The organism is Maricaulis sp. MIT060901 (assembly GCF_047123815.1).
Taxonomy (GTDB): domain Bacteria; phylum Pseudomonadota; class Alphaproteobacteria; order Caulobacterales; family Maricaulaceae; genus Maricaulis.
Genome location: NZ_CP138920.1, coordinates 848,888 through 1,766,760 on the forward strand (window position 1 = coordinate 848,888; position 917,873 = coordinate 1,766,760).

Sequence of the window (917,873 nt, forward strand, 5' to 3'; positions counted from 1 at the left end):
GTCCTGATAACCGGTCTCAGTGTTACGAAAAGGCCCGGGCAAACGCCCGGGCTTTTTTGTGTCTAGCATGCTGGTTGCTGAACCCCGGCACCCAGATCCAAATGAAAACGGCCCCGCTTTCGCAGGGCCGCTGTCAGGGTAAGATCACTTGGCAGTCTACGCGGCGCGTGTCGTGCGTCCGGAACCGGCTTCTGCACGCCCGTAGAGGCCGCGCTTGCCCTCAACCGGGACAAAGTCCTTGGACAGACCGACAACAGTTTCTGCGGCCCCCATGACGAGATAACCGTCATTTGGCGTCTGGCGGGCGATGCGCGAGAGAACCTGTTTCTTGGTTACCGGATCGAAATAGATCAGCACATTGCGGCAGAAGACGACGTCGAAATTGCCCAGGCTGGCGATCGGCTCCAGCAGATTGTGCTTCTGGAAATTCACCATCTGCCGGATATTCGGCTTGATGCGCCACTGGTCACCGTTCTGCTCGAAATGCTGGACGAGACGCTGAATGGCCAAGCCACGCTGGACCTCAAACTGGGAATAGACACCGGCCTTGGCCTTTTCCAGGACTCGCGGCGCCATGTCGGTGGCGACAATCTCGAAACGCTTGCCGCCGAGACGCGCGCGTTCTTCCTCGAGCAGCATGGCCAGGGAATACGGTTCCTGACCAGAGGAACAGGCTGCACACCAGATGCGGATCGTGGATCCGGCACCGCGGGCGCGGGTCAGCACCGGCAGGATATCGTTCTTGAACAGGTCAAACGGCGTGTTGTCACGGAAGAAAAAGGTCTCGTGCGTCGCCAGGGCTTCAGTGATCGCCCACAGCAAGCGGTCGCTCTGATCGCGACGGGCTGCGGATAAAAGCGCATCAATCGACGGGAAGCCTTCAGCCCGGGCAAGCGGCGCAAGCCGGCTTTCGAGGAGGTAGCCCTTGTCAGCCGACAATACGAGGCCAGAGCGTTTGAACGCTTCTGCGGCGACGAATGTGATGTCGTCTTGTTTGATCATTTTACAGCCCACCTTTCGCGCGTTGTACAATGGCAGATCCCATGTCCTTCAGGGGGAGGATCTCATCCGCCAGACCGGCCTCGGCAACGGCGCCGGGCATGCCCCATACAACACTGGTTTTTTCGTCTTGAGCCAGGACCGTGCCGCCTGCATTTCGCAGTGCTCGCGCGCCTTCCCGGCCATCATGTCCCATTCCGGTCAGCACCACGCCCAGGGCCACGCCCGAGGTCGCTTCGGCAACAGACTGGAACAGCGGATCAACGGCCGGCCGACAGAAATTGATCGGTGGCGTTTGATCCAGGCAGGCATAATACCCGCCGGCATCCTTGCGGATCGTCAGGTGAAAATCACCTGGTGCAATGTAAAGGGTCGCCGGTTTCAGGCGCTCCTTGTCCACTGCTTCCTTGCAGGTCAGCTTGCCTGCCTTGGTGAGATGTTCACCCAGAATTTTCGTGAACAGCGCCGGCATATGCTGTGCCAATACGATCGGCGCCTTGATATCAGCGGGTACAGCCTCGATCACCTCGCGCAGGGCCTGCGGACCACCGGTCGAAGAACCGATGGCGATAATCTGGGGCATGCCCTTGGCTTTGGGCGTATTTCCACGCGCGATCGGCGACCTGGCAACCGGGGCAAACGCGCGTTTGGCGGGAGCCTTCTCCTTGGCCGTCGGCGCACGGAAGGTCCGGCCTGTCGGTTGTCCCGGCTGGGCAACCTTGCCCGCAGGCAATTCCATACGCTTGCGCGGCGCAAGCGCCTTCAGCTTGGAAATCAACGTGTCGCGGAACTCATCCGCACCAGCCAGACGGCCGGCCTGTGGTTTTGGCGTGTAGTCTGCGGCGCCCATGGAGAGGGCGCGGATCGTCACCTCACCGCCGCGTCGGGTCAGGGTGGATGCCATCACGACCTTGCAGGTCGGAACCGCCTTGAGCAGCAGGGGAAGTGCTGCGAGGCCGTCCATTTTCGGCATTTCGACATCAAGAACGATCAGGTCCGGCTGCAACTCCTTGGCGCGCTCGAGACCCTGCTCACCGTCGACAGCGGAGCCGATCAGTTCGAGATCTCGGTCTTCCTCGATCCAACGGGTCATCAGCCCCCGCGCTACCGCGGAGTCGTCGATGACCAGCACCCGCGCTATGGACTGGGATGCTGCAGATTGTGACGGATTGGCAGACATTCAGTGCCCCTTCAGGACGCGCGCAACAAACCGGTTTGCTGAAATTTCGATTCGATGATGTCGCCATCAAACGGCTTCATGACGTATTCGTCGGCACCGGCACGAAGTGCCTCGGTGATGTGCGCCATGTCGTTTTCAGTCGTACAGAACACGACCACCGGCTGATCACCGGCTTCCTCTCGGCGAAGCGCCTTGACGAAGTCCAGGCCGTTCATGACCGGCATGTTCCAGTCGAGCAGAACCGCATCCGGCATCTGCTTGCGGCACGCTTCCAGGGCTTCGGAGCCATCTGCGGCTTCGACGCACTCGAAATCGAGCTCTTCGATGATTTTGCGGGCGACTTTGCGAATTACGCGGCTGTCGTCCACTACGAGACAAGTTTTCATCCACTTTCCCCTTACGCGGCTTCAGCTCCGGCTGCCGAACCGATCACGGCAGATACATCCAGAACCGCCAAAAGTTCTTTTTCCAGTTTGTGCACACCCTTGACCATCGAACGGAAAGTTGCGTCGACATGAGCGGGCACTGGTTCGAGTTCAGCGCTTGGTCTGCGAAGAACCTCACCAACACTGTCCACGATTAATCCAAAGATTTCGCTACCACGCTCCACACCGAGTGCCATTCCAGCATCTCCGGCCTCGCGCGGCGGCAGTCCAAGGCGGCGGCGTGCGTCAATTGCGGTGACGATACGACCGCGGAGATTGAGCAGTCCGGCGACTTCTGACGGTGCCAGCGGTACTTCGGTGACGGATTGGGGAGTGAATACCTCGCGGATCGCATTGACCGGGGCGCCAAAGAGCTGGTCGCCGATACGAACGGATACGTATTCGTTGACGGCTTCTGCACTCAGCTCATTCACATCGTTCTGGTGACCGGTCATGCCGCATTCTCCTGGTGGGAAACTTGGTCAAGGGTTGCGATAAGCGCGCTGCGATCGGAACGCGGCAGTACAGCCGTGAGGCCCTCGCCGCTACCGTCATCGGGCCAGTCCGTGACAGCGACAGTCGGCAGGTCTGCCCACATGCCAGACGCCTGGATACGCGCCAGCGCTGCCGGATCACCGACAAGAACATCAAACTGCTCCTCGGCTTCGGCGATGGAGTTGACTTCATGCATGCCGCCCGTCGGGGTGACGTCGTAGCCAGCGGCAGCCAGCAGCGGTGCGATCATGCGGCGCGCAAAGGCGTCCGCGTCAACCAGCAGCACGCGGCGGCGGCGCTTGGAGGTGCGACGCTGGATATCGCCAGCCCGGGACTGGTCGAGATACCAGGCGATGTCGACGACATCCGTGGCCTTGCCCTTGATGATGGCGGAACCGATAACACCCTCGCGGTCGGAACCCATCTGCAGGTCGACACGCTCTTCGACCACATCGACGATCTCGTCGACAGCCAGGCCGATGGAAGTGTGGTTCTCGGCGAAGACCAGAACCGGCTGGCGCTGCCCTTCGGTGCACTGGATCTGATCGCCCAGCGGTACGATCGGCATCAGGCGGCCACGATACTGGACCACATTGTGGCCGTTCGTGTGCTCGATGTTGTCCGGATCGAATTCCTCGAGACGTGTGACGAGAGAGAGTGGAACCGCTTTCGGCTCCTCGCCGCCAGCGCGAACCAGCAGCAGGCGTTGGGTTTGAGGCATGTCACTGTTGGCTGCTGCAAGTGCCTCTGCAGAGCTTTCCTCTTCCATGGCGGAGACGATATCGCCTGCCAGTCCGTTCGGGTCGAGGATCATGATAACGGATCCATCACCCAGGATGGTCGCGCCGGAGTAGGCGGAGACGCCGCGCAGGCTTTCCGACAGCGGCTTCACAACGATTTCCTCGGTGTCGAGAACATTGTCGACGACCACGCCGACATTGCGGCCGCCCGCATCGAGAACAACAACAAATCCGGCTTCATCTTCCCCCGGATCGCCACTGTCCAGGCGCAGGACGCCTTGCAAATCGACTATAGGCATCAGACGGTCACGCAGTCGCATGACGCTGGCGCCGTTGAGCTTCTCAACCGTATGCTCGGAACCCATGCCGACACGCACCAGCTCGCGAACCGCCAGCTGCGGAATGGCAAAACGCTGTTCCTGGCAGCCCACGATGAGCGCGGAAACGATCGCAAGTGTCAGCGGGATCTTGATGGTGAAGTGGGAACCACGACCAGTCGTGGACGATACATCCACGACGCCGCCGATCTGTTCGATATTCGTGCGCACCACGTCCATGCCGACACCGCGGCCGGAAAGGTTTGTGACCTTGGCTGCCGTCGAGAAGCCCGGCGCAAAGATGAAGCGATGGATCTGCGCCTCGGTCATACGCGACAGTTCTTCGTGCGTAGTCAGGCCTTTTTCCAGGGCCTTGTCGCCGATGCGCTTGGTGTCCAGGCCCTTGCCGTCATCGGCAATGGCAATGATGATGTGACCGCCTTCGTGATAGGCAGAGAGTTTGATGATGCCCTTCTCGGTCTTGCCCGCCTTCACACGGTCTTCCGGCATCTCCAGGCCGTGGTCGGCCGAGTTGCGGACCATATGGGTCAGCGGATCCTTGATCAGTTCGAGAACCTGACGGTCCAGCTCGGTATCCTGGCCTTCCATAACCAGTTCGATCTTCTTGCCCAGATCCGTGGAAACATCGCGGATGATGCGCGGAAGCTTGCGCCAGGCATCTCCGATCGGCTGCATCCGGGTCTTCATGACACCGTCCTGCAGCTCGCCGGTTACGGCAGACAGGCGCTGTAGCGGGCCTTTTAGGTCATCGTCTTCCAGACCACGCACAGTCTGCATCAACTGGTTACGTGTCAGTACAAGCTCGGAAACCGTCGTCATCAGCGCTTCAAGCACGTCAACGCCGACACGTACTGTCTGCTGGACACGCGGCCCGCCTTCGGCGGAAGCAGCATCACCGCCGCCCTTGAGCTCCGCCATGGCTGTGGCCAGAGCTTCTTCGGTGCTCATATCCTTGGTGATCAGATCCGGCGTGCCCGGCTCCATGCCCGGATCCGGCTCGGCAGCTGCGAAGGCCGCTTCCAGCTCGGCAGCGGAAACTTCGCCCGGACGCAGTTCGCGGCCCAGATCGGGATCAAAATCACCGGTCTTGAGGTGGCCTTCGCTTTCAGCAGCGGCAGTATCGGCCGGATTTTCGACAGGCACATCTGATTCCGCATTCTGGAACGCGGCTTCCAGATCGGCGAGAGAGACTTCACCCGGGCGCAGTTCGCGGCCCAGATCCTGGTCGTAGTCATCAGGCACTTCCGGTTCGGCCGGAGCGGCGTCCTCGGCAGAGGCGCCCGTATTCAGCTTGCCCATGGCTGCGTCTTCGAGACGCTTGATCAGGGCGCCGTCATCGCCGGCCGGTTCGGCACCGGTTGCTTCCAGCGATTCCAACAGCACCTTGATCTGATCGATCGACTCCAGAACCAGGGTCACCATGGGTGGCGAAACCTGCAATTCTCCGTCACGGAACTTGCCCAGCAGGGTTTCACCTGCGTGTGCAACCGCTTCCAGGCGCGGCAGCCCAAGGAAGCCGCAAGTACCTTTAACGGTGTGAAGAAGACGGAAGATATTATCGAGGATCGCCCGATCGTCCGGGTTATTCTCGAAACGCACCAGTTCGGAGTCGATGACGTCAAGACTTTCCGCGGTCTCGGTCAAAAACTCGCTGATGAGATCATCCATGACAGGCCTCGTATCTTAGGAGTGGACGCACGACTGCGTCTGATTCCCTCGAAACGTGCCATGTGCATGGTTAACGGACTGTTGGCCCGCACCAAGCAAAGTTACGAACAGTGGTTATAGGATATTAATTACGCCGCGCGCTCTGCAGATTCTTCAAGTAGAGCAACAAACTCCACTCGATCTTCATCTGCACGCGCACTTACACGGCCACCGGCATTGCGTGCGATGAGGCCTGCGTAAAACGGCTGGATGGAACGACCGTCCAGGCCATTCTCGGGAATCTGGCCGTCCAGGGCCTGTCCCGCCGCCTCCTCAATCCGGGCGCGACGCCCTTCAGACACGATACGAATACGTGTGCTACCAGCCGTTTCCGTGGCCTCGACGGTCACCGTGCCACCACGTGGCGCAGCGTCGACGCCCATGATGCACAGATTCAGCAGCAGGCGCGACGGGGACTTTTCCAGGCCCGGCGCTTCAACTTTCCAGACAATCTCCGGCTTGACCGCCGAGAACATCGCCTCGGTGAGGCGCTGCAGCTCACGCGTATCCAGCGTCGCCGGGGCAGAACCTCCCGCGCCAAACGCGAGGCGCGCAAATTCCAGCTTGGCCTGGGCCTGGCGTGAACTTTCACGAACCAGCTCCATAGCGTCGTCATGCATGTCAGAGCTGTCCGGATCGTCCAGGACGCTCAGCGCAGCACCCAGTGCAGAGACGGGGCTGACTAGATCATGGCAGAGACGCGCGCACAGCAGCGCGGCCAGTTGGTCGGAGGCCAGTTCGGCAGGCAGTTCTTGTGTCATGGCGATACGGATACATGATTCTTCGTGAATCTGACCCTTTTTGACACTTTGTAGCAATTCAAGGCGTGGAAAGGACTTGGCAACCAGATCAGGGCAGGACATGATTCGGACAGCTGGGGAGCTGTCTTTGCAATTCGTGTTTGGCACTGCATATCGGTGCGGAACTTGCTAGAAAGAATTCGCCTGGACATCGAGACGGTGCCAGGCCGAGGTGAGACCGAGCGGAGTTATAGCAAAGTCATGTCCGGATTTGATGTTACCCGAGCCGACAAGAACCGGGCCCGCGGCCTTGTGGCGCTGGCATCCCTGAGTGTTTCTGCAGCCCTGGCCATCGCGCTGTGGACCAGTCGCGATGCAGCGGTTCAAGCTGACAGCTTCATCGCCGAGACGGATATCACCGAACCTGAGTTCGCCGCACTTGCCCCGGTCCCGCCATCCAGCGTCCGCGACCTTGTCCAGCGCGCCACGGCCCCGTCAAAATATGTTGAACCGTCGCGCCTTTACGCCGAGCCCTTCATCTTTGCGCCGCGCACGGATCCGATCGCCTTTGACGCCGATGCTTTTGCCGAATGCGATAGCTGCGCACCGGTTGCCCTGATCGAGCGCTCCGTACCGCGCGGAGGCACGCTTGCGGGCGTGCTGGATGATGCCGGTGTCGACCGTGTTGAAGCGGCCCGGGCGATCGCCGCACTCGGGGACGTTTTCAATCTGCGCCAGCTTCGTGTGGGCGAGGAAATCAGCATCTATCTGGAAAACACGGACACTGGAAATGCCTCTCTGCGTGGCCTCTCCTTCCGCCCGGATATCGAGCGCTCCATCACGGTCGCTCGAACCTATGACAACGGCTATCGCGCCCGCGAGACCACGGCTGAGTTCCGCAGCGAAATGGTTCGCGCGACCGGCTCCATCACCACATCGCTTTATGTTGATGCCCTGAATTCCGGCGCCACCGACCGGGTTGTGGTCGAGCTGGCAACCGTTCTGGGTTACGCCATCGACTTCCAGCGCTCCATCCATCCGGGCGACGAGTTCGACATCCTGTTCGAGCGTTTCGTCGACGAGGAAGGTGACACGGCGCGTACGGGCGACATTCTCTATGCCCGATATGATGGGCGCGGCGAACCGATGGATTTCTTCCGCTTCCAGACCGATGACGGCCTGGTTGGCTATTATAGCGCCGAGGGCGAAAGTGCCCAGCGTCTGTTGATGCTGACCCCGATCAATGGTGCGCGCCTGTCCTCGCATTTCTCACGCGCCCGCCGTCACCCCATCCTCGGCTATACACGACGCCATAACGGCACCGACTTCGCCGCTCCGCGTGGCACACCGATCATGGCAGCCGGCAATGGTGTCGTGGAACGTGCCAACCGCTTCGGCAGTTTCGGCAATTACATTCGTATCCGTCACGCCAACGGTTTCCAGACTGCCTATGCGCACCTCAACGGTTTTGCGCGCGGCATTCGCTCCGGCACACGGGTCACCCAGGGCCAGATCATCGGCTATGTCGGCACGACGGGGCGCTCCACCGGTCCACACCTGCACTATGAAGTGCACCTCAACGGCAATCCGGTGAATCCGATGACGCTGGACCTGCCGACAGGTCGCCAGCTGGATGATGACGAGATGCCGGCCTTCTTCGCCGAACGGGATCGTATTATCGCGGTCCGTGATGCGGCGGCGAGTGCGGCTTCCAGCAATCGCCCCGTGTTGGCCGAGGCTGGCGAAGGCGGCGCGCAGTAACAAGGTCTGACTTGACCCGGCGCGCTGGGCTTCCTATCTGACAGCCTGGCCCCGGATTGCCCGCCGCTCGCAGACCTCTGGTCATGGTGAAAATCCGGATCACATCGATCCCATTCCGCACTGCGCGGCATGCGACGCGGTGGCAAGGCGAGCCCCATCACGCTTTACGCATGCTTGCAACGCATGAGGAAAGACGATGTCTGATACCCTGAACCTGCCTGATCGTTCGACGATCAAGACCCAGGCCAAACGCCTGCGCCAATCCCTGGTCGCGGAGGGCAATTTTGTGTCCCACTCCGAGGCCCTCGAACTTGTCTCGAAACAGTATGGCTTCCGGGACTGGAACACGATGAGCGCAGCGCTGGACAAGCCTGGCAAGACCCGGCTGCAAGTCGGTCACCGCGTCACCGGCCGTTATCTGGGCCACGCCTTCACCGGTACGCTGCTGGGATTGCAGAACCTGGCCGGCGACCGCCGCCAGGTCGACCTGCACCTCGACGAACCCATCGATGTGGTGAAATCCAGCTGGTTCTCATCCTTCCGCCAGCGCATCACAGGCACACTGGAAAAAACTGGCGAGACCTATGCGCGGACGTCGGACGGAGAGCCGGTATTGGCGCTCGATTGCTGACGCCGGACCGCTGACAAAGGAAAAGGGGCTGGAAATCCAGCCCCTTTTTTTTGTTCCGGGTCTAGTTGACGGTCTCGCTGACCGGCCTGGCTTCGCTGACAGCGACACCATTGATGACCAGCACACCGGCCTCCGCACTTACACGGATCTCGTCGCCATCCTTGATATCGCCCTGCAGCAACAGGCGGGCGAGCGGGTCCTGGACTTCTTTCTGGATCACGCGCTTGAGGGGTCGTGCGCCGTAAGCCGGGTCGAACCCCTTCACCGCCAACCAGTCGCGGGCAGCGGCGTCCAGCTCGATGCTCATGCGACGATCTTCCAGCAACCGGGCCAGGCCCCGCAGCTGGATGTCGACAATCGCACCCATATCCTCCGGCTTGAGCTTGGAGAAAAGGATGGTCTCGTCGATCCGATTGAGAAATTCCGGCCGGAAATGTCCGCGCACCACCGCCATCACACCATCGCGCGCTTCGGTGACATCATCGACCAGTTGCAGGTGCTCGGCACCCAGATTGGACGTCATGATGATGATTGTGTTGCGGAAATCGACGGTACGCCCCTGACCATCGGTCAGCCGGCCATCATCGAGCACCTGCAGGAGCACGTTGAAGACATCCGTGTGCGCCTTCTCGACCTCGTCCAGCAGCACGACCTGATAGGGCCGGCGACGGACGCTTTCGGTCAGGGCACCGCCCTCCTCGTAACCGACATAACCCGGAGGCGCGCCGATCATGCGGGCAACGGAGTGTTTCTCCATGTATTCCGACATGTCCATGCGGGTCACCGCAGTCTCGTTATCGAAGAGGAATTCGGCCAATGCCTTGGTCAGCTCGGTCTTGCCGACACCGGTCGGGCCCAGGAACAGGAAGGAACCGATCGGACGGCTTGGATCCTTCAGACCCGCACGCGCACGGCGCACGGCGTCGGACACGGCGACCAGCGCTTCTTCCTGACCGATCACGCGGCCGCGCAATCCGTCTTCCATGCGCAAAAGCTTGTCGCGTTCGCCTTCCAGCATCTTGTCCACCGGAACACCGGTCCAGCGCGAGACGACATGGGCGATTTGCTCGTCATCGACGACTTCCTGCACCATCTGGTCTTCATCGCCCTGCTGCTCGGCTTCTGCGAGCTTGCGCTCCAGATCCGGCAAACGGCCGTATTTGATCTCGGAGGCCTTGGCCAAGTCGCCCCGACGCTCGGCATCAAGAAGTTCCTGGCGCGCGCGCTCAAGACCTTCCTTCAGCGTGGTCGCCGAGGCCAGCTTGTCCTTCTCGGCGCGCCAGGCGGCGGTCAGTTCGGCTGAGCGCGCTTCGAGCTCGGCGATTTCCTTGCCCAGATTGGCAAGACGCTCACGGGAGGCATCATCGCTCTCCTTCTTCAGCGCTTCCGCCTCGATTTTCAGCTGGATGGCCCGGCGGTCGATCTCGTCGAGTTCCTCCGGCTTGCTGTCGACCTGCATGCGCAGGCGCGAGGCGGCCTCGTCCATCAGGTCGATGGCCTTGTCCGGCAGGAAACGGTCGGTGATGTAGCGATTGGACAGATTGGCCGCGGAGACGATGGCACTATCAGCGATACGAACGCCGTGATGCACCTCGTATTTTTCCTTGAGGCCACGCAGGATCGAGACGGTGTCCTCGACCGTCGGCTCCTCGACCATGACCGGCTGGAACCGCCGGGCCAGGGCCGCATCCTTTTCAACATGCTTGCGGTATTCATCCAGTGTCGTGGCACCCACACAGTGCAGTTCACCACGGGCCAGGGCAGGCTTGAGCAGATTGGACGCATCCATGGCGCCATCCGTCTTGCCTGCACCCACAAGCGTATGCATCTCGTCGATGAAGAGCACGATCTCGCCATTGGCGCTTTCGACTTCTGACAGCACGGCCTTGAGGCGCTCCTCGAACTCGCCGCGATATTTCGCACCGGCGATCAGCGCGCCCATATCAAGCGCCAGAAGGCGTTTTTCCTTGAGGCTTTCCGGCACATCGCCATTGACGATGCGTAGCGCCAGGCCTTCCGCGATGGCAGTTTTGCCGACACCCGGCTCACCGATGAGGACGGGATTGTTCTTGGTGCGGCGAGAGAGCACCTGGATAGCGCGGCGGATTTCCTCGTCGCGGCCGATCACCGGGTCGAGCTTGCCCTCGCGCGCCACTTCCGTCAGGTCGCGGGCGTATTTCTTGAGCGCTTCATAGCTGTCCTCGGCCGACTGGCTGTCCGCCGTGCGGCCTGCGCGCAGATCATTGATGGCCGTGTTCAGCGCCTGCGGGGTCACACCCGCCGCCTTGAGCGCGTCATGGGCCTTGTTGTCGGGATTGAGGGAAATCGCCTGCAGGATACGTTCGGCGGAGACGAATTGATCGCCGGCTCGCTTGGCGGCGTCATCTGCAGCGCCGAACACCTTGGCCGTCTGCGGTGCGAGGTAGAGCTTGCCCTGCCCGCCTTCCACTTTCGGCATGGCGTCGAGGGCCTGGTCGACGGCGTCCTGCACCTGGCGCAAACGCCCGCCTGCAGCCTGGATGAGGTTTCCGGCCAGGCCGGTTTCATCGTCCAGCAGGGCTTTCAGAATGTGTTCGGGCGCAAATTGCTGGTGGCTGGATTTGAGGGCCAGCCCCTGTGCGGCCTGGATTATGGACCGGGCCCGGTCCGTGTAGTTTTCAAAGTCCATGTCTATCTCCCGTTAGAGGCGAGATGGGTGCGAAGGACCGCCCTGATAAGGCACGGCAAATTCGCTTTTCGTATGGCATGTAGGTGTGGCACAACCATCACACAAGAGGTGGTCGCGCGACGTTCTGACCACCCAGCGGAGATTCCACCGTCATGCCCAAGCTTAGCGCCATTCACCGGTTTCCCGTCAAAGGGTTCAGCCCGCAAGTCCTGGACCAGATCGAGCTGACACAGGGAAAAGGCCTGCCATTTGACCGCCACTGGGCGATCGAGAACGGTCCGGGACAGTATGATGTGACCGCACCGGGACATGTCTCCAAAAAGAATTTCCTCATGCTCGCCGCCCAGTCTGATCTGGCGGGCTGGAGCACGCGTTTCAACGCTGAACACCAGGTCTGGACCGTCATCGCGCCGGACGGCGCCTGCCTCCAGGTCGATCTCAATGATGCGGAAACCCACGCGGCACTGTTCGACCATCTCAGCCAGGCGCTGTCGGACCAGGTCCGCGGACGCCTGCGCCTGGTGCAGGCGGGCAGCCAGGCCATGACCGATATCCCCGATCCCTACCCGTCCATCATCAATCTCGCCTCGGTGCGCGATCTGGCGGAACGCACCGGCCAGGAACTCGATCCCGTCCGCTTTCGCGGCAATCTTCTGATCGATGACCTGGAACCCTGGGCCGAGCTGGACATGGTGGGCGAACGCCTGGTGATTGGCGAAGCCGAGGTCGAGATCCGCGCCCGCATCCGCCGCTGTGTCGCGACCAGCATCAATCCTGTCACCGCGGCGAGGGACGCCGACATCCCCAAGGCCCTGTTCGACAATTTCGGGCACATGGATTGCGGTGTGTATGTATCGGTGGAACGCGGCGGCAGCGTCGCGGCAGGGGACAGAGTTTCAGGCAAATAAAAACCCGCGATCGCCAGGCAATCGCGGGTTCAAATCTTGAAACCTACAGCGTTTAAGCAGCTTCGCTTTCGCTGTCCTCGGAGGATTTTTCGCCGGCTTCGGCAGACGCTTCAGCGCCGTCGGAACCTTCAGATGCGCGCGGACGACGCGGGCGGCGGGTGCGGCGGCGCGGAGCCTCCTCATCACCTTCCGGAGCCGCAGCGGCTTCCTCGGACGACTCTTCGCCATCAGCCTTGGCCGCTTCGGACTGCTCGCCTTCCGGCGTTGCATTATCCTCTTGCTGGCGGCGGCCACGTCCGCGACCACGGCCACGACCGCGACGGTCATTGCCCTCGCCCTGGGACTGGTCCTCGCCCTCGGCGTTCTCGCCATTGGCTTCCGCGTTCTCGGCACCTTCCTCAGCAGCGGGATCGCGCTTGGGCTGGTTGGCCTGGATGATGCGGTAATAGTGTTCGGCGTGCTGATACAGGTTCTCGGCCCGGACGCGGTCGCCCGAGGAGGACGCATCGCGCGCCAGCTGGAGATACTTGTCGTGGATCTGGGTCGCATTGCCCCGGATCTTCACCTCAGGACCATTGCTCTCAAAGGTCCGGTTCGCAGGATTGCCTGGTTTCCGACCTCGACCGCGCTGACGCTTCATATCGTCGTTCCCTGTGTAAACAGCGGTAATAACCTCTGGCCTAACCGTGCAGCTGCAATGATAAGCCTGTCGCCTGTTCGGGGTTGTTCAATTAGCCGGATCTGTCAGGTGGTTCATCCGGCCGCGCACGGCCCCCAAGGCGCGTCCACCTGATGAACGGAACCTAGACCGCCCTTTGCAGCTTTCCAAGCCCTTTTAGCCGTTTCTTTATGACAAAGACCCGAGCACGACACGATCATGCCCGGCCAGATCCTTGATTATGGCGATTCCCGACAGGCCTTGAGCGCCCAGCAGCCCGCTCACCGCCTCGCCCTGGTCATAACCGATCTCGAAAGCCACCAGCCCGCCGGGTTTGACCAGGCCCTGCGCCTCCTCGAGGATGGCGCGATAGGCATCCAGCCCGTCCAAGCCACCGTCCAGCGCCAGGTGCGGTTCGTAATCACGTACTTCCGGATCCAGCGTCTCCATGACATCAGAGCGGATATAGGGCGGGTTGGACACCAGGATGTCGAACGTCGCGGCCGGCAGTCCCCGCCCCCAGCTCGCCTGCAGGAATTCAGCCCGCTCATCCAGACCACAACGGCGTGCATTCCTCGCCGCGACATCCAGGGCCGCCTCGGACACATCCACGCCGACGCCCTGCCAGGCTTGGCGCTCGCTGAGCAGGGCCAAAAGGATCGCACCGGAACCGGTGCCGATATCCAGCACACGCGCGGTCTCGTCTGCCCGTTCCTTCAGCACCGCCTCGACCAGGGTTTCGGTATCCGCGCGCGGGGTCAGCACATCGCCTGTGACCTCCAGCTCGAGCGTCCAGAAGGGCTGGGTGCCCAGAACCTGTGACATCGGCTTGCGGTGGATACGCTCCCAGGCCAGCTCGGCCAGATGGCTGATCTGTTGCCAGGAACACAGCGCCGGGTCTGCCACGGCCTCCGCAAAACCGGCGGGCGCCAGCACATGCGCCAGCAGAAAACGTGTATCCGTCTCGGCCTCGCCAATGCCGGCCTCGCCGAGGCGTCTGACCAGGTCCGCACGCACCTCCACCAGGCCCAGCTCAGCCCAGGCATCGCGCAGGGGCTTGCTGGCGCTGGCGTCAAAGACGGTGCGGGCATCCACAACCATTTTATCAAAATCGGAGTTCACGGTGGCTCAGCCTGTCTAGCTCCTCGCCCTTGATGGGCGAGGTCCCCGGACCCGTCCGGGGGGAGTGGGTGCGCGGCGCAGCCGCAAAAACGACCGTTGGCTTCGTGCCTTCGGCACGTCACCCTATCCGAACCCGATTTCATCGGGTCCACCTTCCCCATCAAGGGGAAGGAAAACTACCCGTCCTGCTCCATCGCGGCCAGACGCGCAGCCTGGTCCTCGGAGATCAGAGCGGTGACAACCTCGTCCAGCCCGTCTCCGGCGACAATCTGATCCAGCTTGTAGAGCGTCAGATTGATGCGGTGATCGGAAACACGGCCCTGCGGATAATTATAGGTGCGGATACGTTCGGAACGGTCGCCGGAACCGATCTGGTCCTTGCGCTCGGCGGCCCGTTCAGCAGCCGCGGCTTCGCGCTTCATGTCATAGAGCTTGGCCGCAAGCAGCTCGGCGGCCTTGGCGCGGTTCTGGTGCTGGGACTTCTCGGCGCAGACCACCATGATGCCCGTCGGCAAGTGGGTCATGCGAACCGCGGACTCGGTCTTGTTGACGTGCTGGCCACCGGCACCGGACGCGCGCATCGTGTCGACACGAACCTCGCTCATATCCAGCCCGCTCTCGATATCGTCCGGCTTGGGCATGATCGCCACCGTCGCCGCAGACGTGTGGATACGGCCCTGGCTTTCCGTCGCCGGCACACGCTGGACACGGTGCACGCCGCTTTCAAACTTCAGACGCCCGAACACGCCGGCACCGGAAACAGAAGCGATGACTTCCTTGTAGCCGCCATGCTCGCCTTCCGACGCACTATCCAGCTCCCAGGTCCAGCCCTGCAGCTGGGCGTAACGCTCATACATGCGATAGAGATCGCCGGCGAACAGCGCCGCCTCGTCACCACCGGTTCCGGCCCGGATCTCGACCAGGGCGTTGGCGCTGTCATCCTTGTCCTTGGGCAGAAGCAGGAGATTCATCCCGTGCTCCAGCTCGGGCAGGCGCTCCTTCAGCTCGTAGAACTCGTCCTTGGCCATTTCCGCCATCTCGGCATCGTCGGAATTCATCATCTCCTCGAGATCGATGAGTTCCTGACGCGCCGCTTTCAGCTCGGCAGCCTTTTCGGCCACCGGGCGAAGCTCGGCGTGTTCCTTGGAGAGTTTGACGATCTCCTCCGCATCGGCGGCAGCGCCAAGACGGGCTTCGACCTGGTCAAATCGGTCGATGACTTGTTCGAGTCGGGCTTCAGGTGCGTGCATGGGCGTGAGGTATCATTGCGCGCGACAATTGGAAATGCCTTGACGCTGTTATCCCAGCGCCAGCGCTGCCCGCACACCGATGACCATCATGACGATGGTGCTGGCGGCGAAGATGAAGAAGCGCACAGGTATGAAATTCCACAGGGCCTGCACCAGGCTGTGTGAAACACGCAGGCCGACATAGGCCCAGGCCAGGGCGATGTTCAGACCGTCCGCGACGCCGGCCAGGTGGCAATAGATGACCAGCGCGAAAAAGATGGTGGGCTGTTCGTGCAGGTGATTGAAATTGTCCGCGATGCGCTTCACCTCGATGGGCAGCACATCCATCTCGGACTTGGCTTTCATCTTGGCGGCATTGATGCCTGCCTTCTGCATGGCGGGGATTCGGGTCGCATACATCCAGAACCACATGACAAAGGTCCAGATGATCAATGCCAACATAGGTGTGAGAATGGAATTCATCGAATTGCCCCCTGAAAAACCAACCAGTCGGGTCGGAGATTAGAGCGCTTCGCCGGAAAAAAGCGAGCGAAATTCCGGTTGTCAGGTCTGCAATGTTTTCAGGCGCACATCCGCGGCCGGCGCCTCATAGCTATCAAACTGTTCCAGCAGGCCTTCCACCCGGTCATCCACCTTCAGTGCGCCACGATGTTCAGGCGCCAGGAAACCCTGTTCCGTCATCGTGTCGAGGAAGCCGACCAGGTCATCATAATAGCCGTCCACATTCAAAAGACCGACCGGGTGGCGGTGTTGGCCGAGCTGTCCCCAGGTCCAGATCTCGAACATCTCCTCCATCGTGCCGATCCCGCCCGGCAGGGCAATGAAAGCGTCTGAAAGCTTGACCATCTTGGCCTTCCGCGCGTGCATGGACTGCACGACGTGCAGCTCGGAAAGATCCATGTGGGCGATTTCCTTGAGCGCCATGAATTCGGGGATGACACCGACGACACGCCCGCCGGCGTCCAGTGCCGCGTCGGCGACCTCGCCCATCAGGCCAACCTGGCCCCCGCCATAGACGACTTCGATCCCGCGCCGCGCCAACACCTGGCCGACCTTGCGCGCAGCGGTGACATAGACCGGCTTCTTACCAGGATTGGAACCACAGTAGACGCAAATGGATTTCATCGAGATCAATCCCTGTTGGAACCCCACCCAACTCCTCTATCCTGCTTCCGGCGGAGGAGGAATATGCAAATGAAGTTCGCACTGCTTGCGCTCGCCCTTACGAACCAGCCCGTCGCGGAAACCGTGTCCGGCAATGAGCCCGAATTCCCGATCACCGTGCCCAGCGAGATGTGTCGCGGTTATTTCTTTGTCCCGGTGACCCTGCGCCCCGGCGAAGATGGCGCGGAAGACCGGACGCTCTGGTTCATCTATGACACCGGCGCCTCAACCACCTATGTCGATCCGGACAGTGTGGCGCGCATTTCCTCCACCCGTGTGCGCGAGGGCCAGCGCGCGAACTTTCCGGAAATGTCGATGGGCCCGCTGCGGGTGACCAGCCTGCGCGCCCGTGTACAGGATCTCGATCATCTCTCCCTGGCCCTGGGCCGGGAGGTCGATGGCATTCTCGCCTTTGATGCCTTTGATGATTATCTGCTGACGCTGGATTATGCCCGCGATGAAATGCGTATCGAGCCGGGGGAACTGCCGCGACCGGACCGCCAGACCGTGTTCAATGCCAGCGGACCGGATGACCGCCCCTGGCTGCGGATCGAGTTTTCCAACCGTACCCGGCGCATGCTGATCGATAGCGGCGCGGCGCTCTCCGGCTTTTCGGTCAATCATATCGACCGCTTCGAGACGACCGCCGATCCCGTCGCGTCCGGCGCCTCCTTCCGGCTCAATCATATCGAGCGCCGCTCTTCGGCCCGGCTCAGCGAGAATGCGCGGTTTGGCCCCAACGAGCTGGTCACCCCGACCATCCAGTCCACTCCCGGCACCGAGCTGATCGGTGGCGAGATCATGCAACATTTCATCTGGACCTTTGACCAGCGCCGCGAACGTGTGCGTATCGAACGCATCGATCCGGACGCACCGATCACGTTTGAACCGGTCGTCAGCCACGGCATGGTCTTTCAGCCCGAGCCGAACGGCTTCCGCGTCGCCGACATCCTGCCGAACACGCCGGCCTCACGGGTCGATATTCGCGCAGGCGATCTGATCACCCATTTCCACGGCATACCGATCGGTGAACGCGGCTGTAATCCGCCCGAGGCAAACACCCTGCCCCTGATCATTGAACGCGACGGCGCAGTGATCGAACGCGTGCTGGAGATGTTTGCGATCGTCGACTAGGCCAGCCGCCTGGCCAGCCCGGCAAACGCCTCGATCACACGTTCCGGCGGCATGTCGTAGAGCTTGGCACCCACCGTAACCTCGATGGCCGGACGCTCCTGTTGTGGCAAGTCCCAGCAGCGTGAAAACAGCCAGACGCAATGGTCACGCGCGACCGCATCACGCGCGGCATCAATAGCGTCGACCGAGGCATCAGCCTCGACGTGAAAGAGATTGGTCTGCACTGGGGAGGGCGTCACCGACAGACCGTCCAGCCGGTCAATCGCGTCGCCCAGCATCCTCGCCCGCGCCACCAGTTCCGGCATCAATTCAACCTGTTCGTCCAGCAGGCGCAGCGCATCGGCCGTGTTCGGCCAGGCCATGGGAAACATGCCGCCCAGCCGGGCGCGCCAGGTGCGCATCTGTTCGATAAAGGCCTCTTCCCCGGCCAGGACCGCCCCGCCAATCGCGCCAATATCCTTGTAGAGCGAGACATAGACCGAGGCGAAACCCTCGCAGATCTCGGCATAGGAACGATCGTCGAAATGCGGCCGGGTTGACCACAGGCGGGCGCCGTCCATGTGCAGGGGCAGGTCCAGCTCGGCAGCCCGCGCCTTGAGCGCTTCCAGCACACCCCAGCGCGGCAGGAGACCACCATTATGGCGCTGGCCCAGCTCAACGATCGCGCAACCGGCATTGTCGGGCAGATCACTTGCGGTGAGCACCTTGGCCCACTCCCCCATCTCGACCGGGTCGAGCCCGTGCACATAACGCGCGCCCTCCTGCTCGTGCAGCAGGAGGTGGGAATTTGGGTGCAGGGCGAGGCGGTAATTGCCCCGGCTTTCACAATGCAGCCGCGCCGCCAACGCCTGGCCCATCGTTCCGGTGGGCATCCAGACCGCAGCCGGCTTTCCGGTCAGTTCGGCGATGCGCTGTTCCAGCGCCTGGGCGGTCTCGCCGGTGACATAGAGTTCCCAGCCCTTGCCGTCCGCCTCCATCCAGTCCGCAATCGCGCGCAGGCGCTGCGCCGGTGTTTCCGGTCGGTGAAAGGGGAAACCCAGATCCAGCTCGCAGCCCGCTTTCAGCGCCTTGTCCATCTCAGACCAGCCCCGCCTGGCTCGCCGCCGTCCAGCCGACACGCACCTCGCCCGCATGTTCAATCACCGGGCGTTTGACCAGGGTCGGGTTTTCCGCCAGCAAGCCCGCCGCATCCGTCTCGACACGCGCCCGCTGGGCCTCGTCCAGACCGCGCCACGTGGTCGAGCGGGTATTCACCAGCGCCTTGGCACCCACAGCCTCCAGCCAGAGCGGTGCCTTCGCCGCCAGGTCAGCCTCGGCGCGGATGTCGACAAATGTGTAGGCCGTGCCCGCCGCATCCATCGCCTTCATGGCTTTCTTGCAGGTGTCGCAATTCTTCAACCCGTACAGCGTGGTCATGATGTCTCCCGGAATCAAAAAGGGAGCAGAACTAGGCCCGCTCCCTCTTTTCATTTCAAGCGTGAAACGCTGATCGGTTTTACTCGATCGTCACGCGCGACAGGTTGTCGTCGGAATTACGATCGACCAGCTTGTTGTACGGATCGATACCGACATAAAGCGGCTCCTCGTCAACAATCAGCTCGAACCGCATCGTGTTCTCGTTCACACGGTGCTTCTCCATGTAGAGCACGTGGTCGGAACCCTCGATAGCTCCCTCGAGATCACGGGTGAACACCCCGATATCGATCAGATAGTCGATCGCCTCCTCGGTCTGCTGGCCTTCGCCATCAGCCTCGAACTTGCGGGCCTCGACATCGATCACGACATCCCAGCGGCCATCTTCCCGCTGCGTCGCCGTCGCGTCGGTGACCTGCAGATCAAACAGGATGATCCGCTCGAAGAAGTCGGTGATCACACTATCCCACTCCGGACCGGCTTCCTCGCGTAGTATACGCAGGAAATCGAGCGTGGTGGCATAGGGTTCGGACGAGAAGGCCCGCTCCTCGATCAGACGCTGCAGGGCACGGTTCACGGTGTCTTCACCGATATAGTCCTGCAGGGCGTACATGATCACAGAGCCCTTGCGATAGTGGATGTATTGCTGGTTCTCGACCCGATAGAGCGGCTGCTCCTCGATGGCTTCTGAACCACGCGATCCCAGATAGCTGTCCAGCTCGTATTTGAGGAAGCGACGCATCGCGTCCTCGCCATACTCCTGGCGCATGACCATCAGCGCAGAATATTGAGCGAAGGATTCGATCAGCATCGTGCCACCCTGGACATTGGCTGCCATCACCTGGTGCGCCCACCACTGGTGCGCCGCTTCGTGCGCGGTGACGTAGTAGACATAGTCAATGGCGTCCGGATCCGTCAGATCACCGATGAAACCAATGCCTTCCGAATACGGGATCGTGTTCGGGAAGGATTGGGCAAAGGTCTGATAGGACGGGAATTCCAGAATACGGAACTGGCTGTACTGGAACGGGCTGTGCACCTGGGAGAAGTAACGCAGGGAGTCAGCCGAAGCCTCAATCATGCGCTCGACATTCCAGTCATGCGGCTGGTGATAGAAGACCTGCAGATTGATGCCGTCAAACTCCTGTTCGGCAACTTCATAATCGGCAGACAGCCACGAGTAGAAGTTCAGGATCGGGCGATCCATGATGTACTCGTAACAGGCACGGTCACGACCGGATGCGTCCTGTTCGGACCATTCCCGCTCAAGATAACCCGGTGCCACCGCGATTTCGCCCGCCACGGTGCAGACCTCCGTGCGGAAATCGACAAAGTGGGCAGACTGGCCAAAGCCACTTTCAAACCAGCGATGCTCGTCCTCAAGCGGATAGGCCCGCGGCAGAGGCTCCAGACCTTCACGACGACGCTGCTGCCGATCCTGCAGGAACCATCCCTGGTTCACACCGATCTGCGGCATGGACTCGCCGTTGCTAAAGAAGGTGCCGTTGTAGTTGACCGTCGTCACATTGCCGCTGTTACGGAAACCGGGATTGTTGCGATGGACCTCAAAGTCCAGCGTCCGCACTTCGCCCGGCTGCATCGGCGGTTCCAGCGTGAAGGAATAGATGTACATGCCTTCGTCAGTCGTGTCGGGCGTTGCGCCTTCCATCTCTTGACGGACCACAGTCGTGCCCGCGCCATAGGACAGCCAGAGCGTATCCAGCGGCGCCTCGGTCTGGTTTTCCATCACATACTGACCCACCGCTTCATACCGGCGGTCTTCCGGATAAATCTCGACTTCATAGGATGTCGCCGTGATCGTCGGCTGAGGCAGATCTACGAGATGGTCGTAGGTCCGCTCATACTCCGCACGCATGGTGCGCGCCTGCGGTCCGGAGACATACTGGTTGATGACATTGGTGTTGTAGAAGATCCAACCACCGGTCACCCCGGCACCGATCAGCGAAATCATCGCCAGACCTGCCGTTGCGGGGGTAAAGCCGACAAACAGGTTCTTCAGACGAGTACCGATCGGGGTGAGCGCGCCACGGCTCCAGAGCTGATAGGCCAGTACCATGAGGAACAGGGCCCAGAAGCTCCAATACAGCGTGAACCAGAGTGAGATGCCCAGGAAGTGGCCATACCCGTTCATATCCGAATACGGAGCTCCGGGTGAACCGCCATACTGATAGAGATTATGGTCAAAACCGATCTGGCTCATGATCAACGAAGCCACGAAGAAGACCAGCATGGCCGCCATGCCCAGCCAGCGATTATTCAGCAGAACCTGCAGGAAAATCGCCAGCGCGGACAGCAAGGCCGCCGGCACAATGATCTCCATCACCGACCGGATGAAGTACTGATCCATCTCGATGGCCGTATAACCCATCGCCAGCTGAGACAGTGCCGCAGCAACAACGGCCACTACGGCTAGCGAAAGGATGACGACCATCATCGCCAGGAATTTCGAGGTGATAAATACCCAGCTCGGTGTCGGCGTCGCATCCGTGATTTCGTTGAAACGGAAACGACGTTCGCGCCACATCAGTTCAGCCGCGTAATAGATCACGATGATGATCGGGATGATCGAATAAGCACCATTGATGGTGTTCATCATGACCCGAGTGACCGGATAATTATCTGTGCCGTAAATGCCATTGGCGAAGAAGAATCCGGGCACGGTATTGAACAAACCGAACGCCAGGATCACCCAGAAGGCGACGTTCAGGACAACACCTTTCACCTCGAATCCGAGGCGCGCGACGAACTGCTGACGCGTTGTCGTCCCGTTCAGGACCGGCTGCATGCGCGGCAGTTCAAGATCAGAGATCGCGCTCTTCGGTCCAACAGCCGCCTGCGCCTTGCTCTTCTTGGACGCGCTCGCCGAACCGCCCTTGCGGAAGCGGAAAGTGAACACGCTGAGCAGCAACAAGGCCAGACCGATACCGATCCAGATCAGGCGGTTCATCAGGAACAGCCCCTCGAACGGAATGACCTGGGTATTGGCCTCGAATGCGGTCCAATAGCGTGTCACTTCGCCGAATGTGTTGAAGGCAAACGGATCGATCAGCGCGAACTCGTCACGCAATTCCGGCTCCTGGCCGGCGATTGCGCTGCCGACAAAATAGAGCACCAACAGGCCGAGGAAGGCGACCCAGACGAAGATCTGGGAGCGGGTGAAATTGGCGACGGCGAACAAGACCGTGCCCACGACCCACATATTGACCAGGCCGATGGAGGCATAGACGTAGAGATACCAGCCCAGATTGGTCGGTCCGATCAGCTCCTGGTCCAGCCAGGGCATCATGGAACCGATCAGGAAGGCGAGCGGTACGGATGCGAAACACAATGCCGTCGCGATGAAACCGCCTGTGAACCGTCCCAAGACAAAGTCGAACTCCTTCACCGGACGGGAGAAGAAGAGCTCTTCCGACTTGAAACTTCGGTCACGAATTACGCCGGACGACAGAAACGCCGCCGGGATCAGCCCCCCGAAGAGGGAGAAAATCATGATGTTGATGGTCAGGGCGTTGGGCGAATTGATATTCGTCGCACCGCCGCCGCCCACCTGGATGTTGTCAATGGTGACACCGCCAAACACCAGCAGGAAGAAGATGGCGAAGACGGCAATGAATACGGGAGAGAAGAGCTGATAGCGAACCTCAAACCCGGCGATCTTGGAGAGCATGACGTGCTCCTTTCAGACAGGGTTTGAAATCAGGCCGCAGCCGCTTCGGATTGACCACCACGGATGGTGGCGAAATAGACGTCTTCCAGATCCGGCTGGATGGATTCAAAGCCATCACCCGGGTCGCTGTCCGCCAATACGTGGATACGCACCTTACCGACCGTCAGACGCTCGGAGATGATCTGGTACTTGCCACGCAGGCCCGCCAACTCGGATTTCTCGATTGTCTTTGCCCAGACCTTGCCGTTCAGATCTGCAATGAGGTCATTCGGCGCTCCAGCAGAAACAATCTGGCCGCGGTTCATGATGGCCATTTGCGGACACAGGTCAGCCACGTCTTCAACGATGTGCGTGGACAGGATAACCACGACATTCTCACCGATTTCAGACAGCAGGTTGTGGAAGCGGTTACGCTCTTCCGGGTCGAGGCCGGCAGTCGGCTCGTCGACGATGATCAGCTGCGGGTCACCCAGCAAGGCCTGGGCGATGCCGAAACGCTGGCGCATGCCGCCGGAATAACTGGCAACGGCCTTGTTGGCGTGCTGGGACAGGTTGGTCTGTTCGAGCAGTGTATCCACCACAGTCTTGCGCTCCTTGGCGTTCGACAGGCCCTTGAGCACAGCCAGGTGGTCCAGCATGGCGCGCGCCGACATGCGCGGATAGACGCCGAAATCCTGGGGCAGATAACCCAGCGTGGCGCGCAGGGCCTGCGGGTCCTTGAGAATATCGATATCACCAAAGGTCAGGCTGCCCTGATCCGGTGATTGCAGCGTGGCGATCGTGCGCATCAGCGACGACTTGCCCGCGCCATTCGGGCCCAGCAGCCCGAACATCCCCTTGGGGATGGAAAGCGACACGCCATCGAGCGCGCGCACCTTGTTGCCATAGGTTTTCGTAAGTCCGGATAGTTCCAGCATAACAGCTCCCACGGGCCCTGTCGGCCCGGTCCCTCGCAATGTAACTCCTAGCATAAGCCTATTCTGGCTCAGCCGTGCCGAACAAATGAGCTTTTGTTTAGTCTTGGCGAAAGGGGGATGGTTTGCGGGGGCGTCCCGCTAGGTTGTGACTTCCGTCGCAGCGCGTTCAAGAGCTGCTGGATCTGCCAGTCCAAGCCAAGGCATTTATGGAGACGGGCGCTCCAACTTGGGCCACGTTTTCACGCTTCGCATACTTGTTCATCTGCTCACGAACCCAATGCCAATGAATCCGTCTGGTGATGTATTGCACCGCTGTCGCACCAGCGAACATCACCGCCATGACCGTCAGCTCGGACTGCACAGCATCCGGCGAAAACCCTGGGAAACCGACAGAAGCCAACAATGACGGAGCGAAAGCCACCAAGCCGCCCAATAAGGCACTATGGGTGAGGACGAGCCAGCGGGACCGCCCGTCGAAAAAGTACAGCGGATTGTATTTTCGCACCCCGGCTCCGCTCAATCGCTTGGCCCGGAAATATGACCGTGTAAGCTGCCTTGCCAGCCGAAAGCGGACGCGTTCCACAGTTGTTGGAGCAAAGGCTTTCCACCCAAGCTGAACTGTGAACCGGGCTGCAACGACGGCTGCGACAAAAATCGGCAGCAGCGCTATGACCTTGAATGGCCAATCCGGAAGGCTGAGTTCGTTCAGGATAAGATTCAAAACCACAACCAGCATAACGGACAGGCCAGCAACCATGACCACAAATGCATACTCTCGACTCTGCAAAAGCCAGTATTCGCGTGGTATCCTGATTGATCTGTCTTGAGCCCGAAGCATCACTTTACCGTGACGATTGGTGCGCCCGTCTGCAAGCGAAAATCGCGAAAATCGCGTCAAACGTTCTCGGTTTCAGCACGCATTTCCTCAGCGCGTTTCTCAACCATTTCAACGATATGTTCGACCATCTCCTCGTTGGAGACATTGTGGTCGGGTCGGCCGGAGACATACATCTTGCCACGGCCAGCACCACCGCCGGTAAATCCAAGATCGGTCATCAGCGCTTCACCCGGACCATTGACGACACAGCCGATGATGGACAGCGAAATGGGTTCGGAAATGTGCGCCAGACGCTCTTCCAGCGTCTGCACCGTGCGGATCACGTCAAACCCCTGACGCGCGCAGGACGGACAGGCGATGATATTGACGCCTCGCGTGCGCAGGCCCAGCGATTTGAGGATATCAAAACCGACACGGACCTCTTCCTCCGGCTCGGCCGACAGGGACACACGGATGGTGTCACCGATGCCCGCCCACAGGAGGGAGCCGATACCGATGGAGGATTTCACCGTGCCGATGCGCTGCCCACCGGCCTCGGTGACACCAAGATGCAGCGGCGCATCAGTCGCTTCCGACAAAGCCTGATAAGCGGCCACGGTCAGGAAGGCGTCGGACGCCTTCACCGAGATCTTGTAATCGCGGAAATCGAGATCCTCGAGGATGCGGGCGTGGTCCAGCGCGCTTTCCACCATCGCCTCGGGACAGGGCTCGCCGTATTTTTCCAGCAGGTGTTTTTCCAGCGAACCGGCATTCACACCGATGCGGATGGCACAGCCATGATCGCGCGCGGCCTGGACGACATCCTTTACCCGGTCCATCGAACCGATATTGCCCGGATTGATGCGCAGGCAGGCTGCGCCCGCCTCTGCCGCCTCGATACCGCGCTTGTAGTGAAAATGGATATCGGCAATCAGCGGCACGGTCGCTGCGCGGGCGATTTCCCGGAACGCGGCAGTCGACGCCTCGTCCGGACAGGACACACGCACCAGATCGACGCCGGCCTCTTCACAACGACGGATCTGGTCGATCGTCGCGCCGGCATCAGCAGTCACGGTATTGGTCATGGTCTGGACGGTAATCGGCGCATCACCGCCGACCTGCAGATCACCGACCTTGATCTTGCGGCTCTTGCGACGCTCGATCATGCGCCACGGACGAACGCTGCGCGGATCTTTGCTGAGGTCGGACATGCGAAAACGCTCCAATCAGGTTTCAGACCCGATATAGCGGCTTCATGTGGCGCTTTCGAGAGGATGAACGCGCTTAGCGCTCGCCTTGTGCAGTTTCCGCCTGTGCCAGAACCGGCTGGTTCTCTACGGATAGGCCTTCCTCGCCCAGCGAACCGACAAGCTCGCCGTCTACCTCCAGCTGGATGGCACCGGCATTGCGGGCGGAAACGGTCAGACCGTCTTCCTGGGCCCGATAGGCTTCACCTGCCGCCAGCTCACGCGCAAAAAGCACACGGCCAGAGGCGTCGCGCACTTCAAACCAGGTCGGCGCTGTGGCCCGCATGATCACGTCCTGTGCCACGGTGGCCGTTCCCAGCGGCAGGTCCGACCAGATATCGGCGACCGTCACCGGCTGGCGATTGGCGGCGAAATCCTCGCGCGCCCAGGCCGGAGCAGCGTCCGGCGGCGATGGCATATTGGTCAGGCCGGTGTCATTGCCTGCCTGCTCGGCATACCAGAAGGCAACAGCCGCAACGCTGGCCAGGATCATGGCAGCGCCAAAAACACCGCGTGGCAGCTTGATTTCGCGACGGGTCTGGGCCGCAGCCGTCGGCTGGGCACGACCTGTTTCGGTATCCACTTCACGTTTGAACTGGTCAACGATGGCGATGCTGTCCAGGGACAGGAAACCGGCATAGGTCCGCAGATAACCAATAGCATAGGCACGCGCCGGAAGGCCGCGCGGATCCATGGTTTCAATCGCTTCAAGATAATCCTTGCGGATACGGGTCTGGGTGGCGGCCTCATCCAGGCTCAGCCCGGCTTTTTCACGCGCCTCACGCAGGCGTTCACCTGCAGAAAGCTGGAGAATATCTACGCCTTCATCTGCAAACACAGCATCAACTGGGACAAAGCCCGTGCTCATAGCTTGACTCGACATTACCACCCATCGCTCATTTCAAGAGCGACCTCACCCAAATGCGCAATCTGAATAGCCCCCTCAGCTCGCGCACCTCGATTAGATCAAATCTTAACCACATTATCAACTGCCGCACCTGGCAGCCCGGCCTCTTCACCTGCTTCGAGCATCATCGAACGCAAGCTATTGACCGGTTCATTCATGTGATCAGCAATCCAGGTGCCAAGCTTGTTCGCATCCATTTGCGAAATCATGCTTTTGACCGGACCGATATTTGAGGCGGACATGGAAAGGCTTTGGAAACCAAGAGCAATCAGCACCGCAGCTTCGAGCGGACGGGAGGCGGTTTCACCGCAAACAGAGACCGGAATCTCGTATTTCTGACAGGTCTGGCTGATCTGCTGGAACAGTCCCAGGGCGGGCGGGCTCAACACATCGTACCGATCCGAGACACGGGCATTGTCCCGGTCCGCCGCGAAGAAGTACTGCATCAGATCATTGGCGCCGACGGACACGAAATCGATGATGTCAACGACTTGCTCCATGGCCCAGGCGATGGCGGGAGTTTCCAGCATCATGCCGACCTGGACTTCGCTGGGCAGTTCGTGTCCCCGCTTTTCCGCCTGACGCAGTTCGCGATCGAGCATGTCACGCGCCGCGCGCATTTCCCACGGCGCGGCTATCATCGGGAACATGACTCTCAGCGACCGGCCGGCCGCAGCCCCGATCAGCGCCCGCAGCTGGTAACGCAGCAGGCCGGGCCGATCGAGCCCCATGCGGATGGCCCGCCAGCCCAGCGCCGGATTCGGTTCAACAGCTGATGGCGCAAAAGGCGCTACCTTGTCGCCGCCCAGATCCAGCGTGCGGAACACCACCGGCTTGTCCCCGGCAGCTTCCAGAACAGATCGATAGACTGTGGCCTGCTCGTCCAGGCGCGGCAGGGTATCGGAGACCATGAACTGGAATTCGGTGCGGAACAGCCCCACACCATCGGCGCCCAGTTCTTCCAGCTGTGTCATTTCGATCAGCAGGCCGGCATTCATCTGAACCGTGACCTCACGTCCATCCAGGGTCCGGGCCGGACCGCGCAGCTGGGCGTAACGTTCCTGACGGGCCGAACGAGCCTCGATGCGTTCGTCATAGGTCGCGACAACATCATCGGTGGGTCGAATGTGCAGCAGGCCAAACTCGCCATCCAGGATCAGCGGGTCGCCATCCTCGGCGCGGTCGAGCGCGCCCTCCAGATTGCCGACCAGCGGGATGCCGAGCGCCTTGGCGACGATGGCGGCGTGCGAGGAGGCAGACCCCTCCTCCAAGGCTATGCCCTTGAGCTTGTCACGATCGAAATCGAGCACTTCCGCGGGGCCCAGATTGCGGGCCACGATGATCGCATTGTCCGGCAGTTTGATGCTGGCGCCCGTATAGGCCTCGTCCAGATGCCGCAGCAGGCGGTTGGCAAGGTCTTCCAGATCATGCAGGCGATCGCGGAAATACGGATCCGGCGACTTCATCAGGCGGGCACGGTTCTCGTTTCGCACCCGCTCGACCGCAGCCTCGGCAGTCAGACCAAGACGGACGGCCTCGCGCAGACGTTCCAGCCAGCCCCGGTCCTGGGCAAACATGCGATACGCCTGCAGGACTTCGCGGGTTGGGCCACCAAAGGCACCGCGGCCACCCTCGAGCATCTCGTCCACGGCGGCCCGCAAGGCGGTCAGCGCCAGTTCGAGCCGTAGCTCCTCGCGCTCCATGTCGTCGGCGATCAGATGGTCCGTGCCGACATGCGGCTCGAACAGGACAGCAACGCCCTTGGCCAGACCGCTGGCGAAGGCCCCGCCCTGGAAACGCTCCGGCTTGGACTGGCGAACATCCAGTTCCGCCATTTCCTCGGCTTCGGCGATATCGCCACTGGCGACGATCTCGGCCAGGACCATGGCGACGGTCTGCAGCGTCTCGACTTCCTCCTCGGAAATCTCCCGCTTGGCCGCCGCCTGGGCCGTCAGGACCCCCACCAGGCGACCACCGCGCAGAATTGGAACACCGACAAAGGTGTCGAAGGGTTCCTCACCGGTTTCCGGCTTGTAGGAGAAGGCCGGATGCTGGCTGGCGCTTGATGTCGTCAACGGACGGGCATTGCGGGCGACCAGGCCGACAAGGCCCTCGCCCGGCTTGAGACGAACCTTGTGAACGGACTCGGTTTTCAGACCGTGCGTCGCGCACAGCTCAAGCGAGCTGGATTTTCGCGACAGGTAGATCGAGCACACATCCCAGCCCGCCTCCTCCGAAATCATGTCGGTGAGGTGGTCCAGTCGCTCCTGCGCATTTTCCTGCACGGCCATAAGCTCGCGCATGCGCGTCAGCAGCCTGCGGGGATCCCTGACGGCCGGTTGGGTCGTTTCGGTCATGCGTTGATATGGTCCAGTCCGTAAGCTGCATGCAAGGCCCGCACAGCCTGCTCCACAGCATCATTCTCGATCAGTGCAGAAATCTTGATCTCCGAAGTTGCAAGGACCTTTACGGCGATTCCTGCCTGGCCGAGAACTCCAAAGAGGGAACGGGCGATGTCGGCGCGCTGGCGCAGGCCTGCACCGACAACGGAAACCTTTGCCAGACCGGTCTCATGCGAAAGCACGGATCCGTCCGCGGCCTCTTCAACCGCCGCCAGCGCGCCCCTGAGATCACGCTGGGAAACCGAAAACTCCAGATTATGGCGGCCGTCATCGCGGCCATGCGCCTGGACGATCATGTCCACGCCAATGCCTGCATTCGCGAGCGCTTCGAACACGGTTTCCGCAAGACGGCTCGGCTCCGTCGCGCCCAACAGCGCAATACGCGCCTGGTCACGGGCATAGGCCACACCACTGACCAGTCGGCGCTCGCCCAGCGCTCGCTCAGGCACAACATGGGTCCCCCGACTTTCTCCCGGCGCGGCAAAGCTGGAGACGACTTTCATCTCGACGCCCTGGGCCTTGGCATACTCGACAGATCGCGGCTGCAGGACTTTCGCGCCCTGGCTGGCGAGCTCCAGCATTTCGTCATGACTGACGGCGTCCAGGCGCGTCGCCTGCGGCTCGACACGCGGATCGGTCGTGTAGACACCATCCACATCGGTATAGATGTCACAACGTGCTTTCAGCGCTGCGGCCAGCGCCGCTGCGGACAGATCGGTTCCACCTCGCCCCAGCGTCCGCAATTCGGCCTCACGCGTAATGCCCTGATATCCGGCCAGCACAGGCACTTCGCCTGCCGCCAGCGCGTCCTCGAAAATCTGCACATCCATGTCGGCGATGGAGGCAGCGCCACAGGGGCCCGTCGTCACGACCGGCGCCTGCCAGCCCATGATGGAGCGCGATTTCAGTCCCAGTTCACGCAGAGCCAGGGCCATAAGCGAGGCAGAGACCTGTTCGCCAGCGGCCAGGGCGACATCGGTTTCACGATCGCCCAATCCACCACCCAGTTCGCTGGACAGGCCCAGCAGGCGGTCGGTTTCACCGGACATGGCGGAAACAACGACGATCGGCGTTTCGCCTTGCTCGACAGCGTGTTGGATCAGGCGGGCGGAGTGCCGAATTCTCTCGATAGAGCCCACAGAAGTTCCGCCAAACTTGGCGACAACACGTGTCATTCAGGCCGTCCCTCGCTGCCCCGACTGCTCTATGGCTGCATATAATTGCGCGCGGGCCTCGATTACACCCCGGCCTGCGGCCATATTAAGGCGCGACGCGCCAATCCGTCGCCTGTCCTAATGCGCTGACAGCCGCTATGCAATGTCACAACGCAAGGGACGACGACTCGTGACCGTCCAGAACCGTGGGAATATCAAAGGACAAGCCATGGGCAGCCAAGCCGCACCGGACACTCTCAACCGCCCCTCGATCGACCCGGAAGAGGTCGAGAAATTCTCGCGCATTGCCGCGGAATGGTGGGATCCGGACAGCAAGTTCAAACCCCTGCACAAGTTCAACCCGGTCCGCCTGGACTTCATCCGCGACACCGTCAGCCTGCACTTCAACCGCTCCGGCGACAAACCCTTTGCAGGACTACGCGTGCTGGACATTGGCTGTGGCGGCGGACTGGTTTCCGAACCCATGGCTCGCCTCGGCGCTGAGATGGTGTCGGTCGATGCCTCGGAAGCCAATATCAAGACTGCCAGCGTGCATGCACAGGAAGTCGGGCTGGAGATCGACTATCGCCACGGTGTCGCCGAGCAATTGCTCGAGGCCGGCGAACAATTCGATGTCGTGCTCAATCTGGAAGTGATGGAACATGTCGCCAATCCGCACACTTTCCTGATTGATTGCGCGCACCTGGTCAAACCGGGTGGTCTGATGATCTGTGCCACCATCAACCGCACGCCCAAGGCCTTTGCACTGGCCATTGTCGGGGCGGAATGGATCATGGGATGGCTGCCGCGCGGCACGCATCGTTTCGGCAAGCTTGTACGCCCCTCGGAAATCCGCACAGCCCTGTCCCAGGGCGGCATGGAAACCGAACCACCGGTTGGCGTGACCTATAACCCGCTCAATGACCAGTTCTCGATCGGCAGCGACGTCTCGGTGAATTACATGATGGTCGCACGCAAGCCGGACTAGGCCTGGTCGCGCCAGTCCCGATAAGGGTTCAGCGCCAGATTGATATTCTTGAAACGCGGATCGGTGCTGACCTCGGCGCCGCACCAGTCGGGCAGATCAACGACCTGGTCTTCTTTGTCCAGCTCGATCTCGGCCATCACCAGTCCCGCATTGGCGCCGGCGAAGACATCCAGCTCCCAGACCAAACTGCCCTGCGGCAGCAGGTAGCGCGTCTTCTCCACCACCACGCTCGCCCTGAGCACCTGTGCCATTTCGCGGGCATCGGCGAGCGGGATCTCGTATTCGAATTCCGGAGCACTGAGCCCGGTGGACCGGCCCTTGATGGTCAACCAGGCCTGTGTCTCGTCGACGATGCGCACACGAAAGGCCGGATCAAATCCCTCGCCCAGATAGAACTGGCTGAGTCGCTTCGCCTGCAAACCCGACAGCGGCGGCAATCGCTCCGGCAGGACACGGAATTTCCGCTCGATCTCGACATTCGCGCCCATGCGCTCAGTTTGCTTTCTTGGGCGGTGTCGGGGCAAAGGCATCCGGCAGCGGGGTGACCGGTACGCCATCATCCTTCAGGGCCTTGCTCTCCTCGGCAGAGGTCTCGCCATAGATCAGCCGTTCCGGCTTCTCGCCCTCATGCATGGCCCTGGCTTCCGAGGCGAATTCATCGCCGACATAGTCGTAATTGTCCCGGATATGCGCGCGGACTTTCGAGGCCATCTGCTTGACCTGTTCCTCCGGCGAGGCCTCGCGTTCGCGCGAGGTGCGCACTGCAGGCGCCATCAGCGCCTTGCGCACGTCCAGCGAGCCGCAATGCGGGCATTCGACCAGATTGCGAGCGACCTGGTCGTCATAGGATGCCGAATTGGAGAACCAGGCCTCGAATTCATGGTCCTGGTCGCAAAGCAGGGCGTATTTGATCATTGCTCCAGTCTCTCGCGAAACGCTGCCTGGAGGGTTAACGCACGATCATGCTCCAGCGCAGGGATCCGCCGGCGTGCCTCGGCCACTTTTCGCAGATCCAGATCGGCGTGCAAGATACCAGGTTCCGCATGCTCCAGCTGGGCGACGATCTCGCCCCACGGGCCAACGATCATCGAATGCCCCCAGGTCTTGCGCCCATCCTCGTGCAGCCCGCCCTGGGCGGGTGCGATGACATAGCTGCCGGTCTCTATCGCCCGGGCGCGCAACAGGACCTCCCAGTGCGCCCGCCCGGTCGGACGGGTAAAGGCCGCCGGCACGGAGATGATCTCCGCCCCCGCCCTTGCCAGCGCCCGGTAAAGATAGGCAAAGCGCACATCATAACAGATGGACAGCCCCAGCCGGGCCCCGCCCAGATCGGTCACGCTGAGCGTCTCACCGGCCTGATAGTTTGCGCTCTCGCGATAAGTCTCGCCCTGGCCCAGGCCGACATCGAACATGTGCGCCTTGTCATATCGCGCCAGGACCTCGCCCTCGGGCCCAAACAGGAAAGAGCGATTGGCGGCCTTGCGCTCGCCCAGCCATATGGCCAGCGAACCGATCAACAGCGTGATACCCAGCTCTTTCGCCAGCGCCGAGAAAGCCGGGATGGCAGGCTCATCTGCCTCGGGCTTCATGACGGCAAAGGCCTGATCGGCATCCTTCTGCACCAGATGAGTTGTCTCCGGCGTCGCGATAAACTCCGCGCCCTCCGCGGCAGCCCGACGGATCATCTCGCAGGCCGTCTCGATATTGGCCTGCGGGTCGATACCCGAACGCATCTGGATAAGGGCGCAGCGCATGGATCAGAGATCCGCAGCGAGCATGGCGTCGAGCTTGCCGGCACGTTCCAGCGCCATCATGTCGTCGCATCCACCAATGTGAGTATCGCCGACAAAGATCTGCGGGAAGGTACGGCTGCCATTGGACTTCTCGAACATTTCCCGGCGCGCCGCGGCATTCATGCCGGCGTCGATCTCGGTGAAATCAGCCTTCTTCTCTTTCAACAGCGCGACAGCGCGGGCGCAGTAACCGCACATCGAGCGCGTATAGATCGTGACTTGGGACATAGAATTCTCCTTTGCTCCCTAAATAGTCAGATCTGTTTCTCTTACAACTCGGCAAAGTGTCACGACGTCCACACGCCCCGATCCAGATCGCTTGAGCAGACTGGCGCAGGCATTCACCGTTGCCCCAGTGGTGAGCACATCATCGACCAGCAGGATATCCTGGCCCTCAAGCTTACCGGTCAGTTCAAACGCGCCTGACACATTGCGCTTGCGCGAGCGGGCGCCCTGACCCGCCTGGCTGGGCGTCGCCTTCCGGCGCAGGAGAAGATCCGGCTCGAAACCCAACCCCGCCTGCCGCGCCATCGCCCGGGCCAGAAGTCCCGCCTGGTTGTAACGACGCTTCATCAGGCGTTTCCAGTGCAGCGGCACGGGCAAAATCAAGGCCCCATCCTGGACCTGTCGGCCGATACTCATCCACATCCAGCGCGCGAAACGCTCCACACTCTCGCGCCGGTCAGCATGTTTGAGCGGCAGAACAAGATCCCGCGACACCTCGTCATAAACCAGTGGCGCACGGGCCCGGTCATAATATGGTGGTCTGGCGATGCAGCTGGCACAAAACCTACCCGTGACATCGGCTCCGCCAAACGGGTAGTCAAAAGGCAGCCCGCAGGTCCTGCACAGCGGGTCGGCGACAAATCGCAGGCGGGACCAGGCCTCTGCCGCCAGCTCGCCATGTGCCCGCACCGGCTGGTGAGACACGGGGCATAGCGGTGGCCAGATCAGATTCTGGGCTTCACTCAATACTGCACGCCACGGCGCCGACATCTTCATATCGCCGGCAAAGAGGGTATATGCACAGGCATGACCGATCTTCCTCCCCAGCTGTTCGACCGCGCATTGCTGAAACACCGCCGCAACCGCGCAGCGGGCAATCTATCGCATTACAGCTTCCTCGCGAAGCGGGCTTTTGACGACATGCTGGATCGGGTGGAGAGCATTACCCGCGATTTCGACCGTGCCCTCATCCTGGGGGGTGGGCCGGATCTGCGCGAGGAGCTCGCCCAGCGCTCGGCAGCCGGAAAGATTGGCTGGCTGGCCCAGAGCGATCTGGCACCTGCAGTGGCTGCGCGGCTTGGCCACCCGGCCCTCGCCATCGATGAGGAATACCTGCCGGTCGCCGAACATTCGCTGGACCTGGTCCTGGCGCCGATGAACCTGCACTGGACCAACGACCTGCCCGGCGTGCTGGTCCAGATCAACCGCGCCTTGAAACCGGACGGATTTTTCGCCGGAGCCCTGTTCGGTGGCGCCTCGCTGACCGAGCTTCGCCAGTCACTGATGACCGCCGAGAGCGAACTGACCGGCGGTGCCAGCGCCCGCGTCTCTCCCCTCGCTGGGACCTTCGACATGGCGGCTCTGCTACAGCGCGCAGGCTTTGCCATGCCCGTCGCAGACATCGATCGTGTCACCGTGCGTTATGACAATGTTTTCAAGTTGATGCACGATCTCCGTGGAATGGGCGAAACGAATATTCTCGCCGAGCGCAGCCGCAAGCCGGCGACACGCGCCCTGATGATGCGAACAGCCGAAATCTACGCAGACCGTTTTGCGGACGCGGATGGGCGGATTCGGGCAAGTTTCGAGATCGTGCATTTTGGCGGCTGGGCGCCGCACCCCGACCAGCCCCGGGCCAAGCGTCCGGGCTCGGCCACGACACGACTGGCGGACGCGCTGGGCGTCAAGGAACATTCGGCCGGTGAAAAGGCGGGTGGTTAGAAAGCGCCGCCAGCGTCCGTGAACATGGTCATCACCGCCGGTCCGATCAGCATGAGCGCTGCCACTCCGGCAATGGAAATCAGCACTGCGATCAGTGAATACTCGATCGCCGAACCACCGTGTTCGCAAGCCAGGAATTTGCGCATCAACTGTCTCATAACCGGTCCCTTATTTCCGCTGCCAGCGGCATGTCAGCAGCCGGCATGGGGTATTTGCGGAGGTTTTCCTTGCGGACCCAGGCCAGTTCCTGGCCTTCATTGGGTTGCGGGAAACCATCCCAAGTACGGCACAGGAAGAGCGGCATGACGATGTGGAAATCGTCATAAGGGTGCGAAACGAATGCGAAGGGATGCAGGCATCTCTCACAGGGCTCAACACTCAATTCCTCTCTCAGCTCGCGGATCGCGGCCTGTTCCGGCGTTTCTCCGGGCTCGATCTTGCCGCCCGGAAACTCCCACAGCCCCGCCATGGGTTTGCCCTCGGGACGTCGTGTGAGCAGGATGCGGCCATCCGCATCGAGCAAGGCACACGCAACAACGTAGAGGACCTTTTTGGGGCCTTGGTCATTCATTATGGGCAATCTCCCTTAAAGACCGGTGCAGAAACACGGTTAATCAAGCCTTATTCAGGCGTCTCGGCAGGGTTGGGATCGGATACATCCCCGCCCTCAACCTCCGCCGGAGCGGGTTGGATGATCGTGATTTCGGCCCCGTCCCGCAGCTCGACCAGCAATTCATTGATGCGCTCGAACATCCGGATCTCGACGATACGCTGCTGCAGCGTCTCGAACGAAGGCGCGGGTTGGCGACGACGATCGACAACGGTCAGCAAATGCCAGCCGAATTCCGTCTCGAAGGGACGCGAAACCTCGCCGACCGGGGTGGCAAAAGCCACCTCGCCAAAAACACTGGAAACACCCGAGCGCGTGAAATAGCCCAGACTGCCACCATCCAGTCGCGTGGCGTGATCCAGGCTGATCCGAACAGCCAGATCAGCGAAATCCTCACCCGCATCGAGCAGCGCCCGGGCTGCGTCGGCCTGCTCCCGGGTCTCCACGAGAATGTGGCGCGCCATGATTTCGTCGTCACGCGGGACCATGCGCACCTGTTCCTGGTAGATACGCTCGATCATTTCCGGCGAAGTCGCTTCGTCGATCTCGCTCTCCAGCAGGACATTGCCCAGGATCTGCTCCTCGGCCTGGGCCATGCGGCGGCGCGCTTCCGGGCTGCGGTGCAGGCCGCGGCTGCGCGCTTCGAGTGCCAGCAGTTTCTGGTCCACCAGTTCGCCAACCACCGCGTCAAAAACTTCCGTACCGCGCTCCGGCATGGCGGCCAGATCGTAATCACGCGCCTGGAATTCTCGATGTACATCGGACAGCCGGATCATGCTGTCATTGACCCGGGCGATCACCGGATCGATCTCGTCGGGCTGGACGATCTCGCTCTCGCTGACAATTTCCTCGGTCGTTTGCCGGGGCTCAGGACCGCACGCGCTCAGCGACGCAACCAGTAGCAGTGCGGCTGAAACCGAAGAAAAGGTCGAAATTTTCATCACTTACCGCCCCGTAACAAAGACTGATAGCCGCGCCGATTGATTGACACACACTCGCCCCATCCTTAAGTCAGCTCAAGGTTTCAAAGCAATGCTAGTGTCAGTGCCACTTCTTGCAGATCCGTGGTAGGGAGCGCTGGCCCTTTTATATAGTTCGCAAAGCACAAACTCATGCTGTCCATCGTCCGCAAACTTTTCGGCACCGCAAATGATCGTCTCATCCGTCGCATGAAACCGACGGTAGAGAAAATCAATGCTCTAGAGCCGGACTTTCAATCTCTGTCCGACGACGAGCTCAAGGCCAAGACCCAGGAGTTCCGGGACCGTCTGGAAAAGGGCGAAAAGCTCGACGACCTGTTGCCGGAAGCGTTCGCAACGGTTCGGGAAGGCGCCAAGCGCGCACTCGGCCTGCGTCACTATGATGTCCAGATGATGGGCGGCATGGTCCTCAATCAGGGCTCGATCGCCGAGATGAAGACCGGTGAGGGCAAGACCCTCGTCGCGACCCTCGCCTGTTACCTCAACGCCTTGCCAGGCAAGGGTGTGCATGTCGTCACGGTCAACGACTACCTGGCCCAGCGCGATGCCGAATGGATGGGCAAGGTCTACGCCCAGCTGGGCATGACAACCGGCGTGATCACCAATGGCATGCAGAAGGATGAGCGTCGCGACGCCTATGCCTGTGACATCACCTACGGCACCAATAACGAGCTCGGCTTCGACTATCTGCGCGACAACATGGAACATTCCACGGAAAACATGGTGCAGCGCGGTCACGCCTACGCCATCGTGGACGAGGTCGATTCAATCCTGGTCGACGAGGCGCGTACGCCGCTGATCATCTCCGGCCCGACCGAGGACAAGACCGAGTTCTACCTCAAGATCAACGAACTCATTCCGCTTCTGGGCGATGAGTGTTTCGAGATCGACGAGAAGGCCCGCTCCATCCTGCTGACGGAAGAGGGTAATGAAGAGATCGAGCGCATCCTGAAAGAGCGCGAGATGATCGCCGAGGATGCGGACCTCTATGACGTCGACAACGTCATGGTCGTGCACCACGTCAACCAGGCGATGAAGGCCCACAAGCTGTTCAATCGCGACAAGGATTACATCATCAAGGACAATGCCGTTGTCCTGATTGATGAGTTCACCGGCCGCATGATGCCGGGCCGCCGCCTGTCCGAAGGCCTGCACCAGGCCATCGAGGCCAAGGAAGGCGCCCAGATCCAGCCGGAAAACCAGACCCTGGCCTCGATCACCTTCCAGAACTATTTCCGCCTCTACGGCAAGCTGTCCGGCATGACCGGTACAGCGGCGACCGAGGCCGAGGAATTTCACGACATCTACAAGCTTGGTGTTGTTGAAATCCCGACCAATCGTCCGATTGCCCGTATCGACAATGAGGACGAGGTCTACCGGACCTATGAGGAAAAATACGCCTCCATCATCGACGATATCGTCGATTGCCAGGAGCGCGGCCAGCCCGTCCTCGTCGGTACGGTCTCCATCGAGAAGTCGGAACAGCTCTCCATGCTGCTGAGCGACAAGGCGAGCTTCCGCAAGGCGCTGGGCCATCTCTACCCGAAGGACGAAAAATCCGTCGAGGAATTCAGGAAGACCGGTCGTCCGGATGCCCGTCCGCTGCCGGAAATGCTCAAGCTTATCCCGATTGATCACCAGGTCCTCAACGCCCGCTACCACGAGCAGGAAGCCCTGATCGTCGCGGAAGCCGGTGTTCCCGGGGCAGTGACCATCGCCACCAACATGGCTGGCCGCGGTACCGATATCCAGCTCGGCGGCAATGTCGAGATGCGCCTGTCCGGCTGGCAGACCGAAATGGAAAAGGCCGGCAAGGCTCTCACCGAGGCCGAAATTGCCGAACAGCGCGAGAAGATCGTGGCTGACATTGCGTCCAAGAAGGAAACCGCGCTCAATGCCGGCGGTCTTTATGTTCTCGCGACCGAACGCCACGAGAGCCGCCGTATCGATAACCAGCTGCGTGGTCGTACCGGCCGCCAGGGTGATCCGGGTCGCTCAAAATTCTTCATTTCCGTCCAGGACGACCTGCTGCGCATCTTCGCGCCGGAACGTCTTGACGGTATCATGCGCACGCTGGGCATGAAGGAAGGCGAGGCCATCCAGCACCCGTGGATGTCCAAGGCCCTGGAAACCTCGCAGCGCAAGGTCGAACAACGCAATTTCGACATCCGCAAGAACGTCCTCAAATACGACGACGTGATGAATGACCAGCGCAAGGCGATCTTTGAACAACGCATTGAATTCATGACAGCGGACGATGTCTCTGACGTTATCAGCGACATGCGCCACCAGACGCTTGAGGACATGGTGGAGCGCCACATCCCGCCGAAAGCCTATGCGGACTCCTGGGACATCCAGGGCCTGAACGAGGAGTTCAGCAAGACGTTCGGCTTTGAACAGCCGATCAAGGAGTGGGCGCAGGAAGACGGTATTGCCGACGAGGAGATCCTGGAGCGTCTGAGCGCGGAAGCCGATAAGGTCTACGCTTCAAAAGCGGAAGAGGCCGGGCCGGATCTGATGCGTACAATCGAGAAACGCTTCCTTCTGAGCGCGATCGATCTCAACTGGCGCGAACACCTTCAGGGCCTCGACGCAATGCGTTCCATGATTGGCCTGCGTTCGTATGCCCAGCGCAACCCGCTGAACGAGTTCAAGACTGAAGCCTTCACCATGTTCGAACGCATGATGGATGGACTTCGTTCCGAAGTAACTGCGCGTCTGATGATGGTCCGTTTCGAGCGTGCACCGGCACCGCCACAACCGCCGCAGGGTCTGACCGAGACGCATATCGATCCACGCACCGGCCGCAACGAGATGGATGGTCCCGGTGGAGCACCCGTCGCTCCGCGCGTCGCGCCGACGCATCGTCGTGCCCCGACGGCACTGGATCCGAACAAGCCGGAGACCTGGGGCCGTGTCGCCCGCAACGCCCCCTGCCCGTGTGGCTCCGGCAAGAAGTACAAACACTGCCATGGCGCCCTCAACAACTAGGTCCGCACCGGCATAGACAATCACAACAGCCGCTCCTTCCGGGGCGGCTGTTTTGTTTGTTCCGTCATCTCCAGCCGGAGAAAGTTCGCGCGCAAACGGCGCAAGTGTTGATTCACCGTTTCCTTTGCCCCACAACACCTTCTGCAAGGTTTCGGGGGGGGGGGACCCAAGGAAGAATGCATCAGGGTCGATCGCATACGCAATTTTGGCCCCTGCCACGGGGCCGGTTCTGGGATCGAGTCTTCGCCTTCGCCAAATTCATCAAGAATAATGGGCGCTTGCCATCTCGCCAGATGCGCTTGAACGACGTGCTCTACCGGATGAAGACTGACAGGGCCTTTCCGACGCCCCAGCAGGTGCTGACCGCAGACAAGGAATTGGCCAAGGCGTATGTCGCCGAGCGTGTGGGCCGCGAGCACACTGTGCCGACCCTGGCTATCCTGCGAACGCCGGAAGAGGTCCACAACTTTGACTATCCCGAGGTCTGTGTGATCAAGGCGACGCATTCGAGTGGCAAATTCTATATCCGCTACAAGGGTGACCCCATCGATCCGGCGATGATCGCTTCCTGGCTGGATGATGATTTCTATATGCGCAGCCGCGAGGCCCAGTACCGCCCGTTGGAGCGCAAGATCATCGTCGAACCCCTGGTTTTCAACCGGGAGGACCCGGAAGATTTCCGATTTTTCTGTTTCAAGGGGAAAGTGCGGGCGATCCTGCATGAACCGAACCACTCCAAGGACCTCGCGCGCTTTTACACCAGACGGTGGGAACCGCTGGATTGCTCACTGGGCATGCCGGTTCTCAACTCAACCCGACCCGCTCCCGACTGCCTGGAGCCGCTTCTGCGCGATGTCGAACGCCTGGCGAGGGATTTCTATTTCGTCCGCATCGATGTGTTCTGCAGGAGAGACGAATACGTGTTCGGGGAGTTGACCCATATTCACGGCAACGCGTCCGAACAATTCCACCCCGCAGAGGCAGAACAGGAAATGTCACGGCTGATGTTTCAGGGGGCTTCAGCGGAGAATCTGACGCATGCATCGAGGCCCGCACATGCCCCACGATCCAGCCGTCCGGGCTTCAAGACGCGTCTCCGGAACGTGCTGTTCCACCTTCTGCCGGCTTCCGGTTTCGGGGACTGGCTGGCTGGGACGCTCAAATTCGTGTGGACCCAGGGCCGCCTGCCGCGCGACCAGATGCTGTTCAACGATGTGCTCTACCGTATCAAGACCGATGGCACCCTGCGCGATGCCTTGCGCAAGCGCACGACGGACAAGGTCGAGGCCAAGTCCTATATCGCCCAGCTGGCAGGACAGCAGCATGTCGTGCCAACTCTGGCGGTGCTGAACACGGCAGACGAGATCCGCAGTTTCGACTTCCCGCCGATCTGCGTGGTCAAGCCGGCACATTCCAGCCAGCACGTGATCCTGCGCACAGGCGGCGAAGAGATCGACCGCGAGGAGATCGTGGGCTGGCTCGACGAGGACTATTACCGGATCAGCCGGGAAGCGAACTATCAGGGACTGCCGCCGCGCATTATTGTCGAGACCCTGATCTTTGGTCAGACCGAGCCTACCGATTACAAGATCTTCTGCCATCGCGGCGAGCCTCGCATGATCCAGTGTGATCTGGATCGCCAGACCCGGCACACACGCCAGCTGTTCGACACGGCGTGGAATCGCCTGCCGTTCTCGCTGTGTTACGAGGGCACCGACCAGGATCATCCTTGCCCGGCCAATCTGGACGCGCTGCTTGATCTGGCAGGGCGACTGGCCCAGCCGTTCGAATTCGTGCGCGTTGACCTCTATACTGACGGGACCGCCATTCTTGTCGGCGAGATCACGCACTGCCACGGCAGTGCCAGTGAAGCCTTCATCCCCCGCTCGGCCGAGCAGCAAGCCTCGCGCCTGATTTTTGGAGCCAAACGCCCGTGACCGCCCCCAAACTCCGCCCGGCCCGTACCGGCGAGGAAGACCAGCTCTCCGAACTCTGCCTCAAGTCCAAGGCGGTCTGGGGATATGATGCCGAATTCATGGACGCCGTCGCGCCGCATCTGCGTGTCACCGCCGAGGCCATCCGCGAAGGCCGTGCCACGGTTGCCGAGAGCGAGGATGGCGAAGTTCTGGGCGTCTGCCAGATCGAGCCGGGCAGTGATCACGGCTCGCTGGACCTGCTTTTCATCTCGCCCACCGCGATCGGCCAGGGTGTTGGCCAGCTCCTGTTCGAACACGCCAAGGATCTGCTGCGTGCCCGCGGCGAGACGGTCATGACGATCCTGTCCGATCCCTATGCCGAACCGGCCTATCTTCACATGGGCGCCAAACGGGTCGCCATGCGCCCGTCCGACGTGTTCAAGGGGCGGGAATTGCCCTGGCTTGAAATCACGCTGTAGCGCCTTGCGGACAGGCAGTAGCCGGCTCTGTGGGAACAGAACCGGCTACCTGTGATGCAATGGAGTTTGAGGGCTGTCATCGCATCCGTCCCTGGAATGCGCTTGGACTAGAAGTCGGTGATGGAACTCACCGATACAGAGTTGCCGATGGCGGCTGCGGTTGCCGAGACATCACCGCTCACATCCGCAATCGTCGCGTTCGCAACAGCGCCGGTATAAGCATTGTTCAGCTGCGTGGAATTGATGTTCACATCAGCCGTATTCGGCAGTGTGGAAACGCTGAGCGAGTTGGAGATCGCCGCCGTCGTCGAAGTGACATCGCCCGCAACATCCTCAACACCAACGTTGGAATAGGCGCGCGGGTCGATATTCGTGGTCTGGTAGTTATTGACATTCGCCCAGTCGGTGGACTCGATCTGGAACGAGGCGGAGTTTGCAATTGCCGCCGACGTCAGGGCGACCTCGCCCGTCACGTTCTCGACATGACCATTCAGTTCGGATACGGCATCACCACGGAAAAACTGGCGATTGTTCAGGTTGGCGCCCGAACCGGCGACTTCAACAGACAGCGAGTTACCGATCGCAGCGGCCGTACCGCTTACATCTCCGGCGACACCGTCAACACCGATATTGAGGTCCGCATCGAAATTGCCAATGGCGGCCTGGTAGTTGTTGACGGATGCATAATCACCTTCGGCAGCAATGCTGGCGGAGTTTCCAATGGCAGCCGCCGTCGTTGAGACATTGCCAGTCACACCGTCGATGTCAGCGTTCAGTTCCGCCGCCGCACCGCGGATCGTGTACTGCGCATTGCGGATCTGGGCGTCACCGGCCACATCCGCGGAGAAGGAATTGTTGATCGCCGCAGCGGTCAACGAGACCTCACCATTGATGTTCTCGATGTCGGAGTTGAGCTGCGCACGCGCCTGTGCCCAGTTTGACTGAACATTGTTGATCGTGCGGTCCTGGGCGATCGCTGTTCCGGCGAAAGCAGCAAGGGCGAGTGCGGACGCGGCGTACTTATAAAGAGTCTTGGTTGTCATGTGTGGATCCTTCCAACTTGATGTTCGCCGAACCCCCGTCCGGCAGCACCTGGAAAGTCGCAATTGACGGCCCACCCAATTCGTAACCGATACGTTAAGCTTTACAGGGGGTTAAAATACTTCATCGTATTAAAAACAAATACGAATTTTGCCCGCAATCATCGGCCGTCGAGGAAATGGTTAAAAAGATCAAGTTTTCGCGGCAAAATTAACTCAAATTTCGGCACACAATATTTTAATTTGTTTCATCCGGGCACATCGTTTGGTTGATCAAGTCTTAAGATTTCGATCGTGCCAATTTGAACTGTTTCATATTTTTCCCACTCAATTCATAGCCGTAATAAGAATATTCAACTCGCGCACCAGGCGACAAAATCTGTAGAATTTTATCTATCTCGGCTTATTCTCAGGTGAATATTTACGAAGACTTAACCTTAACGAAATATCGCGAAATCACTCAACTGGTTGTTTTTATTAAAAATTGAATCAAATTACAGTGCGGACGCTCTCCTGCTGGCCCCCTCGTTGCAGCGTGGTGGTCAAGTTTTTATTTTGGAGCGCAAAATGAGTTACCCACTATATTATATAGCTCTTGTGGGCGCCCTGGCCGCCAGCATGCCTGCGAACGCCCAGTCGAACGCGCAACAGGGCACACCGCAGACCCAGCCCTATGGCATGAATGCCGGCGACGCCTCGCGCCCCTACACGCCACCGGCCCGGGACGAGAACGGCAATCGCATTGTCATAAACGGCCAGGTGATCGGGTCCGGTACATCCAATCCGGCGCGCCGCTCCGGCAGCATCGCCAGCCCGGGCGGATCCACCCTGCCGAACTCCACGCTGGGTGCAGCCGGTGTCACGGCCGTCAGCATCGGTAACAGCGTCTCGATCAACGGCACGTTTGGCAGCACGATCATCATCAACCAGACCAATAACGCATCGCAGACGGTCAATGTGAATGGTACCGAACAGGACGGGGGGAACTGAGATGTCGCGATTGATCGCCCCGCTGCTCAGCGCGCTCACCCTTTCGGCCTGCGCCACAAGCATTGACCCGAACGAGCCGGTCGCCCATGTCCAGCCCTTGTCGGGGAGCCCGGTGATGGAAGTCACCAGCGACTACAGCGCCGCCCTGCAATGCCTGTCAGATTATGCACGCGCTCAGCCCTATCCGGCACCGCGTGTTGCGGTAGGTCACATCTCTGACCTTACCGGAGCAGAAGACTATCTATCGGGTCGTCGCCTGACGCAGGGTGCAACGCTGATGGCAATTACAGCGACGTCGGAAGCCGGCATGCGTCTGGTTGAGCGTTTCGACATGGGCGTGGTCCAGGTCGAGCTGGACTATGCCCAGAGCGGTCTGCTGCGCGATGCGCCAAATGTCCTGCGCACGGTTCAACAGGGACAAATGGAGGGCGCCGATCTTTATCTCGTAGGCGGTATCACCGAGTTCAATCCGAATATCCGCTCCAGCGGCACCAATGCCTTCGCCAATACCAGCGGAGAAACCGGTGGCGCCCTGGCTGTCGGTGGCAGCGACTATGTCGTCGATGTCGGCATCGACCTGCGCCTGATTGATGTCCGCTCTACCGAAGTCCTCGCCGTCCGCTCCCTGCGCAAGCAGATCCGCGGCCGAGAGGTTGAGGCCGGTATTTACGCCTTCCTTGATGGCACCGTGCTGGATATCGGCGGCGGCGAACGGGCACTGGAACCGGTTCAGACCGCTGTACGCAGCATGATCGACCGCGCAGTCTTCGAGTTCATGGGCATGCTCTATGATCTGGAATCGGGATCCTGCGTGGGGGGCCAGCCCGCCATCGCGATCCAGCGCCAGACCGCGGCGGCTGCGCCTGCCGCGCAGCCCGCTCCACAACAGCAACAAATGGCCAACACCGCAGCGCCGGTGCAGACCCAATTGCCTGAGGCACAATTGCCGCCCGCCAACGGGTATGGCCTGCACATCGCATCGCAGCACACCGTCTGGCAGGCCAACCAGGACTGGCGTGAGCTGCGGGTCATGTATGCCGATGTCCTGGCCGGACGCGACGCACGGATCACCCGTCTGCAAACGCCGGATCGCGGTGTCGTCTTCCGACTGCTCGCTGGCAGCTGGCAAAACGAGACCGAGGCTTCCGGCGCCTGCGAACAGATCCGCGCGCGCGGCGGGGATTGCCGTGTCACCGCCTATCAGGGATTGCCGGTCATGCGATCCTAGGCAGTAGCGACCTCAGGTTTGCGATCGATGGCGAGCCCTAGAAGCCGTCAGTCGCTATGGTGAGCGAGTTGCCAATCGCAGCCGCCGTGGCTGCCACATCATCACCGATCGCCCCGACACGTATGTCGGCAACCGCGCCGACATAAGCCGTATTGCCCTGTGCCAGGCTGGCATCCATTTGGGACAACCTGGGCAGCGAGTTGGCGGAGAACGAGTTGCCGATGGCCGCTGCGGTTACATCTACGTCATCTTCAACCTTGCGAACGATAGAGCTGAGCTCCGCGAAACGCGCACCTGTATTGGTTTGTTCCGCATCTATACCAACCCGGCGCACTCGTTCGAGATCCAAACTCGCCGAATTACCAATGGCCGCCGTCGTAAGGCTAACATCCTCTCCGACCCGCGATATCCGGGCATACATCTCGGCAGTCGAAGGCGCGCGAGCGACCTGTTCAATCCCCAGCTCAGCACGCCGAATCCGGTTCACCGAGACTGATGCGGAATTGCTCAGTGCCGCACTGGTGCCGGCAACATCGCCGCCAACACGCTGCAGCTGATACAGGTTCAGATCGGCCAGCGTCGCACCGTCAGCAACCTGGTTGACCTCAACGTCCGACCGACGACGCCTTGCGGCGCGGACCGCGCCATCCAGGTCGACTGAAAGCGAGTTGCCGATCGCTGCGGCCGTCGAGGAAACACTCTCCCCCACACCAACGACAGAGATATCGCTGATCGCAGAAGCACCCTGTCGCGCAATCTGGGAGACATCGAGCCCCACACTTCGGTTGAGCGAGACTGAGGCCGAGTTGTTGATGGCCGCAGTCGTCAAATCGACATTTTCGCCTATCCGCCGTATGCCGGCATTCAACTCGGCACGCGTGTAAGCCCAACTATCCTGTGTGGCATCGACATTGCGCGATTGCGCGTGCGCACCGCCAGCATCCAACAAAAAAAACTCCAGCCAGTACCAAGAGCGCGACTTTTCGGGCGTTCCGCATTTCGCTTTCCCCTTTTTTCAAGTTTAACGACGCTCGACAGACCTCAAAATTGAGCCCAGTCTCGGGGGAGGGTGGCGAGCTGAACAAAATCGATTAAATTCAACGCCTTGAAGTATATGTTTGGCGCCCCTTCCACTCCCCAGAATGGCCGCCAACTCATATCGCATCGGTTCGCTTGCAAATTGCGAGGCGGCCATTTGGCGAAATGCGAACAACACTCCAGCACTCAACGTTATCGTAGCGCACCCACACAAACCAAGCCATTGTTTTAAATGTATTTTTATGAATCAAAAGCACTGGAGCAACGATCGGACCTGCTCATGCACCCTCCTGATTGAAGGTCTTAGGAGGAAACATGTTCGCAACCAATGCTCTGTTACTATCCGCGTGCTTGGCGCTCGGGTCCTCGGCCGCCGCTCAGGTTTCTGCTGGCCATCCGCAGACCGAGCCCTGGGCTCAAATGATGCGAGTCTATGAAGCGCCCTTCCATCCCTACGCAAGAGACGCATCCAACAATCGCATCATCATCAACGGCGAGGCGGTCACGCTCCGCTCGCCGGGGGGACTATCGCACCATTCCCATCGCCTGCCCTCACCGGGGGAGCATATCGCGCTTCGGGGTCCCCGGGCGATCGCCGTAGGCAATTCCGTCAACATCACCGGAGCTGTGTTCAGCACAATCGTCATCCACCAGATCAATTCCGGAGACCAAAACGCCACCGTTGTGAACCACCACCAAGGACGCTCCGATGACGATCAACCCAATCCGTAATATCCTGGCCAGCGCCTTTGGAGCAGGGCTGATTGCAGGCTGTGCATCGACCATCGACCCCAATCGCCCTGTTGCCCATGTTACGCCGCTTCAAGGGAGCGAAATCGTCGGCGCGGACACCGAATACACACAGCGCCTGGCCTGTTTGGCTGGTTTTGTAGGTCAACAGACTTTTGAAGCGCCGCGCGTTTCGGTAGGCCATATCAACGACCTCACCGGAACGAACGACTATTTTAATGGCCGCCGGCTGACACAAGGCGCGACGCTGATGGCCATGACCGCGATCGGGCAGTCCGGACTAAGATTGGTCGAGCGCTATGACATGGGCATTCCCCAGGTCGAACTTGAACTGTCCCAGTCCGGGCTGGTGCGAGACGCTCCGGACCAGCTGCGCCGGATCGAGCAGGGCCAGATCCAGGGGTCTGACCTTTACCTCGTCGGCGGCATTACCGAATACAATCCCAACATCAGATCCGGCGGCAATAATGCGTTCGCCAATACGGCAGACCGTGATGGCATCGGCGTGACCTTGCGCAACAGCGATTACATCATCGATGTGGGCATTGATCTGAGATTGATTGATGTGCGCTCGACTGAAGTCGTCAGCATCCGGGCATTTCGCAAGCAGATCCGCGGTCGAGAAGTCGAGGCCGGCGTTTTTGCTTTCCTCGATGGCTCAATCATCGATATTGGCGGCGGGGAAAGAGCACTTGAACCCGTACAGACCGCGGTGCGCTCGATGATCGATCGTGCCGTCTGGGAATTTGTTCTGGAGCTCTACAATCTGCCCGAAACCTATTGTGATCGACAGTACGCTTCCTACGCTGAAACCCGTTCTGTCCCGACCTCCGCCGGCTCATATTCCCCAGGCCCAAGGTCGGCCGCGTCGTATGATCTGGATGTCGCTCCACACCCGCACTTCGCGATACACCTGGCGTCGTATGGTTCTCAAACAGCGGCGCGCTACGGATGGCTTGAATTCAGATATCGATATCCCGAGCTGCTCGGGCAACGTTCAGCACGCCTCACAACAATCTCTCGAGACGCCATTGAGCCCTTTCATCGGCTGCAAGCGGGGGCATGGCCAACACGCGGCGCAGCCGAACGGGCATGCAGAATACTACATAGGGACGGTTCATATTGTGAAGTGACCGAGCTGGCGGGCGAGCCGCTAGGCTAGCCCGCCTCGGCTTCCAGACGACCGATGGCCAGGAAGCGCTCGCGGCGTTTCTGGCGCAGGGCTGCGGCGTCCAGACCGTCCATCTTGGCCAGGTTGGACTCGATCGCATCACCCACGGCGCGCATGGTCGCGGTCACGTGGCGGTGCGCTCCACCGATGGGTTCGGGGATGATCTGGTCGACGATCTTCAGGCCCAGAAGGTCCGGGCCGGTGATCTTCATGGCGACAGCCGCATCCTTGGCACGAGCGCTGTCCTTCCACAGGATCGAGGCACAGCCTTCCGGCGAAATCACCGAATAGATGGAGTGTTCCAGCATCATGACGACGTTGGCACTGGCCAGGGCCACAGCACCACCAGAACCACCCTCACCCGTAATGACCGAGATCAGCGGCGTACCCAGCGACAGGCAGCGCTCGGTGGAGCGGGCAATGGCTTCCGCCTGGCCACGCTCTTCAGCGCCCAGGCCCGGATAGGCACCGGCCGTATCGACAAATGTCAGAACAGGCAGGTTGAACTTCTCGGCCATGTCCATCAGGCGGATCGCCTTGCGATAACCTTCCGGACGCGCCATGCCGAAATTGTGCTTCAGACGGCTCTCGGTGTCGTGACCCTTTTCATGGCCCATGACGACAACGGAACGCCCGCGGAAACGGCCCAGACCACCGACAATGGCATTGTCCTCGGAGAAACGGCGGTCACCGCACAGCTCCTCGAAATCCTCGATCAGCGCGGCGCGGTAGTCACGGAAATGCGGACGCTCAGGATGGCGCGCGACCTGGGTCTTGCGCCACGGGTCCAGCTTTCCATAAATCGCTGCGAGCTGTTCTTCCGCCTTCTGACGAAGCCTTGCGGTCTCTTCAGCCGTATCCGGCGCATCATCACCGGAAGCGCGCGAAATACTCTCCAGCTCTTCGATCTTGGCTTCAAGCTCGGCGAGCGGACGTTCGAAATCGAGATAGGTACGGGTCGGATCAGACATTTAGTGCCACTGTCCTGAACACTGCAAAAGAGCCCGCAAACTAACCAGACCCGACGGGTGTCACAAGAGCGCAATACGGCTGGGGTGCAGGGGAAGCGAACAGGGTTTGCGGAGTGGACGGGTGTTTACGGAATTTCGCTCGGGCGGCGAGACGACAATCCTTCCCACCGGAAAGGTGTCCTTCTTAGCCTTGGCGAAGAAGGACGGAGGTTCGCTCGCTGCGCTCGCACCCTTCGACCTCGCCTACGCCAAGGCTTCGGCGAGCCCACTTCCCCATGAATGGGGAAGATCACCTCACCCCCTTTTTGCCAGCGGGTGGGCCGAGTTGACGAGTTGTTTCAGACGTTCGTCCAGCACATGGGTATAGATCTGGGTGGTCGAGACATCGGCATGGCCCAGCAGCACCTGTACACTGCGCAGATCCGCGCCGCGACTGAGCAGGTGGGTGGCAAAGGCGTGGCGCAGGACGTGCGGCGAGATCCCGGACGGATCCAGCCCCGCTGCGATGGCGAGCTCACGCAGGATCTGGGCGAAACGCTCGCGGGTCATGTGCCCCTGCCTGGACGTCGCCGAGGGAAAGAGAAACTTCCCGGCCCGGCTCCTGTTCTCTTCCGCCTTGGGCAGGTGTGCGGCGCGCACGGCCTTGTAGGCCTCGACCGCCTCCAGTGCGGACGGGGTCATCGGCACCAGCCTCTCCTTGTTGCCCTTGCCCTTCACAAAGATCATGCGCTCGCCCGTGGCGAACGCCTGGAGGGGCAGGCTGACCAGTTCGGTCACACGCAATCCGCCCGCATAAAGCACTTCCATCAGCGCCCGGGTGCGCAATCCTGCCGCGTCGGTTTTGGCAGAACAGGCGGCAAACAGGCGATCAACATCGGCCTCGGCGAGAACTTTGGGCAGGCTGCGACCCTGTTTGGGTCCGCTCAGCGCGTGGCAGGGATCATCCGCGCGAATGCCTTCGGAGAGCAGGAAACGGTAGAAGCGTTTCAGGGCGGACAGTCGCCGCGCCGCTGTGGCGGGTGACAGGCCGTCTGCGCGCAGGTCCGCGAGCACACGCTCGATATCCGCTGTTGCGGCCTTGTCCAGATCCACACCTCGCGCGGCCATGCGCGCGGCAGCATCGTCCAGATCGCGGCGATAGGCATCCAGCGTGTTCTGCGCCGCTCCACGTTCGGCGGCCATCATGTCGAGGAACAAACCTATCGAGGTCTGGCTCATGAGGATCGCTGGATCAATCTTTCAAGCACCAGCTCAAGCATGGCCCGGCGCAGTCCCAGCTCGTTGAGAACCGGTGCCGTGCGCGCCATGGTGTCGACATCCTGCGAAGCGTTGAGCGCAGCAACGGCAAACAGGCCGGCCTCGGCTCGGGCACCAACAGCAGCCGCCTCTTCCATCGCCAGCACATAGGGCGAGACCGTTTCCGGCTCGCGACCGGCAAGGCGTCCGCGCAGGTTTTCAACCGCCGGAGCACCGAGGCGCTGCAGGGCAATGACATCGGCCAGCACCGTATCGCCATGACGTTCCAGATAGGCAGCCAGCAGGGCTTCCATGGACGGCGTTTCGACCCGGTCTTCCGCCAGCGCCATCGCCAGTTGAACGGCCACGATCTGGTCCGCGGATGCCGGTGTCCATTCCGACGCCACCTCTGCGCCCTCGAGTACCTCACCCGCCACATCGGGTTTGCCCGGGAGCTCGCCCGGCATCATGTCCGGGGCCGGCGGGCCATCGACCATACCGTTGAGCCAGCGACGTGCCGTGCGGATATCTCCGGCCAGGACAGCGGCCATGGCGAAACGTTCGGCATGGACCAGCGTGTCAGCATCGACTTGGATGCTGGACACATCGGAGCCATAGAGGCGCAGCCCGTCGAGCGGGTCCGCCTCGTCCGTCATCAGCAGGTTCAGCGCTGTTGCGGCGGCGGCATTGTCGCCGGGTGTCGCAAGCACGGAGATCAGCGCGATCCGGCGCTGATGCCCGTCCAGTGTCTCGGCACGGGCGAGTTCAGCTTGCGGATCATCTGTCTGCAGGAAATTGGGCAGGCGCGGCTCGCCGACCGCATTGACCAGCCAGACCGGTGTACCTTCCGCAAACGGAACGCCCGCGCTCTGATCAGCCGCCGTGACACGATAGAGCGCCATGTCGACAGCACTGTCGACGGCCGGCATCTCGTCCTCGATCATCTGCCCCAGCGTGAAGGCAAAGAACATCCGGTTATAGTCCGGATCGGGCTCGATCGTATCGGCCAGTTCCGCCGTCAGCTCGGCAGCCGAGTTCTGGCCTTCCGCGGCCATGCACAGGGCGCGAACCCGCACCCAATAGGCGCTGTCGCGTTCATCCAGCAGGGCGCGCGCGGTGTAACAAGCCCGCTCCACATTATCGGTGGCGAAACCCAGATCTGTGTGCAGGCGCGCCAGTTCCGGACTGCGATTGAGATTGGGGGTACGCTCGAGCAGGTCGAACCCGTCATAGGCCCCGCCCGCAGCCAGCAGACGGTCGGCGCGCAGGGCCGCCAGGCTGGTCTCTCCGCGGGCACCAGATGGCGGATAACCACCCGAGACCAGGATCGCCCGCGACATTTCGGCCAGCGCACGGGAAGCATATCCCTCGCTGTCGGCTGCAGGCAGCTGGCTGAGCGCGGTCCGGGCCAGCATGGCCGTCGTGCCGTCCCACAGCGTCATATCGAAAATGGCGCCGGGAAGTCCGACTTCCATCGGGTCCAGGGCGTCCAGGCTCTGAACCTCGATATCATCCTGCGCAAAGGCATTGGAGCCCAGCGCGAGGACCAGCAGGCTAGCGCGGAAAATCATCATCCAACTCTACTCTGACTTCTTCACGAGTGGGCTCCATGCCGTTGGCGATCAGAACCAGCGCGCCGAAACCTGTCATGACAAGCACCGCAACGACCGCAAAACCGATCAGAAAACCCCGCATGAATATCCCCTCGTGTCCTGGCGTGACCGGCATGGTCACTGCAAACTCTTCGGCGCAAGAGCCTAACCGCGATTGCGGCGATTTCCAGACGCTTTATACCAAAGATATGAGTTTGCAGTGCGCGCCGGATAAAACCATCACCCTCATTGGCCTTATGGGTGTGGGAAAAACAACCGTTGGCCGCCGCCTGGCACAGGCGCTGGATCTGCCGTTCCGCGATGCCGATGAAGAGATCGAACGCGCCGCTGGCCGTTCAGTCAGCGAGATTTTTGCCGATTTCGGCGAGGCCGGCTTTCGCGAGGGCGAACGCAAGGTCATCGCCCGTCTGCTGCAGGAACCGCCCATGGTGCTGGCGCTGGGTGGCGGTGCCTTTGTCGATCCCGATACGCGCGCGCTGATCAAGGCCCATGCGACCTCGATCTGGCTGACAGCTGATGTCGACACGCTGGTCGCACGTGTGAAACGCCGGGATACCCGCCCACTGCTGCGGGGCAAGAACCCCAGAACCGTGTTGGGCGAGCTGCTCGGCAAGCGCACGCCGGCCTATGCCGAGGCCGATCTGCACGTCGATGCGGGCGGGAGCTCCCACCAGGGAACCCTTGACCGTATCGTCGAAGCGCTCAAAACCTTGAATCAGAACAATGTCTGATCTGATCACCGTCGAGATTCCCCTCGGGGAGCGCAGCTATAATGTCGTCATCGGCCCGGAAGCGCTGATGACGGTGTCTCCGCTGGTCGCCGAGATGATGCAGCGTGGCCGGGCGATCATCGTGACGGACGAGATTGTCGCCCAGCACCACCTGGCCGGTGTCAAAACCCTCCTGACGGCCCAGGGACTCACCGTGGAAACCATCACCATGCCACCGGGTGAAACGAGCAAGAGTTTCGCCGGCCTGGAAGGTGTGGTGAGCCGCCTGCTCGATCTCAATGTTGACCGCAACGAGACCATCATCGCCCTGGGCGGCGGGGTCATTGGCGACCTGGCGGGATTTGCAGCGGCCGTGACCAAGCGCGGGGTAAATTTCATCCAGATCCCGACGACGCTGCTGTCGCAAGTCGACAGCTCGGTGGGCGGAAAGACCGGTATCAATACCGGTCACGGCAAGAATTTTGTGGGCGCCTTCCACCAACCCCGGATGGTCGTCGCTGATCTCGGCCTGCTAACCACCCTGCCTGACCGCGAACTGCTGTCGGGATATGCGGAGATCGTGAAAGCAGCGCTGATCGATGACGCCAGGCTCTTTGACTCGCTGGAAAAGATCGGCGTGCAGGTGTTTGACAGCCGCGCGCTATCACAGGCCATCGCTGCCGCCGTCGCCTTCAAGGCCCGCATTGTCGCCGAGGACGAACAGGAACGCGGTCGCCGAGCCCTGCTCAATCTGGGCCACACCTTCGGACACGCGTTCGAGGCCGAGGCGCCCAAGGATGTTATCCGTCATGGCGAGGCCGTGGCAGCCGGCATGGCGCTGGCGTTTGAATACTCGGTGCAGCTGGGCGTCTGCCCGGCAGAGGATGCCGCGCGGGTTATCGCGCACCTGGACGATATCGGCCTGCCCAGCGAGGCAGGAAAGCTCGCTCACACACAGTGGGATGCCCGACGCCTGGTGGCCCGTATGCGCGATGACAAGAAGAACCAGGACGGGCGTATCACACTCATCCTCGCGCGCGGCATCGGAAACGCTTACATTGAGACCAATGTAGACGAGGAAGACCTCGTCGCCTTTCTGGAGACAAAGCTCAAATGAGCATTGACTGGAGTCTGGTCGGACCAGCACTCATGATCGTCGGACTGCTGTGCCTGTCCGCTTTCTTTTCGGGATCAGAGACCTCTCTCACCGCGACGTCGCGTGCGCGAATGCTGCAGCTGGAGAAGGATGGAACACCCGCCGCCGGCCGGGTCAACCGGTTGATATCAGACGGGGAAAGCCTGCTCGGATCGATCCTGCTTGGCAATAATCTGGTCAATATCGCCGCCTCGATGATCGTCGGACAATTGTTCGAACGCATGCTGGGCGGCAATGCCATTCTCTGGGCCACCCTGGTGATGACCTTCCTGGTTCTGATCTTTGCCGAGGTCCTGCCGAAAACCTATGCCCTGTCCAATCCGGACCGGTTCGCGCTGGCGGTCTCGCGCCCCATCCTGCTGGCCGTACGCGTGTTCGCACCAATCGTGGCGGGCGTTCAGTTCATCGTGCGCGGCGTGCTGACCCTGTTTGGCGCCAAGGTTGAAGGCCCGGTCCTGTCGGCCCATGACGAGCTGCGCGGCACCATCGAGCTGCACCACGAGGAAGGCGGCGTGGTCAAGGATGACCGCGACATGCTGGGTGGCGTGCTGGACCTGCGTGACCTGACCGTCGACGACATCATGGTGCACCGCAAATCCATCCTCATGATTGATGCGGATCGCCCGGCCGAGGAGATCGTCTCCACCGCCCTGCACAGCCCGCATACCCGCCTGCCGCTCTACAAGGACGAGCTGGAGAACATCACCGGCGTGCTGCATGTGCGCGATCTTGCCCGGGCCCTGCACGAAGCCGAGGGTGACGCGTCCCAGGTCGATATCAACGCCATTCGCCGCGATCCCTGGTTTGTACCGGAAACCACCGAAGTGCTCGACCAGCTCAACGCCTTCCGCGAAAAGCGCGAGCATTTTGCCCTGGTCGTCGATGAATACGGTGCCCTGATGGGGCTGGTAACACTCGAAGACATTCTCGAGGAGATTGTCGGCACGATCGAGGATGAACACGATATCCAGGTCGAGGGTATTCAAGCGGAAGAAGACGGCACCTGGGTCGTTGATGGCGTCGTCCCAATCCGCGATCTCAACCGTGCGCTCGACTGGGACCTGCCGGACGAGGAAGCTGTGACGGTGGCCGGACTTGTGATCCACGAGGCCCAGACCATCCCGGAACGCGGCCAGGTTTTCCGCTTCCACGGCGTGCGTTTCGAAGTCATCGAACGCCGCCGCAACCAGCTCACCATGCTGCGCGTCTGCCCGAGCCCGGACTAGTCCTGCGACACGTCTTCGGTCTCGAAGCCCTCACCCTCGAAGTATTCCGGACAGGTTCCGCGCGGCGTATCCCCGCGCGGGCCGCCGGCCTCGTCGCGGGTATTGACCAGCAGGTCGCCGAACGCGTCCGCAAAGGACTGGGCGAGATCCTCGCCATCGGATGTGGAGCCGATATCACCGCGCAACAGGGTCAGGGTGCCGCCGCCCGAGGCCAGGTGATTGCGCGCATCATACTGCATCGCCGCGATCTGCTGACCGCTCTCGTCGAGGAGCTCGCCCTCGGCGGCGAGAGCGCCGATACCAATCGGCACACGCGGGTTAAGCGGACCGGGCACAAAAACGCCGATAATCCCGGAAGCGCCGGCAGCGACCGGATTGGTCGCGTCAAAGCCGGTAATCGTCAGCTCAACCGAGTGGCTGGCGCCTTCTGCATCACTGCGCACCTCGAAACCGCCCCGCGCGAGCCGGCGACACATCGTGCGTGACAGCACCCCAGCGACCCGGTCCAGCCGCTCGGCATCCACGCCCGAGGCCTCGGCCACACCTGCGGCCACGCTTGCACGCTGGAGATAGATGCTGACCACGCCCGCCATGGCCGCGCTGTCAGCATATTCCCGCACCGGCACCAGACCGCGCTCGGCGTCCTGCAGGCGCTCATAGCTGGACAGGGTCTGCACCTGGGCGACATTGCTCGCGCAGGCACCCAGGGTGAGGCAGCCACCGGCCGCAGCAAGCAGGAATTTCAATCGCATATCACCCTCGCAACTCAACAGTTGCGAGCGAAACTAGGCCCTGCCCGCTCAAGGTCAATGAATAAGCACGACCCCAGAAGATAGGGCGGGCCCGGAAAGCCCGCCCTCGCACCAGGAGACAATTGGCGCGGATCTAGTGATGTGCGCGGGAGCCCTCACCGAACTCGGCCTCGATGCGCTGAAAGAGCGGTCGGCCGGAGAGCTGGGACAGTACATGGCCACCGTTTTCGATGATCTCGATTTCCGCATCCGTACCCATGCGTTCGAAACGGCGATGGGCGGCCTCGCTCTCACGCAGCCAGTAACCTTCATTCTCGCCGACGATGAAACGGATCTGCATGTCGGACAGCGGCTCGTATTCGGAACGCTGGCGTGGATGCCCGGGCATGGCCAGCACGCCGCGGAAACGATCCGGCAGCGCGGCTGCGATACGGAAGACACCGGCACTGCTGGCGGAATAGCCAAAGATGTGGAAACTGTCCGAAGCCACATTCACAGGTGAGGCGATATAGTCCAGCGCCTCGGCAGACTGCTCGACAGAATACTGCCGCTCCTCGACACCGGCACGCACCACAACCCAGCCGAACTCCGCCGGATCGTCGTGCAGGAAAAACGTCCCGACCGATATCATCACCGGATATTCGCGGTCGGGATCAAAATCATCCGGGAAGTAAAAGCCCATGGGCATGCTCGCCCCGCCAGACGGCTCGACCTCGACATATTCGTCCGCCGGGGTTGCCTCATCCGTCTGGGCGAAGGCCGCACCGGTGATCACAAACTGGGACACAGCCCAGCTCAGGAGAGTTTTCATACCGCTTGCTCCAATAAAATTCGAAGCCAGCCATACCCAACCACCTGGCAGGTGCCAGCGGATCAGGGATCAGTGGTGTGAAAAACGAGATGAGCGGTCAGTGTTCGGGATGACGGTCGATTTCACGCGCTACATCATTGGGAACATCCACCGGACGCGACGTCGTCGCCTTTCGGATCATGCCGACAAATCCGACCAGGATCACCAGCGCCAGCCATCCGCCTGCGACCATGCCCAGGACAACCGGACGGAATTCCAGCGTGCCGAAATTCATGAAGTCACGCGCCAACAGGCCACCATAGACCAGGACAGCGAGGACGCCGGACCAGAGGGCGAAAGGAATACGCATCGAACAGGATCTCCCTTGAGTGGGTCCAGTTTAAGACCAAGCGGCAGTTACAGCCAGCCCCTTTCTCGCGCCAAGCGTGCAGCTTCCACCCGGTTCGTTGCGCCCAGCTTGCTGCTGGCCTTGTGCAGATAATTGCGCACCGTGCCCCGCGCCAGCCCGCTTGCCTCCGCGATCTGGATACTGTCCAGCCCTGTCTCGGCAAGGCGAAGCAGGCGGCGTTCGGTGTCATTGAGCGGATCGGTTTCACCCCAGGCCTCCCGGATCAGCCCCTCCTGGATGACCTGTTCGCCCGCCACGACACGGCGGATAGCCTGCGCCAATTCCTGTGAGGGTGTGTCCTTGAGGACATATCCGGCGACACCGGCATCCAGCGCCCGCCGCAGATATCCCGGCCGGTCGAACGTCGTCACGATCAACACCCGGGTGCGGATCGTCTCGCGCCGGATTGTGGCCGCCAGCTCCAGCCCGGTCATGCCCGGCATCTCGATATCGCTGAGCAGAACATCCGGTGCATCCGCGCGCACATGGCGCAGCGCCTCGTCACCGGTCGCAGCGGCGCCGACGATCTCGATATCACTCTCCAGCGCCAGCAATGTTGCCAGGGCGTCGCGCAACATCACCTGGTCCTCGGCAATCAGCACCTTGATCATGACAGCTGCTCCGGCAAGGACACCCGAACAGCAAACCCGCCCTCAACACAGAGTTCGAAAAGACCGTCCACCGCCTCGACGCGCTCGCGCATGCCGCTCAGGCCATTCCCTTCAGCAGGTCTGCCACCACGGCCATTGTCCCGGACGGAAATCCGGTGACGGCCGGCTTCCCTCACAAAAGCAATCTCGACACGGCTGGCCTGTGCATGGCGCAGGATATTGGTCGATGCCTCGCGCAGAACCATCACCAGCGCCGCTTCCGGCTCCCCGCTCAAGGCTGGCAGTTCCCCCTGCACGAGCACCTCGATCCCGGCGCTTTCCAGGGCCGCGATCACGCTTTTCAGCTCGGACTGGAGCGAACGGTCGCGCAGGCCGCTGACCGCATCACGGACCTCGCTGAGCGCGTCCCGGGAAATCGTCTGGATGGCCTCAATTTCCTGGCGCGCCATGTCCGGCTTTTGCTCGAACAGGCGGGCGGCCAGATCCGCCTTGAGCGAAATCACCGACAGCGAGTGCCCCAGCAGGTCGTGCAGATCCTTGGAAATGCGCGAACGCTCCGCTTCCACGGCAGCAGCAGCGGCGCGAGCCTGGCGATCCTCCGCTTCCAGCTCGCTCTCGGCCCTCCGGGCGGCAGAGGATGCTGTCAGGCCCGACAGCGCTGAGAGAACCACCACGGCCAGGGTGAAATACCAGGGCGCACCAATCAGTACACACCCCAGCACCCCCGCCGGCCCCAGCACGATTAGAGCGGGCACACGCAACCGCGTATCCGGCAGGCGCGCGATCATGGGAGCTGCAAAGACGATGAACACGGCGGAGCCGAAATTCATGGCAGCCATCGCCAATCCCAGACACACCGCCAGTCCCGATGCCACCAGCACCGTCCAGTCCATGCGCCGCATGGTGAAGACGTAAAGCGCGACAAACCCAACCAGCGCGCCCAGCGAGAGTGCGATCTCTGTCGTGTTAGGCGGGTCGACAAACCAGGCGAGGAAGAAACACCCCAGATAGACCAGGTCCAGCCAGGGTTTCTTCGTGGTGAAAAGGGTTTTCAGGGAAGCCATCATTCGCGTTCAGAATCACCTATTGCGCTTGTCTCTTGCGTACCATGGAAACCTCGAAAGCAATGCCGCCTGCCGCGAGCAAATAGAGAATGGCGATGGCAAAGGGCAGCAGGGTCAGGCGTGCCTCCGGCATGGCGTAGAACATCACCGTAACCACGATCATGCGGGCGAAGGCGTGGATGAAACAGGCTTTGGAAGCATAACCCCAGCCGATCACCACCCAGTGGATGGTCATGCCGATGGCCAGCGTCAGCACGGTCAACTCCGGCTGCACGCCGATCACCGCGAAATGCATGGGCCAGAGGAAGTTGATGCCCATCACCGCCCAGATGGCGGCACCGCCGACCGGCGATTTGGCCTTCATGAAGTTGGCCCGCAGCGGCTTTTGCAGCAACAGGCCCAGCGGGAAGATCATGCCGGACCCGGCAGCCGCAAACAGCGCCCAGTCCGCCAGCGGCAGGCGGGAGCCAAGAATCCCCAGCACGATCCAGTAGATCGCCCCGGCAACCGGGAGCGAAATTCCACCTCCTGCTGCGACAAAATAGCGATGGCGCTCGGCCAGAAGGGCTTGGGAAGTGATCAGAGGAGTATCAGTCATGTCAGGCCTTTTCTTGTGTCTGGCCTCAACATGACCGCCCGCTGGACGATGGAATATTCACACCTGTCACCGAAGTAGAGTGACAGCTGTCATCATTTGCGACAGTTAGACACCTTGGCGCGGTGAGCAACGCATGGTATCCGCTGGCCAAATCCTAATTCGATCCTGGGGAATTCGACATGGCGTCTGACCACGTACGCGGCGAAATGGACATCACCGAGCACAAGTCCACCTTTGACGGCTTCATGACGATGACGGTCTGGTCCTGTCTTCTGACCATCGTCATCCTGCTCTTCTTCATCCTGGTTTTTGCCATCGGCATGAACTGGATGGGTGCATTGATCGCAACGGGTGTTGTCGGCGTCGTTCTCGGCCTGGCCCTGTCGATGAAGACCTCCTGGCATGTCACGGTTGCAGGCCTGTTCGTGTCCGGCCTGATCGGCGGCGGCATCGTCAGCCTCTTCGGTGCCTTCCTTGCTGGCTAACAGCGGAAAGTATTGAACTTTCAAACATCATGACCATTTGCGCCGGGAAGGAATCTTCCTGGCGGGTCTTCCCCTGACGCACGAAATCGCGCAATCTGCCCGCCATACGAGCCAAACGGCGGGACGACATGCGAATAGCCATTCTTAAAGAACGGGATGCGGGCGAAACCCGCGTCGCGGCCACCCCCGAAACCATCAAGAAATTCGTCAAGGCAGGCCATGTGCTTGCGGTCGAGAAAGGCGCCGGTATCGACGCCTCGATCCGGGACGAGGATTTCACCGAGGCCGGTGCCGAGATCGGCACGCTGGCCGCGACCCTGAAGGGCGCGGATGCGGTCTTCGCCGTGCGCAAGCCGGACGAGGCCACGCTCAAGAAAATCGCCAGGGGCACGCTGCTGGTCTCGCATCTCGATCCGAGTGCAGAAGTTGCCGATGCCATGGCCGCTTCCGGTCTCGACGCCCTGTCGATGGAATTCGTGCCGCGCATCACCCGGGCCCAGGCCATGGATGCGCTGTCCTCCCAGTCCAACCTCGCCGGCTATCGCGCCGTCATCGAGGCCAGCCAGCTTTATGGCCGTGCCTTTCCGATGATGATGACCGCTGCGGGCACCGTGGCCCCGGCCAAGGCCTTTGTCATGGGCGTCGGCGTTGCCGGCCTGCAGGCGATCGCCACGGCGCGCCGCCTGGGCGCTGTCGTCACGGCTACAGATGTACGTCCGGCCGTGAAGGAACAGGTCGCCTCGCTCGGCGCAAAATTCATCGCTGTCGAGGACGAGGAATTCAAACAGGCCGAGACGGCGGGCGGTTACGCCAAGCAGATGTCAGCGGAATACCAGGCCAAACAGGCCGAGCTGGTCGCCAGCCATATCGCCAAACAGGATGTGGTGGTCACCACCGCCCTCATCCCGGGCCGGCCGGCACCGAAACTGATCACCAAGGCCATGGTGGAGAGCATGAAACCCGGCTCGGTCATCGTCGACCTGGCGGCCCCGACGGGCGGCAATTGCGAGCTGACCAAGGCCGACGAGGTCGTCGATCATAACGGCGTGAAAATCGCCGGTTACAACAATCTTCCCGGCCGTCTCGCCGCCGACGCCTCGGCGCTCTACGCGAAGAACCTGGCCAACCTCCTGCCCCTGCTGGTGAATGAGGACGGCAATCGCGCCCCGCACTGGGATGACGAGATCATCCAGGGCATGGCGCTGAGCCGTGATGGCGCAGTTGTGCACCCGAATTTTGCGAAGGCCGATGCCTGATGCGACTGGCGCTGGCGATCATACTCACTCTTCTGGCAGGCTATCTCGTCGCTAACTACGCCGGGCCGATCGCCAATGCTTTGGGCCTATTCGGTGAGAGACCGCTCTATATCCCTGTGCCTGCAATTATCGTGAATCTCGCCCTGCCAGGGCTATATGCTCTATTGCTACTGGCGTCCGGTGCTGTGCTGTTACGAGACCACCTGCTTGTCGGGAGGTCGACCCATGCGCACTAGCCTGGCCTTCATCAACTGCGCGATCGGCGCTGTGATATTGATCTGGATCGCCTTTCACTTCGCCTATCTGGACGGCTGGTTCGGCGGTAGTGAGATGTACCGCCCGATTGGTCCTGATTTCGGCGAGAACACGGCCGGCCTGCTCGCCCTGAGCGCCTTCCACCTGCTCACAGGCGCCTACCTCCTGCGAGGCGGGCACCTCGAACCGGAGGAAGCGTGATGCGAACGCTCTCCCGCCCGCTTCTGGCCTCTACCGGGTTTGTTCTGGTCCTTGCCGGCGTTTTACTGGTGACGTCCGGCGTTGTCACGGACTTGTTCGGACGTACTGAGCCCCCAGACAATTTCGGACGCATCGGTTGGCGACCTGCGTCCAGCTATCTGCTGACCTATTTGTTTGGACCAGTTCTGGTCCTTCTCGGCGGCTGCTTTGCAAGCGCCTATGTGAGAATCGGAGATCAAAATGGAAGCCGTTGATCCAACCATCTATCGCCTGGCGATTTTCGTGCTGGCGGTGTTTGTCGGTTACTACGTGGTCTGGTCGGTAACGCCGGCCCTGCACACGCCACTGATGGCTGTCACAAACGCCATTTCATCGGTGATCATCGTGGGTGCCCTGCTCGCGGCGACCGCCGGTGTAGGCGCTCCTCCGCCAGTGGATGGTGAAGGCGGGGAAGGCTTCTCGCGCATTGTCGGTACAATCGCCATCATCCTGGCCAGTGTGAACATATTCGGCGGCTTCCTTGTCACCCAGCGCATGCTGGCGATGTACAAGAAGAAGGAGCGCTAGATCATGTCAGCCAATCTTGCCGCCCTTCTCTACCTCGCCTCCGGCATCCTGTTCATTCTCGCCCTCCGCGGTCTGTCCAGCCCGGAAACGGCTCGCCAAGGCAATCTGTTTGGCATGGTCGGCATGGCAATCGCCATCGTGACGACCCTCTTCGCCGTCAATCTGGACGGTGCGGGTATCGCACTGATTGTGGGCGGGGTTGCGATTGGCGGCGGTATCGGCGCGATCATCGCGCGCCGTATCCCGATGACGGCCATGCCGCAGCTCGTCGCCGCGTTCCACTCCCTGGTCGGCATGGCCGCCGTGCTGGTGGCTGCGGCCGCGCTCTACGCGCCGGAAGCCTTTGGTATTGCCAATGCCGTCGGCGATCTTAAAGGCCTCTCCCTGTTCGAGCTCTCCCTGGGCACGGCCATCGGCGCGATCACCTTCTCGGGCTCCGTCATCGCCTTTGCCAAGCTGAACGGAAACATGTCCGGCGCACCGATCCTGCTGCCGGCCCGGCACATGATCAATATCGCCATCGGTGCCTTCATCGCCGTGATGATCGCCTTCCTGATGGCCTCCGGCGGGGATGCCAAGACCGCATTCTGGCTAGTCACGATCGCCGCCTTTATCCTGGGTGTGACCCTGATCATTCCGATCGGCGGCGCGGACATGCCCGTCGTGGTGTCGATGCTGAACTCCTATTCCGGCTGGGCTGCTGCGGCGCTGGGCTTCACCCTGGAGAACACGGCCCTGTTGGTCACCGGTGCGCTGGTCGGTTCGTCCGGTGCGATCCTCTCCTACATCATGTGCAAGGGCATGAACCGCAGCTTCATCTCGGTCATCCTGGGCGGGTTTGGTGAGGACGGCGCTGCTTCTGCGTCTGCCGGCCCGCAAGGCAATGCCAAACAGGGCTCGGCAGAAGACGCTGCCTTCGTGATGAAGAACGCCGGCAAGGTCATCATCGTCCCGGGTTACGGCATGGCCGTCGCCCAGGCCCAGCACGCGCTGAAGGAAATGGGTGATCTCCTGAAGGCCGAAGGCGTCGATGTCGCCTATGCCATCCACCCGGTCGCGGGCCGCATGCCCGGCCACATGAATGTCCTGCTGGCCGAAGCCAATGTACCCTATGACGAGGTCTTCGAACTGGAGGATATCAATTCCGATTTCTCCAATGCGGACGTGGCCTTCGTGATCGGTGCCAATGACGTCACCAACCCGGCCGCCGAGGATGATCCGGGCTCGCCGATCTATGGCATGCCGGTCCTTCAGGTCTGGAAAGCCGGCACGGTCTTCTTCGTCAAGCGCTCGCTCGGTTCCGGTTATGCCGGCGTCGAAAACCCGCTCTTCTTCCGCGACAACACCATGATGTTGCTGGGCGATGCCAAGAAGATGACGGAAGAGATCAACAAGGCGATGGGATAGGCTATCCACCTCACCGCGAAATTGGTCCCGCCGAAGCCTCGCCTTCGCCTCTGGCTTCGGCGAGCCCACTTCCCCATGAATGGGGAAGATTGCCAGCTCCGGTTCATCTTGGCTCGTCTAGCCTGACCTGATGTTATTCGAACTCGCCCTGGCAGACGCCGTCACCGATGACTGCACTTTCAATTCCATCCCTCTCTATGGTGAGGTGGAGGTCGTTGAAAGTTTTGCCGATATCCGTGTGCAGGTCGTTACCAGCTTCCCGGACCTGAAAGTCAAACAGGTCACCAGCTTTCCCGATGATTGCGGCGAGTGGGAGTTTGTCGAAAGCTTTCCCGACTTCACCATCGAATTTGTCGACAGCTTCCCGGACATCAAGATCGAATATGTCTCAAGCTTCCCGGGCCTACCCTGAGGCGCATTGACAGCCCCGCTGGTGCAGCGCAAAACCGCGCCATGCACACAACTATACGCACAGTTGCAGACGTTCGGGAGATTCTGGACCGCGCTGATGTGTTTGGACGGCTGACGGATTTCGACCCGCGCTGGGTCGGTTCCATTCCCCTGGATATTCACGGCCCCGAAGCCGACGCGGATATCTGCTGTTCGGCGGGCGATGATCTCGACGGTTTTGCCGCTCACCTCGAGGCCTGTTTTGGTAACCAGCCCGGTTTCAGGGTCCATCCCAATACCCACGCCGACGAAGCCTCCATCATCGCCTATTTCAGTCTCGATGGTCTGCCGGTTGAGGTCTATGGGCGCAAACGGCCCGTGGAAACCCATGAGAGTTATATCCACTGGCTGGCCGAACATCGTCTGCTGGGCCTGGCCGAAGACCGCCTGCGCCTGGATGTGCGTGAGGCAAAGGCAACGGGCCTGAAAACGGAACCGGCATTTGGCAAATGCCTGCAGCTGGGCAGTGATCCCTATATCGAGCTCTTGAAGCTCGCCTCACCCGGCGATGAAGCCCTGGGCCAGATCATTCGTGCTGCCGGATACCAGACGCGCTAGCGTGCCTTTGCGCCAAGCCGTGCAACCGTTTTCAGCCAGCCTTCGATTTGCCTGGGTTTGGGATGACTCGCTCCTGCAAAGCGCGTGATCCGCGCGGGCTTGAAGCCAACGAAGTTTAGGATCTGCCCCTTGATCTGCCAGGCCAGCGCATCCTTGTAGAAAAGCCTGAACACCCAGCCCGGGGTGTCCGATGTCAGGAAGACCCGGGCGGTCCGACCATCCAGCATGGGCAAGGGCATCGTACCCGGCTTCACACGCGTGTCGAACACGCGTCCAGGCAGAAACGAGCGGTCGATCAGCCCTTTCAGCTTCGCCGGCAGTCCGCCCCACCACATCGGCGCGGCGAAAACAAAATGCTCACTCCATTCCAGCGCCTCGAGGAAGTCTTCAAGCTCGGGTTCAAGCGGTTTCTGGTTCTTGTAACCGCCAAAGCCATAGTCCATGTCGAAATCCATATCATGGATGTTCAACACCCGAACCTCATGCCCCTCACCGCGCGCGGCCTGTGCATAGGTCTCGATGATCTGTTTGGAGATCGAGCTTTCCGCCGGATGTCCGTTGAGCAGAGTGATGCGTTTCGATGTCATGATGCGTCCCTTTATTTTGACCATGGTCAATTTAATAGGCGAAATAATTGACCGCGGTCAATAACAAATTTGACCGAAGTCAGTTTTTGTGGGAGCTAGGGGTATGGGAAGAGCACCTCAAAAACGCACGCTGGAAACCCGCGCCAAACTGGTCGCGGCGGCACAAGCCATTGTTTCCGAAAGCAGTTACATCGAGCTACGCACCGAGGAAGTGGTCCAGCGCGCCGGCGTCGCCAAGGGTACGTTTTTTGCCCATTTCAAGGACAAGGATGCGCTGATGGACCAGCTCATCGGCGCCCGCATCAATGACTGTCTGGACCAAATCGAGGCGCATCCGGCGCCCGGTACGATCGACGAACTGATCAAGGAGCTGATGCCGCTGGTCAATCTGATGCGCTGCGAGCGATACGTGTTTGACGTCATCCTGCGCCTGTCCGGTGCGGCGGCGATCGAGGAGATCGGTCCCATCGCCCAGACGTTCGAGCGCCAGATCATCGTGATGGCGGGTTGGCTGGCCAGGGGCCCGTTTCGGACCGACATCTCGCCCCAGCTGATGGCCGAGGGTGTGCAGGCCTTCTACATCCAGGCCATGGCCCTGAATTTCTGTGCGATCAACCAGGTGGTTCCCGTCGAAGACAGAATGCGTGAATACCTGACGGCCTGGCTGTCGCCGGTGAAAGCCTAGGCACAGCCCGAACAGCGTGGCGCCGCCGGGTCAATCTCCAATCGTTTGATCTCGATCGCCTCACCGCACTCCACGCACCAGCCGTAATCGCCCTCCTCCAGCCGCTGGAGCGCCGCATCAATGCGGCGGATCTCCTGGGCGCGGCGGGCATCGGCCGCCTTGGCCATGGCCTGGACCTGCAGGGAATCCATGCGCGACAAGCGGCCGACCGATTGCTGGTCCAGCTCCACGGGTTTGCGATCATCATCCGCGCCCTCCGACAGCGCCACCAGCTCTGCCTTCAGCGCTGTCAGGGTCTCACGGATCCGGGCATCACTCATTCAATCGTCGCGATCTCTTCACCGAGCTCGGCAGACAGCAGCTCGCTGTCAACAAGACGCGGAATGATATCGCGCCATTGCGGCCAGGCGGCAAATGCGCGGCTGAACAGCGGGCGTGCACCATCCATGTCACCGGCGGTCGCCAGGCCGAAAGCATGCCAGAAGGTGACCTCGTGATTGTCCGGCGCCAGCTCGCCCGCCTGCGCGTAGGCGCGACCGGCATGTTCCATATCGCCCTCGGCCATGGCGTCATCGCCTTCGGTCATCAGGGCGTAGACACGGGAAATCGTCAGAAGGCGGCGCATCTCGGCCAGCGGGTCCGGCGCGTCTTCCACACGCAGATCCACGATACGACCGCCCCAGGCCGGCTGGCTGGCGTCCCCGGAGACGACCAGCATGGCGGCGGACTGCTTGCCGCGAATATCCCCGCCCTCGGCCTCGGCGGCTTCCAGCGCCACCATCAGGCGTTCGGCCAGATCACCCTCGGCGCCCAGATAGGCGTCATACATGGCCTGGCAGACCGTATCATTGAGCATCATGTTGGCCTGGACGCTGAAACCGTCACCCTCGATGTGACAGGCGGCAGCGATGGCATTCTCGCCCGTATGCGCCGCAACATTGCCCTGGGCGTCGACCATGCCGACCTGGCGCACGGCGGTCGCGTCATCGGTCGCCAGCGCGGCATCCAGCGCTTCACGTGCACTCATCCCCGCCCGCATGGAGGCGAGACCGTTGGGACCATAATCGGGAAGGACAAAGGACTGTGTCGCCACAGCGCCGACACCCGGCTCGGCCCAGACCACAATCGATCCGACCGAGAACCAGTGCGACTGCACAGCCGCCCCCATCTGCCCTGTTTCCGCATCACGCGCGACGATGGAATAGGTGTTGACCGGGCGCATGGGCACCGGCGTCTCGGCCAGGGCTGCGGATCCGACCGCCAGCAGGGCGCCGGCGCCGATCAGGCTCTTCGTGACAGACATGGTCTCTCCCCTCAAATCTGTGTTCGAGGGGAGTATAGACGGCTGGAACGGGCTGTCAGCTTGCTTACTTGACGTTGGACGCCATCAGGCAGAGCTGTTCGAACATCACGTCGACGGCGGCCAGGGCCGTGATTTCGGTCGGGTCATAGGGCGGCGAGACTTCCATGATGTCGGCCGCGACCAGATTGTCGATCTCGAAGGCACGCAGGATGCGCTGGGCTTCATACGTGGTCAGGCCACCGGGGACCGGCGTGCCGGTGCCGGGCGCATAGGCCGGATCCAGCGCGTCGATATCGAAGGACATATAGGTCGGCCCCTCGAATTTCGGCAGACGCTTGATAAAGGCGTCCAGGCCATTCATGCGCACATCATCCACCGTCGTGACATTGACGCCGAATTTCTCGACCACGCCGAGATCATCATTGGCCGCCAGCGGACCACGAATGCCGAACTGCCAGGTGTTCTGCGGCTTCACCAGGCCCTCTTCCAGCGCATGACGCAGGAAGGCTCCGTGGTGATACTCACAGCCCCACGCGGCGGGGTAGGTGTCGAGGTGGGCATCGAAATGGATGAAGTTCACCGGGCCGTATTTCTTGGCGACGGCGCGCAGCAACGGCAGGGTGTTGGAGTGATCGCCGCCAACGGCGATGAATTTCTTGTCGCGCGCGAGGATGTCACCGAAGAATTTTTCGACCCGCTCACCGGTCTGCGCCATGTCGATCGGCACAGTCGGGCAATCACCGATATCGGCGCATTTCAGCTTCTCCACGAAGTTGATTTCACGCGTCATGTGATAGCCGCGCCCCATGGAGGACAGCTCGCGCACCTTTGTCGGCGCAAAACGCGCGCCCGGGCGATAGCTCAGCGCGCCGTCATAAGGCAGGCCCGCCAGGGCAACATCATAACCGGCATCAATGCCGACATGCGGCAGGCGGAAAAAGGTCTTGATGGCCGCAAAACGCGGTTGTTCGCGACCCGGGATCGGTGTGAAATCTATCTCGCTCATTCCCCCGTCCTATCACGCAAAACGGGCATGGCAAGTTGCGATAACGCTCCCACGCTGCAGCATGTTTGCAGGCCCAGCCCGATTGGAGACACGACCATGCGCGAGCACCTGCTCTACCTCGCCGGATATAATCGCTGGGCCAATGCCCGCATTTTCGACATGGCCTGGTCGCTCAGTGAAGCGGACCGCCGCCGCGACTGTCAGGGCTTTTTCAGAAACCTGCATGCAACGCTGGATCATATCATCGTGGCCGAACGCATCTGGCTGGCCCGCTGGAATGGCGAACCCCAGCCCTTCGATGACCTTGCGACCCCGCTGCACGACGATTTCGAGGCGCTGGAAAAGGCTCGGATCGCCCAGGACCACGTTCTCAGCACCATGGTGGACCGGCATGATGATGCTGCCCTGGCGCAAGAGCTCAGCTATCACAACATGGCCGGAGAGCCGCTGAAACTGCAGAAAGGCCTGATCCTGCTGCACCTGTTCAATCACGCCACGCATCATCGTGGCCAGTGCCATCACATGCTGAGCCAGCTGGGCGCCGACGCGCCCGTGCTGGACATGCCGTTCTACCTGCTTGATTTGTAAGGCCAGGTGTAACGGGGGATTGTACATGCTCACAATTCCACTGGCCGAAAGCCCGCAATGCGACTAGCAAACCCGCTGTAACCATGGGGGATGTATGCCCGAAACAATTCTAGAGCTCGCCAACGTCACCAAGACGTTCAAGGGCAAGACCGCGGTCAACGACGTCAGTTTTTCCGTCGAACGCGGTCAGATTACCGGTTTCCTCGGCCCGAACGGTGCCGGCAAGACAACCAGCCTGCGCATGTCGCTGGGTATTCTCACGCCGGATCGCGGCAAGGTCACGCTGTTCGGCAAAAAGCCCGGACCCAAGGCGCTGGATCGTGTCGGCTTCCTGCCGGAAGAGCGCGGCATCTATCGCCGCATGAAGGTGATTGATGTCATCGTCTTCTTTGCCCGCCTCAAGGGTGTTGAAGCCGGTGAGGCCAAGAAACGCGGGCTGAAAATGCTCGACGAGTTCGAGCTTCTGCACGCCGCGGAACAGCCGGTCAAAACCCTCTCCAAGGGCATGGCCCAGAAGGTCCAGATCATCTCGACCCTGGTGCACCAGCCGGAATTCATCATCCTGGACGAGCCGTTTTCCGGTCTCGACCCGGTCAACCAGAAATCCCTCGAGCGCATCGTCCGCGCCCAGGCCGATGCCGGTCGCACAATCCTGTTCTCCACCCACGTGATGGAGCATGCAGAGCGCCTGTGCGACAAGATCCTGCTGATTGCCAATGGCACCAAGATCTTTGACGGTTCCGTCAAACAGGCACTGGGCGAAGTCCCGCGCCGGATCTTCCTGGAAACCGTTTCCGAACACGATCTTCTCGCCCTGCTGGACGCCTATGGCGATGTCCGCCGCGATGAAGGTGGTGATGACGCCGTGCGCTGCTGGTCTCTGGACCTGGCCGCCGGCGCTGATGCCCAGGACGTGCTCAAGGCCTGTGTGGATGCAGGCGTGAAACTCACCCGTTTCGAACCGGTGCGCGCGCACCTGCATGATGCTTTTGTCCACCTCGTCGAAAGCGCTGGCGGCAAACTGACGGAGACGACTGATGCGTAATATCTATCTGATCGCCCGCCGCGAATTTCTCTCCTACGTCGCCACCTGGGGCTTCTGGCTCTCGCTGGCATCCGTCCCGCTGTTCATGGGCCTGGGTTTCGGCCTGCCCATGCTGATCGAGAACTCCCAGCCGACACGCCACTATGTGATTGTGGATGAAAGCGGGGGGCAGTTGGAACAGGCGTTAGTCGACGGCTTTACGCGTGCCCAAGAACAACAGATCGCGGAAATACAGGAAGCCGTCACAGAGATGGTCGGCGACAATCCCCAGGTCCAGCAGGCTATGGCCAGCGGCATGATGCAACAGATCGGCGATGGACGATATCAGCGCATCGACCTTGGATTGACCGATCTGGAGGCACTGCGTCCCTATTTGCTGGAAGAACAAGCCATTGAAATCGACGGCGAAGAAGCCTCGCTTTTCGCGGCTGTCTTTCTCCGTGGCAGTGTCGAAAACGGGATCGAAGTCGACTATTGGAGCAAGAACCGCACGGATAGCGGATTGCGATCGTCGATCAGCCGGGCCCTGGAAGATTACATGCAGGAGGCCCACTTGCTGTCCGGCGGGGTCTCTCCTGGTTTGCTGCAAGCGGCCGAGGCGCTTGAACCGGAAGTTCGTGAACTGAACCCGGAACGCAGCGGCGCAGATGCCACTGTCACCGATGCCGAACGCATTCCGTTCATCATGGGTGTAGCCGTCGCCTTCGCTTTGTGGATCATCATCTTCTCAGTGGTGAACATGCTGCTGACAGCGATGATCGAGGAGAAGGGCAACAAGGTTCTCGAAATGATGATGTCCGCGACACGTCATTACGAAATCCTGACCGGCAAGCTGCTTGGCGTGGCCTGTGTGTCCGCTACACTGCTCGTCTTCTGGATGGGCCTTGCGCTGGGTGGGGCAACCCTGGTCCAGCAAGCCGCTGCAAGCGCCGACATCCCGGTTGCCGAAATCTTCTCGGCCTTGCTTGACCCGGGTCTTCTGTTGCCGGCGCTGGGCTATTTCGTCATCGGCTATCTGATGTATGGCGCGGTTTTCCTGGCCGTCGGTTCGCTCTGCGACACGATCCAGGATGCCCAGACCCTGATGAGCCCGATCATGCTGATCATGATGGTGCCCCTCTTCCTGGTGATGATCTCGGCAGATTCACCGGACAGCCCGATCGTGGCAATCGCCAGCTGGGTTCCGGTGTGGACGCCCTTCATCATGCTGGCCCGCCTGCCGCACGACCCGGCCATGATCGAGCTTGTCGGTACGACGCTGGTGATGCTGGTCACGGCGATTGGCGTGATCTGGGGCGCCGGAGCGGTCTTCCGCCTCGGCTCGCTCAACCAGGCCAATCAGGAGACCATCAAGGGCTGGTTCAGCTTCGGCAAGAAAGCCTAGCTGGCGATCTTCCCCATTCATGGGGAAGTGGGCTCGCCGGAGCCTTGGCGAAGGCGAGGTCGAAGGGGGCGAGCGCAGCGAGCTGACCTCCGGGCTTCGCCCTCCGGCCCCTCCGTCCTTCTTCGCCAAGGCTACGAAGGACACCTCCCCGGTGGGGAGGATAAGGGAGCCTAGCTGGCGATATTGGGCCGGACCCGCACGGCACGCGGGTCCACCACCTCGCCACACTCCGAACAGGTCGTGACGGTGTGGAAATCATGCCCGCAGCTTGTATGGGTGTGAACGACAGGTGGTCCGGCCGGATCGGCGTAATGCCGGTCGCCCCAGTTCACCATCGCCATGAGGGCTGGATAGAGATCCAGCCCTTTTTGCGTTAGGCGATACTCATGACGCACCGGACGTTCCTGATAGGCGTGTTTTTCCAGCACCCCCTCCTCGACCAGATGCGCCAGGCGCTCGGTCAGGACGCGGCGGGCAATGCCCAGGTTTTTCTGGAAGTCCTCGAAGCGGCGAACCCGCAAGAACGCTTCACGCAGGACCAGCAAGGTCCAGCGATCCCCGATCACGGACAGGGTCCGGGCGAGCGAGCATTTCTCGGATCGAAGTTCATTCCAGCGCATGTCAATCTTCTGGCATTGACTCCGTTCCATTTCAAGACTTAGCTGGTCTTAAATTAAGATGGAGTGAGAGATGAGCTCACGAAATGCCTCATGCGCCATCGTCGGGGCCGGCGATTTCATCGGCTCCGCCATAGCCCGCAAGTTCGCCAGCGAGGGCTATACGGTCTTTGCCGGCCGCCGCAATGGCGACAAGCTGGAACCGCTGCGGGCCGAGATCGAGGCGGCAGGCGGCAGGCTGGTTCACGTCTCCATGGATGCGCGCGAGGAAAAAAGCGTGACCGACTTCCTCAACGCCGCCAATGACGCTGCACCGCTGGAGGTCGTCATCTCCAATCCCGGCGCCAATGTGAACTATCCGCTGCTGGACACGACGGAACGGCTTTTCTTCAAGGTCTGGGAAATGGCCTGCAAATCCGGCTTCCTGACGGGCCGTGAGGCCGCGCGCATCATGCTGGAGCATGGGCGCGGCTCGATCTTCTTCACGGGCGCCACGGCCAGCATGCGCGGCGGCAAGGGCTATGCAGCCTTTGCCAGTGCCAAGGGCGGGCTGCGCCTGATGGCCCAGGCCATGGCGCGCGAGCTGGGACCCCAGAATATCCATGTCGCCCACCTGGTCATCGATGCCGGGGTCGACACGGCATTTGTCCGCGAACGCATCGAGGAAGCCGTCGGCAAGGAGGCGCTGGAGAACATGCCTGCCGACCGCTTGATGGACCCGACGTCCATCGCAAACGCTTATTGGGCCCTGCACCAGCAGAGCCGCGACGCCTGGACCTTTGAAATGGACCTGCGCCCCTATGGAGAGACCTGGTAATGTCTGACTTGGAATTCCTGTTCGATTTTGGCAGCCCCAACGCCTATCTGGCCTGGAAGGCCATGCAGACGATGGAGGCGTTCAAGACGGCGGAGATCAAGACGACGCCTGTCCTGCTGGGGGGCATTTTCAAATCAACGGGCAATACGCCGCCCATGCTGGCCTTTGGCGGTGTACCTGCAAAGATGAAGTATCTGGGCACCGAGATGGAGCGCTTCCAGAAGCGCCACGGTATCACCGACTTCCAGTTCAACCCGAATTTCCCGGTCAACACGCTGATGCTGATGCGCGGGTGTTTCGTGGCCATCGATGAAGGTTATCTGGACAAGTATCTCGCTGCAGGATTCCACTACATGTGGGAGGCCGGCTCGAAAATGGACGACAAGACCGTCTTCGCCCGGGCCTTCACCGAAGCCGGCCTGGATGGCGATCACATCCTCGCCCGCTCCCAGGAACCCGCCATCAAGAAAGCCCTCATGGACACCACCCAGTCCGCCGTCGACCGCGACGTCTTCGGCATCCCCAGCTTCTTCGTCGGCGATGACCTCTATTTCGGCAAGGACACGCTGTGGGAGATCGCCGAGCGGGTGGGATAGCCTTATCCTCCCCTCGGGGAGGTGTCCCGAAGGGACGGAGGGGCCGGAGCGCGAAGCGCGGAGATTTAGTGCTCACTGGCGTTCGCACCCCCTTCGACCTCGCCTTCGCCTCTGGCTTCGGCGACCCCACTTCCCCGCGTACGGGGAAGATATCCCTACCGCTCAAACCTCGGGCATACTCTCCCGTGGTCCATGTCGTGGGAGGCGAGAGCTCAGTCTTTTCGGGCGTGGATGTACGGGAAGCGTCTGTCGACCTATCAAGGTCATCTGGCATGGCAGACAGCAAACCCGTGTGCGGGAGGCCTTTAACCCCTGCTCTAGACTAAATTCCGGTTTAACCGGTCTCCCGCATGCCTCTCACTCCAGATCGCGAGATCGTGGGGATTTTGGTGCTCCCCCCCTCATCGCCCTTCTTCGCCAAGGCTACGAAGGACACTTCTCCCCCAAGGGAGAAGGATAAGAACGAGGCTCCACCCGGGGCCAAAGGCCTCGCAAGCGCGATCGCGCGTCGGCGCCCATGCGCCGCCTTCGCGTCGTGGAAGCTGGACAGGGCAATGATCCTCGGAGTCTGCTACTTCACCATATGGAAATCATCATGTTCCATCCAGTTCCGCGCGAACTCCGGATCACAGACGTGCGAAACCCAATGCTCTCCCGACGCCGTTAGATACGGAAGACTGAACACCCGTCCCCCAATCTTGTCGAGGTAAGCATTAGCCGCGTCGGTGGCAATTTCTCCTCCCGGCCCCAGAGGTTCGATACTCACTGGCAGAATACTGCCACCAAAATCGATCCATCCGTCAAACTCTTGAGCGATCCAGGCGATCAGCTCAGCGAGAATGTGATGATCTGCGGGTTGATTCGAGAGTGCGCTGAGCGAAACAATCGCGCGTGGCCGAAAGCCGATCACTCTTTCAATCTGGTCGAGTTCATCGGCCGGATATTAGAAAGACTCAGTCTCCAGGAAAAACCCAGCCGTGAGGCTATCAGCTTGTTCTGCCTTTTTAGAAGACGGACAGAACCAGAATTCATCCTCGCGCCAGTGACTGGCGCGGGATTTTAGAAGCGCCACTAAACGGGCTTTCTGCTCTCGCGAAAGTGCCTGCCTTATAAGCGCCGAAGCAACCGGTCCCATTTCTCACCTTCTTTGACAGTCATCATACGATTTATCGCTGAGAAAAAGAAAAAGCCGCTCCCTTTCGGGAACGGCCTTTTCTTGACTTACTACAGGTCCTGGCGACCCTAGCGACGTCCGCCACGGCGGCCTACGAGACCTTCGCGCTGGGCGCGTTTGCGAGCGAGCTTGCGCGCACGGCGAATAGCTTCAGCCTTCTGGCGAGCTTTTTTCTCCGACGGCTTCTCGAAATGATTCCGGCGCTTCATCTCACGGAAGGTACCCTCCCGCTGCATTTTCTTTTTCAGCGCGCGGAGCGCTTGCTCCACATTATTGTCGCGCACAACGATCTGTACGATGGCTCTCTCTCCATTAATTAGGATGCGAGGACCCTCCCCACATCGCTGGTTCGCCAGAGGCGCGGCAGATAGCAGAGCTGCGACGCTGTGTCCACAGTGCTGTGACATCTCGGACGGATGACCTTGCAGCAAAGATGACGTAGACAGGGCGCATGACACGTTCTTCCGACACCGCTTCAGACCTTCACCATATCACAAGAGACGCGATTTTGCAGTCTGCACTGGGGATTGCAGCTTTTGACGGCTGGACCGCCGACAGTTTTGCGGCCGCTGTAAAAGAATCGGGTGTCGATGCAGGATTGGCACACCTGGCCTGCCCGCGCGAGGAGCTGGATCTGATCATTCACTGGTCCAACCAGATGGATGCGCAGGCGGAAAAGGCGATTCTCGACAAGGACATCGCGGACATGAAAGTGCGCGACCGGGTGACGTTCTGCGTGCTGGCCCGCCTGGAAGCCATCGGCCCGAACGAGGAAGCCGCTCGTCGCGCGCGTGCGCGGCTGTTGCTGCCCGACGCTGTCACCGAGAGCGCCAGCCTGGTCTGGAACAGTTGTGACACGGTCTGGCGGGCGATCGGCGACCAGTCGACCGATTTCAACTTCTATTCCAAACGCGCCATCCTCTCCGGCGTTTATGGCTCGACGCTCAGCGTCTGGCTGGGTGAGAGCGATCCGGAAAAACCGCGTGCGCGGGAATTCCTCGATCACCGGATCGAGAATGTGATGCAGTTCGAGAAGGCCAAGTGGCAGTTCCGCAAGGCCACCGCCAACCTGCCCGATCTCGGCTCCATCCTCGGCAAGATGCGTTACGGTTTCGGCCCGCGGGTCTGACCGGAAACAACCCCACAAAATGTGTGCGCTTAGCCGCCGCGCGACGGCGTGACATAGCGATTCCGGCGCGCTGATTTCCTAGATTGTCAGCATGACATTGCCCGACAAGGAGGGCCAGATGCAGACCGGAAACCAGGGTCGGATCCACGACCTGGACTATCACCTCAATCCGCAGGGCCTGGGCGACCATATCGCCCTGGGTTTTGTGAAGATGCTGCGCTTTTTCGCCGACACGTTTTTCGCCAAGCGTTACGGGCACCGGGCCGTGGTGCTGGAGACGGTCGCGGCCGTGCCCGGCATGGTGGGTGGCCTGCTGCAGCATCTAAAGGCACTGCGCCGGATCCGAGATGATGAGGGCTGGATCCGCACCTTGCTGGACGAGGCCGAGAACGAGCGCATGCACCTGATGACCTTCATCGAGATCGCCAAGCCGACCCTGTTCGAGCGACTGGTCATCATGATCACGCAGGCGATTTTCTATAACGCCTATTTCTTCCTCTACCTCTTCGCCCCGCGCACCGCCCACCGCGTGGTCGGCTATTTCGAGGAAGAGGCCGTGATCAGCTACACCGCCTATCTAAACGAGATTGATGCAGGCCGCCACGACAATGTTCCGGCACCGGATATCGCCATCAAGTACTGGAACCTGCCGGCGGATGCCCGCCTGCGCGATGTCGTCATCGCTGTGCGCGCCGACGAGGCCGAGCACCGCGATGTCAATCACGGCTTTGCCGACGCGCTGGGCCGCAAGGCGCGAACCGCCGCGGCTTGATCCCGGCCCGGCTTGAACCCGGAGCTGGCAATCCCGATATCTCCCCTGTCAGCCAGGGGAGATATCCATGCAGCTTGTCGCCACACCCGCCTCACACTTCGCCCGCAAGGTGCGTCTCCTGCTCGACCATTACGGGCTGGCCTATGACATGGTGGATGCCGGCAATGTTGCCGAGTTCAGCGAGGACAAGTTTGCCGGTAATCCGCTGATGCTGGTGCCGGTGCTTAATGACGGTGATCTGACGGTCTATGACAGCGACCACATCGCCGCCTATCTGGTGCGCAAACATGACCCGGCCGACCGCTATGGTGTGTTGACCACTGATGTGCGGGAGCTGAATACCCGTACGGTCCTGAACGGGATGATGTCGGCGGAAACGCGCCTGGTACTGGGCGCCCGGACGGGGCTGAACACCGAGAACCAGCCATTTTTCGACAAGGCCCGGGCGGTTTTCACCAAGGGCTTCGACTGGCTGGACGCCAATATCGATCTCTTCAATGCCGAGACGCCGCGTTATCTCGACTTCCACCTGATCTCGTCCTTTGACCACATGGAGTGTTATGGCCTCGCCACGCCGGACCAGCCAGCGCTCAGGGCGCTCAGGGACAGGCTGCGGGCCCATGCGCGCATCGCGGCCTCAAACCCGCCGGCACCGGTCGTCTATGCCTGAGCCCAGCGGGGTGAGTGGAAATAGGCCTCTCTCGCCCGGACCTGGACCAGATCTCGCTCCGGCCAGCGCATGGCCGTCAGATGCCCCCCGAAACAACAGCCGGTATCGATGCAATAGACATTGTTGAGCTCGCGCACGCCGGGCTCGGCGACATGGCCATGCACGACAGCCCGCTTGCCAGAATACTTCGCTGCCCAGTTCAGACGCACCGGCAGGCCGTACTGGTCGCGCTGTTTGGCAACATCGCCGAACATGGCAAAAGACCGCTCCTCGCCGCTGAAGCGCCCGTGGAACTTCTCGGCCAGGCCGGCATGGGCCACCAGCAGATCACCCTTGTCCAGGATGAGATGGGTCGGCAGCCCCCTGATAAAGTCGCTGCACTCTGCCTTGAAGGCGGCGTCTTCCTGTTCGAACTGCTCCGCTGTCTCCTCGATGCCGTGGGTCATGCGCACAGTCTTGCCATCGAGCCAGCGGCGGAATTTGTCATCGTGGTTGCCCACCACCGCCAGCGCATCGCCGCGTTTGACCATGCCCATGACCAGACGCATCACATCCGGCGAACGCGGCCCGCGGTCGACCATATCGCCCAGGAAGACCGGCTTGCGCCCATGCGGGTGCGAGATGTCATAGAACCGACGACCCTCCGGCCCCTGGAACCCGACGCGATAGCCCAGTTTTTCCAGCAGGATCTCGGTTTCCCCGGCACAGCCGTGAATATCCCCGATCAGGTCGAAGGGGCCGCAATCATTTCGAAACCGGTTGGGAGATATGTCTGCCATCACTTTCTTATACGCCGAGTGGCGCGGGAATGCGCGGTTCATCCGCGGCCCGGACGGCTTAACAAATCCTTGCCGGAAGTAGTCATACTAAATTACCAGACACCGTGAGTTGCATCACGTGAATATTCACGAATTCGGGCCATATCTGTCCCGCGTAACGTGAAAGGTCCAGAAAACATGGCGATCAGTGAATCGACACAGCCATCAGAACGTCGCGGTAGAGCCCGCATCCAGATGCAAATCCTGGGCAGCTTCATGACCGATACGATCGGGGCAACGGCCTGCGAGATTTGTGACCTGGCGCCAGGAGGGGTTCGTCTCTCGGCCACACGTCAACCTTCCCAGGATGACCGTATCGGCCTCAACATCCCGGCACTGGGCCGTTTTGTCGGCAAGGTGGTCTGGGTTGATGGCAATGAATTCGGTGTCCAGTTCACCGCGTCTGCAGGTGCACGGGCACTCGCCAACGAGCTGTCCACCCGCCGCAGCCTGGAACGCATGAACATCACCCTGCGCGCGGATGGTGAAGCACCGACGCTGACACTCAGCCGGGAAAATGGCGAAAGCTCGGAAGTCACCCTGCAAAAGCTTACTGTGGAAGGTGCCAGCTTCACCGCCGACACGCTTCCCGAAGTGGACGAGACCGTCAGCATTTGCGACATGCCGGCCACAGTCATGAAGGTCGTGGATGATCGTTTCGCAGTTCGTTTCCACCCACCCCGCGACGTCGCGCTGGACTAGACCCTACAGCCGCCCCAGACGATTGATGTGGCCCATCTTGCGGCCCGGCTTGGTGGTGCGCTTGCCGTAAAGATGCAGGCGGACTTCAGGATCTGCGGACAGGGCCTGCCAGGCATCCGCGTCATGACCGATGAGATTGGTCATCACGGCAGAGGAGTGCGGCCGGGCATCGCCCAGGGGCCAGCCGGCCACCGCGCGCATATGCTGTTCGAACTGCGAACAGGCACAGGCGTCCTGGGTCCAGTGACCGGTATTGTGTACGCGCGGCGCGATTTCATTGACCAGCAGCTCGCCGTTTTCCAGCTCGAACAGCTCGACCGCGAACACACCGACATGATCCAAACCGCCGCCAATGGCACTGGCGATTTCCCCGGCCCGGGCCAGTGTTGTGGCGGGCAGGTTCGGAGCCGGTGCTGTCGTCGTCTTCAGGATACCATCGCCATGCACGTTCTCGCCCAGCGGATAAGCCCGGACCTCACCGTCCAGGCTGCGGGCGGCCACAACGGATAGCTCGCGCACAAAGGCGGCCGCGCCTTCCAGAATGGCTGGCTGCTCACCGATCGCCTTCCAGGCGTGTTCGATATCATCGTGAGAGCGGATCCAGGCCTGGCCCTTGCCGTCATAGCCAAAGCGCCGCGTCTTCAGCACGGACGGCGTCCCGATCAGGGCAACCGCTTCCATCAGCTCGGTCAAATCAGCCACCGGCGCAAACGGCACGGTCGCGACACCGGCCTCATTGATGAAGCTCTTCTCGATCACCCGGTCCTGGGTCAGCTCCAGTGACCGCGCGCCAGGGCGCAATTGCGATACACGCGCGGCGATCTCGACGGCCGAGACCGGAACGTTCTCGAATTCATAGGTGATGGCATCGCAGCGATCAGCGAACCCCTGAACCGCGCCCTCATCCGACCACGGCGCGGCCCAGGCACGGGCGGCAACCCGCGAGGCGGGACATTCCGGCTCGGGATCGAAAATATGGATGTCGAATCCCAGCTCTGCGCCGGCGACAGCGAGCATACGGCCCAGCTGCCCCCCGCCAAGAATTCCAATGACCGATCCGGGTGCAAGAGGCGCGTGGCTCATGCGTGTCTAGTCCTTGACGCTTTCAACGACACTGTCGGTCTGGGCCTGGCGCCAGGCGTCCAGGCGTGCGGCGAGATCCGCATCCGACAGGGAGAGAATAGAGGCGGCGAGCAGGCCGGCATTCTTGGCGCCGGCGTCACCGATGGCCAGCGTACCGACGGGAATCCCGCCCGGCATCTGTACGATGGACAGCAGGCTGTCCTGGCCGCTCAGGGCACGGGACTTCACCGGCACGCCCAGCACCGGCAGCGAGGTCATCGAAGCGACCATGCCGGGCAGGTGAGCCGCGCCTCCGGCTCCGGCGATAATGACCTTGATGCCTTCATCGCGGGCAGACTTGGAAAACTCCACCAGGCGATCCGGCGTGCGGTGTGCAGAGACAACCTTGGACGCATAGGCCACGCCCAGCGTGTCGAGCACGGCAGCGGCATGTTCCATGGTCGGCCAGTCAGAGCGCGAGCCCATGACAATGGCTACATCGGGTTGCTGGGAATTGGCGGGCGAAACATCGCTCATCTTGCTTCCTGCCTTGAAAAGGAAGCGCGCGACCATAGCTACACGGGCGACAAGGTCAAGAGTCGAGATTGAGTCGTCTTTGACTCGGGGATTCCTGCCCTGCTTGAGGTTTTCTTAACCTCGAATGTCGAGCCTGAGGGTGGAAAAGAATCACCAGGAGCGCGAGATGCGCATTGGACCGGTAAATACGCCCCAGTCGGTGACGCGAACAAGCAAGACGAAGAGCGCCTCTTCCACCTCATCCTCGACGGGTGGTGCGGCGGCTCCGCGGGACGCTGCGTCAATCATGGGTGTGCCGGAAGCCGAGCTGACACCGAATGTCCAGCGCGCCCTGCTCTCGCTGATGGGCGAGGTCGACCAGCTGCGCAAGGAGACCGAGCGTCTGCGTGGTCGTGTGCGCGAACTGGAGAGCCTGGCCGATCACGACGTCATGCTGCCGGTCCTCAACCGCCGCGCTTTCCTGCGCGAGGTTAGCCGGGCCCTGGCCCTGGCCGAGCGACACAATGCGCCGTCTGCCCTCGTCTTTATTGATCTCAACGGCTTCAAGGCCATCAATGATACCTATGGCCATGCCGCCGGCGATGCCGCACTCCACCATGTCTCCGCCCTGTTGAGCGCCCATGTTCGCGAAACCGACGCTGTCGGTCGTCTGGGCGGTGATGAATTTGGTGTGGTCCTGACCCTCACCGGTCCGGAAGGAGCCGAAGCAAAGGCTTGTGAACTCGTCGATCTGATCGACAATACGCCTTTCGAATACGCCGGACGCCAGCTGAGCGTCGGTGCAGCCTGGGGTACACAACCCCTCGTCGCCGGTCGGGATGCCGACGAAGCGCTGGCCGAGGCAGACGCGGCCATGTACGCCCGAAAACAATCGCAAAAGTCCGACGACGACCAACAGCGGACAGGCTGATCAGGCGATAATGTCCGGAGTAATCTGGTCAACGACCTTGCTGATCTCGTCCTTGAGTCTCAGCTTTTCCTTTTTCATGCGCGCAAACTTCAACTGATCGATGACGCCGTTTTCGGCGAGGGCATCGACCTCGGCATTCAGGGCTTCATGCTCTTCCTTCAGCGTTTCCAGCTGGACCAGCAAATCTGCCTGGTCGAGGGATTCTCCGTCCATTCGAGACCGGTCTCTTCAGTTGAATTGGTTCCATGATGGCGAGCGCAGACTCAAACCCTAATGCACTCGGCGGAAGCTATTAATCTAACCCGTTTCCCGGCGCAAATAAATGCTTTGCAATCAAGTTTCGAGTATTTCTATATCCAGCGCTCCGGATCAGCTGCGGCGGCCCTTTTCCAGGTCCTCACCCCAGCGCCGGGTCTCCTGCCAGTCCAGTCCGAACAGGTCCAGGGCTCTCCCCACGGACTGGTCGATCAGATCCTCCATACTCTTCGGGTTGGTATAGAAGGCTGGCAGGGGAGGACAGATGATGGCGCCCATCTCTGTCAGCTTCTCCATCGTCCGGATATGGCCGAGATGATAGGGCGTTTCGCGCACCATCAGGACCAGAGGGCGGCGTTCCTTGAGCACGACATCTGCCGCCCGCGTCAGCAGGCTGGACGTCACCCCGGTGGCGATTTCCGACATGGTCCGCACCGAACACGGGGCGATCAGCATGCCCATAGTGCGAAAGGAGCCGGACGCGATCGGCGCGCCGACATCGGGCATTTTATAGACATGGTCCGCTTCACCCCGAAATGCTGCGATGCTGGAATCAGTCTCGTAATTCAGCGTCATCTCTGCCGCTTTTGAGGCGACGAGATGGGTCTCGATATTCAGTTCACGGAGAATCTGAAGGGCGCGAATTCCGTAAACAATGCCGGACGCGCCAGAAACTCCTACGATAAGCCTTTGAGTTTTCATTCTTCTTCAACCGCGAAACGTTTCGTGAATAGACAGATTGTCAGAGTGTGTTTTCAATATTCGAGTTCCACTTCAGTAGAGGGAGACACACCCATGCCAATCGACGCCCGCATCCGTGAGCTCGACGCTCGACATTCGCGTCTTGATGCCCAGATCGACGAGGTGAAACGACACCCGTCCGCGGACTCGCTTGAAGTGGCCAATCTAAAGAAGGAAAAACTCCGAATAAAGGAACAGATAGAGTCACTTCGACGAACAGAACACACCAGCATGGCGAATTAGTGAGGATCGGGCGGCTTTCGGGTCGCCCTTTTTCTTGGTTAGATAGTGGCATCAGCCGGAGCCATACATGAAACAAATCGTCGCCCTTGCCACCCTTTTCCTGCTTTTCGCCGCACAGGCCCTTGCCCAGGAGGATGACCAGATCTGTGTCACGGCCCTCCAGCAATCCGACCTCGGTGAATTCAACGAGGCGGCCGAGGGGCTGGAGAATTGCCTGGCCAGTGTCGAACTCACCCCCGAACAGGAAGTGATGATCTATGCCGAGCTGGGCTCGGTCCGCATGGCGATGGAGGACTATGCGGGTGCACTGCAGGCGTTTGCCTTCACCTTCGCCATCGCCGAGACCCAGGGCGCACAGATCTCCCATCCGATGATCTATCGCAATCGCGGCATCTCGCTGGGTCAGACCGGCGAGCTGGAACGAGCCCTGGGCGACCTGCTGCAGGCCTATTCCATGCTGGGCGATGACCCGCTCACCCTCGTTAATCTGGGCTGGACCTATGGTCAGCTTGAACGGCATGAGGACGCGGTTGTCATCTATGACCGGCTGGTACGGACCGAACCGGAATGGTCCGGCGCCTGGCTGAACCGCTCCGCCGCCTTCCTCGATCTGGGCATGATTTCCGAAGCCGTATCCGATGCCCGCCGGGCAGTCGAGATCGATCCGGAGGACGGCTCCACACTGAACATGTTGTGCTGGACGCTGATCCAGGACGGGCGTGCTGAAACCGCCCTGCCCCTGTGCCGCCAGGCCGCGGAGCTGGAACCGGAAAGCGGTCATGTCATCCACTCCCTGGCAACCGCGCTGGAGGCCACAGGCTCGAACCGTCGCGCCCGCCGCCTGTTCGCGCAGGCCTATGAAATGGAACCTGAAGATCCGGAAATCATCGCGGATTACGAACGTACCCATCGCCCCTGAGCAGGGAATCAATTGAGATTGCGCTCACGGGCCCGGTGTGCCAGTTCATCGCGTTCGGCGAATTTGACCCTTCAAGAGGACTTCAGACATGGCAGCCACGGATCGCGTCGCGATTATCACCGGCGGAGCGAATGGTATCGGCAAGGCCTGCGCCCGCCGCCTCAGTGAGGACGGCTGCAATGTCGTCATTGCCGACACGGACAGCGCATCTGGCCAGGCCCTGGCGGAAGAACTGGGCGCCGACAAGGGCAAGGCCCTGTTTGTCCAGTGTGATGTCTCCGACCGCCTGGCGGTGAACAATCTCCTCTCGGAAACGCGCTCCAGCTTCGAACGCCTGGACATCCTGGTGAACAATGCCGGTGTCGTCGCCAGCGGCGATATCCTCAGCCTGTCCGAGGCCGATTTCGACAAGGTAATGGGCGTGAACCTCAAGGGCGCCTTCCTGGTAGCCCGCGAAGCGGCGCGCCAGATGGTGGACCAGATCGAGGCTGACGAGGAACGTGCGGACGATGTGCGCCGTCGGTATGCGATCATCAACATGACGTCGGTCAATGCTGTCATGGCGATCCCGGACCAGCTAGCCTATTGCGCAACCAAGGGCGCGCTGACCCAGATGACAAAGTCGATGGCCCTGGCACTCGCCAAATATGGCATCCGGGTCAATGCAATCGGACCGGGCAGCATCAATACCGATGTGCTCAAGGCGGTGAACGACAATCCGGAAGCAATGGACAAGATCATGTCCCGCACTCCGCTGGGCCGGATCGGGGATCCGGTTGAGATCGCCTCGATCGCCTCTTTCCTGGCGTCAAAGGATGCCAGCTACATGACCGGCACCACGCTCTATGCCGATGGTGGCCGCATGGCGATGAACTATACCGTGCCCAAGGACTAGGCAGACATCTCCACCGACTGAACATCACCGGCACAAAAAAGGCCGCCCATCGGGCGGCCTTCTTGTTTGTATCAAGCACGATCTAGTCGTCGCTCGAACCGGAACCGCCAAACAGCGTTTCCAGATTGATCTCGCCCGTGGCCAGATCGTCGTTTTCCGGCGTTTCCAGATCCTCGGTCGGCTTGAGCGTGTCAGCCAGGAGCTCCGGATTTTCCTCTTCGATCTTCTTGCGGCGACCGGAGGCTTTCTTCACCTGCTCGTCCAGATCGATCTGCGTACACAGGCCGAGGGAAACCGGGTCGGTCGGCTTGATATTGGCGGCATTCCAGTGCGTGCGCTCGCGCACGGCCTGGATGGTCGTCTTGGTCGTGCCGATCAGTTTGGAGATCTGGGCATCGGCCAGCTCCGGGTGATTGCGCACGAGCCAGGCAATGGCGTCCGGACGGTTCTGACGGCGCGAGAGCGGCGTGTAGCGCGGCCCGCGACGCTTGGACGGCTGGTGCAGATCAGCATATTTCGGCTTCACTACCGACATGCGGTAATCAGAGTTTTCTTCTGCCTTGGCAATCTCTTCGCGCGTCAGCTGGCCATTGGAGATCGGGTCAGCGCCACGAACACCAGCCGCGACGTCGCCGTCTGCAATACCTTTGACCTCCAGCGGGTGCAGGCCGCAGAAGTCGGCGATCTGATCAAAGGTCAGGGACGTATTGTCGACGAGCCATACCGCGGTGGCTTTCGGCATCAGAATTTCAGTCATGCCAGTTTTGCTCCCTGGAAAATAAAAAAAGCCCGACACGGCGGCCGGGCTTGGGCTTCCGACGCTTCACCAGGAGCAAGCTCCAGTGACGCGATTTGCACCCCGTATAACTCAGCTCGAACAGGCTGCAAAGCACTTCGCTGAATACATTATCACGGAATCAGCAGGATCTTGCCGGAATGCTGGCCGCCATCGAGCCGTTCGTGTGCGGAACGAACATCATCAAGTTCAAACCGGCTATCGATCACGGTTCGAACCTTGCCGGCCTCGATCCACGGCAGGACATGGTCGCGCACGGCGGCGGCAATGCGCGCTTTCTCGGTGTCAGGACGTGCGCGCAGGGTGGAGCCCGTCAGGGTAAGCCGCTTGAGCATGACCAGCATCAAATCCAGCTCGCACCGGCTGCCTTGCAGAAACGCAATCGACACCAATCGCCCACCCGGGTTCATGATGTTGATATTCTTCTGAACATAACTCCCGCCGACCATGTCCAGGATGACATCGACACCACCCGCCTCGCGGCAGATCTCCTCATAGTCTTCCTCGCGGTAATTGATCGCGATATCCGCGCCAAGGTCGCGACAGAGGGCGCATTTCTCCGCCGTACCGGCCGTGGCGATGACCCGCGCGCCATGCGCCTTGGCCATCTGGATAGCCGTTGTCCCAATACCGCTTGTGCCGCCATGAACCAGAAAAGTCTCGCCGGGCTGAAGTGCGCCGCTTTCGAACACATTCGTCCACACTGTGAACACCGTCTCCGGCAAACCGGCAGCCTCTTCCAGGGTTAATCCATCCGGCCGGGGCAAAGTCGCGCCGGCCTTGGCGATCACGAAATCGGAATAGCCGCCGCCGGACACCAGGGCACAGACCTCGTCGCCCACGGCGAACCCGCTCACATCGGCCCCCGTCTCGATGACCTCCCCGGCGACTTCCAGCCCCAGCCCGGGTCGCGCGCCCTTTGGGGCAGGATAGAAACCGAGACGTTCGATCTGGTCCGGACGATTGACGCCACACGCCGCCGCACGAATAAGGATTTCATCGGCTTTTGGCGCCGGCAAAGCCTGTTCCTCAATCCGCAAAACCTCAGGCCCGCCAGCAGGTTGGGCCAGGACAATACGGTGTGTGCGGTTCTGTGCCATGGGACTTTTCTCCGGAAAGCGCTATGGTTGATACGAGACTGAAAAGGAGGCGTCAGATGTTCCACGATGATGAAGCCAGTACAAGCACCAAGGATGACGACACCATCCGGCCCGGCGAAGACTTGAGCGGTTTCTCACTGGACGGGCTGGCTGAACGGCGTCGATTGCTGGAAGAGGAAATCAAGCGGATCGACGAAATCACTGACAAAAAGAAGGCCGGAATGAACGCCGCAGAGGCGGTTTTCAAGATTTAGTCAACGTTTTGGGGGAATCTGGCCCTGGCCTTGCATCGATTCGTTCAAGGCACGACGGACAGATGGACGCGTAATGACGGATGCACCAACACTTTTCCCCGCTGGAGGGGGCGCAGCGAGCCGGACCCGCGATTTTGCGGCTTCGGAGATGTTCCAGAAACTCTTCACCGAGGGCATGGACCTCGTAGAGGAAACTGCAAGCTATCTCGACGGGCCTGGACGTGATGATTCCAAGACGCTCGACCGCGCGGGTGCATTGTCCTACGCCACCGAAAGCATGAAGCTGACGACGCGCCTCATGCAGGCCGCCTCCTGGCTGCTCGCCCAGCGCGCTGTTGCTGAAGGTGAAATGAAGCCGGACGATGTCATGGACAATAAATACCGTCTCGGCTTCGACCGTCCGACAGATGATCTCTGGCCGGAAGGCGAAACTCCGCCTCAGGTGCTGGCTGCGCTCGTCTCCCGCTCACGCGCGCTCTATGCACGTCTGAAGCGCCTGGACGACAATCTCTATTCCGAGGAAGCTCCGGAAGCAGACGCCAACCCGGTCGCAGACCAGATGGCCATGCTGCGCGGCGCCTTCAGCGAGAACTAGAAAAGTTCGACATCGAGGCCGCCGTCATCGGCCTCGCCCTCTTCCCACAAATCCACATCCTCATCCGCATCCGCTTCGGCGGATGTGTTTGACGTGTCGCGCGCGACATCTTGCGGGAAGGTGTCGATAGCCAGCTGCAACGCCTCGACAAAACTGCCCAGCTCGTCTGACAGCTTGTCTGTCTGCACGGCCACGTCACTGGACGAGGCCACGGCATTGGACAGGTTGGACATGTGCTCGCGTGCGTCCCGGGCCCCCGAGGCCACCGAGCTGGAATTGCTCTCGATGGAATCGCTCGCACGCGCCTGGTCCGCCACGGCTTCCGACACAGCGGCAACAAACTCGCTCGACGTCGCACTCAGCGTCTCGATCCGCTCCATCGCGCCGGCGACATGACTGACAGCATCTGTGAGGTGAGAGATCTGGTCATGGATCGATGTCGTGGCCTGGGCGGTCTACTCTGACAGGGCCTTGACCTCACCTGCGACTACGGCAAAACCGCGTCCGCTCTCACCGGCGCGCGCCGCCTCGATGGTCGCGTTGAGTGCCAGCAGGTTCGTCCGTCCGGAAATCTCTGCAATCAGATGGGCGCTTTCGCTGATCTGTGTCGCCGCGGAACGCAGAGCCTGGACCTGGGACCCCGCCTGCTGGACCTGTCCGGTCACTGATGCCGATGCCTGTTCGGATTCCCGTGTCTGGCCACGCACCCGCTCGATCGTAGCGGCCAAGTCTCCGACCGCCTGTTGCAGGGTGTGAATGTCCTCAGCTGCTGAGACAAAGCTGTTATTGACCTCGCCTGCGCGCTCACTCGCCGTGGCGGTCTGACCGGAGAGGTCCACCGAGGCATCGCGCATGGCGGTGGCGACCGACGTCACTTCGGACAGCTGGCTGGCAATATCATGGCGGAACTGTTCGATCCGACTTTCCAGCTGACGGTGACGTTCGATCTGGGCATCCCGCTTCACGCGTTCCTTTTCGATGAAGCTCTCTTTCTGTTTCTCTCCGAGGTGGAAGTCGATGGCCGCCCGGGCCATCTCGCCGAGCTCCTCGCTCACTTCCATATCCTTCAGGCGTTCAATGCCCTCGGCATTGTTGATGTCCTTGATCGCGACCGAGATCTCCTTGACCGGGTTGGAAATGGAGCGCGACACGTAAATTCCGGACAAGACGACACCCAGCAGGGTCATGCACGACATCAGGATGACAAAACGGGTCTGTTCTTCACGTGCAAGGTCATACGCGAGACGACCGGATGCGACACTCTCAGCCTGAGCGGCACTCCTTTCCGCCATGACCTGCTGGATATCCGCGAGTTCATTTCTGAAGCCGATGAGGGTTTCCTGCCGGATCGCGTTCTGGGAAGACCAGGCTCGGAACGCGTTACGATATCCCGCAAGCAATTGCGCCCATTCCATTCGCTCGACGGGCGCCAGATCCAAATCATCCATCATCGCACCGAGATTTGATGCATGCTGGTTCACCTGAACGAAGTACCGGGAATCCCCCCGCAGCATGAAATCCTTCTCGCGACGTCGCATCTGCAAGAGCTCAACCAGGAGCGCCGAGGCCAACTCGGGGCTCTGCGAACTGAACCCCGCCTCCAGTTCGTGCGCTGCGGCGCGCATCTCGCCGCGCAACCCGGCATTTTCGTTTACCCCGGCCAGTTCCTGAGCCAGCGCGAGACGTTCCAGAAGGAAATGAAGCAGTCGCATGTCCTGCAGGATGGTATCCCTGAGATCATCATGCCGTGAGACGCCGCCCAGGATTGAGGCTTCCACAACGTCGAGCTGCTGGAAGACACTCGCATCATCGTCGCGCACGAAGCGCTCAGCCAATCGACCAATTTCCAGGAACTCTGCCCTGAGGGTTTCGGTGACATGGAGCACATCGTCCTGTCTTTCGAATTCCACCCGCCATCGCTCGGCAGTCGAGAGCGATTGCAGGAAAAGACCGAGCCCGGCCAGCGTGCCGACAGCGGCAACAGTAACAAGAATGGCCAGCCTGATATGGACTGACAGCTTCATCCATCGCAGTGCGGGAATTTCAGCATCGCGAGGACCGCCCAAGAGTAGTTGCCTTGAAAAACTACGCCTCGACACCTTGCGATTGTTTAACCGCAATTCGTGTACGACTAATATTATATGACAAAGAAAAAGCGCCCCGGAAACCGGAGCGCTTTTCTCTCTGCCAGCAGCAGGAATATCGCTTAGACGAAGCCCTTGAACTTGTCCTTGAAGCGAGACACGCGGCCGCCGCGGTCCATCAGCTGCTGGTTGCCACCGGTCCAGGCCGGGTGGGAGGTCGGGTCGATGTCGAGGTTCAGCGTGTCGCCTTCCTTGCCCCAGGTGGACTTGGTCTGGAAGGTGGTGCCGTCCGTCATCACGACATTGATGATGTGGTACTCGGGATGGATATCGCTTTTCATCGATCCGGCTTTCTTTCTTCGCCGCGCCACACGATTACGTTGCCGTGCACGCAGCTCAATAAACTCAGGAGCGGGGCTATTACCCGAAGAGTCGGTTCAGGGCAAGCAGGCAAGGCGGTTCGGCGGAAAAGTCCGGTCTTTCATTGCTCGCAACCGACTGGGTGTGTATGTTTATACACATCGATGGAGCCCGCCATGACCGGACCTGCCTATCCGCCCGCAGAGCGTCGCAAGCGCGTCAACCTGACCGTCCGCGAGGACGTCATGAAAGAGGCGCGCGCACTCGGCCTCAACACCTCACGCGCCGCCGAAGCCGGCATCGAGGCGGCCATCCGCGAGGAAAAGGGCCGACGCTGGAAGGAAGAAAACCGCGACGCCATCCGGGCCCACAACGAGCGGGTGGAGCGCGAAGGCGTCTATCTGCCGCCGCCGTGGCTCGACGAGATCTGATGGCACGTTTCGATCTCTATGAAACCCGGTCCAGCCGTACGCCCTACCTGCTTGATGTGCAATCTGGCCTTCTGGACAGTCTTACGACCCGCGTCGTCCTGCCCGTGTTGCCAAGGAACACGATCCAGGGCGCTGTCATCCCGCGACTGAACCCGACCATCATGATTGCGCAACAGCCCTGCATAGTAATGACCCAGAACATGGCTACCGTCCCGGCCGAAAAACTGCGCAAACGCCTCACCAACGTCGAAGCTGAACACCGCGACCAGATCACCGCCGCGATCGACTTCCTGTTCCAGGGTTTTTGACCTCAGGATCGGTTCTGTTTGCCTCCTAGGCCTGCGGTCTATATCCCTATCAACACAATAATTTGGACAGCGAGGGGAGACGCATGGCCAAGGTCGATAATGCGAATGAACAGGCCGCACAGTCTGACGCACCGGCGGGGATCGAACCGCTGGCGGAAGGTCCGCGCAAATATGCGCTGGGACTCTTGCTGCTCATCTACGTGCTCAACTTCCTCGACCGGCAGGTCGTCAACATCCTCGCCGAACCGATCAAGGTTGAGCTGGGTCTGGCCGACTGGCAGCTGGGCGCACTGACGGGCCTTGCCTTCGCGCTCTTCTACACCGTCCTTGGCCTACCCATCGCCCGCCTCGCCGAGCGCGCGGACCGGGTCAAGATCATCTCCATCGCCGTTGGTGTGTGGAGTGCGTTTACCGTCGCCTGCGGCATGGCCGGCAACTTTGTCCAGCTCCTGCTCGCCCGCATCGGCGTGGGCGTGGGTGAAGCCGGTTGTACGCCCCCCGCCCACTCGCTGATCTCCGATTACACGCCGGCGGAAAAACGCACCTCCGCCATCGCCTTCTACTCCATGGGCATCCCGCTGGGATCCCTGGCCGGCATGGCATTGGGCGGCATGATCGCCGACAGCTATGGCTGGCGCGTCGCCTTCTTCGTCGCCGGGGCACCCGGTATCCTGCTCGCCCTCGCCGCCTGGTTCACCCTGCCGGAACCCCGCCGCAATGCGGCGCCGGTCGAGACCAAGAACCACCCGTCGCTGACGGATGCGGTGCGGGAGCTGTCGACCAAGCCAGCTTTCATCTGGATCTCGCTGGCCGCGGCGATCAACGCCATGGTCTCCTACGGCCACATCGCGTTTTACGGCTCTTTCTACGCCCGCAATCACACCGAGGGCCTCGCGGCGATGGCCGACGGCGTCAACAACATGCTGGGCACGCAGATGGGTGTGCTGGGCTTTCTCGGCCTTGCCCTGGGTATCCTGATCGGCATTTTCGGCGCCATCGGCACTTTTGCCGGCGGCCAGATCGCCGACCGCTGGGTGGCCAAGGACAAACGCGCCTATGCCTATCTGCCCGCCATTGCGGGCGCGGCAAGCTTCCTGCCCTTCCTGCTGGCCATGATGAGTGGATCGACACTCCTGTCACTCATCGGCCTCGCCATCGTCACCCTGCTGGGTTCGGTTTGGTACGGCCCGATTTTCGCCTGCGCGCAGAGCCTGGTCCAGCCGCGCACCCGCGCCACGGCCTCGGCGGTGATCCTGTTCGTGATCAATCTGATCGGCCTCGGCCTCGGCCCGCTGGCCGCCGGCATTATCAGCGACAGTTTCGCCACCCAGCACGGTGTCGCCGAAGGCCTGCGCTATTCCCTCATCACCGTCGGCGCCATCGGCCTCCTGGCCCTGCCCTGCTTCTGGCTCGCCTCTCGGACGCTTGCTGACGATATCGAGGGGTAGGAGCGGCTCTGGATGCGCAGCCAACGCGGCATGCCACACCAACCACTTGTCATCCCGGACGGAAGCCCAGCCTTGAGCCGGGCGCAGATCCGGGACCCATGGCGCGAGCGTGTGGATCCCCGCTCTGCGCCCCGCTTTCGGCGGGGCAGAAGTTTACCCCTGCGAAGGCAGGAGGCGGGGATGACAAGGAGTGATACTTCGATCTCTCTCACATGCGTCATCCCACGGCTTGTCCGGGTGGTGACGGAAAAGTAGGGGCGGCGGGGCAGCTCCATCCTCGCCCTTGATGGGCGAGGTGGATCCGCCGAAGCTTTAGCGTAGGTGGAGACGGAGTGGGTGCGCGCCGAAGGCGCGACTCTAATAAGGCCCTTTCGGGCCGCACCCTATCCACCCGCTTCGCGGGCACCTTTCCCATCAAGGGAAAGGAAAGAGAAATTGAACAGTCCGAGGACAGCGGGCGACGCTCACCAGCCATCCTAGGCTATTTCTTCAAACACCAAGTTTCCTGTCGTGATTACCCGACCGCCCCTGGACCTGAAATCCTCGAAAGTGGCGCCTGGCTGTTTGAGCATGTATCCGGTGCATAACGGGCACTCATAGAGGACCTCCGGATCGCTGCGCGTCCGTCTCTCTTCTCGGCTCAGGGAATTTCGCCACCGGAGAAGATTATAGGAGTTCGCGCCCCGGGCACGGGCATAAGCCAGACCAGGCAAGCCTGTTTCGGTGTGGAGCCGATCAAGAAGCGCTTCATAATCTCCATCCAGAATGCCGTTAAGCTCCTCACCGGACAGCCTTGAGAGAACCACGGTGGGCTGAAGCGTGGAGCACACTGTTTCATACCCCAGGGTCATGTCATCGCGCTCGGCCGATAGTGAAACTTTCCACAACTCAGCCTCGCACTTGCTGCACCGCAATTCGACTATCCGGCCGCATAGCGTCGTCATTTTAAACCTCGGCTCTAAGCGCCAACACCTACCGAGACGTCAGCTTCAACTCAATCCGGCGGTTCTGTGCATTCGCGGCCGCGCTGCGGCCTTCCACCAGCGGGTGGTGTTCGCCGAAAGCGCGACTGAAAGTGGGGCCCTGTCGGGCCGCACCCTATCCGCCCGCTTCGCGGCCACCTTTCCCATCAAGGGAAAGGATGAGTGACCCAGACAATCTGATCATTGAGCGTTCCCACTCAACACGTCGCTACACCCGGCCTCATTGTAAAACCGAAGAGCTATCTCCGGACCAGCTTGGTCAAAACGAAGATCTGTCTCCGGATCGATTTCATCAAATTCAAGCTCAAGGCTTTCTTCTCGGAGGGATTGAAACTCATTCTGCACGAGCCACTGCGCGTGCCCATGTGCTGCGCCCACAAAAAAGCCGGATTGTGCCTCATAAGAAAGGTCCAGCCCCGGTGAGATGTTCAACCCTGGACTACCTTCCAGCTGTTCGGCAAGAGCCGAAAGCTCCCTTGAAAGAGGCCCGACTCTTTCAACGTGAGCTCCAAACGCCCCTTCCATCGGCGCATAGCCAGCGAAGCCAGCGCAAGCAGCGTGTTTCACCATGATTGAAAGCGTGGACACGTAATCCCGCATCTCGGGACTTTGGACTTGAAGTGCCATTGCCAAAGTTAGAAGCCCGAACATCAATCATGTCCCCTATCTTCACGTCCCATTCGGACCGTTGCCAGAGATCACCCACCCCTACCGAGACGTCAGCTTCAGCTCGATCCGGCGGTTCTGGGCGTTGGCGGCGGCAGAGCGGCCTTCCACCAGCGGATGGTGTTCGCCGAAACCGGCCGCGACCAGGCGTTCAGACGGGACGCCGAGATCTTCCATCCAGTTGACCACCGAGATGGCGCGAGCAGCCGAGAGGTGCCAGTTGGATTGATAGGTCGTGCGGATCGGGACCGGGTCGGTGTGGCCGTCAATGCGGATCACCCATTCCAGATCGTCCGGGATTTCATCGGTCAGCTGCAGGATGGCATCGGCGATCGGACGCAGGCTTTCCCGGCCCTCGGTCGACAGCGCGGCCGAGCCTGAGGCGAACAGGACATCGGTCTCGAAGACAAAGCGATCGCCGACAATGCGCACACCGGTGCGATTGCCCAGAATGGCGCGCAGACGACCAAAGAAGTCGGAGCGATAGACCGCCAGTTCGGCCGCGCGTTCCGCCAGGGCCGCATTGAGCCGTTCACCCAGATTGATCACCTGGGCCTCGGCATCCTCGGCACGTTGCTCTGCAGCATCCAGCGCCGCATTGAGGGTCGCGATCTGGTCACGCAGGACGGAGATCTGCTGGTTCAGAAGCGCCAGCGCACGCATGCTTTCTTCCGACAGCTCACGTTCCGCATCCAGCTCGTCCTGCAGGATCTGGCTCTGAGTCTGGGCGAGGCCCAGCGCACCGGTCAGGGCATCGCGCTCGTCCTCAAGGCCGGCAATCTCGGTTTCCAGTCCGGTGATGCGCAGGTTGAGATCGGCATTCTCGTCACGCGCCAGGGCCAGTTCGTCGGCCAGCACGGCCAGCTGCGCATTGAGCGCAGCGAGCTGTTCGTCACGCCCGGTCAGGGCCTGGCTCAGCGAGACCTGGCTGACGACAAACACGGCCAGGAGGAAGACGATGACCAGCAACAAGGTTGCCAGCGCATCGACAAATCCCGGCCAGTGATCGCCGTTATCGGCCTCCTGGAAGCGTCCGAAACGCGGAGCGGACATGGCTTATTCGCCCCCCCGGTCACGCGCATCGAGCGCGCGGATGAGAACCCGGATCTCGTCGCGGATCGCGCGGGCGGTTTCTTCCTGGCCGACACGGGCATCCTCGGCGAAACGCTGCAGCGTGGTGTCCATCTGGCGGGTATGGCGTTCCATGGTGTGGGCCAGACGATCGAGCGTCTCTGCGGTCTGTTCCAGCAGTGCACCAACATAGGCCGAGGACATCTCGCCCTCGCCCGCCGAGGCCGGACCTGCGGCCGCGACACGCGACATGGAGGACAGCCATTCCTCGATCTCGTTGTAGAAACGGTTCTGGGCGCGGCTGGCCTGGAGGTCCAGAAAGCCGATGATCAGCGATCCCGCCAGACCAAAGAGCGAGGAGGCAAAGGCCGTGCCCATGCCCTGGATCGGCCCCTGGATGGCACCGATCAGCGCCGCTGCGTCGACATCGCCTGTGGTATTGGCCGAGACCGTGGCGACGGCATCGCCAACATCCTGGACCACTTCCAGCAAACCCCAGAACGTACCCAGCAGGCCGAGGAAGATCAGCAGGCGGCCGAAATAGCGGGTAAAGGCACCGGCTTCCGACATGCGCGCGCCAACCGAGTCCAGTACGGTGCGGACCGAACCGGCGGAAATGCGAACCCGTCCATCGGCCGAACCGATCATCGAGGCCATCGGCGCGATCATGGCGGGCGGTGGCGGCAGGCTGCCAGGGTGTTCGGATGAGCGGAAACGCACCAGCCAGCGCGCGGCGGGGCCAATGCCCAGCGCCTGGGCAAACGTGTACAGGACACCGATCACCAGCACGGCGAGGATCAGGCCATTGATGGCCATATTGGCGCGGAAGGCCTCGGTAAGCGGCTCCAGCAATGACACGGCGATCGCCAGAACGGCGGCCGTGAACAGGGCCATCCAGATGATATAGCGCCACGGGCCCGTGAATTTGACCTGCGGTGTTTCCGCTTCCACCTGGTCGTCGTGCAGTACCGGCATTGAGTCCCCTCGTCGCTCGCGAGCCTCTTTGATTGCCACGCATTGGGACAATTTGGAGGCGAGGTCAAAACTTGCCTGCGAATTTTGGCTATCAAATCCTGATTGTTGCTAATTTGGAATGAATGAGTTTCATGCAGAGCGGATTATCTCCACCGGAAAATGAGCCATCTATGGCCTCACAACACCACGCCTGATGCGCACCGACCGGAGTAGAACCATGTCCGTTACCGCCAAAACCATCCTGCGCATTGATGCCAGCATGCGCCGCGAAGGCTCTGTCAGCCGCGAACTCGCCGACAAGGTTATCGAAAGGATTTCCGAGGGCGAGACGCACGTCATCACACGCGACCTGCTCGCCAATCCGCCGGCCTTCATCGACGAGAGCTGGATTGGCGCCAACTTCACCGACCCCGCCGAACGCACGGACGCTCAAGCGCAAGCCCTGGCGGCCTCCGATGCCCTGATCGCTGAGGTCCGCGCCGCCGATACGCTGGTGATCGGTGTGCCGCTCTACAATTTTTCGATCCCCGGTGCACTGAAGACCTGGATCGACATGATCGCCCGCGCCCGCGAGACCTTCCGCTATACCGAAAATGGTCCGGTTGGCCTGCTGGAAGGCAAGAAAGCCTATCTGGTGGTTACCTCCGGCGGTGTTCCGGTAGACAGCGAGATGGATTTCGCAACCGGATACATGCGCCACGTGATGGGCTTTATCGGCATCACCGACGTGACGGTGATCGAGGCCGGACAGCTGAATTTCGCTGCCGAGGAAAAACTCGCGGCCGCCAATGAAAGCATCGCCGCGCTCAACGCGGCCTGACACCTCTGCCCCCTCCCCGCAGACCCGACCACCCTGCCATCCCCGGCAGGGTGGTTTTCTGTCTGGTGCTCTACTTCTGATCGCGTTACCCCTATCCACCGGCGGGGGCCGATTGGGAGGAAGTATGGGCGAGGTGTTGTCACCGCCCCTGGTAGAGCCTGTTCCGCGCCGCATCATCGCGGCTGCGACGGCGCTGCTGGCCAATCTCCTGCTGTTTGCCCTGATCTTTGCCCTGCCGCGCCAGGACTTCCCGGCCCCGGACCGTCCGCCCTTCGAAATAACACTTCTGACCCTGCCCGAAGCACCGCCGGAGGTGCCTGCAGAGGAAATCACCACGGATGTCGCCGAACCGGACATCCCGATCGAACAACAGGCTGAACCGGAGCCCCGCGACGCCAGCGAGCCTGATGCTCCGGTCCTGATCGCCGCGCCGGCCGAACCAGCCCTTGCCGAAGATGATGAGGACGAACCCGCCGCCGCGGCCAGCGCCGGTACAGGACTGCAAAGTTTCAACGGCGCGCCGCTCGCCCTGCCCGCCGGTCCCGGCTCAACCCAGATGTTTGTCCGCAACGTGTTCTGTTCATCCACTTCGCAGGCCAATCGCGAAGCCGGGGCCTGTCCTGACCGCCCCGATGAAAACACGTTTCAGTTCGCCCGGTTCGGCTCCGAAGAAGAACTCGCCCGGATCCGCGCCGCCATGGGGCTCGACCTGTCCCCCGCCGAAATTCACGCACTCTTCAATTCCCGGCTCACGCGCGACCTCACGGGCCAGCCAGCGATGAGCAATCAACATTCCCAGCACACCAGCTCGGCGGATTCCATGCGCGACAGCCTGCCGGCACAGGTGCCGGACCCCGCCTTTGGGGATTGACCACACGAGTGGTTCACGGTCCAAAGGACGCATGAATTTCCTTTCGGACACCACTGCCCCCGCCCACCCGAAACTGCTTGAAGCCCTGACCGCGGCCAATGCCGGCTTTGCCATGAGTTATGGCGCGGATGAGACCAGCGCCCGTGTGGAAACACGGCTACGGGAAATTTTCGAGACGGACCTCAAAGTGTTGTTCACCGTGTCTGGCACCGCAGCCAATGCGCTGACCCTGGCGACGCTGTGCCCCGGCCACGCTGCGATCCTCTGCCATGACGAGGCGCATATCCACCGGGATGAACGCGGGGCTCCGGAATTCTATACCGGCGGCGCCAAACTGATCCCGCTGCGCGGGGCGCATGCCAAGATCTCGCTGGACGAGCTGGATCGCGCCCTTGGCGAGATCCCGGAAGGCTTTGTCCATACCAGCCCGGTCCGCACCCTCTCCCTCTCCAACCTGACGGAGAGCGGAACCGCATACACCGTCTCCGAGGTGACGGAACGCGCGGGGCGGCTCAAGGAACGCCCGGCCTTCGTTCACATGGACGGCGCGCGTTTTACCAACGCCCTCGTTTCGCTCCGCTGCTCGCCGGCGGAGCTGACCTGGAAGGCCGGTGTCGACGCGCTGTGTTTCGGTGCGACCAAGAATGCGGCCATGGGATCGGAGGCGATCATTCTCTTCCCGTCCGTGATGGACCGGTTTGAAGAGCTGCAAATGCGCCAGAAGCGCGGCGGGCACATGGCGCCGAAAATGCGCTATCTCGCTGCCCAGTTCGAGGCCTGGCTGGCGGATGATCTCTGGCTTGATCTGGCCGCTAGCGCCAATCGCCAGGCCCGCCGGCTCGCCGTTGGCCTGGCCGGGGTCGAGGGCGTAGAGATCCTGCATGATGTCGACGGCAATGAGGTATTCGCCACCCTGCCCACGGCGACGGCGGAAAAGATGCGGACGGCCGGCGTGCAATTCTATCAATGGCCCGATGGCTCCGCGCGCCTGGTCACCAGCTGGTGCACCACGGATGCGGAGATCGCCGGAGCGCTCGCGGCGGCGCGATAGCACTTGTGGCTGCGGAACAAAAGGGGTACACTTTCTGCGTGCAATGGAGAAGGCAATGACTTCAGCGCGTGGAATTCGTTTTGATTTAGCCCTGGTCCGGTTTGACGATTACGGGCGCACACTCATCCTCGACAGGAAAACAGCCGAAGCCCTGCATGGCATGCTCGGCGAAGCAGATGCCATCGCCTGCCAGTCCGGTTGCGGATTGCCGCTCGCATGCGACAGTGCGCTGATCCAGCGACACGAGCTGACGCAGATCGGCACGGAACTTCTGATCAACAATGCGGATTTCGCGGCGATTATCCGCAAGCGAAAGGCCGTGGATGCCAGGACTGTGGTGATTGCGTTCGACGCCTATCGACGCATCGAGCCCGCCTAGCTCGCTTCGGCGTGCTCTTCGTCGGTGGAACGGCGCCAGGGGCCATTGTAACGCGGGTCCTGACGGCGACGGCGATCGGGGCCGAAATAGGTCGTGGCTTTCACAAACCGACGCGGACGCTCGATCAGGGCCGAGATGCGGTGAAACAGGTCGACCGGACGCACCGGCTTGGCCAGGTATTCATTGACGCCGGCATTGATCGCCTCGAGCACCTTGGACTTGTCCGTGTGACCCGTGACCATAATGATCGGCAGATACTTGTTGGCACTGTCCGAAGCCGTTCGGACCAGGCGGGTGAACTCCAGCCCGTTAAGATCGCCCAGCATATAATCGACCAGGGCAAAATCCGGGTTCACATCCCGCATTGTCTCGAAAGCGTCGGCCGCGTCACGCACCTCGACGATCGTGCGTACACCAAAACCCTGAAGAATAGTCCGCAGGATCGTGGACATGTGCGCATTGTCCTCGACGATCAGAACTCGAATTCGGTCAAAACTTCCAGACATGGATCCCGCTGACGCGATGAAAGAATCAGAACGCTTCCCCGAATACTGCCCCAGCGGTCTTAACCAAGTCTTGACCATAGGAGATTGGCTGCGCAGGGGGTGAAGCTTGATGCTCCCCCGCGCAATTCCCCGGCACGTCCGGGTGAAGACGCTTGGTTGAATTGGTCCACGCTTGTCCACCCCCTCCAACGTCATCCCGGCGAAGGCCGGGACCCAGTTCACAAGGCTCGTTCTGGCTCCAGAAAGCACCATCACCTCAAACATCTGCGCCCTTCGAACTGGGCCCTGATCTTCATCGGGGTGACGGTGTTGAGGGGCGTTTGTCACGTCTCAGTCTCGCCGACGCATTTTCCCCTGCGACGCGCCGTCGCGCGGCGGCGGGTCACAGCGCATCGAAATCGTGTTAGTATTCCAATCGTGCCTGAGTTTGACGCGTGTAAACGGAAGGCGAAGCCATGAATATTGCGGAGAAAGCCGTGCGGGACCTGATTGTCCGGGCTCGCGGATATGACGGCAAGGAACAGATCGACGATCTCGAACGCGATCAGGACACCGCAGAAACCGATGCGGTGGAAACCCTGCAGACAGGCCAGACCGATGAAGGGCGCGATGAAATCGAAGCCTGGATTGATGGACTTGACGAGGAGGCCCAGGCCGAACTCGTGGCGCTGTACTGGATCGGTCGGGGCGATTTTGAGGGCCGGGACTTTCCGCGTGTCGTCAATGCCGCTCGCGAGCGACGGACAACGCCGACAGCAGACTATCTGCTCGGTGCGCCGCTGATGGGTGATTATATCGAGATCGGGCTGGACGCAGTGATCGAGGCGGACGTCTACGACGACGCCTGATCTCTCCCGCCACGGACCAACGCCTCCCGACACAGGCCGGGAGGCGCGGGTGTCGTTTACGCCGGCTGCGCCTTGCGGCTGGCCAGGACGGGCCACAACATCAGGGCCAGGAAACCCAGATTGAAGACGCCATTCATCGGCGCGCCCGCGATCGCGGAACCGGTTGAATCAACGACAAACCAGGTCAGCGCGCCCAGAAGCAGGGCCTTGGACAGGTCGCAGTCCTTTGACAGGGCCAGCATGAACACACCCCAGCCCGTCATCAGGCCACCGGCCACGGCAGCAACCAGCAGGTGAACACTGTCCAGCGCCCCTGGTGACCCATCCAGCGGCCAGAAGGCCAGATCGCCAAACGTTACAAGGACAGGCCGCAGCGGCGGCAGCACGGCCAGCGCAGTCAGAAGACCGGAAATGATCAGCGTCAAGGCCGGCAGGGTGAGTTGTTTCGCTTGCATATTGCTCTCCATCACGATGGCCGGATAGAAGCCCGCTCCGCATCACGGCATCAATTACCCGCGAGGTAATGGATCTCCCTCACCTCCTGCGCTCTACTGGCGTCATGACCCAGACCAGCACGGCGCTCGCCACCAATTCAACCTTCGGCAAACTCCTCAAGGACTGGCGCCAGCGCCGCCGCATGAGCCAGCTCTCGCTGGCCCTGGAGGCCGAGGTCTCGGCCCGCCATATCAGCTTTCTGGAAACCGGCCGGTCCGCGCCCAGCCGCGACATGATCCACCGTCTCGCGGAAGGGCTGGAATTGCCGCTGGAGATCCGCAACAGCTTTCTGGGCAGCGCCGGTTTCAGCCCGGCCTTTCGCGCTTCCGGCTGGGAGAGTGCCGAGCTCGCGCCGCTTCGGACCAGTCTCACCCGCCTGATGGATGCGCACGCCCCCTTCCCGGCCCTCTTGCTGGACAAGCATTTCAACGTGCTTGATGCCAATGCAACGGGAGCGCTGTTCCTGCAGGGCCGCGAACCGGGCGCCGAGACCAATCTGATCGACATCATGCTGTCCGATCCGGCGGCGCGCGCGCCCATCCTCAACTGGGACGAGATGGCTCCGGCCATGCTAACCCGGCTGCAGGCCGAGTCCCGGCATGCAGGGGGAGATCCCGTGCTGGACGAATTTGCCGAACGCCTGGCAGCGCTGATCGAACCGGGCGCGCCCCATCACGTCCCCAACACGCCCTGCCTGACCGTACGTTACGGGCTGGGTGAAGGCGTGGAACTGACCCTGTTCTCGACCGTAATGGAAGTCAGCTCGGCCTTTGACGTGACGATCAGTGATCTGCGGCTGGAACTCTTTTTTCCCGCCGATGACCAGAGCCGCGCCCTTCTCAGCCAGTAGGACTTGATCCCGTGCCAGTTTGCGCAATCTCAGTGACCAAACGGAGACCTGAAATGCTGCGAACCCTCGGCCTTATCCTTGTCGCCCTCAGCCTGGCAGGCTGTACACCCCCCCCGACGGCGCGGCTGGCGGCCGGCACCCCGCTGGAGACCGTCCCTGCCGTTGATGCGGACCGCTATCTCGGCCTGTGGTTCGAGGTCGTACGGGCCGACCATGGGTTCGAGCGCGATTGTGATGGTGTCACCGCCTATTACGAACGGCGCGAAGACGGCGATATCCGCGTCATCAATCGCTGCTGGAAAAACGGTCTTGAAGGTGAATTCGACCTGGCGGAAGGCCGGGCGCGTATCGTCAACACGAACAGCAATGCGGAACTGGAAGTCAGTTTTTTCGGCCCGTTTTTCGGTGATTACTGGATCATCGACCTGGCGGAGGATTATTCCTGGGCTGTCGTGTCTGAGCCGAAAGGTCGCTATCTCTGGATCCTGACCCGTGATCCGCAACCGGGTGATGCCTTCATCGAGGCCAGACTCGCTGAACTGCGTGCACGCGGTTTCAACACGGACGGGCTTATCCGGCCGCAACAATGGAATTCAATTGAAGACATGCCCCGGTCAGGTCTTCCGGGTTAGATCGTACGACGCCAGACGACTTCGGTCGCCGGGTTACCCCCCAGCGTCTCTTCATGTGCTGCGATGACCTTGCGCAAACGCTGGCCGAGCACTTCAGGCATGACCGGTTTGACCAGATAGCCGTTGGCGCCCGCCATTACGGCTTCCTTGACCACATGGCTCTCCGCATGGCCGGTCAGCAGGACGACAGGAGTCTTGTGATTGGGGTGCGCACGGTTATTACGAATGGCTGTAAGGATCTCGATCCCATCACGACCACCCAGCTCGTAATCCAGCAGAACCGCGTCAAACACCTGGGACTTCAAGGCCGTCAATGCGGTGTCGACATCCATGGCAGAACAGACATTGTCGGCGCCCAGTCCCTCGACAAGACGGACGATCAGGCTGCGGATTGAATCGACATCCTCAACCACCAAAATGTTCAATCCTTGAAGCATTTGCGTCGGCATGGCTTTGCTCACAGGCGTTTGCTACCCGGCCTGTTTACCAAAGGGCATTGAACAATCGCTTAATGAAACGCTAGAATTGCACGAACCTCGCTAACGCGTCTGGCGTTAATCACGGTTTCCAGGCTGGCGCCCAACTTAGAGGCGTTGATGGGCTTGGGCAGGATCGCATTGGCCCCGGCCTCCGCCGCGCCATCCACCAGATAGGGCAAATCCACGGGTGCAAGCAGCAATACCGGCAGATCGGGCGCGTGCGTCAGGCTGTGGTCCCGCAATCCGCGCACCACATCCAGCCCCGAAGCGTGCCCGAGATCATAGTCGATCAACGCCACATCTGGACGGCAGGTATTGGCAAGGACCACGGCTTCTTCGCCATCACCGCTGTCGAATACATCCGCCACGCCAAGCCCGTGCAACAAGGTCTTGATCACACTCCGTACGGCGCGACTATCATCGATCAGCAGGACACTCAGACCTTCCAGGGGGGCGGGCATGCGGGCAATCTCCAGATACGCTCCCACATGGTTAAGCGGGCGAATTAACACCGGCCTACTGTCGGCTCATCGATTATGAGCCTCGGCCGATACAACTCTCCAACCGCGCTCTCCTGACACAGCCTTGGCAGCAGCCCCCTAGCCGCTCCCGGCGCGCGTGCGTATATCTCGTGACATGGCCAAGCTTACCGTTGATGACACCCTGACCGCGCCGGAAGACTTCGTGCTCGACACGCTGCCGACCGAGACGCCGGACACCTGGAGCCCGCATCGTCCGGAACGCCCGGAAAAGGCCGAAGGCGGCCTGCGTTTCCAGTGTGTCTCCGAGTTCGAGCCGATGGGCGACCAGCCCGCCGCCATCAAGGAACTCGTGGAAGGCCTCAAGGATGGCGAGCGTGACCAGGTCCTCCTGGGCGCCACCGGCACCGGCAAGACCTTCACCATGGCCAAGATCATCGAGGCCGTGCAGCGCCCGGCCCTCATCCTCGCCCCCAACAAGACCCTCGCCGCCCAGCTGTATGGCGAGTTCAAATCCTTCTTCCCGAACAATGCTGTCGAATATTTCGTTTCGTACTATGACTACTATATGCCCGAGGCCTATGTGCCGCGGACTGATACCTATATCGAGAAGGAATCCAGCATCAACGAGGCCATCGACCGGATGCGCCACGCCGCCACCCGCTCCATCCTCGAGCGTGATGATGTGATCATCGTCGCCTCGGTCTCCTGCATCTACGGCATCGGCTCGGTGGAGACCTATACGGCGATGACGTTCGACGTGAAGCCGGGCGACACGGTGGACCCGCGCGCCGTCATGCGCCAGCTCGTCGACCTGCAATACACGCGCAATGACGCCGCCTTCATCCGCGGCACCTTCCGTCTCAAGGGCGATAATCTGGAAGTCTTCCCCGCCCACTATGACGACCGCGCCTGGCGCATCAATTTCTTCGGCGACGAGGTCGAGGACATCACCGAGTTCGACCCGCTCACCGGCAAGACCCACACCCAGCTGAAAAGCGTGCGTTTCTACGCCAATTCCCACTACGTCACGCCGCGCCCGACGCTCAACCAGGCCATCGTCCAGATCAAGGCCGAGCTGAAGGAACGCCTCGCCTGGATGGAAAAGGAAGGCCAGCTGCTCGAGGCCCAGCGCCTGCAACAGCGCACCGAGTTCGACCTGGAAATGCTCGAGGCCACCGGCTCCTGCGCCGGCATCGAGAATTATTCGCGCTATCTCACCGGCCGCAAGCCGGGCGAGCCACCGCCCACCATGTTCGAATACCTGCCGGAAAACGCCCTCGTCTTCGCCGATGAGAGCCATGTCTCCATTCCCCAGCTCGGGGCGATGTATCGCGGCGACTATAACCGCAAGAAAACCCTGGCCGATCACGGCTTCCGCCTGCCCTCCTGCCTGGACAATCGCCCGCTCAAATTCGAGGAGTGGGAGGCCATGCGCCCGCAGACCGTCGAGGTCTCGGCCACGCCCGGCCCGTGGGAGCTCAACCAGACCGGCGGCGTGTTCACCGAACAGGTCATCCGCCCGACCGGCCTCATCGACCCGCCGGTGGAAGTCCGCCCGGTCGCCAAGGACGGCGCCAGCCAGGTCGATGACGTCATCGACGAGGTCCGCAAGACCACCGAACAGGGCTATCGCACCCTGATCACCACGCTGACCAAGCGCATGGCCGAGGACCTCACCGAATACATGCATGAGCAGGGGCTGAAAGTCCGCTACATGCACTCCGATGTCGACACGGTGGAACGCATCGAGCTGATCCGCGACCTGCGCCTGGGCGCCTATGACGTACTGATCGGCATCAACCTCCTTCGCGAGGGTCTCGACATCCCCGAATGCGGCCTCGTCGCCATTCTCGACGCCGACAAGGAAGGTTTCCTGCGTTCCGAAACCTCACTGGTGCAGACCATCGGCCGCGCCGCCCGCAACGCGGACAGCAAGGTCATCCTCTACGCCGACACCATCACCGGCTCCATGCAACGCGCCATGGACGAAACCAGCCGCCGCCGCACCAAACAGATCGCCTATAATGAGGAACACGGCATCACGCCGAAAACGATCACGCGTGGGATCAGCGATATTCTTGAAGAGGTTATGGAAAGCCAGGCCAAGGGCCGGAACGTGGCTGCGAAGGGACGCGGGAAGCGCGCCACGGGTCGTCCGGAGGGTGTGTCCGATGGCGGCCAGGCAGAGCTGGTGGGTGAAAACCTGGCAGCTGTGGTGGCGGACCTGGAGAAACGCATGCGGGAAGCTGCGGCGGATCTGGAGTTTGAGGAGGCCGCCAGGTTGCGGGATGAGATTAAGGCGCTGACGGGGGAGTAGGATGCTCGCCCTCCGAAGCATTTTGCGAAAGAGGGAGATCCAGAAGCTGACGGGGAGTAGGATGCGAGCGCTCTGCTCAAGGCAACGCAACTTTTCTAAAAAACTCCACCCCACTCATCGTCCATCGCGTGCGAAGCATCCAATTCGTCATCGTCAATTTCATCGTCATCATAGCCATATCTAGTTTTGCTAATGGCGCGAACGTCTTCTCCGCTCACTTTCTCCAGGTGGGCACCAAAATCGATCAGTCTAATATTCCTCTGGGCAAGATGATCAAATTCGCTCGTTAGCGCGCCCGAAAAAGGCGCCTTGGAAAACCCTTGCGATTTCGCGACCAAGTTTGGCAGCCAGCGCTCATCATCTGTCGCGAGCTTCTGCCCGAGTTGAAGCTTTGGTTTTCTATTTATTATTCCGTCGACATAGGCCTGCGCTAGCAGCGCACGGATATGTCCGTTCGGCGACCTAGAAAGGCCTTCACAGAGTGCCGTCGAGATTGGAATTCCACAGGCTATGAGCAACCAGCTCATCCAAAGGATCTCATGGTGATGATTCAGACTGATGCTGCTGGCGATCACGATTTCAGCAACGGCCGTCCACCCTTCTTCATCAATTCTGAAGCCAAGCGCTTTTCTTTTGGCTACTAGCAGGCAAGCATAATCAATAACATGAGGGTGCTTCTGAACAATCCGCATTAGATTTTCTTCGACGAACTGCCAGTCGCCCGAAGAATATACTTCTGCGTCGTCCAACTCCCGCAGAAGGATTTTGATCGGGCTATCAGAATTTAGCTCTTGAGCGCTGGTAACCGCCTCAGCTATCGCCCTTTCCACCATCTGATGATCCGAAACCTGCGCACCGTGGAGCGCAGATTTCAAAGGTTGCAGACTGTTCCTCAGTCGTTGTGCCCAGAGGTCGTTGATCGGCTCTAAACTGGACGATATTTTGGTTTTTTGATCGTTGAGATTGAGCTCGTAATTCGCAAGCACTTCGCGGAGTTGAGAAAGAACTGAGAGCGCGTCGTGTTCAGACCTTAGCCCAATGTAGTAGTCATCTACGTGTCTAACGGCGCCAATTATCTTCTCCCCAACCGTTTTTTTGAGCCCATCATCGACTTTCGCCAGCACGAACTCGGCTATCAGGCGAAACGCATCCGGACCGACTAAGACTCCTCGGGTATTTCCGCGCTGGCAATTACGCACATGAAAGTCTAATTCGTTGAATACGTTTGTTTTCGATGATTCTGCGGTATCAGCCTTGGACGCTTCGATTCCGTGAGCTGCCCAAGCGATCGAGTGCGTGTAAATGCTTGGAAAACACTGCGCGATGTCCGCTTTTAATACGTAAGGAGCGTATCGAAGTTGTTCAGAAGTGCGTCTCGACAGCTCCGACAACGATGGGACCTTGACCGCCCGCTCGGCACTTTCGTCCAGAATTCGAGGAGCACTAATTGCGAAACTCGGATCGGAGAAAACTTTCTGAAATTGTTTCCAGCGCCTCCATACGAATGAAGACACATAAAAATAGGAGATTATATTCGGAGTGCCGAAATACCTACGACTGCCATCATGCTTCGTACCATTGTATCGCACGTAGGCAGTTTTTCTATTGTGGAACTTCTTGCCTTCGAGCTCCCCGACTAATCCATAAAATGCGCGCTTAGAGTCTCTGGAAACGAAGCAAGGAGGCAGGGTCTCAGGATAAAGCCCAGCATTCATCAAACTAAATCGTGACTTCATGACGTACACCGAATGGTCTTGATCTGGATGATCATTTCAACAAAAGCATGCTTAGCGACCCGCTCGGAGACACAAGAGCGAGAGATCACAAAGGATGCGACCACCGCGTTAGGGCTTCCGACAAGCGCGTCACCCCTCGGCATCAACAAAGTCAGACTCACCCTCATCAACCGCTGCCCTGAGTTTCGGTGCTGGCGCCCGCCAGGCAGTGAGACACTGGGCGACACTCCCATAGAAGTCATTCACCACCAGGTCCTCCAACGCCTCAACGAATGTCTTGCGTCCGGCAAAGCGCCGCCCCTCAGCCACCATTTTCATGACCACAAAAGAAGTCGGCACCACGGACCGATCCGGATGCACATGCACGGTATCGTCGTCTCGCGCCTCGGCCAGCGTCGAACTCGTCTGAGCCACCCGGCCAGGCCAATTGGTCTTGATATGCACATCAGCGCCATCGACATCTTTCAGCTGTCGCGTCAGCCAGTTCAGGCGTGACCGCTGCTGGGCCTTGTCCTGGGGCGCATCGACTTTCATGGACACGCGGATGGTTCGGGTATTCAGATCGGCTTCGACATCAATCGGCGCAGCGGCATCCGGCACCAGGATCGTTCCCGTCAGGTGACACTTGTCTGCCAGATGTTTGATGTCCTGCTGGATACGCTCCCGCGGATCAGAACGATGTTTGGGCGAAAGTTTGAGTTCGGCGGTCGCCCCGGTCTTGCGGGAAAGCAGCAGGCACAGGTCCCGCAACTCGCTATGCCAGTTGGAAACAACGGCAAGCGCTTCCGGTGAGTTCTTGGAAATCGTTCCGCCGGTACGAAGGTGGTCCAGCAGCGCGGTCCATTCCGCACCCATATTGTCGAAACGCTTCAAGCCGGCACTCGGATGAAGAAGGAAGCGTTCCAGCTCTCGCAACAAGAAGACATGGTCCTCGTCTGCGATCTCGTCATTGATCGCGAGCAGATTGATCGTCGTCAAAATGGAGAACCAGGAAAAATGGAGAAGGTCGACACTGCGGGTTAGACGTCGATCGACTTGAACCGGGTGGTGTTCCGGCAAAGGCGCGAACTCATTTGAAAAGGTCAGGACGGCATCAACACCGACGTCTTTGGCCAGCCGTAGATAGGCCTCGATCTGGTCCTGTTTGAGCGGTGCGGACCCCACCTTGGCTTCGACAAACGCGGACCACTTTGAGCGTCCCGTGCTCACGACGATCAAGCCATCCGGACGAAGGTTGTCGCCCTTGCGCTTGGGGAAAGTCACTTCGGTGAACGCTTCAACCTTGGTGCGCGTTCCAGACCGTCGACCGATTGCACTTAGAATGCTGCCGCTGAATTCAGGCACCTGAGCCAGGGTCGCCAGGACGATAGAGAGCGTCCGCCCCTCCTTGGAACTATCAGCCAGAACAGGAAACAACCTCGCGCGCTCACCTCGCGCACCAAACGCTTCGATATCTTCCATCTCATCGCCCCGAGTTTAGCTAGCTTCGAAAAGATGTAATCGCTTAAATTGAGTGACGCAACTTTGCGGCGATGAATGAAAATATGCTATTTATGGCAATACGCGCCTCATCAGCATATGCAACGCTGTACCGCTCGGAAGAGAACCGATGCCGAACACCAACAACGACGAAAACTACATCATCGATCTATGCGACGAGATCTTGGGTCATACAGCGTCAAGACAGCACCGGTTTGATTTTTTGTTGGGCGATCCGGGAAAGTCCGGCAGGCGCACGAGACTGCCGGTCGACGCGTATTATCAGCAGCTGGAACTTGTTATCGAATACCATGAACGCCAACACACGGAGGCGGTGCCCATCTTCGACCGCCGTCAGACGATCAGTGGAGTAAGCCGCGGCGAACAGCGAAAAATCTATGACCAGCGCCGCCAAAAGGTTCTGCCCATGCACGGCATCACCTGTCTGATTCTTGATGTCGGCGAGTTCGCTCACACGCGTCGGCGACGGCTAACGCGCGACCGAAGCGCGGATTGCGAAATCATAAAAAAGCGGCTCTCTCGATTTCTGCCTGCCAGCTAGTCTATGAAGCTGCACCGGTGCCTACGCGGTAAACCCACGCGACCTACCAGCGCCCCAAACTTATCCCCCACCCCACCACCGCGCATAAACTCCCCGCATGCCTGGTTTGAAACATTCAGCGGAAGAGCGGGCGCGGCTTGAGGCGATTGCGATCGAGATGCGCAAGCGGGGTGAGGACATGCAGTCCGTGGTCGAGGCGACGGGGGTGTCGATTGCGACGCTCTATCGCTGGGCGCGGGAGCATCGCTGGCGGGCCGAGGACATGCCGCATGCGCGCAATGGCGGCGGACCGCTGACGGACACGCCGACCGGCCCGACACAGCCCAATGACATGGCCCAGCCGCCCGGCACTGCGCCCCTGCCATCTGTAACCGACCCGCCTTCCGGCACGGACACATCTCCGACTGCACCACCCGCTGGGTTGCCGACTGGTGATCCACCCTCGCGCGATGCCGTCGCCTCTGCACGCCAGGCCATGCAGATGACCGCCAATGCCCTGGCTGCGAATAATCTGGCCGAGGCGGAACGCGCCGCCCGGCTGGCACAGCGGCTGATGCGTATTGCCGAACAGGCGCCGGAAGGACTGGGCGCGGATCCCGAGGATGACGACTATCCGCTGGCAGATCCGGTGCTACCGCCCGACATGGGGGCCGAGGAAGCGCTGGAGACGCTGTCGTTCGAGAAATTGCCCATGGCGCTCAAACGGGTCCGCCTTCAAAGGCTCTATCTGATGCAGGGCATGAAACGCCGGGACCCGATCACCGCGTTCACCGCCTGGCAGCTCTACCCACCCAACTGGACCCTTATGCTCGCGGACCGCGTTCTGACGGAGTATTACAATGGCGAGGACAAGAATATCGACCGCATCTTTCAACCGGGTCCTCGCCCGGGCAGAAAGCCCGGAGCAATACGAAGCACGCGTCCATGGCATCGTCTACGATCCGGCAGAGATCGGACGCGAGGACGCGGACGCCTATCCGGACGTCTATCACCCACCCAGTCGCGAGATGGTACTCAATCGATCAGGTCAGGCAGAGAATTGAGAGTGTGAGAAACCTATTGGAACATGACCTCGATGGCGACCGAGGCGATAATCGAGAGTACGAAAAACACAACCGTCATTCGAGCGCCAATTCGCACCTCAAAATTCGGGTGATCCCAAAGCCCGTTGTCCGCCTTCAGGTTTATATTTGCCGTTTGCCGTCGATCATCCCCTTCATGATCAGGGAAGAGCTTTGCGAACGTATCTTGGTCGACCAGTAACTCGTTTTTGTCGACCTGGTTTCCGTAACGCAGCAAGATCGTCACCTTGGCCTTGCGGGCGAACGGGCCCTCACTCACTTGGATCCGGACCGGATCTTTGTTCTTGAAAGACACTAGGGTGCCGTGAACGATCGCAGTGTCATCCTTGGCGTTACTCTTCTCTACAACCGTCAGAGGCAAACTCGCCTTCGCCAAAGGCCTGAACCAGCGATATAATTTGTGCAGGATCCACACTGCGATCAATGCCACTAAAGCGATGACCACAACACCAATGGCCGCCTGCCCATCTGAATTCAGAGTCGCGCGAACGGCGCTATCCAGAAATCGGAAGACATCAACAGCGAAACTCGCCAACCGCGATAGATACTCCCCCATACCCTCCCCCAAGGGTTGCTTGTGTTAACCTTTAGCAGGTGGAACCGGTCGGGCGCAATCTGTGGATTTTGGATATGCGTGGGGTGCCCATCCTCTCCACCGGGGAGGTGGATCCGCCCTAGCCTTGGCGAAGGCGGAGACGGAGGGGCCGTCGGGCGAAGCCCGGAGGTCTGCTCGCTGCGCTCGCCCCCTTCGCCTTCACTGCGTTACGGCACTTCCCCGGAGGGGAAGATAGGCGCGCGATCTAGCCGCCGCCGACTGACCTGATTAAGCTTCCCCCGACCACCAAGGGGAGAGTCCATGACCGACACCACCGCAGCGCCCTGCGCCTATATTGTTGCCAATCTCGTCATCGAGGATCGCGAGCGGTATCGCGAGTACGAAAAGGGGTTTTTCGCCATATTCAAGAAACATGGCGGGGAATTCCTGACCTTTGACGATGCGCCTTTCACCTTTGAGGGGGCGGCGCCGCGCGAGGGGCGGATGATCGTGGCACGGTTTCCCTCCGAAGCGGCTGCGCGGGCCTGGTATGCGGATGCGGACTACCAGGCCATTTCCGAACATCGCCGGGCGGCGACGCGGCTGGAATTCCTCACCCTGGTGCGGGGGCTGGGCTAGGCATGAGCGAGACGGCGTCGCATCGCGCCATCTATGACAAGATCGGTCTTGATTACGCGCAATTGCGCAGGCCCGATCCGCGTATCGAGGCGGCGATCCACGCGGCGCTGGGCGAGGCGCGGACAGTGCTCAATGTCGGTGCGGGTGCCGGGTCGTATGAGCCGACGGACCGACAGGTGACGGCGCTGGAACCCTCGCGCGAGATGATTGCCCAGCGCCCGCCGGGTTCTGCCGAGGTGGTGCAGGGCGTAGCGGAAGACCTGCCCTTTGACGACAACAGTTTTGATGCGGTGATGGCGGTGATGGCGGTGCTGACGGTGCATCACTGGCGCGACCAGGCGAAGGGGCTGGCCGAACTGCGCCGGGTCAGTCGGGGGCCAGTGGTGATCCTGACCTTTGATGTCGCGCGCACGGATTTCTGGCTGGCCGACTATATCCCCGAACTGGTGAGCCTGGATGAGGACCAGATGCCGGCCATGTCGCTTTATGCCGAGGTGCTGGGTCCGGTGGATATCCATCCGGTCGAAATCCCGGGCGATTGTGTGGACGGTTTCCTGTGCGCCTACTGGAAACGCCCCGCCGCCTATCTGGACGAACGCGTGCGCGGCGGCATCTCCTCCTTCTGGAAAATCGGCGACATCACCCCCGCCCTCACCCGGCTTGCGTCTGATCTGGAGAGTGGCGCCTGGGAGAAGCGGTATGGTGGCCTGCTGGCTCTGGACAGCCTGGACTGTGGCTATCGCCTGGTGGTGACCCGCTAGCCCGGGAAGAGCTGATAGCCCAGCTCGACAATCTCGCCCTCGACCAGGGCGACACAATTCATGCTTTCCATGCCCTGGACATAACACTGCATCGGATAGTCCCCGCTGCGCCAGGCCTCGTGCTGGTTGGGGCCATCCGCGCCGGACATGAAGGGGAATTCTGCCGTGTCCTGGTAGGGCGGCAGCTCGCTGGTGCGGCTGCGGCCCGGTCCGGCGGTGAGCCAGTCCTCGATGGCGGCCGGCAACTCGGCCGGCTCGGTGACAAAGCCGCTGTCGAAGGAGAGCGTCATGATGTGGTCGGTCACATAATCCGCGCGATAGAGCTCCTGCCCGCCGGCATCATAGATGGTGCGGGTGATCAGGATCTCGCCCTGCTGGGCACAGCGCGTGGTGCCACGCTGGATCAGCGGCTCGACCCCGTCCGGTTCCCAGCTGGTCGTGATATCCAGGGCGCAAAAGTCCACATCCTCCGCCGAAGCCGGTTCAGCCGTTTCCTCGGCCTCGGCCTCGGGCTCTGCAGCGGCTGTCTCGACGGGTTCGGCCGCCGGCTCGGCAACGGGCTCAGGCGTCGGCTCGGCCTCTTCTGCCGCCTGCGGCGTACAGGCCATGAGTGCGAGCGCGGATACTGACAGCAATACGGACCGGATCATCACATCCCCCTTCGACCTGTGGTTAGATCACCACGGATCCACTCGCCTGTCACGCAAGTTTCGAAACGACGCGGCGCAAGGGCGGGACGCATGCCCTGTCATTCCCTGATTTTCCGCAAGTTGAGGACCGCTAGGGTCAGCCTAGCCCGGCACAGGTTCGGGCAGGGACGACTTTCGAGAACGACATGAAACTCCGGATTTTGACATCATTGGCTGCCGTCGCAGTGCTGGCCGCCTGCCAGAGTGAGCCAACAGTGGAATACGAGATCCAGTCCGTGGACGCGCATCGTTTTGCCGCGATTTTCGAAGCCACCGAAGGCACGCCGACCGCTGATGACTTGCGCGCGGGATATCTTGATGGTGCGGGACGCGGCGTGGAAATTTTCACCCCTCATCGCATTCGCGATGCCCGGCACCTGGCCAGCGTGATCGCGGCCCGGCCGGAGCTTTATCGGCGCGGCATCGATGTCTGCCTGCCGCTGGCCGATGATTCCAATGACGAGCTGAACCGGATCTATGCAGGCCTCAAGGAGATCTTCCCGGAAGAGACGCTGCCGGACATTCATGTGGTCTTTGGCGCCGGCAATTCCGGCGGCACGGCCGATGCGGACGCCCAGGTGCTGGGACTGGAAGTGATCTGCGCGATCGAGGACGACGAGACTGACATCCGCGCCCGCTATCGCCACATGTTTGCGCACGAGACCGTGCATGCCTTCCAGGTCCACAGTTCCGCCGCCACCGAAATCGACCCGCTGATTGCCTACTCCATCCGCGAGGGTTTCCCGGACTATATCGCCTGGCGGGTGACCGGCGTCGCCCCCGATGCCGAGCGGGACAGCTGGGCCCAGGAGAACGCGGACATGCTGTGGCGCCGCTTCAGCGAGGACCGTGCCACGCTCAACGCCGCAATCGCCAATGGCACTCCCTACGCCCAGGCGTCAGACGAGATGCAGATAACGATGCGCAACTGGTACGCCAACTATCGCGCTGCGCCCGAAGGCTGGCCCTATGAAATGGGCTATTGGATGGGGCGCCAGATCGTCACAGCTTACATGGACAACGCGGAAGACGAGGCCGAGGCCATCGCAACCCTGCTCACCTTTGAAGACCCGCTGGAGATCCTGGAACAGAGCGGTCTTGCCGAACTGGCCAGCCAGTCGCCGGAGTAGGCCGGAACCGGATTGGCCTTGCTGCGCGCCCCGCTCTAGATTCGTCTCAAGCGAATCTGGAGGCGGGCATGGAAAACTTCACTCCCTGGAGTGCACTGGCAGGCGGTGCGCTGATTGGCCTGGCGGCGGTGATCCTGATGGGCGCCAATGGCCGCATCGCGGGGATCAGCGGCATTGTCGGCGGGCTGCTGACACGCAGCCAGGGCGATACGGCCTGGCGGCTGTGGTTTGTCGGCGGCATGGTCATCGCCCCCCTACTGGTCACCCTGTCCACCGGCAATGCACCGCCCTTCCTGATGCAGGCCGACTGGTGGGCGGTCATCCTGGGCGGCCTGCTCGTCGGGGTCGGCACGCGGCTTGGCTCCGGCTGCACCTCCGGGCACGGCGTGTGCGGACTGTCGCGCCTGTCCCTGCGTTCCCTCGCAGCCGTGGCCATGTTCATGGGGGCGGGCATGGTGACCGTCACCGTGTTGCGGCTGGCGATGGGAGGCTGAAATGGAACGCAATATTGCAGCCGGCCTCGCCGGTCTCGTCTTTGGTCTCGGCCTGACGGTCTCGCAAATGGTCAACCCGGCCAAGGTGCTGGCCTTTCTCGACATTCTCGGAAACTGGGATCCCAGCCTGGTGTTCGTGATGGGCGGCGCCCTGCTGGTCACCGCCGGCGGCTATCGTCTGGCCTGGATGCGGCCCGCACCACTGTTCGAACAGAACTACCAGATCCCGTGTGACAACAGTATCGACCGCAAGCTGGCAGTCGGGGCGGTCATGTTCGGCATGGGATGGGGGCTTGTCGGACTGTGTCCGGGACCGGCCATCGCCGCCCTGACGCTCGGCGGCCCCAAGATCTGGGTCTTCTTCCTCGCCATGCTGGGCGGGATGCTGATCCACCTGAAAACCCTGATCGGGAAATGGGTGGAGGCCTGAGCTTTCAGGCCTCCACAAGCCTCTACTCCGAGCCCGCCATGGTCGCGGTCCGGGTACCCGGGATCGCCATATAGACATCATATCCGGCAATCATGTTGCGCTCGCCCTGGCTCAGGAACCGCCACTCGCGCAAGCGCTCGCGCACGGGACGGAAGTCAATGAGGACGATTTCCTCAACCCCCTGCAGATGGCGCGAGAAGGTCTGATCATCTGCACCCGCCGTGGCGTTCTGACCACCGCCTGCGGACAGGAACCAGCTCACACAGGCCTGCGGAACGTGCTCCATGCCACCGGTGGACAGGCTTTCCCCGGCATTGCAATCCATCCCGAGATTGAACGAGGTGACACCATGCACGGTCGCCCAGTCCTCGATGAAGGTGCCCAGCGAGATGCGCGCGTGACTGTCGATACTGGGACCAGAATGCAAACCACCCCACTTGAACGTCATGCGCGGCCCTGGCTCGCCCGGCGCCGCCAACTCCTGGTTCATCCAGTACCAGTTCGTCTTGACGTAGTTCTCTCGCTCGACATTTGACCAGCTTGTCGGTCCGCCGACCAGGAAGGGGCGATAGATCGCATTGGTGATGCGCAGCGCCTCGGCCGTATCTGCCAGTCCTGAATCTGCGTGACCGGCAAAAGCCGCCTCGAGTGCCTCGTAGAGCGCGGGATCGGCGGCGCCCACGAAATACTGTTCGCCCTCGGCCACCGTTCGCAGCGCATTGACCGCGTCAAGCTGGGCATCTGTCTGCACCCCGGCCTCAAGGCGTCTCAGATGGTATTCCCCGGATAAGATGAATTCCTGGTCCAGACCGGCAATCTGCAATCCGGCCCGATAGGCATCTGCAACGAATTCCTGCTCTTCCTCCATGCTGAGAAGGGCCATCGCGTCACGGAAGACAGGATCCTGCAGCGCGCCCGCCAGGGCATCCGCCCCGTTTGCCTCAAGAAAACTGTTGAGCTCCGCACCCATGATCGGGCCCATTTCCAGCACGGCGTGACTATAACCGTCCGCGGCGGCGAGCTCGAACAGATGTGCGGCTATCTCCGGCACGTCGGCGGTCGCATGGCGCTCACCGATCATGAAGTAATGCGCCACCTCGATTTCCGAGGCGAGCCATTCGGCCCCCGCCCCGGTGAGTTGTTCGCCATCCCAGGCGATACGGTGGGTATTGGCCTCGATCAGGGCATGAAATTCGGCTTCGCGGTCCTGTGCAGCCACACTTGCCGTCAATCCTGTCGCAGCCGCAATGGCGATGATTGATGTCAGGGTTCTCACGATTTTCTCCAGCTCCACCCAAGCAATAACGAGCTTGGGAGAGTCAGAAATATCCGTCACCGGGGAATGACTTAGCGCCTGCCCCGAGGGACGCGAACGTTTAGCGTCAAATTTTCCTTATTAATTTCATTAATTTACCGGGAGGGGTTTAGCGGCTGGGCAAGACATGTCGGCTTTCATTGTCGACACGGGGCGAATTCACGCTCCGGCTTGCAGAGGGAAACAACATGAACCCAAAGGCACTCCTCCCCCAGGCCCAGGTGGTTGTGTTTGCATCCCAGAAAGGCGGGTCCGGCAAGACGACTGTTTCTGCCCACGTCGCAGTCGAAGCCGAATTGTCCGGCGCCGGACCCGTCGCAATCATCGATACAGACCCCCAGGGCTCGATGGCCAAGTGGTGGAATGCGCGAGAGGCGCATGAACCGGCCTTTGCCCATGTCTCGGTGCCGGACCTGTCGCGCGACATCCAGGCGCTGTCGGATGCCGGCTACAGGCTGATCATCATCGACACACCGCCGGCCGTGACCTCCATGATTTCCGAAGTTGTGACCCATGCTGACCTGGTCATCCTGCCCACGCGCCCAAGCCCGCATGACCTGCGCGCGGTTGGTCCGACCGTGGACATTGTCCAGCACCAGAACAAACCACTGATCTTTGTCGTCAATTCGGCCACGGCCCGGGCGCGGATCACCGGCGAGACTGCCATAGCGCTTTCCCAGCACGGAACCGTAGCGCCCGTCACGCTTCATCATCGTGTTGATTTCGCAGCCTCCATGATTGATGGGCGCACCGTGGGTGAAGCCAACCCGTCCGGTCGCTCGGCCAGCGAAGTTGCCCAGCTGTGGGCCTATCTGGACGAACGCCTGACCCGCATGCGGGGCGATCCAAGCGAGTTGATCGATCACCCGAGCAAGACTTTCGAGGACAGCATTCTTTCCCCTGTGCCCAAGGCGTTGTCCAACCTGCAACGTGCCGGGCAGGAAGCTGCAGAGGCGGCGCTGACGCAGAGTGCCGAGCCCCCGAGCGCAAGCGAAGACACCGCGCCGCCTCCAACCAGTCACCGTTTCGGCGATGTCAGCGGGGATTGGGATGGTGATGAACGCCGGACCGAGGACCGTGGCCCACCGCCGGGCCGGCCCGAACGCCGCCTGGTTGCCCGCCAACCCTTTGGTCGCCGTCTGAACGCATCGGGATAGGATACATGCCGAAATACGCCAGCCTGCATGCGGGATTGCTTGCCCGCAAAGGAGAAGCCCAACCTGCCCCGGTCACCCAGATCGGCGCCGTCCTCCCCGAACATGCCGAAGTGCCCAGGCCGCCGCAGTGCGAGCCTGCCTCCACCGTTCAGTCGCCTCCCCCGCCAGAACGGCAGGCGGCCCCGCAGGTGAGCGAACTGAAATCCCATCCGCGACAGGCGCGCCACAAGACGACGGTTCGCCTGACCGATGAACAGCGACGCCGGGTCCGCCTGGCCTCGGTGCAGCTGGAACGATCGCAGCAAAGTCTTGTCAGCGAGGCCATCGACGATTTCCTCGACCAGCTGTGTGCCCGTGAGCTGCCCAATTGCGCCTGCCTGCGACGGCGGTGACCGGGAACACTCAACCGGACATTCCCCCTCGGCCTTTATACTGCCCTTGTGTTAGTTCAACCTCGAATGCCTCGCGGGGTGCGAGGTTTATTGGGAGACATCAAGAATGAAAAAACTTGTGCTCGGGCTGGCGGCTTCGCTTGCCCTGTCGAGTGCCGCGCTTGCGGATCCGGCCATGTGGCGCGTCAGCGATGCGGACAGCGAGATCTACCTGTTCGGCTCGGTCCATGTGCTCAAACCGACCACCCAGTGGCGTACCGACGCGCTGGACAGCGCGCTCTCCAGTGCCGACGAGATTTATTTCGAACTTCCGATGACCACCGAGGCCCAGGCCGCCAGTCAGGCGCTGATCCCGCAATATGGCCTCAACCAGCCGGGTCAGCCGCTGCGTGGCATGCTGAGCACCGAGGAAAACGAGCAACTCGCCCGCATCGCCACTCAATACGGCCTGCCGCCGGCGCAGCTGGATCCGCTCCAGCCCTGGCTGGTCAGCATCTCGCTGTCGATGATGGCGCTACAGGGCCAGGGATATGACCCGATGTCCGGTGTTGAGCCGACGCTGGCCGGCGAGACCGATGACAGCCGCGAGCGCTATTTCGAGACCTATGCCGATCAGTTTGGCTTCTTTGCAGGTCTGTCCCAGGACATCCAGGTCGACTTCCTGCGCGTCACGATGGAACAGATGGAAGAAAACCCCACCGCCCTGGACGAGCTGGTTGATGCCTGGGAAGCCGGTGATGTCAGTGCCCTGGACCAGATCTTCCATGACGGCATGCGCGAGACGGACCAGGAGGTCTATGACGTCCTCATCCTCAACCGCAATGTGAACTGGGCAGACCAGATCGAGACCCTGATGGCCGGCTCCGGCAGTGCGGTCATCGTCGTGGGCGCCGGTCACCTGGTCGGTGAGAATGGCGTGCCGAACATGCTGACCCAGCGCGGCTATTCGGTCGAACGCGTCCAGTAGTACACAGCTGAATGAAAAAGAGCCCGGGTGCTAAAGCGTCCGGGCTTTTTTGTGTCTGAAATCCCGGGATCAGTGCAGGGGACCGGATGCCGAAGCCGCAAGCCTCGCCGCGATAATGTCCTCGATCAGTTCCAGACGGGACTCGATTGTCTGGGCCGTCAACAGGACCTGGCGTTCCCCGCCAGAGAACGGCCCTTTCATTGTCAGCTGATTGACCAGGGTCGAGATGGGCGCAGCCTCCAGGCTGGTCCGATCGATGGACAGGCCCTCGGTCTGTAACCAGGTCAGCAGAAGGTGCAGGAAGGCCTCCCGATCGACATGCGGTTCATGATGATCACGCAAATCTTCCTTGAAACCGGCATAGTCTGCGCTGGCCACGCGATAAGGCTTGATCGCGCCCAGCTCTGCACCGAGCGCGAACCGGGTCAGACCGTGCAGTGCAATCAGGTAACGCCCGTCGGCCGTCTCCTCGAAGGCGGTAATCTCGCCGACACAGCCAATCGGCGCCAGGCCCGGACGTTCGAAACTCCCGCCGGGACGTGTCTGGATAATGCCCAGGAAACCTCCCGAACGGCGCACATCATCAATCATGTTGAGATAGCGCGGCTCAAACACGTTCAGATGCAGCGTTTCTCCCGGAAGGAGAACAACCCCGGCCAGAGGGAAGAGCGGCAGATCCGCTGGTATTAGGCGCGTTTCAGTCACGGCGGAACCATAGGGATCTGATTTCGACCCGCCAAGCACACCCATCAAATTCAATGTATTATAAAGTATGTTGCCCGGAATGGTTGCATTCGCAGATCCGCATCACGCGGCATGCGTGTCTTGGCGGATATCGGCGCAGGCCGGCGTTACGAAATCGCAGTGCCACTCAGCCACAACAGGCGAATCACCCGTGCAACACCCGGACATCGCGCGACTGGTAGCCAGCGTTCGGACCCCCGTCGACAATGCTGACCTCGGCCCGAGCCAACCATCGATCATAGTCCAGCCGGAAGGGTGTGTAGGAGGTCTAAGCCACGACAGTGACACCGTTGCGACTGACTGTGGCACGCGTGATCGCACCGACAGCCTCGCCGGCAAAAACACCCCTTCGTTTCATTTCCTGGAAATTCAGGTCGGCGTCCCGGCCGAGCTTGCCATCAACAGCTTGATCGAGGTCGACCAGACCCAGCAGGGGATAGGTCATCGTCGCCGCTGAACTCATGGCTCGCAACACAAGCGTGTCGTTGACCAGCTCCAGCAATCCGCACGGAAAGGGACTGTTGCGGACACTAAACGTCAGCGCGCGGTTGATCTGGAAGCTGGGTGCGCGGTGCGAGCGCTCCCGGATCTCATCCTGGACATGCCTGGGCGGTTCCGCCACCCCGCGTTCCCAGTGTCACAAGATCATCACATTGGGTCGCAGGACGCGGTTAAAAACACGCTAAATATTCCAATTATTATATTATTTTCAACTATTTAGAAATGGCATACTATTAGCACCACTAGTTTTGCCGCAATCCCATAATGTCCGCCTTGCCCAGTTCGATACCCACGCTGCGCAAGATCGCATAGGCGGTCGAGGCGTAGAAAAGCGCATTGGTCAGGATGAAGTTCTGAAGATAGGCCTGACGCGACAGGGTCATTGTCCGATCCTTGCCGGCGGGAAAGGTGATGTCCGCGGACGGATCAGCCGAGATGGCACCCTCATCCAGCGCCCACACGGCGGCGCGCGCCTTGTCGATGCGCGCCCGCAAATCGGACAGGCTCGTCTCCTCATCCGGCAGGGATACCGGGTCCACACCGGCCAGGCGCGACAGGCCGCGGACGGTGAAATCACTGACCAGCTGCACCTGACGGATCAAGGGCAGCATGTCCGGCGACAATCGCCAATTGACCAGCACAGCCTCATCCACACCCGCCGTCTCGGCATATGTTGTGGCCTTTTCAAGGATGATATCCAGCGCCCGGTAAACCTGGTCGAGCTGGGTGCGGGCGATGGCTGAAAGCGTGATGGACATTCGGGTCTCCTCCGGGAATGTCACCCACAAGTGGTCACGCCGCGCTCGAAGCGCAACTCATCTCACTGCATCAAGGATCTGAAAACTGTCAGCGTGCGCCGGCGACCGCGGCCTGTTTGGCGGCAGCGGCCGCATCCGGGAGGACCATGGTGGCTTCAACGGTATTGCCGATGCCGACATAGTTCACATTGGCGAACCCGAGCGCCTTGGACAGTTTGATCAGCTTGCCACGGATACCGCCGCGGGTCGGATTGGCCATTTCCGCGGTATCCGCGTCAATGCCCTCGCCATCATCCTGGATCAGCAGGGACATCAGGCGGCGGCCGCGCTGATAGCGGATCTTCACCATGCGGCCCTCGTAAAGACGTTCACTCATGCGCTTGGCCAGTTTCTGGTACCACTTGCCCTCGGCCAGCCCCTGGGCCTTTTCCTCGGCGGTGAATTCCAGGTTCCCGTGCTCGATCGCGGCCGCAAAAATACAATACAGGCCAACCGCCGTCTGGCAGGGTTTCGGTGTTACGCTGGAGAGAAACACAGCCAGTTCCTGGGCTTCAGCCAGGGTCTGGATCTGGAACTCCGCATCACCGATCACACGCGCAGCGCCTGTGGTCTCGATCTTGGCCCGCGCCATGGCGAGCTGCTGGTCGCGGAACGCGCTGAGCCCGGCAATGGCATTGGACAGCGAGCCGGCATCAATATCAGCGGGCAGATAGATATCCGCACGGGCCGTCTGCTTGCCACCGGCAGTGACCAGGATCGATCGCTGGCCGGGCGCCGCATTGGACTTGGCCTGGGCAATATAGGCGGAGTGGGCGTCATCGGCGACGATGATTGCAACCGGACCATCCTGGTCCATGGTCGGACCCATATACACCGTCATGTCCAGGCCCTTGGCGAGGGCGCGGGACAGGATGCGCGTACGATTACTGTCAGCCGTGCAAAGCCAGAGACGTTCTGGAACCTTACCGATCGGGGCGACTGCCATGTTATCTCCACAGGCGAGCTATCGGAACGTCCGATACCAGTACGCGAATATCCACGGAACACATTAACAATAACTATCCTGTCGTCATGCTGTCAGGGGGGCTGTCGTATTCAAGCTGCGTTTCCCGGGCGACCTTCTGGAGTTTGACAGCATGTGCACGCTTTACACCCATCCGTTTTCCCAACACGGCCGACGCGTCGTAGCGCTGATGGACATGGCCGATATCCCGTATGAACAGCGAATTGTCGCGCTGGATGAGGCCGAACACCTCTCCCCGCAATTCCTCAAGCTGAACCCGAACCACCAGGTGCCGGTACTCAGGGACGGTGACATGGTGATGTGGGAAAGCGGGGCGATCCTGCGCTGGCTGTGTTTCCGGCACCGGCTGGACAATTTCTATCCGACCGATTTCGTTCAGCGCGCCGCCACCGACCAGTGGCTCGACTGGACCACTGCGCTTTTCGGACCGGCGGTATCGGCAGTCGTGTTCAACACGGTTTTTGCCGGTGACATGAAAGACGAGACGGCACTGGCCGGCGGCAGGAAATCGCTCAGGGAATTGCTGCCCATCCTGGCCGAACGCCTGGAAGACAATGACTGGCTGTCCGGTGGTTCACACCCGAGCATTGCGGATCTGGCTGCGGGCACGAATATCGCTCACCTGGCGCTGGCCGATGCCGAGCCGGAACAATCCTCCATCCGCGGCTGGCATGCCCGGCTATGCGGGTTTGACGGTTTCCGCAAATGCCTGCCGCCGCAAATGGCTCACGCCTGATCGCCAGCAACCCAGTCGGCCATGCGATCGATCGCCTCGATGACATTCGGGGCGATTTTTCGCAGGCCGTCCCGGTCCAGCGCCAATCCGCTGGCCGCCGCCTCCAGGGCCGGGCCGCCATCAAAATCGACAAAGGCGAGGCGCAGGGAGAGCTCGCTTTCCGGACGCCCGAAGGCAATGCCGGGCAGTGTCGCCACGCCGGTATCATCGAGCATGCGGGCGCACAGGGTGCGGCTGTCGGTGATGCCACGCGCGGCAAGCTTGTCGCGCAGGCGTTCGAAATTGGGGAAGGCGTAAAACCCGCCGCGAATGGCATTGAGCTCGGCCCCGGCACCGGTCAGGCGCGTGCTGACATAATCGGCCAGCGCCGCCAGCACGGTTCGCGAGCCCGCCAGATAGGCCTCGATATCCTCGCCACCGTCAAACGCAACACAGGCCGCGTGCTGGATGGGTGCGGAGACGGAGGTGTAAGTCTCGCTCGCTGCACTCGACATCGCCTCGCGCAACCAGGCCAGTGATTTCGGGAAGGCGAAGAAACCCAGCCGCCAGCCCCCTGCCCCGGCCCATTTGGACAGGCCGTCGGAAATGATCGTGCCACCGCGATAATGTCGCGCCATCGAGGCGTGTTGCCCGTCAAACTGGACGCCACCATAAATCTCGTCCGACAGCACCAGGACCCGGTGATCCCGCGCCACGCCGGCAATCTCGTCGAGCGCTTCCGGCGCATAGGCCGTCCCGGTGGGATTTCCCGGCGAGTTGATGATCATCAGGCGCGGCCGTGCAGGATCGTCACCACAGAGCTCACGCAAGGCTCCCCCGGTCACACCCAGTCCGTTCTCGATCTCGGTCGCCAGCCAGGTGATCGGCCGGCCGAGAATATGCGCCTGCGGGGCGTAGGACACCCAGCTGGGTGTCGGAATGACCAGATCACCGTAATAGGCCATCTGGACCAGGAACATCAGCTCCTTGGTGCCCGGCCCGACAAGAATGTCCTCGGGGTCGAAATTGAGGTCCTGGGTGCGTTTGAGATAGCCGCAGATCGAGGCCCGCAGCTTGTGCAGGCCCTGGACCGGCAGATAGTCCTTCTGGTGGGCATTGTCTGCCAGCGCCTGGCGCAGGCGTTCCGGCACCGGAAAGGGCGATTGCCCCAGCCCCAGCCGAAAGACCTCCCGCCCCTCGGCCTGGAGCGCTGCAGATCGTTCATTGATCTCCAGCGTTGCAGACAAGGGAAGCCCGCGCAGATTGATGTTCAGCTGGACAGCGGGTGAGAGCTCTAGCGGTTCGGGAGGTGTCTGGGTCATTCCAGCATATTTACCGGGAATCACGGGTCCGACCAGATGAATTCGAACGGTGACTTAGGCGTCGCGATCCTGGACCGCACCGGCCAGACGCTCACGCGTGGTCGGGTTGCGGTAGAAGATGTGCGTCCCGATCGTGCGGGTGCGGATCAGCGTGTCATTCCAGATCGGGTCAACGGCGACCGTGTGATAGTGCGTCGCGCGACGCGTATTGTCCGGGCGGAAGCCCATATAGACATGCAGGGCCACTTCCTGGGAGCGCGTCCAGGCACGACCGCGCGGCGCGCGATCCATGGAACCGTCACAGGTGAAGGAGAACTGGCAACCGGTGCGGCGCTCGGAACCCTGGTAGACAACACCGCAGATCGAACCGGGATAATAGCGGCTCGCCTGGCGGTTCATCACAACCTGGGCCACAGCCACCTGGCCATCACGCGGCTCGCTGCGCGCCTCGTAATAGATCGCTTCGGACAGGCAGTTCAGCTCATTGGCCTGCAGGCGGGCATCATCGAAATGCGCAAAATCGAAGGTCCGCAGCGCGGCGAGTGAACGCGAATCGATGCGCACACCATTGTCGCGGTCGGCAACCAGCTGCAGGGCGCCCATGGCGATCAGACCCGCTTGCTCGGTGTCGTTGACTTCTGTGGCCTCGAGGTAGCGAGACGCCAGCGCCATGACGGCCAGGTTCTCGTCCTGGACGCGAGCGCGGGTCGAGGCGACATTCATGGCCAGGACCATGGCGGCGCACAACAGCAGCATCGCCAGCAAGTGAATTGCTGTCGCGACCTGCTTTTGCTGGCTGCGTGCCGTGTCCATATCCATGCGCTCTATCGAACTCATCTCGTTAACTTAGCCGCATCGTGTCTCGACGCGCCTATCATGAAAAATTGCAATGAATCTTCCATGAATTTAGCGCGCCTTCCTATTGGGCCGGACCATAATGGTCAAGCACCACGTAGGCTTACAAATATGAAATGAATCGCTTCCCGAAAGAAGCGATCCGTTTCTTTACTTTTTATCAACCACTTAAGACTGGCGGCGAAGGCGTGCCTGAGCGGCCGCCAGACGCGCAATTGGCACGCGGTATGGCGAACAGGACACATAATCCAGGCCCGTTTCCTCACAGAAATCAATGGAGGACGGGTCGCCGCCATGCTCGCCGCAGATACCCAGCTTGAGGCCTTCACGGGTGGCCCGACCCCGTTCCGCAGCGATTCGCACGAGGTCTCCGACCCCGTCCTTGTCGAGCGAGACAAACGGGTCTTTCTCGAAAATACCCGCTTCCAGGTAATCGCCCAGGAACTTGCCGGCATCATCGCGCGACAGGCCGAAGGTCGTCTGGGTCAGATCATTCGTGCCGAAGGAGAAGAATTCCGCATCATGGGCGATATCCCCCGCACGCAGGGCCGCACGCGGAAGCTCGATCATGGTGCCGATCAGGTATTGCGGCTGACCGCCGGTTTCCTCGGCCACGGCCTGGGCCACGCCCGCGACACGCGCCTTGAGGATGGCCAGCTCGGCAGAGGTCGCGACCAGCGGGATCATCACCTCGGCCACCGGCTTCACACCGGTTTCCTTTTCGACAGCCACCTGGGCTTCGAAAATGGCGCGGGCCTGCATCTCGTAGATTTCCGGATAGGTGATACCCAGTCGACAGCCGCGATGGCCCAGCATCGGATTGCTTTCCGCCAGGTCCCGCGCGCGCTGCATCAGCAGATCCGCCGGCAGGCCGGTCGCCGCAGCAACATCGGCCACATCCTCTTCGGTGTGCGGCAGGAATTCGTGCAGCGGCGGATCCAGCAGGCGGATCGTGGCCGGACGGGTTTCCATGATTCGGAAGATGGCTTTGAAGTCATCGCGCTGCATTGGCAGGATCTTGTCCAGCGCCGTCACGCGGCCGTCCTGGCCATCGGAAAGGATCATCTCGCGCACCGCCGCGATGCGGTCGGCATCAAAGAACATGTGCTCAGTCCGGCAAAGGCCGATGCCCTCGGCACCGAACTCGACCGCCGTCTGACAATCCGCCGGGGTTTCCGCATTGGTACGGACCTTCATGCGGCGCGACGCGTCTGCCCAGCTCATCAGCTTGGCAAAATCACCGGTCAATTCCGGCTTGATCATCTTGGCTTCGCCAAACAGCACCTGGCCGGAGGCGCCATCAATGGTGATGATCTCGCCATCGGTGATGGTGCGGCGCCCAACCGTGAACTGCTTGCTAGCATAATCGATCTTGATTTGGCCGGCGCCGGAGACACAGGGACGCCCCATGCCACGCGCCACGACAGCGGCGTGCGAGGTCATGCCGCCGCGCGCGGTGACAATGCCTTCAGCGGCATGCATGCCGTGAATGTCTTCCGGCGAGGTCTCGATGCGCACGAGAATGACTTTCTCACCATCCTTGGCACGCGCTTCTGCCTCGTCACTGTCGAACACGACGGCGCCGCAAGCCGCGCCCGGCGAGGCGGGCAGACCGGCGGTCAGCACGTCACGCGTGGCTTCCGGATCGAGTGTCGGGTGCAGCAGCTGGTCCAGCTGGGCCGGGTCTACACGCATCACCGCGTCAGTCTCGGAGATAAGGCCTTCGCTGGCCATGTCGACAGCGATTTTCAGCGCGGCCTTGGCGGTGCGCTTGCCGTTCCGGGTCTGCAGCATCCACAGGCGACCGCGTTCGACCGTGAACTCGATATCCTGCATGTCGCGATAATGGCGCTCGAGCTTGTCGAACACCGCGGCCAGCTCGGCATAACTCTCCGGCAGGGCCTGTTCCATGGACGGTGACGGATCTCCCATCTTCTCGCGCATCGCCTCGGTCAGGCATTGCGGCGTACGGATGCCGGCCACGACGTCCTCGCCCTGGGCGTTGATCAGGAATTCGCCGTAATAGCCGGTGTCGCCGGTAGACGGGTCACGCGTGAAGGCCACGCCGGTCGCAGACGTCTCGCCCATATTGCCAAACACCATAGCCTGGACATTGACGGCGGTGCCCCAGCTGGCCGGGATATCGTGCAGCTTGCGATAGGTCTTGGCGCGATCGGTCATCCACGAACCGAAGACAGCGCCAATGGCGCCCCACAGCTGTTCGCGCGGGTCGGACGGGAAGTCCCGGCCCAGCTCGCTGGCCGCAGCCTGCTTGTATTCGCGAACAATGGTTTCCCAGTCTTCCGCCGTCAGCTCGGTATCCAGGGAGTAGTCATTCTCTTCCTTGAAGCTCTCCAGGATGTCTTCGAAAATGCCGTGATCCACGCCCATGACGACGTCGGAATACATCTGGATGAAACGGCGATAGCTGTCATAGGCGAACCGACGATCACCGGAGAGCTGGGCCAGCCCTTCCGCGGTTTCGTCATTGAGGCCCAGATTGAGCACCGTATCCATCATGCCCGGCATGGAGGCGCGGGCACCCGAGCGGACCGAGACCAGCAGCGGATTGGCCGGATCGCCGAACTTCTTGTCGACGGCGGCTTCCAGCTGCGCCAGCGCAGCCTCGACCTGGCCGTTCAGTTCGCCGGGATACTGGCGGTCATTTTCATAGAACGCGGTACACACACCGGTGGTGATGGTGAAACCCGGCGGGACCGGCAGGCCCAGCTTGGCCATCTCGGCGAGGTTGGCACCCTTGCCACCGAGCAGCTCGCGCATGCCGGCTTCACCTTCGGAATTGCCACCGCCAAAGGCGTAGACCCATTTCGTGTCAGCGTTCATTTGCTTTTGTCCCCAGCTAACCCTCAATCCGGCTGAAATCGGCGACGGAAGAGATCGCCTCGCGGATATCGGAAAGAAGTAGAAGTCGGTTGCGACGCAGGCCTGCGTCATCGGCATTTACAGTGACCGTGTCAAAGAAAGCGTCAATCGGCGCGCGCAACATGGCCAGGGCTGCCATCGCGGCCGTGAAGTCTTCAGCCTCGAGCGCGGCCTTGGCTTTCGGGCCGGCGTCGGCCAGCGCTGCCATCAACGCGGTCTCGGCATCCTCGACAGCGGCATCGGCATCATGATGGCCTTCCGGCATGTCCTCGGTCTTGTTGAGAATATTCGACGCCCGCTTGAACCCGGCCAGCAGCGCGGTGCCATCTTCGGTATCGAGGAAAGCCTGCAGCGCCCGCGACCGCGCGGTCACACGGACGAGGTCGTCATCACCAAGTGCGAACACAGCGTCGATGACATCATGGCGGATGCCCTCATCGCGCAGGTGGACTTTCAGGCGGTCTGCGAAGAAGGCGAGGAGCGATGCAATAGTCTCATCACCAAAACCAAACTGGTATGGAACATGATACAGGTCACAACCAGCCATCTCTCCATTTCGGATGTTCTCCAGCTCGTGCTCTGCGCCCGCTGCCTTCGCCAGTTTCAAAGCTAGCGCTTCATCACCGCGCTTTGAGGCAAAATGGATCGCATCGAAGAATACTCGACCTGTCGCCATCTGAAGAGAGTAGCTGCCATTATTCGGACCGTTGAAGCTGGTCAAAGGCAGACGGAAGCCGCCCTCCAGCAGAATACGGATCACACCCAGCGCCGCTCGGCGCAGGGCGAACGGGTCCTTGGAACCGGTGGGCTTTTCGTCGATGGCCCAGAAACCGACCAGCGTGTCGAGCTTGTCGGCGAGTGCCACGGCCGCGGAAACCGGCTCGACCGGGACTTCGTCAGACGGGCCTTGCGGTTTGTAGTGGGCCTTGATGGCGTCAGCGACCGCTGCTTCCACGCCCTGTTCGAGCGCGTAATACCGGCCCATCGCCCCTGAAGCTCGGGGAATTCATAGACCATCTCGGAGACAAGGTCCGCTTTGGCCAGACGAGACGCAGACGCGGCTTGATGAGCTTCAGCTCCCACGACCGGAGCCAGCTCGCGGGCCAGCGCGGCGACGCGGTCGACCTTGTCCGCCACCGTGCCCAGTTTTTCATGGAAGGTGATCTTGGAGAGCTGATCCGCCATCTCGGAGAGCGGCGTCTTGCGGTCATTGTCCCAGAAGTGACGGGCATCAGACAGGCGCGCGGAAAGCACGCGGGAATTTCCCGCGGCGATGGCCTTACCACCATCGGGGGCCTGCTGGTTGGCCACCGTCACGAAATGCGCAGACAGCGCACCGGTCTTTGGATCACGCACGGCGAAATATTTCTGGTGCGTCTTCATGGTCAGGGTGATGACTTCCGGCGGCAGGTCCAGGAAGTCCGGATCCATCTCGCCCAGCACCGGCACCGGCCATTCGACCAGACCGCACACCTCGTTCAAGAGCCCCTGGTCCTCGACCAGTTCCAGACCGGCATCACCGCAAGCCTTCGTCGCGCCATCCATGATCAGGCGCTTGCGCTCCTCCGCATCAATGGTGACATGGCCTTCGCCTTCCAGCTGCGCCTTGTAGTCATCCCAGCCCGTGACCGTGAACGGACCACGACCGGCGACACGGTGGCCCTCGGTTTCATTGCCGGCCTCCAGGCCGAACACCTTGACCGGCACGACGGCGCCATCAAACACGCACAGGATCCGCTGGATCGGGCGCACCCAGCGCTGGGCCTTTTCGCCCTCACCGATCTTCATGGATTTCGGCCAGTGGAAGTTCGACAGGATGGCCGGAATGACATCGGCCAGCACGTCCGTCGTCTGGCGCCCCGGCTTGTCGATCAGGGCGACCCAGAACGCGCCCTTCTTGTCTTCACGCTGTTCGCAGGCGTCCAGGCTGTCCAGACCCGCGCCGCGCAGGAAACCCTCAACCGCCTTGTCCGGCGCGCCCACACGCGGGCCCTTTCGCTCCTCGCGCACATCCTCGGCCTTGGCCGGCAGGCCGGACATGGTCACGACCAGGCGACGCGCACCTACATAGGATGCGGTTTCAGCGGCCTTGAGACCGGCCTCGCCCAGCGCCTTGACCATGGCAGCTTCCAGGTCTTTGCCAGCCTTGGCCTGCATGCCAGCGGGAATTTCCTCGCAGAAAATTTCGAAAAGGAGATCGGACATTGTTACCCTGCCAGAGACGCTTGCTGGTGCGCCCATTTTTCTTTCAGCGCCGTATAACCGTCTTCCGGCGCCTTTTCATAGATCAGATCGGTCTCGTCGAATTTCATCCAGGCCTGGGCGCTGCGCGTCCAGATATGACCGACCGGCCGCAATTCGCCTGCACCATCCAGCGTGCCCGCACGCACGGTGATGCTGTCGCGGCCTTCGGTATCGTGCATCAGGCGGACCCCGCAATCGGGACAGCACCAGCCGATTTTTCCATTGCCGCTGTCAGCGACAAAATCAAAGCGTTTCGGCTCGCCCTTGATGAAGGCAAACCCGTCGCGCGGGACCAGCATGGACATGGCAAAGGCGCTACCGCCCTGGGCCTGGCAATTGGTACAGTGACAACAATACAGCGCCGTCGGCTCACACGTCACGGCGTAACGCACGCCGCCGCACTGGCACCCGCCTTCCCGGGGAAAGCTCATCGCTGGCATGGCCTGCTCCGGCATCAGGCGTGCTCCTGTGCGGCCCAGCGCTCCATGAGGGCGTAATAGCCATCATCGGGGGCTTCTTCGTAGATCAGGTCATCTTCGTGCAGGACCACCCAGTCCTGGGCCGACTTCACCCAGATATGCCCGACCGGACGCAGCTGGGCACGATCATCCAGACAGCTGGCGCGCACGGACAGGGATGGATTGCCCTGGGTATCATTGGCGATGCGCGTTCCGCATTTGTCGCAGAACAGGCCCATCTTGGGCTTTTTCGCCGTGCTTTCCTTCTTGATCTCAAACGCGGTCGGTCCGCCCTTGAGAAACTTGAAGCCTTCACGCGGCACCAGCAGCGACATGGAAAACGCCGACGACGTCTCCTGCTGGCTGGCCTCGCTGTGATTGCAATACAGCGTCAGCGGCCGCTCGGTAATCTCGAACCGGATCGCACCACACTGACAACCGCCGCGCATGGGGAGTTTCATGAGGATTTCTCCAGCGCCGCGCGTTCGCTGGCGACCCAGGCTTCGGCACAGCCCTTGGCGAGTTCGCGCACACGGGCGATCCAGCTGGCACGTTCAGCCACGGAAATAGCGCCGCGCGCATCGACCAGGTTGAACAGGTGCGAGGCCTTGAGTGCAAAGTCATAGGCCGGCAGCGGCAAAGGCTTGTCCAGCGCCAGCAGTGCCTTGCACTGATCGGCCGCCTCTTCGAACCAGCGGGTCAGGATCTCGACATCGGCGTGGTTGAAGTTGAAATCGGAATACTGGCGCTCGGCCTCCTGGAAGACGTCGCCGTATTTCATGCCGGCGCCGTTGAAATCGAGGTCGTAGACATTCTCCACGCCCTGCACATACATCGCCAGGCGTTCCAGGCCATAGGTCAACTCGCCGGAGACGAGATCGACATCCAGCCCGCCAACCTGCTGGAAATAGGTGAACTGGCTGACTTCCATACCGTCACACCAGACTTCCCAGCCCAGACCCCAGGCGCCCACGGTCGGGTTTTCCCAGTCATCCTCGACAAAGCGCACATCATGCAGCTTGCGGTCGACACCGATGGCATCGAGCGAGCCGAGATAGAGATCCTGGATATTGGCCGGGCACGGCTTCAGCAGCACCTGGAATTGATAATAGTGCTGCAGGCGGTTCGGGTTCTCGCCGAAACGACCATCTGCCGGACGGCGCGAGGGCTGCACATACGCCGCTTTCCACGGGCGCGGCCCCAGCGAGCGCAGGGTCGTGGCCGGATGCAGCGTGCCCGCGCCCACCTCGACATCATAAGGCTGCAGGATGGCGCAGCCATGCGAGGCCCAATAAGCCTGTAGACGGAGGATCAGGTCCTGGAAGGAGGGTGCGGATTGGTCAGCCATGTAAGGATATCCCGGCGGGAAAGGCGTTACTCGAGTTCGTCGCGACACTAGGCGTGCCCGCCTTTGTAATCAAGCACTCAGACCTTGTTTCGCTGCACTGCGGAAGATGTGTGGCCTTGCCCCCTCACCCCGTTTGAAATCCTCCCCACCGGGGAGGGGGACCGCGAAGCGGTGGAGGGGCCGAAGCGCGCCAGCGCTGAGGCAGGCTCGCTGCGCTCGCCCCCTTCGCCTCCACAGCGTTCCGGCACTTCCCCAGAGGGGAAGATATCGGCTCAGGGCGATGAAGGGGCTAATCCAGGACCAGCGGCGCGCCGGCCATGACGGCCTGTGCCTCTTCGCTGTATTGGCGGCCGGTCTCGTCGTGCAGGATCAAGGGCGGCAAGAGCACGGCGGGACCACGACCTCCGCGGCGTGCGCGTACGATCACCCGTTTGGCCGGACGGTCCGGTCGCGGCTGGATCGGCTTGATCAGCACCGAGCCAAAGGCCCGTTCGGTCGCCGACAGGATCGCGGGCAAGGCATCGGCGCGATGGATAATGGTCAGATAGCCCTGCCCCTTGATGATGCGTGCCGCCATCTTCACCCACAGCGGCAGGGGCGTGTCGCCGGACAGCCAGGCGCGCTGTTTTTCCGGTTCGGGATGGCGAAGGGCATCCGGGTCATCGAAAAAGGGTGGATTGAAAAAGACCTGGCTGGCAAAGGGCTCGGCCGGCAGATCAGCGATGTCACCGCAATGAACCTCGGCTCGGTCAGCCAGCCCGTTTTCGGCAAGGTTACGGCGCGCCAGCTCCGCCGCCCATTCCTCGACCTCCCAGGCGGTGAAACGCACACCCTCCAGCCGCCGTGCCGCGCATAGCAACGCTGCACCGGGACCACAGCCGAACTCCACCACATGCTCGCCCGGCCTGGCCGACAGGCTGGCGGCCAGCATCACCGCGTCCATGCCGGCGCGATAGCCCCTGACCGGCTGGTGCATCAGCACCTGCCCGCCCAGCAGCGTGTTGGTGTTGGTCTCTCGCATAGAGATCTCAGTCCTTCATGGACTGACCGGCATCCTCGAACGCGGCCTGCAGGGCCGCCAGGGCCGCGCGCTCATCCTCGTCCACCACCATGATCCGACGCTGGATAAAGGGAAGTCCGCCGCCATAGAGGCTGGATGTATTCTCATCGAGCACCGCGGGCTCGATCCCGGCATCGCGCAAAACCGACTCCGCAAAGGAGAGTTTCACCGGATCATTGGTTTTAAACACCTGTTTCACGAGAGAGTTGTCCTCCTGCGCTGAATTGCCACCGCCTTCATTACTTGCGGCGATTGCCCGGGATTTCTATTGTCACTGTGTTTCTTCCAGTCGCAAGGGGTGCACCGGCGTGGACAGCATGGTCAGCGTAAAAACTTCGGTGCCGGAATCTGTGCCCACTCTCAATGCCGCGGAACGCCTGGCCAAGCTGGCCTATGATGACATGCGTCGTGTCGATGCGCTTATCCTCGAGCGCCTGGACAGCCATGTCGAACTGATCCCGGAACTGGCCAAATACCTGATCGAAGCCGGTGGCAAGCGGGTTCGCCCGATGATCACCGTCGCGGCCGGCAATCTGCTGGGCTACACCGAAGACTGCGTGATGAAGCTGGCCGCCGCCGTGGAATTCATCCACACCGCGACCCTGCTGCATGACGATGTGGTCGACGAGAGCGGCATGCGCCGCGGCAAGACGGCCGCCAACCTGATCTGGGGCAATGCCTCCAGCGTGCTGGTCGGCGACTTCCTGTTTGCCCGCTCCTTCTCGCTGATGGTCGAAGCCGGTTCGATGAAGGCCCTGGGTGTTCTGTCTGCCGCCGCCTCCACCATCGCCGAGGGCGAGGTCCGCCAGCTCTCTGCCGTCAAGGACACCTCGGTCTCCGTCGACACCTACATGCAGATCATCGACGCCAAGACGGCCGCGCTCTTCGCCGCGGCCGCCCAGGTCTCCGGCATTGTCGCCGGTCGCAACGCCGCGGATGAAGAGGCGCTGGAAACCTATGGCCGCGAGCTCGGCCTGGCCTTCCAGCTGGTCGATGACGCGCTGGACTATGGCGGCCGCGCCTCCAAGCTGGGCAAATCGGTCGGCGATGATTTCCGCGAAGGCAAGGTGACGCTTCCGGTCGCGCTGTGCATCGCCAAGGCCGAAGGCGAGGAAGCCAGCTTCTGGCAGCGTGTGATTGCCGAGACGGACCAGCGCGATGGCGATTTCGAGCAGGCGCTCGACTATATGAAAAAACACGGGTCGATCGACGCCACCGTCAAACAGGCCAAGGACCACGCCAGGGCCGCGCGTGTCGCACTGCAGCGCTTCCCGGCCAATGAATGGCGCACCGCCCTGGAAGACCTGGCCGATTTCGTGGTCGAACGCGCCTACTGATTTTTCAGCCCGATAACAGGATGTGTTGATGTTTCTCGCTCTCGCCTCTGCGTTCGCAATCACCCAGGCGCTCGAGGGCGATGCGCCGTTGAGCGCCCTCCAGCAGGATGTCGAACAGGTCTGTGCGCTGGTGCCGGAACACTATGCCTATTTCGAGAGCCGCGCGGCGCATTGGGACGCGGCCTGCGACCTGGCCCGCGCCGAAGCCGCGCAGAGCGAAGGGGCTTATGTGCTGGCCGTGCTCGAGGGGCTGATCGACGCGCTCTACGACACGCATATCAACCTCAATACCAACAACCAGACCTCGCCCTGGCTGATACCGTCCGGATCACAGATCCGGGTTGCCGAACAAGCCGATGGCCAGGTTGTTGTCACGGACGTCAGAACCGGAAGCCGGGCCGAAGGCCTGGACATCCGGCCAGGCGATCTCGTGCTCACGATCAATGGCCAGGCACCTGTCGACGCGGCGCTGCGCCGGATGCGCACCGGAGACACCGATCTGCCAGCCCGGCGGGACTGGGCCCTCAACGCAGCCGTGACCGGCTTTCGTCATGAAGAGCGCCGCTTGCAGCTCGAACGCGATGGCGAGGTTTTCGAGGCCACGCTGAGCGGTTTTCCCGCGCGCCGGACCGGAACGCCGGTCAGCTACCGCATGCACGCGCCGGGCGTGGGTCTGATCCGCATCAATAACAGCCTCGGCCGGGATGAAACCGTCGCCGCCTTCAACGCCGCACTCGCTGAACTTGGCGATATCAACTCCCTGATCCTGGATCTGCGCGATACGCCTGGCGGCGGCAATACCTCGGTGGCCGAGCCGATCCTCGGTCGCTTCGTGCAGACGCGAACCGCTTACCAGCGGATCGAGCCCACTGACGCCCCCGCCTGGATCCGTCATGTCGATCCCGCCGCGCCCTATTCGGACGTCGCGCTGACCGTGCGGGTGGGCGGCTGGACGGGGTCCATGGGAGAAGGTATGGCGATCGGGCTGGATGCGATGGGACGCGCCGAAGTCGTCGGCCCGCCAATGGCGGGGCTGGCCGGGGGCACTGAAGGCTTTCACCTTCCCGGCGGGGATCTGATGCTGTGGATGCCGACCTATAATCTCGCGCATTTGGATGGAACCCCGCGCCATGAATGGGTTCCGCCAGCACTCGGGGATTGATCGGAACTACTGCGTCGTATCCAGACCGCGGGCCCGGACATGACGACGCACGGTCTGGTGGAAGGTCGTGAACGCGATCACGCCGCCGGCGAAAGTCACGAATTTCACCAGCGCTGACTGCTCGTGCACCAGCCAGGCCAGCAACGCGGCAATCGTCGACAGGGCCATCCAGATCAGCGCGACACGGCCGTGGCTCCAGCCCAGCCGGATCAACAACTGATAGGCATGCGCGCGGTGTGGCGAGAACAGGCGGCGACCAGCCCTGGCCCGCGATGCCATGGTCAGCAATACATCCCCGAGCAGCGGCAACAGGATCAGCGGAACCAGCCAGACCGAACCTGCAGAACCGGTTGATGCCCACCACAGCGCCAGTCCGCACACCAGCACGGCCACACCCAGAGAACCCGCATCGCCACTGAACAGGGAGCCCCGACTGTCAAAGATCGGTGCGTTGAGCAACGCAAAACCCAGCTGGGCCAACGCGAGAAGGATGCAGATCGCAGCAAAGTCACCATCGCCCATCCCGGCCAGGGCCAGCGTTGCGGGCACCAGGGCGGCGACCATCAACCCGTCAGAACCGTCCATGAAGTTGATGGCATTGACGGTCGTAAAAACGAACAGCGCCGAGCCCAGAAGACCGATGATCCAGGGCAATTGCCAGCCCAGTTCGGTGACCGGCCCTGCACTAAAGGCCACAGCCAGCGAAATCGAGACCAGCGCCAGGAATTTGAGCTTCTCCGACAGGGTGAAAAGGTCATCCAGCAAGCCAATCGCGCCAGCAAGCGTGGACAGAACAAGGACCGCAACAAGAACCGCCGACAGGTGAGGCAGGTCGACAGGCTGCACCGCCAGCGCGGCAGCAAAACCGGTCAGCACACCCACCCCTCCGCCGCGCGGTGTCGGATTAGAATGGCTGGAGCGTGCATTGGGATGATCCAGTACGCCCGCCTCCCGCACGACCAGCGAGAACAGCGCGCTGAGGACGAAGGCAAACCCCATGGGCAGCCAGGGCTGCAACAGGTCTAGCACCAGATCAGCTCGCCATCCCTGAACCCGGCCAGACCGACCTCCACCGAGAATTTCTCGTAGGCGTCTGCAGCCTTTTCCGCGTCAGCATCATCCTCGAAAATGGCGAAACAGCTGGCGCCGGAACCAGACATCCGGACCAGTTCAACTCCGTCCTGCCTGTCCAGCCAGCCCAGGGCTTTCTTGATCTTGGGCTGGACTTTCATGGCCGGGCGTTCCAGCGAATTGGGCTCGCGCGACAGCCAGTCCAGCACATTGGGCCCGCGCCCCTTGGCCTCTTTCAATTCTGCCGGTTCGGTCTCGTCAAAGGCCTCGAAGACCTTGCCCGTCGACACTTTGACGCCCGGATTGACCAGGACGGCATTAAAGGCCGGGAAATTGTCGATCAGCTCGATCCACTCCCCGATCCCGCGCATGCGCAGCGGTCGGGAATAGACACAGGCGGGCACATCCGCACCGATGGAAAGACCAATGCGGGCCAGCTCGTCGAGATCAAGATCCAGCTCCCAGAGCTGGTTCAGCGCCCGCAGGGTCGCAGCCGCGTCCGCCGACCCGCCACCCAGCCCGGCAGCTACCGGAATTTCCTTGTGCAGGTGGATAATCGCGCCCTTGTCGATACCGGCATGATCCTGCAGGGCACGGGCGGCCTGGAGGACGAGATTATTCTCTTCCTCGATCAGGTCCTCGGACGCCTCGCCGGACATCGACATCATCAGCGCGATCTCGTCGCGCACGGTGATGGTGTCGCCCCAGTCGGCAAACGTTACCAGGCTGTCCAGCGGATGATAGCCATCCTCACGCGCACGGCCGACACGAAGAGACAGATTGATCTTCGCCGGCGCAAATTCGGTTATTACCCCACTCACGGGTTGGAATTCTCCGTCGCCAGGTCTTCCGCGGCATTGTTCTCCGCAGTGATGGTTTCAGCTTCGGGAAGGCCGTTTTCCAACCGCTCCCGCGCGCCCTCGATTTCAGCCGGGTCGGCCTCGAGGTCAAGCGTGCGGCGCCACTGGAAACGCGCCTCCAGCTCCCGCCCGACACGCCAATAGGCATCGCCGAGATGATAATTCGCCGTCGCATTGCCCGGATCCAGCGCCGTGGCGCGCTCCAGTTCCAGCACGGCTGCTTCGTAATTGCCCAGGCGGTAATGCGCCCAGCCGAGACTGTCGATGATATGCCCCAGCGAGGGTTCCAGATTGGCAGCCTGCTGGACCATGTCGAAGGCCCGGTCGAGATGGCGGCCATTGTCCAGCCAGAGATAACCCAGATCATTGAGCACCTGGGCCTGGTTCGGATCGATATCCAGAGCGACCAGATACTGCGCTTCAGCCGCATCCAGCTCGTCCAGCAGATAGTGACAGGACGCCGCGAAATAGTGATAGCGCCAGTCCGGCAATTCACCGGCGGCTTCGCGGTTGGCAATCACCTCCTGGTAAAGACCGATGGCCTCACCGCAGCGATCCGTTACGCGATAGATGTCCGCGAGGATCAGGCGTGCCTCATTATCACCGGTCTCCTCCAGCAGACGCTGGGACATGGCGGCGGCCCGGTCCAGCTGGTCCAGCCGCGCCGTCAGCCAGATCAGGTCGATCTGGGCAGAAAGGCGAAACGGACCGCTTCGCACCGATGCATATTCTGCCAGGGCCACCTCCGGCAGGTTGATCCGCTGCAGGGTCTCGCCCAGCAGGATGCGATTGGGCGCGTAGTCCGGATCAAGCCGCTGGATCATGCGCAAGTAGAGCACAGTCAGATCCATATCCGCCTGGGCCGCCAGCGACGCTGCCGGACCGAAAAGGCTGAGCCCCGCAAATTCGGAGATGGTCGGGCGTGAAGGCGCTCGACCACCCGATTGCGCGCGCTCCAGCGCCTCGATAATGCTTGTCTCGTAAGGCGCACCGTTGAGATATGTCTGGTACAGCTGAACCGCTTCATCGGAGCGACGCTGCCGCTCCAGGAAGCCGCCATAAACCTCGACTGCCATGCGCCGGAACGGCGTCACGAAAACAGTTGCTGCATACAGCTCACGGGCCTGGTCATACCGGCCGGCCGCCTCCAGCAGCATGGCCCGGTGAAGCGAGATAAACGGACCCAGATACCCCGGCGCCGCCATTGCCCGCGCGCTGTCCAGCGCATCGGCCTCGTCGCCAACGCCCACCAGCGCCCAGTGATGCATCAGCTGCGCAACAAAATCGTTGAACGGTCCGTAGTCCGGCGCTGCGGAAATGATGCGGCGGGCCTGGGAGTAATTGCGCGAAGCAATCTCGTCAGCAGCGACATAAAGACTGGCCAGACGGCTGGGATCGCCAGCAGCCACAGACTGCTCCGCATAACGCGAGGCTTCGTCCATGCGCCCGGACAGAAGCGCGGTGATATAGGCACGATCCGCCAGAGTGGCATCACCCGGCGCCCGGTTCAGCGCTTCTGCATAATAGGATGCAGCGCCCTCCGCATCGCGGTTCACGCCCGCGTAACGCGCTGCCAGAAAGGCGCCATAGGCAGACGGCTCGTCTTCCGGCGGCAGGATAGTCGCGCAGGAATTGAGGATCAGGGATCCGGCGAGAACCGGCAGGAGGCGAAGAAACGCGTTTTTCATGCGCACAGGTTCGCCTCCCGGGCCCGGAAGTGCAAGCGGGAAGGTCCGCTTGGTTTACATATTGGAGTACATCGGCCCACCACCGCCTTCCGGCGTGGTCCAGTTGATGTTCTGGTTGGGATCCTTGATGTCGCAGGTCTTGCAGTGCACGCAGTTCTGCGCATTGATTTGGAAGCGCTGCTCGCCGGTATTTTCATCCTCGATCCACTCGTAAACGCCCGCCGGGCAGTAGCGCGTGGACGGACCCGCGAATTTCTCCAACTCGGAGCCCTTCTGAAGGGCCTCGTCAGCCAGCTGCAGGTGGATCGGCTGGTCTTCCTCGTGGTTCGTGTTCGAGATGAAAACAGACGACAGACGATCAAAAGTCAGGACACCATCCGGCTTGGGATAATCAATCGGCTTGAACTTGGAGGCCGGCTCCAGGCTCTCGGCGTCGGACTTGCCGTGCTTGAGGGTGCCGAAGGGTGACCAACCGCCGAACAGCGTCGTCATCCACATGTCCAGACCGCCCAGGGCGATACCGATGACGGTACCGAACTTGGACCAGAGCGGCTTGGCATTACGGACTTTCTTGAGATCGTCGACGACCCAGGACTTTTCGTAGGCAGCCTGGTATTCCGCCAGCGTATCGCCCTCGCGCCCCTCGCCAAGCGCTGCGAACACGCTCTCGGCCGCCAGCATGCCGGTTTTCATTGCATTGTGGCTGCCCTTGATGCGCGGCACGTTCACAAAACCGGCGGAACAGCCCATCAGCGCGCCCCCCGGGAAGGCCAACGAAGGCACTGACTGCAGACCACCTTCGGTGATCGCCCGGGCGCCATAGGACAGGCGCTCGGCGCCTTCAAACGTCTCGGCAATTGCCGGGTGTGTCTTCAGGCGCTGGAATTCCTCGAACGGCGAGATGAACGGGTTCTTGTAGTTCAGGTGAACCACAAAACCGATGGACACGAGACCATCACCGAAATGGTACATGAAGGAACCACCACCGGTCTGTCCGTCTAGCGGCCAGCCCATCGTGTGTTTGACCAGGCCCGGCTTGTGGTGCTCGGGCTTCACACGCCACAGCTCTTTCAGACCGATGCCGAATTTCTGCGGCTCCTTGCCAGCAGACAGGTCATAGCGATCGATGAGTTGCTTGGCGAGCGAGCCACGTGCGCCCTCGGCGATCAGCGTGTACTTGCCACGCAGCTCCATGCCCGGCTGATAGCCATCCTTCTGGCCACCATCACGCGCGACACCGAAATCGCCGGTGACCACACCCTTGATGACACCGTCTTCCTCGACGACATCCGCAGCCGGAAAGCCCGGGTAGATCTCGACGCCCATGGCCTCGGCCTGCTCGCCCAGCCAGCGACAGACATTGCCCAGCGAGGCGATGTAACAGCCGTGGTTATTCATCAGCGGAGGGAAGAAGAGGGTTGGCAGGCTGATCGAACCGGCAGCGCCAAGCACTTCGAAGATATCGGTGGTGACCTCGTCCTCGAGCGGGCAGCCATCCTCCTTCCAGTTCGGCAACAGCTCGTTGAGGGCTTTCGGATCGACCACGGCGCCGGAGAGAATGTGCGCGCCAACCTCCGCACCCTTTTCCAGAAGCGCGATGGAAATTTCCTGGCCAGCTTCGGCCGCCAGTTGTTTCAGACGGATCGCAGCAGACAGACCAGCGGGGCCGCCTCCAACGATAACAACGTCATACTCCATGGACTCGCGTTCAACGGCAGCGTCGGTCATGGGTCGGCAACCCCCTCATCAAGAATCATCATAAACCCGGCTTGCGGGCGCTCGGTCTTAGCTTAGGATCAGCCCTTCATCTAGCGCGAGCTGCGCCTAAGATCAAAACATTTACGTTGACGTCCACGTAACCAATGCTTGAACCTGCTACTCTCACCCCTCACGACGAAAAAGCTCTCCAGGCGCTGATCGACTGGTGGGACGAGGCTGGTATCGAGCTGGATGCCCCGGTTACGCGTCTGAAAAAACAGGCTTCGCCGGCACCTGCTCCGCGGAGCGCCCCGACGCGCCAACCACCACCGCCCCAGCGCACAGCAACACCGGCGGCGGCCATCGCAGCCGGGTTTGGCGAACCCGAGGTCCAGGGCCCTTCTGCCCAGGAAGTCGCAGCCAAGGCCGACACGCTTGACGCTTTGGAAAGCGCGATCCGCGAATTCGAGGGCTGCCCGCTAAAGCGTACGGCCCGAAACACGGTGTTTGCGCGCGGCAATCGCGACGCAAAGATCATGATCATCGGGGAAGCGCCGGGCCGGGATGAGGACGAACAGGCCAAGCCCTTCATGGGGCCCGCCGGACACCTCCTCGACAAGATGTTCGCCTCCATCGGCCTGGGCGAGGACGCGCTTTACATCTCCAATATCGTCAACTGGCGACCGCCGGGGAACCGGAACTCCACCAAGGACGAGATCGCGACCTGCCTGCCGCTAATCGAACGTCACATCGCGTTGAAGGCACCGGAGATCCTTGTCGTAGCCGGCGGTGTTGCGGCGCAGTCCCTGCTACGGGAAGATGCCAGCATCTCTCGCCTGCGTGGACAATGGCGTGACTACTCGCTCAAGAATCCCGATGGATCGGACAGCGGCACAAGCATCCCCTGCCTGCCACTCTTTCACCCATCTTTCCTGCTGCGTCAGCCGGCATCCAAGAAAAAAGCCTGGCATGACCTGCTCGCGCTGGATGCCAGGCTCCGATGAGACCGTTTCCGCGCTATTGAGCGCGAAGATGCGTCAGCGCTGCGGCCAGCGCATCATCGGACGATGAAACAATGTCCGGCTGAACACCTTCCGCTTCCCAGCCACGGCCCGTGCGCGGATCAAACGTCCGACCTTGCGGCATGAACACGGCCAGGTCATCGCTCAGGCGCATTTCCTCGCCCCAGTGGCCGCCACCGCCGGTGGGCTCGCCGATCACCGTGGCACGGCCGGTAATCTTCATGCCGAAGGTAAAGGACTCAGCCGCCGAGAAGCTGCGCTGATTGGTCAGGATCACCAGCGGGCGATCGACAAAGGGCTCGCCGGCCACGTTATCGCTGGTCCAGCGCTCGCGCGTCGGCATGTCGCGCCCCTCGGTCGAGGTCAGATGGGTCGGCTCCGCAAAGAACCAGGACGCAAAATGGACGAGCGTGCGGGGTTCACCGCCGCAATTATTGCGTACATCCAGGATGATGCCGTCTGCATCACCCAGCTCGACCATCGCCGCGTCAAAACCGGCACGATAGGCGTCATCGCCATAAATGCGCGGCACCGAGATATATCCGATATTTCCGGCTTCCATCCGCCAGGTGATGTCACCGCTGGCACAGCCGGACGGACGGCGGCGCGGCTCCGCATTCTCGACCTCCGCAGTCGGGCGATAGCGCAGGGTCAGATGGGCATCATTGGACAGCGCATAGAGTTCCTGATTGACCGCGGAGATGAACTCCCGGCGGGTTTGGAGATGCGCGAAATCATCGGACATTTCGCGCACTCTCTGCGCCAGGGACAGGCCGACATCCTCGTAGATATAGCCTTCTTCCAGCATTTGCGGGAGCTGGTCGAAAACCTCCGCCTGCCAGCCCGGCACCGGCTGGGCACACGCTGTAGTGGACACCATCACCGCCGCCATGGCGGCACTTGCGAAGAACTTGCTAATCATCCCGAAGGACCCTTCCTGCCTTGGCCGGAAGTCTCCGGCCTAATCCCATGTTTCCACGCGTTTCCGCGCCTGTGTGACAAGATCGAGCAGGTCGTTGCCGAGTGTCTGGCCAAGCACCCGGTATCGGGCCTGCGCTTCTTCCAGGAACGCCTCGATGCGTGAGACCTCGACCTGCCCGGCCTCAGTCAGGCCAAGCAGTCGAACACGCCGGTCGGAGCTTGGCCGTTGCTCGGTGACCATTTCCATCCCGACCAGCGTGTCGGCGAACTTGACGATCAAGGGGCGCGACAGGCGCAATTGCGCGACCACTTCACCCAGCTTCATCGGCCCTCGCCTGGAGAGCAGAACCAGCATCGAATGTGTCTTCAGAGGAACGGAGATCTGCAATTGCGCAGCACGCTCCCCCTCCCACTTCAGAACTGTGTCGAGCAGGCGCCGCACATGGCGCGGAAGCACTGCGTGCCCGAGCTCCTCGATGAAGTCTCTTTCCTCTTCCTTGCCCAATATGTCACCTGTTACGTAATAAATGCCCTATCCGATTTTGCATCTTAAATCCTCTTCATGAAGCGAGCGCAAGCACCGCGGAATGGCCAAGCCGGAAAAAGTGACGACGACTGAAATTTTGTTCTTGCTTTGTTCTAATTCTGAGTCATAGTCCAGCTCATGACCGAGCGCCCCAGCGGCTACGCCCTTAACGCCCACACCACGACCCCGGATGACGCCCCCGTCGCCCCGGGAACCAGCATCAGGGGTCGGGGCGCTCGGTCTAACATTTCCGGCCGGTATGAAGCCTTCCAGCGGGAGGCTTTCGACGACGGCTGGGGCGTTGATGGTGAAGAGGTCAGCGCGCTTCGCACAACGGTGCTGAAGGATGCCTCGCGTTCCATAATCGCGACCAACCAGTCGCCGGACATTTCCTTTGACCAGTCAATCAATCCCTACCGGGGCTGCGAACATGGCTGTATCTATTGTTACGCCAGGCCCAGCCACGCCTATTGGGGATATTCACCGGGGCTGGACTTCGAGAGCGTGATCTTCACCAAGCCGGATGGTGCCAAACTGCTCGAGCAGTTTTTCAACCGGCCCGGCTATCGTCCCAAGCCAATCGTCATCGGCGCCAACACCGATGCCTGGCAACCGGTCGAGCGTCGTCTGGAAATCACCCGTGACATCCTCAAGGTCTTTGCCCGCTACAAACACCCGGTCAGCTTCATCACCAAATCCGCCCTCGTCCTGCGCGATCTCGATATTCTCGGGCCGATGGCGGAACAGGGCCTGGCCAAGGGGGCCGTCTCGCTGACCACGCTGGACCGCAAGCTGGCGCGCGACATGGAACCGCGTGCCGCCGCCCCGCACCGCCGACTGAAGGCGATCGAGGGCCTGGCCAGTGCGGGCCTGCCCGTTACGGTGATGATGGCCCCGATCATTCCTGCCCTCACCGATCGCGAGATCGAGCCCCTGCTGGAACAGGCAGCCGGCGCCGGCGCCAGCAGTGCAGGTTATGTCCTGTTGCGTCTGCCCATGGAAATCCGCGACCTGTTCCGCGAATGGCTGGCCGAGAAACGCCCCGATGCCGCAAGCCGGGTTATCTCACTGATGCGGCAGATGCGCGGCGGCCGCGACTACGACCCGACCTGGATGCGACGCGGCCGCGGCCAGGGCCCCTTTGCCGAAATGATCTCCAAACGCTTTCGCGCGGCCATGCGCCGCTATCAGCTGGATGTGCGCCAGAAGGACCTGGATTTCTCCCGTTTCGAACGCCCGCTGGGGAGCCCGGAACAGCCCGGGCTGTTCTAGGTCTACGCTCAATTTTTGATTGAGTCCTCCGGTAGCGACTGATACGACCACATCAGACAGGGGATTTAATGTTTAAGCGTCTGTATGTGTTGTGCTTGGTTGCGCTCGCCGGGGGCCTGCTGGCAGCGTGCCAGTCTGAGAGCTTGGTAGAGTCATTCATTCCTGAAGACGCACGGCCCATTGTCGAACAATCCGTCCAAGGCCTGGTCAACCGAGACATGGCAACGCTGCGCGAAGTCATTCCGGCCGGTGCCTCCGACGAGCAATTGTCCAATCTAGAAGCATCACTCCCCACATTCTTCCCGCCTGCCAGCTATGGCGACGCCCGACTGGTCGGAGCCAACCGCACCGTCGAGACACGACTGAGCTCCGGCACGCTCGACCGGCTCGAACTTGTTTATGTAGTGCCTTCGGATGACGGAGACCGACGGTTGGAGCTGGTCTTGCAAAAGGTTGGCGAAAACGCCTGGCGCCTGACCTGGATGAACGCGTTTGAGGCTCCGAACCACCCGTCCATCAGCCTGGACCGGGAGGCTAATTCCTCCGCCAGAAACCTGGCACTGCTGGTGCCAATATCCAGCCTCGGATTTGTCCTGATCACCCTCATCGCCAGCTTCCGCTTCAAGCGGATCAAAAGGCGCATTCTGTGGACCCTGTTCATCCTCTCCAGCTATCCGGTGTTCGAGTTCAACTGGACACAGGAAGTCTGGACAATGGTCGCGCCGGCGATGACGTCAACTGAGAATGGCGCTCATTTCAACCTCATTTCGCTCACCCTGCTCGGAGCGGGCTTTGAGGATTTCGCCCCGCTGGAAGCCGCTCGGATCACCGCCGGCTTCCCGCTCGGCGCGCTTTTCTTCTGGTACCGGGTGATGCGCGGTGGCCCCACACGCAAGCCTGACGAACAGGAACGTGTTCGCGGCTAGGCCGCGCCACCACTCCAGTTTTGCTGGAGCTGTTCACACAGGTGATCGGCGGCACGCGCAGCCAGGTCCGGCGGGTTTTTGAGGAATTCCGGCAATTGACCGCGTGTGAGCGGACGCGACAACAGATAACCCTGGATCAGGACTTCCGGCTGGTCGCCCAGAGCCGACATCTCGTCAAGATCCTCGATCCCCTCGACCACGACGCCCATGCCCAGCTGGTGTGCCAGCTCGATGGTCGAGGCGACGATGATCTGGGCTTCCGGCTCGTTCTGAAGGCCGGAAATGAATGACCGGTCGATCTTGATCTTGTCGAAGGGGAAGGCACGCAGATAGTTCAGCGAGGCATAACCCGTACCGAAATCATCCATCGACAAGCCAACGCCCAGCTCCTTGAGACGACGCATCAGCGTCAGCGCACGCGCCTCGTCATCGATGACGACACCTTCGGTGATCTCGATCTCGAGACGGTGCGGTTCCAGGCCTGACTTGGCCAGCGCACGCTCGACCGAGAGAATGAAATTGCCCTGTTTGAACTGGGCGGGCGAAACATTGACCGCAACCCGCTGCCCCTCGGGCCAGTACACAGCCTCACGGCAGGCCGTTTCCAGAACCCATTGGCCGAGCTTGAGAATTTGTCCGCTTTCCTCGGCCAGCTGGATGAATTCGGCCGGCGAGACAAAGCCACGCACCTCGTCCTCCCAGCGCACCAGCGCCTCGAAGCCGCGGATCTCTCCGGTGCCGAGGTGAGATTGTGGCTGGAAGTGCAGATCCAGCAACTCGTCCTCGATGGCCATGGCCAGGTCAGATTCCAGCATGCGTTTTTCCTGCAGCTCGCGTCCCATTTTCGGGTCGAAGTCACAGACACAGTTTCGGCCGAGATGTTTGGCCTTGTAGAGCGCGAGGTCCGCCTGATTCATCAGCCGGTCTAGATCCTCCCCGTCCAGCGGGAACAAGGTCACACCGCCCGAGGCACTGACATTGAGATGTACCGAGCCAATCGTGACCGGAGAGCCGACCGAGGCAACGACACGCTCGGCCACCGCATTGGCCGCCATGCGGGACTCACAATCCGGCAGGATGACCGCGAACTCATCGCCGCTCAGGCGGGCCGCGATGGCACCCTTGGGCAGAGCGTCCTGCATGCGCTCGGCAACGGTCTTAAGCAATTCATCGCCCGCGGCGTGGCCATGCACGTCATTGACTTCCTTGAAGCGGTCGAGATCGAAGAACATCAACGCGACTTCGGTATGATTGCCCCAGGCCATGGTCAGCTCGTTCTCGAGGGCTTCCCGGAAGCGCAGGCGATTGGGCAGGCCGGTCAGCGCATCGTGATGCGCCATGTGCATGATGCGCTGGCGCGAACGCTCTTCGCTTGAGATATCGCGGAAGGCAATGATCAGGCTGTCTTCATTGCGGAACTCGATGCCGCGGCAGCTGACCTGGGCAGTGATGATCTGTTCGCTGCGGGAACGCAGGCGACAGGTCGACTTGTCACCACATTCCAACCCCTGCAAGACCGCCACGGAAGCCTCATCCAAGCCAACCTTGCACAAGGGCATGTTGATCAGGTCTTCCTTTTCCAGGCCGGTGATCTCGCAAATACGCTCATTGACTTCAACAATGCGACCATCCTGGACCAGGACCAGACCTTCAAAAGTCGAATTTGCCAGGGCGTTGATACGCTGCCCCTCGGCTTCGCGCCGCTTCCCGATATGCAGATCGAACAGGGCAAAACTCAGCCCCAGACCGGCGATCGGTAGAATCCCCAGCGCAATGGTCAGGCCCATCAGTTTGGGTGCCGTCTCCAGCTTGGCGACCTGCATCAGCTCGACCTGGCTGACTTCAAGCGCCTGGGTCAGGGTGAAATAGGCGATCAGCGGCACACTCGCCAGAACGCTAGCCGCGAGGGCCAGCCCGACAGCACCGGTCACCCGCGACGCCAGCAGGGCACTCAGCATGGTCACCCCGACAACGGCAGCCATGCCAAGGCACGCCACAGGCTCGCTCCAGCCGACAGGGACGGGCGCGCTTATGGCGTTGAGACCAAAATAGATCATCGCCGCTGCCCCCGCTCCGACCGTCGCACCACCGACAAGCGAACCCAGCTTGTGCTTGAGGAAGGCCATCACCGTCCAGCCCGCGCAGGCCATGCCTACGACGACCAGGAAGGACGACAAAACAAGGAAGGGGTCAAAAGCAATCGTGACGCCAGCATTAAAGCCCATCGTCGCGACAAAACCGGCGCCCCAGCTACCAATGCCTGTCAGGAACCCCGCGACCGTGAGCCAGACCAGGCGACGCTCATCCTCGAGGATGAGAATACGCCGAACGGCGGCGATCGCAGCGACCGCGCACACCAGGCTCAACAGAGCAGCAACCCCCAGCAGCCACACATCGTGTACTGCGGCCGAATTGACCATTACTTCTTTCACGTCTTTTGTCTCGGTCCATCCACCTTTGATTTGCATGCTGACACGAAATCTTGGATTTAAGCTTAACGCGATGGATTTTGGTTCGACTTTGCCACTCGCCGGCGTAGATGAAGCCGGTCGCGGCCCCCTCGCAGGGCCGGTGGTTGCTGCTGCCGTGGCGCTCGATCCCGCTCGCCCCATCGAGGGACTGGGGGATTCAAAGGCACTCTCGGAAAAGAAACGCCGGGCCCTGTTTTTCGATATCATGAAAAACGCTCATGTCGGCATCGGCATCGCCGAACCTGCCGAGATCGACAGGCTTAACATCCTGCATGCGACCATGGCAGCCATGCGCCGCGCTGTGCTTGGCCTGAGTGTCGTGGTGGGAGAGATCCAGATCGACGGAAACCGTGTGCCCGAAAACCTGCCCTGGCCTGCCAGTGCAATCGTGAAGGGCGATGCCAAGGTGGCCGCAATCGGTGCTGCCTCGATCATCGCCAAGACCGTGCGCGATGATCTCATGGTGCTCGCGGATGCGCGCTTTCCAGGCTATGGCCTAGCCAAGCACAAGGGTTACCCCAGCCCTGTTCACCGCGAAGCGCTTGAGCGCCTCGGGCCCTGCCCGATCCACCGGATGAGCTACGCGCCGGTCCGCAAAGCCCTCGAATCGCGCCAGCCCCGGGATGCGAATCATTGTGGATAACTTGATTCAGGGTTAACGCCCCGTTAGCCCTAAAAGCGGAAAACGGACCGTGATACAAGCGGGTGGAGTTTTGCGTTATGGATCAGCTGCCGATCGATCAGATCCTCGAAGGCGAATGCGTGGAAGTGATGAAAACGCTTCCCGACGAAAGCGTTGATCTCGTCTTTGCTGACCCGCCCTACAATCTCCAGCTCGGGGGCGACCTGCACCGCCCGGACAATTCCAAGGTCGATGCCGTCGATAATGACTGGGATCAGATCGGTGGATTTGACGAGTATGACCTGTTCACATGGCAATGGCTGGAACAGGCCCGCCGCGTGCTCAAACCCAATGGCGGTTTCTGGGTCATCGGCAGCTATCACAACATCTACCGCGTCGGCTCCATCCTGCAGGATGCCGGCTTCTGGGTGCTCAACGACATCATCTGGCGCAAGTCCAATCCGATGCCGAATTTCAAGGGCACGCGTTTTACCAATGCGCACGAGACCCTGCTCTGGGCCGCCAAGACCAAGGACGCTCGCCCGACCTTCAACTATGCCGCCATGAAAGCGCTCAATGATGGCGTGCAGATGCGGTCTGACTGGACGCTGCCGATCTGTTCCGGGGGCGAACGCCTGAAGGATGCTGACGGCAAGAAGGCGCACCCGACACAAAAACCGGAAGCCCTGCTGCACCGTGTCCTGCTGTCGACGACTAATCCGGGCGATGTGGTGCTTGATCCGTTTTTCGGCACCGGCACAACCGGTGCTGCTGCCAAGCGTCTCGGCCGTCATTTCATCGGTGTCGAGCGGGACGAGGATTATATCGCTGTGGCCCGTGAACGCCTGCTGGCGATCGAACCTGCTGCCCGCGAAGCCCTGAATGTTACACAGTCCAAACGCGCCCAACCTCGCATTCCCTTCGGAGCGCTGGTCGAGCGCGGCCTGGTCAAGCCGGGTGACACGCTCTACTGCCCGAAAGGCCGCAACACCGCCCGCGTGCGTGCCGATGGCACTCTGATCGCCGGTGATCGCGCCGGTTCCATTCACCAGGTCGGCGCCCAGCTTCAGGCCGCACCGAGCTGCAATGGCTGGACCTACTGGCACGTCCGCACGAAGCAGGGGCTGGCTCCGATCGATGTGCTTCGGTCCGAAGTCCGCGCCACGCTGGAGAACTAGCTATCGTCCGCCTCGGCGCCCCCTGAAACCTTGGTCGCTTCGGGCATCTGCACTTGGTGCAGACCGCAAATCACCTGAATCTAGGTGACGTGCGGCTAAGGGGCTGGTTTTGAAACGTTCACTGACACTGAGAATTGTGGCGGCGATCCTGCTGTCGACCCTGACTCTCTCGGTATTGGCCACCATTCTGGTCGCCGTCAGTTTCTGGCGTGACATCGAGCGGCAACAGACCCAGTCCCTGGACATGTACATTGCGGAACGGGCGCACCGGGCCAATCACATGTTCGATGAGATCAGCCAGGCCCACGCATCCGCACTACGCGCTGTCGAACGCCGGCTGGACGGCTTGCCGGCCGAGCGGATCGACGAGGAATTCGACCGGCTTTTCCCGCTTCAGCCCGACGGGACACGGCGCTCCATCGACGCGCTGTTTGACGGCTATACCGATGACCATGGCAATTATCATCGCGGCGTCGCGGCCTTCATGAGCTCCCACGAACCTCTCGATACGACGAGAAAGCGCCTGTTGCTCGCGGCCTATAATGTTGTTGATCAAGGTGGCGAGATGCTGTCCGGGCATATCGACAATCTCTACCTGTTCACGCCCCAGAACGAGCTGGTCATTTCAGCGGCAGAGCGCGAGGACCGGATGATGTTTTATCGCCGCGATGCCACGCCGGACTTTGACCTCACCGCGTTCAGCTTCACCGACTTGGTGACGGCTGAGAACAATCCGGATGGTCATTTTGTCTGCGACGAGCTCTCCCAGCTCGCCTTCATCCAGAACCGGGAAGCCCTGACGACAGGCTGTTTCACACCCTTGCGCCGCGATGGCGAACACGTCGCGGCCTTCGGCACCACCGTTCAACTGCGCGCGCATTTTTTTGAGGCGATGACGGACACGCTTCCCGATGGTCAGAACCTGTTTATCAACCAGGCCGGCCAGTTGATCGCCCATCGCAGCCTGCTTGATGGAGAGATTACCCAGGATGTGGTCGATGCGCTTGGAACAAGCCTCGGTATCGAAATGCTGCACCAGGCCATTCTGGCCACGGCAGAGGATAATGGCGCCCTGGTGACACCGGATGGCCGCTGGCTACTGGGCTTTTCGCGCATGGAGGGACCGAACTGGTTCTTCGTGACATTGCTCGACCGCCAGGCCCTGCGCGCCGATGCCATTCGCGAAACCGCACGAATCGTCATGCTCGCCGTCGTCGGCGTAGCCCTTCAGGCGCTCTTCCTGCTCTGGTATTTCCGCCAGCACATTGTTGATCCTCTGTTGCAGCTGACCCGGCGTTTCTCCCCCGCACTCGACCAGGCCCCCGCGACTGAGGTGAACACACACAAACTCGCTGTCCGGTCCGACGAAATCGGCACATTGGCACGTACCCTCGCCGACCAGGATCTACGCAATCGCGAACTGCTCAACGAGCTTGAAGACCGGGTCGAGGCACGCACACGCCAGCTGGAAAAGGCCAACCAGGCCAAAGGCGAATTCATCGCCAATATGAGCCATGAATTGCGCACGCCGCTGAATGGTATCCACGGGCTCGCGCAGGCGCTGGAAACTGAGCTCAAGGAGCCGGAACATAAGGAACAGGCGCGGATGATCCAGGCGTCAGGCGAGACACTGACCCTGATGCTCAGCGATATTCTTGACCTGTCCAAGATCGAGGCGGGCAAGCTGGAGATGTCCCCAACCCAGGCACGACTGCCACAATTGCTGAGGGACATTCACGCTCTGTTTGCCGCGCAGGCCGAGGGCAAGGGGTTGAGTTTCACGCTGGAGCTGGATGACACGCTACCCGAGTCCGGTGTTGTCGATGCACATCGCGTGCGCCAGTGCCTGTCCAACCTGCTCTCCAACGCGATCAAGTTCACCGATACCGGCAGCATCACCACCCGCGCCAGCGCCCGACCGGTCGAGGCAGGACATCTCATCTCGGTGCGGGTCGAGGACAGCGGCATCGGCATGAGCGACGAGGTGATGGACAAGCTGTTCGCGCCCTTCCAGCAAGCCGACGCATCCATTTCCACACGTTTTGGCGGCACCGGGCTGGGCCTGGTCATATCGCGCAATCTCGCCAGGCTGCTGGACGGCGACATCCGCGTGCGCTCCGCTGCAGGCCGTGGCTCGACCTTCACCTTCGAATTCCTGCTGACAGCCGAGGAGGCGAGCGCCGGCCCCGATACGGTGGCGAAAACACCGGTGGAACTGGCAAGGGACCCGCACTATGCAAGCCTGCACGACCGCTCGATCCTGCTGGTGGAAGACAATCTGATCAATCGCGAGGTCGCCAAGGCCTTCCTCAAACCTCTTGGCGCGAAAGTCGTCGAGGCGTTTGACGGCAAACAGGGTGTTGAAGCGGCGCGAAAGGAAGACGTCGACCTGATTTTGATGGATATGCGCATGCCGATCATGGACGGCCTGGAAGCAACACGCCAGATCCGCGCCTTCGAAGACGACAAGGCGAAACTGCCGATCATTGCCCTCACAGCCAATGCCACCGAGGAAGACGCACGGGCCTGTCGCAAGGCCGGCATGAATGCCTTTGCCGCCAAACCGCTCAACGCATCGGACTTCTTCAATGCCATGCTCGAGGCGCTGGATACGGCCTAACCGCCGCTTCGGCTGCGCACCGCCAGCACCTTGCGCATAACGCTGGGCAGGGCCTCCATGTCCAGCGTCTCTTCACTCACCCAGTCACCGCTGCAGGGTGTCCAGTCGGCAGGCGCCGCCGCTTCACGGACATCCAGTCTCAGCTCGAAATGCGTGAAAACGTGTTTCACCTCGCCCCGCTCAGTCCACCCATCGGCAAAGGGCGGCAACCAGTCCGGCAGTTCCGTTTTCCAGTCTGTAGACGGGATTTCTCGCATCCCGCCCAGCAGACCCTTGTCGGCTCGCGTACGCAGCCAGACCTGCCTGTCACGGCGCACCAGCCAGGCAAAACCCCGCCTCACAGGCTTGGGCTTTTTCTTTTCCTTGAGCGGATACCGAAGCGCATCGCCCTCAGCCCGCGCCTGGCAATCCGTCGACCAGGGACAGCGCTCACAGTCCGGCGCCCGGGGCGTGCACACGGTTGCTCCCAGATCCATGATCGCCTGGGCGTAATCGCCGGACCGCGCCTCGCACGCGATCCCGGCTGCCAGCCTCTTGATCTCCGGCTTGGCCTTGGGCAGAGCAGTTTGCACACGATAGAAACGCGTGATCACCCGCTCGACATTGCCATCCACCACGCTCGCCGGCTTGTTGAAGGCGGCCGCCAGAATGGCGTTGGCTGTGTATTCCCCGACACCTGGCAAAGCCAGCAGGCCCTTCAGCGTGTCCGGAAAAACCCCGTTCAGCTCGCCCGCCACCATCTGCGCACAGGCGTGCAGATTGCGGGCCCGCGCGTAATACCCCAGTCCGGCCCACTCGCGCATGACATCCTCACGTGGCGCAGCTGCCAGGTTCTCAACCCCCGGCCACAGCTCAAGGAAACGATGCCAATAGGGCGTGGCGTGCGGCACGGTCGTCTGCTGCAGCATGATCTCCGACAGCCAGATCGCATACGGGTCGGCAACCACTCCCGCGACCCGGTCCTCCGGGCGGATGCGCCAGGGCAGACTTCGGCCTTCGCGGTCATACCAGTCCAGCAGGCGGTCTTTGAGCGTGGTGGTGTCGGCACGGTTTTGCATGAGGCGTCAGCTTGCGGGATTTGGGCAAAGGCGCAATGCTGCGTGACATGAAACAACGCCCCTCACAGTCAAGCCTGGAACAGGAAGCCGGACGCTATCTGCAGGACCATCGCGGTCGTGCAGCGATCCGCCCTGCCCCGCGCGCCGGACGGGCCGCCGAGCGCATCCTGCGTCCGCTGGCCAAAAAGTTCGGTGTCGGCGTTGACCAGCTCACGCAATACTGGCCAGAGATAGTCGGTCAGCGTCTGGCCCAGTGGAGCTCACCCAAATCCATTCAGCGCACCGGCGGAATTTCGACCCTGATTGTGGAAGCACGCGGCCCGGCCGCAGCTGTCCTGCAGGCCGAGAGCCGTCGCATCCTGGAGCGCGTAAGCACTTATGCCGGAGCTCGCTCACCCACTCGCCTGCGTGTCGTACAGGGCCGGATGCGGCCTGCGACGACAGGCGAAAACAGCATGAATTCAGGGCAAGCCAGTTCACAAAACAGCGAGAAGGTAGAGACTTCTGCGGAGGCGCGGTTATTGTCCGCCTTGAAACGTTTTGACAAATCCGTCAAAGCCCGTGGCGGAAACTGATTATCTGAGGGGATAGGAATGAGCGTTACTCGTCGATTCTTCACTGCCGTGACCATGACGGCCTCACTAGCTCTGGCCGCTTGCGGCGGAGGGTCCAACGGCTCGATCGACAGCGCCGGTGCAAATGAACGCAGCCTCGGCTCGGCCGACGCCCCGGTCACCATGATCGAATACGCGTCTGTATCCTGCGGTCACTGCGCCACCTTCCACGAGGAAGTCTGGGACACGCTGGAGACTGATTTCATCTCAACCGGCCAGATCCGCTTTGTGATGCGCGAAATGCTCAGCGGCGAGCCGCGCCTGGCTGCAGCCGGCTTTGCGCTGGCACACTGTGTCTCAGACGATCGTTACTTCGACATGGTCAGCCTGTTGATGCAGCAACAGCGCGCAATCTTCCAGGCCGCGAGCCAACCGGGCGGTGCCCGCCGGCAATACGTAGCGATCGCCCGTTCCATGGGCCTGTCTGAAAGCGAGATGGACACCTGCCTCAACGACGAGAGCATCTACCAGTCCATCCTCGACAGCCATGAGCGCGCTGGCGAGGCCGGCATCACCGGAACGCCGCGTTTTGTCTTCAACGGCCAGCTGCTGGACAGCGAGCGCGACGGCAATCGCTCTGTGTTCACACTGGGCGGCAATGTGGTTCTGATTGATGGCGAGCCCGTTGACGCAATCGTCGACGCCGAGACGTTTAGCCGCCTGATCAACCATCTCGTCGAACAAGCGTCTTCTGAAGGCTAGAGACAATGACTGTTGTGATGCGTTCCCTTGTCGTTCTCATGCTCACTGTGTTCGCGCTGGGGAGCGCATACGCACAGCAGTCATCCACGCCGCCACCTCCGCCGCAGGACGTAATCCTCGGCGCGAGCGATGCGCCGCTGGAAATCATCGAATACGGCTCCTATGCCTGCCCGCACTGTGGCCATTTCCACGAAGAGAACTGGCACATGATCAACTCGGAATTTGTTGAAACGGGCCAGGTCCGTTTCATCTTCCGCCCGATCATCACCCAGCCGGAGCAAATGGCCGCGGCCGGTGCCTTCCTCAGCTATTGCGTCGATGAAGAGCGTTATTACGACGCCGTCGACCTGTTGTTCACCGAACAGGCCAATATCCTGGACGGACTGCGCAACCAGAGCGACGTCTTGTCGATCTATGCGCGGGTTGCCGGCGCCCTTGGCAAGACGCAGGACGAGATGCTCGCCTGTTTCAATGACGAGGCCAATCACCTGCGTCTCACATCAAATCTCTACCAGGCCAGCCTGGACCAGGTCGGCGGCACGCCGACCTTCCTCTTCAATGGCGAGCTGCTCTCCGGCCAGCGCATCGATGGAGAGCTCGTTCTCATCTGGCGTGGCGAACCACTTCTCATCAATGGGGAAAGGGTTTCCGGCGACTTCGATGAAGACTCCTTCAGGAGAATCATTCTTCACTTTCTGACAGAGTCCGATTCGGACTAGACATTTTGTCAGGAAAGCGCCGCATTTGCCTTGCATGCTTGGTGAAAGTGGCGTTGCGGAGGTCAGGTGAAGTTCACTCAGCTCAGGCTGACCGGATTTAAATCCTTCGTCGATCCGACCGAATTGCGGATCGATCCGGGTTTGACCGGAATTATTGGGCCGAACGGGTGCGGCAAGTCCAACCTGCTCGAAGCCCTGCGCTGGGTCATGGGTGCCACCTCTGCCAAGTCGCTGCGCGGCGGCGGTATGGAAGACGTCATCTTCGCCGGCACCGACATGCGCCCGGCTCGCAACCATGCTGAAGTTGTCCTGACCATCGACAATGCGGAGCGTCGTGCTCCGCCGGCCTTCAATGACGCGCCGACGTTGGAAGTCACCCGTCGGATCACCCGTGGTGCCGGCTCTGCCTACAAGATCAATGGAGAGGAAGTCCGCGCCAAGGACGTCCAGCTGCTGTTCGCCGACGCCGGCACGGGCGCCAACTCGCCCGCTCTCGTCCGCCAGGGCCAGATCTCCGAACTCATCGCTGCCAAGCCGCAGAACCGCCGCCGTGTTCTCGAAGAAGCCGCTGGCGTCTCCGGTCTGCGCGCGCGCCGGCACGAGGCGGAGCTGCGCCTAAAGGGTGCCGAGACCAATCTAGAGCGCCTGCAGGAGGTCATCGACGAGACGGACAGTCGTCACTCGGCCCTGCAGAAACAGGCGCGCCAGGCCTCTCGCTATCGCAAGCTTTCCACCAGCATCCGCACGCTGGAAGCGGCCGTCTGGCTGAACCGCTGGCGCCATGCCGCCAGCCAGGTCGAGGAAGCCGAAGGTGCACTGGCCGAATGCCTGGAAGCCGCCGAGACGGCGACCCGCTCCGCCGCTGATGCCCGGACAAAGGCCGAGGTCGAGGCCGCGGCCCGAGAGCCCGCACGCCTGGCAGAGGCCGAGGCCGCCGCAGCCCTGCGGGCGCTGGAGCGCGAACGCGATCGACTGGAACGCGATGCGAGCGACGTGCAGAACCGCATTACCGGTTTTGAAACCCGGCTGAACGAGCTCGCGGCCTCCACCCGCCGCGAGGAACAGATCGCCGAGGACGCCGAGAGCTCGCGCGGTGAAACCGCCGCCCAGATCGAGCGTCTGGACGAGGAAACCAACAAGGAGAAGGACGCGCTGTCCTTTGCCGAGGCCGCGTCGAAGGATGCCGAGGAGCGCCGCACCCAGAAGGAAGCCGTTCTGGACGCCAAGGCCCGCGAGGCTGCCGAGAACCGTGCTGCCCTGGAAGCGGCTCGGCGCGATGCCGAACGCCTCGCGGCCCGGCTGAACCAGATCGAGCGGGAGATGAGCGCCGCCAGCGATGAACGTGAGCGCGTGCAGGCCTCGACCGCCCTGGCGGATCTGGCCGAGGCCGAGGCGGCGGTCGAAACTGCAGAACAGGCGCTGACCCTCGCCAGGACACGGTCTGAAACCGCCGATACCATTCGGGCCGAGGCCGAGACGGCCTTTGAACAGGCCATGGATACCCATCGCGAGCGCCAGTCCGATCATGAGGCGCTGCAGCGGGAAGCCCAGGCGCTTGAACGCCTGCTGGCCGCCTCGACCCAGGACACGCCCAACCCCGCAGTTGATGCGGTTCGCGCTCGATCAGGTTTTGAACAGGCCCTGGCAGCGGCGCTGGGCGATGATCTTGATGCCTCGCTGGACGGCGATGCGCCCCGTCACTGGCAGGAACTGGCCATCACGCTCGACCAGCTGCCCGGCGGCTCTGTCCCGCTGTCGGATCATGTGATGGCTCCACCCGCCCTGAAGGCCCGCCTCGACTCGATCGGCGTGGTCAAACCGGAACGGGCCGAGGAAGCGGCACGCAAGCTCAAGCCGGGACAGTGCGTGGTCACGCTGGAAGGCGATTTGTGGCGCTGGGACGGGCTGGTCGCCCGTGCGGATGCACCAACTGCAGCCGTCGCACGACTGGAACAACGCAATCGCCTCGAGGAAATCGAGAACGAGCTGAAAGCCCAAACGGGGCCGCTGGAAACGGCGCTTGAAGAGAAGGACGCGGCCCATTCTGCGGTCAGCAAGGCACGCCAGGACGCCATCGCCGCCCGTGAAGCAATGCCGGAGGCAGACCGGACCGCCCGCAGCGCCATCAATCGTGTTGGCGATCTGCGCGAGAAGGCCGCCAAGGATAGTGCCCGCGCCACGGCCCTCAAGGAACGCCTGGAACGCCTGACCGCGGAACTCGCCGAAACCCGCGCGGCCCATGAAACCGCCGCCCGTGCCTGTGAAGCCGATGCCCAGGCAGAAGCGGATATCGAGGCACTGGAACTGGCTCGCGAGGAAGCGGAACGCGCCCGCATGGCCGCTGCCGACGCCCGTGCTGCCTTTGAAAGCGTTCGCCGCGAATCGGAAATGCGTAAACAGCGCAAGGTCGCCCTGCAACGCGAACATGATGCCTGGGCCAAGCGCTGTGAAAGCGCGCGCAACCAGCTGCGCGAGATTGCCAAACAGATCGCCGAGACCGAGACCCGGCTCGCAGAGACCCGTGAGCTTCCGGCCAAGCTGGAGGAGCAATTGCACCTCTTGGGCGACAAGATCGACAAGGCTGAAGAGGTCGCACACGAGGCCCGTGAAAAAGCCAGCGCCACCGAGGACCAGGTCAAGGATGCTGACAGCGCCGCCCGCAAGGCCGAGGCTGCCGCCTCTGCTGCCCGCGAGAGCCGCGCCGCCGCCGAAGCCCGTCTTTCCGGCGCTCGCGAACGCCTCAACGAGACCACGGAACGTCTGCAGGATGCGACCGGCTCGGCGCCGGGCGCCCTGGCTTCGCGAATCGAGGACGAGGACATCACCAGCCTGTCTCCGGACGAGCTGGAGCGCCGTCTCAACGAGGCCCGCGCCTCACGTGATCGCCTCGGTGCCGTCAATCTGCGCGCCGATGAAGAGGCCGAGGAACTGGCCAAGACCGTCGAGGAAATGGCCAAGGAGCGCGATGACCTGCTGGAAGCCATCAGTCGCCTGCGCAAGGCGGTCGATGAACTCTCCCGCGAGGGTCGGGCGCGCCTGCTGGAAGCCTTCGAGATCGTCGATGGTCATTTCCGCAATCTCTTTGCCACCCTGTTCGAGGGGGGCCATGCCGAACTGCGCCTGACCGAGGATGATGATCCGCTGGAAGCCGGGCTGGAGATCTTCGCTTGCCCGCCCGGCAAGAAGCTCGATTCGATGTCGCTGATGTCCGGTGGCGAACAGGCGCTGACCGCTTCCGCGCTGATCTTCGCGGTCTTCCTGTCCAACCCCGCCCCGGTCTGTGTGATGGATGAGGTCGACGCCCCGCTCGATGACGCCAATGTCGACCGCTATTGCCGTATGCTGGCGGAAATGCGCCGCCTGACGGAGACCCGTTTCCTGGTGATCACCCACAATCCGCTGACCATGTCACGGGTCGATCGCCTGTTCGGCGTGACCATGGCCGAACGCGGCGTTTCGCAACTTGTCTCGGTGGACCTGGTAGCCGCGGAACAGTTGATCGCGGCCGAATAGCAATTTATTGCTTTAATTACTTACACTTACCGCACCCGCACCATTGCTTGACTTGTCCAAGCCCCGGGGATAGTTTGCGCGCGCCTATGGGGGGTCCTCTTTCATAGGTGTGCCGATTAATCAGTCTTGTGAAGACAACACTCTGAGCGACCCATCCAAATCCGACCTCGAAGCCTTGCAGCAGCGTATTGACGCGCAGCGCGAAGCCCGCAGAGCAAAGACACAGGATGAGCCGCGATCCGCATGGTCCCTCGGGATGCGATACGGATCCGAGTTCTTCGCAGGCGTGTTCGTCGGATCCGCGCTGGGTTTCATTGTAGACCTGGTCGCTGGTTCGGGACCGTGGGGACTGGTCATCGGTACAATGTTGGGCTTTGCCTCGGGCACATTGAATGTGGTCCGGGCTGCCAAAGAGATTAATTCGGAAGCCAACGGCGAAAGCTGACGTTTCCTTGGTTAGACAGCGGCTTGTTCCGCAAGACATGAAAGAGGCCGGGCGTGGCAGACACCAACCCGATCAAGCAGTTCGAAGTCCACGAAGTCTTCCAGTTTGAAGCTTTTGGTCTGAATCTGGCTTTCACCAATTCCAGCTTCTTCATGGTGCTGACGACGCTCATGACGATCGTTCTCTTCACCCTTGCGATGGGCAGCCGCGCCACGGTGCCGAGCCGTTCGCAGTCGGTGGCCGAGATCATCTACGGGTTTGTGGCAGACATGTTGCGCTCGACGGCAGGTTCCGACGCGCTGCGCTTCTTCCCGTTTGTCTTCACGCTGTTTGTCTTCATCCTGGTTGCCAACATGCTCGGCATGTTCCCGTATTTCCCGGCACCGGGCTGGCACTCCTTCACCATCACCTCGCACATCATCGTCACGGCCGCCCTGGCCATGATGGTCTGGCTGACGGTTCTAGTTTACGGCCTTTTCAAGAACGGCCCGAAATTCTTCAAGCTCTTCGTACCTTCCGGTGTACCGATGTACATCCTGCCTTTCGTGACGGTGATCGAGATCATCTCTTTCGTCAGCCGTCCGATTTCGCACTCGGTACGTCTGTTCGCGAACATGCTGGCAGGTCACATCCTGCTCAAAGTGTTCGCCGGCTTCATCGTCATGCTTGCAGGCGCTCTGGGCGCGGCCGGTTACCTCGTCGGTATCCTTCCGTTCGCCATGACGCTGGCGCTGACGGCTCTCGAATTCCTGGTCGCTTTCCTGCAGGCATATGTCTTCGCGATCCTGACCTGCATCTACCTTTCCGACGCCCTGCACCCAGGACACTAAGCAGGACGTCGTTTCACTCACAGCTACACGATCTTCTAAAGGAGTTTCAAAATGGAAGCGGAAGCAGCTCGTTACATCGGCGCCGGTCTGGCTTGCCTTGGTATGCTCGGTGCAGCCATTGGCGTTGGCAACATCTTCGGTTCCTTCCTTCAGGGCGCTATGCGCAACCCGTCTGCTGCTCAGCAGCAGTTCGGCAACCTGATCTTCGGCTTCGCCGTTACCGAGGCACTGGGCATCTTCTCCCTGCTCATCGCCCTGCTGGCCCTGTTCGGCTAATATCAGGTTCGCGCGGTAATCACCGGATTGCCGCGCGCTCTTGCTCCCTTTCGGGAGCACCTTTGACATAGGAGCAGGCGTTCCATGACGCTCGCACCGGAACAAGAAGCGGCTCACGGCGCAGATGCAGCTCACGCGGCATCGGACGTCTTCCCGCCCTTCGACCCGACATATTTCCCGTCCCAGCTCTTCTGGCTGGCGATCAGCTTTGTAGTTCTCTACATCGCGCTGGATCGCTTTATCCTGCCGAAGATCAAGACGACGATCGAAGACCGCCGCGACCGTATCGCGGACGATCTGGATGCCGCTGCCCAGGCGAAAGCTGATGCAGAAGCAGCCGGTGAGGCTTACGAGAAGTCCCTCGCGGAAGCTCGTTCCAAGGCTCACGGCATTGCTGCTGACACGCGTGACGCCCTGGACAAGGAACTGGCGCAGGAAGCTGCCAAGGTAGAAGCGGAACTGGCCGAGAAGCAGGAAGCTGCTGAAGCGTCCATTCGCGCTGCCAAGGACAAGGCTTTCGCCGAGGTTCGCGGTATCGCCGCCAGCGCAACGGCTGCTGCCGTTGAAGCCCTGGCCGGCGTTGAAGTCAGCGACAAAGACGCCGAGAAGGCTGTCGATGGCGCCATGAAGGGAGCTTGATGATGCGGATTGCTGCTGAAGAAGCTTACGGCGAACAGAGCCTGGTCGAGTATCTGCTCGCAGACCCGTCTTTCTACGCCTCCCTGGCCCTGGTCGTGTTCTTTGGCCTGCTCATGTACATGGGCGTGTTCAAGACGATCGCCAAGACGCTCGACGAGCGTGCCGAAGGCATCAAGAACGAACTCGAGGACGCCAAGCGCCTGCGCGAGGAAGCGGCTGAAATGCTCGCCTCCTACCAGCGCAAACAGCGTGAAGCCGAGGCGGAAGCCGAAGCGATCATCGCCCAAGCCAAGTCCGAGGCGAAGATGCTGAAGGAAGAGTCCCGCAAGGAACTCACCGAGCGCCTCGAGCGTCGCACAGCCATGGCCGAGCAGCGTATCGCCCAGGCCGAAGCCCAGGCTGCTGCAGAGGTCAAGGCCGCTGCTGCCGAGCTGGCTGCTGCCGCCGCCGAGGAAATCCTTCAGTCCAAGCTGAAGAAGACGGATCTGAATAAGATTGTCGATGCAGACATCAAGGCCGTTGCGGACCGCCTGAACTAAGGCTCGCAGCACTGTCGGAACGAACAAGGCCCGGAGCATCTCCGGGCCTTTTCTTTTGCCTGGTCAAAACGGGGGCAGCGCCTTGTCAGCCACACCCGAGCTCGATCTCGAAGAGCCGGTGCGCAAATTCGAACATCTGTCCCTGACTGGTGTCGACATTGGTCGTCATGGCGGCACCAATCCTGCGGGCAGGCAGGTAGGCAGAGATCATGTTCGACGCGCCATTGGACCCTGCCTGCGTTGAAACAGCGAACTGTTCGCCACAGAGCTCCCACGTAGAGAAGCGTCCACCATAGGCATATCGGCTGTCAGGCACCTGGACCGAACGAAACTCGCCCAGGCTGTCCGGGTTCAGCACATCGCCATCATCAAGCGCGCGCTCCAGCCGCTGCAGGTCCCGGGCCGTCGTATAGCTGCCCTTGAACCATTGCGGGGTCCAGTAATCGCCCTGCCCGTTGGCATCCGCCGGATCAAACCCGATGGCGACATCGAGAACATGCGGCTCCGTGCTGCCCAGATCATGGATATATCCGCCACTCTGGCTCATGCCTGCCCGGGTGAAGACAAAATCCTGCCGTGCATCGGCATAGCTCATGCCCGAGGCCTGCTCGACAATATGCTGAACGAGCAACCAGTTGACGAGAACATAGTCGAACACCTCGCCCGGAACCTGGTTGAGATCGCCACTGGCGAATTCGGTCACGGCCTGTGTGCTGCTCATGGCATCGACACGTTCGGCCTCGCCGGACGCGATCCTTCTGAAGGCATTGACCATGTCGTTGGGCAAGCCGGACCGGTTTGTGAGCAGGTCACGCAGGGTGACCGCACTGCCCGTATCGGCCCGGTAGTCAGGCAGGTAGTCCGAAATCGGGGCATCGAGATCCAGCACGCCCTGTTCCACGAGTGCAAAGACGGTGATGGCCGCGAAGTATTTTTCCACCGACCCCGTCTGGAAACGGGTGTCTATGGTCAGGGGCCGGTCCGTTTCAGGGTCAGCCGTCCCGTGCACATAACGAACATCCTGATCACCGTCGAACAGGATCACACCGTTGAACGCGCGCGACTGCGCCCAGTTTTCAATCTCGGCCTGCAATCCGGCGGCCTGGTCCTCTGCCTGGACAGAACCGAAAACCAGAGCCGCAATACCGGCCAGCAGGGCTTGTCTTACTAACATTCACTTCTCTCGATCTTGCTCATCAACGCCGATTTGCGTTGGCATGGCTGCAAGCTAACGCGGACACAGGAGAGCCGTCCCGACCACTAGATGACCGGACGATACCGTTTGTCGATTTTGCAGAAATGAGACGACTATTCCGCCGGGTCGGCAGCCTTGTCCTTCTCACCGAATGCCCATTTCACGCGCTTCCAAAGCCAGGGGAAACGCTTGAGCATCTGGGTGATCCAGCCATGCAGCGTCTTGGACGCTGCCGCCACAAGAACCAGACCAAGGAAACCGATCATTGCGCCGATCGGGAGAATGGGGGTCAGCAGGCCCACCGGTACAGCGATGGCCATAAGGGCTAGCCCCAGTGCCACAGCAACAGCACGGATCACCAGCACCACGACGGCGCCGAAGGCATTTGAGCGTGCCCATCCGTTCAGTTGCTCGTTCATGGCTGTGACCATCTCCAACCCCGTCTGCCGGTGCGCGACTTCTTTGTCCGCGCGGCCAAACAGGAAACACTTAATTCGTAAACGTGACCCCAATGCGAGACAAAAGCGCCCAAATTCGGGCACGATCTGCGCTTCGTTTCACGCCTGTTGCATATCAGCATCAAATCGACCGGGAATCGTCGAAAGGCTCAGCTAGCAAGACGAATATGGGGGCTGTCAGGCGCCGAGGAAAGTCCCGCGGCCAGTTCTCGCTGTTCCTGCCTCATAAATTAATCGAGAGCGCTATTTTCGCCTGCAATCGACACCGGTTGCACGCCACATGACCGGCCTGGCGGGGTCGATGGTGTCCAGTGACGGGCGAGGAAGGGCCAGACCTCGTCATAAAGACCGTCACGCACAAGGGTCGCGTGATCAGCGCCCTCGATTTCGACAAACTGGCTGGGCTCAGGCGCCATCGCAGCGAGGTTCGCTCCGTGGCGGGAAGGAATGAGACGGTCTTCAGAGCCGTGCACGATCAGGACCGGCTCATCGAGCGCCCCGATCCACTGGTCCGAGCGATAAGTGTTCCGCATGAACATGGAAAACGGGTAGAGCGGGAATTTCTCTCCCGCCAGCTGGCTCATCGACATATAGGGTGCTTCCAGTATCAGGCCGCCAACCGCATTCGTCGCCGCCAGCCGCACGGCCGGGCCGGAGCCGAGAGAGAAGCCGTGAACAATGATGTCATCGGGATTGATGTCCCGGCGCAGCAGCCAGGACAGGCCGGCCTGGGCATCGATCTGCAGCCCCTCTTCACTGGGCGCGCCGGTCGATCCGGAATAGCCGCGATAATAGACAGCCAGGAAACCGGCGCCCTGTTCGTGCAGGCGACGCCAGCGTCCGGACTGGATTTCCGGCCGCCCTGCATTGCCGTCGAAAAACAGGAATGTCGGACAGCCCTGCTCCGCTTCCGCATACCAGGCGGTCAGAGCTTCCCCGTCCGCGGTGTTCAGGCGAACTGGATGGATCCAGTCCTGGCTGGGCGCCACACGGTCTGACGACGGGTGATAGAGAAAGTCCGGCTCGCTGAGCCACAGGAGACCGCCGAGAAGCACATAAATCCCGACAGCAAACAGCACGACATCGCGCAGGCGCGTCGTCCAGCCGGTGCGGCGGAAACTCAGGCGGGTGGATGTGTTACGGGCAGGCATGCCTCCCCCTAACCTCCCTTCTTGGCAGTCTTGCGGCAAGGTCGCGGCCAATAAGAGACGGGGATACACCGGCCTGGTGTATCCCCGCAATTTTCACCCGGAAGTGGGGTAAATGCCCGGCTTACTCAGCCGCTTCCATTTCATTCGATTCCGACGGATGCCAGCGCAGGACCGGCTGACGCGCCGCGCGGGTCTCGTCGAGACGCTTGGTCGGTGCGTGGATCGGGGCCGCCTGGAAGCGGTCCGTCTCGCCAGCCTTGGCAGCAAGGGACAGAGCTTCCAGCACGTTGATGAAACGGTCGAGACCGGACTTCGACTCCGTCTCGGTTGGCTCGATCAGCATGGCACCGTGAACGACCAGCGGGAAATACATGGTCATCGGGTGATAGCCCTCGTCGATCATCGCCTTGGCAAAGTCGAGCGTGGTGACACCCGTGCCTTCCAGGAAACGGTCATCGAACAGGGCTTCGTGCATGCACACACCGTCAAAGGCCGGGGTCATGACGTGTTTAAGACGCGCCTGGATGTAGTTGGCGTTGAGGACAGCGTCCTCGGCCACTTGTTTCAGACCATCCGAACCGTGGCTCATCATATAGGTCAGGGCGCGGGTGAACATGCCCATCTGGCCATGGAAGGCCGCCATGCGACCAAAGGGCTCGCCTGCGGCATCGGCCTCGTGCTCGACCAGCTCCCAGTCATTGCCGTTCTGGACCACGTAGGGCACCGGCGCGTGCGGCGCGAGCGCCTCGGACAGGACCGTCGGGCCGGAACCGGGGCCACCACCGCCGTGCGGGGTAGAGAAGGTCTTGTGCAGGTTGATGTGCATGGCGTCGACGCCGAGATCACCCGGACGCACACGACCGACGATGGCGTTGAAGTTCGCACCATCACAGTAGAAATAGCCGCCCGCCTCGTGGATCAGGTCAGCGATCTCGCGAATGTCACGCTCGAACAGGCCACACGTGTTGGGGTTGGTCAGCATGATGCCGGCGACGTCATCGCCCAGCTTGGCCTTGAAGGCCTCCATGTCGACACGGCCGGTTTCGTCAGCCGGGATTTCGTCACAGGTGAAACCACACTGGACCGCGGTAGCCGGATTGGTGCCGTGGGCACTTTCCGGAACCAGAACACGGCGACGATGGGTCTGGCCGTCGGCGTCCAGCTTGGCGCGGATCGCCATCATGCCGCAGAACTCGCCATGAGCACCGGCTTTCGGCGACATCGCCACACCCGGCATGCCGGTAAGCGTCATCAGCCAGTGCGCCAGCTCACCGATCACCTGGTAAGCGCCCTGTACGGTCGAGGCCGGCTGCATCGGGTGCACATCGGCAAAACCCGGCAGTCGCGCCATTTTCTCGTTGAGACGCGGATTGTGTTTCATCGTGCACGAACCGAGCGGGTAGAGACCCAGATCGATCGCGTAATTCTTGCGCGACAGGCGCACATAATGGCGCATGGTCTCCGGTTCGGACAGGCCCGGCAGGCCCAGCTCGGACTGGCGCGCAAGACCGCCCAGGCGGCTCGGCGTGCCTTTCGGCTCGGGCAGGTCAACACCGGTCTGCACGGCAGAGCCGCGCTCATAGATCAGCGGTTCCGCCTGTTCCAGGCCCTTGGAGCCGGAGGTGGTCTCGGCGTATCCGCCGGTTGCGATATTGTCCGCCATGCGGGTCGGACGTCCTTGGGTATTCATGGGCATCAGAGAACACTCCGCAGGGCTTTATCGAAGATGGCGATATCTTCGTCCGTGTTGATCTCGGTCGCGGCCACGAGGAGCACGTCCTCGAACTGGCCCGGGAAGAGGCGGCTGGCCGGCACGCCGGCGAGCACACCTACCTTGGCCAGCGCGTCGACGACTTCATTGGCATTTTTCGGCAGGCGAACCGCGAACTCGTTGAAGAAGGCATCATTGAGCACCTCGACGCCGTCAATGGCGTCGAGCGCATCGGCCAGGCTGCAGGCGGTCTCGTGATTGATCACGGCCATCTGCTTGAGGCCCTTCTCGCCCAGCAGAGTCATGTGGATGGTGAATGCCAAAGCACACAGACCGGCATTGGTGCAGATGTTCGAGGTCGCCTTGTCACGGCGGATATGCTGTTCGCGCGTCGACAGCGTCAGCACGAAGCCGCGACGGCCATCGGCATCCACCGTCTCGCCGGCCAGGCGGCCCGGCATCTGGCGGATGAAACGACGATCATCCTTACAGGCAAACAGGCCCACATAAGGTCCGCCGAAATTGAGACCGACACCGATGGACTGGCCTTCGCCAACCGCGATATCCGCGCCCATGGCACCCGGCGCCTCGATGAGGCCGAGGGACACGACTTCGGTGAAGGCGGCAATCACCAGCGCGCCCTTGGCGTGGGCGGCCTCGGAGATGGCCCGCAGATCATGCAGCTGGCCGAACACATCCGGCGTCTGCACGACAACACAGGCGGTCTCGTCGTCGATGGCGTTGATCAGCGTTTCCAGACCACCCAGGCGCGGCTCGGTGACCTCGATCTCGACATCGGAATATTTCGCCAGCGTCTTGGAGGCCTCGACATAGTGCGGATGCACATTGCCCGCCATGACCGCCTTCATGCGGCGCGTGACGCGTGCCGCCATCATGACCGCCTCGGCACAGGCCGTGGAGCCGTCATACATGGAGGCATTGGCCACATCCATGCCGGTCAGCTGGGCGACCTGGGTCTGGAATTCAAACAGGGTCTGCAGCGTGCCCTGCGAGATTTCCGGCTGGTACGGCGTATAGGCCGTCAGGAATTCCGAACGCTGGATCAGGTGATCCACGGTGGACGGGATGTGGTGCTTGTAAGCGCCCGCCCCCACAAAGAATGGCACCGAAGACGCCGAGACATTTTTCGACGACATCGCCGACATGGCCCGCTCGACCTGGAGCTCGCCCTGTTTCTTCGGCAGATCGATCAACCCGTCCAGCCGGCCCACCTCGGGCACGTCGACGAACAGATCATCAATGGAAGCCACGCCGATCGCATCGAGCATGTCCTTCCGGTCAGTATCTGTGTGAGGGAGATAACGCATGTGAACGTCCTTAAGCGATGTGCTCGTTGTAAGCGGCTTCGTCCATCAGGCCTTCCAGCTGGGAAGCGTCGGACAGTTTGAACTTCACGAACCAGCCGCCTGCGGTCGGCTCTTCATTGACCTTGGCCGGCTCACCTTCCAGCTCGCCATTGACCTCAACGATCTCGCCATCGACCGGTGCGTAGACTTCGGAGGCCGCCTTGACGGATTCGACAACCGCGAACTCATCGCCCTTGGACACGGTCTTGCCGACATCCGGCAGCTCGACAAAGACCACATCGCCCAGCTGCTCAGCGGCATAGGCCGTAATGCCAACCGTGGCGACATCGCCGTCTATGGTGATCCACTCATGGTCTTCAGTAAATTTCGTGCTCATGATTTTCCCTTCCCCTGTAAAGAGTTATCCGCGATAGAAATTGTTCGGAACGAACGGCATCTTGGTCACCGTCGCTGCGCGCGCCCGACCGCGCACAATCAGATCGACCTCGGTGCCCTCAGCCATGAAGGCGCGGTCGATATAGCCCATGGCAACCGGACCCTCGATGGTCGGGCCGAAGCCGCCAGAGGTCACGATACCGATGATGTTTCCGTCCTTGTCTGCGATTTCCGCACCCTCGCGCGCCGGCGCGCCCTCGAGGCGCAGGCCGATGCGTTTCTGACAGGTCTTGTCCTGGATCTGCTGGGCGATGATGGCCGCGCCCGGGAAATCACCGCGCTCGCGACGAGTCTTGGCCATGGCCCAGATCAGCGAGGCTTCAACCGGCGTGCGGTTCTCGTCCATGTCATGGCCGTAAAGGCAAAGACCGGCTTCCAGGCGCAGGCTGTCACGCGCGCCGAGACCAATCGCCTCGACCTCATCCTGGGCCAGCAGCAGTTTTGCGATCCGAGCGCCATCCGCCTCCGGGATGGAAATCTCGAAACCGTCCTCGCCCGTATAGCCGGAGCGCGAGATCAGCACCTCGACACCGTCCAGCTCAAACGCGCCGCACTGCATGAAGACCATTTCGCAGGCTGCCGGGCAAAGACGTGCCATGACATCTTTGGCTTCCGGTCCTTGCAGGGCCAGAAGGGCGCGGTCGTTGATACGGGTCAGCGTGCCGTTGCCCGCCGTCGCCGCCTCGATCAGCGCGAAATCCTCATTCTTGGTGGCTGCATTGACGACCAGGAACAGGCCGTCACCGGCCGGACGCGAGACCATGAGATCGTCGCGGATACCGCCCTTGTCGTTCAGCAGCAGGGTATATTTCTGTTCGCCGGCACCCAGGGCCGAAAGGTCCGCCGTGATCAGCGCTTCCAGCGCGGCCTCGTCACCGACATACCGCGCCTGGCCCATGTGGGAGACGTCAAACAGGCCCGCCTTGGCGCGGCAATGATTGTGCTCGCCCATGATGCCGAGCGGGTACTGGACCGGCATGTCGTAGCCGGCGAACGGCACCATCTTGCCGCCCAGCTCGACGTGGAGGGCGTGAAGCGGTGTCTTGAGAAGGGTGTCGGTCATCAATCGGGTCCTTGCGCAACAGTGATCCGCAAGCGTCGCCGCCTGCAGCCGTTGCCCCCGCTGTCCCGATAACCTGAGAGATTCCGCGCCAGCCCCGCTTGCCCGGGACGACGCTTGCTCCGTCGGTGGGATGCTTGCCAAACGCGCGCATCCACTTTCCAGCGTTTTTCTCGTCCGCGGTCCCTTGGCCTGAGCGTTTCCGGGGCGGTTGCGCCTTCGGCGCCGGCTTATTCGCCGGTCTCTCCCGCGGGGAGAAGTGGCCTGTAAAACGGACCTCGCGGCCGGTCAAACAGATTTGCAGGACTCTAGGCCGGGATGCCGGTGAGTCAATGCGATTTGACGGTGGATTTCCGGCTTCGTTCTAGCCGCCCAGACACACGCCGAGCGCACTCTGGATATGACCGCCCAGCCCCGCCTGCTCTGCCTCAGGAAGAGAGGCGAAGACCTGCTGGGATTCCAGGCGCGCCGCTTCCCAGTCCGCGATCTCGCCGCGCCCCTGGATCGCGCCCTGTCCGCCCAGTGCGGCCGCACGATAGGCCCCAGGGGTCAGGCTCTGGGCCAGCTCACTGTCAAGGCATTGGCAAAAGGCAAAATGATCCGGCTCCGCACCGCCTTGGCGATCCACTTGCTGGATGCGACAGGATTGCTGCATCAGAACCGACAGGCGCGCCGGATCGGTCGGCAGGTCCGCGGACTGGACGAACAGGCTGGCGATGAGTGAAACGATCATGGCTGGCTCCTCGTTATCTGGCCCAAGCATACACCTGTTTTTGCAAACACCTCTCCCCCAAACGGGGGACCAGGATTGCAGCCTGCTGACACCCGGTTGCATCCAAATGCCGACCTGGCCGCATCTCACCGGCATACTAGCTCGGGATAACTCCATGTCATTCAAAACTCTTGCCGCCGGTCTTCTGGCAGCCACCTCGCTTATGTCGTCCTCGGCCTTCGCCCAGATCGTTACGGTCGAAGCGGATACGCAGCAACGCATCGCGGATTATATCGCAACGGCAGAGGCGGTTGGTTCAGCTGGCGGCCTGCTGGTCACCATCGGCGATGAAACCCTGATCTCCACGGGCTATGGGCTGGCCAACCGCGCCGCCCAGTATCCGGCAACGCCTGAGAGCGTGTTCGACATGGGCTCGCTGACCAAACAGTTTACAGCGGCAGCCATCCTGGTGCTGCAGGAGCGCGGTGAGTTAAGCGTCACCGACACGCTGGATCGGTATTTCACCGACCTGCCGGCGGACAAGACCGGCATCACCATCCACCAGCTGCTGACGCACAGCTCGGGCCTGTCGGACCACACTGGCGGGTATGAGGGCAGCGATCACAGCCGCTACAAGTCACGCGAGGACTTCTTTTCCGCGCTGTTCGCCAGCCCGCTCAGCCGGGAGCCAGGCACGTCACTGGAATACTCCAATGCCGGCTATACGGTTCTCGCCGCAATCATCGAGGATGTCAGCGGGACGGACTATGAGAGTTTCCTGATCGAGGCCGTGCTGGACCCGGCGGGCATGGACCAGACGGGTTATCGCCTGCGTGACTGGGACGATGAAAACCTCGCGCACATGTATTTCCACGGCTTTCTGGACCCGGAGCGCGCGGATATCGGCACCTTCATCCAGCGCTGGCGCGAAGAGGAGGTCTCCTGGCACATGCTGGGCAATGGCGGCCTCTACACGACGCTCGTCGATATGGGCAAATGGCACCGCGCACTGCAGGACGGTACGGTTCTGTCAGCACAATCCACGACGCAGATGCAGGCGCCGCACGTCCCCTGGGAGGAAGGCGATCCGGATCATTACGGTTATGGCTGGGTCGTGGAAACGGCTGCCGAAGGCACCCCTGTCAATCACGCGGGCTCGAACGGGCTGTTCAATGCCACCATCCGCCGCTATCCGGCCGACGACATCCTGATCATGCACTGGACCAATGAAAGCCGTCCCTCGGCGGACCGCATGGGACCGGTTGTCCGGCGCATGCTGGTCGATCCGACCTACGAGGTCAGCCCGGTGCACGCCTCACCCTATACGCTGATCAATCAGTACAGCCAGAGCCAGCCGGTTGAGCAGGTCGCCGACCTGCCCGCGCATCTGGAAGGGATTACCGGCCGTGAACTCAGCGACCGTCGAATCCTGAATCGCGTCGGGTTTCACCTGTTGGGTGAGGAGCGCGGTGACTGGGCCGTCGCCCTCTTTGAGCTGAACACCGAGCTTTTCCCGGCCGATGGCAATCTGTTTGACAGCCTCGGGGAAGGACATGTCGCGCTGGGCAATACCGAGGCCGCCCTCGCAGCCTTCCGCACATCACTTGAGCTTGCGCCGGAAGACGGCGGCTGTGGCTGGTGCGAGAACGCTCTCAACCGTATCGCTGAACTGGAAACCGGCGCACAATAGCGCCGGATTCTACATCCGCTCCGGGGCTTCCAGACCGACCAGATGCAGGCAGAGCTCAAGCTGTTTGAGCGTTGCCTGGGCCAGGGCCAGGCGCGAGGCCTTGGTGGCATCGTCGTCTGCGCCGAGGATCGGGCAGGCGGCATAGAATTTCGAGAAGGACTGGGCCAGGGTGAAAGCGTGATCACAGATCGCGTTCGGCGCCCGGTTCTCGCACGCCTGCTCCAGTGCAGCGCCAAACGCGTCGAGTGCGAGGACGAGATCGGTCTCCTCCTGGGTGCCGACAACAATCGCGTCCGGTGCCACACCCTCACGATCTGCCTTGCGCATCAGCGATTTCACGCGGACTGCAGCATAGAGCAGGTACGGACCGGTCTTGCCTTCGAAACTGGTGAAACGGTCCAGATCGAACACGTAATTGGTGGTGCGGTAATTCTGCAGATCGGCGAACTTGATCGCAGCCAGACCAACCATGCGCGCAACGTTCGCCCGCTCTTCCTCTGAGGCGTCAGCGGCGAGCCCCGCCTCCTTGAGGCGCTCCCCGGCGCGTTCAATGGCCGAAGAGATCAGGTCGGCAAGGCGGAAGGTTCCACCATCGCGCGTGCGCAAACGCTTTCCGTCAGTGCCGTTGACGGTGCCGAATTTCACGTGCTCAAGCGCGCCCTCTGCAGCCAGACCGGCCTTGCTTGCCGCGCGGAAGACCTGTTCGAAATGATCCGACTGGGCCAGATCGACGACATAGAGTGTCAGGTCAGGGCCAACCTCGTTCTTGCGATCGAGAATGGTCGCCAGGTCAGTGGTTCCGTAAAGCGAAGCACCGCCGGAGGTCACAAGGATCAGCGGTGCGAGTTCCTTCTTGTCGCCGTCACGCGCAACACGCACGACCCAGGCGCCATCACTCTCCTCGGCAACGCCGCGATCTTTGAAATCCTGGACCAGGTCCGGGATCAGCGGATCGACATCGCTTTCACCCTTCCACAGGTCGAAATGCACACCCAGCGCGCCGAAATCCCTTTTCAGAGCCGCGACGGATACATCGATGAAATGACGCAGCAGCGCGCGATAGCCCGGGCGTCCGGCCTGCAGCTCAGCCGTTGCGGTTCGGGACACCTCAAGACGGTCCGCATCGGACTTCGCCTTATTGGAGGCCTGCGGATAGAGCCGCGCAAGATCCTCGATAGTCACCGGCGGCTCGGACGGATAACCCTCCGTCACATCCGCGTCGAAATAGACCAGATCCGGTTGTTCGTCGGCCAACTCCGTAATCAGATGCCCCATCTGCAGGCCCCAATCGCCCAGATGGATGTCGGAGACCACGTCATCGCCGCGGAAACGCAGCAGGCGTTGCAGGCTATCACCCAGAACGGAAGACCGCAGATGGCCGACATGCATCGGCTTGGCGACGTTGGGGCCGCCAAAATCGATCATCACCTTGCGGGGCGTTTCGGTTTTCGCAGCGCCCGCGCGCTCGTCGGCGGCGATTTCAGCAGCGCGTAGTGTGATGGCCTCCGCGGAGGGGCGCAGGTTCAGGAAACCTGGCCCGGCAATCTCGACCTTCTCGATCAGCGGGTTGTCCGCAACCGCATCAACAACAGCCTTGGCGATCTCGCGCGGATTTTTCTTGGCTTGTTTGGCCGCCGGCATGGCGCCATTGCACTGATACGGAAAGACTTCCGGGTTCTGCTTGGACGGGCTCACACGGCCCAGTTCCCGCGGAAGCTCAAGGGAAGCGAACGCGTCGCCCAGCACTGCGCCGAGCTGATCAGCAATTGAAGGCATGAATTTTATTCCTGGCCAGCAGCGACGCGGAAACGCCGTCCACTGCGATTGAAGGCAATCTGCTCGTCAGTCAGTTCAAAGCCGACGAGAATCTCGAAATTGGTGCCCGACGTGGTCGGCGTCGCACGCGGGATGGAGATGGCATCCACACGCTCGGTCATGAACAGACGATCTTCATCCGCGCGAAAACGCACACGAATCGGGAAGGTCTCTTTCTCGATGACAGCGCGGTCACGGCGGGTGACGACAACAAAATACTCATAGGTATTCTCGCTGCCCATCGCGGCTGGACCACGGCCGAAACCCAGGTCAATTTCCAGATTGGCCAGGATCGGTCGGTCGTCATAATAACTGCAGAGGGACCGTACCGCGAGGATCTCACCGGTGAAGCCCACATTTTCATAGGTGACTTCGCCGTCAATCTCGACATAGCGGTGCGCATCATGCAGCGCGAAGGCTGTCGGACACGGGCCGATATTCGGTTCCGGTGATTCAAGAGCGTCGATAACACTGGAACAACCGGCAAGAACGGATCCGACCGCGGCAACAAGGGCAATAGAACGCATTGTGCGACACCTGACTTCACTAGAGTGACTGGCACTGGATAGCACGCAGCCGAATTGTTAGGACGGTCATACGATGCACAGCGCAAGTCCGCAACGGCATCGCTGAAGGAGATTTCGATTTCATGAGCGCAGCGCCTCCCCCCCTCACCGTCCTTCTGGCCGCTCCACGCGGTTTCTGTGCGGGTGTAGACCGCGCGATCCAGATCGTTGAGCGCGCCCTGGAAAAATTCGGTGCACCTGTCTATGTGCGCCACGAGATCGTGCACAACCGCCATGTCGTGGAACGGCTGGAGAAAATGGGCGCGATTTTTGTCGAAGAGCTTGACCAGTGCCCGGATGATCGACCGGTTGTCTTTTCTGCCCACGGCGTGCCCAAGAGCGTCCCGGCCGAGGCCTCCCGCAGGGAGATGATCTATGTCGACGCGACCTGCCCGCTGGTTTCCAAGGTCCATGTCGAAGCGCAGCGCCATTTCAACAACGGGCTGGACATCATCCTCATTGGCCATTCCGGCCATCCCGAGGTGATCGGCACGATGGGGCAGCTGCCGGAAGGCGCCATTACGCTGGTGGAAACAGTCGAGGATGTGGACACGCTCATCCCACGTGACGAGAACAAGCTTGCCTTTGTCACCCAGACCACCCTGTCCGTTGATGACACCTCTGCCATTGTCGAACGATTGCAAGCCCGCTTCCCGGCTGTCGCCTCGCCGCACAAGGAAGACATTTGCTATGCGACGACCAATCGTCAGAGCGCGGTCAAGACAATGGCGGATCGTTGCGACAAGGTCTTCGTTATCGGCGCACCGAACTCCTCCAATTCAGTCCGCCTGGTCGAGGTCGCAGAGCGGGCCGGCGCGAAAAGCGCGGAGCTGGTTGCCTCGGCCAGCGATGTCGACTGGGACAAGCTGGGCCCGGTGCGCACCGTGGGCATCACTGCGGGCGCGTCCGCGCCGGAAGACCTGGTCCAGGGACTGATCGCTGCCTTCCGCGAGCGTTTCGAGGTCTCTCTTGAGGAGCTTGCCGTGACACGCGAGGATGTCGAGTTCAAACTCCCGCGTGTGCTCGCCGAGGAAACAGACAATGTCTGAGAACAAGACCAAGCCGACCGAACAATCACCCGAAGATTTCATCGCCAGCGTGGAACACGCCACGCGCCGCGCCGATGCCCAGACGCTGCTTGATCTGATGCGGAAAATCACCGGCTGGGATGCCCGCATGTGGGGGCCGGCGATCATCGGTTTCGGTGAGTATCACTACAAGTATGAAAGCGGCCGGGAAGGCGATTTCATGCGCACCGGCTTCTCGCCTCGCAAGGCCAATATGGTGGTCTACATCATGCCCGGCTACACCGATTTCAGCGAGATACTGGGCCGGTTGGGCAAACACAAGCTTGGCAAATCCTGCCTTTACATCAACAAGCTGGCCGATGTGGACATGGGCGTTCTGGAAGAACTCATCCGTGCCGGCCTGGATGATATGGAAAAGAAATATCCGCTGTGAGCACGATTACGATCCACACTGACGGCGCCTGTTCCGGAAACCCCGGCCCGGGTGGTTGGGGCGCTATCCTGGAATGGAATGGCCACCGCAAGGAGCTCAAGGGCGGCGAGCACGATACCACCAACAACCGCATGGAAATGCAGGCCGCGATCGAGGCGCTGAAAGCGCTGAAAAAACCGGGCCGCACCGTCGTGCTGATCACAGACAGCGTCTATCTGCGTGATGGCATCACCAAATGGATCCATGGCTGGAAAAAGCGGGGCTGGAAAACCGCCGACAAGAAACCGGTCAAGAATGTCGACCTCTGGCAGGAGCTTGACGCGCTGACCCGTGAGCACACGATCGAGTGGCGCTGGGTAAAAGGTCACGCCGGAGATCCGGGCAATGAACGCGCTGACGAGCTGGCGCGCGAAGGTATTGCGGGACTAGGCTAGCCGTTGGCCTGACGCTCTTCGCCGCTGGGCTGCAGCACAGCCAGGACTTCGGCCAGATCGAGCGGCTTGGCGAGATAACCATTGGCCCCGGAAGCGAGATATTTCTCGCGCGCACCGCGGGTCGCATCCGCCGTCACAGCGAAAATTGGAATGTTCGCATACTCGGCCCCGGACTCACGGATCTGGCGAATGGCTTCGTCGCCAGAAAGAACAGGCATCTGAATATCCATCAGAACAGCGTCAAAGCGTCCGTTGGCCAGAACGTCGATTGCCTCCTGGCCGTTACTGGCGGTTTCCACCTCGTAACCCGCACCTTTCAGAAGCGCTGTCGCAACAATTAGGTTCGTGGCCACGTCATCCGCCACAAGGATTCGACCCGATGCCGACATCCGGGCCGTCTGGCTGGCGGCAGCCAGATCCCTCGTTTCAGCGCCGGAACTCCAGCTATCAGCGCTTTCCAGGGGTATTTCGAACCAGAAACACGCACCTTGGCCGAGCTCGCTCTCCACACCGATATCGCCTCCTGCCAGCTCGACGATTTCGCTGCAAATGGCCAGACCGAGACCCGTTCCGCCATGCTCGCGAGTTGCGCTGCCGTCGACCTGCGCGAAGCGACCGAAGATATGACTGCACTGGTCGGCGGGTATTCCCGGGCCCGTATCCCGAACGACGAAGCGAACCCAATCCGGCTTCAGCTGGCTGACTTCAAGACTGACAGAGCCGCTCGGTGTGAATTTCACCGCATTGCCCAGAAGATTGATGAGAACCTGGCGGATACGCTTCTGGTCGCCGAGGACCTTCCGCGGGATCTTCGGGTCGATTTCGATCGACAAGTCGAGAGATTTTTCGGCGGCCATGCCCGCCACCATGTCAATGACCGAACGCGATGTTTGCGCAACGTCGAACGGCTCATTCGACAGATCGACCGCGCCCGCCTCGATCTTGGAGATATCGAGGATATCCTCGATCAGGTCGAGCAGGGCCCGACCTGAATTCTCAAGCGTATTGACGAAACCCGCCTGTTTGTCGGTGAGATCAGTCAGGCGCAATAGCTGCGTCATGCCGAGCACGCCATTCAGCGGCGTTCTGATCTCGTGACTCATATTCGCAAGGAATTGGGACTTTGCCAGGTTGGCTTCTTCAGCCTCCTTGCGGCGACGCTCGATTTCCTCGCGGGCACGCACCTCAGACGTCAGGTCGAAATTGATCCCGCTGAACACTTTTTCACCGTAGAGGCCTTCGCGCAGCAGTGCCTGTGAGCGGATATGGCGCACGCGGCCATCATCCAACACAATGCGGTACTCCGCATCATACTCCGCACCCTCGCGCAGAGCCGCTTCCAGCTTTTCGCGCAACTCCGGTTCATCGTCCGGGTGGATGCGGTTTTCCCAAATCTTGAACGGATCTTCTGCTGCTTCGGGATCGACGCCGAACATGGTGTGGGATCCCTTGTCCCACCAGGTAGACCCATCATCGAGATTCATCTCGAACACGCCGATCTTGCCCACTTGCAAAGCCAAGCCCAGGCGCCCGGAAAGCGTACGCACCTCTTCTTCGCGGGCTCGACGTTCAGTTACGTCCTGGAAGGAGCCGATCAACTTACTGACCTTGCCATTCTCAAACAGGGCCCGCCCAACGGCACGCACCCAAATTCTGTTTCCCTTGGCCGTAATAAACGGCAGCTCCAGATCCCAGGGTTCACCCTCCTGGATTCCGCGCTGAACCGCGTCTGTCATAACCGGCCGCGCTTCCGGGGCGTAAAAATTGATGGCCTCGTCCATTGCAGGCTCGAAATCGGCCGGCACTTCATGGATCCTGCAGGTAATCTCGTCCCAGATCGGTTGGCCGGTGGCCATATCGACCTCCCAGCTTCCAATTCCGCCAAGTTCAGTCACCACCAGGAGACGTTCTGTGGCCCGTCGTTTCTCCTTCTCAAGCTCGACACTGGCTGTAATGTCCTCGATGGAGCCGGCCATGCGGACCGGCTTGCCCTCGAAATCCCATTCGGCCTGCCCGCGCGAACGGACAATTATGAAGCTGCCATCAGGCTTACGCAGCCGGTATTCCTGTTGATAGGGTTGTTTCTTGAACAAGTGTGCGTTCAGGGCAGTCTCGACGCGCTCTCGATCTTCCGGGTGAACAAATCCGAGGAGCACTTCGGCGCTGTTGTCGATCTGACCGCTTCCCATCTGCGGCATTGTTTCGGGCCGACCGACAATGTCCAGCAAGCGTTCCGACAGAAATGCCGTATTCTGACGCACATCGAGCTCCCAGACACCCGATGCACTGCCCTGTACAGCGAGATCGTAACGACGCTGGCTGTCGTTGAGATCAGCAATCGCCTGCTCGCGTGCGCGCTCCATGCGGTGGGCACTGACGAGATTGGAAATTGTCACCAGCAGGGGTTCGATCGCCTGTCTGATCGCCGGGTCAAACCCACCGGGGCGATTGGCAATCCCGATCATGGCCACAAACTCGCCCCGACTGAAAAGCGGGATGCCCATATAGGCCTTTAGGGGCGGGTATCCTTCCGGTAGCCCTCCCGATTCTCCGTGCTCTGATGGGTTATTGGTGATCAGCGCATCGCCGGTCCTGATCGTATAGCCAAACGGAGTGTCGAGATTTCGGAACTCAAAACCCGTCTTGGAGTGGGTCTCATAGATCTGACGCGTTTCCTCGTCCCAGGAAATATCGGTAATCGCATGCGTCTTGAGGAAACGACCGCTCTCGTCGGTGAGGATTTCACCGATGAAACCATACTCGCCACCGGTAAGCTCCAGAGCGGCGCTGAGCAATTGACCGAAAGCGATGTTGGCATCTGCCAGATTGGCGATGTACTGGGTCTGCACCTGGGCGATAGCTGCCAATTGCCGGGTCGACGCGTCGGCAGCTCGAGTCCGCGCGCGCTCGGCAATACGCTCCTCAACGAGGCGTGCCAGGGCCGTCAGGCGTTCAAAATCATTTACCGAAAGATCGATTGGCTCGTCATGAATAACGCACAGGGTTCCGATCTTGTGTCCACCGGACTCGCGGATCGGAACACCCGCATAACCGCGAATATGCGGCTCGCCGGTCACCAGCGGATTGTCGCGGAACCTGTCATCCTCCAGCGCGTTGGGGACGTAGAAAATTTCATCACCCTGAATCGCATGATGACAGAAAGCGACATCGCGCGGCGTCTCGTCGGCCGGAATATTGATGTTCGACTTGAACCACTGCCTGTCCCGATCTACCAGCGAGACGGCACACATACGCGTGCCGGTCAGCCCAACCGCAAGGTCGGTGAGTGTGTCGAAACCGTCCTCAGCTTCGGTATCCAGCAGGCCCAACGCATACAGGGCAGCTAGACGTGCTTCTTCAAAGTCGGTTTGCTTATCAGACAAGAAAGTCCCCGAGTCCGGACAGATGAAAGACGCAGTCTCAGTCGCGTCGGTTTACCAAAACTAAATGCAGCCACACCCGCCCCTAAGGCATAAAAAAGCCGGCCCCGCGAGGGACCGGCTTTTCCGGGAGGAATTGTCCAGGCTTACTGGCCGAGACGGAAGTCCAGGGAATAGGTGTGACCCTCGGTGCGGGCCTCACTGGCTTCGTAGCGCCAGGTCTCGATTGCAGCCAACGCGGCACGGTCGAATACACCGGCCGGCGTGGATTCCACGATCTGGGCATCAACAACGCTGCCATCAGCGTCAATCGCATAGGAAACCGTGACAGAACCCTCGATACCGCGACGCTCGGCGCCACGCGGGTAGTCCGGAGCCGAGCGCTCAATAGCAGCGCGATCGGTCGTCGTGATTGCAAGCGCCGGAGCACCAACAAGAGAAACAGCCATGCCAGAAGCGATGATTACGGAGAAGATTTTTGCTTTCATTTCGCTCACCCAAGGAATTAAACTCAACTGAGCGCGGATATACGGGCGAAATCCTTCCGGTTACTCTCCGGGAAAGCTAAAATTTTAGCGGATCCGGATATATGGTATGACTCACTGCGCCTGGTGGTCGGAAACCCGCAGGATCACACCATTGACCTCGTGCACATACAGCGTGGTTCCGGACGCCGGGTCACTGGCATCGATCATCTCCGCCGCCCACTCGGTATCACCGAATTTCACCCGACCTCTTGCCGCAGCAAAATCACTCACAGCGACAACCCGCTGGCCGATCATGCGCTGGGAGCGGTCATTGAGACCGGTGCTGGCTCCGGCCTTGAGACGCGGACGCACCCAGCGGTCGCCTGCCCAGATCAGCGCGATCGAGGAGAAGGCAAAGAAAGTCAGCTGGAGGGTCCAGCTCGCGCCGATAAACTCCAGCGCGATGAAACCGGTCAGGAACGCTGCCGCAGCAGGCCAGAGGAGGTAGGTTGTGCCTGTCAGCAACTCCGCGATCAGGAGCACGCCGGCAATTGCCCACCATGCCCACAGGTTCAGCTTCTCAAGCAGTGAAACAATCGAATCCATATCTGACCTCCTCTACCCGTTACACTTATTCTTTGTGCGTGGCTTCGCTTACGGCCTTGTGCGCCGCCTTGCCCAGCTCACCCACACCGGTGATGGTCCCGATGATATTGGAGAACTCTGCCGGGATGATCACTGTCTTCTGCTGATCGCTGATTGCGAGATTGGCGAACGCATCGACATATTTCTGACCCAGGAAGTAGTTGATCGCGGAGACGTCACCCTTGCCGATCGCGTCAGAGACCATTTCGGTCGCCTTGGCTTCGGCTTCAGCTTCACGCTCGCGCGCCTCGGCATCGAGGAAGGCAGAGGCCTTGCGACCCTCGGCCTCGCGGATCGCCGCTTCCTTCTCACCTTCAGCCCGCAGGATCTGGGACTGTTTGGCGCCCTCGGCTTCCAGGATCTCTGCACGCTTGAGACGCTCGGCCTTCATCTGGCGGGCCATGGCCTCGGTGATATCCATGGGCGGCGACAGGTCGCGGATCTCGATCCGGGTCACCTTTACACCCCAGGGGTTGGTCGCCGCATCGATCACGGACAGCAGGCGCGCATTGATCTCGTCCCGCTTGGACAGGGTTTCGTCGAGATCCATGGAACCGACCACAGTCCGTACATTCGTCAGCGCCAGGTTGATGATGGCAAAGTCGAGATTGTCGACTTCATAGGCCGCGCGCGGCGCATCCATCACCTGGATGAAGACCACGGCGTCGACCGAGACGGTCGCATTGTCCTTGGTGATCACATCCTGGTTGGGAACATCGAGAACACGCTCACGCATGTTCATCTTGTAACCAATGCCGTCCACGAACGGGACGATGAAGTGAAGACCGGGCGTAAGGGTCCGCGTGAAACGTCCGAAACGCTCCACCGTAAATTCCTGTCCCTGCGGTACTGTCTTGATCACCGACATGATGATCGCCAGTGCGAGGAAAAACAGTACGGCTATGCCAATCAAACCGAAATCCATGCGGACCCTCCCATTAAGTCACGAGTTGTTTATGCGGACACGCTGTCGAGCTGTCCGAGAATGTGGTCGGCGGACGAGACCTTGAATTCGCCCGGAGCCTCGACATTCAGCTCGGACACTACGCCGTCCTTGACCAGCATGGAGAAACGCTGCGCGCGCACACCCATGCCAAAACCGCTGCCGTCGAACTCGAGGCCAACGGCCTTGGCGAACTCGGCATTGCCGTCGGCCAGCATCATCACATCTTCACCCGCCTTTTGGTCAGCGCCCCAGGCGCCCATGACGAAGACGTCGTTGACGGACATGCAGGCGATGGTGTCGACACCCTTGCCTTTGATGGCTGCGGCGTTCTCGACAAAGCCCGGCAGGTGCTTGGCCGAACAGGTCGGCGTGAACGCGCCTGGTACAGAGAACAGGGCAACAGTCTTGCCGGCAAAAACATCGGACGTGGACACCGGGGCTGGGCCATCGGCCGTCATCGTCATGAAAGTGGCCTCGGGGAGGCGGTCACCGACCTTGATCGTCATGGTCTATTCTCCTGAAGGTTTATTTATGCGTGCTTGCGCACTTTAAGATAGCGGGAACCCGGCTAGACGCATCCCCTATTTGAGGCGATCATGCCGGTATGACTCGGAAAGATGATACGCTGACAGCCGACAGATATCTGGGAGGCAAGTTGTTGATCGCCTCCCCTTCTATCGGCGACCCGCGTTTCGATCGCACCGTCATCCTCATGTGCGATCATTCCGAGGATCATGCAATGGGAATCGTACTGAACAAGCCTGTTGAAGGCCTCAGACTTCCATCCCTGCTGGAACAATTAGGCATCGAGGGCGAGCCCCATGCCCCGGACCGCGCCGTACTGGTGGGCGGACCGGTCGAACGAGATCGCGGTTTTGTTCTGCATAGCGCTGATTTCGAATCGAATGATTCGACCCTGCCCGTAAGCGACACGATCGGGCTGACGGCGACCAAGGACGCGCTGGAGGCCATCGCCTCGCCCAGACCACCTCGCCGCAGCCTGCTCGCGCTGGGTTACTCCGGCTGGGGAGCTGGACAGTTGGAAGAGGAACTGGCCAGCAATGCCTGGTTTGTCGCAGATCCGGACGAGGACCTGATCTTTGCCGAAAGCGCTGACGACAAGTGGGAACGCGCCCTGGAGCTACTGGGCATCGACCTGGAACGCCTGTCCAGCCTCAGCGGCAATGCCTAGCTGGCGGCCCTGAACCGGCCTTCCAGTCCAGCCCCGATCAGTTCATACGCATCCTGCGGTGCCAGCGCGCCGGAATAGCGATAGCCCTGCGCAAAATCACAGCCGATCTCGGCCAGCAGGCTGGCGGTTTCGGCCGTCTCCACGCCTTCGGCGACGACCTTCATCTTGAAGTGTTTGGCCAACTGCACCACGGACTGCACCACAGTTGTCGCACTTTCATTCCCGATCATGGCGCGCACGAAATACTGGTCGACCTTGACCACATCAAAGGGCAGCATTTCCAGCCGCGCGAGCGAGGAATAGCCGGTTCCGAAATCATCCAGCGCCAGGGCAATGCCTGCTTCGGACAGACGCGCCATGGCGTCGGCCGCAGCGTCCGGATCGCGCATGATCTCGGTTTCGGCGATCTCCAGCTTGAAGACACCGGCGGGCAGGCCGGCGCGTTCGACATAGGCAATGATGCGATCCTGGAAGCCGGGATCGACCAGCTCGCTGACCGAGACATTGGCCGCTACGAACAGATCCTGTGCCTGAGGCGAACTCCGGCGCCAGGCCGAGAGATCATCCACCGCGTTGGAACGAATATTCGAGCTCAGCTTGCCCAGCTGATCGATATCATCCGCCATGGCCAGGAAATCCGGCGGAGCGAGCACACCAACACCCGGGCGACGCCAGCGGGCCAGCGCTTCGAAACCCACAAGGCTCTGCGTCTTCAGACAGATGATCGGTTGGTAAAAGGCCAGCACCTCGCCCGCCTCCACAGCCCGCGCCAGGGCGTGCTCGTCGGCAATCCGGTTGGCCTTGTGGACCGTGTTCCCGGCCGGGATCATCAGACCGTCGACCCGCTCACCCTCACGCCGGGCACCGATCAGACGCACATAACTCAGCTGCTGGTCCAGACCGGTCAGGCGCACACGCACATCGATCCGGCCCGCCGCCAGGTCCCGGCGCACCGCATCCTGGTCCGTCGGGCCCATGCGCGCGAGGAAGACCTCCAGCGTCAGGGTATCACCATTGAGGCCAAAGCGAGCTCGCTCGCCGGACAGGGTCACGGCGCCGGTCCCAGGATGGATGCTGAACGCCACCGCGCCCGCGGCTGCGGCACCGGCTTCAAACGGATCGGAACTCATTTGCGCTCGTCAGTGCTGAGCAGGGCAAAACGATCATGATCACGCCACTCGCCAGCAATATTGAGGAAGGAACGCGAGCGCCCCTCGAACTGGAAGCCGACGCCCTCCAGCAATTTGCGGGAGGCATGGTTTTCCGGACGACAGGCCGCCTCGACACGATGCAGGCCCAGGGAATCGAAAGCGAAGCACAAGACACGTTTCACCGCGGCGCGGGTATAGCCCTTGCGGACATAGGGGCTGCCGACCCAGTAGCCGATATCCGCCGCCTGCAGCACGCCGCGCCGGACATTGTTCAGATTGCACGCGCCAAGCAGGACATCATCCTCCCGCCGCACGATGAAAAACGGATAGCCCAGACCGGACTGGCGGTCGGCCTGGTACCGCGCAATACGGCGGCGGAACGCACCCTTGGACAATTCATCAACCGTCCAGGCCGGCTCCCAGGGTTCGGTGTGGGCGCGCGAGGCGCCGCGCAGCTTTGCCCAGGCATCATAGTCCTCGAGCACGGGTGCCCGCAGCTTGATGCCCTGACCGAACAGGATGTCTTCTTCCGGATCATCGCGCCAAAGTGCCACGCATCTCTCCCAATACGGCGGGCTGTTACCCGCTCTTATAACATGTTTCGCCGAAGCGGGCTTATTGGCGACGCTTGAACAGCATCGCGGCGTAGACCGCCATCAGCGCGAGGGCCAGTCCGAACCAGGTCAGCGCATATCCAAAATGTTTGGAGGGAGGCGTCTGACTGAGGCTCGCCGGCATGCCACTGTCCTCACGGATCCAGACCGGCAGGAGCTGGTCCGGATCGATATCCAGGGCACGCGCCATTTCGATCCGGTCAAAGCTATACCACTGATTGGTATCTGCTTCGTTGCCAGGTGTGAACAGTCCTGCAGTGACCGCAGGCTCTGCCCGCCAGACGCGGGGACGGGAGACACGCTCGCCCTCGAGGGTCTCGAAAGCACTCTCAATAAGGATAAAGCGCTGTTTGCCGGTCTCGCAGTCAGCAACCCGCAAACTGCCCAGGCGCACCCAGCCGGGCTGGCCGCGCAGGGCATAGAGGCGCAATTCCTGTCCGGAAAGCGGCGCCGGCCCCGATACGCGCGGGCTGAACTGGCTGTCGCCCAGCGCGCAGACCGCCGCCTGGAAGCTGTCCGCCTCGCCACGCGCTTCATACTGGTCGATCAGCGTGCTCTTCCACGCCATGCGCTGCATCTGCCAGGTGCCAAGGCTCAGCAGGATTGCGAGAGAGGCGATCGTGAAAACAGTCAGCCAGATGGGGAAACGGGTCGGTGTCATGAGTGCCGGTCTAATCCGCCTTGGCTGGAAACACCAGCCGCTAGGATGTCGCGGGATTGTCCCACCAACAGCGGTCAGTCGTCCAGGCGTGCTTCCTGGGCATCGTGCTTGAACTGCAGGGCAAAGAGCACCCCCTTGAGCGGACGGATGCAGGCGATCGTGGCGATCGGGATCATCGGGAGCTGGATCAGCAAATGCACCCAGATAGGTGGATGGTTGAAGGCGACGGCGACGAGCAGGAAAACCACCATCGCAAGAAAGCCGACAATGAAGAGGGCAAAAACCGATGCGCCATCACCGACATCGGCATCCTCAAAAGAAACGCCGCAGGCATCACACCGCGGCGCTATCTTGAGCAGTCCGTTGAACATGGAACCCTCTCCGCATTTTGGACAACGGCCGTGAAAGCCGGTCGCAAACGGAGAGGGATTGTCCATGCAGTCTCGCCTTACTGGTAGACGACGTAGACGAAGGCGAACAGGAAGAGCCAGACCACGTCGACGAAGTGCCAGTACCAGGCAGCGGCCTCGAGACCGAAATGCTTCTCCGGCGTGAAATGCCCGGCCATCAGGCGCAACAGGCAGACGGCGAGGAAGATGGTACCGATGATGACGTGTGCACCGTGGAAACCGGTCGCCATGTAGAAGGTGGAACCATAGAGGTTGCCGCCATCCGCCATGGAGAAGGCGAAGTGGGCTTCCTGGTACTCGTAGACCTGCAGTGCGGTGAAGCAGAGGCCCAGGATTACCGTGAACAACAGACCCAGCTTGGCGCCTTTGCGGTCATCGTGCTGCAGCGCGTGGTGCGCCCAGGTCACGGTGGTGCCGGAGAGCAGCAGGATGAGCGTGTTCATCAGCGGGATGTGCCACGGATCGAAAGTCTCGACACCGGCCGGCGGCCAGGTCGCGAGGCCCGGATCGAGACGCACCTCGTGGAAGATCGCGTATTCGAAAAATGCCCAGAACCAGGCAACGAAGAACATCACTTCGGAAGCGATGAACATGATCATGCCGTAGCGCAGGTGGATATCGACAACCGGCGTGTGGTCACCCGCACGCGATTCCTTGATGACATCTGCCCACCAGCCGAACATCGTGATCAGCACGATGAGCAGGCCAATGAAGAAGCCCGCAGAGGCGTTCGGGCCGTAGAAGAAGGCCAGCGGGTGCTCGGCACCGACAAGTCCCTTCATCCAGGCGACCGCACCAACGGCCAGCAAAAAGGCGCCCAACGAGCCGACGAACGGCCACGGGGATGGGTCCACAAGGTGGTAGTCGTGCTTAACAGCCTGCCCAGCCATCGCGAATCTCCTGCGATATCAAATCAGCCAATTGGCCCGGTGATACCCGGACACGGCGAAAGGTTCAATGCTAAGGCGCGGCGTCGCTGGAAGCGGACGCAGCACCATCGGTTTCAAAGAAGGTGTAAGAGAGGGTGAAGGCGCTCACATCGTCCATGCGGCGCTCGTCATCGATCAGCGGATCGACAAAGAACAGCACGGGCATGTCCATGCTCTCGCCCGGCTCCAGCGTCTGCTCGGTGAAACAGAAACACTGGATCTTGGAGAAATACAGCGCGGCCTTGTAGGGCGCGACATTATAGGAGGCGATACCGGTGACCGGCTGGTCCGACGTATTCGTCGCGCGGTAATAGGCCAGCCCGCTCTCGCCGACACGCACGGTCAGCGAACGCTGCAGCGGCTCGAACGTCCACGGCATCTCACGCTCGGTATTGGCGTCGAAATAGACCGTGACTTCACGCTCGAGGATTTCGCCGGCCTCGCCCACAGCCACCTGCGTCGTACCGCCGTAACCGGTCACGCGGCAGAACAGGTCATACAGCGGCACCGCTGCAAAGGCAGCGCCCACCATGGTCAGGGCGCCAAAGGCAGCCATCACGGCAACACGGGTGTTCTTGTCTTGCGGAAGGCGGATGATCCTATCCCCCTACATTCTGGCTGAGACGGGTGACCGTCACCAGGAAAACCACAACCATGAAGCCAATCAGGCTCCAGGCGATGGCGATATTGCGCTTCTTGCGCGCGGCGAGTTGTTCCTCGGTCAGGCTGACACTCTCACCGGAAGGCTGGCCTTCGCGGTGATGGAACCCGAAATTCTCACTGGCCGGCGCGCCGGAACTGTCGAGACGCTCCGGAGCAGTCTCGTCATTCGTGTTGTCACCAGTCGTGTCGGAACCGTTTTCGGGGGCCATTACAAGTTTACTCCGGGAACTGCCCAATAAGCATCAAATGCGTGCTCAACAATCAATGCGGCAAAAAGGACCGTCAGATAGCCGATCGAGAAAGCGAACAGGTCGCGGGCGGCCTTGTCGCCGGCGCGAACGGCATAGAGCGCGCCGTCTTCAGCGGAACCGGCCTCGCCGGCCCGGGAATTATAGATACGCCAGGCCAGAAGCAGGAAAAGCGCGCCACCGCCAAGCGATGTCGCTGCATAGACCAGCCCGCCCAGGCCCGTCAGCACCGGCGCTCCGGCAAAAACGACCAGAACAATCGAATAGAGCAGGATCTGCAGACGGGTGGACTTGGCGCCCTTGGCGACGGGCATCATCGGTACATTGGCCGCGGCATAGTCGCCGGACTTGTACAGGGCCAGGGCCCAGGAATGCGGCGGCGTCCACAGGAAGATGATCATGAACAGGATCACCGCATCCAGCGAGATCTCACCGGTCGCAATCACCCAGCCGATCATCGGCGGGAAGGCACCGGCCGCACCACCAATGACGATATTCTGCGGCGTCGAGCGCTTGAGGATCATCGTGTAGATGACGGCGTAGAAGAAGATCGAGAAGGCCAGCAGGCCGGCCGCCAGATAATTGGCCGCCAGGGCCATCATCAGCACAGACAGGATGGAAGCCACCAGGCCCATGCCATAGGCATTGGAGATGGACACCGCACCGCGCGGCACCGGGCGCTTTTGCGTGCGCTTCATGGTGGCATCGATATCGGCGTCATAAGCCATGTTGAGCGCGCCAGCCGCGCCCGCCCCGATGGCCAGGGACACAATCGAGATCAGCGCCAGGAAAGGATCGACATCCGTCGGCGCTGCGATGAGCCCCGCAAAGGCGGTGAAGACGACGAGCGTCATCACCCTGGGTTTCATCAGGTCAAAATAGTCGCGGGGCGAGGCTGTTGAAACAGCCTCGCCCTCTGCGCGATGAACGCTTGAGTTCGTCGAGTGGTCCAAGATCTACCTACTTGATTTTCGGCAGCTCGTTGAACTGGTGGAAGGGCGGCGGAGAGGACAGCGTCCACTCGAGCGTCGTCGCACCTTCGCCCCACGGATTGGCGTCCGCCTTGCGACGGGAAATGATCGACTCGATCAGAACCACGAAGAAGAGCAGCATGCCGATGGCCATGATGACGTAACCCATGGACGATACCCAGTTCCACTGCTCGAAGGCATCCGGATAGTCGACATAACGACGCGGCATGCCCTGCAGACCCAGGAAGTGCTGCGGGAAGAAGATCACGTTCGCACCGATGAAGAAGAACCAGAACTGGGCGCGAGCCAGGAAGGAATTGTACTTCACGCCAAAGATCTTCTCGTACCAGTAGTACCAGCCCGCGAAGATCGCGAAGACCGCACCCAGGGACAGCACGTAGTGGAAGTGCGCGACCACGTAATAGGTGTCGTGCAGCGACTGGTCGATACCGGCATTGGCCAGCACCACGCCCGTCACACCACCAACGGTGAACAGGAAGATGAAGCCGATCGCCCACAGCATCGGTGTGCGGAACTCGATGGAACCGCCCCACATCGTCGCAATCCAGGAGAAGATCTTGATGCCTGTCGGAACCGCAATGACCATGGTGGCCGCCACGAAATAGGCCTTCAGATCAACCGGCATGCCAACGGTGTACATGTGGTGCGCCCACACGATGAAACCGATGAAACCAATCGCAACCATCGCATAAGCCATCCCCAGGTAACCGAAGACCGGCTTCTTGGAGAAGGTCGAGACGATGTGCGAGACGATGCCGAAACCGGGCAGGATCAGGATGTAGACTTCCGGGTGACCGAAGAACCAGAACAGGTGCTGGAACATCACCGGATCACCACCACCGGCCGGATCGAAGAAGGCCGTGCCGAAATTACGGTCGGTCAGCAGCATGGTCAGCGCGCCAGCGAGAACCGGCAGGGAGAGAAGCAGCAGGAAGACCGTCACCAGCATCGACCAGACGAACAGCGGCATCTTGTGCAGGGTCATGCCCGGCGCACGCATGTTGAAGATCGTGGTGATGAAGTTGATGGCACCCAGGATCGAGGACACACCGGCAACGTGCAGCGACAGGATCAGGAGATCCATGGCTGGCCCGGGGTGGCCTGTTGTCGAGAGCGGCGGATAGATCACCCAGCCACCGCCAAATCCGTCACCCGCACCGGAGCCCGGTACGAAAAGGGAAATGAAGGCCAGGAAAAAGGCCGCAGGCAGGAGCCAGAAGGAAATATTGTTCATGCGCGGGAAGGCCATGTCCGGCGCGCCGATCATCAGCGGCACGAACCAGTTACCAAAACCGCCGATCATTGCGGGCATGACCATGAAGAAGATCATGATCAGACCGTGCATGGTCGTGACAACGTTATAATTGTGCTCGTTACCGAACAGCGCACCCCAGCCAGTGTCTTCACCGGTGAAGACCTGGAGACCCGGCTCAGCCAGCTCCCAGCGGATCAGGCCGGACATCGCACCACCGATGACCCCCGCGAAGATCGCGAAGAGCAGGTACATCGTACCGATGTCCTTGTGGTTGGTGGAATAGACCCAGCGCTTCCAGCTCCACATGCTGGGCGTGTGATCGTCGTGTGTTGCAGCGTTTGCAGACATCGTACAGCCCCTTAGTCCAGTTGCGCCAGGCGCGTTTCGCGCTCTGCGACATTGTCAGCGATCAGTTGATAGGCTTCCGCGGAGTACGGGTCCTCGGCAACCATGGCGACCCAGCGGTCGAAAACATCACGGCTCACGGCATGCACTTCGATCGGCATGAAGGCGTGACGCACACCACACAGCTCGGAACACTGACCGTAGTAAGTGCCTTCCTCGGTGACGTGGAACCAGGCTTCGTTGATGCGGCCCGGAATGGCATCCATCTTGGTGCCAAAGGCGGGCATCGCCCAGTTGTGAATAACGTCGGCAGCGACGACTTGCAGGCGGATCGTCGTGTCGACCGGGATCACGATCGGCTGGTCAACAGCCAGATTGCGCGGCTGGTCCGGACGCAGATCCTCATCAGCAACCATGTTGGAGGTGAATTCCTCGATGCCGTGGTCAGGATATTCATAACCCCAGTACCACTGGTAACCCACGGCCTTGATGGTGAACTCCGCCGGCGGGATATCGCCATCCGGATCACTCGGGATCGTGTCCTGCAGGTAGAGCAGCGGGAAGGAGAAGAAGGAAATCACCACCAGGATCAGGACCGGAATACCCGTCCAGATCACCTCGAGCGTCGTATTGTGGCTGAACTTCGCCGGCACCGGGTTCGCTTTCTTGTTGTAGCGAATGATGATCCAGCCGAGCAGGCCCATGACGAAAAGTGTGATCGGAACAATGATCCACAACAGGATGTTATGGAAATCGTTCACTTGCTCCATGATCGGCGTGACACCGGGCTGGAAGCCGAGGCCTCCATCGGTCGGTTGTCCGACGATCGGCGTTGCGAAGGCGCTGGCCGAGGTGATCGCGGTGAGCGCTAATGCGGTCAGAAAACGCATGGCTTCCCCATACAAGTCAGGCGTGAAGGCAGGGTAGCCCCTGCCGATGGCGGCGGAATATAGTGCCGGTCGCAAGCGCTGTCAGGCCATCAACGGCATTTTTTGATGATCATTAGCACCCGCAGCCCGCGGACGCTATAAAATCCATCAAAATCAACACCTTGACCATGCAGAATCGAAACCACGACTGCACATCAATCCGTCGTAAGTCAGAACTGACACTCTTTATACCGTCAGCCAGAGCTATGTGCTGTGCCAAATCGTCTCACTTTCTGCGTCTTGCGAGAGGCTCGCAGTTTCCGATTCGAGTTCCGGCTCGGCCCGCTGATGTGGCTGATCTGTTTGCACTCCCGGCGCACTCCATTATGTCTGGTACATCCGATTTGCGAAGCGAGCCCCGCCATGTCCAACGATCCGATCGAACAATTCGACTTTACCGCGGACGATGTCCTGCCTGTTCTCGAGAACACGATGGCCGGGGCAGATGATGGCGAGCTCTTCCTGGAGACAGCCACCTCGGAGGCACTCGTCTTTGACGACGGGCGGCTGAAATCCTCCAGCTTCGATTCCAGTCGCGGCTTCGGACTGCGCTGCGTCCAGGGAGAGGCCTTCGGCTTTGCGCACTCTTCTGACTCCACGCTGGATGCTGTAAAACGCGCCGCCGAGACCGCTGCAGCCGTCAAGCGCGGTGCTGCTGGTTCGCTCGCTGCCCCGCCTGTGGGAACGAACACCAGGCTCTATGACGCCGTCGACCCGGTCTCATCGCCCACCTTCGAGGTAAAATCGGCCCTGCTGCAGGAAATCGATGCCTATTGCCGGGCCAAGGATGGCAGTGTGGTGCAGGTCAGCGCCTCGATCGCCGGCTCGCGCCAGGCGATCTCCGTCATTCGCGCGGATGGTGACATCAAGTCCGACATTCGCCCGCTGGTCCGCCTCAATGTCTCGGTGACCGTGGAACGTGATGGTCGCCGCGAGAGCGGTTCGGCCGGCGCCGGCGGCCGCGCCATGTTTGACGAATGGATCAAGCCGGACAGCTGGAAGGCCCTCGCCGACGAAGCCATGCGCATCGCCCGGGTCAACCTGGACGCCGTCGACGCGCCCGCCGGTGTCATGGACGTGGTTCTGGGCGCAGGCTGGCCTGCCGTCCTGCTGCACGAGGCTGTCGGTCACGGTCTGGAAGGCGATTTCAACCGCAAGGGTTCTTCCGCCTTTGCTGGCCGCATGGGCGAGCGGGTCGCCGCTGCAGGCGTCACCGTTATCGATGACGGCACCATGGCGGAACGCCGCGGCTCGCTGACGATTGATGATGAAGGCACGCCAACCGAACGCACGGTGCTGATCGAGGATGGCATCCTGACAGGCTATATGCAGGACCGCATGAATGCCCGCCTTATGGGCCAGAAGCCCACGGGCAATGGTCGCCGCCAGTCTTATGCCCACCCGCCCCTGCCGCGCATGACCAATACCTACATGCTGGCCGGCCAGCACAAGCGTGACGAAATGGTCGAAAGCCTGAAGGACGGCATCTATGCCGTGAATTTCGGTGGCGGCCAGGTCGACATCACCTCCGGCAAGTTCGTCTTCCAGTGTACCGAGGCCTATCGCGTCATCGACGGCAAGATCGACACCCCGGTCAAGGGCGCAACCCTGATCGGCGACGGCCCCACCGCACTCACCCAGATCACCATGATCGGCGATGATTTCGAAATGGATCCGGGCGTCGGCGTCTGCGGCAAGGCAGGACAAGGTGTCCCGGTCGGTGTCGGCCAACCCTCGTTGAAAATCGCCGGCCTTACGGTTGGTGGTGCCGGCTAGGCACCATTCATCGCGTGAAAACCACGGCTCGTCCGAGGAAGTCCCTTCTGACCCTTTGCTCCCACTCCCCGCCTCTCTAGGCCGGGGACAGGAGTAACCCGGGTTCAGGAGAATTGGACTCTGCATGCGTAATCTCATCTTGCAGGCGACCAGTGCCGTCGCTCTCGCCCTCGCCCTGACAACAGCCAGCGAGGGCCGTCAGGACGCACCCGCCAACACTGACGCCGTGGTCCGCTATGAGACCGGCTTTTTCGATCGTTTTAATCCGGTCACAGCGCTGGACATGATCCAGCAACTGCCCGGCTTTGCGCTGTCTTCGGGCGATGATGACCGCCGCGGCCTGGGTGACAGTTTCGGCAATCTGCTGATCAATGGCGAACGCCCGTCCAACAAGTTGCTGACGCTGGAAACGGTGCTGGGGCGGATCCCGGCAGACTCGGTTGCTCGCATCGAGCTCATCCAGGAAGCCCTGCCCCAGTTCGATATGCGCGGACACGCCCGTCTGGCGAATGTGGTCGTGGAAGACAATGGAAGCTCCGGCGCCTGGTCTTTCACACTCGAAAGGTCCGACTCCAACCGGATCGGTCCGCGCGGCAACATCTCCTGGAGCACCCGGCTCGGCTCGGCAGAAATCACCATGAGCCTGAATGGCGAACTGTATGGCAATCGCGGCCGGATCGATCAGCAGGTCTATTCCAATGGCGGCAGTGAGCTGACGGAAACGCGCCGCATCAATGAACAATATGTCTGGGCGCCGCTGCGCTCCTCCTTTTCGATGAACACGCCGCTGGGCTCTGACACCAGCCTGCGCCTCGATGCCTTTGCGGAGGCCTGGGTCTGGCATCTGGATCGCTGGCGCCAGGACTTCGACCCGGCAGACCCGGGCTCGGAGCCGATCGCGCTGGAACGCGGTTTCACCGAAAACCATGGCTCAAACTACAATATCTCGCCCACGCTCTCGCACGGTTTCAACGACCGCTGGTCCAGCAACACGACGCTGCTGGTGCGCCGCGACCGGGAGCGCCAGGGTCCACATCATTTCAATCAATGGCAGGCCGGTGTCGGCTTTGTCGGCGCATCGGTGATAGAGGGCGATTACGACATCGAGGAAACGGCACTGCGTCAGACTGTCTCCTGGAATCCGAATGAACGTCACAGCCTGGAATTTGGCGCCGAGACGGCCCTGAATTCGCGCGATAGCGATCTGCGCCTCTTCACCGATGACGGCAACACCGTCACCGAGGTCGACCTTCCCGTCTAGGCAACACGCGTCGAGGAAGATCGTCAGGAAATCTTCACCACCCACACCTGGACACTGTCTGACACACTGCAGCTGGAATCCGGGCTGCGCGTCGAGTTTTCCGAGATCACCCAGAGCTGCGATGCGGAGCAGAGCCGCTCGTTTGAATATCTCAAGCCCCGAGCCATTCTGACCTGGCGCCAGCATACCCGCACGCGTTGGCGCTTTTCGGTCCTGCGAGACGTCGCCCAGCTGCAGTTCGGGAAATTCGCCAGTTCCGTCGACCTCAATGATGATACCAGCGTGGTGGGCAATCCGGACTATGTGCCCCAGCGCTACTGGATCGCCGAAGCGGAATGGGAAAGACGGTTCGGAGATGACGCCTCGATCTCGCTCACGGCCCGCTACAGCGATGTCCAGGATCTTGATGGCTGGCTGGCTGGCGGCTGAGCGCAATGGATCTGTCTTCGACACACCAGGCAATATCGGTGATGCCAGCCGGCTCGACCTTCTGCTCTCCGCGACAACGCCACTGGATGCCATGGGCCTCAGCAATGCCGTGCTCGATATCGATCTAAGCTGGAATGATACCGAAGTCACCGATCCACTGACCGGCGAAACCCGCCGCTGGAGCGGACCACGGGAGTGGGGTGGACAAATGGACTTCCGTCAGGGTTTGCCGGTCAGGCAAGTGGCCTGGGGTTGGGATTTCAGCGCCTATGCGGACAGCGAAGCCTTCCGGGCCCGCGAATATCGCGCCGTTGATTCCGGCGAGCGTAGCCTGAACGCCTTCGTGGAAACGACACGTCTTGCCCGCGTAACCTCGCGTCTGGGCGTGCGGCATATGTTCGGCAATATCCACAATCGAGAGCGTGCATTTTTCACGGGATCGCGCGCGATGGCATAATCAATGCCGGAGAACATGAACAGCGCAAATCTTTCGGTGTGTTCTACATCACGTTCTCCGGAGCATTCTAAGCGGCTGAATTACATCAGATAGCCGTCCGCTAGCGAGGGGCGCACAAGCCCCTCCTCACGCCCCGGTGATGGACCTTACAGATTATTACATGGTTCCGGCCAACCACCTCGACTATCCCGAAACACGGGGAAGTTGGGCAGGCACAAACCCGGGGAACACATGCGAGGGAAATATCTGCGCGCGACAGCACTGGTCGCGCTGCTTTCGGCTTTCCAGCCGATGGCTTGGGCACAACAGGAAGTCATAGCAACAGAAGCCGCCGCGGTCGTCGAGGTCCAGGCTGGCGTGTTGAGCTATGCACCATCATTTTTCACAGCCTTTTCACCGTCGACCGCTCTGGACATGGTCCAGCGTGTACCCGGCTTCTCGCTCTCCGGGGGGGATGAGCAGCGCCGCGGTCTGGCCGACAGTTTTGGCAATCTGCTGATCAACGGCGCACGGCCTTCGAACAAGTCTCTGTCCCTGCAGACCGTCCTGCAGCGGATCAATGCCGGCGATGTCGAACGCATCGAACTGATCCAGGAAGCCCTGCCGCAATACGACATGCGTGGCAACCCGCGGCTGGTCAATGTGATCCTGCGCGAAGGCGCCGGCAATTCCGGTTCCTGGGCCGCAGTTGCCCGCCTGTCTGAATCGCACCGGATCGGGCCGGGTGGCGAGATTTCCTACACGACCCAGGTCGGATCGGCAGAGATGACATTCGGCTTCGAGGGCGGCTGGCAAGGCAATCTCTTCCGTCGCCGTGAATCCCTCTATGACAATGGTGGACAGGACCTGGCCGAGCTGCGCTGGGACAATGACCAGCGGCACTTCCAGGAATTCATCCCGACCTTCTCGCTGAACTGGCGCATCAATGACACGTCTTCCTTGCGGACGGACCTGCGTTACCAGACCTGGGAGTGGCGCCGGAACCACCGCTCCAACGTTGTCGACGGCACGGGTGCGGATCTGCGTTTCGAGGAAAGCTCGGCGGATGATGAGAACACCAACTGGTCTCTGTCATCGACCTATTCCCGGGACTTCTCTGACAATTTCTCGTCCGAGACGATCGCGTTGGTGACCCGCGAGGAATGGACCAACAATCCGGAATTCTTCAGCATCTACCTGTCGACCACCGGTTTTGACCGCGCCTCGATCTATGAGGGTGAAGGCGAGTACAAGGAAACGGCTATTCGCCAGACGTTCTCGTACAACCCCAATGATCGACATGCCGTCGAATTCGGTGGCGAGACGGCGGTTAACTCCCGCGATACCAGCTTCACCATTTCAGTTGATGACGGCACGACGGTGACCATGCTGGACCTGCCGGTCTCTGACACGATGGTCGAGGAAACCCGTTCCGAGCTTTTCGCCAACCACACCTGGACGGTCACCGATCGCATCAGCCTGGAAAGCGGCCTGCGTTACGAATTCTCCGAGATCGAGCAGACCGGTGATGCCGAGCAATCGCGCTCCTTCACCTACGCCAAGCCGTCCTTTACGCTGAATTATCGCCAGGACGATCAGAACCGCTACCGCGTCACCCTGCGCCGCGATGTGGCCCAGCTGAATTTCGGCCGTTTCGCCAGCCAGGTGGACCTGACCGACAACAACTCCACGCTCGGCAATCCGGATTACGTGCCCCAGCGCACGTGGACGCTTGAGGGCGAATGGGAACGCCGGTTTGGTGACGGATCCTTCTCTCTGGTGATCGGCTATGACTCGATCCAGGATCTCGATGGCTGGGTGCCGATCGAATCCAACGGCACTGTCTTCGACGCACCCGGCAATATCGGAGACGGCTCAAACTTCCGGGTGACGACGAACATCACATCACCACTGGACAATCTGGGTCTCTCGAATGCCGTCCTCGACGTGTTCCTGGAATACTATGACACCAATGTCGAAGACCCTCTGACAATGGTCGACCGCCACTGGTCAGGCTATCGCATGTGGGAGCTACGCCTCGATTACCGCCAGACATTCCCGGAGCGTCAGTTCGCCTGGGGTTGGGATTATTTCTGGCTGTCGGATGGCGAGATTTTCCGCGCCCAGGAATACCGTGTCCAGGGCTTCACCGATGGTGATCTCGACCTCTACGTCGAAACCACACGCTGGCTTGGCCTGACCCTGCGAGCCGGTGTCGATGGCGTCATCAATAATGGCGATGACCGCGAGCGCGTCTTCTACGACGGCTCCCGGGCTGACGGCATTATCGACCGTATCGAGTACCAGAATGAATCCATGGGCAAGACGTTCTACATCCGCGCACGCGGCACATTCTGACCGAAATGCTTCATCACAGGGACGGGGAAACCCGTCCCTTTTCACGCCGATGTGTTCAGGCCTGACTTGAAGCGGGACAAATCCTTTCAGAGAATAGGGAAATAAGGAACACGCGGCGTTGAAGCTGGCACCGGCAAGAGGAGAGTTTCATTGACCACAAGAAGCGCTGTTTCCTTCGCTCTGACTGCCCTCTGCCTGTTCGCCAGCATCGGTTCCAGCACCGCGACTGCCCAGGAGACTGAAACCACCACCCTTCACCTGGGATCCACGCCAGCAGGCCACCCGACTGTCGTCATCAATGTCGGTGAGTTTGGCCCCTACAATTTAATTCTCGATACCGGTGCCAGTCACACGGCAATTGCGCTTCCAATGGCAATGGAGGTCGGCTTTACGCCGAGTGAGACCTCGATGAGTGATGTGCAGGCGCTCGACACGGTTTTTGTCGCAGAAGAGTTCCAGATGCCAACGGTGGCCGTAAACGGCCATCCCATTGGCGAGGTTCACAGCATTGTTCTGCCTGCCGAAGGCGAAGAGCCTCTGAACTATATGGGCTTCCTCGCTACCAATGCGCTGGGAGTTGACCGCTACCGGCTGGATTTCGGGGCGGATCAGCTCATCCTCAATTCTGCCGCGCCGGAACATCAGGACGGCGTGTTTTCGACGGAACGAGGCCTGATCTATGCCGAAGCACGGATCGGCAACCGCCGCGCCCGAATTCGCGTCATGATCGATACCGGATCGCCGCGCACTTTCGTCAATGCGAGAATGCGCAACATGCTGCCAGATCGCGGCACCCGAATCACCTTCAACACCCGCGGCGTCGAGCAGGTTCGCCCGACAGCGACACGGGCGGTCACATTGCGCAGCCTGCGGGTCGGCGGCGCCTGTTTCGATACGGTACCCGCCCTGTTCGCCAATCTTGATATCTTTCGCTCTCTCGGCTGGCTGGACGAGCCTGCAATCATCCTGGGGATGGATGCCATGCAGTACCTCAACCTCGTCGTCGACCGGGAAAACGGAATTGTCGAACTCAGCCCCTCTTCATAAGAAAACTTCTGCCGGCGGCCGCGAGTTCAGTTCAGTGGAGTGCTCACACCCAGCATGCCCTGACACGGGCGGGAGGAAACATGAAGCCATCCGATCGACTGACCCGCGCCCTGGCCCTTGGCCTGGGCCTCGCCTGGCTTCCCGCCCCTGCCCTGCCACAGACCATTGAACTCGGCCGGACCGTGTCCGGACATGTCATCATGGATGTCGAAGTCGGCGAACACGGGGAGCATGTCTTTGTTGTCGACACCGGTGCCAACCGAACTGCCATAGCCCAGGCTGTCGCCGAACAGATGGGCTTCCAGTCCAGCTGGGTCGTCTCCGATGACGTCCAGTCCCTGACACGGATGTTCGAGGCCGAGCGGTTTGAACTGGCAGATGTCCGCCTGCCACACATACCCCCGCAGACGCTGCAGAGCGTCGTCATCCCGGATTCCACCACACGCAACACCATGATCGCCGGGCTTCTTGGCATGGATGCCTTTGCCGGGCGCCGCTACGGGATCGACTTCACCGACGGCCATATCCAGCTGGAACCGGAACACGTCTTTTTCGATGATGGCATCCTGGACCCCGAGAACGGTCTTCTCTACGGCGCGGCGCGACTGGGTACGGGTGAGCGGATTTTCCGCGTGGTCATCGACAGCGGCTCCGCCGTGTCCATCGCCAACCATGCCCTTCATTCGCGTTTTGTCCCTCGTAATGTGCTGAGCTACGAGCTGTCCGGCGTTGACGGTCGCATGGGCGACAACGCCAATGCCTTTCCGATCCGCCAGTTCCAGATTGGCGATCTGTGTATCAGCCGCCAGTACATAATGCGCGCCAATCTCGACATCTTCTACGCGCTGGGATGGGAGAATGCGCCAGCCCTGGTCATCGGCATGGACATCCTCTCCCAGGCCCGCGTAACCATCGACCAGCGCACCGGGGTCTGGGACATCCAGCCCACCGGCCGAGAGAACCAGTGCCGCAATGATGACCGCATCCAGCTGAGTGACCTGGAAGAACTCAGTCACTGATCAGCACAACCGGATAAGGGCCAAAGAAAAAGCCGCGGAGCGAACGCCGCGGCTTTTCCTGTCTGTGTGGAGAGGGATTAGCTGGCCGGACGGTCAGGTCCTGCGCCCGCTGCCTCTTCCTGGGCAAGGGTCGGCGTTGTCGCCTTGTCGGCATCAACCATAAGCCATTTGATCACCGGGGAGATCAACAGCATGCCTACAGCGATGGCCATCGCGACCAGGCCTACGTTCGAATACACCTCCGCATAACCTGACTTGGCCGCAGCGACATCGGTGATTTGACCACCAATGGTCTCCGCACCTGTCTGTGCTGCGATAACTGAAGCCAGGAAGTTGGACAGACCGGAATACAGGAACCAGGCGCCCATGGTCATGCCAACGACACGCGCCGGCGCCAGCTTGGTCACAGATGACAAGCCGACCGGCGAGACCATCAGCTCACCCATGGTGTGGATCCAGTAGATCAGGAAAATGAAATAAACTGCAGTGAGCCCCGTCTCACCGGAAAGCCCCATGCCACCCACAAGAGCGTAGAAACCCAGGCCCGCCAGGAAGACACCAAACGCGAACTTCACCGGCGTGGACGGGTTCATCTTGCGCTTTTCCAACCACAGCCACAGCCAGGCCAGCATCGGAGCGAAGACGATGATGTAGCCTGCATTGAGGAACTGGAACACCGGCGCAGGTACGGATACGCCGAACATGCTGCGATCTACCAGACGGTCTGTGAAGAGATTCAGCGAAGACCCAGCTTGCTCGAACAGAGCCCAGAACGGGATCTGAGCGAGAACAAAATAGATGGCCGCAAACATCTTCTTGCGTTCGTCACCCTGTGTCTTCACGAGGGCATATCCCACCAGAAGCACGAACATGGCGATACCAATATATCCGGCAACGTCCGCAAACAGGTCAGGGAATTTTACGATCATCATGGAAACCGCGACGATCGCGATACCGGTCAGATAGCAAGCCCACTCGACATTGATCGGTCCGAGCACTTTCTGCTTCAGCTTTTCGGGATTTGGAGGCTCGGCCTTACCTTCCAGCCAGGGCTGGAAGAAGAGGAATGTGAGAAGGCCAAACAGCATGCCGACGCCCGCTAGGCCAAAACCCCAATTCCAACCCCATGCAATGCCGATAATACCGACCGTCAGGGACGAGATGAAAGACCCCAGATTGATGCCCATATAGAAGAGCGAGAAACCGGAATCCCGACGCACATCCCCGACATCGTAGAGCTCCCCTACAATCGTTGAGATATTGGCTTTGAGGAAACCAACACCGGCGATGATCAGCGCCAACGCGAGATAGAGGATATTGACGTAGAGCTCTTCGCGCTCAATGCGCGTCATGTCGGAAGAGAACTCGAGACTGGCCGGCAAACCGACAACGTCCGGCTCTGCCACCACAAGCCGCGTGCCCGCGTCCTCGAAGGATATCTGCGACTGACCGGAGTCCGACACGATGATCTGGTTGGCGTCGCCGCCGCGGCCATCCAGAGTAATCTGGTACTCCGCACCCTCATACGTAAAGATCTCGCGAGAACCGCTGCCTTCAAAGGCCATGAGACCGTGACCAGCAACCAAAAGAATGGCGCCGTAGGTCACTGCTTTCCTCTGACCGAGATAGCGGTCAGCGAGTGAGCCACCAATGATTGTCATGATGTAAACCAGCGCCGTATAGGCGCCGTACATGATCGTGGAGCTCTCGTCAGAGAACAGGAAATGCTGGGTCAGGTAGATGATCAGCAGGCCACGCATTCCGTAATAGGAAAAACGCTCCCACATCTCAGTCAGAAACAGGATGGCCAGCCCGCGTGGATGACCAAAGAACGACGTATCGTGCTTGGAACGCACGACCGCCTCGGTATTGTCAGTCAATGTAATCTCCCCGTCCCCGCTCCCCGCGAGGCGTTACTCGGGCGTCAATTGACCATGTGAGAGCGCGACCGACAAGCTTTTGTGACGGCTGGAACTGAGGCCCAGCCTCACAATTTCGCGTGTTAGCGCTGACACCTAATAGGCGGCTTCAGTGAAGACCGGTTCGATGGAACCGTCCCATTCGCCGTTGAAACGCTCGATCAGCGCGTCGGCCCGCGTACGGCCGCTGGCCACGATCTCGTCGAGCTCGTCGAGGAAATGGCCTTCATTCTCGCCATAACCGTTCAACATGCGTCGCTTGTTGAGCCCTTCACGGGAGATCGCCAGCACTTCGCGGGCAAGTTCCGTCATGGAATGATCGCGCCAGCCGGCCCGCAGACCGTGGCGCCCCGCGGCGAGACGCAGACCCTCGCGTTCATCCGCGGTCCAGTCCTTGACCAGGTCCCAGGCCGCATCCAGCGCAGTATCGTCATACAGGAGCCCAACCCAGAAGGCCGGCAGGGCACACAGGCTGTCCCACGCACCGCTGTCCGCGCCACGCATTTCCAGGAAAGTCTTCAGACGCACTTCCGGGAAAAGGGTCGAGAGATGATCTTCCCAGTCGCTCATCACCGGCTTCTCGCCCGGCAGGGCCGGCAGGCGACCGTCCAGGAAGTCGCGGAAACTCTGGCCTGTCGCGTCGAGATACTCGCCATTGCGTTTGACGAAATACATCGGCACATCGAGGGCATAATCCGCATAGCGGTGGAAGCTCATCCCGTCTTCAAAGACAAAGGGCAGCATGCCGGTGCGGTTATTGTCGGTGTCGGTCCAGACATGGGACCGATAGGACTGGAAACCGTTGAGGCCGCCATCGCCAAACGGTGAATTGGCAAACAGCGCCGTCGCCACCGGCTGCAGGGCCAGGGAGACGCGGAATTTCTTGACCATGTCCGCCTCGCTGGAAAAATCCAGATTGGTCTGGACCGTACAGGAGCGGAACATCATCTGATGGCCCAGCGTGCCGACCTTGGGCATGTAGGCCTTCATCAGGCCATAACGGGCCTTGGGCATCATCGGCGTGTCTTCCAGCGACCATTTCGGCGAGAAGCCCAGCCCCAGGAAACCGGCACCGATCTCGTCGGCGACTTCACGGACTTCCTTGAGGTGACGGTTCACTTCGGCGCACGTCTGGTGGACATTTTCCAGCGGGGCACCGGACAGTTCAAACTGGCCACCCGGCTCCAGCGTGATCGAGGCACCATTGCGCTTGAGCGCAATCAGATACCCGCCCTCTTCCACCGGTTCCCAGTCGAAACACTTGAGACCCTCAAGCATTTTAAGCACCGAGGGCCCTTCCGTGTCATAGGGAAGCGGGTCATGCGTCTCGAGCGCGAAACCGAATTTTTCGTGCTCGGTGCCAATGCGGAAATTCTCCGCCGGCTTGCAGCCTGCCGCGAGGTATTCACCCAGCTGGTCGATGGATTCAATCGGAGCGCCTTCGCCACCGGGATTATAAGTGCCGCTCATCAAAGCGCCCCCGCCTAAAGCAATGTCCGCAACAGATATGTGGGTGTTCGGGGTGAAACAAGAGGCGACCGCTGAGATTCGCGGTGAAGTGAGCGAGCAATGGCGGCTTCACACCCTGTCCTCACCGTCACCTGTGGCACGCTCGCGCCGGCAAGGCCGACCTACTCCCAATCCCCGCAAACGCTCTGCCACAGCGTCAGCGCCGAGATCACCGCCGTCTCGGCGCGCAGGATGCGCGGGCCCAGACTGACGGCGTGGACAAAATCCAGACTGCGCAGGCGCTCGCGTTCTTCCGGGGTGAAACCGCCTTCCGGACCGATCAACAGGGCTGCGGGTTTGCCGCGCAGCTCGGTCAATGGACCCAGCGCCTGACTGGCCCGACCGCTATCGCCGCCCCAGGGGCGGGCGCCGTCATCGCCGGCTTCATCGCAATAGATGATCACCCGGCTCTCATCCCAGTCCTCGAGCATCTGGTCGAGCTTCACAGCCTCGTGGATCACCGGCAGGTCGAGGCGTTCGGTCTGTTCGGCTGCCTCCTTAGCGATGATCTCGAAACGATCAAGACGCATACGTTCAGACTGGGTGCGTGTGGTGATGACCGGGCGGATATCCGCCACGCCCAACTCGGTCGCCTTTTCCACGATCAGCTCGTTTTTCTGGCGTTTGACCGGGGCGAACATCAGCCAGAGATCGGGCACAGCGGCCTGTGGCCGGTTCTGTGTATCACAGGCCAGCACCGCGTTTTTCTTGTGTGCCTTGGCCACCGATGCCTGCCATTCGCCATCGCGGCCGTTGAACAGGCGAACATGGTCACCCTCTTCCCGGCGCATGACATTGATCAGATAGTGGCTGTCCTCCCGCGAGAGCGGCACAGCCTGCCCCTCGCCCAGGGGTGCATCGATGAAAAGGCGTGGATCCGTGCTCATGCCTTCGCTTTGCCCCGTGCTGCCCTTGTCCGTCAACCTGCCTTGATCTCGCCTTCGAGCTTTGCGAAACCACCTCCATGCAACTGAATTTCGACCGACGAGTCGCTGACAGCATCCCCCAGACCTGGGTGGATCGAGCGCCGACCGCTCTGAGACCCTATCTGCGCCTGGCGCGTTATGATCGACCGATCGGCTTCTGGCTGCTCGCCCTGCCCTGCTGGATGGGACTGTTGCTGGCGCGCGCCAATACCGGCCTTGGCTGGATCGATCTCTATTACGCGGCCCTGTTCGCGATTGGTGCGATCGCCATGCGCGGTGCCGGCTGTACCTATAATGACATCATCGATCGTGATCTGGATGCCCAGGTCGCCCGCACCGCGGATCGGCCGCTGGCGGCAGGAACCGTATCGCTGAAACAGGCCTGGGCCTTCCTGGGCGCACAAAGTCTGGTCGGACTGATCGTGCTGGTGCAATTGCCGCTGATCGCCATTTTCACCGGCCTCGGTTCGCTGGTGCTGGTCGCGGCCTATCCCTTCATGAAGCGCATCACCTGGTGGCCACAGGCCTGGCTGGGCCTGACGTTCAACTGGGGTGTGCCTGTCGCCTATGTCACCGCAAGCGGCCAGTTCGATTTCGCCGTGCTCGCACTTTACGCTTCCTGCATATTCTGGACGCTGGGATATGACACCATCTATGCGCACCAGGACAGCGAGGACGATGCCCTGGTCGGGGTGCGCTCGACGGCCCGCCTGTTCGGCCAGCACTCCCCCATCTGGGTCGGCGCCTTCTACGGGCTGACAGCCGGACTGGCCGGCGTGGCGCTTTACCTGGTCAACGCCTCGCCCTTTGCCGCTCTCCCCTTCGCGCTTTATTCCGCCCACCTGTTCAACCAGATCCGCCTGACCGATATCGAAGACGGTGCCGCTTGCCTGAAAGTCTTCAAGTCTAACCGCGAAACCGGGCTCCTGCTGAGTGCGACCTTCGCGCTTGTTACAATCCTGTAATACCAGAAGGCGATTTGATCGTTTGACCCGGCCCGCGTGCTGGGCTCACATGCGCCCCGTCCTGAGTTTGAGCGATATGGGGAGAGCATGACGATCAAACAGAGCTTGGCGCTGGGCCTTGGAGCCCTCGCGCTGGCGGCCTGTCAGCCTGCTACGGATAGCGGGGATCAAGGCGCCACCACGGACAGTGCGACACAATCCGCTGTTTCCACCAATTTCACCGTCGATGTCAGCTATCACACGCTCGACAACGGCCTGCGCGTTGTCCTGTCCGAGGACCACACCGTGCCGACCGCGACTGTCGCCGTCTATTACGGTGTCGGCTTCCGCAACGAGCCGCGCGGCCGGACCGGTTTTGCGCACCTGTTCGAACACCTGATGTTCCAGGGCTCGCGCAATCTGCCGCACGGCGCCTTCGACAGGCTGATCTATGGATCGGGCGGCGTGAACAATGGCTCCACCCGGTATGACTTCACCAACTATTTCGAGGTCGTCCCGTCCAACGCGCTGGAAGCGATCATCTGGGCCGAGGCCGACCGCATGGGTCAGCCGAACCTGGACGAAAGCCAGCTGGACAATCAGCGCGAAGTCGTTCGCAACGAGGTCTTCGTCAATGTCATCAACCAGCCCTATGGCGGCTGGATCTGGATCGACCTGCCGATGGTCGCCAATGAAAACTGGCACAATGCGCACAATTTCTACGGCGACCTGACCGATCTCGACGCGGCATCACTGGAAGATGCCCAGGCTTTCTTCGACCAGTTCTATGCGCCGAACAATGCGGTCATCGTTGTCGCCGGCGATATCGACAAGGACGAGACGCTGGGCTGGATCGAGCAGTATTTCTCCTACATCGAGGCGGGCGATCCCCTGCCGGAGATCGACACCTCCGAACCGCGCCAGGAAGAAGAGAAGTTCGACTATATCGAGGACAACCTGGCCAACCAGCCAGCCCTCGCCGTCGGCTATCACATGCCTGAACGTGGCACGCCGGAATATTACGCCATGATCCTGATCGACCAGCTGCTGGTCCAGGGTGATGACAGCCGCCTGACCCAGTCCCTGGTGTCGGAGGAAGGTTATGCGTCCGGCGTGTTTGGCGGCATCAACCTCCTGGGCAATGCCTTCAACTATTCCGGTCCGATGCTGTGGACTGTCGGCCTGATCCACGACAGCGAGTTCACCGTGTCTGAAGTCATGGGCACGATGGACACCACGATCGAGGGCATCCGCACCTCGCCAGTGACCGAGGCAGAGCTGGAGCGTGCGCGCACCAAGCTCTTGTCCGATTTCTACGGCACCGTGGACACATCCACGCGTTTCGGTCTCGTCGACCTGCTGGCCTCCTTTGCCATGTTCGATGACGATCCCAGCCGCATCAACCGGATCACGGAAGGCTTTGAACAGGTCACGCCGGAACTGGTGATGAGCACGGCGCAGGAATATCTGCGTCCGACCAACCGCACCGTGCTGGAAGTTCGCCTTGCCGGCGATGACAGCCAGTAAGCCCCGGGGAGAAAAAGCCATGACAGTCAAACTGTTTAGTGCCGCCCTCGCGGCCGCCAGCCTGATCGCCGCTCCGGCGATCGCGCAGATCAACGAGCAACCGGCTCTGGGTGAACCGGTCTCCTTCAACGTGCCGGACAATCGCAGCTTCACGCTGGATAACGGCCTGGAAGTCACCTTTATCCAGTACGGCCTGGCCCCGACCACGCAGATTTCCCTGCGCGTTCGTGCCGGCAATATCGATGATGGCAGCGATACCTATATCGCCGACCTGACCGCCAGCATGATGGAAGAAGGCTCCAACGGCCGCACGGCCGAGGAGATCGCCACCGAGATCGCCGCCATGGGTGGCGAGCTGGGTGTCGGTGTCGGCTGGCATTCCACCAATATCGGCGTGAATGTCCTGTCCCAGTATGCGACCGATGCAATGGGCATCATCGCTGATGTCGTCATGCGTCCGGACTTTGCTGATAGCGAGTTTGATCGTGTCCGCCAGAACCTGGTTCGCGATGTCTCCGTCTCTCGCGCCCAGCCGGGTCCGATTGCCACGGAAGCCTATCGTCGCCTGCTGTTCGGCGGTGACCACCCCTACGGCAATTCCCTGCCGACCGAGGACCAGGTCCGCGCTTTCGAGCTGAGCGATGTCCAGGCTTTCTATGACGCCAATTACGGCGCAGGCCGCACCCGCATCTATGTTGCCGGTCGTTTCGACGAAGCCGCCATGGAAGCGGCCATCCGTGAAGCGTTTGCCGACTGGGCGAGCGGTTCTGCTGATGCCTTGACCCCGGCCGCTCCGAGCGGTGGTCCGGTTGTCCAGTTCATCGATCGCCCGGGCGCCCCGCAATCCACGCTGCGGGTCGGTTTCCCGGCTGTCGGGATCGATCATCCGGATGCGCCAGACCTGGCCGTCATGAACGCCCTTCTGGGCGGCAGCTTCACCTCCCGTCTGACCCGCAATCTGCGTGAGGACAAGGGGTATACCTACTCCCCGGGCAGTGGTGTCACCTGGGGCATGGGCGGCGGTTACTGGACCTTCAATGCCGATGTGAACACCGAGGTGACAGGCGCAGCCCTGATGGAAACCTTCGGCGAGATCACGCGTCTGTCCGAAAACGCGCCTGACGCTGTTGAAGCGGACGGTATCCGCACCTGGATGTCCGGCATCTTCATCCTGCAGAATGCGTCCACGGGCGGGATTATCGGTCAGCTCAGCCTCCGCGATCTCTATGACCTGCCGGAAGACTATCTGGAAAACTACGTGCCCAGCCTCAATGCCGTCACCAATGACGACATTTCCCGCGTGGCCTCGACCTATCTCGACCTCGGCAATGTTGTCCTGGTTATCGTGGGTGACCTGTCGGTCATCGAGGAACAGGTGCGTGCCCTGCCGGAACTGGCCAATGCACGCTTCATCCTGCCGGCCCCGGCAGACGCTGAAGAGTAAGCCGTATCCTTGATGCGAAACGAGACGGCCGGGCCCAGCGCCCGGCCGTTTTGTCCTGTGCCGGCTGAACTTGCACCGCACCGGGCATGCGTTATGTCGAAGAGGCAAACCGCAGGAACGCCCGTGAAGCCGCTATCGCTCGACGACCCCCAGGCCTTTATCCGTGAGCACACCGACGTGCTGACACCGCCACTGGTGCCGGAAATCAAGCTGCACCTGGCCACCGAGACCGTGGACATCTGGGAACAGACCGAGGAAGCGCTGGGCGAGATGGGCCTGCCGCCCCCCTTCTGGGCCTTTGCCTGGGCGGGCGGGCAAGCGCTGGCGCGCTATTGCCTGGACAATCCTGACATCGTCAAAGGCAAACGCGTGCTTGATTTTGCGGCTGGTGGCGCTGTCTCCGGCATCGCCGCGAAAATGTCCGGCGCCGAACAGGTGACCGCCAGCGAGCTCGACGCCTTTGCGATCGAGGCCTGCCGGGCCAATGCCACACTCAACGCAGTCGAGCTGGATACCGAACTGGGTGATGTGGTCGGGCGTTTCGACGCCTGGGACGTGATCATCGCCGGAGATGTCTTCTACGAGGATGAAGGCGCCCGTCATATCGGTGCCTGGCTCGAGGAAAGCGCCCGCCGCGGCACACGCGTCCTGATCGGAGACCCGGGCCGATCCTTCCTGCCGCGCGAAAAACTCGACCGGCTCGCAGAGTATACAGTACCCGTCACCCGCGACCTCGAGGACCGCGAGGTTCGCTACGCCAAGGTCTGGTCCTTCAACACCCCGTGAATTCGCCCTTTGCGGTCGCAATTTCGTTTACAGTCACAGCCGTTTAGGGCAATGTCCCGCCGGTAAATTCGCTTCCGGCGCGAGCTCGCTGCGCCTCTACCAGTGGAGACTTGTCATGGCCCGCGTACGTGCGGTGGATCGCCGGCTGTTCTTGTTGCTCGAAATCGCAGCGCGCAAGCTCAATCGCGAGGCTGATGCCCGTCTCAAGGCGGAGGCCGGCGTGACCTCAGCACAGGCGGCCGTACTCTTCCTGCTGGCTCGCCGCGGCGAGCGCCGCATGGGCGAGATCGGCGAGATGCTGTCTTTGAACCCGCCTGCTGTAACCGGGCTGGTCAATCGCATGACAGCGCTCAACCTGGTTACCAAGACCGCTTCAGCCGATGACAAGCGCTCCGCGATCGTCTCCCTGACCGAAAAAGGCCGCGCCATGGGCGATGCAGCTGATCATGTTTTCAAGGACATGAACCAGGAGCTGGAAACCCAGCTGGGCGATGATGACAGCGATATGCTGCACCGGGTTCTGACAAGTCTGGCGGTCAGCGCCTGAACGCTCTAGTTTGCCCTCCATAAAATAAAGGAGGGCCCAAGTGAGCTCACTGGTTTTGGTCGATGATGCGGAGGGGATCCGCACAATCCGGTTTAATCGCCCGGACAAGAAAAACGCGCTGACACGCGCGATGTATGCCGCTGCTGCCGAGGCGCTGGAAAGCGGCGATACGGAACAATCCGTCAAGGTCTTCATCATCACTGGCACCGATGGTGTCTTTACCGCTGGCAATGATATCGGTGATTTCATGGAACGCCCGCCGCATGTCGGCGGTGGCGACATGCCACCGGTGGAGCGCTTCATGCGTGCCCTGCTCGAGGTCAAGAAACCGGTCGTGGCCGCCGTGGACGGCCTGGCCATCGGTATCGGCGTTACCCTGTTGATGCATTGTGACATCGTCTATTGCTCTGATCGGGCGACCTTCAAGACCCCGTTCGTGGACCTTGCGCTGGCGCCGGAGTTCGGATCGAGCCAGGTCATGCCACAGATGTTCGGCCATGCCGTTGCGGCAGACCTGCTGATGCTCGGCGCCACCTGGGATGCCAATCGCGCACTGCAGGCTGGCCTGGTGACCGGCGTGCACAGTGCCGATGATCTTGCCGGCGCCGCCCATTTCGCGGCCAGCGTCATGGCGGCCAAGGCACCCGGCTCCATGCGTGCCGCCAAGGCCCTCATGCGTACCCCGCCCGAAGACCTGTCCGACCGCATCTCGCGTGAGGGCGGCCTGTTCGCGGAATTGTTACGCTCTGACGAGTTCGCCGAAGCAGCTGCGGCCTTCATGGAAAGACGCCTGCCGGACTTTTCGCGTTTCGGCTGAACCGGGTTGAGGGGAAAATCATGATCCTGCGTATTGTCGGTGGCGTTGTCGCCGCTGTGTTCCTGGGCGCCATTGCCTATCTGAACCTGTCCACGGTCGGGCGTATATACCTGCCCTCGGGTACCGGCATCACGGCCAAACAGCTCTGCTCGATGGTCTTTGTCTCCCGTCTCGACGAGGACTTCGCCCGCCAGGCCTATATCGACCCGCTGCTGGGCAATGCGGCCGACCTGCTCAGCGTCTCGGTGAACCATGATCGCCAGAGCGTGAAGGCCAGCGTGTTCGGCCTGTTCTGGCGCCAGCACGCGATTTATCGCGAAGGCCTGGGCTGTACGCTGGATCGGGGTGGGCGCCAGTTCGACCGGGACCTCGCTATTCCCTTCGACCAGGACTTCACACCACTGGAGCTCGATTCAGCCCATCGCGACGCGAATTTCGACGTCGAGGCCATCAATGCCGCGCTGGACCAGGCCTTTGCCGACAGCGTACCGGCGATGCGGCACACGCTCGGTGTCGCAGTCCTGCACCAGGGACGCCTGGTCGCCGAGCGTTATGCTCCGCAAGCCAACCGCAACACGCGTTTCCTGGGCTGGTCGATGACCAAAAGCGCCACCGCTACCCTGGCCGGCGTGCTTGTCCAGGATGGTGACATCACGCTGGATCATGTCCCCGCCAGTTTTGAAGGACTGGAAGATCGCCAGGACATCACACTGGAAAACCTGTTGCGGATGAATGCCGGTCTGGCCATTCGCGAAGGCAATGACGGTACGGATCCGAACTCGCAAATGCTGTTCACCCAGCGTGACATGGCCGCTTTTGCAGCGACACGTGAACGCCTGCACGCGCCGGGCGAGCACTGGGAGTACATGAGCGGCAATACCGTTCTGGCCACCCGCGCCCTGCAAGACCAGATGGGCGGAACGCTGGAAGACCAGGTCATTGCCATGCGCGAACGTCTGTTTGAACCGCTGGGCATGCACACGGCCGTGATGGAACCGGATGCGTCTGGCACGCTGATCGGCTCCTCCTACATGTATGCGACTGCGCATGACTGGGCACGGCTGGCACAACTTTATCTGGACGGCGGTCTGGTGGATGGCGAGCGCCTGATCCCGGCCAACTGGCCGGACCTGGCAACCGACGCCACGCCGGGTTCAGCCGACCCTTATGGTCTGGGCTTCTGGAACCCGCCAGCAAGCAATAATCTGCCTTCCGGCACCTATACGATGCACGGTTTCCAGTCCCAGCTGGCCTTCATCATGCCGGAGCAAGAGCTGATCGTTGTGCGTTTCGGCGCCACCAATTACGTCAGCTCGGGGTCATATGATCTGGCCCGCAGCATCGCTGCGGCCCTGCGCCCCGCAGAACCGGCGCCTGCCGAGTAGTCACGCCGCCGCTGTCACCAGCGGCGGGGTTTCGGCAACCACCCCGGATGAGATGAGGTGACGGACATGGGTCCGCACCTCATCTGCAGTCGGGACGATGGTCTTTGCCTTCTTGATCAGGGCAGCGGGCTTGGATCCGGTTCGCGCCCCCCCCACGCCCCACGTCTGGTATTCGCGCCGCATGGCCTGCACGAATTCCAGCTGACGGTAGTCCTGATGGCGGCCGTCCCGGGCCACCGTCTCCATGAAGTCGCGAAGGTGATCGGGATCCCCCTCGAGCACTTGCATGAAGTAGCCGGAATCCCAGATCAGCGCGCCTGTTAGCCGCAGATCCACGCATGACATCATGCTACATGAAATGATACGCCCCAGCTCGCCATTGAGGGCCCCAAAACCCAAGGCGACCTTGGCGCGTGACATCATCACTGCGCGAAAAATCATGCTGCCGTCCCGTTTCCTGATCGAGTGTTCGTGTCGATGGGCAAACTACTAGGCGCCAGGATTGAACAGCGGCTCAACAATTCGCGATGAATTTGCCTTAAATACCTGGAAAATTTATCTCGAATTGAATTCAAAAGCGGCGATTACCTGCCAGCACAGGGCACCCGCCCGGGCAGGCATGACCATGCTATCCCGGCTCATATGATATGAGACTGCGGACGCGTCAGAACAACACGGGGTGGAACAGGCCGCGCAGCCATTCATCGAGAGGTTCTCGCCGAGACGCCCGGACAGATTTACGGCGCCGCACGCCTCATCCCGGACTGCCACACCTTGCCGCACCGGACTTGGCGCAGCAGGCCGATCATCCTAGGTTCCGCCCATACGAAAGCGGAGCCCCCATGGCGTATAAATCCCTGCGCGAATTCATCGACATGCTGGAAGCCGAAGGCGACCTCTTGCGCATCTCCCACCCGGTCTCCACCGACAAGGAGATGACCGAGATCCACAAGCGCACCCTGCATGCAGGCGGTCCGGCGCTGCTGTTTGAGAACGTCATCAACGAGAAGGGCGAAAAGAGCGAGATGCCCTGTCTCGTCAACCTGTTCGGTACTGTCAAACGCGTCGCCCAGGCCGTCACGCTGGGCGGTGAAAGCCGGACCACGGGCGAGGAATTGCGCGAAGTGGGCGAACTGCTGGCCTTCCTGCGGCAGCCGGAACCGCCGCGCGGTGTGAAGGACGCGATGGAGATGCTGCCACTGGCCAAGACGGTCATGTCCATGCGCCCGAAAAATGTGTCGCGGGCGCCCTGCCAGGACGTAGTGCTGACCGGCGATGAGATTGATCTCGACCGCCTGCCCATCCAGACCTGCTGGCCGGGTGAGCCTGCCCCGCTGATCACCTGGCCGCTGGTGGTCACCCAAGGACCCAATGTGAAGGGCGATCGCCAGGACGACTATAATCTCGGCATCTACCGCATGCAGAAGCTGGGCAAGGACAAGACGCTGATGCGCTGGCTGAAACACCGCGGTGGTGCCCAGCACTATCAGCGCTGGAAAGACAAGAAGCCTGACCCGCTCCCGGCAGCCGTCGTGCTGGGTGCTGACCCGGGTACGATCCTGGCGGCGGTCACGCCGGTCCCGGACACACTGTCGGAATACCAGTTCGCCGGCATTCTTCGCGGCAAGAAGGCCGAGCTGGTCGATTGCAAGACGGTGCCGCTGAAAGTCCCTGCCGAGGCGGAGATCGTGCTGGAAGGCCATGTCATGCTCGACGAGTATGGCCCGGAAGGCCCCTATGGCGATCACACCGGCTATTACAATTCGGTGGAGCATTTCCCGGTCTTCAAGGTCAGTGCCATTACCATGCGCAAGGACCCCATCTATCTGACCACCTATACCGGCCGGCCGCCGGACGAGCCGGCCATACTCGGCGAGGCTCTGAACGAGGTGTTCATTCCGCTCCTGCAACAGCAATTCCCGGAGATCCTGGATTTCTGGCTGCCGCCGGAAGGCTGTTCCTACCGCATCGCCGTCATCTCGATGAAGAAGGCCTATGCCGGTCACGCCAAGCGCGTGATGATGGGTGCCTGGTCCTTCCTGCGCCAGTTCATGTACACCAAGTGGATCATCGTCGTGGACGAGGACATCAATGCGCGCGACTGGAAGGACGTCATGTGGGCCGTCTCGACCCGCATGGACCCCGCCCGCGACATCGTCACGGTCGAAAACACCCCCATCGACTATCTCGACTTCGCCTCCCCGGTCTCCGGCCTCGGCTCCAAGATCGGCCTGGACGCCACCAACAAGATCGGCAACGAGACCCAGCGCGAATGGGGTGAGAAGCTGGACATGGATGACACGACCAAGGCGCGAGTCGATGAGATCTGGGGGGCGTTGGGGATCACGCTTCCATAAGTGCACCGAAGGCGGGCCTCGCGCAGGTCGTGCAACAACGGGCCTTATCCTCCCCCTCGGAGAGGTGTCCTTCGTAGCCTTGGCGAAGAAGGACGGAGGGGCCGGAGGGCGCAGCGCGGAGGATTAGGGCTCACTCGCGTTCGCGCCCCCTTCGACCTCGCCTTCGCCGTAGGCTTCGGCGAGCCCACTTCCCCGCGAGCGGGGAAGATATCCACACAGCTCAATCTTCCCCCATACTCTCCCGTGATCCATGTCGTGGGAGGCGAGAGCTCAGTCTGTTCGGGCGTGGATGTACGGGAAGCGTCTGCCGACCCTTACGGGTTAATTCTGGCATGGCAGACAGCAAACCCGTGTGCGGGAGGCCTTTAACCCCTGCTCTAGACTAAATTCCGGTTTCACCGGTCTCCCGCATGCCTCTCACTCCAGATCGCGAGATCGTGGGGGTTTTGGTGCTTCCCCCTCCCCCGCTTCGGGACACCTCTCCCAATGTCTCCCCACACCACCCCCTATCTCTGCTACCCTCCCCCGGTTCCGCGTAAAAAAATTCACCCACCCTCTTGCAATGTGAGCACATACTCACAATATGCGAGTGAGCGCTCACAACAGCGCATTGGAAACCATCCTGACGCAGGGGATTTGAACATGATCACACGCGAAATCGGACATACGGGAATTTTTGTGAACTCCATCGGACTGGGCTGTATGGGCCTGTCGGAGTTCTATGGGCCGGCCACGGAGAAGAGTGAGGCCATCGGCCTGTTGCACAAGGCGATCGATCTGGGCGTGAACCATTTCGATACCGCGGAAATGTACGGCATGGGCGCCAATGAAGCGCTCTTGGGCGAAGCCTTTGCGGACCGGCGCGACAAGGTGGTGATCGCCACCAAGTTCGGACCCTTGCGCGACAAGTCGACAGGCGAGTTTGTTGGCATTGACGGCTCGGAGGCCAATGCCCGCCGCGCCGTTGAAGAGTCGCTGAGCCTGCTCAAGACGGACTATATCGACCTGTATTACATGCACCGCATGGATCAGAGCCGCCCGATCGAGGAAACGGTCGGGGCGATGGCCAAGCTGGTCGAGGAAGGCAAGGTCCGCGCGATCGGCCTGTCGGAAGCCTCTGCCGAGACACTCAAACGCGCCAATGCCGTCCACCCGATTGCAGCCCTGCAGTCGGAATACTCCATCTTCTCGCGCGACATTGAAGCCGAGCAGTTTCCCGTGCTGGAAGAGACCGGCGGGTCACTGGTCGCCTATTCCCCGCTGGGCCGTGGCATGCTGACCGGTCGTTTCACCGCCGAGAACCGACCGGCTGATTTCCGCTCTGCAGCCTACCAGCCGCGTTTTGCCGACGGGGCGTTTGAAGCCAATCTCGCCCTGGTGGAAGAGATCAAGGCAATCGCCGAAAGTCTCAAGGTGGAGGCCGCCCAGATCGCCCTGCGCTGGGTGCTCAATCGCGGTGAGAACATCCTCACGATTCCGGGCACGACCAAGCTGGCCAATCTCCAGGTCAATCTGGGCGCAGCAGATGTCGAGTTGAACGAGGACCGGATGGCGTCCCTCAATGCGCTCGCCGACAAGGTCCAGGGAGCGCGATACAACGAACAGGGCATGGCCTCGATCGACGGGTAACCCGTAGTCACGGATGGCCGCTTCGGACTTTTACAGTCCGGGGCGGCCGCCCAGCTCGCGCTTTGTACTGAATAGTTTATGGTGCGGTCTCATCTTGAGTCGTGGCTGGAGACCGCGCCCATGGATTGGGACAAGCTGAAAACCTTTCACGCCGCCGCACAGGCGGGTTCGCTGACCAAGGCGGCGGAGATGCTGGGTCTGTCCCAGTCCGCTGTCAGCCGCCAGATCGCGGCACTGGAAGACGATCTGGGCGTGACCCTGTTTCACCGCCATGCCCGCGGGCTGATCCCGACAGAGCCGGGAAATGTGCTTTACGAAGCGGCTCACGACATTGCTGCCCAGGTGGCGATTGCGGAAGCGAAGGTTCACGACACACGCGACGAACCCTCCGGTGAGCTCAAGGTCACCGCTCCGACGGCTCTGGGCGCCATGTGGCTGGCCCCGCGCCTGAGCGAGTTTCACGACGAGTTTCCCAATATCCACATCCGCCTGATGCTGGATGACCATGAGCTGGATCTGGCCGGGCTTGAGGCCGAAGTCGGCATCCGCCCCTGGCCCTCGACCCAGAATGACCTGGTCCAGCGCAAGCTGATGAGCGCCAGCCAACACCTCTATGCCAGTCCGGAATACCTCGCCCAGCGTGGCGAGCCGAAAACGCCGGACGATCTGGACGAACATTCCATCATCCAGTACGGCCCGCCGCAGATGGCACCGATCCCGGGACTGGACTGGGCGGCACGCCTGGGCCGGGACGAAAACGAAAATCCGCGTCCCGCCGTGATCGAGGTCAATACGATCTATGGCGTGGCCAAGACGGTGCAATCCGGCATGGGCATTGCTGCTCTGCCGGACTATGTGGCGCGGGAAAATCCGAATCTCAAACGGGTCCTGCCGCAGATCGACGGGCCCGATTTCGAGATCTTCTTTGTCTATCCAAGCGAGCTGCGCGGCTCCCGACGCATCGCATCCTTCCGCGACTTCCTGATAGAACAGGCCCGTCGCTGGGACGCCTAGACCAGGCGGCGTTTCTCGATCAACGCCTCAAGCAGGCCGATCACATCGGCTGATGCGGCTTCCATGGCTTCGGCGGCCTGTTCGGCAGCCTCACGTTCACCCTGTTCATGCAGCTCGGCCGCCAGCTTGCCCTGTCGATGGAATTCCGCATGCGGATCGATCAGGCGCTGGAACAGGGGATCACCGATAAAGGCTGGATCCTGGACAGCGTCATACCATTTGCCGAGACGACATTCATGATGATCGGCCAGGTCGCAGGCCCGGATCGTATTGCGGCCGACAAACTTCTCCGAGAGGTTCTTCTTCCACAGGAAGTGATCCGACTTGGCGCGATGGAGGACATAGTCCCGCACATCACGCTGTTCCAGATCAGCGAAACTCTCATTGACGATTTTCTCGGACCCAGCCACGGCGTCGATCACGGCTTCGGCACGTTCGGTTGCCCTGCGGGAGGCGGTCGCGACGCCTGAGACACCACGCGACAGCTCCTGGGCCGCTCCGGTCTGCTCACTCATAAGACGGGCGATCTCGGAAACCAGATTGGACGAGCTTTGCACCAAATCAACGCCGGAACGAACGCTCGCAGCCGCATCATCACTGGCAGACTTGCCATCCTGGATCGCGGTCATGGAACCATGAACAGCATCAATAATGCCGGTGACCTCGCTTTGCAGATTGTCGATGCGTTCCCGGATATCCCCGGTCGCCTTCTCCGTCTGGCCAGACAGCGCTTTCACCTCCTCGGCAACAACCGAGAAGCCACGCCCCGCCTCGCCGGCTCGGGCCGCCTCGATGGTGGCGTTCAGCGCCAGCAGATTCGTCTGGCCAGCAATCGCGGAGATCGTATCGACAATATTGGTGATCTGGGCAGACGCCGCTTCGAGTTGTTCGACCCGGCCGACAATGCTGCCATAGGCCGTCTCGATGGATTCCATCTGTTCGGCGGAATTGGAGACCTGTTCCAGGCCATGGGACGTCGCTTGCACACAATCAGACAGATTGTCAGCAGCGGTACCGGTGAAGCTGGAGATCTGCTGGATCGACGCATTCAGCTCCTCGATAGCGGAGGACATTGACTGGGCCTGCTGGTCCACATCTCGAATATCCCCCGTGGCACGCGACACAGAGGCCATGGCGTCACTGGCATGCATGGAGAAACCAACCGAGCGCTCCAGCGTTACCTGGTCACGCGATTCCATTGATCCATAGAGACGCGCCAAAGCCCCCGCGAGCGCGTCCGGCAAATCAGGAAGTGCCGGCTTTTCCCCCTGGGCAATCCGGTCAAGTACAATCGCCAGCTCGTCAATCCAGTCCGGCTGAACGGTGACCACCTCGGCGGATTCGGTCATCGCTGGCCGGGACGCGCGTTTGAGCAGCATCATCTGAATATCCGTATTCCTCTACCCCAGGCGTTCTCATCGCAATCTGACGGTTAAGAAAGGGTAAGAGTTCCCGTTTTGGGATATAATCAAACCAGCTACACGCGCATGGGATTTAGAACTTGATGCCGCATTTATGCATAGCAAGTCTGCGACATCATGTCTTCTGCCGCGACGCAGCATGGGGCATATATCTCCTCACGGACGCAGCGGCGAGCCCGCAGCCTCACCAAGTTGACGCATACCGAACTCCTCCCCTTAATCGGTATGCTGTTTCTGGCGCCGGTCCTTTCTCCTCCCCTTTTTGGACCGGCGCCTTTTTCTTTGCCTAACTCACGAACAAAACCCGGCCGCTCTGGCCGGGTTCTTTTTTGCTCTGAATTAGATGTGGAAAACTAACCCAGCGTCGAGCGCAACATCCAGGCGGTTTTTTCGTGAGCGGTCAGGCGCGGGGTGAGCACGTCCGCCGTGGCTTCATCGCCGTGCTCGCCCGCCAGTTCCAGCGCCTTGCGGATGGTGGCGACGACAACTTCATGGCCCTTGAGCAGGTCGGCGACCATTTCATCGGCACTGCTGGCACCGGCGTCAGCGTCGAGACTGGCAGCCTCATTCATGGCGCCATAGGAGTTGGGTGCCGCAACGCCCAGCGCTCGGATCCGCTCGGCGATTTCGTCCGTCGCAGTCCACATCTCGTTATACTGCAGTTCGAACAGCGCATGCAGGTCGTGAAACCGCGGTCCGGTGACATTCCAGTGATAGACATGCGTCTTGAAATAGAGCGCATAGGTGTCCGCCAGCACTGCGGTGACAGCCTTCGCCATTTCCTGACGCTGGTTCTCGCTCAGACCCATATTGAAGCTCATTTCGCTCTCCCTGTTTCAAATGCAGCGCTTGCTGCGTTGAAGAGAGTTATGGCGGAACGCGTTCAATAGATCCAATTAGTAATAACTAATCGAGCAATCAAATATTCCAATATCAGCTCAGCGAAGCACAGAAGCGCTGGATCCGCTTGCCGGCTTCGACCAGGCTTTCATCGTCCGTGGCGTAGGAGATACGGAAACCCGGCTCCAGCCCAAAGGCAATGCCGGGAACAACCGCAACCGCCTCGGCGTCCAGCAGAGCCGCGCAGAAATCCGTGTCATTGCGAATCTCCTGACCTGCAGGCGTGGTCTTGCCGATCGTGCCGGCACAATCAGCGAAGACATAAAACGCGCCTTCCGGTGTCGGCGCGACAAGCCCGTCCGCCTCTTCCACCGCCGCGAGTACCAGATTGCGGCGACGCAGGAAGGCGTCATTGCGCGGTTTGAGGAAGCTGTGATCGCCGTTCAGCGCAGCAACGGCCGCCCACTGGCTGATGGAACACGGATTGGACGTGGTCTGGGAGATCACCTTGCGCATGCCGGCGATCAGCGCCTCCGGACCGGCCGCGTAACCGATGCGCCAGCCGGTCATGGAATAGGCCTTGGAGACCCCGTTCATCGTCAGCGTACGGTCGTAAAGACGCGGCTCGACCTCGGCGATGGTGGCGAATTCATATCCCTCATAGATGATGTGCTCATACATATCGTCGGTCATGATCCAGACATGCGGATGTTTGAGCAGAACCTCGGCAAGTGCTTTGAGCTCGCCCGCGGTATAGCCCATGCCGGTCGGATTGGAGGGCGAGTTGAGGATCAGCCATTTGGTGCGCGGCGTGATCGCGGCATCAAGTTCGGCCGGCGTGATCTTGTAGCCATTCTCGATTTTCGTCTTCACCTCGACTGGCGTGCCGGCCTGCAGGCGCACGACCTCGGGATAGGTGACCCAGTAGGGCGCCGGGATGATGACCTCGTCACCCTCGTTCAGCGTCGCAGCAAAGGCATTATAGATGACCGGCTTACCGCCCGGCGCGACATGGATCTGTGCTGCGGTATAATCCAGCTCATTATCGCGTCGGAACTTCTTGATGATGGCATCTTTCAGTTCCGGAATGCCATCAACAGCCGTGTATTTCGTTTCGCCCCGACGGATCGCCTCGATCGCCGCGTCCTTGATGTGCTCCGGCGTATCGAAATCCGGCTCACCGGCACCCAGACCGATGACATCAACGCCCTTGGCACGGAGATCACGCGCCTTCTGCGTGACAGCCAGGGTCGCAGAGGGTTTCACACGCGAAAGCGCTTCGGACGGTTTGAAAGTCATGATGGTGTTCCTGAACTGGAAGACTGGGATTGCGACCGTACTCCGTGTCGGCATGAAGGCAATCCCTGCACGGGCGATGTTTCACAATCACTGGAACGAACCACCCTTGCAAAATTGCAAGACCATCCCGACCTGTCCGCCAACGCCCCACGGGGCGCCACACAAAAACAGGACATCCTCCCGATGACTGACTTCACGCTGCACACACCCGAAAGCGCCCCGGAAGGGTCGCAGCCCTTTCTTGAGAACTCTCTCAACGGATTTGGCTTCATCCCCAACCTTCATGCTGTGATGGCTGAATCACCGGCGACGCTGGAGGCTTACCAAACAATCGGAGGACTGTTTTCTCGATCCAGCCTGAACGCTGTCGAGCAGAATGTGGTATGGCTGACCATCAATGTGGAGCACAATTGCCACTACTGCGTACCGGCCCATACCGGCATCGCCCATATGCAAAATGTTCCGGAAGACGTGATCAGCGCGCTGCGCGAAAACCGCGAACTACCCGACGCCAAACTCGAAGCCTTGCGCCAGTTCACCCTGTCAAGCCTGCGCAATCGGGGTGTTGTCGAGAAGGCCGAGGTCGAGGTCTTTCTGGCAGCGGGTTATACCCGGGCCAATCTTCTCGATGTCGTTCTGGGTCTCTCGCACAAGGTTTTGTCGAACTATCTGAACCATTTCGCGGACACGCCGGTGGATGAACGTTTCCAGCAATTCGACTGGACACCGCGCGAACCCGTCGCGGCCGAATAGGATAATCGGGGGAGGCAGCACCCTCCCCCTTTTCCTTACTCGTTTCGCCAATAATGCGAGCTCGCATTGGCGATGTGAAAACTCATCGAATTCACCTCGCGTGTCGCATCGCGGTGGAATTCCAGCTCCGCAACACCCTCACGCATGCCCAGCCCATCGATCACAAAGCGAGTTGGGGATACCGGCACAAGCGGAATATTGATGTCTCCCCCGGCCGCACCGGCAAAGAGTTGACCATCAACCAGCGCCACTTCCAGCTCCATGGCGAAAATCCCGCTGACCATCTGCTGGCGGTGATCCAGCGGCACGCGGTCATCGACGACATAACGACCGGTCATCGCCTCCAGCATCTCAACAGGCACATCGATCTGCGGATATCGGATGGCTGAATTGATCTGCCAGCCCATCGTATCAGCGACCGCATTGCGGATCTCCATGTGCAGGCCATTGCCCCGGGCCCCATTGGTCAGCACGACCAGCCCGTCACCCGTCGCCAGATGCCCCTCCACCCAGCTCTGATAGGAGTTGTTCGCGCCGGCATGGTGGAAGAAGTACTGGTCGCCTGCATGTTCGATCCGGGGCCCGAGCCCATGCTGGGTCCGCGCGACGCGCGACATCATGTCGACCGCCGTGGCGTGTTCCAGATACTCACCGTCGCCGCGATACGCATCGATCAGGGCCTCGACCAGGAGCCCCATATCGCTGGCGCTGACCCACAGGCCTGACGCTGCCATTTCCGGCATGGTCTCATAGCCGCGCGGTAGTGCTGCCGGCTGGCCGTCACGGTCATGCGCACGGGCGATATTGCCATGCGAGGAAGGAAGCGGATTGGCAAAGCTGGACCGGCTCATGCCAAGCGGTTCAAACAGGTGTGTCTCGGCCGCACTTTCAAACGCAGTGCCCGTCTGATCCGTAATAATCAGCTGGGCCAGGGTAAAACCACCCCCGGAATAGCGATAGGTCGAGCCCGGCTCAAAGGTCAGTTCCAGGGCTCCGTGGCGCGCTGGTGGCTCCCCGTTCAGCGTCTGATAGACGCTCGGCAACTCCTCGCCCGGCTGGAAATCCGGGAAACCGTGGATATTGAAACCCGCCGTGTGCGAGAGAATGGTACGCAGAGTCACTGCCTGGTTGTCGAACGCGCTCTGTGGCAGTTCCCAGCTCCTCAGCTGGCCCGACACGGGCGCATTGATGTCCAGAAGACCGGCATCATGCAGGCGCAGGGTCAGGGCCGAGGTCGCGATCTTGCTGACAGAGCCGGCCGAGAAGACCGTGTGTTCGTCCACGGGCTCGCTGCCGCCCGTCTGCAGCACACCGAAACCCTGCGCATAAACGACCTCGCCATCTGCCAGGACGGCCACCGCGACGCCGGGCACATTGTAGTGCTGCATACGCTCGGCCAGGCTGTAGCGGGTTCCACCCTCGCCCACATGGAAACGGGGGCGCAATTGCGAGGTGAAGTCGGACGGGCTCTGGGCCCAGGTTGCCGGTGAGAGCAGGCAAGCCGCTCCCGCCAGCGCGGACAGGCATGCCCGCGCAGTGATCGTGTTCATTGTAGAAGTCCCTCTAGTCTATCAGCCTACTCAGCAGGCGGCTGATGTTGCGCCCCCCGGCGCGTCAACCAGTCTTCCATGTCGCCATGTCCCATGCGGCGCGCTTCGCTCACCGGCGAGCGGTATTCTTCCTGTCCTTGATGGTTGGGCGAGCGCACAGTCAGGGAGATGTCGGCACCGGCCTCGACCAGCAGTTCCGCCATGCGCACATCGCCTTTCTGGGCAGCGGCAACCATCGGCGTCTCGTCACCCCAGACATAGGCATCAACCTCGGCGCCCGCCTCCAGCAGGAATTCAACCATGTTGCGGTCACCCGCCTGGACGGCGGCGATCAGCGGATTGCCGTCCCCCTCGACACCCGCATCCAGGGAGGCACCGCTGGAAAGCATCAGCTGCAGCATTTCCAGCTGGCCATTGCGGGCTGCCGCAATCATCGGCGAACCATCACCGCTGACGGGCAGGTTCGGATCGGCTCCGTACTGCATCAACAGGTCGAAAACATCGCGACGTCCGGCTCGGATGGCAGCAAACAGCGGCGCGCCATCACCAATGGACACCTCGTTCGGATCAGCGCCAGCCTCGAGCATGGCACGGACCTCGCTGACCCGGCCACGGGCTGCGGCGTGGAAAAGCGGCGAAACGTCTTCAACATCATAGGACACTTCCCAGCGCTCGCTTCCGACAGCAGCGCCAACCTTGGGCGTGGCAATGAAAGCGACAGCGGCGACGGCAGGCAGGATAAGGGCGATACGCATGACGGGGGTCCTTTGGGTTTTCAGATCAATGGAGGAAAGGTGATGAACACGACTGGCCAGCGCGGTGCGGCTGGAGCCGGCAGCGAGGGCAAGCGAGGGGTGCGCCAGCTGACGCTGGGCGGTGTCCAGAAGGGCATGGGCAAGCTGGATCGGTTCACCGGTGACACGGGCGGCGACCTCATCGCACAGCGCTTCACGGCTTCGGCTCAACATCCGCTGGAGTGCATAAAGCGGCACCACCCAGCAGAACACAGCGGTGATGAAGCGCAGACCCAGCACGGTCCAGGCATCACCCCGCGTTAGATGGGCGATCTCATGTTCCAGGATCGGGCGCGCAGACCCGTCCAGTTTGAAGTCCGCAGGCAGATAGATCGCCGGGCGCAGATAGCCCGCCATCAATGGCGACGGCACGCGGTCGGACCGACGGATCTCGACCGGGCGAGACAGGTGCAAACCGCCCGGCAGGGCCGTGCGTCTACTGCGATGACGCAGCAGCGACAGCGCCCCCAGGTCCAGGCACAGGCGCAGCAACATCAAGGCGCTGCCGGTCATCCACGCCACAAAGGACAGCGAGGCCCAGGGCAATTGCACGGGGATCAGGTCACCGACAGTCCGGGTCAGCGGATTCGGGGTCGAACCGGCCTCAGGTTTTGGTCCGGGCGCGGCGTCGGCCACCGTGATGGCTTCGTTCACTCCGGTCGGCAGGAAGTCCACTTCCTGCACGGCGGGCCTTGGTTGCAGGGCCAGGGCAAAGACCAGCGGCACCACCAGAAGCGCAGCCAGCGTCAGATCATGACGTTCCCGCATCATGCCGCTTGGCGCAAACCGGTCAAATGCCCACAATGCGACCAACAGGAGGCAGGAAGCAATCAGCGCCACAAGGCCCGCATCGAACAAAGCCGGGTTCATGACTTGTCTCCGTGTTTGGCGATCAGCTCGGCCCGCAGCGCCTCGATATCATCCAGGGTCAGCTGTTCCTCGGCGACAAGATGCTGGGCCAGCTCCCGCGGCGAACCACCAAACAGGGATTGCATCACTGTTCCGATCGCCTTGCGCTGGGCGCCTTCGCGGGAGAGTTTCGGGCGGAAGATGTGGGCGCGGCCATCCTTGCGGAAATCGACATATCCCTTGTCCGCCATGATCCGGACTGTGGTCAGCACCGTGGTGTAGGCGAGGCCGTATGTCGGCTCGAGCGCTTCGGTAAGCTGGCGAACACTCGCCTCCTTCATGGTCCAGAGCTGGTCCATGATGCGCTGCTCGGCCTCGGTCAGTTGGGGGGATGTCGGACGCGCCATCTACGAATTCCTTAGTAACTGAGCCTAGGGATAAACGAGCGTAAAATCCATTCAACTAAATTTTTAGTAGGGAATCCCGAACGCCCCCGATTTGCCCCAATTCTTCCTGCAATCGCCGCAAACGTGCCCTCTCCCATCCTTGATCCCGGAGCATTTTCCGCAGCGGAAGGGAAGCGGGTTGTCATCTTGGCTCGCTGAGATTGGGGAGGAAGTCGATGACTTCACACGCACGCAACGCCGCCGGCGGCCAGGCCTGGTTCGGCCTCGTCATCGCCATAGCCACCTTTGCCGCCAGCCTGCTGCTCTGGTCTGATGCCTGGGCCGACGAGGGGCCGCAAACGCCAGATGGCATGGTTCGCCTGAGCGAGATCAATGAGGGCGCCCTCCTCCTGAAAACCATGGATCACGGCGTCTATGTCCCCGCCCCCATGATCGCCACCGATATCGAACTGGACATTTCCGGACCGGTCGTTCGCGCCATTGTCACGCAGCGTTTCGAAAATCCCTCCGAGGCCTGGGTTGAGGGCACCTATGTTTTCCCCATGCCGGAAGACAGTGGTGTGGACCGGCTGCGCATGCAGATCGGCGACCGTTTCATCGAAGGCGAGATCCATGAGCGCCAGCAGGCCCGCCAGATCTATGAGCGCGCTCGCGAGGCCGGGCAGCGCGCCAGCCTGGTCGAACAGGAACGCCCCAACATGTTCACCACGTCCGTGGCCAATATCGGGCCGGGCGAGACCATCATCGTGCAGATCGAATACCAGGACATTGCCCGCCTGGACGACGGTCAGTTCGAAGTCCGAGTGCCGCTGGCGATCACCCCACGCTACATCCCGCAGGATGTCGGATACCTGCTCGCGTCCACAGGCTCGATGCAGAACTCGACCGTACCTGACGCAGACCGGATTACCCCGCCTCTGATGCTGCCTGAGGGCGAACCGGAAGAAGGTCTGCGTCTGCCGGTAACCATCCGCGCTCATCTGGATGCCGGTTTCGAACTGGGCCAGATCGCCGGCCGCTTCCACGCCACCCTGGTTCGTCACACCGCCCCGGGCGAGGCCTCCATCGAGTTGGCCAATGGACCCATTCCGGCCGACCGGGATTTCGTGCTGACCTGGCAGCCCGCAGACCGCACGCGTCCCAGCGCTGCGCTCTTCACCGAGGAGTGGAACGGCCAGACCTATATGCTCGCCCAGATCCTGCCGCCGGCCGAGCTGAGTGCGGACATCCCACGTCGCCCGCGCGAAACAATCTTCGTCATCGACAATTCCGGTTCCATGGCCGGCACCTCGATGCAGCAGGCCCGGGAAGCGCTGATCTTTGCCCTGGAACGCCTGCATCCCACCGACAATTTCAATGTCATCCGTTTTGACAACACGATGGAACAGGTCTTCCCGCAGGCCGTGCCTGCCAATTGGGAGAATGTCGGGACCGCACTGGAATTTGCCCGTGGCCTTGATGCCGAGGGCGGCACGGAAATGTTGCCGGCACTGGTCGCAGCGCTGCGTGACGGCAATGCTGACGACACCTCCCGGGTACGCCAGATCGTCTTCCTGACCGATGGCGCCATCGGTAATGAGGCCCAGTTGTTTGAAGCTATCCATCGCGGCATGGGACGGTCCCGCCTCTTCCCGGTTGGGATCGGTTCTGCCCCCAACACCTACTTCATGAGCCGCGCCGCGCGCCTGGGCCGCGGCACCTTCACCCATATCGGTCAGGTGTCTGACGTGGCCGAGGAGATGGAAAACCTGTTCACGGCTCTGGAACGCCCGGTGATGACCAATCTGGACGCCATCTTCCCGCAGGACGCCATCAGCGAGATCTGGCCTGCCCCGCTGCCAGACCTCTATTACGGCGAGCCTGTGGTGATGACGGCCCGGCTGAACAATCCGCAGGGCGTGATGATCCTGGAAGGCCAGACGGCAGGTGAAACCTGGCGCGAACAGCTCTCCCTGTCGGACGCCACCCAGTCCAGCGGCATCGCCACCCTGTTTGGTCGCAACCGCATTCGCGGTATCGAGGAAACCCGTTTCCAGGGCGCGAACATGGAGCAGGTCGATGCCGGTGTTCTGCAGACCGCGCTCGACTTCCATCTTGTCTCCCGCCTGACCAGCCTGGTGGCGATCGACGCCACGCCAGCGCGACCCAGCGACGAGACGCTTGTCGCGCGTCAGACACCAAACATGATCCCGGACGGCTGGGATTTCGAGGCCGTGATGGATGACCAGGCCCTGCCCGTCCAACACGCCAGCCTGGACACCGCGCTGATCGACCAGCTGCGACCAGGTCTCGACCCCAGCCAGACCCGGCTGGATGAAAACGGCCTGCCGCTGCCCGCCACCGCGACGCCGCGTGAGCTGCTGACCTGGCTGGGCGCCCTGATGATGTTGCTGGGTCTGATCTGGCTGCTGACGCACCAGGAGCGCCGGCTGTGGTAACGCGCTCGAAACAGAATGGGGCGCGCCCAGGTCTGAGGCGAGCGCTGGTTCCACTCGCGGCCATCGCGCTCGTCCTCAGCGGCGCCACCCTTGTTGGTCAGGGAGTCTGGATCTCGGCCAAGGCAGAAATCGCACAGGTCCTGCTCGCAAGAGCCTGGACCCGTGCCCAGGAAGGAGAGACCGCGCCGACACCATGGCCCTGGGCCGATACCTGGCCCGTGGCGCGGCTCTCCGTCCCGTCACTGGGACAACACGCCATCGTACTGGCTGAAGCCGGCGGTGAAGCCCTGGCCTTCGGCCCCTCACATCTCGCCGCGACGCCGCCCCCGGGCGCTGCCGGCACGAGTGTAATCGCTGCACATCGCGACACGCATTTCGCTTTCCTGCGGGATGTGGAGATCGGGGATGAAGTGGTGCTGGAACGGGTGGACGGTGAGCGGGTTCTCTTCCGCATCACTCACACGGAAGTGGTGCACGCGGACCGCTCGGGCATTCAGCCGGAAGGCGGCCCGGCCAGGCTGGCACTGGTCACCTGCTGGCCCTTCGGCGCAGTCACACCCGGGCCGGAACGATACGTGGTGTGGGCGAAAATGGTGGAGACGCTGGAGGTTTGACCTCTTCCTGCGCAGGCGTTGTCATCCCGGACGCATGCCGAGCCCTGAGCCGGGCGAAGATCCGGGCCCCACAGGTCACAATCATGGGTCCCCACTCTGCGCCCGCTTTCGCGGGGCAGTCGTTTGTCCCTGCGAAGGCACGGGGCGGGGATGACAAGTTCAAGCGGGGAGGATGCTTAACGCGCCGCGTCCAGCTTGCCCTTCAGCGCTGCCAGCATGACTTCATTGCCGGCCACGATCGAACCGGTTTCGAGCAGGTCAGGCTTGTCGTCGATCTCGGCGAGAAAACCACCCGCCTCTTTCACCAGCACGATACCGGCAGCGATGTCCCAGGAATTTAGATTGCGTTCCCAGAAACTGTCGTAACGACCTGCTGCGACCCAGGCGAGATCCAGTGCGGCAGAGCCCATGCGACGAACACCGGCGGCGTGCGGCATGACCTGGTGCAGTTCCTTGAGGAATTGCGCATGGCCCTTCTTGCCGGCGAACGGCATCCCGGTCGCTACGACGCTCTCGTCGAAATGCTTGCGATTGGCAACACGCAGGCGACGGTCCGCCAGCCAGGCACCACGGCCCTTCTCGGCGTGGAACATCTCGTCGGTGGCCGGGTTGTAGACAACACCCGCAACCAGCTCGCCCTCACGCTCCAGCGCGATGGAAACGGCAAAGTGCGGCATGCCGTGCAGGAAGTTCAGCGTGCCGTCCAGCGGATCAACGATCCAGCGGTGGGACTTGTCAGTGCCTTCAACAACACCGCCTTCTTCCATGAGGAAGCCATATCCCGGACGCGCCTCGTTGAGACGGTCATAAATGATGGACTCGGCCTTCTTGTCCGCAATGGAGACAAAGTCCGAGGGTCCCTTCTTGGAGACCTGCAGATGCTCGACATCACGAAAATCGCGGTTCAGCGCACGCCCGGCACGACCGGCAACGTCCGTCATCAGGGTGAGAAGTGGTGAAAGTGTGCCCAAGACCTAGTCCGCCCGCTTTACGTATGAACCGTCTTCGGTGGCGACGACAATGCGCTCGCCCTGGCCGATAAACGGCGGAACCGCGGTGCGGACACCGTTTTCCAGAATAGCCGGCTTGAAGGAGTTGGCTGCCGTCTGGCCCTTGATGACCGGCTCGGTCTCGGTGATTTCGAGGGTGACGTGCTGCGGCAGGGACAGACCGATCGGACGTTCTTCGTGGAATTCCACGACGATGGTCATGCCATCCTGCAGGTAGCGCGCGCGATCCTCACCGACAAAATCCTTGTTGAGCTCGATCTGCTCATAGGTCTCGGCATCCATGAAGGTCAGGGTTTCGCCACTGTCGAACAGGAAGGTGTGATCCTTCTGCTCAAGGCGAACGCGCTCGACCTTGTCCGCGGCGCGGAAACGTTCGTTGAGCTTGCGGCCATCGAGCAGGTTCTTCAGCTCCACCTGGGCAAAAGCACCGCCCTTGCCCGGCTTTACGGCTTCGGCCTTGACGGCCACCCACAGCGTATCCTGGTGCATGATCACGTTGCCGGGTTTGATCTCATTGCCGTTGATCTTCATCGCGTCACCTATCGGGGAATGCATACATGCGGCGCAAACAGCCGCGAAAGTCGCGCTCTCCTATCAGCGAGCACGCAAAACAGCAAGTTTGCAGGTCGGTTGGGTTAGCGAAGCGAATTGATCTCGTAACGGATCTGTTCGCGCAGGTCCGGCGGCAGATCGCCTTCGATCGCGCCCTGAAGCCCCGCCCGGCGGGTCTCGTCCACCGGCTGGCCGGTGAAATCCTCATGCGCCAGCAAGGACCAACGATAGGCCTGGCCCAGCAGGTTCACATCGCGATTATCCACCGCCTCGCGCGCCAATACATACGCCAGCAGGAAACGGCTTTCGCCATCTCCACCCATGGCGCCCTGTTCGAACCAGTAGCGGGCCATGTCGGGATCGGCCTCGCCGCCGCGGCCCTGCAACATCAACAGGCCAAACTGGCCCTGGGCCGGGGCGTAACCGGACTCAGCCGCCTGACGAATATACGCCCAGCCTCGCTCGGCGTCGGCCGGACCGCCAACACCTTCAACCCACATTACTCCGGCCTGCAATGCAGCCTCGGCATGACGCTCCGCGGCCGCGCTTTCATACCAGGTTCGTGCGCTGGCCAGGTCCTGTTCACCGCCAATCCCCAGATCGAGCAATTGCGCAAACTGGTACATGGCCTCTGCAAACCCCTGCTGGGCTGCTCGTTCGGCCCATTCGCGCGACCGGACCCGCTCCTGTGGGATGGGCGATTCCCGCAGCTCCAGCGCATAGGCCACCATGCCCGGAACGTGGCCCACGCGGGCGGCACGTTCAAACCAGCTGCGCGGATCGGTAACCCCCGGCACTTCCCGGCGGGCCAGACGGCCCATCTCGTAAAGCGCCAGTGGATGATCCTGTTCGGCCGCGCGTGAGAACCAGCTGGCCGCCAGCGCATAATCCGGTTCGCCCGTTGCACGACCGTCTCGGGCGATAAGACCCGACATGACCGCCGCCGTCACATCACCGCCAGCCGCCGCTGTTTCCGCGTATTGGCGGGCAGACACCCAGTCTTCGTCAATCCAGGCAATCTGCGCGCGATAAAGCGCCTCTTCCGCCGCCGTCATACCCATCGGGATGGCCGCGTCCTCAGCGCTGGACGCCTCCTCAGCCGCTCGCTGCACATCCTCGGGAACCAGGGAGAGCTCTTCCGGGAAAACGAAAGCCGGCTCGTTTTCCGGCGGGTCCTGCGCGATAGCGAGGCCGGAAACACAAAGACCGAGAACAAGCGGGGTCAGGAAAATCTTCATGCCGGGCACTCAGCCGCCGCAATGCGGCAACGTCAAGGCCACAGCTGTGGCGTGACGGAAAAGTTAGTCAGCCTCGCCGTTGATCACAGCGTTGAAAGCCGTCACTGCCGCACCCGGTCCGTCCGGATGATCCCAGACACCAGACGACACGGCGAGGAAATCCGCCCCGGCCTCGATCAGCGGCGCCGCATTATCGACTGTGATGCCGCCAATGGCGACACAGGGAAGCTCGAACAACTCCACCCACCAGCGCAACACGTCCGGCTCGGCCTGGGTAGGCGCCTGTTTCGTTGTCGTCGGATAAAAGGCACCAAAGGCGACATAGTCGGCTCCCGCCTCACCCGCGATCATCGCCAGGTGTTTGCTGTCATGACAGGTAACACCGACCGAACGCTCCTTGCCCATGATCGCGCGTGCATCCTTCACCCGGCCGTCATCCTGGCCGATATGCACACCATCGCAGCCCAGCTCGTTCGCAAGCTCGGGATCATCATTGAGGATGGCGGCAGCGCCAGCGTCCTGGATAATCCGGATCAATTCGGGCGCACCCGCGCGGATCTCCTCGCGGCTATGCTCCTTGAGCCGGATCTGCACAGCAGCGACTTCACCGCCCGCAAGCGCATTTTTCAGCGCACTCACCAATTCAGGGGATAGGCGGGGGGGCGTAATGAGGTAAAGTTGGCACGTCATGAGCGGCTTTTGACCGATTTTGCCGAGGGTTTCCAGCCTATTTGCGCCAGGCGTTCATATTGAGGTCATGCAAGCACGTTCATAGTCATGAATGAGAGGGGCGCAGCCTGGCGCCATTTCACAACCCAAGGGGACAGACATGTCGTTTAAAACTATTGCTGCTGCAGCTCTTGTTGCTGCTTCTACCGCCGGTATCGCCGTTGCCCAGGACTGGTCGCTCAACCCGACCTTCGGCTCTGTATCGCTGAACGGCGGTTTCACACCGGATCCGTACACCGTGGCCATCACGGCTGGCGGCACGATCGATGCTACCCAGGTTTTTGACCGTTGCCGCGGCATGATCGCCAACGCGCCGGACTTCCGCCTGAACTTCAACCCGGGCAGCCTGCCGCTGACGATTGGCGCACAGTCGAACACCGACACAACGATCGTGATCAACGCGCCGGACGGCCAGTGGTATTGCGATGATGACAGTGGCGACGGCCTCAATCCGAGCGTCACTTTCAACAATCCGCAGCAAGGCCAGTATGATATCTGGATCGGCACCTACGGATCCGGCTCCGATCTCGCGAACTCCACGCTGACGATCTCCGAGCTCGGCCGCTAATCACGCCATGCTTTGAACGCGAAACGGGGCCCCGACGGGCCCCGTTTTTATTTGCGCGCACCTTTGGCAGGCTTCACAGGTCGATGCCCAGCGCCCTGGCAGTCTCCGGCCCGACCATGCCGTCCGCCGCCAGGCCCTTGAAAGCCTGGAAATTGAACACCGAAGCTTCCGTCAGCGGGCCGTAGACACCGTCCGCCCGGCCCGGATGGAAACCGCGCTTGCGCAAGGCTTTCTGGATGCGTTCGACGACCTCGCCGCGCATGAAGGGGTGGCGAACCCGATAGAGCATGCTGACCCTTGCCGGCGGCGCAAGCGGCGCGCCCTGGCTGTACTCGACGCCGGGCACCAGCGCACCGCCATCCCAGGCACGCCCCCGCGCATCCTCGGTCTCGACAACACCATAGGCACGGCCACGCGCTTCAACCGTGCCGCCATCGCCACGCGAAAACCCTACATGCCCGATGGCATTCGCTCCCGGCTTGCGCAACAGGACCGCGCCCGGCGTCACAAACGCCTCCTCCAGCGAGATCAGGGTGCCGGCCTTTTGCGCATCCTCCCACCATTTCCCGGAATAGGCGTCCGCTGTGCGCGGATCGCGTCCATAGGTGCCAAACACGATGCCGTAGGCCTGGTAACAGCACCAGGAGGCCAGCTCGGCACAATCCCAGGGCCCCTTGTGGTCCTTGTTGGCCAACACCGCCCGCGCGCCCAGCACATATTTCGCGCCGATATACTTCCGCGCGACCTCAAGTACGTCTTCGCCCCTGAACATGAAAACACCCTCCGGTTGCTGACCCAAGAATGATCCCGCAACAGGTGATTTTCAAGATAGCCCAACAAAAAAAGGGCCCGCCAATCGGCGAGCCCTCGGAAATCGGCAAAGAAACCCCGGCCTTACGCCAGCTCTTTTTCCATGTCGGCTTCCCACTCACCCAGAGCGGCGAGGCCGTTCATCTTGGCGCGGTGGTTGAAGGCCGCCTGGCCTGCTGCGACGTTTTCCGGCTTGCCGCCCCAGGCTTTCAGCGGAGCAGCCTGCAGGGCGCGACCATAGGAGAAGGTCAGCGGCCACGGCAGTTCGTAAGAGGCGTTCATGGCGTTGAGGTGTGCAGTGGCTTCCTCATCGGTCTGGCCACCGGACAGGAAGGCGATGCCCGGAACGGCGGCCGGCACACAATTGGCCAGGCACTGGACGGTCATGTCAGCGACCTCCTCGATGCCCGCACGGTCCGGACCGGTGGTGCCGGAGATGACCATGTTCGGCTTGAGGATGGAGCCTTCCAGAACAACACCCTGGTCGAACAGCTCGCGATAGAGCGTCTTGAGGGCGAACTCGGTCACTTCGTAACAACGCTCGATGGAGTGGTCGCCATCCATGATGACTTCCGGCTCGACGATCGGAACGATGGACGCTTCCTGGCAAAGCGCAGCATAGCGCGCCAGGGCATGCATGTTGGTCGCGATGCAATACTGGCTCGGCACGGCATCATCACCACCCTGGCCGATATTGATCACGGCGCGCCACTTGGCGAAACGCGCACCCAGCTCGAAATAGTCGGCCAGGCGGTCACGCAGGCCGTCGAGACCCTCGGTGATCATCTCGCCTTCGGCACCGGCCAGCGCTTTCGCGCCCGTATCAACCTTGATGCCCGGGATGGAGCCGGCGTCCTGGATCAGCTTGACCAGCGGCGTGCCGTCAGCGGCTTTCTGGCGGATGGTTTCATCATACAGGATGACACCGGAGATACGCTCGCTCATCGCTTCTTCGGTGCGGAAGAGCATTTCGCGCCAGTCACGGCGATTGTCCGGGGTGTTGTCCAGGCCGATGGAAGCGAAACGCTTGCCGATCGTGCCGGTGGACTCGTCCGCCGCGAGAATGCCCTTGCCCGGTGCGACCATGGCGCAGGCGGTTTCGTTGAGAAGGTCGAGATCCATTGTAATCCCCAGCAGTGGTTATGCGGCGAACCGCGTTTGTCTGTCTTTCGACACATCAGGTACCGTCCCTGAACGAGACCCGATGCGTTAACGATAACATGCCTTCTATGACAGGCTATCTGCTTATTGGTCAAGCCACCTCTTCGGCGGTTTCGACCAGAACACCTACACCCGGCAATTCCTTGCCTTCCATCCATTCCAGAAAAGCGCCACCGGCGGTGGAAATGAAGGTGAAGTCGTCTGCGACCCCGGCCTGGTTGAGCGCGGCAACGGTATCACCGCCACCGGCAACCGCAACCAACCCATCATCCTTGGCCAGTTTAGCAGCCTGGTTCGCTGCAGCGACAGTGGCCGCATGGAAAGGCGGTGTCTCGAACGCGCCCAGTGGGCCGTTCCAGATCAGTGTCTTGGCACTATCCATGGCCAGCGACAGCGCCGTCACAGTGGCCGGGCCACAATCCAGGATCATCTCGTCGTCATGGACATCGGAAACAGCCGCCAGGCGGGTCTCCGGGTTCGGGGCGAATTCCCGGGCCAGGACCACATCGCTCGGCAGCATGATCTTGCAGCCACTTTCCTCGGCATTGGCCAGGATCATGCGCGCGGTGTCGATCAGGTCTTTCTCGCACAGGCTCTTGCCGATCTCCACGCCCTGCGCGAACAACAGCGTATTGGCCATGCCACCACCGACAAAGAGGATGTCGACCTTCTTCACCAGGTTCTGCAGCAAGTCGATCTTGGTCGAGACCTTAGCGCCGCCGACGAGGGCGATAACCGGACGCTCCGGCTTTTCCAGGGCGGCGACCAGGTGGTCGATCTCGCGCTGCATGGCCAGGCCGGCATAAGCCGGCAGGATGCGCGCGACACCGTCCGTCGTGCCGTGGGCGCGATGCGCGGCAGAGAAGGCATCATTGACGTAGATATCGCCGAGATCGGCCAGCGCCTGTGCGAAGTCCGGATCATTCTTCTCTTCGCCGGGCTCGTAACGGGTGTTCTGCAGCAACAGGACATCACCGTCATTGAGGTCGGCGATCGCGGACAGCGCATCATCGCCAACCGTGTCATCGACGAAACAAACCTCGCTGCCCAGCAGGTCCGCCAGCGGCTGACCGACCGGCTCCAGGCTCATCTCGGCAACACGCTGCCCCTTTGGGCGACCGAAATGCGCGAGCAGGATGGTCTTGGCACCCTGCTCCTGCAGGTATTCAATCGTCGGAAGCGCCGCCTTGAGGCGCGTGTCATCACTGACAGCGCCGTCTTTCATCGGCACATTGAAATCGACACGGACGAGGACGCGCTTGCCGGCGACCTCTGCATCCTGAATGCGACGGATCTGGGTCATCAAAGCGCGTCCTTTTCCAAGCCTTAGAGGTATTTGCCCATCGCGACCGTGGTGTCGATCATGCGGCAGGCAAAGCCCCACTCATTATCGTACCAGGTCATGACGCGGGCGAGGCGTTCATCGATCACCTTGATCTTGTCCAGGGCAACAACAGACGAGCGGCTGTCATGATTGTAGTCGATGGAGACGAGCGGGATATTGTCATAACCCAGAACGCCCTTCATCGGGCCGTCCGCTGCGGCCTTGACCGCTTCCGCCAGTTCCTCGGCGGTGGTGGCCTTGCCCGGCGTGAAGACCAGGTCAATCAGGGAGACGTTCGGCGTCGGCACGCGGACGGCAGCACCGTCCAGCTTGCCCACCAGTTCCGGCAGAACCAGACCAACGGCCTTGGCCGCACCCGTGGAGGTCGGAACCATGGACATGGCCGCAGCGCGGGCGCGGTGCAGGTCCTTGTGGTTGCGGTCCAGGGTCGGCTGGTCACCGGTGTAGGCGTGGATCGTGGTCATGTGACCGCGCTCGATGCCAACGGCGTCGTTGAGGACCTTGGCGACCGGCGCCAGGCCGTTGGTGGTGCACGACGCGTTGGAGACGATGATATCGTCGGCCGTCAGCTGGTCGTGGTTCACGCCATAGACGATGGTCTTGTCGGCGTTCTTGGCCGGTGCGGAACACAGGACACGCTTGGCGCCGGAACCTTCGATGTGGGCCATCGAGGCTTCCTTGGAGTTGAACTTGCCGGTGCATTCCAGAACGATGTCGATGCCCAGATCGTCCCAGGGCAGTTTGGACGGGTCACGGTTGGAGACTTTCTGGATCTTGCCGAAACCGGCATCAATCCAGTCATCACCGACCTTGATCTCGCCCGGATAGCGGCCATGCACGCTGTCATAGGTCAAAAGGTGCGCATTCGTTTCCGGCGTGGAGCTGTCATTGATGGCAACAACCTCGACCTCCCCCCAACGCTTCTCTTCGAGAACTGCGCGCAGGGCCAGGCGGCCAATACGTCCAAAACCGGTGATCGCAACACGAAGGGCCATACCCACTCTCCTTCAGACAGGCGCAATATTGCGCATGAATTTTGGCGCGCATTTAGCTCTGTTTACGGTTCAGGTCCACCTTTGGCGGCCCTGATTCTTTATATGGAAGTTTTTTTTTGCAGAAACAGGGATAACGGGGCGAACGCCCGCGCATGAGTTTATTCGCAGAACAAGAAATCTAAACTTCGCCCAACCGCGCAATATTTAACCTATGTTCGCGCTATCACGCCTTCGACCGTCTGCAAAGCGGCCGTTCTAAAGAACAGAACAGCGAGAAGCACTTGGTTCGCCAAAGACACGAACGACAATCTGCAACACCACCTGCGCTGCGCATATGCAGGGCTTGAAATGCCAAGCCCTGCCTGCAAAAACATGCGCTGGGACATCAAAAGGACGCCTCGGCTGGCGTGAGACTTATGAAAGTACTGATTCTTGGTGGTGACGGCTTCTGTGGATGGCCGACCGCCCTGCACCTTTCCAATCTGGGCCATGACATTGTGGTCGTCGACAATCTGTCGCGTCGCAAGATCGATATCGAGCTCGAGGTTGAATCGCTGACGCCGATCCGGCCGATGAGCGAACGTCTCGCCGCCTGGAAAGAGGTTTCCGGTCGCGACATCAAATTTGTCGACATGAATATCGGCAAGGACTACCAGGAATTGGTGGATCTGATCGCGGACGAGAACCCGGACACGATCGTCCACTTCGCCGAACAGCGTGCCGCGCCCTACTCGATGAAATCCGCGCGCCACAAGCGCTATACGGTCGACAATAACCTCAACGCCACCAATGACGTGCTGGCCGCGATTGTCGATAGCGGCAAAGACATCCACCTCGTCCACCTCGGCACGATGGGCGTTTACGGCTACGGCACGGCGGGAATGAAGATCCCCGAGGGCTATCTCAAGGTGAAGGTTGAGACGTCCGAAGGCCTGAAGGATCAGGAGATTCTCTATCCGGCCAATCCGGGTTCGATCTACCATATGACCAAGACCCAGGATCAGCTCTTCTTCCACTTCTACAACAAGAATGACAAGGTGAAGATCACCGATCTTCACCAGGGCATTGTCTGGGGCACCCAGACGGAAGACACCAAGCGCGATGCGCGCCTGATCAACCGTTTCGACTATGACGGTGATTATGGCACGGTCCTCAACCGCTTCCTGATGCAGGCCGCTGTCGGTTATCCGCTGACCGTGCACGGCACCGGCGGCCAGACCCGCGCCTTCATCCACATCCAGGACACGGTTCGTTGCATCCAGCTGGCTGTCGAGAACCCGCCAGCGGCAGGCGCCAAGGTCCAGATCATGAACCAGATGACTGAGACGCACCGTGTGCGCGATCTGGCCAAAATGATCGCTGACATGACGAACGCCGAGATCCAGCTGGTTCCGAACCCCCGCAACGAAGCGGACGAGAACGACCTGCACGTTGAAAATGACACCTTCCTGCAGATGGGCCTCAAGCCCATCACGCTGGCCGCCGGCCTGATGGAAGAAGTCACCGAGATCGCCCGCAAATTCTCCGATCGCTGCGACCGCTCGAAGATCCCGTGCATCTCCTACTGGGGCAAGGGCCGTGAAGAAGCGGCTGCCGAAGCGCCAGCCGAGACCACGGCAGCGGAGTAGGATCCGCTGGATAGGAATTGAAAGGGCGCCCGTCGTGGCGCCCTTTTTATTGCGCGGCCCAGGCGAGGGCTCGGTGTTCCAAGGCGGCGACAAATGCGCCTTTCCCGGACTGGTAGGCCTTGCGATCGGCGCCCGCCTCGACCAGCGCGAGCTTGGCAGCTGTATAGGCATCACGCTCATGGGCGTGGATCCTGAGATAATCGCGAAACACCAGATGGCGGCGATGGCTCTCATCGCCCTGCTGATAGACATGGATATGGTGGGAACGTGACCCGTCCGGCGCATGCCGACGCAAATAGCGACGCCCGACCAGTCCGTATTCACCCAGGACGTCATAACCCGCTGCCTGTAACACGCCTGCTTTTTCGTCGAGACGCTCCACTGCCTCAACGGCAACCAGAATGTCGATGATCGGCTTGGCAGCGAGACCGGGGACGGATGTGCTGCCGATGTGATCGATGGAAACAGCCTCGATCAACCCCTGCAGGCGCTGCCGCTCCAGCGCGAAAGATCTCGGCCAATCCGGGTTGTAGGGCGTGATCACGCCCCCATCATCCCCGTCATCTTGTCCAGGAACACGCAGCACTGGTCGAGCTGGCTGATCGTCACGAACTCATCCGGCTGGTGGGCCTGTTCGATGGAGCCGGGGCCGCAGACGACGACCGACAGGCCGGCGGCCTGGAACTGGCCGGCCTCGGTGCCATAGCTGACCACGCGCGTGGAGTTGTCGCCGGTGATCTGGCGCGCCAGGCGTTCGGCAGCGCCGTCATCCTCTGGGGCGAAGGCCGGGACGTCCGAGCGGACTTCAACCGTCACGGACGCATCGGGCGCATACTCGCGCATGCGCGCCTCGACTTGAGCTGCGCGTGCTTTCAGCCCCTCTGCGATGGCGTGCACATCATCCCACGGGCAGGGTCGCATCAGTGAACCGAACTCGGCATCCAGCGCGAGAATGTTCAGCGCGGTTCCGCCCTTTACCTCGCCAATGGTCAGCGTGCCGTGCGGCGGGTCGAATGGGCTGTCATCCGGTGCGGCCTCGCGCATAACCCCGGCCTGTTCAACCAGGTAATTCATCAACGGCACGGCATGGGTCACGGCGCAGGCGCCATCATTGACCAGCGAGCTGTGGGCTTCCTTGCCGCGCAGTTTGACGATGATCGAGAAGAGGCCCTTATGGGCGGTGACAACCTTCATGTCCGTCGGCTCGCCCACCACGACAGTTTCGGGCTTGAAAGCGCCTTTCATGATCTGGTCAATCATCGACGGAGCCCCGAGACAGCCGACCTCCTCGTCATAGGACAGGGCGATATGGACCGGCCGCTTCAGGTCAGCAGCGGCGATTTTCGGCGCCAGCGCCAGGATGCAGGCAGAAAAGCCCTTCATGTCACAGGTCCCGCGCCCGTAGAGCAGGCCGTCCTTCTCGGTCAGATCCCAAGGGTCAGTCGTCCAGGGCTGACCATCCACCGGCACCACATCGGTATGGCCGGACAGCACGATACCGCCATCCACCTTGGGGCCAAATACCGCGTGCAGATTGGCCTTGCGCCCGTCCGGACTGGGGATGCGTTCACACCAGCCCCCCAGCGCTGTGAGCTTGCCCTCGACATAATCGATCAGCTCGAGATTGGAGTTTCGGGAGGTCGTATCAAAGGCGACGAGCGTGCGCAGCTCGTCGATGGCGGTGTCAAGGAAGACGCTTTTCGGCATGGCATTTTCGCTAAAATTAGTCGTGTTCGGGAACCCATCCTTAAGACGCCCGCCCTATGCTGTCAGGTAGAAAAGGCGCAAATGCGCCAGGGTGATGGTGAAAATGCTGAACTGGCTACGCGATTTCTGGAGAGATCGTCGCGGTAATGTCGCGATGATTTTCGCCCTGTCCTTGTTGCCCGTGACGGTATTGTCCGGCGGTGCCGTCGACTTCTCCCAGGCCATGAATGCGCGCACCCGCCTGTCCCAAGCCCTCGACGCTGCGGCTCTGGCCGTGGGCGTGAACCCAAGCATTTCCGACGCGGATGCGCTGGATATCGCGCGTGATTTCATTTCAGCGAACTATCCGGGGCGCGAACTGGGCGATGTCGTAAATGTCCAGGTGTCGATGAACAATCAGTCCGACACCGTCACTGTAACAGGGCAAGCCAAGGTTCAAACGATTATCCTGGGCCTGATCGGGATCGATTATCTCACCGTGAACTGGCAGACAGAGGTCCAGCGCGCCCGCTCGCGCCTGGAACTCGTCATGGTGCTCGACAATACGGGTTCGATGGGTGGCTCCAAGATTCGTGATCTGCGGGACAGCGCGGAACTGCTGACCGAAATCCTGCACGAAGCCGCCGAGGAACCCGGTGATGTACGCATTGGCCTGGTGCCGTTTGCGGCGACGGTGAATGTGGGCACCAATTACGAGCGAGTCTGGTGGATGGATCCCAATGGCGACAACCCCGATCATGGCGATTGGTCAGGGGGCCGCGACGCCAATCACTGGGATCTGTTTGATCGCATGCGTTACGAGGACTGGGACGGCTGCGTTGAAGCGCGCGCCATTCCGATGGACATCGACAACACGCCCCCTTCGCCCGGCGATCCGTCAACATTGTTCTTCCCGTATTTCGCACCAGACGAACCTGACAATGACAGTGATTACAGGAACGATTATCTCAACGATGGCCGTACCGGTAACTACCGTCAGCGCCTGCGTCAGATGGGCAAATACAACGATGCCCAGATCCTGCGTGACTACGGCCCGAATATGCGTTGCACGACGACGCCGATCACGCCTCTGACGACCTCGCAAAACACTATTGAAAACGCGATTGACCGCATGGGTGCGAGTGGCACGACCAACATCCCCCAGGGTGTCGGCTGGGGCATCCGTGTGATCTCTCCGGAAGAACCTTTTACGGAAGGCACGACCTGGGATGATCGCGAGGTCATCAAGGCTATGGTGATCCTGACCGACGGCGAAAACGTGATGTACGGCCGATCGACTGATCTCCGCTCCGATTACGGTGCTTACGGTTTTTCTCGCTTCGGGCGGCTCGGCACGACCTCGAGCAGCTTCTCGACGCTGGCAAGCCGTCTAAACAGCCGGCTCACAGCGGCGTGCGACGAAGCCAAGCGACTGGGCATTCGTGTTTACACGATCACTTTCCAGGTGAACTCGTCATCCACGCGCAATCTCATGCAGGACTGCGCATCCAATCCGAGCCTCTATTTCGACTCGCCGTCCAGTTCAGCCCTGCGCGACGCGTTCGAGATGATCGCGGGCGATCTGACCAATCTGCGCCTGTCGCGCTAGCCGGCCTCTTCCTCGGTCTCTTCTTCCTGGCTCGGGATCGCCAGCAGTTCGAGCGTGAAGATCAGCGCCTCGTTCGGACCAATCGGACCGCCCGGCGTGCCACGCTCGCGATAACCCAGAGCAGGATCGACATAGAGTTCCCACTCCTCGCCGACACGCATCATCGGCAGGGCCTCGACCCACGCACCGATCAGGCGGCTGGAATCAAACGTCGCCGGGTCACCCAGGGCATAGCTGTCATTGAACGCCTCGCCATTAGGGTGCAGGCCGCGATAGTGGACGGTGACCATATCACCGGAGATCGGGGAAGCCCCGTCCTGGCTGGCCCGGCGAATGCGATACAGCAACCCGCTCTCGGTCTCGAAGACACACGTCCCTTCACGCACGACATCCAGATAAGCGGTCGATTGCTCACGTGCCGTCTGCGGATTGCGCTCGGTGTGGTCAAAACCGGCCAGGGTGATGAAACCCTCACCATCGGGGATTTCACAATTGCGTTGCTCGGCCAGGTCACCTTCAAAGCGGGTGCCACCGGAACAGGCGGCCAGAGTCAGCGCCAGTGCGGATACGGAAATGAAACGAGTGTACATGGGTCTCTCCCCTATTCCTCTGCCTCGCGGGCAATAATCGAGACACGCCAGCCATTCTCGGCCTGCAGATAGGTTTGCGCGGCGGCGGTCACTTCCTCGATCGTGACAGTTGCATAATCGCTTTCGAGCGAACGGATACGCTCAAGACGGTTCGGGTCACGCCAGGAACCTGACAGCCAGGACGTCCATGCGCCATTGCTCTGGAACGCGTCCTCGATCTGCTCCAACAGCGGACGACGAGCCCGCAACATCTCGTCCTCGCTGATATCGCCATTGGCCAGGGCGGCCGCCAGCTCATCCACGGCATCATAGGTCGCTGCGAGGTTTTCGGCGCTGACATCAACACCGACCCACAGATATCCATAACCGGGATAAACGTCGGAGGAGACATCCGAATTAAAGGCAGAATAGGTCAAGCCGTCCTGCTCGCGCAGGCGTTCGGTCAGCTTCAGGTCAAAAACGGCCCGCAGCAGGCTGATCGTGCGGTCGTGGCGCGTATCATTGCTGTCCGTCGTGGCCCAATAGGTATTGGCCATCACCTGGTCCGGTTGACCATTGTGGCGCAACACCAGCGGTTCTGCATTGGGTGCCGGGAAGCTGACCTGACGAGACTCGTCATAACGCGGCCAGCTGTCGGCACGGGCCGGCAAGGCTCCGAATGTCTGAGCCAGGGCGTCCATGGCTGCTGCTTCCGGCAGGTCGCCCACAATGGTGATATCTATGGGTGCAGTTGCCAGTGCCTCGCTCAGGAAAGCCTGGATCGCCGGCATGTCGATATCGGCCAGCTCCGCTTCCGTCGGATTGCCGTATCGCGTGTCACCGCTACGCAGGAGACGCGCGACGTCAGCCTGAAGAACACCCGTCGGCGAGGAGTAGAAGTTGCGCCGCACTTCCGGCGCCACGGCACGAAAACGCGCCAGCCCCTCCGGACGCCAGCCCGGATCCGTCATATAGGCCGCAAACAGCTGCAGCTGGGCCAGGAAATCACCCGGCGTGGTGCTCGAGGAAAAGATGAATGACTGGTCGCCGACGCCAAAATTGACCCCGAGATCACGACCGGCCAGAACGCGTCCCAGCTCGTCAAACGAATGGGCGCCAAGACCGGACTGGGTGAAGATCGCGCCTGCAACGACGTCAACAGCCGGAAGCGCGCGCGGCTCCAGCGATCCGGCACCGAAATCGATGCGGACATTGACCCGCTCATCCTCAAACTCAGAGTATTTGTAGGTCACCGACACGCCGTTCTCGAAACGTGCGCGTACAACACCAAGATCCTCGATCTCACTGCGCTCGGAAACCGAGCCGGCCGCACCGAAATCAGTGTAGGCGAATTCGGCTGTGCCAGTCTCCACCGGCGGCTCGACCGGAATTTCATTGCTCTGTTTCCAGGCATCACGGATACGGCGATCCGCGTCGGGCATTTCGGTCGAGCTGGCCATGAAGACGAGCGGCTCGACGCCGTCCCACTGGGCACTGAATGCCTCGTTCACGGCGTCCAGCGTAATGCCAGGCAGGCTCTCACGATAACGCTCCAGGCCTGATTGCGGTGTCGTGAACACCATCTCGTTTCGCCACATCGACCAGATGCTATCTGCCAGCGATGAACTGTCTCGCGTGGCGGACTGATCCGCGGCCGACTCCAGGCTTGTGATCTGGTTTGCGAGTTGCTCGTCCAGCTCGGCCTGGGTGAAACCGTGTTCCAGAGCGCGGCGCAATTCCTGCTCGACGAGGGCCAGTCCTTCTTCCCAGCGATCCGGAGCGGATACGGCCAGAACCGACGCTCGGTCTGCAATCTCATAGCTGGTTCCGTGCGAAACCTGCGCCTGCAGCAGCGGGGACACACCGGAACTGACGATAGTATCGAAACGGCGGCTGAGAATGGCATCACCCAAGCCTGCCAGGTTATTGTTGAAACGCTCCTCGCGCGTATCCGGCCGGTGCACATGCGGGCGGATCGCATCGATGGTCAGGATGGTGAAAACTTCCGGATCGTAAAAGTAGCCGACGGAGAAGGGACGACCGTCCTCGACTTCACCGATCTCCGGATCAGGACGCGGGTTTTCCGGTTGTTCCCAGTCAGAGAAACGCTCGCGGATGCGCGACTCGACATCGCCGACATCAATATCCCCGGTGACCACCAGCATGGCCCGTCCGGGAATGTAGAAATTCTCGTAATAATCCAGGAACTGCTCGCGCCCGGCCGTCTCGATCACTTCCGTCGTGCCAATAGCATCGCGATCAGCCACCAACGTGCCTGGGAAGCGGAAACGGTTCAGCGCATTGTTCCAGCGACGGATCGGCGTGTCGCGGAAACGTTCCTCGGAAAGGATGACACCGCGCTCACGATCGATGGCCTCGATGTCCATCGTCAGCTCGCTCGCGGTTTCCCGCATCAGGAAGAGCGCGGTTTCGAGCGTCTCGGCATCGGCTTCCGGCAGGTCGAGCTGGTACCCGACAGTTTCAAAGCCGGTGAAGGCATTGGTATCAGGGCCGAACTGGAGCCCGAAACGCTCCAGCAGTGGAACCATGTCGCCTTCTTCCACATTGGTGGAGCCGTTAAAGGCCATGTGCTCGATGAAGTGCGCCAGGCCGCGCTGGTCCTCGCTCTCGGCCAGCGAACCGACATTGAAGACAAGACGAACAGCAGCGACATTCTCTGGCGTGGAGTTTTGCATGATCGCAAAACGCAAACCATTGTCGAGCTGTCCGTAACGCACGGCCGGATCGACCGGAAGGTCGCTGGTTTCATGCGCGAAAATGAACTCGGCAACCGGTTCGACAGGACCAGCTGCCGGCTGGCATGCCGCGAGCGCAACAGCGCTCAGCGAAGCCAGGAGGCCGGTTTGCATTGTACGGAGCATTAGACACCCTCTCCCAGGAAGTATTTCGTCACAACTAGGCGTCCCCCTGCCCGGTGTCGAATGAATTCGAGGCAAGACGCCTCAGGCTGCATTATCCTCGTCGACCGGGTCATGTTCGGCAACCCAGTGCCCCGGAGAGACTTCGATCAGCTGCGGGCGGTACTGCTCCACATCCGGATCGTCGACGATCTTGGACTTCATGAAACGCAATTGCGCACGCGTATCCATTGGCGATGGCAATTCACCATCCAGCTTCAGACGTTTACGCGACTTCTCGACCTCCGGGTCCGGCACAGGCACGGCGGAGATCAAAGCCTTGGTATAAGGGTGACGGGCGTCCGTATAGATCTGGTCGCGATCGGCCAGTTCCACGACACGGCCCAGATACAGAACCATCACACGGTGGGAAATCTCGCGCACGACAGACAGGTCGTGGGAGATAAAGATCATTGCCAGCCCCATCTCCTGCTGCAGCTTGATAAGAAGCTCGACGATCTGGGCCTGGATCGAAACATCCAGTGCCGAAACGGCCTCGTCACAGATAACCAGTTTCGGTTTCAGGATCATCGCACGGGCGATGCCGACACGCTGGTTCTGGCCACCGGACAGCTCGTGCGGATAGCGGTTGATCATGTTCGGGTCGAGACCGACCTTTTCCATCATCTCGCGCACCTGTTTCTGGCGCTCCGAGCGTTTCATGTTCGGGCGGTGCGTCTGCAGCGGCTCGGCGATGGAGGCGCCGATCGTCATGCGCGGATCCAGCGAGGCCAGCGGGTCCTGGAAGACGATCTGCAGGCCCTGGCGGGCTTCACGCAGCTTCCTGGAGCCCATGTTTAGCAGATCCTTACCAAGCCAGCTCACTGTACCGGTGTGCGATGGTACGAGGCGCAGGACTGCGCGCGCCAGGGTGGACTTGCCACAACCAGACTCGCCCACAACGCCCAGCGTCTCGCCCTGTCTGAGGTCAAAGCTGATCCCGTCCACGGCACGCAGCGTCTTGTGTTCCGGGAAGAAACCGCCTGACACGCGGATCGGGAACTGGACACGCACATCCTCGGCCTCGAGCATCGGCTCGACATCATTGGCCGGCGGCGGGCCCAGCGGCGTGTGTCCCGGGCGGTCGGCCTGGTCAATGCGCGGCATCGCGTCCAGCAACATCTTGGTATAGTCGTCGGTCGGCGCCTTGAAGATCTGGTTGACGTCACCGCCTTCAACATAAACGCCGTTCTTCATGACCTGCACACGGTCGGCCATGCGCGCCACAACACCCATATCGTGGGTGATGAGCGCCAGGGCCGCCCCGGTTTCACGCTTCAGCTCGTCCATGATGTCCAGCACCTCGGCCTGGACCGTCACGTCCAGCGCTGTGGTCGGCTCGTCGCAGATCAGGAGATCAGGTTCACAGAGCATGGCCATGGCGATCATCACACGCTGGCGCATGCCACCGGACAATTCGTGCGGATACTGGCGCAGACGGCGCTTGGCTTCGGGAATACGAACACGCTCCAGCCAGTTCAGCGCATGTTTCTCGGCCGCCTCGCCCTTGAGATTGAGATGGATGCCGAGGACTTCCTGCAACTGGCTGCCCACACGCATGTGAGGCGTCAGCGAGGTTAGCGGATCCTGGAAGATCATCGTCATCTTCTTGCCGCGCACCGCGTTGAGCTTGCCCGGGGGCAGGCCCAGGATTTCCTTGCCGCGATACTGGATCGATCCACTGGCCCTGCCGTTGGAGGCCAGAAGCCCCATCGCCGACAGGAAGGTCTGGCTCTTGCCGGAGCCGGACTCACCTACGACCGCAAGGCATTCACCGGAGTTGATTTCCAGCGACACGCCCCGCACGGCATCGACTGCACCGTCCGGTGTATCGAACGTCACATTGAGATCGCTGACCTTGAGAACAGGTCCTTCGCTCGAGGCCTCGGCACGGGATAACGTCACAACTCAACTCCGCAGTAATGAAGGTGGCGCGCAGTCTATCCGCGCAGGACCGTTTGGCCAGCACACATTTCATTGAGCAGCTGCACGCACATAAATGATGCAAGCGCCCCAGCGCCCTTCACTTTTGCTTATCGAGTTGCAAGATAGGGAGACTCGCAAATCTCCACTTCCGGACGATGCGAACAGAAAGGCTCGTATGTCGGCTGCCAATGCTGATCTGATGCGTGCGCTTTACCGCCACACGACGTCTGCTGTGATCGCGGCCAATCTCGACCGGGAGCTGACCGCCCTGAACGCCGCAGCAGAGCGCATGTTCGGCTATGCGGAAGCAGACATCCTCGGCAAGAAAAGCGAGGTGCTCTACGCTGATCCTCGCGATTATGGTCGCCTGGGACTTTCGCATTACGGCTCTAACGCTGATCGCCTGGAAAGCTCGAAACCCTATCTGGTGCGTTATCGCACGCGTAATGGCCGTATTTTTGATGGCGAGACCGTCGGCTGCCCCATCGAGGATGACAACGGCAATCGCATCGGCCTCCTGTGTATCATCACGGATGTCACCAGCCGCCTGGCCATGCAGGCCAAGCTCGAGGCCAGCGACATCCAGCTGCGTGCCGCCCTCGCTTCAGCCAATGAAGGCGCCTTTTCCCTCAACCTGGCCACCGGGCTGGGCTCGACCCGCGGCTTCATCAACGAGTTTCTGGGCATTGCATCAGCCGATGCCACGATCAGCCTGGACCGCTGGGCCCAGGTCATTCACGAAGATGATCGCGGCTCATTCCGAACGGCCATAGACAAGATCCGTTCCTCACCCGGCCTGCCGCTGGACCTGACCTATCGGGCAGCGCGGGCCGACGGTCAGGAACGCTGGCTTCACACACGCGGCAAGGTCAGCGAATACGCCTCGGACGGATCCGCTCACCGGATCACGGGCGTCATCTCCGATGTCACCGACCGGCAAAACCTGGAACTCGAACTGGCCCGGCGCGAAAAACAACTCGACAGTGCCATCAATGCCGGTTCATGCGGCGCCTGGGAGGTTGACGCCAGGACGCTACAGGTCACGCCGATCGGCGAGATCCGCGAAATGCTCGGCATCCCGGACGAACCCGAGACGATTGATGGCCGGATCTGGCTGCAGGCAACGCATGAAGACGAACGCCAGAATGTTGCCGACCAGCTGCGCGAACTCGCTGATGGTCGCACCGATCAGCTCGACGCAGTCTATCGCCTGCTGGACAGCCGAACAGATGAATGGCGCTGGATGCACTCCCGCGGCGGCCTCATCGACGCCCCTGGCAACCGTCGGCTGGCCTCCGGTGTCTTGATCGACATCACCTCCGAAATCGAGCTGAAACAGAAGCTGGCCGAGAGTGAGAGGCGCATCTCCCGGGCTGTGGATGCCGGCCTTCACGGCGTCTGGGAGATCGATTTCGGCCGCGATGAGCTGGAGATCACTGGCCGCATCAACTCTGTCTTCGGCCTGTCCAGAGCGACGAACACCCACCCGGTCGAGAAATGGTTGCGGAACGTCTCCGAACATGACCGGGACCGCGTGCGCAGGGAGATTGACGACGTTTCCATGCAAGGCGAGGACGCGCGCTATTTCTCGACTTTCCGAATGCTTACCGATGATGGCGAAATCGTCTGGGTAGATGTCAGCGGCGCCGTCTCCTCGGTCGACGAGAGCGGCCGCCCCACCCATGCCGTTGGCCTGGTTACCGATGTCACCGAGCGAAAATCCCTGGAGCACCAGGTCGAATCCTCACAACGCCTGCTGCGGAACGCCATGGATGCCGCCAATGAAGGTGCGTGGAGGCTGGATCTGAAAACCCAGGTCACCGAGGTGACCGGCGTTCTCAGCCGCATGATCGGGCTGGGCGACAGTGATGCGCTGACGACCTATCAGGAATGGGCCGAGGGTGTGCACCCGGAAGACCGCAGCACCGCGGACACAGCATCCCTCGCCTTCATGAAGGGCGAACGTGAAACCGTCGACTACATCGTCCGCTACAATTCGGCCGCCGATGGATGGGTCCGCCTGCACAATCGTGGCCGGGTAACCGAATGGGACGATCAGGGCCGGCCTACCATCGCTGTCGGTGCCATGACTGACATTACCGCCCAGTTCGAAACCTCTGAATTGCTGGCGGAACGGGAAAGCCAGGTCGAGGATGCCATCCAGACCGGCGCAATCAGCCTGTGGCGCTTTGACCGCAGCACCAACCAGATGTGGATGCGCGGCACATTCTCGCGGATGTTCTTCGACGACAATCCGGAGATCGTCATACCGATCGAAGATTGGATGGATCGCGTTCACCCGGATGATATTCCCCAGCTTGAGGCGTCCCGCGAACGACTAAACGAACCGGGAAATGACCTGGCAGCGCTGAGCTATCGCGTACACGCCGATGATGGCGAGTGGATGTGGGTCCGCACGTCCGGTCGCGTGGTGGAGCGATATCCAGATGGAAGTGCGAGGGTCACGAGTGGCGTGGTCGTTGATGTCGACGAGATCCACAAGGCACGCGACCTCGCCTCGACCGAACGTCTGCGTTTCGAACAGGTCTATCGCTCGACGCCGGCAATGATGCACACCATCAACGCCGATGGAGACATGATCCAGGTCTCTGACTACTGGCTCTCCTATTTCGGCTATGAGCGCGAGGAGGTCATCGGCAAGAAGTCCATCGATTTCCTGGATGATGAATCGCGGGAACGCGCTATCGAGCACATGCTGCCGGAGCTTTTCCGAACCGGTCACCAAGCCAACACACCCTACCGGTTCAAGCGCAAGGACGGCCGGACCGTAGATGTGTTGCTGTCCTCTTTCCTTGAGCGCGGAGACGATGGCACGCCGCTTCGCAGCTTCGCCGTGATGACCGACGTCACACCCTTGCGGACGGCCTATGAACAGTTGGAACGCTCCAACAAGGAACTCGACCGGTTTGCCACCGTCGCCTCCCACGACTTGCAGGAACCCCTGCGCAAGATCAGCGCCTTCGCCTCGCTCATCCGCCGTCGCTACACCGACCGACTGGACGAGGAAGGTGTGCGTTCCCTGGATTTCCTGGTCGACGCCGCTCAGCGCATGCAAACGCTGATTGATGACCTGTTGAGCTATTCCCGCATGGCCAGCCAGCCGCTGCGCCTGGAACGGATCGAGCTCAACGCGATCGTCAGCGAGGTGCGTGAACTGCTCGCTGGCGCCATCGAGGAGAATTCCGCAGAGCTGGACATAGAGGACTTGCCGGTGGTGCGCGGCGACCCGACCCTGATCAAACAGGCGCTCTACAATCTCGTCGGCAATGCCATCAAATACCGCCGTGAAGAGACGCCGAAAATCGAAATCCGGTTCGCCCGTTTCGAAGATCGGGTGCGGATTTCTGTCAAGGATAACGGCATCGGGCTAGACCCGAAGTTTACCGACAAGATTTTTGCCCCGTTCCAGCGCCTGCACACCCGCTCCGAATACAAGGGGACCGGCATCGGCCTCGCCATCGTCCGCCAGGCGATCCAGCGACATGGCGGCGAAGTCTGGGTCGAGTCAGAACCGGACAAAGGCTCCACCTTCTACATCGAAATTCCCCGCCCGATCGGCTTCCAGGGCGTTGATGAGGAATAGCGGTCCAAGGCACCGCTCCGGAACGCCATCAATGCCACCCCCGATCCCCGCCCTTTAAAAGGACGGAGACCATTGGACAGCAGTGATGGCGTCGGTGCGCGCAGCAAGGCGCGAGGAAGGTCCCGGAATGCCTATTCGAAGCGGAGCGCGTCGATCGGGTTCAGCCGGGACGCCCTCTGAGCAGGGTAGAGACCAAAGAAAACGCCCACAAACAGTGAAGCTCCGACAGCAACGCCAACAATCAGCGGACTGACGGCGATATCCAGCTGGCCGACATTCGCATAAACCGAGGTGCCGCCAATGCCAGCGACCAGGCCCAGACCACCTCCGATCAGGCAGAGCACGATGCTCTCGATCAGGAACTGATTGCGGATATCGCGGCGCTTGGCCCCGACTGCGAGACGCAGGCCGATCTCCCGTGTTCGTTCGGTCACTGAGACCAGCATGATATTCATGATGCCGATCCCCCCCACCAGAAGCACGATGCCGGCACCCACGGCCAGCAGAAGGCCGAGCTGGTTTTCGGTCTCGTTACGGGCACGGATGAACTCGGCGAGCGACGCAACTGTGAAGTCGTCCGCGGCACCGGGGGCAATGTCGCGCCGGATCCGAAGCAGGTCCTGGATATCGGCAATGACCCGATCGGTATCCTCACCCGCAGAAACGTCCGCATACATGGTTTGAACAGGATCGCGGGTTGGGCCCCGGACACCGGCACCCAGGCGACTGCGCGCTGTTTCCAGAGGCATGAAGATCACGTCATCCTGATCTTGTCCCCAGCTGGTCTCGCCCTTGGCCTCAACAGTGCCGATCACTTCAACGGGCTGACCACTGACACGCAGGGACTGTCCGATCGGACTGGCGCCATCGAAGAGCTCGTTGACCAATGTTTGGCCAATAACCGCATAGCGGCGGCCGGATTCGTCCTCCGATGCCGAAAACGCGCGCCCCTCGTCAATCACCCATCCCCGGGCGTCAAAATAGTCTGCGTTGACGCCGGTCACGCTGGTCGTCCAGTTCACACCACCGAAAACAGCGGTGACACTTGTTCGCACTTCACCGGAAACGCCGGACAGCCCGGCGATCTCATCGCGCACGGCCTGCACATCAAGGTCGGTCAGGGGCGAAGCCGAACCTGCCCCGCCACGTCGCCCACCAAAGATGCTGGAACCGGGTCGGATGATCAGGAGATTGGCGCCGAAACTGTCAATCTGCGCCTCAACAGCGCGTTTTGTTCCTTCACTGATCGACACAAGAACAATTACCGAAGCGACTCCGATAATTATGCCCAGCATGGCCAGGGCACTGCGCAGGAAGTTAACCCGCAACGCGATGAGCGCCACACCGATGGATGAGAGCAGGTTCATGATCGATCCTCCACAACAAGTCCGTCACGGAAGACGAGCTGGCGTTTGGCATGGTCCGCGACATCCTGCTCGTGAGTGACCAGAATGATGGTGATACCGTCACGATTGAGCTGATCGAAAATTCCCATCACCTCTTCCGAAGTCCGACTGTCCAGCGCCCCGGTTGGTTCATCAGCCAGGATGATGGCGGGGTCATTGACCAGCGCCCGCGCGATCGCAACACGCTGCTGCTGACCACCGGACAATTGCTTGGGGTGGTGGTGGCTTCGATCCGCCAGCCCAACCTGATCGAGACGCGCCAGGGCGCGACGATTGCGCTCAGCTGCGGGCACGCCCGCATAGACCAGTGGCAAAGCGACATTTTCCACCGCCGGGGTGCGGGGAAGCAAGTTGAATTGCTGGAAGACAAAGCCAATCGAGCCTGAGCGAAAATCGGCAAGCTGGTCTGCATTCAATTCGGACAACGCATTGCCCGCGACCCGTAAATGCCCCGAGGTTGGCGTGTCCAGCGCGCCCAGCAAGTTCATGAAGGTCGACTTGCCGGAACCGGACGCCCCCATCACAGCAACATACTCACCTTGTTCGATCGAGATCGAGACCCCCGCCAAGGCATTGATCGTCGTGTCGCCCATCTCATACGTCTTGGTGAGATTGCGGCAGTCAATCAGCGTGCTCATTCGCGCACCTCGCGGGCGCGCACGATAACCGCCTCGCCCGGCTCCAGATTACCGCCCACGACTTCCGTCTGCTGGCTGTCATTGATACCCAGACGCACGCGGCGCTCTTCGAGGCGGCCTTCGGCGGTCTCGACCCAGATCGTGCCCGGACGGGTTTCCCGCGCCTGCCGCGCAAGCTCCCGGTACTGCGCCATTTGTTCAGGCGTGAAAATCGACTGCAGCTCGCGATCGATTTCCTGCTGAACCGCAGCCCGGTCAAATTCCCCACCCGATTGCGCTTGTGCCGCGGCACGGCCGAAAGCTGACCGGAACGCCTGTTGAGCGCGATCCTGCTGGTCCTGGCTCAAGCCGAGCTGCTCGGCCATCCGGGCCATCTGACCACCCGGACCGCCACGACCGCCACCCTGGCCGCCACGACGAGGGCCACCCGCACCGGCTTCCGGCAGCGGGTCGGAGCGATCTGCAAGCGCTGGAGATGGCCGAAAACGCAAGGCCGCGTTGGAAACAACCAGGACATCTTGGCGTTCACCGGTGACGATATCCATATTGGCCGTCATGCCTGGCAGAAGGCGCTGGCCCGGATTGGCGGCGGAGACCACCACAGTGTAGGTCACGACATTCTGCAAGGCCGTCGGCGCAAGGCGGATCTGCTCAACCTCGCCACTCATCTGTACACCTGGATAAGCGTCTACCGTGAAGCTGACGGACTGGCCCTCACGGATCTGACCGATATCGGCCTCGTCGATCTGGGCGTCGACCTGAACCTGGCTCAGATCCTGGGCGATGGTGAACAGCGTTGGTGCGGAAAGGCTCGCCGCGACGGTCTGCCCCTCATCCACAGCGCGGTCGACAACAATCCCGTTGATCGGCGCGCGAATGGTGGTGCGATCCAGATCGATCCGGGCGCCTGCCAGCGTGGCGTCACGCTGCTGCAGAACGGCCTCGGCGTTGGCGATCTGGGCTCGGGCCACGGACAGTTCCGCCTCGGCTGCGTCCAGTGAAGCCTGGGCATTGTCGAGGGCGGCCCGGGAAGCATTGCCGCGCTGGGCGAGGGTTTCGATGCGCTGGAAATCCAGACGCGAAGATCGTGTATTCGCCTGCACGCGTTGATAGCTCGCGCGCTGCAATTCCAGCGAGGCCGCCGCGGTGGCGCGCGACGCTTCTGCCTCACGCACGCGCGTCTCATAAGTTTGCGGATCGAGCTGGGCGATCACCTGGCCTTCCTCGACCGTGTCGTTGAAATCGACATGAAGTTCAGCCAGCTGGCCGGAGAGCTGGGAGCCGACCTCGACAGTCACGAGCGCACGAACAGCGCCGGACGCCGCCACGGAACGGCGTACATTGCCGGTCTGCGAAGCTGTTGTTTCAATGCGAATTTCGCCAGCGCTTTCCCCACCACGGGTGAAGAACCAGCCACCAACAGCCAGCGCGGCCACAACCGCGATTCCGATAATCCACTTCATCTGTGTCACTCACATCCCCTAAGCCAGCCCCAAGATGAGCTCGAGTGTTGTACGACGGCCACCGGCAATCCTGTCGTTTTATTTGCAGTCAGGTTTCTCTGGCCGACAAACCGTCGCCACGGTACATAGGCGGGAAGAGGGGAAAGGCTATACCTGTGGAGTTCGAAGACCTGCTTTCCGCACCCGGCATGGGGGTGTTGATCGATCTTGCACCGATTTTCGGCGGAGGCATGTGGCTCTTGCTGACGCTGATCCTGTGGCGTGGCGGTTTCAACGATCTGTGGGAACAGATGACCCGGCCTCGTTGGACGGGTGCCGACCGGGCCCGTGCCATGGCCATGATCCCTTTGAGGGCACTGATGTTGATCTTTGCTGCCGGGCTCGCATCACTGGCTACAACAGTCGGGCTGGGCTTCAACTTCGCAGTTCTCATCACGCTGTGGACGCAAATTTTCGGCTAGTCACGAACGTCGTGTCTTGTCGTATCGGTCCGAATTATGGTCATGATCCATTGCTCAAAGGATGGATATGACCCTTTCCCAGCTCGACATCATCCAGCTTCTGGCAGGTTATCACAGCTTGCTGCTCTGCCTGGCCCTGGCCATGCGCAGACGCCTGCGCGGGCTGATGGTGCTGGCAGGCACATTCGGCCTTCACATGCTGACCAATCTGGGTGTCAGCGAAGGGTTTCTCGGGCCCGAACTCGACATCACCAGCGCCTTCGGGCTGGTCTATGGCCCGGCCTTCTATTTCTTCGTGCTGGGCATTGTGGAACAGGACCGGCGCTTCGATCTGCGTGACCTGGTCCACCTGGTGCCAGCCCTGATCATCGCCGCCTGGCAGCCTGCACTGCCTGTTCCCTATGTTTTTGGCCTGCCCAGCCTGGCAATCTACATCGCCCTCGCCTGCCGCCTCCTGCTGCGCCATGGTCGACAAAGTCCGCAATTCCGCTCCGACAGCGCTGCGATCAGCCTTGGCTGGGTGCTGCAGGCGCTCATTGCCTTCGCCGCTCTCGCCGCGCTGGACATTCTGCGTGAAGTCGCACGCCTGGCCGATCTGGGTCTTTCCGATGATCTCGCACTCAGCCTCGTCATCACCTCGGTCACCACCTTGATGACCGCCATGTTCGTTCGGGCGCGGGCACATGACGATCTCAGCGGCGCCCTGCCCGTGCTCGACATCGAGCCCCGTGCGGAAGAGCCCGAGAGCACGGATTTCGGACCGGTTTTCCAGCGCATCAACACCCTCCTCGTCGGGGAGGAACTCTGGCGCGAACCCCGCCTCAGCCTCGCCGAGATCGCCAGCAAGCTACGCATCAGTCAGCGGGACGCTTCACGCGCCATAAACCTGCACGGCGGCCAGAGCTTCTCGCGTTACGTCAATCGCTTCCGGGTCGCGGAAGTCGACCGCCTGATGGCGGATCCGGACAATGATCGCCGAACAGTCATCGAGCTCGCCTACGAGGCGGGTTTCAACTCCAAGTCCGCCTTCAATCGCATCTATCGCGAGGAGACCGGACAGACCCCGACCCAAGCCTTCCAGGGCCATAAATCCGGCTAATCTGTCCTGAAACAGGTTTCGGGACGCCCTGAAACAGGATCCGGGACGACGCCATGGCAAGAACGCGCTTCAAACCGGGCAACGCTTCAACAACGGAGATTGCCCAATGCGTACCCTTCTTGCCGCCGCCCTCATTGCCACCTCTGCCTGCTCCACGGCGACGGCCAGCGATCTGACACTCGATAACAGCATCCGGTTCGACGCCAGCCTGGACGAATTGCGCCCGGTGTTCGACACGCGCTGCGCTTCCTGGGAGGCGGTCACGCTCGACCCGGCAGAGCTGCCAATCGCGCAGACCTCCCACGTCCAGGTCAATTGCCAGGGTTTCGAGCATGCAGGCGGTTCACGCCTCGCCGAGTTCGTTTTTGCCGATGACAGCATGGCCTTCGTCTGGGTTCTCATCGAACAGGACGAGCTGGACGGCTTTGCTGCCGACCTGCGCGGCATCTACGGCGAGCCGACCCATGACACCGCCATGTTCACCGCCTTTGCCGCCGACAATGCGGCCCTGCGCCGGGACATTCCGGAGTTCCTCTTCTATTCCGAAACCATCGCACCTATGTATCGCGGCTGGTTCGACCAGATGGCCGCGCAATAACCCCGGTGGAGTTCCCGCCCGGCTATTGACGTTCGCCAGCTGGTCCGCATCTTGGATCATATTGGCCGACAAGACCTGGGCGGGGGCTCCTCTCAATGACCGACTTCCTTCTGCTGGCATTTACATTTCTGATCGCCGGCGTCATCGCGGTGCCTATTGCCACCCGTCTGGGACTGGGTTCCGTCCTCGGTTATCTGATCGCGGGTATCGCGATATCGCCGCTTCTGGGCTTGCTGGGCGTCGATGTGGTCTCGATCCAGCACTTTGCCGAATTCGGCGTGGTCATGATGCTCTTCCTTGTCGGTCTGGAGCTGGAGCCGAAACTGCTGTGGGAGATGCGCGCCCGGCTGCTAGGCCTGGGCGGTCTGCAGGTCGCGGGCACAACCGCCGCCATCACCGGTATCGCCATGGCCTTCGGCCAACCCTGGCAATTTGCCCTGGCCATCGGTCTCATCCTTGCCCTCTCCTCGACCGCAATCGTCCTGCAGACCCTGAATGAAAAGGGACTGATGAAATCTGATGGCGGCCAGTCCGGCTTCTCCGTCCTCCTGTTCCAGGACATCGCCGTTATCCCGATGCTCGCCTTCATCCCGTTGCTGGCGGTGCCGGACCTGATGGCGCAGTTCGCCGCCGATGCCGCCCATGCCGCCACCGAGGTCGGCCATTATGGTGACGCGGGCCACGGCGATGATGCCCATCATGATGACGGGGATCACGGTTCCTCCCTCAGCCTGGTCGCGCACCTGCCCGGATGGCAAGCCGCGCTTGTCACGCTGGGCGCCGTGGCGTTCGTGGTGTTGGCCGGTGGCTTCCTGACCCGGCCGCTCTTCCGGTTCATCGCCCGCTCGCAAATGCGCGAACTGTTCACCGCCGCCGCCCTGATGATGGTGATCGGCATCGCGCTGCTGATGAGCCTGGTCGGGCTTTCACCGGCCCTGGGCACCTTCATCGCCGGTGTCGTCCTCGCCAACAGCGAATACCGCCACGAGCTGGAATCGGACATCGATCCCTTCCGCGGCCTCCTGCTGGGCCTGTTCTTTATGACCGTCGGTGCCAGCATCAATTTCGCCCTGCTCTCGGCAGAATGGCAGATGATCATCGGCGCCGTGCTTGGCCTGATCCTGCTCAAGGCGGCCGTACTCTATATCCTGGGCAAGATTTTCGGCCTGAAGGGCTCCAATCTCTGGCTGCTCACCCTCGGCCTAGCCCAGGCCGGCGAGTTCGGTTTTGTCCTGCTCTCCTTCACGGCCAGCGCGGACGTCCTTCCGGCGGCGATCACCGACCGCCTGTCCCTGGTCGTCGCCATCTCCATGTTGCTGACGCCGCTGCTCTTCATCATCCACGAGCGCCTGATCTCACCGAAATTCTCCGCTGACCAGGCTGCTGAAAGTGACGAGATCGACGAGGACAACAAGATCATCATCGCCGGCCATGGCCGCGTGGGCGGCCTCATCAGCCGCATGCTCAGCGCCGCCGGTTTCAACGCCACGGTTGTAGACTATTCCGCGGCCCAGCTGGACATGCTGCGCATGTTCGGGATCAAGGTTTATTATGGTGATGCGACCCGGCCGGACCTGTTGGCCGCGGCCGGAATCGCCGAGGCGAAACTCTTTGTCATCGCCATCGATGATCAGGACAAGATCACCAATCTCGTTCGCTATGTGAAACGGCATCATCCCAACGTCCACATCATGGCGCGCGCAAAAAATCGCCACCATGTCTACGAGCTCTACGAAGCGGGCTGCCGCGACATTATCCGCAGCTACTATGACAGTTCGATCCGCATGGGCCGATCAGCCTTTGAGGCACTGGGTATTGATCACGAACACGCAGTTGCGATGGCCCAGGCGTTTGATGAAAGCGATCGCGCCTCGATGATCACGCTGGCCGAATTCTACGACAGCTCCATCCCGGCCACCCAGAACGAGGCCTATATCAACGCGGTCAAGGAAATCTCCGGTCCCCGCGAAGAGGAGCTCCGCGCGAAGATGGATGCGATCCGTGCAGCCTGTGAAGGCGTGGACTGCGAAGACGGGGGAGAGGACAAAGAAACGTCAGGGTAGCCGACCAAGATGCTCCAGCATCTCCGTGACGAACGCCATCTCGTCGCCGTCGTTGGCGTTTCTGGTCGCGAAACGGAGGAGTTCAGCCTCAATCTCGCGCCATCGGCAGGCCTTATCCATAATCAGATTTTCCAGAACCAGACCGACCAACAGGTCGCCATCCCGGGAATAGTCCCGCGCGCATTGATGCAGGACATGACCGCAGAGTACGGAAAGGTTTTTCCGGGTAACCAATTCCGTCAGGGCTTCACCGATGCTCATGACCGGGAAAGTGTCGGCGGCTTTCACAGCCGCCGGTAGAGGGGTCAGGACCTCCCTGACCCGATCTTCGAGACGTATACCGGGTTCGACCGTCATGAACCGCGCGCCCGGGATGAAACCACGCTCGACTCCGGCCCAACCACCTCCGCTTCACTCCAGTCCTTCAGGGCTCCCAGGAAGTCCAGTGCGGTGCGCCCGTGCGCCGTGATGAAGTATTCCACCGCTACCGGAGAGGTCTCGAGAACGGTCCGCGAAACCAGGCCGTGAGCCTCGAGATGACGCAGGCGATCGGAGATCATTTTCTTGCTGGCCCCGCCGATCATCCGGCAAAGATCATTGAACCGCACGGGCTCGTCCTTGAGATGCCAGAGCACAGAGCCCGTCCACTTGCCGCCCAGAACCCGCATTCCGCGTTCGATGGCACAGGGTTCGGTGCACTCCGATACTGTGACCTTGCGCCCGTCACTGGCTGTTTCGACACGCCCGCCCATGAAACCCTCGCTGCAACAAAGTTAGTGGTTACAAAAAGTATACTAGTTGCATTTTGTTTCCGCGTCGACCACCTGTTCCGCAAGACACGTTCCAGGACAGGAAACATCATGAGCAATATCCTGATTATCAATGCCCACGAGCCCTACCCGTTTGCCCCCGGGCGGCTGAATACCAGTTTTGTCGAGAAGGCAGAAAATAAACTGGCCGCACAAGGTCACACCATACGAGCAACCACAATTTCCCAGGGTTATGACGTCGACGAAGAGATCGAGAAACACCTCTGGGCGGACACAATCATCCTGCAATACCCGGTCAACTGGATGGGCCTGCCCTGGCGCGCCAAGCAATACCAGGACGAGGTTTATTCTGCAGGCATGGACGGACGCCTGTGCGCTGGCGATGGCCGCACGGCCGACGCACCCACGCGCAACTACGGCACGGGCGGCACCCTTGGCGGCAAGACCTATATGCTGTCGATGACATTCAATGCCCCGAAAGAAGCGTTTGATGACCCCGGCGAGTTCTTCTTCCAGGGCAAGTCCGTCGACGATCTGATGTACCCGATCCACCAGAATTTCCGCTTTTTCGACATGCGCCCGCTGGCCAGTTTTGCCGCACACGATGTCATGAAAAACCCGGACATCGAACGCGATTTCCAACGCTTCGACGCACACCTGGAACAGTTCTTCACTCCTGCGCGGGAGACGGACAATGACGCAGCCTGATCTTCACCTGTTCACAGCCTCCACGATGAATGGCTGGAAACCGGTCATCTTCCTCGAAGAAGCCGGCCTGGACTACAAGCTGACGGCGATTGATTTCGCCAGGAAGGAGCAGAAGGCGCCGGACTATCTCAAGATCAATCCCAATGGGCGTATACCGGCGCTCATCGATCGGTCCAATGATGATTTCGCGGTCTTCGAATCCGGTGCCATCCTGTGGTATCTGGCAGAGAAATACGGTCAATTCCTCGCGCAGGACCCGAAGGAAAGATCCGAGACGCTGCAATGGCTGATGTTCCAGATGGCCGGCGTCGGACCGATGATGGGCCAGGCCATGTTCTTCCAGCGCATCGCGGCGCCCAACGGGCATGAGGAGCCCTACTCAATCCAGCGCTATGTCGATGAAAGCCATCGTTTGCTGGAAGTCCTCGACAATCGCCTGGAAGGCCGGGAGTTTTTGGTTGGCGATACCTATTCCATCGCCGATATCGCCACCTACCCCTGGGCGCGCGCCTGGCCGTGGGCACAGGTCGATATTGACGGGCTGGACCATCTCAAGGCCTGGTTGAAGCGCATAGACAACCGCCCGGCTGTGCAAAAAGCCCTGACCATTCCCAAACCGGTCCCGGCGTTCTGGGGCGACATCGACGACACTGAATTTGCGGCCGAGAATGCGGCTCGCTTCAGATCCTAGCCACCGCCTCCGCGCGGTCGGGTCATGGAGCGCGGAGGATTGCGCAAACGATCACGGTCGATCGGGATGGGGCGTCGCTCGAACAGCGGCGCGTCCTCCTCCGGCGGCAAACCCATGGCCAGGTCCATCGCGGTTCCGAAGGTTTCCGCCAGATTGTCCTGGGTCATGGCCGAGCATTCCCGATACCCTGCGCAGCCCGTGCGTATGGCCATTTCCTGGCCGATCTGGCGGCTGATCGGGTTCACATGCGGGCTGCTGGACGCGCGCAGGTCGGACTTCATACCCACCAGAAGGCGCGGGACATTGGGCGCATGGTGCTGGATTTCCGGGTACCAGCGCGTCTCGACATCGGCGAGGCTGGATTCGGATATGATCGAATAGGCCACGATGAAGACATCGGTCTAAGGATAGTTCAGCGGGCGAAGCCGGTCATAGTCCTCATCTCCCGCCGTATCCCAGAGCCCGAAATTTACCGGCCCGCCCTTGCGCATGACATTGGCCGAATAATTGTCGAAGACCGTGGGGATGTACTCCCCGGGAAAGGCATTGGTCGTGTAGGAAATCGCCGCACAGGTCTTGCCAACAGCACCATCGCCCACAATCACGCACTTGATGTTCTGCATGCCGGCGCGGGCCGGCGCAGACAGGCTGACCGCAACCCCGGCTCCAAGCGCACCACTCAGGAACTCACGACGTTTCATTTCCGCCTCCCCGATCATGTGTCGGGGAAGAGTAACATGTGTGGCCATTGAGCAGTAGCGAGATGCTTGGCGAAGTCCTTTCGCCTCCTTCGCTCCTCGCCCTTTATCCCCGTCATCCCTGCGACGGCAGGGACCCAGTTTACAAGGCTGGGTTCCGCTCCAGAAAACGCTTCCTCGAAAAACACCTAACCCTTCGAACTGGGCCCTGATCGTCATCAGGGTGACGGTGTGTCGGTGCCTATCCTCTTCCTCGGGGAGGTGTCCCGAAGGGACGGAGGGGCCGGAGCGCGTAGCGCGGAGGTCTAGGGCTCACTGGCGTTCGCACCCCCTTCGACCTCGCCTTCGCCTCTGGCTACGGCGAGCCCACTTCCCCGCGAGCGGGGAAGATATCCACGCTGCTCAAATCTGCCCCATACTCTCCCTCGATCCATGTCGTGGGAGGCGAGAGCTCAGTCTTTTCGGGCGTGGATGTGCGGGACGCGGCTGCCGACCCTTCGGGGTCATAAGGGCATGGCAGACAGCAGACCCGTGTGCGGGAGGTCCCTAACCCCTGCTCAAGAATAAATCCCGGTTTCACCGGCCTTCCGCATGCCTCTCACTCCAGATCGCGAGATCGTGGAGATTTTGGTGCTTCCCCCTCCGCCCCTTCGGGGCACCTCCCCCTGGAGGGGGAGGAAAAAGAGTGAGGCTCCCCCGACGCCAAAGGCGTCGCAAGCGCGACTGCGCGTCGGCGCCCATGCGCCGCCCCTTCGAAGGCGTGAGCGAAGCGAATTGCCGTGAGATCAAATAACCACGTCGCAAGCGCGACCGCGCGTCGGGCGGTCAGCCCGCCCCATCGGAGCCGCGAGCGCAGCGAGTTGGCGTGAGATAAAAGACTTACCCCGCCTGGCGCTTTTCCTTTTTGCGCTCGTGTTCCTTGAGGAAGATCTTGCGGATACGGATGCTCTCGGGTGTCACCTCGACCAGTTCATCATCGTCGATGAATTCCAGCGCGTATTCCAGCGTGACCTTGATCGGCGGGGTCAGGACGATGTTCTCGTCAGTGCCGGACGCACGCATATTGGTCAGCTTCTTGCCCTTGGTCGGGTTGACGATCATGTCTTCCTCGCGCGCATTCACGCCGATCAACATGCCTTCATAGATATCCACGCCATGGCCCAGGAAGAGCTTGCCGCGTTCTTGCAGGTTGAAGAGGGCAAAACCCAGAACCTTGCCGTCGACCATGGAGACCATGGCACCGTTATGGCGCTGTCCGATGACGCCGTCGGTTTTCGGCGCGTAGTGGTCGAAAGTGTGGAACATCAGGCCCGTGCCCGAGGTCAGGGTCAGGAATTCGGAGCGGAAACCGATCAAGCCGCGCGTCGGGATGACATAGTCGATGCGCACACGTCCGTGCCCGTCCGGAACCATGTTCTTCAGCTCGGCCTTGCGGGTGCCGAGTTTTTCCATGACGCCGCCCTGGTGTTCCTCTTCCATGTCGATGGTGAGGCTTTCATAGGGCTCGCAGATCTCGCCATCGATCTCTTTCAGGACCACGCGCGGGCGACCGACCGCCAGCTCGTATCCCTCGCGACGCATGGTCTCGATGAGGATGGACAGGTGCAACTCGCCGCGACCGGAAACCGTGAACTTGTCCGGATCGTCCTGCTGCTCGACCTTCAGCGCCACATTGTGGATCAGCTCGCGCTCGAGTCGGTCCTTGATATTGCGGCTGGTGACGTATTTGCCCTCGCGACCGGCAAACGGGCTGTCATTGACCTGGAAGGTCATGGACAGGGTCGGCTCGTCGACGGAGAGCGGCGGCAGGGCCTCGACATGCTCCGGATCACACACCGTGTCCGAGATCTTGAGATCCTCGATGCCGGTAAAGGTGATGATATCGCCAGCCTGGGCGCTGTCACGCTCGACCCGCTCCAGTCCGTGGAAACCGAAAACCTGCAGGACACGGCCCTTCACTTCGCGGCCATCCGGCTTGGCGACAACAACCGGCTGGTTCTTGGTGACCTTGCCACGGTGCACGCGGCCAATACCGATCACGCCGGTGAAGGAAGAATAGTCCAGAGCGGAGACCTGCAGCTGCAGCGGGCCGTCCAGATCCAGATCCGGCTTGGGCGTGTGTTTGGTGATCATCTCGAACAGCGGCTCCATGTCGGTGCCGATCTCGCCGGCCTCGTTCGCGGCCCAGCCCTGCAGGGCAGAGGCATAGACGACCGGAAAGTCGAGCTGTTCTTCATTGGCGCCGAGACGATCAAACAGATCAAAGGTCTGGTCCACGACCCAGTCCGGGCGTGCGGACGGGCGGTCAGCCTTGTTGATGACGACGATCGGCTTGAGACCACGAGCCAGGGCCTTCTTGGTGACGAAGGAGGTCTGCGGCATCGGGCCATCGACCGCATCGACCAGCAACAGAACGCCATCGACCATCGACAAGACGCGCTCGACCTCGCCGCCGAAATCGGCGTGTCCGGGCGTGTCCACGATATTGATCGACCAGTCACCCCAGGTCACCGCCGTGTTCTTGGCCAGGATGGTGATGCCGCGCTCTTTTTCCAGATCATTGGAGTCCATGACACGATCCGGCGTCGCCGCGCGCTCGTCGAGCGTGCCCGATTGTTTGAGCAGCTGGTCAACCAGCGTGGTCTTGCCGTGGTCGACGTGGGCTACGATGGCGATGTTACGGAGCTTATCGAGAGAAGCGCTCATGGACGTGTTCCTGCGTTAGAAGGCGCGCCCTCTTACGCCGCCACAGGTGCGCTGGCCAGTACTTATTCCGTCGTGCATGATTTATTGCGGATCCGGCAGCACGGCCTTGAGTTTGCGCAACATGGCCAGCAGGTTTGCGCGGTCCCCCGGACTCAGCTCGGCCTGGGCCTCAGCGGGCACGCTTTCCACGCGCGGCAACACGTCCTGGTACAGGCGCTCACCCTTGCGGGTCATGTAGAGATGGCTGACCCGGCCATCGGCCTGCGAGGCCTGTCGCTTGACCAGGCCAAGATCGAGCAGGGCCTTGGTGGCGCGGGAGACGATGCCCTTGTCCATCGGCGTCATCTGCACGACTTCCACTGCGGTACGCCCCGGCTTCTCTGCAATCGCTGCCAGCACCCGCCATTGTGACAGGTTGAGATCGGCATGCTCCTTCACGACAGCGGCGGTCGAGCGCGAGATGCGATCAGCAAGCACGACCATCTGATAGGGCCAGTAGTCTTCCAGCGAAAGAATGGCGGGCGGAGTGATTTGCGTGTCAGTCATGAAATCAATTTAGTTGTTTTTACAACTTGACGCAATAACAACAAAAAATATATGTTAGGTTCCAATGAGGGCTAGAGCGCCCGGGATCCATACAAGATAAATGAGGTTTGGCATGGCCGATCTGTTCGAAAACCCGATTGGGCTTTGTGGTTTTGAATTCGTTGAATTCGCTGCTGAAGAGCGTGGCATCATCGAGCCGATCTTCGAAGCCATGGGCTTCACCCACATCGCCAATCACCGCTCCAAGGATGTTGAGCTGTGGCGCCAGGGCGATATCAACTTCATCATCAATTACGAGCCGGAAACCCAGGCCGCCTTCTTCGCCAAGGAACACGGACCGTCGGCCTGTGGCATGGCGTTCCGCGTGAAGAACGCAGCTGAAGCCTATGAAGAATGCCTTGATCGTGGTGCCGAGCCGGTCCTGACCGAAGCAGGCATTTCCGAATTGGTCATCCCGGCCATCAAGGGTATCGGTGGTGCGTCCATCTACCTGGTCGACCGTTTCGGTCCGGAAAACTCCATCTACGACATCGATTTCGAATACCTCGAAGGTGTCGACCGCAATCCCAAGGGCTGTGGTTTCAATGTCATCGATCATCTGACGCACAACGTCTACAAGGGTCGCATGGACTATTGGGCGGAGTATTACGAGAACCTCTTCAACTTCCGTGAGATCCGCTATTTTGACATCAAGGGTGAGTACACCGCCCTCCTGTCCCGCGCGATGACCGCTCCGGACGGGCTGATCCGTATTCCGCTGAACGAGGAAAAGTCGGAAAAAGTCGGCCAGATCGAGGAGTATCTTCGCGAGTACAAGGGTGAAGGCATCCAGCACATCGCCTTCTCCTGTGACAACCTGATTGAATGCTGGGACCGCCTGGAAAAGGCCGGCACCAAATTCATGACTGCGCCGCCGGAAACCTATTACGACATGCTGGAAGAGCGCCTGCCGGGCCATGGCGAGCCGACCGAGGAATTCCGCAAGCGCGGCATCCTGCTCGATGGCACCACCGAAGGCGGCAGCCCGCGCCTCCTGCTGCAGATCTTCTCTGAGAAGGCCATCGGCCCGATCTTCTTCGAGTTCATCCAGCGCAAGGAAGACGAAGGTTTCGGCGAAGGCAATTTCAAGGCCCTGTTCGAAAGCATCGAGCGCGACCAGATCAATCGCGGCATACTGAACACCGAAAACGCTTAAGGGAGAGGTCGATGACCGTCGAGCTGAAGCGCATTCACCACGTCGCCTATCGCTGCAAGGACGCGAAGGAAACCGTCGAGTTCTACAAGCGGGTGATGAACATGGATCTGGTCCTGGCGATTGCCGAGGACGAGGTGCCGTCCACGAAGGCTCCGGATCCCTACATGCACATCTTCCTGGATGCCGGCATGGGCAATGTCCTGGCCTTTTTCGAACTGCCCAACTCGCCGGAGATGGGCCGCGACGAACAAACGCCGCAGTGGGTCCAGCACATCGCCTTCGAGGTCGAGAACCTGGACAAGCTCAACGAAGCCAAGACGCATGTAGAGGCGGAAGGCCTGGACGTGCTCGGTCCGGTCAATCACGGCGTCTTCAAGTCGATCTACTTCTTCGACCCGAACGGTCACCGCCTGGAACTGGCCGCCAATACCGGCACGCCGGACCAGATGAAGCAGCTCAACGAGGTTGCGCCGCTGATGATTGAAGAATGGAGCCAGACTAAGCGCGCCCCACGGCACGCCGCCTGGCTGCACGAACAGGATTGATCCCCCTCTCCTGTTGGTGTCCTCCCCACCATGAAACGCCCCGGTCCACACCCGGGGCGTTTTTCTTTGGCGATTGAACCGTCAGGCCTCGAGACCCCTGCGCCCCCTTTCCCTGTCGCCTTGTCGTTGAAATTGCCTATCATGCCACTCAACCAACAGGGGATATTCGGGGGCGCACATGATCCTCACCAACATCACCAAGGCCCTGCGCGAACAGAACTGGCTCGCGGTCGGCATCGAGTTTGTCATCGTCATCCTGGGTGTCGTGGTCGGTTTCCAGGTCACCGCCTGGAACGCCGCGCGCCAGGACCGGGCTTTGGAGCAGGCCTATCTCGAGCGGCTTGCCAGTGAATTCGAAGCCATCCAGGTCGAGTTGAGCGATCAGCATGGCGATCTCGATGATGCCCGCGAACACTCCTTGCGCTTCATTGACGCCGTCGACCGACAGGACACGGAGACAATGCAGGCCAATGCCTCTGCCTTGATCGTGATTACCCGGGTCTCTGAAGTCCAGATCCAGTCTGCCGCCCTTGTTGAACTGATTTCCAGCGGCCGGCTGGGCCTGGTTCGCAATGAAGAACTGCGCGCGGCTCTCGCTCGAATTCCGCTGCTGGAGGCTGATGCTCATGGCGTCTTTGATCAACTCAAGGCCCAGCAGGTCGATCTGGTATCCGAGCTGCGCCCCTATGTCCGTGTCGAAACTGAAGGATACAGTCTCTCTGATGTCATTCTTCTTAATCGCGCGATGACGGACAGTGAAGCGCTGGCAAACACGCTGTCCTATTCGGTCTATGTGAGCAATGCGGCCAGGCTGTACATTGCGGTCTTGCAGTCGAATGTGCGCGAAGTTCAGGATCTGATTGATGCAGAACTCAATCCCGTAGCTGGTGGAGAGACCCCATGATCCTCAAACGTCTGACGACTGCCGTCCGCGAACAGAACTGGACTGCGGTCATCATCGAGTTCGTGATCGTACTCTCCGGTGTGGTGATCGGTTTTCAGATCACGGCCTGGAATGAAACGCGCCAGGACGCCGACCGGGAAGCCCTGATCATTTCGCGGCTCCATACTGACTTTGTTGCCATCGAAAGCGATGTCGAAGCCGTTATCGCGGACCTGAACCGGCGCTCCGAAGCGGCCGGTGGCTTCCTTGGCATGATCCGGGACGACACCGTTGAGACGGCAAGCGCGGAATACCAGCTCGGTCTGGCCAATACAATCGGCACGCCGGTGCCCGCGGGGCGCTCGGCCACCTATGTCGATCTTCTCGAGAGCGGTGACATGCGCCTGATCCGGTCCGAGGAGCTTCGCCGCGCCCTGATCGAATTCGACGAACAGGTGCGCCGCCACGAGATGGCCTATGAAACCCTGGCCACCCTGGTGATCGACAATACCGGCGTGCTCCTGGACTATCAGTCGCTGTTGCGAGCCGTCGGATCGGAGCCCGGTATCTATGCCGAGGCGATCGAGGCCACACGGCGCTCACCGGAACTGATCACCAGCGCCCAGATGATGCAGAATGTCAGTCAGGTGAACCTCGCCTGGCACCGGGGACGCCAGACAACGACCCAGGCGGTCCTGGCTGCGCTGCAGGGGGAGCTCGACTAGACCAGCCGCGCCTGCGGTCCGTCGCCGGGCTCGATCAGCCACTCGCCCTCGGTGCGCACATTGCCGACCGACTTGTTGGCCTCGCGCATCTGCATGCTGCCATCGGGCAGGCCCTTGAGCATGGGTTCGATCTCGTCATTGGCGGCGTCAGGGCTCATCCACAGATCATACTGGTCCGGACGCAGGATGACCGGCATGCGCGTATGGATGTCCGACATTTCCTTGTTGGGTGCCGTGGTCAGGATGGTGAAGCTCTGCAGCGTTTCACCCTCGATCTCTGCTTCGTCCCACAGGCCGGCGAAACCGAACCAGTCCTGGTCTTTCACGGTGATCCACCAGGGTTGTTTCGCACCCTTCTTGCCCGTCCATTCATAAAAGCCGATCGCCGGCACAATGCATCGACGCTTTTTGAACGGCTCCCGGAAACTTGCCGTCGTCGCAGCGGTTTCCGACTTGGCATTGAAGGTCGAGAACTTCATCTCGCCGAGCGGCTTCTGCCAGAAAAACGGCACCAGCCCCCAGCGCGCCATGACCGCCTCGGTATGGTCCTCGGCATAACGGATGATCGGCGCAGACTGGGTCGGAGCCACATTCCAGCGCGGCTGCATGTTCAATGCCGCCTGCTGGAGCTTGAACATCTCCTGCAGGATCCACCATTCCAGCTTGCCAAGCGCATAACGACCACACATGGGGGCAGGTTAGCGGGTTTTCGGGGGTTAGGGGATTGCTGAGTTCAGGGTGGGGCTGGAGGAAGCGTGTTCGGCTTTGGGGCCATGCCCGGACATGGAAAATGTCTCTGTCCCAATTGCTTCGGAGGAAACCTGCCACGTTATGGCCTGGCCGCTCTCACCTCTGCCTCACAGTCGGCTAAGGCGGCCATCGTTGTTCCAATCGTTGTAGTCAATTTCGTGGATACATTCATACACATCTGTGCCCCCGTTCCTCTGCGTCTGAATAAACACAGGACGTAGGATTTGGCGATCGTTGCCAAGATAACCCAAAACAGTCACAACTTCGCCATCCAACGCCTGGACGCAAATGAAAGACAATCGATCAATGTCTAGGACGTGAAAGGCTCCAAGACCACGCTCGCTGGTGATTTCCACGTTTCCACTGGACGTAACACTTAATCGTCCCTCGAAGAAGAACGGCGCGCCGACCATCGCATCATATTTTTCGGCGTCATCCAGTACGGTTGTCCCGATCCCCCCGGGCTGAATCTCGCTAGGCGAAATCCAGTCGCATGCGGAAAGAATCACAAACGTGCAGCTACACAAAACAAGCCGACTAATCACAGTCTCTCCTCCGTCTGGCGCTAAGTATGGCATCAACATTCTCATTGGTTCCACTAACCACGTCTACACTTATGCGGCTAGCGCGACTATCGACAGTTGGGACCGACACCCCCGTCATCCTGACGAAGATCGGGGCCCAGTTCACAAGGCTGGGTTCCGCTCCAGAACGCACCATCACCCGAAACACCGCGCCCTTCGAACTGGGCCCCGATCTTCATCGGGGTGACGGTGTTTGTGGCTGCATTTGTCCCTCCCACTGCCAGATTCAACGCTTGACACACATAAACATATCTTTATACGTGGTCACGCGCCGATTTGATGTTCAGCTTGCGGGCGCGGAAGAAGTACGGCTAAAGCGGAACGGATATGGTGCAGTCATCCCCCCGAAGCGCGCCATGATCCGTATCGGTCGGCGCACACTTCTTCCCGCTTGCGGGGAAGTAAGATGACTGCCACCGCCACACTCGATCCAAATCTCGAATCCGAACTGGACATCGACTGTATCGATCTGGAAGCCGGCTTTATCGCCGACACTGGAGAGGAACTCTGTGTGGGTGGCCGCATCATGGGCGCGGCAGATACGCCGGTTGTCGTGGTGCTGGGCGGAATTTCCGCTGATCGCCATGTCGCCGACAGTGCGTGCGGAGCTGGGTGGTGGAGAGATTTCACCGGCGGCAACAGCCCGCTGGATCCGAACGGATGCCGTATCCTGTCGATCGATTTTGTTGCGGACGCCTCGGCTCATTTCCCGAGCACCCGTGACCAGGCTGCAGCCATCCTCGCCCTCGCCGATGCGGCGGGCGTGGATCGGCTCAGCGTGATCGGATCGTCCTATGGAGGCATGGTCGCCCTGGCCCTCGCCTCCATCGCCCCCGAGCGTATCGAAAAGGCCCTGGTCATCTCGGCCGCCCACAAACCCTCGGCCATGGCCCGCGCCTGGCGGTCGATCCAGCGCGAGACCGTCGAGCTGGCGATCCGGCATGGTGACGGCAAGGCCGGTCTGGACCTGGCGCGCCGCCTCGCCATGACGACCTATCGTACGCCGGACGAGATCGAGGACCGTTTCTTCGAACCGGATCCGGACAGCCGCGATGCCAACGGTATCGAGGCTTATCTGCAATGCCGCGGCGCGGACTTCACCACACGCATGAGCCCGGAACGTTTCCTCGCTCTGTCGCACTCCATGGATGGCCATGAGGTCGATCTCTCGGCCATCGAATGCGAGGTGACCTATGTCGCCGTGCGCGAGGATCGCCTGGTCCCGATCGAGCAGATCAGGTCCGCGGCGGACCAGACGCCGAAATCGCGCTTCCTCGAACTGACCAGCTATTACGGACATGATGCCTTCCTGAAAGAGGTCGACGCCATTTCCAGCATTCTCGCCGGCTTCACCGGAGCGGGTCGATGAGCGGGGAACGTACGCGTGCCATCCGCGCCGGTCTGAACAGCGACAAGACCTGGAATGCGGTCATCCCGCCGGTCTCCCTGTCGACCGCCTATCGCCGCGAGGAGGCCGGGGTCAAACCGGCCTATGACTATGCCCGCACCGGCAATCCGGGCCGCGATACGCTGGCCCAGGCCATCGGCGAACTGGAAGGCGCGCAGGGCACGGTCGTCACCGCATCCGGCATGGCCGCGATCGATCTCCTCTTGCATGACCTGCCCTTTGGCGCCCGCGTCATCTGCAGCCATGACGCCTATGGCGGCACCCGGCGCCTGCTCGATGCCCGCGCCAATGGTGGGCGGCTGTTGCCCGTCTATGTCGACACCGCAGATCTGGACGCCGTCGAAACGGCCCTGGCGGAACCGGTAGCGCTGGTCCTGGTTGAAACCCCGTCCAATCCGCGCCTGCGCATTTCCGATATCCGGGCAATCAGCGCCCTCGCCCGCGAGGCCGGGGCCGAGACCGCTGTCGACAACACGGTTCTCTCGCCCATCCTGCAACGACCGATCGAGCTGGGCGCGGACTATTCCGTGCAATCGATCACCAAGATCATCAATGGCCATTCCGACATGGTCGGCGGTGCTGTGTCCTGCCGCTCTGCGACACGCGCCGAGCAGTTGGCCTGGTGGGCCAATTGTGTCGGCGTGGGCGGTGGCGCCTTTGACGCCTATCTGGCCCTGCGCGGCCTGCGCACCCTGCCGGTCCGCGCGCGTGAACAGGGCAAGAGTGCCGCACGCATCGCCCAATGGCTGCAACAGGACGAACGCGTCGCCCGCGTCGACTATCCCGGCCTGGACAGCCATCCCGGCCACACGCTGGCGACAACCCAGCAATCCGGCTTCGGCCAGCTGATCTCAATCGAACTCGCCGGGGGCGTTGCAGACGAGACCGTCAACCGTCTCGCCCTGTTCTCCCTGGCGCAGAGTCTCGGGGGCGTGGAGAGCCTGGTGAATATCCCCGCAAAGATGACCCATGCCTCCATGTCCCCCGAGGCGCGTCTTGAGGCCGATGTACCGGATCACCTGATCCGCCTGTCCATTGGACTGGAAGACGCGGAAGATCTGATCGCTGACCTCGACCAGGCGCTCGGCTGAGCACTTCACAGGACACTTTCGCTTAATCGCCCAGACGCTTATACCTTGGCCATACAGCCATCAGGGGGCGTCATGTCGCGCAGCAGCGAATGGATTGAAGCGTTTCGGGGACGCAAGCTCGTCGTCTTCGGCGATGTCATGCTGGATCGCTATACCTTTGGCGACTCAACGCGCATCTCGCCGGAAGCCCCGGCGCCTGTCTTCAAGGCCGAACGTGTCGACGCCATGATTGGCGGCGCGGGCAATGTCGCGCGCAATATCGTCTCGCTCGGCGGGAAGGCCGTGCTGATCGGTGCCATCGGTGCGGACGCGGCCGGCCGGGAATTGCAGGCGGCAATCGAGGCCGAGGACGGGCTGAGCGCAGCCCTGGCCATCAATCCCGACATGCGCACGGCGGTGAAAAATCGCTATGTCGCCAAGAACCAGCAAATGCTGCGCGTCGACGAGGAAGATGTCGGCGACCAGCCGGACAGTGTCGTCGCAGACATGATGTCCAGCCTGGCCACCGCCCTGGACGGTGCCAGCGCCCTGGTCATCTCCGACTATGCCAAGGGCGTGCTGACCGAGGATGCGATTGCCCGGGCCTGTGCGATCGCGAACGACCGCAACCTTCCGGTCGTTGTCGACCCCAAGGCGCGTGACCTGTCGCGCTATCGCGGCGCCACCGTGGTGACGCCAAACGCCAAGGAAACCGAGGAAGCCACCGGCCTATCCTGTGTCAGCGATGCCGGCGCGGAGGCCGCAGCACGCGCCATCGCCCAACAGGTGGGCTGTCCAATGGTCGTTGTCACCCGGGGACCGCAGGGCATGACCGTCCGCAATGCCGATGACGGCATCACCCACCTGCCCACAGCGGCCCAGGAAGTGTTCGATGTCTCCGGTGCGGGCGACACGGTGGTTGCGGCGCTGGCGCTGGGACTGGGTTCAGGGCTCGCCGTCGAGGACGCCGCGGAACTGGCCAATCGCGCAGCCGGCGTGGTGGTCGCCAAGGTTGGCACCGCCACCGCTTCCGCTGCCGAGCTGCACATCGCCATGCATGGCACGGCCCCCGACGGTCGCCTCACGGTGTCACTGGACGGCGCTGTGGCCGCGACCCGCGCCTGGCAGGCCCAGGGCCAGTCGGTCGTGTTCAGCAATGGCTGTTTCGACCTGCTGCATCCCGGCCATGTCAGCCTGCTCGCCTTTGCGCGGGAACAGGGTGACAAGCTGATCGTCGCCATCAATTCAGACGCCTCGGTCAAACGCCTGAAAGGCCCTTCCCGCCCCGTACAGGACGAAGACAGCCGCGCCCTGGTCATGGAAGCCCTGCGTTTTGTCGACCTGGTGGTGATCTTCAACGAGGACACGCCGCTGGAAGCCATCACCGCCATCCAGCCGGACGTGCTGGTCAAGGGCGCCGACTACAAGCCCGGTGACGTGGTCGGCGGTGACGTTGTGACCGGCCGTGGCGGACGCATCGCGCTTGCCCCGCTGGTCGACGGCCAGAGCACGACGGCCGCCATCGCCCGCGCCAATGGACCCGAGAATGTCTGAGCCATTCCTGGTGATGCTGGATCGTGACGGCACGATCAATGTGGACAAGCATTACCTGGCAGATCCGGCAGGGCTGGACCTCCTGCCCGGTGCCGTGGACGGCCTGGTCAAGCTGCGTGATGCGGGCGCCGTCCTGTGCATCGTCACCAATCAATCGGGCATCGGCCGCGGTTATTTCGACCGCACGACAGCGGACAGCATCAATGATGCCCTGGTGGAGATGCTCAAGCCGCATGGCATCACCTTCGCCCACATCGCGCTCTGCCCGCACGCGCCGGATGAAGTGTGCGAATGCCGCAAACCCGCGCCCGGCATGGCGCTGGAGTGCGCACAGGCGACAGGCCTGGCACTGGCGGACAGCTGGGTCATCGGTGACAAGGCCAGCGATGTCGGACTGGCGAACAATACCGGCGGTCGCGGCATTCTCATTTCCGGTGAAACCGATATACAGGCCGGACAGGTCTTCACTGCACCATCGCTCAGCGAGGCTGCGGACTATATTCTTCAAGCAAGGGCAAGCTAGCCATGTTCATCGTCACCGGCGGCGCCGGATTTATCGGCTCCAATATCGTTGCTCACCTGTGTGAACAGGGCAAGGACGTCGCTATCATCGACGAGCTGGGTGATGAGGCGAAGTGGAAGAATATTGCCAAACACGTGCTGGAAGACGTCATCCATCCCGACCAGACCTTCGAGGCGCTGGAACGGCATCGTGACCGCGTCGAGGCGATCATCCACATGGGCGCCATCTCGGCGACGACCGAACGCGATGCCGATCTGATCGCCCGCACCAATTTCACCCTGTCCCGCGACCTGTGGGACTGGTGCTGCGAGAATGGCGTGCCCTTCGTCTATGCCTCGTCCGCTGCGACCTATGGCGATGGCGATGAGGGCTTCAATGATGATGACGACGCGGCGTCGATGGCAAAGCTGCGCCCGCTCAATGCCTATGGCTGGAGCAAGTGGCAGTTTGATTGCTGGGCGCGCAACCAGGTCGACAAGGGCCGGGTCGCCCCGCCGCGCTGGGCCGGCTTGAAGTTCTTCAACGTCTATGGCCCCAACGAGATGCACAAGGGCTCCATGCGCTCGGTCGCCATCCAGGTGTTCGAACAGGTCATGGAGACCGGCAAGATGCGCCTGTTTGCCTCCGACCACCCTGATTACGAGGACGGCGGTCAGCTTCGCGATTTTGTCTGGGTCGAGGATTGCGCCCGTACGGCCATCTGGTGTGCCACCGAGATGGAAGAGAGCGGCATCTACAATGTCGGCTCCGGCAAAGCCCGCAGTTTCAAGGACCTGGCGATCGCCGTCTTCAACGCCATGGGCCGCGAACCTGTGCTCGACTATTTCGACATGCCGGACAAGCTGAAGGGCCAGTACCAGTATTTCACCGAAGCCCGCATGAGCCGTCTCGTGGCGGCCGGCTGCCCGGTCAACGCCACCCCGCTGGAAGAAGGCGTCCGCCGCTATGTCCAGGATTTCCTGGCGACGGATGATCCGTATCGCTAGAACCTCTCTTCCACTTGAGGCGAAGTGTCCCGAACGCGGCCTTACCTCGTCCGGACACGTCCAACCGCATCCGTCCAGCCCGCGCGTGCGGTATCCCGCAGGCCAGCGTCCGCGCCAGGTTTGAAAGCCGCATCCACGGACCAGCCATCACGTCCGGCCTCCAGGCTGGCGATCAGGCCGGACTGCAGTCCGGCGAGGAAGGCCGCGCCCCAGGCGGTGGTTTCGGTATTGCTGGGCCGCACGACATCAACGCCGGTCAAATCCGACATGCGCTGCAACAGGCCGTCATTGCGGACCATGCCGCCATCCACCCGCAGCTCGGTCACCTCGACCCCGTCTGCGCGCATCGCGTCCAGCAGATCACAGGTCTGGTGCACGGTTGAATCGAGCGCCGCGGCCGCTATCTCGGCACGGCCGGCACCCCGCGTCAGGCCGGTAATCGCAGCCCGCGCATCAGGATCCCAGTAGGGCGCGCCCAGCCCGGTAAAGGCCGGCACCAGATAGACGCCGCTTTGCGGATCTGCCTCGCGCGCCAGCGCCTCGACCTCGGACGCGCGCGAAATAATGCCCAGCCCGTCGCGCAGCCACTGGATTGTCGACCCCGCGGACAGGACCGAACCCTCAAGCGCATAGACGGGCTTGCCGCCGAGCGAATAGGCGATGGTCGTCAACAGCATGTTGGAAGAATAGACCGGCTTGTCGCCGGTATTGACCAACATGAAGGCGCCGGTGCCATAGGTTGATTTCATCTCGCCTTGACGGAAACAGGCCTGGCCGACCGTGGCCGATTGCTGGTCGCCCGCCACGCCCTGGATCGGCAGGGACCGGCCGAAATGGCTCTCATCGACCTCACCGAACTCGGCGGCACAATCACAGACGTCCGGCAACAGGGCCGCAGGGACCTTGAACAGCTCAAGCAGGTCGGCATCCCACGCACCGGACACGATATTGTACAGCGAGGTGCGGCTGGCATTGGTCGCATCGGTCTTGTGCGCCACACCGCCGGTCAGCTTCCAGATCAGCCAGGTATCAATGGTACCAAAGGCCAGCTCGCCCGCCTCGGCCCGGGCCCGGGCACCGTCAACATGGTCCAGGATCCAGGCGATCTTGCTGGCCGAGAAATACGGGTCGAGGACGAGGCCCGTGCGTTCGCGCACCCGGTCTTCCTCGCCCCCAGCGCGCAGGGCTGCACAAGTCTCAGCGGTCCGGCGATCCTGCCAGACGATGGCATTGTGGATGGGCGCTCCGCTGGCCCGGTCCCAGACAACAGTTGTCTCACGCTGGTTGGTGATGCCAACTGTCTCGACCTTCCAGCCCTTCTTCTCGGCTGCGCGCATGGCATCACGGGACGTAGAGAGAACCGTCGCCCAGATCACTTCAGGATCGTGCTCGACCCAACCGGGATGCGGGTAGATCTGGGCAAACTCGGCCTGAGCCAGGGCGATGACTTCACCATCGGGTGAGAACACGATGGCGCGGGAACTCGTCGTGCCCTGGTCAATGGCCAGGATCGCCTTGCGTTTGCGATTGAACATGCTCTCTCCCCCGAAATTCACTCAACTGCGACTATAGCCATGACGGGCAAAGAAAAAACGCGCTAAGTTCATTTCACCAATCAAGGAGCGATCATGGCCGAGACCGGTTTCACCCAAGCAGTCCTGGACAGCCCGAGCGGGGCGAAGCTGGCGATCTATACCCGCAGCGCCGACATTCCGGCGCGCGGCATCGTGCATGTCAATCACGGTCTCGCCGAGTGTGCGAGCCGCTATGCGCCCTTTGCCGACTATCTCGCCAGTCGCGGATATCACACCATCGCACAGGATCATCGCGGCCACGGGCACACGACGGCGGAAGATGGCGGCGCGCGCCGGTTCGCTGACAAGGATGGCTGGGACAAGCTGATGGCCGACGTAAAGGCCGTCGAGGACCATGCCAAGTCAATGTGGCCGGATCTGCCCCTGGTTGTTTTCGGCCATTCGATGGGCGCAGTCATCACCACCAATCATGTCATGCGGGAACCGGACTCGGTCGCCGCTGCCGCGATCTGGAATGGTAATATGGCCATTGGCGGCATGAAGTCTGTGATGCGCCTGATCCTCTTCTTCGAAGCCCTGGTGGGCGGGCCCAACACGCCCAGCCTGACCATCGACAAGATGACGTTCAACGGCTGGAGCAAACGCTTCCCGGACCACAAACAGATGCCAGACTCGACGTCGGTCTGGCTGTCACGCGATCTCGAACAGGTACGCCTGTATGACGAGAATCCGATCTGTGGCTGGCCGTCCTCGGTCTCGCTCTGGCGCGACTTCCTGTCTGGCGTGGCCTTCGCCGAGGACAATGCCAATTTCGCGAACATCGCCAAGGACAAGCCCTTCCACCTGATCGGCGGATCCAAGGACCCGGCGACCAATAACGGCAAGACCGTCCGGCATCTCTACAAGCGCCTGAAAAAGGCCGGTTTCAAGGATGTCGAGTTCCAGATCCTCAAGGGCTTCCGCCACGAGACGCTGAACGAGATCGGGCGCGAGCATCAGATGGAAGCCTTTGCCGACTGGCTGGACAAGGTCACCGGCTAATCCATGCAACCCGTCGACGTTGCCATCATCGGAGCCGGCGCTGCCGGACTTTTCTGCGCGATCGAGGCGGGCAAGCGCGGTCGCTCCGTCGCTGTCATCGAGCACAGCAAGGCGCCTGCCGAGAAAATCCGCATCTCCGGCGGCGGGCGGTGCAATTTCACCAACCTGCACGCCGAGCCCGGCAACTACCTGTCGGACAACCCGCACTTCGTGAAGTCTGCGCTCAAGCGCTACACCCAGTACGACTTCATCGACTGGGTCGATGGCCATGGCATCGCCTGGCATGAAAAAACCCTGGGCCAGTTGTTCTGTGATGTCTCTGCCAAGCTGATCATCGAAGCCCTGGTGGGCGAGCTCAACGCGGCCGGCGGCCAGCTGCACCTGAACACGGCAGTGAGCACGTTGGAGCGCGAGGGCGACGGGTTTCGCCTGACCCTGAACGACGGAACAGGTCTGAGTTGCCAATCCCTGGTAATCGCCAGCGGCGGCAAGTCCATCCCGAAGATGGGTGCGACCGGCTTTGCCTATGATATCGCCCGGCAGTATGGCCTGAATGTCACCGAGACCCGCCCGGCACTTGTGCCCCTGACCTTCTCTGGTGACCGTCTCGATCAGTTCAAATCCCTTGCCGGCGTCGCCTGCGACACACGCATCGTCAACGCGCGCAAGGGTTTCGACGAGGCCATGCTGTTTACCCATCGTGGTCTAAGCGGTCCGGCCATCCTGCAGATCTCGTCATATTGGCGCGAAGGCGAGGACATCCGTGTCCACCTGCGACCGGAGCTCGACTGGTTCACCGAGCTGGCCACGTTCAAGGCCGCGCACGGTGCCCAGGGACTTGGCAAGGCCCTTGCCCAGCATCTGCCAGACCGCCTCGCCCAGGCCATGAGCGAAGAGATCAACGCGCCCGGCAAGATGGCAGAAACTTCCAGCAAACGCCTGCACGAAATCGCTGACACGCTTTCGGCCTGGACGCTTACTCCAACGGGCTCGGAGGGCTATCGTACCGCGGAAGTCACCCTCGGCGGCGTCGACACCCACGACCTCGACAGCAAGACGATGCAAGCGCGATCGCACGGCAATCTCTATTTCATCGGTGAGGCAGTGGACGTCACCGGCTGGCTGGGCGGATATAACTTCCAGTGGGCCTGGTCATCCGGCTGGGTGGCCGGCCAGTGCGTCTGATCCGCGCACTTCGCATATTCTGATACCGGAATGCACAAATAATCGTCGCCAAGCCTGTCTGGCGAGAGTATGAACACTGTTAACTCCAGACAAATCCCCCCTCAGGGGCCGTGTTTCAGTACAGGCCGCACACCCATGAATCGCTCTCACCTGACCGCAATCAGCATCCTTGTCTTCGTCGTTCTCGTCTTCACGATCGGCACGCTCGCCTCGAGTGACGAGACAGCACCTGAAGCCAGCTCCAGTTCCGAGCCCGAGCTGTTCGAAGTCGTCGTCCGCCGCGTCACCGCCCAGCCGCGCCCGGCTGTGCTTGGCCTTCGGGGACGCACCGAGGCTTTCCGCGAGGTACTTGTCCGCGCCGAAACCGGTGGCCGCGTTGTCGAGACGCCGGCGATCGAGGGCGAGCTGATCGCCGAGGGCGATATCATGTGTCGCCTGGACGTCGATGCGCGTGAAGCCGCGCTGGACCAGGCCCGGGCAGATCTGCGGTCACGCCAGCTGGAATATGATGCCGCGGTCGAACTCTCCAATCGCGGTCACCGCTCGGCCAACCAGGTCGCAGCCATGGCCGCCGCCCGGGATGCCGCCCTCGCCCAGCTGGAAGCCGCCCGCCAGGAGATGGACAACATCCTGCTGCGCGCACCGTTTGACGGCTTTTTCGATGGTCGCACCGCAGAGATCGGTGACTATCTGCGCCCGGGCGATGCCTGCGGCGCCGTGGTCCAGCTGGACCCGATCCTTGTCGTCGCCGAAGTCGCCGAACGTGACGTCGCCGGTCTGAGCATCGGCATGCCGGCCCGGGCTGAACTGGTTACCGGCGAGACGATCGAGGCGCAGGTCCGGTTTGTCGAGCGCCGCGCCGACCCCGCCACCCGCACCTTCCGTGTCGAGGTCGAGGCACCGAACCCGGACGGCCTGCTGCGCTCGGGCGTGACCGCCGACATCAACATACCGCTGCAGGCCCAGCCCGCGCATCGTGTTCCAACCACCATCCTCGCGCTCAATTCCGAGGGCGAGCTGGGTGTCCGTATCGTCGAGGGTGATGATGTGGTGCGTTTCGTCCCCGTCGCCCTGCTCAGCGATGACGGCGAGGAAGTCTGGGTTGCCGGATTGCCCGAGCCAGCCAATGTCATTGTTCTCGGACAGGAATTTGTCGCCGAAGGCACCCGCGTGCGCTCGCGTCGCGAAAACTAGGGGAAGTTGACCATGACAGGCATAGTCGATTTTGCCATCAACCGGTCCAGGATGATCCTGGCCATTTTCGTGTGCGCCCTGCTCGCCGGCCTCCTGTCTTTCCTGACCCTGCCCCGCGAAGCGGACCCGGACATTCCCTTTCCGTTTGTGATCATCACCGTGCCGCTGGCCGGAATCTCTCCGGAGGACGCCGAACGCCTCATCGTGCGCCCGACCGAGACGGAACTGCGCGCGCTCGATGACATGGAAGAACTCGACAGTGTCGGCACCCTCGGCGCCGGCGTGCTGGTCGCCGAATTCTCTGTACCATTTGATTCCGACCAGGCCGTGCTCGATGTGCGCGAAGCCGTCGACATGGCGCGCCGGGAATATCCGGAAGAAGCGCGTGAACCGGTCATCCAGGAGTTCAACTCCGCCCTTGCCCCGACCATCGCGGTCCAGGTCTATGGCGAAGCGCCGGAACGCACGATCTATCGTATCGCCCGCGATCTCGAGGAAGAGCTGGAAACCCTGCCGGAAATCCTGCAGGTCGACATCCAGGGCATTCGCGATGAATTGCTGGAGATCGTGGTGGATCCGGCCCTGCTGGAAACCTATGGCGTCACCTATGGGCAGTTATTCAATGCCGTTCAGTCCAACAACCAGCTCATTGCTGCGGGGTCCCTGGACAGTGGTGATGCGCGTTTCCAGGTCAAGGTTCCCGGCCTGTTCGAGACGGCCGAGGATGCGCTCAATCTGCCGCTGACCAGCTCTGGCGATGCAGTGGTCACACTGCAGGACGTCGCCACCGTGCGGCGGACCTTCAAGGATGCCGACAGTTTCTCCCGTTACAACGGCCAGACCGCCTTCACACTCCAGGTCGTGCGCCGTTCCGGCGAAAACATCATGGATACGTCCACGCGTGTGCGCGAACTGACCTCCCAGATCGCCGAGACCTGGCCGTCGACCGTGCGGTATGATTTCAGCCTGGACCTGTCGACCTATGTTCGTGACAGCCTGAACTCTCTGACCAGCTCGATCATGCTGGCCATTCTCCTGGTTCTCATCGTGGTCGTCGCCGCGCTGGGCCTGCGCTCCGCCCTGCTGGTCGGTCTCGCCATCCCCTCCAGCTTCCTTTTCTCTTTCCTGCTGCTGGATATCTACGGGCTGACCATCAACATGATGGTGATGTTCGCCATGGTCCTGGCCGTGGGCCTGCTGGTCGATGGCGCCATTGTCGTGGTGGAGTATGCCGACCGGAAACTGGCCGAGGGCGAGACCCGGATCGAAGCCTATCGCCAGGCCGGCAAGCGCATGTTCTGGCCGATCATCTCCTCCACAGCGACCACACTGGCGGCTTTCCTGCCCTTCCTGTTCTGGGATTCCATTCCTGGCCAGTTCATGGCCTTCCTGCCTCTGACCCTGATATTCGTCCTGTCTGCCGCACTGGTGATGGCACTGATATTCCTGCCTACGCTCGGCTCTGTGCTGGGCAAGAAGGGTGGCGAAGCTGACAAGGACAGCGCGCTGGCGCACCTCAATGCCCAGGAGGGTGGACAGCCAACCGAACTACCCGGCTTCACCGGCCTCTATGCCCGCATGATCTCTGCGCTGGCACGGCGCCCGGGCATGGTTGCCCTTGGCACAATGGTGGTGGTCTTCAGTGTAATGTTCGCGTTCATCGCACAATCCGGCGGGGCCTTCGGCGGCCCCAAGCGCACCGAATTCTTTATCGATGCCGAGCCGGAACAGGTCTATGTCTTTGTTCGCGCCCGCGGCAATCTCTCACCGGAAGAGCAATACCAGCTGGCGCTACAGGCAGAGCGACGCATTGATGGCATTGAAGGCATCAAGGGTTATTACACCGTCGCCGGCGCCCCTCCGGGCGCTTCGCCCTTCGATGGCACGGGAGGCGCGCCCGCCGATACGATCGCGCGCATATTTGTCGAATTCCATCCCTTCGGCCAACGTCCGAATGGCCGCCTGATCGAAGCCAATATCCGCGAGGCCCTTGTCGGCCTGCCCGGCGTGATCGTCGAGGTCCGACGCTTCCAGCAAGGCCCTCCCGTGGGCAAGGACGTCCAGGTTCAATTGCGCTCAGACGATGCTGCAGCCCTGGTCGCCGCGACCCGTCTGGTACGCGGCTATATCGACCAGTTCGAAGGTCTCACTGATATCGAGGACACCTTGCCCTTGCCGGGTGTTGAATGGCGCCTGGATGTGGACCGCGAGGAAGCCGGTCGCTTCGGTGCGGACGTGGCCCAGGTCGGTGCGGCCGTCCAGCTGGTCACCTCGGGCACGCTGGTTGGTCGTTATCGTCCTGATGATGCGGACGAGGAAGTCGATATCCGCGTGCGTTTCCCGGCTGATGACCGAGATATCAGCCGTCTGGACGATCTGCGTGTGAATACGGTCGCCGGCGCGGTTCCAATATCAAACTTCGTCACTCGCGAAGCGAGGCCGCGGGTCGACAGCATCAGCCGCCGCGATGGCCAGCGTTATTTCGTCGTGCGCGCCAACGCCGCCGAGGGCTATGCAGGCAACCTGCTGCTCGCCGATGTCCAGGACTGGGTGAATGCCCGTGTCGCCGACGGCACCATCCCGTCCCAGGTCGAAGTCAGCTATCTCGGTGCGGATGAGGAAAACGCCGAAGCCGGTGCCTTCTTTGCCGGCGCCATGATGGCCTCACTGTTCATGATGGCTGTGATCCTGCTCTGGCAGTTCAACAATTTCTGGCATGTCGTACTGACACTCCAGGCAGTCGTGCTCTCCGTGGTCGGCGTCTTCCTGGGGGTCTTCCTGACCTTCCCCTACATCTCCGTCCTTTTCCTGGGCACGGGCATCGTGACGCTGGCCGGAATTGTCGTGAACAATAATATCGTCCTGATCGACACGTTCCAGCGCCTGCGCGGTCTGGGCATGAGTGTCGACGAAGCCATCGTCCGCACGGCAGCCCAGCGTTTGCGCCCGGTCATGCTGACGACGATCACGACGATTTTCGGCCTGCTGCCAATGGTGTTCCAGATCAATGCCGACTTCGCCCACGCCCGCCTGCTCGTGGGTGGGCCGGCCAGTGAATGGTGGGTCCAGCTGTCCTCGGCCGTTGTCTGGGGCCTGGGTTTCTCGACCCTGCTGACCCTGGTGCTGACGCCGGTGATGCTGGGTGTTCCCTCTCGCCTGGGTAACTTCCGACGCAAGCTCATCAGCACTTTGATGGCCAGGCTTCGCCGCCATTTTCCCGGCTTGATCCAGCCCAAACAGCAATCTGCCGAATAGGAAAATCTGATGAGCCATGTCGACCCCACCCGCGAGGCCTTCCAGATCTTCAAGGATCTGGACCGGTCCTCTCCGATCCAGATGCTCAATCTGATCCGCCTGCGCGACAGGGCTATCTACCCCGACGGCCGCGAGGCGACGGGCAAAGAGGCCTATGCAAACTACGGAAAGTTCTCGGGGCCGATCTTCCAGCGTGTCGGCGGCACGATCCTGTGGCGCGGCGAGCCTCAGGTGACGCTGATTGGCCCGGCCGACGAGGCCTGGGATATTTCCTTCATCGCGGCCTATCCAACGGCAGGTGCCTTCCTGGAGATGGTCACCGACCCGGTCTATCAGAGCAACGCCGTGCCTCACCGCCAGGCCGCAGTCCTCGACAGCCGCCTTGTTCGTCACCACGTGCTGGATGGCTCCAACGTTTTCGGCTAGTCGCGATAAACGCGGATCAACTGGCCGTTATCGCTGTCGGTGATGGCCAAAAGGCTGCCGTCAGCGGCCAGACGCACATCACGGAAACGCGCCTCGAACTCGCTGAGCAGGACCGCCTGGTCGACCACCTGCCCGTCTTCGAGGTCAACCCAGCGGATATGGCCGCTCGCGATCGGTGCCTCGCCTGGGATAAGCGCGGCAACAAACAGATCCCCCTGCCATTCCGGGAACATGTCTCCGCTATAGAACGCCATGCCTGCCGGAGCGATGGACGGCGTCCAGTGCACCAGCGGCTCGGTCATGCCGGGATAGGTCTCGAACGGCGTGACCAGCGCACCCGTATAGTCGATGCCATAGGAGGTAATCGGCCAGCCGTAATTGCTGCCCTCGACCAGGAGATTGATCTCGTCGCCGCCTTGCGGTCCGTGTTCATGTGCATAGACCGCACCGCTAACCGGATCGACGACAACGGCCTGGGGGTTACGATGGCCGATGGTGAATATGCCGGGAGCTGCTTCATCAAACGGTGAGGCCAAGGCCTGACCATCCGCGTCAAGGTGTACAAATGATCCGTAGTGATTTCCGACCACCTGCGCCTGTTCGCGCAGGTCGAACCCATCCCCCAAGCCAAGCAGGATCGAACCGTCATTGAGGAAGACGAGGCGCGCGCCATAATGCACATCAGTGGTCCGGGGCGTGGATGTGAAGAGGGTTTCCAGGTCAAGCAATTGCCCGCCCTCGAACCGCGCCCGCCCGAGCGCCAGCACATTCTGGCGCGGCTGTCCGTCGGACCAGGTCAGATAGACCAGCCGGTTCTCGGCAAATCCGGGATGTGCCACGATGTCCAGCAATCCACCTTGTCCACCATAAAGCACATCCGGCACACCACCGACTGGCTCGGCCTGCAGGCTGCCGTCTCGATACCAGCGCAACTGACCAGTCTTCTCGGTGATCAGGATATCGCCATCAGGCAACTCAGCGACCGCCCAGGGATAGTCCAGCCCCTCGGCCAGCACTTCGGTCTGGAAATCCGGCTCGGCCGGGCTGGTGGCCTGCAGGGTCGCGGCCAGAAAAACACTTGTGAAGATCATCGTCCCTCACACCAAATCTCAGGCAAGAGACTAGCCGGATTTGCGGAGCTGGGAAGTGGTCTCTCGCAATTCCAGAACTTCAAAGATGGTCGCGATCATTTGTTCGCGCTCCACCGGCTTGGCAATCAGCCCGTCCATCTGGATCTGGGCCAGGCGAAGATCATTGAGCGACATCACATCTGCCGTCATGGCCAGGATCGGGATATCGACATGCCGGCCCGAGCTCGCGCGAATGCGCGCCGTCGCCTGTTCGCCATCCAGAACCGGCATGTGCATGTCCATCAGTACCAGGTCGAAACGATCACCGGATTCCAGGATCTCGACCGCCTCGGCACCATTTTCCGCCTCGACAATCTCCATGCCGACCGTCGCCAGCAGATGGCGCGCAACAATGCGATTGGTAGCGACATCATCGACCAGAAGGATACGCAAATCTTCCGCGTGCTGATCCACTACATCCGGCCGGCCGGATGTGGGAGCCTCTTCAACGGCACTCGCCTCCAATCCCACCTCGAAGGTGAGGTAGAACTTTGAGCCTTCGCCCTCCCGGCTCTCAACGCGGATATCACCGCCCATCATATTGGCCAGAGTGCGCGAGATGGTCAGGCCCAACCCAGTGCCGCCAAACCGCCGTGTGGTATCGGCCTCGCCCTGTTCAAACGGTGTGAACAGGCGTGCCTCTATCTCCTCGGACATGCCGATCCCGGTATCGCAGACACTGATCTCGATCGTGCAACGATCATGACCCTTACGGACCGGCATCCGTGCCTGCAAGCTGACGGAGCCTTCGCTGGTGAATTTGAGCGCGTTGGACATCAGATTGTTGAGACACTGGCGCACACGCACAGGATCAAATTCCAGCTCGTTTGGAATGACCGGATCAATATCTAGAACGAAATCGAGTTTCTTTTCGCGCAGGCTCGGCTTCCACAGGCGCGCAACACTGTGCAGGGCCGCAGGCAGGTCGGCCTCGACCGGCGCAATATCCAGCTTGCCAGCCTCGATCTTGGTCAGGTCCAGAACATCATTGAGGATGGTGTTCAGCATGCGTCCACTGTCCAGCATGGTCGCGACCATTTCCCGGGACTCATTATCCAGCGGACGATCCTGAACCGCCTGGGCCATGCCCAGAATGCCATTCAGCGGCGTCCGGATCTCATGGCTCATATTGGCGAGGAAATTGGACTTCTGCTCGCTAGATTTCTGCAATTCCTCGAGCAATCGCGAATGCTCACGTAGATAACGCGTGGTCACCCAATGCGCCGCGAAAATCGCAAAGGTGAACAGGAACACCTTGCCATACAGCTGGGACGCCGGAACGGCGAGCTCAGCAGCCGAAGGGAAATAGAGCAGCTTGAAGACCAGAGCCGCTGCATACAGCACCAGCACCGCCGTTGCTGCCAATACGCCTCTGGCACCCAGATAGATACCAGCCGCGACCTGGACTATGATGAGGACTGGAAGCCCTGAATTCTGAACGCCGTTCGACGCTAGCGAGGAATAGATAAACAGCCCAAGCGCCAGACTGATCACGTACAGGGCATGCCAGTTTCTGAGGTGCTTCCACCGGCGCATGAGCGGGCTGACGGCGAGGCCGGACAGAAGGAAAAAATTGAGCGCCAACTCGATTTGCCCAAGATAGCCGGACAAACTCATATATGCGGTGACACAGGCTCCAAGCAGCGCCACAAGCGGCCCCGCCGCAGCCCGGGAGCGATGTCCGGCCTGCGCTCGGGCACGACTCGCCCTTGCGCTATCTGTTGTGCGCTGTGACGCCAAATGTCTTCCCCGAGAAACCCTTTCTCAGTCTTCACCTAGCATTCAATCAGTTAAAATTACGCGTATGGGCGACGATTTTCCGGTTTCGGCTTGACGATCCGGCCAGGCTTTGGCTTCGTTGCCGTCGTGAAGGGGGAAAGATGACACGTTTGATCCTGTCCTATCTGGCCGCACTGATTGCTGGTGCCGTCATTGTCAGCATCGCCAATACACACATTGTGCTGGAAGGCCTGGTGGGTGTCGGCGCGAACATCCCCACCCATGTCCGTATCGATGCGATCAGCCGGGACCTGGTCGGTTTCGGACCGACCCTGATGGCTCTCCTGGCCATCGGTTTTGCCATCGCTTTCCCGGTCGCCGGCCTGATTGCGCGCTGGCTGGGCGAAAGCTGGCGGCGCATTGGTTATGCACTGGCGGGCGCCACGGCGGTGTTCACGCTGATCAATGCCATCACGGTTTACTATACCACCGTGCTGGGCTCGACGATCACGCCGGTGGCCTCTGGCCGCGATGTTACGGGATTGCTTGTACTTTCCATTGGTGGTGCTGCAGCAGGCCTGCTGTTTGCCCTCCTGAAACCGGCCCGACATCTCCAGCACGGTTAGCGGCAAGGCTAAAACCCGCGTAAAAACTGTCTCAAATCCCTCCGCGCAGACGCAATCTCCCTTAAGCCGGGACTGCTAGCCTTGGTGGTCACGCAAGTGGAGGGCGAACATGAAACTACGTCAGACAGTCCGGTCTGATCTGAGACAGATCGTCAAGGGCGGCGCGACCAGCCGCATCCTGGACCTGCATTCTATCGCCCAGGCTTTTGGCGACCGACTGGACTATTCCGAGCGCCCGTTTTTCAACCACTCCCGGCTGAACCGCTGTTTTGTCGTCAAGCACACCGTCCGGGCGCATGAACGCCCCTATGTTATGTCCAATCAGCCGGTGGTGACCAAGCTGCTCATTCCGCTAGCCCAGGAAGACCTGTCGCTGGGTGGGCATGCTGTGTTTGTCGAGGAGGTCGGCTTTGCCAACAAGATCCGCGCCGAGTTCGACTGTCCCGATGACCCACACCTGATTGACCTGGACATTCTGCGCCTGCGTGAACTGGCCGCCCTGCCCTCCTTTGACCCGTTCCTGCTCAGCGAGCGTTATCGCAACCACACGCGGCCGGTATCCGATCTTTATTTCAACATCTCCGAAGCCGAGAGCCAGCGCATGGAGGAGGCCGTCGCGAGTGAGGTGGTTTCGGTGATCTCGCTCGCCTTTGGCTCGGAGAAATCCGATCGCGATGATGCCCGCGCCGCCAACTTCGCCCGCCAGCTGCTGGCCAATCGCGATGATGGCCGCCTGGACGCACTGCGCAGCTCGCTGGGCATGACCGCAATGGAGTTCAAGACCGGTGTCTTCGGCTGGAAGGGCATCCTGTATTATCGCTGGTGCATGTCGCAGACCTTGCACGCGCTCAAATCCTTCCTCTACGAGCTGAAGGAGGTGGCAATCGTCGGCGCCACGCCGCATGAACAGACCGAACTGGATCATCTGCGTCGCAAGATCATGACCGAAACCCGGGCCCGCTGGTGCAGTCTGGCCAGCGTGATGCAGGAGTATGAAGACGTTTTTGCGCGTTTCTGTAACGGGCAGGACGCCGGTGGCTTCCGTTCCTTCCTCCTGCGCGCGCCGAGCCTTTTTTATGATATCGGCAGCGATCTCTCGGTCGTCAGCCATATCCCGGGCTATTGGCGCTTCTGGGCCAGTCAGAACCAGAAGGGTTTCCTGCACGCCCGTGAAGCCATGCCGCTTTTCGCCAGTTTCATGGCCAGTGTGACCCGCGATATCGAGCTGGGAGAGCCAGGCGAAATCGTTCACCGCTCTTCCTCCAACATACCCCGCCCCGAGGTTTTTGTGCCACCGCAACCCGACAAGGCCGCCTGAAATCCCGGCAGGAGCGACAGAAGAGCCGCTGGCGCCACACAAGGAGCCATTTACGAAACGCCACCTCCCCGACACCGCGGCGCTCCCCTATCCCCGAACTCGTGACGAGCCAGACCAGCCCTCCGCTGGCAGGCGATTAGACAACGAGTTTGAGGTAACACAATGAAAACCCAGATCTTCCTGGCCATCGCGGCCACTGCGATGCTCTCCCTGCCGGCACAGGCGCAGGACATGTATGTCTCCGGTCAGTTCGGCATCCGTGCCGTTGAGGATACCGACGTTTCACTCGCGGGTGCGGACATGCAGCTTGAGCTGGCCAACGCATCCTTCTTCAGCGGCGCTATCGGCTGCCGCATGGACAATTGGCGTTTCGAAGCCGAATTCGCGCATCGCGGCGGCAAGTTCAATGCTCTGACCCTCAATGGCACGGATACGGGCAGCAGTGGGGACGGCCTCAGCGCCACCTCCATCATGGCCAATGCGATTTACGACTTTTCCCCCGAAGCCCGCTGGTCCGGTTATGTCGGTGCTGGCCTGGGCATGGCGCGCATAAGCGCCGACTTCGCTGGCACTTGAGGCTCGATCGAGGGCGATGCCTCCGTCGCCGCCCTCCAGCTGATTGGCGGAGTGTCCTACTCCCTCTCGGAAAACACGCAGTTGTTCACGGACCTGCGCTATTTCCGGGCCGGCGAGACGGACTACACGCTGTCGGCTCCAATTGGCTCGTCAAGTGTGTCCTTCCAATACGACGGATACACGCTGGGAGCCGGACTGCGCGTGGCGTTCTGACGCGATTGCCAATCACTGGAAGAGCGCGCGCACGTCAGCCATTTTCGAACGGCTCACGGGCGCGCGTTCACCATTGTGGAGCACCAGCTCCATCTTGTTACCAGGGAAGCTTTCATAGCGATCGACCTGGTCTAGGCGCACGATGTAGGATTTGTGGATGCGCAGGAAGGTCTCGGGCAGGTGCGGCTTCAGCTTCCCCAGCGCCTTGTCGTGCAGCTTGATATCACCGGAGGCCAGCAAGACTTCGGAATACTTGTCCGCACCACGCAGCAGCGCGACGTCTTCCAGCGGCACGACCTCTACCCGACGCCCCGTCCGGAAACTCAGATATTTCGCAGCCGTAGCCTGTTTCGGCCGACGGGTCTGGAAACGCTCGAAAGCCAGCGCCAGGCGCGGTTCGTCGAACGGCTTGGAGACAAAATCGATCACACCATAGTCAAACGCCGTGGCCGCACGTTCGGAATGGGCCGAGACAATCACGGTCTGCGCTGCGTAGGAGGTGACCCGCTCGAGCACCTTGAAGCCGTCCTCGCCCTGCAGATTGGGGTCCAGCAGCAAAAGATCGGCCGGCCGGGCTTCCAGGAATTCCAACCCTTCCTCAATACTCTCGCAAAGACTGAAACTGACCAGCTGCTCGCCAAGAATGCTTGTCGCGAAGCGTTTCAGACGTTGGGCAATCAGGGGTTCGTCCTCGATGGAGAGGAGACGAATGGGCGTTTCGCTGGTCATGTGCTGACCTCTGGCAGAGTGATGCGACTGACCCAGTCCCGAGCGTCCGCCTGGGAACTGAAATGCCAGTCCCCCGGCGCGAACTCTTCCAGCCGAGCCTCGATATAGGCTGTTCCAGACCCGGTACCCATTGACGTCTCACCCGCCCTGTCAGCGCGCGGCACCCGCAGTTCGAACACCCTCGCACCGCCTACGGACTGCCCGGTCAGCGAAAAGGTCACTGCCTCCTGCCGGTAGCGGTTATGACTGATCGCATTCTCGACCAGCGTGTGAAGCACACCGGGCGGAAAAGGCGCGTCGCTCTGGTCGGATGTGAACTCAAGCGAAAACTCGCGTCCCAGCCGCAGCCCCATCATGGTCAGGTGATTGCGACACAGTTCGATCTCCTCAAGAACCGTCGTTGTGTCCTGGTCCACCATATTGGCCAGGGCCCGGAATTCTCCTGCCATGGCGTCGACAAAACGCGAGGCCGCCTGGCTGTCGGTTTGCTGAAGCTCATTGGCTACGGTCAGGCTGTTCATGATGAAATGCGGCTGGATATTCCGCTTCACGAGGGCCAGCTGCAATCGCGCCATACGCGCCAGATTGCGGTTGGCAATAATCTCGCGCGCCAGCACCTCGGCCAGCAGACTGGCTCCCATCAGAACAACGAGCGCCGCCAGGAAGAAGCGAAGCAGGTCCGGTCGAATGACGACAGCACCGGTCAGCATGAGCGCTGCAGCCAGATGGCTCCAGCGCTCCCAGCTCGTTGCGGTTCGCGCCATAACCGCCATAACCGCCAGGAAGAGGCTCATCGCCAGCAGAGCCCGCGCATCCTGTTCCAGCCCGCCGATCGGCACCATCGAGGCCGTGATCGCAACGACAAGCCCCGCCAGCCAGGCCCAGCTGGATTGCAGTTTCAGACGGAAGAAGAAAATCGCCGGTACCAGGATCAACAGTCCCAGCGCGGAACCGAACAGCACGATCTCGTCGAGCAGCTGGTCGGGTGCCCTGAAGGTGCGATCACTGTCGTCCAGCCACAGGATCAGCGCCGCCATCACGCATACGCCCACCGCCAGCATGATCTCGGGACTGCGCCGGCCAGACACCCACAGCCCGATGAATCACGCCACAAGGAAAAGAGCGAGAAAACCAACAGCGCCATCTACGGCCATCAACGTCATTTCGCGCCGTGATGCGGTGGGCAGCTCCACCACCCCGAAAGTGACGTAAAGCGCTTCTGTATCGGCAAGCCCGGATGCGTCCGCCCGAAACGCCAGCAGCGCTTCGCCGCCATCGCTCCAGTCGGGTGGCAGGTTCAGATCCACGCGTTCATAGACCTGCTCACCGGAAACATGATTGCGACCGAGCAGCTGGCCATTCCAGTAGACATCAACCGGGTGATTGGCGCGCAGGCTGACAGCGCTGGGCAGCGTGTCCGCGCTGCCGCTTGGGCTCACCGTGACCACGCGCAGCCAGTAGCGGCCGCGAAACCCCGGCCTCGGCTCATGCGGGATCATCTCCTGCTCGCCACAGCGCCTGTGCCGAGGCGGTCCCCGAAACACAGATCAGGGTCATGAGGAAAATCAGTTGAAGTAACCGCATAAGGATCAGCGCAGATCTTTGTGAAGCCTGAAATCGGGAACAGATACACCCTCACATAGCCTGAGCATTCATACACAAGCCAGTAAAACTTATCGCCCCTCCAGACTTCACGTTAGAGCTCTGGTGAGGATTGTGTGGTTTTAATTACAATCGGGCAATGTTGGGATGCGGGACTTGAGCAAGTCTACGGCAGCAGCAAATCTGAAACGGATCGTGCAGGGCGGGACAACATTCCGCATCCTGGACCTGTACTCGATCCATCGTCGTTATCGTCACAAGAGCGATCATTCCAACCTGCCGTTTTTCTATAACCGCCGCCTGAACACCGCCTTCCTGATCAAACACACTGTACGCAAACACGAGCGTCCCTATCTGGTCACTGACAATCCGGTCGTCACCAAAGTGATCGTGCCGGTCACCACGACCGATCTGGCCATGGGTGGGCATTCCTTCTTTGTCGAGGAGCGCGGCTTCGAACCCAAATTGCGCGAATTCATCGGCCAGGACGCCAATGAACTGGCCTATTCCCACGATCTGGAGCGCTTGCGCGATTTGGCCGCCATACCCTCCTTCGACCCGTTCCTGCTCAGCAACCGCTTCCGCGATCACGACAGCCCTGTCGCCGACCTCTATTTTGACATCTCTGACAAGGATCTGGAGAAAATGGAGGGCTATGTCGCGGACCAGGTGTCCGACATGGTCAATCTGGCCTTCGATACTGTGGACGTAACCGCCGACGAGGACGGCTCTCGCCAGCGTGCCATTCGGTTTGCCCGCTACATCCTTGCCGGAGAGGAAGATGAGCGTTTCGACCAGTTGCAACATGCACTGGACCTGGACGAAAACAAGTATCGCGCGGCCATCTTCGGCTGGAAGGGCATCCTCTATTATCGCTGGCGCATTGCCGATGAGAAGGATGCACTGAGGCGTTTCCTGATCGCCATCAACGATCTCATCGTCACCGGCATGACCCAGAATGAGCGCTTCATGATCGACGAGATCCGGCGCGACATTATCGGCGAAACCCGCAATCGCTGGCGTTCGCTGCAAACCGTCATGGCGGAATACGAAGGCGAATACGCCCGTTTTGCCACTGGCGGCGATCCCCGGGCTATCCGCCACATCCTGCTCAAGGCGCCGGAATTCTTCGCCCAGCTCGGCCATGACCTCTCAGCCGTCTCGCACGTCACCAGCTATTGGGACTATTGGTGTGGCAATCGCGAGGAGGAGACCATGCCGGCCCGCGATGCCATGGACATCTTCCCGGGCTTCCTGCGCAGCCTGACCCGGAACCATGGCCCGGACGAAGATCATGCCCGCATCGCCTGACCTGAAATGACGGGGTGACGGCCAGCGCCTCGGACCGTATTCAGGGGCATGGCCCCACCGCTTCTCACCCTCCAGAACATTCACCTGACCTTCGGCGTCACGCCCCTGCTCGACGGGGCGGAGATGAGCATTGGGGAAAATGCCCGCCTGTGCCTCGTCGGCCGAAACGGGTCAGGCAAATCCACGCTGATGAAAGTCGCCGCAGGACTCGTCGAGGCTGATGACGGGGTACGATTTGTCCAGCCGGGTGTGACCATCCGCTATCTGGAACAGGAACCTGATCTCAGCGCGTTCAAGTCAGTGAAGGGCTATGTGCTCGACGGCCTGGCGCCGGCAGACAGCGAATATCGCGCGCTCTACCTGCTCGAACATCTCGGCCTGACAGGTGATGAAGACCCGGCTTCGATCTCGGGCGGGGAGGCGCGCCGCGCGGCTCTCGCACGCGCCCTGGCCCCGGAACCGGACATCCTGATGCTGGACGAGCCGACCAACCATCTCGACCTGCCCGCGATCGAGTGGCTCGAGGACGAACTCAAATCCATCCGCGCTGCCCTGGTCCTGATCAGCCACGACCGGCGTTTCCTCAGCAATCTCTCCCGCTCCACAGTCTGGCTCGACCGTGGGCAGACACGTCTGCTGAACAAGGGGTTCGAAAGTTTCGAAGCCTGGCGCGACGAGACACTGGAAGCCGAACAGCTCGAACTGCACAAGCTGGATCGCAAGATCGTGCGCGAGGAACACTGGTTACGCTATGGGGTCACCGCGCGGCGCAAGCGCAATGTGCGGCGCCTTTCGGAACTGCACGACCTGCGCAGACAGCGCGCCGAACACCGAGGCCCGACCGGCACCGCCAAGATGGAGGCCTCGACGGCCCAGGAGGCCAGCAAGCTGATCGTTGATGCGCGCGGCTTGTCCAAGGCCTATGGCGAACAGGGGCTGGTGAACGACTTCTCCATGCGAGTCACGCGGGGCGCCCGCATCGGCCTGATCGGACCCAATGGGGCCGGCAAGACGACCCTCCTGAAAATGCTAACCGGCGAGCTGGAACCGGACACGGGTAGCGTCAAACTCGCCCAGAACCTGGAATATGCCAGCCTCGACCAGCGTCGCTCCGCGCTTCGGGCGGACTGGACGGTGGCGGAAACGCTGACCGAGGGCAGCGGCGACATGGTCGAAGTCAACGGCCAGCGCAAACACGTGATGGCCTATATGAAGGACTTCCTGTTCGCGCCCGAACAAGCCAACACGCCGATCGAAGTCCTCTCCGGTGGCGAACGCGCCCGCCTGCTGCTCGCCCGCGCCCTGGCCCTGCCTTCCAACGTGCTCATCCTCGACGAGCCAACCAACGACCTTGACCTCGAGACGCTCGACCTCCTGCAGGACCTGATCGCCAGTTATGCGGGCACCGTCTTCCTGGTGTCACATGATCGCGACTTCATCGACCGGACCTGCACCAGCGTGCTGATGTCGGAAGGGCGCGGAAAATGGGTGGAGTATGCCGGCGGCTACACCGACATGCTGGCCCAGCGCGGTGCCGGCGTCGCCAAGAAGGACGCCCCGCGAAAACAGGCCAGCCCTGCTGACAAGCCAAGCGCCAAGCCGCAACAGTCGACGCCGGAACGCAAACGCATGGCCAACAAAGATCGTTACGAGCTCAAACACCTGCCCGAGCAGATCGAGGCACTGGAATCGCGGATAGCCGAGCTTGAGAAGTCCCTGGCGCACCCGGCACTGGCCAGCGATGCGGCGCGCATGACCCAGGTTTCGGAAGAACTGGGCCGTGCGATGCAGGAACGCTCCGACAAGGAGGATCGCTGGCTGGAGCTGGAAACCCTGCGCGAGGAGCTGGAGGGCAGCTAGCCCTCCATCAACTAGCGCAAGCGGCTGGAATTAGCGGGGCCGAGGATAACCGCATTGAGCAGCAACAGGTCCAGCCCTTCCAGATAGGCACGCGTGGTCGGAGACTGGGTAAAGGCCACGACATGGCCACGACCCATCCGGCGTGTCACCACAAAGGGTTTGTGCGCGAGCTGTTCTGCATATTCCGCCCACAGATATCCACCCTGAAGCAATTCCTCCGGCCCGGCGAAACGCAATGCGGTCGTCGCATCATCCAGCGCAACCGGCGCATAGATGTCCGATCCGGTCACCAGCGCATAGGCACCGTTTTCGTAGCCAGCTGACATCCAGCTATCGGTATTGGCGGTGACAGATACCAGCGCGCCCGGCGAGGAATCCGGCATGGCGCCATGCACCGCTTCAGCGATCATGCGCTCGGCCTCGCTGGTGAGAACACTGCCATCGGTCACACCGGCGGACTGTCCCTCCGCATCGCGTGGCGATTGCGCAGCGCGCTCCCGCTGCAGCGGCAGAAAGCCATTGTCCGCATCGGCCAGCCAGCGCGTGGCGGTGCCAAGACCCACAAGCACACCCCCGTCACGGACATATCCCTGCAAGGCAGAACGCGCGCTACCCAGCATCGAATTATAGCCCGGGAAACCCTGGTCCGGCATGATGATGACATCGAACCGGTCCAGGTCCGCACGACCGATCGAGGCCGGGCGGATGATGGTCACAGGCAGGTTGTAGCGGCGCTCGAGAATATAGCGGGTCGCACCGGTTTCCGTGGCGCCAACACCCTGCCCCCACAGGAGGGCAATACGCGGCGCAAACACCGGCGAGAAGTTCCCGGAACCCGGATTGGGGCCCTCGTCGACCCAGCTGCTCTCCATGCCATGCACTTCTGCGCCGCTTTCACGGGCGTGACGTGTGATCAGGAATTCAAGCTCGGCACCATTATCGCTGCGCGGGACCACAACCGATCCGCTGGGATAGGTCGTATTGCCAATACGGAACGGTACCGTCGTCGTGCGCATCTGCACACCCTCGCGGGCCAACGCCGCGACCAGGTGAGCCTGGCCGGCATCATCCCACGGGATGGCGAAACCCCACGCCGCGTCCATGTCGACAAGCTGCGCATCGGGCAAACCATCCGCACTGACGATCACGCCAGCACTTCCCGGCGCGCGTCGACATTGCGTCGCCTCGACATTGCTCATAAGCGGCAGGGCCCAGGCGGTGACATCATACAGCTGGGCATTGAGGCCGGCCTCGCGGCGGCGTTCCTGTTCGTCGACAAAATCGGACGGAAGATCCGTTGTCGGCTCCAGCAACGTACGCGCCAGCCGGCCGGCGGGCTGGTCGTACCGCACCACATAGGCGCCATCATCAAATGTCGCGCCGCACAGGGACTGGCGCCCTTCCAGACGCTCAACCGTGATGCCCTGATAGGCAAGCTGGCGAGCCAGACGATCGGCATTCCAGGAATTTACGCTGGCATCAAAGACCGCCGCTTCATTGCCATTGGGCTGGCGACCACCGCTGGCGCGGAAATCGGCGTACTCGCCAAGCAGCTGCACGCGGTTGCGCGCGGCCGCCTCGACAGTGGAGAGGCTGGTGACAAAATTACGGTCAACGCCATCGCCATAGGTCAGGATGGATCCATCCGGACGGCGCCAGGACAGGCCACGGGCAGACCCCTGTTCATAGGTCATCGAGACCGCACCATGCAGGGTCGGCCACATATCGCCATAGCCCGGATAGAAGGCGTCATAGACCTCGCGCGTGAAGTAGTGATAGCCCAGCTCGTCGAAATAGCCGACATGATTGCGGCCGATCAGTTCCTGGGTGCGACGCTGGTGGGCCTCGATATTCGGATTGAAGGGCTCGGCAGACGGCGCGAAAAAATAGGTCGAGTCACCGCTCATCTCGTGCGAGTCGACGACAACCTGCGGCCACCAGACCTGCATCTCGCGCACCCGGCCACGTGTTTCCGGCTGGGTCAGGGAGAACCAGTCACGGTTCAGATCGAACAGGTAGTGATTGTAACGACCGCGCGGCCAGGGCTGGTCATGTTCCACCGCATAACGATCAGCGCTCGGCTCAAGGCCACGAGCAGATTCGAATGAATTCACAAAACGCGAGCGGCCATCCGGGTTTTGGGTCGGATCAATGATGATCAGGGCATTGTCAAAAATCGTTTCGACCGTCTCGTCATCCTCGGCAGCCAGCAGGTGGTAGGCCGTTCGCAGACCGGCCCCCGTCGGAGAGATCTCATCGCCATGAACGCCATAGGACAGCCAGACAACAATCGGCATTTCCTCGATCAGACGATCGCGCTCGGCAGCCGACATCCCGTCCGGATTAGCCAGGGCATTCATGCCCGCACGGACCCGGTCCAGATCCGCCATGCGTTCCGGCGACCCGATCACGGCATAGACCAGCTCTCGTCCTTCCCAGGTCGTCGCATAAGAGAAGACATCGACGCGATCCGGCGCCGCCTCTTCCAGTGCGCGGATATAGGCGATCGCGGTTTCCGGTCGTGTGACTTCATCGCGGAAGTCATGCCCGGCAAACTCCTCGAGCGTGGGGATGTTATCGTCATAACGCACGTTAAATGGCGCAGACTGGCCCATGGCTGGCGCCGTCGTGAAAAACAGCGCCGCGCTGAAAGCGGCAAGAGACCTGATCATATTCCTCCCCAGAATGTTGCGTCCCAATGACTTAGACGGAATTGTCCTAAACTCAAATCACGACTTACGGCGTGACAATATCGAAAGACGGCACCGGCTGTTCCAGCAGCGAGAAGAAGCGCAGCAACCGTCCACGATCGCCCGTTACGGCAAAATCGCTCGACGTGATCATGTCCATGAGGCCGGCCTCCTGCTGGATCAGGCGCAGCCAGAAGGCCCGGGTCAGATTGACGGTCGCATCGGCATCATCCGCAGCGGCGCGCTCATAATGGCGCATCACCCCGTTGGAGATCTCAATCACAAAAGTCTGACCCGTATCCTCAAAGATGAAATTCAGCACCGCCTCAAACTCACCTGCCTCCCCGGCGTCCAGACGCGTGGCCATGGCCGTGAAGAACATGTCCAGAGGAATGGTCTCCAGGATGTTGCCAGCCGCCCGCGTCACATCACGTGCCTCCACACCGTGACGCAGCTCGTAGGCACCGGTCAGATAGACATCACGCCAGGGGCCGGACTCGGCCTGGTAGCCCAGCTGCTCATAGCTGCGCGCCAGGAGCTCACGCGCAGTGGCGCTGGCGGGTTCGGCAAAGACAGCATGCTGGGCGAGCTCGGCAGCCCATCGGTACTCACCCGCCTCAAACGCATTTCCTGCCGTTTCGAGCACGGCGTCCAGACCGCCCATCGCCGCGATATATCGCTCGGCCGCCTCGACGCGCGGCAGGGCGTTGAGATGCGCAGGAACACCGTCATACCAGCCGAAATAGCGCTGATAGACCGCCCGCGAATTATGTCGAAGCGTGCCGTAATAACCCCGGATTGCGAAATTGTTTTCCAGCGCTGTCGGCAAGGTAATTGCTTCGGCAATCTCGTCAGGGCGCAGGCCCGACGCCGCCAGACGCAGGGTCTGATCGTGGATGTATTTGTAGATGTCCCGCTGCCCGGCGAGATAGTCGCGTGCCTCGGCATTGCCCCAGACCGGCCAGTGATGGCTGTTGAAGATCACCTCGGTGCGGTCACCGAACCGCATCAGCGCATCATCGATCGCCGCTGACCAGGCCAGCGCATCACGCACCTGGGCTCCCCGCAGCGTGTAGAGATTGTGCATGGTGCGCGAGACGATCTCGGCGCCGCACCAGGCCTGGTAGTCCGGGAAGAACACTGTCAGCTCGGCCGGAGCCTCGGTGTGCGGGGCGTACTGGAACTCCATGCGCACACCGCCGAACTCCAGCGCTTGGCCGCTTTGGTGAATAATGTGCGTGGGCGCAGCGATTGTATGCGTGCCGATGGCCGGATGCTGACCCAGGCCGGAGCCGACATGACCGCGCGGCGTTCGCGGCAGGGGCATGCCGTACATGTAGCCGGAGCGACGTCCCATCACCACGCCGGCGATAACATTCTCGCTGACAGCCTCGGTCAGGAAATGGGCTGGCGCGATCAGGCTCACCTCGCCTGAAGCGATTTGCTCCAGCTCCACCACGCCAGCCAGGCCGCCAAAATGGTCGATATGACTGTGCGTGAGAATGATCGAAGCGATGGGGCGTTCGCCCAGTGCCTCATTGACCAGCTGCATCGCCGCCCGTGCGGTTTCCACAGAAGTCAGAGGGTCAATGATGATCCGGCCATCCGGCCCATCAATGACGGACATGTTGGAAAGATCATAGCCACGCACCTGGTAGACACCCTCGGTGACCTCGAACAGGCCGTGAATGGCGTTGAGCTGTGACTGGCGCCAGAGGCTGGGATTGACCGTCGCCGGCGGTTCGCTGTCGAGAAAGGCATAGTCGGCGGCCCGCCAGACAATTTCACCTTCCGCCCCGCGTATATCCAGACTGTCCTCGCGCGACACCAGCCCGCGCATGGCGAGTTCGAAATCAGCGTCATCCTGCATCAGGGGCGAGGCGAGGACCTCGCCATTATAGGCCTGCGTGGCGGGCGTGGCGGCTCGGAAACCGGACGCATCGACCGCGGCCTCCGCGTCATACTCCGCCACGTTTTCACGTGTGGGCGCGCCGCACGCGCCCAGGCTTGCTGTCAGCACGATCATGGGCAGCGCATGCGACCAACCGGTTTTGTTGTACAACGGACTTCTCCCCCGTGTTTTGCAGTCAGACTAAGCGCACTTGCTTCCCGCGCAAACCTCCCTAGCCTAAAGAGAATATCCAATCATGCCGGGGATCGAATGTCTTTCGAAAGCGCTTGGGAATCAGTCTGGAACCGGATCGGCCTGACCGATGCGGTTGCGCGCGCCGCCTTGCAGCGCGCAAGCGAGCTCGCACAGGTGCCAGATGGCGAGCCTGTGATCTCCCAGGATGCGACCGACGACAGCGTCTATCTTCTGCTGGATGGCGAGATGCGGGTCGGAGTGCTGGCACGGTCGGGGCAGGATGTCTGGGTCAGCTATCTCGAGCCGGGCGCGATGTTTGGCGAAATGGCCGCACTGACGGGCGATCCGCGCACGACGGAGATCACGGCCAGCAAGGACAGCGTTGTCGCCCGCATTACCGGCGAGGATTTCCTGGCGCTGATCGAGGCGCACGGCCAGATTGGCCTCGCCCTGTCACGCATGCTGGCCGCCCGCATGCACGCCACCACCCGTCGCATGTTCGAGTTGAGCGCCCTGTCGACGACGGGCCGCATCTATGCGGAATTGCTGCGCATGTCGCGCAGCAGTGACGAGGGGGGCACGCGGATTATCTCGCCCATCCCGTCCTTCAAGGAGATCGGGGACCGGGTGGCCGCGGCGCGTGAAACCGTGTCCCGCACGGTCAGCCGCCTGGCCGAACGCGGTCTGATACAGCGCGGGGACGACCATATCGAGCTGATCGATCCGGAACAGCTAAGCCGTCTCGAGGATACCATGTGAACTGCGAAACGCTCGTGCGACCAGGGAGTCCGGGGCGACCTTGCGCAGGGTGTACAGCCGCACGGGCGGCAATTGCGGATCGACGCGTTTGAGCCCCACCGGTTCACAGCGAAACCCGCCATCCTGTTCCATCGCCAGCACCGCGGCAAAGGCTTCACTGGCGAAAATCGTTCCAGGCATCGCCGTGCTTTCGATACGCGCCGCGAGAGACACCTGGGCTCCGAACAGGCTGTCCCGGTCCATCAAGGGGTCTCGCCCCTGGTGCGCCGGACCGAAATGCAGGCCGATGCGCAGGTCGAGCTGGTCCGGAAGATCCAACTCGGTCAGGTCAATCGCCTTGAAAGCCTGCATCAATTGCGAAGCGGCTTCCGCGGCCTCGCAACTGCCTGAATAGGCAAGAAAAAGTCCATCACCCCAGCTGTCGAGATAGGCCGGTGATGTCGCCCGAGCGGCCATGGCCATCGGCTTGAGCACGGCCTCCACGAAACTCGGCACGGTGTCCTCGGCGATGCGGGAAGAACCGACCACATCGGCAAACAGCATCGCCCGCATGGCGGGGCGGTAGTCACTGGCCTCGGCTTCCAGCGGCCGCTTTGGCCGCGCGCTCGAACGCTCGCGACGGACCTCGATCAGGCTCTGCTGCAAGTCCGCGCACAGCCAGATATCGCCATCGCGCGCCGTGCCGAACTCCCGGGCCGGGTCGGACGGGTCGAGCACCAGCAGCTGGACCGGCTCTGTCGCCAGCATTTCGGCGCGCAAGCGGGCCAGACCCATGGCGATGGAACTGGCCAGATTGATCGACGCACCGGAGATCAGCACTCGGTCCGAACTGGTCTCGAGAATATCATCTGCCTCACCCAGACAATGTTCGCAGCGGCGTACCCATTCGCGACCAAAAGGCTGCACCGAGCTCTGCAGGAAGACATCAACCGGCACGGGCAGCACCACGGTCAACGACGCCCCGCGTCGAAGCACTGCCTCGGCAAACAGGATGTCGGCCCCGGCGGCCAGTGCACCGAAAGCGGCTCCGGTGTTGTGTTGTTCCAGCGCCTGCTCGATGCGGCCGGCCAGGCTGTTGCTCTCGCCACCCGCTGGAAGCAATTCGGCCACTTCAGAGAAGATATGGCCGGCATAGTGGAAGGGGCGCGGCAGGACCGGCAGGGGTAGCGATTGCGCGCTGAGCCCCATGGCGGAACCGACGAGGGCCAGCTGGCGACGGGTCACGGCATGGGCGCCGTAGTTTTCCGGATCCTCGGCCAGCGCTGCGTTGAGGGCGACCTGCGCCGCACGCAGATCCCCGAGCAGGAGGTGAGCTTCAGCGGTAGAGGCGAGCTGGTAGTACCGGGCCTGCGGATTGCCAGCCTGGACCTCGCCGGAGGACAGCACTCGCCGCGCATACTCGCGGGCCTGGTTCCCGTCCCCGCTGAGCGCCATCATGCTGGCGGCATTCACACCGGTATAGGATCCGCCAGTCGCCTCGAACACGGCGCCGTAACGAAGAGCGGACTGGCGGGCCAGGGGCTGGAAGTGTTCGCTGACGGCCTCGAATGCCATCGCCTTCACCAGGCGCGCATCCAACGCCATCAGATCCTCGTCTAGCTCGGCCTGGTGCAGACCGTATTCGCGGAATTCTCTACGAGCCCGGTCAATCGCGCCACTGCGCAGAAGGCAGATGACGGCAGCGTGTTTCAGCCGCGCGTCATCGGGATTTTCCTGGAGGGCCCGCAGACACAGTTCATGCGCGCGTACGAGATTGCCGTTGCGGATCTCTGCGTCGACCGTGTTCTTCAAACGCCCCCTCCCAGAGTGATTGGCGATCGAGCCAGGTCAGAAGGCTGATGAAATACCGGGCCTAGGACGGACCGACATCCACATCGACCTCCGGATCAATGATCAATCGCGTGACTTGCTGCCCGGCATTCTGGGACGCCTCGATGAAGAGCGCAAACTGATGTTTGACACGTTTTTTCACCTTCTGCACACCGATCTGGAAGCTGAATGGCTTGGCGCTCTGGCCATGCAGGTCCAGCCAGTCCAGGCCGCAGAAAAGGGCTTCGGCCCCCTCGGTCTTGAACTTGATGCGGGCTTCCTCGAATCCCCAGCCCGGCGCGTGGACATGGAAGATGATGCGCGCGGGACCGACGACGTGCTGGTCGAACGGGCAATTCATGACACCGGAACACGGCGCCCACATGCCGGCAAGCGCCGAGGTAACCGCCATCCGCATGGTCGCAGAGTTGGTAGAGGCATAATCGTCCACAACCTCATTGAATACCATCAGGATCTGCGTGATTTGGGTATCGTCAAACGCCGGCAATCCCCAGTCACTTCCGTTGACCACGACAAATCCGTCATTGGCTTTCGCAATCAGGCTGAGATAAGTGAGCTCCGGCTCGAAATCGCAGGCGTCATCAATATTGGCCTGAACCCGGCTGCCATCGAATGATTCTTGGTCGATCATGGTAATCCCCTCTCTACTCACAAACTCGGATATCTATTCTGCTGGCTCCATGGCTGCCGCCAGGGCATTGGCCTGTTCCAGCTGGGCACGCAGGAAGATGTGCTCCACCCCTTCCGGGCGGGCTTCATAGGCTGTCAATGCCTGGCCCAGCACCGTGTCCGCGTCAGCGTGACGCCCCGCTGCACGGTGTTGTTCCGCCAGAAAATTCGAGATCAACAAGGTATAGATATAGTCCTGGCTGGACGCGGAGCCGTCTTCGCGGGCGCGGGCAAATTGCACCAGCAAGTTCTCGCCTTCCGAGCGTGATGCCTCTTCCTCACCGATCGCCGCGAGCAGGCGCATTTGGCTGGCACGGACCTGGACGCGGGCCTCACCGATCTGGTCAAGCTCCGCTGTCTCCCAGCTCTCATGGCTCATCAGACGCGACAGGTTTATCATGGCCGCTCGGGCCTCGGCTACCTCACCCGCGAACAGGTGGGCATCAACCAGCAGTGACAGCGTGCGCACCGCATTTATGCGCCAGTTCACGCGGTCCGGTTCGTGACGGACCAAGGCCTGCGCCTCAAGCGAGGCCGGGATGAGATAGACCAGCGCGTTCTCGACAGATTCCGCGCTGGGCGGGGCTCTCATATAAAGGTACATGCGTGCGACATTGGCCTCGGCAACCATGGCATCACGGCGAAGACGCCAGTCATCCTCGAAATTCTCTGCGCCATTGAGTACTTCGATCTGTTCAAGCAGGTGAAGGATAGCGCCCTGGGCGTCCATATTCTCCTCGCGAACGGAGGCCAGCCAGCCATAGGATCCGGCCAGATTATCGCGTTGGGCGTTAGTCGGATATTGCTGGAACGCGCTGGCGAAGTGGTCGCGACCATATTCGAAAGAGGCTTCAGCCTCTTCCAGATTGCCGCGGCGCATCTGGACAATACCCATATTGTTGCGCGCATGCCCCGCCTCGTTCAGCCATTCCAGATTGGTCGGGTCGATCTCAACCAGCTGTTCGGTAAGCTGTCTGTACTCGTCCCACCGCGCCTCGGCGATATCCAGCTCCTGCCCAAGAAAGGCGAAATACCCCAGCCAGAAGCTCGACTGGCTGTGCTCGTAGATCCGGGCCGGTTCGGTCGGATCTCGCTCCAGGATAACGCGGGTGGCCTCGAAAGCAGACGTTGAATAACCGCGCGCAGCTTGCAGATCTCCCTGTGCCAGCTCGATCTCGGCCAGCATGTGTCGCGCCCGGGCGCTACGTCCGAGCGAATCCGCTGTCATCTCCCGCGAAGGCTGGGCGGAATAGTATTCGATGACCTTCTCCCCGACTGCGTCGAGAACATCGAGACGGCCAACGGGCTGAAGCTGCGCCTTGAGATCAGTAAGCATGAATTCGATCAAATCCTCTGCTTCCGCTTTTCGATGCTCCGCCTCGGATCGAGCCGACATCGCAAGCAATGAAAGTGAGGTCATGATTAACGCAAGAGCCGAGGTAACCACCGTGACCGCCGTCACGCGACGCTGTCGCCGTTGCAAATCGCGTTGCAGGATTTGATCGAGCGGAAGACCGAACAGGCCGGCGACCAGCTTGACGACGCCCGTGCGCTTACCATCCTTGCCCGGGCGGAAATCGGCTCCGGCCGGCTCATCGAACCCGCCATCCTCCCGCGGCCGACGCAGGGTGGGTGGGTAACAATTCTCGTTGCTGTCCTCACCGCCGGGTTCACCCGCCGTGATCGCGGCGAGGATCGGCCGGTCCGGATGCAACTCCCGAAAAACCTCGACCTCCCGATTGACCCATTGTGACTTTGCCGCCGACGGCGAGCAGACCACGATCAGCGCGGCCGACGAAGCCAGGGCGTCTTGCACGACGGCGGAGAGGTCGTTTGCTGCCGGCAAGTCATCGCGATCCCGGAAAATGCGACCGATCCGGCCGGGAACCGCGCCATCGGCCGTCACCAGGTGTTTGGGGATCCGGTAGGTCTCGAGCTGACGATGCAGCCAGCGCGCAAAACGCTCATCATCGTGAGAGTAGCTTATAAAAGCTGCGTAGTTCGAAACGTCGGTCATGCGAGTCCCCAAAATCACTCACCGACCACTCTCCTTCACACGCATTGCGTGCGCAAGCAGAAGCGAAGCCCAGCTTGTTGAAAATGGTCACGATTTTGGGCGGCATACCGATTGGAAGCGATAGGGCGGAGTGCGACGCGCTGATCAGGCGCTTATTGGGCAAGTGCCGCACTCCGCCAAGCATGCTGAGGGATGTTTTGGGGCCATCCCGGTCGGCAGCCAGAGCAATCTAGCGAGCTTCGTGGGCGCTTCGCGTGACTGCGGTCACGCCATAAAACTTTTATGCAGCAGAAACTTGCGCGAGTTCGATCGTCACACCGCCGAGACCGGCGCGCGTATAGAGCCGGACTGGCAGATAGTATCGGCCACCATCTATCGGAGCGAGCCAGATCCGCAAGGGCTGGCTGAGTTCGCGCTCGCTGGGATAATCTTCCGGATCATATCCCGAGATCGGCTCGTACCAGATATCACACAAAACCGCCTCACCGCGCCATCCACGTGTCCGGATGCGGTCACGGCCGCGATTTTCGAGGCGCAGATTGTATCGCGATTTGCCGTCAAACACCGGCAGCACCCCTTCACAACCAAGCCCCTCATCCCGGTTCAACTGCTCTGACAGGGCAACAAAGGCGGACATCGGATCGATCGCGCCCGTGCGATCATCCTCCGAAGCCGGTGGCACGCCCCAGGAGCCAAAGGGCGGCTCGACTGCAGATCGGGCAACCCCTTCGGCGAAGCTCACCTCGACCGAGCGGACCTTGCGTCCGGTCCGCTCGACATGGGCATAACGACGAGGCGAGGCCTCGGTATCTTCGATATATCCCTGCACTTCCGCATTGATGTCAAAATCAGTGAACAGTGCTGCCAGCCCGGCTGCCTCGATCCGGGTGCTGGCGGAGTAGGCGGTATCCGCGAGCCGGGCCTCGAAAACGATGTCACCCACCGGGAAAATCAGAACGCGACTGGAATAACGCGCAGTCAGGGAAAACGTATCCTGCGCAGGGACAACCGCGTCTTCACTGGCCACAGAGGCCGGTGCCGTCAGCAATGACAGGCCCAAACAGGCCGGCACGGCCAGTCGCACAATCGAGTGTGAAACCGCGGATAGTCGAGACAGGAAAACCATCCACCAAGAATGACACATGCGGCTTTGCGCTCCAATTTGGATAACGCTAACATGCCGCCATGACCCCGCTTGCTCAAACCGATCTCGTCTGGGGCGCCTGGCGCGCCCGCCAGAACCAGCATACCCGCGAGCCGTCAGGCTTTGCCGACCTGCTCGCCCGATGTCTGGACCTGGATATCGACTGGATCGATCACGCGGATATCTATGATGATGGTGCCGTCGAAGCCCTGCACGGCGAGGCGCTGGCGCATCTTGATGCCGAGCAGCTCAAGCGACTGCACGTCATCACCAAGTGCGGTGTACGGTTTCCCAGCCCCGGCCAGCCCGGCGTGCGCACAGTGCACTATCGGTCCGACGCCGCCTATATCCAGCAGCAAGCAGAGGCCTCTCTGAAACGGCTCGGCGTGGAGCAGATCGGCCTCTATTTGCTGCATCGACCGGATTATCTGATGCGCGCAGATGAAACGGCACGGGCACTGGAGGACCTCGTTTGCGCAGGCAAGGTCGCCGCTTACGGCGCCTCCAACTTCTCCATACACCAGCTCAGCCGCCTTCAGGCCGCCAGCGATCTGCCGATCGCCGCGCACCAGATCGAAATTTCGGTGTGCGAGAGCTCAGCGCTCGATGATGGCCGATTGGACCGGGCCGCGCAGGCGAGTATGCCCCTCCTGGCCTGGTCCCCGCTGGCTGGCGGACGATTGTTTGGTGGCAGCGATGCATTCGCGCCTGTCCGCGCATGCCTTGAACGTGTCCAGCAGGATATGGATGCAGGTGGAATCGACGAGATCGCGCTTGCCTGGTTGAAAAACCTGCCAGCGCATACAATCCCGATCCTGGGCACGATGAAACCGGAACGGCTGGAACGACAAGCCAACGCCTACCGCCAGATCACGCTGGACCGCCAGGACTGGTACGCCCTCCTCGAAGCGGCACGGGGAGCGCCAGTTCCCTAACCCTTCAGGGATGTCGCGAACCGGGCATTGGCTTCGATCTCATCCCACTGACCGGCCTCGATCATTGCGGCATTGGCAATCCAGGACCCTCCGACGCAGGCGACATTCGGTGTCGCCAGGTAATCAGCCGCACGCTCGCGGGTGATCGAACCGGTCGGGCAGAAACGAATATCCGGCAGTGGTCCCTTGAGAGATTTGAGATAATCCAGCCCGCCAGCCTGTTCAGCCGGGAAGAATTTCATCGCTTCGAAACCCGCTGCCGACGCCGTCATGGCCTCGCTCGCGGTTGCCACACCCGGCAGTGCAGGTACGTCCACGGCGAGCATCGCGGCAGCAAGCTCATCCGTCAGGCCCGGCGACACCAGGAAGTGAGCTCCGGCCGCAACCGACCGGGTCACATCATCGCCCGTGCGCAGCGTGCCCATGCCGACAATCAACTCTGGCTCGGCAGCCTGCATGCGCTGCATGACCTCGATGGCAGCATCTGTGCGCAAGGTCATCTCGACCACGCGCAAACCGCCGCGCGCGAGCGCATGCGCCAGGGGCTCGGCGTCGGCCGCATTCTTGACCGCCAGAACCGGGATCACGCTGGCCGCGGCCAGCAGCTCGTCCATGGAAACTGCCATTAAAGGCCTCCAGCTTCTGCCAGAGCGGCAGCGCCCAGAAGCGCAGCCTTGTCGGACAGGATGAGATTGACGGGAATGTTGGAAACATAATGCGTCATAGGTCCGCGACGTTGAAAACGGGCTTCAAAGGCGCTGTCCGGAACCAGTTCACGAATTCTTGGCAGAATACCGCCGCCAAGATAGATCCCGCCGCGTGCGCCAGCGATAACCGCGACATCACCGGCATAGGCGCCCAGCACGGCGCAAAACAGGTCAACGACCCGGCGACAGATCGAATTCGGATCGCTGATCGCCTCGGCCGTGACGTCCTCGGGTCGATGACCGGGCCAGGGTTCGCCGGAGAGATGGCACAGCGCGCGGTGGATGTTCACCAGACCGCGCCCCGACAACAGGCGCTCCCAGGAGACAAAACCATACTCGTCCGCGATAAACCGCCCGACCGCGATTTCTTCCTCGGTCCGGGGTGCGAAACCGGCATGACCGCCTTCCGTCGCGACAACATTGACACCATCACGACGCGGGATGACCAGGCCGAGACCCAGCCCGGTGCCTGGCCCGAGCACGGCACAAGGCGCTCCGGGGATCGCAGTGCCCTTGTGCAAGGTCATCAGAGCGTCTCGACCGCTCAGAGGTGCGCCCCTTGCCTGGGCCGCGAAATCATTGACCGGCAGAAGTTGTTCCAGGCGCAAATCTTCCGCCAGGTCCTTTGGGCAGAACCGCCAGGTGGAGTTGGTCAACTTGACCTTGCCCTCGGATACTGGCCCGGCTACGGCAAAGCAGGCACGCGACGGGTGCCCGCCGGAGCAACTCTCCAGAAAAGCATGCGCAGCGTCACGCAGGTTCTCGAAATCCTCGTTTTTGAGCCGTCGCGTTTCTTCCAGTTCAAACCCGGAACGCACAGACCCTGACACCATTGCAAACCTTGCATTGGTGCCGCCGATATCGGCTACGAGATATCGATCAACCATACCCATGGTCAGACCGTCACCATATCACGAACAATATTCTCGCCGAGCCCCGGAATGGCGATCGCTCCCTCTTCAGCCGCACTGGCAACGGCCCTGAAACCAGCAAAGAGCTCTCGCCCCATTCCCAGCGTCGCAGATGTATCAAGACGCGCCTGCTCGCGCTTGTCGAAGCCGGGTCCGGTCAGCTGCAACGTGCCGGCGTCTGCGTGCAAACTGATCATGTCCCCGTCACTCACCCGCGCGAGCGGTCCCCCAAGCGCTGCTTCCGGACTGACATGAATTGCTGCCGGCACTTTCCCCGAAGCACCGGACATGCGTCCGTCCGTGACCAGCGCCACCTTGAAGCCGCGATCTTGTAACGACCCCAGCGCGGGCGTCAATTTGTGCAATTCCGGCATGCCATTGGCACGCGGCCCCTGGAACCGCAGCACAGCCACAAAATCGCGTTCCAGCTCACCTGCCTTGAAAGCCGCCATCAAGTCATCCTGGCTGTCAAACACGATGGCTGGCGCTTCAACCACTCGGTTCTCCGGTTTCACGGCAGAGACCTTGATCACCGAGCGTCCGAGATTGCCGTCGAGAACCCGCAAACCGCCATCAGCGGAAAACGGCTCGGCGACCGGGCGGACAATGTCCAGATTGGCGCTTTCGCGCGTACCTTCAGACCAGTCCAGCTCACCATCCCTGTCATAGGGCTCGCGGGTATAGTGCTGCAGCCCGTCGCCCGCGACCGTCTTCACATCACCATGCAACAGACCAGCCTCCAGAAGCTCACGGATCACCAGGGCAAGGCCGCCTGCCGCGTGGAAATGGTTCACATCTGCCGGGCCGTTGGGATAGACGCGGCAAAGCAACGGTGTCACCGAGGCGAGGTCGTCGAAATCCTGCCAGTTGATGGCGATACCGGCCGCACGCGCAATGGCGATCAGATGGATGGTGTGATTGGTGGAGCCGCCTGTAGCGTGCAGGCCGACAATGGCATTGAGAATGGCCCGCTCGTCGACAATATGGCCGAGCGGCGTGAATTCATCGCCGGAGTGCACCAGGTCCAGCGCCCGTTTGGCCGCAGCACGTGTCAGCTTCTCGCGCAGCGGGTCGGTCGGATTGATGAAGGCAGATCCGGGCACGTGAAGGCCCATGATTTCCATCAGCATCTGGTTTGAGTTGGCAGTACCGTAGAAGGTGCAGGTTCCCGGCGAATGATAACTCTTGCTCTCGGCCTCCAGCAGGGCATCGCGACCGACCTTGCCCTCGGCATAAAGCTGGCGCACTCGAGCCTTTTCGGGATTGGGCAGGCCGGAACGCATTGGGCCTGCTGGCACAAAAATCGACGGCAGATGACCAAAACGCAGCGCGCCCATCATCAGACCCGGGATGATCTTGTCGCACACGCCCAGAAACAGCGCCGCATCAAACATGTTGTGGGAGAGCCCGACTGCCGTGGCCATGGCGATGACATCGCGGCTGAACAGGGACAACTCCATCCCGTCCTGGCCCTGGGTGACACCGTCACACATGGCCGGCACACCGCCTGCGACCTGCGCGACACCGCCATGTTTGCGCAGCTCATCACGAATGATTTCCGGATAGGTTTCAAACGGCTGGTGCGCGGACAGCATATCATTATAGGCGGTGATAATGCCGACATTAGCACTGCCACCATCTTTCAACGCCCGCTTGTCGGTACCGCCACAGGCCGCAAAGCCGTGGGCCAGGTTTCCACAGGACAGGACGTCTCGATTGCGCCCTTCGCCGATCGCGCGCTCAATCTGGTCCAGATAGGCCTGGCGGGTCGGGCGGGAGCGCTCACGGACACGTTCGGTAACGCGGTGGAGGGTATCATTGAGTGACATGCAAGCGCCTCGTTCGTTCAACCGGCCCAATGGATCTGGAATGGCAGGGTTTCGTCCCGCAGCAGGGTACGCACCGGCATCTGGGCGATATCACTGCCACCCGCCGCGGCCGCAAGCGCCTCGCGCTTTGCTTCGCCGCTGAGCATCAGATAGATCACACCGGAACGGGCGATCGGTCGACGGGTCAGGGTGATGCGGTCGAGATGATCGCCGGTCACCTCGGAGCGTTCCGCACGCACCGCCGCCAGCAGCGACCGGTCCGCGTTCAGACAGGCATCCAGTCCGACAGCGTGTGGGAACCAGGATGCTGTATGCCCGTCATTGCCCATGCCGAGAATGCTCACATCGATCGGCAGGGGCAGGTCTGTCAGGCGGCTCTCCGCCTCGGCCAGACCGTCAGCAGGTTTCAGACCCGCCGTCTTGAGACCGATAAAGCTCGCCGCAGCGGCCTTGTTCTGGATCAGGCTCGTTCGAACAAAATCCTCATTGGACCCCGCTTCGCCCGGATCGACCCAGCGTTCATCCACGAGAACGACCGTAACCTTCGACCAGTCGATATCGGCGTCTGACAGGCGCTGATAGAGGGGTTTCGGCGTGGAACCGCCCGAGACGGCGAGCGATGCCGCACCGCGCTCTGCGATCGCGTTGGCCAGGCGCGCTTCAATCTCTGCCGCAAGGGCCACGGCCATCGCCTCCACCGAGGTGTGTTCGGTCATCTCTAGCTCAAGCGCTGAAGGCATCGAACCACTCCCGTTCTTCCGTTGCCAACAACAGGGCGGACTGGGTCGGACCGTCTGTACCCGCCGGATAGCCATAGAGTTTCGCCTGGCCGTCATCCCAGGCCTGGATGATGCCATCCACCCAGCGCCACGCTGCCTCGACCTCGTCACGGCGCATGAACAGGCCCAGATTGCCGCGCACCACGGCCATCAACAGGCGCTCATAAGCGTCCGGGTAATCCTTCTCGAAATGCTCGGCATAACTCAGGTTGAGCGGCACATAACGCAGGCGCAGCCCGCCCGGCCCCGGATCCTTTGTGGTCAGCATCAGCTTGACCCCCTCATCCGGCTGCAGGCGGATGATGAGGCGATTGGGGTGGGAGCCGGCATTGCTGGCACCGACCACATCATGCGGCACATCCTTGAACTGGACGATGATCTCGCTGCGGCGTGCGGCCATGCGCTTACCGGTGCGCATGTAGAAAGGCACGCCGGCCCAGCGCCAGTTGTCGATGTGGGCGCGGATAGCAACAAAGGTCTCGGTCTGGCTGTCATGGCCGACCTCTTCGGCATACCCGTCAACACCCTCACCGTCGACAGCGCCGGACTGATACTGGCCACGCACGACGTCATGGGAGACGGAGTGGGCATCCACTGTGCGCAGGGCGCGGAGGACTTTCATCTTCTCGGTGCGAACCGCATCCGCGTCGAGGGAGGACGGTGCTTCCATCGCGACCAGACAGGCCAGCTGGAGCAGGTGGTTCTGGACCATGTCGCGCAACGCGCCGGAACGGTCATAATAGCTGGCGCGCTGCCCGGCGCCGAGCGATTCCGCCACGGTGATCTGGACGTGGTCGATGCCGTTGGCATTCCACATCGGCTCGAACAGGAAATTGGCAAACCGCAGGATCAACAGGTTCTGGACGGTTTCCTTGCCCAGATAGTGGTCGATGCGGAAGATCGAGTTCTCCGGGAAGACCTGGCCAACCCGGTCATTGATCTCGCGTGCCGTGTGGAAATTCGACCCGATGGGCTTTTCCAGCACGATCCGGGCATTGGCCGTATTCAGCTTGTGCTTACCAATGGCGGCACAGACCGGACCATAGAGAGACGGCGGCAGGGCCAGGTAGAACAGGCGGATCTTGTCCTCGGCATCGTCAAGCGCGTCTGCGAGCGCTTTCCATCCCTCACCTGCACCCGTGGCATCCACGGCGACATAGGTGACGTGATCAAGGAAATCCTTCCAGCGGTTGCGGCGATTGTCGGACGAGGTTTCGTCGAGCACATGAGTAGCCGCGAGCTCCCAGTACTTCGCGGTTTCCATCTCCTCCCGGGAGGCCGCAACAATGCGCGAATCCGCCGGGATCTGGCCGTCGCACCAGCGGTGAAAGAGCGCCGGAATCAACTTGCGCAGCGCAAGGTCTCCCGTCGCGCCAAAAACAACGATATCAAATGGTTCTACTGGGACTAGCTCAGCCATTCGGGCACGCCTTCATTTGGGTTCCGAACGTTTATAGCACGGATGTTAGGGCTAACACAGTGGGTGAAACATCTTGCGGCCAAGAAATGGATTGCGAGCCCGGTTGAGAAGTGGTTCGCTCCCGACACTTCTGAGGGGAACACATCATGAAAACCAGAGCTGCAGTAGCGTTCGAAGCCGGAAAACCTCTCGAAATCGTCGAGGTTGACCTGGAAGGCCCCAAGGCGGGCGAGGTCCTCGTCGAGATCAAGGCGACCGGTATCTGTCACACCGACGAGTTCACCCTGTCCGGCGCGGACCCGGAAGGCGCCTTCCCGGCGATCCTGGGCCATGAGGGCGCGGGTGTTGTCGTGGAGGTCGGCCCGGGCGTGAAGGACCTCAAGGTTGGCGATCATGTCATCCCGCTCTACACGCCGGAATGTCGCGAATGCGATTATTGTCTGCACCCCAAGACCAATCTGTGCCAGTCGATCCGCTCGACCCAGGGCCAGGGCGTGATGCCGGACGGCACCTCGCGCTTCTCCTACAAGGGCGAGAAGATCCTGCACTACATGGGCACTTCGACCTTCTCGAACTACACTGTCTTGCCCGAAATCGCGCTGGCGAAAGTGCGCAAGGACGCCCCCTTCGACAAGATTTGCTATATCGGCTGCGGCGTCACCACAGGCCTCGGCGCGGTGATGTTCACCGCCAAGGTGGAGCCGAACTCCACCGCGGTCGTGTTCGGCCTCGGCGGTATTGGCCTCAATGTCATCCAGGGCCTCAAACTGGTGGGCGCACGCCAGATCGTCGGTGTCGACACCAATCCGGCCAAAGAGGCGATGGCGCGCCAGTTCGGCATGACCGATTTCGTCAATCCCAAGGACATCAAGGGTGATCTTGTCGGCCACCTGGTCGAGCTGACCGGCGGCGGTGCAGATTACTCCTTTGAATGCATCGGCAATGTCGAGGTCATGCGCGCGGCGCTGGAATGTGCGCACAAGGGCTGGGGTGAAAGCGTCATCATCGGCGTTGCACCGGCCGGCGCAGAAATCCAGACCCGCCCGTTCCAGCTGGTCACCGGCCGCGTCTGGCGCGGCTCCGCCTTTGGCGGCGCGAGAGGCCGTACCGACGTGCCCAAGATCGTCGACATGTACATGGAAGGCCGCGTCAATATCGACGACCTGATCACGCACAAGCTCAAGCTGGAAGACATCAACAAGGGTTTCGACCTGATGCATGCCGGCGAAAGCATCCGGAGCGTGGTGGAGTTTTGATCCTCTATGTCGACGCAGATGCCTGCCCCGTCAAAGACGAGGTTATCCGGGTGGGTGAACGACACCGCTCCGAAATCCTGCTGGTCTGTGATGGCGGGTTGATGCGGCCGCGTTCGCCCTGGGCGAAACTGGTGATTGTCGAGGGCAAGCTGGACGCTGCCGATGACTGGATCGCCGAACGGATCGGCCCCGGCGATATCTGTGTTACCGCAGATATCCCGCTCGCCCACCGCTGCCTCAAGGCCGGCGCCCGCGCCATTGATCCGCGCGGCAAGGCCTTCACGCCGGATACGATCGGTTCGGCTGTCGCTACGCGCAATCTGATGACCGACCTGCGCGAGACCGGCGTCATCACCTCTGGCGCCAAACCCTTTTCCCAAAAGGACCGCTCCGCCTTTCTCAACGGGCTGGAAGCGCTCATCCAACAGGTCAAACGCGGACGATAGACATGACCCTGAAACCGGTGTCCTCCTGGACTTCCTTTGGCGGCGAGCTGGCCGTTTTTGACCATGACAGCGACGTTTGCGACTGCGAGATGCGCTTTGCCGTCTTCACGCCTCCGCAAGCCAAGGACGGACCGGTGCCGGTGCTCTGGTATCTGTCGGGACTGACCTGCAACTGGTCGAATGTGATGGAAAAGTCCGGCCTGCAGCGTGTCGCCGCCGAGCTGGGGCTGATGGTCATCGCCCCGGATACCAGTCCGCGCGGCGAGGCTGTGCCCGATGATGACGGCTATGATCTGGGCCAGGGCGCAGGCTTTTACCTGTCTGCCACCCAGGCGCCCTGGTCGCAGCACTTCCACATGGACCGCTATATAGTCCAAGAACTCAGTGCACTGATTGAAAAAAGCTTTGCTGCGGACATGAGCCGCCAGGGCATTACAGGCCACTCCATGGGTGGCCATGGCGCGCTGACGCTTCACCTGAAAAACCCTAAAAAATTCCGCTCCGTATCGGCTTTTTCACCCATTGTCGCGCCGATGGATGTGCCCTGGGGTCAAAAAGCGTTCTACACCTATCTCGGCGACCGGAAATCAGACTGGGAAAAACACGATTCCTGCGCCCTGGTTCGCAAGCAACCGAGCCGCGCGCACATCCTGGTCGACCAGGGGTTGGGGGATCAGTTTCTCGACCAGCAACTGCGTCCTGACCTGTTCGAAACCGCCTGTGCGGAAGCGGGACAGGCCCTCACCCTGCGACGCCATGAGGGGTATGATCATTCATACTATTTCATCGCGAGCTTCATCGAGGACCATTTGCGTCACCACGCCGCTGCATTGAATTCGCTGTGAGCTGCAGCCCGTCTTCGCGCGCGCGAGCATTGCTCCCCGCGAGCACGATTTTTGCGCCGTTTTCGCAACACAGCGCGCCGCGCGCATAATTTTTTCTTTCTTGGGGTTGCAATCGCATCCCAGCCCGGTAACTGTGCAGCGCAGCAAACACAGGAACCGGTTCTCATGAACCCGAGCACGACCACATCCAAGACCATTGCCGTCGCCGCCCAGCCGGGCGTGCGGACGCTTGGTCTCGTGCTTATTCTTGTGGTGCTTATTACCGCCCAGATAACGGGAGCGGCGACGACGCCTGCCATCTAGCAAAGCAAGACTAGGCAGACACGAAGAACCCCGCTCCCACAAGGAGCGGGGTTTTTTCGTGCTGGCCGCACAGGACACACGATGAACCAGCATTCTCCCAAATCCTCCGACACGATCACCAGGGGTCCCGCCCGCGCCCCGGCGCGCGCCATGCTGCGCGCCACCGGCATGACGGACGAGGATTTCGCCAAGCCGATGATCGGCGTGATCAATACCTGGAGCACGATCACGCCCTGCAACATGCACCTGGACAAGCTGGCGGATGCCGCACGTGAAGGCGTTCGCGAAGCCGGCGGGTTTCCGGTCGATTTCAACACGGTCGTGGTGTCCGACGGGATCACCATGGGCACCGAGGGCATGCGCGCCTCGCTGATCTCCCGCGAGGTGGTCACCGACAGCATCGAGCTGGCCGTGCGCGGACACAGCCTGGACGGCATCATCATCCTGGCGGGTTGCGACAAGACCATCCCGGCCGCTGCCATGGCCCTGGTCCGCGCGGATATTCCCGGCTGCATCCTCTATGGCGGCACGATCATGCCGGGTCGCAAGGGCGACCAGGAGCTGTCCATCCAGGATGTTTTCGAGGCCGTCGGCGCTCATGCCTGCGGCTCAATCGACGATGCCGAACTGGAAGCGGTCGAGAAAGCCGCCTGCCCCGGCGAAGGCGCCTGTGGCGGTCAGTTCACGGCCAATACCATGGCGATGATGTTGAGCTTCCTGGGACTCTCGCCCATGGGCGTCAACGACATCCCCGCCCCTCACCCCGACAAGCCAGATGCAGCGCGCAAGTGCGGCATCCGGGCGGTCGAGCTGGTCGAAGCCGCGGTCAATCCGCGCCGCTTCATCACCCCCAAGTCGCTGCGCAATGCAGCGATCGCCGCTTCGGCCAGCGGAGGTTCAACCAATGCCGTCCTGCACCTGGCTGCCATCGCAGCAGAGGCCGGCATTGCCTTTTCCATCGACACATTTGACGAAGTCTCATCGGAGGCGCCGGTCATCACCGATCTGAAACCGGGCGGGCGCTTCCTCGCGCACCACATGTTCCTCGCCGGCGGCACACGCCTGTTCGGTCAGCGCCTGATGCAGGCCGGTCGCATCGCCGACACTCCAACCGTCAGCGGCGCAGGCCTGTTCGAAGAGTTCTCGAAGGCCGAGGAAAGCCCCAACCAGCGCGTCATCCACAGCGTCGAGAACCCGGTCAAACCCGATGGCGGCTTCCGCGTACTCTATGGCGATGTCGCTCCGGAGGGCGCGGTTCTCAAACTCAGCGGTCATTCCCGCAGCGCGTTTGCTGGTACGGCCCGCGTTTTCGAGTGCGAGGATGATGCGTTTGCGGCCGTCGAAGCCAATCAGATCAAGGCCGGTGATGTCGTCATCATCCGCTGCGAAGGCCCCCAGGGTGGCCCCGGGATGCGCGAAATGCTTGCAGTCACGGCGGCGCTGGTCGGCCAGGATCTCAGCGAAGATGTTGCCCTGATCACGGATGGACGTTTCTCCGGCGCATCGAAAGGCTTCGTTATCGGCCATGTCAGCCCGGAAGCCACCGCTGGTGGCGCCATCGGTCTGCTGATGGACGGCGACCGGATCCACATCGATGTCGAAGCGCGCCGGATCGATACGGATGCCGATCTGTCAGCGCGCCGCCGCTCCATGATCACGCCTCAGCCCAATCGCATGGGGGGCGTTTTCGACAAGTACGCTCACCTCGTCAGTTCGGCTTCCCGAGGGGCTGTCACTGCCCCACCGCCCGCCAGGCAAGCCACATCCAAAACGACACAGACACATCGCGAACAGGAGATTTTCGCATGACCCGCCCGACCCAGGCTCCTCGCCGGAGTGATTTCGAAATCGACACAACCGACTTCAAGTCGGAAACCGTGGCCATCATCGGTTATGGCAGCCAGGGCCGCGCCCACGCCATGAACCTCAAGGACAGCGGCTGCAAGGTCATCGTCGGCGTTCGTGCCGGCGGTACCGGCGCCCAGCGCGCTGCCCAAGATGGTCTGACCACTGCCGAACCGGCCGATGCCGCGAAACAAGCCGACATCGTCATGATCCTGACCCCGGACATGACCCATGAGGAGATTTTCCGTGAGCAGATTGCCCCGAACCTGGAGGCTGGCAACGCCCTCATGTTCGCTCACGGTTTCTCCGTCCATTTCGGGCGCGTCCAACCCGCAGCCGATATCGATGTTATGCTGGTGGCGCCCAAGGGCCCGGGCGATCTCGTTCGCCGTGAATTCGAGCGGGGACGCGGCGTGCCCTGCCTGTTCGCAGTGCACCAGGACGCGACCGGCAAGGCGCGCGAACGGGCGCTCGCCTATACCTCCTGCATTGGTGGCGCCAATTCCGGTGTTATCGAGACCTCGTTCGCCGAGGAAACCGAGACTGACCTGTTCGGCGAACAGGCGGTCCTGTGTGGCGGCGCAACCGAGCTGGTCCTGGCCGGATACGAGACCCTGACCGAGGCGGGTTATCAGCCTGAAGTCGCCTATTTCGAATGCCTGCACGAGCTCAAGCTGATCGTCGACCTGCTCTACGAGGGCGGGCTCGGGAAGATGCATGAATTCATCTCCGAAACCGCGATCTACGGTGATCTGCGCTCGGGTCCGCGGGTGATCAATGACGAGACCCGCGCCCGCATGCGCGAAGTCCTCAAGGACATCCAGGACGGCACATTTGCCCGCGACTGGATCACTGAGAACCAGGCCGGGAAGCCGCAATACGCCGCGCTCCTGCGCAAGGATCTCGAACACCCGATTGAAAAGACCGGGGCGCAATTGCGCGCCGACATGCCTTGGCTGCAGCCGGGCGCCAACGCCCACTAACCGGCCCAACGAGGAGACGAGAAACATGACCGCCCTGCCCGCCGCCGAGATTGACGCGCAAGCCCGCCAGCTGATGACGGGTGCCCACGCCGTGGTGCGGACGCTGGAAGATCTCGGCGTACGCCGGATCTTCGGCTATCCGGGCGGGGCAATCATGCCCGTCTATGACGCGCTGGTCGGTTCGAAACTCGAACACATACTTGTCCGCCACGAACAGGCCGCGAGTTTTGCCGCCGACGCGCAGGCGCGCCTGACCGGCAAGGCGGGCGTCTGCCTGGCCACGTCCGGCCCCGGCGCGACCAATCTGCTGACCGGAATCGCCAATGCCTACATGGACAGCGTGCCCATGGTCATCCTGACCGGACAGGTTCCTTCGACCCTGATGGGCACAGACGCCTTCCAGGAAGTCGACGTGTTCGGCATGAGCCTGCCGGTCGTCAAACACTCCATGATCGTGCGTCATGCCGAGGACATTCCGGCCACCATCCGCGAGGCCTTCGAAATCGCCGAGGAAGGTCGACCCGGCCCGGTCCTCGTCGATCTGCCCAAGGATACGCTGCAGGCGAGCATGGCGTTTGAAACGGCCATGTCCGCGCCGACACCAGCTCCGTCCCGTGCCAGCGATGACAGTATCGAGGAAGCGCTCAGCCTGCTCCGGGCCGCCCGGCGACCTGTTCTCTACATGGGTGGGGGCATTGCCCTCGGGCATGCGGTGGAAGCGGCGCGAGACTTCATGGCACGCACCGGCATCCCGACCGTGGCCACGCTGAAAGCCATTGGCTGCGCTCATCCGGACGCCCAGAACTATCTCGGCATGCTGGGCATGCACGGAACCCGCGCCGCGAACATGGCCGTCCAGGAGAGTGATCTGTTGATCTGCTGCGGCGCCCGGTTCGATGACCGCGCAACCGGCAAGCCGGATCAGTTCGCCCCCCATGCCCGCATCATCCACATGGATCTCGACAACGCCGAAATCGGCAAGCTGCGCGGCGTGGACGCCGCTATTCGCGGTGATCTGCAAGACGCGCTGGCGCGGCTGGATGCGGGATATCTGGCAATCGACAGCTGGCGCACCCTGTGCCGCAACCGAAAGCAGGAGTTCGCGTTCAGCTATGACGCGCCCGGTTCCGGCATTTACGCGCCTGGCCTGTTGAAGGAATTGTCTGAAACCGCCGGCGATGACTTCATCGCTGCCTGTGATGTCGGCCAGCACCAGATGTGGGTGGCCCAGCATTGCCGCTTCGCTCGGCCGGAGAACCATCTGACGAGCGCGGGCCTGGGCGCGATGGGCTACGGCCTGCCCGCCGGCATCGGTGCTGCGCTGGAGCGCCCGGACAGCAAGGTTGTCACCGTCACCGGCGATGGCTCGATCATGATGAATATCCAGGAACTGGCAACCGCGCGTCGTTACGGCGTGCCGATCCGTATCCTGTTGCTGGATAATGCCTCGCTGGGCCTGGTGCGCCAGTGGCAGGAATTATTCTTCGACCAGAATTTCTCCGAGATCGATCTCTACGACAATCCGGACTTTGCCGAGGTCGCCCGGTCCTTCGGCGTCGAAGCTTTCACCATTCACAGTCGCGACGAGGTGCCCGGCGCCATTGAGCGACTGCTCAACGCCACCGGACCGATCCTGGCCCACTGCCTGATCGATCCGCGCGAAAACGTCTGGCCGCTCGTTCCGCCAGGCAAATCCAATGCAGAAATGATGGAGGACTGATCCATGCACAATATTCGAATTCAACTCGCCGAGCGCGAGGGTGCCCTTGTGCGCCTGCTCAGCAATATCGAGCGCCGCGGTTTCATTATCGAGAGCCTGGACAAGACGGCCGCACAGGACGGCGTGACCGATATCGCTGCGCGCATCACGCCACGCGGCGAGCGCTCGCTGGACGTCCTCACACGCCAGCTTTCCCGCCTGTTCGACGTCATGGACGTCCACACCCCGATGCCGGCCCACATGGCCAGCCACGCCATGCCTCCAGGAGAGCCGTCATGTCGACAACCGCAATAAACCACCCGGCTGCCGGGGATCACGTCCGGATCTTCGACACCACACTGCGCGATGGAGAACAGGCGCCGGGCTTCTCCATGACACCGACGCAGAAAGTTGAACTGGCGCAACTGCTTGCTGCCATGCATGTCGATGTGATCGAGGCCGGTTTTGCCGCCGCCTCTCCCGGAGACGCTGCAGCCGTCACAGAAATCGCTCGCGAGATCGAGGGCCCGACCCTGTGCTCGCTGTCGCGTGCCTCGATCGGGGATATTGATGCGGCTGCCGAGGCCCTGTCTCCGGCACGCCGCAAGCGTATCCACATTTTCCTCGCCACCAGTCCGATCCACCGTGAAGCCAAGCTGCGCATGTCGCGACTGGAAGTACTCAAGGCGATCGAAACCGCGCTGAGCCATGCCGCTGAGTGTTTCGACGAGGTGGAGTTTTCCGCCGAGGACGCACTGCGTACCGAGGACGACTTCCTGACCGAAGCCATGGCATGCGCCGCCACCCATGGCGCCGATGTGCTGAACGTGCCCGATACGGTCGGGGTCAGTGAACCCGGCGAAATCCGCCGCGTGTTCGAACGCCTGATGCGCGAAGTCGAGCGGCCTGAACACGTGATCTTCTCCGCCCATTGCCACAATGATCTGGGTCTGGCTGTCTCCAACAGCCTCGCCGCCGTCCAGGCCGGCGCCCGTCAGGTGGAATGCGCCATCAACGGTATTGGTGAACGCGCGGGCAATTGTTCTCTGGAAGAGCTGGTCATGGCGCTCAATGTACGCCCGGACATCTTCCCTGCCGCAACGCGCGTCGACACCACGCAGCTCTGGCCGGCCAGTCAGAAACTGATGCGCCTGACCGGTGCCCCGGTCGCGCCGAACAAGGCGATTGTCGGCAAAAATGCCTTTGCCCACGAGGCCGGGATCCACCAGCACGGCATGATCGCCGATCGCCGCACCTATGAAATCATGACTCCGGAAAGCGTTGGCGCACCGGGCTCGGAACTGGTGCTGGGCAAGCACTCCGGCAAACACGCGCTGAATCAGCGCCTGGCCCAGCTGGGCTACCAGCCGGATCCGGAACGCCTGAACGAGGTTTTCCGCGAATTCAAACGCCTGGCTGATGACCATGGCGAAGTGACCGATGCAGACCTGGTCAGCCTGATGGAAGGCTATAGCGAAAGCGGGTCGGCCTGGCAGGTCATGCGGACCGAATTGCGCACAACAGCAGGTCCGCGTCCCAAGCAGTTTGCACGTGTCGAGCTGTCCCACCCGGATCGCGGTCGGGTCTCCGATATCGCGTCCGGTGAAGGTCCGGTCGCTGCGGCTTTTGCCGCTGTCCAGCGCATCACCGGACGCAAGGCCGATGTCATTGGCCTGGAAACCAAGATGCTGCGCTCGCAGACGGGACGTGAATTTGTCGCCGAGATTGAGGTCGATCTGGAAGGCCAGCGTGTGCGCGGCCGGGCACGGGGACCCGATGTGGTCACTGCCGCCATCGACTCCCTGCTTTTCGCATTCGAGCGCCAGCCGGCGCCACACACCCCACAGCAAACAGCGCAACCCGCTGTCATGTAAGGATTTATCATGTCTATCCAGGAAACTGACTTCATCTGGCGCAATGGCGAGCTGATCGACTGGCACGATGCGCAAACCCATATCCTGAGCCACGCCCTGCACTATGGGACCTCGGTCTTTGAAGGCATCCGCGCCTACAAGACACCGCAGGGTCCACAGATCTTCCGGCTGCAGGACCACATCCGCCGCCTGTTTGACTCGGCCAAGATCTATCGCATGCCGCTGCCGTACACGCAGGGAGAGCTGGAGAAGGCCTGCCGCCATGTCGTGCGCTCGAACCGGCTCAGCGACGCCTATCTGCGTCCGGTCGCCTTTTTTGGCTATGGCGGGATCGGCGTCATGCCGGGCAAGGCCGCCAAGGTTGATGTCGCCATCGCCGCTTTCCCCTGGGGCGCCTATCTGGGCGAGGAAGCCCTGTCCAAGGGCGTGGATTGCTGCATCTCCAGCTGGAGCCGGGCAGCACCCAACACCATCCCGACCGGCGCCAAGGCCGGCGGCAACTACCTCTCATCCGTCCTGATCAGCCAGGAAGCGCATGATCGCGGTTTCGACGAAGGCATCGGGCTGGACGTCAACGGACTGGTTTCCGAAGGCGCGGGAGAGAATATCTTTGTCGTCTCCGACGGTGTCATCCGCACGCCTCCGACCTCGTCGTCCATCCTCTCCGGCCTGACCCGCGATGCGGTCATCAAGCTGGCCGAGGCCGACGGGTTCGATGTGCGCGAACAGACACTGTCACGCGAAAGCCTCTATGTCGCTGACGAAATCTTTTTCACCGGCACGGCCGCCGAGATCACCCCGGTGCGCTCGGTCGACGGGCATGTTGTTCGCTGCGGCGGGCGCGGACCGGTTGCCGAACTGATGCAGAAGCGCTTCTTTGGCCTGTTCAGTGGCGAGACGGAAGACCGCTGGAACTGGCTGACCCCGGTCCATGATGACGCGATGGAGGTTCAGCATGTCGCCTAGAAGCCTCTTCGATAAGATCTGGGACGCACACATCGTGCGGGCCGAGACCCCGGACACGCCGGCGACGATGTATGTCGACCTGCATCTGGTGCACGAGGTGACCTCTCCGCAGGCCTTTGCCGAGCTGGAGGACCGTGGCCTCAAGGTGCGTCGTCCCGATCGCACTCTCGCGACGATCGACCATTCCACCCCGACCCTGCCCTTCAAGGCCGGCACGCCACCGCCCTATGCCACCGATGCAGCGGCAGCGCAGGTGGAAACGCTCTACGCCAACACCGCCCGTCATGGCATCGAACTGAATGGCTGGGAAAGCGAACACCGGGGCGTCGTGCACGTCATCGGTCCGGAACTGGGTGCGACCCAGCCGGGGATGACCATTGTCTGCGGCGACAGCCACACGGCCACCCATGGTGCCTTCGGCGCGCTCGCCTTTGGCATCGGTACGACCGAGGTCGGCCATGTTCTGGCCACGCAATGCCTGTTGCAACGCAAGCCGAAATCCATGCGCGTTCATGTGACCGGACGTCCGGGGCCGAACACATCCGCCAAGGACATCATCCTCGCCATCATCGCGAAGATCGGGGTGGATGGCGGAACGGGCCATGTCATCGAATACAGCGGCGACGCCATCACCGCGCTCGACATGGAAGGGCGAATGACCCTGTGCAACATGTCCATCGAGGCCGGTGCCCGAGCCGGCCTGGTCGCCCCGGACGAGAAGACCGTCGCTTTCCTGGATGGTCGCAAGCGCACACCGCAGGGGGCTGAATGGGACCAGGCCGTCGCGCGATGGCGTGAGCTCTACACGGATGAAGGCGCGCATTTCGACAGCGAGGTTGTTGTCGATGTCGAGGGCCTGCGCCCGATGATTACCTGGGGCACCGCGCCGGATACCGCGATCGCGCTGAATGATGCCGTTCCAGCCTATCGCAATGACAGCGATCGGAAAGCGGCGGACTATATGCGTGTCGCTGCTGGCGAGACCGTGTCAGGCCAGAAGGTCAATCGTGTCTTCATCGGCTCATGCACCAACTCCCGCATCTCCGATCTGCGGGCAGCGGCAAACATCATGCGCGGACGAGCGATCTCGCCGGGTGTCACCGCGCTGGTCGTACCGGGCTCGGTCTGGGTGAAGGCGCAGGCCGAAGAAGAAGGCCTGGACAAGGTGTTCAAGGCAGCCGGTGCCGAATGGCGTGAAGCCGGGTGCTCGATGTGCATCGCCATGAATGGCGACAAGGGCGCACCGGGCGAGCTCATCGTCTCGACATCGAACCGCAACTTCGAGGGCCGTCAGGGTCCTGGCGTACGAACCATGCTGGCCAGTCCGGCAGTCGCGGCAGCTTCCGCCGTCACCGGCCGTGTCACGGATCCGGCCAAACTCAAGGAGGCGGAATATGCCTGAGACATTTCCGATCAGAAGCCGGACTTTCAATCTCGCGGGCGAGAATATCGACACGGACCAGATCATTCCGGCCCGCTTCCTGACCACGACCTCTCGGACGGGTCTGGGGCGGTTTGCCTTTCATGACTGGCGGTTCGACGCATCGGGTTCGCCCAGGCCCGGTTCGCCCCTCAGCGGATTCGATGCCAGCGGCGCATCCATCCTGGTGGCCGGGCGCAATTTCGGCTGTGGTTCATCGCGCGAGCACGCGCCCTGGGCTTTGCTGGATTACGGATTTCGCGCCGTGATTTCCTGCGAGATCGCCGACATTTTCCGCTCCAACGCGGCACGCAACGGGCTGTTGCCGATCGTCGCCCCGGAAGCGGCGCATCAATGGCTGCTGGACAATCCGGGCGCTGAGGTCGAGATCGATCTGGAAGCAACCCGCGTACACATCTCCGGCGGGCCGGGTTTCGATTTCGACATCGAACCCTTCGCCCGGCACTGCCTGCTCAGCGGCAATGACCCGATGGGGTATCTGCTCGATCAGGCCGACGAGATCCGCCAATTCGAGGAGGCCGCAGCATGAGCTGGAACATCGTCCTGCTTCCCGGTGACGGCATCGGTCCGGAAGTAACCCGCGTGGCCCGGGCCGCACTGGAACAGGCCGCCCTGCAGACCGGGATCAAGCTGAACTTCAACAGTCAGCATTTCGGCGGTGCATCCATCGATGCGCACGGCGAACCGCTGACCGCGGACACGTTGAAGGCCTGTCAGGCTGCCGACGCGGTCTTCCTGGGCGCTGTCGGTGGTCCCAAATGGGATGACGCGCCGGAACGTCCGGAGGCTGGGCTGCTTGCCTTGCGCAAGGGACTCGGCGTGTTCGCCAATCTGCGTCCGACCAGCGTCCATCCGGCCCTGTCCGATCGCTCGCCCCTGCGCCAGGAACTGGTCGAGGGTGCGGACATGCTGATCGTGCGGGAGCTGACCGGGGGCATTTATTTCGGCGAGCGCGAGGTCAGCGAAAATTCCGCCAGCGACAAATGCACCTACAGCCGCCACGAGATTGAGCGTGTCGCCCGGGTGGCGTTTGAACAGGCGCGCCTGCGCCGGGGCAAGCTGACGTCGGTCGACAAGGCCAATGTGCTCTCTACCAGCAAGCTCTGGCGATCCGTTGTGAGCGAGCTGGGCGCGCAGGATTACCCCGATGTCGCGCTGGATCACATGTATGTCGATGCGGCAGCCATGCATTTGCTGCGCGCTCCACGCGATTTCGATGTCGTGCTGACCGAGAACATGTTCGGCGACATTCTCTCCGACGAAGCCTCCATGCTGCCGGGCTCCATCGGACTTCTGGGCTCGGCTTCGCTGGGCAGAGAGCGTCCCGGGCTGTTTGAACCGATCCACGGATCGGCGCCAGACATTGCCGGCGAAGACAAGGCCAATCCGTTTGGCGCCATCGAAAGTGCCGCGCAATTGCTCGAGGCCGGTCTCGGCGAGAACGAGGCTGCGGCCCTCATCCGCCGGGCCGTGGACCGCATGCATGCCAACCGGGAATGGACCGGCGACCTCGGCGGAGATCTGACCTGTTCCCGGCTGGGCATACGCCTCATCGAGCAGATGGAGGCGCTCGACAACACGCGCCAGCCGGTGCTGGCGGCTGGCTGAGCCCCGCGAGCACCTGTTTGTCGGTCAGGAGGAAGTGGTGACGACCGCTGTCACCTCTTCCTCCACCGCTTGCAGGTCCCGCTTTTTCAATCCGCGAGGGCGGACTGCAGCCCCCTGAAATAGCGATGCTCTTCTAATCCGGGGCCAGCTGCCCTAAGCATGGGCACCAGGGGGCTTTGGTATGGCTTTTGACGCGCATATGCGGCTGACATCCGACAATCCGGACCGGATTGCGCTGATCTGCGCCTCAAGCCGCGAGCAGATCAGCTACAAAACGCTGTCGGATCGCATCGAACTCTTCGCACTGAGGCTTGAAGCCGGCCGCGGCGTGGTGCTGATCGAAACGGACAACTCGGTCAACGCGGTCTTCGCCTATCTCGCAAGCCTGCACGCCCAGTGTCCGGCCCTGCTCGTCGATGCTGAGGCGACAGCACAGAAACAACAGCTGCTAGAGCAATTTCCGGTCCTTTACGTCTACGCCGCTCACGACGATTCACTCGACATTCGACAAGCTCACCGCGACACACCCCTGCACCCCGACCTCGCCCTGCTGCTTTCAACTTCCGGCTCGACCGGACAACAGAAACTGGTCCGCCTGTCGCACCAAAACCTGCGCAGCAATGCCGAGGCGATCTGCCGGTATCTCGAGCTCACCCACCGGGATTGCGCACCGACCGGCCTGCCGATGGACTATTCCTTCGGTCTGTCCGTCATCAACTCGCATCTGCATGCAGACGGTCGCCTGCTGGTCACGGGAAAATCGCTGATCGAGGACGCGTTCTGGGCCGATTTCCGCGCGCACAACTGCACCAGTTTTTCCGGCGTGCCCGAGCACTTCAAACTCATCGAGAAAACGGGCCTGTTCCCCACCGACGCCCCGAGCCTGCGGTATGTCACACAAGCGGGCGGACGCCTGTCGCCCGACCGTGTCGAGGCCCTAGCCCGGCAAGGAGACGCGGACGGCTGGGCGTTTTATGTCATGTACGGGCAAACCGAGGCGGCCCCACGCCTGTCCTATCTGCCGCCGCATCTGGCAGCCTCGCGCCCCGGCTCCATCGGGCGCGCCATTCCGGGCGGAAGGTTAAGCCTGATCGACGCGGACGGGAACGCCATCACCCGCCCAGGCATCACCGGCGAGCTGGTTTATCACGGCCCCAATGTGATGATGGGGTATGCCACAACGAAAGATGATCTGGCCCGACCACCGGAGACCGACTGCCTCCGCACAGGCGATCTCGCCAGTTTCGATGCCGACGGGCTGTTTACACTGCAGGGCCGCGCGGCGCGCTTCCTCAAGATCGCCGGAAAACGTGTCAGCCTTGATGCCGTGGAAGAACGCCTGGCCAGCCAGGGCATCGAAGGCCTCGCAACCGGCCGGGACGATTTTCTGGGCCTGGTGCTGACAAAGGTCAGCGACGCGGAATCGGTCGCGGCGGATTTGAGTGAAGAGCTGGGTATTCCGGCCAGCCGGCTTCACACCTGCTCTACAGAGCACATACCGTTCAAGGCAAACGGCAAACCTGATTACCAGACCGCCCTGGCCCTAATCGAAGCGTCAGCAAAACCTGAGACCAGGGTCGAAGGACCCAGGCTGCAGCAAATTCTCGCCGCTTTCCGGGAACAATTCCCCGGCGAGCACATTTCACCTGAAACCAGTTTCGATGAACTGGAAGCCTCCTCGATCGAGTTCGTCGACCTTGAAATCCGTCTCGGCGCCATTTTGTCCGACCTGCCGCAAGGCTGGCACCAGCTTAGCATCGCCGAACTGGACACGCATGAAGACACCAGCATTGCCAAGGCAACACCGCGTTTCTACGACATGGCGGCCCTGCGATCGCTCGGCACCCTGCTGGTTGTGCTGATCCATATCGTCGGCGACAAACCGGAAACCGGCCTGCGTCTTGAGCGCGACTCCCTTCTGTTCGCGACATTCGACATGCTCAGCTATCTCTCCATGCCGCTCTATACCCTGCTCGCAGGCCTGTCTTTTGCCATGCTGGGGCGCACCGAGATGTCGCCTGCGCGATTCCTGAGCCACACCGTGCGTACAGTCGTGATCCCCACCCTGATCGCCATGTTCACCTTCGCTGCGATCTCGACAGTCATGGGCACACGCTTTGGCATTTTCGGCCTGGATCAGCTGATCGACACACTGGTCATGCCCTACGCCCACTTCTGGTTCATCAATGCCTTCATCATGATGTCCGGGGGGCATACCTGATTTGGCGAGTAGCTGGTGAACGGGCCCTGTGGATCGCGATTACCCTCGGCTGTCTGCCTATTCTCACCCCGTTCGCGCTCCCGGAAGATATCTGGGCGACCAATCGCATGCTGGCCATTTTGCCCTTCTTCGTGCTTGGGCTCGTTCTGACGCGGTTCGAGCATGTCTTGGAGAAGACCAGATGGTGGCTTCTGGGCGCCGCACTTCTGACGGCGACCGCGCTTTATCCGATGGCCTACGCCTACATGCAGGACACCCAGCTGACAGCGAATTTTCGAAGCTGGAACGGTTTCCTGCTGAGCCTCTCGCTGATCATCATCGTGATGCATGCCTCACCGGCGCTGCGATGGCTCAGGCCGTTGGCAGCGTATTCGTTCGCGATCTATCTCTGGCACGTCTTCGGGACATCAGCGACACGCCGGCTGCTCGAAGGAATGGGGCTGGACAATCCCGCCCTGCACCTGGTGGCCGGTTTGATTATGGGACTGGGTCTGCCCGTCCTGCTCTACCATGTCCTGCAATACATCCCGCTGGGACATATCGTGCTGGGCCAGCGTGCCGGGCGCCGGAAGACGCCCGACTGACCCGTCCTGCAGGTCAGGGTTTGATCACGGCGGTGATGGCATCGCTGGCCGCAAACAGGCCATCAACGTCACCGTCAAAGGCCTCCGGTCGTACGGCCGTCGGATAGACCTCTGCCAGTGCTGCAAGCGCAGCTTCCAGCGCATCCGCCAGCGCCGCGTTTTCCATGCGGATCGCAGGCATCTGCCGACCCGCGATGTCAGAGGCCGCCCGTTCGAAACCAAAACCGTCCAGATAGGCCTCGACCGCCCGCGGTTCAGCGGCAGCGAACTGGTACTGCAACACGGCACGATGGATCAGGCCTGCCATCACCTTGGCATAGACGCTGGCTTCGCTTTCCTCGGTGGCCGGTGCAAAGGTCTCGGCTGCGTTGATGGCGTTGAGCACGCGCGTCACCGCTGCGCCCACTTCCTCATCGCTTCGCCCGTCAAAAGGCGCCGCTGACGCGTCGGACATCAGATCGAGGAAGTTCTCGGCTCCCAGCGCAACCACAACCTCTTCCAGATCAACATAGATCTCCGAAATCGGATGCGCGAACATTTCCGCCGCAGCAGAACGTCCGCCATCTTCCAGCGCACCGATACCGGCCAGGTAGTGGGCGCGAATGACTTCAAGCGCACTCAGATAAACGACAGGGTCCTGACGTGCGAGCTCCGGATCTATGCCGAACTCGCCGCCACCACCGGATTCATTTTCACCTTCAGCACCACTTTCGCCCTCGCCTTCACCGGCGTGGCTGGAGAGTGCGGTCTGGTCATCAACCGGCTGGCCGTGCTCGGATCCACCCTCGCCCATCTCGCCACCACAGGCAGCCAGTCCCCCCATCAAGGCCATGGCGCCAACCTGGCTCCAAAGCTTGGACTTACGCTTGATCCCCATGACCTGTCCTTTCACTGATCGACGTCGCGAACTCTTCTGTTAAAACGTCATATCGGCTTGCCGTGAAACTGACAATTATTCTCAGGACACAAAATGCTCTTGCAGTTGGAAAAAGTCTGCACCGAAGCTGAAGTCACCACCCTGCGTGACCTGATCACCCGCCAGGATAATTTCCAGGACGGCAAGGCCACGGCGGGTTATGCCGCACGCCAGGTCAAGGACAACGAACAACTCGCCAGCGGCGCCGAGATCGATACGGTCCGTTCGGTTGTTCGCAAGGCTCTCGAGAAACACCCGCTCTACCGACCCTTCGCCCAGCCCAGGGCGATCACGCGCATGCTGGTTTCGCGTTACACGCCAGGCATGGAATACGGCACTCATGTCGATGATGCGTTGATGGGGGGGCGACGCACCGACCTCTCCTTCACCCTCTTCCTGTCCGCACCGGACAGTTATGAAGGCGGCGAGCTGGTCATCGAGGATATGGGCGGCGAAAGCGCCATCAAGCTGGGGCCCGGCGATGCCGTGATCTATCCCACCGGGGCCCTGCACCGTGTAGCCACAGTGACGGGCGGCGAACGCCTCGCCGTGGTCGGCTGGATCCGCAGCCTGGTACGCCGGGCTGATCAGCGCGAAATCCTGTTCGATCTGGAACTCACCAGTCGCGCGATCTACGAAAAAGACGGCAAATCAGCCATTTTCGACACGCTGTCCAAGACCCGCTCCAACCTGTTGCGCATGTGGGCAGAGGACTAATCGAACTCCCGCCGCCAGCGCAGGGAGACAGACGCGTCTGTATCATCGCTGATACGTGAAAGCAGGCTGAGATCTGGCGTCAGTGACCACTCGACACGGGTCGTCGCCAGTGCGGAAAGACCGACGGTCTCCACCTCCAGATACACGTCATCACTGATCTGGTGCCCCCCGGTCACGGCAATCGTGCCATCCGCATTGGAGGTGATCCGCAAACGGTCAACACCGGCCCGGTCGCGCAGCTCGTTGATCATGTTGAACATGGAATATCCGGACAATTGTGCCGCGATCTGCGCGGTTTCGAAGGCAGACAGTTCTGTCGCGTCCCGCCCGAACAACAGGCGAGACAGGATCTCGTCCTGCGGCAATTGCGGCGTACTGGAAAGCATCAGTTCAGGCGCATCTACACTGCCTGCGATACGTGCTTCCACCGTCAGGTCGGAACGTTGATGACGCGCGTCGATCTCAACCCGGGCGGTGGTCAAGCGCCCATCCAGATTGACCTGCCCCCGGGTCAGGTCAAAAGGCCGGGACAACAGGTAGGCCTCACCGCCCTTGAGGGTCGCGTTCCCGGAGACACGCGGTCGGGAGAGACGTCCGCTCAGAACCAGCTCAACACTCCACTCGCTGTCGAAGCCAGTGCCAGCGACCCGCACGCCTTCCTCCGACGTCACGCGATAGTCCAGTCGGACTTCGGGGCCAACATAATCACTGCGCGCACGACCGTCTGGCAGATTGATCTCGGTGACGACGGGATTGGGGATGGCCTCTGCGGTGTCATTACCGGGCGTCACATGAAGCTCGTCGATTCTCGACTGGCCTGACACCAGCCAACCGGTCGCGTCTGCGCTCACAAGCGTCTGACCACTCAATGTCATGTCCAGATCCGGCAGCGAAAGCAGACGCATCCGCGTCATTTCCAGCCTTGCCTCTCCGCGATAGCCGGTCTCCGCATCCAGGCGAAACTCGCCCTGTCCACTGGCCCGCCCGTGAGCACCATCGCTCATCTCCAGGGTCTCGACCCGCAGCCGGTCGCCGGCAAATTCCGTGACAATCTCGATATCGGCAAAACTCGAGCCATACGTCCCAGACAACACCCGGCCGCGATGCAGCGACGCATGCCCGTTCACCGTCGGGACCTCGACACGCCCGCCAAGCTCCAGTGAGGCCTCAACCTGTCCTGAAAGATCCGCTGTCGCGGGTAACAGCAGCCGGGCCAGCGGCGCGATCTCGCCATGAACCGCGATTTCACCGCCAAGCGCCCCCTCGGCTTCCTCCGCCAGGATCCTGACCACAAGGGCATCGCCCTCGACTTGCAGATCGAGACGGTTGCGGCCATCGATCTCCAGCTCTGCGCCCACTTGCAGAACCGGCGCTGTATCATCATGACGCGAAGTCAGATCACGTATGCTCAGCTCGCCATCGCCCTGCCAGTGACCGTCCGCATTGACCAGCTGCAGGCGCGCTGCCACTTCGCCCGACAAGTCAGGAAGCCCCCGCGTATAGCCCACGAGGTCGGCTGGAATTTCACTCGCCACGACGTCAATTTGCTGTGGCGACAGGACCAGATCCAAGACGCCGGCACCCATCAGAACGCGTCCGCGCGCCTGCAGCGGGCCCGCCAGCAAGCGGATCGGCGTTTCCGTACGGATAGCCGCCTCACCCCAGACACCGGCAAGTGACAGGCGACCAGCAAGTCCTTCAGGCGTGAGCGACAATTCTCCGGGCAGATCCAGCACGAAATCCGTTCCCAGCTGACCGGACAGCTCGCTATTCAGCGTCATGGCCTGCAACGGTCCCGAGAGGGTGATTTCCGCTGCGGACAGACTTCCGCCCGGGATCAGGCGAGCCGGGGTTTCAAGACGCGCTTCCATCTGCCCGGCAAACAGGTCCGCAGTCTGGCCGGTATAATCCAGCGTGGCATCAAACCGACCGACGTCGCTGGCGACCAGCTGGATGGCTAGAGCCTCGCCCTGAAGCTCACCGCGCCCGGAAGCCGTGATCGCGCCCCAGCGCCCGTCGGTCAGATTCAGCGCAGCGCCGCTGGCATTCAGGTCGGCCGTGCCGGAAAGCTCCAGCGCCTGATCGGACAATTGCCCACGCAGGCCCCATCGCGCCAGCACAGCGCCTTCATCATCCAGCGACGACTGGATGACCAGTTCCGGCCCGGCTAACCGGGTCTCGCCAATCCGGATCTCGCTCGCAGCAAGACCGGCGTCGAGACTGATCTGTCCCGCATCGCTCCCGGCTTCCAGGTTCAACGCAAGAACGCCTGAACCACCTATCGGGCCGGCCAGGTTCGCAAGGCCAGCGGCTCCGGCCAGTGCCACTGACCAATCCCCGCTCGCACCGAGTTGGGCGGAGATGTCGAGGTCGACGGCCCGCCCGTTCAGCTCTCCATTGTCCAACCACCAGACTTCAGCCTCTCGTCTAAGCTGCGCTCCGGCCGTCAATCCATCCAGAAAGCCTAAACTGGCCTCTGGCCAGACCACCTGGTCCGCGGCAATCTGAATGGTGAACATCTCGGAGCTTTCACCGGTTATGTTTGCCGAGAGCGAACCGGAGAGGTCCTGATACAGCCGGCCTGCATCCGGCAATTCCAACAGCGCGGAAAACCGGGTTTGCCCGTCTTCGTAGGCGCCATTCGCCGTGATCTGAGCAGCGTTTGTTTCCAACAGCAGACGATCCAGCCGATAGGTGTTTCCACTCGATTGCGCCTGCAGCTCGATCTGCAATTCATCACCAATCAGCCCCGCCAGAACAGGCTCGGCCAGCACCAGCCCCGACGCCGCCAGTCTGCTCTCCAAGCGAAATTCACCGTCATCGCGCGAAAGCTCTACGGGCCCGGAAAGGTCAGAAATCACAGCCTGGGTGTGCTCCAGCCCGGACAGGGTCATCTCGCCCGTGAACTGCGCCCGCGGTCGACGTTCCACGCGGCCTTCAAAACCGGCACTGGCCAGTCTCAACTCAGGTGGAAGAAATTCCGCTGCCACCTCGCCGTCCACACGCGCCGACAACCGCCACCCCTCGCCCTCACGCAGAGCACTAGCCTCCAGGCCGTCAGCGAGGAGCGTCGCACGCGTCAGGTCCAGCTCACCGAGCGTCCCGTCCGCGGTCAGCTGAACCAACTGCAGAGCCTCGCCCGTCGCAGCCCCCAGAATCGGCCATCGGGCGAGATTGATCGACGTGTCAGACGACCAGACAGTCTCCGTCCAGTCCAGTGCACCGGACGCCAGTCCGACTTCATCCGCCTCCACACTGAACGCACCACGCCCCGCCTCGAACTCTCCGGTAAGGTCGGCGCGGACACTGACTGCGCGGCCGGGAAGCCGCATCATATGCGCTATCGGACTGCCGCCAGGCACGTCCATGCGAATTGTACCTTGCAGGCCAGCCGCGTCGCGGTGAAGCGCCAGCGCGATGTGGTCCTCACGATCGCTCAGCCCCTGCCCGGAAAAGTCGAGTGCCACAACGTCGCCATTGACCAGCCGGGCCTGGCCCCGCACCGCATAACGGCCGCCCGGCCCGGCAACGCCGGGCGCGATCACCAGGTTTTCCAGCACCGCATTGCGCAGATCCAAATCCGGCAAACCACCGCTCGATGCACCCGCCGCCGCCTGCGAGGAGCGTTGCGGGCGCCGCAATACGCTGACATGAGCTGCCGTGATCTCCTCGATGATCAGCGGTCGAAACAGTGCACTCAGACTGTCCCAGTCACCACGTACATTCTCCAGGACCAGCCACTCACCGCCCACATCGCTGAGCGTCAGCCGGTCGATCTTGAACCGGGCGAGTACATTGCCACGAACGCCCTCGACCTCGAGTCGTCCCAGCTCACCCATCTCGCGGCCATCCAGCACCGCCCTCACAAGGGCGCGCCCTGGCACCTGGGTGAGCAGGCCGAGCGAGACGAGCCCTGCGAGCAGAACGCCACCCAGAGCCATTGCCCCCCGGCGTAGCCAGCGGTTTTTCGACAGATCTCGGATTGCCTGCATCAGAAGGCCTGCCCGATGCTGATATAGAGGTGAACAGGCGTCTCGCCATCACGCCGGTCCAGTGGTGTCGCAAGGTCAATTCGCACGGGAGCAAAGTCCAGATAATAGCGCGCACCAACGCCAAAGGCCGCACGCATGTCATCAACTGCCGGCAACAGATCATCACCCGATGTGCCGGCCTCAACGAAGACAACCCCGCCCCAGCGCGAGGTATCGCGCCAGCGCAGCTCCAGCCCAGCTTCGGCAACGGACAGCCCTCCTGATGGCAGGCCTTCAGCCGTCTGAGGTCCCAGCCCCTGATAGTCAAAACCGCGCACGGATCCGCCGCCACCGGCATAGAAGCGCTGGTCTGCGGGGATATCATCGATCGGCGCCCCGACCAGCGAGCCGATACGACCGCGCGCGGCCACGACCCAGCTCTCGCTCGCCCGCCAATAGGCGCTGCCACTGGCTTCCAGGCGCACGTACTGGCCATTGGTATCGCCGAATGTTGCTGTCGGTACCATCTCGCCACGCGCCCGGTATCCGCGGGTCGGTTCGAGTGGATCATCGCGCGCATCCAGCGTGAGTACCAGCCCGGCCTGGACCGAGATGGCATCACTGACACCTTCAGGGTTTGTGACCCGGGAAAAGTCCAGCTCGGCACCAACCGCGTATTGCAGCTGCTCGCGCAGGGCCCGGCTCAGATTGAAACCGGCGGTCAGTTCCTGCTGGTCATAGGCATCGGTTTCTTCCGACTGCAGCCCTGCCGACAACAGCAATGTCCGCCCGTAGCGCCGCCAGTGCGGGAAACTCAGCGAGGCCTCGACCCCCTGGCTGAGGGTCTGGAGTTGCGCCTGGAAGGTGAACAACTGGTCTTCGCCCAGCAGATTGCGTCGGTTGAGTGAGGCGGTCGCGCCACCGCCATCACTGGTGGAATAGCTCAGCGCGACCTCAGCCACATGGCGCGGCGCGTGTTCCAGGGTGATGCCAAGCTCACGCGGCCCCTCTCCATCCGGTTCACCGAGCGATAGCTGGACAGCGGAGACACTCTGCAAGGAGAGCAGCCGGTTGCGATAGGTCCGCAACCCGTCAGCCGACACCGCCGCAGCATCCTCGAGCGGCGACAAGCCCAAAATGAAATCCGCATTCCAAGCCTCACTGTGCAGTCGAATTTCACCGAGGCGCGAATATATTCCCGGCAGGTAGCGCAAGACCACATCGACCTCTTGCCGCGCGTGGTCCACCGTGATTGCGCGTTCCCCCAGGCTCGCTTCCGGCCAACCCGACGCGCGAAGACGCTCCAGGGCAGCCAGCTCAACCGACAGCAAGAGGCCGGCATCATAGGCCTCACCCGGCTCGAGGGTCAGCGCTTCGCGAACACGCTCCCGCGCTTGCACATCCGCCCCCACATCCACACTGATGGTTCCGTAAGTGAAACGGTCGCCAGTCTCGATACGCAGAACCGGGTTCTGGGCCGCGCCGAGTGCCGGCACGACGGTCGCCGCGAAATACCCCTGTGCACGCAAATAGCGCCGCGCGCGCTCCGACGCTGTTCGGGCACGCTGCCAGGGCGCAGTGTCATCGGGCATGTCCAGGGAAATCGCCCGTTCGAGACCGGCTGACAGCTCCGGGTCATCGACACAGCAGAACTGTGCTAACTCTTGCGCAGTGGCTTGCGATGAACACAGTCCTGCCAGCAAACAGGCAAGTGGGATGAAAATCAGACGTCGCAACCGGGTCTAGCCTCAACGAGCCAATTCAGGCTCTTCCAGGCGCCGTATACGCCGCAGATTGCGCCGGAATCATGACGCTCCGAGCATATCGCGGCTTTCCCGCTGCACGAGTGCTATTTTCTGCGGATCCAGCGAGGCCGTCCGCGCAGCCTATTCTGCGGTCCCGACCCGGTTGATGAAAATCGGACCGAAGTGGATGGTCTGGCGACCGTAGCCCATATTGGCGCCGAACACGACATCATCTGCAGCAAAATCCGCGGTCGCCGTTCCGCGGACCGTGTAATACTGCCCTTCTTCGGTCGGCCGGATGTTTTCGCTGAAGATGTTGTCATAGGGTTCACTGGTACGCACCAGCTGGAGATCGATATTACCGGTGTCCATGCCCCGGATCGGCGTCTCGGCCCGGACCCAGACACGCAACTCCACGATATCGCCGGCATTGATGTCGCGCACCAGCGGCACTGTCACACGTGAACGCCAGACTTCTTCGAGGCGGCGACGCATCCGGACTTCAAGAGCAGCGCCCCCAGGAGCCGTCTCGGACGCAACGATGCTGCGACGAATGCTTCCACCTTCAACGTCCCAGCGCACCGACATCGTGTCGTTCAATGCCTGCATGGCTGACGCCTCGGAGCTCGTGGTTACACTCAACCCCGCTCCAACAAGCAGCGCGATGAGTGCGGCAAACAATCCCATACGAAGTTTCAACACGATCACTTCCTCCCCGGCAAAGACCATTATGATAACGTTATCATTCCGCCCGAACACCAAGTCGATGTCAATCATGCTTATTGGAATATCAGGCGCATGAATAATTTAGAGCGAATTCGTCATGCGACGAACATCAGGTCCCGGAACCGTTTTTCGCAGCCTTTGGATCGTATGAATCAAACAACGCATTTCCCAGCTCAACCGCCCGCCTGCTTGATCAGGCTTGGGCGGTAAATCTGTGCCGGCTTAACGCTAGGCGTCAGACAAGGCATCGACTGGCTGAGAGTTGAACACCATCTTCAGAACCAGGGCGAACAGTGCAAACACCACGGCATCGCTTACGCCTTCCAAAAGCAGGAACAGACCCGGATTTTCCAGCGGAACACGGCCGATATAGCCCAGGTTGGCAGAAACCCAGTAGATCACCGCGAACATCACGGCGATGCGAAGCGTGGAGACCTGGCCGGCGACGGCGCGGATATGCCCATACAGCATGGCGAAAAAGGCCCCGATAAGAAAATAGGTCCCAAGCCCCGCCACCAACAGGAAACGCGATGGCTCGGTAAAACCGAAAAACCCCTCTTCGAGATAAACATCGCCCCAGAGCATCCGCCGCCAGACGATCAGCACCGCCGCCATCAAGACCATGAACACCAGACCTGCAATGACAGACCCTTTGAAAACCTCTTGCTTGCTCATTTTCACCACCTCAATTTAGTTGCGCTGCGCAGCTATCTCGCACAACTATTTGCGCAGCGCAACTAATTTCTGTTAGGATGCAGAAATGGAACAACAAAAGCTCACAGACGTCGTCTTCAAACTGTCCATCGATCTCGGTACGCAACTCGAAGGCAGCCCGGAGCTGGACGGGTTGGATATCCCGCTCATCAACATGAGAATCTTACGCTTCCTGTACGAGGAGGAGACGGCAACGCCACTGGCGGTCGCCGGCACCATCAATCGCGACCGTGGCCATGTTACACGCCTGTTGCAGGAACTCTCCGCTAACGGGTTGATTGCCCTGAAACCCAATCCTCAGGACGGACGCAGCAAGCTGGCTATGCTGACCGCGAAGGCCAGGACCATATTCTCCCGCGTCCATGCGGCTGAAGCGCGCCTCTATGACCGGGCAACGCAGGACGTTGACAAGCAAGAGCTCATCACGTTTTTCAAGGTCGCCCAAAAAATCTCGTCGAACCTGTCAGGCGGCTGACACGCGCGAACACCCGCAATTATGCGGTCAATCGTTTGGCATTATTGAAGCGGAAAAAATGGCGCACCGGGGAGGATTCGAACCCCCGACCCCCAGATTCGTAGTCTGGTGCTCTATCCAGCTGAGCTACCGGTGCAGGCCGTGTCTTCAGGGCAAGTCCCCGAAGAGGCGCGGAACCTAGCTTCGGGCCCTGGACTTGGCAAGGGGGCTTTCGCGCAAAAAACAGTGCAAGTGCAGCCCGGGTGCAGTTACGGGTGTTCAGGCCTTGCTGGCCTCGAAGACACCGCGGGCAATGGCGCGTGCCAGGCAGTCCGCAGCCAGGCTTCCGAGGCGCGCCAGCGTGAGCTCGGCAGCATCGCCCAGGGGCTTGCGGCCGGTGCACAGGGCAAACACGACATCACCGTCAAACGGGGTGTGAACGGGGCGGATGGCGCGGGCGAAACCGTCCTGGGCCATGATGGCAAGACGCTGGGCCTGGGCCGGGGCCAGAGCGGCATCCGTCGCGATGCAAGCAATCGTGGTGTTCTCACGGGCCCCCGGATTGAGCTTGGCATCCCCCCAGTCTTCCGGCTCTGCAGACCAGCCGGCCGGCGGACGCTGACCACCGAACTCGCCCTCCATCTCCCAGGGCCAGGCCCAGAACACGTCTGTGCCGGGCATCATCACCGAGCCAAAGGAATTGACGCCAACGATCGCACCCAAGGTGAAACCGTCCCGGCTGGTGATGCTGGCGGATCCGATCCCGCCCTGGCGAGATCCTGCCATAGCGCCATAACCGGCTCCGAAACGACCGACCGATACCTCCGTGGAGACATTGGCGAGGGCTTGCTTGCCCAGATCACGATAGGGCGGTTCCTCGCCCCAGTCCTTGTCACCGCCATTGGCGAGATCATAGAGAATCGCGCCGGGCACGACGGGAGATTTGGGCACGCCTGGACGCTCGACAAGCCCGAACCCCTGCCCCCGCGCACCAAGCACCGCTGCGACACCATCCACCGCCGCCAGGCCATAGGACGAACCGCCGGAAAGCACGACCGCATCAACGGCATCCACCAGGGTGTGCGCAGCCAGCGCGTCAGTCTCGCGCGTGCCCGGGCCACCACCGCGAACATCCACCGCACACACGGCGCGTTCATCGGGCAGGATGACCGTGACACCGGTGCGTGACCGTTCATCCTCGCTTTGACCGACCTTTATCCCCGGCACGTCGGTGATGGTGTTGTTTTTCACTGGCAATGCCATCAAAGGCCTCTTAACTGTTGGACACCGGCTCCGGACGGGTCGGCGAGTAGAGGACAAATTCCATGAAGCGCTTTTTGCTGTCCACCGCGATTTTCTCCCTGGCCGGATTTCTGGCCGCCTGTGGATCAAGCGAGACCCCGCAGGAAGAAGCCGCGTTGAGCGGTCCCGCCATGGTATCTGCAGCCAACCCACATGCGGTTGAAGCGGGCCTGGAAGCCCTGCGCGCGGGTGGTGATGCCATTGACGCCGCGATCGCCGTGCAGACCGTGCTGGGCCTGGTCGAGCCACAGAGCTCCGGCCTGGGTGGTGGCGCCTTCATCCTGTATTTCGACGCCGAGAGCGGCGATGTCACCGTCTATGACGGCCGCGAGATGGCGCCGGCCTCTGCGGGTCCGGACCTTTTCCTGGACGAAAACGGCCAGCCGCTGGGCTTTTTCCAGGCTGTGTTCTCGGGCCGGTCAATCGGTTCGCCGGGCGCGATCCCGGCCCTGGCAAGGGCGCACGAGGATCATGGCGCCCTGGACTGGGCGGACGGCTTCACACACGCGGAACGCCTGGCCCGTGAAGGCTTTGAAGTCTCGCCGCGCCTCAACTCCCTGATCGGTCGTTACGGCCAGCGCACGCCACTGGACGAATGGCCGGCCACCCGCGCCTATTTCTACACCGAGGCGGGTGAGCCGCTGCCAGTGGGTCACCTGCTGCAGAACCCGGACTATGCGGCGACGGTTCGCGCCCTCGCAGAGAACCCGCGCGCCCTGCACGAAGGGCCGATCGCCGAGGCGATTGTTGACGCCGTGCGAGCGGAGCCGCTGCCCGGAGACCTGACCCTGGCCGATCTGGCGGCCTATGAGCCGGTCGTGCGCAGCCCGATCTGTCGTCCCTATCGCCAGTACACCATCTGTGGCGCGCCGCCGCCGGCATCGGGCGGTGTGACCGTCAACGAGATCATGGGCCTGCTGGAAGGATATGACATGTCCGCCACCGGGCCGGACACGCTGGAAGGCTGGCGCCGTTTCATCGAGGCCAGTCGCCTCGCCTATGCTGATCGCGATGCCTATGTCGCCGACGCGGACTTTGTCACCGTGCCGGTCGAGGGTCTGCTGGCGGATGATTACATCACCGCCCGCGCCGCGCTGATGGATCGCGAAACGGCCATCGAGACATCGACGCCGGGCATTCCGGCCGGCATTGAGGCGCCCGGAGCCGACGCGACGCCTGACGCGCCGGGAACGAGCCATTTTGTCGTTGTCGACAGTGACGGCGATGTCGTCTCGATGACCACCACGGTTGAAGGCGGGTTTGGCAGCCATCGCATGGCCGGCGGCTTCCTGCTCAACAACCAGCTGACCGATTTCTCGCGAACGCCGGTGGACGCCGAAGGCCGGCTGATCCCAAACGCACCGGACGGCGGCAAGCGCCCGCGCTCTTCCATGTCCCCCACCATCGTCTTCGATGAAAACGGGGAGTTCGTCCTGGCCACTGGTTCGCCCGGTGGCTCCTCCATTATCGCCTATACGGCCAAGACGCTTGTGGCGATGCTCGACTGGGGCCTGACCCCGCAGGAAGCGATTGAACTGCCCAATATCGTTGCGCGCGGAGATGTCGTGCGGATCGAGAACGGCATGGATATCGAAATCCTCGCGGGCCTGCAGGATCTCGGCTTCGAGCTGGACGCCAATCGTGGCGAGAATTCCGGCATCCATATCGTGCGGCGCCTGGAAGACGGCACGCTGATCGGTGGCGCAGACCCGCGCCGTGAAGGTGTTGTGGGGGAGCCCTAGTCGGTTTTCAGCGGCAGCATGACCGCAAACACTGTCCCGTTCTCGTCACTCTTGATGAGGACGAGGTCGCCGCCATGGGCCCGGGCGAGTTCGCGGGCAATCGCCAGGCCCAGACCTGACCCGCCCTTGCGGGTCGAGCCGGTAAAAGCCTTGAACAGATTGTCCCGTGCCTTGGGCGGCAGGCCCGGCCCGGTGTCGCGCACCCAGAAGTGGGCACAATGTCCGTCCTCTTCCACGGTGACGGAGAGACGCGTCTCACCCTCGGCCGCAGTCATCGCCTGGATCGCATTGCGGAACAGGTTGAAGAAAATGCGGTGGGTCTGGTCCTGATCCACATCCAGGCGGAGGGCGCGGTCAATATCGAGATACCAGTCCACCTCGCCATCGGCGAGCCGGGCATTGTCGAACGCGTCCTCGATCAGCTCGGCCATGACAACACTGCTGCGGGCAGACGGCGCTTCCTCGGCACGGCCGAATTCCAGCGTCGCCTCGCACAGGCGGATACCACGATCAACGGAACGCACGAGACGGCTGGCCATTTTCTGGATGCGCTCATCCTTCTCCATGGCCAGGCGGTCGGTCACCAGCTGGGCACTGGTCAGGACATTGCGCAGGTCGTGATTGATCTTGGCGACGGCCTCGCCCAGGGCGGCCAGGCGTTCGCGCTGATGAAGGGCCTGGCGGATCTCTTCCTGCATCGCCGCCAGTTCCTGTTCAGCTCGGGCAATCTCATTGCGCCCCGCGGACGGCGAAATGACGCGGGACGCGTCCTCCGGGGCAGAGCGGAAACGCAGCATGGATCCGGCCAGACGGCGCATCGGCCGCACAAACAGGAAGAACATGGCCAGATAGATCACCAGACCAACTCCCAGGGCGATCAGGATGGATCCGGTCAGCAATTGCCTGGAAAAGGCGTTGAGCGCCTCCTTCAGAGGCTGTTCGGACAGGATGACGTCAATCGTCTCGGTCGGACGGCTTTGCGGTTGGGCCCGGATACGCAACATACGCCCGTCCTCGGCATAGAGCGTATCGACCGTCTCGCGCAGATGATCCCACCAGCTGGCCTCGCGCAGGTCGCTGGTGACCATGTCCGCATTGATGGGGCCGCCATAGAGGATGAGCTCGTTGATGCCGTCACGCACCCGAGACACGGCCACGGCGCCGGCGCCTTCCAGCAATTCCTCGACGGTGCGTTCGCCCAGGGCGCCGGAATCCTCCGCCACGTCGGCTGCGAGCGCGGCGAGATGCGCGGCCTCGGCGCGGTCCTGCATCCATTGCAGGCGATAGGCCGCAGCGGCGGGGAAATAGACCAGGACCAGAGCGGTCACGACCAGGCCGATGATCAGCGCCAGCAATTGTCCGGGAAGGTTCAGCTGGAACCGCGCCAACACCCCGGCACCCGCGTCGAGCACACGACGCGGCAGGGCGGATCTGCCGGGGGACTGTTGCGGATCGGATTGCATGGATCAGGTCAGGTTTTGCCGCAGCCTAGAATGATTTGCGCGGCAGGTAACTCTATCGGCGAGTGTTTTGCCAGCGCTGGCGCAAAAAGGGAAAGATGGCCAGCACCAGGGCCATGGCCACCACAACCAGGAAGCTTGGACGCAACAGATCATTCCAACCCGGTGACAGACCGGCATCGACAAGCTCACCCAGCCCTGCACCGAGATTCGCATAGAGAATCGTTGGCGCGATTGCCCCGATCAACGTGCCCAGGACATAACTCTTAAGCCGCGCGCCCAGCAGGGCTGCAGCGACATTGATCACAAAGAAGGGTGTCGGGGTCATGCGCAGCAGGATCATGTAGGTGAAGTCATTGCGGCGGAAACCATCGGCGAACCGCCCGATCCGGCCCTCGAACCGCTCATGGAATCGCTCGCCGGCGACGTAACGCGCAACCAGGAAGATGTTGGTCGCCCCGACGGTCACCCCGAACAGGGAGACGGGAATCGCCATGGTTGCTCCTAGCAGATATCCTGCACCAATAGTGAACCAGAGTGCTCCGGGCAGTGAGACCGACACCATCACCATGTAGAAAATGGCATACGCAAAAGCTGCAAAGAGGGGGTGGTCCGACACCCAGTTGTTCAGCGCCTCGCGATTGTCCTGCAAGAGCTGGGCAAGCCCCTGAGGCGTTACCCCGTTGATGAAGGCCAGGGCCAGCAGGACGAGGATCAGCAACAAAATGGCGCCCCGCATGGAGATGCCCTGTTTGAGCCGACTTCCCAATTGTTTGAGAGACATGATAGGGCACCCGAGACGCATGGCTGTATTTCCCCTGCCATCGCATGCGTCTTTTGCGGCGTCTAGACTTGACGTGCCCTCTACCCACGCGTATTAGCCGCCGCTCTGATTTTCTACGCGATGGAGCGCCACCGTGAAACGCACATTCCAACCGTCCAAGCTCGTCCGCAAGCGCCGGCACGGTTTCCGTGCGCGCATGGCCACGAAGTCCGGCCGCCAGATTCTGGCTCGTCGTCGGACCAAGGGCCGTAAGCGCCTGTCTGCCTAAGCACGATGAGCGCGACGCCATCGGCCGTTAAGCGGCTGAAAAAGCGGCGCGAATTCTTGTACGTTGCCAAAGGCGAAAAAGCCGTCCGCGCCGGTGTGGTCATTCAGGCCCGCCGTCGGGACGGCTCTTTACATTGTGGCGTCGGATTTACCGCCACCAAAAAAGTCGGCAATGCCGTTATCCGCAATCGCGCCAAAAGGCGTTTGAGGGAGACGGCCCGGCTGCTACTCCCCCTCCACGGACAGCCCGGCTTTGACTATGTATTCATCGCGCGTGCGGCCACGCCCGAAAGGGACTGGTCCAAGCTGGTCGATGATGTAGAAACAGCGCTGAAGCGCCTCGCCCGGAGCGAGCGCACGAGCGAGACGAACAAAGAAGCCTGAGGGGCTGAAGTATTATGGGCGACGACAATCGCAATTTCCTGGTGGCAACGGGTCTGATCCTGGCCATCCTGATGGTGTTCCAGGTCTTCTTCTTTGGTCCGCAACAGGCTGAACGCCGTGCCGAGCTGGAACTCCAGCGCGAAGCCGAGCTAGCGCTGCAGGAAGAGGCCTCGGACCTGCCGCCGGGGGCGGATGGCGAAATCGCCGCGACGACGCGCCTGATTGATCGCGACGAAGCCCTCAGCAGCGTCGAGCGCATCACCATCAATGCACCCTCTGTGACCGGCTCCATCTCGCTGGACGGTGTCCTGTTCGACGATCTTCAGCTGCGAAATCATACTGTAGAGGTCGACAGCGACGAGCTGATCTCCCTGCTCAATCCGATCGGTACATCCGGTGCCTTTTATGCGCGCGACAGCTGGCTCTCCCGTACGCCCGGCTTCAACGACCTGCCGGTCCATGACAGCCGCTGGACCCTGCGCAGTGGCAGCGAACTGACGCCGGAAACCCCGGTGGTCCTGGCCTTCACGACAGGGAGCGGCCTTGAAATCCAGCGTACGATCGAGATCAATGACAATTACCTGTTCACAATCACCGACCAGGTCAGCAACACCTCCGATGCCGAAGTCGAACTCCAGCGTTACGGCCTAGTTCGCCAGCAGGGCATTCCGGAAGATCTCGAGCCGAACATGGCTGTGTTCGAAGGCGCTATCGCTGTCGTCGACGGTGCGATGGAGCGCGAGAAATATTCCAGCCTTGAAGACGGTGCAGAACTTGAGGAAAGCGGCCAGGGCGGCTGGGTCGGCATCACGACCCGCTACTGGCTGGCTGCGGCGATCCCGAGCCTGGACAGCAATTTCACCGCCAATTTCCGCACGGTCGAGCGCAATGGCATTCCGACCTTTGACACGACCTATCGCGAACGCGCCCAGCTGCTCGAGCCGGGCTCCAGCCTGACCTCTGTCGGCTATATCTTTGCCGGCGCAAAGGAACTCGACGTTCTGCATTATGTCGAGGACGAGGTCGGCGTTGTCGGCTTCGACCGGGCCTATAACTGGGGTTGGCTGTGGTTCCTGGTGCGCCCGTTCGTGTGGATCCTGCACCTGCTGGAGGGCGTGACCGGTCATTTCGGTCTGGCCATCCTGGCCCTGACGCTGCTGATCAAGCTGATCATGTTCCCGCTGGCCAATCGCGCCTATGCGTCCATGGCCAAGATGAAGCTGATCCAGCCCAAGCAGCAGGAAATCCGCGAACGTTATGCCGCTGACCAGCAAAAGCAGCAGCAGGCGATGATGGAGCTGTTCCGCAAGGAGAAGATCAACCCGCTGGCCGGCTGTCTGCCGATCCTGCCTCAGATCCCGATCTTCTTCGCGCTCTACCAGACCCTGTTCAACGCGCTGGAAATGCGTCACGCCCCCTTCTTCGGCTGGATCCAGGACATGTCTGCACGTGATCCGCTGATGATCGGCAACCTGTTCGGTCTCCTGCCCTATGACCCGCTGTCCATTCCGGTTCTCAGCTTTGTGCTGGGCCTGGGTGCCTGGCCGATCATCATGGGCCTGACCATGGCCGCGCAGCAGGCACTGAACCCGCCGCCGCCGGATCCGATGCAGGCCAAGATCTTTGCCTTCCTGCCAATCGTCTTCACCTTCATCCTGGCGCCGTTTGCCGCCGGTCTGGTGATCTACTGGGCATGGAACAACTTCCTGTCTGTTGTGCAGCAATACATCATCATGCGCCGCCACGGGAACGAGACCCAGCTGGACAAGCTGATCGCTCGCCTGATGGGCAAGGCGAAAGAGGGAAGCTGACCTTGTCGGCTGAAGACGAACTCGACCTCACGGCCGGCCGGAAACTTTTCGGCCGGCCGACGACGTTTGTCATGGGCGCCGTCAGCCTGGGACAATTGCCCGAGCCCGATCGCATCGAGATCGCGTTTGCAGGCCGCTCCAATGTCGGCAAGTCCTCACTGATCAACGCCCTGACCAATCAGAAAGGCCTCGCCCGGGCGTCCGGGGAGCCGGGCCGTACGCGTGAGCTCAACTTCTTCAATATCGAAGAAAGCAATGTGCGCATCGTCGACCTGCCGGGTTATGGCTATGCCAAGGCGCCCAAGGATGTGGTCGACAAATGGACCCGCCTGACTCGCGACTTCCTGCGCGGCCGGGTCAATCTCAAGCGTGTCTATCTGCTCATCGACAGCCGGCATGGCCTTAAAAATGTCGATCTTGCGATCATGGATGTCTTCGACGAAGCCGCCGTGAGCTATCAGATCGTGCTGACCAAGACCGACAAGATCAAACCGCCAGCGGTCAAACGTGTGACCCAGGAAACCCTGGACGCCGTCATCAAGCGCCCGGCTGCCTTTCCGCGAGTTCTGGCGACGTCAAGCTCCAAGAAAGACGGGCTTGATATGATGCGTGCTGAAATCGCCGAACTTTCCCGCATCGGATAATCCTGATGAAGCCTGCCCAGTCTCTCAGTGTTGTATTTCTAGCCGTTCTGACGACCCTGTTCTCGGCCCAGCGCGCCGAGGCCGCCGAGCTGTGCAACGAAACGAGCTATGTCATCCAGCTTGCCACGGGCTGGCCGGTCGAGGGCGGCGTTTCCATCCAGGGCTGGCAGCGCATTCGTCCGGGTGAATGTGTCGCCACGGCCCAGGAAGTCAGCCTGGAGACCGACACACCGATTTTCTATTACGCCAAGACCAGCTCGGCTTATCTGGGCGGCGTCCGCGAATGGCGAGGCGGGGTTCCGCTGTGTGTGGACGAGGCGGATTTTGACGTCGTCGCCAATACACGCTGCGCGGCCCTGGGTCTGGCCTCTCGCGATTTCATGATCCGTGAAGGCGATAACCGCGCCCGTACCGTGCTGGTGGAGCCGGACAATTTTGGACGGCGCGCCGAGACCGCTGGCATCCAGCGCCTGCTGGAATCCGCCGGCTATGCGATCTCCTCCGTGGACGGTTATGAGGGCCGCGGCACCCGCCGTGCTGTCAGCACTTTCCTGTCGGACCGCGAGCTGGGCAGCCGGCCGGCCGCCTCCCGCCTGATCGACGAGCTGGAAGCCTATGCACTGGAGCGCAATGCGACGTCGGGTGTCATCCTCTGCAACAATACGATCGGCGATATCTCCGCGGTCATCGGCCACCGCCTCGCGGATGTCTGGCAATCGCGCGGTTGGTGGCGGCTGCATTCAGGCGAGTGCGCCCGCATGTTGGCCAGCCACCTGGACACCGCAAACGCCTATTATTACGCGGAACGGATCAATACCGGCGAACGTACGCCAATCGAGGACGGCACCCAGGTCTTCTGCCTGGCCCCGGCCCGTTTTGTCTCCGAAGGTCGCGAGAACTGCGCCCAGCGGGGTTACGCGGAAGCCCGTTTCCGGGTGATCCCTGAACCGGAAGACGGTGGCGTGCGTATATCTGTCTCGGACGATGATTTCGGAGGCATCAGGCGTGACCAGTGATCAGCCGGACCTGACACATATCACCCACTGGGTCTTTGACCTGGACAATACGCTCTACCCATCCGACGCCGCCGTGATGTCGCAAGTCGACCGGCGCATGACCGAATATGTCGCGCGCCTGCTGGACCTGCCACACGACAGGGCGCGCGAGGTCCAGAAGACCTATTGGCGCGACTACGGAACGACCTTGAATGGCTTGATGTCCAACCACACGGTCGACATGCATGAATTCCTCGATTTCGTGCACGATATCGATGCCTCGGTGATCACACCGGACCCACAACTAGCGGCCCGCATCAAGGCCCTGCCCGGAAAACGCCTCGTCTATACCAACGGCTCTGTGGGTCATGCCGAGAACATCATGGCGCGCCTGGGTATTGCCGACCTGTTTGACGACATTTTCGACGTCGCCGCGTCAGGATTCGTGCCCAAACCCCATCGCGAGGGTTTCGACCTCTTTGCCGACCGCTATGCCCTGCCGGTGCCGGAAAGCATCATGTTCGAGGATAGTGTGCGCAATCTGAAGACCGCGCACGATATGGGCTTTACGACCGTGCTCGTTCGGGCCAAGGAAGGCCCGCGTGACGAGGAAAGCGCCGCGCCGGGCGAACACCCCGACCACGTCCACTACGCCGTCGACTGCCTGCCCACCTTCCTGGGCGAGATAAAAACGGCGCAAAGCAAGACCGAGTAAGCCATGAGCACCGAGCTGCAGACCATTATCGACCAGGCCTGGGATGATCGCGACAGCGTCTCCACCGAGACGACCGGCGAGATCCGGGATGCGGTTGAAACCGCGATAGACCTTCTCGACAGCGGCAAGGGCCGCGTGGCGTCGAAGCAAGGCAATGGCGACTGGGTCGTGCATCAATGGCTCAAGAAGGCCGTTCTGCTCGGCTTCCGCCTCAACCCGATGGGGCTGGTGGATGGCGGTATCGCGGCCGGCAAGTGGTGGGACAAGGTCCCGTCCAAGTTTGAGGGGTGGGGCGAGGAAGAGTTCAAGGCTGCCGGCTTCCGTGCCGTACCGCCCTGTGCCGTGCGCCGGGGTTCCTTCATCGCGCCGGGCGCTGTCCTGATGCCGTCCTATGTCAATCTCGGCGCCTATGTCGATGAGGGCACGATGGTCGACACCTGGGCCACGGTCGGTTCCTGTGCGCAGATCGGCAAGCGGGTTCACATCTCCGGCGGTGTTGGTATCGGCGGCGTTCTGGAGCCGTTGCAGGCCGGTCCTGTCATCATCGAGGATGATGTCTTCATCGGTGCCCGTTCCGAGGTCGCCGAAGGTGTCATCGTGCGCGAGGGCGCGGTCATCTCGATGGGTGTCTTCCTGGGCCAGTCGACCAAGATCGTCGATCGCGAAACCGGAGAGATCACCCGAGGCGAGGTTCCGGCCTATTCCGTTGTCGTGCCGGGCACGCTGCCCGATCCCAGGGGCGGCCCGTCACTGGCTTGCGCGGTCATCGTCAAGCGCGTGGACGCTCAGACGCGGTCAAAGACCTCGATCAACGACCTTTTGCGCTAAGCCAGGTCTCGGCACCTTTCGCGGCGGCCAGCCCCGTCGCAAAGGTGGCCTGTAGCAGGTAGCCCCCCGTCGGCGCATCCCAGTCCAGCATTTCCCCGGCAACAAACGTCCCGGGGATGGCTTTCAGCATCAGCTGTTCATCCACTGCCGAGCGGGAAATGCCACCTGCCGAGGAAATGGCGCGGTCGAGACCGCGCTGGGCTATCACGTCCAGCGGGATGGACTTGATGTGCGCTGCCAGGGCCTTCGGCTCACGCGGAACCTCACCGGTCTCGCGCACCAGGGCTGCGGCCTGGGGTGCCAGGCCCAAAGTCTTGCGCAGGACAGTCGACAGGGATTGCCCCTTGCGCGCCCGTTCCAGTTTCGCGGCCAGCTGATCGGCAGTCTGGTTGGGCCGCAGATCCAGTCGCAGCTCACACGCGCCTAGCCGCAGCGCATTGCGGATCGGTTCAGACAAGGCATAGACCGCGCCGCCTTCCAGGCCGTAGGCCGCAATCATCGCCTCTCCGGCCACACGCTCCTCGCCGCAGCTCAGGGCAATCGTCTTCAGGGGCTCGCCGGCGAAACGCTCGCGAACGACATCGCTCCAGCCGATCTCGACACCGCAATTGGATGCCTGGAACGGGACAAGGTCCACGCCCTTGTCCTGCAGCATCCCGGTCCAGCTGGCGTCCGACCCCAGCCGCGGCCAGCTCGCACCGCCCAGTGCCAGGATCACCGCATCACACTGAATCTGAACGCTTTCGCCGGCATCGTTTTGGAAGCGCAATGATTGCTCATCCCACCCCGTCCAGCGCGTTCGGAAATGGAATTCAACACCCAGCGCGTCCAGCCGCTGGCGCCAGGCGCGCAACAGCGGCGAAGCCTTCATGGCTTTCGGAAAGACCCGGCCGCTGGATCCGACAAATGTCTCCGCGCCCAGACCGTCAGCCCAGGACCGGAGATCCCCCGGCGAGAAGGCGTCCAGGACCGGCGCCAGCCAGTCCGCCGCCTCACGATAGCGCGTTCGGAAGGCTTGATCGGGTTCGGAATGGGTGAGATTCAACCCGCCGCGGCCCGCCATGAGGAATTTGCGCCCGGGTGTCGGCATGCGTTCAAACACGCTGACGCCATATCCGCGCTGACCGAGATTTTCGGCCGCGAAAAGCCCGGCAGGGCCTCCCCCTATGATGGCGATGTGCGAGCCCGGTGACATGAGGCATGTCTAGGCGGGCTCGTGCAGAATTCCTAGCCCTGCGCTGATGCGCCGCTATCGAATCCAGCTCGAATCTGATCGAATGAAACCAACTGAACAAAGGGGCGCGCCATGAGTGATGAAATGACCAAAGAAAAGCCAGCCGCAGCTGATCCGGCAGCGCCATACGGTTCTGCAAACAACCCGTCCGAACACGATGTTCTGAACCGTCTGGGCAAGGACGAACCCTATTTCATCATCCGGGGTGGGGACCCGCTCTCCGACGCGCTTGTCGAACTGCACGCCTATATCGGTGCCGGTCAGAGTGGCGCAGCGCACGACACGCTGGAACGCATCCTGGCACTGACAGCGCAGGAACCGCCGCGCCCGGTCGGATCACCGAAATATCGCGAGACATTCAAGATCTCTGTCTCGATGGAACGCTATCGCGAAACGCATGGTCGTTCGCACTAGCTGATCAATAGGGTTCATCACGCTTGTTGGTGAACACAGCCGGTTTCGAGTAACGCCCGGGCCTCACCCGCAGGTCGATGTCCGGGTACTCACCGGCATCCTCGTCACTGCGTGACCCGATCGCCAGGAAGACACAGTCCGCATCCGACCTGTTCTGCAGGTGATGGCCATTGCGTTCGCCTGCCGGAAAAGCTGCGGCCTCGCCCGGGCGCATCACACTCTCACCGTCATCAGTGACCAATACGGCCTCGCCCTCCAGCATGACAACCAGCTCGTCCTCATGAGTGTGCCAGTGCCGCTGGGAGGACCAGCCTCCCGGTTTCAGACGAACCTGGTTGACGCCGAACTGGGTCAGCTCGCCTGCGGAAGCCAGACCTTGCCAGGACCGCGCCAGGCACGGCTCGTCAAACGGCGCGGGATAGCTTGAGCCGGACTTTTGCTCGAGCTCGGCGATACGAAATTTGCGCATGGCTGCATCCTCATTCTGGTCCGCACGAACAAACCGGTTATGTTCGTTGTATGGACACGAAAACAGGCCATTCCAATCCCCTCGGGCTCGCCCAAAGACTGATCCAGCGCCCGTCGATCACCCCGGTTGATGCCGGCGCGCTTGATGTCATGCAACAGGCCCTGGAAGAGCTCGGCTTTTCCTGTCGGCGTTATCGTTTCGAGGATGTCGACAATCTCTATGCGCGCCTGGGTTCGGCCGAGCCGTGCTTCATGTTCGCAGGTCACACCGACGTCGTACCGCCGGGCGACGAAGAGGCCTGGACAAAGCCGCCTTTCGAGGCCGAGACCGATGACGGGGTCCTGTGGGGGCGTGGTGCCGCCGACATGAAGGGCGCGCTGGCTGCCATGGTCGCTGCGACGTCGCGCCATCTCCAAACCGGTGAATTGCGGGGCTCGATCGCCTATCTCATCACGGGTGACGAGGAAGGTCAGGCCATAAATGGAACCAAGAAGGTCCTGCAGGCCCTGGCCGAGGAAGGTGAGACGTTCAACCACTGCCTGGTGGGCGAACCAACCAACCCGCACCAGCTGGGTGAGACCATCAAGTCCGGCCGCCGGGGCAGTCTCAACTGCACCCTGATCTCGCGCGGGCGCCAGGGCCATGTCGCCTATCCCGAGCGTGCCGAGAACCCGATCCCGCCCTTGATGGCGGTGATCAACAAACTGCTCGCGCGCACACTGGATGAAGGCCACCACCCCTTCCAGCCTTCCAATCTGGAAGTTACGACGATCGATGTGGGAAACCCGACAACGAATGTGATCCCGGCCGAGGCACGGGCGAATTTCAACATCCGTTTCAACATCAAGCATACCGGCGATGAGCTCAGCCGCTGGATCCGGGACGAGGTAGCGCTGGTCGATCTCGATTTCGACGGCTCGATCGACGCCAGGATCCACGTCACCGGCGAAGCCTTCCTGACCCCGGCCGGGGAATTCACTACCCTGCTTCAGGATTGTGTCGAGGCTGAAACAGATCGCCGCCCCTCGCTGACAACCGGCGGAGGCACGTCAGACGCCCGCTTTATCCAGCTTTACGGACCGGTTGCCGAGTTCGGCCTTGTCGGCGCGACAATGCACCAGGTCGACGAGCGCGTGTCTGTTAGTGATATTGAAAGCCTGACCCGCATCTATACCCGCATCCTGGATCGCTATTTCACGGACACGCCTGCATGATCCGCCTGATCGCAGAGGCCTATCTCGCCCTTGACGGCGCCCTCAAGGCGCTGACCTTCAAACCCGGCTGGGAGGCCGAGTTTGATGTCAGCATGAAAGGGTTCTGGCACTCATTCGCAGCGATCATTCCGGCCACGATTTGCCTGATCTTCATCCATGTCGGCAGCGTCGATGCGGGCAGCCAGATCTCGCTGGTCCACCGCTTCATCCTGTTCGGCGTCTCCTGGGTCTTGTTCCCGGGGGCCGCAGCGATTGTTGCCGTGGTTTTGGGTGTGAAAGACCGTTTCGTACCCTGGGTGATCCTGCACAATTGGGGCGTCGTCTGGCTGTGGATGTTCCTGGCCCTGGTTTCGCTGATGCGCACCGCCGGCTTGATTAGCCAGGACTTCTTCGTCTTCGTGATGTTTCTCTACAGCTATCTGCGCTTTCTCGCTCACTGGAGGATTGCCTATGTCAGCCTGGGTCTGCCGACCATCACCTCGGCCTTTGCCACAGCGGTGCCACTGGTGATTGGCTTCATCTCCCAGGTTCTGGTCTACCAGGCCTTTCTGCCGGCATCCTAGGCGCCTGACTTTCCGGGATAGTCCACTGCTGTCAGATACAGGCCATCCGGTGGTGCAACCGGGCCGCAGCGGCTGCGATCAGCTGCGTCCAGGGCGGACTTGAAATCCTTCGGCGTCCACTTGCCGACACCGACCTCCACCAGTGACCCCGTGATCGAGCGCACCTGGCGATGCAGGAAGGAACGCGCCTCGATGGTCAGCTGGACTTCCTCGCCATAACGGGCGACGGCGACACGATCGATCGACTTGACCGGGCTGTCGGCCTGGCACTGGGCATCGCGGAAAGTGTTGAAGTCATGTGTCCCGACCAGGAATTGCGCGGCCTGGTGCATGGCGTCGGCGTCCAGCGCCCGCGGCACCCGCCAGACCTGACCACGATCCAGCGTCAGCGGTACACGGCGATCGATGATGCGATAGAGATAGTGTCGCTGGGTGGCCGAGAACCGCGCATGGAAGTCATCCTCCACCCGTTCAGCGTCGAGCACCGCAATCGGGTTGGGTTTGAGGTAATAGTTGAGCGCGTCACGGACCTTGTCTTCGGCCAGGTCCTTGGCGAGGTCGATATGCGCGACCTGCCCCAGCGCGTGCACACCACTATCGGTGCGTCCCGCGCCCTGGACAGTCACTTCGGCCTGGTCGAGCCGCGCGGCGGCCTTCTCGAGCGCTTCCTGGATCGAGGGGGCATTGTCCTGCCGCTGCCATCCGGAAAACGGCCCGCCATCATATTCGATCGTCAGCTTGTAACGCGGCATCAGCCCAGCACCGTTCCGGCCGGGATTGACGTGCCCCGCAGGAAGTCCTCGGCCTTCATCGCGCCCTTGCCCTCGCGTTGCAGCTTGATCAGGCGCACAGCGCCATCGCCACAGGCAATAGTCAGCGTGTCGTCGAGGGCGGTTCCTGCCTCACCCTCTGCGGAAACCGCCTCGGCCAGCAGGACTTTCACCCGCACCGGACCCTTCTCGCTGGTCAGCTGGAACCACGCTCCCGGGAAAGGCGAGAGGCCGCGGATATGATTGGCCAGCTCCGCTGCGGGCCGGGTCCAGTCGATACGCGCCACCTCGGAGGAAATCTTGTGCGCATAGGTCACGCCGTCTTCGGGCTGCGGCACCGCTTCCAGCGAACCGCGTTCCAGCGCCGAGAGCGTGCGTGGCCACATCAGGGCACCGGCCTCCATCAGTCGGTCATGCAGGCTCGCCGCCGTATCCTCGGATTTGATGGGAACCACTTCGGACAACAGGATCGGACCGGTATCAAGGCCCGCTTCCATCTGCTGGATCTGCACACCGGTCGTTGTGTCCCCCGCCATAATGGCGCGCTGGATCGGCGCCGCCCCCCGCCAGCGCGGCAACAGGCTGGCGTGCAGGTTCAGGCATCCATATTCCGGCGCGTCCAGCGCGTCCTGGGGCAGGATCTGGCCATAAGCGACCACGGCCGCCACATCGACATCCAGCGCGCGGAAACCGGCAATCACCTCGGGGTCCCGGAAACTGGCCGGCGTCTCGACGGGAATGCCCAGAATCTCGGCCAGCTGATGCACCGGCGTTTTCTGTTCGGACTGCCCGCGACCACGGCGACGCGGTGGCTGGGTATAGACGCGAGCGATCTCGTGCCCGGAAGCGGCGATTTCAGCGAGAGAGCGCGCAGCGAAGTCCGGCGTGCCCATGAAAGCAATGCGAAGTGTCATGACGCGGCTTAGAGCGCGCAAAACGGGGTCTCGTCAAGCCTGCGGACAGGCTTATTCGCTGCCCCAGGCTGGCGGCGGCAGCTCGACTTCCTCGGTCAGGTCGAACGTGACTTCAAAATGTCGATTGGGGCGGTCCAGCCCGTAGGTGAAAGTCTCGTCCGTGACCTCGATCGACCAGATATTGTCGATGGAGGCGAGATAGCCCTGTTCCTCGAACATCTGACGAGAGAAATCATCGGCCGGAAACTCGGCGCGCAGACCATAGGGTTTCTCGAGCGTGTCGCCACCGTACTGGGACAACGCGTCCTCGGTACCATCCTCATGCCGATGATCGTGCTTGAAGCGCAAACCATGATCGATCTGGGTAATCACGAATGTGCGGCTGTGGTCATCGCCAACATGGAACGGCGCGCGTACCTCGCTCGGCGAACAATCGCGGAAGTGAATGACCAGGCGTTCCGACGCCCAGTCGGCATCACGTGGATCATCACTGGTGATTTCACCTGCAAAAGCCTTGCCGCACAACGCATTCATGCGTGCAATCAGCTCCGCACCCGGCGGAGTTTCAGCAGTACAGGATACAAGCATGCCGGCCGCACACAGTGCGCCCAGACCACGAATAATCAGCATTTTCGCCCTCCCAAGCCCGCATACACTGACGTGAAACAGGCAAAGGTCAACTTACACCAGCACTCCTTCCAGGTTGGAATAAATACATTTCCAGATCACCGGATAGTCTGTGCGCGCCGAGGCGCTATCTGTGTGGAAACGACAGGAGCTTGGTATGACCGATACAGCCAACGCACTCAAATCACGACCGATTGATCATGTTCATCGCGGCATCCCTACGTCCGACGGCGCCGGCGTGAAGCTCACTCGCCTGCTCGGCCATCAGAGCCTGATGCAGCTCGATCCCTTCCTGATGCTCGACTATTTCAGCTCCGACAATGCCGATGACTATATCGCCGGCTTTCCGGAACACCCCCATCGCGGTTTCGAAACTGTCACCATCATGATCGAGGGCAAGATGCGCCATGGTGACAACAAGGGTCACTCCGGGGTCATCGAAAACGGCGGCATCCAGTGGATGACCGCAGGACGCGGCATCGTGCACTCGGAAATCCCTGAGCAGACTGATGGCCGCATGTGGGGATTCCAGCTTTGGGTGAACCTGCCCAGCCATCTCAAGATGACAGATCCGGGCTATCAGGAATTTCCGCGCGAAGAAATCCCGGTTGATGAACGCGATGGCGCCTCTGTCCGGGTTCTGGCAGGCGAGCTGGCCAGCGGCCTTCGCGGTCCGGCACGCAGCGCGGCAATCGATCCGCTTTTGCTCGACATCACCCTGCAGCCTGGTGCCCGTCTCGTTGAGGCAGTGCCCGCCGAGCTGAACGGCTTCATCGCCGTTTATCGTGGCCGGGTGACGGCTGTCGATACCGAAGTCTCCACACCGGCCCTGGCCGTGTTGGGCAAGGGCGATCAGCTCGACCTTGTCGCCGGTCCGGATGGCGCCAGCCTGCTGATCGTTGCCGGCAAGCCGATCGGCGAACCGGTCGCGCGGTACGGCCCCTTCGTCATGAACACCCAGGCGGAACTGCAACAGGCCGTCACCGATTTCCAGGCGGGCCGCTTCTAGCCCCTAGGCAAGTTTCAGGAGAAGAGGCATGGGCCTGCTCGTAGACGGGAAGTGGCAAGACAAATGGTATGACACCAAGGCCTCGAAGGGACGCTTCGTGCGGTCCGAAGCCCAGTTGCGCAACTGGATCACCCCTGACGGGGAAGCCGGGCCAACCGGTCGCGGTGGCTTCCGGGCCGAGCCCGGGCGCTATCATCTTTATGTGTCCTACGCCTGCCCGTGGGCGCACCGGACTCTGATCTACCGTGCCCTGAAGGGGCTCGAGGATATGATCTCTGTCTCGGTTGTACACTGGTTCATGGCCGAGAATGGCTGGACCTTTGCCGAGGACAAGGACGGGATCGTCGGCGATGACCTCTTTGCCAAGAACTTCATGTACGAGGTCTATCTGCAGTCCGAGCCGGACTATTCCGGGCGAGTGACAGTGCCGGTGCTGTGGGACAAACGTACCAACCACATCGTTTCAAACGAGAGTTCGGAAATCATCCGCATGTTCAACTCTGCCTTTGACGGTGTGGGCGCCAGCCCGGGTGACTATTATCCCGCTGACAAACGTGCAGAGATCGATGCCATCAATGCTCGCGTCTACGACACGCTGAACAATGGCGTTTACCGCTCAGGTTTTGCCACGAACCAGGACGCCTATGAAGAGGCCGTCATCCCACTGTTTGAGACGCTCGATTGGCTGGAGGACATTCTCTCCCGCCAGCGCTATCTGACCGGTGACACACCGACCGAAGCGGACTGGCGGACGCTGCCGACACTTCTGCGCTTCGACATGGTCTATTTCGGGCATTTCAAATGCAATCTGCGCCGCATTTCGGACTATCCGAACCTGTGGGCTTATACACGTGACCTGTACCAGACGCCGGGCATCGCTGCTACCTTCAACCCGGACCATGCCAAGGCGCATTATTACGCCAGCCACGACACCATCAATCCCACGCGCATCGTGCCGGCCGGTCCGGTGATCGACTTCATGCAGCCGCACGGGCGGGGCTAGTCCCCGCCAGCGGCCTCCTCTTCCAGGAAGAAAAGCTCATCCACCGAGGCGCCCAGCGCCTCGGCCATTTTCAGAGCGAGAATGGTCGAGGGCACAAAGATCCGGTTCTCTACCGTATTGATCGTCTTGCGTGTCACGCCAACAGCTTCGGCAAGCTGAGCCTGGGTCATGCCCTGCTCGGCTCGCCGTGCCTTGATGCGATTGCCCAGTTCGCTGACCTTCATTCCGCGTCACCGTCATCATCCCCGCCCATGCTGAGCAGGACAAAGGTGATCAGCGGCACGGAAATGCCGACAATCAGCAGAGCCCGGATGGCAATTTCCGCCGAGAACGTCACGAACATGTCCACTGCGAGCAAAGCTGCGATTGCGCCAATCAACGCCATATAGCCGATCCGCAGGGCGATGCGTTTGTGCTGGTCGAACAACTCGTCCTGGAGCACGGACTGGACCTTCGCCTTGGAAACGCGCCCTGCATAGACAAGGAACATGAAGCTTGCGAGGGCCCAGCCGATCGCGCCGATCAGAACAGAGAACACGATGACCAGGTTCGGCTCATCGCCGCCCCACCCGCGCTCGACCACCAGATCCTCGGCCAGCTGCCCACCCTGCCAGACAACAAAGGACAGTGCTGCCAGCGACAGCGTCATATCGCGTTGCCGGATTAGCTTGTTGATCGTGTCCATTACCATACCCTCGTGTAACTCAAACGTTACATGATACGTAAACGTTACATAATGGGTAGTCAAGGTTACATACAGGAAAAACCCGCCGGGCCAGGCCGCGGCGGGTTTTGATGCTCAACTGGATCGTGAGATCAGGCCGCGTCGCGACCCTTTTCCTTCTCGTACTTCCTGACCTTCTGGACCGCGCGCTGACGCTTGAGTCGGGAGAGGTAATCAATGAAGAGAACACCTTCCAGATGATCCATCTCGTGCTGGATACAGGTCGCGAACATGCCTTCCGCGATCTCCTCCACCTCGTTGCCGTCATAATCGAGATAGGTGATCTTGATACGGTCTGGCCGCTCGATTGTCTCGTAGTAACCCGGCACGGAAAGACAGCCCTCGTCATACGGACGCTTCTCACCGGACGGGTCGGACAGCACGGGATTGACGAAGAATTTCGCCTCGGCCTTTTCCTCCGGTCCGGACAGGTCCATCACGATGATGCGCTTTGGCACGCCAACCTGGATCGCGGCAAGGCCGATACCATCGGCCTCGTACATCGTCTCCAGCATGTCATCCATGAGCGCACGGATCTCGTCATCCACCTTGTCGACAGGTTGGGAGATCTCTTTGAGGATCGGGTTCGGGACCGTCAGGATTTCACGAATAGCCATGGACGTTAGATAAGCCTGCAAGCTTAACCGATCAAGAAGATGACGCGGCTGGCGGCGACGGCTCAGGCCGTGTCGTCTTCCAGGCGCGCCGGTTCATGTTCGATTGCCGGCAGGTCGGCTCCGCCCTCAGCGGTTGCAAGCAGTTCGTCCGGCAGGGATTTCTTGGTCTGAGCACCGAGCTTCTTGAGCATTTCCGCCTGGCGGATGACATTGCCGCGACCAGAGACCAGTTTCGATTTTGCCTCGCCCCAGCTCTGGTGCGCACGATCGATCTGTACGCCAACCTTCTCCAGATCCTCCACAAAACCGTTGAACTTGTCATAGAGCGCACCGGCGCGCTCGGCGATAGCGCGGGCATTCTGGTTCTGGCGATCAATCGTCCACAGGTTCTGGACCGTGCGCATGGCCATCATCAGCGTCGTCGGCGTAGCGATCATCACCCCGCGGGAGAAGGCATCACTCGACAGTTCGGTGTCGTTCTGCAGGGCCAGGGACGCCGCGCCCTCCAGGGGAATGAACATCACGGTGAAGTTCACGCCTTCATAGAGGGCATCATAATTCTTCTCGCCCAGCGACTTGATATGGGTGCGCACGGAATTGATGTGCGCCTTCACGGCCGCGCCGCGTTCCGCGTCATCATCGGCATTCACCGCCCGCTCGAAATCCTTGAGCGAGACCTTGGAGTCGATAACCAGACGCTGCTGGCCCGGCATCTCGACGACGACGTCCGGACGCAGGCGACGGCCATCCTCGGTGGACTTGGTCTCCTGGGTGAAAAACTCATGCCCCTCGCGCAGGCCAGCCTGTTCCAGGATACGCGCCAGTACCAGCTCGCCCCAGTCACCCTGGACCTTGGAGGATGAACTCAGCGCCTTGGTCAGGTTCTGCGCCTCTTCGGACATGCGCTTGGCGTCATTGTGCAGGGTCTGCATCACCGCCTCGATCTTGCTGGTCTGGCCAGACCGGGTCTCGGCATCCTTGTTGACCTGGCTTTCCAGCTTGCCGAGCTGTTCCCGCAACGGCGTCAGCAGGCGCTGCAGGCCTTCGGCACCCTGTTTGTTCAACTCCTGCCCGGAACTTTTCAGGATCTCGTTCGCGGTCAGCTTGAACGCCTGGTTCATCTCCTCGCGCGCGGCCTTGAGCTCGGCCAGTCGCGCCTGCTGGTGTTCGCGTTCGGCCTTCTGTTCCGACTGCAATGCGGCAAGCGTTTCCGACAGGCGCAGCTTTTCTTCCTGGACACCGGTCAGACGTTCAACCGCGGCGTCACGTTCGCGCAGCAACTGGGCTTCCAGTTCGCTGACACGCTCGGCGCTGGCTTCACCGGAGGTCTCGGCCGCCACACGGGCTGTTTCAGCGGTGTGAACACGCTCGCGAGTCTCGCTGATCTCACTCTCGAGCGCGGCCAGTTTTGCGCTCGGCCCGCGGCGCGCGAGGACAAAACCCAGACCTGCGCCGGCGAGAAGAGCAGCGGCTGCCGTGGTACCTATCAGGAGAAGCGAATCCATGTCGAACATCCGAATCGTTGAACTGGCCTGACCCTAACACGCCCGACCAGACAAAACCTGTCACCCCACCTGAAAACCCTTGCACACGAACAGCCCAGCGCAGATGCTGGTTTGTCTGATCAGTCTGGCCCAGGGGATCCCGCATGCGCCCACAGGCATTCTACAAATCGGTATTTCACCAGATGGTGCACGAATTCCATCCGCGCAGCATTCTGGACGTGGGTTGTGGATCCGGCCGCTGGGTCCGTGAATTGCGCGAACAGGATATCAACGCGACCGGCATCGACACCTCGCCCTACGCTCATGCCACCAACCCCTTTGTGAAGACCGGACGGGCCAGCGATCTGCCGGTCGAGGACCAGTCCTTCGATCTCGTCTGCAGCGAATTCAGCGCTCATCATTTCCGTGATCTCGCCGGACATCTAAGCGAGGCCTGCCGGGTCGCTACACGTGGCATCGCCATTCTCGACCCCTGGTATGATGACAGCATTCCCTCGCAGCGCTCGGCCCGGGCACTGGATGAATGGATGAAGGCGATCGACCGCGCGGCGGGCGAGAGCCATCACAATTGCTACAGCGCCCAGGACTTCCTTGCGGCCATGCCGGATGATGTCGCTTTCACGCCGCAATTCATCCACTTGCTCAAGCCGGATCCCATCCCGGACGACAAGCTGGACGAGATGATTGATCATCACCGCAAGAAGGCGCAGTCCGACGAGGCTCAGTCTGCCTTGCCACCGGTGCTCGCGCAGATCGAACAGGACGGGATCAGCCAGGATGGCGCAATTATTTTCATAGCCCGTTTCTGAAACGGACAATCCGGCCCCGACTTGCATTCCCCCCCTGCAGGTGAATTGGGAGCCTGTCCGTGCACGTCGAAAACGTATCAATCAAGGACATCACGACCGAGCAGATCGTGCAATGGAACCGCTGGGCGGCTCCGAATGGCACGCTCGCGAGCCCTTACTTCCGGTTCGAGTTCGCGGAAACCGTTTCCTGGGCGCGTGAGGATGTGCGGGTCGGCATTATTCGCGATGGTGAGGAAATCCTCGCCTATTTCCCACACCATATGCCCAAGGACGGGATTGCCCGTCCGATCGGTGCGCCGATGAGCGACTACCAGGGTGTGATTGCTGGCGATTATTCCCGCCTCTCGCTGGATCTGGTCGCAAAGGCTGCCGGCTGTTCCGCCCTGGTCTATGACAACTGGTACTGTCCGATGGGTGGCCATCCGGGTGGTCTGCGTGAACGCGATGGTTCCGTGATCGCCGATCTGGGCGAAGGCGCGGACAGCTATTTCGCGCAGCGCAAGACGGCCTTCAAGGACCATTTCAAGAAATCTGCCCGCCGGCAGCGTGCTGCAGAGCGCGATTTCGGCCCGGTCCGTGTAGAGCTGGGCGATGCGTCGGGCGAAGCCTTTGCCGCGCTGGTGGACTGGAAGCGTCGCCAATACACCGAAACCGGCAAGCTGGATGTGATGGGCATTCCCTGGGTGCGCCGTGTGCTGGACGATCTGCGTCGCCGCGAAGGCCAGGAATTTTCCGGCCTGACGGCCTCACTCTGGTTCGGTGATCGCCTGGCCGCCGTCGAGTTCGGACTGGTGGGCGCGGACATCTATCACTCCTGGTTCCCGGCCTATGATCCGGACCTTGCCAAATACTCGCCCGGCCTCCTGCTGCTGCACGGCCTGTTCGAACAGGCACAGGATCGTGGGCTGCAACGCATCGATCTGGGTCGCGGTGGCGCGCACTACAAGAAGTATTATGCCAGTTACGAAGTCGCACTGGACAGCGGTCGCTTCCTGCGCCCGGGGTTGGCAGCACTGGGCATTCGGGGATGGGAATACGCAGAGACAGCGGCCTCGATACTGCCGAGCAAGATCGCGCAGGTCCCCTGCCGCGCACGGCGTCGCTGGGCCCAGATCAGTGCATTTGAAACACAATTCTCATCACGAATTAACTCCTTCGCGAGCGCGTTCAGCCTTTAGGCCATTGCCCCCTTTTCTCTCTTGCAAAGCAGACCTATTTTCTGGTCAGCATCCAGGGAGTTTTTCATGCGCATCGCCACTGCTTGTCTCGTTCTGGCCACTCTCGGCACCCAGGCTCATGCCCAGCCGGTTCTGGTCGAATCCGAAGTTGCAGATTTTTCGGTCGTTGAAGTCGCGACTGGTCTGGAATTCCCCTGGTCCATCGCACCGCTGGACGCGGGCAATCTCCTGGTGACCGAGCGCGAAGGCCGGCTCAACCATGTCAATGTCACCTCCGGTGAAGTCACCGCGATCCGTGGCCTGCCGGATGATATCCTGGTCAGCGGACAGGGCGGTTTGTTGGGCGTCGCGATCCACCCGGATTTTGACCAGAACCGCCTCGTCTATTTTGCCTATTCAAAAGGGACCGAACGCGCCAACCGCACCTCGCTGGCCCGCGGCCGCCTGTCCGAGGACATGAGCACGCTGGAAGCGGTCGAGACCATCTTCGATGTGAATTTCGATAAACGGCGCGGTTATCATTTCGGCGGCCGGGTCCAGTTTATGGACGATCTGTCCGTGCTGCTGACCACGGGTGATGGCTACATGCACATGAATGAGTCCCAGAACCTGGAGAACCACATCGGTACGATCGTGCGCGTCAATGATGATGGCAGCGTACCCTTCGACAATCCGTTCGCGACGACGGCCGCAGCCCAGCCCGAGATTTACTCCTACGGCCACCGCAATGTGCAGGGCATCGCCATCCACCCGGAAACCCGCCGCGCCTGGGCGCATGAACACGGGCCGCGCGGCGGTGACGAGATCAATATCATCCGACCGGGCGACAATTACGGCTGGCCGCTGGTCACCTACGGCATCGACTATGATGGTTCGATTATCTCCGAGGAGAGCGAAGGCCCTGGCTTTACAAGCCCGGTCTGGCAATGGACGCCATCACTCGCACCGTCCGGCATGGCCTTCTATTCCGGCGATCAATTCCCGGGCTGGGAAGGCGATCTGCTGGTAGCGACACTCGCTGGTTCCACACTGCTTCGCTACGAGGTCGACAATGACTCTGTGCTGACTGAGGAACGCATGCTGTCGGACCTGGGACAGCGTCTCCGCGATGTGGCCATAGGCGTCGACGGTTATGTCTATCTGGCCGTTGATGATCTGGACGGGCGCATCCTGCGACTGGAACCAGTGGTCAACTAGCCGCGGAAATCGAACAGCTTGCGATCCGTCGCTATGTTCCGGAGCAGGTAGACAACGGGTGTGTCCAGAAAGGCCACCGAGACCTTCACCAGGACCTGACCAAGAACGATACTGGCCACGGCGGCCAAGGGCATGGTTCCGCCGAACGCGACCGTGACGAACACGATCGAGTTGAGGACCTGCGAGACAGTCGTGGAAATGTTATTGCGCAGCCAAAGGCGGTTCTTGCCTTTCTCGCGATGCTTGAGGTGATGGAAGATAAAGACATCTGACAGGGCACTCAGGCCAAAGGCCACAACACCGGCCAGATTGATCCGCATCGACGCCCCCAGCACGCTTTCAAACGCGGCATCGCGTTCCGGCGCCCAGCTATCGGCGATGCCTATAAAGGGAAAGACATCCTCCCCGCCCAGTGCGTAGCCGATCAGGATGAACATCACAAAGCGCATGACGAGGCCTGCATAGACCGTCATCAGGGCGAATGACCTGCCCCAGACTTCCGAGATAACATCCGTCGCCAGATAGGTCAGGCCGAAGGCAACCGAGCCCGCCGGGACCAGCACGACAAGGGGGCCGAAATGGAAGCTCTGGATCTTAACGGCGGTGATCGCGGCCAGGACCAGGGAGACCATGAACAGGCCGATGCAGAAGAAGAGTACGAAGTCCTTGCGATTGACGGCAAGTTCCCGCGTCGTCTTTGGATCGAGAGGATTGCTCACGCGGGGCCTCACTCAGCGCCGAAACTTCGAGTTGAGAACTAACGTGATTCCTATCGGATGATTCAGACCGTGGACCGGCTCTTGAAAGCGGCTGCGAGTGTGCCGTCGTCCAGATAGTCCAGTTCGCCGCCTACAGGCACGCCTCGCGCCAGCGACGTCACCTGGACACCGGCAGCGTCCAGCCGATCTGCCAGGTAGTGCGCGGTAGTCTGCCCGTCGACGGTCGCATTGAGCGCCAGCACGATTTCGGTGACTTCGGAACGCTCGGCGCGTTCGATCAGCTTGGCGATATTGAGATCTTCCGGGCGCACACCGTCCAGCGCCGACAACACGCCACCCAGCACATGGTACCGTCCCTTGAAAGCGCCAGCCCGCTCCAGCGCCCACAGATCGCCGACTGTCTCGACCACACAGATTGCGTTTTCGGCTCGATTGGGGGCCGAACAGACCGCACAGGGATCGCTGACATCCATGTTTCCACATTCACTGCAGGCCGAGATCTTGTCCGCGGCGTCGGCCAGCGCGTCGGCCAACGGACGCATCAACGCATCCCGGCGCCCCAGCAAGTGCAGGGCCGCGCGCCGCGCGGAACGCGGGCCCAGGCCTGGCATTTTGGACAGGAGATTGATCAGTCGCTCGATCTCGGGACCGGCTGAGGCAGTACGCATGGGTAATTCCTAGAACGGCAGGGACATGCCCGGTGGCAATTGCAGCCCGGCGGTCGCGTCCTGCATGAGCTCTTTCTGCTTGTCTTCCGCCTTGCGGCGCGCCTCGTTATGGGCCGCCAGAACCAGGTCTTCCAGTATTTCAGGCTCGGACGGATCAATCATGGTCGGATCAATGCGCAGGGCCTTCATATCGCCCTTGGCCGTCAGCGTGACCGCGACCATGCCGCCGCCCGCCTCACCCGTGACAAGGGCCTCGTCGAGCGCAGCCTGGGCCTCAGCCATCTTCTCTTGCATGGCCTGAGCCTGTTTCATCAGTCCCATCAGGTCTTTCACGCTCGGTTCTCCGTACTTTCAATCTGTTCGGCATCATCGCCGGATTCGACCGGTTTCGGATCCCGGATTTTCACCAGTTCCGCACCCGGGAAAAGTTCCATCGCCTCAACGACCGCCGGATCGCGATGCGCCGCATCTACCCGTTCCTGCTTGAGACGAAGCTTGCGCTCGGCCCAGGTCTCTCCGCCCTCCTGCCCAGGGTCTGCGAGAATGGCCCAGCGATCACCCGTCCACTCCAGCAAACGTTTGGCCAGCCGCTGGGCGAGATCGGTGGGCGCTTCTTCGACGGGCTGGAAGGTGAAGGCACAGGCTTGCACAGCGACCGGACGGACAAATCGCTCCACGTCAGACTGCAGCCCGATATCGCGCTTGGCCTGAAGCAGGGCGATCAATTCCTCGAAATCATGCGGACCGTTTCCGGCAGATGGTTCCGAAGCGACCGGGCTTGCCTGGGCGACCGGTTGGGATGGCGCCGGTCTCGCCTCAGGCTTTCCCGGCGCCTCCGGCGGCACCGTGGCGGGCGGTGTCGACGCCAGCAATCGCGCGGCATCCTCCGGCGGGGGCAACATCGCGGCAGAGATCAGACGCAACAGCGTCATCTCGGCAGCAGACAATGCATCGGGAGCCTGGCGAATATCATCCAGCGCCGTCAGCAGAATGCGCCAATATCGCGTCAGCTGGCCCAGCGTCATGCGTTCGGACAGGTTTGCGAGACGCTCGATCGTCTCGGCGGCCTCGCCCAGGTCCGCGGATTTGCCAACGGCCTTCACCCGGGAAAGCGAGTGCACATAGTCCAGCAGATCGCGCGTGATGACGATCGGATCGCCACCGGCATCATACAGCGAGGCCAGCTCGTCGAGCGCGTCCGATGTGCGCCCGCTCAGCGCATGTTCCAGCAGATCCAGCACGCGAGCTCGGTCTGCCAGACCGAGCATGTTGCGAACATCCTCGGCACCGACCGGCGCATCCTGGTCACCGCCCTGGACTATGGCCTGGTCCAGCAGGGAGAGCGCGTCACGCACCGAGCCTTCGGCCGCGCGGGCGATCAGCGAGAGACCGTCGCGATCGACCGAAGCATGCTCCAGACCGCAGATACGATCGAGATGATCGGTGAGAACCTCGCGATCAATACGCTTGAGGTCAAAACGCTGGCAGCGCGACAACACAGTCACCGGCACCTTGCGGATCTCGGTCGTCGCAAAGATGAACTTGGCGTGCGAAGGCGGTTCTTCCAGCGTCTTAAGCAGGGCGTTGAAGGCGGAGGTCGACAGCATGTGGACCTCGTCGATGATGTAGACCTTGTAGCGGCCCGACACCGGCGCGTAACGCACACCTTCCAGGATCTCGCGGATATCGCCGACACCCGTGCGCGAGGCGGCGTCCATTTCCATCACATCGACATGAGCCGAGCGCGCAATGGCATCGCAATGCACACCGCGCTGCTTGAGCTCCATGTGCGGAGCGTCGATCTCGTCCGTCGTGTAGTTCAAGGCCCGTGCGATCAGACGCGCCGTGGTGGTCTTGCCCACCCCGCGCACCCCGGTCAGCATATAGGCGTGAGCGATCCGGCCCGCCGCAAACGCATTGGTGAGCGTACGAACCATGGCCTCCTGGCCTATCAGGTCCTCGAATGTGTCGGGTCGGTACTTGCGTGCCAGCACCTGATAGCTGGCATCAGCCTCTGCCGCAGGCAGGTCGAGCCCCGGCATGAGCGCTTCCTCCGCCGCTCCGGCGTCGTCATTCTGGAGCAGCGTATCGTCCATGCGATCTCTTGGGCTGGAGGAACGAATTAGAGGTGGAAGACCGGACAGCGACCCGAACGGAAACTCGTTACGGCTGCTTCCTTCCGGACCTGACCGGGTTGGCGAGGCGCTCGTCCACCGCCGATCTTCCACCCCCTATATCGCGCGCCAGAGCCTGGACCGCAAGGGGCTGCATCACTGATGACTGACCGGGAGGGCTTCACTCGCTGCAGCCGCGCCTCGCAGGAAGGCCTCATGATCATCCAGCAGCTCGACGAGACCCGTCTCATCGCCCGTCGCCAGCAGCAATTCACGCCAATAGGCCAGGACATTGATCTGGGTTGCCAACCAATCGCGAACGGCGTGTTCGGTCCGGGTCGCGGCGGGGGTCATGTTCGGGCAGGAATAGTTCGCGATGTTCATCTGTCACCTCCAGCACCAGATTGTTGCGACTCATTCTCAAAAGCAAGATCTTTCTTGCCGGTCCGGTGAAAGCAATGGTGGAAAATCTCGCTGCTCCACCCCACATTGCGCCCGAACGAGGAGATGCCATGAACGACCGATCCCTGCTTGGAAGTGCCGGAGGCATGGTTTTCGCCGGCTCCCCGCTCGACCGTTGCGAAGTCCTGCGCCGGGACGAGGTCTTGCTGGCGGCTGAAGCCGAGAAACCGGAGGCGCGTATTCTTCACCTCCACCAGGGAGATCCCGAAGTCGATGATGACGGGCTGATCTGGCACCCGCTCGATCATGCGGCCAAACAGGATCCGGGCCGGATTTTCCTCGGCCAGCTGAACGGCCAACCCCTGTTTGCCCTGCCGGGTCCGATGAGCGGGCAACACATTCCTGCCCGCGCGGCAGCCATGCAAATCCCGCATCAAGACGCGGCGATCTACGCGCAGGCGAAATCCGTGCTGGACTGGCATTACCGGCATCAATTCTGTGCACGCTGTGGAAGTCCGACGAACATGGCAGCGGGCGGCGCAAAACGCGTTTGCCCCTCCTGCGAGACCGAGCATTTCCCGCGTGTGGACCCCGTCGTCATCATGCTGGCCCAGCATGAGGACCAGGTCCTGCTCGGCCGGCAAGCTAGCTGGCCGCCGGGTGTCTGGTCTGCCCTGGCAGGTTTTGTTGAGCCGGCCGAGACGCTGGAAGAAGCCTGTGCCCGGGAACTCTCGGAAGAGGCGGGCCTGGCTGTCGATATTGCCGCGACGCGCTATATCCTGTGCCAGCCCTGGCCTTTCCCCTCCTCATTGATGGTTGGCCTGCTGGCCCCGGCAACAAGCCCGGATCTGTCTGTCGATACCGAGGAGCTGGAAGCGGCGCGCTGGTTCAGCCGCGCCGATGTCATCGCCATGCTTGACGGCAAACACCCGCACGCAGCCCTGCCGCCGTCCATCGCCATCGCGCGGCGACTTGTGGAGCTGTGGGCAGCGGAGAAGATCTAGCCCAACAAAAAGGGGCCGACGAACCGGCCCCTGAGGCGGAGGGAGGAGGAACTAGTCTGCGTGCTGCAGGATCGGCTTGGACCATTTCATGGCCTCGAACGCGTCATCCAGCTTCGTTTCCGCGATATGGTTGGTGTAGTTGGATAGCGTCTTCAGTGTCACGCCCGTGACCACGTCGAGAATATTGGCCTTGGTAAAGCCGGCCTCCATGAAGGGCTCGACATCGGAGTTCTCCACCAGGCCGCGCTGGCGCACGACAGCGATGGTGAAACGGCGCAGCGCCTCCAGGCGCATGTCTTCCTCGATTTCACGGCCTTCGCGGATGGCCAGAAGGATCTCCCGATCCAGTCCCACGCTCAGCGACACAGTCGAGTGTGCAGCCATGCAGTAATCACAGTTGTTCTCGTAGCTGGTCGTCAGCAGGACAACCTGTTGCTCGATCGGCGTCAGGCTGGTCTGGCCGTAGACCGCCGACAGGGTGGTGTAGGCTTCAAGCGCGGACGGGGAGGCCGCAAGCTCACCCATTAGATTCGGGATGAAGCCGTATTTGGACTTCACCGAACGCAGTGTTGCCTTGGCTTCTGCCGGCGCGTTGGTGTCGTCGAAGATGGTGAATTTGGTCAAGTTTTCGCCCTTTCCTGTATCAACAAGCGGATAATCCGCCTGAACGAGGCGCCGGGGTGGCGCACGGGCTCAGGGGGGATACCGCGTCGGCAGGGCGAACAGCCATTGCCGAACTTAACGGCAACTCACTCAGGCTACGCTTTTGCGGGGCAGGTTGTTTGGGAGGGAAGGCCAACATGTTCCGCTACGCAACCATAACACAACCACAACCCGGCTCCGAGTCCTCCAGCAAATGAAAAAGAAAACCGGAGCCCCCGCATGAGGAGAGCTCCGGTCGATAACACGTATGACCTGAAGGCCTAGCCGCCAAACCGGCGAACATAGGTCAGACCCAGCACGTTCGCGCTGTCGTCATAGTCGATATAAGTATAGTCCAGACGGATGGAGTTGCGATCGTCAAAATCGAACTCGGCACCCACGCCCGCGGCCAGCGCGCCGTCGTCACCGGACGCATTGAACCCGGCCAGATTAGCCTCGACTTCCGAGTGGTAGTAACCGACGCGGCCAAAGACATTGAAACCGTCAGTCCCGGTGCGGGCGACAGCAAAGGCGCCAACCCCGTAATTGAACTCGACATTCACCGGTGTGTTGGCAATCGTGACGGTGTCATCATCGAAACCGAAATTCAGCTGTCCTTCGACGCCGAAATTCTCGTTGAAGAAATAGCCGCCGCGCAGAACGATGGTATCGAAGTCTGCGGTCTCGAAATCAAACCGCTCGTAACCACCGGAGAAGTTGAACTCCTGGGCAGAGGACGACGCGGAAAGTGCCAGCAGGGCAGCGCTGGCGGCAAAAAGGGTACGCAACATGTTTAGCTACTCGCCTGTGTAAGAAAGTCCCTCGCTCTTACCCGGCCAATCTGACGACTAATCCTCTGCATCGCAACGGCTTTTCGGTTCATCTGCATTACGTTTCCGCTAGGTAGATGAGCGCTGGATGAACACGCTCCCCGCAAACGCGAAATGCCTGGGCGACCACCTGCGCAAACAAAAAAAGCGGCCCCGACGGGACCGCCCTTTCCAGACCGGATGGTCAAACGCTTAGCCACCGAGGCGGCGAACGTAGGAAATGCCAAAAATGCTGACGCTGTCGTCAAAGTCGGCATAGGTGTAGTCGAGGCGCACGCCATTGCGCTCGTCGAGATACCACTCGGCGGCAACGCCAGCAGCCAGCGCGCCATCATCTTCGCTTTCGGAAAAGCCAGCAACATCAGCTTCGATGTCAGTATGGACATAGCCGAGACGTCCGAGCAGGTTGAAACCTTCGCCACCGGTGCGCGCAACTGCAAAAACGCCAGCACCCCAGTTCTGCGACACGTCAACATCGGTGCCGAGGAAACGCACGGTGTCGTCACCAACACCGATATTCAGCTGGCCTTCAACGCCAAAAGTCTCATTGAAGAAGTGAGCACCGCGGAAGGCAACAGAGTCCAGCGACAGACCGTCAAAGTCGGCACGCTCGACACCCACAGATATAGTGCTGTCCTGAGCAAAGGCACCAGCAGACAGGGCTACAACAGCTGCTGACGCAGCAACAATAGAACGAAGCATTAGTTTTCTCGCAACTTACTAGATAAACGGGCACTCATCCCCCGAGTGCTGGGCGGAACCTGCCCGCGCGCTTGCGTGTGCGCAATGCTTTTCCGGCAGGCTGATCACTTTACCAACTATTAGTTGCAAATATACTACAGGCCACACCCAACTGGGTACGGCCTGCAGGTACGCGTACAAATGAATTCGGCCTAGCCGCCGAAACGACGAACGTAGGAAATACCGTAGAAATTCGCGCTGTCTTCATAGTCCGCCCAGGTGTAGTCGAAACGTACGCCATTGCGATCATCAAAGAAGAACTCGGCACCAACGCCAGCTGCAAAAGCTCCGTCATCTTCAGACACGGTGATGCCGGCGGCATCTGCTTCCAGCTCGGCGTGGACATAACCCAGACGGCCGAAAAGGTTCAGGCCCTCATTGGTGTAGAGATTGGCAAAAGCGAATGCGCTAACGCCATAATCGAGGCTGATATCAGCGGTCACAACACCGAAATCGATAGATTCGTCATTGACGCCGAAATTCAGCTGGCCTTCCGCACCGAAGCGCTCGTTGAACATGTAACGGCCACGCAGAACGACAGTATCAAACTCGACGCCGTCGAAGTCGGCGCGGTCATAGCCGCCGGAGAAGGTGAAGTCCTGCGCCTGGGAAACCGACGCGAAAGAGAGTGCAGCCAGAGACGCTGCTACGATTGAACGTACCATTGGTAATTACCTGTTATTTCGAAACATTCACGGCAGCTTGGGGGGAGGTGCGCCGCCGAATGACGGGTATTTGGGATAGACCGCGAGCAGGTGCAAGAGGGCCACTGCGAAAATTCTGCAGTTGCGTTCTCAAGCCCATGACACCGGCCGAATTCAGGGCGCGGCTACATAACGCATGCAGTTGAACGCGCTAGCCTGTTGCTTCCCTGCTCAGTGCATGTCAAACACGGGCAAATTTCAGCTGTCTAATCAATTGGGGGCGTCCATGGGCGATCTCTTCTGGAACAAGGTTGCGGGCGTACTGATCGGCGGTGTGCTGATCGTTATCGTAATCAAGGAACTCGGCCACATTCTCATCCCGTCGCACGCGGTAACGCTCGACGAGGAACACGTCGCCTATCCGGTCGACTGGGCGGCCATTGGAGGCGAAGGCGGCGGCGAAGCTGTTGTCGAGGAATCCGGCCCGGTCGATTACGGCCTGCTGCTGGCCGCCGCAGACCTGACCAATGGCGAACGCCAGTTCCGCCGCTGTGCCGGTTGCCATACGATTGAAGAAGGTGGCGCGTCTGTTCAAGGCCCGAACCTCTACGACATCGTGGGCAACGCCGTTGCCGCAAGAGCCGGCTTCTCCTACTCCGGCGCCCTGCCGGCCGGTGAGTGGAGCTATGAGAACCTCAATCTCTTCATCGAGAACCCGCGCGGTTACGCGCCGGGCACGGCGATGAACTTCAATGGCCTCGGCAATGAGGGACATCGTATCGACCTGATCGCCTATCTGCGCGCTCAGTCGAACAACCCGCAGCCGCTGCCGGCCCCGCTGCCCGCAGAAGCGCCTGCTGAAGACGCCGCAGCCGAAGAGGCTGGCGAGGAGTAGCACTCCCCGCACCCTGTTCAAAAAGAACCCCGCTGGAAACAGCGGGGTTTTTTCTTGGCCGGGTTTTACGATCTAGCGCGGCAGGCGCACTATGGTCCGCACCGGGTTTTCGGCTTCGCGAATGCGACGCTCGGCTTCTGCGAAAGGCTCCAGTGTCACATCCATGGTGAAGGCATTGGCGTGCAGCAAATGCTCACTGTCGGTCAGGATACCGACGTGGCCGGACCAGAAGACAATATCACCTCGTACCCGCTCGACATCGGCGGTCACGTCGTCCCACATCTCCTTGAGAGCGGCTTCCTGCTGGTCGGCATCACGCGGCACGTCGATACCGGCAGCCATGAGCGCCATCTGCACTAGGCCGGAGCAGTCCAGCCCCAGGCTCTCCTTGCCGCCCCACAGATAGGGCGCGCCCAGATGGGCTTCCGCCACGGCGACAAAATCTCCGGCAAACTCGGTGAGAGGCGCTGTATGTTCAGTCGTGACCCAGCCGGCACCTCGAGCTTCAACGAACCGGCCTTCGACCACGCCTGCCGCGAAACGGGCATTCAGGTTCAATAGCGCGATTGGTGGTTTCTTGAAATTCGGTTCGGGAAAAAGATAGGTGCGCAGGGCTGTGATCTTGTGATCGGCCTTGAGCGTTTCACCGCTCAGCGCGCCGGCCTCGACCCAGCCGACATATCCATCTGCCCGGGAAAATCCCCAGCACCAGCCTTCACGCTCTTCCAGGACCGCAAAGTCCTCACCGTAGAGCACCTGGTCGTCCATTCCGGCAGTGGCAGACGCATCACGGCGAATGGCAGCAGAGGGGAGAATGCAGCGGTGGTCAACCGGGTCGACATAGCGTTCGGCACTCACCCGGTCTTTCAGGAAACTTGCAGCGAGATCGGATCTGGCGGGCGTAAGGCGGCGATCCATTTCAGACACTTGACGCTCTCCTCCGCGTGGCTGGCGACGTTCTCGCCATAATCGTACAGGAAGACCGCCCCTTTGACAGTGCGGTGGACAGAGACATCCCGCTTGTCGTCACGATCCCGTTTGCGGCGGACAAAACCGTGCCCCTCCAACACATCAAGCGCGCGGGTAACAGCGGGTTTGGGCAAATCGAGACGGGTGGAGAGCTCGCGGATTGAATCCGCTTCCGATCGCATGAAAACAGACAGCAGAACAGCAAACTGGCGCGATGACAGGTCCACATCGCCAGTCCGGACAACTTCCGAACTGACGCGATGCAGTGTCTCCAGCGATGTCATGGCCGCTGAAGCCATGCGCCTACTCCCGTGAACAACCCTGTTCGTTTGGGTCAGTCTACGAAACGGTCCTTGAGCATTTGGTAAACGGCGCGTGTCGCCTGGATCTCGCCGCCCTTGGGGCGCCCCGGACGGGGTTTGGGATTCCACGCGAAAATGTCGAAATGCACCCATTTTGTCGTATCGACAAAATTGCGCAGGAAAAGCGCGGCAGTGATGGAGCCGGCAAAACCGCTGCCATCGGAATTGACCAGGTCGGAAATCTCGCCGTCCAGATAACGATCATACCCGTCCCACAGCGGCATGCGCCACAGCGGGTCATCAACCGTCTTGCCAGCGTCGGACAACGCCGCGGCCAGGTCTTCATCATCGGTATAGAAGGGCATGACTTCCGGACCGAGCGCTACGCGTGCAGCACCGGTCAGCGTTGCGAAATCAATGACCAGCTCCGGCTCGTCCTCACAAGCGCGGGTCAGCGCGTCACCCAGCACAAGGCGACCTTCGGCATCTGTATTGTCGATCTCGACCTTGAGCCCCTTGCGCGAGGCGATGATATCGCCTGGACGGAAAGCACCGGCGGAGACAGCATTCTCGACAGCCGGGACCAGCAGATGCAAACGCACCGGCAGGTCCGTCGCCATGATCATGTGCGCAAGGCCCATGGCATTGGCGCCGCCCCCCATATCCTTCTTCATCAGGCGCATGAATTTCGCCGCCTTGAGGTCGAGACCACCACTGTCGAAACACACACCCTTGCCGATCACCGAGACACGCGGATGGTCGGGATTGCCCCATTCCAGTTCCAGCAGGCGCGGCGCCTCGCCGGCCGCCCGGCCCACAGCGTGGATCATCGGATAATTCTGCTCGACGAGAGCATCGCCCTCGGTCACGCGCACCTGGGCATCGAACTGCCCGGCCAGATCGCGGAACGCCTGTTCCAGCCCGACCGGACCCATGTCCTGGGCCGGTGTGTTGACCAGGTTTCGCGTCAGTTCAGACGCATCCGCAATGGCGCAGACCGTCTCCGCATCGGCCTCGGACGGCAGGACCAGGTGCGCCGGCTCACGGTCGGCCGGCTTGTAGGTGGTGAACTTGTAGGCACCCAGACACCAGGCCACAGCGGCCAGTTCCGCATCCCACCCCTCCGGCAGGTATTCGATACGCCATTCACCTACCGGAAGTGACAGGGCGGCGGCACCCAGCGCGAACTCGCTCTTGCCATCACCGATACCAAACAGGGCTGCAACCTCCCCGCCCGGCAGCATGACAATTTCGCCTGGTTTTCCCTTGAAACGCTCGGCCACCGCTTCAGCGCCCAGCGCCGCGACGACCTCATCGCGATCCGCCTTGCTGACCAGGCGCAAGACACGGGCGTTTTCGGATTCGAGTGAGATGGCTGGCATGGCGTCCTCCCGGCCGGCATTTCGAAACAAGTTAACCCATTCTTGACCGGAGCGCGGCAAGTTCAAGTCGAACACTCAGCTAAAGGTGAGAAGATGCGCGCCGCCCTCGTGACATGCCTTGTATCCGTAACCGCCCTGGCCGGTTGTGCGACGACGACGGCGCCGACCGAACAGGAACTGGCCCTGCGTGCTGAACTCGACGCCACCTCGATCGTTCCGGCCACCCGTGCAGAGCGTGATGCCATTAGCAGCCAGGACCTGCTGACCCAGGCCGCCTTCTGGGCCGAGGCCTATGAGCTCAACCCGTCCGATCGCGAGGCCTCGCTGGAACTGGCCAATGTACTGCGCCATATCGGCAATCCAGTGCGTTCAGCAGAAGTCTCCCGCCAAGCGCTGGCGCTCTATCCCGATGACAGCGAACTGCTCATTGCCTACGGCACGGCCATGGCTGCCAGCGGACGCGGTGCCGCCGCCATCGAACCGCTGACCCGCGCCAGCCAGGCCAATCCGACCGACTGGCGTACGCTGAACGTGCTGGGCGTTGCACTGGAACAGGCCGGTCAGAGCGACCGGGCTCAAACCACCCTGCGCGAAGCCATGCGTTACGCCCCCAGCGAACCCTCCGTCATGTCCAACCTGGCGATGTCCTACGCACTCTCCGGTGAGGCGGGAACAGCCGAGCGCCTGTTGCGCGAAGCCATGATCCGCCCGGGTGCCGATTCCACCGTTCGCCAGAACCTCGCGCTCGTGATGGCCCTCCAGGGGCGTTTCGACGAAGCGGAGGAAATGGCCCGCGTGGATGTGTCCCCGGAGATGGCGGAAGCCAACATGGCTTATATCCGCTCCATGCTGACCAGCCAGCGTCGCTATGATGCCGTCGCCGGCCGCTAGGGCTGGCAGGGCTGAAATACGGGTAACGCCCGAGCACCGAAAGCACTGATCAACTCATCCTCGAGCTTGATGGGCGAAGGGGAGCATTGCTTATCCTCCCCCTCGGGGAGGTGTCCCGAAGGGACGGAGGGGCCGGAGCGCGTAACGCGTAGGTATAGTGCTCACTGGCGTTCGCACCCCCTTCGACCTCGCCTTCGCCGCTGGCTTCGGCGAGCCCACTTCCCCGCGAGCGGGGAAGATATCCACAGCGCTCGATCCTCCCCCATAATCATCCCACCTTCCCGAGGCGGGACGTTTCTAGACCGTTCCGGAATGTGGGGAGGTGTGATGTCCTGGCCATTCTGGACATTGGCTGACACGTCATCGTCGGAGACGTGCGGCCGGTCAGGTCATTGCGTGCAGGGCGGTCTTTTCGGGACCACCCCACACCAACACCTATCGAGCCTTCCCGGTCCCCGGACCGCCCTGCACTCCCGTCATCACTCCAGCGCCTGGGCGCGTGGAGATTTTGGTGCTAGCGCACAGCGCGGCAGACGACAAAACCATGGGCCGGGATGTCCAGCGCGAATGTGCCAACAGCAGCAGAGCTTGTCCCGCATTCGCCCCACAAGGCTTCCCAACGTGTATTGCGGCCATCAACCTCGACATTGAGTTGACGTGCGACGTTCTCGGCATTGAAGGCAATCAGCACTTCATCCCCGGAGGCTTCATCAATGCGCGAAATCACCAGGACACTTTCCTCGTTTCCGGCATAGCGGGTCAGAAGACGTCCGCGGCGGATCACCTCATTGGACTGGCGGATCTCCGCCATGCGCGCGATCGCCTGGTAGAGCGGATGACCGGTATCGAAATTATCGCCTGCCGTCGTGGCATCGGTGCCAACCAGATCATTGTCGTTATAGCTCTCGACTACGCTCGGGAACATGTTCTCACGCGCGGCACGGTCATTGCCATCGGAGATGAAACCCTGCTCGTCGCCATAATAGATAGTGGGCACACCACGCGAGAACATCATCAGGCCATGGGCCAGGACCAGGCGGTCGAGCAGCTCGGCATCGGAAATGTCGGGATGAGCATTGCGGATGAACATCGACATGCGGCCCATGTCGTGATTGCCGAGGAAGGTTGGCAGGATCGCTGCTGTCGCCTCGCCACCCGGGTAGACGTGATCGATGTTGAACAATTCCTGAAAGCGCATGCCCGGCTCTGCACCGGTAACGAAGTCCTGGGCTGTGCCCTGGAAGGCAAAGTCCAGGAAGGCCGGCAAACGCGCCTGGGTGATGTAACGCGCCAGCTGACCCGGATCGCCTTCATATACCTCACCAAAGACATGGAAGTGCTCGATGCCCTCGGCCCGGGCATGGGCCATGATCTCCGGCGTGAACTCGGCCCAGAATTCCGGACGCACATGCTTGGCGGTGTCGATGCGATAGCCATCAATGCGGAAGTCGGTGATCCAGGACTTGTAGATATCGATCATGCCGCGCACGACGGTCGGGTGCTCGGTATTGAGATCGTCCAGCCCGGCAAAATCACCGTAAAGCTCGCTCTCGCCGAACCAGAAACTCTCGCCGCGATTGTGGTAAAGCGTCATGTCATTGAGCCAGGGCGGGTTGCGCTCGCCGTCGACGCCCTCGGGGATGTAGGGCGTATAGGCAAAATCGGGACGCGTCAGATTGGCGAAATTCTCCGGCGTCAGATGTACCGGGTCGTCGCCCAGGAAGCCGTCATTGATCGGCTCGCCATCGGGACCACCCACCGTGGTGAACGGATAATCTGCGCGGCGGCGATAGGGGCATTGGCCGTCCGGATCGATATAGAGCTCGGACGTCGGGTCATGGCATTCGCGATAGGCGATCACGTCCGCGGTGTGATTGGTGATGATGTCCATATAGACCCGCATGCCCCGGGCATGCGCAGCCTCGACAAAGGCGCGAAACTCCTCGCGCTCGCCCAGATGCGCGTCGGGACGCAGGAAATCGGTGATCCAATAGCCATGATAGGCGGACGAGGCCCAGTCGCCCTCGCCCTGAACCGCGCGGTTCTGGAAGATCGGTGTCAGCCAGATCGCCGTCGCACCCAGACCCTGAATATAGTCGAGCCGCTGGGTCAGGCCGGCGATATCGCCGCCATGATAAAAGCCCGGATCGGTGGGGTCATAACCATGATCAAGACGCTCGCCCTCAAGACCGCCCAGATCATTGGCTGTATCACCATTTTCAAACCGGTCCGGCATGACGAAATAGATGATCTCATCGCGCGGCTGGCGCTCGACAGCGGCTGCGGACGCATCCACCTGCTCACGCGCCTGCCCTTCGCCTGCATCAATGCCCTGCGCCGACGGACTACAGCCAACCAGCCAGCTCGCCGCCGTGGCCAGAAGCAGGACCTTAGGGAAGTTAACAGGCATGAAAGAGACCCCTATTTCGCATTTTTTGTATGTTATTGCCTTCGTTTATATTTGCCTAGATACTCCAAGGGAGCATCTTTTTGCAATTTTTTGCAACTGCCCCGCAAATATCCATTTGGCCCGCGGACATCAATGCCTCAGCGCTGCCGAGCGCCAGCCGATGGAGAATTCGGTACGCTAGCGACCGGCTCAGGAACAAGATGGATAGATGTGAAGAGCAAAAACCGGCGGCGGCATCTCAGGTCAATCCTGACGACAGCGGCGCTCTGGTACGGACGGGGAAAGTGCCCAGCGGGAACGTATCCGGGGCCGCATCGCGGCCCCGGATCAATCAGCCTACCACGGCGGCAGGGTGCGGTTCGGTGTCCAGGGGGCACCGGCTTCGCCAAGCGCCGTCTCGAAGGCCGGAATGGCTTCCTCGGTCAGTGCACTCAGACGAGCCCGCAAGCCCTCGAACTCCTCCTCGGCCATGCCCAGCTGGGAAGAGTGAGCCGGAGACGGGCCATAAGTCGCGTTGGACGTGCCCAGTTGGGCAAAGGACAGGCGAGAGCCGACCGTGGACGGTTCGGCGCCGTAACGACCATTTCTCGACTGGTTACCGCCCATGGCTTCCTGGATAGCGAACAGCTCCTGGCGCAGGCCCTCGAGTTGATCATCCAGTGCACCCGGAGCTGTGCGCGAGCGATGCAGGGCAGACTGCAGAACCGCCAGGCGGGTCTGGGTCTGGCCGATCGTCGCATTGGCTGCGGACAACTGGTGCTGCATCTCGGCAAGACGCTCCCAGAAGGCCACGACCTCGTCATCCGGGGAGCCCGGCAGGGCACCCTCAGTCAGACGAACCACCTCAATGCTCTGGCGGTCACCGATGCTGACCGTCTCACCATTGTGCTGACGCACCAGTTCGACGGAATAGGTGCCCGGCGCGACCAGGTATCCGGATGTGGAACTGTCCGGCGTGTCTGGCTGGGTGACAGCGGACCTGCTCGGATAGGTCAGATCCCAAGCCACACGGTGGAAGCCGGCCGTAACCGGTCCCGGCAGACGGCGAACGACATTGTCATTGCTGTCCCGGATCACCAGCCACATGCGCGGCGGCGCCTCACGGCGTTCCGCCTCGACCACATCAAAGCCCGGGAAAGGTGTATCCTCGCCCGCATCATTGGCCGGAGCCTCGGCTTCCTGGCGGATTTCCTCGGCCGTCTGCAGGCCTTCGTGCATGTAATAGGTGATCGTGGCGCCAAAGGCCGGGTTCTCGGCCTGGAAATAGCCATCGCCCTGATAACCCCGGGTGTCGAAGCCCAGCTCATGCTGCTGCTGGTACCACCAGGCCCGGCGGACCGGGAAGAGACGCGTCTCGGTCTCCAGCATTTCCTCGGTCACCTCACGCAAGGCGGAAATGTCATCCAGCACGTAGATGGACCGCCCGAACGTACCGACAACAAGGTCATCTTCACGCTCGTGGATCAGCAGGTCACGCGCCGGGATCGGCGGCATGCCGGCCGTCATCTGGGTCCAGTTATCGCCACCGTCGATGGTGAAATAGACGCCAAAATCGGTACCGATGAACAACAGGTTCGGGTTCTCGTGATCCTGCACGATCCGCCAGACCTGCTGGTCTTCCGGCAGGCCATTGGTGATCATGCGCCAGCTGCGACCGTAATTGTCCGAGCGCATCAGGTATGGCGCGAAATCACCTTCCTTGTGATTGTCCATCGCCATGTAGACCGTACCGGCCTCGAAACGGGACGGCTCGAAATCATTGATGAAGGCCCGATCCGGAACACCGCGCAGGCTGCCCGCACGTGTCTCGGTCCAGCTCGCACCACCATCCGTGGAGACCTGGATCAGACCATCATCAGTACCGGCGTAGAGCACATTCTCGTCGACCGGCGATTCCGCCAGCGCACTGATCGTGTTGTATACGGACATCGCATAGAGGTCCCAGCCCGCATCCCAGGACCACTGACGACCCATGATCGGCAGTTGCATGCGATCCTCATCGCGCGTCAGATCGCCTGACAGAGCTGTCCAGGTGTCGCCCCGGTCATCGGACCGCCAGACACGCTGGGACGCGTGATAAAGCCGCGTCGGCTCGTGCGAGGAGACGACAATCGGCGCATCCCAGTTGAACCGCTCGGCCGGTTCGCCCGGCTGAGGCTGGGCGCGGATATAGATCAGTTCGCCGGTGGACCGGTCGAAACGTACCAGATTGCCCTGCTGCCAGCTGGAATAGGCGATGTCGGGATTACCCGGCTCCACATCCGGCTCGTGGCCATCACCGAACAGCGTCACTTCCCAGTCGGAATTGCGGATGCCGTGACGGCTGTCCGTGCGCGACGGGCCTACCTGGGTGTTGTTGTCCTGGGTACCGCCATAGACGTTGTAGAACGGCTCGGCATCATCCAGCGCAATGTCATAGAACTGCGTAATCGGCAGGTTGGAGATAAAGCGCCAGGTCGCATCACCGTCCAGCGTCTCGTACAGACCACCATCGGAACCGACCAGCATGAAATCCGGGTCGGTGGGATGGAAGGCGATCGCATGATCGTCGACGTGTTTGTTCTCATTGTTGATGTCACGGAAACTCGCGCCACCATCGCTGGAAATCTGCGTCGTGTTGGAAACCAGGATGATACGGTCGAAATGGTGCGGGTGAGCGTAGAGCTCCATGTAGTAGTGCGGTCCCGTACCCCCGGAGACCGTGTCGGACATCAGCGTCCAGCTTTCACCGCGATTGGTGGAGCGATAGACACCGCCCTCGCGGCGGTTTTCCTCGATCGCGGCGTAGAGTACGTCCGGATTTTGCGGGGAGATGGCGAGGCCGATCTTGCCCATGTTCCCGGCTGGCAAACCCGCAGTCACTTCGCGCCAGGTTTCACCACCATCATCGGAGACATGCAAGCCGCTTTCCGGGCCAGCCCCCATATACGCGGCGACCGTACGGTGACGCTGCCAGGTTGCGGCGACCAGGCGGTCAGGATTGCGCGGATCCATGACGATGTCGGTGACACCGGTCCACTGACCTGCGGACAGGACCAGGTTCCAGCTTTCGCCACCATCGGTGGACTTGTAGAGACCACGCTCACCGCCCGACGACCACAGCGGCCCCTGGGACGCGACCCAGATGGTGTTCGGATCTTCCGGGTGAACGATGATCTCGGAAATGTGCTCGGAGGATTCCAGGCCGAGATGTTCCCAGCTGCTGCCACCATCGCGGGAGCGGTAGATACCATTGCCGTAACCGACATGGCGGCCGCCATGGTTTTCGCCGGTACCGACCCAGATCGTGTGCGGATTGGACGGATCGACCGTCACCGTACCAATGGAATAGACACCCTGACCATCAAACAGCGACGTCCAGGTCGTTCCCGCATTGTCCGTGCGCCAGACACCACCGGAACCGACGCCGACAATCCAGGTCGACGGGTCATCCTCCATGATCTCGATATCGCCGATACGGCCGGACATGAAGGCCGGGCCGATGCTGCGGAACTCAAAGCCACTGAACGTGCCCGAATTCACGACCCCTGCATCGGTATCGTCCTCCTGCTGCGCACACGCTGCCTGTGGCAGGGTGCACATGAGGACGGCACATAGAATACCTCGCATGGTTCACTCCCCAATTGATTGAATCGGGGGGACCTTAGCAACCCGAAGGGAAAATGAAAGGCTGGGGTTATAGTATCACAGAAATCTGAACATCTAGGCAGCTCAAAGCCTTGACCCGATTGGATCCATCGCAAGGATGCGAGCCATGAAAATCGGCAAGCTTCTCCGCGACATCCATCACTGGGCCTCTCCTGTCATCATGCTCCCGCTGGGCGTGATGATCATCGCCGGCCTGTTCCTGATGCTGAAAAAGGATTTCGACTGGATCCAACCGCCGACCCAGCGCAGCGCCGAAGTCGCTGAGGGTGTTCCTGACACGACGCTGGCACAGCTCTATGAAGCCGCCGTGGCCGTTCCCGAGCTCGAGATTTCAGCCTGGGAAGAGTTCGAGCGAATCGATATCCGCTCGGACCGCGGCATCGCCAAGTTCATTGCGCCAAACCGCTGGGAAGCACAGATCGACCTGGTGACACTGGATGTGCTGTCTCTGGAGTATCGCCGCTCCGATCTGTTCGAACAGATCCATGACGGCTCGTTTTTTGCCGACTGGGTGAAGACTTTCATCTTCCTGCCCGCGGGTATCATCCTGCTGGTTCTATGGCTGACGGGGATCTGGCTTTTCTTCGAGCCCCATATCAAGCGCTGGCAACGCTCCCGACGCCGCGCGGCAAAACGCTGACCCAAAATAAATAGCGGAGCGATCCGGGTGAGTGGATCGCTCCGCTAGTCCATTCTGACTTACCCCCTAGTTCGTCAGAACGGTATTCTCGACTCTTGCGGGCATCGTAAGCCGAGAACTCACCATCGCTCGAGCCGGAGAGGCGGCAGTCAGAGCAATAGAGATAGCGCTCGCGTCGTGGCCGATTTCCAGCTGGCGCGAGTTCTGACGGAAAATGATCACGCGAAGAGACCGAACTAAATACGCAGATCGACGTATTTTTTCGAAATTCGCCTGGTTGTTTCTTTCGCGCTACTCACGCGTGTCCGTTCGCGGCAGCCGCAGACAGGCATGCACGCCACGCCCCGGCTCGGATCGCATCACCAGGCGGTAGTCGCAATTCTGGGCCAGCCGGAAAATCAGGTCCAATCCGTAGCCCGAAGCACGGTCCGCGCTGTGAATGCGGTGTTCAAAATAGGTCTCGCTGTCGAGCACGATCGGCTCGCTGGACAGACCGCGCCCATTGTCGACCACACACAGCATGACATCCTTACCACAGCGCCTGACGCCCAGCAGGATGCGCTCGGCCTCGGCATGGGCCACCGCATTGATGATCAGATTCAGCAGGATGCGCTCGACCATGCTCTTGCTGGCCTCAACATGGAGCGCGCTGCTCACCTCGCGCCATTGCACCTGATTGACCGAAATGGTCTCCCGCGCCAGAGCGGCGGTGGTTTCAAACAGGTCGGATACCGCAACGGGGCTGGACCGGTTCCAGTCCGACAGGTTTCGTTCGGTCCGGGACAGTTCGAGCACCGAGGTCAGGAATTGCGAGATATTCCGGGTGAGGGATTTCTGCTTGTCTGCTGTCTCCTGCGCCGCGGCGAGGTCGCCGCGGTCGAGCGCCCGGCTGAGCACCGTCGCGTTAAGGTCGAGAGCGAACAGGGGCTGGCGAACATCATGCCCGGTGGACGTCAGCAGGAGTGAGAGAACGGAATTGGCCTTCTCTGCCTCGTCCTTCGCGTCCAGATAGACCTTGTTGAGAAAGAAATTGCGCCGCGAGACTCGGCCCGACAGGCGCATCGAGACATACATCGCAATTGCAGCCGGGATCATCGTGGTCAGGGTGATCACATACACCCGGGCCTCACCTGGCTGGAAGAACAGCAACAGCGCAAGGTACCAGGCGATACAGATTACCGAGAACGCCGCGCTGGCCTGGAACAGGTGATAGTTCAACATCCCGATCAACGCGTAACTCATCGCCATCCAGAAGGAGATGGCGAGAAAGCGCGCTGAAAGCCCTTCCGGCGTCGTCTCGTAGTTCAGGTAGAACAGGTTTACCACGGCGACGAGCGACACATAAAAAAGCGTACCACCCAACCAGCAACCAACGTACCCAGGATTTCGGGGCTCGCGTGGCCTCGCTCAGCAAGGCACCAACCACAATCAGGCAATACATGAAAAAGCTGACCCGCCAGGCAATCAGCAGACGCACCCCCTGTTGCATGTCCTGGATCTGGAGTTCGTGGGTGACCGAAGTCAGCCAGGTAATCCCCGCAAGAAACGCGGCCAACGCCGCCAGGCGGAAGGCGACTGGACGGACATTCAGCCAGTATTCCTGCTCCAGCGTGTCGTCCTTGAAACGCCCGCTGAACCAAAACCTGTCAGGAAAGTCTGCATCCCGCATCAACGACGCCCTTCACACTCACTCGCTTGCCCCGCCAAGGCTATGTGATACGAAAGCAGAAGACTGTCCAGCCACGCGACCAGAGCGGCCGCCAAGATTAAATGTCCTTCCCCCGCGTTCTCATCATCGACGACCACCCGCTCGTCAGCGACGGCCTGCAATCCCTGCTGAGCGTTGAGGGCATTGCTGACACGGTGAACACATTCACCAGCGCCAGTGCCGCGTTGACAAACGGCACGCCTGAAACCGCCGATCTCGCCCTGGTGGATTTCGGCCTGCCGGACATGACGGGCCTGCAGCTCATCTCGGCCTTGCGGGACAGCAATCCGGATCTCATCTGCGTGCTGATGACCGGTTCTCCGCTGACCGTTTCGGAGCGCGAGGAGTTGGCGGGTTTTGCCGGTCATTTCTACCACAAGGGCGACCCTGTGGAGGACCTGGTCGAGGCACTCAGGGCGCCGCTGCCCTCCCCTGCCGCCGACAATGCCGGCAGCGCAGAGCGCATCGCCGAGCTGACGCGGCGGGAACTCGAATTGCTGGCCCTGATCGGCGAAGGGCATGAACTGGGTGAAATGGCCAATATGCTTGGCATTTCCGTGGGCACGGCCCGCAAACACCGCGAGAACCTGATGAACAAGCTGGACGTACGCTCCAGCCTGCGCCTGATGCGGCTTGCCCTGCAGGCCAATATCACGCGACCTGACGCAGACTGACACCAGCGCACCCTGACGGGAACCCGTTCAAACAGGGCGCCGCGTCACGGCATCCGGGATCATCACGGGAGATGGCAAAGGCCGCTTCGCACGCATCGACATGATCAGAACGGCCTTGCCTGGGCGGGCTGATCAGCCGAAACGGCCCATGATGTAATCCTGCGTTTTCTGCTCACGCGGATTGGTGAAGATCGTCTCGGTCGGGCCATGCTCGACCAGGTCTCCCAGGTGGAAGAAGGCCGTCTGCTGGGAGACACGCGCCGCCTGCTGCATGGAGTGGGTCACGATGACGATGCAGTAATTCTCGCGCAGCTCGTCGATCAGCCCCTCGATACGGGCCGTCGCGATCGGGTCGAGTGCCGAACACGGCTCGTCCATCAGGATGACTTCCGGATTGACGGCGATGGCACGGGCAATCACCAGGCGCTGCTGCTGGCCGCCGGACAGGCTTGTGCCCGGATGTGACAGGCGGTCGGAGACCTCTTCCCACAGGCCCGCCTTGCGCAGGCTCTGCTCGACAATATCGTCCAGCTCGTCGGAGGACTGCGCCAGGCCGTGAATACGCGGACCATAGGCGACATTGTCATAGATGGATTTCGGGAAGGGATTCGGCTTCTGGAACACCATGCCGACACGCGCACGCAGGATCACCGGATCCAGGTGTTTGTCGTTGATCTCCTCGCCATCGATCTTGATGGAGCCCTCGACCCGGGCGCCCTCAATCGTGTCATTCATGCGGTTCAGACAACGCAGGAAGGTCGACTTGCCGCAACCCGACGGCCCGATGAACGCGGTGACGCTGTTCTTGGGGATGTCGATGGATACGCTGTTCAGCGCCTGCTTGTCGCCGTAGAAAACGTCGACATCGCGTACTTCGACTTTTGAATTCGTCTCGCTCACTTTGTCCTCACAACCCTGGACCCTGTCTGACAGTGTCCATCCATGCCTACCATCTACGTTCAAACTTGTGTCGCAGATAGATGGCGAGCGCATTGAAACTGATCATCAAGCCCAGCAGCACCATGATCGCGGCAGCTGCGCGCGGCTCGAAGGCGCGTTCGGCGCCATCATACCAAAGGAAAACCTGTACTGGCAGAACCGTCGCCGGCTGCGTCATGCCCTCAATGTCCAGGCTCGGCGTCTCGGCGATAAAGGCCACCATGCCGATCATCAGCAGCGGCGCGGTTTCACCCAGCGCGCGTGACAGGCCGATAATGGAGCCCGTCAGAATACCCGGAGCGGCCAGCGGCAGGACGTGGTGGAAGACGGTCTGCGTCTGCGACGCACCGATACCCAGCGCAGCATCGCGGATCGAGGGCGGCACAGCCTTCATGGCGGCGCGTGTCGCGATGATGATGGTCGGCAGCGTCATCAGCGACAGGACCAGACCACCCAGAACCGGCGAGGATCGCGGCAGGCCGAAGACATTGATGAAGACAGCCAGGCCCAGCATGCCGAACACGATCGACGGCACGGCGGCCAGATTGTTGATATTGACCTCGATCAGATCCGTGACCGGATTCTTCGGCGCAAATTCTTCCAGATAGATCGCGGCAAACACACCCACCGGCACCGACAGGATCAGAGCGATCAGAATGGTGAGGATCGAACCGTGCAGCGCACCACGCACACCAGCGAGCTCAGGCTCGCGCGAGTCGGCATTGCCGAACAGATAGCGGTTCGTGTGTTCCTCGATGACACCGCGGTCACGCAGGACACGGGACCAGACCAGCTGGTTGTCCGAGGAACGCCGGCGGCTTTCCGGCACATCCACGACCAGCAGGTTCCAGCTGTCCGCGCTCTGGCTTTCCGGCTGCACGACCGCACGACCGGTCGCCCGGGTCCCGTCAACAGAAACACCGTCCAGCTTGTAAGCACCGCCTGCCATCTCCACGATGACACTCGGCAGAGTGTCGTCGAGACGGAAAACGCCATCCTCGGCATCGGCCCAGTCAAGCAGGCCCTGCTGGCGCTCACGCAGATTGGCAATGCGGTCTACAAGCGCACTGACATCCTCGTCACCGGCAGCCTGGACACGCAGATCCAGCTCGTCGGCGCTGGCCCCCAGGGCGACAGCCTCATTGCGCAGAGCCGCACGCTGGTTTTCAACCATGGCTGCAAACCCGGCATCATCGCTGACAAGCGCAATGGAGCGCCCCTCTTCCGCGGCGCGCAGCGCGGTATTCATCCGGGTCTCGGATTGATCCAGCAGCTCGCCCTTGAGGTAAAGATCCATGTCGTCCGACAGCGGCATGCGGAAACGATAGCGCGTGCCGACCAGTGACGGATCCTCGATGACTTCATCCATCAGCCGCGGTGCGTTGAGCGCGGTGTAAAGCTGGAAAAGCTGGCGAAGATCGCGGCGTGCCCGTACTTCCGGGAATTGCTCACGCATCGCGTTTTGCAACACGCGGGCATAGGATCCCTCGCGCAACGAAACCTCACTCCCATCACCTTGCGGGTCGACCAGATCACGGTCCAGATCGACCTCGAGGAAGATCTCATTGGCGGTATAGGCCGGCAGGCTCTGCATGCCGATCGAACCGAGCAGGATCACCAGGATCGCGACCGCGGAGAAAATCGCTGCGAGCCCCAGGCTGCGGAAACGCGCCTCAGACCGGTAACGCTTCGCCAGACGGGCTTCGACCGCTGCCTTGATGGCGGGTTTTGACACGGACTCAGTCATATTTTTCCCGGTAACGACGAACAACACGCAGGGCGATGATGTTCATGATCAGTGTGAGGATGAAGAGCACCAGTCCCAGGGCAAAGGCCGAGAGCGTCTTGACGCTGTCGAACTCCTGGTCGCCGGTCAGCAGCATGACGATCTGTACGGTGATGGTCGTGACCGCTTCGAGCGGGTTCGCCGTCAGGTTTGCACCCTGGCCCGCCGCCATGACCACAATCATGGTCTCGCCGATCGCCCGGCTGATCGCCAGCAGGACAGCCCCGACAATCCCGGGAAGGGCCGCCGGCAGAACAACCTGGCGGATCGTTTCAGACTTGGTCGCGCCCATTGCATAGGAGCCATCGCGCAGCGTCTGGGGAACCGAGTTGATGACGTCGTCGGACAGCGAGGAGATGAAGGGAATGATCATCACACCCATCACCAGACCCGCCGACAGGGCGCTCTGGGTCACCACGTCTTCAAATCCCAGCGCACCGAAAATGCCACGGATGAACGGGCCAACCGTCAGCAGGGCGAAGAAGCCGTAGACCACGGTCGGGATGCCGGCGAGGATCTCCAGCAACGGCTTGGCGATCTGGCGGAAACGCGTGCCGGCATATTCCGACAGATAAATTGCAGAGAAAAGGCCGATCGGCACAGCAACGACCATCGCGATCAGAGTGATCATGGCCGTACCGGCAAACAGCGGCACCGCACCGAACGCGCCGGACTGACCGACCTGATCCGCACGAATGGCGATCTGCGGGCTCCACTGCAGGCCGAACAGGAATTCCTGTAGCGGAACTTCACGGAAAAAGCGCAGGCTTTCGAACAACAGGGAGGCCACGATGCCAACCGTTGTCAGGATGGCAATCAGCGACGACAGGAAGAGGACGACCAGGACCAGGCGCTCTACATTGTTGCGAGCGCGGAAGCTGGGCGCGATCTGGAAACGGGAAAGACCGAAACCTGCAATGGCCATGAGAATGACCAACCCCGCCACCGAACGACGGATAAGGGCCTCGGTTTCAACGAGCGACGCCGCGGCTGCATCCAGGGCCGGCGAGGTGCGGCTGGCAATACGCCCGTCTGCAATGCGTCGCGCATCGGCCATGAAGAGTTGTTTGGCTGCATTGCCACCCAGTTCAAGCTGGAAGCCGGCCCTGATGCGATAGCCGCCCGCATCTTCGGCGATACTATCGAGAATGCCCTGGGAGATTTCTTCCTGGCGTCGGACAGCCTGGGCATCCGTATCCGTTGCCAGATTGAGGACTTCGAGCTGTTCCGCGCGTCGCGCCTCGATCATGGCCGGGTCACGATCCTCGCCGCGTGTGCTGCGCAGACGGGAAATCTCTTCGTTCAGCTCGACCACACGGCCACGCTGCTGGGCCGCGGCGGCTGTCAGCGCTTGGTAGTCAGCATCATTGGTCAGGGTCTCGAGATAGGTCGAGGTCAGCGGCGCTGCTTCCCGGGTCAGTTCGGACACGACCATGCGATCCGCGACCTGGCCACCGATCAGCGCATAGGCCATCAGCACCAACAGCGCGGGAAGGCCTGTCCACAGGGCGACATAATATCCGTAATAGTTTGGCAGGGAGTGCAACTCGCGTCGTGCATCACCCACCAGGCGGATCGCTCGAGTGCGTCCTGCGTAGAAGCCTCCGGCGACGACCACCAAGAGGCTAAAAGCGATAATCGTATCGATCGACATCAGTGCCCATTCCAGCGCCAGAAAAGCGCCTCGCCACAATACCCGCACGCCGCATACGAGCGCAGGCATGTCTCCGTCAACTAATTGTTGATGGCGACATGCCTGACTCAAGCTGTTCCCTGCTACGGCGCGGCCTCACAGGGAGCTGAATTTGGTGCCTATTCAGGCACTTCCGTCATAGCGGTCAGAGCGCGAGCGCTGGCAGCCATTTCAGCACGTTCATCATCACCCAGCGGGATCAGGCCACGATCGGTCAGGTAACCAAACTCGCCCCAGGCATCCTCGGAGGTGAATTCACGAACATAACCGGCCAGACCCGGGACCAGATCCGCATGGCGATTCTTCACATAGAAGAACAGCGAACGGGATACCGGGTAGGAGCCGTCTGCGATGGCTTCGAATTCCGGTCCGACACCGTCAATGATCGCACCAGCGAGGCGGTCGGAGTTCTGGTCCAGGAAAGAGAAACCGAAGACGCCGAACGCGGTCGGGGTGTTGACCAAGGTCTGAACGATCGCATTGTCGTTCTCGCCGGCATCAACCCAGACACCGTCTTCGCGGATACGGCTGGCGATCTGCTCGAAACGGTCGCTGTCTGCATCGTCCAGCGCTTCCATGCACGCAATACCGGCAGCGCCACCCTGCATGGCCAGCTCGACGAAAGCGTCTCGCGTGCCGGAGGTCGGCGGCGGGCCAAACACCTCAATGCGCTGCTGCGGCAGGGAGGCGTCGATCTCGGACCAGTACTGGTACGGGTTTTCCTGGAAGGAAGAGCAGGTGTCGTCGGCGGGAACTTCAGCCGCCAGCGCCAGCCACAGCTGCGTCAGGGTCAGTTCCATCGGGCCTTCACCATTGTCGGCGGCGCCCAGGACGATGCCGTCGAAACCAATGCGGACCTCGGTGATGTCGCGCACGCCATTGTTCTGGCAGTTCTCGAATTCGGATGCCTTCATTCGGCGGGACGCATTGGTGATATCCGGATACTCAACACCCACGCCGGAGCAGAACAGGCGCAGTCCACCACCGGAACCGGTGGATTCGACAACCGGGGTCGCATTGCCCGTCTTGGCGCCGAAGGACTCAGCTACTGCGGTAGAGAACGGAAAGACCGTGGACGAACCGACGATGCGGATCTGGTCGCGGCTCTGCGCATCGGCAGCACCGGCAACAGCCAGCGCAGCCGTCATGGCGCAGGTGATAGATTTCAGCGTGCTCTTCATTACGAAGCTCCTAAAAGAGGCGTGTTTCCTAAACGCTCTGTCAGCACCAGCCCGAACCGGCTCACCCGCTCCGCGATGTGGCTGATGAGAACATCAGAACACCCCGGAAGCGGATCTGTGATCGGCTTTCACTCGGACCGGCCAAATCCCCATTTCGAATAAATCCGAAAAAACTCACAGCTCGGATACCGAGTCTGTGTGACAGTTTGACGACAATCGGATGACAAGTTTGTCTCCACCAATTTTCGTTAACTATAACAGGAAGATAAAATCGAATTGCGGAAACCTGTTTTCACCACCTCAACGCACAACGCCGCCCCGGTTCGGAGCGGCGTTGCTGACGATTCTGGTCTTTGTGAAAATCAGAAGTCGATCTGGAAACGGAACTGGGCTGCATCGCCCTCTTCCACATAACCCGGACCATCATGCTCACCATCAACAAGGTTGAACATGACACGGAAATTGCTGTGAACGTACCAGTTCACGCCCAGCGTCGTGGTCTGCAGGGTACCGAGACCGGCATCCCCCATATCCGCGTAGTCAAAACGTGCAGCGATCTCGAACGCACCATAGCCTCCGGCTGTCACAGGAGCATCCGGGCTGGTCCGGTTAAACGTGCCGGAGGACTGCTTGTAACGTCGCGTTTCACCCGTGATGAAATGACCGATGGAGACAAAGCCGCTGACAAATGCCGGGTCGCCGGCAGGCCCGTCGAGCGATACCCGAGCCAGCTCACCGTGAAGATGCGTCGCGCCCCGGACCATCGCTGCTTCGAAGCCGAGGAAGGTCGAGCTGTCGGCTTCGCCCAGCGGCCGACCAGTGCGGTAGTCAGCGGCGGCGAAACGGTTGGACAGGTGCGCGTTCGGGCGGACACGTAGGCGCGTGCCGGCATCGCCGTGGTCCGTCCGGCGAATGGATGCGCCGAGGTGGTAGAGCGGGCCGCCTTCTTCCTGGTTGGACCAGGTGAATCGCGCTGCAACAGCACTGGAATCATTGGCTTCGCGGAAGGCAAAATTGTCATCCAGCGGGGCGCCAAAAATACCGGCGCTCGCCGTGATGCTGTCATTGTTCCAGTAGTAGGCAACGCCGATGCGGCGGTCGAGACCGAACAGGTCCGTCGCCATGCCGCGCTCCATGAAACTGACATAACGCGAAGAGGTCAGTTCCTCCATCGAGTTCATGGTCTTGAACTGCCCGACACGCAGCGACCCCTCGCCGACGGAGAAAGTCAGGTGTACGTCCTTGGCATCAACATCATCACCGGAGAAATCGAACTCGGCGACAAGCTTCGTGCCGTTAAAGCTCGTTTCGATGCCAAGGCGGGCCGTGCGCCATTCTTCGGAGTCACCAGGCTCGGTGCTCAGCGGGCTGTTCCAGTCGATGCTAGCGATATCGAAATAGGCACGACCGCGGAATTTGAAGTAGTTGCCAGATTCCTCAGCATCCCAGCGTGGGCCAGGAGACATGTTGAAGTTCCAGTCGTCGGCAAAGGCCGAGGCCGGCACCGTGAGAGCGAGGGCTGCTGCACCAAGCAGCTTCAGGGTTTGAGTACGCATTCTATTTCGTCCCGTTTGAATAGAGTGTGTGGATCAGGCTGCCCGTATCTGGTCGATGAATGTGGCCAGATCGGATTTGAGTTTTTCAGCGCCGTCGGAAACGCTCCGTGCGGCATTGAGAACTTCGTCAGAGGCCCGGTCGGTATCGCGAACGATTGCTGACAGGGCGGTGATGCTCTCGGTCACCTCGGCCGTTCCTTCGGCGGCCTGGGCAACGCTGTGAGCGATTTCATTAGCAGCCGCATCCTGCTGCTCGACCGCGCTGGAGATGGCGGTGGCGCCGGCGGCGACATTGTCGATGGTTCCGGCCATCGCCTCGATCGCGGCAATGGCCTGTTTGCCACTGGCCTGGATCGCATCGATCTGATCGGCGATCTCCAGCGTTGCATTACCGGTCTGGTCAGCCAGCGCCTTCACCTCGGAGGCAACAACGGCAAAGCCCTTGCCTGCATCGCCCGCTCGCGAGGCCTCGATGGTCGCATTGAGAGCCAGAAGATTGGTCTGCTCTGCAATGGACTGGATGAGGGAGACGACTTCGGAAATTTGTGACACCGCCTCAGCCAGGTCGGATACCGTCTGGCGAGTGGTATTGGCTTCCTCGACCGCGCTCTGGGTATCGGTGGAGGCATCGCTCACCTGCCGGTGGATCTCGCGAATGGAACTGGTCAGCTCCTCTGCTGCAGAGGCAACAGTTTGCGTATTGCCCGATGTCCGCTCGGCGGCAGACGCCACGGTCCCGGCACGTTTGTCAGCGCCCTGGGCAGATCCGTGCAACTCGCCAGCAGAAGCGATCATCTGGCTGGCCGCAGCAGCGAGTTCGTTGACGATCTGACCTATACGGTTGTCGAATTCATCGGCAAGATCATTACGGGCCTTCGCGGCAGTCTCGGCCTCACGGGCCTCGGTCTCTGCACGCTGCGCACGCATCGTCTCCATCTCGTGATACCCGTCCTGGAAAATCCGGAGCGTGCGAGCCATTTCGCCAATCTCGCCGCCGTCCTTGCTGTGTGGCACGTCCGCATCCACTTCGCCGCGCGCCAGTCCGCTCATCACATCAGTGATGGCTCGGATCGGATGGGCGATGGAGCGGGCAACGATCCAGGTCACACCGAAGGTGAGCAGAACCACCACCGCCATGACCGCCAGGCTGACAATCAGGATCTGAGACCGGGATGCCGCCAGCTCGACCAAAGCGGCTTCGCTACCGGCTTGAGCGTGCTCGAGAATGACATCAAAGTCGGTGCTCATCTCGGCGAAAATCGCAGAGAGCGTGGACACGTCTTCATCGAACTGCAGACGCGTTTGCGCCCAGGTTCGGAAATCGCGGCCATAGTTCTGCATCAGCTGGGAGATTTCAGCCTGGTCAGCTGCGCTGTAGCTACGGGTCGCCATCAGTTCGGCGAACTCGACCTGGCGCGTTGCCAACCGGTCGATATAGCGAGACTCAACACGCAGCATGAAGTCCTTCTCGTGCCGGCGCATCATCAACATCAGCACGGTCAGTTCCGCGTCGCCAAACTCGTTGAGACGGGTCTCGACTGCATGCACAGCGGAGCGTAACCGACCTTCCAGGCCCTCGCTGGGCGTCAGCCCCAGCTCAACGGCCTGGGCAACGACGCTTTCAAACGCGGTCCGGTGACGTGGCAACGCTGTTGCCAGACGCGCCGCCGCGGCGGCGGTTTCGGTGTCCAGATCATGCGACTGAATCTCGCTGATGACCCGCGCAACCGTGTCCGCGTCGGTCAGGTAGCGATCGAGGTACTGGACATCCCGGCGCAGGAGGAAGTCCTTTTCCCGGCGGCGCATCTGCAGCGCACCGATTTCCATCTCGAGCGCCAGGCGCTCGATCTCGGCAAACTCGAGCCCGCGCTCGATCGCCGCATCGGTCTGGGCGCGACTGATGAAGAAGATCGAGAGAAGCGCGATAACTGCGAACGCGGAAAAGCCAGCGAGAATGCCGACCCGCGCGTGGATGGAAAGTCGATTAATAGCTGCCATGGAATACGGCCCTGTTCCTGAAACAACGATTGCACGAGATTTCGCGCATATTCGGATTTCGGTTCTGCCGTATCGCTCGTTTACGTGACAGTTTTATAAAACATTTGGGAATTCACGAATTTGTCACCATAAAATGCCTTGAATTTCCTTCGGTAGCGAAACAGTCAACCGCCCCCCTTTCAGACACGCGTGCAAGTCGCAGAAATCACTTGATTTCAATTATTTCGGGTATTCTCGTAGGGTTGATTGAATCGAACTAACGAGCCGTATTTCCCACTCGGGGCGCCCGCATAATTTTTTTCAATCGACGTTTTCGAAGCCTTTTTCGACCTGGTTTGCGGGAGAGAATCAGCGTTCAGGCAGCGCGTCTCGGCTTCATCGCTCCCGCGATTTCACCCTTGAGGGCGACAAAGTCGACAGGCTTGGTCAGGCACGCAGTGGCACCGGCCTGGCGCAAAGTCTCGCTGGTTCCGGTGTCTGCATCCGCTGTGACCATGATGACCGGCACATCGCGATAAGCTTCCTCGGTAGCGCGGATTTCGCGCAAGGCATCATCACCGGACATGACCGGCATTTGCAGGTCCATCAGAACAACATCAATGGCCGCGTCTTCATCGAGACGGTTGAGTGCCTCCTGGCCGTTTTCCGCCTCGATCACAATATGACCAGAAGCCTTGAGGAATTGCGCCAGCAGGAAGCGGTTGGAGGCAATATCCTCAACGATGAGCACATTGAAACCGCCGCTCTTGTCCGCCCCCGCTGGTGTGGCATCTGGCGTGGGGAGCGCCTCCGGCTTACTCACCTGCTACCGCGGAAGAAGCACAGTGAAACAGCTTCCAACACCAGGCTTGCTGCGCGCCGAGATATCGCCGCCCATAAGGCGCGCAAACTGGCGGGAAATCGCCAGACCCAGTCCAGAACCACCAAACTCCCGCGTGTCGGATTCGTCGATCTGGCTAAAGCGGTCGAAAACGCGAACAAGGTTTGCCTTGGCGATACCCGGACCGGTGTCTTCGACCCGGGTCCACACCTGCCCGGTCTTGCCGGCCCGGTCCACATGGATTGCGACATGACCGGTATCCGTGAATTTGAGGGCGTTGCCGGCAAGGTTCGTAACGATCTGGCAGACTCGCGTTTCATCGCCCCGGAAAGAACAATCTAGCTCGGGAGAAATCTCCACTCGCATATCCAGCCCCCTGCCGGTCGCCATCGCGCCAACAGCGTCAGCCAAGCGCTGGATCACGTCGGTGAGACGGAATTCATCGGATGCAAGCCGGATCTGTCCCGACTCGATCTTGGACAGATCCAGCACATCTCGGATCAGGTCGAACAGCATGGCTCCGGATGAACGAATAATGCGCAAATATTCTGCCTGGTCCTCGGATAACTCCGTCTTGTCCAGCATCTGTGAAGCGGCCAGCACGCCATTCAGCGGCGTTCGGATTTCATGGCTCATATTGGCCAGGAACTGGGATTTGGCGCGGTCGGCGGCTTCCAGTTCCTGAACCTGGTTCAAGCTGTCGCGGAAGCTGAGCAGAGCGCGATTGATATCCCCGATTTCGTCGCGGCGCTTCGTTTCAGGGATGGGCGTTGCCAGCTGGCCAGCTTCCAGGGCCTGAATGGCTTCAATGGAGCGATGGATCGGCTGGCGCACCAGCAGGTGGGACACCGCCAGAAGCGCAAGGATCACGCAGACCACCAGGCCGACACCCGTATAAAGCACCAGCTGCCGGATCTGGATGGCATCCGCCATCACCGTGGCCTCCGGGACCGAGATGGCGACTATCCAAGGCTGGTCGAACTGGCGAAGATGGATCGGCGACAACAGGTGCAGCAGCCCGTTCTCTCCCCGCACAATCGTCACATCCTGGGGAATTCCCGGTCCAGTAGCGGATGCCGGCCAGAAATCAGCGGCTGGCGCAACGGGCTCACCCAACTGGCTCTCATCACTGGTCGCGGCCCACATCAGGTCATGCGAGACCAGGCGCACCATGCCGTCGCCGTATGGCCTGATACCGGCAAAATGCTCGGACAGCGCTGACAGATCAAAATCAACGCCCACAACGCCGATTGTTTCCCCATCGCGCGAGACCGGAAAAGCCGCCGAGAGAAGCAGCACCCACTGGCCTTCAATCAAATAGGGGGCCCGGGTTCGTCACATAGGGCTGTCCAGACGTCAGCGGCACACGATAATAGTCCGACTGTGCCCCTTCGGCGTCAGCGAAGGTCAGGTGATGACGCTGGGCACCATTGCCGAAATTGTACACATAAGGCCGGAAATGCCCGGTATCTGGATGGGCCAACCAACCATCGCGCTCCACATTGGCGTCGTTTCCGTCGAGCGCATTCGCCTCGACAACAAACCAGGCGCCCGCGAACATCGGCTCTCCATCGACAAATTGATAGAGCACCTCGGCCGCAGCCGTCTCGGTGAGTTCCCGGGTTGTCAGGCGGGCCACGGTCGCGTCGACGAAATGGGAAATAATCAAAATGGACGCTATCACCAACACCGATGCCAGCACACTCGCAGCAAACGCCATCCGTCCCCCCAGAGACGTCGGCATCAGCGCACGAAGCGCCGCCCCCCGCCCTCCCCGACCGGTTCCGGTTTCATCAATTTAAGACGACGTCTGCAAAGGCGAACATCCGAACAACAACATCGATGGTGATGACTGGCATCACTCAAACAATACCTGATTGTGGATAAGAGTTCGTTAGTGCAACCAAAGGATAAGACCGCACATCACCGGCGTAAACGCGGATCAGACGGCGCCAATCATCAGACCCTCAACATCTGCGCGCAGCGGCAATGATGGCTGGGCGCCCGCTTTCAGGGTGGAGGCGGCTCCGGCGGCACAGGCAAAAGCCAGCGCGTCGGAAGGCGTCATCTGTTCAAGTAGAGCCAGGCTCAATGCCGCGACGAATGTATCTCCGGCACCGGTTGCATCAATCGCCTCGACCTGGGGCGGTGCGCACCGGGCAATCTCCTGGCCGTCGCGGAACAGGGCAGCGCCCCGAACTCCCAGCGTCAGCGCTGTCAGACCTCCGGCCGCAAACAGTCGACCCAGACCGTAATGCTCGCCCTCTGCTTCATTGACGATCAACACATCGGCGCGTTCAAGCAATTCGTTCGGCACCTCGGCGGCCGGCGCGAGATTGAGCACGACCAGTCCCTCGCAACGCCTGGCCGCTTCGGATAGGACCTCGACTGGCGTTTCCAGCTGACCAATCAGAGCCCCCTCAATCCGATCCGGCAAGTCCGCTATGGTCAAACCACCGTTCGCCCCGGAAGCCACGACAATCTGGTTGTCGCCGTCGGGCGCCACGGCGATCATCGCCACGCCGGTGGGCGCCGCTTCGCTCACGCGGCAACGGTCAAGATCCACACCATTTTCACGCAACAGAGCGAGCGCCGCTTCCGCCTCATCATCCGCGCCTACACAGCCAATCATGCTCACAGCTGCCCCAAGGCGCGATGCAGCCAGAGCCTGGTTGGCACCCTTGCCGCCTGGAAATTTCGCGAAACCATCGCCCAGCACGGTCTCTCCGGCCTTCGGCAACTGATCGCAGCGCACGACCAGATCCAGATTGATTGACCCCAGAACCGTGATTACCTGGCTCATCAAAGGCGCTCCATCGAGGTGACAAGAAGGTCGAACAGAGCATCATCATCCAGCCCGGTGACCCAGTTAACACCATTGGCGCATTCAGCTCCGAGCGCGGTATTGCCGCGTTTTTCGTCGTCGGATGTGGTCACCGTCACAGAAACCGACTTGCTGGAGAACAGGCCCGGGTCGAGCAGGTAGCCAATCGTGCAGGGATCGTGCAGCGCGGCACCATCCGCGCCATAGACCTCGCCATAGATCCGGTTGACGTGGGAAATCATCGCTGCTGATGCATGACAGGCCGGATGCCCGGAGGCTTCAAGTCGTTGCATGCGCGGTGGTGTGCAACGGATCTGCAAGGTGGCGTCGAGACCGATCAGCGTCGTGGCACAGCCGCTTTCCAGCACGATCTTGGCTGCGTCGGGGTCTGCATAGATATTGAACTCGGCATGGGCAGTGATATTGCCGCCCTCGATCGCGGCGCCGCCCATGATCACCAGCTCGCGGACACCGCGCATGATCGAGGCGTCGCGCTTCAACGCGGTCGCGAAATTGGTCATCGGCCCCGTGATCACCAGGGTAATCGAGCCCGGCTCGGCCGCAGAGAGCGTATCGCACAGATAATCAACCGCGTGGGTCGTGCTGACCGGTACGCTCGCTTCGGGCAGGCGAGCATCACCCAGCCCCGAAGCCCCATGGATATGTTCGGCGAATTCGGGGTCGACCCGCATCGGACGATCACAGCCGGCATAGACCGGTATGTCCTCGCGCCCGGCCAGCGCCAGCACCCCGCGGGCATTGCGGGCACAAGTTTCCACCGGAACATTGCCGGCAACGACCGTGATAGCCTTCAGATCAAAACGATCCGGCGCACCCAGAGCGGCGAGCAGCGCGATGCAATCATCAACACCGGGGTCACAATCGATGATGATGGATCGCGTCACCTCGTCACCCCACGAACAGCATACCCGCTATCGCCGCACTCATCAGATTTGACAGGGAACCGGCAAGAACGGCGCGGAAACCGAATTTGGCGATCTGGCCCATGCGCTCCGGGATCAGGCTGCCCAGCCCGCCGAGCAGAATACCGACAGAACTCAGATTGGCAAAACCGCACAAAGCAATAGTCAGGATCGCCTGGCTGCGCGGTGAGAAATCTTCCAGGCTGCCGGACAGGGTCAGGTAGGCGACGAACTCGTTGATCACCAGTTTTTCGCCGACAATGGCGCCTGCGGCCTGGGCCTCGGCAGGCGGAATGCTGAGCACCATCATCAGAGGGGCAAACAGCATGCCCAGCAGGCTCTGAATGGTCACACCCTCAATACCGAACAGGCCACCGACCATCGCAATCAGCCCGTTAACCAGGGCAATCAGCGAGACGAAAGCGATCAGCATCGCTCCGATATTCAAAGCCAGGCTCAGGCCGTCCTTGGCGCCAACAGCAGCGGCCATCACCACATTGGCGTGCGGTTCACGCGCCGGCGGGGCGTTGACGATGTCCTGTTCCTCATCCTTTTCATCGTCCGCCGGCATGATGATGCTGGCCATCAGCAGACCACCCGGAGCCGCCATGAAACTGGCGGCGAGCAGGTATTCAATGCTGATGCCAATCTGGGCGTAGGCCGCCAGGACAGTACCGGCCACAGATGCGAGACCGGAGGTCATGATCGCAAACAATTGCGGCTTGGTGATGCCATCCAGATACGGGCGGATGACCAGCGGCGCCTCTGTCTGGCCGACAAAAATATTCGCGGCCGCATTGAGCGATTCAACCCGTCCGGTCCCCAGCAGAACATTGAGAACCATGCCGACGACACGAACGATCCACTGCATGATGCCGATATGATAGAGCACGGACATCAGCGCGGAGAAGAAGATCACGACCGGCAGGACGTTGAGCGCGAAACTGAATCCAACGGACTCAGACACAAGCGGTCCGAAAACCATTTCAATACCGGCGGCAGAGAATGCGAGCAGCTGGGTCACACCGGCAGACAGGCCGGAAAGCATTTCACGCCCTGCTGGCAGATAGAGCACAAAGCCGCCAATCGCTGCCTGTAACAGCAAGGCGCTGAGCACCGTGCGCAGGCGAATTTTGCGACGATTGGTCGAGAATACAAAGGCGATGACCAGAAGCGTAAGCGCTCCGACACCCGCTAACATATTGGCACTCATGCGGCTGCCCCCACTACTGGCTCGCCTGGAAACGGAACTTCAGAAATTGTTCTGCCACGCGAGCGCACGCGGTGAAAGCACGGATTCACATCTCGGCTCGCATCCGGCCCGGCCAACGGGTCCAGCAGATCAGGCGTCAACAGTATCGAGCGCGCCTTCAACACGCGCCTCTTCGCTGGCTGCTGCCTGCATACGCTCTAGCCAGTGCTTGCGACAGAGCGAGAGATAATTCGCCTTGGCCACGCCGACCTGGACACCTTCAGTGACCGCATCACCCGACGCGTCGAAACGCAGATTCATTGTCGCCTTGCGACCACAGTGACAGATCGTGCGTGCTTCTCGCAGATCATCAGCGATGGCCAAAAGCTCGGCGGCCCCCTCAAACAGCTTGCCCTGGAAATCCGTACGCAGTCCGTAACACAGGACCGGAAGGCCCAACTCGTCTCCAACCCGGGCCAATTGCCAGACCTGGTCGCGGGAGAGGAATTGCGCCTCGTCGACAAAAACCGCATCCAGCCCGTCCGCCTCCCGGAACGCAAGGATCTGCGAATACATGTCCGTACCGTCACGATAGAGATGCGCGGGCGCGTTGAGGCCGATACGCGACTCGATTTCACCGGCATCGCTGTCGTCAGCGGCGCCATGCTGCGAGGTCCACAACATGACCTTCATGCCCTGCTCACCATAGTTGTGAGCGGCCTGGAGAAGAATGGCGGACTTGCCAGCATTCATTGCGCTGTATGTAAAATAGAGTTTGCCCATATCCCGGTGCTAATCCGATTCCCGACCGGGTCGACCCCTCGTGACCGTGGACAAATGTGATCACGTGTACATCAGGTCAATCCCTGCCCAAGCCGCGCCAGCGTGCCGTGGCCGGGACGGGAATGGATCTGCATACGCATCCGTCCTTTTTCTGCCAGTCTGAAGATGATCTCCAGGCCAAGACCCGCGCGGCGATGGCCGGTTTTCCGGCTCTCCTCCACCATCAACATGCTGTCCAGCATCATGACTTCACGGCCAATACCATTGCCGTCATCCACAACCAGCAAATCAATGCCGCCGGCGTTTCGTTTGGCCCCGATCAGCACACGCTTGCCACCGGAATGAGTGATCGCGTTGGAGACAAGATTGGTCAGGATATGTTCGACGATGCCGCGATCGATCTCGATGGTCTGGCTGCTGCCAATCCAGCGGACCTCGATCCCCTTGCTGCGCCCGACTTCCTCCAGCGGGGTCACGACCTCGCGGACAAGGTCGCCGATCGCCACCCGCTCCCGATCGACCGGTCGCCGGTCCGTGTCGAGATAGGAAAGTTCAAGAACCGAAGAGAGCAGCGAGGAGACATTCCGAACCACCTCGCGCTGACGGCCGGCCACTTCCTTGGCCTTCTCCCAGTTCTCGGCTTCCAGCAGATCCTCGAGCAAGCCGGCATTGAGGTCGAGCGCGTAGACAGGCTGACGGATATCATGACCTGTTGCAGCCAGGAGGAAGGTCGAGAATTCCTGAGCCTTCTCGGCCGCGATACGGGCTTTCTCGTAAAGCTCGGTCAGATAGAAACGCCGCCGGGCCCGCATGGAAAAGGTCACAGACATGATCCAGGCAAAGGCGCAGCTGGTCCACACCAACACAGCCTGGGAAAAAACCGGATGCTCCGAAGTGTCATGCCAGTAGATCGCCAGAAAGGCATAGGTCAGCGCATAGGTCACCGAGATCAACGCGATCCAGTTTGCATATGCCGCCAGCGCCACCCCCATCGCCATAACGTGCAGGGACATCCAGGAACTGGTACGCCGGGATCGCTCCGCCTCTGACAAGCGCGTCGTGCTGGCCTGTCTCACCGACGAGGGACTGAATGCTGCCGCAGCGGCTCCGGAATTGTTACAGGCTGGTTTCCTCCGGGAGTTTCGCAAACTGCAGGACTGGGAGCGCGGGATGCTCATCGCATCTCTCCAGCGGATCGCCGAAATGATGGATGCCGAAGACCTCGACGCTTCACCCATCCTGGAGACCGGTGAAATCGAGCCAGACGAACACGGCAACCGGTAAGGGGTTTTCTGCACACCACGCCCATGACAGCCTCCTCGGGCGCAGGTAACATGCCACTGAACCATTTCTGATTGGGAACAAGCGCTTATGAGACGTGTAGTGATTGTTGGTGGCGGCTCCGCCGGTTGGATCATGGCGGCCTATCTGAATGGCGCGATCAATGCGCGCGGTCGCGACAAGAAAATCGACATAACGCTTGTAGAATCTCCAGATGTGCCACGCATCTCGGTCGGCGAGGCCACCGTTCCTTCAATCCATCACGTGCTGGAAGTGATCGGTATCGACGAAAAGGAATTCATGCGCGAAACAGATGCCAGCTTCAAACAGTCGATCAAATACGTGAACTGGCTGGAGAATAACGGATCCGGATATCACCACCCCTTCAACCGCGCGACGCTCGGGCCTATCGACAATAGTGGTGCCAATTGGATGGTCTCGCGGCGCGACATCCCGTTCATGGAAACGGTCAGTGCCCAGACCCTGATCGCCGAAGCCTGCCGCGGCCCGAAAACCGGTGATGGTCGCCCTTTTGTGGCTCCTATGAAGTACGCCTACCATTTCGACGCCCAGCAATTTGCCGATTATCTCACAAAGATCGCCACGGCGACCGGCGTCACCCATGTCCGGGCCAATGTAACCAAGGTGAATACCGGCGAAAACGGCCTGATCAGATCACTCGACCTCGACACGAACGACCAGCTTGAGGGCGATATCTTTGTCGACTGCACGGGCTTCAAGGCCCTGCTCATGGAGAAGACCATGGGCGTGCCCTTCGAGGACTTCTCCCAATGGCTCTTCTGCAATCAGGCTGTCGTCGCCCAGTTTGGCTATGAGGACTATTTCCCCGGCGTCGTCCGCCCGTACACCACGGCCACCGCCATGTCCGCCGGCTGGATCTGGGACACCCCCACACAAACCCGCCGGGCGATCGGCTATGTGCACGCGACCGATTTCATCAGCACCGATGATGCGGCCCGCGAGCTGCTGGCCTATCAGGGCGTCGACGAGAACAAGGCGGACACGCGTATCGTCAAGTTCAAGGTTGGCAAGCGGCAGAAAGCCTGGGCTGGCAATTGCATCGCGGCGGGCCTCGCCAGCGGCTTCATCGAACCCCTTGAATCAACCGGCATCTACCTGGCGGAGTTGGCGGCTGTGCTGCTGGCGGAACACTTTCCCTATCGCGACGAGGACCTCGAACCGCTGGCCTTCCGCTTTAACCGGGTGGTTTCGAACCGTTATTACGAGATCCTTGATTTCATCAACATGCACTACTGCCTGACCCGTCGCACCGACACCGAATTCTGGCAGGCTGTGCAACGTCCTGAGCACATTACGGATCGCCTGAAAGCAAAGCTCGAACACTGGCGCATGAAACCGCCATCAATGTCGGACTTCCAGGACCAGGCCTTCTCCGGTTTCACCTATGGCGAAACCATCACCGGTGATCCGGAAATTGACACTCGCGCCCCAGTCGACACCGGCGGATTGTGGAACCATCAGAGTTACGAGGCCATCCTGTATGGGATGGATTTCCGTGGATCGGAATTCGAGACGATGGGCGATGACAGGCCGAAGTCACATATGCTGGAAGTCGTGTCCAACATTCTGCGGGCGGCGCCATCACGTCTCTCCCCGCACCACTCCTGGCTGCATCATAATCTGGGAATGAAGGCTTGGCCCCTCGGTCAGCGGCCTGCCGGCTGGGTCGAACGGCCTCACTTGTAACCGAGCAGTTCCCGCAAGCCCGGATTGGTATGATCCACCAGCTTTTTCTGCATCTCCGGCAATTCCGACGGCACTTCCTGGCCTTGGAGTTTAAGGTTTTCCCGAGCCGTGCCGCTCTGCTTGCGATCTGAACCGACCGCGACACGTTCTTTCCAGTCCGACGGCAAATCGATCCCGCCAAAAGCGAGCAGCTCGCCAAAAAATGTCTCGGCCTCCGGCTCGTCGATATTCTTGAGGTGGTGAACCACGTCCTCGTATTTGACGATACGAGCACTGGTGCCCAACCAGGCCACAACATTGTTGTGATAGATTTCCTGCATGGTCGGGAAGCGGTTGTGGGCGCCAAAGATCATCATGTTCAGATAATCATGGATCTCGACACGACCGCCCTTGAGGTGGTCAATATTGGCCTGGAAATTATCCGACAGGAAAAAGCGGGCGCGCGCCAGAACCCAACTATAGGGGTCGCGTACCAGGAGCAGGTGATTGACGTCCTTCAACAGGATCGCCGGGCCTTCACCAAACAGCAAATGCCCCCATGAGAGCGCGGGATCGCCCTGCAAGGCTTTGGCGTGCTGGTTCAGGTTCGGATACTGGATGAAATCTGCGCTGTACTGCTGCTCGACCGGAACGAACATCCGCACAATGTTCTTCATCAGATGACTGCCGCTTTTCGGGACGCTGTTGAGGAAGAAATGCTTTTTCAGCGGCACCTGGGCGAAGTCGGCATTCTTCTCATCAAGATTGTCCGGGTCGGCGAGTACGATTGGCATGCTTCATGTCCATGTTGTAAAAAAGGCGGGCCACCAGGGCCCGCCTTCTCCAGATACTACAACTTCTCTGAGATTAGAACGTCTTGGAGATGTTGAGGAATGCGCGACGGCCGAGCAGGTCGTACTGCGAGACAATCGGAGAATTGCCTGCAAAGACCAGGTCCGGGCTGTCATTGATGTTCGTCAGTGCCGGCGGATGCTCGTCAAAGACGTTGTTGATACCCGCACGGATCGTCCAGCCACCGTCAAGCAGCAGCTCGCCGGAAACGTGGTGGTAGAACATGGCTTCAGCTTCGGTCTTGGTGTTTACCGTCTCACCCAGCTGGGTGATCGTGTACGCACCGCCACCAGCAGGCTGCTCCGACAGCGGAACGCTGGCGAAGACAGACTGGAGCGTGCTGGCTTCACCGACATAGTTCATGCCCCAGCGCAGGGACAGGTCTTCGGTCGGCGACAGCGTCATGTTCATCAGTGCAACCCACTCAGGCTCACCAACAGAACCGTTCAGGTGACGCGTTGCGGACGCGCCGAGCAGCTGGATGTTGTCTTCAAGCTGTTTGGACAACTGAAGGTTCATGTCCAGGAAGCCCCACGGCGTGTCACGGTTGGCATTCATCGTGAAATCGATACCGCGGTTGGTCTGGGTGTCGATATTGATGAAGGTCGCGGATACAGACTGGATCCGGTATTCACCACCGATGATGTTGCCACGTGAGAACAGGTCACAGAGCGGCTCGGAAGCGAAGTTCTGGGACGAGTAACAACCGTTGACGATCTGCGGGCCAGACAGGGTCGAAATCTGATCGTTGATCTCGATTTCGAAGTAGTCCATCGCGAAGCTGACGTTCGCGAACTCGAAGTCCGGCGTCAGGATGAAACCGACGGTCATATTGTCGGATTCTTCCGGCTTCAGGAAGCCGAAGCCACCACCGCGGAATTCCTGAGCAGCGATCGGCGCACCCGAATAGGTGTCCGGAATACCGTCAGCTGCACAGTTGTCTGCGACCGTCTGGGAGATGTCACCATTACCCAGAGCTGCGCCCCAACCAATACACGGGTCGAGGTCAGACTGACGACGCGAACGCGATTCAGCTGCCAGGAACTGCTCGTACAGCGCCGGGGCACGGAAGGACGTACCAATGGAACCGCGCAGACGCAGTGCATCGTTAACAGCCCAATCCAGCGTGAAGCGGTAGTTGGAACCATCAACCGTCAGGGAACGACCGTCACGGTGAGACGACGTGATCTCGTTGTAACGACCGGATGCGATGACGTTCAGGCTCTGAACCAGCGGCATATCGCCAAAGAGCGGGATGGAAACCTCACCATAGATGGACTGGGTTTCCTGCTCACCGGTGGTGATACCAGCGCTGGAGCCGAAGAACTCGTTACCGGTCAGGGTCGTATCAGACGGACGGTCCATGATCTCGTCGCGCTGATAGAAGATGCCGAGAGCAGCACTCATCGGACCTTGCGGCAGCTCCCACACATCACCCGTGATGTAACCATCGAAGGTCGTCTGGGTGAAGTCTGTGGATCCCGTATCGGTGCCGAGCAGGAAGGCCCGCTCGCCATCGGTCAGGTTACCAGCCAGGAAGCCCGGATCGAACCAGCGAACATCAACACAGGAGACGCCGGCAACCGTGACGGTTTCACCGGTGTTCGTCGTAGCCGTCGCACCACCGGAGTTCTGGCCCACACAGGACGCCATCTGGTAGTTGGTCGAGTTGATCGAGTCGTTACGGACATATTGCTCGGTGTACTCGCCGTAGCTGTCAGAGTGCTGGACATACATATCCCAGGACACGTTGGAGAACATGCCGACATCACCCAGGTCGCCACGCAGGCCACCGAGAAGACGCATGTACTCGACAGTTACCTCTTCATCACCCCACTCGACGACTGGCGTCGGGCTGAATTCGATGTTGAGGCCCGGCATCAGCCAGTTCTCACCGCCGTCACCGGACAGGTTCGGGTTACCAGCATAGTCGGTCGCACCATAACGGTAGGACCAGTACTGGTCGTGGCTGTTTACGTAGGTGGAACGACGGTTGAACAGGAACTCACCATAAGCAGTGATGTTGTCCGTCAGGTCGTACTCGACGTCACCCATGACAGTGACACGCTCGAGTTCACCGGCGACAGAGTCATTGCGCTGCATTTCCGGATACAGGTCGGTGACGCGGTCCGGGTTGCGGTTGCTGACGTCGATACCCGCAAACGCCGGCAGGCCAGCGATGTGATCCGGGGTGTACTCAACCTGGTACCAGTTGGCCGGAGCCGAGATACCGGTGCCGTCCAGTGATGCCGGAATGCCCGGGACCAGACCCGCCATGGTGTTGGTGTAGTCGTACTGGAAGATACGGTTACGCGGGTTCCAGGCGACGTTGTCCGGATTGGCGAGGCCGCTGTAGTTGTAAGCCCAGACGTGACCCCAGATCGTACCGGAACACTGATTGGTGCCGAAACGCGGATCGATAACGTCTGCACGGGTGCCCATTGTGGCATCCGTAAAGGTGTAGCTCTCGCGGCAATCGAGATAGTCGCGGTCGCGACGTGCGAGCTCATTGCGCATATAGTAGTCAGCCGTGACGCGGAAACGACCGCGCTCGAAGCTGTCACCATGCGTCACGCTTGCGCGGAAGACTTCACCACCGGACTCGAACGGTGCCTCTGTGTAGAAATCGATCTCGCTGCCGTCGCTACGATCGGTGATGTAGTTCACAACGCCCGCGATGGCATCAGAACCGTAGATCGAGGACGCGCCGTCCTTGAGGACGTCAACACGCTCGATACCAACCAGCGGAATGGAACCGAGGTCGAATGCGTTGATAGAACCACGCGTACCGGACGGACCTGCACGGCGACCGTTGATGAGGTCGAGCGTACGGCCAGCGCCGAGGCCACGCAGACCAACGGTTTCCGCGCCAACACCGCCATCAGAGACGTATGCGACGGAAACAGCATTGGTGATCTGGTTGGAACCAGCAGCAGCAGAGGAGCTCTGCAGCAGGCCGGAAACGTCAGCTACACCAGCGGAACGGGCGTCGTCCACCGAGAGAACGTCCATGGAAACCGGGCTAGTGATGGTCGACTGACGGATACGCGTACCGGTAACGACAATGCGTTCAGCCGGTTGCTGATCCTCAGCCGCCGCCGGTGTCTGATCGACACCGCCGTCCTGCGCGAGTGCCGGGCTGATGCCGATTGCGATCAGCGCCGAGCTCGAAAGCAGGGCTTTGGAAAGAGAAAATGATTTCATCGCCTAAAACCTTTAGAATGAATAGTCACGAACTCGGCCACCGAAAGCCATGTGAATCCTAGGGTCAACTGACATCGCCTTAATGGCAGCTCTCCGGTCACAGTTGCGACAAAAATGTATCAATTTATTACAGAGATGTAATGTTATGGCCGGGCTCGTATATCGACCCCGGTGTTTTGCGTTCAAAGATTACAAATCAGCCATTTCTCGGCAGAAGCCGGGGACATAGTCTCGGAGCAACTCGACTAAGCCAGGCGGGCGCCATTCGGCGCATCCTGATCGGGTCACGCCAGGACAATGGCGCCATCGGCATCCGGAAAACCCAGCACCAGCACTTCCGATCTGACCGGTCCAATCTAGCGCGGCGGGAAATTGACCACCGCCATCACCCGGCTCCCCGCCAGCTCCGACGTGGTATAGAGAGTTGTGATCTGCGCAGCGCTGCGTCGCACACCAATACCCGGACCAAAACCGATGCGCAGTTTGAAGGACGGATTGCGGGCCTCCGGGAATGGCTCGGCCTCGACGATGCTCCCGAGTCGAATGTCGACTTTCAGAAAGTTATCAAACCCGATTTCCTCCGCTGCCGGCGCATCGGGATCATGCGTGAGATGCATCACAAACCTCGTTCAATGTGATCCGCTTCACCAGGCCCTTTTTATGTCGACCCCGGGCGCACCGTCAGCCACCCGTCTGGCGAGCGTGACCGCTGTGGCCCCCAATCACTCGGCTGCGCCTGGCACAGCGTATTGAGGCGCCGGGCGTGCGAAGACACACAGCTCGGATTCCGCGACCGACAGCATTGCCTCAGGGGTTTCCATAAAGCGTCCGACCATCAACATGGCACATCCATCCCCACCCCATTGCTGGGTTGGACCATGCGCTTCCCCCCTCACGCTGACCACGCGGCTGTTCGCGAGGGTCTCGGCGGCGCGCAGCCCCCAGGCTGGAGGCGTCAGGGGATCGAACTCTCCCGCGACGATCAGGGTCGGCACTTCGGAAACCACCGGCGCAATGAACTCGGCGCCCAGCGGCGGCACATCCCAGGCGGCGCAAAGCTCTGGCCGGATCGCGGCGCTTTCATATCCGCCCAGTGCCGGCCCGGCTTGCGAACGCCGGCTCCGGTCGCTGAAGGGCAAGGCCTCACGGCACCAGACCGACAGGCGCATGCCCCAGGCAAGATTGCTGGCCGCTCTCGGTCTGGACATCACACCGGCTATGCCTGGGTCGAGATTTGCAACGGCATCCATCCTGCCCGGAGCCGCGATGACATCGCGTCCCGAAGACAGGACAATCAGCGCGGCCAGGTCGGCCCCCGTCACAGGTTCGGCAAGACCTTCCATGCGGAGCGGGGCACGTGTGGACGCTTCGATCCGATTGAAAAAGCGCGCTTCCAGGTCCGGATAGGCCGCCGCGCACGCCGGTTGCGCGGCACAATCTGTCGTGATCGCGCGCAGCGCAGCCTCGAAATTGCCCGCGCTTTCATCGTCATAAATGGCATTGGGCGGCAGGGGTGAATCAAGCACCATGGCCCGCAGGCTCGCGCTGTGATCTCGCGCATATGACAGCGCCAGCCGGGTCCCGTACGACACCGCATAGAAATTCCAGGTCTCGATCTCCAGCACCTGGCGCAGATCCTCGAGATCGGCAACGCTGGCCGGGCTGTGGTAGTGCTCCACGCCTATTCCCGCTGCGGTGAGGCGGTCGCGGCACTGGCGCACGGCATCGGCGAGATCGCTGCCGGAACTCACCGCATCCCGATACTCTGGGCACATCAAGGCCGGCTGTGCACTGGCAGTTCCGCGCTGACCGAAAACGATGAAATCCCGGTCTTCAAGCCAGGGGTAGGCGCCCGGATAGGCCGCCGCCGGAAGTCCTGATGCGCCAGGTCCACCGGCGAGATAAAGGACCGGTTCGCCTCCCCGTCCAGAGCGATTGTGTACGACGGCAACAGGCAGTCTGATCTCCGGGGACTGCGGATCTGTGCGATCCTCCGCGACCACCAGCCAGCCGCGGGTCGAGGCGAAGGACGATGGCACTTGAACCGGAAAATCCTCACCCGCCGCCACCGGCTCGAACCGGGGCAATGATCGCTGCGGTTCACTGGCAGGTTGGCACGCCGCCAACAAGATCACGAGACACAAGGACCAGACGAACAGACGGCTCATATTCTCTCCTTGCGACTTGTCGAAAACGGCTGTGGTACAGACGAGAAACGTACCGACAGTCTAGCTGATCGCCCTTGTAACTCAAGATTTCGAGCGCCGCAGGGTGCCACTCGCTAAGAAAACACGACGAAAGCTGTCACTGACTATCTGTGAGGGCAAATACTAGGACGGATGGTCGAACCGGGACACAACCATCAACGATGTCCACCAATCAGGCTGATCCCACACGCCGACTGCATGTGAATCGAAATTTCATAGCCAAGCAAAAACCCAGGTTTTAGGATTCCCGCATCCCGGCAGAAGGCAATGACATGCAGCACAGGACAGCGGGCCATGAATCCGCGGCGATTACAGGCACCGGAATATTCCTGCCTGGCGCGCCGGTCAGATCGGACGAGCTGGATCAGCGTCTCGGCATGCCGCGCGGCTGGCTCGAGGAAAAATGCGGCGTTCAGACCCGCCATTATGCGACCGAAGCCGACAGCCAGGAAAGCATGGGCGTGGCTGCGGCGCATGCGGCCCTTACGGATGCCGGAATTGAACCGGGTGAGCTGGACCTGCTGATCTTTTGCGGCGCTGTCGGCCGACAGCCCGTGCCCGCGACCGCGCCGCTGATCAAACGGGAACTCGGACTGTCAGCCCATGCTTTCCCGGCCTATGACGTCAACGCGACCTGCCTGGGAACGCTGCTGGGCCTTGACCATGCCGCCATGGCGATCGCCACCGGGCGCGCCAGCACCGTACTTGTTGTGGTGTCGGAAATGCCCTCCCAGGCCATCCCGTGGAAACAGGACCCCACTACAGCCGGATTATTCGGTGACGGGGCTGCGGCCCTGGTGGTCCAGGCCGGTTCAACAGGCGATATGCGCCTCGGCCCGTTGCTGATGGAAACCCATGCCGACGGTTACGAATACTGCCAGGTCGGCTCCGGAGGCACGCGCTACAACCCGGTAACCGAGGCAGAGGCCTTCGAGGACAATGCCGTCTTCTCCATGGACGGCAAGGGCGTGTTCAGGCTCTCATCGAAAACCTTCCCGCGTTTTCTCGAACAGGTTCTGGACCGGACCGGCTGGTCGCTGGGCGAGATCGATCTGGTCGTGCCCCACCAGGCCAGCCCGCATGCCATTTCCCTGATGATCAAGCGATGTGGCATTAGACCCGAACAGATCTTTGATGTCGCCAGGACCATGGGCAACCAGGTTGCGGCCTCCCTGCCGATCGCTCTGCACCAGGCGCGTCTGGCAGGACGTATCCAGTCGGATATGAAAATCCTGATGGCCGGCACCTCGGCGGGTATCTCGCTGGGTGCCATGGCTGTGACAACGTGACGATGCAGACGATCTGGGTCACCGGCGCGACCGGGTTTCTGGGCGGCCGGGTGGTCGAAGACCTGCTGGAGAGCGGCCATACGGTCATCGCCAGCGGTCGCCAGACCCATGTCCTCGAGCGGTTGCAGAAAAAGGGCGCCCGGACACTCGCCTTCGACCTTGCCGATCCGACCCCGCCTGACTTGCCGGCGGTGGACGCGGTTGTGCACTGCGCCGCGCTGTCCAGTCCCTGGGGCCGCCATGCGGACTTTCACCGTGCCAATGTCCTTGGCACACGATCCGCGCTGAAGCTGGCCCGGCAGGCGGGCGCAAAACGCTTCGTCCACATCTCCACCCCCAGCGTCTATTTTCGCTTTCGCGACCAGTTGAACGTCCGCGAAACACAGCCTCTGCCGTCGCCGGTCAATGCCTATGCCGCCACCAAGGCCCGGGCTGAGGAAGAGGTGCTGGTGCACGAGGCGCTCGACCCGGTCATCCTGCGTCCGCGCGGGCTTTACGGACGCGGCGACACCGCCCTGCTCCCGCGCCTCCTGGCGGCAGCCCGGGAACGTCCACTGCCCCTGATGAACAAGGGCGAGACGGTCACCGATCTGACCCATGTCGACGATGTTGTCTCAGCGGTTCGCGCAGCGCTCAATCTCGCGCCTGCCCCGACGCAGCGCCTGTTCAACATCTCGGGTGGTGAAGCTCTGACACTGAAAACCGTCACCGAGGACGCAGCCCGCCGCGCGGGCGTAGAGGTGCGCTGGCGCCGTGTCCCCGGCTGGGCTGCCCTGGCCTATGCACGCGGCCTGGAAACTATCGCGCGGATCCGCCCCGGCCATCCCGAACCGCGGATCACCGCCTATGGTGTCGGCCTGTTTGCCTACAGCCAGACGCTCGACATTTCCGCGGCGCGGGAGGTGATGGGATGGACACCCAGGATCAGCATTCAAGAGGGCCTGGACCGCACCTTTTGCGAGGACACCGCCCGATGATGCCCGGCTTCCCTGACAGCGCCACGGTGCGCGCACCGGAGCGGCTGGTGCTTCACGGCGGTCGCTGGACAAGCCTCGACCTCACCGTGCGTTACGGGCGTTTCGAACATCCCGAGGCGGGTACTTGCCTGATCGACACGGGCTACACCTCGCGTGTGACCGAGGGCCGGCGTTCCTTCGCCTTGCGTTTCTACAATGCGTTACTCAAGCCCGAACTGTCCGCCGATGCCCTGCCTGCAGCCTGCCCAAAGGTCGACACCATTCTGCTCAGCCACCTGCATGCCGACCATGTGTCCGGACTGCGCGATTATCCAGACGCGAAAATCTATGCCCATGGCGGCAGCGTTGACTATTTCACCCAGGCCAGTTGGCTGCATCGCTCGACCCACGGGGTCTTCTCCGAACTGCTTCCCGATGACCTCGCAGACCGGATGATCCGGTTCGAGGACCTGCCGATCGTCTCGGCCCCGCTGGGTCTGGGCCTCGCCTACGACATCTTCGGTGATCAAAGTGTGCTGGCCGTCCCCCTGCCCGGGCACATGCTTGGACATATGGGCTTTTGCTGGCCGGTGCCGGACAAGCCCATCCTCTATGCCGCCGACGCGCAATGGCTCCACCAGGCGGCGGTCGACGGCACCCTGCCACCACCTCCCGCTCGCTGGATCCTGCATGACCCGCAGGCTGCGCTGGCCACCTCGGCCCGCATCGCCGACTTCGCACGCCGGGGCGGCCGGGTCATTTATTGCCACGATCCGGAGACCGTGTGATGGCGAGGACGTCCGCCAAAATCCTGCTGGAGACCGCCCGCACCTGGCTGCAGACCCGCCGGCGCGCATCGCGCCTGGCAACCCGCGAAGTGATCGAACGGCATCGGGAACGACAACTCGGACGTTTCCTGAAAAAGGTCGCGCCGCGAGCAGAGGCCTTCCGCGACCTGGCCGGCAAGCCGCTGGAGGACTTCCCGCGCATGGACAAGGCCAGGCTGATGGCCGGATTTCATCGTTACAACCGCTTCGGGATCAGGGCCGAAGATGCCTGGGCCGCAATGGAGCACGGCAACACGCTGCATGGCTGCCATGTCGGCGCCAGCACAGGCACGAGCGGCAATCGCGGCCTCTACCTGGTCGACCCGATGGAGCGGGCACGCTGGCTGGGCGTGATGCTGGCCAAGACCGGTATCGATATCCTTCGCACCCGACAGCGTGTCGCCATCCTTCTGCCCACCAACAGCCAGCTCTATGAAACTGCCAATGAAAGCGGGCGGCTCCAGCTGGTCTTCTTTGATCTCAATGAGGGGGTTGCCGCTCACGCGGAGGCGCTGTCCAGCTTCGACCCGACGGTGCTGGTCGCCACACCTCACGTGCTCACCTTGCTGGCCGACATGGATATCGCGCTGAACCCCGAGGTGATCTTTTCCGGCGCAGAGGTTCTCGACCCCACGGATCGCAGGAAGATCGAAACCCGCTTCCAGCGCACGGTACGCGAAATCTACATGGCGACCGAGGGCCTGTTCGCGGTCGCCTGTGCCCATGGCCGCCTACACCTCACCGAGGATGTGATGGCGTTCGAATGGGACAGCCAGCCGGACTTACCCGGCCTGCTCGCCCCGGTGATCACGGACTTCTCGCGCACATCCCAGATGATGGTGCGCTATCAGATGAACGACCTCCTGCGCCTGTCCGAAACACCCTGCGCCTGCGGATCAGCCCTGCAGACGGTCGACGAGATTGTCGGGCGGCGTGATGACATCTTCGACCTGCCCGGCACAGTAGCCCGCATCCCGGTCACGCCGGATGTCATCCGCAATGCGATTATTCGCACCAGCCCGCGCATCGAGGATTTCCGCGTCACCCAGACCGGCGAGGCGGCGATCGCCCTGGCGCTACCCGAAGCGTGTGCGGATTTGACAGGCGATGCGGCACATGCGCTGAACACATTGTTCGCCAGGCTGGGGGCAAGCGCCGACATCACCGCACAGACCGCCCCGCTGGTCAGCCCGCAGACCCGCAAGCTTCGCCGGGTTGTGCGCGAATGGCAGGGCCCCAAATGAACCGCTCCGCCTGGTATCCTGTCGCTGCGACACGCGACCTGCGCGCAGGTCCCGCAAAGGCTCAGCTGCTGGGAACGCCGCTTGTCATCTGGCGAAGCGAAGACGGTTACGGCGCCCTCACCGACATCTGCCCGCACCGGGGCGCGCCGCTGTCGAAAGGGTGTGTGAACAAGGGCGCGATCGCCTGCCCCTATCATGGATGGCGCTTTGATACTGACGGACAGTGCGTGGCGATGCCGGCCCTGGCGGAAACACCCCCCGCATCCGTGCCCAGGCCTTTGCGACCGCGGAACATGACGGGCTGGTCTTCGTCCGGATGGAAGGCTCGGGACACGGTTTCACACCGCCCCCTCCGCAACAGGACATCGCGTCCGCCACCCGCGCGGATGACATCACCATTCGCGCCTCGCTGGCCGACATGGCGGAGAATATCCTGGATACGACCCATACCTCTGTCGTGCACGCCGGCTATCTGCGCCAGGCCAACCGGCGGCAACTCGTCCAGCCCGGCGTACGCTGCGGGGCGGACTGGATCGAGGTGGTCTATCCGGAAAGCGCCACGCCCAGCGGCCTTGTCTCCCGCCTGTTCGGAACGGAGTGTTACGAGATCACCGACCGGTTTCGCGCGCCCGGCATTGCCGAGGTCGAATACCGGCGCAACGGCCGGATCGAATTCGCCTCGCGCTTTTACCTGTCCCCTGCCAGCGAAAACGAAACCCGGATCTTTTCCAGACTCTCCATTCGCGGCACATCGCTATTGTCCCAGCTGAAAGTCTCCATAGTCCGGGCCATGCTGCGCCGGGTGGTCTCCGAGGACGAGGACATTCTGGGCTGGTGACCGACAATGCTGAACGCTTTGGGCGTCGCCCCGGTCTCATCGCTCCACAGGACTTCCTGCGTGCGGGCATCGACGCCATCCTGCGCGGTGAGACGCCAGCGCGGCCCGACCACATCCCGCCGATCTACGTGTGAGACCGCTATGTCATTTGCCACGAGCCTGAACTTCACCTCGTCGAATGAAGATGGCCGCACCGAGCTGGCCGCGCTCGACCTGTCACCGGAGGACCGCGTGCTCTGCCTCACGGCCAGTGGCACCCGGCCGCTTGATCTCCTGTTGGGAGATCCGGCGACATCCTCGCCATCGACATCAACCCGGCCCAGAACCACCTGCTGAGGCTCAAAATCGCGGCGTTCAAGACCCTGTCCGATGACGAATTATATGCCTATCTGGGGTTTCAGCAGACGCCAGACCGGCTGGCCCTGCATGCCCGGGTCGAAACCGTATTGTCAGAGGACGCGCGCCGGTTCTGGAGCACGAGAACGGGTCTTGTCCGCAAGGGCGTCTGGAATACCGGGCGCTGGGAACGGGTGCTGCGCTTCCTGGCGCGCATACTACGCCTGGTCAGGGGCCGACGGCTCGATCAGCTTTTTGCGGCCCGGACGGTCGAGGAGCAACATCAGATCTGGCTGGAGCATTTCGAGGATGCCTTCTGGAAATCCAGTATTCACCTGCTGTCCAGCCGTTTCTTCTGGACCCATGTCATCGGCGAACCAGGCGGACAATTCCTTCCCGACCGCACAGAAACCACCCGTCGCCTGACCGCAGCCTTCCACAATGCCAGCAAACATCTCCTCTTCGGCCAGTCCGATTTCGCGACCCTGATCTTTCTGGGCCAGCACACATCCAGCAGCGCTCTGCCCCTGCACCTGCAGCGCGCCAATCTCGCGCGTGTGCGCGACCGCCTGGATCGGATTGAGATCGCCGATACCGACCTTGCCGCGCTGGAGCCTGATCAGCACGGAAGCTTTACGGCCTTTTCGCTGTCCGATTTCGGGTCCTACTGTACGCCCCAAGCCTATGCGGCGTGCTGGGACGGCGTGCTGAAAACCGCCCGACCCGGCGCGCGCTTCTGCGAACGCGTCTTCATGAATCCGCTCGCCCTGCCCGGCCCGTTCGAACACCGAATATCACTGGACAAAACCCTGTCAGACCAGTTCTCCAACAGCGACGGCGCAATCATCTATGACATCCGCGCCGGGAGGCTGGAAATCAGCTAGCCGCGAGACCGTTACAGGTCAGCTCACAGGAGCAAACACACCCTATCCGCTGCCACCCCGGATCCTTACGCGGGCGCGTGTTGTGCGGCCCTGGTCGTCCACCGCCTCGATCTCGTAGAAGCCGGGACCGCCCGGCACCCAGACAGCATCCCCGGCGGCGTTGCGAGCGACTTCTTCGCCGTCTGCATACCAGCTCACCGACTGGCTGGACTGGGCGGCCAGCACAAAGCCGCGTCCTGCGCGGTCGGCCCAGACCTCGGCTCCATCCGGTGGAAAGAGGATGTGTGGCGCGACATCGGCGGTGAAGCGTTCCAGTGTGGGCGGTGTCTCGAGGGCCTCTGGCTCGCGCGTGCGGACAAATGCCGGTGACGGGTCGAACTGTTCAACCAGGTCGAACATGCGAAACAGGACGGGCAAGGCGGCCTCTCGACCGGTCAGCCCGTTGCGTGCTGCCCCGTCCGCCCGGCCACTCCAGACAATGATCGTGTATCGACCCGATATCCCGGCAGCCCAGGCGTCGCGGAAACCGTAGGACGTGCCGGTCTTGAAGGCGATGTCCGGCGCCGAACGTGTCAGACTGGCCGGCATGCGCCCGCCGGGATGCGGAGCCCGGCGCAGGATGTTGACAATCTCGCCCGCAGACTCGGCGCTCAACACGGAGAACCCGCCCTCGGGCACAGGTGCCGCCTCGCTCCAGCGCAAGGGCTGGGCAACACCCTCATCGGCCAGAGCGGAATAGAGCACAGCCAGTTCACGCACACTCAGCCCGGCCCCGCCAAGAGCCACCGCCAGCCCGTCATCCTGTCCAGCTGTCCGCCGCCGCTCGGGCGCGGCACCGGCAAACCCTAAAACCGCACTGAAACGCCGCGCGCCGACACCATCCAGCGTCGCGACAGCGGGCACGTTCAGCGAGTGCTGGAGCGCCTCGGCAATCGTCACATCGCCGCGGAAGGTCCGGTCGAAATTGTCCGGTCGATAGCCGGCAAAACGTGTGGGCAGGTCAGCGATCCGTGTGTGCGCAGCCGCCAACCCGTCATCAAAGGCCATGCCGTAGATAAAGGGTTTCAGCGTCGATCCCGGCGAGCGCGCGCGATCTGTCAGATCAATCCAGCCCCCAGGACGCGAGCGGGATGCAGACCCCAGCGCCGCACGAACCGCACGGGTCTCGTTCTCGACCACGAGCACCGCCAGCTGGCTGGTGTCATCACCCGTCGGCAATTCGTCGATGATCGCTGTTTCCAGGGCGGACTGGAGGGCGAAATCAAGTGTGGAGACAAGATCAACACCGCCATGCGTTCGACCCTGCTCGCGGACCAGGCTCTCGCTGGCATGCCAGGCCAGGGCCGGAAAGGCCCGGCGTTGTGGCGCCGGGTCAAGCGCGGCATCTCGCGCCGCTTCAACTGAAGCCAGTCCGACCGCGGCCAGCCGGTCCAGGACCCGCCCCCGGGCAATAACGGCCTGCTCCGGTCGACGGTCCGGGCGTCGGGCTTCCGGTGATTGTGGCAGGGCGATCAGCATGGCGATCTGCTCGATCGTCAGCACGTCCGGCTCCCGCCCGAAATACGCCCAGCTGGCCGCACGCACACCTTCAAGATTACCGCCATAGGGGGCCAGGGTCAGATAGGCCTCCAGGATCTCGTCCTTGGACAGGCGCATCTCGATCTGAACGGCGCGGATCATCTGCAGGAATTTGGCGCCCAGAGTGCGTTCCCGCGGCTCAAGCAGGCGCGCCAGCTGCATGCTCAGCGTCGAGGCCCCGGAGACAATCCGCCCTGCCGCCAGGCTGTCGCGGGACGCACGCAGGACGGCCAGCAGGTCGACCCCGGCATGGCTGAAGAAACGCTCATCCTCATAGGCCAGCAGCGCTTCGACAAAATCCGGATCAAGCGTGTCGAGGTCTGCGGGCAGACGCCAGCGCCCCTCCTCGACCGGAAAGGCGCGCAGGACGATGCCATTGCGGTCCCGCACCACATGCGACACCTCCGCGACCTGTGACAGCGGCGGCGGGAAGATCCGGTCGAGCACAAACAGGCCCAGCACAAGGCCGAGCACTCCCAGCAGCAAGCGATATCGGCGCCTCAGTGCGGGCATGGTCCCGTCCTAGCCCTCGCGCGGTGCAATACTGACCGATCGGGATTCGGACCGGCCGAACACATCGGGACGATACATGTCCTCCATCACCGCGCCCGGGAAGGTGTACGTACCCGGGGTAACGGCTCGAACGATATAGGCCAGGCGGATCGGGCGGCGCTCCCGCAGATCGATGGCGGCCACAAACCGGTCATCCCGCGCCTCGGCAATCCGCGGTGAATTCAGCTGGCGAAGCCAGGAATAGGCACCGTTTGCGCCCGCATCGCCAGGATCAACAACCGCCTCGATCTCGAATCCGGCCGGCAGGAGATCAACCACGATCGCCGGGATGGTCCGCATTTCGCTGGGAGCCACGATGATGTCGATGATCATGCGGTCACCCTGGGTGATGGCGTCGAGCGCAACCGGCTGGCCATCCATCGTGCTGAGACGTTTCTGGACAACGACGCCTTGCATCGCGACGGGTGGCGCGCTGACCGGATCACCATGCGCGATCTGGGTCACCCAGACCGGTCCGGAACCAGCATTGTCGAAGCCGAACTGGGCTTGCAGGTCACCCGCCATCAACTCGAATTCCGACTGCCCCAGATTGGCCGCCAGCTCGCCCGCCGAAATATTGATGGTGACGGCCTCACCGCCCATTGCCCGCGCGGCGAGCAGCAGGAAGGCCTTCTCCTGGGTCGTCAGACGGCTGGGCTCGGGAAGCTCGGCAGCCACACGTTCCGCCAGACGTTCGACCCGCTCTGTTTCGCCAGCCTCAGCGGCCAACGCCAGCACACCGGCCAGGTCCCGGCGGGAGGACTGGTACCAGTCACCCGTATTGGCATATCCCAGTGCAGATTCTGCGGCATCGAACGCGCTCTGCGAGCGCGCCCGGTCACCGATCAGGTACAGCGCCACGGCCAGCTGGGCCCGTGCCAGCGGGCTGGCGATCTGTTGCAGGCGTTCATCATGCATGTAGCGAAGACGCGACCGGTCCGCCCGGCCGTCTCGCGCCAGCACATAAAGCGCATAGGCCGCACTGCGGTCGGTCAGGCGCTGGTCCGTATCCGTCTGGCCACGCCACATGCTGATCGTGCGGTCATAGCCATTGACCCGCCAGAGCTCCTGATTGCCGATATGGACAAGCGATTGATAGGCCCGCTCCAGCGCAGCATCCGGAACCGTGTATCCCGCCTCCGCAGCACGCGCGAGGAAGTCGACCGCATAAACACCCAGCCAGGGCGTTGAACCGCGGTCACCGACACGCCATAGCCCGAACGTCCCGTCCGCAGCCTGCCTTGACAACAGGGTGCCGATGGATTCCTGCACGCGTGCCCGCGCCTCGTTCACCCCGTCCGCGCCAGACAGCTGCGCCAGCTGGTCGGCATAGAGCAGCGGCATGGCCCGGCTGGTGATCTGTTCCGAGCAGCCATAGGGATAGCGGCTGAGCGAGCGCAGCAGCGCTGCCTCGTCCAGCGGTGTCGGAGAGAAGCTCACACTGAGCACGCCCGTACCTGGCATGAAGCTGCCGAGCGCATCCGCGCTCACCGTCCAGCTTTCTCCCGGGCTCAACCGGCCACGGTCAATGCTGGAATAGGGCAACCAGGCCGAACGAACCTCAAGCGGATAGGATCGCTCGACGGCAAACCCGTCCGGGCCTGTGACGCTGAGCGAAAGCTCGCCAATACCGGTATCGCTCGCAGCGATCGGATGGCGCGGATCGACGCGCTCGCCGGAGGCCAGCTCGTAACGCGTCTCGATATCGGCATTCACCGGCAGCTCGGCGCCGATACGGGCCGCGTACTGACCGGCAGCACCTTCGACATTGTCCAGCGTCAGCGTCGTCATCGACGAATCGCCCGGCGCCAGGAAGCGCGGCAGGATGAGTTCCGCCGGCACCTGATCCCGTACCGTGAGCGGCTGGGCTGCAGACCCGACGCCATTGCCAGACCAGGCCACAGCCATCAGTCGCAACTCGCCATTGAAGTCGGGAATGTCCAGCTCGACCGTCGCGCGTCCGTTGCGATCCAGCGGAACCGGTCCGGAATAAAGCGCCACCGTGCGCGTCGGCACCACGCTCAGCCCGGCGCCACCGATCTGGTCACCCCCGGAGCGAATGGCAGCAGCAGCCCCCTGGTTGGGGTCGAGCAGACGGCCATAATCATCCAGAAGATCCACATCCAGCGTGGTTTTGCCGAAATACCATTCCGCCGGATCAGGGGACTGGAAACGGGTCAGCGCCAGAATGCCTTCATCAACCGCCGCCACGGTGATCCAGGCGCCATCGCGCACCGGCCCGTCAGCCTCGACCTCGAGCGCCAGCGTCTGGCGCGGCCGGACCAGATCCGGAGCATTCAGTGCAATCTCGAATGTGCGATCGGAGACATCGACCGGCAGGTGCATCACCCCGACAGCACGGCGAGGTCTCGGCTCGGCGACCGGATCGCGTGGGGTCAGGACGGACACCATGACGTAGGCGCCAGCCCCCCAGTCCTCATCGACACGCAGCGAAATCTCGGCGCCTTCTTCCGGTACGGTAATCGCCCGGGTTTCCAGGACCCGGTCCGTCGCGATGACAATCTCGGCTTCACCGGCATAGGGCGGCAGGATATTGATCACGGCTTCGCCGCCAACAGCCAGCGCTTCATCCGGTCCGGCCAGGCGCACCCGGTCCGGCGCCTGGTTGCCCGAGGATGCCCGCGCACCCCAGCCAACCCAGAAACCCGTCGATGAGGTCACGCCCGTCGTGTCATGCGTCAGCACAAGCTGGTAATCGCCCCAATCCATTGGCGGCAATTGCAACTCGGTCGGGGCGTCATTCGCCAGACCGGCCACACCTTCCTCAACCAGGACAACATTGCGCGACCGGCGCCATTGCCAGCGGCCACCAGAGGTGCGGTACCAGTCATATTCCCAGTCGATACGCAGCAATTGCCAGCTTGCGCTGCCGGCCTCAAGCTGGCCCTGCGCATCCAGGGCGACAAGGTTGAAACCGATTGCCTGCTGGCGCCGCGCCCGTCCCTCGAACTGGGGTTCAACACCCAAATAGACCGGTTGCGGGCGATAGGGCAGACGAACATCATCCGCTACCGCGCGGCCTCCGGGTTCGATGGCACTGATCACCGCGCGAATGCGCAAGGGCACTGAGGCATCAAGACCGGAATTGGCAGGCGTGACCACGATATTTGCCCGCCCTGCGCCGTCAGCCACCGTATCCGGCAGGTCCCGGCTGATTTCGCGGAAAGCCTGGTCATGGCGCCCGAAACGAAAGCCCGAATAGTCCGGGAAGGGATTGGGGTCGGTCTCTACCCGGATCCGGCTCTCCACTGTCAGCCCGGCACCGGGCGCACCATAGAGAAAGCGCACATCCGCCGAGACATCCCGCGTCTCGCCGGCCAGCACCGGCGTCTCGCTGTCTGCCTCCAGATCCAGCGCGATGCGCTGTGGAACAAAATCCTCGACCGAGAAACGCGTCTGCGCGACACGGCCATGCCCGTCCAGCTCGGCGTCGATCCGCCACTGGCCGCGCGCAGCTTGCGCGGGAAGATCGAACTCCCAGAATACCGCCCCGGCGGCCTCGGCCGTCTCGAACCGACGGCGATCGGCCTCCAGACCGTTCGGGCCATAGAGGATCAGCGTGCCGGGACGGTCCGTCACCGCCCGCGCCTCGACATCCCGGAAAAGCGCATTGGCATAAACATGCTCGCCCGGCCGATAGATGCCGCGGTCAAGATACAGATAGCCGTCCGCGCCATCGGGACGCTGACGCCCGCCGACGTCCTGACCGGACAGGTCAACCGGGGCCCTTTGCAGGTCCAGCACGGCAAAATCATTATCCGGGCCATAAGCGGTCAGCAGACGCGGAGCCATGACCCCGTCGCCACGTGTCAACGGCGCATCAAACCGGGCGCGACCGCCCTGGTCGGTTGTCGCGCTTGCCAGGATCTCATTGTTGCGGGCGACCAGCTCGACCTCGACGCCCGGCACCGGCCGCGCGGTCTGCAGGGAGCGTACGACATAGTCGATCCCGCCCTCACCGCGATAGGCGGTCAGCGCCAGGTCCGTAATCACCAGCCAGCGACGTGCCCGCGCCGGATTGCGATAACTGCCTTCCTGTTCGGCCGCGTCATCGACCTCGATGAAATAGGCACCCGGCTGCAGCGTTCCGATGGCATCGGCGATCGGGAAAACCGTGGTAACCGGCGTGTTGAGCGCACCGGCCGTATCCATCTCCCCATCCCAGATCCGCTCGGCCACAGAGAACGGATCCTCATCACCGCCAAGCCAGCTATATTCGCCCTCGGCCGCATTGAAGCCGGAAGAAATGGACCGGAAGGCCAGGGCGCGATCGGTGATCCGCCACAGGCGAATGCTGACCGCTTCGACATTGACCGTCTCGATCGCCAACCCGTCCGCATCCAACCGCGGCAGGATCACCCCATCCCCGGCAATGCCGACATAGGCCGGTCGATCGCCAAAATCGATCTCGATGGTCTCGTCCTGGCGCAGGGCCAGGCCATCCGCGGCCGGGAACCCGGCCCGCAGGGTCAGCTGCATGCTCTCGCCAAAACTCATCCCGCCCAGACAGAGAGTCTGTCCCTCGGCAGAAACAGCCAGGCTCTCACCGCTCTCCAGCGCGATATAGGATTGGTAATCGGCGGCCGGGTCGAGCGGGTGGGTAAAGCCGAGACAGATGCCGGGCGCATCAGCGCTGAAATCGACGCGATATCGCAGGAAGGCAAACTGGCTGGCCTGTTCAGGCGCCGCACGCGGTGCATCTGCAGGCCGGGTCTCGAACTCCGGCCCGGGGGCCGTCTCCACATCACTGGCCGGAGAACACGCAGCTAGCAGACCTGCCGCCAGTCCCATCACGGTAAAAACACGCCAGAATGCCATGGAAAACCCCTGTCTCTTTCCCCTGTCCCGGGAGCACAATACGGCGCTTGCAACCGAAATACAGCTCTCAGGGAATAAAAAGACGCGCGATCACCCAAACGTCGCGCCTGAAGGCACAGGGCTATCCCGGGTGGGCAACCAGGTGGCGCTGATCATCACGCCCCATAGAAACGAGAAATGGCGAAGCTGATTGCAAGGTCTGGAACGCGGTCTTGTCATTCATTCCGCGCCAGTCGGCGAGGATTAGGGACTGCGCCACGGCGCCACCGAGCGTCGTGCCCGGTCCGGCAACGATGAAGTAGTCCGGCGCAAATTCACGGGCTGCAACTTCGATGGCGCGGGTGAAGTCGTAAGTCTCAACGACCTGGTGATCGAGCGTATAGGACCACAAGGCCTGCAGATCGCACGCGCCGGGCCACCAGATTGCACCCCGCCCGTCAATCAGCGGGGTTGCTGGCTGTCGAAACAGCTCTGCCGCCAGCAGGGCACGCCCCTGGGCCGCGACCGGGTCTTGCAGGCGGGAATGGAAAGCCGCGTGATTGGACAGGCGCATCGGAAAATTGTCCTGCACCGGCACCGCCGCCTCGAAAGCCGAAAGCCCCGCTTCATCACCCGCCAGCACAAGCATGCCCCCGAGGTCGATCGACAGGGTCAGGACGTGGCCTGCTCGATCATTGATCTCATCAACCAGCGCCAGCAGTGCGGCCCGTCGTTCGGGGTCCGGTGTCCAGTTTTCCGCCAGATGCGGATAGACAAGCTGTCCTCCGATGAGGCTCTCCTGCATCAGGCGCCCCATCGTGTTGACGACGTCAAAACCGTCCTGGGCAGAGAGGGCACCACCACATGCCAGGGCCGAATACCAGCCCATGGAATTGCCAGTGACCGCCACGATGTCGATCTCGCGCGCATCGATGGACAGGAAGTCACCATAAGTCGCCGCATAGATCAGCGCAGACGCATTGTCGCCGCGCGTATGCTTGGCAACCGAATAGCGCTGAGCACTGTCCAGCGCAGTCAGCGTTTCCTGCCCCAGACCCGCACGCCGGGCATCAAATTCCGACAGGAGCGCCGAGTTCGGAAACGATCGCCCCAGCACACCGAGCTCTGACTTGTTGTAGGTGCCGCGCCCCGGGCAGATCAGTACCGCTGTCTTGCTCATCACTCGCCTCCCAGGGCCGATTTGGCAGCTGCGTAGATGCTTTCTTCCGAGGGCAGCGTGGCGCCGTATGCGGGGCCTGTCGCAATGAAACTGTCTTCAGCAGCCAGGCGCGAAAGCGGCACATCCACTTCCTCCGCCAGCATCGCCATCAGCGCCTCTGACATCCCGCCTGTGCGCCGGGTCTCGTCGACAATGAGGACACGTTCGCAGTCCCTGACCGCGTCGACCAGAGCCTCTTGCGGCAGAGGATTGAGCCAGCGCAGGTCAATGACCCGTGTGGACACACCCTCGTCCTCGAGGCGTTTCTGAACCCGGCGGGACAGGTAATACCCGTTGGCATAACTGACGATCGCCAGCTTTTTGCCGGAGCCGGACTGACCGATTTCACCCATCGCGATGCGCTCGTTCTGGGGCGGATACTCGGTCATCCAGCCGCCATCCTTGTCTTCCAGGAGGTCACGCATCGGGTAGAGCGCGATCGGTTCCAGGAAGACCACCAGGCGCTGTTCCTCTCGCGCCAGACGGACACATTCGCGGAGCATGCGCGCAGCGTCAGCGCCATTCGACGGGCACGCCAGGATCAGACCGGGAATATCGCGCAGGACGGCGACGGAATTGTCATTGTGGAAATGCCCGCCGAAACCCTTCTGGTATCCCAGCCCGGCAATGCGGACCACCATGGGATTGGTGAACTGGCCGTTCGAGAAGAATGGCAGGGTCGCCGCCTCGCCCCGCAACTGGTCCTCGGCATTGTGCAGGTAGGCGAGGAACTGGATCTCGGGCATCGGGACAAAGCCGTTGTGGGCCATGCCGATACCGAAACCGAGAATGGACTGCTCGTCGAGCAAAGTATCGATCACCCGGTCCTGACCGAAGCGGGTCTGGAGTTTCTGGGTGACGCCATAAACGCCGCCCTTGCGGCCGACATCCTCGCCCATCATGACGATTTCCGGGTGTTCCAGCATCAGGTCGGCGAGCGCCCAGTTAATGATCCGGCTCATGGGCTGGGGATCTTTCTGGGCTTTCAGTTCGCCGCGGAACATTTCCGCGCGGGCTTCGGCCGACGGGCCGTTGGTCGGCGCGCACTCCCGTTTCGGCGGGACAATGCTGGCCATGACGTCGTCGGCTGTAGACAGGCGTGGACGCGTCACGGTCTCACCGGCGACACGGGCAACACGCGCCCGCGTCTGTTCGTAGACATCCAGCGTCTGGGAAGGCGTCGATGCGCCACTTTGCGCCAGCAGGCGCGCGGAATGCAGAAGCGGATCATTTGCCTCATCGGCCTCAACCTCTGCCTTGGACAGATAGGTCGTGGCGACATCCGCTCCGGCATGCCCGTAGAGCCGCACGGTGCGAACATGCAGGAAGGCGGGACGCCGGCGTGTACGCACATACTCCGCCGCCTCGAGCGCAACCCGATAGGTGTCAAAGATATCGAGACCATCACAGAAGAAGTACTTCAGTCCCGGCCGGTGTTCGAACGTCTGGCGGATCCAGCCTGTCGGGGTCTTGGTCGAGATGCCGATGCCATTGTCTTCGCAGACAAAAAGAAGCGGCAGGGGGATGGACTGGAAACAGGTCCACTGGGCGGTGTTGAAGGCTCCCTGCGCCGTCGAGTGGTTGGCCGAGGCATCACCGAAGGAACAGGCCACAATCGCATCTTCAGGGAATTCGCGATGTTCCGGGTCATGTCGCGCGGCGGAAGCCACCGAATAGGCAGCACCGATCGCCTTGGGCAGGTGGCTGGCGATCGTCGAGGTCTGCGGCGGAATGCTGAGCGCCTTCGAACCGAGAACCTTGTGACGCCCGCCGGAAATCGGGTCTTCGGAGGAACAGGAAAAACTCAGCAACATGTCCCAGGCAATCGTCTGCCCGGCTACCTGGGCGCTCCGGGCGATCTGGAACGCTGCATCCCGATAATGAAGGAAGGCCGGATCAGTCGGCCGAAGGGCGTGCGCGACGGCGGCCAGGCCTTCATGTCCCGAGGAGCCAATGGTGTAGTAACCCTCGCCGACCTGCTGCAGGCGGCGGCTTTCCAGATCGAGGGCACGGCTCAGGCACTGGGCCCGAAACACCGACATCGCGTCACTGGCCGTCAACGGGCCCCGAGGCGGCTCGCCTTCGGGCCAATCGGCCGCCGCTACGCGCTGACGAAAATTCGTCTCAACAATGCCGGCTCTGTCCATGGGTCTCACAACACGTGTTTGGGTGGGGATGAATTCAGGAGGAAAATCGTATCGCCCGTTTACGTGGCCAGATCCAGCCTCGATGCGCACTCCGATGCTGCCGGAATGCCGGGCAAGGTACAGAAATGAAACTGCCGCGCCGGGTCTGTCCGGCGCGGCAGGCTCATAACGTCAGGCAGGACCGGCGAGCGGCCAGCCCTGTCTGTGGATCAGTAGTGTACCGAGCGCGGATCGAGCGGCGCCTGGTTCGGCGGCGCGAACTTGGTCAGGTCAATGCCGTCGACTGCAGCTGTGTATTCGTCCAGGCTCGGAGTGCGGCCCAGGATCGCGGAGAGCACCACGACCGGAGTGGATGCCAGCAGGGACTCACCCTTCTTGTCGGCAGCATCCTCGACCACGCGCCCCTGGAAGAGGCGTGTCGACGTGGCCAGGACGGTGTCACCCTTGGCGGCCTTTTCCTGGTTACCCATGCACAGGTTACAGCCTGGACGTTCAAGGTAGAGAATATTCTCGTACTCGGTCCGCGCTGCGCTCTTGGGCGCATCATCGTCGAATTCGAAGCCGGAATACTTCTGGAGGATGGCCCAGTCGCCCTCTTCCTTCAGCTCGTCGATGATGTTGTAGGTCGGCGCGGCCACCACCAGCGGCGCATTGAACTCGACACGACCATGGTGCTTTTCGAGGTTCTTGAGCATCTGGGCGACGATCTTCATGTCACCCTTGTGCACCATGCAGGACCCCACAAAACCGAGATCCACGTGCTTTTCGGCGCCGTAATAGGAAATCGGGCGAATGGTGTCGTGGGTATAACGCTTGGAGACATCGTTATTGTTCACGTCGGGATCAGCGATCATCGGTTCGTTGATCTCGTCCAGATCCACAACAAACTCGGCGAAATAGCTGGCATCGGCATCGGGCTGCAACGCCGGGCGCTCGCCGGAACGGATCTCGGCGATACGGTCATCAGCAATCTTGACCAGGCCCGCCAGGGTCTGGGCGGCATTGTCCATGCCCTTGTCGATCATGATCTGGATGCGGCTCTTGGCGATTTCCAGGGATTCGATCAGCGTCTCGTCCTCGGAGATACAGATCGCCGCCTTGGCCTTCATCTCCGCCGTCCAGTCGGTGAAGGTGAAGGCCTGGTCGGCCAGCAAGGTGCCGATATGCACCTCGATCACCCGGCCCTGGAAGACGTTCTCACCGAACTTGCGCAACATCTGGGCCTGGGTCGCATGAACCACGTCACGGAAATCCACATGGTCCTGCAGGCTGCCCTTGAAGGTCACCTTCACCGATTGCGGGATCGGCATGGTCGCCTCACCGGTCGCCAGGGCCAGGGCCACCGTTCCCGAATCCGCACCAAAGGCGACGCCCTTGGACATGCGCGTGTGGGAATCGCCACCGATGATGACCGACCAGTCATCCACCGTGATGTCATTGAGCACCTTGTGGATGACGTCCGTCATCGCATGATATTCGCCCTTGGGATCACGCGCCGTGATCAGGCCGAACCGGTTCATGAACTCCATCAGTTTCGGGATATTGCGCTGGGCCTTGATGTCCCAGACCGAAGCCGTGTGACAGCCAGACTGGTACGCGCCGTCCACGGAGGGCGAGATCACCGTTGCCGCCATCGCCTCGAGCTCCTGCGAGGTCATCAGACCGGTCGTGTCCTGGGAGCCAACGATATTGACGCGAACGCGCACGTCAGAGCCGGCGTGAAGCGCCTTGTCACCCTCAACGCCGACAGCGTTCTTGTTGAAGATTTTCTCGACGGCTGTCAGGCCCTCATCCGGATTGGTCACTTCCTTCGGCGCTGCAAAGACGGCTGGCTTTTCAATGCCGAGGGCGCTGGCAGCGAAGCTCTGGAGTTTCTTGCCGAAAACGATCGCATAGGAACCGCCTGCGCGGATGAATTCGACTTTCTGAGGCGTCAGTGAATCGGCGATATCAGCCAGTTCCTTCTGACCGGTCTCGTCATAGAGTTTCTTGGCCTTGGTGTTGATCGTCAGCACCGTGCCATTGTCGACGGAATAGACCTGTTCCAGCTCCGGATCGCCGACGTTTCCGCCCGATTTCTTGACCCAGTTTTTCAGATCAATGCCGATACCGCCGGTCACACCAACAGTCGTAAGGAAGATCGGGGAAATCCCGTTCGTGCCACCAACAATCGGGGCGATGTTCACGAACGGCACGTAGGGACTGGCCTGTTTACCCGTCCACAGCGCGACATTATTGACGCCGGACATGCGCGAAGAGCCGACACCCATCGTGCCCTTTTCCGCGACAAGCATGACCTGCTTGTCCGGATGCTGGGCCTGCAGCGCCTCGATCTCGGCCTGCGCCTCCTTGGAAATCATGCACTTGCCGTGCAGCTCGCGGTCCGAACGGGAGTGCGCCTGATTGCCGGGCGAAAGCAGGTCGGTTGATACGTCACCTTCGGCGGTGATGTATGTGACGACCTTGATCTCTTCATCGATCTCGGGAAGCGCGGTGAAGAAATCGGCGCGTGCGTAACTTTCGAGGATGTCGCGGGCAACGGCATTGCCAGCCTCAAGGGCTGCCGCCAGGCGATCCGTGTCAGCCTCGTAGAGGAAGACCTGCGTCTTCAGCACGCTTGCCGCCTGCTGGGAGATTTCGGCGTCATCGCCGAGCGCCAGGTCAAGCAGAACCTCGACGGACGGTCCGCCTTTCATGTGAGATAATTGTTCGAAGGCAAACGCCTGGGAAATCTCGTCAATCGCGATCTCACCGGAGGCGACTGCCTTGAGAAAACGCGCTTTCTCGGCTGCGGCCGGCGTTGTGCCCGGAAGCGTATTGTAGATCAGGAAGTCCAGTGCCTGGGCCCGATGAGGACTGTCGGCATCCTTGATGTGTGCAATGATTTCGAGCGTCAGGCCCGCAGCATCAATCGGTTTTGCGCCCAGGCCCTCGCCCTTGCGCGTCTCAATTTCGGAGAGATAGTCAGAATAAGCGCTCATCGAGACCCCGTCTAAAGCGTGTTTTCCCCTGAGGGCGCACGCCATCCGGCGCAGCACGAAGGCCCAGGGTTTCGTTGATGTTGAGATAATTTAGTGCCGAACGCGTTGCAAGATAGCAAACGCGGGTGAGGTCGAGCAAACGCATCGCCTTACCGATGCCTTTCGACACCAGCCTGGCCGTAACGATAGCGCGCCAGTTCTTTGCTCGCGCGCGGTCACTTCCCCAATAATGGAGACGTGACCAGCACGGAGACCGACGCAGCAGCGGCCGCTATCTCACAGATGACCAAGCTGCGGGAACAGGCCATCTGCTCGACATCCGAAGTTTCTAGAGCTCACACGCCATGTCACTCGATGCCTCACCCGCGATCCGGATGTCATCGATCCACAGCTCCAGCCCTGGCGCACCTTCCACGACGAAGGATGCGTCCACGGATGACAAGTCAACGCCAGCGTCCGCGAAACAGGACAGCGGCAGGACAGCGCTCTGCCACCCCTTGCTCTCTGCCCAGCGGATACCGGCGGTGATGTCGAGGCGGCCCTCGCAAGCTTCTCCGCAGGACATGCCCAAATGTACGGGGCCCTCACCGCGCGCGGTAACCTGATACGAGATCTGCAGCAGGCTGTTGGCATCGAGTGTCGCGGAAGAATTCTCAACGCGTAATCCTGCCACTGCCGACCACGTGGCGCGAAGGCTGTCATCCTGCACATCGCGGTCGTCCAGCGTCACGCTAAGCGCCCCGTCTGCAGTCGCGGCGTCCGGCGAGGCCACCGCGACCCGCTCTGCACCACTGACCAGCGCGACTTCATGACCGGCAGCCGCACGACCGTTAGCCAGCAATGCCACAGACCCGGCGCCGACCAGGTCGGCCAGACCGCTCGCCTCGCTCAATACGCCAACAGCCTCACCGGGCTCGGTGTAACTCAGGCCGTAACCATATGCGAACAACGGCTCATAATTCTCATCATGGGGATTGAGCACGGTCTGATCGGCTGAACGCGGCCACGAATATGACAGGCGACCGGAAAAATCATGGCGGGGCTCGCCTGTCTCATCGGAAATCAGAACGTCGGCAATGCCGCCACCTTCCGACCCCGGCAACCAGGCCGCGACAAAGGCATCGGACGCATTGAGTTCGCGGTTCATCCATAACGGTCGACCGGAAATGAAAACGGCAACGGTCGGAATGCCTTCGGCCTGGAACTGACGCAGCAATTCCAGACCCCGTTCGTCAGAGAAATTCACATAGTCCTGGTCCCCAAGGAACTCGGCATAGGGGTCCTCGCCAAACACAACGACTGCAACATCAGGCCGATCGGTATAGCTGCCATCTTCACTGACCGTGACCGTGCCACCAGCGGCAGAAACGACCTCATTGAAACCGTCATAGACCGACTGCCCGCCCGGGAAGTCGTCATTGTCGTGCCCATCACCTTGCCAGTTGATGGTCCAGCCACCGGACTGCTTGCCAATATTGTCGGCGCCGTCGCCGGCGAGAAGGATATTGGCGGTCGGATCGAGCGGAAGCAGACCGGAGTCGTTCTTCAAGAGCACGAGCGACTCGCGCACGGCCTGTCGCGCCAGCGCCCGATTCGCCTCGCCACCAATGAGCTCGAAATTCCCCGCATGTGTCCGCTCTGACGGCGCCAGCCCGTCGAACATGCCGGCGCGTGCCTTGACCCGCAGGATGCGCGTGACAGCCTCATCCAGACGCTGCATCGGAATGGTCCCGTCCTGCACCTGGGTCAGCAGGCTCTCATACAAGCCCTGCCAGCTTCCTGACGCCATATACATGTCCACACCGGCGAGCAGGGCCTGGGGACAGTTCTCCGGATCACAGCCCGCAATCTGTCCATGCCCCTCCCAGTCACCGATGACAAAGCCGTCAAAACCCATGCGATCGACAAGAACATCGGTCAGCATGGCGCCATTGCCGTGCATCTTGACGCCATGCCAGGAATTGAAGGACGCCATGACGGTCTGCACACCAGCCGCAATGGCCGGCGGATATCCGGCCGCGTGAATGTCGCGCATGTCGGCTTCGCTGGCGCGGTTGTCTCCCTGGTCGATACCGCGATCTGTACCGCCATCGCCTACCCAGTGCTTGGCGGTGGCAACAATATGATCAGCACCGAGCAGGTCATCGCTGTCCGCTGCGCCTTGCAGCCCCTCGACCATGGGCCCGCTCAGATTGGCGACGATTTCCGGGCGCTCGGAATACCCTTCATAGGTCCGTCCCCAGGTGTCATTCTGCACAACCGCCAGGGTGGGCGCAAAGGTCCAGTCCTGGCCAGTGGCCCGGATTTCCAGTGCGGTTGCTTCGCCAATCCGTCGGATCAGGTCAGCATTATTGGCAGCGCCCAATCCGATATTGTGGGGAAAGAGCGTGGCACCAACGATGTTGGAGTGGCCGTGTACCGCGTCAGTGCCCCAGATAATGGGAATGCCGACACCACCGTCTGAAGTGTCCGTAGTCGCAGCATAATAGGCGTCTGCGAGATCCAGCCACGCTTGCGGTGGCGCGAAATTATCGTCACCGGGACCGGAGTTGCCGCCATTGAGCACGGAGCCAAGGTGATATTGCGCGGCCAGCTCGGGCGTAACGGTGGAAATATCGGCCTGCAGGACCTGGCCGACCTTTTCCTCAACGCTCATACGCGAAACGAGATCAGCAACAAAAGCCTCGACGTCCGCGTCACGCTCAATTCCTGACTGTCCCTCGGGCCAGTTCGCCGGATCGACAACAAGGGAGCTGGTTCCATTTGATACCGTGATTGCGGAGGCCATGGCCGCGGCGGCATCCACCGGCGCTTCAGATGCCGGCTCGGTCGTCGTCTCCGGTGCAGGCTGGCACGCCGCCAACGAGATTGCGGCGAGCGAAACGCCCAGTGTCCACGCTGCGGGCTTCATCTTCGTATGGGTCATCCGGGTCTCCATCAGGCCGTCATTCAGAGCGTCAGTGTCCTGGGGACAGACAAATCCGCTCGCACTCAGTGTAACAAGAATGGGAATTCACGACGCGGCATTGCTGATCTTGGGTGAAAGCCAGGCCGTATCCGCTGATTGCCGGAACAATAGCCGGCACAATCCAAAAAAGGGGCAGGTCGTTAAACCTGCCCCCAATTTTCAGGGCTTGAAACCGTTCGGTTTCAACATGCCTAGAATTCGTAACGAAGGCCGAATTCAAAGCGACGGTCATTGTCGAAGACCGAGCGGGCATAAGTCTGCCCGGCAGCATCAACTTGCTGAGACGCCGTTGCTTGCGTGTCGAGCAGGTTCGCCGCCTGAACACGGAATTCGAGATTGTCCGTTACATCCCAGCGGAAGGACGCATCCAGGAAACCGATATCATCCTGCGAGATCGGGTTACCGGTGACGTAGTCACGGTAGGAGCTCACATACTCCGAACGCCAGTTATAGGCGAGACGGACTTCGAAGCGGTCATCCTGGTAGATACCAATCAGGTTGTAGGACGTGTCGGAAAGACCGAGCAGATCGTCCACACCCCAGCGATAAACTGTCAGGAAGCCTTCAACACCATCACCTTCCGTGTCACGAACAGACGGCAGAGCGGTTGCTTCGGAGTCCAGCAGCGTCAGGTTTGCCTGAACACCGAGGTTTCCGAACAGGCCCGGCCATTCGGTGAAGAATTGCTGGTAGGAGAACTCGATACCTTCAACCGTACCATCATTCAGATTGGTATTGCCGTTGAAGACGATCGGAATGGTGTAACCATCCACGGTGATCGTATCGATCGTTTCCTCACCGTAGACGATGATGTTCTTCAGATCCTTGTAGAACAGGGATGCGGAGAACAGGCCGTCGGAGCCGAAATACCATTCGTAAGAGAGATCGAAATTCGTTGCCTCGATCGGCTCCAGGTTCGGGTTTCCGCCGAACACATTCAGCTGTCCCGGAATGATGTCGGTAACTACCGACGGAGTGACCGAATCGTCAACCACGTATCCAAGCTCGGCGACTGTCGTCTGGTTGGAATTCAGCGCCGCGATATCTGCCGGCGTGATAGCCTGGCTGGCGGCGAAACGAATGATCATCTCGTCGTTCAGGTCCCAGCGCAGGTTGAAGGACGGCAGGATGTACTCGTAGCTGTCGTCGATCGAATTGGCGATGTTGGCCTGATCGAGATAAGCCGCCAGCTCCGGCAGGAAGTCACGCTCCTGCGTGGTGTTGGCCGGATCGTCCTCGGCAAACTCCGCAAACGCTGCAATGCCGCCGCCCGTGGTTTCGGTGCTGACATAGCGCAGACCGAAATTACCAGTGACCGACTGGCCGTTGGAGAATTCCTGGCCGTAGTTGAACTGGACGTAGAAATTGGTCGTTTCCTCGCGGACCGTGCCCTCGGAGCCGCGACCGACATAGTCGACAGAACCGTTCTGGCGCAGCGGCACCCAGTCGCCAACCTGAAGATTTCCGTCACCGTTCACGCCGACACCGATCAGCGTCTCTCCAGCCAGAGAATTCACAAATGCATCATAGTCCTGCATCTGCATGCGGCTCGGGAAGACAATGGACGACATGCCGGTGAAGACACCACCACCCATGAAGTCAGAGAAGTCGGCAACGTCATAGGCACCGGCATCGACGCGGTTGGCGTACGGCAGGTAACCACCTGCCCATGGCGGTGCAATCGCAGCCCAGTTCAGGCCCGCATTGCGGTTTGTCTGCTCACGCTGTGAGAAGCGAGCACCGAACTCAACGGAGTCAAACCAGCCGTCACCATCAAACTCATACTCGGCGTCCGCACGGAATGCGTAGAGATCACCGGCATTGTCCTCGAACTGGTCGGCTGCGTACAGCAGGAAGGCGTAACGCGGATCCGCCAGGTCACCCAGCACACCCGGATCGTCGCCACGGAAGGTCCCACCCCAGTCGGCAAGACGAACGTCATCAGACAGGAAGAGGTCGATTTCCGGATTTTCGGTGTCGGAGAAATCGAAACGGTAATCAGCGAAGTGGTTACCACCCGCCCAGAGGCGATTCATGGACGCTTCGGCATCCGTGTAGTGACCGTCCAGTTCGATGTACAGGCGATCATTCACGCGCCATTTGAAGTTCGCGCTGATGTCCTGCGTCATCGATTCATTGGTCTGAGCGATTGCCAACGACTGCAACGGCGTTTGCAGATTGCCGGTCTGACCCAGCCAGTCACGCAGGTTGTTGGAAACCACACCGGATTCCATCAGCCCTCCATCGACACCAATGAGGTTTTCACAGATACCGAGGCCACCGTTCGCCGCTTCACCAGCACCGTTACAACGCGGAATGCCCGCAGAGGTGAACGGCACGATGCTGCGCGAGTCTGGGCCTTCAAGGATAGACCAGGCTGCCCAGGACTCAGCGTCGGTGAAGAACTCGATCGTACGCTCGTCGGTACGGGTAAAGTTTTCGACGCGCGTCGCCTTCAGCGTCAGTTCCATGTCGCCATCGTTCGAGCGCCACTGGCCTGCCACGTAGAAGCTGTCACGTTCACGACCGATTTCCGCATCACGCGCCTGCCAGCCGCCCGGCAGTGCCATGGTCGTACCCGGAGCATCCGGATTCGGAACCGCCAGAAGCGGGCCGTACTGGAAACCGTTAATCGAGGACTCGAGGTCAGACGTCGAGAAAGAGCCCATCAGGCCGAATTCGCCTGCGTCATTCTCCCAGCGGTCACCGAGGATGACGCTGAAGCCCGGGCTCCATTCCTCTGCCTGGTCGGTGTAGATGGTGTCAGCTACAACAACCGCGACACGACCATCGCGATCGAACGGCTCGAGCGTGCGCAGATTAACGGTACCGGCGATACCGCCCTCGATCATGCTGGCTGTCTGGTTTTTGTAAACGTCAACACCGCCGATGAGTTCCGGCGGGATGCTGGCCCATTCCAGAGCACGACCACCGTTCGCGGAGAATGCGTCACGGCCGTTGAACTCCGAACGTACGTACTGGAGACCACGAACAATGTTGCCCGAGCCTTCCGGGGACGGGAAGTCGCCGTCGCTGCCGCCAAGCTCGAAACGCTGGGTCACAACGCCCGGCACACGCGCCAGGGCTTCGGCAACGGATAGATCCGGCAGCTGCGAGACATCGGTCGCGGTAATGGAGTCGACGAAAGTGTCGGCTTCCCGCTTGATGTTTCGCGCGTTCAGAAGGGCGCCGCGCACACCTTCGACCACGATTACTTCGGTCGGACCGCTCTCGTCTGCATCTTCCGCTTCCTGGGCGAATGCAGGCTGAGCACCCAGCGCCGCCACGAGTGCTGACGTTCCCAGCAAAGCGTAGCGAGTAGACCGCCACCGGTCTGGATTGTTCATTTTGCTCACAATTGTCTCCCCTAGACGCACATCATTTATGTTTCCCCGAGCCATATTTCGGCATCGTCTGGATGATAACGTTATCATGACAATTGGGACAATGATAGCGTTATCAGAAGTGCTTTCCTTTTTTCGGGGCGCACTCCATATTCAAACGGTAGTTTTGTTACGTAAAAGGACCAGTCGTGGGCTCGTTTTCCCGAATTTGCATTGTGGGCGGAGGTACAGCCGGCTGGATGACCGCGGCCGCACTATCAAACAAATTCAAGGCCTTAGGATTTGATCTCACTTTGATTGAATCAGATCAGATCGGAACTGTCGGTGTAGGTGAGGCAACTTTGCCACATATCCGATATTTCAATCAGGCGCTTGGAATTGACGAGCCGGAATTCATGAAATTGACCGAGGCCACCTTCAAGCTCGGCATCGAATTCCGTAACTGGGGGAAGGTCGGGGACCACTATATTCACCCCTTCGGCGACTATGGTTTGCCCGCTGACGATCTGGACTTCCATCAGCTCTGGCTCAAACAGCACCAGAACGGTGGAGCAGGACGCTTGAGCGACTACTCCTATCCCATTATCGCTGCCGAACAGGGCCGCTTCAGACTGCCGGGTGAGAACCCGAACGAGATCGGCTCCAACTTTGGCTATGCCTATCAGTTCGACGCCGGCCTCTACGCGAAATTTCTGCGACGCTACAGCGAGCATCGCGGTGTAAAGCGGATCGAAGGTCGGATCGTCGACACCACACTGGACGCCGAGACAGGCGATATTGAGTGCGTTAAACTCGATGATGGCCAGACCGTCGATGCAGACCTGTTCATCGACTGCTCCGGGTTCAGAGGCCTGCTGATCGAGAAAACCCTCAAAACCGGGTATGATGACTGGAGCGAATGGCTACCCTGCAACCGTGCTGTCGCTGTTCCCTGCGAATCCCGCGGCCCCCTGTTGCCCTACACCCGGGCCACGGCGCGCACCGCGGGATGGCAGTGGCGAATTCCGCTGCAGCACAGGACCGGCAATGGTCACGTCTACTGGAGCGACCACATCTCGGATGACGAGGCAACCCATCAATTGATGAGCTCTCTTGAAGGGCCGGCGCTGGCCGAGCCCAAACAGCTCTTCTTCAAGACCGGGCGACGAAAGAAATTCTGGAATCGCAATGTCGTCAGCATCGGCCTGTCTGCAGGCTTCCTGGAACCACTGGAGTCCACGTCCATTCATCTGATCCAGGAGGGCATCACGACGCTCATCGAACTGTTTCCTCACCGCAGCATCAACACGCTCGATGTGGAAGAATACAATGAAAGAATGGGATTGAACTTTGAACGGGTCAGAGATTTCCTTCTGCTCCACTATGTCGCGACACAACGCGAGGACAGCTCGATGTGGCGCCACTTCCGGGATCTGAAACTGCCAGATAGTCTGCAGGAGAAAATCGATGCGTGGATGCACCGCGGCTACGTGATCAAGTATGAATTCGGGGTTTTCCTGCCACCCAGCTGGGTAGCGGTGATGCTCGGACAAAACTTGCAGCCCCGCGGGCATGACCCGCGAATTGATCGATTTGACATGCGCGAACTCCGGCAGAAACTTGATACCATCCGTGATGAAACAGCGCTTCAGGCATCCCGGACCCCGATGCAGGCCGATTTCCTAAAACAACACGGCGGCGCGTCCAGCACGCCGCTCGCCACCGCAACCCAGACCTAGCCGGAAGACACAGTGAATTCTCCATCACCTGCAGTCAAAACTATCGTGGTTTGTGGCGGCGGCCTCGCCGGCCATATGGCAACATTGAGCCTCGTGAATGCGCTGGGCAGTGACCATCACATCGCACAGGTCAATGCCTCTGCCACACCTCCCGCAGACGATATTTACGGGGGCGCGACATCACCGGAGAGCTATAACTTCCTGCGCGGTCTGGGCCTTGACGAACCGTTGCTGATGCTCGAAGGGCGCGCCTCATTTTCGCTCGGAACGCATTTCCGGCGCTGGCGTCCCGGCCAAACCTGGCATCAATGCCACCACGCCCCCTTTCCCACGATTGACGGCACCCCCCTGATTCATCATCTGACCCGAAGCAGGACCCCGCTTTCCGAGGTGCTGATCTCGGCTCAGGCGGCACTGGCCGGGCGCTTTGCCCACCCGCCTGCGGATCCGGCCAACCCCCTCGCTCTGGCTGAGTATGGCTATCAGTTCGATCCACTTGATTGGGTCAGGCTTCTTGATGCCAGGATCGAAACGACCCGCGTCGAACGCCTCAAGGCCGAGACAATCACGGTTCAGTCCCAGGTAGCCGGGCGCACAGTTCTGGCCCTGGACGACGACATCGCCCTTGAGGCAGATCTGATCATTGATGCAACCGGACCGGCGCGCACAGTGATCTCTCAGACCGGATCGCATTTCATCGCGGACCGGACGGTCAATGCCCGCATCTCACGCCAGGCCGCGACGCAAATAGGTCAGCCCGGTCGCGTCATCGAAGCCAGCGAGGAAGGCTGGACACTGAAGGTGTTCCCGCAGGAAACCGAACTCAGTCTGGCCATCACCTCGCCCGCAGAGCCAAATGAAACCTTGAAGGGATTTGACGTGGAACTCGGCCGGGTCAGCGAGGCATGGCAAGGTAACTGTATCGCCATTGGCCACGCCGCCTGGACCATCGAACCGCTCACTCCGGCACCGATGATGCTGCTGCAGCGCGATATCGAACGGCTGCTCGAACTGATCCCGACCACAGCGGAAGCCAACACCGAACGGCGTGAATACAATCGGCGCTTTCGAGACGATGTCGACCACGCCGGCCTGTTCCACGAGGCGCTGCTCCGACAGGAAGGCGCGATGAACAGCGCATACTGGAAATCTGCAGCATGCGGTGAGCCCAGTGAAAAGCTGGCGCGAAAACTGCGGCAGTACGGTCATCGCGGCATCGTGCCCCGATATGACCTTGAACCTTTCAATAACGAAGACTGGATCATCCTGCTCGAGGGTCTGGGCAAGACACCTCAAGATTATGACAGGCAGGCAGACAGGCTGCCCGAAGCGGAGACACAAAACCAGTTGAGACAGATGAAAGCGACGATCGACAATCTGATCCCGCGCATGCCTCCGCACCACATCTATGTGGCTAAGCTGAAGCAATACCTCGAGAAAAAGCGCCATGTCTGAGACGAATAGCCAATCTCCGAAGCGCATCATCATTGTCGGCGGTGGATCCGCGGGCTGGATGACGGCGGCAGCCCTTTCCAGTGTATTGCCGGAGAACGCAGCCCGGATCTGCCTGGTCGAATCCGAACAAATCGGAACCATCGGAGTCGGCGAAGCAACAATACCCGACATCATCAACTTCAATGCCATGCTGGGCATCCCCGAGGCGGAGTTTCTGAAGGCGACAAACGGGACGTTCAAACTGGGCATCCAGTTTGTGAATTGGGGCAGGCAAGGCGAAAGCTACATGCACCCATTTGGCCAACATGGCGTCGATATGAACGGCATCGACTTCCATCAGTACTGGCTGAAGTACCGACAGGATCATCCTGACAGCTCGATCGAGGATTTCAGCCTCAGCGCCATTGCCGCTCAAGGCGGCAAGTTTGCAATGCCGGACCCGAATCCGCGCTCAGTGCTCTCACAGCTCAGATACGCGTATCATTTCGACGCGACCGCCTACGCCAGATATCTCCGCGGGTTTGCGGAACAGCGCGGAGTTCGGCGCATTGAGGGCAAGGTCACCCATATCGGCCAACACCCCGAGACAGGCTTCATCACCCATATCGATCTTGAAAGCGGCGAATCCGTCGACGGCGACCTGTTTTTCGATTGCACCGGCTTCCGGGGAATGCTCATCAGCCAGACGCTTGGCGTTTCCTTCCAGGACTGGTCTCACTGGCTCCCCTGCGATACCGCCCAAGCCATCGCGTGCGAACGAACGGGCGAAATTCTCCCCTACACCATCTCCACCGCCAAGCAGGCTGGGTGGCAATGGCGAATTCCCACACAGCACCGAACCGGCAACGGCCATATCTACTCCAGCAAGCTGCTGAGCGATGACGAGGCGATCGACAGCCTGCTGCAAGATCTCGATGGTCCGGCACTCGGCTCTCCGCGCAAGATCCGCTTTCAAACGGGTCACCGGACCAAGCTCTGGGAAAAGAACTGTGTTGCTATCGGACTGTCCGGCGGTTTTCTGGAACCTCTGGAATCGACATCGCTCTTCCTGATCCAGGAAGGCATCAGCAAGTTTATTTCGCTCTATCCAACAGCGGCTATGCCAGCGGTCGTGAGCGATGAATACAACCGTCAGCTGGTGAAAAAATTCGAACAGGTGCGCGACTTCATCATCCTTCACTACAAGGCCACTGAACGGGATGACAGCGAGTTCTGGAACTATACACGGACGATGGACATTCCGGATTCATTGAGTGCGCGGATGGAGCTGTTCCAGGAAGCGGGACGGATCTTCCGCTACGAAGACGAGCTCTTTGCCAAACCAAACTGGATCGCGGTACTTTTGGGTCAGAATATCGCTCCAAAATCAGTTGATCCGATTATAGGTGCTGTAGGCGCAGCAGATATTACGCGCAGTCTGCAGTCCATGCGCTCGGCAATGCAGGGCGCTGTCGCCAAGATGCAGACACACCGCGCATTTCTGGAACATTATGCGTGGTCCGGTGAGACCGTGTAGGGAGTGGGGAAAAACATGCAAGACATGAACATCAAACAGATCGTCATCGTCGGAGGCGGAACTGCCGGATGGATGGCTGCGGCGGCACTCTCGATCCTGTTACGGGACCCCAGCGTCAAGATCCGCCTCGTCGAGTCCGAGGAAATCGGAACGGTTGGCGTCGGTGAGGCGACCATCCCGCACATCCGCTACTTCAACACGCTGGTGGGCCTGAAGGAAAAGGACTATCTGAACCGCACGAATGCGACCTTCAAACTGGGTATCGAGTTCGTGAACTGGGGGCAGGTCGGCGATCGTTACTTCCACCCTTTCAGCCCGTACGGGGTGAATATGGATGGCATTCATTTTCACCATTTCTGGCTGCGGCATATCCAGAAGCCAGGCGCTCAGCCCATCGACGACTACAACCTTCAGGTCCTCGCCTCGAAGCTGAACAAGTTCTCCCACCCCAACCCGAACATCAAGGGCTCACCGCTCGCCAGCATTGACTATGCCTACCAGTTCGACGCCAGTCTGTACGGCAAATACATGCGGGAGGTCGCCGAGTCGCGCGGCGTGGAACGTATCGAGGGCAAGGTTGTCGACGTCGTCCAGAACAGTGAGACCGGCCATGTCGAGAGCCTGAAGCTGGAATCCGGAACGGAAGTCGCCGGCGAACTCTTTATCGACTGTACAGGCTTCCGCGGCCTGTTGATCGAGCAAACGCTCCAGTCAGGATATGATGACTGGTCGAACTACCTGCCCGTTGACCGCGCTGTCGCTCAGACCTGCGAGCTCGCTGGTCCGCTGACACCCTATACCCGCGCCACGGCGCACGAGGCCGGCTGGCAGTGGCGAATTCCGCTGCAAAACCGGCTCGGCAACGGACACGTCTATTGCAGCGAGTATATCAGCGATGATGAAGCCTGCGCCAAGCTACAGGAGGGCCTGGATGGCAAGCCGCTCTCTGACCCGCGCTTCCTGCGCTTCAAGACAGGCATTCGCAAGAAACCTTGGAACAAGAATGTCGTCTCCCTCGGCCTGGCCAGCGGCTTCCTGGAACCACTCGAATCGACTTCCATTCACCTGGTCCAGACTGCCATCGCGCGCCTGTTGACCAATTTCCCGGACAAGCATTTCAATGAGCGCGACATCGAATACTATAACCAGCGCACGCTGGCCGAATTCGAACAGGTTCGTGACTTCCTGATCCTTCACTATTGTGCCACCCAGCGGACGGACAGCCCGTTCTGGAACTACGTGCGCACAATGGAAATCCCGGAGACGCTGCGCCAACGCATCGACATCTATCTGGAGAATGGCCGCCTCTATCGCCACGACAATGAACTGTTCGGCGAACACAGCTGGTTTGCAGTCTTCGAGGGCCAGAATCTGCGTCCGAAACGCTATCACCCGGTCATCAACGCTCTACCCGACGACATGCTGGAAAAACGCATGGCAGAAGTGCGTCGCGCCATGCACAAATGCCTCGAGCAATTCGATGACCACGAAGTCTATCTGAATAGGGCAAGACAGTCGGCCTGACCCGGCCCTACCTCTGTCAGCCCTTGCCGGCCGGAGGCGCCGCCGACTCTCGGATCACCAGATCGTAAGGCAATCTGAGCTTTTCCGGCGGGGCGGCGTTCTTCGCTTCCGGGCCACGGACGCCCCGCTCGAGCGTCTCGATGGCGGCATTCGCCATCTCCCGGATGGGCTGGCGGATTGTCGTCAGAGGCGGCCAGATTGCAGATGCAGTCGCCGTGTCATCGAAACCGACGACCGAGAGATCTTCCGGCACACGCAGACCGGACTGATGGATGCAGGTGATTGCACCGGCAGCCATATCGTCGTTGCTGGCGAAAATCGCTGTCGGGCGTCGCTCCCGATCCACAAGCTTTTTCGCCGCGTGCATGCCGGAAACATAGGTAAAATCACCTTCCCCGATCAGCTCAGGGTCCAGCGCCATCCCCCTCGCCTCGAGCGCCTGCTGGTACCCAATCAGACGCAACTCACTGGCGCGGTGGTCCGGCGGGCCCTTGATCAGCGCCACGCGTTCATGCCCCAGCCCCAGCAAATAATCGGTCATTTCACGCGCAGCGTCGGTGTCATTCATGCCAACGCTGGCGCCCGCATAGCTGTTCAGCCGTGGGCTGACGCAGACATAGGAGATGCCTGTCCGCTCAAGCACGTCGATCAATTGGGGATCGTCAGATAGTGGCGGAACGACGATCAGAGCCTGAATGCTGGTATCCAGGAAACGTCGCTCGATCAGCTCCAGGTCGACCATATTGCGATCGAGGAAGGGTTCTTCGACAATCAGATTATGCCCAAGGCGTCGGCACGTACTCAGCGCCCCGAGCAGAAACTCGCTGAGATAGCCATAACTTGGATTTCGATAAATCAGTCCGATGAACAAGCCGGATCGGCCGGCGAGGTTACGCGCCATCAGATTGGGACGGTAATTCAGGGCTCGCATGGCGTCCTGCACGCGGCGACGCGTGCTTTCTTTCACGAAGTCATGATTGTTCAGAACGCGTGACACCGTCATGGGAGAAACGGCTGCGAACTCAGCGACATCCTTGATGGTTGTAGTCTGCTTCTTGTTCATTCGACTCCCGCCGTCATAACCACTTCTGTAACAGGCGATTGGTCAGCGCCTGAGCACGATCAACTCAATCAAAAACCCTGCTTTTTTTGAGAAGAACTCCCCTTCTAGTTCTCCCTGGACACACGCTCAAGGACTTATGCGGAGCCAGCCTGCCCCCGGTCGTGCCGGGGACAGGCCCGCATTGTTCCGGCGCTACCAGAACCAGACGTAGATACCGATCAGCGTCGCGATGATCGCCAGGCTGGCCATGTTGAAGACCGGATCGGTCGCGAACTTGATACCAGACACGTCCACCGCCCGTGCATCTACCGGTTTACCCGTGACGATGGAGACGAGCATGCCAATCATCAGACACGCTAGGAACACGATCCAGATCCGCACCACGAACGGCAGGTCCAGCGCCTCAAGTCCAACAAGACCCAGAAGTCCCTGTCCGGCGCCACCAAGCGCGGCCGGGTTGGCCATCAGCCAGAACATGAAGGACAGCACCACCGAGCTGATGAGCAGTGCGAACGCTCCCGTCGTGTTGGTCCGCTTCCAGAAGAAGCCCAGGATGAAGACCGCCACCACGCCAGGCGCCACAAATCCGGTGTATTCCTGGATGGTCTGGAAAGCGCTCTCCATACCACCGAGGAATGGCTGCGCCAGAACCAGCGCGATCAGCATTGCGGAGAAAGCCGTAACTCGGCCAACCGTCACATAGTGCTGTTCCGACTTCTTCGGACGGAATGAGCGGTAGAGATCCATGGTGAAGATCGTCGAGATGGAGTTCATCATGGATGCCAGCGAAGAGACAATGGCAGCAATCAGAGCTGCAAAGACAAGCCCACGAAGCCCTGTCGGGACTAGCGTCATGAGGACGCCATAGGTGCTGTCCGGGCGCGCATCAAGCGCAGCCTGGTCAAGCATTCCATTCTGCGCCAGGTGCAGGGCAGCGATGCCGGGCACGACCACGATCACCGGGATGAGAAGCTTGAGGCTGGCCGCAAAGGCCAGACCCTTGCGAGCTTCCGCGAGGCTTTTCGAACCCAGCGCCCGCTGGATGATGTACTGATTGAAACCCCAATAGGAGAAGTGCAGTACCCACAGGCCACCGAGCAGCGTCCAGATGCCGGGCAGATCGCCATAGTTGGGATGCTCCGGACTCAGGATCATGTTGAAGTGACCAGGAATACCACTGAGCAGTGTATTGAAGCCGGCAAGCGCACCAGCGCCATCACCAACAAGCCCCAGCGCAATCCAGGTGATGAGAACTCCACCAACAATCAGCACAACGACCTGGATAATATCGGTGAAGGCTACGGCCTTGAGCCCGCCATAAAGCGAGTAGACCACTGCAAACAGGGCCAGAAGCACCATGCCCGGCAAGACCGCCAGTCCGGTCACCGCATTGATCGCGAGGCCGCCCAGCCATAGAACACTGGTCAGATTGACGGCTGTGTAGAGCGCAATCCAGAACACCGCCATGGTCGACTTGACGCCACCGCCAAACCGCTGATCGAGAAATTGCGGCATCGTATAGATGTTGCGGTCGAGGAAGATCGGCAGGAAATACTTGGCGACAACCAACAGCACAATAGCGGCCTGCCACTCATAGGCGGCAATGGCCAAACCGACGACATACCCCTGTCCGGACTGGCCGATGATCTGTTCTGCCGAGATGTTTGCAGCAATCAGAGAGGCTCCAACCGCCCACCACGGAAGTGTCTTGCCCGCAAGAAAGTAATCCGTTGAGTCCTTGGTGTGGCCAGCTTTCTCGCGGCTTACCAGTGTCGCGATCGCGATCAGTCCGAAGGCATAGCCAAAGACAATCACGAGATCGATCATTGAAAGTGTCATTTAATCTCCCCCGGGCGCGACGGTCTGAATTGTTTCGCCGGGCGTTCATTTGAACGCAAAAACCGGTCGCATTGCCGCTTCCCAGCACAATTGTTAACGCAACCAATTCTTCCGCGCAATGCGTGCCATCCCGCCAATTTGTCGATCCGCGCGACAAACACATCCGCTGCGAACGCCGCCTCACCGGCAATGTCATTGCGATAACACGAGCTTTAATCAAAGCGGGAACCTCCGCGCCGGCAGCCGACGGAATCAACTTGCCAAGCTGAACGCGCCAGCCGTATTGTTAGCGCTATCAAACGGCATCGAATGCACAAACTCGAGTCACGGAAACACCATGTTCGCCGCTGTAGTGGGACTTAGCCTGGGGCTTCAGCCTCTCTCGGATTGTGAGCCCACCGGCGCGCCTGTGGCCATCGTCCTGAACCAGCTCGGCTTCGAACAACAGGGCCCGAAGACCGCGATCCTGCATTCCGCAACAACACGGCCCTTACCCTGGCAGCTTGTCGACGAAAACGGCAATATCCGGGCTGAAGGTCAGTCGCAGCCCTTCGGCCATGATGCCAGCGCCGGCGAAAGCGTGCACCGGATTGAACTGGATATTACCGGCGAGACCGGCGCGGTGTTCCAGCTGATCTCCTGCGGCGCCCGCTCTCGTCCCTTTTCCATTGGCGCAATGCCATGGGGGAGACTGGCCGAGGACAGTCTGCGCTATTTCCATCTCAATCGCCTCGGCATCGATCTGACGCCGGAGTTCACCGGCGGAGCACAATGGGCCCGCGCAGGCGGCTTCATGCAGGCCAGCGCGACCTGTTTCAGCGGCGAAGACAAGACCGGCACAGTCTGGCGAGGCTGCGGGTATGAGCTGGACACGCAGGGTGGCTGGGCTGATGCCGGTGACTATGGTCAGTATGTTGTCAATGGAGGCATCGCGGTGTGGACACTGCAATATGTCTTCGAACGTTTCCAGCAATACGGCGAACTCGCCGGGCTGGGGTGGGACGGCGACCGCCTGCCTCTCCCGGAGAGCCAGCCAGGTGTCAGCGAAATTTTGCTGGAGGCACGCTGGCAGATGGAATTCATGCTGCGGCTCCAGATACCTGATGGCGAACACGTCTGGGTGGATGCCCGAGCAAATGGGGCCGAGGTATCGCATCCGATCGGGATCGATGGCGGCGGTCTGGTCCACCACAAACTTCACGAACGCCAGTGGCTGCCATTGCCGCTACTCCCTGCCGATGCCGACCAGCCGCGCTTCCTGATTCCGCCGTCGACGGCCGCCACACTCAATCTTGCGGCGACCGCCGCGCAGTGCAGCCGGGTCTGGCGAGAGCTGGATCCGGATTTCGCGGGACAATGCCTGACAGCGGCGAGACGCGCCTTCAATGCCGCCACGCGACACCCGGACCTTCTCGCCCGCGACACCTTCGATGGCGGAGGCGCCTATGGCGACCTGGATCTGCGCGACGAGTTCTACTGGGCGGCCACGGAATTATATCTGGCGACGCGCGAGATGGCCTACCTGGACGCCGCGAACACCTTCCGGAGCCAGATGGATCAATGGCGACCGGTTTTCTGGGCCAATACGGAATTACTGGCTGAACTCTCAGCTCAGCTGACTGCGGGTGACACAGCCCTGCGGGCAGCCGCGAACCAGACCATCATCGACACCGCGATGCGGTATCTCGGCGACATGCAGGGCACGGGGTATCTCTATCCGCTCACTCCGGATGAGATCACATGGGGCTCAAACGCCAACCTGCTCAACCGCGCCCTTATCCTGGCCGCAGCCCATGATATCGATCCGACGCAGGGATACCGCGACGGCGTGGTGCATGCGATGGACTATTTGCTCGGCCGCAACCCGCTTGATCAGAGCTATATCGCGGGGCACGGCGAACGCGCCATGCAACACCCCCATCATCGCTTCTGGGCCAATGGCGCCGACCCTGAATTCCCGATCGCGCCGCCGGGCGCTCTTTCAGGAGGCCCCAATCACCGGGTGATGACAGATCCGATCGCCCGTGAAATGCGCGGGAATTGTGCACCACAAACCTGCTGGGCCGACCATGTCGACGCCTATGCCCTCAATGAGGTCGCGATCAACTGGAACGCGCCCTTGTTTGCCATCTCGGCCTTCCTGGAGGCCACTCAACAACAGTAGAGAAAGAAGCCAGAGCGCCTTCGGGCCGCTTCTGCGCTGCCGAAAAAGGGGAAGAAATGTCACTCAATCAATCGCGCAAGGCAACCGTGTCCGGTCTCGCATTATCTATCTCGCTCAGTCTGGCTGCCTGCCAGCTTGCGGCGACCGAGCCGGAGGAAGAATCTTCAACTACGAACGCTGAACCAACAGCGCAAGCTGCTGTCGAGCCTGTCTTTGTCGACCTGCCGGCTTCCGCGACCGCCAATCCGGACAGCTGGCCCGCCATCGAACCGCTGCCACTGGACCCGCAGGTCGAGGCACGCATCGATTCTGTTCTCGCCTTGATGACGCTGGAACAAAAAGTCGGGCAGGTCATCCAGGCTGACAGCGGGTCAGTCACGGCGGAGGAAGTGCGCCAGTATCGCCTGGGCTCGGTGCTCAGCGGCGGCAATTCGGCGCCTGGACCGGAACCCTATGCCGATGCCGAAACCTGGCTGGCAGCAGCAGATGACTATTTCAATGCCTCGATCGACACGGAGGGTGTCGAGATCGCCATTCCGATCATCTGGGGCATTGATGCGGTGCATGGACACGCCAATTTGCGCGGCGCCGTCGTGTTTCCGCACAATATCGGCCTGGGCGCCGCCAACAACCCGGAGCTGATCGAGGAAATCTATCGCGTGACCGCGCGCGAACTGTCAGTGTCCGGGCATGACTGGACCTTCGCCCCCACGCTCGCAGTGCCACGCGATGACCGGTGGGGACGGACCTATGAGGGCTTCTCCGAGGACCCGGAAATCGTCCGCGCCTACGGTGAACGCATTGTCTGGGGCCTGCAGGGACGTCCGGGAACAGATGAGTTCATGGCCACGGGCCGGGTCATCTCCAGTGCCAAGCACTTCCTGGCCGATGGCGGCACAGTTGACGGACGCGACCAGGGCGATGCGGTGATCAGCGAGGCGGAACTGCGCGATATTCATGCCCAGGGCTACTACTCCGCGATTCCGGCTGGCGTTCAGACCGTCATGGCTTCGTTCTCCGGCTGGAACGGCATCCGCATGCACGGCAATCACAGCCTGCTCGAGGATGTTCTCAAGGATCGTATGGGCTTCAATGGCTTCGTGATCGGTGACTGGAATGGCCACGGCCTGATCGATGGCTGTACGGCCACCGACTGCCCAGAGAGTTTCAATGCCGGCGTGGACATGTTCATGGCGCCGGATAGCTGGCAGGAGCTGTATTACAGCACGCTGGAGCATGTGCAGGCGGGCCGCATCTCGATGGAGCGCCTGGATGATGCCGTGCGCCGCATCCTGCGCGTCAAGATTCAGTCCGGCGTATTCGAACAGGTCGCGCCCAGCCAGCGCCCGCTGGCGAATGACACCAGCGTTCTTGCCGCCGAGGAGCACCGCGCTGTCGCACGCCAGGCAGTCCGCGAATCCCTCGTTCTTCTGAAGAACGAGGACAATCTGTTGCCTCTGGATCCGGGTCTCACAGTGCTGGTAGTCGGCGATGGCGCAGACAGCATCACCAAGACGGCCGGTGGCTGGACCCTGTCCTGGCAGGGCGGTGGATACCCCAATTCGGAATTCCCGGCTGGCCAGACCATCCTGGACGGCATCCGTGAGGTGGTTGAGGCGGCCGGCGGATCGGTCGTGTTTGACGTCGAGGGCAGCGGTGATGTCGAGGCCGATGTGGTCATCGCGGTTTATGGCGAGGAACCCTATGCGGAGTTCCAGGGTGATCGCGATCATCTCGATTTCGTACCGAACGGGTTCGACACCACCCGCCTGAACGCCTTTTCCGAAGCCGGCACACCGGTGGTCAGCGTCTTCCTTTCGGGTCGCCCGCTGTGGACCAATCCTGAGATCAATGCCTCCGATGCCTTCGTTGCCGCCTGGCTACCCGGCACCGAGGGCGGCGGGATCGCTGACATGCTGTTCCGCACGGATCCGGGTTTCGACTTCACCGGACGCCTCTCCTTCTCCTGGCCTGCGAGCGCAGTCGCCGCTGAACTCAATCGTGGCGACGCGAGTTATGCGCCCCAATTCGCCTATGGTTACGGACTGAGTTTCTCCGACACCTCCAGCGTGGGCACCCTCTCCGAGGTGTCAGGGCTTTCAGAAGAAGATCTCACCCCCAGCGGATCCTTCTTCCTGCGTGGACAGGCGATCAGCCCCTGGCGCGTGGAAACGGGTCTGGCGGGCGAGTGGACGGCGCAGGCCGACGGCCGCCTGACCTCTGACGCGATGACGCTGGGACGCACGGATCGCATCTCCCAGGAAGACTCGCTGCAGATGACCTGGCGTCAGCCCGACGTCGGCGTTCGCCTCACGACCGAAGAGGCCTTTGACCTCTCCCGCGAGGCCAATGGCGAGATGGAACTCTCTTTCCGTGCGCGCGGGTTTGGCAGCACGGATGTATGGGTGAATGTCGGCATGACCTGCGATAGCGGCGATGCATGCACCCATTCAGTGCCCATCCAGATCACCCAAGGCCCCTGGCGGGAGTACCGTGTCAGCCTGAGCTGTTTCAGCGAGGCGGGGATGGATCTCAGCCGGGTGTCCTCGGTCTTCGAACTGAGCCCAGACAGCGATGAGGGCGAGATCGGTCTCGGCGATATCGTGCTCGCCTCCGACACGGACGCCGCGCAGACCTGTGGCGATGATCGCTAGGATGCTGGCGCTCCCGAAACGCGCCGCGATGCTGGTCACCGGCATCGCGGCCGTGGGCCTTTCAGCGTGCACCCCGACACCAGCATCACACCAGGACGAGACGATACTGGTCCTGTCTCGCGCGGACTATGTGTCCCGGCTGCACGGTTTCTGGCTGGGACAGTCGATCGGCAACTGGACCGGCCTGGTCACCGAGATGGACAAAATCGGCGGCGACGGCCCGCACGGCGTTTTTTATACCCGCGCGGACTGGGGACAGCCGGACCAGCCGGCGATCTGGGGCGAAGGCCAGCCGAGTGACATCTCACCGGTCATCGACTTTGTCCTGCGTCGCCCCGGCGAGACCTGGGGCGCCGACGACGACACCGATATCGAGTATCTCTACCAGGAGGCCCTCTACCACTCCGATGCGACCGCGCTGACCGGAGAGATGATCCGGGACGCCTGGCTGACGCATATCTATGACGAGCGCGAGGAAACGCCCTATGGCCGCGACGGTGAGGTCTGGCAGAACTATCTCTGGGTCTCCAATCAGCGCGCCCATGAATTGATGCTGGAGGGGGTCATCCCGCCGGCGACCGGAAACGCGCAGTACAATCCCTATACCGACATGATCGACGCCCAGCTGACGACCGAGATCTTCGGGCTGTATGCACCGGGCCGGCCGGACATCGCCCGGGAACTTGGGCACCTGCCCGTGCAGACCACGGCGCGCGGGGCCGCCGAGGATGCCGCGCTGTTCTACATCACCCTGCATGCTCTGGCGGCTCGATCAGAGCCAGGCACAGCCATGGCCGAGCAGGTCCGCGCTATGGCGTTCCAAGCCCGTGAAACCCTCCGGGACGATGACTATCCCGCCGCGATGTTCGATTTCGTAGCCGCGGCCCATGCCTCCGGCCAGCCCTGGGAAGACACCCGTGACGCACTGTATGAGCGCTATCAGGTTCGTGGCGAGGATGGATACGACATCTCGGAACGCGGCTTGTACTGCAATGGATGTTTTGCCTCCGGCATCAATTTCGGCGCCAGCCTGATCAGCCTCTTTTACGGCGAGGGCGATATCCGCGAGACCATTCGTATCGCCACACTTGCCGGATGGGACTCCGACAATCCGGCAGCGACGTGGGGCGGACTGCTCGGCTTCATGCTGGGCAGAGACGGCGTTGAGGCCGCATTTGGTATGCCGCTGTCGGAAGAGTTCGACATTCATCGGACACGGCGGAGCTTCCCGAATTCGGGGCGAGACACATTCACGGCGATGGCAGAGAAGGGACAGGCCATTACTGAACGCGTTGTCCTGACACGTCTTGGCGGCCGCTTGAGTGATGACGGCCTCAGCTGGATTATCCCGATGCCCGGCCCAACAGAACCGCGAGACGGATAGGCCGGCCGGGCCTTGCCCGACCGCCCCTGCAACCTATGCCGTGATAGCGAAATGCGTGTGCAAACCGCCGACACTGGAGGGCGCGACCCAGACGTCGAAGTCACCGGGTTCCGCCGCGAAAGCACCGTCACGGCCATAGAACGCCAGCTCATCCGTGTGCAATTCGAAGCGGACACGATGGCTTTGACCCGGCTCGAGGTGAATACGCTCAAATCCCTTGAGCTCGCGCACAGGGCGCGTCAGGCTGCCGAAACGGTCCCGGACATAGAGCTGCACGATCTCGGTCCCGGCCCGATCACCGGTATTGGTGATCGAAGCCTCGACCACAACACGCCCGCCGAGAGGCACGTGATGGCGATCAATCGACAGGTCGGCATAGTCAAATGTCGTGTAACTCAGGCCGAAGCCGAACGGATACAACGGCAAATATCCGGCATCGAGATGAAAAGTCGTCATGCCCAGTGATGTCTGCTCGGCCCCACTGGGAATATCATCAATGTGAATGACCGTTTCCGGTGTCGCCGGACGCCCGGTCTGCTTGTGGGCATAATAGATCGGAACCTGGCCCGACATGGTCGGGAAGCTGACCGGCAGCTTGCCGCTTGGCACGCAGCGCCCGAACAGGGTATCCGCGATCGCCGGACCGCCCATGCTGCCTGGATGCCAGGCATAGATCAGTGCGTCGAATTGGTCGGCAATATCACCCATCGCCAGCGGACGTCCCGCCAGGATGACACCAATCACCGGCTTGCCCGCGCCTCGCACGTGCCGCACCAGGTCTGCCTGGACGCCCGGGAGCGTAATGTCTGCGCGACTGTGGGCCTCACCGGACAAGATCGCTTCTTCACCGATAAAGAAAATCGCCATATCGGCGGACTGTGCGGCTGCGAAGGCCGCGTCAAACTGTGATCGATCACGGCTGCGCGTCGTTTCCAGCGCGCGCACATGATCAATCTCGACCTCGCCCTCGAGCATGGCATGCAGAGCGGCCAACGGCGTGACGCTGCGGGCCGGATCACCGTCAAAGACCCAGGTCCCCAGCTGCTCAGCCGGCTCATCCGCAAGCGGACCGATCACTGCGAGGCGGTCAAGGCGCGTGGCGTCCAGCGGAAGGACGGCGTTTTCATTACGCAAAAGAACCAGGCTCTGGGCGGCGGCCTCGCGCACAAGCGCAAGACCTGACATGCGCGCCGGCTCCTCGGGAAGCACCGTGACATCACGGTCCATCAGCCCCGCCTGGATTTTCACGCGCAGCACATTGCCAACCAGGGTGTCGAGACGCTCCATCGGCAATCGTTCGGTCGCCACCAGCTCCGGAATATGTCGCTCGTAGACACCGCTGATCATGTCGATATCAACACCGGCACGGGCTGCGAGATAGGTCGCTTCGACATCGTTTTCACACAGGCCGTGAACACACAGCTGGTGGATGGCATCCCAGTCACTGACCACGGCACCATCAAAGCCCCATTCCTGGCGCAGGACCTCATCCAGCAGGAAATCGCTGGCGGTCGCCGGAATGCCGTCAATATCGCTGAACGACGTCATGAAGGTAGCGACACCGGCCTCACGTGCGGCCTTGAACGGCGGCAGGTAGACATTGCGCATCTCGTTCAGGGGAAGATTGGTGGTGTTGTAATCACGACCGGCTTCCGATGCGCCATAACCGGCAAAATGCTTGGCACACGCGATCAGGGTATCTGCCTCGCCGTTGGCACTTTCCTGGAAACCCACAACCATGGCCGCGCCCAGAGCACTGGCGAGGAACGGATCCTCGCCCAGGCTCTCCGCTACCCGGCCCCAGCGTGGATCGCGGGCAATGTCGATCATCGGTGCGAACGTCCAGTTGATGCCATATGCGGTCGCTTCCTGAGCGGATACACGCGCGCATTCGCGCACGAGACCCGGATTCCAGCTGGCGGCCTGTCCCAGCGGCAGGGGCGCCACGGTCTTGAAGCCATGGATCACGTCACGCCCGATAAGCAGGGGAATGCCATGTCGGCTCTCGTGTATGGCGATATGCTGCATGGCGTTGATGGCATCGGGGTCAACGACGTTGATCACCGAACCAATGCGACCCGACCGAATGCCGTGCGCCAGGTCCTCGACCACGTTGGGGCCCGTGCACTGAACCTGGTTCAGCTGACCCACCTTTTCCTCGATCGACATGACCTCGAGAAGCGAACCGATCCGCGTCTCCACATCCCGTGCCTTACCCAATGAATTCATATCCCGTGCACTACTCATGACGGCTATCCCGTACTTCACTCAGGGGCGCAGAACGCCACCCCGTACCTGTTGTCAGTTATTGGTTTCCGCGGCGGTTTCGCCTTCACCGGTCTTGCCTCGACGGGCCTCAAGCTCGGCGCGCACCTTGGCTGCCGACTCGCGGCTGATATCCAGCGTGGTGACCAACCAGATCGCGATCAGATAGAAGCCCACCGGGATGACCACATCCCAGACCCGCAACCAGAACAGCGTCGACTCGGCCTGGTTTCCGCCCAGCGCCTCGTCGAATCCAGTGCTGGCAAGCAGATATCCACCCAGCGCAATGGCGACACTCTGGCCGAGCTTGACCACCCACCAGAAAATCGATCCGAACATGCCCTCACGACGCTGGTGCGTCCGCAACTCGTCCATATCCACCACATCAGCGACCATGGACGGCATCAGGGTGAACAGACCACCCAGGCCAAAGGCCATTAGCGGCGCCGCGAAATACAGCAACCACGGCGCGGTCGGGTCATAGAGGAACCATTTCAGTCCATACCCCAGAGCCGCGATACCGATCGCGATCCCGAACATCTTGCGCTTGCCGACCTTCGTCGCCATCCAGGCAACCACGGCGACAGCCACGAAGGAGAAGGCGATCCTGACGGAATCGACAGCACCATTATGTGCTGCACCGGCCTCGATATCGCCCGAGAACACGTAGTAAGCGACAACATAGAACTGGAAGGCGGCGATCATGATGAAGCCGTTGAAAACCAGGAAGGTCGCTGCGCACAGCTTCAGGAATGGGGTAAAGGAAAGCGCGGAGCCGAACCCTTTCATGAAGTCCCAGATATTGCCGATGATGCCGCGACGGTCCTCACTTGATTCCTCAAGCTCGCGCGCGGCCACGTCGGCCATGCGTTCGCGCAGGAAGACCGCAGGCACGGTGCCAAAAAGCACAACCAGCGCCGAGATACCCCAGGCGATCACCGAAGTGCCCTGAACCATATTGTCGAACAGGTTCTCGTTCTGAGCCCAGAACACCAGCCATGGCGGGATGAAATACGCCAACTGGGCAATGAAATTCTGAGTGCCCATCAGCAGGTTGCGCTGGTCATAGTCCGGCGTCAGCTCGTAGCCCAGTGCCACCCAGGGCGTGGCAAAGAACGTATAGGCGAGGAAGAAGATGAATGAGCCTATGAGGAAGTACCAGAAATAGAACATTTCCGTCTGTCCCTCGGGCAATTGCCAGAGCATGCCGAAGGCGATCGCGGTGGCGATGGCACCAAAGAAGATGTACGGCCGGCGGCGCCCCCAACGAGAGCGGGTGCGGTCGGACACATAACCAACAATCGGGTCGGTCAAGGCGTCAAAGAAACGTGGGAGGCCGCCAAGGAGCCCCACCAGGACCGGGTCCATGCCCAGACCGATGTTCAGGACGACCATCATCGCACCGATCGAGCCTGCAAGCAGATTATTGGCAAAGGCACCGGAGCCGTAGGCCAGTCTCTGCAGGAAGGAAATACGATCTTCCGGACGCGTTTTTGCAACAGATTCAGTCATGATTTCGTCCTATCTTCCCGCCCGCCGGGGACGCTTTAGTGGGCGCAGGCCTGCGCGGTTTCGAGGTCTTCGGGGCAGTCGTAGACACGTACCCAGTCCACCAGGAACTGCCGCGGATACCCGTCATAATCCACACCACCGGCGGTATGGCTTTCCGCCAGATGCCCGCCGATTGCGAGATTGAGGATCAAGTGGAAACGCTGGTCGAACGGCGCGTTCGGATTGCCATCTGCGAGCGGAGAATCCGTGCTCCACTCGTCTGGAGTCAGGCTGCCGTAACTCTCCCCGTTGAGAAACCACTCGACACGACCTTCCGTCCACTCGATCGCGAACACGTGAAATGTTTGCTCACCATCCGAGCCGGTCGGCAGGGTTGTGCGGCGGTTCTGATAACGGTTGTGGGGCCAGGCTCCGCCGAAATGCAACGTGCCGAACATGCGGTTCTCAACCGGCCCGTCGCAATCCTCGCACGGCGCACCAAGATTGACCGCTTCGAGAATATCGATTTCGCCCGAGAGCGCCCAGCCACCGTAAACTTCATCCGTGGGCAGCATCCAGATGGCCGGCCAGGTCCCCTGTCCTTCAGGCAGTTGGGCGCGAACCTCGACACGGCCATATCGCCAGTCCCCCATTCCGGCCGTATTCAAACGGGCAGAACTGAAGGGTTGGGTCTTGATCTCGTCACGCTGTTCCGCGGTCAGATCATCCATCAGGCGGGCAGGCCAGGCGGGCCCGGTTGTCTCTTCGAGATGCGCCTCAATGACCAGGCAACCGTTCTCGAGGCGGGCATTGCGTTCCGAGGCCGTGTAACACTGACGCTCTTCATTGCCGCCACCCCAACAGTCGACTTCCCGGGTCCAGCGATCAGGATCGAGGTTCGCCCCGTCAAACTCATCCGACCAGACGAGTCGCCAATCACCCGCGCCCGCGCGCTGGTGATCAATGCCACCACACTGAGCCCAACTCATTGAAGGTATTACAATACTTGCCGCAAGGGCCAGCACGATACGTCGCACAGCCACACCTCCCCATAAATTTCCGCCGCCCGTTTTCGGTGCGAATTTCCCCCAGTAATCCCTGCGCAGACAAGGCCTGTCAACAAAAATGTCCAACCTTGTCATTTTGCATCTGCAAAAAGGAAGAGGGCGAGAGGTGCCGGAATTCAGCGCGGCGCCGCCGTCGATTTGCGCAGGATGAACTCGTAGTCGAGCGTTATGACCTTCGCGGCCGGCTCGGCATCACTGTCTGCATCGCGAGCGGCCAGGTAGTTGACCGCGGCCTTGCTCATCGCTTCATAGGGCTGGGCAATGGTCGTCAGAGTTGGCCAGATCGTGCGGGCAATGGCGACATCATCAAACCCGACCACCGACAAGTCCTGGGGCACTTGCAAGCCGAGGCGGCTGGCGGTGAAGTAGACGGCTGCAGCCATCTCATCATTGGATGCGAATATGGCGGTTGGCCGATCAGCGGTATCGAGCAGGTCTTCTGCCGCCTTCAGTGCATGTTCGAAGGTGAACATGCCACATCGAATCCAGTCGGAACGGATCTCTGCCTGCCCGTGTTCCCGCAGGGCAGCGACGAAGCCCTCCTCGCGAAGTGTCGAGGACACGTGATCCGGAGCCCCTGCAATATGGCCGATGCGACGGTGGCCCAGGTCCAGCAAATGCCGCGTCACCTCATGAGCGGCCGCGTAGTCATCCATGCGCACCGCCGGGATCGTTTTGGATGACCTGGCCGGAGACACGAGGACAAATGAAACGCCGCGCTCAACCAGGCGTTCGTGCAGGGCCGAAGCGCCGCTGAGGGGCGGGACCAGAATCATGTTGCGGACGCGCGTGCGCGAGAGAAATGCGCTGAGCTGCCGGTCCCAGTCCGCAGCCTCCTCGTCGAACAACCCCCCGGCCAGAAAATAGCCAGCCTCGTCACAGGCTTTCAGCGCGGAATGATGAAACCGGCTCTGGAATCCACTGCTCGGATCACCAAACAACATGCCGATGGAACGTGACCGGGCCGACCGCAATTCCCGCGCCGCATGGCTTGGATTGTAGTCCAGCTCCTGCATGGCCTGCTCGACGCGCTCACGCGTCGTTTTGCGGACTTTCTCCGCATCATTCATGACCCGGGACACGGTCTTGACCGAAACGCCGGCCCTTTTCGCAACATCGAAGATATTCGACATGAAACCCTCCACGAGCCGATGCGGCCCGTTCTCCCGATCCGATCACAGTCCTGCAGACCAGAACCGTTGCCGTTTGGCAAGCTGACCGCCGGACGCACCTACAGCCGGTCGCGGAACAACTGGGCCATCACCGGCTTGGGGCGCCTGTCCAGCCGGAATAAACCCCAGTGCTTCTCGGGCTCATCCGGATCAGAAGACCCTTTCCAGGGTTCATCAAATGCCTCGAAAACAAAGGTCAGGATGCCCTCGGAATTGGTCCAGTTCATCAGCTGCTCGTAATAGATTCGCTGCAAATCCTCGTTGGCATTGCCCGGGTCGATTCCGCGACCGTTCGAGCGCGTGGTCCATCCGGCCTCGGTAATCACCACCGGCTTGTCCGGGTAACGCCCCTTCACCGCATAGTAATTCTCCTGGGTGTAGGCGAGTGCCTCTTCGATATCCTTGTATTCCCAGACCGGATAAGTGTGCACGCCGAGCAGGTCCAGATGCGCTGCGAGAGGACGCAGCTTGTCCGTCCAGGGCACGTAGTTCTCGCAGAATGTCACCGGGTGCCGGGCTTTGCGGCCCAGCTGTTTGGCAAATTCGATCAGCCGCTCGACGGGGACCATATGGTCATTCCAGTCCACACTGGCCTCATTGCCGATCGAAACAGCCATAACTTCCCTGCGGTAGCGGCGTGAGAGCGCAGCCATGCGGGCGAGTTCCTCGTTATTGGCACGCCGATTGGCCGCCAGCACCGCGTCATCATAGACCCCGCCCCACGGGCAGCCGGGGTTGCTGACTTCCGCCCCCAGTCCCATGCCGAGCATGACCTGGAGCGGCAGACCTTCGTCGCGGATGACCTTGAGCACCGTCTCGGCGTGCTGCGTGCAGTCATAAACCCGCAGATAGCGCCAGTGCTGCACGAGGATCAGCAGATCCTCGCGGATCTGGTCATAGCTCGGGAAAACGCCGGACGGTGGACTTTGCCCCTCCCGATAGCCGGAATAGCAGATCGCATTTGCATGCGGCGGCGCAAACCGGCGCCGGTCGGAAGAGAGAATCCCAAACATCACATACTGCAGTATTTCGGCTTGCCGTCCTTGTCCCACAGCCCCCAGTAGGCGCCGACATCGCCCTCTTTGGCAACCTTCCAGGCTTCATCAAATCCCGCGAAATAGAACAGGTCGATGTTCTCCTCTCGTGTCCATTCCACCGCATCGATGAAATATTTCATCGCATTGATGCGGGACGGGACGGCACCGCGTTCACGCGTACCGATATTCGGCCAACCGGTCTCGGCGATAATGACCTTCTTGCCCTCGGCAACCCGCTGGGCCCGTCGATACATCTCGCGCATGTAGATGTGGGCGTGCTCGATCGGATAGCCCTCCCAGAACGGATAGCAATTGACCAGCACCACATCGCAAGCCGCGGCGACGCGCGGGTGATTTTCGAACAGGAAATAGGCGTCAACATATCCAACAGGAACATCGACCTCGGCCTTGGCGCGCTCGATATAGGCAATCAGCTGATCTTCAGTCAGCTCTTCACGAAGCAAAACCTCGTTGCCGATCGCCAGAATGCCCGCATGTCCCTGGCGTGCCAGCTCGATACCCTTGGCCAGTTCCAGTTCATTGTGCTCGACATCATCATCAATCCACACACCGACCATGGATTTGAGACCCAGCTCGCTGGCGACGACGGGAGCCGCCTCATTGCCGCGCGTGCAGGAGAAGGTGCGCACCCAGTTGGTATGGGGCGCCAGCATCGACATCCGCGCCCGGATCTGTTCCGGCGACACATCACACAGATTGTCCTGGCCATCCACATAAGGGCTGAAAGCCAGACCGTGCAGCCCCTCGGCCAGCATCGCCTCGATGCGGGCAGCCATGCCGGCTTCACCAATGTCTGCGGGGTCAACGCCCGCCAGAGCAAGTTTGCGATTATACGGATTGGACATCACTTTCCCCATCTCGAAACCGTGGCTTTCGCCGCTGCCATGCCATTATGACAACGATGGACATTTTTCAAGAAAGATCGCCTCCGAGTGCTGCAAGATGGGGTCAGAAGTTCTGACGACTAAGGCAAGGCACCCGCCTGCCACTGCACTCCGACCGCATTCGTGCGGAGTTGCAGCAAACGATCATGCGCCGTCATGAAGAGCACATCTCCGTTCTCGCCGCCAAAGGCACAATTGGCCGTCGCACGCCCTGTGCGTATCCGTGCCAGAAGGACACCTGCAGGAGAAAGAACAAGAACACCGCCCGGCCCGGTAGCGAAGATCGTGCCGTCTGTACTCACACACATGCCATCAGGAAGTCCCGGGTCGCCGGCCGCCAGAAACTCGCTGCTGTCATACCAGAGTTCCAGCGGGCCGGTCGTGCCATCCGCCAACAATTCTGCGCGGAAGATGTAAGGTGCCGACGGGTCGGATTGCGCGACGTACAGCCACCGCTCATCCGGTGAAAGAGCAATACCGTTGGGGAAACTCAATTGGTCGAAATGGCGCTCACATTGCCCATCAGGCGCCAGACGATAGACACCATTGACGTCCATTTCCTTCAACGGCGAGGCATCCAGCCCCTCAAGTCCGTAGGGCGGGTCCGTGAAATACAGACTTCCATCACTGGCACGCACCAGATCGTTCGGACTGTTGAAACGCTGTCCGCCGAAGCTTTCAACGAGGGTCTCGCGATCTTGCGTATCAGGCCTCATGCGCTGCACGGCACGGACGCCGTGATTGCAGAGATACAGCCACCCGTCGTCGCCGAACCATAAACCATTCGCCCCTGCCTCGCGCATGCCCAGCGCCTGCTCCGGGTCAACTCCGGACGGATCCAGAAAAACTTCCAGACCTGAGGCGGCGGACCACCGGAACGCCTTATTGGAAGGCACGTCGGTGAAGTAGAGACAATGGCGCTCACGGTCCCAGCTGGGCCCTTCACTCCAGACAAATCCCTCCGCAAGCTGTTGCAGGCCCTGCGTGACATCAAAAAGTGCCCGGGCCGCAGGGTCATGAATTTCGATGACATCTGGCAAGCGGGTCTGTTGGCAGCCCGACACTGTGACAAGCGTGGCCGACCCCAGCCCCCAGAGCACTTCGCGACGTGATTTCATGATATTCTCCCCTCTGCCGTACTCTGCACACCTGTCGTGATGGCGGTCAATCGCAGCCTGCGCCTACGGCGACGCGGCACACAGCGAATGCTGGTCCGCTTCCAAAGCGTGCGGCCGGCGAGGAAAAAGCCAGGCGAACGCTCACATTCACCGGCCCTTTCCGTCGATCCCACTGTTTCCGCGCGACCCATGGAAACACACTGCCGTCAGGGTCTTGCGTGAATTTCCTTCACTGCAATACTGGAATAAGTTTCATGTTTCCGGGGGAAAATCATGTTGGATCTTCTAGTCGGTGCCGGTCTGGCGCTGATCGCCCAGCCGAGCGTTACGAGCAACGCCCAATTCGACTGCTCTGCCACAGCGCAAATCGAGGTCACCGGCACGCCATACACGGTGTGTGGTGTCAGAATGGACAGTGAATCCACCTATCTGGTGCAGAATGACGGCTCTGAAACCGTGATCGGCTCCGCGGTTCAGCCTTGGCGACCATCGGGCTCCCGCGACGCCGGAACGCTCTGGGTGGGTCGGCGCGCTGACAACATCATCGTCACAGCGTCATTGGACGGCACTTCAGGCGTTATGTTCGGGCGTAACTCAATGAGTGGAGGCTGGCGCCAATCCGCAATCAATTGCGGCGAACATGGCCTGCAACATGTCTACGGCTTCTCCGACGACGACCGCTATGCCGGCATCGGCTATTCTCACGCAGATTAGTACCTTTTCTGCCGGCTGGATTTCGAAACCATGACCCAGACCCAGGACTGGGTTGAACCTCAAGGTGAGTTCGCCAGCCTGGAAGACCTTCCGGTCGAACGCTGGCTGAACCCTGCGGAGGCAGAACCCAGGGCCGAGCCTGCATCGACGGTGCAAGATGCCTGTAACGACACTGCAACGGCCGTCGCGGCAATCGCACCCATCAATGCCAGAACCGTGCAATGCGGGGTCTCTGTCGACGAAGGTCAGGTGAGGATTCACTATCCCAACGGACGCACCTTCCCGGTCAGTGGGCTGGACGTCGGCAGAAATTGCGAGGCCGATTGTGAACACTATGGGCCTTACATGATCTCCGAGTTCTGGGCTCACGACGCCGGCCCAACCAAGGTTCTCGGGCTTCGCAACGAGCTCGAAGACGCGGTGTATCTCATCTCCCGTGATGAAAGCGGAGATCGAGGCTGGTATGCGCGCCCCTTCCACTGCGGCAAGTACGGCCCCTTCCACATCTTTCCCTACACACCCCAGAGTGAGTACGTTTTCGCGGCCAGTTACGAGGAACTGGGCCTCCTCATCATCTGCGCGCTTCATACCCATGACGGCGCGAGTGAAGCTCAAGCTTTCGAGGAGATGGAAGACGACATCTACTACAATGCCACCGCCTTGAGCATATCGGGCTGGAATTGTGGTGGGCAGGAAGAATTCGACGCGCCTGTTTTGTGCATGTCCATAACAGCCCCCGATGGGCGCGAGCTCTATCGCTCGGAGCCCCCTCAAGGAGAGGCAACACCTCCCACCAGCACAGCCGAGGCGGTGGTCCTTGAGGCCGTCAACTTTCCTGGCTGGTTCATGCGCCGTGTTTCCGGTCTTGCCAACATGGTCCAGAATTCGACGCCGCTTGCTGACGAGCAATCCAGACTACAGATCGTTCCAGCCCTGAATGGCGCGGAAAACGCCGCCAGCATCGCGTTCATCGGTGAGGACAACTATTATCTGCGGCATGCCGGTTACCGCATCAGGATAAACGCCAATGACGGCACTGAGCTGTTCGCGGCCGACGCAACATTCTACATCCGCCCTGGCTTGGCCGGCGATGGCACGGTTTCCTTCGAATCCGCCAACTTCCCCGGCCATTTTATTCGGCATCGCAATGCCCAGCTGTGGATCGATGCGTCCGACGGGAGCGAACTGTTCGCCCAGGACGCATCCTGGAACGTGAGGCAATAGCCAGTCTGAAACTCAATCGCCCCGCCGGTTCATTCCGGTCGGGGCGGTGACGCGGCAAATGAGCTGGCGGTCAGTCAGCCTTTTTCGGCGCACGGCCAGTCTGCCCCGTGTCCCAGCGCTGCATACGGATGGGAGAACGCAGGCCCGGCACCCCCCCCGCAGTGTTTACCAGCCCGCGGGCCTTTGCTTGGTCCGTCGCCAGCGCTTCGGCAAGCGTGTTGATCGGCCCCGCCGGAATGCCCGCAGCCTCCAGGCCCGCAAGCAGATCTTCACGCGTTCGCTTCGACGTCGCCTCGGCGATCCTGGACACCAGGACATCGCGGTTGGCAACGCGCTCGGCATTGGTGCGATGCCGACCCAGAAGGTCGTCTCCCAGCTGCAGCAAGGTGCACAGGCGCTCGAACTGGCTGTCATTCCCGCAGGCGATAATCAGATGACCGTCCGATGCCGGAAAATCCTGGTAGGGCACGATATTGGGATGGGCATTTCCCATCCGGCGTGGCGCGTCACCCGTCGCCAGATAGTTCATCGCCTGGTTGCCCAACACACCGACCATGCTGTCGAACAAGGCCATGTCGATATGTTGGCCCAGCCCGGTCTTTTCACGCTGGGCGAGCGCCGCCTGAATCCCGATCACGCCGTAAAGACCGGTGAAGATATCGGCAAAGGCCACACCCATTTTCTGCGGTGGCCCGTCGGGAGATCCGGTCAGGTCCATGATCCCGCTCATGGCCTGAATCATGACGTCATAACCGGCGCGATGGGCAAAGGGGCCGGTCTGACCAAACCCTGTCACGGAACAATAGATCAGGCGGGGAAACCGTGCCGACAGGCTGGCATAGTCGAGCCCGTATTTCTCCAGTCCTCCGACCTTGAAATTCTCGATCAGCACATCGGCGGACGCGATCAGTTCGAGCAGCTCCGCCCGCCCCTCATCCGTCGAGAAATCGATCGCCACAGATCGCTTGCCACGATTGCAGGCATGGAAATAAGCCGCGGAACGGGAACCGTCCCCCTCTTCGATCCAGGGCGGCCCCCAGCGACGCGTATCGTCGCCCGCAGGGCTTTCGACCTTGATCACCTCCGCGCCGAGATCGGCCAGCGTCTGACCAATCCACGGACCAGCCAGGATGCGCGCCAGTTCAACCACACGAATACCATCGAGAGGGGCCGGATGGCTCATCCTTCACCTCCGGGGAAATTTGGCTTGCGCTTCTCGAGGAAGGCGCGATAGCCCTCCTGGAAATCTTCGCCCTGGAAAGCATCCAGGAAGATCTGGCGTGTCTCATCTGTGTCGGCATCCACGCCGGAGCGGATCAGCGAGACGATTTTCTTGGTCATGCGCGCGGAGTGTGAGGACGTGGCAGCCAGGCCCTCGGCATAGGTCGCGATTGTTGCATCGAGATCCTTCGCCGCCACCCGGCGATTGATGAGGCCAATCCGGTAAGCTTCCTCGGCGTCCAGCAGACGACCGGAATAGAGAATATCCTTGGCATTCGACACCCCCACCGCATCGATCAGCCGCTTGGTGTCATTGAGCGTATAGGTCAGGCCCAGCTTGGCCGGGGTGATGGCAAAACGACTGCCTTCCGCCGCGAAACGCAGATCACAGGACAGCGCCACACCACAGCCGCCGCCCACGCAAGCACCCTCGATCCGGGCAATCGTCGGCTTGGGAAAGGCGGCGAGACTGTCGAGCGCCAGGCCGATCGATCGGGAATACTGTTCGGCGCGCTCGCGGGTCGCGTAGACCTCCTCGAACTCGCCGATATCCGCGCCCGCCGCAAAACTCCCGCCCTCGCCACGCACGACCACCAGCTTGACCCCGACATCATCGGCCAGCGGTGCGAGCAATTCGGGAATGGCGGTCCACATGGCGCTGGTAATGGCATTGCGCTTGGCCGGACGGTTCAGCACCAGCTCGGCGATCACGCCGTTACGGTTCACATAGATCTCTTCAGTCATGGCTCGGGTCCGTCCCGGTCAGGTTTGCGAAAGGCCAACCCGGCACTGAATACCCGCGTCAATTCAATCGGCATACCCATTCATCAGCGCGATGAGCCCGCAGCGCTCGCCTCAATGAGCGACGCAAGGCTGGCGCCCGCGCGAGAAGCCCGTATGTTCAACGCTCTGCCGATGACCGACCGTCCGGCCAATGTTGACGAAAAGATTGAGCGAGCCATGGGCGAAAATGCCGTCATTCTGACCACGCTGGTCGTCTACAAGTTTGTCCTGATCGGAATCGGGGTCTGGGCTTCGCGCCTGAACAAGACCGAGGGCGATTTTTTCCTGGCCGGCCAGGGGCTGGGGCCCTGGGTCGCCGGCTTGTCATACGCAGCCTCGACCTCGTCGGCCTGGGTGCTTCTGGGATTTTCCGGCTTTGTCTATGCCGTGGGCCTCTCCGCGTTGTGGATGGTTCCTGGCGTGTGGGCGGGGTATGTCGTGATGTGGCTCTATTTCGGACCCCGCCTGCGCGATGAAACCGCGCGCGAAGGTCATGTCACACTGACCGATTTCATGATCACACGCGTGCGCACGGGCTGGAAATTGCCAGTTGCCGTGCTCTCCGCAGTGCTGATCCTGTTCTGTTTTGTCTTCTACATCGCCGCACAGTTCGGTGCGGCCGCCGTGGCCTTTGAGTCGCAATTCGACCTGCCGCGGCTGGAAAGCGTTCTGATCGGTGCTGCCGTGGTGTTGTTCTACGGATTGCTGGGCGGTTTCTGGGCCGTCTCCATCACCGATACGCTGCAGGGGTTCATCATGGCCCTGATCGCGGTGATCCTGCCGATCGTGGCGCTGACAGCTGCCGGTGGTCCCGCCGAAGTCTGGTCAACTCTCGCTGCGTCTGCACCGCCTGAGTATCTGGACTGGGCTGGAGGGCGCGCCGGGCTGGTCGTGTTCGGCTTCATCATCGGGGTCGCCAGCGTTGGCCTGGGCACATTCGGTCAGCCGCATCTCATGTCCCGTCTGATGGCGCTGAAGGATGACAAGGCGCGACGCCAGGGCTTCATCGTCGCCATGAGCTGGGCCGTGCTGGTCTATGCAGGCATGATCACGCTCGCCCTGTCCGGCCGAGCGCTGTTCGAGACCATCGGCAATGGTGAAGCGCTTTTCTATCGCGTTGCGACGGACTATCTGCCCCCCGCGCTCGCGGGCATCGTCATCGCCTCTGTCCTGTCTGCGGTGATGTCGACCGTCGATTCCATCCTGCTCTCCGCGTCTGCGGCAGCAGCGCACGACATGCGCCTGGCCAGGCGCTGGCCAGGGCGGGAAGTTCTTGTGGGGCGCATCGTCATGGTCTCGATCGGTGTGCTGGCCGTCATCCTCACCCTGACCCTGGATGCAACCATTTTCGACCGTGTCCTGTTCGCCTGGTCAGCCCTGGGCGCCGCCTTCGGCCCGGTCGGTCTGATCCGAGTCATGGGACGGGAACCGGATGGTCTTGCCATTTTCACCGCCATCATCCTGGGCTTTGGCACAACCGTCCTGTTCTACGCTTTCGGCCAGGTCGGCTCGGACGGCAGGGGGCTGGCCGGTTTTCTGGCGTTCCTGGCGAGCATTCCGGGGGACCCCTTCGAGCGTTTTGTGCCCTGGCTGGCTCCCATGGCACTGCTCTTCCTGCGCTCGCACCGGGTCGAGACGGAAACATGAAGCATGACCCGCGCCCTTAAGTCCCGCCTGGTCGGCGTCGTGCTGGCCGGAGGTCAATCCGCCCGCATGGGCGAAGACAAGGCCGGTCTGGTCTGGAAGGGTCGCCCCCTGCTGGAACACGCCGAAAGCACGCTGCGCGCGGCTGGATGCGATTCGGTACTGGTCAGCGGCCGACCGGATCGCGCCAACGGTTTTGCCGACAGCCGTCAACAAGCCGGCCCGGCCCACGCCCTGCTTGATGCGCTTGATCAACTTCCCGATGACGCCCGGGGCTTACTGGCCATACCGGTCGACATGCCCCTGGTCAGGGCCGAGGATCTGGCCCCACTGGCAAATGCAACGATGAACAAGCCCTGTGCATGGGCGAACCACCCCCTGCCGCTTTTCCTCCCTGCGACTGCGAATGCCGATGTTCGCGAGGATGTCTGGTCAGTTCGCAAACTGATCGCCGGCATGGGAGTGTCGTGGCTCCCGCTGGATGAAAGACGCGAAGCCCGGTTGCGCAATGTGAACACACCCGAAGATTTCGCTGCCTTGTCCGACCAGCGCTGAACGACCGGTGACGGCAAGACACTTCGCGGCATTGATGCCGCAGATCAGGTCATGGCATTCAAGTCCGAAGCACATACATTTGATTTAACAGCACGACCGGACGCGACCATATCGCGTACCATGGCGCATACAGGAGGCTGATCATGTCGCTCACCGTCAGATATTTCGCCGCCCTGCGCGAACGCATGGGCACCGCTGAGGAAGCCGTCGACACACCGGCCACAACAGGGACGGAATTGATCGCCTGGCTCATCGAACGCGACAGCCGGGCAAATGTGCTGGAACACCCGTCCACCCGCATCATCGTCAATGACGAGATTGTATCCCGCAAGCATGCACTCAAGGCCGGCGATGTCGTCGCCTTCTGCCCGCCTTTCTCGGGAGGTTGAAATGGGCATCCGGGTTCAGGTCCAAAGCGAGCGGTTCGACGCCGGGCAATTGCTCAACGCGATGAGCGGCACCGAGAGCGATTGTGGCGCTGTTGCCAGTTTTTCCGGCCAGGTGCGCGGCGGCAAAGGCCTGATCGCGCTTGAACTGGAACACTATCCCGGCGTGACCGAGAAAGCGCTCCTGCGCATTGCCCAACACGCTGCAGAACGATGGGATCTGCGCCAGGCGACGATCATCCACCGTGTTGGCCGCATGGAGATCGGCGAGGAAATCGTCTTCGTCGGCGCCACCGCCCCACATCGACGCGCAGCGTTGGACGCGGTGAGTTTCATGATCGATGTTCTGAAGACCCAGGCTCCGTTCTGGAAAAAGGAATATGACGCCAACGGCGAACACTGGGTCGAGGCCCGTGGCGAGGACGACCAGGCCGCTGCCCGCTGGCTCGACGAGAAAGAGGAAATGTCCGCATGAACCAGATCCCCGACCAGGTCGGCTTCGCCGTCATGACCGTCTCGGATACGCGCGACACCAAGACCGACAGGACCGGCCCCTGGCTGCGCGAGCAGATCATGGCGGAAGGTCACGCCGTCATTGACCACGCCATCGTCCATGACGAGATCGGACTCATCCAGGCCCAGCTGCGGGCCTGGATTGCGGACAAGACCATCCACGCCATCATCGCCACGGGCGGCACCGGCCTTACCGGTCGTGATGTCACGCCGGAAGCCTTCAAACCACTCTACGACAAGGAGATGGAGGGTTTCAGCGCCGTCTTCCACCAGGTGAGTTTCCAGTCGGTCGGCGTCTCGACCATCCAGTCTCGCGCCACCGCAGGCATTGCGGGCGGCACCTATCTCTTTGCCATTCCAGGGTCGATGGGCGGCTGCAAGGATGCCTGGAACCATGTGCTCAAGGCCGAGTTTGACGAGGCGCACAGACCCTGCAATCTGGTCGAACTCATCCCTCGCCTGACGGAGCGCTGATCATGTCTTCCAATTCCGGCCTGACACACCAGGACAGTGATGGCCGTATTCGCATGGTCGATGTCGGCGACAAGGCAGTGACCACGCGCACGGCCATCGCCCGCGCGCGGATCAGCATGGCGCCCTGCGCCTTCCGGGCCATACGCGAGGGTCAGGGCCCCAAGGGTGACGCGCTGCAAACAGCTGAACTGGCCGGCATCATGGCCGCCAAGCGCACATCCGACCTGATCCCGCTCTGCCATCCCCTCCCGCTGACGAAGGCCCATGTAAGCATTGAGCCTGTGGAGGGCGAAACGGCTTTTGAGGTCCGCGCCCAGGTTCGCACCGACGGCAAGACAGGTGTCGAGATGGAGGCGCTGACGGCAGCATCCGTTGCAGCGCTTACCCTCTATGACATGGCCAAGGCGCTGGACAAGTCGATGACGATTTCCCAGGTCCAGCTGGTCGAGAAGACCGGCGGCAAGTCCGGGGATTTCAAACGCGACGAGGTCGCTGAATGATCCCGGTCGACCAGGCTCGCGAACGTATTCTCGATGCGCTGAAGCCAACCACCATCATCTCCCTGCCCTATGCTGAAAGCCTCGGGCGTGTGCTCGCAAAACCGGTAGTGGCCGCGCGAACACAACCTCCCTTTGATGCCTCAGCGATGGATGGTTATGCCGTGCGCTCCCGGGACATGACCGGAGAGACCAATACACTCACCTTGCAAGGGGAGTCCGCGGCCGGTCATTCGCTCGGCCGCGCGATTGCTCCGGGCACCGCCGCACGCATCTCGACCGGAGCGCCGGTTCCGGCCGGGGCTGACCAGGTCGTGATCCAGGAGAAAACCGAGCGTGAGGGTGATCAGCTCACCCTGCACGAAGCCGCACGTCCGCACGCCAATATCCGCAAGGCCGGGATTGATTTTTTTGACGGCGACACACTGGTTCCCGCGGGCCTGAAGGTTAATGCCGACATGATCGCGCTGGCCGTCGGTGCCGGACGGGTCTCGCTGGACGTCCATCGCCAGCCGAGAATCGGCATCCTTTCCACCGGCGATGAGCTGGTCGAACCTGGCGAAACCACCGGGCCGGACCAGATCGTCAATTCGGTCTCAAAGGGCCTCGCCGCCCTCGTCAGCGCTAGTGGATGCGAGCCTGTCTATCTGGGCATCGCCCGCGACAACCCGCAGAGTGTTCATGATCATTTCGAAGACGCGAAAGGCCTGGACCTGCTCGTCACCATCGGCGGAGCATCCGTGGGCGATCATGACCATTTGCGGCGCGTCTTCGCAGAAGAAGGGGGCGCGCTGGATTTCGAGAAAGTCGCCCTGAAGCCGGGCAAGCCGACCTGGTTTGGCGAGATCAGGGGCCTGCCGGTTCTTGGCCTCCCGGGCAATCCGGTCTCCGCGCTCGTCGTCTCACGCCTGCTGCTTCAGCCCGCCCTGGCCCGACTGAATGGCGAACACAAAAGCCCGGTTTTCATCCCAGCGCGCTGTGCCGTCGACTTGCCGGAGAACGATCACCGGGAAACCTATCTGCGCGGACAATTAAATCCGGACGGCAGTGTGGAACCGCTGCGCAACCAGGACTCTTCGGCGTTGTCGGCGCTGGTTCGGGCCAGCTGTCTGATCCGCCGTCCCATAAACGGTCCGGCCGTCCATCCCGGCGGAGCCGTGGACATTCTGGTACTGGAAGGTCGACAGGCCTGATTTTGCGCCTCACCGGGGTACTCGTAGCGGATATGTGACTTGCGAGCGGAGCGCCGTTTCAACCCCATTTGAACTGCTTTCGATACTGAGTCGGCGAGAGTCCGGTTCTGCGCGCAAATGCCTTGCGGAAGGCATTCTCGTCGGAAAATCCAACCAGAGCGGCGATTTGGGTAATGGAGGCATCCGCATCTTCCAATAACGGCTTCGCCAGGTCGATACAGACGCCCTGAATATAGGCCTGGGGTGTGAGGCCTGTGACCGCTCGGAACTTGCGCAGCATCGTACGCGTACCAACGCCCAGATACCCCGCCAGTTCGTCGACGCTGACATCACCCCCCTTGCGCGACCGGATCCAGCGATCCGCTTTCTCGATCATCGGGTCTCGCGTCCTGGAGTGCGTCGGCACGGCATATAGACGTTGGGATTTCCGGCCGCCATCCACGACGAGGTATTTGGCGCAAAGCCGGGCGACATTCAGTCCGGAGTAGCGCCCGATAAGATGCAGCGCCAAGTCGAGAGACGACGCGCCGGCCGCCGAGGTGATCAATTTGCCCTCGTCAACCAGAAGGTCATCGTCTGCAAGCTGAACGCGTCGAAACTCTGATCGAAAATGATCTGCCATCCACCAAGTGGTCGTTGCGCTCCTTCCGTCCAGGAGACCAGCCTGTGCCAGGATGAACGTACCTGTGCACGCAGCGGCAATCGTGCCCCCCGACTGCGCAAATGCTTGCAGTTGGCCCTCAATACCCTTGTGCGCGCTCAATGCAGCGTCCAGCTCCTCCGTACTGTCGGCGCCTATTCCAGGCAGCAGGAGGACATCGAACTCGCCGCGGGTCAAAGGTCGGGTTTCTCCCACCAGTTCATGCCCGCTGGAGGAAACAACATTGCCTTTGGCCGGGGAAATGATCCGCGTCTCATATTGCTCCGCCGCCAGACCCAGTTGCCGAATGACCTTGTTGGCCGTGCTGAAAAGGTCAGCCGGGCCATGCACTGAAAGTGCGACACACCCTTCGAGCGCGACAATCCCTATCTTGATCGACATTCGAGCCCCAGACTGACGGATATGAACTATTTTATGTCAAATCCGACTATATCCTGTGCGTCCCGATTGGCCAATCATTCTGCCCACATTCACCGTTGAAAGGCCGAACATGACAATTGAATTATGGACTTTGCTGATGGTCTGCGCTCTGGCGCTATTCCTGTCGAGCGTGCCGCTGTTCCGGGCCATGCGCCAGCAATGGGGCTTCAAGGCCATGCTGGGTAATCGAGAAGACCTCACGCCGCTCACCGGCTGGGGTGGACGTGTCGTGCGCGCCTACGGCAATACCGTGGACAATATCGTTTTCTTTGGTGCGGTTGTCATCGCCGCCCACCTCGCCGACGTCTCAAATGAAATCACGGCCGCTGGGGCGCTGACCTTTCTCGCCTGCCGCTTCATCTACGCCATTGTGTACATGCTCGGGGTCCCGGTCGTCCGCACAGTCGCCTATCTCGGCGGCGTAATCGGAACGCTCATAATCGCCTCACAGTTGCTCTGATCATCCAATCCGGTGCTGTCAAACGAGAGAGACAAAGCAACCCGCGCCAGCGGAAACCAAACGTCCGGGCACGGCATTTACGACCACTCCCTTGTATCACCGGGCGAAATTCTCCACCGTGTCCTCCGGGGAGATCATGATGACAGAAAATCTTGCGCTGAATCCGTTGCAGATCGGCATTTTCCTGGTTCTGACCTTGGCCGTTGGTGCGCTGACCTGGTGGCGCGTGTCCGCCATGAAAAAAACCACAGGCGCCGACGATGAATGCGAGTACTTTCTCGCCGGCCGCAGCCTCGGCTGGATCCTGGTCGCCGGCTCGATCACGCTGACGAACCTGTCGACCGACCAGCTGGTCGGGATGAATGGCAACCAGATGCTGCTGCTGGCCTGGTGGGAGCTTGCCGCCGTCGCCGGCCTGGTCATTCTCGCCTTTGTCTTCCTGCCGATTTACTACAAGAACAATTGCCGGACGACGACCGAGCTGCTGGGACAGCGCTATAACGACAAGAACATCCGGGCCTTGATCGCCTTCCTGTTCCTTGCAGGCAATGTCATCGTCTTCCTGCCGGTCATGCTCTATACGGGGTCGCTGTTCCTGAAATCCATGTTCGGCGTGGACTGGCCGATCCTCGCCTTTGCCATTCCGCTCGCGTTGATCGGTTCGGCCTATGCCATTTTCGGCGGTCTGCGTGCCGTCGCCGTTTCCGATGCCATTTCCGGTGTTGGTGTGCTTGGCGTTGCGGTGCTGGTCGTGGTGCTGGCCCTCAAGGCAATCGATTTCGACCTGTCCGACATTCCCGCCGAGCGCCTCACCCTGATCGGTGACAATGACTCGCCGATCCCGTGGCACACCCTGCTGACGGGCATGATTTTCATCCAGATCTTCTACTGGAGCACCAACCAGACCATCACCCAGCGGGCCATGGCAGCCAAGAGCCTGAAGGAAGCCCAGAAAGGCGTCATCGCAGCGGCGGGCATCCGCCTGCTCATCGTTCCGGCGATCGTCGTCATCCCCGGTATCGTCGCCTTCAAGCTGTTCGGTGATGTCGGGGATGCCGCCTACGGCCAGATCGTTGCTGCCGTCCTGCCGCCCTGGCTGTCCGGCGCGTTTGCCGCCATGATCGCGGCAGCGGTGCTGACGAGCTTCAACTCGGTGCTCAATTCCTCAACCACACTCTACGTGCTGGATATCCACGAGACCTATTTCGACTCCACACCCAATGTCGGCCGGATGAACATGATCATCACGCTGGTCTTTGTCGGCAGTTCCATCGCGCTCGTCCCGATCTATCAAAGCGCGGAAAGCATCATCAACCTGGTCCAGCAATTGTTCGGCCTTTTGTCGATGCCTATCCTGTCCGCCTTCATCGTCGGACTGGTCTTCCGCAATGTCGGTGCCGGTGCCGCGATGACGGGCGTCCTGTCGGGGACCGCACTCTATGCGATCTTCACCTTTGCCTGGACACCGTTGCACTACATCCACCTGATGCTGATCACCCTGGTCTGCTCGATCAGTATCGCGCTGATCTTCAACCGGGTCGTGCTGGGCAATCGCGAGGAGTTTGTCGGCCTGCCGCGCTAGATGCGCCAGGCCGCCACGCCTGCAGGCGCAAGCTCGCTAGCGCCGAGCACATATTCGGCGCCTTCGGGCGCCGTGCCCTGCAGGCTGACCGGCTCCGGGCCGTAGTTGAAGGCAAAACGCAATCCGCCCAGCGATCGCAGGCGCACATCCTCGTGCACCGGCATGATGGTGATACCCGCCTCCCGGCAAAGATCCGCCAGCACCCGTCCGAGGAGCTCGTCCTCCGGCCATCCGGCCAGATAGGAGAAACGGCTTTCCTGGATCCAGAACGGTGCGCCGTCGGCATAACACGCCCGGACCGGCGATGCCGTCTCGGCGGCTTCGCGCCAGCGCTGCACGCCATGTGCCTGACCGTCGAGATCAACACGCTCTTTGATCCCCGCACGCAGGCTTTCAACCCGGGTAATTTTCAACGCCATCAGATCCTGCAATGGCCCCGGGGCCAGATTGGCAGGCAACTGGAAGCTCTGAGTCTTCGACCCGCTGCGACACAGCATCAGGACCTGCCCGGAACAGGATTTAAGCTGATCCAGCAGAGCGTGTTCAACATGCGGCAGTCCCGGCAGCACAACGAGCGCGTAGCCGGACAGGTCGCTCTGCGGAGAAACGATATCCACATCCAGCCCCAGGCGACGCAGGACCGTATAGGTCTCGAACGCTTGGCGTAGCAGGTCGAGCCCCTGCCCCTGCGGCTGCGCCTGGTGGATCCACTGCCCGTCATAGGACCAGACCAGCGCGACCGGCGCCTGGCGTGTTGTCTCGTCGGAAATCAGTGTCACATCCCGCGCGACCTCGGCGGCCTCGGCAAAGGCGGGAGCCGGTTCCGCATCGACACGCAACAGCCCGGCATGCATCTGCTCCTGGGCAAACGGACATTGTCGCCAGCGGAACCAGCTGACCAGGTCCGCGCCATGAGCCAGCGCCTCGAGGCTCCACAGGCGGACCATGCCGTCCAGCGGTGCCGGATTATTGGGCGCCCAGTTCACAGGCCCCGGCTGCTGCTCCATCACGCCCCATTTGCGCGAACAGCCGCGATAGAGATCGTGGTGAAACGCCTGGAAGTCGGGATGACCCTGGCGCAGATACCGCTGTTTCTCGGCGTCGGAGAAGGGCGAGATATCGAGGAAACCCAGCGGATAGCTGTCCCAGGTCGCCACATCGATGTCCGAGCCCATGGCATGGTGGTCAAAGGCCGTAAACCCGCCCATGAAGTTGTGGGTGATCTCGCGTCCAGGGCTCAGCCGTCGCAGGATCTCGACCTGTTCGTCATTGAAACTGCGCACCTGGTCGGAACTGAAGCGCTGGAAGTCCACGACGTGCGACGGGTTGGGCTCCGTGACCGTCCCAAGCGGTGGATCGACCTCGTCGAAGGACCTGTATTCCTGGCTCCAGAAGACCGTACCCCAGGCCGCATTCAAAGCGGCAACGTCGCCATAACGCCGCGCGAGCCAACGCCGGAACGCCCGGCGCGCATTTCCGGAATAGCTCTCGATCGTGTCGTGACAACCGTATTCATTATCCGTCTGCCACATCGCCACGGCGGGGTGCTCGCCATAGCGTTCGCCCATGGCCGTGACGATACGGCGGCACTCGGCGCGATAGGTCTCACTGGAAAAACAGTAATGGCGACGCGAGCCGAAACCGCGAACCTGGCCCTGCGCATCCACCGCAAACATGTCCGGATCGCGATCCACCAGCCATTTGGGCGGTGTTGCCGTGGGCGTCCCCAGGATGACCTTCAGACCGGCCGCGGCCAGCATGTCGATCGCGCGGTCAAACCAGGCCCAGTCATATTGGCCCGGTTCCGGCTCGAAACGCGACCAGGCAAACTCGCCGATGCGGATAAGCGAGAGGCCCAGCCCGGCCATCTGTTGCGCATCCTCGGCCCACCGGCTTTCCGGCCAGTGTTCGGGATAATAACAAACACCCAGACGCATCAGCCTGTCCTTTCAATGTGTATCAAACGCCCGGTCAGCGCTCGGCCCGGATCCAGATTGAGCCCCTCATTCATCAAACCTGCGCCGGAGAACGCCCCCAGCGGCCAGTGGGTCGGTGTGCCGTCCAGCGCGATTTCGCTGAGGCTATATCGAGCCGCCGGGTCCAGCCCAGCCAGACGCAACCGGGATTGCAGCGGGCGCATCGGCGTCCCGACCCGCATCACCCGCAGCAGACCCTGACGGCCATCATCCGCGCGGACCAGCTGGACATCCGGGTCCGTGTCCGGTTCGGACAGGTTCAGCAAGTCCCCCGCATGCATCCAGTCGCGATGCTGTTTGTAGATCTCGATTCCGCGGATGAGCACGCGCCTGTCATCCTCCGAGACCTTCTCGGGATCCGCTTCGATACCGAAATGTCCGAACAGGGCGGCCAGCACCCGAAACGCCATGGATACCTGTCGCCCGGTCATCGGGTTCGGGCTGGGCCCCACATGGGCGCCCAGGCGTTCGTGCGGCATGACCAGGCCGGCGGCGCGCTGGATGTTCAGCCGGTCGATCGCATCCGTCGCATCGCTGGTCCAGAACCGGTCGGTTCGTGCCGCGATCCCGGCATCAATTCGCCCGCCACCACTTGCGCAACTCTCGATCTCGACCGGATAGCGCGCGCGCAAGCGGTCCAGCAGCCTGTAGAGCCCTTCGGTCTGGGCCCCGGCGCGCACGACGCCGTCCCGGGTTGCCGGATAGAGATCACGATTACAGTCCCATTTGAGATAGGAGATGGCATAACGATCCAGAAGGTCCGAGATGACCGTGAACAGGTGCTCGCGAACCGGTTCCAGCGCCAGGTCCAGGACCAGCTGGTTGCGCCCGGTTGCCAGATCCGTCTCCGGCCATCCCAGCACCCAATCAGGATGCGCGCGATAAAGATCACTGTCCGGGCTGACCATTTCCGGTTCCAGCCACAGGCCAAACTCCATGCCCCCGGCATGCACGGCCTTGATCAGCGGGGTCAGCCCGTCGGGAAAGAGGTCCGCATCGACAGTCCAGTCACCGAGGCTGGTCTGGTCATTGCGCCGCCCCTTTAACCAGCCATCATCCAGCACGAAGCGCTCGGCCCCAAGCGCCGCAGCGCCCTTGACCAGGCCGATGCAATCGGCTTCTGCGACACTGAAATAGCGCGCTTCCCAGGTGTTGAAATGCACCGGCCGCCGCAGCGATCGGCCCTGTCGTCTCTGGCGCGCGTGCAGGCGCGTACTGATCCCGTTCGACCCGGCGCCGGACCGGGTCATCAGCGCGGCAGGCAGATCCAGCGTCTCGCCGCTGCGCAAACACGCCTCTCCGGGCAGGAACAGGCGTTCGGCGAGAACCTGCCCGCTGCCATCAGTCGCCCGTTCTGCGGCCAGCCGGAACGGACCGCTCCAGGCCAGATGCACGGTCAGCCAGCGCCCGTGCGCAACACCGGCATTCGTCTCGGTCAGGCTGAGCGTGGGCCCACCATCAAATCCGGGACGCCCGCTGCGCCCCGATTGCTCGATCCGCCCCGCCGTCCAGCGATGCGTGACCGGATGACCCTCACGCCCCCAGGCTCCGGCATGTGTGCGCACCTCGCTCGCCCAGTCCGGCGCCGGAAGCAGCAGGCTCGCAGCGCGCTGCAGGGACAGGGTGTGCGCCCCCGTATTGCTGACCGAGCCTTCCTGAACCAGGACATCGCCATCAAAACGGAGCCGCGTTCGGACCGTCAGGCCGAGGGCTGCGTCCTCCGCCGTCAGAAGGATCTGCCCGTCCTGTTCAATCAGTTCGGGCTGGCCCAGGCGGATCCGGCGGTGCGTTGCTGTGCAATGACCTTCCACCTGGCTGATGCCATGAAAACCCCGCCCGTGTTCGGGCAGGAGCGCCGGCCCCACCGCTATATCCGGACTGGCAGGCAGGCACTGGAAGCCCGGTGCAGCTGCCATCTCCTCCTCCGCCTGCGGACCGAACCAGGTCAGATGGGCAAGCCCGTCCTCGCCCTGATCAATGATCAAGGACAGCGTGTCGCCGAGGATGCGCGCGCTCACAGGGACCAGTCCTTGCGATGGAAACGCCAGGCATCGGCGACGATCGTTTCGATATCGGAACGTTCCGGATTGAAAGCCAGCAGGTCGCGGGCGCGCTGTGTATTGGACGAGAGGATGGCCGCATCCCCTTCACGACGGGGGTGCAGATTCAGCGGAACGGGAAGACCCGTCACCTTCTCCACGGCGTCAATCACCTGCTTGACGGAAATGCCCTCGCCCGTACCCAGGTTACAGGCAAAGCTCTCCGCGCCGGAGAGGAGGCGGTCGACGGCCGCCAGGTGACCGGTCGCCAGATCATCGACATGGATGAAATCGCGCACACACGTACCGTCCGGGGTCGCATAGTCATCCCCAAACAAGGTAAATTCCGGCAACAAACCCGCTGCGGCCTTCAGGGCGTTTGGGATGAGATGGGTTTCAGGGTCGTGCTTCTCGCCGATTTCCGCGCTCGGGCTGGCTCCCGCAGCATTGAAATAGCGCAGTGCCGCATACCGCAGGACCCCGGTGTGGCTGAGATCGTCCAGCGCCGTTTCCACTGCGAGCTTGGTACGGCCGTACACATTGCCGGGCTTGCGGCTCTCGGCCTCGGTTATGGGGACAATCTCCGGCTGGCCATAGACGGCGCAGGTTGATGAGAAGACAATCACCTCGCAACCATGACGCTGCATGGCGGCTAAGACGCTGAGCGAGCCGGCAAGATTGTTGTCCCAGAAGGCCAGGGGTTCGCGCTCGCCAATACCGACCTCGATGGAGGCGGCAAAATGCATCACGGCATCCGGCTGATGGGTGGCAAAGGTGTGGTCCAGCGCATCACCATCACGGATATCGCCCTCGACGAGCGGTCCCCAGCGCACGAAATCCCGATGCCCGGCGGACAGGTTGTCGAAGACGACGGGGGTATCGCCCCGGGCGGCAATCGCCTTGCAGACATGGGAGCCGATATAGCCCGCCCCACCCAGCACCAGGATCTTCATGCTCAACTCCCTATCTCGCAGACCAGGCGGGCCGCCGGGTGGTTGTCCAGCACGGGCTGGAACCAGTCCTGCCCGACGCCTGCCGGCTTGAGCACCACGATACAGCCGCCAAAGCCGGCCCCGGTGATGCGTGCGCCCGGTGCCCCATGCGCCAGAAAATCCGCCACCAGCCGGTCAATTTCGGGGTTAGAGACGTCGAAATCATCGCGCAACGAGATGTGCGAAGCGGTCATCAGACGCCCGAACGTCTCGGCCTCTCCCGCCTCGAGGGCCCGGATCGCTTCAAGCGCACGCCGGTTCTCGCTGATGACGTGACGGGCAATGGCCTGGTGCTCCGGGTCGAGCACGGACAGGTCGGTGGCATCACACAGCCATTCCTGCTCCAGCTGGTCCGCGGCCTCCAGACATGCCGTTCGCCGCGTCTTGTAGCGCCCGTCGGCCAGTTTGCGTTGTACACCGGAGTGCAGGACTGCGAACCGCCACCCGGATGGCAGGTCAATCGTCTGGAGGGACAGGGTGCGGGTATCCAGCGCCAGGGCTTCTCCCGGACGGGTATGGGCGACGGCCATCTGGTCCATGATACCGCACGGCACGCCGATAAAGCGGTTCTCGATCTCGCGGGCCAGGACCGCCAGCTCAGTGGCGTCCGTGTCTGCCGGCGCCAGCGCACGCAATACGCCGAGGGTCACGGCAGCAGAGGATGAAACGCCCGCGCCTGCAGGAATGTCGCTGGACAGCTCGGCCCGCGCCCCACCCCTCAGCCAGCCTTTGCGGCGCGCGCACTGCAAGGCGCCAAATACATAATCGGCCCAGTGACCACTCGCCCGGGCATCCAGCTCGGCTTCGGCCAGCCCCTCGAACTGGGCGGATCCAACAATATCGCGCGTGCCGCCGATTTGCGTGACCTCAATCGCCACACCCAGGGGCAGTGCGGCCGGCAGGACCCAGCCACCGTTGAAATCGACCCATTCGCCAATCAGATTGACGCGCCCGGGTGTCCAGCTCTTCGCCATCAGACGGCCTCTCTCAGGGCGGCGGCAGCGGCCTCGGGATCGACGTCGACCGTGAAGACGCCCGTCGATTGCTCGACACCCGCGAGGTATTTCAGGCGCCCCGCCGAGCGCATCAGCGGGTAGAACTGGACGGAGAACTGGTATCTGCCGCAGGTCTCGGCAGGCGCGGCATGGAAACTCATCATATAGGGCATCGGCTCACCGAAGAGCCGGTCGTAACGCGCCACGACATCTCCGAGCAGGCTGGCCAGTCCCTCGACCTCTTCCGCCGAGAACAGCCAGGGACCTGGCGCGCGTGATCGCGTGGAAATCCAGACCTCATAGGGAAAGCGGGACCAGGGCGGACAATGCGCCGTCAGTCCGCCCGCGTCCGCGACGGTGAAGGCCCCACCCCAGCTCATCCGGTCCGCCTCCAGATCATACCCACCAGCGAACCCGGCCTCGGCGCGTGCCTGCGGCCCCGGCACCTCCGGGAACGCATAGATCTGGCCATGCGGATGATGCAGCGTCACGCCCACGGCCTCGCCGCGGTTTTCGAACGGCAACACATAGGCCGCACCCGCGTCGAAATGTTGCCGGTATCTGTCGATGATGGCCTCGATCAACAGGATGCGGCGATCCTGACCAAGCGTGGCAAGACTGCCTTCATCCTCGGGCGAAAACACGATCACCTCGGCCTGCCCCGTGGCCGGCCGGCTCAACCAGCTCGCCTCGGAGGGTTGCGGCGCAAGAGGATGCAGGCTGGGAAATCGGTTGCCGAATACGGCGAGCTCAAATTCGCTGAACGGGATCTCGGTGATCGGCGCACCGGGCCTTGCCGGCGCCAGCGGATTGGCGGCTTTTGAAGGTTTGAAGGTTCTGGCCTGGCGGTGTGGCGCGAACAGTGTCCATTCCTGCCGCAACGGATGAAACCGCATCTCCGACCGGGCGGAAACCTCGTCCTCGAACTCGGGACCGGGCTCGCCCTGGTGGGGGGTGTAGCCGTAAAGGCAGAGCTGGCGCCCGTCGGTTTTTTGGTGATCGCGGCGATAAATCTGACGCGCGCGTCCCTGCAGCTTGGTCTGCATTCTCACTACCCCATCCAACCCGACAGGATTTTGAGCGCTTTACGAGCTTCAAATCAACGAAGAAACACCGGCACCAAACTGGCAACCCAGAGAGCGGGTGCAGGAGTGTGTTCGTTCCGCTCAATCGTCGGACACGACTTCGCAAGCACCGAAGACGCGAGGAAGAAACCGCCAGTTCATGGAAAGAGACCAGACCTGCCGGTCTGAGTGGCGAGGATGTCAGGCGAATACTGACAGGACTCAATGCTCACGATTGTCGCTTGCCGAACAGGCCAGTGCCCAGAACATGAGCATAAGACCCATCATTTCGAGTGATTCCTCCACGGTTGCGAGCAAATCCCGCTTGAGATCGACCACACCGGACCGATCAGGGTCGATCGTGGCGATATATTCACCAGCGATGAGTTCAACGCCGGCTGCTCCGGAGACATACACTGAACCGGCGACCAGCAGTGCCAAAATCAAGCGCCTGTTCTGACGAACAAGCCAAGGTAGGAGCCTCCATCCAGCCAGTGCAGCCGCAGCCGCATAGGGAAGCGGCCACGCGGCGTACGGCAAAAACCCAGACTCGATGTAATAGTGTAATGCCGCGTCTACCCGCTCATGAATTGATGCAAATTCATCAATCGCGAGAAACAGAAGTATCGCCGCTATCAAAACCCAGCCGGAGCGGTCAATCTCGACCAATCCGTCGTTACGGGCGTGGAAGAATGCCAGCATCGACCCGCCAAGAAGCAGCAAGACCGAGTACAGGGTGGGCAAATTCTGCTCGCGGTCGAAGTGAAACAGGGTGACCAGGCCCCACGCATCTCCAATGTCGAGCCGGTGAACAAGCACCAGTGCGGCCGCGTTTCCTAGCAGCAAAACGCACCAGACAAGCACCACGCACTTCATGACCGGGACGACTGGAAGGCTGATGGTGATGTGACGCATGGGCTGTCCTCTCGCTATCTACCTGTGACGTTTCAAACACCAGACCGTTCCCACAACTCTCTGATATTGTGTAATTATGTCGAAATCCGGCTATGGCACATCCAATTTCTTTTGCATTTTGCAAAAGCCTTTCTCGCCATTTGCGAATTGCAACACGCATATCGCATCACACCCCACGAGGGATAACTCTAAGTATTTATTTTAATTGATTTATTTGCCCACATAATGCTGGCCCGCGACTTGCGACCTCCAAGGGCAGGAGGCCAAGATGCGCAAAGACTTCAAACTATCCTCGCCCAACCAGATCCGGGCATTCGACCGGGCACTGTTTGATTATCTGAATGTGGTTTTCGAGCGCCCGAACCCGCGCAGCGTGTTTGTCGAAGCGCGCAATGAGGGCAGCGAGACGGTCAAGACCATCGATTGCAATTGCCCGCAAACGGCGATCGAACTCGCCAACCACATCGCCAGTGCCCTGGCCCAACGCTCCGCTGGCAGGGCTTGATCGATGAAAGCGCTGCTCGCTCTCCCCCTGGCCCTGACTCTGGCATCCTGCGCTACCGCGTTCGAGGAACCGCGCAATACTGTCGACCTGACAACCCAGGCTTACACCACCGCGCGGCGCCCGATGACCAACGTCGCGGAGGTCCCGCTGCGCGGGCAGGGCCGCTATGGAGACCTGGCACGCTGCGCGGATGCAGACCTGCCGATGTCCACCGTGGAGGGGCTGAGCTACGCAGCAAGTTCGGTTCTGGATACTCCGCCCCTGTCGCCCGGTGACATGCTTCGCCTGAGCGTCCCGGCCGGCGAGATGTTCAACGGAAGTTACATCATTGCTGCTGATGGACATTTGTCCGTGCCGCACCTGCCGCCGGTCCCCGCAGCCGGGTTCTCGGTGGAGGTTGTTGAAGCCTTGCTGGCGGAAATGTTTATCGAGGCCGGCTTGTATCGCGCCGGTTTTCTGCAGATTGATCTGGATGTGGCCCAGTGGGCCCCCGTCCAGGTCTATGTATCGGGCGCAGTTTTCCAGCCTGGAGACCAGTTCCTCAACGACCGGCAGGCCGATGCCGTACAGGGTACGCGTGTTGACGCCCAGGGCGACATCTCGTCGGGTCGTACGCTCATCTCCGCCCTGTCCGCGGCCTCGGGCTTGCGCCCGGATGCCGACGTTCGACACGTTGTTCTGGTCCGCGATGGTCAGCGCCAGATCTACGACATGTCCGGTGCATTCAGCGGCCAACGGGTCATGGACCCGCTGCTGGCCGCCGGTGACCAGATCCACGTCCCCTCGCGAGGATGTTTCCAGGAAGCGCTGGCTCGACCGAGCCGGGTTACCATACCGGGCATTCGCGTGTTCATGTCAAACCTGACGACCCCGGCCTCGTCGAACTCCCAGTCCGCCATCAACCGCGACACAACCAGCCTGCCCTACGGAACCCGGTTCCTGCAGGCCCTGGTGACCGCCAACTGTGTCGGCGGCACGCAGGCGACCAACGCAGACCGCTGGGCCGTCCTCATCTCCCGCAATCCGGTAACCGGCGAAAGCGAAGTTATCGCCCGCTCGATCGAGGGCCTGGTTCGCCGGGCAGATCGCGATGCGTTCAACCCCATTCTTCTGCCCGGGGACGCCATCGCCTGTTACGACTCTCATGTCACCAATGTTCGCGACGTGATCAGCGCCTTCAGTGGCGTCCTGAACCCCGCGATCAACTTGACCATTCTCAGCGGAGCGTCCCGATGAAACGACCGCTGATCCCGAACCCGCCAGAGCCACCGCCGCGCGACACTCCTCGAACCCTGCTGCGCGACGCGGACTTCGCCACCGCCCGTTCGTCCCTCCTAGGGCGGTTGGTCGTCGGCTCTGGCGGACCCCGCCGGTGGCTGCGCTATGTCATGGTTCTCCTGATCGGCGCCCTGTTTTTCGGCGGCACTGCGAGCTTCTACTACCTGACGACTCCAAAGACCTATGTTAGCGGCTTCACCCTGATCCTTCCCGGATCCGGCGCGGGCGCCAACGTAAACCTGACAGAGCTGGGGCAAGCGACGACCGCGACCTCGTCCGCGTTCTCGAGTACGTCACTGAGCCCGACCGAAAACTACAAGCGCCTGCTGCAATCTGACCGGATCCGCGGAGCCGCGGCCCGGCTCGCCAATGTGCCGGCTGAGGATTTTGCCACCACGCGTGTCAGGCTGGTTGACCGGACTCCGCTGATCTATGTCCGACTGACTGAAAATGATCCGGAAGGCGCGCTCCACGCCGCCAATGCCCTGCTCACGGCATTCCAGAGCAATCTCGACGCACTGCGCCAGGAGGAGCTGGATGCCCGCGATCTTGCCTATCGTGAGAGCCTGGCCGGGTATGAACGCAATGTCGTTGCAACGCGCCAGGCCGTGCTGGAATTCCAGGCGGAAAGCGGCCTCATCTCGATTGAACAATACCAGTCGCTGGTGACAGAAACAGACGAGCTTGAACGCACGCTTGATGTCGCCATCAACAACGCACGCGCACTGTCTCGCCGCTCCGCGCGCCTGGGCGAGTTGATCGACCTGCCCGAGGACGTTGCCGCGCGCGTACTGGTATTGCGCGGCGATGCCATCTTCGACGCCCTGCTTGCGCAATTGTCCGAAAGCGCGACTCTGCTGGCCGGCTTTGAAAACATGTACGGCCGCAATCATCCTGAAATGCGGGCAGAGACAGAACGTCATGCCGGACTGTTCGATGCCCTGAATGCGCGGGGCGAAGCCCTGCTCGGGGCAGCCGGGTACGGCCTTCTGCGTCTGGCCGAAATCCAGCTCGATGACGAACGCGCGGAACTGCTGCGCCAGGTCGTGGACCTGTCGGCGCAGGCAGAAGGTGCGCGCACGGAAGCCCGTTCGCTGCAGGACCGGCTGATCCGCAACGAACAGCGTGTCGAACAACTCGCTCCGGTCGCAGCTCGCCTGGACGCCCTGCTGCGCGAGCACCAGGTGGCCGAAACGGTTTTCGCCTCCGCCCTGGCGCGTCTGGACACGTCCCGTGCCGATGTCTTCGCATCCTATCCTCTGGCGCAGTTGCTGGAACCGCCAGCGCGCCCGGATCGCCCGTCATCCCCCTCCAAGAAAATCGCTGCCCTCGCAGCAGTCGGAGGCTTTTTCCTCTATTGCATGGGAGTATTGCTGCTGTGGCTTCGCCTGCCGCTCATCCGCGCGCTGTGGAAGATTATCTAGTCGCGCTTGCACTCGCCGCGACCTGGCCGGTCTACATGATCGGAGGACTGTATGTCCTCGGCCCGGTTCTCGGTGTTTGCCTGACCGCGATTGTCCTGGTCCGCAAATATGTCAGGACACCCACAACCCCGCGTCCCGCACCGCCCAACATTCCAATCGGTGTATGGATCTGGACGGCCGGCATGGTGGTCATGCTGATCGCACTCTGGGTCGGCCACTGGAGCTTCGAGCTGTCGACAGGGCAGACCATCAAGTCCTCCATCGGATGGGCAAAAGGCTGGGCCCTGTTCGCGATGTTCACCCTCGCCGGCGCGTGCCTGGACATTCGCTTCGAAACCATCCTGAAGGCGGCAGGCTTGACCTCGCTGATCACCCTGCTCCTCACGCCCGTCCTCTATGTCGCTCCGATGGTTGGACTTCCTGAAGTCCTGTTTGTCTCCCCCTTCCGTTTCGTTGGCGGGCCAGGGCCCGAATTCTTTGCGGTTCAGCTGTATTCCATCGACCCGATGGATGGATTGCCGCGCTGGCGCTTCTTCACACCCTGGTCCCCGGCGGCTGGATTGATCGGCAACCTCTACCTCATCCTCGCCCTGGAAGACCGTCGAACGTTCTGGAAAGTCACGGGCGTCCTGGCAGCCCTGGCCATTATCATCCTGTCCAAATCCCGCCTGGGGCTGTTGACGGCGGTCATCGTCTGGCCGACCGCTTTCGGCGTCTCGCAATTGCGCAGAAGCATCCTGTGGCTTGGCGCAGCAGTTCCCGCATTCCTGGCCGGTCTGTTCTCGCCCTTCATCCTTACCCAGCTCAACGCCGCCTATGCAGGCCTGCGTGGCATGCGCGCGAACTCCAACCGCGTTCGGGAAGCACTGGGTCGGATCGCGATTGATCGCTGGTGGAATGAAGCTCCTGTCTGGGGACACGGTGTCGTCGAGCGCGGACCGCATCTGGTCGAATACATGCCCATCGGCAGCCACCACACCTGGTTCGGATTGCTGTTTGTGAAGGGGGCCGTCGGCGTTGCAGCACTGGCCCTTCCCCTGCTCTGGAGTCTGCTGGAGTTTGCCCTTTTGGCCCTGTCCAGCAGAATTGGACGCGCTGCGTTCGCAATCACCCTCCTGCTCGCCCTGTTTACGATCGGTGAGAACCTGGAGATCCTCACTTATCTGTTCTGGCCGGGCATGGTCGTAATGGGGCTTGCAATGCGCGAAGCCTCGGAAAAACGCACGTCGAATTCATTTGAGAGGCCCACGACATGAGCCACCCAGTCCGTCCGTTGCTGTTCGTTCCGCGTTATTGGCCGGGCATGGGAGGAGCTGAACTGCACTCCCGCCGCCTGGCACAGGAACTCGCCCTCCAGGTTCCGATCGAAGTCGCCCGGTGCTGCGATGAAGAGGCACGCCCAACTGACCTTGCCTTTGCCTACGCCGAACCGCGATGCGTGCGCGACGATGACATGCTGGTTCACACCATCGCCCCCGCAAATTCCTGGAAGGGCGGTATTCGGCTCCTCGCTGAAGCGTCGAAGCGGTCACGCATTGCCAGGGGTGTTTATGGCCACCTGGCACGCCGCCTCGCCCGATCGAGTTTTCAAAACATCGCCGACGGAGCGACCGTTGCGCATGCAATCTACAATGGCTTCACGCCCGGCGCCCAGGCACTGCAGGCGCTCGGCAAGCCGTTTGTCTGGACGCCTCTCGCCCATACAACCAAACCGACCGGGACCGCCTGGTCATCACCTCAGTTTCGCGCACTGTATCGCAAGGCGGATGCTCTCATCGCCATGACTGATTTTGAGCGCGAATGGCTGATCGGTCAGGGAGCGTCGCCATCGCGCGTCCATGTCTGCCCCATGGCGCCCTTGTTCGCCGAAGATGTCCCCGAACCTCAACGGTTCCGAGAAAATCACGCCCTGGGCGAGGACCCCTTCATTCTCTTTCTGGGCCGCACCGCGCAATACAAGGGCTATGGCACCGTTCTGGAAGCAACGCCCCGGATCTGGGAACAACACCCGACCGCGCGATTTGTATTCGCCGGCCCGGTTACATCCGAGGCAAGCGCGCTGTTTTCCCAACATCAGGATCCCCGCATCCTAGTGACTGGCCCGCTCACAGACGCCGACAAGAAGTCCGCGCTGGCAGCGTGCAGCCTGGTATGCGTCCCGTCGACCGAAGAAAGCCTCGGCGTCGTATATCTGGAGGGCTGGTCGTTCGAGAAACCGGTGATCGCCGCCGATATTCCTGCCCTGCAATCCGTAATCGAGTCCGGCAAAGACGGCCTGCTCATCGAGCCCTCCACGCTGGCTGTCGCCAACGCGGTCACTGAGTTGCTAGGCCGCCCGAGCTGGGCTGCCGAATTGGGCAAGAATGGCGCCCGTAAGGTTGAGCGCCAATATAACTGGGCGTCCATCGCGGACGCCCATCTGAAAATCTACCAATCTGTGATCTGACACTGGCGGCTGGCGCCTAGTTTGCAGGCGCTGCACCCGGCAAGGCGATTGCCTCGAGCTGCGCGAAGACAGCTTCCGGCATAATCCTGAGGGCGATCGCCGCCAGAAGTGTTGTTGCCGTTTTCACCGGTTCGCGAAGCAGTGCGACCGGTGCCTTCATCAGAGCCCTGGTTGTCAATTTCAATGCTAGACCCCGATCGCGCATCCGTACGGCTCGACGCGCGAGATAACGAAGCTGGAACGCTTCAGCGGCCGCCTCCCAGCGACGTGCGAAATGCGGCGAAATCCCTCGCACCTTGTTGCGAACGTACAGCCAGCTGTCGAATTGCGCCTCGATATTGGCCGAAAGCCCGCCCGCATTGACACGATAACCGGTGAGAGCTCCCGGGATGCCCTCAAACTGCCAATCAGTCTGCAAGGCGATGCGCAACCAGCAATCGATATCCTCAGACTGTTTCAGACGTTCATCGAACCATTCCGTTTCTCCTGCAAACCGGGAAGAGGGTTGCGCAATGCTATCAAAGACCGCGCGTCTGATAACGGGCGTGGACCCATTACTCACCGGGTTTCGCTGGAAAATGTCGCGCGCCGAGATATTGGTCAGCCGAGGGCGCTGTTCCATGCCCAGGGGCACGCCCCGCTCATCGATCAGCTTGGCCCCGGAAAAACTAACGCCCACGTCCGGCCTCTCGCGCAAATGCTCCAGATGCCGCTCCAGCTTCTGGGGGTGCCACAAGTCATCCGAATCCAGGAAGGCGATGATCTCCCCACGGGCATAGCGAATTCCGCTATTGCGTGCCCCTGCGAGCCCCCGATTTTCCTGGCTGATGATACGAACCCGCGGGTCAATGAACGCCCGGCAAAGCTCGATTGAATTGTCTGAACCGCCATCATCAATGATGAGTAGTTCAAGATTCTCATAGGTCTGGGCCAAGACACTCTCGACCGCCGCCTCGACATATCTCTCGACATTGTAAACAGGCATGGCAACAGAAACGATTGGAGAGGTCATCGTACATACTCCTTGATACGGGGGATGGGCAGAAACATGGCCAGCGCTGCCAGCAGGGTCAGGCCGACGCGCCACGGCATTCGGCAAAAGATCAGAGGGTCCGCAGAACAGGCTCGGGCAATCAGCGCCAACGCTGTTGCCGGCAATCCGCTTCTCAAAGCCCGTCTCGCCTGGTTGCGATGGAAGTCCGCGACCAGCCCACGCCAGATCGGGTCCACCAGTTGCGGCGCAATGGCCCTGGCCCGGGCCATGAAAAGGCGCCAGCTCTTGGCGGTCAGCGCGAGATCGGCGGAACGCGACTGGTCCGACACACGATAGTCCAGCAACACCCGATCAATACCTTCCAGCGTGAACGAGGTTTTGCTGGCCACCCGGAACAGGAAATCCTGGTCCTCGATATGCGCCATGCGCGGGTCGAAGTCGCCCACCTGCTCGATCACGCTCGTTCGCACAACGATATTCGATGTCGTGCAGACCGGGTTCTCGGACAATAATTGTGCCGGCGTGAGAACATCAAAATGTGGCGTCGGTCGCCGCGCGGCCTGACCATCCCCGTCCAGCAACGCAACACGCGTGTAGACCACACCGACATGCGGGTTGCGGCTGAAGTGCGCCAGACACGCCCCCAACCGATCCCTATGCCAGTGGTCGTCTGCGTCAAGGAAGGCGATCAACCGACCCCGCGACAACTTGATCCCCACATTGCGAGCAGCAGCGGGACCCGCGTTCTCCTGCGCGGTTACCCTGATACGCTCATCCAGCGCCTCCAGGCCCAAAGCGATTTCGAGCGTGTCATCAGAGGAGCCATCATCTACCAGGATCAGTTCCCAATTGCGGAATGTCTGTGCTTGAACCGAGAGCACGGCTTTGGTGATCGTCGCCCGTGCGTTGAAGACGGGCATGACCACTGAGATTGTCGGATGACTAATCATGGATTTGGCTCCTTTCGAGACGTGAATGAGGGCTGCGGGCGTTGAGTGTCAGGACGGTGGGATAAAGAGCCAGCGCGATCAGGGTCGCTGCGAGCGCGAGCGCGATGGCGGCGGCGACCAGACCGATCTGGGCGCCCATCAGAATTGCCCCCAGGCAGACGGCTGTTGAGGCGAACACGGCGAGAAACTCAAACCGGGGCAGGCCGGATGCGCGCAGCAGCAGCGCACAGGCATCGGTCAGGAGCTTGGCAGGCCCGCTCAGGCAGAGAACAGCGATCAGGGGGATGGCGAAAGACCATTCCTCGCCAAAGACCAAGGGGACATAGAAGGGCACCGCAGCGGCCTGCAGCAGGAAAACACCTGCCAGAGGCGCCGCAACAGTCCGCAGGCCCTCGCGGAATGCCGCGACTGCCGACCCGGTGGCTCGAATGGCCGCGCAAAGATTGGGATAAAACGCGCCATTGAAGGCTGTCGACAAGGCCGATGAGAGGCCTAATCCGGCGTTGAAGGCGAAGTAGTAGACCCCCAGCAACTCAAGCCCGCAGACCGCACCGATAATCAGCTTGTCAACGTGAAGTCGTGCTGCATTGAGCAATTCGGATCCCAGGACCGGGGCTGCGAAAACCACCAGCTTGCGCGGAGATGAGAAACCAGCGCTTCGGTCCGGACGCCAGGGCCGCCCCCACATCACTCCAATCAACCACAGTGGAGCGGTCAGGAGTTTCGGCAGGACAATCGCCCACGGCCCGAAACCGGTAAGCGCAAGGCCCGCGGTCAGTATATTGTCCGTCGAGACCTGGACCGCATTGACGGTCGCGAGGCGCGACATGCGCTGCTGACGCTGCAGCATCCACCCGTGCGGAACACCCGCCGGCATGACCAGATAGACCCCGGCCAAACAGACGATCATCAAGGCGACCTCGCCCGACCCGGTCGAGCGCGCGACGATACCGGCCACGAGCACCTGCACGCCTGTCAGAACAAGGCATGTCGCCCATCCAGCCAGATGAGCCGTGCGCATCAGCGCCGGCAAATCGTCTTCATCTGCGGCAACAACTGCTGCGCCGATACCGTTCTGGTTGAACACCCGTACGAGCTCGAACACGGTGATCGCCACAGCAGCCGTGCCAAACTCAATCGGTGTGAGCATGCGCGCCAGACAGATCGCTGCGAGGATCCGGGTGACGCGGGAGACCATTTCAGCGGACGCCAGCCAACCAACATTCCTGAGCAAGGTGTGCGAGCGGAGTCTGTCTACCACCAACTGGATCATGAAAGTGTCCTTTCGTTGATCCTGAGGTTTCAATTCCGGCGCCAGACACCTGGAAATCTATTTATATGAATAATTTCAGCAGTTTATGAATTCCCTTCTTTCAGGCAGCACGATCGGAATTCGCGATATGCGAGACAGATCTGGCAAATCACGCCTCTGACCATTGCATTTTGAAAATCAACTGCGCGCCACCTTCACTTCTATATTCGAATTAAAATCATTAAAACATACACTTAGATACTATTCTGCAAAACTGGTTCTCAGCTTGAAGCACTCCGAGTGAAGTTCAAGGAGTAATAACATGGTTGATTTGCCGCTGACCGCATCGGATGAAAGCCTGGCCTCGATCGCTGCATTCAAGCCCCAGACGACGACCTTTTGCCAACCGACAAGAGAGGAGGTCGGCCCGACAACCGATGTCCTGGGGCTCCAGCTTCTTACCTTGTCGCAGTCAGAGACCATCGATCTCCTGATTGAACGCCTCAACCACAGGGCCAAGACTCGTATTGCCTTCCTGAATGCGCATTGCGCCAATGTCGCATCAACGGACTGGCAGTATCGCCAAGCCCTGGAGTCGTGCACCTTGGTTCTGCCGGACGGCATCGGCATTGAGATGGCCAGCCGCCTCGGTGGAGATCCGATCAAACATGATCTCAATGGCACGGACTTGTTTCCCAAACTCTGTGACGCTCTGCGCGATGCCGACAAATCGGTATTCTTCCTCGGCGGGCGGCCAGGGATCGCGGAAGCTACGGCGCAGGCGGCGGTGAAAACCTGTCCAGGCTTGCGCATCGCAGGCACCCAACATGGGTATTTCGGCCCACAGGACGAAACCGCCATTATCGACCAGATCAATGTGGCACGCCCGGACGTGGTGCTGGTCGCGATGGGTGTTCCTGTTCAGGATACCTGGCTGGCCAGGGTAGGCGCCCGCATCAATGCTCCATTATTGGCAGGTGTCGGCGGCCTGTTCGATTTCGTCTCCGGCGCAACGCCCCGCGCACCGGCATGGGTACGCAAAACCCGCCTCGAATGGGCCTACCGGCTGATCCAGGAACCACGCCGGATGTGGAAACGATACCTTCTCGGAAACATCGCCTTTGTCGCACGAGCGCTGGCTCATGGCTGGAAACGACGCTCAGCGGCTCGCCGAAAAACACTCAGCCTGGCCCTCAAGCGCGCACTCGACCTCTCCGCCAGCGCCCTGGCCATCACCGCACTCTCGCCAGTCCTTCTGCTCACAGCGCTCTCGATCCGACTGGAAAGCCGTGGCCCGGTATTGTTCCGCCAACAACGGGTCGGCGAAGACGGAACGACTTTCGAGATGTTCAAATTCAGATCCATGTACACCGACGCAGAGGCCCGGCTGGATCAGCTTCTACAGGCTAATGATCGTGACGATGGCGTCACCTTCAAACTCAAGCACGACCCCCGCGTAACCGGCATCGGTCGCTGGATCCGAAAGTATTCGATCGATGAGTTACCCCAGCTTTTCAACGTCTGGCGCGGGGACATGTCGCTTGTCGGCCCTCGCCCGGCACTACAGCGCGAAGTGGAGAGGTATTCCGCATTGGATCGCGAGCGCCTTTGTGGCAAGCCCGGTATCACCGGCATCTGGCAAGTGAGCGGTCGCGCTGACATTCCGTTCCAGAAAATGGTCGAGATGGATGTGCGCTATCTCAAGACGCGGACACTGATCACGGATCTTGTCATTCTTGCCCGGACGCCTCTCGCTGTTGTGTCCGCACGGGGCGCTTACTGACGCAAACACCCCATAATGGTGGTTGCAAAATGAAAAAATGTGGTGTTGCATATTGCAATGACACTGCAATATGCAACAAATCGTGTCGGGCGAGATCCCACTAAACCTTTGATCAAAGGTCACATCTCGCCCCACAAGACCCGGCCCTCCCCTTGCAGCGCCCAGCACTGCGAGAAGGAGATCCGGGATGACACACGCCAAAACAACCTCATCGACAACAGGGGCACTCGGGAGGTTAGCCGTGGGCTCTCATGACCAACACGCCGAGGACGCGGATGCCGCTTTGCGAGCTGCGCTCTTCCAGGCGGCCCTCGACTGCATCATCATTATCGACTCCGCCGGGTTGATCGTGGAGTTCAACGAAGCAGCTGAACGAACCTTTGGTCACAAGCGCGGCGCCGTGCTGGGGCAATGCATGGCCGAAATCCTGGTGCCCGAGAAGCTGCGCAATGCACATTTCTCAGGCATGGAGAAATACCTGCAATCAGGAGCCCATGCCGTCTTGGGAAAGCGCATCGAAGTTCCCGCCCTGCACAAGGATGGACGCGAACTAATGGTCGAGCTGGCGATCACGCCCGTCCACCTTACCGATCAGACGTATTTTACAGCCTACCTGCGTGACATCACAGAGCGCCTGGCCGCCGAAGCAGAACTCAAGAATTCCCGCCAGCGCTATCGCGACCTGTTCGAGAGCTCCGGCGACGCGATCTTCATCCATTCGCTGGATGGAAAGATCATCGATGTAAACGAGAGTGCGGAACAACTGGTCGGCTGGAAGCGGGATGAATTGATCGGCATGCGTCTTCCAACGCTCCACCCGGTCGACGACCACGCAGTGGCCAAGACCGCAATCGCGAAGGTCCGGGAAGCGGGAGACACCCGCCTGGACATCCGCTTCCTGCACAAGTCAGGCGTCGAAATTCCAACCGAAGTGAATGCACGAACATTTGAGGCAGACGGAGAGGTTCTGGTGCATGCGGTCGTGCGAGACGTATCAGAAAGGGCGCGGACCGAAGCCGAACTAAGAGCGGCAAAAACCGAGGCCGAACAAGCGAATGCCGCCAAGACCGAGTTTCTGGCCAATATGAGTCATGAAATGCGCACGCCGCTGAATGGTGTCATCGGCCCGCTCGGTCTGATCCAGCGCTCCGAGCTAAGCCCCGAGGCCGCACGCATGGTGAAATTGGCAGAGCGCTCCGCAGAAAGCCTGCTGACCCTGATCGACGACGTTCTCGACATCAGCCACATCGAATCCGGGCGCATCGAGTTGAGCGACGAAGCCTACGCCCCCAACGACATCCTCGACCAGGTCCGCGAGATATTTTCCAACTCAACAGCGGACAAGGGCATCAGCCTTGCCGTCGATAACCTTCCGGAGACCCTGCGACTGGTCGGAGACGCAGGCCGGGTTCGCCAGGTCCTGTTCAATCTGGTTGGCAATGCGATCAAGTTCACGTCGTCCGGCTCGGTCACAGTCAAGGCAGGGCTGACATCATCACCGGACGGACCGCAACTCTCCTTCTCGGTCATCGATACTGGCGTAGGTTTTGACCAGGACCGTCTGCCGGAACTGTTCTCACGCTTTCAACAGGGCGGTGGCGCCAGCTCGGTGACGGATGGTGTAGGCCTCGGGCTCGCCATCACGCGGGAGCTTGTGGAGCTGATGGGGGGGGACATCGACGCAACCAGCAAGGTGGGCGAAGGCAGCACTTTTTGTGTGCGAATTCCGGCGATAGACGCAGCCCCGGAAACTCCGTCAACTCCTGACAGACAACGCCAATCGGAACATCTGCAGGGGCGTGTCCTGTTGGCGGAAGACAGCAATACCAACGCCGTCGTCGTTGCCAATATGCTGGCCAGAATTGGAATCGAGCCTGTAATCGTTCCCGACGGAGCGGCAGCGGTTCAAGCCATTGAGGACCAGGTGTTCGATCTGATTATCATGGACGTCGGAATGCCTGTCATGGACGGCCTGGAAGCGTCTCGACTGATCCGCCAGTCCGGCAACAATATTCCCATCATCGCCCTGACAGCGCACGCACTGCCCGAAAACCGGGAACAGACCCAGGCGGCCGGCATGAATGGATTCCTGACCAAACCCATCCGATTGAACGAGCTTGTACGCGAATTACGCAAATGGCTGCCTGCCGCCGACATCGCCGCGCACGCTGTACTCGATCCTGGCTGCATCACCGAACGCTGGGAAGACGACCTGGATGGGTATGCCTTTGTCCTCGGCATCTTCCTGGATGAGCTTGCCAACCGGCAGGCAACCATCACCGAACATCTGCAGTCCCAAGACCTGGGCAGGCTGAGACATGAGGCCCACGCCATCAAGGGTGGTGCCAGCAATGTCGGCGCCGACGCCTTGTCACACGCCGCGGGGCGACTGGAACACGCCTCCGGTATGGATCAGCGTGACGGCACTCTGGACAGGCTGCTGGCCAACCTGGGCCGTGCCGCCGAGGCCTTCAGACAGGAGGCCGAGAAACACATCACCCCACCCCAAGGAGAACAAGGATGAGCATTGGCCGCGTCCTGATCATTGAAGACAGCCCGTCCCTGGCCCGCACCTACGAGGCCCAGCTCAAACGCGATGCGGCCGCGATCGAGATCGCCGAAGATGGGGCCGCCGGCGAACGCGCCATGGGCGCTGGCCGACCTGACTGTATTCTCCTCGACCTGAACCTGCCCGACGCCAACGGCATGGACCTGCTCAAGGCGTGGCGCGCATCCGGCGTGACAACGCCGGTCGTCGTGATCACCGCCAACGGCTCGATCAATGTTGCCATCGATGCCATGCGCGAGGGCGCAACGGACTTTCTGGTCAAACCCTTTGGCGCCGACCGTCTGATCACGACCGTGAAGAATTCGGTTGAGAAATCCAAGCTGGAAAAGGTCGTTCGAGCGCTCGAGCAGAGCAAACCGAAGACCCAGTTTGCGGAGTTTATCGGCTCCTCCCTGCCCATGCAGGCCGTCTACCGCGTATTGGAAACGGCCGCCCCGTCAAACGCCGGCGTGTTCATCACCGGCGAGACCGGAACGGGCAAGGAATTGGCGGCCCGCGCTGTGCACAACTCCAGTGCCCGTGCCGGCAGGGCCTTTATCGCCGTGAACTGCGGCGCCATCCCGAAAGATCTGATCGAAAGCGAACTTTTCGGTCACGTAAAGGGCGCCTTCACCGGCGCAACATCGGACCGGGCCGGCGCTGCGGAATTGGCGAATGGCGGCACACTATTCTTGGATGAGATTGGCGAAATGCCGATTGACCTGCAGCCGAAACTCTTGCGCTTCCTGCAAACCGGAACCTATGCGCGGGTCGGCGACAGTCGCGTTCGTCAAACCGACATCCGGATTGTTGGCGCAACCAATCGTGACCCGTGGGGCGCTGTGCGCGCCGGCCAGTTGCGGGAGGACCTTTACTTCCGCCTGAACGTCATACCTGTTGAGCTTCCGCCGTTGCGTGACCGCGGCGGCGATGTCCTCGCTCTCGCTGACGCCTTCCTGACACGATACGCCGAAGATGAAGGTCGCGACGCCTTGCTGTTCACCGAGGATGCCCGCCAGGCCTTGCTCGCTCACCACTGGCCCGGAAATGTCCGGGAGCTGGAAAACCTGGTCCGTCGCTGCGTTGTGTTGGCCGAAGGGTCGACGGTGGAGGCCTCAGACCTGGCGCTCGAACAGGGCTTTGCCCCTCGGAGCGAAGCGTTGTCCGCTGGAGTTGAGGCGACGCCCGCAACTCCGCAACCCCGCGTCACGGGCATGGCACCTGCTGCGGCATCTCCGAGCGGCAACGGTATTGAGCCGCTGTGGGTTGTCGAGAAACGCGCCATCGAACACGCGATCGCGCTGTGTCATGACAATATAACCGAGGCCGCGAAAAAGCTGGAAATCGCTCCATCCACGATCTATCGCAAGCGGGAACAGTGGGTCGAGAAAACCTGAATCGTCTTTAGGCTCGACCATAACCTGCCCAACGATACCGATCACGGGAACAACTGATACCCAGTTGCTTCCGGTGTTTCGCGACCGAGCGACGCGCTATCGCGATGCCCATTGCGCCAAGCCGGGACGAGATCAGCGCATCGGACATTTCGCCGGGGACGGCCTCCTCGCGGATGAGCCGATTTATATGAGCCCGAACCGCTGTTGAAGACGACGCTTCACGCCCCTCATCCTGCCGGTCGACCGAGACCGAGAAGAACTGCCGGAGGGCCAGCACACCTCGCCGCGTCAGGATGTATTTGTGCGCCACCGCACGGCTGATCGTCGATTCATGGACACCCAGCTCCGTCGCCACCTCTCGCATGGTCAGCGGAATGAGATGGACGTCCCCTTCCTCCAGAAACCGATACTGGCGCCGAACCAGCAGACGCCCGACGCGCAGCAAGATTGCGCCTCGCTGCCTCAAAGCCTGCTGCAGCCAGTTCACCTCGAGCTGCGCGGACTCCAGAAACCGGTGCGCCTCGGCGCAGAGCGTCCGGTCGGACCGCCAGTTCCGGTAGTCGACCTCCATGCTCAGCCGCGGACCACACCCGCGTGCCAGTACGAGCTGGGTGTCACCGTCGCCCCCGGACCTCAGAACAAGGTCCGGCCTTACTTCAATGGGCTCAACAGGATCGTATTTGAGCCCCGGCGTCGGATCGAGCTGGCGCAGCAGGTCGAGCATGTCACGCAGCTCCACTTCATCAACATCACAAAGCCGGGCAAACGCGCTTGCCGGCACCTTGTGCAGCTCCGCCAGGTGTTCGAACAGTTTTCGCCACGCCTTTCGGGACTTCACGGCAGGATCCAGCTGAAGCCAGAAGCATTCTGGCAGATTGCGGGAGGCAACTCCGGCTGGTTCGAGCGATTGCACCAATTGCAGCGCCTTTCCGGCCTCGACATATTCACGCTCGATCCGCTCCCAATCGCCCGGGTCCAGTCGACCGGTGGGGTCAAGGCTATCAATGATCATGCACGCCAGGTGTCGTACGCCGGCGCTGGTCCGCACCAATCCCAGCTGCGCCTTGAGGTCCTCTCCCAGGTGTCGACGCTCAGGCATCGAGGCAATCCTGTCTTCGCATTGCCCGGCAGACCCTCGCGATCGGGCCCATGTCGGCATCTCGGCGATCAACGGATTGGCCTCGCAAATCGCCGCCACCTCGCGCTCCAGATCATCCTGAGCAAGCCCCAGCAGATACATGGAGCGCTGAAGCTCCGGAGATATCGTCTGTTGCGTCGACAGCGAGTGAGAAATCTTGAAACGATGTGAAAACTGGTTCATGGCGTCCCCCACCACCAGTATCCGCCCGCCAGCCCACCTCTCCAATACCTATACTTTTCAGTAAGATAGACAAAATGCGCCGCTTCCTGCGAAGAAACGCGTTGCAATTTGCATCGCGATCTCTCGCGAAACGCATTGCAGGTATTGGCGCGGATCGGGCCGGGCCTCCCAAAGCCCCAGCAAATGAAGCCCTTCCGGCAGGTTGCATGTTCAATGCGCCGTCCGGTCAAACCTTTGCAGCCTCCAGAGACAGGATTGCTGCATCGGAGGATGAGATGACGCGCAAAATTCTTGTTCTGGGGGGAGCTGGCTATATCGGCGCCCATGTCGCCAAGGCTATCGCCCTGCGTGGCGACGTGCCGATAGTCATGGACAACTTGTCGTCGGGCCGGTCCGATTTCGTCAAATGGGGTCCGCTGGTGAAAGCCGACATCCGCGAGACCGCCGCCCTTGATGCCGTATTTCGGACCTTCCGACCGGACGCGGTCATGCACTTCGCGGCATCCATCGAGGTCGGCCTGGGTGAAACCGACCCAATCGGTTTCTGGAACAACAACGTGGCCGGAGCGCTGAATGTCCTGGAAGCCATGCAACTGCACAGCTGTCGATCGTTTGTCTTCTCCTCGACGTGCGCAGTCTATGGAAACCCCGAACGGCTACCGCTGTTCGAAACCCATTCGCGCCGCCCTATCAACACCTATGGCCGCACCAAGCTCGCAATCGAACAGGCGCTCGAAGACGCCGCCCGGGCCGACCATATCGACTATGCAGTCCTGCGCTACTTCAATGCGTCCGGCGCCAGCCCAGACGGCGAGATTGGTGAGGAACACGACCCCGAGACCCATCTCATACCACTGGCCCTGTTCGCAGCGCACGGTACGGGAGCACCGCTAAAAGTCTTCGGCTCGGATTACGAGACAGCAGACGGGAGCTGCATTCGCGACTACATCCATGTCAGCGATCTCGCGCGTGGACATCTACGCGCCCTGGATCGCCTGTTTGCGAGGCAGGAAAGTTTCACCTGCAATCTCGGCACCGGCCAGGGCGTATCGGTGTTTGAGGTCCTGCAGGCAGTCGAGCGTGTAACGGGGCGCAAAGTGCCCTTCTCGATCGCGCCCAGGCGAGACGGCGACCCGGCAGCCCTTTACGCCAATATCGAGTACGCCAAACACGTCCTCGGCTTCGTCACGCACCGGTCAACCATCAATCAAATCGTTCAGGACGCGTGGAACTATCACCGGCACCAGCCGGGTGCGGACCACCTGCCTGGAACCATGTGCTCACAAGGCGGCTAATGCGACACGCATTCCAACCTTCAATTTCTCACCACGACAGCCCCCAGCCACGTAACGGGCCATGACGGAGATTGAATCACCCACGGACGGTGTCATGCAGTGAGACCAGACCTGCCGGTCTGAGTGGCGGCAGTGCCAGACGGCGGTGGATCGGTCTTGAATGAGCGGGGTCGGACCTAACTCAGGCGACAAGTTCACGCCATTCGGCTAGGGCTTGGGAACAGTTTTCCTTGAATTCTTCGCGGCGGTAGAAGTGGCGTTCGAGGCTGAAGGAGTTGTGGATCGAAGAGTGGACCGAAGCGTTTCCACCAGGAACGCACCGTTTCGTGGGTGATCTCTACGCTTCGGAACGTGGCGTAAGTCCTCCACTTTCCGAAGCGAGATCGGGAAACGGATGTACATCATCGCTGCAAGGCGGGTGATCTCAGCCGACGTTTTGAAGTAGCGAAACGGGTTGCTCATCCACGCAGGGTGGAGCCAAACCCGATAACGGCCCGTTTAATCTGATAAAACCCTTGCGACCCTTGGTGATGCGGTGGCAGAGGTTGCAGAACCGCCCGAGCTTCATGATATCGAGATGGATGAGCTCGCCGGGGCGCTCGCGCTGATAACGGATCACCGGCGGGCGCGCCAGGCGCAGCTGCTCGGAGATTTCCTCCGTCGCCATGCGGCATTCCCGGCGCAGCCAAGCGGCCTTCTACGCCCACAAGGGATCATAGGCGTTCGCCGAGCCCTTCGGTGCAATGGAGCGTGTCTACAGTCCCGCAAGCCCGCCGGAGCGATACCGGGCCAGCCACTTGTAGACGGTGCGCGACGACACCCCGAGAGCGGTCGCGATCTCGGCCGCGCTCTGCCTGGACTGATGTCACTAGACAATCAGGGCTCGCGAAAGCGGTCTGGTTCTGGCATTCCTGTGACTATTCATCGGGGACGACCCTCTTCTCTGATTGCTTCGCAACAACCAGCTTCAAGGCTTCAATCCCGATGAACAACCTCATGAGAGATCACAGCTAGGCCTCCCGGACCTTGGCCAAGAATTCTGAAATACCGACCTGGACGCTCTCAGCTTGGCGCGCGAGGGCCTGCGCATTATCGACTACCTGACCGGCGGTGTTTTTGGTCGAGTTCGTAAATTCGCCCACCTTGTCGATTGCCGTGGTCACGCTTTTGGAAGCCCCCGCGGCATCCTGCGCACTCGCTGCAATTTGTGACGTGGCAGCTCCTTGTTGCTCAATCGAGCAGGCAATTGATGCACAGACTTCGTCGACCGACGTGATTGAACTGGCAATCACATCCATAGACTGGGTTGCAACGGCCGTCGCGGCTTGCAGCGCGGCGATGTGGGTTTCGATTTCATTCGTCGCGCCAGCGGTTTGCTCGGCCAGCGCCTTTACTTCGCTTGCAACAACAGCGAACCCTTTTCCTGCCTCGCCTGCGCGGGCACTCTCGATTGTCGCGTTCAAAGCCAGAAGATTGGTCTGTTCTGCGATGTCCCGGATGATGTCGACGATCTTGCCAATTTGCGCCGCCGTATCAGCGAGGACGCTGACCTGTTGCGTACTGTCGTTTGCTGCCTCGACAGCCTGGCGTGAACGGGTCGCTGATTCCGACACCTGGACATTGATCTCGGAAACGGAGGCCGAGATTTCCTCCGCCGCACCTGCCACAGTCTGGGCAGATTCGCCGGCAAGATCTGCTGCATCGGCAGTTTCTCCGACAACGCCAACGACAGTGCTAGCACCGTCGATGAGTGTGGATGCACTATTTTCCATCCTGGTGGACATCTTCACGAGGTCCGTGAGCGATTTCTCGACAGAGCGCTCAAAGTCAACGAGCACATTATCGATAAAGGACTGGCGAGTTTCCTGTCGGGCCTTTTCCTGCAGCTCCTCACTCTCTGCGCGCTGATTGTCTCCGTACTCGAGCTCCGCTCTGAACACCTCCACAGCCCGCGCCACCTCGCCTAGCTCGTCTGTGCGTGACTGGCTGGGAACATCCACCTGTCGGTCACCACCGGCCAGTTTTTCCATCACGGACTTGAGGTTGGCCAGAGGGCGAGTGATGTCCCGTGACAACAGCAGACTTCCGCCGATTGCGAAGAGAATGGCAGTGAGCAAACCGGCCCAGCTCGTTAGGGTTCCGAAACCAAGTGAACTCCGCAGGCTGGCGGCGCGCTCATCCAACAAACCGGCCTCCATGTTGTGGAACTCAGTGATCAGCTCCCGGATGCCATCCATCTGGACCTTTCCAGCACCACCGATCTCCATGGCTTGCCCCTGCTCCCGCGTCATTGGGTTGCGCATGAGATTGATCGCATTTTCGGCATGGTCGTTTCGCCAGGACATACCCAACTGCCGGATTTCATCAGACAGTCTCGTCGCCCGTGGATTGTCGGAGGTTTTGCTACGGAGTTCGCTGATAGCGGCCTCGAACTGCGTCGCCCCAAGGTGGTAGGGCTCCAGAAAGTTGTCTTCCCCCGCCAACAGAAATGCGCGAAGGCCCGTTTCCTGATTAATCATCCCAATGACTGCCTGGTCCAAAAGCGCGAGCACCTCGTGGGTGTGCGTTGTCCAGCGCGCATTTGATCTCGACTGATCAATGACGTTCAGAAAGACTGAACTCAGAACGACTGCTATGGCTGCCATCACGATGCCGAAACCGGTGAGCTTACGACTAATGTTCACACGCATACAAGATCCCCTTTTATCAACGCGCCACCATAAGATCGTCTTGAGATTGCATTGTGGGGCACTGGCGGCTCAAGGTCTATGACGCGAGTAGCAATTGCATATAGTAATAAAAAAAACGGTGGTGTAAGACCAAAACAGATCGGTCTTAAAAGACCGGGTTTGATCCCATCTCAAGCCACAACTTGACGCCATTCGGCCAGGGCGACGGAAGGGTTTTCCTTGAATTCTTCGCGACGGTAGAAATGGCGTTCGAGATTAAAGTGGTTGTGGACCGAAGACTGGACGCGGCGCCTTCGGATCGACTTCGCGAAAAGTGGACCGAACCGGTTCCTCCAGGAACGCACTGTCTCATGTTTGATGTCGATACCGCGCTCGTGCAGCAGATCTTCGACGCTCCGCCACGAGAGCGGGAAGCGGATATGGATCATCACCGCCAGGCGGATTATCTCGGGCGACGTCTTGAAATACCGGAACGGATCACGCATCGGAAAACGCTACGAAATCAACGTGAAACGCTCAAGTCGCATTTAATCTGACATTACCAGGCATTCAATGTCGGTGAGAGCGATGCGCTTTACCTTCCGCCCGAACAACAGATCCATCCTTGGTGTGAATGGGGACTACCCGCGCCGATCACCATCAGGTCACCGGACGCGGGCGTATCGCTTGAGCTGTTCTTGCTCCGTCAGTCAGCATTCATCAGGATTTCCAGCGCAGCTTCAATTGCGGGATCGCGCTGCGCTCTGAAGCTTTCGACCGTTTGCGGGGCTGCGTTGTCGGGAGCAACGCCAAGTCCCGCCTCGAAGCTGGGTACATTGTTGTAAGTCCTGAGCAGTGGCAGGCGGGTGCGAATGTCGCTCTCGGGCAGCGTTACAGTAAACAGGATACCAGAAGTTGGCCCTTCAGCGCTGCCACCGGTCCTCTCGCCAATCAGTATGGCACGCCCCAAGCCATTGAGCCGTGCGATTATGTTGGTGCTGCCCGAACTGTTGGCTGTGCTAGTAAGAATCAGCAGAGCGCCAGTGAAAGCGTTGTTAGCTGGCTGGAGGACAGGATCTCCGCCAAAAATCCCCGGGATCAGCGACCATGTGCCATCTTCGTTGGCCGTAAACGCGCGTGGATCAGGATAGAGTGCTCGCTCATCCCAGGTCGTAAGGTTCTCGCGCAGACCATCCAGATCGATCGTTGCGACCCTGGTGTCGCTGACCGGACGATAGGGCTCGGCAATCAGCCGTGCCAGCAGTGCATCAGCCGCGTCGTCCGAGCCGCCTCCATTGTTGCGCAGATCTAGGATCAGCGTGCCACGCTCTTCATCGCGCATAGCGTTGAAAATCGGATCGTAGAGGGTCCCCGGATCGACGGGGCGGCGATAATTGACGAAACTGTCGATCCGCAGATAGCCCGCAGTGTCGCTAATCCGTTCAAAGTAAACCGCATCGGCGAAGTCGGACGCCTCATCATCGAACAGTGCGCGCCATTCCCCATAGGGAATGCGCTCGACTTCGCTTGTGCTCTCGCCACCGTCTGCGCTCCGGACCGTAATCCGGGAGCGCACTGGATTTCCCCAGATGAGAGCGCCGAAATGATCGAGAGCGCCGCCCTTGAATTCGAACGAAGTGGGCACCTCCCCAAAGCGCGCCCAGTCGGTCTGACCGTCGACCGCAATGAGTGGCAGGATCGCGTCCACCATTTCGCCGAGCGGTCGGCCATCGATGGCGACGATCTCATCTCCATAACCCAGCCCGGCGATGCCCTCTGCATTCGAGACAAGTCCGCGCCCCTCGACCATCTCCCAACGAAACGGCAGGTAGACCGGATTTGTATCGCGCCAATCGGCCAAGGCCGGGGGCAACTCCGCCTTGGTATGATCGCAGCGGATCAGCGCCAACACGCGCTGCACGCCGAGATACAGTTCACCAACCGTCATGCCGCCGTCCTGAGTAGCCTGATCGGTCAGCGCTTGCCAACTGGCGGCGAGCGTCGCCGCTTCGGCATAACGTGTGTAGCCAGGGTGGACGCGGGAATAGGCTTCTTGCGCGATAGCTATGTCGCTGCCTACCTGAGCTGGCGTAAGCATCCGCTCGGCGGGATCCTGAGCCACCGCTGGAAAGGCGAAAGAAAGCGCCGTGGCGAAGCCAAAAGCCTTCGAAGATGTGCGAAACATGGGTCGTTCTCCTTGATTGCCCGGCCTGTATGGCGCAACCGGTCACCAAGGTCGGCGCAGATCACCCGTTTCGCTGAATTTTCGTGATTTGAGACGTCTGGGTCTTACGGAACTCGCTGGGGGTAATACCGCAAAAGCGCTTGAACGCGCGGTTGAAGCTGGCCTTTGAGTTGAAGCCTGCGTCCAGTGCGGTTGCGAGGACCGATGCAGAGGGATCGCGTAACAAATCCTTGGCGCGTTCGACCCTAAGATGGTTGATGAAATCGCTGAAGCTTTCGCCTAACCCTTGGTTGATTGCCCTGGACGTATAGTTCTCGTTCAGAGCCATGCGGTGGGCGAGATCGACTAACGCAAAGCGCGGTTCAAGGTACCACTCTTGGGACACGACCACTTCACGAACCCGCCGCCCTTCTTTCGCCCAGTCGCGAGTTTCTCGGCGGCCGATGTCTGGGCCTGAAAGTGTTGTTATGGAGGGGTAGGGCTGTTCGAAGCGATACCATGCTTCAATTGCCATGATCAGGACGATCAGCAGAGCGGCGAGGCTCGGCCAATAGCGCGCGAAGTAGTCCAGCCCCAAGACCGGCATCACTGTGCGGTCTATCAGCCACGCCGTGACCATCGCGCCCAACAGCACGATAAAATGTATCAACCAGATTGGCTGGAAGCTTTCATCATCGGAGCGGTTGTCGCTGAGCCAGTTACGGTACTCGCGCGTGAGCAGCGCGATCTGCCAAAGCGAATACACTGTCAGAAGAACACTGACTGCGAGTACTAACGGCATCACATAAGGGTCATGCATAGCGGCGTTGAAGTCCCATTTCGCACGGTAATCGCCAAGCAGGAAGAACGCCCATAGCTGGTAGAGGAAGTAGGCAATCCCTGGCGTCAGAAGCCATTTCCAAGGGCCAGCAGGCTGCGCGCGAATAATCGCACGCGTGTGAAGCAGCAGCAAGGGACCAAAGAATGGCGCCATGTCGACAGGGAGAAAGGTTAGCTCCGGCCAGATATCATAGGCGCCGGCAAACCCGACCGTGAACGGAATAGCATTTATCGCGGCAGCGAACAGGAACAGCGCCAGCCAGCGGTTAGCGCGCACATTTGGCTTTCTGATCGCCAGTGCAAGGCCGATGAGCGCTATGGTCAAAGCCACACCGCCAGACAGCACAGAACGCCAGTTCATCGAAAGTGCGACGAATTCCTCCATGGCCAAACCCTACCTAATAGCTGGTTTCCCGCCAACGCAAGCAATCACAGGATCTGCTTAAGATCCAGCAACGGCATCCCCTGATGGAGATGCAGAGACGGGCGCCACTTGATCTCGCGCGCCATCATCGGACCGAACCAGTTCCACCAAAATGGCTCTGTCAGACCAAAACGGATCGGTCTCGAAAGATCGGGTTTGAATCTATCTCAAGCCACAAGTTGACGCCATTCGGCCAGGGCTTGGGTGCGGTTCTCCTTGAAGTCTGACCGGCGATAAAGATGACGTTCGAGATTGAAGTGGTTGTGAACAGAGGATTGGACGACGGCGAACTTTTGAAGACTTCGCATCGACCTGAACCGGTTCATGATTTTCTCTCGTCGCCGCAAGGGCTGATGTGAGTTTTCGGCCCTGTTGTTGAGCCACCTCCCGGTTTCATGCAGGCTGGCAATTCCGAGTTCACGAAACGCGGCCTTGTACGACGGCAGCTTGTCGGTCACGATTTGGTCTGGCGCTCCATATCGCTTCATCGCCTTACGCAGAAACTTCAATGCAGCCTTGCGACTCCGCGTCTTGGTGACATACGCCTCGAGCACTTCACCCTCATGATTGACGGCCCGCCAGAGATAATGGAGTTCGCCGTTTATGCGCACGAAAACCTCATCCAGATGCCACGCCCAGTTCGAATAGTTCGTGCTCTGCACGCGCCATTTTCGGATCGACTTCGCGAAGAGTGGACCGAAGCGCTTCCACCAGGACCGCACAGTTTCGTGCGTGATGTCGATGCCCCGTTCATGGAGCAGATCTTCAACGTTGCGCAGTGAGAGCGGGAAGCGGATATACATCATCACCGCAAGACGAATAATCTCGGGCGAAGTCTTGAAATATCGGAACGGGTTACGCATCACAAAACGCTACGAAATCAGGCGAACCCGCTAAAACCGTTTTTCTTCTGACAGCGCCCGCCCCGTTGATCCAATCGAAACTGGCAAACGAGCGCCAACATCCGGCCGCTTTCGCGCCCAGACCCAACACAAATTTCAACAAGATTTCCCCCGTCACTCTACATCTGGCATCGCCGGTTATCTTTATCGACCGAAATCCCGGTCAACACACATGATTTCGTCTCACAACTAAAATAGAGCTCTGTTGCGACACCCCAAAAAACGAATTGACGAAAGCAATATCTTCACAATATTTCAGTGCCTTGGCCGCATTTACAAATTCTCGAAAGCACTCACTAACGAACAACGGTCGCAACCTGAAACCTCTATTTTTCCACAGCATCAGGCACCTAGTCAGGTTGATGATCCGGCACGCAGATAAGGCGTCGCCAGCATCTGGATATCGACCTGCGCTCTCATTCGGCGCGCCAGCAGATATAACCCGCCGAACTTTCGGTGAAGGTAGAGGACGTCCATTGGCGGGACCTCCCGGTACCCGGCCTCCAATCCAAGCGCCATCGCCTGGTCGCGAAGGCGCACTGCGAGGTCGGAAGCCGCGAAGTCGAAGCCGTCCTTGGCCCGCAATGGCTCAAAAGCAGCGTTCATGATCGGAAGCAAGAAGTCGATCTGCTGCGCGGGTGTACCCGGGCCGATATATCCAATCTGCTGAGACGCTGCCCGCAACCCCGCGATGTCATTCTGCGACCCTGCCCGTAGTAAATCGCGATAGGCTTCCGCCAAATCAGGAGGGACAGTCCGGGTCGCGCCAAAATCGAGGAGAACGAGGCGTTCCTCTTGCGGGTCGAAGCGATAGTTCGCGAGGTTCGGATCGGATTGAACTCGTCTGAACTCAAACAATTCTCGGAACGAAAGCGCGAACAGTTCCGTGACGACCCGGTCGCGCAAGGCCTGCGGCGCGTCGTCCAGGGCCTCCAAGGGTCTGGATGACAAATACTCCATCGCCAAGACATCCGGTGTTGTCAGATCGCGATGCAACGCTGGCAGGCGGTACTCCGGTGCCGTCTGCAGCAAGCCATTGAACTCCGCGAGCGCATCGGCTTCAGCAAGGTAGTCTGCCTCCTCATGCAACTGCCGCTTGGCTTCCTCAAGCAGAGGCCGGACTTCGAACCCTGATGGCATCAGGCCAGACAAGCGGATAAGCGTGCCCACATTGTCAACATCGCTATCAATGCTTTCGCGGACGCCCGGAAACTGAACCTTTACAGCGAGGTCTCGGCCATCCGGCGTAATGGCACGATGAACTTGCCCGATCGACGCGGCTGCGAGCGGGCGCAGGTCAAAGCGCTTGAATCGACCATACCAGCCTTCTCCCCAGGCTTTGTTGAGCACTGTGCGAAGTTGGCGTGGTGGCATGGGATGCGCGTTCGAGCGCAGCTGGGCCAGAACCGAGGCGAATTCAGGCGGCAGGAGATCACCGGCATCCATTGACATCAGCTGACCGACTTTCATCGCAGCGCCGCGCATGCGAGAAAGTTCGCGGGTCAAGCGCAGAGCATTGCCCGGGCTCAAGGCGATGCCCTGCAGATCAACAGGCCTGCCGGTGACCACCGCTCCCAGCCCCTTGCCAATCACCTCAGCTCCGATACCCGCTGCGGTCGCGCTGAGCCGCACGAACCGGTTTAGCCGACCGCGTGGCACGGCAACGCCGTTTGTGGATCGGTCTCGCTCGGACATAAGTCGTTCCCTACCTAACGCCTGGTTTCGAGGTAAGGCCGAAGTGCGAGTCGGCAAGCGCGCTCAGTCCGCACGCTACTGACGAAACATCGCAGACGGGTGGTGTCAGACAAACCGACCGGGTCTTTCAAGGTCTGCCTTAATATTGCTCAGACCAGACCGCTTCTCCCGTCTGCGCCTTGGTCCAGGCCTGCGCGGACGGGTCAGGCACAGGGAATACCACCCGACGGTGAGTGAAAACAGGGAATTACCCTACCCGATCTGCCCGAAACCCCGGACTGAGACTTTCCCCTGGAAATGCTCCTTCAGCGCGGAGACGTCGGGGTCTCGACTGCGGGAGCCCCGTGCGAAGGCACGGAAATGCCGCCGGATTTCCGGGGCTCGGGCACGCTTTGTGATTTCAGGGAAAAGAGTGGCGGTGCTGGCAGACGCAAACGGATCTGTCTAGAAAGACCGGGATCGAACCTATCTCAGGCCGCAAGCTGACGCCATTCGGCCAGGGCTTGGGTGCGGTTCTCCTTGAAGTCTGACCGGCGATAAAGATGACGTTCGAGATTGAAGTGGTTGTGAACAGAGGATTGGACGACGGCGAACTTTTGAAGACTTCGCATCGATCTGAACCGGTTCATGATCTTCTCTCGTCGGCGCAACGGCTGATGTGAGTTTTCGGCCCTGTTGTTGAGCCACCTCCCCGTCTCTTGGCAGCTTGCGTTTCCGATCTCTCGCATGGCGGCTTTGTATGAGCCCAACCGGGCTGTCACAACGACCTCCGGACAGCCATATCGCTTCATCGCCTTACGCAGAAACTTCAGCGCAGCCTTGCGATCACGGCGCTTGGTAACGTACACATCAAGTACCTCGCCTTCGTGATCAACGGCCCGCCAGAGATAGCGGATTTAACCGTTGATCTTCACGAAAACCTCATCCAGATGCCAGGCCCAGTTCGAATAGTTCGTGCTCTCCACGCGCCGTTTTCGGATCGACTTCGCGAAGAGTGGACCAAAGCGATTCTACCAAAACCGCACAGTTTCGTGCGTGATATCGATGCCGCGTTCGTGCAGCAGATCTTCGACGTTCCGTAGCGAGAGCGGGAAGCGGATGTACATCATCACGGCAAGACGGATGATCTCTGGCGAGGTCTTGAAGTATCGGAACGGATTACGCATCGGGCGACGCTTCGGTTTCACGCCAATCCGCTCAAACCGTTCTTCCTCTGACAACGCCCTGTAGGGTTTCCAAGCGATTGCGGATGGCTGTCGATATGCGTCATCGCGGCCCGTCTGCTTGTTTTACCTACCAGGTATTACATTATAACACCCTCTCATACTAAGTAACGGTGCCCCAACATGATGGCAAGGGGCGCAAACCAAGACTTTAGTTCAGGATTAGTTGTTATGGGTGTTGAGGACACAACGCCGCAAGCTTCAAGCAGGTTTGCCAAGCGCCTGTCCGTCGAGCAGGTCGAGGAAGGCTCTGATCTGGCGCCAAAATTCGACGCCGATGGGTTGATCCCTTGCATCACCACCCAAGCGGACACAGGCGAAGTGCTGATGCTGGGCTATATGACCAGCGAGGCGTTGGATCGCACGATTGAGACCGGAGAGGCAGGCGCTATCAAACCCAAGCAGACAAGTCTCGAACAACCGACATGGCGTAAGCCTAGGCCACCTAAAGTTCAAGCCTCTCCATGAGAGCAGCTTGGCGTAGGTCTTTGAATCTGGATCGGCGTTCTAGGGGTCGGTCTTGGTTGAAGTGGTTGTGGACGAAGGCGTGGGCGGCGACGAACTTCTGGAGACTTTGTATTTGCCTGAACCGTGCTATCACCCGCTCCCGTCGTTGGAACGGTAGATGCGCGTTTTCCGCTCAGTTGTTCTCGTGCCGGTCGGTGAGCTTTAGTGCTTGGTTTCTCAGTGGGCCGGTTTAACCCTCATTAGAAATGCCATATCCAAATTCAAAGCCAACAATCTCAGTCATGTTGAAAGAACGCGATGGGTCTCGAACTTCCACTCTTCACCGTCCAGGGCACACCCCATCAGATGGGATTGGCTTATGGCATCCAATGCCGGGACATGATCAGCGCTTTCGTGGCTGATCGCGTCACTGCAGTGGAAACCTATCTACGCGAGCGCGGGCACTTGGGGACCGACCCGCTATTTGAATGCGGTGCCGCATGCCTTGAACTTGTCCGCGACTTTGATCCAAACGGCTATATAGAGCACATGGGCATCGCGGAAGGTGCAGGGATTGATCCGGTCAAGCTTTTCACCACCACCAACATGACCGATGTACGTGACATTATCCTGCTCCCCAGCGATCCGCTTGTGTCCGAGGATGAGGGATGTACCGCTGCGCTTTTGCCGCCGTCCATCAGTGCGAATGGCCATAGCCTGCAGGGGCAAACATGGGACCTCAATGGTCCGGATGTGGAGTATGTCATCGCGCTTCAACGGCTACCCGATGAGGGACCGGAAACGTTGTCTGTGACCTGTGCAGGATGCCAATCCTTGATGGGCATGAACCAGCACGGCATTACCGTAGGAACAACCAATTTAAAAACACGCGGCGCGAAAGTCGGCATCCCCTACCTGTCTGTGCTACATAAAGCGCTCAACCAAACCAGCTTTCAGGAAGCAAGCCGCGTTGTAGAGGCAGCACCGGTTGCAAGCGCGCATTCCTACTTCATTGGCAGCGCGGACGGAGCAATAGAATGGGAAAAAACCGCGCATTCCTCCCACGCACGCTCGACCCGTGATGGCGCACTAGTCCGTACCAATCACTGCCTGGTTGAGGGTAATATCGCGCTTGAAGAAGACCTCTCACCAAGCACCTATCAGCGCTATCAGCGCATGCAGGCGCTATTGGGGGCCTCAGACCAACATACGGTGTCCACCCTCAAAGCATTGTTCACCGACCGAGCGGACGGGCGGCTGAGCATCAATCGTTTTGCGGAAGACAATTCCGGTGCGACGACGAATGCAGTCGTTGCATTTAACCCCGCCGAGCTTGAATTCTGGGCCTGCCGCGGACAAGCCAACCGAGGCGTCTGGACCCAGCTAGAATTTGAGCGCAGAGTTGGGTAGTTGGCATTACGGCTACTAGAGCATTTTCATTCGAATCGCGGTCGTATCGGTGGTGTCAGACAAAACCGGATCGGTCTCGAAAGACCGGATTTGATCCTAGCTCAGGCCGCGAGTTGACGCCATTCGGCTAAGGCGGTGGAGCGGTTCTCCTTGAAGTCTGATCGAGAGTAAAAGTGACGTTCGAGATTAAAGTGGTTATGGACGGACGATTGGATGGCGGCGAACTTTTGAAGACTTTGCATCGATCTGAACCGCGTCATTGTTTTTTCTCGCCGCCGCAAGGGTTGATGTGAGTTTTCGGCCCTGTTGTTGAGCCGCCTCCCCGTCTCTTGGCGGCTCGAATTTCCAAGCTCGCGAAGCGCGGACCTGTAGGACGGAAGTTTGTCGGTGACGACAACCTCGGGCCGACCATAGCGCTTCATCGCCTGGCGCAGAAACTTCAATGCAGCCTTGCGATTCCGCGTCTTGGTGACATACGCCTCAAGCACTTCGCCTTCGTGATCGACGGCGCGCCAAAGATAGTGAAGCTCGCCGTTTATGCGCACGAAAACCTCGTCGAGGTGCCAAGCCCAATTCGAGTAGTGCCCCTCCCGAACGCGTCGATTGCGGATCGACTTCGCGAACATCGGACCGAACCGGTTCCACCAGAAACGCACTGTCTCATACGTGATGTCGATACCGCGCTCGTGCAGCAGATCTTCAACATTGCGCAGCGAGAGCGGGAAGCGGATATACATCATCACCGCAAGGCGAATGATCTCGGGCGAAGTCTTGAAATACCGGAACGGATTGCGCATCGGAAAACGCTACGAAATCACGACGACGCGCTCAAACCAATTTTCCTCTGACAACGCCCTTGCGGGAGTGTCATGCGGCGTGGCCTCCGCAGCTTCGTCAGGAGCAATTGGGTGATCGGGAGCACTTTCAGAGCAGGCACCCAGGCTACCCAACAGAGCTGCGGCGCTGACGCCACTCCAGATCTTCGAAGTTCGGCGAATTGACATGGTTGCACCCCCGGAGATTTCACTACCAATTGTGGTGCTTACTACTTGCTTATGATAATCGTTCGCAAGAAGAAATTTCAGCCGCGGCGGATTTTCCCATCAATGCAACGCCGAGGACTGAACGAGCCCAAGCGACCGTGTTGCAGGTTTTCGTGCCGCACTACGAGTGATTTCGCATTCGATAACAAGCAGCTCCGCATTTCGGAAGTGGTGGCCCAGTCGTTCCATGATCTCGATGACCTCATTTGAGGGCGGGCGCCCGAAGAGCCATTCCAGGTGGGACGACATAGTTGGCACATCACCCCTCAGAGCCGCCGCCAGCGTACACACAAGGGTCAACTCGTCAGGTGTAATCCGTGCGGACCCGGGCGCGGAGAGTGTTACTTTCCGGCGCCCCTCCCAGCCCAGAGCGCTGACCAGCTCGGCCAGCCCAGCCAAGACATCACCTGACGCATGACCAAATCCGTCGCGAAATGTCCTGCGAAGTGTGCAACATCCACCTGCGCCACGCGCGAGGGCCCGAAACCCGAGCATGAAGTAGCCTGCCCCCATCCCGAGTTCAGGCAGGAAAAGGTTGGAAAGGAGCCGCGATTTAGCCATCAGCGCAGTTCCTCCACGTCGGGCGCGGGTAGTGTGCGTTCCAACTTGCGCCATAACCAGCACTCAATGCCGAGCGCAGAAAAGATAAGCGTGGGTCGCTCGAAGCCCACCTCAGACATCAAGACAGATTGCTGTCCCGGTGCGAGGGGATGCAACTCGCTTGCCAATCTGTCCAATGTTTGGGAGCCATGCGATTGATCGCCGCTCATGTCGAGCAACCAATTGGAGTAGCTTGAGCGAAGGTCGAAAAGTCGTGTTGTGAGATCCGCGATAAGTAGTGGGGCGCCGGGCTCTAGTACTTCCGCGAGCTTTGAAAGGTACGCCCCCTTTTCCCCTGTTTCCACCGGCATGAAGTGAGACACGAACAAGCTCGTCGCTCCTGCAAACGGTTCGGAGAAATGGGCATCCTCAAGGGCGCACCGACTAAATGCGGTGCGCTCTGAGACGCCCGTATGTTCCGCACGGCGACGCGCGACATCGAGCATGTCCTTTGAAGGGTCCAGGCCTCTCACTCGCCAGTGGATGGACTGATAGGCAAGTTCGACAAGTTCCGCGCCGGTCCCAGCCCCTGCGACAAGCACGTTAGCTGGGCGATCCCCAATTTCGCTGAGCATCACGGGGCCGACCAGTTCCAATAACGCGGAATATCCTGGAACCAAGCGTCGGATATCACGATCATAGTCTCTCGCCCGTGCTCCGGAAAACTTGGAAACTATGAATCGGTTTGCAGTGTGATTGCGAATAATCGTTGGCGGGTTCATGAAAACTCCGATGCGACGCGAACATGATAATGAGATTTATTCGCAATAATTCAAGTCAGTCGTTCAACCGGTGCTGTCAGACGAAAACGGATCGGTCTCGAAAGACCGAGATCGAACCTAACTCAGGCCGCGAGTTGACGCCATTCGGCCAGGGCTTGAGTACGGTTTTCCTTGAAATCTTCGCGGCGGTAGAAATGACGTTCAAGGTTGAAGTGGTTGTGGATGCAGGACTGGACGGCGGCGAACTTTTGAAGACTTCGCATCGACCTGAACCGGTTCATGATTTTCTCTCGCCGGCGCAGCGGCTGATGCGAGTTTTCAGCTCTGTTGTTCAGCCACCTCGCGGTCGCCTGGCGATGCGCAATTCCCAGATCACGAAGCGCCGCCTTGTCGGACGGTAGCTTGTCAGTGACGACTTGATCCGGCGCCCCATATCGCTTCATCGCCTTACGCAGAAACTTTAGCGCAGTCTTGCGATCCCGCCGCTTGGTGACAAACGCTTCAAGCACTTCACCCTCATGATCGACGGCCCGCCAGAGATAGTGGAGTTCGCCGTTTATCCGGACGAAAACTTCGTCGAGATACCAGGTCCAGTTTGAGTAGTTAGTGTTCTGGAGGCGGCGTCTTCGGATCGACTTCGCGAAAAGTGGACCGAACCAGTTCCACCAGAAACGCACTGTCTCATGCGTGATGTCGATGCCGCGCTCGTGCAGCAGATCTTCGACGTTCCTCAGCGAAAGCGGGAAGCGGATGTACATCATCACGGCCAGGCGGATGATTTCGGGTGAAGTTTTAAAGTATCGGAACGGATTGCGCATCGCGCGACGCTAGGAAACTGGCGCTCCACTCTCAAGCCAGAGTTCCTCTGACACTGCCGTTTTTACGCTGACCGCGCCGCCCCGCCAATCCTCTAGATCCGGGCGACAGAATCCCGCTCGATCAGCTTGTAGTCGAGACATTCGACCACGCCTGAGGACTCATCCTCCCCGAGTGACTCGATCAATCTGGCAACGGCAACCGCACCGTATTCGAGCAAGGGCTGGCGTACTGTCGTCAGGGCTGGCCAAGTCTTGTCGGCGATCTCGGAATCATCGAACCCTACAACAGAGAGTTCTCCCGGAACTGACACCCCCAGACGATGCGCAGCCATGATGATGCCGGCGGCCATGTCGTCATTCGCCGCAAAAACCGCGGTGGGTCGGTCCTTGCGTTTGAGCAGCTCATCACCCGCCTTCAGCCCCGACGCGAATTCGAACGTTCCCGGCAGCACCAGTTCGGAGCGGAAGGGCAAGCCCGCAGCCTCCAGAGCCTCGCGATATCCCTTGAAACGTTCCTGGGTGGCGTTCTGGTCTTCCTTGCCACGCTGGAAGGCTATGGATTTGTGCCCGTGATCAATCAGGTAACGGGTCAGATCGCGCGCCGCGGCGCGCTCGTCGATCATGACGGTGCGCACGGAACCGCTAAGGTCGTGCGGCCCCACACGGGCGATGCGAACGTCAAACTCACTGAGCACCTCTGCCAGCCGGTCGTCATTGGACAGAGGCGGAACCAGCAACAGCCCGTCCGGCCGGCTCGCTTCCATCAATTTGGAAAACTTCGCGTGCAACTGGCCCCAATCCAGATCGGCGATATTCTCCACCAGTGAGATCATGAGATGATACCCCTTCTCCTGGCAGGCCTGGACCGCGCCAAACTGGACCGCGTTCACATAACTCGACCGGTGCGAGTGGGAGATCATGTGGATGGAATAGCTCCGCCGGCCACGCAATTGCCGGGCCGAGGTCGAGGGCACATACCCTACCTCTTCAGCTGCCTTTCGCACCCGCTCGCGCAGATCCTCTTTCACATGCGGTTCGTTGTTCAGGACACGCGAAACCGTCTTGATCGACACACCTGCCTTTTCGGCAACATCCACCATGCGAGCCATGCGCGGGACCTCCGGGTCTAGCTATTCCTGATGCGGTCGACGATTTCCGCATGCAGTGTTCGATTGAGCGGTAGTTGGGACAGCATCAGCGAGGAGAGAAACAGCAGAATGGCCGGTGCTGCGAAGATGTAAAGCTGTAAATACCCTGCCGTTTCAGTCGTTTGCTGTTCAAGTCCGGTATCATAGCCAATCCAGGTCAAGACCATGCCGACGATCAGCCCCATCAAACCGCCCGCGGACTTCTGAACCAGCAGGACCGACCCGAACACCGCGCCTTCATTTCGCTTGCCGCTCTGCCACTGGCCGTATTCGACGGTGTCAGGCACCAGAGCCCAGACCAGAACGCCAAAGCCGCCAAAGCCGATCCCGTAAAGCAGGATCTGCAGGGGAACACCGGCAACCAGAACAGGCTGTGTCAGCGCCAGCCAGAGACCGCCACCGATCACGATCCAGCACGCAGCGACCCAGGCGCGCTTCTTCCCATACCGATGCACTGCCATGGTCCAGACCGGGACCGACAACAGGATGGCGATCGCATAGATTGTCAGCACGGTCTCCTTGGCCGCAAAGACGTGTGCGTGTGCCTCGATGTAGAAGGCGAGTGTGATCTGGAAGGTCGCGCCGGCTGCCGATTGAAGGAAGATCGCGCCGAGCAGGACGCCCAGCGCCGAATTGGACAGGATCGCCTTCACGAACGCTGCCATGGAGAAATCGCTCTCCTGAGATGTACCGAGCTCTTCTTCCTTCGTTGCGAAGAAACATACTGCCAAGGCGATCGTGGCCAGAAAACCGCCTACCAGAGCTGCAATCAGAAAACCGCCCGGCGCCGTGTCGGAGCCATCGCCGAAATGCCGGACAATGGGGAACCAAGTGCCGGAAATGGCAAACAGGCCGAGGAAGGCAAATCCCATCCTCGTGCCCGAAAGCAGGGTCCGCTCACCGCTGTCATAACTCAAGCGAGAGGCTAGCGCGGCGTAAGGAACTGCGACCAGCGTGTAGCAGGTGCGGAACAACATGTGCGCTGCCACCATGAAAAGGAAGAGCATTAGCCCCTCGAGGGGTGGGATCCAGAAGAGCAGGACGAAACACAAGCCCAACAGCGTTCCGCCGCCCAACAGATAGGGGCGATAGGTACCCCAGCGTGTCCGTGTTTTCTGCGCCCAGTTAGCAACGGCCACATCGGACACCGCGTCCCACATCGTACCGATGAAATAGATCAACCCGGCCTGGTTAGGTGGCAGCCCTACGACCTCGGCATACCAGAACACAAGGATCAGCGAGAGCGCATTCCAGTAGATGTTCAGTCCGAAATCACCAACGCCATATCCAAGATAGGTCCGCAAGCCCGCTCCATTTCAGAATCAAATACTTCCCGTCACATGTTGCGTGGATCGCCCGGGCATTGTCCACCGTTGTCGGGCAGGAAAAGAAAGGGCGGCGGGTTGCTTTAACCCGCCGCCAGTTACCCTAGAGAGAGGGTGCAAGCGTCTAGAAGCGACCGCGAATTATGAAAGCGAAGCGCCTGTCATTGCGGAAGAAGCTCCGCGGGGCCGTGATCAGCTGATCGTTGATCACCGAGCTGGTCTCGGAGACCTCATCCAGCAGATTTACACCCTGGACACCGACGGTAATGCCGTCGGTCAGGTTGTAGAAGAAGGCCCCATCCAGCTGGCCGGTCGACTCATGGACGATCGGGGTAAATGGATAGATCACGTCACGAACCGTCAGCGTATAGTCGGAACGCCAATTGTAGGCGAGACGCGCGCTCCACTGATCGGTTTCCATGAAGCCAACCATGTTGAACGTGTGTTCGGACATAAGCGGCAGGCCCAGCGCCGAGACGTCAAAGTTCGGAGCGCCACCACGACCGTTCGGCTCGTCATTCTTCGGACCGATATTCGGAATGCCCTGGGCGTCGATGTAGGTGTAGTTCGCCTGGACCCCCAAACCGGACCAGATACCGGGCAGCTCGTCAAAGGTTTGCTGGTAAGCCACCTCGAAGCCCTGGATCTCGCCGCTGTCGGAGGCATTGCCAACACCATCCACATCAACCGTGAAAGTCTGACCGTTGTTTTCGATATCTCGCTGGATCACCGCTGGAACAATGAAATTGTCCAGGCTCTTGTGGAAGAGCGAGAAGGTCAACGAGCCGACATCCGCGAAGTACCACTCGAAGGCAAGGTCATACTGATCAGCGATGATCGGATCGAGCTGAACATTACCCGTCGAGACCTGCGGGCCAAGCCAGGCTCCGGTGACCGGATCATCATCGCCGCGTGCAATCACCAGATTGCTCTTCATCAGACCGAAGTCCGGACGGCGCATGGCACGCGATGCACCAAAGCGGATCTGGAATTCCTCGGAAACACCGAAGAGAACATTCAGGCTGGGCAACCAGTTGTCATAGGTATTGCTGTCGGAAAGCTCTGTATTTGTGCCATCTGCCCAAGTCGCAAAGGCATTGCGAACCGCCGAGGTTTCCAAACAGAGTCCCGGAGGCGTACCGACGATAGCAGCACAGAAATCATCCGGCGTTTGGGCACCGAAATAGAGCGAGGCATCCGGGAATGAGAGCGCGCCAACGGCGGTCGTTTCAGTCTCCACATAACGCAGACCCACATTACCGCTGATAGTCATGCCCGAGGTGAAAGCCTCGTTGGAGAAGTCCAGGCGACCGTAAAATGCGGTCGTGTCCTGGCTGACATCGGTGATTTCCGACGGCAGGAACGAGGTTCCGGCAACAACACCGCCGCGCTGTGCGAGCGGCACCCAGCCGCCATTGCCAGCAGCGTTGCGAAGGGACATCAGATCGGCGACGGCGACGTCATAATTGTCGCCGAGCGGACCGGTGTAGAACGGAACACCCCCCTCAAGGCCGGTCGCCATGCCACGCTGGTAGTCATTAAAATCATACAGCTCGAAAGTGCCCGCCGGGATAGCCGGATTATCGAGTGCAAACGGTGCATTCCAAGTCGCTGAGATATTACCCCAGTTATAGGTGGAGCTGCGAACAATCTGGTCGCGCTCGGAGCGACGGGCACCGAAGCGCACGGACTGCAGCCAACTATCACCTTCAAAATCGTATTCGGCGTCACCGCGGAAAGAGACCGCCTCCCCCTCATTGTCGGAAAGATGGTCCATAGCCGAGCGAATGTAATAGTTTCCGAGGTCGCTGAAATACGGGTTGGAACCATCACTTGGTGCGCGATAGACGACGCTCGGCACCTCACCACCCATGTCCAGTTCGATATCGGAGAAGAATGCCGCGTGAACAGTCACATCCGCAATATCTACTTCGGACTCAACAAACTGGAGATCGAAGCTGGTGCGGAAACGATCTGTCGGTGCCCAGGAGAGGTTGAAACCCCAGTCCGTCGTGACGGACTCGTCAACCTTGCCGCGGGTCAGCGCCAGCTGGCGCACACCGTTTAGCGGGTGGGTCGGGTCGTTGGAACGCCAACCCACGCTCTCGGAAATCACGCCGCTTTCAAACAGGCCATCATCTCCAAACTCGAAGCTCGTACCCGCTGCCGGAATGATCGTCGGACCGCTATCAATGCTTGGCTCGACCGCACGCTCGCTCCACGCGTTCTCATAGGACGCACGGAAGAACTGGGCCGTTGCTTCCAGCTCGCCACTGGCACTGCGCCACTGGGCAGCTGCGGAGATGGTGTCGCGATCGCGATCAAAAAGCTGTGTCCGGATACCCGCGCCCGAAGGAACATACAGATCCTGCCCGTCGCCTGGATCACGGTCCAGCCATTCGGCAACCAGGGTGCCGTCCGCGCGGGACTGAAGGTTGGAATAGGACGCGCCAATCAGGAAGCCGAATTCGGACCCGTCTGACATCTCCCAGCTATCCGCATAGATCGCGGACGCGGTCGGCGTCAGCTCGTCGGCAAAGTCGGTGTAATTGCCTTCAAGCGTGAAGGCGAGAAGACGACCATTCTCGTCGAACGGCAGGCGCGTATTCAGATTGACGGTGCCGGCCAGTCCACCTTCGATCATGTCGGCGGACTGGTTCTTGAAGACCTCCACCGAGCCAAGCATTTCCGGGGACACATCGTTGAAGCCGATCTGCTGGCCATTATCCGCGGAAAACACGTCACGGCCATTCAGTTCACTGCGGGCGAAGTTCAGGCCACGAATGATCGCGCCGGATCCTTCAACGGAGAAGTGGTCTGGGTCGTTCTCGCCATCGAAACGCGTAATATTGATACCCGGGACACGCTGCAGCGCTTCGGATACGGAACGGTCCGGCAGAGCGCCGATATCTTCCGCCGTTACTGCATCCACCAGGACATCGGAATTGCGACGGATTTCCTGTGCCGAGCGCAGGCTCGAACGGATGCCGCGGACCGTGATGACGTCAGAGTCGCTTGCTTGTGTGTCTTCATCTGCATCCTGTGCCATCGCAGCGGGCGCGCCCATCGCGATTGCCAGGGCCAGGACGGAGGCACCTGCCCACGCTTTCGTCCTGAAATCCGGTTTGGATTTTCCGGATACACCGTTGAATTTCATCAAAATTCTCCCCTCATTGAAGCGCGCCGCCTTTTATTGACAGCGTTGTCAATTGCTGTCACCTTCAACTAAACACTTCGATCTGTCAAGAATAACAAATCGAAGAATCTGAAAGATCAGTGTCCGGAACCGGCAAACAATGCATGATTTGCCGCACGACGCAGGGGAGAAAATTCGGTGATGAGGGCGAAAAAGCGCATCGTCATTGTCGGCGGCGGAACCGCAGGGTGGATGGCTGCTGCTGCCCTGTCTTCCATGCTGCCCAGACAGGAGTTTTCCATCGATCTCGTCGAGTCCGAACAGATCGGCATTATCGGTGTGGGTGAGGCTACGCTGCCGCATCTGCGTCACTTCAATGAAACCATCGGCGTCGACGAAACCGAATTCCTCAAAGCCACCTCGGCGACGTTGAAACTGGGCATAGAATTCGTGAACTGGGGCGATGTCGGCGAGCGTTACATCCACCCGTTCGGGGATTTCGGCCGCACGATCCAGGGGGCCAAATTCCACCAGGTCTGGCGCAAACTCAATCCCGACGCGAGCGCTGGTGATATCGGCAAGTATTCTTTACCCGTACGCATGTGCGAAGCTGGCAAATTCGACTTTCCAGAATCCGATTACCGCGCAATTACATCAACTTATGGATATGCCTACCAGTTTGACGCAACCCGGTACGCGCCTTTCCTGCGCAAGATCGCAGAGGGTCGTGGAGTTCGGCGCACCGAAGGTATTGTCAACGCTGTCAATCAAGCCAGTGAAAACGGCGACATCGTCTCGATAGAGCTTGACAATGGAGCCCTGCTCACAGGCGACTACTTTATCGATTGCACAGGGTTTCGCGGCGTTCTCATCGATCAGACACTCAAGGCCGGTTACGAGGACTGGTCGCACTGGCTTCCCTGTGACCGGGCTGTCGCAGTTCCATCCGCTGCAACATCGCCCATCCTGCCCTACACCCGAGCGACCGCGCACGAAGCCGGGTGGCAGTGGCGCATTCCGCTCCAGCACCGCATGGGCAACGGCCATGTCTATTCCAGCAGCTTTATTGATGACGACAAAGCCGAGGCAATTCTGCGCGCGAACATCGAGGGTGAGCTGAAAGCCGAACCACGCGTGCTGCGCTTTAGGACCGGACGCCGCAAACAGTTCTGGTCGAGGAATTGCGTGTCCGTCGGACTGGCCAGTGGTTTCCTGGAGCCGCTGGAATCCACCAGCATCCACCTGACCCAACTGGCGATCACCAATTTCATCGAACTCTTGCCCGTGAGTTCCGACATGTCGCGTGAACGCGATGAGTACAATGCTATCATGGCCCGCGAGTTCGAACGCGTCCGCGACTTCCTGATCCTGCATTATCACGTCACCCGCCGGCATGATTCCGCGTTTTGGAACCATGTACGAACTATGGAGATTCCTACAACGCTACAGGAGAAGATCGATCTCTTCAGCGCTCGCGGACGCGTGGCGCGTTACCAGCAAGGTCTGTTTCTCGAACCCAGCTGGCTTGCCGTCTACCTAGGACAGGGACTGATACCCGCACAGCCGGATGGCTCCGCAAGCCAGCTGGATGACGCAGAATTGGCTGCTCGGATTGCGGCACTGGACAGCGAAATCGGTTCCGCCGTCTCGCGGATGCCCCATCACGACAACAAGCTGGCTGCGCTGGTTCAAGCCGGGAGGGCGGCCCAGTGAGCCGACCGATCGAAACAATAGCCATTCTCGGCTCGGGCATTGAAGCAGCGCTGTCGGCGTTTGTGCTCAAACAGCGCACCGGCCTCTCCATAGCGCGGTTCGCTGAAACAGAGACGCCAGCACTCTCACCGGTACATACAGTTCTAACCCCGTCAGCGCTTCAGCGCCTGGAGACAGCAGGACTGGGCCTGCGCGACCTGCTCGCCCTTCCGGGCAGCCTGCCCTCGCTGGGCCAGATGATCGTGACCGACCAGCAAACCAGCTGTAACCCTTTTGGATCACGTGGCATCGACTGGGCCGGGATCGGTTTTCACCATCACTGGCTGCGTGCGCGCCAGGGCGGACTTCGCTTGCCCTACGCCGCCTTTTCTCCGGCCTATCGGGCGATGCAGGAAAACCGTTTCGCGCCACCAGACCAACGCAATCTCATCGGGCCCCTTCAGCACGAGTCCGGCCTGCACGTGCATCCAGAAGCGCTGTTTGAGCGCCTCGTTGAAGGGACCAGCGTCCAACCACTTGCAGCGGCCGCAAACGCCGTCGAAGCAGACCTTGTCATTGATGCACGCGAACGATCGAACGAGCTCCAGATCTCAGCCCAAAGCGGTGAACAGCCATTTTCGACCTGGCGCGCTTCCACGACCGGCTGGACGATTACGATTCCGCTGCGCAATGAGCCCCTCGAATATCCCCTGGCGGGTGGTGATGAAGACCAACTGATCAAACAGCCCTGGCGAGGCAATCAGGTCTCCATCGGACAAGCCGCCTACAGCGGCCCGAGCTTGCCCGGTCTCGCGACAGAGCGCGTCCTGCACGAGCTGGACCTGTTGGTCGAACTGCTGCCGGATCGGGATTGTCATCCCGCCGAGACGTCGCAATACAATCGCATCTGGACTGAGGAAATGAACGAGCTGCGCGCGCTAACCACATTGTATCTTGGTGGCGACGATGCACGCACTTCAGAACGACTCAGGATGTTCAAACACCGCGGCTATGTGCGTCCGCTGGACACGGACCTGGTCACGGCCAGTGACTGGGTCGTGCACGCCCTGGCGCTGGACCATGTGCCGGAACATTTTGATCCATTGTCGATGCGGCTGGATGATGCTCGTCTGAAACAGGAACTCGGCCAATTGCTTCAGCGCATCAACGTGGTCAGCGGGGAATTCCCGCCGCTGTCGGTCTACCTCCAGGCGATCGACAAGGCGCTCGGCCAATCCCGGGAGACCGCATGACCAGCAATCGCATATTCAGTGTCGTCATCGCGGGTGGCGGAACCGCCGGGTGGATGACAGCCGCGGCGCTGTCCAAATTCATCCTGCCTGCCGGCGTGCGTGTTGAGCTGATCGAATCTGACGCAATCGGTACGGTCGGTGTCGGCGAAGCGAGCATTCCCGGCATCGCCGATTTCAATCGAATGCTCGGGATTACCGAGCCCGACTTCATTGCCGCAACCAGGGGCAGCTACAAACTCGGCATCGAATTTGTTGACTGGGGTGCGATCGGCGAGCGCTATCTCCACCCGTTCGGGGATTACGGATTTCCGATGCAGGGCGAGGATTTCCACCATTTCTGGAACCGCGCCCGTCTGCTCGGCGAAGACCACGCGCTTGAGGCCTATTCCATGTGTTGCATGGCCGCGCGTGCAGGCAAGTTCATGCTGCCGGTCAACGATCCGCAATCACCCGTTTCCCAGATGCGTCACGCCTATCATTTCGACGCCGGCCTCTATGCGCGGTTCCTGCGCCAGTACGCTGAAGCAAGAGGCGTTGTTCGGCATGAAGGCCGCATCGCCACCGTCGAGCGCGATGGCGAGCGCGGTGCAATCCGGGCCCTGGGCATTGATGATGGACCCCGCCTTGAAGCCGATCTGTTTGTCGACTGCACAGGTTTCCGGGGGCTGTTGATTGGGCAGGAACTGGGCGTTGCCTATCAGGACTGGCGTGAATGGCTGCCCTGCGACCGGGCCATTGCTCTACCTTCCGAGCGAGATGAGACGACACCACCCTATACCCGCGCTACCGCGCGCGAAGCCGGCTGGCAATGGCGTATTCCGCTGCAACACCGTGTCGGCAATGGTTACGTCTACTCCTCCGCCCACACGGATGACGAACGCGCCCTGGACGTGTTGACCCGCAACATTGAAGGCACCCCCTTGGCCGAACCCAACCATCTGCGTTTCACGCCTGGCCGCCGCGACCGTTTCTGGGAGAAGAATTGCGTGGCCATCGGTCTCTCCTCGGGCTTCCTGGAACCGCTTGAATCAACCTCCATCCATCTGATCCAGGAAGGCGTGAGCAAACTGCTGGCGCTGTTTCCGCGCCATGGCATCAGCGCGCGTGAGACCGCGCGCTACAACGCGATCATGGCCGATTCATTTGATTACATCCGTGACTTCCTGATCCTGCACTACAATGCAACCCGCCGGAACGACTCCGCTTTCTGGGACCATGTTCGCACCATGCAGATCCCGGACAGCCTGAGCCAGACCCTGGAGCTTTTCCGAGAAAATGGCCGTTTCTTTGCCCACAAGGGAGACCTCTTTACCCTGACCAGCTGGCTCGCGGTGATGGTCGGGCAAGGCATTCTGCCAAAAGCCTATTCGCCGGTCGCTGACAGTCTGGCGAGCGACGAGCTGGCCCGGACACTGCGCGACATGCGGGAGACCTACGCCATGGCCGCAAGCAAGATGCCGCCGCATGACGCCTTCATCAAGCACGTGCTTGGCAAGGCCGAGACACAAGGAGAGCTCGCATGAGCGTCGACCCCATCCGTTCGGTCTTGATTGTGGGAGGTGGCACTGCCGGCTGGATGACAGCCGCGGCCCTGTCCAAGATTTTCGCGGACCACGACCTTCGGATCCAGCTGATCGAGTCCGAGCAGATCGGCACAGTCGGCGTCGGCGAAGCGACGATCCCCCAGATCCTTCTGTTCAACCGCATGCTGGGCATCGACGAAAACGAGTTCATCAAGGCAACCCAGGCGACTTTCAAACTGGGCATCGAATTCGAGGGATGGCGGCGCGAAGGCCATTCCTATCTGCACCCTTTCGGCTCCTATGGCAGCGACATGGACGGGGTGATGTTTCATCACTTCTGGCTCAATGCCCGCCAGCGCGGATATGAGGTTGAGCTGCCGGAATTCTGCCTCCAGGTGCTCGCCGCCCGCGAGGGACGCTTCCTGCGACCAGTGCCCAATGCCAAGAACTCCCCGCTCGGCCATATCGCCTATGCCTTCCAGTTCGATGCGGGCCTGTATGCGAACTATCTGCGCCAGTACGCGGAGGCTCAAGGGGTCGAGCGCATCGAGAGCCGGATTGAACACACACGCCTCGACGAGGAAAGCGGCCACCTGACCTCAGTGAAACTGGAGGATGGTCGCGAATTCTCGGCCGATTTTTTCGTCGATTGCTCAGGGTTTCGCGGGCTCTTGATCGAACAGGCACTGGAAACCGGATACGAGGACTGGAGTGCCTGGCTGCCCTGTAACCGGGCGCTGGCGGTTCCGTCGGAACGTGTACGTGAGCCAGACCCGTTCACCCGCTCGACCGCCCGCCCGGCGGGCTGGCAATGGCACATCCCGCTGCAACACCGAACCGGCAATGGCCATGTCTATTGCTCTGATCATATGAGTGATGACGAGGCTGCCCGTATTCTGCTGGACAATCTGGAGGGCCGCCCCCTGCGAGACCCGATCCAGCTGCGCTTTGTGACCGGACATCGTCGCAAGTTCTGGAACCGGAATGTGCTGGCGATTGGCCTCGCTGCGGGATTCATGGAACCCTTGGAATCCACCAGCATCCACCTGATCCAGAGTGGGATAGCGCGCTTGATGACGCTCTTCCCGGATCGCAGTTTCAACCCGGCCGACATCGATGAGTACAACCGTCTAACGCTGCAGGAATACGAGTATGTGCGTGATTTTCTGGTCCTGCATTATCGCCAGACCGAGCGCGATGATAGCGAGTTCTGGCGGCGCTGCCGAAACCTGCCGATGACCGACCACCTCGCTCGCAAACTCGAGCTCTATCGCACCAATGGTCGCGTCTATCGCGAGAAGGACGAGCTGTTCAACGAAACCAGCTGGCTCGCCGTCATGGACGGTCAGGGCGTAGAACCCCGGGGCCATCACCCCTTGGTCTCAAGCCTGGGCGATCGCGAGGTTAATGCCCGGCTGGAACAGATCCTGTCAGTGATCCGGGCATCCGCGGATCATATGCCCAGCCACGCGGACTTCATCGCGGAACACTGCGCCGCCGAACCGGATATGCTGTCGGAGACCGTGTAGGAGTTCTCAAATGCTTGTTCTTGCCGCCAGCCTGCTCGCTGCCCTGCAGCCCGCGCCCGAATGTGCGCTTGCCGAGGATTTCGCCCCGATTGTCATGAACTAGACCGGGTTCGAAACGACCGGTCCCAAGCTGGCCATCCTGCGTGCCGACACCGAGACACCTGTGAACTGGCGCGTGCTGGACGCGGACGGGACGCCTGTCGCCAGCGGCACATCCGAGCCGTTCGGCTATGATGAAAGCGCCGGGGAGACCGTCCACCACATCGATTTCGCGGCACTTTCAACGCCCGGAACAGGCTTCACGATTGAAGCCTGCGGGGCACGCTCGCGTGCCTTCTCCATCGGCGCCCTGCCCTATGCAGAGCTGGCGGAAGACAGTCTCAGATACTTCTATCTCAACCGTCTCGGCACGCATCTCGACCCCGCCTTCACGGGCGGCGAGGCCTGGGCCCGTGCGGGTGGGTTTTTCGGGAGCCAGGTCACCTGTTTCACCGGCACCGACATGACCGGAACAGAGTGGCCGGGATGCGATTATCATCTCGACACCACCGGTGGCTGGGCGGATGCGGGCGACTACGGCCAGTACGTGGTCAATGGCGGGATCTCGGTCTGGACGCTCCAATACGTCTATGAACGTTTCCAAGCTCTCGGCGAGCTGGCGGAGTTCGGCTGGAACGGTGAGCGTGTGACCTTGCCCGAAAGTGAAGACGGGGTCAGCGAAATCCTGCTCGAAGCGCGCTGGCAGCTGGAATTCATGCTGGCCATGCAGGTGCCGGAAGGCGCCTCGGTCTGGGTGGACGCGCGCGAGGACGAAGCGGAACAATCCCGCCCGATCCTGGTAGATGGCTCCGGCCTCGTCCACCACAAGCTTCATGAGCGCAGCTGGTTGCCCTTGCCTCTGCTGCCGGAGGATGCCGCTGAAACCCGATATCTGATCCCGCCAACGACTGCAGCCACGCTGAATCTGGCCGCGTCGGCAGCGCAATGCGGACGGGTCTGGCGCGAACTCGACCCTGTCTTCGCAGATCAATGCCTGAGCGCCGCGCGAAGGGCCTTTGCCGCAGCAGAGCGTTACCCCGACCTGCTTGCTCGCAATACGTTCGATGGCGGCGGCGCTTATGGCGACCTCGATGTTATCGACGAATTCTACTGGGCCGCCATCGAGCTCTGCCTGACCACAGGAGAGGCGGCGTACCGGCAATCAGCGCTGACCTATCGAGAACAACTGAGCGGACGTCGGCCCATCTTCTGGGCAAACACCGAAATGCTGCCGGAACTCTCCCTGTTGCTCAGCCAAGATCATCCGAGTCTGCGCGAACAGGCGAAGACCATCGTTCGGGCCAGCGCCAATCAGTACCAGCAGGAAATGACCTCTGGCGGCTATCACTACCCGCTGACCCCGAGCGAGATCACCTGGGGGTCCAGCGCCAACTTGCTCAATCGCGCCCTTGTCATGGCGGCAGCGCATGACGTCGATCCGGAACAGGGCTTCCGGGATGGCGTCGTGCACGCGATGGACTACCTCCTCGGGCGCAATCCGCTCGACCAGAGCTACATCGCCGGCTATGGCGCGCGCCCGATGCGGTTTCCGCACCACCGCTTCTGGGCCAATGGCGCCGATCCGGAGTTTCCCGAGGCCCCGCCCGGAGCGCTTTCCGGCGGGCCCAATCATCGCATCATGATCGATCCTATCGCGCGCGAAATGGAAGGTGAATGTGCCCCCCAGACCTGCTGGGCCGACCATGTTGACGCCTATGCGCTGAACGAGGTGGCCATCAACTGGAATGCGCCGCTGTTCGCCATCTCCGTCTATCTGGAAGCCACACAAGCCAATAACAACTAGGCGAAAAACCGGATTGTGTGCCTCTTCACACCCGATATTGACAACGTTGTCTAAATACGATCATCTAGCCTCAAACAGGGGAGCCAACAATGCCGCTACATCGTCCGTCCAGTACCGCTGTCTCCATGATCGCCCTTTCGGCGGCCCTGGGGCTCGCCGGCTGCCAGCTCGCTTCTGACGCCGAGCTGGAAAGCGCGGATACGGCAATGGCGGAGCCTGTCTTCGTCGACTTGCCGGAAGCGGCCACTGCCGACGCGGCCAACTGGCCCGCAATCACACCGCTTCCGCTGGACCCGCAGGTCGAAGCCCGGATCGACGAGATCCTGGCGATGATGACGGTTGAACAGAAAGTGGGGCAGACCATCCAGGCGGACAGTGGTTCCGTGACGGCTGAAGAAGTCCGCGAATACCGGCTCGGCTCGGTGCTCAGCGGGGGAAACTCGGCCCCTGGTCCGCGCCCCTATGCCGATGCTGACACCTGGCTGGAAGCGGCGGACGAATACTTCAACGCCTCGCTTGACCCGACCGGCGTCGAGATCGCGATTCCGATCATCTGGGGCATCGATGCCGTCCACGGCCACGCCAATCTGCGCGGCGCTGTCGTCTTCCCGCACAATATCGGCCTGGGTGCCGCGAACAATCCGGACCTGATCGAGGAGATCTACCGGATTACCGCACGCGAACTGTCGGTCTCCGGTCATGACTGGACCTTTGCCCCCACGCTGGCCGTTCCGCGAGATGATCGCTGGGGCCGCACCTATGAGGGTTTCTCAGAGGATCCGGAAATCGTGCATGCCTATGGCGAGCGCATCGTCTGGGGCTTGCAGGGTCGGCCGGGCACAGACGAGTTCATGGCTCCGGGCCGGGTCATCTCTAGCGCCAAGCATTTCCTCGCCGATGGCGGCACGGCAGACGGTCGCGACCAGGGCGACGCCCAGATCAGCGAAGCGGAACTTCGCGACATTCATGCCCAGGGTTACTACACGGCGATCCCCGCGGGCGTTCAGACAGTCATGGCCTCCTTCTCCGGTTGGAATGGCGTGCGCATGCACGGCAATCAGAGCCTGCTGAACGATATTCTTAAAGACCGCATGGGCTTTAACGGCTTTGTCGTCGGTGACTGGAATGGCCACGGCCTGGTGGCCGGCTGTTCGGCAACGGATTGCCCGGAAAGCTTCAACGCCGGCGTCGACATGTACATGGCTCCGGATAGCTGGCGCGAGCTCTATCATTCCACACTCGAACATGTCCGGGCAGGCCGCATTTCAATGGAGCGGCTGGATGATGCTGTCCGCCGTATCCTGCGTGTGAAAATTCAGTCGGGCTTGTTTGAACAAGTCGCGCCGAGCCAGCGTCCACTGGCCAATGATGACAGCGTTCTGGCAGCCGATGAACATCGCGCTATCGCACGTCAGGCAGTCCGTGAATCCCTGGTATTGCTGAAGAACAAGGACAGTCTCCTCCCTCTCGACCCTGGCATGACCGTGCTTGTCGTGGGCGATGGTGCTGACCATATCGGCAAGGCCTCGGGCGGATGGACCCTGTCCTGGCAGGGCGGGGATTATCCCAATGAGGAATTCCCGGCCGGTCAGACCATTCTCGACGGCATACGCGAAGTCGTTGAAGCCGCCGGGGGGCGCGTGATCTTTGATCCGGAAGGTGATGACGACCATGACGCCGACGCTGTCATCGCGGTCTATGGCGAGAACCCCTATGCAGAATTCCAGGGTGATCGGGAACATCTCGACTTCGTGCCCAACGGTTTCGATACAGAGCAGCTCGAAGCCTACTCCGCCGCGGGCATGCCCGTCGTCAGCGTCTTCTTGTCCGGTCGTCCACTGTGGACCAATCCGGAAATCAACAACTCGGATGCCTTCGTAGCGGCCTGGCTGCCAGGCACGGAAGGCGGCGGCATTGCCGACATGCTCTTCCGCACGCAGCCGGACTTTGACTTCACCGGGCGCCTGTCCTTCTCCTGGCCAGCCAGCGCTGTCGGCGGCCCGGTCAATCGTGGTGACGCGGACTACGCGCCCCTGTTTGCCTATGGCTATGGACTGAGCTTTGGAGATACGCAGGAACTGGCAGATCTGCCCGAAGCTTCCGGCCTGTCGGCTGAGGACCTTGCTCCGAGCGGAGCCTTCTATCGCCTTGGGCAGGCTGTCGCGCCGTGGAGCGTCCAGGTCGGGTCGGGTAACAGCTGGAGCGACGCTCCGGAAGAGCGGCTGGAAACTGAAGCCCTGACCTTGGGCCGAACCGACCGCACGGCGCAGGAAGACTCCCTGCATTTCATCTGGCACCAGGCCGGAGTGGGCGTTCGCCTTGGCACGGCTGAACCCCAAGATCTCTCACGTGAAGCCAATGGCGCGATGGAAATCTCCTTCCGGGCCCGCGGCTATAACAGCCGCGACACCTGGGTGGAGATCGGCGCCTCATGCTCCAGCACGGAAACGTGCGAGCATTTTGTTCCTGTCCGCATCACCCAGGGGCCCTGGCAGGAATACCGGGTCAGCCTGAGCTGTTTCACCGAAGCCGGTGTGGACCTGACAAACACGCAAGCCGTCTTCATCCTGCGTTCCGAGGAAGAGAGCGGTGAGATCGGTCTGGGCGATATCGGCCTCGCTTCCGACACCGACGCCACCCAGACCTGCGGGGATGCCCGCTAGCTCAGGCCAGCAGGCTCAATGCCAGACAAGCGAAAAGACCGGTGATGCTGAGCAGCGTGGACGAGACTGTCCACGTTTTCAGCGTCGCCGCCTCGCTCAAGCCGAATATCCGGCTGACGAGCCAGAAGCCGCTGTCATTGACATGCGACAGGGCCGAGGCGCCCGCTGCAATCGCGATCACGATCAACGCTACGTCAAACCCACCCAGATCCTGACCAATTAGCAGGGGAGCGGTCATGCCGGCCGCTGTGATCATCGCAACTGTCGCGCTGCCCTGGGCCACGCGTACAATCAGGGCCAGAGCATAACCGAGCAGGATCGGTGTCATACCAAAAGCCAGAACAAGACCTGCCAGCTGGGCCCCGGCTCCGGTATCGACCAGAACCTGTTTGAATGCCCCGCCCGCGCCGGTGACCAGGATCACCGCGCCAGCCGGAGCAAAAGCTTCCGCAATGCCGCGGCTGACCCTATCACGAATGGGTTGGGGCTTGTTCGCAACGACAAGCCCGGCGATCGCACAGCCAATCAGCAGGGCAGCAAAGGGATGCCCGACAAGAGCAAAAACATCAGAAGCGGCACCGCCAACCCCTGTCAGGGCAAGGACGGCCTGTGTCAGGATCAGGACCAGCGGCAGAAGGATAAGAAGAAGCACAATCCGCCCGCTGACGGCATTCTCGATTTCATCAGACACCCCGTCATGACCCAGCCTGGCCTCCGGCATCTGGCCGAAACGCTCCAGCGCGTTGGCAAACACCGGACCGGCGACCAGCAGAGCGGGGATGCCAGCCGCCAGTCCGGCCTGGATCACCCAGGCCAGGTCCGCGCCGAGAATATCGGCAACAGCAACCGGACCGGGTGTCGGAGGAATAAAGGCGTGGGCAATGGCCAAGCCTGCAAGCAGCGGCAGACCGAATGCCAGGACAGGCCGACCGGCTCGTCTGGCGAGGGCGACCACAACCGGCGCCAAAACAATCAGGGCAACATCGAAAAACACAGGGATCGCCACCACGAGGCCGATCATACCGGTCATCAGCTGACCACCAAAGCCGCGCCGCTCTCCCAGCAGCAGGCGCGCCAGCCTGGGCAGGCCGCCTCCAGCCTCCAACAACGCCCCAAACAGGCTGCCTAGGCCGACGATTACGGCGATAAAACCCAGGGTCCCACCCATGCCAGCCGTAATGGTTGCATAAGCCGCTTCAGAGCTCATGCCCGCTGCGAGCGCCGCAATCAGGCTAACGCCGATCAAGGCCGTGAACGCCGGGATTTTCCATTTCAGAACCAGCCACAACAGCAGCGGGATCGCCGCGAGAGTAGCGAGCAGCGGGCGATAATCCTGCCAGTTCTCCAGCCCTAGCTCCGCCATTGCAGACCCCGGGTGTTTGTCCGCATTCGCAGCAAATGGTCATGCGCCGTGATGTAGAGCCAGTCGCCATTCACACCGCCAAAGGCGCAGTTCGCCGTTGCTCTACCCGTCAGGATCCGCGCAAGCAGGTCACCGCGCGGTGAGAGTACCAACACCCCACCCGGCCCGGTCGCAAACACCAGCCCGTCCTCGTTGACACACATCCCGTCCGGCAATCCCGGATCGCCCGCGGCCAGGAAATACGACGCATCGAACCAGAGTTCGAGTGCACCCGCAGGACGACCTTCTCGCAGCGGCGCCCGATAGATGTGCGGAGCCTGAGGGTCAGACTGCGCCACATAGAGCCAGTCCTCGCCCGGGGACAACGCTATCCCGTTGGGGAAGGTGAGGTGATCAAACAGGCGTTCGCACTGACCGTCCGGCGCCAGTCGATAGACGCCATTAGCAGACATTTCCTTGAGCGGCGAGGCATCCAGCCCCTCAAGGCCATAGGGCGGATCGGTGAAATAGATCGAGCCATCATCGGCCCGCACAAGATCATTGGGACTGTTGAAACGCTGGCCTTCAAAGTTCTGAACCAGCGTCTCCCGCGCCTGTGTGTCGAGCTGCATGCGCTGAACCGCGCGCTCACCATGATTGCAGAGATAGAGCCAGCCATCCTCGCCGTACCAGAGTCCATTGGCGCCCGGTTCGCGCATGCCGACCGCTCTCGAGGCATCGACGCCGGAAGGATCAAGGAATGTCTCCAACCCAGCCGAATCCGACCAGCGATAGGCCCGGTTGCCCGGAACATCGGTGAAATAGAGGCACTGCCGTACGCGGTCCCAGCTTGGCCCCTCACTCCAGGTAAAACCGTCGGCTAGCTGCTCCAGCCCCCACGCGGCCCGGAACAATGGCTGCGCACTGGCATCATGAAGCTCGACCGAGATGGGAAGCGAACGCGACGCACATCCATCCAGCCCCATCGCTGCAAGCCCGCCAAGACCTGCAAGAGTTTCCCGTCGTGTCGGCATCACTCAGTCTCCACCCGGGTCGCGATCGCGGCAGCAGGCTGATCCGTGTCGAACCCGGTTTCAATCTGCACGTCCGCAGAGGACTTGAGATCGAGAGAACTGGCGCCAACGTGGAAGACCAGCTGGCCCGGCTCGACCCTCCAGACGCCTGGCGCCTGGAAAACTGCCGCCTGTGCCGGGGCCAGCGTGAACCGGACCGTCACACTTTCTCCCGGAGCCAGGGAGACACGCTCGAAACCGCGCAGCTCGATGCGCGGACGGGCAACCGAAGCGACGGGGTCACGCATATAGAGCTGGACGACTTCATCCGCCTGGCGATCACCGGTGTTGGAAATCTCTACCGAGAGGCGGATCTCGTCATCGACAACAGCGGCGTCGAGTTCACCGTATTCAAACGTTGAATAGGAGAGCCCGTGCCCGAAGGCGTAGAGCGGCGTGATCGGCTGGTCCATATAGCGGTTGGTGTCACGCGACAGATCCGGATCTGCCGGGCGGCCGCCCGGATATTCCGAATAGGTGAAAGGCGCGGCGCCCGTCGCCCGCGGGAAGCTGACCGGAAGACGGCCTGCCGGAGAGGTTTCTCCAAAGACGATATCGGCCAGGGCCGGACCTGCCCCCACACCCAGCATCCAGGTATTCAGCACCGCATCCGCTCGCTCAGCTATGTCGGGGATCGCCAGCGGGCGGCCGGTCACCAGCACGACCGTCACAGGCTGTCCAGTGTCGAGAATGGCCGACACCAGGGCGCGTTGACTGTCTGGGAGGAAGAGATCCGAACGGCTGCGCGCTTCACCCGACAGGTCGAAGTGCTCGCCGACAACCAGCAGCACACGATCCGCAGACCGGGCCAGTGCAACAGCTTCATCCAGTCCGGAAAGGTCGTCGCTGCGCGGATCCGCGCCTGCTGCATGGACGATCTCCACACCTTCCGGCGCGCCATCGCGCAAACCATCAAGCAGGCTGATAACGTCCTCCGATCGCCCCTGCGCTCGCCAGGACCCCAGCTGGGTCGAGGCATCCGTCGCCAGTGCGCCGATGACTGCCACCCGGCCCGCGCCGGCGTCCAGCGGCAAGGCTTGGTTCTCATTCTTCAGCAGGACCACGCTGCGCGCTGCGATGGCTCGCGCCGCTTCCCGATGATCGATAGCGAGAAGCTCAGATTCCTCGCGCTCGACCTGGTGATAGACCATCGGTTCGTCAAACAGGCCCAGACGCTCCTTCGCGGTCAGGATGCGCCCAACGGCCAGGTCCAGATCGGCTTCCAGCGCCGGGTTCGCCGCAATGGCATCGCGCAATTCCTCTACAAATATGCCGCTCGTCATGTCCATGTCGACGCCCGCTTGGAGGGCCAGGGCCCCGGCGGCAGCGCGCGATTCCGCCACGCCGTGATTCATCAGTTCGGCAATCGCGTTCCAGTCACTGACGATCAGACCATCAAAAACCCCAGCGCGCGCGAAGCGTCCCGTCGATCAGCGCCTCATTCGAGGTCGAGGGCACGCCGTCAATATCGTTGAACGCGGTCATCATGGAGCCCGCGCCCTCCTGTGTCGCCGCGTAGAAGGGCGGCAGATAGGTCTCGTAGAGACTGCGCTCGCCAATGTCCGCGGTTCCATAATCGCGGCCCCCTATTGGCACGCCGTAGGCGCCAAAATGCTTGGCCGTCGCCAGGAGTGTGTCTCCAGCCGCGAGGCTTTCACCCTGGAAGCCCTGAACCTGCGCTTCCGCCATTCGCGACCCGAGATAGGGATCCGCGCCTGCCCCCTCCACGATGCGCCCCCAGCGCGGATCACGCGCGATGTCGATCATCGGGGCAAACGTCCAGTGCAGACCTGAGGCGGATGCTTCCTCGGCAGAAATACGTGTGGCATTTCGCCAATCGGCCTCATCCCAGGTCGAGGCCATGGCGATCGGCACGGGGAAGATGGTGCGATAGCCGTGCACGACATCCATCGCAAACAGGAGTGGAATGCCCAGACGACTTTCCTCAACCGCGACACGCTGCAACTCTGCCAGCGGCTCTGCACCCGCGACATGCAGATAGGACCCGACCGCGCCGGCGCGGACACGGTCCAGCTCTTCAGGTGTCAGGCGGGAGTTGAGATTGCGGCTGCGACCACCCGCGGCCTGGTGGAGCTGGCCGAGCTTCTCTTCCAGCGTCATCTGCGCAAGCAGACCTTCGACCCGCTGGGAAAACTGCGTCTGCGCCCGCGTTACACCGGCCTGGGCAACCATATTCTGTGGACCGCTATCCTCCTGACAGGCCGCCAGGACAATCAGCGGCAGAGACAGGGTGACGGCACAGGTACGCATTCTGACAACGTAGTCAATTTTGGACATGGTGTTTCCTTTGTTCTTATCGGCACCCCGGCTCAAACAGCGACGGGCGCTGAAAGGCGGTGGTTCAGTTCTTCGAGATTATGGGCGAGCGGTCTTGTGGCATCGAGCTGCCACGCCTCGGCCGGCGGTTCGAGCGCCTCGAACTGGCTGCGCACGAGTGCGGCGGGCATGTAGTGCCCCGACCGGAAGCGGACACGTTCACAAGCCGTGTCCTCATCCAGCTTCAGCCAGCACCAAGACACCTCACGATCCAGCCCCTCGGTCAGCCAGCCGCGTACGGTATGGTTCAGCGCCGAACAGGTCGCAATCACGGTGTGATCGCTCAACGCGTCTATCGCCGCCCTCATGGAGCGGATCCAGCTGCGGCGGTCGTCATTGGTCAGCGGCTCGCCCGCAGCCATCTTGCGGATGTTCTCTGACGGATGAAAATCATCCGCCTCCAGGCAGCACCAGCCGGTTTGTTCGGCCAGCGCAGCGGCAAGTGTCGACTTCCCGCTGCCCGAGACACCCATGATGACGATCAGGCGAGCCATCTATCCTACCAGAATGCCCAGTAGAGAAGTCCGAGCGTGATGACGACGATCAGCGCTCCGAGATTGTAGAGGCTGGAGGTCGAGAACGAGACACCGTCAATGGAGACGGCCTTCTCGCCCTGGTCCTTGCGCTCGATCACGGCCATGGCGAACATGATCCCCAGGCACGCCAGGAAGATCCAGCCGACACGGTCAAGGAACGGCATCCAGTCCATGTAGAGTTTGCCGAGCACCGACAGACCAAAGGAGCCAACCGCTGCTGCCAGCGCGCCGTTGGCGGTAGCCGATTTCCAGAAAACACCGAGCACGAACAGCGCCACAATGCCCGGCGTGAAGAAGCCGGTGAACTCCTGGATGAACTGGAATGCCTGCGGGAAATTGCCCAGCAGCGGCTGAGCCACCGCGACGGCAATGATCACCGCACAGATGGAGACCAGACGCCCGACCGTCACCAGATGCCCCTCGCTCGCCACTTCTCGCATCGGCTTATAGATGTCGAGCGTAAAGATGGTGGAGATGGAGTTCATCATCGAACCCAGGGAGGAGACGATGGCAGCAATCAGAGCCGCAAAAATCAGACCTCTTATACCCACCGGTGTCAGGGCCATCAGGGCGGGATAGGCCGCATCCGGCCGACCAACCTCGATGCCGCTGGACGCGTCCTGGGCCAGCACAAAGGCTGCGATGCCCGGAACCACGATGATCAGCGGCATGAAGAGTTTCAGGAAAGCGGCAAACACGATGCCGCGCTGGGCCTCATCAACGGATTTGGCGCCCAGCGCCCGCTGGATGATGTACTGGTTGAAGCCCCAGTATGAGAAATGCATCACCCACATGCCGATCATCAGCACACCGATGCCCGGCAGGTTCATGTATTCCGGATGATCGCTGTCCAGGATCATGTCGAACTTGCCCGGCGCCTCGTCGATCAGAACGCCCATACCGGCAATGACACCCGCGCCATCGCTGACCTCGTTGAGGGCAATCCATGTGATCAGACAACCGCCGCCGACCAGCATGGCCACCTGGATGATGTCCGTCAGGGCCACCGCTTTCAGCCCGCCATAGATGGAATAAGCCACGGCAAATGCCGCCAGAACGATCAGCGCGAAAGTGATGTCGAAACCCGTCAGGGCATTGATCGCTGTTGCACCCAGCCACAGGATCGCGGTGAGATTCACAAATGTGTAGAGCGCCAGCCAGAAGATCGACATCACCGTCTTGACCCGGCCGTCATAACGACGCTCCAGGAATTGCGGCATCGTGTAAATCTCGTTCTTCAGGAAGACTGGCAGGAAGAATTTGCCAACGACGATCAGCGTCACGGCGGCGAGCCATTCATAGGTGGCAATTGCCAAACCCACGACATAACCCGAGCCGGACATGCCGATGATCTGTTCGGCCGAGATGTTCGCTGCAATCAGCGAGGCACCGACCGCCCACCACGGCAAGGCCTTGCCGGCCAGGAAGAAGTCGGAGGAGTCCTTTTGATGCCCCGCCTTCTCGCGGCTGACCAGAGTCGCGATAGCAATCAGTGCCAGCGCATAGCCGAACACGATCACAAGGTCGAACGTCGATAACTGCATTTTCTACCCCGGGTCGGCTGTCGCGGCTGAACCAGTCTGCCTGACCTCATTCCTGATAACGTTGTCAATTGATCACTCAATCGCTAGAGAATGTCAATTCTATCCGAATTCCAACCGGACGTGAGGAAAGTTTATGGCAGTCGCGAAATCCCGCATTCCTGAGCTGGTGCTGTCAGACGAAAGCGAAGCGGACTCGAAAGACCGGGACCGAGCCTAACTCAGGCCGCGAGTTGACACCATTCGAGCAGGGTTTGAGTACGGCTTTCCTTGAATTCTTCTCGCCGGTAGAAATGGCGTTCGAGATTGAAGTGGTTGTGGATGGAGGACTGGACGGCGGCGAACTTTTGAAGACTTCGCATCGACCTGAACCGGGTCATGATTTTCTCTCGTCGCCGCAATGGCTGGTGTGAGTTTTCGGCCCTGTTGTTGAGCCACCTCCCCGTCTCCTGGCGGCCCGCATTTCCTAATTCTCGCATCGCCGATTTGTAGGATGGAAGTTTGTCGGTGACGATCGCCTTGGGTCGGCCGTAACGTCTCATCGCCTTGCGCAGAAACTTCAATGCAGCCTTGCGATCACGGCGCTTGGTGACATACGCCTCGAGCACTTCACCCTCATGATCAACAGCGCGCAAGAGGTAATGTAGCTCTCCGTTTATCTTTACGAAAACCTCATCCAGATGCCACGCCCAATTCGAATAGTTCGTGCTCTGCACGCGCCGTTTTCGGATCTCCTTCGCGAAGAGTGGACCGAAGCGGTTCCACCAAAACCTCACCGTTTCATGCGTGATGTCGATACCGCGCTTGTGAAGCAGATACTCCACGTTCCGCAGCGAGAGCGGGAAGCGGATATACATCATCACCGCAAGGCGAATGATCTCGGGCGATGTTTTGAAATATTTGAACGGGTCACGCATACGCGGAGGCTACGAAACGGCTACCTTGCGCTCAAGGCCAAGTTCTTCTGACAACGTCTTTTCGACGTTCCGCAGCGAGAGCGGGAAGCGGATGTACACCATCACCGCGAGGCGGATAATTTGGGGTGAGGTTTTGAAATATTTGAACGGATTACGCATCGCGCGACGCTAGGAAACTGGCGCTCCACTCTCAAGCCGAAGTTCCTCTGACACTGCCTCAGCACGGAAGGTGATTTTGGTGTTGACGATTATGGAGGGCGACTGGATGCGCGAGCGGAGATCGGCGCAAATCGAGCTGCACGTATGAAAACGGCATCGCATCGATTGTGGATGGTTAGCCATCTACTAACGATTTCGATTTACTCAGTGTCGTAACGCAACTGGGCAGTTGAGGATACGATGCTTACTCAATCTAGAACCACTAACATCAAATCCAAATTCGACGCGATAAGCAGGTCGCAGGCGATCATCGAGTTCGATACGTCAGGCAAGATACTTTTGGCCAATGAGAATTTTTGCAATGCGATGGGGTATTCGCTCGATGAAATTCGAGGGCAGTACCATCGGATGTTCGTCGACGCTGAGTATGCTGAGACCGATGAGTATCGCGAGTTCTGGGCACAACTCGGGCGCGGCGAATTTTCGGCGGCTGAATACAAACGACTCGCGAAGGGGGGGCGTCCCGTTTGGATTCAAGCGAGCTATAATCCGATTTTTGATGACCGAGGCTCTCCGATCGGCGTCATTAAGGTGGCGACCGACATAACAGGCGAAAAACAGCGGCAGGCTGAAATTGCGGGCAAGCTCGAAGCCGTCGATCGAGTGCAGGCCGTCATCGAGTTTGATATGGATGGCATCATCCAACATGCCAATGAGAACTTCCTGGCAGCCGTTGGATACGATCTCGATCAGGTTGTCGGCAAACACCATCGGATGTTCATGGATCCCGTTGAGGCGGAAAGCGACGCGTATCAGACGTTCTGGTCGGAACTCAATTCGGGCCAGTTCAAAACCGGAGAGTTCCGTCGCATAGGTAACCATGGCAAAGAGGTTTGGATCCTGGCCAGCTACAACCCCGTGTTCGACCCTGACGGTCAACCAATTAAAGTCGTTAAGTTCGCGACCGATATCACCGCTCAAGTCCAGGAAAGGGCAGAGCGAGCGGATGCGCAAAACGGGATAACGCGAGACCTCGAAAAGATCTCAACATCCGCGTCGGAGGTTTCGCGACAATCGGCTGAAGTCGCGACGTCTTCTGAGCAAGCTTCACAAGGCGTCCAGTCCGTCGCTTCTGGAGCTGAGGAGCTTGCTGCGTCGTCACGTGAAATTTCCCAGCAAGTTTCTCGGGCGATGGAAGTTACGCGCAATGCCGTCGAAGAAGCGGATGTCACCAATGAGTTCGTCTCCGGGCTATCCGACTCGGCAAACCGGATCGGTGAGATCGTTGAAATGATTAATGCAATCGCCGAGCAGACCAATCTGCTTGCCCTCAACGCCACAATTGAGGCGGCCAGGGCCGGTGATGCAGGGAAGGGTTTCGCCGTTGTCGCTAGCGAAGTGAAGGGCTTGGCCAACCAAGCCGCAAGGGCCACCGATGAGATCGGTGCGCAGATCACCCAAGTGCAAGACGTAACTGCCAAATCGGTGACTGCGATCCAGTCGATCCGCCTGACCATCGGTGAAGTGGACGAGATCTCGTCTGCGGTCGTGGCGGCTGTTGAGGAACAAAACAGCGTGACGTCGGATATTTCTGCGAGCATGCAGCAGGTCGCATCCGGCATGGCGGATGTAACGCGCAGTATGCAGGCTATTGACGAGGCGACCGGGGAGGTTGAAGCGGCAACTAAGGTCGTGAGGAAAGCCGCCCAAGCCATCTGTTAGTGCAAGCTTGCGAGGGTCAATAGTCAGGATGGTGCTGTCAGACGAAACCGGATCGGTCTCGAAAGTCGAAGTTTGAGCCCAACTCAGGCCGCAAGCTGACGCCATTCGGCCAGAGCGGCGGAGCGGTTTACCTTGAATTCTTCGCAGCGTTAGAAATTACGTTCAAGGTTGAAGTGGTTGTGAATCGACGACTGGACGGCGGCGAACTTTCGAAGACTCCGCGTCGACCTGAACCGGTTCATGATTTTCTCTCGTCGCCGCAATGGCTGGTGTGAGTTTTCGGCCCTGTTGTTGAGCCACCTCCCGGTTTCCTGCCGGCTGGCAATTCCGAGTTCACGAAGCGCCGCTCTGTAGGACGGAAGCTTATCGGTCACGACCCGCTCCGGCGCCCCATATCGCTTCATCGCCTTGCGCAGAAACTTCAGCACTGCCTTGCGATCACGGCGTTTGGTGACAAACGCCTCAAGCACTTCACCCTCATGATCAACGGCCCGCCAGAGATAGAGGAGTTCGCCGTTTATTCGGACGAAAACTTCATCGAGATGTCAGGTCCAGTTCGAGTAGTTTGTGCTCTGGACGCGGCGTCTTCGGATCGACGTCGCGAAGAGTGGACCGAAGCTGTTCCACCAAAATCTCACTGTTTCATGAGTGATATCGATGCCGCGTTCGTGGAGCAGATCCTCGACGTTCCGGAGCGACAGCGGAAAACGGACATACAGCATCACGGCCAGGCGGATGATCTCGGGCGACGTCTTGAAAATATTTGAATGGGTTACGCATCCGCGGAGGCTACGAAACCGCTACCTTACGCTCAAGCCCAAGTTCCTCTGACACTGCCCCCTGAACCGCGCAGCAGTGCGCGCATCAGTCCAGATTGCGGCGCTCGACACGGTCATGCTCTCGCACACTGGCATCAAGCCCGGTGCCGGCCAGCCAGGCCAGCGCATCGGTATCGCCATTGAGATGGGCTTGCCAGAACACGGTTGTGATCTCGGCAGTCACCGCCTGCACGTCCGGATACCAATCCGGCACCGCACCGCCGCCGGGCGCCCGGCGACGCCCCCCGAACACGCTGTGATCTCCGTCCTGGAAGACGACCAGATATTGCTCGCCATCCGGGATCAGCTGAAAGGGGATGGTGCGGTCGGCCGGGTCGATATCAGGCTGCACGGCAGCGCGGTCTTCCGTTCCGGTCATGTGCAGCATCGGCGTCGACATGTTGGCGTAGAGCCGCGGATGCGCGCGCGCCGGCAGCCGGGCAGGCGGCGCTGTCGGACTGAGGGCGATACCGGCATCAATCCGGTCGTCACCAAACTGGCCACGCGGGCCGAAACTGCGGCCGAGCAGGGCGATCGTTGTTGCAGCGCCGTAGGAATGGCCGGACAGACCCAGCCGGTTGGTATCCACTGCCAGCTCGCCCGCGGCAGCGCGGCGTTCCAGCTCGTCGATGATGAAGGGAATATCCTCGAAACGCGCGCGTGCACTCGCCGGATCACGGCGGCCGCGCAGGGCGGAGATGGCCTCTTCGCGGCTGGTCATGCCCTCCAACAGGGACCGGTCCGTGCCGGGGTGCTGGACGAAGACGCCCAGAAATCCGTGACTGGCCCAGTGCTCGCCAAGATAGGGCGCTGCCTCGCGTGAGCCGGCCAGACCGTGTGAAAAGATCACGACGGGGAAGGGGCCCTCGCCATCGGGCAGGTAGAGTTTGACCGGAACCTCCCGCTCGCGCGCGGTATCCGTCCACGTCTCAAGCACGGTCTCTACCGTATGCGGTCCGTGATCATCATACAGCGTTCCCGCATCGCTCTGCGCCATGGGAACAAGCGCAAGAAGTGCGGCAAGACACGCAAACACACCAATATTCTGAACCATGTTTCCCCCCTGGGTACGGGGGTTGAACGGGTGAGCAGCGGAAATCCGTCGCGCGTATGCTGATCAACACCTCCCATGGTGCTGTCAGACGAAACCGGATCGGTCTCGAAAGACCAGGGTTGAGCCTAGGTCAGGCTGCGAGTTGGCGCCATTCGGCCAGGGCGGCGGATCGGTTTTCCTTGAAATCTTCGCGGCGATAAAAGTGGCGTTCGAGGTTAAAGTGATTGTAGACGGAAGATTGGACGGCGGCGAACTTCTGCAGACTTCGCATCGACCTGAACCGCACCATGATCTTCTCTCTTCGCCGGAACGGGAGATGTGAGTTTTCGGCCCGATTATTGAGCCACCTCCCGGTCTCTTGGCGGTTCGAATTCCCGATCTCTTTCATTGCCGCTCGATATGACTTCAAACGATCCGTGACCACGATCTTTGGATTGCCATACCGCTTCATCGCCTTGCGCAAAAACCTCAGCGCTGCCTTGCGATCCCGGGTTCTGGTCACATATGCCTCAAGCACCTCGCCCTCGTGATCGACGGCGCGCCAGAGGTAGTGGGTGCGGCCGTTGATCTTCACGAACACCTCGTCGAGGTGCCACTGCCATTGCGGCCAGGCCCGCATCCGTTGAGCCCGCCTTCTGCGGATCTCGGACGCGAACATGGGACCAAACCGATTCCACCAAAACCGCACAGTTTCATGGGTGATGTCGATGGCGCGTTCGTGGAGCAGATCTTCCACGTTCCGCAGCGACAGCGGAAAGCGAATGTACATCATCACCGCGAGGCGGATCACCTCGGGCGAGGTCTTGAAATATCGGAACGGATTACGCATCTAAAAACGCAACGAAATCAGGCGAACCCGCTCAAACCGTTTTTCTTCTGACAGAGCCCTGGCGAGGTCTTGAAGTATCGGAACGGATTACGCATCGGGCGACGCTACGGTTTCACGCCAATCCGCTCAAACCGTTTTTCCTCTGACAACGCCGTTCTGCGCCAGATCGGACCGTCAGCGCGGTCTTCGACCGTGACGCCAAGCGCGGCGAGTTCGTCGCGGGCTCGGTCTGCGGCGGCATAGTCGTTTGCCAGCCGCGCCGCCTGGCGCGCGTCGACCAAGCGTTGGATTTCTTCGGCCTCGCCGTCTTCGCCCGAGGGCTGTTCGAGCCAGACCGCGGGATCGGCTTGCAACAAGCCCAGCAGACCGCCGGCCTCACGCAAAGCCGCCTTGTATGCGGCGCGATCTACCGTGCTCGTTGCGCGGCGGGCCGCCTTTGCCAGCTGATAGAGTTCAGCGATGGCGCCCGGGAAGTTCAGATCATCCTCAAGCGCACCTTCGAAGGCATCCAGCAAGCCGGCGGGGCATGTGGTGTCTGGGGCGTCGTCGAGATCACGAAGCGTTGCGTAGAGCCGATCTAGACCGCGTTTGGCCTGGGCAAGTCCGTCTGCGCTCCAGTCAAGCGGCTGGCGATAGTGAGCGCCCAACAGTGCGAAGCGGATGGCTTCGCCCGGCGCGTCCGCGAGAAGGTCACGAACCAGAAGGACGTTGCCGAGCGATTTCGACATCTTCCGGCCTTCAACGGTTACGAAGCCGTTGTGAACCCAATGGTGGCAATACAGCTCGCCATCATGGGCACAGGTGCCTTGGGCGATCTCGTTTTCATGGTGCGGAAAAATCAGATCCTGGCCGCCGCCATGAATATCAATCGTCCGACCAAGGCCGTCTTCGATCATGGCCGAGCATTCGATATGCCAGCCGGGCCGCCCGCGGCCCCATGGGCTTTCCCAGCCCGGAAGATCCGGCGTCGAGGGCTTCCACAAGACAAAGTCCGCCGGGTCGCGCTTGTAGGGCGCGACCTCAACCCGCGCGCCGGCGATCATCTCGTCGCGATCGCGGCCCGACAGAGCGCCGTACTCCGAAAATGAAGGCACGTGAAACAAGACATGTCCGTCGGCGGCATAGGCATTACCGCGCGCGATCAACGCCTCGATCATGTCGATGATGTCGGGAATATGGTCTGTCACGCGTGGTTCGAGATCCGGCGTCAACACCCCAAGAGCGGCCATGTCTTCATGGTAGGCGTCGATGAAACGCTCGGTGATGTTGGAGATCGGCTGACCAGCCGCCTTGGCGGCAGCGTTGATCTTGTCGTCCACATCGGTGAAATTCCGAGCATAGATGACCCGCTCGTAGCGCCGCCTCAAAAGGCGATAAAGAACGTCGAACACCACGGCCGGGCGGGCATTGCCGATATGGGCATAGTTGTAAACGGTCGGCCCGCAGACATACATGGTCACAAGATCGGGGCGCGTCGGCTCGAACGGCTCTTTCGTCCTGGTCAGGGTGTTGGTGAGGTGTAGCGTCATTATCGATCCGTACGCGGCGCTCCAGGTTTGGCTCGCCCGCAAGACCATGAGCACCCGTCAGCTTGTTTCACGTGCGCAGCGTTATAATATAACACCGCAAGCGCTCAAGTAGGCATAGCTGGGCGCGACCGCAAGTTTCCCGCAATTCCACTTGGATCCAGGAGCGATCGCCATGAGCGTTGACCCCACCAACTCGGCCCCCTCCAGCCGGTTTGCCGAGCGCGTATCCGTTGAGCAGGTTGAGGAAGGCTCTGATCTGGCGCCGAAGTTCGACGCGGAAGGGCTGATCCCTTGCATCACGACCCAGGCTGACACCGGCGAAGTGCTCATGCTGGGCTACATGAATAGCGAGGCGCTGGAACGCACGATCGCAACCGGAGAGGCCCATTACTGGAGTCGAAGCCGGCAGCAACTCTGGCACAAGGGCGCGACCAGCGGCTTGACGCAGCAGATCGTCGAGATGCGTATCGATGACGATCAGGACGCGGTCTGGCTAAGCGTGCGCGTTGCTGGGCCCGGCGCGAGTTGCCATGTCGGATTTCGGTCCTGCTTCTACAGAAAAATCGAAATCGGTGCGCCACCCGGGGAACCGGGCCGGCTCGAGTTCACAGAAACAGAGAAGACGTTTGATCCAAAAGCCGTGTACGGCGATGCCCCCAACCCGACGCAGCTTTGATCGATGATGAGAATGGATGACATCGTAAAACGTGCAGAGCGCCTTGCGGCACTGGAAGAGCGCGCAAAGTCCGGCATCCTTATGCTCGACGGCGCGATGGGCACTGAAATCCAGAAGCATAAGCTGACGGAGGCAGATTATCGCGGCGAGCGCTTCGCCGACTGGCAGTCTCCCGTGGCTGGCAATAACGACCTCCTCAACCTCACACAGCCAAACATCATCAAAGGCATCCATACCGCCTACTTTGAGTCTGGCTCGGATATTGTGGAGACGAACACCTTCTGCGCGACCGCGATCGCGCAGGCGGATTATGAAATGGAGGGCTTGGCCACCGAGATCGCAGAAGAAGGCGCGCGGATCGCTCGTGCAGCTGCCGAGGCCGTTGAGTCTGTAACCGGTGACCCCAAGGCCGTGTGTGGAGCGATCGGTCCGACCAACCGAACGTTGTCGCTCTCTCCCAAAGTCGAAGATCCTGGATATCGCGCGGTCACCTTCGACGAAGTGCGCGACGCCTATGCCGAGCAGGTCGCGGCGATGGCGCCCTATGTCGACTTCTTCCTTGTTGAAACGATCTTTGACACGCTGAACGCAAAAGCCGCGATCAAGGCAATCATGGATTTGCGCAGCACCGGCGCGACTGCTGAAATTCCGATCATGCTATCCGGCACGATCTCCGACGCGTCCGGCCGAACCCTGTCGGGCCAGACAACGGAAGCGTTCTACAATTCGCTTCGCCACGCCAAGCCTTGGGCAATCGGCCTGAATTGCGCGATGGGCGCAGCAGAGCTTCGCCCCTACGTACAGGAAATGCACCGGGTCGCGGAGTGCAAGGTTCTAGCCTACCCCAATGCCGGCTTGCCCAATGCGTTTGGCGAGTATGATGAACGACCTGAAGAAACAGCGGCGTTTCTCGGCGAGTGGGCGCACCAGGGCTATGTGAACATTCTCGGCGGATGTTGCGGCACAACGCCAGACCATATCCGCGCCATTGCGGAGAAGGCGAAAACCGCTGCTCCGCGCGAAGTTGGGAAACCCTCTGACGTGTTGCGCCTATCCGGTTTGGAGCCGTTTGAGCTCCGGGGACAATAACCGCCGATAATCGAGGCACTGCCCATCGCACCATCACCCGATACGGCGGCGGGTACTGTCAGACGAAAACGGATCGGTCTCGAAAGACCGTGATCGAGCCTAACTCAGGCCGCGAGTTGACGCCATTCGAGCAGGGCTTGAGTACGGCTTTCCTTGAATTCTTCACGGCGGTGGAAATGGCGTTCGAGGTTGAAGTGGTTGTGAATGGAGGACTGGATGGCGGCGAACTTTTGAAGACTTCGCGTCGACCTGAACCGGTTCATGATTTTCTCTCGTCGCCGCAATGGCTGGTGTGAGTTTTCTGCCCTGTTGTTGAGCCACCTCCCGGTTTCCTGCCGGCAGGCAATTCCGAGCTCACGAAGCGCCGCTCTGTAGGACGGAAGCTTATCGGTCACGACCCGGTCAGGCGGCCCATATCGCTTCATCGCCTTGCGCAGAAACTTCAGCACTGCCTTGCGATCACGGCGTTTGGTGACAAACGCCTCAAGCACTTCACCCTCATGATCAACGGCCCGCCAGAGATAGTGGAGTTCGCCGTTTATGCGGACGAAAACCTCGTCGAGATGCCAGGTCCAATTCGAGTGGTTCGTGTTCTGGACGCGGCGTCTTCGGATCGACGTCGCGAAGAGTGGACCGAAGCGGTTCCACCAAAATCTCACTGTTTCATGAGTGATATCGATGCCGCGTTCGTGGAGCAGATCCTCGACGTTCCGGAGCGACAGCGGAAAACGGACATACATCATCACGGCCAAGCGGATGATCTCGGGCGAAGTCTTGAAATATTTGAACGGGTTACGCATCGCGCGACGCTAGGAAACTGGCGCCGCACGCTCAAGTCCAAGTTCCTCTGACACTGCCCAACGAGGTGTTGAACCCGGCGGCCGCTCATTGGACCGCCTCCTGTGGGAGGAATAGGAACAGATAATAGGAACGTTTTGGCCTGGCGGCCAAACGCCAAAATCGTAACCCGTGAGGGGATTTGCGGTTTTGGGAATAGTGGCGGTGCTGTCAGACGAAAACGGATCGGTCTCGAAAGACCGGGATCGAACCTAACTCAGGCCGCGAGTTGACGCCATGCGGCCAGGGCTTGAGTACGGTTTTCCTTGAAATCTTCGCGGCGGTAGAAATGGCGTTCGAGATTGAAGTGGTTGAGAACAGAGGATTGGACGGCGGCGAACTTTTGAAGACTTCGCATCGACCTGAACCGCGTCATTGTTTTTTCTCGCCGCCGCAAGGGTTGATGTGAGTTTTCGGCCCTGTTGTTGAGCCACCTCCCGGTCTCCTGCCGATGGCTCACACCAAGCTCGCGAAACGCGGACTTGTAGGACGGAAGTTTATCGATGACGATCATCTCGGGTCGACCGTAACGCCTCATCGCTTTGCGCAGAAACTTCAGCGCTGCCTTGCGATTTCGTCGTTTGGTGACATACGCTTCGCGCACTTCACCTTCGTGATCTACAGCGCGCCACAGGTAGTGAAGCTCACCGTTTATCTTCACGAAAACCTCGTCGAGATGCCAGGTCCAGTTTGAGTAGTTCGTGTTCTGGACGCGCTGCTTCCGGATCGACTTCGCGAAGAGTGGACCGAACCGGTTCCACCAAAATCTCACTGTTTCATGCGTAATATCGATGCCGCGCTCGTGGAGCAGATCCTCGACGTTCCGGAGCGACAGCGGAAAACGGACATACATCATCACGGCCAAGCGAATGATCTCGGGCGAAGTCTTGAAATATTTGAACGGATTACGCATCGCGCGACGCTAGGAAACTGGCGCTCCACTCTCAAGCCGAAGTTCCTCTGACACTGCCACTTTGACGCCAGGCGCCAATCTTCAGGCAAAACCTATCCGAGCCGATAGGAGCGCGGCGTCTGCCCCGCCCAGCGTTTGAAGGCGCGGGTGAAGCCGCTTTGCTCGGAAAAGCCGGTCAGGAAGGCGATTTCAGCCAAGCTGTAGTCTGTTTCCGTCAAGAGCTTCTGCGCCAGATCCTTCCGCGCCAAGTCCACCACGACCTGGAAGGAATACCCCTGATCCGACAGCCGGCGCTGGAGCGTGCGGGCGCTCATCCCCAGGCTGGAGGCGATATCGGAGACAGGCGGGACACCTTCGCTCAGCGCCTTGGCCACGGCGATGCGGACTCGCTGATCGAGTGAGACGCTGTCAGCAATGGCCGCGAGTTCCTGCTCCAAGTGCCGGTCGAAGAATTGGGCGATCGTCGCATCACCGAGCTTGTTGGGCGCAGAGAGCAGCGCTTCGCTGACCAGCAGCGCATCGCGCTCGTCTTCAAAATGCACGGGGCAGCCGAAATGCGCCTCATAGGCCTCAACCGGACCGCGCGGCGCATGCTTGAAGAAAATCGCGTCAGGTGTGAACTCGGCTGTACTGATCTGATCGCTGATCTCTGTGACCGCAGACAGACTGGCCTCGTTGGAAAGCTGCATACCTCGGCTGCCATCACCTTCTTTGAGGAGTTTGTAGTATGCCCCGCCGTCGGTTGGCTCCAGCTCGTAGACCTCAACGCTCGACAAAACCCGGGCATAGCGCTCTGCGCGATTGTAAGACCCACGGAGGTCGGGCGCAGACTTCCAGGCCAAACCGAAGGCTCCGTATTCGTCGGCTTGCATGGAGGCCCCGATACGAAGGGGCAGATTCAAACCGTCGGGATCGCGCGCCTCGAGGTCGGCAAAGAAACGATAATAGTCCGGCGAAGAGACCATCTGGGACGGATCGATCGGCCCGTCGGGATTCAACCCCAGGCCTTCAACGAGGTCGCGCGTTTCTACCCCCGGACTAGCCTCGCTGACGACTCTGTAGACATATAGCGACGTGATTTGCCCCATGTGGGTAACATAGCCCCAGCGCATCGTTTTGCGAATTCGTCCCTCGCATAAGCGACGAGGCCCGATCGGCATTGTATGCCGGAATCGGACCTGTCGGTTGTTGGGGGAAGGCGGGGAGATGGCCAAGGGATCAGACTTGTCCGCTGGCAACGAGGGCGATAGCGGCGGCGCCGTAAAGGCCTGCGGTGACAATGCTCCCCACCGACCGGAGGTGGTTTAGTCGTGTCCATTTGCGTCCGTAATCGCGCCAGTAGGTTTCGGCATCGGCGTCATGCGGATCGAGGGAAGCGAGCTTATTGTTCATCGGGACATTCCCGAACAGCGTCATCAAGAAAACGGTGGTGACGTACACGATCGGCGCGGCGATCAGCATGGCCCGTGCAGTGCCGTGGAATGCTGGCAGAGCGTAGATCGCGAGCGCGACGGAAATAAATGGGATCAACAGTATCCCGGCAACGAACTGCGTCTTGATAACGGTGCGGTTGATTTGCTGCATGGCTTCGATGCCCGCGGCGGGCTCCGAGCGCAAAAGCCCCGACATAATGAATTCGGAAAAGGCGGAGAAGACGCCTGCAATGATGGCGCTCCACAGTGCCAGGAAGAGGATGGCGAAGAGGATCCAGTCATAAGTCATGGTCGTGTTCCTTTGATCAGAGAGAGAGGGTGGCCGCCGCTATTTTGGAGACAGGACCGATCGCGACGGCCGGTGCAGTAGCCGTCAGATCAGGCCACCTCGTTCCAGACGCCCTTCGCAACAACGTCGCGGGCATAATCGGCGAAATCCTTCGGCGGACGTCCGAGCGCACGTCGTACGCCGTCGGTCAGATGCGCATTGCGCCCGTCAAGCACTGTGGCGAAAAGATAATCCAACATCCAGGCGACGTCTTTCGGGGCGCCGGATTTGGAGATTTCGTCGACGAAATCGGCGTGAGGGATATCGATATAGGCGATCTCACGACCCGTTGCGTCCGACAGATCCGACGCGATATCCGCAAAACTCATCAAGCGGGGACCGGTGACCTCGTAGATCTCGCCGACATGACGGTCCTCGGTGAAGGCGGCGACGGCAATCTCCGCAATGTCATCGACATCGACGAACGGCTCGGGCGTGTCGCCTGCGGGAAGCGTGATCGCGCCGTTCAGTACCATGTTGATGAAAGCGCCTTCGGAGAAGTTCTGGTTAAACCAGCTGGCTCGCACGATCGTCCATTCCAGGCCCGAAGCCTGGACGATCCGTTCACAGGCCTGCGCCTCTTCTTCACCGCGGCCGGACAAAAGAACCAGACGCTTGACCGCCGCCGCCTTGGCCTTGCGACAAAACGCTTCGATCGCATCGGTGGCACCGGGGATGGCGAGGTCCGGAGCATAGGTGACATAGGCCGCGGTGATTCCTTCCAGGCAGGCGTCCCAGCTTTTTTCATTGTCCCAATCAAAGGACGGCACGTTCGACCGAGAACCCACGCGAACCGCGTGGCCTTTGGCTTTGAGACCTTCAACAACACGGCGACCGGTCTTGCCGGTGCCGCCAAGGACGAGCGTGGTATTGCTTGTGGTGGTCATGGACTTGCTCCTGTGTGCGGGTTGCAAGCTCATGTTTAGGGATTAGCCGCGCAGCCCTCTTGCCAACGCGCGACAGAGTTTTGACCGAACGCGCCAGTTTGTGGCGCGAGGATCATGGTTGTCGGGACGGAGACTGAAAACCCAAGTCTGAGTAGCGGCGATGTCATGTGTGGACGGCCCCTGTTCTGCAAGGTTTGATTTGAGTGATTTCTGATCATTGCGGGTTGCGGGGTGGTGTCAGACGAAAACGGATCGGTCTCGAAAGATCGGGTTTGAATCTATCTTAAGCCACAAGTTGACGCCATTCGGCCAGGGCTTGAGTACGGTTTTCCTTGAATTCTTCACGGCGGTAGAAATGGCGTTCGAGATTGAAGTGGTTGTGGATGAAAGACTGGACGGCGGCGAACTTTTGAAGACTTCGCATCGACCGAAACCGCGTCATGATTTTCTCTCGTCGCCGCAAGGGCTGATGTGAGTTTTCAGCCCTGTTGTTGAGCCACCTCCCCGTCTACTGGCGGCTGGCGTTTGCAATCTCGCGGAAAGCGGATTTGTAGGATGGCAGCTTATCCGTGATCACCTGTTCAGGTTGACCATATCGCTTCATCGCTTTTCGTAAAAATCGTAGCGCCGCCTTGCGATCCAGGCGTTTGGTGACGAACGCCTCAAGCACTTCGCCCTCGTGATCAACAGCTCGCCAGAGATAGTGAAGCTCGCCGTTGATCCGGACGAAAACCTCGTCGAGGTGCCAAGCCCAATTCGAGTAGTACCCCTCCCGAACGCGACGCTTGCGGATCGACTTTGCGAACAGCGGTCCGAACCGGTTCCACCAAAAGCGAACCGTCTCGTGGGTGATATCGATGCCGCGTTCGTGGAGCAAATCTTCGACGTTCCGTAGCGAGAGTGGAAAGCGGACATACATCATCACCGCAAGGCGGATGATCTCGGGCGACGTCTTGAAATATTTGAACGGATCATGCATCCGCGGAGGCTACGAAACCGCTACCTTGCGCTCAAGGCCAAGTTCCTCTGACAACGCCCGGCGAGCCCCTCAAAAAACAGCTACTGTCGGAATGTGCCCCGCCCCGCCCCAAGCGCGCTTCATACCAAATGAGTTCCAGCGCATGGAAACACGACCCTCCCGGTCCACGGCAATAACCCCGCCATCCCCGTCGCGAGCACCGACATCCGCGATCAGACCCTCGACCGCCTCGTCCAGCGGCTGGGATCCATAGCGCACGCGCGACGCCACATCCTGGGCACCTCCGGCCAGGATGAAAGCCTCACCTAACCCGGTACAGGACACGGCGACATTCTCGTCCGCCCAGGTACCGGCACCGATAATGGGTGTATCGCCGAGGCGCCCCTCGGACTTGCCGAAGATACCGCCGGTCGATGTCGCCGCTGCCAGCCGGCCCTGCAGGTCAAGGGCCACCGCGCCAACCGTGCCGTGGGCCCGATTGGCTGTGGCCAGGTCTTCCTCGACCACACCGACCGGCAGCCGGTAATAGCTGTCCGGATCGGCGACAAATTCCAGCCCGTGCTGGCGACAGAAACGTTCTGCACCGCGAGCTGTCAGCATGACATGTTCGGATTTTTCCATGACGGCCCGGGCTGCGCGGATGGGCAGCATGACATCACGCGCTGCGGCGATCGATCCACCTTGCCGGGTTGCCCCGTCCATGATCGAGGCATCCAGCTCGACATAACCGACATCATTGGGAGCAGATCCGCGCCCGGCCACATAGAGACCGCACGTCTCCATCTCTTCGACCGCCCGGGTCACAATATCCAGCGCCGCAGCACCGGCCCGAAGGTCACGCTCACAACCCAGGGCCAGTTCGCGCATATGCGCCTCGGCATCGGAGTAATCCCGCCCCGGAGTTACGCCCGCTCCGCCATGCAGCGCGAATGCATATGTGTTGTTCTCAGTCATTCGCCTGGCCCTGCTCACTGGAGATCACGGATACTGACACATGGGCAGGAAGAATATCGAGACCGACACGAAGAATGCTGTATCGCGCCTCCCCTTCGCTGTCGCGGCCCCAATAACCCTGGCTGTCGGCGGTCTGGCTGAAACGATAGATCACCGCCCGGCCATCTGCCGCAAAGGACACCCGCTCCACCGCGCTGGAAGCGGAATTGTCGACCAGGCCCTCGCCTGCCACTTCCGGAAGACCGGCCGGTGGCAAGGCCATGCCTCCGCCTGACGCGACAGGTGTCCGGAAATACTCATTGCCCACGGTGGCTGATTTGTAGTCCGGGATGGATACCCGACCTGCATCCCAGTCCACCCGGTCACCCGCACTCAGATAGGACACCCGCAGGCCTTCAACACCGAACCGTCCGGATGTCTCGCCCGAGTGGGCATCCGATGCATCCACCCAGCTGACACCACCGGCACCGGCAATCCAGAAGGCGGAACTGGCTGGATCCACAACCAGGGCCGTGTCTTCATCGATACCAAACCCCTGGGCAGCACCGGTTTCGACCAACGCGCGGGCCAGTCGGCCAAGCCTGGCGCGTTCTTCGAAATGCTGGTCCACGAGGCCCAGCGGGAAAAAGCCCAGACCCTGTCCCAGCGACAGGCGTCCGCTCTCCATCTCGTCCTCGGAGGCGTGTGCGTCCAGGACCGGCTCCACCAGCGTGGTCAGCGTGTCGCCGCGCTGGATCATGCGGGCGCTCATGATGGCGGCGCCGGCACTGGTTCCCCCCAGTGTCGCGCCCTGGGCATGACGCTGACGGATCGCTGTGAGCATGGGCGTGTCCGTGCCGTCATCTTGCAGCAGGAGACGGGTCAGGCGCATCTGGTCACCGCCGGTGAACCAGATCGCATCCGCCGCCTCGATGACCGCGATCTGTTCGTCGGACCAGGCTCCCCGGTCCCAGCGCGACTCGTCGGCAGGTGTGTCCCGGTCATCCATCACGGCCAGCCGGACCAGATCGACCAGGTCGGCATCAAATCCGTGCGCTGCGAACACCTCGGCCATGCGCCCGCCGGACGTGGCGGGGGAACCCGACGCGCCGACAATGACGGCAATGCGGGCCTCCGCTCGCGTGTTCACAGCCTCGAGAAAGGCCCCATAAACCTGGGCATTATCGTCCTGAAGGCCGCCACCCACGATCACCAGGCGCCCCTGTGCCTGCGCACTTGCGGGCAGGCCCAGCAGTGCCGCAGCAAAGGCGGCACGGATCAATGTTCTAAACATCAGCTATATCCGATCAGTTGGGCAAGGGTCACAAAAGCCGCTGCGAGGGCATACAGACCCAGCAGGGGTTTCCAGGCGAAACGCACCCAGATCGTCCAGTCCAGTCGCGCCGCCGCCAGCGAGCCCATCAGGGCGGCCGAGGCCGGAACGACCAGGTTCATCAATCCATCGCCCAGCTGGAAGGCCAGTACCGCCGTCTGGCGCGACACTCCGGAAAGGTCTGCCAGCGGTGCCATCAATGGCATGGTCAAGGCCGCCTGCCCGGAGCCGGACACAACAAAGATGTTGATCACGCTCTGAACACCCAGCATGCCCAGCGCCGATCCCCAGTCCGGTAGGGCTTCGGCGAAACCGCTGAGCTGGAAGAGGATGGTGTTGAACACGCTCGCACCCGAGGGATCATCTCCGCCCAGAAGCAGGATCACACCCTTGGCAAAACCGATGATCAGCGCCGCCGGCGCCAGGCGTGCCGCGCCATCGGCAAAGGCGGAGGCGAGATCGCCGGCACTCTTTCCATTGAGCTTGAACAGCACGCCCGCGGTGCCTGCCACAAGGGCGAGGGCAAAGAATTGCGCGGAAATCTCGGCCAGGTAATAGCCCTGGGTAGAGACACCCCAGGCGACCCAGATGACGCCCAGCGCCGTCAATGCCAGCACGACCAGGTCGCCCACGCCGGCGCTCTCCAGGGTTTGTTGCTCTGCACCCTCTTCGCGCAGCCGGGCATCATTGGCAAAAGCGAGGGAGGATTCCGGTGTCCGGCGGACCCGGACGGCATATCGATAGACCCAGAAAGCACCGATACTGGTGAAAGCCGACCACATGACCACACGCAGCATGAGACCGGACATGACCGGCACCTCAGCGATGCCCTGCGCCACCAGCACGCTGAACGGGTTCATCCAGCTGGTGGCAAACCCGATCTGGGTCGCCGCATAGGTGACCAGAATGGCTGTGATGCTGTCATAACCTGAACGCACCAGCGGCGGGGCGACCAGCAATGTAAAGACGATGGCTTCCTCGCTCATGCCAAACACGGCGCCGGCGAGGGAGAAGGCGATGAACAGGCCCGGAATGAGCAGACCATTGCCATTTTCAGCGCGCTTCAGCGTGCCCGTGAGCACACGGTCCAGCGCACCGGTATCAAGGATGACCCCGAACGTACCGCCGATGATCAGGATGAAGGCCATCAGGCCGATCGTCGCGGAGTGGCGATCGCCGGAAATCAGCCCCTCGAACATGAAGGAGAGAAATCCGGCACGTTCGGCATCACCGAACAGGGGCGCGCCCATGGGAGCCCCCTCATTGGCCAGGGCAAAACTGCCCGGAACGATCTGCGTTCGACCGCTCTCCCCGACTATGGTCTCGAACGCCCCGGAGGGCACGAGCCAGGTCGCGAGATAGGCCAGAACCCCCACGATCAACAGGATGAGATAGGCATTCAGCCCACCGCCCGGCGATGTCTGTTTGTCATCCGACATGTATCAATCCTCGTATCGAAGCGGGCGGCAGCCAGGCCGCCGCCCGTCGATCATCCCTAGAAGGACTGCGTCACGCGCAGCGTCATGAAGCGACCCATCGTGTCATGATTGATGTGGTCAACATTGGCACTGGAGCCGAGAACACGCGGCGGCTCGCAATCCAGGATATTCTGGATGTTGAGCTGGATGAAGCCATTCTCGGAATAGTCATAGCTGAAATTGGCGTCGAACACCGTCCAGCTGTCGACATTCACCTCCGCACCATCCGGCAGACCGGCGGCCGCCAGAACACGCGGGGTCGGATCATCCATATAGGAGCTGGTGTGGTTGGCACCGATGGACGCACGCCACTGGTCCTGCGTCCAGCGCAGACGCAGATTGGCGAGTGTTTCCGGATAGCGGAAATCACCGGCCAAGGCTTCGACCGGCGCGTTGTCAGAGGCCTGACGCTTATACTCCAGCAGGTGTGTGACATCGAACAACAGGGCCAGTTCGGCGCCGCTCGGCATCTGGAAATACTGGGTGTAGTTGAAGTCGATACCGCTGGTCTGCTGATAGCCCAGATTGGTGATCTGGAAGTGCGCATCGGTCACGAAACCGTTCTGGATTTCCAGACCGGCAACACCGGTGGCCAGGGCACCCGGAGCAACAACCGGGAAATCACCGGCCAGGGCGCGACGGATGAAATCATCCTCGTCGATACCCACCAGGTCTTCGTGGCGGATATTCCAGTAATCCAAGTTGATCTCGATGTTCTCCGACGGACGGAAGAGCGTGCCAACACCCCAGGTCTCGGCATTCTCAGCGCCGAGATTCGGATTGCCGACATCTTCCGACAACAGGGATTCACCGTCAGCGGCCGCATCGCCATCACACGCACCCGGCGTCTCGACACAGTCGACACGATAGCTGGAGAGAAGCACACCAGCCCCACTCTGCGCCAGCGACGGTGCGCGGAAGGAGGTCGACCAGTTGCCGCGGAAAATCAGGCTGTCAGCGGGCTGCCAGCGGAAGGCGATCTTCGGATTAAAGTCACCGCCGAAGTCGTCGTATTCGTCGTAACGACCAGCCAGTTGAACATCAAAGGTCGAAGTGACCGGGATGTAGAGCTCGCCGAACACGGCCCACTGGCTGCGCTCGCCCGTGGCCGAGGTCGAGGAGAAACCGAGGATCGGTTCCGGGTTGTCCAGCGTAGCGACCGCGTCACCGGACGGGGTGTCTTCGAGTTCTTCCTTGCGGAATTCGACACCGAAAGCAGCCTGGACTGCATTGCCGTTGAATTCGAACAGCTCGCCCGAGCCGATGGCGTCAAAGGCGAAGAGCTGGCTCTCACCGCGGCGCTCGGCCGTGGTTTCCAGCAGTTCGCGCAGACCGGCCGGCTGGTTGGCCTGGCCACCAAACGGATTGTACCAGAGCGTCGTGCGGCCATCGTCCTCACAGGTATCGCCGAAGTAATCAGCCGTCGGGCGGGTCAGGTCGACATCCCAGCGCCGCGCCGTGGATCCGTCGGAACACAGATTTCCCAGCAGGGCATTGTAGAAATTTTCGGAATTCACCAGACCGCTAAGGCCACGCTGGGTCCGCTCATTGCGGCCGTAGAGCAGCGAGGTTTCGACGTTCCAGCCATTCTCCAGCTCGATGTCAAAACCGGTGACATAGCGCAGGGTCTCCGACTCCACTTCGACAGCGCGCGGGTCCAGCAGCTTGCCCCAGGCAAAGATCGGATATCCGTAATACCAGTCAAATCCCGGCACAGCGCCCTCGGCGACCATGTCGTCGATCAGCGCGGTTGGCCAGTTCGGGTTTTCCGGATCAATCGGTGCGCGGGAGAAGTTGGACGGGGAGCCCGTACCGCGTGCCGTCGAGGTCTGATAGGTCAGCTCGTTGAACCACTCGACAAGATCGCTCATCTGGTAGCGGTGCGTGAACAGGCCGCCCCAGCTTTCCAGCTCGTCCTGGGTGGAAACAAAGGCGTTGGTATTGACCTCACAGAACTCACCGAAATTGCCGAAGCCGAAATCATCGGCCGCACAACCGCCCTCACCCGGCTCTTCGGTCTGGTCGTAGAACATGAAGAAGAGGTCGTTGAAGCTGGGATAGATGCCCTGCTGGCTCGGACGAATGGAGTTGCGGGAAATCTCGCGATCGCGATCAAACAGCGCGTTGCGGCGGTAATAGTCGACGACAGCCATGACGGAGTGATCGCCATACTGACGGCCCCAGATTCCGTTGATATTGAAACGGCCTTCGTCGGTGTCGGCGCTGGAATTACCGTAGGAAACGGAGATTTCCTGGCCTTCATAATCATCACGCAGGACATAGTTCACTACACCTGCAACAGCATCCGCGCCATAGGTGGCTGACGCGCCGTTCGGCAGGACTTCCACCCGCTCGATCGCTGCCAGCGGGATGGAGTTGACGTCGATGAAACTCTCCTGGCCGCGGGCAAAGGCACTGATCGTGGCGCGACGGCCATTGATCAGGGTCAGTGTGGCGCTGGTACCGAGACCACGCAGGGAAACACCACCCGCACCGACCGGCGTGTCAGACGACAGCGGGCCGGCCGTCGAGGTCGAAAACGTACCGGAACCACCGCCGGTAATGGTCAGGTCACGCATGAGATCGATGACCGAATTGGCACCGGATTCCTCGATCGCCTCGCGATCAATCTGCACCGCTTGGACGCCACCCTCGAGGTCGAGCCCCTCGATGCGCGTACCGGTTACGGTGATGGATTCCTGTGTGGATTCAGCTTCCTGGGCCGCCGCACTTGCGACAAACGTCAGGCTCGCAACGAGCGCCGTCGTCGACTTCAAAACTTGGATTTTCATAAACTAGTCTCCCGGCGAACACGTGTTCGCCTCCCCTGATTGCAAACCGATAGATGCAAGCCGGAACGGACGGTCAGCCACGATCACAAGGATCGGGTTTCCTGGAATTTAGTTGAATGTGAACGTGACCGCTCGACCACCCCGGAGGGTTGGGAGCTATTCGTCGAACCAGTCCGCGAGATGGTGCTGGACAGACCGGAGGACGAGCACTTGGTGCTGCTTTTTCATGGCGACCTCACTTCACAGTAAAGCCACGCTAGGCGGAAACCGGGGTCGCTGCAAGGTTAGCGGTGGCGACTACATCTCAACTGGTACCTTCCTGGACGGTCTCGTTACGGTCAGCAACGAAGGTAGCGGCGTAACGGTCGACGATAGCGATTCGACTTCTGACTAAGTGCTGTGCGCGACCTGATGGCACTCTTAGTTTCTGAAGGTCGCGCATTTCCCACCTCGCTACGGACAATCGCTGCGAGTAAAACTCCTGGCCAAATAGAGATTTTTAACGTTGAACAACATAGACTTATTGACTTTCGGCCAAACTCGAGACCCGCACATCACTGCCGTAGTCGAGAAGCTGCCGTCGAGGATCCGGGTACACCAAGTTGATAGGCTGGAACCGAGCTTGGTCGACTTCTGCCCCCACGATGGTGGTGAACGTTCAATGGGCGCAAAACTCTCGTGGCGACGGGTTAAAACAAACCTCAGCCGTGAGCCGAATTTCGTGCTCAAAGACCGCTATCGTGAAAAGTTTTTAACCGAAATTGGAACGCTGTTATCGACGGCATAGGGCATTTGGCCGCGCAGCAAGAGTTTCATAGTCGCAGCGTTATCGAACAGTCGGAGAACAAGTTGATCCAGGCCCAGGCCGCTAGAGGTGTTGGCTTTGAGCTTCCCAAAACGATTGTTAGCAATGATGCCGCAGCAGTTACTAGTTTCTTAGGCCCCGATGAAAAAATTCTAACGAAGCCTGTCCGTTCGGGCTCAGCACAAGAAGGTCGAATGGTGTATTCTCAGCGTGTCGAAAGAGAGTTCATCGTGGAGTCGGCACAGCAGTTGAAATTCGTGCCGCACATCTTTCAAGCGTATGTCGAAAAAGCCTATGAGCTAAGAGTGTCAGTCGTGGGTGAACAAGTGTTTGCCGCGAAAATTGACTCGCAGAAAGACGAGCGCTCGCAAGTGGGTGCTGTCAGACAAAAGCGGAGAAGTCTCGGATAGCGACCAGCGCGTGAATTTAGGCCGCGAGCAATTCACGCCACTCAGTGAGAGCGGCTTGGCGAAGGTCTTTGAATCTGGATCGGCGTTCTAGGGCTCGGTCGTGGTTGAAATGATTGTGGACGGAGGCGTGGGCAGCGACGAATTTCTGAAGACTTCGCATCTGTCTGAACCGGGCCATGGCCCACTCCCTTCGTCAGAAGGTAAGATCAATAGATGCAAGCGCGGAGCGCCGCGGCTCAGTTCAACGACCTGCGATAGGTCACACCCCGGCGGACAACTAAGGTCTCACCATCTGAATTGAGCTGTATGGTTAGCTCATTGGCAAAGCGTGTGTTGATAAAGGTATTTGGCCCTGTTTTCACGAGCTCGAACGTTCCGTTGTAGGACCAAATGCAATCCGGCGCTTCGCTTGTTGAAAGCGTAATGCCCCCATCTGTATCGACCGAGATTTCAAACACATTGGCCCCTGTTTCTGTATCGACATATATTCCGGGAAGTTCCTGACTTTCGTCTGATGTTAGAGCCAACCGCTCGCGAGTGATGAGTGGAATCGCAGGCCAATTGTACACCTCCGCCGTTGTACGATTGATATCGCCCATCAAGATGAAACCACCCGGTCCGTTGGTCATCACAACGATCACATCGCCCCGCGCCGGGAACGACATTGTATGGTTCCAATACCCACGATTGTCCCCGGAATTACTTAGCCGCACCTGGGCTTGACGGATCTGAAAGCCAACGGCGAGGCCGGTGAAGTCTATTGCGGGGGTAAGAACCTCGCGACCGACGTCCGGATGAATTCCTCGGTCTTCATTATCCGTTACACTTGCAAGAAGCGCCGAGATAAACCGACCGTATTCGGTCGGTGTCGACCATAGTCCTGCCGCTGCACTCTGAGGGTAGAGTAGCCATCCACCGTCCTCTGGAAGGCCCTCCTCTCCATAGCCAGGAGCCAGATTACCGGTGCGAGCGTCCCCAGGCCTAATCAAATCGAACGTGCTCTGCTCCATGCCCACCGGATCAAGCACAAGCCGCTTCATGAGTGCGGGAAAAGGCTCGCCGGAGACAGTTTCCGCCCAATGCTGGGCCAGATGAAACCCCCCGCCCGAATAAAGTCGGCGTCCAATACGGTCGGGGTCAACCATCAGACCCGGAGTGTTGGAGCCATTCTCTCCGAGCACGATGTCCAGCGTACTCGGAACATGATCTTCCGGGGCGTACCCCGGGAAACCAGATATTGTCACACCCGCAGAATGAGAGAGGAGTTGTCTCAACGAAACAGATGCACCGCTTGGATTGACCCGCTCATCCTGCAGAACGGGCAGGGATGGCGTCAGATCTGCATCAAGGTCCATTCCGACCTCGAACGCCAGAGAAACGATCCCCACCGCGGCCACAGCCTTCCCCAGCGAGGCCGCTTGGAACAAGGTGTCGGCGTTTTCCGCTTCACCATACGAGGATGCCCAGTGAAGCTCACCGCCTGAATAAACCGCGACCGACGCAGACCTAACCCCGAGCTCTTCCATTCGTTCCTCGAGGCTTGGGCGTAGCGCCTCTTCGCCCTGAAACGAAATAATACCAATCAACCCGCGCTCAATTGTCTCTTGCTCCACAGGCTTATTGAGAGTCGGCGTCGCTACCGCTGATGCTGAATACGTAAACGCCGCGAGCATTGCGCCGGCAGCGAGAACAAACGCCAAATGGCTGATTGAAGCTTTGATCATGATGATTACCCAATAAATTCGCGGGTGGATTGGCTTGCGTCACGTTTGACCAAGCATGACTTGAACGCCTGTAACATCGTCGTGGATCTGTCTGCGACCTGGCCCTGCCATGGAGAGGCTCCAATGATGGCAAGGCCTATAGTCAGTCTCGATTCAACGCGTATTCCGGAGCGGGCCTGTTAGACAGGCAGTCAGTGGCGTCCGGCGACCTCAAGACACGTTCCGGCGTATCAATGAACTCAGACGCAAGGGCCATTGCGCACCCATCGCCACCCCATTGTTGGGTGGAAGAATGGCTTCCTCCCCGGACCGTAACCGCGAGGCTGTTTGGCAAGGTCTGTGCGGCCAGCTCACCCCATCGCGGGGGGGTAAGATGATCAAACTCACCCGCGATTATGAGAGTTGGAACATCAGACGAGACGGGCTCTACAAAGTCTGCGTCAAGAGGTGCTACACCCCAGGCATTACAGATTTCCGGGCTAATGGCAGCACTCTCATAGCCACCGAGAATCTCACGGGGACCGCCCGACCCCAATCGGTTGCTGAAGGGCAAAGCCTCACTACACCAAACCGAGAAACGCATTCCCCATGCAAAGTCTACCGCTTGCCATGGGCCGGTCGCTGAACGTAAGAGTGAAGGATCGCGTCGCGCTACAAGGTCCATCGCCAAAGGCGCTTGCCTCACGCTACTTTCGGACCCCAAAGGAATGAATGCCGCAAGACTTGGGGCCGTGATCGCCTCTCCTACTCCTTCCAACTCGATTGGCGAGCGAGACACCTCGTCCAGAGTCTGAAAGAACCGATTTTCCAGGTCGGGGAACGCCGCATCACACGCGACTTGCTGCGCACAATCCCTGGCCACCGCCCTTAGGGCCGCTTCAAGATTTTCGGCGCTTTGGTCATCATAGATGGCGTTGGGTGGAAGAGGCGAGTCGAGCACCATCGCATCTATGCTGTCACCATAGGTTTTCGCGTAGGTGAGGGCGAGCCGGGTCCCATATGACCCGCCATACAAATTCCAAGTGGTGATACCCAAAGTCGTTCGAAGGTCTTCAAGGTCAGCGGCGATGCTGACACTATTATACTGATCAAGATCGACGCCGTCTTCCAAGAGACGTTCTCTGCAGTTGCGAACAGAATCAATCAGTTGAGATCCATCAGCGACAGCCTCGCGGTATTCAGGGCACATGAGCGCCGGCTGTGCGAAGTGGGTCCCGCGGTGGCCAAAGACAATGAAATCTCGGTCGGCGAGCCAGGGGTACGCGCCCGGGAACGCCGCAGTCCTCATGGCCGACGTACCAGGGCCACCGGCCAGGTACACGACCGGGCTTCTCCGGTCCTCTGAACGACCATGAACGATTGCGACAGGTAGTCTGATCTCTGCTGAGTTCGGATCCGTTCGATCTTCGCGAACAACAAGCCAGCCTAGCGTGGAGTCGAACGCGGGCGGAACCTGGACTGGAAACTCCCCATTCGGCCCGACGGGTTCAAATCGCGGAACCGGAGCGCCATTTACCTGCGCACTGTCCTGTGCCTGACAGGCCGAGATCAAGCCTGACGCCATCAAAAAGAGTAGTGAAAATAGACGCATAATTTCAGTGCTCCGGATTGGCTTTGTACGAACCTTCGAGGTTGCGATTGCATTTAAGAGTCGGATGGGTGTTGCGCGAAAATGAAAGGTCGCAGAGGCCTCTAAAGCTCAAAGGTATAGCGCGCCCATGCAGTTAGTGCTCATCCACGTCGTGGTTTCGATATGAGCCTCATCCACCTAGCGAGGGTGAGGTTTCCACACTATTGCGGGCTGATCCCGAAATAGATCATGGCCAGTGCCATAGTGTCGTATAGCCCATGACCGAAGATAACGACCCACAAGTCTGATTTGCGAAAGTGGAAGACCAGAGCCCAGATCGCGCCTCCTATGCCACTGACGATCTGACCGCTCAGACCCTGATAGGCATGCAGGTAACCAAAGAGTACCGCGAAGAGCACAATGTTAATCGTCAGGCTGAACCAGCTGTTGCCGAAAAACTTCGAGAACTGGCGCATCAAAAACCCTCTGAAGACGATCTCTTCACCGAAGGCGGCCGAAGCCCAAATATATCCCCCTAGAAACAGCACCGCAGGCAAGTCGCCAACAAATTGATCAAAAATTGAGTAATCCAACGGCTGACCCGTAATCATAGGCACGCCTGGAACCAGCACAAAAAGCCATAGGCAAAACATCGCGATGCCAAGGAGAGGAGCGAAGACTAGAAGGTTCAGCGCATTGAAGTTTTTGCTTTGAAATCCAAGCGCCCGGAAGCCATTTTTGCCGTGTTCGACAAAGCTCGCCACGATAACGATCAGCGCCGCATAAACCATCTGGAAATTGCCGGTGAAGTACAGGCCCAGACAAAGCGCGCATGCGGTTGCTGGCACCAGATAACTCCGCAGAAGCGTCAGTTGTTTGAATTGCATTTCTTCAACCCTTGCCTTCGTCATTCAATCGAAACCTTTAAACGAGGTACTTTCCTACAGCGCTAGATTATCTAATTCATAATTATAATAATAACCACACTCATCACGATTATATATAAAATAATCATAAATCTATATTGTCAAAAACGATACCAGGATGGATTTTTATTTTCTATTTTGACTTACTGAACGTTCCATATTTGTGCATCACCGGGAGGACAGGTAATACACAAAAATATTATAGACATAGACTTATGAGCACATTGGGCTCATGCTCTCAGCCTCATTTCCGTGAAGGGTATGAAAACAGCAGCGAAAGGCACCTGAAAGGGTCCTGTTAGGTGAAACCGAAAAGTCTCAGATGTTTAGCGAGCGCCGCACACCTTGTAGGTATTCACCCGTTCCTGCCCCTCTATGCGCAGCTACGAGACCCGATGAGGCTTCGCCTCCATCGCTGCGTTGAACGCAGCAATCTGATTGCGGCTGACCGTCGTGGATCGGCCGTCCGACAACCCGATTTCCAGACCACCCGAGACCAGGCGCTTTGAAGAAATTACAAAGTTTAGATTCACGATGGTCGAGCGATGGATCCTCAGAAACCCATGGGGTTGAAGCTCTTCTGTCAACTCCCGGATAGATTTACGCGTCAAAAACTCGCGACCCCCGACATGTAGTGCGGAGTAATAATCCTCTGAGCTAATCAGGGATATGTCACTCGCCTCTACAAAATGAACCCGTCCATTGTGTTTCACCCGCAGGATCTTCTTGACCTCAAGAGCGGAGTGATCGGCCCGGTCACCCACAGAAATACGGTCCAGCGCGTCAACGATATCGGCCTTATCAAAGGGTTTCATGATGTAATCTATGGCGTTTACGCGAAATGCCTTCACCGCATACAGATCATAAGCGGTAGTAAATATGACCTTGGCCTGAGTATCAGCGTTTATCAGGTCAAAGCTGTTGCCATCGCCAAGCTCAATGTCGAGAAACATCACAGACGGCGTGAACTCTTTTAAGACGGCTTTGGCATCTGCCAGACCGCGGGCCGTCCGCACCTCGCCAACTTCCTCAATCTCATTTAGCCAGGCTTCCATCTGATTACGAGAATGGAGTTCATCCTCGACGACGAGAACACGATTATGCCCCATCAACCTGCTCCAAAGCTGTAGGTACAGGGAACGCGACTGTGGCTCTGACCCCTCCCTCTGGCAGACGCACAACTGTCAACTCCGTCTCGCCGGAGAAGGCTGAGGAGAGGCGCTCCTGAACCAATCGCAATCCATCGCCAGGCAAAAGCGACACGCTGTGTGAGGCGACACCGTTATCGCTGACTGTAAGTCGCGCCCTCGAAGGTCCGATCCAGTCGCCAGAAACAACAAGCTTCAATCCTTCTAATGGAGGATCAGCATGCTTCAACGCGTTTTCTACTAGCGGCTGAAGCATCATATTCGGCACCAGGACGTCATAGAGCCCGTCTTCGAGAATAACCTCGAAATCCAGCGCTATATCAAAGCGCAATCGCTCAAAGGCTAAGAAATTTTCGACCCATTCCAGCTCATGGCGCAAGGTGTGCTTGTCATGGACGCTATCGCGGAGCGCCGACCGCAGCAGGCTGGAAAGACGTTTCAGGCCATTGCGTGCATGATCTTTGTCCTTCTCCAGGAGGATGGAGAGCGTATGCATCGCGTTAAACAAGAAGTGAGGCTGGAGTTGAGCATTTAGCGTGTCGAGACGCATCTGCCTCAAATTGCTTTGCAGTCGTGCTTCGCGTTCACGCAATTCAACACCTTGAACACGCGCCTCTGTGAGCTGGGCTTGATACTTCGCTGCCGCGATCGCAAAGACCACCAGCAGGTAAAACACAAAGGTGAGTTTCGTATCCGTGTTCCAACGATTGAGAATATCAGGAAAGAAATCGACGCCGGTCTGATTGACCAGGTTCTGAGAGTAGGTCGACACCGCGAGCACCGTCATCGACGCAACGATTCCCACGGGCACATGGACAAAAATTGCGTACTTTACCTGGGTAAACGGGAACCGGTTCGCGATCACATAAATGGCCGGTGCCAGAACCAGCCAGAACCAAAAAATCTGCAATGACGAAGCGAAGGGCGGCGAACACATCAAGGGGCAAATCCACTCGAAAGAAGACGACCAGGAAGATGACCAACTCGATTAGGAGGATCATCAAGATCATGACCAGAAAGCCGCGTGCAATCTGAGACTTTAATATCGGGCTTTCGAGAACCGCGATCACTGACTTGTACAATCCTCGAACCACAGGCTTGGTCCTTCAAACAATAAAATTCTAGCCGACCAAAATATCCGGCCCACCGCTTCGACAGATCCACTCTCACGGCATTGCAGACACTGTCAGACTAACGCGGACACGTCTCTATTCACTAGGGGCGCGTGCGCCCAGCCGTCCACCAATCCACGCCGCTGGGTGAGAGCGGCCTGGCAAAGGTCGTTAAATCGGGATCGGCGTTCCAGGGGTCTGTCTTGCTTGAAGTGATTGTGGACTGCGGCGTAAGCGGCACCGGTAGCTCCTAATCGCTGAGGACCACCTCACGCAGCCAGTCCAATTGCATCTGATAATAGCCGTCCGGCTTAACACTGCTCTGACGCGCCCTCATTTCCCGTATGCAGCCCGTTTCTGCCAAGGTGATCACGTGATCGGCACCTTCAAACACATGTTGCTGTAGGCTCGCTTCGGGGTTCTGACCCAAAGTTTCGTCATAGAGGGCATAGACCTGACGCCAGTCGATGTTGCGATCTCTATCGCCAAACAAGGCAAGCGTATCTACATCCAAGTTGGAGAGCAGGGTCTCCAAGTTTGGAACGGAAATGAACTGGCCATTCACTTTGTCATATGGGGCACTATCACCCGCGGCGATGAGTTCTCGCTGGGCCGCCTCATAGTCAATCTGGTTCCACCAATCTCCGCGCATACTCTGAATATAGGCATTGGCTCGAAGCGTTTCGGTCGCTGCGCTGAACTCATCCTGTGTGCCGCCAGATCGGAAGATACGATAGCCGTTAAGCCACTCCTCACGGATCGTCGCCGCTTCTTCCTCGCTCGAACCCTCGCAGGGAAGGTTGGACATGAGCAGGTAGAAATAATTGTCTTCAACCGTGGCCCCGCTAACTGAAATCCAGAACGAAATCTCTGAATCCTGTGCCAGAGCCAGAGGGGCGATCCAGCCAGCCCGACTAATCCCCCAAAGCCCGATCTTGTCAGCCCCAGCCACTCCCGTTTCGCGCAGATGACGGGCGGCATCGACAACCTCTTGAGCGCTTGATGCCACCGGCTGGTTGATATCGAATTCGCCTTCACTTTCACCTTGACCCGGCTTGTCCCAGACAACGGTTGTGATGCCTAATTCGGCGAACCGGTCGCGGAGCTGAGAATATGGGTTACGTGTGCGAATATCCGTTCCGCCGTATCCATGAACGAAGATAATCAAAGCCTCGGCGTTCCCTGAAGCCGGGGTATCGATAAGGCCCGACAGAGTCTGGCCTTGCGTTTCGAAGGTAAAGTCGCGGGTCTGCGTTGTGTTATCCTGCGCTACTGCACAAGCCGTCCCCGCAAACACGAACATCAAGGTTACAAAATATATCTTTAGCCAGGCCATGGCCGTCTCCGTTTGCTAGCGCGTTCACGGTCAAACAGAGGTTACCGCTCCAAACCATAGCTGTGCAGCAAAAACGCTTGAATATGCAGCGAACGGTGCTGTCAGACGAAAACGGATCGGTCTCGAAAGACCGGGACCGAGCCTAACTCAGGCCGCGAGTTGACACCATTCGAGCAGGGTTTGAGTAGGTGGTGTCAGACAAAACCGGATCGGTCTCGAAAGACCGGATTTGATCCTAGCTCAGGCCGCGAGTTGACGCCATTCGGCTAAGGCGGTGGAGCGGTTCTCCTTGAAGTCTGATCGAGAGTAAAAGTGACGTTCGAGATTAAAGTGGTTATGGACGGACGATTGGATGGCGGCGAATTTTTGAAGACTTCGCGTCGACCTGAACCGGTTCATGATTTTCTCTCGTCGCCGCAATGGCTGGTGTGAGTTTTCGGCCCTGTTGTTGAGCCACCTCCCGCTTTCCTGGCGGCTTGCATTTCCGATCTCCCGCATCGCGGACTTGTAGGAACGGAGGCGGTCCGTCACGATGACCTGCGGGTTGCCGTAGCGCTTCATCGCTTTGCGCAGAAACTTCAATGCTGCTTTGCGATTCCGGGTCTTTGTGACATAGGCCTCCAGCACCTCGCCCTCGTGATCAACGGCCCGCCAGAGGTAATGCGTGACGCCATTTATCTTCACGAAAACCTCGTCCAAATGCCACAGCCATTGGGGCCAGGCGCGCATCCGCTGAGCCCGCTTCCGCCGGATCTCCGAAGCAAACATCGGACCGAACCGGTTCCACCAGAAGCGAACCGTCTCATGGGTGATGTCGATGCCGCGTTCGTGGAGCAGATCTTCGACGTTTCGAAGCGACAACGGGAAGCGGATATACATCATCACCGCAAGGCGGATGATCTCGGGTGACGTCTTGAAATATCTGAACGGATTACGCATCCGCGGAAGCTACGAAACCGGGATTTCGCCCTCAAGCGATTTTCTTCTGACAGAGCCCGACCGGGATATAGAGCCGGACCTGGAAGCTCTTCCCTCTCACGACGAGGTGTTGCACCCGGCGGCCGCTCATTGGACCGCCTCCAGTGGGAGGAATAGGAACAGGTAATAGGAACGTTTTGGCCTGGCGGCCAAACGCCAAAATCGTAACTCGTGGGGGGATTTGCGGTTTTGGGAATAGTGGCGGTGAGGGTGGGATTCGAACCCACGAGACGGGGACACCGCCTACACGCGTTCCAGGCGTGCGCCTTCGACCACTCGGCCACCTCACCGCAAGAGGCGCGGACTATATCGGCTAAGTGGCAAATCACAAGCCGTCTCGCTCAGCTAAACGCAGCGAAATCGCCATCAGAGTCAGTTCCCGGCTCAGCTTATCCAGCCTGGCGGCGGAATGGGATGAAAATCGGCAGCGGAGGGATGAGCGGATCTGGTCGGCCACACGGCCCGAACGCTAGAACAAGTTGCGGTTCTGAAACGGAGTTTTGTCATGTTGCTTGCCCTTGCCCTCGCCACCACACTCAACACCATCCAGGTCACGCCTGCGCCCGGCGCGGAAGCGCGCGAAGAGATGTCGCGACTGGCATCGCTGGCCGGAAGCTGGGTGGCAACGATCGAAATCATGCAGCCCGATGGCGGATGGGAAACCGCCGGCGAGGAAATGGTGGAGATCCGCTACATGCTCGGCGGACTTGCCCTGCGCGAGGATCCGGCTGAACACCCGGTCAATCCCTTCCGCCTGGAATCCACCATCCAGTACGACCAGAACCGCGACCTCTACCGCCTCGCCGTCATGGATGACACCTGGGGCAATATGGATATCTATGAGGGCGAGTGGAACGAGGACGGAGCGCTGGTCCTCACCAATCTGCGTTCCGGAACCAGTTTCGAGAACCCTGATGGCACATCCCTGTCCTTCCGCCTGACCACCCGGATTGACGGCCCGAATTCCAATGTATTCCAGATCGACATGACGGCGGATAATGGCGAGACATGGCGTCCCTATCAGCGCATCTCCCGCACCCGCTACGGAATAGATAATTAGGCATGGCAGGTTTCACTTGCCCGCCGGGATAAAGCAGGCTTGTCTTGGGCTTAGCCTGTTGGGAGCCCGGATTGAATCGCCTGATCGCCTTTGATGTCGATTCCACCCTTCTGCGTGTGGAATCGCTCGACCTGGCCGTGGAACACGCCCTTCAATCGCATCCGGACCGGGACGCGGCGCAAGCTCGACTGCATGAGCTGACCCAGGCCGGCATGACCGGCACGCTCGCCCTGCGCGACAGCCTGCTTACGCGGATCGGCATTGCCGACCTGTCGCGCGATCTCGTCGGGGATATCGCCGAGACCCTGCGTCGCCAGATCACGCCGGGTTTCAAACCGCTGCTGAAAGCCCTGCGGGATGACGGCGATGAGCTGCACGCGATTTCCGGTGGTTTTGTCGACCTGCTCGAACCGGTCCTGGGCGATCTCGGTTTTGGCCCGGCGCATGTTCACGCCAACCGTTTCAGTTTCGACGGTGACCGGGTGACCGGGCTGGATGTCGACATCCCCCTGTCGCGCAATGGCGGCAAGACGGATGTGCTGAACCTGATCGGTGGGCAGTTCGAACAGGTGATCATGGTCGGCGACGGCATGACCGATTTCGAGGCCTATGAAGGGGGTGCTGCAGACCGTTTCATCGGTTTTGGCGCCATCGCCCAGCGCGAAGTCGTACTGGCCGCGGCAGAGCATTCCGGCGCGGAATATGTCCGCACGGTCGACGCCCTCGCCAGGGCCCTGCGATAATCAGCCTTCGATGAGCCGGGTCGCGATGGATCCGTCCAGCGCCGCAATGTGATCCACGAACCCCGCCGGAAGATCGCCTTCAAGATCAGCGGTCGCATAACCCAGCTGTCCCATGGTCTGCAGGCGCTGGGCGGCGATGTTCGCGCCGGACGCGCTGACCGCATCGTTGAAGCGCGACAGGAAACCCGGCGCGTTCTCGTGGAAGCTGAGGATACGGCGAACGCCCCGCCTGAGCGGACCGGGATCAAGCTCGGGCACATTAACCGCGCCCTTGGTCGTGCCCTGGCTGAGGAAACGCGCCAGCTTGAGTGCCACATCATCCCCGATGGCGGCCTGGGCCTCCAGGGTGGAACCGCCGACATGCGGGGTCAGAATGACGTTCTCGAATTTCTGCAGGGGAGACACAAACGCCTCGTCCTTGGAGGCCGGCTCCTTGGGAAAAACGTCCACGGCCGTACCGCGGATGTGGCCGCTCTCCAGGGCTGCGGCCAGCGCATCGACATCAACGAGGTCGCCACGCGCCTGGTTGATGAAATGCGCGCCGGCCTTCATGCGGGCGAATTGTTCAGCACCCATCATGCCCTTGGTCTGGGGCGTGGAGGGGACATGAATGGTGACGACGTCTGAAATCTCCAGCAATTCGTCCAGAGATCCCACCGATCGTGCATTACCGTGCGCAAGCTTGGGCTCAACATCGTGGAAATAGACATGCATGCCCAGACCCGAGGCGAGGACGGAGAGCTGGGAACCGATATTGCCGTAGCCGATAATGCCGAGCTTCTTGCCCCGCACCTCGTGGGAGTGTTCGGCATTCTTGCGCCACTCACCGCGCTTGGCAGCTTCGGATCGGTGCGGCACGCCGCGCATCAGCATGATCACCGAAGCGAGGGTCAGCTCGGCCACGGATCGGGTATTGCCAAAGGGGCCATTGAATACCGGAATGCCCCGACCGGCCGCCGCGTCCAGATCAACCTGGTTGGTGCCGATACAGAAACAGCCCAGCGCCAGCAGGCTTGATGCCGCGGCAAAGGCATCGGCATTCATCTTGGTGCGCGAGCGGATCCCCGCCACCGTCGCGCCGCCGAGGGCCGTGTGCAGATCGGCAACCGGCAGCGCGGCACCATGGCGCTCAATCGTCAGCGAGGCCGACAGAAGCGGCTTGTCAGCGACCGGATGGATGTTTTCAAAGAGGACAGCGGTCTGGCTCATCGGGCGCACCTTTTTCGAGACGTCCCCAGACTAGCGCCATTTCATTGCACCGCAACAGAGCCAAGCGTCGCTTGACGCAAAAATGTTAGCGCGAACCAGACCTGCGAATATGCATGCGCGAGCGGGTATGATCCCACGCGCCACCGCGCTTGAGTAGTGAAGCACATGCAGTTGTCACGCATCCGCTTGACCCTCACCTCGGGGGGCGCCTTCATGTGTGCGCAGTCACGGACCACCGCCATGTTCATCGCACTCGACGTTGCCTACAGCCAGACCGCATCCGGCACAGCGGCCATCCTGTTCAAGGACTGGGCGGATGACACGGCCAGCCGGGAGATCAGCGAACTCCGGACAGGGGCTCCGGAAGCCTATAAACCCGGTGAGTTCTACAAGCGTGAACTGCCCTGTCTGCTGAACGTCATCAGGGCGCTTCCAAGCCCACCAGCAACCATTATCGTGGATGGATATGTCTGGCTGAGCGCGGATCAGCGGCCGGGGCTCGGAGCGCGTTTGTTTGAAACGCTGGGCGGCGAGATACCCGTTGTGGGCGTGTCCAAGAACGCCTTCCGGGGCGACGCGTTTTCGGCCCGCGTCCTGCGCGGGACCAGCAAGACGCCACTATTCGAGACGGCTGCGCGGGTGGAACAGACTGACGCCGCCCGGCGGATTGAAACCATGGCGGGGGAACACCGCATCCCCACCCTGCTCAAGCGCGTGGACCGGCTTTGCCGTGATGTGATGGCCAGCCACGAAAAAGCCCGCTGACCGGGGTCAGCGGGCCTTGTCCAAAAGGATCTGCGCTACCTATTTCTGGGCACGCTCGATCGATTCCTGAATCAGCTGGCGGGCCTTCTCGGCACCTTCCCAGCCCTGGACCTTCACCCATTTGTTCGGCTCGAGATCCTTGTAGTGCTCGAAGAAGTGACCGATGCGGGCGATCAGCGTCTTCTGGACATCGGTGTAGTCGAGCACCTCGTCATACATGGAAGAGATCTTCTGGTGCGGAGCGGCCAGGATCTTTTCGTCCAGACCGCTCTCGTCTTCCATCAGGAGCACGCCAATCGGACGGGCGCGAACGACACAGCCCGGAACCAGGGTCGTCTGGCCAAGCACCATGACATCGATCGGATCGCCATCATCAGACAGGGTGTGCGGCATGAAGCCGTAATTGCACGGATAGCGCATCGGCGTGTGCAGGAAGCGGTCGACAAAAACGGTGCCGCTGTCCTTGTCCATCTCGTATTTGACCGGCTGGCCGCCAACCGGAACTTCGATGATGACATTGATGTCTTCGGGCGGATTTATGCCAGCGGCAATTTTATCGAGGCGCATTTTCTTTATTTCCCAGCAGAGAAGCTATTTGCCTGTCCTCATACGCCTATCGCAGCAAACCGCCAATGGGTTCGCTGCGGCGCAATATGAAGTTTCAGCATCAGGCAGAGCGGGCATCCGGCCCGTCATCGGTCTGCGTGGCTTCGCGGGCGACGACTTCCCGGCCGCGCAAATGCACCCAGTGGGCCCTCTCGGCCGTCCAGCTGGACAGGATGCGTGCAGCCACCCGTGAACCGGTGAGATCGAGATGGGTCTCGATCAGCCGGCGGCAGCGGCGCTCGGCCCCGGTGTCGAGGGGCAGCTCGACAACGGTTTCGCGATTCAGTCGGGATTCCAGGCGCTTGTCCGGGTCGTAGAGGAAGACATCGCCCCCGGTCATGCCAGCCGCAAAATTATCCCCGACCGGCCCCAGGATCACGGCCGCGCCGCCCGTCATGTATTCACACCCATTGGTTCCACAACCCTCGACCACGGTTTCCGCACCGGAGTTCCGAACGGCAAAACGCTGGCCCGCCTTGCCGGCAGCAAAGAGGCGGCCGGAGGTCGCACCATAAAGACAGGTATTGCCGATGATGACGTCATGCGCGCCACGGTCCTCATACGGGCGGATGATGACCTCGCCACCGGACAGGCCCTTGCCGACATAGTCATTGGCATCTCCGGAAAGACTGATCCGCAGGCCCTTTGCCGCAAAGGCCCCCAGTGACTGCCCCGCAGAGCCCTGGAGCTTCAGTGTCAGCTTGCCGTCTTCCAGCCCGTCCGGGCCGAAGGTTCGGACAATGCGCGAGGAGGTCTTGGTGCCGACCGCGCGATCGGTATTGCGGACCACATAGTCCAGCTGCATCTTCTCACCGCGCTCGAACACCGGCTGGGCGTCCTCGATGATCTGTTCATCCAGGCTGGGCGCGACTTCATTGCGCTGTTTGCGGGTCGAGCGGGCCGGGCGATCCGCCGCGTCTGCACGGATCATGATGGCGCTGAGATCAAGATCATCGAGCGCTTCGGAACCGCGCGAGACCTGGTCGAGCAGGTCGGAACGGCCGATAACATCCTCCAGGGACTGGGCGCCCAGTCCCGACAGGATCTCGCGCACATCCTCGGCCAGATAGGTCATCAGATTGACCACATGATCCGGCGCCCCGCCGAAACGGGCGCGCAGATCATCATCCTGGGTACACACACCCACGGGACAGGTATTGGAATGGCATTGGCGCACCATCAGACAGCCCAGAGCCAGCAGCGCCGCTGTACCAATCCCGAATTCCTCCGCTCCAAGCATGGCGGCGATGACGATATCTCGGCCGGTGCGGATACCACCGTCAGCGCGCAGGGTCACACGGTCACGCAGGCCGTTGAGGGAGAGCATCTGATGCGCTTCCGCCAGGCCCAGCTCCAGCGGACCGCCGGCAAACTTGATCGAGGACAGTGCCGCAGCACCCGTACCGCCGATCGAGCCGGATATATTGATTATATCGGCGTTGGCCTTGGCAACACCCGCCGCAACGGCACCGACGCCCGAAGAGGCAACCAGCTTTACGCCCACTCGAGCTTCCGGATTGATCTGCTTGAGATCATAGATCAGCTGGGCCAGGTCCTCGATGGAATAGATATCGTGGTGCGGCGGCGGCGAGATCAACGACACGCCTGGCGTCGACAGGCGCATGCGGGCGATGAAGTCAGTGACCTTGAAACCGGGCAGCTGGCCGCCCTCACCGGGTTTGGCGCCCTGCGCGACCTTGATCTCGATTTCGCGGCACTGATTGAGATATTCCGCAGTCACCCCAAATCGCCCGGAGGCGACCTGTTTGACCGCGGAATTCATATTGTCTCCATTGGGCAGGGCGACATAACGCGCCGGGTCCTCGCCACCCTCGCCGGAGACAGACTTGGCACCAATCCGGTTCATGGCGACATTCAGTGCGGCATGGGCTTCCGGGGAAAGCGCTCCCAACGACATGCCCGGCGTGACGAAACGCTTGCGGATACCGTTGACACTCTCGACCCGTTCCAGGCTCACCTCGGGGCCCAGCGCGCGCATTTCCAGAAGGTCGCGCAATTGCGTCGGACCTTCACTTGCCAGCGCCTTGCGGTATTCAGCCCAGGCATCACGATCCTCATAGCGCACAGCCTTCTGAAGGGCCGAGATAGCCTGGCCGGAAAGGGCATGGCGCTCGCCGCTGGACCGGCGGGTATAGAAACCGCCCACGGGCAGGGCTTCGTGTTTGGCCCAGGCGCGTTCGTGCAGATCGACCGCGATCGCTTCCAGCCCCGGCAGTCCAATACCGGAAATCCGGCTGACCACGCCCGGCAGATAGGCTTCCACCAGCGCGCGTGAGAGACCCAGCACCTCGAAATTACAGCCGCCGCGATAGGAGGAAATGATGGAAATCCCCATTTTGGAGAGGATTTTCAGAAGGGCACCGTCGAGCGCCTCCTTGAGATGACGCGCGCGGTCCCGTGCCCATTCATCACCGCCCACGGCCGGACGATCTGCGGTCACGGTGGAAAAGGCGAGATATGGGTTCACGGTCGTCGCGCCCAGACCGATCAGAACAGCTGCGTAATGGCCGTCGAAACACTCGGCCGTGCGCACATTGATCGAACAGGCATTGCGCAGGCCCTGCTTGGTCAGATGCGCGTGCACAGCGCCCGCCACCAAGATCATCGGTAATGGCAGGCGGGTTTCGTCCTGCGCCATGTCGGAGAGGACAAGATGGCCCGCACCACCGCGAATGGCTTCACCGGCCTGTTCCATCACCGAGGCCAGCGCATCGCGCATAGCCTGGCCGTCACCGGCCGCAGTCTTTGCCGGGAAGGTACAGTCGATCTCGTGCACCGTGCGGCCAAGATGCGTGCGCAGACGGTCAAAGGCGCCATTGGTCAGGATTGGACTTTCAAGAACCAGCACATTGTACTGGCGCTCTCCGAAACCGAGAATATTGCCCAGATTGCGGAAACGCGTCTTCAACCCCATCACCCGGCCTTCCCGCAAGGGGTCGATGGGTGGGTTGGTGACCTGGGAGAAGGTCTGGCGGAAGAAGTGGCTGAGCGGACGATAGCGATCCGACAGTACGGCGAGCGCCGTATCATCCCCCATCGAACCGACAGCCTCCTTGCCGGCTTTCGCCATTTCCTTGAGCACCAGCTCGATTGACTCGAAAGAAAATCCGGCGGCGGCCTGGCGGGACCGGCGCTCTTGCGCGTTGAACAGTTCAGGTTCGGCACCCGGCCCGACCACCGGTTCGATATCCTCGACGCTCTCCAGCCAGCGCTGATAGGGGCCTGAGCTCGCCAGCTCGTCCAGAATTTCCGGCTCGCGGTAAAAGCGTCCCTCGACCAGATCCAGGGCAATCAGACGCCCAGGGGTGACGGAACCCCGTTCGGCGATACGTTCCGCATCAACGGGTGCCATCCCCGTCTCGGAGCCAACGATCAGCATACCATCATGGGTCAGCGAATAACGCATCGGGCGCAGGCCATTGCGGTCCAGCCCTGCCACGGCCCAGCGACCATCAAACGCGGCGATCGCCGCGGGCCCGTCCCAGGGCTCCATCACCGCATTGCAATAGCCGTACAACGCCTGCCAGCTCTCCGGCATGACATCGGTCCGCTTGGACCAGGCCTCGGGGATCAACAGCGTTTTGGCCATTGGCGCCGTGCGGCCGGCCCGCACCAGAACCTCAAACGTCTGGTCCAGCGCTGCCGAATCCGACGCCCCGGGCTGGATCACCGGCAGAACATCATCCGTCTCGGACAGGAAGGCCTTTTCCGCGATATGACGCTCGTGCGATCGCATCCAGTTGGTATTGCCGCGGATCGTGTTGATCTCGCCATTATGCGCGAGCATGCGGAAGGGCTGCGCCAGGCGCCATTCCGGAAAGGTATTGGTGGAATAACGCTGATGGAAGATCGCGAAGGGCGAGACGAATTCCGGATCCCGGAGGTCGAGATAGAAAGCATCGATATCCTGGGCCCGGAACAGGCCCTTGTAGATGATGTCCTTCGGCGAGAGCGAACAGACATAGAGCTCGCGCAGATTTTCCTCTCGCGCCCGGCGTTCGATACGGCGGCGTATGAGATACAGGCAGCGAGACAAGGTTTCCGGATGCCGGTCGACCGGATCCCGAAACAGGACCTGTTCGATCTCCGGCAGGGTCGCACGGGCTTTCTCACCCAGGACCGAAGTGTCGATAGGCGGCTGGCGCCAACCATAAAAGGCGAGGCCTTCGCGCAGGATTTCCGCCTCGATGATGGCCCTGGCGCGCTCGCGGGCGGCGAAATCTGTACGCGGCAGGAAGACCATGCCGACGATAACGTCCCCGGCTTCCGGCTCGTGGCCCGTGCGAGCGACCTCGTTCTTGAAAAACGCCTGGGGAACACCGACACGCAAGCCGGCACCATCCCCGGTCAAACCATCAGCGTCCACAGCACCGCGGTGCCAGACTGCCTTGAGCGCCGCGATACCGAGCTCGACGATCTCGCGACGTGGTTTGCCGTTGACGTCCGCGATAAGGCCGACACCACAGGCATCTTTTTCATGTTCAGGATGGTGCAGGCCGGCGCTCTGGAGCCGATGCAGCTGATCTTTGACAGAACGGGTCATTCGGCAGCTCCCAATACGGCCTGGCGGTTGTCGAGATAGGCCTGGATGGATTGAGCAGCGTCGAGCCCGTCCTTGATCGCCCAGACCACAAGGGACGCACCGCGATAGATATCGCCGGCCACAAATACCCCCTCAAGGCTGGTCATACGGGTATCGCGATCAGCCGCGACATTGCCCCAGCGGTCGCGCGCCAGATCAGCATTGGCAAAAGCCTTGGGGAGGTCTTCCGCTTCAAAGCCCAAGGCAGCAACAACCAGATCCGCGTCGAGGTCAAACACATCGCCTTCAACCGCTTCAGGTGATCGGCGGCCCGTCGCATCGGCTTCTCCCAGCCGCATGCGCTGAACCCGTACCGTCTGAACACCATCGCCGTGATCATTGATCGCGATCGGATTGGCGAGCCATTCGAAGGTGACACCCTCTTCCTCGGCATTGCGGACTTCACGGGCCGAACCGGGCATGTTGGCCTTGTCGCGGCGATACAGGCAGGTCACGCTTTTCGCCCCCTGTCGGATCGCGGTGCGCACACAATCCATCGCCGTATCACCGCCTCCAACGACCACAACGCGCTTGCCCCTCGCGTCCAGGCGGCCTGCCTCGTCAATGGCATCACCCAGATCATCGCGATTGGAACGCGTGAGATAGTCCAGTGCTGGAACAAGCTGTTCGCCAGCGCCCGGACAGGTCAGCTTGCGCGCGGCATACACGCCGGTCGAGATCAGGACAGCGCTGTGCCGGACCCGCAGGTCAGCGAAGGGCACGTCCTGGCCGACATCGCAGTTGAGGCGGAATTCGACCCCTCCCTCTTCCAGGCGTTTGAGGCGGCGCTCGACGACACTCTTCTCGAGCTTGAAGCCCGGAATGCCGTACATCAGCAATCCGCCCGCGCGGTCGCTGCGTTCGTAAACGGTAACCGCGTGCCCGGCTTCACGCAGGCGCTCGGCGGCCGCCAGACCCGCCGGACCGGATCCGATGATGCCAATGCTGGCCCCTGTTGGCACACCCGGCTTAATCGGCTCGATCCAGCCTTCCTGCCAGGCGGTATCGGTGATGAATTTCTCGACACTGCCGATTGTCACGGCACCATGCCCGGACTGCTCGATCACACAGCTGCCTTCGCACAACCGATCCTGGGGACAGATCCGGCCACAAATCTCCGGCATGGTCGAGGTCGCCGAGGAAGCCAGGTAGGCGTCGTGCAAGCGGTCATTGCCCGCCAGCATCAGCCAGTCAGGAATGTTGTTGCCAAGCGGGCAACCAGACTGACAGAAGGGTACGCCGCACTGCGAACACCTGGAAGCCTGGCCCGTCGCCGCATCCACCGCCCAGTCCGCATAGATTTCCTCGAAATCCTGCTTGCGGTCCTGAGCGTCGCGCGCTTTCGGGTAGTTCTGATCCAAGTTTACAAATCGCAGCAAAACGCTCGCCTCCCACACTCGCTTTGACGCAGCGCAGCATAATTTTCGCAACCGCACAAGTTTGACTTGGTCACAATTTATAGAGAATTATTCCGTGGTAGCGATAACTTTGGTGAATAGGAGGTATTATTTTCGTCGTTTACGCGGGCGTAAGCAATTTCCACCCAAGCCTCATACGACGCACCGCACAATTTCCAGGAATTTCTCGCAACCGTCTGATTTGGAAGCCATTACGAGCGCTTCTTATTGAATGACATCCGTCTGTGCTGTAGGTCTGCGGAAACTAGAAACAAAACCAAAACCAGATTTCAGGATTTATCCTTGCCCAAGTCATCTCCCAGCTTTTCCGACCCAATCCAGAAAACCAGCGTCGTGGACACGCTGGCGGGAAAACTACGTGAGCGTATCCTGAAAAACGAGTTGCGCGCGGGCGAGCCGCTGCGCCAGGAAGCCCTTGCCGAGGCCTACGGCGTCAGCCGCATGCCGATCCGTGAGGCCTTCCGTCAGCTTGAAGCCGAAGGTCTTGTTGAATTCCATCCGCATCGCGGCGCTGTCGTCAGCGCCATGTCGATCGAGGAAGCCGAGGAATTGTTCGACCTACGCCTCGCCATCGAGACCGATCTGATCCAGCGTGCAATCGAGAATGCGACCGAGCAGGACAAAAACACCGCTAGAGCTGCACTGAAGGCGGTTCAGGACGCCTACTCTTCCGGAGATGAAGAACACTGGGGCGCCTTGAACTGGGCATTCCACAAGTCGCTCTACACAGCGTCCGCCCGGCCGCGCTCCCTGGCCCTGCTCGACGGTCTGAATGCCAATATCGATCGCTATGTGCGCCTGCAATTATCGCTGGAGCGCTCGGCACCGGATCGGGCTAATATCGAACACGATCAAATGCTGCAGGCCTTCACCAGCGGCAATGGCGAGGAAGCTCGCTCGATCCTGCAGCAACATATACAGGATGCGCGCTCATCCCTGCTGGCAGCCCTGCGCGAGCGCCAGGTCCTGGCGGACGCCTGATCAGCTGACCACAAACCCGTGCTTGAACGGGTCTCGATCATCCACAAAAATCGTGTTTACACCCGTCTGCACAGCCCAGCCCCGAACGCTGGGACAGATCGCGTTGAATTCGCCGACCCGCGCCGCGCTTTCCACCCGCCCGTGAAACAGCGACCCGATAATACTCTCATGCACGAAGTCATCGCCGGGCCTGAGCTCACCACGCGCGGCCAGCTGGGCCATGCGCGCACTTGTGCCCGTGCCACAGGGAGAACGATCGATTGCACGCTCACCGTAGAACACCGCATTGCGCGCGTGAGCTTGGGCTGATCTTGGCTTGTCGGCCCAGAGCACGTGGTGGAAACCGCTGATTTCCGGACTTTCCGGATGCTGGCAATTCAGCTGGGCAGATGCAGCGGCCCGCACCTGGAGGCTGCGCGACAGCAGCCAGTCTACACCCACCTCATCAAGGCCTGGGAAGTTCTTTTGGGGTTCGATAATGATGTAGAAATTGCCGCCATAGGAGATGTCGACAACCAGTTCGCCGAGCCCCTCGACCTCAAGTTTTGCCTCGGACTGATCAAGGAAGCTGGGCACGTTGAAGATACGGACCCCGGCGACATGATCGCCATCCCATTCCACTTCGGCGCGCACCAGTCCGGCCGGGGCGTCCAGAACCACGCGGGAGCGGTCTTTCGGCATAATGTATCCGTTCTCCAGCGCCATGGTGATCGTGCCGATCGTGCCATGCCCGCACATGGGCAGTGCGCCGGATGTCTCCACAAACAGGATTGCCGCATCGGCCCCCTTGCTGATTGGCGGATAAAGTATGGAGCCGGACATCATGTCATGACCGCGCGGTTCGAACATGAGGGCCGTGCGAATCCAGTCGTGGTGAGCAAGAAAATCCAGGCGGCGCTCCGCCATGGTCTCGCCGGCAAGGGCCGGGACAGCACCGGTGATCACCCGGACGGGGTTCCCGCAGGTATGCCCGTCCAGACAGAGGAATGTATGGCGCATGCCCGGCCCCTCGCTCGTCCTTATTGGGCCGGAATGGCATCCAGCTGGCTGACCGGGCGCGTATCACGGGCCTCTTCAACCATTCGGATCACCTCGGCGCGACGCGCCCCCGTCAGTTCCATGCGCGGCATGCGCACCAGCTCTGATCCACGCCCCATAACCGCTTCGGCCAGCTTGATCGACTGGACCAGATCATGATCGGCATCGAGATGCAGCAGCGGCATGAACCAGCGATAGATTTCGCGCGCCCGGACCAGGTCGCCCGCCTCGAATGCGTCCCAGAGCGCGATGGACTCACGCGGGAAGGCGTTGGTGAGACCGGACACCCAGCCCTCGGCACCCAGCAACAACTCTTCAAGCGCCACATCATCCAGACCCGCAAACACCGTATAGCGCTCGCCGCAGGCATTGATGATATCGGTGATCCGACGGGGATCGGGCGCGCTTTCCTTGATCGCAGCCAGGTTCGCGACATCGGACAGGCGCTGCAGCGTGTCGATTGAGATGGACACGCGATAGGCGGGCGGGTTGTTGTAGAGCATGATCGGCAGACGGGTGGCACCGGCCACACGGCGTACATGCGCCTCCAGCTCGGCTTCCGTCGGCACATAGACCATGGCCGGCAACAGCATGAGACCGTCTGCACCGATCTCTTCAGCGGCGCGCGCATAGTTCTCAGCCAGCTCTGTTGTCAGCTCGGACACACCGGTGATGACCGGCACACGCCCGGCCACGACCTCGGCGATCGCCTTGAGCACATCGCGTTTCTCGCCGGCGCGCAGGGAGTTGTTCTCCCCGACAGTGCCCATGGCAATGATGCCGTGCACGCCATCGCGCACCAGATTGTCGACCACCCGCTTGGTTGCCTCAATGTCCACGGAGCGGTCCTCCGTGAACTGCGTCGTTGCCGCGGGGAATACGCCTCGCCATCCGATCTTGCTCATCTGCGCACCCTTCATTCAAACCCGTAGGAAATGGAACACAATTTTCCATACTACAGAAATTGGATCCAATATACAATTATTTCAGTTAAACGCTTTGTGTGATGACAGCGTGGCGTGGTGCAGCTAGCGTTCGCGCCAAGAGGGGAACTCCATATGTACAAAAAACTTACGACTCTGGCTGCCATTCTCACGCTTGGCGTCAGCCCGATAGCGCTCGCCCAGGAGAGCATTTCCGAAGCCGTTGATGGTCTTGATGCCCGCGAAGGTTTCCTGACGAGCTATGTCGACACTGCGAACGGTCGTGTGCTGGTCGAGCTGACGCCACAGGCAGACGGCTCGCTGGGACGCATGATTTACACGGCCCGCCTGACCTCTGGCCTCGGCTCCAACCCTGTTGGCCTCGATCGCGGACTGGGTTCCAGCTCGGAAATCCTGCGTTTCAGCCGCGTCAATGGCCAGGTCTTCGCCGAGTTCGAGAATACGGGTTATGTCGCCCTGGGCGCCGGGGAGGAAGAAGCGGACGCTACGCGCCAGAGCTTCGCACGCTCCGTGATCTGGCAAACCAACATTATCGCGGAGAGCGATGGTCGTGTTCTCATCGACCTGTCAGATTTCCTGGAACGTGACCAGGTTGGCACGGCGCGCACGCTGTCGCGCTCCGGCCAGGGTTCTTTCTCGGTGGATGGCGGGCGCAGTGCACCGCTGACCGACAGTGTTCTGGTCTTTCCCGAAAACGTAGAGATCGACGCACTCCTGACCCTGCAATCCTCCTCACCGGGATCGGAAGTCCGTGCGGTAGCGCCTTCGCCAAATTCGGTGACGCTGACGATACACCATTCCTTCGTCGCCCTGCCGGATGCGGGCTACACACCCCGTATGGCCGACGACCGCGCCGGGAGCATCATCACCAGCGTCTATGACATGGCCGCGCCGCTGGACGAGCCGGTCCGCCGCTCATTTGCCTTGCGTCACCGCCTGGAACGTATTGATCCCTCCGCCACGTCTGGCCCGGTCGTGGAACCGATAGTCTATTATGTTGACCGCGGCGCCCCGGAAGTCATCCGCCAGGCCCTGATCGAGGGCGGCAACTGGTGGGGCCAGGCTTTCGAGGCTGCCGGTTTTGAAAACGCCTATCGTGTCGAGCTCCTGCCGGAAGGCGCTCACCCGGCCGATGTGCGCTACAACATGATCCAGTGGGTCCACCGCCAGACACGCGGCTGGTCCTATGGCGGCTCGGTCATCGACCCGCGCACGGGCGAGATCATCAAGGGCCACGTCATCCTGGGCAGCCAGCGCGTGCGCCAGGATCGCATGATCTTTGAAGGTTTGCTCGGCGTTGACGGAACAGGAAGCGGCGGCGCCAATGATCCGCTGGAACTGGCTCTTGCCCGCATTCGCCAGCTTTCGGCCCACGAAATCGGCCACACGATCGGCCTCGCCCATAATTTCGCGGCCAGCATTAACAACCGGGCCTCGGTGATGGATTACCCGGCCCCCTGGGTGCGCATGAGTGACGCTGGTGAGTTTGATGTCTCCCGGGCCTATGACACCGATATCGGAGAGTGGGATATCACGGCGATATCCTGGCTCTATGGCCAGGCCGCGACACCTGCCGCCGAGGCGAACCTGATCGAGGGCGTTCTGGAAGACGCCCGCGATAACGGCCTTCTCTACATCACCGACCTGCATGCGCGTGGCAGCAATGCGGCCCACCCTCTGGCCAATCTCTGGGACAATGGCCCTGACCCCGTCGCCGAGCTGCGCGAGATCATCGATGTGCGCAACGCCGCCCTGGCCGGTTTCGGCCAGCAGGTCATGGCGGCCGACCAGCCGCTGAGCTCGCTGCGCGGTGTTTTCCCGCCGATCTATCTGTATCACCGTTACCAGGCCGAAGCCGCTGCCAAGACACTGGGCGGCGTTCACTTTGCCTATGAGACAAACGCCGTTGGTGCAGCCGGCCTGCGCACCGCGTCCGCTGCGGACCAGCGCGATGCACTGGCCGCCCTGACAGCAACGCTGGAACCGGGCTTCCTGGACATCAGCGACCAGACGCTGGCCCTTTTGGCACCGGCTCCGTTCGCAGACTATGACGCGGCGGCAACGCGGGAGTTGTTCAACTCCTCCCTCTACCCGGCTTTCAGTCGCCGTGACGCAGCGGCAGCTGCCAGCCGCATCAGCCTCAATGCCATGCTGTCTTCGGGGCGGGTGGCGCGCATCGCGGATCAGTCCGCACGCGATGAGAACCAGCTGGGCCCGGACGAGCTGTTCTCCACAGTGGAAGCTGCGGTCTTCAACGCCCCGCGCGGTGAGGCAGCACGCCTGACGCCCATTCGCGAAGCCGTACAGACCGAATATGCCGATCGCCTTCTCGCCCTGGCCAGCTCGGATAATCCAGCCGTGGCTTCCCTCGGCCGGGCGCGTTTGACCGGGCTTTCACGCTTCCTGTCCCGCGGCTCCAACGCCCATCGTAACTGGTTGGCGCAGCGTATCGAGACCGGTTTGGCACGCATTGGTGAAGGCGAGGACCTTGCTGACAGTGATACCGCCATCCCGCCGGGCAGCCCGATCGGTGCCGACAGTTGCTGGCATTGCGACAGCGCCGAGCTTCTCTACGGAGCACGCTGACTCTTGCCTTTCTCTCCCGGTCCGCCGGGCCGGGAGAGAATGAAAGTGGCGGACGCCGTGAGCACCAGCGCCTGGGTCAGAAGGATCCACCAGCCCAGCCCCATGAACCAGCTCAAGGCGAAAGCCCCGATCATCACAGCGATGGCGATGATCTTGGAATTGCGATCAATGGCGCCATAGTCACGCCAATTGCGGATCAGCGGGCCGAAACTTCTATGGTTGAGCAGCCAGTCATGCAGGCGTTTGGAACTGCGCGCGAAAGCATAGGCCGCCAGCAGCAGGAATGGCGTCGTGGGCAAGAGTGGCAACAGCGCGCCGGCAATCGCCAGCCCCGTCATCAACAGCCCGAAAATCAGCCACAGGGCACGACGGATCATTCGCCCTCACCCTCCGGCAGATTGGCGAGGAAGAAACGGATCGCATTCTCGCCCATGATCAGCGCGACCTCGTCACGAGAGAAACCCTGACGCAAAAGCTCGTGCGTAAGTACAGCGAGCTCTGCGCCGTCGAAACTGGCGGTGATGGCGCCGTCATAGTCCGAGCCCAGCGCAACGTGATCGATTCCCACCAGCTGGACCGCTGCCGTGATCGCCCGGGCGACACCGGCGGGACTGTCATCACAGGTCACATCCGCCCAGAAACCGATCCCGATCAGACCGCCCGCAGCGGCGATCTCCCGCATCAGCGCATCCGGCAGGTTGCGCTGGGTCTGACAGTGACCGTGAATACCGGTGTGGGACACGATGACCGGCTCATCAATCAGGCCCAGCACATCGCGCACAACCTGGTGCGAGGAGTGGGCCACATCGATCACCATTCCCATGTCCACAGCTTGCAACACGACCTGCTCGCCAAAGGCACTGAGCCCGTCACCTGCAAGGCCGTGCAGGGAACCACCCAGTTCGTTGTGAAAGAAGTGATGCAGGCCGAGCACCCGATAACCTTCATCATGGAGCCGTTGAAGATTATCGATCTCGCCTTCCAGGGAATGCGCGCCTTCCGTCGCCAGCAGCGCCACCATCGGCCCGTCTGGATCGGCCAGGGCGGCTCGCAGGTCAGCTGATGTCCGACCGATCACCAGCTCGTCGCCCGCACGCTCAATACGCTGCAAACGGCGGGCATGGAAACGCGCGCGGGCAAACAGGGAATTCCAGGTATCCACCGGCCAGCGCTGAACCACTGCAAGCGCGGTGATGTTGTCGCTGTCGGCTGAGTTGCTCTGGTAATTCTGGCCGGAGGGCGTCTTGGTGACACTGGCAAAGACCTGAAGGCGCACATTGGAATGGGCTAGGCGCGGAAGGTCGGTATGGCCACGATTATTCCAGCGACGCGGATTGCGCATCCACAGCAACATGTCCGAATGCAGGTCCGCGACACGCAGCTCGTCGTGAAGCGCGCGCTTCGGCTGATACCTGATACGGCGCATGAGGATGTACGCCATTCATATCGTTATCGACATGGGCGGGCAGGATCCGGAACACCCCGATGAGGATGGCCGCAACAAGAACCACAAGAGCGGACAGAATGATGCGCATGACAATCTCCGTGCCAACAGCTTGCCGGGGTTTGCCACACAAAAAAAGAGGCCGCTGGCTCGCAGCGGCCTCTCCGATTGTCAGACGAGTTGAACTATTCGCTGTAGAGCTCGGAAATGGAGAGGCTCGCATTGGCGTTTTCGCCCTGGCGATACGAACCGATCCAGATGTCATATGTGCCGGACATGGCATTGTGGAAGGTCAGCGCCGGATTGAGGCCGGCATTGCCGCCATCGTCGTCACAGTGCCAGTTTCCGTTCGGATCATTGATCAGAAGCGTCGTGTCGGAACTCGAATTCGCTGAAATAATCAGCGGCAGGGAACCCGCCGAGAAGCTGAGCTCGAAGTCCGGCGGGCCCGCGACCCAACCGCGGCAGCCCGAACGAACATCCGACGCAGCAAACTGGCCACCGGACACCACGTTCACACGATAGGGGTCGGGCGCAAATCCGGAATTCAGGCTGACCGAACCATACAGGGCCGGCAGGCTGTAATCCGGGCCATAGACGGTCGGCTGGTCATAGTGCTCGGCCACTTCGCCGATTTCGGAAACCGACAGGGTCGAGCTGGCATATTCGCCGGACTGGTAGGAACCAACCCAGACGTCGTAACGGCCTGACAGCGGGTTGGAGAATGAAATCAGCGGGTTGAGACCTTCGCCACCATCATCGTCGCAATACCAGTTGCCGTTCGGGTCATTGATAACGAGCGTCGTATCACTGTTGGAATCGACACCAATTGTCAGGTCGAACAGATTGCCCGCGCTGTACGAAACCGAATAATCCGGCGCATTGGCAATCCAGCCACGACAGTTTCCACCGACATTCGAAGCCGAAATCGTTCCCCCGGACGTGATCTGTGCCGTGTGTGGATCCGGTGTGAAACCGGAGTTCAGCGACACGCTGCCAGCCGTCGCCGGCTGTGTGAAATCCTGAGCAAACGCACTACTTCCCAGCGCCAATACACTCGCCGAGATCGCAAGAACATATTTCATCTTGATCCCCTTTTCCCTGATGCGGGGTGCCTGGCACCGCGCATACCCTAAGATGGCAACATTAGGGGATAGAGGGCCTGAACCCCAGCTGAATGCTGAAATTAGTCCTGCGCCCCCTCGTCGCTCGCCCAACCAAGGGCAGCGGTGATGAGGTGGAAAATCGTGTTCTGCTCCATGGAACCCGTGAAATAATGCGAGCGCGGACCATTGGCGAAAAGCGCTACATCGGCACCGGAATGCGTCTCGGCCGGGCGCCTTACCGTCGCCTCCTGACGATAGCTGGTATCCTGAACCTCTTCCTCGGTCAGCGCCTCGTCATCTTCCGAACGCGTGTTGGGACCATTGGCATAACCGATCGTCGTATAGGGACGACCGGTGGCGTCGAACGTCAGGCTTGGCTCACCACCACGCTCTTCCATATTGGCAGAGCGCACGAGACCCAGGATCGGATTACCGCGTGCAGGATAACCCGAAATCGTCATGGTGTGACCGTGGTCGGCTGTGACCAGGATCAGCGTTTCATCCAGATCGACAAGCTCTACCGCGGCGGCGATCGCATCCGCAAAAGCCTGCATGTCCGTAAAGGCGCGATAGGCATTGGTCGCGTGGTGAGCGTGATCGACACGACCCGCCTCCACGAGCAGGACATAACCATCCTCGTCATTTTCCAGACGGCGCACGGCGAAGGACGTCAGCTCGGCGAGGGAAGGCTCCTCCTCGCTGACGCGGTCCGCCTCGAACGCCAGGTGGCTGCCGGTGAAAAGACCGAGCACCGGAGCCTCATCCTCGGCTGCAAGGCTCCTGAATTCCTGTGCGGTGGTTGCGGTGGCACCGCCACGATCCGCCCACTCCTGCATCAGGTTGCGGCCGTCGCCGCGACGTCCGCCTCCCCCCTCGGGCAGGAAGGCCTGGCGCCCACCACCCAGCACCACATCCAGCCCGTCGCCATGGTCGAATGAGAGAAGCTGAGCCGCGATATCCTCACAACCGGCCTCCACGGCTTCGTCCGGAAGCACCGTATCCAGTTCCCACGTGCGGGAAGATGAATGAGCATAGGTCGCTGCCGGCGTCGCATGGGTAATGCGTGCGGTGGAGATAATGCCGGTCGCCATGCCACGATCCTCGGCGAGCTCGACCAGGGTTGCGGGCGGCGTGGAGGAGCCGTCGCAGACGTCCAGGAACTGGTCACCACGCACACTCAGCGCGCCATTGCGTGTTTTGACCCCGGTAACCATGGCCGAGGCCGTGTTTGCCGAATCCGGTACCTGGGCATCGGTAGAATAGGTCCGCACCAGTGCCGCGTCCGGAAAGCTCTCGAAGCTCAGCAAATGTTCCACATCATCCTGACCCAGCCCATTCTGCTGGCCATCGAAGATCCGTGCTGCCGTGATTGTCGGAATACTCATCCCGTCGGCGACAAAAAGGATGACATTGCGTGCCTCTTGCGGGCGCAGGCGCCGCTCGATACGCGCGCGTGCCTCGGCCTGTGCCCGGACCCAGGTCTCATCCCGAGTGGTTTCGCCAGACTGGGCATGACCTGCGGAACAGATCGTCGAGACGGCCGCCAGAACGGACACGGCGGTGCTGATTGAAACGCGCACTGAACATCCTCCAATATTCTTCGTCGGCTCGCCTAGCGGAGCTGGAGCCGGAAATCCAGTGAACTATCAGAGACGACCTAGTCGCTCTGCAGCAAGATGGTTGCTTCAACCAGGTTGCCCCGACCCAGATAGGTCAGACTGGAAAAGGAAAGGTCGCGGGCCATGGCGATACCGCGACCGCGATAGCCTTCGGTTGGAACATCGCTGTCGACATAATTGTCGTATTCGAAGCCCTCGCCATCATCCTGGATGGTGATCGAGATCATGCGCTCACCGCGCTGGAAGTTCACCAGGACGACACGCCCCGCATATTCCGCGCTGTTGAGGCGACGCTCTACCTCGTCACGCCACTTGCCGTCGATCAGCAGCTCCTGCTTCTCCTGGGCTGTGATTTCCAGGTTGCCGTGCTCGACGGCATTGATCAGCAATTCCTGAAGGCCGATCGCAACCAGGTCCGAATTCGGACAGGCAAGGGCGAGCATCGTTGCCAGATTACGTGCCTCATCCAGCGAGGAGAGCACAAACTGACCATGATTGATGGTGCCGACCGCGGATTGGCGGCTGGCAACATCACGACGCAGGCTGGCGACTTGCGAGCGAAACTCCGATGCCGCCGAATAGACCGAACTGAGCACCTGGGCGTCGACATCCACCGGAAGGACAAAATCGGCTCGTCCTGGCGAGGCATCGACCGAAATCAAGATGGTTTGTACGATCGCGTCTGTCTGCGCGCGCGGCAACGAGAATATCCGCATGGGCGTCGTCAACAATGACGATACCGACGTTCGAGAAATCCGGCGCCTCGTCGTGGGCAATGGCGTGGCCCAGCTCGTCGCCAAGCACGTCCGGGATCAGGCGGGAAAGGCGCGGATCCTTGAATCGGACCCAGACCTTGCCGTCGCTGGCGCTGGCCGGGAGTTCAGCAATCACGCCTTCACCTCCAACCGCAATATGGTGAGGTCGTCCGGCATGCTCTCCGGGAAACATCCGAAAATGCTGCGCACCAGGGCATCGGCGAAACCGGCCTTGTTGCGGTTAGCAAGCCCTGAACGAATGTGCTCAACCAGATCCGCGACCTCAAGCGACTGGGTCGGATCATCGAAGTCCTCATACAGTGCATCGCTGTAGAGGCAGAGCTGGTCACCCGGCTGCATCTGCAGGCGGTGATTGCTGTACTCCGAGCTGGGCAGGCAGCCCATGATCACACCGCTACCGTCGAGCTGGATTGCCTCGGCACCGCGTATCAAGACCGGTGTCGGCGCGCCCGCGCCTGCATAGGTGAGCGTTCGGTCACGGCGGTCATAGATGCCATAGAAACCCGTCGAGAAATGCTGGACCGGAAGCATGCGGTACAGATCGGCAGAGACCTGTGCCAGCCATCTCGCCGGGTCACTGCGCAACTCTTTGTGGGAATTGACCAGCATGTGCAGGCGAAACGCGTTGATCGCTGCGGACACACCGTGCCCGGACAGGTCGAACATCAACAGGCCGAAACGGTCTTCATCGACTTCGAAGGCTTCCCACAGGTCACCGCCAAGCTTGTGCGAAGCGCGATAGAAGGCCTCGACCTCCGCGCCCTTGGGTTGAGCCAGTCCCTCCAGCTCTTCCGGTGATTTGAGCAGCGACATCTGCATGGCTTCCGCCGTGTGCAGCTCCTCCTCCATCCGGTTTTGATAGCGCTGCAGGCGGTCGATCATACGGCGACGCTCGATATGCAGACGCAGGCGCGAGACAAGTTCAGCTGCATTGATCGGCTTGGAAACGAGATCGCTGGCACCTTCGTCAAAGGCCCGGACCCGTTGATTGCCTTCCTGCACGCCGGACTGAATCAGGATCGGCACATCGCTTTTAAGCGTATTGCGAATCTCGTGACAGACCTCGAACCCGTCCATGCGCGGCATGACAATGTCGAGCACGACAACATCCGGCTCGTTCTTTCTGAACCTTTCGAGCGCATCCAGACCATCGACCGCGTAGTCAAGATTAGAGAAACCCGCAGCCTTGAGCACGCTTCCGATGAGCATGCGAGATGATCTCAAATCATCAACAATCAGGACACGAGCATCGTTCGCCTCAATCGTCGCAGACGCAATCTCGGTGTCGACCGGCTTCGGTTTCGCACTCATAGCAGACCCTTATCAGGTGATGGGGATAATCTGATCGACCTTGGACAACTCGATCACCTTCGCCACGTGACCATTGACTCCGGTCAGAGACATTTTCTTGGATTCTTTCATGGCTCTGTCATTGGCCAGAAGGAGCATGCCGATGCCCGCGGAGTCGATCATCTTGGTCTGGCCGAGATCGAGTGTGACCTGGGTCTCATCACCCGAAGCGATCAGCTTGACGATGGACTTGAAACGCTCGTGATCATCAAAAGTCAGAACGCCGGAAATACGCACGTGCAGCCTTTCTCCGGAGTGGTCAGCGGTGTATTCCATTCTTCTCCCCTAGAATAGTTCAATATCAAGATCGCCACCGCCGGACGGCGAGGAGGAAGGCCTTGCTTCCTCTACTCCGAAGCGTTGACCGAATTCACGGCGCACATCCGATAGCGTTATGGAATCGAGGATGTTCTTCTTGAGCGTATCACATCCGCTCTCATCGGAAACGAGATCAGGATGGTCGTCGAGGAAATGGGCAACGGCATCGAGGGCCTTCACGATCGCGTCGGTGCGCTGTTTCATACGATCCTGGAACTGCATGGCCATGACGACTTCACGGATCTCATCGGAAATGCGCCGCGCGGTATCCGTCGAATGCCCGAGCACGCCGTGGATCTCGTCATTACGCGCCACCAGCGCGTTGAGCAGGATCTCCAGGTGCTCCTTGGCATCGATCTGCTGGGTCAGGTCCATCGCGCCGATTTCGCTGAGCTCTTCATACTCTGTACGGATCGAGGAGATGACCTCCTTGATCGATCGCGTGACGATGGCCGTACTACCCCGCATCTTTTCCGAAAGCGCATCAATACGCCTGGACAATGTGTGCATTTCCGTCGAAACGACCTGGAAACCGGCCCCGGCGTCACCAGCCCGGCCCGCTTCGATCTGGGCGTTCAGCGAGAGCAGGCGGGTCTGGCGATTGATGGCCTCGATCTCGGTGATACAGCTCTGTAGTTCGTCGATTTCCTCAAGGATTGCGTCGAGGGAATAGATCAGCGACACGCCCTGTTTGGACAGGACGAGAATACGCTCGGTGACCTCTTCCAGCGATTCCTCGAGAATGCGCGGCAGAGCGACAAGATCCACCTCACCGCCATCGTACTCGACCGACGATATCTGCTCGACCAGCTCCGAGAGACGGTCAGTTTGCTCGTTGGACGCATCGGTCAGGCTGGTGAAAAGCGCACTCAGGCGATGGGCCTGGGCTTGCACGTCGGTGGTTGTTTCATTCAATACAAGATTGGCAGACTCAATCGTGCCCAGCAGAAGACGCGCGACCGGGGTTTTGGGCTCCCGGGCATCCTCTGGGCCTGAATCAAAGTTTACAACCTGTCCCATAACGTGAACTCGTCCTGCTGGGTGCGCCCAAATCGCACCAGGTTAAATACGCAATACGTCGCCACCCTCGGATACGATCCGCAGTATGGCTGATGGAATCTTATCTTCCGGTAACTGCCGCTCGACTGCACCCACATCGAAGGCCGCTTTCGGCATGCCGTAGACGAGGCTCGACGCCTCGTCCTGGCCCAGCGTGTGACATCCCGCGTCGCGCATCGTCTTGAGCCCGTTCGCACCGTCCTTGCCCATGCCGGTCAGGATGACCCCGATCGCCTGCGCCCCACAGGCCCGGGCAACGGAATTGAAAAGCACATCCACAGACGGTTTGTGACCACTGACCGGCGCCTCATCAGTCAGCTGGCAAACATAGTCAGCGCCGGAGCGACGCACTTCCAGATGCCGGTCGCCCGGTGCGATCCACACCGAACCCGGGCGAATGCGCCGTCCCTGGTCCGCTTCCGCCACATTGACGGCGCAGGACTTGTTGATGCGCTCGGCGAATTGCTTGGTAAAGGCGGCGGGCATGTGCTGGGCGATAACAATGCCCGGCGCGTTCGGCGGCATGGCGCGCAGGATCCGGCCGAGCGTTTCCACCCCCCCGTCGAGGCTCCCATGGCGACAATTGCCTCGGTCGTGTCGAACTGGACCGGAGCGGCAGCCTTCACCTCAACCTTACGGGTGTGCGCGCGAACCCTGGAGACGGCCGCTGCGCGCACCTTGTCGATCAGCTCGTCCGCCAGCAGCGGCATGTTCTTTTCCAGGTCAATTGTCGGCTTGCCGATGAAATCGATCGCACCCAGCTCCAGCGCCTTGAGCGTGATATCGGCGCCCTTCTGGGTCAGCGAGGAGACCATAACCACGGGCGTGGGCCGCAAGGTCATGATCTTGTTGAGGAAGGAAATGCCATCCATTTTCGGCATCTCGACATCCAGCGTGATGACGTCCGGATTGAGCTCCTTGATCATCTCGCGCGCGGCGAACGGGTTCGACGCTGCACCAACCACCTCGATGTGAGGCGAGCGTTGGAGCATTGACGGGATAAGCATCCGCATCAGAGCACTGTCGTCGACCACCAATGTCCGTATCTTGCGCGCCATCAAATCCCCTAGAACAGCTCGATATCGGTTTGCTTCTTGCGAAGCGGCGGAGCTTTGTGCATCGAGGATTCCACCTCAGTGACCTCGCCCAGGGCAGAGGAGTTGAGGAATTTCCGCCAGACCTTGCCACTTTCCGGGTCGAACATGATGCGGCGACCGCGGTCCCCGCCGAGATCCCAGGCGATCACGTTCAGACCTTCGGCCTCGGCATATCTGCGTGCGAAATCAGCGTTTTGGTCGCCTACGCCGCGCATTCGCTGAATGACATTTCCGCCGCCGAAGAACTTCACCTGGAGACGACGCTTGTCAGCACCAGCCTTGAGCAAAGTGTTGACCAGGCTTTCCATGGCGTGGTTGCCGTAGCGCATGGCCAGGCTGGCCCCGCCCCACACACCGGCATCATCATGCGGCAACATGAAATGGTTCATCCCGCCCAGTCCCATGACCGGATCCCAGATGCAGGCCGAGACACAGGAGCCCAGGACCGTTGAAATCAGCTCGCTGCCATCAGCACCTTCGGTCACGTGGTACCCGCCCGGCAGGACCTTTACGACCCATTTGTCGGCAGACTTGTCGTGATAGCGCGTGGAGCCAGGGACATCGCTCTTGCGGGCAGCGCTGCTTCTAGACATCGTGAGCGCCTCCGCGGAAGGCGTAGATCGTTCGGCCGACCGGCGTCATGTCGACCTTGCCCCCAGAAGACTCTCGGAATGGCCAAGGAACAAACAGGCATCGGGCTTGAGCATGCTCACGAAACGCTCGATCAGGCGCTGTTTGGCCGGGCCATCAAAATAGATGGTGACGTTGCGACAGAAAATCGCGTCAAACTTGTTCTTGATCGGCCAGGAGGCGTGCAGGTTCAACCGATTGAAAACCAGCCGCGACTTCAGGGCCTGGGACATCACGAACCTGTCCACACCTTCGCGGCGATCGCGTTCGCAATAGGACCGATACCCCTTGGGAATGCCGCTGATGGCCGAGGAGGGATAGCTGCCCTCACGACAATGCTGGAGCACATTTGTGTCGATATCGGTGGCGAGGATCTTCCACTTCCAGCCCGGATCGCCCTTCAGCGCGGCGTCCAGGGTCATGGCCAGTGTATAGGGCTCTTCGCCGGTCGAGCTGCCTGCTGACCAGACCTTCAGGGTCTTGTCGCCGGTTTTGGCGGCCCGTTTCTTCCAGTGTGGAACCAGAACATCCTTGATGTAGTCGAAATGATGCGGTTCGCGGAAGAAGTTGGTGTGATTGGTGGTCAGCGCATTGATCAGGTGATTGCGCTCACTATCCCCGTCGGGCCCGCCCAGGCGGGCCAGGTAGGCCGTGAAATCGGCCAGCCCCAGCTGACGCAGCCGACGGGCGAGACGCGAGTAGACAAGCTCCTTCTTGTGATCACCGATCACAATGCCCGCATGGTCATAAATTGCATTTGCGATAATCCGAAAATCGGCATCTCGCATGGCAAATTCACGTTCACCGGCGGATCGTCTGGAGGCTGTTGGTGCCATTCTTGTCTACTCGCTCAGGACCGCCTTCGCCTAGAATTCAGACCAGTCGTCCTCGTCGTCCACGACACTCTCGGCAAGCGCTGCCTGCAGGCCACGCGCTCCCGCGCCACCCCCTGCGACCACTTGCGGACGGGCGACCGGAGCCGCATGAGCTTCGTATCCGCCCGTATTCTGGCCGGCATTGAAGAAGCTCATGCGCTGGCGCATGCGGCTTGCCTGGTCATTCATCGTCTTGGCTGCAGCAGCATTCTCTTCCACCAGGGCAGAGTTCTGCTGGGTCATCTCGTCCATCTGCGTGACAGCCGTGTTGATTTCGTCAGCACCGGTGGCCTGCTCACGGGATGCGGCAGAGATCTCGGCGACGATATCCGCCACCTTCTTGATGCTGTCGACAATCTCGGTGAGCGCTTCGCCGGTCTCGTTGACCAGCTCGACACCACCCTGGACCTGTTCGGTCGAGTCGACGATGAGATCCTTGATGTCCTTGGCAGCTTGCGCGGAGCGCTGGGCGAGGGAGCGGACTTCCGACGCCACGACCGCGAAACCACGTCCGGCATCGCCAGCCCGGGCCGCCTCGACCGCTGCGTTCAGGGCCAGGAGGTTGGTCTGGAAGGCAATCTCGTCGATGACACCGATAATGTCGGAGATACGGCGCGAGGAGTCCTCGATCTTGCCCATCGCATCAACAGCGTTGGAGACGACATTGCCACCCTTCTCGGCACTGTCACGCGCGGTGATGGCAAGCTGGCTGGCCTGTGTGGAGTTATCGGCATTCTGCTTGATGGTTGAAGCCATTTCTTCCATCGAGGCAGCGGTCTCTTCCAGATTGGCTGCCTGCTGTTCAGTGCGTTGGGACAGATCGGAAGCACCCGTGGAGATCTGCTCGGCGCCGGAGGAGACTTCCTCGGATGCCATGGAAATCGCCTTGACGGTTTCCTGCAGGGTTGACGCCATGGAATTGGCATTTTCCTTCAGCTCGCCATAGACGCCCTGATAATCCTGGTTGATCCGCTGGGTCAGATCGCCCTGTGAAAGCGACCCCAGCATGGTACCGAATGACTGGAGTACCCCGTCCACTGTCGAGGACAAGCTGTTGACGCCTTCGGACAGGGCGCGCAGGAAGCCCTCCTTGCCCTCCAGCGGCAATGTCTTGGTGAAATCGCCCGCCGAAACAGCAGACACCACTTCAGCGATCTCGGCTTCGACAGCTTTCTCGGCAGTCTCATCTCTCCATTCAACAACGGTTCCCGCGCGCTGTCCGTCGTCATCCATGACCGGGCTTGCGATCAGGTGGAAGCTGCGGCCACCGACCTTGATATCCGTCTCATAAGCGCTGGTAAGGCGCGCCAGCATTCCACGCTGGTGAGCCGGGTTCTTGTGGAAGACATCGATATTCTGACCAAGCAGGTTATTGCTGTCGAAATTCGGCAGATCCTTGCGCAAGTCACTCTCGGCGGCCTTCATCATCTCGCGCTGGGACTCATTCATATAGACGATGTTGAGGTCAGCATCGGCGACCATGACGTTCGTCGTTGTCGTGTCCAGAGCGGCCTTGATGCGGGCATTCTCAGCGGCTTCCTCGGCAGCCGCTTTTTCCGCAGCAACACGCTCGGTGCGGTCATCCCACTCGACAACGATCCCCTGACGATTCCCGTCCGCATCCATCACCGGCGTAGCGATCAGACCAAAAATTCGGCCGGCCACTGTGATTTCAGTGTGATGAGGCGCCGTTAGACGCTCGAGCATCTGGCGCTGGTGGGCGGGGTTCTTGTGGAAGACATCGATATTCTTGCCGACCAGCTCGTCTGCATTGAAATTGCGAAGCTCGGTCCGAAGCGCATCCTCATTGGACTTCATCATCTCATGCTGGGAGTGGTTCATGTAGACGATGTTGAAATCGGCATCGGCGACCATGACATTGGTCGTCGTGCTGTCGAGGGCGGAGCGAATTCGAACAGCCTCCTGCATGCGCTCTGACGCCGTCAGATCCGTCGCGTATTTCACGACCTTGTATGGCTTGCCATCGGCGTTGAAGATCGGGTTGTAGGACGCCTGGATGACAATGCGCTTGCCGCCACGGCCAACACGTTCGTATTCACCGCTGTCAAACTCGCCACGGCCGAGCTTGGCCCAGAATTCCTTGTATTCGTGGCTCCCGGCGTATTCAGAGTCCACAAACATGGAATGGTGACGCCCGCGGATTTCCTCAACGGAATAACCAACAGTCGAGCAGAAGTTTTCATTGGCCGTGATAATCGTGCCATCGAGATTGAACTCGATCACCGCCTGCGACTTGCCGATCGCCTCGATCTGGCTGGTCATATCCGCATTGCGCAGTTTCTGTTCGGTGATGTCGGTCGCGAACTTCACGACCTTGTACGGACGCCCCGTCTCATCGAAGACCGGATTGTAGGAGGCCTGGATCCAGATCTCGCGACCACCCTTGGCGAAGCGCTTGAACTCACCGGCTTCGAACTCGCCACGACGCAGCTTGTCCCAGAGGGACCTGTATTCCGGACTGGCGGCGTACTCGGGCTCGGCGAACATGGAATGATGCCTGCCCTGGATCTCTCCCAGCGCGTAACCCATGGCACCGCAGAAGGCGTCATTGGCGGTGATGATCGTGCCGTCGAGCTCGAACTCGATAACGGCCTGGACGCGGTCGAGCGCGTCGAGCTTGGCCGTGAGTTCGGTGTTGGACGTGCCACCGGCACCTGTTGAGGCATCTCCACGGAAATAGTTGTGGGCGCCGAAAATGGCGGCCAGTGGCAGACCGGCCAGCAGCGCGGTGATCGGGCCTGCACCTGCGGCGGTCCACGCGACCGCGCCGAAGGCTGCAGCGGCTCCGGCAAAGATGGCGGCGGAGGTCAGCAGTTGAGTGCGGCGACCAGCGTCGCCGGAGGAACGGCTATTCGGATTGTTGTAAGCATAAGTCATGGCAGTGACTCCTCTGGTCGCTTTCACTGAACGGGGGTGTCTTCGGATTGGGATTGGTCAAGGATTTCGGAGCCCAGCAGGCGCTCGAGGTCCAGCATCGCGACCATCTGGTCTTCATCGGTCAGGAAACCGGAGAAGACACGCGCATCTTCCTTGGAGTTGGTTTCCGGAACCGGTTGTATCTTGTCGTCGGATACGTCGAGAATGTCTGAAACCGCATCGACCAACAGTCCCACCTGCCGGTCCATAACCGCCACGATCACGATGACGTGGCGTTGGGTGGTTTCGGTCAACCCCCCTCCCAGTCGGCACTGGAGATCAATGATCGGCAGTACCGCACCGCGTAGGTTAAGCACTCCGCGGACGTGCTCGGGCTGGTTCGGAAGGCTGGTAACCTCCGTCCATCCCTTGATTTCCCTGACAGACATGATGTCCACCGCGTATTGCTCAGAACCTGCGGCGAAACTCACATACTGTTTCTGGCCCGGCGCGGCTTCCCGACCGTTTGCTATGGCCTCGGCTGTTGCCAGCACGGCTTCCTCAGCTGTCATGCGCTTTGCCCTCCCGAGGCGACGCGATTGGTATCAGTGGGTGTGTTGCTCGGCTGGCCGCCATCAGTGCGCGGCACATCCATGGCCGCGAGACCGTCGATATCGAGGATCAGACGCACCCGGCCATCGCCCAGGATGGCGGTTCCGGCGACACCGGAAATGCTGCGGTAATTGGCTTCCAGGCTCTTGATGACGACCTGTTGCTGTCCCAGCAGCTCGTCAACGATAAGGCCGATCCGACGGCCAAATTCGGTTTCCACGATAACCGCCAGCTTGCGCAGCGGTTCCGGTTGGCCGGAACGGTCAATACTCATGGCCGCACAGACATCGATCAGGCGGATGGTTTCGCCGCGGATCGACATCACCGTGCCACCGTCAGGCAGCTGACGCACAGAACTCGGATCCGGCAGTACTGTCTCGACAATGGTGGAAAGCGGGACGACGAAACGCTCGCCGGCAACGGAAATCAGCATGCCGTCCAGAACAGCCAGGGTCAGCGGCAGTGCCAGGGTGAAGGTCGAACCCTTGCCCTCTTCCGACTCCACGGTCACACGACCGCCCAGCTTCTGGATATTGCGGCGCACGACATCCATGCCCACACCACGCCCGGAAACATCGGAGATCGCCGCAGCCGTGGAGAAACCCGGCATGAAGATCAATGCCTCGATCTCCTCCTTGGAAAGCTCGGCATCCTCGTCGATCAAACCGTTGTCGATCGCTTTCTGGCGTACTCGTTTGAGGCTCAGACCACGGCCGTCATCGGCAACACGGATCAGGATGCGGCCATTGCGGTGCTCGGCGGAAATCTTGACGATCCCCTGCTCATCCTTGCCTGTTTCAGCACGTTCCTCGCGTGTTTCGAGGCCATGATCCATGCAATTGCGGATCATGTGGGTAAGCGGATCGCTGAGCTCCTCGATAATCGTCTTGTCGACCTCGGTCGCTTCACCCTCGAGTTCCAGGCGAACATTCTTGTCCAGCTTCTTGGAGAGGTCGCGCACGACGCGCGGAAAACGGGAGAAAAGCGCCTTGAGTGGCTGCATCCGCACCGCCATCACACCTTCCTGGAGCTGGCGCGTCCGCATGGTCAGGTCTTCCAACGCCTGGAGCTGTTTGACGTGACGGATATCGACAAGCTCAGAGAGGCTGTCGAGGGCCATGGCCTGGGCGATGACCAGCTCGCCAACCATGTCGACCAAGCGGTCGATGCGCTCCAGCTCAACCCGAATGGACGTGCTCTGGGCGGCTGCAGCGATCGCCTTGGAATCTGTGGACGCCGCAGTGGCTGCCCCCGCCATCGGCTCGTCGGCAGCATCCGGCGCTTCCGGCAAATCAGCAGCAACCCGCTCGGAGGCGCATTCGATCTCGTTGATCTCGAGATCACAATCACCATCTACGAACTCGAAAACTTCCTCGACACTCTCGCGGGAGATGTCGTCACCGCGGATCTCGATGTCCCAGCTCAGATACCCTTCCAGCGGATCGAGCTTGACCAGGTCAGGCAAGGCCTCGGAGCTGGTCGAGATCGACATGACACCCAGACTCTTCAACGCATGCAGGAGGAGTTGCGGTTCGTTGGCCGTCTCGTACATCGCCCGATGCGGACGGAATTTGATCGTGAACCCGGCACCGGACGGAGCGGCTGCATTCACGTCGGCTCCAGCATTGGCGTTGGACTGAGGAGCGCCCGTCTTGTTGCGGAGAATCTCGAGGATCTCATCCTCGATACCGGCCTGCGCTTCCATGCCGGCGCGTGCGGCGGCGACGAGATCCTGGAGGATGTCACCAGCCTGGATGACGAGATCCGGGTCCCCTTCGACCAGCTGGAGCTTGCCCCCCCGGACCAGATCCATGAAGTTCTCGAATTCGTGGCAATAGGTCGCCAGCCGCTGGAATTTGAAAGCACCGGCGCCAGCCTTGATGGAGTGAACGGTCCGGAAAATGTCGTCGAGAACCTCGGCGTCATTCGGCCCGGCGACCAATGTCACGGCAACTTCCTCGAAGCGCTGCAGCAGCTCTTCACATTCCTCGAAGAAAGTTTGCTTGAATTGTTCGAGCTCGTTCACTCGTCTTCTCCAGTCTTCAGACTATCGGCAGACCCGGCGGACAACATTCACCAACTGGTCGGGGTCGAAAGGCTTGACGATCCAGCCCGTAGCGCCAGCGGCCTTGCCGGCTTCCTTCTTGGTCTGGTCCGCCTCGGTGGTGAGGATGAGGATCGGTGTGGCACGGAATTTGGGGTTCTCGCGGAGCTTGCCGACCAGGGTGATGCCGTCCATGCGGGGCATATTCACGTCCGAGATCACCAGGTCGTAATCGCCGGTCGTGGAAACCTCCATCGCCTCGACACCATCTTCGGCCTCGACAACTTCGAACCCTTCTCGTTTCAACGTGAAAGCGACCATGTCGCGCATGGTCTTGGAATCATCGACGGCTAGTACACGTTTACTCATTGCTTCCCCTCCAGGTGGCTAGTTCATTCTCGAGGCCCATCAGCTCCATGGCTTCGCGAATGGCGGCACTCGGGTCGTTCAGCGTGAAAGCGCGTTTGCGCGCGGCCTGATCCCGCGCAGCGCTCATAAGGATTTGAATGGCAGGTGTGTCGATCAGGCCAACATCAGAGCCTTTGACAACAAGGTCGGCATCACTGCCGCGATATTCCAGAAGCTCGGTCAAAAGCGCCTCGGCCGCCGGAACGTCCAGGCGCGCGGGCAATTCAATCGTATTGGCGGGCACGTCGCTCATCAGGCTGCAGCCTCCAGATGATCAACGGCGGCGGCGAAGACAGCGCCCAGCTCGTCAGCCTGCGAAGCATCGCCGGCTTCGAGTGCCGCTGCGAGCGCGCCCAGCTGTTTCAGCCCGATATTGACCGCAGCGCCCTTGAGCGCGTGCGCTGTCTGGCGGGCAGCCTCGCTGTCCTGGTTGCCGTGGGCTTCGGAATAGGCACCATAGAGCGAACGAAGATCATCGATGAACTGCTGTTTCATCGCAGAGAACGCTTCCTTGCCAACGGCCGCAATCAGGGTGTTGATCACTTCCGGGTCCATTTCAGGAGCGTTGCGCCAGTCGGACATGGGGGCCTCTTAAGAATCGTGACAACTAGAAACACACGTTGTGCGTGTCATGAGCAGATCGCACACATCATGGTTAATTTAGTCGATTCTTCTAACCAAACCCTAATATGACCGGTCAAACACCCCTACCACCGAAATCGGCTATTATTCAAGAATTACAACAGCTTAGGCAGCATTTTGGCGTAATAGAAATATTCCGGAACCCGTTAACACCCATCATAAATGCTTGTTTTTTCTCGAAAAAGTTGTACTGGACAACCAATCGGCTCCGAGCCCGCATAAAGCTATTCGCTAATAATATATTACGACCCGGGTCTTGCCGCCCTCGACTCGCGCCCTAAGCGGCGGGCGGAGCTGTCGACCCACGAACTATAAGCTCGCAAGGAATAAGGCGAATTTCCACATCCGAGTCTTCGCCACCCCGTTCCAGAGCGCGGGTCAGAATGTCCACCGAAGCAGCAGACATTTCGGCGATTGGCTGGCGCACCGTGGTGAGCTGGGGCCACAGCGTAGTCGCGGTCTGCGTGTCGTCGAAACCGGTCACGGACAGCTGGCCGGGCACATCCAATCCGAGCTTGTTCGCCACCGCCACTACAGCAGCGGCCATGTCGTCATTGCTGGCGAAAACAGCACTTGGGCGATCATCCCCTCGCAGCATGTTCTCTGCCGCCACCAATCCGGATCTATAAGTATAGCGGCCCGGCTGGATCCATTCATCACGCAGGGCAATCCCGGCCTTCTCCAGCGCCGCCCGGAAACCGGCCTCGCGCTGGCGGCTGGAGCCGTGTTCCGTATCGCCCTGAATGAAACCGATCCGCGTATGCCCCAGTTCCAGCAGATATTGGGTCATGCGTTCGGCCGCCTCACGATCGTCCGTTATGACGCTGGGCTGGGCATCGCGGTCCTGTTCCGGAGCGATCCTCACATAGGGTACGCCCATCTCTTCCAGGGCATTGCGGACTGACGGAAAATCACACACCGGCGGCGGCAGGATCACGCCGTCGAAATTGGATGTACGCAGAACCATCTCCACGGCATTGGCCCAATGGGAATCGGTGGATCCGCTATCCTCGATCGCCAGATGGTACCCAGCCTGGCGGCAACGGTTCATCATCCCCACCAGCAGCTCGCTGACATAACCGGGATTGGGGTTGTTATAGAGAAGACCGAGAAAAAAGCTGCGCGCCTTGGCCAGGCTGCGGGCCGAAATATTTGGCCGGTAGTCCAGTTCCTTCATCGCCTCGAGCACGCGTTCGCGTGTCTCGTCCCGGACGCGGGATTCGCCGTTGAGGACCCGTGAGACAGTCATGGCCGAAACGCCTGCGCGCTCGGCCACATCCTTGATCGTTGCACCGCTTTGCTTGTTGGCCCTCGTTCGCAAACCCGTCACCTCGAATGCTATCGCTAACGCTGGATAGCACAGGCCTCGGCAAGTTTCGAGAAAACTGCAGCAAAGAAGTTGATCAAAGTCCGGTAAAGACCTGGAAAAGCTTCAGGATCGGGTTGTCGTAGCGCAGCTTGCCACGGGTCAGGGCCAGACAGATGCATTCACCGCCGTCATCGATGCGGATATCGTGCGCGGCCGCCTCATCAGCATATTCAACATCACCGGGGCAGAATTGCTGCTCGCCATCCCAGAAACTGCCCTTGAGCACCAGTGTCAGCTCGGATCCATTATGGCCGTGTTGCGGAATGGCGACACCAGGCTGCGCCTTGAGCAGCCACAGCTTCTCGCCATCCGGACCCGTCCACAACATCGCCTTGTTCAGGCCCGGACCGAGGAATTCCCAGCGGATCGTCTTGTGGATACGCTGTAGGAAGTCGCCGAGCGCCTGGGGCACATACGCCTCATGACGGGTAACGTCCCCAACCTCGAGCGGCGCCAGCGCGCCTTCGGCAGCCAGCAGATCATCAGCGGTGAACGGAAGCGGCTCGTTCTCCGGCGCCATCATCAGCAATGCCGCGCCAATCTTTTCCAGCTCTTCCACACGGCCACGCGCCTCATCCGACAGCTCCACATGAGCCGCCACCAGCACGTCCTCGCCTTCGCTTTTTAGTGTGCCGGCTGCGTAGTCCATGTACCACGCATCGTCCAGCATCTCTCCGCGCCGGGTCATTCCACTTCTCCAAGTGCTCCGCGAAGCCTTTGCATCGCGAGCCGTATTCTCGACTTTACAGTTCCAAGGGGTAACGACAGCCGCTCCGCGACGTCGCTGTGGGAGAGGCCCTCGGTGAAGGCCAGCTCCAGCACCATACGTTGTTCGTCCGGAAGCACTGACAAGGCCTCGCTGACAGTTTTCACATCCTGACTGCGCGACAACAGCTCGTCGGGCTGTTGTTCACCCACCGGCTGGAAGTGCGGATCATGCTCGTCCAGCTTCTTCGCACGCGCTTGTTTGCGGAAGTGATCAATGTGCAGATTGCGAGCGATGGTGAAAATCCAGGTTGAGGCCGCCGCCTTGCTTGGGTCGAATTTCTCCGCCCGGCGCCAAACGGCCAGCATCGCTTCCTGGGTGACATCATCAGCCAGCGCTGTCGATACATTACGCCGCCGCAGAAAGGCTTTCACCTTGGGCGCGAAATGATCAAAGATCGTCGTGAAGGCCTCACGGTCCCGACGATGCGCGATCCTCTGGATAAGCTGAGCCAATTCGGTATTCGTCAATCGAGCACTCGACGCAGCGACCGGGCCGGTCGCTCCCCCCTGCTGTCTATGGATCCCCAGGCCATGACCGCCTGCATCCTTGGTATCGAGTGCAACGTACATAAGGTTGGATACGCCTCCAAGACATGATCGGATCACAAGAAATTTCCGGTGATCCAGACTGGCCGCATCGACGTACACCCGTCATTAGGTACGGGGAACAGACATGGACACCAAGACAGGTCGCAAAATCGCGGTAATCGGCTCTGGCATATCCGGCCTATCCGCGGCCTGGCAGCTCTCCAGAAACCATGAGGTTGACCTGTTTGAAGGTGCCGACCGCTTGGGAGGGCACGCCCATACGCGCACCGTTGATATTGCCGGGCAGAGTGTTGAGGTCGACACCGGTTTCATCGTCTACAACCCGCGCAACTATCCCAATTTTACCGCCCTTCTGAAGCAACTGAACGTACAGTCGGCGGAAAGCGACATGTCCTTCGCCGCGTCACTCGGCAATGGACGTTTCGAATACTCCTCCAACCCCGGAGGCTTGTTCGCTCAGAAGCGCAATTTCCTGCGACCGCGCATGTGGCGCATGCTGTTCGACCTGGTGCGGCTATACCGCCAATCGAAACATTTCGATCTCACTTCGGACGCACGCACCATTGATGAATTCCTGCGCGAGGAAGGCTATTCGGACACGTTCCGTAATGATCACATCCTGCCGATGTGTGCAGCGATCTGGTCCTCGCCTTCGGAACAGATGAAGCATTATCCGGCCAGGACATTTTTCCGCTTCTTCATCAATCACGGTCTTTTGCAGCTGACCGATCGGCCCGCGTGGCGAACAATCCAGGACGGCAGCCAGAATTATGTCAGAGCCCTGCATGGGGATTTCGCGGGCCGGACACATCTCGGCAATGGAATCCGTTCGGTGGAGCGCACGCCTAACGGCGTTCTCGTTCACGACGCGTGCGGAAACAGCAAGCTGTTTGATGAGGTCGTTCTAGCCACTCACAGTGATCAGGCACTGAGCCTGCTGCAAAACCCATCACGTCGCGACGTTGATATCCTGGACCGCATCCGTTACCGGCCCAACACAGCGATCCTGCACACCGACACGCGTCTGATGCCGAGAAAACGCGCAGCCTGGGCGAGCTGGAACTATCTCGAGACCAGTCATGGTCCGTCTGCACGTACCGAGATCAGCCTAACCTACTGGATGAATGCGCTGCAGCCGCTGAAAACCGACACACCCGTACTGGTGACTCTGAACCCCCAGCAGGACATCCGCTCGGACAAGGTCCTGGCGATTGATGAATACGACCACCCGCTCTTCGACAGTGCCGCCATCACGGCTCAGCAGGACCTGCCAGATATCCAGGGCGAGGGCGGTGTCTGGTATGCAGGCGCCTGGATGGGATCCGGTTTCCATGAAGACGGGCTGCAGGCCGGCCTCGCGGTCGCCGAAGCAATAGGCGCGCCTGTGCGCCCCTGGGGCCTTGAGGGCGCGACCAACCGGATTCACTGGGCCGACCATCTGCATCACCGGGCACGTACTCAACACGCCATGGCCGCCGAATGATACCCCTGCCCGCATCCCTGTGTGACTGCGTCGTCGGCCACACCCGGCACGGACCGAAAGCACATTCGCTGCGGTATTCCATACTCAGTGTCCTTGTCGACATCGAGGCCGAGACCGCGCGCGGACGCCGCGGCTGGTTGTGGGCAGTAGACCGACCGGCTCTGATCAGCCTGTGGTCACACGACTATGGGAGCGGTCGCGTTAAGCTGCGCGATTGGGTGGAACAACAGCTGTCAGCTGCCGGTATGGTGCAACCAATCGGCCGGATTGAACTTCTCACCGTACCGCGCATTTTCGGCCTCAAATTCAACCCACTCTCGGTTTTCTTCGCCTTTGACACCCGCGAGCGCTTTGTCGGCGTCATTTTCGAGGTTTCCAACTTCCACAGCGGCCGCCAGGCCTATGCCTTCGCCGTAGATCCGAACGCCGGGCCCGACTATCGGTTCAAGTGCGCCAAGGATTTCTTCGTCAGCCCTTTCAACCCTGCGAACAGGGGCGAGTACCACTTCCGGCTTCGCCGCGATGCGACCAGCCTGCGCCTTTGCATTCAGCTCGAGCGCGAAGGCGAAAAAATCCTGTCCGCCGTGCAAACCGCCCGCCTGACCCCGTTTAGCCAGTCTGCTCTAAGGCAGGCCCTCATCTCCCACCCGTTCAACACGATCAAGATCGTGGGCGGCATCCTGATCGAGGCCGCACGCCTCGCAATCAAGGGCCTGCCCGTCTTCGCCCCGCGCCGGGGCACGGTCGACACCCGCCCCAGGAGCGTCTGATGGATCTGTCCCCTTCACGTATCACCGAGCTTTCTCCCGAACACACCGCCAGCTGGCTGGACCGGCAGGCTGCGGGCTGGATCAGCAAGACGCTGTCACGCGCCGGTGCACTCAACCTGCTCGTTGAACTGCCGTCCGGATATCGCTTCATGGCTGCGCGTCATTCCGCAACACCGCTGGTCGAGTGGCGTCTGAACAGCTGGAATGTGCTGGCACGGACGCTCTTCAGCGGCCCACTGGGATTTGCAGAAGGCTATGTAAATGGTGAGTGGGAATCAGATGATCTGGCCGCGCTCCTGACAAGCCTGGCCACGGGGCTGGACGAGATGAACGTCGCCAGTGCCAAAACCGGTCCCAGCCGACTGCTGGCGCGCCTCAAACACTTGCGGAACGCCAATTCCCGCTCTGGAAGCCGGCGCAACATCTCTTTCCACTATGACCTGGGCAACGCCTTCTACGAAAAATGGCTCGACAAGAGCATGACCTATTCCTCGGCCCTGTTCGACAGCCACGAAGAGAGCCTGGAGACCGCGCAGGAGCGCAAATACCGCCGCATCTGTGAACAGCTTCAGCTGAAACCGGGCCAGCACGTGCTGGAAATCGGCTGCGGCTGGGGCGGTTTTGCCGAGATCGCTGCCAGGGATTTCGGCTGCAGGGTCACCGGCGTGACCCTGTCACAGGAACAGCTCGATTTTGCCCGGGCACGGATGCAGCGCCTGGGCCTGGAGGACCAGGTCGAACTCCGCCTGCAGGATTATCGCGATATCCCCGAGCAATACGACGCCATCGCGTCCATCGAAATGTTCGAAGCCGTTGGCGCCGAACACTGGCAGACCTATTTTGCCAAGCTGAAATCCGTCCTGAAACCGGGTGGTCGCGCAGCTCTGCAGGTCATCACAATCCGCGAGCGCGACTTCGACAGCTATCTGAAATCTGTCGATTTTATCCAGAAATACGTATTCCCGGGCGGGATGCTGCCCACCAATCAGCATGTCGTTGAACTGGGCCGTCAGCACGGATTAGCATCGATCAACACCCATCTTTTTGGCAAGGACTACGCCGAGACGCTTCGACGCTGGTGTGAAGTTTACCAAAACGAGTGGGCATGCATCGAGCCGATGGGCTTCGACACACGTTTTGATCGCATCTGGCGTTTCTACCTAGCCTATTGCGAAGCAGGCTTCGAAACCGACCGCATCGACGTTGGACAATTCACTTTTGAAAACAAATAGTTAGTACGCGCATGTAATATTACCGCAGCAAAAGAGATCACTGCACCGCTTAACCATCGCGCTGACGGAGTCTTTACGAGTTTGTGACAGCCTGTGCTTTCGAGAAGTACCGGGAAGACTATGCGAAATCCGTTGGAAAAGCGTCTGGGGCTCTATATCAGCTCCGCTGCTCTGATTTCTTTGATCGCCTCAATCCTCACGATCTATTTCTTTGTCGGTGCATTGAATCGCAATGCGCTGGAAACGGATCAGAGACTACTTTCGGCAGGCGTTCGAGCGGCTTCCATCCAGAATGAAAACTGGGCCACCGACTACGGGTGGTGGGCCGACCTTCTCTATATCTTCCAAGCCGGAGATACGGGGATTCTCGCGGAGAGCATGGCCAGCCCGTTCGAGGATCACGGCTCCTTCGACTTCGTTGTCCTGACTCAGGAGAGCGAAGGGCAAACATACTCCTGGCATCGCGAGACGGGTTCAAAGGTTCGCAGCTCACTGCTGAGTGAGGAAACTCTTTCCCAGGTCCGCGCAGACCTGCTCGAGGCGCAGGCCAATGAACTCTGGCGCGCCACTCACATGGCCGAGCTGAATGGCCATATCTATCTGATGTCTGCGACCGCAATCGGTGAACACGAAGATCGCTCCATTCTGGACATCGCCACCGTACCGCTGATCATCATCGGCACGCGAATGGACAAGTATTTCTTCGATGAGCTTGGCGCGAACTACCTGCTAGAGAACATCGCTTTGACACCGTCGAGCCACCCCTCGGTCACGGGTTCGGTTCCGCTGGCGGACGCCCGGGGACACACAGTCGGCCACCTGGTGTGGAGCCCGTCCCTGCCGGGCATCGAGTCCTTGCGTTTTGCCCTCCTGCCGCTGATCGCCTATGTCGCGCTGTTTCTGGTCGCGTTCCAATTCCTGCGCCTGCACGTTCGCAAGCTCGGCCGTCGCGTCACCAATAATGAACGCCGGGCGCGCCTTGCGGCGCGCCGGGACAGCCTTTCCGGCCTCGCCAATCGCCAGGGCTTTACCGATTTCATCGAAAGTCCCACCGCCGAGGATGCTGCAGCAAGGGGCCAGGCCGCGATCATCTATATCGATCTCAACGGCTTCAAGGCGGTCAATGACAAGGCCGGTCACCATGCCGGTGATGCAGTCATCAGGGCCGTTGCCCAACGCTTCCGCTCGGTCATTCCAGCCGATGTTTTGCTGGCGCGGATCGGCGGGGACGAGTTTGCCTGCGTAATGATTGGTGAAGAGGCGACAAGCGCTGCTCTCAATATCGCCCGTCGCCTTTCTGGCAGTCTTGATCACCCTGTCGAACACGATGGCCGTCTCTACGATATCGGCGGGGCCATCGGCATTAGCTGGTCGACCGAACAAACGCCGAAGAGTTTTGACACCCTGATCGAGGAAGCAGACCTGGCCATGTATCGCGCCAAGGCCGAACAGCTTGACCAGCCGCTGACCTATGACAACAGCCTGGGCCTCGAACATAATCATCGCCGCAATATGGAAGCCGCGATCGAGGAAGGCCTCGCCAACAAGGAGTTCTATGTCGCCTACCAGCCGATCATGGACGCCAACACGGACGAGGTCGTATCCGTCGAAGCGCTGCTGCGCTGGGAAAATGAAGAGCGCGGTGCTGTACCGCCGGATGTCTTCATCCCGGTCGCCGAACGCTCCAAATTGATCCAGAAGCTGGGCGATTTTGTCATCAGCACGTTGTGTGAGGATTTCGACGAAACCACGTCGCACACCATCTCGATCAACCTGTCTCCCGCGCAGCTCAATGCCGCCAATATCTGCCATCACTATGTCGACAAGCTGATGGATGCAGGCCTCAAGCCGAACCAGATCGAGATCGAACTGACAGAGGCCGTTCTGGTCGAGGATTTCGAGCGCGCGCGCGAGCGGCTGGTCTCCTTCTCCGAAGCCGGCTTCAAATTGAATCTGGACGATTTCGGAACCGGTTTCGCCGGCATGGGATATCTGCACCAGATCCCGTTCGACAAGATCAAGATCGACAAGAGTTTCGTCCGCTCGATCGGCAAGGGCGATGGCTCCAACAAAATGCTCCAGGCCATGTCCCTGCTTGGCGATGCGCTGAAAAAGGACCTCGTCGCCGAGGGAGTTGAAACCGAAAGCCAGGCCGCCATGCTCAAGCTTCTCGGCTTCCGCTTCATGCAAGGCTGGAACTTCGGTCGCCCAATGACAATCAGCGCCCTGCGTCAGCATCTGGAAAACCACCGCCGCGCAGCCTGATCCGGTCAGGCGCGGTAAATTGAAGCTGCGCGCAAAGGGCACATTTATATTGGGGTCGAAAAACGAGTAGCGTGCACCTGAACTGCTCAGGAATGCGCCGACATGACCCCTCGTTTTCTGCCAAATTACGCACTCGAAAGCGTGCCTCGCTATACCTCCTACCCGCCTGCCAAAGGCTTTGGCGAAGTGGATGGTGAGCCGCTGTGGGCCAGCTGGATGCAGGCGCTTCCCGCAGCTCCGAAAATCTCGCTCTACCTCCACATCCCCTTTTGCAAGACGATGTGCTAGTATTGCGGCTGCAACACCACCATTCCCAACAAGTCGGAGCGAATCGAACGTTATCTGGACGCACTGAAAGACGAGATACGCCATCGGGCCGCGTCGCTGCCGGCAGATGCACAGATCCACCATATCCATTTCGGAGGCGGTTCACCGGACATGCTGAGCCCGGACCAGTTCAGCGACCTCATGCAGGAAATCCGCGATGCCTTCCCCCTGGCAACCGACGCCGAGATTGCCGCCGAGCTTGACCCGCGCGGGGTAACCCGGGCACTGGCAACGCGATTGGGCGAGCTGGGCTTCAATCGCGCCAGCCTGGGAGTCGAGGACCTATCCGACGAGGTTCAGAAACTCATCCACCGCATCCAGCCGCTGAGTGTTGTCCGCCAGGCCGTCCAGAATTTGCGCGAGGCTGGCATCGCCGCGATCAATACTGACATCATGTATGGCCTGCCTGCCCAGACGGTCGACCGTGTCGAGATGACCGCGCATGCGGTCGCAGAGCTGTCGCCCGACCGCATTGCCGTGTTCGGATATGCGCACGTGCCCTGGTTCAAGAAACACCAGAAAGCCATTCCGGAAGATCGCTTGCCCGGTGCACGGGAGCGCTTCGAACAGATGCTCGCAGCCTCGTCGGTGCTGGAAAGCCATGGCTATCAACCCGTCGGCTTCGACCATTTCGCCAAGCCCGACGACTCGATGGCGATACGCACTCGTGAAGGCCGGTTATGCCGGAACTTCCAGGGCTATACGGATGATGATTACGAGGTGCTGACGGGGCTGGGCGCCTCCTCGATCAGCGAGGCCCCTGGCGGCTATCTGCAAAACCAGCCGGATCCCGCCCGCTACGCGGATACCCGAGAAGAGGGACGCTCCAGCTTTGTGCGCGGCCTGCAACGTGACGCCGGCGACCGCCGGATCGCTGCCCGCATCGAGCGATTGATGTGCGATTTCGAACTTCCGCTGGACCCCAGAATCGATCTCGATGCGATCGCCGACATGCAAGCCGATGGTCTGGTCCTCGTCGAGGATCAGCGCCTTCAGGTGCCGCAACAGGGTCGTCCCTATGCGCGCAACCTGGCTGCGCGGATCGATCCCAACTTCATCGTGCGGGAGGAACAGCACAGCCGCGCGATCTGATCTGCAGCTGCGTTTTCCATTCCGGCCAATCTGTGCTAATGCCCGCGCGCTGCCTGCGGGGCAGACCATGAAAGCTGCGACGGGCAAGATGCAGCCAGGGGCGCGAGATGCGCCGGATCGGATTGACCAGACAATGACCAATAACGCGAATATCGTGCCGTCGCTGGCGCGCGCGCTCGATATCAAGGGCTATGAAGAGCTCACCGAAGTCCAGAGCGCTGTGCTGACCGACGAGGCTGCCGGGCGGGACATGTTGGTGTCTGCCCAGACGGGTTCGGGCAAGACGGTCGCCTTTGGCCTGGCCATGGCACCGGAACTGCTGGGCGACAAGGATCAGTTCGATTTCGCCGGTTCACCGCTGGCCCTGGTAATCGCCCCGACGCGTGAGCTGGCCCTGCAGGTCCAGCGCGAACTGCAATGGCTGTACGGCGAAGCCAAGGCCCGCATTGCCTCCTGTGTCGGTGGCATGGATCCGCGCTCTGAACGCAAGGCACTGGAGCGTGGCTGCCACATCGTAGTCGGCACACCGGGGCGTCTGCGCGATCACATCGAGCGCGGCGCACTGGACCTTTCCGATGCCCGTGCTGTGGTCCTCGACGAAGCTGACGAGATGCTCGATTTCGGCTTCGAGGAAGACCTGGAATTCATCCTCAACCAGTCTCCCGATGGCCGCCGGACCCTGCTTTTCTCGGCCACCGTCCCGCACGGCATCGCCCGTCTTGCCAAGAAGTACCAGAACGACGCCATGCGTCTGGAAACCGCTGGCGAGAAGGAACAGCACGGCGACATTTCCTACCAGGTGATGACGGTCCAGGCGCCCGATCGCGAGAACGCCATCGTCAACATCCTGCGCTTCAACGACGCCCAGCGTGCCATCGTTTTCTGCGCGACACGCGAAGGTGTCAGTCGTCTGGCCAGCAAGCTGGGTAATCGCGGATTTTCCGCTGTCGCCCTGTCTGGTGAGCTAAGCCAGAAAGAGCGCAGCCACGCCCTTCAGGCCATGCGTGACGGCCGGGCGCGGGTGTGTATCGCCACCGATGTTGCCGCGCGGGGCATCGACCTGCCGGGCCTTGAACTGGTGATCCACGCAGATCTGCCGACCAATGCCGAAACGCTGAAACACCGCTCCGGTCGCACCGGACGCGCGGGCAACAAAGGCATTTGCGCCCTGATCGTACCGTACAGCCGGACCGGTCGCGCACGCGCCCTGCTGCGCAATGGCGGCATCGAAGCCGACTGGATCGCACCGCCGAGTGCCGAGGCCATCCTGGAAAAGGATCGCGCACGTATCCTGGCGGATGCCGCCCTGACCGACGAGGTCGAGCCTGAACTACTCGAGGATGCCAAACAGCTGCTTGAGAGCTTCGGCGCCGAACAGATCGCTGCCGCCTTCATCCGCTCGCAGATGAAGGGCATGCCGGCTCCCGAAGAGCTGATGGCTGCGCCGCAGCCCAAGACCAAGTCCGAACGCGATAACTTCCAGCACGGCGGCTGGTTCAAGCTGAACACCGGTCGCAAGCATGGCGCGGAACCGCGCTGGCTGTTGCCGCTGGTCTGCCGCGCCGGTGATGTCACCAAGCGCGAAATCGGCTCGATCCGTATTCGTGAGGAAGACAGCTGGGTCGAGATTTCCGCCAAGGGTCTGGACCAGTTCAAGGCTGGTCTGGAAGCCTCTGGCGGCGGCGAAAAGAACGTCCGCATCGTGCAGACCGATGAAGAGCCTCCGGCGCGCGAGAAGCGCCCCTTCCAGGAGCGCCCGCGCCGGGACCGCGACGGTGATGGCGAACGCCGCGAGCGCGGCGACCGTCCGCATCGCGAGAACCGGGACCGCGGCGAACGCGGAAGCCGGGATCGCGATGATCGCCGGCCGGACAATCGCGACCGCAAGGACTGGAATGATCGTCCGCGCCGCCCGCGCGACGAGGAGCGCTCCTTCGACAAGCCCCGCAAGCCACGCCCTCCCAGGGATGACCGCCCGCGTGACAAAGATCGTGGCGAACGCCGTCCCGCCGACGAAAATGTCTCGCTGGATGAGCTGCTGGGTGACCAGGATAATCGTCCGGCCTGGAAGGACCGCGACAACCGCAAGCCACGCCGCGACAACCGTCCGACCGACGGCAAGAAACGAGACTTCAAACGCCGCGATGATCGTGAGTTCAACTCGGATGACCGTTCCGATGAGCCGCGTCGCAAGATGAAGGATCCGCGCACACCCAAAGGGAAGAAGCCCTTCGGCGCCAAGGGCGGATCAAAAGGTCCGACCGGCGGATTCAAGAAAAAGCGTGATTTCCGCGATGGAGCCCCCGGACCCGAAGATCGTCCGCGCCGACGCTCCACGACCAGCTCCGGCAAGCCGGGAGCAAAAGGCGGGCCCAAGGGTGCCAGCCTCCGCAAGGCCCCGCGCAAACCGCGCAGCTAACGCTTCAACAGGAACCGGTCATGCCGGTTCCTGTCCCGCCTCCTCGGCGAGCCACTCACCGACCTGCCACAGCCGGTCCTGACCGAAACACATGCGTGTGCCGACTCGGAAGGACGGCACGCCCCAATGGCCACCGGCGAACATGTCCTGGCGATTGGTCTCAACCACTTCGCGCCAATCCTGGGTCGCGATGACCGCTTCGGCGTGTTTCCAGTCGATGCCCGCGCGCTTGCAGATCTTGTAGAACCTGGCCGGTCTGGACGCATCCAGGCCCTCGCTCCACACACCGCGCATGAAGCTCTGGACAAACACCTCACCGCGACCGGCATTGATCTCGTCGACCAGGATGGCGAGCCCGTTTTCGACCCCTTTGCCCAGCGGATCACAGATGTTGCCGAATTCGAGCCCGAAACGTTCGGCCTCCCTCGCGCAGTCGCGCACAATGTAGAAACGTTTCTCCCGTGGCACGGGCAAGGCGCGCATGACCATCGGCAAGACGGGACGCAGCTTGATTTCAGCGCCCCAGCGACGGGCAAGATCGAACACGCGCATCAGGGCGATATAGCTGTAGGGACTGCGCAGCGAGAAGAACATCTCGAAGCTGCCACCGGTCCTCGCACCTGTCTCCGCAGGCGGCTCGAACAGCGCCTGCCCGCGCACCGCCCCAAGCCGGCGCTCCAGGTGCACCAGACGGTCGACACCCCAGTACCACTCGCCTTCAAACCAGATCATTCCGGATGCGTAATGACCCAGCTTGTGACGCAAGACCGTGCCTGCTTCCACTTCGCCTTCGACATCGCTCACTACACCTTTCACTCCGGCCAGACCGTGAACGTCGGCCAGCGCCTGGGCATCCAGATCGGACCAATCCCTGAGCAGCTCGGGTTCCGGCGCAGCGGACTTTTCCGGTGCACCGACCCGGTGTTTCACAACATCAAGCCCATAGGTCTCCTGAAGTTTGGGCAAGGCCTGCACCAGCAATTCTGAATAGGGCTCACCCGGCTCCAGAAACGCGTGCAACGTCGCCGCCTTGCCGCCAAGCCTGCGCCCCAGCAGGTGCCACAGGCGCACGGTATTGCGCAGGGTCGAACTGGTCAGGACCTGCGGCGCGAGGGTTTTCAGACTCATGCGATTGCCGTGTCCTCACCAAAACACGGGATGAGGAGCTGGCCTTCCAGACCCGCCTTGCGGTGAACGGCAATCTCCTGGAATTGAGGTGTCATCGAGATGTCGATCAGGGTTTTGATGGATGGATAGGTTATAATCGCGACCATATCCCAGGGCATTTCCACCTCACCGACCAGCAATGCGGAGGGCACAGAGGAAAACTTCAGACTACCACCGGCCTTCATCACCATTTCAACCATCGGAGCGCCATACCGATGCAGATAGGCATCGCGCCCGGGCATGTCCGCGTCCCGCCCGTCCTCATAGGCAGCGAATTCGCGGAATTTCAGCAGGTTGAGCATGTGGACTTCGCCGCTCTTGCCCGTCGCCAGGATCGCGTTGAGCTGCGCCTCTGTCGGCTCCAGCGCGTGTTCGATCTTCATCAAGCTCTCCCCCGGTTTTGATCGGAACACCGTAGGCCGGGTAAACAGTGTTTGCCAAGCGATGCGCAATTGATCCAAATTCCCGCAGAAGGAATGTTTTGAGGGCTTCATGACTAAGATCAATCTGGGCGATCCGCTCACCCTGCCCTGCGGCGCCACCCTGCCGAACCGTCTGTGCAAATCCGCGATGACGGAAGGCCTGGCCGATGATCACAATCGCGCCACCGACAAACACGCCCGGCTGTACGAGGCCTGGGCGGAAGGTGGGCTGGGCCTCTCTGTCACCGGCAATGTCATGGTCGACAAGCGCTATCTCGAGCGCGCCGCCAATATCGTCATCGATGGGGAGCAATCCGACGAACAGATGCACGGTCTCAGCAAGATGGCCGAGGCCGGACGCTCCGGAGGCGGGCATATCTGGATGCAGATCTCCCATGCCGGCCGCCAGTCACCCAAGGCCATCGCCACCGAGCCGGTCGCTCCTTCCGCCATCGGCGAAGTTGCTTTGCCCGGTGGGCTTTTCGCCAAGCCACGCGCCCTGACCACGGATGAGATCAAGGATGTCATCGCCCGTTTCGCGCACACCGCCAGCGTCGCCAAAACCGCCGGGTTTACAGGGGTCCAGGTTCACTCGGCGCACGGCTATCTGTTGTCGGAATTCCTCAACCCGCTGATCAATCAACGCGAGGATGAATGGGGCGGTTCGCTGGAAAACCGGGCCCGCCTGTTGCTGGAGATCATTGCCGCCGTCCGCGCAGCGGTCGGATCGGACTATCCGATCGGGGTCAAACTCAACTCCTCTGACTTCCAGAAGGGCGGCTTTGCGCTGGATGAATGCATCAGCGTTGTCGGCATGCTGGAACAGGCCGGCGTTGATCTGGTCGAGATTTCCGGCGGCAATTACGAACAGCCCGCCCTGCTTGGCATTGAAGGCCTGGAACCGGTCTACAAGGACGAGACGGCGGTGAAGGCGTCAACGCGCGCCCGCGAAGCCTATTTCCTGAACTATGCGACCGCGATCCGTAAGAACTGTAATATCCCGCTGATGGTCACCGGTGGCTTCCGCTCCCGCGAGGCCATGCTGGCGGCCCTCAATGAAGACGACATCCAGGTCATCGGCCTGGCGCGACCGCTCTGCGTTGATACGGACCTGCCGGAGCGTCTGATCGAAGGGTCACTCGACCGGCTGACATCCTGGGAAGACTCGCTGGCGCTGGGCCCGGGTATTTTCGGGCCCGAAAGCTCGAATCCCACGCTGCGGGCCATGAACGGTTTCGCCAACATGGCCTTCTTCTATCGCAACATCCTGCGCCTCGGCGAAGGACGCCCGACCAAACACAGGATGAACATGCTCTTCGCCTTCCTCGCCCACCACATGCAGGACGGCAAGGACGCGAAAAACCTCAAACGCTAGGGTCGGGGTGTGAAGCGGCGGATCGAACCGGAAAAGCTCATCACCGGACGATCTTCGGAATAGATCATGCCGCGCACGAATATGGTGGACTTGCCCATGCGGGTGACCTCGCCACGGCTGGTCACCAGCGCGCCTTCCGGTGCGCCATCTAGGAATTCGGAGTTGAAGGTCATTGTGACGCCCATGCTCCCGTCCTCGAAGGCATCCCAGGCGATGGAGAACAGCATGAAGTCGGCAAAGCTCATCAGGCAGCCGCCATGCACCACACCGCCTGCATTCATGTGTTTACGTTCAGCGCGAAAGGCACCGATCACGCCCTCTTCGTCGACCGTGCGGTAAAACGGACCGACATGACTCTCAAACGGCTCTTCAGGCCAGTATTGCCAGCCCTTGAACTCGCCCTCTGTCTGGATTTGCGGGGTCACACTCAGCCCTTCCTGTCTTCACGCCACCGGATCAGGCCTTCCTGGGTCGCCGAGGCGATCAGCTTGCCATCGCGCGTGAACAGGTGACCGCGATTGAACCCGCGCGACCCGCCCGACCACGGGCTGTCACAGGCATAGAGCAGCCAGTCGTCCACGCGCACATCATCATGGAACCACAGCGCATGATCGAGGCTTGCCGTCTGCATTTGCGGCATCAGCCAGTTCACACCGTGCGGCTTCATGCTGGTGCCCAGCAGGGTCATGTCCGAGGCATAGGCCAGGATCGCACGATGCATGATCGGATCATCACCGACCGGGCCTGAGGTGCGGATCCAGGTCTGGCGCAGGCCGTTGCGCACCTCGTTTTCCGGATCGAGCCAGCTTTCGACCGGACGTAGTTCTATGGCCCGGGGCCGGGTCATGAAATCGACAAAGGCCTTGGGGAAACGATCGCGATAGCGCTCGGCGATTTCCGCTTCTGTCTCCAGCTCCTCCGGTTGCGGCACATCAGGCATCTCGGCCTGGTGTTCCAGCCCCTTTTCCTGGCGCTGGAAAGAAGCCGTCATGTTCAAAATCGGCTTGCCACGCTGAATGGCAATAACGCGCCGGTTGGAAAAACTCCCCCCGTCATAATCACGTTCAACACGGAAGATGATCGGCAGTTTTTCGTCGCCCGGCCGCATGAAATAGGCGTGCAGCGAATGGGCGACGCGCCCTTCATCCACCGACCCGACCGCCGACATCAATGCTTGGGCGATCACCTGACCGCCAAACACCCGGCCCTGACCGCCCGGATTGCGCTTGCCGCGATACAGGTCGGTATCGATTTCCTCGACCGTCAACAGGTCAACCAGCGCGCCGGGTGCCTCTTCCTGCGTCGGGCGTCTTTCTTCTGTCTCTTGCATTTTTTCGGACCAGCCGTCATTGTTTGTTTTTTGCCATTTTGGGTGCGCCTGCAAAAAAAGCCAGCCCGAACCTGCAATCCTCTGTTCAGGTGTTGTCTGGCAAACAACCCTCAGTATTCTGTCGCTGATTTTGATTGGGGGATTTTCATGAAACGCCTTGCTCTCGCCGCAGCAGCAATCGCAACCGCCCTGGCGGGTTGCGCCACCACAGTAACCACCGAGAACGTCTACAGCTTCTCCGACCTGCAACTTTGCCGTATCCAGGCCAATCCGGGCAGCCGCGAGGTCGAGGAAACCAGCCTGGTCAATGCCGAGCTGGGTCGGCGGGAAACCGACTGTCCGGCCGTGTTTGACGAAGAGCGCCGCCGGGTCGAGGAAATACGCCGTCGCCAGGAAGAGGAACGCCGGATCGCCGAAGAAGAACAGCGTATCTTCACGGAACGCCAGATCGACCGCATCGCCATGGCGCAAGCCGCCTGGGAACGACCGGGATCATGGCGCAACCGGGAAATCCCGCGCAATGTCAGCGGTGTCGACCTCAATGCGTGCCTGCGTGATGACAGCACGGGCGAAGCGTACCCGGCCGATATCGAACCCATCATGGGTGATGCGCTGAACGTCGCGCTGCGCACTCATGAATTCAGTGCCTATCGACAATATGCCGTCGTCTTCCTGCGCAGCGGTGAGCTGATGGTTCTGCAGATGCAGAACGCTTTCCACCAGAACGAACTGCCCCGCGGCTACACGGCGGGTACGGATGAACAGGGACTGACCTGGGATGTGAAGGATTATCGCGGCATGCGCTGCTGATCCTGTGAAGGGGCAGGCCCGGCTTGCCCCTTGCACTTTGTGACGGTCATGCTATCCGCCCCGCAACACAGCGGGAGATCCTCATGTCAGACAAGATCATCGTCACCGGCGCCCTGGGCATTCTGGGCCAGGCCGTCGTCGCTTACCTGGTCAAGACCGGCGCCACCGTCACCGCGATCGATCTGGCTGCCGACAATGGCTCCAGCGCAGCACAGCACGTCATCGGCGGTGTCGACCTGACCGATGAAGCGGCCGTCCAGACCGCCTTCGCCGCGGCGAAGGAAAAGATGGGTGGCCTGACCGGCATCGCCAATATCGCCGGCGGTTTCATCTGGCAGACGATCGCCGACGGCGAGATTGACGGTTTCGACAAGATGTTCCGCATCAATCTAAAAACCGCCGCGATTGCGTCGCGCTCGGCGTTTTCACTGTTTGAAGGCGAAGCGGCGATCGTCAATATCGGCGCTTCTGCGGTGAAAGCCCCGGGTCTGGGCATGGCCGCCTACACGGCTTCGAAGGCCGGTGTGCACGCACTCACCGAAAGCCTGGCGGAAGAAGGCGCTGGCGCCGGCGTGCGCGTCAACGCAGTCCTGCCGACCATTCTCGACACCCCTACCAACCGCGCCGACATGCCGGACGCGGATACGTCCAGCTGGGTGAAACCGGAAGCGGCAGCAGAGGTGATCGGTTTTCTTCTGTCGAACAACAGCCGTGCGATTTCCGGCGCGCTGGTGCCCGTTAATCGCGGCGGTTAGGGTTTGATGGTACTATCACCTTTGTTGTTGGCATTCTGAGCGGCTTTTGCCCAACCGGATGGCGAAGAACCAACGAGCGCCAGGTTCTTGACGTCTGTAGAGGGTGCCCCCGAGGCTGGCAATGAGACTATGCCCTGTTGGCCTTCCACAGGTGAAGCCTCGTTTTGCGCCACCAAACCAACACTTACTCTCGGACTGGACGCATTCGCTCGTGCCCTTATAGAGGCCATCGATCAACGCCTGACTGCCGATGCGGACATCGATCAGCTGCCACCGCTGGCTTACTCGCCGCATGGTGGAAACTATCGTTCCGTGTTTGGCAGTGACCACAACTTTCACGCTCTCTTTGAGTTGGCAGATGGAGAGATTATCGTCGTTCCCGTCACACAGCGCGCTGCTGATGCATTAAGTGAAGGTTAGACCGTCTGTCGGAATATCGAGTTCCCCCGCACTTGTTGCGGGGCCAGGCATGCATTCGTGATTGCACCGAAAATCAACCAGACCCCGGCATACGCCGGGGGAAGGTGTTGGAAAATTGAAACATCCTATCGCCCAATCTTCCCCCTGCAGGGGGAAGAAATCACGCCGCCGCCAGTCTCATCGCGATCAGTCCACCGACCAGCACGACCGACAGCGCGATACGACGTTTGCCGAAACCTTCCTTGAGCACGACAGCGGCCAGGATTGCGCCGATGACGACCGAAGTTTCACGCAGCGCGGACATCGGTCCCACTGCTGCGTTGGCATAGGCAAACAACGCGAACCCGTAACTTGCCAGGCCAAAGATCGAGGCGATGGCACCGGACTTGAGCTCCTGGCGCATCAGTCCCGGCAAATCACGCCCCCGACGGATCAGCGCGGTCAGCAGGATCGGCACCGCCGTCACCACCGCAAACCAGGCCAGATAGACAAAGGGGCTGCTGGCCGCGCGTGCGCCTGATGCGTCATTGACAGAATAGAGCGCCGTCATACCGGCTGCGAGGAGGGCGAATCCGATGGCCTGCACCTTGGGGCGACCACCCTTTTCCGGCCAGCCGAAACCGAGCACCGCCAACGAAGCCACGACCAGCCCCGCAATCTCCCAGATCGACAAAACCTCGCCCAGCACCAGAAAGGCCACGAGCCCCGCCAGCAGCGGCGCGCCACCGCGCATGATCGGATAGACCAGCCCCATATCGCCGTGTTCGAACGCACGGATCATCGCCATCTGGAAAGCCCAGTGCAGGACCGCGCCCAGCAGCAAAAAACGCCAGACACTCCAGTCCGGGATGGGATTGCTCAGCAGGATCGGCAGGACATAGACCGCGCCGATCGACATCATCGTGGCGCGAAAGACCAGACGGTCTCCGGCCTGTTTGGTCAGCAGCCCCATGAAGGCATGCAGGCTCGCCGAGCACAGCATGGCCAGGCTGGCGAGCGGGAGGGCTTCGAGCAAGCCCTACGCCTCCAGGCCTGCAATGGCGCGGGCAAAACCCAGCGCGCTGAAGGGCTGGAGATCTTCTTCGCCTTCACCGATCCCGATATAGTGGATCGGCAGCTGGAATTTCTCGGCCACCTGGACCAGGGCTCCGCCCTTGGCGGTGCCGTCCAGCTTGGTCATGATCACGCCGGTCACGTCGGAGGCTTCCAGGAAGGCTTCCGCCTGTGACACGGCGTTGGAGCCGACCGTGCCATCAAGCACCAGCAACACCTCGTGCGGTGCGTCGGGGATTTTCTTGCGAATGACGCGGACGATCTTGCGGAGCTCTTCCATCAGTTCGGACTTGTTCTGCAGACGTCCGGCCGTGTCGATCAACACCACGTCATGACCGCCACGCTCGGCCTCTTCCAGCGCATCGAACGCCAGTCCGGCCGCATCGGCGCCGATGTCGCGCTTGACGACCGGCGCCTTGGCCCGCTCGCCCCAGACGGAGACCTGTTCGATCGCGGCCGCACGGAAAGTGTCGCCGGCGGCCAGCACCGGATTGCGCCCCTGGCGCTTGAGCTTGACCGCGATCTTGCCGAGCGTTGTCGTCTTGCCCGAGCCGTTTACGCCCACAAACAGCACCACACGCGGCGCACTGCCGGTCAGGGCGAGCGGTTTTTCCAGGGGTTCCAGCGTTTCCGCGACCACCGAGGCGAGAACTTCACGCACTTCCTCGTCGCTTACTTCCTTGTCGAAACGGTCCTTGGCGAGGCGCTCGGTCACACGCATCGCGGCAGCGGCGCCGAGATCCGCGGCGATGAGCGTGTCTTCCAGCTCCTCAATCGCCTCATGGTCCAGCTTGCGCTTGGTGAAGATCGCAGTGACGGACTCGCCCAGCTTGGACGAGGTGCGTTTCAGACCCGCAGCCAGTCGGGAAAAGAAGCCCGGCTTTTTCTCACTCATTCGACGAGATTCCCCTGCAATTCACGCCCGTCATGACCCGAAACCTCGATATTCACAAGCGCGCCGGGCCGCGGCGCCGTGTCGGAGGGGTAGCGGATGGCGGCAAAGTTTCCGGCGCGGGCAAATCCCGGCTTCTCGACGAGTGCCGCATCAACCCGCCCGATCATGCTGTCGAGATGGTGGTTGAGCGCTTCTTCAGCCTTGGCCCGCAGGCGGGCGGCGCGTTCCTTGATCACGGCGCGATCCAGCTGCGGCATGCGCGCGGCCGGCGTACCCGGTCGCGGTGAAAACGGGAAGACGTGCAGATAGGCCAGCTGGCACTCGTCGACGAGCTTGAGCGAGTTCTCGAACATCGCCTCGGTCTCGGTCGGGAAACCGGCGATCAGATCCGCGCCGAAGGCGATATCCGGACGCGCCTCTTTCAGGCGCGTGCACAGGGCGATGGCATCATCACGCAGATGGCGACGCTTCATGCGCTTGAGGATCATGTCGTCTCCGGCCTGGAGGGACAGGTGAAGATAGGGCGCAACGCGCGCTTCGCCTGTAATGGCCTCGAACAGGGGTTCGTCGATCTCGATGGCATCGATAGAGGAGAGGCGCAGGCGTGGCAGGTCCGGAACCTGTTTCAGGATGGCCTGGACCAGACGCCCCAGCTGCGGCGTTCCCGGCAGGTCGCCGCCCCAGGAGGTGAGATCCACGCCCGTCAGCACGACCTCGCTATGCCCCTTGTCGACAAGCGTCTTGATCTGGTCGACCACTTCGCCCGCCGGCACGGATCGCGAATTGCCGCGACCGAAGGGGATAATGCAGAAGGTGCAGCGGTGATCACAGCCATTCTGGACCTGGACATAGGCGCGCGCACGCCCCTCCATGCCCTCCACCAGGTGCCCGGCAGTCTCGCGCACACTCATGATGTCATTGACGCGAACCTTCTCGGTGCCGCCCAGCAAGAGGTCCGGCTTGAAGGTTTCCGCCTTCAGCTTCTCGTCATTGCCGACCACACGGTCGACTTCCGGCATCTGAGCGAACATGTCCGGATCCACCTGGGCCGCACAGCCTGTGACGATGATTTTCGCTTCCGGATTCTCACGGCGGGCGCGGCGGATCTGCTGGCGGGCCTGGCGCACGGCTTCATTGGTGACCGCACAGGTATTCACGAGGATCGCATTGGACAGCCCTGCATCCTGCGCATGTTTGCGCATGACCTCGCTCTCCCAGCCATTAAGGCGGCAGCCAAAGGTCATGATGTCCAGCCCCGGCTTGGTATCCGGCACCTGTTCGGATGGCCGGTCCGCGCCCGAAGCGGCAGGATTGTCGTCGCGATCACTCATTCAGGCTGGATAAGGGGAAGCAATGGGGGAAAGTCAAGAAGTGTGATCTGTACGCAACGCGTGGGGGAAAATGATTTTTCCTCTTAACGCGAAACACGAATAATGCTCGAACACCCCAATATATTGTGGCAACTTGGAATCATTCCAACAAAAACCCCCGGGGAGAGATAAAATGAAACAGTCTGGAGTGCTCGCTTCAACTGCTCTGGCAGTTGTACTTGCGGCTTCTTTAGCGGCACCCACGCTCGCTCAAGACACTGAAGTGATCGTTGTAACGGCAACCAAGCGCGAGCAATCGCTGCAGGAAGTTCCGTTCTCCATCAACGCACAAACCGCGGAAGACATCCGCGCAACCGGCGCCGGTTCAATCGAGGACATTGCCCGCAATGTTGCCGGTCTGAACATCCAGAATCTCGGGCCAGGCCAGAGCCAGGTTTCCATTCGCGGTGTCTCCGCCGGCCAGATCGTCCGCGACCAGCCGGGCGTGAAGGAACAGGTTGGTGTCTATCTCGACGAATCCGTTATCTCGCTCTCGCTCTTCACACCGGATTTCGACCTCTACGACCTCAACCGCGTCGAAACACTGCGTGGCCCGCAGGGCACGCTCTTTGGTTCGGGCTCCATCGGCGGCACCATTCGCTACATCACCAACCAGCCGGAAATCGGCGAGTACTCGGCCGAAGCCGAGTTCGAGGTGAACAGCGTCGAAGATGGCGAAATGGGTGGCCACCTCAAGGGCATGGTCAACTTCCCGGTTGGGGATACGGCCGCACTGCGTATCGCGGCCTACCATACGGAATATGGCGGCTTTATCGATGCGCTGGGCGAAGGCGGCTCGCGCACCGAGGACGTCAATGGCGGTAATCGCACCGGTATTCGTGCGGCACTTGCCATGGATGTCAGCGACAATATGCGGGTCACACCGCGGATCGTTTACCAGGAGATCCAGGCAGACGGTTTCAATCGCCAGGAACGCTTTAATCTGTTCGCCAATGAGCACACAACGACCCGCCCGGCCATCACCATGGGTCCACGCGAGCAGTATCTGTTGCTTCAGGAAGGTTTCGAAGACGAGACCATGCTGGCCGACCTGACGGTTGAGGTGGACTATGACGGTTTCACCCTGACCTCTGTCACCAGCTTCATGGATCGCTCCATCCTCGTCAGCCGTGACGCCTCCGCGCTGACCGGCTCGGTCTCTGTGGACCTTGGCTACGCTGATGCGGCAGTCCTCCTGCCGTCCAACCTGCGCGACACGACCGAACTGACCCAGTTCACTCAGGAACTGCGCCTGGCTTCGACGGGCGATGGTGATTTCGACTGGATCGTCGGCGGTTTCTTCTCCGACGTCGAGCGCAACTACAAACAGCGCCTGCCCACTCCAGGATATGATGCTGCCACCGATGCAACGCTTGGCGCAGGCACCGCTGCAGGCACGCTGAACGGTTTCCCGGCCGACAGCCCCTACAGTGCTGATCTCGACTATAATATCGATCAGTTTGCGGTGTTTGGTGAGGCCACCTGGCACGCTTCAGAGCGGACCCGTGTGACCTTTGGCGGTCGCTGGTATGACTTCGAGGAGAACCGCACCATCTCCCAGGGCGGACTGTTCTCCTCCGGCTTCTCCAACGTCCAGGATTCAACCGCGTCGGATGGAATCAATACCCGTTTCATCTTCAGTCATGACCTGAATGACACGTTCACATTCAACGTCCAGGCAGCCCAGGGCTTCCGTCTCGGCGGCGTCAATGACCCGCTGAACTCCACCCTGTGTACGGCCGCGGACGAGGCGATCTTCGGTGGCTTCCAGGATTATGATGATGAAACGTCCTGGAACTATGAGGCAGGCATCAAGGGCCAGGCCAATGGCTGGACACTGAATGCCGCCGTATTCCACAATGACATCGAGAACCTTCAGGTCACGCTTGACGCGGGCTCCTGTTCCTCTCGTGTCAGCTTCAACGTTGAAGAGGCCCATGCGGGTGGTCTTGAGCTCGAATTCTCAAACCAGCTCACCGACAACCTCTTCGTGGCCTTCGCCGGCACCTATGTGAGAGCAGAGTTCGATTCCACCGTCGTCGATGGCACGAACACCGTTCTCGCCGGCATTCGAGAAGGCAACCGCCTGGCGTCCACACCGGAGCTGATGATGTCCGTCAGCGCGGTCTACACCTATGATGCCAGCTGGGCCGGATCAGGTGCTGAAGGCTTCTTCACCGCATCCTACCAGCATGTCGGTGACGGCTACACACAGCCAAGCGACCAGGAGACCGGCGCAGGCCAGTTTTTCTCCGGACTGCCGTTTGGCGGTGCTACCGGCAATGAGAGCAACTGGGTCGACCTGCACCTCGATCCTTACGGCATCGGCTATCTGTCGGCAGGTCTCGACTGGGGCAACACCCAGCTGACCGCCTTCGTCGACAATGTGATGGACGAGAATGCGAACCTGTCCTTCGACCGCGAACGCGGCGGCCGGGCACGCCTCTCCTTCCGCACCAACCAGCCGCGCACCATCGGTGTGACCCTGCGCCGTCAATACTGATCGGACGCAAGCAACAAACAGGAAAGGGCGGCTCCCGGGCCGCCCTTTTTCGTGCGTAAAACGGACGCCCGCGGCCGCACCGGAAGGTTTTACCGCCGGCTCCGCGTGGTGAGCGGCTTATTCGATGGCCGCTTCCTGTTCGTCGATCCAGCTGCGCATTTTTGCTTCCAGCGCAGAGAGCGGCATGGAGCCGTCTTCCAGCAAGGTGTCATGGAAAGCGCGAATGTCGAACTGCGCGCCAAGACGCTCTTCCGCTTCCGCACGCAGATCGCGCATCAACAGCTCACCGGTCTTGTAGGCCAGGGCCTGTCCCGGCCAGGCGATATAGCGAAGGACCTCGGTTCGAACATTATGCGGTGCCAGGGCGGAGTTCTCCAGCAGGCAAGCCTCAGCCTCCTCGCGCGTCCAGCCCATGTAATGCATGCCGGTATCCACCACGAGACGGCAGGCACGCCACATCTCATAGGTCAGCCGCCCGAAATTCTCGTACGGCGTCCGGTAGAGTCCCATGTCGATGGCCAGGTTCTCCGTATAGAGCCCCCAACCCTCGCCGAAAGCAGTGATGTAGGTATTGCGTCGGAAGTCGGGAACATCCTCCAGCTCCTGCGCAATCGCGATCTGGTGGTGATGCCCCGGTACGGCCTCGTGCACACTCAACGCCGGCAACACATAGAGCGGACGTTGGGAGAGATTATAGGTGTTGACCATGTAGCCGCCGGCCACACCCGTCTCGCTATTGCCCGGCCAGTAACGCCCGGTCGTATAGGTCGGCGCCATGCTCGGCGGCACCGGGCGCACACCATAGGGCAGGCGCGGCAAATGCCCGAAAAAGGCCGGCATCGCATCATCCGCGCGCTTGGAAATCCAGGCGGCGTGCATCAGCAATTCTTCCTCACTCTGGGCATAGAATTGCGGGTCGGTACGCAGGAACTCCAGAAACTCTGCGAACGTGCCCTCAAACCCCGTCTCGGCGATCACCTCTTCCATCTCGGCGCGGATGCGCGCGACTTCGGACAGTCCGCGCTGGTGCACCTCCTCCGGAGAGGTATCCAGCGTCGTGTGATAGCGCACCAGCGACTGGTAGTATTCGCGGCCGCCCGGCACTTCGGAAATACCGATACTGTCGCGCGACCCCGGCATGTACTGTGCATTGAAGAAGTCCAGCACTCGTTGATAGGCCGGAATGGCATGATCACGGATCGCCGCCAGCGCCTCTGCCCGCAGGCGAGCGCGTTCATCCGCATCCAGCGCCGGGGACATATTGTCGATCGGCATGATCAGGACACCTTCCAGCACCGCGTCGGCCAACAGGCCTTCAAGCTGGGAGATGGCGCCTTCAGCAATGATCCGCGGCTGGGTGAAACCGTCATTCAGGCCTGATGTCATCCAGTCGAGATTCTGACCGAAATAGCCGTCAATGCCCTCGATCCGGCGGATCCAGGCCTCGCCTTCCTCGATCGTGCGCGGGCGCGTCGAGGCGGCCGCGTAGGAGGGGGTGAAGAAGAAACCGCTGTCTGACAGGAAGGGGATGCGGCTGGTATTGTACTGGGACAGCTCGACCGAGAAGCGAAGGATATAGTCCAGCACGGCATGACTGACCTTTTCGGACTGGGTCAGCTGGCTGGCATCAATCGCCTCGAGGCGCTCCAGGAATGCGACATCCGCCGCATTATCGGCTGCCTGGGCATCCGCAGAGATATCATCCCAGGACGCCAACGCCTCCAGATCGCCCTCCTGGCCACGACGGGTGTTGGAATTGGCTTCCTGGTGCGCTTCATAATCCGTAACCAGCTGGACAAAGGCCAAGCTGTCTTCGCTGGCATTTTCAGTCGGCGCTTCAGCAGCCGGGCTGCTGGTTTCTGCCGTGTCGCTGGCGACATCGCTGGTGGCCGGCGCGTCAGCGGACGGCGAACAGGCCGCCAGGGCCAACGCCATGACCGCGCTACCCGTCATCCAGAATTTTGTGCTGATCATCTCACCCCTCCATTGGATCCAATTCGCCGCAGACTTGCGCGAACCGGACCCAAAGGGCAAGGGCGATGTGATTACCGGCCGGCCAGAACGCGTGTGCAGGCCTGCCAATCCACATCATCGGCGACGATGATCTGTTGCAGGGGGAAGGTCTCGCCATTAGTCGGCAGATAGCCGATTTCGCGAATTTCACCCTCATGCTCGACCCGGAAGACGCTTTCCTGGCTGGCATCGCCATAGGCACCGCCCACACGCTCGATCAGGAACATGCCCGGCAGAAAGCCCGCGCGTGCTGCATTGGTCCCGGGGTCAACCGCTTCGAGGTGACGGCGACCATCCTCAAGCGGATCGCCCCATGTCAGCCCGTATTCAAAGACCGGTTGATCCAGGGTCACAACCTCGCCACAAGCGCCAAACGCGTCAGCGGGGATATCCACCAGATTGCCCTGATTGATATAGCGCTCGACCTCTGCGCTCAGATCGATACCCGCAACCGCCTGTACCGCGGGCAGGAAAGCCTGGGGGCGGTGACGCCCTCTTCGACATTCAGCATGTGCTGGAAAACATCATCCAGATCGCGCTGCCCCTGCGTGGCCTCGCGGATGAGCGCCTCGGCCCGGGCGGCAAACATCATTCCACGCAGATACGGCAGGCGCTGATAGTCCCGCTCGGCCCAGAACCCCGTGGTGATGGCGGAATTGGGCTGGTCGTTGACCGGCGAGGTCCAGTATTCCTGCAAGGCACCATTCCAGGAGGCAATGGACTCCTCCGCGGTCCACAGGCCGCCATTGACGCCGACACGTTGGGTCAGGAACTCCGTAAAGCCTTCAGAGAGCCAGTATTCAGACGGCTGTTCATCACCATCAATCAGCCCACCCAGACGCAAGGGCATCCAGGTATGCGTGTGCTCGTGCGTCAGGATCTCGGTGAGCATGGACGGATCCAGATTGCGCGTGGCGAAGAAGGCGAAACTGTCTCCCAGATTGGTTCCGCCCAGGCTCTGCCAGTTCTCCGGCGCATCGACCGGCATGATCGAGACAAAATACGGTTCCGCAGGCGTGTTCCAATAGGCATGACTGGCGGCAACCACACGCGCAACTTCGTCCGCAAACGCCTGCTCGCTCATCGGCCAGCCTTCGCCGCGAATGCCGGTGCGGATGGCAGCCCCGTCCAGCTCCGTTGTGAATACCTGATAATCCCCGGCGACCAGGACGCTGGGCATGATGTCATCCATCGTCGAAACGCCATGATCCATGTCACTGGCCAGGGTCCAGCCTTCCGGCGCCTGCAGATCCATGGTCACCGTCTTGTCCGACCCGAGGTCCGGCTCGGCGATCCACGTATTGCCGATCAGGTGAAGAAAACCGGGCTGCAGGATGGGGCGATAATTGCTTTGCTCGGCATTGGGCACACCCTGCCAGTCCTGCACAAGCTGATAACGTACGGTCAACGCGGCACCGGGCGCGTGGGTCAGCACGCGCACACGGGCCTCATCGCCCTGCGAAACATCTGCGCCCTCGACCACCAGCGACTCGATGCCGTTCCACAATTCAGACTCACCGCCCCAGTTGTCGGGTAAGTACAGGTCCGTGGACCCGTCTGTTTCGCCATCGAAACGAAGTTCCACCGTCACCACCGGGCGCGTATCCGCGCCTTCTTCGATCGACAATTGATAGTGAACTTGCGGCGCCGTTTGCAGCGCCATAACCAGAGCAGCCGCGCTGCTCGTCATCATCAAGGACATTTTTGTTCGGTTCCCTCAGCCTGAGCCACACGCCACAGGAGTATTGGTCCGAACATTACGAAATCACGGCCTATTTCCGAACCCTGTGTAATCCGAGGCGTTTGGTCACGATCTCATCCACCTTGCGCGCGGGCAGCATGCGCGGCAGCGACCAGTTCATGAAGCGCTGCGGAACGATGGCATAGCGGAAGCGCGGTTTGGCATCGGAGAAGGCGCGAAAGACGCGGTCGGCGATCTTGGATGGCGGGAAGCCTTCAGGACCGGACTTGGACATGTAATTGCGCAAGCGTACCAGCGCGTCATAGAAGATCGAGTTTTCATAGGCCGAGACATCCACCTCGTCGGACTTGGCCCAGATCGGCGTCGCCACCGCACCGGGGCCGATAACCACAACCTGGATCCCGAACACATTGAGTTCGCGACGCAGGGATTTCGAGATCCCCTCCAAAGCATGTTTCGAGGCGGCATAAGGCGCGAGGAAGGGTGCACCCATCTCTCCGGCCATGGATGACATCATCACGATGCGGCCGGGAGGCCCCTCCAGCGAAAGATCCGCCCCCAAGAGCGGCCCGAAGGCCTGGGTCACGCGCACCTGGCCGGTGACATTAATGGCCATCTGGCGCTCGAAATCCTCGATCGGCAGCTCCAGCAACGGCCCCGCAACAGCCACGCCGGCATTATTGACCAGACCGTTGAGCGTGCGTCCGTTGAGCGCCTTGCGCACCTTGACGGCGGCCGCATCGATCGCCGCCGGATCCGTCACATCCATCAACAGGGGCGTAACCTTGTCACCAAAGGCGTCCGTCAGGCGCTTGGCGTCCTCATCCTTACGGACGGCGGCAAACACCTGCCAGCCCTTGCCAGTCAGTTTTTCAACGCAGGCATAGCCGATCCCGGTCGAAGCTCCGGTGACGACGGCGGTTTTTGGCTGTTTGGACATGGCGTTCTCCCTTTGCGGGCAAGCTAGTGTGTTTCCGGGCGAAAGCTATAGCGCTCTAGTCTTCGACAATCCCGGTGCGCTTGGCGATCATGCGATCAATCCATTTTTCCGGCAGGAGCTTGGGCAGGGTCCAGTTGGCGAAGCGCTGAGGAACAACCGCATAACGCAAGCGCGGCGCGGCCTCGGTCAGGGCCTTGTAAATCCGGTCCGCGATCACTTCCGGCTCCAGCCCATTGGCGCCGATATGGCTAAGATAATCACGAAATCCGACCATCGGCTTGTAGAGCGGGGAATTGTGATAGGGCGTGGCGTCCACCTCCTGGGCCTTTTCCCAGATCGGTGTCCGTACCGGCCCCGGCCCGACCATCACGACATCAATCCCGTAGTGCTGAAGCTCGATCCGCAGGGATTTGCAGAGGCCCTCAACGGCGTGTTTCGACGCCACGTAAGGGGCCATGAAGGGCGCACCGAGCTGACCGGCCACCGAGGACAGCATGATGATCCGGCCCGGCTTGCCCTGGCGTTCCGGATCCATGCCCAGCAATCCGCCAAAAGCCTGGGTCACCCGCATCACACCGATGACATTGACCTCCATCTGCCGCTGGAACTCCTCGATCGGCAATTCCATCGCGGGGCCGCCCAGGGCGATGCCGGCATTGTTGACGAGACCGGCAAGACGTTGCTCACCCATGGCGTCATGTACGGCGCGGGCCGCGTCAGCAACGGATTCCTCGTCGGTGACGTCCATGACCAGCGCCGTCACGCTGTCGCCAAAGGCATCGCTGACATCATCCGCCTCCGCCTGGTCCAGCACGGTTGCAAAGACATGCCAGCCTTCGCGCACCAGCCGGGCGGTAGTCGCTCGACCAATACCGCTGACAGCGCCGGTAACGACGCCGTGTCGCTTGGATTCAGACATGGTCACCCCTTTCTAGCCTGCCGGAGCTTAGGCCTGATTTGCGCGTCAGCCAAAACCGCCCGCCGCTGCGACCCATTCGCAACAAAATTAGCGTTTTCCTAATTCTGTCGGTATGTTGTCAGCGGCTTGCTGCGCTTGCGTTGACCCTGACATAAAGCGGCCTATTGTGCGCCTCAGACCCCTCTTAAACCGCAACGGGGCTTTGCGGTTACGTAAGCGGAACACTGAAGAAAGGCTGCCACATGTCTTCCGACTGGTCCGATCCGAGACCGATGTCGCCACACCTGCAGGTCTGGCGCTGGCATGCGACCATGGCGTCGTCCATCCTCCACCGCGCAACCGGTATCGCCAATTATGTTGGTGCTGTCGCGATTGCCATCTGGTTCATCCTGCTGGCGCTCGGCGCCGAGGGCGCTGTCGCGTTCCTGTTCGAGGGCTGGATGGCCTGGGTGACGCGCTTTGGCCTGATCGCCCTGACCTATTCGGTCAGCTATCACTGGCTCAATGGCCTGCGTCACCTATTATGGGATATCGGCAAGGGTTTTGATCCTAAAGGGTCGAACCGCCGCTCTGTCATGATCTTGCTCGGCGCGGTCATCCCGACCGCGCTGCTGTGGCTCAACCTGGGGAATTGATGATGTCTGATTATCGCACCCCGACTTCGAAAGTGCGCGGCCTCGGCGCCTCCGGCCACGGCGCCGGACACTGGATCGCCCACCGCGTTTCCTCTGTCGCCATGTTCCTGCTGGCGCCGGTCTTCGTATGGATGCTGGCCATGTCCGGCGCGCCGGACCCGGCTGCGACCCGGGAATTCCTGGCCTCGCCCGCCGGCGCCATTGTCACCCTGCTGACGTTGACTGCGGCCTTCTACCACATGCGTATGGGTATGCAGGTGGTGATCGAGGACTACATCCATAAAGCTGGCATGAAATTCACCCTGCTGATCGGCAATACGCTGCTGACAGCGGGACTGTGGCTCGCCACGGTTTTCTGCCTCGTCAAGATTGCGCTGTAACGGACAACACACATGGCCGAATACAACTGGATTGATCACACCTATGACGTCGTGGTCGTTGGCGCTGGCGGCTCCGGCCTGCGCGCCGCTCTCGGTGCTTCCCAGGCCGGTCTGAAGACCGCCTGTATCACCAAGGTTTTCCCGACCCGCTCCCACACGGTCGCAGCCCAGGGCGGCATTTCCGCCTCGCTCGGCAATATGGGTGAGGATGACTGGCGCTGGCACATGTACGACACCGTAAAGGGTTCGGACTGGCTGGGTGACCAGGACTCCATCGAATATCTCTGCCGTAACGCGCCGGACGCGGTCTACGAGCTGGAGCACTGGGGTGTGCCCTTCTCGCGCACCGAGGACGGCAAGATCTATCAGCGTGCCTTTGGCGGCATGACGCGCAATTTCGGCGAAGGCCCGGTCCAGCGGACCTGTGCAGCGGCAGACCGGACCGGTCACGCCATCCTGCACACGCTTTACGGCCAGTCCGTGCGCAATGAGACGGAATTCTTCATCGAGTATTTCGCCCTCGACCTGATCATGGACGATGACGGTGTCTGCCGCGGTATCACCGCCTGGAAGCTGGACGATGGAACGCTGCACCGTTTCCGCGCCCAGAAAGTGATCCTGGCGACCGGTGGTTACGGCCGTGCCTATTTCTCCGCGACTTCGGCGCACACCTGTACCGGTGATGGCAATGCCATGGTCCTTCGCGCTGGCCTGCCGCTGCAGGACATGGAGTTCGTGCAATTCCACCCGACCGGCATTTACGGCGCCGGCGTCCTCATCACCGAGGGGGCCCGCGGTGAAGGCGGCTATCTGACCAATTCCAATGGCGAACGCTTCATGGAGCGTTATGCCCCATCCGCGAAAGATCTCGCCTCCCGCGATGTCGTCTCACGCTCGATGACCGTCGAGATCCGCGAAGGTCGCGGTGTGGGCGCCAATGGCGATCACATCCACCTGCACCTGGATCACCTCGACCCGGCTATCCTGGCCGAGCGCCTGCCGGGCATCTCGGAAAGCGCCAAGGTCTTTGCCGGCGTTGATGTGACCAAGGCACCGATCCCGGTCCTGCCGACGGTTCACTATAATATGGGCGGCATCCCGACCAATTATCACGGCGAGGTGCTGACCAAGAAGGGCGATGACCCGGATGCGGTCGTGCCGGGCCTGATGGCTGTCGGTGAAGCGGCCTGTGTCTCTGTCCATGGTGCCAACCGCCTGGGCTCCAACTCGCTGATCGACCTTGTGGTCTTCGGTCGTGCGGCAGGCCTGCGGGTCGGTGAGACCGTGACACCGGGCGCGACCCAGCCGGAATTCAAGGCTTCTGAAGGCCAGAACACGCTGGATCGCCTCGACCGCTTCCGTAACGCCAAGGGCTCGACTCCGACGGCGAAGATCCGCCTGGAAATGCAGCGTTCGATGCAGACCAATTGTGCCGTCTTCCGTACCGGCGAGGTCCTCGATGAGGGCGTCGAGGCAATGAAGAACGTCTATTCCGGCATGCCGGACATTGGCATCAATGACCGCAGCATGGTCTGGAACACGGATCTGATGGAAACGCTCGAGCTGGACAATCTGATCAGCCAGGCAGCCGTCACCGTCAACGGTGCGGCCAACCGTGAAGAAAGCCGCGGCGCACACGCCCGCGAAGACTTCCCGGATCGCAATGATGATGAGTGGATGAAACACACGCTCGCCTGGTGTGACGAAAACGGCAAGGTCACCATCGACTACCGCCCGGTCCACACCTACACGATGTCCAACGACATTGCCTATATCGAGCCCAAGGCTCGGGTTTACTAGGGGAAGATCACCATGGTTCAGCTCACACTTCCCAAAGGCTCCCAGCCCAAGAAGGGCAAGTCCTGGCCCAAGCCGGACGGTGCCAAGAACACCCGCACTTTCCGGGTTTATCGATACGACCCGGAAAGCGAACAGGGCCCGTCCTGGGACACCTACAAGGTGGACATGGATGATTGCGGCCCGATGGTTCTCGATGCCCTGTTGTGGATCAAGAACAATGTCGATTCGACCCTGGCCTTCCGCCGCTCCTGTCGTGAGGGCGTGTGTGGCTCCTGTTCGATGAATATCGGCGGCCGCAACACCATCGCCTGCACCTCCGGCATCGAGGAGTATAACGGCACGATCACCGTCTCGCCGCTGCCGCACCAACCGGTGGTTCGCGACCTGGTGCCGGATCTGACACAATTCTACGCCCAGCACGCGGCGGTGAAGCCGTATCTGAAGACCGATACGCCGGCACCGGAGAAGGAGTGGCAACAATCCCCCGAGGATCGTGAAAAGCTGGACGGTCTTTACGAGTGCATCATGTGCGCCTCGTGCTCGACCTCCTGCCCGTCCTATTGGTGGAATGGCGACAAATACATGGGCCCGGCAGCCCTGTTGCAGGCCTATCGCTGGCTGGCGGACAGCCGCGATGAAGCCACCGGCGAGCGCCTGGACGATCTCAACGACCCGTTCAAGCTCTATCGCTGCCACACCATCATGAACTGCGCCCAGGTCTGCCCGAAGGGTCTCAACCCGGCAGAGGCGATCGGCGAGATCAAGCAGATGATGGTCGAGCGGGAAAGCTAGGCCTGCTGACTCAGCAGAACCAGAAAACCCCGCAGTGTCCGCTGCGGGGTTTTTGCTGTGTGCCCTTTATTCCCAGGCGATACGTTCACAAATATCGCGGAGCATGAGTGTCAGTTCGGCGTCAGTCCCGCCGTGCTCCGCGACATCGACAGGCTTTGCAAAGTCCAGTCGATACTTCGCGCCCTTCTTGCCCATCAGACCGTGGAAGATGGTCATGTCCTTTAGCTCCTCGTTTATCTGGGCAAGCAGGTAATAGAGGAGGGGCATGCGCTGGCGAACGGCGAGAGGGATAATCGGGGCCTTGAACTTGCGCGCCATGCTGACGGCCGTCGGGTGCCAGACCTTGTCCTTGAGCCGCCGCTCTTTCCAGTTCCACTCGGACATGCGTCCCGACGGAAAGATCACCACGCACTTGCCCGCCTTGAACTCGGCGAATGAACGCTTGAGCAATTCGCGTGACTGGGAGCGGTTTCGTTCATTGTCACGCCATTCGACCGGAATGATGCGCTCTTCCAGCCCGTGACAGACCTTGAGGGCATCGCGATTGGCGAAATAGACAGCATCCGGTCGCCGGGCCCTGATCGCGTCCCAGAGTGCCAACCCATCTGCAATCCCGCCGGGGTGATTGGCGACGATCACACATGCCCCCTCCTTGGGAATGTGCTCGAGCCCCGTCACATCCGTGTCCAGCGCGAGGAATTGGGACATCCATTCCAGGCATTGCGTGCCGGTCAGCCCGGCAATTTGGTCCGCCATCCACACCGCACGCCTGTAGCCAAGCATGGGATATCCCACCGCCTTGATCATCGGCCACAGAGGCGTGTGGATCAGTTTCGGTGCCCGGTCCTCGATCAGCGCGTCAACGACATGCTGCTCGGAAATGTAGACGGAATCAGTGTTTTCCATGCGTTGAACAAACTCCCAGCGCCTGTTTCGTGCAAGTCCGAACTGGCGATCGGGCCACAAAGGTTAACACGGTGTTTACAAACTGGCCCGGCATTTGCGTTGACCAGGGCAGGATTAACCGAGTGTTCACCATCGGGACGAGCCATGACCAAGACAGACACCCTGCCTGCCGGAAGCTTAAGAAAACTCCCAACCCAGCGCGAAAACGCCCGCGACGATCTCGTTGCAGACTATGTCGGCCTTCTCATGGACGAGACCAGCCGAGCCTTGCAGCTGGGGGAGAGCTGGATCGGCGCAGAGTGCGAGCGCCGCAAGGCTATTCTGGACACAACGGTGGGCGGTGACACAACTCCGCTCGATCTGCTGATCCTCGGCGATAAACTGGGCTTCTCCACGATGGCAGAACACTGGGCCACGGCCAGTGCTCGTCTCAAGATTGGCGGAGTGCTGTTGGTGAGCGCCGCCTCCCAGGCACCTGCGGCGCGCCTGTGCGACACCCTGTTCATCGACCCCAACTGGGCCTTCGAGGACATGATCGGTGGCGAAGTCGCCGTATTCCGTCGCATCCGCAAACCGCGGACGCAGCCGGACACGCTCAAGCCTGTCACGACGGACACGCCTGCGGCCACGGAGAAACCGGCAGGGCTGATGTCCGGCGTCATGCGGACCTTGTTCAAGGATCGCTCAGCACCGCTAGACCGGACGCGCTAGTCACCCGTCGCGATGTCGCAAAACTTTCACGTAATTTCGATCTAACGGTCATGCTTACGCCTTAACAGGCAGACATGACTGACCGTTTGAGTATTTCCGGTTTCTCGGCGCTTTCGCACCCTGTTCGTCTGGCCCTGTTCCGGACGCTGTGCCAGCGCGCGCCCGATACCGTGTCCGCAGGCGAACTCGCCAGCGGTTTCGACATCCCGCCATCGACGATGACGGGTCATCTCCAGGCGCTGGAACGCGCCGGCCTGATCCGCTCCCAGCGGCGCTCTCGCTTCATGCTGTACTCCCTGGATCATGACGGCACCCGGCAATTCCTGACATTCCTGCTCAAGGATTGCTGCGGTGATCAGCCGGATCTGCTAGCGGGTCTCGTTGAAAACAACGCAACCGTTCTCCAGGAAGCTTCATGACCTCGCGCCCTGTGTCGGTACTTATTCTCTGCACCGGCAATTCAGCTCGATCCATTCTCGCCGAAGCGCTTCTGCAGGGCCTTGCCGGGGATCGCATCATAGCCCTGTCGGCGGGCTCGCAGCCGAAAGGCGAAGTACATCCGGCGGCGCTGGAGCTGCTGCGGGCGCGTGGTTTCGATATCGGCGGTTTCCGCTCGAAAAGCTGGGACGAGTTTGACGATGCCAGTTTTGGCGGCCAGCTGGACTTCGTCTTCACCGTTTGTGACAGCGCAGCGGCAGAGGCCTGCCCGGTCTGGCCGGGTCATCCAATGACCGTGCACTGGGGCATTCCGGACCCCGCTGCGGTCGAGGACGCGGGTCCAGAGCAGCGCCGGGCTTTTGAAATCGCCTACGATCAGCTTAAACAGCGCATTAAAGCCTTCCTGGCCATCGACAACCTCGATCCGGCCCGCGAAGGCCTGAAGGCCGAGCTCCAGGCAATCGGTCGTCTCTGAGGGACGCAGACACATGATCGCACGCGCACTGGCCGAAGCCATCGGAACTTTCTTCCTGCTCGTCGCCGTCATCGGCAGCGGCATTATGGCAGAGAGTTTGACCAATGACATTGCCCTGGCCCTGCTGGCCAATGCCCTGGCAACAGGTGCAGCGCTGGTCGTGCTGATCACCACATTGGGTCCGGTCTCCGGCGCCCATTTCAACCCGGCCGTCTCGCTGGTGATGCTGCTGCGCGGAGAATTGAAGTCGAGCGAAATGGCGGTTTACATCGCCTCCCAGATTGGCGCCGGTCTGCTGGCAGTGCTCGTCACGCATTTCATGTTCGAACACAGCCTGCTCCAGTTCTCGACAACTTCACGCACCGGCCTGGCGCAATACGGATCGGAATTCCTCGCTACTTTTGGTCTGGTTTTCTTCATTCTCCTCGGTGTCAGGCACAATGCCCGCGCCGTGCCATGGATCGTCGGCCTATACATTACCGGCGCCTACTGGTTCACTTCTTCAACAAGCTTCGCGAATCCAGCCGTCACCATTGCCCGCAGCTTCACGGACACGTTTGCCGGCATAGATCCCGGCCACGCCCCGCTCTTCATCGTCATGCAGATTCTCGGTGCGATCGCGGCCTGGCTCGTAGCCAAACCGCTGACGCGCTAGTCGATATCGGTTCCGATCCCCGGACCACCGCGGCCACCTGGACCACCTCGCCCGCGATCACCCCGACCGCCACGTCCCTGTCCGCGCTGGCGCGTTCCAGCACCAACCCTGCGGTCCTGTACCAGTTGAGCGCATTCCGGTGTCAGGGCTTCCGCCTGCATGGGCTCGACGACAAATATCGCCGCCTCCTCAAGAATCCCTGCCCGTTCAGACACGCTGACAGCAGCAAGCAGGTTGGCCTCCAACGTGTCGGGAATGCGGTTGATGCCATAGGCCCGATCCCGCGAGTTTCGTGTATAGACGCTGGCCCAATAGACCCCGCGCTCGATCGCTTGCGGTGATCCGACATCCCAGTAGGCGCGCGCCAGCTCAGCCTGGGCAGCGCCCCAGCCGGCACTGGCCGCAATCTCGAGGCGCTCGAAACCCTCGGTCAGATGTTCCGGTCGCATGATGTCGGGCGTGGTCTCGGCATCCGCCAGACGTATAAGGCTGTTTCCGGCCAGGTATTGTGCGATCTCATACCCGTGACCTTGTCCAGCGACGCAGCGCAGGATCGGCAGGGCGGCGTCGTATCGTTCACGGTCGACCAGGCGTGACGCCAGTGTAAATCCCGAAACCGGGCCCGCTCCGGCTTGCCCGGGCGCTTCTGCCCGACGTTCACCGCGTCGTCCTTCAGGCCCCGAGGTTGAACAGGCGGCCAGCAGAGTGACACTGGCGATGACTGAAATGGATCTAAACACGCTTGTCTCCGGATCTGTGCCCCGCAGTTCTACGCAGGAAACACAACAGTCCGTCGCGCAAAAAGAAACACCCGGCCGATTGGCCGGGTGTTCCCTTAAGACTCATGCATCGTGATTAGAACGGCATGCTGATGCCGATGGATGCACCGCTGTGGTCAATCATCTTACGGCGGTCCTCAATAAAGGCGCCAAAGCTGAAGGTCAGTCCGTTTTCGAACTCACGCTCGACCCCGACGGAGAACTCGTGCCAGGCCGAGTTCACATCGATGCGCTCCACAGCACCAAAGCTTACGCCCGGCGCGCCCTGGAAGGACGCAGAGTAGGACTCGATCTCGTCACCGTAATCCGTCGCCGCACCGATATAGGCAACCGGCGTGAAGCCAGCGAAGGTGCGCTGGGTGCTGAGATTGAAACCGATACGAGCGATAGAGCTGTCGACGGAACGACCGTCAATGATCAATGCTGGCGTGGATTGAACCGCCTGCACGCTATAGTCGAACGAAGTCGAGACATAGCTGGCAGTCGGAACAACCTGGATCGCCGCGTCTTCACCGGTCAGGCGGAAATCAGCGACGAGACCGAATGTGGTCGCCTCGCCGTCCATGTCCGCTGGAACAGCAGATGCCGCGGAACCAATGAGAACCGCACGATCCGCATCGATTTCATTGTCACCGAAGCTGTAGAAAGCGGACACGCCCATACGATCGCCCTGGTAACCACCAAAGAGGCTGTACTGCGTCGTCGTGGTCTTGCTCGTCAGCGACGGCAGGTTAGCCGGGTTGTCCATTTCAGAGCTGGCGAAACCGAACGCCGCACCGACCGACCAGCCGGAATCGAAGTTGGCTTCCAGACCGAACAGCGAGAACTCGCCGTCCAGCTCTGCAGTGCCGGCACCTTGGATGAGATCCACATCAGCGCCGATAACACCTACTTCTGCGAAGGCACGCAGGCCCGGACGGGTCGCCTCGTGATCACCACCATGGTTGTGGCGGAAGATCATCTTGGCACCAGCCTGCTGCAGCGGGTTGGTCGACCCGTCACGCTGCATCTCGGCAGATTGCATGGCGACAGCAAGATCCATCGCCGTGGAACCGCCGCTGCTGCGGATCTGGCCCATCAGGGCTTCGCTGAGCGTGTCAGAATGCACGCGGGCGGAGCGATCAAACATCACGGATTCAAACGGAGACAGTGAGTTCAGAGCTGCCCCGAGCGAGTCACCGGACAGCAAGTCCAGACGGCCATAGATGGCAGACAGGGCATCATAGTCCGTGTCACGAGCCGCATCCAACGCACCACCGAGGCTCGACTGGAAGGCGTTGGTATAGGTCACCTGCGTGCCGAAGCTATCAGCAGTGAGTTCAAGGTCGGCCTGACCGGCTGTGAGGTTCACCACCGGACGCAGAACACCCGGCAGATCAGTGACGCTTGCGAAGTTGCCGATGATGGAATCCGCCGTCAGGAAGGTGAATGTGTCACCGTAGCGCGGCAGATAACCACCCAGCGGATTGAAGACCAGACCACCATCAAGCGATACATCACCCGTGACGTTCAGGGTCGAGGAATCGGTGCCGTCAACATTGATCACAAGCATGCCTGCGCTGGACTGAACGTAGTCACCCCAGACATCAAGCGTGCCCGTGGACGACGCGGTACCCGGCATGACAGCGCCACCAATATTCCAGAGCGTCATGGTGTTGAGCGTGCCGGTACCGGTCAGAAGACCACCGGTCAGCATGTATTCGCGCGCATTCACGCGACCGCGCAGATCCACAATACCAGCAGACTGGTTGAACGAGATCAGCGTGTTGAAGGTCCAATCGGCGCCGATGTCAAAGCGTGCATTCGCATGCGACACGGTCATTGTGTCGACTTCGACATTCATATCGAGCGTCGTCGTACCTGCATTCGACAGATTCACGTTGAAGAAACGTGCGACGCTGGAGCTCGGATCATTGAAGGTGCCGTAGGTGCCGAAATGGTTGTTCGGAACCCAAGTACCCGGCGCGAGGTTCGAGGCGACACCGGTCAGACCGTCCTGGGTCGCAACAACACCACCGAAATTGGCGGCCAGATTAACATCCTGCACCTGGACTTCAGACGCTTTGTCACCCGGTGCCGTGGATACAGGCACGTTATTGTCCTGGACCTGTACGCCGGAACCCTTGCCAGTCAGACCCGGCAGATCCGCTACGCCGCGGAAATTGATGCCCAACCCAGCTGCAAGGGCAGCGAGTTGCTCGGCGTTCGGAGCCTGCGGCGCCGGAGGATTGCGGTGTGCATTCACTTCCGTGTCGAAAATCGTGCCAAAAGCACCATCCGTTGCGGTCATCGCCTCGATGGCGCTGGTCGGAGCCGTCGTGGACAGGCCGTTGACCGCATTACCGTTCTCATCGAGCACGAAATAGTTCGGATCCAGAGTCTGTTGCCAACGCGATGTGTCAGACCAGACACCGTCGCCCTCAGCCGCGGACGCGTAGACGTTCGGGTTCTGCGCGACAATCCAGTTCTGGTAGAGGAAGAGCGGATTATAATAGCTGATGTCGCCATAACCGCCATTCGGGCTGGTGAAGGTCCAACCGCCGGACAGAACGCCCAGGATCAGGTCCTGGCCGTTGAAGTTCGAGAAGAGCGCACTACCGGAATCGCCGCCTGCCGTACCGGCCTCACGAGCGGTCGCATCACCCGGGAACCAGTCCATATGATCACCGATCGCGATCGCGGAAGTGAAATCGAAGGTGGTGACACCAGCGAAGGGCGGCGTTGCACAGGTGATGTCATTCGGGCCCAGGTAAACCGTGCCGCGCGTACAATCATTCGCATTGCGATCCGGGCGATCGAAATCGGTATGATACATCATCTGCGAGCCAGACGGTCCGACGATGCTGGACCAGCTGCCCGGTGCAATACCGAACGTCGCGGTGAGGAAATCATCTTGGGAAATCAGCGCGTCGACCATGTTCTCACCGGCGCGACGTTTCCAGTCGATACCACCGACCGGGACAGTGCTGCCCGTACCATTGCCGCCGTAACCGACCATGTCGACGTGACGCGCTTCGCTGATCGCGGAGAAGAGCATACCATAGGTCGGCAAGCCGATCGCCGGCGTGTCCAGCGTCGCCATAGCTACGTCGGCACCCGGGAAAGAAAATCCGGTGTCCAGAACAGTTTGATACTGGAGGACGTTATAGACATGCATGTCCGGGTTGGACTGGAAGCTGTTGGCGAACCAGTTCTGGAAACCCGGCAGGGCATCCACGCCGAAGCTGAACGCCATCGGAATGGACCCGAACGTGCCGAACTGGGCATTCGGTGCGTTATCCGCACAGTGCGCAGCAAAAATGACCGTCCGTGCGTTGACCAGCTGACCGGTACAGACAAATCCGCCCGCATACATCATGCCGACGCCGGACCATCTGTTTTCCGTATCGACCATTCCGTCGACACCAACATCATCACGACCCGGCAGGGCGTGCGCGGTACTGGCGGCCATCGCCAGGATTGTTGCAGATGCAGTGATATTTAGAGCGCGCTTGAACGTGCTCCCGAAGCTCTTTTTGGACAAGGCTATCCCCCTTATGTTTTTCATGGTCCGCGGCAGGACGGAACATCGAGCACTAACCCTCGCGACCGGACAGGCAGCTCCCGGTAGCGCGACCGTCGGTTGCCGCATACTCATATTCTATAGACTTGTCGATATGGCACGTTCGTCAAGTCGAATTAACCATCCGCAATACTTCTTTTCACCAGGCGTTGTTCTGGTGCAACGATTACCGGTTTTCAGTCGATGACAAGATCGGGAAGTGCGGCTGCCTCTGCTCGACACAGGCTTCCAGCCGTATTAAGGGAGCCGCAAAGATCTTGCCCGTTCTGGGCACGTATTAGAACTATCAGGGGAGAGACGCGCATGAGCCGCGAGATTCATCACTTCGTGAACGGCAAATCCCATACCGGCAATTCCGGTCGTTATGGCGATGTCTTCAATCCCAGCACTGGCGAGGTGCAGGCCCGCGTCCAGCTCGCGACGACCGACGAGGTTGCCAATGCCGTGGAAGGTGCCAAGAAGGGCCAGGCGGTCTGGGCGGCCATGAACCCGCAGCGCCGCGCCCGCGTCCTGATGAAATACAAGATGCTCGTCGAAGCCGAGATGGACAGCCTGGCTGAACTCCTCTCCTCCGAGCACGGCAAGGTCATCGCCGACGCCAAGGGCGACCTGATCCGCGGTCTCGAGGTTGTCGAATTCGCCATGGGCGTGCCGCACCTGCTAAAGGGCGAATACACCGAGAGCGCCGGCACCGGTATTGACGTCTATTCCATGCGCCAGCCGCTGGGCGTGGTCGCTGGCATCTCGCCGTTCAACTTCCCGGCCATGATCCCGATGTGGTTCATGGGCATGGCGCTGTCCACCGGCAACGCCCTCGTGCTCAAGCCGTCGGAGAAGGACCCGTCCGTTCCCGTCCGTCTCGCCGAGCTGTGGATGGAAGCGGGCCTGCCGGAGGGCGTGCTGCAGATCGTCCACGGCGACAAGGAAGCCGTCGACGCCCTCCTGCACCATGACGACATCAAGGCTGTCAGCTTCGTCGGCTCCTCCAACATCGCCCAGTACATAGCTGCAACCTGTGCTGCCAATGGCAAGCGCTTCCAAGCCATGGGCGGCGCCAAGAACCACGGCATCATCATGCCGGACGCGGACATGGACCAGGTGGTCAAGGACTTCCTCGGCGCGGCTTACGGGTCTGCCGGCGAACGCTGCATGGCGCTGCCGGTCGCGGTTCCGGTTGGCAAGGATACGGCGGATGAGTTCGTCGCCCGCATGAAGGAAGAAGCCCAGAAGCTGAACGTCGGCGTCTCTACTGACCCGGACGCACATTACGGTCCGGTTGTCAGCGCGGCTCACAAGGCCAGCATCGAAAACTGGATCAGCAAGGGTGTCGAGGAAGGCGCGGACATGCTGCTCGACGGGCGCGGCTTCTCGCTACAGGGACACGAAAAGGGCTTCTTCATCGGTCCGACCCTGTTCGACCATGTCACCCCCGAGATGACCTCCTACCAGGAAGAGATCTTCGGCCCGGTTCTACAAGTGGTTCGCGCTGCCGATCTGGAAGAGGCCGCCGCTCTGCCAAGCCAGCACCAGTATGGCAATGGCGTCGCCATCTTCACGCGCAACGGCCTGGCCGCGCGCGAGTTCGCTTCCAAGGTCAATGTCGGCATGGTCGGCATCAATGTGCCGATCCCGGTTCCTGTGGCCTACCACTCCTTTGGTGGCTGGAAGCGCTCCGCCTTCACCGACACCAACCAGTACGGTACGGATGGCATCCGCTTTTTCACCAAGATCAAGACGGTGACCCAGCGCTGGCCATCCGGCGAGATTGGGGACCAGGCCTTCGTCATTCCGACGATGCAGTAACAAGAAAGCCGCCCCTAGAGGGCGGCTTTTTTCTTGGCTTCTGCACGGCGGGCAGTTGCGGCAGTTTGAAGCCAGTCCAGTGCAGCCGCCACTTCATCAAACACCGCGACCTCGACATTGAGTTCCGGCATCTGTTTCCACACTGTCTCGTAATGCGCCTCGGTCCAGGCGTTCGGTGGCAAGAAGGCGATCGGCAGCTTGCGCTCGAGCGCAAACACAAAATTCTCGACGATCTCGGCCGAATAGGACGGCGTGCTGGTCACTTCGGTGACCCGCGCATCCACAAGCACAGCTGTGGCATCGCCCCCCGCAACGAGCTCCCGTACAGTCTCATGAGCCCAACCGGCCTCCTGACGGCTGAGCACGCCCCAGCTTGTCATCGAGACAAACGGCCCCTCTTCGAGAAGCTCTACCTTCACAGCCATACGCACCACCAAACACTATTCGTCTTGTTTTTTGTCCCATCGGGACAGCGGAGACCTACAGGGCAGCGGCAGGCCTTGCCAGTATTTGAAAATTCGATTCACCTACCACAGAAGGCATTCCGGGCTAGCTGCACTTCTTTCGCGAGCTGGCGATTTCCGCGCTCAGCCAGTCGCGCGCCTCTTCCTCATCGCGGAAGGTCTCAAGGCGCAAACCAAATGCTGAAACCGTTCCGAACAACAGGGCCACCTGCTCGTCGGGAAAGTCACTGGGCATGACCAGGGCTGCGGGGCGCGTCCCGATCATGGTCGCCGCGGTTTTCAGCGAACGCAGCCAGGTCTCGTGGGAGACATCCCAGCGGGCATGATCCATGACGTAGAGAAATCCGGAAGGATCAGTTTTCGCGACCTCGTCTGCCAGCATGCCTTCCTGGCTGCCCGCATCCGCTTCGGTGCGCTGTCCGGTCTGGTACACCAGGAGGATGCCGGTCTCGGCATCATACTCCAGCATCGCAATCATCGGCTTCGGGCGACCTTTGCGACCCAGTCCACGGCCTCCTCCAGTGTCGCAAAAACACGGACCGGCGTGCCATTGTTGAAGCCCGTCAGCTCCAGCAACATGGACTGGTCGGGTGTCACGCCACCATCGATGACATAGGCTGTTGGAACATGGGTGCCGATCTTTTCGAAATAGTCGGCAATCAGATCAATCCAGGCTTCCATGGGGATGTTGACCGTGTCGGCGCGTGTATCGATTACGACGCCGCGCGGATTGTTCGCGAAGACAGCGTCACGCGTGTCATCAATAGCCTGGTCGATATCTGCAGGTCGGATATCACCACTGCCAACCTGCAAAACGATGCGTTTCTCGGGCAGAAATCTGACACTGATCGGCATGCAATCCCCGCGCGAACGACTGCATGGCGTACAATATACGGAAGAAACTCCGGTTCAAGGCGCTTGCAGTAGTTTGCGGCTTTGGTCACCCTGTCCAGGAGGAGACTATTCATGCCCGCGTACGACTTCCGGACCGTTCCGCACATCCATATTGGCCGCGGTGCTTCGCGCCATCTGGCGCGCATTTGCGCGCCGCTGATCGGTTCGGCGAAACGTATCTTCCTGGTGACCGATAGCGGTGTTCGCGGCCACGGCCTCACAGATGCCGCTGTCACCAGCCTGCAAGCTGCCGGGCTTGAGGTCCTCATCTTCGATCAGGTGGTTGCTGATCCGCCCCGCGATGTGGTCCTAATGGCCGAGGACAAGGCCCGCGACTTTGGTGCTGAAATAGTCATCGGGCTTGGCGGTGGAAGCTCGATGGACACGGCGAAACTGATCGCTCTATTGCTCGGCTCGACACAGACTCTGGAAGACATGTACGGCGTCAACAATGCCACCGGCCCGCGCCTGCCGCTGGTGTTGATCCCGACAACGGCGGGTACCGGTTCCGAAGTCACTCCGATTTCCGTCATCACGATTGGTGAAAGCACCAAGATGGGCGTCAACGCCCCGCCACTCTATGCCGACATTGCTGTCCTCGATGCCGAGCTGACCCTGGGTTTACCGCGAGCGGTCACAGCAGCGACGGGCATCGATGCCATGGTACACGCCATCGAGGGCTTCACCTCCAAAATCGAAAAGAACGCCGTCTCTGACAGCCTGGCGCTGGCCGGATTGAAGAAACTTCACGGTGCCATCGAACGAGCCTGTTCGAATGGGGACGATATCGAAGCACGTGAAGACATGCTGACGGGCGCCCTGCTGGCCGGCCAGGCCTTTGCCAATGCGCCCGTCGGGGCCGTGCACGCGCTCGCCTATCCTCTGGGCGGGGTGTTTCACATCCCGCACGGACTATCCAATTCACTGATGCTGCCGCCGGTGCTGCGGTACAACGCTCAGGCCGCCGAACCTCTCTACGCGGAACTCGCCGAACATCTCGGCTTGCATGCCTCGACCGACGGGCTGGTCACCGAGATGGAGCGCATCGCTGACGAAGTTGGCATCGAGACCCGGTTGTCCCAGCTGGGCATCAGCCATAACGACCTGCCGCGACTGGCACAGGAAGCGATGGAAGTGAAACGCCTGTTGGTGAACAATCCTCGCGAGATGACGCTGGAAGCCGCCCAGGCTTGTTACGAGGCCGTGCTGTGATCGAAAAACGCTTGCGCGAGGACTACCGCCACTGGCTCTCTCAGCCGACCCGCTGGGCCGACAATGACATCTATGGCCATGTGAACAATGCGGCTTATTACGGGTTTTTCGACACCGCCGTGAATTGCTTCCTGATTGATGATGCCGGGCTGGATATCCATGCCGGTGCGGTGATCGGCCTGGTCGTGGAGACCGGCTGCAACTATTTCGCCCCGCTTGCCTATCCCCAGACGATCGAAACCGGGCTGCGCGTGGCGCGCATCGGCTCTTCGTCTGTGCAGTACGAACTTGGCCTCTTTGCGAAAGGCGAGAACGCCCCCGCCGCCCAGGGTCGGTTTGTCCATGTCTATGTTGATCGTGAAACCCGGCGCCCTGTGGTGCTTCCGGATGCCATGCGGTCCGCCCTGGAGAAAATCCATGCGTGAAGTCCGCCGCCCCGCCTTGCTTGCCGGGATCTGCACCCTGGCGCTGGCATTGATCATATTCGCCATCGTGCGCCACTGGCCGGGCTGATGTTACCAAGACCGATTGACGTTTACAGCGGACAGCGGCAAGAGGCCTGACATGCCTACGCCAATTGACATGTGGAAAGCGCGCGTGGCCGCCGGGGAGCTGTCCCCCGACGCGGCACAAGAACACGCGGCCGAGATTCTGACCATGTTGACCGTTCAGCTGGTCGAATGGAAATCCGGCCACAAACCGTTTTTTGGTCGCGCGAAACCTGCGCCCAAGGGCCTCTATCTCTGGGGTGGGGTGGGCCGGGGCAAATCCATGTTGATGGATTTGTTCTTCAAGGAGGCACCCGTTGCGAAAAAGCGCCGCGTTCACTTCCACGAATTCATGCAGGATGTGCACGCCCGGATCGGCGAGTGGCGTGGGCTGAAACCCGGCCAGCGCAAACGTCGCCCCGAATACGTGAAATCCGCCGGTGACGACCCGATTCCGCCGGTGGCCCGGGCGTTGGTCCGGAACGCAAAACTGCTGTGCTTCGATGAGTTCCAGGTCACCGATATCGCCGATGCGATGATCCTGGGTCGCTTGTTCGAAGCCATGTTTTCCGAAGGCATCGTGGTCGTTTCGACATCGAATCGACACCCTGACGCGCTCTACAAGGACGGCATCAACCGCCAGCTCTTTCTGCCTTTCATCGACTTCCTCAAGGACAGTCTCGACGTCTGTGAGATGGGCGGCGACACCGACCATCGGCTACGCCAGCTCGAGGCCGCGCCGGTCTATTACTGCCCGCTGGACGCCGAGGCGCAACTGGCGATGGATGATGCCTGGGAGCGCCTGACCCAGGGAGCCGCACCGCAATCCTGCCAGATCGAAGTGAATGGCCGGGCCCTGAAAGTCGCGCGCGAAGCCGCGGGCGTTGCACGGTTCACCTTCAAGGAGTTATGCGCCCAACCCCTTGGACCCGCCGACTTCCTGGCCATCGCGGCACGCTTCCATACGGTGCTTGTGGACAACACCCCGCGGCTCAGCCCCGACAAGCGTAACGAAGCCAAACGCTTCGTAACCTTGATCGACGCCCTCTACGAGGCTCGCACCAAACTGGTCATGAGCGCCGATGTAGAGCCCGTGGACCTCTATCCTGCCGGCGACGGAGCCTTTGAGTTCGAACGCACAGCGTCGCGCCTGATCGAAATGCGCACGCATGAATACCTGGCTGCTGAACGACAAGGCCCTGATCTTCAAAGCTGACCTGACCGCATTTTAACCCCCTGACCATGTGTCGAAAATCCCGACCTGCCACTGTCTCCTCGGGCGGCAGATCACCACGTCAGGGGGATAGACCATGATCATCAAAAACCGGCTGACGGGCCTGACCGTCGGCTTCGCCACTTGTACTTTGGCCCCATACCGGAACCGACTGGAGCGAGGCCGCCCTGCGCGAATGGATTGATGCACAGCCCTGAGCTGGCTCACCCTGAAAAGCATGATAGATCTCCCGAAGTTTTCCGGGAGGTTTTTCATGTCTCGCTCTATCGGTCTTGATGAAACGCTGACGGCCTATGTTCGCGGTGCCAATCGCCAGGAACATCCGGCGCTGGCAGCCTGCCGCGAGTTTACTGCCAATATGGGTCAGATCGCGCGCATGCAGATCTCACCCGAACAAGGCGCCTTTCTGCAACTCTGCGCCCGTCTGGCCAATGCCCGTACCGTGGTCGAGATCGGCGTTTTCACCGGCTATTCCTCGCTGGCGACCTTGCTGGTCATGCAGGAACTGCACGGTGACATGGCCAGGCTTTATGCCTGTGACATCAATGCGGACTATTTTCGCCAGTCAAAGCGCTTCTGGGACCAGGCTGGCGTGACCGGGCTGATCGACATGCGCCAGGGCGATGCCGTCGAGACCGCCAACACGCTCGTCGGTGAAATCCCGGGCGAGGTGGACATGATGTTCATCGATGCCGACAAGGCGAATTACGACACATATTACGAAGCTGGCCTGAAACTGCTGCGCTCAGGCGGGCTGATGCTACTGGACAATGTATTGTGGTCCGGCGACGTGGCCGACGAACGCAAGCGCGAAGGCGATCGCGACACACGCGCGCTTTACGACATTGCGGAGAAAATCCGCGAGGATGACCGCGTAGACATGGCCTTCACCGCCATCGGCGACGGCATTCTCATGGTCATCAAGCGCTAGTCAGCCGCCCTTCAAACAGGTTCTTGCGAGCCCGCAGGCCATCGGCCAGGAAGTTGAACAGGCTGCGAATGCGCGGCGAGGACAACAAGTCCTTGTGCGTCAACACCCAGACATCCCGGCTCGGCCAGGTCTGGTCCGGGATTATCCTCGCCAGGTCCGGCTGGGTGTCGGCCAGGGCACAGGGAAGAACGGCCATTCCAAGTCCTTGTCGGACAAGAGCTAATTGGCCCTCCATGCTTTCCGTGTTCCAGATCCGCGAATTGATCGACAGGCCACGATCCCGCGCCCAGGTTTCAAGCTCGCCCGGCTCACCCCAGCCGATCCACGGCAGGCTCATCCCCTGCGCCGCCAGGTCCTTGCGCGCATACAACGTCATGTGGAACGTGCCCGCGCGTCGCCCGATCAGGTGTTCCGGCGGCGTGTTGGAGCCGCGCACGGCGATGTCCGCCTCGCGCTTGGTCAGATTGGCCTCGGTCATCGAGACATCGATATCGAGATGCACATCGGGGTGGCTCTGGTGATACTCCGCCAGGATATCGCCGAGAAAGCCGCTCAGCATGTAAGGCGGGACAGTCAGACGAACCTCACCTTCCAGCTCCTCGCCGCCACCGATCAGGCGTCGCTCCAGCGAGTGCACATCCGTTTCGACCTTGCGCGCTGTGTCCAGCATCTGCTCGCCTGCAGGTGTCAGGATCAACCCGGTCGGCAAACGCTCGAACAGGCGCTGTCCAATGCGTTTTTCGAACGAGGCAATACGACGCGAAATCGTGCTCTGGTCCAGGCCCAGATCAGCCGATGCTGCCTGGGTGGAGCCGGCCTCGGCAGTTGCGAGGAAGGTTTGCAGGTCTCTCCAGTCCATAAAGGCAATCTAGTGTATGCCTCAGCGCATCACCACCCTGACGCGCGACTGATAACAGATGCGATTTTGCATGATAGACGTGATGGGTTCGAGAGTCCGATCAGCGTGTTTTCTCAAGTGAAGATCTTGAGCCAATCCGCCCGGCGGTCCAAAAGACGAGCATGCAGGCTCGATTGATTTTCTCGCACCAGGAGGGTTTTCCCTCGCCTCAAGCCCTCGCGGATTTCGTGAAACGGGACGGTCGTGGCGGACTTACGCCCCGCGATGCAGGCATGTTCGCCTATGCGATCGAACACGGCGCACTGATCGCCATACTGGACGAGGGCGATGAGTTGATCGCCATGGCCGGCATCCTGCCCCTCGACGAAGGCAAGTTCGAATTGGGTGGCGCGCTCGTCCGTCCGGACATGACAGGCTTCGGCCTGCAGAAATTCATGGTCCAGGCGCGGCTGGCGGTCTTTCTGGCCCGTAAGATCGCGCCCTGGACCAGCCTCTACACAGGCGCGGCGCACGCGGATTACGGCGCGGGGTCCCGCAAGGCGCTCACAGGAGCCGGCTTCGCAAGCATTCCCTACGCAGATGGCCCGCGGGAATTGCGTGAGGAATGCCAGACCTGCACCAAGGCCGTACCGGAGGGGCAGGTCTGTTGTTACCAGTTCTACCGCGCCCCGGACGTCGGGATGCCGATTGCCTATGAAGCCGGATTGGTCTCCATCACCAATTCCCGCGATGGCCGCCAGCTGGAACTGGCGCTGTCGGCGCTGGCCTAGCCGTCCATCGACAATTCAAACGCTACCGGCTCGCCTTCCGGCGAATAAAACTTGCCGAAGGTAAAGGCCGCAGCGCCAGGCCCTTCGCGGTCGAGCTGTTCCAGTTTCGTCTTGGCCTCGGCAAGGTCCGGAGTGTGGCCGGCGGGCACCCACCACAAGACCAGGTGATGGCTTTCCATCGCGGCAAACCACTCCTTGCGACGATTCATCACGCGGGCGTGGACCGTCTTGTTGACGAAGGTCAGCAGGCTTTCGAGATCTTCCCAGACACTGAGATTGACGAGCAGGCGCGGATCATCGAATGCCTTGATATCCATCGTGCCGACACCTTCCTTGTCGACCAGGCGCCAGACATAGCCCGGCATGCGCTCGGCCATGGTGTTGACGGGCTCGACCATGTCGACGAAATCCTTGAAACGCGGATCATCATCCTCGTAACGGGCGCGGGCAATATTGAGTTCGGCAAGGTGATATTGGGTCGACATCAGGCTCTCCTCCGGTCCGTCTGCAATGTGGGGAGGGGTCTGCGTCGGCGCAATGGCCCGAAGCGCTGCATCAACGGCGTGACGCGATGTGCACTTGCAGCATGGATCAAGCGGCGCTAGACCGCCCACAGAATTCTTTCACTACGTGATCCATCCGCTCAAGGAGTCTCCTCAATGGCCCGTAACAAGATCGCCCTTATCGGTTCCGGCATGATCGGCGGTACGCTCGCCCACATCGCAGCACGCGAAGAACTCGGCGACGTTGTTCTGTTCGACATCGCGGAAGGCATTGCCAAGGGCAAGGCACTCGACATCGCCGAAGCCAGCCCGGTTTTCGGCAAGGACAGCAAGCTGGCCGGCGCTGATGACTATGCGGCCATTGCTGACGCAGACGTTTGCATCGTCACCGCAGGCGTCCCGCGCAAGCCGGGCATGAGCCGCGACGACCTGCTGGGCATCAACCTGAAAGTCATGAAGGCCGTGGGTGAGGGCATTGCCAAGCACGCTCCGAACGCCTTCGTGATCTGTATCACCAACCCGCTCGACGCCATGGTCTGGGCGCTGCGTGAATTCTCCGGTCTGCCGCACAACAAGGTCGTCGGCATGGCTGGCGTGCTGGACAGCGCGCGCTTCCGTCACTTCCTGGCTGATGAGTTTGAAGCATCTGTCGAAGACGTCACGGCCTTTGTCATGGGCGGTCATGGCGACACGATGGTTCCGCTGCTGCGCTATTCCACCGTTGCCGGCATCCCGGTTCCGGACCTGATTGAAATGGGCTGGTCCACGCAGGAAAAAATGGACGCAATCGTCGACCGCACGCGCAAGGGCGGCGGCGAAATCGTTGCTCTGCTGGGCAATGGCTCCGCCTATTACGCGCCGGCGGAAAGCGCCATCGAAATGGCCGTTTCCTACCTGCGTGACAAGAAGCGCATCCTGCCCTGTGCCGCACACCTGACCGGCCAGTTCGGCCAGGACGACCTCTATGTCGGCGTTCCGGTTGTGATCGGCAAGGACGGTGTCGAGAAGGTCGTCGAGATCTCCCTCAACGCAGACGAACAGGCAATGTTCGACCACTCGGTCGACGCCGTCAAAGGCCTCGTGGAAGCCTGCAAGGGCCTGGAGCCGAGCCTGGGCTGATCCAGCGGGCATCTGCCAGAAAGCAAAGAGCGGGAGCCAGGCTCCCGCTCTTTTTGTTTGTGCCTGTTGCGCACTAGACGCCTAATCAGTTTTCAAGGCGCAGGACCAGTATCCAGTTCATCACGCCACCCGTTGGTCTGCTAATGAAACCAGAGGATACGGGAGAATGGCTAATATCCGGTAACTCGAAACCTCAAATGCATTTTGAACGAAGGATGCCTAGACGATATTCTTCAAATTCACCCTGAGCTTGCATTTCGGGTAGAATGGTCCAGCTTTTGCATGAATATTCTAGAACTCAAGCAAAAGCGGTTGAACGGATACACAAGATTCGTGTCTAGGGACGAAGACATAAAATCATTTGTCACTCATGTTGAAGTGACGTTGTCCGGGGAAATCGACCCTCGGCGCCTGCTCACGCTCGCGCGCGACATTGCCAAACGCGATGGCTGGTACAGACGAAATCCTTTGATCGTGGATGCCAGCGCCGGCCGCTTTCACACGTCGCTGGCGGAACTGAATGAGCTACCCGACCCGACTGCGACTGATGGTGATACCATCAGCAAGACGGTGTGGATCGGCAATTCAAGTCATTGCGCCGAGGCTGCGCAAATGCTGGAGCTCTTGCTCAGCCGTTGCGGCAGGTCGGCTGTCACCTTTGCTGACAGTCGAGAAGAAGCCCGGGCAGCGTTGATGGAAGAGATCGAGGCCTAGAGCCCGCCGATTACGCCGACATTCAGACGCATCAGCTCGAAACTGACTGTCAGATTGAATGTGTGCCAGGCGAAAACCGGCCAGAAGAGATATCCGGCTGCGCGCGAACACCGTCCGACAATCCCGGTCACAAACAGAATATAGACCCAGCTGCCCAGTTGGGCGACGAAGCCCAGTGCCACATCACGCGCGCCGAAGAAAAACAGCGTATGGCCGATGATGACGACCAGCGCGCCCGCAATCAGGAGTGAGCACAGAAAGCGCATGCCGTCACGGCCACTTCTCTGACACAGCCACAGGGCAATCGCGATCGGGGGGATCATCAGGACACCGATGAGGACGGAGAGGTCCGTACCCACCGTCCAGTTCGGCGCGTCCAGCCCCGAGGCCCAGTCACCACCGCCGGTCGACTGCACCCATCCTGCCAGCCCGCCAGCAAGGCCAGCGGCCGCTATTAGATAGATCAAAAACCGTATCACTCCGGGACGCTTTGTCTCGTCCATGGTGTGTACTACCCCACTGCTTTACCCCTGGGCCTGTCCAAGCAAGACCTGCGCCAGCGGCTACCCCTCAGCACTCATATCATATTCAATCGGCACACAGAGCAACTTCGCCGCTCATAAAGCATGAGCGTTGCAGGTGCGCCGATTTGACCCTTTGCAATTCATCCGGTTCAGGAGTGCCATCCATGGAAAGACCCATCATTGAAACCGAACGCCTGCTTCTGCGTTACCCTGAAGAGCGCGATTTCGAGCCGCTCGCCGAAATGATGCAGGACGAGGAAACAGCCCGTTTTATCGGCGGCAAACAGGAGCCGGCCATTACCTGGCGTGCCTTCTGTGGCCTCCTTGGGCACTGGCAATTGCGCGGTTTCGGTTTCTTCTCCGTCGTCGACAAAAAGACTGATGAATGGCTTGGCCGTGTCGGTCCGTGGTATCCGCATCAATGGCCACAGCCAGAAGTCGGCTGGACCATCAAGCGACAGGCCTGGGGAAAAGGCTATGCGCCCGAAGCTGCTGCCGCCTGCCTCGACCACGTGTTCAACACGCTGGAATGGCCATCCGTCATTCATCTCATCCATGTCGACAACACGCCCAGCCAGGCCGTTGCCGCCAAGCTCGGCTCCAGCGACAGCGGCCGCGAAGTCGAGGTCCCCGGCTTCGGGATGATGGTGAATGTATGGGGGCAAACCGCTGAGGAGTGGCGTGCCCGTCGAGACAACTAGGAAAGGCTTTCGCATGAAACTCCGTCGCGTTATCGCCGTGCTCTCCGGCAGTGAGGAAGACACCCCGCTGCTGTCCAGGTCCTATGCGATCTGCGCCGATTACGAGGCGCGCCTGGACGCGCTCTTCGTCCGACGAAACGCAGCCAGCGGCGGAGATTTCCTGGGCGATGCCTTCTCAACCTACGGCATGGAAGCCGTGCTGGAAGCGCTGGATGACGCCGCGGCGATTGCGGCCCGGAAGGCCCGCCAGAGCTATGACCAGCGCGCTGACGACGCAGCCCCGGACCATATCGGACGGTTTGTCGAATACATCGGCCTGCCACGCAGCGCGATGAGTCGTGAAGGTCGCCTGTCCGACCTCATCATCATGCCCAAACCCTCCAGCAAGGACTTGCGCAACAAGCTCAACTCCATCGAAACCGCCGCATTTGAATCCGGTCGTCCGGTTCTCGTCCTCCCGACCGCGCGCGCATGTACCGGCCATTTCAACGATATCGTCATCGCCTGGGATGGCTCGCTGGAAGCGATGCACGCGGTTGTTGGCGCCGTGCCTTTCCTGCAGGCCGCCGAGAACGTGACAATTACCCATGCCGGTACCGAGAGCGAAGCAGCCAACCAGCTCGCGGAACTCTCCGATTATCTGGAACTGCACGATGTGCGCGCTGCCACCCGCTCGGTGGATCTGGACGGGCGCAGCGTGGCGCGGGCGTTGATCGAGACATCCTCCCAGAACGGTGCTGATCTTCTGGTCATGGGCGGGTTCGGAGCCCCGGGCTGGCAGCGTTCCCTGGGTCGCGACGAGACCACCTGCCTGATCAAGGACGTACCGTTCGCCATCCTGCTGGCGCACTAATACCAGCCCGCCTCGCGTAGTTTCGGCGCATAGGTCCGGCTGACCGGCGCGGTGATGTCATTCTTGAGCGTGAGCTGGGCGCGGCCCTGGCCACGCTCGACCTCGACCACCGCGGCCTTGGCGACCCACCAGGACCGATGCGTCTGTTCGCCCGTACCGTCCGGCAGCGCGGCAATCGCATCACGCAGGCGCATCAGGATCAGCGCATCCCCGCCCTCGCAATGCACACGCAGATAGTGATCCTCGGATTCCAGAGCCAGGATCGGCGAGCTGCGCAGGCCGATCGGCAAGAGATCCAGAAGGCTGGACCCGACCGTGGCTTCCGCCTCGTCAGCGCGTTCGGCCTCCTGTTTGCGGCTGGTCAGCCAGCCGATGACGGTCACACCTGCCGAGATCACCCATACGAGCCCGAACACGACCGGAACCGCCGATAGCGGAAAGCCCGGACCCCACGCACCCTGAATAAGCACCACACCGGCTGTCACCGGAATACTCACCGACAGCGACAGCGCCAGCATGTGCGCCCAGTCCGGCAGGTCCGGCGCATGCTTGCGCATGAACGGCTGGATCAGCGACGCCGACCCCCAGCCGACAGCCATGAGGATGGTCCAGTAGAAATAGCGCAGCCATAGCGGCAGCTGATCGGTGTCATAGGGCGCCAACACGGTCATGAAAGCGCCAATCACGAGGACCGAAACAATTTCCGAACGGTTTTTCCGAAGCCAGTTCATGTGCCACTCACGATACGTGAACCGACATCTAGCGCGTTTCGCGAAGCCTGGCAGCCCTTTCACGCAATCTCGCTCGAAAAGCGCCGCAGCCTGCCGCATCACCAATCCAGATCCCGCCAAACAACAAGAGCGGGGCGCTTAAAGAGATTGGACCAAGACAATGAAAAACATCACCACAGCACTCTTCACCCTCGGCCTCCTCGCTGCTTCTGGTGCACAAGCCCACGCCGCCGACACCGAGCTGACCCTGACTGTCACCTCGATTGACAACCACCAGGGCACGCTGATGGTCGCCGTCTTTGACAGCGCGGATGCCTGGAGCGGTGGATCACCGGTCGCCGGCGCCCGCATCGACGTGTCCTCCGACACCGCCTCTGCCTCGCTGGGCGCGCTGCCGGCCGGCCAGTACGCCATCCGCATGTATCACGACGTCAATGGCAATGGTGAGCTGGACACCAATCTGATGGGCATCCCCAGCGAACCCTTCGCTTTCTCCAACAATGCCCGCGGCAGCTTCGGCCCGGCCTCCTGGGAAGACTCCGCCTTCGAGGTGTCCGGCGACACGGCCACGCATTCGGTTCGCCTGGACTAGGGAGAGCATCATGAAGCTGGATCGTCGCGAGACCCTGAAAGTCATGCTGGCCGGCACGGGCATGGCCGGCCTGTCCTCCGCCCTTTTTGCCCAGTCCATGGACCCGGTTTATGCCGCCTATGAGGCCGCGAGCCAGAATGATCCGTGGACGCTGATCACCCGTGACGCTCCGGCCGAGGGATTTGACGGCGAGGCTGTTCGTCTGCACGGCCGCATTCCCGACGGTCTGCGCGGAACGCTGTTCCGCAATGGCCCCGGGCGCTTCAGCCGCCAGGAGTACCGCTATCGCCACTGGTTTGACGGCGACGGTTTCATCCAGTCCTGGAACATCACTGATGACGGCATCCGCCACCGCGGGCGTTTCGTCCAGACTGACAAATGGCGCAATGAGGAGGCAGCGGGCCGTTTCCTGGTTCCGGCCCTTGGCTCCGTTCCCCCCAATCCCGGCGGTTTGACCGGGCCGGACGACATGAATGTCGCCAATACCTCGGTGATGATGCTCGGCGATGAATTGCTGGCCCTTTGGGAAGGCGGCTCCGCCTGGTCCCTCGATCCCGACACGCTGGAAAGCAATGGCGCGCGTCGTTGGGGCAACGGGCTGGACGGCGTTCCCTTCTCGGCCCACCCCAAGCGCGAGCCGGATACCGGCATCGTCTGGAATTTTGGCCAGGACGCCATCAATGACCGCCTCATCGTGTGGAAGATCTCCCCCGAAGGCGAGCTGCTCCAGGCCGGCCTGGTCAATGACATCCCCGGCGGCATGATCCACGACTTCGTGATCACGGAGCGCTCGCTGGTCTTCCTGGTCGGTAGTTTCCGTTTCGAGGAAATGCGCCTGCCCTTCATCGAGAGTTTCCGCTTCCAGTCGGAAACCCCGATGTATGCCGTCGCGATCGACAAGAATGACTGGACGCAAAAACGGGTCTGGGAAATGGATCCGGGTTTCCTCTTCCACTTCGGCAGTGCCTGGGAAGACGTTGAGGGCACGATCCGCCTGGACGCGGCGCTGTCTCAGGATGCGGGTTTCGCAGACGGCGGTGCCTATGCCGTCATGCGCGGCGAAACCCAGTCGGAAAGCGATAGCCAGACCCGTCACAGCGAGGTGACCTTGCGCACCGGACGGCCGGTCGAAATCCGACTTCTCGGACCGGACTTCGCGGAATTCCCTCAAGTCGACATGCGTTTCACCGGGCGTCGGCGGACCCGCAGCTGGTCGATTTCCTGGCGGCCGGACCAGATCCGCAGTGCCACAACAATCGACTGCCGCAATCTGGAGACCGGTTCCCTGGATCGGTTTGATCACGGCCCGGGCATTTATGTAGAAGAGCCGCTGTTTATTCCTGCGCCCGGGCGCTCCCGCGAAGGCGAGGGCTGGATCATCCACACCGCGCTCAATGCCCATGAGCGACGGACCGAAATGCACATCTTCGATGCGCTGCACTTGTCCGACGGACCGTTGACGTCCTGGCGCCTGGGCTATTCCGGTCCGTTCGGCTTCCACGGCACCTGGCGTCAGGCCTAGGAGAACACGATGAATCCGAGTGTTTTCTTCGAAGCCCCTTTGGTTATCCAGGTGCACGCTGTCGCCGCGATCCTGTCCTTGTTGATCGGGCTACTTCAGTTCTTCGGCCCCAAGGGAACGCTGCCACACCGGACGCTCGGCTTCGCTTTTGTCATCGGCATGGTCGTCACGGCCACGACGGCGGTCTTTATTCGCCAGATCAATGACGGCAATTTTTCGCCGATCCATATCTTCGTGCCGCTGACCTTTCTCGGTCTTTATGGCCTGGTCCGGCATGCGATGGCCCATCGCGGGATGCGTCACGGAAAGGAAGCAAGGGGGCTGTTGTTCGGCGCCCTGCTCATTCCCGGCGTTCTCGCCTTTCTGCCTGGACGGCTGATGTGGATGGTCGTCTTCGGTTGATCTCAACTCCTGGAGGTTGCAGATTCGTCTGCAGTCTCCGGGGATTTTCATGAAACACCTGCTTGTTCTTCTTGCCGCGCTTGTCCTCCTGCCCGCAGCCCGAGCACAGGCACCACGCGATGTCCTGCTTGATGTCTGTAACGACACCGGATTTGCCGTCGCCACCGCGGCGGCCTATCGCACCTCGCCCACGCCGGACCAGACGCTGCGCAGCTGGTTCCTGGTTGAGCCCGGCGAATGCTTGCAGGGCGCGCTTAACAGTGTCGTCGGTGAGACTCTGGACTTGCATGTGATGTCCGGCAGTTTCCACTGGCCGGCCGGCGAGGGCGACAAGCAGATCTGTGTGCCCGCAGGATCAGGAATGCAATTCGCGTCCGCGCCGCCGTGTTCGTTGAGCCAGGAAACTCGCAGCTTCCGCACCCATCCCATCACCAGCTCCGGACGTCGAGGAGCGGGAAATCGCATGATGGGGCAGATTTCGGCTCGCATTTCCTGTCACGATCTTGAAAGCCAAGACGCCCGGCTTTGCCTCCAGGCCCCGCGGGATGAACGCGGACTGGCCCAGCTCACGCGGACACTGGAGGTGTGTAACTCCTATTCGAGCGATCTCCGGGTGGCGGCGTTCGAACCGCAACCGGATGGAAGCCTGCACACCGGTGAAAACGCCTTCCTGGCACAAACCAACTGTCTTGACCTGTATCGTGGCTTTCCATCGCAGCAGCGTGTGCTGGTTGGTTTCGAGGTCTCCCGGCTGCCACGTAATGGCGGGATTTGCTGGTTCGAGGACAGCACGAGCGCGACCCTGACGACGGAACGCCGCTGCCCTGACGGAGCCACCCCGATGGAAACCCGCGAAGCGGTTTTCGGCAGTTTCACCGACAGATACACGGTCTACATCGCTCGCAATTGAAGCACATCATGTCCTCGAATTAAGTAGGCACCCCGGGCGCGACGATTATGGTACGGCCCGGGAGTGCGGCGCTAATTGGGGAAATCCATGTTCAGATCTGTTCTGGCAGCCGCTGCCGCCATGGCCAGTTGCACCACCGCGTCCGCACAGGAAATCAACTTCGTCGACCGTATCGACCCGGCGCGGCTCGAAACCGGTTCCATCCATCTCGGCCTGTTCTTCAATGGTGAGCGGGACGGCTTCTTTCATCTCGGATGCCAAATGGATGGAGACGAGCTGCACGTCTTTGATCGCTCCATGCTCGCCTCGATGGAAATCTATGAAACGATGGATGTGCGCCTTTCCGCTAACGATCTCAGTCCGCGTACTGTCGATATCCGCTTTCACCAGGGACTTGATATCTTCGACTTTGATGTCGATTTTTCCGATGGATCGGTCTCCAACACCATCACCGCGACCCGCCCGCGCGGACAGAGCGGGGTACAGCCGCTCACAGCGCCGCTACCGGATGATGCTCTGGCACGAGTCACCACCTTTGTCATTCCCGGCACAATGGATATGGCGGTCGGCGAAAGCCTATCTCTGACCTGGTATGCCCCGCTGACGCATACCGTGTCCGACGTCACCCTCTCGGCAATGGAGACCGTCGACATCGAGACGCCCGCCGGCCCCTACACCACCACCCGTATCGAACTGCGTGGTGGTTCGCCTGAGAATGATATCTTCGTCGATCAGGAAACCGGTGACATCGTTCGTATTGACGTCCTCGGCCAGGACATGCGCGTCCTGCGTATGTCCAACGACTAGACGAGCATCGCCCTGTCACACAGCTCGTTTATGTCGGTCGGCAGTCTGAAGGAGAATTTCATGCGCAAATTCGTTATCACTGTGTCCGCTATTGCCCTGGGGGCTTGTCAGCCGGAGACCGAGCCAGCCGCTCCCAACAATATAGTCGCTGCATTGGCGCCGTATTATGAGCAGCTGGATGTGGAACGACCACAAGCGCTTCCCGGCGCTGGCGAACCGGCAGCCGACACATTGTTGCAGACCATCCTGTTTGGATCCTGCCACAGCACAGACCGGCCGCTGGACATCCTCGACACGATTGTCGGCCAACAGGGCGATTTATTCATCTACACGGGCGATAACGTCTATGGCGACGCCTATTCCTGGGACCCTTCCCTTCCCGAACTACGCTCTGCCTACTCAAGTCTGGCCGCCTCAGAACCTTTTCGGAACCTGCGCCAGTCCACGCCAATTCTGGCGACGTGGGATGACCATGATTACGGCATGAATGACTTCGGCGCCCAATTCCCGTTCAAGGGATTTGCCGAAGAGCTCTTCCTGGAGTTCTGGGGTGTCGCCGAGGAGGACGAACGCCGCTCGCGACCTGGCATCTATACCAGTCGCACGTATGGCCCGGACGGCCAACGGGTTCAGATTATCCTTCTCGATACCCGTTACTTCCGCGGCGCCCTCGCACGTACACCCCAGCGCAATGCCGTCGGCATGGAGCGCTATGTTCCGACGGAGGATACAAATGTTACCATGCTGGGCGAGGAACAGTGGAGTTGGCTCGCTGAAACCCTGCGGGAGCCGGCCGATGTTCGCCTAGTAGTTTCCTCCATCCAAGTGCTGGCGGATGGTCATGGCTGGGAAGCCTGGCGTACCATGCCTCACGAGCGTGACCGTCTTTTTGAGACCATCGAGGCTTCCGGAGCGGACGGCGTGGTCCTGGTTTCCGGCGACCGTCACTCATCAGGCCTATATCTACGCGATGATGTGATCGGTTATCCTCTCTACGAAATCACCTCGTCGGCTCTGAACATGTCCTATGGCGATGAAAACAATGAGCCAGGCCCCAATCGCATAGGCGAGATGTATGCGCCGGCGAATTTCGGCGCCATCGAAGTGGACTGGGCAAACCGCAATCTGTCGCTGGAAATCCGGGATGGTAGCGGTGAAACCGTCCGACAGCAGAGCATTGCTCTCGACACGCTCACACGCAACTGACCGTGATCTGACGCGCGATAACACGATGGTGACGGCGCGTCGGGCGGACGTTACTGGAAATTTATCTTCTTCCTCGCCTAGTTTGAGCTGGTCAGGTCGGGCCATCCTGTCCCCCGCTCGACCTCTCAACAAGGAGACACTGAGAGATGAAATCTGAAACCAAGTTCGCTGCCGTAGCTTCCACGGCCCTGGCACTGTCCCTCGCCACGGCCGCTGCTAATGCCGAAGCCGCAAGTGCGGCAGAGGAAATGGAACAGTGCTACGGCGTATCCCTCGCGGGTGAAAACGACTGCGCTGCTGGTCCGGGCACGTCCTGTGCCGGCACCTCTACTGTCGATTACCAAGGCAATGCCTGGACCTACGTACCGGAAGGCACGTGTGAAAGCATTGAAACCCCTTACGGCAACGGTTCTCTCGAGCCGGTTGAACGTCCGTAACTCTCTCAGCCCTGGCGCAAACCTCGTGTTTGCGCCGGGGGTGTTCCCGTGATGACCGAACTCCCCGATTCCGCAGGGCTTGCCCTCAAGCCAGAACATTTCCGGCAAGCGCTGGAAACGCCCGCTGAGGGAATGTGGTTCGAAGTCCATCCGGAAAACTACATGGCTCCGGGCGGTCCGCGGCTGAGCTGGCTCGACGCGTTTGCCGAGAAATTTCCGATATCCCTGCACGGGGTCGGCATGTCGCTGGGCGGCATGGATGCCCCGGCCCCGCAACATCTCGATCGCTGGGCACAGCTGATTGACCGCTACAAGCCCGCAGCAATATCCGAACACCTGGCCTGGACGTCCCATCAGGGAACGCACTTCAACGACCTCTTGCCCGTCCCGGCGACCAGGGCTGCGCTCTCCCGTTTTGTCGAGCATGTGAACATCATGCAGGACCGGCTCGGTCGCCAGGTATTGATCGAGAACCCCTCGATCTATGTCGCCCTGAAATCAGAGATGAGCGAAGTGGAATTTCTTCGGGAAACCGTCGCTCGAACAGGCTGCGGCCTGTTGCTGGACGTCAATAATGTGCATGTCAGCTGTCACAATCTCGGTCTCGATGCGATCGCCTATCTCGATGCCTTTCCGCACCATGCTATCGGTGAAATCCATATTGCCGGTCATGAAGAAGACACGGCGCTAGGCGGAGAATTGCTGATCGACACTCATAGTGCGCCTATCGTTGAAAGTGTCTGGTCGCTGCTGGACTACACGCTGGCGCTGACCGGACCACGACCGGTCCTCATCGAGCGCGACACGAACATTCCCACTTTCGAGACATTGTTGACCGACCATGTCCGTGCACAGGGTTACATCGATGCAGCCCGTGTTCGGGAGGCAGCCCATGCCAGCTGAGTTCAACCAGGCATTCGCCGGCACACTGCTCGGACGAGGTGACCAGGACCTGCTGGAACACCTCGCAAACCCGGCCCACGCCAAGCGGCTCAATGTCTATCGCAACAACGTTGCCCGCGGTGCGATCGAAGCTCTTCGCGCGGCCTATCCCGCTGTGAACCGCATCGCGGGCGCGAATTTCTTTTCCCCTATGGCACGACAGTATTGGCTTGATCACCCGCCAACAGACGCGCCGCTCTTTCTTTATGGCAAGGGTTTCGACCAGCACGTCGCGACCTATGAACCGGCGCGCAGCTTGCCATATCTGCCAACGATCGCCCGCCTCGACCGGGCCTGGCTGGAAGCACATCACGCTGCTGATACTCCTGCACTCAACCCGTCAGACGTTACAGGCATGAATCCGGAAAGCCTGCCCGAACTCCGCCCGGGCCTGACAGCCAGCGTTCAATTGTTGACATTGCATCACTCCGCGCACGCGGCCTGGCTGGCCAATCGGCAGGAAGCCGCCGCCGAAGACATGCAGATCGGCCAGAGCGCTGAACATGTTCTCGTCTGGCGACATCGCGGCACTGTTCAGTCCGCCAGCATCCCGGTTCAACATTTCGACTTTCTGACCCGGATCGCCCGGGGCGACAGCCTCGGCAGCGCGATGGAAGACGCCAACGATGGCGGCATTGATCCGTCACAATTTTTCTCCCACGGTCTGACCAGCGGCCTGTTCGCTGCAAACCGCCAAAGCGAGACCCTTTAATGTCCTCATTCCTGAGCCGGGCCCATGGCCTCTACACCGGCGTCTTTGCCGCGATTGAGAAATCCCTGGGCGGTGATGTCCTGGCCGTGCTCGCACGCCTGACCCTCGCCGGGATTTTCTGGCGCTCACTCCTGACCAAGGTCGAAACGGTCAAACTGTTCAAATACACCGAGTACATCAACGACTTCCCGGTCGAGCGTGCGCATGTGCGGCTGCCTGATTTCCCGCTACAGATCCGTCCGGCCACCTATCACCAGTTCAATGGCGATTTCGCGCTACCGCTCATTCCGGGCGAGCTCGCTGCCCTGATGGCTACCGTGGGGGAGTTCATTCTCCCCATCCTGCTGGTACTGGGCCTGGCGACCCGTTTTGCGGCTGCCGGCCTGATGGTGATGACGCTGGTCATCCAGTTCTTTGTCTATCCGGAAGCCTGGTGGGGAACCCATGCGATGTGGGCTGTCATCGCCCTCTATCTGATGGCTAAGGGACCCGGGCGGTTGTCTCTCGATCACATGTTCGGAAATAGATTCGCCTCAAAGGCTTAATCGGTTGCACGCTTCTCTCCCGCACGTCATCTTGGCTGATACGGATGGGGATCCGGGGGGATAAAGATGAACAAGGTCTCGGTCGTGTCGACCCAGATTTCGAACAAGCCTGATCGTTTCATGCCGGACTGGGTGCTGGGCCTGATCGTGCGCCTGTCCATCGTTCCGGGCCTGTGGAGCTGGGGCCGCGCCAATGCCGGTGAAGACTGGCGTGAAGTCTCTCCGGGCATTCTCTCCGCGGTCGGATACTGGAATATCCCGCTTCTGCCCGATGCCCTTGTCGCCCAGATCGCGGTCTGGGGCGCGCATCTCGCGGCCATCACGCTTCTGCTCGGCTTCCTGAGCCGCGTGGTCGGATTCGTGCTGGTTCTGGCCGGAGCCGCCTACATATTCTGGATCGCTCCGGATGCCTGGCAATCGGCTGTCGTGTTCGAGGCCATCGCCTTCTACCTGTTCGCACGAGGCAGCGGAGCCTTGTCGATCGACGGCGCGCTGGCTGCAACAACCCGCTAGGCACGCTCGTTTTTCAACGGAATCTCATTTGCGAATTACCGTTTCTCAACCTATGCATCTAAAGGCTATGTCTTAGTCCCTTCTTGCATCGGTCAGGAGAGCGTCGGCCGCATGTCGCCCGATCTCAAACAAAAACTCAAAAAGGCCCTCGCCGGGAAGTCCGCGGTCGAGATGGGCCAGTTCCAGTTCGTGAACCTGGATGAGATCCGCTCGCAGGCCGGTGACGAGTGGCCGGAGATCCGTGACAAGACCTATGAGGTCTCGGGTCATTTCATCGAGAAACGCCTGGCCGACGATGACGTCTTCATTCGTTGCCAGGGCGGTTTCCTGATCATTTTCTCCACAATGGGCGGTGTCGAGGCTGAAGCTCATGTCGAGGAGATCAACGAGGAACTCAACGAGTTTTTTCCTCGGCGAGCGCTGGCTGGAGAAGCTGCGCTCCCATGCCGAGGCTCGCCGGGTTCCAACAGACGAATTCCTGAGCATTGTCGCGCGCACGCAGGTTGAGGGCGAGCCCGCCGGTGAGGCGCGTCCGGAACCTGAGAAAGCCCAGGAAGCCGCTGCAGAGGCCGCGGCCGGCTGGGAAAAGAAACCAGAGTCTGGTGAAGGCCCGAAAGGCGCCAAGGGCGGTCGCTGGGAGAAGACCACCCAGTCCAAATCGCGTTCCGACAAGGAAGGCGTTCTAGAATGGCCGGACGAGGTCTACGAGGCCAAGGCGTGGGACGAGATCATCTTCCAACCGGTCTGGGACAGCCGCACCAACGCCGTCCTGCACCACGTCTGCCAGGTCCGGCGCACAGTCGGCGATCGTCATGTCTATGGTCGCGACACATTGATGGGCATCGATGAAGCCCAAGCGCTGCGAGCACTTGATCGCGAAGTTGCACTCGCGGCGCAGCGCGGTTTCCAATCCGTGTTTTCCAAAGGCGGAAAGTGCGGGATCACTATCCCGGTACACTACGAGACATTGTCCGCCGTCTCCCATCGCATGGAGTATTTTTCCATCCTGCAGGCGGCTCCCAAACCCATTCGCAAATACTTCCAGATCCGAGTGGATTCAGTCCCTTCCGGCGCACCGGTGACGCAGATGCAGGAAGTCTTCCGCTCAATGCGCCATTTCGGCTCCAACATCCTCGCCGAAATCAGCTACGCCAATAAATGGGATCTCGCCCGCTTTGAAGGCTGCGGGATCAGTGTATTCGGCGCGGCCCTGCCGCAAACACTCAGCATTCGGGAACCCGGCGACGAGGCCGTAATGGGCTTCATGCAGCTGGTCACACAGGCCAGGGAGCTGCAAGGCGAGGCCTTCCTGAACAATATGGGCAATCCGGACCTGCTGAACGCCGCCATTTCCACTGGCATCCGGCTTTTCTCGGGACCTGTGATCGCCAATGACGAGGATGCCCCTCAACCGGCGAGATCGCTTGATTTTGCCGGCATCGCCAACCGATTACGCAAATCCGGGCCGGATACCGATGTCTTTGAAATCGACTGATTGATTATGTTGTAAACGCTCACAGCGCACGCCGTTGCGCTGTGGGCAACCAGTGTTATAAGGCGAACTCCACCTGGATTTCCTCCGCTGATTCCTCCCGCGAGGCCCATTACATGAATATCCACGAGCATCAGGCTAAAGCTGTCCTGAAATCCTTCGGCGCACCCGTCGCAGAAGGCGTAGCCATTTTCTCTGCAGACGACGCAGCCGCCGCTGCGGATCAACTTCCCGGCCCGCTCTGGGTTGTGAAGTCACAGATCCATGCCGGCGGTCGCGGCAAGGGCAAGTTCAAGGAACTTGGCCCCGACGCCAAGGGCGGTGTCCGCCTCGCCTTTTCCAAGGACGAGGTCATTTCCCACGCCAGGGAAATGCTGGGCAATACGCTGGTCACGCACCAGACCGGCCCGGACGGCAAACAGGTCAACCGCCTCTATATCGAGGACGGCGCTGACATCGAGACCGAGCTCTATTGCTCGCTGCTCGTCAATCGCGAAACCGGCCGCGTTTCCTTTGTCGTCTCCACCGAGGGCGGCATGGACATCGAGGCTGTCGCCGAGGAGACCCCGGAAAAGATCCACACGATCGATATCGATCCGGAGACCGGCGTAACCCCGGCTGATGCGGCCAAGATCGCCGACGCTTTCGAGCTTTCCGGCTCGGCACGCGACGACATGCTGTCGCTGGCAGGCATCCTCTACAAGGCCTTCACCGAGAAGGACATGGCGCTTTTGGAAGTGAACCCGCTGATCGTCATGAAAGACGGCCATATGCGTGTTCTCGACGCCAAGGTCTCCTTCGACGGCAATGCCCTCTTCCGCCATGACGACATCATGGAACTGCGCGACGAGACCGAGGAAGACGCCAAGGAAATCGAAGCGTCCAAATACGACCTCGCCTATGTCGCACTGGACGGCAATATCGGCTGTATGGTCAATGGCGCTGGCCTGGCCATGGCGACGATGGACATCATCAAGCTGTATGGCGCAGAGCCGGCCAACTTCCTCGATGTGGGCGGTGGCGCGACCAAGGAAAAGGTCACCGCAGCCTTCAAGATCATCACCGCTGACGAGAACGTCAAAGGCATTCTGGTCAATATCTTCGGTGGCATCATGCGCTGTGACATCATCGCCGAAGGCGTCGTCGCAGCCGTGAAGGAAGTCGGCCTCCAGGTCCCGCTGGTGGTTCGCCTGGAAGGCACCAATGTCCAGCTGGGCAAGGACATCATCAATAATTCCGGCCTCAACGTGATCGCTGCTGACGATCTCGACGATGCTGCCCAGAAGATTGTCGCCGCTGTGAAGGGGGCTGAATAATGTCTGTGATCGTCAATAAAGACACCAAGATCATCGTTCAGGGCCTGACCGGTAAAACCGGCACCTTCCACACGGAACAGGCACTGGAATATTACGGCACCAAGATGGTCGCCGGCGTGCACCCGAAAAAGGGCGGCACGACCTGGTCCTCCGGACTGGAAAGCTCTGCCGAGCTGCCGATCTACACTTCCGTGGGTGAAGCCCGGGAAGCCACCGGGGCCGACGCGTCCGTGATCTATGTTCCGCCGGCCGGCGCTGGTGCAGCGATCATCGAGGCGATCGATGCCGAGATCCCGTTCATCGTCTGCATCACCGAAGGCATTCCGGTCATGGACATGGTCAAGGTGAAAGCCAAGCTGGAGAAATCCAGCTCCATGCTGCTCGGTCCGAACTGCCCGGGCATCCTGACGCCGGAAGAGTGCAAGATCGGCATCATGCCGGGCTCCATCTTCAAGAAGGGCTCGGTCGGCGTGGTCTCCCGCTCCGGCACGCTCACCTATGAAGCGGTTTACCAGACCTCCCAGGTTGGCCTCGGCCAGACCACCGCGGTCGGTATCGGCGGTGACCCGGTCAAGGGCACGGAATTCATCGACGTGCTGGAGAAATTCCTCGCCGACGACGAGACCGAGTCCATCATCATGATCGGTGAGATCGGCGGTTCTGCCGAGGAAGACGCCGCACAATTCCTGGCTGACGAAGCCAAGAAGGGCCGCTCCAAGCCGACCGTCGGCTTCATCGCCGGCCGCACGGCACCTCCGGGCCGCACGATGGGCCATGCCGGCGCCATCGTCTCCGGCGGCAAGGGCGGCGCAGAAGACAAGATCGCAGCCATGGAAGCCGCGGGCATCCGCGTCTCCCCGTCTCCGGCACGCCTCGGCGTCACGCTGGAAGAACTGCTCAAGGGCTAGCGATTTCCCCTGAAGGGGAGGAACGAAACAAAAAGCCGCGCTCGGTCTTCCGGGCGCGGCTTTTAGTTTGGTGCCGGACCAAACCGATTCATACCGGCCTGACCCGGTGCGGTGATCACGTCGCGATACCAGGCACGTTTGTGCCGCGCAAAAACAAATCCTTCGTACATGGCGACCGTGGCCAGTCCGCAAAATAAACCCACGGCCGCCCGCATCAGGCTGGGAACCCCTGCAGCGAGCTCATCCATGACAAAATCCAATCCGAGCATCAGCCCAATCGCAGCCGCAATTGCTAGAGGGCGCCCGATCCAGAACGCCACCGGGACAAGCACGTAACCACCGCTTTGTCCAAGATCATGCAACCGCCGGATCTGCCACATCAAAGAAGCATAGGGCCCGAGCATGTAGAAAAACAAGGCCGCCAGAACCACAGCCCACTTGAACGGCTCTGCTGCGCTGCCAATACCGGATATGTCTACCAAACCGAAGAATTCGGACACGGCAAGCACTAGGAACAAAACAAACCCTGCCGCTGTCATCCAGACCGTGATGTTGACATAGATCGCCGTCGACGCCGTCAAATCCGTGATACCGAGCACCTTGCGGCCCGCCACGTCGAGCGGCGCCGTTCTGCCGAACGGCGTCAGAGCATACTGGCTCAACTTCGGATTAAAGGCGTGCGGGAAGATCATCTAAGAAGCCTATCGCTCGCTCAGCGTGTGGTCCACACGGCTATGCGTCATGTGATTGCCGAAAGTTCGACCCCACCACCAACATCAACTGTCACCTTCTTGTCAGCAGACCGGCGCATATCCCTTCTGTTTGTTGCAAAAGGGGCATATCTCCTTTTTTAACCATATGGGCTTACGCCACTCCAGACACACTCCTGACTCAGGTCTTCCCCCCAATGTCTGACAACAACCGATCTTCCGAAAACCAGGCTTTCCTGGACACGTCATTCCTGCAGGGCGCCAACGCCCTCTATCTCGAACAGATGGCCGCCGCCCACTCCAAGGACCCGTTCTCGGTTCCGGAAAGCTGGCGCAATTTCTTCGCGGCCATGGGCGATGCGCCGGCCGAGACAGCGCATGCGGCCGCCGGCCCGGCCTGGAAACGCTCCGACTGGCCGCGCCAGGCCAATGGCGAGATGGTCAGCGCGCTGGGCGATATCGGCTCCGACGAAGCGGCCATGGTCGACAAGGTCGCCGCTCACGTCGAGAAAACGAAGCCGGAAGCAGCGCCCGAAGATGTTCGCGCCGCCACCCAGGCCTCGATCCGCGCCATCATGATGATCCGCGCCTACCGCATGCGCGGTCACCTGGCTGCGGACATGGACCCGCTCGGCCTGACCGATTTCGGCCCGCAGCCCGAACTGGACCCGGCCACCTATGGCTTTGCCGGTGCGGCCCTGGACCAGGAGATCTTCATCGACGGCTATCTGGGCCTGGAAACGGCCACGCCACGCCAGATGCTGGATATCCTCAAGCGCACCTATTGCGGTCCGGTGGGCGTGGAGTTCATGCATATCTCCAATCCGCAGGAGAAGGCCTGGCTGCAGGAGCGCTTCGAGGGCCCGGACAAGGACATTTCCTTTACCGCCGAAGGCAAGAAAGCGATCCTGTCCAAGCTGATCGAGACCGAGCGTTTCGAGCAATTCCTGCACAAGCGCTATCCGGGCACCAAACGTTTCGGCGCCGATGGTGCCGAAGCCATGGTCCCGGCGCTGGAACAGGTCATCAAGCGCGGTGGCGCGATGGGTGTCGAGGACATCATCATCGGCATGCCGCACCGCGGCCGTCTGAACATTCTTGCTGCCGTGATGGGCAAGCCGTACCACCAGATTTTCCATGAGTTCCAGGGTGGCAATACCCAGGGCGAGGACGAGTTCGGTTCCGGCGATGTGAAATATCACCTGGGCGCCTCTTCCGACCGCGAATTTGATGGCAATACCGTTCACCTGTCGCTGACCGCCAATCCGTCGCACCTGGAAGCCGTCGATCCGGTTGTCCTGGGCAAGGCGCGCGCCAAGCAGGAAGAGAATTGCCGCAAGGAACCGGGCACCCCGCGCATGAATGTGCTGCCCCTGCTGCTGCATGGTGATGCGGCCTTTGCTGGCCAGGGCATCGTGACCGAATGTCTGGGCCTGTCCGGACTGCGCGGACACAAGACGGGCGGCGCCATCCACTTCATCGTCAACAACCAAATCGGTTTCACGACCGACCCCAAGGACAGTCGCTCAAGCCCCTATCCGTCCGATGTGGCGTTGATGGTGCAGGCGCCGATTTTCCACGTGAACGGGGACGATCCGGAAGCGGTGGTCCACGCGACCAAGATCGCCACGGAATATCGCCAGCTGTTCGGCAAGGACGTGGTCATCGACATGATCTGTTATCGCCGTTACGGCCACAACGAGGGCGATGACCCGACGTTTACCCAGCCGATCATGTACCGGATCATCAAGGACCTGCCGCCGGTCAAGAAGAAGTACCAGGACCGCCTCATCGCCGAGGGCACCATCAGCGCTGCGGAAGCAGAAGCGATGGAAAACGAGTTCGACACCTTCCTCGACAAGGAATTCGAGGCCGGCAAGGAATTTGAACCCAAGAGCGCTGACTGGCTGGATGGACGCTGGTCGGGCCTGGGCCTGCCGGAAGGTGATGACCGCCGCGGCGAGACCAGTGCCACGACCGAGAGCCTCACCGCCGTTGGCATGGCCATGATCGAGATCCCGGACGGTGTGAACATCCACCGCACGCTCAAGCGCGTCATCGATAATCGTCGCAAGATGATCGAGACCGGCAAGGGGATTGACTGGGCCACGGCCGAACACCTCGCCTTTGGCACGCTTGTCACCGAGGGCTTCCCGGTGCGCCTGTCGGGCCAGGATTGTGGTCGCGGTACGTTCTCGCAGCGCCATTCCCACATCATCGATCAGCAGACCGAAGAGCGCTACACACCGCTCAACCACCTGGCGGACGATCAGAAGAAGTATGAAGTCATCGACTCCATGCTGTCCGAGGAAGCCGTGCTCGGTTTCGAGTATGGCTACTCCCTGTCTGCTCCGAACACGCTGACCATGTGGGAGGCACAATTTGGTGACTTCACCAATGGCGCCCAGGTGATCATCGACCAGTTCATTTCCTCCGGTGAGCGCAAATGGCTGCGCATGTCCGGCCTGGTGATGCTGTTGCCGCATGGCTATGAGGGCCAGGGACCGGAACACTCGTCCGCACGCCCGGAGCGCTTCCTGCAGCTGTGTGCCGAGGATAACATGCAGGTCGCGAACTGCTCGACCCCGGCCAATTACTTCCACATCCTGCGTCGTCAGATTCACCGCAATTTTCGCAAACCGCTGGTGATCATGACGCCGAAGAGCCTGCTGCGTCACAAGCGCTGCGTCTCTTCGCTGAAGGCCATGGGGCCGGGATCCACCTTCCACCGCGTGCTGTGGGATGATGCGGATCCGGTGAAAAAGAACCAGGGCGAGATCTCGCACACCGAGATGACGCTGAAGCCGGATGATCAGATCCGCCGCGTCGTCCTGTGTACGGGCAAGGTCTATTACGACCTGCTGGAACGCCGCGAGGAGAAGGGCGTCGACGACGTCTACATCCTGCGCACCGAACAGCTCTACCCCTTCCCGTTCAAGGCCCTGCTGGAGGAGATGGCGCGTTTCCCGAATGCCGAGGTCGTCTGGTGCCAGGAAGAGCCCCGCAACATGGGCTACTGGACCTTCATGGAGCCGAATATCGAGTTCGTGCTGACCAAGGTCGCGGGCGAGACCAAGCGCCCGTCCTATGTCGGTCGCCCGCCGACCGCGTCCACCGCCACTGGCATCGCCTCGAAACACAAAGAACAGCAAGACGCGCTCGTCGAAGAAGCGCTGTCCTAACGCCCGAAGATCAACAGGAAAGATATACTCATGACCGACATCATCGTTCCCGTACTCGGTGAGTCCGTAACCGAAGCAACCGTTGGCGGCTGGATGGTCAAGGCTGGCGACAGCGTCTCCAAGGACGACGTTCTGGTCGAGCTTGAAACCGACAAGGTTGCCGTGGAAGTCCGCGCCGAAGCAGACGGCGTCATCACGGCCATCGTCGCCGAGGAAGGCGACACGGTCGAGATCGGCGCCAAGCTGGCAGAGATGGGCGGCGCTGGCGCTGCTGTTGCCGAAGCACCTGTCGTCGAGGAAGCGGCACCTGCAGTAGCGGAAGCCGCTCCGGTTGCTTCCTCCTCCGGATCCACCACTGACGCAACCGTTCCCCAGATGGGCGAGAGCGTCACCGAGGGCACGATTGGCGGTTGGCTGGTCAATGTTGGCGATACGGTCGAAGTCGACCAGGCCCTGGTTGAAATCGAGACGGACAAGGTCGCGGTTGAAGTCCCTTCTCCCGTTGCCGGCACGGTTACCGAACTGCTGGTTGGCGAAGGTGACAGCGTAGCACCGGGCGACGCCGTCGCGCGCATTGCGGAAGGCGCGGGTGCCGTCGCCGCTCCGGCTGCAGCCCCGGCCGCAGCGCCAGCAGCGGCAGCTCCGGCGGCGACCGGCGGCATTGCCATGCCGTCTGCCCAACGCGTCATTGAAGAGAACAAGCTGGACGCTCGCTCCATCGCCGGAACCGGCAAGGACGGACGCATCACCAAGGCCGACGCCAAGGCCGCAGCAGCTGCACCAGCTCCGACGGCTGTCCCGGCGACATCAGCACCTGCGGCTGCTCCCGCAGCCCCGGCCGCACCGCGTGAAACCGGTCCGCGCGAGGAACGTGTCCGCATGACACGTCTGCGCCAGACAATCGCCAAGCGGCTAAAGGATGCACAGAACTCTGCCGCGATCCTGACCACCTACAATGAAGCCGACATGTCGGCGATCATGAAAGCCCGCAAGGCCCACCAGGAAGCCTTCGTGGCCAAACACGGTGTGAAGCTCGGCTTCATGTCCTTCTTCGTGAAGGCTTGCGTCAATGCTCTGAAAGAGATTCCGGCCGTCAATGCCGAGATCGATGGCACCGACATCATCTACAAGAACTACTACGACATGGGCGTTGCCGTCGGCACGGATCGTGGCCTGGTGGTTCCGGTTGTGCGTGATGCGGACCAGATGTCTCTCGCTGATATCGAGAAGGAGATCATCTCCCTCGGCAAGAAGGCCCGCGACGGCAAGCTGACCATCGAGGACATGCAGGGCGCCACATTCACCCTGTCCAATGGAGGCGTCTATGGATCCCTGATGTCCATGCCGATCCTCAATGCCCCGCAATCGGGCATTCTCGGCATGCACAAGATCCAAGAACGTCCGGTGGCCGAGAACGGTCAAGTCGTCATCAAGCCGATGATGTATCTGGCGCTGTCCTACGACCACCGCATTGTCGACGGCAAGGAAGCAGTGACCTTCCTCGTCCGCGTCAAGGAAAACCTCGAAGATCCTCAGCGCATGCTCTTTGATCTTTGATCGACCTCACGCGTGATAGATTGCGTTTGCTCCGCTGGATAGCAGCGGGGCTCGCAATCGTACGTGTGGGCATTTCCATTCGCCATTTCCTGGTCGCCTGGCTGTTGCACCTGGGATTGCTCTCCGCGGAAGGCGATTCCATCCGGCTGATTCTGCTGAACCTGCCCGCAACACAGATGACGGCCTGGACCGTCTATATGCTGTGTTACGGTCTAACTGCGTATTTCCTGTTCCGCGGACAACGCTGGGCCATCGTCAGCGCTTCAATCGCCTTCCTGGCGGATTTCGGCTTCTGGGCCGCTTTGGTCATCATGCCAGCCTATGACAGCGTGTATGATTTCAACTTCACCATCGGCGACATCCTGATCAATTCGCTGGCCATGCTGGTTCTGCTCGGGAGTCTGACATTGAACCTGCTCCCGAAATTCACCCGCTAGGGGTCTAGTTTCCACCTTCGATTGGTAGAACTGCCGCCGATACGCCCTAGAATATTTGCAGGACCAACGGGGCGAGCTTGCAAAAACTCACCACAGCGACAGCCATTCTGGCGGCGGGACGCGCCGCATACAGTTTTTGGTACATTGCCGTTGGGCTTCTGGCAGCGGTCGGGATGGAAAAACCGCTGTGGTCCACGCCGATGGAAGCCAACAGCCTGGGGCAACTGGACCTTTTGCAGTATCTGATCTGGTTCAGCTATGCCGCAGGCTACGCGCTGACCGCCTACCTGCTGATCAACAGATCACGCTGGGCCATGGTGACGGCGGGCTACGCGTTCGCGGTCGATATGAGTTATTGGGTGACCATGGCCACACACGAGAGTTATGTGAGTCTGATGTCCCTTGCGGACGGCTATCTCGATCTTGTGGTGAACTCGGTGAACTTCCTCATCCTGATTGGGACGGCCTTGGTCACGGCCCGCCAATGGCTCCTGCCGGTCGACAGGGTATGACTGGCGAACTGCTTGTTAACGGTCCAACTTTTAAAACCCCCTGCGACCGGCTTGGGCCGCCGGTCCTTGGGGGGGCCATGTCCTATATTCGTTACGCTGTACTTCTGGTGTGCGCCTTGCGGGTCATTCACAGCCTGCCCTTCTACCTTACCGCGATGACGCATGACTGGGTCCTGCCGCCCTGGGGCGCACCGGATCCAACTGTCCTGCACGTTCTCAGCGAGGTCGGACCGCTTCAGCTCGTTCTGTGGACGGCTTACATGATCGGGTATTCCACGACGGCGATCGCACTCCTGATCCACAGGCCCGGATCTGTCCTCCTATCGCTGGTCGCCGCGGGAACCGCTGTCCTCAGCGATTTTGGATACTGGATCTGGGTGACCTAGCAGACCAGTTATCCTGCCGTCGAAAAACCGTCCTTCTCGATTGAAGACACGTTGATGAATATCGCCAGCCTTCTGGTGCTGCTCGGTGTCAGCCTTATGTTCTTCGACGAACGCAAACGGAGGATCTGAAGGGGTCTTGAGCGAGAACACTTTCGATGTATGTCGTTTATCCAAAATCACCCCGCTTCATCGTCCATCGACCGTAGCCTGGCTGGGGAGCTAACCCGATGATCAACTGGAACAGTCATACCGCACGTTCTCCGCTTTTTCGGTGGATCTCTCTCGCCTCTATCCTGCTCGGTCTCTACAGCCTGCGCTTCCTGCTCGTAGGCTGGACCGCGCCGATGAACGGTCATGTTTTCTTCCTCAGCTCACCGGCAGTGGCCCCTGATCTTGCCACCGTGCCCTGGATTTCTCAGTTACTGCGCTCGCTGGTAGTTATCGGCGATTTCGCGCTGCCAGTATTGATCCCGCGCAAACCACTCTGGGCGCTCTACCTAGCACCGACTCTCCTGGTCGCCGCGCAGGCCGGCTGGATCGAAGCAACATTTTCTGGCGGCAGTTATGCTGCCCATGCGGCCGTAACAGATGGTAACAGCCTGGACTGGGCAGAGCTGCTTGACTGGCTCAAGCTGATCCTGCGCCTTCTCGTCGTCGGCGGGGTCTTTTATTTCGTGCTTTCCAACAACGCAAAATCTCGCTAACTGCTTTGTCTCAACAACAAAATATGTTTATGTTGACCCTATGCCAACGCTTGTAAAGGCCCTCACTCTTCGATGGATGATGATGCTCGCGATAGCGGGTTGGGCCTCTGTTCAGGCCACGTCTGCCATTTCGATTTTGCTCGTAATGATGGGTCAGGGCACAGCCATCGGGCTGGACCCGAACCGGATCGTCGTCCTGACACCACTTCATAGCTGGGAAATTGCCGCGGCCTTCATCAATGCACTGGCCTATTGGGCATCCGTAGTCGGCTTGTATCTGCGCCGCCATTGGGCCTTCTACACTTATTGTCTGGCTGTATTTGTCGATCTGGCCGTCTGGCTCTCCTATTCCGCAGATCCATCCTATGACCAGATTGCCGGCGGCCAGAATATCTGGCTCGACTGGCTGGTGAACATAGCCCTCCTGTCCGGCATTCTCGGCTTCATCTTCCTGCGCACTCGAAAGCCCGTGCGCTGGTAGTGCAATCCGGCCTTGCGCAGCCGGGACATATTGGCCCTTACCTTGTCTTCATATCCCGGGCATATAGGGACACATCCCTTCCTTCCCCAATCACGAGGCAAACATGTCGGATAGCTTTGACGTCGTCATCATCGGTGGTGGCCCGGGCGGATATAACTGCGCGATCCGCGCCGGACAGCTCGGCCTCAGGGTGGCCTGTATCGAAATGCGTGGCACGCTTGGCGGCACCTGCCTGAATGTCGGCTGCATCCCGTCCAAGGCTCTGCTACACGCCTCCGAACTCTACGAAGCCGCAAATACCGAGTTTGCCAAGCTCGGAATCAAGACCTCCGGTGTCGAAGTCGACCTTCCCGTCATGCTGGCCCAGAAGGACGACGCCGTTGACGGTCTGACCAAGGGCGTCGAATTCCTGTTCAAGAAAAACGGTGTTGAATACATCAAGGGCAAAGGTCGCATCGCCAGTGCCGGTCAGGTCGAGGTCGAGCTCGCCGAGGGCGGCAGCCAGACCCTTTCGACCAAACATATTGTCATAGCCACAGGCTCTGAAGTCACGCCGCTGCCCGGCGTGGAGATCGACGAGAAACGGGTTGTGTCCTCAACCGGAGCGCTTTCGCTGGAGAAGATCCCGGGCAAACTTGTTCTCATTGGCGCTGGCGTGATCGGTCTGGAGCTGGGCTCGGTCTGGCGCCGCCTAGGCGCAGAGGTCACCGTGGTCGAGTATCTCGATCGCATCCTGCCCGGCATGGACAGCGAGCTCGCCAAAACGGCTCAGCGCACGCTCAAGAAACAGGGCATGGAGTTCAAGCTGGGAACCAAGGTCACCGGTATCGACAGCTCTGATCCGGACTTGCTGAAAGTCGCCATCGAACCCGCTGCCGGCGGCGATGCCGAAACAATCGAAGCCGATACGGTTCTCGTCTGTATCGGTCGCCGTCCCTACACGGAAGGCCTTGGCCTGGAGAATGTCGGCGTCCAGCCGGATCAACGCGGCGTCATTGCCAATAATCACTTCCAGACCTCCGCCGAGAATGTATGGGTCGTCGGCGATTGCACCCATGGCCCGATGCTGGCGCACAAGGCCGAGGATGAAGGGGTCGCCTGTGCCGAACGCATCGCGGGCAAGGCCGGACATGTGAACTATGGTGTCATTCCCGGCGTGGTCTACACAGCACCGGAGATCGCCTCCGTTGGGCTGACCGAGGACGAGCTCAAGGAAAGCGGCCGCAAGTACAAGAAGGGCAAATTCCCCTTCCAGGCCAATTCCCGCGCCCGTACCAACCACACGACAGACGGTTTTGTGAAAATCCTCGCTGATGCGGAAACGGACGAGATCCTGGGCGCTCACATGATCGGCGCCAATGTCGGCGAGATGATCGCCGAGGTCTGCATCGCAATGGAATTCCGCGCAGCCTCGGAGGACCTGGCCCGCACCTGCCACCCGCACCCGACCCTGACGGAAGCTGTCCGACAGGCGGCCATGGGTGTCGAGGGCTGGACCATGCAGGCCTGACCCGAAAATCCAGATACATGGCGCCTTCGGGTGCCATGTATTCACAGCCTTTCGTCACAAAATTCGATTGTGACACGAAATTGAGCGGACAACCGGGAACGGATCAGGCATATAGCTGGTCCGGTGAGTGCCCCGATCGGGCACCCTCGGCTTTGGGGGCCTTTGGACCGGTATCATGACGCTCGAGATTGCATCTTCCCGCTTGCGACTGATCGCACTCGACGCCGAGCTTGCCCGCCTGCAGCTCGAAGACCGGCTGGCCTTTTTCAAGGCTCTGGGCGTCGAAATCGAACCCAGCTGGCCGCCGGAACTCATGGATAAAAACGCCCTGCACTGGGCAGCCGACCGGCTGAGTGACGAGCCGGGTCAGCAAGGCTGGCACGCCTGGGTCTATATCTCCCCCGTGCTCAATCGCCTGGTGGGGTGCGCCGGCTACAAGGGACCACCGGATGCGAACGGCTCCGTCGAGATCGGCTATTCCATGCTGCAATCCTATCGTGAACAGGGCCTGGCGACCGAAGGAGTCATGACACTTCTGGAATGGGCCTACAGACACGAGACTGTCAAATCGATCACCGCCGTGACACGCGCCGATCGCGATGCCTCTCACCGCGTGCTCGAAAAAGCCGGTTTCCAGCTGGTGGGCACGCGTTTCGATGAAGCCGAGGATTGCGACGTCGTCGAGTGGGAACACCATCCAGCCCGCGAAGTTGCGGCCTGACCTCGTGTCACATTCCTGAACTAGTCGCCCAGCAAGGTCCGGATATGATCGAGATAGGCCTGCCAGGCCTTGCGTCCCGTTGCAGTCAGGCTGGCGCGGGTGTGCGGTTTTCGATCGACAAACTGTTTCTCGATTCCGACATATCCCGCACCTTCCAGCTTGCGCAGGTGCACTGACAAATTGCCGTCACTGGCCCCGGTCTTGTCCTTGAGCTCGTTGAAACTGGCACTCTCCACCGAGGAGAGATAGGCCATAAGACCCAGTCTCAACTTGCCATGGATGACATCATCCAGGCCGGACGCGTCAAACTCGTCTGCCATGATCAGCTCTCTGCGGCGGGTTCAGCGCGCAACAAAAGCACACCCGGCACGACCGCGACCAGCAGCACACTCAACACACAGAAAAGATAGAGTCCCGCGGTGCCGATGAAACTGGTGCCCACAGCGCAAAGTATCCAGCTGATCCAGGCCATGACTTTCATCCAGCGCGGGCCACCGAGCGCGGCAACCGTGGTGAAGGCAATGCCATAAGACGCCAGCGAAAACAGCGGGATAGTGTCGAAGAGCGTCTGTTCAATCCGCCCCATGGAAAGAGCTGCGACCAGACCTAGCGTATAGGCCACAATGGAGATGAACATGGCGTGCCAGACAGCACGGTCGCCGCGGTTTCCAGCTGATCCGGAACCCGGCTTCACGCTCATGCCCTTGCGCAACACCCCCGACCCGATTGAACCGACAACTCCAAAACTCAGCCAGACGAGGCCCACCTGTTCGATCGGCAGGCCAGCGCGCCCCGTCAGAATGAACCAGTGTGCCAACAGGGCCAGCGAGGCCAAGCTGCCCCACCAGATAAAAAAGCGTCCGGACAGGATGGGTGCACGCTCGCCGGCTTCCGCCATTTCACGCAAATAAGACAGGTCAGTATCGCTGCTCATAATATCTCTCCAAGTACTTTATAGTTCAAAGTAGAAGCTTTGCATCGCTCTGTCAATTACGGACCCTGCATCACAGGATGCGTGTTCAGTCACGGACGCAAATTGACCGGGGAAGATCAGCCCTGGCTGCGCGGATGTGCCTTGTCGTAAAGCTTCAGCAGATTGTCGGCCTCCACCTCGGCATAGACCTGGGTCGTGGAAAGACTGGCATGACCCAACAATTCCTGGATGGCCCTCAGATCTCCACCATGTGCCAGAAGGTGGGTGGCAAAGGCATGGCGCAAAGCATGCGGCGTCGCACTGGGCGCCAGCCCCAGCGCGAGACGCATATCCTCGACCAGTTTCTGCACTGGCCTCGGGCCCAGCGGACCGCCGCGCACGCCGCGGAAAAGCGCGACTTCCGGCTCGAGATCAAAAGGGGCCAGCGCGGCATATTTGCGAACAGCCTCTGCCACATTCGGCAAAACCGGGACCAGCCGGGTCTTTCCGCCCTTGCCGGTCACACGCAAGCCCTCGCCCAGCGATCGGTCCCGCCCGGTCAGTGACAGGGCCTCGGAGATGCGAAGACCGCAGCCGTACAAGAGCAGCAGAACTGCAACATCGCGTGCGGCGACCCAGTCGGGCACATCCCGCTCGCCAACCTGTTCGACCAGGTCCCGCGCGGCTGTCTCACTGATCGGTTTGGGTTTGGATCGCGGCACCTTGGGTAGCTCCACCAGCAACAAGGCCGTGCTCGACACCTCCCAGCGACGCTCGAGATAGGTGTAGAAGGAGCGCAGCGCCGACATCTCACGCGCCAGCGAACGCGCCGCCAGGCCCGTCTTGCGCCGCGCAGCCATGAAGGCCCGGAAGTCACGCGCACTCACTTCACTGAGCGTTTGCAGCGAAACAGCCTCGCCGAGATGACCGGTCAGGAAGGCCACAAAGCCCGAAATGTCCCGTTGATAGGCATCCACCGTCTTGAGGCTCAACCGGCGTTCACCCGCAAGGTGCTGGAGGAAAGCTGTCAGCGCGTCCGAGGCGCTGGTCTTCAGCGCGGATGCATCCATTGCACAATCAGTCGCTCGGTAACGCGGGCCAGGAAGTTGAGCAATTCCGTACCCTGTCCGAACTGGAAGAGTTGCGGATCCCGCGCTGCCAGCGCGAACAGGCCGTCATGCCCATGAAAGTCCAGACGCACAATGGCCTGGGACCGCATCCGGGCTCCCTGCTGGCCATAGATTTCATGCGCACGCTCTGCATCGACAGGACCGACTATTTCCACCCGCTCGCCCATCACACTGGAGACCATGCCCTCGGACGCGCCCAGAACGGATTCCGCACTCTTGAGCGGCGCATGGCCCTCGATCAGCACCCGGCAGACATCAACGCCCAGCGCCCCGGTGAGGCGGCTGGAGATCTTGCGGTCCAGGCCTGCAAGACTGTCCACTTCAAGCAAGCCCAGGACGGCAGCATGGATCTGGGACTGGATGGCCAGATTGGCGCGGGCCGTCTCGACAATGCTCTCATTCATCGCCTTGTACTGGCGCAGTTCGCCCATCAGCTTTTCGCGTGCGGCATTGCCGATATCGATCACACCCTCGGCAGACGGGTTTTCGGTTACGCGCGCAAAGAGCTCGGCGTCCTCGCGGACGAAATCCGGATTGCGCATCAGGAACTCCCGGATCATCTCGATATCGAGCTGGCCGGACCGGGTTTCGTCAGTGGTCGTGGACATAGGCTTTGCCTCTTCTGGCGCTGACGGGCAATTTGAGGGCCCGTACAAACCGAATCATTTCTGACATTCTGCCCTGTGACCGAGCCGAAAGTGAAATCGCAAAGCCGAGCCGCGGTACTTTTTCCGATGCCGCTGCCGGAGGCGTTTGACTATTGGGTGCCCGATGGCCTGGAGCTCCACCCGGGTGATCACGTCATTGCCCCGCTCGGTCAGCGCCGCGCCCACGGCGTGGTCTGGGCCATCAAGGACGGCCCCGGCGAACGGGAATTGAAGAGCGTAGAAAGCCGCATGGATGGCGCACCCATCCCCGAAGGCACACGCAATCTCGTCGACTGGGCCGCAAAATACCTGGTCCAGCCACCCGGAATCCTCCTGCGTTCGGTCCTGCGCAGCCAGGACGCCCTGAAACCCTCGCCGACCGAGACACTCTATGTCCGCGGCGATGCGGAGCCTCCGCGCATGACCGCTGCGCGCGAAAAAGTGCTCGATGCCGTGGACAGTCTGACAGAGGCCAGCGCCGCCGATATCGCCCGCGAAGCCGGGGTGAGCTCTGGTGTTGTAAAGGGCCTGGCCGAGACCGGGGCCCTGCACTCGATCACCAAGCTGGTGGACCCACCCTTCGACAAGCCGGATCCGGAGCTGGAGGGCCTGCCGCTGACACAGCTCCAGGCCGAAGCGGCGGGTGTGCTCCGACGCCTGGTCAAGACAGGCGGTTTCCAGTCTGCCCTGCTGGACGGTGTCACCGGTTCGGGCAAGACGGAAGTCTATTTCGAGGCCATCGCCGAGATCCTGCGCCAGGACGAGCGGGCCCAGATCCTGATCATGCTGCCGGAGATCGCGCTGACCGAGGCCGTGCTCAGCCGGTTCGAGAAACGCTTCGGCGCGCAGCCGGCCCTCTGGCATTCCGGTGCCGGGCCGAAGAACCGCCGCCGCGCCTGGCGCGAAATCGCGGAAGGTCGCGCCCGTATCGTTGTCGGCGCGCGATCCGCGCTGTTCCTGCCCTTCCCCAATCTCAAGATGATCATCGTCGACGAGGAACACGACCCGACCTACAAACAGGGAGAGGGGCTGCATTACCAGGCGCGTGATCTGGCCGTGGTCCGGGCCAAGCTGGAAGGCGCCAATGTCATCCTGGCCTCGGCGACGCCCTCGCTGGAGAGCCTGACCAATGCCCAGGCCGGGCGTTATGTGCATGTGCGCCTGCCAGCCCGTCCCGGTGCGGCCATCCTGCCGGCAGTGGATACGATTGACCTGCGCGAGACCCCGGCCGAAGACGGCCGCTGGCTCTCCCCGCCGCTGATCGAGGCCATGCGCGATACGCTGGAGCGCGGTGAACAGAGCCTGCTCTATCTCAACCGCCGCGGTTACGCGCCGCTGGTTCTGTGCCGCAAGTGCGGGCACCGCATGGTCTCGCCGGACACCCAGTCCTATCTGGTCGAGCACCGCTATACCGGCCGCCTGGTCTGTCACGTCACCGGCTTTTCCATGCCCAAACCCAAGCTGTGCCCGAACTGCAAGGCCGAGGACAGCCTGACCTCTGTAGGGCCCGGCGTGGAACGGGTCGCCGAGGAAGCGCGCCATCTCTTCCCCGAAACCCGGGTCGAGATCTATTCCTCCGACAGCTCCTCCGGTGCCGACATTGTCGAGCGTATGGAAAACAGCGAGATCGATATCCTGGTCGGTACCCAGATTGCCGCCAAGGGTCACAACTTCCCCAACCTGACCCTGGTCGGCGTGATCGACGCGGATCTGGGCCTGGCGGGCGGTGATCCACGTGCAGGCGAGCGTACCTATCAGACCCTGGTCCAGGTGGCGGGCCGGGCCGGCCGCGCCGAACGCCCGGGACGCGCCCTCCTGCAGACCCACCAGCCCGAACACGAAGCCATCCAGGCCCTCGTTGCCGGGGATCGGGACGCCTTCCTGGAAACCGAGATCATGGCGCGTGAAATGCTGGGCCTGCCACCGTTCGGGCGCATGGCCTCGATCGGTTTCATGGCCATGAACCCCAAGGCCGTCGAGGACGCCGCCGCCAATTTCGCAGCAGCAGCGCCGGTCACTGACGGTGTGGAAATCTGGGGCCCGGCCGAACCCCCGCTCGCCATCGTGCGCGGCTGGCACCGCCGCCGCGTTCTCGTGCGCGCTGACAAGACCATCGATATGTCCGCCTATGTCCGCGCCTGGCGCAAACGCGTGAAAACCCCGCCCTCGGTGCGGGTCTCCGTGGATATCGATCCCTACAGCTTTCTCTAGGACGCTCGCCAAAGTTTCAGCGAAGGCCAGACCGAGATCGCGGATGACATCACACGCACAGCGCGTTAGGAGTGCACAAAGACCCTACAACCGGAACGACCATTCATGATCGAATTTCTCACCTCGCCTGCCGTCTGGATGTCCCTGCTGACGCTGACCTTCCTGGAAGTCGTGCTGGGTGTGGACAATGTGGTCTTTGTTTCGGTTGCGTCGCAGCGCCTGCCCGAGGAAAAACAGGCCAAGGGCCGTGATATCGGCATCTGGTCCGGTGCGGCCATGCGCATCCTCTTGCTGTTTGCCCTGGTCTGGCTGACCGGGCTGACCCATGCCACCCTCTTCACCCTGCCGGAGATGTTTGCCGGCCTGGCGGATCCGGAGCATCCCGAAGTGCTGATGGATATCACGCTGGAGGATGTGATCCTGTTTGGCGGCGGCCTCTTCCTGTTGTGGAAGGGCACCGAGGAAATCCACGACACGATCGAGGGTGAGCATCACGGCGCCGGCGGCGGCAAGGTCTCTTCCATGTTCATCGTGGTCGCCCAGATGACCGCCATCAACATGGTCTTCTCGCTGGACAGTGTGCTGACCGCCGTGGGCATGACGCGCGATCTGGGCGGTGACGGCGCCGAAGGCATCCGCCTGGCCGTCATGGTGCTGGCTGTGGTCATCTCGACCATCATCATGGTCGCCTCGGCCAAGTCGGTTGCCGGCTTCCTGGAGAAATACGCCACCGCGAAAATGCTGGCCCTGTGTTTTATCCTTCTGGTCGGCATGGCCCTGGTCGCCGACGGTCTCGGCTTCCACATCCCGCGTGGTTATCTCTACTTCGCCATCGCCTTCTCCCTCTTCGTGGAGACGCTGAACATCCTGGCCCGCAACAAGCGCGAGGCGGACAAGGCAGCGGAGGGGCATTAGCCTTCCGGGAAATACCCCAGCAGCCCCGTGCTCTTGTTCAGATCCTCGCGGTCTTCGAGCTGGTCGGGATTGAAGCTCCAGAGCTCAGCCACGCGCAGATGATCATCCTCGGCCGGGGTCAGGTCCTGCATCTCTTCCGGTTCACGTCCGGTGAGGTCGCCAAAGCCCAGTTCGATCTCTTCCGGCGTGGTCTCTCCGAAATTGTCGAGGAAACCGTCGCCCTGGCCCACATAGGTGAGGCCGCGGGTCAGCTTGCCGTCGCGGGCGCGATACCAGGCAATGTAACCCGCACCGGGAAAGCCGCCGAAATACTGCGCCTCACCGAAGTTTGCGGAGAGCTGTTCCAGCACCTCTTCCACCTCGACAACAGACAATTCGTCGACCGGGCCGAGATGACGGGTCGTCACCGCCACCCAGCCATCAATCACCGACGCCACAAAGGCCGCCGGATTGATCGCCAGCTTGCCAAAACCCGCCGCACTCATCTCCTGTGTCATCTTAAGGCCCGAGGCCCAGTTGCTGGCCTGGACATCTTCCAGACCCAGCGCATCGACCACGGCCTGCGGATCATCAGCGCGCACGGCCAGCCAGTTGGACCGACGCCCGAACTTCGCGGGCCGATCAGGGCGGTCGGAGACCGGGTGCGCCAGGCGCACGAATTGCGGCGCGGTATTTTCACCCGCGCCCTGCGCACTCCCAAACAATCGCGCCAGAAACTCCACCAGCATGTCGGATCCCTTCTCGAAGTGGCGGCAGCATGCATGTCTGGAGGGGAAGGTCCAGCGGGTGGTGGACGTGGAAAGCGGGCGAGCCACAAAATCATCCGTCATCCCTGCGAAGGCAGGGACCCAGTTCGTAAGGCTGGGGCCTGCTCCAGAAGGCACCTTTCTCTGAAACACCCTCGCTCGACGAACTGGGCCCCGATCTTCATCGGGGTGACGGTGAGTTTGAGCGGCGGTTATTCGCCTAGGAAACAGGCGGAGGGTTCCGGACGAGGAAGAGGTTCTTCGAAAATGGGGAGATAAAGGGCCTGAACCTCCTCGCCCGTCAGGCTGGCCTCCAGCTGATCACGCAGACCACATGCGTGTTGGGCCACCGCGTCATTGCCAGACAAGGAGGCTGCGACACACTGAAAATGATACCAGTCGTGATCATTGGCGAGATACCGATCCTCAGGACGCTCAAACGCCGCTGGCAAATCCTCGCCGATCGGCAAGGCATCCGCGATTGCGACGGCTTCATCACAGCGGTCCAGCTGCCCGAGAAGCGCAAGCGTCAATCTCAACGCCCGAAGATTCTCGCCCCCGGAATAGACTGTGGGATCGGAAAGTCGCTCGATGTCGCGATCAACAATAGGGCGCCAGTATGCCAGCGCAGCTTCGAGACGCGCTCGATCATCTAACGCCTCCCCGAGCACAGAATTCATCGCGGCGTGATACTCAGTCAGATCGAACCGCCCCGAAACGAAAGGTTCTTGCGCATAGAGGTCGTCCAAAACCTCCACGGCCTCTTCGGCTCGTCCATCTGCAATTAGAGCTGCGACAACCATTTCCGCTATTGAGAGTCGCGTCCACGCCCAGTTGGGTATTCGCTGACCATTGATAGTCTGGTGAATCGTATTTGTGTGGCTAACAGCAGCCAGCGCCGTGTCCCAGAACGAGTGTGCCGCTACGCGCTCGGCAAACTCCTGGGATGACAGGGTCGTCAGAGCTTCGCGGCCCAGGCGAACGACGAGCGCGGGTTCATCCATCCGCGAGGCAGACCCGATGGCGGCGCGCCATGCTTCTGCATTGTCGGTTTCCGGACCAAACGTAAATGCAATGTCCTCGGATCGCGCAACCTCCAGCCAACCTGAAAGCGCCTCGGCATCTCGGCCTGAGAAATTCAGGTAAGTCAGCCATTGTTCCTGAATGCGCGGCCCCGTCCGGTGATTGGGAGAGGGCAAACGGCGCGCGATGGACAAACATTGATGCGCCCGGTCGAGACGGTCGGAACCTCCCTTGAACGCATATTGAACCCCGTTCAACCCGCCCTGCTCCCGGGCACAATGCATGCCCCACTGTGCGACAAAATCGACGGGATGCAGCTGTATCGCGATGCCCAACGGCCCGTCCTGCATGCGTTTAGGGACGAAATACGCGCCCACCAACCAGACCAGCAGCAGGACCAGAAATCCGCGGAACAAGAGCTTCATGACTTCCCCCAACGCAACTCCTGCGCACGCTAGCAGCTGGCGCACGTGATGTCTGTGGTGAAAACGGCGGGCGCTGTCCCTCTTCACCCTCCGTCATCCCTGCGAAGGTAGGGACCCAGTTCGTAAGGCTGGATCCTGCTCCAGAAGGCGCCCTTCTCTGAAACACCCTCGCTCGACGAACTGGGCCCCGGTTTTCATCGGGGTGACGGTGTTTGTGATCACTTTAGCCATTTGCTGCGTCACCCGACAGTGGCTACGCAGTGGGCTTCTGGGCAATGACAGGACGGGGTGACGCGATGGGGTTCCGAGACCCCTAATTCTCCTTAAACCTCATGCCGAGATGGGGCCTTGCAGGGTTATTCAGGTCAAGGGTGAAACCGCAAAGCGGTGCTGCGCGCCCTTGACCTGAATAACCCTGTAAGGCGAACTGCCTGCATGAGATTTAAGCGCCTGCCCCTCCCCACCAGGGAGGTGATCCGGAACGCGGAGATCGGCTCGCTACGCTCGCCCCCTTCGACCTCACCTTCGCCAAGGTTTCGGCCAGCCCACTTCCCCGGAGGGGAAGATAAATTCCCTCCCGCCACCCCACTGTCAGCATTCTCAGCAGCTCGGCATTCTCCCGGCAGGCGAGGCACGCTAGTGTTTGGCGACTCAGACGAGGGGAAGCGGAATGGCCATCACGAAACCGGTCGACGAGAACAGTCATGTCTATCTGATCGACGGGTCAGGCTATATCTTCCGCGCCTATCACGCCCTGCCGCCGCTGACCCGGTCAGACGGTACGCCGGTGGGGGCCGTGCAGGGCTTCTGCAACATGTTGTGGAAGCTGCTCGAGGACCTCAAGGGAGAGGACCAGCCCTCGCACCTGGCGGTGATCTTCGACCATTCCGGCAAGTCCTTCCGCAATGACATGTACCCGCAATACAAGGCCCACCGCCCGCCGGCGCCGGAGGACCTGGTGCCGCAATTCTCCATCATCCGCGATGCGACGCGCGCCTTTGGCACGCCCTCGATCGAGAAGGAAGGCTTTGAGGCGGATGACCTGATCGCGACCTATGCCCGCCAGGCCGAGGCCAAGGGCGCGGACGTCACCATCGTCTCCTCGGACAAGGATCTGATGCAGCTGGTCTCGGACAAGATCACCATGTTCGACGCCATGAAAAACAAGCGCATCCAGGCCCCGGAAGTGCACGAGAAGTTCGGCGTCGGTCCGGACAAGGTGATCGATATCCAGTCCCTGGCCGGCGACAGTGTCGACAATGTTCCGGGTGTCCCCGGCATCGGTGTGAAAACCGCGGCCCTGTTGATCAATGAATATGGCGATCTCGATACGCTGCTCGCGCGGGCCGAGGAGATCAAGCAGAAGGGCCGCCGCGAGAAACTGCTCAATCATGCCGATGATGCGCGCATTTCCCGTGACCTGGTGACGCTGAAGGTCGACACGCCCATCGATACGCCGCTGGAAGAGTTCGGCATGTCCGACCCGGATCCGGAAACCCTGGTCGGCTTCCTCAAGGGCATGGAATTCCGCACATTCACGCGCAAGGTCGAGGAAGCGCTGGGTGGACCAGTCGCCGACGAGACCGGTGACGCCACCGCACCGATTGATCGCTCCAAGTATGAGTGCGTGACCACGATGGCCGATCTGGAACGCTGGATCGCGCGCTGTGAAGAGGTGGGCATCGTCGCGGTGGATTGCGAGACGGACGCCCTCTCCGCCACCGCCTCCGGCCTGGTCGGCGTCAGCCTGGCCACAGCGCCAGGCGAGGCCTGTTACATCCCGCTCGCCCATGTCGATCCGCAGGGCTCGGGCGACATGTTCGATACCGGTGCGGCGCCGGAACAGATCGACATGCAGGCCGCCCTCGATGTGCTGCGCCCGATGCTGGAAAATCCGGCGATCCTTAAGGTGGGCCAGAACTTCAAATACGATCTCGCCGTCTTTGGTCGTTATGACATCACGGTCGCGCCTTATGACGACACGATGCTGATCTCCTATGTCATGGCCGCGGGGCTTGAAAAACATGGCATGGACGCGATGGCCGAGCGCCATCTGGGCCATACCTGCCTGTCCTTCAAGGATGTCTGCGGCACCGGCAAATCCCAGATCTCGTTCGACAAGGTCGCCCTCGACAAGGCCACGGAATACGCGGCGGAAGACGCGGATGTGACCCTGCGCCTGTGGGAGATCCTGAAACCGGCCATGGTCGCCAAGAAAAAGGCTACCGTCTACGAAACGCTGGAACGGCCCATGCCGCAGGTGCTGTCCGACATGGAACGCGCCGGCATCAAGGTCGATCCGGACCAGCTGCACCGCCTCTCCTCCGACTTCGCCCAGAAAATGATGGCCGCCGAGGCCACCGCCCACGAAGCGGCAGGCCGCGAATTCAATCTGGGTTCTCCCAAACAGATTGGTGAAATCCTGTTTGGTGAAATGGGCCTGCCCGGGGGCAAAAAGACCAAGACCGGGGCCTGGTCCACCGATGCCGCCGTGCTCGACAGCCTGGCCGCCGAGGGGCATGCCCTGCCGGTCGCTCTGCTGGAATATCGCCAGTTCCAGAAGCTCAAATCCACCTATGCCGACGCGCTGATCTCGCACATCAATCCGCTGACCAAACGGGTGCACGGCTCCTTCTCGCTGGCCTCGACCACGACGGGGCGCCTGTCCTCAACCGATCCGAACCTGCAGAACATCCCGATCCGCACCGAGGAAGGCCGCAAGATCCGCGAGGTCTTCATCGCCGAACCGGGCAATGTCCTGGTCGCAGCCGACTATTCCCAGGTCGAGCTGCGCCTGCTCGCACATATCGCCGGTGTGGATGCCCTGAAAGACGCCTTCCGGAATGGTGTCGACATCCATGCCATGACGGCGTCGGAAGTCTTTGACACGCCCATCGAGGGCATGGACCCGATGGTTCGCCGCAAGGCCAAGGCGATCAATTTCGGTGTCATCTATGGCATTTCCGCCTTCGGCCTGGCCAACCAGATCGATGTCTCGCGTGAGGAAGCCAAGGCCTTCATCGATGCCTATTTCGAGAAATTCCCGGGCATTGCCGACTATATGGAGCGCATGAAAACCGAGGCCAAGGAGACCGGCTTTGTCGAGACGATCTTTGGTCGTCGCGCCCATTTCCCGTCCATCCGCGACAAGAATCCCAACATGCGCATGTTTGCCGAACGCCAGGCCATCAACGCTCCGATCCAGGGTTCGGCCGCAGATGTCATCCGCCGCGCCATGATCCGCATGCCCGACGCCATCAACCGGGCCAATCTGGACGCTCGCATGCTGTTGCAGGTGCATGACGAACTGGTCTTTGAGGTCCCGGAAAACCAGGCCGATGACCTCATCGCCCTGACCAAAAAAGTCATGTCAGAAGCCTGCCGCCCGGCGCTGCAACTCTCCGTCCCGCTGGAGGTCGACGCCAAGGCCGGCGCGACCTGGGGCGAGGCGCACTAGAGCGCCTCGCAGCCAAACTGCCGGCGGTGAGCGTCGGCGTCCTCCACAGACACGCCACCCGAAAGCACCCGCCGCAACAGCACAAGTCCGGTCGATGTCGGGGCCAGCACGCTCTCGTCGTAATCGGCATAACCCGGGTCGGTATGAGTATGGTCCGGCACGGGGCCATGCAGCAGGATCTCGGCCGCCGCGCCACCGAAATCACGATTGTTGAAGGCCGCGAAATTGTCTGTGCGGGCATCAAAGAAGCTGACCGAGACATAGCTCTCGTCTTCCAACGCCGGCAGGTTGATCGCGACCGGGCCGTTGGAAACATCATACATGCAACCGGAATAGATGATGTCCGGGCTGGGCCGGACCACAGTGCGGGCCGTCTCGTCGATGGGCGGGAAATGGCCTGCTTGATTGGCCTCGCCGCCCAGCGTCTCGAACCGCTCCATCGCCTTGCCCATGATAAAGCCCGGCAGGAGGCCCAGCATTGCCTGGAAACCCAGGACGAGGCCGACGAGACCGGCGCCGACCGGGATCAGGATCTGTTTCATGCCCCACCTCCGCACGCCAGGCGCTCCACCACCGGAAGGACAGCGGTCGCTGGATCCTCTACGATGGCCTCTCCCGGATTATAGAGACGCAGTGTGAGGTTGAAGGCCCCCGCATTTTCCGGGCTCATCCAGTGGCCGATGGCCGGACGCTCCGAGACTGACACCACAAAACCGGTTTCTTCCGCGCCAATAGCATCGGCGGAAATCGAATAGGCTCCGGGCCCGCCCACCGGCAGGAAATCATCCTCGGCATACAGCGTCAGGCTCCACCAGCGGGCATCAGGCCGGTCAGTGAAGAGAATTCGATAGTCGCAAGCCTGTTCCAGCGGGCGACCCTCGCTGTCCGCATCGGCCGAGAAGTAGATCGTCTCCGACCGGTTCAGCGCCAGCAGACCGCGGCGCGCGACAACAGCGCGGACGATATCCGGCGCGTCCGGTGACCCGACATGGATATTGGTCCGCCATGGCCCAACACTGACACCGCCAAAATCAGCCGGCCCGAACACCAGGAACACGGCCGCCGCAGCGCCCAGCACCAGACCGCCCAGGCCAGCAAGAAGAGATCGTATAATCATGCGCGGAGTGTAGGCGGGTGGCCAGTTAGAAGGAAGTCCGCTTCCGCCTCTCGGCCCTAACTGCAAGTCAGGGATTCGCGGCGCTGTGGACGCAAACGCGGGAGCGGCGAATGGACACCTGGACTGTCCACAAAGCCAGCGCGCGCCTGATCCCACATCGCATCACGCCGGGAGCAGAAGTGTTCGGCACTCGCGATGCCATGAAAGCTGGCATTTTCACAGACGGAGTGAAGCGTTTCCCAGTCCGTAATGTCGGCAAGCTCTTCACTGTTCAACCAGTCCTGGGTTGGCGCCGCCAATCGGTCAAACGCCTCACAATCGCCGAGCCGGGCATAAAGCCCCATCGTGACGGGCGGCACCGGTGGCCCCCAGTCCAGCTCGGAGGCAGTAAAACTCCACCACCCATTGTCGGCTTGCCATTGTGCGAGAGGTGCCAGAAACATCCCCATCTGCTCCAGATCCGATTGGGCAACCTGCGCACCGTCAGCCATGGCTGCGGCAGCTGCCAACGTAGAGCGGATCTGCCCCGAACCGTATATCCGCTCGGCCGACACCAGCGCCAGCGCTTGGTCCGGATAGCGGTGTTTGAGCAGGGTATGAACGTAGAGCCAGCGAACGGCATAATCTCCACCGCTGCTCCAATAGGCTTCGGAATGCCACTCCGGAAACCGCTCGGCCACATAGGGCTCACCCTCATAGGCATCAAATCCGAGCGTTGCTTGCCATTCAACGATGCGCCCCCGGTTCGACGCCATCATCGCCTCTGCAGCGGACAATTCGGCTAACGCTATCTCCGAGCCATGCAGGATAAGCCGAGCTTCAAAGGCGAGCCTCAAGTCATCCGCAAGCCGATCCTCAAAGACGATGAGAATCTGATCCGCGAGCGCTTCCGCCGCGGCAAATTCCTGTAGTGCGCGTTCGTATTCCCCTAGTACCATAGACGCCCGGGCGGACATGCTGTGCAGGTTTCATTCAATCAATGGGTCGGAGGCTCCGATAATCTGGAGCATTTCCCAGATCCGCCGGTGACGCCGCGCGCGCTCCTCCGCGCCGGGGCTTTCATAAGCCCCCACACCCAGTCCGCCCTCGCGCTGCCCATACCATTGAAGGACATGCCAGACCGCCGCATTCCGGGGCAGCCAGCGCGCGTCCCCAAATCCCAACGGCCGCGCAAAAGCGTCCATCAATCCGATGGTCAGCAGAAGGAGAACAAGAAATCGACGCATGCCAGCACCCCCAGTCAGGGCGATGCTGACACGTGCTATCCGGGGCCGCTAGCGGGACGGCGGGTTCGGCTGTCCACCATCCGGTCGTACCTACCTAGCCCTCCGAGCTGATGATCAGCTGGCTGTTGGCGCGATCGAAGATGATGCGGCGGTCTTCGAACATGGGCAGGCCCATGAACATCGCCGGGGTGTCGCCATGACCGAGCATTCGGAAGACCGCGCTGTCCATATAGGTAACATGAACATCGTCGAGCCTCAGATTTCCCATGCCCAGATCGATATCGCTGATAATCGGCGCGCGAACTTGTTCACCCGAAAAACCACGCAGGCGGCGGGTCTCGTCGAACTCATCGTCCTCGCTATAGCCAAGCGCCTCGAAGCTCGGGGCATTGATCACATGGTGAGCGGCGCCCAGATCTAGAATGGCGTGCGCTTCAACCCCGCTGATACTCACCGGAAAGGTCGCAAATCCGACTTCGTTGAGCTCGTAGTCAGCGCGGCTCCAGCCCGTCGTAACGGCCGAGAAATCCGCGTCTGCGTCGTAGAGGACAAAGCGGTTGTCGGCGAAATCGAACTCTACGCCATAGGCGTTGAGCAGGTCCGCACCGAGCAGGCCATAGGTCCGGAAACGCGCCAGGCCACGGGAAAGACCGGCCGGCCCCTCAACGACACGCACATCGCTGACACTGGCCTCGTCGACGCGCAATTCCTCGAGATTGTAGAAATAGCTCTCCTGCGGACCAGAAGCGCCCTGCACCGTCACACTGTCCGACGGCTCAAGGTCCAGCTCTTCGATCAGGCTGTCGAACACAACACTGGTCTGCGCGCCGGTGTCCACGACAAAGGCGTAAGGCCCCTGCCCATTGACCTCGACATCGATAATGATGTGGCCGCTGCGACCGAACCGGATGTCTTCTTCAGCCAGAACCAGCGGCTCGCTCGCCAGAACGGACGTGGCGCTCAACACCGCCGCAATGCCCAACCCAAACATTCTAAACCTCCATAATGGTCACGACATCTATCGCATGCACGGGCGGCCAGTGCATCTGAAGGTGCAGTCATGTCGAGGTCAGGCTGGGTTAATCCAACAGACAGAAAACCCGGCCACCATCAGGCAGCCGGGTCTCGAAAATCCTGTCATGCAAGGCGGGTCTAGGCGTCCACCTCGGCATCGAGGGCGTTTTCGGTGATGAAGTCGCGGCGCGGCTCCACCACATCGCCCATCAGTTTCGAGAACAGCTCGTCGGCGGTGTCGGCGTGGGTCACGGAGACCTGCAGCAGGGAACGCGCATCTGCGTCCAGCGTGGTCTCCCGCAGCTGATCCGGGTTCATCTCGCCCAGACCCTTATAGCGCTGGATCTTCATACCCTTGGCACCGGCGGTGACCACGGCATCGATCAGCTGGGTCGGGCTGGTGATGTCCACCGAGCCGGATTTCGGCTGATAAAGCGCGCGGCCTTCATAGTCAGAGGCGATGGCAATCCCGCGCTCGCTGAGACGGCGGGCATCCGGCGTCTCTCGCAGGTGGGCGCCCAGCACGACTGTCTCGGTCACGCCGCGCACATCGCGCGAGAAAACCAGGGCATGCTCGTCATTGAGATGACCGGACCAGTTGTCCTCGCCCTCGTCCGCATAGCGGTTGAGGCGAACAACCGTATCCTCGACAGACGCCGCGCTCGGCTCATCAACCAGGGCGCCAGCCAGAGCCGCCGCTTCCAGCGCAAATGCCGGAGCACGGGCCTTCAGACGCTCGGTCGACAGCTTGACCAGGCGCGCCGCTTCCACGCGTTCAGCCAGGTCTGCCCCCATAATGACTTCGCCATTTGCCAGGGTCAGACGTGCATCATTGACGCCTTCCTCGACCAGATAGGCATCCATTTCCGGCTGGTCCTTCACATAACGCTCGGACCGTCCCTTCATCACCTTGTAGAGCGGTGGCTGGGCAATATAGAGATGCCCGCGCTCGATCAGCTCCGGCATCTGCCGGTAGAAGAAGGTCAGCAGGAGTGTACGGATGTGGGCGCCGTCGACATCGGCATCGGTCATGATGATGACCTTGTGATAGCGCAGCTTGTCGTAATCGATCTGGTCGCGACCGATACCCGTGCCCAGTGCCGTGATCAGCGTGCCGACCTGTTCCGAGGACAGCATCTTGTCGAAGCGCGCGCGCTCGACATTGAGGATCTTGCCTCGCAGCGGCAGCACGGCCTGGTTCTCGCGATGACGGCCCTGCTTTGCAGAACCACCAGCTGAGTCACCCTCCACGATGAAGAGTTCGGACTTGGCCGGATCCTTCTCCTGGCAGTCTGCCAGCTTGCCCGGCAGCGAGGTGATATCCAGCGCCGACTTGCGGCGGGTCAGTTCACGCGCCTTGCGCGCAGCCTCACGGGCGGCAGCTGCCTCGATGATCTTGCCGACGATCTGCTTGGCTTCGTTCGGGTGCTCTTCGAACCATTCCGACAGCGCCTCGCCGACAATGCCTTCCACGGCGGGACGCACTTCGGAGGAGACCAGCTTGTCCTTGGTCTGGGACGAGAACTTCGGATCCGGAACCTTGGCCGAAAGCACACAGGTCAGGCCTTCACGCGCATCATCGCCGGAGATCGCCACCTTCGCCTTGGCCGCCAGACCCGAGGAGTTGGCGTAGGAGTTGATAATCCGCGTCAGCGCGGCACGGAAACCGGCGAGGTGCGTACCCCCATCACGCTGCGGGATGTTGTTGGTGAAGCAGAGAACATTCTCGTGATAGCTGTCATTCCACTCCAGCGCGGCTTCGACAGTCACACCCTCGCGCTCGCCCTGGATCAGGACCGGCGGCGTGAAAATCGGTGTCTTGTTGCGGTCGAGATGGCTGACAAAAGCGGCCACGCCGCCCTCATAGACCATGGTCTCCTCGAACGGCTCGGCTTCGCGCTCATCCTTCAGCACGATGGTCACGCCGGAGTTCAGGAAGGCCAGCTCGCGCAGGCGATGCTGCAGCGTCTCGCGGGAGAACTCGATCATCGAGAACGTGTCCGAGGACGGGAAAAAGCGCACTTCCGTGCCCTTTTCACCTTCGGCATCACCGATCACCTTGAGGTCTTCCTCGGCCTCACCGCGGCGGAAACGCATGTAATGCTTCTGGCCGTTGCGCCAGATGGTCAGGTCCATCCAGTCGGACAGGGCATTCACCACCGAGACGCCCACACCGTGCAGACCACCGGAAACCTTGTAGGAGTTCTGGTCGAACTTACCGCCGGCGTGAAGCTGGGTCATGATGACCTGGGCCGCGGAAACGCCCTCTTCCGGGTGGATATCGGTCGGGATGCCACGGCCATCATCGCGCACGCTGGCAGAGCCATCCGCGTGCAGCGTTACCGTCACGGCCGTACAATGACCGGCCAGGGCCTCGTCGATCGCGTTGTCGACAACCTCGTAGACCATGTGGTGGAGGCCGGATCCGTCATCGGTGTCACCGATATACATGCCCGGACGTTTGCGAACGGCGTCGAGGCCCTTGAGGACCTTGATGCTGTCTGCGCCATATTCGTGATTCGCCTGTTCAGTCATAGGGTTTTGTACCCTGTTCGCTTGAGTCCGGCTAGTCGCGCGCACACGCACGCGCGTACGCGCGCGAGTCGTGCTTCTCAACCGACCTGCCGTGGAATTTTCGTTTGCCTTGTGCGCTCGCTTCGCCTATCCCCCGCCGCGATGATAAAACTGAATGTGTTGATGGGGGCGACCGTCGCTCTCACACTCGTCACGACCGCACCGGTCCTGGCGAGCCGCTCCGAACCCGGTTCGGATGATTGCCAGAACAGCGCTGCCCTGACGGCTGACGAAGCCCGGGTCTGCGCCAATTTCCACAACATGGTCGAAGATGCCCGCCGCCTCGATGCCGATGCGGTGCTGAAGCATTTCTGGGCTGACGGCTTCTCGGCTGCGCTGGCCGGAGAGCTGCTCCGGGACTTCCCGGGCTGGGCCGATGGATATCGCGCCTTGCTTGCCACCACCGAAAGCCTGGATCGGGTCGACTTCCCGCAGGTTGTCGTTCGCACCATCGCGGAGGATACCATCCTCCTGCTCAACACCTATGACCAGCGCGTGGTCCTGCAATCGGGAGACGTGCTGGAGCCAACCGGCTATGGCACCCAGGTCTGGGTTCGACGCCAGAGCGAGTGGCGCATTGTCCACATTGCAGGAGAATAGGCGCTAGCGCGTCAGCAAGAGCAGGGCGATCCCGGCCAGAACACAGCCTGTGGCGATGTCGGCAATCCTGCGGATCTCCGGACGCTGGATCCAGTGCCGGGCCCGATGCGAGCCGCCGATATAGATCAGGCCTGCAGGGATCGCCATCACCGCCATGGTGATCAACATCAACACATAATCCACCGGCCCGATCGCATCGATCGCGAAAAAGGCCGGTACAAAACCCAGATAGAAGGCAATCGGCTTGGGATTGGACAGCGGCATCGCCACTCCGGCGACATAAGCCGCCACAAGTCCGCGTTTCGAGCCGGCCGGGAAATCCAGCGCCTTGCGTTCACCCGTCCAGGCCGTGCGAAAGGCCCTGTAGGCCAGCCATCCGATATAACCGCCGCCAATCAGTTTCGCAGCGAGCATGAAATTCGCGAGGGACTCTGGTGGTGCGGCACCCGTAAGACCATCCGAAACGACGGCGAGACCGCTGACCGCAAGCGTCAGCCAGAACATGTCACCGGTCAGGATGCCACCCCAGTAAACGGATGCATTGACCGGGCCGGCATCCAGCGTGCGGGAAACCGTGACAGCAATGCCCGGTCCCGGCGTCACAAAAAGCAGCAACAGAGCTCCTGCGAACAGGGCGAGGGATTGCGCCGTCATTTCGCATCTTCCGTGACCAGGTAGCCATATGCAAAGTCCGCGATGGCACGGACAAAGTCCTCATTCGACACCGTCATCATCGCAGCGACACCATGGGCGCCATATAGGCCCCGCTCAGCCAGCGCTGTGTTGAAGTGATAGGCCATCATCTGGCCCGCCTCTTCCGGATCACGTCGCACCTCATTGGGGAAGGCGTGTACCAATGCCTCATAACCCTTGGCCCCGGCTTCCAGCAGATCATCCCATTCATCGCCGATCAGATCCGGTCGCAGCCGGGAATAAAGATGGGCCGCTGCGATGATGTGTTTCTGCTCCTGCATGAAGGTCCAGGACTTCTCGGCAATCTGGCGCAGCACAGCGCGCAGGCCGCCACTGGGGTCCACCTCGATACCGCCGGCCTCGCCATGCAGTTCATCCAGCCGCGAGCGATAGATCTCGAACAGGACCGGGATGAAGGCGTCCTTGTTTTCAAAGCGTCGATAGACCGTGCCTACAGCCAGTCCCGCCTCCTTGGCGATTTCGGCCACAGTGATGTTTTCAAACGTCTTTTTGCGCAGACAACGCTCCAGCGACGCCACCAGCTTGTCACGGGTGGCACGCGATCGCGATTGCAGGGCCGGGCGGGCGCCTTGACTCACTTCATTCTCCATCCTATATGTGAACGCGAATTCGCATTCACATACTAGTTTCGCATTTCAATCCCGCCGCAGCAAGGCGCGAACTGGAAAGGTAATCACATGAACACGGTTTTCACCTGGATTTCGCAGGAACCCGCCCTGGCAGCCGGCCTCGCTGCCATCGCCATCCTCTTCATCAACAATTATCTCTCCGAGGGACGCGAGAAGGCCCGCATCCAGAGCGGTGTCGAGGGCGCCCGCCTGCAGGTCTACAACAAGGTGATCGTGCATCTCTGGCTGCTGACCGCGGTGACAGCAGGCGTTTGGCTGATGTCCGGTCGCGATGCCGGCTCGCTGGGCCTGGGCCTGGACGTGGATGGATGGCGCAGCTGGCTGGCCTGGGGCCTGACCGCCGCGGGTGCGATGTATTTCATCTGGACGGTCATGACGATGGCGTTTTCGGCCAAATCTCGCGACAGTATCCGCAAACAGATCGGCGATGCTGGCGATCTCGACCTCATCCGCCCGGAAAACGAGGCAGAATACCGTCGTTTTCACTGGGTTGCCCTGACGGCCGGCATTACCGAGGAAATCATCTTCCGCGGCTTCCTGATCGGCGTTTTCGCCCTGTGGATGCCGGTCCCGGCGGCTGCAGCGCTGGCCGTTGTGATCTTCATCCTTGGCCACGCCTATCAGGGCGTAGCCGGCATGTTGCGGATCGTGCCGATCTCGATAGGCTTGACCCTGGTCTTCCTGCTGAGCGGATCGCTGTGGCCCGGCATCATCCTGCATGCGCTGGCCGATCTTGTCGGCGGCGCTGTGTTCCAGATCCTCAACGCCAATGAGGAAGAGGACCAGGCTGCCGCAGCGACGGCCTGATCAAGCAGCACTCACCAGGCCCGGTGCGATCTCGAAATACTGGGCCTGGTCTGCAAAGGGTTCAAACAGAACCCGCTCCACACCGGTCAGCCAGGCCTGGCTGCCGGTGGCCAGGATTTCGCGGCTCAACCCCTCCCGACGCGCCGCATCAAGGTGCGCGCAGGCCTCATCGAACAGCAGGAGCGGCACCAGCCCGGCCTGACGCGAAAGGACCCTAGCCTGGGCGAGCGTCAGGGTCAGGATCAGCGCCTTCTGCTCGCCCGTCGAGCAATCGCCTGCCGGCTGGTCCTTCTCCCGGTGGGCCGCCAGGAGCTCGGTCCGGTGGGGACCCGCGGTCAAAGTTCGCCCGGCCGCCGCATCACGGCTACGACCATTGCGCAGGGCTTCGGCAAACCGGTCCTCGACTTCCCCGATCTTCATCCCGTCGGCCAGATCACTCTCAACCGCGCCATCCAGTGAAAGATTCGCCTTTGGGAAAACACCTTCGGGGCGCACATCAATCTCGGCCTGAAGACGGATCAAGGCATCAAGACGTGCCGCCGCCATGGCGACACCATGACCAGCCATCTCCATTTCCAGCGCCTTCAGCCAACTGTCATCGGGCCGACCATCATCGAGCAGTTTCTGGCGTCTGGTGCGCAGTTTATCATAGGCATTTGCCGCCTCGCCAAGCGCGGGGTCGGCAGCATAGACAAGCCGGTCGAAGAATTTCAGACGATCTGCCCGCGGCCCCGCAAACAACCTGTCCTGGGCCGGTGTGAGCCAGATCATCGGCATCATGCGTGCCAGTTCGTTGATCGTCGCAGGTTGACCTTCCAGTCGACATTCCCGTCGCGCACCTTCACGTGCACCAACCCCGAGACGGAAAATATCTCCACGGCTCTCCAGCTCGGCATAGACACCCCAGACTGCAGCCGGCTGGCCGGCCTCCTTGCGGGCGACCTGGTCGGCCCCGGCAGAGCGCAGCCCCTTGCCTGGTGCAAAAAAGGAAATGGCTTCCAGCAGATTGGTTTTGCCCGATCCGTTGGAGCCGTAAAGCGCCAGCGGGCGCTGGTCCAGCTCCAGGTCGAGCGAACCATAGGAGCGATAATCCGTCAGCCGCAAACGACGAACCGCCGCAGGCGGAACCTGCGGCGGCTGGTAAGTCATGTCGGATAGATTCGCCGTCACACGCGCAGCGGCATCAGCACGTAAAGCGCATCCGCATCGCCGCTATCGGTCACCAGGGCCGGAGAAGCACTGTCGGCGAAGTGGAAAAGCGCTTCATCGCCCTCGATCTGGGATGCCACGTCCAGCATGTAGCGGGCATTGAAACCGATGGCGAAACCCTCATCCTTGTAGGATACAGCGAGTTCTTCCTCGGCCTGGCCGCTCTCCGGATTGTTCACCGCCAGCGTCAGGCTGTCAGCACCAAGCGAGAGTTTCACGGAACGGGATTTCTCGACAGAGATCGTCGCGACACGATCCACCGCCTCGGCAAAACGCTTGTTCTCGACCGACATGGTGCGGGTGTTACCGCGCGGGATCACACGCTCATAATCCGGGAAGGCACCATCAATCAGCTTGGATGTCAGCGTGGCATTGCCCAGCTTGAAGCGGATCTTGCCTTCGGAAACCGAAACCTCCACTTCGTCATCTGCATCCTCGAGCAGGCGACGAACTTCCTGGACCGTCTTGCGCGGCACGATAACGCCCGGCATGCCGTCAGCGCCTTCCGGCAGGTCAATCTCGGACAGAGCCAGGCGAACACCATCGGTCGCGACAGCGCGCAGGGTCTTGCGACCATCCGTGTCAGCGGCGTGCAGATGGATACCGTTGAGATAATAACGCGTCTCTTCGGTAGAGATCGCGAAACGGGTCTTGTCGATCAGGCGAACCAGATCGGAACCGGATACGGTGAAACGATGCTCCAGCGCCTCGGATGGCATCACCGGGAAATCACCCGGCGGCAGCGAAGGCAGGGAGAAGTTCGAGCGACCAGCCTTCAGCGAGATGCGCGGATCCGATCCACTCATCTCCAGCGTCACGTCAGCGCCGTCCGGCAGTTTGCGAGCAATGTCATAGAGCGTATGCGCCGGCGCCGTGAACAGGCCTTCGCCATCACTCGTCGCTTCAGTCACTTCAAGGATTTCAATGTCGAGATCGGTCGCGGCGAAACTCACGCCATCCGGACCCGCAGAAATCAGAACGTTGGACAGGATCGGGATCGTATTTCGCTTTTCGACCACGGCCTGCACGTGACCCAGTGCTTTAAGGAGCGCGCCTCGCTCGATTGTCAGCTTCATGTCTCGTTCCGCTATCAGCGTCAGTAAGGCAGTGTCGCGAAAACAAATCAGCGACACCGAATAAGGTGGGGTGGAAGAGGATACATGAAAAAGCGCAACCGCAAGAACTTTATCCAGCGGTTACGCAAAATTTTCGTGTCAGATACCGCGCAGGGAACGCGTCAGCGTATCGACATCCTGGGCGATCGGGTCGCCGGACTCGAGCATGGAAGTCACCTTGTTGACCGCATGGATGACCGTGGAGTGGTCGCGACCGCCAAAACGGCGACCGATATCCGGCAGCGAACGCGTGGTCATCGTCTTGGACAGATACATGGCCACATGGCGCGGACGCACAACGGACTGGGTCCGGCGTTTCGAACAGATATCGGCGGCCGTCACCCCGAAATGTGTCGCCACAGCCTTCTGGATCTCGTCGACCGTCAGGCGTTTCTCGGACGTCAGCGACAAGTCGCGCAGCGCACTGGTCACAGCATCCATTGTGACCGGCAGCCCCAGCAGGGCCGTGCGACAGATGACATTATTGAGCACGCCTTCCAGCTCACGGGCGCTGGACGTGATGCGCGCCGCCAGGAAATCACGAACAGCCTCAGAAACATCCAGTGCCGGATAGTGACACTTTGCCTGGGCGATCTTGCAGTCCAGGATCTGGCGACGCAGGTCCAGGTCCGGCTTGGCGAGCGGACAGGACAGGCCGCCGATCAGCAGCGAACGCAGGCGACTATCGCTCATCGGCAAATCCGATGGCGGCCGGTGCGACGCCAGCACGACCTGTTTGTTCTCGGCGATCAGCGCGGCGATCGTGTGCAGGAACTCATCCTCGGTCTTCGGCTTACCGGCGATGAAGTGGACATCATCAATCAGGAGACAATCGACACTGCGGATCGTCTCCTTGAACTTGATGGTGTCACGCTCCTTCATAGCGGTGACAAAACCGGAGAGGAATTCCTCGGCCGTCAGATAGAGCGCCTTGCGGCCGGGCATGTTCTGCTGAACAGCGGAACAGACGGCGTGCATGAGGTGCGTCTTTCCAACACCATAATCGCCATAGAAGAAGACCGGATTGAAGGGCGGACTGGAGGCCGAGACCATGGTGCGCGCTGCAGCAGCCGCGACTTCATTGGCCGGACCCACGCGGAAACTGTCGAAGGTGAAACGAGGTTCGACCTGATCGGCGACCGCCGCTCTCTTTTCGACCGATTTCCTGCTCGACTCCGCGACCACCGGTTGAGCCTCGGCCTGACCGTCGGCCAGGATCTGGATCTCGGTAAAGTCGGAATCCATTTCGGCCCAAAGTCCGCGAATTCTGGCACCCGCATGATCCTCGACCCAGTCGCGATTGAACGTGCTCGGAGCGAGAACAATAACGGCACCGGATTGCGAGCGACGGACGCGCAGACGCGCAATCTCTTGAGAATAAAGAGCGTCCCCAAACTCGTCTCTCAGGGTCGCTCGAATTTTACGCCAAACAGTCGAAATTGCGTCCGCTTCCAGGGTCTCGAATACAACCGGATTTGCTTCTGCAACAGCAATATTATTCAACGCCATCTTTGGTCACACTTCTCGAGTATCCTGCATCGAGGCAGGCGTCAGGTGTTTGTTTTTTATGGCTTAATTCCCCCCTACCCAGCTGCTGCTATTCGCGCGCTGGCACCGGATAATCCTCCGCCTGGGAATGGTCGCCCTCAGAAGTCGCAAGGTTACGCTTTGGGAGTTGTCGGTCAACTTCATTTCGCTCCTGATTCAGGAGATTCTTCGCTTGACACGGGAAATCCGTGACCGGACTGAAGCTTGACCCGTGTGGCAGATTTGTAACTCAGCGAAGAGTGCATTTTTACTGCCTGAATCGCCCCCGAATCCCGTCTGCGCGGAGTCATTTTCTGCCAGATCAAGACCTCCGTACTCAGACAAATATTTTTATTTCTGACGCACCTCGTCACATCGCTAATTTAATATGATCGGATTTCGCACGCACAAAAAAAATACGCCCGGGACGCGAGTCCCGGGCGTATTGGAATTTGTGACCTCAGAAGAGGCTTAGGCAGTCATCGACTTCACACGAGCTGCGAGGCGCGAAACCTTGCGGGACCCAGTGTTCTTGTGAAAGACGCCTTTGCCAACGGCACGCATCATTTCAGACTCAGCAGAGACCAGAGCGGTCTTGGCTGCGGCCTGATCGCCAGAAGCAATCGCCAGCTCCACCTTTTTAACGAAGGTACGAACGCGGGAGCGACGTGCCTTGTTGACGGCGGTGCGGCGCGCAATTTTGCGAACCATCTTCTTGGCCGAGGATGTGTTGGCCATGGATAAACCTCATAAAACGGCTGAGCCCGTCTGGCCCAGCAAAATCCGTGAGCGGCGGCGTATAGGCCCTAGAGCTGCTGCCGTCAACCGTTTGAACCGCTGTTTTACCTAGCGGTGTTTGAAATGTGCAGCTCGCTTCTCCGCGAATGCTGCCATGCCCTCACTCTGATCCTCCAGCGCAAACTGTGACTGGAAGACACGACGCTCGAAACGAATGCCCTCTGTGAGGCCCATTTCGTAGGATTGATTGATCGTTTCCTTAGTCATCATGGCAATCGGCAGGGACTTGGACGCGATCGTCTCTGCAGCTTCCATGGCAACATCGAGCATGTCGTCGGCAGGGACTACGCGGGAAACCAGGCCCGCGCGTTCAGCTTCCTCAGCATCCATCATGCGGCCGGTCAGGCACATATCCATGGCCTTGGCCTTGCCAACGGCGCGCGGCAGGCGCTGCGTACCACCGGCACCCGGCATGACACCGAGATTGATTTCCGGCTGACCAAACTTGGCCGTTTCCGATGCGATGATGAAATCGCACATCATGGCGATCTCGCAGCCACCACCCAGTGCATAGCCCGAAACAGCTGCAATGATCGGCTTGCGGAAGCGTGCGACGGATTCCCAGGTCTCGGCGAACGGGTCGTGCGCGTAGAGGCCGGCGAAGTCACGGGACTGCAGCTCCTTGATGTCGGCGCCAGCGGCAAAGGCCTTCTTGGAACCGGTCAGGATCACGCAACCGATCTCGGCATCGCGCTCGAACTCACCAAGGGCAGCGGTCAGCTCGGTGGTCAGCTCGTCGCACAGCGCGTTGAGAGCCTCCGGGCGATCGAGCGTGATAACGCCGACGCGGCCTTCGGTTTTAACTTGGATCGTCTTGTATGCCATTGAGGCACTCCATTTGACGGCGCGCCCCGGGGCGCAGAGAAAACCGCGCCGCTATAGCGCAGTGAACTAGCGGGGTCGATACACAATGCCCCGAAAGAGTCAGCTTTAATATTCCCGCCAGTGAACGCTAACGTTGGCATCGCCCGCAATAGAAGGTGGATCGACCGGATTGCACGATCCGGCGGATCTCGCCTTCGCAGCCCTCTGTCACGCAGGCTTCTCCCTCGCGGCCATAGGCCCGGAAACTGTGCTGGAAATAGCCTAGCGCCCCGTCAGCAGACGCAAAGTCCCGAAGTGTTGAACCGCCGGCATTGATCGCGTCGATAATGACCTGGCGGATCGCTGCTGTCAGACGTTCCGCACGCTCACCCCTGATCGTTCGGGCCTCGCGCCGCGGGCTGATACGGGAGCGGTGCAGGGCCTCGCACACATATATATTGCCGAGGCCCGCAATGATGGCCTGGTCGAGCAGGGCTGCCTTGATCGGTGTCCGCCGGCCTTCCAGGGCAGACATGAGGTAGGGCGCCGAGAAATCATTGGCATTGGGCTCGGGTCCGAGATCCTTGAGGAAGCTCACCTCATTCTCCCGCGCTGTCTCGAACAAAACCATGAAACCAAACCGCCTCGGGTCATTGTAACGGACCGTCACGCCACCCTCGATCTGGAAGACGCAATGATCATGTGCCGGATTGGCGGGCGCTGCATGCACGAAATCGCCGGGCTGCTCGTGCACTTCATCGGCCTCGATGGAGAAACGACCGGTCATGCCCAGATGCACCAGCAATGTCTGAGCATTGTCGAACCGCACCAGCAGGTATTTCGCGCGCCGGTCCAGCCTTTCGATGCGCGCGTCGGAAAGGGCTTCTGCCATGTTCTCGGGAAAGGGAAAGCGCAGATCAGCACGGTTCAGCGTCACCTGCTGCACGCGGCGACCGGACATGGCGGGCTCGAGACCGCGGCGGACCGTTTCAACTTCAGGAAGCTCGGGCATGGACGTTCCTCATGACACTGCGTGCGGCGATTGGTGACAGCTGACTTGCTGGCGCTTGGGGCACTCTTGTCCTATTTATCGCGCCATGACCCAGACGCAATCCGACGACAAAGTCTCCTTCGGTTTCAAGGATGTTGCCCGCGAGGACAAGGCTGGCCTTGTCCGCGGTGTCTTCGACAAGTCCGCACGCCGTTATGACCTGATGAATGACCTGATGTCCGTCGGTGTGCACCGCGCCTGGAAAGACATGGTCATGACGCGCGCCAATCCCCAGCCGGGCGAGACCCATCTCGATGTGGCGGGCGGCACCGGCGATCTGGCCCGCAGCTTCCTGACCAAGGCCGACCGCGTCGGTAAGCGCCGCGGCGCCGGGGCCCCGGCCAAGGCGATCGTTCTGGATATCAATGAGCAGATGCTGCGCGCCGGCGTGAAACGCGGCCTCTCGACCGAACATGACGGTCGCATCGACTGGGTGACCGGCAATGCTGAATGCCTGCCGCTGCCGGACCGGCATGTGGACTGCGTGACCATTTCCACCGGCATCCGCAATGTGACCAACCGCGATGCGGCCCTGAAGGAAATGCGGCGCGTGTTGAAACCCGGTGGCCGCTTCCTTTGCCTGGAATTCACACGCCCCACCAGCCGGGCCTGGGAAAAGGTCTATGACGCTTGGTCTTTCAATGTGATGCCTGAACTGGGCGCCCTCGTCGCCAAGGATCGCGAGAGCTATCAATATCTGGTGGAATCCATCCGGCGCTTTCCGGACCAGGAGACCTTCAAGGCTGAAATCGAGGCGGCCGGCTTCCGCGAAGTTAGCTACACCAATTTCTCCGGCGGCATAGCCGCTCTGCACGTCGGTTGGCACTAGATCCGTGCGGATCAGGGTCCCGCGACTTCACGCCACTCTCGCCAACAGCAATCCAGAGCTCTAAACCTCGCGCCATGATTTCGTCTCTATTGTCATTCCTGCGCCTGATCCGCGCTGTTTTCGTGCTGGCGCGCCATGACGCGGTCCTGCCGCAGGAATACCAGTCCATGCACCCGCCACTGGCCCGCGTGCTGGGCCGGGTATCGCGCCTCTTCGCCATTCGCGATCGCGCGGACAATCCGGGGGAACGCCTGGCGCGCGCGCTGGAGAAGCTGGGCCCCTCCTATGTGAAGTTCGGCCAGGTCCTCGCCACGCGTGGCGATCTGATCGGCGAACGTTTCGCCCGCGGGCTGGCGCGTCTTCAGGACAAGATGCCCGCCTTTGACGAGGACGAGGCCCGGGCCGTGATCAACCGCGAACTGGGCGCGCCTGTCGACGAGATTTTCGAAGACTTCGGCCCGGCTGTGGCCGCGGCCTCTATCGCCCAGGTCCACAAGGCCAGGCTGGCCGATGGTCGCTGGGTTGCGGTGAAGATCGTACGCCCCGGCATTGCCGACCGGATCGCCAAGGACATCCGCACCCTGTCACTGGGGGCTGCGCTGGCCGAGCGGTTCGCCCCCGCCAGCAAGCGTCTGGAGCCAAAGCTCTTTGTCGAGACGGTTGCGCGCTCCCTGCAGCTGGAAACCGATTTGCGGCTGGAAGCCGCAGCCGGGTCGGAATTGTCAGAGGCCGCAAGTGCTGTCGCGCACTATCGCATCCCGTCTGTTGAATGGCCGCTGTCGACCAAAAGCGTGCTGACGACCCAGTGGATCGACGGCGTCGCGCTGAGCAATGGGGACGCCCTCCGCGACAGCGGGATTGATCGCAAGGCCCTCGCCACCACGCTGACGCGGGCCTTCCTGGGAACGGCGCTGCATCGCGGCGTATTCCACGCGGACATGCATGCCGGCAATCTCTTTGCCAGCGAGGACGGCACGCTGTGGGCTGTCGATTTCGGCATTATGGGCCGGATCGGCCGCGCCGAACGGCGTTTCCTGGCGCTGATCCTGCATGGATTCCTGACCCGGAATTACAAGGCGGCGGCCGAGGCACATTTCGCGGCGGGTTATGTTCCCGCCAATCATTCGGTGGACGACTTCGCCAGCGCCCTGCGCGCCGTGGGCGAACCGATCTTCGGCAAGAATGCCGACGAAGTGCCAATGTCGCGCGTGCTGTTGCAGCTGTTCGAGATCACCGACCTGTTCGACATGCGCCTGCGCCCCGAACTGGTGATGCTGCAAAAGACCATGGTCCAGTGCGAGGGCGTCGCCCGCTCGCTGGATCCACAGCACGACATGTGGGGCGCCTCAGCTCCCGTGGTCGAGGAATGGATGAAACGCGAGCTGGGACCGGAAGGCCGTGCCCGCGATTTCGCCGAAGATGTCAGCCGCCTCTATGGTGCCGCCCGCAAACTACCAGACGCCATCGAGGATTGGGCCGAGGTGGGGCGCAAGCTGAAAGCCGGTGAGCTGAAACTGGGCGGCGGGCCGCGCTTGCGTCCCTGGTTCCTGCGCCTGGCCTGGCTGGCTGGCGCGGCGGCAGCCGGAGCTGCCGCCATGGCCATGCTCGGCTAGACCGCGTGTAGCGCCAGCACAAAACGCACCCACATCGCCGCCAGGATCAGGAAACCGATCCGGTGCGTCAGGAAACGCAGGGCCATGTTGTTGATGCTCACATGCACTGCCGTGTGGGCGAAACGCGTGCCAACAAAGACCCAGGCGAGGGTAACCTGCAGGCTGTCGATCGTATCCGGCGTGACGGCCTGGAACAGGACCAGCGCATAAAACAGGATCGGCAGCTCGAACAGGTTGGCGAGATTGCGCCCCCAATTGCCCAGCCAGTCCGGCGGCGGCGTTCCGGCCTTGGTCAGCGAATATTCCTCGCTCAACTGGCCTTTCGACTTCGCGATAACGCCAAAAATCGTCAGCATCAGATAAACAAAAAGTGTCAGCAGAGCGAGCGCCGACGCGGCCAGGATCATGTGTATCATAAAGCCCTCCCCAGGCATTGAAGCGCCAAGGCTAGCCCGTTTCGCCTGCTTGTCGAGACGTTCAGGGCTTGGGATTGGCGCAGCGAACCGCTAGGTAGAGACAGAACAGTGAAAGGTCCGGGCGTGACAGACAAACGCGTGCTCTTGATCATCGGCGGCGGCATCGCTGCCTACAAGTCCCTGGAATTGATCCGCGAACTCTCGCGCCGGTCGATTGCCTCGCGCTGCATCCTGACCAAGTCCGGGGCGGAATTCGTGACGCCGTTGAGCGTTTCTGCCCTGTCCGGCGACAAGGTCTATGGCGATCTGTTTGACCTCACCGACGAAGCGGAAATGGGCCATATCGAACTCTCCCGGTCCGCGGATCTCGTCGTGGTCTCTCCGGCCACCGCTGACCTGATGGCCAAGGCCGCCAACGGGCTGGCCAATGATCTCGCCTCCACCACATTGCTGGCCACGGACAAGCCGGTGCTGATGGCGCCTGCCATGAATGTACGCATGTGGGAACACCCGGCCACCCAGCGAAATCTGGCGACGCTCAGGGGTGATGGCGTACATTTTGTCGGTCCTGACGAAGGCGACATGGCCTGTGGCGAATTCGGCCCGGGGCGCCTGGCAGAACCGCCGGTGATTGCCGATGCCATCGAGGCCCTGCTGAATGACTAGCCCGCTTGCCGGACGCCGCATCGTCATGACAGCCGGCCCGACGCTGGAAGCGATCGACCCGGTACGCTTCATTTCCAACCGTTCCTCGGGGAAACAGGGTTATGCCCTCGCATCAGCCTGCGCCGAGCTGGGCGCGGAGGTCGTCCTGGTCTCGGGCCCGACCGCGCTGAATGATCCGGCGGGTGTCGAAACTGTCCGCATCGAAAGCGCCCGCGACATGCTCGCCGCCGTCGAAACGGCCCTGCCTGCCGATGTCTTCATCGCCGTTGCCGCGGTCGCAGACTGGCGACCGGCAGAAGCGCACGACCGGAAAATCAAGGGCAACAAAGGCGAGATGGGTTCCCTGGCCCTGGTGGAAAATCCCGACATTCTCAAGACCATCAGCCAGCGCAAAGATGAACGCCCCGGCCTGGTGATCGGTTTTGCTGCCGAGACCCATGAAGTCGAGGACCACGCCCGCCAGAAACTGGCCCGCAAGGGCTGTGACTGGATCGTCGCCAATGATGTTTCCGGCGATGTGATGGGGGGCGACGAAAACGCCATCGCGATCGTTTCCAGTGATGATGTATGGCGGTCCCAGCGCGCTTCCAAACCGGAAATCGCGAGACTGATCGCACAACGCATTGCCCAGGCCGTCGTGGAAACCTGCTGATCAAGACTGGCCAGAAGGTGCAAAACTGGCTTTCCTGCGCCCGTGACGAGGGAGCACGCCATGAACACTGTCGACGTACGCATCAAGCCGCTGGAAAACTATGAAGGCCTGGAGCTTCCGGTCTATGAGACCGCGCAATCAGCCGGCGTGGATCTGCGCGCCGCAGTGGCGGAGGACGTCGCTATCCCGCCCGGTGAATGGCGGTTGATCCCGGTGGGTATCGCCATCGCCCTGCCCGCCGGTTTTGAAGCCCAGGTCCGCCCGCGCTCCGGCCTGGCGGCAAAACACGGCATTTCCTGCGTGAATACGCCCGGCACGATCGACGCGGATTATCGCGGCGAGATCAAGGTCAATCTGATCAATCACGGCAAGGTCGAATTCAACGTCAAGCGCGGCGACCGCATCGCACAGATGATCGTCGCCCCGGTCACCCAGGCGGTTTGGCAGGTTGCTGAAACCCTGGATGAGACCGAGCGTGGCTCGGGTGGTTTCGGGTCCACAGGCGTGTAGGGAACAGCCCGAGCGGCCGAGGACCATCGTCGTCATTCTCGGCGGCTGCGCCGAGCGTCGTCTCTCGACGGCATTGTTCGAGGAGCAGGATAACCCCAAATGTCTCAGTCCGCAGCTTCACTTCACGTGATCGGCAATGATCTCGACCCTGAAGAAGTCACCCGCTTGCTCGGGGTAGATCCAACATCTGCAGAAGCGAAGGGCGATCGCGTCGAAATGCCCTCGGGCAAGCTGAGGATCGCCAAAACGGGTCATTGGCGCTTCAAGATAGATCGGCGATCTCCGGCGGATCTGGATGGGCAGATATCCGAGTTGTTTTCGGTGACAAGTCAGGATCTCGATGACTGGACAACACTGAGAAAACGTTTCGTCATCCGAGTCTTTTGTGGACTTATGATGTCAGATTGTAACGAAGGACTTCCTCTGACCGCCCTCACGATCCAAGCCCTAGCCGAACGCGGAGCAGAGATCGACTTCGACCTGTATGCCCCCGACACTGAGAGCTAAGCCGTGAGCTGCTCCACGCCGCTTCCAAAGAAAGTCGCACAGATGATCGTCGCCCAGGCCGTCTGGCAGGTTGCTGAAACCCTGGACGAGACCGAACGTGGTTCGGGAGGTTTCGGGTCCACAGGCGTGTAGACCCGAAATCCTGAATCTGCCTAGCGCTCTGCGCGACAGGTGCCCTGATAATTATATCCGGCGATGGTACCGTCTGGGTCCAGTGCAATGCGGGTTGTACAGACTTCCGCGCCGCGCGATCGCGTCGCCGTTATGCCATTGCCGGTATTGGTAGAACCACCAACCGGAGCCCGGGTCGATCCGCTGCCGCTGGATGCCCCGCCGCTCGGCGGTGTGCCGGAACTCTGGCTGGTTGCCGGAACGACCGTTGCATTGTCGCTTTCATAGGCAAAGGAGCCGCTCGCACTGCCATCCACGTCGTCCGAGGCCGTTCCAGCGCCGTTGCGATCATCAGAGCGCGACTGGAAGGTCCAGATCTCGCCACCGCCCTCACGCAGGCTCCGCTGCGACGGCATGCCCAGCATGCTCACCGCCGCGCGATAATCCTGTCCGACAAGTGTATCCAACTGAGTGTCATAGGCCGGATTGCTCCCAGCCTGAACGGTCGACGCCAACAGCGCCGCTGTAAGTCCCAGCATGATTTTCCTCTAAGATTTCTTCTGCGATCTTCAATTGATAGAGCGCAGCCCGGGTCGAATCCTGTTGAAATCATTACTGGTTGGTAATCTTGGGGTGCGTGGGGGACACCGGGTTGCAAAGTCCCTGTGGTCGGCCACGACGTAGACAGGCTTTATGCCGCCTCGGCCTGCCCGTCGCAGCCATGATCCCGAGGACCCAGCATGATGACCAGCACACTCAGACAATCCGTTCATCGCCTTTCGATTGGCCTGGCCAGCGCAGCCTGCCTGCTCGCGGCGCCCGCCGCCTGGGCCCAGACCTCCAATGACGCGACGCTCGCTGCACTGGCGGAGGATACGCGTGACAGCTGGGGCAGCCCGGCTGTCGGATTGATGCAATTGCGCGAAGGAGAGGTCCATATCGGTGTCGCAGGACTGCGTGATGTCAGCGACACGGCGGAGGTCTCCACGGACGATCTCTGGCACCTCGGTTCAAACACCAAGTCGATGACGGCGACCCTTGTAGCCCGTCTGGCTGAGAGTGGTGTGATCAGCTGGGACGACACGGTCAGCCAGCATCTCGGCGAACATCTGGAGCTCATTGATCCGGGGTTTCACGACGTCACCTTCCGGCACCTGCTGAGCCATCATTCCGGCGCGCCGGCCAATATCGGCCAAGCCTATATGATGATGTTCGCGCTGGAGCGTGAGGGCGGTCGCCCGCTTCCGGAACAACGGCTGAGCTATGCGGGTCATATCCTGGCCCTGCCGCCTGAAAGCGAACCGGGTTCGACCTATCTTTATTCCAATGCCGGCTATGTCATCGCTGGCGCCATGCTCGAACAGGCGACGGGGGAAGCCTGGGAAGTCCTCATCGAACGCGAAGTCATGACCCCGCTGGGCATTGATGATTTCGGATTTGGTGCGCCGGGCTCCACGGAAGTGATCGATCAACCACGCGGCCATCTCGATGGTTCACATGGCAATCCGGCGGCCATGTCCGGCCCGACCGCCGACAATCCGCCAGTGCTTGGCCCGGCCGGTACCATGCACATGTCACTGCCCGACTACGCGCTCTACCTCCAGGCCCATATCGATGGCGGCCGCGGGGTCGAGACAGGTTTCCTGAGCCAGGAAAGCTGGGACATCCTCCACACAAGGCCGTTCGAAGCCGGTTATGCGATGGGCTGGGGTCTGGGCTCTGACGAACTCCAGCACTCCGGCTCCAACAGGATGTGGCTGATGCATACGGTGATTGTGCCGGAACAACAGATGGGCGCGGTCATCGCCATGAACCGCATGCGCACGGGAAACGCCGGCGCACTCCTGCGGGAAATCGCGACAACAGCGCGGGACTAACCCAGGCTGATCGGCGCCGGGTCGCAGAAACTGCGCACATCGAAGATCCGCGGGTCGGAGATGATATCGCCCGGCGTCAGGGGGCGGGACAGCTCCAGGCCTTCCAGGGAGCGCGCGCGTGACAGGGCGACATAGGCCTGACCGTGGGCGAACAGACGACGGGCGAGGTCCAGATACACATTGTCCAGGGTCAGACCCTGGGCCTTGTGAATCGTCATCGCCCAGGCGAGCCGCAGGGGATACTGGGTGAAACTGCCGGCAGTTGTCTTGGTCAGCGCCTGCGCTGCCGCATCAAAGGCATAGGCATTGCGCTCCCATTTCTGCGGTTCGATGGCATAGATGTTCTCGCCGATGCGCACGCGCACGGCTTTCTCGTCAAACCCCTCAACCTCCCCCAGCGTGCCATTGACCCAGCGTCCCTGGGGGTCGTTGCGGGTCAGCATCACACGCGCCCCGATCTTGAGCACAAGCGGGTCCTCAACCGGGAAGAGGCGCTGATCGAACTGGCCCTCGACCTTGCCCTCATAGGTGCGTTCCGGTGTCGCCAGCCCCTGGATACGCGCCTGGTTGATACGGAAGGCGGCCTCATTGGTCGATGTCAGCACGATATGGCTGAGACTGGCTTCCAGGCCCGACCGCCCTGTCACCCGGTCATTCAGGTCGGCTGCCTCGTCGGAGGTCAGATCCCCGTCGCGCACGGCGTTGAGGATATTGATGAAGTACTCGTCCGTCTGACGAAACACCTGTTCCAGCTCAACCAGGGTAAAACCGGCATCGCGGAAGGGTGGCGGGTGAAAGAAAAACGGCCCGCCATGCTTGGCTTCCAGATACTCCGCCTCGGCGCCCTGGATAACCGGCGGCAATTGCGCCAGATCACCCACCAGGATGACCTGGACCCCGCCAAACGGCTCGTCCCGCTCGCGATTGAGGCGCAGGGACTTGTCGATCGCCCACATCATGTCCGAGCGCACCATGGAGATCTCGTCGATCACCAGGGTTTCCAGCGCCTGCACCACCCGGCGGTGACGCACCTTGCGGATATCGCGCGCCTCGATCAGGCGCGGCGGGAAGTGGAAGAAAGAGTGGATGGTCTGACCACCGGCCTGCATGGCCGCGACACCCGTTGGCGCCAGCACAGCCGCCCGGCTGCCCGCCCGGCGCAGGAATTCGCGCATCAACGTGGTCTTGCCGGTACCCGCTCGCCCGGTCAGGAAGACATTGGGCCGCTGTTCGAACAGGTATTCGATCAGACGGGTCTGGTGCTGGGAGAGTTGCGGCGCAGGTAGTGTGGACATGGACGCAAACTGCGCGGGTTCGGCCAAACTTGAAAGAGACCAATGCGGCACGCTGCGTGGATAGCGGAAAACTTATCCACACCACCCCGGCCAGCCCCATAATGCGTCTCATCCGGATCGGGGAGGCGTCGGCCGCGCAATCGACGGTCCGGGTGGGTGGCGATCGACGGATCACCGGCGAAGACAGATGGCGGGCTCCGCCCAGAAGTCCATCCGAGTCAGCAGGCTGCCCGCGGAACACCACAGGTACCGCCTCTTTCATCTGAAACACGTCCGGTGTTCCGCATCCTCCCCACATCTCCAGCGCGAGGGCGTCTGGAGCTTCCGGTGCTTGATCTCGCGCGCGATATTCTCCACCTCTTGTCCATGAGCATTGATGTCGAACGTTATGCACGCCATCTCGTCCTGCGCGAGATTGGCGGGCCGGGCCAGCAAGCCCTTGCCCGGGCCGATATCGGAATTGTCGGCGCGGGAGGGCTGGGATCACCCGCAGCGCTGTATCTGGCCGCCGCAGGCGTCGGCAGACTGCGCCTGGTTGATCCGGACGTGGTCAGCCTGTCCAACCTCCAGCGCCAGGTCCTCTTTCAGACAGACGATGTGGGCAAGCCAAAGGTCGAGCGCGCCTCAGACCACCTCAACGCGCTGAACCCGGCCCTTCAGGTCGACACGCACGCCGTCGGCATTGACGACAGCAATGCCTCCGAGCTTCTGCAGGGTTGCGATCTAGTGCTGGATGGCTGTGACAATTTCCCGACCCGTTTCGCAGTGGACAAGGCCAGCCGGGCGCTCGGCATCCCGCTGGTCTCCGGCGCTGTGGGGCGCTGGGATGGCCAGCTCGGCGTGTTCAATCACACACCTGCATCGCCGTGTTACCGCTGCTGGGTCCCGGCGCCACCACCGGACGCGGAAACCTGCGCTGCGGTCGGCATCGTCGGCGCCCTGACCGGTATCATCGGCTCGATGATGGCGCTGGAGGCGATCAAGCTCGTATGCGAGGCGGGAGACAGCCTGGATGGCCGCATGATGCTGTTTGACGGCCTGTCGATGACCAGCCGAACCGTCAAGCTGACCAGGGATCCTGCCTGTTGTGGGTGTGGCAACTAGCGCTTGGCTGTCAATTGCAGCCCGGCGCCAATCGCCACGCCCGGCAAGATGCCGAAGAGCAAGCCAAGCAGCATGTTTCCGGTGCTCAGGGAGATAATAACCCAGAGGAAGAGGCCAATACCCGCCCCGGCCGCAAAACCGAGGGGTTTGGGCATGCCGGTGCGCTTTTTCGGGGCGGGCGTGGGGTCTGTCTCAGTCATGAGCCAGACCCTATCCGGCCAAACCTCTCGGGACTCTGATTATCCCTTTAAATTCCTGACAGGAATCTGACGCGTCAGTTATCGTGCTGTGGCGTCATAATAGAGGGTGTCGACCATGCGTTCCGTGGTGATGAAGGCCCAGTTCCAGTCCTCGTGATAGTCGGCCAGCGGCTCGGCAGCCCGCACGGCCTCGAGATCCGCACCACCCTCAACCAGACTGCGAATGCGGAAAGACGTTTCGCGCAGCATTTCAATCGAGCGCATCAGGTCTGCGCGGGTCGACATGGGGCCGTGGCCCGGAATGATGCGGGTATCATCGGACGCCATCTCGTAGGCCGCTTCCATCGCAGCCAGATAGCCGTCGACCGTGCCGCCGCCATTGAGGTCAATGAAGGGGAACATGCCGGAAAAGAAGATATCGCCCATGTGCAGGATATCGGCTTCGCGGAAATAGACGATCGCATCGCCATCCGTATGCGCCGCCGGCAGATGGCTGACCTCGACCGTCTGACCATTCATGTGAAAGGTCAGGTCATCACCAAAGGTGAGGATCGGCAGGGTTGCTTCCTGGATCCAGGTCTGCGGGGATTCCGCCAGGCGCGAGCGGATATTGTGGTGAGCGGCGACCGTGGTGCCGCGTTCGGCGAAATGCGCGTTACCGCCTGCATGATCACCGTGATAGTGCGTGTTGACGATGAAACGGGGAGCATCATCTCCAGCGAGCTCCACGACAGCCCCCTCGATCAAGGCTCCTGTATTGGGCAGCTGATCATCGATCAGGACCGCGCCATCCTCACCAACCAACAGACCGAGATTGCCGGCAATGCCGGTCGAAAGCATGAAAATGCCGTCGCCCAACTCGGTTGTCTCTACGGTGATCTCGTTATCCTGGGCGACCGCATCCGTGCCGCCAATACTTGCAGCGGCCAGGGCAGCTGCCACACCTGTAATCGCCAAGCGAAAACCCATTGTTCCCTCCGTTAGTCTGCCGATCCTCCGTCGGCGTCCTCTTGGGATATAGGTGGCTCATCGGAATTTGCATCATCACCATCGTGTGAATCTACGGGCTCACCGAGGGCAAGCGCCCAGATAAGCGACAGGGCTGCGCCCATGCCCACGCCAAGAGCCACATTGCCCATAGCCGTGCCGAGCGCGATTCCAGTACCGATTCCAAGAGCGATACCAACACCCCAGTTTGGTTTGCGCTTTGCCATCTTCGCCATTTCAATCCTCCAGATCAGCCGACGAATTTACCCGGCGTTCACCCTGTTCGGGCAGAGGGAATAGGTAAGGGAGTTTACCATGTTTCGACTGACCGCCTGTATCGCCGCTCTTGCTGTCTCCGCAGCGACCCACGCCCAGACGCGTGACACCGATACACCGTCCGGTCAGCCGGTGCCGCGTTTTGTCAGCCTCAAGTTTGACGTCGCCAATGGTCGCTCCGGCCCCTCCCAGGCGCATCCGATCGCCTGGCGCTACCTGCGTTCCGGCCTGCCCATGGAAGTCATCGCGGAAACCCAGGACTGGCGCCGGGTACGTGATCCGGAGGGCGAAGTCACCTGGATGCACCGCTCCATCCTGTCCGGCCGGCGTTCCGTCTTCACCGCGCAGGAGACCGAGCTCCGCGCCCGTGCTGAAGACGATGCCCCGCTGGAAGCCATTGCAGATGCCGGAGTTGTCCTGTCTCTGGAACGCTGCCGCTCCGGCTGGTGCCGCGTCGAGGGCCAAGGCTATCGCGGATGGGTCGATGCGAGCCATCTTTGGGGCGTATATAGCGAAGAACGTGGCGGCGATAATGCTGCAGATGCTAACGGCATCCCCAACTTGAGCGCCACTCTCACGCGTGATACCGCTCTGCGTTAAGTCCCCGGTTCGCTTCACGACCGGGCCCCATTTCCCAGCCCGGTGAGCGCCCGTGCCGCTCCCCTGCGGCGCAACTGAATGGCTACATGACTGAACGCCAAAGCTCCTTCAGCTACGAAGACCTGATCGCCTCCTCTGACGGCCGCATGTGGGGCGAGGGCCGCTCCAAGCTACCGGCGCCGCCGATGCTGATGATGGACCGCATCACAACGATCAATGATGACGGTGGCGAGCATGGCAAGGGCTATATCGAGGCGGAACTCGACATCAAGAAAGACCTCTGGTTCTTCGATTGCCACTTCAAGGGCGATCCGGTGATGCCGGGCTGCCTGGGCCTCGACGCCATGTGGCAGCTGACCGGCTTTTTCCTGTGCTGGGGTGGTAGCCCTGGCCTGGGTCGCGCCCTAGGTGTGGGGGAGGTCAAATTCACGGGCCAGATCACGCCGGAGACCAAGCTGGTAAAATATGTGATCCATTTCAAACGCGTCATCCGCCGCAAGCTGATCATGGCCATCTCCGATGGTCATGTCGAAGCGGACGGAAAGATTATCTACACTGCCAAGGACATGCGCGTCGGTCTGTTCCAGCCCGGCGAAATGGCCTGATCGAGGAGTTGGACTATGCGTCGTGTCGTAATCACGGGTCTGGGCGTTATCTCGCCCATTGGTAACAACGCTGCCGAAGTCACGCAGTCCCTCAAGGACGGCAAGAGCGGCATCGGTCGCATGGAGAGCTTCGCCGAACACGGCTTCAAGTGTCAGGTCGGTGGCAAGCCGTCGATCGATCCGGCCGAGCATGTCGACAAGCGGGTCTATCGTTTCATGTCGGAAGGCGCTGGCTGGAACTACATGGCCATGGAACAGGCCATCGAGGATGCCGGCCTGCCGGAAGGCGATATCTCTCACGAGCGCACCGGCATTATCATGGGCTCTGGCGGTCCGTCCGCCGGCACCATTGTCAGCGCTGCCGACGTGACCCGCGAAAAGGGCCCGCGCCGCATTGGACCGTTTGCGGTTCCCAAGGCGATGAGCTCGACAGCGTCAGCCACCCTGGCCACGCCGTTCAAGATCCTGGGCGTGAACTATTCCATCACCTCTGCCTGCACCACCTCACTGCACTGTATCGGCGCCGCTGCCGAGCAGATCCAATGGGGCAAGCAGGACGTCATGTTCGCGGGCGGTTGCGAGGAGATCCACTGGGCCCTCTCCAACCTGTTCGACGCGATGGGCGCCATGTCCACGAAATACAATGACACGCCGACCGAAGCCTCGCGTGCCTTCGACAAGGACCGTGACGGTTTTGTCGGTGGTGCCGGCGCCGGTGTCGTCATCCTCGAGGAATACGAGCGGGCCAAGAAGCGCGGCGCACCGATCTATGCGGAGATCACCGGTTATGGCGCCACCTCCGACGGTTACGACATGGTCGCCCCGTCCGGCGAAGGCGCTGTGCGCTCGATGAAACTGGCGATGGAAACCGTCAACGGTCCGATCGACTATCTCAACCCGCACGCCACGGCGACTCCGGTTGGCGACATCAAGGAAATGGAAGCGGTCAAGCAGGTCTTCGGCGACAATGCGCCAATGATCTCCGGCACCAAGTCAATGACGGGTCACTCCCTGGGCGCCGCCGGCGTTCACGAAGCGATCTACACGCTGTTGATGATGAAGAACGACTTTGTCGCGCCGTCCATCAACGTCTTCGACATGGACCCGGACATTGCCGCGCTCAACCTGCCGATCGTCACCGAGGCGCGTGATGCCGACCTCAAGACGACCATGTCGAACTCCTTCGGCTTTGGCGGCACGAACGGCACGGTTGTCTTCCAGAAAGTCTAATCCTGCACGAATTTCAAAAAGGGGAATCCCATGGCGGATACCGTTTTTCCATCTGGTGAATTGATGAAGGGCAAGCGCGGGCTTGTCATGGGCGTGGCGAACAAGAACTCGATCGCCTGGGGCATTGCCCAGCAGCTTGCTGCACAGGGCGCCGAGCTGGCTTTCTCCTATCAGGACGAAGCCCTGGAGCGCCGCGTTCGTCCGCTGGTTGAGAGCCTGCCGGGCAATCCGACCATGGTTCAGGCCGACGTCACCGACGACGCCTCCATGGATGCCTGCTTCAACACCATCAAGGACCAGTGGGGCACGATGGACTTCCTCGTTCACGCCATCGCATTTGCGGGCAAGGACGAGCTGGTCGGCTCCTTCACCGAGAATACCTCCCGCGAAGGCTGGCGCCGCGCAATGGAAATCTCGGCCTTCTCCTTTGTCGACGCCGGCAAGCGGGCCTCGCACCTGATGCCCAATGGCGGCTCCATGGTCACCCTGACCTATCTCGGCGCTGAACGTGTTGTTCCGTCCTACAATGTCATGGGTGTCGCCAAGGCCGCGCTGGAAGCCTCCACGCGCTACATGGCCCGCGACCTCGGCCCGAGCGGCATCCGCGTCAACGCGCTGTCTGCCGGCCCGATGCGCACCCTTGCGATGGCCGGCATTTCCGGCGGCAAGTCGCTGATGAAAACCGGTCGTGAATGGTCGATGATGAAGGAAGACACCAAGATGGAAGGTGTGGCCGGCGCCGCGCTCTACCTGCTGTCTGATCTCGGTTTCTCCTGCACGGGCGAGACCCTGCACGTCGATGCCGGCTTCCACGCCGTGGCCGTGCCGAGCACGGACGACGACTAAGTCTCGAGCTCAGCTCAATAGAAAACCCGCCGGATCGCTTCGGCGGGTTTTTTGTTTCCAAGCTGGAGCGGGCCTACTCAGCTTCGCCCTCACCCATCGGATTCTCTTCCGGCTTCACCCAGCGGTCGAGCCAGTCGATGCTTTCTGCGAGCACGTGCAGCACGCTCTCGCGGGAGCGATAGCCGTGGCTTTCATAGGGCAACATGACCAGGCGGGCGGTACCGGCATTGCCCTTCACAGCGGCGTACATGCGCTCGGACTGCATCGGGAAGGTACCGGAGTTGTTGTCCATCTGGCCGTGGATCATCAGCATCGGCTCGTTGATATTGTCCGCATGCATGAAGGGGCTGAGCTCGAAATAGGTCTCAGGCGCAGCCCAGAAGGTCCGGCGCTCGGCCTGGAAACCGAACGGCGTCAAGGTGCGGTTATAGGCGCCTGAACGCGCGATACCGGCGCGGAAGATATCCGATGCGGCCAGCAGGTGCGCGGTCATGAAGGCCCCATAGGAGTGACCGGCAACCGCCAGGCGCTCACCATCGCCAAAACCCATCTCGACCGTGACATCACGCGCAGCCTCGGCCGACAGGACCAGCTGGTCGATGAAAGTGTCATTCACCGTTTCCGGATCATCACCCACGATCGGCATGGTCGCGTTTTCCAGCAGTGCATAACCCTGGGTGACCATGAAGCGCGGGCTGGTGCCGGCGACACGCGTGAACTCGTAGGGAGAACCGGAAACCTGGCCCGCCGTGGAGGCGTCATTGTATTCCAGCGGATAACCCCAGACGAGCACGGGAAGGGTGTCGCCTTCCTCGTAATCTGCCGGCAGGTAGAGCGTTGCAGACAGCGGTACGCCGTCCTCGCGCTCATAGGTGATCAGCTGTCGGGAGATGTCATTGAGCTGCGGGTGCGGGTTTTCGAAGTCGGTGATCTGCTCGACCTCGCCATCGCGGTGCCACCGTACATTCTCCGGCGTGACCGGATCTTCCCAGGAGGTCAGGAAGGAGGAACCATCGGCCTCGATCGCGCCGATGACTTCCTCATAATTCTCACCGGAATTGCGCCACAACTCCTCGAACTCGAACGTCTCGACACTCATCCGGCGCAGGAAAGGGCGATCGCCCTCGGGCGTGGCACCGTCACCCGCATAAAGGATATGCCCCTCATGCACGTCGACGACCGTGCGGCCAAATTCGTTGCGCGTCGTCAGGGGCGTGCCCGGATTGGCGTATTGGTCCTGCAGGCTGCGCTCTTCGGCGAGGCGCGGCTCGGCACCACCCTCTTCAAAATCGATCAACCAGCGACGGATAACGCGCGTATCACGGTCATATTCGACTGCGAAACCTGTCTCGCCCATATCGGTGAACTGGGTACCGTAATAACGATCCTCGGTGCGGAATACCTCACGCGGTTCGCCATTGAACGGCGCTTCCAGCGCCCAGACACTGTCACGTTCTTCAGCCTCGGCGCGCGGGTCACCGCCATCAAGAGCCTCGGCCCAGGTGAGCTGTGCAGGGTGGCTGTCCTGCCACTCGACGCTGCGGCGGCCTGTGATGACACCACCGATCGGCGTGCTGTCGGCGATCGGCTGTTCGGCGATCTGCTCGACGAGACGGCCGCGTGTATCCACCACCGTCGTCCGGTCCGCGAAACGCGACCACGGCACCTGGTAGGAGAAGGGGCGTGTCATCTCGCCAACGAGAATGTAGTCGCCATTCGGGGACGGGTCGGCCATGTAATAGAGGCCGGGCTCGCCGACCAAACGCGGACGTCCGCCATCCGCATGAACCAGCGCCAGCTGGGACGTCGCCAGCCAGGCAAACAGGTCTGCATCCGGCTGATCCTGAAGGAGATCCTGATAGGTCCGCACCGGCGCTTCGTAACCGGAAGCCTCCTGCGTCACCGGGCCAACCGGCACGCGCGGACGCTCCGGCATGGCACCCCGGTCCGGGTCAACGAGATTGACCAGCAGACGCTCGCCATCCGGCATCCAGCGGAACGGCGTGAAGACGGCGTTGAGGCCTTCATCGACGATCTCACGGGCACGACCACGGCGCACATCGAGAACCCACAGCGAAATCTGGTCATTGCGGGTGATGGCAAAAGCCACTTTCGAACCATCCGGTGACCAGGTCACCCGGGAGATGCCCGCATCATCCGGCAAACGCACATCACGGACTTCCTGGGTATCCAGATCCATGATCGACAGGCCGATCACGGTGCGCGGACCATGGCGCCCATTCGTCGCCGCATCCAGGCGCATACCGGCCAGGCGCTCCATCGGACGCGCCATTTCGGAAACCGGCGGCAGGGCCTCGCGGTGCATCAACAGGATGGTGTCGCGGGCCGGGGAGAGCGAGCTGAAAGGCGCAGGTGCGGCATCCACGATATCGACAATCTCCTGCGGTGGCAGGCGATAGGGCTCCTGGGCGACCGCCTGGCCGAGCACCAGAATACCGGCGATCGGGGCCAGGGCGGCCCCGATCAGGTGAGTTTTCTTGAACATGAGCATCTCCCCAACATGAGTTGGGGGAGAGGCTAATGGGTTTGCGGCGCAGGTCGAGCCTTGGTGGATTGCTTTTCTGTAAGCTTTAGGCCCATGACCGGACGCAAGAAGGGTATGCGGCGTATAATTTCAAAGCCGACCGCACAGCCACCGGCGGTGATGACCACCAACAAGACGAATTCCGTCCACACGCCCAGACCCAGGCCTGACAGGGCGTATCCAGCCACAACCGTGATCGTCTGGTGCAGGATGTAATAAGGGAAGATCGCCTCGGTCAGATAACGGCGCACCGGACCATCACCGGTCAGATAGATCCGGGCCAGACCGACCAGGCTGAGGATGATCGTCCAGGAAAAGACGATACGACTGATACGGGCCGTCCACAGCCAGGCCTGGTTCTCAACGGCTGGTTCCCAGTTGGAATAAGTCCAGAAGAGGAAGATTGCGGCCGTCACCGTGATGACGCCGGCCACGGGCAGGATGCGATCGATCGCCCGCCAGAACCCGTCATTCTTGGCCAGTACATAGCCAAGCAAGACCATGGTGAGCGACCGCGCATGATTGGCCCAGTCATTGAGCAGGTCGTGCGTCGTCGGGAAGTCCGGTGCCAGGGTGAAACGGATCACCAGCAGCGGAATCAGCGGCACCAGGATCACCAGCGAGGCGGCAAATCCGTTGCTCGCCGTCAGCCGGCCGGCTGCCAGCATTGCCGAACTGTCCGCCAGACGCCGCAGAAGCGGGAAGAGCGGGGCCAGGAGCAGCGAGTAGACAAACAGATAGACAACGTACCAGAGATGGTTCCAGGTCGGCGTATGAATGGACCACGGACCGTCCCACTCAAAGGCATAGCCCCGGTAGAAATTCACCAATCCGGGCGCAATCTCACCGGCCGAACGCAATTCCACATAGGTCTGTGGTGCAACCACGAAATACATGCCGAACAGGATGACCGGGAAAAGCCGCCAACTGCGATCTGCCGCGAAACGCGCACTGCCCAGCTTGTCAGACAGAAAACGGATCGCCACACCGGAGACCAGGAAGAGCAAGGGCAGCCGCCAGGGGCTGGACAGCCACATCAACGGCTCCATCGCGTCGTTTGCGCCCAGGCTCTTGGCGTGCCAGCCCTCCGTGTTGAAGAACATGCCGATGTGGTAAAAGATCAAAAGCCCAAACGCGATGATCCTCAGCCAGTCGAGATCATATCGCCGTGTGAACTGGGCATTGGGGTTGGCACCGGACATTGTTTCCTCCTGGTCAGCACTCTACCCCATCTTCTTCGCGGATGTCCCTCGCGAGGACGACACGTGTGGGTCCGCAGGTGGCTCTACGGGGCGAGTGACAACGGGTCCGGGACAAGCGGCGGCGAGACGGGACGAACGACAGACACCCGCTTGAAACCCGCCCGGGCATGGGCATGATCGCGGGATGGAAAACCGCGAATACAATCTTGAACAGGATGCCGAGCGAAGACTGCGCCTGACCGCAATGATTGCGGTTTTTTCGCTGACCCTGATCATGATGACGCTCAATGCATCCTCTCTGTTGATGGAGGCATCACGAGATGGGCGCGAAATCAATCCGCTTTTCCCCTGGCTGAGCGAAGGCACCAGCGCCTTTTACATCCTGGTTCTGTTTTTTGGTCTTTTGTGGCTGGAACGCCGCTTCCCGATCGAACGCGGCACATGGCGCCGAAATCTTGTCGTGCATGCCGGCGCGGCACTGGTGTGGTCAAGCCTGCACATCCTGGCCATGGGCCTGACACGGGAAGCGATTTACCCGGCCCTGCTAGGCTGGGACTACCGGTTTTTCTCCTACCCGGGTCCGTTCGAGGTCTTCCTCTACGAGCTGCGCAAGGACCTCGTGACCTACACACTGCAGCTGATGACGCTAACCGCTCTGCGCACCATTGAATGGCACCGTATGGAAGCCGCCGCGGCCCGGCGCGATGCGCGCGAAACCCAGCGCCTGACACTGAAATGCGGCGGCAGAATCATGCATCTGGAAGCGATGAATTTCCTGACGGCGAAGGCGGCCGGGAACTATGTTGAGATCGAATTCCAGACCGGCTCCCACCTCGCCCGCATCACCCTGGCCGAGCTGCAGAACCAGCTGGTGGAAGCCCGTGTTGATGCGGTTCGCTGCCATCGCTCCTGGCTGGTTAACCGGGCCCAGATCCGGGAAATTCGCCCAACGGGCGAAGGTGATGTCGAAATCACACTGGACAGTGGCCGGCAAGTGCCGGGAAGCCGACGCTATCGTGATCAACTCAAACGCGCGAACTAGTACCATGCTAACTGATTGCACGAGGGCACCCGATCTGGAATACCTGCTTGCATTCCCGGCGGCGGTGGAGGGGGTCCGCGCACCCGCCAATTGACGGACAGGACAGTAAGATGAACAAGACACTCTTGATCGCGGGTGCAAGCATGCTTGCGCTCAGCCTTTCTTCCGGTGCCGCTCTGGCATCGGATCCGCAAACCGATGCGCGCATCTCCGAACTGGAAGACCGCATCGCGCAGCTGGAAGAAACCAATCGCCGCCTGCTGGAATATCTGGAAAGCCAGCAACAGCCGCAGGGCGCACCGCATCACTCCGGCCCCTCCTCACATCATCAACGTTCCCACGCTCCGGCAGCCACGCAGACACCGGCGCCGCAGCAACATGCGTCCCATCACGCTGATCACCATGGCGAGAACGCGACAGGCGGTTATGTGGGTCTCAGCTCGGAATACAGCTTCCGCATGCTCGATCACGCCGAAAACGTGAACAATCGCCAACTGATCATGTTGCAGGCGATGCAGAATGGCGAGCTGAACAACCGTGTCACCCTGGGCGGTGGCCTGACAGTGCTGGCCAACTACCAGCGCTCCAATTCCGACACCAAGTTTGGTTGGTTGATGCGCCACCCGACATCCAACAACCAGATTGGCGAAGAAGTATCGGAGTTTGTGGTGCACGCCGCATCGCTGCAAACGACGGCACGCTTCTCCGACAATATCACTGGCTATCTGGAACTTCTCTACAACCCGGAGCAGAGCTTTGGCTCGGGCACCATCACCGACCTAAATCGCAACCAGATCCAGATGCGCAAGGCCTATGTCCTGTTCGGCAATCTGGATGAAACACCTTGGTATGCTGCGATCGGCAAGATGGACACGCCATTCGGCCTGCAGGACACCGTCAGCCCGTTCACCAATTCCACCACCTGGCACGCCTTTGCAGGCCTCGCCTATGGTGGCCTGGTTGGCTACTACAATAATGGTTTCCACCTCCGGGCCATGGGCATCCAGGGCGGTTCCCAATTCCGCGCCCACAACACCTCTGTCCAGGGCACCAATGTTCCGTCCCGCGTGAACAATTTTGCGGTTGATGCGAACTACACGGCAGATCTCGGCAACGACAACACGCTGCTCGTCGGCGCCAGCTACACGCATGGCTCGACCTATTGCACGGCATTCCCGGTCCTCCACTTCAACCCGTGTGCCGACAACAATCCAGCCTATTCCGTCTACGGACGCCTGGAAGCCGGTGCCTTCACCCTGCTCGGAGAATTTGCATCCACAACCGATGTCTGGCCGGGTTCGCACAATCCGAACGCGCCGCTCAACGTCTTTGAGGCTGTCGAGACCAGTTCCTGGGCACTGGGCGGTCGCTATGACATGGATATCGGGGCGGACAGCCCGCTGGCGTTCTCCTTCGAGTTCAGCCGTTTCACGGCGGGTGACGAAGGCTCCCCCTGGGAAGACCAGGACCAGTGGGTCGGTGGCCTGTCCTATTTCGCCACGCCGACGGTCAAACTGTTTGGTGAAGTCATTCACACGGAAGGCTGGGTTCCACTCAACTTCCTGTCCGGTGGTACGCCGGGCATGCCGATCAATACCACATGGTCGGAAGCTGACGCCGAGACCGACGTGATCACGGTTGGTGTCCAAGCTGCTTTCTAGTGCGGCGGGTAGCCGTTTAGCGACCCCCGCCGGATATCTCCGGCGGGGGTTCTTTTTGCCGCAAAGAAAAACCCCGCCAGCATGAGCCGACGGGGTTTTCTCAATCCTGAAGCGGAAAGCTGGAAGCGGCTTACGCCTCTTCGGAAGCTTCCTCGTCCTTCTTGACTTCTTCACCAGATTCCTGGTCGACGACCTTCATGGACAGGCGAACCTTGCCACGATCATCAAAGCCGAGAAGCTTCACGAAGACCTCGTCACCTTCGGAGACGACGTCAGACGGGTGCTTCACACGCTCATTCTTCATCTGAGAGACGTGCACGAGGCCGTCTTTCGGTCCGAAGAAGTTCACGAAGGCACCAAAGTCCATGACCTTGACGACCTTGCCCTTGTAGATCTGGCCTTCTTCCGGCTCAGCCGTCAGACCGTGGATCCAGTCGCGGGCTGCCTTGATCGAAGCTGCATCGGAAGATGCGATCTTGATCACGCCGTCATCATTGATGTCGACCTTGGCACCGGTGGTTTCCACGATCTCGCGGATCACCTTGCCGCCAGAACCGATAACGTCACGGATCTTGTCGGTCGGGATCTGCATGGTCTCGATACGCGGTGCGAACTCGCCGAGTTCCTCACGCGCCGTGTCGAGCGCCTTGGCCATCTCGTCAAGGATGTGCATACGCCCACCCTTGGCCTGGTCCAGGGCCGTTTCCATGATCTCCTTGGTGATACCGGCGATCTTGATGTCCATCTGCAGCGATGTGACACCTTCAGACGTACCGGCAACCTTGAAGTCCATGTCACCGAGGTGATCTTCATCACCCAGGATGTCGGACAGGACAGCAACGCCTTCCGGATCCTTGATCAGGCCCATGGCGATACCGGAAACCGGACGCGTGATCGGAACACCCGCATCCATCATGGCCAGGGATGCACCACACACGGTCGCCATGGAGGACGAACCGTTGGACTCGGTGATCTCGGACACGAGACGGATGGTGTACGGGAAGTCTTCGGCACCCGGAATAACTGCGCGGACTGCGCGCCATGCCAGCTTGCCGTGACCGATTTCACGACGGCCCGGAGCCAGGCGGAACGAGGTTTCGCCGACAGAGTAGGGCGGGAAATTGTAGTGGAGCATGAAGCGCTCCTTGTACGTTCCCGTCAGATCGTCGATGAACTGCTCGTCGTCACCCGTACCCAGGGTCGCAACGACCATGGCCTGGGTCTCGCCACGCGTGAACAGGGCAGAACCGTGCGTACGCGGCAGGATACCGGCTTCAGAGACGATGGAGCGAACCTGGTCGAGGGAACGACCGTCGATACGCTTGCCGGTCTTGATGATGCCACCGCGAACAACGGAAGCTTCAACAGACTTGAGCACGTCCTTGAGAACGGTCTCTTCGATACCGTCTTGGTTTTCCTCGGTCTGCAGCAGGGCTGCAACAGCCTTTTCCTTCGCTTCGCCAACCGCAGCGTAACGCTCGGTTTTCTCAACGATGGTGTAAGCCTTGGCGATGTCATCACCGACCAGTTCGCGAACCTTGGCTTCTTCGGCGGAATGATCTTCCGGCTCGTAGTCCCACGGCTCCTTGGCGGCTTTTTCAGCCAGGCGGATGATGGCGTCGAGCACCGGCTGGAAAGCCTCGTGACCGGCAACAACCGCACCCAGCATGATTTCCTCGGACAGCTCTTTCGCTTCCGATTCAACCATCATCACGGCGTCAGCCGTACCAGCAACAACGAGGTCGAGATCGCTCTCGGCCATTTCGTCAACCTGCGGGTTGATGACGTATTCGCCATCGATATAGCCAACGCGAGCAGCGCCGATCGGGCCCATGAACGGCAGGCCGGACAGGCACAGAGCCGCAGATGCGCCAACCATGCCGACAACATCCGGGTCATTTTCCATGTCGTGGGACAGAACCGTGATCATGACCTGGACTTCGTTCTTGAAGCCTTTCACGAACAGCGGGCGGATCGGACGGTCGATGAGACGAGACGTCAGCGTCTCTTTCTCGGTCGGGCGACCTTCGCGTTTAAAAAAGCCACCAGGAATCTTACCGGCGGCGAAGTATTTCTCTTGGTAGTTGACGGTCAGCGGGAAGAAATCAGCCCCCGGCTTGACCTGTTTGACGCCTACGGCGGTGGCGAGAACCGTGGTCTCGCCATAGGTCACCATGACCGCGCCGTCTGCCTGTCGGGCGACCCGCCCGGTTTCGATGGTGAGTGGGCGACCCGCCCACTCAATCGTTTCTTTTTGGATATCGAACATATCGTCTTTCGTACGGATAATGTCGCGGATTAGCGGCGCAGACCGAGCTTCTCGATGATTGCCTTGTAACGCGCTTCGTCTTTCTTCTTCAGATAGTCGAGAAGGCGACGGCGCTGAGAGACCATTTTAAGAAGGCCGCGACGGGAATGGTTGTCCTTCTTGTGGGTCTTGAAGTGTTCGGTGAGGTTGGAAATACGCTCGGACAGGATAGCAACCTGTACTTCCGGCGAACCGGTATCGGCATTGCCACGGGCGTGTTCAGAAATAAGAGCAGTCTTGCGCTCAGCTTCAATCGACATCGGGATCTCCTAGTAGTCGTGTGACCCTATGGGGTCAGATTAAAAACACGCGAGGGCTGGAACTGCCCGGCCTTCGCTTCGCCCAGTGCTACTGCGATCCCGTTGTTCTCGGCGAGAACCAGGAAGGTGCAATCCTTGCCCGCAATCGACAGCGGGCGTCGTTGCTCCTTCAGTTCTTGCGCAATACGCGGGAGCAGGACGATTGAGCGTCCTTGCTTCAGTTGGAAAGTCTCGTCGTCGGTCACGGCCAGTGCCGGGATGTCGTCCAGCGCGGTCTGAACCGGGAGCAAGGCTTCCGAAGCGGCGCCCTTATGGGCCATTTCTTCCAGTTCGTCCAGCTTTATGGACTCCTCCTCCAGGAAGGATCCCACCTCGGTCCGGCGCAGCTCAACAATATGACCTTCTGTATCGAGCGCATGTCCAAGATCACGCGCCAGAGAGCGCACATAGGCGCCCTTGCCACACCGCATCTCGAAAACCGCCTCATCAGCGCTGCGAACCTCGATAAGCTTCAGGGATTCAATGTAAATCGGGCGCGGCTCAAGCTCCACCGTCTCCCCGTCACGCGCCAGGTCATAGGCACGCTCGCCATCGACCTTGATGGCGGAATAGGCCGGCGGGATCTGTTCGATATCGCCGATGAACTGATCAAGCACGGATTCAATATGATCCCGCTCCGGGCGAACCTCGGACATCGCAATCACCTTGCCCTCTGCATCCAGCGTGTCGGTCCGCTCGCCCCAGCGCACGGTAAAGCGATAGGCCTTCTCACCCTCCATGGCGAAGGGCACCGTCTTGGTCGCCTCGCCCAGCGCAATCGGCAGGATGCCGGTCGCCAGTGGATCAAGCGTGCCGGCATGACCAGCCTTGTTCGCGTTGAACAGGCGTCGAACAGCCGAAACCGCCTGCGTGGAGGTCATGTCATACGGTTTGTCGAGGATGACCCAGCCGTGGATCGCCAGGCCTTTTTTGCGTCGCCCCATGAGGATACCTTTTCTCTTCTGGTTCTCATGCCGGGGATCGGACCCGGCCAAGCAAGTCGCGCTGTTTATTGGATCACGAGGCTGACCGCAAGCGCCTGAGCCGCTCGGCTGGAAAAAGTCGCCACTCACGGAATCCGGCTTGTTCTGACAAAGCCGGACAGACTAGGAGTTGGAGGCTAGGAGAAACTGTATGATTCGCATCGCACTGCTTGCCGTTCTGAGCGCCCTGACCTCGACTGCGGCCCTTGCCCAGGATCCCGATATCAGCGCGCGTCTGCGTGCCTATTTCGAGCCACTGGAAGCCAGCCGCGATTTTTCCGGTGTGATCGCCGTGCGCCGGGGCGATGAACTGATCAGTTATGAGCGTTTCGGCTACGCGAACTGGGAGACGGGTACTCAATTCACACCGCAGACCGCCTTCCCGGTCGGATCAGTCACCAAAAGCCTGACCGCAGGTCTGATCATTCGAATGAGCGGCGAAGGTCAGCTGAACCTGGATGCGCCAGTCCGCCAGTACATTCCCGACCTCGATCCGGCATTTACGGCCAGCGTCTTCGATGTGCTGATGCACCGCTCAGGCCTGCCGCGCGACTTTTCTCCGGGAGCCCTGACAGACAACCGCTCCCACACAGTCATCCAATGGCTGAATGACACGCATGCTTTCGAACCGGGTCCGCATGATGAGAGTTATTCCAATGTCGGCTACAGCCTGCTCGCCATTGTCGCCGAACGCGCCGGCCATGGCAGGTTCGAGACTCTGGTGACGATGGAATTGCTGTCGCCGCTGGGCATGACCTCAAGCCGCCTCTCGCGCGAGCGCCGGGAACTGGATGTCACCGGTTACGCACCGGGCCCGCTGCCGCTGGATCTGCGCGCACCCATGGTGGACGAACCGGGCTTTGGTGCTGGCGGGCTGATCACCACGGTCGATGATCTGATGCGGCTGGCCACGGCGGTGGCCTCCCGGGAGCTGGATTTGTTCCAACCGGACGGAAGCCTGATCGGGAGCTTCTCGGTCCGTACACTGGGCGAAGAGGTGATCTACACCATACAGGGCAGTGTGCCGGGCTATTCCGGAGGGGTATCCATCATTCCCGCGCGCGAACTCGTCATCGCCTATTCGACCAATATCGAGTCCTATTCGAACTGGGGAATCCGCGACGTACTGCACCGGCTGGTGCTGGATGAAGCCGTCATTCCGGCAGCTGTCCGTCAGCCCACCTACGAACTGGCCGACAGTCATCGCGCATTGATCGGAACATATGAAAGCACCGGATTTGGCCCGGTCGAGATCTCGGAAGCGGAAGACGGGCTGGCCTTCACGCTTCTAGAGCGGGGCTGGAGTTTTTACCTGACCCCTCAGCCGGACGGGGCGGTCCTGTGGCGGACATTCAATATCCATCTCGCCCCGACACGTGACGAAACGGGCCTGTTGACGGCGCTGACCGCGACACAACGGATGATCGGGCAGCAGACCGAAATCTCACGCTGGGCACGCGACATGCCGCCAATGCCTGAAACAGAGACGGCGGAAGACTAGTCCCGGTCTTCCTCATCCTCATTGCGCAGGTCCTGGGTCACTTCCGGACGTGACAGCAATGCATCGACCTGGCTGGCCGTATCGAAACTGTTGTCGGCGTGGAAGTGCAATTCCGGCGTGAACTTCATGTCGATCTGACGTCCAAGGCGACCGCGCAGGAAACCGGCAGTCTTGTTGAGCGCGGAGGCCAGCGCCTTGGCATCACCCTGACCGAGCGGGGCGACATAGACCTTGGCCGAGCGCAGATCCGGGCTGGGACGCACTTCAGTGACCGAGATCAAAACAGACTCCAGGGCAGGGTCGCGCAGGCCCTCACGGGCGAGAATATCGACCAGGGCATGACGGATCAGCTCGCCAGCGCGCAACTGCCGCTGTGAGGGGCCTTTGGAATTGTCGAAACGTTTTGCCATGTCACATGCGCCTTCCTGCAAGGCGCGCGGGTTTACGCCTGCCAGCGCCCGGATGCAAGTCCGGGCATGGAGAACATCCCTCCAAGAGCGTCATTCGTCCCTTGCCGCGGGGCGATCACTGGCCTTGGCCTCGGCAGCGCGATTTATGCGCGGGACGTTTCTCAGGGAGTTCCCCAATGGACTTGATCACCATCGCCAGCCTGTCTGCAGTCATCATCGCTCAGGACGCCCAACCCGCCAAGCGGAGCGAAGCCGAACGCATCGCGCGCGACTACATGGCCGCCTATTCACAGGTCGACCTGGAACGCATGCAGAGCTTTCTCGCCGATGATGCTGTGTTCGAGGACCGCACGGCCCTGGGCGAAGGCGTCGGCCCCGACGGCCTGTCCTACGACAACAGTGCGTCAGTTATGGAGATGCTGAACCAGTTCCGCGCCACCTATAACCCCATCGAGCTCGGCTTTGCCTGGGACACTGTGTTCGAGAGCAATGGACGGGTGATTTTCTCCGGACATGTAAATGCGCTCTACCCGACCCAGGACGTCACGCAGAACTTCCGCTGGCGGGCTGAACAGGTGACCGTGATCACAGTACGGGATGGCCACGTTGTCCGGCACCAGGACTTCGCAAACTACGCCAATCCGCAGCGCGAAATGGTCCCGGCAGACTGAACGGTAAACGCCAAGTCACTGCTATTTCGGCCCATTTTCATCTCATTCATCCCTCGCAAGACACCACTCATCCCTTCAGGGCCTTCAGGCGCTTTTCTCTCGGGGATGGATGGGTAGAAGGGTTGGGACGCGGCGGCGAGGGGCTACCGCAAAGCCAATTGGCGAGTAAAAAGTTTGATGCTCAACCTGCTCACACTGACGACGATATTGCTGACCAGCACGGTGGTCCGGACGGACCAGCCGGCGGACAGCATGGATGTCGCCCGGGCCTATATCAGTGCCTATGAACAGCAGGACTTTGACAGTATGCGCGGCCTGATGGCCGATGATGCCGTCTTCATCGACCCGACCTCGTTTGACCTGGCGTTTGTACAAACACCCATTCACTGGACCTGGCCGGATGAAATCCTCAACGGAATTTCCGCCTGGAATGTGGCTCGGGGCGAACACCACATCGATCGTGTTTATGAAGCGGCCGGTCGCGTTGTTTTCTACGCGACCTCGGAGGGAGAACGTGGTTTCCGCTACCCGATCATCACCATCGTGACCATGGAGGACGGACTCGTGACCGAACACCGCGACTATACCGGTTTCAATGAGATGACACCGCTGCCGGTAGAGGGAGGGACGCAATGACCCTGCGCCTCGCACTCTGCCTCTCCGGCCTGGTATTTTCCGGTTCGGCCCTGGCTCAGGAGCCGGCCGAGATCGCCCGCGACTATTTCCACGCCTATACGGTGATGGATGTGGAACGCATGAATGAGCTACTGGCTGACGAAGCGGTGTTTTCCGATCGCGGCAGTTTCAACGTCCAGGGTGGGCCCTACCACTATGAGGGCAAGGAGGCGATCACCGCCGCCCTGACCACTTTCCATGACCAATATGGTCTATACGCGCTGAATTACGACCTGGAAATCGACCACGAAGCTTCCGGTCAGGCCGTGTTCGGCGGTGCAGTTGAAGCCCGTTGGCGTTTGCCTGACGGACGCGATCGGGTCTGGCGCGGCGACGTCGTCACCACGGTTCGCGTGCGTGACGGACAAGTTATCGAACATCTCGACATGCCCGACTATCTGGGTGGCGAGATGAGCATTGAGGAGGTTACTGAGGCTGCCCCGGCAGCTCAGTAATGGATCGAGGGCCTGTGAGGCCTTTTTCAGCCCGAGCACTCCTGGCTGATCAGGTCTTCGATCCACTATGACTTTCACGGAATATCCCCCTCGAGCAGACATCCCTCTCGAGTCTAACGTGAAAGACACAAAAGGGCGGCCCAGCGGGTCGCCCTCCCTTGTTTCCGGGCCCGGATTTTGCAGGCCCTGTCGGCGCAAGAAAAAAGGCGGCTCCTTGGAGCCGCCTTTTTCCATGATCATTGGATCAGGGTCAGTCTTCCAGCTTGCGAGCCACTTCGATGACCTCGAAACACTCGATCTGATCGCCCTTCTGGATGTCGTCATAGTTCTCGAAGGCCATACCGCACTCGGTGCCGGCACGAACTTCCGGAACCTCGTCCTTGAAGCGCTTGAGCGTCTTGAGATTGCCTTCGTGGATGACCGTGTCGTCGCGCAGCAGGCGCACGCCACAGCCGCGCTTGACCACGCCTTCCGTGACACGACAACCGCCGACCTTGCCGACCTTGGTAATGTTGAAGACTTCCAGGATCTCGGCGTAACCGATGAACTCCTCGCGCTTCTCGGGCGCGAGCATGCCTTCCATTGTGCCGCGAACATCGTCGATCACATCATAGATGACCGAGTAGTAGCGGATTTCCACGCCTTCCTGTTCCGCCAGATCGCGTGCCTGTTTATTCGCACGAACATTGAACGCAAAGATCGGGGCGCCGGACGACTTGGCGAGCAGGACGTCACTCTCATTCACACCACCCGGGGCAGAGTGAATGACACGAGCGCGAACCTCGTCATTGCCGATTTTCTCGAGCGACTGCTTGATTGCCTCGGCCGAGCCCTGCACATCCGCCTTCACCAGGAGCGGCATTTCCTGGACCTGGTCCTGCTTGAGGCGGGCCATCATCTGCTCGAGCGATGCCGTGGCACCACCACCGACAATGCCGGCACCATCGCGGGCCTTGCGCTGGCGATACTCCGCCAGTTCACGGGCACGGGCCTCGTTTTCGACGACAGCAAAGACCTCACCCGGCTCCGGCGCACCGTCCAGGCCGAGAATCTCGGCCGGAACCGACGGACCGGCGTCAGACAATTGCTGGCCACGCTCGTTCACCAGGGCGCGGACACGGCCCCACTGCGTGCCGGCAACAACAATGTCACCGCGCTTCAGCGTTCCGCGACGGACGAGAACCGTTGCAACCGGGCCGCGGCCCTTGTCGACCTGGCTCTCGATCACCACGCCTTCGGCGGCGCGTTCCGGATTGGCTTTCAGGTCGAGCATTTCGGCCTGCAGCGTGATCGCCTCGGTCAGCTCTTCCAGACCCGTGCGCTTGAGCGCGGATACCGGAACAGACATCGTCTCACCGGACATGGCTTCCACGATAACCTCGTGCTGAAGCAGGTCGGTCAGGACGCGGTTCGGATCACTGTCCGGCTTGTCGCACTTGTTGACCGCTACGATCATCGGCGTGCCGGCAGCCTTGGCGTGATTGATGGCTTCCACGGTCTGCGGCATGACGGAGTCATCTGCAGCCACCACCAGGATGACCAGGTCGGTCGCCATCGCACCACGCGAACGCATGGCGGAGAAGGCGGCGTGGCCCGGCGTGTCCAGGAAGGTGATCTTGTCGCCGGAGGCGAGCTGAACCTGGTAGGCACCAATGTGCTGGGTGATGCCACCGGCCTCGCCCGATACAACATCGGTTGAGCGCAGGGCATCCAGCAGCGAGGTCTTGCCGTGGTCGACGTGACCCATGACGGCCACGACCGGCGGACGACCCACCTTGCTGTCAGCCGGATCATCGTCAGCGATGAAGCCTTCCTCGACATCAGCCTCGGAGACACGTTTCACGATGTGACCGAATTCCTCGACCACCAGCTCGGCGGTGTCAGCGTCCAGAATATCGTTCTGGCGCACCATCTGTCCCTGCTTCATGAGCAGTTTGATCACGTCGACAGAACGCTCGGCCATACGGTTGGCGAGGTCGGCAACGCTGATCGCCTCGGGGACGATGACTTCGCGTTCGATCTTCTCGCGGCCGGTGCCCGGATCAAGACGACGCTGCTTCTCGCGTTCACGTGCACGACGCACGGACGCCAGGGAGCGCTGACGCTCTTCATCCCCGTCCAGAATATTCTGGATGGTGAGCTTGCCACGACGGCGATTGTCATTCTTGTTGCGCTGAGGCTGTGCCTTGTTGGCAGCACCAGGACCGGTGGCGCCCGCGCCACCCTTGCGCTTGACGCGACCACCCATGGCTTCCAGAGCGGATTCCTGGGCTGCGCGGTCCGGCGTAGCGGGGGCATCCGGCTTCTTGCGGGCCGGAGTGTCTTTCTTGGCCGGCGCTGACTTGCGGCGGGTTTCCTCTTCCTGGGCCCGACGCGCCTCGTCCGCCTTCATCGCTGCTTCCGCTTCAGCCGCACGGCGCGCTTCCTCTTCGCGCTGCTTGGCTTCCTCGGCTTCGCGAGCCTGGCGTTCACGCTGTTCTTCCAGCGCTTTCTTCTCTTCAGCCGCACGACGGGAACGATCCTCGTCGTCCTGCTTTTTCTTGGCTTCTCGCTCGGCTGCTTCAGCGCGAGCACGCTGAATGGCGCGCTGGCGAGCGATCAGTTCTTCCTCGGACAGGCCGAGCTGACGCGCTTTCGCTGCGAGGGTATTCTCAGATTTCGCCTTGCCGCCCGCAGACTTGCCCTGCGGCGCCGCAGCGTCCTTGCCAGCCGGTGCGACACGCTTGCGTTTCTTTTCAACAACGACCGCCTTGGACCGGCCACGTGCAAAGCTCTGCTGCACGGTGCCCGATCCCGGACGTTTAAGAGAAAGCGGCCGGCGGCCGGAATTGTTGTCGTCTGTGTCGCTCATACGAGCCTTCCAATCGGCTTTTGTTCTGCGGGCACTTCCGGTAGCCGATGGCCGGAAAGCCGCACTGATCCAACTCGAGCCCGGAGCAAAGTCGCGCTAAACTAGCGGCCTTCGCCCCGGATTCAACCTTTGTCACCGGGATGACGTCTCCTGGGCCCAGGGGCCTTCCAGGGAACGAAATCCCGACAATTTCCTGGCGAACTCCGAAAACGTGTCCGAATGGACACCTTTCGGCAGCACGCCGTGAACAACTGGACCACGTCCGGTCGCCAGTCCGAGTTCCTCCGCCGTGAAGCAACCCAGAACCGGGATCTCGTCCCACATGGAGCGTGCCAGCCCGTCGAGCTTGCGGCGACCATCCGCCGCGCCATCGCTCGCCTCGATCCGCCAAACCGGTTCATTCGCCTGGAGCGAAATGCGCACCGCGTCGGATCCAAGGGCCAGATTGCCGGCTCGCCGGGCAAGGCCCAACAGCTTCAGCAACCGCTCGCTCAAAAGGCGCTCAAACTGATCAGCCAGGTCTTGCGGTGCCTGCACCGCCTTGCCTGCCGACCGATTGAACAGCCCTTTCTTGCGGGCCAAATCGACCGCCTCCCGAGTGGGCGAGATCCACATCCCGCGCCCGGGGAGTTTGGCGCTGACATCCGGAACCAGCAGATCATCCGGTGCAACAGCAATCCGGAGCAGCTGAGTCTCATCCAGTATATCACCGGTGACGAGACATTTCTTTTCCCGACGCGCCATACGGCCGACCTCCGTTCAGTCCAGCTATTCCTCCTCTTCCTCGGCCAGCGGCTCGCTGAGATCGAGGCCCAGAGCCTCCGCCTCAGCATCCAGCGCAGCCAGATCCATTTCAGAGATGTCGAGCTCGCCCCCCGGGGCTTCCTCGACAGCTTCTTCCTCGACTTCGTGTACCGGCAGGTCTTCCTCGGAAATCCAGCCCGCAACGACGCGTGCACGCATGATCATCATTTCGGCGTCGTCCGCAGACAGGTTATGATCTTCAAGGATACCCGGCTCGCGGACACGCTCGCCGTTCTTGGTTTCGAACCAGCCGCGCAGGTCATCGGTCACCAGGCCAGCCAGGTCCTCGACTGTCTTGACGTCGTTTTCACCGAACTTGACCGCCATGCCCAGATCGACACCTTCGATCTCCAGCACACCGTCTTCGACACCCAGCTCCTTGCGCTTGGCATCCTGCTCGGCAGCCAGGCGGTCCAGATAGTCGCGCGCACGCGCCTGGATTTCGACAGCGGTATCGTCGTCAAAGCCTTCGATAACAGCGATCTCACCCAGATCCACATAGGCGATCTCGTCAACATCGGAGAAGCCTTCGGTCGCCAGCAATTGGGCAATGACCTCGTCAACATCAAGAGCTTCGGTGAACAACTTGGTGCGCTCAGCGAATTCTTTCTGGCGACGTTCGGATTCTTCTTCCTCGGTCAGGATATCGATGGACCAGCCGGTCAGCTGTGATGCCAGGCGGACATTCTGGCCGCGGCGACCGATCGCCAGGGATAGCTGCTCGTCGGGAACGACAACCTCGATACGCTGGTCTTCTTCGTCGAGGACGACCTTGGCCACTTCCGCAGGCTGAAGAGCGTTGACGATGAAATTCGCCGGCTCGTCCGACCAGGGAATAATGTCGATTTTCTCACCAGCCAGTTCGGAAACAACCGCCTGCACGCGCGAACCACGCATCCCCACACAGGCACCGACCGGGTCGATGGAACCGTCATTGGAGATCACGGCGATCTTGGCGCGGCTGCCCGGGTCACGAGCAACGGACGGGATCTCGATAATGCCTTCATAGACTTCAGGAACTTCCTGGGCGAACAGGGCCGCCATGAAGTCCGGATGCGCGCGCGACAGGAAAATTTGCGGGCCGCGGACTTCCTCACGGACGTCATAGATGAAGGCACGAACGCGCTCATTGTTCTGCAGGTTCTCGCGCGGGATACCGTCGGCGCGGCGGATGATACCTTCGGCGCGGCCGAGGTCGACAATGACATTGCCGTATTCGACGCGCTTGACGATACCGTTGACGATCTCGCCAACACGATCCTTGTACTCTTCGAACTGACGCTGGCGTTCAGCTTCGCGGACTTTCTGCGTGATGACCTGTTTGGCGGTCTGGGAGGCTACCCGGCCGAACTCGATCGGCGGCAGCTCGTCAGAAAACACCGTTCCGATTTCAGCATCGGCGTCAATTTTCTGACCCTCGGCGAGCGTGAGCTCCTGGTTCTCGTTCTCGACTTCCTCGACAACCGTCATATTCCGAGTAAGGGACAGCTCACCCGTCTTGTTGTCGATCTTGGCGCGAATGTCGTTCTCGGCGCCGTAGCGTGAACGCGCAGCCTTCTGGATAGCTTCCTCGATCGCTTCGATCACGATCGACTCGTCGATATTCTTCTCTGTCGCCAAGGCACGGGCGATGTGGAGAAGCTCCAGACGGTTGTGGCTGACACCAATGCTCATCGGATGATCTCCGTGATGGTCCGCTGCGACATTATTCGTCTCCTTCATTCGGCGCCGTTTCTTTCTTGGCGCGCGCTTTCAAGTCCGCCTCGATCAAGGCGTCCGTCAAAACCAGTTTGGCCTCCGCGATCCAGTCAAACGGGATCAGCGTGGTGTGTTCCTCGCCCTCCATGTCCAGGAGAACGTCATTTTCCTCGACACCGGCGAGCATTCCGCGGAAGCGTTTGCGGCCCTCGGCCAGGCGATCCAGCTCGATCTTGGCCTCGTAACCTTCCCAGCGCACGAAATGGCGCGGATCGGTCAGCGGGCGGTCGATACCGGGCGAGGAGATTTCCAGGTCGTATTCGCCGGAAACCGGATCCTCGACTTCAAATACATCGGAGAGGGCACGCGACAGGCGCGCGCAATCGTCCACATCGACACCCTTGCCGTCGAGACGATCCGTCATGATCTGCAGGCGCGGGCGTTTGCCGCTCATCACGCGAACACGAACCACTTCCAGGCCGAGCTCCTCGGCAAGAGGTTCAGCCAGGTCCAGGATCCGGGCATCTTGTGGCGTCTTGGTTTTCAAAACAGCTCCGCAGAAACAAAAAGAGCGGCCGCCGAAAGCGACCGCTCGAATGCATCATCCAATGCAATCGAACATCTGATTGGCGTTGTATACTCCTGTCGAGGACGGTTTGCAAGGTGCGAAGTCGGCTCGATTGGGGAGCTGGCCTGCACCCTCGGCCTTGGCGCCACGCCGCGCTGCCGTTTTCATGGGCAAAAGCCAACGCTTCAACAGCTTATCTACTCGCTTCTAACCATGTATAACATGATGCTAGTATATATTCATATATTTTGTTAGTTACGAGTATGGATCCTGTTCGAAATCCGTTTGCACCCGGCGCCGGGTCACAGCCGCCAGAGCTCGCAGGGCGCCAGGACATCATCTCCAGCGCCGATATCGCTTTGCAGCGTGTGCTTCTGGGTCGGCATGACCGCTCGCAGATCCTGCTCGGGCTAAGGGGCACCGGCAAGACGGTATTGCTCAACACAATCGAGCGAATGGCAGAAGATCACGGACACGCAACCTCTTTTGTGGAAGCGCCGGAACACCACAGTCTCGCACAGCTTCTCTACCCGAAAATTCACCGTGTGCTGCGCACATTCTCCCTTGTGGAAAGCGCCCGCGCAGCCGCCCATACGGCGATGAAGGCTCTGCAGTCCTTCGCAGGTACGTTCAAGATCGAAATCGGTGATTTTTCCCTGTCAGTGGATTCCGAGCCGGGCGTTGCGGACAGCGGGGTGTTGAGTGACGACATTACCGACCTTTTCCTGCGTGTTGGTGAAACGGCCCGGCATGCGGCGCGCGGCTGGACCCTGCTGATTGATGAAGTTCAGTATCTTGAAGAGAAGGAACTGAGCGCTCTGATCGTCGCCCTGCACAGGATCAACCAGAAACGCCTGCCGGTACTCCTGTTCGGTGCTGGCCTGCCACAACTCGCAGCTCTCTCCGGTGATGCCAAATCGTACGCCGAGCGACTGTTTGATTTTCCGGAAACCGGGCCGTTATCGCCCGAGGCGACCCGAAATGCGATCCGGCAACCCATTCTGAGCGAGGGTGAAAACATCACGGACGCGGCGCTGGACCTGGTAGTCGAGGAGACCGGTGGCTACCCCTATTTCCTGCAGGAATGGGGTTATCAGGCCTGGAATTGTGCGGCGGCGTCCCCCATCACGCCGGGCGACATAGAAACCGCCAACACAGCTGCACTCAAACGCCTGGACAACGGCTTCTTCCGAGTTCGCTATGACCGGCTTACGCCCAAGGAAAAGGAATATGTTCGCGCCATGGCCAGCCTGGGCCCGGATCCGATCCGCTCCATCGATGTGGCGAAAACCTTGGGAGAAACCGCGCAAGCGCTCGGCCCCCGGCGTGCCCAGATCATCAACAAGGGCATGATCTACAGCCCGGCACACGGCAAACTCGCCTTCACCGTCCCGATGTTCGGCGATTACCTGCACCGGCGGGATGCCGACAACTAGCGCCGCACCCAGTCCATGAAGACAGGCGCGCAATCGCCGAGATTTTTGGACTCGTAACGCGTGCGTATGTGGTCCGGTGGCGGGACTCGCCAGTCATCGGCTGCACTGGCCTGCCAGACAAAACGCTCATCCTGTTCGAACTCGATCATGCAATGATCGGCATAGGATTTTACATCCGTCGCAATACGCAGCTTGCCGCCCGGCTTGAGAATGCGGGCAAAATCATCGCGGGTGGATTGCTGGACAAAACGGCGCTTGGCGTGGCGTTTCTTGTGCCAGGGATCCGGGAAGAGCAGGAAGATCCGGTCCAGGCTGTCATTTTTAAATCGCGGAAGCACTTCGCGGGCATCGCCACGGTGCAGGCAGACATTCTCCAGCCCCCTCTCCTCGCGATAGGTCAGCGCCTTGGCGACGCCGTTGAGGAAGGGCTCGATGCCGATATATCCGGTCTCACGATTGCGGTCGGCCTGGCCGGCAAGATGCTCGCCGCCGCCAAAGCCGATTTCCAGCACGTGCGAGCGCATTCCGGGCAGCATTTGCGCAGCGTCGATCTCGCCCTCGGCCGGCAGGTCAATGCTCGGCAGGACATTGTCCACCAGCCCCTGCTGGCGCGCGGACAGGGGTTTGCCCTGCGCGCGGCCAAACAGCCGGAAATCCGGTCGATCTGTTTCCTGTTTCGTCATGGCGGGGCGTTTAGCGGCTTTTCAGCCGCAAATCACCCCTTCAGCGCGCCATTTCCTCTTCGCTCGCCAGTGTGCGTACCAGTTCAAGCACGCGGCGACGAACCTTGGCGTCCTTGATGCGGGAGAAACTCTCCGCCAGGGACACGCCATCAGAGCTTTGAATGAAGTCATAGACAATCGGCGTCTGGTCACCTTCGGCCATGGCGCTGATTGTCGATTTCTCGTTCAAGCCCTCGAAGAAGAATTGCACCGGCACCTCCAAAACACGCGACAGACGATACAGCCTGCTCGCTCCGACACGGTTCGCACCGCGTTCGTATTTCTGGACCTGCTGGAAAGTCACACCGAGCTCATCACCCAGTTTTTCCTGGCTCATCCGGAGCAATTGTCGGCGGAGACGAATTCTGGAACCGACGTGAACGTCTACGGGGTTGGGACCCCGAGGGCTGACCTTTTTCTCGATCGTGTCACCCTGCAACATGCGTCTCACCTCTCTTTCGGACTGCTGAGCACAACCCGTGTTGGCAGTATAGCAGAGTTCAGGTCAGGGCTGCGAGGTTTTTTGTTTTTTAATAAAACGTAACTTTTGCACTGCGAGCCCGGCGAAAACGCCTAACACCATGAGCCAGAACAATAAATCACCATACAGTGAGTAGGGCGTCGGTGCGAGCGCTCGCGGCAATGTGACGTCGAACGCGCCCTCCTGGTCCGGCCCGATCATCACCGGCATGCGACCCAGCGGATCCACCACGCCAGAGAAACCGCGCGAAGCCGACCGGACAAGCGGAATGCCCGCCTCGATACTGCGATAGCGCGACTGCACCAGATGTTGGCGGGGACCGGATGTGTCACCGAACCAGGCATCATTCGAGAGGTTGAAGAACCATTCCGGCCGTTGTGAGGATGACTGCCAGAAGTGCGGGAAGATCGCCTCGTAACAGATGAGCGGCATCATCGGCGGCAGTCCCGGGATTTCCGCCACGATCGCACGCGGTCCCGGCGTGAATTGCAGGCGTGCAAACTCGTCAAACCCGATCGCCGAGATCAACGAAGCCATCGGGATCGTCTCGCCGAACGGGACCAGCAAGACCTTGTCATAGAGCGCGTCGACCGACAGCTCACCGCCCTGGAAACGCATCGCCGCAAGAGAATTGTGGTACACGACCTCCTCGCCAGCCCGCGCCCGGCGATTGATGCCGGCAATCAGGGCTGGACCGTCATTCAGTGCAGCACCCAGTCGCGACAGTGTCTGGCCGTCTTCCAGCATGTAGATCGGCAGGGCGCCCTCGGGCCACAGCACATGGGTCACTTCGTCCAGACCGGGCTGGCGGGTCAGTGACATGTACCGATCACGGGCGACATGCTCGCCGTCATCGCCCCATTTCTCGGCCTGGGTGATGTTGGAATGGGCGATCCGCAGGCGCACATCCTGCACATCTGGCACGGTCGTACTCAGCAGACGCAAACCGCCCGCGAAGAAGAGAACACACAAAAGCGCAAAACCGGAAAGGGCCGGAAGCAATCGGCGCGGGCCCAACCCCCGGGTCGCCAGCATGGCCGGAGCGGCGAACATCAACAGTGTCAGAAAACTCAGACCATAAACGCCCAGCCAGGACGCCGACTGGCTGACCGCTCCACCCGCTGACCAGGTATAAGCCGGGAGATTCCAGGGCAGGCCACTGAAGATATGGCTGCGCAACCATTCGGTCAGCGCAAAGATCGCGGCAAAGCTGAGCACCCGCCATTCGGTATTCTGGGCAAAACGCGCGTAGATCGCTCCGGCAATTCCCCAGAACACTGCCAGCATGGCAGCGAACAGAGGCAGGGCGATCGGCACCAGGGCCGCAAATTCCGGACCCCGATTGATAAAGGCAAAGCCAACCCAGAAAGTACCGGCCAGAAAATAGCCCATACCAAAGACGAGGCCGGTAACAAACCCACCACGCAAGGGTTTGGGTCCACGTCGTGCACCATCAAGTCGCCAGAGCAAAACTGCCAGACTGACGATCCAGACCGGCCAGATATGATAGGGTGCCAGGGCGAGCACAGCGAGCATTCCAGCCAGGAAACTCGCCACCAGCCCACGCCATCCATCCAGATGCCGTAGCCGGACACGCCAGGTCCAGGGCTGAAATCTGCGCTCGATCTGCAAGTTTACTCCGCCATGCCTGATTTCCCGGCGCGGGCCGTGCGTACGCGCATGCGGCGGATACGACGCTGATCCGCCTCAAGCACCTCAAATTCATAGCCGGTGGCGTGGCGGATCACTTCACCACGCTCGGGGATCCGACCGGCAATGGTGAAGACCAGCCCCCCAAGGCTGTCGACATCATCATCCTCGTCGTCCGCAGCGATTTCCTCGCCGACAACCCGTTCAAACTCGTCGATTTCCGCCCGGGCGTCCACATCCCACACACCAGGTGCGCGCACACGGATCAGCGGCGAATCATCCTCGTCGTGCTCGTCCTCGATCTCCCCGACGATGGGCTCGATCAGGTCCTCAAGCGTTACCAGACCGTCAGTGCCGCCATATTCATCGACCACCAGGGCCATGTGCATGCGACGTGCCTGCATGCGGCGCAACAGGTCACCGGCCTTCATCGAGGGTGGCGCGTAGAGAAGTGGACGATGGATATCTGACAGGACTTCCTGCTCGGCCCAGCCTTCGGGACGGCGGCCATCCTCGGACGGAGTCAGATGGCTGACCACATCCTTGATGTGAACCACTCCGATCGGGTCATCAAGCGTCTCGCGATAGACCGGCAGACGCGAGTGCGAGGCCGCCGAGAAGGCTCCCGCCAGCTCCCCCAGCTGTGTCGCTATCTCGACACCGATAATGTCGGCGCGTGGAACCATGACATCGGCCACGCGCAGCTCTTCCAGCGCGTCAGGCTTGATCACATAGGACTGGGAGGATTTCGCTTTTTCGTCCGCGGCAGAGCTGGAGCCGTTGAATATCGAGCGGAGCCAGGATTTCTCGCTACCGCTCGGACTGGAGCCATCACTCATTCTATAGTGCCCTCATGGGTCGTTCCGTCGAGCGAGTAGGGATCTGCAATCCCCAGGCGCGCCAGCGCCCGCCGCTCAATGCCTTCCATTTCTTCCGCTTCTGCATCGGTCAGATGATCATAACCCTGAAGGTGTAAAAATCCATGCACAATCAGGTGGCTGAGATGATTTTCGATGCTGATGCCCTTGTCAGTCGCTTCACGCTCGACCACGCCCCAGGCCAGGGCTATGTCGCCCAGCTGGTTGTCCGCGCCTTCAATGGCGGGAAAGGACAACACATTGGTCGGTCCCTGCTTGCCACGAAAGCGCTCATTCATCTCGGCGACGGGATCATTGCCTGTCAGAAGAACCGCTACCACGCCGGGATGACCCTCTCCGATCTCGGCGAGCGAGGCTTCCAGACAGGATTGAACGCGCTGTGCCTTGCCCTTCAGGGCATTCCAACTGTCATCCTCGACGATGACATCAACTGCGTTCATGAGCTTTCGCGCGGAGATTTGGCCGCATCCTCTTCATAGGCCGCCACGATACGGGCCACGAGGTCATGACGAACGACATCATTGCGATCAAAGGTGATCGTCGCGACACCCTTGGTCCTGGCCAGGATGGACAGGGCGTGGGGCAGGCCGGAAGGGTCACGCGGATGCAGGTCGCACTGGCTCGGATCGCCCGTCACCGCCATGCGGGAGCCTTCACCCAGGCGGGTCAGTACCATCTGCATCTGCGCGCGTGACGTGTTCTGGGCCTCGTCAACGACGATGAAGGCCCGGTTGAGCGTGCGGCCGCGCATGAAGGCGATCGGCGCCACCTCGATGCGGCCGTCCTCACGCATCTTTTCCAGCTGGCTGCGCCCCAGCGTATCCGCCAGAGCATCCCAGACCGGGAGCAGATAGGGGTCGACCTTTTCGGTCAGATCGCCGGGCAGAAAGCCCAGCTTTTCGCCCGCCTCAACGGCCGGGCGTGTGATGATCAGCTTCTCGACCCTGCGCTGGACCAGTAACGAGGCGCCATAGGCCACTGCCAGCAGCGTCTTTCCGGTACCGGCCGGGCCAACACCGAAGATCAGGTCATAAGCTTTTTCGTTCTTGAGCGCGCGCACATAGGTGCGCTGGCCCTCAGTGCGGGCAATCAGGCTGGAGCCACGCGGCACCCGGATGACGCCATCATCCTCGGCACCGCTATCTTCGTCGTCTCGTGTGCGTAGGGCCGCACGCACAGCAGCCTCATCACAGGTCAGACCATGTTCCAGACTGGCATAGAGGCGTTTGAGCACACGTTTGGCCTCGTCGCGCGCTCCTGCGGAATCCCCGCCGATAACGATCTGACCTGCGCCGGGCGCACTGAGACGCACATCCAGTTCTTCCTCGATCAGGATCAGGAAACGGTCGCCCGGGCCGGCAAGCGCACGGACGCGATCCTTGTCATCAAGATGCAGGGTTTCCGAGGCCTGGCGACGAGGCCGTGTTGCACGTTTGCGGGACGTCGGTTGGCTGCTCACGCGGCGCTTTGCTCCGAGGTTACAAGAATGCCGGAGAGAGCATTGCGGCTTGCGCCCTCGATCCGGACATTTCCGATCTTGCCGATCATATCAGCTGGCGCCTCGACATGCACGGCCTGCAGATAAGGACTGCGGCCATGCAGCTGACCATCCAGACGACCTACGCGCTCGAACAGAACCGGCAGAGTGCGGCCGATCTGGCTTTCATTGAACGCAACCTGCTGTTCGTTCAACAGCGCCTGCAGCGCCAGGAGACGTTCGGTTTTCAACTCTTCAGCGACCTGGTTAAACATCGCCGCGCCCGGCGTACCGGGACGTTTGGAGTATTTGAACGAGAAGCAGGAGGCGTAGTTCACATCGCGCACGAGCTGCATCGTCGCCTCGAAATCCTTGTCCGTCTCACCCGGGAAGCCGACGATCATGTCGCCGGAGATCGCGATATCGGGACGCGCCGCGCGCAGACGCTCGATAATCGCCAGGTATTCTTCCGCCGTATGCTGGCGGTTCATGGCCTTGAGGATCTTGTCCGACCCAGCCTGTACCGGCAGGTGGAAATAAGGCATCAGCTTGGGCGTGTCGGCAAAGGCGTTGATGAGATCATCATCCATGTCACGCGGATGGCTGGTGGTGAAACGAATGCGCTCGATACCGCCAATCAGCGCCAGATGACGCACCAGCTGGCCCAGTCCCCACGGGCCGTCAGCCTCGCTGCCCGCCGGCGCCTCGCCGTGGAAAGCGTTGACGTTCTGGCCCAGCAGGGTGACTTCACGCACACCCTTGGCCGCCAGTGCGCGGACCTCGGCAACGATCTGGTCAACCGGACGCGACCACTCGGCGCCACGCGTGTACGGCACGACACAGAAGGTGCAGAACTTGTCACAGCCTTCCTGCACGGTGACAAAGGCCGTGTAGCCATCGACCTGGCGGTCATTGCCCAGCTGGTCGAACTTGTCCTCGACCTCGAATTCGGTGTCCAGCGCCTCGCCGCGCGCGCGATGCGTCTTGGCGATCAGCTCGGGAAGCTTGTGATAGGTCTGCGGGCCGACGACCAGATCCACGACCGGCGCGCGTTTCATGATCTCCGCGCCTTCCGCCTGGGCGACACAGCCGGCCACAGCGATGGTCATGCCACCCTCGTCGGCCTTGGCTTCTTTCAGCGGGCGCAGGCGACCAAGCTCGGAATACACCTTCTCTGCCGCCTTCTCACGAATGTGACAGGTGTTCAGGATCACAAGATCAGCGCCATCAGGCTGCTCGGCCGGCTCATAGCCGAGCGGGTGCAGAACATCCTTCATCCTCTCGGAGTCATAGACATTCATCTGGCAGCCATAGGTCTTGATAAACAGGCGTTTACGCGCGTCGCTCATTCGAATTCGTCAATCCAGCAGCCTTCGACCCTGTGCCGAAGAGGCCGGGGTTATGCTTGAAAACCCCTTGCAGGGCAAGAGGAGTGGCTATTCCGCCTCGCGTGGGGAGACGGGAGAGGGTTCATTCTCCGGCGTCGTCTCATTGGCGCTGCCGTCATCCTTGCGGCGGGCGCCTAGGGCGATGACCAGCGCAAGACCCGTGAGCACCGATGCCAGCATGAAGGGCGCGCCCGGAAATTCGACCGGAGCTCCTTCGCCTGAAAAGCCAGCAAAAACCCGAGACATGACCAGCGGGCCAATGACCATGGACAGGCTTTGCAGGCTAGTCATGGCACCCTGCAACTCGCCCTGGGCGTTCGGTGGCACGATACGCGACATCACGCCTTGCAGTGCGGGCTGGCCGATACCGCCGATCGCTCCGGCGATGATCACCGGATAGACCATCCATCCCTCGGTGATGAGACCATAGGCGGCGTAACCTATAAGTCCTAGCAGCAGGGACATCGTAATTGCCCGCCACTCACCCAGCCTGGGCACCAGTACACGCGTCAAACCGCCCTGAACGATGGCCGCCGTTATACCGACAACCATGAGCGAGAACCCGATATCTCCGGCATCCCAGTCGAACTTGTAGGCGGTGTAATAGGACCAGATCGCCGGGAACACCGCATGCCCGAGCAGCATCAGCGATACCGCGAAGATGAGGCTGAAAACGGCCGGGTATTTGCGGATCTGGATGAGAGCGCCGAACGGGTTGGCACGCTTCCAGTCAAACTTGCGTCGGTTTTCCGGCGCCAGGGTCTCCGGCAGAACAATCAGGCCATAAACCAGGTTCAGCCCGGCCAGGATCGCAGCCGCGAAGAAAGGCGCACGCGGGCCATAAAGGTCGCCCAGAATACCGCCAACCGCGGGGCCGATTATGAAGCCCAGACCAAAAGCGGCGCCGATCATCCCGAACCGACCAGCCCGTTTCTCGGGAGGCGTTATATCGGCGATATAGGCGTTGGCCGTGGAATAACTTGCGCCGAAAATTCCTGCCAGAAGACGACCGACGACAAGCATCCAGAAAAAGGGCGCAAAGCCCATGATCGCATAGTCGATCGTGAAACCGGCAAGAGCTGCCAACAGCACCGGCTTGCGCCCGAAACGGTCCGACAGGGCGCCCACAATCGGCGCAAAGATGAACTGGGTCAGCGCATAGGTCATCATCAACCACGCGCCGAGCACGGCCGCGTCATCCGCACCGAGTCCGGTCAGCTCGTTGATGAGCTCGGGCATCACTGGAATGATCAGGCCGAAACCGATCATATCGATCAGCACGGTGATGAAGATGAATGTGATGGCGTGCTTGCCGGGCTGGCGCGCGGACATGGTGTCCCCCTGGAAACTCGCGCCTACTCCTCAGCGCTGGAGAGGGGTACGCCGTAAAGCTCGAGACGGTGATCGACAAGCTTGTAGCCCAGCTTGCGAGCGATCGCTTCCTGCAGTCGCTCGATCTCGTCATTCACAAATTCCACGACTTCACCGGACTTTAGGTCGATCAGGTGGTCATGATGGTCGTCCCCGACCTCTTCATAACGCGACCTTCCGTCGCGGAAGTCGTGGCGCTCGATAATGCCCGCTTCTTCGAACAGGCGGACCGTGCGGTAGACGGTGGCCAGGGAGATGCGCGGATCCTCGGCGGCCGCCCGGCGGTGCAGCTCTTCGGCATCGGGGTGGTCATGCGACATGGACAGGACGCGCGCGATCACGCGGCGCTGCTCCGTCATGCGAAGGCCTTTTTCGATACAGATTTTCTCGATGCGGTCCGGCATGTTGATTCCCCCGGTTGGATATCGGAGTGATATTCGGTCACGCCCCTGTTTGTCCACGCTCCAACAGAGTTTTTCGGAAGATAAGCGCATCATCGCGGCCACGATAATAGCGTGGGCGGCGCCCGATCTCCGAGTATCCGGCTCGGGTATAGAGAGCGCGGGCGGGGTCGTTATGCTGGTTGACCTCGAGGAAGAGCGAGATGGCACCAAGGTCAGCAACAGCCTGTTCAGCACGCTCCAGCACGGCCATGCCGAGTCCCTTGCCACGTTCAGCCGGGTCGACGCCAACCGTCAGTATCTCCGCCTCATCAGCAGCGATCCGGACCAGAACAAGTGCGATATGACAGCCGTCACGCTGGACCGCAAAAGCCCGGGTCGATGTCATGGACAGAAGCGAGGCGAACTCGCTGGCCGGCCAGGGATGATCGAAACATTTCTCGTGCAGCGCCGCCATGCGTTCTGCGCTCTGGGCGGCGACCTGTTCGACGATCACGGATCCACTCCGCCCGGTAGCTTGGCGTCGGGCGGGCGCACATAAAAGGGCGTCGGCGGACTTTGGTCCTCGCCTGCCTGCCCAGCAACGTCCAGCAGGGCGACGAGATCAAGCTTGCCATCATCGAGGATATTCTGCCCTTCACACGCCACCAGTGCAGCACCTCCACCGGCCAGAGCGAGCCCGGCCACGCGCGCAGATGCGTCTTCGATTGAGAGCCGCTGTGCCTCGTCAGCTTCATCGCGCCAGATCTGCAGCACGACCTCCCCGCGCTTGGCGTCATGCACCGTTGCCAGCGGGCGCGTCGCGGACAGGGAATGCGCAATCACGGCCAGGTTTGAGATGCCATAGGCCCTAGCGCCGGTCGACAGGGCTAGCCCTCGGGCAAAAGCCACACCGACACGCGTTCCGGCAAATCCACCCGGTCCGATCGTCACGCCAATGCGCTTGAGTGCACGCGGCTCCATACCCGCCTGCCTCAACGCTTCCTGCGCCATGGGTGCCAGGCGCTCGGCATGGCCGCGCCCGATTGTCTCGCTCAGGACAATGTCCTGCTGACCGTCAATGCGCAGCGCCACGGAGCATTCCGCTCCGGTCGTATCAAAAACCAGGATGGCCATGGCGGCGGTTTAGAGGAATTCGGTGGCGCCGTCGCCTGCCTACTCCACCGCCTCAACGGACTGGATTTCCGGGATGTAGTGCTGGAGCAGGTTCTGGATGCCGGATTTCAGCGTCATCGTCGAAGACGGACAGCCGGAACACGCCCCACGCATTTTCAGGCGCACAACGCCCGTATCGGCCAAATAGGAGTGGAACAGAATATCACCACCATCCTGGGCCACAGCCGGTCGCACCCGCGTATCGATCAGCTCGATGATCTCCTTGACCACTTCCGAGCTCTCACCGTCATAAACCGCGTGACCACTTTCCTCCTGCGCATCACCCAGGATCGGACGTCCGGACTGAAGCCCGTCCATGATCGCGCCCAGCAGGAAGGGCTTGATGTGGTCCCACTCCACGCCGTCGCTCTTGGTGATGGCAATGAAGTCCGCGCCCAGGAATACACCCGTTACCCCTTCGATCAGGAAGAGATCGGAGGCAAACGGCGAAACGGCGGCGTCTTCCTCATTCTCGAATTCCCGCGATCCAGCTGGCGCGATCTCACGACCGGGCAGGAATTTCATCGTGTTCGGATTGGGTGTGGCTTCGGTCTGGATGAACATGGCAGGTCTCCTTGGCCATCACTTGGCGGTAACGGACAAAAACTTCAACCTCAGGAGCTGCAGGGGCTCAGGTCAGGGCGTCGATTTCCTCACACGCCATATCCCCTGGGACGACGGTTACAGGCACATTGCGTTCGGAGAACAAACCCTTGCCTCGTGCCAGCGCAGAAACCAGCGGTCCCGGCCCTTCACTCGAGCGCGACGCCCCCAGGATCAACAGCGATATTTCCGGATCCTCAAATAGCAGCTCGGACAGGACCTTGGAGCGATCCCCTTCACGCAACAGCAATTCCGGACGCTCGCCGGTGACGGCTTCCGCATCTTCGGCCATGGATTCCAGCAAGGTCTCGGCTGCGGCCTCGGATTCCCGTTTCGCTGTTTCAGCAACGCCGATCCAGTGATTGAAGTCGGAAGGTTCATACGCCGCCAGGACAGTGACCTTGGCGCCGGTCTTGAAGGCGCGGCGGGCGGCAAAGTACAGCGCTGTGCGCGCTTCCGGGCTTTCATCCGCCACGACCAGGAATTTGCGTGTTCGATTTGGCATGCCGTGCGACTGTGGCGAGTTTCACGCGACTCGTCCAGTAATTGCTGCTAAGTCGCTAGAAAAGGAGAGGATTCAATGAGCTCTGTGCGGCATCCCGACCGGCGAAATCTGGGCACCCGGCCAACACTGACCTGGCTGGAAGAGAATGCCCTGGTGCAAACGCTGGAGGATGGCACGCCCGTTCACAGCTTCGCGCTCGCTGACATCCGCCAGGTGCGCCTGGCAGCGGAAATGGCAGGACAGACCTCCCAGGTCGTATTGCGCATCACCAATAGCGCTGGCGAGGAGATGGTGTTTGGCTCGATGACCTTTGTCTCAGCGGGTGTGTTCCGGGGTGAATACGAGACGTTCCGCGCCCTGCTTACCGGATTGCACGAAGCGCTTCTGCCCCACCGGGAACAGGTTGAGTTCGTCGAAGGCCAGTCGATGGCCTTCATGATCACAATGTTCATCCTGGGAGCCCTCATCGCCGTTATGGGCGTTGTTTTCTTCGTGGTGCTCTTCTTGTTGCAGGAAAATGCCTATGGCCTCTTTCTTGTCCCTGTCACGCTGATGGGTGGTGGGTTGATGCGCATGTTCTGGCCCCGCGGGCCACAGGCCTATAACCCGGAAAAATACCTGGCCGAGAACCAGTTCGACGCCCCCAGGGCCGAGGCTGGCACGGACGACGCTTCTCAGGGCTGAGACAGACCGGTGATCAGCCGGTCCAGCAACCGGCCAACCCGCCGGAAATCCGCTTCACCGCTCTTCGGGAACAGCCCGGGATAGGCCAGAAACACGGCGTATTCGATAGCGGCCAGATCGCGGGCAGCCTGCGTGTCCATTCCGTTCTCCATTCGGTTGAGCTCGGCAAGGTAATCCAGCCGGCGATTATCCACCCGCGCCAGCACAACACGCGCCTGATCATCACTTGCCGCCCAGCGCCGGATCTCCGCCTCGACGCGCATGTCCAGCTTCGACGTCAACGCGCTGAGCCTGTGACGTCGCTCCAGAGCGCCTTCGCCAGCTGCATCCGCAGCGTCGATCAGGGCTAGAGTGTGACTGTGTTCCCAGTGCTCGAGCAGGGTCTCGCTGTAGACCTTCTGGTCCGCGAAATGGTGATAGAACGACCCTCGCGTCACCCCCGCACGTTTGCACAGACGGCTTATGCGCAGGCCGGCCGGCCCTTCGCGCCCCAGCTGGGCCAGCCCGGTCTCCAGCCAGTCTTCACGCGAAATCCTGGTCATGCCTGCAACAATCCCGGCATGGCCAACGCGACTATCGGAATGAAAAACACAAACTGGGGATGACGGCTCGCCTTGAGCCTGTGACGGGCATTCATGGCAAAATTCCACACTGCGATGGCCGCGGCCAGCCCCACCATCACGATGGCCACATCACGCCCGCCCGGGTTCAGCCCGGCATAGGCCAGGCCGATGGCCATCGCGGCCAGGGCGATGGTGACAATGTGCCAGCAGAAATAGTGCGTGAACTTGACCAGTGAGTTGATCTCGCCGGTTTCCAGCAGGGGTTTGGCCACCTGTCGGCCCCCCACAAAGAAATGCACCAGTGTTGTCAGGGCCGCGAGCGCCGCGGCAGCAATCAGCCAGTTATTCATCTCACCCTCAAATCATACCATGCGGTATGTTTTGAGGTAAAAACAATCCGCGCTCAATGGCGCGGATTGTCGCAGATCAGTTGTCGGCGGACATGCTCGGTGGCAGGGGGCTGACCTGGAAGCTCACCTCGACCTCGCCTGCACGCTCGAAAACCAGAGTGCCGGTGGCCGTATCGCCCTCGACCACCGTCGCCAGACCAAACACCATCAGGTGATGGCCCCCCGGGGCGAAAACCATCGTCTCACCGGCCGACACATCCTGAGGACCGATGGCGCGCATCTGCATCATGCCCTCATCATTCATCGAATGACCGTGCAGCTCGACACGCTCGGCGCCGTCGATACGGGCGCTGAGAAGGCGGTCCACAGAGCCCGCGCTGAGGGCAAGCGTGAAATAGGCGGCCGTGACATCGCGGCCACCCGGGTGCGGACGCATCCAGGCTTCCTGAACGTCGATGACCGGCATGACACCATCATCGGCAAGCGGCGGAAGTTCCGCCATCTCGCTCATTTCCCCATGATGCATGTCGCCATGACCCATGGACGCGCTTTCTTCGGTGTCAGAAGGCGCGCCGCAAGCGGCAACGGACAGGCTGGCCAGCGCGGCCAGCAATACAGACGTCTTGGACATGCTATCCCCAGAACCCCATGATTTCCTTGGCTTCAGTCACGACAGGTGCCGCGATCTTGTTGGCACGTTCGGCACCGGCAGCCAGGATCCGGTCAATCTCGGTCTTGTCCTCGACCAGGCGACGATATTCGTCGGAGATCGGGGCGAGATACTGCACGGCCACGTCAGCCAGGGCAGGCTTGAAAGCGCCAAAACCCTGACCACCGAACTCGGCGAGGATATCGGCCTTGGTCTGGCCCGTCAGTGCGGCATAAATGCCAACCAGGTTATTGGCCTCGGGACGATCAGCAAGACCGGCTTCCTCGGATGGGAGCGGTTCGGGATCAGTCTTCGCCTTCTTGATCTTGCGGGCGATCTTGTCTGCGTCATCGTCCAGATTGATGCGCGAATTATCGGACACATCGGACTTGGACATCTTCGCAGAACCGTCACGCAGGGACATGATGCGCGCGCCCGGCCCCTGGATGACCGGCTCGGTCATCGGGAAAATCGCTTCGCCATTGCCGAAATCGCGATTGAAACGCGCGGCGATGTCGCGACACAGTTCCAGATGCTGTTTCTGGTCCTCGCCCACCGGGACATGGGTCGCCTTGTAGACCAGGATGTCGGCCGCCTGCAGGACCGGGTAGGTGAAGAGCCCTACCGAAGCGCGCTCCTTGTCCTTGCCAGCCTTGTCCTTGAACTGGGTCATGCGCTCGAGCCAGCCCAGCCGCGCCACACAATTGAAGATCCACGCCAGCTCGGCATGGGCGGGCACTGCGGACTGGGCGAAAATCGCACTCTTTGACGGGTCCACTCCGGACGCGATGTAGGCCGCGGCGGCAGAGCGCACAGCGTCCGGCAGGGTGGCCGGGTCGTGCGGCATGGTGACGGCGTGCAAGTCAACAACGCAATAGAAACAGTCCCAGTTTCCATCCTCCTGCAACGACACCCAGTTCTTCAGGGCACCCAGATAATTGCCAAGGTGCAGGGAACCGGTCGGCTGCATGCCGGAAAGCACGCGTTGCGGGCCAGTGTAATCGGTCGGAGTAGCACTCATCGGATAGCCTCGTGTGGACGGAGGAAAACAGGAGCCGCGGTCTTAGCCTTGCGGGCTCCGGGTCTCAAGCGTGTTTGTGTCAAGAACGCTTCAGGGAAGAGGTCACATCGGAAATGCGCAGGGCACCGGTAACGATCGCGGCGATTCCATAAACAACCGCTCCCGCAGCGCTGACAGCGATAACGGCCAGTAGCGGAACGCCGAAAAAGAGCTGCGTAAGTTCCAGGCTGTAATACTGCGCCGCCCTGAGAGCTAGGCCCATGATGATGGCTGCCGCCAGAATACGCGGAAAGCGCGACATCAAACGTGCGTCCGGCTTAAACACATCGCGCCTGTGCAACGTCCAAGCCAGCAGCAGCGTATTCACCCAGCCGGCGATCGCAGTGGCGATTGCCAGGCCGACATAACGCAACGGCGTGCTAAACAGCGCCAGACCCAACGCCAAATTGACGACAACGGAGACGGTCGCGAATTTCATCGGGGTCATCGTGTCCTGGCGGGCAAAAAAGCCCGGTGCGAGCACCTTTACCAGAACAAACGCGGGCAGTCCGAGCGCAAACGGAACCAGCGCTCTGGCCACCATGATGGTATCGTTTGAATCAAACCGGGCCCGCTCAAAGAGCGCCCCGACCAAGAATTCCGGCATGGCGAGCAGCGCGGCGGCAGCTGGCAGGGTCAGCGCCATGGAAATCTCTACCGCCCGGTTCATCGCATTGGACGCACCCTCGTCATCGCCATTACGCAGGCGGGCACTCAGCGTCGGCAACAACACGACACCCATGGCAATACCAACCACACCAAGCGGCAACTGGTAGAGACGGTCCGCGAAATAGAGCCAGGATCGGGCGCTAGCCTGGTTAGTCGCGATCGCCGAGGTCACCAGGATATTGATCTGCGTGACACCTGCCGCCACCGCGCCAGGAATCCCCAGCACAATCAGTTTTCTTACCCCAGGTGTCAGGCGCGGCAGGCGTAGCGCCAACCCGATGCCCAGCCGCTGCATGGCAGCATAGATCCAGGCCAGCTGGATGACGCCGGAAAGCGTGATGCCCCAGGTCAGATAGTAGGAAAGTTCTCGCCCACGCAGCTCACTGAAGAACATGATCCCGATCAGTGTCAGGTTCAGCAGAACCGGCGCGGCCGCAGCAACGGCAAACTTGCCGTGCGCATTCAATACCCCGGAAAACATCGCGCTGAGCGACATCATCAACAGATACGGCATGGCAATCTGCGTAAAGAGCACCGCCGTTTCGAAAATCTCCGGCTGGCCGACAAAACCCGGACCGAGGAAGACCATCAGCCACGGCATCGCCAGTTGCGCCGCGACAACAAGGACCAGCATGGCGGTAAACAGGACGGAAGCGACCTGTCGGGCGAACTCCCTCGCCTCATCCTGGCCATCGCCCTCGAGGCGCTCGGTATAAAGCGGCACGAAGGCCGAGTTGAACGCCCCCTCAGCGAATATCCGCCGGAAGAGATTGGGAAACTGAAAGGCCTGCAGGAAGGCATCGAGCACCGAACCCGGACCGATAAAGGCCGCGAACATGATCTCGCGGACAAAACCGAGGATCCGGCTGACCATTGTGAAAAGGCCAACAACTGCAGAGGAGCGCAATAATCTCATAGGCTTACCGCAAGAGACTCGCCGGAGCGCGCGCGATGCCGCGCTGGGCCGCCTGCGCTTCGAGTTGCGCCTCTCCCTCGCTCAGGACATTCATCAGCGCTTCTTCCACCTCGGCCTTGAGCGCCTCATCCGTCAGCTGGGCGCCTTCCCGGGTGACATAGAACACATCCGTCGCCCGTTCGCCATATCCATCAATCCGCGCTGAGTGCAGGGACAGCCCCTGTTTGGCGATCATGTCGGAAAGGTCCGCAAGCAAGCCCGGACGGTCACGACCGGAGGCTTCGATGACCGTGGCGCTGTCCGAGAGGTCGTTGGAAAAGTTCAGATAAGGCGTCACCTTGAACGCCGCACCTGACCGTTTCAGCGCCGTTTCGCGCGAACGTTCTACCTCACGGGCACCTGAAACTATCTCGCGCACATAGGCCACAAGCTCATCCATCAGATAGGGGTCATCCCAGCCGAACGGCTGGCTGCCCGCATCCTGGATATAGAAAATGTCCAGCACCTTGCCGGACCGGGTCGTGTTGATGGTCGCGCCAACAATATCCGCGCCACGCCGGGCGAGCGCGGAGACGAGATCCGCGAACAGACCGAACCGGTCCTCGGTCCAGATCATCAATTCCGTCGCCTTGCGTCGGCGGTCGACCCGAATGGCGGTCGCGGCCTCACCATCACCGCGCGCGCGGGCCTGGCGTGCAAAGGCGGCATGGCGGAACCGGTCCTCCTCCGTCGAGGTCACCCAATAGGTGTCGTCCAGTTCCTCGCGCCAGAAGTCTGCAAACTCCGGATAGGAACGCTGGAGCCGGTCACAGACGCGGCTGCGTCCCGCATCCGCCTTTTCGGCCAGCGCCTCACGAGCGAGCTCGACCGCATCACCGGAGCGCTGGAGCACCGGCTCCACCGCGGCATAGAGATCGCGCATCAGCTGGGCTTTCCAGCCATTCCAGACACCCGGCCCGACCGAGCGTATGTCAACAACTGTCAGGACTGTCAAAAGACGCAATCGCTCAACACTGCCAACCACTTGAGCAAAATCGGCAATGGTTCTTGGATCACCGATATCGCGGCGCTGGGCCGTGTCGCTCATCAGGAGATGGTTCTCGATCAGCCAGGCGACCAGTTCGCTTTCCTCGGCATCCAGCCCCAATCGCTCACATGCTGTCAGCGCCCTTGCAGCGCCCTCGATACACTGATCCCCATTGCCCTTGCCTGTATCGTGCAACAGCACCGCGAGATGCAGGGCGCGGCGGTTCTTGATCTCGCTGATAATTCCTGTCGACAACGGGTGTTCGTCGACATGCAGCCCCTGCTCGATCTCCCGTAACAAACCGATCGCCTGCAGGGTGTGCTCGTCGACCGTGTATCGATGATACATGTTGAACTGCGTACGCGCGACGATATCGCCATACTCCGGGATGTAGCGCCCCAGAAGCCCCGCCTCGGTCATCAGGCGCAGCACGGCCATCGGGGCCGGAGCATCCAGCAAGACCGCAAAGAAGGCCCGTGCGACACGGGGATCGCGGCGATAGTCATCATCCACATGCGACAATGTCCGGCCGATGCGCGCAACGGCTTCCGGGTGTAAATCAAACTGGCGGGATGCGGCCACATGGAAGAACTGCATCAGCTTGGCCGGGTCGTCGGCAATCTGGGTGGGATTGGCGAAATCCAGCCGGCCATCACGCAGGATGAAGGAACCGGTATCCGCCGTTTCCAGCGTCAACATATTGGGCAGGAAACGCGCCAGGTTTTTCGGCTTGGCCTTGCGAGAATCCGCTTCCAGCTTGGAACAAACCAGACGGGTCAGCGACCCCACATGCATGGCTGTGAAAAAATAGCGCCGCATAAAGCGCTCGACACCGCTCTCGGTCTCGGTGTCCTCGAACCCCATACGTTTGGCGATTTCCGGCTGCAGCTCGAAGCTCAACCGTTCATCCTTGCCACCGGCCAGCTGATGCAAATGGAACCGCACCGTCCAGAGAAAATCATCGGCTGCCACATAACGCTCGACATCATCAACCGAGAGCAGGCGATCACCCACCCAGCGTTCAAACGCATCGGCGCCGTAGAGAAACAGCGCCAGCCAGCGCATCAGCTGCAGGTCCCGCAGCCCGCCCTTGCCCGCTTTCAGGTGCGGCTCAACGGTATAACGCGACCGCCCGGCCTTCTCGATGCGCGCGTCGCGTTCGCGCAGCTTGGCCTCGACAAAGGCGATCTCGTCACCGGAAACGACTTCATCGCGAAACCGCTTGGCCAGTTTTGTGACCCGGTTCTGATTACCGGCGATGTATCGCAGGGAAAGGAGAGCCGTGCGCTCGGATGCATCTTCACGCGCCAGCTCGAGCGTTTCCTCGATCGTCCGACAGGCGCCGCCACCGACATCGATTTTCAGATCCCAGAGCGCGTAGAGCACACGCTGCAGGAATTCATCCGTCTTCCCGTTCGCACTGCCGGGTTTGAGCAGCATCAGGTCGACGTCGGAATAGGGCGCCAGCTCGCCTGCACCAAATCCACCCTGGGCACACAGGGCCACGCCACGCGCGCCTTCCGGATCCTCGGCCGCCAGGCTGTCAAAAAGCGCGCCCAGGCACACGGAAACGCCGTCAGCCAGGGCATGGGCAGCCGCAGCGCCACCATGATCTCCGGCCAGCAATGTGTTGGCGGAATTTCGGGACGTCTCCAGCGATGCCCGCAATGTCGCCAGACCGGCTTTGCGCGCTGACGGCGAGTCCCAGCCATCCCGCGACATGGCCGACGCCAGTCGGGCGCGCAGTTTCAGGGATTCCAGGGAAGCGGGCAGGAAAGACGCGGTCATGACCTTGTTTTAGATCCGGGCGCCGCCTGCGTCACCTGTCTTTGGCGAGTTGTTTGAGCGCGTAGACCAGATCCAGCGCTTCACGCGGGGTCAGGCTGTCCGGGTCGACCTCGGCCAAGCGTTCATCGACTGGAGATGGACCCGCGGGTTCGACAACTTCCACCGCTGCAAAAAGCGGCAGGTCCGCCAGTGCAGCCGCAGGTGCGCCCTCCGCCTCGAGACGGTCAAGAATGGTCTGGGCGCGCTTGATGGCCAGTTTGGGAAGTCCGGCCCGACGTGCGACCTCGATACCGTAGGAGCGATCCGCGGCCCCCGGCCCGACCTCGTGCAGGAAGACCAGCTCGCCTTTCCATTCACGGGCCTTCAGCGAGCAATTGCCCGCCGCGTCCAGCTCGTCAGCCAGGCGCGTCAGCTCGTGATAATGCGTGGCGAACAGCGCCCGGCAGCCATTGATCCCGTGCAGGTGTTCTGCGGCCGACCAGGCGATGGAGAGACCATCAAAGGTCGCCGTTCCCCGGCCGATTTCGTCAAGAATGACAAAACTGCGCGCCGTCGCCTGGTTGAGAATGGCCGCCGTCTCGATCATCTCCGCCATGAAGGTGGAGCGACCACGCGCCAGGTCATCTGCCGCGCCCACACGTGAATAAAGCCGGTCGGCAATACCGATCCGCGCCTTGCGCGCCGGTACGAAACAGCCGGCCTGGGCCAGCATCAGGATCAGCGCGTTCTGCCGGAGATAGGTCGACTTACCGGCCATGTTCGGTCCGGTCACCAGCATCAGGCGCGCGCCTTCGCCGCCCTCACCATCAAGCTGGCAATCGTTGGGCGTGAAACGTCCCTCGCCGGTACGCGCCAGCGACTGTTCGACCACTGGGTGGCGACCACCAATAACCGTGAACACCGTGCCCGTCTCGATTTCAGGACGGCACGCATCGGTATCACTCGCCCACTCGGCCAGGGCAGAGGCGACATCGATTTCCGCCAGCGCCCGCGCGCAATCACGGATAACCGGACCCAGCGTTTCGACCCGGTCGCGCAGGGCGTTGAAAACTTCCAGCTCCATCGCCAGTGTTCGCTCTCCGGCACTGGCGATCTTGGCTTCCAGCTCGGCCAGCTCGGTTGTGGTGAAACGCACCGCATTGGCCATGGTCTGGCGGTGGATGTAGAGCTCCTCTCCCATCAGGGCATCGGCATTCTTGGCCGTCACCTCGATGAAATAGCCCAGCACATTGTTATGTTTGACCTTGAGCGTGGAAACGCCGGTCGCCTCGGCATAGGTCTGCTGCAGACCCGCCACGATGCGGCGACTTTCATCGCGCAGGCCGCGCGTCTCATCCAGTTCCGGACGCCAGCCCTCGGCGACAAATCCACCATCACGCGCCATCAGCGGCGGTTCATCGCGGATCGCACGCTCGAGATCATTGACCAGTTCAGCGAGCTCGGACTTGTCGGACATGACAAGCGCGGCGGTGCAGGTGGAGACTTCCGCCGGCATCTGAACCAGCGGATCACCGGTCAGGCGGGCGGCAAGAGCCTCGCCTTCCGCCAGTGTCGCCGACAGCGCCTTGAGATCTCGCGGGCCACCCCGGCCCAGCAGCAGGCGTGACAGCGCCCGCTCGGCATCACCGGCAGCCTTGAGACGCTCGCGCACATCCCGGCGCAGGTTTTCCTGGGCGAGGAAGAAACTGACCGCATCCAGACGGGCCTCGATAACACCGGCATCCGTCAGGGGGCGGGAAAGCCGCTCTGCCAGGCAACGCGCACCCGGCGCCGTGACGGTTTCGTCGATCGCATCCAGCAAGGAACCCGCGCGAGACCCTGACAATGTCCTGTCAATTTCGAGCGAGGCACGGGTCGCTGGATCGACCGCGAGAACACTGCCCTGCTTGCCCTGGCGCGGGGGTACCAGCTTGGCCGGCGCCCCGGCCTGGGACAGCGCGAGATAATCCAGCAAGGCCCCCAGCGCGGACAGCTCTGCCCTGGAGAAATCCCCGAACCCGTCGAGGTCCTGCACGCCGAATTGCGCCTTCAGCTGACGTTGTGCCGAGCCTGTATCGTATTTGGCCCGAGGCAGGGGCGTAACGGTGGCACGCGAGGCGATCTCGACCGTCTCGGAATAACGTGCTTCATCGACCAGCAATTCCGCCGGGGCCATGGCCGCGATCTCGGCCGGTACATTGGCGGGATCAACCGCAGACACCACAAACTCGCCCGTGGAGACTTCAGCCCACGCGATAGCCGCCTCACCACTGCCGGTGCGCGCCAGGGCCGCAATCCGGTTGGAGCGACGCGGGTCGAGCAGGCTGTCCTCGGTCAAGGTGCCCGGCGTGACGACCCGCGTGATATCCCGCCGCACAACGGCTTTTTGAGCCGCGGGCCTTGGCAGCCTTGGGGTCTTCCATCTGCTCGCCGACAGCGACCTTGAACCCGGCCTTGATCAGGCGCGCGAGATAGGCCTCGGCCGTGGCTGCGGGAACACCGCACATCGGGATGGGCTCACCCTGGTGCTCGCCACGCTTGGTCAGCGCGATGTCCAGCGCGGCTGCCGCGCGCACGGCATCGTCAAAAAAGAGCTCGTAGAAATCACCCATCCGGTAAAACAGCAGCGCATCCGCGGGAGCCTTGGTCCGCAATTCCAGGAATTGCACCATCATCGGCGTCGCGCCCTCTGCAGAAGGGAATGTCCGGTCTGTCGGAACGGGTATTGTCGTCAGTGCATTCATTGCGGCAGACACTTGCGAGGTTTCGGCTTGCGCGCAAGGGTGCGAAGCGGCTAGAGCGGCTATAGCAGTGGGAAAACTCCCAATCACCAAGGACATCGCCATGAATGACAGAACCAGCCCGGTCGAAGATGAAGAGGCCCTGGCCTTTCACCGCGAGCCCACCCCCGGCAAGCTGGCTCTGCAGCCGACCAAACCCATGGCAACCCAGCGCGATCTGTCGCTGGCCTACAGCCCGGGCGTTGCCGTCCCGGTCAAGGCAATCGCGGAGAACCCGGACGCTGTCTACGACTATACCTCCAAGGGCAATATGGTCGCGGTGATCTCCAACGGCACGGCCATTCTGGGCCTGGGCAATCTGGGCGCCATGGCCTCCAAGCCGGTGATGGAGGGCAAGGCCGTCCTGTTCAAGCGCTTCGCCGATCTCGACGCCATCGATATCGAGGTCGAGGAAGAAGATGCCGACGCGTTCATCGAATGCGTCAAGCGCTTCGGCAACACGTTTGGCGGCATCAATCTGGAAGACATCAAGGCGCCGGAAAGCTTCATCGTCGAACAGCGCCTGCGCGAACTGCTCGATGTCCCGGTCTTCCACGATGACCAGCACGGCACTGCCATCATTTCCGCCGCTGGCATGATCAATGCCTGCCAGATCACCGGTCGCCGCATGGAAGACCTGAAAGTCGTCGTCAACGGCGCTGGCGCCGCGGGTATCGCGGTGCTGGAACTGATCAAGGCGATGGGCGTGAAGTCCGACAACGCGCTGCTGTGCGACAGCAAGGGCGTCATCCACACCGGTCGCGAGAATCTCAACCAGTGGAAGGCCGCCCACGCCGTCGAAACGGACAAGCGCACGCTGGCCGAAGCCCTGGACGGTGCAGACTGCTTCCTCGGCCTTTCGGTCGCCGGCGCCCTGACCAAGGAAATGGTCGCGTCCATGGCGGGTGAGCCGATCATCTTTGCCATGGCCAATCCGGACCCGGAAATCCTGCCGGAAGATGTGCGCGCCGTCCGTGACGACGCCATCGTCGCCACGGGCCGGTCCGACTATCCCAACCAGGTCAACAACGTCCTCGGCTTCCCCTACATCTTCCGCGGTGCCCTGGATGTACGGGCCCGGACCATCAATGAAGAGATGAAAATCGCCGCCGCCCAGGCGCTCGCCGCCCTGGCCAAGGAAGACGTCCCCGACGAGGTCGCCGCCGCCTATCACGGCGCCCGGCCGAGTTTCGGCAAGGACTACGTGATCCCGTCACCCTTCGATCCGCGTCTCATCTCCTATGTCCCGCCCTATGTGGCGCAGGCCGCCATGGACACCGGTGTTGCGCGCAAGCCGATCCCGGACATGAGCGCCTATCGCGCCTCGCTGGCCCGCCGTCTCGACCCGACTGCCTCCTTCCTGCAGCGCATCCAGGGCGCGGTGATGGGACATGGCCGCCGCATCGTCTTCGCCGAGGGCGAGGAACCGGCCGTCATCCGCGCCGCCTATGCCTTCCAGAACCAGGAACTGGGCAAGGCTGTGCTCGTTGGTCGCGAAGAAATCTGCCGCGCCAATATGCGCCTGGTCGGGGTGCCGGAGGATTCTATCGAGATCGTCAATGCGCGCCTCTCCGACCGCAATGCCGACTATGCCGAATTCCTCTACAATCGTGTGCAGCGCAAGGGCTATCTGCGCCGCGATGTCCAGCGCATGGTCAATAATGACCGCAATGTCTTCTCGGCCTGTATGGTCAAGCTGGGTGATGCGGACGGCATGGTGACGGGTACCACCCGCGCCTATGACGCTGCCCTGCGCGATGTTCAGCTGGTGCTGGACCCGGCCGAGGGCCAGCGGGTGATGGGCATGTCGATTGCCCTGGCCAAGGAGCGCACGCTCTTCATCGCCGACACCAATGTCACCGAGTTCCCAGACAGCGAGGCCCTGGCCGATATCGCCAAGGAAGCGGCCGACGCGGCGCAGGGCTTTGGCTTCACACCGCGTGTCGCCTTCCTGTCCTATTCCACCTTCGGCAATCCGGCCGGCCAGCGCTCGGAGAAACTCCAGCGTGCGGTCGAGATCCTGGATCAGCGCGGCGTGGAATTCGAATACGAGGGCGAGATGAGCGTGGATGTCGCCTTGGACAAGTCACACCGTTTCCTCTACCCGTTCTCGCGCCTGAAAGGTCCGGCGAACGTGCTGGTCATGCCGGCCATCCACTCCGCCTCCATCTCCACCAAACTCCTGCGAGCAGGCGGTGGTGCGACGGTGCTGGGACCGATGCTGCTGGGCTTTGAACGCCCGGTCCAGATTGCCCGCCTTGGCGCCTCGGTCAGCGAGATCACCCACCTGGCCACACTGGCGGCCTACGACCCGGACGCCCACGAGGTAGAGGAAGCCGCCGGGGAGTAATCAGGCTTCGACAGGCTTTTTGTCTTCCTTTTCGGACCAGTCGATCTCGCCCTTGGCAGCGGCGGGCCCGAACATGATCAGGACAATCACCAAAACCCCGGCCGGAACCGCGTAACTCGCGGTGATCAGGAAGAAGTGGAAATACCCGACGGCGTCCGCCAGAACGCCGGAGAAACCGGCGATGATCTTGTTCACGAAGGCGTAGGCCGAGGACAAGAGCGCGTACTGTGTCGCTGCATTCGCGGGATCCGTCAGTGATGACAGATAGGCGATGAAGACCGTGCCGACAAAACCACCGGCGATATTGTCACCAACGATAGAGATGGCAATACGCCAGGTATCTTCAGGGGTTCCGGTCAGGGCCAGCCAGGCATAAGCACCGTTGGTCGCAAGTGTGATCAGCGCCCCAACCACCATCGCCTTGAGAACACCCATCCGGTACGCGACCACGCCGCCGAGGAAACCGCCTGCGATCGTCGCTATGATGCCCGGTCCACTCTGGATTCCGCCCACGACCGTGCCGGAATACCCAAGATCCGCGTATAGAGGGCTGGCCATGATGCCCATGGTGAAATCGCTCATCCGGTAAATCGTGATGAGGATGAAGACCGGCACGATCCAGTAACCCATGCGGGAGAAGAATTGCTTGAACGGATCGATAATGGCCGTCGTCACCCGCATGCCGAGGCTTTGCTCGGGCGGTGTCACCACCAATTCCTTGTTCGGTTCCTTCATGAACAGGATGAGGAAGGCACAAACGCCCATGGTTCCGGACATCACCGCAAACGAGATCGGCCAGGAGGTCTGATCCGCAATCGCGAGGCCGAAACCGGCAAACATGATCGCGCCGCGATAACCCATGACATAGGCCGCGGCCATGTTCGCCTGCTGCTCCGATTCCGCGGACTCGATGCGCCATGCATCGATCGCAATATCCAGTGTCGCTCCCGAATAGGCCAGGATCGCGGCGCCCGCGAGCGTGATCAGGAGCCCCTCGGACGGGCGCGAGAAACCGATGACAAGCAGGCCGATCATTGTCCCGGCTATGGCGAGGACCATCCAGGAACGGCGGCGACCAAGCGACCTTGTCAGGAAGGGGATCGGCAGTTTGTCGACCACCGGAGACCAGATCCATTTCAGCGTATAAGCGCCGGTGACCCAGTACATGAAACCGATCGTTGTCCGATCAATTCCCTCAGCTCGAAGCCAGAAGCTCAACTTCTGGAACACCATCATCAGCGGAAGACCGGAGGCAAAGCCCAGGATCAGCATGGAGAGCATGATCGGCTTGCCATAGAGCTCGACGGTTTGCCGCCACGACTTGCGCTGGGCGGTTACGGCATCGGACATGTCCTTGAAACTCCGGTCGTCTGAAATCTAACCCAAACTGGACCGTTTTTCCTTGTTGCACAAGCGCTTGAGGGTGTCGCCGAGGATTACCGGGTCGACAGGTTTGGTGAGGAATTCATCCATTCCAGCATCCAGGCAGACCTGGCGATCCGCTTCGGTGGAATTGGCCGTCAGGGCGATCAGCGGGATATCCCAGCCATTGGCCCGGGCCATGCGTGCGAGTTCCGGGCCATCCATGCCGGGCATGCGCTGGTCCAGCAGGGCGGCGTCAAAGGACAGTTGTTCCAGCGCCTTGAGGGCAGCCGTACCGCTCTCGACAACCTCGACCTCCGCTCCGAGCCGTTCCAGTGTCTTGCGAGCAATAAGGGCGTTCACAGGGTCATCCTCGGCGACCAGCACACGAAGCTTGTCCAGCTCGACCAGTTCCGGCTGGACCTGTGTCTTCACAATCCTGTCAGGGCGTCCGGTGATCTGGGCAATCAGGGTGGAGCGACGCAGGGGTTTGACGAACCAGCCGTCAATCGCTTCCGGCAATCCTTCAGCGATCCTGGATTTTTCCGCCGGCGTGACGAGCACCCAGGAATGCGCGGCGCTGGCCTCGACCACCCGGTCGAACCAGGCCCAGTCGATGAGCAGTTCGCGGCCCGAGGCCGCAGCAAGCCGGTTGGGATTATCAATGGCGAAACAATGCCCGCCCAGGGCTTCGATCTGGTCGACCAGAATGGACCGCATGGTTGGGTCAGCCACCGCCACCGCCAGTTCACGGCCCGCGAGCGGTTGATCGGACACACAGCGCTCCACCGGCAGTTCAAACGTGATCCAGAAGCGCGAGCCCTGACCCAGCTCGCTTTCAAGGCCCATGGCGGACCCCATGGCTTCAACCAGGCGGCGCACCATGGCCAGGCCCAGGCCAGCGCCATCCTCCTTGCCCTCACGCTCGGCCGCACCGCGTTCGAATTCCTCGAAGAGCGCGGCCTGGTCATTCTCGGAAATGCCCGGGCCGGTATCACTGACGGCGATGGACAGGCGCGGCTTGCCGTCCGGACAGGGCGCATTGGAGATGTCCAGGCGAACCCCACCCGTCTCGGTGAATTTCACGGCATTGCCGATCAGGTTGAACAGGACCTGTTTGAGCCGCGCAGCGTCACCCGTGATCTGCGCCGGCGCGTCGCAGGTGAAGACCGCACCGATCTCCAGGCCCTTTTCATGAGCCTTGGGCGCGGCCAGCTCGATGATTTCGCGGACAAGATCCGCGACATCGACACTCTCGGGGCGCAGATTCAGCTTGCCGGCCTCAAGGCGCGAAAGATCGAGTATATCGTCGATCATTTCCAGCGCGTGTTCTGCCGAGGCCGAAAGCGAGCGCACATAATCCGCCTGGTCCGGCTGCAGCGGCGTGGCTTCCAGCAGGCGTGCAACACCCAGCGTCCCGGCCAGCGGCGTCCGCAGCTCGTGCGTAACAGCGGCAAAGAACATGTTCTTGGCGCGCTGGGAGGCTTCCAGATTGTCGTGGTGTTCGCGGCGGGCGGTGATATCGCGTCCGACCGAGATCACGCCGATACCGCCATCCATCTGGCGCTCGTCCCACTCGATCCACAAGGGACCGGTGCGCGTACGCATCAACATTTCATAACGGCGGGAACCGTCTTCCTTGAGCGGCGGAGCGACTGAGAACCAGCGTCCGACCCAGTCGCCCGCATCGCCTCCGAAAGCCTCCAGGAAGGGCCGGTTCACGTGCAGGACCCGGCCGTTGGAGCCGCGCATCAGCACCAGCTCGCCCATCGAGTCGAAGGCGGTCATCAGGAATGTGGTCAGCCCTGTCTCCACGCCGGATTTGGGGCGCGAAAACGGGGACCTTCCGGAATTGTCGGACGGTTTTTTTGTCATGACCCATCCGGTCTAACCTGTTTCGGGTTAACGAAGCGTCGTCAGCATCATGATTTCAGACGCTTGCGGTGGCGGCATTGGCCAGAGCCCGGCGGCAGGCCAGGGCTTCGGCGATGTGGACGCGCCGCACTGCTTCCGATCCGTCCAGATCCGCGACCGTTCGGGCCACGCGCAAGACACGATGATAACTGCGCGCTGTCAGGCCCTGCATGGCGGCGGCCTGGTTGAGCAGATCCTGACCGGCCCGGTCCGGCTCGGCGACATGGTCGAGGCGGTCGGTTGGCAGCTGCGCATTTAGAAAACCGCGCTCAAGCTGGGCCTCACGGGCCTTGAGCACCCGGGCCGCAGCCTGCTGCGTTCCCTCCTCCGGCGGTGGCAGGGCCAGGTCCGCCGGAGTGACCGGCGGGACGGTGATCTGCAGGTCGATGCGGTCGAGCATGGGGCCGGAGATCCGGGCCTGGTAGTCGATCGCACAGCGCGGTCCGCGCTTGCAGGCGACGCCGTCCTGGCCACCGCCGCCACAGCGACACGGGTTCATCGCCGCTATCAACTGGAAGCGTGCCGGGTAGTTCACATGGGCATTGGCCCGCGCGACGGTGATGGAGCCGGTTTCCAGCGGCTGGCGCAGGCTGTCGAGCACCTGCGGGTGAAACTCAGGCAATTCGTCCAGGAACAATACGCCGCGATGAGCGAGTGACGCTTCTCCCGGCTTGGCCTTGGTGCCACCACCCACCATCGCCGCCATGGAGGCCGAATGGTGCGGCGACCGGAAGGGACGGTGCCGGGTCAGACTGCCCCGTTCGATCAGACCGGCAACGGAATGGATCATGGAGACGTCGAGCAATTCGTCCGCAGCCAGAGGCGGCAAAAGCCCGGGCAGGCGCTCCGCCATCATGGACTTTCCCGACCCGGGCGGCCCAACCATCAACAGGTTGTGCCCGCCCGCTGCAGCGATTTCGAGGGCTCGTTTGGCGCTTTCCTGGCCTTTCACCTGGCGCAGATCCGGCTGATCCGTCGGTTCCAGCAATTCGCCCGGCGCCGGTCGCGCCAGCATCTGCGTGCCTTTGAAATGATTGATCAGCTGGATGATCGACGCGGGCGCCAGAATGGCCAGCTCACCGCCCGCCCAGGCTGCTTCCGGGCCGCTGGCCTCGGGACAGATGAGTGCACGACCCGCACTGCTGGCGGCCATGGCAGCCGGCAGGGCACCCGGGGTCGGATTGATGCTGGCATCGACGCCAAGCTCGCCAAAAGCGAGATGTTCCTCCGCCACATCCTTGGGCACCACGCCGATCTCGGCGAGTATGGCGATCGCGATCGGCAGGTCGAAATGCGAGCCTTCCTTGGGACGATCGGCAGGGGCGAGGTTCACGATCAGGCGCCGTGACGGCATGGACAAACCAAGCGCGGAAAAGGCTGCGCGCACCCGCTCCCGGCTCTCGGCCACGGTTTTGTCACCCAGTCCAACAACAGAGAAAATGGGTTGAGAGCCACCGGCCAGCTGGACCTGGACATCCACCAGCCGGGCTTCGGCACCTTCGAACGCGACTGCAAAGGTTCTGGACGCCATGCCTTTCCTCCAGCCCTGTCGAGCCAGAGGAGTGCATCACAATCACAGGTTACACGTCAAGCGTGTTTAAATCCGTCAGGACACTTTTTCGGAGACGACATCCCAGAAACGCGCGCAGGTATCGATACCGGAAAAGCGCTTGAGTTCCTGGACACCGGTCGGGGAGGTCACATTGATCTCGGTCAGCTTGCCGCCGATGACATCAATGCCGACCAGCACCAGGCCGCGCTCCTTCAGCATCGGACCAATCGCCGCGCAAATACGTAGATCATGCTCATCCAGATCGGACTGCTCGGCAACGCCGCCCACATGCATGTTGGATCGGGTCTCGCCCTTTTGCGGCACGCGATTGATCGCCCCCACGGGCTCGCCATCGATGAGCAGGACACGTTTGTCGCCGGCAGACACGGCCGGCAAGAAGGCCTGCGTCACCAGCGGTTCGCGAGACTGTGCAAAGAACATCTCCAGCAGCGAGGCCAGATTGCCGTCACCCGGCTTGAGCCGGAACACGCCAGCACCACCGTTGCCATAGAGTGGCTTGATGATGATGTCCTCATACTTTTCCCGGAAAGCACGAATGGCTTTCTCGTCGCGACTGATCAGCGTCGGCGGGATAAGCTCGGGATAGTCCAGCGGAATGATCTTTTCCGGGCTGGACCGCACCCAGGCCGGATCGTTGAGCACAAGCGTCTTGCCCTTGAGACCCTCAAGGATGTGCGCAGCCGTCTGGTAGGCCATGTCGAAGGGCGGGTCCTGGCGCATCAGGATGACATCGACATCCTCGGCCAGGTCGAGCTCCAACTCCTCACCCAGATCCGCATGTTCGCCCTGCAGGTGTTTCACCGTGACCGGACGGGCGCGGGCAACAATCCTGCCCTCGCGCCAGGACAGGTGGTCAGGCTGATAGACCCAGAGCGCCATGCCGCGCGCCTGGGCTTCTTCCATCAAGGCAAAGGTCGTGTCGGCATCAACATCAACCGTTTCAATCGGGTCCATCTGGACCGCTACGCGCAGGCTCATCAATTGCTCTCCGGTCCGCCGAGAAGTTCCGGCCCGGAGTTAGGATCGATTACGTCCGGATCAAGACTGGGATTGGGTTCACCCGCACATGCCGCCGCCCGGCGTTCACCGCGCGCCGGCAGGCTGGAAGGCGTACCGGCGACCTGCACAAAGCTGATCACATCCGTGACGCCATCCACCAGGGCCGCATGCGAACTCGCCCTCTCCAGCTCGGCCTGGGACCGGGCCAGGCCCAGCAGATAGACGGTGTGGCCATAGGTTTCGACGTTGAAATTGACGCTGCGGATATTCCGATCGGAAAGCAGTCGCGCCCGAACCCGCTGGGTGATCCAGGCATCGCGTGTGCGATCGCGGAAACCGGCCGCCTGGCCGACATTGATCTCATTGGCGACCGCACGCACGGCCACAGACGACCAGGTCAGGCATTCCGCCATGCGCTTGTCATCCTCACGCGGCACGGTGCCGGTCAGAAGGGCGATCCCTTCGGTGACCTCGACATCCACGCCTTCCAGCGCGAAACCCTCGGTACGCAGCATCGCTGACTTGATCGACAGGGACGCATTGGCGTCATCGAGCTCGCGGCCGATGGATCGCTCCGGCTGGATCGTGGAACAGGCCGCAAGCAGCGACGTGGCCAGAATAAGCATGCTGGTCAGGCCTCGGCGAAGGCTCATGGGAGGTCTCTCCTGTCAATCTCGTGCGCCCCGAATCACATCAATACACCACGCATTCCCAAGCATCACCTTACACGCCGGAAATTCCTGTCACAGGAGATCGCGAGCGATGCGCTCTTCCGGCTCCCAGGCCGCACGTTCATGACGGGGCCATTGCCAGGGCGCGACCAGGACCAGGTCATAACGCATGGCCAGGTGATGCAGGCAGGGACGACCGGACCTCCAGATCGTCGCCGCCCGGGTCAGACGCCGGGTCTGGTGAAAACTCAACGCCTGGCGCGCCTCGTCCAGGCTCGCTCGTGCCTTCACCTCGATGAAGGCCAGCACATCGCCCCGACGCGCAACGAGGTCGATTTCACCGGCTGCGGTGCGGGCACGGTGGTCCAGCAGACGATAGCCCTTAAGGAACAGCACCAGCATGGCGAAATATTCGGCCCAGCGACCAAAAGCCTCCGCGCGCTGGCGCCGCGCACTCACCGGCTCGCGTCTTTCAGCGCCAGCGCCCGGGCATAGACATCCCGGCGCGGCCAGCCGGATTGTTCGGCGACCAGGGCGGACGCGTCCTTGATCCGCATTTCGGCCAGGGCGATGGCCAGTGCCTCGTCGATCCGGTCCTGGTCCCAGCTGTCATCACTGGGCGGACCGATGACGATGACGACTTCACCGCGTGGAGCGCCACTTTGCGCGAACTCGGCGGCAAGCTCAGCCAGCGTACCCCGGCGCGCTTCTTCATGCAGCTTGGTCAGTTCCCGGCAGACGGCACCCTGACGATCCCCGAAAATCCGGGCGGCACTGGCCAGACAGTCGGGCACCCGGGAAGCACCTTCATAGAAGACCAGGGTCGATTTCGCCGTGGCAAACCCCTCCATCCAGCTCTCGCGAGCGGATGTCTTGGGCGGCGGGAAGCCGGCAAAGGTGAAACTGTCGGTCGGCAGGCCCGCGATGCAGAGGGCAGACAGGACAGCCGAGGCTCCAGGAATTGCTGTGACCTCATATCCCGCCTCGATCACATCGCGCGCGAGCTTGAAACCCGGATCGGAGATCAGCGGCGTGCCGGCATCGGAGACGATGGCAATGCGCGCACCTTCTTCCAGACGCTCAAGAACGACCGGCCTTATCTTTTCCCCGTTATGGTCATGATATGACTGTAGTCTGGCATCAATCTCATAGGCATCGAGAAGGCGCCGGGTGACCCGCGTATCCTCTGCCAGCACCAGGTCGGCACCTGCCAGCACGTCCAGCGCGCGCAGGGTTATATCGCGCAGATTGCCGATCGGCGTTGAAACCACATAAAGCCCGGGCTCAAATGCTTGCCCGCTCGGGCCAGTCCGGCTAGCTTCGGGCTGTAATTTCCGGGGTGATCCAGTCATGTTCTCAGATATCGTTTCGCGAGTTCTCGACGCAGGCCTGCGTCTGCCATCAGCCACACGTCCAGGCTCGCTGATCCTGACCGCATCACTGACACTTGCCGCCTGCGGTACTACATCCACCCCGCCTCCGCCACCCGTCATCATCGACCAGCCTCCGGTTCAGGAACCGGTGGAAGAGCCGAAACCGGAACCGGTCGACGAAATCGAGGAACTGACCGGACTGATCCCGCCGCACATGGCGGATCGTGATCTCGCCCGTGTCGCGGTCCTTCTGCCCTTCTCCGCGGAGAATGGTGGCGCCCGCGCTGAAGCCATCCGCCTGCTGCGCGCTGCGGAGCTGGCGCTATTCGAGCGCGGTGGTGGCAATCTGGTCCTGATCCCGAAAGACACGCAGGGCACAGCAGACGGTGCCCGCGCCGCCGCCCGCGCCGCCATTGAGGATGGCGCCGACATGATCATCGGGCCGCTCTTCGCCCCTGCGGTAAGCGCCGCTGGTGAAGTCGCCCGCCAGTCCGACGTTCCCGTTGTTGCCTTTTCTACCGATACCACGACGGCCGGAGACGGCGTCTACCTGCTGAGCTTCCCGCCGGAGATCGAGGTCGAACGCATCGTCGAATACGCCGCCCGCCGGGGCGTGTGGAAATACGCCTATCTAGGTTCGCAGAACCGCTATGGCATGGCGGTTTACAATGCGCTGCAGAACTCTGCGGCGGACACGATGGGTCACGTCTCGGCTGAAGCCTTCTACACTGGCGATGTCGAAGCCATGTCACGCGCCTCTGCACGGCTGGCCGAAGGCGTTTTCCCGCCGCTTCGTCCGGAACAGGCTGACGAGCTGCGCCGCCGTCAGTGGATCCCAGACCCGGAAGCTGCATTCCAGGCCGTCATCCTGCCGGAAGGCGGAACCCGCCTGCGCGCACTCGGCCCGCTGCTCATTTCCCAGCAGGTCGACCCGCTGGTTGTGCGTTTCCTGGGCACGGGCCTGTGGAATGACGAGGACCTGCTGCGCGAGCCGGCGCTCAATGGTGGCTGGTTCGCCGGCCCTGACCTGGACATGCGCGCGCGTTTCGACGCCTCCTATGAAGAGACTTATGGCAGCGAGGCTTCCCGCATTGCCAGCCTCGCCTATGACGCCATGGCACTGGCGGCTCACCTGGATGGCGGCGAGCTGGGATACAGCCGCGAGGCGCTTGAGGACCCACAGGGTTTCCAGGGCGCCGATGGCCTGTTCCGTTTCGGTGAGAACGGTGTGATCGAACGTGGACTGGCCATTTACGAGGTTCGTTCCCGCGGTTTCCGCGAAATCGAGCCGGCACCGCTCAGCTTTGACCAGCCTCGCGTTGATCCGCTGTTGATCGAACAGCTGCAACGCGAGCGTTATGCCCGTGAAGTCGAAGCTGCTATCGAACTTGGCCTCCCCATCCCGACGGATCCGTTTGCCAATCTCGATGACGAGGCCGAAGAGCCGCAGCTGCGTGTCATCATTGGTGACGAGGATGCGGGTGTCATCGAGGAAGAAGCGACCGAAAAACCGGTCGACTACACCCTCTTCCGCCTGGAAATGCCGGAAGACTATCCGCGTCCGGGTGACGAGGAGATCTTCTATGATGAAGACGGCAATCCGGTCGATGCGGACGGCAATCCCATCGAGCTTGATGAAGAGGTTGAGGGCTAGGGAATAAGCGCCATCGAAACCGCGTCGCCCAGCACCTGACCCTCCCGGGTCAGGGACAGGTGCTCGCCATCCCTGACGAGATATCCCAACTCGCTCATGCGCTGACATTCCGCTTCGTCAATGCCAAGGCCGGTGAACCCCGTAACCTCTGCCAGGTCGAGGCCTGAAGCGATCCTCATGCCCATCAACACACGCTCGGTACGTTCATCATCAGCACTGAGCGTCTCAAGGGATTTCACCCCCCAGCCGGTCGACATCACCTGGTCGATATAGTCCTGCGGGCGCCGCGCGGCCTCGGTCGCAATTCGGCCAGCCTTGCTGTGGGCACCCAGACGACCGTGCGCCCCCGGACCAGCGCCGATCCAGTCTCCGCCTTCCCAGTAAAGCCGGTTATGCCTGGATTGTGCGGCCAGGTCCTGCGCATGATTGGAAATCTCATAGCGCTCGAACCCCGCCTCGCCGAGCACTTCTTCGGTCAGGCTGTAGAAATCCGCGGCATCGTCTGGCTCCAGTACGAGCTTGTCGCCGCGCGCCACGCGTTTTCCAAACGCCGTCCCGCTCTCGATTGTCAGCTGATAGGGTGAAACATGCCCCACTCCCAGTGCGGCGGCTTGCCCCAGCTCGCCGCGCCAGTGCTCGAGGGTCTGGCCATGCCAGGCGTAAATCAGATCGAGAGAAACCTGGTCGACAGCCTTTTGCGCCGCCTCAACGGCGCGAACAGCTTCATCGACGGAGTGATCCCGGCCCAGACGGGTGAGGGCGTTCCCGTCAAAACTCTGTACGCCGATGGACAGGCGGTTCATGCCGATCGAGGCATAGTCGGCGAAACTCGCCAGGTCATTGGGGTTGGCTTCCAGCCCGATCTCGGGCGCCGCCTCAAATCCCCAGATCTCCGCGGCTGCACTGACGATACGCTCCAGCGCAACAGGTGAGAGCAATGATGGCGTGCCGCCCCCCAGGTGAAGACTGGTCAACCGCCGCGTACCGGTTCGCTCCCGCCAACCGCGCATATCTGCCAGGATTGCATCCAGCAGGGCATCTTCGGCGCCCTTGGGCCGGTAAACATTGAAATCACAATACGGGCAGATGCGCGCACAGTAGGGCCAGTGGACATAAAGCCCCAGTGCGCCGGAGAGGCTCACGCCTTGAACTCCGCCGCGATCATCGCCTCCAGGGCCCGGCCACGATGGCTCATGGACTTCTTCTCCTCGGAACTCATCTGCGCGAACGTCCGGTCATGCCCCTTGGGCTGGAAGACCGGGTCATAACCGAAGCCGGCATCGCCGCGCGGCGGCCAGACGATCTCCCCTTCGACCTCGCCCCGATAGACGCGCGTTTCCTGACCGGGTTCCGAGACAGTAATCACACAGACAAACCGCGCTGTACGATCCGCAGCGCCCAAAGCCTCCAGCTTTTCATGCACCCGTTTCATGGCACGGCCGAAATCACGTGGCTCACCGGCCCAGCGCGCAGAGTAAATACCCGGATCCCCGTCCAGCGCATCCACGGAAAGCCCGGAATCATCTGCGAGACAGACGAGGCCTGTAGCGGCGCGGGCCGCCTCGGATTTGAGCGCCGCATTCCCCTCGAAGGTGGATTCCGTCTCTTCCGGCTCATCGAGGTTAATATCAGCAGCGGATTTCAACTCCAGCCCGCGGGGCGCAAGAATATCCTCTAATTCCCTGATTTTACCGCGATTATGGCTCGCCAATACCCAGGTTTTCGCGTTCTGTTGCTGCTTCATTACGACCACCTTCATATCGCATTTCGAAAAATTCATATCGAAAAACGATATTTTTTGCTTGCACCCGTCAATCATATCATTTATCGATAAACAACAAGGACGGGAGACACTGTCCTGAAAACACGAATGACAACGGTAATTGGTCAGATGCAAGTAGAAGGAAACAGAAAGATGGTCAGGCCCGAAAACTCTAACAGTCGCAACTTCGCAGCGGCAGTCATCAATGTCGTGCTGCTGGTAACGGTTGCTGCAGGCGCGTTCTACGCTATCGCTCCGGTGGTTGCATGATTTCGCAAAGCCGATGAGATTGGCCCAGCGGCCAACAGAAGACCGCAGGCCAATCTTCATCGATGAGTAGGAAGGGAAGGGAATGAAAGCACTTGGACGCGGATCTCTGGCTTCGGCCTTGAAGATCGTGCTCGATGTAGCGTGGTATTTATCCTGGGCCGCCCTGGTCCTGGCCTCGCTATTTCTCGTCGCGGCCGGCGCTGCATTCATCATGAACTTCCTGGGCTATCAGCCCGGTGTATTGTCAGAGACGCTGACAGCATTACGTGATTTCGGGATGTTCTTCCCGCTTCTCGTCGCCGAAATCGTCGCCCTGATGATCGTCATAGACCGGCTCCGCCGGATTTTCGGAACCCTTGTGGCTGGAGATCCCTTCGTGCCGGAAAATGCAGGCCATCTGCAGGTCATCGCCATCGCGATCGCCGCCTATCAGATCCTGCGCCATGTGTTCCAGGGTTCCGTGGCCATGCTGCTGACCTTGGTCGACCAGCCGATTGGCGGAGGCGTTGAACTCGACGTCGCTCCGGACATCAATCTCGGAGGCTGGTTCGCAGTGATTGCACTGCTGGTATTTGCGGAAGTCTTCCGTGAAGGTGCGAGAATGCGCCAAGAACAGAAATATACGATTTAGGGAGGCGCCGCTCATGCCAATTCGCGTCACTCTCGATCGAATGCTCCTGGAGCGCCGCATGTCGCTGACTGAACTGTGCGACCGTGTCGGCATCACCATGGCCAACCTGTCCATCCTCAAGACGGGCAAGGCCAAGGCAGTCCGCTTCTCGACCCTGGAAGCGCTGTGCAAGGAGCTTGGGTGTCAACCGGGGGACTTGTTGTCCTTCGATGAAGACGAGGATGACGACGCAGCCGACTAGGCGCGATGTCCTCGCACACAGAATTCATTCGCCGGTGTGTGAATGATGCAGATGGCGGGAGTGGGCCTGCGCGGTACGCCCCTTCCCAAGAGCCCGGGCAGGCCATTTCCAGCCCCCCAGCGCACTCCCGCCATCTGTCTTTTCCCTCATTCGGGATTATTTTTCCAGTGCAGCGCGCTGAATTTCAGACAATTCCGCGACGCCGGCCTTGGCCAGGCTGAAGAGCTCGAGGAAGTCCGCTTCTGCCATCGGACGGTCCTCGGCCGTTGCCTGGACTTCAACGATGCCGCCGTCGGACGTCAGCACGAAATTGGCATCGGCATCGGCGGAACTGTCTTCCTCGTATTCCAGGTCGAGACGGGTTTCGCCGTCAATCACACCACAGGAAATCGCCGCCAGCTGACCGTAGACCGGGTCGCTTTTCAGCACGCCTTCCTCGATCAGATAGGCCGTCGCCATTTTCAGCGCGACCCAGGCACCGGTGATCGCTGCCGTACGCGTGCCGCCATCGGCCTGGATTACATCACAATCGACCGTGATCTGGCGCTCGCCCAGAGCTTGCAGATCAATGACAGCCCGCAGGGAACGGCCGATCAGGCGCTGAATTTCCTGGGTGCGACCGCTCTGCTTGCCTGACGTCGCCTCACGGCGCATGCGTGAGTGCGTGGAACGCGGCAGCATGCCGTATTCCGCTGTTACCCAGCCCTTGTTGGAGCCACGCATCCACGGCGGCACATTGTTCTCGACACTGGCGGTACACAGGACGTGCGTATTACCGAACTTGGCCAGGCAGGAGCCTTCGGCGTAACGCGTCACATTGGTTTCCAGGGTGACTTCGCGCATTTGGTCGCGCACACGTCCATCAGGTCTCATCGATATCTCCAGAGTGTTGTTGGGGAGCTGGTAGCGGGCTTTTTCCATCGCATCAAGCAATCGCCGCCTGTACGCATGGGAATTGAAGATCCGGCCGGATTTGCCTAAGTCATCTGTATGACCATGACCGGATCGACTTCGCCCCTGGCCTCGCTCGACGAGCGCATGCGCATGATCTTTCGCGAGATCGTGGAGAGCTATCTGACCACGGGTGAGCCGGTGGGCTCGCGTACCCTGTCCCAGACCGGTCGTGTGACACTGTCGCCCGCCTCCATCCGCAATACGATGGCAGATCTGGCCCAGCTGGGCTTGCTGTCTGCCCCGCACCAGAGCGCCGGGCGCATGCCCACGCACATGGGCCTGCGCCTGTTTGTGGATGGCCTACTGCAGGTCGGGGAACTGTCAACACAGGAACGGCGCAATATCGAGGGCAAGGTCATGAGCTCGGCCCAATCGGTCGAGGATGTGCTCTCGGAAGCTTCCTCCATGCTGTCTGGCCTGGCCGGAGGCGCGGGGCTGGTGGTTACACCGAAACAGGAAGCGCCGCTGCGCCATATCGAATTTGTGCCGCTGTCGAATGTCGAGACACTCGCCGTGCTCGTCTTCGCCGATGGCACGGTCGAGAACCGCCTCATGCCGACCCCGGCGGGCACCCTGCCGGCAACGCTGATCGAGGCTGGAAATTATCTCTCCGCCCGGCTCAAGGGCCGCACGCTGGGCGAGGCCCGGACCGCCATCGCCGAGGAGCTGGCCCAGCAGAAGACCGCGCTCGATGAAGCCGCGAAGTCCCTGGTCACACGCGGCCTGGCGGAATGGGGTGGCAGCGGCGAGGACCGCGCCCTGATTGTGCGTGGCCAGGCGCGACTGCTGGAAAATGTCGAGGCCAGCGAAGACCTGGAACGTATCCGCCTGCTTTTCGACGACCTGGAACGCAAGCAGGAACTGATCGCCCTGATGGACAAGGCCAGGGACGCCGAGGGTGTTCGCCTGTTCATCGGTGCGGAAAATCCGCTTTTCAGCTTGTCGGGTTCCAGTGTGATCGTGGCTCCCTATATGAATAGCGAACAGCAGATTGTCGGCGCGTTAGGTGTAATTGGCCCCACGCGTTTGAACTATGCCCGTGTTATCCCCCTCGTCGACTATACCGCCCGAGTGGTCGGACAGATCCTCGACGGGAACCGAAAGTAAAAGAGACCACACGAAGATGAGTGACGAAAACAACAACATCTCCGATGAGGAACAGACCCCGGAAGCCGCTGCCGAAGAGGCTGTCGCCGCCGAGGAAACGACCGAAGACGGCAAGTCCGTGGAACAGCTGGAAGCCGAGCTGGACGATCTGCGTGACCGCCTTTTGCGCGCCGTCGCCGAGGAACAGAACACCCGCCGCCGCGCGGAACGGGAAAAAGCCGATACGCGCGAATACGCGATCACCAGCTTTGCCCGTGACATGCTGGATGTCGCCGACAACCTCAACCGTGCCGTCAGCGCTGTTGATGAGAGCGCACTGGATGGCGCGTCCGACGCTTTCAAGAACCTCATCGAGGGCGTGGCCATGACCGAACGGGCCCTGCTGTCCAAGATGGAAGGCCATGGCATCAAGAAGGTCGACCCGGCACCGGGCGAGGCCTTTGACCCGAATATCCACCAGGCCGTGGCCCAGATCCCGTCGGATCAGCCCAATGGCACGATCGCCTCGGTCATGCAGATCGGCTACACGATCGGCAAGCGCACTCTGCGTGCGGCCATGGTTGCGGTATCTGCCGGTGCGCCGGCCGGTGGCGGTGATACACCCCCCGCAGGCGGCAGCGTGGATGTGAAGGCCTAGACCTCACGCCGCCTCAAAAATTCGCCAGATCCACGAGAAGCGCGCGCCAAACGGCGGGCGCTTTTGTTTGGGGTCTCACTGCAGCATTTCACTCGTGCTGAGACAACTCGTGCTGGGCGACACCTGGGCCCAGCTGGCGACCGCTTCCACGTCCTGGACATATTGAAAATGCGGCTCCGAGCTGGTGTCACCGCGAGGCATAACCGAGACAACACCAGTAATACCATCTCGTTCAACCAAAACCTCGATTGGATGATGGATATCCCCATAACCGCCGCTGACATGGCGAATAAGAGTGTTGCCCGGCGCTAATCCGGCCAGAGCTGCCGGGCCATCAACGCGCACATCAGAAATCAGCCCCGGTTCCTGCTCTGATAGGCTCCATCCGGTGTCAAATGTCGGCCAAAGCCCCTCAGCCAGTGTGAATTCGGTGCCGCTAATGGCTATGCGACAGGGCAACAGCTGTTCAAGTGTGGAACCTGCGGCAATTTCCGCTCTTAACTCATTGCTTTCAACAGCGGACCAGAACCGGTCTTCGGTCAAAACCTCATCCGCTGAGAGCATTAGTGTCCTCACAAATCGGGCAATCCCATCTCCGTCCAAACCTCCGTCCGAATACACGTGGACGAGAAACGCAGCCAAAACCCCATGATCATAATCAAGAATCTCCGGGGTGCGATCCACTGACCGATTTTGTAGCGCGGCATTCAATCGCGCGATTATTGCTGAGGAAGGTGAAACACCGTGGCCTACGAACTCATTCCAAGCCAGATACTCCGCAAGCCCCTCACCGATCCAAATCGGCGTTGAAGCCGGGTCATACTGCCCCAACCTTCCAGGTACCCAAGTATGGGCTGCCTCATGGAGCAAAAGTAAAGATAACCTCTGCGGGGTTATAGAGGCATCAAATAGCGCAATCTGCGCGTTCTCACGGGCCTCTCCTGCATAACTCCCGAATTGCGCGGCGGTCGTGTTAGACTCTAAAACATACGCTTTGTATCCAGAAACTTGTCCGCCCGCTTCGAATGCCTCGGATAAATTCCTGAGCCCAGCCTCCAGCACGGCAGCCGCGAATCCCTCCGTCGTCGTCGATATCGTCGCTCTCTCATCACCAAGATGGTAGATCGCCACCCTGGCAGGGTCAGACGAATGAATGGATGCTTCGACCCAACTACCAACACCGAGCAGAGCAAATCTGGCGTCGTCGAACCGTTCGACCAACCATCGCCCCTCACCAAGCTCAGTCCCTGTTGAAAACACGGACGATCGCCCACGAAGGGATTCACCTAGTACAATCTCTGTTTCCCCAAACCGAAACGGTTGCCCATTTTCATCAAATGGTCGCATCGCAAGAAACAGCGCTAACCCATCTGCAAAGATGTTGTCGGATGAGGCCAGGATTGCGCTGCATTCGGACAGCATCGCGGGCGATATTCCTTCGAGCGAGGAGACCGGTGAAACACTGTAGGAGATTTCGATGGAACCCAGCCGGCTTGGCGTCAGGCGAGTCAGTAGTAGATCGTTGATCTTCTCACTGGAAAGGTTGGCGTTCTCATGCCTAGCGACGGTGTACTCCACCCCAGGACAAGCATCCGAGCGTCGGCTCATATCCCGTAGCCATAACTCATGAATCCCGGAGCTCGGGATAACCAGATGAACCTCGAAGGATTGTGTGTTCTCATCCAGTTCGACACGAATAGTTAGCCGGTCGACTGGTGCATCCACCAAGTCTTCCTGACAGCCCGTCACAAGTGAGAGGGTGAGCAGCAAATACAAAAATCGCAACAACGCGCCACTCCCCTTGAGATTGTTTTTGACTTTACCGGTGAAGGTAATCACGTCAACGCGTTAGAGTTCACCGCCAATCGCGCCTCCCATCCATCACGCCGCCTCAAAAATTCGCCAGATCCACGAGAAGCGCTCGCCAAACGGCGGGCGCTTTTGCATGATGTGCCTAGTTCAATTGGGGCTGTAGGCATGATGGGTCTTCCGCAATGGGCGATGGATGTGATGAACATCCTCACCCAGTTTTTCATTCTCGCTGTCGGTATTGGCGTCGCGATCGCCATCCTGATGTATGCACGCGACACCACGCAGACGGCCGATGCGGTGCGTCGCAACTATCCGGTGGTGGGCCGGTTCCGGGGCCTGTTCACGACCCTGGGGGAATTCTTCCGTCAGTATTTCTTCGCCATGGACCGTGAGGAATTGCCCTTCAACCGCGCCGAACGGGACTGGGTCTACCGGTCCTCGCAGGGCAAGGGTGGAACCATCCCGTTCGGCTCGACCAAACCGCTGACCCCCGTCGGCACCGCCATTTTCGTCAATTGCCCCTTTCCGGTTCTCGATGATGATGGCGCCGCCACCAAGCCCTTGCGGATCGGGCCCTTTGCCCGCTCGCCCTACGATGCGCCCAGCTTCTTCAACATCTCGGGCATGAGTTACGGCGCCCTGTCCAAACCAGCGGTGCGGGCCTTGTCGCGCGGCGCGGCCAAGGCGGGTGTCTGGTACAACACAGGTGAGGGCGGCATGTCGCCGATGCACCTGGAGGGAGGATGCGACATCGTCTTCCAGATCGGCACCGCCAAGTATGGCGTGCGCGATGAGCAGGGTAATCTCTCCGACGACAAGCTGCGCGAAGTCGCCGCCACGCCCCAGGTCAAGATGTTCGAACTCAAGCTCTCGCAGGGCGCCAAGCCCGGCAAGGGCGGTATCCTGCCCGCCGAGAAGGTCAATAAGGAAGTCGCCAGGATCCGTGGCATTCCTGTGGGCAAGGCCTCCATTTCACCCAACAGGCATCCAGAAATCGACAGTGTCGAGGACCTGCTGGACATGATTGCCCGCATTCGCGACGTGTCGGGCCTGCCCGTCGGTATCAAGTTTGTTGTCGGCGCCTATGGCTGGCTGGACGAGCTGGCCGTTGCCATCAAGGCCCGTGGCGAGGAAAGCGCGCCCGATTTCATTACCGTGGATAGCGGCGATGGAGGAACCGGTGCCGCCCCTATGGCGCTGATGGACAATGTCGGCCTGCCGATCCGGGAAAGCCTGCCCATGGTCACGGAAATCCTGCGACGCCATGGCCTTCGCGAACGCATCCGCGTCATTGCCTCGGGCAAGCTGATCATTCCCGGTGCCGTCGCCTGGGCGCTCGCCTCCGGCGCTGATTTCGTCCAGTGCGCGCGGGGCTTCATGTTCTCGCTCGGTTGTATCCAGGCGCTGAAATGCCACGAAAACACCTGTCCAACCGGCGTTACCACGCACAAGAAAAGCCTGCAGCGCGGGCTGGTGGTCAAGGACAAGGCCGACCGGGTCGCCGAGTACGCGCATACGGTGGTCAAACATGTCGAGATGATCGCGCATTCCTGCGGGGTATCGGAGCCGCGCGGCCTCAAGCGCAAACATGTCAGGATCGTTCAGGAGCACGGCCGTTCTGTACCGATGACCGATATGCGCTTCATGCCTGTGATGGACGAACTTGACGACAAGGACCTGCCCGAGCAGCACTAGGGGCATGTCGCCGCTTTTCCTGCTCCAGCTTGTTCACACCCTTGTCTTTGCCGTCTGTATAGCGACACTGGGGCCGCTGGGCTGGTATGCCCTGAGCGGCCAGGGCCAGACACTGGCCCTGTGGGCGCTGCTGCCGCCGATCGGTATTTTCGTCGGGCTCCAGCTCAATGGCGGACGCTGTATCCTGCAAACCCTGGCCCGCCGCTGGTCCGGTGTCGCCGAGGATGATCCGCGCTGGGTACGCGACATCCTCTTCCTGCCCGAAAGCTGGGCGGTTCGCGTGGTCAGGATCATGCTGCCGGTATTTATAGTGACGGTCGGGGCGGCCGGGGTGCGTGCCCTGATCTCGATTTAACCTTCACCGGACCGGATGCACGAGGAAATATTATGCGGTGGATATTGTTTTGGTTCGTACTGCTGCTCAGTGCGGCGTTTCTGCTGATTGCCTACAAGCCATTCCGATATCAACGCAGCGATCCGCACTATCGCTGGATCATGCAAAGGGTCGACGAGTCGCGGGCGTCACTCGACCGTGGTGACACGTCCAATTTGCTCATCGACTGGCGACAATTTCCCGGGCCAGCCTGGTCCCATATTTGCGTCGTGGGCGGATACGAAAATGTCAGCGACGTCGCCGACCGCCACAACATCGTCATGTCAAAATTGGACCGCACGCGTTATTCCATACTGGTTTCGGAGTGGGAGGCTGCGGTGCTGATCGCCTACCCAGACACCACGCACCGAGTTTTCTTGCTGCCATACGGCTACCCGCAAGTCCGGCAAGACGAGGCCTACTGCCTAGATCGGGGCAATGTCTAACCCGGGCGTTTGATCACATGTGAGAGAGCAGTATACACGTAGAGGACGTGTACTGGGAGGAATACATGCGGGTACTTTTGTTTTTGGCGGCTCTGTTCGCCGCAGGTTGCGCATCCACCTTGCCGTCAAGTTACAGCTTCGACCCGACCGGCGACGATGCCCTTGTGCTGATCGACCGTTCGCTTGCTCGCGGGCACATGCTCATTCTGGAAGGCGTGGACTTGGAAGCCGGCGCCTTTTCCGGGCCGCGCCGGGTCCTGACCGTCGGGATGGGCAACGAGCTTAACTACGTCCACATCCGAACGCCGCTCGCGGAGTACCAGACCAGTGCCTACGTGACGCAGCTCCCTCCCGGGGACTACGTAATCGCGGGCTATCAGACGATTTCATACCCGAATTCCACCACGGTGTGTTACGGCCGGGGAACGCCGGTTTTCCGGGTCGAGCCGGAAGTGGCCAATGTGCTGGCGATGGGCGGCGTCCGGATCGTCGGGCCGCATGGAATCGAGGATGGCCCGGCTGGGGATAGTATCATTGTCGGCATCCGCGAGGCCTTGTCCGGTTTGTCGGGCATACCGTCAGATATTCGTGTTGTACGCGCTCAACCGATTGCGGAAGTCCGGTGGGAAAGGGAGATGACCGTCGGATCATTTCTCACTGGGGAAAACTGCCCGGAAGCGCGCGGGTTTGAAGTCGTTCGCGACACTAACGAGCACCGAAACACTCCGGCGATTACTCGGGAGACGAAGCCGGAATCGTTACCCGTCGCATCGTCAGATTGATGCGCCCGCCACCCGGGAAGTCGTCTTCGCGGAGCAGTGTCGAGGTGCCCGGATAGATCCGGTCCACACCGTGATAACAGCGGCGTGCATCACCGCCCAGCACGACCACATCGCCGGAGGAGAGGACCATGGACGCCGTCTTGCCGCCTCGCTTCGGGCCGCCGAGGCGGAAACGCGCCTTGTCCCCCAGCGAGATCGAGACCACGGCGGCATCCGTTGCCTCCTCGTCCCAGTCGATATGCATGCCCATCTTGCTGGTGGGCGCATACCAGTTAACCAGACACGCTTCCGGCGGCGCGGGATAATTCGCCACTTCCTGCCAGAGCTGCATCAATCGTGTCGGCAAGGCCGGCCAGGGCGCGCCGGTCTGCGGATGTGACGGCTCATAGCGATAGCCCTTCTCCTTGTCGGTCACCCAGCCTAGCGGACCGAAATTGGTCATCAGCACGGACAGGGGTTGCCCGGTTCGCGGCATGGCCGGGCGCCAGAAAGGCGCGCTGGCGAGCGCACCCAGAACCGCCTGGATCAGCTCGGCCTGGTCGTTCCGACCGAAATATTCGGGCAGGTAGCGAAATCCGTCGGGCATGGAAAAGGCGTCGGTCATACCGAAGATATAGACCGCCACTCCCGCTTTGGTCAGCCCGCTTCCTGCGATCGGCTGGCCCGGTGCATCTCATATGACTGCACAGCATTGAAATTGATTCTGTTACAAGGCTTGCGCTCTCTGCCTGCACTACCTAAATCGCCTATCAACGGCAGGGGTATTCCCCGCCAATCTTGAACCACTGACCGGTGTCGGCATCACCGGTAGCTAACAGACGATCCCCGCGGGGGCTGTCAAACGCGGCGTCTGGCGCTTCGCTCGAAGGTCAGGCCCGGCCGGGACAGTTCCGCCGAGAATACGGAGAGAAAATATGAGTAAGGTCATCGGCATCGACCTTGGTACCACCAATTCCTGTGTCGCAGTGATGGAGGGCGGTCAGCCTAAAGTCATCGAAAACTCCGAAGGCATGCGCACGACGCCGTCCTTCGTGGCCTTCGCCGAAGACGGCGAGCGCCTGATCGGTCAGCCGGCGCGTCGCCAGGCTGTCACCAACCCGGAACAAACCTTCTTCGCCATCAAGCGCCTGATCGGCCGCAACATGGACGATCCGACGGTCCAGAAAGACGCCGGCATGGTGCCTTACAAGATCGTCCCGTCCGACAATAATGCGGCATGGGTCCAGGGCCGCGACAAGAAATACGCGCCGTCCGAAATCTCCGCCTTCATCCTGCAGAAGATGAAAGAGACCGCTGAAAGCTATCTCGGCCAGGGAGTCGACCAGGCTGTCATAACGGTCCCGGCCTATTTCGATGACGCCCAGCGTCAGGCGACCAAGGACGCCGGCAAGATCGCCGGTCTGGAAGTGCTCCGTATCATCAACGAGCCGACCGCAGCGGCCCTGGCTTATGGCCTGGAAAAGAACGACGGCAAGACCATTGCTGTCTTCGACCTCGGCGGCGGTACGTTCGACGTCTCCGTCCTGGAAATCGGCGATGGTGTCTTCGAAGTGAAGGCGACCAATGGCGACACCTTCCTCGGTGGTGAAGACTTCGACCTGCGCATCGTTGAATACCTTGCGGACGAGTTCAAGAAAGAGAACGGCATTGACCTGAAGGCCGACAAGCTGGCTCTCCAGCGCCTCAAGGAAGAAGCGGAGAAAGCCAAGAAAGAGCTGTCTTCTGCGACCTCCTATGAAGTGAACCTGCCCTTCATCACCGCGGACGCGTCCGGCCCGAAACACCTCAACATCAAGCTCTCCCGCGCCAAGCTGGAAGCCCTGGTCGAGGACCTGGTCAAGCGTACGCTGGAGCCGTGCAAGAAAGCCCTGAAAGATGCCGGCCTGTCCGCATCTGACATTGACGATGTGGTGCTGGTCGGCGGTATGACCCGCATGCCGAAAGTCCAGGAGGCCGTGAAGTCCTTCTTCGGCAAGGACCCGCACAAGGGTGTGAACCCGGATGAAGTGGTTGCCATGGGTGCCGCCATCCAGGCCGGCGTACTGCAGGGTGACGTGAAAGACGTCCTGCTGCTCGACGTGACCCCGCTGTCGCTGGGCATCGAGACGCTGGGCGGTGTCTTTACCCGCCTGATCGAGCGCAACACGACCATCCCGACCAAGAAGTCCCAGGTCTTCTCCACGGCCGATGACAATCAGAACGCCGTGACCATCCGCGTCGCCCAGGGTGAGCGCGAAATGGCGGCCGACAACAAGGAACTCGGTCAGTTCAACCTGGAAGGCATTCCGCCGGCTCCGCGTGGTGTGCCGCAGATCGAAGTCACTTTCGACATCGACGCCAACGGCATCGTCAACGTGTCCGCCAAGGACAAGGCGACCGGCAAGGAACAGGCGATCCGCATCCAGGCTTCCGGTGGTCTGTCCGACGGCGATATCGACCAGATGGTCAAGGACGCCGAGGCCAATGCCGAAGCGGACAAGAAACAGCGTGAACTGGTCGAGGCCCACAATGGTGCCGAAGCCATGATCCACCAGACCGAGAAACAGCTCGAGGAATTTGGTGACAAGGTTCCGGCGGCCGACAAGGACGCCATCGAAACCGCACTGAACGAGCTGAAAGAGGTCAAGGATGGCGAAGATCTCGAAGCTATCCAGCAAAAGACCCAGGCCCTGGTACAGGCTGCCATGAAGCTTGGCGAAGCCATGTATGCCGCCCAACAGGCTGAAGCCGGCTCTGAAGAGAGCGGTGCCGAGGCCTCTGGCGATGATGATGTTGTCGACGCGGAATTCTCCGAAGTTGACGACGACGCCAAAAAAGACGCTTAAGGTCTGATCAAGCCGGCCGGGTGTAAGCCCGGCCGGTCAGGCTTTAGGGGGCGGTCATGAGCGAATTCGACCCGGTATCCTCGCCCTACGGGGCGTTTTCTCTTTCTTCTTCGGAGGAATGGCTACGCCGTGCCGCCATGAAACTGCCCGGCGACCGCATGCGTCGCGCAGCGGAGAGCGTGGTTCGACGCATCCTGATGTCGGGTGGCCGTGATATCGCGGATGTCGAGGTCTTCCCCGGCCAGCATGCGCGTGTCCACATGCGCGACAATCGCTGTGAGAAACGCGCCTTTGTCGGCTCTAAAACCTGGGACAGTGGGGAACGCACCGCAATTCGCGACGCCATCCGCAACATCCCGCGCGAACGCGATCTGGTCTTTCTCGACGCCGGAGCCAATGCCGGTCTTTACACGCTTTCCGTCCTCGCAGATGCCCGCAAGTTTGATCGCCCTGTGAAGGTAATCGCGGTCGAGCCTGACGAAGAAAACCGCCGGCGCTTGAATTTCAATCTTCAGGCATCACATGCAAAGAATGTTCACGTCGCACCTTTCGCGCTTGGCGCTGAGGAAAAGCTGATCAGCCTGATCCAGGATGATCGCAATCGCGGCGAAGTCCGCATCAATGACACGGATGAAGACGGGACCATCCCGATGAAACCCCTGTCGATGGTGCTGGAAGACGCCGGTGTCGACCATGTCGACATCATGAAAATGGATATTGAGGGATTCGAAGAGCCTGTGCTCTCGGCCTTCTTCAAGATGTGGCCACGTGAAAAATGGCCACGAACAGTATTGCTCGAGACCCTGCATGCAGGCGCTGCCATAACCGATGGCGCGCCGGGCTTGTGTCTTGATCATGGATATGAGGTCGTCCAGCAAATGCGTCAGAACGCGGTGCTGGTGCTGCCCAACGGTGAAAACAAATGAGCAAGCGCGATTTCTACGAAATCCTCGGGGTTTCCAAGGGTGTTGACGAAAAGGAGCTGAAAAGCGCCTACCGCAAGCTCGCGATGAAATACCATCCAGATCGCAATCCGGGCGACGAGGAAGCCGAGGCCAACTTCAAGGAAGTGGGCGAGGCCTATGCCGTGCTCGCCGATGCAGACAAGCGCGCCGCTTATGACCGCATGGGCCATGCTGCCTTTGAACAGGGCGGAATGGGCGGTGGCGGCCAGGGTCCTTTCGGTGGTGGCGCCGGCGCGGCCGAGTTCGCCGATATCTTCGAGCAGGTCTTTGGCATGGGTGGAATGGGCGGACGCCGTGGCGGCGGACGCTCCAATGGTCCGGCCCGTGGCGCAGACCTCCGGTTCGACCTCGAAGTTACCCTGGAAGACGCCTTCAACGGCAAGGAAGCCGAAATCGAGGTTCCAACGGCGCTGGAGTGCGAACGCTGTGATGGCGAAGGCAATGAGCCCGGCACCGAGATTGAAACCTGCCCGACCTGTCATGGTGCTGGCCGCATTCGCCGCAGCCAGGGCTTTTTCACCATGGAACAGACTTGTCCGCAATGTGGTGGTCGCGGCAAATACGTCGTTACCCCATGTCAGGAATGTGATGGCGTGGGTCGTGTCCGCAAGAACCGTACGCTCTCCGTCACCATCCCTGCCGGGGTCGAGGATGGAACCCGCATTCGCCTCGCCGGCGAAGGTGAAGCCGGAGCCCGCGGTGGTCCTCGCGGCGATCTCTACATCTTCATCTCCGTCCGCGCACACGAGATTTTCGAGCGTGACGGCCCTAATCTCTATTGCCGAGCCCCGTCCTCCATGGTCCAGGCCGCTCTGGGCTGTTCCATCCAGGTCCCGACGATTGAGGGCGGCAAGGCCGAGATGAAAATCCCGGAAGGCGCCCAGACTGGCCGCCGCATGCGCCTGCGCAGCAAAGGCATGCCCCGTCTGCGTGGCGGCACGCGCGGCGACATGATCGTAGAGCTTTTTGTGGAAACTCCGCGCAATCTGTGTGATCGACAAAAGGAATTGCTGAAGGAGTTCTGCGATCTTTCCGGCGAGAACTGCAATCCTGACAGCGCCGGTTTCTTCAATCGTGTCAAACAGTTCTGGGACGACGTCACCACCGAGGACGGCCGCCCGAGCGCTTAGGCCACGACTCGGAAAAATCGCATCGTGACATCGCCACTCGGCTCGGATTAGTTTCGCGCCGATGCCACACGCTGAACTCGACCCCAAGTCTGACCGCTATACGCCGATGGAGAACCTTCTCTATCGCCGCTCTCCGTTCGGCTTCTGGGGCACAACCATTGCGATTTTTGTGATCAGTTTCGGTAGCTTCCTGCTGATCTGCCATATCACGCAACGCCCACCGATCTATGAAGTTGCAGCCGACGGCTCGATCAGCTTTCCGAGTGTTGTCTGGATCGGTTTTGTCTTGTCCATGATCCTCACCTCGGCACTCTCGCTCAGCGAAAATGGTGTTCGCCTGTGGAGAGCAGTGGAAGAAGATCTGGTTCGAGCGCTCAAACCCTCGGGTGAAAATGCAGCCCGCGCCTTCGCGGCTGGTGTACCGGTGAGCTGGCGAGGGCGTTATCTGGGCTTTTTCGCGGCAGGGGCACTTGCCGGGCTTGGCTTCAACGCCTTCATGATCGTTGTAAATGCCGGTACCCTGGAACGCTATCTCTCCTCGATCGGACTGTGGTTTTTGGTCTTTGCGCCCTTCCTTTACGGTCTTGGCGTGCGCGCTGGTGTAGATGTGGCGCGCGAAAGCAGTGAGCTGAAGACGCTGGTTCGGGATCATCTGCAAGTTGATCTCTATCATCTCGACCGGCTGCATGTGCTCGGACGCATCGGCCTGCGTGCTGCGCTGTCCTGGCTGTTGATGGCCGCTGTACTCCTGTTGTTCGTCGCCGCCCCCTCTCAGATGACCATGGGCCTGATCTCGATCGGTATTTCCATAGCGGGTGGCATGTGGGTCTTCTGGAGCGCTGTCAAACCCGCCCATGAACAGATCCGCGAAGCCAAATCAGCCGAACTCGAACGCATCCATGAACGCATGGCCTTGCTGCGGGATGCTGCACTGGCGGGCGATGTAGAGGCGGCATCCGCCCTGGCCGGACTGACGGATTATGAGCAATGGATTGAACAACGTCCCGAATGGCCTTTGTCTCCCTCGGTGACGCAGCGTTTTGCGCTCTATATCCTGATCCCGGTATTGCCCATCATCGCTTCCTACCTCTTCGAGAAAGTCGCTGATCTCGTGCTTGGAGCCACCTCATGACCCGACCGATCCGTATCGCCGTGCTTGGCCCGACAGGCCGCCTCGGCCGCGCCATCTCCTCCGCCATTCTTGACAGTTCTGATTGTCAGCTCGTCGGTGCGCTGGTGCGCGGGGAATCCCAGTTTGCCGGCCATGATATCGGCGAGATACTTGAGCGCCGCCCCATCGGCGTATCAGCGGAAACACATCTGGAAGAAGCCGTTGAAAGTGCCGATCTGGTAATCGATTCCAGCTTGCCGGGAACCACAGTGTCCGCCGCTCAGCGTCTGGCGGCCCTGGGTGGACCGGCCCTGATATCGGGTGTGACAGGTCTGACCGCTCAACAGGAGGAGATGCTGAGCGCTGCCGCTCAAAGCATTGCCATTCTGCAAGCGAGCAATTTTTCGCTGGGCGTTGCTGTTGCCGAAGCCCTGGTCGCTCAGGCCGCCGCCTTGCCAGCACGCGATTGGGATATCGAAATCACGGAAACCCACCACAAGATGAAAGCTGACGCTCCGTCAGGCACCGCCGTCATGCTCGGCAGAGCGGCGGCAAAGAAGCGGGGCATATTCCTCGAGGAAGCCGCCATCTGGAGCCGGGAAGGCTCGATGGGCCCGCGCGAAACCGGAACGATTGGTTTCGCAACCTCCCGTGGAGGCTCGATTGTCGGTGAGCATTCCGTCCGCTTCATCGCGGAGTTGGAGGAGATCACCATATCGCATAGGGCGTTTGACCGGCGCATTTTCGCAAATGGTGCCCTGGAAGCGGCACGGTGGATGTTTGCAGATGGAGAGGGCCGTGAGCCAGCCCTCTATACCATGCAGAACGTTGTCGCCGCCTAGACCTGCTCCACCACATGAGTCATGGCATGGACCTCTTCGGTCTGGGCCATCAACGCCTGGGCCGCCGGGTCAGCCATGAATTTCTCCTGTGCGGATTGCGCGGAAACAAGGCTGTCCCATTCGACCTGGTCGACAAATCGGCGATCACTGGTCGCCGAGGCAAACTGCCGCCAGCTGACAAATCCCGGAAAAGCCGACAAAACGGATTTCAGGCCGCTGCGGACCTTCTGGGCTTCGGCCGGATCTTTGACAGAATAAGTGACGATTTCGAATACGGGTTTGGACATTTCAGATCTCCTGTTGGGGTGAACACCCCAAGGATTTAGCGCGCCCCTACTGTCAGCCTCCTGTCATGAGGGGTCCGGCTTGCTGTGTTTTGCAAATCTTGACATATTCCCGACATTCGATTTGGTCAGGAGACGTCATGAGACGCGCCGAACGTTTGATCCGCATTGTCCAGGCTCTTCGGGAGGCCGCACCCGGCGCTGTCACCGCGCAGGAAATGGGCGAGAAGTTCGAAGTCTCCGAGCGCACTATCTATCGGGACATCGCCCATCTGATCGGCTCCGGCGCCCCCATCGATGGCGAAGCCGGTGTCGGCTACGTATTGCGCCCGGGCTTTGATCTGCCGCCGATGACCTTCAGCTTTGAACAACTCGATGCGCTGGCCCTGGGCGCGCGTTTTGTTCGGGCGACCGGCGACAAGGACCTCGCTTCCGCCGCCGCCGAAGCTCTGTCGAAGATCGAACACGCTCTGCCGGATACGCACAGACAGCGTCTTCGCTCCGCACCCCTGTTCGCGACCATGCTGGATGAAACCGTGCGCCCCGAGGCCTTTGCCCCGGTGCGCAACGCTATCGCCGATCGCCGCAAGTTGCGCATTCGCTACACAGCGCTGAGTGATGACAACACGACACGGATTGTACGTCCGCTGGCGCTGACCTGTTTCGGGCGCGTCTGGCTGCTCTCGGCCTGGTGCGAGATGCGAAATGATTTCAGGCATTTCCGGGCAGATCGGATCGAGCGCCTCACGGTTCTTGCCGAGTCTTTCGAGGACGAATCCGGAAAGACGTTTGCCGACATGAAGGCCCGCGATCCCTATGGTGAAAGTTCGGTCTGAAGCGCCTTACCAGCTGCCGGTGTTCTGCATCGACGACCAGGGCTCTTCCGGCGCGAGGCTTTGGCCGCGCTGGAGGAGTTCGACCGAGATGCCGTCCGGTGAACGCACGAAGGCCATATGACCATCACGCGGCGGACGGTTGATCGTGTATCCCATCGCATCGAGATGGGCGCAGAGCTCGTAGATATTCTCCACGCGATAGGCCAGGTGCCCGAAATTGCGGCCACCGCCATACTCTTCCGGATCCCAGTTATGGGTCAGCTCCACGCAGGGCATTCCATCGGGCACCTTGCCGGAACCCGGCTCGAAACCCGCGCGCGCGATATCCTCGTCCGTCGCCAGGAAAATCAGGGTGAAACGTCCCGGCTCACTGTCAAAACGGGAGCATTCCTTCAGACCGAGCCCGTCACGGTAGAAACGCAGGCTGTCATCAATGTCCGTCACGCGGACCATGGTGTGGAGATATTGCATTCGCAGTTCTCCCTTTCTTTCGAAACAGGTGACGTTGCCGGATATATTCCCTGATCCGACGCAAATCTAACGAACAGGGCGCTCTTCGCGCAGCACATAAAGAACAGACTGAAGTCCTGTGACAATAGCTGCGCGCTTGAACCTACCATCGATCAGAACACCTGATGTACCCTCAGTGAGCGTGCGCACTTCATAGGTCAGACCGCCATCGTTCGAGCTAAACTCTATAACTACCGGATTGGATGCCTCAGTGATTGATACTGATACATCGGGGACGGCCAGTTCTAGTTCCGAAATTCCCCGGCTCAGACTTGATTTCGAAATTTCAAGATCCGGCACTTGGGACAGCTCAGCGCCGTCCCGATCGGTAGTGAAATAGACCACCAACCGGGTTTCCGAATTTTCTCCCTCAACCCATGCTGCCGAAATCGTAAGGTCTTCTGGGTCGTCCGGGGGCTCGCTCATCATCGCAGCTTGCGCGCCTTCCTTGGACAACGGTCGCACTTTTTTGGCCCAGGCCGGTCGTTTGCGAGGGATGACGACCTCGTCCAGCGGTTCTCCGCGGGCACGCATCAGGGCCGCGTTGAAGGGTTCGGGGCGGCGGACATGGTGCAGGCGGGCCATGACAAAGGCGACGCCAGCCCAGCTGAGACACATTCCAAAGAACATGTAGAACATCCACGGATAGTAACCGACATCATACCAGGGTCCACCATCCAGCCCCAGGACGATGATCGGCCACAGCCACATCAGCCCAACCCCCATGACGGGCGTTGTCAGCAGGGCCACCAGCAAGGTTCCGCCTGCATAAAGTGCCCATCGCGGTTCATGACCGGATACATAGATGCGCAGGAAGTGCTCCCGGTCGACACCCTTGACCGTCTTGGTCCGTGTCGCCGAGCGTTCTTCCCATTCCTCCCGCGCTTCCATCGACAATTGCCGATGACGGTGGAACCAGAATCCGAACAGGACAAGCGAAGCAACAATGGCCGACACGGCCGCATAGACATAGGTCGAGTACATGCGACCTATGTTTAACGCCTCGCAGCCTCATAAGCGAGCATCGCGCGCTTGCGTTCCACACCCCAGTGATACCCGGTCAGCTTGCCATTGCCGGCGAGCACGCGGTGACAGGGGATCAGCCAGGAAATCGGATTGGCTCCGACCGCCGCTCCGACAGCACGGGATGCCTTGGCCGTGCAGACAATTTCCGCGATCGCCTTGTAGCTGGTCGTGGCCCCGGGCGGGATGGTCAGCAGGGCGCGCCAGACCTGGCGCTGCCAGGGTGTTCCGTAAAGCGCGAGCGGGATTTTTTCTTCGCCGCCTGGAACAAAAATTCGCTCAGCCCACTCCCGTGCCAGCCCGTCATCACGTTCATAGCTGGCTGCGGGATAGCGCGCCTGCAGATCTGCAAATCCTTCCTCGATATCGGGGTCGGCAAAGGCCAGGGCTGACAGTCCGCGGGGCGCGATCAGCAGGATAGCATCGCCGAACGGGCAAGGTGCGACACCCCAGCGAAAGCTGAGACCCTTCCCCCGCCGTTTCGCATCGCCCGGGGTGACGGCCTCATGGGCAATGAACAGGTCGTGTAATCGTCCAGGCCCTGACAGCCCCGCCTCGAAACTCGCATCCAGCATGCAGGCACCGTCATCGATGGCTTCGCGGGCGGCGCCATGCGCAAGTGCGCCGACATATTTCTTGGGGCTGACACCCACCCAGCGCTGGAAGACACGCTGGAAATGATGCGGCGACAGGCCCGCCTCGGCCGCGAGCGTGTCCAGGTCCGGATGCTCACGCCAATTCTCGCCGATAAAATCGAGCACTTCGGTGATGCGCGGATAATCGCGGCTGGCTTCGTCGAGTGTGTAGATCTGTGCAGTCATGCGCCCAGACTAGCGCGCTCAGTGCACCACTCCACCCGGTTCTTGCGCGTGACCTGCATTTCTCGCGCGGCTGATTGCCGACGCCAGCGCGTCGGCAAACTCCCCCCGCTCATCGGGGCTCAGGAAGGACGCCAGGATCAGAGCCTTGCCATGCGCTCTCAGCGCGACCTGGGAGTGATGCTCCCGGGCATTGATAACATCCAGCTTGACCCAGGCGGTCGGCAGGCGGAACCGACGCAGATGCCCAGTGGGATGACGCCGCGTGACCTCGATATCGCGCGCATCCACTCGCACCCATTCCCGCGCCTTGCCATCGCGATAGGAAATGCGAAACGCGATCCAGACGAGTAGGGCATCCAGGCCGAAAAACGGCATGACCGGCCAGGCACCGATGGTGATGAACAACATGCCGGCGGTGAAGGAAATCAGGGCAATGGCGACCATCAAGGCCACAAACGCCGGATTGCGCAGGGACCGGTTGGGTGCGAGTTCAGCATCCATGAAAACGGGCCCGTCATGTCGTTCGACGGTTTCGGCTTCTGCAGGCCAGGTTTCCACGATGGATCTCATACCCATCAATCTAGGGCGCGCCTCCGCCCGGGCCAATGCGCAACAAACGGGATGACAGCGCCCATGCGCTCTGCTTGTTTGCCGCCATGACCAGCAAGACGACAAAACCCCGCAAGAAGACCAAACGCGCGCCACGCGGCCTCAATCGCGAGCAGGCGCTTGATCTGTTTGCCCGCCTGGCCCAGGACCGCCCGGACCCCAAGACCGAGCTGAACTATACCAATCCCTATACGCTGGTGGTGGCTGTGGCCCTGTCAGCCCAGGCCACGGATGTGGGGGTGAACAAGGCGACCGAAAAGCTCTTCGAGGAGGCGGACACCCCGGAGAAGATGCTTGCCCTCGGCGAAGATCATGTGCGCGATCGCATCAAGACGATCGGGCTCTTCCGCAACAAGGCCAAGAATGTCATCGCCCTGTCCAAAATGCTGATCGAAGATTTCGGCGGTGAAGTGCCGGCTGATCGCGACAGCCTGGTCAAACTGCCGGGCGTGGGTCGCAAGACCGCCAATGTCGTGCTGAACGAGGCCTTCGGGCAGCCGACGATTGCCGTGGATACACATATCTTCCGCGTCTCAAACCGAACCAAGCTGGCGCCGGGTAAAAACCCCGACGAAGTGGAAGCAAGGCTCGAGAAAATCACACCGGACGAATTCAAGCTGGGCGCTCATCACTGGCTGATCCTGCACGGACGCTATCTCTGCAAGGCCCGCAAGCCGGAATGCTGGCGTTGCGCGGTCGAGGATATCTGCCAGTTCAAGGAAAAGACGCCGGCTCCGAGTTAGCTCGGTCACGCCGCTATCGTCGGCACGCCCTTGCTGTTCCTCGGGTCTAGCCCGCGGCGAGCGCCTTGAGTGCCGCCGCGAAATTCGGGCCGAATTCGGGACCTTGCTCCGGATAGAGATAGGGTTCGATCAGTTCGAGCTCGATCACCGCGAGCTGACCATCCAGACCGCGCAACATGTCCACACGCGCGTACAACAGGTCACCGTCTACCGAATCCAGCACGGAGCTAGCCAGCGCGAGTTCCTGTTCGCTGGGCGTGTGGATGGTTTCCGAGCCGCCATATTCCGACTGGACACGATAATCGCCAGCCGCAGGCCGCTTCAGTGCGCAATGAGAGAAACGGCGGTTGAAGAAGAGGAAGGCATATTCCCCCTCCTGGGAAACCGAAGGCAGGAAAGGCTGGATCATGCACTCTGCCGGTGGCAGGTCTCCGGCGTCGGGCATTCGCTCACCCTTGCGAATACGCGCCTGTCGCCAGGCACCCGCGCCCAGGACCGGCTTAACAACAATGTCCTCACACCCCAGGGCTTCGAAAGCCTCGCTGATTGTCTCGGTATTGGCAGCCTCGGCCCATACCGTCGGGATCATCGGTGCGCCGCGATCGGCAAGATCCTTGAGATACGTCTTGCGCTTGTTCCAGCGCACGATGTCCAGCGGATTGAGCAAACGACTCTCTCTGGCACAGCGTGTCAGACAAGCACCAAAAGCCTCGGGTTTCTCCATATAGTCCCAGCACGTGCCGACCACGATGGCGTCATAAAACCCCGGGTCAAAATCAGGACTGTCCCAGATCCGCGCTTCCAGCTGGATACCATCAGCCGCGCAGGCTGGCTGCAGCGCGCCGAACTCCAGATCGTGTTCCCAGTGGTCCTTGCGAGCATCGGGGCTGGACTTGAACATGCAACTTGCGGTGAGAAAGGCGACACGCATGGGCTGACCTCGATTGGATCCAATAACAGGCGCTCCGTACGCCTTCATCTTCGTGCCTGCAAGGCTTGCCCTGATTGCCCGCTGCGATTAACCCTCTCGCACACATGTCCCATCGCGCGCCTGCGCCTGAGTTGGAAGAAACGAATGTCCCAATCCCGTTATGATGTCCTCGCTGTCGGCAATGCCATCGTCGATGCTCTCTCTCCGGCCACTGACGCCTTTCTGGAAAGCCAGGGAATTCCCAAGGGCGCCATGAACCTGATCGATGAGGAACGGGCGACCTCGCTTTATGCGGTAATGGAACCGGGAAAGGAAGCATCTGGCGGATCAGCGGCCAACACAGTGGCCGGGATTGCCTCGATGGGCGGCAAGGCGGCCTATATTGGCAAGGTCGCGGATGATCAGCTGGGTGAGATCTTCACGCATGACATCCGTGCCATTGGCGTTGATTTCGACACTCCGCCACTGAAAGACGGCCCGGCCACGGCGCGCTGCCTGATCAATGTCACCCCGGATGCGCAACGCTCCATGTCGACCTTCCTGGGCGCCGCAGCGCTTGTCACTGAAGAAGATGTTGCCGCCGACGCAGATAAGCTTCGCGCTTCTTCGATCATCTATCTCGAGGGCTATCTCTTCGACCGCGAAGAAGCCAAACGAGGTTACGTCCGCGCGGCAGAACTGGCAGCAGCAGCTGGCAAGCGAACGGCGCTGACCCTGTCCGACCTGTTCTGTGTCGACCGTCACCGCGCAGCCTTCCGCCACCTCGTGGCCAATCACATCGATATTCTGCTGGCCAATGAAGCCGAGATTACTGCGCTTTATGAGACCGAGGATTTTGACGAAGCTGTACGCCTTGTCGGCCAGGACGTCGAAGTTGCTGCCATCACCCGCAGCGAGAAGGGTGCCGTCATTGTTCGCGGTGACGAGGTTGTGACCGTCGCTGCTGCGCCTGTCGACGAGCTCGTGGACACCACTGGTGCCGGCGATCTGTTTGCGGCCGGCTTCCTGTTAGGACTTGCCCGTGATCTGAGCCTGGAAGAGGCAGGAAAAATGGGCGTCATCTGCGCGGCGGAGATTATTTCCCACTTCGGAGCGCGTCCGGAGACCGCCCTGAAATCTCTAATTGAGGAAGGCGGAATAGGTCTGGCGTAAAGAAGATCTAAATGCGAATTCTCGAATTTATTGAAAAAATCCAGCGCTATTAACCACACCTCAAATGGTTGGTGAGACATTACTCCGTGATAAAGGGGCCGATTACGAAATCAGCCCCGAATAATGGTGGAGTAAACACGGTCAAAAAGACCGTGGTGTGGGGTAAAAATGGCGCCCATCCGCAAAGCGGTGTCGAGAGTCATGCGTTCGCTTGTGATGAAGTTCACTCTTCTCACCGGCGCTCTGATTTTCGCGATGACGTTCATGCTGATGACGTTGGAAAGCGTGTCCGCACAGCGCGAGACGCGTAACCTTCTGATCGATCGCAATGTCGCTACACTCAGTTCCGCGGCCAGCCGGCTGGCTGATAGTTTCAATTCCCGTGATGTCGAGTTTGTCGGCGCGTTCCTGACAGAACTGCGCGACAATATGGGTGCAGACGAAATCTACGCGGTGAACAACCGCCGCGAGCTGTTTGTCGAGGCTCTTGCTGATCCGGCCAGCGCCGAAAACATCCGCACTTCCGCAATAGCCGTTTCCTCACTTGGTGCCGGTGATATCCGTCACGAACTCAACGGCACGATTCTGCAACTCGCAGTGCCGGCCTATACGAGCCAGCGTCGTCTTTCCGGTGTGATCTACGCCCAGCTTGAACTGACCGAGCTGGTGACCTCGCGCAATGACATGATCAAGCGCCAGGCCCTGCTGGCATTGTTCGCTCTGGGCATTTTCCTGCCACTGGCCGCGCTTCTCGTGGGACGCGCCCTGCGCCCGATCCAGACGCTGACCGAGGCAGCCCGTCATGCCTCTTCAAAGACACTTGATACCCGCATCCGCATCAATACAGGCGACGAGCTGGAAGTTCTGGCCAATGCCTTCAACCGCATGTTTGCGCGCCTGGACGGCAATCTGAAACGCATTCACCGCCTGGCCTATGTCGATATGGTCACCGAGCTGCCGAACCGGGAACGTTTTCGCAAGGAAACTGAACGTGTCGCTCGCCGCGCCTTGGAAGAAGACCATTCCGGCGCTGTGTTGTTCGTCGATCTCGACCGCTTCAAGCGCGTCAATGATAGTCTGGGTATCGGCGAAGGTGATCGCCTATTGGAGATGGTCGGTCGCCGACTGACCGAAGTTGTCCGTGGCTGTGATCTTGCTGCCGACCGCATGGACGATCCATCCATGGTCGCCCGCCTGGGTGGTGATGAGTTCACTGCCCTCCTGCCCAAGATCCATGACAGTGCTGACGCTGCGCGTGTCGCCAACAAGCTTGTCGACGCTATCCGTCTGCCGTTTGAAATCGGTGGCCACCAGGTCTTCCTGGGTGCCAGTATCGGTGTCGCTGTCTTCCCTCAGGATGGCGCTGACCCGGAAACACTGATGCGTCATGCCGACCTGGCCATGGCGCACGCCAAGCGCGCCGGTGGTGCCTCTGCTCAATTCTTCGAGCCGACCATGAACCAGTCCGCCTTCGAGCGCCTGGTGCTGGAAAACGAACTTCGTGACGCCGTACAGAAAGACGAGCTGGTCGTCTTCTATCAGCCGAAAGTCCTGATGAAGGACGGTTCCATCGCCGGCGCTGAAGCGCTGGTACGCTGGCAGCATCCGACGGCTGGACTGTTATCTCCGGGCGCTTTTATCGAGGCTGCGGAAGAATGCGGGCTGATTGGTGAAATTGGAGACTGGGTCCTGCGCCGGGCGTGCAAACAGGCTGCTGCCTGGCGTGCTGCAGGGCTGGAAATCCCGGTCGCCGTCAATGTGTCGGCGATGCAGTTCGACCGCGAAGGCTTCTCGCAGAGTGTACTTGATGCTCTTGAAGACGCCGAACTGCCTCCGCACCTGCTCGAGCTCGAGCTGACGGAATCGATTGCCATGGAAAATCCGGAGCGGGTGATCGAACAGGTCCAGCCGCTGCGCGACAAGGGTGTGAATTTCGCCATCGATGATTTTGGCACCGGCCATTCATCACTGGCCTATCTCACCCGCATGCCGTTCGACGTGTTCAAGATCGATATGAGCTTTGTCCGCAACATGACGACGGATCCGCATGCACGCATCGTTGTCGAGACGATCCTGGCCATGGCCAAGTCCCTCAAGCTGGAAACGGTCGCCGAGGGTGTGGAAACACCCGAACAGATGACCATGCTCAAGGCGATGGGCGCGACCCTTGCCCAGGGTTTCCTGTTCGGCCGTCCGATGCCGTATGACCAGTTCATGGAGTATGCCGAGGACGCTTTTGTCCCGCGTGCCGTGGGTGAATAGGGCCTGACAATACACTCCGTTCTGGACCAAGGGGTTGATCCGGCAGGCCGGATTGGCCAAATGCTTGGTTTCACGTGAAACGGAGCTGCCAGCATGACCCAGGATTACGCAGACGCCTCTCAATGGCGCGGAACCACGATCTGCGCGGTTCGCAAGGGTGGTCGGCTGGTCATCGCCGGTGATGGCCAGGTCTCGATCGGGCCCACGGTCATGAAAGGCAATGCCAAAAAGGTCCGCCGCCTGGCGGGTGGTCGGGTTGTCGCCGGTTTCGCTGGCGCGACCGCCGATGCCTTCGCCCTGTTTGAACGCCTCGAAGCCAAGCTGGAACAACACCCGGCCCAGCTTGCCAGGGCCTGCGTAGAGCTGGCCAAGGATTGGCGCACGGATCGTTACATGCGGCGCCTTGAAGCGATGCTGATCGTCGGCGACGCCGACGCGACATTCCTGCTCACGGGTGCTGGTGATGTGCTGGAACCGGAAGACGGTGTTGTCGCAGTCGGATCCGGAGGCAATTACGCCCTCTCCGCGGCGCGCGCCCTGATGCATTATGAAGACGATCCGGAAGTCATCGCCCGCAAGGCCATGGCCATCGCATCGCGCATCTGCGTCTACACCAATGACAATCTGACGGTCGAGACGATCGAGGCCGGCTAGCGCTTCTTCTTCCAGAACTGATCACGATCCAGCACATCCTCGGCCCAGAGATTGATGATCAGCGTCGTCAGCAAAAGCTGGAAAACGAGGATCGGACCAAACGTCGGAAACCCGGCTATTCCATTGAACAACACGTTCGTGGACAGGATAAGGCTGTCGACTCGATAAAGTATGAAGGACAGAAGGAAAGCGGGCACCGTCATCGCGCTGCGCCGGAGCATCAACCAGACACACGCCCACGACAGGACAAGCGAGGAATAGAAGGCGACTTCCTGCTGCCAGTTGAGCGATGCGAAAAAGCCATACGCATCCCAGTTCCACAGGCCCTGTGGCCAGACTTGCAGCACAACCAGAAGCTCGATCACCGCCCAGCCGGTCGAGTAGACGTTCATGATGACGAGCAACCCCATGGCCACGCCATAAAGTCTGCGATGACGTAGTACCATGACGGGTCTGATTGCCGGCGTCATGTCTCCGGTTTCGGTGGAATCGGCTCCTGTCATAAGCGAATTCTGGATTTCGCCCGTAACCGTGTCAAAACATTCCAGGCTTTGGATTATTACCTGGCGAACACTTGGTCATCGTTGCGGAAGCTCTTGAATTCGAGTGCATTCCCTGCGGGGTCACGAACAAAGAATGTTCCCTGTTCTCCAGCCTCGCCGGCAAAACGCACATAGGGCTCGATGACAAACTCCGTGCCTGCGTTTCGAAAACGGTGAGCCAGGGTTTGCCATTCATCCCATTCCAGGATGACACCGAAATGGCGAACAGGAACCTGTTTCCCGTCAACATGGCCGGTTTGGGCGGGCGCACACTCCTCGGGCGCCAGATGAGCCACCACCTGATGACCGAACATGTTGAAATCAATCCAGTTGTTCGAAGATCGCCCCTCGGAACACCTCATCAGACCCGCATAGAAACTGCGCGCCGCCTCAAGATCATTGACAGGAAAGGCGAGGTGGAAACGGGGTCGCGTCATAACGGATCTCACATCAGGACTGGTTTTGCTTCTTCGCTCTGATTACATCCTTATCACCGAACAACAAATGGCTCGCCCGATGACTGACTTCTCGCCCCGCGAAATCGTATCCGAACTCGACCGCCACATCGTTGGCCAGGCCGAGGCCAAGAAAGCTGTCGCCATTGCCCTGCGCAATCGCTGGCGTCGTCGGCAGCTGGATGCGGATCTTGCCGAGGAAGTGACGCCGAAGAACATCCTGATGATCGGCCCGACCGGTGTCGGCAAGACCGAGATCTCACGCCGTCTGGCCAAGCTGGCCCAGGCACCTTTTATCAAGATTGAAGCGACGAAATTCACCGAAGTGGGTTATGTCGGCCGCGATGTGGACCAGATCGCCCGCGACCTCGTTGAAATCGCCATCAGCCTGGTGCGGGAGAAAAAGCGCGAAGAAGTCAAAGCCAAGGCGCATGCTGCTGCAGAAAACCGTGTGCTGGAAGCGCTTGTCGGCCCGACCGCCAGCGAATCCACTCGCGACAGTTTCCGCAAACGCCTGCGCTCGGGCGAGCTCGATGACAAGGATGTCGAGATCAAGATCTCCGAAACCAGCTCTCCCCTCCAGATGCTGGACATCCCCGGCATGCCGGCGGGCGGTGGAGGCGCTGGGGTGCTCAATCTCGGTGACCTCCTGGGCAAGGGTTTCGGTCAGCAAACCAAGACTGTGCGCATGAAGGTCAAGGATGCCTATGAGCCGTTGATCAATGAGGAAGCCGACAAGCTGATCGACGACGCCCAGATCACGGCAGAAGCGATCAAGCTTGCCGAGAATGAAGGCATTGTTTTCCTGGATGAAATCGACAAGATCGCCGCCCGTTCTGACGCCCGTGGCGGGGATGTCAGCCGGGAAGGCGTTCAGCGTGACCTCCTGCCTCTGATCGAGGGAACGACCGTTTCAACGAAGCATGGTGCCGTAAAAACGGATCACATCCTCTTCATAGCCTCAGGCGCATTCCACGTGGCCAAACCGTCGGACATGTTGCCCGAGCTACAGGGTCGCCTGCCAATCCGGGTCGAATTGTCCGCGCTCACCAAGGCGGATTTCCAGCGTATCCTCACCGAACCGGAAGCCAGCCTCATCCGCCAGTACACAGAATTGTTGAAGACCGAGGGTGTCACGCTGGAATTCGCTGAAGATGCGATCGATGCGATCGCCGAACTGGCCGCCAATGTGAACTCGACAGTCGAGAATATCGGTGCCCGTCGACTTCAGACCATCATGGAGAAACTGGTTGAGGATATTTCCTTCACCGCCTCTGACCGCGATGGCGAGACGATCCGGATTGACGCCGGTTATGTACGTGACCAGGTCGGTGAACTGGCCAAGAATGCAGATCTGAGCAAGTTCATCCTTTAGGCGGGACCGATTTCGGACCCACGCGCAAGGTGACATAGAACGCACCGGCTCCACCATGTCTGGTGTGAGCGGCCGAGTATCCTGACACCCACTGACGAAGCGTTGAATTTCCCAGCCACTCCGGAAGTTTACGCCTCAGCACTCCAGGCTTTTCAGGGTAATCCCAGGGCGCGTCTTCTCGCTCCCTTTGGGACAGGCCCTTGCCGGTAATCACCAGCACATTTCTAAAACCCTCACTCCAGGCCATGCGAAGGAAATGCGTCAGCGTGGACAGAGCCTGGTCCTGGGTCAGCCCGTGCAGATCTATGCGCGCATCCAGCTCCAGCTTGCCCCGCCGATGGCGACGCTCCGCACTCCGGTCAACCGGCACGGGGACATGATGATGGGGCGGATGCGAATGATTGGGCCGACGCGCAGGTTTTTTCGCGGGAGATCGGGACTTGGTCTTCGGTTTGGGGTGTTCAGGGCGCGCCGAGGGCGCAGCAATCTCATCCTCAAGCGAGCGCTTCCTGCTCTCGTCAATCGGGGTCACAGATCGCGCAATCTTGCGCCATTCCGCCTTTTCACCCGGGCTGAGGACACGTTTGCGGATCATCACAAAACCCTAGGCCGGCGGGGTGGCATCGATAATACGCTGGGCGACAGCGGTCGGTAAAAGAACGTACCAGCTGGCCTGGGCGCGGGTCGTGCCTGCGCGACGTTCCGCTGTATCGCCCCAGCCCCAGAAAAAATCACCCCGGATAGGACCATTGATAGCACCGCCGGAATCCTGGGCGACCACCAGGCCCGACCACGTATCCAGCTCCGGCAGATCAGCGCTCAGCCAGATCGGCACGCCGTGCGCATGCTGCGAGGTATCGACGGCGATAGATGCCATGGGTGTCAGCGCAACGCCGGATGAGCCCGACGGTCCGAGGTCAGGATCGGTCAATGGCTGGGTCTGGAAAAAGACGTAACGTGGATTGACCGCAAAAAGCTCTGCCGTAGCCTCAGGTCCATTGTCATTGAGCCACCGCTCAATCCCCTGTTTCGACGCTGCGTGACGCTCGAGCTCACCGCGGCGGATCAATTCACGACCAATAGATCGGTAGGGCAGGCCATTATGCGCGGCAAAAGCGGCACGCTCCTGCCTCCCGTCAGGATAAACCAGACGGCCAGATCCCTGGATCTGCAGGAAAAACACGTCGATAGGGCGTCCCCAGGCGATGACCTCTCCGCGATCCTGACGCTCGATTTCATCGCGATCGCGATAGTAAACCAGCCGACCATTTTCGACACGACCGACCAGCCGACGTCCGGCCAATTCCTCATCAAACCGGCCCAGATCGACCGTCACCAGGTCATCCGGTCTGCGACGCAGCGGTTGGGCGAACTCGACGGAGGATTCCTCGCGCACTTCCACAAAGGGTTCATAATATCCAGTCAGCAGGCCCGTTTCGGCTGGCTCAACCGTGTCATCTTCACCCACAGCGATGATGCGGATAGGTGTGAACACAGCTTCCAGCGCTTGGCGACGAGAGGCCGGATCACTACCTGCCATGGTCGCCGCTGCACAGGCAGCGCGCCAGTCACCGACCGTTCCTGCCCATTCCGCTCGTGGATTGAGGGGACGATCCTCCGCCCGGCCGTGCCATCGCTCGCAAGATCGCAGGAAAGCCGAAATACCTGCTAGAGGGTCGCTGGACTGCCAGTCGCGCAAGGCATCCCAGTGAGCCGGGACAAGCTGAAGCTGATCGGGCAGAACAACTTCCGGCTCCGGTGTTGCTTCGACCGGTTCTTCGACGGGTTCAGGCTGCTGGCATGCCGCCAGGAAGACCAGGCTGGAACTCAGGCCGCGCCTAAGCCACGGAGACACTGGACAGCTCCCAATTGGGATCAGAGCTCGTGGTCTTGCGCTGGAAAGTCCAGTATTCCACCGTCTTTGCCAGATTGGCGAGATCACCGCTGACAAGTTTGCCCGTTTCATCACGCGTTTCGGTCGCAATCTCTGCCTCGAAACGGATTTTCACCCGGGCCGTGCCCGAATGGTGTTCCGCCTCGGTAATATCCGCAGATTTGATGCGATCGATTTCGGATTTGACCGTTTCTCCACGTTTATCGCGAGCATCGATTGCCGAGACATAGCGTTTGAGTACATCCGGCGCGAGCAAGTCTGAGAGCGCGTCGCGATCGCCGGCGGCAAAGGCTTCGACAATCATGCGATAGGCCCGCTTGGCGCCAACAACAAACTCGTTTGGGTCGAAACGGCTGTCAGCTGCAGCTATCGCTTCCAGGCCGGCCGCGGCCGGACCCTCAAACGCCGGACGCAGTGGGGAAGTCGATCCCGGCATGCCGATCCCAGCGGGCGAGACATTGTCAGAGCTAGGTGCCTCCATATGGCCTTCATGCCGCCCCAGCACAGTGAACAGCTTGAATCCAAAAAACACGGCTATGCCGCCGAAAATGAGAATGGTGAGTAGATCGATCATTCCGTCAGCGTCCTGATTGGCTGTCCAGTTGGCACCAAATTCAATACTAGAACATTTTGGCGCTTCGTCAGCTAGTTCAATATCAGGCTTACAGCTTGCCGCCCTATCGCTCGCATGCTAACCGGCCCGCTTCGTATATCTGGCCCCTTGGGCCTGTTAATCAACGCTGACCCGCCAGGGGACAATTATGGCCGACGCTCCGAACACGCCTGCAGAAGGCGAAATGCCGAAAGCTCCGTCGCTTCGCATCCTCACCCAGTTCATCAAGGACCTCTCCTTCGAGAACCCGTCCTACACGGATTCTGCACGCAGCTCGAAGCCGCCGAACATTGATCTGGGAATTGACGTCCAGGCACGCACCATCAGCCCCGACACGTATGAAGTCACGCTGAACTTCTCGGCGCGTGCGGCCGGCGAAAATGATGAAGTCGTCTTCATTGCAGAGCTGGCCTATGCCGGCCTGTTCCAGATGGCGAACATTGCAGATGCCGACCGTGAGCCTTTCCTGCTAATCGAATGCCCGCGCATGATCTTCCCGTTCGCCCGCCGTATCCTGGCGGACGTCACGCGTGATGGTGGCTTCCCGCCGCTGATGCTGGACCCGGTCGATTTCGCGAACCTTTACCGTGCTCAGCTGGCCAAACGTGCTGCAGCTGCCCCGGGCGCCGACACCAATGGCAATGGCGAGCCGGCTGCTGCCAACTAATTCAGCGCTTTAAGCTGTTTCCAGAGCGCGTCTTCGCCCATTTCGTCGATAAAGGCGGCGTGGGCGGCGCGCTCTGTTTCGTTGACGCGACCTGATAACTCGCGTGACCGCACCGGACGAACAGGGAATTCAACCTTGCCGCCACTGGTTTCCGCTTTGCCGGCCAAGTCCAGCGCGCGAGTCCGACCTCCAGTCAGCTCAAGATAAACTTCCGCCAACAATAGGGAGTCAATCAGAGCGCCGTGTTTCTCTCGTGTTTCCAGCGAGATATCAAAACGCTTACACAAGGCGTCCAGGGATACATAACTGCCCGGGAACATGGCCCGGGCGATGCGCGCTGTATCCTTGAACCGGTCTTCGGCATACGGCTGCTTGCCGAGCCGGACCATTTCCATATTGATGAAACCCCGGTCAAACGGCGCATTGTGTGCGACCATGACGGCATCACCGACAAAATCGATAAAGTCCTGTGCGACTTCGGCAAATACCGGCTTGTCTGCGAGGAAATCATCCGTCAGGCCGGTAATTTCGACAACTTCCTGGGGCGTGGAACGTTCTGGATTGATATAGGCGTGAAACGTCTTGCCTGTTGGAATGCAATCGATGACCTCGACACAACCCAGTTCGGTGATGCGATCACCACCATTGGCTTCAAGCCCGGTCGTCTCGGTATCGAATACAATCTCGCGCATCAGCCCAGTTCGCCCTCTGTCTTGCGTCGCCGAATATCTGCCAGAATATCGCGCACCTGTTCGCGCGCCAGATCAAGACCCTGAGAGGTCTCAACCGCGTAATCCGACCGTTTGAGCTTTTCCGTTTCTGGCATCTGTCTGGCAAGGATCAAATCCAGCTTTTCTTCAGTCATGCCTGGCCGATCCAGTACGCGCTTGCGACGAACATTGTCAGGAGCATGACAGACAATGATGACATCGACAGCCTCTTCACCGCCAGTTTCAAAGAGAAGCGGAATATCAAAGAGAACGGCCTCGGCCTGGTCATTTCTTGCCGCTTGCAGGAAAGCTTCGCGCGCCGACTCCACGAGCGGATGAACAATCGCCTCAAGTTGCGCAAAACCTGCCGGATCTACCTTCAGAACCGCTGATAACCGAGCCCGGTCAACCGCACCGCCAGTGATCACATCACCGAAGACAGCGGCGATGGGTTCAACAGCCGCGCCGCCAGCAGCGTAAAGTGCGTGGACGGCCGCATCGGAATCGAAAACCGGAACACCTTCGTCCGCGAACAGAGCAGCTGTTGCTGACTTACCCATGCCAATCGATCCAGTGAGGCCCATGCGGATCATTTTGCCTCACCCAGCTTTGTTTCCAGCAAGGATCGAATATCCGCACCCTGTGGAGCCGCTACGCCGAAAAATGCCTCGAAGCTGGGTTTTCCCTGTTCGATCAACATGCCCAGACCGTCTATGCCTGTCAGATCACGATTGCGGGCATCCGCGAGAAATTGGGTTTCGAGGGGCGTATATACGGTATCGATAGCGACAAGGCTGTCCCTGGCTTGCCCCCATTCCATTTCCAGCGGAATCTGCCCTTTCAGCCCCAGCGAAGTCGCGTTCACCACAATATCGACCTGATCCAAAAGACCATTGCGATTATCCCATCCCACTACTTCAGTATCCGGCGCGATTTCGCGGGCAATTTCACGGGCTTTTCCAAGACTTCGATTGGCGATTGCAAGCTCTCGAGCGCCGGCATCCTTCAAACCATATGTCACGGCACGAGAAGCGCCACCTGCGCCCAGCACCAGAACAGACTTGCCTTTAGGGTCCACGCCAGCAATTCGCAAAGATGAAATAAAACCAACAGCATCAGTGTTGTCTGCGTGAATTTCCCCATCAACAAATGTCAAGAGATTGGCAGCACCGATCTTGTCCGCTGCGTCCGAAATCCGGTTGGCCAGGGTCAGGGCTTCAGTCTTGTGCGGCAGGGTAACATTCAGGCCCTTCAACCCAGCGCGATAAAGCGCCATGACAACGGGGGCAAACATGTGCGGTGTGGCGACATATGGTGTGTAAATCGCATCCAGGCCGGCAGCATCGATCCAGCGTGACATCATCAAAGGTGACAGTGAATGGGCAATCGGTTGACCGATCACACCGGCGGTCATCGCAGCTCCGGTCGGTGTCATGTTTCGATCACTCCAAATTCACGCAAAGCTTCCAGCAACGGCAGCAGGGGTAGTCCCAGAATCGCGTAATAGTCGCCCTCGACCGTCTCGAACAATTGCGCGCCCAGGCCTTCATAGGCATAGGCGCCAACACTGGCTGTCAGGGCATCTCCGGCTTGTTCCAGATAGGTCTCGAGGAATGAGCCTGAAAACTCGCGGACATGAATGGTCGATGTGCGTGATAGCGACCAGATCTCCTCACCATCCCGATGTAGAGAGAGACCAGAATGCAGATAATGAGGTTTGCCACGCATGCGTTTCAGCCGGTCGCGAGCCAGTGCAGCGTCCGGCAATTTGTCGAGCAGCTGACCTTCCAGTTCCATGGTCTGGTCAGCACCCAGAACAATCTCACCCGGCAATCTGGCTGATACCTGGCGAGACTTGGCCCGGCCAAGCAGAAGCGCCATTTCCGCCGGGTTCAGATCCGCATGCTTTTCCTTGAGCGCCGTTTCGTCCACATCCGATTTGTCGACCCGAAAAGGAATACAGGCCTGTTCAAGCACCAGCCGACGGATCTGACTTCCCGATGCCAGCACCAGGGAACTACTCATCTTTGGCTCTTTTCTCGTTGAGAAGATTAATGATTTTCGCCGCAGTTTCTTCAATCGAACGACGCGTTACATCAATCGAGGGCCAGCCATGTTTCGCATAAAGTCGCTTGGCGTGAAGGACTTCCTCGCGAACTGTGAAATCATCAATGTAATCCGTATCGCGATCCTCGTTCAGCGACAGAAGGCGATTACGACGGATTTGAACAATACGTTCCGGCGAAGCGGTCAGACCCACGATCAGGGGTTTTTTCAGACTGGCAAGATCGGTTGGAAGCGGCGCGGATTGTACCAGGGGAATGTTTGCCGCCCGGAAACCACGATGCGCCAGATAGATACTGGTCGGTGTCTTGGACGTCCGGCTGACACCCAGCAAAATAATGTCCGCGGCCTCGAAATTATCACCTTGTCCGTCATCATGGGACATAGCGTAATTCATGGCTTCAATCCGGTGATAATACTGCGCATCGAGAGATCGCTGTGCACCGGCGCGACTAGCAATAGGTCTTTGAAGATAGGAACTTAACGTCGCCAACATCGGATCGAGGACGGCAATCGCCGGAACACCGATTTCCATACACCGGGTTTCCAGTTCACGACGCAGGTCCGGATTAACGATGGTGTACATGACAACACCGGGATAACCCGCAACTTCTTCAAGCACCCGGTCCAGCTGACGCGATGATCTGACCAGGGCATAGAGATGTTCAAGCGGATTGGTGTTTTCAAACTGGGCTACGGAAGCACGCATGACTTCCATCAGCGTTTCACCGGTCGAATCCGAGACCATGTGAATGTGAAAACAGGTATCGATGGGGGGCTGTTCGCTGTCCGTCATCACGCGCTCGATCTGTTAACGACTTGTTAATAACTTGGGCCGTTGTCCTCAATCCACCGATCGATGATTTTCGGCTGTGGGTAATACCCGGTCATACCCCGATAATTTCACAGATTTGTCCACAGTGATGCTGTGTGTTGATAAGCCTGTGAGTGAATTTTCCGGGGATAATAAGATCACAAGGTTTTACCGGTTTATCAACAACACTTTTGTCTACATGATATTGTTATAAATAACCTAATTCCGTTTATACCGGATAAGATACTGACGAAACTTAGGAGTTATCCAGCTGACAAATATGTCCTCAGCATGCGGATAAACGAGATACCCTCGACATTCACAGCACAACAACTACGACTCCCTAATTCTATTATTAAAGGGGAAGAGAAAACGCCGCATTGAACCTGTGGACGGAGCGTCCTAAAGCACTCGGTATGACCGATGATGTTTCAAAACCGATCCTCAATGTCCTGAAAGGTGAGACGCTCTCACCACCTCCCATCTGGATGATGCGCCAGGCTGGCCGTTATTTGGCCGAATACCGGGAAGTTCGCTCCCGGGCGAAGGACTTTATTGATTTCTGCTTCTCGCCGGATCTCGCATCAGAAGTGACACTTCAGCCGATCCGCCGGTTTGGCTTTGATGCAGCGATCATGTTCGCGGACATCCTTTTGATCCCGATCGCCCTGGGCCGACGGGTCTGGTTCGTGACAGGCGAAGGGCCTAAGCTGGACCCCTTCGACGTCGCCAATTTCCAGGAGCTGGCTGACAGGCGTGAGGACAGCGTGCTTGCATCAATCGGAGAGACCTTGCGTTTGACCAAGGCGGAACTGCCTGCGGAAATGACGTTGATTGGCTTTGCGGGCGCGCCCTGGACGGTTGCAACCTACATGGTTGAGGGCGGAGGCTCCAAAGACCGGTTCAAGACCCGGGTCGCGGCTTATGACCAGGCCGAGGCGTTCGATGCGATGATGAATATCATTGCCGATGCGACCGCAGACTATCTGGTCATGCAGGCCCATGCCGGTGCGGAAGTCCTGAAGATATTCGACAGCTGGGCTGAAGGTCTTCCGGAACCGCTGTTTGATCGGGTCATCATCCGGCCGACCAAGCGCATTGTGGATCGCATTCGCGCGCAGGGCGTTGATCTGCCGATTATCGGTTTTCCTCGCGGCGCGGGTACGCTGTATCCCAAATACGCTCGCGAGACAGGTGTTACGGCGCTGGCACTCGACACGGCTGTTGATCCCAAGTGGATGGATGAGAATTTGCCGGCGGGCTTGCCGGTCCAGGGCCATCTCGATCCGGCCGTTCTGCGCACGGGCGGAGCTGTGCTGAAGGCCGAGGTGGATCGTCTTGTGGACGCCTGGTCTGACCGGCCCCATATCTTCAATCTTGGTCACGGGATCACACCTGACGTGCCTGTTGCCCATGTTGAACAATTGATCCGGTCGGTTCGCGACCGCTAACCGGCAGGCGAATTCCATGAAGCTAGCAATTGCGGCCTTTAATCTCGGAGGACCGGACAAGCCCGAAGCTGTGCGTCCCTTCCTGCGCAATCTGTTCCGTGATCCGGCCATTATCCAGGCACCCGGTCCGATCCGAGAAATGCTGGCCTGGTTGATTTCCACGACGCGAGCAAAATCTGCGCGCGAGAATTACGCGAAGATGGGTGGCGGATCACCGCTTGTGCCGGAAACCCAGAAACAACTTGATGCGCTGGAGGCTGAACTACGGTCGCGGCATACTGACCTCGAGGTCAGAATCTGGCCGGCAATGCGGTACTGGCATCCCTTCACCGAGGAAACGGCCAGGGAAATCGAGGCCTGGCAGCCAGACAGGGTCATCTTGCTACCGCTTTACCCACAATTCTCGACGACAACGACGGCCTCCTCGCTTGATGCCTGGACGTCAGCCACGCCCCTGGAAGCTGAAACGATCTGTTGCTATCCGACAGAAGAGGCATTCGTCGACGCCCATGTAGCGCTGTTGCGGGAAACGCTGTCCGGCATCGATGATCTATCCAACACTCGTGTTCTGTTCTCGGCGCATGGACTGCCCAAGAAAATTGTCGACGAGGGTGATCCCTACCAATGGCAGGTCGAGCAGACGGTGGCGGCGGTGGTCGAGAAAATGCCCGAGATCACCGATCACGAGATCTGTTATCAAAGCCGTGTCGGTCCGTTGGAATGGATTGGACCGTCCACCGATGATGCTATCGAGCGTGCAGGCAAGGCGTGCAAGAATATCGTCTTGACGCCAATCGCCTTTGTCTCCGAACATATCGAGACCCTTGTCGAGCTGGATGAGGAATATGCGGAGCTTGCATCAGAGCATGGCGTTCCAATGTATCTGCGTGTACCGGCACTGGGCACCCAGCCAGCTTTCATCAAATCATTGGCTGACATGGTCGATACGCGTCTCAACCAGTCCTACGGCTTGGCGCCGGACACGCGGTCTCGTATATGTCCGCGCGGGTTCGGCAAATGCCGATGTGCGATTTCGGGAAGCCTGGAAGCATGATCCTTGCAGCGTATGACTGGCTGAGAGCCCTGCATATCCTGGCGGTGATCGCCTGGATGGCGGGTCTGCTCTATCTGCCGCGCCTCTATGTCTATCATGCACAAGCCGAAGCCGGTGGCGAGTTTGACCAGACTGCCCGCCTGCAGGAACGCCGGCTGCTCAAGGTGATCATGAATCCGGCCATGATCGCGACCTGGATCTTTGGTTTGCTTCTGGTGTGGTCAAATGCCGAGCGCGCGGGCGGTTGGGAGATTTTTCTCGACTGGGCCTGGATCGCAAAATTTGTGCTGATCTCAGCGATGACGGGCATCCACCACGTGTTCGCGGACCGGTTCAAGAAGTTCGAATCTGGCACAAATGACTGGGAACATAAGCGCTATCGCATCCTGAACGAGATCCCGTTTGTGCTCGCCATCCTGATCGTGTTGATCGCCGTCGTCGCGTTGAAATGACACAAGCACAACCGGGCAATGCTTGACCGTGCAGTCAAGGCGTGGCAAGCAGAATTGAACTCTATGTGAGACCTCTCTTTCATTGACAGATTGGGCATCTATCCGAGATGCCAGTGTCAATTTCTGACCAATTCGGGTGTTTAGGCGTTTCCGGCACCCTTCTTGCTTCGATTGCACCAACTCCGACCGGAGCTGGCCTCGACTTTCCCTGTGAAGATCCATCATGACCGAAGAAACCGCTCTGCCTGAATCCCTTGCTGGCCTGGAACGCATGACGCTCCAGGATCTGAAGGAAAAGAAGCCGACCGAGCTACTCGAATTTGCCGAGGCGCTTGAGATCGAGAATGCATCATCCCTGCGAAAACAGGGCATGATGTTCGCGATCCTCAAGGCGCTGGCCGAATGTGGGGTGGAAATCCATGGCGGCGGGGTTCTGGAAGTTCTGCAGGACGGCTTTGGCTTCCTCCGCTCTCCGGAATCGAACTATCTCGCCGGACCGGACGATATCTACGTCTCACCGACCCAGATCCGGAAATTCGGTCTGCGCACGGGCGACACCGTGGTGGGCGAGATCCGCAGCCCGCGCGACGGCGAACGATATTTCGCCCTTCTCAAAGTCAGCTCGATCAATTTCGAGGAACCGGAACGCGCGCGCCACAAGGTGCATTTCGACAATCTGACGCCGCTTTATCCCGATAGCCGCTTTGTTATGGAAACGGTCGATCCGACGGTCAAGGATCGCTCCGGTCGCGTGATTGATATCGTGGCGCCGCTCGGTAAGGGCCAGCGTGGTCTGATCGTGGCGCCGCCGCGCACCGGTAAGACCGTCCTGCTCCAGAACATTGCACACGCGATCGAGAGCAATCACCCGGAAAGCTATCTCATGGTGCTGCTCATTGACGAGCGCCCCGAGGAAGTCACCGACATGCAGCGCACGGTTAAAGGCGAGGTGATTTCCTCGACCTTTGATGAACCGGCGACACGCCACGTCCAGGTGGCCGAAATGGTGATCGAGAAAGCCAAGCGTCTGGTGGAGCATGGCCGCGATGTGGTCATCCTGCTGGACTCCATTACGCGCCTTGGCCGCGCCTACAACACTGTCGTGCCAAGCTCGGGCAAGGTCCTGACCGGTGGTGTGGATGCCAATGCGCTGCAGCGGCCGAAACGCTTCTTCGGTGCCGCTCGAAATATCGAGAATGGTGGTTCTCTGACCATCATCGCGACGGCGCTGATCGAAACCGGCTCCAAGATGGATGAAGTAATCTTTGAGGAATTCAAGGGTACGGGTAACTCCGAAGTCGTGCTGGATCGCAAGGTGGCTGACAAACGCGTCTTCCCGGCGATTGATATTCTCAAGTCCGGCACGCGTAAGGAAGAACTCCTGGTCGATCGCAACCACCTGCAGAAGATGTACATCCTGCGCCGCATCCTCAATCCGATGGGTGCCCAGGACGCGATCGAATTCCTGCTCGACAAGCTGCGTCAGACGAAGACCAATGATGAATTCTTCGACTCCATGAACACCTGATCATTGTCTGCAATGATGTCTAAAAGAGCCGCATGATCGCCATGCGGCTTTTTTTGCTTCTGTATTCGGCCAGGATTGGGTTTGCTATCTCCAGAAAACACAAAGGGGAGACACATGGTCGATACTACAGGCAAGGAACTCATTCTGCATCATGCGCCGCGCACGCGGTCTATTCGCTGTCGCTGGCTGCTGGAAGAGATGGGCATCGCCTACACCCTGAAACAGGCGCCCTACCGAGCAACACCGGAAGAAACCGCGGCCTATCGAGAGCTGCATCCGCTCGCCAAGATCCCGGCCCTGGAGCATGGGGAAACCACGATGTTCGAGAGTGTCGCGATCATGCAATACATCCTCGCGACCTTCGGGCCGAGCGAACTTGAGGTCCGTCCGGGCGAGACAGACTATGGCCGTTTTCTGCAATGGCTGCATTTCGGAGAGGGTGGGATGACCTTGCCGGTCACAATGTTGCTCGCCCACACGGCGCTCTTGCCTGAGGAGCACCGTAATGCCGGCATAGCGGCCTGGGCCAAGTCAGAGACCGACAAACACCTGGAAGCGCTGGAGCACAGCGGTATCGGCAAGGGAAGCTATTTGGTGGCGGATCGTCTCACGGCGGCCGACATCTCGGTGGGATATATGCTCTACCTGCTCAAGATCATCCGCCAGTTTGGCGATGCGCCGGACAGCGTGAGAGCCTATTTCCGGCGCATCACGGCCCGTGACAGCTGGAAGATCGCGAGCGCTGACTAGTCAAGAACCCGACCGGACAGCGCGCGGTAAGCGTCATCCATGTAACGATCGGACACTGGAATTCGGCTGCCATTACTCAGCTGGACTTCGCGTATTCGGTCGCCGCGTGCCTTGGCACCCGTGACCAGGTTCGGATTGATCAGGTGCGAGCGGTGAACGCGGACAAAACCTGCGTCCGAGAGTTTCTCTGACAGGCTGGCCATAGTGGCGCGGTGCAAGACTTCTCGCCCATCCATCAAGAGTGCGATGTAATTGCCCTGTGCGGTCGCGCCCTGGATTTGTTTGACCGGAATGAATTCGACACCGGTTGTGGATTTTACGGCAATGGCGGGTACTTGTTCCGGTGCTTCGGGCGCGATCTCTGGGCGAGGCCGCATAAGGCGGCCAGCAAGATAGTTGAACATCAACAAAAGCACGTCCCATAACCAATCGCGCATCTGGAACGTCTGAATGACTTGCAGCGGGGTCGTATCGTGCATGGCCGCCAGAACGACAGCATTGAAGATACCGGAAACGGGCAAGGCGATCATCGCCGAGGCAAGTGCGGTTATCACGCTTGGCAATAGCGCCTTGTTCACATCGCGAGCGCCGTAAAGGAAGATCACCGGCATCATGAACAGCCAGGGCGTAAAGCCTATCGCGTAATTACGCAGGACGATCAGGAAGGCAATGTTGCGTCCGGCTCTGGCATGGTCAATGTAAGCCGAGAGCGAGAACAGAAATACAAGAATGACCCAAATACTGACCGTAGTGAGCACCAAGGTGCGGTCCGCCCGCAAACGCGGCAGATGCGGTTGAAGTGTTGAGTCAAAAATCGCCACGATACGTCCCTTCAGATCATTCCCGTACCTGGCCCGAGCAGGGCCACTCTAACACATTTGTCGTATCTGCAACCGCTAGGACAGATGTTCACGCAGAAAGGTGATCGTGCGTGAGTTCGCCAGCGCTGCGGCGTCGGTATCAAAGTGCCGCCCGCCAGTTCGTGCGAAAGCATGGTCCTTGCCGGGATAGTCGTGCACGGTAATGTCATCGCGATGATCGAAGGCCTTGTGGAGCGCGCTCTGTACGGCGGGCGGCACAAATTGGTCTCTCTCGGCGAGGTGCAACATCAGCGGATGACTCAGATCGTCTGCCTCGGACAGGGCGCTCTCGAATCCCACGCCATAATATCCAACGCTTGCCTGTGAATTCGTTCGGCAGGCGGTGAGATAGGCCAGATATCCGCCGAGACAGAAACCAATCGCGCCGGCCCTACCGGTGCATTCAGGGCGGTCGCGAAGCGTCTCCAGGGCGCGCTGGATATCCGCCATCCCTGCCTCGACGTCGTATTCGCTATACAGCTTGAAGGCTTGTTGTAATTCATCATCTGTCTTGTCGGAGATCTAGATGCCCGGCTTGATACGCCAGAAAAGGTCCGGGCAAAGCGTGACAAACCCGGCGGCCGCAAACTGGTCGCAGATTCCGCGCATCACTGGGTTCACTCCGAAAATCTCCTGCAACACGATCAGTCCGGGGCCGCTCCCACTGGCTGGCAAAGCGAGATAGGCTGTGAATTCGGGCGTGTGCTCGTCGACAAGGATATCTTGACCCGGCATGCGACCCTCCTTTTGATGTGGTGCAGGAAAACGTCTTCGAGGTGCTCATGAAGGTCAATATCAATATCGAGTGTTCACCGGAGGAGGCGCGCACCTTTTTGGGCCTGCCTGATGTCACCCATCTCAATGAACGCCTGACCGAGGAAATGGTCCGACGCATGGAAGCCAATCTGGAATCCATGGAACCGGAGGCGTTGATGCGTCAGTGGACGACATTCGGTGGCCAGATGACGGATCAGTTCATGTCTTTCATGCGCCAGACGGGCGTGGACCCGAACACAAAGTAGAAACATTGTGAAAACAACAATTTACGCTCTTTCAACTCCACCCGGCCGGTCCGGAGTGGCGGTGATACGCCTGTCCGGTGATCGGGTAGGCATGGTGCTGGACAAGCTGACCCGTGGTCGTCGTCCCGAACCGCGTCAGGCCAGCGTACGAAAGCTCTCCAACCAGGCAGGCGAAATATTTGATGAAGCGCTCGTGCTCTATTTCGAAAAGCCTGCCAGCTTCACTGGCGAGGATGTGGCTGAATTGCAGGTACACGGCGGTCCGGCCGTGGTTGAGGCGACGCTCTCGGCACTGGACGAGCTGGGTTGTCTGGTGGCGCAGCCCGGAGAATTCACTCGGCGTGCGTTTGAACATGGCCGGCTTGATCTGACCGAGGCAGAGGGTCTTGCAGATCTCATTGATGCTGAGACGGAGGCGCAGCGACGCCAAGCGATCTCGCAGATGTCCGGTTCGCTCAAGGCGCTTTATGAAGGCTGGAGGAGCAAGCTGATTTCGGTGCTTGCCTCAATCGAAGGCGAGATCGACTTCCCGGATGAGGAAGACGTTCCGGACGCCCTCTCCCACCGGGCGCATCTGCCTTTGACCGAATTGATCGCCTCCATGGGAGAGCATCTTGATGACGGTCGCCGGGGTGAGCGGATACGCACCGGTTTTTCGATTGCGCTGATCGGGGCCCCGAATGCCGGCAAGTCGTCTCTGCTCAACAAGCTCGCGCGGCGCGATGCCGCGATTGTCACAGACATTCCAGGCACGACACGGGATATTGTCGAGGTTCGGATCGTCATGGGTGGTTTCCCGGTGGTGATCTCCGACACGGCTGGTCTGCGTGAAGCGGTGGATGCTGTTGAGGCCGAAGGTGTTCGCCGCGCGCTCGATCGTGCGGTCGAAGCCGATTTGCGCATTGGCGTTGCGGATGCCCGGTCGGACGAGGAATTGCTGGACCTGCAGGAAAGGCTCCAGGACGGTGATCTTTTGGTGTTGAACAAGATGGACCTTGTCGAGAAGAAGAAGGCCGAGCGTGACGGCTATGGTCTGAGTGCGAAGTCCGGTGATGGTGTGTCCGAGCTGGAGAGGCGGATCGAAGAGATTGTCGTTGATCGCCTCTCGGCGCGAGAAATGCCAGCGCTTTCCCGTGTCCGACATCGACGCTCCGTTGAGGAAGCCGTGGACTCCCTGATCCGGGCCCGTCTCAAACTGGCAGAAGCGCCGGAACTGGCGGGTGAAGATGTTCGTCTGGCTGTTCGCTGCACGGAGGCGCTTACTGGCCGGGTGGATGTAGAGGACATCCTCGATCGTGTCTTCTCGCAATTCTGTATCGGGAAATAATAACTCTATCGCGATGTTTCACGTGAAACACCGCCTGCTCCGCTCGACTCCCTCGCTCCGACGCATTATGTAGTGCGCCCTTTCTTTCATGGCGGAACAGGCTGCGTGGCGATGACTTCGTGGGATGTGATCATTATCGGTGGTGGGCATGCGGGCTGTGAAGCTGCTGCGGCGTCGGCGCGTGCGGGTGCCCGGACCTTGCTGCTTACCCACAAGCTGGAAACAATTGGCGAGATGTCCTGCAATCCTGCCATCGGTGGTCTTGGCAAGGGACATCTTGTTCGTGAGATCGACGCCTTGGACGGGATTATGGGACGGATCGCTGATGTTTCTGGGATCCAGTTCCGTCTGCTCAACCGCTCGAAGGGGCCGGCCGTTCGGGGCCCGCGCACTCAATCTGATCGCAAACTCTACCGTGAAGCCATGCAGATGGAGTTGGCTGGTACTGAAGGGCTGGATATCCAGGCAGCAGCGGTCGAGGACCTGGTCCTGGAGAATGGTGATGTCGCCGGCGTGATCGACTCGGCGGGCAAGGAATACATGGCGCCGGCCGTGGTTCTGACCACCGGCACTTTCCTCAAGGGACTTATTCATATCGGTGAAAAACGTATCCCCGCCGGCCGCGTGGATGAGGCACCTGCGATTGGATTGTCGGACCGCCTCTATGACCTGAAGCTGGAGATGGGGCGCCTGAAAACCGGTACGCCTGCCCGGCTGCGCAAGTCCTCCATTGACTGGGACGCGCTGGAACAACAACCGGCTGATGCAGAACCAGTTGCCTTTTCCTTCCTCACGCATGGGATCGAAGTGCCCCAGATCAGCTGTGCTGTGACACGAACGACTGAGGAAACCCACGCAATTATTTCGGAGAATATCGACAAGTCGGCGGTCTATAGCGGTGCGATTGCCGGGCGTGGCCCACGTTATTGCCCGTCCATCGAGGACAAGGTTCACCGGTTCGCTGATCGCACCAATCACCAGATCTTCCTGGAGCCGGAGGGTCTGGATGACGATACCGTCTATCCGAACGGCATTTCTTCGTCCCTGCCCGAGGACGTCCAGGATGCCTTTCTGCGGACCATACCGGGTCTCGCGAATGTCGAGGTGATCCGATACGGCTATGCCATCGAGTATGATTATGTGGATCCACGCGAGCTCGACGAAACGCTCCAGGTTCGCAAGGTTCCCGGCCTTTGGCTGGCGGGACAGATCAATGGCACGACCGGATATGAGGAAGCGGCGGCCCAGGGGCTGATGGCGGGTCTGAATGCTGCCTTTGCCGCGAGCGGACGCGAACGTTTCATCCTGTCACGGTCTGAAGCCTATATTGGCGTGATGATCGACGATCTTGTTACGCGCGGCGTATCCGAGCCGTATCGCATGTTCACCTCGCGTGCCGAGTATCGGCTGACGCTGCGTTCTGATAACGCCGATCAACGCCTCACGCAGATCGCTATCGATCGGGGTTTTGCCGGGGAAGTCCGCAAGACAGCCTATGCGGACAAGTTGAGGGCTCTGGAGGCGGCTCGGACGATGGCGCGCTCGCTGCAGCTCTCCCCGCAAGAAGCCAAGAAACACGGTCTATCGGTAAATCAGGATGGCAAACGTCGGGACGTTTTTGCCTTGCTTGCCTACCCGGATATTCACTGGGAAAACCTTGTTTCCATCTGGCCGCAGCTGGACACCCTGGACAAGGCTATTCGCGAACAGATCGAGATTGATGCGCTTTATGCCGGCTATCTGGAGCGGCAGCAGGCGGATATTACGGCTTTCCGACGGGATGAGGCGGTGCAGATCCCGGTTGCCTTCGATTATGACCTTGTTGGTGGTCTGTCGAATGAGGCCAAGGAGAAGCTGAAGGCGACGCGGCCATCGACGCTCGGCCAGGCCGCGCGTGTCGAGGGCGTGACGCCGGGTGCGCTTACGGCAGTCCTTGCTCATATCAAGCGTCAGCAGAAGGCAGCCAGCGCATGACTGGTGAAGAGTTTGCGAGGATCACCGGTGTTTCACGTGAAACACTGGAGGGTTTCGAGACCTGGCATAGACTTCTCGAAGAAACGAATGCTCACACCAATCTCGTGGGTCGCTCAACGCTGGCCGATTTCTGGGAGCGTCATGCGCTGGACAGTTATCAGCTCTGGGATCACATCCCGCACGGTTCGCGCCGTTTTGCAGACCTGGGTGCAGGCGCAGGTTTTCCGGGCATAGCGCTTGCTCTGGGTCTCAAGGACAAGAGCCTGGATGGTCAGGTTCTGATGATCGATTCCGTGGGGAAAAAGGTCGCTTTTCTCAAGAAGGTCATCGCGGAAACAGGCATCCCGGCCGAGGCGAGATCGATTCGAGTGGAAGCGCTGGACCCGGATACTGTGGTTGATGTTGTTACCGCGCGCGCCTTTGCCCCACTTCATAAATTATTGGGATACGCGCATCCCTTGTTGAAAAAAGGGGCAGTAGGGCTCTTTTTCAAGGGTCGGCGCTTCGAGGAAGAATTGACCGGGGCGCGGAAAAACTGGACATTCGAGGTCGAAGTCATACCCAGTCGTACCAGCGATGGGGTGATCCTCCGGATAGAAGAGGTCAAGCGTGTCAGATAATCACCTGCGCAGCAGCGCTCCCCGCGTGATTTCCGTCGCCAACCAGAAGGGCGGCGTTGGCAAGACCACAACCGCAATAAATCTCGGAACGGCCCTCGCCGCAATCAAGCAACGCGTGGTGATTATTGACCTGGATCCCCAGGGAAATGCCTCGACTGGACTGGGTGTTCCGCCTGCTGACAGACAGGTGACAGCCTTTGATATCCTGGTCGGCGACGAACCGCTCCAGAACGCCCTCACCAAGACGGTCGTTCCCGGGCTTCAGATCGTTCCATCTGACGTGCTTTTGTCCGGTGCCGAGCTGGAGCTGGCCAATGACAATCGTCGGTCATACCGGTTGAAGCGCGCGATAGAGAATTATGCCGCAGATGCTCATCGTGACGGCATAGACTACATACTGATTGATTGTCCGCCTTCTCTGAACGTGCTCACGGTCAATGCCCTGACAGCTTCGGATTCCATCCTGGTGCCGCTCCAGTGTGAATTCTTTGCCCTTGAGGGCCTCACCCAATTGCTCAAGACGGTCGAGCGTGTGCGCGGGCATCTGAACGCCAAACTGGATATCCAGGGCCTGGTTCTGACCATGTATGACAGCCGCAACAATCTCTCTGCAGAGGTCGCGGCAGATGTACGCGAGCATTTCGGTGACAAGGTCTACAAGACCGTGATACCGCGCAATGTCCGTGTCTCCGAAGCGCCGTCCATGGGCAAACCGGTCTTGCTCTACGATCTCAGTTGTGCGGGCTCCAAGGCTTATGTCGCGCTGGCCAAGGAAGTCGTTCGCCAGGAGCGCAAGAGAAAATCTGAACAGGAAAGTGAAGTCGCATGAGTCCCGCCGAAAAGAACAAGCGCCTCGGGCGCGGTCTGTCAGCTCTGCTCGGAGAGACCCAGGAAGAGACTTTTGAAAGTAGTGAAACCGGTACGACCGGGTCGGACCGCCCACGCGGCGTCACCGAAATTTCCATCGATCTCATCCAGCCCAATCCGGATCAGCCCCGCAAGACGATGGTCGAGGCAGAACTTGCTGCCCTGGCGGAGTCCATTGCGGAAAAGGGAGTGGTCCAGCCTATTCTTGTGCGCCCGGTCGATGGTGGTACGAGGTATGAAATCGTAGCAGGCGAACGTCGCTGGCGCGCCGCCCAGCGTGCCCGTCTGCATGAAATTCCGGCACTCGTTCGAGAGTTGACGGACCGTGAGACGCTGGAAATCGGCATTGTCGAAAACGTTCAGCGCGCAGACCTCAACCCGATTGAAGAAGCGCAATCCTATCGCCAGCTGATCGATCGTTTCGGTCATACCCAGGAAGATGTCGCGCAGGCCGTGGCCAAGAGCCGATCGCATATCGCCAACATGATGCGCCTGTTGAACCTGCCTGGCGGGATCCAGAAATATGTGGCGGACGGTCAATTGTCTGCTGGCCATGCCCGGGCGATCGCAACGGCTCCCAATGCCCAAGAGCTGGCGGACGAGATTATCGCTCGCGGTTTGTCTGTGCGTGAGGCAGAGCGCCTGGCAAAGGGCGTCGCAGCGCCGGAGAAAAAGTCTCGCGGCAAGTCAAACGGAGCGGGAGAGGATAAGGACGCAGACACCCGCGCACTTGAAGCCGACATAATGTCTCGTCTTGGATTGTCGGTGGACATTCGGCACGGCGCCAAGGGCGGTGAAATTCGTGTACACTACCAGACATTGGAACAGCTGGATGATGTGTGTCGTCGGTTGAGTGGCGGATCGGTTTAGCGTCGCGCTCTCGCGGCGCCACGTGCCAGTCGAAGCACCAGATCCCCGGTCAGGGCTTCTGAGGGGCTTCCAGAACGCTTGATTTGACGTTCAAGGTCGAAAGCCAGCTCCCGCGCGGCGTCCAGCCTCCGCCCCTGCCAGAAACCCATTTGTCGTTTAAATTGAGCAGCTTGTGGACCGAACCGTGGCGCTCCGGATCGCGCGATTGCGCCATCATTTCCGCCGTTGGCGTGCGCAATTCCAAATTGATCCAAACGGCGCTGTATCGCCCGCAAAACCGCAACCGGGCTGACACCAGCACTCATCGCACGCGCATAACTTGAATCCAGTGAATTGAGATCACCGTCAAAGAGCGGTCCGATAACTGCATCCAGCGCACTATCGCCATGGTCGGCGGCGACAGCATCTACATCTTCTGCGCGAACCAGGTCATCGCCTTCCTGGCGCTGGTCGCGAAGACCCTTGTAGAGGATGAGTTTCTCGATTTCATTTCGAGCCATTGCCCGGTCGCCCTCTAGCTTGGGCAGCCAGCTGGCCCTTGCATCGGTATCAAGGCTCAAACCTTCCGTACGCAACATTTCGTCAGCGAGATCGCCCAGCGATTGTGAATTGTCGGCGTAACAGGCAATCGCCCCAGCCCGTTTGGCTGGTTCAAACGCCTTGCGGAGCTTTCCCCGCGGGGTTAGATCGCCGGATTCCACGACCAGTCGAGCCTCGAAGTCTTGCCCGGCTTCGATCTGGCCCAGCACATCGAGAACCGGGCCGCTGCCAGTCTCACCGCTGAGACGGACCCGCACCAGACGAGCACCGCCCGTCAGTGACATTGCGGCCATGGCATCAGCGAGACTGGCGGGGTCAGCCTTTAGGTCTTCTTCTGTCAATTGAGTGAGGGCGAATGGATCGTCCGGGTCCTCGAGCAGGTTTTTCGTCAGCCCGTCCGCACGCTCATGCGCCAGACCCCGGTCCGGTCCGAAAACAAGGAAGGCCGTATAAGAGGGGTCAGGTCGGGCGACCTGTCGATCAGCATCGCGTGGTGCGATCTTTACCAAAGCTCACTGTTCCTTGCGGCGCGAGCAAGTTGCATGGTGATGCGTTCAGCCACTTCACCTGCGGCCCTTTCCTCCGCGTCCAAACGCGCTGCCTGAGTGGCGTAGGCTTCGTTGGACGCATTGTAGGACGCTTCAGTGGAGACCTGGCCGGCGAAAACGACGTTGCCGCTACCAGAATTGACGACCTCGTAGGAGACCCTGAGCTGGACAGCATACCGTACAGCAATAGCTTCGGCGCCAATGCCGAGTCCAAGAACATTCGTGGTGCTTTGTGTGCGTAGAGTCAGCGGTCCGGTCGCCGCTCGCGCACCCATGGTATCGAGAAGCGCTTCCTGGAGCAGAAAGTCGATACGTTCCTCGCCCGTCTCGATCCGAACGTCTTCGAGGCCGCGTGCTGCGCTGCCTGCTCCATACATGGGTGTGAACCCGCAGGCTGAGAGGCCAAGCGTCAGGCTCAAAACAAGGACGGCAGCGAAACGACGACCACTCATGAGAACTATCCTGCGACGATATTGACGATCCGGTCAGGTACAACGATGACCTTGCGTACCGTAAGCCCTTCCAGGCTGCGCGCTACCCCTTCATTGGCCAAAGCGGCGGATTTTACGCTGTCCTGGTCGCTGCCACGGGCAATTTCCAGTTCTCCGCGCTTCTTGCCATTGATCTGGATTGGCATGGTCACACTGTTCTCGACCAGCAGGGCAGGATCGGCTTCCGGCCAGGCCGCGTCGATGACAAGGCCTTCACCGCCCAGACGTGCCCAACATTCTTCCGCGAGGTGCGGGATGAAGGGCGCGATCAGACGCGCCAGGATACCCAGGCTTTCGGCACGGGCCGCCAGAGAGGCTTCGTCATCCGCGCTGCACTTGCGCAAGGTGTTGACGAGGTCATGGATCTGCGCGACGGCCGAATTGAAACGGAAGCCCTCAATTGCCTCTGTAACGGAAGCGGCGGCCTTGTGAGCCGCTTTTCTGGCATCAAGCGCAGGCCCACTGGCTTGCTGTGCCACGCTCATCGGGCCGGGAGCACCTTCTGGCAAGGCATCCACGGTGGACCAGAGGCGTTGGATAAAGCGCCAGACGCCTTCGACACCGCTGTCGGTATATTCGACATCACGTTCAGGCGGGGAATCCGAGAGCACGAACCAGCGCGCGGCATCGGCTCCGAAATCGGCGATGAACGCATCCAGATCCACGACGTTTTTCTTGGACTTGGACATTTTCTCGATGGCGCCGACAGAGACAGCGCCTCCGCCATTGATCTCGACGTATTTCTCGTCTTTGCGCTCGACCTCTTCCGGCAACAGCCAACGGCCATCGGCGGATCTGTAGGTCTCGTGCGTGACCATGCCCTGGGTGAACAAGCCTGCAAACGGCTCGCCCGTGGGCAGGTTCATCAAGCCGGCATTGTTCAGGGCCCGCGAGAAGAAGCGCGCATAGAGCAGGTGCAGGATGGCATGTTCGATGCCGCCTACATACTGGTCGACTGGCATCCAGTAATTGGCATCATCAGCGACAAAGGGGTCCGTGTCAGACCAGGGGGAGGTAAAGCGCAGGAAATACCAGGAAGAACACACAAAAGTGTCCAGCGTGTCGGTCTCGCGGCGCGCCTCGCCACCACATTTGGGGCAGGTGGTGTGTTTCCAGGTCGGGTGACGTTCCAGTGGATTGCTCGGATGATCAAAAGTGACATCCTTTGGCAGCTCCACGGGGAGCTGGTCTTCCGGAACCGGAAGGGTTCCACAGCTGTCACAGTGGATGACCGGAATCGGACATCCCCAGTAACGCTGACGGGACACCAGCCAGTCGCGCAGACGATAGGTCGTAGCGCCCTCACCCAGCTTGCGCTTTTCCAGTTCTTCAATCGCGCGCTCGATTGCGTCAACCGTGCTCAGCCCGTCGAGGAATTTGGAGTTATAGATCGTACCCGGACCCGTATAGGCCTCGTCAGTGATCGTGTGCGTTGCTGCATCGGATTCCGGTGGCAGAACTACAGGATTGACCGGCAGCTCGTACTTATTGGCGAAATCCAGGTCTCGCTGATCGCCGGCCGGAGAACCGAATATGGCGCCCGTGCCATAGGTCGAGAGTACGAAATTCGCGGTCCAGACCGGCAATTCCCATTCCGGATCAAAGGGGTGCCGGACAGTAATTCCAAGATCCACCCCCTTTTTGGGTGCTTTCTCGATCTCTTCTTCTGACGTACCCATGCGCTCGCATTCGCGGCGGAAGCGATCAAGTTCCGGATTGTCTTCCGAAAGTTTTTTGACGATCGGGTGGTCCGGAGCGAGGGCCAGGAAACTGGCACCAAACAACGTGTCCGGGCGTGTGGTGAAAACGTCGATCGTGGCACCGAATTCCTCGGCAATATCCTCATCCGTGAGCGGGAACGAAACTTGCGCACCGCGCGAACGACCAATCCAATTGGACTGCATGGTCCGGACCTTGTCAGGCCAGCGATCGAGCTCCTCCAGACCATCTGTTAGTACATCGGCGTAGTCGGTGATCTTGAAGAACCACTGGTCCAGCTCACGCTGCACAACCAGCGCGCCAGAGCGCCAGCCACGTCCATCAATCACCTGTTCATTGGCCAGAACTGTCTGGTCAACCGGGTCCCAGTTGACCTTTGCGGTCTGGCGATGGACCAGACCGCGCTCAAACAGTTTCAGGAAAATCGCTTGCTGGTGGCGATAATAGGTTGGATCGCAGGTCGCGAATTCACGCGACCAGTCCAGAGCGAGGCCGAGACGCTGCAGCTGTCCGCGCATGGCGTCGATATTGTCATAGGTCCAGTCACCCGGGTGTACGCCGCGATCACGCGCCGCATTTTCTGCGGGCAAACCGAAAGCATCCCATCCCATCGGGTGCAGGACGTTATAGCCGCGCGCACGTTTATAGCGCGCTACAACATCGCCCATCGCATAATTGCGGGAATGTCCGACGTGAATGCGACCCGATGGATAGGGAAACATTTCAAGGACATAGTATTTGGGTGCGTCGCCCGCCTCGTCAGCGGTCCTGGCCCGAAAGGAGTCACGCTCCGCCCATGCCGATTGCCACTTGGGTTCGGCTTCGCTCGGATTGTATCGGCTCATTTAGTGCAACGCGACGTTCGTCGCGCTCCCGATGGACCGGGGTCAGTCTTCCAGTTGCGAGATACGCAGCTGGCGCGCCCGGGTCAGAATGGCGTTTTCGATTTCATATGCGGTTTCGGTGCTGGCTACAGCATCGATCCAGCCGCCGTTTTCATCGCGAACCTGGCGGAAGACGTTTACAGCCAGCGCGTCGGCGCGCAGACGTGTATCGAGGATGTAGACGGTCAGCTTGAAGCGTTCATTTGTCATCTGCGGGTTGGCATACCAATCCGTGATGATGACGCCGCCAAAGGGGTCAACCTCTGCCAGTGGCATGAAGCTGATCGTGTCCAGGCTGGCGCGCCAGAGATAGCCGTTGACGCCGATGCCTTCTACGGAGATCTCGTTGCCACCACCCAGCGGATTGGGAATGGACGGCAGACGGAAGCCGGAAGACTGCTCCGAGGAGGCGGCATCATTGCCACGCGAAGCGCATGCGGGAAGTACGAGCACCGAGGCGGCAAGAACGGCACCGAGAATCCGACGGTCAAACATCAGCCGCGACTCCTTCAAAACAAGACGGCGAAAAACAGAGTTGCAATGGGAAACAAAGATTTCCCACATTTTCAAGCTTTGTATAACACGCCATTTCCCTTAGGCCAGCGCTGAAAGGCACCCGGGTGAACCGTGGCAAATCTATCACAGACCACCAAGAACCAGTTTGTTTGAGATATCACCTACTTGACCGGAGGGGCCTGCTCATTTCCCTTAAAGGCGCGACGTCCGGGGGGACGGGGCCGATCGGCGGGGCCGTGAGTATGTTGAGGACATTTAGCGCGTATCTTTTCGCAGCTGGGTCCGTAATGCTCACGGCTCCGCCGACTTTTTCTCAAGACACTCCCAGCGCCCAGAGCAGCCTGCAGATCGACGCGGGTCTGACGATTGCGCTCAATGACGGCGAGAAATCCGATGTGTTTGCCGATCTGGAAGCGCGCTTTGAGTGGGAGAATATCACCCAGGAGGGGCGTCGCTATGGCTTTGTCCTGGCCGGTCGGGCCGAGCGCGACCCCGGGCGCGCTGGCTGGGGCGGGGCGGCGGGCAATTGTCCTGACGGCATAGCCGATTGTGCTGGTGACGGAGCCGGGGATGTGCTCCGCGGCGTCACTTCCGGCTTCTATGCGGCCCACAGCGGTCAATCCGACCCCCTGCGCGGAGCGCTGACCCACGCCTTTGGCTATGTCCATATGGGATATGGCGAGGTGCGTCTTGGATATGGTGACGGGGCGGCCCGTCTCGATGCTGTGGCACCACCGACCGCCTTCCGGCTCTCAAGAGCTGATAACGGCCGGGTTGATATCACCGGTCTTTCAGGCTCACGCACCTATAATTATGCTTCCGGCCAGGCACCGAAACTCGTTCTGCGTTCGATTGCACTGGGCCAGGCCCGTTCGATCGGAAGTTTCCGCGGTAGTCTTTCCTATACGCCGGAGGCAAATGGATGCGGCGTTGACTATTGCGACCATGCGCCCGGCGCTTCGGGTGTCCTCTCTGCAGATATCGAGAATATCGTGGAGGCAGGGCTTTTCTACGAGCTGCACCGTGGTGAGACAGAGTTGAGTTTTTCCCTGGGTTACGCCTCCGGGCAGTCCAATTCTGCTGTGCCGGTTTTCGAGGATCTTGATGTCACCAACGCCGGGGTGCGTGTTCAGAGAGGCGCCTGGTCCGGCGGTGTACGCTGGCTGTCGAGCAATAATGCAACCGGCGGAGACTACGAGGCCCTTTCCGCGTCAATCGCCCGCGAAAGCGGCGACTGGCTTTACACACTCGAATGGTCGAACTTTGGCGATAATACCGTGCATGCAGACGGTCGCTCGATCCAGATAGGCGGCTCAAAACTGATTGGAGATCATTGGCTTGCCGGGGCCGGCCTGCAGTATGCGGAGCGTCGGGAAGCAATGATCTCTCCGCTGGGGCGGCGTCACATTGAGCAGGATTCCACAACATTTTTCCTAGAACTCGGCTGGCGATATTGACAAATCGGCAACACGAATAGGGAAACTCCCGCAAGTTCATCAAAAACTACTTGGGTGAATGTGTTTGCTGCCGCTATGTTGAATGCGTGAGAGGGAGCAATCCATGTTCATCGGGAACGTCACATCGCGGTTTTGCATGAAAGCAGCCGGCGCCATAGCGCTGTTCGCTGCTGTCTGCGTACCTGCGCATGCTCAGGACGCTGCCGAAGAGACCAGCATCGAATCCGATGCACCTTGGTATGAGTCCTTCTCCCTGAACCAGGACGCCGGATTGCCGCAGGCCTTGGAAGAAGTTCCGACCATTGATTGGTCCGTGAACGACCGCCTCGGTATTACTCTGGGTATTCGTGAAGATCTGGGTCGTCCGACGGATGCCGATGATTTCAGTGCGCGTTTTACCTATGATCTCAATGATCGTTTCCGCTTTGGTGGCCAGTTCCGTTTTTCCTCGCCGACGGATGAACTCTTCATGCTCGAGGAGAATGAAGAGCCGGAGCCGGAGATCAAGTTTGAGTCGTCCGTACGTTTCTGATCCCGCCGACCATCGCACACCCCGCCAACCCTCGGTTCGCTAGACGCCCGAGGGTTTTTTTGTGCACACCGCCAAGCGCAATGAGCGGAAGCGGACTGCGCCGCGCCAAAAGGGCGACACGCCCGGGTGTGACCGGTGGGCCGGCGCTGGGGCTTTTGGAGCGGAAGACGCTGGAAACCAGGGCGGCGTCGATGCCCGCGCGCGATGCTCTATGTATTGCGGCCTCACTGTGAGCGGAGCTGGTGAAGATCTCGCCAGCGCCACGCGCGCGTGCCGAATACGCAGCTGGCAGCATGTGCTCGGGCCAGTGCACGCCGTCTGCTCCGACCGTCCGCACAAGGTCTAGATCTGACGACACCAGGAAGGTGATCCCCCTTCTCAGCGAGGCCGCTCTCAATTCTGTCGCGACATCAAGGCGATCCTCTGCCCCGAAATGACGGTAGATGAAACCGCTGCCGGGAGGCGCATGCTCAAACACATCCAGGGGATCGGTCTGTCGCGCTGGATCGGTCAGCACCCATAACCGGGGCAGGTCACCGGCAACCCTTGCAAACAGGCGCTCCGCGGATATTGCCAATCGGCTTCCCAGCGCATATGGCGGGCGTATGAGCATGAGTAACGAGATCTCCGCGAACCGGGACCTGATCCTGAACCGCATCGGCAAGGCCGCGCAAGCGTTTGGTCGCCCTGCTGACAGTGTACAACTGGTCGCCGTTTCCAAGCGTCAGCCGGAAGCCCGCATCGATGCCGCCCTGGCCGCTGGTCAGAGAGTGTTCGGCGAGAACCGGGTTCAGGAAGCGCAGCAGCACTGGGAGGCTCGGCGGGATCAGTATGCGGATCTGGAACTTCGGCTGATTGGCCCGCTGCAGACCAACAAGGCTGCCGACGCTGTCGCCTTGTTTGATGTCATCGAGAGTGTTGACCGGGAGAAGCTTGCACGCGCTCTGGCCAGCGAGATGGTCAAGCAGGATCGCCAGCCACGTCTCTATGTCCAGGTGAATACCGGCGAGGAGGAGCAGAAATCGGGAATTGCTCCCGCAGATCTACCGGCCTTTCTCGCTCTGTGTCGCGAGGAGCTGGGTCTCGAGATCGAAGGCTTGATGTGTATTCCGCCGGTGCAGGAGCCGGCCGGGCTGCATTTTGCGCTCCTGGCCAGGCTCGCGCGCGAGAATGATGTGGCCAGGCTCTCCATGGGGATGAGCGCGGACTATGAAACGGCCATCCAGTTGGGCGCAACTTCGGTCCGCGTGGGCACAGCTGTTTTTGGCAGCCGCGACTAGCCGATCACAATGTGATCGCCGGGTCTGACCAATCTCAGAAAGCTTCGGACGTCGGCATTCGCCAGGGCGACACAGCCTTCTGTTGGCTGATAATCCCCGCGCTTGCAATGCAGGAAAATTGCCGATCCAGCACCCGGGGTCGGCGGATCATCATTGTGCCCCAGCACCACGACAATGTCGTAAAGCTCGTCCTCTCGCCACATCTTTTCGTGTGAGGCCATGAACGGCAGGCGGACCGGGCAGTTATAGGCCGCGTCCTGCGGCGCATCGCACCAGCCATCATCTTCCCGAAGCGCGCGGCACGGAAGTGCGGTTTCCGGTGGCTCGCCGCGGTCCGGACGATAGAGAACCCGGCGAACCGGATAGCGGCCGGTGGGTGTCGCGCCATCACCTTCGCGTTTGTCGTCTGCGGCGATCACACCGGATCGCCCTAACGCCGCCCTCACATGAATGTCGGCGCCCGTGATCCATCCGTCAGTTGAAACTTTCCAGTCCATGACCACATAGCTAGCGCAGAATGAGCGGTTTCGCGAGCGCAGTGAGTCAGGTTAATTGGTCTTGTGGATCAGAGACTTGCTTTCATGGCTCCACATTCGCTTGAAGGGTAGGCTGAAGCGGACAGGCCGGGCAGATGATTTGCCTTGTTCCGCGAAATGGGCATGATCAAAACATGAGCGCACAAAAAACCATCCTGATTATTGATGACGATGATGATCTGCGTGAGGCGCTGATCGATCAATTCGCCCTTCACGAGGAATTCCGCACAATCGAGGCCGATACGGCCGGTGGCGGCATCAGCCGCTCCAAAGAAGAGCGGGCTGATCTTATCCTGCTGGACGTGGAATTGCCGGACATGGACGGGCGCGAGGCTTGCCGCCTGATGCGCAAGAATGGTGTCAGCTCACCGATCGTCATGCTGACGGGTCAGGATACTGATGCCGACCAGATCCTGGGTCTGGAATCCGGTGCGAATGACTACGTCACCAAGCCGTTCAAGTTTTCCGTTCTCCTGGCCCGTGTTCGCGCGCATCTGCGTTCGCACGAGCAGAGCGAGGATGCTGTCTTCCAGATCGGGCCGTATGAGTTCCGTCCGGCGATGAAGCTGCTGGTCACCGAGGATGAGCGCAAGGTGCGTCTCACCGAGAAAGAGACCAATATTCTCAAATACCTCTATCGTGCCGGCGGCAAGCCTGTGCCGCGCGACGAACTGTTGCACGAGGTCTGGGGATATAATCCAGCCGTCACCACGCACACGCTGGAGACCCATATCTACCGCCTGCGCCAGAAAATCGAGCCGGACACGTCCCATGCGCGTCTTCTGGTGACAGAGAGCGGTGGCTACCGGCTCTCGAGCTAGTCTCGGCCCTCGATGCGCAGCGTAACCGGTGCGTGATCAGATGGTTTCTCGTACCCGCGCAGGTCTTCCCATACCTTGAAACCGTCCCGGCCGGCGGCGACAGAGCGGTCTTTTACGCTGGGGGCGGCCCAGATGTGATCAAGGCGTCGACCGCGATTGGCCTTGCGCCAGTCCCGCGCGCGATAGCTCCACCATGTGTAGACCTTCTCGTCCATCGGCACGAGTTCGCGGGCGATATCAGCGAAGTCACCTGCCTGGCGGATGCGCTCCAGCGCCTCGGTCTCGACCGGTGTGTGGGAAACGACTTTCAGCAATTGCTTGTGCGACCAGACATCGTGTTCATAGGGCGCAATATTGAAATCACCGACCAGGACCAGCGGGGCGTCTTCGGCATGGCGGTCGCCGAAATAGGTCTCCAGGCGCGCCAGGAATTCCATCTTGTGGGCGAACCGCGGATTGGTCTCCGGGTTCGGCTCGTCTCCGCCGGCCGGGATATAGAAATTGTGCAGTTCGATGCCTTCGACCATCACACGCTGGTGACGAGCTTCTTCGCGCGGGCACAGGCCTTCATCGCCGATATCTTCCAGCGGGAATTTCGAGGCAATGGCCACGCCATGCATGCCCTTCTGGCCGCGTACGTGGAAATGAGAGAAGCCCATTTCGCGGAAAGCCTCTTCGGGAAACTCGTGGTTCTGGCACTTGATCTCCTGCAGGCAGAGCACGTCCGGATCGGCCTGTTTCACCCACTCGGCGACCAGCGGCGCACGAAGACGGACAGAATTGATGTTCCAGGTAGCAAGGGTAAATCCGGTCATGTTCTTTCCTGATCGGCAAGACGAAGGGCTTGCACAAATTCCTGCAGTAATTCGGCGTCCAGCGCATCTTCCTGGCGCAGGCTGGAGCACAGATCAACGCCGTATGGGCGCACCCTCCTGACAGCGTCCAGGACATTGCCTGCCTTCAAGCCACCGGCCAGCATGACCGGCTTGTTTGTCGCGGCGACGAAGCGAGCGCTGATCGACCAGTCGTGCACATCGCCGGTGCCACCCAATGTTTCGATGGCCGCGCTCGGCTTCCCGCTGTCCAGCAGGAAGGCGTCGATGTGACGCTCATAACGCGAGATAAGTCCGAGAGCGCCCTCGTCCTCGACATGGATGACCTGGACCAGGTTCAGCTCAGGCCGGGACGATCGCAGGCGCTCGAGCTCGTCCGGGTCGAGATGCCGGACAATCTGCAGATTGCTCACACCGCTCTCTTCGGCAGCAGCGGCGAGGGTCGTGGCCGTGGTTTCGCTGGTCAGCAGCCAGGGCTCAACCGTGTCGGGAAGTTCGGCAGCGATGCTACGCGCTTGTGCATAGGTGATCGTGCCCGGGCCCGAGGGCATCGGGCCGACCAGACCGAGGATATCTGCGCCAGCGGCAACAGCCATACGCGCCTCGCCCACGCTCTTGATGCAGCAGACCTTGAGGCGGGTTCGGACGGCCATGATCAGAGGATGTTGTAGGTATTGCCAGCCAGGCCAACGGGCCAGCGACCACGGGCAAACAGGCGCCAACGAGCTAGGAAGGGATGCGGGTCGTCCTCGCCATCGGCCTCGGCCATGACCACAAGCGCGGCACCATTGGCGGCCTGGGCCAGGGCCCCGGCGGCAGCGTGGACGAGCTCGATATCGGTGACGTCGGAGATGGCAGCCGCATCCTCAACCGCGTCGCGGGCTGTATCGCCGGTTTGCTGGGCGATCAGGGCAAGGGCTGCGGAGACCGCCTGCTCGTCCAGGCGCTCAAGAGCTTGCGCCACGAGAGCGGTGCGCAGCATTTCCTCCGCTTCCCAGCTGATCGGATCGCGGTCGAGCGTTTCCGCGGCAATAGCAGCGTCGTCCCAGTCCGAAAGCAGCGCCGGCTCGGCTTCGGGAAAGCCCAGTCCATCCAGGTAATAACGGGACAGGGCCTGTTCGCGGGCGTCCAGCGGCTCTCCCAGGCGGGAAAACCAGGTGTTGGCGTTCATACTGTCGGCAAAGGCCTTGACCCGATACAGCAGCGGAATTTCTTCCAGCAGGCGCGGGACGTCAGGCGTTTCCGGTTCGTCGTCTTCGAAATACATGGCGTCTATCTAGCGCGAGATCGGCCGGGCGCAACAGGGCGAAACGGCGAGTCCTAGCTCCAGGCACCGACGTTTTTGCCGGGCCAGCACCTCCACCACCAGCCCATAGAAACAGTAGGACCCTACATCGCGGTCGCTTTTTTACTTTGCTTGGTCTCGAGAGCTGGATCCTCGGACGGCAAGCGAGACGAGGGGAGGAAACAGCCAGATTGACAGGATCGGTAGGAAGAACACTTGTAGGCCACGCAATCCAGATCGTCGGAACATCCTGATTGTCCACACGGTCAATGCGAGATAGGCCGTGACCACGAGAGGCCCAAAATATACGGTCTGATTGGCTGCCACGAGGTAAGTGCTCACGGATAACCACGCGCCTGCACCGATTATCAATTGCCTGATACCGAACCGTTCGAATCGCCACAAAGCATAGGTATTGGGAAACAGGATCATCGCTGGAACGAAGAAATAAAGCAGGTCTGTTGTGCGGTACTGACCAACGAGTACCGGCACAGCTCTCGAAAGCTCGGTGATTAAAAGAAGTCCACCGAAGAAAATCGCGTAGTAAGAATATCTAATCATCGCTCTTGCTCACGACGTCTCCGGTTAGACCTTCTGACGCAGCAACTGTTGCCTCGATATTGATTGTGACTTCGAACAAGTAACCACGCATACCGTCGCGTTTCGTCAGACAATAAGTGTGATCAACCAGACCACCTCTCTAGCGAGCATACTTGGGTACTCGAAAACTGACAATTCGGTGGCGATTCCGGAGTGGATAACGAGTTGCTTTTCGTCGGAACCATCAGGCGGGGCGCCTAAGGAGCCGGGAAATTCATCGTCACCCCAAATAGAAAGCGCCCGGTCTCGAGGGGGGTGAGACCGGGCGCTAAAGCCATGCGCCTGTTAATTTCAGCGCAGCGCCGGGAGGGGATCAAACCGGCGCAACTGAGAGGGACGGATCCGCTAGCGGGGGGACGACGCTGATCCATAACGCCCGTCAGTCAGCGTTACAATAACGCCACAGTTTCTCTCTTTCTGCAAATAAAAAATGATAAAGAAATTGCATGTGGCAAAAAAACATCAACTCTATCGGCGCCCGCGACGCGAATCACGGCCATCATCGGGTTCGGGGATGACGAAGAGGCGGGGGCTCAATTCGACATCAACCTCTTGATCCTGAATGATAACTCGCGTCATCTGACCCAGAGCGTCGGTGACGAACCACTCACGAAGAATGTATGTCGGCTCTTCAAAAACGAATTGCACCGTACCCTGCATTTCATCATTCGGATCGCGCAGGGTGACATAGATGAAGCCGAGCTCACGCACGATATCGATGATCTCTGCATCCGCAGCCAGATCGATCTCGTCGGCCAGCAGCCAGTAGAGCGGTGTGGAGCGGATAGGCGCGCGATCAACGGTCTCCAGGGCGGCATCCTCGATCGCCACTGTCGTGCCGTCGGCAATCACCGTGATCGGGCTGGGGTCGTCATATTCGAAGCGCAACCGGCCGGGCCGGTCCATGGAAAGCAGTCCGCTGATCAGCGCGCCGTGCGGAGACACCTGGGTAAAGCGGGCCCGCATCGTATCGACGGAGTTGAGATAGCCATTGATCCCGGCCATCGCGGCATCGGCATCGAAAGTGTCGGCAGCTGTGGTTTCAGCCGAAGCCGGTTCGGCTGTCGATTGCTCCGGCGTGGTCTGTGCGGGGTCGGCGGCCTGAAGGAACAGGCTTGACAGTAACATCGTAATCATGGCGACAAGCTGGACCGGTATTGCGGCACGAGCAAGACCGGTCCGTTCATTTTCACGGCAGTTTAATCAGCCTGAGAGGTATAGCTCACTTCGTGCAAGGACAGTTGCGACTGACGCCAGTGCGGCGAGAAGATGAACCGCCCGTCCGGCGTTCCACCACTGGAGTTCAGCATGATCTCCTCGTCGGCAAAATCATCCAGCACAGTCAGGCCCAGCTGCTCATTCCAGTGTAGAAGACGACCATTCAGGTCACTGAGGATCAGCCCGCCCCGTCCATCGGTCACGACACCGTCCAGCGAGCCCTCGCCCTCGAAAATCACCTCATAGTCGTATGTTTCCGGGTCGACGCGGACCAGATTTCCAACGCCGCTCGAACACACGACATAGATCCAGCCATCAACAAACTCGATACCGTTTGCCCCGGTGAAGGCCTCTCCGGCAGCAACCTGGCTCCAGACGCCGTCATGATGGCGGAACAGCGCGCCGACGCGCGTATCCGTTGCCCACAGGGCACCTTCACCGTCGATGGCGAGATCATTGAACAACGCTGCGTCTTCAGGTGCTTCAAGGCGTTCGATCTCACGGCCGGTCTGGCGGTCGAGGATGATGACGCGCTGACCCTGGTCGCTGAAATAGACACGATCCGCGGAACTGATAATGCCCAGCGGGCCTTCATAGCCGCTCGCCCAGTATTCCTGGAACTCTCCCGTCACCAGGTGCAGGCGGGAGAGATAGCCGCCCTGTTCGGCATTCTCCGGGCCCTGGTTGCCGATTATGGCCCAGTCGCTGTTGGCCGGGACATGCACGGCCTCCGGGCGGGAGACATTGTCGGTGCGCCAGATTTCAGTGGCAGTGGGTTGGGTAAAGGCGGGCGCGCTCAGCGCGGCGGCCACAAGGATACCGGATACGAGTTTCATCTATTCCTCACAATGCCGCGCGAGGAGACAAGCAGGTCAAAGGCCCTGGGGCCATTCAACACAGCGTCAGCGAGATTACGGATGTTTCAGGTCAGCCTTCGCCGTGTTCCGGCAGAAAGATCTCACGACGGCCGGCATGGTCACCCGGGCCGATCATGCCTTCTTCTTCCATGCGTTCGATCAGCGTGGCGGCGCGGTTATAGCCGATCTGCAGGCGGCGCTGGATATAGCTGGTCGAGGCCTTGCGGTCCTTGGCTACAAGAGCGACGGCCTGGTCGAACAGTGCATCGCCGCTGCCCTCGCCTTCCATGCCCGGAATGCCGTCCTCGTCTTCCTCGCCACCGGCAGTGATCGCGTCGAGATATTCTGGAGCAGCCTGTTTTTTCAGGAAGCTGGCAATGTCCTCGACCTCCCGGTCGGAAACGAACGGGCCGTGCAGGCGGCGCAAACGGCCACCGGATGCCATGTACAGTAGGTCACCCATGCCCAGCAGCTGTTCGGCACCCTGTTCGCCCAGGATCGTCCGACTGTCGATCTTGGACGTCACCGAATAGGAGATCCGGGTCGGGAAGTTGGCCTTGATCGTACCGGTAATGACGTCCACGGACGGGCGCTGGGTCGCTGTGACAAGGTGAATGCCGGCGGCTCGGGCCATCTGGGCCAGACGCTGGACGGCGGCTTCGATCTCCTTGCCGGCGACCATCATCAGATCCGCCATCTCGTCGATGATGACGACGATATAGGGCATTTTCTCGGTCTCGATCGTCTCGGTCTCGAAGATGGGTTCACCGGTTTCCTTGTCATAGCCGGTCTGGACGGTCCGGGAGAGGTCTTCGCCCTTCTCCATCGCTTCGACGACACGCTCATTGAAGCCGGAGACATTCCGCACGCCGATCTTGGACATGCGCAGATAGCGGCTTTCCATTTCGCGCACGGCCCATTTCAGGGCGACCACAGCCTTTTTCGGATCCGTGACGACCGGTGTCAGCAGGTGGGGAATGCCGTCATAGACCGAGAGTTCCAGCATTTTCGGATCGATCATGATCATCCGGCACTCTTCCGGCGGCAGGCGGTAGAGCAGTGAGAGGATCATGGCATTGATACCCACCGACTTACCCGAGCCCGTCGTACCGGCAATCAGCAGGTGTGGCATGCGCGCCAGGTCGGCGACGAAGGGTTCGCCGCCAATGGTTTCACCCAGTGCCATGGGCAGCTCGGCCTTGGCGTCCTCAAAGGCCTTGGCATTGAGCAAGGCGCGCAGAAAGACGGTTTCCCGCTGGGCGTTGGGAAGTTCGATACCGATGGCATTGCGGCCGGGAACCACGGCAACACGGGCTGCGGTGGTACTCATCGAACGAGCGATATCGTCTGCCAGATTGATCACGCGTGAGGATTTCACACCCGGCGCCGGCTCGAATTCATAGAGCGTTACAACCGGGCCCGGTCGAACCTGGACGATCTCGCCCTTCACACCGAAATCGGACAGGACACCTTGCAAGAGCTCGGCATTCTGGCGCAGCGCGGCCTCATCGACCGCATCATTGCGAATGGCGGGTTTGGCCAGAAGATCCAGGCGCGGAAGCTTGAAGCCCTTGGTCTTGGCAAAGGGCAAGGCACCCTGAGCTTCACGGACATCCCGGCCGGAGGCCTTGGCTTTCTTTGTCGCTGCGACTTTCACCGTGGATGCGATACCGCCGGGAACCGGTTCGGAGATATCGTCGATCTCGGGCTCGTCATCCGCTTTGGCAGCGGCGCGCATGGCCTTGCGCAGCGGAGGGTCCTCGCGCGATGGCTCGCGGCGTTCTACCGTCGGCTCGGTGTCTGCGTCACCGCCAAACAGACGGCTGATTGATGGGCCAATGCCACGCAGGGCGTCGATCCATACACGCACGGTCGCCCAGGCCAGACTGGCGACATCGGCCGCCGAAGCAATGTCGCCGGAGCGCAGGCCAAACGTCATGAACACGCCCAATATCGCGATCAGGAATCCGACGCCCGCCGAAATAATGTCAGCGGACGGTAGATCAAGCGCTTGTGGGCCTTGGGCCACGAACCCGGCCATCAGGTCACCGAGCGAACCGCCCAGACCGGTCGGGAAGGGCCAGGTCGCGGGAATAGGGAGCGCGCTCAGGCACATGCCCAGTCCCAACGTGCCGATGATGGCAAAGAACCAGCGTGAGGGAGCCATGGAATGGGAGCGATGGCGCGGCATGCGCCAGATCATGATCCCGCCCCAGAGGATGCAGGCGATCGCCGGGAAGCCGGCCGACCACCCAACGAGCTGCAGGGAGAGATCCGCCAGACCGGCGCCGAAGCTTCCCATGAAGTTCCTGACTTCATTGGCAGACGCGACATTCCAGCTCGGGTCGAGCGGGTTGTAGGTCAGCAGGGAGACGAGCAAAAACAGCCCGCCGACCAGCATGATGCTGCCAAAAATCACGTCGCGCGCACGTAGCCGCCAGAGCGGCGGTTGTTTGGCGACAGGTTCGTCAGTTGGCTGGGTACGCTTGGACATGCGGATCATTTAGCCCTGTAAGGGTTCCCGGGGCGTTAACAGAAGATAAAGCAGGCCGCGGCGCTGTGTCCGCTTTTCACAGGCGTCAATCCGCCTATGCTCCCGTTCATGACGCAGGAATATTTCTTTGAAGGTGATGTGGTCATTGTCGGCGGTGGTCTGGCCGGTCTGACACTGGCCCTGGCGATGGACCAGGCGGGACTGTCGGTTGCCGTGGTGGACGCATTGCCGGTCGAGGACCAGCTGGCGCCGACGTTTGACGGTCGCTCCTCGGCGTTGGCCTACACGTCCTGGCGCATGTTTGAGGCACTCGGCGTCGCTGAACATCTCCACCCCCACACGCAACGCATTGAACATATTCTGGTCTGTGATGGCCGACCCTATGGCGGCACCAAGCCTGGCGGTCCGGGTCGACACTCCCTGCATTTCGACAGGCGCGAAATCAGTGACGGACCCGATGGTGAGCCCCTGGGCTGGATGGCCGAGAACCGGCATACCCGGCACGCTCTGGTCAAGGTGCTCAAGAACCGTGACCGGATTGTGGCCATCTCACCGGCCAAGGTTATCAACCACGAGATTTTTGGTGACCACGGCGAAGTTACCCTGGATGACGGGCGTAAGCTGTCCGCGTCGCTGATCGTTGCCTGTGATGGCAAGTTCTCCCGCCGCAAGGCACAGAGCGGGGTTCGATCCTATGGCTGGAATTACGGTCAGAACGGTGTGGTCGCCACGGTGCAGCATGAGGAACCACACAATGGTGTGGCCTATGAATACTTTATGCCGGCTGGGCCATTCGCCATCCTGCCACTTCCTGACAACCGCTCTTCGCTCGTCTGGACCGAGGGCGACAAGGCAGCCGCAGCGCTGAAGAATGCATCGGACGAGGTTTTCCAATACGAGCTGGAAAACCGGTTCGGTGATTTTCTCGGCAAGGTTCGCCCTGTGGGGCCGCGCTGGGTCTATCCGCTGGGCCTGCGTTATTCAGAGCATTTCTGTCAGCCGCGCCTCGCCTTTGTTGGTGACGCTGCCCGCGGTATCCACCCGATCGCGGGTCAGGGTTTCAATCTTGGTCTTCGCGATGCGGCCGCTCTGGCGGAAGTGTGTGGCGAGGCCAAACGCACCGGTCATGATCTGGGTGCCCTGACGACCCTGCGAAGATATGAGGACTGGCGGAAATTCGACAGCGCCACACTGGCGGTCGGTACCGACATCTTCACGCGCCTCTTCTCCAATGACATTGAGCCGATACGTCACATTCGCGGGCTCGGCCTGTCGATCGTCAATGCGATTCCGCCGGCGCGTCGGTTCTTTATGCGCCAGGCCGGCGGCGAGACGGGTGATCCGCCTCGTCTGCTCAAGGGCGAAAAGCTGACCGCAGCCTAGAACGGGTTGAGCGTATAGCCCTCTGCCTGCAGCACGGCATGGGCTGTCATGGCAGACAGTGCCATTTCAACGCCCGGAAGAAGATTGGCCGTCGCAACATCGTAATAGGCGGCGCTCTGCCCACAGACATAGATACGCACACCATGTTCAACGAGTTGTGCGATCAAGGCTGCATTAGCGTTTGCCGCGCCTTCATGGCGCCCAGCATAGATGGTGGCATCGGCGACATCATGCACGCCGACACCATGGACCACGATGGCCAGGTTGAGGTTTTCAACCGGAACTCCGGCACGGACATGCATGTTGAGAAAGCGCGCCGCGCTGACCAGATTGCGGTTCAGCTCGCCCGCGTCGGCCTCGGCAGCAAAGTCGAAACTGTGACGGAAGATGAAGCCTTCCGGGATCACCATCTCGGCGTCGACTAACGCATTCGGTCCGAAATCGGTGATCTGCGGTCCGGTCGTGAAATCATCCGGACCTGTTGTTGTCAGCACCAGAGCTGCAAGAAAAGTGGCCAGCATTTACGTCCCCTGTAATCAGCGGGACGCCTCTCCCAGCGCGTAGAGATAGTCCCAGGTGAACAGACCACTATCATGGCCGTCATCGAAGATCAGCCGCACAGCGTAACGCCCGACAGGCTCGGCACCTGTGACGAGGACGTTTTCCTTGCCAGTAACCGTAACTTTCTGGTCTGGGCTGTGGCCCTGCACCTCTGCGCTGGGGCTTTCCACACGCAGGGTCTCGAAGGGAATGGAGAATTCCGCCTCATTGTCGAAACGCGCAATCAACGCCTTGTCGCTTTTGCTAAAGCGGAGCTCGGTGGGCCAGGGGCGCATGTCAGTCCTCGATCTGGCGGGCTTCGTCGGGAAGCATGATCGGAATGCCGTCGCGGATCGGATAGGCCAGTCCCGCGCTCTCGGAAATCAGTTCCTGGGCATCCTTGTCATAGGACAGCGTGCTGCGAGTAACCGGGCAGACCAGGATTTCCAGCAGTTTCGGATCAACGACGTGTTGCGGAGTTTCGCTCATCTTCTTGTCCTTATGAGAAGAGGATTGAGGAGAGGCGGCGGCGGCCGTCGCGGGTGACTTCGCTCATCGGTCCTTCGGCTTCGAAGACCTTGAGCAGGAGAGTACGTGCAGCCTGTTCATTCCATTCGCGGTCCAGCGCGGTAATGGCGATCAGCTGGTCAACGGCGCCCGACTGGTCACCGGCCGCGATCAGGGCTTCGGCGAGATCATAACGCGCCTGTAGATCACTGGCATTGGCGGCGACTTTCTGACGCAGAACGGCAGTTTCGGCGTCATCGCTCGGGGCGCCGGAGGCTAGGTCGATGGCGGACTGGGCACCTTCCACGGCCGGGTGGGAGCGCTCTGCTTCCGGAACCTGTTCCAGGATCTGGCGGGCCTTCTCGATATCACCGCTCTGGATCCAGACACGCGCGAGGCCTGCGAGGGCTGCGACGTGTTTCTGGTCATTCTGCAGCACGGCCGCGAAGGCTTGCGATGCGCTCTGAAGATCGTTGGCCTGCAGGGCCTGCATTCCCTGTTCGACATAGGCCTGAAGCTCTTCCGGGCTCGGGCCATTACCCGAGATACGACGGATGAAATCGCGGATCTGGCTTTCCGGCAGAGCGCCCATGAAACCATCAACCGGCTGGCCATTCTTGAACGCGAACACGGCCGGGATGGATTGCACCCGCAATTGCTGTGCGATGCCCGGGTTTTCGTCGATATTGATCTTGACCAGTTTGACCGTGCCTTCGGCTTCACGAACCACATGTTCGATCATGGGGCCAAGCTGACGACAGGGACCGCACCAGGGCGCCCAGAAATCGACTAGAACCGGGACGTCCTTGGACGGTTCCACGACGTCAGCCATGAAAGTCTGGTCAGTGGAGTCCTTTACCAGGTCATCGCTGGCGGCGGTGTTGGGATCATTCAGCGTGGTCATGGTTCTGCCTTGTATCTTTCATCCCCTAAGTGGCGGCAAAGGACGGGGAGTGCAAGTTCTCAAACTGTGTCGGGCGGTGCTGTTTCAAGCTCGGAGAAATCGAAAATCACCGGCTCGTGACCCGTCGCACGGACGAATTTGAGCAAATCCTCGCTGGCGATTGCTGTGGTGGCGTCGTTAAGCAGGGGATGGAAATTGACGATCTCATGCTCGAACAGGGCCTTGTCCAGAACCATGCGGACGCGTGTGTCTACATCATTGATGAGTGCGAAGGCCGTTACCGAACCTGGGCGCACGCCGAGTGTCTCGAAGAGCAGGTCTTCCTTGCCGAAGGACAGCCGTTGGGTGCCCAGATGACGGTGGAGCTTGTTGATGCGGATCGTCGTCTCGCCCAGTGCCGAGATCAAAACGATCTGCCCCTTCTTGTCCTTGAGGAAGAGATTCTTGGTGTGTCCTCCCGGCATGGAGGCCTTGATATGCTGACCCTCCTCGACGGTAAAAACGGGCTCATGCTCCACCGTGGAATGCGAAATCCCATGGTCGTCGAAGAAGTCGAACAGGTCGTTGCGGCTCTTGTGCATGAGCCTTTTGAAGCCTGCCTCCAAGGGCATTTCAAGACCGCTGCATGTGAACCGCTTGTGGGGCTTGCATTCCTTTTCCGTTTGCGCGATATACCCCGCTCCCCAGCGGGGCCACGGCCTTGCAAACATTGAGCGGGCGTAGCTCAGGGGTAGAGCGTCACCTTGCCAAGGTGAATGTCGTGAGTTCGAATCTCATCGCCCGCTCCATTCTCTCTTCTCAGAGTTTCCGGAATATCGTCTTCAACATGTCATTGGCATGTACCGGCTTGCGCTCGCGTGCGACCGTCTTGGCGCGAAGTGTGCCGTGCAGGAGTTCCATCGAGCTGTAGCTCGTGTCACGCTCGGTCGAGTTTTCGCTGGTCTTGCGCATGTCGCTCTCCTGTTGCCGGGTTCTATCAGTGTCAGGATGCCAGCGGTGTGCGACGGAGCTGGGGCTTTGCGAAGGAAATTCAGGGGCAGAAAAAAAGCCGAACGGAGGCAAACCCGTTCGGCTTCAATTCATCTGGATGTCCGTGCGCTTATTCCGAAAGGGAGCGCAGTAGATCAATCACACGTCGGCGAACCGTCTGGTCCTTGATGCCGGAAAAGGCTGATGCCAGGGCCAGGCCATCCGGGCTGGCAATGAAATCATACAGCGTGTCGGAGTCCTCACCCTTGAGCTCCGAGCTGCCGCTCTCGTCCAGACCTTCAAAGAAATAGGCAACCGGGACTTCCATGACCTTGGCCACGTGGAAGAGTCGGCTGGCGCCAATACGATTGGTGCCGCGCTCGTACTTCTGGACCTGTTGGAAGGTTACGCCGAGTTTTTCGCCGAGCTCGGACTGGCTCATATCCAGGAGACTTCGGCGCAGACGTAGGCGTGCGCCTACATGCTGGTCAATACTCGTCGGGCCTCTCGCACTCATTTTGTCCTCATAGTCTGTGGCTATATTTCAATATGTCGCAATTCGAACATGGAGGGCAGAAATCATCACAGTATCAGGGATTGTTCTTAGGTATGAATTCTTGAACGATCCAGTCACTTCTCAGCTTGATCCGATCTGTTTACAGAAAATCCGGGGATGCCCTCCCGGACTGTATCGACCTGGTTTCCAGTCACGCCTAACAGTATTTCTGTAATCTTGCCGTCTAACACGTTGGCGAAACGCAAAATTCGCCTCCATGTCCATATTTCGAAGAACACCAAACACCTGATCTGGCGATAGTTTTAGATTATGTGGTTTCCTGAAGTTTAGGGAGTTTTGTCACACAACCCAAAGTGCGGGTTGTGCTGCCCCTGTTGAGAAAATCGGAGATTGCGGGCGGGCCGACACGATTGAAGTCGTGCGCCGGTATTATTAAATTCGTCCGGCTGCGCAGTGATTTCCCTGCACGCAAGGGCAGATTGCCAGGAATTGTCACCGGGTGATGGTTAGCGAGCCAATCAGCTTTTGTCATGATCCGAAGCCAATATCTGCTGACCAGGCTTTGTGCGCATGTTCGGCATTGGCATCGTGGAAATTCGTGCGCGTGGGCGCCAAGACGCGCGTAACCGTGATCGCGGTTCGCCTCTGGCGCTGCGCATTCTCAGCTCTCACAAACCTGTGAAGGCGTGCGCCCTACAAATCCGCGAGACGATACCCATATGGCGTTCAGCGACGGCTGAAGCGCCCGCCGCTCACAGAAAGCGAGGGTCACGATATGGCGCGTTTTATCTCTGTTGCGATTGCAGGTCTGATTTTGACGGCATCTAACGCCGCTGCCTCTTGGAATCAGACAAACGGTCTCTACATAAGTTGACGTAACACGGTTTCGGGATCTCCCCCCAGAGCCCGGAACTGTTGAGACGATCAGGCCTCGAACGTGCGTCCCCCCAGCCTGCCGATTGAGGTCTGAAGGCGCCGCCGGGTTCCCCTGTCCCTACTCGGCGGTGCCGTCGTCTCTTTTGATCCAGATCAAGACACCCAGCGTGAGCGCTAACATGCCGTACCGCCTGCATATTCCGAATTCCGGTTTGCAGCATATGCGGTGGGTTTGGCTTGCGCCCGGCGCAAACAGGTCTAGGCTCCCGGGAAAATATACCAGTCAGGGAGATCTGCACCATGGGGGCGGTCGTCGGAGTAGCGCACGCCTATACGCGCGCCGAGTTCATGGAGGCCGCGCGCAAGCGTTGGCAGGACGCATTCGGAAAAGAATGCGGTGATCTCGGGAACTCCTTCTTTTCTCAGATATTTGATGACGCACTCTCCGAGGATCTGGAGCGTGTTTCGGCGGATGACCTGGCCAAGATGAGCCTGGAATTCTGGTCGTTTGGAGGCGAGCGCCCGGGAGATGAAATCCTGATCCGCATGCGTCCGGCCCAACGCGCCGACGGCTCGGATATGCCGCGCAGCATCCTGGAAATAATCGGACGTGATCGGCCGTTTATCGTCGACTCAGTCATGGCGGAGATCGGGGCCCAGGGTCACGATATCATTGCCATGTTCCATCCCATCGTTCAGGCCCGCCGCGGCACCAAGGGCGAGCGTGTGGATGCAGGCGGCCGCGTGTTGCCGGAATCCATGATCCAGGTCCACCTGCCGCCGCTCGACGAACTCTCCCAACAGAGCCTGATTGATGGTGTCACCGGCACGCTGGATGATGTGCGTGTCGCTGTTGAGGACTGGGCTGACATGCGCGCGCAGATGGACGAGGCCATCGCGCACCTGGAAGCCGCCAAGAGCCATGCATCTCCAGAAGAGATGGCTGAAGCACTGCAATTCCTGCGCTGGATCCGAGACGACCATTTCGCTTTCCTGGGATGCCGTGTTTACGACTTCGAGGTCGAGGAAGACGGCGCAATGGCCAATCGTGTGCCGCGGGTGCGTGCCGATACAGGCCGTGGCGTGTTGCGCGACCCGGATCGGCATGTTCTACGCAAGGGCTCCGAGCCAGCGGTACTGACTCCGGCCATCGAGACTTTCCTGCGCGAACCGACGCCGATTATTGTCGCCAAGGCGAATATGAAGAGCCGCGTGCACCGTCGGGTCTACATGGATTACATCGGTGTCAAACGATATCGCGAGGACGGTGCGGTTATCGGTGAGGCACGTTTTGTTGGCCTGTTCACGGCTGAAGCCTATGACCAGAGCGCCAGCGATGTCCCGCTGATCCGCCGCAAGGTCCGCCGAGTATTGGAGCGCGCCGGCAAGACACCGGGCACGCACAATGCCAAAAAGCTTCGCAATACCGTCGAGAACTATCCGCGCGACGAGCTGTTCCAGACGGATGAGAATGACCTTCTGGAAATCAGCCTCGGCATTCTTCACCTCAATGACCGCCCGCGCACCAAGTTATTCATCCGCCGCGACCAGTTCGACCGGTTTGTCTCGGCCCTGCTCTATGTTCCGCGGGATCGTTATAATTCCAAGGTCCGCGAACAGGCTGGTGAGCTGATCCGCGACTCCTTTGGTGGACGTCTCTCGGCCTATTATCCGCAATTCGGAGACAGCCCGCTGGCGCGGGTTCACTACATCATTGGTCTCAACCCGTTTGATCATCCGGAGCCGGATGTTGATGAGCTGGAACGCCGTGTCGCGCTGCTTGCCCGTACCTGGGAAGATGATTTCGAGACCCATGTTCGCCGCACTGCCACGGACAGGGTCCGTCTGCGCATGCCCGCCTATGAGGGCGCCTTCAAGGCTGGTTATCGCGAACTCTATGATCCGGAAGAGGCTCTCAAGGACGTCATCAAGATCGAGTCTCTGACCGATCCGCAGCAGGTTGCCGTGCGTGTCTATACCGAACCTGATGATGCGGATAACGAGCTGCGCCTCAAGATCTACCGTATCCAGAAGCCTGTCTCGCTGTCGCGTGTCATGCCGGTACTGGAAAATCTCGGTCTTGTCGTGGTTCAGGAAACCGGTTTCCCGGTGGATCGCCGTGCAGAGGAAGGCCAGGCATTGGATCGTGCCTATGTGCATGATTTCGAAATGAAATCTGATGCACTCAAAGGCCGTTCCCTCGAGGAATTTGCCGGCGAGCTGGAAGACGCCCTCCTGGCCATGGCCGAGGGCCGGGCCGAGGATGACGGTTTTAATCGCCTGATCGTCGAGATCGGTGTGACCTGGCGGGAGGCTGCCTTCCTGCGCACCTGTGCGCGCTATCGCCAGCAGACGGGCCTCGACCCCTCGCAGAGCATCCAGGAAGAGGCGCTGGCCGCCAATCCGGGCATTGCCAAGGGCCTGCTCGAGCTGGCACGCGTGAAGTTCGATCCGGAATTTGACGGTGACATGAAGGCACGGGGCGACGCGGTCTGGGAGGTTTCCCAGTCCCTGCGTGAGCAGCTCGATGCTGTTGCCAGCCTCGATCATGACCGCGCCCTGCGCCGGATCTTCCACCTTATTGAAGCCACGCTGCGCACAAACTTCTTCCAGCGTGACGAGAACGGAAATCCCAAACCGCGCATTTCCATCAAGATCGCCAGCGAATTGCTGGAAGAGCTGCCCCTGCCCAAACCCTACCGCGAGATCTTCGTATGGGCTCCGGATGTGGAAGGCGTGCATCTGCGCTTCGGCCCGGTTGCCCGTGGCGGCCTGCGCTGGTCGGATCGCCGCGATGATTTCCGCACAGAAGTGCTTGGCCTGGTAAAGGCCCAGCAGGTCAAGAACGCCGTCATCGTACCGGTCGGTTCCAAGGGTGGTTTCTACCCGAAAACCCTGCCGCGCAATGGTTCGCGTGACGAAGTGTTCGAAGCGGGTCGTGAAGCCTACAAGACCTTCATCCGCGGCTTGCTCGATATCACCGACAATATTGTCGAGGACGCTGTCATCCGCCCGGATCGCTCCGTGTGCTGGGATGATGAAGACCCCTATCTGGTTGTTGCCGCCGACAAGGGTACGGCGACCTTCTCCGATACAGCCAATGGCATGGCGGAGAATGAGCTCGACTTCTGGCTTGGTGATGCTTTTGCGTCGGGTGGCTCTGCCGGTTACGACCACAAGAAGATGGGTATTACCGCGCGCGGCGCCTGGGAATCCGTCAAGCGTCACTTCCGCGAACTGGGCAAGGATATCCAGAACGAGCCCTTCACGGTTGTGGGCGTTGGCGACATGTCCGGTGACGTGTTCGGCAATGGCATGCTGCTGTCCAAACAGATCAAGCTTGTCGCTGCCTTCGACCATCGCGATATCTTCATCGACCCGGATCCACAGGACCCGGAAAAGCTCTGGGAAGAGCGCGACCGCCTGTTCAAGCTCGGGCGTTCCTCCTGGCAGGATTATGACCAGAGCCTGATCTCCAAGGGCGGCGGCATTTTCCCGCGCAACTCCAAGACGATCACCCTCACGCATGAAATCAAGGCACTGACCGGTCTCACCGAGGACGCTGTCAGCCCGACCGAGCTGATCCAGGCCCTGCTCAAGAGCGAGACAGAACTCCTGTGGTTCGGTGGTATCGGCACCTATGTCAAAGCCACGCACGAACAGCACTGGGAAGTCGGCGACAAGGCGAATGACGGCCTGCGTATCAACGCGGAAGAGGTGGGCGCCAAAGTCATAGGCGAAGGCGCCAATCTGGGCTTCACCCAGTCAGCACGGATCGAGTTCAGCCGTCATGGTGGCCGGGCCAATGCCGACTTTGTCGATAATTCCGCTGGCGTGGACAGCTCGGACCACGAGGTCAATATCAAGATCCTGTTGCGCCCGGTCGTTCGCGGCGGTGACATGGATCGCGACAGCCGCGACGAGCTGCTGGAATCGATGACGGATGATGTCGCCGATCATGTACTCAAGCACAATTACGACCAGACACTTGCCCTGACGATGGCGGAGAAGACCGCGATCGCCGATCTGGATGCGCATGAGCGTTTCATGAGCCGTCTGGAAGATCTGGGCCAACTGGACCGCGAGGTCGAATTCCTGCCTTCGGCAGACGGGATCCAGACGCTCAAGGGGCGAGGTGAAGGCCTCACTCGTCCGGAACTGGCCGTTCTCATCTCCTACGCCAAGATCACCCTGTTCGATCAGCTGGTGGCCTCGGATGTGCCGGATGACGAGCATTTCCGTTCAATGCTGATCAATTACTTCCCCGATCAGCTGCACAAATTCTCCGATGGCATGGATGGTCACCGCCTGAAGCGCGAGATCGTGTCCACGATCCTGGCCAATGAGATGATCAATCTGGGGGGCCGACTTTCATCCACCGGGCGATTGACAGTACGGCGGCCACGGTTCCGGCTATCGCCCGCGCCTTCGAGGCGGGTCGCCAAGTGTTTGGTTATGCCGAGCTCACCGATCAGATCAATGCGCTCGACAATATGGCCCCGGCCAATGTCCAGCTGAAGCTGCACGAAGAGATCATTCGGTTGCTGCGCCGCCAGACCTACTGGCTGGTTCGTCGCAATCGCAATCGGTCCCACACCAAGGCAGAGCCGATCCGTGACGTGATCGACACCTACCAGCCGGGTGTTCAGCAATTGCGCACGATGGTGCATCTGATCATTTCCGATCATGAGCGCCAGGGTTTCGAAGCCCGTCGTTCAGCCTTCGTTGAATCCGGTGCTCCGGAAGAACTCGCCCGGGCCGTGGCCGAGCTGCGTCCATTGACCTCGTCGACAGATGTTATCGACATGGCGATCAGCAGCGACTGGCCCTTGGCGTCAACCGCCTTCCTCTATCATGCCATGGGGGCTCGGTTCCGCTTTGATCGCCTTCGCGGCATGGGTCAGGAAGTCGTTTCCGATCAGCACTGGGACCGCCTTGCTGTGCGTCGCCTGATGGAAGATTTCTATGCCAGTCAGCAGGCCATGACTGCGTCTGCCATGCGTTTTGCGCTACAGGCCGGCGGGTCCCTGGCCCAGGGGGTGGAGGAGCCGAGCCGTGAATGGGCGGAGAACCTGGTAGAAGCCTGGATCACCGTCAATGAGGAAGAGGCGGGCCGTGTTGACAGTGTCCAGCGTCAGCTCGACGCGTCGGGCGCCTGGACCTTGTCCAAGCTTGCGATCGCCTCAACCCAGCTAGGTGAAATGGCCGGAGTGGCACAGCCCTAAAACGAGCGGTGCAGCTTCAGGGTTGCGAAAACCGCTCATCCAGAAGGTCCACGATACGCCGCTGCGCTTGCGCAGCGGCGTTTTCATTATAGACGATGCGAGGGTCCAGGGGCGGTGCATTGGGTTCGTCAAAAGCGTGGGTCTGACCTTCATAGATTTCAAAGCTGACATGCGCGCCACCCCGTTCGAGCCGTCGTTCGCATCGATTGGCCGGAGCAATGACATCATCCTCAGCGAGGATGGCATGAAGCGGGATGTCAGCGGGTAGGTCACGGCCATCAGCAAGCGCCGGAAAGCCGCAATAGGGGTACATCGCCAATGCCAGCTGCACGCCTGGTAATCCATCCGGGACACCCTTGAGGGCATTGGGGTACTGGTCACGTCCGGCAAATGTCAGGGCGTCCAGAATGGTCCAGCCGCCATGGGACCAGCCCAGCAGCGCGACCTGGTCTTGGTCGAGGCCTGGGTGTTCCGCCGCGATCTTCAGGCCGGCGTGAATATCGGCCGCGCGCTCCTGACCCAGCAGACGCAATGCCAGGCAGACCTGGCTCATACTGCCGAAACGGCCGATATCACGCGCTTCGTTGGAATTGATAATGAGGGCGGCATAACCTGCCTCGACGACAGCGTTGGCATAATCATCCTGAACTTGCCGGCGTCCGCCACATCCGTGCAGCATTACAACAACCGGAACCGGTTCGCTTGCCGCTTCGGGCAGACGGATTTCCGTGTGGGCCCGGAGCAGTGCCACCTGCTGTTCCACGGTGCGCCGGGGCATGGCGACATGGGTCAGATTGACTGCATAGGCCAACAGCAGAACGCCAACCAGCATGGCCGCGCCGGCCAGGGCAAAGGACAGTAATTTGCGCATAAACATGCCGGGACACTGGTGGCAGCGTCCCGGCAGGTCAATGTTTAGTTGATTCACAGGCGAACCCGTTGCGGGCTCGGTGAGCAGCCTAGTGGCGGAAATGGCGCATGCCGGTGAACACCATGGCAATGCCCGCTTCATCAGCAGCTGCGATCACCTCATCATCGCGAATGGATCCGCCCGGCTGGATCACGGCGGTGGCACCCGCCTCGACCGCAGCTTTCAGTCCGTCGGCAAACGGGAAGAAGGCGTCCGACGCACACACCGAGCCGATGGTGCGGGATTGATCCCAACCGTTCTCGGCAGCCGTCGCCTCGGCCTTGCGGACAGCGAGGCGTGCAGCTTCCAGACGGCTGGTCTGACCCATACCAACGCCGGCCGTCACACAGTTGTTTGTGTAGACGATGGCATTGGATTTCACGTGTTTGACGACTTTCCAGGCGAACATCAGGTCGGCCAGTTCGGCTTCGCTCGGCGCGCGCTGGGTGACAACTTTCAGCTCTTCCGGCGTGATCATGCCGATATCGCGTTCCTGGACCAGAAGCCCACCGGCGACAGTCTTCGTCATCCAGCCAGATTGTTTCGTATCGGCCATGCCACCGGTCAGCAGGACACGCAGATTGGCCTTGGCAGAGAGAACGGCCAGGGCGTCTTCGTCAGCATCCGGTGCGATGATCACCTCGGTGAAGATCTTGACCAGGGCCGAGGCCGTCGGCGCGTCCAGGGTGCGGTTCATGGCAACGATCCCGCCAAAGGCAGAAATCGGATCGGCAGCGAAGGCGCTCTCATAAGCGCCGACCAGCGTGTCATTGACGGCGACACCACACGGGTTGGCGTGCTTTACGATGATGACGGCCGCCTTTTCGGCAGGATCAAACTCACTCGCCAGCTCGAAAGCAGCATCCGCGTCGGCGAGATTATTATAGCTCAGTGTCTTGCCCTGGACCTGGCGTCCGGTCGCGATGCCGTGGCGGATTTCCGGTGTTGCGTAGAAGGCCGCACGCTGGTGCGGGTTCTCACCATAACGAAGCGATTGGGTCAGCTCGCCACCAAAGGCACGGAAGTCCGGCGCACCTTCGCCCAGCTGGTCCGCAAACCAGCCTGAGATTGCGGCATCATAGGCAGCAGTGCGGGCATAGGCCTTGGCCGCCAGTCGGGTACGTAGGTCCTGGGTGACGGAGCCGTCATTGGCCTCAATTTGCTCAAGCACCTGGTCGACATCCTTGCCGTCGACACACACAGAGACCCAGGCATGGTTCTTGGCGGCCGCGCGGATCATGGCAGGGCCACCGATATCGATGTTCTCGACACAGTCTTCCGAGCTGGCTCCGCGTGCGACTGTGGCCTCGAAGGGGTAGAGGTTCACATAGAGGAGATCGATCTGCGGGATGCCGTGCTCGCCCATGGAATTGCGGTCCTTGCCATTGTCGCGGCGACCGAGAAGTCCGCCGTGAACGCGCGGGTGCAGCGTTTTCAGACGGCCATCCATCATTTCCGGGAATTCAGTGACGTCCGAGACATCCTTGGCCTCGATTCCGGCCTCATTGAGCGCGCGCAGCGTGCCACCGGTCGACAGGATTTCGACGCCGGCTGCCGCGAGACGCTTGCCGCGCTCGATCAGGCCATCCTTGTCGGAAACAGAAATCAGAGCTCGACGAACGGGTACGAGGTCCATAGCGGTCATGAAACCGGCTCCTTGGGTCTGTCAGAATTTGGCTGCGAGTTAGCACGCCTTCCCCTAGTGGGAAAGCGTCGTTTCTTTGGTTGTTTCAACAACGGGCTGAAGCGCAGCGATCTGTTCGAGTGAAGCCTGCATCTGTTCCAGGTCATTGAGCCGCGCGCTCTTCAGCAGATCGCCGAGAATACGCTCGCTGCACTCGGACGGGATCTTGCCGCCGTTGACGCAGCGGATACTGCCGATCTCGGTCGAGCTGGCTTCCTCGAAGCCGTAGATCAGGCTTTCATGGCGTTTCTCACCTGGACGCAGTCCGATCACATTGATAGCGCCCGGCGCGTCCGGGTCCAGGCCGCGCAGGCGCAGTAATTGGCGCGCAAGCCGCAGGATAGAGACCGGCTCGCCCATGTCGAAGACATAAAGCGCGCCATTGCGCTCCGGATTGGCTGCAGTGAGCGATGCTGCAGACAGGACAAGGCCCGACGCCTCGCTGACCGTCATGAAATAGCGGGTGGCTTCCGGGTCGGTTACAGTGACGGACTGACCGGTTTCAATCTGGTATTCAAACAGCGGAACGACGGAACCGCTGGAGCCCAGCACATTACCGAAACGCACCACGCAGATACGCATATCATTCTGCTGCTCTGCTTCTGCCTGTGCGAGAAGCTCTGCCGCGCGCTTGGTGGTGCCCATGACATTGGAGGGCTCAACAGCCTTGTCGGTAGAAATCAGGGCCAGCACTTCGGCGCCGTGTTTTCGGGCTGCATCAATGGTCAGAGAAGTGCCCAGCACGTTTGTACGCACGGCCTCACCCGGATTGAGCTCGCTCATCGGTACGTGTTTCAGCGCTGCTGCGTGCAGGACGACGTGAGGTTTTTCCTCGCCGAAAACCGTGTCGAGACGTTCCGGGTCGCGCACATCCGCCAGTACGGCGCGCCAGTTCACCCCGGCGTCCTTCCGTCTCATCTCCATGTCGATCTCGTAGAGATTGGTTTCCGACGCATCGAGCAGAATTAGTTTTTCCGGAGAGAGCTGGGCGGCCAGACGGACCAGCTGGGAGCCAATGGTTCCACCCGCCCCGGTTACCAAAACGCGCTTGCCTTCGATCATTTCACGCGCCGGTTCCAGATCTGGCGTACGTGGCGGACGATTGAGCAGGTCAGCGGTCTCGACCGGTGAGAAAGCGCCTGGCCCCTTTCCGGGGCGCGCGCGAGAGAGCTTGGCGCCTGTGGCAGACGCGATGCGGATCAAAGCATTGACGGTGTCGATGTCGATTTTCTCACCGGCAAGCACCAGACGGGGTGGGAGTGGCTCAACCGCGGAAAGCCGGTTGATGGCCGCCGGAATATCCTCCAGCCCACCAATGATCTGGACACCCCGGATGGCGCGTCCGGCCAGCGAGTTGTCGAGCACAACCAGTCCCTTTGCGCGAAAAGGTGCCGAGCCATTGCGGCGGGCCAGGTCCCGCAGGGCGTCATCCAGATCGGCTTCATTGCCGACAAAGATCGCTGCCGGCTTCATTCGATCCTCGAAGCGAAAGGCGGTCGGAAGACCGCCCGTACGCCAGGCAGCGACGATCACGCGCGCACCGAGCAAGAGGCCGATGAGGATAGGGATTTCGATGAGGATGCTGGTTCGTGGGAACCCTTCCAGCCGGTTGAGCAGGAACAGCACGGGCAGGAAAACCAGGTTGGCGATACCGACAGCTCGCACGATGCGTGCAACGTCGTTTAGGGCCGTGTAACGCCACACGCCCTTGTGCAGGGATTGCAGCGGGAACACGATCGCACAGGCCATGGTAAATACTGCGACAGAGCGCAGTACGACACCGGGGTCTGCCGTGTTCTCGTGGAAATAATACCGGATCGTCACCGCCACCCACATCGACACGGCAGCGGCCAGCAGGTCGTAGATGGATACGGCCAGGACCGTGCTCCAGAACGACCGGCCCGCCGGACGCGGCTTATGTAGACGCGGCATACTCACTCAATTCCCCCTACCGCGCCACCGATCCTGCCGAGGCGCTGGAAAGCCCACCTTACCCTGTTTGGCGGACGGTCTCCGGCTCCGAAGGGTTCGGCTTCTCCATGTATTACTATTTGTGTGGCCCTTTGGGGAGGGGCTCCTGCGGCAAGGTAAACAGAGCGTTCCAGGCTGATCGGGCCGCCATCGGTCCGGAAGCGCCAGCCATCGCCATTGGTCTGGACCAGAAGGGCGCTCATATTGTCGCGCGACAGTGAAGCCCGAACGCTGGGGTGCAGGTGGAAACGAATGGCAAAGGGGAAACGCACCTCAATATCGTCCGGTGGCCCGTCCGTCACTGGGCGGAACAAGGCGTCCTCGCCGCGCAGATCGCCACCGTCCGCAGCGAGGAAGATCCTGCGCCGGTGCGAAAGCCCATAGCGATCGCGATACCCTTCCTGGCTACCTTCCAGCCAGATCCCCATTTCACCTTCATTGCGGCGTGCAGAGACCTGCCCCTTTGGTGCGACCAGGCGCGCACCCATCATCTCACGCTGCCAGCTCCCGGCCAGGATCTTGGATGAGGAGACCTCGCCCAGAACCAGGGTAGAATGGGCTGCCGTCGCGCGGACCGCCTCTCGCCAGTCCGAGGTCTGGGCGTCATGCCAGCCGCAATTGACGACCAGACGACCGCCAGGTGTACAGAACTCGATGGACAGAGCACTGGCATGCGCTTCCGTACTCAATTCTCCGCGCGGGGCATCGCCGACATCGAACAAGACGGTTGCGCCCTCGGCTTCGGTGCGATGATAGCCGGAGTGCGGTGCGAAACCGAAGGGTTTGATGGGTTCGTCGGTTCGGGTCAGGGCGTGATCCACAGCGCCCCTGTCGAACTCTCCACCGCCATGGAAACTGGCCAGGCCACCGTCGGCCATCTGGAAAAAGCGTACCATGGCGCGCAGGCGGGCAATGCCCCTGGAAATCTCCGTAGGCACCGGAATGCCGGACATCTCCGCAATATCCACCAGGCCCTGCAGGTCGATCAGTGCTTCAGCTGTGGCCTGCGGCGCGCGCGAGACATGCCCACCATCCGGCAGGATCTGGCGAGTGACCTCCGCTGCGACCGCCGTCATTCCCGCTCGCTGCAGAGCTGTCTGACCCCGCAGGCACAGGCCGGTGATTGTGGCCGCGAGTGCGGCGCGCAGGCGGATGCGACCATCCTCGGCGATCGGCAGGGTGCGAAGGAGATGTTTTGCCTGTCGGGCCAGCAGGGATCGCCGCCGTCGGGTGTTGTCGGCGTCACCGGCCGCGTCCCCGAACAGTGTCTCGCCGGCCCGAAGCCAGTTCATCACCCGCAGCGACATGACACTGGGCGACCAGATAAAACTGTTCCAGCGACCGTGTTTGGCCACCCACGTATCCACGAGGCGTCGGGCCTCTGTGGCTCCGTCGTGATTGGGGGCGGAAACAACGTCGCGCAGCCAGACATGACCGTGCAATTGTTCGGCAAAGGCGCGACTGGGCGTCAGCATCTCCCAGATATCAGACCCGTCGCGGGCGATAAGCTGGTCCCCGGCAAGCGAAAACCGACCATCGCAGATGGAGTCGCCATGTTCTCCGTCCGGCCCATAGGGGTCGTCGAGCGCGTAGGCCAGCGCTTCCTGCTGGCCTGCGCCCGACTGGAAAAGCGGGGCCAGGCCCATGGCGTGTACGGTCGAGGAGGCTTCACGACGCAGGCTGGTCCAGCCTGCCTGCGCGAACTCCATGAGACCGACGGAGTGGGCCATGTGCTAGCTCCGCAGCGCCTGGATGTTGGCCTGGTAACCGGACGGCCCGTCGCGGAAAACAGCAGAGCCGGCGACCAGCGCGTGTGCCCCGGCTTCCCGACATTGGGCGGCGGTTTTCGCGTTCACGCCTCCGTCCACCTCGATCATGGTCGACAGGCCACGCTGCTCGATGCGCTCTCGTAGGGCCTCGATCTTGCCGAGTTGGTTTGCAATGAAGCTCTGACCGCCAAACCCCGGATTGACGCTCATGATCAGGACCAGGTCCAGCTCTTCGAGAACGTAGTCGATTACGTCCACAGGCGTGGACGGATTGAGCGCGGCGCCGGCCTTCTTGCCCAGGCCCTTGATGGTCTGGACGGTGCGATGGAAATGTGGCCCCGCCTCCGGATGCGCGGTGATGGTATCGGCACCCGCATCAGCGAAGGCTTCTAGGTAGGAATCGACCGGTGAAATCATCAGGTGCACGTCGAATGGTTTGTCGGAGTGCGGGCGCAGAGCTTTGACGACGCCAGGACCAATGGTCAGATTGGGCACGAAATGCCCGTCCATGACGTCAATATGGATCCAGTCGGCTCCAGCCTGATCAATGGCGCGTACTTCCTCACCGAGCTTGGCAAAGTCAGCAGAGAGGATAGAGGGGGAGATAATTGTATCTTGAGGCATAATGACCCGATAACAGTGGCGTTTCAGGGGTGCAAGCAGTCGTCACCGCACGAGGTGAGATGTGTGATTTCACCCTGATTTTCTGAAGCGTGCAATGAAGAAGCCGTCCATGGAGCCGGCATCCAGCCAGAGAGCTGGTGTCAGTCGAACTTCACCACGCTTTGTCAGCGCGTTTTCCAGCCCTGGCAATTCATCCGGTCGGATCGGATCGAGTTCGAGTGTTTTGATACTCTTCTCGATATCCTTGGAGAGCCACTCGCCCTCCTCGACCTGCAGGGAACAGGTGCACACGACAAGCTGACCGCCGGGCTTGATCATTTTCGCGACGGCGCGGGCGAGTTCGCGCTGGATCTTGCCAAATTTGCGGGGATCCTCGGCCGCCTTGATCCAGTTGCTCTCGGGGTGTCGGCGGTATGTGCCGGTCGCGGAACAGGGTGCATCCAGCAATACGCCATCTACCTGTGAGGCGGGTTTCCACTTGCGGCCATCGCCTGCATGGATCTGGGATTCAAGGCCAACCCGCTTCAAATTCTCGCGGACCCGTTTCAGGCGCGGTTCGGAACTGTCGACTGACTGTACATCATATCCCGCTGCTGCCAGTTGAAGCGTCTTGCCGCCCGGCGCAGCACACATGTCGATAACACTCGAACCCGGGTCCAGCTTTAGCAGCGTTGCTGGGATAGCTGCAGCGGCATCCTGGGCCCACCAGGCGCCTTCATCATATCCTGACAAGCTGGTGACATCACCGATCTTGTCAAGGCGGAGCGTGCCTGATGGAAGGAGTTTGGCACCCAGCTTTTCCGCCCATTCCTCGCGGGTGGACGGGTCCTTGACGGTGAGGTCCAGCGGCGGAGATTCAAGTCCGGCCATGACCATCCGGTTCATGGCGGCCGGTCCAAAGTTCTTGCGCCAGCTCGCGCGTAGCCATTCAGGCAGATTGTCCTGGGGCGGCAGCAATTTGGCTTTCTGTCGCCCCTCCCGGTCGATATTGCGCAAGACGGCATTGATCATGCCCTTGAGCTTGCGCGTTTCCGGTCGCTTTTCAGCCAGTTTCACTGCCGAGGACACAACAGCGTGGGGTGGGATATCCATCCACAGGATTTGCGTGGCGCCGGTGATCAGCAAGGCTCGCGCATAGGGCGCGGTTTCTTCGAGCGGCTTGTTGAGGAAGGATGACAAGACGCTATGCGTCTGTCCGAGGCGTCTGAAACTGGTGGCCAGAATATAGCGCGCAAAGGCCCGGTCGCGCGGGTCCATATCCTTGTAACCGGGCAGGGTTTCCAGCGCGTTTTCCAGGGTCCGGTTCTGGCTGAAGACACGGATATAGGCTTCGGCGGCGTGTTGGCGGGGGGCTGTTCCGTCGTTCATGCCGCCGAGCTAACACGCCCGTCGCTCCGGGTCTAACCCCAAGGACCGCGCTGATTCCACGGACCGGACGCCGTGCTCGCCGCTGCGCCGCCCATCTGCCGCAGTTTGTGGATGCGGTTGGCGGTGTCCGGATGGGTGGAAAACAGATTGTCCATGCGCTGGCCGTTCAGCGGATTGATAATGAACATGTGGGCCGTGGCCGGATTGCGTTCCGCGGCCGGGTTTACGGTTCGGCGAGCGGAGCGCTCGATCTTTTCCAGCGCCGATGCGAGGGCCAGGGGATTGCCATGAATTTCCGCACCGACGCGATCGGCTTCGTACTCGCGGGCGCGACTGATGGCTGACTGGACCAGCATCGCCGCCATCGGCGCGAAAATCATCAGCGCCAACGAACCGAGCAGGCCTGCGCGGTTATTGCCGCCGAAAAAGAGCGCGAAATTGGCCAGCATGCCAATTGCACCTGCCAGAGTCGCGGTGACCGTCATGGTCAGCGTGTCCCGGTTCTTCACATGGGCCAGCTCGTGCGCCATCACGCCCTGGACTTCCTCGCGATTGAGGCGGGCCAGAAGCCCGGTCGTGGCCGCGACAGCTGCATGACTGGGGTCACGCCCGGTCGCAAAGGCGTTCGGCTGATCCTCGTTGATCACATAGACACGCGGGGCCGGCATGTTAGCTTTCTGCGCGAGGCGCTGCACATCCTCCGCGTATTGGCGGAAATGCGGATTGCTGTCGCCGGGGCGGATTTCCTGCGCGCCATGCATGCGCAGCACCATGTCAGCGGAATTCCACCAGGCGAACAGGTTCATGCCCGCAGCGACTACGAGCGCCAGCATGGCACCGGCAGCGCCGCCCAGCATATAGCCAATGCCCATGAAAAGGGCGGTCATGCCGGCAAGGAGGAGGAAGGTACGAAGTGTATTAGCGGTCATTTCAGTTGGGCTTTTATTTGCACTCATCACGTTTCGCACTAGTAATTGGTCTCATTAAGGCCATTCAACAAGAGGGGATTAGTTTCATGTCCGTCCCTGAAAACGCAGCGCCCGGAAAGGCGCTTTCGCCAGCGGCGCGCCGAGCGCTCGAGGAAGCCGAAGCCCGTCGCAAGGCTGAGGACGCCAAGCCCATGGCCAAGGAATTGTCCGGTCCGAAAGGTCCAGAACCCACCCGGTTCGGAGACTGGGAGCGCAAGGGCATTGTCAGCGATTTCTGAGGTATCGGCCTCCGGCGTTGAAAGCCTGGCCCAAACACTGACTGTTCAGTGGGCGCGTGAAAATTAACCAATTCCCCTGCGGGGTGAGCGGGATTTACCTGTCTGGATATGCCTTTAGGTTAGCCGCATGGTTAATCTGTTTACAGCGGCGCTGCTCGCGCTCACCCTCGGCCCGCAATCCGAAACGTCCGTTGAGGATGAACGGCAGACCGTGCGCCTGCCGGACAGTTTTTTTCACGGCGATCTGACTGGCGGAGTCGAGGGTCCAGCGCGCCTGCCCTATCAGTTCTCGCCAGGCCATCGCATTGTGATCACGCCGGGTGTGTGGACATCTCTGCTACGATATCACGGGCCGCTTGAGCCGGGTCCGGTGCGCCGTGGATCGGACGTCCAACCACCAGGTGAGTGGCGCCATCCGCGAGAGCGCTCGCAGGAGTAGCGACACGTTTCTGGTCGCCGACATCAGCACCCGCGGGACGGATTCCCGGAGTGACAATCAGGAAGTCGCCACCGAAACGCTGCCGGATTTCACCGGCTTCCTGGGCGCTGGCTACGACACCATCAATGCCTGCCTCAAGCGCCTGCTCCACGCGGCGGAAGACGAGGTCCCGTGCCTTGTGTGCATAACCCATCTCTTCCAGCATGGCGTCGTCGTAACAGGTCATCACGGTGACACCCAGGATCTTTAGATCGCTATTGTCGCGGCCCGCCGCGGCAGCACGCATCACGGCCGGCTCTGCGTGGACTGTCAGCAGGTCACAGCCTGCGCCAGTGATTGAGCGTGTCGCCTTTTCAACAGTCGCTGGAATGTCGTGCAGCTTGTAATCGAGAAAGACCTGCTTGCCGGCAGCCTTGAGCGAGGCAGCGAGCTGCATACCGCCAATCGGCAGCAATTGCAGGCCAATCTTGTAGAAGCTGACGGCATCGCCCAGCGTGTCGACGACATTCTGGGCATCAGAGATGGTCGGCTTGTCCAGCGCGACAATCAGGCGGGGATCGATATTGAGCATGGCCCGGCTTCTAGCCGTGATCGCCGTCCAGAAGCAAGCGCAAACCCAATCCGCCAAAGGCGGTGGCGGCGATGCCATTGAGCATGCGACGCCAGGTTTTCGAACTGACCAGGCGTTCCTGGGCCTTGCCGGCCAGGATGGCAACTACTGTCAGGATGACCGTGCCCATGGCAAAAAAGATCCCGCCCAGGGTCAGCATCTGTAGCCAGACTGGACCGATTTCCGGATTTGTGAATTGCGGAAGCAGGGCCAGGAAAAACAGACCGATCTTCGGATTGAGAAGATTGGTGAGCAGGCTCTGGCGAAAGGCCCGGACGGCATTGTCGCCCGCCTTTGCGGTTGGCAGGGCGTCGATCTTGCTCAGGGTCTGGATGGCCAGCCAGACCAGATAGGCCGCGCCGGCATACTTGATGACGGTGAGCGCCTGGTCGGAGGTTGCTACGATGGCTGCAAGGCCTGCTGCGGCCGCAATGGTCCACACAGCGCCACCCGCGATAATACCAGCGACTGCCGCGAGTCCGGCTCGGCTACCACGCGAGGCACTGGTTGCCAGTGTAAAGGCCATGTCCGGTCCTGGAGTCAGTGCAAGGGCAATCGCCGCTGCCAGGAAGAGTGGCAGAACATCCAGCGCCAGCATGGTCAGCCTTCCTGTGGAGTGGATTGGGTCGTGTCTTCAGCCGCGCGGAATTTGGACTGGTTCCGATCCATCAGCCACATTGCCATGTGTGTGGGCAGAACCTGCATCAACCCGGTCATGAATTTGTACCAAAGACCGGGAACACAGATCGGTTCATTGCGTTGTACGGCATTGTAGCCGGCCTCCGCGACCTGCTCGGCGCTCAGCCACCAGAACGAGGGCATTTGCGACACCATTGAGCGGGTGCCATTGACGTCGTGAAACTCCGAATATGTGAAGCCAGGGCAGAGCGCGGTGGCATGAATGCCAAACTCCTTGCCTTCAAAATGCAGCGACTGGCTGAATTTGATCAGAGCCGATTTCACGGCTGAGTAAAGCGTATGCCCGCGGCTTCCAGGAGACAGGCCCGCGACCGAGGCGACATTGAGAATGCGCCCAAACCCCCGCTCCTGCATGCCCGGCATCACCCGGTGCACGAGTTCGCAATAGCTGGCGAACATCAGCTGGATGAAGTCCGATTGCTGTTTCCACGTTGTCTGGGTGTAGGTGCCTGGCAGACCGAAGCCGGCGTTGTTGATCAGGGCGTCGACATCGCGTTCAGCCGCCCGGAGTGCGTCGATGATCTGTCCTGGGCCAGCCGAGTCAGCCAGATCGGCAGTGATGACATAGGTTTCAATGCCGAACTGTTTCTCAAGCTCTTCGGACAGAGCACGCAGCTTGTCTTCGCGACGCGCCGTCAGCGCCACATCCCAGCCATTAGCGGCATATTCGCGGGCCAGGGCTTTTCCGATACCTGAGGAGGCTCCGGTAACAAGGGCAAGGCGGCGGCTCATATCTCTCTCCCGTATTTCCAGGAAGTTTAAGTGGGGAATGCCGCCCTGCTTGTCCAGTTTCTTATTGGCAAGACATGTCGATCAGGTTTTGGACCTCTTCAACAATTGTAGCCAGCGCCTCTGGCGACATGGCATGAGGTGCCGTGGTGTAGCCGGTTGGCAGACCGCTGGCCTCAAGCTGGAAGAGGTGATTGTGACCCGCCAGCGTGCTCACGCGGGTGGGAAGCGCGCCTCGGGCCGCGATGATACGCTCGGACATGACATTGGCCAGAACCTGCAGGTCTGATCCACCAAACAGTGCGGAGAACAAACCCGGATAGGCCTGCATATAGGGCGCAGGATCCAGGTCGAGCGCGTTCTGGGCATAGGCCTGCCCCCAGATCATGGCCTGCTGTCGCGCGATCTGTTCGGGAAGGCCAGCCTCGATCAAACCCGCTTCGATTGCTGGACCGGCTTCGCCAACTGGTGTGTCGCGCAGGGCCGTCATCACCACATCCTGGACAGCGCGCTGTGCCGCGACATCGGCATCACTGCCGCCACTGGCGCGCACGATCGCTTCGCCCTGCTCGATGAGCGTGTCAGCCATGCTCGCATGCATGCCGGCGAGGCTGAGAATGAAATCCGGCGCGCTCGACCCGGCCGCCATTAAGGCCAGCGAACCACCTTCCGAGTGCCCAATAAAGCCGACACACTGACCGTTGACGTCCGGCTGGAGGCGCAACTCCGTAAGTGCAGCGCCCATGTCGTCAGCGATGTCCTGTGGATGGTGGGGAATTATAGCTGCGCTGTCGCCGACACCACGGTCATCCAGGCGCAGACTGGCGATGCCGGCATCCGCCAGATGTTCTGCCAGGGTTAGAAATACGCGGTGCTCACCTACCGTCATGTCCCGGTCCTGGGGGCCGGACCCACTGATGAAGACCACGCCCGGGACGGTGTTAGCGCCCTCCGGAAGTCGCAGCGAACCAGCAAGGGTGACCTCACCGTTCAGAACACGGATGTCCCGGTCATTGTCATATCTCGCAGGGGGCGCGTTTGTCTCGGCGGGCTGCGCCATGCGCGCCATATCGAGTTCGAATGTCTGTCCGACCTGCTCGAATTCTCCATCCAGCTGACTGTTCGGAGTCAGCGTCCCTTCGTAGCGAGCACTTGCTGCGGAGAGTTCGATGATGACGCGGTCGCCTTCGACGGTGACGCTCGTCGCCGGGACACGGGCATTGCCCTGGTCCACCGAAATCAGTTCCCCGCTCCAGCTTCCATCGCTTTCATCGAGAACGATCTCGATGCGCAGCTGGGCCGCACCAACATCCAGCTCGCCGCCCCAGCGGCCTTCCAGTTCCGGATTCAGCGACACGAACAGTATTGCCGCCATGGCCGACGCAGGGAAAATTGTCACGATAACCTCCTGTAGATAGTTCGCAGAATATTTAGGAAAAAGCCAAATTAGGCAATAGGCGAATTTTTTGCTAGAAGCGATTCATGTCTGACGTATTCAAGGCGCTGGCACATCCTGTTCGGCGCCAGGTCCTCAAGGATTTGCGGGGTGGACCCTGCGCTGCCGGCGAACTCGCCGAGCGTTTCCCCGTGTCCAAACCGACCATGTCCGGCCATTTCAACATCTTGAAGGAAGCGGGTTTGATCCTGTCGGAGCGTCACGGCACGACCATCCGCTACCGGCTTAATGTCTCGGTCGCCGATGAGGCGATTGGCTGGCTGATGGAATTGGTCGGCAAGGAAGAGTCCGGAGAAAACAAAGGAGAAAACGAATGATCCGCAAAGGCCTTCTTCTCTCGGCCCCCTTCCTCATCGCGATCTGGGCGATGTCGGTTTATGGCTTCATGAATGTCGAACCGGGCACGGAACTACCGCTGCACTGGGGGCTGGAGGGGCAGCCGGATCGGTTCGGCTCGCCGTTCGAAGCCCTGTTCCTGATGCCGCTTTTCATCACTGGGACGGTGGTGTTGATGGCGGTTCTGCCGATGATCGACACCCGCGGCAACAATCTCCGCCGCTCTTCACCCGCCTATCTTGTGACCTGGATCGGTGTGCTGGCCCTGGTGACAGCGGTGCATGTCGCTGTCGTACTTGCTGCGACAGGCCAGTTGGCCAATGGAGGCGCTGATGTCATGCCCCAGTTGGTGTCAGGTGGTGTCAGCATCCTCCTGATCGCGATTGGCAATATGCTTGGCAAGGCGCGTCCCAACTGGTTTTTCGGTATTCGCACACCCTGGACTCTGTCCTCGGACCTGGCCTGGGACAAGACGCATCGGGTGACGGGTCGGCTGATGGTGATCGGTGGGTTGGTCATGCTGGCTGCTGTGGTTCTGCTGCCAGTCAAATTTGCTTTCCTGATACTTTTGATTGGCGCCATCGGCCCGGCAGCCTTTGGGATTGTCTATTCCTATATTGTCTGGAAATCCGATCCGGACCGCGAGACACATGCGTCCAGTGACACGGATGAATAGCCGGTTTGCCTGCAGTTTCTTTGCCGGCATGCTTGCGGGAACATCAAGACGGCGTTAGCGAGTGGGAAATCAGTTGAGGAAACGCCCATGTCCGCTTCGCGCCCGATCAAGAAAGTCGTCCTTGCCTATTCCGGTGGTCTGGATACTTCGGTCATCCTGAAATGGCTTCAGGACAAGTATGATGCTGAAGTCGTCACCTTTACAGCCGATCTCGGCCAGGGTGAGGAGTTGGAGCCGGCCCGACAGAAAGCCGAGGCGGCGGGTGTATCCGAGATCTTCATCGAGGACCTCCGCGAGGATTTCGTTCGTGATTATGTCTACCCTATGGTGCGTGCAAACGCCGTATATGAGGGTCTCTATCTCCTTGGGACCTCGATCGCCCGTCCGCTGATATCCAAGCGTCTGGTTGATATTGCCCATGCGACCGGTGCTGATGCCGTTGCACACGGTGCCACGGGCAAGGGTAATGACCAGGTACGCTTCGAGCTTGGCGTCTATGCGTTGGATCCGGACCTCAAGGTCATCGCGCCATGGCGTGAGTGGGACCTGACGTCGCGCACCAAGTTGATCGAATACGCTGAAGCCAATGGCATCGATGTACCAACTGACAAGCGCGGTGAGGCGCCCTTCTCCGTAGATGCCAATCTCTGGCACACTTCTTCGGAGGGCAAGATGCTGGAAGATCCGGCCGAGGAAGCATTCGAGATTGTCTATCAGCGAACAGGGCGTCCGGAAGACGCGCCTGACGAGGCGGAATACATCGCTATCGGATTCAAACGCGGTGACGCGGTGTCGCTGAATGGTGAGGAACTTTCTCCTGCCACCATCCTGACACGCCTGAATGATCTGGGCCGTGTCCACGGTATTGGCCGCCTCGACCTGGTGGAGAACCGTTTTGTTGGCATGAAGTCCCGCGGCATCTACGAGACCCCGGGCGGCACGATCCTGATGGCAGCTCATCGCGGGATCGAGCAGATCACCATGGACCGTGGCGCAGCCCATCTGAAGGATGAATTGATGCCGCGTTACGCCAAGCTTCTCTATGAGGGATTCTGGTTCTCACCGGAGCGCGAAATGCTGCAGGCGGCAATTGATGCCAGCCAGGAATTTGTCGATGGCGAGGTGCGTGTGAAACTCTTCAAGGGTCGCGCGGATGTGGTCGGGCGCAGCTCTGAGAACTCCTTGTATTCACTCGAACACGTCACGTTCGAAGAAGATGATGTTTACGATCAGAAGGATGCCGAGGGTTTCATTCGCCTGAACGCGCTTCGCTTGCAGCTGCTTGCACGCAGAAAACGCAAACTTGGCGTAAACAGCTGAAATTCCAGTGCTATAGAACAGCATCGCCCCCAATTTCCCGGCCGATGATCCGATTTAATATCGGTTATGAAAAATTCATTTGGCGGATCAGTGCTTTACTTCGAGACCATTGCTCGCAAACCTGAATTGGGATGCTTGGATTGGTTAAGCCCGTGTTTACACTGCTTGGGCAGTGTGCGCGGGCCATTGGGGGCACCCTAAAGGGTAGGCGATGATCTTGGACTCAGTGCTCGTAACGAGCGTCCTAGATTTATTCTATATCGCTGTGACAATCATCGCGATTGTCTCGCTGGTCCGTTATGCCCAAAATTCTCGCATCGCCAACATCTCCATGGAGATCAATCTCCTGTGTGCGGGCTTGGGTATATGGACGATTTTTCACGCCATTGATTTCTTCTGGCTGCTTGTGGGTCCGGCCTTCTCCTCCCCCGAGGCAATCGCGGCCTTCTCGCGGCTTATGCACTCCGATGTGCGCCTGTTTACTGATGTCGCGGCGACCGCACTGCTGGTGGTCGGATTCCTGCGCTTGTTGTCGCGGTTCGGACAGTCCTTCAGCGATATGCGGCGAGATGCCGAGGAAATGGCCGACGAGCTGGGTAGCAACCGCGAAGTCGGTGACCAGCTGGCTGCGGCTGAACAGATCCAGCGAGATGCGGCGAAGTCCAAGACTGACTTCCTGGTTGCCATCAGCCATGAATTGCGTACCCCTCTCAACGGGATCATCGGACTGGGCAATTTGCTGGCCAATACGGACTTGACGGACGAGCAGGGCAAGCTGTTGTCCACACTTGAACAATCCGCCCAGGCGATGCTGACCCGCATCAGTGATGTCCTCGATCTTGCACGCCTGCAAAGTGGCCAGAGGGAATTGCGAACCGTCGCCTTCAACCCGTGTGACCTGGCGACGAGCGTCCAGGCCCTGTTTACGCCGTTCGCGACCCGGAAGGGGCTGAAATTCGAGACGCGCTGTGGGGAAAACGCCAATCGCGATGTGATCAGTGATCAGATGTTGGTGAAACAGGCCCTGACCAATATCGTCTCGAACGCGATCAAGTATACGCCGTCCGGTGAAGTGACCATCGAAACCACCGTCCGTTCTGCCGGTTCAGAGCGGCTCTGGCTGGAATTCGTGGTTGATGACACCGGTGTCGGGTTGGACGGGGAGTTGCTCGAACTCTTGGTTGACAGTGAGCGTCCGATCAATGAGTCCGAGTTCGGAGTAGGCCTGGCGATCTGCTGGCGCATCGCCAGGCTGATGGAGGGGTATGTCCGGATCGAGGGCAAGCCAACCGGTGGCACCCGGGCGACGCTGTGCCTGCAGGTCCAGCGCGAACCCAAGCCGGAAGATCATGAAGACGTCTGAGACCGGCGAGACATGACCCGTATCCTGTTTCTGTGCACCGGGAATATCTGTCGGTCGCCGCTGGCGGATGGATATGCGCGATATCGCGTTCAGGCTCTTGGACTGGACTGGCATATCGATTCCGCTGGAACCGGGGCCTGGCATGTCGGCGAGGCACCTGACCCGAGGGCGAGGGCTGTTGCATATCGACGAGGTTATCCGATCGATAGTCTACGGGCACGTCAACTGGACGCTGCTGACCATTTCGAGTTCGACTACATAATCGCGCTCGATCGCAGTCATCTGGACCACCTGCAGCGATATCGCCCGCAGGATGGCGTCGCCGAGAACACTCTCCTGCTGAGCTGGAGCAATTTGGCTCACGAGGATGTTGCGGATCCCTATTATGATGATGACGCTGCGTTCGAGCTCACCGCCGATGAAATCGAGGCGGGTGTCGACGCGCTCATTGCCGCGCTGCAAACTCGCGCCAGCTGATCTGACAGCGATTTAAGATGACCCCGGTTCCATTGCTTTCTAGACAGACGGCATGGAGATCGTGCGTATCAGCGAGGCGACCGGCAAGACAAACCGGCGAAACTCACCGGCAGCCGTGTTTTCAAGAGTGTCGAGCGGTGGGATGAAGCTCGCCTCCAGCCTTGGCTCTATCAAGCTTGTACTGCAGGGGCGGGAAATCTACCGCCATCGCGACCAGCAAATTGCTGTCGAAGCCGGCCAGATGTTGCTGGTGCGCCCGGACATGGAGTTGAGCTGTGAGGTCGACGCAGCGCATCCCACGCGTGGGCTCTGTCTATATGTAGATGAGGACAAGTCTCGGGCCATCAGCGCGCCCTATGTTCGTACGCGGGCGCCTGCCGCCTATATGGAAACCGCGCTCGAGCTCTTTAACCGGTCAGATAGCAAAAGCCTGACGGGGCTGGACGGCCAGGATAGTCTGGGAACCTTGCAGGAGCAGGGTGTTTCGATTGCCGGCGCGATGTCAGAGCATTTCCTCCGCCTTGGACTGGAGCGTGAACTGGCGCGTTCGGCCCTGCTCTGCCGTCTCGAACTGGCCCGGGCTTTTCTGGAGGATTGCGTAGAGGGCAGTCTGGATATCGACCGGCTTTGCCGCGAAACCGGTATGTCCAAATTCCACTTCATGCGAAGCTTCAAGGCTGCGTATGGCACCTCTCCCAAGCGCTATTGGACCAGTAAGCGCTTGCTTGCTGCCATGGATGTCGCGCGCGAGATTTCCGAACCGCTCGAAGATGTTGCCCTGCGTCTCGGGTATTCGGACCGATCGAGTTTTGCCCGGGCATTTCGGCGCCATATCGGCCAGACGCCTGCGCAATTCATGCGCGCGACTGCGCGTCTTCACTGATTGCCGACCCCGTAAAGTATGACGGTACCGGCCTTCCTCTCTCGGGTGAGAGGAAAGACCGGCACCGCCGCCCAAAGTCATCGAGGGGTGTCTCAGGGCAAGCTCGGCGCGACTGAGGCATTTGTCCTCGCCAACGTCAGGCGGGAGAGATCAATCCGGGAACAGTGCGGCAGGTTGACCGGATCGATCGACGTGGAGCCGGTGTGCCGGCGCCACGATCTGGGTGAAGGGGATTTCGCCGCTGCCGTCTGTTCGACGTGCTCACTTTCCGTCACAGACAGGCAGCGGCGAGGTCACCGATCAGTTTCTCAAGGTCTGATCAATGAAGGAAACCATGGCATCACGTGCGGCGCTGGAGGCTTCCGCATCGGCAAGCTGGAAGAATAGCGAGTTGTGCGTCTCCTCGGAGAAATAGACAAAGTCGATCACGTCATTGGATGGGTGTTCCTCGACAATGCCTTCGAAATGCTGCGTGTAGATCGCGCTTTCACCTTCCGAGATGATGAGTGTGGGCGTGTCATAGCCGTCCAGATAGGAGGCAGGAGAGGCGGCTGCGTGTCCTTCGCTTGGACCAAAAACGCCAAGCACATGGCCGACAGCCACCTCTTCGCCCAATCCTTCCCGGATCAGCTCGTAGTAGTTTTCGATGTCATAGGCACCGGCGACCGGAATGGCGCCGCGCACGGTGTTGCCGTCCAGACCCTGTTCTGCAAGGTAACTCTCATCCATGGCCAGCAATGCCGAGAGATGTCCGCCAGCCGAATAGCCGGAGACGAACAGGGCGTCGCGGTCGAGGCCGTGATCTGCGCCATTATTCCACAGCCAGGCAAAGGCGCGGGCGACATCGCGGATATGTTCGGGGTGCTGGATACCTTCGTCCGGCAGGCGCTCTGACATCCAGCGGCCGGGAGACAGGCGATAGGACATGACGGCCACGGCGATGCCCTGGTCTGCCAGACCCTGGGCCAGGGTCATTTCACGGGATCTGTCGCCAGCTGCCCAGGCGCCACCATGGATCCACAGGACCGTTGCGCGAGGTGTGCCCTCGGCCGGCAAGACAAGATTGAGCCGGTGTCTGCGATCATCGAAATCGGCGCCGTCATAATAGGCAAGGTCCATCACGGTGCGGGTATGCGCGCTCTCGTCCTAGGCAAGTTCATGGGCCAGTGCCAGCGGGGCATTGGCGCAGCTCAGGACCAGCGAGGTCGCAAAAACACCTGCAATCAGTTTTCCGGCGGACAATTTCATCGAACACATTCTTTCTGCAGCACATCCGGAAGCAGGACACGACAAAAGATGGCTCGGATCTATGACCGAAATTGCTCGGTTCAGCCGAGCGGGTAGTCGGCGATGGGCTCGTAGATGTTTGTTTCGCCCTTGCGGGGGTGGCTCTTGTACAGCGAGAAATACTGAGCCATCAGCGGGCCGGATCGATAATCCAGCGTGCGATCGACAAAGCTGCGCAGCCGGTCAACGGGCGTGTTGTGCAGATAGGCCATGGTAAGATGCGGCTTGAAATGACGTGTTTCAGCCTTCAGGCCAGCGCGTCGTGCTGCACGCTCGCAGGCCGCGTTGAGTTCCAGCAGCGGCTCACCTCCGTCCACGCTCATCCACAATGTGTGTGGATCGGACTTGCCGAACCAGTTGGCTGTTCCAAGCTCGTAGGCGAATTGCGGCAGCATGATCGCGGAGAGCTCCGCATCCAGGTCTTCCAGCTGGCGCTCATCGACATCGCCGAAAAAGCGCAGGGTGATGTGGAAATTCTCCAGCGGTCGCCAGCGGGCGCCGGGGACACCTTTGTGCAGGCGTTTCAGCTCTCGGGCGGTATCGCGCTCGATGGGAAGGGCGGCAAACAGGCGAAGCGACATGAGGCCGGATTAGGCCAATCGCCATGTCATAGCAATGATTTTTGAGGGGTCTTTTCCGCCAGAGGGGGACGCAAACGGTTCCCGTCCCTCCTTGCTATTTGCAACCAAAACGACAATATTCCCCGCAAAGCGCTGTGCGCGCCCTCAGCTAATGTGAGACGTAAACAATGAACGATTTTTCCCGCACTTATGGCAGTGCTCCGTCGATGGACATGTCGGTTGATGCTGGCCTGCGCAGCTTCATGCTTGGCGTTTACAACAAAATGGGCCTGGGCCTGATTGTCTCGGCGCTCATCGCGTACAGCGTTGGCACATTCGCTCCACTGACCCAGCTGGTTTTCGGAACACCGCTCTTCTACGTCGTTCAGTGGGGACCGATTGTACTGCTCCTGGGCAGCAATTTCCTGATGCGCAATCCGTCTCCGGCCGCTTCCGGCTTCCTGTACTGGGCGGTGGTTTCCTTGATCGGTGCTTCTCTCAGCTTCTGGGTGATCCTGGCGACGAGTGGCCAGTCGGTGGATACTTTCCGTGGTTCGCTGAGCGTCGATTGGGGTACGATTGCGCAGGCGTTCTTCATCACTTCGAGCGCGTTCCTCGCACTTTCGGTATTTGGCTATACGACCAAGCGAAACCTGATGCCGATGGGGACGTTCATTTTCATGGCAGTCTGGGGTGCGCTTGCCCTGGGTATCATGAATGCGTTCTTCTTCCAGTCCGGCATGCTGGAACTGGCACTGCAATTCGGCGTTCTGTTGCTGATGGCTGGTCTGACGGCCTTCCAGACCCAGGCGCTGAAAGTCACCTATCACGAGATCGCTGGTGACACGCGCTCCATGGCGGTCATGACCAATTTCGGTGCGCTGAACCTGTATCTCGCATTCGTGAACATGTTCCAGATCATCCTGTCGCTGCTCGGCCGCGAATAGGACGTGGTCCATTCAAACAGAAAACCCCCGGCCAGGCGGCCGGGGGTTTTTCTTTGGCGGTGTCGGAAAGCCTAGTCGACGATTGAGAAGCGTTTCTTGTCAAACACCCGCAGGACCTGTTTGAGGTCCTGGCCGCGCTTGAGGATCTGGCCGGTCATCGAGACGACCTTGTACTGGCCCTGTTTCTGGGCATCGCCCGGGGTTTTAACAACCGTGTACATGGGCATTTCACTGGCTCGCCGGAAGATCGAGAACACGGCACAATCCTTCAGCCCGTCAATGGCGTAGTCCTTCCATTCGCCCTGGGCGACAAAGCGGCCATAGACTTTCAGGATCTCGTCGAGTTCGCGACGATGCCACATGACGCCAATTGGCGCAGACTTCCCGGCTTGCGAGCTTTCAAACACACATTTTCTCCTGACAGCTGAGTAACACATACTAGCTTACAAACATTTTAGGCACTGCCCAAAAGTCGCCTTATTCCCGGCACCATGCCGCCACATGGGATCGCCAGTTTTTGGGCGTCGGCCGGTCGCAGACGGCTTCAGATCCTGGTTTTAGACAGCCCCCCCAGCCCCCCGGATCATGGAGCTAGCCTCCGGTCGACACCCCTTCACTAAGCCTTGGAAACCTAAACCTGACTTGGGGCTGGCCAAGCCGGTATTCGCGCGCTAACGCTAGGGCCGAAGAAGGTGAGCATTGTCCATGCTTGTAGCCGACCGGCTGATCAAGAATTTTGGTTCCCACCGCGCGGTGGATGACATCTCGTTTACGCTCGAGCGTGGCGAGGTCCTGGGCTTTCTCGGTCCGAATGGTGCCGGGAAAACCACGACAATGCGCATGCTGGCGGGCTGTCTGGAACCGGATGGCGGCTCTGCCTCCATCGCCGGATATGATTGTGTCGCCCAGCGTCTCGAGGCGCAGTCACGCCTGGGTTTTCTGCCTGAGGGCGCGCCGGCCTACCCGGCCATGACGCCGCGTGGCTTTGTGAAATTCGGCCTCAGGGCACGCGGTTTTGCAGCTGACGCTGTTAATCGCGCGACCGGGCTGGCGATTGAACGCACGCGCCTGGGCGAGGCTGCGGACCAGCCGATCGGGACACTGTCCAAGGGGTTCAAGCGTCGTGCCGCGCTGGCAGCGGCCATCGCACACGACCCGGCTGTCCTGGTTCTCGATGAACCAACCGATGGCCTTGATCCCAACCAGAAGGACGGTGTGCGCAACCTGATCCGCGAAATGGCGCACGAAAAGGCGATCATCATCTCCACGCACATCCTGGAAGAGGTTCCGGCCGTGTGTTCCCGCGCGATGATTGTGGCGCGGGGCAAGATCCTCTTTGACGGTTCACCGCACACCCTGGCCGAACAGGGTCAGGATCACACGGTTGAAAGCGCTTTCCGAGACCTCACGCTAGAGCGTCCGCACACCCGGGAGAGCGTCGTTTGATCAATGCCCTCCTGGCCGTCTACCGGCGTGAACTGACCAGCTATTTCCAGACACCCCTGGCCTATGTCTTTCTGGCGGTGTATGCCCTTTGCGCACCGGCCTTCACCTTCCATGTCGGTCGGTTTTTTGACACCAATCGCGCCGATCTGGCGCCGATGTTCGACTGGATGCCGTGGTTGCTGGTCATCCTTATGCCGGCCCTCGCCATGCGCAGCTGGGCCGAGGAGCGCGATCGCGGCACGCTGGAATTCCTGATGGCCCTGCCTATCCCGTTGTGGGCGTCGACCTTCGGCAAGTTTCTCGCGGCCTGGAGCGTGGCGGCTGCCGCCCTCATCCTGACCTGGCCCTTGTGGATCGCGGTCAACTATCTGGGCTCGCCGGACAATACCGCGATAGCAACGGGTTATCTGGGCGCGCTTTTCCTGGCGGGGGGCTATCTGGCCGTCGGTCAGGCGCTGTCGGCGACCACCTCCAATCAGGTCGTCGCTTTTGTCCTGGGCTGTGGGGCGGCATTCCTGCTGACTATGGCGGGTTTGCCGCTGGTTCTGTCAGGGCTGGGCGAAGGGGCGCCTGTCTGGCTCACCGAATTCATTGCCGGCCTGTCCGCACTGGAACACTACAATGCCTTTCGTTATGGCGTGATTGGCCTTCCGGACCTTGTCTATTTCATCGGCCTGATCGCGGCCTCCCTGTCCTGTGCAGGTGTGCTGATCGCTGAGCGCCGGGGAGGCGGGCGATGAAACGCTCGCTCTATCTCCCGCTGATGATCCTCTCGATCATTATCCTGTTCGTTGCCGGAAATCATTTTGCCGGGCATGCCCTTCGTGGCGCGCGCCTCGATCTGACCCAGAGCGGGCTTTATCGCCTGTCCGAGGGTAGCCAGGAGATCATTGATCGCCTGGTCGAGCCAGTCGAGTGGCGCTTCTACTATTCGCGCTCGATCGCGGCTGACAGCCCGGCCATTCGCAGCTATGCGACGCGTGTTCGTGAATTCCTGCGCGCCTATGAGGAGCGCAGTGGCGGGCGAATTCGCCTGGTCGAGATCGATCCGGCCCCGTTCTCCGCCGACGAGGACGCGGCGCTGGAATACGGTCTGACAGCCCTGCCGACGGAAACGGGTGAGCAGATCTTCTTTGGCCTGGTGGCGCGCAATTCGGTGGATGAAGCTGCCGTGATTGCACTGTTTGACCCCGCCAATGAGGCTCGGCTGGAATATGAACTCTCCCGCACCATCGCTGATATCGAGCGTCTGCAGGCTCCGCGCCTGGCCATTTTGACCTCACTGCCCATATCGCCGGATGATGGCGCGCCGAACCGTTTTGTCAGTGAGTTGGCAGGAAGATATGAGCTGGTCTGGGTCGAGCGCGGGTTTGAGGAAATCCCTGATGCTTCGGCCCTGCTGGTATTGCATCCCTGGGCTCTGTCCGAGACCGAGCTTTATCTTGTAGACCAGTTCGCGGTGACCCGCGGTCGCCTGTTGGTCATGCTGGACCCGATGGCTCACATGGCTCTGCGTCCCGATCCTGACGGTCTCCCGCCACTTGATGCAGATCGAGGCTCCGACCTGGGCCTGCTGATGGCGCACTGGGGGGTGCAATGGGATCGTGAAACCGTCGCCATGGACCGCACGCTGGGCCTCGATGTCCAGGTGCGCGAAGCGGATGGGCGTGCACGAACGCTGGCCTATCCGCTCTGGTTCTCGGTGCCAGGCGGTTTCATGAACAATGACGACCTGGCGACGTCCAACCTGGATCTCGGTGTGAATTTCGGATCGCCCGGCGCGTTGTTCTTTGATGTCGAGAGCAGCTTCCAGGTCACCCCGCTGATCGCGACCTCACCCGAAGGCTCCCTGCTTGACGCGGATATCGCTGCCGGCTCGCCCTCACCGGACCAGCTCCTGAGGGACTATGAGGCCGCGCCCTTGCCCATCACCCTGGCGGCGCGCCTGGAAGGCGGTATCACCACGGCTTTTCCGGAAGGCCCTCCCGCCTCTGACCTGATCTTCAATCCCGGCGATCATCGCGAACTGTCCGATGTGCCCGGGGAGATCATTGTTGTCGCGGATGCAGACTGGCTTGATAACGCCTACTTCGTGAGATCCGACCCGTCCCTCGGTGACTATATCGTTGCCGATAATCTCAATCTGGCGCTCAATCTGATCGACAGCTCGGTCGGTGACCGGGCCCTGATCAGCCTGCGTTCACGGACCCCGGCCAACCGCTCCATGACCACGGTGGATCGACTGCGAAGCGAGGCCGAGACCGAGTATTTCGAGCTCCAGACCCAGCTGGAAAGCGAGATTGAGGCGGCGCAGCAACGCCTCCAGAGCCTGACACGATCCGGGTCTGCATCGGCCCTTGCCAGCGATGCTGCGCGTACTGGCCAGGCCGAGGCACAGGCGTTGCGTCGCCAGATCTCGGAAACCCGCGAACGCCTGCGCGAGATCGAGCGCGAATTCCGTGAGGATATCGATGCGCTGGATGCCAGCCTGCAATTCTGGACCATCGGTGTCCCGCCGGCCCTCGTGATCTTCGCGGGCATTGCCGGCGCGATCTTCCGTCGTCGCAGGGGGCGTGGATGAGCCAGCGTCTCGATCAGCAAAGGCTGAAACACCTAGGCGTTACTGGCGCCGCTGCGGTGATCATGCTTGTGGCTGCGATCTCGCTGTCCTTCATGGATGCCCGTCAGGTCTGGGCCCCCTCGGTCAGTGGGCCGGTGCTGGCGAACTGGAGTGAAAACGTCCAGTCCGCGCGCGAAATCGAAATCATCAATGCGCAGGAACGATTTGTCATCGCCCGCACGGATGCCGGATGGGTCATGCCGAGCCGGGATGGATATCCGGTGCGCCCGGAACGCCTGGCGGCGCTGGATAACCTACTGATGAGCCTGGAATATGAGGGCGCGCGCACGGCCGATCCGGCCAAACATGCCCGCCTCTCCCTTGCCACCGAAGGCGAGGAAAATGGTGGCAACCGGGTGATACTGCGTGATGCTGAGGGCAATGTGCTGGAGGATATCCTGCTGGGCACTGCACGCGGCGATACGCTGTATCTGCGGACACCGGGAGAAGCACGAACCTATGCGGCGCGCTTTGATGCGGACGTGGATACCAGCCTCCTTGGGCAGTCGGCCGATGAGTGGCTGGCGCTTGATTTCCTGGCACTTGGTCGCAACGACATAGCTGCCGCGGAGATCCGCCCTGAAACCGGTCCGCAATACCGGCTTGTTCGGGCGGCGCAGACCTCCCGGAATTTCTCCCTGCGTGAGCCGACGGGCTGGCAGCCGATCACCGCCGGAGCGGGGAATGGTCCTGCCACTGCGCTCGGACGTTTGCGTTTCCGCGATGTGCGGCGCATGGATCGTCTGACCGGGTCCGTGGTGGCCTTCCACACAGCAGAAACATTCAGCGGAATGCGCGTGACGCTGGATATCATCGCCCAGGGCGAAACCCGGTGGGCCCGGATCCGTACGACGGCGGTGACGGATGATGCCGAGGACGACGCAGCACGCATAATAAATGCGAGCGAGGGTTGGGCATTTTTGTTGTCTGATCTCGCGGTCGACCGCATGATTCGTCCACTTGACCAGATTGCAAACCCACGCGCCGCTGAAGCCGATGCGCCTTAATCAGATCACCATCCCGGTGAGCGATATCTCTCGCTCAAAATCCTTCTACATGCGTCTGGGTTTCCGCCTTCTGGTGGATTCGCCCCATTATACGCGTTTCCTGGCGCCGGACGGGGACACGACGTTTTCGCTTCACCACAATGATGCTCCGGTACAGCCGGGCGCGGTGATCTATCTGGAATGCGACAAGGTCGACAAGGAAGTCGACCGGCTCAAGGAGCGCGGTTTCGAGTTCGAGACTGATCCCGAGGACATGGGCTGGCTGTGGCGTGAAGCCATCCTGCGCGACCCGGACGGCCATCTGATCAAGATCTATCACGCCGGCAAGAACCGCGTGGACCCGCCCTGGCGGGTGAAGGACTGACGGCACGCCTGTATCGACGCTATCGCGGCCATGCGATAAGCATCCGCGATGACTGATCAACTCGACATTTTCCTGATTGTGGCGCCCGGGCTGGAAAACCTGCTGGCGGATGAGGCGCGTGAAAAGGGTTTTGCCGTCGGCAAGGTCGAGACGGGCGGGGTCAATCTGCGCGGCGACTGGGCCGAGGTCTGGCGCGCCAATCTTGAACTGCGCGGAGCGACTCGCGTGCTCGTGCGCGTCGGTGTCTTCCATGCCGTGCACCTGGCCCAGCTGGACAAGCGCGCCCGGCGCGTGCCCTGGGCGGACCTGATTGATCGCCGGCATTCGGTCCGGGTCGACGCGACCTGTCGCAAGTCCAAGATCTATCACGAAAAAGCTGCGACCCAGCGGGTCGAGACGGCGATCCGTGAAGAGGCCGGCGCGAGCATCGAGACCGAGGCGGATATCCGCGTCATGGTCCGTATCGAACACGATCAGTGCACGATCAGCCTGGATACGTCCGGCGAGCTGTTGCACCGGCGTGGCCACAAGGCAGCGGTCAATCGCGCGCCCATGCGCGAGACGCTGGCGTCGCTATTCCTGCGTGATTGTGGCTATGCGGGCCAGGAGGCTGTGCTGGACCCGATGTGTGGCTCTGGCACCTTTGTCATCGAGGCCGCCGAGATTGCGCTGGGCCTGAATCCCGGCCGATCGCGTGACTTCGCTTTCCAGTATCTCAAGACCTTTGATGCGAAACGCTGGGCGAAGATGCGGGAAGAGGCTGACACGCATTCCAGCGATCTGCGCTTCTTCGGATCGGACCGCGATCCCGGCGCCATACGCATGAGCGGTGAAAATGCCGAGCGATCTGGCGTCGCGCCGCTGTGCGCGTTTTCGCATGTTTCGGTGCGTGATCTGCAACCGCCAGACTGCGATCCTGGCCTGATCATCATCAATCCGCCCTATGGCGGCCGGATTGGTGATCGAAAGAAGCTTAATGCGGTCTACAGCTCCATTGGACATGCGCTGAGAAGCCGTTTTTCCGGCTGGCGCGTCGGCATCATCACCTCGTCTTCGCAATTGGCGAAGGCGACAGGATTGCCGTTCGGCAAGCCGGGTCCGGTCGTTGATCATGGCGGTACCAAAATCCGGCTTTACCAGACACCACCACTGCGCTGACGCGGATTTCGCTCTTTGCGGGAAAACTGCTACTCCTCTGATCCGAAGTTCATGAGGGGAACAAGATCATGCATTCGATGAAATGGCTTGGTGCCGGCATCGCGCTGGCGGCTCTGGCTGCGTGCCAGCCCGCGGGCGAGAACCGCGCTCCGGCGGACAGCGGTATGCAGTCGGTGGAGGAAGCCTCCAATTTCACCGTGCTGGTAGGCGGCACACCGATCGGCGCGCTGGAGATCGCGACGTCGGATGACGGTTATGCCATCGATTACGAGTACCGCAATAATGGCCGCGGCCCGACCATGGTCGAGAGTGTTCGCCTGGATGAAAACGGCTTGCCGGAAAGCTGGAGCATCGAGGGGGCCTCGACCTTTGGCAATCCGATCGATGAAAGTTTCGAGCTCGTCGATGGCGAAGCGCGCTGGACCGACAATACCGGTTCTGATCAGGCCGTTCCGGCCGGTGACGCCTTCTATGTGCCTGAAAACGCCAGCCCCTATTGGTTGGCGATCGCAGCGCGCGCCCTGATCGAGCAGGAAGATGGTCGTCTGGCCGCGCTCCCGGGTGGCGAGCTGAGCCTGTCCGAGATCGAGGACGTGGATGTGACCGGTGAAAACGGTGACCGCACCGTGACGAGTTATGCCCTGTCCGGCACTGGTCTCAACCCGACCTATTTCCTGATGTATGAGAATGCCTTCTTTGGCATCATCACGCCGGGTTTTGCGATCCTTGAGGCCGGATATGAGGGCGAGGACGAGCGTCTTCGCGGTATCGCTGCGGAATACGGCGCACGCCGTTTCGAGGAAATCCAGCAGCGTGTCGTGCATGATTACGACGCGCCGGTGCGTATCGCCAATGTCCGCATCTTCGACAGCCGCAACGAGACGATGGGCGAGCCAGTCTCCGTGGTTGTTGTCGACAATCGTATCGACCGGATCGAGGCCGCTGATGCGCGCGGTGAGGGTGAGGTCGTCATCGACGGTGCCGGCGGCACGCTGGTCCCGGGCCTGTTCGACATGCACGGTCATATGGGAGAGACGAGTGCTTTCCTGAACATCGCTGCCGGTGTCACCAGTGTCCGTGATATGGGCAATAACAATGACGTGCTTGATGGTCTGGAAGCCAATATCCAGTCCGGGCGCGTTGCTGGTCCACGCCTGTTCCGTTCCGGTTTTATCGAGGGGCGCAGCCCTTTCAATTCCAATAACGGCATCCTGGTGACCAATGAGGAAGAGGCTGTCGCGGCGGTTCAGGCCTATGCCGCGCGTGGCTTCCACCAGGTGAAGATCTACAACTCCATGAACCCGGAATGGATCCCGGCAGTCATCGCCGAGGCGCATGCCCAGGGCATGCGTGTGGCGGGTCACGTGCCGGCCTTTACCAATGCCGATGCCATGATCGCGGCTGGTTATGACGAGATGACCCACATCAACCAGATCGCGCTGGGCTGGGTGCTGGAAGAGGGCGAGGACACCCGGACTCTCCTGCGTCTGACAGCCCTGCGTCGTCTGCCGGGTCTCGATCTCAGCAGTGATCGTGTGCAGGCAACCATGGATGCGATGGTCGAGCGTGGCGTGGCCCTCGATCCGACCTATGCGATTCATGAGGCACTGTTGCTCTCGCGAAATGGCACGCTGTCGCCGGGCGTCGTCGACTATATCGACAACATGCCGGTCTCCAACCAGCGCAGCGCGCGGACGGCCTGGGCCGATATCGCCAATGCCGAGGATGATGCCAATTATCGTGGAGCATTCGATCAGCTGACCGAGGTCCTGCGGATGATGCACGAGCGCGGAATTTTCATGGTTCCGGGCACGGACCTGGGCGGCTCCTTCACCCTGCATCGCGAGCTGGAGCTGTATCAGAACATCGGCATGACGCCGGCCGAGATCGTCGGCTGGGGAAGCTGGCAGATGGCCGACTATCTGGGTGCGGGTGATGATCTGGGCACGATCGAGGTGGGCAAAATGGCCGACTTCTTCCTGATCCCGGGTGACCCGTCGGAAGACTTCAGGGCGATCAAGACCATTTCCATGGTTATGGCCGATGGCCGGGTCTATTTCCCGACCGAAATCTATCCGGAATTCGGCATCCAGCCCTTCACGGACATTCCCAACGTGATGGATGGCCGCTAATCATGTCGGCGGGGCCTTGTCAGGTCCCGCCGATTTTTCTGCTTGATCTTGTCCCGGGTGCAGCCATATCGCTTGCGTGTGCCCAGCTGGAGTTTTGCCCGTGACTGATAAAACCGCCGACAAGCCGTCCAACTCCCGCCTGCTGATTGATGCCGGCCCGATCGGTGTCTGGATTGTCGTCTACAATCTGTCGCGCTTCTGGTTTGCAGATCAGGCCATCTATATCGGCACAGGCGCCTACATGGTCGCAGCGACCCTCGCCATGTTCATGGCGATACGACTGGAAAAACGAGTTCCGCCGATGCTGGTGATGACGACTGTCATCGTGCTCGGCTTTGGCGCGATGGGAATCTGGCTGCAGGACCCGATCTTCATCTATGTGAAGCCGACCATCATCAACATGTTCTTCTCGTGGCTAATCCTGGTATCGATGGCCTTCCAGATGAATGTGTGGAAGATCTTCTTCGAACATCTTTTCAAGCTGCCGGACGAAGCCTGGACGATTTTCGCCATTCGCTGGGCGATCTGGTTCCAGTTCCTGGCCCTGCTCAACGAGTTCCTCTGGCGGCATATTTCCGACGGTTCGGTTCCGGAGAGCGCGCGCTGGTTCGCCGAATTCTCGATCACCGAGTCCTTCTGGGCCAATTCCAAGCTGGCCATTCTTTTCCTGGGCATGGGTTTCATGCTGGCGCAAATGCCGCTGCTTTCCAAATACCAGGCCCTGGGTGCCGAGGATGCGGGCGAGGACAAAGACAGCTAGCGCGACAATCCGTATTCGGACGATTGTCATTGTTGCGTTATATTCCCGCTCTATAAGCCCAAGGGCATGGAGTGGAGTGGGATATGTCGAGTTCACAGCCTGACCCAGCAGACTTCAACCTGGCGCAGTCGCCGGGGCACCTGCTTCACCGCGCCCAACAATTTGCCGCAGAACGATTTTCCAAGGCCATGGCCGGCGCCAAGCTGACCCAGCGTCAGTTTGCTGTACTGCATGCAACGGCCGAGCGAGAGGGACTGACCCAGACCGAACTGGTCAAGGCAACGGGAATTGATCGCTCTACTCTGGCGGAGCTCGTCGCGCGCATGGTGCGCAATGGTATGCTTGTGCGTGAGAAACTGCCGGGTGATGCGCGGGCCAACGCCATTCACCTGTCCGCTGAAGGGCGCACCTTGCTGGAGGCGGCGACGCTCGGCGCGATGGATGCTGATGCGGCTATCCTTTCGGCCTTGCCCAAGAACAAGCGTGCGAGCTTCCTGGAAACCCTGCGCCGCATCGCCCTGACGCTGGAAAAGGGTGAAGAAGCCGCTGAAAAACTTCGCAAGAAGGAAAAAGAGAAAAAGAAGAAGGCGAAGAAGAAGGCCAAGGAAAAAGCCAAGGCCAAGGAAAAGGCCAAAAAGGCCAAGAAAGCCAAGAAAAAAGCCCGCAAACAGGAAGCCGCCGAGGGCTAGCGCTCTATCGCGCCAGCTGGGCTTGGCGGTCCAGCATCGGATAGATCTGGTTGCGCAGGATATTTACGGTCACCGGGCCCTCGATATAGGCGAGCACTTCGCCGTCATTCGACAGGATCAGCGTGTACGGAAGAGAGACCTCACCAAACGCCCCGGCGATGGCGCCGCGTTCGGCCCGCATCAGTCCGGCATAGGGATTACCGACCTCGTCCAGAAAGCCCATCGTCTGGTCTGCAGACACATCGGTTGAGATGCCATAGATCGTCACGCCTTCGGCCTGCAGGGCCAGGAGGAGCGGCATTTCACTGCGGCAGTCGATGCACTCCGATGCAAACACGTTGAGCAAGCCGGAACCGTTCAGAGCGGTGAGATCGAAGCCGGGTTCGCCGTCCAGTGAGTCCAGAGTGATCGCGGGCAGCGGGGCTGTCGTCGGATTGGCCAGTTTGTACTGGTGCCAGCCAACAGCACCGGCCAGTGCAACCAGCACAATGGCTGCCAGGATCTGAATTAGCCGCATTACCCCTCATCCTCTTCCAGTTCGCGCAGGCGGGCATCAGCCCCGGCGCGTTCCAGAAGAGCGAAGACGATCAGCGCGACAATGGCAAGGGCTGACGCCCCCCAGGCACTCCAGACGTAAGGCGCATACCCGCCCATGACGAAAAACTCGGTCATGATGCATCCTCGCCACGCTCGCGACGGCTGACCATGGCTCGGATGCGCTGCAGGCGCGTTCGGGTGCGCAGGCGATAGAAGACCAGCCATGCCGCAAGCAGGGTATAGGCCCCCATCATCAGAAAGAGCGGGATCAGCTGACTGCCATCAATGGTCGGCCCGTCGGCACGGATGATCGACGCGGGCTGATGCAGGCTGGACCACCAGTCTACCGAGAATTTGACAATGACCAGATTGATCATGCCCGCCATGGCCAGGATGGCGGACATGCGGGCCGCCAGCGCCCGATCCTCGATGGCGGTGCGCAGCGCTATGTAGCCCAGATAAACCAGGAACATGACGAGGACGGATGTCATGCGAGCATCCCAGTCCCACCAGGTTCCCCACATCGGCTTGCCCCAGACAGCTCCGGTGATCAGCGCCAGGAGGGTGAAAACAGCGCCGATTGGAGCCATGACCTCGGCGGCGGCATCAGCCAGCGAGTGGCGCCAGACAAAGAAGATGAAACTCGCGCCGGCCATTGCCGCATATAGCGCTGACGCCATGTAGGCGGCAGGTACGTGTACGTACATGATGCGGATCGTCTCGCCCTGCTGATAGTCCGGGGGTGAGGCGAAAAACGAGTAGTACATCCCGAGCGCAAACAATATCGCGGACCCGATGGCACAGAGCGGGATGGCCCATTTCGCCAGGGCGTCAAATCGCTGGGGGTTGGAAAAGTAGGACAGCATGTCTTGCACTTACTGCGCGCGGGGCATGGGGGCAACTGTCCGAGTGTCGCATGCCGCGTCCCCGAAAGCACATCCTGTCCTGGGGGTTCTGCCTTCAATGCGTGAAACCCAGTCTCCAGCCTGGCGGGAGGATGGTCAGGCGGGCAAGTGACCCGTCTTCACATAGATCAGGCATCCCTCCTCGCTGAAGGGCGTGTGTTCGGACAGGTGCGGGTTTCGCAGCCAGGTGCCCTTGGGGTAGTCGCCCAGCTCGTCCTGGAACGTCCCATCCAGCACCAGGATTTCCTCGCCGCCCCAGTGGCGGTGCCGGTTGAACTGCGTGCCCGGTTCCCATTTCACCAGGGCGACGCTTTCCGTACCCGCCGTGTGCAGCGGCAGTACCGAAAGCCCATCCACCAGGCCGGGTGAGAACTCGGCGCTTCGTGTGTCTATGACCTTCTGGGCAAGGTCCATCGGGTCGAACTGGCGCAATTTGACAAAGATGGTCGCACCCTCCTTGGTGAGGGGCGTGTGCGAGGAGCCCGGCGGATTGCGCACGTAGTGGCCCGCGGAATAGTCACCGCTTTCGTCGGAGAACACTCCGTCCAGGACGAGATACTCCTCGCCCATCTCATGGGCGTGAGCATCAAAGCTGGAATTGGGCGCGAAACGCACAATGGTCGTGGCGCGAGCTACTTCGTCGCCGATCCGGTCGAGCATCTGTCGCTCTACGCCGGAGGCCGGCGAAGCCACCCATTTGCGGTCTTCCGGGCGCAGGACAACACGTTCATTGAAATTGGAATATAGCTGCATGATCAAATCTACCTATCACGTGATAGGCAATGTGGTGCTTTTAGCGAGGGATTCAAGAGGCGGCGCGGAAACAGGCTGAATAACGGTGCTGGCGCTAGCCCAGGCGTGACCGCATGGCGGCGGCGATACCAAATGGCATCAGTGCCGATGTGCCCAGGGAAACCGCTAGTGTCAGCAGGACGGTCGCCCAGGCGCGGTCAAAATCACCGTCCAGTGCGGCGCGCCCGGCGCCCGCTGCAAAAACCAGGACGGGGATCATCATCGGTATGGCGATGAGAGAAATCAGCAGGCCGCCCCGGCGAACACCGGCGGAGAGCGCGCTGGCAAAGCCGGCGACCAGGGCAAGCGCCGGGATAGCGGACAGCAATCCGCAGAAGACGACGAGGATCTCGCTCCCGCCCAGCCCGTACATCATGCTGCCCAGCGCACCGATCAGTGGCAGCGCCCAGAGTGTTGCGATGGCCTGTCCCATGACCTTGGCAAAGGCGAGGACAGGAAGGCTGACAGTTGAAAGCGCGTAAAGCTCCAACGTGCCGTCAAAGAAGTCGTCGGCAAAACTGCGCTCGCCGAACTGGAGGACGGCAAGCAGGGCTGAGATTCCCATAATCCCCGGGCCGACCGTGACCAGTGTCTCGCTTTCCGCGCCAATGGCCAGCGGGCCAAGCGTAATACAGGCCAGGAAAAACGCTGTCGGTCCTGCTGCACCACCGCCGCCTGCCCAGGCAAGTCCGGCCTCGCGGGCCAGGATGCGCCAGAGCCCGCTCACAGCCCGCCTCCCAGTTCAAGACGCTGGGCCCCTGCCCAGTCCAGATCCTGGTGCGTGGCCGCAATGACGATGCCGCCACGGCTGCGATGCCAGGCCACAAGCTTGCCCAGACGATCGCGCCCGGCCCGGTCGAGCGGTCCGGCAGGTTCGTCCATCAGCCAGAAAGGGCGGTTCATCACCGCGAGACGGGCCATGGCGCCGCGCCTTTGCTGCCCTCTGGACAGACGAGCCGGAGGTCGGTCGATCAGATGACCGATGTCCAGCGCCTTGAGGACAGGCATGATGACCTTGCCCGGCTGCCCGGCCATGCCTGACCAGAAACGCAGGGATTTGCGGAGGGTTTCATTCGGTTTCAGCCCGTCCGTATGACCCAGCCAGGCGATCAGCTCTGCCGGGTCACTGCTCTTACCGAGCTGGATATGGCCTTCGGCAGGCGGTAAAAATCCGGCCAGCGTGCGCAACAGCGTTGTCTTGCCCGATCCATTGCGCCCCGTCAGGAAGAGGGCGTCGCCCGGATTGAGCGCGAATGAGATATCCTCGCGCAGGATGAAATCCCCGCGCTTGAGGGCCAGTCCGCTGACGCTCAGGGATTGGGCTTCAAGATCAGACAGATCCGGAATTGAGGCGGTTTCATTCGTCATTGATGGCATGTCGCCCAACTTCCATGCCGAGGTCAACGCGAAGACTGTGCATTGCAGCAACGGGCTGGTGCGGCTAAAAAGCGCGCAATCGGTCACGACCGGATCCGTCCCTTATGGCGGATGCGCCAGTCCTTGCGACCGCTGCCTGCGCAGCGACGGCGCCACCCAATCATACGTGTGCCCGCCGTGATCACGGCGTGGCTTGATTTGGACATGAGGAACAGCAATGGCTTCTTTGGACAGTTTTTCCTGCAAAAGCACCCTCACCGCGGCCGGTGAAACCTATTCATATTTCGACCTGAAAGTGGCTGAAGCGAATGGCCTGACCGGCGTGTCACGCCTGCCTACATCGCTCAAGGTCCTGCTTGAGAACCTGCTGCGGTTCGAAGACGGAAAGACCGTCACCAAGGCCGATATCGAGGCCATGGCCGAGTGGGTCACGACGCAGACATCCACGCACGAGATTGCCTATCGCCCGGCCCGCGTGGTCATGCAGGACTTCACCGGAGTTCCCGCCGTTGTCGACCTGGCAGCCATGCGCGACGCAGCGGGCAAGCTGGGCGCCGACCCGAAACGTATCAACCCCCAGGTGCCCGTTGACCTGGTCATCGACCACTCGGTGATGGTCGATTTCTTTGGTGGCGAGAACAGTTTCGCGCGCAATGTGGAGCGCGAGTACGAGCGCAATGGTGAGCGTTACAAATTCCTCAAATGGGGCGCCAAGGCGTTCGATAATTTCCGGGTCGTTCCTCCTGGAACCGGCATTATCCACCAGGTGAACCTTGAAAACCTGGCCCAGACTGTCTGGACCAGGGATGAGAACGGCGAAACCATCGCCTATCCCGACACTTGTGTGGGTACGGACAGCCATACCACCATGATCAACGGCCTGGCCGTGCTGGGCTGGGGTGTGGGCGGTATCGAGGCCGAAGCGGCGATGCTGGGCCAGCCGGTCTCCATGCTGATCCCGGAAGTCATTGGTTTCGAGCTGACCGGCAAGCTTCCGGAAGGCGCGACGGCCACCGACCTCGTTTTGAAGGTCGTGGAAATGCTCCGCGCGCGGGGTGTGGTCGGGAAATTTGTCGAGTTCTACGGCGAGGGTCTCAATAATCTCTCACTCGAGGACGAGGCGACCATTGCCAACATGGCGCCGGAATACGGTGCGACGTGCGGTTTTTTCGCGGTGGACAATGAAACGCTGGAATACTTGCGCGCCACGGGTCGTGATGACAAGCGTGTAGCACTCGTGGAGGCTTATTCCAAGGCGCAGGGCATGTTCCGACCGGAATACGAGGAAGACCCTATCTTCACAGACACGCTGCACCTAGACATGACGACCGTTGTGCCGGCTCTGTCAGGCCCCAAACGCCCCCAGGACTGGATCGCGCTGACCCAGGCAGCACAGGGTTTCTCCGACATCATGGAGAGCGAGTACGGCAAGGGTGATGAACGTGGCAAGTCTGCGCCCGTCGAAGGCGAGGACTGGGAATTCACCAATGGCGATGTGGCCATCGCTGCCATCACCTCCTGTACCAATACCTCCAATCCCTCCGTGCTTCTGGGCGCAGGCCTGCTGGCCCGCAACGCTCTGGCCAAGGGGTTGAGCACCAAGCCGTGGGTCAAGACCTCGCTGGCGCCGGGCTCCCAGGTTGTTACCGACTATCTGGAAAAGGCCGGCCTGCAGGATGATCTCGATGCGCTGGGCTTCAACCTGGTGGGATATGGCTGCACGACCTGTATCGGTAACTCCGGACCGCTGCCGCCGGCGATCTCCAAGGCGATCAACGAGAATGACCTGGTTGCGACTTCGGTCCTTTCCGGTAACCGTAATTTCGAGGGCCGTATCAGCCCTGATATCCGCGCCAACTATCTGGCCTCGCCGCCACTGGTCGTGGCCTACGCAATTGCCGGTACGATGACCAAGGACATCACGACCGAGCCGCTGGGTCAGGACCAGGACGGCAATGACGTATTCCTGAAAGATATCTGGCCGAGCAATCAGGAAATCACCGAAGCCGTCAGGGCGGCTGTCACGCCGGAGATGTTTGCCAAGCGATACGCAGACGTTTTCAAGGGTGATGAAGCCTGGGCGTCCATCGATGTTGCGGGTGGCCTGACCTATGGCTGGGATCACACGTCCACCTATGTCCAGAACCCACCCTATTTCGAGGGCATGACGATGGAGCCGGAAGCTCCAGGCGATGTCGTCGACGCCAGGATCATGGGTCTGTTCGGTGACAGCATCACCACCGACCACATCTCTCCTGCTGGTTCCATCAAGGCCGACAGCCCCGCAGGTCGTTATCTGCAGGAGCGCCAGGTACCGGTTCTGGAGTTCAACTCCTATGGTTCCCGCCGCGGCAATCACGAAGTGATGATGCGCGGCACGTTCGCCAATATCCGCATCAAGAACAAGATGCTGGACGGTGTTGAGGGTGGTTACACGCTGAAAGATGGCAAGCAGGTTGATATATATGATGCCTGCATGGAGTACCAGGCTGCGGGCACGCCGCTGGTTGTGTTCGGTGGCAAGGAATACGGCACGGGTTCCTCGCGGGACTGGGCTGCCAAGGGCTCCCGTCTGCTGGGCGTAAAGGCTGTCATCGCCGAGAGCTTTGAGCGGATCCACCGCTCCAACCTGATCGGCATGGGCGTTCTGCCGCTGCAATTCGAGGACGGTGTGTCCTGGGAAGGCCTGGGCATGAAGGGTGATGAGACCGTCAACATCAAGGGCGTGTCCGAGCTTGAGCCTCGGGCATCGATGACGGTCGAGATCACCTTCCCTGACGGCACGAGGAAGTCCGCCCCTGTTCGTGCGCGTATCGATACGGAGAACGAGCTGGAATACTTCCGCAATGGCGGCATTCTTCACTACGTTCTGCGCAATCTGGCGCGTGGCTAACGCCGTGGAAAGAAATCTCCCGCCCGTGTCACAGCCAAGTGATTGGCCGATGCGGGCGGGCGTGATTATCTAAGTCGCATGCGTTTGTTATCGCTCATACTTGCCACCTTCGTTTTCGCAGCCATTTCAGCGCCTGCGAAAGCCGGGGATGATTGTGACAACCGCCCTGTCCTGGTTGAGCTTTTCACCAGCCAGGGCTGTGGCCTGTGCCCGGAAGCCAACCGTTATCTCGGTGAGCTGGACCAGCGCCATAATGTCTTTGTTCTCGCCTATGCGGTGTCCTACTGGGACATGTATGGCTGGACTGACACCTTTGCCCGTCCGGAATATGTGCACCGTCAGCGTGCCTATCTGCCGCGACTGGATGTTCCGCGGCTTTACACGCCGCACTTCGTCGTGGATGGCGTGATGGATGCGCCGGGCTGGGATCGTGACCAGGTATCCGATGCCGTCACGGATCGTCTCAACGCCATGCCGGAAAGCCCGGATCTCTCGATCGAGGACGGACCGTTCGGCTCCTATATCGTGCACCTGGACGGAGGGGCGCCTGAAGAGGCGCTGGATGTCTGGCTGGTCGCCTACAAGCCGGGCTGGGCCACGGTCGAGATCGGTGGCGGCGAGAATGCCGGCACGGAAATGCTCCACTATAACATGGTGAAGTCCATCAGTTATCTGGGCAGCTGGAGCGGCGGCGAAGCCGAGCTCGTAGGCGAGAGCTTCCGCCACTATGGCACGGTGGCCATCGTGCAGGGCGCCAATGGCGGCCCGATCTACGCCTATGCCCACGCCGGCATGTCCGCCAGCGAAGGCGGCCGGACTTACTGATCTGGCAGCGAATTACCGCGGCGCGCGCTTGGCGAGGATGCGCTGCAGCGTGCGACGGTGCATGTTCAGCCGGCGAGCGGTTTCCGAGACATTATGGTCACACAGCTCGAACACACGCTGGATGTGTTCCCAGCGCACGCGGTCTGCAGACATCGGGTTTTCCGGCGGTTCCGGCTTGTCGTCAGGGTGGGCGAGCAGCGCCTTGATAATGTCATCTGCGTCGGCAGGCTTGGAGAGATAGTCGACCGCACCGGCTTTCACAGCAGCAACCGCCGTAGCGATATTGCCGTAACCGGTCAGCATGACGACGCGACAGTCTGGGCGTGAGGCGTGCAGGCTTTTGACCACTTCCAGACCGTCGCCATCCTGCAGGCGCAGGTCACAAACGGCGAAAGCCGGTGGGTTGGCGCGTGCGACTTCCTTGGCCTCATCCACTGTCCCGACAGCAGAAACGATGAAACCGCGGCCCGTCATCGCCCGTCCCAGACGTGTGCGGAAAGGGGCATCATCGTCCAGGATCAGAAGGCTCTTGTCCTCGGGCAATTCGTATTCGATGTCGCTCACAGTCAAACCTCTTTGAGTTTGTTCGGTCTCTTACTAGCGGAGGATTGGTCCCGCCTCCACCTTCTCGCGCGGCCAGACAATCGTGACCAAAGCCCCGCCAGCCGCGCTGGAATTTTCGAAGCGGACGATGCCGCCGGTCTTTTCGATCATCGTCTTGGCGATGAAAACACCCAATCCCAGTCCACCCTGGCCCGGTGTTCCCGACCGAGTCGTGACATAAGGCTCTCCGATCTTCGACAAGATCTCCAAGGTGAAGCCCGGGCCGTCATCGAGAATGGTCACGGTCAGGTCCGTATCGCTCCACTGCCCTTCGACGGTCACACGCGTGGCCGCGAAATCCACCGCATTCTCGATGAAATTACCAATACCATATAGCAATTCCGGGATGCGACGCAGGACCGGTTCCGTGGCGTTTTCGAGGCCCTCGAGATGGACATCCACCATCGGACCCATGCCGCGCAGAGGTGCGGCCGCCTCTTCCAGAGCAGCCAGGAATTCGACCCGGTCATGGCGCTCGTCAGAGGCTGTTTTCTCGGCCGTCAGACGCTTCAAAATGTCGCGACACCGCCGCGCCTGGGTCACCAGGAGCTCTGCATCCTCGCGTAGGATTTCATCGTCCTTCAGCTCGCGCATCATTTCCTTCGCGGTGAGCTGAATGGTCGCCAGCGGTGTGCCCAGCTCGTGAGCCGCAGCGGCGGCCAGTGCGCCCAGAGCTGAAAGGCGCTGTTCGCGCGACAGGACGCTCTGGGTGGCCGCCAGAGCGGTGGCCATGGAACGTCCCTCCTGGCTGACCCGCCAGGAATAGACAGCCGTGAACGCGACCGCGACAAAGATGGCTGCCCACAGGCCGGTGATATACATGCCCGGAAGGGTCAGCTCTTCGCCGCCCAACCACGGCAGCGGCAGGCTCCACAGCCACATCGCGCCGGTGCCGGTCATGGCGGTGCCGGCGACGGGCAGCGACCAGCGCGGCGGCAGGGCGGCGACGGCAATGGTCACAGGCGCTGCCAGCATGACGACGAATGGGTTCTGCAAACCACCGGTCAGCATCAACAGGACGCAAAGCTGCAGCACGTCATAGGCCAGCTGCGCGAAAGCCTGCCAGTCCTGCGCGAATTGCTGCGGCTGCACGGCGAGGGTCAGCCAGGTGTTGATCCACGCGCTGGTCAGGATGACACCCAGACAGAATCCAAGCGGTAATTCGAAACCGAGCCCAAAGTGCACAAGCAGTACGGTCAACGTCTGCCCCACGACCGCCAGCCAGCGCAACATGACCAGTGTACGCAGGCGCAAGCGGCCGAACACCGGTGTCAGGTGGGCGTCACCGCCATAGGGATCCCAATCTGCATCACTCATATTCGATCCTGTACATTTCCGTCATGCTTGATGGACATATCAGGTCGCCGCGCCTACTTTCGCACTTGCAGCAATCTCGGCTATGTTTCGGCATAACATGCTTTGCCGAAACTCGAACAGCTCAAGGACGATCAATGCAGTCTCTGTTGGAAGCAATGCGTAACGGCCTCGGCCGTCTGGCCGGTGCACTCGCCGGCAACCGCGCCTGGGTCTGGTTTCTCCTGGCCGCCCCGATGGTGATGATGCTGACCTTCCTGATGCTGGCCGCGCGAGACCAGGGGCAGGGTGACACTGTGGTGCGCCCAGCCGCGGTTCGTGTGAGTGGCGAGGCCGATATCGGCGGTCCGTTCACCCTTGTTGATCACACCGGTGCAACGGTTACGGAGCAGACCTATCGCGGTCGTCCGATGCTGATCTATTTCGGCTATACCTATTGCCCTGATATCTGCCCCTATTCGCTGCAATTGCTGGCCATTGCGCTGGATCAGATGCCTGAAGAGGAGTGGGCACAGTTCCAGCCTATTCTGATCACTGTTGATCCCGAGCGGGACACGGTGGAAGCGATGGCGCAATACGTCACCTCCAACGCCTTTCCCGACGGCCTGATCGGCCTGACCGGAACCCAGGAGCAGGTTGCTGCGGCGGCCCAGGCCTATCGTGTGGCCTATCGCCGTGCGGGTGAGGGAGATGATTATCTGATGGATCACTCGTCCATCGTCTATCTGATGAATTCGGAAGGGCGTTTTGTAGACATTTTCACCGACGGGTTTGACCCGGCGATGGCGGCCCAGCGTCTGCAAGACTTCCTTGAGGAAGAAGGCGCATAATCACGCACACAAGATGCGGACTGCGCTGCGGGAGGCTTGATGCTTTACAGTGTGTACGAAATGAACCGCCTGGCGATGACGCCATGGCGTGCCGCCGCCAATGCGACACGCCGCATGATGCGCGCGCCGTGGAACCCGATGGGTGAAACGGTTGCCGGACGCACCATGGCGGCTGCAGCCGAGCTGTTCGAGTCTGTAACCCGGCGTTACGGCAAGCCTGAATGGATGATCGACAACACGCTGATCCATGGTCACACCGTTGCCGTCGAGGAAGAGGTCGTCTGGTCGGATTCCTGGTGTGACCTCCTGCATTTCCGCCGTGATCCCCAGGCCCTGGTCGAAGCGCGCGGCAAGCGTGAGGATCGCAAGGTCCTGTTCGTGGCGCCGATGTCCGGACACTACGCCACCCTGTTGCGGGGTACGGTCGAGACCTTCCTGCCGGATTGCGAGGTCTACATCACGGACTGGCAGGATGCGCGCATGGTGCCAGTCAGTGAAGGTCGTTTCGATCTCGATGATTTTGTCGCCTATATCCGCAGGATGATTGCCTTTGTCGGACCAGACGTGCACGTGGTTGCTGTCTGTCAGCCGGGCCCGCCGACCCTGTCTGCGATTGCGCTGATGGCCGAGGACAAGGATCCAGCGCGTCCGGCGTCGATGACCTTCATGGGCTCGCCGATTGATACACGCAAATCTCCGACAGCTCCGAATATCCTGGCGGAGGAAAAGCCGTTCGACTGGTTCGCCCAGAATCTGATCCACACCGTGCCCGCGCCCAATCCGGGTGCGCTGCGCCGGGTCTATCCGGGCTTTCTGCAGCTGGCGGGCTTCATGAACATGAATCTCGACCGGCATGTCGACGCCCATTGGAATTTCTACAATCACCTTGTTGAGGGTGATGGCGACAGCGCTGAAAAACATCGTGTCTTCTACGATGAATACCTGGCGGTTATGGACCTGTCCGAGGAGTTCTACCTTCAGACGATCAGCGACGTGTTCCAGGAACACAAGCTGGCGCGCGGGATCCAGGAGCATCACGGTCGCCGCGTTGATGTCAGCGCCATCGAGGACATTGCCCTGCTCACCGTGGAAGGCGAGCGCGATGATATCTCCGGTATCGGCCAGACCCAGGCGGCGCATGATCTGTGTACCAACCTGCCTGAAGAGCTCCAGCTGGACTGGGTGCAGCCGGAAGTCGGCCATTACGGTGTCTTCAATGGTCGCCGCTTCCGCGAGCAGATTGCGCCCCGCATGCGCGATTTCTGGGACGAGAAGGGTGGCGCAGCTCTCAAGCGCCGCTGAGACCACGTCCTAAGCAACAAAAAAGGCCCGCCAATCGGCGGGCCTTTCTGTTTGGGTGCGGTATCAGTCCGCCGGGTCGGCCGAGACGCTGATGCCGAGGCGATCAATATTCGGCTCGTCCTGTTCGACAATCATCATCATGTCACCAACCGTCGTCGGGCTGGTCGGACGCATGCCCACGGTGACAGATCCCCCATTGTTGAGGAAACCGGAAACGGCCGTCGTCAGCTCCGTCATCAGGGGCGCCGGGACAAGCGGGCCAGCGCTGGCTGCGCCCAGCAGGACGAGAGCGGACGCCTGGGCGCGCGCCTGTTCCGGAGCGATACCCTGCTGGCTCGCCATGGCACCGAAAGCACGATCCAGGATCGACTGGTCGGTGATGGAAAGGGAGAACTCATTCACTTGCAGGGCCGACATGGCGGCCATGGCTGCGTCCTCGGCTGCATCCTCGCCATGTTCAGCTGCCTCGGCGACCATCTCTGCCATGAGGGCGGTGTACTCGTTATAACCCTCGACGTCCTGGCTGAAGTCGATGCGGAAAGCGTCCTCGACCACATAGTAATTGTCGCCATCGGTGTAGGCGCGGCCGCGCTCGGGCTGGTAGACCGTGTTGGTGACCGCGTGCATGTTCAGCTCGCTATAGCCAAGCATCATCAGGCCAGCGGCGATCTGGGCGCCATTTTTATGTTCGGCATCAGCGCTGAAATGCAGACGCTCTACTGTGGCGCTGGAGTGAACATCACCACGACGTTCCACATTTTCAGCCGTCATTGACGCCAGCGACAGCTCAATACCGCCGGCATTGAGCGCGAAATCACTCAGTACGAATTCCGAGAAAATGGCCGCCGGGTTCACGGTGGCTGCATTCATGTAGGAATTCATGAAAGCCGGCATATTGTCGTTTTCAATCGCCGTGAACCACTCATCCGTGGTGTCTGTGCTGATGCCTTCCACGCGAATTTCGCCCAGCGAGACATGGACCGGCTCATCGCCATCCTGTGTGTCGACCAGGAGGTCGTTCATCTCGAAACGGGCGGTATTCGAGCGGTCGTCGGCTTCAAGCACCATGGACCCGAGGCTCACCGTGGTCATCTCATCGCTCTCATCGACGACGCGCAGCCCGCGCAGGGCGACGCGATCGAACGGATTCTCACCCAGCTCGATATCTTCGTCGTCACCTTCGCCGAGATTGGCAAATCCCTCCGCGATCATGGCTGCGAATTCTGCATTCGGACCAACAATCTCGATCAGATCAATGGACACACCCTCACCGTCATCACCCGACGCGCTCATCCCGGACATCGAGAACGCGTCGAACATGACCCGACCGTCCGACGCGAGGCGGGGAGCGGAGAAGCGCATCTCGTCGACATGCAGTTCTTCGCCATCGAAATTGACGTTGAAATCATCTTCCCCGTCCTTGGCGGCTTCGCCGTTATCATCGTCATCCATGTGGAAGACGACGTTGGTGAAGATGTAATCGCCGCCGGAAAAGCGGCCGCGATCGAATGAAATTTCATTGACGTCAGATGTGTCCAGACCCATTGCGGCAATGGCTGCCTGGGCATCGGAACGACTCACGCGTGTCTGCGCCTCTGATACGGCGGAAAAAGACACGGCCAGAACCATGGCCGAAACGCTGGAAGCAAAAAGGGTTCGCACTGTTCTCTCCCTCGAAGTCACGAATTCAGTAGGGGCATACTACGTGACGTAGAGAGAAGCGGGCGGGGGAACGTCTCTCAGTTATTCCCGCCCAATCCAGAAAGGAAGGCTCCGATCAGATCCCGTTCCTCTTCCTCGGGCTCATCGGCCGGTTGGCTCGCATCAACCGCGGCCTCAGCCTGCATCAGCGTTGCGGACAGAGCATCGAGCGCGGTGCTGGTTGGGTCGGAAGCGAGCCCAGTGCGGGGCGTGTCGATCATATAGCGGTTGAAGATCGTGGCCGGAGTACTTCCGCCGGTTGCCCGTTCGGTCGGGGCGTTATCGTCATTACCGGTCCAGACGACGGTGACCAGGTCTGCGCTGAAACCGGCGAACCAGGCGTCGCGGAACTCGTTGGTCGTCCCGGTCTTGCCACCGATTTCCAGGCCCGGAACCGCGGCGCGTCGGCCGGTTCCCCAACTGGTCACGGCGGCGAACAGATCACGCATGTTGGAAAAGGTGCGCTGGTCCAGGACGCGCTCACCGGCCACAGGCGGAGCTTCATAGATGATTTCGCCGTCTGAGGTCTCGATCATCAAAATGCCATGCGCCTCGGCACGGCGGCCACCATTGGCAAAGGGCGCATAGGCTACAGCCATTTCCATCGGATTGACCTCATAGGCGCCCAGCGCCAGCGAGCGGTCGATGCGCAGATTGGTCTCGATCCCCATGCGCTCGGCCAGGCGGGCGATATGGCCACGCCCGGTTTCTTCGGCGATCTGGACGGCGATGGAGTTGGAGGAGCGGGCAAAGGCCTCGCGCAGGGTCATCTCGCCGCGATATTCGCCATTGTAGTTGGCAGGCTGCCAGTCGCCGACCGCGACCGGTGCGTCATCACGCAGATCGTCCGGGCGCAGCCCGGCTTCAAAGGCGCTGGCATAGACAAAGGCCTTGAAGGCGGAACCCGGCTGGCGCTGGGCCAGCAGGACGCGATTGTATTGGGAATGTGTATAGCTGCGACCGCCGACCATGGCGCGCACGGCACCATCATGGGCGAGCGAGATCAGAGCAGCCTCGCCGGCGCCCCGGGCCGCTTCGCTGTCTTCCAGCGTGCTGGCAACGGCGTTTTCGGCGGCACGCTGGGCGTCGACATCCAGCGTGGTCGTGATGCGCAGGTCGAGTTCGAAGTCCGGACCTACAATCTCGCGCACACGCGGTGCCAGCCAGTCGACGAAATATTGGGCACCCGGGCTGGAGGCGCCACGGGAAACACGGATCGGGGTCGCTGCAGCGTCATAACGCTCGTTGGCCGAAATGCGCCCGGTCTGTTCCATCAGGTCCAGCACCACGGTCGCGCGAGCCGCCGCACGTTCGGCATCGCTGACGGGGCTGTAGCGCGACGGGGCCTTGAGCAAGCCTGCCAGCAGGGCAGATTCGCCCAGGTTGAGCTCGCTGATGGATTTGCCGAAATAGCGCATCGAGGCAGCTTCCACGCCCCAGGCGCCGCCTCCGAAATAGACGCGGTTGAGATAAAGCTCGAGGATCTCGTCCTTGGAAAAGCGGTTCTCCAGCCAGAAGGCCAGCATCATCTCCTGCACCTTTCGGCGCATCGTGCGCTCCGGCGTCAGGAACAGGTTCTTGGCCAGCTGCTGGGTCAGGGTGGAGCCACCCTGGACGACCCGGCCCGCGCGCAGATTGGCCCACAGCGCGCGGGCTGTGCCGCGGACATCAACGCCGAAATGATCATAGAAACGACGATCCTCGACTGCGAGGACAGCATCGACCAGATAGGGCGGCAGGTCATCGACTTCAGCGACGCGCCCATGAGCCGAACCCCGGCGCGCGATCAGTCGGCCATTCTGGTCGTAAAAGGCAATGGACGGCGTACGCTCGACTTCAGTGAGCCCCGAGGTGTCCGGCAGATCGCGGGCAATCGAAACGAGCCAGACGCCCAGCGCAACCGAGACAATCAGTGCGGCTACCGCGCCCAGTTTGAACAGGCGACCGATGAGGCTGGGCTGGCTGCGGGACTTGCGGCGGCGGGCAGTGGCTCGGCGCTGGGCAGGCGTGCGGCGTCGCTCGCTGCTGGGGCGTCGGTTCTGGACCGGCTTGCGTGCCATGGGAATTCCCGCTTGAGACCTGTGTTTACATGCATCCAACAGGGTTAATTCGGGATGAATCGGACCCTTAGCGCTTGCGCTCGAAGACAAGCCCGGTCACGATGCTGACAAACAGGGGCATCAAGATGACCATCAAGCGTTCTTTTCTGGTTCTTGCCGCAGCTTTTGCTGCGGCCAGCCTGTCGGGCTGTATTGCAATTTACGAGGGCGAGGACGCAGTTTGCCCGCATGGTGACCCCAATGAAGCGAGCTGGCCCTATTGTGGTCCGGCCGAGCCGGGTGGTCTGCCTAATGATGACGGCCCGCGTTACTGATCCTCGTCCTGCGGCGGAGCAAATCTGATCAACAGGGTTCCCGGCGTATCCGGGAGCGGTTTGCCGCTTCCGAGCAGGTGAAGTTTACCATTTGGCAGTTGTGCCAGAACGATGTCGCCTGCACTTGCGGGCTCTGCCAGACAATCTTCCAGCGTATAGCTTTCCGATAGGCGCGTGGCCCTGAATGTCCAGCCCTGCCACCAGTCTCGGGCCAGTCCTTCATATCCTCGACCCTTGCGGATGAGCGTGCGGCCCCGCGCGGTATATACGATGGCGCGGGGGTCCTCGTCCGGAGCCTTGTCGCTGGCTTTGCCGTCAAAGCCAGACAGCTGGAACACCCGGCTGCGACCCAGTTCCGGCGCATATTCCACACAGACCAGGGCGTTGTAGGCATCATTGTGGGTGGCTGACAAAAGGGCTGCGAAACGCGCGGGTTCCAGTCGCCAGTCCGCGGTTTCTGACAGGACTTCACCGTAATAGATGTCATGCCCGTTGAGCCGGGCCTGGCGCAGGCGCCGCCAGCCGATATCGGCAACGGTGACGGGGATATCCTGGGCCTTCAGCGCGTCGGCAAGGCCGAGACTCCACGGATTGGCACCGACGATCAGAAGCCGTTCCGGTCCGTCCTGGGACAGGCCGAGCAGTTTCGCCAGCGGGGCTACGGCAAACCCGCAGCCGAACACGCTGATGAAGATGGTCATGAACACAAGTGGCGCCAGGATAGCGGCGTCTTCACGTCCCACTGCAGCCAGCGAGGCCGCGAGGTGGCCGGCCGCGGCGGCTGCCACAACGCCGCGCGGTCCAACAACACCGATGAAGGTGGTTTCCTTGAGATCCAGTCCGGACTTGAACGTGGCCAGCGCAACCGAGAGCGGGCGAACGATGAGCATGAAGACGGCGATGAAGGCAAAATGCTGCGGACCGAGCGCGGAGAGGTCTTCCGGGCTGAGGTCTGCGGCGAGCACCACGAACACGCTGGCAACCAGGATGGCAGCGATGCCTTCCTTGAAGCGGCGCATTTCCTCGATCGAGGCGAGCCGCGAATTGGCGACGACGAGGCCGAAGATGGCAACTGCAACCAGGCCTGTCTCGGAGGCGAGTTGTTCAGCGGCAGCGAAACAGACCAGCACGGCGGCCAGAACCAGCGGTGCTTTCATTGGCTCGGGTACGAGACCGCGGCGGAAGGATTGCGACAGGCCAAGACCGAAGGCGAAGCCCATCAATCCACCGATCAACGCGCCCATGGTCAGGAAGCCGGCTGCGGCGACCCAGTCATGACCCAGCGCGTTCTGGCGGATGGCCTCGAACATGAAAACCGCGCCCAGGGCGCCAATCGGGTCATTGACGATGCCTTCCCATTTCAGCACTGAGGCGATGCGCGGTGGCAGCTTGGCCTGGCGCAGCAAGGGCAGGACGACGGTTGGACCGGTTGTGGTCAACAGCGCGCCGATCATGAAGGAAATGTCCCAGGCCAGCCCGGCGACAAAATGCAGGGCAATGGCCGTCAGCCCCCAGCCCAGCGGGAAGCCGAGAAATACCATGCGCCGCACCGGCGCGGATGCATCGCGCAGCTCGCGGAAATTCAGGGTGATACCACCCTCGAACAGGATCACCGCCACTGCCAGGGCGATCATGGGGCGGAGATATTCCTGGAAACTGGCCTGTGGATTGAGGATCGGTTCCCCAAACACCAGGCCGGCGATAGGCCCCAGCAACAGGCCGGCGCCCATCATCAGCACGATGGACGGCCAGCGCAGTCGCCAGGCCAGCCACTGGGCGACAATTCCTGAACCGGCGATGAGCGCGATAGTCAGCGTGAGGTCAGGCTGCATGTCTTTTAGTGATCTCGTCTGATGTCGCGTTTTGATGGGAGCACCGCCGCTGGGGCGATGCGTGATATCGGGGAGGCCAAGATGGACCAGTTACCCTATGAAGCACAGACTGCACTTGTTTCCGCTCTAGCCGCAACTCTGATCGGTGGATCCGTTTCCCTGTTGGGAACGTCAACGGTCGCGACAGCGGCCCGGCTGGCGGCGGAGTTCGCCATTCGTCGCCGTTTCATGATGGCGCTCGGCCTCGGGGCCGTAGGCGGCACCGGAGCCTGGTTTGGCGGACTGTTTGACGGGACCGCGTCCCAGGTCGCGATGCTGCTTGGCTAGCTTTGACAGCTATTCCTCATCATCAGGATCGGCGTGCACAAACTCAAAGCCGATCTCGCGATTGCCGTAGGCGCCATGTTCGAAATGGTCGGATTGTTCCTTGAACCAATCGACCAGGTGGTCCTCCAGCTGAGCGAAGAGTTCGGTCAGATCCGCTTCGCCCATCGGCAGGGCCAGCGAGAAATGGCGACCGCCCTCAATGCCGATATCCATGGCCGGGCCATTCTTGGAACAGGTCAGGACAAGGCGCAGCCAGTCACCAGAGCGCGAGACTTTCACGGCCAGGCCAAAACTGATCGGGCCCAGGGGCAGAAAGCCTGTCCCTGATACCGAAAACGCCCCACTCTGATAGGATTGTGGTGCCCAGGCGCCCTGCGGTGGCACCAGATACACGCACTTGCCCGGCCCACCGAGATAACGACAGAAACCGATGGCGACATTTTCGGCGACGGAGCGGATCTGGGCGTAGTTGTCCAGCGCCAGCTCGCCATATCGGGATGCGGCGTCAGCCAGATCATCAAATCGCTTGCGTTCGGTCATGTGGGCCTCCTGTTGGGGAGGAGCAGGCTAGAGTGTGTGCCCGGAATTTGGGAGGGGGCGTATCAGCCCTGTCTCCGGTCCCTATCCCGGCAACAATCCTGTCGAGCCGAGAAGCCACACGCTGGCGACCGCACTGAGGAGCAGGAAGAGCGTCGACAGAACAGCTACACCCATATGTTGCCAGCCCAGTTTCGCCAGGGATTTCAGAGAGGTCTTCACGCCCAGAGCGGCGATAGCGGTGATCAGCAGCCAGCGCGAGGTCGTATTGGCTGCATCGCTGACCACAGCTGGAATAAGGCCGACTGAATTGATGGTCATGATGAGCATAAAGCCGATGACAAAGAGCGGAATGTGTACACCGCTACCGTTATCTGTGTCCGAGGGGCGGCGATAGGCCAGGGCCAGCACCAGGACGACAACCGGCAACAAGGCGACGCGCAGGAGTTTCACGAAAACGGCGACGTCCCCGGTCGCGTCGGACGTTGCATAGCCCGCACCCACGACCTGGGCGACATCATGAATGCTGACACCGATCAGGAAGCCGATCTGGGCGTCGCTGCTGTGCAGGGCGGAAAACAGCAGGGGATAGGCGATCATTGCCAGGGTTGAGAGCGCTGTTACAGCCACCACGGTGAACAGGGTGTCGCGTTCGGCTTCTGCATTGCGCGGAAGAACGGCCGCAATCGCCAGCGCAGCGGACGCCCCGCAAATGGCCACGGCACCGCCGACCAGCAGGCCGAATTGTGTCGACCGGTCGAGCAGTTTTGCCAGCCCCCAGCCGGCCAGGAGGGTTGCCGCTACCAGGGCGGGTGTCAGAACCAGAGTTTGCGGGCCCAGCGACATCAGCTGGTCCAGGCTAACGCGCGCGCCCAAGAGCGCCACTCCGATACGCAGGAGCGTCGTCGAACAGAATTCGATTCCACCTATGCAGGCGTCTTCCTCGAACAGGAAATGCATCGCCATGCCCAGAAGAAGCGCAAACAACATCACCGGCGCGCCATAGTGCGAGGCCAGAAAGCTCGCTGCCAGGGCGATGACCACACAGACCCCGGTGCCGCGTGCCCGCGCCGTCAGATATTCCCTGGCTATTGTCAGTTGATGCATGCAGATCCAACCCCCAGACGCACAGATGCCACGGATACTTCGGTTTTGCACGGCTTGTGAGCGTGCCGCCACCGATGATGGTTGGCGGAGGGAAATTGGTCCATGCCTGCAAGTGCTTCAATTTCCCCGGGGGCAATATAATGATTTCACGTCTTTTTCTGGCACTGAATGCGATCGCGACCGGTTTGATTGCATTGGCCTATCTGTATGATCCCAACCTGTTGCTCGCGCGATACGGTTTGGAGACCGGCAGCCCGGGCATGGATAATATGCTGCGCTCGACCTATGGCGGACTCTACCTTGTCTTGGCAGCCCTTTTCGCAACCGGTGTGTTCGTCGCCAAGCGGCGGCGGGACGCGCTGATCTTTCTGCTTCTGTTTATGGGTGGCAACGCAATTGGTCGTACGGCGAGCATTGTTTTCGCCGGCATGCCGCCGCAAAGCATTATGCCCTTGCTGGCCTACGAGGTCGTGGTGGCTGTGGTCGCTGGCATTCTGGCCGTGCGTTCACAAAGCCGCGACAAGCAGGGCGTCCAGAGCGGACAATAAAAGAAGGCGCGAACCTTTCGGTTCGCGCCTTCTTTCATCCGAAAGGGTCGGATTAGTCAGCCAGCTGCAGGTTTACAGCTTTCGGACCCTTGCCACGCTTGTCGGGCTCGGTTTCGAAAGTGACCTTCTGGCCGTCTTCCAGGCCCGGGAGGCCGGAGGACTGAACAGCGGTGATGTGAACGAAGACGTCAGCGCCGCCCTCGTCCGGGGTGATGAAGCCAAAGCCTTTGCTTTGGTTGAAGAATTTGACCGTACCGTTGGCCATGGTGGGAACCTTCCCTGGATGCTACGCGCCGCGTCCGGGCGTACTTTTCGTGCGTGCTGCAGCGTCCTGCTGCACAATACGGACGTAAAAGTCGGGGAAGGCTGAGTTATTCTCATTCAGATCCGCACTCGAACGATCGGACCTGGTAGGCTATTCAGTATTCCGTCCGGCCCTTGGGCCGCCCGTGGGGACCAATGAGCATGCTTCCGTTCGGAACGCAAATGAAACTATTATGTTCAAAGCGTCGCAGCCTCTAGTTGGCGGGCGCTTTTGCCTAACCAGAGCGGACCAATGAGCCTGCACGACCGTAATCAATATATTCTCGCCTTGGCTGCACTTCTGTTCTCTGCCATCGCGATGGTGATCGCTTTTTTCGAGTTGCGCTCATCGGACAAACAGCTTGAGGCGAACGTCTGGCCCTACGTCGACATGAATCTCAATCTGGAGGCTGACACCTTTTCCCTCCAACTGGAAAACAAGGGTATGGGCCCCGCGCTGATCCATGAATTTCGGGTGCGCCTTGCCGGTGAGGAGGTCGTCAATGCGGTGGATCTGGTAGAGGCGGCGGGCTATGCGCTGGCCAATCTGTCCATGTCAACTGAGACAGTGCCTGACTCGGTCCTCGCTGTTGGCGAGGAACTGGTGGCTTTGCAGATTGATGCCGAAGGGATCGGTCTCAATCTGCGCGAGCTGATCTCTTCCATGGAAGTCGAGATCTGTTATTGCTCGCTGAACAATCAATGCTGGGACAATCGCGTTAGTCAGTCGTTCCGACGCAGCGTTGAGCAATGCGATTTCCAGCCCATCGATGTCGAGGGTGCCTTGCAGTATTTCGAAGACACCAATGACGATGCGGCGCCGGGTGCAGTGGATAACTCTACCGAAACCGAGGCGGATCAATGAGACGACGGCGTTTGCTCGAACGGTCGCAGCGAGCGCGTGAAACCCGCGACGGTCTCGGAGGCGGAGGTTTTAATCCTGCCGGCATGATCCGAATTGCCGGCTTTGGAGCGGCGATTGTCGTCGCCGTGGCCGTCTATGTCGGTTTCCACCGGGGCGGTGAGACGATCTATGACGGTCGCTGGGGCGTAATGGAGCGTCTCATTCGGCCGATCGTTTTTGGAGCCAATGCGCTGGAGCTGATGGCCCTGGTCTTCGCTGGGCTGATTGCCTGGCGCGTCTGGAAAAAGATGCAGGCTTAGAAATTATTGCTGTTGCGCACCTGGTTCATGGCGTCCGCGGCACGGCCATGCTCGTCGTCGGGTGTGCTCGCGGGGCCGCCCTTCCCGAACTTGGCCATGATCACGACAAAAATCGCGATAAAGATCAGGCCACCACCAAAGAACATACCGATAAGCACTAGCGGATCCATATTGTCCTCCCAGGTTGTATTTTGAAACCCTAGTGGCAGGAAAAGCATCCGTCCATGACTTCCGCTCTAGCCAGGTTGAAAGCATGGGGTTATTGGCAAGCCTCCAATGTTTGGAAAATTTGTGCGCGAAAGGATTGAATGATGGGTTTGAAGGTCGCGGTATTCGGTGCGACGGGCGCTGTCGGCAAGGAAATGCTCACAATCCTCGCGGAGCGTCTTTTCCCGGCCGAGGAGGTTTTTGCCCTCGCCAGCCGCAAGTCCATGGGCGTTGAACTCTCCTATGGTGAGCAGACGCTGGTCTGCCAGAATGCGGAAACCTTTGATTTCTCGAAAGTCGATCTGGTGCTGATGTCAGCCGGTGGCGACCCGTCGCGCGAATGGTCGCCGAAAATTGCGGCTGCCGGCGCCATTGTCATCGACAATTCCTCGGCCTGGCGCATGGACCCCGATGTCCCGCTGGTCGTACCGGAAGTGAACCCGGAAGCGCTCGATGGTGTGTCCCAGAAGGGCATCATTGCCAACCCGAACTGTTCGACCATTCAGCTGATGGTGGCGCTCAAGCCGATCCATGATCGTGCCAAGATCAAGCGGGTGAATTGTGCGACCTACCAGTCGGTGTCCGGCGGTGGCCAGGCGGCCATGGACGAGCTGTGGACGCAGACCAAGGGCATTTATGTCAACGATCAGGTCGAGCCGCAGGCCTTTACCAAGCAGATCGCCTTCAACGTCATTCCGCATATTGACACTTTCATGGATGACGGTGCCACCAAGGAAGAATGGAAAATGGTGGTCGAGACCAAGAAAATTCTCGATCCGTCCATCAAGCTGTTCGCCACCTGTGCCCGGGTTCCGGTCTTTGTCGGCCATTCCATCGCGGCCCACCTGGAGCTGGAAGAAGAGCTGTCGGCCGACGAGGCGCGTGAACTGCTGCGTGTCAGCCCCGGCCTGATGGTCGTCGACAAGCGCGAGGACGAAGGCTACGTCACCCCGGTTGAAAGCGTCGGCGAATTCGCGACGTTCGTTTCTCGCGTGCGCGAGGATCCGACCGTCGAGAACGGACTGGCCCTGTGGGTTGTGTCGGACAATCTGCGCAAGGGCGCAGCCCTCAACGCAGTCCAGATCGCGGAAGGCCTGCTCAATCGGGGCCTGCTGAAGGCTTGATGCGGCCTTTGTAACAAGAAGTGGGTCGCGCTTTGGTGCGGCCCTTCCTATGTGTGGGGCTCAAGTCGAGGAACCCCATGACCGCCATCGAGTCGCACAATCAACGCACGGCGCTTGCCGCAGGCCTGTCCGCCTATCTGATCTGGGGCGTCATCCCGCTCTTCTTCCAGGTGCTGGATTTTGCCTCGGCAGCCGAGGTGGTGATGCACCGGGTGATCTGGGCGGTGCCTGCGCTCGGGATTATCCTGGCAGCAGCCGGCAATCTGCGTGAAGCGACCACGGCCCTGCGCAATACACGCGTGCTGCTGACCCTGATCGCGACCTCCCTGATCATCTCCGTGAACTGGTTCGGCTTTACCTGGGCGGTGACCAATGGCCAGGTGCTGCAGGCCTCGCTGGGCTATTACATCAACCCGTTGATGAGCGTGGCCGTCGGCGTTGTCGTCCTGCGTGAACCGCTGGGGCCCTGGCGGATTGCTGCGATCGTGCTGGCGACGCTGGGTGTGCTCAACCTGATCATCGCCGGCGGGGAAGTGCCCTGGGTGGCGCTGATGCTGGCTACCAGTTTCACGGCCTATGGCTATTTGCGCAAAACCGTCGCGGTGGATGGTCGGGTCGGCCTGTTCTGGGAAGCGGTGATCATGACCCCCTTCATGCTGGCCGGGCTGTACTGGCTCGCCACCACGGGGGAGATGCATTTCTTTGACGGCGCCTATGAAGCGGCCCTGCTGATCTCGGCGGGTATCGTCACGGCCGTGCCGCTGATGTTCTACATCATCGGGGCGCGGGGCCTGCGCCTGTCGACCATGGGGATCATGCAATTCATTGCTCCGACCCTGCAATTTGTCATCGGCATGCTGGGCGGTGAACCTTTCACCACTGCGCACATGGTCACGTTTGGCTTGATCTGGGCGGGCGTTGCGACCTTTACTTACAGCCAGTTGCGGCGTCAGGGCCGCGAGCCAGCCACGGACGCGAAATGACTGATTTTCCTGCCCCGACCCGCATCAAGACCAATGGTATCGAGCTTTCCGTGCACCTGGCCGGACCCGAGGACGGGCAGCCACTGCTGCTGGCGCACGGCTGGCCGGAGCTGGCCTATTCCTGGAAGAACCAGATCGGGGTGCTAGCGGATGCCGGTTATCGCGTGATTGTGCCGGACCTGCGCGGCTTTGGTGGATCGGACTGTCCGACCGACAAGGCGTCCTACACCATGGACACCCTGGTGGCTGACCTGACCGGCCTGCTCGACGCGCTGGGGCATGAGACAGCCGTCTTTGTCGGCCATGACTGGGGCGGGATCATCATCTGGCACGCGGCCATGCTGGCCAAGGTGCGTGTGGCCGGCGCGATCGGGGTCAACACGCCGCATCTGCCGCGTGGCTCGGAGCCGCCTACCAATGCCTTTCGCGAAATGGGCGGCGATGATCACTACATCCTGCGTTTCCAGGAACCCGGTTACGCCGAGCGGATCTTCACCGGCCGCGAGGATGATTTCTTCGCCTTCATGATGGGCAAGCCACCCGCCGCAGACCGGCTGGATGAGCTTTACCCCCACATCACCCATATTCCGAAACTGTTCGAGACCTTCACCGGGCGCGACGAGGCTGACATTGTCGTTGGGCCGGCGGACCGTGTCTATTACGCGGAAGCCTACCGCAAGTCCGGGTTTTATGGCGGCATCAATCTTTACCGGAATTTCGATGCCAACTGGGAACGCATGGGTGGGGTGGACCACCGTCTTTCCATGCCCTGCCTGATGGTTTCGGCCGATGCTGATTTCATGTTGCCACCGAAACTGGCGGGCTGGATGCCAGCGCTCTGCAAGGACGTCGAATTCAACGTCATCGAAGGGTGTGGTCACTGGACGATGTGGGAGCATCCCGAGCAGTTGAACGCGATCATGCTGGACTGGCTGCAGCGGCGCTTTCCTGCCTAGGCGATTGTATATCGCGCTCAACTTGTCGACATTTTGGGTGTGGAAAAGAGTAAGTAAACGCAACTAATTATTGAAACTGCTGTCAGTGCACCATAATCGTGGGCGTTAGACGAACAGGCGTCCCATGGCGGCAGAGTATCTTACGACCATTAACCAGATAGACCGGCTGGCTATTCTTTCAGCAGAAGGCGCCGTCACGGTTGCAGGTCTCTACGAGGCCCAGGACAAGCTGCGGCTTCAGCCTGAATGGCGCGCTGATCTTGACCTGCTTGTTGTCTTCCAGGCTGGAACGAGCCTGGAGCGCATCGATTTTGGTGAAATCAGCCGGTACGCCGACATGTTTCGTCAGTGGAACAGGCGTTTCAGAACCGGGCCCCATCCGATGACCGCGGTCGTCACCGATGTCGGGATATTCAACGCCGCCTGCATGATCTGGGCAGCGTTGCGCCGGGACAACTGGTTGGTTGATGTGGCGTTTCATTCCTCTAAGGAAAGCGCGATGCACTGGATAAACTCCAGCCGCAAGCTTGATGTGCGCAAGAAGGCCGTTCTTTCAGGAGGGGCGCCGGTCGCCTGAAGGCCTGCACACATTTCCGGGCAAGGGGCCGCGCAAGGCGGCTAGTCACTGTCCTGATCCGCTGCAACAGGCCGGCGTGGACGTGCAGGTCAAGATGTTCGATGCCCGCAAGGATGCCTTGGGCTGGCTGATGCCGCCGCTGGATTGTGATCGCGATCAGCCCGAGCTTGAGCTCAGTCGCTAGAGGCAGCTGTAAACGGCTTCGATCAGTCGCATGGGGCGCGGGTCACCCGCCAGGAAATGCTGTTGGCGGTTCATCACATACGCGCCGGAGAGGCGATTGACCGGGTCTGCAAAGGCGCAAGATCCGCCCCATCCCGAATGTCCGACAGTCTCCGCCACCGGCCCATAGAGTTGTGAGCGCGAATTGTGCATTACGCCAGCCGCCCAGGACAGATCGAATGGCAGGACTTTGTCAGGCCCTGCGACCCGTTCTTCGACGAGAGATTCCAGTGTCGCTTCAGACAGGAAACGATTGCCGTCGAGCTTGCCGCCCATCGCGTAGATGCTCATCAATCGTGCCAGCGCGCCGGCCGTTGCGTGTGCATTCGCCGCCGGGAACTCGGCCATGCGCCATTCCTTCGCGCCGCGGCGACCCGGGGAAGACCAGGCTTTCAGGAAGGCCAGCTCGCGCACCGGATTGACCTCGCCCAGATCGGGCATTTGCCGTGGCATGGCGTGTTCAGCTGTGCGTGCGTGTTCGCTTTCGGGCAGTCCGACATGGAAATCAATGCCCTTGGGCCCACAGATTTCCTCGCGCAGAATGGCACCGATCGAGCGGCCGTCCGTCCGGCGCGCCAGCGCATCGGCGATGAAGCCATAGGTGACCGGATGATAGCCGGAGCCCTCGCCCAGCGGCCAGAGCGGTATCTGGCGAGCCAACTTGTCCTCGATCAGTGCGGCATCAAACCAGTCGCCCGCGTCCATCGGTTCGGAGATGCCCGAGAGTCCTGCCTGGTGCGAAAGTGCCTGGGCGACGGTGACACGTGATTTCCCGCCAGCGGCAAATTCCGGCCAGTAATCTGCAACCGGTGCGTCATAGTCCAACAGGCCACGATCGACCAGCTTGGCCATGACAAGCGCCGCGATCGCCTTGCCGGTCGAATAGACCGGTATCAGCGTGCTCGCCGTCCAGGGTGCCGTCTTCTTGCGATCGGCAAAGCCGGCATGAATGTTGATGACCCGCTCGCCATCGATGCGCAGGGCGAAACCGGCACCGATTTCGTCATACTGGCGCCAATTGTCGGCAAAGACATCGCGCACATGTTCAAAACCGGGCGCGACATGGCCGTGTACATCGGGAAGCGTCGTGTTTGTCATGCCCGTTGGCTAACCTGTTCCGTGCTTCGCGATCAAGCCGGATGCCGCAATCAGTCCAGTGAAACAGCGCTGAGCTTGAGGTGTGGGTCGCGCAATTCCTGCTGGCCTGCAACTATGGGCAGTTCCGGCGACTTCCACTCGCGTGCGCGGGCGATGACCGAGGCCGTTGCGGAGACGGATTCCTCCAGCGCTTCACGCGCAGGCTTGCCATTGATTATGGCTGCTGTGAAGGCGGCCGTCAGCAGATCCCCCGTGCCCTTGGGCACATCCGGAAAACGGTCATGTTGAACCAGCCAGGCCTCGTCCTTGTCGATATACATGACCCCGATCTGGCCACCGCATGGCACCGAACTGACCAGCACCGGGCAATCCAGTGATCGAGCAGCGCGAAGCATGGAATGTGTGTCGGTGAGCGTGCGACGGGTAATGCGCCCGAGTTCGAAGACATTGGGGGTGATCAGGTCAGCACGCGACACCAGCTGGTCGATAATTCCGGCAGCAATGGCGTTGGAGACATAGAGGCCGTCCGGCGCATCGCCCATAATCGGATCGACGATCACCAGCGGTTTCTTGGCATAGGCGTGCAGTCCGTTGTGATGGCGGGGACTGTTGCGCACGACATCAATGACGGCACCGCTATCATAGATCTGGCCAACATCGGCGAAATAGCCTGTCAGGACGACATCTGTGAGTGCCAGCATCCCGTTATCGGCTATTCCGGAGAGTACGCTCTGGAACATCTCCTGCTCGACCGGGCCACCACCTGGTTCGCCCCAGCCCGGGTGTCGGCCAAGCAGAACCGTCGGAACCAGCATACTGTCTATGCCCGCTGCGTTGAGCACGAAGCGGGAATTGGCGCCGCCTACCATCGAGGCGGAAACATGAGAGGTTAGCAAAAGAGCCATCGGCATGAAATTTATGCTATATCGCTTCCTCTCTATTCGGAATGCCCTTCATGAGACGATTAATCCGTTCGGCGCTTTTTGTGCCTGCTTCCAAGCCTCGCGCGATCCAGAAGGCCGCTCATCTGGGCGCTGACATGCTGATCCTTGATCTGGAGGACGCTGTGGGTCCGGGAGAAAAGGAAGAGGCGCGTGAGGCGGCCCAGACTGCGATGCAGATCTGGAGTGGCGCCGGTGCAGTGCGCGCTATTCGCGTCAACGCACTGGATACGGAATGGGGGCAGGCGGATTTTGCCGCTGCAGCTCGAGCCGATGCCGTTGTGTTGCCCAAGGTCGAACAGGTCGGGGACCTGCACGAGGCGCGCGCGGCGCTCAATGCACACGGATCATCAGTGCCGATATGGGCGATGATCGAGACACCGAAAAGCGTGCTTGGCGTCGCCGCCATCGCAGCCGCCACGGGTACGGGGCTCACGGGGCTGATCGCGGGGACCAATGATCTTTGCAAGGATCTGCGATGCCGCCCGGACCGGGACCGCATGGCGCTGGTGCCACACCTGGCGCAGATAGTCTGTGCAGCGCGCGCCTACGGGCTGTATTCGCTGGACGGCGTTTACAATCACTTCCTCGACCCGAAGGGTTTCCGTAGCGAAGCCGAGCAGGGTCACGTTCTGGGGTTTGATGGGAAGTCGCTGATCCATCCCAACCAGGTCGATCTGGCGCATCTCTATTTCGGTCCGTCCCCGGAAGAATTGGAGCATGCTGCGAAGGTCGTTGCCGCCTTCGCAGCGCCCGAGAATGCCGGAAAAGGGGTGATTTCCCTCAATGGAGACATGATTGAGCGCCTGCACCTGGATGCGGCCAGAACCTTGCTGGCCATGGGTGGAGATAATGACGCCTGAGAGGTGTTTGAAAAGAAGTTGCAGCCCCAAGCTTGAAAACCACCCCCGTTAACGGCTTTGATCGGTATCAGATAAAGGAAGAAGAATGACCGATTCCACGACCATCTGGCACAATCCGCGCTGTTCGAAGTCGCGCCAGACCCTCGCACTCCTGGAAGCGCGTGGTGGCGAACTCAATGTGCGCGAATACATGGACGACATGCCGACAATCGCCGAGTTGAAGGACGTTATGGCCAAGCTGGGCTTCACGTCCGCTCATGAGTGGCTGCGCAAGAATGAAGCGGATTATCGCGAGCTCGGCCTCAAGGCGATCGAGGATGAGGAGGTCCTGCTGGACGCGATGACCAAATACCCGCGCCTGATTGAGCGGCCGGTTGTTATCCACGGCGACAAGGCCATGATCGGCCGCCCACCGGAACAGGTCCTCGAACTCTTCTAGCCTGCTGGCCGCAGGCTTCCGGCATATCTGGCAATCAGACCGACGAGCGGAAGACGCAGTTCGACATTGAACAAGTGCGCTCCGTCAGCACTGCGCTCACTGGCCGAAATGTGCGGACGCAGAGCCTTTGGCAGGGGCATTCGCCAGAGCCGGACACGGCGCAGCAGAAACTTGATGCCAGTCTCTGCCCCGGTCAGCGCGAAAGACAGGGTGAAGGGGCCAAACTGTTCGAGCAGCAAGCCGTCCCTTTCCCACTGCCAGGTCGCAAAGCGCTGTTGGGCATACCAGCGTTCCAGCAATTCACCGTCATTAGTGGCGGTCACCCGAACACGGGCGGGAATGGCTGTTCCTGCACTGGGCAGTCCGACGGCGGATGCCAGCAGCCGAGCGAGAGCATTCCCGCCGCGCTGGATAACGGCCTGACCGACCAGCTCGCAAACCGGTGCCGGACTGTGCAGAAAACGGGTGCTCTCCGGGAGTTCGGCCCAGCTCGCGCCCAGGATCTTCTCATACAGGTGTCGTGTCATGTAGGCGCTTTGCGGTTTCACAGCCCGCTTTCGGTTTGCCGGTAAGGTCCCGGCAGGCGGTCTTGATATCGGGATAGTTGAAATGGAAACCCGCGGTTTGCAAGCGCTGTGGGCGAACCCGCTGGCTGGCGAGGAAAAGCTCGGACATTTCTCCCAGCCCAAGCCGCAACAGCGCCGCGGGTATGGGCATGAGCAGTCCCCGGCCTCCAATCGCACGCATGACCTCGCCATGCCGAACCTCTGCCGGAGCAGCCACATTGACAGGGCCTGCCAGTTCCTGTCGGTCGAGCGCGAACTCGATGGCGCGCAGGGCATCGTGTTTGTGCACCCAACTCATCCATTGCTGTCCGTCGCCGAATTGCGGGGCGATACCGAACAGCCGGCCCAGGGCAAGCTTGGGAAACGCGCTGCCATCGCGACCGAAGATGAGGCCGAAACGCAGGCGGCAAACCCGAACCCCGTATTTTACGGCGTGACAGGCCTCATTTTCCCAGACCCGGCAGAGATCCGCGGTGAAAACACCCAATGGCCGTCCGGCATGCTCGGGTAGAGGGGTTTCGCCCTGATCACCATAGGCGCCCACGGCAGACGCACTGACGAGGACGTTTGGCTTGTGTCGCAGTCGTTTGATCAAGGCGAGAACTGCACGCGTCGTGTCGAGGCGGCTGTCCAGAAGCAATTGTTTACGGCTGTGCCACCAGGGCATGTCAGCGACATTGGCGCCAGCCAGATTGACGATGGCGTGGATGCGTGTGTCGTCCGCCAGCAGGTCGAGATTGTCGGTGACATCAACGCGCGGACCGAATAATGCCCGGGCCTTGAGCGTGTCGCGGCTGAGCGCGATGACCCGATCGCCACGACCGGTCAGGCGATGCACCAGATCCTGGCCCAGAAACCCGGTCGCACCGGTAATGAGCACTGTGCGTTCGCTGGGGCGCAGGCGTGCCGGCTCAGTCCGACCCGCTGCGCGCTTGTTCAGGTCTCGCCATGCGATGGCATCGCGAACACCCCAGCCGAACACGCCGATGGCGGCGGCGGTGAAGAACAGGCTCCACAGGCCGCGATCCACAATGAGACCAGCGCCTTCAAGCTTGAACCAGTCCCACAGGATCGGCGTGAGCAGGGCCAGTACGACGCCATAATTGATCGCGAGCACTGTATGCAGCACACGCTCGAACGGGGGGAGTCTCCGCGTTCGGTCTTCTTCCAGGAAGTCCGCCAGGGTTATGACGATCTCGCCGACCAGAACGGCTCCGAACAGCAGTGCCAGCCACCCGTGGGGCTGAAACCAGGCAAAGATGATGAAGGCACCCGCATAAATCAGCTCACGCGCTGCATGCAGGCCGATTTCGGTGCGTGCAGAGACGCGCCCCGGCAGGGCCTCGGTAATCTCGTGATGCCAGAGATTGTCGAACCCGCCGAGCAGGACCTGCACGGCCAGCACGATGAAAAGAATGTCGAGGGCAGTCATCTCAATTCTCCGTTGGGTCTGTGCAAACGACGCTCTGGTCGAACACGCGTCCGAACCAGGGATGGTCGCAGGTGAGGTGGAATTCGAACCGGTCCTTGCCGCGCGCTTCATGGCGCACAGTGATGCGTCCGGGCGTTAGGATGTCCGGGATCGGAATGTGCAGCGGACCGAGATCAAGCAGGAAGGCGTCGCTGGTGAAGACCAGACTGCCGCCCTCCTCGCTCAGCTGTAGCCGCATCGAGACCAGCCTGGCGCATTCATGCAGGCGACCCTTGCGGTCGATACGTTTGGTAGAGCAGACGCGTTCGACCTTGCCGCCGGGGTGAATATAGTCGCGGATCCAACGCATGCCGCCCTGCGCGCGTTCGAGGCGGATACACGCGTCCAACTCACCGCGGCTGACCGGCAGGGGGCGTCCGAGGAGACAGCAGATCCACGCGATGCACTGGCCGATCGTGCTCGCGCTGAGCCTGGCCCGGCCCGGATATTCGCATTCCGTATTGGCGGCGAAACGCTTGCGGATGGCCGGATGCAATGCGCGCCGGGCTGGTCCGGGCTAGAGGTCCAGGACGGATGTGTTTTGTTCATTGTTTCCGCAATTTCTGTCTAAACAGAAATTGGTGGCCAAAAAAACACCCATCTCACCCTCCTACAAATCTGGCGATTCGCGTTCCAAGCTTCATGAGCTTGATAAGCGTGCCCTGGGGAACATCTCGCATCTGGCCGTACCAGTCGGTCAGATTGCTGACGAATTCTTCCATCCGCTTGAGCCGTTCCGCCGCGATTTTCGGTGTTTCGGGATCGTCGTCGGCGTAGGTGGCACACTCTTTCAGAATGGCCAGGGTCGGGTCGATTTCCCGCTTCTTGCGGGCATCCGCGATGGCCATCAACATGTCCCACGGCTCGTGTGTCGCGACAAAATGATCACGGCGATCGCCAAGCTTGTGCTCCAGCGAGACCAGCCCGAAAGATTGTAGTTCCTTCAATGAATTGGAAACGTTTGAGCGCGCGATCTGGAGGATGTCGGTGATCTCTTCCGCGTGCAGCGGCTCGTCCGCGAGATAGAGCAGGGCGTGGATCTGGGCGATCGACCGGTTCACGCCCCAACGCGCACCCATCTCACCCCAGTGGACTACAAATTTCTGCATTGGTGCGGAGAGTTTCATCGGTGTTCACGCCTTTTCTGTTTCAACAGAAAAGACTGATCTATCGCGGATCTCAAGTGCCGTAGTGTCGCAGGCTGTCGCAAGCCCTCAACGTGAATAGCTAAAAAATTGAACCGAGTCGGGCAGGCGCATGTGTTTGACCGCGTCACGCAGCTGGCCTCTCGAATACCCGCGTTCATGGCGGAGCGGGGCTCGGCTTGGCGATTTGCGAGGTTCGCGGCGAGCACGGAGCAGGATTGAATGTCCCGTCTTTGCCGTGACTGCAGATGCATCCACCACAACGCGGGAAGAGATGCTACGCATTGGTGCAAACGAGTTTTTCGCCAAGCCGGTAGATCTCGACAAGCTGGTCGACCGGCTTAAGCTGCACTTGCAGCCATCGGAACGAGTCTGAACCATTGAGCAAGCTATCTATCGCCGTTGTAGATGATGACCCGGTCGAGCTGGTTCTGCTCACCGAGATCGCCAGCGATGTCTGTGCAGATGCAGAGCTGAACGGATTCACCCGGGTAGAGGATTTCCTCGAGGTTGACGTCAACGCCTTCTCGCTCGTTCTGCTTGATCGCCGGATCCCGCCGCACAATGACTACTCCGAGACATTGCCCATGCTGGCAGCGGCAGGTTTTACCAATCGGGTCGTGCTGATGACAGCGCATGATCCGGGGTTGGAAATTGGCGATTATCCATTTGAGGTTGGCGGCCCGGTCGACAAGTTGGACCTGCTCAAGACAGAGGTCCTCAAGGCTGTGTTTGATGATCAGCCGCTGCCGGTTAACTGGTCAGTTCGTTCCTGATTGCATCCGCGATCTTCACCGCTTCATCCGCTCGCGCGCTGCCACGTCTCCAGGCGATGCCGATCTCACGGCCGGCCACTGGCGGGTCAAAGGACTGCACGTTCAGACCCATGCGTTCTACCAGACCGGCTTCCACGGCCATGCGTGGCAGCAAGGTTGCACCCATGCCGGAACGTACCATCTGGACCAGGGTATGAAGGCTGGTGGCGGCAAAATCGCTGCGCGCTTCTCCGGCGCTACATGCCGCCAGAGCGTGATCTCGCAGACAGTGTCCGTCTTCCAGGAGCAGTAGCGGCTCGCCTTTCAGGTCTGAAGCCCTGAGCTGGCCCTTCTTTGCAAGCGGATGATCCTGGCTGCTCGCAAACAGGAATTCGTCCGACGAGATGGCATGGGTATCGATGCCCGGCGCATCGAAAGGCAAGGCCACGAGTGCTGCATCCAGCCGCCTTTCGCGCAGCCCGTCATAGAGCCGGGCAGTCAGGTCCTCGCGCAGGAACAGCTCCAGATTGGGATAGGCAGCGCGCAGGGCCGGCAATACGCGCGGCAACAGGAAAGGGGCGATGGTCGGGATGACGCCGAGCTTGAAACTGCCGCTCAGCGGTTCTCCGGCAGCTTGTGCAGCAGTGACCAGGTCCTCGGCCTCCGTCATCACTTTGCGAGCGCGTTCAAGCACGGCTGCGCCGGCTGGTGTCAGCGCGGCCCCCCGGGCGCCGCGTTCAACCAGAACTGTCCCGAGAATGCTCTCGAGCTCCTTGATCGCTGCGCTCAGCGTTGGCTGGGTCACGTGGCAGGTCTCGGCGGCGCGCGAGAAACTACCCTGTTCTGCAAGGGCGATCAGGAATTGTAATTGGCGGAGTGTCGGGAGAATCGTCATGCCATAGATATTCCCTATGACAATCCAAAAAACAATCCATTGGATTTGTGAGAATCGGTCAGGCATAACCGCGTCATCAAATGCAAACGGACCCGTTGTGGTTCATTTATATAGCTGGAGAAAAGCATGCTGGGCATTGGCGAAAAACTGCCGGATTTTGAGATTGTTGGCGTAAAGCCGGGCTTTAACGCTCATGAGGAAAACGGCGAGTCTGCCTTTGAGCCGGTGACGCAGGACAGTTTTGAGGGCAAGTGGAAGGTCATCTTCTTCTACCCGAAGGATTTCACCTTCGTCTGCCCGACCGAGATCGTGGCATTTGCCAACCTGGAATCCGAGTTTGCTGATCGCGACACGGTTGTCATGGGCGGTTCTTCCGACAATGAATTCTGCAAGCTGGCCTGGCGCCGCGAGCATCCGGATCTCGACAAGCTCGGCATGTGGCAGTTTGCGGACACGACCGGTTCCCTGATTGACTCCCTTGGTGTGCGCTCCGAAGAAGGTGTGGCCTACCGCGCCACCTTCGTCGTCGACCCGCACAATGTCATCCAGCACGTTTACGTCACCAATCTGAATGTTGGCCGTAACCCGGAAGATACGCTGCGCGTCCTCGATGCCCTGCAGACCGACGAGTTGTGTCCGTGTAACCGCCCAATGGGTGGTGAGACGCTTTAAATCGTCCCCCGGCTGATCCGCCCCGCATGTCGGATCAGCCATTGCCCCGGGTTCGGCCTGTCCCTGTCTAGATCCGAGCCTGGGGCTAATTTTTACACCTTATTGAAATTGAAACTCATTCGCTGGAGAAGATTTGGATGTCCATCGACGAACTCAAGAATGCGCTGCCGGATTACGCCAAGGACCTGAAGCTGAACCTGTCTTCCCTCGCTCGCGAGACCGTGCTGGATGATGAGCAGAAATGGGGATCCTTCCTCGCTTCTGCTCACGCAATCGGCGAACCCCAGACCCTCAAGGCTGTTACAGCCGAGGCTGAAGCTGTGCTGAGCCCGGAAGCGCTGACCGCCGCCAAGGCTGCCGCAGCCATCATGGGCATGAACAATGTCTATTACCGTTTTGTCCACCTGGCCTCGAACAAGGATTACGGCACGCTGCCCGCAAAGCTGCGCATGAATGTTATCGGTGCGCCGGGGGTCGAGAAAACCAGTTTCGAACTCTGGTCCATGGCGGTCTCGGCCATCAATGGCTGTGGCATGTGTATGGACGCCCACGAGGTCGAGCTGCGCAAGCACGGACTGACCACGACCCAGATCCAGGCCTCCGTGCGTATCGGCGCGGTCATCAATGCAGTCGCCAGTGTCCTGCGTGCGCAAGCCGTCTGAACGCTTTCACCTGCAGGAATTGTCATGATGAGGGTCCGGCTGTCCGCAGCCGGACCCTTTTCGATTCTGGCGAACATCCTTTGTGGCGGGCCCTGAGAGTGGTCGAAGACGCGGAAATTAACGCCTGTAGCGGAAAAATCTCATATACCCACACCTTCAGGTTGGGCTCAGGGCAGGTTGCCAGAATGCGAGTGCTGACAGGTGTTTACCCTGTTTTTGCGATTGCGACATCGGAAAAATTCCAGAGGCTCCGGTTACTCTTTGTTAGAAATAGATGTTTCGCCTCTTGTTGAAAACTTTTTAGTCCGTACAATGAACGAATGTCGATGATTGATAAGACATTTGATCCCTGGCCCAAGCGCGCTCACCGTCGCGGACGTCCAGCGAGTGACTCCAAGTTCTGGTTCGGACGTGAAACCGGCTGGTCTGCCGAGCATTTTTGTGACCTCACCTGGATGGCGGTTTTGATGCCGGCTTTTCTGGGGCTTGGCCTTCTGGCAGCCTCCACTGTTCTTCCCGGCACAGACTTCCCGGCCTTCCTGCGTCTTGTCGGAGCAGGCTTCGTGCTCTTTGGCGCGCATCGTGGCGTCATGCGCCTGATCGCAGCCATGCGCGGCGCCGATTGACGTAGACCCTCCACACTTTAGTGTGCCTCCAGCAATTTCATTCGAAGGGTGTGGGCCTTTCGGAAAGGGGAGATGATGAGCTGGTGGTTCAAGATAAAGTTGTGGCAGCGCGTGCTCGTTGGCCTGGCTCTGGGTGTTGTTGTCGGGTTGGTTCTGTCCAGTGTGATGGGCCAGGAGGCCGCAGCCAGCTGGATCGATAGCTATCTTCGCCCGCTTGGATTGATGTTCATCCGCTTGATCCGGATGTTGATTGTTCCGCTCATCTTCACAACGCTGGTTGCCGGTGTGATGGCAATGGGTGACCCAAAGAAGCTCGGCTCGCTAGGCGTCAAAACCCTGCTCCTCTATTTCGGTACGACCTTTGTTGCGAACATCATCGGTCTGAGTGTCGGAACAGTGCTGAAACCTGGCGAGGGAGTTAGTTTCGCAGGTGTGGAACCGGCGGCCGCCGCGGCCGCGTCCCAGCCGGAGCCGATCATTGATCGCCTGCTTGCTGTCATTCCCGAAAATCCTGTTGCTGCTCTGGCGGATGGTGACGTCCTTGCGATCATCTTCTTCTCGCTCTTCTTGGGCGTGGCAATCTTGGCGACCGGAAAAGCCGGTCGCCCTGTTGGTGATCTCTTCAACTCCGCTTCGGATGTGGTCCTCAAAATCACTCACTGGGTGATGGAGTTGGCTCCGTTCGGCGTGTTTGGTCTTGTCGCCTACACGACCGCGAGCCAGGGCATGGAAACCTTGATGGCGATCCTGGGCCTGGTTGTTGCGGTCTATATCGGGTTGTTTATTCACGCCCTGGTGACGTACGGCTTCCTGGTGCGTGTTGTCCTGAATCTGCCGTTGATCAGGTTCTTCCGCGGGCTGACGGATCCGATTGCCGTTGCGTATTCGACGGCTTCATCGCCCGCGACTCTGCCGGTCACGATCGCGGCAGCATCTGATAATCTCGGATTGAAGAAATCGGTTGCGGGATCAGTCCTGCCCTTGGGCGCCACCATCAATATGGATGGTACAGCGCTTTATCTGGGCATTCTCGCCCTCTTCACCGCGCAGGCGTTCGGATATGACCTGACCCTGACCCATTACTTCCTGATCGCCGTGACCGCCGCGGCCGCTTCAATCGGGGCTGCGGGTATTCCGTCGGCATCCCTTTTCTTGCTCGCCACGGTCCTGAATACGTTTGGCGTGTCCGCGGAGCATCTGGCCTTGATCCTGGGTCTTATCTACCCCGTTGACCGCATCATGGACATGGCCCGGACGGCTGTGAACGTGACCGGTGATGCCGCTGTCGCTACGGCTGTGGCCAAATGGGAAGGTGAGCTGGACGAGGAGACATTCAAGAAGCCGGCTGTCGTCTAGGCCAGACAGATGAAGCTGCCTTCATCACGCGTACTGGAGTTGATCATCGCCGCCAGTGTGGTGGTCATCTCCGTCGCTTCGCTCTTTGTTGCGCTCTACCAGGGGCGCGTCATGGAGCAGACGATGAAGGCGAGCGTGCTTCCGGTCATTGAATACTCGACCGGCAATTTCGACATGGAGAGCGAAGAGCCGCGCATCACCATGACGCTGCACAATAACGGCCTGGGTCCGGCTGAGGTGCGGGAGGTGATCTTCCGCTACAACGGTGAAGAGTTTACCTCGCCCGGCCATCTCGTTTCGGTATGCTGTGTGGCCAATGCGGCCAGCCCACAGGAGGCCAGCGCGTATCTGCAGGATATCCAGATGCCGGTTATCACCTCCAACCTTCGAGGTCGCGTGATGACCCAGGGCCAGGAATTATTGATGCTCGCAGTGCCCGGATACTCAAACGAAGGCGCGCGCGGTGAGGTGTATCGCACGCTCGACGATGCCCGTTTCGAGGTGGAGGTCGAGATTTGCTATTGCTCGGTTTTCGATGATTGCTGGCGGTCCCGCTATCCGGATGCCGAGCGGTGGGAAGTTGCCAGCTGTATCCGTCGTCGCCCTCAGGACGGATGATGAAGTCGGGCGATTGTGCCTGTTTGAGAGCTTTCCAGTTCCAGCCTGAACCCGAAGCGTTCGGCCAGGCGTCGTGCCAGGATCAGTCCGAGACCCGCGGCTGCTGTGCTCTCGATACTATTCCCGCGCTGAAGGTCTTCAGTTGCTGAGCGGTCAGTCCTGCAAGGATGCCCTTCAGTCCCTGGTGTTTGATCCGGCATGCCTGCTTTCGCGTATCTCTTCCAGGAAAGCGTGGAGCAGGCATGTCCGGATTGTTTCGTTTGATCGCCCTTGCTGGCGGTATCGGGCTGACAGCCCTCATCTGGTGGGCCGTCGTTGAGGGGGATTTCGGCGCAGCCGGGGACTGGTTGTTCAACCATCCCTGGGGAATCGTCACGCTGGCCGATCTCTATCTCGGCTTCCTGTTCATGGCAGGTGTTATCGCCCTCGTAGAGCGCACCTGGTTCGGGCGGATTTTCTGGATCCTGCCGATCTTTGTGCTCGGAAATGTCTGGCCTGCCCTCTGGCTGATAGTCAATGCCGGAAAGCTGGTCAGAACTCTTCGGGAATCGTCGAAAAATTGAGTCGAACTCGACGTTTATTTAGCCCTCATTGAGCACAAATCCCGATTTCCGGGCCTGGGTAGGGCGGTGTTAACGGAGTCAGGGTCGAATCGATCCTCGTTATCGGGAGGATTGTCATGACCAAAATGGTGTCTGGCTTTAAAAATCTGACCAAGACTGCGCTGCTCTGGCTCACGCTCTGCGCGATCGGCGCTTCCATCTATGGAGGCCTTATTGCCAGCCAACCCGGCCCGCGAACCCTGACGTTCGCCGAGACGGAAACCGTCCAGCCCGCGGCCCCGACGATGGTGTCTCTGGACTAGTCCTTGGCCCCTGTCTTGGCAGTTTTCTTGACTCTATGGGTATTCGCGCGTAAACGCCCGGCTTCATCACGCAAGCTCTGAGGCTTGTCTTACCTGCACATCTTCCCAAATAGGCCAACAGGGCCGGGAAAGGGAGGCAGGCGAGAACTCCGCTCGGCGAAGGTTTCGCTCAGCGGAGCCGCTTTGCATTGTTTGATCGAAACTTGAGGAAGGCGAACGCATGTTCGACACGCTTACAGAACGACTTGGCAGCGTCTTTGACCAGCTGACCGGCCGCGGTGTCCTGAGTGAAAAGGATGTCGATGTCGCCCTGCGCGAAATTCGCGTGGCGCTGCTGGAGGCTGATGTCGCCCTGCCTGTCGTCAAGACCGCGGTCGCCCAGATCCGTGAGCGCGCTGTCGGCGAAGAAGTCATCCGTTCCATCAAGCCGGGCCAGCAGGTCATCAAGATCGTGCACGATGCGCTGGTCGACCTGCTGGGTGGCGAGGGAGAGCCGGAAGGCCTGCAGCTGGAAGGTGAGCCGCCGGTCGCTATTCTGATGGCGGGCCTGCAGGGTTCGGGTAAGACGACCACCTCGGCCAAGCTCGCCAAGCGCCTCAAGGATATTCACAAGAAGAAGGTCCTGCTGGCCTCGCTCGACACCCGCCGTCCGGCGGCGATGGAACAGCTGCAACAGCTGGCGGGCCAGGTCGATGTCGGCTTCCTGCCGATCGTGGAAGGCCAGCGCGCGGTCGATATCGCGCAGCGCGCCATGACCGCCGGCAAGTTGCAGGGTTATGACGTCGTCATCCTCGACACCGCGGGCCGGACCTCGATCGATGAAGACATGATGGCCGAGGCGCATGCGATCGCCGCAGCCACCACACCGCACGAAACCCTGCTGGTCGCGGACTCGCTGACTGGCCAGGACGCCGTCGAGACGGCCAAGCGCTTCCATGAACGCCTTCCGCTGACTGGCCTGGTCCTGACGCGTATGGATGGTGATGGCCGGGGCGGTGCAGCGCTGTCCATGCGCCATGTAACCGGCCTGCCGATCAAGTTCCTCGGTGTTTCCGAAAAGCCGGACGGTCTGGACGCGTTTGATGCCAAGCGCGTTGCCGGCCGTATCCTCGGTCGTGGCGACATTGTCTCGCTGGTTGAAAAGGCCGCCCAGGATCTCGACCAGGAAAAAGCCGCCCGCATGGCCAAGAAAATGGCCAAGGGCAAGTTCGATCTCGAGGATTTGCGCGAGCAGTTCGGCCAGCTGAAAAAGCTCGGCGGTCTCGGATCGATCATGGGCATGCTGCCGGGCATGAACAAGGCGGCGATGGCCCAGGCCAATGCGGCCGGCATGGACGACAAGATGCTCTCCCGCCAGGAAGCCATCATCCTGTCCATGACCAAACAGGAACGCGCCAAGCCGGACATTCTCAAGGCCAGTCGCAAGAAGCGCATCGCGGCCGGTGCCGGTGTTGAGGTCGCGGACGTCAACAAGCTCCTCAAAATGCACCGCCAGATGGCGGACATGATGAAAAAGGCCTCCAAGAAGGGCCGCGGCGGTCTCGCTGGCATGCTCGGTGGTGGAATGCCGGGCGGCATGCCTCCCGGCGCTGGCGGCATGAACCCGGCGGATCTGGGTCAGGCGGCTGAAGACCTGCTTGGCGGCAAGGCACCCGGCGGTGGCAATCAGCTGCCCGGTCTCGGCTCCGGCCAGGCGCCACAAGGATTACCCGGACTGGGGGGCGGCGCGCCGCAACTCGGACCGGACGGACTTCCGATCGGATTTCCGAAGAAATAACGCGTAATTACAGACTACTAGAACCAAGGAATACCAAAATGGCTCTTAAAATTCGTCTCGCCCGTGGTGGCGCCAAGAAGCGTCCTTACTACCGCATCGTTGTGGCTGACAGCCGCATGCCGCGTGATGGTCGTTTCATCGAGAAGATCGGCACCTACAACCCGATGCTGCCGAAAGACGGCGAGCGTGTCACGCTGGACATGGAAAAGGTGAAGTCCTGGATCGCCAAGGGCGCCAAGCCGTCTGACCGTGTTGGCCGTTTCATCAGCCAGATCGACGCTGAAGTCTGGAAGTGGGAAGCCTCCAACAACCCGAACAAGGGCAAGCCGGGCGTGAAAGCTCAGGAACGCCTCGCCGAGAAGGCCGAGAAGGAAGCCGAGCGCAAGGCTGCTGAAGAAGAAGCCAAGGCTGCTGCGGCTGAAGCTGAAGCCGCTGCTGCTGAAGCTCCGGCCGAAGAAGCGGCTGCTGAAGAAGCGTCTGAGTAATTCAGGCCATTCAATCGTCATCCCTGCCCTGGCAGGGGTGACGTGACGAGGGTTCCTTATGGCCAAACCTGCCGATGATCTCGTTTTCGTCGCTGCCATTGCCGGTGCGCATGGTGTGCGGGGCGAATGCAAGGTGAAAAGCTTCACCGGAGAGCCGGAGGCAGCGTTTGGCTATGGGCCCTTCCTGGACGGGACCGGCAAGGTCCTGTTCACGCCCAAGCGCTGGCGTGTGGCCAAGGATGCCTTTGTTGTCGCCTTCAAGGAGCCGATGACACGGGAACAGGCCCAGTCCGCCCGTGGCACCAAACTCTACGTCCCACGCGAGGCCCTGCCCGAGCTGGAAGACGACGAGTTCTACCATTCCGATTTGCTCGGACTGAAAGTCCAGTCCCTGGACGGGTCCCCCATGGGCCGCATCAAGGCGATCCATGATTTTGGCGGCGGCGACCTCCTGGAAATCGTCGACACGCCCGACCGCAAGGGCGCCTGGATGATCCCCTTCACCGCAGAACAGGTCCCCCACGTCTCCATCACCGACCGCCTGGTCACAATCGCCCCTCTTGAAGAGGTGGAAGGCGACAAGGAGCGGGATGAAGCGTCTGGCGAATAGCCCCGCACCGTCCTGTTTGTCTCTCCCCCATCCCCCTGGTTTCCCCCCGATTTGTTCGGGGGGCTGGCATGACCGTCAGGCTAGTCTCTT

General features: G+C 60.7%; 854 protein-coding genes, 3 tRNA genes, 1 other RNA gene, 21 pseudogenes and 2 riboswitches (1 of these 881 cut by a window edge). Of the genes and pseudogenes, 392 read left to right on the forward strand and 487 right to left on the reverse strand.

All coding sequences use genetic code 11. The features are described from left to right. Positions 1-7, forward strand: partial view of a response regulator transcription factor CtrA gene (ctrA, locus tag SIC17_RS04350; protein ID WP_291894246.1) — the 3' end only. The gene continues 689 nt to the left of window position 1, outside the view; the window shows 7 of its 696 coding nt (coding positions 690-696); the start codon falls outside the window, past its left edge; it ends in the stop codon at positions 5-7. Between the two features lie 149 nt (positions 8-156). On the opposite strand, the gene SIC17_RS04355 is transcribed toward ctrA, so the two are convergent. The 6 genes from SIC17_RS04355 to chpT all read right to left on the reverse strand — a co-directional run bounded on the left by SIC17_RS04355 (position 157) and on the right by chpT (position 6,645). Continuing rightward, positions 157-1,002, reverse strand: a complete 846-nt coding sequence (locus SIC17_RS04355) for a CheR family methyltransferase (RefSeq protein WP_412546497.1) — start codon at positions 1,000-1,002, stop codon at positions 157-159. A 1-nt stretch (position 1,003) separates the two neighbouring features. After that, positions 1,004-2,179: a protein-glutamate methylesterase/protein-glutamine glutaminase gene (locus tag SIC17_RS04360; RefSeq protein WP_291894252.1), complete on the reverse strand. Its 1,176-nt coding sequence runs from the start codon at positions 2,177-2,179 to the stop codon at positions 1,004-1,006. An 11-nt stretch (positions 2,180-2,190) separates the two neighbouring features. Beyond that, positions 2,191-2,565 carry a response regulator gene (locus tag SIC17_RS04365; RefSeq protein ID WP_291894255.1) on the reverse strand — a complete coding sequence of 125 codons (375 nt, stop codon included), beginning with the start codon at positions 2,563-2,565 and terminating at the stop codon, positions 2,191-2,193. 11 nt (positions 2,566-2,576) lie between these two features. Continuing rightward, positions 2,577-3,059: a chemotaxis protein CheW gene (locus SIC17_RS04370; RefSeq protein WP_291894258.1), complete on the reverse strand. Its 483-nt coding sequence runs from the start codon at positions 3,057-3,059 to the stop codon at positions 2,577-2,579. Further along, positions 3,056-5,845, reverse strand: a complete 2,790-nt coding sequence (locus SIC17_RS04375; RefSeq protein WP_291894261.1) for a chemotaxis protein CheW — start codon at positions 5,843-5,845, stop codon at positions 3,056-3,058. Before SIC17_RS04375 ends, SIC17_RS04370 begins: the two co-directional genes overlap by 4 nt. Before the next feature lie 128 nt (positions 5,846-5,973). Then, complete coding sequence (gene chpT / locus SIC17_RS04380; RefSeq protein WP_291894264.1) at positions 5,974-6,645, reverse strand: histidine phosphotransferase ChpT; 672 nt, start codon at positions 6,643-6,645, stop codon at positions 5,974-5,976. A gap of 240 nt (positions 6,646-6,885) precedes the next feature. Between chpT and SIC17_RS04385 the strand changes: the two genes are divergently transcribed. Together SIC17_RS04385 and SIC17_RS04390 are read left to right on the forward strand one after the other, a co-directional pair. Next, entirely contained in the window at positions 6,886-8,385 is a 1,500-nt protein-coding gene (locus SIC17_RS04385; protein ID WP_412546498.1) for a M23 family metallopeptidase, read from the forward strand. A 196-nt stretch (positions 8,386-8,581) separates the two neighbouring features. Then, complete coding sequence (locus tag SIC17_RS04390) at positions 8,582-9,016, forward strand: glyoxalase superfamily protein (RefSeq protein WP_412546499.1); 435 nt, start codon at positions 8,582-8,584, stop codon at positions 9,014-9,016. 61 nt (positions 9,017-9,077) lie between these two features. On the opposite strand, the gene clpB is transcribed toward SIC17_RS04390, so the two are convergent. Continuing rightward, positions 9,078-11,684, reverse strand: a complete 2,607-nt coding sequence (gene clpB / locus SIC17_RS04395) for an ATP-dependent chaperone ClpB (protein WP_412546500.1) — start codon at positions 11,682-11,684, stop codon at positions 9,078-9,080. Positions 11,685-11,836: 152 nt separating this feature from the next. Here clpB and SIC17_RS04400 point away from each other — a divergent pair, with 152 nt between their 5' ends. Beyond that, a complete protein-coding gene (locus SIC17_RS04400; protein WP_412546501.1) occupies positions 11,837-12,592 on the forward strand; it encodes an MOSC domain-containing protein in 756 nt (251 codons plus the stop codon). Positions 12,593-12,644: 52 nt separating this feature from the next. Here the strand turns inward: SIC17_RS04400 and SIC17_RS04405 are convergent, their stop codons facing one another. From SIC17_RS04405 to SIC17_RS04425, 5 genes are all read right to left on the reverse strand, one after another. After that, the gene (locus SIC17_RS04405; RefSeq protein WP_291894280.1) at positions 12,645-13,232 is read right to left on the reverse strand and encodes a DUF4167 domain-containing protein; all 588 of its coding nucleotides are present in this window, start codon (positions 13,230-13,232) and stop codon (positions 12,645-12,647) included. A gap of 207 nt (positions 13,233-13,439) precedes the next feature. Further along, the gene (prmC, locus tag SIC17_RS04410; protein WP_291894283.1) at positions 13,440-14,372 is read right to left on the reverse strand and encodes a peptide chain release factor N(5)-glutamine methyltransferase; all 933 of its coding nucleotides are present in this window, start codon (positions 14,370-14,372) and stop codon (positions 13,440-13,442) included. Between the two features lie 176 nt (positions 14,373-14,548). Continuing rightward, positions 14,549-15,622, reverse strand: coding sequence for a peptide chain release factor 1 (gene prfA / locus SIC17_RS04415; protein WP_291894286.1), 1,074 nt, complete (start codon positions 15,620-15,622; stop codon positions 14,549-14,551). A gap of 48 nt (positions 15,623-15,670) precedes the next feature. Then, positions 15,671-16,084, reverse strand: a complete 414-nt coding sequence (locus tag SIC17_RS04420; protein ID WP_291894289.1) for an MAPEG family protein — start codon at positions 16,082-16,084, stop codon at positions 15,671-15,673. A gap of 81 nt (positions 16,085-16,165) precedes the next feature. Beyond that, entirely contained in the window at positions 16,166-16,753 is a 588-nt protein-coding gene (locus SIC17_RS04425) for a TIGR00730 family Rossman fold protein (protein WP_366940090.1), read from the reverse strand. Between the two features lie 63 nt (positions 16,754-16,816). Between SIC17_RS04425 and SIC17_RS04430 the strand changes: the two genes are divergently transcribed. After that, positions 16,817-17,920: a hypothetical protein gene (locus tag SIC17_RS04430; RefSeq protein ID WP_412546502.1), complete on the forward strand. Its 1,104-nt coding sequence runs from the start codon at positions 16,817-16,819 to the stop codon at positions 17,918-17,920. Here the strand turns inward: SIC17_RS04430 and SIC17_RS04435 are convergent. From SIC17_RS04435 to SIC17_RS04475, 9 genes are all read right to left on the reverse strand, one after another. After that, positions 17,917-18,996, reverse strand: coding sequence for a threonine aldolase family protein (locus SIC17_RS04435; protein ID WP_291894297.1), 1,080 nt, complete (start codon positions 18,994-18,996; stop codon positions 17,917-17,919). The genes SIC17_RS04430 and SIC17_RS04435 overlap by 4 nt on opposite strands. 1 nt (position 18,997) lies before the next feature. Then, positions 18,998-19,336: an ArsC/Spx/MgsR family protein gene (locus tag SIC17_RS04440; RefSeq protein ID WP_291894300.1), complete on the reverse strand. Its 339-nt coding sequence runs from the start codon at positions 19,334-19,336 to the stop codon at positions 18,998-19,000. Positions 19,337-19,415: 79 nt separating this feature from the next. Beyond that, entirely contained in the window at positions 19,416-23,021 is a 3,606-nt protein-coding gene (locus SIC17_RS04445) for an ABC transporter permease/M1 family aminopeptidase (protein WP_412546503.1), read from the reverse strand. 29 nt (positions 23,022-23,050) lie between these two features. Then, positions 23,051-23,938, reverse strand: a complete 888-nt coding sequence (locus SIC17_RS04450; protein ID WP_412546504.1) for an ABC transporter ATP-binding protein — start codon at positions 23,936-23,938, stop codon at positions 23,051-23,053. A 166-nt stretch (positions 23,939-24,104) separates the two neighbouring features. Beyond that, positions 24,105-24,776, reverse strand: coding sequence for a hypothetical protein (locus tag SIC17_RS04455; protein ID WP_412546505.1), 672 nt, complete (start codon positions 24,774-24,776; stop codon positions 24,105-24,107). A gap of 56 nt (positions 24,777-24,832) precedes the next feature. After that, the gene (gene ispG / locus SIC17_RS04460) at positions 24,833-25,966 is read right to left on the reverse strand and encodes a flavodoxin-dependent (E)-4-hydroxy-3-methylbut-2-enyl-diphosphate synthase (RefSeq protein WP_412546506.1); all 1,134 of its coding nucleotides are present in this window, start codon (positions 25,964-25,966) and stop codon (positions 24,833-24,835) included. Between the two features lie 73 nt (positions 25,967-26,039). Beyond that, a complete protein-coding gene (locus tag SIC17_RS04465; RefSeq protein WP_412546507.1) occupies positions 26,040-26,885 on the reverse strand; it encodes a RodZ domain-containing protein in 846 nt (281 codons plus the stop codon). Between the two features lie 83 nt (positions 26,886-26,968). Continuing rightward, positions 26,969-29,212 (reverse strand): phosphoenolpyruvate--protein phosphotransferase, encoded by a 2,244-nt coding sequence (gene ptsP / locus SIC17_RS04470; RefSeq protein WP_412546508.1) that lies wholly within the window; start codon positions 29,210-29,212, stop codon positions 26,969-26,971. Positions 29,213-29,262: 50 nt separating this feature from the next. Beyond that, the gene (locus tag SIC17_RS04475) at positions 29,263-30,486 is read right to left on the reverse strand and encodes an aspartate kinase (protein WP_291894322.1); all 1,224 of its coding nucleotides are present in this window, start codon (positions 30,484-30,486) and stop codon (positions 29,263-29,265) included. 208 nt (positions 30,487-30,694) lie between these two features. Between SIC17_RS04475 and ubiG the strand changes: the two genes are divergently transcribed. After that, positions 30,695-31,453: a bifunctional 2-polyprenyl-6-hydroxyphenol methylase/3-demethylubiquinol 3-O-methyltransferase UbiG gene (gene ubiG, locus SIC17_RS04480; protein WP_291894325.1), complete on the forward strand. Its 759-nt coding sequence runs from the start codon at positions 30,695-30,697 to the stop codon at positions 31,451-31,453. Here the strand turns inward: ubiG and SIC17_RS04485 are convergent. Genes SIC17_RS04485 through SIC17_RS04505 form a run of 5 tightly spaced genes read right to left on the reverse strand, consistent with a single transcriptional unit; the run spans position 31,450 to position 34,242 of the window. After that, entirely contained in the window at positions 31,450-31,941 is a 492-nt protein-coding gene (locus SIC17_RS04485; RefSeq protein ID WP_412546509.1) for a CYTH domain-containing protein, read from the reverse strand. The genes ubiG and SIC17_RS04485 overlap by 4 nt on opposite strands. Before the next feature lie 4 nt (positions 31,942-31,945). After that, on the reverse strand, positions 31,946-32,368 hold the full coding sequence (locus SIC17_RS04490) for a DUF1178 family protein (RefSeq protein WP_412546510.1): 423 nt from the start codon (positions 32,366-32,368) through the stop codon (positions 31,946-31,948). Continuing rightward, positions 32,365-33,207, reverse strand: a complete 843-nt coding sequence (locus SIC17_RS04495; protein WP_412546511.1) for a carbon-nitrogen hydrolase family protein — start codon at positions 33,205-33,207, stop codon at positions 32,365-32,367. The genes SIC17_RS04490 and SIC17_RS04495 overlap by 4 nt, the downstream gene beginning before the upstream one ends. Before the next feature lie 3 nt (positions 33,208-33,210). Continuing rightward, a complete protein-coding gene (grxC, locus tag SIC17_RS04500; protein ID WP_291894334.1) occupies positions 33,211-33,474 on the reverse strand; it encodes a glutaredoxin 3 in 264 nt (87 codons plus the stop codon). An 18-nt stretch (positions 33,475-33,492) separates the two neighbouring features. Then, the gene (locus SIC17_RS04505) at positions 33,493-34,242 is read right to left on the reverse strand and encodes a ComF family protein (RefSeq protein ID WP_291894336.1); all 750 of its coding nucleotides are present in this window, start codon (positions 34,240-34,242) and stop codon (positions 33,493-33,495) included. Positions 34,243-34,278: 36 nt separating this feature from the next. On the opposite strand from SIC17_RS04505, the gene SIC17_RS04510 reads away from it, so the two are divergent. Further along, positions 34,279-35,193: a methyltransferase domain-containing protein gene (locus SIC17_RS04510; protein WP_291894339.1), complete on the forward strand. Its 915-nt coding sequence runs from the start codon at positions 34,279-34,281 to the stop codon at positions 35,191-35,193. On the opposite strand, the gene SIC17_RS04515 is transcribed toward SIC17_RS04510, so the two are convergent. Genes SIC17_RS04515 through SIC17_RS04525 form a run of 3 tightly spaced genes read right to left on the reverse strand, consistent with a single transcriptional unit; the run spans position 35,190 to position 36,744 of the window. Then, positions 35,190-35,351 carry a Flp family type IVb pilin gene (locus SIC17_RS04515; RefSeq protein ID WP_291894342.1) on the reverse strand — a complete coding sequence of 54 codons (162 nt, stop codon included), beginning with the start codon at positions 35,349-35,351 and terminating at the stop codon, positions 35,190-35,192. The two genes, SIC17_RS04510 and SIC17_RS04515, sit on opposite strands and share 4 nt — an antisense overlap. Next, positions 35,348-35,764 carry an 8-oxo-dGTP diphosphatase MutT gene (mutT, locus tag SIC17_RS04520; protein WP_291894344.1) on the reverse strand — a complete coding sequence of 139 codons (417 nt, stop codon included), beginning with the start codon at positions 35,762-35,764 and terminating at the stop codon, positions 35,348-35,350. The genes SIC17_RS04515 and mutT overlap by 4 nt, the downstream gene beginning before the upstream one ends. A gap of 50 nt (positions 35,765-35,814) precedes the next feature. Then, the gene (locus tag SIC17_RS04525; protein WP_412546512.1) at positions 35,815-36,744 is read right to left on the reverse strand and encodes a peptidylprolyl isomerase; all 930 of its coding nucleotides are present in this window, start codon (positions 36,742-36,744) and stop codon (positions 35,815-35,817) included. Between the two features lie 171 nt (positions 36,745-36,915). Here SIC17_RS04525 and secA point away from each other — a divergent pair, with 171 nt between their 5' ends. The 3 genes from secA to SIC17_RS04540 all read left to right on the forward strand — a co-directional run bounded on the left by secA (position 36,916) and on the right by SIC17_RS04540 (position 42,169). Next, the gene (secA, locus tag SIC17_RS04530; protein WP_291894351.1) at positions 36,916-39,774 is read left to right on the forward strand and encodes a preprotein translocase subunit SecA; all 2,859 of its coding nucleotides are present in this window, start codon (positions 36,916-36,918) and stop codon (positions 39,772-39,774) included. A gap of 293 nt (positions 39,775-40,067) precedes the next feature. Next, positions 40,068-41,711, forward strand: coding sequence for an ATP-grasp fold amidoligase family protein (locus SIC17_RS04535; RefSeq protein WP_412546513.1), 1,644 nt, complete (start codon positions 40,068-40,070; stop codon positions 41,709-41,711). After that, positions 41,708-42,169, forward strand: coding sequence for a GNAT family N-acetyltransferase (locus SIC17_RS04540; protein ID WP_291894354.1), 462 nt, complete (start codon positions 41,708-41,710; stop codon positions 42,167-42,169). The genes SIC17_RS04535 and SIC17_RS04540 overlap by 4 nt, the downstream gene beginning before the upstream one ends. A gap of 107 nt (positions 42,170-42,276) precedes the next feature. Here the strand turns inward: SIC17_RS04540 and SIC17_RS04545 are convergent, their stop codons facing one another. Then, positions 42,277-43,212: a hypothetical protein gene (locus SIC17_RS04545; protein ID WP_412546514.1), complete on the reverse strand. Its 936-nt coding sequence runs from the start codon at positions 43,210-43,212 to the stop codon at positions 42,277-42,279. Positions 43,213-43,776: 564 nt separating this feature from the next. Here SIC17_RS04545 and SIC17_RS04550 point away from each other — a divergent pair. After that, complete coding sequence (locus SIC17_RS04550) at positions 43,777-44,199, forward strand: hypothetical protein (protein ID WP_291894360.1); 423 nt, start codon at positions 43,777-43,779, stop codon at positions 44,197-44,199. Between the two features lies 1 nt (position 44,200). Next, the gene (locus SIC17_RS04555) at positions 44,201-45,427 is read left to right on the forward strand and encodes a CsgG/HfaB family protein (protein ID WP_291894363.1); all 1,227 of its coding nucleotides are present in this window, start codon (positions 44,201-44,203) and stop codon (positions 45,425-45,427) included. Between the two features lie 37 nt (positions 45,428-45,464). Here the strand turns inward: SIC17_RS04555 and SIC17_RS04560 are convergent, their stop codons facing one another. Beyond that, the gene (locus tag SIC17_RS04560) at positions 45,465-46,376 is read right to left on the reverse strand and encodes a hypothetical protein (RefSeq protein WP_412546515.1); all 912 of its coding nucleotides are present in this window, start codon (positions 46,374-46,376) and stop codon (positions 45,465-45,467) included. A gap of 404 nt (positions 46,377-46,780) precedes the next feature. On the opposite strand from SIC17_RS04560, the gene SIC17_RS04565 reads away from it, so the two are divergent. Together SIC17_RS04565 and SIC17_RS04570 are read left to right on the forward strand one after the other, a co-directional pair. Next, on the forward strand, positions 46,781-47,197 hold the full coding sequence (locus SIC17_RS04565) for a hypothetical protein (protein ID WP_291894369.1): 417 nt from the start codon (positions 46,781-46,783) through the stop codon (positions 47,195-47,197). Then, the gene (locus SIC17_RS04570) at positions 47,175-48,377 is read left to right on the forward strand and encodes a CsgG/HfaB family protein (protein ID WP_412546516.1); all 1,203 of its coding nucleotides are present in this window, start codon (positions 47,175-47,177) and stop codon (positions 48,375-48,377) included. Before SIC17_RS04565 ends, SIC17_RS04570 begins: the two co-directional genes overlap by 23 nt. Here SIC17_RS04570 and SIC17_RS04575 read toward each other — a convergent pair. From SIC17_RS04575 to SIC17_RS04590, 4 genes are all read right to left on the reverse strand, one after another. After that, positions 48,374-49,357, reverse strand: a complete 984-nt coding sequence (locus SIC17_RS04575; RefSeq protein ID WP_291894376.1) for an acetyl-CoA carboxylase carboxyltransferase subunit alpha — start codon at positions 49,355-49,357, stop codon at positions 48,374-48,376. The genes SIC17_RS04570 and SIC17_RS04575 overlap by 4 nt on opposite strands. Positions 49,358-49,651: 294 nt before the next feature. Next, positions 49,652-50,575 carry a site-specific tyrosine recombinase XerD gene (gene xerD, locus SIC17_RS04580; protein WP_412546517.1) on the reverse strand — a complete coding sequence of 308 codons (924 nt, stop codon included), beginning with the start codon at positions 50,573-50,575 and terminating at the stop codon, positions 49,652-49,654. Then, positions 50,572-52,164: a hypothetical protein gene (locus SIC17_RS04585; protein WP_412546518.1), complete on the reverse strand. Its 1,593-nt coding sequence runs from the start codon at positions 52,162-52,164 to the stop codon at positions 50,572-50,574. The genes xerD and SIC17_RS04585 overlap by 4 nt, the downstream gene beginning before the upstream one ends. Then, positions 52,148-52,288, reverse strand: a complete 141-nt coding sequence (locus tag SIC17_RS04590; RefSeq protein WP_291894385.1) for a hypothetical protein — start codon at positions 52,286-52,288, stop codon at positions 52,148-52,150. Before SIC17_RS04590 ends, SIC17_RS04585 begins: the two co-directional genes overlap by 17 nt. Before the next feature lie 106 nt (positions 52,289-52,394). Here SIC17_RS04590 and SIC17_RS04595 point away from each other — a divergent pair, with 106 nt between their 5' ends. From SIC17_RS04595 to SIC17_RS04605, 3 genes are read left to right on the forward strand one after another with little or no spacing between them, the layout of a single operon-like run. Then, positions 52,395-52,937, forward strand: coding sequence for a shikimate kinase (locus SIC17_RS04595; RefSeq protein ID WP_366940091.1), 543 nt, complete (start codon positions 52,395-52,397; stop codon positions 52,935-52,937). Then, complete coding sequence (gene aroB, locus SIC17_RS04600) at positions 52,930-54,033, forward strand: 3-dehydroquinate synthase (RefSeq protein ID WP_412546519.1); 1,104 nt, start codon at positions 52,930-52,932, stop codon at positions 54,031-54,033. The genes SIC17_RS04595 and aroB overlap by 8 nt, the downstream gene beginning before the upstream one ends. Further along, the gene (locus SIC17_RS04605) at positions 54,030-55,298 is read left to right on the forward strand and encodes an HlyC/CorC family transporter (protein WP_291894392.1); all 1,269 of its coding nucleotides are present in this window, start codon (positions 54,030-54,032) and stop codon (positions 55,296-55,298) included. The genes aroB and SIC17_RS04605 overlap by 4 nt, the downstream gene beginning before the upstream one ends. On the opposite strand, the gene SIC17_RS04610 is transcribed toward SIC17_RS04605, so the two are convergent. The 6 genes from SIC17_RS04610 to SIC17_RS04635 form a co-directional block, all read right to left on the reverse strand. Next, positions 55,295-56,050 carry a DUF3313 family protein gene (locus SIC17_RS04610; protein ID WP_291894395.1) on the reverse strand — a complete coding sequence of 252 codons (756 nt, stop codon included), beginning with the start codon at positions 56,048-56,050 and terminating at the stop codon, positions 55,295-55,297. The genes SIC17_RS04605 and SIC17_RS04610 overlap by 4 nt on opposite strands. 133 nt (positions 56,051-56,183) lie before the next feature. Beyond that, positions 56,184-56,861 carry a hypothetical protein gene (locus tag SIC17_RS04615; protein ID WP_412546520.1) on the reverse strand — a complete coding sequence of 226 codons (678 nt, stop codon included), beginning with the start codon at positions 56,859-56,861 and terminating at the stop codon, positions 56,184-56,186. Between the two features lie 97 nt (positions 56,862-56,958). Continuing rightward, entirely contained in the window at positions 56,959-57,210 is a 252-nt protein-coding gene (locus tag SIC17_RS04620) for a hypothetical protein (RefSeq protein ID WP_291894402.1), read from the reverse strand. A 47-nt stretch (positions 57,211-57,257) separates the two neighbouring features. Beyond that, positions 57,258-57,860, reverse strand: a complete 603-nt coding sequence (locus tag SIC17_RS04625; protein WP_291894405.1) for a response regulator transcription factor — start codon at positions 57,858-57,860, stop codon at positions 57,258-57,260. Further along, a complete protein-coding gene (locus tag SIC17_RS04630; RefSeq protein WP_412546521.1) occupies positions 57,857-58,924 on the reverse strand; it encodes a sensor histidine kinase in 1,068 nt (355 codons plus the stop codon). The genes SIC17_RS04625 and SIC17_RS04630 overlap by 4 nt, the downstream gene beginning before the upstream one ends. A gap of 19 nt (positions 58,925-58,943) precedes the next feature. After that, positions 58,944-59,522, reverse strand: coding sequence for a DUF7010 family protein (locus SIC17_RS04635; protein WP_291894411.1), 579 nt, complete (start codon positions 59,520-59,522; stop codon positions 58,944-58,946). Between the two features lie 179 nt (positions 59,523-59,701). Between SIC17_RS04635 and SIC17_RS04640 the strand changes: the two genes are divergently transcribed. The 7 genes from SIC17_RS04640 to SIC17_RS04670 all read left to right on the forward strand — a co-directional run bounded on the left by SIC17_RS04640 (position 59,702) and on the right by SIC17_RS04670 (position 64,701). Further along, a complete protein-coding gene (locus SIC17_RS04640; RefSeq protein ID WP_412546522.1) occupies positions 59,702-60,007 on the forward strand; it encodes an aa3-type cytochrome c oxidase subunit IV in 306 nt (101 codons plus the stop codon). Between the two features lie 128 nt (positions 60,008-60,135). Then, complete coding sequence (locus tag SIC17_RS04645; protein ID WP_412546523.1) at positions 60,136-61,263, forward strand: Re/Si-specific NAD(P)(+) transhydrogenase subunit alpha; 1,128 nt, start codon at positions 60,136-60,138, stop codon at positions 61,261-61,263. A gap of 225 nt (positions 61,264-61,488) precedes the next feature. Next, positions 61,489-61,719 carry a hypothetical protein gene (locus tag SIC17_RS04650; protein ID WP_412546524.1) on the forward strand — a complete coding sequence of 77 codons (231 nt, stop codon included), beginning with the start codon at positions 61,489-61,491 and terminating at the stop codon, positions 61,717-61,719. Positions 61,720-61,959: 240 nt separating this feature from the next. Then, positions 61,960-62,286 (forward strand): NAD(P) transhydrogenase subunit alpha, encoded by a 327-nt coding sequence (locus SIC17_RS04655; protein WP_291894426.1) that lies wholly within the window; start codon positions 61,960-61,962, stop codon positions 62,284-62,286. Between the two features lie 3 nt (positions 62,287-62,289). Further along, complete coding sequence (locus SIC17_RS04660) at positions 62,290-63,693, forward strand: NAD(P)(+) transhydrogenase (Re/Si-specific) subunit beta (RefSeq protein WP_412546525.1); 1,404 nt, start codon at positions 62,290-62,292, stop codon at positions 63,691-63,693. A gap of 130 nt (positions 63,694-63,823) precedes the next feature. Next, positions 63,824-64,105, forward strand: a complete 282-nt coding sequence (locus SIC17_RS04665) for a hypothetical protein (RefSeq protein WP_412546526.1) — start codon at positions 63,824-63,826, stop codon at positions 64,103-64,105. A gap of 41 nt (positions 64,106-64,146) precedes the next feature. Continuing rightward, positions 64,147-64,701, forward strand: a complete 555-nt coding sequence (locus tag SIC17_RS04670; protein ID WP_291894435.1) for a DUF4269 domain-containing protein — start codon at positions 64,147-64,149, stop codon at positions 64,699-64,701. Here SIC17_RS04670 and SIC17_RS04675 read toward each other — a convergent pair. Continuing rightward, the gene (locus SIC17_RS04675; protein WP_412546527.1) at positions 64,698-65,288 is read right to left on the reverse strand and encodes an NAD(P)H-dependent oxidoreductase; all 591 of its coding nucleotides are present in this window, start codon (positions 65,286-65,288) and stop codon (positions 64,698-64,700) included. The two genes, SIC17_RS04670 and SIC17_RS04675, sit on opposite strands and share 4 nt — an antisense overlap. Before the next feature lie 103 nt (positions 65,289-65,391). Here SIC17_RS04675 and SIC17_RS04680 point away from each other — a divergent pair, with 103 nt between their 5' ends. Further along, complete coding sequence (locus SIC17_RS04680) at positions 65,392-65,973, forward strand: TetR/AcrR family transcriptional regulator (RefSeq protein ID WP_412546528.1); 582 nt, start codon at positions 65,392-65,394, stop codon at positions 65,971-65,973. Here SIC17_RS04680 and SIC17_RS04685 read toward each other — a convergent pair. The 3 genes from SIC17_RS04685 to speB all read right to left on the reverse strand — a co-directional run bounded on the left by SIC17_RS04685 (position 65,970) and on the right by speB (position 68,282). Next, complete coding sequence (locus SIC17_RS04685) at positions 65,970-66,293, reverse strand: TraR/DksA family transcriptional regulator (protein WP_412546529.1); 324 nt, start codon at positions 66,291-66,293, stop codon at positions 65,970-65,972. The two genes, SIC17_RS04680 and SIC17_RS04685, sit on opposite strands and share 4 nt — an antisense overlap. Next, complete coding sequence (locus tag SIC17_RS04690) at positions 66,290-67,276, reverse strand: DUF1028 domain-containing protein (RefSeq protein ID WP_291894452.1); 987 nt, start codon at positions 67,274-67,276, stop codon at positions 66,290-66,292. The genes SIC17_RS04685 and SIC17_RS04690 overlap by 4 nt, the downstream gene beginning before the upstream one ends. A gap of 64 nt (positions 67,277-67,340) precedes the next feature. Beyond that, a complete protein-coding gene (speB, locus tag SIC17_RS04695; RefSeq protein WP_412546530.1) occupies positions 67,341-68,282 on the reverse strand; it encodes an agmatinase in 942 nt (313 codons plus the stop codon). Between the two features lie 96 nt (positions 68,283-68,378). On the opposite strand from speB, the gene SIC17_RS04700 reads away from it, so the two are divergent. The 3 genes from SIC17_RS04700 to SIC17_RS04710 all read left to right on the forward strand — a co-directional run bounded on the left by SIC17_RS04700 (position 68,379) and on the right by SIC17_RS04710 (position 71,299). Further along, positions 68,379-68,870 carry a DinB family protein gene (locus SIC17_RS04700; protein WP_291894458.1) on the forward strand — a complete coding sequence of 164 codons (492 nt, stop codon included), beginning with the start codon at positions 68,379-68,381 and terminating at the stop codon, positions 68,868-68,870. A gap of 94 nt (positions 68,871-68,964) precedes the next feature. Further along, positions 68,965-69,915 (forward strand): ABC transporter ATP-binding protein, encoded by a 951-nt coding sequence (locus tag SIC17_RS04705; RefSeq protein ID WP_291894461.1) that lies wholly within the window; start codon positions 68,965-68,967, stop codon positions 69,913-69,915. Then, complete coding sequence (locus SIC17_RS04710; RefSeq protein ID WP_412546531.1) at positions 69,908-71,299, forward strand: ABC transporter permease; 1,392 nt, start codon at positions 69,908-69,910, stop codon at positions 71,297-71,299. The genes SIC17_RS04705 and SIC17_RS04710 overlap by 8 nt, the downstream gene beginning before the upstream one ends. Positions 71,300-71,469: 170 nt before the next feature. On the opposite strand, the gene SIC17_RS04715 is transcribed toward SIC17_RS04710, so the two are convergent. Continuing rightward, the gene (locus tag SIC17_RS04715; protein ID WP_291894467.1) at positions 71,470-71,919 is read right to left on the reverse strand and encodes a winged helix-turn-helix transcriptional regulator; all 450 of its coding nucleotides are present in this window, start codon (positions 71,917-71,919) and stop codon (positions 71,470-71,472) included. A 70-nt stretch (positions 71,920-71,989) separates the two neighbouring features. Between SIC17_RS04715 and SIC17_RS04720 the strand changes: the two genes are divergently transcribed. Further along, on the forward strand, positions 71,990-72,733 hold the full coding sequence (locus SIC17_RS04720; RefSeq protein WP_291894469.1) for an SDR family NAD(P)-dependent oxidoreductase: 744 nt from the start codon (positions 71,990-71,992) through the stop codon (positions 72,731-72,733). Beyond that, complete coding sequence (locus SIC17_RS04725) at positions 72,733-73,329, forward strand: 2-hydroxychromene-2-carboxylate isomerase (protein WP_291894472.1); 597 nt, start codon at positions 72,733-72,735, stop codon at positions 73,327-73,329. Before SIC17_RS04720 ends, SIC17_RS04725 begins: the two co-directional genes overlap by 1 nt. A gap of 571 nt (positions 73,330-73,900) precedes the next feature. Here the strand turns inward: SIC17_RS04725 and SIC17_RS04730 are convergent. Then, positions 73,901-74,239, reverse strand: coding sequence for a DUF6368 family protein (locus tag SIC17_RS04730; RefSeq protein WP_412546532.1), 339 nt, complete (start codon positions 74,237-74,239; stop codon positions 73,901-73,903). Positions 74,240-74,571: 332 nt separating this feature from the next. Further along, the gene (rpsU, locus tag SIC17_RS04735; protein WP_366524368.1) at positions 74,572-74,859 is read right to left on the reverse strand and encodes a 30S ribosomal protein S21; all 288 of its coding nucleotides are present in this window, start codon (positions 74,857-74,859) and stop codon (positions 74,572-74,574) included. A gap of 95 nt (positions 74,860-74,954) precedes the next feature. Between rpsU and SIC17_RS04740 the strand changes: the two genes are divergently transcribed. From SIC17_RS04740 to SIC17_RS04750, 3 genes are all read left to right on the forward strand, one after another. Beyond that, positions 74,955-75,632, forward strand: a complete 678-nt coding sequence (locus SIC17_RS04740; protein ID WP_291894478.1) for a COQ9 family protein — start codon at positions 74,955-74,957, stop codon at positions 75,630-75,632. A gap of 118 nt (positions 75,633-75,750) precedes the next feature. Continuing rightward, the gene (locus SIC17_RS04745) at positions 75,751-76,404 is read left to right on the forward strand and encodes an alternative oxidase (RefSeq protein WP_366940092.1); all 654 of its coding nucleotides are present in this window, start codon (positions 75,751-75,753) and stop codon (positions 76,402-76,404) included. A 67-nt stretch (positions 76,405-76,471) separates the two neighbouring features. Further along, positions 76,472-77,074, forward strand: a complete 603-nt coding sequence (locus tag SIC17_RS04750; protein WP_412546533.1) for a glutathione S-transferase family protein — start codon at positions 76,472-76,474, stop codon at positions 77,072-77,074. Here SIC17_RS04750 and SIC17_RS04755 read toward each other — a convergent pair. Continuing rightward, positions 77,065-77,853 carry a metallophosphoesterase gene (locus SIC17_RS04755; protein WP_412546534.1) on the reverse strand — a complete coding sequence of 263 codons (789 nt, stop codon included), beginning with the start codon at positions 77,851-77,853 and terminating at the stop codon, positions 77,065-77,067. The two genes, SIC17_RS04750 and SIC17_RS04755, sit on opposite strands and share 10 nt — an antisense overlap. A 177-nt stretch (positions 77,854-78,030) precedes the next feature. On the opposite strand from SIC17_RS04755, the gene SIC17_RS04760 reads away from it, so the two are divergent. Next, complete coding sequence (locus SIC17_RS04760) at positions 78,031-78,594, forward strand: PilZ domain-containing protein (protein ID WP_291894491.1); 564 nt, start codon at positions 78,031-78,033, stop codon at positions 78,592-78,594. 3 nt (positions 78,595-78,597) lie between these two features. Here the strand turns inward: SIC17_RS04760 and SIC17_RS04765 are convergent, their stop codons facing one another. Together SIC17_RS04765 and purE are read right to left on the reverse strand one after the other, a co-directional pair. Further along, a complete protein-coding gene (locus SIC17_RS04765) occupies positions 78,598-79,677 on the reverse strand; it encodes a 5-(carboxyamino)imidazole ribonucleotide synthase (RefSeq protein WP_412546535.1) in 1,080 nt (359 codons plus the stop codon). A 6-nt stretch (positions 79,678-79,683) separates the two neighbouring features. After that, positions 79,684-80,193: a 5-(carboxyamino)imidazole ribonucleotide mutase gene (gene purE, locus SIC17_RS04770; protein WP_291894497.1), complete on the reverse strand. Its 510-nt coding sequence runs from the start codon at positions 80,191-80,193 to the stop codon at positions 79,684-79,686. 166 nt (positions 80,194-80,359) lie between these two features. Here purE and SIC17_RS04775 point away from each other — a divergent pair, with 166 nt between their 5' ends. Further along, positions 80,360-81,103: a GGDEF domain-containing protein gene (locus SIC17_RS04775; RefSeq protein ID WP_291894500.1), complete on the forward strand. Its 744-nt coding sequence runs from the start codon at positions 80,360-80,362 to the stop codon at positions 81,101-81,103. On the opposite strand, the gene SIC17_RS04780 is transcribed toward SIC17_RS04775, so the two are convergent. Both SIC17_RS04780 and SIC17_RS04785 read right to left on the reverse strand, forming a co-directional pair. Beyond that, complete coding sequence (locus SIC17_RS04780) at positions 81,104-81,316, reverse strand: YdcH family protein (RefSeq protein ID WP_412546536.1); 213 nt, start codon at positions 81,314-81,316, stop codon at positions 81,104-81,106. It abuts the gene before it with no gap. Positions 81,317-81,472: 156 nt separating this feature from the next. Then, positions 81,473-82,060, reverse strand: coding sequence for a UbiX family flavin prenyltransferase (locus SIC17_RS04785; protein ID WP_291894506.1), 588 nt, complete (start codon positions 82,058-82,060; stop codon positions 81,473-81,475). Between the two features lie 93 nt (positions 82,061-82,153). Between SIC17_RS04785 and SIC17_RS04790 the strand changes: the two genes are divergently transcribed. The 3 genes from SIC17_RS04790 to SIC17_RS04800 all read left to right on the forward strand — a co-directional run bounded on the left by SIC17_RS04790 (position 82,154) and on the right by SIC17_RS04800 (position 84,156). Then, the gene (locus SIC17_RS04790; protein ID WP_291894509.1) at positions 82,154-82,342 is read left to right on the forward strand and encodes a YdcH family protein; all 189 of its coding nucleotides are present in this window, start codon (positions 82,154-82,156) and stop codon (positions 82,340-82,342) included. A gap of 67 nt (positions 82,343-82,409) precedes the next feature. Continuing rightward, positions 82,410-83,261 (forward strand): tetratricopeptide repeat protein, encoded by an 852-nt coding sequence (locus SIC17_RS04795; protein WP_412546537.1) that lies wholly within the window; start codon positions 82,410-82,412, stop codon positions 83,259-83,261. 88 nt (positions 83,262-83,349) lie between these two features. Then, entirely contained in the window at positions 83,350-84,156 is an 807-nt protein-coding gene (locus SIC17_RS04800) for an SDR family NAD(P)-dependent oxidoreductase (RefSeq protein WP_291894515.1), read from the forward strand. 82 nt (positions 84,157-84,238) lie between these two features. Here SIC17_RS04800 and SIC17_RS04805 read toward each other — a convergent pair whose 3' ends face one another. Continuing rightward, on the reverse strand, positions 84,239-84,913 hold the full coding sequence (locus tag SIC17_RS04805) for a DUF1013 domain-containing protein (protein ID WP_291894518.1): 675 nt from the start codon (positions 84,911-84,913) through the stop codon (positions 84,239-84,241). A gap of 152 nt (positions 84,914-85,065) precedes the next feature. Next, positions 85,066-86,052 carry an NAD(P)H-quinone oxidoreductase gene (locus SIC17_RS04810; RefSeq protein ID WP_412546538.1) on the reverse strand — a complete coding sequence of 329 codons (987 nt, stop codon included), beginning with the start codon at positions 86,050-86,052 and terminating at the stop codon, positions 85,066-85,068. Between the two features lie 56 nt (positions 86,053-86,108). Between SIC17_RS04810 and SIC17_RS04815 the strand changes: the two genes are divergently transcribed. Then, positions 86,109-86,306, forward strand: coding sequence for a DUF1192 domain-containing protein (locus tag SIC17_RS04815; protein ID WP_291894523.1), 198 nt, complete (start codon positions 86,109-86,111; stop codon positions 86,304-86,306). Between the two features lie 148 nt (positions 86,307-86,454). Next, positions 86,455-86,901: a DUF1465 family protein gene (locus SIC17_RS04820; protein WP_412546539.1), complete on the forward strand. Its 447-nt coding sequence runs from the start codon at positions 86,455-86,457 to the stop codon at positions 86,899-86,901. Here SIC17_RS04820 and SIC17_RS04825 read toward each other — a convergent pair. From SIC17_RS04825 to rpmE, 3 genes are all read right to left on the reverse strand, one after another. Continuing rightward, complete coding sequence (locus tag SIC17_RS04825; RefSeq protein ID WP_412546540.1) at positions 86,898-87,281, reverse strand: hypothetical protein; 384 nt, start codon at positions 87,279-87,281, stop codon at positions 86,898-86,900. The two genes, SIC17_RS04820 and SIC17_RS04825, sit on opposite strands and share 4 nt — an antisense overlap. A 75-nt stretch (positions 87,282-87,356) precedes the next feature. Next, positions 87,357-88,925, reverse strand: a complete 1,569-nt coding sequence (locus SIC17_RS04830; RefSeq protein WP_412546541.1) for a methyl-accepting chemotaxis protein — start codon at positions 88,923-88,925, stop codon at positions 87,357-87,359. 182 nt (positions 88,926-89,107) lie between these two features. Further along, positions 89,108-89,326, reverse strand: coding sequence for a 50S ribosomal protein L31 (gene rpmE, locus SIC17_RS04835; protein ID WP_291894535.1), 219 nt, complete (start codon positions 89,324-89,326; stop codon positions 89,108-89,110). A 195-nt stretch (positions 89,327-89,521) separates the two neighbouring features. Here rpmE and SIC17_RS04840 point away from each other — a divergent pair, with 195 nt between their 5' ends. From SIC17_RS04840 to SIC17_RS04850, 3 genes are all read left to right on the forward strand, one after another. Further along, entirely contained in the window at positions 89,522-89,776 is a 255-nt protein-coding gene (locus SIC17_RS04840) for a type II toxin-antitoxin system CcdA family antitoxin (RefSeq protein ID WP_291894538.1), read from the forward strand. Continuing rightward, the gene (locus SIC17_RS04845; RefSeq protein ID WP_291894541.1) at positions 89,776-90,084 is read left to right on the forward strand and encodes a CcdB family protein; all 309 of its coding nucleotides are present in this window, start codon (positions 89,776-89,778) and stop codon (positions 90,082-90,084) included. The genes SIC17_RS04840 and SIC17_RS04845 overlap by 1 nt, the downstream gene beginning before the upstream one ends. 83 nt (positions 90,085-90,167) lie before the next feature. Further along, entirely contained in the window at positions 90,168-91,532 is a 1,365-nt protein-coding gene (locus SIC17_RS04850) for a spinster family MFS transporter (RefSeq protein WP_412546542.1), read from the forward strand. A 1,163-nt stretch (positions 91,533-92,695) separates the two neighbouring features. Here SIC17_RS04850 and SIC17_RS04855 read toward each other — a convergent pair. From SIC17_RS04855 to SIC17_RS04865, 3 genes are read right to left on the reverse strand one after another with little or no spacing between them, the layout of a single operon-like run. Continuing rightward, on the reverse strand, positions 92,696-93,166 hold the full coding sequence (locus SIC17_RS04855) for a hypothetical protein (RefSeq protein WP_412546543.1): 471 nt from the start codon (positions 93,164-93,166) through the stop codon (positions 92,696-92,698). Between the two features lie 57 nt (positions 93,167-93,223). Further along, positions 93,224-94,234: a peptidoglycan -binding protein gene (locus tag SIC17_RS04860; RefSeq protein WP_291894555.1), complete on the reverse strand. Its 1,011-nt coding sequence runs from the start codon at positions 94,232-94,234 to the stop codon at positions 93,224-93,226. 3 nt (positions 94,235-94,237) lie between these two features. Continuing rightward, positions 94,238-95,227 carry a hypothetical protein gene (locus SIC17_RS04865; protein WP_291902522.1) on the reverse strand — a complete coding sequence of 330 codons (990 nt, stop codon included), beginning with the start codon at positions 95,225-95,227 and terminating at the stop codon, positions 94,238-94,240. A 217-nt stretch (positions 95,228-95,444) separates the two neighbouring features. Here SIC17_RS04865 and SIC17_RS04870 point away from each other — a divergent pair, with 217 nt between their 5' ends. The 4 genes from SIC17_RS04870 to SIC17_RS04885 all read left to right on the forward strand — a co-directional run bounded on the left by SIC17_RS04870 (position 95,445) and on the right by SIC17_RS04885 (position 98,348). Beyond that, on the forward strand, positions 95,445-96,047 hold the full coding sequence (locus SIC17_RS04870; RefSeq protein ID WP_291894561.1) for an FMN-dependent NADH-azoreductase: 603 nt from the start codon (positions 95,445-95,447) through the stop codon (positions 96,045-96,047). A gap of 124 nt (positions 96,048-96,171) precedes the next feature. After that, positions 96,172-96,918, forward strand: coding sequence for a hypothetical protein (locus SIC17_RS04875; RefSeq protein ID WP_412546544.1), 747 nt, complete (start codon positions 96,172-96,174; stop codon positions 96,916-96,918). 31 nt (positions 96,919-96,949) lie between these two features. Then, positions 96,950-97,969, forward strand: a complete 1,020-nt coding sequence (locus SIC17_RS04880) for a threonine aldolase family protein (RefSeq protein WP_412546545.1) — start codon at positions 96,950-96,952, stop codon at positions 97,967-97,969. A gap of 55 nt (positions 97,970-98,024) precedes the next feature. Continuing rightward, on the forward strand, positions 98,025-98,348 hold the full coding sequence (locus SIC17_RS04885) for a hypothetical protein (RefSeq protein ID WP_291894569.1): 324 nt from the start codon (positions 98,025-98,027) through the stop codon (positions 98,346-98,348). On the opposite strand, the gene SIC17_RS04890 is transcribed toward SIC17_RS04885, so the two are convergent. Next, positions 98,345-98,854 (reverse strand): response regulator, encoded by a 510-nt coding sequence (locus SIC17_RS04890; protein ID WP_291894572.1) that lies wholly within the window; start codon positions 98,852-98,854, stop codon positions 98,345-98,347. The genes SIC17_RS04885 and SIC17_RS04890 overlap by 4 nt on opposite strands. 455 nt (positions 98,855-99,309) lie before the next feature. On the opposite strand from SIC17_RS04890, the gene SIC17_RS04895 reads away from it, so the two are divergent. Then, complete coding sequence (locus tag SIC17_RS04895) at positions 99,310-99,702, forward strand: DUF3775 domain-containing protein (protein WP_412546546.1); 393 nt, start codon at positions 99,310-99,312, stop codon at positions 99,700-99,702. A gap of 56 nt (positions 99,703-99,758) precedes the next feature. Here SIC17_RS04895 and SIC17_RS04900 read toward each other — a convergent pair whose 3' ends face one another. Further along, a complete protein-coding gene (locus SIC17_RS04900) occupies positions 99,759-100,157 on the reverse strand; it encodes an excinuclease ABC subunit A (RefSeq protein ID WP_412546547.1) in 399 nt (132 codons plus the stop codon). A 104-nt stretch (positions 100,158-100,261) separates the two neighbouring features. Between SIC17_RS04900 and SIC17_RS04905 the strand changes: the two genes are divergently transcribed. Together SIC17_RS04905 and SIC17_RS04910 are read left to right on the forward strand one after the other, a co-directional pair. Next, positions 100,262-101,047 (forward strand): helix-turn-helix domain-containing protein, encoded by a 786-nt coding sequence (locus SIC17_RS04905; protein WP_412546548.1) that lies wholly within the window; start codon positions 100,262-100,264, stop codon positions 101,045-101,047. 53 nt (positions 101,048-101,100) lie between these two features. Then, positions 101,101-101,679 (forward strand): lipocalin family protein, encoded by a 579-nt coding sequence (locus SIC17_RS04910; protein WP_412546549.1) that lies wholly within the window; start codon positions 101,101-101,103, stop codon positions 101,677-101,679. On the opposite strand, the gene SIC17_RS04915 is transcribed toward SIC17_RS04910, so the two are convergent. Together SIC17_RS04915 and SIC17_RS04920 are read right to left on the reverse strand one after the other, a co-directional pair. Further along, positions 101,676-102,128, reverse strand: a complete 453-nt coding sequence (locus SIC17_RS04915; protein WP_412546550.1) for a response regulator — start codon at positions 102,126-102,128, stop codon at positions 101,676-101,678. The genes SIC17_RS04910 and SIC17_RS04915 overlap by 4 nt on opposite strands. A 59-nt stretch (positions 102,129-102,187) precedes the next feature. Next, positions 102,188-102,619 (reverse strand): response regulator, encoded by a 432-nt coding sequence (locus SIC17_RS04920; RefSeq protein ID WP_412546551.1) that lies wholly within the window; start codon positions 102,617-102,619, stop codon positions 102,188-102,190. A gap of 175 nt (positions 102,620-102,794) precedes the next feature. On the opposite strand from SIC17_RS04920, the gene uvrB reads away from it, so the two are divergent. Next, positions 102,795-104,957: an excinuclease ABC subunit UvrB gene (uvrB, locus tag SIC17_RS04925; protein WP_412546950.1), complete on the forward strand. Its 2,163-nt coding sequence runs from the start codon at positions 102,795-102,797 to the stop codon at positions 104,955-104,957. A gap of 95 nt (positions 104,958-105,052) precedes the next feature. Here the strand turns inward: uvrB and SIC17_RS04930 are convergent, their stop codons facing one another. Then, positions 105,053-106,693 (reverse strand): RNA-directed DNA polymerase, encoded by a 1,641-nt coding sequence (locus SIC17_RS04930; protein WP_412546552.1) that lies wholly within the window; start codon positions 106,691-106,693, stop codon positions 105,053-105,055. 129 nt (positions 106,694-106,822) lie between these two features. Further along, positions 106,823-108,154 carry a hypothetical protein gene (locus SIC17_RS04935; RefSeq protein WP_412546553.1) on the reverse strand — a complete coding sequence of 444 codons (1,332 nt, stop codon included), beginning with the start codon at positions 108,152-108,154 and terminating at the stop codon, positions 106,823-106,825. A 148-nt stretch (positions 108,155-108,302) separates the two neighbouring features. On the opposite strand from SIC17_RS04935, the gene SIC17_RS04940 reads away from it, so the two are divergent. Continuing rightward, positions 108,303-108,734 (forward strand): hypothetical protein, encoded by a 432-nt coding sequence (locus SIC17_RS04940; protein ID WP_291894595.1) that lies wholly within the window; start codon positions 108,303-108,305, stop codon positions 108,732-108,734. Positions 108,735-108,831: 97 nt separating this feature from the next. After that, positions 108,832-109,785: a hypothetical protein gene (locus tag SIC17_RS04945; protein ID WP_412546554.1), complete on the forward strand. Its 954-nt coding sequence runs from the start codon at positions 108,832-108,834 to the stop codon at positions 109,783-109,785. A 5-nt stretch (positions 109,786-109,790) separates the two neighbouring features. Here the strand turns inward: SIC17_RS04945 and SIC17_RS04950 are convergent, their stop codons facing one another. Beyond that, positions 109,791-110,372, reverse strand: coding sequence for a hypothetical protein (locus SIC17_RS04950; RefSeq protein ID WP_412546555.1), 582 nt, complete (start codon positions 110,370-110,372; stop codon positions 109,791-109,793). Between the two features lie 300 nt (positions 110,373-110,672). On the opposite strand from SIC17_RS04950, the gene SIC17_RS04955 reads away from it, so the two are divergent. Both SIC17_RS04955 and SIC17_RS04960 read left to right on the forward strand, forming a co-directional pair. Next, positions 110,673-110,990, forward strand: a complete 318-nt coding sequence (locus SIC17_RS04955) for a DUF1330 domain-containing protein (RefSeq protein WP_412546556.1) — start codon at positions 110,673-110,675, stop codon at positions 110,988-110,990. Positions 110,991-110,992: 2 nt separating this feature from the next. Next, entirely contained in the window at positions 110,993-111,751 is a 759-nt protein-coding gene (locus tag SIC17_RS04960; RefSeq protein WP_412546557.1) for a class I SAM-dependent methyltransferase, read from the forward strand. Here the strand turns inward: SIC17_RS04960 and SIC17_RS04965 are convergent. Further along, the gene (locus SIC17_RS04965; protein ID WP_412546558.1) at positions 111,748-112,401 is read right to left on the reverse strand and encodes a hypothetical protein; all 654 of its coding nucleotides are present in this window, start codon (positions 112,399-112,401) and stop codon (positions 111,748-111,750) included. The two genes, SIC17_RS04960 and SIC17_RS04965, sit on opposite strands and share 4 nt — an antisense overlap. Before the next feature lie 185 nt (positions 112,402-112,586). Between SIC17_RS04965 and SIC17_RS04970 the strand changes: the two genes are divergently transcribed. The 3 genes from SIC17_RS04970 (at position 112,587) to SIC17_RS04980 (ending at position 114,494) form a co-directional block, all read left to right on the forward strand. Continuing rightward, the gene (locus SIC17_RS04970) at positions 112,587-113,570 is read left to right on the forward strand and encodes a DUF2268 domain-containing putative Zn-dependent protease (protein WP_412546559.1); all 984 of its coding nucleotides are present in this window, start codon (positions 112,587-112,589) and stop codon (positions 113,568-113,570) included. Between the two features lie 68 nt (positions 113,571-113,638). Next, positions 113,639-114,064, forward strand: a complete 426-nt coding sequence (locus tag SIC17_RS04975) for a YeeE/YedE family protein (RefSeq protein ID WP_291894607.1) — start codon at positions 113,639-113,641, stop codon at positions 114,062-114,064. Between the two features lies 1 nt (position 114,065). After that, a complete protein-coding gene (locus tag SIC17_RS04980) occupies positions 114,066-114,494 on the forward strand; it encodes a DUF6691 family protein (RefSeq protein ID WP_412546560.1) in 429 nt (142 codons plus the stop codon). A gap of 22 nt (positions 114,495-114,516) precedes the next feature. On the opposite strand, the gene SIC17_RS04985 is transcribed toward SIC17_RS04980, so the two are convergent. Further along, a complete protein-coding gene (locus SIC17_RS04985) occupies positions 114,517-115,770 on the reverse strand; it encodes a hypothetical protein (protein ID WP_412546561.1) in 1,254 nt (417 codons plus the stop codon). 227 nt (positions 115,771-115,997) lie between these two features. Here SIC17_RS04985 and SIC17_RS04990 point away from each other — a divergent pair. The 3 genes and pseudogenes from SIC17_RS04990 to SIC17_RS05000 form a co-directional block, all read left to right on the forward strand. After that, positions 115,998-116,642: pseudogene (locus SIC17_RS04990) on the forward strand (AAA family ATPase); the annotation flags it as partial. A gap of 329 nt (positions 116,643-116,971) precedes the next feature. After that, on the forward strand, positions 116,972-117,358 hold the full coding sequence (locus SIC17_RS04995; protein ID WP_412546562.1) for a hypothetical protein: 387 nt from the start codon (positions 116,972-116,974) through the stop codon (positions 117,356-117,358). Positions 117,359-117,464: 106 nt separating this feature from the next. Further along, positions 117,465-118,325: a TraB/GumN family protein gene (locus SIC17_RS05000; RefSeq protein WP_291894616.1), complete on the forward strand. Its 861-nt coding sequence runs from the start codon at positions 117,465-117,467 to the stop codon at positions 118,323-118,325. Positions 118,326-118,394: 69 nt separating this feature from the next. Here the strand turns inward: SIC17_RS05000 and SIC17_RS05005 are convergent, their stop codons facing one another. The 4 genes from SIC17_RS05005 to SIC17_RS05020 form a co-directional block, all read right to left on the reverse strand. Continuing rightward, positions 118,395-119,075 (reverse strand): LON peptidase substrate-binding domain-containing protein, encoded by a 681-nt coding sequence (locus SIC17_RS05005; protein WP_412546563.1) that lies wholly within the window; start codon positions 119,073-119,075, stop codon positions 118,395-118,397. A 262-nt stretch (positions 119,076-119,337) separates the two neighbouring features. After that, positions 119,338-119,691: a hypothetical protein gene (locus SIC17_RS05010; RefSeq protein ID WP_412546564.1), complete on the reverse strand. Its 354-nt coding sequence runs from the start codon at positions 119,689-119,691 to the stop codon at positions 119,338-119,340. Positions 119,692-119,812: 121 nt separating this feature from the next. Then, a complete protein-coding gene (locus SIC17_RS05015; protein ID WP_412546565.1) occupies positions 119,813-120,328 on the reverse strand; it encodes a DUF1993 family protein in 516 nt (171 codons plus the stop codon). Between the two features lie 88 nt (positions 120,329-120,416). Next, entirely contained in the window at positions 120,417-121,313 is an 897-nt protein-coding gene (locus tag SIC17_RS05020; protein WP_412546566.1) for a hypothetical protein, read from the reverse strand. Positions 121,314-121,464: 151 nt separating this feature from the next. On the opposite strand from SIC17_RS05020, the gene SIC17_RS05025 reads away from it, so the two are divergent. Then, entirely contained in the window at positions 121,465-122,088 is a 624-nt protein-coding gene (locus tag SIC17_RS05025; protein WP_412546567.1) for a glutathione S-transferase family protein, read from the forward strand. Here the strand turns inward: SIC17_RS05025 and SIC17_RS05030 are convergent. The 9 genes and pseudogenes from SIC17_RS05030 to SIC17_RS05070 all read right to left on the reverse strand — a co-directional run bounded on the left by SIC17_RS05030 (position 122,079) and on the right by SIC17_RS05070 (position 132,436). Then, positions 122,079-123,389 carry a pyridoxal phosphate-dependent aminotransferase gene (locus SIC17_RS05030; RefSeq protein WP_412546568.1) on the reverse strand — a complete coding sequence of 437 codons (1,311 nt, stop codon included), beginning with the start codon at positions 123,387-123,389 and terminating at the stop codon, positions 122,079-122,081. The genes SIC17_RS05025 and SIC17_RS05030 overlap by 10 nt on opposite strands. A gap of 54 nt (positions 123,390-123,443) precedes the next feature. Continuing rightward, a complete protein-coding gene (locus SIC17_RS05035; RefSeq protein WP_412546569.1) occupies positions 123,444-124,208 on the reverse strand; it encodes a cell wall hydrolase in 765 nt (254 codons plus the stop codon). A 204-nt stretch (positions 124,209-124,412) separates the two neighbouring features. Then, positions 124,413-127,088, reverse strand: coding sequence for a pyruvate, phosphate dikinase (ppdK, locus tag SIC17_RS05040; RefSeq protein WP_412546570.1), 2,676 nt, complete (start codon positions 127,086-127,088; stop codon positions 124,413-124,415). 16 nt (positions 127,089-127,104) lie between these two features. Then, positions 127,105-129,332, reverse strand: a pseudogene (gene glyS / locus SIC17_RS05045) (glycine--tRNA ligase subunit beta). 2 nt (positions 129,333-129,334) lie between these two features. After that, complete coding sequence (locus tag SIC17_RS05050; protein ID WP_412546571.1) at positions 129,335-129,826, reverse strand: GFA family protein; 492 nt, start codon at positions 129,824-129,826, stop codon at positions 129,335-129,337. Then, positions 129,826-130,290: a GFA family protein gene (locus SIC17_RS05055; RefSeq protein ID WP_291894646.1), complete on the reverse strand. Its 465-nt coding sequence runs from the start codon at positions 130,288-130,290 to the stop codon at positions 129,826-129,828. Before SIC17_RS05055 ends, SIC17_RS05050 begins: the two co-directional genes overlap by 1 nt. After that, positions 130,287-131,177 carry a glycine--tRNA ligase subunit alpha gene (locus SIC17_RS05060; protein WP_412546572.1) on the reverse strand — a complete coding sequence of 297 codons (891 nt, stop codon included), beginning with the start codon at positions 131,175-131,177 and terminating at the stop codon, positions 130,287-130,289. The genes SIC17_RS05055 and SIC17_RS05060 overlap by 4 nt, the downstream gene beginning before the upstream one ends. A gap of 289 nt (positions 131,178-131,466) precedes the next feature. Next, positions 131,467-132,198 carry a tRNA1(Val) (adenine(37)-N6)-methyltransferase gene (locus SIC17_RS05065; protein WP_412546573.1) on the reverse strand — a complete coding sequence of 244 codons (732 nt, stop codon included), beginning with the start codon at positions 132,196-132,198 and terminating at the stop codon, positions 131,467-131,469. Positions 132,199-132,205: 7 nt separating this feature from the next. After that, complete coding sequence (locus tag SIC17_RS05070; RefSeq protein ID WP_291894653.1) at positions 132,206-132,436, reverse strand: DUF2007 domain-containing protein; 231 nt, start codon at positions 132,434-132,436, stop codon at positions 132,206-132,208. Between the two features lie 118 nt (positions 132,437-132,554). On the opposite strand from SIC17_RS05070, the gene SIC17_RS05075 reads away from it, so the two are divergent. Then, positions 132,555-133,574: a polyprenyl synthetase family protein gene (locus SIC17_RS05075; protein ID WP_412546951.1), complete on the forward strand. Its 1,020-nt coding sequence runs from the start codon at positions 132,555-132,557 to the stop codon at positions 133,572-133,574. Between the two features lie 28 nt (positions 133,575-133,602). After that, positions 133,603-134,736 (forward strand): S41 family peptidase, encoded by a 1,134-nt coding sequence (locus tag SIC17_RS05080; RefSeq protein WP_291894655.1) that lies wholly within the window; start codon positions 133,603-133,605, stop codon positions 134,734-134,736. A gap of 6 nt (positions 134,737-134,742) precedes the next feature. On the opposite strand, the gene SIC17_RS05085 is transcribed toward SIC17_RS05080, so the two are convergent. From SIC17_RS05085 to SIC17_RS05100, 4 genes are read right to left on the reverse strand one after another with little or no spacing between them, the layout of a single operon-like run. Beyond that, positions 134,743-135,753 carry a glycosyltransferase family 4 protein gene (locus tag SIC17_RS05085; RefSeq protein WP_412546574.1) on the reverse strand — a complete coding sequence of 337 codons (1,011 nt, stop codon included), beginning with the start codon at positions 135,751-135,753 and terminating at the stop codon, positions 134,743-134,745. Between the two features lie 5 nt (positions 135,754-135,758). Further along, positions 135,759-136,628 carry a 4-(cytidine 5'-diphospho)-2-C-methyl-D-erythritol kinase gene (locus SIC17_RS05090; RefSeq protein ID WP_412546575.1) on the reverse strand — a complete coding sequence of 290 codons (870 nt, stop codon included), beginning with the start codon at positions 136,626-136,628 and terminating at the stop codon, positions 135,759-135,761. Further along, positions 136,625-138,355 (reverse strand): tetratricopeptide repeat protein, encoded by a 1,731-nt coding sequence (locus SIC17_RS05095; RefSeq protein ID WP_412546576.1) that lies wholly within the window; start codon positions 138,353-138,355, stop codon positions 136,625-136,627. Before SIC17_RS05095 ends, SIC17_RS05090 begins: the two co-directional genes overlap by 4 nt. Before the next feature lie 54 nt (positions 138,356-138,409). After that, positions 138,410-140,083, reverse strand: a complete 1,674-nt coding sequence (locus tag SIC17_RS05100) for a 4Fe-4S dicluster domain-containing protein (protein ID WP_412546577.1) — start codon at positions 140,081-140,083, stop codon at positions 138,410-138,412. 134 nt (positions 140,084-140,217) lie between these two features. On the opposite strand from SIC17_RS05100, the gene SIC17_RS05105 reads away from it, so the two are divergent. After that, positions 140,218-141,057, forward strand: coding sequence for a uracil-DNA glycosylase (locus SIC17_RS05105; protein WP_412546578.1), 840 nt, complete (start codon positions 140,218-140,220; stop codon positions 141,055-141,057). Positions 141,058-141,070: 13 nt separating this feature from the next. Here SIC17_RS05105 and SIC17_RS05110 read toward each other — a convergent pair whose 3' ends face one another. Then, positions 141,071-141,997 (reverse strand): S41 family peptidase, encoded by a 927-nt coding sequence (locus tag SIC17_RS05110; protein ID WP_412546579.1) that lies wholly within the window; start codon positions 141,995-141,997, stop codon positions 141,071-141,073. 39 nt (positions 141,998-142,036) lie between these two features. Continuing rightward, a complete protein-coding gene (locus tag SIC17_RS05115; RefSeq protein WP_412546580.1) occupies positions 142,037-142,501 on the reverse strand; it encodes a MarR family winged helix-turn-helix transcriptional regulator in 465 nt (154 codons plus the stop codon). Positions 142,502-142,660: 159 nt separating this feature from the next. Here SIC17_RS05115 and SIC17_RS05120 point away from each other — a divergent pair, with 159 nt between their 5' ends. Beyond that, entirely contained in the window at positions 142,661-143,794 is a 1,134-nt protein-coding gene (locus SIC17_RS05120; RefSeq protein ID WP_412546581.1) for a PA0069 family radical SAM protein, read from the forward strand. 143 nt (positions 143,795-143,937) lie between these two features. Then, positions 143,938-144,720, forward strand: coding sequence for a hypothetical protein (locus SIC17_RS05125; RefSeq protein ID WP_412546582.1), 783 nt, complete (start codon positions 143,938-143,940; stop codon positions 144,718-144,720). Here SIC17_RS05125 and SIC17_RS05130 read toward each other — a convergent pair. Further along, complete coding sequence (locus tag SIC17_RS05130; RefSeq protein WP_412546583.1) at positions 144,717-147,140, reverse strand: putative bifunctional diguanylate cyclase/phosphodiesterase; 2,424 nt, start codon at positions 147,138-147,140, stop codon at positions 144,717-144,719. The genes SIC17_RS05125 and SIC17_RS05130 overlap by 4 nt on opposite strands. An 82-nt stretch (positions 147,141-147,222) precedes the next feature. Between SIC17_RS05130 and rnhB the strand changes: the two genes are divergently transcribed. The 3 genes from rnhB to SIC17_RS05145 all read left to right on the forward strand — a co-directional run bounded on the left by rnhB (position 147,223) and on the right by SIC17_RS05145 (position 151,611). Further along, positions 147,223-147,834 carry a ribonuclease HII gene (gene rnhB / locus SIC17_RS05135; RefSeq protein WP_291894679.1) on the forward strand — a complete coding sequence of 204 codons (612 nt, stop codon included), beginning with the start codon at positions 147,223-147,225 and terminating at the stop codon, positions 147,832-147,834. Between the two features lie 77 nt (positions 147,835-147,911). Then, positions 147,912-148,991: a site-specific DNA-methyltransferase gene (locus tag SIC17_RS05140; protein ID WP_412546584.1), complete on the forward strand. Its 1,080-nt coding sequence runs from the start codon at positions 147,912-147,914 to the stop codon at positions 148,989-148,991. A 109-nt stretch (positions 148,992-149,100) separates the two neighbouring features. Then, a complete protein-coding gene (locus SIC17_RS05145) occupies positions 149,101-151,611 on the forward strand; it encodes an ATP-binding protein (RefSeq protein ID WP_412546585.1) in 2,511 nt (836 codons plus the stop codon). Here SIC17_RS05145 and mutY read toward each other — a convergent pair. After that, positions 151,608-152,669, reverse strand: coding sequence for an A/G-specific adenine glycosylase (gene mutY, locus SIC17_RS05150; RefSeq protein WP_291894690.1), 1,062 nt, complete (start codon positions 152,667-152,669; stop codon positions 151,608-151,610). The genes SIC17_RS05145 and mutY overlap by 4 nt on opposite strands. A 47-nt stretch (positions 152,670-152,716) precedes the next feature. Between mutY and SIC17_RS05155 the strand changes: the two genes are divergently transcribed. The 9 genes from SIC17_RS05155 (at position 152,717) to SIC17_RS05195 (ending at position 160,946) form a co-directional block, all read left to right on the forward strand. Further along, positions 152,717-153,244 (forward strand): DciA family protein, encoded by a 528-nt coding sequence (locus tag SIC17_RS05155; RefSeq protein WP_412546586.1) that lies wholly within the window; start codon positions 152,717-152,719, stop codon positions 153,242-153,244. Positions 153,245-153,262: 18 nt separating this feature from the next. Next, positions 153,263-153,985 carry a DsbA family protein gene (locus tag SIC17_RS05160; protein ID WP_412546587.1) on the forward strand — a complete coding sequence of 241 codons (723 nt, stop codon included), beginning with the start codon at positions 153,263-153,265 and terminating at the stop codon, positions 153,983-153,985. Between the two features lie 5 nt (positions 153,986-153,990). Continuing rightward, the gene (locus SIC17_RS05165) at positions 153,991-154,704 is read left to right on the forward strand and encodes a DsbA family protein (RefSeq protein ID WP_412546588.1); all 714 of its coding nucleotides are present in this window, start codon (positions 153,991-153,993) and stop codon (positions 154,702-154,704) included. Between the two features lie 66 nt (positions 154,705-154,770). After that, the gene (gene smc, locus SIC17_RS05170) at positions 154,771-158,217 is read left to right on the forward strand and encodes a chromosome segregation protein SMC (protein WP_412546589.1); all 3,447 of its coding nucleotides are present in this window, start codon (positions 154,771-154,773) and stop codon (positions 158,215-158,217) included. A gap of 109 nt (positions 158,218-158,326) precedes the next feature. Next, a complete protein-coding gene (locus SIC17_RS05175; RefSeq protein ID WP_412546590.1) occupies positions 158,327-158,662 on the forward strand; it encodes an AtpZ/AtpI family protein in 336 nt (111 codons plus the stop codon). 53 nt (positions 158,663-158,715) lie between these two features. Continuing rightward, positions 158,716-159,492, forward strand: coding sequence for a F0F1 ATP synthase subunit A (locus tag SIC17_RS05180; RefSeq protein WP_412546591.1), 777 nt, complete (start codon positions 158,716-158,718; stop codon positions 159,490-159,492). Positions 159,493-159,543: 51 nt separating this feature from the next. Next, positions 159,544-159,768 (forward strand): F0F1 ATP synthase subunit C, encoded by a 225-nt coding sequence (locus SIC17_RS05185; protein ID WP_291894710.1) that lies wholly within the window; start codon positions 159,544-159,546, stop codon positions 159,766-159,768. An 84-nt stretch (positions 159,769-159,852) separates the two neighbouring features. Next, complete coding sequence (locus SIC17_RS05190; RefSeq protein WP_291894713.1) at positions 159,853-160,407, forward strand: F0F1 ATP synthase subunit B'; 555 nt, start codon at positions 159,853-159,855, stop codon at positions 160,405-160,407. A 2-nt stretch (positions 160,408-160,409) separates the two neighbouring features. Further along, on the forward strand, positions 160,410-160,946 hold the full coding sequence (locus SIC17_RS05195; RefSeq protein WP_291894715.1) for a F0F1 ATP synthase subunit B: 537 nt from the start codon (positions 160,410-160,412) through the stop codon (positions 160,944-160,946). 85 nt (positions 160,947-161,031) lie between these two features. Here SIC17_RS05195 and SIC17_RS05200 read toward each other — a convergent pair whose 3' ends face one another. The 8 genes from SIC17_RS05200 to SIC17_RS05235 form a co-directional block, all read right to left on the reverse strand. Continuing rightward, the gene (locus SIC17_RS05200) at positions 161,032-162,120 is read right to left on the reverse strand and encodes a serine hydrolase domain-containing protein (protein ID WP_412546592.1); all 1,089 of its coding nucleotides are present in this window, start codon (positions 162,118-162,120) and stop codon (positions 161,032-161,034) included. A gap of 134 nt (positions 162,121-162,254) precedes the next feature. After that, complete coding sequence (locus tag SIC17_RS05205) at positions 162,255-162,560, reverse strand: hypothetical protein (protein WP_291894720.1); 306 nt, start codon at positions 162,558-162,560, stop codon at positions 162,255-162,257. A gap of 269 nt (positions 162,561-162,829) precedes the next feature. Beyond that, the gene (locus SIC17_RS05210; RefSeq protein ID WP_412546593.1) at positions 162,830-163,750 is read right to left on the reverse strand and encodes an alpha/beta hydrolase; all 921 of its coding nucleotides are present in this window, start codon (positions 163,748-163,750) and stop codon (positions 162,830-162,832) included. A gap of 121 nt (positions 163,751-163,871) precedes the next feature. Then, positions 163,872-165,446, reverse strand: coding sequence for an aminomethyl-transferring glycine dehydrogenase subunit GcvPB (gene gcvPB, locus SIC17_RS05215; RefSeq protein WP_291894726.1), 1,575 nt, complete (start codon positions 165,444-165,446; stop codon positions 163,872-163,874). Further along, complete coding sequence (gene gcvPA, locus SIC17_RS05220; protein WP_412546594.1) at positions 165,446-166,789, reverse strand: aminomethyl-transferring glycine dehydrogenase subunit GcvPA; 1,344 nt, start codon at positions 166,787-166,789, stop codon at positions 165,446-165,448. The genes gcvPB and gcvPA overlap by 1 nt, the downstream gene beginning before the upstream one ends. Before the next feature lie 10 nt (positions 166,790-166,799). Beyond that, positions 166,800-167,165, reverse strand: a complete 366-nt coding sequence (gene gcvH / locus SIC17_RS05225; RefSeq protein ID WP_291894730.1) for a glycine cleavage system protein GcvH — start codon at positions 167,163-167,165, stop codon at positions 166,800-166,802. A gap of 24 nt (positions 167,166-167,189) precedes the next feature. Continuing rightward, complete coding sequence (gene gcvT, locus SIC17_RS05230; RefSeq protein ID WP_412546595.1) at positions 167,190-168,290, reverse strand: glycine cleavage system aminomethyltransferase GcvT; 1,101 nt, start codon at positions 168,288-168,290, stop codon at positions 167,190-167,192. 55 nt (positions 168,291-168,345) lie between these two features. Then, positions 168,346-168,451: riboswitch (glycine riboswitch) on the reverse strand. A 3-nt stretch (positions 168,452-168,454) separates the two neighbouring features. Further along, positions 168,455-168,544, reverse strand: a riboswitch (glycine riboswitch). A gap of 104 nt (positions 168,545-168,648) precedes the next feature. Continuing rightward, positions 168,649-169,017, reverse strand: a complete 369-nt coding sequence (locus tag SIC17_RS05235; protein ID WP_291894735.1) for a hypothetical protein — start codon at positions 169,015-169,017, stop codon at positions 168,649-168,651. Between the two features lie 154 nt (positions 169,018-169,171). On the opposite strand from SIC17_RS05235, the gene SIC17_RS05240 reads away from it, so the two are divergent. Beyond that, entirely contained in the window at positions 169,172-170,686 is a 1,515-nt protein-coding gene (locus tag SIC17_RS05240; protein ID WP_412546596.1) for a serine hydrolase, read from the forward strand. Between the two features lie 9 nt (positions 170,687-170,695). Here SIC17_RS05240 and argS read toward each other — a convergent pair whose 3' ends face one another. Next, entirely contained in the window at positions 170,696-172,462 is a 1,767-nt protein-coding gene (gene argS / locus SIC17_RS05245; RefSeq protein ID WP_412546597.1) for an arginine--tRNA ligase, read from the reverse strand. A 5-nt stretch (positions 172,463-172,467) separates the two neighbouring features. Further along, the gene (locus SIC17_RS05250; protein WP_291894743.1) at positions 172,468-173,028 is read right to left on the reverse strand and encodes a hypothetical protein; all 561 of its coding nucleotides are present in this window, start codon (positions 173,026-173,028) and stop codon (positions 172,468-172,470) included. A gap of 122 nt (positions 173,029-173,150) precedes the next feature. On the opposite strand from SIC17_RS05250, the gene ispH reads away from it, so the two are divergent. Genes ispH through rnhA form a run of 3 tightly spaced genes read left to right on the forward strand, consistent with a single transcriptional unit; the run spans position 173,151 to position 174,962 of the window. Next, positions 173,151-174,116 (forward strand): 4-hydroxy-3-methylbut-2-enyl diphosphate reductase, encoded by a 966-nt coding sequence (ispH, locus tag SIC17_RS05255; RefSeq protein WP_291894746.1) that lies wholly within the window; start codon positions 173,151-173,153, stop codon positions 174,114-174,116. Then, on the forward strand, positions 174,109-174,528 hold the full coding sequence (locus SIC17_RS05260; protein ID WP_291894748.1) for a DUF1801 domain-containing protein: 420 nt from the start codon (positions 174,109-174,111) through the stop codon (positions 174,526-174,528). The genes ispH and SIC17_RS05260 overlap by 8 nt, the downstream gene beginning before the upstream one ends. Then, complete coding sequence (rnhA, locus tag SIC17_RS05265) at positions 174,525-174,962, forward strand: ribonuclease HI (protein WP_412546598.1); 438 nt, start codon at positions 174,525-174,527, stop codon at positions 174,960-174,962. Before SIC17_RS05260 ends, rnhA begins: the two co-directional genes overlap by 4 nt. Here the strand turns inward: rnhA and SIC17_RS05270 are convergent. From SIC17_RS05270 to SIC17_RS05290, 5 genes are all read right to left on the reverse strand, one after another. Further along, positions 174,959-178,345, reverse strand: coding sequence for a PAS domain-containing protein (locus SIC17_RS05270; protein WP_412546599.1), 3,387 nt, complete (start codon positions 178,343-178,345; stop codon positions 174,959-174,961). The genes rnhA and SIC17_RS05270 overlap by 4 nt on opposite strands. A gap of 143 nt (positions 178,346-178,488) precedes the next feature. Further along, entirely contained in the window at positions 178,489-178,830 is a 342-nt protein-coding gene (locus tag SIC17_RS05275; protein ID WP_412546600.1) for an energy transducer TonB, read from the reverse strand. 111 nt (positions 178,831-178,941) lie between these two features. Next, the gene (locus SIC17_RS05280) at positions 178,942-179,415 is read right to left on the reverse strand and encodes an NfeD family protein (protein ID WP_291894760.1); all 474 of its coding nucleotides are present in this window, start codon (positions 179,413-179,415) and stop codon (positions 178,942-178,944) included. Positions 179,416-179,440: 25 nt separating this feature from the next. After that, complete coding sequence (locus tag SIC17_RS05285) at positions 179,441-180,379, reverse strand: SPFH domain-containing protein (protein ID WP_291894763.1); 939 nt, start codon at positions 180,377-180,379, stop codon at positions 179,441-179,443. A 29-nt stretch (positions 180,380-180,408) separates the two neighbouring features. After that, a complete protein-coding gene (locus tag SIC17_RS05290) occupies positions 180,409-180,906 on the reverse strand; it encodes a peroxiredoxin (RefSeq protein ID WP_291894767.1) in 498 nt (165 codons plus the stop codon). A 98-nt stretch (positions 180,907-181,004) separates the two neighbouring features. Here SIC17_RS05290 and SIC17_RS05295 point away from each other — a divergent pair, with 98 nt between their 5' ends. Beyond that, entirely contained in the window at positions 181,005-181,592 is a 588-nt protein-coding gene (locus tag SIC17_RS05295) for a YqgE/AlgH family protein (protein WP_412546601.1), read from the forward strand. On the opposite strand, the gene SIC17_RS05300 is transcribed toward SIC17_RS05295, so the two are convergent. From SIC17_RS05300 to coxB, 10 genes are all read right to left on the reverse strand, one after another. Beyond that, positions 181,589-182,722, reverse strand: a complete 1,134-nt coding sequence (locus SIC17_RS05300; protein ID WP_412546602.1) for an EAL domain-containing protein — start codon at positions 182,720-182,722, stop codon at positions 181,589-181,591. The two genes, SIC17_RS05295 and SIC17_RS05300, sit on opposite strands and share 4 nt — an antisense overlap. Beyond that, positions 182,719-183,297 (reverse strand): GNAT family N-acetyltransferase, encoded by a 579-nt coding sequence (locus tag SIC17_RS05305; protein ID WP_291894775.1) that lies wholly within the window; start codon positions 183,295-183,297, stop codon positions 182,719-182,721. Before SIC17_RS05305 ends, SIC17_RS05300 begins: the two co-directional genes overlap by 4 nt. Positions 183,298-183,358: 61 nt before the next feature. Next, positions 183,359-184,018 (reverse strand): SURF1 family protein, encoded by a 660-nt coding sequence (locus SIC17_RS05310; RefSeq protein WP_412546603.1) that lies wholly within the window; start codon positions 184,016-184,018, stop codon positions 183,359-183,361. 74 nt (positions 184,019-184,092) lie between these two features. After that, entirely contained in the window at positions 184,093-184,389 is a 297-nt protein-coding gene (locus tag SIC17_RS05315) for a DUF983 domain-containing protein (protein WP_291894780.1), read from the reverse strand. A 77-nt stretch (positions 184,390-184,466) separates the two neighbouring features. Continuing rightward, the gene (locus SIC17_RS05320) at positions 184,467-185,318 is read right to left on the reverse strand and encodes a cytochrome c oxidase subunit 3 (protein ID WP_412546604.1); all 852 of its coding nucleotides are present in this window, start codon (positions 185,316-185,318) and stop codon (positions 184,467-184,469) included. A 70-nt stretch (positions 185,319-185,388) separates the two neighbouring features. Continuing rightward, positions 185,389-185,913, reverse strand: a complete 525-nt coding sequence (locus tag SIC17_RS05325) for a cytochrome c oxidase assembly protein (RefSeq protein WP_412546605.1) — start codon at positions 185,911-185,913, stop codon at positions 185,389-185,391. A 43-nt stretch (positions 185,914-185,956) separates the two neighbouring features. Beyond that, positions 185,957-186,229 carry a hypothetical protein gene (locus SIC17_RS05330; RefSeq protein WP_412546606.1) on the reverse strand — a complete coding sequence of 91 codons (273 nt, stop codon included), beginning with the start codon at positions 186,227-186,229 and terminating at the stop codon, positions 185,957-185,959. After that, complete coding sequence (cyoE, locus tag SIC17_RS05335; protein WP_412546607.1) at positions 186,229-187,137, reverse strand: heme o synthase; 909 nt, start codon at positions 187,135-187,137, stop codon at positions 186,229-186,231. Before cyoE ends, SIC17_RS05330 begins: the two co-directional genes overlap by 1 nt. A gap of 91 nt (positions 187,138-187,228) precedes the next feature. Next, the gene (gene ctaD / locus SIC17_RS05340; protein ID WP_412546608.1) at positions 187,229-188,863 is read right to left on the reverse strand and encodes a cytochrome c oxidase subunit I; all 1,635 of its coding nucleotides are present in this window, start codon (positions 188,861-188,863) and stop codon (positions 187,229-187,231) included. A gap of 11 nt (positions 188,864-188,874) precedes the next feature. Next, positions 188,875-189,750, reverse strand: coding sequence for a cytochrome c oxidase subunit II (coxB, locus tag SIC17_RS05345; protein WP_412546609.1), 876 nt, complete (start codon positions 189,748-189,750; stop codon positions 188,875-188,877). Positions 189,751-190,152: 402 nt separating this feature from the next. Between coxB and tldD the strand changes: the two genes are divergently transcribed. The 7 genes from tldD to SIC17_RS05380 all read left to right on the forward strand — a co-directional run bounded on the left by tldD (position 190,153) and on the right by SIC17_RS05380 (position 198,115). After that, the gene (gene tldD / locus SIC17_RS05350) at positions 190,153-191,565 is read left to right on the forward strand and encodes a metalloprotease TldD (RefSeq protein WP_412546610.1); all 1,413 of its coding nucleotides are present in this window, start codon (positions 190,153-190,155) and stop codon (positions 191,563-191,565) included. A gap of 124 nt (positions 191,566-191,689) precedes the next feature. Next, positions 191,690-192,826, forward strand: a complete 1,137-nt coding sequence (locus tag SIC17_RS05355) for a hypothetical protein (protein WP_412546611.1) — start codon at positions 191,690-191,692, stop codon at positions 192,824-192,826. Between the two features lie 282 nt (positions 192,827-193,108). Next, positions 193,109-193,255, forward strand: coding sequence for a hypothetical protein (locus SIC17_RS05360; protein ID WP_412546612.1), 147 nt, complete (start codon positions 193,109-193,111; stop codon positions 193,253-193,255). After that, the gene (locus SIC17_RS05365) at positions 193,233-193,712 is read left to right on the forward strand and encodes a hypothetical protein (protein ID WP_412546613.1); all 480 of its coding nucleotides are present in this window, start codon (positions 193,233-193,235) and stop codon (positions 193,710-193,712) included. The genes SIC17_RS05360 and SIC17_RS05365 overlap by 23 nt, the downstream gene beginning before the upstream one ends. 291 nt (positions 193,713-194,003) lie before the next feature. Further along, positions 194,004-196,049: a TonB-dependent receptor plug domain-containing protein gene (locus tag SIC17_RS05370; protein ID WP_412546614.1), complete on the forward strand. Its 2,046-nt coding sequence runs from the start codon at positions 194,004-194,006 to the stop codon at positions 196,047-196,049. Between the two features lie 150 nt (positions 196,050-196,199). Beyond that, entirely contained in the window at positions 196,200-197,096 is an 897-nt protein-coding gene (locus SIC17_RS05375; RefSeq protein ID WP_412546615.1) for an aspartyl protease family protein, read from the forward strand. Between the two features lie 80 nt (positions 197,097-197,176). Beyond that, the gene (locus SIC17_RS05380) at positions 197,177-198,115 is read left to right on the forward strand and encodes a retropepsin-like aspartic protease (protein ID WP_291894822.1); all 939 of its coding nucleotides are present in this window, start codon (positions 197,177-197,179) and stop codon (positions 198,113-198,115) included. 77 nt (positions 198,116-198,192) lie between these two features. Here the strand turns inward: SIC17_RS05380 and SIC17_RS05385 are convergent, their stop codons facing one another. The 3 genes from SIC17_RS05385 to SIC17_RS05395 all read right to left on the reverse strand — a co-directional run bounded on the left by SIC17_RS05385 (position 198,193) and on the right by SIC17_RS05395 (position 202,430). Beyond that, positions 198,193-199,902, reverse strand: a complete 1,710-nt coding sequence (locus tag SIC17_RS05385) for a peptide MFS transporter (protein ID WP_366940095.1) — start codon at positions 199,900-199,902, stop codon at positions 198,193-198,195. A 228-nt stretch (positions 199,903-200,130) separates the two neighbouring features. Then, the gene (locus SIC17_RS05390; RefSeq protein ID WP_412546616.1) at positions 200,131-201,504 is read right to left on the reverse strand and encodes a glutamate--cysteine ligase; all 1,374 of its coding nucleotides are present in this window, start codon (positions 201,502-201,504) and stop codon (positions 200,131-200,133) included. A gap of 161 nt (positions 201,505-201,665) precedes the next feature. Next, positions 201,666-202,430, reverse strand: coding sequence for a 16S rRNA (uracil(1498)-N(3))-methyltransferase (locus tag SIC17_RS05395; RefSeq protein WP_291894831.1), 765 nt, complete (start codon positions 202,428-202,430; stop codon positions 201,666-201,668). A 77-nt stretch (positions 202,431-202,507) separates the two neighbouring features. Here SIC17_RS05395 and ubiA point away from each other — a divergent pair, with 77 nt between their 5' ends. The 7 genes from ubiA (at position 202,508) to SIC17_RS05430 (ending at position 209,919) form a co-directional block, all read left to right on the forward strand. Continuing rightward, positions 202,508-203,434, forward strand: a complete 927-nt coding sequence (gene ubiA, locus SIC17_RS05400) for a 4-hydroxybenzoate octaprenyltransferase (RefSeq protein ID WP_412546617.1) — start codon at positions 202,508-202,510, stop codon at positions 203,432-203,434. Between the two features lie 87 nt (positions 203,435-203,521). Then, entirely contained in the window at positions 203,522-204,940 is a 1,419-nt protein-coding gene (locus tag SIC17_RS05405; protein WP_412546618.1) for a M16 family metallopeptidase, read from the forward strand. 19 nt (positions 204,941-204,959) lie between these two features. Then, positions 204,960-206,384, forward strand: a complete 1,425-nt coding sequence (locus SIC17_RS05410) for a M16 family metallopeptidase (protein WP_412546619.1) — start codon at positions 204,960-204,962, stop codon at positions 206,382-206,384. 123 nt (positions 206,385-206,507) lie between these two features. Further along, positions 206,508-207,170: a class I SAM-dependent methyltransferase gene (locus tag SIC17_RS05415; RefSeq protein WP_291894844.1), complete on the forward strand. Its 663-nt coding sequence runs from the start codon at positions 206,508-206,510 to the stop codon at positions 207,168-207,170. A gap of 115 nt (positions 207,171-207,285) precedes the next feature. After that, positions 207,286-207,717, forward strand: coding sequence for a MarR family winged helix-turn-helix transcriptional regulator (locus SIC17_RS05420; RefSeq protein ID WP_291894847.1), 432 nt, complete (start codon positions 207,286-207,288; stop codon positions 207,715-207,717). Positions 207,718-207,757: 40 nt separating this feature from the next. Beyond that, positions 207,758-208,534 (forward strand): enoyl-CoA hydratase-related protein, encoded by a 777-nt coding sequence (locus SIC17_RS05425; protein WP_412546620.1) that lies wholly within the window; start codon positions 207,758-207,760, stop codon positions 208,532-208,534. 20 nt (positions 208,535-208,554) lie between these two features. Next, positions 208,555-209,919, forward strand: coding sequence for a serine hydrolase domain-containing protein (locus SIC17_RS05430; RefSeq protein WP_412546621.1), 1,365 nt, complete (start codon positions 208,555-208,557; stop codon positions 209,917-209,919). On the opposite strand, the gene SIC17_RS05435 is transcribed toward SIC17_RS05430, so the two are convergent. After that, complete coding sequence (locus tag SIC17_RS05435; RefSeq protein ID WP_412546622.1) at positions 209,920-210,360, reverse strand: BLUF domain-containing protein; 441 nt, start codon at positions 210,358-210,360, stop codon at positions 209,920-209,922. It abuts the gene before it with no gap. A gap of 401 nt (positions 210,361-210,761) precedes the next feature. Between SIC17_RS05435 and SIC17_RS05440 the strand changes: the two genes are divergently transcribed. From SIC17_RS05440 to SIC17_RS05450, 3 genes are all read left to right on the forward strand, one after another. Beyond that, positions 210,762-212,276: a UbiD family decarboxylase gene (locus SIC17_RS05440; RefSeq protein ID WP_291894859.1), complete on the forward strand. Its 1,515-nt coding sequence runs from the start codon at positions 210,762-210,764 to the stop codon at positions 212,274-212,276. Between the two features lie 642 nt (positions 212,277-212,918). Beyond that, entirely contained in the window at positions 212,919-213,905 is a 987-nt protein-coding gene (locus tag SIC17_RS05445) for an aldo/keto reductase (RefSeq protein WP_412546623.1), read from the forward strand. A 120-nt stretch (positions 213,906-214,025) separates the two neighbouring features. After that, positions 214,026-214,919 carry a LysR family transcriptional regulator gene (locus tag SIC17_RS05450; protein WP_291894865.1) on the forward strand — a complete coding sequence of 298 codons (894 nt, stop codon included), beginning with the start codon at positions 214,026-214,028 and terminating at the stop codon, positions 214,917-214,919. On the opposite strand, the gene SIC17_RS05455 is transcribed toward SIC17_RS05450, so the two are convergent. The 3 genes from SIC17_RS05455 to SIC17_RS05465 all read right to left on the reverse strand — a co-directional run bounded on the left by SIC17_RS05455 (position 214,916) and on the right by SIC17_RS05465 (position 218,479). Further along, the gene (locus tag SIC17_RS05455; RefSeq protein ID WP_412546624.1) at positions 214,916-216,301 is read right to left on the reverse strand and encodes a methyl-accepting chemotaxis protein; all 1,386 of its coding nucleotides are present in this window, start codon (positions 216,299-216,301) and stop codon (positions 214,916-214,918) included. The genes SIC17_RS05450 and SIC17_RS05455 overlap by 4 nt on opposite strands. Positions 216,302-216,693: 392 nt before the next feature. Continuing rightward, entirely contained in the window at positions 216,694-217,161 is a 468-nt protein-coding gene (locus tag SIC17_RS05460; RefSeq protein WP_291894869.1) for a Dps family protein, read from the reverse strand. A 112-nt stretch (positions 217,162-217,273) separates the two neighbouring features. Then, the gene (locus SIC17_RS05465; RefSeq protein ID WP_291894871.1) at positions 217,274-218,479 is read right to left on the reverse strand and encodes a pyridoxal phosphate-dependent aminotransferase; all 1,206 of its coding nucleotides are present in this window, start codon (positions 218,477-218,479) and stop codon (positions 217,274-217,276) included. A gap of 183 nt (positions 218,480-218,662) precedes the next feature. Between SIC17_RS05465 and SIC17_RS05470 the strand changes: the two genes are divergently transcribed. Next, positions 218,663-219,232 carry a carboxymuconolactone decarboxylase family protein gene (locus SIC17_RS05470; protein ID WP_412546625.1) on the forward strand — a complete coding sequence of 190 codons (570 nt, stop codon included), beginning with the start codon at positions 218,663-218,665 and terminating at the stop codon, positions 219,230-219,232. A gap of 35 nt (positions 219,233-219,267) precedes the next feature. Here SIC17_RS05470 and SIC17_RS05475 read toward each other — a convergent pair whose 3' ends face one another. Genes SIC17_RS05475 through SIC17_RS05485 form a run of 3 tightly spaced genes read right to left on the reverse strand, consistent with a single transcriptional unit; the run spans position 219,268 to position 222,832 of the window. Further along, positions 219,268-220,782 carry a serine hydrolase domain-containing protein gene (locus SIC17_RS05475; RefSeq protein ID WP_412546626.1) on the reverse strand — a complete coding sequence of 505 codons (1,515 nt, stop codon included), beginning with the start codon at positions 220,780-220,782 and terminating at the stop codon, positions 219,268-219,270. Between the two features lie 26 nt (positions 220,783-220,808). After that, the gene (locus SIC17_RS05480) at positions 220,809-222,446 is read right to left on the reverse strand and encodes an ankyrin repeat domain-containing protein (protein ID WP_412546627.1); all 1,638 of its coding nucleotides are present in this window, start codon (positions 222,444-222,446) and stop codon (positions 220,809-220,811) included. Further along, entirely contained in the window at positions 222,443-222,832 is a 390-nt protein-coding gene (locus SIC17_RS05485; protein ID WP_291894879.1) for a BlaI/MecI/CopY family transcriptional regulator, read from the reverse strand. The genes SIC17_RS05480 and SIC17_RS05485 overlap by 4 nt, the downstream gene beginning before the upstream one ends. Before the next feature lie 215 nt (positions 222,833-223,047). On the opposite strand from SIC17_RS05485, the gene SIC17_RS05490 reads away from it, so the two are divergent. After that, on the forward strand, positions 223,048-225,270 hold the full coding sequence (locus SIC17_RS05490; RefSeq protein ID WP_291894882.1) for a marine proteobacterial sortase target protein: 2,223 nt from the start codon (positions 223,048-223,050) through the stop codon (positions 225,268-225,270). Beyond that, complete coding sequence (locus tag SIC17_RS05495) at positions 225,264-225,884, forward strand: class GN sortase (RefSeq protein WP_291894884.1); 621 nt, start codon at positions 225,264-225,266, stop codon at positions 225,882-225,884. The genes SIC17_RS05490 and SIC17_RS05495 overlap by 7 nt, the downstream gene beginning before the upstream one ends. 176 nt (positions 225,885-226,060) lie before the next feature. Here the strand turns inward: SIC17_RS05495 and SIC17_RS05500 are convergent, their stop codons facing one another. The 4 genes from SIC17_RS05500 to thiE form a co-directional block, all read right to left on the reverse strand. Then, entirely contained in the window at positions 226,061-226,825 is a 765-nt protein-coding gene (locus SIC17_RS05500; RefSeq protein WP_412546628.1) for an inositol monophosphatase family protein, read from the reverse strand. 33 nt (positions 226,826-226,858) lie between these two features. Then, a complete protein-coding gene (efp, locus tag SIC17_RS05505; RefSeq protein WP_291894886.1) occupies positions 226,859-227,425 on the reverse strand; it encodes an elongation factor P in 567 nt (188 codons plus the stop codon). A gap of 104 nt (positions 227,426-227,529) precedes the next feature. Continuing rightward, positions 227,530-228,684, reverse strand: coding sequence for a tetratricopeptide repeat protein (locus SIC17_RS05510; protein ID WP_412546629.1), 1,155 nt, complete (start codon positions 228,682-228,684; stop codon positions 227,530-227,532). Between the two features lie 63 nt (positions 228,685-228,747). After that, the gene (gene thiE, locus SIC17_RS05515; RefSeq protein WP_412546630.1) at positions 228,748-229,374 is read right to left on the reverse strand and encodes a thiamine phosphate synthase; all 627 of its coding nucleotides are present in this window, start codon (positions 229,372-229,374) and stop codon (positions 228,748-228,750) included. Between the two features lie 139 nt (positions 229,375-229,513). Between thiE and SIC17_RS05520 the strand changes: the two genes are divergently transcribed. Then, positions 229,514-229,981 carry a peptidase S1 gene (locus SIC17_RS05520; RefSeq protein ID WP_291894891.1) on the forward strand — a complete coding sequence of 156 codons (468 nt, stop codon included), beginning with the start codon at positions 229,514-229,516 and terminating at the stop codon, positions 229,979-229,981. Positions 229,982-230,054: 73 nt separating this feature from the next. Here the strand turns inward: SIC17_RS05520 and SIC17_RS05525 are convergent, their stop codons facing one another. The 4 genes from SIC17_RS05525 to gap all read right to left on the reverse strand — a co-directional run bounded on the left by SIC17_RS05525 (position 230,055) and on the right by gap (position 234,292). Further along, a complete protein-coding gene (locus SIC17_RS05525) occupies positions 230,055-230,753 on the reverse strand; it encodes a peptidoglycan-binding protein (protein ID WP_412546631.1) in 699 nt (232 codons plus the stop codon). A 122-nt stretch (positions 230,754-230,875) separates the two neighbouring features. Continuing rightward, positions 230,876-231,913, reverse strand: coding sequence for a class I fructose-bisphosphate aldolase (locus SIC17_RS05530; protein ID WP_412546632.1), 1,038 nt, complete (start codon positions 231,911-231,913; stop codon positions 230,876-230,878). 130 nt (positions 231,914-232,043) lie between these two features. Then, the gene (locus SIC17_RS05535; protein ID WP_291894895.1) at positions 232,044-233,255 is read right to left on the reverse strand and encodes a phosphoglycerate kinase; all 1,212 of its coding nucleotides are present in this window, start codon (positions 233,253-233,255) and stop codon (positions 232,044-232,046) included. Positions 233,256-233,278: 23 nt separating this feature from the next. After that, a complete protein-coding gene (gap, locus tag SIC17_RS05540; RefSeq protein WP_291894896.1) occupies positions 233,279-234,292 on the reverse strand; it encodes a type I glyceraldehyde-3-phosphate dehydrogenase in 1,014 nt (337 codons plus the stop codon). Between the two features lie 416 nt (positions 234,293-234,708). Here gap and SIC17_RS05545 point away from each other — a divergent pair, with 416 nt between their 5' ends. Then, on the forward strand, positions 234,709-235,920 hold the full coding sequence (locus SIC17_RS05545; protein ID WP_412546633.1) for an NAD-dependent epimerase/dehydratase family protein: 1,212 nt from the start codon (positions 234,709-234,711) through the stop codon (positions 235,918-235,920). Between the two features lie 46 nt (positions 235,921-235,966). On the opposite strand, the gene SIC17_RS05550 is transcribed toward SIC17_RS05545, so the two are convergent. Next, positions 235,967-236,506, reverse strand: a complete 540-nt coding sequence (locus SIC17_RS05550; RefSeq protein WP_412546634.1) for a GrpB family protein — start codon at positions 236,504-236,506, stop codon at positions 235,967-235,969. Then, positions 236,461-237,627, reverse strand: coding sequence for an acetylornithine deacetylase (gene argE, locus SIC17_RS05555; RefSeq protein ID WP_412546635.1), 1,167 nt, complete (start codon positions 237,625-237,627; stop codon positions 236,461-236,463). Before argE ends, SIC17_RS05550 begins: the two co-directional genes overlap by 46 nt. Before the next feature lie 103 nt (positions 237,628-237,730). On the opposite strand from argE, the gene SIC17_RS05560 reads away from it, so the two are divergent. Beyond that, positions 237,731-239,215: a pilus assembly protein gene (locus SIC17_RS05560; protein WP_291894904.1), complete on the forward strand. Its 1,485-nt coding sequence runs from the start codon at positions 237,731-237,733 to the stop codon at positions 239,213-239,215. On the opposite strand, the gene SIC17_RS05565 is transcribed toward SIC17_RS05560, so the two are convergent. From SIC17_RS05565 to SIC17_RS05575, 3 genes are all read right to left on the reverse strand, one after another. Then, positions 239,212-239,805, reverse strand: coding sequence for an FKBP-type peptidyl-prolyl cis-trans isomerase (locus tag SIC17_RS05565; protein ID WP_412546636.1), 594 nt, complete (start codon positions 239,803-239,805; stop codon positions 239,212-239,214). The genes SIC17_RS05560 and SIC17_RS05565 overlap by 4 nt on opposite strands. 11 nt (positions 239,806-239,816) lie before the next feature. Next, positions 239,817-242,666: a M16 family metallopeptidase gene (locus SIC17_RS05570; RefSeq protein ID WP_291894907.1), complete on the reverse strand. Its 2,850-nt coding sequence runs from the start codon at positions 242,664-242,666 to the stop codon at positions 239,817-239,819. Positions 242,667-242,747: 81 nt separating this feature from the next. Next, positions 242,748-244,607: a dipeptide ABC transporter ATP-binding protein gene (locus SIC17_RS05575; RefSeq protein ID WP_291894910.1), complete on the reverse strand. Its 1,860-nt coding sequence runs from the start codon at positions 244,605-244,607 to the stop codon at positions 242,748-242,750. A gap of 196 nt (positions 244,608-244,803) precedes the next feature. Here SIC17_RS05575 and SIC17_RS05580 point away from each other — a divergent pair, with 196 nt between their 5' ends. Continuing rightward, positions 244,804-248,232 carry a PAS domain-containing protein gene (locus tag SIC17_RS05580; RefSeq protein ID WP_291894912.1) on the forward strand — a complete coding sequence of 1,143 codons (3,429 nt, stop codon included), beginning with the start codon at positions 244,804-244,806 and terminating at the stop codon, positions 248,230-248,232. 131 nt (positions 248,233-248,363) lie between these two features. Here the strand turns inward: SIC17_RS05580 and SIC17_RS05585 are convergent, their stop codons facing one another. Genes SIC17_RS05585 through SIC17_RS05595 form a run of 3 tightly spaced genes read right to left on the reverse strand, consistent with a single transcriptional unit; the run spans position 248,364 to position 251,739 of the window. Continuing rightward, complete coding sequence (locus tag SIC17_RS05585) at positions 248,364-249,599, reverse strand: ABC transporter permease (RefSeq protein ID WP_291894914.1); 1,236 nt, start codon at positions 249,597-249,599, stop codon at positions 248,364-248,366. Next, entirely contained in the window at positions 249,596-250,276 is a 681-nt protein-coding gene (locus SIC17_RS05590; protein ID WP_291894915.1) for an ABC transporter ATP-binding protein, read from the reverse strand. Before SIC17_RS05590 ends, SIC17_RS05585 begins: the two co-directional genes overlap by 4 nt. Further along, the gene (locus SIC17_RS05595; RefSeq protein ID WP_291895195.1) at positions 250,273-251,739 is read right to left on the reverse strand and encodes an efflux RND transporter periplasmic adaptor subunit; all 1,467 of its coding nucleotides are present in this window, start codon (positions 251,737-251,739) and stop codon (positions 250,273-250,275) included. Before SIC17_RS05595 ends, SIC17_RS05590 begins: the two co-directional genes overlap by 4 nt. Before the next feature lie 155 nt (positions 251,740-251,894). Between SIC17_RS05595 and SIC17_RS05600 the strand changes: the two genes are divergently transcribed. The 5 genes from SIC17_RS05600 (at position 251,895) to SIC17_RS05620 (ending at position 256,260) form a co-directional block, all read left to right on the forward strand. Beyond that, the gene (locus SIC17_RS05600; protein WP_291894917.1) at positions 251,895-252,200 is read left to right on the forward strand and encodes a hypothetical protein; all 306 of its coding nucleotides are present in this window, start codon (positions 251,895-251,897) and stop codon (positions 252,198-252,200) included. Positions 252,201-252,267: 67 nt separating this feature from the next. After that, complete coding sequence (locus SIC17_RS05605) at positions 252,268-253,299, forward strand: helix-turn-helix transcriptional regulator (protein ID WP_291894918.1); 1,032 nt, start codon at positions 252,268-252,270, stop codon at positions 253,297-253,299. Positions 253,300-253,405: 106 nt separating this feature from the next. After that, entirely contained in the window at positions 253,406-253,897 is a 492-nt protein-coding gene (locus SIC17_RS05610; protein WP_291894920.1) for a hypothetical protein, read from the forward strand. Positions 253,898-253,992: 95 nt separating this feature from the next. After that, positions 253,993-255,960, forward strand: a complete 1,968-nt coding sequence (locus SIC17_RS05615) for a cation:proton antiporter (RefSeq protein ID WP_412546637.1) — start codon at positions 253,993-253,995, stop codon at positions 255,958-255,960. Between the two features lie 9 nt (positions 255,961-255,969). Continuing rightward, the gene (locus SIC17_RS05620; RefSeq protein WP_412546638.1) at positions 255,970-256,260 is read left to right on the forward strand and encodes a hypothetical protein; all 291 of its coding nucleotides are present in this window, start codon (positions 255,970-255,972) and stop codon (positions 256,258-256,260) included. Between the two features lie 53 nt (positions 256,261-256,313). Here the strand turns inward: SIC17_RS05620 and SIC17_RS05625 are convergent, their stop codons facing one another. Beyond that, complete coding sequence (locus tag SIC17_RS05625; protein ID WP_291894925.1) at positions 256,314-256,712, reverse strand: winged helix-turn-helix transcriptional regulator; 399 nt, start codon at positions 256,710-256,712, stop codon at positions 256,314-256,316. 108 nt (positions 256,713-256,820) lie between these two features. Between SIC17_RS05625 and SIC17_RS05630 the strand changes: the two genes are divergently transcribed. Both SIC17_RS05630 and SIC17_RS05635 read left to right on the forward strand, forming a co-directional pair. After that, entirely contained in the window at positions 256,821-257,438 is a 618-nt protein-coding gene (locus SIC17_RS05630) for an NAD(P)H-dependent oxidoreductase (RefSeq protein WP_291894926.1), read from the forward strand. Then, on the forward strand, positions 257,425-258,129 hold the full coding sequence (locus tag SIC17_RS05635; protein ID WP_412546639.1) for a glutathione S-transferase family protein: 705 nt from the start codon (positions 257,425-257,427) through the stop codon (positions 258,127-258,129). The genes SIC17_RS05630 and SIC17_RS05635 overlap by 14 nt, the downstream gene beginning before the upstream one ends. On the opposite strand, the pseudogene SIC17_RS05640 reads toward SIC17_RS05635, so the two are convergent. From SIC17_RS05640 to SIC17_RS05650, 3 genes and pseudogenes are all read right to left on the reverse strand, one after another. Further along, positions 258,126-259,046, reverse strand: a pseudogene (locus SIC17_RS05640) (Rho family protein). The gene SIC17_RS05635 and the pseudogene SIC17_RS05640 overlap by 4 nt on opposite strands. A gap of 660 nt (positions 259,047-259,706) precedes the next feature. Continuing rightward, positions 259,707-261,533, reverse strand: coding sequence for a translational GTPase TypA (typA, locus tag SIC17_RS05645; RefSeq protein ID WP_291894930.1), 1,827 nt, complete (start codon positions 261,531-261,533; stop codon positions 259,707-259,709). Between the two features lie 81 nt (positions 261,534-261,614). Beyond that, positions 261,615-262,079, reverse strand: a complete 465-nt coding sequence (locus SIC17_RS05650) for a MarR family winged helix-turn-helix transcriptional regulator (RefSeq protein ID WP_412546640.1) — start codon at positions 262,077-262,079, stop codon at positions 261,615-261,617. Positions 262,080-262,191: 112 nt separating this feature from the next. Here SIC17_RS05650 and hppD point away from each other — a divergent pair, with 112 nt between their 5' ends. The 4 genes from hppD to SIC17_RS05670 all read left to right on the forward strand — a co-directional run bounded on the left by hppD (position 262,192) and on the right by SIC17_RS05670 (position 265,427). After that, positions 262,192-263,274, forward strand: coding sequence for a 4-hydroxyphenylpyruvate dioxygenase (hppD, locus tag SIC17_RS05655; protein WP_291894934.1), 1,083 nt, complete (start codon positions 262,192-262,194; stop codon positions 263,272-263,274). Between the two features lie 11 nt (positions 263,275-263,285). Continuing rightward, a complete protein-coding gene (locus tag SIC17_RS05660) occupies positions 263,286-263,819 on the forward strand; it encodes a VOC family protein (protein ID WP_291894936.1) in 534 nt (177 codons plus the stop codon). A gap of 178 nt (positions 263,820-263,997) precedes the next feature. Further along, positions 263,998-264,723 (forward strand): hypothetical protein, encoded by a 726-nt coding sequence (locus SIC17_RS05665; protein ID WP_291894937.1) that lies wholly within the window; start codon positions 263,998-264,000, stop codon positions 264,721-264,723. Continuing rightward, complete coding sequence (locus tag SIC17_RS05670; RefSeq protein WP_412546641.1) at positions 264,720-265,427, forward strand: hypothetical protein; 708 nt, start codon at positions 264,720-264,722, stop codon at positions 265,425-265,427. The genes SIC17_RS05665 and SIC17_RS05670 overlap by 4 nt, the downstream gene beginning before the upstream one ends. Here the strand turns inward: SIC17_RS05670 and SIC17_RS05675 are convergent. Together SIC17_RS05675 and SIC17_RS05680 are read right to left on the reverse strand one after the other, a co-directional pair. Further along, a complete protein-coding gene (locus SIC17_RS05675; protein ID WP_412546642.1) occupies positions 265,424-266,116 on the reverse strand; it encodes an SOS response-associated peptidase in 693 nt (230 codons plus the stop codon). The two genes, SIC17_RS05670 and SIC17_RS05675, sit on opposite strands and share 4 nt — an antisense overlap. A 168-nt stretch (positions 266,117-266,284) precedes the next feature. Continuing rightward, positions 266,285-266,767: a hypothetical protein gene (locus tag SIC17_RS05680; protein ID WP_412546643.1), complete on the reverse strand. Its 483-nt coding sequence runs from the start codon at positions 266,765-266,767 to the stop codon at positions 266,285-266,287. A gap of 400 nt (positions 266,768-267,167) precedes the next feature. Between SIC17_RS05680 and metX the strand changes: the two genes are divergently transcribed. The 5 genes from metX to rfaD all read left to right on the forward strand — a co-directional run bounded on the left by metX (position 267,168) and on the right by rfaD (position 272,302). Next, positions 267,168-268,130, forward strand: coding sequence for a homoserine O-succinyltransferase MetX (gene metX / locus SIC17_RS05685; protein ID WP_412546644.1), 963 nt, complete (start codon positions 267,168-267,170; stop codon positions 268,128-268,130). After that, complete coding sequence (locus SIC17_RS05690) at positions 268,127-269,260, forward strand: trans-sulfuration enzyme family protein (protein WP_412546645.1); 1,134 nt, start codon at positions 268,127-268,129, stop codon at positions 269,258-269,260. Before metX ends, SIC17_RS05690 begins: the two co-directional genes overlap by 4 nt. A 72-nt stretch (positions 269,261-269,332) precedes the next feature. After that, positions 269,333-270,793, forward strand: coding sequence for a D-glycero-beta-D-manno-heptose-7-phosphate kinase (gene rfaE1, locus SIC17_RS05695; RefSeq protein WP_412546646.1), 1,461 nt, complete (start codon positions 269,333-269,335; stop codon positions 270,791-270,793). Then, the gene (locus SIC17_RS05700; RefSeq protein ID WP_412546647.1) at positions 270,786-271,316 is read left to right on the forward strand and encodes a D-glycero-alpha-D-manno-heptose-1,7-bisphosphate 7-phosphatase; all 531 of its coding nucleotides are present in this window, start codon (positions 270,786-270,788) and stop codon (positions 271,314-271,316) included. The genes rfaE1 and SIC17_RS05700 overlap by 8 nt, the downstream gene beginning before the upstream one ends. Before the next feature lie 2 nt (positions 271,317-271,318). After that, on the forward strand, positions 271,319-272,302 hold the full coding sequence (gene rfaD / locus SIC17_RS05705) for an ADP-glyceromanno-heptose 6-epimerase (protein WP_412546648.1): 984 nt from the start codon (positions 271,319-271,321) through the stop codon (positions 272,300-272,302). 41 nt (positions 272,303-272,343) lie between these two features. On the opposite strand, the gene glpK is transcribed toward rfaD, so the two are convergent. Continuing rightward, entirely contained in the window at positions 272,344-273,837 is a 1,494-nt protein-coding gene (gene glpK / locus SIC17_RS05710) for a glycerol kinase GlpK (RefSeq protein WP_412546649.1), read from the reverse strand. 93 nt (positions 273,838-273,930) lie between these two features. On the opposite strand from glpK, the gene SIC17_RS05715 reads away from it, so the two are divergent. From SIC17_RS05715 to SIC17_RS05735, 5 genes are all read left to right on the forward strand, one after another. Continuing rightward, on the forward strand, positions 273,931-274,878 hold the full coding sequence (locus SIC17_RS05715; RefSeq protein ID WP_291894951.1) for an alpha/beta fold hydrolase: 948 nt from the start codon (positions 273,931-273,933) through the stop codon (positions 274,876-274,878). Positions 274,879-274,881: 3 nt separating this feature from the next. Beyond that, a complete protein-coding gene (locus tag SIC17_RS05720) occupies positions 274,882-276,063 on the forward strand; it encodes an NAD(P)/FAD-dependent oxidoreductase (RefSeq protein ID WP_412546650.1) in 1,182 nt (393 codons plus the stop codon). Between the two features lie 135 nt (positions 276,064-276,198). After that, a complete protein-coding gene (locus SIC17_RS05725) occupies positions 276,199-277,257 on the forward strand; it encodes an efflux RND transporter periplasmic adaptor subunit (RefSeq protein WP_291894955.1) in 1,059 nt (352 codons plus the stop codon). Between the two features lie 12 nt (positions 277,258-277,269). Next, entirely contained in the window at positions 277,270-280,512 is a 3,243-nt protein-coding gene (locus tag SIC17_RS05730; protein WP_412546651.1) for an efflux RND transporter permease subunit, read from the forward strand. 9 nt (positions 280,513-280,521) lie between these two features. Next, the gene (locus SIC17_RS05735; protein ID WP_291894959.1) at positions 280,522-280,938 is read left to right on the forward strand and encodes a DUF1330 domain-containing protein; all 417 of its coding nucleotides are present in this window, start codon (positions 280,522-280,524) and stop codon (positions 280,936-280,938) included. Here SIC17_RS05735 and SIC17_RS05740 read toward each other — a convergent pair. Together SIC17_RS05740 and SIC17_RS05745 are read right to left on the reverse strand one after the other, a co-directional pair. Beyond that, positions 280,935-282,029, reverse strand: a complete 1,095-nt coding sequence (locus SIC17_RS05740) for a PQQ-dependent sugar dehydrogenase (RefSeq protein WP_291894961.1) — start codon at positions 282,027-282,029, stop codon at positions 280,935-280,937. The genes SIC17_RS05735 and SIC17_RS05740 overlap by 4 nt on opposite strands. A gap of 30 nt (positions 282,030-282,059) precedes the next feature. Next, positions 282,060-283,718: an ATP-binding protein gene (locus tag SIC17_RS05745; protein WP_291894963.1), complete on the reverse strand. Its 1,659-nt coding sequence runs from the start codon at positions 283,716-283,718 to the stop codon at positions 282,060-282,062. A 230-nt stretch (positions 283,719-283,948) separates the two neighbouring features. Between SIC17_RS05745 and SIC17_RS05750 the strand changes: the two genes are divergently transcribed. The 4 genes from SIC17_RS05750 (at position 283,949) to SIC17_RS05765 (ending at position 286,520) form a co-directional block, all read left to right on the forward strand. Next, positions 283,949-284,413, forward strand: coding sequence for a hypothetical protein (locus SIC17_RS05750; protein ID WP_291894965.1), 465 nt, complete (start codon positions 283,949-283,951; stop codon positions 284,411-284,413). Positions 284,414-284,522: 109 nt separating this feature from the next. Next, positions 284,523-285,731, forward strand: coding sequence for a hypothetical protein (locus tag SIC17_RS05755; protein ID WP_412546652.1), 1,209 nt, complete (start codon positions 284,523-284,525; stop codon positions 285,729-285,731). 162 nt (positions 285,732-285,893) lie between these two features. After that, on the forward strand, positions 285,894-286,307 hold the full coding sequence (locus SIC17_RS05760) for a hypothetical protein (protein ID WP_412546653.1): 414 nt from the start codon (positions 285,894-285,896) through the stop codon (positions 286,305-286,307). A gap of 51 nt (positions 286,308-286,358) precedes the next feature. Further along, positions 286,359-286,520: a hypothetical protein gene (locus tag SIC17_RS05765; protein WP_412546654.1), complete on the forward strand. Its 162-nt coding sequence runs from the start codon at positions 286,359-286,361 to the stop codon at positions 286,518-286,520. Positions 286,521-286,532: 12 nt separating this feature from the next. Here SIC17_RS05765 and SIC17_RS05770 read toward each other — a convergent pair whose 3' ends face one another. The 3 genes from SIC17_RS05770 to SIC17_RS05780 form a co-directional block, all read right to left on the reverse strand. Next, positions 286,533-287,249 carry a LytR/AlgR family response regulator transcription factor gene (locus SIC17_RS05770; protein ID WP_412546655.1) on the reverse strand — a complete coding sequence of 239 codons (717 nt, stop codon included), beginning with the start codon at positions 287,247-287,249 and terminating at the stop codon, positions 286,533-286,535. Further along, a complete protein-coding gene (locus tag SIC17_RS05775) occupies positions 287,246-288,286 on the reverse strand; it encodes a histidine kinase (protein ID WP_412546656.1) in 1,041 nt (346 codons plus the stop codon). Before SIC17_RS05775 ends, SIC17_RS05770 begins: the two co-directional genes overlap by 4 nt. Before the next feature lie 66 nt (positions 288,287-288,352). Continuing rightward, complete coding sequence (locus tag SIC17_RS05780) at positions 288,353-288,748, reverse strand: hypothetical protein (protein ID WP_412546657.1); 396 nt, start codon at positions 288,746-288,748, stop codon at positions 288,353-288,355. A gap of 259 nt (positions 288,749-289,007) precedes the next feature. Between SIC17_RS05780 and SIC17_RS05785 the strand changes: the two genes are divergently transcribed. Together SIC17_RS05785 and SIC17_RS05790 are read left to right on the forward strand one after the other, a co-directional pair. Next, on the forward strand, positions 289,008-290,162 hold the full coding sequence (locus SIC17_RS05785) for a hypothetical protein (RefSeq protein ID WP_412546658.1): 1,155 nt from the start codon (positions 289,008-289,010) through the stop codon (positions 290,160-290,162). A 48-nt stretch (positions 290,163-290,210) separates the two neighbouring features. After that, positions 290,211-292,022 (forward strand): ABC-F family ATP-binding cassette domain-containing protein, encoded by a 1,812-nt coding sequence (locus SIC17_RS05790; RefSeq protein WP_412546659.1) that lies wholly within the window; start codon positions 290,211-290,213, stop codon positions 292,020-292,022. An 11-nt stretch (positions 292,023-292,033) separates the two neighbouring features. Here SIC17_RS05790 and SIC17_RS05795 read toward each other — a convergent pair whose 3' ends face one another. Then, complete coding sequence (locus SIC17_RS05795; RefSeq protein ID WP_412546660.1) at positions 292,034-294,694, reverse strand: M14 family metallopeptidase; 2,661 nt, start codon at positions 294,692-294,694, stop codon at positions 292,034-292,036. 64 nt (positions 294,695-294,758) lie between these two features. Continuing rightward, complete coding sequence (locus SIC17_RS05800) at positions 294,759-296,774, reverse strand: alkyl/aryl-sulfatase (RefSeq protein WP_412546661.1); 2,016 nt, start codon at positions 296,772-296,774, stop codon at positions 294,759-294,761. Positions 296,775-296,873: 99 nt separating this feature from the next. Here SIC17_RS05800 and SIC17_RS05805 point away from each other — a divergent pair, with 99 nt between their 5' ends. Then, positions 296,874-297,557, forward strand: coding sequence for a Crp/Fnr family transcriptional regulator (locus tag SIC17_RS05805; protein ID WP_291894987.1), 684 nt, complete (start codon positions 296,874-296,876; stop codon positions 297,555-297,557). Here SIC17_RS05805 and SIC17_RS05810 read toward each other — a convergent pair. The 4 genes from SIC17_RS05810 to SIC17_RS05825 all read right to left on the reverse strand — a co-directional run bounded on the left by SIC17_RS05810 (position 297,531) and on the right by SIC17_RS05825 (position 303,145). Beyond that, on the reverse strand, positions 297,531-299,348 hold the full coding sequence (locus SIC17_RS05810; RefSeq protein ID WP_412546662.1) for an adenylate/guanylate cyclase domain-containing protein: 1,818 nt from the start codon (positions 299,346-299,348) through the stop codon (positions 297,531-297,533). The genes SIC17_RS05805 and SIC17_RS05810 overlap by 27 nt on opposite strands. Positions 299,349-299,409: 61 nt before the next feature. Beyond that, on the reverse strand, positions 299,410-300,018 hold the full coding sequence (locus SIC17_RS05815; RefSeq protein ID WP_412546663.1) for a hypothetical protein: 609 nt from the start codon (positions 300,016-300,018) through the stop codon (positions 299,410-299,412). A 33-nt stretch (positions 300,019-300,051) separates the two neighbouring features. Further along, positions 300,052-302,073 (reverse strand): TIR domain-containing protein, encoded by a 2,022-nt coding sequence (locus SIC17_RS05820; protein WP_412546664.1) that lies wholly within the window; start codon positions 302,071-302,073, stop codon positions 300,052-300,054. Between the two features lie 280 nt (positions 302,074-302,353). Then, positions 302,354-303,145 (reverse strand): DUF3108 domain-containing protein, encoded by a 792-nt coding sequence (locus SIC17_RS05825; RefSeq protein ID WP_412546665.1) that lies wholly within the window; start codon positions 303,143-303,145, stop codon positions 302,354-302,356. A 113-nt stretch (positions 303,146-303,258) separates the two neighbouring features. Between SIC17_RS05825 and SIC17_RS05830 the strand changes: the two genes are divergently transcribed. Beyond that, complete coding sequence (locus SIC17_RS05830; protein WP_412546666.1) at positions 303,259-304,152, forward strand: aldo/keto reductase; 894 nt, start codon at positions 303,259-303,261, stop codon at positions 304,150-304,152. Here SIC17_RS05830 and eda read toward each other — a convergent pair. The 5 genes from eda to zwf are packed head-to-tail and all read right to left on the reverse strand — an operon-like array spanning position 304,149 to position 309,798. Next, a complete protein-coding gene (eda, locus tag SIC17_RS05835) occupies positions 304,149-304,778 on the reverse strand; it encodes a bifunctional 4-hydroxy-2-oxoglutarate aldolase/2-dehydro-3-deoxy-phosphogluconate aldolase (protein ID WP_412546667.1) in 630 nt (209 codons plus the stop codon). The genes SIC17_RS05830 and eda overlap by 4 nt on opposite strands. Continuing rightward, on the reverse strand, positions 304,778-305,752 hold the full coding sequence (glk, locus tag SIC17_RS05840; RefSeq protein ID WP_412546668.1) for a glucokinase: 975 nt from the start codon (positions 305,750-305,752) through the stop codon (positions 304,778-304,780). Before glk ends, eda begins: the two co-directional genes overlap by 1 nt. A 2-nt stretch (positions 305,753-305,754) precedes the next feature. Further along, positions 305,755-307,599: a phosphogluconate dehydratase gene (gene edd / locus SIC17_RS05845; protein WP_291895002.1), complete on the reverse strand. Its 1,845-nt coding sequence runs from the start codon at positions 307,597-307,599 to the stop codon at positions 305,755-305,757. A gap of 17 nt (positions 307,600-307,616) precedes the next feature. Continuing rightward, positions 307,617-308,339 carry a 6-phosphogluconolactonase gene (gene pgl / locus SIC17_RS05850; protein WP_291895004.1) on the reverse strand — a complete coding sequence of 241 codons (723 nt, stop codon included), beginning with the start codon at positions 308,337-308,339 and terminating at the stop codon, positions 307,617-307,619. Further along, the gene (gene zwf, locus SIC17_RS05855) at positions 308,323-309,798 is read right to left on the reverse strand and encodes a glucose-6-phosphate dehydrogenase (protein WP_291895006.1); all 1,476 of its coding nucleotides are present in this window, start codon (positions 309,796-309,798) and stop codon (positions 308,323-308,325) included. The genes pgl and zwf overlap by 17 nt, the downstream gene beginning before the upstream one ends. 146 nt (positions 309,799-309,944) lie before the next feature. Between zwf and SIC17_RS05860 the strand changes: the two genes are divergently transcribed. From SIC17_RS05860 to SIC17_RS05930, 15 genes are all read left to right on the forward strand, one after another. After that, entirely contained in the window at positions 309,945-311,054 is a 1,110-nt protein-coding gene (locus SIC17_RS05860) for an S-(hydroxymethyl)glutathione dehydrogenase/class III alcohol dehydrogenase (protein WP_412546669.1), read from the forward strand. Beyond that, positions 311,051-311,500 carry a YaiI/YqxD family protein gene (locus SIC17_RS05865; RefSeq protein WP_412546670.1) on the forward strand — a complete coding sequence of 150 codons (450 nt, stop codon included), beginning with the start codon at positions 311,051-311,053 and terminating at the stop codon, positions 311,498-311,500. Before SIC17_RS05860 ends, SIC17_RS05865 begins: the two co-directional genes overlap by 4 nt. 2 nt (positions 311,501-311,502) lie before the next feature. After that, positions 311,503-312,345 carry an S-formylglutathione hydrolase gene (gene fghA, locus SIC17_RS05870; protein WP_412546671.1) on the forward strand — a complete coding sequence of 281 codons (843 nt, stop codon included), beginning with the start codon at positions 311,503-311,505 and terminating at the stop codon, positions 312,343-312,345. Positions 312,346-312,510: 165 nt separating this feature from the next. After that, the gene (locus tag SIC17_RS05875) at positions 312,511-312,648 is read left to right on the forward strand and encodes a hypothetical protein (protein ID WP_412546672.1); all 138 of its coding nucleotides are present in this window, start codon (positions 312,511-312,513) and stop codon (positions 312,646-312,648) included. Between the two features lie 81 nt (positions 312,649-312,729). Beyond that, on the forward strand, positions 312,730-314,457 hold the full coding sequence (locus tag SIC17_RS05880; protein WP_412546673.1) for a dihydroxy-acid dehydratase: 1,728 nt from the start codon (positions 312,730-312,732) through the stop codon (positions 314,455-314,457). Further along, positions 314,454-315,476, forward strand: a complete 1,023-nt coding sequence (ilvC, locus tag SIC17_RS05885) for a ketol-acid reductoisomerase (RefSeq protein WP_412546674.1) — start codon at positions 314,454-314,456, stop codon at positions 315,474-315,476. Before SIC17_RS05880 ends, ilvC begins: the two co-directional genes overlap by 4 nt. A gap of 25 nt (positions 315,477-315,501) precedes the next feature. Further along, complete coding sequence (ilvG, locus tag SIC17_RS05890; protein ID WP_412546675.1) at positions 315,502-317,196, forward strand: acetolactate synthase 2 catalytic subunit; 1,695 nt, start codon at positions 315,502-315,504, stop codon at positions 317,194-317,196. A 3-nt stretch (positions 317,197-317,199) separates the two neighbouring features. Further along, positions 317,200-317,490: an ACT domain-containing protein gene (locus SIC17_RS05895; protein WP_291899235.1), complete on the forward strand. Its 291-nt coding sequence runs from the start codon at positions 317,200-317,202 to the stop codon at positions 317,488-317,490. Beyond that, on the forward strand, positions 317,472-319,049 hold the full coding sequence (locus SIC17_RS05900; RefSeq protein WP_412546676.1) for a 2-isopropylmalate synthase: 1,578 nt from the start codon (positions 317,472-317,474) through the stop codon (positions 319,047-319,049). The genes SIC17_RS05895 and SIC17_RS05900 overlap by 19 nt, the downstream gene beginning before the upstream one ends. A 9-nt stretch (positions 319,050-319,058) precedes the next feature. Next, positions 319,059-320,015: a branched-chain amino acid transaminase gene (locus SIC17_RS05905; RefSeq protein ID WP_291895026.1), complete on the forward strand. Its 957-nt coding sequence runs from the start codon at positions 319,059-319,061 to the stop codon at positions 320,013-320,015. Continuing rightward, complete coding sequence (leuC, locus tag SIC17_RS05910; protein WP_412546677.1) at positions 320,005-321,417, forward strand: 3-isopropylmalate dehydratase large subunit; 1,413 nt, start codon at positions 320,005-320,007, stop codon at positions 321,415-321,417. Before SIC17_RS05905 ends, leuC begins: the two co-directional genes overlap by 11 nt. Next, complete coding sequence (gene leuD / locus SIC17_RS05915; RefSeq protein ID WP_291895028.1) at positions 321,410-321,985, forward strand: 3-isopropylmalate dehydratase small subunit; 576 nt, start codon at positions 321,410-321,412, stop codon at positions 321,983-321,985. Before leuC ends, leuD begins: the two co-directional genes overlap by 8 nt. Beyond that, positions 321,982-323,064, forward strand: a complete 1,083-nt coding sequence (leuB, locus tag SIC17_RS05920; protein WP_412546678.1) for a 3-isopropylmalate dehydrogenase — start codon at positions 321,982-321,984, stop codon at positions 323,062-323,064. Before leuD ends, leuB begins: the two co-directional genes overlap by 4 nt. Before the next feature lie 181 nt (positions 323,065-323,245). Beyond that, positions 323,246-325,285: an AMP-binding protein gene (locus tag SIC17_RS05925; protein ID WP_412546679.1), complete on the forward strand. Its 2,040-nt coding sequence runs from the start codon at positions 323,246-323,248 to the stop codon at positions 325,283-325,285. A gap of 59 nt (positions 325,286-325,344) precedes the next feature. Beyond that, complete coding sequence (locus tag SIC17_RS05930) at positions 325,345-325,869, forward strand: acyltransferase family protein (protein WP_412546904.1); 525 nt, start codon at positions 325,345-325,347, stop codon at positions 325,867-325,869. Positions 325,870-325,882: 13 nt separating this feature from the next. On the opposite strand, the gene SIC17_RS05935 is transcribed toward SIC17_RS05930, so the two are convergent. Beyond that, entirely contained in the window at positions 325,883-326,746 is an 864-nt protein-coding gene (locus SIC17_RS05935) for a hypothetical protein (protein WP_412546680.1), read from the reverse strand. Between the two features lie 93 nt (positions 326,747-326,839). On the opposite strand from SIC17_RS05935, the gene SIC17_RS05940 reads away from it, so the two are divergent. Continuing rightward, the gene (locus SIC17_RS05940; protein ID WP_412546681.1) at positions 326,840-327,502 is read left to right on the forward strand and encodes a Fe2+-dependent dioxygenase; all 663 of its coding nucleotides are present in this window, start codon (positions 326,840-326,842) and stop codon (positions 327,500-327,502) included. On the opposite strand, the gene SIC17_RS05945 is transcribed toward SIC17_RS05940, so the two are convergent. The 4 genes from SIC17_RS05945 to SIC17_RS05960 all read right to left on the reverse strand — a co-directional run bounded on the left by SIC17_RS05945 (position 327,499) and on the right by SIC17_RS05960 (position 334,619). Then, positions 327,499-331,494: a translocation/assembly module TamB domain-containing protein gene (locus SIC17_RS05945; RefSeq protein ID WP_412546682.1), complete on the reverse strand. Its 3,996-nt coding sequence runs from the start codon at positions 331,492-331,494 to the stop codon at positions 327,499-327,501. The genes SIC17_RS05940 and SIC17_RS05945 overlap by 4 nt on opposite strands. Beyond that, a complete protein-coding gene (locus SIC17_RS05950; protein ID WP_412546683.1) occupies positions 331,494-333,065 on the reverse strand; it encodes an autotransporter assembly complex protein TamA in 1,572 nt (523 codons plus the stop codon). Before SIC17_RS05950 ends, SIC17_RS05945 begins: the two co-directional genes overlap by 1 nt. 294 nt (positions 333,066-333,359) lie before the next feature. Continuing rightward, complete coding sequence (locus tag SIC17_RS05955) at positions 333,360-333,920, reverse strand: hypothetical protein (RefSeq protein ID WP_291895043.1); 561 nt, start codon at positions 333,918-333,920, stop codon at positions 333,360-333,362. 252 nt (positions 333,921-334,172) lie between these two features. After that, complete coding sequence (locus SIC17_RS05960; RefSeq protein WP_291895046.1) at positions 334,173-334,619, reverse strand: hypothetical protein; 447 nt, start codon at positions 334,617-334,619, stop codon at positions 334,173-334,175. Positions 334,620-334,704: 85 nt separating this feature from the next. Between SIC17_RS05960 and SIC17_RS05965 the strand changes: the two genes are divergently transcribed. Then, on the forward strand, positions 334,705-335,133 hold the full coding sequence (locus tag SIC17_RS05965) for a MarR family winged helix-turn-helix transcriptional regulator (RefSeq protein WP_412546684.1): 429 nt from the start codon (positions 334,705-334,707) through the stop codon (positions 335,131-335,133). A gap of 59 nt (positions 335,134-335,192) precedes the next feature. Here SIC17_RS05965 and SIC17_RS05970 read toward each other — a convergent pair. Beyond that, positions 335,193-335,269, reverse strand: a tRNA-Arg gene (locus SIC17_RS05970). Between the two features lie 122 nt (positions 335,270-335,391). Next, a complete protein-coding gene (locus SIC17_RS05975; protein WP_291895050.1) occupies positions 335,392-336,375 on the reverse strand; it encodes a P1 family peptidase in 984 nt (327 codons plus the stop codon). 62 nt (positions 336,376-336,437) lie between these two features. Here SIC17_RS05975 and ggt point away from each other — a divergent pair, with 62 nt between their 5' ends. Beyond that, positions 336,438-338,156, forward strand: coding sequence for a gamma-glutamyltransferase (ggt, locus tag SIC17_RS05980; protein ID WP_291895053.1), 1,719 nt, complete (start codon positions 336,438-336,440; stop codon positions 338,154-338,156). On the opposite strand, the gene SIC17_RS05985 is transcribed toward ggt, so the two are convergent. Further along, positions 338,153-339,619 (reverse strand): sensor histidine kinase, encoded by a 1,467-nt coding sequence (locus SIC17_RS05985; RefSeq protein ID WP_412546685.1) that lies wholly within the window; start codon positions 339,617-339,619, stop codon positions 338,153-338,155. The genes ggt and SIC17_RS05985 overlap by 4 nt on opposite strands. Before the next feature lie 52 nt (positions 339,620-339,671). After that, a complete protein-coding gene (locus tag SIC17_RS05990) occupies positions 339,672-340,400 on the reverse strand; it encodes a TVP38/TMEM64 family protein (RefSeq protein WP_412546686.1) in 729 nt (242 codons plus the stop codon). 133 nt (positions 340,401-340,533) lie between these two features. Here SIC17_RS05990 and rpmH point away from each other — a divergent pair, with 133 nt between their 5' ends. From rpmH to dapD, 7 genes are all read left to right on the forward strand, one after another. Beyond that, complete coding sequence (gene rpmH, locus SIC17_RS05995; RefSeq protein WP_291895059.1) at positions 340,534-340,668, forward strand: 50S ribosomal protein L34; 135 nt, start codon at positions 340,534-340,536, stop codon at positions 340,666-340,668. A 5-nt stretch (positions 340,669-340,673) separates the two neighbouring features. After that, positions 340,674-341,051, forward strand: a complete 378-nt coding sequence (gene rnpA / locus SIC17_RS06000) for a ribonuclease P protein component (protein WP_291895061.1) — start codon at positions 340,674-340,676, stop codon at positions 341,049-341,051. 14 nt (positions 341,052-341,065) lie between these two features. Beyond that, complete coding sequence (gene yidC / locus SIC17_RS06005; protein WP_291895063.1) at positions 341,066-342,862, forward strand: membrane protein insertase YidC; 1,797 nt, start codon at positions 341,066-341,068, stop codon at positions 342,860-342,862. Positions 342,863-342,933: 71 nt separating this feature from the next. Then, positions 342,934-343,506 (forward strand): ribosome biogenesis GTP-binding protein YihA/YsxC, encoded by a 573-nt coding sequence (yihA, locus tag SIC17_RS06010; protein ID WP_366940097.1) that lies wholly within the window; start codon positions 342,934-342,936, stop codon positions 343,504-343,506. Between the two features lie 5 nt (positions 343,507-343,511). Then, positions 343,512-344,522: a DUF1036 domain-containing protein gene (locus tag SIC17_RS06015; protein WP_291895067.1), complete on the forward strand. Its 1,011-nt coding sequence runs from the start codon at positions 343,512-343,514 to the stop codon at positions 344,520-344,522. Next, positions 344,512-345,216, forward strand: a complete 705-nt coding sequence (locus SIC17_RS06020; RefSeq protein WP_412546687.1) for a pyrimidine 5'-nucleotidase — start codon at positions 344,512-344,514, stop codon at positions 345,214-345,216. Before SIC17_RS06015 ends, SIC17_RS06020 begins: the two co-directional genes overlap by 11 nt. Positions 345,217-345,219: 3 nt before the next feature. Beyond that, positions 345,220-346,044: a 2,3,4,5-tetrahydropyridine-2,6-dicarboxylate N-succinyltransferase gene (dapD, locus tag SIC17_RS06025; RefSeq protein WP_412546688.1), complete on the forward strand. Its 825-nt coding sequence runs from the start codon at positions 345,220-345,222 to the stop codon at positions 346,042-346,044. On the opposite strand, the gene SIC17_RS06030 is transcribed toward dapD, so the two are convergent. Further along, positions 346,025-347,239: an NAD(P)/FAD-dependent oxidoreductase gene (locus SIC17_RS06030; RefSeq protein ID WP_412546689.1), complete on the reverse strand. Its 1,215-nt coding sequence runs from the start codon at positions 347,237-347,239 to the stop codon at positions 346,025-346,027. The genes dapD and SIC17_RS06030 overlap by 20 nt on opposite strands. A gap of 111 nt (positions 347,240-347,350) precedes the next feature. On the opposite strand from SIC17_RS06030, the gene SIC17_RS06035 reads away from it, so the two are divergent. Next, on the forward strand, positions 347,351-347,692 hold the full coding sequence (locus tag SIC17_RS06035; protein ID WP_291895074.1) for an aspartate decarboxylase: 342 nt from the start codon (positions 347,351-347,353) through the stop codon (positions 347,690-347,692). A 4-nt stretch (positions 347,693-347,696) separates the two neighbouring features. Here SIC17_RS06035 and SIC17_RS06040 read toward each other — a convergent pair whose 3' ends face one another. Then, the gene (locus SIC17_RS06040; RefSeq protein ID WP_291895076.1) at positions 347,697-348,161 is read right to left on the reverse strand and encodes a cupin domain-containing protein; all 465 of its coding nucleotides are present in this window, start codon (positions 348,159-348,161) and stop codon (positions 347,697-347,699) included. 50 nt (positions 348,162-348,211) lie between these two features. On the opposite strand from SIC17_RS06040, the gene dapE reads away from it, so the two are divergent. Continuing rightward, positions 348,212-349,375: a succinyl-diaminopimelate desuccinylase gene (gene dapE / locus SIC17_RS06045; RefSeq protein ID WP_291895078.1), complete on the forward strand. Its 1,164-nt coding sequence runs from the start codon at positions 348,212-348,214 to the stop codon at positions 349,373-349,375. Beyond that, positions 349,372-349,938: a hypothetical protein gene (locus SIC17_RS06050; protein ID WP_412546690.1), complete on the forward strand. Its 567-nt coding sequence runs from the start codon at positions 349,372-349,374 to the stop codon at positions 349,936-349,938. The genes dapE and SIC17_RS06050 overlap by 4 nt, the downstream gene beginning before the upstream one ends. Here SIC17_RS06050 and truA read toward each other — a convergent pair. The 3 genes from truA to SIC17_RS06065 are packed head-to-tail and all read right to left on the reverse strand — an operon-like array spanning position 349,935 to position 352,252. Beyond that, a complete protein-coding gene (truA, locus tag SIC17_RS06055; protein ID WP_412546691.1) occupies positions 349,935-350,690 on the reverse strand; it encodes a tRNA pseudouridine(38-40) synthase TruA in 756 nt (251 codons plus the stop codon). The two genes, SIC17_RS06050 and truA, sit on opposite strands and share 4 nt — an antisense overlap. Continuing rightward, on the reverse strand, positions 350,690-351,622 hold the full coding sequence (fmt, locus tag SIC17_RS06060; RefSeq protein WP_412546692.1) for a methionyl-tRNA formyltransferase: 933 nt from the start codon (positions 351,620-351,622) through the stop codon (positions 350,690-350,692). Before fmt ends, truA begins: the two co-directional genes overlap by 1 nt. A 51-nt stretch (positions 351,623-351,673) precedes the next feature. Then, positions 351,674-352,252 (reverse strand): hypothetical protein, encoded by a 579-nt coding sequence (locus SIC17_RS06065; RefSeq protein WP_291895086.1) that lies wholly within the window; start codon positions 352,250-352,252, stop codon positions 351,674-351,676. A 154-nt stretch (positions 352,253-352,406) separates the two neighbouring features. Between SIC17_RS06065 and SIC17_RS06070 the strand changes: the two genes are divergently transcribed. Both SIC17_RS06070 and SIC17_RS06075 read left to right on the forward strand, forming a co-directional pair. Continuing rightward, on the forward strand, positions 352,407-353,258 hold the full coding sequence (locus SIC17_RS06070; protein WP_412546693.1) for a pirin family protein: 852 nt from the start codon (positions 352,407-352,409) through the stop codon (positions 353,256-353,258). A 28-nt stretch (positions 353,259-353,286) separates the two neighbouring features. After that, the gene (locus tag SIC17_RS06075) at positions 353,287-354,261 is read left to right on the forward strand and encodes a glutathione S-transferase family protein (protein WP_291895091.1); all 975 of its coding nucleotides are present in this window, start codon (positions 353,287-353,289) and stop codon (positions 354,259-354,261) included. Here the strand turns inward: SIC17_RS06075 and SIC17_RS06080 are convergent. From SIC17_RS06080 to rmuC, 4 genes are all read right to left on the reverse strand, one after another. After that, on the reverse strand, positions 354,258-354,485 hold the full coding sequence (locus SIC17_RS06080; RefSeq protein ID WP_291895093.1) for a helix-turn-helix transcriptional regulator: 228 nt from the start codon (positions 354,483-354,485) through the stop codon (positions 354,258-354,260). The genes SIC17_RS06075 and SIC17_RS06080 overlap by 4 nt on opposite strands. Next, positions 354,482-354,946, reverse strand: coding sequence for a hypothetical protein (locus SIC17_RS06085; protein WP_291895094.1), 465 nt, complete (start codon positions 354,944-354,946; stop codon positions 354,482-354,484). Before SIC17_RS06085 ends, SIC17_RS06080 begins: the two co-directional genes overlap by 4 nt. Positions 354,947-355,077: 131 nt before the next feature. Next, positions 355,078-355,602: a peptide deformylase gene (gene def / locus SIC17_RS06090; RefSeq protein WP_291895095.1), complete on the reverse strand. Its 525-nt coding sequence runs from the start codon at positions 355,600-355,602 to the stop codon at positions 355,078-355,080. 62 nt (positions 355,603-355,664) lie between these two features. Beyond that, the gene (gene rmuC / locus SIC17_RS06095; RefSeq protein ID WP_412546694.1) at positions 355,665-357,107 is read right to left on the reverse strand and encodes a DNA recombination protein RmuC; all 1,443 of its coding nucleotides are present in this window, start codon (positions 357,105-357,107) and stop codon (positions 355,665-355,667) included. A 143-nt stretch (positions 357,108-357,250) separates the two neighbouring features. Here rmuC and SIC17_RS06100 point away from each other — a divergent pair, with 143 nt between their 5' ends. The 3 genes from SIC17_RS06100 to SIC17_RS06110 all read left to right on the forward strand — a co-directional run bounded on the left by SIC17_RS06100 (position 357,251) and on the right by SIC17_RS06110 (position 360,291). After that, positions 357,251-357,916: a class I SAM-dependent methyltransferase gene (locus SIC17_RS06100; protein ID WP_412546695.1), complete on the forward strand. Its 666-nt coding sequence runs from the start codon at positions 357,251-357,253 to the stop codon at positions 357,914-357,916. A 59-nt stretch (positions 357,917-357,975) separates the two neighbouring features. Continuing rightward, the gene (locus SIC17_RS06105; RefSeq protein ID WP_412546696.1) at positions 357,976-359,094 is read left to right on the forward strand and encodes a GNAT family N-acetyltransferase; all 1,119 of its coding nucleotides are present in this window, start codon (positions 357,976-357,978) and stop codon (positions 359,092-359,094) included. A 66-nt stretch (positions 359,095-359,160) separates the two neighbouring features. Continuing rightward, entirely contained in the window at positions 359,161-360,291 is a 1,131-nt protein-coding gene (locus tag SIC17_RS06110; protein WP_412546697.1) for a PQQ-dependent sugar dehydrogenase, read from the forward strand. Here the strand turns inward: SIC17_RS06110 and SIC17_RS06115 are convergent. From SIC17_RS06115 to SIC17_RS06140, 6 genes are all read right to left on the reverse strand, one after another. Beyond that, a complete protein-coding gene (locus SIC17_RS06115) occupies positions 360,288-361,010 on the reverse strand; it encodes a queuosine precursor transporter (RefSeq protein ID WP_412546698.1) in 723 nt (240 codons plus the stop codon). The two genes, SIC17_RS06110 and SIC17_RS06115, sit on opposite strands and share 4 nt — an antisense overlap. Before the next feature lie 62 nt (positions 361,011-361,072). Further along, on the reverse strand, positions 361,073-361,678 hold the full coding sequence (gene recR, locus SIC17_RS06120) for a recombination mediator RecR (protein WP_291895106.1): 606 nt from the start codon (positions 361,676-361,678) through the stop codon (positions 361,073-361,075). Positions 361,679-361,687: 9 nt separating this feature from the next. After that, entirely contained in the window at positions 361,688-362,011 is a 324-nt protein-coding gene (locus SIC17_RS06125) for a YbaB/EbfC family nucleoid-associated protein (protein WP_291895108.1), read from the reverse strand. Further along, positions 362,008-363,774 carry a DNA polymerase III subunit gamma/tau gene (locus SIC17_RS06130; RefSeq protein ID WP_291895110.1) on the reverse strand — a complete coding sequence of 589 codons (1,767 nt, stop codon included), beginning with the start codon at positions 363,772-363,774 and terminating at the stop codon, positions 362,008-362,010. The genes SIC17_RS06125 and SIC17_RS06130 overlap by 4 nt, the downstream gene beginning before the upstream one ends. A gap of 31 nt (positions 363,775-363,805) precedes the next feature. Next, an RNA gene (ffs, locus tag SIC17_RS06135) (signal recognition particle sRNA small type) lies at positions 363,806-363,904 on the reverse strand. A gap of 44 nt (positions 363,905-363,948) precedes the next feature. After that, on the reverse strand, positions 363,949-364,176 hold the full coding sequence (locus tag SIC17_RS06140) for a hypothetical protein (RefSeq protein ID WP_291895113.1): 228 nt from the start codon (positions 364,174-364,176) through the stop codon (positions 363,949-363,951). Between the two features lie 128 nt (positions 364,177-364,304). Here SIC17_RS06140 and nudC point away from each other — a divergent pair, with 128 nt between their 5' ends. Beyond that, positions 364,305-365,198 (forward strand): NAD(+) diphosphatase, encoded by an 894-nt coding sequence (gene nudC, locus SIC17_RS06145; RefSeq protein WP_412546699.1) that lies wholly within the window; start codon positions 364,305-364,307, stop codon positions 365,196-365,198. 51 nt (positions 365,199-365,249) lie between these two features. Here nudC and SIC17_RS06150 read toward each other — a convergent pair whose 3' ends face one another. From SIC17_RS06150 to SIC17_RS06165, 4 genes are all read right to left on the reverse strand, one after another. Then, positions 365,250-365,822 (reverse strand): carboxymuconolactone decarboxylase family protein, encoded by a 573-nt coding sequence (locus tag SIC17_RS06150; RefSeq protein ID WP_412546700.1) that lies wholly within the window; start codon positions 365,820-365,822, stop codon positions 365,250-365,252. Between the two features lie 299 nt (positions 365,823-366,121). Beyond that, the gene (locus tag SIC17_RS06155; protein WP_412546701.1) at positions 366,122-366,631 is read right to left on the reverse strand and encodes a porin family protein; all 510 of its coding nucleotides are present in this window, start codon (positions 366,629-366,631) and stop codon (positions 366,122-366,124) included. 231 nt (positions 366,632-366,862) lie between these two features. Further along, entirely contained in the window at positions 366,863-367,372 is a 510-nt protein-coding gene (locus tag SIC17_RS06160) for an outer membrane beta-barrel protein (protein WP_291895121.1), read from the reverse strand. 191 nt (positions 367,373-367,563) lie between these two features. After that, positions 367,564-368,076, reverse strand: coding sequence for a porin family protein (locus SIC17_RS06165; protein WP_412546702.1), 513 nt, complete (start codon positions 368,074-368,076; stop codon positions 367,564-367,566). A gap of 265 nt (positions 368,077-368,341) precedes the next feature. On the opposite strand from SIC17_RS06165, the gene SIC17_RS06170 reads away from it, so the two are divergent. Beyond that, on the forward strand, positions 368,342-368,950 hold the full coding sequence (locus tag SIC17_RS06170; protein WP_412546703.1) for a c-type cytochrome: 609 nt from the start codon (positions 368,342-368,344) through the stop codon (positions 368,948-368,950). A gap of 72 nt (positions 368,951-369,022) precedes the next feature. Here SIC17_RS06170 and SIC17_RS06175 read toward each other — a convergent pair whose 3' ends face one another. From SIC17_RS06175 to SIC17_RS06185, 3 genes are read right to left on the reverse strand one after another with little or no spacing between them, the layout of a single operon-like run. Continuing rightward, positions 369,023-369,868 (reverse strand): NlpC/P60 family protein, encoded by an 846-nt coding sequence (locus SIC17_RS06175; protein WP_412546905.1) that lies wholly within the window; start codon positions 369,866-369,868, stop codon positions 369,023-369,025. Next, positions 369,817-370,218 (reverse strand): MarR family transcriptional regulator, encoded by a 402-nt coding sequence (locus SIC17_RS06180; protein WP_291895127.1) that lies wholly within the window; start codon positions 370,216-370,218, stop codon positions 369,817-369,819. The genes SIC17_RS06175 and SIC17_RS06180 overlap by 52 nt, the downstream gene beginning before the upstream one ends. Before the next feature lie 35 nt (positions 370,219-370,253). After that, positions 370,254-371,603: a leucyl aminopeptidase family protein gene (locus tag SIC17_RS06185; RefSeq protein ID WP_412546704.1), complete on the reverse strand. Its 1,350-nt coding sequence runs from the start codon at positions 371,601-371,603 to the stop codon at positions 370,254-370,256. Between the two features lie 93 nt (positions 371,604-371,696). On the opposite strand from SIC17_RS06185, the gene SIC17_RS06190 reads away from it, so the two are divergent. Further along, positions 371,697-372,494: a tetratricopeptide repeat protein gene (locus SIC17_RS06190; protein WP_412546705.1), complete on the forward strand. Its 798-nt coding sequence runs from the start codon at positions 371,697-371,699 to the stop codon at positions 372,492-372,494. Positions 372,495-373,008: 514 nt separating this feature from the next. On the opposite strand, the gene SIC17_RS06195 is transcribed toward SIC17_RS06190, so the two are convergent. Further along, positions 373,009-374,904, reverse strand: a complete 1,896-nt coding sequence (locus tag SIC17_RS06195) for an alpha-amylase family glycosyl hydrolase (protein ID WP_412546706.1) — start codon at positions 374,902-374,904, stop codon at positions 373,009-373,011. A gap of 336 nt (positions 374,905-375,240) precedes the next feature. Continuing rightward, entirely contained in the window at positions 375,241-378,513 is a 3,273-nt protein-coding gene (locus SIC17_RS06200; RefSeq protein ID WP_412546707.1) for a VPS10 domain-containing protein, read from the reverse strand. Between the two features lie 145 nt (positions 378,514-378,658). Here SIC17_RS06200 and SIC17_RS06205 point away from each other — a divergent pair, with 145 nt between their 5' ends. Next, positions 378,659-379,192: a PepSY domain-containing protein gene (locus SIC17_RS06205; RefSeq protein WP_412546708.1), complete on the forward strand. Its 534-nt coding sequence runs from the start codon at positions 378,659-378,661 to the stop codon at positions 379,190-379,192. Positions 379,193-379,483: 291 nt separating this feature from the next. Here the strand turns inward: SIC17_RS06205 and SIC17_RS06210 are convergent, their stop codons facing one another. Beyond that, the gene (locus tag SIC17_RS06210) at positions 379,484-380,434 is read right to left on the reverse strand and encodes a sensor histidine kinase (RefSeq protein ID WP_412546709.1); all 951 of its coding nucleotides are present in this window, start codon (positions 380,432-380,434) and stop codon (positions 379,484-379,486) included. Further along, positions 380,319-380,861, reverse strand: coding sequence for a hypothetical protein (locus tag SIC17_RS06215; RefSeq protein WP_412546710.1), 543 nt, complete (start codon positions 380,859-380,861; stop codon positions 380,319-380,321). Before SIC17_RS06215 ends, SIC17_RS06210 begins: the two co-directional genes overlap by 116 nt. Before the next feature lie 101 nt (positions 380,862-380,962). On the opposite strand from SIC17_RS06215, the gene SIC17_RS06220 reads away from it, so the two are divergent. After that, complete coding sequence (locus SIC17_RS06220; protein WP_412546711.1) at positions 380,963-381,574, forward strand: response regulator transcription factor; 612 nt, start codon at positions 380,963-380,965, stop codon at positions 381,572-381,574. Between the two features lie 132 nt (positions 381,575-381,706). Here the strand turns inward: SIC17_RS06220 and pstB are convergent, their stop codons facing one another. The 14 genes from pstB to SIC17_RS06290 all read right to left on the reverse strand — a co-directional run bounded on the left by pstB (position 381,707) and on the right by SIC17_RS06290 (position 398,282). Further along, entirely contained in the window at positions 381,707-382,474 is a 768-nt protein-coding gene (gene pstB, locus SIC17_RS06225) for a phosphate ABC transporter ATP-binding protein PstB (RefSeq protein WP_291896527.1), read from the reverse strand. A 46-nt stretch (positions 382,475-382,520) separates the two neighbouring features. Continuing rightward, complete coding sequence (gene pstA, locus SIC17_RS06230; protein WP_412546712.1) at positions 382,521-384,260, reverse strand: phosphate ABC transporter permease PstA; 1,740 nt, start codon at positions 384,258-384,260, stop codon at positions 382,521-382,523. Further along, entirely contained in the window at positions 384,253-385,953 is a 1,701-nt protein-coding gene (gene pstC / locus SIC17_RS06235) for a phosphate ABC transporter permease subunit PstC (protein WP_366940137.1), read from the reverse strand. The genes pstA and pstC overlap by 8 nt, the downstream gene beginning before the upstream one ends. Before the next feature lie 158 nt (positions 385,954-386,111). Beyond that, positions 386,112-387,173, reverse strand: a complete 1,062-nt coding sequence (locus SIC17_RS06240; protein ID WP_291896532.1) for a substrate-binding domain-containing protein — start codon at positions 387,171-387,173, stop codon at positions 386,112-386,114. A 362-nt stretch (positions 387,174-387,535) separates the two neighbouring features. After that, positions 387,536-388,729: an OprO/OprP family phosphate-selective porin gene (locus SIC17_RS06245; protein WP_291896534.1), complete on the reverse strand. Its 1,194-nt coding sequence runs from the start codon at positions 388,727-388,729 to the stop codon at positions 387,536-387,538. Between the two features lie 33 nt (positions 388,730-388,762). Continuing rightward, a complete protein-coding gene (locus SIC17_RS06250) occupies positions 388,763-390,727 on the reverse strand; it encodes a methyl-accepting chemotaxis protein (RefSeq protein WP_291896536.1) in 1,965 nt (654 codons plus the stop codon). Positions 390,728-391,082: 355 nt separating this feature from the next. Beyond that, on the reverse strand, positions 391,083-391,529 hold the full coding sequence (locus SIC17_RS06255) for a response regulator (RefSeq protein WP_291896538.1): 447 nt from the start codon (positions 391,527-391,529) through the stop codon (positions 391,083-391,085). Positions 391,530-391,532: 3 nt separating this feature from the next. After that, positions 391,533-392,846 (reverse strand): ATP-binding protein, encoded by a 1,314-nt coding sequence (locus SIC17_RS06260; protein WP_412546713.1) that lies wholly within the window; start codon positions 392,844-392,846, stop codon positions 391,533-391,535. A 10-nt stretch (positions 392,847-392,856) separates the two neighbouring features. Further along, positions 392,857-393,267, reverse strand: a complete 411-nt coding sequence (locus SIC17_RS06265; RefSeq protein WP_412546714.1) for a hypothetical protein — start codon at positions 393,265-393,267, stop codon at positions 392,857-392,859. A 222-nt stretch (positions 393,268-393,489) separates the two neighbouring features. Further along, positions 393,490-394,350: a ribokinase gene (locus SIC17_RS06270; protein WP_291896542.1), complete on the reverse strand. Its 861-nt coding sequence runs from the start codon at positions 394,348-394,350 to the stop codon at positions 393,490-393,492. Next, positions 394,350-395,276 (reverse strand): nucleoside hydrolase, encoded by a 927-nt coding sequence (locus tag SIC17_RS06275; RefSeq protein WP_291896544.1) that lies wholly within the window; start codon positions 395,274-395,276, stop codon positions 394,350-394,352. The genes SIC17_RS06270 and SIC17_RS06275 overlap by 1 nt, the downstream gene beginning before the upstream one ends. Positions 395,277-395,280: 4 nt before the next feature. Beyond that, positions 395,281-396,507 (reverse strand): NupC/NupG family nucleoside CNT transporter, encoded by a 1,227-nt coding sequence (locus SIC17_RS06280; RefSeq protein WP_291896546.1) that lies wholly within the window; start codon positions 396,505-396,507, stop codon positions 395,281-395,283. A 129-nt stretch (positions 396,508-396,636) separates the two neighbouring features. Further along, complete coding sequence (locus SIC17_RS06285; protein WP_291896548.1) at positions 396,637-397,269, reverse strand: thymidine kinase; 633 nt, start codon at positions 397,267-397,269, stop codon at positions 396,637-396,639. 71 nt (positions 397,270-397,340) lie between these two features. After that, entirely contained in the window at positions 397,341-398,282 is a 942-nt protein-coding gene (locus tag SIC17_RS06290) for a sensor histidine kinase (RefSeq protein ID WP_412546715.1), read from the reverse strand. A gap of 46 nt (positions 398,283-398,328) precedes the next feature. Here SIC17_RS06290 and SIC17_RS06295 point away from each other — a divergent pair, with 46 nt between their 5' ends. Both SIC17_RS06295 and SIC17_RS06300 read left to right on the forward strand, forming a co-directional pair. Then, positions 398,329-398,553, forward strand: a complete 225-nt coding sequence (locus tag SIC17_RS06295) for a hypothetical protein (protein WP_291896552.1) — start codon at positions 398,329-398,331, stop codon at positions 398,551-398,553. Positions 398,554-398,640: 87 nt separating this feature from the next. After that, positions 398,641-400,278, forward strand: coding sequence for a tryptophan halogenase family protein (locus tag SIC17_RS06300; RefSeq protein ID WP_412546716.1), 1,638 nt, complete (start codon positions 398,641-398,643; stop codon positions 400,276-400,278). Here SIC17_RS06300 and SIC17_RS06305 read toward each other — a convergent pair. The 4 genes and pseudogenes from SIC17_RS06305 to SIC17_RS06320 form a co-directional block, all read right to left on the reverse strand. Then, positions 400,269-401,051 carry a hypothetical protein gene (locus tag SIC17_RS06305; protein WP_412546717.1) on the reverse strand — a complete coding sequence of 261 codons (783 nt, stop codon included), beginning with the start codon at positions 401,049-401,051 and terminating at the stop codon, positions 400,269-400,271. The two genes, SIC17_RS06300 and SIC17_RS06305, sit on opposite strands and share 10 nt — an antisense overlap. 73 nt (positions 401,052-401,124) lie before the next feature. Beyond that, a complete protein-coding gene (locus SIC17_RS06310; RefSeq protein WP_412546718.1) occupies positions 401,125-404,313 on the reverse strand; it encodes a TonB-dependent receptor domain-containing protein in 3,189 nt (1,062 codons plus the stop codon). A gap of 284 nt (positions 404,314-404,597) precedes the next feature. Further along, positions 404,598-404,930 (reverse strand): annotated as a pseudogene (locus SIC17_RS06315) (tRNA-binding protein). A 105-nt stretch (positions 404,931-405,035) separates the two neighbouring features. After that, positions 405,036-406,481 carry an alpha/beta hydrolase gene (locus SIC17_RS06320; RefSeq protein WP_412546719.1) on the reverse strand — a complete coding sequence of 482 codons (1,446 nt, stop codon included), beginning with the start codon at positions 406,479-406,481 and terminating at the stop codon, positions 405,036-405,038. Positions 406,482-406,792: 311 nt separating this feature from the next. Between SIC17_RS06320 and SIC17_RS06325 the strand changes: the two genes are divergently transcribed. From SIC17_RS06325 to SIC17_RS06360, 8 genes and pseudogenes are all read left to right on the forward strand, one after another. Next, on the forward strand, positions 406,793-407,809 hold the full coding sequence (locus tag SIC17_RS06325; RefSeq protein ID WP_412546720.1) for a 3-oxoacyl-ACP synthase III family protein: 1,017 nt from the start codon (positions 406,793-406,795) through the stop codon (positions 407,807-407,809). Between the two features lie 2 nt (positions 407,810-407,811). Continuing rightward, positions 407,812-408,786 (forward strand): NAD-dependent epimerase/dehydratase family protein, encoded by a 975-nt coding sequence (locus SIC17_RS06330; RefSeq protein WP_412546906.1) that lies wholly within the window; start codon positions 407,812-407,814, stop codon positions 408,784-408,786. Continuing rightward, complete coding sequence (locus SIC17_RS06335; RefSeq protein ID WP_412546721.1) at positions 408,783-409,553, forward strand: MBL fold metallo-hydrolase; 771 nt, start codon at positions 408,783-408,785, stop codon at positions 409,551-409,553. Before SIC17_RS06330 ends, SIC17_RS06335 begins: the two co-directional genes overlap by 4 nt. Beyond that, the gene (locus tag SIC17_RS06340; RefSeq protein ID WP_412546722.1) at positions 409,553-410,836 is read left to right on the forward strand and encodes a F390 synthetase-related protein; all 1,284 of its coding nucleotides are present in this window, start codon (positions 409,553-409,555) and stop codon (positions 410,834-410,836) included. Before SIC17_RS06335 ends, SIC17_RS06340 begins: the two co-directional genes overlap by 1 nt. Beyond that, positions 410,833-411,030, forward strand: a pseudogene (locus tag SIC17_RS06345) (Rieske 2Fe-2S domain-containing protein); the annotation flags it as partial. The gene SIC17_RS06340 and the pseudogene SIC17_RS06345, both read left to right, overlap by 4 nt. A gap of 29 nt (positions 411,031-411,059) precedes the next feature. Next, positions 411,060-411,674 carry a hypothetical protein gene (locus SIC17_RS06350; RefSeq protein WP_412546723.1) on the forward strand — a complete coding sequence of 205 codons (615 nt, stop codon included), beginning with the start codon at positions 411,060-411,062 and terminating at the stop codon, positions 411,672-411,674. After that, positions 411,671-411,808, forward strand: coding sequence for a hypothetical protein (locus SIC17_RS06355; protein ID WP_412546724.1), 138 nt, complete (start codon positions 411,671-411,673; stop codon positions 411,806-411,808). The genes SIC17_RS06350 and SIC17_RS06355 overlap by 4 nt, the downstream gene beginning before the upstream one ends. Before the next feature lie 7 nt (positions 411,809-411,815). Next, a pseudogene (locus SIC17_RS06360) lies at positions 411,816-412,894 on the forward strand (DUF3419 family protein). Positions 412,895-412,936: 42 nt separating this feature from the next. On the opposite strand, the gene pbpC reads toward SIC17_RS06360, so the two are convergent. The 7 genes from pbpC to SIC17_RS06395 all read right to left on the reverse strand — a co-directional run bounded on the left by pbpC (position 412,937) and on the right by SIC17_RS06395 (position 432,504). Next, positions 412,937-414,985: a penicillin-binding protein 1C gene (pbpC, locus tag SIC17_RS06365; RefSeq protein ID WP_412546725.1), complete on the reverse strand. Its 2,049-nt coding sequence runs from the start codon at positions 414,983-414,985 to the stop codon at positions 412,937-412,939. Between the two features lie 9 nt (positions 414,986-414,994). Beyond that, the gene (locus SIC17_RS06370; protein WP_412546726.1) at positions 414,995-419,863 is read right to left on the reverse strand and encodes an alpha-2-macroglobulin family protein; all 4,869 of its coding nucleotides are present in this window, start codon (positions 419,861-419,863) and stop codon (positions 414,995-414,997) included. Between the two features lie 121 nt (positions 419,864-419,984). Continuing rightward, a complete protein-coding gene (locus SIC17_RS06375; protein ID WP_412546727.1) occupies positions 419,985-421,022 on the reverse strand; it encodes an ACP S-malonyltransferase in 1,038 nt (345 codons plus the stop codon). After that, a complete protein-coding gene (locus SIC17_RS06380) occupies positions 421,022-423,208 on the reverse strand; it encodes a thiamine pyrophosphate-dependent enzyme (protein WP_412546728.1) in 2,187 nt (728 codons plus the stop codon). The genes SIC17_RS06375 and SIC17_RS06380 overlap by 1 nt, the downstream gene beginning before the upstream one ends. Before the next feature lie 209 nt (positions 423,209-423,417). Then, complete coding sequence (locus tag SIC17_RS06385) at positions 423,418-426,189, reverse strand: bifunctional aconitate hydratase 2/2-methylisocitrate dehydratase (RefSeq protein ID WP_291896581.1); 2,772 nt, start codon at positions 426,187-426,189, stop codon at positions 423,418-423,420. Positions 426,190-426,517: 328 nt separating this feature from the next. Further along, the gene (locus SIC17_RS06390; RefSeq protein ID WP_412546729.1) at positions 426,518-429,115 is read right to left on the reverse strand and encodes a glycoside hydrolase family 3 N-terminal domain-containing protein; all 2,598 of its coding nucleotides are present in this window, start codon (positions 429,113-429,115) and stop codon (positions 426,518-426,520) included. 233 nt (positions 429,116-429,348) lie between these two features. Continuing rightward, positions 429,349-432,504 carry a TonB-dependent receptor gene (locus tag SIC17_RS06395; protein WP_291896722.1) on the reverse strand — a complete coding sequence of 1,052 codons (3,156 nt, stop codon included), beginning with the start codon at positions 432,502-432,504 and terminating at the stop codon, positions 429,349-429,351. A gap of 236 nt (positions 432,505-432,740) precedes the next feature. Between SIC17_RS06395 and SIC17_RS06400 the strand changes: the two genes are divergently transcribed. The 4 genes from SIC17_RS06400 to SIC17_RS06415 all read left to right on the forward strand — a co-directional run bounded on the left by SIC17_RS06400 (position 432,741) and on the right by SIC17_RS06415 (position 438,714). After that, positions 432,741-434,219: a tryptophan halogenase family protein gene (locus SIC17_RS06400; RefSeq protein ID WP_412546730.1), complete on the forward strand. Its 1,479-nt coding sequence runs from the start codon at positions 432,741-432,743 to the stop codon at positions 434,217-434,219. Positions 434,220-434,312: 93 nt separating this feature from the next. Continuing rightward, complete coding sequence (locus SIC17_RS06405) at positions 434,313-435,674, forward strand: tryptophan 7-halogenase (RefSeq protein ID WP_412546907.1); 1,362 nt, start codon at positions 434,313-434,315, stop codon at positions 435,672-435,674. A gap of 58 nt (positions 435,675-435,732) precedes the next feature. Then, the gene (locus SIC17_RS06410) at positions 435,733-437,190 is read left to right on the forward strand and encodes a tryptophan halogenase family protein (protein WP_412546731.1); all 1,458 of its coding nucleotides are present in this window, start codon (positions 435,733-435,735) and stop codon (positions 437,188-437,190) included. 15 nt (positions 437,191-437,205) lie between these two features. Continuing rightward, positions 437,206-438,714 carry a tryptophan halogenase family protein gene (locus SIC17_RS06415; protein ID WP_291896586.1) on the forward strand — a complete coding sequence of 503 codons (1,509 nt, stop codon included), beginning with the start codon at positions 437,206-437,208 and terminating at the stop codon, positions 438,712-438,714. A 16-nt stretch (positions 438,715-438,730) separates the two neighbouring features. Here the strand turns inward: SIC17_RS06415 and SIC17_RS06420 are convergent, their stop codons facing one another. Both SIC17_RS06420 and SIC17_RS06425 read right to left on the reverse strand, forming a co-directional pair. Further along, positions 438,731-439,777: a LacI family DNA-binding transcriptional regulator gene (locus tag SIC17_RS06420; protein WP_291896588.1), complete on the reverse strand. Its 1,047-nt coding sequence runs from the start codon at positions 439,775-439,777 to the stop codon at positions 438,731-438,733. 192 nt (positions 439,778-439,969) lie between these two features. Further along, complete coding sequence (locus SIC17_RS06425) at positions 439,970-441,616, reverse strand: sodium/sugar symporter (protein WP_291896589.1); 1,647 nt, start codon at positions 441,614-441,616, stop codon at positions 439,970-439,972. Positions 441,617-441,953: 337 nt separating this feature from the next. Here SIC17_RS06425 and SIC17_RS06430 point away from each other — a divergent pair, with 337 nt between their 5' ends. The 3 genes from SIC17_RS06430 to SIC17_RS06440 are packed head-to-tail and all read left to right on the forward strand — an operon-like array spanning position 441,954 to position 447,818. Continuing rightward, complete coding sequence (locus SIC17_RS06430) at positions 441,954-443,780, forward strand: glycoside hydrolase family 9 protein (protein WP_291896592.1); 1,827 nt, start codon at positions 441,954-441,956, stop codon at positions 443,778-443,780. A gap of 56 nt (positions 443,781-443,836) precedes the next feature. After that, a complete protein-coding gene (locus tag SIC17_RS06435) occupies positions 443,837-446,434 on the forward strand; it encodes a glycoside hydrolase family 3 N-terminal domain-containing protein (RefSeq protein ID WP_412546732.1) in 2,598 nt (865 codons plus the stop codon). A gap of 1 nt (position 446,435) precedes the next feature. Then, entirely contained in the window at positions 446,436-447,818 is a 1,383-nt protein-coding gene (locus SIC17_RS06440) for an ADP-ribosylglycohydrolase family protein (RefSeq protein WP_412546733.1), read from the forward strand. Between the two features lie 33 nt (positions 447,819-447,851). On the opposite strand, the gene SIC17_RS06445 is transcribed toward SIC17_RS06440, so the two are convergent. The 7 genes from SIC17_RS06445 to SIC17_RS06475 all read right to left on the reverse strand — a co-directional run bounded on the left by SIC17_RS06445 (position 447,852) and on the right by SIC17_RS06475 (position 456,873). After that, positions 447,852-450,065 carry a glycoside hydrolase family 3 N-terminal domain-containing protein gene (locus tag SIC17_RS06445; protein WP_412546734.1) on the reverse strand — a complete coding sequence of 738 codons (2,214 nt, stop codon included), beginning with the start codon at positions 450,063-450,065 and terminating at the stop codon, positions 447,852-447,854. A 54-nt stretch (positions 450,066-450,119) separates the two neighbouring features. Further along, the gene (locus tag SIC17_RS06450; RefSeq protein WP_291896602.1) at positions 450,120-451,595 is read right to left on the reverse strand and encodes an MFS transporter; all 1,476 of its coding nucleotides are present in this window, start codon (positions 451,593-451,595) and stop codon (positions 450,120-450,122) included. 35 nt (positions 451,596-451,630) lie between these two features. Then, positions 451,631-452,563, reverse strand: coding sequence for a glycoside hydrolase family 16 protein (locus SIC17_RS06455; protein ID WP_291896604.1), 933 nt, complete (start codon positions 452,561-452,563; stop codon positions 451,631-451,633). A gap of 194 nt (positions 452,564-452,757) precedes the next feature. Further along, positions 452,758-453,774: a LacI family DNA-binding transcriptional regulator gene (locus SIC17_RS06460; RefSeq protein ID WP_412546735.1), complete on the reverse strand. Its 1,017-nt coding sequence runs from the start codon at positions 453,772-453,774 to the stop codon at positions 452,758-452,760. Positions 453,775-453,872: 98 nt separating this feature from the next. Then, entirely contained in the window at positions 453,873-454,826 is a 954-nt protein-coding gene (locus SIC17_RS06465; protein WP_412546736.1) for a glycosyl hydrolase family 17 protein, read from the reverse strand. Then, positions 454,826-455,716 carry a glycosyl hydrolase family 17 protein gene (locus tag SIC17_RS06470; protein WP_412546737.1) on the reverse strand — a complete coding sequence of 297 codons (891 nt, stop codon included), beginning with the start codon at positions 455,714-455,716 and terminating at the stop codon, positions 454,826-454,828. The genes SIC17_RS06465 and SIC17_RS06470 overlap by 1 nt, the downstream gene beginning before the upstream one ends. A 119-nt stretch (positions 455,717-455,835) precedes the next feature. Continuing rightward, complete coding sequence (locus tag SIC17_RS06475) at positions 455,836-456,873, reverse strand: SMP-30/gluconolactonase/LRE family protein (RefSeq protein ID WP_412546738.1); 1,038 nt, start codon at positions 456,871-456,873, stop codon at positions 455,836-455,838. Between the two features lie 273 nt (positions 456,874-457,146). Here SIC17_RS06475 and SIC17_RS06480 point away from each other — a divergent pair, with 273 nt between their 5' ends. Both SIC17_RS06480 and SIC17_RS06485 read left to right on the forward strand, forming a co-directional pair. Next, on the forward strand, positions 457,147-457,587 hold the full coding sequence (locus tag SIC17_RS06480) for a hypothetical protein (RefSeq protein WP_412546739.1): 441 nt from the start codon (positions 457,147-457,149) through the stop codon (positions 457,585-457,587). Between the two features lie 30 nt (positions 457,588-457,617). Further along, the gene (locus tag SIC17_RS06485; protein ID WP_412546740.1) at positions 457,618-458,811 is read left to right on the forward strand and encodes an AbfB domain-containing protein; all 1,194 of its coding nucleotides are present in this window, start codon (positions 457,618-457,620) and stop codon (positions 458,809-458,811) included. Positions 458,812-458,881: 70 nt separating this feature from the next. Here SIC17_RS06485 and SIC17_RS06490 read toward each other — a convergent pair whose 3' ends face one another. Then, complete coding sequence (locus SIC17_RS06490; protein ID WP_291896622.1) at positions 458,882-459,994, reverse strand: CaiB/BaiF CoA transferase family protein; 1,113 nt, start codon at positions 459,992-459,994, stop codon at positions 458,882-458,884. Further along, positions 459,991-460,776, reverse strand: coding sequence for an enoyl-CoA hydratase-related protein (locus SIC17_RS06495; protein WP_291896625.1), 786 nt, complete (start codon positions 460,774-460,776; stop codon positions 459,991-459,993). The genes SIC17_RS06490 and SIC17_RS06495 overlap by 4 nt, the downstream gene beginning before the upstream one ends. A gap of 153 nt (positions 460,777-460,929) precedes the next feature. On the opposite strand from SIC17_RS06495, the gene SIC17_RS06500 reads away from it, so the two are divergent. The 7 genes from SIC17_RS06500 to glp all read left to right on the forward strand — a co-directional run bounded on the left by SIC17_RS06500 (position 460,930) and on the right by glp (position 466,077). Further along, entirely contained in the window at positions 460,930-462,462 is a 1,533-nt protein-coding gene (locus SIC17_RS06500) for a sodium/proline symporter (protein ID WP_412546741.1), read from the forward strand. A gap of 3 nt (positions 462,463-462,465) precedes the next feature. Next, complete coding sequence (locus tag SIC17_RS06505) at positions 462,466-463,014, forward strand: molybdenum cofactor guanylyltransferase (protein ID WP_412546742.1); 549 nt, start codon at positions 462,466-462,468, stop codon at positions 463,012-463,014. Positions 463,015-463,157: 143 nt separating this feature from the next. Further along, positions 463,158-463,403, forward strand: coding sequence for a MoaD/ThiS family protein (locus SIC17_RS06510; protein WP_291896634.1), 246 nt, complete (start codon positions 463,158-463,160; stop codon positions 463,401-463,403). Between the two features lies 1 nt (position 463,404). After that, on the forward strand, positions 463,405-463,875 hold the full coding sequence (locus tag SIC17_RS06515; RefSeq protein ID WP_412546743.1) for a molybdenum cofactor biosynthesis protein MoaE: 471 nt from the start codon (positions 463,405-463,407) through the stop codon (positions 463,873-463,875). Beyond that, positions 463,872-464,387: a molybdenum cofactor synthesis domain-containing protein gene (locus tag SIC17_RS06520; protein WP_291896638.1), complete on the forward strand. Its 516-nt coding sequence runs from the start codon at positions 463,872-463,874 to the stop codon at positions 464,385-464,387. Before SIC17_RS06515 ends, SIC17_RS06520 begins: the two co-directional genes overlap by 4 nt. Positions 464,388-464,389: 2 nt before the next feature. Then, positions 464,390-464,887: a cyclic pyranopterin monophosphate synthase MoaC gene (gene moaC, locus SIC17_RS06525; protein WP_412546744.1), complete on the forward strand. Its 498-nt coding sequence runs from the start codon at positions 464,390-464,392 to the stop codon at positions 464,885-464,887. Continuing rightward, complete coding sequence (gene glp, locus SIC17_RS06530; protein ID WP_412546745.1) at positions 464,884-466,077, forward strand: gephyrin-like molybdotransferase Glp; 1,194 nt, start codon at positions 464,884-464,886, stop codon at positions 466,075-466,077. The genes moaC and glp overlap by 4 nt, the downstream gene beginning before the upstream one ends. A 58-nt stretch (positions 466,078-466,135) precedes the next feature. Here glp and SIC17_RS06535 read toward each other — a convergent pair whose 3' ends face one another. Further along, on the reverse strand, positions 466,136-467,119 hold the full coding sequence (locus tag SIC17_RS06535) for a GlxA family transcriptional regulator (protein ID WP_412546746.1): 984 nt from the start codon (positions 467,117-467,119) through the stop codon (positions 466,136-466,138). Positions 467,120-467,228: 109 nt separating this feature from the next. On the opposite strand from SIC17_RS06535, the gene SIC17_RS06540 reads away from it, so the two are divergent. Beyond that, positions 467,229-467,618, forward strand: a complete 390-nt coding sequence (locus SIC17_RS06540) for an MAPEG family protein (RefSeq protein ID WP_412546747.1) — start codon at positions 467,229-467,231, stop codon at positions 467,616-467,618. A gap of 139 nt (positions 467,619-467,757) precedes the next feature. Further along, positions 467,758-469,200, forward strand: a complete 1,443-nt coding sequence (locus SIC17_RS06545) for an SLC5 family protein (protein ID WP_412546748.1) — start codon at positions 467,758-467,760, stop codon at positions 469,198-469,200. On the opposite strand, the gene SIC17_RS06550 is transcribed toward SIC17_RS06545, so the two are convergent. From SIC17_RS06550 to SIC17_RS06575, 6 genes are all read right to left on the reverse strand, one after another. Continuing rightward, entirely contained in the window at positions 469,197-471,137 is a 1,941-nt protein-coding gene (locus SIC17_RS06550; RefSeq protein ID WP_412546749.1) for a beta-galactosidase, read from the reverse strand. The two genes, SIC17_RS06545 and SIC17_RS06550, sit on opposite strands and share 4 nt — an antisense overlap. Next, positions 471,137-473,194, reverse strand: a complete 2,058-nt coding sequence (locus SIC17_RS06555; protein ID WP_412546750.1) for an alpha-galactosidase — start codon at positions 473,192-473,194, stop codon at positions 471,137-471,139. Before SIC17_RS06555 ends, SIC17_RS06550 begins: the two co-directional genes overlap by 1 nt. Beyond that, entirely contained in the window at positions 473,191-474,168 is a 978-nt protein-coding gene (galE, locus tag SIC17_RS06560; protein WP_291896655.1) for a UDP-glucose 4-epimerase GalE, read from the reverse strand. The genes SIC17_RS06555 and galE (SIC17_RS06560) overlap by 4 nt, the downstream gene beginning before the upstream one ends. A gap of 2 nt (positions 474,169-474,170) precedes the next feature. Continuing rightward, positions 474,171-475,181 carry a galactokinase gene (gene galK / locus SIC17_RS06565; RefSeq protein WP_291896657.1) on the reverse strand — a complete coding sequence of 337 codons (1,011 nt, stop codon included), beginning with the start codon at positions 475,179-475,181 and terminating at the stop codon, positions 474,171-474,173. Next, complete coding sequence (locus tag SIC17_RS06570; protein ID WP_291896659.1) at positions 475,181-476,248, reverse strand: hypothetical protein; 1,068 nt, start codon at positions 476,246-476,248, stop codon at positions 475,181-475,183. Before SIC17_RS06570 ends, galK begins: the two co-directional genes overlap by 1 nt. Before the next feature lie 240 nt (positions 476,249-476,488). Next, positions 476,489-477,181, reverse strand: a complete 693-nt coding sequence (locus SIC17_RS06575; protein WP_291896660.1) for a hypothetical protein — start codon at positions 477,179-477,181, stop codon at positions 476,489-476,491. A 268-nt stretch (positions 477,182-477,449) separates the two neighbouring features. Between SIC17_RS06575 and SIC17_RS06580 the strand changes: the two genes are divergently transcribed. From SIC17_RS06580 to SIC17_RS06600, 5 genes are read left to right on the forward strand one after another with little or no spacing between them, the layout of a single operon-like run. Next, positions 477,450-477,686 (forward strand): hypothetical protein, encoded by a 237-nt coding sequence (locus tag SIC17_RS06580; RefSeq protein ID WP_291896662.1) that lies wholly within the window; start codon positions 477,450-477,452, stop codon positions 477,684-477,686. A 3-nt stretch (positions 477,687-477,689) separates the two neighbouring features. Next, complete coding sequence (locus SIC17_RS06585; RefSeq protein WP_291896664.1) at positions 477,690-478,922, forward strand: polysaccharide biosynthesis/export family protein; 1,233 nt, start codon at positions 477,690-477,692, stop codon at positions 478,920-478,922. Then, positions 478,919-480,388 carry a GumC family protein gene (locus tag SIC17_RS06590; RefSeq protein WP_291896666.1) on the forward strand — a complete coding sequence of 490 codons (1,470 nt, stop codon included), beginning with the start codon at positions 478,919-478,921 and terminating at the stop codon, positions 480,386-480,388. Before SIC17_RS06585 ends, SIC17_RS06590 begins: the two co-directional genes overlap by 4 nt. Beyond that, positions 480,343-481,644, forward strand: a complete 1,302-nt coding sequence (locus tag SIC17_RS06595; protein WP_412546751.1) for an O-antigen ligase domain-containing protein — start codon at positions 480,343-480,345, stop codon at positions 481,642-481,644. The genes SIC17_RS06590 and SIC17_RS06595 overlap by 46 nt, the downstream gene beginning before the upstream one ends. A gap of 47 nt (positions 481,645-481,691) precedes the next feature. Continuing rightward, positions 481,692-482,834 carry a glycosyltransferase family 4 protein gene (locus tag SIC17_RS06600; RefSeq protein ID WP_412546908.1) on the forward strand — a complete coding sequence of 381 codons (1,143 nt, stop codon included), beginning with the start codon at positions 481,692-481,694 and terminating at the stop codon, positions 482,832-482,834. 16 nt (positions 482,835-482,850) lie between these two features. On the opposite strand, the gene SIC17_RS06605 is transcribed toward SIC17_RS06600, so the two are convergent. The 3 genes from SIC17_RS06605 to SIC17_RS06615 are packed head-to-tail and all read right to left on the reverse strand — an operon-like array spanning position 482,851 to position 486,051. Next, positions 482,851-483,846: a glycosyltransferase family 2 protein gene (locus SIC17_RS06605; protein ID WP_291896675.1), complete on the reverse strand. Its 996-nt coding sequence runs from the start codon at positions 483,844-483,846 to the stop codon at positions 482,851-482,853. Further along, complete coding sequence (locus SIC17_RS06610; RefSeq protein WP_291896677.1) at positions 483,843-484,778, reverse strand: glycosyltransferase family 2 protein; 936 nt, start codon at positions 484,776-484,778, stop codon at positions 483,843-483,845. The genes SIC17_RS06605 and SIC17_RS06610 overlap by 4 nt, the downstream gene beginning before the upstream one ends. Then, on the reverse strand, positions 484,771-486,051 hold the full coding sequence (locus SIC17_RS06615; RefSeq protein ID WP_412546752.1) for an oligosaccharide flippase family protein: 1,281 nt from the start codon (positions 486,049-486,051) through the stop codon (positions 484,771-484,773). The genes SIC17_RS06610 and SIC17_RS06615 overlap by 8 nt, the downstream gene beginning before the upstream one ends. A gap of 301 nt (positions 486,052-486,352) precedes the next feature. Here SIC17_RS06615 and SIC17_RS06620 point away from each other — a divergent pair, with 301 nt between their 5' ends. The 3 genes from SIC17_RS06620 (at position 486,353) to SIC17_RS06630 (ending at position 491,758) form a co-directional block, all read left to right on the forward strand. Then, a complete protein-coding gene (locus SIC17_RS06620; RefSeq protein WP_412546753.1) occupies positions 486,353-487,813 on the forward strand; it encodes a WecB/TagA/CpsF family glycosyltransferase in 1,461 nt (486 codons plus the stop codon). Positions 487,814-488,054: 241 nt separating this feature from the next. Continuing rightward, positions 488,055-490,337, forward strand: a complete 2,283-nt coding sequence (locus SIC17_RS06625; protein ID WP_291896685.1) for a PAS domain-containing sensor histidine kinase — start codon at positions 488,055-488,057, stop codon at positions 490,335-490,337. Then, complete coding sequence (locus SIC17_RS06630; protein ID WP_291896687.1) at positions 490,334-491,758, forward strand: sigma-54-dependent transcriptional regulator; 1,425 nt, start codon at positions 490,334-490,336, stop codon at positions 491,756-491,758. Before SIC17_RS06625 ends, SIC17_RS06630 begins: the two co-directional genes overlap by 4 nt. A 7-nt stretch (positions 491,759-491,765) precedes the next feature. On the opposite strand, the gene rpoN is transcribed toward SIC17_RS06630, so the two are convergent. Beyond that, positions 491,766-493,079: an RNA polymerase factor sigma-54 gene (gene rpoN / locus SIC17_RS06635; RefSeq protein WP_412546754.1), complete on the reverse strand. Its 1,314-nt coding sequence runs from the start codon at positions 493,077-493,079 to the stop codon at positions 491,766-491,768. A 275-nt stretch (positions 493,080-493,354) separates the two neighbouring features. Here rpoN and galE (SIC17_RS06640) point away from each other — a divergent pair, with 275 nt between their 5' ends. Continuing rightward, entirely contained in the window at positions 493,355-494,374 is a 1,020-nt protein-coding gene (gene galE, locus SIC17_RS06640) for a UDP-glucose 4-epimerase GalE (RefSeq protein WP_412546755.1), read from the forward strand. A gap of 260 nt (positions 494,375-494,634) precedes the next feature. On the opposite strand, the pseudogene SIC17_RS06645 reads toward galE (SIC17_RS06640), so the two are convergent. The 10 genes and pseudogenes from SIC17_RS06645 to SIC17_RS06690 form a co-directional block, all read right to left on the reverse strand. Continuing rightward, a pseudogene (locus tag SIC17_RS06645) lies at positions 494,635-494,836 on the reverse strand (IS6 family transposase); the annotation flags it as partial. Beyond that, on the reverse strand, positions 494,799-495,041 hold the full coding sequence (locus SIC17_RS06650) for a hypothetical protein (RefSeq protein ID WP_412546756.1): 243 nt from the start codon (positions 495,039-495,041) through the stop codon (positions 494,799-494,801). The gene SIC17_RS06650 and the pseudogene SIC17_RS06645, both read right to left, overlap by 38 nt. Positions 495,042-495,128: 87 nt before the next feature. Then, positions 495,129-495,218: pseudogene (locus SIC17_RS06655) on the reverse strand (helix-turn-helix domain-containing protein); the annotation flags it as partial. A 166-nt stretch (positions 495,219-495,384) separates the two neighbouring features. Then, a complete protein-coding gene (locus SIC17_RS06660) occupies positions 495,385-497,064 on the reverse strand; it encodes a methyl-accepting chemotaxis protein (protein WP_412546757.1) in 1,680 nt (559 codons plus the stop codon). 278 nt (positions 497,065-497,342) lie between these two features. Then, positions 497,343-497,549: pseudogene (locus SIC17_RS06665) on the reverse strand (IS6 family transposase); the annotation flags it as partial. A 200-nt stretch (positions 497,550-497,749) separates the two neighbouring features. Next, entirely contained in the window at positions 497,750-499,228 is a 1,479-nt protein-coding gene (locus SIC17_RS06670) for a S41 family peptidase (protein WP_412546758.1), read from the reverse strand. 61 nt (positions 499,229-499,289) lie between these two features. Further along, positions 499,290-500,432, reverse strand: coding sequence for a helix-turn-helix domain-containing protein (locus SIC17_RS06675; RefSeq protein ID WP_412546759.1), 1,143 nt, complete (start codon positions 500,430-500,432; stop codon positions 499,290-499,292). 206 nt (positions 500,433-500,638) lie between these two features. Continuing rightward, entirely contained in the window at positions 500,639-501,334 is a 696-nt protein-coding gene (locus SIC17_RS06680; RefSeq protein WP_412546760.1) for an IS6 family transposase, read from the reverse strand. Between the two features lie 393 nt (positions 501,335-501,727). Next, positions 501,728-502,858 carry an ABC1 kinase family protein gene (locus SIC17_RS06685; protein WP_412546761.1) on the reverse strand — a complete coding sequence of 377 codons (1,131 nt, stop codon included), beginning with the start codon at positions 502,856-502,858 and terminating at the stop codon, positions 501,728-501,730. A 680-nt stretch (positions 502,859-503,538) separates the two neighbouring features. Next, positions 503,539-504,234, reverse strand: a pseudogene (locus SIC17_RS06690) (IS6 family transposase). Between the two features lie 228 nt (positions 504,235-504,462). On the opposite strand from SIC17_RS06690, the pseudogene SIC17_RS06695 reads away from it, so the two are divergent. Together SIC17_RS06695 and SIC17_RS06700 are read left to right on the forward strand one after the other, a co-directional pair. Further along, positions 504,463-504,675: pseudogene (locus SIC17_RS06695) on the forward strand (phosphoribosyl-AMP cyclohydrolase); the annotation flags it as partial. Positions 504,676-505,056: 381 nt separating this feature from the next. Continuing rightward, entirely contained in the window at positions 505,057-506,148 is a 1,092-nt protein-coding gene (locus tag SIC17_RS06700; RefSeq protein ID WP_412546762.1) for a C45 family autoproteolytic acyltransferase/hydolase, read from the forward strand. 101 nt (positions 506,149-506,249) lie between these two features. On the opposite strand, the gene SIC17_RS06705 is transcribed toward SIC17_RS06700, so the two are convergent. The 7 genes from SIC17_RS06705 to SIC17_RS06735 all read right to left on the reverse strand — a co-directional run bounded on the left by SIC17_RS06705 (position 506,250) and on the right by SIC17_RS06735 (position 514,961). Beyond that, positions 506,250-506,945 (reverse strand): IS6 family transposase, encoded by a 696-nt coding sequence (locus SIC17_RS06705; RefSeq protein WP_412546763.1) that lies wholly within the window; start codon positions 506,943-506,945, stop codon positions 506,250-506,252. Between the two features lie 306 nt (positions 506,946-507,251). After that, entirely contained in the window at positions 507,252-507,752 is a 501-nt protein-coding gene (locus SIC17_RS06710; RefSeq protein ID WP_412546764.1) for a hypothetical protein, read from the reverse strand. Further along, the gene (locus SIC17_RS06715; protein ID WP_412546765.1) at positions 507,752-508,513 is read right to left on the reverse strand and encodes a class I SAM-dependent methyltransferase; all 762 of its coding nucleotides are present in this window, start codon (positions 508,511-508,513) and stop codon (positions 507,752-507,754) included. Before SIC17_RS06715 ends, SIC17_RS06710 begins: the two co-directional genes overlap by 1 nt. A 122-nt stretch (positions 508,514-508,635) precedes the next feature. After that, positions 508,636-509,331, reverse strand: coding sequence for an IS6 family transposase (locus tag SIC17_RS06720; RefSeq protein WP_412546766.1), 696 nt, complete (start codon positions 509,329-509,331; stop codon positions 508,636-508,638). Positions 509,332-509,423: 92 nt separating this feature from the next. Further along, a complete protein-coding gene (locus SIC17_RS06725) occupies positions 509,424-510,440 on the reverse strand; it encodes a LacI family DNA-binding transcriptional regulator (protein ID WP_291891091.1) in 1,017 nt (338 codons plus the stop codon). A gap of 17 nt (positions 510,441-510,457) precedes the next feature. Beyond that, positions 510,458-511,783, reverse strand: a complete 1,326-nt coding sequence (locus SIC17_RS06730) for an MFS transporter (protein ID WP_412546767.1) — start codon at positions 511,781-511,783, stop codon at positions 510,458-510,460. 145 nt (positions 511,784-511,928) lie between these two features. After that, positions 511,929-514,961 (reverse strand): TonB-dependent receptor, encoded by a 3,033-nt coding sequence (locus tag SIC17_RS06735; protein WP_412546768.1) that lies wholly within the window; start codon positions 514,959-514,961, stop codon positions 511,929-511,931. Positions 514,962-515,141: 180 nt separating this feature from the next. On the opposite strand from SIC17_RS06735, the gene SIC17_RS06740 reads away from it, so the two are divergent. From SIC17_RS06740 to SIC17_RS06765, 6 genes are all read left to right on the forward strand, one after another. Beyond that, positions 515,142-516,653 (forward strand): tryptophan halogenase family protein, encoded by a 1,512-nt coding sequence (locus SIC17_RS06740; RefSeq protein ID WP_412546769.1) that lies wholly within the window; start codon positions 515,142-515,144, stop codon positions 516,651-516,653. Next, positions 516,650-517,885, forward strand: a complete 1,236-nt coding sequence (locus tag SIC17_RS06745) for a tryptophan 7-halogenase (RefSeq protein ID WP_412546770.1) — start codon at positions 516,650-516,652, stop codon at positions 517,883-517,885. The genes SIC17_RS06740 and SIC17_RS06745 overlap by 4 nt, the downstream gene beginning before the upstream one ends. Then, positions 517,882-519,408, forward strand: a complete 1,527-nt coding sequence (locus SIC17_RS06750; protein ID WP_412546771.1) for a tryptophan halogenase family protein — start codon at positions 517,882-517,884, stop codon at positions 519,406-519,408. Before SIC17_RS06745 ends, SIC17_RS06750 begins: the two co-directional genes overlap by 4 nt. Then, positions 519,405-520,937, forward strand: coding sequence for a tryptophan halogenase family protein (locus tag SIC17_RS06755; RefSeq protein ID WP_412546772.1), 1,533 nt, complete (start codon positions 519,405-519,407; stop codon positions 520,935-520,937). Before SIC17_RS06750 ends, SIC17_RS06755 begins: the two co-directional genes overlap by 4 nt. Positions 520,938-521,100: 163 nt before the next feature. Further along, on the forward strand, positions 521,101-522,780 hold the full coding sequence (locus SIC17_RS06760; protein WP_412546773.1) for a glycoside hydrolase family 9 protein: 1,680 nt from the start codon (positions 521,101-521,103) through the stop codon (positions 522,778-522,780). Between the two features lie 89 nt (positions 522,781-522,869). Further along, positions 522,870-525,443 carry a glycoside hydrolase family 3 N-terminal domain-containing protein gene (locus SIC17_RS06765; protein ID WP_412546774.1) on the forward strand — a complete coding sequence of 858 codons (2,574 nt, stop codon included), beginning with the start codon at positions 522,870-522,872 and terminating at the stop codon, positions 525,441-525,443. Position 525,444: 1 nt separating this feature from the next. On the opposite strand, the gene SIC17_RS06770 is transcribed toward SIC17_RS06765, so the two are convergent. From SIC17_RS06770 to SIC17_RS06805, 8 genes are all read right to left on the reverse strand, one after another. After that, a complete protein-coding gene (locus SIC17_RS06770; RefSeq protein WP_412546775.1) occupies positions 525,445-526,806 on the reverse strand; it encodes a gluconate:H+ symporter in 1,362 nt (453 codons plus the stop codon). Beyond that, positions 526,794-527,819 carry an SMP-30/gluconolactonase/LRE family protein gene (locus SIC17_RS06775; RefSeq protein ID WP_412546776.1) on the reverse strand — a complete coding sequence of 342 codons (1,026 nt, stop codon included), beginning with the start codon at positions 527,817-527,819 and terminating at the stop codon, positions 526,794-526,796. Before SIC17_RS06775 ends, SIC17_RS06770 begins: the two co-directional genes overlap by 13 nt. Continuing rightward, positions 527,819-529,213, reverse strand: coding sequence for a glycoside hydrolase family 3 C-terminal domain-containing protein (locus SIC17_RS06780; RefSeq protein WP_412546777.1), 1,395 nt, complete (start codon positions 529,211-529,213; stop codon positions 527,819-527,821). The genes SIC17_RS06775 and SIC17_RS06780 overlap by 1 nt, the downstream gene beginning before the upstream one ends. A gap of 40 nt (positions 529,214-529,253) precedes the next feature. Beyond that, positions 529,254-530,129, reverse strand: a complete 876-nt coding sequence (locus SIC17_RS06785) for a glycoside hydrolase family 3 protein (protein WP_412546778.1) — start codon at positions 530,127-530,129, stop codon at positions 529,254-529,256. Between the two features lie 59 nt (positions 530,130-530,188). Then, a complete protein-coding gene (locus SIC17_RS06790) occupies positions 530,189-530,689 on the reverse strand; it encodes a gluconokinase (protein WP_291891079.1) in 501 nt (166 codons plus the stop codon). A 5-nt stretch (positions 530,690-530,694) separates the two neighbouring features. Beyond that, a complete protein-coding gene (locus tag SIC17_RS06795; RefSeq protein WP_291891078.1) occupies positions 530,695-532,275 on the reverse strand; it encodes a sodium/sugar symporter in 1,581 nt (526 codons plus the stop codon). A gap of 218 nt (positions 532,276-532,493) precedes the next feature. Then, positions 532,494-533,189 (reverse strand): IS6 family transposase, encoded by a 696-nt coding sequence (locus tag SIC17_RS06800; RefSeq protein ID WP_412546779.1) that lies wholly within the window; start codon positions 533,187-533,189, stop codon positions 532,494-532,496. 9 nt (positions 533,190-533,198) lie between these two features. Beyond that, a complete protein-coding gene (locus SIC17_RS06805) occupies positions 533,199-533,348 on the reverse strand; it encodes a hypothetical protein (protein ID WP_412546780.1) in 150 nt (49 codons plus the stop codon). A 240-nt stretch (positions 533,349-533,588) separates the two neighbouring features. Between SIC17_RS06805 and SIC17_RS06810 the strand changes: the two genes are divergently transcribed. Further along, positions 533,589-535,070, forward strand: a complete 1,482-nt coding sequence (locus SIC17_RS06810; protein WP_291896713.1) for a methyl-accepting chemotaxis protein — start codon at positions 533,589-533,591, stop codon at positions 535,068-535,070. Positions 535,071-535,153: 83 nt separating this feature from the next. Here SIC17_RS06810 and SIC17_RS06815 read toward each other — a convergent pair. The 4 genes and pseudogenes from SIC17_RS06815 to cysS all read right to left on the reverse strand — a co-directional run bounded on the left by SIC17_RS06815 (position 535,154) and on the right by cysS (position 539,300). Then, positions 535,154-535,850: pseudogene (locus SIC17_RS06815) on the reverse strand (IS6 family transposase). An 84-nt stretch (positions 535,851-535,934) separates the two neighbouring features. After that, on the reverse strand, positions 535,935-536,942 hold the full coding sequence (locus tag SIC17_RS06820) for an alpha/beta hydrolase family protein (RefSeq protein WP_291896717.1): 1,008 nt from the start codon (positions 536,940-536,942) through the stop codon (positions 535,935-535,937). A 130-nt stretch (positions 536,943-537,072) separates the two neighbouring features. Further along, entirely contained in the window at positions 537,073-537,771 is a 699-nt protein-coding gene (locus SIC17_RS06825; protein ID WP_412546781.1) for an IS6 family transposase, read from the reverse strand. Between the two features lie 104 nt (positions 537,772-537,875). After that, the gene (cysS, locus tag SIC17_RS06830) at positions 537,876-539,300 is read right to left on the reverse strand and encodes a cysteine--tRNA ligase (protein ID WP_412546782.1); all 1,425 of its coding nucleotides are present in this window, start codon (positions 539,298-539,300) and stop codon (positions 537,876-537,878) included. Positions 539,301-539,472: 172 nt separating this feature from the next. On the opposite strand from cysS, the gene hisI reads away from it, so the two are divergent. After that, positions 539,473-539,976, forward strand: coding sequence for a phosphoribosyl-AMP cyclohydrolase (gene hisI, locus SIC17_RS06835; RefSeq protein ID WP_412546783.1), 504 nt, complete (start codon positions 539,473-539,475; stop codon positions 539,974-539,976). Positions 539,977-539,988: 12 nt separating this feature from the next. After that, the gene (locus SIC17_RS06840) at positions 539,989-541,065 is read left to right on the forward strand and encodes a homocysteine S-methyltransferase family protein (RefSeq protein ID WP_412546784.1); all 1,077 of its coding nucleotides are present in this window, start codon (positions 539,989-539,991) and stop codon (positions 541,063-541,065) included. 104 nt (positions 541,066-541,169) lie between these two features. On the opposite strand, the gene SIC17_RS06845 is transcribed toward SIC17_RS06840, so the two are convergent. From SIC17_RS06845 to SIC17_RS06890, 10 genes and pseudogenes are all read right to left on the reverse strand, one after another. Further along, the gene (locus SIC17_RS06845; protein WP_412546785.1) at positions 541,170-541,865 is read right to left on the reverse strand and encodes an IS6 family transposase; all 696 of its coding nucleotides are present in this window, start codon (positions 541,863-541,865) and stop codon (positions 541,170-541,172) included. 254 nt (positions 541,866-542,119) lie between these two features. After that, positions 542,120-542,815 (reverse strand): IS6 family transposase, encoded by a 696-nt coding sequence (locus SIC17_RS06850; RefSeq protein ID WP_412546786.1) that lies wholly within the window; start codon positions 542,813-542,815, stop codon positions 542,120-542,122. Positions 542,816-542,907: 92 nt separating this feature from the next. Further along, on the reverse strand, positions 542,908-543,927 hold the full coding sequence (locus tag SIC17_RS06855; RefSeq protein ID WP_412546787.1) for an AraC family transcriptional regulator ligand-binding domain-containing protein: 1,020 nt from the start codon (positions 543,925-543,927) through the stop codon (positions 542,908-542,910). A gap of 106 nt (positions 543,928-544,033) precedes the next feature. Continuing rightward, a complete protein-coding gene (locus tag SIC17_RS06860) occupies positions 544,034-544,537 on the reverse strand; it encodes a DUF1772 domain-containing protein (protein WP_291896868.1) in 504 nt (167 codons plus the stop codon). 89 nt (positions 544,538-544,626) lie between these two features. Then, complete coding sequence (locus tag SIC17_RS06865) at positions 544,627-545,463, reverse strand: NAD(P)H-binding protein (protein ID WP_291896865.1); 837 nt, start codon at positions 545,461-545,463, stop codon at positions 544,627-544,629. Positions 545,464-545,746: 283 nt separating this feature from the next. Beyond that, positions 545,747-546,442, reverse strand: a pseudogene (locus SIC17_RS06870) (IS6 family transposase). A gap of 69 nt (positions 546,443-546,511) precedes the next feature. After that, the gene (locus SIC17_RS06875; RefSeq protein ID WP_291896860.1) at positions 546,512-547,396 is read right to left on the reverse strand and encodes an isoaspartyl peptidase/L-asparaginase family protein; all 885 of its coding nucleotides are present in this window, start codon (positions 547,394-547,396) and stop codon (positions 546,512-546,514) included. Beyond that, positions 547,389-548,669, reverse strand: a complete 1,281-nt coding sequence (locus tag SIC17_RS06880; protein ID WP_412546788.1) for a cyanophycinase — start codon at positions 548,667-548,669, stop codon at positions 547,389-547,391. The genes SIC17_RS06875 and SIC17_RS06880 overlap by 8 nt, the downstream gene beginning before the upstream one ends. Beyond that, positions 548,669-550,147 carry a putative basic amino acid antiporter YfcC gene (yfcC, locus tag SIC17_RS06885; RefSeq protein ID WP_412546789.1) on the reverse strand — a complete coding sequence of 493 codons (1,479 nt, stop codon included), beginning with the start codon at positions 550,145-550,147 and terminating at the stop codon, positions 548,669-548,671. Before yfcC ends, SIC17_RS06880 begins: the two co-directional genes overlap by 1 nt. A gap of 56 nt (positions 550,148-550,203) precedes the next feature. Next, positions 550,204-552,978: a TonB-dependent receptor plug domain-containing protein gene (locus tag SIC17_RS06890; RefSeq protein ID WP_291896855.1), complete on the reverse strand. Its 2,775-nt coding sequence runs from the start codon at positions 552,976-552,978 to the stop codon at positions 550,204-550,206. An 849-nt stretch (positions 552,979-553,827) separates the two neighbouring features. Between SIC17_RS06890 and SIC17_RS06895 the strand changes: the two genes are divergently transcribed. Next, positions 553,828-554,193, forward strand: a complete 366-nt coding sequence (locus SIC17_RS06895) for a hypothetical protein (protein WP_412546790.1) — start codon at positions 553,828-553,830, stop codon at positions 554,191-554,193. 236 nt (positions 554,194-554,429) lie between these two features. Here SIC17_RS06895 and SIC17_RS06900 read toward each other — a convergent pair whose 3' ends face one another. The 8 genes from SIC17_RS06900 to SIC17_RS06935 form a co-directional block, all read right to left on the reverse strand. Then, entirely contained in the window at positions 554,430-555,917 is a 1,488-nt protein-coding gene (locus SIC17_RS06900) for a serine hydrolase domain-containing protein (protein ID WP_412546791.1), read from the reverse strand. Positions 555,918-556,059: 142 nt separating this feature from the next. Next, entirely contained in the window at positions 556,060-557,508 is a 1,449-nt protein-coding gene (locus SIC17_RS06905) for an alpha/beta fold hydrolase (RefSeq protein WP_412546792.1), read from the reverse strand. 200 nt (positions 557,509-557,708) lie between these two features. Then, the gene (locus SIC17_RS06910) at positions 557,709-558,374 is read right to left on the reverse strand and encodes a CPBP family intramembrane glutamic endopeptidase (RefSeq protein ID WP_412546793.1); all 666 of its coding nucleotides are present in this window, start codon (positions 558,372-558,374) and stop codon (positions 557,709-557,711) included. 422 nt (positions 558,375-558,796) lie between these two features. Further along, a complete protein-coding gene (locus SIC17_RS06915) occupies positions 558,797-559,522 on the reverse strand; it encodes a LytR/AlgR family response regulator transcription factor (protein WP_412546794.1) in 726 nt (241 codons plus the stop codon). Beyond that, the gene (locus SIC17_RS06920) at positions 559,512-560,498 is read right to left on the reverse strand and encodes a sensor histidine kinase (protein WP_412546795.1); all 987 of its coding nucleotides are present in this window, start codon (positions 560,496-560,498) and stop codon (positions 559,512-559,514) included. The genes SIC17_RS06915 and SIC17_RS06920 overlap by 11 nt, the downstream gene beginning before the upstream one ends. Before the next feature lie 425 nt (positions 560,499-560,923). Then, positions 560,924-562,009: an alpha/beta hydrolase family protein gene (locus SIC17_RS06925; protein ID WP_412546796.1), complete on the reverse strand. Its 1,086-nt coding sequence runs from the start codon at positions 562,007-562,009 to the stop codon at positions 560,924-560,926. Positions 562,010-562,249: 240 nt separating this feature from the next. After that, complete coding sequence (locus SIC17_RS06930) at positions 562,250-562,948, reverse strand: IS6 family transposase (protein ID WP_412546797.1); 699 nt, start codon at positions 562,946-562,948, stop codon at positions 562,250-562,252. Positions 562,949-563,186: 238 nt separating this feature from the next. Further along, positions 563,187-563,277 (reverse strand) — tRNA-Ser (locus SIC17_RS06935). Between the two features lie 215 nt (positions 563,278-563,492). On the opposite strand from SIC17_RS06935, the gene SIC17_RS06940 reads away from it, so the two are divergent. Next, positions 563,493-564,047, forward strand: a complete 555-nt coding sequence (locus SIC17_RS06940) for a DUF1579 family protein (RefSeq protein ID WP_412546798.1) — start codon at positions 563,493-563,495, stop codon at positions 564,045-564,047. Between the two features lie 71 nt (positions 564,048-564,118). Further along, a complete protein-coding gene (locus tag SIC17_RS06945; RefSeq protein WP_291890701.1) occupies positions 564,119-564,790 on the forward strand; it encodes an HAD-IB family phosphatase in 672 nt (223 codons plus the stop codon). Here SIC17_RS06945 and serA read toward each other — a convergent pair whose 3' ends face one another. Beyond that, on the reverse strand, positions 564,791-565,999 hold the full coding sequence (gene serA / locus SIC17_RS06950) for a phosphoglycerate dehydrogenase (RefSeq protein ID WP_412546799.1): 1,209 nt from the start codon (positions 565,997-565,999) through the stop codon (positions 564,791-564,793). It lies immediately after the preceding gene. Positions 566,000-566,239: 240 nt separating this feature from the next. Here serA and SIC17_RS06955 point away from each other — a divergent pair, with 240 nt between their 5' ends. Continuing rightward, positions 566,240-566,764, forward strand: coding sequence for an endonuclease V (locus tag SIC17_RS06955; protein WP_412546800.1), 525 nt, complete (start codon positions 566,240-566,242; stop codon positions 566,762-566,764). 39 nt (positions 566,765-566,803) lie between these two features. Here the strand turns inward: SIC17_RS06955 and ppa are convergent, their stop codons facing one another. The 3 genes from ppa to SIC17_RS06970 all read right to left on the reverse strand — a co-directional run bounded on the left by ppa (position 566,804) and on the right by SIC17_RS06970 (position 573,352). Further along, the gene (gene ppa / locus SIC17_RS06960; protein WP_291890703.1) at positions 566,804-567,331 is read right to left on the reverse strand and encodes an inorganic diphosphatase; all 528 of its coding nucleotides are present in this window, start codon (positions 567,329-567,331) and stop codon (positions 566,804-566,806) included. A 100-nt stretch (positions 567,332-567,431) separates the two neighbouring features. Further along, positions 567,432-571,934, reverse strand: coding sequence for a glutamate synthase large subunit (gene gltB, locus SIC17_RS06965; protein ID WP_412546801.1), 4,503 nt, complete (start codon positions 571,932-571,934; stop codon positions 567,432-567,434). Next, positions 571,931-573,352 (reverse strand): NAD(P)-dependent oxidoreductase, encoded by a 1,422-nt coding sequence (locus SIC17_RS06970; protein WP_412546802.1) that lies wholly within the window; start codon positions 573,350-573,352, stop codon positions 571,931-571,933. The genes gltB and SIC17_RS06970 overlap by 4 nt, the downstream gene beginning before the upstream one ends. Before the next feature lie 321 nt (positions 573,353-573,673). Here SIC17_RS06970 and SIC17_RS06975 point away from each other — a divergent pair, with 321 nt between their 5' ends. Then, positions 573,674-574,372 carry a GntR family transcriptional regulator gene (locus SIC17_RS06975; protein WP_291890706.1) on the forward strand — a complete coding sequence of 233 codons (699 nt, stop codon included), beginning with the start codon at positions 573,674-573,676 and terminating at the stop codon, positions 574,370-574,372. Here the strand turns inward: SIC17_RS06975 and SIC17_RS06980 are convergent, their stop codons facing one another. Beyond that, positions 574,373-575,371 carry a 4-hydroxyproline epimerase gene (locus tag SIC17_RS06980; RefSeq protein ID WP_412546803.1) on the reverse strand — a complete coding sequence of 333 codons (999 nt, stop codon included), beginning with the start codon at positions 575,369-575,371 and terminating at the stop codon, positions 574,373-574,375. It abuts the gene before it with no gap. A gap of 20 nt (positions 575,372-575,391) precedes the next feature. Next, positions 575,392-576,315 carry a dihydrodipicolinate synthase family protein gene (locus SIC17_RS06985; protein WP_291890708.1) on the reverse strand — a complete coding sequence of 308 codons (924 nt, stop codon included), beginning with the start codon at positions 576,313-576,315 and terminating at the stop codon, positions 575,392-575,394. Between the two features lie 153 nt (positions 576,316-576,468). Between SIC17_RS06985 and SIC17_RS06990 the strand changes: the two genes are divergently transcribed. Beyond that, positions 576,469-578,940, forward strand: a complete 2,472-nt coding sequence (locus SIC17_RS06990; RefSeq protein ID WP_412546804.1) for a zinc-dependent metalloprotease — start codon at positions 576,469-576,471, stop codon at positions 578,938-578,940. Here SIC17_RS06990 and SIC17_RS06995 read toward each other — a convergent pair. From SIC17_RS06995 to SIC17_RS07095, 21 genes and pseudogenes are all read right to left on the reverse strand, one after another. Further along, positions 578,925-579,317 carry a YbaN family protein gene (locus SIC17_RS06995; RefSeq protein WP_291890710.1) on the reverse strand — a complete coding sequence of 131 codons (393 nt, stop codon included), beginning with the start codon at positions 579,315-579,317 and terminating at the stop codon, positions 578,925-578,927. The genes SIC17_RS06990 and SIC17_RS06995 overlap by 16 nt on opposite strands. Further along, a complete protein-coding gene (locus SIC17_RS07000) occupies positions 579,314-580,381 on the reverse strand; it encodes a dipeptidase (RefSeq protein ID WP_412546805.1) in 1,068 nt (355 codons plus the stop codon). Before SIC17_RS07000 ends, SIC17_RS06995 begins: the two co-directional genes overlap by 4 nt. A 188-nt stretch (positions 580,382-580,569) precedes the next feature. Next, the gene (locus tag SIC17_RS07005; protein WP_291890712.1) at positions 580,570-581,469 is read right to left on the reverse strand and encodes a hypothetical protein; all 900 of its coding nucleotides are present in this window, start codon (positions 581,467-581,469) and stop codon (positions 580,570-580,572) included. Between the two features lie 101 nt (positions 581,470-581,570). Next, positions 581,571-583,070, reverse strand: coding sequence for an alkaline phosphatase (locus tag SIC17_RS07010; RefSeq protein WP_291890713.1), 1,500 nt, complete (start codon positions 583,068-583,070; stop codon positions 581,571-581,573). A gap of 77 nt (positions 583,071-583,147) precedes the next feature. After that, positions 583,148-583,723, reverse strand: coding sequence for an ATP-binding protein (locus SIC17_RS07015; RefSeq protein WP_412546806.1), 576 nt, complete (start codon positions 583,721-583,723; stop codon positions 583,148-583,150). Next, on the reverse strand, positions 583,641-584,000 hold the full coding sequence (locus SIC17_RS07020) for a hypothetical protein (RefSeq protein WP_412546807.1): 360 nt from the start codon (positions 583,998-584,000) through the stop codon (positions 583,641-583,643). Before SIC17_RS07020 ends, SIC17_RS07015 begins: the two co-directional genes overlap by 83 nt. Further along, positions 583,997-585,196, reverse strand: coding sequence for a PP2C family protein-serine/threonine phosphatase (locus tag SIC17_RS07025; protein ID WP_291890715.1), 1,200 nt, complete (start codon positions 585,194-585,196; stop codon positions 583,997-583,999). The genes SIC17_RS07020 and SIC17_RS07025 overlap by 4 nt, the downstream gene beginning before the upstream one ends. 12 nt (positions 585,197-585,208) lie before the next feature. Continuing rightward, complete coding sequence (locus tag SIC17_RS07030; RefSeq protein ID WP_291890716.1) at positions 585,209-585,511, reverse strand: STAS domain-containing protein; 303 nt, start codon at positions 585,509-585,511, stop codon at positions 585,209-585,211. A 9-nt stretch (positions 585,512-585,520) separates the two neighbouring features. Continuing rightward, positions 585,521-586,573 (reverse strand): methyl-accepting chemotaxis protein, encoded by a 1,053-nt coding sequence (locus SIC17_RS07035; RefSeq protein WP_291890717.1) that lies wholly within the window; start codon positions 586,571-586,573, stop codon positions 585,521-585,523. Between the two features lie 42 nt (positions 586,574-586,615). Beyond that, a pseudogene (locus SIC17_RS07040) lies at positions 586,616-587,670 on the reverse strand (protein-glutamate methylesterase/protein-glutamine glutaminase). Positions 587,671-587,678: 8 nt separating this feature from the next. After that, on the reverse strand, positions 587,679-588,302 hold the full coding sequence (locus SIC17_RS07045) for a chemotaxis protein CheD (protein ID WP_291890719.1): 624 nt from the start codon (positions 588,300-588,302) through the stop codon (positions 587,679-587,681). 45 nt (positions 588,303-588,347) lie between these two features. Next, complete coding sequence (locus SIC17_RS07050) at positions 588,348-589,175, reverse strand: CheR family methyltransferase (RefSeq protein ID WP_412546808.1); 828 nt, start codon at positions 589,173-589,175, stop codon at positions 588,348-588,350. A 30-nt stretch (positions 589,176-589,205) separates the two neighbouring features. Beyond that, positions 589,206-592,112 carry a methyl-accepting chemotaxis protein gene (locus SIC17_RS07055; RefSeq protein WP_291890721.1) on the reverse strand — a complete coding sequence of 969 codons (2,907 nt, stop codon included), beginning with the start codon at positions 592,110-592,112 and terminating at the stop codon, positions 589,206-589,208. Positions 592,113-592,135: 23 nt separating this feature from the next. Further along, a complete protein-coding gene (locus SIC17_RS07060; protein WP_291890722.1) occupies positions 592,136-592,663 on the reverse strand; it encodes a chemotaxis protein CheW in 528 nt (175 codons plus the stop codon). Beyond that, entirely contained in the window at positions 592,660-594,729 is a 2,070-nt protein-coding gene (locus SIC17_RS07065) for a chemotaxis protein CheA (RefSeq protein WP_291890723.1), read from the reverse strand. Before SIC17_RS07065 ends, SIC17_RS07060 begins: the two co-directional genes overlap by 4 nt. 21 nt (positions 594,730-594,750) lie before the next feature. Beyond that, the gene (locus SIC17_RS07070; protein ID WP_291890724.1) at positions 594,751-595,116 is read right to left on the reverse strand and encodes a response regulator; all 366 of its coding nucleotides are present in this window, start codon (positions 595,114-595,116) and stop codon (positions 594,751-594,753) included. After that, on the reverse strand, positions 595,109-595,408 hold the full coding sequence (locus SIC17_RS07075; RefSeq protein WP_291890725.1) for an STAS domain-containing protein: 300 nt from the start codon (positions 595,406-595,408) through the stop codon (positions 595,109-595,111). The genes SIC17_RS07070 and SIC17_RS07075 overlap by 8 nt, the downstream gene beginning before the upstream one ends. Next, entirely contained in the window at positions 595,408-595,737 is a 330-nt protein-coding gene (locus SIC17_RS07080) for an Hpt domain-containing protein (RefSeq protein ID WP_291890726.1), read from the reverse strand. Before SIC17_RS07080 ends, SIC17_RS07075 begins: the two co-directional genes overlap by 1 nt. A 337-nt stretch (positions 595,738-596,074) precedes the next feature. Then, positions 596,075-597,118 carry a LacI family DNA-binding transcriptional regulator gene (locus tag SIC17_RS07085; protein WP_291890727.1) on the reverse strand — a complete coding sequence of 348 codons (1,044 nt, stop codon included), beginning with the start codon at positions 597,116-597,118 and terminating at the stop codon, positions 596,075-596,077. Between the two features lie 82 nt (positions 597,119-597,200). Further along, complete coding sequence (locus SIC17_RS07090; protein WP_412546809.1) at positions 597,201-597,854, reverse strand: ChrR family anti-sigma-E factor; 654 nt, start codon at positions 597,852-597,854, stop codon at positions 597,201-597,203. Then, a complete protein-coding gene (locus SIC17_RS07095; protein WP_291890729.1) occupies positions 597,851-598,582 on the reverse strand; it encodes a sigma-70 family RNA polymerase sigma factor in 732 nt (243 codons plus the stop codon). The genes SIC17_RS07090 and SIC17_RS07095 overlap by 4 nt, the downstream gene beginning before the upstream one ends. A 25-nt stretch (positions 598,583-598,607) precedes the next feature. On the opposite strand from SIC17_RS07095, the gene SIC17_RS07100 reads away from it, so the two are divergent. The 7 genes from SIC17_RS07100 to SIC17_RS07130 all read left to right on the forward strand — a co-directional run bounded on the left by SIC17_RS07100 (position 598,608) and on the right by SIC17_RS07130 (position 608,071). Beyond that, on the forward strand, positions 598,608-599,966 hold the full coding sequence (locus SIC17_RS07100) for an NAD(P)/FAD-dependent oxidoreductase (RefSeq protein ID WP_412546810.1): 1,359 nt from the start codon (positions 598,608-598,610) through the stop codon (positions 599,964-599,966). Further along, positions 599,963-600,736 carry a DUF1365 domain-containing protein gene (locus SIC17_RS07105; RefSeq protein ID WP_412546811.1) on the forward strand — a complete coding sequence of 258 codons (774 nt, stop codon included), beginning with the start codon at positions 599,963-599,965 and terminating at the stop codon, positions 600,734-600,736. The genes SIC17_RS07100 and SIC17_RS07105 overlap by 4 nt, the downstream gene beginning before the upstream one ends. After that, positions 600,736-601,968 carry an SAM-dependent methyltransferase gene (locus SIC17_RS07110; RefSeq protein ID WP_291890732.1) on the forward strand — a complete coding sequence of 411 codons (1,233 nt, stop codon included), beginning with the start codon at positions 600,736-600,738 and terminating at the stop codon, positions 601,966-601,968. Before SIC17_RS07105 ends, SIC17_RS07110 begins: the two co-directional genes overlap by 1 nt. A 120-nt stretch (positions 601,969-602,088) precedes the next feature. Beyond that, positions 602,089-604,233 (forward strand): putative bifunctional diguanylate cyclase/phosphodiesterase, encoded by a 2,145-nt coding sequence (locus SIC17_RS07115; protein WP_412546812.1) that lies wholly within the window; start codon positions 602,089-602,091, stop codon positions 604,231-604,233. Between the two features lie 102 nt (positions 604,234-604,335). Then, complete coding sequence (locus SIC17_RS07120) at positions 604,336-604,521, forward strand: hypothetical protein (RefSeq protein WP_291890734.1); 186 nt, start codon at positions 604,336-604,338, stop codon at positions 604,519-604,521. Positions 604,522-604,575: 54 nt separating this feature from the next. Beyond that, complete coding sequence (locus SIC17_RS07125) at positions 604,576-605,652, forward strand: radical SAM protein (RefSeq protein ID WP_412546909.1); 1,077 nt, start codon at positions 604,576-604,578, stop codon at positions 605,650-605,652. Between the two features lie 67 nt (positions 605,653-605,719). Continuing rightward, positions 605,720-608,071: a DEAD/DEAH box helicase gene (locus SIC17_RS07130; RefSeq protein WP_412546813.1), complete on the forward strand. Its 2,352-nt coding sequence runs from the start codon at positions 605,720-605,722 to the stop codon at positions 608,069-608,071. An 18-nt stretch (positions 608,072-608,089) separates the two neighbouring features. On the opposite strand, the gene SIC17_RS07135 is transcribed toward SIC17_RS07130, so the two are convergent. Further along, complete coding sequence (locus SIC17_RS07135; RefSeq protein ID WP_412546814.1) at positions 608,090-609,199, reverse strand: 2-hydroxychromene-2-carboxylate isomerase; 1,110 nt, start codon at positions 609,197-609,199, stop codon at positions 608,090-608,092. Then, positions 609,196-609,621, reverse strand: coding sequence for a hypothetical protein (locus SIC17_RS07140; RefSeq protein ID WP_291890737.1), 426 nt, complete (start codon positions 609,619-609,621; stop codon positions 609,196-609,198). Before SIC17_RS07140 ends, SIC17_RS07135 begins: the two co-directional genes overlap by 4 nt. A gap of 109 nt (positions 609,622-609,730) precedes the next feature. Between SIC17_RS07140 and SIC17_RS07145 the strand changes: the two genes are divergently transcribed. Further along, on the forward strand, positions 609,731-611,035 hold the full coding sequence (locus SIC17_RS07145; RefSeq protein WP_412546815.1) for an NADH:flavin oxidoreductase/NADH oxidase family protein: 1,305 nt from the start codon (positions 609,731-609,733) through the stop codon (positions 611,033-611,035). On the opposite strand, the gene SIC17_RS07150 is transcribed toward SIC17_RS07145, so the two are convergent. Together SIC17_RS07150 and SIC17_RS07155 are read right to left on the reverse strand one after the other, a co-directional pair. Further along, positions 611,032-611,460 carry a PaaI family thioesterase gene (locus tag SIC17_RS07150; RefSeq protein WP_291890739.1) on the reverse strand — a complete coding sequence of 143 codons (429 nt, stop codon included), beginning with the start codon at positions 611,458-611,460 and terminating at the stop codon, positions 611,032-611,034. The genes SIC17_RS07145 and SIC17_RS07150 overlap by 4 nt on opposite strands. 2 nt (positions 611,461-611,462) lie before the next feature. After that, entirely contained in the window at positions 611,463-612,365 is a 903-nt protein-coding gene (locus SIC17_RS07155; protein ID WP_412546816.1) for an acyl-CoA thioesterase, read from the reverse strand. A 147-nt stretch (positions 612,366-612,512) separates the two neighbouring features. Here SIC17_RS07155 and SIC17_RS07160 point away from each other — a divergent pair, with 147 nt between their 5' ends. From SIC17_RS07160 to SIC17_RS07170, 3 genes are all read left to right on the forward strand, one after another. After that, a complete protein-coding gene (locus tag SIC17_RS07160) occupies positions 612,513-613,175 on the forward strand; it encodes a hypothetical protein (protein WP_291890741.1) in 663 nt (220 codons plus the stop codon). Positions 613,176-613,258: 83 nt separating this feature from the next. Further along, entirely contained in the window at positions 613,259-613,930 is a 672-nt protein-coding gene (locus tag SIC17_RS07165; protein ID WP_412546817.1) for an SDR family NAD(P)-dependent oxidoreductase, read from the forward strand. 87 nt (positions 613,931-614,017) lie between these two features. Beyond that, the gene (locus SIC17_RS07170) at positions 614,018-614,350 is read left to right on the forward strand and encodes a hypothetical protein (RefSeq protein WP_412546818.1); all 333 of its coding nucleotides are present in this window, start codon (positions 614,018-614,020) and stop codon (positions 614,348-614,350) included. A gap of 160 nt (positions 614,351-614,510) precedes the next feature. On the opposite strand, the gene SIC17_RS07175 is transcribed toward SIC17_RS07170, so the two are convergent. The 3 genes from SIC17_RS07175 to mtaB are packed head-to-tail and all read right to left on the reverse strand — an operon-like array spanning position 614,511 to position 617,629. Continuing rightward, a complete protein-coding gene (locus tag SIC17_RS07175) occupies positions 614,511-615,365 on the reverse strand; it encodes a DMT family transporter (protein ID WP_291890744.1) in 855 nt (284 codons plus the stop codon). Positions 615,366-615,368: 3 nt separating this feature from the next. After that, positions 615,369-616,298: a signal recognition particle-docking protein FtsY gene (ftsY, locus tag SIC17_RS07180; RefSeq protein ID WP_412546819.1), complete on the reverse strand. Its 930-nt coding sequence runs from the start codon at positions 616,296-616,298 to the stop codon at positions 615,369-615,371. Continuing rightward, positions 616,295-617,629, reverse strand: coding sequence for a tRNA (N(6)-L-threonylcarbamoyladenosine(37)-C(2))-methylthiotransferase MtaB (gene mtaB, locus SIC17_RS07185; RefSeq protein WP_412546820.1), 1,335 nt, complete (start codon positions 617,627-617,629; stop codon positions 616,295-616,297). The genes ftsY and mtaB overlap by 4 nt, the downstream gene beginning before the upstream one ends. Before the next feature lie 172 nt (positions 617,630-617,801). Between mtaB and SIC17_RS07190 the strand changes: the two genes are divergently transcribed. Then, on the forward strand, positions 617,802-620,171 hold the full coding sequence (locus SIC17_RS07190; protein ID WP_291890747.1) for a TonB-dependent receptor: 2,370 nt from the start codon (positions 617,802-617,804) through the stop codon (positions 620,169-620,171). Between the two features lie 117 nt (positions 620,172-620,288). On the opposite strand, the gene SIC17_RS07195 is transcribed toward SIC17_RS07190, so the two are convergent. From SIC17_RS07195 to SIC17_RS07215, 5 genes are all read right to left on the reverse strand, one after another. Beyond that, positions 620,289-622,145: a DUF885 domain-containing protein gene (locus SIC17_RS07195; RefSeq protein ID WP_412546821.1), complete on the reverse strand. Its 1,857-nt coding sequence runs from the start codon at positions 622,143-622,145 to the stop codon at positions 620,289-620,291. 71 nt (positions 622,146-622,216) lie between these two features. Continuing rightward, the gene (locus SIC17_RS07200) at positions 622,217-622,579 is read right to left on the reverse strand and encodes a hypothetical protein (protein ID WP_412546822.1); all 363 of its coding nucleotides are present in this window, start codon (positions 622,577-622,579) and stop codon (positions 622,217-622,219) included. 38 nt (positions 622,580-622,617) lie between these two features. Next, positions 622,618-623,877: a hypothetical protein gene (locus SIC17_RS07205; protein WP_412546823.1), complete on the reverse strand. Its 1,260-nt coding sequence runs from the start codon at positions 623,875-623,877 to the stop codon at positions 622,618-622,620. 79 nt (positions 623,878-623,956) lie between these two features. Next, positions 623,957-624,826, reverse strand: a complete 870-nt coding sequence (locus tag SIC17_RS07210) for an SDR family oxidoreductase (protein WP_412546824.1) — start codon at positions 624,824-624,826, stop codon at positions 623,957-623,959. Positions 624,827-624,881: 55 nt separating this feature from the next. Then, complete coding sequence (locus SIC17_RS07215; RefSeq protein ID WP_412546825.1) at positions 624,882-625,745, reverse strand: SDR family oxidoreductase; 864 nt, start codon at positions 625,743-625,745, stop codon at positions 624,882-624,884. A 272-nt stretch (positions 625,746-626,017) separates the two neighbouring features. Between SIC17_RS07215 and sdhC the strand changes: the two genes are divergently transcribed. Genes sdhC through SIC17_RS07235 form a run of 4 tightly spaced genes read left to right on the forward strand, consistent with a single transcriptional unit; the run spans position 626,018 to position 629,352 of the window. Further along, on the forward strand, positions 626,018-626,380 hold the full coding sequence (gene sdhC / locus SIC17_RS07220; RefSeq protein WP_412546826.1) for a succinate dehydrogenase, cytochrome b556 subunit: 363 nt from the start codon (positions 626,018-626,020) through the stop codon (positions 626,378-626,380). A gap of 2 nt (positions 626,381-626,382) precedes the next feature. Next, positions 626,383-626,760 carry a succinate dehydrogenase, hydrophobic membrane anchor protein gene (gene sdhD / locus SIC17_RS07225; protein ID WP_291890753.1) on the forward strand — a complete coding sequence of 126 codons (378 nt, stop codon included), beginning with the start codon at positions 626,383-626,385 and terminating at the stop codon, positions 626,758-626,760. 12 nt (positions 626,761-626,772) lie between these two features. Further along, positions 626,773-628,560: a succinate dehydrogenase flavoprotein subunit gene (gene sdhA / locus SIC17_RS07230; protein WP_291890754.1), complete on the forward strand. Its 1,788-nt coding sequence runs from the start codon at positions 626,773-626,775 to the stop codon at positions 628,558-628,560. A 12-nt stretch (positions 628,561-628,572) separates the two neighbouring features. Then, positions 628,573-629,352, forward strand: a complete 780-nt coding sequence (locus tag SIC17_RS07235) for a succinate dehydrogenase iron-sulfur subunit (RefSeq protein WP_291890755.1) — start codon at positions 628,573-628,575, stop codon at positions 629,350-629,352. 66 nt (positions 629,353-629,418) lie between these two features. On the opposite strand, the gene SIC17_RS07240 is transcribed toward SIC17_RS07235, so the two are convergent. After that, positions 629,419-630,258 (reverse strand): 1-acyl-sn-glycerol-3-phosphate acyltransferase, encoded by an 840-nt coding sequence (locus tag SIC17_RS07240; protein WP_412546827.1) that lies wholly within the window; start codon positions 630,256-630,258, stop codon positions 629,419-629,421. Positions 630,259-630,402: 144 nt separating this feature from the next. Between SIC17_RS07240 and SIC17_RS07245 the strand changes: the two genes are divergently transcribed. The 4 genes from SIC17_RS07245 (at position 630,403) to SIC17_RS07260 (ending at position 632,537) form a co-directional block, all read left to right on the forward strand. Beyond that, positions 630,403-630,969: a hypothetical protein gene (locus tag SIC17_RS07245; protein ID WP_291890757.1), complete on the forward strand. Its 567-nt coding sequence runs from the start codon at positions 630,403-630,405 to the stop codon at positions 630,967-630,969. A 74-nt stretch (positions 630,970-631,043) separates the two neighbouring features. Then, positions 631,044-631,388, forward strand: coding sequence for an ArsR/SmtB family transcription factor (locus SIC17_RS07250; protein ID WP_291890758.1), 345 nt, complete (start codon positions 631,044-631,046; stop codon positions 631,386-631,388). Continuing rightward, entirely contained in the window at positions 631,385-631,882 is a 498-nt protein-coding gene (locus SIC17_RS07255) for an arsenate reductase ArsC (RefSeq protein WP_412546828.1), read from the forward strand. Before SIC17_RS07250 ends, SIC17_RS07255 begins: the two co-directional genes overlap by 4 nt. Positions 631,883-631,895: 13 nt before the next feature. Then, positions 631,896-632,537 (forward strand): aquaporin, encoded by a 642-nt coding sequence (locus SIC17_RS07260; RefSeq protein WP_412546829.1) that lies wholly within the window; start codon positions 631,896-631,898, stop codon positions 632,535-632,537. Here SIC17_RS07260 and SIC17_RS07265 read toward each other — a convergent pair. Both SIC17_RS07265 and SIC17_RS07270 read right to left on the reverse strand, forming a co-directional pair. Beyond that, positions 632,534-633,277: a hypothetical protein gene (locus SIC17_RS07265; protein ID WP_412546830.1), complete on the reverse strand. Its 744-nt coding sequence runs from the start codon at positions 633,275-633,277 to the stop codon at positions 632,534-632,536. The genes SIC17_RS07260 and SIC17_RS07265 overlap by 4 nt on opposite strands. Before the next feature lie 115 nt (positions 633,278-633,392). Further along, a complete protein-coding gene (locus SIC17_RS07270) occupies positions 633,393-636,839 on the reverse strand; it encodes an autotransporter domain-containing protein (protein ID WP_412546831.1) in 3,447 nt (1,148 codons plus the stop codon). A gap of 342 nt (positions 636,840-637,181) precedes the next feature. Here SIC17_RS07270 and SIC17_RS07275 point away from each other — a divergent pair, with 342 nt between their 5' ends. Continuing rightward, entirely contained in the window at positions 637,182-638,681 is a 1,500-nt protein-coding gene (locus SIC17_RS07275; RefSeq protein WP_412546832.1) for a CoA-acylating methylmalonate-semialdehyde dehydrogenase, read from the forward strand. A gap of 14 nt (positions 638,682-638,695) precedes the next feature. Here SIC17_RS07275 and SIC17_RS07280 read toward each other — a convergent pair whose 3' ends face one another. The 3 genes from SIC17_RS07280 to SIC17_RS07290 form a co-directional block, all read right to left on the reverse strand. Continuing rightward, the gene (locus SIC17_RS07280) at positions 638,696-639,106 is read right to left on the reverse strand and encodes a hypothetical protein (protein WP_412546833.1); all 411 of its coding nucleotides are present in this window, start codon (positions 639,104-639,106) and stop codon (positions 638,696-638,698) included. A gap of 124 nt (positions 639,107-639,230) precedes the next feature. Next, the gene (locus tag SIC17_RS07285) at positions 639,231-639,623 is read right to left on the reverse strand and encodes a hypothetical protein (protein ID WP_291890765.1); all 393 of its coding nucleotides are present in this window, start codon (positions 639,621-639,623) and stop codon (positions 639,231-639,233) included. Beyond that, complete coding sequence (locus SIC17_RS07290; RefSeq protein WP_291890766.1) at positions 639,620-640,000, reverse strand: hypothetical protein; 381 nt, start codon at positions 639,998-640,000, stop codon at positions 639,620-639,622. The genes SIC17_RS07285 and SIC17_RS07290 overlap by 4 nt, the downstream gene beginning before the upstream one ends. 111 nt (positions 640,001-640,111) lie before the next feature. On the opposite strand from SIC17_RS07290, the gene SIC17_RS07295 reads away from it, so the two are divergent. The 4 genes from SIC17_RS07295 to SIC17_RS07310 all read left to right on the forward strand — a co-directional run bounded on the left by SIC17_RS07295 (position 640,112) and on the right by SIC17_RS07310 (position 643,904). Beyond that, positions 640,112-641,251, forward strand: a complete 1,140-nt coding sequence (locus tag SIC17_RS07295) for an iron-containing alcohol dehydrogenase (RefSeq protein WP_291890767.1) — start codon at positions 640,112-640,114, stop codon at positions 641,249-641,251. Then, positions 641,248-641,676, forward strand: coding sequence for an acyl-CoA thioesterase (locus SIC17_RS07300; protein WP_291890768.1), 429 nt, complete (start codon positions 641,248-641,250; stop codon positions 641,674-641,676). The genes SIC17_RS07295 and SIC17_RS07300 overlap by 4 nt, the downstream gene beginning before the upstream one ends. Before the next feature lie 139 nt (positions 641,677-641,815). Further along, a complete protein-coding gene (zapE, locus tag SIC17_RS07305) occupies positions 641,816-642,955 on the forward strand; it encodes a cell division protein ZapE (protein WP_291890769.1) in 1,140 nt (379 codons plus the stop codon). A 271-nt stretch (positions 642,956-643,226) separates the two neighbouring features. After that, complete coding sequence (locus SIC17_RS07310; protein WP_291890770.1) at positions 643,227-643,904, forward strand: O-methyltransferase; 678 nt, start codon at positions 643,227-643,229, stop codon at positions 643,902-643,904. On the opposite strand, the gene SIC17_RS07315 is transcribed toward SIC17_RS07310, so the two are convergent. After that, positions 643,894-644,763 (reverse strand): LysR family transcriptional regulator, encoded by an 870-nt coding sequence (locus SIC17_RS07315; protein ID WP_291890771.1) that lies wholly within the window; start codon positions 644,761-644,763, stop codon positions 643,894-643,896. The two genes, SIC17_RS07310 and SIC17_RS07315, sit on opposite strands and share 11 nt — an antisense overlap. 161 nt (positions 644,764-644,924) lie before the next feature. Between SIC17_RS07315 and SIC17_RS07320 the strand changes: the two genes are divergently transcribed. Then, entirely contained in the window at positions 644,925-645,533 is a 609-nt protein-coding gene (locus tag SIC17_RS07320; RefSeq protein WP_291890772.1) for a hypothetical protein, read from the forward strand. Here the strand turns inward: SIC17_RS07320 and SIC17_RS07325 are convergent. Beyond that, positions 645,530-646,018 carry a DUF3291 domain-containing protein gene (locus SIC17_RS07325; RefSeq protein ID WP_291890773.1) on the reverse strand — a complete coding sequence of 163 codons (489 nt, stop codon included), beginning with the start codon at positions 646,016-646,018 and terminating at the stop codon, positions 645,530-645,532. The genes SIC17_RS07320 and SIC17_RS07325 overlap by 4 nt on opposite strands. Positions 646,019-646,192: 174 nt before the next feature. Here SIC17_RS07325 and mdh point away from each other — a divergent pair, with 174 nt between their 5' ends. Beyond that, positions 646,193-647,155 (forward strand): malate dehydrogenase, encoded by a 963-nt coding sequence (gene mdh, locus SIC17_RS07330; protein ID WP_291890774.1) that lies wholly within the window; start codon positions 646,193-646,195, stop codon positions 647,153-647,155. A gap of 282 nt (positions 647,156-647,437) precedes the next feature. Continuing rightward, positions 647,438-647,869, forward strand: coding sequence for a hypothetical protein (locus SIC17_RS07335; protein WP_291890775.1), 432 nt, complete (start codon positions 647,438-647,440; stop codon positions 647,867-647,869). Here SIC17_RS07335 and SIC17_RS07340 read toward each other — a convergent pair. Continuing rightward, a complete protein-coding gene (locus tag SIC17_RS07340; RefSeq protein ID WP_291890776.1) occupies positions 647,866-648,372 on the reverse strand; it encodes a tryptophan-rich sensory protein in 507 nt (168 codons plus the stop codon). The two genes, SIC17_RS07335 and SIC17_RS07340, sit on opposite strands and share 4 nt — an antisense overlap. Before the next feature lie 185 nt (positions 648,373-648,557). On the opposite strand from SIC17_RS07340, the gene SIC17_RS07345 reads away from it, so the two are divergent. Together SIC17_RS07345 and SIC17_RS07350 are read left to right on the forward strand one after the other, a co-directional pair. Then, a complete protein-coding gene (locus SIC17_RS07345; RefSeq protein ID WP_291890777.1) occupies positions 648,558-649,094 on the forward strand; it encodes a GNAT family N-acetyltransferase in 537 nt (178 codons plus the stop codon). A 13-nt stretch (positions 649,095-649,107) separates the two neighbouring features. After that, positions 649,108-649,947 (forward strand): universal stress protein, encoded by an 840-nt coding sequence (locus tag SIC17_RS07350; protein ID WP_291890778.1) that lies wholly within the window; start codon positions 649,108-649,110, stop codon positions 649,945-649,947. Here SIC17_RS07350 and SIC17_RS07355 read toward each other — a convergent pair. Then, positions 649,944-650,678: a LytTR family DNA-binding domain-containing protein gene (locus SIC17_RS07355; protein ID WP_291890779.1), complete on the reverse strand. Its 735-nt coding sequence runs from the start codon at positions 650,676-650,678 to the stop codon at positions 649,944-649,946. The two genes, SIC17_RS07350 and SIC17_RS07355, sit on opposite strands and share 4 nt — an antisense overlap. A 160-nt stretch (positions 650,679-650,838) precedes the next feature. Between SIC17_RS07355 and SIC17_RS07360 the strand changes: the two genes are divergently transcribed. The 11 genes from SIC17_RS07360 to SIC17_RS07410 all read left to right on the forward strand — a co-directional run bounded on the left by SIC17_RS07360 (position 650,839) and on the right by SIC17_RS07410 (position 659,266). Next, positions 650,839-651,270, forward strand: a complete 432-nt coding sequence (locus SIC17_RS07360) for a DUF2141 domain-containing protein (protein WP_291890780.1) — start codon at positions 650,839-650,841, stop codon at positions 651,268-651,270. A gap of 10 nt (positions 651,271-651,280) precedes the next feature. Next, a complete protein-coding gene (locus tag SIC17_RS07365; RefSeq protein WP_291890781.1) occupies positions 651,281-652,792 on the forward strand; it encodes a carotenoid oxygenase family protein in 1,512 nt (503 codons plus the stop codon). A gap of 9 nt (positions 652,793-652,801) precedes the next feature. Continuing rightward, entirely contained in the window at positions 652,802-653,194 is a 393-nt protein-coding gene (locus tag SIC17_RS07370; protein ID WP_291890782.1) for a DUF2306 domain-containing protein, read from the forward strand. Between the two features lie 49 nt (positions 653,195-653,243). Beyond that, on the forward strand, positions 653,244-654,104 hold the full coding sequence (locus SIC17_RS07375; RefSeq protein WP_291890783.1) for a DUF1036 domain-containing protein: 861 nt from the start codon (positions 653,244-653,246) through the stop codon (positions 654,102-654,104). A gap of 87 nt (positions 654,105-654,191) precedes the next feature. Further along, complete coding sequence (locus tag SIC17_RS07380) at positions 654,192-654,911, forward strand: hypothetical protein (protein ID WP_412546834.1); 720 nt, start codon at positions 654,192-654,194, stop codon at positions 654,909-654,911. A gap of 60 nt (positions 654,912-654,971) precedes the next feature. Further along, the gene (locus tag SIC17_RS07385) at positions 654,972-656,117 is read left to right on the forward strand and encodes an alkaline phosphatase D family protein (protein WP_291890785.1); all 1,146 of its coding nucleotides are present in this window, start codon (positions 654,972-654,974) and stop codon (positions 656,115-656,117) included. A gap of 146 nt (positions 656,118-656,263) precedes the next feature. Further along, entirely contained in the window at positions 656,264-656,554 is a 291-nt protein-coding gene (locus SIC17_RS07390; protein ID WP_291890786.1) for a DUF2282 domain-containing protein, read from the forward strand. Between the two features lie 51 nt (positions 656,555-656,605). Next, on the forward strand, positions 656,606-657,457 hold the full coding sequence (locus tag SIC17_RS07395) for a DUF692 domain-containing protein (RefSeq protein ID WP_291890787.1): 852 nt from the start codon (positions 656,606-656,608) through the stop codon (positions 657,455-657,457). Further along, complete coding sequence (locus SIC17_RS07400; protein WP_412546835.1) at positions 657,447-658,208, forward strand: putative DNA-binding domain-containing protein; 762 nt, start codon at positions 657,447-657,449, stop codon at positions 658,206-658,208. Before SIC17_RS07395 ends, SIC17_RS07400 begins: the two co-directional genes overlap by 11 nt. Beyond that, a complete protein-coding gene (locus SIC17_RS07405; RefSeq protein ID WP_291890789.1) occupies positions 658,208-658,753 on the forward strand; it encodes a DoxX family protein in 546 nt (181 codons plus the stop codon). Before SIC17_RS07400 ends, SIC17_RS07405 begins: the two co-directional genes overlap by 1 nt. 66 nt (positions 658,754-658,819) lie before the next feature. Further along, complete coding sequence (locus SIC17_RS07410) at positions 658,820-659,266, forward strand: DoxX family protein (RefSeq protein WP_412546836.1); 447 nt, start codon at positions 658,820-658,822, stop codon at positions 659,264-659,266. A 72-nt stretch (positions 659,267-659,338) separates the two neighbouring features. Here SIC17_RS07410 and SIC17_RS07415 read toward each other — a convergent pair whose 3' ends face one another. After that, entirely contained in the window at positions 659,339-659,638 is a 300-nt protein-coding gene (locus tag SIC17_RS07415) for a hypothetical protein (protein WP_412546837.1), read from the reverse strand. Here SIC17_RS07415 and SIC17_RS07420 point away from each other — a divergent pair. The 3 genes from SIC17_RS07420 (at position 659,637) to sucD (ending at position 662,982) form a co-directional block, all read left to right on the forward strand. Beyond that, the gene (locus SIC17_RS07420; RefSeq protein ID WP_412546838.1) at positions 659,637-660,761 is read left to right on the forward strand and encodes a hypothetical protein; all 1,125 of its coding nucleotides are present in this window, start codon (positions 659,637-659,639) and stop codon (positions 660,759-660,761) included. The genes SIC17_RS07415 and SIC17_RS07420 overlap by 2 nt on opposite strands. Positions 660,762-660,874: 113 nt before the next feature. Next, positions 660,875-662,074: an ADP-forming succinate--CoA ligase subunit beta gene (gene sucC, locus SIC17_RS07425; protein ID WP_412546839.1), complete on the forward strand. Its 1,200-nt coding sequence runs from the start codon at positions 660,875-660,877 to the stop codon at positions 662,072-662,074. Then, positions 662,074-662,982, forward strand: coding sequence for a succinate--CoA ligase subunit alpha (sucD, locus tag SIC17_RS07430; protein ID WP_412546840.1), 909 nt, complete (start codon positions 662,074-662,076; stop codon positions 662,980-662,982). Before sucC ends, sucD begins: the two co-directional genes overlap by 1 nt. A gap of 62 nt (positions 662,983-663,044) precedes the next feature. On the opposite strand, the gene SIC17_RS07435 is transcribed toward sucD, so the two are convergent. Continuing rightward, complete coding sequence (locus SIC17_RS07435; RefSeq protein WP_412546841.1) at positions 663,045-663,674, reverse strand: DUF805 domain-containing protein; 630 nt, start codon at positions 663,672-663,674, stop codon at positions 663,045-663,047. Between the two features lie 215 nt (positions 663,675-663,889). Here SIC17_RS07435 and SIC17_RS07440 point away from each other — a divergent pair, with 215 nt between their 5' ends. The 9 genes from SIC17_RS07440 (at position 663,890) to SIC17_RS07480 (ending at position 673,182) form a co-directional block, all read left to right on the forward strand. Beyond that, complete coding sequence (locus SIC17_RS07440; RefSeq protein WP_412546842.1) at positions 663,890-666,874, forward strand: 2-oxoglutarate dehydrogenase E1 component; 2,985 nt, start codon at positions 663,890-663,892, stop codon at positions 666,872-666,874. A 30-nt stretch (positions 666,875-666,904) separates the two neighbouring features. Beyond that, positions 666,905-668,431 carry a 2-oxoglutarate dehydrogenase complex dihydrolipoyllysine-residue succinyltransferase gene (gene odhB / locus SIC17_RS07445; protein WP_412546843.1) on the forward strand — a complete coding sequence of 509 codons (1,527 nt, stop codon included), beginning with the start codon at positions 666,905-666,907 and terminating at the stop codon, positions 668,429-668,431. Between the two features lie 26 nt (positions 668,432-668,457). After that, positions 668,458-668,868: a hypothetical protein gene (locus tag SIC17_RS07450; RefSeq protein ID WP_291890797.1), complete on the forward strand. Its 411-nt coding sequence runs from the start codon at positions 668,458-668,460 to the stop codon at positions 668,866-668,868. Between the two features lie 77 nt (positions 668,869-668,945). Then, positions 668,946-669,380, forward strand: a complete 435-nt coding sequence (locus SIC17_RS07455) for a hypothetical protein (RefSeq protein WP_291890798.1) — start codon at positions 668,946-668,948, stop codon at positions 669,378-669,380. Positions 669,381-669,457: 77 nt separating this feature from the next. After that, entirely contained in the window at positions 669,458-669,766 is a 309-nt protein-coding gene (locus SIC17_RS07460) for a hypothetical protein (RefSeq protein WP_291890799.1), read from the forward strand. Between the two features lie 227 nt (positions 669,767-669,993). After that, entirely contained in the window at positions 669,994-670,470 is a 477-nt protein-coding gene (locus tag SIC17_RS07465; RefSeq protein WP_412546844.1) for a hypothetical protein, read from the forward strand. 82 nt (positions 670,471-670,552) lie between these two features. Then, a complete protein-coding gene (locus SIC17_RS07470) occupies positions 670,553-670,951 on the forward strand; it encodes a hypothetical protein (RefSeq protein WP_412546845.1) in 399 nt (132 codons plus the stop codon). A 103-nt stretch (positions 670,952-671,054) separates the two neighbouring features. Further along, on the forward strand, positions 671,055-672,461 hold the full coding sequence (gene lpdA / locus SIC17_RS07475; protein WP_412546846.1) for a dihydrolipoyl dehydrogenase: 1,407 nt from the start codon (positions 671,055-671,057) through the stop codon (positions 672,459-672,461). Positions 672,462-672,636: 175 nt separating this feature from the next. Next, the gene (locus SIC17_RS07480; RefSeq protein ID WP_412546847.1) at positions 672,637-673,182 is read left to right on the forward strand and encodes a GNAT family N-acetyltransferase; all 546 of its coding nucleotides are present in this window, start codon (positions 672,637-672,639) and stop codon (positions 673,180-673,182) included. A gap of 20 nt (positions 673,183-673,202) precedes the next feature. Here the strand turns inward: SIC17_RS07480 and SIC17_RS07485 are convergent, their stop codons facing one another. The 4 genes from SIC17_RS07485 to SIC17_RS07500 form a co-directional block, all read right to left on the reverse strand. Further along, positions 673,203-673,502 (reverse strand): winged helix-turn-helix domain-containing protein, encoded by a 300-nt coding sequence (locus SIC17_RS07485; RefSeq protein ID WP_291890804.1) that lies wholly within the window; start codon positions 673,500-673,502, stop codon positions 673,203-673,205. Between the two features lie 2 nt (positions 673,503-673,504). Next, entirely contained in the window at positions 673,505-674,116 is a 612-nt protein-coding gene (locus tag SIC17_RS07490) for a hypothetical protein (RefSeq protein WP_412546848.1), read from the reverse strand. Between the two features lie 116 nt (positions 674,117-674,232). After that, positions 674,233-675,165 (reverse strand): tyrosine recombinase XerC, encoded by a 933-nt coding sequence (locus SIC17_RS07495; RefSeq protein ID WP_412546849.1) that lies wholly within the window; start codon positions 675,163-675,165, stop codon positions 674,233-674,235. Beyond that, a complete protein-coding gene (locus SIC17_RS07500) occupies positions 675,147-675,833 on the reverse strand; it encodes a DUF484 family protein (protein ID WP_412546850.1) in 687 nt (228 codons plus the stop codon). Before SIC17_RS07500 ends, SIC17_RS07495 begins: the two co-directional genes overlap by 19 nt. A gap of 126 nt (positions 675,834-675,959) precedes the next feature. On the opposite strand from SIC17_RS07500, the gene SIC17_RS07505 reads away from it, so the two are divergent. Both SIC17_RS07505 and SIC17_RS07510 read left to right on the forward strand, forming a co-directional pair. After that, entirely contained in the window at positions 675,960-678,083 is a 2,124-nt protein-coding gene (locus SIC17_RS07505; RefSeq protein ID WP_412546851.1) for a primosomal protein N', read from the forward strand. A gap of 105 nt (positions 678,084-678,188) precedes the next feature. Then, positions 678,189-678,998 (forward strand): TerC family protein, encoded by an 810-nt coding sequence (locus SIC17_RS07510; RefSeq protein ID WP_412546852.1) that lies wholly within the window; start codon positions 678,189-678,191, stop codon positions 678,996-678,998. Here the strand turns inward: SIC17_RS07510 and SIC17_RS07515 are convergent. After that, complete coding sequence (locus tag SIC17_RS07515; protein ID WP_412546853.1) at positions 678,995-679,726, reverse strand: hypothetical protein; 732 nt, start codon at positions 679,724-679,726, stop codon at positions 678,995-678,997. The two genes, SIC17_RS07510 and SIC17_RS07515, sit on opposite strands and share 4 nt — an antisense overlap. A 230-nt stretch (positions 679,727-679,956) precedes the next feature. Then, positions 679,957-681,192, reverse strand: coding sequence for a hypothetical protein (locus SIC17_RS07520; protein WP_412546854.1), 1,236 nt, complete (start codon positions 681,190-681,192; stop codon positions 679,957-679,959). Between the two features lie 670 nt (positions 681,193-681,862). On the opposite strand from SIC17_RS07520, the gene polA reads away from it, so the two are divergent. After that, the gene (gene polA / locus SIC17_RS07525; protein ID WP_412546855.1) at positions 681,863-684,649 is read left to right on the forward strand and encodes a DNA polymerase I; all 2,787 of its coding nucleotides are present in this window, start codon (positions 681,863-681,865) and stop codon (positions 684,647-684,649) included. On the opposite strand, the gene SIC17_RS07530 is transcribed toward polA, so the two are convergent. From SIC17_RS07530 to gyrB, 6 genes are all read right to left on the reverse strand, one after another. Then, positions 684,646-685,191 carry a DUF1254 domain-containing protein gene (locus SIC17_RS07530; RefSeq protein ID WP_412546856.1) on the reverse strand — a complete coding sequence of 182 codons (546 nt, stop codon included), beginning with the start codon at positions 685,189-685,191 and terminating at the stop codon, positions 684,646-684,648. The genes polA and SIC17_RS07530 overlap by 4 nt on opposite strands. Then, positions 685,188-685,766 carry a DUF1214 domain-containing protein gene (locus SIC17_RS07535; RefSeq protein WP_291890814.1) on the reverse strand — a complete coding sequence of 193 codons (579 nt, stop codon included), beginning with the start codon at positions 685,764-685,766 and terminating at the stop codon, positions 685,188-685,190. The genes SIC17_RS07530 and SIC17_RS07535 overlap by 4 nt, the downstream gene beginning before the upstream one ends. 56 nt (positions 685,767-685,822) lie before the next feature. Further along, positions 685,823-686,704 (reverse strand): hypothetical protein, encoded by an 882-nt coding sequence (locus SIC17_RS07540; protein WP_412546857.1) that lies wholly within the window; start codon positions 686,702-686,704, stop codon positions 685,823-685,825. Positions 686,705-686,734: 30 nt separating this feature from the next. Continuing rightward, positions 686,735-686,992 carry a hypothetical protein gene (locus SIC17_RS07545; protein WP_412546858.1) on the reverse strand — a complete coding sequence of 86 codons (258 nt, stop codon included), beginning with the start codon at positions 686,990-686,992 and terminating at the stop codon, positions 686,735-686,737. 94 nt (positions 686,993-687,086) lie between these two features. Beyond that, a complete protein-coding gene (locus SIC17_RS07550; protein ID WP_412546859.1) occupies positions 687,087-687,983 on the reverse strand; it encodes an aspartyl protease family protein in 897 nt (298 codons plus the stop codon). Positions 687,984-688,144: 161 nt separating this feature from the next. Beyond that, a complete protein-coding gene (gene gyrB, locus SIC17_RS07555; RefSeq protein ID WP_412546860.1) occupies positions 688,145-690,541 on the reverse strand; it encodes a DNA topoisomerase (ATP-hydrolyzing) subunit B in 2,397 nt (798 codons plus the stop codon). Positions 690,542-690,703: 162 nt separating this feature from the next. Between gyrB and SIC17_RS07560 the strand changes: the two genes are divergently transcribed. Then, entirely contained in the window at positions 690,704-691,180 is a 477-nt protein-coding gene (locus SIC17_RS07560) for a YybH family protein (RefSeq protein ID WP_412546861.1), read from the forward strand. A gap of 3 nt (positions 691,181-691,183) precedes the next feature. On the opposite strand, the gene SIC17_RS07565 is transcribed toward SIC17_RS07560, so the two are convergent. Together SIC17_RS07565 and SIC17_RS07570 are read right to left on the reverse strand one after the other, a co-directional pair. Continuing rightward, positions 691,184-691,834: a LysE family translocator gene (locus SIC17_RS07565; protein ID WP_291890819.1), complete on the reverse strand. Its 651-nt coding sequence runs from the start codon at positions 691,832-691,834 to the stop codon at positions 691,184-691,186. Further along, positions 691,831-692,472: a TetR/AcrR family transcriptional regulator gene (locus tag SIC17_RS07570; RefSeq protein WP_412546862.1), complete on the reverse strand. Its 642-nt coding sequence runs from the start codon at positions 692,470-692,472 to the stop codon at positions 691,831-691,833. The genes SIC17_RS07565 and SIC17_RS07570 overlap by 4 nt, the downstream gene beginning before the upstream one ends. Positions 692,473-692,571: 99 nt before the next feature. On the opposite strand from SIC17_RS07570, the gene SIC17_RS07575 reads away from it, so the two are divergent. Further along, complete coding sequence (locus tag SIC17_RS07575) at positions 692,572-693,330, forward strand: CPBP family intramembrane glutamic endopeptidase (RefSeq protein ID WP_412546863.1); 759 nt, start codon at positions 692,572-692,574, stop codon at positions 693,328-693,330. On the opposite strand, the gene recF is transcribed toward SIC17_RS07575, so the two are convergent. From recF to mutM, 6 genes are all read right to left on the reverse strand, one after another. After that, positions 693,331-694,479, reverse strand: coding sequence for a DNA replication/repair protein RecF (gene recF, locus SIC17_RS07580; RefSeq protein ID WP_412546864.1), 1,149 nt, complete (start codon positions 694,477-694,479; stop codon positions 693,331-693,333). 17 nt (positions 694,480-694,496) lie between these two features. Beyond that, positions 694,497-695,615 carry a DNA polymerase III subunit beta gene (dnaN, locus tag SIC17_RS07585; protein WP_291890823.1) on the reverse strand — a complete coding sequence of 373 codons (1,119 nt, stop codon included), beginning with the start codon at positions 695,613-695,615 and terminating at the stop codon, positions 694,497-694,499. Between the two features lie 138 nt (positions 695,616-695,753). Beyond that, entirely contained in the window at positions 695,754-697,163 is a 1,410-nt protein-coding gene (gene dnaA / locus SIC17_RS07590) for a chromosomal replication initiator protein DnaA (protein ID WP_291890824.1), read from the reverse strand. Between the two features lie 489 nt (positions 697,164-697,652). Continuing rightward, the gene (rpsT, locus tag SIC17_RS07595) at positions 697,653-697,919 is read right to left on the reverse strand and encodes a 30S ribosomal protein S20 (protein WP_291890825.1); all 267 of its coding nucleotides are present in this window, start codon (positions 697,917-697,919) and stop codon (positions 697,653-697,655) included. A 108-nt stretch (positions 697,920-698,027) separates the two neighbouring features. Then, positions 698,028-698,804 (reverse strand): enoyl-CoA hydratase, encoded by a 777-nt coding sequence (locus tag SIC17_RS07600; RefSeq protein WP_291890826.1) that lies wholly within the window; start codon positions 698,802-698,804, stop codon positions 698,028-698,030. A gap of 127 nt (positions 698,805-698,931) precedes the next feature. Further along, positions 698,932-699,795 (reverse strand): bifunctional DNA-formamidopyrimidine glycosylase/DNA-(apurinic or apyrimidinic site) lyase, encoded by an 864-nt coding sequence (gene mutM / locus SIC17_RS07605; protein ID WP_412546865.1) that lies wholly within the window; start codon positions 699,793-699,795, stop codon positions 698,932-698,934. 85 nt (positions 699,796-699,880) lie between these two features. Between mutM and SIC17_RS07610 the strand changes: the two genes are divergently transcribed. Both SIC17_RS07610 and ubiB read left to right on the forward strand, forming a co-directional pair. Then, the gene (locus SIC17_RS07610) at positions 699,881-700,663 is read left to right on the forward strand and encodes a class I SAM-dependent methyltransferase (protein ID WP_412546866.1); all 783 of its coding nucleotides are present in this window, start codon (positions 699,881-699,883) and stop codon (positions 700,661-700,663) included. Between the two features lie 74 nt (positions 700,664-700,737). Next, positions 700,738-702,276, forward strand: a complete 1,539-nt coding sequence (gene ubiB / locus SIC17_RS07615) for a 2-polyprenylphenol 6-hydroxylase (protein WP_412546867.1) — start codon at positions 700,738-700,740, stop codon at positions 702,274-702,276. On the opposite strand, the gene SIC17_RS07620 is transcribed toward ubiB, so the two are convergent. Then, the gene (locus SIC17_RS07620; RefSeq protein ID WP_412546868.1) at positions 702,273-702,692 is read right to left on the reverse strand and encodes an MAPEG family protein; all 420 of its coding nucleotides are present in this window, start codon (positions 702,690-702,692) and stop codon (positions 702,273-702,275) included. The genes ubiB and SIC17_RS07620 overlap by 4 nt on opposite strands. Before the next feature lie 123 nt (positions 702,693-702,815). Between SIC17_RS07620 and coaBC the strand changes: the two are divergent. From coaBC to SIC17_RS07640, 4 genes and pseudogenes are all read left to right on the forward strand, one after another. After that, positions 702,816-704,010, forward strand: a pseudogene (gene coaBC, locus SIC17_RS07625) (bifunctional phosphopantothenoylcysteine decarboxylase/phosphopantothenate--cysteine ligase CoaBC). A gap of 60 nt (positions 704,011-704,070) precedes the next feature. Next, positions 704,071-704,520, forward strand: coding sequence for a dUTP diphosphatase (gene dut / locus SIC17_RS07630; RefSeq protein WP_412546869.1), 450 nt, complete (start codon positions 704,071-704,073; stop codon positions 704,518-704,520). 99 nt (positions 704,521-704,619) lie between these two features. Continuing rightward, positions 704,620-705,027, forward strand: a complete 408-nt coding sequence (locus tag SIC17_RS07635; protein ID WP_291890834.1) for a DUF4279 domain-containing protein — start codon at positions 704,620-704,622, stop codon at positions 705,025-705,027. A gap of 27 nt (positions 705,028-705,054) precedes the next feature. Then, positions 705,055-705,159: pseudogene (locus SIC17_RS07640) on the forward strand (dUTP diphosphatase); the annotation flags it as partial. 20 nt (positions 705,160-705,179) lie between these two features. Here the strand turns inward: SIC17_RS07640 and SIC17_RS07645 are convergent. After that, positions 705,180-705,677, reverse strand: coding sequence for a hypothetical protein (locus tag SIC17_RS07645; protein WP_412546870.1), 498 nt, complete (start codon positions 705,675-705,677; stop codon positions 705,180-705,182). Positions 705,678-706,049: 372 nt separating this feature from the next. Between SIC17_RS07645 and SIC17_RS07650 the strand changes: the two are divergent. Continuing rightward, positions 706,050-706,925: pseudogene (locus SIC17_RS07650) on the forward strand (serine hydrolase domain-containing protein); the annotation flags it as partial. Between the two features lie 86 nt (positions 706,926-707,011). On the opposite strand, the gene SIC17_RS07655 reads toward SIC17_RS07650, so the two are convergent. Beyond that, positions 707,012-708,310, reverse strand: a complete 1,299-nt coding sequence (locus SIC17_RS07655) for an ATP-dependent DNA helicase (protein ID WP_412546871.1) — start codon at positions 708,308-708,310, stop codon at positions 707,012-707,014. Positions 708,311-708,676: 366 nt separating this feature from the next. Between SIC17_RS07655 and SIC17_RS07660 the strand changes: the two genes are divergently transcribed. Then, positions 708,677-709,414: a HesA/MoeB/ThiF family protein gene (locus SIC17_RS07660; protein WP_412546910.1), complete on the forward strand. Its 738-nt coding sequence runs from the start codon at positions 708,677-708,679 to the stop codon at positions 709,412-709,414. Here SIC17_RS07660 and SIC17_RS07665 read toward each other — a convergent pair. The 3 genes from SIC17_RS07665 to SIC17_RS07675 form a co-directional block, all read right to left on the reverse strand. Continuing rightward, positions 709,411-709,569, reverse strand: a complete 159-nt coding sequence (locus tag SIC17_RS07665) for a hypothetical protein (protein ID WP_412546872.1) — start codon at positions 709,567-709,569, stop codon at positions 709,411-709,413. The genes SIC17_RS07660 and SIC17_RS07665 overlap by 4 nt on opposite strands. A 123-nt stretch (positions 709,570-709,692) precedes the next feature. Next, positions 709,693-710,583 carry an MBL fold metallo-hydrolase gene (locus SIC17_RS07670; RefSeq protein WP_412546873.1) on the reverse strand — a complete coding sequence of 297 codons (891 nt, stop codon included), beginning with the start codon at positions 710,581-710,583 and terminating at the stop codon, positions 709,693-709,695. Between the two features lie 11 nt (positions 710,584-710,594). Then, positions 710,595-710,837, reverse strand: a complete 243-nt coding sequence (locus SIC17_RS07675) for a hypothetical protein (RefSeq protein WP_291890842.1) — start codon at positions 710,835-710,837, stop codon at positions 710,595-710,597. Positions 710,838-710,916: 79 nt separating this feature from the next. On the opposite strand from SIC17_RS07675, the gene SIC17_RS07680 reads away from it, so the two are divergent. The 4 genes from SIC17_RS07680 to SIC17_RS07695 all read left to right on the forward strand — a co-directional run bounded on the left by SIC17_RS07680 (position 710,917) and on the right by SIC17_RS07695 (position 714,158). Next, a complete protein-coding gene (locus SIC17_RS07680) occupies positions 710,917-711,477 on the forward strand; it encodes an SH3 domain-containing protein (protein WP_291890843.1) in 561 nt (186 codons plus the stop codon). An 86-nt stretch (positions 711,478-711,563) separates the two neighbouring features. Further along, positions 711,564-712,082: a bifunctional 3-hydroxydecanoyl-ACP dehydratase/trans-2-decenoyl-ACP isomerase gene (fabA, locus tag SIC17_RS07685; RefSeq protein ID WP_291890844.1), complete on the forward strand. Its 519-nt coding sequence runs from the start codon at positions 711,564-711,566 to the stop codon at positions 712,080-712,082. Positions 712,083-712,097: 15 nt separating this feature from the next. Beyond that, positions 712,098-713,312: a beta-ketoacyl-ACP synthase I gene (gene fabB / locus SIC17_RS07690; RefSeq protein ID WP_291890845.1), complete on the forward strand. Its 1,215-nt coding sequence runs from the start codon at positions 712,098-712,100 to the stop codon at positions 713,310-713,312. A gap of 30 nt (positions 713,313-713,342) precedes the next feature. After that, complete coding sequence (locus tag SIC17_RS07695; RefSeq protein ID WP_291890846.1) at positions 713,343-714,158, forward strand: enoyl-ACP reductase; 816 nt, start codon at positions 713,343-713,345, stop codon at positions 714,156-714,158. A 73-nt stretch (positions 714,159-714,231) separates the two neighbouring features. Here SIC17_RS07695 and SIC17_RS07700 read toward each other — a convergent pair whose 3' ends face one another. After that, positions 714,232-716,664 carry a S9 family peptidase gene (locus SIC17_RS07700; protein WP_412546874.1) on the reverse strand — a complete coding sequence of 811 codons (2,433 nt, stop codon included), beginning with the start codon at positions 716,662-716,664 and terminating at the stop codon, positions 714,232-714,234. Between the two features lie 32 nt (positions 716,665-716,696). Continuing rightward, positions 716,697-717,905: an acyltransferase family protein gene (locus tag SIC17_RS07705; protein ID WP_412546875.1), complete on the reverse strand. Its 1,209-nt coding sequence runs from the start codon at positions 717,903-717,905 to the stop codon at positions 716,697-716,699. 184 nt (positions 717,906-718,089) lie between these two features. Between SIC17_RS07705 and SIC17_RS07710 the strand changes: the two genes are divergently transcribed. Next, a complete protein-coding gene (locus SIC17_RS07710) occupies positions 718,090-718,947 on the forward strand; it encodes a LytTR family DNA-binding domain-containing protein (protein ID WP_291890849.1) in 858 nt (285 codons plus the stop codon). A 110-nt stretch (positions 718,948-719,057) separates the two neighbouring features. Next, a complete protein-coding gene (locus SIC17_RS07715) occupies positions 719,058-720,608 on the forward strand; it encodes a hypothetical protein (RefSeq protein ID WP_412546876.1) in 1,551 nt (516 codons plus the stop codon). Between the two features lie 130 nt (positions 720,609-720,738). Here the strand turns inward: SIC17_RS07715 and pnp are convergent, their stop codons facing one another. Genes pnp through truB form a run of 3 tightly spaced genes read right to left on the reverse strand, consistent with a single transcriptional unit; the run spans position 720,739 to position 724,159 of the window. Continuing rightward, a complete protein-coding gene (gene pnp, locus SIC17_RS07720) occupies positions 720,739-722,877 on the reverse strand; it encodes a polyribonucleotide nucleotidyltransferase (protein WP_291890851.1) in 2,139 nt (712 codons plus the stop codon). A gap of 29 nt (positions 722,878-722,906) precedes the next feature. Further along, a complete protein-coding gene (gene rpsO, locus SIC17_RS07725) occupies positions 722,907-723,176 on the reverse strand; it encodes a 30S ribosomal protein S15 (protein WP_291890852.1) in 270 nt (89 codons plus the stop codon). Between the two features lie 26 nt (positions 723,177-723,202). Next, positions 723,203-724,159, reverse strand: coding sequence for a tRNA pseudouridine(55) synthase TruB (gene truB / locus SIC17_RS07730; protein WP_291890853.1), 957 nt, complete (start codon positions 724,157-724,159; stop codon positions 723,203-723,205). A gap of 190 nt (positions 724,160-724,349) precedes the next feature. On the opposite strand from truB, the gene SIC17_RS07735 reads away from it, so the two are divergent. Next, complete coding sequence (locus tag SIC17_RS07735) at positions 724,350-725,699, forward strand: serine hydrolase domain-containing protein (protein WP_412546877.1); 1,350 nt, start codon at positions 724,350-724,352, stop codon at positions 725,697-725,699. Here SIC17_RS07735 and rbfA read toward each other — a convergent pair. Beyond that, positions 725,696-726,109, reverse strand: a complete 414-nt coding sequence (gene rbfA, locus SIC17_RS07740; RefSeq protein ID WP_291890855.1) for a 30S ribosome-binding factor RbfA — start codon at positions 726,107-726,109, stop codon at positions 725,696-725,698. The genes SIC17_RS07735 and rbfA overlap by 4 nt on opposite strands. A 176-nt stretch (positions 726,110-726,285) precedes the next feature. On the opposite strand from rbfA, the gene SIC17_RS07745 reads away from it, so the two are divergent. The 3 genes from SIC17_RS07745 to SIC17_RS07755 all read left to right on the forward strand — a co-directional run bounded on the left by SIC17_RS07745 (position 726,286) and on the right by SIC17_RS07755 (position 727,910). After that, a complete protein-coding gene (locus SIC17_RS07745) occupies positions 726,286-726,780 on the forward strand; it encodes a nuclear transport factor 2 family protein (RefSeq protein WP_412546878.1) in 495 nt (164 codons plus the stop codon). A gap of 177 nt (positions 726,781-726,957) precedes the next feature. Next, positions 726,958-727,416 (forward strand): nuclear transport factor 2 family protein, encoded by a 459-nt coding sequence (locus tag SIC17_RS07750; RefSeq protein ID WP_291890857.1) that lies wholly within the window; start codon positions 726,958-726,960, stop codon positions 727,414-727,416. Further along, positions 727,413-727,910: a nuclear transport factor 2 family protein gene (locus tag SIC17_RS07755; RefSeq protein WP_291890858.1), complete on the forward strand. Its 498-nt coding sequence runs from the start codon at positions 727,413-727,415 to the stop codon at positions 727,908-727,910. Before SIC17_RS07750 ends, SIC17_RS07755 begins: the two co-directional genes overlap by 4 nt. Before the next feature lie 250 nt (positions 727,911-728,160). Here SIC17_RS07755 and infB read toward each other — a convergent pair whose 3' ends face one another. The 4 genes from infB to rimP all read right to left on the reverse strand — a co-directional run bounded on the left by infB (position 728,161) and on the right by rimP (position 733,810). Next, entirely contained in the window at positions 728,161-730,761 is a 2,601-nt protein-coding gene (infB, locus tag SIC17_RS07760; RefSeq protein WP_291890859.1) for a translation initiation factor IF-2, read from the reverse strand. A 132-nt stretch (positions 730,762-730,893) separates the two neighbouring features. After that, complete coding sequence (locus tag SIC17_RS07765; RefSeq protein ID WP_291890860.1) at positions 730,894-731,505, reverse strand: RNA-binding protein; 612 nt, start codon at positions 731,503-731,505, stop codon at positions 730,894-730,896. Positions 731,506-731,529: 24 nt separating this feature from the next. After that, positions 731,530-733,239: a transcription termination factor NusA gene (gene nusA / locus SIC17_RS07770; protein ID WP_291890861.1), complete on the reverse strand. Its 1,710-nt coding sequence runs from the start codon at positions 733,237-733,239 to the stop codon at positions 731,530-731,532. A 31-nt stretch (positions 733,240-733,270) separates the two neighbouring features. Beyond that, a complete protein-coding gene (gene rimP / locus SIC17_RS07775) occupies positions 733,271-733,810 on the reverse strand; it encodes a ribosome maturation factor RimP (protein WP_291890862.1) in 540 nt (179 codons plus the stop codon). Between the two features lie 284 nt (positions 733,811-734,094). Here rimP and SIC17_RS07780 point away from each other — a divergent pair, with 284 nt between their 5' ends. Continuing rightward, complete coding sequence (locus tag SIC17_RS07780) at positions 734,095-735,267, forward strand: ATP-binding protein (protein ID WP_291890863.1); 1,173 nt, start codon at positions 734,095-734,097, stop codon at positions 735,265-735,267. On the opposite strand, the gene trmB is transcribed toward SIC17_RS07780, so the two are convergent. The 13 genes from trmB to SIC17_RS07845 form a co-directional block, all read right to left on the reverse strand. After that, positions 735,264-735,950 (reverse strand): tRNA (guanosine(46)-N7)-methyltransferase TrmB, encoded by a 687-nt coding sequence (gene trmB / locus SIC17_RS07785; RefSeq protein WP_412546879.1) that lies wholly within the window; start codon positions 735,948-735,950, stop codon positions 735,264-735,266. The two genes, SIC17_RS07780 and trmB, sit on opposite strands and share 4 nt — an antisense overlap. 40 nt (positions 735,951-735,990) lie before the next feature. Continuing rightward, positions 735,991-736,431, reverse strand: coding sequence for a helix-turn-helix domain-containing protein (locus tag SIC17_RS07790; RefSeq protein ID WP_291890865.1), 441 nt, complete (start codon positions 736,429-736,431; stop codon positions 735,991-735,993). A gap of 63 nt (positions 736,432-736,494) precedes the next feature. Further along, on the reverse strand, positions 736,495-738,102 hold the full coding sequence (gene lnt / locus SIC17_RS07795) for an apolipoprotein N-acyltransferase (protein ID WP_412546880.1): 1,608 nt from the start codon (positions 738,100-738,102) through the stop codon (positions 736,495-736,497). Between the two features lie 2 nt (positions 738,103-738,104). Beyond that, positions 738,105-738,959: a transporter associated domain-containing protein gene (locus tag SIC17_RS07800; RefSeq protein WP_291890867.1), complete on the reverse strand. Its 855-nt coding sequence runs from the start codon at positions 738,957-738,959 to the stop codon at positions 738,105-738,107. After that, positions 738,956-739,438, reverse strand: coding sequence for an rRNA maturation RNase YbeY (gene ybeY, locus SIC17_RS07805; RefSeq protein ID WP_291890868.1), 483 nt, complete (start codon positions 739,436-739,438; stop codon positions 738,956-738,958). Before ybeY ends, SIC17_RS07800 begins: the two co-directional genes overlap by 4 nt. Beyond that, positions 739,435-740,457 carry a PhoH family protein gene (locus SIC17_RS07810; protein WP_412546881.1) on the reverse strand — a complete coding sequence of 341 codons (1,023 nt, stop codon included), beginning with the start codon at positions 740,455-740,457 and terminating at the stop codon, positions 739,435-739,437. Before SIC17_RS07810 ends, ybeY begins: the two co-directional genes overlap by 4 nt. Beyond that, positions 740,454-741,824 carry a tRNA (N6-isopentenyl adenosine(37)-C2)-methylthiotransferase MiaB gene (gene miaB, locus SIC17_RS07815; RefSeq protein WP_412546882.1) on the reverse strand — a complete coding sequence of 457 codons (1,371 nt, stop codon included), beginning with the start codon at positions 741,822-741,824 and terminating at the stop codon, positions 740,454-740,456. The genes SIC17_RS07810 and miaB overlap by 4 nt, the downstream gene beginning before the upstream one ends. A gap of 87 nt (positions 741,825-741,911) precedes the next feature. Continuing rightward, on the reverse strand, positions 741,912-743,195 hold the full coding sequence (locus tag SIC17_RS07820) for a TCR/Tet family MFS transporter (protein ID WP_412546883.1): 1,284 nt from the start codon (positions 743,193-743,195) through the stop codon (positions 741,912-741,914). A 23-nt stretch (positions 743,196-743,218) separates the two neighbouring features. Continuing rightward, complete coding sequence (locus SIC17_RS07825) at positions 743,219-743,638, reverse strand: Fur family transcriptional regulator (protein WP_291890872.1); 420 nt, start codon at positions 743,636-743,638, stop codon at positions 743,219-743,221. A 37-nt stretch (positions 743,639-743,675) separates the two neighbouring features. Further along, entirely contained in the window at positions 743,676-744,131 is a 456-nt protein-coding gene (gene rimI / locus SIC17_RS07830) for a ribosomal protein S18-alanine N-acetyltransferase (RefSeq protein WP_412546884.1), read from the reverse strand. Continuing rightward, positions 744,128-744,751, reverse strand: coding sequence for a tRNA (adenosine(37)-N6)-threonylcarbamoyltransferase complex dimerization subunit type 1 TsaB (gene tsaB / locus SIC17_RS07835; protein ID WP_291890874.1), 624 nt, complete (start codon positions 744,749-744,751; stop codon positions 744,128-744,130). The genes rimI and tsaB overlap by 4 nt, the downstream gene beginning before the upstream one ends. A 39-nt stretch (positions 744,752-744,790) precedes the next feature. Beyond that, complete coding sequence (locus SIC17_RS07840; RefSeq protein WP_291890875.1) at positions 744,791-745,354, reverse strand: NifU family protein; 564 nt, start codon at positions 745,352-745,354, stop codon at positions 744,791-744,793. A gap of 67 nt (positions 745,355-745,421) precedes the next feature. Next, on the reverse strand, positions 745,422-745,898 hold the full coding sequence (locus SIC17_RS07845) for a universal stress protein (protein ID WP_291890876.1): 477 nt from the start codon (positions 745,896-745,898) through the stop codon (positions 745,422-745,424). A 75-nt stretch (positions 745,899-745,973) separates the two neighbouring features. Between SIC17_RS07845 and SIC17_RS07850 the strand changes: the two genes are divergently transcribed. Then, the gene (locus SIC17_RS07850) at positions 745,974-746,582 is read left to right on the forward strand and encodes a hypothetical protein (protein WP_412546885.1); all 609 of its coding nucleotides are present in this window, start codon (positions 745,974-745,976) and stop codon (positions 746,580-746,582) included. Here the strand turns inward: SIC17_RS07850 and SIC17_RS07855 are convergent. The 7 genes and pseudogenes from SIC17_RS07855 to mutS all read right to left on the reverse strand — a co-directional run bounded on the left by SIC17_RS07855 (position 746,573) and on the right by mutS (position 756,327). Continuing rightward, positions 746,573-747,124, reverse strand: a complete 552-nt coding sequence (locus tag SIC17_RS07855) for a TetR/AcrR family transcriptional regulator (protein ID WP_412546886.1) — start codon at positions 747,122-747,124, stop codon at positions 746,573-746,575. The two genes, SIC17_RS07850 and SIC17_RS07855, sit on opposite strands and share 10 nt — an antisense overlap. Continuing rightward, on the reverse strand, positions 747,121-747,495 hold the full coding sequence (locus tag SIC17_RS07860; RefSeq protein WP_291890879.1) for a hypothetical protein: 375 nt from the start codon (positions 747,493-747,495) through the stop codon (positions 747,121-747,123). The genes SIC17_RS07855 and SIC17_RS07860 overlap by 4 nt, the downstream gene beginning before the upstream one ends. 76 nt (positions 747,496-747,571) lie before the next feature. Then, positions 747,572-748,126, reverse strand: coding sequence for a copper chaperone PCu(A)C (locus tag SIC17_RS07865; protein ID WP_291890880.1), 555 nt, complete (start codon positions 748,124-748,126; stop codon positions 747,572-747,574). A 1-nt stretch (position 748,127) separates the two neighbouring features. Continuing rightward, positions 748,128-749,165 (reverse strand): tryptophan--tRNA ligase, encoded by a 1,038-nt coding sequence (gene trpS / locus SIC17_RS07870; protein WP_291890881.1) that lies wholly within the window; start codon positions 749,163-749,165, stop codon positions 748,128-748,130. 79 nt (positions 749,166-749,244) lie between these two features. Then, entirely contained in the window at positions 749,245-750,747 is a 1,503-nt protein-coding gene (gene murJ, locus SIC17_RS07875; protein WP_412546887.1) for a murein biosynthesis integral membrane protein MurJ, read from the reverse strand. Between the two features lie 46 nt (positions 750,748-750,793). Beyond that, complete coding sequence (gene glnD, locus SIC17_RS07880) at positions 750,794-753,604, reverse strand: [protein-PII] uridylyltransferase (protein ID WP_412546888.1); 2,811 nt, start codon at positions 753,602-753,604, stop codon at positions 750,794-750,796. A gap of 31 nt (positions 753,605-753,635) precedes the next feature. Continuing rightward, positions 753,636-756,327 (reverse strand): annotated as a pseudogene (gene mutS, locus SIC17_RS07885) (DNA mismatch repair protein MutS). Between the two features lie 100 nt (positions 756,328-756,427). Here mutS and SIC17_RS07890 point away from each other — a divergent pair. After that, positions 756,428-758,713, forward strand: a complete 2,286-nt coding sequence (locus SIC17_RS07890) for an NADP-dependent malic enzyme (RefSeq protein WP_412546889.1) — start codon at positions 756,428-756,430, stop codon at positions 758,711-758,713. Here SIC17_RS07890 and SIC17_RS07895 read toward each other — a convergent pair whose 3' ends face one another. From SIC17_RS07895 to rsmI, 7 genes are all read right to left on the reverse strand, one after another. Continuing rightward, the gene (locus tag SIC17_RS07895) at positions 758,714-760,063 is read right to left on the reverse strand and encodes an AmpG family muropeptide MFS transporter (RefSeq protein WP_412546890.1); all 1,350 of its coding nucleotides are present in this window, start codon (positions 760,061-760,063) and stop codon (positions 758,714-758,716) included. A gap of 27 nt (positions 760,064-760,090) precedes the next feature. Then, positions 760,091-761,950 (reverse strand): ATP-binding protein, encoded by a 1,860-nt coding sequence (locus SIC17_RS07900; protein WP_412546891.1) that lies wholly within the window; start codon positions 761,948-761,950, stop codon positions 760,091-760,093. Between the two features lie 55 nt (positions 761,951-762,005). Beyond that, positions 762,006-763,520: a YifB family Mg chelatase-like AAA ATPase gene (locus SIC17_RS07905; RefSeq protein WP_412546892.1), complete on the reverse strand. Its 1,515-nt coding sequence runs from the start codon at positions 763,518-763,520 to the stop codon at positions 762,006-762,008. A 75-nt stretch (positions 763,521-763,595) separates the two neighbouring features. Beyond that, on the reverse strand, positions 763,596-764,540 hold the full coding sequence (gshB, locus tag SIC17_RS07910) for a glutathione synthase (RefSeq protein WP_412546893.1): 945 nt from the start codon (positions 764,538-764,540) through the stop codon (positions 763,596-763,598). Beyond that, the gene (locus SIC17_RS07915) at positions 764,540-765,214 is read right to left on the reverse strand and encodes a BON domain-containing protein (protein WP_412546894.1); all 675 of its coding nucleotides are present in this window, start codon (positions 765,212-765,214) and stop codon (positions 764,540-764,542) included. The genes gshB and SIC17_RS07915 overlap by 1 nt, the downstream gene beginning before the upstream one ends. A 90-nt stretch (positions 765,215-765,304) precedes the next feature. Next, positions 765,305-765,691: a YraN family protein gene (locus SIC17_RS07920; RefSeq protein ID WP_412546895.1), complete on the reverse strand. Its 387-nt coding sequence runs from the start codon at positions 765,689-765,691 to the stop codon at positions 765,305-765,307. Then, complete coding sequence (rsmI, locus tag SIC17_RS07925; RefSeq protein ID WP_412546896.1) at positions 765,688-766,584, reverse strand: 16S rRNA (cytidine(1402)-2'-O)-methyltransferase; 897 nt, start codon at positions 766,582-766,584, stop codon at positions 765,688-765,690. Before rsmI ends, SIC17_RS07920 begins: the two co-directional genes overlap by 4 nt. Here rsmI and SIC17_RS07930 point away from each other — a divergent pair. Then, a complete protein-coding gene (locus SIC17_RS07930; protein WP_412546897.1) occupies positions 766,583-768,259 on the forward strand; it encodes a penicillin-binding protein activator in 1,677 nt (558 codons plus the stop codon). The two genes, rsmI and SIC17_RS07930, sit on opposite strands and share 2 nt — an antisense overlap. Here the strand turns inward: SIC17_RS07930 and hemW are convergent. Both hemW and rdgB read right to left on the reverse strand, forming a co-directional pair. After that, the gene (hemW, locus tag SIC17_RS07935) at positions 768,256-769,401 is read right to left on the reverse strand and encodes a radical SAM family heme chaperone HemW (RefSeq protein WP_412546898.1); all 1,146 of its coding nucleotides are present in this window, start codon (positions 769,399-769,401) and stop codon (positions 768,256-768,258) included. The genes SIC17_RS07930 and hemW overlap by 4 nt on opposite strands. Continuing rightward, positions 769,398-770,003, reverse strand: a complete 606-nt coding sequence (rdgB, locus tag SIC17_RS07940; RefSeq protein WP_412546899.1) for an RdgB/HAM1 family non-canonical purine NTP pyrophosphatase — start codon at positions 770,001-770,003, stop codon at positions 769,398-769,400. The genes hemW and rdgB overlap by 4 nt, the downstream gene beginning before the upstream one ends. 370 nt (positions 770,004-770,373) lie before the next feature. Here rdgB and SIC17_RS07945 point away from each other — a divergent pair, with 370 nt between their 5' ends. Together SIC17_RS07945 and SIC17_RS07950 are read left to right on the forward strand one after the other, a co-directional pair. Beyond that, the gene (locus SIC17_RS07945) at positions 770,374-770,922 is read left to right on the forward strand and encodes a DUF2975 domain-containing protein (protein ID WP_291890898.1); all 549 of its coding nucleotides are present in this window, start codon (positions 770,374-770,376) and stop codon (positions 770,920-770,922) included. 13 nt (positions 770,923-770,935) lie between these two features. Beyond that, on the forward strand, positions 770,936-771,163 hold the full coding sequence (locus tag SIC17_RS07950) for a helix-turn-helix domain-containing protein (protein ID WP_291890899.1): 228 nt from the start codon (positions 770,936-770,938) through the stop codon (positions 771,161-771,163). A gap of 156 nt (positions 771,164-771,319) precedes the next feature. Here SIC17_RS07950 and rph read toward each other — a convergent pair whose 3' ends face one another. Continuing rightward, positions 771,320-772,036, reverse strand: a complete 717-nt coding sequence (gene rph, locus SIC17_RS07955) for a ribonuclease PH (RefSeq protein ID WP_412546900.1) — start codon at positions 772,034-772,036, stop codon at positions 771,320-771,322. Between the two features lie 117 nt (positions 772,037-772,153). Between rph and hrcA the strand changes: the two genes are divergently transcribed. Next, positions 772,154-773,224, forward strand: a complete 1,071-nt coding sequence (gene hrcA, locus SIC17_RS07960; RefSeq protein ID WP_412546901.1) for a heat-inducible transcriptional repressor HrcA — start codon at positions 772,154-772,156, stop codon at positions 773,222-773,224. Between the two features lie 16 nt (positions 773,225-773,240). Beyond that, a complete protein-coding gene (gene grpE, locus SIC17_RS07965; RefSeq protein ID WP_412546902.1) occupies positions 773,241-773,861 on the forward strand; it encodes a nucleotide exchange factor GrpE in 621 nt (206 codons plus the stop codon). Positions 773,862-773,936: 75 nt separating this feature from the next. Here the strand turns inward: grpE and SIC17_RS07970 are convergent, their stop codons facing one another. Beyond that, on the reverse strand, positions 773,937-775,700 hold the full coding sequence (locus SIC17_RS07970; protein ID WP_412546903.1) for a hypothetical protein: 1,764 nt from the start codon (positions 775,698-775,700) through the stop codon (positions 773,937-773,939). Positions 775,701-775,838: 138 nt separating this feature from the next. Here SIC17_RS07970 and SIC17_RS07975 point away from each other — a divergent pair, with 138 nt between their 5' ends. The 4 genes from SIC17_RS07975 (at position 775,839) to SIC17_RS07990 (ending at position 778,969) form a co-directional block, all read left to right on the forward strand. Further along, on the forward strand, positions 775,839-777,368 hold the full coding sequence (locus SIC17_RS07975; RefSeq protein ID WP_412545024.1) for an FMN-binding glutamate synthase family protein: 1,530 nt from the start codon (positions 775,839-775,841) through the stop codon (positions 777,366-777,368). Between the two features lie 4 nt (positions 777,369-777,372). Then, a complete protein-coding gene (locus SIC17_RS07980) occupies positions 777,373-777,723 on the forward strand; it encodes a hypothetical protein (protein WP_291890905.1) in 351 nt (116 codons plus the stop codon). A gap of 44 nt (positions 777,724-777,767) precedes the next feature. After that, entirely contained in the window at positions 777,768-778,187 is a 420-nt protein-coding gene (locus tag SIC17_RS07985; RefSeq protein ID WP_412545025.1) for a hypothetical protein, read from the forward strand. Positions 778,188-778,252: 65 nt separating this feature from the next. Further along, positions 778,253-778,969, forward strand: a complete 717-nt coding sequence (locus SIC17_RS07990) for a hypothetical protein (protein WP_412545026.1) — start codon at positions 778,253-778,255, stop codon at positions 778,967-778,969. On the opposite strand, the gene SIC17_RS07995 is transcribed toward SIC17_RS07990, so the two are convergent. Continuing rightward, positions 778,920-779,573: an alpha-ketoglutarate-dependent dioxygenase AlkB gene (locus SIC17_RS07995; protein WP_412545027.1), complete on the reverse strand. Its 654-nt coding sequence runs from the start codon at positions 779,571-779,573 to the stop codon at positions 778,920-778,922. The genes SIC17_RS07990 and SIC17_RS07995 overlap by 50 nt on opposite strands. A 310-nt stretch (positions 779,574-779,883) precedes the next feature. On the opposite strand from SIC17_RS07995, the gene dnaK reads away from it, so the two are divergent. The 5 genes from dnaK to dapB all read left to right on the forward strand — a co-directional run bounded on the left by dnaK (position 779,884) and on the right by dapB (position 785,842). Beyond that, on the forward strand, positions 779,884-781,794 hold the full coding sequence (dnaK, locus tag SIC17_RS08000; RefSeq protein WP_291890909.1) for a molecular chaperone DnaK: 1,911 nt from the start codon (positions 779,884-779,886) through the stop codon (positions 781,792-781,794). Between the two features lie 56 nt (positions 781,795-781,850). Then, positions 781,851-782,720 carry an FkbM family methyltransferase gene (locus tag SIC17_RS08005; RefSeq protein WP_412545028.1) on the forward strand — a complete coding sequence of 290 codons (870 nt, stop codon included), beginning with the start codon at positions 781,851-781,853 and terminating at the stop codon, positions 782,718-782,720. Then, the gene (gene dnaJ, locus SIC17_RS08010) at positions 782,717-783,889 is read left to right on the forward strand and encodes a molecular chaperone DnaJ (protein ID WP_412545029.1); all 1,173 of its coding nucleotides are present in this window, start codon (positions 782,717-782,719) and stop codon (positions 783,887-783,889) included. Before SIC17_RS08005 ends, dnaJ begins: the two co-directional genes overlap by 4 nt. 61 nt (positions 783,890-783,950) lie before the next feature. Next, positions 783,951-785,021: a hypothetical protein gene (locus SIC17_RS08015; protein WP_412545030.1), complete on the forward strand. Its 1,071-nt coding sequence runs from the start codon at positions 783,951-783,953 to the stop codon at positions 785,019-785,021. Continuing rightward, positions 785,018-785,842: a 4-hydroxy-tetrahydrodipicolinate reductase gene (gene dapB / locus SIC17_RS08020; protein ID WP_291890913.1), complete on the forward strand. Its 825-nt coding sequence runs from the start codon at positions 785,018-785,020 to the stop codon at positions 785,840-785,842. Before SIC17_RS08015 ends, dapB begins: the two co-directional genes overlap by 4 nt. Here the strand turns inward: dapB and SIC17_RS08025 are convergent. Next, positions 785,839-786,129: a hypothetical protein gene (locus SIC17_RS08025; protein ID WP_412545031.1), complete on the reverse strand. Its 291-nt coding sequence runs from the start codon at positions 786,127-786,129 to the stop codon at positions 785,839-785,841. The two genes, dapB and SIC17_RS08025, sit on opposite strands and share 4 nt — an antisense overlap. 137 nt (positions 786,130-786,266) lie before the next feature. Between SIC17_RS08025 and SIC17_RS08030 the strand changes: the two genes are divergently transcribed. Continuing rightward, the gene (locus SIC17_RS08030) at positions 786,267-786,962 is read left to right on the forward strand and encodes a helix-turn-helix transcriptional regulator (protein WP_412545032.1); all 696 of its coding nucleotides are present in this window, start codon (positions 786,267-786,269) and stop codon (positions 786,960-786,962) included. Between the two features lie 6 nt (positions 786,963-786,968). Here SIC17_RS08030 and SIC17_RS08035 read toward each other — a convergent pair whose 3' ends face one another. From SIC17_RS08035 to SIC17_RS08050, 4 genes are all read right to left on the reverse strand, one after another. Next, positions 786,969-787,433 (reverse strand): VOC family protein, encoded by a 465-nt coding sequence (locus tag SIC17_RS08035; protein WP_291890916.1) that lies wholly within the window; start codon positions 787,431-787,433, stop codon positions 786,969-786,971. Positions 787,434-787,499: 66 nt separating this feature from the next. Continuing rightward, a complete protein-coding gene (locus SIC17_RS08040; protein WP_412545033.1) occupies positions 787,500-788,456 on the reverse strand; it encodes a hypothetical protein in 957 nt (318 codons plus the stop codon). Positions 788,457-788,467: 11 nt separating this feature from the next. After that, complete coding sequence (locus SIC17_RS08045) at positions 788,468-789,316, reverse strand: methylated-DNA--[protein]-cysteine S-methyltransferase (RefSeq protein WP_291890918.1); 849 nt, start codon at positions 789,314-789,316, stop codon at positions 788,468-788,470. Between the two features lie 18 nt (positions 789,317-789,334). Next, on the reverse strand, positions 789,335-789,886 hold the full coding sequence (locus tag SIC17_RS08050; RefSeq protein WP_412545034.1) for a DUF2244 domain-containing protein: 552 nt from the start codon (positions 789,884-789,886) through the stop codon (positions 789,335-789,337). 86 nt (positions 789,887-789,972) lie between these two features. On the opposite strand from SIC17_RS08050, the gene nth reads away from it, so the two are divergent. After that, positions 789,973-790,668, forward strand: coding sequence for an endonuclease III (gene nth, locus SIC17_RS08055; protein WP_412545035.1), 696 nt, complete (start codon positions 789,973-789,975; stop codon positions 790,666-790,668). Positions 790,669-790,714: 46 nt separating this feature from the next. On the opposite strand, the gene SIC17_RS08060 is transcribed toward nth, so the two are convergent. Beyond that, a complete protein-coding gene (locus SIC17_RS08060) occupies positions 790,715-791,599 on the reverse strand; it encodes an ATP-grasp domain-containing protein (protein ID WP_291890921.1) in 885 nt (294 codons plus the stop codon). Positions 791,600-791,743: 144 nt separating this feature from the next. Between SIC17_RS08060 and SIC17_RS08065 the strand changes: the two genes are divergently transcribed. The 3 genes from SIC17_RS08065 (at position 791,744) to hslV (ending at position 795,667) form a co-directional block, all read left to right on the forward strand. Continuing rightward, the gene (locus tag SIC17_RS08065; protein WP_412545036.1) at positions 791,744-792,751 is read left to right on the forward strand and encodes an adenosine kinase; all 1,008 of its coding nucleotides are present in this window, start codon (positions 791,744-791,746) and stop codon (positions 792,749-792,751) included. A gap of 201 nt (positions 792,752-792,952) precedes the next feature. Then, complete coding sequence (locus SIC17_RS08070) at positions 792,953-795,013, forward strand: putative bifunctional diguanylate cyclase/phosphodiesterase (protein WP_291890923.1); 2,061 nt, start codon at positions 792,953-792,955, stop codon at positions 795,011-795,013. Between the two features lie 93 nt (positions 795,014-795,106). Beyond that, positions 795,107-795,667: an ATP-dependent protease subunit HslV gene (gene hslV / locus SIC17_RS08075; RefSeq protein WP_412545037.1), complete on the forward strand. Its 561-nt coding sequence runs from the start codon at positions 795,107-795,109 to the stop codon at positions 795,665-795,667. Here hslV and SIC17_RS08080 read toward each other — a convergent pair. Together SIC17_RS08080 and SIC17_RS08085 are read right to left on the reverse strand one after the other, a co-directional pair. Then, on the reverse strand, positions 795,664-796,170 hold the full coding sequence (locus SIC17_RS08080) for a hypothetical protein (RefSeq protein WP_412545038.1): 507 nt from the start codon (positions 796,168-796,170) through the stop codon (positions 795,664-795,666). The two genes, hslV and SIC17_RS08080, sit on opposite strands and share 4 nt — an antisense overlap. 56 nt (positions 796,171-796,226) lie before the next feature. Beyond that, positions 796,227-796,646 carry a VOC family protein gene (locus tag SIC17_RS08085; RefSeq protein ID WP_412545039.1) on the reverse strand — a complete coding sequence of 140 codons (420 nt, stop codon included), beginning with the start codon at positions 796,644-796,646 and terminating at the stop codon, positions 796,227-796,229. 79 nt (positions 796,647-796,725) lie between these two features. On the opposite strand from SIC17_RS08085, the gene hslU reads away from it, so the two are divergent. Further along, on the forward strand, positions 796,726-798,039 hold the full coding sequence (gene hslU, locus SIC17_RS08090) for an ATP-dependent protease ATPase subunit HslU (RefSeq protein ID WP_412545040.1): 1,314 nt from the start codon (positions 796,726-796,728) through the stop codon (positions 798,037-798,039). On the opposite strand, the gene SIC17_RS08095 is transcribed toward hslU, so the two are convergent. From SIC17_RS08095 to SIC17_RS08105, 3 genes are read right to left on the reverse strand one after another with little or no spacing between them, the layout of a single operon-like run. Then, the gene (locus SIC17_RS08095; RefSeq protein ID WP_412545041.1) at positions 798,029-798,634 is read right to left on the reverse strand and encodes a Smr/MutS family protein; all 606 of its coding nucleotides are present in this window, start codon (positions 798,632-798,634) and stop codon (positions 798,029-798,031) included. The two genes, hslU and SIC17_RS08095, sit on opposite strands and share 11 nt — an antisense overlap. 9 nt (positions 798,635-798,643) lie before the next feature. After that, entirely contained in the window at positions 798,644-799,894 is a 1,251-nt protein-coding gene (locus tag SIC17_RS08100) for a murein transglycosylase A (protein WP_412545042.1), read from the reverse strand. Continuing rightward, positions 799,878-800,507: a Tim44/TimA family putative adaptor protein gene (locus tag SIC17_RS08105; RefSeq protein WP_412545043.1), complete on the reverse strand. Its 630-nt coding sequence runs from the start codon at positions 800,505-800,507 to the stop codon at positions 799,878-799,880. The genes SIC17_RS08100 and SIC17_RS08105 overlap by 17 nt, the downstream gene beginning before the upstream one ends. Positions 800,508-800,694: 187 nt before the next feature. On the opposite strand from SIC17_RS08105, the gene secB reads away from it, so the two are divergent. Continuing rightward, positions 800,695-801,213 (forward strand): protein-export chaperone SecB, encoded by a 519-nt coding sequence (secB, locus tag SIC17_RS08110; RefSeq protein WP_412545044.1) that lies wholly within the window; start codon positions 800,695-800,697, stop codon positions 801,211-801,213. On the opposite strand, the gene dnaQ is transcribed toward secB, so the two are convergent. The 5 genes from dnaQ to SIC17_RS08135 are packed head-to-tail and all read right to left on the reverse strand — an operon-like array spanning position 801,210 to position 804,783. Further along, positions 801,210-801,905, reverse strand: coding sequence for a DNA polymerase III subunit epsilon (dnaQ, locus tag SIC17_RS08115; protein ID WP_412545045.1), 696 nt, complete (start codon positions 801,903-801,905; stop codon positions 801,210-801,212). The genes secB and dnaQ overlap by 4 nt on opposite strands. Beyond that, positions 801,905-802,507, reverse strand: a complete 603-nt coding sequence (gene coaE / locus SIC17_RS08120; protein WP_412545046.1) for a dephospho-CoA kinase — start codon at positions 802,505-802,507, stop codon at positions 801,905-801,907. Before coaE ends, dnaQ begins: the two co-directional genes overlap by 1 nt. A 5-nt stretch (positions 802,508-802,512) precedes the next feature. Then, positions 802,513-803,337: a shikimate dehydrogenase gene (aroE, locus tag SIC17_RS08125; RefSeq protein WP_412545047.1), complete on the reverse strand. Its 825-nt coding sequence runs from the start codon at positions 803,335-803,337 to the stop codon at positions 802,513-802,515. A 17-nt stretch (positions 803,338-803,354) separates the two neighbouring features. Continuing rightward, positions 803,355-803,948 (reverse strand): Maf family protein, encoded by a 594-nt coding sequence (locus SIC17_RS08130; RefSeq protein WP_412545048.1) that lies wholly within the window; start codon positions 803,946-803,948, stop codon positions 803,355-803,357. Further along, a complete protein-coding gene (locus SIC17_RS08135) occupies positions 803,941-804,783 on the reverse strand; it encodes a pyruvate, water dikinase regulatory protein (RefSeq protein ID WP_291890936.1) in 843 nt (280 codons plus the stop codon). Before SIC17_RS08135 ends, SIC17_RS08130 begins: the two co-directional genes overlap by 8 nt. A 434-nt stretch (positions 804,784-805,217) precedes the next feature. On the opposite strand from SIC17_RS08135, the gene hemE reads away from it, so the two are divergent. The 5 genes from hemE to SIC17_RS08160 all read left to right on the forward strand — a co-directional run bounded on the left by hemE (position 805,218) and on the right by SIC17_RS08160 (position 810,036). After that, positions 805,218-806,252: a uroporphyrinogen decarboxylase gene (hemE, locus tag SIC17_RS08140; protein WP_412545049.1), complete on the forward strand. Its 1,035-nt coding sequence runs from the start codon at positions 805,218-805,220 to the stop codon at positions 806,250-806,252. A 16-nt stretch (positions 806,253-806,268) separates the two neighbouring features. After that, the gene (gene hemH, locus SIC17_RS08145; RefSeq protein ID WP_291890938.1) at positions 806,269-807,306 is read left to right on the forward strand and encodes a ferrochelatase; all 1,038 of its coding nucleotides are present in this window, start codon (positions 806,269-806,271) and stop codon (positions 807,304-807,306) included. Then, positions 807,303-807,758, forward strand: a complete 456-nt coding sequence (locus SIC17_RS08150) for a CopD family protein (RefSeq protein ID WP_291898173.1) — start codon at positions 807,303-807,305, stop codon at positions 807,756-807,758. Before hemH ends, SIC17_RS08150 begins: the two co-directional genes overlap by 4 nt. Before the next feature lie 223 nt (positions 807,759-807,981). Further along, complete coding sequence (gene rho, locus SIC17_RS08155; RefSeq protein WP_366524371.1) at positions 807,982-809,286, forward strand: transcription termination factor Rho; 1,305 nt, start codon at positions 807,982-807,984, stop codon at positions 809,284-809,286. Between the two features lie 114 nt (positions 809,287-809,400). Beyond that, entirely contained in the window at positions 809,401-810,036 is a 636-nt protein-coding gene (locus tag SIC17_RS08160; protein ID WP_412545050.1) for a glutathione S-transferase family protein, read from the forward strand. On the opposite strand, the gene SIC17_RS08165 is transcribed toward SIC17_RS08160, so the two are convergent. Next, a complete protein-coding gene (locus tag SIC17_RS08165) occupies positions 810,033-810,857 on the reverse strand; it encodes a LytR/AlgR family response regulator transcription factor (protein ID WP_291890941.1) in 825 nt (274 codons plus the stop codon). The two genes, SIC17_RS08160 and SIC17_RS08165, sit on opposite strands and share 4 nt — an antisense overlap. A 75-nt stretch (positions 810,858-810,932) precedes the next feature. Then, positions 810,933-811,631: pseudogene (locus tag SIC17_RS08170) on the reverse strand (dienelactone hydrolase family protein). 20 nt (positions 811,632-811,651) lie between these two features. Between SIC17_RS08170 and SIC17_RS08175 the strand changes: the two are divergent. The 6 genes from SIC17_RS08175 (at position 811,652) to SIC17_RS08200 (ending at position 817,576) form a co-directional block, all read left to right on the forward strand. Beyond that, positions 811,652-811,918: a DUF6489 family protein gene (locus SIC17_RS08175; protein WP_412545051.1), complete on the forward strand. Its 267-nt coding sequence runs from the start codon at positions 811,652-811,654 to the stop codon at positions 811,916-811,918. A gap of 7 nt (positions 811,919-811,925) precedes the next feature. Beyond that, complete coding sequence (mnmE, locus tag SIC17_RS08180) at positions 811,926-813,245, forward strand: tRNA uridine-5-carboxymethylaminomethyl(34) synthesis GTPase MnmE (RefSeq protein ID WP_412545052.1); 1,320 nt, start codon at positions 811,926-811,928, stop codon at positions 813,243-813,245. A 111-nt stretch (positions 813,246-813,356) separates the two neighbouring features. Then, on the forward strand, positions 813,357-815,219 hold the full coding sequence (gene mnmG, locus SIC17_RS08185) for a tRNA uridine-5-carboxymethylaminomethyl(34) synthesis enzyme MnmG (RefSeq protein WP_412546911.1): 1,863 nt from the start codon (positions 813,357-813,359) through the stop codon (positions 815,217-815,219). Then, positions 815,216-815,839, forward strand: coding sequence for a 16S rRNA (guanine(527)-N(7))-methyltransferase RsmG (rsmG, locus tag SIC17_RS08190; protein ID WP_412545053.1), 624 nt, complete (start codon positions 815,216-815,218; stop codon positions 815,837-815,839). The genes mnmG and rsmG overlap by 4 nt, the downstream gene beginning before the upstream one ends. Positions 815,840-815,843: 4 nt before the next feature. Continuing rightward, a complete protein-coding gene (locus SIC17_RS08195; protein ID WP_366940044.1) occupies positions 815,844-816,668 on the forward strand; it encodes a ParA family protein in 825 nt (274 codons plus the stop codon). Next, on the forward strand, positions 816,665-817,576 hold the full coding sequence (locus SIC17_RS08200; RefSeq protein ID WP_291890947.1) for a ParB/RepB/Spo0J family partition protein: 912 nt from the start codon (positions 816,665-816,667) through the stop codon (positions 817,574-817,576). The genes SIC17_RS08195 and SIC17_RS08200 overlap by 4 nt, the downstream gene beginning before the upstream one ends. Here SIC17_RS08200 and holA read toward each other — a convergent pair. From holA to SIC17_RS08220, 4 genes are read right to left on the reverse strand one after another with little or no spacing between them, the layout of a single operon-like run. Beyond that, positions 817,573-818,625, reverse strand: coding sequence for a DNA polymerase III subunit delta (gene holA, locus SIC17_RS08205; protein ID WP_291890948.1), 1,053 nt, complete (start codon positions 818,623-818,625; stop codon positions 817,573-817,575). The genes SIC17_RS08200 and holA overlap by 4 nt on opposite strands. After that, complete coding sequence (lptE, locus tag SIC17_RS08210; protein ID WP_291890949.1) at positions 818,619-819,116, reverse strand: LPS assembly lipoprotein LptE; 498 nt, start codon at positions 819,114-819,116, stop codon at positions 818,619-818,621. Before lptE ends, holA begins: the two co-directional genes overlap by 7 nt. Before the next feature lie 5 nt (positions 819,117-819,121). Then, a complete protein-coding gene (leuS, locus tag SIC17_RS08215) occupies positions 819,122-821,719 on the reverse strand; it encodes a leucine--tRNA ligase (protein WP_291890950.1) in 2,598 nt (865 codons plus the stop codon). 42 nt (positions 821,720-821,761) lie between these two features. Beyond that, the gene (locus tag SIC17_RS08220) at positions 821,762-822,253 is read right to left on the reverse strand and encodes a DUF3576 domain-containing protein (RefSeq protein WP_291890951.1); all 492 of its coding nucleotides are present in this window, start codon (positions 822,251-822,253) and stop codon (positions 821,762-821,764) included. Positions 822,254-822,561: 308 nt separating this feature from the next. Between SIC17_RS08220 and SIC17_RS08225 the strand changes: the two genes are divergently transcribed. After that, positions 822,562-823,731, forward strand: a complete 1,170-nt coding sequence (locus tag SIC17_RS08225; RefSeq protein ID WP_412545054.1) for a hypothetical protein — start codon at positions 822,562-822,564, stop codon at positions 823,729-823,731. A 103-nt stretch (positions 823,732-823,834) separates the two neighbouring features. Further along, positions 823,835-824,263, forward strand: a complete 429-nt coding sequence (locus tag SIC17_RS08230) for an NtrZ family periplasmic regulatory protein (protein ID WP_291890953.1) — start codon at positions 823,835-823,837, stop codon at positions 824,261-824,263. On the opposite strand, the gene SIC17_RS08235 is transcribed toward SIC17_RS08230, so the two are convergent. Further along, complete coding sequence (locus tag SIC17_RS08235; RefSeq protein WP_366940016.1) at positions 824,235-824,921, reverse strand: thiamine phosphate synthase; 687 nt, start codon at positions 824,919-824,921, stop codon at positions 824,235-824,237. The two genes, SIC17_RS08230 and SIC17_RS08235, sit on opposite strands and share 29 nt — an antisense overlap. Here SIC17_RS08235 and SIC17_RS08240 point away from each other — a divergent pair. Then, a complete protein-coding gene (locus SIC17_RS08240; RefSeq protein WP_291890954.1) occupies positions 824,875-825,543 on the forward strand; it encodes a YggS family pyridoxal phosphate-dependent enzyme in 669 nt (222 codons plus the stop codon). The two genes, SIC17_RS08235 and SIC17_RS08240, sit on opposite strands and share 47 nt — an antisense overlap. On the opposite strand, the gene SIC17_RS08245 is transcribed toward SIC17_RS08240, so the two are convergent. Then, a complete protein-coding gene (locus SIC17_RS08245) occupies positions 825,540-826,040 on the reverse strand; it encodes a L,D-transpeptidase family protein (RefSeq protein WP_412545055.1) in 501 nt (166 codons plus the stop codon). The genes SIC17_RS08240 and SIC17_RS08245 overlap by 4 nt on opposite strands. A 173-nt stretch (positions 826,041-826,213) precedes the next feature. Here SIC17_RS08245 and SIC17_RS08250 point away from each other — a divergent pair, with 173 nt between their 5' ends. Beyond that, positions 826,214-826,900 carry a response regulator transcription factor gene (locus SIC17_RS08250; RefSeq protein WP_291890956.1) on the forward strand — a complete coding sequence of 229 codons (687 nt, stop codon included), beginning with the start codon at positions 826,214-826,216 and terminating at the stop codon, positions 826,898-826,900. Here the strand turns inward: SIC17_RS08250 and xth are convergent. The 6 genes from xth to SIC17_RS08280 all read right to left on the reverse strand — a co-directional run bounded on the left by xth (position 826,897) and on the right by SIC17_RS08280 (position 834,187). Continuing rightward, complete coding sequence (gene xth / locus SIC17_RS08255) at positions 826,897-827,715, reverse strand: exodeoxyribonuclease III (protein ID WP_291890957.1); 819 nt, start codon at positions 827,713-827,715, stop codon at positions 826,897-826,899. The genes SIC17_RS08250 and xth overlap by 4 nt on opposite strands. Then, positions 827,712-828,386, reverse strand: a complete 675-nt coding sequence (locus SIC17_RS08260; RefSeq protein ID WP_412545056.1) for a phosphoribosylanthranilate isomerase — start codon at positions 828,384-828,386, stop codon at positions 827,712-827,714. The genes xth and SIC17_RS08260 overlap by 4 nt, the downstream gene beginning before the upstream one ends. A gap of 2 nt (positions 828,387-828,388) precedes the next feature. Beyond that, entirely contained in the window at positions 828,389-829,000 is a 612-nt protein-coding gene (locus SIC17_RS08265) for a hypothetical protein (protein ID WP_291890959.1), read from the reverse strand. 1,086 nt (positions 829,001-830,086) lie between these two features. Continuing rightward, positions 830,087-830,755, reverse strand: a complete 669-nt coding sequence (locus tag SIC17_RS08270) for a LolA family protein (protein ID WP_412545057.1) — start codon at positions 830,753-830,755, stop codon at positions 830,087-830,089. A 62-nt stretch (positions 830,756-830,817) separates the two neighbouring features. Then, a complete protein-coding gene (locus tag SIC17_RS08275) occupies positions 830,818-831,672 on the reverse strand; it encodes a hypothetical protein (protein ID WP_412545058.1) in 855 nt (284 codons plus the stop codon). Between the two features lie 91 nt (positions 831,673-831,763). Beyond that, positions 831,764-834,187: a DNA translocase FtsK gene (locus SIC17_RS08280; RefSeq protein WP_291890963.1), complete on the reverse strand. Its 2,424-nt coding sequence runs from the start codon at positions 834,185-834,187 to the stop codon at positions 831,764-831,766. A 108-nt stretch (positions 834,188-834,295) separates the two neighbouring features. Between SIC17_RS08280 and SIC17_RS08285 the strand changes: the two genes are divergently transcribed. Next, positions 834,296-835,570 (forward strand): UbiH/UbiF/VisC/COQ6 family ubiquinone biosynthesis hydroxylase, encoded by a 1,275-nt coding sequence (locus SIC17_RS08285; protein WP_412545059.1) that lies wholly within the window; start codon positions 834,296-834,298, stop codon positions 835,568-835,570. On the opposite strand, the gene SIC17_RS08290 is transcribed toward SIC17_RS08285, so the two are convergent. The 5 genes from SIC17_RS08290 to SIC17_RS08310 are packed head-to-tail and all read right to left on the reverse strand — an operon-like array spanning position 835,567 to position 838,102. After that, entirely contained in the window at positions 835,567-836,091 is a 525-nt protein-coding gene (locus SIC17_RS08290) for a DsrE family protein (protein ID WP_412545060.1), read from the reverse strand. The two genes, SIC17_RS08285 and SIC17_RS08290, sit on opposite strands and share 4 nt — an antisense overlap. Before the next feature lie 15 nt (positions 836,092-836,106). After that, positions 836,107-836,406, reverse strand: coding sequence for a DUF971 domain-containing protein (locus SIC17_RS08295; RefSeq protein ID WP_291890966.1), 300 nt, complete (start codon positions 836,404-836,406; stop codon positions 836,107-836,109). A gap of 1 nt (position 836,407) precedes the next feature. Next, complete coding sequence (locus SIC17_RS08300) at positions 836,408-836,599, reverse strand: Trm112 family protein (protein WP_291890967.1); 192 nt, start codon at positions 836,597-836,599, stop codon at positions 836,408-836,410. 10 nt (positions 836,600-836,609) lie between these two features. Continuing rightward, positions 836,610-837,521, reverse strand: a complete 912-nt coding sequence (trxA, locus tag SIC17_RS08305) for a thioredoxin (protein WP_291890968.1) — start codon at positions 837,519-837,521, stop codon at positions 836,610-836,612. A 59-nt stretch (positions 837,522-837,580) separates the two neighbouring features. Beyond that, positions 837,581-838,102: a prolyl-tRNA synthetase associated domain-containing protein gene (locus SIC17_RS08310; protein WP_412545061.1), complete on the reverse strand. Its 522-nt coding sequence runs from the start codon at positions 838,100-838,102 to the stop codon at positions 837,581-837,583. Positions 838,103-838,234: 132 nt separating this feature from the next. Here SIC17_RS08310 and SIC17_RS08315 point away from each other — a divergent pair. Beyond that, positions 838,235-838,309 (forward strand) — tRNA-Gly (locus SIC17_RS08315). 10 nt (positions 838,310-838,319) lie between these two features. Here SIC17_RS08315 and SIC17_RS08320 read toward each other — a convergent pair. Both SIC17_RS08320 and SIC17_RS08325 read right to left on the reverse strand, forming a co-directional pair. Beyond that, the gene (locus SIC17_RS08320; protein WP_412545062.1) at positions 838,320-838,472 is read right to left on the reverse strand and encodes a hypothetical protein; all 153 of its coding nucleotides are present in this window, start codon (positions 838,470-838,472) and stop codon (positions 838,320-838,322) included. A gap of 148 nt (positions 838,473-838,620) precedes the next feature. Continuing rightward, positions 838,621-839,007 (reverse strand): helix-turn-helix domain-containing protein, encoded by a 387-nt coding sequence (locus SIC17_RS08325; RefSeq protein WP_291890971.1) that lies wholly within the window; start codon positions 839,005-839,007, stop codon positions 838,621-838,623. Between the two features lie 1,224 nt (positions 839,008-840,231). On the opposite strand from SIC17_RS08325, the pseudogene SIC17_RS08330 reads away from it, so the two are divergent. Next, a pseudogene (locus SIC17_RS08330) lies at positions 840,232-845,108 on the forward strand (NAD-glutamate dehydrogenase). A gap of 16 nt (positions 845,109-845,124) precedes the next feature. On the opposite strand, the gene SIC17_RS08335 reads toward SIC17_RS08330, so the two are convergent. From SIC17_RS08335 to htpX, 7 genes are all read right to left on the reverse strand, one after another. Beyond that, entirely contained in the window at positions 845,125-845,985 is an 861-nt protein-coding gene (locus SIC17_RS08335; protein ID WP_412545063.1) for a dienelactone hydrolase family protein, read from the reverse strand. 82 nt (positions 845,986-846,067) lie between these two features. Then, positions 846,068-847,663 (reverse strand): bifunctional phosphoribosylaminoimidazolecarboxamide formyltransferase/IMP cyclohydrolase, encoded by a 1,596-nt coding sequence (gene purH, locus SIC17_RS08340; RefSeq protein ID WP_412545064.1) that lies wholly within the window; start codon positions 847,661-847,663, stop codon positions 846,068-846,070. A gap of 54 nt (positions 847,664-847,717) precedes the next feature. Then, entirely contained in the window at positions 847,718-849,634 is a 1,917-nt protein-coding gene (locus SIC17_RS08345) for a polysaccharide biosynthesis protein (protein WP_412545065.1), read from the reverse strand. 2 nt (positions 849,635-849,636) lie between these two features. Then, positions 849,637-851,403 (reverse strand): heparinase II/III family protein, encoded by a 1,767-nt coding sequence (locus SIC17_RS08350; protein WP_412545066.1) that lies wholly within the window; start codon positions 851,401-851,403, stop codon positions 849,637-849,639. Positions 851,404-851,406: 3 nt separating this feature from the next. Continuing rightward, positions 851,407-852,066 carry a ribulose-phosphate 3-epimerase gene (rpe, locus tag SIC17_RS08355; RefSeq protein ID WP_291890977.1) on the reverse strand — a complete coding sequence of 220 codons (660 nt, stop codon included), beginning with the start codon at positions 852,064-852,066 and terminating at the stop codon, positions 851,407-851,409. 69 nt (positions 852,067-852,135) lie between these two features. Further along, positions 852,136-853,434, reverse strand: coding sequence for an RsmB/NOP family class I SAM-dependent RNA methyltransferase (locus tag SIC17_RS08360; RefSeq protein ID WP_291890978.1), 1,299 nt, complete (start codon positions 853,432-853,434; stop codon positions 852,136-852,138). Between the two features lie 32 nt (positions 853,435-853,466). Continuing rightward, positions 853,467-854,363 (reverse strand): zinc metalloprotease HtpX, encoded by an 897-nt coding sequence (gene htpX / locus SIC17_RS08365; protein WP_291890979.1) that lies wholly within the window; start codon positions 854,361-854,363, stop codon positions 853,467-853,469. 86 nt (positions 854,364-854,449) lie between these two features. On the opposite strand from htpX, the gene SIC17_RS08370 reads away from it, so the two are divergent. Next, on the forward strand, positions 854,450-854,641 hold the full coding sequence (locus SIC17_RS08370) for a DUF1674 domain-containing protein (protein WP_291890980.1): 192 nt from the start codon (positions 854,450-854,452) through the stop codon (positions 854,639-854,641). Between the two features lie 94 nt (positions 854,642-854,735). Here SIC17_RS08370 and SIC17_RS08375 read toward each other — a convergent pair whose 3' ends face one another. From SIC17_RS08375 to SIC17_RS08395, 5 genes are all read right to left on the reverse strand, one after another. Beyond that, positions 854,736-854,942, reverse strand: a complete 207-nt coding sequence (locus SIC17_RS08375) for a hypothetical protein (protein WP_412545067.1) — start codon at positions 854,940-854,942, stop codon at positions 854,736-854,738. 10 nt (positions 854,943-854,952) lie between these two features. Next, positions 854,953-855,651, reverse strand: a complete 699-nt coding sequence (gene pyrF, locus SIC17_RS08380) for an orotidine-5'-phosphate decarboxylase (RefSeq protein WP_412545068.1) — start codon at positions 855,649-855,651, stop codon at positions 854,953-854,955. Positions 855,652-855,661: 10 nt separating this feature from the next. Next, positions 855,662-856,288, reverse strand: a complete 627-nt coding sequence (locus SIC17_RS08385) for a LysE family translocator (RefSeq protein ID WP_412545069.1) — start codon at positions 856,286-856,288, stop codon at positions 855,662-855,664. 2 nt (positions 856,289-856,290) lie between these two features. Beyond that, on the reverse strand, positions 856,291-857,121 hold the full coding sequence (locus SIC17_RS08390) for an SDR family NAD(P)-dependent oxidoreductase (RefSeq protein WP_412545070.1): 831 nt from the start codon (positions 857,119-857,121) through the stop codon (positions 856,291-856,293). Between the two features lie 61 nt (positions 857,122-857,182). After that, complete coding sequence (locus SIC17_RS08395; protein WP_412545071.1) at positions 857,183-858,517, reverse strand: alpha/beta hydrolase family protein; 1,335 nt, start codon at positions 858,515-858,517, stop codon at positions 857,183-857,185. 83 nt (positions 858,518-858,600) lie between these two features. Here SIC17_RS08395 and SIC17_RS08400 point away from each other — a divergent pair, with 83 nt between their 5' ends. From SIC17_RS08400 to SIC17_RS08425, 6 genes are all read left to right on the forward strand, one after another. Further along, positions 858,601-858,891: an autorepressor SdpR family transcription factor gene (locus tag SIC17_RS08400; protein ID WP_291890985.1), complete on the forward strand. Its 291-nt coding sequence runs from the start codon at positions 858,601-858,603 to the stop codon at positions 858,889-858,891. After that, the gene (locus SIC17_RS08405) at positions 858,888-859,586 is read left to right on the forward strand and encodes an SdpI family protein (protein WP_412545072.1); all 699 of its coding nucleotides are present in this window, start codon (positions 858,888-858,890) and stop codon (positions 859,584-859,586) included. The genes SIC17_RS08400 and SIC17_RS08405 overlap by 4 nt, the downstream gene beginning before the upstream one ends. A gap of 87 nt (positions 859,587-859,673) precedes the next feature. Continuing rightward, entirely contained in the window at positions 859,674-860,906 is a 1,233-nt protein-coding gene (locus tag SIC17_RS08410) for an argininosuccinate synthase (protein ID WP_291890987.1), read from the forward strand. Between the two features lie 265 nt (positions 860,907-861,171). Continuing rightward, positions 861,172-862,269: a sensor histidine kinase gene (locus SIC17_RS08415; RefSeq protein ID WP_412545073.1), complete on the forward strand. Its 1,098-nt coding sequence runs from the start codon at positions 861,172-861,174 to the stop codon at positions 862,267-862,269. A 12-nt stretch (positions 862,270-862,281) separates the two neighbouring features. Continuing rightward, positions 862,282-862,746, forward strand: coding sequence for a low molecular weight protein-tyrosine-phosphatase (locus SIC17_RS08420; protein WP_291890988.1), 465 nt, complete (start codon positions 862,282-862,284; stop codon positions 862,744-862,746). Between the two features lie 52 nt (positions 862,747-862,798). Continuing rightward, positions 862,799-863,629 (forward strand): AraC family transcriptional regulator, encoded by an 831-nt coding sequence (locus tag SIC17_RS08425; RefSeq protein ID WP_412545074.1) that lies wholly within the window; start codon positions 862,799-862,801, stop codon positions 863,627-863,629. A gap of 300 nt (positions 863,630-863,929) precedes the next feature. Here the strand turns inward: SIC17_RS08425 and SIC17_RS08430 are convergent, their stop codons facing one another. Together SIC17_RS08430 and thpR are read right to left on the reverse strand one after the other, a co-directional pair. Beyond that, positions 863,930-864,748, reverse strand: coding sequence for an alpha/beta hydrolase (locus SIC17_RS08430; RefSeq protein WP_412545075.1), 819 nt, complete (start codon positions 864,746-864,748; stop codon positions 863,930-863,932). Positions 864,749-864,957: 209 nt separating this feature from the next. After that, entirely contained in the window at positions 864,958-865,497 is a 540-nt protein-coding gene (gene thpR, locus SIC17_RS08435) for an RNA 2',3'-cyclic phosphodiesterase (protein ID WP_412545076.1), read from the reverse strand. Positions 865,498-865,664: 167 nt separating this feature from the next. Between thpR and SIC17_RS08440 the strand changes: the two genes are divergently transcribed. Next, complete coding sequence (locus SIC17_RS08440) at positions 865,665-866,423, forward strand: Bax inhibitor-1 family protein (protein ID WP_412545077.1); 759 nt, start codon at positions 865,665-865,667, stop codon at positions 866,421-866,423. Positions 866,424-866,494: 71 nt separating this feature from the next. Here SIC17_RS08440 and SIC17_RS08445 read toward each other — a convergent pair whose 3' ends face one another. Further along, positions 866,495-866,785 (reverse strand): DUF2794 domain-containing protein, encoded by a 291-nt coding sequence (locus SIC17_RS08445; RefSeq protein ID WP_412546912.1) that lies wholly within the window; start codon positions 866,783-866,785, stop codon positions 866,495-866,497. Positions 866,786-867,173: 388 nt separating this feature from the next. On the opposite strand from SIC17_RS08445, the pseudogene SIC17_RS08450 reads away from it, so the two are divergent. From SIC17_RS08450 to SIC17_RS08495, 10 genes and pseudogenes are all read left to right on the forward strand, one after another. Continuing rightward, a pseudogene (locus tag SIC17_RS08450) lies at positions 867,174-867,548 on the forward strand (ATP-binding cassette domain-containing protein); the annotation flags it as partial. A gap of 6 nt (positions 867,549-867,554) precedes the next feature. Continuing rightward, positions 867,555-867,869: a hypothetical protein gene (locus SIC17_RS08455; RefSeq protein WP_412546913.1), complete on the forward strand. Its 315-nt coding sequence runs from the start codon at positions 867,555-867,557 to the stop codon at positions 867,867-867,869. Continuing rightward, complete coding sequence (locus SIC17_RS08460; RefSeq protein WP_412545078.1) at positions 867,866-868,609, forward strand: ABC transporter permease subunit; 744 nt, start codon at positions 867,866-867,868, stop codon at positions 868,607-868,609. Before SIC17_RS08455 ends, SIC17_RS08460 begins: the two co-directional genes overlap by 4 nt. Then, on the forward strand, positions 868,606-870,450 hold the full coding sequence (locus SIC17_RS08465; protein ID WP_291890995.1) for a GldG family protein: 1,845 nt from the start codon (positions 868,606-868,608) through the stop codon (positions 870,448-870,450). The genes SIC17_RS08460 and SIC17_RS08465 overlap by 4 nt, the downstream gene beginning before the upstream one ends. Further along, positions 870,447-871,496, forward strand: a complete 1,050-nt coding sequence (locus SIC17_RS08470) for a DUF4340 domain-containing protein (protein WP_412545079.1) — start codon at positions 870,447-870,449, stop codon at positions 871,494-871,496. Before SIC17_RS08465 ends, SIC17_RS08470 begins: the two co-directional genes overlap by 4 nt. Further along, the gene (locus tag SIC17_RS08475; protein WP_291890997.1) at positions 871,486-871,860 is read left to right on the forward strand and encodes a VOC family protein; all 375 of its coding nucleotides are present in this window, start codon (positions 871,486-871,488) and stop codon (positions 871,858-871,860) included. Before SIC17_RS08470 ends, SIC17_RS08475 begins: the two co-directional genes overlap by 11 nt. A 48-nt stretch (positions 871,861-871,908) precedes the next feature. Beyond that, the gene (locus SIC17_RS08480) at positions 871,909-873,018 is read left to right on the forward strand and encodes a THUMP domain-containing class I SAM-dependent RNA methyltransferase (RefSeq protein ID WP_291890998.1); all 1,110 of its coding nucleotides are present in this window, start codon (positions 871,909-871,911) and stop codon (positions 873,016-873,018) included. A 68-nt stretch (positions 873,019-873,086) separates the two neighbouring features. Beyond that, positions 873,087-875,150 (forward strand): amidohydrolase family protein, encoded by a 2,064-nt coding sequence (locus tag SIC17_RS08485; protein ID WP_412545080.1) that lies wholly within the window; start codon positions 873,087-873,089, stop codon positions 875,148-875,150. A gap of 100 nt (positions 875,151-875,250) precedes the next feature. Then, entirely contained in the window at positions 875,251-875,910 is a 660-nt protein-coding gene (locus tag SIC17_RS08490) for an inner membrane-spanning protein YciB (RefSeq protein ID WP_412545081.1), read from the forward strand. Positions 875,911-875,993: 83 nt separating this feature from the next. Beyond that, complete coding sequence (locus SIC17_RS08495) at positions 875,994-876,599, forward strand: MarR family winged helix-turn-helix transcriptional regulator (protein ID WP_412545082.1); 606 nt, start codon at positions 875,994-875,996, stop codon at positions 876,597-876,599. Positions 876,600-876,603: 4 nt separating this feature from the next. Here the strand turns inward: SIC17_RS08495 and SIC17_RS08500 are convergent, their stop codons facing one another. The 6 genes from SIC17_RS08500 to ccmA form a co-directional block, all read right to left on the reverse strand. Beyond that, positions 876,604-877,116 carry a TlpA family protein disulfide reductase gene (locus SIC17_RS08500; protein ID WP_412545083.1) on the reverse strand — a complete coding sequence of 171 codons (513 nt, stop codon included), beginning with the start codon at positions 877,114-877,116 and terminating at the stop codon, positions 876,604-876,606. Beyond that, the gene (gene ccmD, locus SIC17_RS08505) at positions 877,116-877,271 is read right to left on the reverse strand and encodes a heme exporter protein CcmD (RefSeq protein ID WP_412545084.1); all 156 of its coding nucleotides are present in this window, start codon (positions 877,269-877,271) and stop codon (positions 877,116-877,118) included. The genes SIC17_RS08500 and ccmD overlap by 1 nt, the downstream gene beginning before the upstream one ends. Then, entirely contained in the window at positions 877,268-878,002 is a 735-nt protein-coding gene (locus tag SIC17_RS08510; protein WP_412545085.1) for a heme ABC transporter permease, read from the reverse strand. The genes ccmD and SIC17_RS08510 overlap by 4 nt, the downstream gene beginning before the upstream one ends. A gap of 135 nt (positions 878,003-878,137) precedes the next feature. Then, entirely contained in the window at positions 878,138-878,794 is a 657-nt protein-coding gene (locus SIC17_RS08515) for a cupin domain-containing protein (RefSeq protein WP_412545086.1), read from the reverse strand. A 94-nt stretch (positions 878,795-878,888) separates the two neighbouring features. Next, positions 878,889-879,560, reverse strand: a complete 672-nt coding sequence (locus SIC17_RS08520; protein WP_291891006.1) for a heme exporter protein CcmB — start codon at positions 879,558-879,560, stop codon at positions 878,889-878,891. After that, on the reverse strand, positions 879,557-880,201 hold the full coding sequence (ccmA, locus tag SIC17_RS08525) for a heme ABC exporter ATP-binding protein CcmA (protein ID WP_412545087.1): 645 nt from the start codon (positions 880,199-880,201) through the stop codon (positions 879,557-879,559). The genes SIC17_RS08520 and ccmA overlap by 4 nt, the downstream gene beginning before the upstream one ends. 226 nt (positions 880,202-880,427) lie before the next feature. Here ccmA and acnA point away from each other — a divergent pair, with 226 nt between their 5' ends. Both acnA and SIC17_RS08535 read left to right on the forward strand, forming a co-directional pair. Continuing rightward, positions 880,428-883,103 carry an aconitate hydratase AcnA gene (gene acnA, locus SIC17_RS08530; RefSeq protein WP_412545088.1) on the forward strand — a complete coding sequence of 892 codons (2,676 nt, stop codon included), beginning with the start codon at positions 880,428-880,430 and terminating at the stop codon, positions 883,101-883,103. Between the two features lie 78 nt (positions 883,104-883,181). Next, positions 883,182-883,928: a DUF1223 domain-containing protein gene (locus tag SIC17_RS08535; RefSeq protein WP_291891009.1), complete on the forward strand. Its 747-nt coding sequence runs from the start codon at positions 883,182-883,184 to the stop codon at positions 883,926-883,928. Positions 883,929-883,940: 12 nt separating this feature from the next. Here the strand turns inward: SIC17_RS08535 and SIC17_RS08540 are convergent, their stop codons facing one another. Further along, the gene (locus tag SIC17_RS08540; protein WP_291891010.1) at positions 883,941-884,492 is read right to left on the reverse strand and encodes an ActR/PrrA/RegA family redox response regulator transcription factor; all 552 of its coding nucleotides are present in this window, start codon (positions 884,490-884,492) and stop codon (positions 883,941-883,943) included. Positions 884,493-884,525: 33 nt separating this feature from the next. Beyond that, positions 884,526-885,848: an ActS/PrrB/RegB family redox-sensitive histidine kinase gene (locus tag SIC17_RS08545; protein ID WP_291891011.1), complete on the reverse strand. Its 1,323-nt coding sequence runs from the start codon at positions 885,846-885,848 to the stop codon at positions 884,526-884,528. A gap of 134 nt (positions 885,849-885,982) precedes the next feature. Between SIC17_RS08545 and SIC17_RS08550 the strand changes: the two genes are divergently transcribed. Together SIC17_RS08550 and SIC17_RS08555 are read left to right on the forward strand one after the other, a co-directional pair. Then, entirely contained in the window at positions 885,983-886,675 is a 693-nt protein-coding gene (locus SIC17_RS08550) for an SCO family protein (protein WP_412545089.1), read from the forward strand. A gap of 39 nt (positions 886,676-886,714) precedes the next feature. After that, positions 886,715-887,977 carry a polyhydroxyalkanoate depolymerase gene (locus tag SIC17_RS08555; protein WP_412545090.1) on the forward strand — a complete coding sequence of 421 codons (1,263 nt, stop codon included), beginning with the start codon at positions 886,715-886,717 and terminating at the stop codon, positions 887,975-887,977. 63 nt (positions 887,978-888,040) lie between these two features. Here the strand turns inward: SIC17_RS08555 and SIC17_RS08560 are convergent, their stop codons facing one another. Next, positions 888,041-889,639 carry a hypothetical protein gene (locus SIC17_RS08560; protein WP_412545091.1) on the reverse strand — a complete coding sequence of 533 codons (1,599 nt, stop codon included), beginning with the start codon at positions 889,637-889,639 and terminating at the stop codon, positions 888,041-888,043. A 77-nt stretch (positions 889,640-889,716) separates the two neighbouring features. Further along, a complete protein-coding gene (locus SIC17_RS08565) occupies positions 889,717-891,738 on the reverse strand; it encodes a transglycosylase domain-containing protein (RefSeq protein WP_412545092.1) in 2,022 nt (673 codons plus the stop codon). Between the two features lie 125 nt (positions 891,739-891,863). Here SIC17_RS08565 and SIC17_RS08570 point away from each other — a divergent pair, with 125 nt between their 5' ends. Continuing rightward, on the forward strand, positions 891,864-892,052 hold the full coding sequence (locus tag SIC17_RS08570) for a hypothetical protein (protein WP_291891016.1): 189 nt from the start codon (positions 891,864-891,866) through the stop codon (positions 892,050-892,052). Here the strand turns inward: SIC17_RS08570 and SIC17_RS08575 are convergent. Continuing rightward, positions 892,046-893,884, reverse strand: coding sequence for a cation:proton antiporter (locus SIC17_RS08575; protein WP_412545093.1), 1,839 nt, complete (start codon positions 893,882-893,884; stop codon positions 892,046-892,048). The genes SIC17_RS08570 and SIC17_RS08575 overlap by 7 nt on opposite strands. Before the next feature lie 81 nt (positions 893,885-893,965). Here SIC17_RS08575 and SIC17_RS08580 point away from each other — a divergent pair, with 81 nt between their 5' ends. Further along, the gene (locus SIC17_RS08580; RefSeq protein WP_412545094.1) at positions 893,966-894,211 is read left to right on the forward strand and encodes a hypothetical protein; all 246 of its coding nucleotides are present in this window, start codon (positions 893,966-893,968) and stop codon (positions 894,209-894,211) included. Positions 894,212-894,220: 9 nt separating this feature from the next. Here SIC17_RS08580 and SIC17_RS08585 read toward each other — a convergent pair whose 3' ends face one another. Together SIC17_RS08585 and SIC17_RS08590 are read right to left on the reverse strand one after the other, a co-directional pair. Further along, positions 894,221-894,751: a hypothetical protein gene (locus SIC17_RS08585; protein ID WP_412545095.1), complete on the reverse strand. Its 531-nt coding sequence runs from the start codon at positions 894,749-894,751 to the stop codon at positions 894,221-894,223. Positions 894,752-894,832: 81 nt separating this feature from the next. Next, positions 894,833-895,855, reverse strand: coding sequence for a YeiH family protein (locus SIC17_RS08590; protein WP_412545096.1), 1,023 nt, complete (start codon positions 895,853-895,855; stop codon positions 894,833-894,835). Positions 895,856-895,995: 140 nt separating this feature from the next. Here SIC17_RS08590 and SIC17_RS08595 point away from each other — a divergent pair, with 140 nt between their 5' ends. Next, the gene (locus tag SIC17_RS08595) at positions 895,996-896,403 is read left to right on the forward strand and encodes a DUF4345 domain-containing protein (protein WP_412545097.1); all 408 of its coding nucleotides are present in this window, start codon (positions 895,996-895,998) and stop codon (positions 896,401-896,403) included. A 52-nt stretch (positions 896,404-896,455) separates the two neighbouring features. Here SIC17_RS08595 and SIC17_RS08600 read toward each other — a convergent pair whose 3' ends face one another. Beyond that, on the reverse strand, positions 896,456-896,668 hold the full coding sequence (locus SIC17_RS08600; RefSeq protein ID WP_291891022.1) for a cold-shock protein: 213 nt from the start codon (positions 896,666-896,668) through the stop codon (positions 896,456-896,458). 291 nt (positions 896,669-896,959) lie between these two features. On the opposite strand from SIC17_RS08600, the gene SIC17_RS08605 reads away from it, so the two are divergent. Then, entirely contained in the window at positions 896,960-897,571 is a 612-nt protein-coding gene (locus SIC17_RS08605) for a hypothetical protein (protein ID WP_412545098.1), read from the forward strand. An 83-nt stretch (positions 897,572-897,654) separates the two neighbouring features. Continuing rightward, positions 897,655-897,870 (forward strand): hypothetical protein, encoded by a 216-nt coding sequence (locus SIC17_RS08610; protein WP_412545099.1) that lies wholly within the window; start codon positions 897,655-897,657, stop codon positions 897,868-897,870. Here the strand turns inward: SIC17_RS08610 and SIC17_RS08615 are convergent. Then, positions 897,867-898,040, reverse strand: a complete 174-nt coding sequence (locus tag SIC17_RS08615) for a hypothetical protein (protein WP_412545100.1) — start codon at positions 898,038-898,040, stop codon at positions 897,867-897,869. The two genes, SIC17_RS08610 and SIC17_RS08615, sit on opposite strands and share 4 nt — an antisense overlap. Before the next feature lie 141 nt (positions 898,041-898,181). Here SIC17_RS08615 and SIC17_RS08620 point away from each other — a divergent pair, with 141 nt between their 5' ends. The 4 genes from SIC17_RS08620 to SIC17_RS08635 all read left to right on the forward strand — a co-directional run bounded on the left by SIC17_RS08620 (position 898,182) and on the right by SIC17_RS08635 (position 901,717). Continuing rightward, a complete protein-coding gene (locus SIC17_RS08620) occupies positions 898,182-899,201 on the forward strand; it encodes an aspartate-semialdehyde dehydrogenase (RefSeq protein ID WP_412545101.1) in 1,020 nt (339 codons plus the stop codon). 77 nt (positions 899,202-899,278) lie between these two features. Next, positions 899,279-900,184 (forward strand): EamA family transporter RarD, encoded by a 906-nt coding sequence (gene rarD, locus SIC17_RS08625; RefSeq protein ID WP_412545102.1) that lies wholly within the window; start codon positions 899,279-899,281, stop codon positions 900,182-900,184. Continuing rightward, a complete protein-coding gene (locus tag SIC17_RS08630; protein WP_291891026.1) occupies positions 900,181-901,140 on the forward strand; it encodes an alpha/beta fold hydrolase in 960 nt (319 codons plus the stop codon). Before rarD ends, SIC17_RS08630 begins: the two co-directional genes overlap by 4 nt. A 124-nt stretch (positions 901,141-901,264) precedes the next feature. Further along, on the forward strand, positions 901,265-901,717 hold the full coding sequence (locus SIC17_RS08635) for a hypothetical protein (protein WP_412545103.1): 453 nt from the start codon (positions 901,265-901,267) through the stop codon (positions 901,715-901,717). 180 nt (positions 901,718-901,897) lie between these two features. On the opposite strand, the gene SIC17_RS08640 is transcribed toward SIC17_RS08635, so the two are convergent. Both SIC17_RS08640 and SIC17_RS08645 read right to left on the reverse strand, forming a co-directional pair. Continuing rightward, positions 901,898-903,037: a serine hydrolase domain-containing protein gene (locus SIC17_RS08640; RefSeq protein ID WP_291891028.1), complete on the reverse strand. Its 1,140-nt coding sequence runs from the start codon at positions 903,035-903,037 to the stop codon at positions 901,898-901,900. A 50-nt stretch (positions 903,038-903,087) separates the two neighbouring features. Continuing rightward, entirely contained in the window at positions 903,088-903,942 is an 855-nt protein-coding gene (locus tag SIC17_RS08645; RefSeq protein WP_412545104.1) for a PfkB family carbohydrate kinase, read from the reverse strand. Between the two features lie 50 nt (positions 903,943-903,992). Here SIC17_RS08645 and SIC17_RS08650 point away from each other — a divergent pair, with 50 nt between their 5' ends. Both SIC17_RS08650 and arsC read left to right on the forward strand, forming a co-directional pair. After that, on the forward strand, positions 903,993-904,841 hold the full coding sequence (locus SIC17_RS08650; protein WP_291891030.1) for an HpcH/HpaI aldolase/citrate lyase family protein: 849 nt from the start codon (positions 903,993-903,995) through the stop codon (positions 904,839-904,841). A gap of 85 nt (positions 904,842-904,926) precedes the next feature. Next, positions 904,927-905,280, forward strand: coding sequence for an arsenate reductase (glutaredoxin) (arsC, locus tag SIC17_RS08655; protein WP_291891031.1), 354 nt, complete (start codon positions 904,927-904,929; stop codon positions 905,278-905,280). Here arsC and SIC17_RS08660 read toward each other — a convergent pair. From SIC17_RS08660 to SIC17_RS08675, 4 genes are all read right to left on the reverse strand, one after another. Further along, the gene (locus tag SIC17_RS08660; protein WP_412545105.1) at positions 905,277-905,807 is read right to left on the reverse strand and encodes a DUF4166 domain-containing protein; all 531 of its coding nucleotides are present in this window, start codon (positions 905,805-905,807) and stop codon (positions 905,277-905,279) included. The two genes, arsC and SIC17_RS08660, sit on opposite strands and share 4 nt — an antisense overlap. After that, on the reverse strand, positions 905,788-907,278 hold the full coding sequence (locus tag SIC17_RS08665; RefSeq protein WP_412545106.1) for a TIGR01777 family oxidoreductase: 1,491 nt from the start codon (positions 907,276-907,278) through the stop codon (positions 905,788-905,790). The genes SIC17_RS08660 and SIC17_RS08665 overlap by 20 nt, the downstream gene beginning before the upstream one ends. 1 nt (position 907,279) lies before the next feature. Further along, positions 907,280-907,813, reverse strand: a complete 534-nt coding sequence (locus tag SIC17_RS08670; RefSeq protein WP_412545107.1) for a DUF4166 domain-containing protein — start codon at positions 907,811-907,813, stop codon at positions 907,280-907,282. Between the two features lie 106 nt (positions 907,814-907,919). Further along, positions 907,920-908,444, reverse strand: coding sequence for a GbsR/MarR family transcriptional regulator (locus SIC17_RS08675; protein ID WP_291891035.1), 525 nt, complete (start codon positions 908,442-908,444; stop codon positions 907,920-907,922). Positions 908,445-908,700: 256 nt separating this feature from the next. On the opposite strand from SIC17_RS08675, the gene SIC17_RS08680 reads away from it, so the two are divergent. Continuing rightward, positions 908,701-908,838 (forward strand): hypothetical protein, encoded by a 138-nt coding sequence (locus SIC17_RS08680; protein ID WP_412545108.1) that lies wholly within the window; start codon positions 908,701-908,703, stop codon positions 908,836-908,838. 4 nt (positions 908,839-908,842) lie between these two features. Next, the gene (locus tag SIC17_RS08685) at positions 908,843-909,238 is read left to right on the forward strand and encodes a hypothetical protein (protein ID WP_291891036.1); all 396 of its coding nucleotides are present in this window, start codon (positions 908,843-908,845) and stop codon (positions 909,236-909,238) included. Here the strand turns inward: SIC17_RS08685 and SIC17_RS08690 are convergent. Next, positions 909,216-910,112, reverse strand: a complete 897-nt coding sequence (locus SIC17_RS08690) for a hydrogen peroxide-inducible genes activator (RefSeq protein WP_291891037.1) — start codon at positions 910,110-910,112, stop codon at positions 909,216-909,218. The two genes, SIC17_RS08685 and SIC17_RS08690, sit on opposite strands and share 23 nt — an antisense overlap. Positions 910,113-910,238: 126 nt before the next feature. On the opposite strand from SIC17_RS08690, the gene SIC17_RS08695 reads away from it, so the two are divergent. The 10 genes from SIC17_RS08695 (at position 910,239) to rimM (ending at position 917,783) form a co-directional block, all read left to right on the forward strand. Then, the gene (locus SIC17_RS08695) at positions 910,239-910,784 is read left to right on the forward strand and encodes a peroxiredoxin (protein ID WP_291891038.1); all 546 of its coding nucleotides are present in this window, start codon (positions 910,239-910,241) and stop codon (positions 910,782-910,784) included. A 137-nt stretch (positions 910,785-910,921) separates the two neighbouring features. Beyond that, a complete protein-coding gene (locus SIC17_RS08700) occupies positions 910,922-911,446 on the forward strand; it encodes a carboxymuconolactone decarboxylase family protein (protein WP_412545109.1) in 525 nt (174 codons plus the stop codon). 326 nt (positions 911,447-911,772) lie between these two features. Further along, complete coding sequence (locus SIC17_RS08705; RefSeq protein WP_291891040.1) at positions 911,773-912,072, forward strand: hypothetical protein; 300 nt, start codon at positions 911,773-911,775, stop codon at positions 912,070-912,072. 75 nt (positions 912,073-912,147) lie between these two features. Next, positions 912,148-913,428, forward strand: a complete 1,281-nt coding sequence (locus SIC17_RS08710) for a dicarboxylate/amino acid:cation symporter (protein ID WP_412545110.1) — start codon at positions 912,148-912,150, stop codon at positions 913,426-913,428. 9 nt (positions 913,429-913,437) lie between these two features. Beyond that, positions 913,438-914,046, forward strand: a complete 609-nt coding sequence (locus SIC17_RS08715) for a hypothetical protein (protein ID WP_291891042.1) — start codon at positions 913,438-913,440, stop codon at positions 914,044-914,046. A 242-nt stretch (positions 914,047-914,288) separates the two neighbouring features. Beyond that, positions 914,289-914,609: a hypothetical protein gene (locus SIC17_RS08720; protein WP_291891043.1), complete on the forward strand. Its 321-nt coding sequence runs from the start codon at positions 914,289-914,291 to the stop codon at positions 914,607-914,609. Positions 914,610-914,725: 116 nt separating this feature from the next. Further along, entirely contained in the window at positions 914,726-914,911 is a 186-nt protein-coding gene (locus SIC17_RS08725; RefSeq protein ID WP_412545111.1) for a hypothetical protein, read from the forward strand. Positions 914,912-915,131: 220 nt separating this feature from the next. Continuing rightward, on the forward strand, positions 915,132-916,688 hold the full coding sequence (ffh, locus tag SIC17_RS08730) for a signal recognition particle protein (RefSeq protein ID WP_412545112.1): 1,557 nt from the start codon (positions 915,132-915,134) through the stop codon (positions 916,686-916,688). A 38-nt stretch (positions 916,689-916,726) separates the two neighbouring features. Then, entirely contained in the window at positions 916,727-917,173 is a 447-nt protein-coding gene (gene rpsP, locus SIC17_RS08735; RefSeq protein ID WP_412545113.1) for a 30S ribosomal protein S16, read from the forward strand. A 58-nt stretch (positions 917,174-917,231) separates the two neighbouring features. Continuing rightward, positions 917,232-917,783 (forward strand): ribosome maturation factor RimM, encoded by a 552-nt coding sequence (gene rimM, locus SIC17_RS08740; RefSeq protein WP_412545114.1) that lies wholly within the window; start codon positions 917,232-917,234, stop codon positions 917,781-917,783. Positions 917,784-917,873: the final 90 nt, after the last annotated feature.

Excerpts from the sequence above, each read along its gene's own strand:
- SIC17_RS06605 (WP_291896675.1), bottom strand. The coding sequence starts at position 483,846 with ATGACCTCTCCAATCGTTTCTGTTGCCATGCCTGTTTACAATGTCGAG.
- hslU (WP_412545040.1), top strand. The coding sequence starts at position 796,726 with ATGACTGACTTCTCGCCCCGCGAAATCGTATCCGAACTCGACCGCCAC.
- nudC (WP_412546699.1), top strand. The coding sequence starts at position 364,305 with ATGAACGACCGATCCCTGCTTGGAAGTGCCGGAGGCATGGTTTTCGCC.
- SIC17_RS05460 (WP_291894869.1), bottom strand. The coding sequence starts at position 217,161 with ATGAGCTTCAATATGGGTCTGAGCGAGAACCAGCGTCAGGAAATGGCG.
- SIC17_RS05055 (WP_291894646.1), bottom strand. The coding sequence starts at position 130,290 with ATGAAACTCCCCATGCGCGGCGGTTGTCAGTGTGGTGCGATCCGGTTC.
- rdgB (WP_412546899.1), bottom strand. The coding sequence starts at position 770,003 with ATGAAGCAGCAACAGAACGCGAAAACCTGGGTATTGGCGAGCCATAAT.
- SIC17_RS08485 (WP_412545080.1), top strand. The coding sequence starts at position 873,087 with ATGCATTCGATGAAATGGCTTGGTGCCGGCATCGCGCTGGCGGCTCTG.
- SIC17_RS06790 (WP_291891079.1), bottom strand. The coding sequence starts at position 530,689 with ATGGCTCGCCTGATCGTCATCATGGGTGTCTCGGGCAGCGGGAAGTCG.
- SIC17_RS04490 (WP_412546510.1), bottom strand. The coding sequence starts at position 32,368 with ATGATCAAATACGCCCTGCTTTGCGACCAGGACCATGAATTCGAGGCC.
- SIC17_RS05950 (WP_412546683.1), bottom strand. The coding sequence starts at position 333,065 with ATGCCCGATGACACTGCGCCCTGGCAGCGTGCCCGAACAGCGTCGGAG.
- SIC17_RS07645 (WP_412546870.1), bottom strand. The coding sequence starts at position 705,677 with ATGCTGGGACTTACAGCGGCGCTGTTGGCGTCGACCGTTCAGGCTGGG.
- SIC17_RS08420 (WP_291890988.1), top strand. The coding sequence starts at position 862,282 with ATGACCCGTATCCTGTTTCTGTGCACCGGGAATATCTGTCGGTCGCCG.
- SIC17_RS05730 (WP_412546651.1), top strand. The coding sequence starts at position 277,270 with ATGACAGGCATAGTCGATTTTGCCATCAACCGGTCCAGGATGATCCTG.
- SIC17_RS08575 (WP_412545093.1), bottom strand. The coding sequence starts at position 893,884 with ATGCAGCCTGACCTCACGCTGACTATCGCGCTCATCGCCGGTTCAGGA.
- SIC17_RS08720 (WP_291891043.1), top strand. The coding sequence starts at position 914,289 with ATGTCCGGATTGTTTCGTTTGATCGCCCTTGCTGGCGGTATCGGGCTG.
- SIC17_RS05545 (WP_412546633.1), top strand. The coding sequence starts at position 234,709 with ATGAAAGTACTGATTCTTGGTGGTGACGGCTTCTGTGGATGGCCGACC.
- SIC17_RS05860 (WP_412546669.1), top strand. The coding sequence starts at position 309,945 with ATGAAAACCAGAGCTGCAGTAGCGTTCGAAGCCGGAAAACCTCTCGAA.
- SIC17_RS07680 (WP_291890843.1), top strand. The coding sequence starts at position 710,917 with ATGTTTCGACTGACCGCCTGTATCGCCGCTCTTGCTGTCTCCGCAGCG.
- SIC17_RS06450 (WP_291896602.1), bottom strand. The coding sequence starts at position 451,595 with ATGACTGAATCTGTTGCAAAAACGCGTCCGGAAGATCGTATTTCCTTC.
- dnaJ (WP_412545029.1), top strand. The coding sequence starts at position 782,717 with ATGAGCAAGCGCGATTTCTACGAAATCCTCGGGGTTTCCAAGGGTGTT.
- ispG (WP_412546506.1), bottom strand. The coding sequence starts at position 25,966 with ATGTCCGACCTCAGCAAAGATCCGCGCAGCGTTCGTCCGTGGCGCATG.
- hemH (WP_291890938.1), top strand. The coding sequence starts at position 806,269 with ATGAAGCTAGCAATTGCGGCCTTTAATCTCGGAGGACCGGACAAGCCC.
- SIC17_RS07315 (WP_291890771.1), bottom strand. The coding sequence starts at position 644,763 with ATGGACTGGAGAGACCTGCAAACCTTCCTCGCAACTGCCGAGGCCGGC.
- SIC17_RS04485 (WP_412546509.1), bottom strand. The coding sequence starts at position 31,941 with ATGGGCGCGAATGTCGAGATCGAGCGGAAATTCCGTGTCCTGCCGGAG.
- SIC17_RS05195 (WP_291894715.1), top strand. The coding sequence starts at position 160,410 with ATGCGGATTGCTGCTGAAGAAGCTTACGGCGAACAGAGCCTGGTCGAG.
- fabB (WP_291890845.1), top strand. The coding sequence starts at position 712,098 with ATGCGTCGTGTCGTAATCACGGGTCTGGGCGTTATCTCGCCCATTGGT.
- coxB (WP_412546609.1), bottom strand. The coding sequence starts at position 189,750 with ATGCGTTTTCTGACCGCATTAGCGCTCACCGCGATCACCTCGGCCAGC.
- mutM (WP_412546865.1), bottom strand. The coding sequence starts at position 699,795 with ATGCCCGAGCTTCCTGAAGTTGAAACGGTCCGCCGCGGTCTCGAGCCC.
- SIC17_RS08650 (WP_291891030.1), top strand. The coding sequence starts at position 903,993 with ATGAGACGATTAATCCGTTCGGCGCTTTTTGTGCCTGCTTCCAAGCCT.
- glp (WP_412546745.1), top strand. The coding sequence starts at position 464,884 with ATGATCCCGGTCGACCAGGCTCGCGAACGTATTCTCGATGCGCTGAAG.
- SIC17_RS07530 (WP_412546856.1), bottom strand. The coding sequence starts at position 685,191 with ATGAAACAGATCCTGATCCCGGTCGGCGCCGGTCTCGTCGGCCTCGTC.
- SIC17_RS04825 (WP_412546540.1), bottom strand. The coding sequence starts at position 87,281 with ATGGAGCGGATCGAGACGCTGAGTGCGACGTCGAGCGAGTTTGTTGCC.
- trpS (WP_291890881.1), bottom strand. The coding sequence starts at position 749,165 with ATGAGTGCTACTCCGACCGATTACACTGGCCCGCAACGCGTGCTTTCC.
- glnD (WP_412546888.1), bottom strand. The coding sequence starts at position 753,604 with ATGACCGCGTCTTTCCTGCCCGCTTCCCTGGAATCCCTGAAACTGCGC.
- SIC17_RS06505 (WP_412546742.1), top strand. The coding sequence starts at position 462,466 with ATGACCCGCGCCCTTAAGTCCCGCCTGGTCGGCGTCGTGCTGGCCGGA.
- SIC17_RS06845 (WP_412546785.1), bottom strand. The coding sequence starts at position 541,865 with ATGCGTAACCCGTTCAAATATTTCAAGACTTCGCCCGAGATCATCCGC.
- SIC17_RS05820 (WP_412546664.1), bottom strand. The coding sequence starts at position 302,073 with ATGACCGACGTTTCGAACTACGCAGCTTTTATAAGCTACTCTCACGAT.
- SIC17_RS07550 (WP_412546859.1), bottom strand. The coding sequence starts at position 687,983 with ATGTTTGGGTTGGGCATTGCGGCGGTGTTGAGCGCCACGTCCGTTCTG.
- SIC17_RS06615 (WP_412546752.1), bottom strand. The coding sequence starts at position 486,051 with ATGATCCAGTTGGTGGTAGACAGACTCCGCTCGCACACCTTGCTCAGG.
- SIC17_RS07285 (WP_291890765.1), bottom strand. The coding sequence starts at position 639,623 with ATGATTGCGATGCTGGAGTATGATGCCGAGACCGGCATCCTCCTGGTG.
- SIC17_RS04690 (WP_291894452.1), bottom strand. The coding sequence starts at position 67,276 with ATGTCTGTCACGAAGAGCCTGATCGGCGCCGGCGCCCTGCTGGCGGTC.
- pbpC (WP_412546725.1), bottom strand. The coding sequence starts at position 414,985 with ATGCCCGCACTGAGGCGCCGATATCGCTTGCTGCTGGGAGTGCTCGGC.
- aroB (WP_412546519.1), top strand. The coding sequence starts at position 52,930 with ATGTCTGATCTGATCACCGTCGAGATTCCCCTCGGGGAGCGCAGCTAT.
- SIC17_RS05250 (WP_291894743.1), bottom strand. The coding sequence starts at position 173,028 with ATGCGTTCTATTGCCCTTGTTGCCGCGGTCGGATCCGTTCTTGCCGGT.
- SIC17_RS05405 (WP_412546618.1), top strand. The coding sequence starts at position 203,522 with ATGACGATCAAACAGAGCTTGGCGCTGGGCCTTGGAGCCCTCGCGCTG.
- SIC17_RS07780 (WP_291890863.1), top strand. The coding sequence starts at position 734,095 with ATGGATCCTGTTCGAAATCCGTTTGCACCCGGCGCCGGGTCACAGCCG.
- SIC17_RS06735 (WP_412546768.1), bottom strand. The coding sequence starts at position 514,961 with ATGAAATTCAACGGTGTATCCGGAAAATCCAAACCGGATTTCAGGACG.
- SIC17_RS08335 (WP_412545063.1), bottom strand. The coding sequence starts at position 845,985 with ATGTTTATGCGCAAATTACTGTCCTTTGCCCTGGCCGGCGCGGCCATG.
- dapE (WP_291895078.1), top strand. The coding sequence starts at position 348,212 with ATGGACACGAAAACAGGCCATTCCAATCCCCTCGGGCTCGCCCAAAGA.
- SIC17_RS05465 (WP_291894871.1), bottom strand. The coding sequence starts at position 218,479 with ATGACTTTCAAACCGTCCGAAGCGCTTTCGCGTGTGAAACCCTCTGCG.
- SIC17_RS04555 (WP_291894363.1), top strand. The coding sequence starts at position 44,201 with ATGTCGCGATTGATCGCCCCGCTGCTCAGCGCGCTCACCCTTTCGGCC.
- SIC17_RS05035 (WP_412546569.1), bottom strand. The coding sequence starts at position 124,208 with ATGGATATGGACACGGCACGCAGCCAGCAAAAGCAGGTCGCGACAGCA.
- SIC17_RS07850 (WP_412546885.1), top strand. The coding sequence starts at position 745,974 with ATGAGCTCTGTGCGGCATCCCGACCGGCGAAATCTGGGCACCCGGCCA.
- SIC17_RS04475 (WP_291894322.1), bottom strand. The coding sequence starts at position 30,486 with ATGACACGTGTTGTCGCCAAGTTTGGCGGAACTTCTGTGGGCTCTATC.
- SIC17_RS07900 (WP_412546891.1), bottom strand. The coding sequence starts at position 761,950 with ATGACAAAAAAACCGTCCGACAATTCCGGAAGGTCCCCGTTTTCGCGC.
- SIC17_RS05290 (WP_291894767.1), bottom strand. The coding sequence starts at position 180,906 with ATGACGATCAAGGTCGGTGACCGCCTCCCCGAGGCCACTTTCATGACG.
- argS (WP_412546597.1), bottom strand. The coding sequence starts at position 172,462 with ATGCCTTCAATTGCTGATCAGCTCGGCGCAGTGCTGGGCGACGCGTTC.
- SIC17_RS07420 (WP_412546838.1), top strand. The coding sequence starts at position 659,637 with ATGTCGAGGAGATCAACGAGGAACTCAACGAGTTTTTTCCTCGGCGAG.
- SIC17_RS05975 (WP_291895050.1), bottom strand. The coding sequence starts at position 336,375 with ATGGCATTGCCAGTGAAAAACAACACCATCACCGACGTGCCGGGGATA.
- SIC17_RS07820 (WP_412546883.1), bottom strand. The coding sequence starts at position 743,195 with ATGTCCGCGCGCCAGCCCGGCAAGCACGCCATCACATTCATCTTCATC.
- SIC17_RS04800 (WP_291894515.1), top strand. The coding sequence starts at position 83,350 with ATGGCAGCCACGGATCGCGTCGCGATTATCACCGGCGGAGCGAATGGT.
- SIC17_RS05510 (WP_412546629.1), bottom strand. The coding sequence starts at position 228,684 with ATGAAGATTTTCCTGACCCCGCTTGTTCTCGGTCTTTGTGTTTCCGGC.
- SIC17_RS07700 (WP_412546874.1), bottom strand. The coding sequence starts at position 716,664 with ATGTTCAAGAAAACTCACCTGATCGGGGCCGCCCTGGCCCCGATCGCC.
- SIC17_RS07495 (WP_412546849.1), bottom strand. The coding sequence starts at position 675,165 with ATGGATGCATCCGCGCTGAAGACCAGCGCCTCGGACGCGCTGACAGCT.
- miaB (WP_412546882.1), bottom strand. The coding sequence starts at position 741,824 with ATGAGCGACGCGCGTAAACGCCTGTTTATCAAGACCTATGGCTGCCAG.
- SIC17_RS05620 (WP_412546638.1), top strand. The coding sequence starts at position 255,970 with ATGCTCCAGCATCTCCGTGACGAACGCCATCTCGTCGCCGTCGTTGGC.
- SIC17_RS04550 (WP_291894360.1), top strand. The coding sequence starts at position 43,777 with ATGAGTTACCCACTATATTATATAGCTCTTGTGGGCGCCCTGGCCGCC.
- SIC17_RS04515 (WP_291894342.1), bottom strand. The coding sequence starts at position 35,351 with ATGAGACAGTTGATGCGCAAATTCCTGGCTTGCGAACACGGTGGTTCG.
- SIC17_RS05205 (WP_291894720.1), bottom strand. The coding sequence starts at position 162,560 with ATGAACGAGCAACTGAACGGATGGGCACGCTCAAATGCCTTCGGCGCC.
- SIC17_RS08295 (WP_291890966.1), bottom strand. The coding sequence starts at position 836,406 with ATGCGCCCCTGGCCCACCGAGCTCCGCTTTAGCAAAAGCGACAAGGCG.
- cyoE (WP_412546607.1), bottom strand. The coding sequence starts at position 187,137 with ATGAAACCCAGGGTGATGACGCTCGTCGTCTTCACCGCCTTTGCGGGG.
- SIC17_RS08050 (WP_412545034.1), bottom strand. The coding sequence starts at position 789,886 with ATGAGATCCATCGTGGAAACCTGGCCTGCAGAAGCCGAAACCGTCGAA.
- pgl (WP_291895004.1), bottom strand. The coding sequence starts at position 308,339 with ATGCCTTCAGCGCTTGAGCTAGAGATGACCGAACACACCTCGGTGGAG.
- SIC17_RS04975 (WP_291894607.1), top strand. The coding sequence starts at position 113,639 with ATGGAAAACTTCACTCCCTGGAGTGCACTGGCAGGCGGTGCGCTGATT.
- edd (WP_291895002.1), bottom strand. The coding sequence starts at position 307,599 with ATGTCACTCAATGATACCCTCCACCGCGTTACCGAACGTGTCCGTGAG.
- SIC17_RS04935 (WP_412546553.1), bottom strand. The coding sequence starts at position 108,154 with ATGGAAGATATCGAAGCGTTTGGTGCGCGAGGTGAGCGCGCGAGGTTG.
- SIC17_RS06370 (WP_412546726.1), bottom strand. The coding sequence starts at position 419,863 with ATGGCATTCTGGCGTGTTTTTACCGTGATGGGACTGGCGGCAGGTCTG.
- SIC17_RS05735 (WP_291894959.1), top strand. The coding sequence starts at position 280,522 with ATGAGCCATGTCGACCCCACCCGCGAGGCCTTCCAGATCTTCAAGGAT.
- SIC17_RS07975 (WP_412545024.1), top strand. The coding sequence starts at position 775,839 with ATGATGGGTCTTCCGCAATGGGCGATGGATGTGATGAACATCCTCACC.
- SIC17_RS06455 (WP_291896604.1), bottom strand. The coding sequence starts at position 452,563 with ATGAGTTGGGCTCAGTGTGGTGGCATTGATCACCAGCGCGCGGGCGCG.
- SIC17_RS05905 (WP_291895026.1), top strand. The coding sequence starts at position 319,059 with ATGTCTATCCAGGAAACTGACTTCATCTGGCGCAATGGCGAGCTGATC.
- SIC17_RS06195 (WP_412546706.1), bottom strand. The coding sequence starts at position 374,904 with ATGCCTGTTAACTTCCCTAAGGTCCTGCTTCTGGCCACGGCGGCGAGC.
- SIC17_RS05770 (WP_412546655.1), bottom strand. The coding sequence starts at position 287,249 with ATGACCAGCGAAACGCCCATTCGTCTCCTCTCCATCGAGGACGAACCC.
- rpoN (WP_412546754.1), bottom strand. The coding sequence starts at position 493,079 with ATGAACCAGTTTTCACATCGTTTCAAGATTTCTCACTCGCTGTCGACG.
- SIC17_RS04995 (WP_412546562.1), top strand. The coding sequence starts at position 116,972 with ATGCCGAAATACGCCAGCCTGCATGCGGGATTGCTTGCCCGCAAAGGA.
- ybeY (WP_291890868.1), bottom strand. The coding sequence starts at position 739,438 with ATGAACGCAGTTGATGTCATCGTCGAGGATGACAGTTGGAATGCCCTG.
- SIC17_RS05965 (WP_412546684.1), top strand. The coding sequence starts at position 334,705 with ATGGAACAACAAAAGCTCACAGACGTCGTCTTCAAACTGTCCATCGAT.
- secA (WP_291894351.1), top strand. The coding sequence starts at position 36,916 with ATGCTGTCCATCGTCCGCAAACTTTTCGGCACCGCAAATGATCGTCTC.
- SIC17_RS08440 (WP_412545077.1), top strand. The coding sequence starts at position 865,665 with ATGAACGATTTTTCCCGCACTTATGGCAGTGCTCCGTCGATGGACATG.
- SIC17_RS07520 (WP_412546854.1), bottom strand. The coding sequence starts at position 681,192 with ATGAAGCTCTTGTTCCGCGGATTTCTGGTCCTGCTGCTGGTCTGGTTG.
- SIC17_RS06305 (WP_412546717.1), bottom strand. The coding sequence starts at position 401,051 with ATGCCAATCGTACTCGCCGACCCGGACAATCTTGATGAGAAGAATGCC.
- SIC17_RS07395 (WP_291890787.1), top strand. The coding sequence starts at position 656,606 with ATGACCGAACTCCCCGATTCCGCAGGGCTTGCCCTCAAGCCAGAACAT.
- SIC17_RS08660 (WP_412545105.1), bottom strand. The coding sequence starts at position 905,807 with ATGACACGACACCTGTATGAGAAGATCCTGGGCGCGAGCTGGGCCGAA.
- SIC17_RS04890 (WP_291894572.1), bottom strand. The coding sequence starts at position 98,854 with ATGTCTGGAAGTTTTGACCGAATTCGAGTTCTGATCGTCGAGGACAAT.
- clpB (WP_412546500.1), bottom strand. The coding sequence starts at position 11,684 with ATGGACTTTGAAAACTACACGGACCGGGCCCGGTCCATAATCCAGGCC.
- galE (WP_412546755.1), top strand. The coding sequence starts at position 493,355 with ATGACGCGCAAAATTCTTGTTCTGGGGGGAGCTGGCTATATCGGCGCC.
- SIC17_RS04880 (WP_412546545.1), top strand. The coding sequence starts at position 96,950 with ATGAATTTCCTTTCGGACACCACTGCCCCCGCCCACCCGAAACTGCTT.
- SIC17_RS05670 (WP_412546641.1), top strand. The coding sequence starts at position 264,720 with ATGATCCTCAAACGTCTGACGACTGCCGTCCGCGAACAGAACTGGACT.
- SIC17_RS08270 (WP_412545057.1), bottom strand. The coding sequence starts at position 830,755 with ATGATTACGATGTTACTGTCAAGCCTGTTCCTTCAGGCCGCCGACCCC.
- SIC17_RS05075 (WP_412546951.1), top strand. The coding sequence starts at position 132,555 with ATGGTCAGCGTAAAAACTTCGGTGCCGGAATCTGTGCCCACTCTCAAT.
- SIC17_RS06545 (WP_412546748.1), top strand. The coding sequence starts at position 467,758 with ATGACAGAAAATCTTGCGCTGAATCCGTTGCAGATCGGCATTTTCCTG.
- SIC17_RS05275 (WP_412546600.1), bottom strand. The coding sequence starts at position 178,830 with ATGAAAGCAAAAATCTTCTCCGTAATCATCGCTTCTGGCATGGCTGTT.
- secB (WP_412545044.1), top strand. The coding sequence starts at position 800,695 with ATGGCCGACGCTCCGAACACGCCTGCAGAAGGCGAAATGCCGAAAGCT.
- SIC17_RS07215 (WP_412546825.1), bottom strand. The coding sequence starts at position 625,745 with ATGTCTGAATCCAAGCGACACGGCGTCGTTACCGGCGCTGTCAGCGGT.
- SIC17_RS06100 (WP_412546695.1), top strand. The coding sequence starts at position 357,251 with ATGCGCCCACAGGCATTCTACAAATCGGTATTTCACCAGATGGTGCAC.
- SIC17_RS06780 (WP_412546777.1), bottom strand. The coding sequence starts at position 529,213 with ATGAATCACGGCGTGGCGGAATCGCGCGCTGCCGCCGGGGCCCTGGCC.
- SIC17_RS05065 (WP_412546573.1), bottom strand. The coding sequence starts at position 132,198 with ATGCGAGAGACCAACACCAACACGCTGCTGGGCGGGCAGGTGCTGATG.
- SIC17_RS06920 (WP_412546795.1), bottom strand. The coding sequence starts at position 560,498 with ATGTGTTCGCCGCCCTTCGCTTCGTCATTGCAGATTTTTTGGTTCTGG.
- gshB (WP_412546893.1), bottom strand. The coding sequence starts at position 764,540 with ATGAGCCTGCGCGTAGCGGTCCAGATGGACCCGATTGAAACGGTTGAT.
- SIC17_RS04665 (WP_412546526.1), top strand. The coding sequence starts at position 63,824 with ATGTTATTCGAACTCGCCCTGGCAGACGCCGTCACCGATGACTGCACT.
- SIC17_RS05160 (WP_412546587.1), top strand. The coding sequence starts at position 153,263 with ATGAGCGTTACTCGTCGATTCTTCACTGCCGTGACCATGACGGCCTCA.
- SIC17_RS06805 (WP_412546780.1), bottom strand. The coding sequence starts at position 533,348 with ATGCGTAATCCGTTCAAATATTTCAAAACCTCACCCCAAATTATCCGC.
- SIC17_RS04685 (WP_412546529.1), bottom strand. The coding sequence starts at position 66,293 with ATGAGTGATGCCCGGATCCGTGAGACCCTGACAGCGCTGAAGGCAGAG.
- SIC17_RS07995 (WP_412545027.1), bottom strand. The coding sequence starts at position 779,573 with ATGACCGACGCCTTTTCCATGCCCGACGGATTTCGCTACCTGCCCGAA.
- typA (WP_291894930.1), bottom strand. The coding sequence starts at position 261,533 with ATGAGCGCTTCTCTCGATAAGCTCCGTAACATCGCCATCGTAGCCCAC.
- SIC17_RS07025 (WP_291890715.1), bottom strand. The coding sequence starts at position 585,196 with ATGAGTGCGAAACCGAAGCCGGTCGACACCGAGATTGCGTCTGCGACG.
- hisI (WP_412546783.1), top strand. The coding sequence starts at position 539,473 with ATGAGCGTTGACCCCACCAACTCGGCCCCCTCCAGCCGGTTTGCCGAG.
- SIC17_RS07050 (WP_412546808.1), bottom strand. The coding sequence starts at position 589,175 with ATGGCACCAACAGCCTCCAGACGATCCGCCGGTGAACGTGAATTTGCC.
- SIC17_RS08610 (WP_412545099.1), top strand. The coding sequence starts at position 897,655 with ATGATCCGAATTGCCGGCTTTGGAGCGGCGATTGTCGTCGCCGTGGCC.
- SIC17_RS05530 (WP_412546632.1), bottom strand. The coding sequence starts at position 231,913 with ATGGATCTCGACCTTCTCAACGAAACCGCCTGCGCCATGGTCGCACCG.
- hemE (WP_412545049.1), top strand. The coding sequence starts at position 805,218 with ATGACCGATGATGTTTCAAAACCGATCCTCAATGTCCTGAAAGGTGAG.
- SIC17_RS08370 (WP_291890980.1), top strand. The coding sequence starts at position 854,450 with ATGTCCGTCCCTGAAAACGCAGCGCCCGGAAAGGCGCTTTCGCCAGCG.
- rpe (WP_291890977.1), bottom strand. The coding sequence starts at position 852,066 with ATGCCTCAAGATACAATTATCTCCCCCTCTATCCTCTCTGCTGACTTT.
- SIC17_RS06925 (WP_412546796.1), bottom strand. The coding sequence starts at position 562,009 with ATGGCCTGGCTAAAGATATATTTTGTAACCTTGATGTTCGTGTTTGCG.
- SIC17_RS05325 (WP_412546605.1), bottom strand. The coding sequence starts at position 185,913 with ATGGCTGCCTTTGGCGCCCTGACCATGGTGGGCGCTGCCTTTGCAGCG.
- SIC17_RS07100 (WP_412546810.1), top strand. The coding sequence starts at position 598,608 with ATGGACACCAAGACAGGTCGCAAAATCGCGGTAATCGGCTCTGGCATA.
- SIC17_RS07405 (WP_291890789.1), top strand. The coding sequence starts at position 658,208 with ATGTCCTCATTCCTGAGCCGGGCCCATGGCCTCTACACCGGCGTCTTT.
- SIC17_RS08390 (WP_412545070.1), bottom strand. The coding sequence starts at position 857,121 with ATGAGCCGCCGCCTTGCCCTTGTTACCGGAGCCTCCTCAGGTATCGGA.
- SIC17_RS06425 (WP_291896589.1), bottom strand. The coding sequence starts at position 441,616 with ATGACACTTTCAATGATCGATCTCGTGATTGTCTTTGGCTATGCCTTC.
- SIC17_RS06445 (WP_412546734.1), bottom strand. The coding sequence starts at position 450,065 with ATGAGTAGTGCACGGGATATGAATTCATTGGGTAAGGCACGGGATGTG.
- arsC (WP_291891031.1), top strand. The coding sequence starts at position 904,927 with ATGACCGATTCCACGACCATCTGGCACAATCCGCGCTGTTCGAAGTCG.
- SIC17_RS05610 (WP_291894920.1), top strand. The coding sequence starts at position 253,406 with ATGCGTACCCTTCTTGCCGCCGCCCTCATTGCCACCTCTGCCTGCTCC.
- SIC17_RS04865 (WP_291902522.1), bottom strand. The coding sequence starts at position 95,227 with ATGCCGGTACTGCACGACGACCAGGTGGAAGCGGAAACACCGCAGGTC.
- SIC17_RS06325 (WP_412546720.1), top strand. The coding sequence starts at position 406,793 with ATGCAGCACAGGACAGCGGGCCATGAATCCGCGGCGATTACAGGCACC.
- SIC17_RS05500 (WP_412546628.1), bottom strand. The coding sequence starts at position 226,825 with ATGACGGACGTTGCCGGTCGTGCCGGGCGTGCGCTGAACCGCGATTTT.
- rnpA (WP_291895061.1), top strand. The coding sequence starts at position 340,674 with ATGAGCGCGACGCCATCGGCCGTTAAGCGGCTGAAAAAGCGGCGCGAA.
- SIC17_RS06520 (WP_291896638.1), top strand. The coding sequence starts at position 463,872 with ATGAACCAGATCCCCGACCAGGTCGGCTTCGCCGTCATGACCGTCTCG.
- SIC17_RS06765 (WP_412546774.1), top strand. The coding sequence starts at position 522,870 with ATGCCGCTACATCGTCCGTCCAGTACCGCTGTCTCCATGATCGCCCTT.
- SIC17_RS06540 (WP_412546747.1), top strand. The coding sequence starts at position 467,229 with ATGACAATTGAATTATGGACTTTGCTGATGGTCTGCGCTCTGGCGCTA.
- SIC17_RS05030 (WP_412546568.1), bottom strand. The coding sequence starts at position 123,389 with ATGACCCAGACACCTCCCGAACCGCTAGAGCTCTCACCCGCTGTCCAG.
- trmB (WP_412546879.1), bottom strand. The coding sequence starts at position 735,950 with ATGACGAAACAGGAAACAGATCGACCGGATTTCCGGCTGTTTGGCCGC.
- SIC17_RS07480 (WP_412546847.1), top strand. The coding sequence starts at position 672,637 with ATGACGCTCGAGATTGCATCTTCCCGCTTGCGACTGATCGCACTCGAC.
- yidC (WP_291895063.1), top strand. The coding sequence starts at position 341,066 with ATGGGCGACGACAATCGCAATTTCCTGGTGGCAACGGGTCTGATCCTG.
- SIC17_RS07565 (WP_291890819.1), bottom strand. The coding sequence starts at position 691,834 with ATGACGGCGCAATCCCTCGCCCTGTTCGCAGGAGCTCTGTTGCTGCTT.
- SIC17_RS05570 (WP_291894907.1), bottom strand. The coding sequence starts at position 242,666 with ATGCTCCGTACAATGCAAACCGGCCTCCTGGCTTCGCTGAGCGCTGTT.
- SIC17_RS04370 (WP_291894258.1), bottom strand. The coding sequence starts at position 3,059 with ATGACCGGTCACCAGAACGATGTGAATGAGCTGAGTGCAGAAGCCGTC.
- SIC17_RS05190 (WP_291894713.1), top strand. The coding sequence starts at position 159,853 with ATGACGCTCGCACCGGAACAAGAAGCGGCTCACGGCGCAGATGCAGCT.
- SIC17_RS04815 (WP_291894523.1), top strand. The coding sequence starts at position 86,109 with ATGTTCCACGATGATGAAGCCAGTACAAGCACCAAGGATGACGACACC.
- SIC17_RS05390 (WP_412546616.1), bottom strand. The coding sequence starts at position 201,504 with ATGAGCGGCACTTATAATCCCGGTGGCGAAGGCGCTCCGATTGAATCC.
- SIC17_RS05445 (WP_412546623.1), top strand. The coding sequence starts at position 212,919 with ATGATCACACGCGAAATCGGACATACGGGAATTTTTGTGAACTCCATC.
- SIC17_RS04625 (WP_291894405.1), bottom strand. The coding sequence starts at position 57,860 with ATGATCAAGGTGCTGATTGCCGAGGACCAGGTGATGTTGCGCGACGCC.
- SIC17_RS06220 (WP_412546711.1), top strand. The coding sequence starts at position 380,963 with ATGTCCTTCCCCCGCGTTCTCATCATCGACGACCACCCGCTCGTCAGC.
- SIC17_RS04740 (WP_291894478.1), top strand. The coding sequence starts at position 74,955 with ATGACACGTTCTTCCGACACCGCTTCAGACCTTCACCATATCACAAGA.
- SIC17_RS05185 (WP_291894710.1), top strand. The coding sequence starts at position 159,544 with ATGGAAGCGGAAGCAGCTCGTTACATCGGCGCCGGTCTGGCTTGCCTT.
- SIC17_RS06080 (WP_291895093.1), bottom strand. The coding sequence starts at position 354,485 with ATGAAGGTCAGCGAACTGGGCAATCGCATCAAGGCACGGCGAGCCGAG.
- mtaB (WP_412546820.1), bottom strand. The coding sequence starts at position 617,629 with ATGAGTGATCGCGACGACAATCCTGCCGCTTCGGGCGCGGACCGGCCA.
- SIC17_RS07855 (WP_412546886.1), bottom strand. The coding sequence starts at position 747,124 with ATGACCAGGATTTCGCGTGAAGACTGGCTGGAGACCGGGCTGGCCCAG.
- hrcA (WP_412546901.1), top strand. The coding sequence starts at position 772,154 with ATGACCATGACCGGATCGACTTCGCCCCTGGCCTCGCTCGACGAGCGC.
- SIC17_RS08480 (WP_291890998.1), top strand. The coding sequence starts at position 871,909 with ATGACTGATCAACTCGACATTTTCCTGATTGTGGCGCCCGGGCTGGAA.
- SIC17_RS04455 (WP_412546505.1), bottom strand. The coding sequence starts at position 24,776 with ATGCTTCGGGCTCAAGACAGATCAATCAGGATACCACGCGAATACTGG.
- SIC17_RS08045 (WP_291890918.1), bottom strand. The coding sequence starts at position 789,316 with ATGACTGCACAGATCTACACACTCGACGAAGCCAGCCGCGATTATCCG.
- SIC17_RS06340 (WP_412546722.1), top strand. The coding sequence starts at position 409,553 with ATGGCGAGGACGTCCGCCAAAATCCTGCTGGAGACCGCCCGCACCTGG.
- SIC17_RS05525 (WP_412546631.1), bottom strand. The coding sequence starts at position 230,753 with ATGTTCAGGGGCGAAGACGTACTTGAGGTCGCGCGGAAGTATATCGGC.
- SIC17_RS08025 (WP_412545031.1), bottom strand. The coding sequence starts at position 786,129 with ATGTCCAAACCCGTATTCGAAATCGTCACTTATTCTGTCAAAGATCCG.
- rsmG (WP_412545053.1), top strand. The coding sequence starts at position 815,216 with ATGACTGGTGAAGAGTTTGCGAGGATCACCGGTGTTTCACGTGAAACA.
- rnhB (WP_291894679.1), top strand. The coding sequence starts at position 147,223 with ATGGATTTTGGTTCGACTTTGCCACTCGCCGGCGTAGATGAAGCCGGT.
- SIC17_RS07470 (WP_412546845.1), top strand. The coding sequence starts at position 670,553 with ATGCTCGCGATAGCGGGTTGGGCCTCTGTTCAGGCCACGTCTGCCATT.
- SIC17_RS05200 (WP_412546592.1), bottom strand. The coding sequence starts at position 162,120 with ATGTTAGTAAGACAAGCCCTGCTGGCCGGTATTGCGGCTCTGGTTTTC.
- SIC17_RS04575 (WP_291894376.1), bottom strand. The coding sequence starts at position 49,357 with ATGTCTGATCCGACCCGTACCTATCTCGATTTCGAACGTCCGCTCGCC.
- SIC17_RS06900 (WP_412546791.1), bottom strand. The coding sequence starts at position 555,917 with ATGATCAAAGCTTCAATCAGCCATTTGGCGTTTGTTCTCGCTGCCGGC.
- SIC17_RS06085 (WP_291895094.1), bottom strand. The coding sequence starts at position 354,946 with ATGGACACGATCAACAAGCTAATCCGGCAACGCGATATGACGCTGTCG.
- SIC17_RS05470 (WP_412546625.1), top strand. The coding sequence starts at position 218,663 with ATGACTGACTTCACGCTGCACACACCCGAAAGCGCCCCGGAAGGGTCG.
- SIC17_RS05875 (WP_412546672.1), top strand. The coding sequence starts at position 312,511 with ATGAACCCGAGCACGACCACATCCAAGACCATTGCCGTCGCCGCCCAG.
- SIC17_RS05895 (WP_291899235.1), top strand. The coding sequence starts at position 317,200 with ATGCACAATATTCGAATTCAACTCGCCGAGCGCGAGGGTGCCCTTGTG.
- truB (WP_291890853.1), bottom strand. The coding sequence starts at position 724,159 with ATGGGGCGACGCAAAAAAGGCCTGGCGATCCACGGCTGGGTCATCCTC.
- SIC17_RS06250 (WP_291896536.1), bottom strand. The coding sequence starts at position 390,727 with ATGGCAGCTATTAATCGACTTTCCATCCACGCGCGGGTCGGCATTCTC.
- SIC17_RS07710 (WP_291890849.1), top strand. The coding sequence starts at position 718,090 with ATGGAAAACCGCGAATACAATCTTGAACAGGATGCCGAGCGAAGACTG.
- SIC17_RS04635 (WP_291894411.1), bottom strand. The coding sequence starts at position 59,522 with ATGACTGATACTCCTCTGATCACTTCCCAAGCCCTTCTGGCCGAGCGC.
- SIC17_RS07260 (WP_412546829.1), top strand. The coding sequence starts at position 631,896 with ATGATCGCACGCGCACTGGCCGAAGCCATCGGAACTTTCTTCCTGCTC.
- SIC17_RS06660 (WP_412546757.1), bottom strand. The coding sequence starts at position 497,064 with ATGCGTGTGAACATTAGTCGTAAGCTCACCGGTTTCGGCATCGTGATG.
- SIC17_RS06715 (WP_412546765.1), bottom strand. The coding sequence starts at position 508,513 with ATGAACCCGCCAACGATTATTCGCAATCACACTGCAAACCGATTCATA.
- SIC17_RS05625 (WP_291894925.1), bottom strand. The coding sequence starts at position 256,712 with ATGGGCGGGCGTGTCGAAACAGCCAGTGACGGGCGCAAGGTCACAGTA.
- SIC17_RS06465 (WP_412546736.1), bottom strand. The coding sequence starts at position 454,826 with ATGTTTGGGATTCTCTCTTCCGACCGGCGCCGGTTTGCGCCGCCGCAT.
- SIC17_RS06435 (WP_412546732.1), top strand. The coding sequence starts at position 443,837 with ATGTCACTCAATCAATCGCGCAAGGCAACCGTGTCCGGTCTCGCATTA.
- SIC17_RS04850 (WP_412546542.1), top strand. The coding sequence starts at position 90,168 with ATGGCCAAGGTCGATAATGCGAATGAACAGGCCGCACAGTCTGACGCA.
- SIC17_RS07660 (WP_412546910.1), top strand. The coding sequence starts at position 708,677 with ATGAGCATTGATGTCGAACGTTATGCACGCCATCTCGTCCTGCGCGAG.
- SIC17_RS08265 (WP_291890959.1), bottom strand. The coding sequence starts at position 829,000 with ATGTATTTCGAAGACGACGAACCGGAAACGCCTGACGTCCCGCGCCTG.
- hslV (WP_412545037.1), top strand. The coding sequence starts at position 795,107 with ATGACCCAGGATTACGCAGACGCCTCTCAATGGCGCGGAACCACGATC.
- SIC17_RS05475 (WP_412546626.1), bottom strand. The coding sequence starts at position 220,782 with ATGAACACGATCACTGCGCGGGCATGCCTGTCCGCGCTGGCGGGAGCG.
- SIC17_RS07120 (WP_291890734.1), top strand. The coding sequence starts at position 604,336 with ATGACCCCTCGTTTTCTGCCAAATTACGCACTCGAAAGCGTGCCTCGC.
- SIC17_RS06650 (WP_412546756.1), bottom strand. The coding sequence starts at position 495,041 with ATGGCGACGGAGGAAATCTCCGAGCAGCTGCGCCTGGCGCGCCCGCCG.
- SIC17_RS06590 (WP_291896666.1), top strand. The coding sequence starts at position 478,919 with ATGAAACGACCGCTGATCCCGAACCCGCCAGAGCCACCGCCGCGCGAC.
- SIC17_RS07765 (WP_291890860.1), bottom strand. The coding sequence starts at position 731,505 with ATGGCGCGTCGGGAAAAGAAATGTCTCGTCACCGGTGATATACTGGAT.
- SIC17_RS06245 (WP_291896534.1), bottom strand. The coding sequence starts at position 388,729 with ATGCGTACTCAAACCCTGAAGCTGCTTGGTGCAGCAGCCCTCGCTCTC.
- gap (WP_291894896.1), bottom strand. The coding sequence starts at position 234,292 with ATGGCCCTTCGTGTTGCGATCACCGGTTTTGGACGTATTGGCCGCCTG.
- SIC17_RS08700 (WP_412545109.1), top strand. The coding sequence starts at position 910,922 with ATGTCCATCGACGAACTCAAGAATGCGCTGCCGGATTACGCCAAGGAC.
- SIC17_RS06755 (WP_412546772.1), top strand. The coding sequence starts at position 519,405 with ATGAGCGTCGACCCCATCCGTTCGGTCTTGATTGTGGGAGGTGGCACT.
- SIC17_RS06330 (WP_412546906.1), top strand. The coding sequence starts at position 407,812 with ATGCAGACGATCTGGGTCACCGGCGCGACCGGGTTTCTGGGCGGCCGG.
- SIC17_RS06480 (WP_412546739.1), top strand. The coding sequence starts at position 457,147 with ATGTTGGATCTTCTAGTCGGTGCCGGTCTGGCGCTGATCGCCCAGCCG.
- speB (WP_412546530.1), bottom strand. The coding sequence starts at position 68,282 with ATGAGCGAGATAGATTTCACACCGATCCCGGGTCGCGAACAACCGCGT.
- SIC17_RS04895 (WP_412546546.1), top strand. The coding sequence starts at position 99,310 with ATGAATATTGCGGAGAAAGCCGTGCGGGACCTGATTGTCCGGGCTCGC.
- SIC17_RS06265 (WP_412546714.1), bottom strand. The coding sequence starts at position 393,267 with ATGGCGTTTGCTGCGAGTGTGCTGGCATCGGTGTTGGTGATAGCGTCC.
- xth (WP_291890957.1), bottom strand. The coding sequence starts at position 827,715 with ATGACCGGATTTACCCTTGCTACCTGGAACATCAATTCTGTCCGTCTT.
- SIC17_RS05940 (WP_412546681.1), top strand. The coding sequence starts at position 326,840 with ATGCTCTTGCAGTTGGAAAAAGTCTGCACCGAAGCTGAAGTCACCACC.
- SIC17_RS06440 (WP_412546733.1), top strand. The coding sequence starts at position 446,436 with ATGCTGGCGCTCCCGAAACGCGCCGCGATGCTGGTCACCGGCATCGCG.
- SIC17_RS06865 (WP_291896865.1), bottom strand. The coding sequence starts at position 545,463 with ATGACCACCACAAGCAATACCACGCTCGTCCTTGGCGGCACCGGCAAG.
- mutT (WP_291894344.1), bottom strand. The coding sequence starts at position 35,764 with ATGAATGACCAAGGCCCCAAAAAGGTCCTCTACGTTGTTGCGTGTGCC.
- SIC17_RS06820 (WP_291896717.1), bottom strand. The coding sequence starts at position 536,942 with ATGGTTCAGAATATTGGTGTGTTTGCGTGTCTTGCCGCACTTCTTGCG.
- SIC17_RS04795 (WP_412546537.1), top strand. The coding sequence starts at position 82,410 with ATGAAACAAATCGTCGCCCTTGCCACCCTTTTCCTGCTTTTCGCCGCA.
- SIC17_RS08105 (WP_412545043.1), bottom strand. The coding sequence starts at position 800,507 with ATGATCGATCTACTCACCATTCTCATTTTCGGCGGCATAGCCGTGTTT.
- SIC17_RS04805 (WP_291894518.1), bottom strand. The coding sequence starts at position 84,913 with ATGACTGAAATTCTGATGCCGAAAGCCACCGCGGTATGGCTCGTCGAC.
- sdhC (WP_412546826.1), top strand. The coding sequence starts at position 626,018 with ATGTCGCCACACCTGCAGGTCTGGCGCTGGCATGCGACCATGGCGTCG.
- SIC17_RS08595 (WP_412545097.1), top strand. The coding sequence starts at position 895,996 with ATGATTTCACGTCTTTTTCTGGCACTGAATGCGATCGCGACCGGTTTG.
- SIC17_RS07490 (WP_412546848.1), bottom strand. The coding sequence starts at position 674,116 with ATGAGCAGCGATACTGACCTGTCTTATTTGCGTGAAATGGCGGAAGCC.
- SIC17_RS06185 (WP_412546704.1), bottom strand. The coding sequence starts at position 371,603 with ATGCCAGCCATCTCACTCGAATCCGAAAACGCCCGTGTCTTGCGCCTG.
- SIC17_RS07000 (WP_412546805.1), bottom strand. The coding sequence starts at position 580,381 with ATGGCGTACATCCTCATGCGCCGTATCAGGTATCAGCCGAAGCGCGCG.
- SIC17_RS05295 (WP_412546601.1), top strand. The coding sequence starts at position 181,005 with ATGACTCGGAAAGATGATACGCTGACAGCCGACAGATATCTGGGAGGC.
- ggt (WP_291895053.1), top strand. The coding sequence starts at position 336,438 with ATGAAGCGCTTTTTGCTGTCCACCGCGATTTTCTCCCTGGCCGGATTT.
- thpR (WP_412545076.1), bottom strand. The coding sequence starts at position 865,497 with ATGTCGCTTCGCCTGTTTGCCGCCCTTCCCATCGAGCGCGATACCGCC.
- mutY (WP_291894690.1), bottom strand. The coding sequence starts at position 152,669 with ATGCAAAACCGTGCCGACACCACCACGCTCAAAGACCGCCTGCTGGAC.
- SIC17_RS06375 (WP_412546727.1), bottom strand. The coding sequence starts at position 421,022 with ATGAGCAAGACAGCGGTACTGATCTGCCCGGGGCGCGGCACCTACAAC.
- dut (WP_412546869.1), top strand. The coding sequence starts at position 704,071 with ATGAACACTGTCGACGTACGCATCAAGCCGCTGGAAAACTATGAAGGC.
- SIC17_RS08245 (WP_412545055.1), bottom strand. The coding sequence starts at position 826,040 with ATGGACTGGAAAGTTTCAACTGACGGATGGATCACGGGCGCCGACATT.
- odhB (WP_412546843.1), top strand. The coding sequence starts at position 666,905 with ATGACCGACATCATCGTTCCCGTACTCGGTGAGTCCGTAACCGAAGCA.
- SIC17_RS05370 (WP_412546614.1), top strand. The coding sequence starts at position 194,004 with ATGGCTTGGGCACAACAGGAAGTCATAGCAACAGAAGCCGCCGCGGTC.
- SIC17_RS04445 (WP_412546503.1), bottom strand. The coding sequence starts at position 23,021 with ATGCTCTCCAAGATCGCCGGGTTTGAGGTTCGCTATCAGCTCTTCTCT.
- pyrF (WP_412545068.1), bottom strand. The coding sequence starts at position 855,651 with ATGCTCAATATCGATCCCCGCCTGATTGTCGCGCTGGACAAGCCGACC.
- SIC17_RS07375 (WP_291890783.1), top strand. The coding sequence starts at position 653,244 with ATGAAACACCTGCTTGTTCTTCTTGCCGCGCTTGTCCTCCTGCCCGCA.
- ispH (WP_291894746.1), top strand. The coding sequence starts at position 173,151 with ATGAGCGCAGCGCCTCCCCCCCTCACCGTCCTTCTGGCCGCTCCACGC.
- SIC17_RS04510 (WP_291894339.1), top strand. The coding sequence starts at position 34,279 with ATGACCGATCTTCCTCCCCAGCTGTTCGACCGCGCATTGCTGAAACAC.
- SIC17_RS04955 (WP_412546556.1), top strand. The coding sequence starts at position 110,673 with ATGACCGACACCACCGCAGCGCCCTGCGCCTATATTGTTGCCAATCTC.
- SIC17_RS06310 (WP_412546718.1), bottom strand. The coding sequence starts at position 404,313 with ATGAAATCATTTTCTCTTTCCAAAGCCCTGCTTTCGAGCTCGGCGCTG.
- ppa (WP_291890703.1), bottom strand. The coding sequence starts at position 567,331 with ATGCGCCTCGATAAAATTGCCGCTGGCATAAATCCGCCCGAAGACATC.
- SIC17_RS05440 (WP_291894859.1), top strand. The coding sequence starts at position 210,762 with ATGGCGTATAAATCCCTGCGCGAATTCATCGACATGCTGGAAGCCGAA.
- SIC17_RS04630 (WP_412546521.1), bottom strand. The coding sequence starts at position 58,924 with ATGGCTTCCCTGAAAACCCTTTTCACCACGAAGAAACCCTGGCTGGAC.
- SIC17_RS07635 (WP_291890834.1), top strand. The coding sequence starts at position 704,620 with ATGTCTCAGTCCGCAGCTTCACTTCACGTGATCGGCAATGATCTCGAC.
- SIC17_RS07610 (WP_412546866.1), top strand. The coding sequence starts at position 699,881 with ATGACCCAGACGCAATCCGACGACAAAGTCTCCTTCGGTTTCAAGGAT.
- SIC17_RS08620 (WP_412545101.1), top strand. The coding sequence starts at position 898,182 with ATGGGTTTGAAGGTCGCGGTATTCGGTGCGACGGGCGCTGTCGGCAAG.
- SIC17_RS06675 (WP_412546759.1), bottom strand. The coding sequence starts at position 500,432 with ATGGAGGAATTCGTCGCACTTTCGATGAACTGGCGTTCTGTGCTGTCT.
- SIC17_RS08425 (WP_412545074.1), top strand. The coding sequence starts at position 862,799 with ATGGAGATCGTGCGTATCAGCGAGGCGACCGGCAAGACAAACCGGCGA.
- SIC17_RS08065 (WP_412545036.1), top strand. The coding sequence starts at position 791,744 with ATGTCCCAATCCCGTTATGATGTCCTCGCTGTCGGCAATGCCATCGTC.
- SIC17_RS04385 (WP_412546498.1), top strand. The coding sequence starts at position 6,886 with ATGTCCGGATTTGATGTTACCCGAGCCGACAAGAACCGGGCCCGCGGC.
- SIC17_RS07345 (WP_291890777.1), top strand. The coding sequence starts at position 648,558 with ATGGAAAGACCCATCATTGAAACCGAACGCCTGCTTCTGCGTTACCCT.
- gcvPA (WP_412546594.1), bottom strand. The coding sequence starts at position 166,789 with ATGCGTTATCTCCCTCACACAGATACTGACCGGAAGGACATGCTCGAT.
- SIC17_RS04620 (WP_291894402.1), bottom strand. The coding sequence starts at position 57,210 with ATGCGTATTCCTTTCGCCCTCTGGTCCGGCGTCCTCGCTGTCCTGGTC.
- SIC17_RS07250 (WP_291890758.1), top strand. The coding sequence starts at position 631,044 with ATGACTGACCGTTTGAGTATTTCCGGTTTCTCGGCGCTTTCGCACCCT.
- SIC17_RS04755 (WP_412546534.1), bottom strand. The coding sequence starts at position 77,853 with ATGGCAGACATATCTCCCAACCGGTTTCGAAATGATTGCGGCCCCTTC.
- rimM (WP_412545114.1), top strand. The coding sequence starts at position 917,232 with ATGGCCAAACCTGCCGATGATCTCGTTTTCGTCGCTGCCATTGCCGGT.
- SIC17_RS08545 (WP_291891011.1), bottom strand. The coding sequence starts at position 885,848 with ATGAGTGATGCAGATTGGGATCCCTATGGCGGTGACGCCCACCTGACA.
- SIC17_RS06495 (WP_291896625.1), bottom strand. The coding sequence starts at position 460,776 with ATGACTGAAGAGATCTATGTGAACCGTAACGGCGTGATCGCCGAGCTG.
- SIC17_RS07905 (WP_412546892.1), bottom strand. The coding sequence starts at position 763,520 with ATGGCGTCCAGAACCTTTGCAGTCGCGTTCGAAGGTGCCGAAGCCCGG.
- rfaE1 (WP_412546646.1), top strand. The coding sequence starts at position 269,333 with ATGTCGCGCAGCAGCGAATGGATTGAAGCGTTTCGGGGACGCAAGCTC.
- SIC17_RS06110 (WP_412546697.1), top strand. The coding sequence starts at position 359,161 with ATGCGCATCGCCACTGCTTGTCTCGTTCTGGCCACTCTCGGCACCCAG.
- SIC17_RS06710 (WP_412546764.1), bottom strand. The coding sequence starts at position 507,752 with ATGGCTAAATCGCGGCTCCTTTCCAACCTTTTCCTGCCTGAACTCGGG.
- SIC17_RS05100 (WP_412546577.1), bottom strand. The coding sequence starts at position 140,083 with ATGACCGACGCTGCCGTTGAACGCGAGTCCATGGAGTATGACGTTGTT.
- SIC17_RS06620 (WP_412546753.1), top strand. The coding sequence starts at position 486,353 with ATGGTTGATTTGCCGCTGACCGCATCGGATGAAAGCCTGGCCTCGATC.
- SIC17_RS06600 (WP_412546908.1), top strand. The coding sequence starts at position 481,692 with ATGGGAGGAGCTGAACTGCACTCCCGCCGCCTGGCACAGGAACTCGCC.
- SIC17_RS07140 (WP_291890737.1), bottom strand. The coding sequence starts at position 609,621 with ATGAAGATCGAACACGCGCTGGAGCCGACAGAGGCGCAGCTCAACGCG.
- SIC17_RS05795 (WP_412546660.1), bottom strand. The coding sequence starts at position 294,694 with ATGATCAGGTCTCTTGCCGCTTTCAGCGCGGCGCTGTTTTTCACGACG.
- SIC17_RS06880 (WP_412546788.1), bottom strand. The coding sequence starts at position 548,669 with ATGTTTAGAACATTGATCCGTGCCGCCTTTGCTGCGGCACTGCTGGGC.
- SIC17_RS08515 (WP_412545086.1), bottom strand. The coding sequence starts at position 878,794 with ATGCAGCTATATTCCAATTTCAATGAACGTGTTGTCCTGCGCCCGGAA.
- SIC17_RS05900 (WP_412546676.1), top strand. The coding sequence starts at position 317,472 with ATGTCGACAACCGCAATAAACCACCCGGCTGCCGGGGATCACGTCCGG.
- SIC17_RS08275 (WP_412545058.1), bottom strand. The coding sequence starts at position 831,672 with ATGAAACTCGTATCCGGTATCCTTGTGGCCGCCGCGCTGAGCGCGCCC.
- SIC17_RS04360 (WP_291894252.1), bottom strand. The coding sequence starts at position 2,179 with ATGTCTGCCAATCCGTCACAATCTGCAGCATCCCAGTCCATAGCGCGG.
- SIC17_RS04430 (WP_412546502.1), top strand. The coding sequence starts at position 16,817 with ATGAAGTTCGCACTGCTTGCGCTCGCCCTTACGAACCAGCCCGTCGCG.
- SIC17_RS05880 (WP_412546673.1), top strand. The coding sequence starts at position 312,730 with ATGAACCAGCATTCTCCCAAATCCTCCGACACGATCACCAGGGGTCCC.
- SIC17_RS08095 (WP_412545041.1), bottom strand. The coding sequence starts at position 798,634 with ATGATCCGCAAACGTGTCCTCAGCCCGGGTGAAAAGGCGGAATGGCGC.
- SIC17_RS04840 (WP_291894538.1), top strand. The coding sequence starts at position 89,522 with ATGACCGGACCTGCCTATCCGCCCGCAGAGCGTCGCAAGCGCGTCAAC.
- SIC17_RS08645 (WP_412545104.1), bottom strand. The coding sequence starts at position 903,942 with ATGGCTCTTTTGCTAACCTCTCATGTTTCCGCCTCGATGGTAGGCGGC.
- SIC17_RS04725 (WP_291894472.1), top strand. The coding sequence starts at position 72,733 with ATGTCTGACTTGGAATTCCTGTTCGATTTTGGCAGCCCCAACGCCTAT.
- SIC17_RS08150 (WP_291898173.1), top strand. The coding sequence starts at position 807,303 with ATGATCCTTGCAGCGTATGACTGGCTGAGAGCCCTGCATATCCTGGCG.
- sdhD (WP_291890753.1), top strand. The coding sequence starts at position 626,383 with ATGTCTGATTATCGCACCCCGACTTCGAAAGTGCGCGGCCTCGGCGCC.
- SIC17_RS06050 (WP_412546690.1), top strand. The coding sequence starts at position 349,372 with ATGATCCGCCTGATCGCAGAGGCCTATCTCGCCCTTGACGGCGCCCTC.
- SIC17_RS05155 (WP_412546586.1), top strand. The coding sequence starts at position 152,717 with ATGAAACAACGCCCCTCACAGTCAAGCCTGGAACAGGAAGCCGGACGC.
- SIC17_RS07360 (WP_291890780.1), top strand. The coding sequence starts at position 650,839 with ATGAAAAACATCACCACAGCACTCTTCACCCTCGGCCTCCTCGCTGCT.
- SIC17_RS04810 (WP_412546538.1), bottom strand. The coding sequence starts at position 86,052 with ATGGCACAGAACCGCACACACCGTATTGTCCTGGCCCAACCTGCTGGC.
- SIC17_RS04655 (WP_291894426.1), top strand. The coding sequence starts at position 61,960 with ATGGAAGCCGTTGATCCAACCATCTATCGCCTGGCGATTTTCGTGCTG.
- SIC17_RS04930 (WP_412546552.1), bottom strand. The coding sequence starts at position 106,693 with ATGAAGTCACGATTTAGTTTGATGAATGCTGGGCTTTATCCTGAGACC.
- SIC17_RS06040 (WP_291895076.1), bottom strand. The coding sequence starts at position 348,161 with ATGCGCAAATTTCGTATCGCCGAGCTCGAGCAAAAGTCCGGCTCAAGC.
- SIC17_RS08675 (WP_291891035.1), bottom strand. The coding sequence starts at position 908,444 with ATGAAACTCTCCGCACCAATGCAGAAATTTGTAGTCCACTGGGGTGAG.
- SIC17_RS06550 (WP_412546749.1), bottom strand. The coding sequence starts at position 471,137 with ATGCGTCTGGGTGTTTGTTATTATCCCGAACACTGGCCGGAAAGCCGG.
- aroE (WP_412545047.1), bottom strand. The coding sequence starts at position 803,337 with ATGACCGCCGGTGTGATCGGTCAACCGATTGCCCATTCACTGTCACCT.
- SIC17_RS04710 (WP_412546531.1), top strand. The coding sequence starts at position 69,908 with ATGCGTAATATCTATCTGATCGCCCGCCGCGAATTTCTCTCCTACGTC.
- SIC17_RS07155 (WP_412546816.1), bottom strand. The coding sequence starts at position 612,365 with ATGCAAGAGACAGAAGAAAGACGCCCGACGCAGGAAGAGGCACCCGGC.
- SIC17_RS06200 (WP_412546707.1), bottom strand. The coding sequence starts at position 378,513 with ATGCGAGGTATTCTATGTGCCGTCCTCATGTGCACCCTGCCACAGGCA.
- SIC17_RS06400 (WP_412546730.1), top strand. The coding sequence starts at position 432,741 with ATGACCGCGGCCGCACTATCAAACAAATTCAAGGCCTTAGGATTTGAT.
- rbfA (WP_291890855.1), bottom strand. The coding sequence starts at position 726,109 with ATGGCAAAACGTTTCGACAATTCCAAAGGCCCCTCACAGCGGCAGTTG.
- dnaK (WP_291890909.1), top strand. The coding sequence starts at position 779,884 with ATGAGTAAGGTCATCGGCATCGACCTTGGTACCACCAATTCCTGTGTC.
- SIC17_RS07385 (WP_291890785.1), top strand. The coding sequence starts at position 654,972 with ATGCGCAAATTCGTTATCACTGTGTCCGCTATTGCCCTGGGGGCTTGT.
- rmuC (WP_412546694.1), bottom strand. The coding sequence starts at position 357,107 with ATGGATTCGCTTCTCCTGATAGGTACCACGGCAGCCGCTGCTCTTCTC.
- SIC17_RS06940 (WP_412546798.1), top strand. The coding sequence starts at position 563,493 with ATGTTGCTTGCCCTTGCCCTCGCCACCACACTCAACACCATCCAGGTC.
- SIC17_RS06180 (WP_291895127.1), bottom strand. The coding sequence starts at position 370,218 with ATGGCTTCAGCGGCCATGACATCGCTGGAGACACTGCATCGCGTCAGT.
- SIC17_RS04705 (WP_291894461.1), top strand. The coding sequence starts at position 68,965 with ATGCCCGAAACAATTCTAGAGCTCGCCAACGTCACCAAGACGTTCAAG.
- SIC17_RS05675 (WP_412546642.1), bottom strand. The coding sequence starts at position 266,116 with ATGTGTGGTCGTTATGCGCTTGGCAAGCTGGAATGGTGGATCCTGCAG.
- ctaD (WP_412546608.1), bottom strand. The coding sequence starts at position 188,863 with ATGTCTGCAAACGCTGCAACACACGACGATCACACGCCCAGCATGTGG.
- SIC17_RS05380 (WP_291894822.1), top strand. The coding sequence starts at position 197,177 with ATGAAGCCATCCGATCGACTGACCCGCGCCCTGGCCCTTGGCCTGGGC.
- SIC17_RS05280 (WP_291894760.1), bottom strand. The coding sequence starts at position 179,415 with ATGGATTCGATTGTTTCACTGCTTGAGAAGCTGAACCTGTGGGCATGG.
- SIC17_RS06985 (WP_291890708.1), bottom strand. The coding sequence starts at position 576,315 with ATGAGCAAGATCGGATGGCGAGGCGTATTCCCCGCGGCAACGACGCAG.
- rpsT (WP_291890825.1), bottom strand. The coding sequence starts at position 697,919 with ATGGCCAACACATCCTCGGCCAAGAAGATGGTTCGCAAAATTGCGCGC.
- SIC17_RS07790 (WP_291890865.1), bottom strand. The coding sequence starts at position 736,431 with ATGTTGCAGGGTGACACGATCGAGAAAAAGGTCAGCCCTCGGGGTCCC.
- SIC17_RS05120 (WP_412546581.1), top strand. The coding sequence starts at position 142,661 with ATGACCGAGCGCCCCAGCGGCTACGCCCTTAACGCCCACACCACGACC.
- ppdK (WP_412546570.1), bottom strand. The coding sequence starts at position 127,088 with ATGAACGCTGACACGAAATGGGTCTACGCCTTTGGCGGTGGCAATTCC.
- SIC17_RS08535 (WP_291891009.1), top strand. The coding sequence starts at position 883,182 with ATGCGTTTGTTATCGCTCATACTTGCCACCTTCGTTTTCGCAGCCATT.
- SIC17_RS06670 (WP_412546758.1), bottom strand. The coding sequence starts at position 499,228 with ATGTTTCGCACATCTTCGAAGGCTTTTGGCTTCGCCACGGCGCTTTCT.
- SIC17_RS05430 (WP_412546621.1), top strand. The coding sequence starts at position 208,555 with ATGATCCTGCGTATTGTCGGTGGCGTTGTCGCCGCTGTGTTCCTGGGC.
- SIC17_RS04760 (WP_291894491.1), top strand. The coding sequence starts at position 78,031 with ATGGCGATCAGTGAATCGACACAGCCATCAGAACGTCGCGGTAGAGCC.
- SIC17_RS07060 (WP_291890722.1), bottom strand. The coding sequence starts at position 592,663 with ATGACAGCTGAGGAAGCCGTGCTGGCAACAGCCGAGGCCATAGCAAAC.
- SIC17_RS08510 (WP_412545085.1), bottom strand. The coding sequence starts at position 878,002 with ATGCTGTCCTACTTTTCCAACCCCCAGCGATTTGACGCCCTGGCGAAA.
- leuC (WP_412546677.1), top strand. The coding sequence starts at position 320,005 with ATGTCGCCTAGAAGCCTCTTCGATAAGATCTGGGACGCACACATCGTG.
- SIC17_RS05285 (WP_291894763.1), bottom strand. The coding sequence starts at position 180,379 with ATGGATTTCGGTTTGATTGGCATAGCCGTACTGTTTTTCCTCGCACTG.
- SIC17_RS08345 (WP_412545065.1), bottom strand. The coding sequence starts at position 849,634 with ATGCCGCGTCTACATAAGCCGCGTCCGGCGGGCCGGTCGTTCTGGAGC.
- SIC17_RS08725 (WP_412545111.1), top strand. The coding sequence starts at position 914,726 with ATGACCAAAATGGTGTCTGGCTTTAAAAATCTGACCAAGACTGCGCTG.
- SIC17_RS06210 (WP_412546709.1), bottom strand. The coding sequence starts at position 380,434 with ATGAGTTACGCGTTGATCGGGATGTTGAACTATCACCTGTTCCAGGCC.
- rho (WP_366524371.1), top strand. The coding sequence starts at position 807,982 with ATGACCGAAGAAACCGCTCTGCCTGAATCCCTTGCTGGCCTGGAACGC.
- SIC17_RS08030 (WP_412545032.1), top strand. The coding sequence starts at position 786,267 with ATGAGACGCGCCGAACGTTTGATCCGCATTGTCCAGGCTCTTCGGGAG.
- SIC17_RS04960 (WP_412546557.1), top strand. The coding sequence starts at position 110,993 with ATGAGCGAGACGGCGTCGCATCGCGCCATCTATGACAAGATCGGTCTT.
- SIC17_RS04465 (WP_412546507.1), bottom strand. The coding sequence starts at position 26,885 with ATGTCGAGTCAAGCTATGAGCACGGGCTTTGTCCCAGTTGATGCTGTG.
- SIC17_RS07840 (WP_291890875.1), bottom strand. The coding sequence starts at position 745,354 with ATGTTCATCCAGACCGAAGCCACACCCAATCCGAACACGATGAAATTC.
- SIC17_RS05830 (WP_412546666.1), top strand. The coding sequence starts at position 303,259 with ATGACCCCGCTTGCTCAAACCGATCTCGTCTGGGGCGCCTGGCGCGCC.
- SIC17_RS07675 (WP_291890842.1), bottom strand. The coding sequence starts at position 710,837 with ATGGCGAAGATGGCAAAGCGCAAACCAAACTGGGGTGTTGGTATCGCT.
- rph (WP_412546900.1), bottom strand. The coding sequence starts at position 772,036 with ATGAGACCTGATGGACGTGTGCGCGACCAAATGCGCGAAGTCACCCTG.
- SIC17_RS07160 (WP_291890741.1), top strand. The coding sequence starts at position 612,513 with ATGAAACGCCTTGCTCTCGCCGCAGCAGCAATCGCAACCGCCCTGGCG.
- SIC17_RS04920 (WP_412546551.1), bottom strand. The coding sequence starts at position 102,619 with ATGCCCGCCCCCCTGGAAGGTCTGAGTGTCCTGCTGATCGATGATAGT.
- SIC17_RS08005 (WP_412545028.1), top strand. The coding sequence starts at position 781,851 with ATGAGCGAATTCGACCCGGTATCCTCGCCCTACGGGGCGTTTTCTCTT.
- SIC17_RS07500 (WP_412546850.1), bottom strand. The coding sequence starts at position 675,833 with ATGTCCACGACCACTGACGAAACCCGGTCCGGCCAGCTCGATATCGAG.
- SIC17_RS08495 (WP_412545082.1), top strand. The coding sequence starts at position 875,994 with ATGTCGAGTTCACAGCCTGACCCAGCAGACTTCAACCTGGCGCAGTCG.
- SIC17_RS05240 (WP_412546596.1), top strand. The coding sequence starts at position 169,172 with ATGTCATTCAAAACTCTTGCCGCCGGTCTTCTGGCAGCCACCTCGCTT.
- SIC17_RS07945 (WP_291890898.1), top strand. The coding sequence starts at position 770,374 with ATGAAAGCACTTGGACGCGGATCTCTGGCTTCGGCCTTGAAGATCGTG.
- SIC17_RS04615 (WP_412546520.1), bottom strand. The coding sequence starts at position 56,861 with ATGAAAACTCTCCTGAGCTGGGCTGTGTCCCAGTTTGTGATCACCGGT.
- rpsP (WP_412545113.1), top strand. The coding sequence starts at position 916,727 with ATGGCTCTTAAAATTCGTCTCGCCCGTGGTGGCGCCAAGAAGCGTCCT.
- SIC17_RS04680 (WP_412546528.1), top strand. The coding sequence starts at position 65,392 with ATGGGAAGAGCACCTCAAAAACGCACGCTGGAAACCCGCGCCAAACTG.
- SIC17_RS04400 (WP_412546501.1), top strand. The coding sequence starts at position 11,837 with ATGCCCAAGCTTAGCGCCATTCACCGGTTTCCCGTCAAAGGGTTCAGC.
- SIC17_RS07715 (WP_412546876.1), top strand. The coding sequence starts at position 719,058 with ATGAACAAGACACTCTTGATCGCGGGTGCAAGCATGCTTGCGCTCAGC.
- SIC17_RS08500 (WP_412545083.1), bottom strand. The coding sequence starts at position 877,116 with ATGCGGCTAATTCAGATCCTGGCAGCCATTGTGCTGGTTGCACTGGCC.
- SIC17_RS06035 (WP_291895074.1), top strand. The coding sequence starts at position 347,351 with ATGAGTGATGAAATGACCAAAGAAAAGCCAGCCGCAGCTGATCCGGCA.
- SIC17_RS05760 (WP_412546653.1), top strand. The coding sequence starts at position 285,894 with ATGAAAACCCAGATCTTCCTGGCCATCGCGGCCACTGCGATGCTCTCC.
- SIC17_RS08285 (WP_412545059.1), top strand. The coding sequence starts at position 834,296 with ATGACGCAGGAATATTTCTTTGAAGGTGATGTGGTCATTGTCGGCGGT.
- SIC17_RS08300 (WP_291890967.1), bottom strand. The coding sequence starts at position 836,599 with ATGAGCGAAACTCCGCAACACGTCGTTGATCCGAAACTGCTGGAAATC.
- SIC17_RS07055 (WP_291890721.1), bottom strand. The coding sequence starts at position 592,112 with ATGACTTATGCTTACAACAATCCGAATAGCCGTTCCTCCGGCGACGCT.
- SIC17_RS07135 (WP_412546814.1), bottom strand. The coding sequence starts at position 609,199 with ATGAGTCTGAAAACCCTCGCGCCGCAGGTCCTGACCAGTTCGACCCTG.
- SIC17_RS06800 (WP_412546779.1), bottom strand. The coding sequence starts at position 533,189 with ATGCGTGACCCGTTCAAATATTTCAAAACATCGCCCGAGATCATTCGC.
- truA (WP_412546691.1), bottom strand. The coding sequence starts at position 350,690 with ATGCCGCGTTACAAGCTGACGATCGAATATGATGGCGGGCCGTTTTCC.
- SIC17_RS08035 (WP_291890916.1), bottom strand. The coding sequence starts at position 787,433 with ATGCAATATCTCCACACCATGGTCCGCGTGACGGACATTGATGACAGC.
- SIC17_RS06500 (WP_412546741.1), top strand. The coding sequence starts at position 460,930 with ATGTTCAACGCTCTGCCGATGACCGACCGTCCGGCCAATGTTGACGAA.
- SIC17_RS05535 (WP_291894895.1), bottom strand. The coding sequence starts at position 233,255 with ATGACCCAGATCCGTCGCATTCAGGATGCAGAGGTCGCCGGCAAGCGC.
- SIC17_RS08705 (WP_291891040.1), top strand. The coding sequence starts at position 911,773 with ATGATTGATAAGACATTTGATCCCTGGCCCAAGCGCGCTCACCGTCGC.
- SIC17_RS05130 (WP_412546583.1), bottom strand. The coding sequence starts at position 147,140 with ATGGTCAATTCGGCCGCAGTACACGATGTGTGGCTGCTGGGGGTTGCT.
- SIC17_RS04565 (WP_291894369.1), top strand. The coding sequence starts at position 46,781 with ATGTTCGCAACCAATGCTCTGTTACTATCCGCGTGCTTGGCGCTCGGG.
- SIC17_RS06705 (WP_412546763.1), bottom strand. The coding sequence starts at position 506,945 with ATGCGCAATCCGTTCCGGTATTTCAAGACTTCGCCCGAGATCATTCGC.
- SIC17_RS06840 (WP_412546784.1), top strand. The coding sequence starts at position 539,989 with ATGGATGACATCGTAAAACGTGCAGAGCGCCTTGCGGCACTGGAAGAG.
- SIC17_RS07655 (WP_412546871.1), bottom strand. The coding sequence starts at position 708,310 with ATGTCCACACTACCTGCGCCGCAACTCTCCCAGCACCAGACCCGTCTG.
- SIC17_RS05060 (WP_412546572.1), bottom strand. The coding sequence starts at position 131,177 with ATGGCTGACCAATCCGCACCCTCCTTCCAGGACCTGATCCTCCGTCTA.
- SIC17_RS05490 (WP_291894882.1), top strand. The coding sequence starts at position 223,048 with ATGACTTCACACGCACGCAACGCCGCCGGCGGCCAGGCCTGGTTCGGC.
- SIC17_RS06855 (WP_412546787.1), bottom strand. The coding sequence starts at position 543,927 with ATGCGCTGGGGCTATGTTACCCACATGGGGCAAATCACGTCGCTATAT.
- SIC17_RS05300 (WP_412546602.1), bottom strand. The coding sequence starts at position 182,722 with ATGAGTTCCGATCCGTTTGAAGCCGGTGCCGCAGCCGCGGGCGCGGTG.
- SIC17_RS06410 (WP_412546731.1), top strand. The coding sequence starts at position 435,733 with ATGACGGCGGCAGCCCTTTCCAGTGTATTGCCGGAGAACGCAGCCCGG.
- SIC17_RS06190 (WP_412546705.1), top strand. The coding sequence starts at position 371,697 with ATGCGCGCCGCCCTCGTGACATGCCTTGTATCCGTAACCGCCCTGGCC.
- SIC17_RS05140 (WP_412546584.1), top strand. The coding sequence starts at position 147,912 with ATGGATCAGCTGCCGATCGATCAGATCCTCGAAGGCGAATGCGTGGAA.
- ccmA (WP_412545087.1), bottom strand. The coding sequence starts at position 880,201 with ATGACGAATGAAACCGCCTCAATTCCGGATCTGTCTGATCTTGAAGCC.
- SIC17_RS08445 (WP_412546912.1), bottom strand. The coding sequence starts at position 866,785 with ATGTGGCATCGTCGCGAACTCGACGAGATCCTGAAAGTCTATGGCCGC.
- SIC17_RS06585 (WP_291896664.1), top strand. The coding sequence starts at position 477,690 with ATGAAAGCGCTGCTCGCTCTCCCCCTGGCCCTGACTCTGGCATCCTGC.
- SIC17_RS08665 (WP_412545106.1), bottom strand. The coding sequence starts at position 907,278 with ATGACTGCCCTCGACATTCTTTTCATCGTGCTGGCCGTGCAGGTCCTG.
- SIC17_RS06075 (WP_291895091.1), top strand. The coding sequence starts at position 353,287 with ATGGGCCTGCTCGTAGACGGGAAGTGGCAAGACAAATGGTATGACACC.
- SIC17_RS07890 (WP_412546889.1), top strand. The coding sequence starts at position 756,428 with ATGAATGACAGAACCAGCCCGGTCGAAGATGAAGAGGCCCTGGCCTTT.
- SIC17_RS04775 (WP_291894500.1), top strand. The coding sequence starts at position 80,360 with ATGCGCATTGGACCGGTAAATACGCCCCAGTCGGTGACGCGAACAAGC.
- SIC17_RS06875 (WP_291896860.1), bottom strand. The coding sequence starts at position 547,396 with ATGACTGAGAACAACACATATGCATTCGCGCTGCATGGCGGAGCGGGC.
- SIC17_RS08040 (WP_412545033.1), bottom strand. The coding sequence starts at position 788,456 with ATGTACTCGACCTATGTCTATGCGGCCGTGTCGGCCATTGTTGCTTCG.
- SIC17_RS05020 (WP_412546566.1), bottom strand. The coding sequence starts at position 121,313 with ATGGCAGTCGCCCCGATCGGTAAGGTTCCAGAACGTCTCTGGCTTTGC.
- galE (WP_291896655.1), bottom strand. The coding sequence starts at position 474,168 with ATGAAGATCCTGGTGCTGGGTGGGGCGGGCTATATCGGCTCCCATGTC.
- SIC17_RS06070 (WP_412546693.1), top strand. The coding sequence starts at position 352,407 with ATGACCGATACAGCCAACGCACTCAAATCACGACCGATTGATCATGTT.
- SIC17_RS04495 (WP_412546511.1), bottom strand. The coding sequence starts at position 33,207 with ATGCGCTGCGCCCTTATCCAGATGCGTTCGGGTATCGACCCGCAGGCC.
- SIC17_RS06380 (WP_412546728.1), bottom strand. The coding sequence starts at position 423,208 with ATGGACAGAGCCGGCATTGTTGAGACGAATTTTCGTCAGCGCGTAGCG.
- SIC17_RS07320 (WP_291890772.1), top strand. The coding sequence starts at position 644,925 with ATGCAGGCTCGATTGATTTTCTCGCACCAGGAGGGTTTTCCCTCGCCT.
- SIC17_RS08580 (WP_412545094.1), top strand. The coding sequence starts at position 893,966 with ATGGACCAGTTACCCTATGAAGCACAGACTGCACTTGTTTCCGCTCTA.
- SIC17_RS05660 (WP_291894936.1), top strand. The coding sequence starts at position 263,286 with ATGACCGTCGAGCTGAAGCGCATTCACCACGTCGCCTATCGCTGCAAG.
- SIC17_RS07440 (WP_412546842.1), top strand. The coding sequence starts at position 663,890 with ATGTCTGACAACAACCGATCTTCCGAAAACCAGGCTTTCCTGGACACG.
- efp (WP_291894886.1), bottom strand. The coding sequence starts at position 227,425 with ATGAAGATCAACGGCAATGAGATCAAACCCGGCAACGTGATCATGCAC.
- SIC17_RS07030 (WP_291890716.1), bottom strand. The coding sequence starts at position 585,511 with ATGGAATACACCGCTGACCACTCCGGAGAAAGGCTGCACGTGCGTATT.
- SIC17_RS06990 (WP_412546804.1), top strand. The coding sequence starts at position 576,469 with ATGTACAAAAAACTTACGACTCTGGCTGCCATTCTCACGCTTGGCGTC.
- ffh (WP_412545112.1), top strand. The coding sequence starts at position 915,132 with ATGTTCGACACGCTTACAGAACGACTTGGCAGCGTCTTTGACCAGCTG.
- SIC17_RS04905 (WP_412546548.1), top strand. The coding sequence starts at position 100,262 with ATGACCCAGACCAGCACGGCGCTCGCCACCAATTCAACCTTCGGCAAA.
- SIC17_RS07390 (WP_291890786.1), top strand. The coding sequence starts at position 656,264 with ATGAAATCTGAAACCAAGTTCGCTGCCGTAGCTTCCACGGCCCTGGCA.
- SIC17_RS06890 (WP_291896855.1), bottom strand. The coding sequence starts at position 552,978 with ATGAAAATCCAAGTTTTGAAGTCGACGACGGCGCTCGTTGCGAGCCTG.
- SIC17_RS08225 (WP_412545054.1), top strand. The coding sequence starts at position 822,562 with ATGCTCACGGCTCCGCCGACTTTTTCTCAAGACACTCCCAGCGCCCAG.
- SIC17_RS06175 (WP_412546905.1), bottom strand. The coding sequence starts at position 369,868 with ATGGATCGCCGCCTTACGCCCGCCAGATCCGATCTCGCTGCAAGTTTC.
- SIC17_RS07415 (WP_412546837.1), bottom strand. The coding sequence starts at position 659,638 with ATGAGCTTCAGCCTCGACACCGCCCATTGTGGAGAAAATGATCAGGAA.
- SIC17_RS06995 (WP_291890710.1), bottom strand. The coding sequence starts at position 579,317 with ATGATCCGTCGTGCCCTGTGGCTGATTTTCGGGCTGTTGATGACGGGG.
- SIC17_RS05355 (WP_412546611.1), top strand. The coding sequence starts at position 191,690 with ATGCGTAATCTCATCTTGCAGGCGACCAGTGCCGTCGCTCTCGCCCTC.
- SIC17_RS05450 (WP_291894865.1), top strand. The coding sequence starts at position 214,026 with ATGGATTGGGACAAGCTGAAAACCTTTCACGCCGCCGCACAGGCGGGT.
- SIC17_RS06300 (WP_412546716.1), top strand. The coding sequence starts at position 398,641 with ATGAGACGTGTAGTGATTGTTGGTGGCGGCTCCGCCGGTTGGATCATG.
- SIC17_RS04390 (WP_412546499.1), top strand. The coding sequence starts at position 8,582 with ATGTCTGATACCCTGAACCTGCCTGATCGTTCGACGATCAAGACCCAG.
- SIC17_RS08430 (WP_412545075.1), bottom strand. The coding sequence starts at position 864,748 with ATGGACCTTGCCTATTATGACGGCGCCGATTTCGATGATCGCAGACAC.
- SIC17_RS04790 (WP_291894509.1), top strand. The coding sequence starts at position 82,154 with ATGCCAATCGACGCCCGCATCCGTGAGCTCGACGCTCGACATTCGCGT.
- SIC17_RS08550 (WP_412545089.1), top strand. The coding sequence starts at position 885,983 with ATGCAGTCTCTGTTGGAAGCAATGCGTAACGGCCTCGGCCGTCTGGCC.
- SIC17_RS07755 (WP_291890858.1), top strand. The coding sequence starts at position 727,413 with ATGACCCTGCGCCTCGCACTCTGCCTCTCCGGCCTGGTATTTTCCGGT.
- ubiB (WP_412546867.1), top strand. The coding sequence starts at position 700,738 with ATGATTTCGTCTCTATTGTCATTCCTGCGCCTGATCCGCGCTGTTTTC.
- SIC17_RS04875 (WP_412546544.1), top strand. The coding sequence starts at position 96,172 with ATGGGCGAGGTGTTGTCACCGCCCCTGGTAGAGCCTGTTCCGCGCCGC.
- grpE (WP_412546902.1), top strand. The coding sequence starts at position 773,241 with ATGAGTGACGAAAACAACAACATCTCCGATGAGGAACAGACCCCGGAA.
- SIC17_RS08600 (WP_291891022.1), bottom strand. The coding sequence starts at position 896,668 with ATGGCCAACGGTACGGTCAAATTCTTCAACCAAAGCAAAGGCTTTGGC.
- SIC17_RS08465 (WP_291890995.1), top strand. The coding sequence starts at position 868,606 with ATGAAACGCTCGCTCTATCTCCCGCTGATGATCCTCTCGATCATTATC.
- SIC17_RS08400 (WP_291890985.1), top strand. The coding sequence starts at position 858,601 with ATGTCTGACGTATTCAAGGCGCTGGCACATCCTGTTCGGCGCCAGGTC.
- SIC17_RS04450 (WP_412546504.1), bottom strand. The coding sequence starts at position 23,938 with ATGCTGGAACTATCCGGACTTACGAAAACCTATGGCAACAAGGTGCGC.
- SIC17_RS04375 (WP_291894261.1), bottom strand. The coding sequence starts at position 5,845 with ATGGATGATCTCATCAGCGAGTTTTTGACCGAGACCGCGGAAAGTCTT.
- SIC17_RS07990 (WP_412545026.1), top strand. The coding sequence starts at position 778,253 with ATGCGGGTACTTTTGTTTTTGGCGGCTCTGTTCGCCGCAGGTTGCGCA.
- pstA (WP_412546712.1), bottom strand. The coding sequence starts at position 384,260 with ATGACTGAGTCCGTGTCAAAACCCGCCATCAAGGCAGCGGTCGAAGCC.
- SIC17_RS05520 (WP_291894891.1), top strand. The coding sequence starts at position 229,514 with ATGTCGTTTAAAACTATTGCTGCTGCAGCTCTTGTTGCTGCTTCTACC.
- SIC17_RS06385 (WP_291896581.1), bottom strand. The coding sequence starts at position 426,189 with ATGAGCGCTTATTCTGACTATCTCTCCGAAATTGAGACGCGCAAGGGC.
- moaC (WP_412546744.1), top strand. The coding sequence starts at position 464,390 with ATGTCTTCCAATTCCGGCCTGACACACCAGGACAGTGATGGCCGTATT.
- SIC17_RS07800 (WP_291890867.1), bottom strand. The coding sequence starts at position 738,959 with ATGAGTGATGGCTCCAGTCCGAGCGGTAGCGAGAAATCCTGGCTCCGC.
- SIC17_RS06030 (WP_412546689.1), bottom strand. The coding sequence starts at position 347,239 with ATGTCACCGGGCTCGCACATCGCCATCATAGGGGGAGGCCCTGCCGGG.
- SIC17_RS07400 (WP_412546835.1), top strand. The coding sequence starts at position 657,447 with ATGCCAGCTGAGTTCAACCAGGCATTCGCCGGCACACTGCTCGGACGA.
- SIC17_RS04570 (WP_412546516.1), top strand. The coding sequence starts at position 47,175 with ATGACGATCAACCCAATCCGTAATATCCTGGCCAGCGCCTTTGGAGCA.
- SIC17_RS06575 (WP_291896660.1), bottom strand. The coding sequence starts at position 477,181 with ATGCGTCACATCACCATCAGCCTTCCAGTCGTCCCGGTCATGAAGTGC.
- murJ (WP_412546887.1), bottom strand. The coding sequence starts at position 750,747 with ATGGTCAGCCGGATCCTCGGTTTTGTCCGCGAGATCATGTTCGCGGCC.
- SIC17_RS07105 (WP_412546811.1), top strand. The coding sequence starts at position 599,963 with ATGATACCCCTGCCCGCATCCCTGTGTGACTGCGTCGTCGGCCACACC.
- SIC17_RS05790 (WP_412546659.1), top strand. The coding sequence starts at position 290,211 with ATGGCCCCACCGCTTCTCACCCTCCAGAACATTCACCTGACCTTCGGC.
- SIC17_RS04355 (WP_412546497.1), bottom strand. The coding sequence starts at position 1,002 with ATGATCAAACAAGACGACATCACATTCGTCGCCGCAGAAGCGTTCAAA.
- SIC17_RS08350 (WP_412545066.1), bottom strand. The coding sequence starts at position 851,403 with ATGGCCCACTCCGTCGGTCTCATGGAGTTCGCGCAGGCAGGCTGGACC.
- SIC17_RS06215 (WP_412546710.1), bottom strand. The coding sequence starts at position 380,861 with ATGCGGGATGCAGACTTTCCTGACAGGTTTTGGTTCAGCGGGCGTTTC.
- SIC17_RS04440 (WP_291894300.1), bottom strand. The coding sequence starts at position 19,336 with ATGACCACGCTGTACGGGTTGAAGAATTGCGACACCTGCAAGAAAGCC.
- SIC17_RS07005 (WP_291890712.1), bottom strand. The coding sequence starts at position 581,469 with ATGAAATATGTTCTTGCGATCTCGGCGAGTGTATTGGCGCTGGGAAGT.
- SIC17_RS05720 (WP_412546650.1), top strand. The coding sequence starts at position 274,882 with ATGCAACCCGTCGACGTTGCCATCATCGGAGCCGGCGCTGCCGGACTT.
- SIC17_RS06785 (WP_412546778.1), bottom strand. The coding sequence starts at position 530,129 with ATGCGTACCTGTGCCGTCACCCTGTCTCTGCCGCTGATTGTCCTGGCG.
- SIC17_RS06280 (WP_291896546.1), bottom strand. The coding sequence starts at position 396,507 with ATGAGTGCCAATATGTTAGCGGGTGTCGGAGCGCTTACGCTTCTGGTC.
- SIC17_RS06335 (WP_412546721.1), top strand. The coding sequence starts at position 408,783 with ATGATGCCCGGCTTCCCTGACAGCGCCACGGTGCGCGCACCGGAGCGG.
- purH (WP_412545064.1), bottom strand. The coding sequence starts at position 847,663 with ATGACCGCTATGGACCTCGTACCCGTTCGTCGAGCTCTGATTTCTGTT.
- uvrB (WP_412546950.1), top strand. The coding sequence starts at position 102,795 with ATGGCCAAGCTTACCGTTGATGACACCCTGACCGCGCCGGAAGACTTC.
- SIC17_RS05455 (WP_412546624.1), bottom strand. The coding sequence starts at position 216,301 with ATGATGCTGCTCAAACGCGCGTCCCGGCCAGCGATGACCGAATCCGCC.
- SIC17_RS06535 (WP_412546746.1), bottom strand. The coding sequence starts at position 467,119 with ATGTCGATCAAGATAGGGATTGTCGCGCTCGAAGGGTGTGTCGCACTT.
- ftsY (WP_412546819.1), bottom strand. The coding sequence starts at position 616,298 with ATGAGTGAGAAAAAGCCGGGCTTCTTTTCCCGACTGGCTGCGGGTCTG.
- SIC17_RS05665 (WP_291894937.1), top strand. The coding sequence starts at position 263,998 with ATGATCCTCACCAACATCACCAAGGCCCTGCGCGAACAGAACTGGCTC.
- serA (WP_412546799.1), bottom strand. The coding sequence starts at position 565,999 with ATGAGCCAGACCGCTGTCCTCTTTGAAAACATCCATCCGGTCGCTGAC.
- SIC17_RS07310 (WP_291890770.1), top strand. The coding sequence starts at position 643,227 with ATGTCTCGCTCTATCGGTCTTGATGAAACGCTGACGGCCTATGTTCGC.
- SIC17_RS06775 (WP_412546776.1), bottom strand. The coding sequence starts at position 527,819 with ATGCCGACACGACGGGAAACTCTTGCAGGTCTTGGCGGGCTTGCAGCG.
- prfA (WP_291894286.1), bottom strand. The coding sequence starts at position 15,622 with ATGCACGCACCTGAAGCCCGACTCGAACAAGTCATCGACCGATTTGAC.
- fghA (WP_412546671.1), top strand. The coding sequence starts at position 311,503 with ATGACCCTGAAACCGGTGTCCTCCTGGACTTCCTTTGGCGGCGAGCTG.
- SIC17_RS08260 (WP_412545056.1), bottom strand. The coding sequence starts at position 828,386 with ATGGCCGTCCGAACCCGCCTCAAGGTCTGCTGCATCAAGAGCGTGGGC.
- thiE (WP_412546630.1), bottom strand. The coding sequence starts at position 229,374 with ATGACGTGCCAACTTTACCTCATTACGCCCCCCCGCCTATCCCCTGAA.
- xerD (WP_412546517.1), bottom strand. The coding sequence starts at position 50,575 with ATGAGCCAGACCTCGATAGGTTTGTTCCTCGACATGATGGCCGCCGAA.
- argE (WP_412546635.1), bottom strand. The coding sequence starts at position 237,627 with ATGCCGAAAAGCGTCTTCCTTGACACCGCCATCGACGAGCTGCGCACG.
- SIC17_RS05110 (WP_412546579.1), bottom strand. The coding sequence starts at position 141,997 with ATGATTAGCAAGTTCTTCGCAAGTGCCGCCATGGCGGCGGTGATGGTG.
- SIC17_RS07070 (WP_291890724.1), bottom strand. The coding sequence starts at position 595,116 with ATGAGTAAACGTGTACTAGCCGTCGATGATTCCAAGACCATGCGCGAC.
- SIC17_RS07665 (WP_412546872.1), bottom strand. The coding sequence starts at position 709,569 with ATGCCCAAACCCCTCGGTTTTGCGGCCGGGGCGGGTATTGGCCTCTTC.
- SIC17_RS07535 (WP_291890814.1), bottom strand. The coding sequence starts at position 685,766 with ATGATTATACGATCTCTTCTTGCTGGCCTGGGCGGTCTGGTGCTGGGC.
- SIC17_RS08570 (WP_291891016.1), top strand. The coding sequence starts at position 891,864 with ATGACCATCAAGCGTTCTTTTCTGGTTCTTGCCGCAGCTTTTGCTGCG.
- SIC17_RS05605 (WP_291894918.1), top strand. The coding sequence starts at position 252,268 with ATGACCCTTTCCCAGCTCGACATCATCCAGCTTCTGGCAGGTTATCAC.
- SIC17_RS06630 (WP_291896687.1), top strand. The coding sequence starts at position 490,334 with ATGAGCATTGGCCGCGTCCTGATCATTGAAGACAGCCCGTCCCTGGCC.
- SIC17_RS07350 (WP_291890778.1), top strand. The coding sequence starts at position 649,108 with ATGAAACTCCGTCGCGTTATCGCCGTGCTCTCCGGCAGTGAGGAAGAC.
- SIC17_RS05005 (WP_412546563.1), bottom strand. The coding sequence starts at position 119,075 with ATGGGTGTGCTTGGCGGGTCGAAATCAGATCCCTATGGTTCCGCCGTG.
- SIC17_RS05320 (WP_412546604.1), bottom strand. The coding sequence starts at position 185,318 with ATGGCTGGGCAGGCTGTTAAGCACGACTACCACCTTGTGGACCCATCC.
- SIC17_RS08555 (WP_412545090.1), top strand. The coding sequence starts at position 886,715 with ATGCTTTACAGTGTGTACGAAATGAACCGCCTGGCGATGACGCCATGG.
- lpdA (WP_412546846.1), top strand. The coding sequence starts at position 671,055 with ATGTCGGATAGCTTTGACGTCGTCATCATCGGTGGTGGCCCGGGCGGA.
- SIC17_RS06415 (WP_291896586.1), top strand. The coding sequence starts at position 437,206 with ATGCAAGACATGAACATCAAACAGATCGTCATCGTCGGAGGCGGAACT.
- SIC17_RS06475 (WP_412546738.1), bottom strand. The coding sequence starts at position 456,873 with ATGAAATCACGTCGCGAAGTGCTCTGGGGGCTGGGGTCGGCCACGCTT.
- SIC17_RS08220 (WP_291890951.1), bottom strand. The coding sequence starts at position 822,253 with ATGTTTGACCGTCGGATTCTCGGTGCCGTTCTTGCCGCCTCGGTGCTC.
- SIC17_RS07145 (WP_412546815.1), top strand. The coding sequence starts at position 609,731 with ATGACTAAGATCAATCTGGGCGATCCGCTCACCCTGCCCTGCGGCGCC.
- SIC17_RS05805 (WP_291894987.1), top strand. The coding sequence starts at position 296,874 with ATGTCTTTCGAAAGCGCTTGGGAATCAGTCTGGAACCGGATCGGCCTG.
- zapE (WP_291890769.1), top strand. The coding sequence starts at position 641,816 with ATGCCTACGCCAATTGACATGTGGAAAGCGCGCGTGGCCGCCGGGGAG.
- SIC17_RS07980 (WP_291890905.1), top strand. The coding sequence starts at position 777,373 with ATGTCGCCGCTTTTCCTGCTCCAGCTTGTTCACACCCTTGTCTTTGCC.
- SIC17_RS06810 (WP_291896713.1), top strand. The coding sequence starts at position 533,589 with ATGCTTACTCAATCTAGAACCACTAACATCAAATCCAAATTCGACGCG.
- SIC17_RS08590 (WP_412545096.1), bottom strand. The coding sequence starts at position 895,855 with ATGCATCAACTGACAATAGCCAGGGAATATCTGACGGCGCGGGCACGC.
- SIC17_RS06515 (WP_412546743.1), top strand. The coding sequence starts at position 463,405 with ATGGGCATCCGGGTTCAGGTCCAAAGCGAGCGGTTCGACGCCGGGCAA.
- SIC17_RS04505 (WP_291894336.1), bottom strand. The coding sequence starts at position 34,242 with ATGTCGGCGCCGTGGCGTGCAGTATTGAGTGAAGCCCAGAATCTGATC.
- SIC17_RS04605 (WP_291894392.1), top strand. The coding sequence starts at position 54,030 with ATGAGCATTGACTGGAGTCTGGTCGGACCAGCACTCATGATCGTCGGA.
- SIC17_RS08640 (WP_291891028.1), bottom strand. The coding sequence starts at position 903,037 with ATGACAAACACGACGCTTCCCGATGTACACGGCCATGTCGCGCCCGGT.
- SIC17_RS05330 (WP_412546606.1), bottom strand. The coding sequence starts at position 186,229 with ATGGCCCCCGAAAACGGTTCCGACACGACTGGTGACAACACGAATGAC.
- SIC17_RS05580 (WP_291894912.1), top strand. The coding sequence starts at position 244,804 with ATGTCGGCTGCCAATGCTGATCTGATGCGTGCGCTTTACCGCCACACG.
- SIC17_RS05025 (WP_412546567.1), top strand. The coding sequence starts at position 121,465 with ATGTGCACGCTTTACACCCATCCGTTTTCCCAACACGGCCGACGCGTC.
- SIC17_RS06460 (WP_412546735.1), bottom strand. The coding sequence starts at position 453,774 with ATGTCGAATATCTTCGATGTTGCGAAAAGGGCCGGCGTTTCGGTCAAG.
- mdh (WP_291890774.1), top strand. The coding sequence starts at position 646,193 with ATGGCCCGTAACAAGATCGCCCTTATCGGTTCCGGCATGATCGGCGGT.
- SIC17_RS05945 (WP_412546682.1), bottom strand. The coding sequence starts at position 331,494 with ATGCAGGCAATCCGAGATCTGTCGAAAAACCGCTGGCTACGCCGGGGG.
- SIC17_RS05615 (WP_412546637.1), top strand. The coding sequence starts at position 253,993 with ATGACCGACTTCCTTCTGCTGGCATTTACATTTCTGATCGCCGGCGTC.
- SIC17_RS07515 (WP_412546853.1), bottom strand. The coding sequence starts at position 679,726 with ATGCTGGTGGAGTTTCTGGCGCGATTGTTTGGGAGTGCGCAGGGCGCG.
- SIC17_RS06980 (WP_412546803.1), bottom strand. The coding sequence starts at position 575,371 with ATGCGCCATACATTCCTCTGTCTGGACGGGCATACCTGCGGGAACCCC.
- SIC17_RS04900 (WP_412546547.1), bottom strand. The coding sequence starts at position 100,157 with ATGCAAGCGAAACAACTCACCCTGCCGGCCTTGACGCTGATCATTTCC.
- SIC17_RS07235 (WP_291890755.1), top strand. The coding sequence starts at position 628,573 with ATGGTTCAGCTCACACTTCCCAAAGGCTCCCAGCCCAAGAAGGGCAAG.
- SIC17_RS07915 (WP_412546894.1), bottom strand. The coding sequence starts at position 765,214 with ATGAGCCTTCGCCGAGGCCTGACCAGCATGCTTATTCTGGCCACGTCG.
- trxA (WP_291890968.1), bottom strand. The coding sequence starts at position 837,521 with ATGACCACGCTGAATGATCCCAACACCGCCGCCAGCGATGACCTGGTA.
- SIC17_RS06580 (WP_291896662.1), top strand. The coding sequence starts at position 477,450 with ATGCGCAAAGACTTCAAACTATCCTCGCCCAACCAGATCCGGGCATTC.
- SIC17_RS04750 (WP_412546533.1), top strand. The coding sequence starts at position 76,472 with ATGCAGCTTGTCGCCACACCCGCCTCACACTTCGCCCGCAAGGTGCGT.
- dnaQ (WP_412545045.1), bottom strand. The coding sequence starts at position 801,905 with ATGCGCGAGATTGTATTCGATACCGAGACGACCGGGCTTGAAGCCAAT.
- SIC17_RS08630 (WP_291891026.1), top strand. The coding sequence starts at position 900,181 with ATGACTGATTTTCCTGCCCCGACCCGCATCAAGACCAATGGTATCGAG.
- SIC17_RS07600 (WP_291890826.1), bottom strand. The coding sequence starts at position 698,804 with ATGGCATACAAGACGATCCAAGTTAAAACCGAAGGCCGCGTCGGCGTT.
- SIC17_RS07370 (WP_291890782.1), top strand. The coding sequence starts at position 652,802 with ATGAATCCGAGTGTTTTCTTCGAAGCCCCTTTGGTTATCCAGGTGCAC.
- SIC17_RS07295 (WP_291890767.1), top strand. The coding sequence starts at position 640,112 with ATGCCCGCGTACGACTTCCGGACCGTTCCGCACATCCATATTGGCCGC.
- SIC17_RS07485 (WP_291890804.1), bottom strand. The coding sequence starts at position 673,502 with ATGGCAGACGAGTTTGACGCGTCCGGCCTGGATGATGTCATCCATGGC.
- SIC17_RS07365 (WP_291890781.1), top strand. The coding sequence starts at position 651,281 with ATGAAGCTGGATCGTCGCGAGACCCTGAAAGTCATGCTGGCCGGCACG.
- SIC17_RS04945 (WP_412546554.1), top strand. The coding sequence starts at position 108,832 with ATGCCTGGTTTGAAACATTCAGCGGAAGAGCGGGCGCGGCTTGAGGCG.
- SIC17_RS06015 (WP_291895067.1), top strand. The coding sequence starts at position 343,512 with ATGAAGCCTGCCCAGTCTCTCAGTGTTGTATTTCTAGCCGTTCTGACG.
- SIC17_RS05925 (WP_412546679.1), top strand. The coding sequence starts at position 323,246 with ATGGCTTTTGACGCGCATATGCGGCTGACATCCGACAATCCGGACCGG.
- ccmD (WP_412545084.1), bottom strand. The coding sequence starts at position 877,271 with ATGACCGAGTTTTTCGTCATGGGCGGGTATGCGCCTTACGTCTGGAGT.
- SIC17_RS08405 (WP_412545072.1), top strand. The coding sequence starts at position 858,888 with ATGATCCGCAAAGGCCTTCTTCTCTCGGCCCCCTTCCTCATCGCGATC.
- ubiA (WP_412546617.1), top strand. The coding sequence starts at position 202,508 with ATGCAACTGAATTTCGACCGACGAGTCGCTGACAGCATCCCCCAGACC.
- SIC17_RS08290 (WP_412545060.1), bottom strand. The coding sequence starts at position 836,091 with ATGCTGGCCACTTTTCTTGCAGCTCTGGTGCTGACAACAACAGGTCCG.
- SIC17_RS04610 (WP_291894395.1), bottom strand. The coding sequence starts at position 56,050 with ATGCGATTGAAATTCCTGCTTGCTGCGGCCGGTGGCTGCCTCACCCTG.
- nth (WP_412545035.1), top strand. The coding sequence starts at position 789,973 with ATGACCAGCAAGACGACAAAACCCCGCAAGAAGACCAAACGCGCGCCA.
- tldD (WP_412546610.1), top strand. The coding sequence starts at position 190,153 with ATGTCCAACGATCCGATCGAACAATTCGACTTTACCGCGGACGATGTC.
- SIC17_RS07380 (WP_412546834.1), top strand. The coding sequence starts at position 654,192 with ATGTTCAGATCTGTTCTGGCAGCCGCTGCCGCCATGGCCAGTTGCACC.
- SIC17_RS05165 (WP_412546588.1), top strand. The coding sequence starts at position 153,991 with ATGACTGTTGTGATGCGTTCCCTTGTCGTTCTCATGCTCACTGTGTTC.
- SIC17_RS07540 (WP_412546857.1), bottom strand. The coding sequence starts at position 686,704 with ATGGTACTAGGGGAATACGAACGCGCACTACAGGAATTTGCCGCGGCG.
- SIC17_RS06420 (WP_291896588.1), bottom strand. The coding sequence starts at position 439,777 with ATGAACAAGAAGCAGACTACAACCATCAAGGATGTCGCTGAGTTCGCA.
- SIC17_RS07335 (WP_291890775.1), top strand. The coding sequence starts at position 647,438 with ATGAATATTCTAGAACTCAAGCAAAAGCGGTTGAACGGATACACAAGA.
- tsaB (WP_291890874.1), bottom strand. The coding sequence starts at position 744,751 with ATGGCCATCCTGGTTTTTGATACGACCGGAGCGGAATGCTCCGTGGCG.
- SIC17_RS04585 (WP_412546518.1), bottom strand. The coding sequence starts at position 52,164 with ATGATTTTCCGCGCTAGCCTGCTGGTCCTCGCGCTGGGCTCCAATGCC.
- SIC17_RS04885 (WP_291894569.1), top strand. The coding sequence starts at position 98,025 with ATGACTTCAGCGCGTGGAATTCGTTTTGATTTAGCCCTGGTCCGGTTT.
- SIC17_RS06170 (WP_412546703.1), top strand. The coding sequence starts at position 368,342 with ATGGGCGATCTCTTCTGGAACAAGGTTGCGGGCGTACTGATCGGCGGT.
- SIC17_RS06390 (WP_412546729.1), bottom strand. The coding sequence starts at position 429,115 with ATGACCCATACGAAGATGAAGCCCGCAGCGTGGACACTGGGCGTTTCG.
- SIC17_RS06680 (WP_412546760.1), bottom strand. The coding sequence starts at position 501,334 with ATGCGTAACCCGTTCCGATATTTCAAGACTTCGCCCGAGATTATTCGT.
- SIC17_RS06850 (WP_412546786.1), bottom strand. The coding sequence starts at position 542,815 with ATGCGTAATCCGTTCAAATATTTCAAGACTTCGCCCGAGATCATTCGC.
- SIC17_RS05235 (WP_291894735.1), bottom strand. The coding sequence starts at position 169,017 with ATGATCGTTTCACTCATCGCCAGCCTGTTCGTCCAGTCCGCGGACCTG.
- SIC17_RS05630 (WP_291894926.1), top strand. The coding sequence starts at position 256,821 with ATGAGCAATATCCTGATTATCAATGCCCACGAGCCCTACCCGTTTGCC.
- SIC17_RS07080 (WP_291890726.1), bottom strand. The coding sequence starts at position 595,737 with ATGTCCGACTGGCGCAACGCTCCTGAAATGGACCCGGAAGTGATCAAC.
- SIC17_RS04940 (WP_291894595.1), top strand. The coding sequence starts at position 108,303 with ATGCCGAACACCAACAACGACGAAAACTACATCATCGATCTATGCGAC.
- SIC17_RS05435 (WP_412546622.1), bottom strand. The coding sequence starts at position 210,360 with ATGATTTTTCGCGCAGTGATGATGTCACGCGCCAAGGTCGCCTTGGGT.
- sucD (WP_412546840.1), top strand. The coding sequence starts at position 662,074 with ATGTCTGTGATCGTCAATAAAGACACCAAGATCATCGTTCAGGGCCTG.
- metX (WP_412546644.1), top strand. The coding sequence starts at position 267,168 with ATGACTGCCACCGCCACACTCGATCCAAATCTCGAATCCGAACTGGAC.
- SIC17_RS07895 (WP_412546890.1), bottom strand. The coding sequence starts at position 760,063 with ATGTCCGATGCCGTAACCGCCCAGCGCAAGTCGTGGCGGCAAACCGTC.
- ilvC (WP_412546674.1), top strand. The coding sequence starts at position 314,454 with ATGACCCGCCCGACCCAGGCTCCTCGCCGGAGTGATTTCGAAATCGAC.
- SIC17_RS06320 (WP_412546719.1), bottom strand. The coding sequence starts at position 406,481 with ATGAGCCGTCTGTTCGTCTGGTCCTTGTGTCTCGTGATCTTGTTGGCG.
- SIC17_RS04970 (WP_412546559.1), top strand. The coding sequence starts at position 112,587 with ATGAAACTCCGGATTTTGACATCATTGGCTGCCGTCGCAGTGCTGGCC.
- SIC17_RS07825 (WP_291890872.1), bottom strand. The coding sequence starts at position 743,638 with ATGCCGGACCGCATCGAGAAAATCTGTATCGAAAAAGGCCTTCGCATG.
- SIC17_RS08080 (WP_412545038.1), bottom strand. The coding sequence starts at position 796,170 with ATGACAGGAGCCGATTCCACCGAAACCGGAGACATGACGCCGGCAATC.
- SIC17_RS05410 (WP_412546619.1), top strand. The coding sequence starts at position 204,960 with ATGACAGTCAAACTGTTTAGTGCCGCCCTCGCGGCCGCCAGCCTGATC.
- SIC17_RS06485 (WP_412546740.1), top strand. The coding sequence starts at position 457,618 with ATGACCCAGACCCAGGACTGGGTTGAACCTCAAGGTGAGTTCGCCAGC.
- SIC17_RS04435 (WP_291894297.1), bottom strand. The coding sequence starts at position 18,996 with ATGGACAAGGCGCTGAAAGCGGGCTGCGAGCTGGATCTGGGTTTCCCC.
- SIC17_RS05935 (WP_412546680.1), bottom strand. The coding sequence starts at position 326,746 with ATGGGGATCAAGCGTAAGTCCAAGCTTTGGAGCCAGGTTGGCGCCATG.
- cysS (WP_412546782.1), bottom strand. The coding sequence starts at position 539,300 with ATGACGCTACACCTCACCAACACCCTGACCAGGACGAAAGAGCCGTTC.
- SIC17_RS04910 (WP_412546549.1), top strand. The coding sequence starts at position 101,101 with ATGCTGCGAACCCTCGGCCTTATCCTTGTCGCCCTCAGCCTGGCAGGC.
- SIC17_RS05310 (WP_412546603.1), bottom strand. The coding sequence starts at position 184,018 with ATGACACCGACCCGTTTCCCCATCTGGCTGACTGTTTTCACGATCGCC.
- SIC17_RS06725 (WP_291891091.1), bottom strand. The coding sequence starts at position 510,440 with ATGGCTCGCATGGTGGATGTTGCCGAAAAGGCAGGTGTGTCGATCAAG.
- galK (WP_291896657.1), bottom strand. The coding sequence starts at position 475,181 with ATGGCGAAGAGCTGGACACCCGGGCGCGTCAATCTGATTGGCGAATGG.
- SIC17_RS04780 (WP_412546536.1), bottom strand. The coding sequence starts at position 81,316 with ATGGACGGAGAATCCCTCGACCAGGCAGATTTGCTGGTCCAGCTGGAA.
- SIC17_RS05395 (WP_291894831.1), bottom strand. The coding sequence starts at position 202,430 with ATGAGCACGGATCCACGCCTTTTCATCGATGCACCCCTGGGCGAGGGG.
- SIC17_RS08710 (WP_412545110.1), top strand. The coding sequence starts at position 912,148 with ATGAGCTGGTGGTTCAAGATAAAGTTGTGGCAGCGCGTGCTCGTTGGC.
- gyrB (WP_412546860.1), bottom strand. The coding sequence starts at position 690,541 with ATGACTGAACAGGCGAATCACGAATATGGCGCAGACAGCATCAAGGTC.
- SIC17_RS08310 (WP_412545061.1), bottom strand. The coding sequence starts at position 838,102 with ATGCACAAGAGCCGCAACGACCTGTTCGACTTCTTCGACGACCATGGG.
- SIC17_RS06205 (WP_412546708.1), top strand. The coding sequence starts at position 378,659 with ATGAAAATCGGCAAGCTTCTCCGCGACATCCATCACTGGGCCTCTCCT.
- SIC17_RS05315 (WP_291894780.1), bottom strand. The coding sequence starts at position 184,389 with ATGTTCAACGGACTGCTCAAGATAGCGCCGCGGTGTGATGCCTGCGGC.
- SIC17_RS08060 (WP_291890921.1), bottom strand. The coding sequence starts at position 791,599 with ATGCGTGTCGCCTTTCTCACCGCAAGTTGCATGTTCAAGTCCAGCCCC.
- SIC17_RS07205 (WP_412546823.1), bottom strand. The coding sequence starts at position 623,877 with ATGATGACGAGCAGCGCGGCTGCTCTGGTTATGGCGCTGCAAACGGCG.
- SIC17_RS05385 (WP_366940095.1), bottom strand. The coding sequence starts at position 199,902 with ATGTGGGAGCGTTTTTCCTATTACGGAATGCGTGGCCTGCTGATCATC.
- SIC17_RS05565 (WP_412546636.1), bottom strand. The coding sequence starts at position 239,805 with ATGTACACTCGTTTCATTTCCGTATCCGCACTGGCGCTGACTCTGGCC.
- SIC17_RS05000 (WP_291894616.1), top strand. The coding sequence starts at position 117,465 with ATGAAAAAACTTGTGCTCGGGCTGGCGGCTTCGCTTGCCCTGTCGAGT.
- rpsO (WP_291890852.1), bottom strand. The coding sequence starts at position 723,176 with ATGTCGATTGAAGCTGAGCGCAAGACTGCTCTTATTTCTGAACACGCC.
- SIC17_RS06155 (WP_412546701.1), bottom strand. The coding sequence starts at position 366,631 with ATGTTGCGTACCCTTTTTGCCGCCAGCGCTGCCCTGCTGGCACTTTCC.
- rarD (WP_412545102.1), top strand. The coding sequence starts at position 899,279 with ATGACCGCCATCGAGTCGCACAATCAACGCACGGCGCTTGCCGCAGGC.
- SIC17_RS06910 (WP_412546793.1), bottom strand. The coding sequence starts at position 558,374 with ATGCAATTCAAACAACTGACGCTTCTGCGGAGTTATCTGGTGCCAGCA.
- SIC17_RS04965 (WP_412546558.1), bottom strand. The coding sequence starts at position 112,401 with ATGATCCGGTCCGTATTGCTGTCAGTATCCGCGCTCGCACTCATGGCC.
- SIC17_RS05210 (WP_412546593.1), bottom strand. The coding sequence starts at position 163,750 with ATGCCTGCCCGTAACACATCCACCCGCCTGAGTTTCCGCCGCACCGGC.
- SIC17_RS04365 (WP_291894255.1), bottom strand. The coding sequence starts at position 2,565 with ATGAAAACTTGTCTCGTAGTGGACGACAGCCGCGTAATTCGCAAAGTC.
- glpK (WP_412546649.1), bottom strand. The coding sequence starts at position 273,837 with ATGTTCAATCGCAAACGCAAGGCGATCCTGGCCATTGACCAGGGCACG.
- SIC17_RS04860 (WP_291894555.1), bottom strand. The coding sequence starts at position 94,234 with ATGTCCGCTCCGCGTTTCGGACGCTTCCAGGAGGCCGATAACGGCGAT.
- SIC17_RS08635 (WP_412545103.1), top strand. The coding sequence starts at position 901,265 with ATGGCGGCAGAGTATCTTACGACCATTAACCAGATAGACCGGCTGGCT.
- SIC17_RS06160 (WP_291895121.1), bottom strand. The coding sequence starts at position 367,372 with ATGCTTCGTTCTATTGTTGCTGCGTCAGCAGCTGTTGTAGCCCTGTCT.
- SIC17_RS07240 (WP_412546827.1), bottom strand. The coding sequence starts at position 630,258 with ATGGAAAACACTGATTCCGTCTACATTTCCGAGCAGCATGTCGTTGAC.
- SIC17_RS06240 (WP_291896532.1), bottom strand. The coding sequence starts at position 387,173 with ATGAAGAGCACGCTGAAATCTATCACCTGCGCCATGACGGCTGCGCTG.
- ilvG (WP_412546675.1), top strand. The coding sequence starts at position 315,502 with ATGACCGCCCTGCCCGCCGCCGAGATTGACGCGCAAGCCCGCCAGCTG.
- SIC17_RS06130 (WP_291895110.1), bottom strand. The coding sequence starts at position 363,774 with ATGGACGATACGCTGCTCCAGAATGACGACGCCGGAGCGGCGGAGGAA.
- SIC17_RS05715 (WP_291894951.1), top strand. The coding sequence starts at position 273,931 with ATGGCCGAGACCGGTTTCACCCAAGCAGTCCTGGACAGCCCGAGCGGG.
- SIC17_RS08475 (WP_291890997.1), top strand. The coding sequence starts at position 871,486 with ATGCGCCTTAATCAGATCACCATCCCGGTGAGCGATATCTCTCGCTCA.
- SIC17_RS08615 (WP_412545100.1), bottom strand. The coding sequence starts at position 898,040 with ATGGATCCGCTAGTGCTTATCGGTATGTTCTTTGGTGGTGGCCTGATC.
- SIC17_RS04765 (WP_412546535.1), bottom strand. The coding sequence starts at position 79,677 with ATGAGCCACGCGCCTCTTGCACCCGGATCGGTCATTGGAATTCTTGGC.
- SIC17_RS04745 (WP_366940092.1), top strand. The coding sequence starts at position 75,751 with ATGCAGACCGGAAACCAGGGTCGGATCCACGACCTGGACTATCACCTC.
- SIC17_RS08325 (WP_291890971.1), bottom strand. The coding sequence starts at position 839,007 with ATGAGTGCGAGAGGCCCGACGAGTATTGACCAGCATGTAGGCGCACGC.
- recR (WP_291895106.1), bottom strand. The coding sequence starts at position 361,678 with ATGCGTACTGCCTCAGCCGGTCCCGAGATCGAGCGACTGATCAATCTC.
- SIC17_RS08320 (WP_412545062.1), bottom strand. The coding sequence starts at position 838,472 with ATGCGCAAGACCAGCGAAAACTCGACCGAGCGTGACACGAGCTACAGC.
- SIC17_RS06610 (WP_291896677.1), bottom strand. The coding sequence starts at position 484,778 with ATGATTAGTCATCCGACAATCTCAGTGGTCATGCCCGTCTTCAACGCA.
- SIC17_RS05590 (WP_291894915.1), bottom strand. The coding sequence starts at position 250,276 with ATGAGCACGCTGATTGACTGCCGCAATCTCACCAAGACGTATGAGATG.
- SIC17_RS06720 (WP_412546766.1), bottom strand. The coding sequence starts at position 509,331 with ATGCGCAATCCGTTCCGATACTTTAAAACTTCACCCGAAATCATCCGC.
- SIC17_RS05260 (WP_291894748.1), top strand. The coding sequence starts at position 174,109 with ATGTCTGAGAACAAGACCAAGCCGACCGAACAATCACCCGAAGATTTC.
- SIC17_RS05725 (WP_291894955.1), top strand. The coding sequence starts at position 276,199 with ATGAATCGCTCTCACCTGACCGCAATCAGCATCCTTGTCTTCGTCGTT.
- SIC17_RS06700 (WP_412546762.1), top strand. The coding sequence starts at position 505,057 with ATGGGTCTCGAACTTCCACTCTTCACCGTCCAGGGCACACCCCATCAG.
- SIC17_RS06750 (WP_412546771.1), top strand. The coding sequence starts at position 517,882 with ATGACCAGCAATCGCATATTCAGTGTCGTCATCGCGGGTGGCGGAACC.
- SIC17_RS04715 (WP_291894467.1), bottom strand. The coding sequence starts at position 71,919 with ATGCGCTGGAATGAACTTCGATCCGAGAAATGCTCGCTCGCCCGGACC.
- pnp (WP_291890851.1), bottom strand. The coding sequence starts at position 722,877 with ATGTTCGATATCCAAAAAGAAACGATTGAGTGGGCGGGTCGCCCACTC.
- SIC17_RS08200 (WP_291890947.1), top strand. The coding sequence starts at position 816,665 with ATGAGTCCCGCCGAAAAGAACAAGCGCCTCGGGCGCGGTCTGTCAGCT.
- fmt (WP_412546692.1), bottom strand. The coding sequence starts at position 351,622 with ATGACACTTCGCATTGCTTTCATGGGCACGCCGGACTTCGCTGCGCGC.
- yfcC (WP_412546789.1), bottom strand. The coding sequence starts at position 550,147 with ATGTCGGATGACAAACAGACATCGCCGGGCGGTGGGCTGAATGCCTAT.
- SIC17_RS07090 (WP_412546809.1), bottom strand. The coding sequence starts at position 597,854 with ATGACCCGGCGCGGAGAGATGCTGGACGATGCGTGGTACATGGACTAC.
- SIC17_RS08015 (WP_412545030.1), top strand. The coding sequence starts at position 783,951 with ATGCCACACGCTGAACTCGACCCCAAGTCTGACCGCTATACGCCGATG.
- SIC17_RS06270 (WP_291896542.1), bottom strand. The coding sequence starts at position 394,350 with ATGAGCCAGGTAATCACGGTTCTGGGGTCAATCAATCTGGATCTGGTC.
- SIC17_RS04660 (WP_412546525.1), top strand. The coding sequence starts at position 62,290 with ATGTCAGCCAATCTTGCCGCCCTTCTCTACCTCGCCTCCGGCATCCTG.
- SIC17_RS05080 (WP_291894655.1), top strand. The coding sequence starts at position 133,603 with ATGTTTCTCGCTCTCGCCTCTGCGTTCGCAATCACCCAGGCGCTCGAG.
- SIC17_RS06285 (WP_291896548.1), bottom strand. The coding sequence starts at position 397,269 with ATGGGCAAACTCTATTTTACATACAGCGCAATGAATGCTGGCAAGTCC.
- SIC17_RS04700 (WP_291894458.1), top strand. The coding sequence starts at position 68,379 with ATGCGCGAGCACCTGCTCTACCTCGCCGGATATAATCGCTGGGCCAAT.
- SIC17_RS07165 (WP_412546817.1), top strand. The coding sequence starts at position 613,259 with ATGTCAGACAAGATCATCGTCACCGGCGCCCTGGGCATTCTGGGCCAG.
- SIC17_RS05365 (WP_412546613.1), top strand. The coding sequence starts at position 193,233 with ATGGCTGGCTGGCTGGCGGCTGAGCGCAATGGATCTGTCTTCGACACA.
- SIC17_RS08695 (WP_291891038.1), top strand. The coding sequence starts at position 910,239 with ATGCTGGGCATTGGCGAAAAACTGCCGGATTTTGAGATTGTTGGCGTA.
- leuS (WP_291890950.1), bottom strand. The coding sequence starts at position 821,719 with ATGAGCCGATACAATCCGAGCGAAGCCGAACCCAAGTGGCAATCGGCA.
- SIC17_RS05815 (WP_412546663.1), bottom strand. The coding sequence starts at position 300,018 with ATGATCGACCAAGAATCATTCGATGGCAGCCGGGTTCAGGCCAATATT.
- SIC17_RS07280 (WP_412546833.1), bottom strand. The coding sequence starts at position 639,106 with ATGGCTGTGAAGGTAGAGCTTCTCGAAGAGGGGCCGTTTGTCTCGATG.
- SIC17_RS05485 (WP_291894879.1), bottom strand. The coding sequence starts at position 222,832 with ATGGCGCGTCCGACATCCCCCCAACTGACCGAGGCCGAGCAGCGCATC.
- SIC17_RS07735 (WP_412546877.1), top strand. The coding sequence starts at position 724,350 with ATGATTCGCATCGCACTGCTTGCCGTTCTGAGCGCCCTGACCTCGACT.
- rpmE (WP_291894535.1), bottom strand. The coding sequence starts at position 89,326 with ATGAAAAGCGATATCCATCCCGAGTACCACATCATCAATGTCGTGATG.
- SIC17_RS05755 (WP_412546652.1), top strand. The coding sequence starts at position 284,523 with ATGAAACTACGTCAGACAGTCCGGTCTGATCTGAGACAGATCGTCAAG.
- SIC17_RS07930 (WP_412546897.1), top strand. The coding sequence starts at position 766,583 with ATGTTCTCAGATATCGTTTCGCGAGTTCTCGACGCAGGCCTGCGTCTG.
- SIC17_RS04675 (WP_412546527.1), bottom strand. The coding sequence starts at position 65,288 with ATGACATCGAAACGCATCACTCTGCTCAACGGACATCCGGCGGAAAGC.
- eda (WP_412546667.1), bottom strand. The coding sequence starts at position 304,778 with ATGGCAGTTTCCATGGACGAGCTGCTGGCCGCGGCCAGCGTGATCCCG.
- SIC17_RS08375 (WP_412545067.1), bottom strand. The coding sequence starts at position 854,942 with ATGGCCTGGCGAGAACTGATAGGGCAGGCGCGCTGGACCCTCGACTCC.
- SIC17_RS07115 (WP_412546812.1), top strand. The coding sequence starts at position 602,089 with ATGCGAAATCCGTTGGAAAAGCGTCTGGGGCTCTATATCAGCTCCGCT.
- SIC17_RS07355 (WP_291890779.1), bottom strand. The coding sequence starts at position 650,678 with ATGAACTGGCTTCGGAAAAACCGTTCGGAAATTGTTTCGGTCCTCGTG.
- ptsP (WP_412546508.1), bottom strand. The coding sequence starts at position 29,212 with ATGCGCGAGCTTATGGCCGTGCAGGAAAATGCGCAGGAGCGACTGGAC.
- SIC17_RS07745 (WP_412546878.1), top strand. The coding sequence starts at position 726,286 with ATGGACTTGATCACCATCGCCAGCCTGTCTGCAGTCATCATCGCTCAG.
- SIC17_RS07560 (WP_412546861.1), top strand. The coding sequence starts at position 690,704 with ATGGGGGCGACCGTCGCTCTCACACTCGTCACGACCGCACCGGTCCTG.
- dnaN (WP_291890823.1), bottom strand. The coding sequence starts at position 695,615 with ATGAAGCTGACAATCGAGCGAGGCGCGCTCCTTAAAGCACTGGGTCAC.
- SIC17_RS08250 (WP_291890956.1), top strand. The coding sequence starts at position 826,214 with ATGAGCGCACAAAAAACCATCCTGATTATTGATGACGATGATGATCTG.
- SIC17_RS06770 (WP_412546775.1), bottom strand. The coding sequence starts at position 526,806 with ATGGCGGAGCTAGGGCTGGAGAACTGGCAGGATTATCGCCCGCTGCTC.
- SIC17_RS04950 (WP_412546555.1), bottom strand. The coding sequence starts at position 110,372 with ATGGGGGAGTATCTATCGCGGTTGGCGAGTTTCGCTGTTGATGTCTTC.
- gcvPB (WP_291894726.1), bottom strand. The coding sequence starts at position 165,446 with ATGCCCATGAATACCCAAGGACGTCCGACCCGCATGGCGGACAATATC.
- SIC17_RS06470 (WP_412546737.1), bottom strand. The coding sequence starts at position 455,716 with ATGTCCAATCCGTATAATCGCAAACTTGCTCTGGCGGGCGTTGACCCC.
- SIC17_RS04845 (WP_291894541.1), top strand. The coding sequence starts at position 89,776 with ATGGCACGTTTCGATCTCTATGAAACCCGGTCCAGCCGTACGCCCTAC.
- SIC17_RS07750 (WP_291890857.1), top strand. The coding sequence starts at position 726,958 with ATGCTCAACCTGCTCACACTGACGACGATATTGCTGACCAGCACGGTG.
- SIC17_RS07435 (WP_412546841.1), bottom strand. The coding sequence starts at position 663,674 with ATGATCTTCCCGCACGCCTTTAATCCGAAGTTGAGCCAGTATGCTCTG.
- SIC17_RS08230 (WP_291890953.1), top strand. The coding sequence starts at position 823,835 with ATGTTCATCGGGAACGTCACATCGCGGTTTTGCATGAAAGCAGCCGGC.
- SIC17_RS04870 (WP_291894561.1), top strand. The coding sequence starts at position 95,445 with ATGTCCGTTACCGCCAAAACCATCCTGCGCATTGATGCCAGCATGCGC.
- SIC17_RS07275 (WP_412546832.1), top strand. The coding sequence starts at position 637,182 with ATGAGCCGCGAGATTCATCACTTCGTGAACGGCAAATCCCATACCGGC.
- SIC17_RS08410 (WP_291890987.1), top strand. The coding sequence starts at position 859,674 with ATGTCCGCTTCGCGCCCGATCAAGAAAGTCGTCCTTGCCTATTCCGGT.
- chpT (WP_291894264.1), bottom strand. The coding sequence starts at position 6,645 with ATGACACAAGAACTGCCTGCCGAACTGGCCTCCGACCAACTGGCCGCG.
- SIC17_RS05420 (WP_291894847.1), top strand. The coding sequence starts at position 207,286 with ATGGCCCGCGTACGTGCGGTGGATCGCCGGCTGTTCTTGTTGCTCGAA.
- SIC17_RS07505 (WP_412546851.1), top strand. The coding sequence starts at position 675,960 with ATGCCGCTGCCGGAGGCGTTTGACTATTGGGTGCCCGATGGCCTGGAG.
- yihA (WP_366940097.1), top strand. The coding sequence starts at position 342,934 with ATGGGCGCCGTCAGCCTGGGACAATTGCCCGAGCCCGATCGCATCGAG.
- SIC17_RS07035 (WP_291890717.1), bottom strand. The coding sequence starts at position 586,573 with ATGGGACAGGTTGTAAACTTTGATTCAGGCCCAGAGGATGCCCGGGAG.
- SIC17_RS07210 (WP_412546824.1), bottom strand. The coding sequence starts at position 624,826 with ATGTCCAAACAGCCAAAAACCGCCGTCGTCACCGGAGCTTCGACCGGG.
- glk (WP_412546668.1), bottom strand. The coding sequence starts at position 305,752 with ATGGGTATGGTTGATCGATATCTCGTAGCCGATATCGGCGGCACCAAT.
- SIC17_RS06955 (WP_412546800.1), top strand. The coding sequence starts at position 566,240 with ATGTTCATCGCACTCGACGTTGCCTACAGCCAGACCGCATCCGGCACA.
- ubiG (WP_291894325.1), top strand. The coding sequence starts at position 30,695 with ATGGGCAGCCAAGCCGCACCGGACACTCTCAACCGCCCCTCGATCGAC.
- SIC17_RS04785 (WP_291894506.1), bottom strand. The coding sequence starts at position 82,060 with ATGAAAACTCAAAGGCTTATCGTAGGAGTTTCTGGCGCGTCCGGCATT.
- grxC (WP_291894334.1), bottom strand. The coding sequence starts at position 33,474 with ATGTCCCAAGTCACGATCTATACGCGCTCGATGTGCGGTTACTGCGCC.
- SIC17_RS04670 (WP_291894435.1), top strand. The coding sequence starts at position 64,147 with ATGCACACAACTATACGCACAGTTGCAGACGTTCGGGAGATTCTGGAC.
- SIC17_RS04820 (WP_412546539.1), top strand. The coding sequence starts at position 86,455 with ATGTTCCAGAAACTCTTCACCGAGGGCATGGACCTCGTAGAGGAAACT.
- purE (WP_291894497.1), bottom strand. The coding sequence starts at position 80,193 with ATGAGCGATGTTTCGCCCGCCAATTCCCAGCAACCCGATGTAGCCATT.
- hppD (WP_291894934.1), top strand. The coding sequence starts at position 262,192 with ATGGCCGATCTGTTCGAAAACCCGATTGGGCTTTGTGGTTTTGAATTC.
- SIC17_RS05650 (WP_412546640.1), bottom strand. The coding sequence starts at position 262,079 with ATGACTGACACGCAAATCACTCCGCCCGCCATTCTTTCGCTGGAAGAC.
- SIC17_RS05985 (WP_412546685.1), bottom strand. The coding sequence starts at position 339,619 with ATGCAATCCGATCCGCAACAGTCCCCCGGCAGATCCGCCCTGCCGCGT.
- SIC17_RS08240 (WP_291890954.1), top strand. The coding sequence starts at position 824,875 with ATGAGTAACGAGATCTCCGCGAACCGGGACCTGATCCTGAACCGCATC.
- SIC17_RS05595 (WP_291895195.1), bottom strand. The coding sequence starts at position 251,739 with ATGAAGTGGATTATCGGAATCGCGGTTGTGGCCGCGCTGGCTGTTGGT.
- SIC17_RS04545 (WP_412546514.1), bottom strand. The coding sequence starts at position 43,212 with ATGACAACCAAGACTCTTTATAAGTACGCCGCGTCCGCACTCGCCCTT.
- SIC17_RS05740 (WP_291894961.1), bottom strand. The coding sequence starts at position 282,029 with ATGATCTTCACAAGTGTTTTTCTGGCCGCGACCCTGCAGGCCACCAGC.
- gcvH (WP_291894730.1), bottom strand. The coding sequence starts at position 167,165 with ATGAGCACGAAATTTACTGAAGACCATGAGTGGATCACCATAGACGGC.
- mnmG (WP_412546911.1), top strand. The coding sequence starts at position 813,357 with ATGACTTCGTGGGATGTGATCATTATCGGTGGTGGGCATGCGGGCTGT.
- SIC17_RS08690 (WP_291891037.1), bottom strand. The coding sequence starts at position 910,112 with ATGACGATTCTCCCGACACTCCGCCAATTACAATTCCTGATCGCCCTT.
- def (WP_291895095.1), bottom strand. The coding sequence starts at position 355,602 with ATGGCTATTCGTGAAATCCTGACGGTCCCGAACCCGATCCTCAAAGAG.
- nusA (WP_291890861.1), bottom strand. The coding sequence starts at position 733,239 with ATGAGCATTGGTGTCAGCCACAACCGTCTGGAGCTTCTCCACATCGCC.
- SIC17_RS08135 (WP_291890936.1), bottom strand. The coding sequence starts at position 804,783 with ATGACGGACAGCGAACAGCCCCCCATCGATACCTGTTTTCACATTCAC.
- SIC17_RS07670 (WP_412546873.1), bottom strand. The coding sequence starts at position 710,583 with ATGGGTTTTCGCTTGGCGATTACAGGTGTGGCAGCTGCCCTGGCCGCT.
- recF (WP_412546864.1), bottom strand. The coding sequence starts at position 694,479 with ATGACTTACCAGCCGCCGCAGGTTCCGCCTGCGGCGGTTCGTCGTTTG.
- SIC17_RS07410 (WP_412546836.1), top strand. The coding sequence starts at position 658,820 with ATGAACAAGGTCTCGGTCGTGTCGACCCAGATTTCGAACAAGCCTGAT.
- SIC17_RS07130 (WP_412546813.1), top strand. The coding sequence starts at position 605,720 with ATGAAAGCTGCGACGGGCAAGATGCAGCCAGGGGCGCGAGATGCGCCG.
- fabA (WP_291890844.1), top strand. The coding sequence starts at position 711,564 with ATGACTGAACGCCAAAGCTCCTTCAGCTACGAAGACCTGATCGCCTCC.
- SIC17_RS04595 (WP_366940091.1), top strand. The coding sequence starts at position 52,395 with ATGAGTTTGCAGTGCGCGCCGGATAAAACCATCACCCTCATTGGCCTT.
- sdhA (WP_291890754.1), top strand. The coding sequence starts at position 626,773 with ATGGCCGAATACAACTGGATTGATCACACCTATGACGTCGTGGTCGTT.
- SIC17_RS07695 (WP_291890846.1), top strand. The coding sequence starts at position 713,343 with ATGGCGGATACCGTTTTTCCATCTGGTGAATTGATGAAGGGCAAGCGC.
- SIC17_RS08235 (WP_366940016.1), bottom strand. The coding sequence starts at position 824,921 with ATGCGGTTCAGGATCAGGTCCCGGTTCGCGGAGATCTCGTTACTCATG.
- SIC17_RS05105 (WP_412546578.1), top strand. The coding sequence starts at position 140,218 with ATGCTTGAACCTGCTACTCTCACCCCTCACGACGAAAAAGCTCTCCAG.
- SIC17_RS06685 (WP_412546761.1), bottom strand. The coding sequence starts at position 502,858 with ATGCGCGGCGCTGCGATGAAAGTCGGTCAGCTGATGTCAATGGATGCC.
- SIC17_RS07110 (WP_291890732.1), top strand. The coding sequence starts at position 600,736 with ATGGATCTGTCCCCTTCACGTATCACCGAGCTTTCTCCCGAACACACC.
- SIC17_RS07190 (WP_291890747.1), top strand. The coding sequence starts at position 617,802 with ATGAAACAGTCTGGAGTGCTCGCTTCAACTGCTCTGGCAGTTGTACTT.
- SIC17_RS07045 (WP_291890719.1), bottom strand. The coding sequence starts at position 588,302 with ATGTCTAGAAGCAGCGCTGCCCGCAAGAGCGATGTCCCTGGCTCCACG.
- rsmI (WP_412546896.1), bottom strand. The coding sequence starts at position 766,584 with ATGACTGGATCACCCCGGAAATTACAGCCCGAAGCTAGCCGGACTGGC.
- SIC17_RS05775 (WP_412546656.1), bottom strand. The coding sequence starts at position 288,286 with ATGGCGGCGCTGATCCTGTGGCTGGACGACAGTGATCGCACCTTCAGG.
- coaE (WP_412545046.1), bottom strand. The coding sequence starts at position 802,507 with ATGGGCCTCACTGGATCGATTGGCATGGGTAAGTCAGCAACAGCTGCT.
- pstC (WP_366940137.1), bottom strand. The coding sequence starts at position 385,953 with ATGTCGATCGATACGATTATCGCTTTTAGCCTCTTGGTGGTCGTCGCC.
- SIC17_RS07340 (WP_291890776.1), bottom strand. The coding sequence starts at position 648,372 with ATGGACGAGACAAAGCGTCCCGGAGTGATACGGTTTTTGATCTATCTA.
- SIC17_RS04405 (WP_291894280.1), bottom strand. The coding sequence starts at position 13,232 with ATGAAGCGTCAGCGCGGTCGAGGTCGGAAACCAGGCAATCCTGCGAAC.
- SIC17_RS06905 (WP_412546792.1), bottom strand. The coding sequence starts at position 557,508 with ATGCGTCTATTTTCACTACTCTTTTTGATGGCGTCAGGCTTGATCTCG.
- SIC17_RS08470 (WP_412545079.1), top strand. The coding sequence starts at position 870,447 with ATGAGCCAGCGTCTCGATCAGCAAAGGCTGAAACACCTAGGCGTTACT.
- SIC17_RS08160 (WP_412545050.1), top strand. The coding sequence starts at position 809,401 with ATGGTCGATACTACAGGCAAGGAACTCATTCTGCATCATGCGCCGCGC.
- SIC17_RS05480 (WP_412546627.1), bottom strand. The coding sequence starts at position 222,446 with ATGAACCCGGCTTTGTTCGATGCGGGCCTTGTGGCGCTGATTGCTTCC.
- SIC17_RS08565 (WP_412545092.1), bottom strand. The coding sequence starts at position 891,738 with ATGGCACGCAAGCCGGTCCAGAACCGACGCCCCAGCAGCGAGCGACGC.
- SIC17_RS07255 (WP_412546828.1), top strand. The coding sequence starts at position 631,385 with ATGACCTCGCGCCCTGTGTCGGTACTTATTCTCTGCACCGGCAATTCA.
- SIC17_RS08360 (WP_291890978.1), bottom strand. The coding sequence starts at position 853,434 with ATGAACGACGGAACAGCCCCCCGCCAACACGCCGCCGAAGCCTATATC.
- SIC17_RS06065 (WP_291895086.1), bottom strand. The coding sequence starts at position 352,252 with ATGCTGATTATTCGTGGTCTGGGCGCACTGTGTGCGGCCGGCATGCTT.
- SIC17_RS04640 (WP_412546522.1), top strand. The coding sequence starts at position 59,702 with ATGGCGTCTGACCACGTACGCGGCGAAATGGACATCACCGAGCACAAG.
- SIC17_RS07620 (WP_412546868.1), bottom strand. The coding sequence starts at position 702,692 with ATGATACACATGATCCTGGCCGCGTCGGCGCTCGCTCTGCTGACACTT.
- SIC17_RS06430 (WP_291896592.1), top strand. The coding sequence starts at position 441,954 with ATGTTCGCCGCTGTAGTGGGACTTAGCCTGGGGCTTCAGCCTCTCTCG.
- SIC17_RS06490 (WP_291896622.1), bottom strand. The coding sequence starts at position 459,994 with ATGAGCCATCCGGCCCCTCTCGATGGTATTCGTGTGGTTGAACTGGCG.
- polA (WP_412546855.1), top strand. The coding sequence starts at position 681,863 with ATGGCCATCACGAAACCGGTCGACGAGAACAGTCATGTCTATCTGATC.
- SIC17_RS05780 (WP_412546657.1), bottom strand. The coding sequence starts at position 288,748 with ATGATCCCGCATGAGCCGAGGCCGGGGTTTCGCGGCCGCTACTGGCTG.
- SIC17_RS06740 (WP_412546769.1), top strand. The coding sequence starts at position 515,142 with ATGAGGGCGAAAAAGCGCATCGTCATTGTCGGCGGCGGAACCGCAGGG.
- SIC17_RS06915 (WP_412546794.1), bottom strand. The coding sequence starts at position 559,522 with ATGGGGCATAATCGTGTTCTCGTCGTCGAGGATGAACTCCATTCTCGT.
- SIC17_RS07290 (WP_291890766.1), bottom strand. The coding sequence starts at position 640,000 with ATGCCGATCAGTGTCAGATTTCTGCCCGAGAAACGCATCGTTTTGCAG.
- sucC (WP_412546839.1), top strand. The coding sequence starts at position 660,875 with ATGAATATCCACGAGCATCAGGCTAAAGCTGTCCTGAAATCCTTCGGC.
- SIC17_RS04650 (WP_412546524.1), top strand. The coding sequence starts at position 61,489 with ATGCGCACTAGCCTGGCCTTCATCAACTGCGCGATCGGCGCTGTGATA.
- SIC17_RS07245 (WP_291890757.1), top strand. The coding sequence starts at position 630,403 with ATGACCAAGACAGACACCCTGCCTGCCGGAAGCTTAAGAAAACTCCCA.
- SIC17_RS07325 (WP_291890773.1), bottom strand. The coding sequence starts at position 646,018 with ATGTCGACCCAATATCACCTTGCCGAACTCAATATTGCCCGCGCCCGT.
- SIC17_RS04590 (WP_291894385.1), bottom strand. The coding sequence starts at position 52,288 with ATGCGGGGTTTTCTGATCGGTTTTGCGGTCGTTGCGGTGCTTGTCATG.
- zwf (WP_291895006.1), bottom strand. The coding sequence starts at position 309,798 with ATGGCTGAGCTAGTCCCAGTAGAACCATTTGATATCGTTGTTTTTGGC.
- leuB (WP_412546678.1), top strand. The coding sequence starts at position 321,982 with ATGAGCTGGAACATCGTCCTGCTTCCCGGTGACGGCATCGGTCCGGAA.
- SIC17_RS07510 (WP_412546852.1), top strand. The coding sequence starts at position 678,189 with ATGATCGAATTTCTCACCTCGCCTGCCGTCTGGATGTCCCTGCTGACG.
- SIC17_RS08605 (WP_412545098.1), top strand. The coding sequence starts at position 896,960 with ATGAGCCTGCACGACCGTAATCAATATATTCTCGCCTTGGCTGCACTT.
- SIC17_RS08130 (WP_412545048.1), bottom strand. The coding sequence starts at position 803,948 with ATGAGTAGTTCCCTGGTGCTGGCATCGGGAAGTCAGATCCGTCGGCTG.
- SIC17_RS05690 (WP_412546645.1), top strand. The coding sequence starts at position 268,127 with ATGAGCGGGGAACGTACGCGTGCCATCCGCGCCGGTCTGAACAGCGAC.
- SIC17_RS06825 (WP_412546781.1), bottom strand. The coding sequence starts at position 537,771 with ATGCGTAATCCGTTCCGATATTTCAAGACCTCGCCCGAGGTGATCCGC.
- SIC17_RS06930 (WP_412546797.1), bottom strand. The coding sequence starts at position 562,948 with ATGCGTAATCCGTTCAGATATTTCAAGACGTCACCCGAGATCATCCGC.
- SIC17_RS05960 (WP_291895046.1), bottom strand. The coding sequence starts at position 334,619 with ATGAGCAAGCAAGAGGTTTTCAAAGGGTCTGTCATTGCAGGTCTGGTG.
- SIC17_RS06395 (WP_291896722.1), bottom strand. The coding sequence starts at position 432,504 with ATGAACAATCCAGACCGGTGGCGGTCTACTCGCTACGCTTTGCTGGGA.
- SIC17_RS04420 (WP_291894289.1), bottom strand. The coding sequence starts at position 16,084 with ATGAATTCCATTCTCACACCTATGTTGGCATTGATCATCTGGACCTTT.
- SIC17_RS08280 (WP_291890963.1), bottom strand. The coding sequence starts at position 834,187 with ATGTCCAAGCGTACCCAGCCAACTGACGAACCTGTCGCCAAACAACCG.
- dnaA (WP_291890824.1), bottom strand. The coding sequence starts at position 697,163 with ATGGCGTTGAATAATATTGCTGTTGCAGAAGCAAATCCGGTTGTATTC.
- htpX (WP_291890979.1), bottom strand. The coding sequence starts at position 854,363 with ATGACCGCTAATACACTTCGTACCTTCCTCCTCCTTGCCGGCATGACC.
- SIC17_RS06140 (WP_291895113.1), bottom strand. The coding sequence starts at position 364,176 with ATGAACATCGCGAACTATTCCTGCCCGAACATGACCCCCGCCGCGACC.
- SIC17_RS08070 (WP_291890923.1), top strand. The coding sequence starts at position 792,953 with ATGCGTTCGCTTGTGATGAAGTTCACTCTTCTCACCGGCGCTCTGATT.
- SIC17_RS08385 (WP_412545069.1), bottom strand. The coding sequence starts at position 856,288 with ATGCTGGCGCTGGATGTTCTGCCACTCTTCCTGGCAGCGGCGATTGCC.
- rfaD (WP_412546648.1), top strand. The coding sequence starts at position 271,319 with ATGTTCATCGTCACCGGCGGCGCCGGATTTATCGGCTCCAATATCGTT.
- SIC17_RS07865 (WP_291890880.1), bottom strand. The coding sequence starts at position 748,126 with ATGTCCAAGACGTCTGTATTGCTGGCCGCGCTGGCCAGCCTGTCCGTT.
- SIC17_RS07705 (WP_412546875.1), bottom strand. The coding sequence starts at position 717,905 with ATGTCCGGTGCCAACCCCAATGCCCAGTTCACACGGCGATATGATCTC.
- SIC17_RS05700 (WP_412546647.1), top strand. The coding sequence starts at position 270,786 with ATGTCTGAGCCATTCCTGGTGATGCTGGATCGTGACGGCACGATCAAT.
- SIC17_RS05990 (WP_412546686.1), bottom strand. The coding sequence starts at position 340,400 with ATGTCTCTCAAACAATTGGGAAGTCGGCTCAAACAGGGCATCTCCATG.
- SIC17_RS05560 (WP_291894904.1), top strand. The coding sequence starts at position 237,731 with ATGCTGAACTGGCTACGCGATTTCTGGAGAGATCGTCGCGGTAATGTC.
- SIC17_RS07465 (WP_412546844.1), top strand. The coding sequence starts at position 669,994 with ATGATCAACTGGAACAGTCATACCGCACGTTCTCCGCTTTTTCGGTGG.
- dapD (WP_412546688.1), top strand. The coding sequence starts at position 345,220 with ATGAGCACCGAGCTGCAGACCATTATCGACCAGGCCTGGGATGATCGC.
- SIC17_RS08715 (WP_291891042.1), top strand. The coding sequence starts at position 913,438 with ATGAAGCTGCCTTCATCACGCGTACTGGAGTTGATCATCGCCGCCAGT.
- lptE (WP_291890949.1), bottom strand. The coding sequence starts at position 819,116 with ATGAGTGGTCGTCGTTTCGCTGCCGTCCTTGTTTTGAGCCTGACGCTT.
- SIC17_RS06510 (WP_291896634.1), top strand. The coding sequence starts at position 463,158 with ATGTCGCTCACCGTCAGATATTTCGCCGCCCTGCGCGAACGCATGGGC.
- gltB (WP_412546801.1), bottom strand. The coding sequence starts at position 571,934 with ATGACCCGTTCTGTCAAAGATCAGCTGCATCGGCTCCAGAGCGCCGGC.
- SIC17_RS07950 (WP_291890899.1), top strand. The coding sequence starts at position 770,936 with ATGCCAATTCGCGTCACTCTCGATCGAATGCTCCTGGAGCGCCGCATG.
- SIC17_RS04915 (WP_412546550.1), bottom strand. The coding sequence starts at position 102,128 with ATGCCGACGCAAATGCTTCAAGGATTGAACATTTTGGTGGTTGAGGAT.
- SIC17_RS07075 (WP_291890725.1), bottom strand. The coding sequence starts at position 595,408 with ATGAGCGACGTGCCCGCCAATACGATTGAATTGCCCGCGCGCCTGGAC.
- SIC17_RS07195 (WP_412546821.1), bottom strand. The coding sequence starts at position 622,145 with ATGATCAGCACAAAATTCTGGATGACGGGTAGCGCGGTCATGGCGTTG.
- SIC17_RS05050 (WP_412546571.1), bottom strand. The coding sequence starts at position 129,826 with ATGCCGGAGCAGGCCATGCCAGCGATGAGCTTTCCCCGGGAAGGCGGG.
- SIC17_RS08585 (WP_412545095.1), bottom strand. The coding sequence starts at position 894,751 with ATGACCGAACGCAAGCGATTTGATGATCTGGCTGACGCCGCATCCCGA.
- SIC17_RS06570 (WP_291896659.1), bottom strand. The coding sequence starts at position 476,248 with ATGCAGACCAAGCTGCAGGGACGCGCGCGTCAGATTTATCGCCGCGAT.
- SIC17_RS05015 (WP_412546565.1), bottom strand. The coding sequence starts at position 120,328 with ATGTCCATCACGCTTTCAGCCATCGCCCGCACCCAGCTCGACCAGGTT.
- SIC17_RS06860 (WP_291896868.1), bottom strand. The coding sequence starts at position 544,537 with ATGACTTATGACTGGATCCTCTTCGCCATCCTCTTCCTGGCACTGTGG.
- SIC17_RS04720 (WP_291894469.1), top strand. The coding sequence starts at position 71,990 with ATGAGCTCACGAAATGCCTCATGCGCCATCGTCGGGGCCGGCGATTTC.
- SIC17_RS06290 (WP_412546715.1), bottom strand. The coding sequence starts at position 398,282 with ATGTCCCTGCACGTTATGGCGATGGGGGTGGCGCTGGCGGCATATGCA.
- acnA (WP_412545088.1), top strand. The coding sequence starts at position 880,428 with ATGGCTTCTTTGGACAGTTTTTCCTGCAAAAGCACCCTCACCGCGGCC.
- SIC17_RS07845 (WP_291890876.1), bottom strand. The coding sequence starts at position 745,898 with ATGCCAAATCGAACACGCAAATTCCTGGTCGTGGCGGATGAAAGCCCG.
- SIC17_RS07545 (WP_412546858.1), bottom strand. The coding sequence starts at position 686,992 with ATGCGTCGATTTCTTGTTCTCCTTCTGCTGACCATCGGATTGATGGAC.
- SIC17_RS04645 (WP_412546523.1), top strand. The coding sequence starts at position 60,136 with ATGCGAATAGCCATTCTTAAAGAACGGGATGCGGGCGAAACCCGCGTC.
- SIC17_RS04830 (WP_412546541.1), bottom strand. The coding sequence starts at position 88,925 with ATGAAGCTGTCAGTCCATATCAGGCTGGCCATTCTTGTTACTGTTGCC.
- SIC17_RS05095 (WP_412546576.1), bottom strand. The coding sequence starts at position 138,355 with ATGAAAAACGCGTTTCTTCGCCTCCTGCCGGTTCTCGCCGGATCCCTG.
- SIC17_RS05635 (WP_412546639.1), top strand. The coding sequence starts at position 257,425 with ATGACGCAGCCTGATCTTCACCTGTTCACAGCCTCCACGATGAATGGC.
- infB (WP_291890859.1), bottom strand. The coding sequence starts at position 730,761 with ATGAGCGACACAGACGACAACAATTCCGGCCGCCGGCCGCTTTCTCTT.
- SIC17_RS05585 (WP_291894914.1), bottom strand. The coding sequence starts at position 249,599 with ATGAACCTGCTCTCATCCATCGGTGTGGCGCTCATCGCGTTGCGGGTT.
- SIC17_RS04525 (WP_412546512.1), bottom strand. The coding sequence starts at position 36,744 with ATGAAAATTTCGACCTTTTCTTCGGTTTCAGCCGCACTGCTACTGGTT.
- SIC17_RS07860 (WP_291890879.1), bottom strand. The coding sequence starts at position 747,495 with ATGAATAACTGGCTGATTGCTGCCGCGGCGCTCGCGGCCCTGACAACA.
- SIC17_RS05750 (WP_291894965.1), top strand. The coding sequence starts at position 283,949 with ATGACACGTTTGATCCTGTCCTATCTGGCCGCACTGATTGCTGGTGCC.
- SIC17_RS06165 (WP_412546702.1), bottom strand. The coding sequence starts at position 368,076 with ATGGTACGTTCAATCGTAGCAGCGTCTCTGGCTGCACTCTCTTTCGCG.
- SIC17_RS04855 (WP_412546543.1), bottom strand. The coding sequence starts at position 93,166 with ATGTTCGGGCTTCTAACTTTGGCAATGGCACTTCAAGTCCAAAGTCCC.
- dapB (WP_291890913.1), top strand. The coding sequence starts at position 785,018 with ATGACCCGACCGATCCGTATCGCCGTGCTTGGCCCGACAGGCCGCCTC.
- SIC17_RS08085 (WP_412545039.1), bottom strand. The coding sequence starts at position 796,646 with ATGACGCGACCCCGTTTCCACCTCGCCTTTCCTGTCAATGATCTTGAG.
- SIC17_RS05680 (WP_412546643.1), bottom strand. The coding sequence starts at position 266,767 with ATGAGAATGTTGATGCCATACTTAGCGCCAGACGGAGGAGAGACTGTG.
- leuD (WP_291895028.1), top strand. The coding sequence starts at position 321,410 with ATGCCTGAGACATTTCCGATCAGAAGCCGGACTTTCAATCTCGCGGGC.
- SIC17_RS06795 (WP_291891078.1), bottom strand. The coding sequence starts at position 532,275 with ATGCAGTTATCGACGTTCGACCTTGTGATCGTGTTCGGCTATGCGCTG.
- SIC17_RS07575 (WP_412546863.1), top strand. The coding sequence starts at position 692,572 with ATGAACACGGTTTTCACCTGGATTTCGCAGGAACCCGCCCTGGCAGCC.
- SIC17_RS04980 (WP_412546560.1), top strand. The coding sequence starts at position 114,066 with ATGGAACGCAATATTGCAGCCGGCCTCGCCGGTCTCGTCTTTGGTCTC.
- SIC17_RS04535 (WP_412546513.1), top strand. The coding sequence starts at position 40,068 with ATGCGCTTGAACGACGTGCTCTACCGGATGAAGACTGACAGGGCCTTT.
- SIC17_RS07460 (WP_291890799.1), top strand. The coding sequence starts at position 669,458 with ATGTCCTATATTCGTTACGCTGTACTTCTGGTGTGCGCCTTGCGGGTC.